This is a genomic window from Planctomicrobium stercoris (assembly GCF_051465655.1).
Classification (GTDB): domain Bacteria; phylum Planctomycetota; class Planctomycetia; order Planctomycetales; family Planctomycetaceae; genus Planctomicrobium.
On sequence record NZ_CP195791.1, the window covers coordinates 115,343 to 1,038,088 of the forward strand.

The 922,746-nt window shown below is 57.4% G+C and carries 736 protein-coding genes, 5 tRNA genes and 9 pseudogenes (2 of these 750 only partly in view); 446 read left to right on the forward strand and 304 right to left on the reverse strand.

The features are described 5' to 3' along the window. The 6 genes and pseudogenes from SH661x_RS00460 to SH661x_RS00485 all read left to right on the forward strand — a co-directional run. Positions 1–41: the end of a YciI family protein gene (locus SH661x_RS00460; RefSeq protein ID WP_437226942.1), read on the forward strand. Its footprint begins 313 nt before the window's first position; 41 of the gene's 354 nt are visible here — the last part of the coding sequence; its start codon lies beyond the left edge, outside the window; the stop codon is at positions 39–41. A 78-nt stretch (positions 42–119) separates the two neighbouring features. Next, positions 120–547: pseudogene (locus tag SH661x_RS00465) on the forward strand (YciI family protein). Positions 548–586: 39 nt separating this feature from the next. Then, a complete protein-coding gene (locus tag SH661x_RS00470) occupies positions 587–1,069 on the forward strand; it encodes a GyrI-like domain-containing protein (protein WP_437226944.1) in 483 nt (160 codons plus the stop codon). A gap of 28 nt (positions 1,070–1,097) precedes the next feature. Further along, a complete protein-coding gene (locus SH661x_RS00475) occupies positions 1,098–1,502 on the forward strand; it encodes a VOC family protein (RefSeq protein WP_437226946.1) in 405 nt (134 codons plus the stop codon). Positions 1,503–1,600: 98 nt separating this feature from the next. Next, positions 1,601–2,470, forward strand: coding sequence for a formate dehydrogenase accessory sulfurtransferase FdhD (fdhD, locus tag SH661x_RS00480; RefSeq protein ID WP_437226948.1), 870 nt, complete (start codon positions 1,601–1,603; stop codon positions 2,468–2,470). Positions 2,471–2,560: 90 nt separating this feature from the next. Continuing rightward, positions 2,561–4,960: an FdhF/YdeP family oxidoreductase gene (locus SH661x_RS00485; RefSeq protein WP_437226950.1), complete on the forward strand. Its 2,400-nt coding sequence runs from the start codon at positions 2,561–2,563 to the stop codon at positions 4,958–4,960. Positions 4,961–4,992: 32 nt separating this feature from the next. On the opposite strand, the gene hisS is transcribed toward SH661x_RS00485, so the two are convergent. Both hisS and SH661x_RS00495 read right to left on the reverse strand, forming a co-directional pair. Next, the gene (gene hisS / locus SH661x_RS00490) at positions 4,993–6,321 is read right to left on the reverse strand and encodes a histidine--tRNA ligase (RefSeq protein WP_437226952.1); all 1,329 of its coding nucleotides are present in this window, start codon (positions 6,319–6,321) and stop codon (positions 4,993–4,995) included. A 61-nt stretch (positions 6,322–6,382) separates the two neighbouring features. Further along, on the reverse strand, positions 6,383–6,832 hold the full coding sequence (locus SH661x_RS00495) for a YkgJ family cysteine cluster protein (RefSeq protein ID WP_437226954.1): 450 nt from the start codon (positions 6,830–6,832) through the stop codon (positions 6,383–6,385). 221 nt (positions 6,833–7,053) lie between these two features. Between SH661x_RS00495 and SH661x_RS00500 the strand changes: the two genes are divergently transcribed. The 4 genes from SH661x_RS00500 (at position 7,054) to SH661x_RS00515 (ending at position 9,448) form a co-directional block, all read left to right on the forward strand. Beyond that, positions 7,054–7,152, forward strand: a complete 99-nt coding sequence (locus SH661x_RS00500) for a 50S ribosomal protein bL37 (RefSeq protein ID WP_437226956.1) — start codon at positions 7,054–7,056, stop codon at positions 7,150–7,152. Between the two features lie 374 nt (positions 7,153–7,526). Next, positions 7,527–8,360, forward strand: coding sequence for a translation elongation factor Ts (gene tsf / locus SH661x_RS00505; RefSeq protein ID WP_437226958.1), 834 nt, complete (start codon positions 7,527–7,529; stop codon positions 8,358–8,360). Positions 8,361–8,456: 96 nt separating this feature from the next. Beyond that, a complete protein-coding gene (locus SH661x_RS00510; RefSeq protein ID WP_437226960.1) occupies positions 8,457–9,119 on the forward strand; it encodes a DMP19 family protein in 663 nt (220 codons plus the stop codon). Further along, entirely contained in the window at positions 9,116–9,448 is a 333-nt protein-coding gene (locus SH661x_RS00515; RefSeq protein WP_437226962.1) for a Rieske (2Fe-2S) protein, read from the forward strand. The genes SH661x_RS00510 and SH661x_RS00515 overlap by 4 nt, the downstream gene beginning before the upstream one ends. A 31-nt stretch (positions 9,449–9,479) precedes the next feature. Here SH661x_RS00515 and SH661x_RS00520 read toward each other — a convergent pair whose 3' ends face one another. From SH661x_RS00520 to SH661x_RS00530, 3 genes are all read right to left on the reverse strand, one after another. Then, the gene (locus tag SH661x_RS00520; protein WP_437226964.1) at positions 9,480–10,487 is read right to left on the reverse strand and encodes an alpha/beta hydrolase family protein; all 1,008 of its coding nucleotides are present in this window, start codon (positions 10,485–10,487) and stop codon (positions 9,480–9,482) included. 79 nt (positions 10,488–10,566) lie between these two features. Then, positions 10,567–10,938, reverse strand: coding sequence for an STAS domain-containing protein (locus SH661x_RS00525; RefSeq protein WP_437226966.1), 372 nt, complete (start codon positions 10,936–10,938; stop codon positions 10,567–10,569). A 142-nt stretch (positions 10,939–11,080) separates the two neighbouring features. Next, entirely contained in the window at positions 11,081–11,644 is a 564-nt protein-coding gene (locus tag SH661x_RS00530) for a DUF2617 family protein (protein ID WP_437226968.1), read from the reverse strand. A 632-nt stretch (positions 11,645–12,276) separates the two neighbouring features. On the opposite strand from SH661x_RS00530, the gene SH661x_RS00535 reads away from it, so the two are divergent. After that, on the forward strand, positions 12,277–13,119 hold the full coding sequence (locus SH661x_RS00535) for a hypothetical protein (RefSeq protein WP_437226970.1): 843 nt from the start codon (positions 12,277–12,279) through the stop codon (positions 13,117–13,119). A gap of 27 nt (positions 13,120–13,146) precedes the next feature. On the opposite strand, the gene SH661x_RS00540 is transcribed toward SH661x_RS00535, so the two are convergent. After that, complete coding sequence (locus tag SH661x_RS00540; protein WP_437226972.1) at positions 13,147–15,222, reverse strand: protein kinase domain-containing protein; 2,076 nt, start codon at positions 15,220–15,222, stop codon at positions 13,147–13,149. 275 nt (positions 15,223–15,497) lie between these two features. Between SH661x_RS00540 and SH661x_RS00545 the strand changes: the two genes are divergently transcribed. Continuing rightward, positions 15,498–17,543, forward strand: coding sequence for a GDSL-type esterase/lipase family protein (locus SH661x_RS00545; RefSeq protein WP_437226974.1), 2,046 nt, complete (start codon positions 15,498–15,500; stop codon positions 17,541–17,543). A 37-nt stretch (positions 17,544–17,580) separates the two neighbouring features. On the opposite strand, the gene SH661x_RS00550 is transcribed toward SH661x_RS00545, so the two are convergent. Further along, positions 17,581–18,570, reverse strand: coding sequence for a hypothetical protein (locus SH661x_RS00550; RefSeq protein ID WP_437226976.1), 990 nt, complete (start codon positions 18,568–18,570; stop codon positions 17,581–17,583). 420 nt (positions 18,571–18,990) lie between these two features. Between SH661x_RS00550 and SH661x_RS00555 the strand changes: the two genes are divergently transcribed. Both SH661x_RS00555 and SH661x_RS00560 read left to right on the forward strand, forming a co-directional pair. Next, on the forward strand, positions 18,991–19,434 hold the full coding sequence (locus SH661x_RS00555) for a response regulator (RefSeq protein ID WP_437226978.1): 444 nt from the start codon (positions 18,991–18,993) through the stop codon (positions 19,432–19,434). Between the two features lie 109 nt (positions 19,435–19,543). Continuing rightward, on the forward strand, positions 19,544–20,206 hold the full coding sequence (locus SH661x_RS00560; protein WP_437226980.1) for an FHA domain-containing protein: 663 nt from the start codon (positions 19,544–19,546) through the stop codon (positions 20,204–20,206). A gap of 100 nt (positions 20,207–20,306) precedes the next feature. On the opposite strand, the gene SH661x_RS00565 is transcribed toward SH661x_RS00560, so the two are convergent. The 6 genes from SH661x_RS00565 to SH661x_RS00590 form a co-directional block, all read right to left on the reverse strand. Continuing rightward, positions 20,307–21,275, reverse strand: coding sequence for a hypothetical protein (locus SH661x_RS00565; RefSeq protein WP_437226982.1), 969 nt, complete (start codon positions 21,273–21,275; stop codon positions 20,307–20,309). Positions 21,276–21,568: 293 nt separating this feature from the next. Beyond that, a complete protein-coding gene (locus SH661x_RS00570) occupies positions 21,569–23,413 on the reverse strand; it encodes a DUF4340 domain-containing protein (RefSeq protein WP_437226984.1) in 1,845 nt (614 codons plus the stop codon). An 89-nt stretch (positions 23,414–23,502) separates the two neighbouring features. Then, positions 23,503–26,175 (reverse strand): Gldg family protein, encoded by a 2,673-nt coding sequence (locus tag SH661x_RS00575; protein ID WP_437226986.1) that lies wholly within the window; start codon positions 26,173–26,175, stop codon positions 23,503–23,505. A gap of 87 nt (positions 26,176–26,262) precedes the next feature. Further along, positions 26,263–27,009 carry an ABC transporter ATP-binding protein gene (locus SH661x_RS00580; protein ID WP_437226988.1) on the reverse strand — a complete coding sequence of 249 codons (747 nt, stop codon included), beginning with the start codon at positions 27,007–27,009 and terminating at the stop codon, positions 26,263–26,265. A 227-nt stretch (positions 27,010–27,236) separates the two neighbouring features. Continuing rightward, positions 27,237–28,253 (reverse strand): hypothetical protein, encoded by a 1,017-nt coding sequence (locus tag SH661x_RS00585; protein WP_437226990.1) that lies wholly within the window; start codon positions 28,251–28,253, stop codon positions 27,237–27,239. 128 nt (positions 28,254–28,381) lie between these two features. Continuing rightward, entirely contained in the window at positions 28,382–28,819 is a 438-nt protein-coding gene (locus SH661x_RS00590) for a hypothetical protein (protein ID WP_437226992.1), read from the reverse strand. Positions 28,820–29,140: 321 nt separating this feature from the next. Here SH661x_RS00590 and SH661x_RS00595 point away from each other — a divergent pair, with 321 nt between their 5' ends. Next, the gene (locus tag SH661x_RS00595) at positions 29,141–29,779 is read left to right on the forward strand and encodes an OmpH family outer membrane protein (protein WP_437226994.1); all 639 of its coding nucleotides are present in this window, start codon (positions 29,141–29,143) and stop codon (positions 29,777–29,779) included. A 233-nt stretch (positions 29,780–30,012) separates the two neighbouring features. On the opposite strand, the gene SH661x_RS00600 is transcribed toward SH661x_RS00595, so the two are convergent. The 3 genes from SH661x_RS00600 to SH661x_RS00610 form a co-directional block, all read right to left on the reverse strand. Further along, positions 30,013–30,435: a hypothetical protein gene (locus tag SH661x_RS00600; RefSeq protein ID WP_437226996.1), complete on the reverse strand. Its 423-nt coding sequence runs from the start codon at positions 30,433–30,435 to the stop codon at positions 30,013–30,015. A 511-nt stretch (positions 30,436–30,946) separates the two neighbouring features. Then, entirely contained in the window at positions 30,947–33,418 is a 2,472-nt protein-coding gene (locus SH661x_RS00605; protein ID WP_437226998.1) for a heme-binding protein, read from the reverse strand. Between the two features lie 270 nt (positions 33,419–33,688). Beyond that, positions 33,689–33,979, reverse strand: coding sequence for a hypothetical protein (locus tag SH661x_RS00610; protein WP_437227000.1), 291 nt, complete (start codon positions 33,977–33,979; stop codon positions 33,689–33,691). 375 nt (positions 33,980–34,354) lie between these two features. Here SH661x_RS00610 and SH661x_RS00615 point away from each other — a divergent pair, with 375 nt between their 5' ends. Next, on the forward strand, positions 34,355–35,266 hold the full coding sequence (locus SH661x_RS00615) for a 3-keto-disaccharide hydrolase (protein ID WP_437227002.1): 912 nt from the start codon (positions 34,355–34,357) through the stop codon (positions 35,264–35,266). Between the two features lie 884 nt (positions 35,267–36,150). On the opposite strand, the gene SH661x_RS00620 is transcribed toward SH661x_RS00615, so the two are convergent. After that, entirely contained in the window at positions 36,151–36,897 is a 747-nt protein-coding gene (locus SH661x_RS00620; RefSeq protein WP_437227004.1) for an alpha/beta hydrolase-fold protein, read from the reverse strand. 268 nt (positions 36,898–37,165) lie between these two features. Between SH661x_RS00620 and bfr the strand changes: the two genes are divergently transcribed. Beyond that, positions 37,166–37,657: a bacterioferritin gene (gene bfr / locus SH661x_RS00625; protein WP_437227006.1), complete on the forward strand. Its 492-nt coding sequence runs from the start codon at positions 37,166–37,168 to the stop codon at positions 37,655–37,657. 96 nt (positions 37,658–37,753) lie between these two features. On the opposite strand, the gene SH661x_RS00630 is transcribed toward bfr, so the two are convergent. After that, entirely contained in the window at positions 37,754–37,972 is a 219-nt protein-coding gene (locus SH661x_RS00630) for a (2Fe-2S)-binding protein (RefSeq protein ID WP_437227008.1), read from the reverse strand. Positions 37,973–38,372: 400 nt separating this feature from the next. Here SH661x_RS00630 and pheA point away from each other — a divergent pair, with 400 nt between their 5' ends. After that, on the forward strand, positions 38,373–39,539 hold the full coding sequence (gene pheA / locus SH661x_RS00635; protein ID WP_437227010.1) for a prephenate dehydratase: 1,167 nt from the start codon (positions 38,373–38,375) through the stop codon (positions 39,537–39,539). Positions 39,540–39,541: 2 nt separating this feature from the next. Here the strand turns inward: pheA and SH661x_RS00640 are convergent, their stop codons facing one another. Next, positions 39,542–40,045 carry a hypothetical protein gene (locus SH661x_RS00640; protein WP_437227012.1) on the reverse strand — a complete coding sequence of 168 codons (504 nt, stop codon included), beginning with the start codon at positions 40,043–40,045 and terminating at the stop codon, positions 39,542–39,544. 457 nt (positions 40,046–40,502) lie between these two features. On the opposite strand from SH661x_RS00640, the gene SH661x_RS00645 reads away from it, so the two are divergent. Beyond that, positions 40,503–40,889: a thioredoxin family protein gene (locus SH661x_RS00645; protein ID WP_437227014.1), complete on the forward strand. Its 387-nt coding sequence runs from the start codon at positions 40,503–40,505 to the stop codon at positions 40,887–40,889. A gap of 96 nt (positions 40,890–40,985) precedes the next feature. Here the strand turns inward: SH661x_RS00645 and SH661x_RS00650 are convergent, their stop codons facing one another. Then, a complete protein-coding gene (locus SH661x_RS00650; protein WP_437227016.1) occupies positions 40,986–42,473 on the reverse strand; it encodes a leucyl aminopeptidase in 1,488 nt (495 codons plus the stop codon). Positions 42,474–42,759: 286 nt separating this feature from the next. Between SH661x_RS00650 and SH661x_RS00655 the strand changes: the two genes are divergently transcribed. The 4 genes from SH661x_RS00655 to SH661x_RS00670 all read left to right on the forward strand — a co-directional run bounded on the left by SH661x_RS00655 (position 42,760) and on the right by SH661x_RS00670 (position 50,016). Then, the gene (locus SH661x_RS00655) at positions 42,760–43,977 is read left to right on the forward strand and encodes a phosphoglycerate kinase (RefSeq protein WP_437231157.1); all 1,218 of its coding nucleotides are present in this window, start codon (positions 42,760–42,762) and stop codon (positions 43,975–43,977) included. A gap of 397 nt (positions 43,978–44,374) precedes the next feature. After that, positions 44,375–45,643: a TlpA family protein disulfide reductase gene (locus SH661x_RS00660; RefSeq protein ID WP_437227018.1), complete on the forward strand. Its 1,269-nt coding sequence runs from the start codon at positions 44,375–44,377 to the stop codon at positions 45,641–45,643. 218 nt (positions 45,644–45,861) lie between these two features. Next, positions 45,862–48,309 (forward strand): heavy metal translocating P-type ATPase, encoded by a 2,448-nt coding sequence (locus SH661x_RS00665; protein ID WP_437227020.1) that lies wholly within the window; start codon positions 45,862–45,864, stop codon positions 48,307–48,309. A 138-nt stretch (positions 48,310–48,447) separates the two neighbouring features. Further along, positions 48,448–50,016, forward strand: coding sequence for a hypothetical protein (locus tag SH661x_RS00670; protein WP_437227022.1), 1,569 nt, complete (start codon positions 48,448–48,450; stop codon positions 50,014–50,016). 57 nt (positions 50,017–50,073) lie between these two features. Here the strand turns inward: SH661x_RS00670 and SH661x_RS00675 are convergent, their stop codons facing one another. Further along, positions 50,074–50,607 (reverse strand): type 1 glutamine amidotransferase domain-containing protein, encoded by a 534-nt coding sequence (locus tag SH661x_RS00675; RefSeq protein WP_437227024.1) that lies wholly within the window; start codon positions 50,605–50,607, stop codon positions 50,074–50,076. Between the two features lie 282 nt (positions 50,608–50,889). Between SH661x_RS00675 and thiS the strand changes: the two genes are divergently transcribed. Continuing rightward, positions 50,890–51,090: a sulfur carrier protein ThiS gene (thiS, locus tag SH661x_RS00680; protein WP_437227026.1), complete on the forward strand. Its 201-nt coding sequence runs from the start codon at positions 50,890–50,892 to the stop codon at positions 51,088–51,090. 146 nt (positions 51,091–51,236) lie between these two features. Here the strand turns inward: thiS and SH661x_RS00685 are convergent, their stop codons facing one another. The 3 genes from SH661x_RS00685 to SH661x_RS00695 all read right to left on the reverse strand — a co-directional run bounded on the left by SH661x_RS00685 (position 51,237) and on the right by SH661x_RS00695 (position 53,496). Then, entirely contained in the window at positions 51,237–52,361 is a 1,125-nt protein-coding gene (locus SH661x_RS00685) for a WD40/YVTN/BNR-like repeat-containing protein (RefSeq protein ID WP_437227028.1), read from the reverse strand. A 68-nt stretch (positions 52,362–52,429) separates the two neighbouring features. Beyond that, positions 52,430–52,699, reverse strand: a complete 270-nt coding sequence (locus SH661x_RS00690; RefSeq protein ID WP_437227030.1) for a MoaD/ThiS family protein — start codon at positions 52,697–52,699, stop codon at positions 52,430–52,432. A 119-nt stretch (positions 52,700–52,818) separates the two neighbouring features. After that, positions 52,819–53,496 (reverse strand): Swt1 family HEPN domain-containing protein, encoded by a 678-nt coding sequence (locus SH661x_RS00695; protein ID WP_437227032.1) that lies wholly within the window; start codon positions 53,494–53,496, stop codon positions 52,819–52,821. Between the two features lie 437 nt (positions 53,497–53,933). On the opposite strand from SH661x_RS00695, the gene SH661x_RS00700 reads away from it, so the two are divergent. Next, the gene (locus SH661x_RS00700; RefSeq protein ID WP_437227034.1) at positions 53,934–55,247 is read left to right on the forward strand and encodes a hypothetical protein; all 1,314 of its coding nucleotides are present in this window, start codon (positions 53,934–53,936) and stop codon (positions 55,245–55,247) included. Positions 55,248–55,514: 267 nt separating this feature from the next. Then, positions 55,515–56,555, forward strand: a complete 1,041-nt coding sequence (locus SH661x_RS00705) for a LacI family DNA-binding transcriptional regulator (protein WP_437227036.1) — start codon at positions 55,515–55,517, stop codon at positions 56,553–56,555. Positions 56,556–56,573: 18 nt separating this feature from the next. On the opposite strand, the gene SH661x_RS00710 is transcribed toward SH661x_RS00705, so the two are convergent. Then, complete coding sequence (locus tag SH661x_RS00710) at positions 56,574–57,923, reverse strand: helix-turn-helix domain-containing protein (RefSeq protein ID WP_437227038.1); 1,350 nt, start codon at positions 57,921–57,923, stop codon at positions 56,574–56,576. Positions 57,924–58,170: 247 nt separating this feature from the next. Between SH661x_RS00710 and SH661x_RS00715 the strand changes: the two genes are divergently transcribed. After that, positions 58,171–58,500, forward strand: a complete 330-nt coding sequence (locus SH661x_RS00715) for a HesB/IscA family protein (RefSeq protein ID WP_437227040.1) — start codon at positions 58,171–58,173, stop codon at positions 58,498–58,500. A 226-nt stretch (positions 58,501–58,726) separates the two neighbouring features. On the opposite strand, the gene SH661x_RS00720 is transcribed toward SH661x_RS00715, so the two are convergent. After that, entirely contained in the window at positions 58,727–59,452 is a 726-nt protein-coding gene (locus SH661x_RS00720; RefSeq protein ID WP_437227042.1) for a superoxide dismutase, read from the reverse strand. A 279-nt stretch (positions 59,453–59,731) separates the two neighbouring features. Continuing rightward, entirely contained in the window at positions 59,732–61,168 is a 1,437-nt protein-coding gene (locus SH661x_RS00725) for a hypothetical protein (RefSeq protein ID WP_437227044.1), read from the reverse strand. Between the two features lie 225 nt (positions 61,169–61,393). Here SH661x_RS00725 and SH661x_RS00730 point away from each other — a divergent pair, with 225 nt between their 5' ends. Next, complete coding sequence (locus tag SH661x_RS00730; protein ID WP_437227046.1) at positions 61,394–61,855, forward strand: hypothetical protein; 462 nt, start codon at positions 61,394–61,396, stop codon at positions 61,853–61,855. Positions 61,856–61,924: 69 nt separating this feature from the next. Here SH661x_RS00730 and SH661x_RS00735 read toward each other — a convergent pair whose 3' ends face one another. Continuing rightward, positions 61,925–63,490, reverse strand: coding sequence for an Rne/Rng family ribonuclease (locus SH661x_RS00735; RefSeq protein ID WP_437227048.1), 1,566 nt, complete (start codon positions 63,488–63,490; stop codon positions 61,925–61,927). A 1,253-nt stretch (positions 63,491–64,743) separates the two neighbouring features. Here SH661x_RS00735 and SH661x_RS00740 point away from each other — a divergent pair. After that, a complete protein-coding gene (locus SH661x_RS00740; RefSeq protein WP_437227050.1) occupies positions 64,744–65,940 on the forward strand; it encodes an SDR family oxidoreductase in 1,197 nt (398 codons plus the stop codon). Between the two features lie 101 nt (positions 65,941–66,041). Here SH661x_RS00740 and SH661x_RS00745 read toward each other — a convergent pair. The 3 genes from SH661x_RS00745 to SH661x_RS00755 form a co-directional block, all read right to left on the reverse strand. Further along, positions 66,042–66,126: transfer RNA gene (locus SH661x_RS00745), tRNA-Leu, on the reverse strand. A gap of 155 nt (positions 66,127–66,281) precedes the next feature. Continuing rightward, on the reverse strand, positions 66,282–68,105 hold the full coding sequence (locus SH661x_RS00750; RefSeq protein WP_437227052.1) for a DEAD/DEAH box helicase: 1,824 nt from the start codon (positions 68,103–68,105) through the stop codon (positions 66,282–66,284). A 423-nt stretch (positions 68,106–68,528) separates the two neighbouring features. After that, positions 68,529–69,539 carry a N(4)-(beta-N-acetylglucosaminyl)-L-asparaginase gene (locus SH661x_RS00755; RefSeq protein ID WP_437227054.1) on the reverse strand — a complete coding sequence of 337 codons (1,011 nt, stop codon included), beginning with the start codon at positions 69,537–69,539 and terminating at the stop codon, positions 68,529–68,531. Positions 69,540–69,755: 216 nt separating this feature from the next. Between SH661x_RS00755 and SH661x_RS00760 the strand changes: the two genes are divergently transcribed. From SH661x_RS00760 to SH661x_RS00770, 3 genes are all read left to right on the forward strand, one after another. Beyond that, positions 69,756–70,604, forward strand: a complete 849-nt coding sequence (locus SH661x_RS00760; RefSeq protein ID WP_437227056.1) for a sugar phosphate isomerase/epimerase family protein — start codon at positions 69,756–69,758, stop codon at positions 70,602–70,604. A 42-nt stretch (positions 70,605–70,646) separates the two neighbouring features. Beyond that, positions 70,647–71,009: a hypothetical protein gene (locus SH661x_RS00765; protein WP_437227058.1), complete on the forward strand. Its 363-nt coding sequence runs from the start codon at positions 70,647–70,649 to the stop codon at positions 71,007–71,009. Positions 71,010–71,421: 412 nt separating this feature from the next. Further along, positions 71,422–72,030 (forward strand): hypothetical protein, encoded by a 609-nt coding sequence (locus tag SH661x_RS00770; RefSeq protein ID WP_437227059.1) that lies wholly within the window; start codon positions 71,422–71,424, stop codon positions 72,028–72,030. Between the two features lie 419 nt (positions 72,031–72,449). Here the strand turns inward: SH661x_RS00770 and SH661x_RS00775 are convergent, their stop codons facing one another. Next, entirely contained in the window at positions 72,450–72,893 is a 444-nt protein-coding gene (locus tag SH661x_RS00775) for an acyl-CoA thioesterase (protein WP_437227061.1), read from the reverse strand. Between the two features lie 116 nt (positions 72,894–73,009). On the opposite strand from SH661x_RS00775, the gene larB reads away from it, so the two are divergent. The 3 genes from larB to SH661x_RS00790 all read left to right on the forward strand — a co-directional run bounded on the left by larB (position 73,010) and on the right by SH661x_RS00790 (position 76,220). Next, a complete protein-coding gene (larB, locus tag SH661x_RS00780) occupies positions 73,010–73,798 on the forward strand; it encodes a nickel pincer cofactor biosynthesis protein LarB (RefSeq protein WP_437227063.1) in 789 nt (262 codons plus the stop codon). 69 nt (positions 73,799–73,867) lie between these two features. Then, positions 73,868–75,214, forward strand: coding sequence for a PQQ-binding-like beta-propeller repeat protein (locus tag SH661x_RS00785; RefSeq protein ID WP_437227065.1), 1,347 nt, complete (start codon positions 73,868–73,870; stop codon positions 75,212–75,214). 268 nt (positions 75,215–75,482) lie between these two features. After that, positions 75,483–76,220, forward strand: a complete 738-nt coding sequence (locus SH661x_RS00790; protein ID WP_437227067.1) for a class I SAM-dependent methyltransferase — start codon at positions 75,483–75,485, stop codon at positions 76,218–76,220. A gap of 125 nt (positions 76,221–76,345) precedes the next feature. On the opposite strand, the gene SH661x_RS00795 is transcribed toward SH661x_RS00790, so the two are convergent. Continuing rightward, a complete protein-coding gene (locus tag SH661x_RS00795) occupies positions 76,346–77,092 on the reverse strand; it encodes a hypothetical protein (RefSeq protein WP_437227069.1) in 747 nt (248 codons plus the stop codon). A gap of 660 nt (positions 77,093–77,752) precedes the next feature. Here SH661x_RS00795 and SH661x_RS00800 point away from each other — a divergent pair. The 3 genes from SH661x_RS00800 (at position 77,753) to argS (ending at position 83,297) form a co-directional block, all read left to right on the forward strand. After that, complete coding sequence (locus tag SH661x_RS00800; protein WP_437227071.1) at positions 77,753–80,281, forward strand: DEAD/DEAH box helicase; 2,529 nt, start codon at positions 77,753–77,755, stop codon at positions 80,279–80,281. A gap of 429 nt (positions 80,282–80,710) precedes the next feature. Beyond that, positions 80,711–81,175 (forward strand): ribosome silencing factor, encoded by a 465-nt coding sequence (gene rsfS / locus SH661x_RS00805; RefSeq protein WP_437227073.1) that lies wholly within the window; start codon positions 80,711–80,713, stop codon positions 81,173–81,175. A 145-nt stretch (positions 81,176–81,320) separates the two neighbouring features. Beyond that, on the forward strand, positions 81,321–83,297 hold the full coding sequence (argS, locus tag SH661x_RS00810) for an arginine--tRNA ligase (RefSeq protein WP_437227075.1): 1,977 nt from the start codon (positions 81,321–81,323) through the stop codon (positions 83,295–83,297). Between the two features lie 15 nt (positions 83,298–83,312). On the opposite strand, the gene SH661x_RS00815 is transcribed toward argS, so the two are convergent. After that, on the reverse strand, positions 83,313–83,522 hold the full coding sequence (locus SH661x_RS00815; RefSeq protein WP_437227077.1) for a hypothetical protein: 210 nt from the start codon (positions 83,520–83,522) through the stop codon (positions 83,313–83,315). Between the two features lie 162 nt (positions 83,523–83,684). Between SH661x_RS00815 and SH661x_RS00820 the strand changes: the two genes are divergently transcribed. The 7 genes from SH661x_RS00820 to SH661x_RS00850 all read left to right on the forward strand — a co-directional run bounded on the left by SH661x_RS00820 (position 83,685) and on the right by SH661x_RS00850 (position 94,741). Then, complete coding sequence (locus SH661x_RS00820; protein WP_437227079.1) at positions 83,685–84,176, forward strand: chemotaxis protein CheW; 492 nt, start codon at positions 83,685–83,687, stop codon at positions 84,174–84,176. A gap of 131 nt (positions 84,177–84,307) precedes the next feature. Continuing rightward, positions 84,308–85,852 (forward strand): CheR family methyltransferase, encoded by a 1,545-nt coding sequence (locus SH661x_RS00825; protein WP_437227081.1) that lies wholly within the window; start codon positions 84,308–84,310, stop codon positions 85,850–85,852. Further along, positions 85,845–86,462, forward strand: coding sequence for a chemotaxis protein CheW (locus tag SH661x_RS00830; RefSeq protein ID WP_437227083.1), 618 nt, complete (start codon positions 85,845–85,847; stop codon positions 86,460–86,462). Before SH661x_RS00825 ends, SH661x_RS00830 begins: the two co-directional genes overlap by 8 nt. 87 nt (positions 86,463–86,549) lie before the next feature. Next, positions 86,550–88,199 carry a methyl-accepting chemotaxis protein gene (locus SH661x_RS00835; RefSeq protein ID WP_437227085.1) on the forward strand — a complete coding sequence of 550 codons (1,650 nt, stop codon included), beginning with the start codon at positions 86,550–86,552 and terminating at the stop codon, positions 88,197–88,199. A gap of 88 nt (positions 88,200–88,287) precedes the next feature. Further along, on the forward strand, positions 88,288–90,378 hold the full coding sequence (locus SH661x_RS00840) for a hybrid sensor histidine kinase/response regulator (protein WP_437227087.1): 2,091 nt from the start codon (positions 88,288–88,290) through the stop codon (positions 90,376–90,378). A gap of 264 nt (positions 90,379–90,642) precedes the next feature. Next, on the forward strand, positions 90,643–91,671 hold the full coding sequence (cheB, locus tag SH661x_RS00845) for a chemotaxis-specific protein-glutamate methyltransferase CheB (RefSeq protein ID WP_437227089.1): 1,029 nt from the start codon (positions 90,643–90,645) through the stop codon (positions 91,669–91,671). Positions 91,672–91,789: 118 nt separating this feature from the next. Next, positions 91,790–94,741, forward strand: a complete 2,952-nt coding sequence (locus tag SH661x_RS00850) for a response regulator (protein ID WP_437227091.1) — start codon at positions 91,790–91,792, stop codon at positions 94,739–94,741. Between the two features lie 159 nt (positions 94,742–94,900). Here SH661x_RS00850 and SH661x_RS00855 read toward each other — a convergent pair whose 3' ends face one another. Continuing rightward, positions 94,901–95,176 (reverse strand): branched-chain amino acid aminotransferase, encoded by a 276-nt coding sequence (locus SH661x_RS00855; RefSeq protein ID WP_437227093.1) that lies wholly within the window; start codon positions 95,174–95,176, stop codon positions 94,901–94,903. A 398-nt stretch (positions 95,177–95,574) separates the two neighbouring features. On the opposite strand from SH661x_RS00855, the gene SH661x_RS00860 reads away from it, so the two are divergent. The 4 genes from SH661x_RS00860 to trpD all read left to right on the forward strand — a co-directional run bounded on the left by SH661x_RS00860 (position 95,575) and on the right by trpD (position 100,296). Further along, positions 95,575–96,975 (forward strand): POT family MFS transporter, encoded by a 1,401-nt coding sequence (locus SH661x_RS00860; protein ID WP_437227095.1) that lies wholly within the window; start codon positions 95,575–95,577, stop codon positions 96,973–96,975. A gap of 99 nt (positions 96,976–97,074) precedes the next feature. Then, entirely contained in the window at positions 97,075–97,746 is a 672-nt protein-coding gene (locus SH661x_RS00865) for an ABC transporter ATP-binding protein (RefSeq protein ID WP_437227097.1), read from the forward strand. After that, entirely contained in the window at positions 97,743–99,101 is a 1,359-nt protein-coding gene (locus SH661x_RS00870) for an ABC transporter permease (protein ID WP_437227099.1), read from the forward strand. The genes SH661x_RS00865 and SH661x_RS00870 overlap by 4 nt, the downstream gene beginning before the upstream one ends. A gap of 172 nt (positions 99,102–99,273) precedes the next feature. Beyond that, positions 99,274–100,296 (forward strand): anthranilate phosphoribosyltransferase, encoded by a 1,023-nt coding sequence (gene trpD / locus SH661x_RS00875; RefSeq protein ID WP_437227101.1) that lies wholly within the window; start codon positions 99,274–99,276, stop codon positions 100,294–100,296. Between the two features lie 75 nt (positions 100,297–100,371). Here trpD and SH661x_RS00880 read toward each other — a convergent pair whose 3' ends face one another. After that, a complete protein-coding gene (locus SH661x_RS00880; RefSeq protein WP_437227103.1) occupies positions 100,372–101,454 on the reverse strand; it encodes a formylglycine-generating enzyme family protein in 1,083 nt (360 codons plus the stop codon). A 65-nt stretch (positions 101,455–101,519) separates the two neighbouring features. Here SH661x_RS00880 and SH661x_RS00885 point away from each other — a divergent pair, with 65 nt between their 5' ends. Both SH661x_RS00885 and SH661x_RS00890 read left to right on the forward strand, forming a co-directional pair. Continuing rightward, the gene (locus tag SH661x_RS00885) at positions 101,520–102,581 is read left to right on the forward strand and encodes an FAD:protein FMN transferase (RefSeq protein ID WP_437227105.1); all 1,062 of its coding nucleotides are present in this window, start codon (positions 101,520–101,522) and stop codon (positions 102,579–102,581) included. 57 nt (positions 102,582–102,638) lie between these two features. Next, complete coding sequence (locus SH661x_RS00890) at positions 102,639–104,261, forward strand: SLC13 family permease (protein WP_437227107.1); 1,623 nt, start codon at positions 102,639–102,641, stop codon at positions 104,259–104,261. 73 nt (positions 104,262–104,334) lie between these two features. On the opposite strand, the gene ilvE is transcribed toward SH661x_RS00890, so the two are convergent. From ilvE to SH661x_RS00935, 9 genes are all read right to left on the reverse strand, one after another. Next, positions 104,335–105,192 carry a branched-chain-amino-acid transaminase gene (gene ilvE / locus SH661x_RS00895; RefSeq protein ID WP_437227109.1) on the reverse strand — a complete coding sequence of 286 codons (858 nt, stop codon included), beginning with the start codon at positions 105,190–105,192 and terminating at the stop codon, positions 104,335–104,337. Between the two features lie 127 nt (positions 105,193–105,319). Continuing rightward, positions 105,320–106,066, reverse strand: coding sequence for an ABC transporter ATP-binding protein (locus tag SH661x_RS00900; protein ID WP_437227111.1), 747 nt, complete (start codon positions 106,064–106,066; stop codon positions 105,320–105,322). Positions 106,067–106,102: 36 nt separating this feature from the next. After that, positions 106,103–107,746, reverse strand: coding sequence for an ABC transporter permease (locus SH661x_RS00905; protein ID WP_437227113.1), 1,644 nt, complete (start codon positions 107,744–107,746; stop codon positions 106,103–106,105). A 514-nt stretch (positions 107,747–108,260) separates the two neighbouring features. Next, entirely contained in the window at positions 108,261–109,604 is a 1,344-nt protein-coding gene (accC, locus tag SH661x_RS00910; protein ID WP_437227115.1) for an acetyl-CoA carboxylase biotin carboxylase subunit, read from the reverse strand. Between the two features lie 144 nt (positions 109,605–109,748). Further along, positions 109,749–110,255, reverse strand: coding sequence for an acetyl-CoA carboxylase biotin carboxyl carrier protein (gene accB / locus SH661x_RS00915; RefSeq protein ID WP_437227117.1), 507 nt, complete (start codon positions 110,253–110,255; stop codon positions 109,749–109,751). Positions 110,256–110,317: 62 nt separating this feature from the next. Beyond that, the gene (locus SH661x_RS00920; RefSeq protein WP_437227119.1) at positions 110,318–111,451 is read right to left on the reverse strand and encodes a M24 family metallopeptidase; all 1,134 of its coding nucleotides are present in this window, start codon (positions 111,449–111,451) and stop codon (positions 110,318–110,320) included. Between the two features lie 53 nt (positions 111,452–111,504). Beyond that, positions 111,505–111,578: transfer RNA gene (locus tag SH661x_RS00925), tRNA-Arg, on the reverse strand. A gap of 76 nt (positions 111,579–111,654) precedes the next feature. Next, positions 111,655–112,683, reverse strand: a complete 1,029-nt coding sequence (locus SH661x_RS00930; protein ID WP_437227121.1) for an NAD-dependent epimerase — start codon at positions 112,681–112,683, stop codon at positions 111,655–111,657. Between the two features lie 183 nt (positions 112,684–112,866). After that, positions 112,867–114,012 (reverse strand): hypothetical protein, encoded by a 1,146-nt coding sequence (locus tag SH661x_RS00935; RefSeq protein WP_437227123.1) that lies wholly within the window; start codon positions 114,010–114,012, stop codon positions 112,867–112,869. 476 nt (positions 114,013–114,488) lie between these two features. On the opposite strand from SH661x_RS00935, the gene eno reads away from it, so the two are divergent. From eno to SH661x_RS00960, 5 genes are all read left to right on the forward strand, one after another. After that, positions 114,489–115,757: a phosphopyruvate hydratase gene (gene eno, locus SH661x_RS00940; RefSeq protein WP_437227125.1), complete on the forward strand. Its 1,269-nt coding sequence runs from the start codon at positions 114,489–114,491 to the stop codon at positions 115,755–115,757. A 164-nt stretch (positions 115,758–115,921) separates the two neighbouring features. Beyond that, positions 115,922–116,626, forward strand: coding sequence for a lysophospholipid acyltransferase family protein (locus tag SH661x_RS00945; protein ID WP_437227127.1), 705 nt, complete (start codon positions 115,922–115,924; stop codon positions 116,624–116,626). A gap of 187 nt (positions 116,627–116,813) precedes the next feature. Continuing rightward, positions 116,814–117,578 (forward strand): HisA/HisF-related TIM barrel protein, encoded by a 765-nt coding sequence (locus SH661x_RS00950; protein WP_437227129.1) that lies wholly within the window; start codon positions 116,814–116,816, stop codon positions 117,576–117,578. 203 nt (positions 117,579–117,781) lie between these two features. Further along, positions 117,782–118,594, forward strand: a complete 813-nt coding sequence (gene proC / locus SH661x_RS00955) for a pyrroline-5-carboxylate reductase (protein WP_437227131.1) — start codon at positions 117,782–117,784, stop codon at positions 118,592–118,594. A gap of 207 nt (positions 118,595–118,801) precedes the next feature. Continuing rightward, the gene (locus tag SH661x_RS00960) at positions 118,802–120,436 is read left to right on the forward strand and encodes an MDR family MFS transporter (protein ID WP_437227133.1); all 1,635 of its coding nucleotides are present in this window, start codon (positions 118,802–118,804) and stop codon (positions 120,434–120,436) included. An 87-nt stretch (positions 120,437–120,523) separates the two neighbouring features. Here SH661x_RS00960 and SH661x_RS00965 read toward each other — a convergent pair whose 3' ends face one another. Further along, positions 120,524–122,131 (reverse strand): hypothetical protein, encoded by a 1,608-nt coding sequence (locus SH661x_RS00965; protein WP_437227135.1) that lies wholly within the window; start codon positions 122,129–122,131, stop codon positions 120,524–120,526. Between the two features lie 226 nt (positions 122,132–122,357). Here SH661x_RS00965 and SH661x_RS00970 point away from each other — a divergent pair, with 226 nt between their 5' ends. After that, on the forward strand, positions 122,358–123,410 hold the full coding sequence (locus SH661x_RS00970; RefSeq protein ID WP_437227137.1) for a hypothetical protein: 1,053 nt from the start codon (positions 122,358–122,360) through the stop codon (positions 123,408–123,410). 29 nt (positions 123,411–123,439) lie between these two features. Here the strand turns inward: SH661x_RS00970 and SH661x_RS00975 are convergent, their stop codons facing one another. The 4 genes from SH661x_RS00975 to SH661x_RS00990 form a co-directional block, all read right to left on the reverse strand. After that, the gene (locus tag SH661x_RS00975) at positions 123,440–123,724 is read right to left on the reverse strand and encodes a hypothetical protein (protein ID WP_437227139.1); all 285 of its coding nucleotides are present in this window, start codon (positions 123,722–123,724) and stop codon (positions 123,440–123,442) included. 114 nt (positions 123,725–123,838) lie between these two features. Beyond that, entirely contained in the window at positions 123,839–124,879 is a 1,041-nt protein-coding gene (locus SH661x_RS00980) for an NAD-dependent epimerase/dehydratase family protein (RefSeq protein ID WP_437227141.1), read from the reverse strand. A gap of 39 nt (positions 124,880–124,918) precedes the next feature. After that, complete coding sequence (locus tag SH661x_RS00985) at positions 124,919–126,079, reverse strand: DUF6268 family outer membrane beta-barrel protein (protein ID WP_437227143.1); 1,161 nt, start codon at positions 126,077–126,079, stop codon at positions 124,919–124,921. 196 nt (positions 126,080–126,275) lie between these two features. Then, positions 126,276–127,529 carry a formylmethanofuran dehydrogenase subunit B gene (locus tag SH661x_RS00990; RefSeq protein WP_437227145.1) on the reverse strand — a complete coding sequence of 418 codons (1,254 nt, stop codon included), beginning with the start codon at positions 127,527–127,529 and terminating at the stop codon, positions 126,276–126,278. Positions 127,530–127,732: 203 nt separating this feature from the next. Between SH661x_RS00990 and SH661x_RS00995 the strand changes: the two genes are divergently transcribed. Together SH661x_RS00995 and fmt are read left to right on the forward strand one after the other, a co-directional pair. Next, a complete protein-coding gene (locus SH661x_RS00995) occupies positions 127,733–128,455 on the forward strand; it encodes a metallophosphoesterase (protein ID WP_437227147.1) in 723 nt (240 codons plus the stop codon). Between the two features lie 11 nt (positions 128,456–128,466). Beyond that, positions 128,467–129,441, forward strand: a complete 975-nt coding sequence (fmt, locus tag SH661x_RS01000) for a methionyl-tRNA formyltransferase (protein WP_437227149.1) — start codon at positions 128,467–128,469, stop codon at positions 129,439–129,441. A gap of 112 nt (positions 129,442–129,553) precedes the next feature. Here the strand turns inward: fmt and SH661x_RS01005 are convergent, their stop codons facing one another. The 4 genes from SH661x_RS01005 to SH661x_RS01020 all read right to left on the reverse strand — a co-directional run bounded on the left by SH661x_RS01005 (position 129,554) and on the right by SH661x_RS01020 (position 133,706). Next, positions 129,554–130,618: a sulfate/molybdate ABC transporter ATP-binding protein gene (locus tag SH661x_RS01005; protein ID WP_437227151.1), complete on the reverse strand. Its 1,065-nt coding sequence runs from the start codon at positions 130,616–130,618 to the stop codon at positions 129,554–129,556. Beyond that, positions 130,615–131,514: a sulfate ABC transporter permease subunit CysW gene (gene cysW, locus SH661x_RS01010; protein ID WP_437227153.1), complete on the reverse strand. Its 900-nt coding sequence runs from the start codon at positions 131,512–131,514 to the stop codon at positions 130,615–130,617. The genes SH661x_RS01005 and cysW overlap by 4 nt, the downstream gene beginning before the upstream one ends. Further along, positions 131,504–132,451 carry a sulfate ABC transporter permease subunit CysT gene (gene cysT, locus SH661x_RS01015; RefSeq protein WP_437227155.1) on the reverse strand — a complete coding sequence of 316 codons (948 nt, stop codon included), beginning with the start codon at positions 132,449–132,451 and terminating at the stop codon, positions 131,504–131,506. The genes cysW and cysT overlap by 11 nt, the downstream gene beginning before the upstream one ends. Before the next feature lie 229 nt (positions 132,452–132,680). Then, on the reverse strand, positions 132,681–133,706 hold the full coding sequence (locus SH661x_RS01020; RefSeq protein ID WP_437227157.1) for a sulfate ABC transporter substrate-binding protein: 1,026 nt from the start codon (positions 133,704–133,706) through the stop codon (positions 132,681–132,683). Between the two features lie 334 nt (positions 133,707–134,040). Between SH661x_RS01020 and SH661x_RS01025 the strand changes: the two genes are divergently transcribed. Further along, positions 134,041–134,505: an RrF2 family transcriptional regulator gene (locus SH661x_RS01025; RefSeq protein ID WP_437227159.1), complete on the forward strand. Its 465-nt coding sequence runs from the start codon at positions 134,041–134,043 to the stop codon at positions 134,503–134,505. 151 nt (positions 134,506–134,656) lie between these two features. On the opposite strand, the gene SH661x_RS01030 is transcribed toward SH661x_RS01025, so the two are convergent. Together SH661x_RS01030 and SH661x_RS01035 are read right to left on the reverse strand one after the other, a co-directional pair. Continuing rightward, positions 134,657–135,136, reverse strand: coding sequence for a hypothetical protein (locus SH661x_RS01030; protein WP_437227161.1), 480 nt, complete (start codon positions 135,134–135,136; stop codon positions 134,657–134,659). After that, the gene (locus SH661x_RS01035) at positions 135,133–135,309 is read right to left on the reverse strand and encodes a hypothetical protein (protein WP_437227163.1); all 177 of its coding nucleotides are present in this window, start codon (positions 135,307–135,309) and stop codon (positions 135,133–135,135) included. Before SH661x_RS01035 ends, SH661x_RS01030 begins: the two co-directional genes overlap by 4 nt. Before the next feature lie 91 nt (positions 135,310–135,400). Between SH661x_RS01035 and SH661x_RS01040 the strand changes: the two genes are divergently transcribed. From SH661x_RS01040 to SH661x_RS01070, 7 genes are all read left to right on the forward strand, one after another. Beyond that, a complete protein-coding gene (locus SH661x_RS01040; RefSeq protein WP_437227165.1) occupies positions 135,401–136,660 on the forward strand; it encodes a class I SAM-dependent methyltransferase in 1,260 nt (419 codons plus the stop codon). A gap of 346 nt (positions 136,661–137,006) precedes the next feature. Further along, positions 137,007–137,441 carry a hypothetical protein gene (locus SH661x_RS01045; protein ID WP_437227167.1) on the forward strand — a complete coding sequence of 145 codons (435 nt, stop codon included), beginning with the start codon at positions 137,007–137,009 and terminating at the stop codon, positions 137,439–137,441. Between the two features lie 275 nt (positions 137,442–137,716). Further along, the gene (locus SH661x_RS01050; protein ID WP_437227169.1) at positions 137,717–138,370 is read left to right on the forward strand and encodes an OmpH family outer membrane protein; all 654 of its coding nucleotides are present in this window, start codon (positions 137,717–137,719) and stop codon (positions 138,368–138,370) included. Positions 138,371–138,439: 69 nt separating this feature from the next. Continuing rightward, positions 138,440–139,432, forward strand: a complete 993-nt coding sequence (gene lpxC / locus SH661x_RS01055; protein WP_437227171.1) for a UDP-3-O-acyl-N-acetylglucosamine deacetylase — start codon at positions 138,440–138,442, stop codon at positions 139,430–139,432. Positions 139,433–139,455: 23 nt separating this feature from the next. After that, positions 139,456–140,301 carry an acyl-ACP--UDP-N-acetylglucosamine O-acyltransferase gene (gene lpxA / locus SH661x_RS01060; protein ID WP_437227173.1) on the forward strand — a complete coding sequence of 282 codons (846 nt, stop codon included), beginning with the start codon at positions 139,456–139,458 and terminating at the stop codon, positions 140,299–140,301. Between the two features lie 101 nt (positions 140,302–140,402). Next, positions 140,403–141,512: a Gfo/Idh/MocA family oxidoreductase gene (locus SH661x_RS01065; protein ID WP_437227175.1), complete on the forward strand. Its 1,110-nt coding sequence runs from the start codon at positions 140,403–140,405 to the stop codon at positions 141,510–141,512. A gap of 181 nt (positions 141,513–141,693) precedes the next feature. Further along, a complete protein-coding gene (locus SH661x_RS01070) occupies positions 141,694–142,554 on the forward strand; it encodes a COG1470 family protein (RefSeq protein WP_437227177.1) in 861 nt (286 codons plus the stop codon). Between the two features lie 47 nt (positions 142,555–142,601). Here the strand turns inward: SH661x_RS01070 and SH661x_RS01075 are convergent, their stop codons facing one another. Continuing rightward, a complete protein-coding gene (locus tag SH661x_RS01075) occupies positions 142,602–142,910 on the reverse strand; it encodes a transcriptional regulator (protein ID WP_437227179.1) in 309 nt (102 codons plus the stop codon). A 199-nt stretch (positions 142,911–143,109) separates the two neighbouring features. On the opposite strand from SH661x_RS01075, the gene SH661x_RS01080 reads away from it, so the two are divergent. Continuing rightward, positions 143,110–145,971, forward strand: a complete 2,862-nt coding sequence (locus SH661x_RS01080) for a hypothetical protein (RefSeq protein WP_437227181.1) — start codon at positions 143,110–143,112, stop codon at positions 145,969–145,971. A 49-nt stretch (positions 145,972–146,020) separates the two neighbouring features. On the opposite strand, the gene SH661x_RS01085 is transcribed toward SH661x_RS01080, so the two are convergent. After that, positions 146,021–147,763: an amino acid permease gene (locus tag SH661x_RS01085; RefSeq protein ID WP_437227183.1), complete on the reverse strand. Its 1,743-nt coding sequence runs from the start codon at positions 147,761–147,763 to the stop codon at positions 146,021–146,023. Positions 147,764–147,992: 229 nt separating this feature from the next. Here SH661x_RS01085 and SH661x_RS01090 point away from each other — a divergent pair, with 229 nt between their 5' ends. Continuing rightward, positions 147,993–148,943: a sugar phosphate isomerase/epimerase family protein gene (locus SH661x_RS01090; RefSeq protein ID WP_437227185.1), complete on the forward strand. Its 951-nt coding sequence runs from the start codon at positions 147,993–147,995 to the stop codon at positions 148,941–148,943. 133 nt (positions 148,944–149,076) lie between these two features. Next, positions 149,077–149,832 (forward strand): hypothetical protein, encoded by a 756-nt coding sequence (locus tag SH661x_RS01095; protein WP_437227187.1) that lies wholly within the window; start codon positions 149,077–149,079, stop codon positions 149,830–149,832. Between the two features lie 78 nt (positions 149,833–149,910). Here the strand turns inward: SH661x_RS01095 and SH661x_RS01100 are convergent, their stop codons facing one another. After that, positions 149,911–150,270, reverse strand: coding sequence for a sirohydrochlorin chelatase (locus SH661x_RS01100; protein WP_437227189.1), 360 nt, complete (start codon positions 150,268–150,270; stop codon positions 149,911–149,913). 94 nt (positions 150,271–150,364) lie between these two features. Between SH661x_RS01100 and SH661x_RS01105 the strand changes: the two genes are divergently transcribed. The 4 genes from SH661x_RS01105 (at position 150,365) to SH661x_RS01120 (ending at position 154,020) form a co-directional block, all read left to right on the forward strand. Next, a complete protein-coding gene (locus SH661x_RS01105) occupies positions 150,365–152,089 on the forward strand; it encodes a serine/threonine-protein kinase (protein WP_437227191.1) in 1,725 nt (574 codons plus the stop codon). A gap of 9 nt (positions 152,090–152,098) precedes the next feature. Next, positions 152,099–152,623 carry an adenine phosphoribosyltransferase gene (locus tag SH661x_RS01110; RefSeq protein ID WP_437227193.1) on the forward strand — a complete coding sequence of 175 codons (525 nt, stop codon included), beginning with the start codon at positions 152,099–152,101 and terminating at the stop codon, positions 152,621–152,623. 156 nt (positions 152,624–152,779) lie between these two features. Beyond that, entirely contained in the window at positions 152,780–153,496 is a 717-nt protein-coding gene (locus SH661x_RS01115; RefSeq protein ID WP_437227195.1) for an RluA family pseudouridine synthase, read from the forward strand. Positions 153,497–153,597: 101 nt separating this feature from the next. Beyond that, complete coding sequence (locus tag SH661x_RS01120; protein WP_437227197.1) at positions 153,598–154,020, forward strand: hypothetical protein; 423 nt, start codon at positions 153,598–153,600, stop codon at positions 154,018–154,020. A gap of 30 nt (positions 154,021–154,050) precedes the next feature. On the opposite strand, the gene SH661x_RS01125 is transcribed toward SH661x_RS01120, so the two are convergent. Beyond that, positions 154,051–155,502: an MBOAT family O-acyltransferase gene (locus SH661x_RS01125; protein WP_437227198.1), complete on the reverse strand. Its 1,452-nt coding sequence runs from the start codon at positions 155,500–155,502 to the stop codon at positions 154,051–154,053. A gap of 234 nt (positions 155,503–155,736) precedes the next feature. Continuing rightward, positions 155,737–156,180, reverse strand: coding sequence for a thiol-disulfide oxidoreductase DCC family protein (locus SH661x_RS01130; RefSeq protein ID WP_437227200.1), 444 nt, complete (start codon positions 156,178–156,180; stop codon positions 155,737–155,739). Positions 156,181–156,488: 308 nt separating this feature from the next. On the opposite strand from SH661x_RS01130, the gene SH661x_RS01135 reads away from it, so the two are divergent. From SH661x_RS01135 to SH661x_RS01145, 3 genes are read left to right on the forward strand one after another with little or no spacing between them, the layout of a single operon-like run. Beyond that, positions 156,489–157,574 carry a vWA domain-containing protein gene (locus SH661x_RS01135; protein ID WP_437227202.1) on the forward strand — a complete coding sequence of 362 codons (1,086 nt, stop codon included), beginning with the start codon at positions 156,489–156,491 and terminating at the stop codon, positions 157,572–157,574. A gap of 2 nt (positions 157,575–157,576) precedes the next feature. Further along, positions 157,577–158,572, forward strand: a complete 996-nt coding sequence (locus SH661x_RS01140) for an acrylyl-CoA reductase family protein (protein WP_437227204.1) — start codon at positions 157,577–157,579, stop codon at positions 158,570–158,572. A 47-nt stretch (positions 158,573–158,619) separates the two neighbouring features. Beyond that, positions 158,620–159,228 carry a hypothetical protein gene (locus SH661x_RS01145; protein ID WP_437227206.1) on the forward strand — a complete coding sequence of 203 codons (609 nt, stop codon included), beginning with the start codon at positions 158,620–158,622 and terminating at the stop codon, positions 159,226–159,228. Between the two features lie 98 nt (positions 159,229–159,326). Here the strand turns inward: SH661x_RS01145 and xylA are convergent, their stop codons facing one another. From xylA to SH661x_RS01160, 3 genes are all read right to left on the reverse strand, one after another. Further along, entirely contained in the window at positions 159,327–160,640 is a 1,314-nt protein-coding gene (xylA, locus tag SH661x_RS01150) for a xylose isomerase (protein ID WP_437227208.1), read from the reverse strand. A 170-nt stretch (positions 160,641–160,810) separates the two neighbouring features. After that, the gene (locus SH661x_RS01155) at positions 160,811–160,975 is read right to left on the reverse strand and encodes a hypothetical protein (protein WP_437227210.1); all 165 of its coding nucleotides are present in this window, start codon (positions 160,973–160,975) and stop codon (positions 160,811–160,813) included. 463 nt (positions 160,976–161,438) lie between these two features. Further along, positions 161,439–165,212: a S8 family serine peptidase gene (locus SH661x_RS01160; protein ID WP_437227212.1), complete on the reverse strand. Its 3,774-nt coding sequence runs from the start codon at positions 165,210–165,212 to the stop codon at positions 161,439–161,441. Between the two features lie 277 nt (positions 165,213–165,489). On the opposite strand from SH661x_RS01160, the gene SH661x_RS01165 reads away from it, so the two are divergent. The 5 genes from SH661x_RS01165 to SH661x_RS01185 all read left to right on the forward strand — a co-directional run bounded on the left by SH661x_RS01165 (position 165,490) and on the right by SH661x_RS01185 (position 170,155). Continuing rightward, the gene (locus SH661x_RS01165; RefSeq protein WP_437227214.1) at positions 165,490–166,944 is read left to right on the forward strand and encodes a phospholipase D-like domain-containing protein; all 1,455 of its coding nucleotides are present in this window, start codon (positions 165,490–165,492) and stop codon (positions 166,942–166,944) included. A gap of 71 nt (positions 166,945–167,015) precedes the next feature. Continuing rightward, on the forward strand, positions 167,016–167,270 hold the full coding sequence (locus SH661x_RS01170; protein WP_437227216.1) for a hypothetical protein: 255 nt from the start codon (positions 167,016–167,018) through the stop codon (positions 167,268–167,270). Next, complete coding sequence (locus SH661x_RS01175; protein WP_437227218.1) at positions 167,270–167,830, forward strand: DUF2760 domain-containing protein; 561 nt, start codon at positions 167,270–167,272, stop codon at positions 167,828–167,830. Before SH661x_RS01170 ends, SH661x_RS01175 begins: the two co-directional genes overlap by 1 nt. Before the next feature lie 148 nt (positions 167,831–167,978). Continuing rightward, entirely contained in the window at positions 167,979–169,760 is a 1,782-nt protein-coding gene (locus tag SH661x_RS01180; RefSeq protein ID WP_437227220.1) for an Hsp70 family protein, read from the forward strand. 8 nt (positions 169,761–169,768) lie between these two features. Beyond that, a complete protein-coding gene (locus SH661x_RS01185; RefSeq protein WP_437227222.1) occupies positions 169,769–170,155 on the forward strand; it encodes a hypothetical protein in 387 nt (128 codons plus the stop codon). Here SH661x_RS01185 and SH661x_RS01190 read toward each other — a convergent pair. Continuing rightward, positions 170,145–173,246, reverse strand: a complete 3,102-nt coding sequence (locus tag SH661x_RS01190) for a BamA/OMP85 family outer membrane protein (protein ID WP_437227224.1) — start codon at positions 173,244–173,246, stop codon at positions 170,145–170,147. The two genes, SH661x_RS01185 and SH661x_RS01190, sit on opposite strands and share 11 nt — an antisense overlap. Positions 173,247–174,004: 758 nt before the next feature. Then, positions 174,005–174,865, reverse strand: coding sequence for a KPN_02809 family neutral zinc metallopeptidase (gene ypfJ, locus SH661x_RS01195; RefSeq protein WP_437231158.1), 861 nt, complete (start codon positions 174,863–174,865; stop codon positions 174,005–174,007). Positions 174,866–175,091: 226 nt separating this feature from the next. Between ypfJ and SH661x_RS01200 the strand changes: the two genes are divergently transcribed. Further along, the gene (locus SH661x_RS01200) at positions 175,092–176,144 is read left to right on the forward strand and encodes a HEAT repeat domain-containing protein (protein WP_437227226.1); all 1,053 of its coding nucleotides are present in this window, start codon (positions 175,092–175,094) and stop codon (positions 176,142–176,144) included. Positions 176,145–176,265: 121 nt separating this feature from the next. Here the strand turns inward: SH661x_RS01200 and SH661x_RS01205 are convergent, their stop codons facing one another. Continuing rightward, a complete protein-coding gene (locus SH661x_RS01205) occupies positions 176,266–176,913 on the reverse strand; it encodes a hypothetical protein (protein WP_437227228.1) in 648 nt (215 codons plus the stop codon). 283 nt (positions 176,914–177,196) lie between these two features. Between SH661x_RS01205 and SH661x_RS01210 the strand changes: the two genes are divergently transcribed. Beyond that, entirely contained in the window at positions 177,197–177,847 is a 651-nt protein-coding gene (locus SH661x_RS01210) for a DUF6580 family putative transport protein (RefSeq protein ID WP_437227230.1), read from the forward strand. A gap of 124 nt (positions 177,848–177,971) precedes the next feature. Here the strand turns inward: SH661x_RS01210 and SH661x_RS01215 are convergent, their stop codons facing one another. The 4 genes from SH661x_RS01215 to gatC all read right to left on the reverse strand — a co-directional run bounded on the left by SH661x_RS01215 (position 177,972) and on the right by gatC (position 180,793). Next, on the reverse strand, positions 177,972–178,277 hold the full coding sequence (locus SH661x_RS01215; RefSeq protein ID WP_437227232.1) for a 2TM domain-containing protein: 306 nt from the start codon (positions 178,275–178,277) through the stop codon (positions 177,972–177,974). A 138-nt stretch (positions 178,278–178,415) separates the two neighbouring features. Continuing rightward, a complete protein-coding gene (locus SH661x_RS01220; RefSeq protein WP_437227234.1) occupies positions 178,416–178,991 on the reverse strand; it encodes a hypothetical protein in 576 nt (191 codons plus the stop codon). A gap of 47 nt (positions 178,992–179,038) precedes the next feature. Continuing rightward, positions 179,039–180,496, reverse strand: coding sequence for an Asp-tRNA(Asn)/Glu-tRNA(Gln) amidotransferase subunit GatA (gene gatA / locus SH661x_RS01225; RefSeq protein ID WP_437227236.1), 1,458 nt, complete (start codon positions 180,494–180,496; stop codon positions 179,039–179,041). Between the two features lie 3 nt (positions 180,497–180,499). Further along, entirely contained in the window at positions 180,500–180,793 is a 294-nt protein-coding gene (gene gatC / locus SH661x_RS01230; RefSeq protein ID WP_437227238.1) for an Asp-tRNA(Asn)/Glu-tRNA(Gln) amidotransferase subunit GatC, read from the reverse strand. A 436-nt stretch (positions 180,794–181,229) separates the two neighbouring features. On the opposite strand from gatC, the gene SH661x_RS01235 reads away from it, so the two are divergent. Further along, the gene (locus SH661x_RS01235; protein WP_437227240.1) at positions 181,230–182,585 is read left to right on the forward strand and encodes an MFS transporter; all 1,356 of its coding nucleotides are present in this window, start codon (positions 181,230–181,232) and stop codon (positions 182,583–182,585) included. 25 nt (positions 182,586–182,610) lie between these two features. Here SH661x_RS01235 and SH661x_RS01240 read toward each other — a convergent pair whose 3' ends face one another. Then, positions 182,611–186,330 (reverse strand): glutamine synthetase adenylyltransferase, encoded by a 3,720-nt coding sequence (locus SH661x_RS01240; protein WP_437227242.1) that lies wholly within the window; start codon positions 186,328–186,330, stop codon positions 182,611–182,613. A 2-nt stretch (positions 186,331–186,332) separates the two neighbouring features. Further along, positions 186,333–187,526: an aldose 1-epimerase family protein gene (locus SH661x_RS01245; RefSeq protein ID WP_437227244.1), complete on the reverse strand. Its 1,194-nt coding sequence runs from the start codon at positions 187,524–187,526 to the stop codon at positions 186,333–186,335. Between the two features lie 307 nt (positions 187,527–187,833). On the opposite strand from SH661x_RS01245, the gene SH661x_RS01250 reads away from it, so the two are divergent. The 5 genes from SH661x_RS01250 to SH661x_RS01270 all read left to right on the forward strand — a co-directional run bounded on the left by SH661x_RS01250 (position 187,834) and on the right by SH661x_RS01270 (position 194,639). After that, entirely contained in the window at positions 187,834–188,670 is an 837-nt protein-coding gene (locus SH661x_RS01250; RefSeq protein WP_437227246.1) for a glycosyltransferase family 2 protein, read from the forward strand. A gap of 46 nt (positions 188,671–188,716) precedes the next feature. Next, complete coding sequence (gene rfbB, locus SH661x_RS01255) at positions 188,717–189,775, forward strand: dTDP-glucose 4,6-dehydratase (protein WP_437227248.1); 1,059 nt, start codon at positions 188,717–188,719, stop codon at positions 189,773–189,775. Beyond that, entirely contained in the window at positions 189,759–190,670 is a 912-nt protein-coding gene (gene rfbD, locus SH661x_RS01260; protein ID WP_437227250.1) for a dTDP-4-dehydrorhamnose reductase, read from the forward strand. Before rfbB ends, rfbD begins: the two co-directional genes overlap by 17 nt. Positions 190,671–190,876: 206 nt before the next feature. Beyond that, positions 190,877–193,297, forward strand: a complete 2,421-nt coding sequence (locus SH661x_RS01265; protein ID WP_437227252.1) for a DUF1592 domain-containing protein — start codon at positions 190,877–190,879, stop codon at positions 193,295–193,297. 25 nt (positions 193,298–193,322) lie between these two features. Then, positions 193,323–194,639, forward strand: coding sequence for a DUF1552 domain-containing protein (locus SH661x_RS01270; protein ID WP_437227254.1), 1,317 nt, complete (start codon positions 193,323–193,325; stop codon positions 194,637–194,639). A gap of 111 nt (positions 194,640–194,750) precedes the next feature. Here the strand turns inward: SH661x_RS01270 and SH661x_RS01275 are convergent, their stop codons facing one another. From SH661x_RS01275 to SH661x_RS01285, 3 genes are all read right to left on the reverse strand, one after another. Beyond that, complete coding sequence (locus tag SH661x_RS01275; RefSeq protein ID WP_437227256.1) at positions 194,751–195,632, reverse strand: NlpC/P60 family protein; 882 nt, start codon at positions 195,630–195,632, stop codon at positions 194,751–194,753. Positions 195,633–195,817: 185 nt separating this feature from the next. Next, entirely contained in the window at positions 195,818–196,378 is a 561-nt protein-coding gene (locus SH661x_RS01280) for a sugar O-acetyltransferase (protein WP_437227258.1), read from the reverse strand. A 66-nt stretch (positions 196,379–196,444) separates the two neighbouring features. Next, the gene (locus SH661x_RS01285; RefSeq protein ID WP_437227260.1) at positions 196,445–196,702 is read right to left on the reverse strand and encodes a DUF1653 domain-containing protein; all 258 of its coding nucleotides are present in this window, start codon (positions 196,700–196,702) and stop codon (positions 196,445–196,447) included. A gap of 113 nt (positions 196,703–196,815) precedes the next feature. Here SH661x_RS01285 and SH661x_RS01290 point away from each other — a divergent pair, with 113 nt between their 5' ends. From SH661x_RS01290 to SH661x_RS01300, 3 genes are all read left to right on the forward strand, one after another. Continuing rightward, positions 196,816–197,580, forward strand: coding sequence for a hypothetical protein (locus tag SH661x_RS01290; protein WP_437227262.1), 765 nt, complete (start codon positions 196,816–196,818; stop codon positions 197,578–197,580). A 183-nt stretch (positions 197,581–197,763) separates the two neighbouring features. Next, positions 197,764–197,961: a cold-shock protein gene (locus SH661x_RS01295; RefSeq protein WP_437227263.1), complete on the forward strand. Its 198-nt coding sequence runs from the start codon at positions 197,764–197,766 to the stop codon at positions 197,959–197,961. Between the two features lie 362 nt (positions 197,962–198,323). After that, positions 198,324–198,548, forward strand: coding sequence for an RNA-binding S4 domain-containing protein (locus SH661x_RS01300; RefSeq protein ID WP_437227265.1), 225 nt, complete (start codon positions 198,324–198,326; stop codon positions 198,546–198,548). A gap of 10 nt (positions 198,549–198,558) precedes the next feature. Here SH661x_RS01300 and SH661x_RS01305 read toward each other — a convergent pair whose 3' ends face one another. The 3 genes from SH661x_RS01305 to SH661x_RS01315 all read right to left on the reverse strand — a co-directional run bounded on the left by SH661x_RS01305 (position 198,559) and on the right by SH661x_RS01315 (position 200,829). Then, positions 198,559–199,377 carry a TIM barrel protein gene (locus SH661x_RS01305; RefSeq protein WP_437227267.1) on the reverse strand — a complete coding sequence of 273 codons (819 nt, stop codon included), beginning with the start codon at positions 199,375–199,377 and terminating at the stop codon, positions 198,559–198,561. Positions 199,378–199,432: 55 nt separating this feature from the next. Then, the gene (locus SH661x_RS01310; RefSeq protein ID WP_437227269.1) at positions 199,433–200,056 is read right to left on the reverse strand and encodes a carboxymuconolactone decarboxylase family protein; all 624 of its coding nucleotides are present in this window, start codon (positions 200,054–200,056) and stop codon (positions 199,433–199,435) included. Positions 200,057–200,286: 230 nt separating this feature from the next. Next, complete coding sequence (locus SH661x_RS01315; protein ID WP_437227271.1) at positions 200,287–200,829, reverse strand: peroxiredoxin; 543 nt, start codon at positions 200,827–200,829, stop codon at positions 200,287–200,289. Between the two features lie 141 nt (positions 200,830–200,970). Between SH661x_RS01315 and SH661x_RS01320 the strand changes: the two genes are divergently transcribed. Together SH661x_RS01320 and SH661x_RS01325 are read left to right on the forward strand one after the other, a co-directional pair. After that, the gene (locus SH661x_RS01320) at positions 200,971–202,074 is read left to right on the forward strand and encodes an FAD:protein FMN transferase (protein WP_437227273.1); all 1,104 of its coding nucleotides are present in this window, start codon (positions 200,971–200,973) and stop codon (positions 202,072–202,074) included. A 111-nt stretch (positions 202,075–202,185) separates the two neighbouring features. Continuing rightward, the gene (locus SH661x_RS01325) at positions 202,186–203,526 is read left to right on the forward strand and encodes a DoxX family protein (RefSeq protein WP_437227275.1); all 1,341 of its coding nucleotides are present in this window, start codon (positions 202,186–202,188) and stop codon (positions 203,524–203,526) included. A gap of 137 nt (positions 203,527–203,663) precedes the next feature. Here SH661x_RS01325 and SH661x_RS01330 read toward each other — a convergent pair whose 3' ends face one another. Further along, positions 203,664–206,114: an MMPL family transporter gene (locus SH661x_RS01330; protein ID WP_437227277.1), complete on the reverse strand. Its 2,451-nt coding sequence runs from the start codon at positions 206,112–206,114 to the stop codon at positions 203,664–203,666. Positions 206,115–206,883: 769 nt separating this feature from the next. Between SH661x_RS01330 and SH661x_RS01335 the strand changes: the two genes are divergently transcribed. Genes SH661x_RS01335 through SH661x_RS01345 form a run of 3 tightly spaced genes read left to right on the forward strand, consistent with a single transcriptional unit; the run spans position 206,884 to position 209,192 of the window. Then, on the forward strand, positions 206,884–208,122 hold the full coding sequence (locus SH661x_RS01335; protein WP_437227279.1) for an AI-2E family transporter: 1,239 nt from the start codon (positions 206,884–206,886) through the stop codon (positions 208,120–208,122). Between the two features lie 18 nt (positions 208,123–208,140). Next, positions 208,141–208,860 carry a YggS family pyridoxal phosphate-dependent enzyme gene (locus tag SH661x_RS01340; protein WP_437227281.1) on the forward strand — a complete coding sequence of 240 codons (720 nt, stop codon included), beginning with the start codon at positions 208,141–208,143 and terminating at the stop codon, positions 208,858–208,860. Then, entirely contained in the window at positions 208,857–209,192 is a 336-nt protein-coding gene (locus SH661x_RS01345) for a DUF167 domain-containing protein (RefSeq protein WP_437227283.1), read from the forward strand. Before SH661x_RS01340 ends, SH661x_RS01345 begins: the two co-directional genes overlap by 4 nt. On the opposite strand, the gene SH661x_RS01350 is transcribed toward SH661x_RS01345, so the two are convergent. Next, a complete protein-coding gene (locus SH661x_RS01350; protein WP_437227285.1) occupies positions 209,115–209,549 on the reverse strand; it encodes a DUF5658 family protein in 435 nt (144 codons plus the stop codon). The two genes, SH661x_RS01345 and SH661x_RS01350, sit on opposite strands and share 78 nt — an antisense overlap. A gap of 305 nt (positions 209,550–209,854) precedes the next feature. On the opposite strand from SH661x_RS01350, the gene SH661x_RS01355 reads away from it, so the two are divergent. Further along, positions 209,855–210,289 (forward strand): hypothetical protein, encoded by a 435-nt coding sequence (locus tag SH661x_RS01355; protein WP_437227287.1) that lies wholly within the window; start codon positions 209,855–209,857, stop codon positions 210,287–210,289. An 85-nt stretch (positions 210,290–210,374) separates the two neighbouring features. Here the strand turns inward: SH661x_RS01355 and SH661x_RS01360 are convergent, their stop codons facing one another. After that, positions 210,375–212,315, reverse strand: coding sequence for a sigma 54-interacting transcriptional regulator (locus tag SH661x_RS01360; protein ID WP_437227289.1), 1,941 nt, complete (start codon positions 212,313–212,315; stop codon positions 210,375–210,377). A gap of 149 nt (positions 212,316–212,464) precedes the next feature. Further along, positions 212,465–213,187 carry an RsmE family RNA methyltransferase gene (locus SH661x_RS01365; protein ID WP_437227291.1) on the reverse strand — a complete coding sequence of 241 codons (723 nt, stop codon included), beginning with the start codon at positions 213,185–213,187 and terminating at the stop codon, positions 212,465–212,467. 237 nt (positions 213,188–213,424) lie between these two features. Between SH661x_RS01365 and SH661x_RS01370 the strand changes: the two genes are divergently transcribed. Continuing rightward, positions 213,425–214,222 carry a phytanoyl-CoA dioxygenase family protein gene (locus SH661x_RS01370; protein WP_437227293.1) on the forward strand — a complete coding sequence of 266 codons (798 nt, stop codon included), beginning with the start codon at positions 213,425–213,427 and terminating at the stop codon, positions 214,220–214,222. A gap of 58 nt (positions 214,223–214,280) precedes the next feature. Here the strand turns inward: SH661x_RS01370 and SH661x_RS01375 are convergent, their stop codons facing one another. Next, positions 214,281–215,348, reverse strand: coding sequence for a P-loop NTPase (locus SH661x_RS01375; protein WP_437227295.1), 1,068 nt, complete (start codon positions 215,346–215,348; stop codon positions 214,281–214,283). Between the two features lie 687 nt (positions 215,349–216,035). Between SH661x_RS01375 and SH661x_RS01380 the strand changes: the two genes are divergently transcribed. From SH661x_RS01380 to hemC, 5 genes are all read left to right on the forward strand, one after another. Next, positions 216,036–219,164 carry a DUF1553 domain-containing protein gene (locus tag SH661x_RS01380; RefSeq protein WP_437227297.1) on the forward strand — a complete coding sequence of 1,043 codons (3,129 nt, stop codon included), beginning with the start codon at positions 216,036–216,038 and terminating at the stop codon, positions 219,162–219,164. 88 nt (positions 219,165–219,252) lie between these two features. Further along, positions 219,253–220,725, forward strand: a complete 1,473-nt coding sequence (locus SH661x_RS01385) for a DUF1501 domain-containing protein (protein ID WP_437227299.1) — start codon at positions 219,253–219,255, stop codon at positions 220,723–220,725. 84 nt (positions 220,726–220,809) lie between these two features. Beyond that, positions 220,810–221,784 carry a cation diffusion facilitator family transporter gene (locus tag SH661x_RS01390; protein ID WP_437227301.1) on the forward strand — a complete coding sequence of 325 codons (975 nt, stop codon included), beginning with the start codon at positions 220,810–220,812 and terminating at the stop codon, positions 221,782–221,784. Beyond that, positions 221,784–222,533 (forward strand): ComF family protein, encoded by a 750-nt coding sequence (locus tag SH661x_RS01395; RefSeq protein WP_437227303.1) that lies wholly within the window; start codon positions 221,784–221,786, stop codon positions 222,531–222,533. Before SH661x_RS01390 ends, SH661x_RS01395 begins: the two co-directional genes overlap by 1 nt. 92 nt (positions 222,534–222,625) lie before the next feature. Then, entirely contained in the window at positions 222,626–223,555 is a 930-nt protein-coding gene (gene hemC / locus SH661x_RS01400) for a hydroxymethylbilane synthase (protein WP_437227305.1), read from the forward strand. Between the two features lie 18 nt (positions 223,556–223,573). Here the strand turns inward: hemC and SH661x_RS01405 are convergent, their stop codons facing one another. The 4 genes from SH661x_RS01405 to pheT all read right to left on the reverse strand — a co-directional run bounded on the left by SH661x_RS01405 (position 223,574) and on the right by pheT (position 228,375). Next, the gene (locus SH661x_RS01405) at positions 223,574–223,951 is read right to left on the reverse strand and encodes a VanZ family protein (protein WP_437231159.1); all 378 of its coding nucleotides are present in this window, start codon (positions 223,949–223,951) and stop codon (positions 223,574–223,576) included. Positions 223,952–224,029: 78 nt separating this feature from the next. Further along, a complete protein-coding gene (locus SH661x_RS01410) occupies positions 224,030–225,349 on the reverse strand; it encodes a Gfo/Idh/MocA family oxidoreductase (RefSeq protein WP_437227307.1) in 1,320 nt (439 codons plus the stop codon). Positions 225,350–225,480: 131 nt separating this feature from the next. Further along, a complete protein-coding gene (locus tag SH661x_RS01415; protein WP_437227309.1) occupies positions 225,481–226,518 on the reverse strand; it encodes an endonuclease/exonuclease/phosphatase family protein in 1,038 nt (345 codons plus the stop codon). A gap of 54 nt (positions 226,519–226,572) precedes the next feature. After that, complete coding sequence (gene pheT, locus SH661x_RS01420; RefSeq protein ID WP_437227311.1) at positions 226,573–228,375, reverse strand: phenylalanine--tRNA ligase subunit beta; 1,803 nt, start codon at positions 228,373–228,375, stop codon at positions 226,573–226,575. A 256-nt stretch (positions 228,376–228,631) separates the two neighbouring features. On the opposite strand from pheT, the gene SH661x_RS01425 reads away from it, so the two are divergent. Next, positions 228,632–229,048 (forward strand): PGPGW domain-containing protein, encoded by a 417-nt coding sequence (locus SH661x_RS01425; protein ID WP_437227313.1) that lies wholly within the window; start codon positions 228,632–228,634, stop codon positions 229,046–229,048. A 353-nt stretch (positions 229,049–229,401) separates the two neighbouring features. After that, a complete protein-coding gene (gene cimA / locus SH661x_RS01430) occupies positions 229,402–230,982 on the forward strand; it encodes a citramalate synthase (RefSeq protein WP_437227315.1) in 1,581 nt (526 codons plus the stop codon). 243 nt (positions 230,983–231,225) lie between these two features. Here the strand turns inward: cimA and SH661x_RS01435 are convergent, their stop codons facing one another. Further along, positions 231,226–231,885: a hypothetical protein gene (locus SH661x_RS01435; RefSeq protein ID WP_437227317.1), complete on the reverse strand. Its 660-nt coding sequence runs from the start codon at positions 231,883–231,885 to the stop codon at positions 231,226–231,228. Positions 231,886–232,355: 470 nt separating this feature from the next. On the opposite strand from SH661x_RS01435, the gene lpdA reads away from it, so the two are divergent. The 5 genes from lpdA to SH661x_RS01460 all read left to right on the forward strand — a co-directional run bounded on the left by lpdA (position 232,356) and on the right by SH661x_RS01460 (position 238,491). Beyond that, a complete protein-coding gene (gene lpdA, locus SH661x_RS01440; protein ID WP_437227319.1) occupies positions 232,356–233,738 on the forward strand; it encodes a dihydrolipoyl dehydrogenase in 1,383 nt (460 codons plus the stop codon). Positions 233,739–234,082: 344 nt separating this feature from the next. Then, positions 234,083–235,561 carry a DUF1570 domain-containing protein gene (locus SH661x_RS01445; RefSeq protein WP_437227321.1) on the forward strand — a complete coding sequence of 493 codons (1,479 nt, stop codon included), beginning with the start codon at positions 234,083–234,085 and terminating at the stop codon, positions 235,559–235,561. A gap of 364 nt (positions 235,562–235,925) precedes the next feature. Continuing rightward, positions 235,926–237,083, forward strand: a complete 1,158-nt coding sequence (locus SH661x_RS01450; RefSeq protein ID WP_437227323.1) for an FHA domain-containing protein — start codon at positions 235,926–235,928, stop codon at positions 237,081–237,083. Positions 237,084–237,155: 72 nt separating this feature from the next. Then, the gene (locus tag SH661x_RS01455; protein ID WP_437227325.1) at positions 237,156–238,331 is read left to right on the forward strand and encodes a glycosyltransferase family 4 protein; all 1,176 of its coding nucleotides are present in this window, start codon (positions 237,156–237,158) and stop codon (positions 238,329–238,331) included. An 89-nt stretch (positions 238,332–238,420) separates the two neighbouring features. Beyond that, a tRNA-Gln gene (locus SH661x_RS01460) sits at positions 238,421–238,491 on the forward strand. 752 nt (positions 238,492–239,243) lie between these two features. On the opposite strand, the gene SH661x_RS01465 is transcribed toward SH661x_RS01460, so the two are convergent. The 3 genes from SH661x_RS01465 to SH661x_RS01475 form a co-directional block, all read right to left on the reverse strand. Beyond that, positions 239,244–240,683: a DUF1501 domain-containing protein gene (locus tag SH661x_RS01465; protein WP_437227327.1), complete on the reverse strand. Its 1,440-nt coding sequence runs from the start codon at positions 240,681–240,683 to the stop codon at positions 239,244–239,246. Between the two features lie 47 nt (positions 240,684–240,730). Beyond that, complete coding sequence (locus SH661x_RS01470; RefSeq protein WP_437227329.1) at positions 240,731–243,823, reverse strand: PSD1 and planctomycete cytochrome C domain-containing protein; 3,093 nt, start codon at positions 243,821–243,823, stop codon at positions 240,731–240,733. Between the two features lie 212 nt (positions 243,824–244,035). Continuing rightward, positions 244,036–244,662 (reverse strand): GntR family transcriptional regulator, encoded by a 627-nt coding sequence (locus SH661x_RS01475; protein ID WP_437227331.1) that lies wholly within the window; start codon positions 244,660–244,662, stop codon positions 244,036–244,038. A gap of 362 nt (positions 244,663–245,024) precedes the next feature. Here SH661x_RS01475 and SH661x_RS01480 point away from each other — a divergent pair, with 362 nt between their 5' ends. The 7 genes from SH661x_RS01480 (at position 245,025) to SH661x_RS01510 (ending at position 254,952) form a co-directional block, all read left to right on the forward strand. Next, positions 245,025–246,215 (forward strand): mandelate racemase/muconate lactonizing enzyme family protein, encoded by a 1,191-nt coding sequence (locus SH661x_RS01480; RefSeq protein ID WP_437227333.1) that lies wholly within the window; start codon positions 245,025–245,027, stop codon positions 246,213–246,215. 84 nt (positions 246,216–246,299) lie between these two features. Then, positions 246,300–248,066, forward strand: a complete 1,767-nt coding sequence (locus tag SH661x_RS01485; RefSeq protein ID WP_437227335.1) for a sodium:solute symporter family transporter — start codon at positions 246,300–246,302, stop codon at positions 248,064–248,066. Between the two features lie 11 nt (positions 248,067–248,077). Then, the gene (locus SH661x_RS01490; protein WP_437227337.1) at positions 248,078–251,176 is read left to right on the forward strand and encodes a PSD1 and planctomycete cytochrome C domain-containing protein; all 3,099 of its coding nucleotides are present in this window, start codon (positions 248,078–248,080) and stop codon (positions 251,174–251,176) included. A gap of 14 nt (positions 251,177–251,190) precedes the next feature. Beyond that, positions 251,191–252,603 carry a DUF1501 domain-containing protein gene (locus SH661x_RS01495; RefSeq protein ID WP_437227339.1) on the forward strand — a complete coding sequence of 471 codons (1,413 nt, stop codon included), beginning with the start codon at positions 251,191–251,193 and terminating at the stop codon, positions 252,601–252,603. Between the two features lie 201 nt (positions 252,604–252,804). Then, on the forward strand, positions 252,805–253,767 hold the full coding sequence (locus SH661x_RS01500) for a DUF1559 family PulG-like putative transporter (protein ID WP_437227341.1): 963 nt from the start codon (positions 252,805–252,807) through the stop codon (positions 253,765–253,767). Positions 253,768–254,267: 500 nt separating this feature from the next. Next, on the forward strand, positions 254,268–254,723 hold the full coding sequence (locus SH661x_RS01505; RefSeq protein WP_437227343.1) for a hypothetical protein: 456 nt from the start codon (positions 254,268–254,270) through the stop codon (positions 254,721–254,723). Positions 254,724–254,766: 43 nt separating this feature from the next. Next, positions 254,767–254,952, forward strand: coding sequence for a hypothetical protein (locus SH661x_RS01510; protein ID WP_437227345.1), 186 nt, complete (start codon positions 254,767–254,769; stop codon positions 254,950–254,952). A 241-nt stretch (positions 254,953–255,193) separates the two neighbouring features. On the opposite strand, the gene SH661x_RS01515 is transcribed toward SH661x_RS01510, so the two are convergent. After that, complete coding sequence (locus SH661x_RS01515) at positions 255,194–255,814, reverse strand: hypothetical protein (RefSeq protein ID WP_437227347.1); 621 nt, start codon at positions 255,812–255,814, stop codon at positions 255,194–255,196. Between the two features lie 135 nt (positions 255,815–255,949). On the opposite strand from SH661x_RS01515, the gene SH661x_RS01520 reads away from it, so the two are divergent. The 5 genes from SH661x_RS01520 (at position 255,950) to SH661x_RS01540 (ending at position 270,404) form a co-directional block, all read left to right on the forward strand. Continuing rightward, positions 255,950–257,425, forward strand: a complete 1,476-nt coding sequence (locus SH661x_RS01520; RefSeq protein ID WP_437227349.1) for a class I adenylate-forming enzyme family protein — start codon at positions 255,950–255,952, stop codon at positions 257,423–257,425. A gap of 481 nt (positions 257,426–257,906) precedes the next feature. Continuing rightward, the gene (gene mfd / locus SH661x_RS01525) at positions 257,907–261,161 is read left to right on the forward strand and encodes a transcription-repair coupling factor (RefSeq protein WP_437227351.1); all 3,255 of its coding nucleotides are present in this window, start codon (positions 257,907–257,909) and stop codon (positions 261,159–261,161) included. A gap of 138 nt (positions 261,162–261,299) precedes the next feature. Next, the gene (locus tag SH661x_RS01530) at positions 261,300–262,523 is read left to right on the forward strand and encodes a peptidylprolyl isomerase (protein ID WP_437227353.1); all 1,224 of its coding nucleotides are present in this window, start codon (positions 261,300–261,302) and stop codon (positions 262,521–262,523) included. A 263-nt stretch (positions 262,524–262,786) separates the two neighbouring features. Next, entirely contained in the window at positions 262,787–267,856 is a 5,070-nt protein-coding gene (locus tag SH661x_RS01535; RefSeq protein WP_437227355.1) for a hypothetical protein, read from the forward strand. Between the two features lie 265 nt (positions 267,857–268,121). Then, complete coding sequence (locus SH661x_RS01540) at positions 268,122–270,404, forward strand: hypothetical protein (RefSeq protein WP_437227357.1); 2,283 nt, start codon at positions 268,122–268,124, stop codon at positions 270,402–270,404. Positions 270,405–270,419: 15 nt separating this feature from the next. Here the strand turns inward: SH661x_RS01540 and SH661x_RS01545 are convergent, their stop codons facing one another. Both SH661x_RS01545 and SH661x_RS01550 read right to left on the reverse strand, forming a co-directional pair. Beyond that, complete coding sequence (locus SH661x_RS01545) at positions 270,420–271,904, reverse strand: ATP-binding protein (protein ID WP_437227359.1); 1,485 nt, start codon at positions 271,902–271,904, stop codon at positions 270,420–270,422. 30 nt (positions 271,905–271,934) lie between these two features. After that, positions 271,935–272,666, reverse strand: a complete 732-nt coding sequence (locus SH661x_RS01550; protein ID WP_437227361.1) for a response regulator — start codon at positions 272,664–272,666, stop codon at positions 271,935–271,937. A 413-nt stretch (positions 272,667–273,079) separates the two neighbouring features. Between SH661x_RS01550 and SH661x_RS01555 the strand changes: the two genes are divergently transcribed. Continuing rightward, a complete protein-coding gene (locus SH661x_RS01555; protein ID WP_437227363.1) occupies positions 273,080–274,981 on the forward strand; it encodes a heavy metal translocating P-type ATPase in 1,902 nt (633 codons plus the stop codon). A 56-nt stretch (positions 274,982–275,037) separates the two neighbouring features. Here the strand turns inward: SH661x_RS01555 and SH661x_RS01560 are convergent, their stop codons facing one another. From SH661x_RS01560 to SH661x_RS01570, 3 genes are all read right to left on the reverse strand, one after another. After that, a complete protein-coding gene (locus SH661x_RS01560) occupies positions 275,038–276,531 on the reverse strand; it encodes a hypothetical protein (protein ID WP_437227365.1) in 1,494 nt (497 codons plus the stop codon). A 349-nt stretch (positions 276,532–276,880) separates the two neighbouring features. Then, positions 276,881–280,117 (reverse strand): excinuclease ABC subunit UvrA, encoded by a 3,237-nt coding sequence (uvrA, locus tag SH661x_RS01565; protein ID WP_437227367.1) that lies wholly within the window; start codon positions 280,115–280,117, stop codon positions 276,881–276,883. A gap of 185 nt (positions 280,118–280,302) precedes the next feature. After that, on the reverse strand, positions 280,303–281,544 hold the full coding sequence (locus SH661x_RS01570) for a S1C family serine protease (protein WP_437227369.1): 1,242 nt from the start codon (positions 281,542–281,544) through the stop codon (positions 280,303–280,305). A 265-nt stretch (positions 281,545–281,809) separates the two neighbouring features. Between SH661x_RS01570 and SH661x_RS01575 the strand changes: the two genes are divergently transcribed. Both SH661x_RS01575 and lpxB read left to right on the forward strand, forming a co-directional pair. After that, positions 281,810–283,672: a hypothetical protein gene (locus SH661x_RS01575; RefSeq protein WP_437227371.1), complete on the forward strand. Its 1,863-nt coding sequence runs from the start codon at positions 281,810–281,812 to the stop codon at positions 283,670–283,672. 199 nt (positions 283,673–283,871) lie between these two features. Beyond that, positions 283,872–285,050: a lipid-A-disaccharide synthase gene (lpxB, locus tag SH661x_RS01580; RefSeq protein WP_437227373.1), complete on the forward strand. Its 1,179-nt coding sequence runs from the start codon at positions 283,872–283,874 to the stop codon at positions 285,048–285,050. Positions 285,051–285,357: 307 nt separating this feature from the next. Here lpxB and SH661x_RS01585 read toward each other — a convergent pair whose 3' ends face one another. Beyond that, a complete protein-coding gene (locus SH661x_RS01585; protein WP_437227375.1) occupies positions 285,358–286,641 on the reverse strand; it encodes a dihydroorotase in 1,284 nt (427 codons plus the stop codon). Further along, positions 286,641–287,609: an aspartate carbamoyltransferase catalytic subunit gene (locus SH661x_RS01590; RefSeq protein WP_437227377.1), complete on the reverse strand. Its 969-nt coding sequence runs from the start codon at positions 287,607–287,609 to the stop codon at positions 286,641–286,643. The genes SH661x_RS01585 and SH661x_RS01590 overlap by 1 nt, the downstream gene beginning before the upstream one ends. Positions 287,610–288,116: 507 nt before the next feature. On the opposite strand from SH661x_RS01590, the gene SH661x_RS01595 reads away from it, so the two are divergent. From SH661x_RS01595 to SH661x_RS01620, 6 genes are all read left to right on the forward strand, one after another. Further along, positions 288,117–288,665: a NuoI/complex I 23 kDa subunit family protein gene (locus SH661x_RS01595; RefSeq protein WP_437227379.1), complete on the forward strand. Its 549-nt coding sequence runs from the start codon at positions 288,117–288,119 to the stop codon at positions 288,663–288,665. A gap of 99 nt (positions 288,666–288,764) precedes the next feature. Next, positions 288,765–289,337, forward strand: coding sequence for an NADH-quinone oxidoreductase subunit A (locus tag SH661x_RS01600; protein ID WP_437231160.1), 573 nt, complete (start codon positions 288,765–288,767; stop codon positions 289,335–289,337). A gap of 69 nt (positions 289,338–289,406) precedes the next feature. Then, the gene (locus tag SH661x_RS01605; protein WP_437227381.1) at positions 289,407–289,940 is read left to right on the forward strand and encodes an NADH-quinone oxidoreductase subunit C; all 534 of its coding nucleotides are present in this window, start codon (positions 289,407–289,409) and stop codon (positions 289,938–289,940) included. Positions 289,941–289,970: 30 nt separating this feature from the next. After that, positions 289,971–290,258, forward strand: coding sequence for a type II toxin-antitoxin system HicB family antitoxin (locus SH661x_RS01610; RefSeq protein WP_437227383.1), 288 nt, complete (start codon positions 289,971–289,973; stop codon positions 290,256–290,258). Further along, positions 290,255–290,410 (forward strand): type II toxin-antitoxin system HicA family toxin, encoded by a 156-nt coding sequence (locus SH661x_RS01615; RefSeq protein WP_437227385.1) that lies wholly within the window; start codon positions 290,255–290,257, stop codon positions 290,408–290,410. Before SH661x_RS01610 ends, SH661x_RS01615 begins: the two co-directional genes overlap by 4 nt. Before the next feature lie 52 nt (positions 290,411–290,462). Continuing rightward, entirely contained in the window at positions 290,463–291,707 is a 1,245-nt protein-coding gene (locus SH661x_RS01620; RefSeq protein WP_437227387.1) for an NADH-quinone oxidoreductase subunit D, read from the forward strand. A 342-nt stretch (positions 291,708–292,049) separates the two neighbouring features. Here SH661x_RS01620 and SH661x_RS01625 read toward each other — a convergent pair whose 3' ends face one another. From SH661x_RS01625 to dnaN, 4 genes are all read right to left on the reverse strand, one after another. Beyond that, positions 292,050–292,211: a hypothetical protein gene (locus SH661x_RS01625; RefSeq protein ID WP_437227389.1), complete on the reverse strand. Its 162-nt coding sequence runs from the start codon at positions 292,209–292,211 to the stop codon at positions 292,050–292,052. 472 nt (positions 292,212–292,683) lie between these two features. Then, positions 292,684–295,200 (reverse strand): DNA gyrase subunit B, encoded by a 2,517-nt coding sequence (locus SH661x_RS01630; RefSeq protein ID WP_437227391.1) that lies wholly within the window; start codon positions 295,198–295,200, stop codon positions 292,684–292,686. A gap of 83 nt (positions 295,201–295,283) precedes the next feature. Beyond that, complete coding sequence (locus tag SH661x_RS01635) at positions 295,284–295,634, reverse strand: DUF721 domain-containing protein (protein WP_437227392.1); 351 nt, start codon at positions 295,632–295,634, stop codon at positions 295,284–295,286. Between the two features lie 85 nt (positions 295,635–295,719). Next, a complete protein-coding gene (gene dnaN, locus SH661x_RS01640; RefSeq protein WP_437227395.1) occupies positions 295,720–296,835 on the reverse strand; it encodes a DNA polymerase III subunit beta in 1,116 nt (371 codons plus the stop codon). A 510-nt stretch (positions 296,836–297,345) separates the two neighbouring features. On the opposite strand from dnaN, the gene gmd reads away from it, so the two are divergent. After that, positions 297,346–298,419: a GDP-mannose 4,6-dehydratase gene (gene gmd, locus SH661x_RS01645; RefSeq protein WP_437227397.1), complete on the forward strand. Its 1,074-nt coding sequence runs from the start codon at positions 297,346–297,348 to the stop codon at positions 298,417–298,419. A gap of 27 nt (positions 298,420–298,446) precedes the next feature. Here the strand turns inward: gmd and SH661x_RS01650 are convergent, their stop codons facing one another. Further along, positions 298,447–300,030: a hypothetical protein gene (locus SH661x_RS01650; protein ID WP_437227399.1), complete on the reverse strand. Its 1,584-nt coding sequence runs from the start codon at positions 300,028–300,030 to the stop codon at positions 298,447–298,449. Between the two features lie 299 nt (positions 300,031–300,329). On the opposite strand from SH661x_RS01650, the gene SH661x_RS01655 reads away from it, so the two are divergent. From SH661x_RS01655 to SH661x_RS01730, 16 genes are all read left to right on the forward strand, one after another. Next, positions 300,330–300,839, forward strand: coding sequence for an N-acetyltransferase family protein (locus tag SH661x_RS01655; RefSeq protein WP_437227401.1), 510 nt, complete (start codon positions 300,330–300,332; stop codon positions 300,837–300,839). Between the two features lie 176 nt (positions 300,840–301,015). Continuing rightward, positions 301,016–302,317, forward strand: a complete 1,302-nt coding sequence (locus tag SH661x_RS01660; protein WP_437227403.1) for an O-acetylhomoserine aminocarboxypropyltransferase/cysteine synthase family protein — start codon at positions 301,016–301,018, stop codon at positions 302,315–302,317. 190 nt (positions 302,318–302,507) lie between these two features. Further along, positions 302,508–303,485: a phosphate ABC transporter substrate-binding protein PstS family protein gene (locus SH661x_RS01665; RefSeq protein ID WP_437227405.1), complete on the forward strand. Its 978-nt coding sequence runs from the start codon at positions 302,508–302,510 to the stop codon at positions 303,483–303,485. A 47-nt stretch (positions 303,486–303,532) separates the two neighbouring features. Beyond that, positions 303,533–304,474, forward strand: coding sequence for a phosphate ABC transporter permease subunit PstC (pstC, locus tag SH661x_RS01670; RefSeq protein WP_437227407.1), 942 nt, complete (start codon positions 303,533–303,535; stop codon positions 304,472–304,474). Continuing rightward, complete coding sequence (gene pstA, locus SH661x_RS01675) at positions 304,471–305,523, forward strand: phosphate ABC transporter permease PstA (RefSeq protein ID WP_437227409.1); 1,053 nt, start codon at positions 304,471–304,473, stop codon at positions 305,521–305,523. The genes pstC and pstA overlap by 4 nt, the downstream gene beginning before the upstream one ends. A 19-nt stretch (positions 305,524–305,542) precedes the next feature. Next, complete coding sequence (gene pstB / locus SH661x_RS01680; protein ID WP_437227411.1) at positions 305,543–306,373, forward strand: phosphate ABC transporter ATP-binding protein PstB; 831 nt, start codon at positions 305,543–305,545, stop codon at positions 306,371–306,373. A gap of 97 nt (positions 306,374–306,470) precedes the next feature. Continuing rightward, on the forward strand, positions 306,471–307,154 hold the full coding sequence (gene phoU / locus SH661x_RS01685) for a phosphate signaling complex protein PhoU (protein ID WP_437227413.1): 684 nt from the start codon (positions 306,471–306,473) through the stop codon (positions 307,152–307,154). After that, positions 307,151–307,846 (forward strand): response regulator, encoded by a 696-nt coding sequence (locus tag SH661x_RS01690; RefSeq protein ID WP_437227415.1) that lies wholly within the window; start codon positions 307,151–307,153, stop codon positions 307,844–307,846. The genes phoU and SH661x_RS01690 overlap by 4 nt, the downstream gene beginning before the upstream one ends. Before the next feature lie 144 nt (positions 307,847–307,990). Beyond that, on the forward strand, positions 307,991–308,263 hold the full coding sequence (locus SH661x_RS01695; protein WP_437227417.1) for a hypothetical protein: 273 nt from the start codon (positions 307,991–307,993) through the stop codon (positions 308,261–308,263). Positions 308,264–308,487: 224 nt separating this feature from the next. After that, entirely contained in the window at positions 308,488–309,435 is a 948-nt protein-coding gene (locus SH661x_RS01700; protein WP_437227419.1) for a DNA-methyltransferase, read from the forward strand. Between the two features lie 14 nt (positions 309,436–309,449). Further along, positions 309,450–311,027 (forward strand): hypothetical protein, encoded by a 1,578-nt coding sequence (locus tag SH661x_RS01705; RefSeq protein WP_437227421.1) that lies wholly within the window; start codon positions 309,450–309,452, stop codon positions 311,025–311,027. A 218-nt stretch (positions 311,028–311,245) separates the two neighbouring features. Further along, on the forward strand, positions 311,246–311,455 hold the full coding sequence (locus SH661x_RS01710; protein ID WP_437227423.1) for a hypothetical protein: 210 nt from the start codon (positions 311,246–311,248) through the stop codon (positions 311,453–311,455). Between the two features lie 61 nt (positions 311,456–311,516). Continuing rightward, a complete protein-coding gene (locus tag SH661x_RS01715) occupies positions 311,517–312,095 on the forward strand; it encodes a hypothetical protein (RefSeq protein WP_437227425.1) in 579 nt (192 codons plus the stop codon). 348 nt (positions 312,096–312,443) lie between these two features. Continuing rightward, positions 312,444–313,094, forward strand: coding sequence for a phosphoribosylglycinamide formyltransferase (gene purN, locus SH661x_RS01720; protein ID WP_437227427.1), 651 nt, complete (start codon positions 312,444–312,446; stop codon positions 313,092–313,094). Between the two features lie 24 nt (positions 313,095–313,118). Further along, positions 313,119–313,808, forward strand: a complete 690-nt coding sequence (locus SH661x_RS01725; protein ID WP_437227429.1) for an MOSC domain-containing protein — start codon at positions 313,119–313,121, stop codon at positions 313,806–313,808. Between the two features lie 200 nt (positions 313,809–314,008). Then, entirely contained in the window at positions 314,009–315,229 is a 1,221-nt protein-coding gene (locus SH661x_RS01730) for a hypothetical protein (protein ID WP_437227431.1), read from the forward strand. A 135-nt stretch (positions 315,230–315,364) separates the two neighbouring features. On the opposite strand, the gene SH661x_RS01735 is transcribed toward SH661x_RS01730, so the two are convergent. The 9 genes from SH661x_RS01735 to SH661x_RS01775 form a co-directional block, all read right to left on the reverse strand. After that, positions 315,365–316,072: a hypothetical protein gene (locus SH661x_RS01735; protein ID WP_437227433.1), complete on the reverse strand. Its 708-nt coding sequence runs from the start codon at positions 316,070–316,072 to the stop codon at positions 315,365–315,367. Positions 316,073–316,079: 7 nt separating this feature from the next. After that, the gene (locus SH661x_RS01740) at positions 316,080–316,787 is read right to left on the reverse strand and encodes an N-formylglutamate amidohydrolase (protein ID WP_437227435.1); all 708 of its coding nucleotides are present in this window, start codon (positions 316,785–316,787) and stop codon (positions 316,080–316,082) included. Continuing rightward, a complete protein-coding gene (locus SH661x_RS01745) occupies positions 316,780–318,009 on the reverse strand; it encodes a glutamate-cysteine ligase family protein (RefSeq protein ID WP_437227437.1) in 1,230 nt (409 codons plus the stop codon). The genes SH661x_RS01740 and SH661x_RS01745 overlap by 8 nt, the downstream gene beginning before the upstream one ends. A 98-nt stretch (positions 318,010–318,107) precedes the next feature. Continuing rightward, a complete protein-coding gene (locus tag SH661x_RS01750) occupies positions 318,108–318,686 on the reverse strand; it encodes a hypothetical protein (protein WP_437227439.1) in 579 nt (192 codons plus the stop codon). Beyond that, positions 318,673–318,909 carry a hypothetical protein gene (locus SH661x_RS01755; protein WP_437227441.1) on the reverse strand — a complete coding sequence of 79 codons (237 nt, stop codon included), beginning with the start codon at positions 318,907–318,909 and terminating at the stop codon, positions 318,673–318,675. Before SH661x_RS01755 ends, SH661x_RS01750 begins: the two co-directional genes overlap by 14 nt. 66 nt (positions 318,910–318,975) lie before the next feature. Further along, complete coding sequence (locus tag SH661x_RS01760; RefSeq protein WP_437227443.1) at positions 318,976–320,439, reverse strand: RimK family protein; 1,464 nt, start codon at positions 320,437–320,439, stop codon at positions 318,976–318,978. Further along, a complete protein-coding gene (locus SH661x_RS01765; protein ID WP_437227445.1) occupies positions 320,414–321,181 on the reverse strand; it encodes a C39 family peptidase in 768 nt (255 codons plus the stop codon). Before SH661x_RS01765 ends, SH661x_RS01760 begins: the two co-directional genes overlap by 26 nt. A gap of 127 nt (positions 321,182–321,308) precedes the next feature. Beyond that, a complete protein-coding gene (locus SH661x_RS01770; RefSeq protein ID WP_437227447.1) occupies positions 321,309–321,989 on the reverse strand; it encodes an HAD-IA family hydrolase in 681 nt (226 codons plus the stop codon). 131 nt (positions 321,990–322,120) lie between these two features. Then, positions 322,121–322,330: a hypothetical protein gene (locus SH661x_RS01775; protein ID WP_437227449.1), complete on the reverse strand. Its 210-nt coding sequence runs from the start codon at positions 322,328–322,330 to the stop codon at positions 322,121–322,123. 277 nt (positions 322,331–322,607) lie between these two features. Here SH661x_RS01775 and SH661x_RS01780 point away from each other — a divergent pair, with 277 nt between their 5' ends. Next, complete coding sequence (locus SH661x_RS01780; protein WP_437227451.1) at positions 322,608–322,946, forward strand: phage holin family protein; 339 nt, start codon at positions 322,608–322,610, stop codon at positions 322,944–322,946. Between the two features lie 49 nt (positions 322,947–322,995). Here SH661x_RS01780 and ftsH read toward each other — a convergent pair whose 3' ends face one another. After that, positions 322,996–325,011 carry an ATP-dependent zinc metalloprotease FtsH gene (gene ftsH / locus SH661x_RS01785; protein ID WP_437227453.1) on the reverse strand — a complete coding sequence of 672 codons (2,016 nt, stop codon included), beginning with the start codon at positions 325,009–325,011 and terminating at the stop codon, positions 322,996–322,998. 344 nt (positions 325,012–325,355) lie between these two features. On the opposite strand from ftsH, the gene SH661x_RS01790 reads away from it, so the two are divergent. From SH661x_RS01790 to SH661x_RS01850, 13 genes are all read left to right on the forward strand, one after another. Then, positions 325,356–326,195: a hypothetical protein gene (locus tag SH661x_RS01790; protein ID WP_437227455.1), complete on the forward strand. Its 840-nt coding sequence runs from the start codon at positions 325,356–325,358 to the stop codon at positions 326,193–326,195. Between the two features lie 375 nt (positions 326,196–326,570). Beyond that, positions 326,571–327,047, forward strand: a complete 477-nt coding sequence (locus tag SH661x_RS01795; protein ID WP_437227457.1) for a hypothetical protein — start codon at positions 326,571–326,573, stop codon at positions 327,045–327,047. Between the two features lie 226 nt (positions 327,048–327,273). After that, a complete protein-coding gene (locus SH661x_RS01800) occupies positions 327,274–328,488 on the forward strand; it encodes a phage major capsid protein (protein ID WP_437227459.1) in 1,215 nt (404 codons plus the stop codon). Between the two features lie 173 nt (positions 328,489–328,661). After that, positions 328,662–329,573, forward strand: a complete 912-nt coding sequence (locus SH661x_RS01805) for a DUF58 domain-containing protein (RefSeq protein ID WP_437231161.1) — start codon at positions 328,662–328,664, stop codon at positions 329,571–329,573. Beyond that, a complete protein-coding gene (locus tag SH661x_RS01810; RefSeq protein WP_437227461.1) occupies positions 329,570–331,594 on the forward strand; it encodes a BatA domain-containing protein in 2,025 nt (674 codons plus the stop codon). The genes SH661x_RS01805 and SH661x_RS01810 overlap by 4 nt, the downstream gene beginning before the upstream one ends. After that, on the forward strand, positions 331,591–333,810 hold the full coding sequence (locus SH661x_RS01815) for a hypothetical protein (protein ID WP_437227463.1): 2,220 nt from the start codon (positions 331,591–331,593) through the stop codon (positions 333,808–333,810). The genes SH661x_RS01810 and SH661x_RS01815 overlap by 4 nt, the downstream gene beginning before the upstream one ends. 124 nt (positions 333,811–333,934) lie before the next feature. Beyond that, on the forward strand, positions 333,935–337,171 hold the full coding sequence (locus tag SH661x_RS01820; RefSeq protein ID WP_437227465.1) for a hypothetical protein: 3,237 nt from the start codon (positions 333,935–333,937) through the stop codon (positions 337,169–337,171). 80 nt (positions 337,172–337,251) lie between these two features. Then, positions 337,252–338,064 carry a hypothetical protein gene (locus SH661x_RS01825; RefSeq protein ID WP_437227467.1) on the forward strand — a complete coding sequence of 271 codons (813 nt, stop codon included), beginning with the start codon at positions 337,252–337,254 and terminating at the stop codon, positions 338,062–338,064. Beyond that, the gene (locus tag SH661x_RS01830; protein WP_437227469.1) at positions 338,061–338,900 is read left to right on the forward strand and encodes a hypothetical protein; all 840 of its coding nucleotides are present in this window, start codon (positions 338,061–338,063) and stop codon (positions 338,898–338,900) included. Before SH661x_RS01825 ends, SH661x_RS01830 begins: the two co-directional genes overlap by 4 nt. An 87-nt stretch (positions 338,901–338,987) precedes the next feature. After that, positions 338,988–340,043: a prenyltransferase/squalene oxidase repeat-containing protein gene (locus SH661x_RS01835; RefSeq protein ID WP_437227471.1), complete on the forward strand. Its 1,056-nt coding sequence runs from the start codon at positions 338,988–338,990 to the stop codon at positions 340,041–340,043. Positions 340,044–340,108: 65 nt separating this feature from the next. After that, positions 340,109–343,027 carry a redoxin domain-containing protein gene (locus SH661x_RS01840; protein WP_437227473.1) on the forward strand — a complete coding sequence of 973 codons (2,919 nt, stop codon included), beginning with the start codon at positions 340,109–340,111 and terminating at the stop codon, positions 343,025–343,027. Positions 343,028–343,126: 99 nt separating this feature from the next. Then, positions 343,127–343,969, forward strand: coding sequence for a hypothetical protein (locus SH661x_RS01845; RefSeq protein ID WP_437227475.1), 843 nt, complete (start codon positions 343,127–343,129; stop codon positions 343,967–343,969). 138 nt (positions 343,970–344,107) lie between these two features. Beyond that, positions 344,108–345,283 carry a serine/threonine-protein kinase gene (locus SH661x_RS01850; protein ID WP_437227477.1) on the forward strand — a complete coding sequence of 392 codons (1,176 nt, stop codon included), beginning with the start codon at positions 344,108–344,110 and terminating at the stop codon, positions 345,281–345,283. A gap of 741 nt (positions 345,284–346,024) precedes the next feature. Here SH661x_RS01850 and SH661x_RS01855 read toward each other — a convergent pair. The 3 genes from SH661x_RS01855 to SH661x_RS01865 form a co-directional block, all read right to left on the reverse strand. Further along, positions 346,025–347,566 carry a sigma-54-dependent transcriptional regulator gene (locus SH661x_RS01855; RefSeq protein ID WP_437227478.1) on the reverse strand — a complete coding sequence of 514 codons (1,542 nt, stop codon included), beginning with the start codon at positions 347,564–347,566 and terminating at the stop codon, positions 346,025–346,027. Between the two features lie 102 nt (positions 347,567–347,668). Then, positions 347,669–350,062 (reverse strand): ATP-binding protein, encoded by a 2,394-nt coding sequence (locus tag SH661x_RS01860; RefSeq protein ID WP_437227480.1) that lies wholly within the window; start codon positions 350,060–350,062, stop codon positions 347,669–347,671. 458 nt (positions 350,063–350,520) lie between these two features. Continuing rightward, positions 350,521–352,230, reverse strand: coding sequence for a hypothetical protein (locus SH661x_RS01865; protein WP_437227482.1), 1,710 nt, complete (start codon positions 352,228–352,230; stop codon positions 350,521–350,523). A 425-nt stretch (positions 352,231–352,655) separates the two neighbouring features. On the opposite strand from SH661x_RS01865, the gene sppA reads away from it, so the two are divergent. From sppA to corA, 4 genes are all read left to right on the forward strand, one after another. Beyond that, a complete protein-coding gene (sppA, locus tag SH661x_RS01870) occupies positions 352,656–353,678 on the forward strand; it encodes a signal peptide peptidase SppA (RefSeq protein ID WP_437227484.1) in 1,023 nt (340 codons plus the stop codon). Positions 353,679–353,795: 117 nt separating this feature from the next. Next, positions 353,796–354,722, forward strand: a complete 927-nt coding sequence (gene truB, locus SH661x_RS01875) for a tRNA pseudouridine(55) synthase TruB (protein WP_437227486.1) — start codon at positions 353,796–353,798, stop codon at positions 354,720–354,722. A gap of 92 nt (positions 354,723–354,814) precedes the next feature. Next, positions 354,815–355,963 (forward strand): DNA-processing protein DprA, encoded by a 1,149-nt coding sequence (dprA, locus tag SH661x_RS01880; RefSeq protein WP_437227488.1) that lies wholly within the window; start codon positions 354,815–354,817, stop codon positions 355,961–355,963. Positions 355,964–356,012: 49 nt separating this feature from the next. Further along, positions 356,013–357,131: a magnesium/cobalt transporter CorA gene (corA, locus tag SH661x_RS01885; protein ID WP_437227490.1), complete on the forward strand. Its 1,119-nt coding sequence runs from the start codon at positions 356,013–356,015 to the stop codon at positions 357,129–357,131. Positions 357,132–357,173: 42 nt separating this feature from the next. Here corA and SH661x_RS01890 read toward each other — a convergent pair whose 3' ends face one another. From SH661x_RS01890 to SH661x_RS01915, 6 genes are all read right to left on the reverse strand, one after another. Continuing rightward, complete coding sequence (locus SH661x_RS01890; RefSeq protein ID WP_437227492.1) at positions 357,174–358,787, reverse strand: sodium:solute symporter family transporter; 1,614 nt, start codon at positions 358,785–358,787, stop codon at positions 357,174–357,176. Between the two features lie 58 nt (positions 358,788–358,845). Next, a complete protein-coding gene (locus SH661x_RS01895) occupies positions 358,846–359,682 on the reverse strand; it encodes an HpcH/HpaI aldolase family protein (protein ID WP_437227494.1) in 837 nt (278 codons plus the stop codon). A gap of 80 nt (positions 359,683–359,762) precedes the next feature. Beyond that, positions 359,763–360,860 (reverse strand): sialidase family protein, encoded by a 1,098-nt coding sequence (locus SH661x_RS01900; RefSeq protein WP_437227496.1) that lies wholly within the window; start codon positions 360,858–360,860, stop codon positions 359,763–359,765. 59 nt (positions 360,861–360,919) lie between these two features. Further along, positions 360,920–361,312, reverse strand: coding sequence for a hypothetical protein (locus SH661x_RS01905; RefSeq protein ID WP_437227498.1), 393 nt, complete (start codon positions 361,310–361,312; stop codon positions 360,920–360,922). A gap of 79 nt (positions 361,313–361,391) precedes the next feature. Then, positions 361,392–362,393, reverse strand: a complete 1,002-nt coding sequence (locus SH661x_RS01910) for a DUF1559 family PulG-like putative transporter (RefSeq protein WP_437227500.1) — start codon at positions 362,391–362,393, stop codon at positions 361,392–361,394. 109 nt (positions 362,394–362,502) lie between these two features. Continuing rightward, complete coding sequence (locus SH661x_RS01915) at positions 362,503–363,207, reverse strand: GntR family transcriptional regulator (RefSeq protein ID WP_437227502.1); 705 nt, start codon at positions 363,205–363,207, stop codon at positions 362,503–362,505. A gap of 365 nt (positions 363,208–363,572) precedes the next feature. On the opposite strand from SH661x_RS01915, the gene SH661x_RS01920 reads away from it, so the two are divergent. From SH661x_RS01920 to SH661x_RS02010, 19 genes and pseudogenes are all read left to right on the forward strand, one after another. Further along, positions 363,573–363,645, forward strand: a tRNA-Asn gene (locus SH661x_RS01920). Between the two features lie 373 nt (positions 363,646–364,018). Further along, on the forward strand, positions 364,019–364,576 hold the full coding sequence (locus SH661x_RS01925; protein ID WP_437227504.1) for a hypothetical protein: 558 nt from the start codon (positions 364,019–364,021) through the stop codon (positions 364,574–364,576). Between the two features lie 6 nt (positions 364,577–364,582). Continuing rightward, entirely contained in the window at positions 364,583–364,855 is a 273-nt protein-coding gene (locus SH661x_RS01930) for a helix-turn-helix domain-containing protein (RefSeq protein WP_437227506.1), read from the forward strand. 116 nt (positions 364,856–364,971) lie between these two features. Continuing rightward, positions 364,972–365,454 carry a hypothetical protein gene (locus SH661x_RS01935; RefSeq protein WP_437227508.1) on the forward strand — a complete coding sequence of 161 codons (483 nt, stop codon included), beginning with the start codon at positions 364,972–364,974 and terminating at the stop codon, positions 365,452–365,454. 339 nt (positions 365,455–365,793) lie between these two features. Beyond that, positions 365,794–367,026 carry a hypothetical protein gene (locus SH661x_RS01940; RefSeq protein ID WP_437227510.1) on the forward strand — a complete coding sequence of 411 codons (1,233 nt, stop codon included), beginning with the start codon at positions 365,794–365,796 and terminating at the stop codon, positions 367,024–367,026. A 341-nt stretch (positions 367,027–367,367) separates the two neighbouring features. After that, positions 367,368–367,637 carry a hypothetical protein gene (locus SH661x_RS01945; RefSeq protein WP_437224938.1) on the forward strand — a complete coding sequence of 90 codons (270 nt, stop codon included), beginning with the start codon at positions 367,368–367,370 and terminating at the stop codon, positions 367,635–367,637. Positions 367,638–367,683: 46 nt separating this feature from the next. Beyond that, positions 367,684–368,043 carry a hypothetical protein gene (locus tag SH661x_RS01950; protein WP_437224941.1) on the forward strand — a complete coding sequence of 120 codons (360 nt, stop codon included), beginning with the start codon at positions 367,684–367,686 and terminating at the stop codon, positions 368,041–368,043. 65 nt (positions 368,044–368,108) lie between these two features. Next, on the forward strand, positions 368,109–368,879 hold the full coding sequence (locus SH661x_RS01955) for a hypothetical protein (protein ID WP_437224943.1): 771 nt from the start codon (positions 368,109–368,111) through the stop codon (positions 368,877–368,879). 158 nt (positions 368,880–369,037) lie between these two features. Further along, entirely contained in the window at positions 369,038–369,241 is a 204-nt protein-coding gene (gene csrA / locus SH661x_RS01960; RefSeq protein WP_437224945.1) for a carbon storage regulator CsrA, read from the forward strand. A gap of 1,198 nt (positions 369,242–370,439) precedes the next feature. Continuing rightward, positions 370,440–372,530: a ParB/RepB/Spo0J family partition protein gene (locus tag SH661x_RS01965; protein WP_437224948.1), complete on the forward strand. Its 2,091-nt coding sequence runs from the start codon at positions 370,440–370,442 to the stop codon at positions 372,528–372,530. A 44-nt stretch (positions 372,531–372,574) separates the two neighbouring features. After that, positions 372,575–372,826: a hypothetical protein gene (locus SH661x_RS01970; protein ID WP_437227512.1), complete on the forward strand. Its 252-nt coding sequence runs from the start codon at positions 372,575–372,577 to the stop codon at positions 372,824–372,826. A 271-nt stretch (positions 372,827–373,097) separates the two neighbouring features. After that, the gene (locus SH661x_RS01975) at positions 373,098–373,427 is read left to right on the forward strand and encodes a hypothetical protein (RefSeq protein WP_437227514.1); all 330 of its coding nucleotides are present in this window, start codon (positions 373,098–373,100) and stop codon (positions 373,425–373,427) included. Positions 373,428–373,792: 365 nt separating this feature from the next. Continuing rightward, entirely contained in the window at positions 373,793–373,999 is a 207-nt protein-coding gene (locus SH661x_RS01980; protein WP_437227516.1) for a hypothetical protein, read from the forward strand. A 730-nt stretch (positions 374,000–374,729) separates the two neighbouring features. Continuing rightward, complete coding sequence (locus SH661x_RS01985) at positions 374,730–375,017, forward strand: hypothetical protein (protein WP_437224960.1); 288 nt, start codon at positions 374,730–374,732, stop codon at positions 375,015–375,017. 187 nt (positions 375,018–375,204) lie between these two features. Continuing rightward, entirely contained in the window at positions 375,205–375,525 is a 321-nt protein-coding gene (locus SH661x_RS01990; protein ID WP_437227518.1) for a hypothetical protein, read from the forward strand. Between the two features lie 46 nt (positions 375,526–375,571). Then, positions 375,572–375,889 carry a hypothetical protein gene (locus tag SH661x_RS01995; protein WP_437227520.1) on the forward strand — a complete coding sequence of 106 codons (318 nt, stop codon included), beginning with the start codon at positions 375,572–375,574 and terminating at the stop codon, positions 375,887–375,889. A 66-nt stretch (positions 375,890–375,955) separates the two neighbouring features. Next, positions 375,956–376,549 carry a Clp protease N-terminal domain-containing protein gene (locus SH661x_RS02000; RefSeq protein WP_437231162.1) on the forward strand — a complete coding sequence of 198 codons (594 nt, stop codon included), beginning with the start codon at positions 375,956–375,958 and terminating at the stop codon, positions 376,547–376,549. Positions 376,550–376,999: 450 nt separating this feature from the next. After that, positions 377,000–377,338: pseudogene (locus SH661x_RS02005) on the forward strand (DUF4326 domain-containing protein); the annotation flags it as partial. Positions 377,339–377,652: 314 nt separating this feature from the next. Continuing rightward, the gene (locus tag SH661x_RS02010; protein ID WP_437227522.1) at positions 377,653–378,531 is read left to right on the forward strand and encodes a DUF5131 family protein; all 879 of its coding nucleotides are present in this window, start codon (positions 377,653–377,655) and stop codon (positions 378,529–378,531) included. 14 nt (positions 378,532–378,545) lie between these two features. Here the strand turns inward: SH661x_RS02010 and SH661x_RS02015 are convergent, their stop codons facing one another. Together SH661x_RS02015 and SH661x_RS02020 are read right to left on the reverse strand one after the other, a co-directional pair. Beyond that, on the reverse strand, positions 378,546–378,851 hold the full coding sequence (locus SH661x_RS02015; RefSeq protein WP_437227524.1) for a hypothetical protein: 306 nt from the start codon (positions 378,849–378,851) through the stop codon (positions 378,546–378,548). Between the two features lie 79 nt (positions 378,852–378,930). Beyond that, the gene (locus SH661x_RS02020) at positions 378,931–379,110 is read right to left on the reverse strand and encodes a hypothetical protein (protein WP_437224971.1); all 180 of its coding nucleotides are present in this window, start codon (positions 379,108–379,110) and stop codon (positions 378,931–378,933) included. A 142-nt stretch (positions 379,111–379,252) separates the two neighbouring features. Between SH661x_RS02020 and SH661x_RS02025 the strand changes: the two genes are divergently transcribed. The 33 genes from SH661x_RS02025 to SH661x_RS02185 all read left to right on the forward strand — a co-directional run bounded on the left by SH661x_RS02025 (position 379,253) and on the right by SH661x_RS02185 (position 409,635). Further along, a complete protein-coding gene (locus tag SH661x_RS02025; RefSeq protein ID WP_437224973.1) occupies positions 379,253–379,507 on the forward strand; it encodes a hypothetical protein in 255 nt (84 codons plus the stop codon). Between the two features lie 86 nt (positions 379,508–379,593). Then, on the forward strand, positions 379,594–380,142 hold the full coding sequence (locus tag SH661x_RS02030; protein WP_437224976.1) for a hypothetical protein: 549 nt from the start codon (positions 379,594–379,596) through the stop codon (positions 380,140–380,142). 57 nt (positions 380,143–380,199) lie between these two features. Next, positions 380,200–381,237 carry a hypothetical protein gene (locus SH661x_RS02035; protein ID WP_437224978.1) on the forward strand — a complete coding sequence of 346 codons (1,038 nt, stop codon included), beginning with the start codon at positions 380,200–380,202 and terminating at the stop codon, positions 381,235–381,237. 55 nt (positions 381,238–381,292) lie between these two features. Continuing rightward, positions 381,293–382,501, forward strand: coding sequence for a hypothetical protein (locus SH661x_RS02040; protein ID WP_437224980.1), 1,209 nt, complete (start codon positions 381,293–381,295; stop codon positions 382,499–382,501). A gap of 40 nt (positions 382,502–382,541) precedes the next feature. Beyond that, on the forward strand, positions 382,542–383,150 hold the full coding sequence (locus tag SH661x_RS02045; RefSeq protein WP_437224983.1) for a thioredoxin family protein: 609 nt from the start codon (positions 382,542–382,544) through the stop codon (positions 383,148–383,150). 2 nt (positions 383,151–383,152) lie between these two features. Further along, complete coding sequence (locus SH661x_RS02050; protein WP_437224986.1) at positions 383,153–383,293, forward strand: hypothetical protein; 141 nt, start codon at positions 383,153–383,155, stop codon at positions 383,291–383,293. 14 nt (positions 383,294–383,307) lie between these two features. Further along, positions 383,308–383,628, forward strand: coding sequence for a hypothetical protein (locus SH661x_RS02055; protein WP_437224989.1), 321 nt, complete (start codon positions 383,308–383,310; stop codon positions 383,626–383,628). Positions 383,629–383,920: 292 nt separating this feature from the next. Beyond that, a complete protein-coding gene (locus tag SH661x_RS02060; protein ID WP_437227526.1) occupies positions 383,921–384,268 on the forward strand; it encodes a hypothetical protein in 348 nt (115 codons plus the stop codon). A gap of 80 nt (positions 384,269–384,348) precedes the next feature. Then, the gene (locus tag SH661x_RS02065) at positions 384,349–384,948 is read left to right on the forward strand and encodes a hypothetical protein (RefSeq protein ID WP_437227528.1); all 600 of its coding nucleotides are present in this window, start codon (positions 384,349–384,351) and stop codon (positions 384,946–384,948) included. 178 nt (positions 384,949–385,126) lie between these two features. Further along, positions 385,127–385,630, forward strand: coding sequence for a hypothetical protein (locus tag SH661x_RS02070; protein ID WP_437224997.1), 504 nt, complete (start codon positions 385,127–385,129; stop codon positions 385,628–385,630). Then, on the forward strand, positions 385,627–387,594 hold the full coding sequence (locus SH661x_RS02075; protein WP_437224999.1) for a terminase gpA endonuclease subunit: 1,968 nt from the start codon (positions 385,627–385,629) through the stop codon (positions 387,592–387,594). The genes SH661x_RS02070 and SH661x_RS02075 overlap by 4 nt, the downstream gene beginning before the upstream one ends. Positions 387,595–387,889: 295 nt before the next feature. Then, positions 387,890–388,132, forward strand: coding sequence for a hypothetical protein (locus SH661x_RS02080; protein ID WP_437225001.1), 243 nt, complete (start codon positions 387,890–387,892; stop codon positions 388,130–388,132). Then, complete coding sequence (locus tag SH661x_RS02085; RefSeq protein ID WP_437225003.1) at positions 388,125–389,771, forward strand: phage portal protein; 1,647 nt, start codon at positions 388,125–388,127, stop codon at positions 389,769–389,771. Before SH661x_RS02080 ends, SH661x_RS02085 begins: the two co-directional genes overlap by 8 nt. Beyond that, positions 389,768–390,760: a hypothetical protein gene (locus tag SH661x_RS02090; RefSeq protein ID WP_437225006.1), complete on the forward strand. Its 993-nt coding sequence runs from the start codon at positions 389,768–389,770 to the stop codon at positions 390,758–390,760. The genes SH661x_RS02085 and SH661x_RS02090 overlap by 4 nt, the downstream gene beginning before the upstream one ends. 85 nt (positions 390,761–390,845) lie before the next feature. Further along, positions 390,846–391,580, forward strand: a complete 735-nt coding sequence (locus SH661x_RS02095; protein WP_437225009.1) for a hypothetical protein — start codon at positions 390,846–390,848, stop codon at positions 391,578–391,580. Between the two features lie 101 nt (positions 391,581–391,681). Beyond that, entirely contained in the window at positions 391,682–392,602 is a 921-nt protein-coding gene (locus tag SH661x_RS02100) for a Mu-like prophage major head subunit gpT family protein (RefSeq protein ID WP_437227530.1), read from the forward strand. 98 nt (positions 392,603–392,700) lie between these two features. Next, complete coding sequence (locus SH661x_RS02105) at positions 392,701–392,985, forward strand: hypothetical protein (RefSeq protein WP_437225013.1); 285 nt, start codon at positions 392,701–392,703, stop codon at positions 392,983–392,985. Next, positions 392,982–393,356: a hypothetical protein gene (locus SH661x_RS02110; RefSeq protein ID WP_437225015.1), complete on the forward strand. Its 375-nt coding sequence runs from the start codon at positions 392,982–392,984 to the stop codon at positions 393,354–393,356. The genes SH661x_RS02105 and SH661x_RS02110 overlap by 4 nt, the downstream gene beginning before the upstream one ends. Further along, entirely contained in the window at positions 393,356–393,937 is a 582-nt protein-coding gene (locus tag SH661x_RS02115; RefSeq protein WP_437227532.1) for a hypothetical protein, read from the forward strand. Before SH661x_RS02110 ends, SH661x_RS02115 begins: the two co-directional genes overlap by 1 nt. Beyond that, the gene (locus SH661x_RS02120) at positions 393,937–394,425 is read left to right on the forward strand and encodes a hypothetical protein (RefSeq protein WP_437227534.1); all 489 of its coding nucleotides are present in this window, start codon (positions 393,937–393,939) and stop codon (positions 394,423–394,425) included. The genes SH661x_RS02115 and SH661x_RS02120 overlap by 1 nt, the downstream gene beginning before the upstream one ends. A gap of 48 nt (positions 394,426–394,473) precedes the next feature. Next, positions 394,474–395,355, forward strand: coding sequence for a hypothetical protein (locus SH661x_RS02125; RefSeq protein WP_437227536.1), 882 nt, complete (start codon positions 394,474–394,476; stop codon positions 395,353–395,355). A gap of 50 nt (positions 395,356–395,405) precedes the next feature. Continuing rightward, on the forward strand, positions 395,406–397,988 hold the full coding sequence (locus tag SH661x_RS02130; protein WP_437227538.1) for a hypothetical protein: 2,583 nt from the start codon (positions 395,406–395,408) through the stop codon (positions 397,986–397,988). After that, the gene (locus tag SH661x_RS02135) at positions 397,988–398,377 is read left to right on the forward strand and encodes a hypothetical protein (RefSeq protein ID WP_437227540.1); all 390 of its coding nucleotides are present in this window, start codon (positions 397,988–397,990) and stop codon (positions 398,375–398,377) included. The genes SH661x_RS02130 and SH661x_RS02135 overlap by 1 nt, the downstream gene beginning before the upstream one ends. A 2-nt stretch (positions 398,378–398,379) precedes the next feature. After that, on the forward strand, positions 398,380–398,718 hold the full coding sequence (locus tag SH661x_RS02140; protein WP_437227542.1) for a hypothetical protein: 339 nt from the start codon (positions 398,380–398,382) through the stop codon (positions 398,716–398,718). An 8-nt stretch (positions 398,719–398,726) separates the two neighbouring features. Next, on the forward strand, positions 398,727–399,419 hold the full coding sequence (locus tag SH661x_RS02145; protein WP_437227544.1) for a hypothetical protein: 693 nt from the start codon (positions 398,727–398,729) through the stop codon (positions 399,417–399,419). 4 nt (positions 399,420–399,423) lie between these two features. Next, entirely contained in the window at positions 399,424–402,141 is a 2,718-nt protein-coding gene (locus tag SH661x_RS02150; protein ID WP_437227546.1) for a hypothetical protein, read from the forward strand. Beyond that, positions 402,138–402,950, forward strand: a complete 813-nt coding sequence (locus SH661x_RS02155; RefSeq protein ID WP_437225038.1) for a hypothetical protein — start codon at positions 402,138–402,140, stop codon at positions 402,948–402,950. Before SH661x_RS02150 ends, SH661x_RS02155 begins: the two co-directional genes overlap by 4 nt. Further along, entirely contained in the window at positions 402,947–403,672 is a 726-nt protein-coding gene (locus tag SH661x_RS02160) for a hypothetical protein (RefSeq protein ID WP_437227548.1), read from the forward strand. Before SH661x_RS02155 ends, SH661x_RS02160 begins: the two co-directional genes overlap by 4 nt. Continuing rightward, positions 403,672–405,681, forward strand: coding sequence for a hypothetical protein (locus SH661x_RS02165; RefSeq protein WP_437227550.1), 2,010 nt, complete (start codon positions 403,672–403,674; stop codon positions 405,679–405,681). The genes SH661x_RS02160 and SH661x_RS02165 overlap by 1 nt, the downstream gene beginning before the upstream one ends. Further along, positions 405,678–406,130, forward strand: coding sequence for a hypothetical protein (locus SH661x_RS02170; protein WP_437227552.1), 453 nt, complete (start codon positions 405,678–405,680; stop codon positions 406,128–406,130). The genes SH661x_RS02165 and SH661x_RS02170 overlap by 4 nt, the downstream gene beginning before the upstream one ends. Beyond that, positions 406,127–407,770 carry a hypothetical protein gene (locus SH661x_RS02175; RefSeq protein ID WP_437227554.1) on the forward strand — a complete coding sequence of 548 codons (1,644 nt, stop codon included), beginning with the start codon at positions 406,127–406,129 and terminating at the stop codon, positions 407,768–407,770. Before SH661x_RS02170 ends, SH661x_RS02175 begins: the two co-directional genes overlap by 4 nt. Then, positions 407,767–408,693 carry a tyrosine-type recombinase/integrase gene (locus SH661x_RS02180; protein WP_437227556.1) on the forward strand — a complete coding sequence of 309 codons (927 nt, stop codon included), beginning with the start codon at positions 407,767–407,769 and terminating at the stop codon, positions 408,691–408,693. Before SH661x_RS02175 ends, SH661x_RS02180 begins: the two co-directional genes overlap by 4 nt. 117 nt (positions 408,694–408,810) lie before the next feature. Beyond that, positions 408,811–409,635, forward strand: a complete 825-nt coding sequence (locus SH661x_RS02185; protein WP_437227560.1) for a DNA-methyltransferase — start codon at positions 408,811–408,813, stop codon at positions 409,633–409,635. A gap of 255 nt (positions 409,636–409,890) precedes the next feature. On the opposite strand, the gene SH661x_RS02190 is transcribed toward SH661x_RS02185, so the two are convergent. The 3 genes from SH661x_RS02190 to SH661x_RS02200 all read right to left on the reverse strand — a co-directional run bounded on the left by SH661x_RS02190 (position 409,891) and on the right by SH661x_RS02200 (position 414,239). Next, a complete protein-coding gene (locus SH661x_RS02190) occupies positions 409,891–410,424 on the reverse strand; it encodes a hypothetical protein (protein ID WP_437227562.1) in 534 nt (177 codons plus the stop codon). A gap of 203 nt (positions 410,425–410,627) precedes the next feature. Further along, positions 410,628–411,548 carry a sugar phosphate isomerase/epimerase family protein gene (locus SH661x_RS02195; RefSeq protein ID WP_437227564.1) on the reverse strand — a complete coding sequence of 307 codons (921 nt, stop codon included), beginning with the start codon at positions 411,546–411,548 and terminating at the stop codon, positions 410,628–410,630. 159 nt (positions 411,549–411,707) lie between these two features. Further along, a complete protein-coding gene (locus tag SH661x_RS02200; RefSeq protein ID WP_437227566.1) occupies positions 411,708–414,239 on the reverse strand; it encodes a hypothetical protein in 2,532 nt (843 codons plus the stop codon). A gap of 207 nt (positions 414,240–414,446) precedes the next feature. Between SH661x_RS02200 and SH661x_RS02205 the strand changes: the two genes are divergently transcribed. The 5 genes from SH661x_RS02205 (at position 414,447) to SH661x_RS02225 (ending at position 418,745) form a co-directional block, all read left to right on the forward strand. After that, positions 414,447–415,619 (forward strand): hypothetical protein, encoded by a 1,173-nt coding sequence (locus SH661x_RS02205; protein WP_437227568.1) that lies wholly within the window; start codon positions 414,447–414,449, stop codon positions 415,617–415,619. A gap of 122 nt (positions 415,620–415,741) precedes the next feature. Next, positions 415,742–416,662 carry an ATP-grasp domain-containing protein gene (locus SH661x_RS02210; protein WP_437227570.1) on the forward strand — a complete coding sequence of 307 codons (921 nt, stop codon included), beginning with the start codon at positions 415,742–415,744 and terminating at the stop codon, positions 416,660–416,662. Beyond that, positions 416,659–417,684, forward strand: coding sequence for a hydantoinase/oxoprolinase family protein (locus tag SH661x_RS02215; protein ID WP_437227572.1), 1,026 nt, complete (start codon positions 416,659–416,661; stop codon positions 417,682–417,684). Before SH661x_RS02210 ends, SH661x_RS02215 begins: the two co-directional genes overlap by 4 nt. A 94-nt stretch (positions 417,685–417,778) precedes the next feature. Further along, positions 417,779–418,102 (forward strand): hypothetical protein, encoded by a 324-nt coding sequence (locus tag SH661x_RS02220; RefSeq protein WP_437227574.1) that lies wholly within the window; start codon positions 417,779–417,781, stop codon positions 418,100–418,102. Continuing rightward, positions 418,092–418,745, forward strand: a complete 654-nt coding sequence (locus SH661x_RS02225) for a phosphoribosylanthranilate isomerase (protein ID WP_437227576.1) — start codon at positions 418,092–418,094, stop codon at positions 418,743–418,745. The genes SH661x_RS02220 and SH661x_RS02225 overlap by 11 nt, the downstream gene beginning before the upstream one ends. Positions 418,746–418,831: 86 nt before the next feature. Here SH661x_RS02225 and SH661x_RS02230 read toward each other — a convergent pair whose 3' ends face one another. Beyond that, positions 418,832–419,386 (reverse strand): flavoprotein, encoded by a 555-nt coding sequence (locus SH661x_RS02230; RefSeq protein WP_437227578.1) that lies wholly within the window; start codon positions 419,384–419,386, stop codon positions 418,832–418,834. Positions 419,387–419,634: 248 nt separating this feature from the next. On the opposite strand from SH661x_RS02230, the gene hpnH reads away from it, so the two are divergent. Beyond that, positions 419,635–420,783: an adenosyl-hopene transferase HpnH gene (gene hpnH, locus SH661x_RS02235; protein ID WP_437227580.1), complete on the forward strand. Its 1,149-nt coding sequence runs from the start codon at positions 419,635–419,637 to the stop codon at positions 420,781–420,783. Here hpnH and SH661x_RS02240 read toward each other — a convergent pair. Together SH661x_RS02240 and SH661x_RS02245 are read right to left on the reverse strand one after the other, a co-directional pair. Beyond that, a complete protein-coding gene (locus tag SH661x_RS02240) occupies positions 420,780–422,873 on the reverse strand; it encodes a BatA domain-containing protein (RefSeq protein WP_437227582.1) in 2,094 nt (697 codons plus the stop codon). The genes hpnH and SH661x_RS02240 overlap by 4 nt on opposite strands. Before the next feature lie 67 nt (positions 422,874–422,940). Then, positions 422,941–423,882, reverse strand: coding sequence for a DUF58 domain-containing protein (locus SH661x_RS02245; protein ID WP_437227584.1), 942 nt, complete (start codon positions 423,880–423,882; stop codon positions 422,941–422,943). Positions 423,883–424,069: 187 nt separating this feature from the next. Between SH661x_RS02245 and SH661x_RS02250 the strand changes: the two genes are divergently transcribed. Together SH661x_RS02250 and SH661x_RS02255 are read left to right on the forward strand one after the other, a co-directional pair. Beyond that, positions 424,070–425,518: a DUF6513 domain-containing protein gene (locus tag SH661x_RS02250; protein WP_437227585.1), complete on the forward strand. Its 1,449-nt coding sequence runs from the start codon at positions 424,070–424,072 to the stop codon at positions 425,516–425,518. Next, complete coding sequence (locus tag SH661x_RS02255) at positions 425,515–426,945, forward strand: anthranilate synthase component I family protein (RefSeq protein ID WP_437227586.1); 1,431 nt, start codon at positions 425,515–425,517, stop codon at positions 426,943–426,945. The genes SH661x_RS02250 and SH661x_RS02255 overlap by 4 nt, the downstream gene beginning before the upstream one ends. 19 nt (positions 426,946–426,964) lie before the next feature. Here the strand turns inward: SH661x_RS02255 and SH661x_RS02260 are convergent, their stop codons facing one another. From SH661x_RS02260 to hemG, 9 genes are all read right to left on the reverse strand, one after another. Then, positions 426,965–427,741, reverse strand: a complete 777-nt coding sequence (locus SH661x_RS02260) for a TatD family hydrolase (protein WP_437227588.1) — start codon at positions 427,739–427,741, stop codon at positions 426,965–426,967. Between the two features lie 93 nt (positions 427,742–427,834). Further along, positions 427,835–428,287, reverse strand: coding sequence for a hypothetical protein (locus SH661x_RS02265; RefSeq protein WP_437227590.1), 453 nt, complete (start codon positions 428,285–428,287; stop codon positions 427,835–427,837). A gap of 22 nt (positions 428,288–428,309) precedes the next feature. Then, positions 428,310–429,989, reverse strand: a complete 1,680-nt coding sequence (locus SH661x_RS02270; protein ID WP_437227592.1) for an NADH-quinone oxidoreductase subunit N — start codon at positions 429,987–429,989, stop codon at positions 428,310–428,312. A gap of 62 nt (positions 429,990–430,051) precedes the next feature. Further along, entirely contained in the window at positions 430,052–431,653 is a 1,602-nt protein-coding gene (locus SH661x_RS02275; protein ID WP_437227594.1) for a complex I subunit 4 family protein, read from the reverse strand. A 64-nt stretch (positions 431,654–431,717) separates the two neighbouring features. Continuing rightward, positions 431,718–434,171 (reverse strand): NADH-quinone oxidoreductase subunit L, encoded by a 2,454-nt coding sequence (nuoL, locus tag SH661x_RS02280; protein WP_437227596.1) that lies wholly within the window; start codon positions 434,169–434,171, stop codon positions 431,718–431,720. A 54-nt stretch (positions 434,172–434,225) separates the two neighbouring features. Continuing rightward, positions 434,226–434,540 carry an NADH-quinone oxidoreductase subunit NuoK gene (gene nuoK / locus SH661x_RS02285; protein WP_437227598.1) on the reverse strand — a complete coding sequence of 105 codons (315 nt, stop codon included), beginning with the start codon at positions 434,538–434,540 and terminating at the stop codon, positions 434,226–434,228. An 8-nt stretch (positions 434,541–434,548) separates the two neighbouring features. Beyond that, entirely contained in the window at positions 434,549–435,217 is a 669-nt protein-coding gene (locus SH661x_RS02290) for an NADH-quinone oxidoreductase subunit J family protein (RefSeq protein ID WP_437227600.1), read from the reverse strand. Then, positions 435,217–436,479 (reverse strand): NADH-quinone oxidoreductase subunit NuoH, encoded by a 1,263-nt coding sequence (gene nuoH / locus SH661x_RS02295; protein WP_437227602.1) that lies wholly within the window; start codon positions 436,477–436,479, stop codon positions 435,217–435,219. The genes SH661x_RS02290 and nuoH overlap by 1 nt, the downstream gene beginning before the upstream one ends. Before the next feature lie 301 nt (positions 436,480–436,780). Further along, complete coding sequence (gene hemG / locus SH661x_RS02300) at positions 436,781–438,268, reverse strand: protoporphyrinogen oxidase (protein WP_437227604.1); 1,488 nt, start codon at positions 438,266–438,268, stop codon at positions 436,781–436,783. 186 nt (positions 438,269–438,454) lie between these two features. Here hemG and SH661x_RS02305 point away from each other — a divergent pair, with 186 nt between their 5' ends. The 9 genes from SH661x_RS02305 (at position 438,455) to SH661x_RS02345 (ending at position 453,205) form a co-directional block, all read left to right on the forward strand. After that, on the forward strand, positions 438,455–440,890 hold the full coding sequence (locus SH661x_RS02305; protein WP_437227606.1) for a hypothetical protein: 2,436 nt from the start codon (positions 438,455–438,457) through the stop codon (positions 440,888–440,890). 131 nt (positions 440,891–441,021) lie between these two features. Further along, positions 441,022–443,421: a hypothetical protein gene (locus SH661x_RS02310; protein WP_437227608.1), complete on the forward strand. Its 2,400-nt coding sequence runs from the start codon at positions 441,022–441,024 to the stop codon at positions 443,419–443,421. Between the two features lie 167 nt (positions 443,422–443,588). After that, on the forward strand, positions 443,589–445,364 hold the full coding sequence (locus SH661x_RS02315; RefSeq protein ID WP_437227610.1) for a hypothetical protein: 1,776 nt from the start codon (positions 443,589–443,591) through the stop codon (positions 445,362–445,364). Then, positions 445,364–446,431, forward strand: coding sequence for a hypothetical protein (locus tag SH661x_RS02320; protein ID WP_437227612.1), 1,068 nt, complete (start codon positions 445,364–445,366; stop codon positions 446,429–446,431). Before SH661x_RS02315 ends, SH661x_RS02320 begins: the two co-directional genes overlap by 1 nt. Before the next feature lie 162 nt (positions 446,432–446,593). Next, the gene (locus SH661x_RS02325) at positions 446,594–447,841 is read left to right on the forward strand and encodes an NPCBM/NEW2 domain-containing protein (protein WP_437227614.1); all 1,248 of its coding nucleotides are present in this window, start codon (positions 446,594–446,596) and stop codon (positions 447,839–447,841) included. Beyond that, the gene (locus SH661x_RS02330) at positions 447,841–449,616 is read left to right on the forward strand and encodes a S1C family serine protease (protein ID WP_437227616.1); all 1,776 of its coding nucleotides are present in this window, start codon (positions 447,841–447,843) and stop codon (positions 449,614–449,616) included. Before SH661x_RS02325 ends, SH661x_RS02330 begins: the two co-directional genes overlap by 1 nt. After that, complete coding sequence (locus SH661x_RS02335; RefSeq protein WP_437227618.1) at positions 449,613–450,662, forward strand: S1C family serine protease; 1,050 nt, start codon at positions 449,613–449,615, stop codon at positions 450,660–450,662. The genes SH661x_RS02330 and SH661x_RS02335 overlap by 4 nt, the downstream gene beginning before the upstream one ends. Then, a complete protein-coding gene (locus tag SH661x_RS02340; protein WP_437227620.1) occupies positions 450,662–452,680 on the forward strand; it encodes a PDZ domain-containing protein in 2,019 nt (672 codons plus the stop codon). Before SH661x_RS02335 ends, SH661x_RS02340 begins: the two co-directional genes overlap by 1 nt. A 234-nt stretch (positions 452,681–452,914) precedes the next feature. Then, positions 452,915–453,205, forward strand: coding sequence for a (2Fe-2S)-binding protein (locus tag SH661x_RS02345; RefSeq protein WP_437227622.1), 291 nt, complete (start codon positions 452,915–452,917; stop codon positions 453,203–453,205). A 181-nt stretch (positions 453,206–453,386) separates the two neighbouring features. Here the strand turns inward: SH661x_RS02345 and SH661x_RS02350 are convergent, their stop codons facing one another. Next, positions 453,387–458,525, reverse strand: a complete 5,139-nt coding sequence (locus SH661x_RS02350; protein WP_437227624.1) for a PVC-type heme-binding CxxCH protein — start codon at positions 458,523–458,525, stop codon at positions 453,387–453,389. A 565-nt stretch (positions 458,526–459,090) separates the two neighbouring features. Between SH661x_RS02350 and SH661x_RS02355 the strand changes: the two genes are divergently transcribed. Further along, positions 459,091–459,495, forward strand: coding sequence for a DUF1398 domain-containing protein (locus SH661x_RS02355; protein WP_437227626.1), 405 nt, complete (start codon positions 459,091–459,093; stop codon positions 459,493–459,495). A 300-nt stretch (positions 459,496–459,795) separates the two neighbouring features. Here the strand turns inward: SH661x_RS02355 and SH661x_RS02360 are convergent, their stop codons facing one another. The 7 genes from SH661x_RS02360 to SH661x_RS02390 all read right to left on the reverse strand — a co-directional run bounded on the left by SH661x_RS02360 (position 459,796) and on the right by SH661x_RS02390 (position 466,240). Next, positions 459,796–460,371, reverse strand: a complete 576-nt coding sequence (locus tag SH661x_RS02360; protein ID WP_437227628.1) for a glutathione peroxidase — start codon at positions 460,369–460,371, stop codon at positions 459,796–459,798. 10 nt (positions 460,372–460,381) lie between these two features. Beyond that, a complete protein-coding gene (locus SH661x_RS02365; protein ID WP_437227630.1) occupies positions 460,382–460,834 on the reverse strand; it encodes a GNAT family N-acetyltransferase in 453 nt (150 codons plus the stop codon). A gap of 167 nt (positions 460,835–461,001) precedes the next feature. Continuing rightward, positions 461,002–461,388, reverse strand: a complete 387-nt coding sequence (locus tag SH661x_RS02370) for a co-chaperone GroES (protein WP_437227632.1) — start codon at positions 461,386–461,388, stop codon at positions 461,002–461,004. A gap of 152 nt (positions 461,389–461,540) precedes the next feature. Beyond that, positions 461,541–462,677 carry an aldose epimerase family protein gene (locus SH661x_RS02375; protein WP_437227634.1) on the reverse strand — a complete coding sequence of 379 codons (1,137 nt, stop codon included), beginning with the start codon at positions 462,675–462,677 and terminating at the stop codon, positions 461,541–461,543. A 117-nt stretch (positions 462,678–462,794) separates the two neighbouring features. Beyond that, positions 462,795–463,439 carry a hypothetical protein gene (locus SH661x_RS02380; RefSeq protein ID WP_437227636.1) on the reverse strand — a complete coding sequence of 215 codons (645 nt, stop codon included), beginning with the start codon at positions 463,437–463,439 and terminating at the stop codon, positions 462,795–462,797. 119 nt (positions 463,440–463,558) lie between these two features. After that, the gene (locus SH661x_RS02385) at positions 463,559–464,494 is read right to left on the reverse strand and encodes a hypothetical protein (RefSeq protein WP_437227638.1); all 936 of its coding nucleotides are present in this window, start codon (positions 464,492–464,494) and stop codon (positions 463,559–463,561) included. Between the two features lie 324 nt (positions 464,495–464,818). Then, positions 464,819–466,240 (reverse strand): trypsin-like peptidase domain-containing protein, encoded by a 1,422-nt coding sequence (locus tag SH661x_RS02390; RefSeq protein WP_437227639.1) that lies wholly within the window; start codon positions 466,238–466,240, stop codon positions 464,819–464,821. A gap of 433 nt (positions 466,241–466,673) precedes the next feature. Between SH661x_RS02390 and SH661x_RS02395 the strand changes: the two genes are divergently transcribed. From SH661x_RS02395 to SH661x_RS02420, 6 genes are all read left to right on the forward strand, one after another. Beyond that, positions 466,674–466,979 (forward strand): hypothetical protein, encoded by a 306-nt coding sequence (locus SH661x_RS02395; protein WP_437227641.1) that lies wholly within the window; start codon positions 466,674–466,676, stop codon positions 466,977–466,979. Between the two features lie 68 nt (positions 466,980–467,047). Beyond that, entirely contained in the window at positions 467,048–467,677 is a 630-nt protein-coding gene (locus tag SH661x_RS02400; RefSeq protein WP_437227643.1) for a hypothetical protein, read from the forward strand. 65 nt (positions 467,678–467,742) lie between these two features. Continuing rightward, positions 467,743–468,759, forward strand: a complete 1,017-nt coding sequence (locus SH661x_RS02405) for an ROK family protein (protein ID WP_437227645.1) — start codon at positions 467,743–467,745, stop codon at positions 468,757–468,759. Between the two features lie 118 nt (positions 468,760–468,877). Further along, entirely contained in the window at positions 468,878–469,648 is a 771-nt protein-coding gene (locus tag SH661x_RS02410) for an intradiol ring-cleavage dioxygenase (RefSeq protein ID WP_437227647.1), read from the forward strand. 312 nt (positions 469,649–469,960) lie between these two features. Next, positions 469,961–470,956, forward strand: a complete 996-nt coding sequence (locus SH661x_RS02415; RefSeq protein ID WP_437227649.1) for a TerC family protein — start codon at positions 469,961–469,963, stop codon at positions 470,954–470,956. 481 nt (positions 470,957–471,437) lie between these two features. Then, a complete protein-coding gene (locus SH661x_RS02420) occupies positions 471,438–471,932 on the forward strand; it encodes a hypothetical protein (protein WP_437227651.1) in 495 nt (164 codons plus the stop codon). Positions 471,933–472,052: 120 nt separating this feature from the next. Here SH661x_RS02420 and SH661x_RS02425 read toward each other — a convergent pair whose 3' ends face one another. The 8 genes and pseudogenes from SH661x_RS02425 to SH661x_RS02460 all read right to left on the reverse strand — a co-directional run bounded on the left by SH661x_RS02425 (position 472,053) and on the right by SH661x_RS02460 (position 485,928). Continuing rightward, positions 472,053–472,760, reverse strand: coding sequence for a hypothetical protein (locus SH661x_RS02425; RefSeq protein WP_437227653.1), 708 nt, complete (start codon positions 472,758–472,760; stop codon positions 472,053–472,055). A gap of 67 nt (positions 472,761–472,827) precedes the next feature. Continuing rightward, the gene (gene mgtE, locus SH661x_RS02430) at positions 472,828–474,180 is read right to left on the reverse strand and encodes a magnesium transporter (protein WP_437227655.1); all 1,353 of its coding nucleotides are present in this window, start codon (positions 474,178–474,180) and stop codon (positions 472,828–472,830) included. Between the two features lie 160 nt (positions 474,181–474,340). Next, the gene (locus SH661x_RS02435) at positions 474,341–474,580 is read right to left on the reverse strand and encodes a hypothetical protein (protein ID WP_437227657.1); all 240 of its coding nucleotides are present in this window, start codon (positions 474,578–474,580) and stop codon (positions 474,341–474,343) included. Then, positions 474,570–475,463, reverse strand: a complete 894-nt coding sequence (locus SH661x_RS02440) for a formylglycine-generating enzyme family protein (RefSeq protein ID WP_437227659.1) — start codon at positions 475,461–475,463, stop codon at positions 474,570–474,572. The genes SH661x_RS02435 and SH661x_RS02440 overlap by 11 nt, the downstream gene beginning before the upstream one ends. A 29-nt stretch (positions 475,464–475,492) precedes the next feature. Continuing rightward, positions 475,493–478,975, reverse strand: a complete 3,483-nt coding sequence (locus SH661x_RS02445; protein ID WP_437227661.1) for a mechanosensitive ion channel domain-containing protein — start codon at positions 478,973–478,975, stop codon at positions 475,493–475,495. A gap of 2,852 nt (positions 478,976–481,827) precedes the next feature. Then, positions 481,828–483,678: pseudogene (locus SH661x_RS02450) on the reverse strand (outer membrane protein assembly factor BamB family protein); the annotation flags it as partial. 29 nt (positions 483,679–483,707) lie between these two features. Then, positions 483,708–484,484, reverse strand: a complete 777-nt coding sequence (locus tag SH661x_RS02455; protein WP_437227663.1) for a DUF480 domain-containing protein — start codon at positions 484,482–484,484, stop codon at positions 483,708–483,710. Between the two features lie 106 nt (positions 484,485–484,590). Continuing rightward, a complete protein-coding gene (locus SH661x_RS02460; protein ID WP_437227665.1) occupies positions 484,591–485,928 on the reverse strand; it encodes an APC family permease in 1,338 nt (445 codons plus the stop codon). A 128-nt stretch (positions 485,929–486,056) separates the two neighbouring features. On the opposite strand from SH661x_RS02460, the gene nadC reads away from it, so the two are divergent. Continuing rightward, complete coding sequence (gene nadC / locus SH661x_RS02465) at positions 486,057–486,962, forward strand: carboxylating nicotinate-nucleotide diphosphorylase (protein ID WP_437227667.1); 906 nt, start codon at positions 486,057–486,059, stop codon at positions 486,960–486,962. A gap of 47 nt (positions 486,963–487,009) precedes the next feature. On the opposite strand, the gene tyrS is transcribed toward nadC, so the two are convergent. From tyrS to SH661x_RS02480, 3 genes are all read right to left on the reverse strand, one after another. Further along, positions 487,010–488,242 (reverse strand): tyrosine--tRNA ligase, encoded by a 1,233-nt coding sequence (gene tyrS / locus SH661x_RS02470; protein ID WP_437227669.1) that lies wholly within the window; start codon positions 488,240–488,242, stop codon positions 487,010–487,012. A gap of 247 nt (positions 488,243–488,489) precedes the next feature. Further along, complete coding sequence (locus SH661x_RS02475) at positions 488,490–489,554, reverse strand: tetratricopeptide repeat protein (RefSeq protein WP_437227671.1); 1,065 nt, start codon at positions 489,552–489,554, stop codon at positions 488,490–488,492. A 63-nt stretch (positions 489,555–489,617) separates the two neighbouring features. Continuing rightward, the gene (locus SH661x_RS02480; RefSeq protein WP_437227673.1) at positions 489,618–493,451 is read right to left on the reverse strand and encodes a hypothetical protein; all 3,834 of its coding nucleotides are present in this window, start codon (positions 493,449–493,451) and stop codon (positions 489,618–489,620) included. 276 nt (positions 493,452–493,727) lie between these two features. Here SH661x_RS02480 and SH661x_RS02485 point away from each other — a divergent pair, with 276 nt between their 5' ends. Together SH661x_RS02485 and SH661x_RS02490 are read left to right on the forward strand one after the other, a co-directional pair. Further along, positions 493,728–494,699 (forward strand): phytoene/squalene synthase family protein, encoded by a 972-nt coding sequence (locus SH661x_RS02485; RefSeq protein ID WP_437227675.1) that lies wholly within the window; start codon positions 493,728–493,730, stop codon positions 494,697–494,699. Continuing rightward, positions 494,692–495,735: a tRNA dihydrouridine synthase gene (locus tag SH661x_RS02490; protein WP_437227677.1), complete on the forward strand. Its 1,044-nt coding sequence runs from the start codon at positions 494,692–494,694 to the stop codon at positions 495,733–495,735. Before SH661x_RS02485 ends, SH661x_RS02490 begins: the two co-directional genes overlap by 8 nt. Positions 495,736–495,918: 183 nt before the next feature. On the opposite strand, the gene nadB is transcribed toward SH661x_RS02490, so the two are convergent. Further along, positions 495,919–497,544, reverse strand: coding sequence for an L-aspartate oxidase (gene nadB / locus SH661x_RS02495; RefSeq protein ID WP_437227679.1), 1,626 nt, complete (start codon positions 497,542–497,544; stop codon positions 495,919–495,921). Between the two features lie 100 nt (positions 497,545–497,644). Next, entirely contained in the window at positions 497,645–499,087 is a 1,443-nt protein-coding gene (locus SH661x_RS02500; RefSeq protein WP_437227680.1) for a metal ABC transporter permease, read from the reverse strand. Between the two features lie 152 nt (positions 499,088–499,239). Here SH661x_RS02500 and SH661x_RS02505 point away from each other — a divergent pair, with 152 nt between their 5' ends. The 3 genes from SH661x_RS02505 to SH661x_RS02515 are packed head-to-tail and all read left to right on the forward strand — an operon-like array spanning position 499,240 to position 500,901. Next, complete coding sequence (locus SH661x_RS02505) at positions 499,240–499,761, forward strand: hypothetical protein (protein WP_437227682.1); 522 nt, start codon at positions 499,240–499,242, stop codon at positions 499,759–499,761. 46 nt (positions 499,762–499,807) lie between these two features. Beyond that, positions 499,808–500,578, forward strand: coding sequence for a phytanoyl-CoA dioxygenase family protein (locus SH661x_RS02510; RefSeq protein WP_437227684.1), 771 nt, complete (start codon positions 499,808–499,810; stop codon positions 500,576–500,578). After that, the gene (locus SH661x_RS02515; protein ID WP_437227686.1) at positions 500,575–500,901 is read left to right on the forward strand and encodes a hypothetical protein; all 327 of its coding nucleotides are present in this window, start codon (positions 500,575–500,577) and stop codon (positions 500,899–500,901) included. The genes SH661x_RS02510 and SH661x_RS02515 overlap by 4 nt, the downstream gene beginning before the upstream one ends. Before the next feature lie 37 nt (positions 500,902–500,938). Here SH661x_RS02515 and SH661x_RS02520 read toward each other — a convergent pair whose 3' ends face one another. From SH661x_RS02520 to SH661x_RS02530, 3 genes are all read right to left on the reverse strand, one after another. Beyond that, the gene (locus tag SH661x_RS02520) at positions 500,939–501,352 is read right to left on the reverse strand and encodes an ester cyclase (protein ID WP_437227688.1); all 414 of its coding nucleotides are present in this window, start codon (positions 501,350–501,352) and stop codon (positions 500,939–500,941) included. Positions 501,353–501,395: 43 nt separating this feature from the next. Then, on the reverse strand, positions 501,396–502,379 hold the full coding sequence (gene hemB, locus SH661x_RS02525; RefSeq protein WP_437227690.1) for a porphobilinogen synthase: 984 nt from the start codon (positions 502,377–502,379) through the stop codon (positions 501,396–501,398). 97 nt (positions 502,380–502,476) lie between these two features. After that, on the reverse strand, positions 502,477–505,074 hold the full coding sequence (locus tag SH661x_RS02530) for a tetratricopeptide repeat protein (protein ID WP_437227692.1): 2,598 nt from the start codon (positions 505,072–505,074) through the stop codon (positions 502,477–502,479). A gap of 215 nt (positions 505,075–505,289) precedes the next feature. Between SH661x_RS02530 and SH661x_RS02535 the strand changes: the two genes are divergently transcribed. Further along, the gene (locus SH661x_RS02535; RefSeq protein WP_437227694.1) at positions 505,290–509,126 is read left to right on the forward strand and encodes a hydantoinase B/oxoprolinase family protein; all 3,837 of its coding nucleotides are present in this window, start codon (positions 505,290–505,292) and stop codon (positions 509,124–509,126) included. 27 nt (positions 509,127–509,153) lie between these two features. On the opposite strand, the gene SH661x_RS02540 is transcribed toward SH661x_RS02535, so the two are convergent. After that, the gene (locus SH661x_RS02540) at positions 509,154–509,897 is read right to left on the reverse strand and encodes an amino acid ABC transporter ATP-binding protein (protein ID WP_437227696.1); all 744 of its coding nucleotides are present in this window, start codon (positions 509,895–509,897) and stop codon (positions 509,154–509,156) included. After that, positions 509,897–511,495 carry an ABC transporter permease subunit gene (locus tag SH661x_RS02545; RefSeq protein ID WP_437227698.1) on the reverse strand — a complete coding sequence of 533 codons (1,599 nt, stop codon included), beginning with the start codon at positions 511,493–511,495 and terminating at the stop codon, positions 509,897–509,899. The genes SH661x_RS02540 and SH661x_RS02545 overlap by 1 nt, the downstream gene beginning before the upstream one ends. 298 nt (positions 511,496–511,793) lie before the next feature. On the opposite strand from SH661x_RS02545, the gene SH661x_RS02550 reads away from it, so the two are divergent. Next, positions 511,794–512,225: a c-type cytochrome gene (locus SH661x_RS02550; RefSeq protein ID WP_437227700.1), complete on the forward strand. Its 432-nt coding sequence runs from the start codon at positions 511,794–511,796 to the stop codon at positions 512,223–512,225. Positions 512,226–512,318: 93 nt separating this feature from the next. Here SH661x_RS02550 and SH661x_RS02555 read toward each other — a convergent pair whose 3' ends face one another. From SH661x_RS02555 to SH661x_RS02570, 4 genes are all read right to left on the reverse strand, one after another. Further along, a complete protein-coding gene (locus tag SH661x_RS02555) occupies positions 512,319–513,743 on the reverse strand; it encodes a cytochrome P450 (protein WP_437227702.1) in 1,425 nt (474 codons plus the stop codon). Between the two features lie 374 nt (positions 513,744–514,117). Next, entirely contained in the window at positions 514,118–515,464 is a 1,347-nt protein-coding gene (locus SH661x_RS02560) for a hypothetical protein (RefSeq protein WP_437227704.1), read from the reverse strand. 243 nt (positions 515,465–515,707) lie between these two features. Beyond that, entirely contained in the window at positions 515,708–517,144 is a 1,437-nt protein-coding gene (locus tag SH661x_RS02565; RefSeq protein ID WP_437227706.1) for a metal ABC transporter permease, read from the reverse strand. A 14-nt stretch (positions 517,145–517,158) separates the two neighbouring features. Continuing rightward, on the reverse strand, positions 517,159–517,959 hold the full coding sequence (locus tag SH661x_RS02570) for a metal ABC transporter ATP-binding protein (protein WP_437227708.1): 801 nt from the start codon (positions 517,957–517,959) through the stop codon (positions 517,159–517,161). Between the two features lie 279 nt (positions 517,960–518,238). Between SH661x_RS02570 and SH661x_RS02575 the strand changes: the two genes are divergently transcribed. After that, positions 518,239–518,943, forward strand: coding sequence for a site-2 protease family protein (locus SH661x_RS02575; RefSeq protein WP_437227710.1), 705 nt, complete (start codon positions 518,239–518,241; stop codon positions 518,941–518,943). Between the two features lie 53 nt (positions 518,944–518,996). Here the strand turns inward: SH661x_RS02575 and sufD are convergent, their stop codons facing one another. Next, positions 518,997–520,310 (reverse strand): Fe-S cluster assembly protein SufD, encoded by a 1,314-nt coding sequence (gene sufD, locus SH661x_RS02580; protein WP_437227712.1) that lies wholly within the window; start codon positions 520,308–520,310, stop codon positions 518,997–518,999. Positions 520,311–520,408: 98 nt separating this feature from the next. Further along, complete coding sequence (dapA, locus tag SH661x_RS02585; RefSeq protein WP_437227714.1) at positions 520,409–521,302, reverse strand: 4-hydroxy-tetrahydrodipicolinate synthase; 894 nt, start codon at positions 521,300–521,302, stop codon at positions 520,409–520,411. 401 nt (positions 521,303–521,703) lie between these two features. Here dapA and SH661x_RS02590 point away from each other — a divergent pair, with 401 nt between their 5' ends. From SH661x_RS02590 to SH661x_RS02615, 6 genes are all read left to right on the forward strand, one after another. Then, positions 521,704–525,015 carry an SNF2-related protein gene (locus SH661x_RS02590; protein WP_437227716.1) on the forward strand — a complete coding sequence of 1,104 codons (3,312 nt, stop codon included), beginning with the start codon at positions 521,704–521,706 and terminating at the stop codon, positions 525,013–525,015. 946 nt (positions 525,016–525,961) lie between these two features. After that, complete coding sequence (locus SH661x_RS02595; protein WP_437227718.1) at positions 525,962–526,534, forward strand: helix-turn-helix domain-containing protein; 573 nt, start codon at positions 525,962–525,964, stop codon at positions 526,532–526,534. A gap of 734 nt (positions 526,535–527,268) precedes the next feature. Further along, entirely contained in the window at positions 527,269–528,990 is a 1,722-nt protein-coding gene (locus SH661x_RS02600) for a glycosyltransferase family 39 protein (protein ID WP_437227720.1), read from the forward strand. Positions 528,991–529,124: 134 nt separating this feature from the next. Continuing rightward, positions 529,125–529,976: a motility-associated protein gene (locus SH661x_RS02605; RefSeq protein WP_437227722.1), complete on the forward strand. Its 852-nt coding sequence runs from the start codon at positions 529,125–529,127 to the stop codon at positions 529,974–529,976. 194 nt (positions 529,977–530,170) lie between these two features. Next, a complete protein-coding gene (locus SH661x_RS02610; RefSeq protein ID WP_437227724.1) occupies positions 530,171–530,761 on the forward strand; it encodes a flagellar motor protein MotB in 591 nt (196 codons plus the stop codon). Positions 530,762–530,848: 87 nt separating this feature from the next. After that, positions 530,849–531,472, forward strand: a complete 624-nt coding sequence (locus SH661x_RS02615) for a DUF2238 domain-containing protein (RefSeq protein ID WP_437227726.1) — start codon at positions 530,849–530,851, stop codon at positions 531,470–531,472. 79 nt (positions 531,473–531,551) lie between these two features. Here SH661x_RS02615 and SH661x_RS02620 read toward each other — a convergent pair whose 3' ends face one another. From SH661x_RS02620 to SH661x_RS02630, 3 genes are all read right to left on the reverse strand, one after another. Next, positions 531,552–532,988 carry a DUF1501 domain-containing protein gene (locus SH661x_RS02620; RefSeq protein WP_437227728.1) on the reverse strand — a complete coding sequence of 479 codons (1,437 nt, stop codon included), beginning with the start codon at positions 532,986–532,988 and terminating at the stop codon, positions 531,552–531,554. 13 nt (positions 532,989–533,001) lie between these two features. Further along, entirely contained in the window at positions 533,002–536,127 is a 3,126-nt protein-coding gene (locus tag SH661x_RS02625; protein WP_437227730.1) for a DUF1553 domain-containing protein, read from the reverse strand. A gap of 216 nt (positions 536,128–536,343) precedes the next feature. Beyond that, positions 536,344–538,221, reverse strand: coding sequence for a GTPase (locus tag SH661x_RS02630; RefSeq protein WP_437227732.1), 1,878 nt, complete (start codon positions 538,219–538,221; stop codon positions 536,344–536,346). An 833-nt stretch (positions 538,222–539,054) separates the two neighbouring features. On the opposite strand from SH661x_RS02630, the gene SH661x_RS02635 reads away from it, so the two are divergent. Next, positions 539,055–539,429, forward strand: a complete 375-nt coding sequence (locus SH661x_RS02635) for a hypothetical protein (RefSeq protein WP_437227734.1) — start codon at positions 539,055–539,057, stop codon at positions 539,427–539,429. A 186-nt stretch (positions 539,430–539,615) separates the two neighbouring features. On the opposite strand, the gene odhB is transcribed toward SH661x_RS02635, so the two are convergent. Next, entirely contained in the window at positions 539,616–540,824 is a 1,209-nt protein-coding gene (odhB, locus tag SH661x_RS02640) for a 2-oxoglutarate dehydrogenase complex dihydrolipoyllysine-residue succinyltransferase (protein WP_437227736.1), read from the reverse strand. Positions 540,825–541,150: 326 nt separating this feature from the next. Here odhB and SH661x_RS02645 point away from each other — a divergent pair, with 326 nt between their 5' ends. Next, positions 541,151–542,452 (forward strand): outer membrane protein assembly factor BamB family protein, encoded by a 1,302-nt coding sequence (locus tag SH661x_RS02645; protein ID WP_437227738.1) that lies wholly within the window; start codon positions 541,151–541,153, stop codon positions 542,450–542,452. 276 nt (positions 542,453–542,728) lie between these two features. Further along, positions 542,729–543,169: a large conductance mechanosensitive channel protein MscL gene (mscL, locus tag SH661x_RS02650; protein WP_437227740.1), complete on the forward strand. Its 441-nt coding sequence runs from the start codon at positions 542,729–542,731 to the stop codon at positions 543,167–543,169. A 142-nt stretch (positions 543,170–543,311) separates the two neighbouring features. On the opposite strand, the gene SH661x_RS02655 is transcribed toward mscL, so the two are convergent. Then, complete coding sequence (locus tag SH661x_RS02655; protein ID WP_437227742.1) at positions 543,312–545,096, reverse strand: hypothetical protein; 1,785 nt, start codon at positions 545,094–545,096, stop codon at positions 543,312–543,314. 388 nt (positions 545,097–545,484) lie between these two features. Between SH661x_RS02655 and SH661x_RS02660 the strand changes: the two genes are divergently transcribed. After that, positions 545,485–546,465: a methyltransferase domain-containing protein gene (locus SH661x_RS02660; RefSeq protein ID WP_437227744.1), complete on the forward strand. Its 981-nt coding sequence runs from the start codon at positions 545,485–545,487 to the stop codon at positions 546,463–546,465. A 35-nt stretch (positions 546,466–546,500) separates the two neighbouring features. Then, positions 546,501–547,715 carry a glycosyltransferase family 2 protein gene (locus SH661x_RS02665; RefSeq protein WP_437227746.1) on the forward strand — a complete coding sequence of 405 codons (1,215 nt, stop codon included), beginning with the start codon at positions 546,501–546,503 and terminating at the stop codon, positions 547,713–547,715. Between the two features lie 56 nt (positions 547,716–547,771). Here the strand turns inward: SH661x_RS02665 and SH661x_RS02670 are convergent, their stop codons facing one another. The 10 genes from SH661x_RS02670 to SH661x_RS02715 form a co-directional block, all read right to left on the reverse strand. Then, entirely contained in the window at positions 547,772–548,140 is a 369-nt protein-coding gene (locus tag SH661x_RS02670) for an HDOD domain-containing protein (protein ID WP_437227748.1), read from the reverse strand. 61 nt (positions 548,141–548,201) lie between these two features. Next, the gene (gene flgL / locus SH661x_RS02675; protein WP_437227750.1) at positions 548,202–549,638 is read right to left on the reverse strand and encodes a flagellar hook-associated protein FlgL; all 1,437 of its coding nucleotides are present in this window, start codon (positions 549,636–549,638) and stop codon (positions 548,202–548,204) included. A 156-nt stretch (positions 549,639–549,794) separates the two neighbouring features. Continuing rightward, complete coding sequence (flgK, locus tag SH661x_RS02680) at positions 549,795–551,765, reverse strand: flagellar hook-associated protein FlgK (RefSeq protein WP_437227752.1); 1,971 nt, start codon at positions 551,763–551,765, stop codon at positions 549,795–549,797. A gap of 1 nt (position 551,766) precedes the next feature. Continuing rightward, positions 551,767–552,273 (reverse strand): hypothetical protein, encoded by a 507-nt coding sequence (locus tag SH661x_RS02685; RefSeq protein WP_437227754.1) that lies wholly within the window; start codon positions 552,271–552,273, stop codon positions 551,767–551,769. 36 nt (positions 552,274–552,309) lie between these two features. Next, positions 552,310–552,654, reverse strand: a complete 345-nt coding sequence (locus SH661x_RS02690; protein ID WP_437227756.1) for a rod-binding protein — start codon at positions 552,652–552,654, stop codon at positions 552,310–552,312. 43 nt (positions 552,655–552,697) lie between these two features. Further along, positions 552,698–553,843 carry a flagellar basal body P-ring protein FlgI gene (locus SH661x_RS02695; RefSeq protein WP_437227758.1) on the reverse strand — a complete coding sequence of 382 codons (1,146 nt, stop codon included), beginning with the start codon at positions 553,841–553,843 and terminating at the stop codon, positions 552,698–552,700. 71 nt (positions 553,844–553,914) lie between these two features. Beyond that, on the reverse strand, positions 553,915–554,541 hold the full coding sequence (locus tag SH661x_RS02700; RefSeq protein WP_437227760.1) for a flagellar basal body L-ring protein FlgH: 627 nt from the start codon (positions 554,539–554,541) through the stop codon (positions 553,915–553,917). Between the two features lie 56 nt (positions 554,542–554,597). Further along, complete coding sequence (gene flgA, locus SH661x_RS02705; protein WP_437227762.1) at positions 554,598–555,635, reverse strand: flagellar basal body P-ring formation chaperone FlgA; 1,038 nt, start codon at positions 555,633–555,635, stop codon at positions 554,598–554,600. A 68-nt stretch (positions 555,636–555,703) separates the two neighbouring features. Then, positions 555,704–556,501, reverse strand: a complete 798-nt coding sequence (flgG, locus tag SH661x_RS02710; RefSeq protein ID WP_437227764.1) for a flagellar basal-body rod protein FlgG — start codon at positions 556,499–556,501, stop codon at positions 555,704–555,706. Between the two features lie 6 nt (positions 556,502–556,507). Beyond that, complete coding sequence (locus SH661x_RS02715) at positions 556,508–557,245, reverse strand: flagellar hook-basal body protein (protein WP_437227766.1); 738 nt, start codon at positions 557,243–557,245, stop codon at positions 556,508–556,510. A gap of 460 nt (positions 557,246–557,705) precedes the next feature. On the opposite strand from SH661x_RS02715, the gene SH661x_RS02720 reads away from it, so the two are divergent. From SH661x_RS02720 to SH661x_RS02770, 11 genes are all read left to right on the forward strand, one after another. After that, the gene (locus tag SH661x_RS02720) at positions 557,706–558,221 is read left to right on the forward strand and encodes a flagellar basal body-associated FliL family protein (RefSeq protein ID WP_437227768.1); all 516 of its coding nucleotides are present in this window, start codon (positions 557,706–557,708) and stop codon (positions 558,219–558,221) included. A gap of 80 nt (positions 558,222–558,301) precedes the next feature. Next, complete coding sequence (locus SH661x_RS02725) at positions 558,302–559,228, forward strand: FliM/FliN family flagellar motor switch protein (RefSeq protein WP_437227770.1); 927 nt, start codon at positions 558,302–558,304, stop codon at positions 559,226–559,228. Positions 559,229–559,397: 169 nt separating this feature from the next. Next, positions 559,398–559,760: a flagellar motor switch protein FliN gene (fliN, locus tag SH661x_RS02730; RefSeq protein WP_437227772.1), complete on the forward strand. Its 363-nt coding sequence runs from the start codon at positions 559,398–559,400 to the stop codon at positions 559,758–559,760. Then, positions 559,757–560,452 (forward strand): flagellar biosynthetic protein FliO, encoded by a 696-nt coding sequence (locus SH661x_RS02735; protein ID WP_437227774.1) that lies wholly within the window; start codon positions 559,757–559,759, stop codon positions 560,450–560,452. Before fliN ends, SH661x_RS02735 begins: the two co-directional genes overlap by 4 nt. A gap of 120 nt (positions 560,453–560,572) precedes the next feature. Beyond that, the gene (fliP, locus tag SH661x_RS02740; protein WP_437227776.1) at positions 560,573–561,196 is read left to right on the forward strand and encodes a flagellar type III secretion system pore protein FliP; all 624 of its coding nucleotides are present in this window, start codon (positions 560,573–560,575) and stop codon (positions 561,194–561,196) included. 43 nt (positions 561,197–561,239) lie between these two features. After that, complete coding sequence (locus SH661x_RS02745; protein ID WP_437227778.1) at positions 561,240–563,366, forward strand: flagellar biosynthesis protein FlhA; 2,127 nt, start codon at positions 561,240–561,242, stop codon at positions 563,364–563,366. Positions 563,367–563,422: 56 nt separating this feature from the next. Beyond that, a complete protein-coding gene (locus SH661x_RS02750; RefSeq protein WP_437227780.1) occupies positions 563,423–563,644 on the forward strand; it encodes a hypothetical protein in 222 nt (73 codons plus the stop codon). A 63-nt stretch (positions 563,645–563,707) separates the two neighbouring features. Next, on the forward strand, positions 563,708–564,418 hold the full coding sequence (locus SH661x_RS02755; protein WP_437227782.1) for a sigma-70 family RNA polymerase sigma factor: 711 nt from the start codon (positions 563,708–563,710) through the stop codon (positions 564,416–564,418). 79 nt (positions 564,419–564,497) lie between these two features. Then, a complete protein-coding gene (locus tag SH661x_RS02760; protein ID WP_437227784.1) occupies positions 564,498–564,701 on the forward strand; it encodes a hypothetical protein in 204 nt (67 codons plus the stop codon). Then, entirely contained in the window at positions 564,698–565,420 is a 723-nt protein-coding gene (locus SH661x_RS02765) for a hypothetical protein (RefSeq protein ID WP_437227785.1), read from the forward strand. The genes SH661x_RS02760 and SH661x_RS02765 overlap by 4 nt, the downstream gene beginning before the upstream one ends. Next, positions 565,417–566,109 carry a hypothetical protein gene (locus tag SH661x_RS02770; protein WP_437227787.1) on the forward strand — a complete coding sequence of 231 codons (693 nt, stop codon included), beginning with the start codon at positions 565,417–565,419 and terminating at the stop codon, positions 566,107–566,109. The genes SH661x_RS02765 and SH661x_RS02770 overlap by 4 nt, the downstream gene beginning before the upstream one ends. Positions 566,110–566,256: 147 nt before the next feature. On the opposite strand, the gene SH661x_RS02775 is transcribed toward SH661x_RS02770, so the two are convergent. The 7 genes from SH661x_RS02775 to SH661x_RS02805 all read right to left on the reverse strand — a co-directional run bounded on the left by SH661x_RS02775 (position 566,257) and on the right by SH661x_RS02805 (position 575,302). After that, positions 566,257–567,921 (reverse strand): flagellar hook protein FlgE, encoded by a 1,665-nt coding sequence (locus SH661x_RS02775; RefSeq protein ID WP_437227789.1) that lies wholly within the window; start codon positions 567,919–567,921, stop codon positions 566,257–566,259. Between the two features lie 71 nt (positions 567,922–567,992). Further along, positions 567,993–568,382 carry a flagellar hook assembly protein FlgD gene (locus tag SH661x_RS02780; RefSeq protein WP_437227790.1) on the reverse strand — a complete coding sequence of 130 codons (390 nt, stop codon included), beginning with the start codon at positions 568,380–568,382 and terminating at the stop codon, positions 567,993–567,995. 41 nt (positions 568,383–568,423) lie between these two features. Further along, the gene (locus SH661x_RS02785; protein ID WP_437227792.1) at positions 568,424–570,004 is read right to left on the reverse strand and encodes a flagellar hook-length control protein FliK; all 1,581 of its coding nucleotides are present in this window, start codon (positions 570,002–570,004) and stop codon (positions 568,424–568,426) included. 610 nt (positions 570,005–570,614) lie between these two features. After that, a complete protein-coding gene (locus SH661x_RS02790) occupies positions 570,615–571,571 on the reverse strand; it encodes a sigma-54 interaction domain-containing protein (protein ID WP_437227794.1) in 957 nt (318 codons plus the stop codon). 140 nt (positions 571,572–571,711) lie between these two features. Continuing rightward, on the reverse strand, positions 571,712–572,128 hold the full coding sequence (locus SH661x_RS02795) for a hypothetical protein (protein WP_437227796.1): 417 nt from the start codon (positions 572,126–572,128) through the stop codon (positions 571,712–571,714). Next, positions 572,082–572,912 carry a hypothetical protein gene (locus SH661x_RS02800; protein ID WP_437227798.1) on the reverse strand — a complete coding sequence of 277 codons (831 nt, stop codon included), beginning with the start codon at positions 572,910–572,912 and terminating at the stop codon, positions 572,082–572,084. Before SH661x_RS02800 ends, SH661x_RS02795 begins: the two co-directional genes overlap by 47 nt. A gap of 38 nt (positions 572,913–572,950) precedes the next feature. Beyond that, positions 572,951–575,302, reverse strand: a complete 2,352-nt coding sequence (locus SH661x_RS02805; protein ID WP_437227799.1) for a hypothetical protein — start codon at positions 575,300–575,302, stop codon at positions 572,951–572,953. Between the two features lie 162 nt (positions 575,303–575,464). Between SH661x_RS02805 and SH661x_RS02810 the strand changes: the two genes are divergently transcribed. The 4 genes from SH661x_RS02810 (at position 575,465) to SH661x_RS02825 (ending at position 579,999) form a co-directional block, all read left to right on the forward strand. Continuing rightward, entirely contained in the window at positions 575,465–575,773 is a 309-nt protein-coding gene (locus tag SH661x_RS02810; RefSeq protein WP_437227801.1) for a hypothetical protein, read from the forward strand. Positions 575,774–575,879: 106 nt separating this feature from the next. Then, on the forward strand, positions 575,880–577,289 hold the full coding sequence (locus tag SH661x_RS02815) for a flagellin (protein WP_437227803.1): 1,410 nt from the start codon (positions 575,880–575,882) through the stop codon (positions 577,287–577,289). A gap of 138 nt (positions 577,290–577,427) precedes the next feature. After that, entirely contained in the window at positions 577,428–579,431 is a 2,004-nt protein-coding gene (fliD, locus tag SH661x_RS02820; protein ID WP_437227805.1) for a flagellar filament capping protein FliD, read from the forward strand. A gap of 148 nt (positions 579,432–579,579) precedes the next feature. Continuing rightward, a complete protein-coding gene (locus SH661x_RS02825) occupies positions 579,580–579,999 on the forward strand; it encodes a hypothetical protein (protein ID WP_437227807.1) in 420 nt (139 codons plus the stop codon). Positions 580,000–580,174: 175 nt separating this feature from the next. On the opposite strand, the gene SH661x_RS02830 is transcribed toward SH661x_RS02825, so the two are convergent. Further along, the gene (locus SH661x_RS02830; protein ID WP_437227809.1) at positions 580,175–581,641 is read right to left on the reverse strand and encodes a sensor histidine kinase; all 1,467 of its coding nucleotides are present in this window, start codon (positions 581,639–581,641) and stop codon (positions 580,175–580,177) included. Between the two features lie 190 nt (positions 581,642–581,831). On the opposite strand from SH661x_RS02830, the gene SH661x_RS02835 reads away from it, so the two are divergent. From SH661x_RS02835 to scpB, 4 genes are all read left to right on the forward strand, one after another. Continuing rightward, complete coding sequence (locus SH661x_RS02835; RefSeq protein ID WP_437227811.1) at positions 581,832–583,169, forward strand: hypothetical protein; 1,338 nt, start codon at positions 581,832–581,834, stop codon at positions 583,167–583,169. 30 nt (positions 583,170–583,199) lie between these two features. Further along, positions 583,200–583,712 carry an NUDIX hydrolase gene (locus SH661x_RS02840; RefSeq protein ID WP_437227813.1) on the forward strand — a complete coding sequence of 171 codons (513 nt, stop codon included), beginning with the start codon at positions 583,200–583,202 and terminating at the stop codon, positions 583,710–583,712. A gap of 163 nt (positions 583,713–583,875) precedes the next feature. Beyond that, positions 583,876–585,075 (forward strand): hypothetical protein, encoded by a 1,200-nt coding sequence (locus SH661x_RS02845; RefSeq protein WP_437227814.1) that lies wholly within the window; start codon positions 583,876–583,878, stop codon positions 585,073–585,075. A 47-nt stretch (positions 585,076–585,122) separates the two neighbouring features. Then, positions 585,123–585,995 (forward strand): SMC-Scp complex subunit ScpB, encoded by an 873-nt coding sequence (gene scpB, locus SH661x_RS02850; protein ID WP_437227815.1) that lies wholly within the window; start codon positions 585,123–585,125, stop codon positions 585,993–585,995. 26 nt (positions 585,996–586,021) lie between these two features. Here scpB and SH661x_RS02855 read toward each other — a convergent pair whose 3' ends face one another. Continuing rightward, positions 586,022–587,329, reverse strand: coding sequence for a PDZ domain-containing protein (locus tag SH661x_RS02855; RefSeq protein ID WP_437227817.1), 1,308 nt, complete (start codon positions 587,327–587,329; stop codon positions 586,022–586,024). Between the two features lie 251 nt (positions 587,330–587,580). Between SH661x_RS02855 and SH661x_RS02860 the strand changes: the two genes are divergently transcribed. From SH661x_RS02860 to SH661x_RS02875, 4 genes are all read left to right on the forward strand, one after another. Continuing rightward, the gene (locus SH661x_RS02860) at positions 587,581–590,673 is read left to right on the forward strand and encodes a hypothetical protein (protein WP_437227819.1); all 3,093 of its coding nucleotides are present in this window, start codon (positions 587,581–587,583) and stop codon (positions 590,671–590,673) included. A 238-nt stretch (positions 590,674–590,911) separates the two neighbouring features. Further along, on the forward strand, positions 590,912–591,628 hold the full coding sequence (locus SH661x_RS02865; protein WP_437227821.1) for a response regulator transcription factor: 717 nt from the start codon (positions 590,912–590,914) through the stop codon (positions 591,626–591,628). 33 nt (positions 591,629–591,661) lie between these two features. Next, positions 591,662–592,003, forward strand: coding sequence for a hypothetical protein (locus SH661x_RS02870; protein ID WP_437227823.1), 342 nt, complete (start codon positions 591,662–591,664; stop codon positions 592,001–592,003). Positions 592,004–592,154: 151 nt separating this feature from the next. Further along, positions 592,155–592,478, forward strand: coding sequence for a hypothetical protein (locus SH661x_RS02875; protein WP_437227825.1), 324 nt, complete (start codon positions 592,155–592,157; stop codon positions 592,476–592,478). 62 nt (positions 592,479–592,540) lie between these two features. Here SH661x_RS02875 and SH661x_RS02880 read toward each other — a convergent pair whose 3' ends face one another. The 4 genes from SH661x_RS02880 to SH661x_RS02895 form a co-directional block, all read right to left on the reverse strand. Further along, complete coding sequence (locus SH661x_RS02880) at positions 592,541–592,780, reverse strand: hypothetical protein (protein WP_437227827.1); 240 nt, start codon at positions 592,778–592,780, stop codon at positions 592,541–592,543. Positions 592,781–593,046: 266 nt separating this feature from the next. Next, positions 593,047–594,078: an L-threonine 3-dehydrogenase gene (gene tdh / locus SH661x_RS02885; protein WP_437227829.1), complete on the reverse strand. Its 1,032-nt coding sequence runs from the start codon at positions 594,076–594,078 to the stop codon at positions 593,047–593,049. A 24-nt stretch (positions 594,079–594,102) separates the two neighbouring features. After that, entirely contained in the window at positions 594,103–594,999 is an 897-nt protein-coding gene (locus tag SH661x_RS02890; RefSeq protein ID WP_437227831.1) for a menaquinone biosynthesis family protein, read from the reverse strand. Between the two features lie 420 nt (positions 595,000–595,419). After that, a complete protein-coding gene (locus tag SH661x_RS02895; RefSeq protein ID WP_437227833.1) occupies positions 595,420–596,754 on the reverse strand; it encodes a thioredoxin-like domain-containing protein in 1,335 nt (444 codons plus the stop codon). A 124-nt stretch (positions 596,755–596,878) separates the two neighbouring features. On the opposite strand from SH661x_RS02895, the gene SH661x_RS02900 reads away from it, so the two are divergent. Beyond that, positions 596,879–597,145 (forward strand): biotin/lipoyl-containing protein, encoded by a 267-nt coding sequence (locus SH661x_RS02900; protein WP_437227835.1) that lies wholly within the window; start codon positions 596,879–596,881, stop codon positions 597,143–597,145. Here the strand turns inward: SH661x_RS02900 and SH661x_RS02905 are convergent, their stop codons facing one another. Continuing rightward, complete coding sequence (locus SH661x_RS02905) at positions 597,146–598,339, reverse strand: outer membrane protein assembly factor BamB family protein (protein WP_437227837.1); 1,194 nt, start codon at positions 598,337–598,339, stop codon at positions 597,146–597,148. Next, positions 598,306–599,484: an iron-containing alcohol dehydrogenase gene (locus tag SH661x_RS02910; RefSeq protein WP_437227839.1), complete on the reverse strand. Its 1,179-nt coding sequence runs from the start codon at positions 599,482–599,484 to the stop codon at positions 598,306–598,308. Before SH661x_RS02910 ends, SH661x_RS02905 begins: the two co-directional genes overlap by 34 nt. Before the next feature lie 289 nt (positions 599,485–599,773). On the opposite strand from SH661x_RS02910, the gene SH661x_RS02915 reads away from it, so the two are divergent. Then, positions 599,774–601,666, forward strand: a complete 1,893-nt coding sequence (locus SH661x_RS02915) for an Hsp70 family protein (protein ID WP_437227841.1) — start codon at positions 599,774–599,776, stop codon at positions 601,664–601,666. A 152-nt stretch (positions 601,667–601,818) separates the two neighbouring features. Next, entirely contained in the window at positions 601,819–602,448 is a 630-nt protein-coding gene (gene ruvA / locus SH661x_RS02920) for a Holliday junction branch migration protein RuvA (protein ID WP_437227843.1), read from the forward strand. A gap of 45 nt (positions 602,449–602,493) precedes the next feature. Here ruvA and SH661x_RS02925 read toward each other — a convergent pair whose 3' ends face one another. Beyond that, complete coding sequence (locus SH661x_RS02925) at positions 602,494–603,384, reverse strand: phosphatidate cytidylyltransferase (protein ID WP_437227845.1); 891 nt, start codon at positions 603,382–603,384, stop codon at positions 602,494–602,496. A gap of 200 nt (positions 603,385–603,584) precedes the next feature. On the opposite strand from SH661x_RS02925, the gene SH661x_RS02930 reads away from it, so the two are divergent. Both SH661x_RS02930 and SH661x_RS02935 read left to right on the forward strand, forming a co-directional pair. Next, positions 603,585–604,850, forward strand: a complete 1,266-nt coding sequence (locus SH661x_RS02930) for a glycosyltransferase family 4 protein (RefSeq protein WP_437227847.1) — start codon at positions 603,585–603,587, stop codon at positions 604,848–604,850. A 146-nt stretch (positions 604,851–604,996) separates the two neighbouring features. Next, positions 604,997–605,446, forward strand: a complete 450-nt coding sequence (locus tag SH661x_RS02935) for a hypothetical protein (RefSeq protein WP_437227849.1) — start codon at positions 604,997–604,999, stop codon at positions 605,444–605,446. A gap of 43 nt (positions 605,447–605,489) precedes the next feature. Here the strand turns inward: SH661x_RS02935 and SH661x_RS02940 are convergent, their stop codons facing one another. Beyond that, a complete protein-coding gene (locus tag SH661x_RS02940; RefSeq protein ID WP_437227851.1) occupies positions 605,490–606,533 on the reverse strand; it encodes a DUF1559 domain-containing protein in 1,044 nt (347 codons plus the stop codon). Positions 606,534–607,059: 526 nt separating this feature from the next. On the opposite strand from SH661x_RS02940, the gene SH661x_RS02945 reads away from it, so the two are divergent. Continuing rightward, on the forward strand, positions 607,060–609,303 hold the full coding sequence (locus SH661x_RS02945) for a HEAT repeat domain-containing protein (protein ID WP_437227853.1): 2,244 nt from the start codon (positions 607,060–607,062) through the stop codon (positions 609,301–609,303). Between the two features lie 165 nt (positions 609,304–609,468). Here SH661x_RS02945 and SH661x_RS02950 read toward each other — a convergent pair whose 3' ends face one another. Then, positions 609,469–610,374 (reverse strand): LpxI family protein, encoded by a 906-nt coding sequence (locus SH661x_RS02950; RefSeq protein ID WP_437227855.1) that lies wholly within the window; start codon positions 610,372–610,374, stop codon positions 609,469–609,471. Positions 610,375–610,464: 90 nt separating this feature from the next. Next, a complete protein-coding gene (lpxD, locus tag SH661x_RS02955; RefSeq protein ID WP_437227857.1) occupies positions 610,465–611,544 on the reverse strand; it encodes a UDP-3-O-(3-hydroxymyristoyl)glucosamine N-acyltransferase in 1,080 nt (359 codons plus the stop codon). A 289-nt stretch (positions 611,545–611,833) separates the two neighbouring features. On the opposite strand from lpxD, the gene SH661x_RS02960 reads away from it, so the two are divergent. The 5 genes from SH661x_RS02960 to SH661x_RS02980 all read left to right on the forward strand — a co-directional run bounded on the left by SH661x_RS02960 (position 611,834) and on the right by SH661x_RS02980 (position 618,633). Continuing rightward, positions 611,834–613,066, forward strand: a complete 1,233-nt coding sequence (locus tag SH661x_RS02960) for a GNAT family N-acetyltransferase (protein WP_437227859.1) — start codon at positions 611,834–611,836, stop codon at positions 613,064–613,066. Positions 613,067–613,070: 4 nt separating this feature from the next. Further along, positions 613,071–614,306 carry an acyltransferase family protein gene (locus SH661x_RS02965; protein WP_437227861.1) on the forward strand — a complete coding sequence of 412 codons (1,236 nt, stop codon included), beginning with the start codon at positions 613,071–613,073 and terminating at the stop codon, positions 614,304–614,306. A 390-nt stretch (positions 614,307–614,696) separates the two neighbouring features. After that, positions 614,697–616,064 (forward strand): sigma-54-dependent transcriptional regulator, encoded by a 1,368-nt coding sequence (locus tag SH661x_RS02970; protein ID WP_437227863.1) that lies wholly within the window; start codon positions 614,697–614,699, stop codon positions 616,062–616,064. Positions 616,065–616,287: 223 nt separating this feature from the next. Further along, positions 616,288–617,169: an Fpg/Nei family DNA glycosylase gene (locus tag SH661x_RS02975; protein WP_437227865.1), complete on the forward strand. Its 882-nt coding sequence runs from the start codon at positions 616,288–616,290 to the stop codon at positions 617,167–617,169. 156 nt (positions 617,170–617,325) lie between these two features. Then, positions 617,326–618,633, forward strand: a complete 1,308-nt coding sequence (locus SH661x_RS02980) for a Gfo/Idh/MocA family protein (RefSeq protein ID WP_437227867.1) — start codon at positions 617,326–617,328, stop codon at positions 618,631–618,633. Positions 618,634–618,724: 91 nt separating this feature from the next. Here SH661x_RS02980 and solA read toward each other — a convergent pair whose 3' ends face one another. Next, a complete protein-coding gene (gene solA, locus SH661x_RS02985; RefSeq protein WP_437227869.1) occupies positions 618,725–619,855 on the reverse strand; it encodes an N-methyl-L-tryptophan oxidase in 1,131 nt (376 codons plus the stop codon). A 246-nt stretch (positions 619,856–620,101) separates the two neighbouring features. On the opposite strand from solA, the gene SH661x_RS02990 reads away from it, so the two are divergent. The 3 genes from SH661x_RS02990 (at position 620,102) to SH661x_RS03000 (ending at position 624,869) form a co-directional block, all read left to right on the forward strand. Further along, positions 620,102–621,076 (forward strand): SgcJ/EcaC family oxidoreductase, encoded by a 975-nt coding sequence (locus SH661x_RS02990; RefSeq protein ID WP_437227871.1) that lies wholly within the window; start codon positions 620,102–620,104, stop codon positions 621,074–621,076. Between the two features lie 155 nt (positions 621,077–621,231). After that, positions 621,232–623,595: a tetratricopeptide repeat protein gene (locus tag SH661x_RS02995; RefSeq protein ID WP_437227873.1), complete on the forward strand. Its 2,364-nt coding sequence runs from the start codon at positions 621,232–621,234 to the stop codon at positions 623,593–623,595. A gap of 344 nt (positions 623,596–623,939) precedes the next feature. After that, positions 623,940–624,869, forward strand: a complete 930-nt coding sequence (locus tag SH661x_RS03000; protein WP_437227875.1) for a DUF1559 family PulG-like putative transporter — start codon at positions 623,940–623,942, stop codon at positions 624,867–624,869. A 159-nt stretch (positions 624,870–625,028) separates the two neighbouring features. Here the strand turns inward: SH661x_RS03000 and SH661x_RS03005 are convergent, their stop codons facing one another. From SH661x_RS03005 to SH661x_RS03020, 4 genes are all read right to left on the reverse strand, one after another. Then, positions 625,029–625,448 (reverse strand): secondary thiamine-phosphate synthase enzyme YjbQ, encoded by a 420-nt coding sequence (locus tag SH661x_RS03005; RefSeq protein ID WP_437227877.1) that lies wholly within the window; start codon positions 625,446–625,448, stop codon positions 625,029–625,031. A 435-nt stretch (positions 625,449–625,883) separates the two neighbouring features. Continuing rightward, complete coding sequence (locus SH661x_RS03010; RefSeq protein WP_437227879.1) at positions 625,884–626,618, reverse strand: response regulator transcription factor; 735 nt, start codon at positions 626,616–626,618, stop codon at positions 625,884–625,886. A 296-nt stretch (positions 626,619–626,914) separates the two neighbouring features. Continuing rightward, positions 626,915–627,907 carry a C-terminal binding protein gene (locus SH661x_RS03015; protein ID WP_437227881.1) on the reverse strand — a complete coding sequence of 331 codons (993 nt, stop codon included), beginning with the start codon at positions 627,905–627,907 and terminating at the stop codon, positions 626,915–626,917. Positions 627,908–628,043: 136 nt separating this feature from the next. Further along, entirely contained in the window at positions 628,044–628,820 is a 777-nt protein-coding gene (locus SH661x_RS03020; RefSeq protein ID WP_437227883.1) for an SDR family NAD(P)-dependent oxidoreductase, read from the reverse strand. A gap of 330 nt (positions 628,821–629,150) precedes the next feature. Here SH661x_RS03020 and purD point away from each other — a divergent pair, with 330 nt between their 5' ends. Continuing rightward, a complete protein-coding gene (gene purD, locus SH661x_RS03025; protein ID WP_437227885.1) occupies positions 629,151–630,431 on the forward strand; it encodes a phosphoribosylamine--glycine ligase in 1,281 nt (426 codons plus the stop codon). A gap of 126 nt (positions 630,432–630,557) precedes the next feature. Here the strand turns inward: purD and SH661x_RS03030 are convergent, their stop codons facing one another. Continuing rightward, the gene (locus SH661x_RS03030; RefSeq protein WP_437227887.1) at positions 630,558–631,880 is read right to left on the reverse strand and encodes a dihydroorotase; all 1,323 of its coding nucleotides are present in this window, start codon (positions 631,878–631,880) and stop codon (positions 630,558–630,560) included. An 88-nt stretch (positions 631,881–631,968) separates the two neighbouring features. On the opposite strand from SH661x_RS03030, the gene SH661x_RS03035 reads away from it, so the two are divergent. Both SH661x_RS03035 and SH661x_RS03040 read left to right on the forward strand, forming a co-directional pair. Further along, positions 631,969–632,190 (forward strand): hypothetical protein, encoded by a 222-nt coding sequence (locus SH661x_RS03035; protein ID WP_437227889.1) that lies wholly within the window; start codon positions 631,969–631,971, stop codon positions 632,188–632,190. Positions 632,191–632,309: 119 nt separating this feature from the next. After that, complete coding sequence (locus tag SH661x_RS03040) at positions 632,310–633,419, forward strand: HD domain-containing protein (RefSeq protein ID WP_437227891.1); 1,110 nt, start codon at positions 632,310–632,312, stop codon at positions 633,417–633,419. Positions 633,420–633,765: 346 nt separating this feature from the next. Here the strand turns inward: SH661x_RS03040 and SH661x_RS03045 are convergent, their stop codons facing one another. Beyond that, positions 633,766–633,927, reverse strand: coding sequence for a hypothetical protein (locus SH661x_RS03045; protein WP_437227893.1), 162 nt, complete (start codon positions 633,925–633,927; stop codon positions 633,766–633,768). Between SH661x_RS03045 and SH661x_RS03050 the strand changes: the two genes are divergently transcribed. After that, positions 633,920–634,672 (forward strand): ATP-binding protein, encoded by a 753-nt coding sequence (locus tag SH661x_RS03050; protein WP_437227895.1) that lies wholly within the window; start codon positions 633,920–633,922, stop codon positions 634,670–634,672. The two genes, SH661x_RS03045 and SH661x_RS03050, sit on opposite strands and share 8 nt — an antisense overlap. Positions 634,673–634,753: 81 nt before the next feature. On the opposite strand, the gene SH661x_RS03055 is transcribed toward SH661x_RS03050, so the two are convergent. Beyond that, positions 634,754–635,311, reverse strand: coding sequence for a hypothetical protein (locus SH661x_RS03055; protein ID WP_437227897.1), 558 nt, complete (start codon positions 635,309–635,311; stop codon positions 634,754–634,756). 323 nt (positions 635,312–635,634) lie between these two features. On the opposite strand from SH661x_RS03055, the gene fbaA reads away from it, so the two are divergent. From fbaA to SH661x_RS03075, 4 genes are all read left to right on the forward strand, one after another. Then, positions 635,635–636,675 carry a class II fructose-bisphosphate aldolase gene (gene fbaA / locus SH661x_RS03060; protein WP_437227899.1) on the forward strand — a complete coding sequence of 347 codons (1,041 nt, stop codon included), beginning with the start codon at positions 635,635–635,637 and terminating at the stop codon, positions 636,673–636,675. 355 nt (positions 636,676–637,030) lie between these two features. Next, positions 637,031–640,501: an ABC transporter permease gene (locus tag SH661x_RS03065; protein ID WP_437227901.1), complete on the forward strand. Its 3,471-nt coding sequence runs from the start codon at positions 637,031–637,033 to the stop codon at positions 640,499–640,501. Between the two features lie 96 nt (positions 640,502–640,597). Next, positions 640,598–641,788 carry a substrate-binding domain-containing protein gene (locus SH661x_RS03070; RefSeq protein WP_437227903.1) on the forward strand — a complete coding sequence of 397 codons (1,191 nt, stop codon included), beginning with the start codon at positions 640,598–640,600 and terminating at the stop codon, positions 641,786–641,788. A gap of 158 nt (positions 641,789–641,946) precedes the next feature. Continuing rightward, complete coding sequence (locus SH661x_RS03075; protein WP_437227905.1) at positions 641,947–643,245, forward strand: amidohydrolase; 1,299 nt, start codon at positions 641,947–641,949, stop codon at positions 643,243–643,245. Positions 643,246–643,263: 18 nt separating this feature from the next. Here the strand turns inward: SH661x_RS03075 and rclC are convergent, their stop codons facing one another. Both rclC and SH661x_RS03085 read right to left on the reverse strand, forming a co-directional pair. After that, positions 643,264–643,860 (reverse strand): reactive chlorine resistance membrane protein RclC, encoded by a 597-nt coding sequence (gene rclC, locus SH661x_RS03080; protein ID WP_437227907.1) that lies wholly within the window; start codon positions 643,858–643,860, stop codon positions 643,264–643,266. 78 nt (positions 643,861–643,938) lie between these two features. After that, on the reverse strand, positions 643,939–644,865 hold the full coding sequence (locus SH661x_RS03085; RefSeq protein WP_437227909.1) for a helix-turn-helix domain-containing protein: 927 nt from the start codon (positions 644,863–644,865) through the stop codon (positions 643,939–643,941). Positions 644,866–645,193: 328 nt separating this feature from the next. On the opposite strand from SH661x_RS03085, the gene SH661x_RS03090 reads away from it, so the two are divergent. The 7 genes from SH661x_RS03090 to mreC all read left to right on the forward strand — a co-directional run bounded on the left by SH661x_RS03090 (position 645,194) and on the right by mreC (position 655,559). Continuing rightward, positions 645,194–648,304, forward strand: coding sequence for a DUF2309 domain-containing protein (locus SH661x_RS03090; RefSeq protein ID WP_437227911.1), 3,111 nt, complete (start codon positions 645,194–645,196; stop codon positions 648,302–648,304). Beyond that, a complete protein-coding gene (locus tag SH661x_RS03095; protein WP_437227913.1) occupies positions 648,301–649,692 on the forward strand; it encodes a proton-conducting transporter transmembrane domain-containing protein in 1,392 nt (463 codons plus the stop codon). The genes SH661x_RS03090 and SH661x_RS03095 overlap by 4 nt, the downstream gene beginning before the upstream one ends. Then, positions 649,692–651,110 (forward strand): proton-conducting transporter transmembrane domain-containing protein, encoded by a 1,419-nt coding sequence (locus SH661x_RS03100; RefSeq protein ID WP_437227915.1) that lies wholly within the window; start codon positions 649,692–649,694, stop codon positions 651,108–651,110. Before SH661x_RS03095 ends, SH661x_RS03100 begins: the two co-directional genes overlap by 1 nt. Positions 651,111–651,161: 51 nt before the next feature. Next, on the forward strand, positions 651,162–652,052 hold the full coding sequence (locus SH661x_RS03105; protein ID WP_437227917.1) for a carbonic anhydrase: 891 nt from the start codon (positions 651,162–651,164) through the stop codon (positions 652,050–652,052). A 154-nt stretch (positions 652,053–652,206) separates the two neighbouring features. Then, complete coding sequence (locus SH661x_RS03110) at positions 652,207–653,073, forward strand: TIGR03067 domain-containing protein (protein WP_437227919.1); 867 nt, start codon at positions 652,207–652,209, stop codon at positions 653,071–653,073. Positions 653,074–653,360: 287 nt separating this feature from the next. Further along, positions 653,361–654,410: a rod shape-determining protein gene (locus SH661x_RS03115; RefSeq protein WP_437227921.1), complete on the forward strand. Its 1,050-nt coding sequence runs from the start codon at positions 653,361–653,363 to the stop codon at positions 654,408–654,410. Positions 654,411–654,620: 210 nt separating this feature from the next. After that, positions 654,621–655,559 (forward strand): rod shape-determining protein MreC, encoded by a 939-nt coding sequence (gene mreC / locus SH661x_RS03120; RefSeq protein ID WP_437227923.1) that lies wholly within the window; start codon positions 654,621–654,623, stop codon positions 655,557–655,559. Between the two features lie 12 nt (positions 655,560–655,571). On the opposite strand, the gene SH661x_RS03125 is transcribed toward mreC, so the two are convergent. Beyond that, complete coding sequence (locus tag SH661x_RS03125) at positions 655,572–656,276, reverse strand: GntR family transcriptional regulator (RefSeq protein WP_437227925.1); 705 nt, start codon at positions 656,274–656,276, stop codon at positions 655,572–655,574. A 501-nt stretch (positions 656,277–656,777) separates the two neighbouring features. On the opposite strand from SH661x_RS03125, the gene msrB reads away from it, so the two are divergent. Beyond that, positions 656,778–657,404 carry a peptide-methionine (R)-S-oxide reductase MsrB gene (msrB, locus tag SH661x_RS03130; protein ID WP_437227927.1) on the forward strand — a complete coding sequence of 209 codons (627 nt, stop codon included), beginning with the start codon at positions 656,778–656,780 and terminating at the stop codon, positions 657,402–657,404. 71 nt (positions 657,405–657,475) lie between these two features. On the opposite strand, the gene SH661x_RS03135 is transcribed toward msrB, so the two are convergent. Beyond that, entirely contained in the window at positions 657,476–657,673 is a 198-nt protein-coding gene (locus SH661x_RS03135) for a hypothetical protein (protein WP_437227929.1), read from the reverse strand. A gap of 440 nt (positions 657,674–658,113) precedes the next feature. Here SH661x_RS03135 and gltX point away from each other — a divergent pair, with 440 nt between their 5' ends. Next, entirely contained in the window at positions 658,114–659,682 is a 1,569-nt protein-coding gene (gene gltX / locus SH661x_RS03140; RefSeq protein WP_437227931.1) for a glutamate--tRNA ligase, read from the forward strand. Between the two features lie 29 nt (positions 659,683–659,711). On the opposite strand, the gene SH661x_RS03145 is transcribed toward gltX, so the two are convergent. Then, on the reverse strand, positions 659,712–660,770 hold the full coding sequence (locus SH661x_RS03145) for a lysylphosphatidylglycerol synthase transmembrane domain-containing protein (protein ID WP_437227933.1): 1,059 nt from the start codon (positions 660,768–660,770) through the stop codon (positions 659,712–659,714). Between the two features lie 307 nt (positions 660,771–661,077). Here SH661x_RS03145 and SH661x_RS03150 point away from each other — a divergent pair, with 307 nt between their 5' ends. The 5 genes from SH661x_RS03150 to dps all read left to right on the forward strand — a co-directional run bounded on the left by SH661x_RS03150 (position 661,078) and on the right by dps (position 663,746). Beyond that, entirely contained in the window at positions 661,078–661,554 is a 477-nt protein-coding gene (locus SH661x_RS03150; RefSeq protein ID WP_437227935.1) for a MarR family winged helix-turn-helix transcriptional regulator, read from the forward strand. Between the two features lie 64 nt (positions 661,555–661,618). Continuing rightward, entirely contained in the window at positions 661,619–662,317 is a 699-nt protein-coding gene (locus tag SH661x_RS03155; protein ID WP_437227937.1) for a pirin family protein, read from the forward strand. Between the two features lie 91 nt (positions 662,318–662,408). Beyond that, positions 662,409–662,855, forward strand: a complete 447-nt coding sequence (locus SH661x_RS03160; RefSeq protein ID WP_437227939.1) for a DoxX family protein — start codon at positions 662,409–662,411, stop codon at positions 662,853–662,855. Between the two features lie 44 nt (positions 662,856–662,899). After that, positions 662,900–663,253 carry a luciferase domain-containing protein gene (locus SH661x_RS03165; protein WP_437227941.1) on the forward strand — a complete coding sequence of 118 codons (354 nt, stop codon included), beginning with the start codon at positions 662,900–662,902 and terminating at the stop codon, positions 663,251–663,253. Between the two features lie 13 nt (positions 663,254–663,266). Beyond that, positions 663,267–663,746, forward strand: coding sequence for a DNA starvation/stationary phase protection protein Dps (gene dps / locus SH661x_RS03170; RefSeq protein ID WP_437227943.1), 480 nt, complete (start codon positions 663,267–663,269; stop codon positions 663,744–663,746). 96 nt (positions 663,747–663,842) lie between these two features. Here the strand turns inward: dps and cutA are convergent, their stop codons facing one another. Then, positions 663,843–664,181, reverse strand: coding sequence for a divalent-cation tolerance protein CutA (gene cutA, locus SH661x_RS03175; RefSeq protein WP_437227945.1), 339 nt, complete (start codon positions 664,179–664,181; stop codon positions 663,843–663,845). A gap of 156 nt (positions 664,182–664,337) precedes the next feature. On the opposite strand from cutA, the gene SH661x_RS03180 reads away from it, so the two are divergent. The 7 genes from SH661x_RS03180 to murJ all read left to right on the forward strand — a co-directional run bounded on the left by SH661x_RS03180 (position 664,338) and on the right by murJ (position 670,491). Continuing rightward, positions 664,338–664,982 (forward strand): 50S ribosomal protein L25, encoded by a 645-nt coding sequence (locus tag SH661x_RS03180; RefSeq protein ID WP_437227947.1) that lies wholly within the window; start codon positions 664,338–664,340, stop codon positions 664,980–664,982. 59 nt (positions 664,983–665,041) lie between these two features. Continuing rightward, positions 665,042–665,620 carry an aminoacyl-tRNA hydrolase gene (pth, locus tag SH661x_RS03185; RefSeq protein WP_437227949.1) on the forward strand — a complete coding sequence of 193 codons (579 nt, stop codon included), beginning with the start codon at positions 665,042–665,044 and terminating at the stop codon, positions 665,618–665,620. Positions 665,621–665,706: 86 nt separating this feature from the next. Further along, the gene (gene rpsF, locus SH661x_RS03190) at positions 665,707–666,117 is read left to right on the forward strand and encodes a 30S ribosomal protein S6 (RefSeq protein ID WP_437227951.1); all 411 of its coding nucleotides are present in this window, start codon (positions 665,707–665,709) and stop codon (positions 666,115–666,117) included. 89 nt (positions 666,118–666,206) lie between these two features. Beyond that, a complete protein-coding gene (gene ssb, locus SH661x_RS03195) occupies positions 666,207–666,707 on the forward strand; it encodes a single-stranded DNA-binding protein (RefSeq protein WP_437227953.1) in 501 nt (166 codons plus the stop codon). Positions 666,708–666,794: 87 nt separating this feature from the next. Continuing rightward, complete coding sequence (rplI, locus tag SH661x_RS03200; protein ID WP_437227955.1) at positions 666,795–667,307, forward strand: 50S ribosomal protein L9; 513 nt, start codon at positions 666,795–666,797, stop codon at positions 667,305–667,307. Between the two features lie 159 nt (positions 667,308–667,466). Further along, positions 667,467–668,819, forward strand: a complete 1,353-nt coding sequence (dnaB, locus tag SH661x_RS03205) for a replicative DNA helicase (protein ID WP_437227957.1) — start codon at positions 667,467–667,469, stop codon at positions 668,817–668,819. Positions 668,820–668,853: 34 nt separating this feature from the next. Continuing rightward, on the forward strand, positions 668,854–670,491 hold the full coding sequence (murJ, locus tag SH661x_RS03210) for a murein biosynthesis integral membrane protein MurJ (protein WP_437227958.1): 1,638 nt from the start codon (positions 668,854–668,856) through the stop codon (positions 670,489–670,491). A gap of 7 nt (positions 670,492–670,498) precedes the next feature. Here the strand turns inward: murJ and SH661x_RS03215 are convergent, their stop codons facing one another. Next, positions 670,499–672,583, reverse strand: coding sequence for a serine/threonine protein kinase (locus tag SH661x_RS03215; RefSeq protein WP_437227960.1), 2,085 nt, complete (start codon positions 672,581–672,583; stop codon positions 670,499–670,501). 170 nt (positions 672,584–672,753) lie between these two features. Next, the gene (locus SH661x_RS03220; protein ID WP_437227962.1) at positions 672,754–674,175 is read right to left on the reverse strand and encodes a DUF1501 domain-containing protein; all 1,422 of its coding nucleotides are present in this window, start codon (positions 674,173–674,175) and stop codon (positions 672,754–672,756) included. Between the two features lie 442 nt (positions 674,176–674,617). Between SH661x_RS03220 and SH661x_RS03225 the strand changes: the two genes are divergently transcribed. The 4 genes from SH661x_RS03225 to SH661x_RS03240 all read left to right on the forward strand — a co-directional run bounded on the left by SH661x_RS03225 (position 674,618) and on the right by SH661x_RS03240 (position 684,487). Next, positions 674,618–677,140, forward strand: a complete 2,523-nt coding sequence (locus SH661x_RS03225) for a DUF1549 and DUF1553 domain-containing protein (protein ID WP_437227964.1) — start codon at positions 674,618–674,620, stop codon at positions 677,138–677,140. 29 nt (positions 677,141–677,169) lie between these two features. Beyond that, positions 677,170–679,731, forward strand: a complete 2,562-nt coding sequence (locus tag SH661x_RS03230) for a hypothetical protein (protein ID WP_437227966.1) — start codon at positions 677,170–677,172, stop codon at positions 679,729–679,731. Positions 679,732–679,835: 104 nt separating this feature from the next. Further along, positions 679,836–683,453: a c-type cytochrome domain-containing protein gene (locus SH661x_RS03235; RefSeq protein ID WP_437227968.1), complete on the forward strand. Its 3,618-nt coding sequence runs from the start codon at positions 679,836–679,838 to the stop codon at positions 683,451–683,453. Between the two features lie 68 nt (positions 683,454–683,521). Continuing rightward, on the forward strand, positions 683,522–684,487 hold the full coding sequence (locus tag SH661x_RS03240) for a bile acid:sodium symporter family protein (RefSeq protein WP_437227970.1): 966 nt from the start codon (positions 683,522–683,524) through the stop codon (positions 684,485–684,487). Positions 684,488–684,518: 31 nt separating this feature from the next. Here the strand turns inward: SH661x_RS03240 and SH661x_RS03245 are convergent, their stop codons facing one another. Continuing rightward, complete coding sequence (locus SH661x_RS03245) at positions 684,519–685,769, reverse strand: dicarboxylate/amino acid:cation symporter (protein WP_437227971.1); 1,251 nt, start codon at positions 685,767–685,769, stop codon at positions 684,519–684,521. Positions 685,770–686,041: 272 nt separating this feature from the next. On the opposite strand from SH661x_RS03245, the gene SH661x_RS03250 reads away from it, so the two are divergent. Then, positions 686,042–689,284, forward strand: a complete 3,243-nt coding sequence (locus SH661x_RS03250; protein ID WP_437227973.1) for a hypothetical protein — start codon at positions 686,042–686,044, stop codon at positions 689,282–689,284. Positions 689,285–689,346: 62 nt separating this feature from the next. Continuing rightward, positions 689,347–691,950 (forward strand): DNA internalization-related competence protein ComEC/Rec2, encoded by a 2,604-nt coding sequence (locus SH661x_RS03255; protein ID WP_437227975.1) that lies wholly within the window; start codon positions 689,347–689,349, stop codon positions 691,948–691,950. 316 nt (positions 691,951–692,266) lie between these two features. On the opposite strand, the gene SH661x_RS03260 is transcribed toward SH661x_RS03255, so the two are convergent. The 3 genes from SH661x_RS03260 to SH661x_RS03270 all read right to left on the reverse strand — a co-directional run bounded on the left by SH661x_RS03260 (position 692,267) and on the right by SH661x_RS03270 (position 696,740). Then, positions 692,267–694,564 (reverse strand): alpha/beta hydrolase-fold protein, encoded by a 2,298-nt coding sequence (locus SH661x_RS03260; protein ID WP_437227977.1) that lies wholly within the window; start codon positions 694,562–694,564, stop codon positions 692,267–692,269. 428 nt (positions 694,565–694,992) lie between these two features. Next, positions 694,993–695,451, reverse strand: coding sequence for a hypothetical protein (locus tag SH661x_RS03265; protein WP_437227979.1), 459 nt, complete (start codon positions 695,449–695,451; stop codon positions 694,993–694,995). A 113-nt stretch (positions 695,452–695,564) separates the two neighbouring features. Then, positions 695,565–696,740, reverse strand: coding sequence for a hypothetical protein (locus SH661x_RS03270; RefSeq protein ID WP_437227981.1), 1,176 nt, complete (start codon positions 696,738–696,740; stop codon positions 695,565–695,567). A gap of 159 nt (positions 696,741–696,899) precedes the next feature. Between SH661x_RS03270 and SH661x_RS03275 the strand changes: the two genes are divergently transcribed. From SH661x_RS03275 to SH661x_RS03285, 3 genes are all read left to right on the forward strand, one after another. Then, entirely contained in the window at positions 696,900–697,307 is a 408-nt protein-coding gene (locus SH661x_RS03275; RefSeq protein WP_437227983.1) for a hypothetical protein, read from the forward strand. 276 nt (positions 697,308–697,583) lie between these two features. Then, positions 697,584–699,512, forward strand: a complete 1,929-nt coding sequence (locus SH661x_RS03280) for an ABC transporter ATP-binding protein (RefSeq protein ID WP_437227985.1) — start codon at positions 697,584–697,586, stop codon at positions 699,510–699,512. Further along, positions 699,512–701,317 carry an ABC transporter ATP-binding protein gene (locus SH661x_RS03285; protein ID WP_437227987.1) on the forward strand — a complete coding sequence of 602 codons (1,806 nt, stop codon included), beginning with the start codon at positions 699,512–699,514 and terminating at the stop codon, positions 701,315–701,317. The genes SH661x_RS03280 and SH661x_RS03285 overlap by 1 nt, the downstream gene beginning before the upstream one ends. A gap of 64 nt (positions 701,318–701,381) precedes the next feature. Here the strand turns inward: SH661x_RS03285 and SH661x_RS03290 are convergent, their stop codons facing one another. Together SH661x_RS03290 and SH661x_RS03295 are read right to left on the reverse strand one after the other, a co-directional pair. After that, the gene (locus SH661x_RS03290; RefSeq protein WP_437227989.1) at positions 701,382–701,945 is read right to left on the reverse strand and encodes a hypothetical protein; all 564 of its coding nucleotides are present in this window, start codon (positions 701,943–701,945) and stop codon (positions 701,382–701,384) included. A 64-nt stretch (positions 701,946–702,009) separates the two neighbouring features. Continuing rightward, complete coding sequence (locus tag SH661x_RS03295; protein ID WP_437227991.1) at positions 702,010–702,168, reverse strand: hypothetical protein; 159 nt, start codon at positions 702,166–702,168, stop codon at positions 702,010–702,012. 1,115 nt (positions 702,169–703,283) lie between these two features. On the opposite strand from SH661x_RS03295, the gene SH661x_RS03300 reads away from it, so the two are divergent. From SH661x_RS03300 to SH661x_RS03310, 3 genes are all read left to right on the forward strand, one after another. Continuing rightward, positions 703,284–703,442 (forward strand): hypothetical protein, encoded by a 159-nt coding sequence (locus tag SH661x_RS03300; RefSeq protein ID WP_437227993.1) that lies wholly within the window; start codon positions 703,284–703,286, stop codon positions 703,440–703,442. A 4-nt stretch (positions 703,443–703,446) separates the two neighbouring features. Next, the gene (locus SH661x_RS03305) at positions 703,447–703,704 is read left to right on the forward strand and encodes a hypothetical protein (RefSeq protein ID WP_437227995.1); all 258 of its coding nucleotides are present in this window, start codon (positions 703,447–703,449) and stop codon (positions 703,702–703,704) included. Positions 703,705–703,774: 70 nt separating this feature from the next. Next, positions 703,775–704,122, forward strand: coding sequence for a hypothetical protein (locus SH661x_RS03310; protein ID WP_437227997.1), 348 nt, complete (start codon positions 703,775–703,777; stop codon positions 704,120–704,122). 113 nt (positions 704,123–704,235) lie between these two features. Here SH661x_RS03310 and SH661x_RS03315 read toward each other — a convergent pair whose 3' ends face one another. Next, the gene (locus SH661x_RS03315; protein ID WP_437224651.1) at positions 704,236–705,672 is read right to left on the reverse strand and encodes a transposase; all 1,437 of its coding nucleotides are present in this window, start codon (positions 705,670–705,672) and stop codon (positions 704,236–704,238) included. 161 nt (positions 705,673–705,833) lie between these two features. On the opposite strand from SH661x_RS03315, the gene SH661x_RS03320 reads away from it, so the two are divergent. From SH661x_RS03320 to SH661x_RS03360, 9 genes are all read left to right on the forward strand, one after another. Beyond that, positions 705,834–706,049, forward strand: coding sequence for a helix-turn-helix domain-containing protein (locus SH661x_RS03320; protein ID WP_437227999.1), 216 nt, complete (start codon positions 705,834–705,836; stop codon positions 706,047–706,049). A gap of 203 nt (positions 706,050–706,252) precedes the next feature. Beyond that, on the forward strand, positions 706,253–708,322 hold the full coding sequence (locus tag SH661x_RS03325) for a DUF3987 domain-containing protein (RefSeq protein WP_437228001.1): 2,070 nt from the start codon (positions 706,253–706,255) through the stop codon (positions 708,320–708,322). Then, positions 708,319–708,696, forward strand: coding sequence for a hypothetical protein (locus SH661x_RS03330; protein ID WP_437228003.1), 378 nt, complete (start codon positions 708,319–708,321; stop codon positions 708,694–708,696). Before SH661x_RS03325 ends, SH661x_RS03330 begins: the two co-directional genes overlap by 4 nt. Before the next feature lie 60 nt (positions 708,697–708,756). After that, positions 708,757–709,005: a type II toxin-antitoxin system prevent-host-death family antitoxin gene (locus tag SH661x_RS03335; protein WP_437228005.1), complete on the forward strand. Its 249-nt coding sequence runs from the start codon at positions 708,757–708,759 to the stop codon at positions 709,003–709,005. A 3-nt stretch (positions 709,006–709,008) separates the two neighbouring features. Then, on the forward strand, positions 709,009–709,278 hold the full coding sequence (locus SH661x_RS03340; RefSeq protein ID WP_437228007.1) for a type II toxin-antitoxin system RelE family toxin: 270 nt from the start codon (positions 709,009–709,011) through the stop codon (positions 709,276–709,278). After that, complete coding sequence (locus tag SH661x_RS03345; RefSeq protein ID WP_437228009.1) at positions 709,278–709,427, forward strand: hypothetical protein; 150 nt, start codon at positions 709,278–709,280, stop codon at positions 709,425–709,427. Before SH661x_RS03340 ends, SH661x_RS03345 begins: the two co-directional genes overlap by 1 nt. Before the next feature lie 75 nt (positions 709,428–709,502). Then, on the forward strand, positions 709,503–710,414 hold the full coding sequence (locus tag SH661x_RS03350; RefSeq protein ID WP_437228011.1) for a hypothetical protein: 912 nt from the start codon (positions 709,503–709,505) through the stop codon (positions 710,412–710,414). Between the two features lie 20 nt (positions 710,415–710,434). Further along, positions 710,435–710,995: a hypothetical protein gene (locus tag SH661x_RS03355; protein WP_437228012.1), complete on the forward strand. Its 561-nt coding sequence runs from the start codon at positions 710,435–710,437 to the stop codon at positions 710,993–710,995. A gap of 131 nt (positions 710,996–711,126) precedes the next feature. Continuing rightward, the gene (locus SH661x_RS03360) at positions 711,127–712,338 is read left to right on the forward strand and encodes a tyrosine-type recombinase/integrase (protein WP_437231163.1); all 1,212 of its coding nucleotides are present in this window, start codon (positions 711,127–711,129) and stop codon (positions 712,336–712,338) included. On the opposite strand, the gene SH661x_RS03365 is transcribed toward SH661x_RS03360, so the two are convergent. Together SH661x_RS03365 and SH661x_RS03370 are read right to left on the reverse strand one after the other, a co-directional pair. After that, positions 712,298–712,371, reverse strand: a tRNA-Val gene (locus SH661x_RS03365). The genes SH661x_RS03360 and SH661x_RS03365 overlap by 41 nt on opposite strands. A gap of 179 nt (positions 712,372–712,550) precedes the next feature. Continuing rightward, positions 712,551–713,402, reverse strand: a complete 852-nt coding sequence (locus tag SH661x_RS03370; RefSeq protein WP_437228014.1) for a fumarylacetoacetate hydrolase family protein — start codon at positions 713,400–713,402, stop codon at positions 712,551–712,553. Positions 713,403–713,733: 331 nt separating this feature from the next. Here SH661x_RS03370 and SH661x_RS03375 point away from each other — a divergent pair, with 331 nt between their 5' ends. Continuing rightward, complete coding sequence (locus SH661x_RS03375) at positions 713,734–716,802, forward strand: c-type cytochrome (protein ID WP_437228016.1); 3,069 nt, start codon at positions 713,734–713,736, stop codon at positions 716,800–716,802. Between the two features lie 198 nt (positions 716,803–717,000). On the opposite strand, the gene SH661x_RS03380 is transcribed toward SH661x_RS03375, so the two are convergent. Next, positions 717,001–721,233, reverse strand: coding sequence for a hypothetical protein (locus SH661x_RS03380; protein WP_437228018.1), 4,233 nt, complete (start codon positions 721,231–721,233; stop codon positions 717,001–717,003). Positions 721,234–721,619: 386 nt separating this feature from the next. Continuing rightward, positions 721,620–722,492, reverse strand: coding sequence for a homocysteine S-methyltransferase family protein (locus tag SH661x_RS03385; RefSeq protein WP_437228020.1), 873 nt, complete (start codon positions 722,490–722,492; stop codon positions 721,620–721,622). Between the two features lie 345 nt (positions 722,493–722,837). Here SH661x_RS03385 and SH661x_RS03390 point away from each other — a divergent pair, with 345 nt between their 5' ends. Further along, positions 722,838–723,116 carry a branched-chain amino acid aminotransferase gene (locus tag SH661x_RS03390; protein ID WP_437228022.1) on the forward strand — a complete coding sequence of 93 codons (279 nt, stop codon included), beginning with the start codon at positions 722,838–722,840 and terminating at the stop codon, positions 723,114–723,116. A 122-nt stretch (positions 723,117–723,238) separates the two neighbouring features. Beyond that, positions 723,239–723,517, forward strand: a complete 279-nt coding sequence (locus tag SH661x_RS03395; protein WP_437228022.1) for a branched-chain amino acid aminotransferase — start codon at positions 723,239–723,241, stop codon at positions 723,515–723,517. A 137-nt stretch (positions 723,518–723,654) separates the two neighbouring features. Here the strand turns inward: SH661x_RS03395 and SH661x_RS03400 are convergent, their stop codons facing one another. After that, positions 723,655–724,920, reverse strand: coding sequence for a hypothetical protein (locus tag SH661x_RS03400; RefSeq protein ID WP_437228024.1), 1,266 nt, complete (start codon positions 724,918–724,920; stop codon positions 723,655–723,657). A 401-nt stretch (positions 724,921–725,321) separates the two neighbouring features. Between SH661x_RS03400 and SH661x_RS03405 the strand changes: the two genes are divergently transcribed. The 7 genes from SH661x_RS03405 to SH661x_RS03435 all read left to right on the forward strand — a co-directional run bounded on the left by SH661x_RS03405 (position 725,322) and on the right by SH661x_RS03435 (position 736,599). Beyond that, the gene (locus tag SH661x_RS03405) at positions 725,322–726,806 is read left to right on the forward strand and encodes a circularly permuted type 2 ATP-grasp protein (protein WP_437228026.1); all 1,485 of its coding nucleotides are present in this window, start codon (positions 725,322–725,324) and stop codon (positions 726,804–726,806) included. Positions 726,807–727,055: 249 nt separating this feature from the next. After that, on the forward strand, positions 727,056–728,045 hold the full coding sequence (locus SH661x_RS03410; RefSeq protein WP_437228028.1) for an alpha-E domain-containing protein: 990 nt from the start codon (positions 727,056–727,058) through the stop codon (positions 728,043–728,045). A gap of 255 nt (positions 728,046–728,300) precedes the next feature. Continuing rightward, complete coding sequence (locus tag SH661x_RS03415; RefSeq protein WP_437228030.1) at positions 728,301–731,654, forward strand: DUF2126 domain-containing protein; 3,354 nt, start codon at positions 728,301–728,303, stop codon at positions 731,652–731,654. Next, on the forward strand, positions 731,651–734,191 hold the full coding sequence (locus tag SH661x_RS03420; RefSeq protein WP_437228032.1) for a circularly permuted type 2 ATP-grasp protein: 2,541 nt from the start codon (positions 731,651–731,653) through the stop codon (positions 734,189–734,191). Before SH661x_RS03415 ends, SH661x_RS03420 begins: the two co-directional genes overlap by 4 nt. A gap of 67 nt (positions 734,192–734,258) precedes the next feature. Beyond that, on the forward strand, positions 734,259–735,155 hold the full coding sequence (locus tag SH661x_RS03425; RefSeq protein WP_437231164.1) for a transglutaminase family protein: 897 nt from the start codon (positions 734,259–734,261) through the stop codon (positions 735,153–735,155). Positions 735,156–735,383: 228 nt separating this feature from the next. Continuing rightward, a complete protein-coding gene (locus SH661x_RS03430; RefSeq protein ID WP_437228034.1) occupies positions 735,384–735,581 on the forward strand; it encodes a CsbD family protein in 198 nt (65 codons plus the stop codon). 199 nt (positions 735,582–735,780) lie between these two features. Beyond that, positions 735,781–736,599, forward strand: coding sequence for a DUF1338 domain-containing protein (locus SH661x_RS03435; RefSeq protein ID WP_437228036.1), 819 nt, complete (start codon positions 735,781–735,783; stop codon positions 736,597–736,599). A 15-nt stretch (positions 736,600–736,614) separates the two neighbouring features. On the opposite strand, the gene SH661x_RS03440 is transcribed toward SH661x_RS03435, so the two are convergent. Continuing rightward, complete coding sequence (locus SH661x_RS03440) at positions 736,615–737,772, reverse strand: hypothetical protein (protein WP_437228038.1); 1,158 nt, start codon at positions 737,770–737,772, stop codon at positions 736,615–736,617. Positions 737,773–738,032: 260 nt separating this feature from the next. Between SH661x_RS03440 and SH661x_RS03445 the strand changes: the two genes are divergently transcribed. Both SH661x_RS03445 and SH661x_RS03450 read left to right on the forward strand, forming a co-directional pair. After that, on the forward strand, positions 738,033–739,829 hold the full coding sequence (locus tag SH661x_RS03445; RefSeq protein WP_437228040.1) for an RDD family protein: 1,797 nt from the start codon (positions 738,033–738,035) through the stop codon (positions 739,827–739,829). A 578-nt stretch (positions 739,830–740,407) separates the two neighbouring features. Beyond that, positions 740,408–741,349, forward strand: coding sequence for an AAA family ATPase (locus tag SH661x_RS03450; protein WP_437228042.1), 942 nt, complete (start codon positions 740,408–740,410; stop codon positions 741,347–741,349). Positions 741,350–741,618: 269 nt separating this feature from the next. Here the strand turns inward: SH661x_RS03450 and SH661x_RS03455 are convergent, their stop codons facing one another. Together SH661x_RS03455 and SH661x_RS03460 are read right to left on the reverse strand one after the other, a co-directional pair. Beyond that, positions 741,619–743,571: a solute symporter family protein gene (locus SH661x_RS03455; protein ID WP_437228044.1), complete on the reverse strand. Its 1,953-nt coding sequence runs from the start codon at positions 743,569–743,571 to the stop codon at positions 741,619–741,621. Next, positions 743,568–743,801, reverse strand: a complete 234-nt coding sequence (locus SH661x_RS03460) for a DUF485 domain-containing protein (RefSeq protein ID WP_437228046.1) — start codon at positions 743,799–743,801, stop codon at positions 743,568–743,570. The genes SH661x_RS03455 and SH661x_RS03460 overlap by 4 nt, the downstream gene beginning before the upstream one ends. Before the next feature lie 493 nt (positions 743,802–744,294). Between SH661x_RS03460 and SH661x_RS03465 the strand changes: the two genes are divergently transcribed. Together SH661x_RS03465 and SH661x_RS03470 are read left to right on the forward strand one after the other, a co-directional pair. Further along, a complete protein-coding gene (locus SH661x_RS03465) occupies positions 744,295–745,362 on the forward strand; it encodes an AAA family ATPase (RefSeq protein ID WP_437228048.1) in 1,068 nt (355 codons plus the stop codon). Between the two features lie 27 nt (positions 745,363–745,389). Next, the gene (locus SH661x_RS03470; protein WP_437228050.1) at positions 745,390–746,298 is read left to right on the forward strand and encodes a DUF58 domain-containing protein; all 909 of its coding nucleotides are present in this window, start codon (positions 745,390–745,392) and stop codon (positions 746,296–746,298) included. Between the two features lie 16 nt (positions 746,299–746,314). On the opposite strand, the gene SH661x_RS03475 is transcribed toward SH661x_RS03470, so the two are convergent. Both SH661x_RS03475 and SH661x_RS03480 read right to left on the reverse strand, forming a co-directional pair. Further along, positions 746,315–747,787, reverse strand: a complete 1,473-nt coding sequence (locus SH661x_RS03475; RefSeq protein ID WP_437228052.1) for a deoxyribodipyrimidine photolyase — start codon at positions 747,785–747,787, stop codon at positions 746,315–746,317. Next, positions 747,784–748,368, reverse strand: coding sequence for an SRPBCC family protein (locus SH661x_RS03480; protein WP_437228054.1), 585 nt, complete (start codon positions 748,366–748,368; stop codon positions 747,784–747,786). Before SH661x_RS03480 ends, SH661x_RS03475 begins: the two co-directional genes overlap by 4 nt. Positions 748,369–748,610: 242 nt before the next feature. Here SH661x_RS03480 and SH661x_RS03485 point away from each other — a divergent pair, with 242 nt between their 5' ends. Continuing rightward, the gene (locus tag SH661x_RS03485; RefSeq protein ID WP_437228056.1) at positions 748,611–749,111 is read left to right on the forward strand and encodes a MarR family winged helix-turn-helix transcriptional regulator; all 501 of its coding nucleotides are present in this window, start codon (positions 748,611–748,613) and stop codon (positions 749,109–749,111) included. A 250-nt stretch (positions 749,112–749,361) separates the two neighbouring features. Continuing rightward, positions 749,362–749,889, forward strand: coding sequence for a DMP19 family protein (locus SH661x_RS03490; protein ID WP_437228058.1), 528 nt, complete (start codon positions 749,362–749,364; stop codon positions 749,887–749,889). 78 nt (positions 749,890–749,967) lie between these two features. Here SH661x_RS03490 and SH661x_RS03495 read toward each other — a convergent pair whose 3' ends face one another. The 3 genes from SH661x_RS03495 to SH661x_RS03505 form a co-directional block, all read right to left on the reverse strand. Continuing rightward, positions 749,968–751,518 (reverse strand): hypothetical protein, encoded by a 1,551-nt coding sequence (locus tag SH661x_RS03495; RefSeq protein WP_437228060.1) that lies wholly within the window; start codon positions 751,516–751,518, stop codon positions 749,968–749,970. 37 nt (positions 751,519–751,555) lie between these two features. Beyond that, the gene (locus SH661x_RS03500) at positions 751,556–752,233 is read right to left on the reverse strand and encodes a hypothetical protein (protein ID WP_437228062.1); all 678 of its coding nucleotides are present in this window, start codon (positions 752,231–752,233) and stop codon (positions 751,556–751,558) included. A 110-nt stretch (positions 752,234–752,343) separates the two neighbouring features. After that, positions 752,344–753,609, reverse strand: a complete 1,266-nt coding sequence (locus SH661x_RS03505) for a hypothetical protein (protein WP_437228064.1) — start codon at positions 753,607–753,609, stop codon at positions 752,344–752,346. Between the two features lie 381 nt (positions 753,610–753,990). Between SH661x_RS03505 and SH661x_RS03510 the strand changes: the two genes are divergently transcribed. Next, on the forward strand, positions 753,991–754,971 hold the full coding sequence (locus tag SH661x_RS03510) for a hypothetical protein (protein ID WP_437228066.1): 981 nt from the start codon (positions 753,991–753,993) through the stop codon (positions 754,969–754,971). A gap of 71 nt (positions 754,972–755,042) precedes the next feature. On the opposite strand, the gene SH661x_RS03515 is transcribed toward SH661x_RS03510, so the two are convergent. After that, positions 755,043–757,106 (reverse strand): TolC family protein, encoded by a 2,064-nt coding sequence (locus SH661x_RS03515; protein ID WP_437228068.1) that lies wholly within the window; start codon positions 757,104–757,106, stop codon positions 755,043–755,045. 56 nt (positions 757,107–757,162) lie between these two features. After that, a complete protein-coding gene (locus SH661x_RS03520; protein ID WP_437228070.1) occupies positions 757,163–757,453 on the reverse strand; it encodes an Mpo1-like protein in 291 nt (96 codons plus the stop codon). Positions 757,454–757,637: 184 nt separating this feature from the next. Here SH661x_RS03520 and SH661x_RS03525 point away from each other — a divergent pair, with 184 nt between their 5' ends. Then, entirely contained in the window at positions 757,638–758,933 is a 1,296-nt protein-coding gene (locus SH661x_RS03525) for an NAD(P)/FAD-dependent oxidoreductase (protein ID WP_437228072.1), read from the forward strand. A 72-nt stretch (positions 758,934–759,005) separates the two neighbouring features. Here the strand turns inward: SH661x_RS03525 and rpoD are convergent, their stop codons facing one another. Then, positions 759,006–760,685: an RNA polymerase sigma factor RpoD gene (rpoD, locus tag SH661x_RS03530; protein ID WP_437226195.1), complete on the reverse strand. Its 1,680-nt coding sequence runs from the start codon at positions 760,683–760,685 to the stop codon at positions 759,006–759,008. A 40-nt stretch (positions 760,686–760,725) separates the two neighbouring features. Then, complete coding sequence (dnaG, locus tag SH661x_RS03535) at positions 760,726–762,612, reverse strand: DNA primase (RefSeq protein WP_437228074.1); 1,887 nt, start codon at positions 762,610–762,612, stop codon at positions 760,726–760,728. Positions 762,613–763,205: 593 nt separating this feature from the next. Between dnaG and SH661x_RS03540 the strand changes: the two genes are divergently transcribed. Both SH661x_RS03540 and rpsB read left to right on the forward strand, forming a co-directional pair. Further along, complete coding sequence (locus tag SH661x_RS03540) at positions 763,206–764,186, forward strand: type I phosphomannose isomerase catalytic subunit (protein WP_437228076.1); 981 nt, start codon at positions 763,206–763,208, stop codon at positions 764,184–764,186. Between the two features lie 300 nt (positions 764,187–764,486). Next, complete coding sequence (gene rpsB, locus SH661x_RS03545) at positions 764,487–765,230, forward strand: 30S ribosomal protein S2 (protein WP_437228078.1); 744 nt, start codon at positions 764,487–764,489, stop codon at positions 765,228–765,230. A 188-nt stretch (positions 765,231–765,418) separates the two neighbouring features. Here the strand turns inward: rpsB and SH661x_RS03550 are convergent, their stop codons facing one another. The 5 genes from SH661x_RS03550 to SH661x_RS03570 form a co-directional block, all read right to left on the reverse strand. Continuing rightward, a complete protein-coding gene (locus SH661x_RS03550) occupies positions 765,419–765,817 on the reverse strand; it encodes a hypothetical protein (protein WP_437228080.1) in 399 nt (132 codons plus the stop codon). Continuing rightward, positions 765,814–767,091: a DUF3592 domain-containing protein gene (locus tag SH661x_RS03555; RefSeq protein ID WP_437228082.1), complete on the reverse strand. Its 1,278-nt coding sequence runs from the start codon at positions 767,089–767,091 to the stop codon at positions 765,814–765,816. Before SH661x_RS03555 ends, SH661x_RS03550 begins: the two co-directional genes overlap by 4 nt. Positions 767,092–767,258: 167 nt before the next feature. Then, complete coding sequence (locus SH661x_RS03560) at positions 767,259–767,810, reverse strand: hypothetical protein (RefSeq protein ID WP_437228084.1); 552 nt, start codon at positions 767,808–767,810, stop codon at positions 767,259–767,261. 97 nt (positions 767,811–767,907) lie between these two features. Next, on the reverse strand, positions 767,908–768,681 hold the full coding sequence (locus SH661x_RS03565) for an MBL fold metallo-hydrolase (RefSeq protein ID WP_437228085.1): 774 nt from the start codon (positions 768,679–768,681) through the stop codon (positions 767,908–767,910). 204 nt (positions 768,682–768,885) lie between these two features. Further along, on the reverse strand, positions 768,886–769,653 hold the full coding sequence (locus tag SH661x_RS03570; protein WP_437228087.1) for an SDR family NAD(P)-dependent oxidoreductase: 768 nt from the start codon (positions 769,651–769,653) through the stop codon (positions 768,886–768,888). Positions 769,654–769,907: 254 nt separating this feature from the next. On the opposite strand from SH661x_RS03570, the gene SH661x_RS03575 reads away from it, so the two are divergent. Next, complete coding sequence (locus SH661x_RS03575; RefSeq protein ID WP_437228089.1) at positions 769,908–771,377, forward strand: AAA family ATPase; 1,470 nt, start codon at positions 769,908–769,910, stop codon at positions 771,375–771,377. A gap of 78 nt (positions 771,378–771,455) precedes the next feature. Here the strand turns inward: SH661x_RS03575 and SH661x_RS03580 are convergent, their stop codons facing one another. Continuing rightward, entirely contained in the window at positions 771,456–772,406 is a 951-nt protein-coding gene (locus tag SH661x_RS03580) for an HDOD domain-containing protein (protein WP_437228091.1), read from the reverse strand. A gap of 359 nt (positions 772,407–772,765) precedes the next feature. Here SH661x_RS03580 and SH661x_RS03585 point away from each other — a divergent pair, with 359 nt between their 5' ends. Then, positions 772,766–774,007: a DUF4339 domain-containing protein gene (locus SH661x_RS03585; RefSeq protein WP_437228093.1), complete on the forward strand. Its 1,242-nt coding sequence runs from the start codon at positions 772,766–772,768 to the stop codon at positions 774,005–774,007. On the opposite strand, the gene SH661x_RS03590 is transcribed toward SH661x_RS03585, so the two are convergent. From SH661x_RS03590 to SH661x_RS03605, 4 genes are all read right to left on the reverse strand, one after another. Continuing rightward, positions 773,988–775,568 (reverse strand): hypothetical protein, encoded by a 1,581-nt coding sequence (locus SH661x_RS03590; RefSeq protein ID WP_437228095.1) that lies wholly within the window; start codon positions 775,566–775,568, stop codon positions 773,988–773,990. The genes SH661x_RS03585 and SH661x_RS03590 overlap by 20 nt on opposite strands. 136 nt (positions 775,569–775,704) lie before the next feature. Further along, complete coding sequence (gene fusA, locus SH661x_RS03595; RefSeq protein ID WP_437231165.1) at positions 775,705–777,837, reverse strand: elongation factor G; 2,133 nt, start codon at positions 777,835–777,837, stop codon at positions 775,705–775,707. Between the two features lie 592 nt (positions 777,838–778,429). Next, complete coding sequence (locus SH661x_RS03600) at positions 778,430–778,660, reverse strand: hypothetical protein (RefSeq protein WP_437228097.1); 231 nt, start codon at positions 778,658–778,660, stop codon at positions 778,430–778,432. Then, entirely contained in the window at positions 778,657–778,851 is a 195-nt protein-coding gene (locus tag SH661x_RS03605) for a type II toxin-antitoxin system HicA family toxin (protein ID WP_437228099.1), read from the reverse strand. Before SH661x_RS03605 ends, SH661x_RS03600 begins: the two co-directional genes overlap by 4 nt. 185 nt (positions 778,852–779,036) lie before the next feature. Between SH661x_RS03605 and SH661x_RS03610 the strand changes: the two genes are divergently transcribed. The 4 genes from SH661x_RS03610 (at position 779,037) to SH661x_RS03625 (ending at position 783,018) form a co-directional block, all read left to right on the forward strand. After that, a complete protein-coding gene (locus SH661x_RS03610; protein WP_437228101.1) occupies positions 779,037–779,948 on the forward strand; it encodes a glycerophosphodiester phosphodiesterase in 912 nt (303 codons plus the stop codon). A 303-nt stretch (positions 779,949–780,251) separates the two neighbouring features. Further along, positions 780,252–781,562 (forward strand): homoserine dehydrogenase, encoded by a 1,311-nt coding sequence (locus SH661x_RS03615; RefSeq protein WP_437228103.1) that lies wholly within the window; start codon positions 780,252–780,254, stop codon positions 781,560–781,562. Positions 781,563–781,679: 117 nt separating this feature from the next. Then, the gene (locus tag SH661x_RS03620; RefSeq protein WP_437228105.1) at positions 781,680–782,204 is read left to right on the forward strand and encodes an RNA polymerase sigma factor; all 525 of its coding nucleotides are present in this window, start codon (positions 781,680–781,682) and stop codon (positions 782,202–782,204) included. 28 nt (positions 782,205–782,232) lie between these two features. After that, positions 782,233–783,018, forward strand: coding sequence for an anti-sigma factor family protein (locus tag SH661x_RS03625; protein ID WP_437228107.1), 786 nt, complete (start codon positions 782,233–782,235; stop codon positions 783,016–783,018). Here SH661x_RS03625 and SH661x_RS03630 read toward each other — a convergent pair. From SH661x_RS03630 to SH661x_RS03650, 5 genes are all read right to left on the reverse strand, one after another. Beyond that, on the reverse strand, positions 783,011–784,207 hold the full coding sequence (locus tag SH661x_RS03630) for an amidohydrolase family protein (RefSeq protein WP_437228109.1): 1,197 nt from the start codon (positions 784,205–784,207) through the stop codon (positions 783,011–783,013). The two genes, SH661x_RS03625 and SH661x_RS03630, sit on opposite strands and share 8 nt — an antisense overlap. Then, the gene (locus SH661x_RS03635; RefSeq protein ID WP_437228111.1) at positions 784,204–788,847 is read right to left on the reverse strand and encodes an outer membrane protein assembly factor BamB family protein; all 4,644 of its coding nucleotides are present in this window, start codon (positions 788,845–788,847) and stop codon (positions 784,204–784,206) included. The genes SH661x_RS03630 and SH661x_RS03635 overlap by 4 nt, the downstream gene beginning before the upstream one ends. Before the next feature lie 217 nt (positions 788,848–789,064). Continuing rightward, complete coding sequence (locus SH661x_RS03640) at positions 789,065–789,613, reverse strand: hypothetical protein (RefSeq protein ID WP_437228113.1); 549 nt, start codon at positions 789,611–789,613, stop codon at positions 789,065–789,067. A 70-nt stretch (positions 789,614–789,683) separates the two neighbouring features. Continuing rightward, complete coding sequence (locus SH661x_RS03645) at positions 789,684–789,866, reverse strand: CPXCG motif-containing cysteine-rich protein (protein WP_437228115.1); 183 nt, start codon at positions 789,864–789,866, stop codon at positions 789,684–789,686. Positions 789,867–789,955: 89 nt separating this feature from the next. After that, positions 789,956–790,447, reverse strand: a complete 492-nt coding sequence (locus SH661x_RS03650; protein WP_437228117.1) for an EVE domain-containing protein — start codon at positions 790,445–790,447, stop codon at positions 789,956–789,958. 371 nt (positions 790,448–790,818) lie between these two features. Here SH661x_RS03650 and SH661x_RS03655 point away from each other — a divergent pair, with 371 nt between their 5' ends. Beyond that, positions 790,819–792,654, forward strand: coding sequence for a hypothetical protein (locus tag SH661x_RS03655; RefSeq protein WP_437228119.1), 1,836 nt, complete (start codon positions 790,819–790,821; stop codon positions 792,652–792,654). A 192-nt stretch (positions 792,655–792,846) separates the two neighbouring features. Here the strand turns inward: SH661x_RS03655 and SH661x_RS03660 are convergent, their stop codons facing one another. Together SH661x_RS03660 and SH661x_RS03665 are read right to left on the reverse strand one after the other, a co-directional pair. Then, a complete protein-coding gene (locus SH661x_RS03660; RefSeq protein WP_437228121.1) occupies positions 792,847–794,772 on the reverse strand; it encodes a DNA gyrase/topoisomerase IV subunit B in 1,926 nt (641 codons plus the stop codon). 72 nt (positions 794,773–794,844) lie between these two features. Next, positions 794,845–795,516 carry an SOS response-associated peptidase gene (locus SH661x_RS03665; protein WP_437228123.1) on the reverse strand — a complete coding sequence of 224 codons (672 nt, stop codon included), beginning with the start codon at positions 795,514–795,516 and terminating at the stop codon, positions 794,845–794,847. Between the two features lie 188 nt (positions 795,517–795,704). Between SH661x_RS03665 and SH661x_RS03670 the strand changes: the two genes are divergently transcribed. From SH661x_RS03670 to SH661x_RS03690, 5 genes are all read left to right on the forward strand, one after another. Continuing rightward, on the forward strand, positions 795,705–795,923 hold the full coding sequence (locus SH661x_RS03670; RefSeq protein ID WP_437228125.1) for a hypothetical protein: 219 nt from the start codon (positions 795,705–795,707) through the stop codon (positions 795,921–795,923). A 358-nt stretch (positions 795,924–796,281) separates the two neighbouring features. Then, on the forward strand, positions 796,282–796,743 hold the full coding sequence (locus SH661x_RS03675; RefSeq protein ID WP_437228127.1) for a RidA family protein: 462 nt from the start codon (positions 796,282–796,284) through the stop codon (positions 796,741–796,743). A gap of 514 nt (positions 796,744–797,257) precedes the next feature. Further along, the gene (gene sucD, locus SH661x_RS03680) at positions 797,258–798,160 is read left to right on the forward strand and encodes a succinate--CoA ligase subunit alpha (protein ID WP_437228129.1); all 903 of its coding nucleotides are present in this window, start codon (positions 797,258–797,260) and stop codon (positions 798,158–798,160) included. An 18-nt stretch (positions 798,161–798,178) separates the two neighbouring features. Next, complete coding sequence (locus SH661x_RS03685) at positions 798,179–798,928, forward strand: hypothetical protein (protein WP_437228131.1); 750 nt, start codon at positions 798,179–798,181, stop codon at positions 798,926–798,928. Between the two features lie 311 nt (positions 798,929–799,239). Further along, positions 799,240–802,470 carry a leucine--tRNA ligase gene (locus tag SH661x_RS03690; protein ID WP_437228133.1) on the forward strand — a complete coding sequence of 1,077 codons (3,231 nt, stop codon included), beginning with the start codon at positions 799,240–799,242 and terminating at the stop codon, positions 802,468–802,470. Between the two features lie 276 nt (positions 802,471–802,746). Here the strand turns inward: SH661x_RS03690 and SH661x_RS03695 are convergent, their stop codons facing one another. The 5 genes from SH661x_RS03695 to SH661x_RS03715 form a co-directional block, all read right to left on the reverse strand. Beyond that, complete coding sequence (locus tag SH661x_RS03695) at positions 802,747–804,336, reverse strand: rhomboid family intramembrane serine protease (protein WP_437228135.1); 1,590 nt, start codon at positions 804,334–804,336, stop codon at positions 802,747–802,749. 106 nt (positions 804,337–804,442) lie between these two features. Beyond that, positions 804,443–805,372 (reverse strand): malate dehydrogenase, encoded by a 930-nt coding sequence (locus tag SH661x_RS03700; RefSeq protein ID WP_437228137.1) that lies wholly within the window; start codon positions 805,370–805,372, stop codon positions 804,443–804,445. Between the two features lie 388 nt (positions 805,373–805,760). Continuing rightward, a complete protein-coding gene (locus SH661x_RS03705) occupies positions 805,761–806,321 on the reverse strand; it encodes a hypothetical protein (RefSeq protein ID WP_437228139.1) in 561 nt (186 codons plus the stop codon). 6 nt (positions 806,322–806,327) lie between these two features. Beyond that, entirely contained in the window at positions 806,328–807,569 is a 1,242-nt protein-coding gene (locus SH661x_RS03710) for an NAD(P)/FAD-dependent oxidoreductase (protein WP_437228140.1), read from the reverse strand. Between the two features lie 34 nt (positions 807,570–807,603). Then, positions 807,604–808,089, reverse strand: coding sequence for a MarR family winged helix-turn-helix transcriptional regulator (locus SH661x_RS03715; RefSeq protein WP_437228142.1), 486 nt, complete (start codon positions 808,087–808,089; stop codon positions 807,604–807,606). 419 nt (positions 808,090–808,508) lie between these two features. Here SH661x_RS03715 and SH661x_RS03720 point away from each other — a divergent pair, with 419 nt between their 5' ends. The 4 genes from SH661x_RS03720 to SH661x_RS03735 all read left to right on the forward strand — a co-directional run bounded on the left by SH661x_RS03720 (position 808,509) and on the right by SH661x_RS03735 (position 813,855). Then, positions 808,509–810,806 carry a DNA translocase FtsK gene (locus tag SH661x_RS03720; RefSeq protein WP_437228144.1) on the forward strand — a complete coding sequence of 766 codons (2,298 nt, stop codon included), beginning with the start codon at positions 808,509–808,511 and terminating at the stop codon, positions 810,804–810,806. 129 nt (positions 810,807–810,935) lie between these two features. After that, entirely contained in the window at positions 810,936–812,060 is a 1,125-nt protein-coding gene (locus SH661x_RS03725) for an SGNH/GDSL hydrolase family protein (RefSeq protein ID WP_437228146.1), read from the forward strand. 294 nt (positions 812,061–812,354) lie between these two features. After that, complete coding sequence (locus tag SH661x_RS03730) at positions 812,355–812,711, forward strand: methyltransferase domain-containing protein (protein WP_437228148.1); 357 nt, start codon at positions 812,355–812,357, stop codon at positions 812,709–812,711. 106 nt (positions 812,712–812,817) lie between these two features. Beyond that, positions 812,818–813,855 carry an IS630 family transposase gene (locus SH661x_RS03735; protein ID WP_437221960.1) on the forward strand — a complete coding sequence of 346 codons (1,038 nt, stop codon included), beginning with the start codon at positions 812,818–812,820 and terminating at the stop codon, positions 813,853–813,855. 958 nt (positions 813,856–814,813) lie between these two features. On the opposite strand, the gene SH661x_RS03740 is transcribed toward SH661x_RS03735, so the two are convergent. The 3 genes from SH661x_RS03740 to SH661x_RS03750 all read right to left on the reverse strand — a co-directional run bounded on the left by SH661x_RS03740 (position 814,814) and on the right by SH661x_RS03750 (position 819,196). Then, positions 814,814–815,695, reverse strand: coding sequence for a formyltetrahydrofolate deformylase (locus SH661x_RS03740; RefSeq protein WP_437228150.1), 882 nt, complete (start codon positions 815,693–815,695; stop codon positions 814,814–814,816). Positions 815,696–815,913: 218 nt separating this feature from the next. Then, the gene (locus tag SH661x_RS03745) at positions 815,914–817,215 is read right to left on the reverse strand and encodes a DUF1501 domain-containing protein (RefSeq protein ID WP_437228152.1); all 1,302 of its coding nucleotides are present in this window, start codon (positions 817,213–817,215) and stop codon (positions 815,914–815,916) included. A gap of 382 nt (positions 817,216–817,597) precedes the next feature. After that, complete coding sequence (locus SH661x_RS03750; protein WP_437228154.1) at positions 817,598–819,196, reverse strand: GTPase family protein; 1,599 nt, start codon at positions 819,194–819,196, stop codon at positions 817,598–817,600. A 476-nt stretch (positions 819,197–819,672) separates the two neighbouring features. On the opposite strand from SH661x_RS03750, the gene SH661x_RS03755 reads away from it, so the two are divergent. Both SH661x_RS03755 and SH661x_RS03760 read left to right on the forward strand, forming a co-directional pair. Further along, a complete protein-coding gene (locus SH661x_RS03755; RefSeq protein ID WP_437228156.1) occupies positions 819,673–819,849 on the forward strand; it encodes a hypothetical protein in 177 nt (58 codons plus the stop codon). Positions 819,850–819,900: 51 nt separating this feature from the next. Then, positions 819,901–820,677 carry a gamma-glutamyl-gamma-aminobutyrate hydrolase family protein gene (locus SH661x_RS03760; protein WP_437228158.1) on the forward strand — a complete coding sequence of 259 codons (777 nt, stop codon included), beginning with the start codon at positions 819,901–819,903 and terminating at the stop codon, positions 820,675–820,677. Positions 820,678–821,018: 341 nt separating this feature from the next. Here the strand turns inward: SH661x_RS03760 and SH661x_RS03765 are convergent, their stop codons facing one another. Beyond that, the gene (locus SH661x_RS03765) at positions 821,019–821,945 is read right to left on the reverse strand and encodes a dihydroorotate dehydrogenase (protein ID WP_437228160.1); all 927 of its coding nucleotides are present in this window, start codon (positions 821,943–821,945) and stop codon (positions 821,019–821,021) included. 81 nt (positions 821,946–822,026) lie between these two features. Next, entirely contained in the window at positions 822,027–822,680 is a 654-nt protein-coding gene (locus SH661x_RS03770; protein WP_437228162.1) for a LuxR C-terminal-related transcriptional regulator, read from the reverse strand. 486 nt (positions 822,681–823,166) lie between these two features. Between SH661x_RS03770 and SH661x_RS03775 the strand changes: the two genes are divergently transcribed. The 5 genes from SH661x_RS03775 to tsaD all read left to right on the forward strand — a co-directional run bounded on the left by SH661x_RS03775 (position 823,167) and on the right by tsaD (position 827,914). After that, the gene (locus tag SH661x_RS03775) at positions 823,167–824,006 is read left to right on the forward strand and encodes a DUF6677 family protein (protein WP_437228164.1); all 840 of its coding nucleotides are present in this window, start codon (positions 823,167–823,169) and stop codon (positions 824,004–824,006) included. 93 nt (positions 824,007–824,099) lie between these two features. Continuing rightward, complete coding sequence (locus SH661x_RS03780) at positions 824,100–824,276, forward strand: hypothetical protein (protein ID WP_437228166.1); 177 nt, start codon at positions 824,100–824,102, stop codon at positions 824,274–824,276. Positions 824,277–824,323: 47 nt separating this feature from the next. Then, a complete protein-coding gene (locus SH661x_RS03785) occupies positions 824,324–824,944 on the forward strand; it encodes a Uma2 family endonuclease (protein WP_437228168.1) in 621 nt (206 codons plus the stop codon). A gap of 270 nt (positions 824,945–825,214) precedes the next feature. Continuing rightward, positions 825,215–826,735, forward strand: a complete 1,521-nt coding sequence (locus SH661x_RS03790) for a S41 family peptidase (RefSeq protein WP_437228170.1) — start codon at positions 825,215–825,217, stop codon at positions 826,733–826,735. A gap of 120 nt (positions 826,736–826,855) precedes the next feature. Continuing rightward, on the forward strand, positions 826,856–827,914 hold the full coding sequence (gene tsaD / locus SH661x_RS03795) for a tRNA (adenosine(37)-N6)-threonylcarbamoyltransferase complex transferase subunit TsaD (RefSeq protein WP_437228172.1): 1,059 nt from the start codon (positions 826,856–826,858) through the stop codon (positions 827,912–827,914). 46 nt (positions 827,915–827,960) lie between these two features. On the opposite strand, the gene SH661x_RS03800 is transcribed toward tsaD, so the two are convergent. The 9 genes and pseudogenes from SH661x_RS03800 to purL all read right to left on the reverse strand — a co-directional run bounded on the left by SH661x_RS03800 (position 827,961) and on the right by purL (position 836,410). After that, the gene (locus SH661x_RS03800; RefSeq protein WP_437228174.1) at positions 827,961–828,887 is read right to left on the reverse strand and encodes an inositol monophosphatase family protein; all 927 of its coding nucleotides are present in this window, start codon (positions 828,885–828,887) and stop codon (positions 827,961–827,963) included. Then, on the reverse strand, positions 828,884–829,849 hold the full coding sequence (locus SH661x_RS03805) for an ATP-grasp domain-containing protein (protein ID WP_437228176.1): 966 nt from the start codon (positions 829,847–829,849) through the stop codon (positions 828,884–828,886). Before SH661x_RS03805 ends, SH661x_RS03800 begins: the two co-directional genes overlap by 4 nt. Then, a complete protein-coding gene (locus SH661x_RS03810) occupies positions 829,818–830,789 on the reverse strand; it encodes an aldo/keto reductase (RefSeq protein ID WP_437228178.1) in 972 nt (323 codons plus the stop codon). Before SH661x_RS03810 ends, SH661x_RS03805 begins: the two co-directional genes overlap by 32 nt. 119 nt (positions 830,790–830,908) lie before the next feature. After that, the gene (locus SH661x_RS03815) at positions 830,909–831,781 is read right to left on the reverse strand and encodes a prephenate dehydrogenase (RefSeq protein WP_437228180.1); all 873 of its coding nucleotides are present in this window, start codon (positions 831,779–831,781) and stop codon (positions 830,909–830,911) included. A 112-nt stretch (positions 831,782–831,893) separates the two neighbouring features. Then, positions 831,894–832,058 (reverse strand): annotated as a pseudogene (locus SH661x_RS03820) (hypothetical protein); the annotation flags it as partial. Beyond that, positions 831,980–832,201 (reverse strand): annotated as a pseudogene (locus tag SH661x_RS03825) (hypothetical protein); the annotation flags it as partial. The pseudogenes SH661x_RS03825 and SH661x_RS03820, both read right to left, overlap by 79 nt. Then, positions 832,135–832,305: pseudogene (locus SH661x_RS03830) on the reverse strand (hypothetical protein); the annotation flags it as partial. The pseudogenes SH661x_RS03825 and SH661x_RS03830, both read right to left, overlap by 67 nt. Further along, positions 832,263–832,883: a helix-turn-helix transcriptional regulator gene (locus SH661x_RS03835; protein ID WP_437228182.1), complete on the reverse strand. Its 621-nt coding sequence runs from the start codon at positions 832,881–832,883 to the stop codon at positions 832,263–832,265. The gene SH661x_RS03835 and the pseudogene SH661x_RS03830, both read right to left, overlap by 43 nt. Positions 832,884–833,494: 611 nt before the next feature. Beyond that, positions 833,495–836,410: a phosphoribosylformylglycinamidine synthase subunit PurL gene (gene purL / locus SH661x_RS03840; RefSeq protein ID WP_437228184.1), complete on the reverse strand. Its 2,916-nt coding sequence runs from the start codon at positions 836,408–836,410 to the stop codon at positions 833,495–833,497. A gap of 233 nt (positions 836,411–836,643) precedes the next feature. Here purL and SH661x_RS03845 point away from each other — a divergent pair, with 233 nt between their 5' ends. The 5 genes from SH661x_RS03845 to dxs all read left to right on the forward strand — a co-directional run bounded on the left by SH661x_RS03845 (position 836,644) and on the right by dxs (position 842,965). Further along, a complete protein-coding gene (locus SH661x_RS03845) occupies positions 836,644–837,345 on the forward strand; it encodes a polysaccharide deacetylase family protein (protein WP_437228186.1) in 702 nt (233 codons plus the stop codon). A 321-nt stretch (positions 837,346–837,666) separates the two neighbouring features. Further along, positions 837,667–838,773 carry a DUF1559 family PulG-like putative transporter gene (locus SH661x_RS03850; protein WP_437228188.1) on the forward strand — a complete coding sequence of 369 codons (1,107 nt, stop codon included), beginning with the start codon at positions 837,667–837,669 and terminating at the stop codon, positions 838,771–838,773. Between the two features lie 72 nt (positions 838,774–838,845). After that, on the forward strand, positions 838,846–839,865 hold the full coding sequence (locus SH661x_RS03855) for a hypothetical protein (RefSeq protein ID WP_437228190.1): 1,020 nt from the start codon (positions 838,846–838,848) through the stop codon (positions 839,863–839,865). 120 nt (positions 839,866–839,985) lie between these two features. Continuing rightward, entirely contained in the window at positions 839,986–840,888 is a 903-nt protein-coding gene (locus SH661x_RS03860) for a polyprenyl synthetase family protein (protein ID WP_437228192.1), read from the forward strand. Between the two features lie 172 nt (positions 840,889–841,060). Continuing rightward, positions 841,061–842,965, forward strand: coding sequence for a 1-deoxy-D-xylulose-5-phosphate synthase (gene dxs / locus SH661x_RS03865; RefSeq protein WP_437228194.1), 1,905 nt, complete (start codon positions 841,061–841,063; stop codon positions 842,963–842,965). 47 nt (positions 842,966–843,012) lie between these two features. On the opposite strand, the gene SH661x_RS03870 is transcribed toward dxs, so the two are convergent. Beyond that, positions 843,013–843,360: a gamma-glutamylcyclotransferase family protein gene (locus tag SH661x_RS03870; protein ID WP_437228196.1), complete on the reverse strand. Its 348-nt coding sequence runs from the start codon at positions 843,358–843,360 to the stop codon at positions 843,013–843,015. A 91-nt stretch (positions 843,361–843,451) separates the two neighbouring features. On the opposite strand from SH661x_RS03870, the gene SH661x_RS03875 reads away from it, so the two are divergent. From SH661x_RS03875 to SH661x_RS03895, 5 genes are all read left to right on the forward strand, one after another. Further along, on the forward strand, positions 843,452–843,850 hold the full coding sequence (locus SH661x_RS03875) for a hypothetical protein (protein WP_437228198.1): 399 nt from the start codon (positions 843,452–843,454) through the stop codon (positions 843,848–843,850). Between the two features lie 110 nt (positions 843,851–843,960). Further along, complete coding sequence (locus tag SH661x_RS03880; protein ID WP_437228200.1) at positions 843,961–844,482, forward strand: hypothetical protein; 522 nt, start codon at positions 843,961–843,963, stop codon at positions 844,480–844,482. A gap of 367 nt (positions 844,483–844,849) precedes the next feature. Then, on the forward strand, positions 844,850–846,385 hold the full coding sequence (gene xylB / locus SH661x_RS03885; RefSeq protein WP_437228202.1) for a xylulokinase: 1,536 nt from the start codon (positions 844,850–844,852) through the stop codon (positions 846,383–846,385). Positions 846,386–846,700: 315 nt separating this feature from the next. Next, on the forward strand, positions 846,701–847,198 hold the full coding sequence (locus SH661x_RS03890) for an HYExAFE family protein (protein ID WP_437228204.1): 498 nt from the start codon (positions 846,701–846,703) through the stop codon (positions 847,196–847,198). A 333-nt stretch (positions 847,199–847,531) separates the two neighbouring features. Continuing rightward, positions 847,532–850,702 (forward strand): hypothetical protein, encoded by a 3,171-nt coding sequence (locus tag SH661x_RS03895; protein WP_437228206.1) that lies wholly within the window; start codon positions 847,532–847,534, stop codon positions 850,700–850,702. A 235-nt stretch (positions 850,703–850,937) separates the two neighbouring features. Here the strand turns inward: SH661x_RS03895 and queA are convergent, their stop codons facing one another. Beyond that, the gene (gene queA, locus SH661x_RS03900) at positions 850,938–852,014 is read right to left on the reverse strand and encodes a tRNA preQ1(34) S-adenosylmethionine ribosyltransferase-isomerase QueA (protein ID WP_437228208.1); all 1,077 of its coding nucleotides are present in this window, start codon (positions 852,012–852,014) and stop codon (positions 850,938–850,940) included. Positions 852,015–852,104: 90 nt separating this feature from the next. Here queA and SH661x_RS03905 point away from each other — a divergent pair, with 90 nt between their 5' ends. After that, complete coding sequence (locus tag SH661x_RS03905) at positions 852,105–853,217, forward strand: DUF1207 domain-containing protein (protein ID WP_437228210.1); 1,113 nt, start codon at positions 852,105–852,107, stop codon at positions 853,215–853,217. Between the two features lie 9 nt (positions 853,218–853,226). Here SH661x_RS03905 and SH661x_RS03910 read toward each other — a convergent pair whose 3' ends face one another. Together SH661x_RS03910 and prfB are read right to left on the reverse strand one after the other, a co-directional pair. Further along, positions 853,227–853,805, reverse strand: a complete 579-nt coding sequence (locus SH661x_RS03910) for a DUF447 domain-containing protein (protein WP_437228212.1) — start codon at positions 853,803–853,805, stop codon at positions 853,227–853,229. A 17-nt stretch (positions 853,806–853,822) separates the two neighbouring features. Further along, a protein-coding gene (gene prfB / locus SH661x_RS03915) for a peptide chain release factor 2 (protein WP_437228214.1) occupies positions 853,823–854,936 on the reverse strand; the annotation gives its coding sequence in 2 pieces (ribosomal slippage) (positions 853,823–854,866 and positions 854,868–854,936; 1,113 coding nt in all). 390 nt (positions 854,937–855,326) lie between these two features. Here prfB and SH661x_RS03920 point away from each other — a divergent pair. The 5 genes from SH661x_RS03920 to SH661x_RS03940 all read left to right on the forward strand — a co-directional run bounded on the left by SH661x_RS03920 (position 855,327) and on the right by SH661x_RS03940 (position 860,364). After that, complete coding sequence (locus SH661x_RS03920) at positions 855,327–855,764, forward strand: SufE family protein (protein ID WP_437228216.1); 438 nt, start codon at positions 855,327–855,329, stop codon at positions 855,762–855,764. A 137-nt stretch (positions 855,765–855,901) separates the two neighbouring features. After that, on the forward strand, positions 855,902–857,137 hold the full coding sequence (locus SH661x_RS03925) for an aminotransferase class V-fold PLP-dependent enzyme (RefSeq protein WP_437228218.1): 1,236 nt from the start codon (positions 855,902–855,904) through the stop codon (positions 857,135–857,137). Positions 857,138–857,320: 183 nt separating this feature from the next. Beyond that, positions 857,321–858,541, forward strand: a complete 1,221-nt coding sequence (gene metX, locus SH661x_RS03930; RefSeq protein WP_437228220.1) for a homoserine O-acetyltransferase MetX — start codon at positions 857,321–857,323, stop codon at positions 858,539–858,541. Between the two features lie 75 nt (positions 858,542–858,616). Beyond that, positions 858,617–859,282: a methionine biosynthesis protein MetW gene (gene metW / locus SH661x_RS03935; RefSeq protein WP_437228222.1), complete on the forward strand. Its 666-nt coding sequence runs from the start codon at positions 858,617–858,619 to the stop codon at positions 859,280–859,282. A gap of 56 nt (positions 859,283–859,338) precedes the next feature. Further along, positions 859,339–860,364: a methyltransferase gene (locus SH661x_RS03940; RefSeq protein WP_437228224.1), complete on the forward strand. Its 1,026-nt coding sequence runs from the start codon at positions 859,339–859,341 to the stop codon at positions 860,362–860,364. 28 nt (positions 860,365–860,392) lie between these two features. Here SH661x_RS03940 and SH661x_RS03945 read toward each other — a convergent pair whose 3' ends face one another. The 3 genes from SH661x_RS03945 to SH661x_RS03955 form a co-directional block, all read right to left on the reverse strand. Continuing rightward, positions 860,393–860,830, reverse strand: coding sequence for a hypothetical protein (locus tag SH661x_RS03945; RefSeq protein ID WP_437228226.1), 438 nt, complete (start codon positions 860,828–860,830; stop codon positions 860,393–860,395). 100 nt (positions 860,831–860,930) lie between these two features. Beyond that, positions 860,931–862,541, reverse strand: a complete 1,611-nt coding sequence (locus SH661x_RS03950) for a hypothetical protein (protein WP_437228228.1) — start codon at positions 862,539–862,541, stop codon at positions 860,931–860,933. A gap of 142 nt (positions 862,542–862,683) precedes the next feature. Beyond that, entirely contained in the window at positions 862,684–863,367 is a 684-nt protein-coding gene (locus SH661x_RS03955; RefSeq protein WP_437228230.1) for a DUF2293 domain-containing protein, read from the reverse strand. A 221-nt stretch (positions 863,368–863,588) separates the two neighbouring features. Here SH661x_RS03955 and SH661x_RS03960 point away from each other — a divergent pair, with 221 nt between their 5' ends. The 3 genes from SH661x_RS03960 to astB all read left to right on the forward strand — a co-directional run bounded on the left by SH661x_RS03960 (position 863,589) and on the right by astB (position 866,863). Then, entirely contained in the window at positions 863,589–864,032 is a 444-nt protein-coding gene (locus tag SH661x_RS03960) for a VOC family protein (protein ID WP_437228232.1), read from the forward strand. Positions 864,033–864,095: 63 nt separating this feature from the next. Continuing rightward, positions 864,096–865,550: a succinylglutamate-semialdehyde dehydrogenase gene (gene astD, locus SH661x_RS03965; protein ID WP_437228234.1), complete on the forward strand. Its 1,455-nt coding sequence runs from the start codon at positions 864,096–864,098 to the stop codon at positions 865,548–865,550. After that, positions 865,547–866,863: an N-succinylarginine dihydrolase gene (astB, locus tag SH661x_RS03970; protein ID WP_437228236.1), complete on the forward strand. Its 1,317-nt coding sequence runs from the start codon at positions 865,547–865,549 to the stop codon at positions 866,861–866,863. Before astD ends, astB begins: the two co-directional genes overlap by 4 nt. 61 nt (positions 866,864–866,924) lie before the next feature. On the opposite strand, the gene infC is transcribed toward astB, so the two are convergent. The 3 genes from infC to SH661x_RS03985 all read right to left on the reverse strand — a co-directional run bounded on the left by infC (position 866,925) and on the right by SH661x_RS03985 (position 868,610). Then, positions 866,925–867,485: a translation initiation factor IF-3 gene (gene infC, locus SH661x_RS03975; protein ID WP_437231166.1), complete on the reverse strand. Its 561-nt coding sequence runs from the start codon at positions 867,483–867,485 to the stop codon at positions 866,925–866,927. An 87-nt stretch (positions 867,486–867,572) separates the two neighbouring features. Further along, on the reverse strand, positions 867,573–867,770 hold the full coding sequence (locus SH661x_RS03980; protein ID WP_437228238.1) for a cold-shock protein: 198 nt from the start codon (positions 867,768–867,770) through the stop codon (positions 867,573–867,575). Positions 867,771–868,304: 534 nt separating this feature from the next. Next, on the reverse strand, positions 868,305–868,610 hold the full coding sequence (locus tag SH661x_RS03985) for an RNA recognition motif domain-containing protein (RefSeq protein WP_437228240.1): 306 nt from the start codon (positions 868,608–868,610) through the stop codon (positions 868,305–868,307). Positions 868,611–869,451: 841 nt separating this feature from the next. Here SH661x_RS03985 and SH661x_RS03990 point away from each other — a divergent pair. From SH661x_RS03990 to SH661x_RS04010, 5 genes are all read left to right on the forward strand, one after another. Further along, entirely contained in the window at positions 869,452–873,216 is a 3,765-nt protein-coding gene (locus SH661x_RS03990; RefSeq protein ID WP_437228242.1) for a secretin N-terminal domain-containing protein, read from the forward strand. 38 nt (positions 873,217–873,254) lie between these two features. Beyond that, positions 873,255–874,187: a hypothetical protein gene (locus SH661x_RS03995; protein ID WP_437228244.1), complete on the forward strand. Its 933-nt coding sequence runs from the start codon at positions 873,255–873,257 to the stop codon at positions 874,185–874,187. 114 nt (positions 874,188–874,301) lie between these two features. Continuing rightward, positions 874,302–875,072 carry a BON domain-containing protein gene (locus SH661x_RS04000; RefSeq protein ID WP_437228246.1) on the forward strand — a complete coding sequence of 257 codons (771 nt, stop codon included), beginning with the start codon at positions 874,302–874,304 and terminating at the stop codon, positions 875,070–875,072. A gap of 57 nt (positions 875,073–875,129) precedes the next feature. Continuing rightward, positions 875,130–875,837 carry a hypothetical protein gene (locus SH661x_RS04005; protein ID WP_437228248.1) on the forward strand — a complete coding sequence of 236 codons (708 nt, stop codon included), beginning with the start codon at positions 875,130–875,132 and terminating at the stop codon, positions 875,835–875,837. Positions 875,838–876,011: 174 nt separating this feature from the next. After that, positions 876,012–876,764 (forward strand): carboxypeptidase regulatory-like domain-containing protein, encoded by a 753-nt coding sequence (locus SH661x_RS04010; protein ID WP_437228250.1) that lies wholly within the window; start codon positions 876,012–876,014, stop codon positions 876,762–876,764. 141 nt (positions 876,765–876,905) lie between these two features. On the opposite strand, the gene SH661x_RS04015 is transcribed toward SH661x_RS04010, so the two are convergent. The 3 genes from SH661x_RS04015 to purE form a co-directional block, all read right to left on the reverse strand. After that, on the reverse strand, positions 876,906–878,210 hold the full coding sequence (locus SH661x_RS04015) for a hypothetical protein (RefSeq protein ID WP_437228252.1): 1,305 nt from the start codon (positions 878,208–878,210) through the stop codon (positions 876,906–876,908). Between the two features lie 153 nt (positions 878,211–878,363). Further along, entirely contained in the window at positions 878,364–879,503 is a 1,140-nt protein-coding gene (locus SH661x_RS04020; RefSeq protein ID WP_437228254.1) for a 5-(carboxyamino)imidazole ribonucleotide synthase, read from the reverse strand. Between the two features lie 181 nt (positions 879,504–879,684). Further along, entirely contained in the window at positions 879,685–880,182 is a 498-nt protein-coding gene (gene purE / locus SH661x_RS04025) for a 5-(carboxyamino)imidazole ribonucleotide mutase (RefSeq protein ID WP_437228256.1), read from the reverse strand. A gap of 405 nt (positions 880,183–880,587) precedes the next feature. Here purE and SH661x_RS04030 point away from each other — a divergent pair, with 405 nt between their 5' ends. From SH661x_RS04030 to SH661x_RS04045, 4 genes are all read left to right on the forward strand, one after another. Beyond that, a complete protein-coding gene (locus SH661x_RS04030) occupies positions 880,588–881,895 on the forward strand; it encodes a metallophosphoesterase family protein (RefSeq protein ID WP_437228258.1) in 1,308 nt (435 codons plus the stop codon). A gap of 98 nt (positions 881,896–881,993) precedes the next feature. Next, positions 881,994–885,158 (forward strand): AAA family ATPase, encoded by a 3,165-nt coding sequence (locus SH661x_RS04035; protein WP_437228260.1) that lies wholly within the window; start codon positions 881,994–881,996, stop codon positions 885,156–885,158. Between the two features lie 7 nt (positions 885,159–885,165). Then, positions 885,166–886,065: a hypothetical protein gene (locus SH661x_RS04040; protein ID WP_437228262.1), complete on the forward strand. Its 900-nt coding sequence runs from the start codon at positions 885,166–885,168 to the stop codon at positions 886,063–886,065. 226 nt (positions 886,066–886,291) lie between these two features. After that, positions 886,292–887,473, forward strand: a complete 1,182-nt coding sequence (locus SH661x_RS04045; protein WP_437228264.1) for an alpha/beta hydrolase — start codon at positions 886,292–886,294, stop codon at positions 887,471–887,473. 121 nt (positions 887,474–887,594) lie between these two features. Here the strand turns inward: SH661x_RS04045 and SH661x_RS04050 are convergent, their stop codons facing one another. After that, positions 887,595–888,254 (reverse strand): hypothetical protein, encoded by a 660-nt coding sequence (locus SH661x_RS04050; RefSeq protein WP_437228266.1) that lies wholly within the window; start codon positions 888,252–888,254, stop codon positions 887,595–887,597. Positions 888,255–888,747: 493 nt separating this feature from the next. Between SH661x_RS04050 and SH661x_RS04055 the strand changes: the two genes are divergently transcribed. The 3 genes from SH661x_RS04055 to SH661x_RS04065 all read left to right on the forward strand — a co-directional run bounded on the left by SH661x_RS04055 (position 888,748) and on the right by SH661x_RS04065 (position 890,758). After that, entirely contained in the window at positions 888,748–888,972 is a 225-nt protein-coding gene (locus SH661x_RS04055) for a hypothetical protein (RefSeq protein ID WP_437228268.1), read from the forward strand. A 142-nt stretch (positions 888,973–889,114) separates the two neighbouring features. Further along, on the forward strand, positions 889,115–890,221 hold the full coding sequence (locus SH661x_RS04060; protein ID WP_437228270.1) for a glycosyltransferase: 1,107 nt from the start codon (positions 889,115–889,117) through the stop codon (positions 890,219–890,221). Positions 890,222–890,251: 30 nt separating this feature from the next. After that, positions 890,252–890,758, forward strand: a complete 507-nt coding sequence (locus SH661x_RS04065; protein ID WP_437228272.1) for a hypothetical protein — start codon at positions 890,252–890,254, stop codon at positions 890,756–890,758. 94 nt (positions 890,759–890,852) lie between these two features. Here the strand turns inward: SH661x_RS04065 and SH661x_RS04070 are convergent, their stop codons facing one another. Together SH661x_RS04070 and panC are read right to left on the reverse strand one after the other, a co-directional pair. Continuing rightward, entirely contained in the window at positions 890,853–891,947 is a 1,095-nt protein-coding gene (locus SH661x_RS04070; protein ID WP_437228274.1) for a prolipoprotein diacylglyceryl transferase, read from the reverse strand. Between the two features lie 116 nt (positions 891,948–892,063). Then, entirely contained in the window at positions 892,064–892,909 is an 846-nt protein-coding gene (gene panC / locus SH661x_RS04075; RefSeq protein WP_437228276.1) for a pantoate--beta-alanine ligase, read from the reverse strand. Between the two features lie 336 nt (positions 892,910–893,245). Between panC and SH661x_RS04080 the strand changes: the two genes are divergently transcribed. Continuing rightward, positions 893,246–894,040, forward strand: a complete 795-nt coding sequence (locus tag SH661x_RS04080; RefSeq protein WP_437228278.1) for a hypothetical protein — start codon at positions 893,246–893,248, stop codon at positions 894,038–894,040. 191 nt (positions 894,041–894,231) lie between these two features. Further along, entirely contained in the window at positions 894,232–895,188 is a 957-nt protein-coding gene (locus SH661x_RS04085; protein WP_437228280.1) for a M28 family peptidase, read from the forward strand. Positions 895,189–895,494: 306 nt separating this feature from the next. On the opposite strand, the gene SH661x_RS04090 is transcribed toward SH661x_RS04085, so the two are convergent. Then, positions 895,495–895,752: a hypothetical protein gene (locus SH661x_RS04090; protein WP_437228282.1), complete on the reverse strand. Its 258-nt coding sequence runs from the start codon at positions 895,750–895,752 to the stop codon at positions 895,495–895,497. 380 nt (positions 895,753–896,132) lie between these two features. Here SH661x_RS04090 and SH661x_RS04095 point away from each other — a divergent pair, with 380 nt between their 5' ends. The 5 genes from SH661x_RS04095 to SH661x_RS04115 all read left to right on the forward strand — a co-directional run bounded on the left by SH661x_RS04095 (position 896,133) and on the right by SH661x_RS04115 (position 900,997). Then, on the forward strand, positions 896,133–896,675 hold the full coding sequence (locus tag SH661x_RS04095) for a sigma-70 family RNA polymerase sigma factor (protein WP_437228284.1): 543 nt from the start codon (positions 896,133–896,135) through the stop codon (positions 896,673–896,675). Further along, positions 896,672–898,063, forward strand: coding sequence for a FecR domain-containing protein (locus SH661x_RS04100; protein WP_437228286.1), 1,392 nt, complete (start codon positions 896,672–896,674; stop codon positions 898,061–898,063). Before SH661x_RS04095 ends, SH661x_RS04100 begins: the two co-directional genes overlap by 4 nt. A gap of 34 nt (positions 898,064–898,097) precedes the next feature. Continuing rightward, positions 898,098–899,162: a DUF1559 family PulG-like putative transporter gene (locus tag SH661x_RS04105; protein WP_437228288.1), complete on the forward strand. Its 1,065-nt coding sequence runs from the start codon at positions 898,098–898,100 to the stop codon at positions 899,160–899,162. A gap of 48 nt (positions 899,163–899,210) precedes the next feature. Then, positions 899,211–899,639, forward strand: a complete 429-nt coding sequence (locus SH661x_RS04110) for a hypothetical protein (RefSeq protein ID WP_437228290.1) — start codon at positions 899,211–899,213, stop codon at positions 899,637–899,639. A 200-nt stretch (positions 899,640–899,839) separates the two neighbouring features. Then, positions 899,840–900,997, forward strand: coding sequence for a CapA family protein (locus SH661x_RS04115; protein WP_437228292.1), 1,158 nt, complete (start codon positions 899,840–899,842; stop codon positions 900,995–900,997). Positions 900,998–901,181: 184 nt separating this feature from the next. On the opposite strand, the gene SH661x_RS04120 is transcribed toward SH661x_RS04115, so the two are convergent. The 3 genes from SH661x_RS04120 to SH661x_RS04130 all read right to left on the reverse strand — a co-directional run bounded on the left by SH661x_RS04120 (position 901,182) and on the right by SH661x_RS04130 (position 904,351). Further along, positions 901,182–901,574: a hypothetical protein gene (locus tag SH661x_RS04120; protein WP_437228293.1), complete on the reverse strand. Its 393-nt coding sequence runs from the start codon at positions 901,572–901,574 to the stop codon at positions 901,182–901,184. Between the two features lie 17 nt (positions 901,575–901,591). Then, entirely contained in the window at positions 901,592–903,028 is a 1,437-nt protein-coding gene (locus SH661x_RS04125; RefSeq protein ID WP_437222305.1) for a transposase, read from the reverse strand. Between the two features lie 285 nt (positions 903,029–903,313). Beyond that, on the reverse strand, positions 903,314–904,351 hold the full coding sequence (locus SH661x_RS04130) for an IS630 family transposase (protein WP_437221960.1): 1,038 nt from the start codon (positions 904,349–904,351) through the stop codon (positions 903,314–903,316). A 751-nt stretch (positions 904,352–905,102) separates the two neighbouring features. Between SH661x_RS04130 and SH661x_RS04135 the strand changes: the two genes are divergently transcribed. The 6 genes and pseudogenes from SH661x_RS04135 to SH661x_RS04160 all read left to right on the forward strand — a co-directional run. Further along, entirely contained in the window at positions 905,103–906,020 is a 918-nt protein-coding gene (locus SH661x_RS04135) for a hypothetical protein (RefSeq protein WP_437228295.1), read from the forward strand. An 85-nt stretch (positions 906,021–906,105) separates the two neighbouring features. Then, a pseudogene (locus SH661x_RS04140) lies at positions 906,106–906,963 on the forward strand (SOS response-associated peptidase). Between the two features lie 66 nt (positions 906,964–907,029). Further along, positions 907,030–908,067 carry an IS630 family transposase gene (locus SH661x_RS04145; protein ID WP_437228297.1) on the forward strand — a complete coding sequence of 346 codons (1,038 nt, stop codon included), beginning with the start codon at positions 907,030–907,032 and terminating at the stop codon, positions 908,065–908,067. Positions 908,068–908,131: 64 nt separating this feature from the next. Next, positions 908,132–908,560, forward strand: a pseudogene (locus SH661x_RS04150) (hypothetical protein); the annotation flags it as partial. 229 nt (positions 908,561–908,789) lie between these two features. Further along, positions 908,790–909,589, forward strand: a protein-coding gene (locus tag SH661x_RS04155; protein ID WP_437221910.1) for an IS5 family transposase whose coding sequence is annotated in 2 segments (ribosomal slippage) — positions 908,790–909,129 and positions 909,129–909,589 — 801 coding nt in all. Because the reading frame shifts where the segments join, the coding sequence is not laid out codon by codon here. A gap of 22 nt (positions 909,590–909,611) precedes the next feature. Then, positions 909,612–910,163, forward strand: a pseudogene (locus SH661x_RS04160) (hypothetical protein); the annotation flags it as partial. A gap of 176 nt (positions 910,164–910,339) precedes the next feature. Here the strand turns inward: SH661x_RS04160 and SH661x_RS04165 are convergent. Then, positions 910,340–910,954, reverse strand: a complete 615-nt coding sequence (locus tag SH661x_RS04165) for a recombinase family protein (protein WP_437228299.1) — start codon at positions 910,952–910,954, stop codon at positions 910,340–910,342. A gap of 433 nt (positions 910,955–911,387) precedes the next feature. On the opposite strand from SH661x_RS04165, the gene SH661x_RS04170 reads away from it, so the two are divergent. From SH661x_RS04170 to SH661x_RS04205, 8 genes are all read left to right on the forward strand, one after another. Then, the gene (locus SH661x_RS04170; protein WP_437228301.1) at positions 911,388–912,824 is read left to right on the forward strand and encodes a transposase; all 1,437 of its coding nucleotides are present in this window, start codon (positions 911,388–911,390) and stop codon (positions 912,822–912,824) included. 205 nt (positions 912,825–913,029) lie between these two features. Continuing rightward, positions 913,030–913,893, forward strand: coding sequence for a deoxyribonuclease IV (locus SH661x_RS04175; protein WP_437231167.1), 864 nt, complete (start codon positions 913,030–913,032; stop codon positions 913,891–913,893). Positions 913,894–914,082: 189 nt separating this feature from the next. Further along, entirely contained in the window at positions 914,083–915,075 is a 993-nt protein-coding gene (locus tag SH661x_RS04180) for a DUF368 domain-containing protein (RefSeq protein ID WP_437228303.1), read from the forward strand. Between the two features lie 338 nt (positions 915,076–915,413). Beyond that, positions 915,414–915,710, forward strand: coding sequence for a 50S ribosomal protein L28 (locus SH661x_RS04185; RefSeq protein ID WP_437228305.1), 297 nt, complete (start codon positions 915,414–915,416; stop codon positions 915,708–915,710). A gap of 239 nt (positions 915,711–915,949) precedes the next feature. Next, positions 915,950–918,673, forward strand: coding sequence for a pyruvate, phosphate dikinase (gene ppdK, locus SH661x_RS04190; RefSeq protein ID WP_437228307.1), 2,724 nt, complete (start codon positions 915,950–915,952; stop codon positions 918,671–918,673). 165 nt (positions 918,674–918,838) lie between these two features. Continuing rightward, a complete protein-coding gene (locus tag SH661x_RS04195) occupies positions 918,839–920,047 on the forward strand; it encodes a Fic family protein (RefSeq protein WP_437228309.1) in 1,209 nt (402 codons plus the stop codon). 248 nt (positions 920,048–920,295) lie between these two features. After that, positions 920,296–921,657, forward strand: a complete 1,362-nt coding sequence (gene hisD, locus SH661x_RS04200) for a histidinol dehydrogenase (RefSeq protein ID WP_437228311.1) — start codon at positions 920,296–920,298, stop codon at positions 921,655–921,657. 70 nt (positions 921,658–921,727) lie between these two features. Further along, positions 921,728–922,746: the 5' portion of a glycosyltransferase family 4 protein gene (locus SH661x_RS04205; protein WP_437228313.1), read on the forward strand. It continues 16 nt past the right edge of the window; the window shows 1,019 of its 1,035 coding nt (coding positions 1–1,019); its start codon is at positions 921,728–921,730; the stop codon falls past the right edge of the window.

The following is a 922,746-nucleotide window of genomic DNA, read 5'->3' on the forward strand; positions in this document are numbered from 1 at the left end:
AAATCCGTCCGGTACTGGAGCTGAGCGGACTTCCCACGTGAAGATCCTGTCACGCTTCCCGCTGCTCTTCGATCGTTCCTTTTCAATTTATTGTTATTGCACCACTTCAGGAGTGAAACATGAGAGTCATGGTCCTCGTCAAAGCGAGTCCGGAATCGGAAGCGGGCAAGATGCCGAGTGAAGAGCTGATGACCGCGATGGGAAACTTCAATGAAGAACTCGTGAACGCCGGCATCATGCTCGCGGGCGAGGGCTTCACCCCAGTTCCAAAGGAGCTCGCGTGCTCTTCTCAGGCAAGAACCGAACGGTGACGGATGGCCCGTTCACCGAGACCAAAGAACTGGTCGCTGGCTTCTGGATCTGGAAAGTGAAATCGCTGGAAGAGGCGATCGAGTGGGTGAAACGCTGTCCCAATCCCATGGAGAGTGATTCCGAAATCGAAATCCGGCCCATCTACGAGATGGAGGATTTCGGCGAAGCCTTCACGCCGGAGTTGCGTGAACAGGAAGAACGACTGATTGAAGCCACCAAAAAGCTCCAACACTGATTCCCCTGTCCCCTGTCCCCTGACCCCTGCTTCCTGTCCATGAACTCACCAAGCATCGCCCTGGCTGCCCCCCGTTTCGAAGACGGAAATCACATGCTCCTGGCTGGCCTTAACGGTCGGTTCAATGAGCAGACGCGTCATGAGATCGGCAGCCTGTGGTGGAAATTCGCGCCATACATTGGCAAGGTTCCCAACCAGACGGGGGGCTCCGCTTACGGTGTCTGCTGGAGAACTCATCCGGACTGCAGCTTCGACTACCTGTGCGGCGTCGAGATTACGACAGACGAAGGCCTCCCGGCAGACTTCATCACGGTGGACCTGAAGCCTCAGCGGTATGCGGTCTTCACTCACTCCGAACACGCCCAGCGGCTTCCGGAAACATTTGAAGCAATTTATCAGCGATGGCTCCCTCAATCCGGTTTTCAGCCCGCAGCTGCCCCCGTCTTTGAGCGCTATACGGAAGAATACAACCCCGAAACCGGCATGGGCGGCACCGAAGTCTGGTTGCCGCTCCAAGCCTGACCGTGTCCCCTGACCCCTGGCGCCAACCATGCCCACTCAAATTTTCGTCAACCTCCCGGTCAAAGATCTGAATCGATCCGTGAAGTTCTTCACGCAGCTGGGTTATACGTTCAATCCGCAATTCACGGACGAAACGGCAACCTGTATGATCATTGGCGAGAACATCTACGCCATGCTGCTCACGGAAGAGAGATTCAAGCAGTTCACTCCCAAACCGGTGAGCGACGCCCGGAAGTCGACCGAAGTTCTGGTGGCGGTTTCCTGCGAAAGCCGTGAGCACGTCAAGGAACTGATGGAGAAGGCCATGGCTGCGGGCGCAGGGCACGTCGCCGATCCACAGGATTATGGATTCATGTATCAGCACAGCTACGAAGACCTCGATGGCCACATCTGGGAACTGTTCCACATGGACATGAACGCAATCCCATCCTGAAGGGGGCTGCCCCTCGACAGTGTTGGCCCCGCCGGGCAATCTGGTATCCTGAGAATCCGGTCGATCGCTCCTGTTCGACCAGAATCCGGGATGACAGCATGAGTTCCCCTGCCGATCTTCCATCTCCCGTCGACCAGCCATTCCGTGCGAAAGAGGTGGAACGAGTCGTCGGAGACAGCTGCATTCCGGCGATGGATCTGCTGGCGGTCGAAGAACCGCTCGAGATCCGCATCACCTATGTCCTGCGCGGCCGCCGCCGACAGCGATCCATCTCCGTGACGATGCGGACTCCGGGAAACGATCGGGAACTGGCAGCGGGGTTTCTCTTCACCGAAGGGATCGTCACTTCGCGTCGGGATATTCTGGCGATCATGCCGTGCCGAAACGGAAACCGGATCCGGGTGCATCTCCGCGACAATGTCGATATCGACCCACGAAAACTGAAACGCAACTTCTACACGACCTCCAGCTGTGGGGTCTGCGGCCAGAGTTCGATCGATGCCATTCGCGTCTGCATGACGCACACTCCGGAGAAGTTTTTCCCGACAGTTCCTGCTTCCGTTATCCCCCAACTTCCAGTGAAGCTGCGTGAAGCTCAGGCGGTCTTCGAGCAGACTGGGGGGCTGCATGCGTGCGCCCTGTTCGACTCCACTGGGAATCTGCTGAGCATCCGGGAAGATGTCGGACGGCATAATGCACTGGACAAGCTCATTGGACATCACCTGCTGGCCAACCGCGTTCCGATTCAGGGTTCGATCCTGCTGGTCAGCAGCCGGGCGAGTTTCGAACTGGTGCAGAAAGCAGCTGTGGCGGGAATTCCGATACTGGCTGCTGTCGGGGCCCCCTCGAGCCTGGCGGTGGAACTGGCACAGGAACAAGGGATGACCTTGCTGGGATTCGTACGTCAAAATCGATTTAATATCTACTGTGGGCGGGAGAGAGTCAGCGGACTGACAGGCAACACCTGACCTGCAATGATCCGACGTTCACATCTGCGAAGCGTTTGAGATTTCTTTCAACTCAGATTCGACTTCAACTTGCCGACAGGAAAGCGGAACATGTCGACACATAACAATTATCGCGCCGAGCCTCAGCCGGACCCGGACGTTCCTGCAGCTCCGCCGGAAGATCATCTGATCCTGACCTCGCATGGAACCATTCATCTCGAAGTTCCGACGCACCCCATTCCACTCAGACAGCACGCACCGGAAAAGAAAGCGACCGGACTGCCGGCTGTCCTGCACAGCTTTCAATTCGCATGGAGCGAAGCAGGACTGGTGCGAGGTACGCTTCCGCTGCTGCAGCTCAATCAGAAAGATGGCTTCGATTGCGCCGGCTGCGCCTGGCCGGATCCGGATGGACATCGTTCTGCATTCGACTTCTGCGAGAACGGCGCGAAGGCCACTGCTCATGAATCGGACCAGCGGCGCATCACCGCGGAGTTCTTCGCACAGCACTCGGTGGAAGAGCTCTCGCGAGAATCCGATTACTGGCTCGAACAGCAAGGTCGCCTGACCCAGCCTGTGCTGCTCCGGGAAGGAGCGACTCACTACGAACCGGTCACATGGGAGGAAGCGTATTCGCTTATCGGGGAAAAGCTCCGCAGCCTGAACAGTCCGCATGAAGCGGTCTTCTACACATCCGGCAAGGCAACGAATGAAGCGGCCTTTGCCTATCAACTCTTCGTCCGTCAGCTCGGGACCAACAACCTGCCCGACTGCTCCAACATGTGCCACGAGTCCAGCGGGGCCGCACTAACCAAGACCTTCGGATTCGGCAAAGGGACCGTCAAACTCGACGACTTCCCCAAGGCCCAGCTGGTCTTGGTGGTCGGCCAGAATCCCGGGACCAATCATCCGCGACAGCTCTCCGCGTTGCAGGCTGCCAAACGAGCTGGGGCGAAGATTATCTCCATCAATCCGCTGCCCGAAGCGGGACTGCTTTCGTTCATGAATCCACAGGAACCCCTTGGTCTTCTGGGAGTCGGCACGAAGCTGACGGACCTGTTCCTGCAGGTCCGCATCAATGGCGACATCCCCCTCTTCAAGGGCTTCCTCAAATACCTCGTCGAAGCTGACGACCGCGAACGTGGGTCGGCGATCAACTGGGACTACATCAATCAGCATACGACCGGCGTGGAGGAACTGCTCGCAGACGTTCGGGCAGCGAACTGGGATGATCTGGTACAAGGCTCCGGCATTCCGCGTGAGCAGATCGAAACCGCTGCCGAGTGGATTCGCACGAACGATCGGATCATCCTCTGCTGGTGTCTGGGAGTCACCCAGCACAACAACGGCACCCAGACGGTTCAGGAGATGATGAACCTGCTGATGCTGCGAGGGGCGATCGCGAAGCCGGGAGCGGGCCCCTGCTGTGTGCGAGGTCATTCCAACGTGCAGGGCGACCGGACCATGGGGGTTTGGGAACGTCCGACTCCGGCGTTCCTGGATCGAATGAAAGACGCCTTCAACTTCGAACCGCCACGCGAGCCCGGCTACGACGCTCAGGAAGCGGTGATGGCGATGCACGAAAACAAGGTTCGGGTTTTCGTTTCGCTCGGCGGAAACTTTCTGATGGCACTCTCGGACACACGCTTCACAGCCCGCGCGTTGCGTAATGTGGATCTCATGGTCCGCATCGGAACCAAGTTGAACCGGGCTGATCTGGTGGTGGGTGGTCAGTCGCTGATCCTCCCCTGCCTGGGTCGAACCGAGGTGGATGTCCGCCCGGCCGTCAATGGTCAGCCAGCGCGTGAGCAGTTCACCAGCACGGAAAACTCCATGGGTGTGGTGCAATGGTCGCGCGGGCGATTCGCTCCCGCTTCAGACGAACTGCGGGGCGAGGTGGAAATCATCTGCCGGATGGCACACGCCACGCTGCGGGATCGCACGACGGTCGACTGGCTGGCCTGGGCCAACGACTACGATCTTGTTCGCGACGGAGTCTCGAAAGCGATCCCCGGTTTTGAAAACTACAACCACGACGTCCGTCAGCCGGGGGGCTTTTATCTCCCCAATCCTCCCCGCGAAAACGTTTATCCGACTCCCACAGGCAAAGCGACGTTCACCGTCAATCCGCTCCCGCAACTGGAGCTGGAAGCGGATCAGCTGGCGATGACCACCATCCGCAGCCACGACCAGTTCAACACCACGATTTACGGCCTGCATGATCGATATCGCGGTCTGCACTACGAACGCCGGGTCGTCATGATGAACATCGAAGACATCCGGCGAAGAGGACTCAAACCGAAGCAGAAAGTGGACGTCACCAGCCACTACGCGGGTCAGGAGCGGACGGTGAAAAGCTTCGTTGTCGTCGAGTATCCGATTCCTGTCGGAAACGCAGCGATGTACTACCCGGAAGCAAATGTGCTGGTGCCGATCGCGAGTACCGATTCCGTCAGCAACTGCCCGTCGTTCAAGAGCACGCCCATTACCGTGAAGCCCGCGGCTGAATAAGTCCGCGGGTCTTCTGTCGTGACCTGACTGGTTTATTGAGACAGGACCCGGTGCAGGTGTGCGGGCAGTTCTGCGTCCGTCACTTCCGACTGTGTCCCGGTCTCAAGGTCTTTGACCGTCCAGACTCCCCGTTCGAACTCCTGCGAACCCGCAATGACAGCGGCGCGGAAGTGTTTGCGGTTCGCGTACTGCAACTGCTTCTGCAGCTTGCGGGCCATCGGGTAAATCTCGGTCGAAATGCCTGATCTTCGCAGCGTCCGGCCCAGGCGCATGTAATCGCCCAGCCGGGTTTCATCGAACATCGTAATGAGGACCTGACCAGTCTGGGTGACCGACTGAATCAGCCCCAGTTCTTCCATTGCTGCCAGCAGGCGATCCAGTCCCAGACTTGCTCCGACCCCGGGGAGTTTCTCTTTGGTGAAGAGCCCCGCCAGATTGTCGTAGCGTCCCCCTGAACAGACGCTGCCGATTCCCGGCAGGTCGGTCAGGAACGTTTCGTAGATCATGCCGGTGTAGTAATCGAGGCCACGGGCGATGGAGACGTCCAGTGCCACCCGATCTTCATTGATCCCTGCAGTCCGGCAGACGGCAAACAGCTCCCGCAACTTGGCGACGCCGTCCATGCCCCGTTCGTTGCCGTCGAGGATGGCTTCGACCTGCGTCAGGATTTCATCCGGTGTTCCGGACAGCGCAGCGAAATCCAGAACCTGAGCAGCGACCGCTACATCGATTCCGACTGTCTGCGTCATCTCTTCAATGACTTTCTCGCGGCCGATCTTGGGGAGTTTGTCGAGCGCTCGAAGGACCCGTGCAGACTGTTCGAGGAGACCGAACTTCTCCAGCACGCCGTTGAGCAGCTGTCGATGATTGACCCGGATGGTGAACCCGGCAAAGCCCAGGGCTTCCATCAGGTCGTGAATGACCAAAAGTGTCTCGATGTCCGACGCGTTCGCTTCCGTCCCGATCGTATCGAAATCGCACTGCATGAACTCGCGGTAACGGCCTTTTTGCGGCTTCTCCGCGCGCCAGACCGTTCCGATGTGATACCGCTTGAAAGGAGTCCCCAGTACGCCGATGTTCTGGGCTGCGAATCGGGCAAACGGCACCGTCAGATCGAATCGCATGGCGACATCACGGTCTCCCTGATCGATGAAGCGGAACAGCTGCTTGTCGGATTCATCTCCCCCCTTGCCCAACAGGATCTCAGCGTATTCCAGAGCTGGGGTATCAATTGGCATGAAGCCGTAGCTGCGATAAACGCGACGGGCAATCTCCATCAGGTGTTCGCGGGCGAGCATCGCCTCCGGCAGGAAGTCGCGAAAGCCTTTGAGAGTCTGTGCTTTGATGAGTTCGTTGGACACGGGTGCAGTTGAGTTATCAGAAGTCAAAAGCCCGACGATTGCATCGTCGGGAGAAATTTCATTACGCGATCACCGGCAGCGAAACGGTACTCGCAGCAACCGGCCGGGTCGAGAAACGGTGGGGCTTCTCCGGCGGCATCACAGCCAGGGCAAATTCCCACAGCTGCTCGGGAGTTTCGAAGTACTTTTCGTAGACCGCATCATCATCATACTCGCAGTTGTCCGTGGAGTAGGAGCGGCAGATGTCAGGACGGTCTTCGTAAATTCCGCACAGGTTATCCGGCCGGAGGTGCTTGCAGTCGGCGAACACCATCAGATACCAGACGGAATCTTCGACAAACACCCCGACCCTGCCATGCAGCATGAACCATCGCAGATAGCTGAAGTCTTCCCGCTTTTTCGGGGTATCGATCGGGAACGCGAAGTAACGGCAGCACTTGGCTGAGCAGTAGGAACAGAGGACTTCCCCGGCGGGAAGGTCTTCCTTGCGCATTTTCACCGTCGCGGTCATACATCCTCCAGAGGGGTCATTTCTGGACGGAAGTGTATCGCCCCGTGCTCCTTCCGTCGAGGAAACGCCCGCAAACTCCGAACTGCCAGAGACTTGAAAAAGGCCGGGGAACACGCTTTTCAATTCGAAAAAATGTCGATACACTCTTTCGTTTCCCCAAAATGACAATTTCCCGGCCGCCAGTCAGGTACCGGGGTTCAATAAAAAAAGAAGAGGCAGCCATGGCCAAGACACAGCGGAAGTTGAAGAAAGCAAATCACGGTGCACGTCCGGCCAGCTCCAAGGCTCGCCGTCTCAAGCGCGCTGGAATCAAGACATAATCGACGGCAATTCACTTTGCCTGACAGTCGAAAACATCAAAGGACGCTCCAAATGGCGTCCTTTTTTGCTGCGCCCGCTGTTCAACTCGCCAGCGCAGGGAGAAGGCGAAACAGCGAGTCTCGCCGGGCGTTGTGGACTGAGTCCTCCGGAATCACAACCTGACGCGTTTGTTTTTTCCTGTGTTTTGAAGCGATTCGCGACTCTCCATTGTCGGGATCGCTGGATTTCGCAAAAATATCAGTCAGGCGTGTTACCGCAACGGCTCGTGTTGCGTCCGCACTGAAATACATCCGTCGTCATCAGGGCTGCGCGGTCCTGTTGCGGTCGGCGGACGATGTTGGAATCAACGGAATCAGATGAGGGAGAATCGGCGATGGCCGAAGTGACAGCTGCAGCCGTCAAGGCGCTGCGAGAAAAAACCGACCTGCCCATGATGGACTGCAAAAAAGCACTCGTGGAGGCCGGCGGCGACGAAGACAAGGCGATCCAGATTCTGTCCGAACAGGCTGGCAAGACCATCGCCAAGCGGGCTGCCAACAGCACCAACGAAGGCCGGATCTTCACTGCTCTGGCTGACGACGGCAGCGAAGCAGTCGCTGTGGAGGTCCTGTGCGAATCCAATCCCGTGGCCGGCAGCGAAGGGCTGGCTGCTCTCGGAAACGCTCTGCTTCAGCAGCTGCTCAAGGGACCAGGCGCCCAGACTGGCGAAGAACTGCTCACGCAGGCCAATCCCAGCGGCGGCACGCTCAAGGAACTGTTCGAAGCGACCGTGAACAAGATTCGCGAGAAGATCGTGGTCGGACGGGTCGTGAAGGTCAAAGGTCCGGTCGGCGTTTACGTCCATCACGACGGCAAGACCGCTGTGCTGTTCGAAGCGGAAGGGACTGCCAAGGACACTTCCATTCTGCGTGACGTGGCAATGCACATTGCTGCCATGAAGCCGACCGTTGCCACCGTGGAAGGTGTCGATCCGGCCGCTGTGAAGGCAGAACGGGATCGCCTGAGTGCTGAAGCCCGCGCGACCGGCAAACCGGAAGCGATCATCGAGAAGATGGTCGACGGCCGGATGGGCGTGTTCTATCGTGACGTCGCCGGCGTGCTGACGGAACAGCCGTTCGCCAAGGACGACACCAAGACCGTCCGCCAGGTGCTGGCTGAGAATGGCCTGAAGGCGAAGAACTTCACCCTGATCGTCCTGGGTACATAATTGCCGATGAGCAACCTGAGATAGATTGCGAGCCGGAACGTTCTTGACGAATGTTCCGGCTCGAATTTTATGCGATCTCGAAACTCGGAGTCTGCAATGATTCGATGCCCGGAATGTTGCGGTGAAATCCTAGGCCCAGAATATGTGTGCCGCATTTGCGGCCCTCGCATCTCAGAACGCTCGCTGCCGTTTCTTCAGTTTTCCACCAGTGGGGAGGATCGCTTTAACCTTCTGAACTTCTACCACTTCTATTGCCATGATTTTTTGACTCGGCAAGGAGGTTACAAGTCAGACAGTCCGCCCGAACATGTACTCTTTTCATCCCTTCCATGGGCCGTGACCGCTGGATATCGGCTTGTTGCATTGGACAGCGAAGTTCGCAATGGGGGTTTCTATCAATGGCTCACCAATTCAAGCGGACAATACAGCCATGAGACTTTAGAAATCCTTTCTGTGATCAACGCTCACTCACACGTGCAGTTAGTGCAGCAAGTTCTGGATGTGAATTCGAGAATCGAAGAAAAATATCCCTCATATCGCGATCGCTGGGACCGTGCTGCATCGTGCCAACAGAGGGAAAGTGATACTGCATTCTGGGAGGATATCGAAGCCAACTTCTTGCCGCAGTTTGATGAACTGTCGAACGAATTTTATTCCCTTGAAGAACGCGACACTTATTCAAATTACTTCTACAGCTACGTGAATGACAACCCGCATCTTTGCTGCACATTCGGTGACAAGAGCCAAGGACCGGCATGATGGCTAATTTCATTCCCATCGCCAAAGTGGGCGACATTCCTTCTGGCGAAGGCCGGACGTATCCGGTTCACAGCAAGATGATTGCCGTGTTCTTCGCGGACGGTGAATACTTTGCGATCGACGATGCCTGCCCTCACATGGGAGCGTCGCTGGGAGCAGGCTGGGTCGAGAACGGGGCGGTCATGTGCCCGTGGCACGCATGGCGATTCTGCATCCGCGACGGATCCTGGCTCGACAATCCGAAATCGCCCCTCAGAGCAGGCTCTTATCCCGTGGAGATTCGAGGGGATGACATCTGCGTGGCCGTTCTACAGGAAAATCCCGGCTGACGACCAGCGAAAACGAACGAGTCCTCTGCTATCACTCAGAGATCTTTCGCGACTGCTTTTCGAGCCAGGCGCAGGCGGCAGCAGGCAGACCTTCATGTCCGCCATCAAAAAGCGAGACTCGGGCAGCACCTGCTCGCCGGCGAAGCACGATCTCTTTCTGATAGGCAGGGTCGAAGGATGTGTCATCCGGCTGTGGATGAGACAACTTCCGATTCGCCCCCAGCTCTTCGATTTCCTGATCACTGATCTGTGGTGACTGATGAGCAGCCGCCACCACGTTAAACGCCCTGAGCGAGTGGGCCACCGGAACTGAACCAGTATGACCGTCATGAATCCCAGCATTGATGTCCAGCGGCAGGTCACCCACATTGCTCAGCCAGGTCAGCGGCGAACGGTCACGATACTGCCGTTCGACCTCAACTGACGCTCCGGGAACTCCTCCACACATCTGAACGATGTTCGTGGCGTAGTTGTCCGGTTGTCCGTCCGGGCTGTGAAAGCGATACCATTCCACCAGATCGCTGATCGGAACCCACGCTGACGCTGCGGAGAATCTGTCGGGATGACGACCTGCCATCAGCAAGGTCATGTGTCCGCCTCCGCTCGTCCCTGCGAGGTAAATGCGATTCGGATCAACCTTGTATTTCTGCTTCAACCACTGCACGGCATCGAGGATGTCCTGCTGGGCCAGATCAGACCCGCCGGCCGCTGCATTGAAATTGGGACCGCGAAAATCCGGATGCAGATACAGCCAGTCGCGTTTGACCGCTTCCAGCTGCCACGCGGAGTTGTCCTGCTTGAAGTCCGAAGACCAGGAATGCAGGAAGACCAGGAGTGGACGCGGCTCGGTCAAGGCGGATTCCGGAGCCCAGATCAATGAGTGCTGCGGGGTTTGATCGAGCGTGCTGATCACCTCAACCTCGACAAGCGGGGGAAGCGTGACCTGCCCGGAAGCAGACTTGGGAACTTCTTCGCTGCAGTCTCCGAATGCGGCAGCCAACATCAGGCAACTGATCGTGACACAAATCCCTCGAACCATTGAGCCCGCCTTCCAGAAAGATCAAGTGATGATTCAGGCAACGAAGACAGAGAGTGTGCGTCAGGCCGACGCAAACACCTTAGGATCGTTTTTCTGTTCGTAGATCCATCACCCCGGCATCCCGGCTGGGATAGATCTTCCAGACCTGTGTGAGATTCGTAATCTCGAGAACGTCGCGGCAGTAAGGATGAACATTGCACAGCCCGAATCGGCCGCCGGGCTGTTCTTTCACGCAGTTCCAGCAGCGAACCAGCAACTCAATGAAGGACGAGTTGAAGAACTCCACCCCCTGCAGATCAATCAGCAGATGAAGAGAAGGTTCCGCAGCAGCCAGCAGCGCCGGCGTCATGTCGTCCGGGAGAGACCCCTGAATGGATGCAGCTGAAGGACCGAAGGAAACCACGGTGACGTCGTCTTGGCGATCGGTCTTCACCAGATTCTCAGTGGCCATGGACTGCCCCGCACCTTGCCTTGTTTCCCACAACGACTACCGTGGGTCTCATCCTACCTGTGTGGCAGTGATTGTCAATTCGCACCGAGGCCCCTGCACAGCCAACCCGACATTGTTGCATTCCCGCAACATCGATGACCGGTCACTTCTGATCTTTGCCAGCACCGAATTCAATCAGGGACTGGGTCCTTAAGACAGCCAGATCTTCCGGAAATGTATGGAAGGTGTGGACCGTGAGCATGTGTTCGTTCCCCTCGACCTGAATCAGACTCAAGGGACCCGGCAGGAGACGATTGTGGGCGGGGAACTGATACGACAGAAATGCCCGGGAGGCCGCAATCTCCAGTTCGAGCTGGACGCGAGTGAAGATGGCGAAGTCGACAGCATCGACCTGACCCGCGAAGTGGTACTCCATGGGCTGAGTCGTCTCAACCACCAGCTCTTCGTCATCGCTGAAGAAGTATGTCTGCTGCATCCCGTAGGTGGAAAGCACCTGCTGATCGGGCGCGGTGACTTCAACGATCGTCTTCCCGTTTGAAGAGACCTGAATGAAGTGGCCTCCCTGACAGATTCCGATACTGGCATCGTACCGTGAAGTGCGGATTCTTCCGGAGGCAGCGGGGCTGAACAATTCCGGATGCAGCGGCCGATCGAAGAATCGATAGGACGTTTCAGAGATACTCGGGCGAATGCTTTCGGTGGGCATGGGAGGAGGAGCTTTCACGTTGAGGTGAACATCCTGAAATGGTGAATTCCCGGCTGCCTGTCATCCCAAGTATAGGACTCGTCCTGACAAGAGCGAAGCACCTGTTTCGCGTCTTTTCAAAACTCCGAAATCCTCTGAATTTTGGCAAACAGAGAGTTGCGAAACGTCATTCGCGAGTGTACCTCGCTGGCGGGAGAGCAGTGAGTGGTGGCATCTGATTCGACGAGAATCCCGGATTTTTTTCACCACGGAAAGCACGGAACTCACGGAAGAAGAGGAGAGGAACCGCGAATTAGGCGAATGCAGCGAATAGGTCTTTACTGATTCGCCCCATTCGCGCGATTCGCGGTTGAATCTCATGCATTTTCTTTGCGAACTCTGCGATCTCTGCGTTTCAAAATTGCTGAAGACCGCAGCATCTTCCTGCAAACCCTCTTTCTAATTTTTCCGTGTCATTCCGTGCCTTCCGCGGTTCCTCCTTGAACCCCATATCGCACACGTTCGGCAGGGCCTGCCGGTTCTCTGGATCTGAGTGGGCGGAATCCCGATGCGAATTGACCTGTTTCAATTGAAGGCATACTGTCGCGACGGAAACTGCCCTTCGGCATCAGCAGTGGTTGTCAGCGACATTCATGGAACCGGACAAAAAGCTTGTGACAGGCCTGATCTGGCTGGCGGGAGTCATCTCCCTGCTGAGCCTGAACAGCTGCGCGCTGCTGATCCCCGGTGCCGAACAGCTGACTGTTCATAAAAACCCGCTGCCGCCAATTGTGGAATCGCGGGACACGATCGACCTGGAAGTCTATTTCATCGATCGCCGTATCGGTGACCCTCTGATCGGTGACAGCCTGTGGTCATCACTATCGAGTGTTTCTGCCGTTGCTCCGGAGAATCGGGCGCATCTGGCAGAGGATGGATTCCGCTTCGCCATGGCTTCATCGCGTCCGCCGCGGACATTGCAGTCGCTGCTGCAGCTTTCGGATGAACAGGACCCGGCACGCCGAGTCGTCCCCCACCGCTACACACTTCCTTCAGGACAGGAGACCTTGTTGATGGTCTCCACTGTTCCCGATGGAACTCCGCTCGTCCGCAAGGTTCAGGATACTGTCAAAACCACGGAACTCAATCAGGCACAATGCCTGTTGCGAGTGAGCGCACAACGTGTTGAGGACGGGTGGTCGAAGCTGACCATCACTCCGGAAATTCGGCACGGAGCGTCCACCCTCAGGCCGATTGCGACAGACCAGAGCTGGCAGTATCACGAAGGCCAGCAGGTCCTCCCCTTCTATCAGCATCGGCTCTCAGCGGAGTTGAACACCGGGGAAGTGGTTGTCCTCGGTCTCGATCCCTCCCGCCCGGAAGGCCTGGGATCGTGCTTCTTCCGCAGCGACGTCTCCTCAGGGATCGAACGCCTGATTCTGATTCGCGTCGGAGAGATGCGAAGAGTGAATCCCGTGCGGGCCGAGAACCAGTAACACGTTCTTCATGATCGAAGGCTCGACCTACGGGAGCTTCGGGGTTTCCACGAACGGATAGTCCGGAGTGCTCAGACCTTCTTTCATGAAGGTGACCAGATCGCGTTTCTCCTGCTCGGTCAGATTGAGCGGGAAGATCTCTTCATCCTGCTGCTCGTTGCCGTCGCCCCCCTTGTTGTAGTGCTCGACCACCTCTTCCAGCGTTGCCAGTTCGCCGGAATGCATGTATGGAGCAGTGCGGGCGATTTCCCGAAGCGTCGGAGTCTTGAAGGACCCTCGGTCTCCCAGCAGATTCGTTTCTTTTTCGCGTCCGACATCACGCGGAACTTTTCCGGTCCCGATCCCGATATTATGAAAACCGTGATCGGTCAGCAGTTCACCAGCGTGGCAGGCACTGCAGTGCCCCGTGTTGAAGAAGATCTCCATTCCCCGCTGAGCCGCTTCAGAGAGTGCTGTTTTGTCTCCCGCCTGAAAGCGGTCGAACGGTGTATTTCCCGCGAGGATGGTCCGCTCGAACGCTGCCAGTGCCCGGGAAATGTTCAGCGCGGTGACACCGTCATCGAAGATCTTGTTGAACTGCTCTTTGTAACCTGGAATGGCAGCGATCTTCTTGGTCACGAACTCGGGCGAAGGCATCCCCATCTCGATGGGATTCATCATCGGCCCCAGAGCCTGTTCTTCAAAATTCTCCGCACGACCGTCCCAGAAGAAGAACTTCGAATAGGCAGCGTTCACGATCGACGGTGAGTTGCGTCCCCCCACCTGCTTGCCGATCCCTTCGGAGCTTGCTTTCGCATCACTCCATCCTAGTGCGGGATTGTGACAATCGGCACAGGAGACGCTGCTATCCAGCGACAGACGACGATCAAAGAACAGTTGTTTGCCGAGTTCCACCTTGCTTTGCGTCAGTGGATTGTCGCTGGGAATGGAAATGGCCTTCAGTCCCAGCGGAGGAGTCAGCGCCAAGGCGCGTTCGGCTCTCAACTCCGACTCCGTGGTACGTGCACTCTGCGCGGAAGCGAGGGCCAGCTGTTCCTTTTCACGAGCACTCCGCTGCAGGGTGATGACAGCCACAGCTGCGGCAAATCCTGTCAGGCAGAGCAGAAGTCCAAGAGCCGTCACAACAGGGGCACGCTTGATCCGGCGAACCATCCGCTCCGTCATGCTCAGTGGTCGTGCGACCACGGGCTCACCATCCCGGAACCGACGCAGGTCTTCAGCGAGCGCGAGAGCAGATGAGTATCGATGCTCCGGCTCTTTCCGGAGACACTTCATGCAGATCGTTTCCAGATCCGGATGAATTTTCGGATTCTTGATCCGGACTGAAGCAGGGTCCCGCATCCGGACATCGTAGAGCGTTTCCAGAATGGTCTCGCCTGCAAAAGGACGTTCTCCGGTGAGGAGTTCATAGAGAATGACCCCCAGCGAAAAGACGTCCGTCGCTGGTCCAATGTTCGTAACCTTGCCGGAGGCTTGTTCCGGAGACATGTAGTGCGGAGTGCCGACGATATCTCCAGCTCGGGTCTCACTGGAATCGCTGTCGATCCGCTTGGCGAGGCCGAAGTCGGAAATCTTCAGCTGACCATCCTCACTGATCAGAACATTGGCCGGCTTCAGGTCGCGGTGAATGATCCCCTGGGAATGAGCCACGTGAATTGCTCGGGCCAGCGTCTCCACCCACTCCACAACCGTCTTCGGCACAGGGCGTTCACGCGCAATGACCGATTCCAGAGATCCTCCGGAGACGAGTTCCAGCGAGAAATAGGGGCGGCCGTCGGCGACGCCATAATCATACAGTTGAACAATATTGGGATGCTGCAGATGCGCGACAGCTTCAGCTTCGATCTTGAAGCGATCCCGGTTCTTGGCGTCAGAGGCCATCGACATCGTCTTCAGGGCGACACGACGCCCGACGCTGAGCTGAATCGCCTCAAAAACGATTCCCATGGCCCCGCGGCCGATCTCCCGTTCGATCTGATAACCGTCGACCGACAGCCACTCCTGAGAAAAGCGGACGGTCTCGCCTGCCGACGACGATGCGGTCCCGTGCCCGGGGCTCACGTGCGGAGTCGTGTTCGACTTGCCTGCTTGAGAATCTGCCATCGATTGCCTGCCAGCCACCAAAGACTGATGGAGAAATGCATCCGCATCACGCCCGAGAATCTTACCACAACGCCCGGTGGGGAGAACTGCTCAACGCCACACCGGCAGGAATTTCTAACGGAAAGTCGAGCCGGCATGACCGTCAAACGTGAGACATCACAATTTCCTGACAGTTCACTCCAAGTGAATTCACGTCACTCGAAAACTCCGTTAGTCTCGTCATATCAGATCAATTTTACCTGATTACTGTTGTCGAATTTCAACGGAGTTACAGAATGCGTCGATTCTTAACGCTCAGTTTCAGCTTGCTCTGGCTGCATGCCCTGCCGCTCTGGGCCGCCGAACCTGAACCATTTCCCGGCACTCCGTCCGACTGGAACGGTTTCCAGAAGTTTGAATTCAAAGTTGCGGGCCAACTGGTGACGGTCGTCTGCCCGAAGACTCCGGCCCCCGGACGCCCCTGGGTCTGGCACGGCGAGTTCTTTGGACACAAACCGGCTCCGGATATTGCTCTGCTGGAAAAGGGATTTCATGTGGCGTACATGCTGGTGCCCGACAAGCTTGGAAGTCCCGGTGCGGTGAACTACTGGAATCAGTGTTACGCGGAACTGACCGGGAAGTACGGGCTTGCTGCGAAACCAGCTCTGGTCGGTCTGAGCCGTGGAGGGCTGTACTGCTACAACTGGGCCGCTGCCAATCCTGACAAGGTCGCCTGTATTTATGCCGATGCTCCTGTCTGCGATTTCAAGAGCTGGCCGGGGGGCAAAGGGACCGGCCCTGGAGATGCACGTAACTGGCAACTGGTTCTCGAGAACTACGGCTTCAAGGACGAAGCGGAAGCGATGGCCTACAAACTCAATCCCGTGGACAATCTGGCTCCACTGGCAGCAGCAAAAGTTCCACTTCTTCATGTCTATGGCGACGCCGATGAGATTGTGCCCTGGGAAGAGAACACGGGACTCGTTGCTGAGCGTTATCGGGCCCTGGGAGGGGACATCACGCTGATCGTCAAGCCGGGTGTCAAACATCATCCTCACGGACTGGAAGATTCCACTCCGATTGTTGAATTCATTGAGAAGCACGCATCGGTCGCACCCGCTCCTCCCAAGTTCGCTCCCGTGAAGGCCGAGCTGATTCGTCCTCGACAGGGGTTGGGAAACTTCTTCACCAAGTTGCTGAAGGGAGGACCGATCAAGATCGCTTATCTCGGTGGTTCGATCACAGCAGCGGACGGCTGGCGGGTGAAGACACGGAATCGACTGGAAAGCGACTTCACCAATGCCCGCGTGAGTGAAATTCATGCTGCCATTGGCGGAACCGGCAGCGATCTGGGAGTGTTCCGTGTCGAGCATGATGTGCTGCGGTTCAAGCCAGACCTGTTGTTCATTGAATTCGCTGTCAATGACGCAGGAGCCCCGCCCGAGCAGATCTGGAGATGCATGGAAGGGATTGTCCGGCAGACCTGGACCAGCAATCCCACCTGCGACATCTGCTTTGTTTACACGTTCCGGACTGGATTCGAAAACGATCTCCTTCAGGGAAACTGCCCGCCATCAGCGTCGGCCATGGAAATGCTGGCCGACCACTACGGCATCCCTTCCATCAATTTCGCGAAAGAGATTGTGGAACTTCAACAGGCCGGCAAGCTGGTTTACGAATCCGCGGAGGCAACTCCCGAGGGAGTGATCAGGTTCTCGACCGATGGCGTGCATCCTCTCGACGCGGGACATCAGATCTATGCAGACATCGTTCTGAAAGCGTTTCAACAGATGGAATCCAAGGATCCCCCCGTGGATCACAGCGTGCTCCTGAAGACTCCGTTCGTTCAGGATCATCTGCAGGCGGCAAAAATGGCTCCGATCGATCCCGCGATGCTCTCTGAAGAATGGTATGAACTCGCTCCGGATTCCTCGCTGTCGAAGAGCTTTTCAAATCGTCTGGGAACGATCTGGGAAGCTGCTCAGCCAGGCAGCAGCCTCTCATTCCGCTTTCGTGGTTCGGAAGCAAAGCTCTACGACATTCTCGCTCCGGACGGGGGTCAGGTGACCATCACCGTCGACGGGAAAACGCAGGACAAACCGATCCCCCGCTTCGACTCGTACTGCACCTACCCGCGCATCGCCACGTTGACCGTTGCTCAGGATCTGAACCCCGATGAAACACATACTGTGACCGTCACGGTTCACCCCGAGCAACCGGATCGATCCAGCGTCGCCTTCCGCCTGAAGGATCCCGAAAAGGAACTCAAAGAACCCAAGTATCAGGGGACCAACGTTCGAGTCGGGAAGATTCTCGTCGTCGGTGAAGTACTGCCTAATTGAAGATCCACAGGGGGATCTTTCGAGGGGGCAATCAACTTCAATGTCCGACCGAGTGCGGGGTGGAAGTGACTGACGGAGTGGGAGATGTGGCCACCGCCTCATCCGCCAGTTCGTCCGCAAGGTAGCGACTGTAAAGCACGCTGGCATCGCTCGTCATGTGCACACCATCCGGGAACATACTCGAGGTGATTCCCGGGATATGTCGGCAATCGATGAGTCGGATGTTTTCGCTCTTCAGGAGATCCAGCAGCGCCGGATCCAGCTCATATTCCGCAGCCACAGGCATGGCCGCCAGTACGACCGTGACATTCTGCTCGCGGGTCATCTTCAGAAATTCCTTCAGTCGATCGTACGTGGGAGCGGGCATCTTGCGCTCCGCCAGCTGCGATTGCCGCGTGTTCAGTTCCTGACTGCCATCCCGATAGCCGGGAATGACCATGTCGAGGATGCGGCGCTGAAGGCGGTCTCGATTGCCGCACATCGCGGAAACCGTGCAGAGCAGATAGGCCGCACGATCTTCGAACGTCTTGAGGTCATAGCGACATAGCTCCGGCCAGTCCCCGAGGTCGCAGTAGTATTGAGCCAGGCGACCGGGATGAGTCGTCGGCTTGTCTCTCAGGTGTCCTCCTTCGAACCCCAGGACCAGCACATCGGGAGCATGCTGCGCTTCGAAAAAGTAGTTCCGGTACGCGTAGAACCAGTCCGCCAGAGCGGTGTTGTCCGGATTGATCTTCAAGGTGGCTGGGTGGCGACCGGTCCTGGCTGTGAACTCGCGATCAAACTCCTCCGGAGAAACTCCGTACCGCGTCATGGAGTTTCCCAGAAAGAGGATGTGCGGATGCAGGGGGGCTTCCGTCAATTCGTTCGCCCGGGTCCCGAACGACCGCAAGTGCCCCACGTCGACTGACAGCTTGTCCTGAATGCATCGCATTCCGATCTCACCCGAGACCAGACCAGCCAGGACGAACATCAGCACCTTCCACTCCCCGCCGATGATCGTGCGCATCGCATGAAAGGCCTGGAACATCTTTGGAAGCAATTCTGTCTTAAGAAGAGTTCCCCCAGCAGCCCCCGACACCACTGATGCCGAAAGTCCACAAAGCCCGCCCGGGGATGGTCGAATTTTCCAATTCCTACCTCACAGGCGAGGAAGAGCGAGAAGGATAACACCATTCGTAATCTTCAATGTCCCTTCGTCAACGTTCGGATGAACTGTGTGGGCGCGCTGCCAAAACGCAACATCGCTTCCGACGATCCACGCTGCCGACATCAGCAAAGATCCGACGGCGGAAACGATGTTTTTCCTACAGACAGCTGCTGTCCATCGCGACATGTCGAAGCTGAGAATCCACGTATTCGTAGCCTGCGACAGAATTTCTGGCTGACAGGAGGTTTTGGCATGTTCTTCGCGGGGGCAAACATCCTAGAATTTCCCGGATGTCGAAACTTGCTCTTTCCTTTCGAGCAGGACGATGTGCAGGACGCGAAGCAGACGATTGGAACCGGGAGCAGAATTGTGGTCACCAGACGAGCTGATGCACGGCTCTTGATCGCCGATGATGATGTCAAATTTCGACAGACAGTTGTCGAAATTCTCTCTCCGTACTTCGATGTCATTGAAGTCCCCTCGGGAGAACAGGCCATCCATGTCGTCGAAACCACGATGGTGGACCTGGCCCTGTTCGACATGAATATGGATCTGCTCACCGGACTGGATGCCATCCGCTGGGTGCGTGAACATCAGCTGGAGATTCCGTGCATCCTGATGAGTTCGGACATCACGCTCGAAATTGAAACCGAAGCACGGGAGCTCGACGCCTTCTCGGTCATTCGCAAACCGCCTCGCAGATCTCAGCTGCTGGATACCATCCATTGCGCACTGGAGATATAGTGGATGCTCGCACAGCACCGCGGCTGGAGGCCGGGAGCTGAGACCGATTGAATGACCGCAGGCCGATGACTCGGGAGCGGGCTCCCGAATTCCTGTTCAAGACACTGCCATGCCAGATCTCACGTTTCAAGTCGTCGAAGGTCTCGAGGCAGGCAGGATCTTCCGCAATCTGACACCCCCGCTCACCATCGGACGTGAAGAAGACAACGACGTCCAGCTCAATGATGAGCGAATCAGCCGCTTCCATGCCAAAGTGCAGGAGGACTCCGGCCGGCTCATCCTGACAGACCTGGAGAGCACCAACGGCACTCGTGTGAATGGACATCCCGTCCGGTTGCGGGTCTTACGCAACGGCGACCTGATTATGGTGGGTCGGTGTGTTCTTCTCATGGGCGGTCCGGAAGAACTCAAAAAGCTGAAGAGCCGTCTGCGGCAATTTCCCCGCACCGACGACTCCTCCTTCGAATCGGCAACCGATTCCTCCGGACCGATCCTCGAAGCCAGCGAACTGAATCTCGCCTTTCCGGACGGTCCCCCTCCCGTCCCATCCCAGCTCAGCCCGCTGCAGACCGCGGAACTGGCAGACCTGCTCGAATATCTGCGAACGGAACTGGTCAACCTGATTTCGATGCCGGTTGAAGAGCTGCGAACCAGCGAAGGGGACTTCATCCGCGTTCAGCGAGATGTGTGGCAGGGACTCGAATCACTGGCCCCCGAACTCGCCCGCATGCTCAACAAGCTGACGAACGTCGACGACGTTCATCACGAATGAAGCCTGGAGAGCGGGGGACGTCAGTCCCCTGTTTCTGGTAGAATCCGGAGGTTGACACCTCCGGCTCGCCACAGAACACAGAGCAATTGTGAGAGCATCGCTAATTGTTCCGGTCCTGGAACTGGAGCTCGATCTGCTGTTCTTCCTCGGTCAGTCGGGAAGCAACGGTGATCTGATCCCGCACCTCAGCCTGAGCGCCCGGGACCCGGATGAGCAGCTCAGCTGTGCCGTCGATCACAGGAATCGATCGCCCGGTCCGTGCCCGGACCAGATCCCCCCCGGCATTGAAATACCAGGCGTCCAACGGGATCTTCTGCACGTAGCCGTCTGTCCCCTTGACCTGCCCGCTGAAGTCTGCCAGCCGGACACTCTTTCGTCCCTCGGGGACCTTCAGACGAATGACGATATGGTAGGGTTGCAAGCTGGCCGGCGCACTTCCTGGAGGTCCATGGACCACGCGCCCCTCGTTGCCAACTCCTTTGATAATCGGCCAGGCCCAGACACTGAAGTTGCCGGCACGGACTGCGTTGGGTGGCTCCATGATCCGGATCCCCCCTTCGCCGCCGATGCCGTCACCGATCCCTGTACCGCCTCCCTTTCCGCGGCCCCCTTTTCCTCCTCCGGGAACGCCGGGAATGGAAGGAAGGTCGCTGGGATTGACGTTTGGCAACAGCGTGGGAGCAAGGCTGGTGGAGTCGATGAGCAGGTTCTGAAAGGTGTTCCCGCTCGAGGGTTCAATGCGGGCGAGCGCCAGTTCCATGCCCCCCGGATCCCCGATCGCCAGCTGAGACTGATCTCCGTTCTGGATCACGCTGGTGATCGTTTCCTCACGTTCCAGCTGCTGCATGACGGGAATGGCCAGTGCCCCCAGCACGACCAGATGCAGCAGAAACGAAATCAGAAAACTCGCTCCTCCTTCGCCGTTCGCATATTCCCAAGCCCGCACCCAGGGAGTGCGTTCCAGCGTCACAACGCCATTTTCCGCGGAAGCTGCAGGCTGCACCGGGACTCTCTCCGTTTCGACACGAGGTCGACGTCCACGCACAGGGACTGGCGGAGGATTGGTCATGAAGAGCAAACGGCTGCAAGGTGCAGGACAAGCTGGAGTACTTCAGCGGGTATTATCCCACCTTTAAACTCGCACGGCAATCGGGATTTCAGAGACGACAGCTGTGGAAACGGCCCCGCGTGGACCTGTTCAACGCTTTCACACGTGAAAAACAGGGACGGGACCACATTTCATCGAGCTCCGCCCCGAAGCGACTTCAGAAAATCCATTGCGAGGCGGGACAGACGGCCCCGCGGCCACGACATGCCGACCCACAAAAAAAGCGGAAGGCGTGCCCCTTCCGCTCGTTGTGATCAGTTTGCCTCAGCCTCTGCCGGCGGCGATTCCGGCTCAGGACTGGTTTCCGTCTCTGGAGCGGGTTCCCCTTCAGGCTTCGTCTCCGGCTCGGAAGCAGGTTCTTTGGGCTCTTCAGTCTCAGCGGGAGATTCCGGGGTCGCGGGCTCCCCTTCGGGCTTCTCTTCCGGTTTGCCCGCTGCCGGGTCCTTGGTCTTGGATTCCGGAACCACTGCGACCGGTTCAATCAGTTCTTCACGCTTCAGCTTGAGCTTGTCGAAGACTTCTTCGGAGATCACGTAGTACCAGTCGGCGAATCGGGCATTGAGATCCGCCACTCGTTTTTCGCCCGCCTTCACGCGTTCGTTATAGGCCTTCTTCTGGATGTCATAAGCTTCTTTCTGAAGCTTGTATTCTTCCATCGCTGCTTCGTAGGCCTTCTGCGGATCGGGTTTCGCTTCTTCCGGCTTCTTCTCCGGAGCAGCTTCCGCTGCGGGAGCGTCTGCCTCAGCGGCCGGGTCCTTCGCCTCTTCTGCAACCTCTTTTGCTTCTTCTGCTTTTTCGGCTTCCGGAGCGGCAGCTGGTTCCTTCTCAGCTTCGGGCTTTGGCTTTTCCGGTTGAACAGGGGGAGTCGGTGCGGGGCCGAGCAGCGACTTGTCGAAATACGCTGTGACGAACAGATAACGGCTCTTCGTCAGGCCAGGTTTTGCAGGGTCTTCTTCGCCTTCTTTCTTCTCTTCAGCGTCAGCAGCATCCGAAGTTTCTCCTTCGGCCTGCTTGGCGAATTCTTCCGCTTCAGCAGCAGGCGACTTCTCCCCGCCCACTTCGATATCCACATCCGTTCCGGAGAACTCTTCACCGAAACCGAGTTCGTACAGCACGCCGTCCTGTGTGCCGACGTTGACCTTTCCTTCGTTGTAGACGAATTCGCCACTGCGGGTGATGAAGACCCCTTTCTGAAGCAGGTCCGCCTGAATAAACCGGTCGATCGAAATGGCGCCGTCCTTCGACTTCAACCCGGCGCTCAGAGCTTCCGGCTTGCGTCGCACTCCGACAATCTTGAGATCGGTCAGCGATCGCAGTACGGTTCCGATTTCGGCGGTCTTCAGTTTTTCAGCATCCGGTTTGAGATCCTTCATCGTCCAGTCCGCAGCGCCGGATTCACGGCTGATCTCAATCACCCCCTCCTGGACGACTTTTTCCTGAGTTTCATCCACGGAGTAACGGCTGATGATCAACTCGCGGACATCGTCCTGCTGAAGCTCAAGAATATCTTTGGAGATCCAGTCGGCGAACTTGGTCGAGACCTGAAAGTTGCCGAGATCTGCGGTGTAAATCCGATCCTCATCCGCACGGCGGACGTAGTACAGGTCGACGGAGTTCTCCGGCTTCTTGCCGACGATGAAATCGACCAGCACCTCATCCCCTTTGTACAGGGTGATCCTGTCTCCGCGACCTTCCGTTCCCGACAGCTCGGTATCGAGTGGATCGAGGACGTCGTATCGCTTCTGTGCGGACTTGGTTCGTTCGACGAGTGCTTCGCGCACGACGCCGATCATGGACGCTGCCGTCTTCGCCAGACTTTCTTTCCCATCGGCCGGATAATTGTGGTGGGAAGGAATCCGCCACAGTCCGTCTTTATTCTCCACTTTGAAGATTTCCGTCTTGCCGGTCGCTTCGTTGTAAGCAGCCACGCGCAGGGCGGTCGCGATACTGGGGTCGTTGAAGCCGGGATAGAACTCATCGCCGACGTCGGAAAAGTCTGCGATGTCTGCGGGCTTATTCGAATAGTAGGTGCTGGCCGCGACTGCCACGGAGGCTGCCGCGACTGCCACAAAGATCAATGTTTTGACTGTCTGAGTCATGTCACTCGTCCCACTGAAGGCATCTCACGAGGAGCTGCGCTAAAACATCGAACTGTTCCAAGGAGCAAATCGCTTTCGACCCGTCTGGTCTAATCTCTTCTGCGATCTGCGGAGATTCCCTTCCGCTCATCCACGAGTCTCGCCACCAACACGGCGATTCCCAGAATGATCGCGGGAAGCGGCGGAATGAACACCGCCCAGCGCCAGATCCCCCGCTCGACCTTGCGGATATCCTGCTGCGTTTCGTTCCGGACCAGCCGAACGGTTTCGTTCTTCTCCCGTTCGATTTCTTTTTCACGCTGCGTCAGTTTGCGGTCTTCCGCCTGCGTCGCATTCTGCAGTCGAATCTGCAGCGTCTGGGCATCCACATTTCCCTTCTCGAGATCTGCGCGAAGATCATCAAGCACCTTCTGCAGACGTTCTTTGGCATCGGCCAGTTCCTTCGCGGCAGCCTCGTCAGCTTTGGCGATTTCCTGGCTGCGGATCACTTCAAACTTCTTCTTGCGTTTCTCCAGCTCCACCAGCGTGCGATGCTGTGCACGGCGTTTCCGAAGATCGATAAAGCGATCATCCCCGGCCAGCGTGTCGACACAGTTCAGCACGAACAGCACGTTGTCGATTTTGAAATCGAGCATCTGCTGCTGCCAGACCTGAAACATGATGTCATGCACGAGGTCAACGTCCGCGACGAAGATGGCGTTCACTTTCCTGGAGCCGGTTCCCTTGACGTGGGCGGCCGTCACGTAGGTCTGATCCTGCGGTTTGTGGATGACGTTGAATTCATAGTTTCTGCCACCCATGAAGCCGGGCCGGGTAATCTGGTTCCAGTCGTTGGTGCCGGTGCTTCCCTTGCGGGTCTTCAACAGCCAGGTGACTTCCACATCCGAGTCACGTTCAGCAACAAATCCCGGTGCGAATGTGATGAGTTCCTGAAGCCCGGATGTGATGGGATTCTCGTCATTCATGCACTCCTTGCCGTCCAGGAAGATCAGTTCCGGAGGATAGGTGTTCGCGAACTTGGGGTGGGGATTGAAGGTATCGAAGACGCTCTTGCGAACATCCCACTTGATCCCCAGTGCCTTCAAGAGCGACGTCGCTTCACCACCGTCAGCCTTGGGTTCACCCCGATTCTGACCACCCAGCATCCCCATCATTCCGCCCCCCTGCGGGTTGGGCTTGGGTTCGAGCGGAGCCCAGATAATTCCCGAAGAGAAGTTGTTCGGTCCCCAGACAGGTGCCGGGTCGTCGAAGATCAGGACAGGCTTGCCGGCCTCGACGTAATGAACAAGGTTTTGCATCTGCGGCTCGGTCAACGAAGAGGGGAGAATCGCCACCAGCACATCCATCTCTGCTGTGATGGGGGAATTGGGGTCGATCTCTTTGACTTCGTACTGCTTCTTCAGCTCTTCAGCGATCTGCCATTGTGGAAGCTGTCGGAACGACTGCATGTCGATTCCGCCGGTGACCTTTGCATCGGTGGTCAGAATGCCGACGACGCTGCGTTTCTCATTTGCGACAGTCCCCACCGAGCGGGTGAGTTCGTATTCGATCGGCGTTCCGCGGTCAAAGAAGGGAATCAGAACGGAATCAAATCCGCTCGTCATCACGACTCCCAGATAAACGTCGTTCTGGGAGTAGCGTCCTCCTTCTTCGCTTTGAATCGGACGCGGCTGAATTCCCAGTGCCTCCGCCTGCTCAGCAGCGTGGCTGAAGGGCTCGACATCGACGATGCGGACCTGCACGTTCTTCCCGCCCCGGTTGTCGTACTCTTTCAGCTTGTTGATCAGGTCTTTCCGGATCGGCACATAATCCTGCGGAACGTCGGTCGAAATGAAGGCCTGAATCGTGACAGGCTTATCGTTCGGCACATTCTTCAGGATCTCAATCGTGGTCGGCGAAAGGGTGTGCAGGTTCTCCGACGTGGAATCGATACTTCCCCCGGCAATCGCCAGCGAGTAGGTCAGGCACAGTAGCGCCACCGCGAGACAGGCGACCCGCGCGAGGTATTGACCACTCATGCTGCCGGCGTTTTTCCCCCCGGCCCAGTGGCGACGGGCGATCATCACAGCGTTCAGGTACAGGAAGAACGCAGAGAGACCGACGAAGTAAAAGATGCCACTATAGCTCACCTTGCCTGAGGTGAATCCCTGGAGATGACCTGCGACTCCCAGCGGGTCGTTGATCCCCATGCGATCTTTCAGATAGGACTGAATCCCGGGGATCTGGTCGATGAATACCGGAATCGCGCAGATGACCGCTCCCAGCACGAAGGCGACCGTGGCACTGCTGGTGAGAACGGATGCGAACATCCCTGCCGACAGGAGTGCTGCCCCTGCCAGCCAGTAGCCCAGATACGTGGTGCCGATGAGACCCCAGTCCGGGTTCCCCAGCCATGCCAGCACCAGTGCATGCGTGAGCGAGAAGAGCAATGCAACCGTGTAGACCGCCAGCACCGCCAGATACTTCCCCAGCAGAATTTCGAAATCGCTCGCAGGAAGCGTGAACAGCAATTCGTCTGTTCCGAGTTTCCGCTCATCCGCCCAGGCGGTCATCGTGATCGCGGGAACGATGAACAGCAGCAGCAATGGGAACCGGGAGTTCAACTGATCCAGGTTTGCCAGATTGTTGGCAAAGAACTGATCGTTGAAGGCCAGAAATGCCCCGGCAACCACAAACACGACGATAAACAGGTATCCCAGCATGCCGGAGAAATAGCTCGCGACATTTCGCTTGAAGACAGCCAGCACAACGTGACTTCGCATTGTGAGATCTTTTAAATTCTGTCGATATTCGGGAGGGAGAAGCTGTCACAGCGGACAGCACCAATAGCAGCGGACGCCTGACTCGGATCAGCTGTGAGTCGGTCCGCCGGTCAGTTGTCGGAAGCGGGCATCCAGGTCGACGCCGGTCCCTTTCATCTCGGAGACCGGACCGTCCAGCACGACACGTCCCCGGTTGATCAGGATGACGCGACTGCAGACGGCATCGACTTCAGAGAGGATATGCGTCGACAGGAGTATCGTTTTCGTCTTGCCCAGTTCACGAATCAACTCACGCACCTGGAACGTCTGATTGGGATCCAGTCCGCTGGTCGGTTCGTCCAGAATGAGCACCTGCGGGTCATGCAGCAGGGCGTGGGCCATTCCCACCCGCTGGCGGTATCCGCGCGAGAGCTTGCCGATCTGCTTGCCCCAGACATCTTCCAGGGAACACTTCCCAGCGACGTAATCGAGCCGGTTTCTCAACTGCCCTGAACTCATTCCGCGGGCCTGTCCGAGATACTTCAGCAGGCTTTGCGGAGACATCTCGTTATAGAGAGGACCGTTTTCCGGGAGGTATCCGATCAGCCGGCTCGCCTCGATGCGGTCGTTCGACATGTCATACCCGCCGATGCGGGCGACCCCTTCGCTAGGGGAGAGGAAGCCGGTCAGCAGCTTCATCGTCGTCGATTTACCTGCTCCGTTGGGGCCCAAAAACGCGGCCACCTGCTGAGCGGGAACAGAGAACGTGACATCCTTTGTGGCAATGAACGGGCCATAGAACTTGCTGAGCCCCTGAGCCTCGATCATGGCAGCCGGCGGCGAACGTTCAATCATGAGCACTCCTCTTGCGAACTGGCAGCAAGCCCCGGGCCTGCAGCTTGAATGAGCTGCTCAGGTTATCCAAGGGGCTGCGGTCTGAATACTGTACCGTGGAAAAAGCAGGCTCTTTCCGCCGGGTTGGGAAACAGATTCAATCGTCAGAGCACTATTGAAAAAGACCGGAATCGATGCGTCAAGTCACGCGGAATTCGATTCGTACGCGAGCGGAACGGGCGGACGCACTACCGTCTGGCCCACTCCGGCACATCCGTTTCAGAAGCCATCGCAGGAGCCGAAGCTGGTGCAGCGACAACCGGATTCTGCGATGAAGATGAGGAACTTCCCAGACGAACCTTGGCTCGAATCGGATCCAGCGGGATTTCCTGTTTGACGGGGATGACGGTTGTCGGCTCGCGGCGGGCTCGAGCGATTGCCCCCATGTCGACCACTTTTCCGTGAGTCGGCATCTGCCACAACGCGACATTTCCGGTCGAACTCAGGCAGTTGATTTCCGGATTTCGAATATCCATCACCATCTGCATCCGGGCATCGGGCCATTCGAGAGTGACCATCAACGGCATCTCCGGACCATCGGCAATCCGGCTGTATTTATCCAGCCGTGCCCGCGCGAGGACTTTCCCTCCGGGGAGCCGGAGCAGATGCTCGCTCACACGCCCTTTGCAGACATTGACCCGAATCACCCGCTCGACATCTTCACCCAGCGGAGACTGACGCGAAGCAACCAGCTCGACATGACCGTTTTCGACATTGGGCCGTCGCAGCTCGAACTCTTCCGGATTCAATTCGACGACACCAAATACTTCCATGAGCCAGTCGGGATGAATATGGACCGGCATTTCCAGTTCCTGGATCGCCATCCCCACGTCTTCATGACTGGCAGTGAGCACCTGCGGAGACTCCTTCGACCAGATCCAGAACCGTTCCTGGTTCGAGCCGATATCTGCCTCCTGCCCTCCGGAGAGCGGGTTCGACACCAGCAGGCGGAAGTTTCGGGGTGCCTGAACTGCAATCGATGCGGGTAACCCCATCGGAATGCCGTCCACGTGCAGCCGGACCGAACCGGAACGCCAGGAGTTCAACCCGGCATGCTCCTCTGAACCGCGAACGTTCTGGTTCAAGTGAGCAACGATTTCTTCTTTGGAAGCCGACAGTTCCAGTGCACATTCAGCCTGATGCCGCCAGCGGGGGAGACTGCATCCAGTGGTGAGCAGCAGGACGAGTCCACACAGGATCGCCATTCGACGAAGCGATGCAGTCGAGAGTCGAGAGCCGAGAGTCGAGAGCCAAAGAGTAGATTTGCTGTTATTCGGCTTTCCGAAAATAGCCAATGACAATTGACCAATGACAAATGACAAATCCCACCCCATCATGCGGCTTCTCCTCCAGCAGTGAGCTGCTGATCGAGTGCCAGCCGCAGTTGAGTCATTTCGGCTTCGCTGAGCTGCTGGTCACGCACCTCAAACGGCCCTTCGCCTCGTGAACCGGACAGCTCCAGGAACTCAACGCCATCCCGTTCGTGGGAGCCATCCAGCCTCAGACGTCTTCGCTGAAGCAGGTAGAGCGCCAGCACGAAGCACATCTTTTCCTGCTGGGGATTGGAGGCTTCCACCAGTTGTTCGAAGTATTTCAGAAGAGTTTCCGCGTCGGTTGTGGCAACCTGACGGGCAGCGGGGATGGGAACGTGGCATTTCCAGAATCCGACCGCGTCCTCCGGCAGACCGGTCCATCCCTCGGCGCTGTAGTCCAGACGTTCCTGCTGGCCATGTCGTTCGACGAGGACCGAATAGCACAGCGCGCCCGGCACCAGGGGCTTTCCAGTCCCTGCGCAGGTTTTGCTGATCGGTCTGAAACGATAATCCATCATCGTCGTGGCATCGGGCCTGCCCCATGGAAGGGGCGGAAAGGGCGAAACAAAGGCTGAAGCGGCAGAATCCTACGCTCGAATCCGTTTTTGCCTCAAGGTGAAAACTCGATCTTTACGATCTCGAGAGAAATGATTTAAAACCTGTCCTACTGGGCCATTCTCACCCTGGAACCGGTCATTTCAGCCAGGCATGAGGTCGCCCGCAGGCACCCCATCCCCGTTCGCGTTCGCGAACTTCGATTCTCACCTCAGGAGATTTTTGTGGCTCGAAATTCACTCACCATCCTCGCCGCAGTCATCACATCTTGTTGTGCCTGCCTGGCCATCACCTGGGCTTTACAGCCACGAACCGGCGTTGCGGTCGTTGACCTGGACGAGGTCTCCCGACAGCTCGGCCGAAATCAGGAAATGCAGCAGAGCATCAAGCAGAAAACAGAAGCTGCACAGCAGCGGCTGGAATTCCTGGAAAAGGATGCGGTCGCTCAGCTGGAAGAAGCCCGACGTGCCATCGGAGCCACCCCGAGCCAGGAAGATTCGCAGAAGTTCCAGCAGATGCGACAGTCCGCCACAGTTCAGCTGAACCAGCTCAAGCAGAGAGCTGAACAGGAAGTCAGCGGCCATCGCCAGCAACTCGTCACCCAGTTCCGCGATCAGGCTCGCCCCGTCGTTGCCCAGGTTGCCAAGAAGCATGGCTTCGGGACTGTGATCACCCGCAACGATGCGTTCCTCTTTTCCTTCGAAAAGACCGTGGACATCACGGACGAAGTCGCACAGCTGATGGCTTCCTCTGCGCCGGCAACTGCTGCTGCTCCGCAGCCAAAAGCCGCACCGGCTCCTGAGAAAGCTGCTGCCCCTGCAGAGAAGTCGGCTGTCGAGCAGGTCAAACACGAAACCCGATAATTCAACGGACCTGAGTCACAACAGTCTCCGTTCAAATCGAGCGCGCTGGTCACGAATTCCCCGGGGGAGAACCCTGGGGGTTTGCGACTTCCGCGCTCGAATGCGTTTCGGCCCCAGTTTCAGACAGCGGGGCCAGAGCGGCTCTCACGAAAGTGTGGGGTTCCGGCGGCGATCAACACAGCTTTCGATCGATCAACACTCCCGAATCGCCACCACACTCCCCTGAGACAGGGTTAATCGTGCCAGGTGTCGAGGAATCGCTGTTCGAACACGTTCAGATAGCGGCCGGGAGCATACTGGCCCGGAGTCTCCGCGAGGACGCGAAGCCAGATGCGGTGGCCGGCATAAATCCCTTCAACCGCAACATGGTTTCCAATTTCGTCGCTTTCATCCTGCGGATGAGGCTGCCAGCCTGCCGACTCCACGACGTCAAACAGCTGCAGCAAATCGATCAGTTCGACCACAAAGGTACAGGGAAGACGTTGTCCATCATGCTGGCCGCCGACAATCTCAGTCGGGGAGACGAAGACAGAGATTTCCCAGGTATCCTCTTCGTAAGCGGTATGGCATCCGATTGGTGGCATGTCCTCAATCGGGCACAGACATGTGCACACCTGATCGACGAACTCTTTTAACCATTCCGGCTCAGCTGCCATGACGAGGACCATTTCCGCAGGACTGAAATCCGATTCAGACTGGATAGCGGGTTGTTCATTGACGGATTGAAATATGATCGCTGGCGACTGACGGGACGTCTTCGCGCAGTTCGACCTTCGCAAAACATGACGATATGCATACGGAATGCCATCGGTCACATGAAGCATTCGGCCCACCCCCAGAGGCGGCACAAGCGCCCGCGATTTGCCGAAAGAATATCGCAGAAATTTTCTTGCCGAATGTGACGGCATGTCGCCATTCGACACCATTTCTGTATCGATCCCTGAACAGTCGGCAACAGAACGTGTCTTGAATTCTTGACACTGCAGATCGAGGGGCGGATCACTGATCGGCGAATGACTGCCGAGGGAGATCACGCAGCACTGCTGTTTTTCTGCCGTTTTGATGGAATGCGGCCGCGGAAATATCAAAACCCATGCCGAAAAGTGGCAGTCCGGCCGGGAAACTTCGTCCATACTCCGCCCGTCGTTGACACTTTGACGTCCGCATTCACTCCAAGGTCTTCCCACCGGTCCGGAGATACGCAATCAGATCCAGAATCTCGTCCCGAGTCAGAGTGTTGAGCAGCCCCTGCGGCATTGGAGAGATGCTGGAGCTTTTTGAATCCACGATCTGGTCCCGGGGAATATTGACGGACTTCCCGGTTAACGGATCGATCTCAACTCCGATCATTTCCTTGCTCACGAGTGTCGTCCTGCCGGAAATGACCCTGCCATCTTCAAGCTGATAGATGGAGTTGTGGTATTTAGGGTCGATCTCTTTTGAGGGATCCAGGATGGATTCAAGAAGTGTCCGGCCATCAAATCGTTTGCCTACACTGGTCAGGTCCGGCCCCACCTGGCCTCCCCGGTCTCCCAACTTGTGGCATCGAAGACAGATCGCTGCTCCCAGAGCAGCCCGTCCCGCTTCCACAGAACGGTCCTGCGGCCGCAGCATCGCGACGTCCCCTTCCAGATCCTCCATCGTCCAGGCCCGGACGAGCGGCCGGTCAGGCAGATGAGTCTCTTGATCTTCAGCGACAGGTTCGGAAATTTTCACCAGCAGCGGAGCGAATTGCTCCCGTTCACTCGAAGAGAGATTCGCTTCAATCTGCTCGCGGTAGGCCTGCAGTGCCGTTTTGACGAGTTTCCCTCCGGGAAGCTGACGATGATTCACCAACCAGTTCAGCAGCTGTTCCCGCTGGGGAGGTGTCCATCCCTGTTCGATCTGAGTTAACGTCTTCACAAACTGGATCTGTTCTTCCTGCGTCCCCGCTTCTTCCATGAGAGTGAGAGTTCGTTCGATCGCTTCCGGGGACTTCAGTGCGACCAGGATCTCACTGAGCAGCCAGTTGACTGCAAAGCTCTCCTGCCTGGGAAGCTGATGAAGCTTTCGAAGCAGACCCGGCTTGACTGCGTCATCCACCGGTCCCTGACGAATGAGCGACAGTTGGACCGTCCGCAGTCCGCAAATCAACTCTTCGGGAGTCGCCTTGGTCCAGTCCCATTCTTTCAGACCCTTGAGGACGATCTTCTGATCAGCGGCTTCTCCCAGACGAGCCAGTGCCATCAGGGCAGTGTGACGCTCCGGGGAGTCCGCAGCGGTGGCGACCCGTTTTCGCCAACTGTCGACAGGTTGATTCTCCAGGGCGACTCTCGCTGCGAAACGTAACCAGACGTCCTCGCTTCCCAGCTGTGACCAGATGAATTCGAGTTGCGAGAAATCCTCCGCCACATGCAGGGCCTCCAACTGCCGTCTCGTCTGTCGAGCAGCTGCAGACTCTTCATACGTCACGTTTGATTCAGTCGTTCCCAGGTTGAGGGGAGCAACCTTGTCAGGTTCCGGGCACGTAATTCGATATAGTCCGGATTGCGAGCCGCGCCCCCCGGTAATGAAGTAGAGTGCGCCGTCGGGTCCGAATGCCATGTCGCACACATTGAGAGGACTTCCCTCGACGAACACGGTCGACTCTCCCGTGTAAGACGCCCCCTGAGGGTTGAGCTGAATCAGCAGAATCCGGCCGTTCTGCCAGTCGGCAGCGTACAGGGCTTCTCGATACTGCTGCGGCCAGTTGCTGGTCGTTCCGAAAGTTAATCCGGTCGGGGAGCCCAGTCCGGTGTCGAGATTCGAGGGGAGGCTGTCGGGATACCATGCAGGCCACTTGCCGGTTCCCCATCGCCAGCCATATTCACCTCCAGAGACAACATGATTGATCCGCGTGGGGCGGTACCACGGGAGTCCAACGTCCCATTCCATATCTGCATCCCAGGTGAACATCTCACCGTCCGGATGAAACGCCACATCCACCTGGTTTCGCAATCCCCCTGCGAGGATCGTCCGGGATCCCCCATCGGGATCCATGCGGAGGATGTACCCGACCCGGTCATCCTGCCCCTGATCTTTCGGACTTGGAAGCAGCCAATCATTCTGCAGACCGCGATAGGGTGACTTCGGATCGGACTCGGCGGGAAATGCGACGTCGTTTCCGATCACGGCATAGATCATGCCGTCCGGTCCGAGAGTGAGTTGATTGGCCCCGTGTCCGTAGCGGCTGTTGTACACGAGGGGCACGATGAGTTCGGGTTCGTCGTACACACCATCGGCGTTGGTGTCGCGCAGCCGGTAAACTCCTTCACCGTCCGTGGCGACTGCGTAAATGGAGTCGAACGCATACAGGACGCCACGGCAGTGCTTCAATGTTTCCGTCCCTGGCAGCTTCTCGAACGTCGACTCTTCGGGAGACGAACCCAGCGTGATTCGCGCCAACCCCGCAACATCTTCACCGACGATGATCCGTCCCTGATCATCAAAGGTCATGCTGATCCAGGAACCTTCCTCAGGTTGAGCGGACCGCAGCAACTCAATGCGAAACCCTGCAGGGACTCGAATCGATGACGGTGAAGTCGCACTCCGTTCGGCACTCTGTGACTGGTCTGCAAGAAGAATGAAGAGGAACAGCCAGCCTGCGATGAAATTTCGCATTCATGTTTCCTTCGGCAAGTGCAGGTCCAGGACGGACCTGCTGTCGGCGAGATCATTTCACATCCAGTGTGGCATTCTGTCTCACAGAAGCACAGCATCCGAACGCAAGATCCCGTTCGGATGCCCCCACACTCCAGAGGCAGGGACCATGATGGAGGAAACAACCGACAATAGAAAAGGGAAGCGGGACGAGAATGTCACCGCTTCCCTGTTTTGATCTCTTCTTCGGCTCCCGAGCGATCGAGTCTCTCGGTCAACAACACCCGTCCATTACTCCATGGGGAACAGCGTGGGCGGAGCTGGAGTCGGCAGCGGCTCCTGGAATGAGGGAGCGGGGGGATAGGTCTCGATCCGGGGGAGCGGTTGAGGCGCCTGCACGTACGCCGGGTTACTGGTCTCCTGCATTCCATCGGCATACGAATAGTTCAACTCTTCGCTGGTGGCCTGGGCGGCTGCTGCAGTGTTCGGTCGCCAGTAAGTCCAGGGGGCATATTTCGAACTGGATTTGCAACCGGTGAACGTGGTCAGAACGATGAGTGCGAGTAGAGAAAAACGAATCACGAAACAGCTCCTGCTGCTCTCGGCGAAATGAATGAGAATCCGGAACCGGTCACCGGACGTGATGATGTTGTCCGGGTTGCCGATCCAGTGGAATTGCCAATGTGAATCGGCAGGTTTCGCTTTTCGTTTTTGAAAAATCCCCCAGTTCGGCGATTTTTGCCCGACCTCTTCTCCAATCTGCAGCCTGGACGTGATTGTGCAGGCTGCAACGAGTCACCGCAGGACTCAACATCACTTCGCAGGCAAGGTGAGATGAATGGCCAGATGACCTGCCGGAAAAACGGGTGCGGCAAGATGTGCAGCCTGTACGGAACGCATTAAGATGCCGACATGGGTTTGATTCACGTTGGAATGCAGTAAGAAGGGGATAGACAGATGGTTCGTCGATTCATGTTGACGTGGCTTCCATGCCTGATGCTGGGAACTTGTGCTTGCGCTGCCGATGCCAACAATCCCGCGTACTCAACAGTAGAAGAGGCCAAGGTTGATCCTGATTTTGAACTGCAGGGAGAATACGCAGGGGATCACTCCGGAGTGCAGGTGATTGCACTCGGGGGACACAAATTCCAGGTGGTCAAATTCCAAGGCGGACTCCCCGGGGCCGGCTGGGATGGCTCAGACAAAGTGACTGCCGAAGGAACGTGGGATGAAGTGAAAGGTCATCTTGAAGGGCTCAAGAAAGTTGATCGCAAGAGTCCCACGCTGGGCCTGAAAGCTCCGGAAGGTGCCGTTGTCCTTTTCGATGGAACACCGGAGAGTTTGAAGAAGCATTGGAAAGAAGGAGCGAAGATCACCGAAGATGGTCTGCTCCAGCAGGGTGTCACGAGTAACGACGAGTTCGGCGACTTCACAGCGCATGTTGAGTTCCTTCTTCCGTACATGCCCAAGGCGCGCGGACAGGGACGAGGCAACAGCGGACTGTATCTGCAAGGTCGTTACGAAGTGCAGATGCTCGACTCATTCGGACTCAAAGGAGAGGACAATGAGTGCGGTGGGATCTACAAGGCAGCAGCTCCGAGCATCAACATGTGCTTCCCTCCGTTGGCCTGGCAAACCTACGATATCGACTTCACAGCGGCAAAATTTGACGATCAGGGCAAAAAAATTTCCAACGCTCGAACGACGGTGAAACACAACGGCGTGACCATCCATGACGATCTGGAACTTCCAGAAGGAACACCCGGCGGTCCGGTTCATACAGAAGGCCCGAAGCCGGGTCCGTTGTTCCTGCAGGACCATTCCAATCCGGTCCGCTATCGCAACATCTGGGTCCTGCCCAAGTCCTGAGAATGAGTGAACCGCATCGCTGAATGCGACATCTGCTTCAGTGAACGTGACGTGTCCATCAACGAAGGGTCGAGACAAACAGAAGCCGTTTGGCTGCGGAAATTCCGCGGTCAAACGGCTTCTTCCGTTTTAGAACGACTCGTTGAGATGACTTGAATTCAAGGAACTGTCAAGTCTGGAGCACAGGCATCCTCAGCAACTGTCAGCGACTGGGAGTCATCGAACTGACCCGCTGGGAGATGCTCCAATTCGTACCACGTTGAAGTCGCTTTGAAGCTTCAAAGAACGTTGCGTGAGAGGCGTTGTTGTGCGCGCGTGCATCGCTGAGGGAGTCGTTGAGAGAATCAATCTGTCACGGCTGACTGTCTCGCAATTGATAAAAAAAATCGGGCATGTCGTCGTTTCGATGGAAATTTGGGTTGCATCTACCGACCGTTTTCGTACTATTTGCCGCAAGTCATTGCTGGAGCAACAACTCAACGGATCGAATCAAATTGAATCGCGATTCGATGAGACAAGTGAGACCAGCAACGATTCACCATGGTTGGTGAATTGGAATGGAATCGAAGTGTGGAAGTCTCTGACCCTTTTGCCCGGTAGCATCGGACAGAACTCCACGAACAAGTGACTCTTGGTAAGGAGGAGTTTCCAGTGGCTAAGAAAAAAGCAGCTAAGAAGGCAGTGAAGAAGGCAGCACCGAAGAAGGCAGCACCAAAGAAGAAGGCTGCTCCGAAGAAGAAGGCAACCAAGAAGAAGGCGTAATGCCTCTCTCGTGTTGCAATGCATTCTGCGGGCAAGCTGGTCCCTTTCCAGCTTGCCCGTTTTTCTTTGAAGAGGGGTCAGCTTTCAGCGATCAGCTTTCAGAAAGAAAGATGACTCGCGTCTCAGCGGTTTGCTCGAGACTCTTCACTTTGATCTCTGGACGACTGCAATGCGTCCGCCAGGAACGAGACCGCCCGCTCCGCCATCGTGTTGAAGTACGGCCAGCCATGACCTCCAAGTGAGGTCTTCAGGTCGCTTGTGAACGGCACTCCCGATGACATCAGCTTGCTCGCCAGTCGTTCGCTCCCAGCGTGCCACGTGTGATCCTGAGGGTCGCTGCAGAAGAACTGATGCTTCGGCCAGTTGAGCGGATGCAGGTGTAACACCGCCGTCTCCTGCCGGGCCGCTTCCGCATCCGGAAAGATCTCTTCGACGCCGAATCCCTTCCCGTGAATGCGATCGAAATCAATCGCCGGGGAGAGAGCAGCCACCACCGGAAACTGCCTCGCATGCCGATAGGCGAGATTCAGGACCCCCTGCCCCCCCATGCTGACTCCCAGCAAGCCGATCTGAGGCACAGCGACCTTCCACGCCTCCTCGATCCATCGGGTGACGTCTTCAAGGATGTAGTTCAGCGGGGTCTGCTTGGAATCGAATTGCGGACACACCGTGTCGAGCCACCAGCATCGCCCCCCCTGAGGGCAGACAACGGGCAACCGATGCTCCTTGAAGAGACGAGTAAAGATCTCGTTCTCGCGCAGCGACTCGCCGCTGTACCCGTGCAGGTAGATCAGTGCGCCGGCAAACGGCTCCGCGCCCGGGACGAACACGTCCGCCTGCCTTCCGGAAATCTCGACCTGTTTCCACATACCACACTCTCTCGGAAGAAGTCAGCTGTCAGCATATCGGAAATGGATCCACAATCGGTTCTGATCGCTGAAAGCTTTGAGCTGATTGCTGGCCATGACATCGAGTTTCAATCGCGTCGTTTCTGGTCTCTCTGGCGAGAAGCTGCGGGACGGTGTGTCAATTCCTCGCAATTGCTGCGAATGGCTCGTTCGCCAGTAGAAGTGAATTCCCCTTCTGTCCTAGAATCGGCGCTTTCTGGAATCGCAGTTTACCGTGGAGAAGAGGATCATGAAGGGTAGCCAGCGCGTCATTGATGCATTGAATGCCGGTCTGACAATCGAATTGACCGCCATCAACCAGTATTTCGTTCAGGCCAAGATGTGCCAGAACTGGGGCCTGATGCGGCTGGGGAAGCATCACTACGCTGAGTCGATCGATGAAATGAAGCACGCAGAAATGCTCATCGACCGGATCATCTTCCTGGACGGGGTTCCGGAAATCGCCCGATACGACGTGATCCGGGTCGGCGAAACCGTCAAGGAGCAGCTGGAAAATGCACTCGCTCTGGAAACGAACGCCAGCCGCACCTACAACGCCGGCGCAGAGATCTGCCGCGACGAGAAGGATGCTGCCAGCCGGGAAATCATGGAGCAGATCATTCGCGAATCTGAAGAGAGCATCGACTGGCTGGAAGCCCAGCTGGACCTGATCTCGAAGATCGGAATTGAGAATTACATGCTCTCGCAGATCGGCACCGACGCAGACGGCGGCGGTCACTGATGCGACAAGGGAGGCACGTGCTTTCGTGCCATTGGTTCGAGGTTGAAGGTTTCAAGTCGGAAGCGACTGAAGCCTTCAACCGATCCCCCTGAAACCCTATTCCTGGGTCATGCACTGCTGCGACTGTCGCTTCGCGTCGATGAAGCACTGAATCCGGCGGCGGCAGCCCATGCAGCCTCCTCCGGCTCCGCACGCTTCCCGAACGTCCCGGACGTTCGTCGCACCATGCATGACGATGCAGTTTTCCACTGTCGAAGCCGAAACGCGGAAGCAGTGGCAGAGAACCTGATCAGCTTGAAGGATCGGTGGGGCCATTTGCGGGGGCGGGTCGTGAAGTAGGACGAAGAGGCGGGTTAATGCTCCTGAGACTCAATCTCACTTGCAGAAGTCTATTCGACCGCAACTACGATCGTCAATCAGGAAATCCGTCGGAATTCGGACTCCCCCTCAACTCTTGTCCTGATTTCGGGCTTTTATCGCATCAGCCGTTTTTAATTTATATCCAGCAGGGGAAGGTGCCCACCCGCCCGCTCCTTGACAAATGGACACGCCACGGCTAAAAAGCCATTCCAAAGCATTGTGGGGACACGATTTAACGAAAGACATGCCCCCAATTTTCCAGACCGGATCCCTCGGGCCCACGGCGGGGGTTCACGGTTTATCTCACGGCAACGACTTCTCCGAGGACTGCTCTTTTCGCGAAAGACATCGAGTCATGGCCAAGAAGAAGCCTACCCGCGCCGTTCGTACCAGTGCTCGTGCTGAGCGAAAAGCCAAGCCGGTGGCTGCACCGAAAGCCGTGGCCCGCAAAAAGCCGAGCGTCCAGTCCCCCAATCGTATCAAATCCATCGACAAACAGCTGATTCAGTTGTTGAATCAGCGGATCAAATTAACCGTCGAACAGCTGCAATCGACAGTGGATCGCCAGGATGTCTGGTTTGATCCCAAGATCGAACAGGAGCTGTGGGAAGAGCTGGACCAGTCCAATCAAGGACCTCTTTCCCGCGAAATTCTTCGCAGCATCTTCCGCGAGATGCTCTGTGCAGCTCGCATTCAGGTGAAGACCGTCCGGGTCGCCTACCTCGGCCCTCCGTTCAGCTTTACGCATCTGGCAGCACTGGAGCAGTTTGGAAAGACCGCCGATCTGGTCCCTGTCAGTTCCATCGCCGCTGTCTTTGAAGAAGTGAATAAAGGCCATGCGGAATTCGGGATTGTTCCGATCGAGAACAGCACCGATGGCCGCATCGTCGACACGCTCGACATGTTCACCCGGCTGCCGCTCCGCATCTGCGGTGAAGTGCAGATGTCGATTCATCACAACCTGCTCTCCCGGTCGCCGCGCAGCGAAATTACCGAGATTTACAGCAAGCCCCAAGCGCTCTCGCAGTGCCGCGACTGGCTGACGCGGAACATGCCGCAGGCCAAGATTTACGACGTCACCAGCACATCCACGGCAGCCAAGCTGGCGGAGACCAAGCCCGGTGTCGGAGCCATTGCCAGCCGCGAGGCCGCGGTGCAGTATGGCCTGAACATTGTTGCTGAGAACATCGAAGACAACGCTCACAACGTCACACGATTTGCCATCATCGGCGATCATGACACGCAGCAGACCGGCAGCGACCGCACCGCGCTGCTCCTGCAGATCCCGCACACTCCCGGGTCCCTGTCCGAAGCGCTCACCGCCTTCAAGAACAACAAGATCAATCTGACCTGGATTGAATCGTTCCCGCTGCGAGGCCCGGAAACCGGCTATCTGTTCTTCCTGGATTTCGAAGGGCATCTGAAAGAGCCCCGCATCAAGAAGGCGCTGCAAATTCTTGAGAAGAAGGCGGTCCGAATGGAGGTCCTGGGATCGTATCCCCGCAGCGAGCCGATGGCCTGAGGTCAGGGGTTGAAGGTTGATGGTTGAGGCGTTGAGGGTTGTTCTTCAGCCTTCTCGCTGAGTCGCTTCATCCATTCCTTGACTGAATGCGACACCGACGAGTGCCGTTGCGGTTGCTCCGGGAGGCGCTGTACGAGGTGGATCTCCAGCACTTCATAGTTTGCCAGGGGAACATGCTGTTCCGCGAGTCGGGCAAGTTCAAGTGCGCGTTGTTCGGCTTTGGCCTTGTCGGCCTCGGGGTTGAAGTCCTCATCAGGCATCTGCAGAACAATCCGCAGGACGTGAGGATTCCCTTCCTGGTGGCTTTTATGCCTGCCGCCAATGACGCTGGGCCGCGAGCCTGGATACGCTGCCGCGATGGCATTCTGCAGCGGGCGAAACGGACGGGTGTAGAGCTCCCAGTACAGCCAGAGTGCTCCGACCATCAGCAGGCCGAAACAGAACATCCCCAGGACCGTTCTGCGGCCGGAGCTCGACTCACCTGCGGATTCACCTTGATCTGACACGTTGTCTCCCGCCGTTCTCGATTCCCAACGTCCGGTTCACTCTCGTTGATTCCGGTTGTCTCTTCAAGCAGAGCAGCCGTCGCCCCCATCCTGGAAGCCCTTCAATTTCGTATCGACCGATCCTGAATTTCCGAGCAAATGGAAGTCGCCACGGAGTCACCGAGACACGGAGAATTTCGAAAAGCTTTCAATGAATGAATCGAGATGATCAATCGACAATTCGCCAGCGATCCCACTGCGCACAATTCACAGGTCGACTCGAATTGATCCTGTCTTTCAAATTCTCTCGGTGTCTCCGTGCCTGCGTGGTGACTTGCCCGGACCTTTTTGACGGTCACACACGAACTGTATGTGCTACATCCGACAGCTTCGTCACAACCAGATCATGCAGTTGCAGCTGATGGCGGGCAATCGTTCTGCCAGCGTGATTCACGACCTACATTTGCGAGGAGGAATCATGAAATATCTCAACGCACTCGGAGCCCTGTTACTGGCGATGGTCCTGCCTTTCGCACTGCAGGACAGGACCGCCCCTCCGGACGATCCGTGGTTTCAATCCTCAGTCGCGCGTCATCCGCGGCCTGTGCTCGTCAAGTTCGGCGCGGACTGGTGCCCGCCCTGCCGTCACATGGAAGGAGTGCTCGACCGTGCGGAGGGACGTCTGGCGGGGAAAGTGAAAATTGTCCGCATCGATGTGGATGAGAAACCGGAGATTGCTCAGCACTACGGCGTCAGCGGGATCCCGCGAGTCATGCTGTTTCAGGATGGAAAGGTTGTCGCTTCACACGGCGGGTTCGGCGACGTCGATCAGCTCCAGGAGTGGGTGAATCGTTACACGCGATAACCGGCGAGCGAGAGACGTCAGTCTTCCGATAGTACGTCGAACGATGATCATCGAATCGGGAGACTGACGTCTCCCGCTCGCCGAAATCGGATGTGTCTACTTTGAAAACTCTTCGGCGACCGCCACGAGAGTTCGCAGCGAGGACCCGGTGGCTCCTGCATCGCGATACGGTTTGGCAGCGTCGGCGAAGCTCGGCCCGGCGATGTCCAGATGAACCCAGGGGATGTCATCCACGAATCGCTCCAGGAACTTCGCAGCTGTGATCGCTCCGCCCCACTTCGTGCCGACATTCTTGATATCCGCGAAGTCGCACTTGAGCTGTTCTGCGAAACTCTCATGCATCGGCAGCTGCCAGACATGTTCGCCCGCGTTGCGTGCGGCCTTCAGCACCTCATCACACCAACCCTGATCGTTGGTGAACGCACCGGCAATGTCGGTTCCCAGTGCGACGACGCACGAGCCGGTTAAGGTCGCCAGGTCGATCATTCGGGCCGGCTTCTGCTCAGCGGCGTAGGAGAGGACGTCCGCGAGGACGAGCCGACCTTCCGCATCGGTATTGTGCACTTCGATGGTGACCCCGTTTCGCGCTGTGAGAATTTCTCCCAGCTTGTAGGAGTGTGGCCCGACCATGTTTTCCACCAGACCCATGAGTCCGATGACGTTGACAGGAATCTTCAGTTTCGCGATGGCGACCATGGCCCCCAGCACGGTCGCGGCTCCAGCCATATCGGCTTTCATGGCGATCATGCTGTCGCTGGGCTTCAGGGACAGTCCGCCGCTGTCGTAGGTAACTCCCTTTCCGCACAGGGCGAGCGTGGGGGCTCCGGCTCCGCCCCCTTCGTACTTCAAAATCACGACGCGAGGCTCATGAACGCTTCCGCGAGCAACCGCCAGCAGCGACCCCATGCGTTCCTGTTCCAGTCGCTTCTGGTCGAAGATTTCGCACTTGAGTCCGACAGTCTTTGCTTCCGCTTCTGCCCGGGTGGCGAAGGTGGCTGGGACGATCTCTTCGGGATGACGGTTCACCAGTTCACGGGTCAGGTTGATGGCCTCTCCGAGAATGCGTCCCCGCGCAAGTGCGTCCTCCCCCTTCTCCTTTGTCACGACAGCGATCTGCTTGAAGGGAAACCGTTCCGGAGTCGCTTTGTAGATCCCCTGACCGGAAGAGCCGACGACCGCAGCGCAGACGGCTGTGGAAATCGTCTTGTCAGCGGGCGAGAGGTTGGCAATCTCGGCGGGAATTGCGATGGCGATGGAGCCATTGGGAGAACCGGCAGCTTTGCGAACCGCTGCCAGCAGAGAGTTCTCCCAGTTCTGGAATCCCTGTTTCGCGGGGTCACCCAGGCCGAGAATGAGAACCCGTTCTGCCTGAATCCCGGGGGCGACAGGCAGGAAGGTGACCTCGCCGGGCTTGGCTTTGATGTCCCCACGCTGTCGCAACTGTGCAATCACACCTCCCAGCGACTTGTCGAGAGCCTGAACTTCGCTGGACAGATCAGCACATTCGCTGACTCCGACGACCAGCCAGTCGGTTTTGACCTCGGACAGGGGGGCATTGACGATCAGCAGTTCAGGAACATCCATGATGACACTTCAGGCTTGAATGGGCGGGCGGGTTTTCTCTCCGGACGGTGTTAATCAATAACTCAGCGGGCTCGCTCCTGACAACCCACCCGAAAACACTGCGGATCCTTGGCAGCCTGAGGATGGTTCCATAGGATCAGCGGGAGAAAATCGAAAGAAACCTGCCGGTCAGATGGAAGAAGTCTGCGGCTGGATCGCACGCACTCGCGCGATTGCCGTTCCCGAATGGTACGAAACGGCTTCTGAATCGAATCGGAACTTTACAGACGTTGAAGGAAGTGTGGAAATGGCGAAGAAATCCATTGCGGATGTGGATGTCAAAGGAAAAAAAGTCCTGATGCGGGTGGACTTCAACGTTCCGCTGGATGATCAGCAGCAGATCACCGATGACCGACGGATCGAGATGGCGCTGCCGTCCATCGAATCTGTCTTGAAGCGCGGCGGCAGCGTGATTCTCATGAGTCACCTCGGCCGACCCGACGGAAAAGCGGTCCCCACCATGAGCCTGAAGCCGGCTGCCGAGAGACTCGCGAAACTCCTGAATCAGCCTGTGGCCTTCGCAACGGACACTGTCGGTCCGGACGCGGAAGCCAAGGTCCAGGCTCTTCAGCCCGGCGGGGTGGTTGTGCTGGAGAATGTCCGTTTTCATCCTGAAGAAGAACTCAAGGATGAGAAGGCGACTCCGGAGCAGCTCGCTGCCAAGAAGGAATTCGCAGCAAAACTGGCGGCTTTCGGCGATATCTACTGCAATGACGCCTTCGGCACCTGCCATCGTCCGCACGTGAGCATGTATTCCGTGCCGCAGAACATGGGGGACAAGCCGAAGGTCTGCGGGTTCCTCGTCGAACGGGAAATCCAGTACCTCAGCGACACCATTGCAGCTCCGCAGCGTCCGTTCGTGGCGATCCTTGGCGGGGCGAAAGTCTCGGACAAGATCAAGGTCATCAAGAACCTGCTGACCGTCTGCGACAAGGTGCTGATCGGCGGAGCGATGGCCTACACGTTCTCTCTCGCTCAAGGTGGAAAAGTGGGAGACAGTCTGGTCGAGCGCGATAAGGTCGATCTGGCAAAGGAACTCATCACCAGCGGCGGAGAGAAACTGGTTCTGCCCGTCGACACTCATTGCGGCGACGCCTTTAAAGGGGACTGCAACAAGAAGGTGGTTTCCGCTGGAGAGATTCCAGACGGGTTTGAAGGCCTGGACATCGGTCCCAAGACCGCCGAGAACTATGCCCGGATCGTCTCAACCGCCGGCACCGTGATCTGGAACGGTCCAATGGGGGTCTTTGAAATGCCGCCGTTTGACGCGGGAACCAAAGCGGTAGCGCAGGCCATCGCTGATTCGGAAGCGGTCAGCATTATTGGCGGTGGAGACAGTGCAGCCGCGATTCAGCAGCTCGGATTCGCAGATCAGGTCACGCACGTCAGCACTGGAGGCGGAGCAAGTCTGGAAATGCTGGAAGGGAAGAAATTCGCCCCTGTCGAAATTCTCGATAACGCCTGATTCTTCAACGGCTTATGCCAGCTTTCACTGTTGAAAGCTGGCATTGCCGGAAGTTCGATGCGTTCGGTTCAGGCGATGAGGGCCTGCCTTCGGGTCTTGAATTCGCTGTCGAAGATCTAAAGAAGACCTGTTTTTCGAAAAGTTGAGAACCTATCATTCCTGTGGGCTGCGGAGTCACAGATTCCGCTGAGAGTAAGAATTGAAGGACAAAGCCGCGTAATCACGCTCGAAAATCGAGCTTCAATCGAGTTTTGTTCCCCCGGCTCCAAAAGTTGTTGAAAGATTGACTCACCGCGTTTCGACATCACGGATGCGCGATTCGCGGTGTTTTCGTTCTCTCCCCCCGTACGCGATCCCGCCAGCACCTGACCTGCTCGATCCTCATTAGGAAAGCCCCATGCTTCGCCGTTTTTCTTACACTGCATTTATCTGCTGTCTGGTCGGCATGACAGCGTATCTCATGAACCGCAGCAATCACGCGGCCGACCCTGTGCCTGCTCCAAAGCAGAATGCTCCCCAGACACCGCCGGAACCGGCAGGCGCCACGGCCGAGGTTGATCCCTTTGCCGTCCCCGAAGGAACCGACGACAAAGCTCTGATGATGTTCCTGCAGCGGATCGTGAAGCTGCCCCCCGAAGAGACCACTCCCGATGCGATCGTCAAGCACCTGAACAAGGTGGATGGAGCTGTCGGCGAGATCCTCGGTCGCGAAGTGTCCGACGATGTTTACCATTCTGTGTCCGACCTGAGACTGCAACTCTACGCAGCCTTGCTGGAGCTGGGAGATAAGTCTGTCGAAGCCCGCAAAACGGCATTCCTGAAAGAGCTCGGTGAAAGTCCGCGAGCATCGATCAAGGGGCTGCTCCGCCAGGTCAGCTATGAAGACCGCCTTATGAAGTTCCCGACCCAGGATGCTGCAGCCCAGACCGCATTTGTCGATGAGGTGGCTGCAATGGTTCAGGCTGCTCCCGCCGATTCCGAAGAAGAGATTCAGTTCTCCGTGCAACTGGCCATGGTGACCGCTCAGGTCCTTGAGGACATGAAATCCCCGTTGACCAACGCTTCGTACCAGAAACTGATCAAGGCTATTGAAGCCAGAAAAGACCCGCGTCTGGATGATATTGTCGAGAACCTGCAGGGGACTCTGCGACGACTGGAACTCCCTGGACATCCGATTGAAATCTCGGGAACGACCATCGACGGCAAGGAATTTGATATCCGGGAGTACAAAGGAAAGGTCGTTCTGGTGGATTACTGGGCCACGTGGTGCGCTCCGTGTGTCGCAGAAATCCCCTTCATGAAGCAAGTCTACGCGGCCTACCATGACAAAGGGTTTGAGATTGTCGGCGTCAGCCTGGATGAAGACCCGGAACAGCTGTCGAAGTTTGTGGCCAGTCGCGGCATCAACTGGGTGACGCTTGTCGGCGACGACAAAGACGGTCTGGGATGGAAGAACAAGAATGCAGCCCGCTACGCGATCACGATGCTTCCTCACATGATTCTTGTGAATCAGGAAGGGAACGTCGTCGCTGTTCATGCAGGGGGATTGCGGTTTGGCAAAGATGGTGCCTCCCTGCAGACCGAACTCGAAAAGCTGCTCGGCCCTCTTCCGAAGGCTGCCGACGCCCCCAATGCTGACCAGATTCTGAAGCCTGTTCTGAAGTAATCATCGCGATCAGGCTTTCGAACGATTCCATGCCGGGTGCAGAAATGCTCCCGGCATTTTTTTGAGAGCAGTCTGCAGGCGATTCAGGCGTGTTGACGCAGGAAAGTCCATCTTATCGCCCGCGGAATACTGGACACCAATTCGAAAAATGCCCTCATGCCGCCATGGATCGTCTATGATTTTCAGAAAGACGATCCCTCCTGCAGCGAGTGTGTCCCGTGGCGATTGATCCCATCTGCGGTATGACCGTTGATCCCGCGAAGGCCCTTTCCGCTGAGAAAGATGGCCAGACCTACTATTTCTGCTGTGATGGGTGCCGACAGAAATTCCTCGCTCCGGCTGGCGTTGGGGAGTCGCTCGTGCAGCTGGGGGGAATGCCCGTTCACGGTTGCTGTCACGGCAGTCCCTCTGAGACCCCGACTCATCAGTCCACGTCGAAGGCAGCCTATCTCTGCCCGATGTGTCCCGGCGTCGAAAGCGATCAGCCGGGAGACTGTCCCGTCTGCGGAATGGCACTGGAACGTAATCTCGCTGTGAAAGTCGCTTCGCGGAAGACGATTTACACATGCCCGATGCATCCTGAAGTCGAACAGGATCATCCCGGAGACTGCCCGAAGTGCGGCATGGCGCTGGAGCCGAAACAGGTCTCCATTGAAGACGAAGACGATCCGGAACTGGTTTCGATGTCGCGTCGATTCTGGGGATCCCTGGCCCTTTCCACGCCGCTTCTGTTGATATCGATGTTGCCGATGATCGGCGTCCCGGTGGATCACTGGCTGGGAGTCCGGATTTCGCAGTGGCTGCAATTTGCACTCGCCAGTCCGGTGGTGCTCTGGGGGGGCTGGCCGTTCTTTGTTCGAGGGGTACGGTCACTTCGCACAGGTCACCTCAACATGTTTACGCTGATCGGACTGGGAACGTCGGCAGCTTACCTGTTCAGTCTTGTTTCGCTCTTCTTCCCCCACTGGATCCCCGCCACGTTCCATGAACATGGTGCTCCTCCTCTCTATTTTGAAGCCGCTGCAACGATCATCACTCTGGTCCTGCTGGGGCAGATGCTCGAGCTGAAGGCGAGACATCAGACCGGAGGAGCGATCCGCGAACTCTATTCGCTCGCCCCCGAGACAGCACGACGTCTCGAACATGGTGAAGTGCACGAAGTCCCGCTCGAAGAGATTCGAACGGGAGACCGGCTGCGCGTGGTTCCCGGTGATCGGGTTCCGGTGGACGGCACCGTACTGTCGGGCAGCAGTCGCGTCGATGAATCGATGCTGACCGGGGAGCCGGTCCCGGTCGAGAAGCGACAGGGCGATACCGTGATTGGCGGTACGGTGAATCAGGGGGGCTCATTTGAAATGAGGGCCGATCGGGTCGGCCAAGAGACCATGCTGGCGCGGATTGTCGACCTCGTTGCTGCCGCCCAGCGAAGTCGCGCCCCGATTCAACGACTGGCCGATTCCGTATCAGGAATTTTCGTTCCGGCAGTGATTGCGGTCTCTGTACTGACATTCATGGCCTGGTCGATCTGGGGCCCGGAAGGCTCGAAGCTGGCCTACGCCTTTGTGAACTCCGTGGCTGTGTTGATTGTCGCCTGCCCCTGTGCCCTCGGTCTGGCGACTCCGATGTCGATCATGGTCGGTGTCGGGCGCGGGGCAAAGGAAGGGGTGCTGATCAGGGATGCGGCCGCTCTGGAACAACTCGCCTCCGTGGATTCACTCGTCGTCGACAAGACCGGGACATTGACGGTCGGGCGTCCCACGGTCACGTCAATTCTTCCCGAGAACAATTGGAGCGAAGATGAATTGCTCCGGATTGCCGCAGCAGTGGAAGTTCACAGCGAGCATCCTCTAGCTCACGCGATTGTCGAAGCGGCCCGCCAAAGGAGTCTCGAGATCCCTGCTTGTTCAGACTTCGATTCCACCACCGGCAGCGGAGTCTCCGGGGTCGTCAACGGCCGGACGATCCTGATTGGAACCGGGGAGTTCCTGCAGCAGCATCAGGTTCACGGACTGGGACAACTCCTGTCTCGCGCAGAAGAACTGCGACGTCAGGGGATGACCGTGTTTCAGGTCGCTGTTGACGGACAATTGGCAGGGCTGCTGGCGGTCAGCGATCCGCTCAAAGAGACCACTCCGGAAGCAATCCGCAGCTTGCATCAGCTGGGGCTGAAGATCTCGATGCTGACCGGCGATCATCTGCTCACCGCGAAGTCTGTCGGCGAGCAGCTGAAGATTGACGAGGTCCGCGCGGGCGTTTCCCCTCAGCAGAAGCAGGAGTTCATCTCCCGGCAGCGGCAATCCGGCAGGCGGGTCGCGATGGCCGGGGACGGCATTAACGACGCTCCAGCACTCGCCCTTGCGGATGTTGGAATTGCAATGGGGACCGGCACCGATATCGCCATGGAAAGTGCCGGGATCACGCTGGTGCGGGGAGATCTGAGGGGGGTGGAGCGTGCCATTCGCCTGAGCCGTGCGACGCTCCGCAACATTCGCCAGAATCTGTTTTTCGCTTTCGCTTATAACCTGCTGGGAGTGCCGATCGCAGCGGGAATCCTCTATCCGTTCTTTGGACTTCTACTCAGTCCCATGCTGGCCGCCGCAGCCATGAGCCTGAGTTCGGTTTCGGTCATCGCCAATTCTCTGCGACTGCGATCCACAAAACTCTGACTGCCGTCAAAACCGGCATGACGACCGCACTCCGAGGGCTGTTGCGGCCCCGGAGCCGTGACGGAATTCCTCGCTCTGACTATGATCAGCTTTCGTTCATTCGACGAATTCTTGTCCCTCGGCGCTGATCAAAGGGTCATGATGCTGCATCCGCGATCGTTACAGCTCTCTTCTGTCACCCGTGTTTCAAGTGCCTTCGCGGGAATGTTGCTCCTGATCCTCAGCTCGGCAGCGCACGCTGAGGATGCAGCTGAACTCACGAAATACCTTCCTGGCGAGATCAATGCGGTCGCGGTCGTTCAGGTTCAGCAGATCCTGCAGACCCCTCGAGCCCAGCGTGAAGAATGGGCGAAAGAAGCCGATGAAAGGTTCCTCAGCGGTGCCGGCGGGATCCCTTCGTGGGTCAACACGCTGGTGGTCGGGTCTCTGGTCCGTCCCGCTGTGCCTGAGGAAATCTGGGCTGCGGGCGTTGCACGTGTGCCGGCGGCCGTCACCATTGAAGACATCTCCCAGCATGATCAGGTCCCCGTCGAAAACCTCCACGGGATTTCTGTCGTCCAGGGACGAAACGATTCCTACCTGCTGGGAGTCGGCTCCGGATTGCTGGGGATCTGGCAACCCGGAATTAGACAGGAGGCCGCACGATGGGCTCGATCTTTGAAAGCAAAAGTGACCGGCCCTGAATCGGACTATCTTGTCAAAGCTGCTGCCACGCCCGGCCATATTGTGATGGCGATCGATCTGGAACATGCTCTGGATCCCGAGAACACTCAGGCTCATCTGGAGATGATGCAGACGAAGGAAGTTCGGACCGGCGATCGTGCTGCCATGCAGGCATTGCTGATGTCCCTGCAGGGAGCGATCCTGAGTGTCTCAATCGATGAGAAGACGACAGCCACGCTGCGGATCGATTTTCAGCAACCGGTCGGATCACTGGGAAGTCAGCTCAAACCGTTCTTTCTCAACGCCTTGAACGAACTGGGAGCAATGATCGATGACTTTGAACACGGCGAGTTCCACACAGACGGGAATGCACTCGTACTCACCACCGACCTGAGCGATGAAAGTCTGCGTCGGCTGGTTTCGCTGATCACGTCTGCCCCCAGCTCGCATTCCGCAAGTTCACCGCTGGCCAGGTCTCCCGCTCCGATGCCCCCTTCCGATCCGAACGCCGTGACTGCGGAAGCGTCGAGTCGCTACTTCCGTCAGGTCGATCAGTTTGTGAATGATCTCTCCCGCGCCAGCCGTCGGTCGAATGATTATTCCCGGACCGCCATGTGGCACGAGAAGTTCGCTTCGAGGATCGATGAGCTGCCAATTCAGGGTGTCGATCCTGCTCTGGTCGATTATGCCGGCGACGTCGCTTCGCGCTTGCGGGCTCTGGGACGGTCACTGCGAGGTCAGCAACTGGACGTCAACTTGCAGCAGAAGACGTTGACCTACGACGTCGACTACAACCCGGGCTGGGCCTCGGTGAATGTCTGGGGCGGGGTCGGGTTCGGAAACCCCAGTGTCAACGTCAACAGCAATCTGCAGCAGGTCCGTGAACGACAGGCGGCCGCCATCTCTGCTGGGGCCAGACAGCGGGAAGAAGTGTGGAGCATGATTACGGAAGATCGCGCCCGGGTCTTGCGACAGATGCAGCAGACCTTTGGTCCCGACTTCGGCAGGACCGGAGGCCGTGGACAGGGAACTTCGAGCAGGTGAGGTGCCCCATGCGGACAGAAAGTGGACAGTCCAGCGTGCAGCCAGCAACTGACAGTCCTACATCTCCATCAGAAAATGAATCATCGCCCGGCAGAACTGCGGGAGATCATCCGGTTTGCGGCTGCTGATGAAGTTCCGGTCGACAACCACTGGAGCATCCTCAAAGAACGCACCGGCGTTTTCCAGGTCGTCTTTGATTCCCGGTGAGCCTGTCACCCTGACTCCGCCATAGACCTTGGCGGAGATCGGAATCCAGCCACCGTGACAGATGGCAGCGACAAGTTTCCCCTGTTCGCTGAACTGACTGACGAGTTGGAGAACGTGGGGATCTCGCCGGAGTTTATCCGGCATGAAGCCGCCCGGGCAGATGACGCCATGAAAGTCATCCACTTCCATATCGCGAATCGCCGCATCGGAGGGACACGGATAGCCATGCTTGCCGTGATACAGTGCTCCTTCTTCCGGCCCTGCGATGGTCACATGAGCCCCCGCTTCTTCCAGTCGCAGCTTCGGGTACCACAACTCCAGGTCTTCGTAGATGTCTCCGACGAAGCACAGAATCCGTTTTCCATCCAGAGGAAGTCTGCTCACGTCTGATCCCCTTAAGTTTGCGTCGGTCGAATTTGTAGAAGAAAGCAGGAAATCCAGCGAACATCTTCGATGAAGTCGCGATGTCGGGTGTGAACCGGCCGGCGGCAAAGTATTATTGAAGATAAATCAGAATGGCAGGCAAGCAAGCGGGAATTCGTGAATTGCCTCCGCAGTGCTGAAGAGTCCAGTCCGACAATTCGGTCAACTTCCGAACACGAGCCTTCACACGGCGTGGCGCGGACGTGGCCAGTTGAACTCAAGTCTATTTACAGGAGGAAAATCGTGCAGATCACAGTGAACGGCGAATCACGTAAAGTCGCCAGCGGAACAACGGTTGCCGAGTTGCTGCGAGTCCTGGACCTGGACTCCCGGTTTCTGGCTGTGGAACGCAACCGGATGCTCGTTCCCCGCGGACAGCACGCACAGTGCGAACTCGAAGACGGGGATGAGATTGAAATCGTCACCCTGGTCGGGGGTGGCTGAGGTCACCGTGTTGGGGATCAGATTGTGACAGCCTTGTTCAGAACGACGTGAGAGGCGAACGCAGGCGCGCCGGAATATTCACCGGCGGGATTCACACATTCAGCAGAACGCGTTTCCCTTTTTGCAGGACCGCCCCTGATGAACAGCTACGAACGTTCCCAGCGAACGCAGTAGATCTGCGGAAGAGTTGTGGAGACGCATTCCCAGCTGTCTCCCCCGTCGGATGAAACCCACAGGCCTCCGGTCGACGATCCCATGGCGAGATGCTCTCCAGTGGCGTTCACGTCAAGGCCATGTCGAAAGACGATGTCGTAGCAATGTTCCTGCGGAAGACCGTTCCGCAAGACTTCGAATGTGTCCCCGCCGTCCCGCGTTCGGCTGCACACAAGTTTCGCATCGACAGGAACCCGGCACGCGTCCTTCACTCCGGGAACAACCCAGGCGGTCTTGCCGTCCTGCGGATGGACCGCGACAGCAAACCCGAAGACCGCGGGGGGAACGTCAGGCAGCTCTTCCCAGGTCTTGGCCCCATCGGTCGACCTGAAGACTCCGTTGTGGTGCTGAATCCACATCCGGTCGGGGTCCGCTGCGCACTGCACCATCCGATGCGGGTCCTGCTGATTGGGTCGATACGCCAGCTCCGGAGGAAGGAAGTCCGCCCGCAGCCCGGTGCCGGGCATCGTCCAGCTTTCTCCTCCATCGCGGGTTTCCCAGACTCCGCCGCAGGAGATCGCCAGCGTGACATGCCGGCTGTCCCGGGGATCGACGCAGACGGAATGGATGCCGGGGTGATCCTTCCCTCCGCCGAACCATTCCAGACGTTCCGGAACATTCCACAACGGCTGGTTCAGCTCCCAGGTCATCCCATGATCTGTGGATTTGAAAAGACCTCCGGGAATCGTCCCCGCCCACAGGGCTCCAGGCTGATCGTGACCGGCTTCTTCCAGAGACCAGATTTCAGCCAGACTCGCGGGGACCTGTTTCGGCGTTTCTTCCGGGTTGTCCGGTCGGGCGCTCACCGTGGCTCCGGCCGGGTAGACCGGCACGCCGCACTCTTCCCAGGTACTTCCCAGGTCCCGCGAGCGGTGCAGCTTGACGCCGAAATGCCCCAGAGTCAGTGATGCATACAACGTGTTGTCACGGGCATCATGCAGGCACATGGTCACCGGCTCGCCCAGAAAATCGACTCGAGTAATCTCCCAGCGACCGGCCTGTTTATCGACGGTGAACAGACCTTTGCGGGTCCCCACGAAGAATCGAAGACTTTTCATCGAGATCAGCTCTTTCATCAAGTTGAGAAATGCGACTTCTTTCGATGGCGCGGATTTGAAAACCCGGGCTATCCCCCGGAGAGTGCCTGCATGACGTAGACTTCGCTTTCTGCATGGATCGGGTCGCTCAGTGATTTTCGATCTCGCACCATTGCCTGATCGACGAAAATCATCACGTGCTTTCGCAGACTTCCCTGATCATCCAGAAGGTAGCTTCGCAGTCGCGGGTTCTCCTGAAACACTGCTTCGAGTGCGGCCTTCAACGTGGGCGCGTCCACCTGTTGCGGCGGGCAATCCAGGTGCTTCTGCAGATTCGAAGTGAAATGAATGCGAGGCAAGCGAACGTGTTCCCCGAATGAAGTTCAGCAGGAAGGTTCTTCGGTCACTTCTACACGCAGAACGTGTTTGCCACAAGAGGCAAACGGATTCGTGAAATCAGAATCGCTCGCAGGTACTCTCAGCTGTTGCCGGGTTCACAGTACGGGCAGACTTTGCGGTAGATGATGCGATGACAACGGTGGCATTCACGCGGACCAAACAGCAACGGAGCTTCGAGCTTGAACTGCTGGTAGATGAGATAGAGAAAAACCAGCAGCACCACGGAGATCAGGGCCATGTTGCCGCTGCCCCCAGCCATCCAGGCATGCGTGACAATCAAACCGCAGCACAGAGTGTAGATGGCAATCACCCACGATTTGTTGCGGCGAAACGCGGTTCGCTGAACCTGGGTGTTGACCGCATCCGCGACATGAGATTCGAGCAGATCCGACTTTTCCCGCTTCACCACGCTGACGTTCGCAGCCTGCACAGCGGTCAGCAGCCGATCCACACTGTCCAGAACGCGGAAGGCGTCGTCGAATTCGAAGTTCTGCTGATGAGCCCAGCGGTTGCGGACTTCCCGCAGCTCACTGACGAGACTGCGTTCGAAGTGACCGAGTTCATTGCGAAAGATCTGATTCCACTGGTCCCACATGACCGTCAGCAGGGCCTGGGCGTCCCAGTCGACCGATTCCGGAGTGATGCGACCACGATCCTCGCGAAAGCTGCCCGCCACAGCACGCGTCCAGTTTTTCGGATAGGCTGCGCACAGTCTGGCCTCGACGTAAGGTGTCAGTCCTTCCGTCAGAAGATCCATCGCTCTTGTGACTCGTTCTCGATATCCAGCCAATGCGAAGCTCTTTAGATTTCCGCCCACAGCGCAGCAGCCTGACTGACATCATCAGCCAGCCTCAAATCGTAGGCTCAAAGTGAAAAAGATTCTTTCATCCGCGTCATGTTCCCGGAAATCAACATGGAAATTTCGCGGAGGATGCCGGAAATGACGACCACCACCAGCGCGACAGAATCGCTACAATACTCACATCTAATTCCCCTGTACTCCTCACAATGTGACGAGGATGCCTCTCGGCAGTCCGGCCATGCGCTCGAACGGTGATCGCGGTTGGATCGATGACCGGCGTCAGCACCTGAGCCATGCATGAATTCTTTTGTCCGCACTGTTCAATTCCCCTTCGCGTGCGAGACGACTCGTTTCGCAACCGGATAATTGAATGCCCCGAGTGCCGACAACCGGTGCTGATTCAGGAATCGGACCGGGGTCTGATCGGCACCGTTCCTCACCGGCCCGAAGCGCTCTCCACTGCACGACCGCGAAGCGTCATCTCACCCCGTCTCGTCCGAGTGGGCGCTGCGATTCTGGGTGTCGTGATCGCAGGGGCAGTCTTCTTCCTGAGTGACCAACCCGAGCCCAAAGTCCCACTGGCTGTGGATCCGGTCGGCGAACCTGATTCAGAACCGGTGGGTTCGCCGGTTCATCCCACTGAAGAGCCCGTTCACATTCCGCCGTTGCCCGTGGATCCCGTGGAGCAGAAGTTACTGGGGATCGGAACAATGGTCGGCGACTTCGTGACCCGCCAGGAAGCTTATCCATCTGGAACGCCGTCAGGGGATACTGCCCGGAGCTGGATTGCACAACTTGCTGAGACTCATTTGCCGGGTCCGCGTCCACACTGGGAGAAAGGCTGGGACGCCCCCATCAACGATGAGTTCGTCCGTCGTCGATTTCCAGCGATGGAGAATCCTGAAGTCGCTCAGAAATCCGGTGAAGACAACTATCCTGCCACGCACTTTGTCGGCGTCTCCGGCGTCGGTGTCGATGCGGCTGATCTGCCTCGCAACCATCCCCGCGCGGGGATCTTTACCAACGGGCAGGGGACCAGACCCGAGGATGTGCGGGACGGGCTTTCGAACACCATTCTGGTCGCAGGGGTCGAATCCCGGCTCGGATCCTGGGCACGCCCGGGAGATGCAACCGTTCGTTCCTTCACGCGAGAACCGTACCTGCACGGGCCGGACGGATTCGGGACAGGCCAGGCTGACAGCATGCAGGTCTTGATGGCGGACGGGAGTGTGAAAACCCTCAACTCCAAGGCAGATCCTGTTGTGGTCCGGCGACTGGCTGCCATGGCGGATGGAATGTCGCTCGATCCGCAGGTCGCTGGAGATCCACTGACGTCGATGCCGACCGCTCCAAAAGGCCCTGGCGAACAGACGCCCCTCGCCCAGTCTGACCCACCAATCGAAGTGGAACTGACCCCGGAACTTCCCGTCATCGACCTGAAGCCGAGGCTCGCCCAGAAAATTGCGTCGTTTGAGCAGATCCGTCCGGTCCCGCTGGAACAGGTTCTCCGGGACTTGCAGGAACTCCTTGGAACTCCGCTGGACATCTCCGATTTCCCCGAGGAAACGCGGCTGCGGCCGGTCTCCCTGAAACTTCAGAATGCCACGGTCGGGGAAATTCTGGAACAGGTCTGTGAAGCGGGAGGGGTGAGGGTTGCTGTGAAAGAGGGCGAAATTTCAATCTTTCCCCCTGCGAAAATGGACTGAATTCATGGAGAATCCCCGATTCCAGAGTGTGACAGACGAATCTGGCACGCTAGGCTAAGTGTGTCAGCGCCTGGGGCGGAGTTTCTTCTACTCCCGCTGGCAATTCTCCGTGCACTTCAGAACCCGTATCTTTTCAATGTGAAGAGTTTACGCTGAAAAACCTGTTGCAGCCGATCCACTCCATTTGCGACACCCCATTCAGGAGCGGATTGCACTGGAATGCCCTCGCCCGTGGACGAGTTTCATTAAGAGACAAACGAAGTCAACATGATGGCCATTGAAAGTCAAAAAGTTCGATTGGTGGATATCGCCCGTAAAGCGGGAGTCTCGCGGGCAGCCGTCGGTCACGTACTCAATCACTCCGGGATCAACAACGTGCGAGTTTCCCCGGAAACCCGCGAACGGGTCCTGAAGATCGCTCAGGAAATGAACTACCGGCCGAATCGGGCCGCACAACAGCTGCGAGGAAAGCCGACCCACATGCTGGGGGTCATCCTGAACACGGTGAACACCGCTGTGTTCTCAGCTCGACTCTCAGCGATCGAGATTGAAGCTCAGCGCCGCGGGTACCGCATGGTCATCGGGCAGGTGCACGGCGATCCGGGAGAAATCCAGGGGTACCTGGACGACTTCGCTGACCGGGGCATCGATGGCGTACTCTGCCTGTTCGACGTCATGCAGGACACCCGCACCGCCCTGCAGCCCGTCTTCAAAGGCCGGCCCGGGATGGTGCTGCATGCTGCTCCGATTTTGAAATCGCAGGCGTTTGTGAGGGTGGATACCGCGTCGGCCATCCGTCAGCTGGTCGACCATCTGGTCTCACGGGGGCGGCAGAGAATCGGTCTGGAACTGTGTAATCAGACCGACCAGCTCATGACCGTGCGACATGAAGCCTGGAAGGCAGCTCTTCAGGCGCACAAGCTGCCCGCCAGCCCCAAAATGATGTGGATGAGTCCCGAGAACACCCAGCAGCCGACCCGTGAAACCGTGGATGAATGCGTCCAGTATCTGGTCTTCGATCAGAAGGTGGATGCCATCATCGCTTCAAATGACCAATGGGCCGCCCGCATCATCCAGGGGCTGCGACGACGGAATCTGAAAGTTCCGCAGGATGTCGCCATCACCGGCTACGACAATCTGGAACTCGGGGAAATTATCGAACCGACACTGACGACCATCGACCAGTCCCATACAGCCTACGCTGTGGCAGCTCTGGACCTGATGGAAGAATCGCTCAAGAATCGCCGGGCGACAACAGGCGAGCAGCGGGTCGTTGAACCGCGTTTGATCATTCGGGAATCCACCTGAACCGTCTCGCCCCGGCGTTCACCCTTCCTGCTCGGTGCTCTCGTCCAGACTGTCCTCTTCAAGCCCCAGCTGTTCCATCCTGCGATACAACTTCGCCCGCGGAATTCCCAGCTTTTCCGCAGCGAGTGTCTTATTGCCCCGAGACTCCTTCATCGCTGCCATGATCCGGGTCCGCTCGAACTGAGCGACCTGTTCATCCAGAGACACGGCATGCGGCAATGGTCGAATCGATCGAGACTGCAGGCCGGCGGTGAATTCCACCGGCAGGTCGGACACCTCAATGACGGCTGTCTGACTCCGCTCGCACGCTTTCTGCACGACCTGTGAGAGCTCATCGACATTGCCCGGCCAGGTGTGTTGCAGTAACAGCCGCAGAGCTGCTGGTGAAAACCCCGTGTGCTGCAGCGGGCTTCCCGAGTTGCATTCCTCGAGAATCTGCTGGGCGAGCAGAGGGAGGTCTTCCAGTCGTGCGCGGAGCGGCGGAACCGTAATGGTGAATGCCGTCAGCTTCGAAAGCAATCCGGGATGAAACGCTTCCTCCGCGATCCCTTCAAGTCCCAGGGCAGACGAAGAAACCCAGCGGCGATGGGGAATGTGCAATTGCTCAAGAACCAGTGGCTGCAGATCTCCAGGAAGCGATGTGACATCATCCAGATAAACAGTCCCGACAAAATCGTTGGAACCGGGTTCGCCCAGCCGCTGCAAGGTCCGAAAAAGTTCGAAGTGAGAGGCTGTCGCACAGCGCAGCGGAACAAATCGCGTCTGCCGCTGATCGCCCGAGTAATGGATGAGTCGGGCCACATGTTCGCGACCGCTCCCCCGTTCCCCGCGAAGATGCACAGACGCGAGTCGGCACCGGGCGAGTTCGATCTGAGCCGCCACCCGCTCCATCGCTGGAGAACGCGCCACCAGCCGATCCACTCCGTACTTCACATATAATTCTGCGGTATGCCGACTAATTTCCAGATGAGGCGAATCGGTCTGAGCCGGTGATTCGACAGGATCGGTAATGATTCCCAGTACGTGGTACGTTGTTGGGGCTTCACTCGAAGGGAGGGGGAAAAAGTGAATGTCCCGCTCAACAACCGTTCCGTCTTTGCGATGAAAGAGACTGCGTTTTCTCGTGAATTGTCCCGGCCCCAGATCAGGAGGAGGGCAGATTGCTCCGGTCAGGCTGCCGATGCGTTGAGGGTCAGCCTCTGTTTCAAACGTGCAGATTTTCCCGATCACTTCACCCGCTGACCACTGGGAAAACTCTTCACAGCCGCGGTTGAAGACGAGCACCATTCGCCGTTCGTCCAGGACGAACAAGGGAGTTTGCGTGGATGTCAGCCACGTCGCCAGACCTCGTCGAGTTTTCTGGGGCACGGGAAGCTTCGGGCGAAAAGAGTGGACCGGGCGATTTCGCGGCTGAAGTCTCAAAACGTCAAAGAACTTCCGCCGATAAAAAGTCTATTGTCCCAGCTTCCGCACCGCTATAAACTTAGGGAAAGACCGATTCCTCGAGTGCACAACCACCGGATTTCTGCCGGTGATTCCGGTGAGAGCCACGACTCTCCTTCAACAAGTCAAGTTGCCGTAAGATTCGTCCCAGCAAGACGATGGAGAAAAGAAGATGATTCAGCTTACAGAACGGGCAGCCGCCGAAATCAAGCGCGTGATGAACGAGCAGAACTTCCCCGAAGAGACGTTTGTGCGAGTCGGCGTCGCTGGGGGCGGATGCAGCGGTTTCCAGTACAGCTTCGCTTTTGACGACAAATCCGATCCGGAGAAGGACCACATTTCCAGCCAGCACGGCGTGAAAGTGGCTGTTCAGAAGAACCACGACCTGCACCTGGACGGCACTGTTGTCGACTTCTACGAAGACCTGCAGCGTCGAGGCTTCAAGTTCGACAACCCGAACGTCAGCCGCTCCTGCGGATGCGGCAGCAGCTTCTCGGTGTAGACCAGTTTGGTCTATCATGTGCAGGCGATTCAGGGTTCTTACCGCATGAAAGTCCATATTATCGCCTGCGGAACGCAATAGTTTATTGGCAAAACCGCTCTAGTCACCGGATCTGCTACATTGAAATGCGAAGAACGCCGGTCAATCAACCGGCGTTCTTTTTTTGTGCATTCGAGGTGGAGTGTGGCCCGGACATTTCTGTCCGGGCGTTTCTCTACAGACAGTCCTACGCCTTCGCAGCGTCGGCTCGCAGCTCGGCCACCTTCGGCCAGTTGATCACTGAAAAGAATGCAGTGATGTATTCCGGGCGGCGGTTCTGATACTTCAGATAGTACGCGTGCTCCCAGACATCCAGCCCCAGCAGCGGGGTGCCGCCAGTCATCAGCGGGCTATCCTGATTCGCTGTGCTGCCGATCTCCAGTTCTCCGTCCTTATTCAGGAACAGCCAGGCCCAGCCGCTGCCGAAACGGGTTGTGGCAGCAGCTGCGAATTCCGTTTTGAACTTGTCGTAGCTGCCCCACTTGGCGTCGATCTCAGACTTCAATGCTCCGCTGGGCTCACCGCCATCTTTCTTCAGCAGCTGCCAGAAGAGTGAATGATTGGCATGGCCCCCACCGTTGTTCCGGACGGCTGTGCGGATCTTTTCGGGAACCGCATCCAGGTTCGAGATCAGCTTCTCGACCGACTGGTCTCCCAGGTCTGTTCCAGCGATCGCCTTGTTGAGATTCGTGACGTAGGCCTGATGGTGTTTGTCGTGATGAATCTCCATCGTGCGGGCGTCGATGTACGGTTCAAGAGCATCGAAGGCATAGCCCAGCGGCGGCAGCGTATACTCTTTCGACTCAGCAGCGAAGAGTGACTTTGTTGCCAGCGGGGAGAAGGTGGCTGACGCTGCCGTCAACACTCCGCAGGCAGCTGCCTGAAGAAATCCTCTTCGGTCTGTCGAAGTCATTCCGAAGCGAGACTCTGTGGAAGAGTGAGAGAGTGGGAGGGACATTGCTGACTCCTTGATCGAGGTCGGTTTCGTCGAGAGTACGTGAACAGGCCGGACGAGTCCGTGGTTGAAGCTCGCCTGCTGTTCAGGGGGACTCTATTAGAGCAACTTCGAGTCGCTTATTCAGCGTACCGCAGGCGATTGCACGGACTCTCAACAAGTGAAAATCCTGAATGACCTGCTGGCCGAAGAAACTACCAGCAGGTCATTAAGCGTCGAATCCGGTTTGACGGCACTTCAGCCGCTGGCTGAGATTCCTTTGAGGTCCGCCCGAATTTCTTCGTACGTGGTCGCAAAGCCCATCGCATCCGGATCGGGGGTGACTCCCCAGCGTTCACACGCCTGCTGATACAGTTCCGGCCACCAGTTGTGGTGATCCGTCCGCCCCTGTTCCAGGTCCTCGCGCCAGTGGCTGAGGACCTTACTCCAGCAGGCATCTCCGTACCCGAGCGCCTCCTGCAGGGAAGCGAAACGCGGCACATACCAGCGTCGTCCGATCTGCGAATGCAGCACTTCATCCGCCCAGTCGAAATCCTGCACCAGTGCGGAAAACGGATCGTGGCTGGCCTGACCGACTTCCCATTCAAACCGCTTCCCGGTCTTGGGCATCAATCCCTGTTCGATATAGAAGAGGACACCGTGCCGCTCCCGGGCGGTCAGCTGAGTGTTGAGATTGCGGGACCATGTGTAGTTGATGGGAATCTGCCGCCAGTCCAGTCCCAGTCGTGCGAAGCCGACCTCTCCCATCATCGCGTGCCGGGCTTCATCCCAGAGCTGTCGGCTCATCTCTTCATGGAAGCCCCACGGCTCATCGTGCAGTTCATGCAGGATGCTGGCCATCATCTCGGGAACATCCAGCTCGCGGATCCGCTTGTAGTACATCGCCAGCGTTTTATCGCGAGCCTGAAAACGTTCGTCGTACAGGAACGCTTCCGCATTGAATCCGGCGTTGAATGAATCGACGAACCGGTCATCCCGCTTCGGCACCGGATCGTATTGATACGGGACAGATGAGAAATGTGGGGCAGGAACTTCTCCAACGTCAGGCTCCGTTCCTTCCGCAGTCCCGGCCGCTGTCAGACACTGATCCAGCAGACGTTTCCAGGGCTGGAACTTTTCAACGTCACTTTGACTCAGCAGGCTGGCGAGTGTCTGCTGGCCGAAATCCTGAAGATCCTGCAACTCGACCAGGGCGAAACGTGCCACCCGGCGAGTCGGAGCATCGGCGAGCGGATGGGCATCGCGGTAAATCGCTTCCGCACAGGCAATCGCAGCGGGGACAGCATGGGCATACAGCCCGAAGACAAGTTCTTCGGTATGAGGTGCTGCCTGAATCTCTTCGAAGTATCGCTGCAGACCTTCGTGGGGAATGCGGTCGAGTCCCAGCGGCGGCTCTCGCATTTCACCCACACGCTTTCGAATGGCCGAAACGTGTTCCGCGCAGAGATACGCGTGGTGGCTGAAACCGGTCTTTAATTCGTAAATCGGCTCAGCGGTAATGCGAGAGGTAAAGATCTGGTGAAGCCTGAGCAGCATGTAGTGCAGACGTTTAAGACGTCGCACGCTCTCGTCCAGGCTCCAGTCACTTTGCTGGGCCTCTTCCATCGAACAGAGCCCGGCGAGAACCGGGAGCCCGCGATAGGATTGATACGCTTCCGAAAACGACTCAGACATGTCAGACCCCGACTTGCAATGAAGGACGTTCAGGTCTTAAGACTCTAATACAAGAAGTGCTAGAATTCGAGTGGAACCTCTTCAGGACTTGTGCGGGAAAGGAGTGAATGCAATTGCATTGGATTCGCGGGCTCTGCGAGAATGGATCAATGAGGACCATTTCCCGAGATACTCGCTGAAAATGGGAACCGATTGATGCAGCTGCCGTCCTTAAGATTTACGAAGATGTCGCGGCGACTCATCATCGCCGGCGCTGCAGTGTTCTCGCTCTTGATTGCAGCATGCCTCTTTTTTCGTATCTATGGACCACAAGACCTCAGGACATATGTCGCGATGGCGAGCGAAGGCCATCCGGTGTGGCGAGAACTTGCACTTCGCCGCATCCGGGCAGGGCATCCAGTCGACGATCTGCTGAAGCGATACCCACCCAGTTCGCGTTCTGAATTCGGCCCCTATGGCGTCTACGACTATTATCAGGATTCCGAACCGGGACTCTATTTTACGGGCGTGACAGTGGTGGCTCGAGATGGCAAGTTGATTCAAGCAACCGCCTGGAGTTGCACTTGGAACTCAGTCTTCTTTGATGTGCCGGATCCGTCGCTGGAATCGCAGTACCACGAATACATTGAAGAGCGCTACCGAAAGCTGGAGCATACCGGCGAGAGATTGCCCGAAGAGGCAAACTAACAAGCCGCATCCGTCAAGCACGTTGGCTTCATGGATGCGGCTTGCGAAATTTCTGGATGTCACCTGGCCTTACGCCGGGTAATCAACCCCCTTCAGCGGGGCCCCCAAGTTGTTAAAGCATTTAATGGACAAGTGCGAGGGGCTGACGTTCATTCCCGTCTGAACCCGCACAAGCACTTCGTACTTCTCTTCCAGATTGGTCAGTTCGCGACGTTTCTTGTTGATCATGTAATCGGCGACACGCTGGTGAACTTCCAGCCGCACTTCGGCAACGTCCGGCAATGAAGCTGCCAGCATCAGCGCCCGCATGACTTCAATCGCCATGCTCTCGGCGGTTTTCACCTGAGCCATTCCGTTGCAGCAAGGACAGTCTTCATACGTACTGCGACGCAGCGAGGGGCGAATCCGCTGACGGGTCATTTCGATCAGACCGAACGGACTGATACGCAGCACCTTGGTCCGGGCACGGTCTCTCTCAACGCACGCTCGCAGCTTGCGCTCCACGCCCCGGCGATGCTTCTCATCGCGCATGTCGATGAAGTCATTGACGATCACCCCACCCAAGTCACGCAGACGGATCTGGCGGGCGATCTCTTCGGCAGCTTCGAGATTCACATGGTAAGCCGAGCGTTCAGCGTCATCGGTCGAGCGGGAACTGCCGCTGTTGACGTCGATGGCAACGAGAGCTTCCGTCTGATCGATGACCAGCGAACCGCCCGACTTCAGCGGGACGCGCCGGCTCTGAATGCGGTCGATCTCATCTTCAATGTTGTATTTGTTGAAGATCGGCTCTTTGCCGTCATAGAACTGCACGCGGTCGACGTGCTTGGGAAGCACGACTTTCATGAACTCGCGAGCCTTCTCGAAGGCAGTCGGTTCGTCGATATAGATCGCTTCGATATCGGTGTGGTAGATGTCCCGGATGGTCCGGGTAATCATGTCGCTCTCTTCGTAGATGTCGATCGGCGAAGGGAGCTTTTCCAGACGGTGAACGATCGTTTTCCAGAGTCGCAGCAGGTAGTTCATGTCCCGCTGCAGATCCTTTTCTGAACGGTCGACACCCGCGGTGCGAATAATGAAGCCCAGGCCGGCGGGAGGATCCAGAGCCTTCAGGATCTTCCGCAGGTTGCGGCGAACTTCTTCATCTTCGATTTTGCGGCTGACTCCCAGTCGGTTCAGTCCCGGCATCAGCACGAGGTAGCGTCCGGGAATGCTGATGTAAGTGGACAGAGTCGGCCCTTTGTTGCCGATCCCTTCCTTGATGACCTGAATGAGGACTTCGCTCCCCCGCTGGAAGATGTCCTGAATGGGGGGCTTGTTGCGTGAGCTGCGTTCGTTGAGTTTGGAGTTGCGTCCCTTTTCAACTTCGGCGCGTTCACGTTCGCTGAGCAGGTGTTTGTAGTACTGATACTCGACGTCGCTGACGTGGAGGAAGCCGTTGCGACCGACTCCGAAGTCGACGAAGACCGCCTGGATGCTGGGTTCGATATTAACGACCCGCCCTTTATAGACGTTCCCGACGTACGCTTCTGCACTGGTTCGTTCTACGTAGAGTTCTTCGAGAACTCCGTCCTCAACAATCGCGATGCGACTTTCTTCCGGTTGGAGGACGTTGATCAGCATTTCTTTTTTCATGGATTCCTCTTCGTCGATCGGGACGAACAGGGTGCATCACGCAATTGGCAGCGTACTCCATGGAAGCGCGTGTCTCGGGATACGATCGATGATCGCTGCGGATCAAGCCTGCTCCGGATGGTTGCGCTGACCGGAACAAAGAGTGACTGTGTGCAGGGGACCGCTGATCCGGCATAGTGGAGAATCGGACGCCAGTTGCGAGTCCGGATTCCACAGCGACGAACAGCGAAGAGACGATGTGCGGTTCCAGGGGAGTGTCGGTCCGGCAGGGGCATGAAGACTCTTTGCAGTCTTCAATTGCTTCTCCGTTGGAGAAGGCAATCACTGTATCCTGCTGGATCAGATGGGGGCCCTGGTCCCGGGAGTCGGCACGTTCCGCGAGGTTGCGCGGGGAGCAGTCCGAGGTCAGGAGGGCACCGTGATACACTCTGGTCAAACCCTAGAGATGTGATTGTTTCAGGGGCGATAGCACTCGGCGTGATTCACGAGTCGTTCTGCCGTGGTAATTCAGCTGACGGCAAAATGTCCACTGTCACTTCAAGCGATACCAACAAGTTGATTCGGTTCTGCCGCGAATGCTGAATGAGGATCAACAGTCCGGCGGGGAATTGACATAACGTAATGCAATTACGCATCGTACGCCAGTTCTCCGAAAGCCGGATTCGGACGAAATGGGGTGACTTTGGCCCGCACCCCCGTGCGGTCGACACAATCCGCAGCTGATCGGCACCGCGTGGCGAGCACCCCCAAACTGCACATTTTTCAGTCGCTGCCGTGGGAAATTTTTGAATTTGACTCGCACGGAATGTATATTTGTAAGTTGTGTCATATCAGTATGGTACGCGTTTCTGAAGTCTATTTTTTACCGGCCTTGAAGTTGTTGCGGCCACACTTTCCCGAGCAATACCTACCGGCGGTCTAAAGCTTGCGGAAGGCGTTTCCCCGGGCAGGCTGCAGGGGATTCACTCCTGAAGGCCAATTCCGCACTTGACCGCCGCAAAAGCAGGCCCGATGATCGTTGTCTCGTAATGTTCAGCAGACTGGCATTGCGAACAACATCCGGTCAATCCCGGATGTCTTCAGAGTTCATCGTTGGTTCCGGCAGACAGATTCAGACCCGCCAGACCCGCGATCCTCTCCGGTGGCCGAACGAAAGTTGGTGGCCGAAATTCCCCCGCGATCAGCTGCGGGAGAATTTCCAGGTTCGGTCGCAGTCGGCATATTGAACATTCACGAACAAAAAGCGGGCAGTCATGCGGTCACCCCGACCGCTGTATCACAAAGGGATCGAATTGATGGGACGCTTGCTTCTGACTGGTGCGACCGGGCTACTCGGCCGTTACCTTATGAAAGACCTGCTTTCAAAAGGAGTTGAACTTGCAGTCCTGGTTCGCCCCAGCCGCAGAAGCGATGCACATCAGCGCATCGAAGCCGCCATGCGGGTCTGGGAGAAAGAACTCGAGCGGGAAATGCCTCGCCCCACAGTGCTCTGCGGAGATATCGTCAGCCCGGACCTGGGACTCAGCGGTCCGGAGATTCGCTGGGCGGCCGAAAATTGCGATGGCATGATCCACAACGCAGCCAGCCTCTCCTTTGTCAGCACAGGCCGTGACAGCGAACCGTGGCGTTCGAACGTCGGCGGCGTGCAAAACGTGCTGGAATTCTGCGAACAGGCCGGAATCGAACAGTTCCATCACGTCTCGACAGCCTACGTCGCCGGCAAACGGCAGGGGCTGGTATACGAAGACGAACTCAATGTCGGACAGGAATTCGCCAACCCCTACGAAGAGAGCAAGGTCGAGGCTGAAGAACTGGTACGCAATGCACAGTTCCTGAAGTCACTGACCGTCTTCCGCCCGGCAATCATCGTCGGAGACAGTCGCACGGGAATGACGTTCACCTACCACAATTTCTACGCCATGCTGCAGCTGGGCCTGACCCTGGCTCAGAGCATGGGAAATCAGGATTTCACCGGAAAGATCGTCTCCAACACGTTCAAAATCAACGTGGACGGACATGAGCGAAAGAATCTTGTGCCGGTCGACTGGGTCTCCGAAGCGATGTCGACAATCATCGCCGATTCTTCGCTGCACGGCAAAACCTACCACCTCTCGCCGCGTGTTCCGATTACCGTCCGACTCATTCGTGACGTGATGGAAGAAGTGGTTGGCCTGTACGGACTCTCGTTCTCCGGAGCTTCCGGGACGATGGGAAGCGACGAAATCCAGCAGCTCTTCCTGAAGCATATGGAAGTTTACCATTCCTACTGGAAAGACGACCCAGAGTTCGACGCCAGCAATACCATCGCAGCGTTGCCGCACCTTCCGTGTCCGCTGGTCGACCGCGACATGCTGGTACGACTCTCGAAGGCCGCCATTGAACGAGGTTTCAACTGGCGCGATCCCAAAGTGGAAAGCACCGCTCCCCGGCCGGTCCTGGCTGCCAGCTGATCGATCCAGGATCGACCCAGAAAATCAAAAAGGCCTCCGAAATGTTTTTCGGAGGCCTTTTTTTGGTAACTGCCTGGCTGGAGCAAAGTTCCAGCCAGAAGTGCGGTCGAGAGGAGTCGAACCTCCACGTCCTTATCGGACACAAGAACCTGAATCTTGCGCGTCTGCCAATTTCGCCACGACCGCAGCGAGGTGAGAGTGTATCCAATCGCTTCTTCCGGTCAACCGTGTTGCTGATTCGAAAGGAATTGGGGGTCAGGAACGTCAAACATCAGCCATATCACGGGAAACCTCCGCCCTCACCAATTCGGCTCGGGCGGAGAATTCCAAAAATTGACCGCTCAGGACTTCGAAGCGAAGCGCTTCGGCTTGGACCGGTCTTTGAACTTCCGGGGACCGGAGCGTTCCTGGGGAACCGAATTGCGGTCCATGCGGGAGATGTTCAGCTGCTGCCCAGCGACCCAGACTTTCTTCAGTGCGAAGAAAATGTCGTCTGGCATGCCGGCAGCCAGGTCAACGGTGCTGAAGTCATCGTAAATCTGGATGCGGCCGATGTAAGTGGTGTCGATTCCGGTTTCGTTCGCGATCGCGCCGACGATGTTGCCCGGCTTGACTTGATGGGCGTGTCCCACTTCGATCCGGAATGTTTCCATGTCGGTGTCCGCCCGGCCAGCACCGGAGGGACGTTCCGAACGTTCGGGCCGTTCTGAACGTTCCGGTCGACGGCTTCGCTCCGGGCGGAAATCGCCGTCGAACGACCGTTCCCGACGCGGAGGTCCATCCCGGCGACTGTCACGACGATCAGAAAAACTGGCCGACTTGAGATCTTCCGTCAGGAACAGCGGAGTGTCCCCGGTCGACATCAGTGCGAGGGCAGCTGCAATCTGCTCGATCGGAGCCTCTGGATTCTGTGCCTGATATTGCTCGATCAGATTCGTAAAGGTCGACAGTTCCGGATGCCCCAGCGCGGCGGTGATCTTCTCGTGGAACTGCGCAGAACGGCGGCGATTGATGTCCCGTTTCGAAGGGATCTGCATCGGCTGAATGCGCTGCCGGGTCTGCTGTTCGATTCTTCGCAGCTTGAACTGCTCGCGAGACTGAATCAGCAGGATGGCGTTCCCGGTCCGTCCGGCACGACCGGTCCGTCCGATGCGGTGCACATAGCTTTCCGAGTCAAACGGCAGGTCATAGTTGATCACGTGGCTGATTCGCTGCACGTCCAGTCCGCGAGCTGCCACGTCCGTTGCAATGATGATGTCGATCTTGCCGGACTTCATGTTGTCGATGATCCGTTCCCGCTGTTTTTGCGGGACATCGCCACTCAGGGCCGCCGTCCGATGCCCTTGCTGGGCGAGGAACTCAGCCAGCGGTTCGGTGGTACTCTTCATTTTAACGAAGATGAGGACGCCGTCGGTCGGCTCTGCCTCGAGGACGCGTGCAATGACGTCTTCTTTCGAGTGCGGCGTGACGATGACGAATCGCTGTTCGATCGTGTCGGCGGTGGCTGTCTTCTGCTGAATCGTGATCTCAGCGGGATTTTTCAGATGCTGCTGAGCGATGCGACGAATGGCCTCCGGCATGGTTGCGGAGAACAGGGCGATCTGTCGCTCTTCGGGAGCCTGAGTCAGAATCCAGTCCACATCTTCCGCGAACCCCATCTTCAACATTTCATCGGCTTCATCCAGCACGAGCCCTTTCAGGCCGTCCAGACTCAGCGAACCGCGGCGCATGTGATCCATGACTCGACCGGGAGTCCCGACAACCACGTGGATCCCCCGCTTGAGCTGACGCAGCTGGACGGAATAATCCTGTCCCCCGTAAATCGCTGTGACGCGGAGACCGGGAGTGGCTGACGCGTAGCTTTCGAACGCCTCTGCGACCTGAATCGCGAGTTCGCGTGTGGGGGCCAGTACCAGCAGCTGGGGCTGTTTGAGCGACAGGTCGATCCGCTCCAGCAAGGGAATGGCGAAGGCTCCGGTTTTTCCGGTTCCGGTCTGGGCCTGGCCCAGAACATCACGCCCTTCCAGCAGCAGGGGGATGGCCCGTGCCTGAATGGGAGTGGCAATGCTGTAGCCAATCTTTTCCAGAGCCTGGAGCATGGTGTCGCTCAGACCCAGGGCCTGGAATGGAGTGTCTGTGGTCGAATTCGTTGTGGACTCGGACATGGGGCGAAAACTGTTTCTATCAGCAAGAACTACGGACGAATGGCCGTGCTGCCGGTGATGCAAATCACCGGAGTGAGGAGCTGGCAGCGAAAACAACGCAGCCGGGACAAACGCCGATCAGGGCGTCTGACGCAAATACGGGCTCATGCACGGGTTGATCGAACGCATCGGTTCTGTTCAGAACCCGGTTTTGGCGGTTGCGAGCACACATCGCGTGCGCAGAATCCGCATTTCAAAAACCGGCGAGGAATCAACCACGAGCCCGAAAACGGGACAATCTGAAACTCGTCCGAAAGCAATTCATCAATCAAGCACTCAAAACTAACGAGATTTCCCTGCAGTTCAAGAGGGAAATCAAGAGAAACCCGCAGGTTTTCCGCATTCCTCACGGGAATTCAGGTGATACCGGCAGCAGCCTGTGGTTCAAGGCTTCTCGAAGAGGTAATGACAAGGCTCCAGCCGGGTTCCAGCGTCGTCGGTGACGGCGAACTGCGTCGGCCCCCACAACGAAACTCCTGCGTATTCCCCCGATTTCTTCAAAACGTACAGCTTCAACCCGAAGTTGGGCAGACCATCTTTACCCTTCAGCCACGGTTCACGGGCATTCGCAACGACACGTTCAAGAACCTGCCGGCCTGCTTCCGCGGGCGAGAGTCCTTGTCGCATCAGCTCCACAGCAGCATGAGAGGAGCAATTCCTCAGATTTTCTTCGCCCCGCCCCGTGCTTCCACACGATCCGACTTCGTTGTCGACATACAGACCCGCCCCGGGAATCGGGGTGTCCCCCACGCGGCCGGGCAGCTTGAACGCCAGCCCGCTGGTGGTGGTGACACAGGAGATGTCCCGGGCGGCGTTGATCCCCGAACAATGAATGGTTCCGGTGGGACGTTCGAACGTTTCGCTGCGGCGATAGCCCGCCGTGGCGGAGGCCCCTTCCTTGTCAAAAAGGCGGAAAAACTCAATCACCGCCGGGTCCAGCGACTCCACTGGCGGAGGAACCCAGTCCTGCCGGGGAGAGTTCGTCTGCTTCCAGTACAGCCAGATCTTTCTCGCCTGATCGGTCAGCAAGTCTTCTTCCGGAAACCCCTGAGCTTTGGCGAAATCATTCGCTCCCTGGCCGACCAGCAGCACGTGTTTCGTCTGTTCGAGAACCAGTCGGGCGAGGCGGGCAGCGTGACGGACGTTCCGCAGACCGGCGACTGCTCCGGCGCGGTGACTGGGACCGTGCATCGCTGCTGCGTCCAGTTCAACGATCCCGTCTTCATTAGGGAGTCCGCCGTAGCCAACAGTCATGTCCCGGGGATCATCCTCGACGAGCGTGACCCCTTCCACGACAGCGTGAAGCGGATCATGGCCACTCTGGATCAGTTGATAGGCCAGTCGCGTCGCTTCCAGTCCATTAGCCGATGCGATGACCCGGGCGGATTTCTTCATTGGTTTGCTCCCATTTTCACTGCATTTCCATCGACGATAAACGCATTTCGTCAGCTTGTCGAATCGCGGGCGGGACCCCCTGTAATCGTGGAGCAAGGTAGCGGACGCTGCTATGATCCTTTTTCTGGACTGTCCGACGCAGCCTTCATGCCATCAAGAGGGCAGTTCGAGACGTCGCTTTGAAAATTCTGAAGTTCAATGACAGGAGTTGACCGCATGAGCAGCTGGCCGATTGGCGTATTTACCTCGGTGGATGCCGGGCTCGGGGTGCACCTTGAAGTTGTGCAGGAGCTGCAGGTTCCCACCGTGCAGATTCATGCACCCCACGTCGAAACACGGACACCGGAAGCAGCTTCGGCATTCCTGTCCCGGTGCAAAGCTGCAGGAATTACCGTGACCGCGGTCTTCGGCGGCTTTGAAGGGGAAAGCTACGCCAGTATCGCCGAGACGGCACGCACCGTCGGCCTGGTCCCGCAGTCGACTCGCGCTGCCCGCGTACAGGAAATGAAAGAGATTTCCGATTTCGCAAAGCTTCTCGGCTGTCCGGTTGTCGCACTGCACATCGGATTCGTTCCACACGACCGTTCGAGCGCCGACTATCAAAGTCTCGTCACGGTCACCCGGGAACTGCTCGACCACATCGCCAGCAACGGCCAGAATCTGCATCTGGAAACCGGACAGGAAACCGCTGAACATCTCCTCGAATTCATTCAGGATGTTGACCGGAAGAATCTGTTCATCAATTTCGATCCGGCGAACATGATTCTCTACGGCACGGGAGATCCGATCGACGCACTCAAGAAAGTCGGTCACCTCGTTCGCAGCGTGCACTGCAAAGACGGCACCTGGGCTCCTGAAGCTGAGCGTGGAACAGGCTGGGGCTGCGAAGTTGCCCTGGGAACCGGTGACGTCGGGATCGAGACTTATCTGCGGACTCTGAAGGAAATCGGCTACAAGGGTCCGCTGACCATCGAGCGGGAAATTCCTCAGGACCGCGAACGCCAGAAGGCCGATGTCGGATCCGCTGTCCGCCTGCTGGAGGAACTTCGAGCCAAGGTGCTCTAGAGCGGTTTTGCAAATAATCTATTACGTTCCGCAGGCGATAATATGGACTTTCATGCGGTGAAAATCCTGAATCGCCTGCACATGATAGACCAAACTGGTCTAGCAGGGCAGTGCGAGATTTTCGTCGTCTTGGATGAAAATACACTCGCTCACGCTTCGTACTCTGAATGGCAAAATCCAGGAGCTGCGCACGGTTTTGTGCGCAGCTCTCTTCATTTCTGCTTTTTGAAATCGAAGACCCCCGCACCGCTCACTCGACGTGCGAAGACTCTGCCGGAGAATCCGCCTGTTCCGGCCAGCCAAGAGCTGACGCTTGCGAAAAGGCTGGCGCGCGGCATTCAAAAGAATGCGAGATTCTTTTCTGGAAGCAGCTCCAATTTCCGCACGAGCAGCAGCAGGTGGTAAGTTTCAGTGGGTCTACCTCAGATGAAGCCGCAACACCACGGCGGCGACATTCCGGTCGACGATCTCCTGTCCCGGTCCCACCTGGCCGCTTCAGGAACGTGTTCCACGGTCTTCTGCTGATCACGAAACTCCGATTCATATCGAATCTGTTGGGGAACAGTTTCGATTCTTCTGAATGAGGAGTTCGGGAATCAGAAGAGCCCGGGGGACGGACCACCTGCCAAAGTTCCGGTTGATCAGGAATCTGACCTGTTCTGGTGTTTCCGTTTGACTGAATCTTTGGTGAAAGATTGTTTCAGACAATTTGCTCTCACGCTGCTGCATTGATGAACAGACTGAATCTTCCGAACTGCACCCCGCAGACCCGGACATTCGGTCTCCGACTTGCAAGTTCTCAAACAGGCTGGAAGTCATGAAATTCGACCACCGCACATTTGCGTCTGTCTGGGCAGCCATGCTGACGGGCACCCTTGGGTTGTCGAACGTTCATGCAGGTTGCCCCTGCAATCAGGGTGGGGGAGCGATCTCGGGCGGAGCCTCCGCGCCGATTCCGATGTCCCCTTACATCAACGCTCCAGTCCCCACGGGAATGCCCGCTGCAGTGCCTCCTGCAGGAGAGTTTGGCAATGTCGGTCCAACGGGCGTCGGGCCTGGTTATTCCGCAGCCACCGCGACTTCGTGGCAGCCTCCTCCGGGGACCATCGGACAGACTTACCAAATGAAGTCACGTCCGGTGCCGGTGAAGATGCATCCGCGGGCCGCGATTGTGGATGTTCGAATTCCCGACGCGAAGAATGTGCGGGTCCACGATATGAACGTGTACCGCACTCAGGATTTTCTTGAGGGGTTCCAGGATGATCAGGATCCTTCGGTGTGGCATTTCACATCCGAGCCCCTGATTCCCGGCATTCCTCACATCTATCGGATCGAAGCCCGCGTTGAAGGTCCGGACGGTGAAGAGAAGATGGAAGAACGATGGGTCCGACTCATCATGGGCCGGGTCATCGAAGTTTCGTTCTGATTGAGTCCGATTCTGCAAGAACCTGTTTTTGAAATCTCGCGAAGAGATGCGGGAACGTTGAGGAGTCCGAAGTCTCCCAGCTTCTCACTCGGCGGCACCGCGTCTCTGCGCGAAACATTTGACCGTGACAATTCGAGAGTCGTCCAACAGCCCGGGAGCAACCCCCGGGCTGTTTTCTTTGATGCGATGCAGTCAAAACAGGGGGGCTGAAGAGGAACCACGGAATACACGGAAATCACGGAAATTAGATCTGTCGTGAGGATGCCTCTTGGCTGCAGAAATTGGGTCAGACGGGCTGGAGACGTGTCAGTCTGATTGTCTTTCGTCTTCAAGAGGCCTTCGACAGCCATCAATCAAGGGCGTTGACAGCATTGGAATCCTTCCGTGAATTCCGTGTTTTCCGTGGTTCAACCCCCCTGCTACGGGACGCCCGGTGCCATGGTCTTTTCGAGCTTCGAGACGTAGTTCTCGGGAATCAGGATTGATGTCAGCGTGCCGTCGGGTCGGCAGATGCAGCAGGCCGATTTCATTCTTCCCCAGGCGACCCGGGTTTCATCTCGCCAGAACTCGATGTAGAACGTCAGCGACTTCGCTCCGATCCGCTCCACCTTCAGACGTCCTTCGATGATTTCGTCATAGTGAACCGGCGCCTGGTAGTGGCAATTGGCATTCACGCGCGGCCATCCGATGTACGTGCCGTCCGCCTGTCGCTCCATGATGCTGAGTCCCAGCGACCGGAAAAAATCGTGTTCCGTCTCTTCCATCCATTTGTAGTAGTTGGAAAAGTGCACAATCCCTGCCATGTCTGTCTGGGAAAACTCAATGCGGCGGCGGGAAATGAATGGAAGAGATTCTTCAGTCACAGTCGGTCATCCTGCTTTAAAATTGCGGTTCTCCCGGTGAGATGGGAAACCTTGTTCCCTTCAACTTACAATCGCAATGAAATTCTGTCGCCCCTTTGGACCTGTTTCAGGAAATCATGTCTCGTTCCATCGAAGATTCCCATCTGCGATCTCTCCTGCAGCTCCTGGCAGATGGAACTCATTCCGTCGAACACGTGCACCAGCAACTGGCTTCTCACGTTCAAGTCCCCCCGATCTCATCGCCCACGGAAGTGCGGATCGATCTGCAGCGAGAGCAACGCTGCGGGTATCCCGAAGTGATCTACGCCCCCGGGAAATCGGTTGAGGCACTCAAGACCGCATTTCACGCATTGCTGCAGCGAGGTCAAAGCGCGCTGGCCACGCGATGTGATCCAGCACAGGCTGCAGAGCTTTGCGAGGCATTTCCACAAGCCCGGCACCACGCACTGGCACGGACCGTCTGCGTGAATCTGCATCCTGAAAAACAGGGGCGTGTTGTCGTGGTCACCGCAGGGACTTCGGATCGACCTGTCGCTGAAGAGGCAATGGAAACGCTCAGCTGGATGGGAATTCACGCAGAGCTGCTGATGGATGTGGGCGTGGCCGGTCCACAGCGGTTTCTGCAGGAGAAGCATCGGCTGGAGAAAGCGCAGGCAATTATCGTTGTCGCCGGGATGGAAGGGGCGCTGCCATCTGTGGTGGCTGGCTGGGTCGCGTGTCCCGTGATCGCAGTGCCGACCAGTGTGGGTTACGGAACGGCTTTCGGCGGGATGACCGCACTGCTGGGGATGCTGAACAGCTGCGCCGCCAACGTTGCAGTCGTGAACATCGATGCCGGTTTCAAGGGGGCCTATCTGGCGGGGATGATCGCCAGACAGTCGCTTCACCCGCATGCAGCTGGATGATGATGCCCGGTCGACAAGACCCCAACGGATTGAAGTTCATAATCTCAGACAGCAAGGGAATGACGTTTCATGTGCAATAACAGAAATTTTATCGGGCTTCTCGTGTTCGTCTGTTCGGCAGCCTGTTCCTGCGTGATTTCAGCGGCGGATCCAGAAGCTGGTCCTGCGAACAACTGGCCGCAGTGGAGAGGCCCCCATGCGGACGGAACGGTTCCCGCGGGAAATCCGCCCATCGAGTGGAGTGAAACGAAAAACATCAAATGGAAGATTGAGGTTCCCGGGAGAGGGAGTTCCACTCCGGTGGTCTGGGGAGACAAAATGTTCGTCCTCACTGCAATCCTGACCGACAAACCGATCCCGGCCGGGGCAGCTTCACCGAAGCCCGCCCTGCTGACGAGCGGGACGATCGAATCCCCCTCACAGGTCTACGATTTCTGTGTGCTCTGTTACGACCGCGAGACCGGCCGTGAACTCTGGCGACAGGTTGCCACCTCGGACGTTCCGCATGAAGGGGGACACCCGACGAACTCTCTGGCCTCGGGCTCTCCCATAACGAACGGCAAACATCTCTACGCATCCTTCGGCTCGTATGGAATCTTCTGCTATGACCTCGACGGGAATCTGATCTGGAAACAAGACCTGGGAGACATGGAGACCCGTCGCGGATTCGGCGAAGGGGGATCGCCGGCGCTGCATGGTGATCATCTCATTGTCCCCTGGGATCACGAAAAACAGTCGAAGCTGTTCGCCCTGAATGCGTTGACCGGAGAGATTCGCTGGGAGAAGGAACGGGATGAACCGACAACGTGGGTCACTCCGCTGATCGTGGAGCATGCTGGTCGGCATCAGGTGATCACCAATGGCACCAATCGCGCCCGCAGCTACGACCTCGAAACCGGCGAGCTGATCTGGGAATGTGGCGGCCAGTTCACCAATCCGATTGCTTCACCGGTCGCACTGAACGACATTGTGTACTGCATGACCGGCTACAACGGCTTCGCGGTCTATGCAATTCCCCTGTCGTCTCAGGGGGACATCACCGACAGCGACAAGATCGCGTGGCGGCGGAACGATGCCGGACCGTATATCTCGTCCCCCGTGATCTCCAGCAACACGCTGTATTTCACAAAATCACGGGACGCCATTCTCTATGCGGTCGACCCGCTCACGGGGAAAAACCGAGCTGGGGAGAAGCGACTGCCCCGCATGGGAACCTTGTACGCATCACCGATTGCTGTCGATGGACGGCTCTACTACTGTGATCGATCCGGCACGACGACCGTCCTCAAGGACTCTCCGGAAATGGAAGTGCTTGCAACCAACCTTCTCGAAGACGTGTTGGACGCTTCGCCTGTCGTGATCGGGAAACAACTGTTTCTGCGAGGCGAGAAGTCGCTGTACTGTATTGAGGAATGAGGTAGTGCGGGTTGCTGAGAAGAAGAGATTTTGAAACGCAGAGAGCGCTGAGATCGCAGAGAAGAAATCAGGGAGAAGATTTCTCTCTTTTCGAAATTGCCTTGTTTCGGACTCATTCTTCAATTCATTTGAAATGAGCTTCTCTCCGAATTTCTCAGCGTACTCCGCGCTCTCTGCGTTTCAAATCTCCCCCCGCTGAAAGATAGAATCCGCTTTCATCCCGAATCTTGACCCATCTCCGGTGTCCCCCCTGCTGAAAAGTTCACTTATGACCACTGACTACGATCCGATCGCCGAGCAATACAAACGATCCAAACAGCAACCGTGGCGGACCTATATCGAAGCGTACAGCCTGCTGAATCTGATCGGCGATCCGACCGGCAAGTCCGTACTGGACATCGCCTGTGGAGAAGGGTTTTACACACGGCTGCTGCGTCAGAAAGGGGCGTCATCCATCACAGGAGTCGATCTCTCCGAAGGGATGATTGAACTGGCCCGGAAGCAGGAGTCCGCCCAGAAGCTGGGGGTCACCTATGTGGTCGGCGATGCTCGCGAACTTCCGACGGACCGAACCTACGATCTGGCGATCGCAGCCTACCTGCTGAACTACGCGCGCGATGCAGACGAACTGCAGTCGATGTGCGACGGAATCGCCCGATCTCTGAAACCGGGTGGACGTTTTATCACCGTCAACAGCAGTCCGTTACTTCACTTTCCGAGTGCACCGTCGTATCGCAAGTACGAATTCGAGACGAGTGCAACGGGGGAATGGACAGCCGGCACGCCCATCAAGTGGATGTTTCATCTCAGCGACGGCACATTCGAGATCGAGAATTACTTTCTGGATCAGGCCATTCACGAAGCCGCGTTCCGAAAGGCAGGATTCCGGGAGATCAAATGGCACGCCCCCCAGTTGTCGCCTGATGGAATCACTTCCCACGGTGAGGAGTTCTGGACCACGTTCCTGGACAGCTCGCCAATCACGTTGATTGAGTGCGTGAAATGAAGCACTGAATCCTTGTTCAGAACATCACGTTGACACTGATCTCAGAGCACGCTGCGTGAGCAAGTGCATTCCGTCAATTTTCGTGAAGAATGCACCCGCCGACGCTTCGTGCTCTGACAGGCGTTTTAATGGACCGCGGTGGAGATTCCGCCCATGATCCAGTGATTGATCGCGTTCGCAGGAGCCATTCCCGAGTCGGACAGCAGCGTGACGGCAATTCCTGATTCACTCAGGCCGTCAATGGCTGCAGGAGCCTCGCCATCTTCATCATCCAGCATCGGATCCATCAGCAGGATCCTTCCGGAAGCGAAGTCGGCAATCGGAGGAAGTGCACGGGCCCACCATGCGGGCAGGTCCCGACAGATCACACCGGCAAAGCGGATTTCTTCTTCTGTTTCGCGATGCAGCTGAGCCAGCATGAACTGCTGCAATGCCGCCACCGCTCCATTTCCTTCACCGAACAGATAAATCCGGTCAGGATGGACATTCCAGCCGCGCAGCACGAGTTCAATGGATTCCTGGATGACAGCAGCTGTTGCGCCCGGGCGTTGGCCTCGCCATCGGAATTGACCGGGCATCGCTGTCTGTGACGGGAACGGAGCGCGGGCTCCGACCGCTAGATAGTTCTGATCGCTGATCGCAGGGAACCACTTCCACAAATCCTGCTCCGAACGGTTGTCGTCATGCAGGTAGCAGATCAGCGGGTAGTCGTAAGTGGCCGCCCAGTTGTCCGGAGAGAAGAATGGAACTCCCGCCAGCCAGGGATGCTGTGGCGATTGCGCAAAGTCATGGCCGTCCAGGGCTCCGCAACCGTCGCCGTTGACAACGCTCTGCCAGAGCTGCGGTTCAGATTCAAATGAGCGTTGCCACATGATCGAGATCCTCCATGAGACCGGCCACTGACGAGAAGCCGATTGATTCGGTCGCTGAACCTTGTGCAGCGGGCAGTGCCCGCATGGAAGCGACCGGACATTCCATTCACCAGCAGCTGCTCCAGAGGAGTACTGCTTTCTCTCTCAGTGCGAGTCCACGCACCATGAGCAGAATGGTTGTACGAGGATCGGCGGAAAAGTGTCAACGGGATTCCGCTCAGAAGACCATTCCGCTCATCCCACCGGCAGGCTCTGCGACTGCAGATCCTCGACACGACATTTTCAGCAGTTTCCTCAGCTTCAACGGAAAGAAAAACACTCCTCGATGATGCAAAAACAGGACAGAAAAGGTCTCAACAGAGAGACACGGATTTCTTGAACCGCGAATCAAGCGAATCCGGCGAATGAATTCTGGACGCCTCGTTTCTTCCTGGTTCTTCCTGCGAGCCAGACCTGAAGTTCGCCGAAACATCATTCGCTCAATTCGTTTGATTCGCGGCTTCTCTACATCCTGCGTGTCTCTGCATCTCTGTCGTGAAACTTCAACCATCTTTTCACGTGTGAAATTCGCATCGGCTGAACATTCCCGGTAGACTTCCCGTTCAACATCACACTCGATTTGGAGCAACAGTGTCGGACAAGAACCCTGCGGAACCTTCTGTGCCCAGTCGTGATGAACTCGCTGCGCTGTATCTCGATCAGCTGCTCTATGAACCGTATCGGGTTCAGGAAGATGCACTGCTCTCGTGGTTCGACGACAACGAGGGGATTCTGGTCTGTGCTCCGACGGGAACAGGAAAGACGCTGATCGCGGAAGCAGCCATGTTCGAGGCGCTGCACACCCGCAAGACCGCTTATTACACCACACCGCTCATCGCGTTGTCAGAACAGAAGTTTCAGGAACTGCAGGAGGCGGCCGTCCGCTGGGGATTCAGCGCGGACGACGTCGGTCTTGTCACCGGAAACCGCAAGGTGAACACCCAGGCGCCGGTGCTGGTGGTCGTCGCGGAGATTCTCCTGAATCGACTGCTCCACCCGGAGGGGTTCGACTTTGAAAACGTCTCCGCGGTCGTGATGGATGAGTTCCACAACTTCAACGACCCGGAACGCGGTGTTGTCTGGGAACTCTCACTGGCACTGCTGCCGAAGCATGTCCGGATCATGCTGCTGTCCGCCACCGTGGGAAACGCTGTCGACTTCCTGCTCTGGCTGCGGAAAGAACATGGCCGCAAGGTTCAACTCATTCAGGGAACCGAGCGAAAGGTTCCGCTGGAGTTTCAATGGGTCGGCGAAGAACTGCTGGCCGACTTCCTCGAACAGATGCAGGACGGAACCGAAGAAACCCGCCGTACCCCCGCACTGGTCTTCTGCTTCAATCGTGAAGAATGCTGGAGTGTCGCAGAACAACTCAAAGGCCGAAATCTGTTGCGTGACGGGCAGCAGAAGCAGCTGGCTGCCAAACTCGACGAATGGGACTGGAAGCAGGGAGCAGGCCCAAAACTCAAACAACTGCTGATGCGAGGCGTGGGAGTGCATCATGCTGGGCTCTTGCCGAAGTACCGTCGACGGGTCGAAAAGCTGTTTCAGGAGAAATTGCTCTCCGTCTGTATCTGCACGGAGACACTGGCAGCCGGGATCAATCTACCTGCCCGGTCGGTCGTGCTCACCACGCTGGTGAAGGGGCCTCCCGGAAAGAAATCGATGATCGACCCCAGCACCGCCCACCAGATCTTTGGACGTGCAGGGCGACCGCAGTTCGACACCAGTGGCTTCGTCTTTGCCATGGCTCACGAAGATGATGTCAAACTCGCCCGCTGGAAGGCGCAGTACGATCAGATTCCCGAAGACACCAAAGACCCCAACCTTCTCGCTGCCAAGAAGCGACTGAAGAAGAAAATGCCCAAGCGGCGGGAGAACGAAACCTACTGGACCGATCAGCAGTTTCAGAAGCTCGTGACTGCCCCGCCCGGACACCTTGGCAGCAAGGGACAACTCCCCTGGCGGCTGCTTGCGTATCTGATTCAACTTTCCCCCGATGTGACACGGCTGGTCAACTTCGTCAGAAAGCGATTGCTTCCCATCAAGCAGCTGGAGTCGGCCGATGAGCGTCTGGCCCGCATGCTGCTGACGCTCTGTTCTGGCGATTACGTGGAACTCGACCCGCCCCCGCCAGAACCGGTCGTCAAAGTGACGAGGGACTGGCCAATGCCAGAAGTGACCGACCTGGCTGCCTCCCCCCTCCTGATGCCTGCTCCCGAAGAAGACACCTTCGGCGGAGACTTGCTGGACAACCCCACCCCCGATGTTGCCGACGAATCTCCTTCCGCAACTGCGGAAGAAGAAGCGGAATCCGCCACGCCGTCAATCGGATCGTTCGGAGCGCTGTTGCAGGCGGCGATTCGCAAGCCGGAAGCGGGAACGCCTGTCACGGTCGCTGGGGGAAAGACGTCAGGTGGAAGTTCTGAAGCACCGGAACGCGAGATCTACATCCCCCGTTTCGCCCGGCCGACTCCCCGGCTCGGCGAATTGATGCTCTTTCGCAGCTGCCATCCTCTCTACGGAATGTTCCTGCTGGATCATCTCGGACTGGCGGATCGAGCTGAGAGAATTCAACTCCTGGAAAGCGTGCTGGAGGTACCCGGGTCGATTCTTCCGTTGGTGCGTGTCCCCTGGCCGTCGGAACTTCCTCCCGGACCGCTTGCCCGATACCGCGTCGACCCCGAGCTGATGCGACGCGGTCTCGTCACCCAGCGTGAGCTGGACCCCAGTTCGGTGGAACCCGAGCTGGACAGCTTCGGCAAGCCGATTCGAGTCTTTCCGGTTCCGCTGGGAGACCGCATGCGGCGGCTCTTCGATTCCGAGTACCCGGGAGTTTCAGATGTGCGAACCCGGTCGGTCTGGATCGTGGGGGATCTGATTTCCGCCGGCGGGACGTTTCACAACTACGTCTCGACCCGCGATCTGACCAAGCAGGAGGGAGTGATCTTCCGCCACTGCCTGCGGATGATTCTGCTCTGCGAAGAGTTCTCCCAGTTCTGCCCGGTGGGTCTCACCCCGGACGAGTGGCAAAGCGAAATGAGCTGGATTTCCGAAATCCTGATCAACAGCTGCCGGGAAGTCGATCCGGAAAGCACCGACACGACCCTGGAAAGCATGGCCGCAGCAGCCGATGTGGCGGTCGAGGCATGAGGGATCAGGAGGAAACGGGGGATTCACCACGGAGGCACGGTGACACGGAGGTTTTTTAACCGCGAATCAGGCGAATAGAGCGAATTCTGGCGCGATCTTCCCAGCATGATCCTGCTGTTCTAAATTTTCAGACCACGCTGCGTCAGCAAGTGCATTTAATCAATTCTTTCTCCGTGCCTCGGTGTCTCCGTGGTGAACCGCGACTTTCAACTCAGCCATTCCGGGTCACTTTGATCTCACCCGAGGCCGATTTTCGTTTTAAAATTGCCTCATCTGGCTGGGATGGTGGGTATTGCCTTTCCAATCCGTGTCGTACAATGTGAAAACCCTCGCAGCCTGTTCTTTTGAAAATCCAGACGAAAAAGAGCCTTGGTGCGGGCGGGACCTGGTCCCAAAACGAGTCGAAGTGCGGTTTTATCGAAAAGAGGAATGAAGTTGATCGAAATTCAAGGAACTCGGGTCACACGCGTCCGTGGAGAAATGGCTGCCATTCGCAATGAAGCCGCCCTGCAGCACAGCCTGGAGAACGCCTGTCTGATCGCCAAAGTCTGCGAAGATTTTCGCGGGCAGGATGTCTGCGTGCTGGATGTGACCAATGTCACTTCGCTCTTCGACTTCTTCGTCATTGCGACGGGAAGCAACCGTCGGCAGCTGCGCGCCATGGTCGATTCCTCGGACGATGCCATGGACGTCCGCAAGTCGACACGCCTGGGGGTTGAAGGATCGGATGTTCCGTGGATCTGCCACGACTACGGCGACGTCGTGCTGCACGTGTTCACTCCCGATGCTCGTGCACTGTACGACCTCGAAAACCTGTGGGGCGATGCTGTGCGAGTGGACTGGAAGTCGCTGCTTCCCGCTGCTCCTCCATCGCAGCCCGAACAAGTTGGATAAAGCTGCACAAAGTCCTTGTCAGAGCCCGAAGTGTGAGCGAGTCCGAGTTTTCGCTTGCGACGTGTGTCTGCACTGACTGACCTGGCGTGCTCTGAAAACAGTCGAACTCTCCCGAGTCCCTGGCCCCTAGTCCCCCATCACCACAATGAACATTCTGCGCCTGCTCAAGATCCGTTTTTCCGAAGTCCTCGGGGATTTCACCGAAGAGCCGGCAGTTTACCTGGAGATGGTCCGTCCCGCTCAGGATACGCGGTTTGGAGACTATCAGGCGAATTTCGCCATGCCGCTGGCCAAGCGAAATGGAACGAATCCGCGCGAAGTGGCGCTGCGGATCATCGACAAGCTGGATGTGACCGACGTCTGTTCGACTCCGGAAGTCGCCGGCCCCGGATTCATCAATCTGACGCTGCTCGACAGCTGGCTGGAACAACAGGTCAATGCTGCTGCCGATGATGATCGGCTCGGCGTGGCAACGGTGCAGAATCCCAAAACCGTGGTGGTGGATTTCTCCTCTCCCAATGTTGCCAAACCGATGCACGTGGGACATCTCCGGAGCACGGTGATCGGCGATGCCCTCGTCCGCATCCTGAGGTTTCTGGGGCACAATGTCATCGCGGACAATCATATCGGCGACTGGGGAACCCAGTTCGGAATGATCATCTACGGCTTCAAGCATCTGGTCGATCCAAAGGGATACCAGACGGATGCTGTGGGAGAACTCGCCCGGCTGTATCGGCTCGTCAATCAGCTGTGCGACTATCACGACGCTCTGGGAGAACTTCCGACTGCGGAAGCCAAGATTCTTCTTCTCGAAAGCGATCTGCAGCAGGCGGAATCGGCCGCAGACCCCAAAGATGCCAAAGCCCAGAAAGAGTTGAAGAAGCAAAGGGCCGAACTCGCTGCAGCTCGTGACGCTGTGACCTCGCTGAAAAAGAAAATTGCCGCTGTCGATGGCGATGCGAGTTTGAAATCCGCGGCCGAGAAGCATCCTCAGATCAGCCGACTGGCTCGAGAAGAGACTGCCAAACTGCATGCAGGCGATCTCAACAACCTGCGACTCTGGGAAGAGTTTCTGCCACAGTGTCTGCAGGCATTGCAGCGAGTCTACGACCGGCTGGAGATCAACTTCGATCTCGCCCTGGGGGAGAGCTACTACAATCCCATGCTGGCTGACGTTGTCACCCAGCTGGAACAGAAGCAACTGGCTTGTGAGAGTGATGGGGCCACCTGCGTCTTCGTCGAGGGGCACGCTGCTCCCTTCATCGTCCGCAAAGGGGATGGGGCGTACACATATGCCACGACGGATCTCGCGACGATCCGCTACCGGGTCGAAACGTTGAAGGCAGACACGATCCTGTATGTCGTCGACGCCCGGCAGGGAGAGCATTTCAAGCTGCTGTTTGCGACCGCACGCAAGTGGGGTTACGACTCGATCGGCCTGCAGCATGTCAGCTTCGGCACCGTCATGGGTCAGGATGGACGGCCCTATAAGACACGGTCTGGCGATACCGTCGGTCTGGAAAGCCTGCTCGATGAAGCTGTCGCCAAGGCACTGGAGATCGTTGTTTCGAATGACGAGTCGCGTACGAACCCGGAAGGGGAACCGGCTCCGGAGTTGTCCGAGGAGCTGCGAAAGGAAATCGCGGAGATGGTCGGGATCGGGGGGATCAAGTACGCCGACCTGATGCACAACCGGGAAAGCGATTACACCTTCGATTCAGACAAGATGCTCGCGATGACCGGCAATACTGCGACCTATCTGCAGTACGCGCATGCCCGCGTTCAGGGGATCTTCCGTAAGGGAGGAGTCTCTGTCGAACAGCTGCGACAGAGCGGCGCCTGCATCCAGATCAAAGAACCGGCGGAGCGGGCACTCGCCTTGAAACTCTGTCGATATGCAGAGACGCTCGATGGGGTGGTGGGTGACTGCCGCCCGAACCTGCTCACGCAGTATCTGTTCGAACTCGCAGGCGACCTGACGTCGTTTTACGATCAGTGTCCGGTTCTGCGGGCTCCTGACGAATCGACTCGCTCCAGCCGCCTGCGGCTGTGCGATCTGGCGGGTCGCATTCTCGCACACGGATTGAGTCTGCTGGGGATTGCAGCTCCGCAGAAGATGTAATCGACTCAACCCGCCTCAGGCGACGCGACGTCCAGGTGAGTCTGCCGGGATGTTCTGGTCGGATTCAGATTGCATGTGGACGATCGGCGCGTCTTCAGCTTCGGTCAACATGGCCTCGGGCAACAGATCCGCAAATTCTCGCTGGATGTAGGCGTTCATCTTTTCGCGGAAGGGGACGCCGTCCTGGGCGAAGAAAGGATCGAACTCCGGGGTCGGAATGATCATGGGAGTCCTTGCGGGGTGAACGTCAGGGAGGGTACGATGGCCGATGCGGCGCTCCCTGCCACGCTGATGCGGTGATGGCGGACCGGTTCACGCCCTGATGCGAGAACAGCCGCTGACACAAGACTCCTGGAATTGTTCTGTCGGATGAAAGAGAAGGGTTTGATGACTCAAACCACGCCAGAACTCGCTCGCGCAGCTGCTGTTTATCTGTCTGTCCGCATCGGTGGCATCCTGCACGCCATTCCCATCGAATCAATTGAAGAGGTTCTGCCGGCCCTGCCGATCGAGCCGATCTCCCAGCTGCCCTCGTTCGTCATCGGCGTGGTGTTTGTCCGAGGCCATCTGATCCCGGTGTTGAGTGGTGTCGAACGCCTGGGGCTGGGAACTCGGAATGCTGCCATTGAACCTCAATTGGTCTGCCTGCGTCTGCGGGACCGACTGTTTGGACTGGAAGTCGACGAAGCGATTGATCTCATCGAACTCCCTTTCCAGAACCGGCTTTCTGCTTCAGAACTTGGAGCGAGCCAGCGGTTCCTGTCATCGATCGTCGATCACGCGGGGCAAGTCTTCAGGATTCTTGATCCAACTCAGCTGCTTCAACCCAATGAATTCCATCTGGTCGCCTCAGAAGCACCTGAGAATACGTTTCGTTGACGCAATGTTCGAGGCTGTTTCACTTCAACTGCAATTTCATCCATCCAAGTCCGCATTTCGCGATCCTGAGTCGAATTCCCTGATCCAATTCTATTCTTTGCCCGACGGACCGGCTTTCGAAATCCAGTTCTATGGCTTCGCCGTTTGATCCTTCCGACATGCTGCAGGGGACCGCAAGTCATCAACGACTTGTGCAGCTTTTTCCTTCCCATGTCACGGACTTCCAGGCGATTCCGCAGGAATGGTGGGTGGAACTGCAACGGGTCCTGGAGTTCGAAACAGGCATGGACCTGGCAGGGTCGCGCGGCAGCCGGCTGCGGGACGCGGTGGCCAGTGTGGTCCGCCGCAGCGACAAGGCATTCGCGTCCATCTTTTCCGACAACGACCTGAACGCCCGGTTTGTCGAGTCGGTCGCTGCCGAGCTGACGATCGGCGAATCGTTCTTCCTTCGAAACGAAAATCATATGCAGGCGCTGCGGAAGATCGTCCTGCCAAAGATCCTGGAGGAGAACGCCACTCGCAGGACGGTTCGCTGCTGGAGTGCCGGATGTGCAGGGGGAGAAGAACCGTACTCTCTTGCGATCCTGCTGGACGAGCTGGTTGACAAGGCAACCCCGTGGCAGATTTCCATTCTGGCCACCGACCTGAACCCTGCTTTTCTGGATCGAGGCCGGGAAGCACTCTACCGTCCCTGGTCGTTTCGGCAGACGAACGTCTTCAGCGACCAACGATTCTTTGTGCCGGAAGGGAACGCGTATCGGGTCCGGGAACACCTTCGCAGACAGGTGCGATTCAGCTACCTGAACCTGGTGAAGGATGTTTACCCCAGTGCGTTGAACGGCATTCTGGGGCTGGACCTGATTCTCTTCCGGAACGTCGCGATCTATCTGAAGCAGGATGTCACGCTCGCCATTCTGCAGCGGCTTTACCGAGCGCTGCGACCGGGAGGCTGGCTGCTGCTGGGGGAAACAGAAGTCACGCTGGCCCCCGACGTCGGCTTCGAAGTCCATCGCCATGCTCACGTGACTCTGCACCGGAAGCCGATGAGCTCGGAACCGGATCTGGGTACATTTGTTCCCGTTCGAAGTGAGCATTCCCCGGTTCTCCCCCGGGTGGATGTGAAAGTCCCTGTCCTTCCGGAATGGGTCCCCCTTCCGAAGAAGCAGGAAGAGGTGCAAGGGGACCACCGGCAAACGTCCGCGCCGAAAAACTCCGAGGCAGCCGGTCATATCGACTGGCAGCAGCGGATTGACCGAATCACAGACCGACGCGAACGTGGCGAGCAACGTCTCGTGTATGTCAAAACACTTCTGCAGCTGGCGCAGCTGCTGGAAGCACGTTCCGAACTGGACCTTTGCCTGCGTGACCATCCACTCAGTGTGGAAGCCCACCTGCTGCAGGCGGGTCTGCTGGAGGAGGCAGGGAATCTCGTCGAGGCCGAGAAGGCATATCGACGGGCTCTGTATCTCGATCGCAACTCCGCCATCACTCATTTCCACCTGGGACTTGTCCAGGCCCAGCGGGGAGATCTCCCCGGCAGTCGCAGGAGTTTGAAGACCGCTGATGGACTGGCAGAGAAGGCCGATCCTCGCGAGTTGGTCGAACATGGAGACGGAGTCTGCTACGGTCGGTTGCGGGAGATGATTCAACTGATGACGGGAGAACGGAATGAGTGACCTACCGGCAACGTCGGCGAGCGTCTGGGAACGAATCCGTTTTCAGCTGGCCTCGCTGCAGTCGCAATCGGACACCCGGCAGGCGAACTCCGCGGCTGTCGCTGAAAAACTGGCCCGCCGGGCTCAGGTCTTTCGGGAACGGGTCCATAACCCCCAGTCGGCTGGGCCGGTGCTACCGACTCTTTTCTTTTCCGCAAACCGCAGCCGTTACGGTCTTCCGCTGAATTCCGTGATCGAGATCCTGTCCCTGGACTCGTTCAGTTCGGTCCCGGGGGCGCCTGACTATATTCATGGCGTGGTCCACTTTCGCGGGGCGATTCTGTCACTGATCAACCTAGGCCGGCTGTTTGGAGCCCCTGAATCCGGCATCACAGATATCCATTTTTATATCGTCGCTCAGGGAGGCGGCCAGAAGGTCGCCATCGCAGCAGGGGATGTGGAGGATCTTCTGGATGTTCCGGGCAATCAGATTCGACCGGCGCCCGAGTGGAGCGGCCGGACCCCGCGTCACTGGGTGAAAGGGGTCTTCCAGCAGGATCGTCTGCTTCTTCAGCTCGACGAAATTTTACAGGAAGACGCGATCGTCAACTGGAGAACCCGTGGATCGTGACCCCCACGCCGGACTGACGGCCGTGATTATTCGCCTTTGACGAGACAGCCCCTTCCCTTTTGAAATTCATCGATCAATATCAATACCATGCGACTGACGATTGGACAAAAACTCGGACTTGGCTTCGGCATCGTGCTGCTGCTGATGGTCATCTGCAGCCTGGTGGTCTATCAGGCACTGGAGAGGATTAATGCCAGCTCGACCGTGATGACACAATCAGCGACTCCGGGACTGCGCGCCTGTGACGATTTGCTGATCTCCATCAACCGCGCCACAGCGGTCACGCGTGGCATGCTGCTGCTCAGTCCGGATTCCAAACAGGGAGCCGATTTCCGCAAGGAAATGGATACGTCTCTCGACGACGTTCAGGCTGCCCTGACTCGACTCAAAGCGGTTTACAGCGATCCGGGTGACATCACCAGCCTGGATGCGTACAACAAAATTCTGCAGAGTTCCGACGTCTACCTGACCACCCAGCAGGCAGTCCGCAACGCAGCTCTGGAAGCGGAAAAGACTCCAGAACGGGACCTTCAGGCTGCTATTACACTGCTCGAAACCGGATCTGTTCCTGCCTCCCGGGAAATTCGACTGGCCGCCGAACAGTTGAAAGATTCGGCTGTCCGCCAGATGGATCAAGTCGAAAAGTCGTTGAAGGAAAATCAGATTTCTGCAAAGTCAACGTTGCTCATCACCACCGTCCTCGCGTTGCTCCTGGGTCTGGGACTCTCCATCGCTCTGACGCGGAGTCTGGTGACGTCCATCCGATCCTTACTGGATGGAGTGCGGATGGTGGCCGAAGGGAATCTCACTCAGGCGGAAATGCGCGTCAGTTCCTCGGATGAAATCGGTGAGTTGATGCAGGGATTCAATCAGATGGTTGTTTCCTTGCGGACCATTCTCTCCGAGACGACCACAGCCACCACGGACGTTGCCACAGCCAGCGGACAGATTGCAACCGGCGCCCAGCAGCAACTGGCCAGTCTCAATCAGACCGCCACTTCGCTCAACGAAATCACGACGACCGCGGAAGAATTCAAAGCGACCATGCAGGAGTTCGCGGATCGTGCCAAAGCGGTCCACGAGGCTGCTGACGAGACGGCCCGGCGTGCCACAGAAGGCTATTCACTGAGCAAAGACTCTGCGATTCAGATCGAGAAGGTGCGGGAAAATTCCCTGTCCGCAGGCGAAAGTGTCCTGCATCTGGCCGAACAGATGCAGCGGATCGGAGAGATTACCGCTTCCGTTAACGAGATCGCCGAGCAGACGAAACTCCTCGCGCTGAATGCATCCATCGAAGCGGCGCGAGCGGGAGAAGAGGGGCGTGGTTTTGCCGTGGTCGCCATGCAGGTCCGTGAACTGGCAAACCAGTCGAAGGAGGCTGCGGGGCGTATCGAAGGATTGATCACGCAGACGCAGAAGTCCATGCAAAGCGTGGTCGGCAAGATCGAGGATGGCGGTCGGCTTTCCGAAGATTCGACCAGCAAAGTCCGTAACGTGACTGTCGCGTTCGATGAAATCGCCAAAGCAATCGACCAGACTCGACAGGCGATGGCGCAGATCAACACCGGAGCGCGACAGCAGGAACTGGGGATTACCGAGCTCGTCAGCAGTATCGTCGAAATCGACTCGGCTTCGAAAGAGGCGGTCGCTGCCGCTGAGCAGACGCAGCAATCCATCCTCTCAATTGACCGTCGACTCAGGACATTGAACGGCTTGATCGGCCGGTTCAAGACATGAGCCCCGAACGGCCCGCCGGCTCCTCGTGTCATCAGTCCATCGGAGCAACTCGCAATTCACCCCTTTCTGAAACACGCATTGCACTCCGATGCACGATCCCATCTTCGACATCTTCCGTGACGAAGCCCGCGAGCACTTGCGGTTACTCGAAGAAGGACTCCTCGATCTGGATGCGACGTCGGATCCCGCTGCGCGGACGCAACTGGTCAACTCACTCTTCCGCCACGCACACAACATCAAAGGAGATGCACGGGCCCTGGACCTGAACGACCTGCAGGAGGCGGCCGGTGTTCTGGAAGAACTGCTGGAACATTTTCGCGAAGACCCTGCAGCGGTGAATGCGAACCTCGTCGAAAAAGGACTGCAGGAACTCGACGTCCTGAAAAAGGCGTATGAACAGTGGCATCGAGTCTTTATCGCTGCGGAATCGAACGACACTTTCACTCCCTCGACTTCATCCGTGACACCGGCGATCCCGGCTGCCAGTGAATCTTCGGCCGATGCGTCTCCGCTGTGGATGGAACATTTTCTCACCGTGCGAGTGGGATCCGATCGACTGGACCAGATGCTCAACCTCGTGGGGGAAGTCCGCGTTCTGCAGCGTTCCGATGGCGAGATGCAGCGCCAGCTGAGTGCACTCAGAGGACGCCTGAGCGAATTGACCCAGCAGGTCCGGGGGGAGCTCCGTCCAGCACTGGAGTCTGCGTTCGACCATGCACGCCGAATCGAACTGAGTCTGCATCAGCAACAGACTCGCGAGCAGGTGTTGATGCAGTCGCTGGAAGAAAACATCAGTGCAGCCCGACTGCTGCCGGTGTCGATGCTCGCCGATTCACTGCGACGTCCGGTGCGTGACCTGGCCCGCAGCCTGGGCAAGGAAGTTCGCTACCAAGCCGATGTCGGTGACGTTCTGCTGGACAAAGCGGTTCTGGAATCTCTACGAGGCCCTTTGCTGCATCTGGTCCGGAATGCGGTCGATCATGGAATCGAAACTCCACAGGTCCGCCGATCGCGGGGAAAGAACGCGCAGGGGACCATTCATCTTCAGGCGGGACGACGCGGAGAGAAAGTCTACATCCAGATTTCGGACGACGGTGCTGGAGCGGATTTCGATCGCATTCGAAAACGGATACTGGATCATGATCTGCTGAGTCAGCAGGAGGTGGATGAACTCTCACCCGAGCAGCTGTCGCAATGGCTGTTTCAACCCGGCTTCAGCACGGCGGATGTGGGTGAGATCTCCGGGCGGGGGGTGGGGCTGGATGTCGTGCGGGACGCCTTACAGCGCATTCAGGGGAGAATCGAGTTGTCCACGGAAAGCGGGAAGGGGACAACCTTCTCACTGTTCCTTCCCGTCACGTTATCAACGATCCGCATCCTGACTGTCTGGTGCGGCGGACAGTGTTTCGGAATCCCCAGCAACAGCATCCTGCGGACAGGACGGGTGCAAACTTCGGAGCTGCGCCGGATTAAAGAGACCCCTGTCATTCTGATCGAGAATGAACCGGTCCGCTGGATTCCCATGGCGGAGTTTTTACAGGTCGATCCCACTCGCGGGGGAATGCAGAACCAGGTTCAATCGTATGTCGTGATTCAGCAGGAGGGTCGAAAGATCGCCCTGCAGGTGGATGACCTTGATGATGAACGCGAAGTCCTGCTCAAGCCGTTAGGGTTCCCGCTTTCAGGCACGCCCGGCATTCTCGGGGGAACGATCCGCCCGGACGGCTCGGTCCAGCTTGTCCTCGATCTGAACTTCGATCAGTCTCATCGGGAAACAAGAAGGTGGCAGCCGCAGGGGCACGAAGGGCGATCTCACCCTGAGTTCCGCGTACTGGTCGTGGACGATTCACCCACGACACGTGCCTTGCTGCGGAACATTTTCACCGGTGCGGGATACGAGGTACAGACGGCGGTCGATGGAATCGATGCGCTGGAGAAGCTGCGGATCGCCCGTCCCGATCTGGTGGTCTGTGATTTCGAGATGCCGCGGCTCAACGGCGTGGACCTGACCCGTCAGATCAAATCGAACTGGAACCTGCCGGTGATCCTCGTGACGGGCCGCGAGCAGGAACATCATCGGCGTGAAGGATTGGAAGCGGGCGCGGATGCGTATGTCGTCAAATCGACATTCCGAGGCGAAAGCCTGCTCGATCTCGTGAAGCAGTTCCTGGCTGATTAAGGCCAACAATCTGCACGCACCTCGGGCCTGACGCAGAGCTGCGTTTCGAATTCAACCCAGTCGGAACGTGACAACCACACCAGGCTTCCGCCTGTATCGCAGATGCTTGCCGTTCTGCAAGGAAAACTTTTTGCATTGTGCCGTGGTTGGGAATAAATCGAATTCGCACCTTGTCGATCTTCCCAAAGCGTGCGACGATACGGCATTCGAGCGGCCCCTATGTCAGCGACTGACTCGAATGTTCTTACTGAAGTTTCCGCACCCATGATTCGTCTGCTTCTGGTGGAGGACTCCGTTACCCAGCGTGAGATCCTTCGAAAACTGATCGATGCCAGCGGGAAGCTGGTCGTGGTTGCTGAAGCTCGAAACGGGCGTGAGGCGGTCGCCGCCGTCGCCAGATATCGGCCCGACGTCGTCCTCATGGACATCCATATGCCGGATATGGATGGGGTGGCAGCCACTCGGGAAATCATGAAGCTCACACCAGTTCCGATCGTCGTCACCAGCGCTGCACTTCGGCAGCAGGAAGTCGACCTGGGCCTGGAAGCGCTCAAGGCGGGAGCCGTCTCTGTGGTCGAGAAGCCGCAGGGTGCCGTTTTGTTGCATCTGAAGAAGATCGCACCACTTCTGTGCGACGAACTCGTGGGAGCTTCGAAGGCGAAGGTGGTTTCCATGATCGCCCTGTCCCGGAGACTCGACCGGAAGAAGTCCTGGAACGGTTCGCCCGGGCAGATTGAAGTGATCGGCATGTGCGCTTCGACCGGGGGACCACCCGTCCTCCTCCGAATCCTCTCCCAGTTGCCAAAATCGTTTCCCATTCCAATCCTGCTGGTGCAGCACATCGCAGCGGGCTTCGTCCCTGGATTTGTCAGATGGCTGGGGGATCTCTCCGGCCAACAGGTGAGAGAGGCCCTGCCATATCAGGAACTCACTCCAGGTATCTGGATCTCACCGGGAGGAAAGCATCTGGGTGTCAATCAGCGTGGACGCATCGAACTGACTCCGCCACAATCGGGAGAGATCCATTGCCCTTCCGGTGACGCCCTGTTTCACTCACTGGCCCAACACTACGGTCCCACTGCCATGGGAATTCTATTGACGGGAATGGGAAGCGACGGAGCGGAAGGGTTGCGGGAACTTCGGGATGCAGGAGGACGCACCGTGGCCCAGGATGAAGAGACCAGCCTGATCTTTGGAATGCCGAAAGCTGCCATCGATCGCGGAGCCGCTGACTATCAGCTTCCACCCGCAGCCATCGCCGACTTGATGATTGCCACCGCCCAGACTCCATAGTGCCCTGGTTGTTAACACGTCCCGATGAATCACTGTAACACAAAGCCTGACCTGCGACGCCCGAAAGGGGGCCGGCCCTCCCGGCAGATGAAAAGCCCTGCTGACACCACCCGATCCCATGAGTGAGATCCTGCTCATCGAAGACAGCCCCATCCAGGCGCTGGCGTATCGTCGGCTGCTTGAGCAGGCAGGCTATCGGGTTCGGCATGCGGAATCCGCGGAACAGGCTTATCAGGAGTGCCGTGCTTCCTATCCCGACCTCGTCGTCCTCGACCAGTATCTGGGAGACAAGTCCGGCCTCGATGTCTGCCGTCGACTGAAAAGTGACCCGTCACTGCAGATCATTCCGATGCTGGTTCTCACCGGCAGCCACCGTGAACAGGATCATGTCGCAGCCTTGGAAGCGGGTGCCGACCGCTTTCTCTCCAAGGACAACCCCAGGGAAAACCTGCTGGCGACGATTGAGAGCCTGCTGAAATCGACTGTCCGGGTCGAAACCGCGAACACCGATGAAGAGACCCGCACGAACCTGTTACAGGAATCGCGGGTGCTGATCATTCGGGAGAAGCCGCTCGCCGAATCCATGCCGCTGGACTCCCTGCTGCGAGACAACGGGTTTCATATCGTCGCCACCTCGTCCAGAGAAGAGGCGATGCGGCTGCTCGACAAAGAATCGTTCCATGTTGCTCTCGTCGACACGATCAGCCTGGGAGGACAAGGGTTCGAGACCTGTCAGCTCATCCGCAGCTGGGCCGAGCAGAATCAACGACAGCTCGGCCTTCTGGCGGTGTCTTCACAGGACAACAGGCAGAACCTGATCCTCGCTCTGGAATCGGGAGCCGACGATTTCGTCAGCCGTCAGCAAGAGCCGGAAGTTCTCATCGCGCATGTGGAATCGCTGGTCCGGCGAGTCCGGGTGATGCGAAACGCACAGTCCATCAATCAGAAGCTGCACCTGCAGGAACTGGCGCTCCGCGATGCCGAATGGCAGCGGCAGCAGGCGGAAGAACGCGCTCAGCATGCCGAAGCACGTGCAGCCCTGTATGAAGAGCTGGAAAAAGTCGCTGCCGAGCTGAGCAAATCAAAAGGGGAACTTGAAGCCGCGAAAGAGGCTGCAGAAGCCGCCAGCAATACCAAAAGCGAATTCCTGGCGAACATGAGCCACGAAATCCGTACTCCCATGAACGGCATCCTGGGAATGCTGGAAGTTCTGAACGGGACCAACCTGTCCCCCCGGCAGACAGACTACCTGGACGTCGCCCGACAATCGGCCGAGGCGCTGCTGCGGCTGCTGGACGACATCCTCGATTTCTCCAAGATCGAAGCGGGCAAGCTCGATCTGGAACGGGTGGAGTTCGATCTGCAGGAGTGTCTTGGAAAGGCACTTCGCATGATGGCGATTCGCGCCCACGAAAAAGGACTGGAGATCGCCTGCCGGATTTCGCCCCGGTTGCCGGAACGGTTGCTGGGCGACCCCGGACGCCTCCGACAGGTGCTGGTGAATCTGGTCAGCAATGCCATCAAATTCACTGAGAATGGTGAAATTCTCGTTGATGTCGAAATGGAATCCGAGACCGCGGAGGAAATCCAGCTGCACATCGCAGTGCGAGACACGGGAATCGGGATTCCGAAAGATCAGCAGGAGCGGGTCTTCAGTGCATTCGCGCAAGGGGACACGTCAACCACGCGCCGCTACGGCGGAACCGGACTTGGGCTGGCCATCTCGTCGCGGCTGGTTTCCATGATGAGCGGCCGTCTGTGGATGGAAAGCCATCCCGGCACTGGAACGGTCTTTCATTTCACAGTTCAGGCAGGACGACATCCAGCCACGCCGGTTCACAGTCCGGCCGAACAACTCTTGCGAGGCCTGCGAACCCTGATCATTGGGAACCATCAGACACAGCTCTCCATTCTCTCTGAACTCCTGCATCACTGGCAGGCCCGTACGGAATCGATTGCCATCGATGATTCTGCTCAGCAGGTTATGCAGGCTGCGATCGACAATGCCGACCCTTTCGGACTGGTGCTGGTCGATCTGCGGCATGACGAGCTGCCCCATGAGAACCTGCAACTCAAGTTGACAGCCCTGCATCAGGAAATTCCGGTTCCCATGCTGGTGCTCTCCTCCAATCCCCTTGAAATGCAACTCGACACGCTGTCGCCCAAAGGGCAGATGCGTTTTCTTTTCAAGCCGGCGATGGCGAAAGAACTGCTTGACGCGATTCATCGCTCGCTCAGGAATGAACATGACTCCGGTCAACACGAACCGGGACAGGACCACGCACAGACAATCCCGTTGAAGATCCTGCTGGCGGAAGACAGCCCGATCAATCAACGAGTGGTCCTGGAGTTCCTGCATCGCTGGGGGCATCAGGTGACCGTGGTCAACAACGGGATCGACGCCATTCAGGAGGCCACCCGAGACCGTTTTGATCTCGTGCTGATGGATTTGCAGATGCCTCACATGGGGGGAATCGAAGCTACTGCAGAAATTCGGAAGCTGGAGACTTCAGGGGACCGGCGCCTGCCAATCGTCGCGATGACGGCAGAAGCCATGAAAGGGGACCGGCAACGATGCCTGGACGCCGGAATGGATGACTACATTTCCAAGCCGATCCTCTCCAGCGAGCTGTTCGAGATCATTACTCGCTGGATCCCGAAAGAAACGCCTTCCAAAGCCGATCCGTTGTCACCCTCAGACACATCCGTCAGTCACTCCGAGGAAGAGACGGCCGACCGCATGGTGGACTGGAATCTGGCAAACCAGTTGCTGGGGAACGATCCCGACCTGCTGGCCAATCTGGTTTCGATGGTTCAGGAGCAGAGTCCGGAACTTCTCGCGGAAATCCGGACCGCTGTCGAAACCCAGAACTCGGAACAGCTTCATCGGAGTGCTCACGCGCTCAAGGGTTCAATCAGCTATTTTGGAGTCCGGCCGATCGTCGAACTGGCCCAGCAACTCGAGGTGCTCGGTTTGCAGCAGAAGGTCCACGAAGCTCCGCCGCTGTTCCACCGGCTGCATAAGCTGATGGACCGGATGTATCGCATTCTCGACCAGCCCGCCGTCTGATGGCCTCCTGCTGATCTGCAGCTTCTTGCTTCAAGCAATCAACCTTTCGGGAGAACGCGTTTTACAAATGCAGGACAGCGGCTTCCAATGGAAGCCGCTGTCGAGTGAGAGCAGATTGTGAGAGCAATCCGAGAGAGATTCGAGAGCTGTGCTTTTTGATTACCGCACGTCGAACTGACCTTCGCAGTATTCAGCCTGGTCCCAGAAGCTGCTGCCGAACATCTGACCGCCGTGGCTGCTGGTGCAGTTCAGTTTGTAGCTCTGGCGGACGCTGGCGAAGGCGGAACCGACATCTTCCAGTTCGTTGTTCACATTCAGGGCCACTTCGCTCAGGCCGACCAGCATTCCCAGCACAGCGATGGTCGAGATCAGCACCAGTTCAGCAGAGACAATAAAACCAGCTTCGTCGTTGAGCAGATTGGCGAACGTTGACATTTGTGTTTCCTTGGTTGGGGGTGACTTTGATGAGATCTGTTAAAGCACCCGCAGTGCCAAGATTCATTGGCAGCCGTCAAGAACCTTGAACACTCTCCCCGCCATGTCGCCACAAACATCACAGACTAAATGACTTAAAAATTTCAAAATTCTGTCAATCCCCTTGAACACACCTCTTGGCTCTGAAGAAGCCCGTGTTGTCGGTTGGCAACAGGCCCCAGCGAACTCTCAGGCAATTTCGTCTCAAGTCTGTATGAATTGAGCACTTCCCGGGATGATGCCGGAATGCAACGCGTGGAGCGCCGGCAACAGAATCCACATCGGCATGACGGGACGAATCCGCTACGATCTGAGCACAAGTTCGTTCGGTCCGCGCCCCTTCGGAAACGCCCGCTGTCATGGCTCAACACGCATATCTGACTGCCCCTCGCGAACAAAAGACGATGCCTGCCGGGATTCCGTATATCGTCGGCAACGAAGCTGCCGAACGGTTCAGCTACTACGGCATGAAGGCCATTCTGATGGACTTCATGATGCTCTCGCTTTTGAACGCTGCGGGACAACCCGACGTCATGAGTGAAGATCAGGCGACCCGCTGGATCGCCAACTTCAATTCGGCCGTGTACCTCTTTCCGATCCTGGGAGCGATCCTGGCGGACTGGATTTTCGGCAAATACCGGATGATCCTGTGCGTCTCGCTGCTGTACTGCCTGGGACATGGCGTCCTCGCCCTGATGGACTTCCACACAGGAATCGATCAGCGGACACTGCTGTGGTGGGGACTGGCCTTTATCGCCATCGGGGCTGGGGGAATCAAACCATGTGTCTCGGCACACGTGGGGGACCAGTTTGGAAGAGCGAATGCCTTTCTGCTTCCAGTGGCCTTCGGCTGGTTCTACTTCGCGATCAACTTCGGTTCGACCTTTTCCACTGTCCTGACACCATGGTTACATGAAGACAAACGTTTCGGTCCGTCATGGGCGTTTGGAGTCCCGGGAGTTTTGATGGGAGCGGCCACGCTGGTGTTCTGGCTGGGTCGCAACAAGTACGTGCACGTTCCTCCGTCGGGAAGGCGTTTTTTCCGGGAAACCTTCAGCAAGTCCGGTCTGCTCGCCATCGCCAATCTGATCCCGGTCTACATCCTGATCGCCCCGTTCTGGTCACTCTTTGATCAGACCGGGTCACGCTGGGTGGCCCAGGCGCGGGACATGGACCGCCACATCTTTGGCTGGGAGCCAAGCCCCGCCCAGTTTCAGGTCGTCAATCCGATCTGTGTGATGTTGTTTATTCCGCTGTTCTCCTACGTGATCTATCCGGCTCTCGGAAAGTTCATCAAGGTGACGCCTCTGCGAAAAATCGGAATGGGCCTGTTCCTGACAGTTCCAGCATTCCTGATCCCCACGTGGATCGAAACTCGAATCGAAGCAGGGGAGACCCCGCATATCGGCTGGCAGATCGCAGCTTATGCACTGCTGACGGCAGCGGAAGTGATGGTCTCAATCACCTCTTTGGAGTTCTCCTACACGCAGGCCCCCAATGAAATCAAATCGTTTGTGATGGGGGTGTATATGCTTTCAATCTCTCTGGGGAATCAGTTCACAGCTCTCGTCAACGGAGTCATTGAGCAATCCCAGGCTTCGGGAAAGCCGATTCTGCAAGGGGCGAGTTACTATTGGTTTTTCACGATCAGCATGGCGGTTTCCGCTGTCATATTTGTGATCTGGTCCCCGTTCTATCGGGGGAAGACGCACATCCAGTCGGACGAGGCTGCCGCGCCGGAAAAGGTCTCCGACGAATGACTGCAGCCAAAAAGGGATTGAAATGACGCAGCTGAACGGCCCGGCTGCATTTCTCATAAACTTGCATTCGCATACGTTATGCAATAATCTGGCGAGACTATGTCACTCGAATTAAAAAAGATCCGCAAGAGTTACCGGGAGCCGGGCGGCGGCACGCTCCCGGTTCTGGACATCCCTCACTTCTCCATTTCCCAGGGAGAGCAGGCCGTTCTGCTGGGACAAAGCGGAGGTGGCAAGACAACGCTGCTCAACATCATCTCCGGCATCACTTCGCCAGATGAAGGACAGGTGATCGTCGACGGCGTGGACCTTGCCCGGTTGATCGAGCCCGCCCGCGACCGCTTCCGCGCGGAACGGATCGGCATCGTCTTCCAGACGTTTCATCTTCTCCCCGCCTTCACAGCTCTGGAAAACGTCCTGCTGGGAATGTCCTTTGCCGGTCGAGCCGATCGCACCTACGCCAAGCAACTGCTGGAACGAGTGGGCCTGGGCAAGCGTTTACAGCATCGCCCGAGTCAACTCTCCGTGGGCGAACAACAGCGGGTCTCCGTGGCACGGGCTCTGGCCAACCGTCCGCGACTCATGCTGGCCGATGAACCGACCGCCAGTGTCGACCTTGCCAACCAGACAACCATTCTGAATCTGCTGCGGGAAACGTGCCGGGAGCACAATGTTTCGCTGCTGCTGGTGACTCATTCGCCTGAAGTCTCCGCACAGTTTGACCGGGTCGACAATCTCAATGAATTCAACAAAGTGGGGGCGAACCGATGAACCTGATCACCATCGCCTTCAAAAGCATTCGTCAGCGATGGCTGGCGTCGTTCCTCACCAGCCTGAGCGTCGCGCTGGGAATCTCTCTCATGGTGGCAGTGATGATTCTCAACGGAGTCGTCACCAACATCTTCAAGCAGTCCGGCAGCGGATACGACCTTGTCGTGGGAGCCAAAGGGAGCGACCTGCAGCTGGTACTCAGCACGATTTACCACATCGATAACCCGATCGAAAACCTCCCCTGGCGGTTTTACAAAGAACTCAGCGAGCTGCCGTATGTGGAACGGGCGATCCCCGTCAATATCGGCGACACCACCGAAGTGGGGAACTTTCCAATCGTTGGAACCACTCCGCAGTATTTCCTTGTGGACTATGTGCCGGATCAGAAATTCCGCATCAAAGGAGACGGCCTGCGAGGGACCTGGGATGCTGTGATCGGGTCACAGGTGGCTCGCAAGAACGGCTGGGACATCGGTTCGCAGTTCAAGATGGTTCACGCCGGCCAGGACGATCACGTCCACGATGAACTCTTCACAGTGAAGGGAGTGCTGGCGCCGACGGGAACTCCCAACGACCGCACCGTCTTCGTGCACATCGACGGGTTCTTTGCCCTCGCTGGGCATGACAAGCCCGTGGACGAAGCACTGCAGCGGGAAGCCAAGTTTTACGGTCAGTCAGAAGAAGAACTTCGCGAGTTCTACAAAAAGGACCTCGCCGAGATTGCTGCTCATCAACATGAAGAATCAGGAGACCACGCCGGCCATCATCATTCCCACGGCCCCCTTTCTGACTTACAGAAAGAAGTGACGAGCGTCCTGATCGTCATGAAAGGGGAAGGGTATCAGGCGGCGAACGCGACGAACCTGCTGCAGAACAAGCTGAAAGACGGCTTCCAGGCACAGGGGGCCAACACCGTGCAGGTGATGACACGGCTGCTGACGAATCTCGTCGGCAACGTCCGGTACGCCTTCCTGTACCTGACTGGATTGATCATTGCGGTTTCCGGAATCGGGATCTTTGTCAGCATCTACAACTCCATGTCCGACCGCAAAAAGGAAATCGCGGTGATGCGTGCCCTGGGAGCACGTCGGCAGACCGTCCTCTCGATTATCATGCTGGAGTCGATGCTGCTGTGCGTCCTGGGCGGCCTGGGAGGAATCATCCTCGGGCACGGACTGGTTTACATCGCCTCTCCGATCATCGAAGCCCGCAGCGGTCTCTTGATTGACCCCACCGGCTTCGACCCGCTGGAGCTGGCTGTGATCCCCGGGCTGATCGTCATGGCAATGCTCATCGGGCTGATTCCCGGACTGACCGCCTACCGCACGGATGTCGCAGAAGCCTTGCAGGGGTGAGAATTCGAATCTCGAAGTTCGAAACCGATTCGAAATTCCCATAAGATTGAAACGCAGAGATCACGGAGTTCGCTGAGGAAATACTGGGAACATTCTCTTCCCTTTCTCTGCGTACTCGGCGCTCTCTGCGTTTCAAAGATTTCTTTCAAACCCCTGAAAGCCCCGCTCATCAATGCAGTCTGAAATCCGTCATGCCCTGAACCGCCTGCTCGCGGGTGAATCGCTCACTGCCGAGGCCATGCAGGAGGCGATCGGCGCGGTCATGGATGGACGATGCAGCGAAGTCGAAATCTCTGCGTTTCTCGTCGCGATTGCGATGAAGGGAGAAACGGAAGAGGAACTGGCCGGAGGGGCAATCGCCATGCGGAAGCGGGCCGCCCACATTCAGTCGACCCGTTCGGGACTGATCGATACCTGCGGGACAGGCGGAGACCAGCTGCATACGTTCAACATCAGCACCGCCACAGCGTTCGTGATTGCAGCTGCGGGTGTGCCGGTGGCCAAGCATGGAAACAGGAGCGTCTCCAGCTCCAGCGGGTCGGCCGATGTCCTGGAGGCACTGGGTGTGAATATCGAACTCACTCCGGAACAGGCCGGGAAGTGCCTGGACGACGTGGGGCTTTGCTTCTGTTATGCCCGCAACTGTCACAGTGCGATGAAACATGTCGCTCCCGTTCGTCAACAACTCGGGATCCGCACGGTGTTCAATCTGCTGGGGCCACTGACGAATCCTGCCCGGGCGGAGTACCAGCTTCTCGGAGCTTCAAAGAACTCAAACGCCGCCCGAATTGCAGGGGCTGTCAGTCGATTGAACCTCAAACGGGCCTGCATCGTCTGCGGAAACGATCAGCTGGATGAAGTCTCGCTGTGGGGAACCACACAGGTCTGGGAAGTTTCCGGAACAGAACAGAAGCGATGGTCCTGCACCGCCGAGGACTTTGGACTGAATCCCTGCCAGCCGGACGAACTGCGTGTCAGCTCCCCGCAGGAGAGTGCCGCTGTCATTTGCGGAATTCTCGAAGGAGAACGCGGACCCGCGCGTGAGATCGTGCTGGCAAACGCTGCCATGGCCCTGTATTGCCGCGAAGAGACGGACAATCTCCAGACGGCGGTGAAACGAGTCGCTGCTGCGATCGATGATGGGTCCGCATCCAGAATCCTGAATCAGCTTCGAGAGTGGACAACGCGAATCTGATCGCGTTTGAAAATGAAACGGCCCCGGATTCGAATTCGATTCCGGGGCCGTTTGCTTGTTACTGACAGCTGTCAGTTATTTTCTCAGGTTCTCGGGAATGTCCGGATAGAGGACCAGGTCTTTGATCTCTTCTTTCGTCGGCGGGACGAGAGGACGAACGACCCGGAACCCGACGAAGTGAGCATCGGTCAGATACCAGATACTCTGGGGCAGCTGCGGATCCTGAATCTTCCAGTCCGGGGTGGATGCGGTCCGGGCAGCACTTCGCAGCTCCTCAGGATCGTCATTCCAGGATCCCCCGCGAACGATGCGTGGATACTCTTCCCCATTCGGAACGCAGTAGGGAGCGACAGCAGCCGCATCTTTGGGAGCCTGCTGATAGAACGTCGGGTCATAGCGATCGAGCACCCACTCAGCGACGTTGCCATGCATGTCGTACAGTCCCCAGGGATTGGGCTTCTTCAGTCCGACTTTGTGATAGGTTTCGTCCGAGTTGTCATAGGACCAGGCGTATTCATCCAGCTGAGAAGCATCATCGCCGAAGGAGTAGGCAGTCGTGGTTCCCGCGCGGCAGGCGTATTCCCATTCAGCTTCCGTCGGAAGCCGGTAGTAATGGCCGGTCTTGGCGGTCAGCCACTCGCAGTACATCTTCGCTGCGACCTGGGTCATGGAGATCGCGGGGAATCCGTCATGCCCCATGCCGAAGGTCATGTCGGTATATTCTTTGGTAGCGCGGGTCACAGCATCGGCGGCCTTATCGACATCGTCATTCTGCCGACCGATCAGCTTACGGCGCTGAACATCAAGACTCAGACGCCAGGTGTCATATTCATCCCAGGTGACTTCGCACTTCCCCATCCAGAAGGGAGCCACTTTCACGAGGTGCTGAGGACCTTCGTCCTCTTTGCGACCTTCTTCGTCTTCCGGGCTTCCCATCAGAAATTCACCGCCGTGAATGGGGATCATTTCAAATTTGACGTCCGTATCGCGGATCTGCTGAACGTACGGTTTCATCTCCTCTTCGGCCTTCGCCTCGCTGTCGGGATTGCGGAGGTAAGGACTCTTTGCGTCCGGTTCGGCCGCCAGGAGCGTCAGGCAGCAGATCGCGGAAAGCAGACCGGCGCAGCACCAGCCGGCTTGCCAGGACGAGTTCATCATGCGTACTTTCATAGGGACGGCACTTTCAACAGAACCAACGACGATTTTCGGATGGGACCAGATCCATGGGCAAAGCACGATGGAAATGGATTCAGGCAGGACTCACCCTGGCGGCGCTTCTTTTTGGCCCGGGCCCGCAGGCAACCCACGTGCAGGGAGCCGACAAACTTGAACGCTTCGAGTTTGTGCAGATCCGCATGGGAATTCCCGTACGAATTCTAGTGTATGCCCCAAATTCCACATCCGCAATTCAGGCCAGCGATGCTGCTTATGAGCGAATTCGTCAGATCGATCGTGCCTTGAGCGATTACGATCCAGAGAGCGAGATTGTCAGATTATCTCGAGACAATCCGCCGGGAACACCCGTCGTCGTGAGTGACGATATCTGGAAGGTTTTGACGGCTTCTAAAGAGTTATCACAACGCAGCCACGGCGTTTTCGACGTCACTGTCGGACCAGTCATTAAACTCTGGCGAATCGCCCGACGGAAGCGAGCGCTGCCGGACGAAGCAGCCCTCCAAGCGGCTCTGGCTCAGGTCGGAGACGAGTTTGTGGAACTCGATTCCCACCGTCAGTCCGTCACCCTCAAACGGCCGGGAATGCAACTTGATTTCGGGGGAATCGCTAAAGGGTACGCTGCGGACGAAGCTTATGAGGTCCTCAAAAAGCATGGACTGCCCATCTCGCTGGTAGCGTGTGCGGGTGATATCCGCGTCGGTGATCCTCCCCCGGGGGAATCCGGATGGCGGGTCGAAGTGGAAGATAAAACACTCCCATCCTTGCCCGATCATCCGCCGTTGATTCTGAAACTCGCGAATGCTGGGATCTCGACCTCGGGGGATACGTATCAATATCTCGAAGTGGACGGAATTCGCTATTCCCACATCGTCGACCCCAATACAGGGCTCGGGACGACTGTTCCCGGAAGCGCGACGGTGATTGCCCGCAACGCCATGGAAGCGGACGGACTGGCTTCGGTCATGGTTCTGCTCGGGCCCGAAGAGGGACTTGAACTGATCAGTAAAACCCCTCAGACTGACACCCTGATTGTTCGTCTGGAAGAAAACGGACAGCGAAGTGTGAACAGCTCGCCCGGTTGGAATCAGGCTCTCATTCAAGCGAAATGAGCCATCAGCTCCCGGCCGCGCACGCGATGGGTTGGATTCGCAACTTGAACGGGCACCATGACCACCTCGACCAAAGAGACTCCAGACGAAACCGCGCAGAAGTATTGGCTCTGGGCCGGCCTCGCAGCGGGTATCTGTTCCTTTCTCGGAATCCTGCTGGCACCCACACCCGCCGGTCTGACCATTGAAGGGCAGCGTCTGGCCGCTGTCACCGTGATGATGGCGATCTTCTGGGTGATGCAGCCCATTCCGATTCCCGCCACCAGTCTGATCCCTCTGGCACTCTATCCGCTGCTCGGGATTCTCTCTGCCAAGGACGTGAGTAAAGTCTACGCGGACCCGAACGTCTTCCTCTTCCTCGGTGGATTTCTCATTGCCATCGCGATCGAGCGATGGAACCTGCACAAACGCATTTCGCTGCACATCATCAGCCGGGTGGGGAGCAGCCCGCGCATGATCGTGTTCGGATTCATGCTGACGACCGCGGTTCTGTCCATGTGGATCAGCAATACAGCAGCTGCCCTGTTGATGATGCCGATCGGCCTGGCGTTGATCTCCACTTTGAAAGAGACATTAACCAACGTCACTCCGGATGAAGCCGAGCGACTCACTTCCAAACTGACTATCCCCTTGCTTCTCGGGATCGCATACGCAGCCAGTTGCGGTGGCTTCGCGACTCTGGTTGGGACTCCGACCAACGTCAGCATGCGAGGTTTCTGGGAACGGCAGTTCGTGACACAGGGTTACCCGTCCCTGTCGTTCGCGGAATGGATGATTGTCTTCGTGCCGGTCATGCTGCTGATGCTCCTGTCATCGGTCGTCGTGATGTGCTGGCATGTCCGCCCGTTTCCGCACTCCGATCAGCTGACGCGTGGTTTCTTCCGGGACCGACTGCAGCAACTCGGCAAGGCCACCCCCGCGGAGTGGCGTGTCGGAATTCTGTTCTTTGTGACAGCGATCCTGTGGATTTTTCGTGAGCCGCTCGTCATCGGCAATCGCCCGATCCTTCCCAGCTGGCCGGGGATGATCGTCACAGCTCTCTCCTGGATTGGCATCAATGCAGAATTCCTTCGCAAGCTGCCGGACGATTCCACCGTGGCCATCAGCATGGGACTGCTATTGTTCCTGCTTCCTGGTGATCGTCTCCCCAGTGGAGAACGGCCACGCCTTTTGACCTGGGCCGATGCCGAACGAAACATCCCCTGGGGAATGCTGCTGCTGTTCGGTGGAGGCTTCGCGATGGCAGACGCGTTCTCGACCACCAGACTTTCAGAGTGGATCGGACAAGGGTTCGCGGGGCTGTTGCAGGACCAACCGGTCCTCGTTCTCGTACTCGCCACCTGCAGCCTGCTGACGTTCCTGACAGAGTTCACCAGCAATACAGCGACGATCAATACGCTGCTGCCGATTCTGGCGGCCATTTCCGTTCAGCTGCAGATCGACCCTCGCTGGCTGATGCTGCCAGCAACCATCTCCGCCAGCTGCGGATTCATGATGCCGGTGGGAACCCCGCCGAATGCACTGGTTTTCAGCACGGGTAAAGTGCCGATGACCACCATGATGCGCTACGGACTGATTCTGAACATCCTCAGCGTGATCTTCATCACACTGGCGATGTGGTTCATCGCTCCGGGAGTCATGCACATCCCGTTTCCGGAAGCGGCACCGCCAGCGCCGTAGAGCAGTTGGTCGGTTGCGGGCAATCCGTTCGACAAAGCAAATCTGCGGACGGTCCGCACAGCGGACCCTACGGTTACTGGCGGACGTATTCCTGGAACCGGGCTCGCAGCTTGCGGGTGATCGGTCCGGGAACCCCTTCTCCGATCGGCCGCCCGTCCAGCTTCGTCACGGGGATCACTTCCGCCGCTGTGCCCGTCAGGAAGCATTCATCGGCCACGTAAACGTCATGGCGAATCAGCGACATCTCTTTGACTTCGATCCCCGATTCCACAGCGAGTTCCATCACCACATTCCGGGTGACCCCTTCGAGAATTCCGGCATCGGTTGGAGGTGTCTTCAACACGCCGTTCTTCACGATGAAGATGTTATCGCCGGTACATTCCGCAACCTGCCCCATGTGATTGAGCATCAGGGCTTCCGCACAACCGGCGTCGGTCCCTTCAATCTTGGCCAGAATGTTGTTCAAGTAGTTCAGCGACTTGATCCGCGGGCTGAGTGCTCCGGGATGATTCCGGATCGTGCTGGCAGTGATAATCTCCATCCCCTTTTCATACAGCTCTTCTGGATAGAGCGAGATGGTATCGGCGATGATGATCACCATGGGATGGCTGGTGCGGCGGATGTCCAGGCCCAGAGAGCCTGCTCCGCGCGTCACCACCAGGCGGACATAGCCGTCGGTGATGCTGTTGGCTGCCACGGTTTCTTCAACCGCTTTGAGCATTTCTTCCGGACTGATCGGAATGATCAGGCGAATGGCCCGGGCACTCTCGTACAGGCGGTCAATGTGGTCCTGATGACGGAAAACCCGCTTGGAGTAGACCCGGATTCCCTCGAAGACGCCGTCCCCGTACAGGAGACCGTGGTCGTACACGCTGATGAGCGCGTGTTCTTTGTCCACGAGTTTGCCGTCGAGATAAATCTTTTGTGACATTGAAGGAAAATCCACAGCTACTATCGAGGCTTTGCCTCAGAACGTTGAAGGTTGATGGTTTAAGGTTGAAAGAGTCAGGGCATCCAATTCTCAACCCTGAACCTTCAACCATCAACCATTCGGAGGCCTATGCCGCCATTTCTTCCAGCGATTGAATGCGGCCTTCGCTGAGGCGGACGATCCGCTCCGCCTGACCAGCAATGACGTCATCGTGGGTCACCATGATGATAGTCAGCGAATCCACCTCGTTCAACTTGTGCAGGACGGTCATGATTTCGTTCCCAGTCCGCGAATCCAGGTTCCCCGTTGGTTCATCCGCCAGCAACACGGAAGGCCGTCCCGCCAGTGCCCGGGCAATGGCAGCCCGCTGCATTTCTCCCCCGGAAAGCTCCGAGGGACGATGACGAATCCGGTGTGAGAGCCCGACTTTTTCGATGATCTCCATCCCCTGCTCGCGCAGTTCCCGCTTCTTTCTCCAGTACTCCAGCATCGAGTAACGGATCATCAGTGGAGAAAGGACATTCTCCAGCAGATTGAGTTCGGGGAGAAGATGATAAAACTGGAAGACGAAGCCGAAAACGTTGTTCCGCAGCTCATCGCGGGTCGCCACCGGCAACTGGTCGATGCGGTTTCCGTCCAGCCAGACTTCCCCCTGATCCGGTTCGTCCAGCAGTCCGAGCAGGTGCATCAGCGTGCTCTTGCCGGATCCGGACTGACCGACGATCGACAGGAATTCGCCGCGACCCACGGAGATATCCACCCCCCGCAGCACGGGAACCTTGTGTTCCCCCTTGCGGTAGGCTTTATCGACAGCCTTCGCCCACAGGTGAGGCTTCCGGGGAGTCAAGGCAGCAGTCCGGGTGGGATGTAACATGGAAGACTCAGTGTTCGGGATCATGAGGGGACGACATCATTCGTATCGGAGAGCACGCACCGGATGGAGCGCCGCAGCCCGGCGGGCCGGCAGAACGCTCGCCAGAACGGCAATCACCATGGCTCCCAGCGCGACCCAGAAGACCATCATCGGGTGGACTGCGGTCGGAATGTCATGGAAGTAGTAGATCGACTCATCGAAGACCTTATGCCCGGTGATCATCGAGAGCAGATTTTCGATCTCGTTGATGTAGTGCACGAACAGCAGCCCCAAAGCCACTCCGGCTCCACTCCCCACCACTCCCAACGAGAGGCCATAGGAAAGGAAGATCATCATGACGCCCCGGGAACTGGCTCCCAGTGCTTTGAGAATTCCGATGTCCCGCGTCTTCTCCACGACAATCATGTAGAAGATCGCCAGAATGCCGAAACCCGCCACGGTGATGATCAGGAACAGCAGCACGTTCAGAATTGCGGACTCCACAGCGACCGCTTCCAGCAGCGGCCCCTGCTTCTGCTCCCAGGTTCGGACCTGGAACTCATATCGCAATCCCTGGCTCAAGCGGCGGACCACTTCCGGAGCGTCCGCGTAATTCTTGAGTTTGATCTGCAGCGTGGTGATCGCGCCATCTTTCCAGTTCAGGTTTTTATGCGGCTGAGTGGCATCCGGTCCGGAAAGCATTCCGCGAACGTACTGCAGTTCTTCGAGATTGCAGAACACGAGGTTGGAATCGTACTCGCTCATTCCACTCTTGAAGACGTCCACGATGGTGGCACGGAATGTTGCCGGCTGCGGCTGCCCCGCTTTGATCGTCGTCAGGACGACATCCTGGCCGGGACTGGCCATGTACATGGTCCGGGTCTTGGAGCTGTCGCGATCTTTATAGGGAAAGCTGACAAGACTTGAGCCGACATAGATCTTCGCAGGCTGCGGATCTTCCGGATTGACCGGCTCAACGGGAATCGCAGACGTCGAGCCGAAAGGATCGGCGAACTCATCGTGCCCTTCGCCGGCCGGGGGAGTGCTCCCCACCGTCAGCTGAACGCCGTTGTTGTTGAGAGAATGAGCAACATTCGGCTGAAGCCCCTCTGCATTGGTCACTTCGCCGGGAGCCTGAGCGAACTCTGCGGACCGGTACTTGTTTTCAAAATCTTCCAGCTGCTGAGTTTTGATCCAGTCCGCGCGGTTCTTTCGTCCTTCCTGAGTCATGCTCCAGTCCAGTGGAGAATTGACGTCTCTCAGCGGAGGGCGGACGACGACATCGTCTTCCTTGATCTCCTGTCGCGACATCAGGTATTGCGCCAGCGGACTGACTTCGTTTTTCGAATCAGGAACAATTCCCACGAGGGTGACGAGTCGATAGATATCCTGCCCCATCCAGCGAAAGCTCATCATCCCATAGATTTCGACCGTGGGGGTGACCGCCTCGATGTAGGGGCCAGCCAGCTTCTCGACTTTCTCGAGGAGTTCTCTGGGATCCGTCGTGCCGTCCATGCTGGTGGATTCCACCATCACATCGCCCAGCGTAGCGTGGATTCGTTCCCGCATCTGGCTGCTGAAGCCGGACATGACGCTGTTGACGACAATCATTGTCGCCACACCGAGGGTCACGCTGATGACGCTGGCCAGCGCAATAAAGCGTGTTCGCAGATAGCGATTGGCGAGAAGAAACTTGTACATGCGCACTCCTTTGCGATTGGCGTCCTTGCCAACGGTCGCGGAGTTTAGGGCGCTGACGAAAATGCGTCGAGGCGAATTCCGCCGGTTCGCAAAGTTTGACGAAAATCGGGGTTGACGCGTGAAAGCGGCGGTCCGGGTGGCTCAGACATTGTCTGAGTGGCGCAGCCACAAGAGGCAGCCCAAACAGCGTCCCTCAGATCGAAAACGCCGACTCCAATTGACCCCCGAAGCGATGGGTCCCGTGAGCTTGCGGCCTTTTCGACAGACCTGTTGCTCCTGCGGAACCCAGACCTTGTCCGGGGCACCCAGACGCATCAGAAGAGAAAGACATTGAAACGCAGAGATCGCGGAGGACGGAGAGAAAATATGGGAGAGACCGCTATGCGCTCGGTGCACCATTTTACCGGGTGACCCAGGCCTCTTGTTGCAAGAACTGCCAAGTAATTCAACAGCAGTTCTCTCATTTCTTCTCTGCGATCTCGGCGGACTCTGCGTTTCAAAAAACCGATTCGTCCTACCAGGTCCGTTCGACGAACTTGGTATCACCATCCGCGTTGATGAACGTCGTGTGGTCGAGGATCTTGCGGATCAGCGGAACTGTGGTTTTGATCCCCGGACCTTCGACGACAAGTTCGTCCAGAGCACGCTTCAGGCAAGCAATCGCTTCTTCACGCGTCGGCTTATGGACAATCAGCTTCCCGACCATCGAGTCATAGTACGGGCTGATCTTATAGCCTTCGTAAATGTGCGAGTCGAACCGAACTCCGTATCCGCCTGGGATGCGCAGCTTGGTAATCGTTCCCGGGCAGCCACGGAACCCCTGATCAGGGTCTTCCGCGTTAATGCGAACCTCAATCGAACACCCGTTGCAGGGGATGTTCCGCTGTTTCGTCTCCAGCACTTCACCGGCAGCGATCCGGATCTGCGACTTGATCAGGTCGATCCCCGTGACCTGTTCGGTCACAGGATGTTCCACCTGAATACGGGCGTTCACTTCGATGAAGTAGAACTGATGGTTCTTGTCGACGAGGAACTCGCAAGTCCCCGCGTTGTAGTAACCAGCGCTCTTCACAAGCCGAACGGCAGCCTTGCAGATGTCTTCCCGGACCGCTTGTGGAAGATTCGGTGCCGGACTCTCTTCGATCAGCTTCTGATGCTTCCGCTGCATTGTGCAGTCCCGTTCCCACAGATGGAGCACGTTACCATGCTGATCTGCGAGCACCTGAACTTCCACATGCCGGGGCTTCTCGATGAACTTCTCGATGTAGACGCCGGCGTTCTTGAACGCCTTTTCTGCTTCAGCGGCTGCCGCTTTCAGTTCGGTGCGCAGGGTGATCTCGTTGAAGGCGGGACGGATCCCCTTGCCTCCCCCTCCGGCGGTCGCTTTGATGAGCACGGGGTAGCCGATCTCATTGGCCACGCGAACTGCTTCATCCTCGTTTTCGACCAACCCTTCGCTGCCGGGGACGACCGGGACCTTGGCTTCGATCGCCATGCGTCGGGCAGCGACCTTGTCCCCCAGCTTCTGCATCGCTTCGTGCGGGGGACCAATGAACTCGATCTTGGAATCCCGGCACTGCTCCGCGAAATCCGCGTTCTCCGCGAGAAATCCGTACCCGGGGTGAATGGCCTGCACATTCCCCAGCTCGGCGGCAGCGATGATGTGCTCAGTCTTCAGGTAGCTGTCCGTCCCGGCTGCGGGACCGATGCAATACGCTTCGTTGGCGAGACTGAGATAGTGAGCTCCACGATCCGCTTCGCTGTAAACGGCGACCGTTTCGATCCCCATTTCCTTGCAGGCGCGAATCACCCGCAAGGCGATTTCTCCGCGATTGGCGATCAGAATCCGATGAAACATGGCGTGGTTTGTGCCTTCTCTGATTTTACTGCAGTCTCACACGAAGTCCCCTCGCAGGTCCCGCGGGCGAAAGGAATGTGATTCCCTGGCAAATGGACTGGCGTTCCCAGTCGTTCAGGATCCGGAATTCAAGCTGCCGGGAAATCAGCTGGGCTTCACCAGAAACATGGGTTGTCCATATTCCACCGGGTCGCCGTCGGCGATCAGCACTTTGACGATCGTTCCGGAAACCTTGGCAGGAATGCGGTTGAACAGCTTCATCGCCTCAACAATGCAGACGATCGATTCTGAAGTGACGGTGTCTCCGACTTTGACAAATGGGGGCTCACCGGGAGACTGTGCGAGGTAGAAGGTTCCGACCGTCGGGCTCTTGATCGGAATCAGCCCTTCGTCCGCCGCGGCTGCGGCCGGAGCTGCGGGTGCAGGTCCGCTCGCGGGAGCTGCGACTGGAGCGGGAGCAGCAGCGACAGGTGCCGGTGCATAGCTGATGGGAGCCGCGGACACGACTTCGTGCGGGCCCCGACGCAGCACATACCGGGTCTCCCCGACCTGCTGCTTGAATTCCCGAACGTCATACTTCTCCAGCAGCTCAAGGAGCTGCCGCAGTCCGTCGACGTCGAATTGCTTACCGCCCTTGCTCTCCCCAGCCATGCCTGATCCTTAACCTGTTCGCCACTTCGGGTGTATGAATGTGTGTGCTGCAGTTTGTCTGCTCAGAGAGAAACTGTCACGTGATCCCAATCCTTGGGGAGCGATGAGAGGACCTCGCGGCCCTGCTTCGTCACCAGAATGTCGTCTTCAATCCGAACTCCGCCCCACCCGGGAAGATAGATCCCCGGCTCCACCGTGACAACCATCCCGGGCTGCAGGACGGTTTCCACCTTCCTCGACAGCCGCGGAGCTTCATGAACATCCAGCCCGATTCCGTGTCCTAATCCGTGGTCAAAATACTTGCCGAATCCCGCCGCCTGAATAATGTCCCGGGCAACGGCATCCACTTCTCCGCATGTGACTCCCGGTGCAATCCGGTCGATGGCCGCCACCTGCGCTTCCAGAACGGTCTTGTAGACCTTTTCGAACTTTCGGTCCGGTTTTCCGGTCAACATCGTACGCGTCAGATCTGAGCAATACCCGTCCTGCGTCACCGCCCCCCAGTCCAGAAGGAGAATCGGCGACTCACTCAACCTGCGGTTTCCGGCCCGGTAATGCGGCAAGGCAGACCGATCCCCCACCGCCACAATCGCAGGAAAACTCAGGCCGCGCGCCCCGAATCGTCGCAATGCATGTTCCAGCTCCGCAGCCAGTTGCCGTTCGGTGCTGTCCGGCGTCAGAATCGACTGAAAACACTGAAATCCACGCTCAGCGAGCCTGACCGCTTCCTTGATCTCGGCAATTTCCTCCCGATCCTTCACCACCCGCAGGGCTTCAACTTCCCAGGCGAACGACTCCAGTCCGATCCCGGGCAACGCTCCCCGCAGACTTTCGACCAGCTCGAACGTCGCCACTTGCCCTTCAAATCCGAGCCGCTCAATTTTCTGCTGCCCAACGAGATCGGCAACCGCAGCGGACAACTTGACGCTGGAAGGTCGAATCAGGGCGGAGACCCCCGGACATTCTTCTTCCAGCTGGGTGACGAATCGAAAATCGCTGATCAGAGTCTGGGAATCCTGAGTCAGCAGCAACCAGGTGCTGTCCCCACTGAAACCGGTCAACCACGCGACATTCTTCTCCGACTGAATGAGAGCCGCGTCAAAATGTCGAACCCGCAAGCTCTTTCGAAGAAGATTGCGACGCCGCTGAAACATCTCCGGAACGCGATTCATAAGCGAATGTGACCGACCGGACATGATGTGAATATTTCCGAGCAGACGGGCGAAGTCCGTTCTCCCCGTGTATCAAATGCGCCCGAGTGGATTCGAACCACTGACCGACGGATTAGAAATCCGTTGCTCTATCCTACTGAGCTACGGGCGCAAGTGGACGTATGATAGAGCGTTGCAGCGGGTGTGCAAAGACTCTCCAGGCGAAATCTGTGGACTCCGCCGATCTGTCATCGATCCGCTGACGGAAGGGGGAGACCGCGATATTCGCAATACCATTCCACGAACCGCCGGACACCGAGTTCGATGGGTGTGTCGGGTTGAAAACCGACGTCCCGTCGAAGGTCCTCAACGTCGGCGAACGTCGCTGGGACGTCTCCCGGCTGCATCTCCAGGAATCGCTTCTGGGCCGTTTTCCCCAGGCACGCTTCGACGGTCTCAATCAACTTCAAAAGGGGAACCGGCTGATGGTTACCAATGTTGTAGAGCCGGAATGGGGCAGAAGATGTGCCGGGATCGGGATGCTCTCCAGACCAGTTGGGGTTCGGCTCAGGGATCCGGTCGCTGGTCAGGACAACACCTCGGACGATGTCGTCAATGTAGGTCATGTCCCGCTGCATCTGCCCCTGATTGAAAACATCAATCGATTTACCTTCGAGAATGGCTTTCGTGAACAGGAAGACCGCCATATCAGGCCGCCCCCAAGGTCCATAGACGGTAAAAAATCGCAGGCCGGTGGTGGGGATTCGGAACAGATGGCTGTAAGTATGAGCCATCAGTTCATTGGCCTTCTTCGTGGCGGCGTACAGACTGAGAGGATGGTCCACATTCTGATGAACCGAGTATGGCAAACTCCTGCTGGCTCCGTACACCGAGCTGCTGGAAGCATATACCAGATGGGGAACCGCGTTATGCCTGCAGGCTTCCAGGACATTCGAGAAAGCCACAAGATTGCTGTCGATGTAGGCTTTGGGGTTAACGAGTGAGTAGCGCACTCCTGCCTGTGCCGCAAGGTGAATCACACGGTCGAAAGGGCCCTGTGAAAAGAGTTCAGTGACGGTCGACGGATGGGACAGGTCTCCTTCAATGATCTTGAAACGTTCCTGTCTCTCAATCAGTGCAATGCGGTCTCGTTTCAACTGAACGTCATAGTAGTCATTGAAGTTGTCGATTCCGACTACCTGATCACCCCGCTCGAGCAGGGAACGACAGACGTGAAATCCAATAAAGCCGGCAGCCCCGGTGACGAGAATTTTCACGGATTTGAATTCTGTCTTGTGAAGTCAGGAGGGGAGCGTTCCCAGCTCGAGTGCGATCTTGTCCGCGAGCGAGGGAAAAACAAACTCCACTATCCAGATGGCCAGTGGAGATTGTCAAGTGGACTCTGAACCTGTGTCCCCCTCCCCTGTGACTGTGAGGAGAATCGAACCCACCAATCAAACCTACCAGTAGATCCGCAGTCCGATCGTTCCGCCATTGGCAATCAGCGAACCATCATGCTGAACGTGGTACACAGCAGCCCCGGCGGCATTCGAACTGATCCCCCCAGCCTGATCCGGTCCCAGACCAACCCCCGCCAGGAAGAGGACTTCATAGCCAATGACGAAGTCAATGTAATCGGTGATTCCAACCACCGCCTTCAAACCCAGGTTTCCAGCGAATGCAGCCCCGGAGTCCTGTCCGGTCATTGTCCGCTGATAAACAGAATCATTGAAGCCGGATGCCGTTGCGGTTTCCTGAACGCGACCGGAAACGATATTCCGGTAAATTCCCGCTTTACTGGTCCCTTCGAGAGTCAACCAGGGGCCGTCATAGAAACGGTATCCGAAGACGAGCTGGGCACCGTTCATATCGTTCTGCGACTGCCCGTGCACCTGATAGTTCAGATAGGTCGGTGGGACCGTCTGCATGAACCCACTCCCGGCCCCGGAAATGGAGCTCGCTCCAGCGTCAATCAAGGCAGCATCGGAGATGCCTGTCGCATCGGTTCCGAAAATGCCGTTCATGCTCATGACGTTCTTTTCATCGAGCTGCACGTTGCGATATCCCACCGCCAATCGCCAGGGTCGCTTATACTGGCTGCTGCCAATATTGACTTCGATATCGCGATAGTTGGACGTTGTCGACGTCGAATACGAAGGGGCATCCCCCGGCACGACCGAGCCGATCAGAAATCCACTTTCTGTCGTCCCTCCCAGCGTGCTTTGAGCCGCCTGACTCAGAAACCCCTGATACTGCAGCGTATGATCCGCCGGACCGATGGCCGGGTCGTTCGGATTCATGTACAGGTTGCCACTCAGGATGCCGCTGGACTCTGCAGTCCAGGGAGTGATCTGAGTGAACGTGGTGTCGACCTGAAGGTTCTCGCCGGACCAACCGAAACCCAGGCGGTAACCGGGTTCGATATCGTAGCTCCCTTTACTGGAAGACACCGAGGTCGGCCCCCCAAGGAACGGTGTCCCGCCAGTATTGTTTCGGGTATAGAAGACGGCGTCGCCTTCAAAAAAGAACTGAGCCTGCGCGGGAGAGCTGACGTAACTTGCAGCCACAAAAAGAATTGCTCTGACCAGAGTCGTCCGGCGAAACATACTCTCCCCCTACCGCGAATTCGCAATCAGCCTTGTTTTCGGAGGGGACTTGCAGACTTCCCCCCTGCGTGCAGACCTTGGGACATCATCCGCCTGATCTGCTTCCGTAGAATCGACAAAGCAATCCAAAGAAAACGAACTTTTGGCTTACACGGCATCCGCCAGTCGTAGGAATTCTTCTCAAAGTAAGCATCAGGAAGAATGGGAAATCTAGGAAAGGCCTCTCGCGAACATTTCCCCACACATGAAGAATCACAGATGGATCCGTCGCATCATGGTTGTTTCCAGCTGCGTTTGATAAAAAGCGGGCACAACATCTTCCCCGACGCCAGAAGCACGCTGCGCGAACTGCCGGCCAGGCGAGAAGAGTGATCAATGCCTCCATGCAGTGTAGAGACGTCCCCCGATTTCGGCGGTGTGACGGGTCTCTTTCTAAAAGCGGGAGGCGACCTCAGTCATTGTGAAGGATGGAAAAAATGAGCGAAGCAATTCTGGCAGTCCATGGCCGACAGATTCTGGACAGCCGCGGTAACCCCACTGTGGAAGTGGATGTGGAACTCGAAAGTGGTGCAGTCGGTCGTGCAGCTGTCCCCAGCGGTGCCAGCACCGGCGCACACGAAGCCTGCGAACTTCGCGATGGCGATAAGGCAAACTACCTCGGCAAGAGCGTTCTGAAAGCTGTCGCCAACGTCAATGATGAACTCGATGCACTGCTCTGCGGGATGGATGCCTTTGATCAGGCAGCTGTCGACCTGGCCATGCTCGATGCAGACGGAACACCGAACAAATCCCGCCTGGGTGCGAACGCCATCCTCGCCTGTTCCATGGCTGTGGCTCGCGCTGCGGCCGCTTCCTGCGGACTCCCGCTGTTCCGCTACCTGGGTGGCGTCGGCGCCAGCCGTCTCCCCGCTCCGATGATGAACATCATCAACGGCGGTGCTCACGCGAATAACGGCATCGACCTGCAGGAATTCATGGTCATGCCCCTGGGCTTCGACAAGTTTTCCGACGCTCTCCGCTGCGGAGCAGAGATTTTCCATAGCCTGAAAAAAGTGCTCCACGACAAAGGGATGAGCACTGCCGTGGGCGATGAAGGGGGATTCGCCCCGGACCTGAAGAACAGCGAAGAAGCCATTCAGGTCATCCTCCAGGCCATTGAAAAAGCCGGGTACACTCCGGGTGATCAGGTCAAGATCGCCCTGGACTGCGCCGCAACCGAACTCTACGACTCGAAGACCAAGATCTACACCGTTGAAGGCAAGACCTTTGACGCTTCGGGCATGGTCGATCTGCTGGCCGGCTGGGTCGAAAAGTATCCGATCTGCTCCATCGAAGACGGATTCTCCGAAGACGACTGGGACGGCTGGAAACTGTTCACCGACCGTGTCGGCAGCGAAATCCAGATCGTGGGAGACGACCTCTTCGTGACCAACAGCGAGCGACTCGCTGAAGGGATCGAACGGGGCGTTGCCAACAGTATCCTGGTGAAAGTGAACCAGATCGGTTCGCTGACAGAAACCATCCAGGCTGTCGATCTCGCCTACAAGAACGGCTACACAGCTGTGATGAGCCATCGTTCCGGTGAAACGGAAGATACCACCATCGCAGACCTCGCAGTGGCGCTGGGAACCGGCCAGATCAAAACCGGATCCGCCAGCCGCACCGATCGTATCTGCAAGTACAATCAGCTCTTGCGTATCGAAGAACTGCTCGGACCGGCTGCCGTTTACGGCGGAACGATCTAATTCGTCCGACCGTTTTTTGAAAAGTTCAGCCGTTTAGCCCCACACTTGAAGTGTGGGGCTAAACTTTTTGTATCGCGAGAGAATTTGTCTTGTCCCGATTTCCCGGGTCGAGATATCCTCCCGCCACAAGTTTGTCCCGAAACCGCGTCAATGGAATGGATTCCGTGAGACTTCGAAACCGTCGCGTCATTCGCTTTGTTGCCCGAGTGCTGGCGTTCCTGTTCCGCTGCCTGTATGCCACCTGTCGCATTCGCGTGATCGAGGGAGCCCCCCTGACGTCTCCCTATGCACCGTCAGGTTCCCACAGATACGTCTACTGCACATGGCATGATGGAATTCTGAATTCCCTGTTCTGCGGGCCCGTGCATCACTGTGCAGCTCTGACCAGTCGACACACGGACGGCGAATACGTGGCTCAAGTCATGGAAGTGATTGGGATTCAGCCGATCCGCGGATCAAACGGACGCGGAGGAGCCACCGCTGCCAAACAATTGCTGACCGCAGCCGAAAACCACCATATCGTCGTCACCACCGATGGTCCTCAGGGGCCTCGACGAACCATCAAGCCGGGAATCATCTTTCTCGCTTCGCAGACCGGAAGGCCGATCGTTCCGGTTGCCTGCTCTGCGCGTCGCGCCTGGCGGCCGAAGGGTCACTGGACCGATCTGCTCATCCCGCTTCCGTTCACGGACGTCTTCGTGCTGGGCGGCGAATTGATGTTCATTCCGCCCGACGTGCGACGCGACCAGCTCAATGGTTTCTGCAAAGATCTGCAGCAGCGGATGGACGCCCTTCAGACTCGCGCCGACGAAATCGCTGCCGGACGCGAGCAGATCCCTGTTCAGACGACTCACGCCAAAGCAGCCTGAACCAATCCCTTTTCTTGTCGCCATCGACGCATCCTGCATCCCGGGGAAGGAACGCGCACTTCCGAAAAATTCTGCCTGTGCCACGGAACTTTTCCCCCATTTCGGCGGGAAATCCGTAGAATCAAGGTGGAACGTTCTCTTTGAGCGCTGGCTGTCTGGCCATGAGCTTAGAAACCCGGGAGGCAACATGGACCTCATTCCCGTCATTGACCTGATGCAAGGACATGTGATTCGCGGACAGGCGGGTCAGCGCGAAAGTTATCAACCGAACACTAGCAAGCTGCTGGCTTCGATCGATCCCCGATCGACCTGCCAATCCCTGATCCGCCATTACCGCCCGCGTTGCATCTATGTCGCCGATATCGACGGCATTCAGGATGGCCAGCCTCAGTACTCCATTCTCGAGTCTCTGGTCGCCTGTGGAACCGATCTGGTGGTTGACGCCGGGACAGATTCCCTTGCTCAGGCGCAGCGAGTCCTCGAGTTGGGGGTGACCAAAGTCATCATCGGACTGGAGACGCTCCCTTCGCTGGACTTGATGAAAGAGCTCATCAGCGAACTGGGCGCAGATCGCGTGATTTTCAGCCTGGATCTGTTCAACGGCATCCCGCTCGGCCCCGACGCCGCCGGAAAGACTCCCTTGGAAATCGTGGCAACCGCTATGGAATGTGGGGTCCGCCAGATGATCGTTCTTGATCTTTCACACGTCGGGATGAACCGGGGAGTCCCCACCGGAGCCTTGTGCCATACGATCAAGAACCGCTGGCCGGATCTCGTTGTGTGGACGGGCGGAGGGGTTCGCTCACTCGCGGATCTGCATAAGCTTTCCCTGCTGCGGGTGGATGGAGCGATGGTTGCATCCGCATTACACGATGGACACATCACTCCAGCGGACTGGAAGAGTTTCGAAACGCTGTCCAACGACCGCACGCAGATGGCCATGGACGCGTGACGACTCCGGGTTCTCTCAACAGGTCAGCAACCAGTTTCGCTCCAGGTGCAGACAGCATTCTGTCTGAGTGAAGCAGTTCGCTACAATCGCTTTGGCCTTTTCCCGGATTTGCCAGGGTCAAGGTTGAAACCTTGCTCTTCAACCTGACACCTGAAACCCTTCAACCTCCACAACCTCACGCTTCTCAATCTGGACCAACTTTCATGAGTGAACTTCGCGTCGGCTTTCTCGGAGCAGGCAAAATGGCGACTGCTCTGGCCAAAGGGCTGATTCAATCCGGTTTCACAGCGGCCGATCGAGTCCTTGCCAGCGATGTCGTTCCCGCTGCACTCCAGAGCTTCGAAAAGGAAACTGGTGCCGCTGTCACAAGCAGCAATCAGGATGTGCTCGCGAATTCGCAAGTGATCTTTCTGGCGGTCAAACCGCAGACGATTCCGGCTCTCCTCAAAGAGATTCAGGAGCATGTTCAGCCTCAGCATCTGCTCGTCTCGATTGCTGCGGGAGTCAAGCTGCACCAGATGGAAGCGGTCCTGGGGAACCGGCGTCTGATCCGCGTGATGCCGAACACTCCTTGTCTGGTGGGGGCAGGAGCTTCGGGCTATTCGCTGGGAACACATGCCAAGTCGGAAGACGGCGAGCTCGTGGCGAAGATGCTGAAGACAGTGGGAATCGCCCTGCAGGTGCCGGAATCGTCCCTGGATGCTGTGACGGGTCTGTCGGGAAGCGGACCAGCGTACGTCTTTGAAATGATCGAAGCCCTTAGCGATGGCGGAGTGCTGGTCGGCCTGCCGCGAGCCGCAGCCACTCAGCTGGCCGCTCAGACGCTGCTGGGCGCTGCCCGGATGGTTCTGGAAACCGGTGAACATCCCGGACAGCTCAAAGACGCGGTCACCAGCCCGGGGGGAACGACCATCGCCGGACTGCACGCGCTGGAGCAGGGGGGAATGCGAGCCGCTCTGATGAATGCTGTTCAGGCTGCGACGGAACGATCCCGGCAACTCGCCAGAGGGGAATAAGTTCCCTCCCGACGTGCCTTCAGCACCAGCCCCGAAGCTGACGGCTATCTAACAACATCAACTTGAATCTGTTTCCATCGCGACGATTTCCAGTGATTCCACCACTGCAGGCTCGACGCACGGGAATCGTTCGCCACAATCACGGTACCGACCTCCTCCAGGAGGCTGGCTGTCTTCGTGCTGTGACTTTTTCAGATTGACGTTGATATGGATGCTGGTGGTACCGATGCAAAGCTGACGGCAGAAGGTCCCGCCCCCGCCCCCGTCTCACATCGTCAGGTGATGATGGTCTTCATGGGGCTGATGCTGGCATTGATGCTGGCAGCCCTCGACTCCACCATTGTCTCCACAGCTCTCCCCACCATCGTGGGTGAACTCGGCGGACTCGCCCATCTCTCCTGGGTCGTGACAGCCTACCTGCTGGCACAGACGATCGTGACACCGGTCTACGGCAAGCTGGGCGACCTGTATGGCCGAAAAATCGTGCTCCAGGTTGCGATCGTGATTTTTCTGCTCGGCTCAGTCCTGTGCGGGATCAGTCAGACGATGACGCACCTCATCCTGTTTCGCTTTCTGCAGGGACTGGGGGGCGGAGGATTGATGGTCACCACGCAGGCGACTGTCGGCGATATCGTCGCCCCGCGCGATCGTGGCAAGTATCAGGGAATCTTCGGAGCAGTCTTCGGGGTGGCCAGCGTCGTCGGTCCTCTTGTCGGAGGATACCTGACCCGTCACTGGAGCTGGCGCTGGATCTTCTACATCAATCTTCCGATCGGGGCCTTCGCGATGATTGTCCTCGCCACAGCCCTTCCGTCCCGCTGCATGAAAGTGCGTCATGCCATCGACTATGCAGGGAGTGCGCTGTTCGCCACGTTCCTGTGCTGCCTGATCCTCATCACCGATCTGGGAGGAACCGAGTATTCCTGGGATTCTCCGCTGGTGCTGGGACTGGCAGCCACTGTGGTTGTATCGTTCATCCTCTTTCTGATTGTGGAACGAACCGCTGTTGAACCGGTGTTGCCGTTGCGGCTCTTTCGAAACCGTTCCTTCTGGATCTGCTCCACCCTGGGGATGGTGGTCGGATTTTCGCTCTGGGGGTCCGTCACCTACCTGCCGGTCTATCTGCAGGTGGTGAAAGGAGCCAGTCCGATTACCTCCGGTCTACAGCTGCTCCCGCTCATGGGGGGAGTCCTGACCATGTCGATCATATCGGGACAGATCATCAGCCGGACCGGGCGGTACAAGTTCTTTCCGATTCTCGGCATGCTGGTGATGGGAACCGGCATCGCCGTCATTTCGCAGATGTCCCCGGACGTCAGCCTTCCGGTGGCATCGCTGTATTTTCTCTGGGTCGGACTCGGGCTGGGGATGGTGATGCAGGTGCTGGTGATTGCCATTCAGAATGCCGTGGACTACCGGGACCTCGGGGTCGCCACCTCTGGAGCGATCCTGTTCCGTCTGATGGGTGGCTCGATCGGAACCGCCATTCTCGGAACCATCTTCACAGCTCAGCTGCATCACCATCTCGAACATCTTCTGCCCGCGGGCATGGCGGCTTCCCAACAGCTCTCTTCGATCAGTCCGCAATCGATCCAGGAACTTCCGGAAGCGACCCGACAGATTTATGCGCAGGCCTTTGCAGCATCGTTCAGCACCGTCTTCCTCGTTGCATCCGGGGTGGCGGCAGCTGGTTTTGTCCTCGCTTTGTTTCTCCCCGAACGTCCATTGCGTCAGAGTGTGGCTGCTGCAGCCCGGACGCATGTTGGCGAAGAAGCGGGAGAGGCGTTCGATATGCCGTTCGTCCCTGAAACGGCTTCTCAGAAGCCCACTTCATCATCTTGAAGTGACTCAACAAAAAGAAGCTGTCCAGAAATTCTGCACAGCTTCAATTGAGAGAGGGATTGAGAGAGACTTCCTGAAATTCTGGGGCTATTCAGCCGGCTCCGGATGCAGTTCCGGAATGGGTCCTTCCGGTCCATCGGCAGCGTTTGAGTAGGCCAGCTGGACTGGCACTGTGCCGCTGCCGTCAGCGAGCGGGACTTCCTGAATCACTTTGCGGATCGACACGTTGTCGTGCAGCGGCAGATCGCCAATCTCTTCACCGCCATCTGATGTCCATCCGAGTTTGCTGGCGATGTCCGGGTCGTGAGGATTCCGGATCACGTCTTCGACATCCGGGTTGGTGCGAACTTCCAGCAGCTGGTGATAGATCATTGCCACGGTGTTCTTCCAGCCCTCGGGAAAGGCGGCAATCCCGTTCTTGAATCCGTCCTGCCGGCTTTCTGAATAGACGACAGCCGAGTAGTACACTGTTTCATCACCGATATGAACCGAACCGTGATAGCCAGCCAGTCCGTTGATGGAATCGACAGCGACTTCCGGGTCATCGCTTTCCGCCACAGCAGCATCCCCCGGAGTATTCTCGTCCTGAGTGGCAGGAATGGTCTGGGTTGCCTCCGCAGACGCCGTCTCTGAAGGGACATCATCGTCCGTGAGGATCGTGCCCGGAGGACACACGAAATTGAACACAGTGCTCTTCAGATCGTACTTCGAAAGGTAACCCTGTCCGTGAAGGTATTGGATGAAGCGATGCACGTCGCCGCGCGAGACTTCTTTGGGGATATATCCAATGAGCGGATGGGATGGGTGAGCTGTGGTGCCGATCTTCTGATTGTCGAAGTATTGGCGAATCACATTATTGAGGTGCTCATCTGTCATGGCTGCGAGCACTGCGTTGTCGATGTTCTTCACATCGCTCGTGCTCCAACCCTGATCGCCGCTGATGTAAAGGTTGACGTAGCCCAGTTCCCGCAGCGTTTTCCCCCCACGGTAACGCAGGTCCCGGGACACGGAGGCTCTGGCGTCATCCGGGAACAGGTCCGCTTCACCTGCAGAGGGAATCGGTTCCTTCTCAGCGGACGCAGCGGCACTGGTGAGTTCTGCTTCCTCACGTGTCAGCCGTTCCGCGTTTGAACCCGGTCGGGTGGCGACGCTCAGATGCCGGTGCCGTCCACGCGCCTGCTTGCGAGTGGTGTGAACCAGCGCGTTCCCGTTCGCCGCCGGGGCAGCATTGCCCAGGGCACTGCGGGGAGGCAGGGGCCAGGGAGTCCACTGCACGGTGACATCCGGCGGACTCGCAGGTGTCGCCGCTTTGACGGGACTTGAGCTTGAAGGGTTGGGATTGGACGCGGAGACCGGAAAGGCCTGCGGGGTGGACGGCGGCGATGAGGCAGCGGGGGAAGCGGTCGATGCGGTGGTGACCGGAACGGGGGCGGGGGAGGCAGCGATCGAGGAGAATCCCGAGTTGCCCGTCAGCGGAGCAGCGGCGGGGGACGTGTGGAAGGAAGTGAGGGAGGCGGTCTGTGCAGCAGGAGGAAACGATCCCAGCGATGTGCCGGGGGCCGCTGCATATGTGGGACCGGTTGTCGGCATGCCGGAGTAGCCGGTCTGGTAGTAGGCGGGATGGCAGCCGGCTGCCAGGCATCCGAACATGGTTACGAACCAGATCGATGGGGATGCGAACGAGGAAGGGAACATACCGGCACTCCGTGTTTGCCCGGACGGGATTCGATGGTCGTGGATTGACCACTGGGCGAGAATGGCGAACATGTACGAGATCTGAACCGGCAGGAACAGCCGATTCTCCACAAAATGAACCGGCAGATTCTGCAGATTGCAAGATTTGCAAAGAAGTCCGCGATCGAAGCTCCTGAGGAAAGCGTGGTGGCCGTTGTTCAGAATCGTGTGCTGGATGGCTTGTTCGTTGTCGTGGGGCATACTGAGCGCGAACGCTGCCGAAGTCGCCACGGTGCTCGGGACGGGAACCCGGGGAAACAGCACGGATGGCACAGTTGCGGACGCAGCCCTCATCGGCGAGCCGTTCGGACTGGTCATCGGACCCGATGGAGCTTTGTACGTGTGCGAGGTCGGCAATCACCTTGTTCGACGTGTCGACCTTAAGTCCGGAGAGACGAAGGTGGTCGCAGGGAGTGGGGAAAAGGGTTACTCCGGCGATCGCGGACCGGCGACCGCTGCCCGGATGAACGAGCCCTATGAAGTTCGTTTCGACTCACGCGGCAACATGCTCGTCGTGGAGATGCAGAACGCTGTCGTGCGCAGGATCGATGCGAAGACGCAGGAGATTTCCACGATCGCGGGAGACGGTCGACCGGGCTTTGCAGGGGACGGCGGTCCCGCCAATCGCGCTCAGCTTGACCAGCCCCATGCGATTACCCTGGATCGGGACGGTCACATTTACATTTGCGACATCAGGAATGGTCGTGTCCGGAAGGTCGACGCTGAGAACGGGACGATCAGTACATTCCTCGGTGGGGGAAAGCAGCCGTTAAGCCCCGAGAACACGGGGTTTGACGATTTGAAACTGCAGGGTCCCCGGGCTCTGGATGTCGCTGGCGCGGATGCCTTTGTCCTCGCTCTGCGAGAAGGAAACTCCATCTACCGAATCGATGTGAAGAATCGCACGCTTCAACATCTCGCGGGGACCGGCAAGAGTGGTTACTCCCGCAAAAGCGTTCCCGGTCCAGACGCTGTACTCGCCGGGCCGAAGGGGATTGTGGTTGCCCCCAGCGGGGACATCTACTTTGCCGACACGGAAAGTCACACCGTCCGGGTGATTCGAGCTGCGACGGGCCATGTCGAGACCGCGGTCGGCGACGGTCAGCGAGGTGACGGGCCGGATGGCGACCCGCTCCAGTGCCGACTCGCACGTCCTCATGGAGTCTGCGTCGACGCTCACGGGAACGTGTATATCGGAGACAGTGAAAACCACCGCGTCCGGGTCTTCAGGCCGGAGTGATCACGGGATGAAGTCTCGTCCTCACGACCTCAGACCCAGAATGAGACGTACCAGTTCAGGCACTTCCCGAACAGGGGATAAGCCTCTCCAAGCATCCGCAGCGGCTCATAGAACGCAGCCAGGATCTTTGGACCGTGTGCGAATTTCGCATCGACCCAGGACCAGTACATTGGACCGATCGACAGCGTGTAGACGCAGAACATGATGAACATCCGCTCGATGAACCCTTCCAGCCACAGACCCCACCTCCACAACAACGGTGTCGGAGGGGGAGACGTTTGAGCAGAAGGGAGGGGAGCAGCGTCCATCGACATGCAGTGTATCACTCTTTCAAAATCTTCGGACGGTTCGTTGGTTCAGAACCGCCCGAACCGTTTTCTCAACTGACTTACTCTCATCGAAATCGCGTCGTTTCGGTCTTTCCCGAATCACGTCGACTTCAGCAGTCCCGCCTGTCGGGCCCAGTCGATGGTCCGCTTCATCCCTTCCGTGAACGTCACGCGGGATTCGTAGTTGAGTTCTCTCCGGGCGCGGTCGATGCTGTAATCGAGGTTCAGTCCCAGGAATTTGATGCGGGCCTGGGATAGCAATGGAGCATTCTTCCTTCCCAACGTTCTGTACGTCCCCTCCATCAGAGCTGCCAGTGCCCGCGCGACCGGCAATGGGACCTTTTTCTTTGGAGCCGGAAGACCGGCGTTCTGGCAGATTGTTTCCATGAATTCGATTCTGGAAACGAGATGACCGTCCGTCAGGTTATAGACCCGACCAATCAGATCCGTCCGCGGCAACGCCTGAAAGACCGCATCGACCAGATTGCCGACATAGACCTGATTGAGCAACTGCTTTCCGGACCCCAGATACACGACCTTCTGTTTCTTCAGATTCTCCAGCAGCTTCGGGAGGACGGTCCGGTCGCGAGGCCCATAGATCCACCCCGGACGCAGGACGATCCCCGGGAGGTTCCGTTCTCGCACATACTGCAGGAACAACTTTTCAGATTCTACTTTGGAGAGTGTGTATCCGTCGATCCCCTCGCTGTTGACCGGGGCCGACTCATCAGTGCCGTAATGGTCGGTGGCGGGGTAGACCCCCAGTGAACTGATGTGGATAAACAGCTGCAGCGTCCCGGACTTCAACGAAGCGTCTAATAATGCCCGTAATCCTTCGACGTTCGTCTGGAGGTATTCCGTCACCGGCCCCCAGTCTCCCACCTTGGCAGCACAATTGACGATATGCGTCACTCCCTGAACAGCTCGATTCAAGGAAGAAGGATCTGTCAGACTCCCTTCGAAAAGTTCCACGGGAAGCGTGCGGAGAAACTCGACGTCACTCCCGGGGCGGACCAGGGCGCGGACCCGGCAACCGAGTTCGACAGCCCGTTCGATCACATGACTGCCGACCAGACCAGTCCCCCCCGTCACCAGCATGAGAGAATCGGGACCGGGGAACGTCGCATCTTGAACAGACATGCACTGATCTTTCGGGTGTGAGCTCTCAGCTCGTCAACATCAGAACGCCACTCCTCCTCGCAGCATGCCGGTGGGGGATTGTGTGGAATCACCGACACCTGAAGTGTATTCAATCTTCCGGCCAAACACGAAACCAGCTTCCACCAACCAGCGAAATTCTTCCCCGTGCACATGTTCGAACCCGGCAATCAGCCGGTAATCGCGTAGCGAAACGACATCATCCCGGCCGCCGGCCTGCTGCACCGCCCAGGAACCGCCACCGAATTCCCCCGCCAGATAGCACCAGCTCTCACTCTCGCCGTCGAACATCACCCGGTACCCGACTTTCGGACGGGGAAAGAACAGTTCGATTTTGACGTCGTCGCTCGGCTTGCAGAAGATTCCCCCTGCAGGCATCGCTTTGATATCGGCCCGACCCAGATAGAGAAATCCGGCAGAGAGCTTTGTCGCCGGCGACCATTGATAGAAGGCCAGCGCCCGCCCGGTCATCCGAAACGCCTCCGAGGTGGTATTCTGCCCGTCCGTGAAAATGCTCGGACCAGCCATCCCAAGGAACGACCATTTCGCTGTCAGAGGAAGAAACAGCGATGTATCCAGTCCAGTATCGTAGAGCTGAGAAGGGAGACCCGCTGGGGCTCCATCCGAGATGACATGCCAGCCGAACCGGGGAGCGAACTGCAGCACCGGAAGCTGCCCGAAGTACATGATCGAACGGATATCGAGGGTGTTCATCCCGTAGTCGTCACTGACTTGCGGAAGCACCGTATCCGTGACGGCGGTCTCCCTGACCTTCAGTCCCTTCTGGTCTTTCGGCAACGCTGCCAGTTGTTCCGTCAGGAAGGGAAATGGATTCCAGCGGGGCTCGGAGTAATGTCCCGCCGGATCTTCGTCGCGGGCAGCGGAGTCGATAGTCGGATATTGAATCAACTGCAGCCCGGGATCGTCCTCAAGCCCCTCCACGATCTCGTTCTGCAGAGGCTGACTCTGAAATGCCTCCGACGGCAGAAACGCTGGCTCCGCGTTCTCGTCGAACGCTTCAGACGGATCCGGAATCGTGAACAAAGACGGGTGAGCAGTGATGTAAAGCGATTGCGGGTACTGCCGCGGCGCCGGCACGTGTTCCGGCTCATCCGCGCACACCGGGAGCGCGCCCGGCACAGCCAGAAGGAAGACACACAGGCAGACTGTGCCTCGCTGCATACTGGAGGTGCCAGAAATCTGCGAGAGGGGACAGGGTTGGAAATTGCGACAGGAGTCGATGCGAGCACACAGCTCAGGTCGCCTCCTATCCCGTGCGACGCCCTTCCGTCAAGATCGTCTGAGTTTGTCAGCGGCAATCAGGGGACGCCTGGCGGAAACTGCCGATCCTCGAGGACCATTTCGATCACCGGGCAAGCTACAGCCGTTGCAGGATCTGCTGGAGAACCTCTTGTGTGGTCGGGTATCGGCTTTGATAGAGCTTCCGCAGCGGGAGGGCGACATCATCCATCCGATACGCCGTTCCCTCCGTCTGAATCCCCGGTAGAGCGGTCAGCAGTCGAACGGTGGCAGTGAACGACGCGGGAACCTGTGGAGGATCGATCACCACCGTCGGGAGCGTCTGCAGGTGCTCGAGGGCACGGGGGGAAAGCTGAGCCAGTGATTCACTTCCGATCACCAGACAGCAGTCGACTTCGCCTCGCTCCAGGAGTTCGCCTGCGGAAAATTCTCCAGGCTGGTAACGCGGATAATGCTGCTGAAAATCGACAGCCAAAGGAAAACCGGTCTGCCAGGCCAAGACGTTCTCAGCCCCGGGGTTACCGAGGGCACGAACGGTGAACCGCGTCGAGGCATTCAACTCCGAGACCAGTTTGAAGAGTGTTTCGACCGTCAGATGCGGGCTGCTTCCCGACGTTAGATCGGCACCATAGAAGATGGTTCCGTAGCGGCAGGACTTCATCTTGCCTGCCAGCTGTCGCAGGGAATCGAGCGGCAAGTCCAGTTCCTCGGCCGGTTGCCAGTTTTCATTTCGAATCAGTTGTCGAAGGACAGCAATGATGTCCGCATCGCGACCGGGTGGAACTCTCAACACCCAGTCGACATCTTTGTCTGTCAGTGTCTCTTTGGAATTGACGCTCACGAGCGTTCGATCCGCTCGGCCGCGAGGGAGGAATTCACTCGCTGGTGCCGCGGCATGTCGTTCCAGAAGACGGGGATGTGTCCGGTTCGGATCCGCTCCCCAGAAGATCACCAGATCGGACCGCTGTTTGATTTCTCCCAGCGTGCAGGTCGAAAATCCAACCTGTTGCATTGCCAGGATCGTGGCTCGGGAGAGCAGCTCTCCTCCAGTGTCGATGACCGCGCCGAGATGTTCTGCCAGCTGGATGGCCGCCCGCTGACCTTCTGTTCCCCCATGCTTCAGCCCGAAAATCAACGGCGCCCTACTGTTTCGAAGCAGATCCGCAGCTGCATCCAGAGCCGCTTCAAAGAAAGTAGACTGACCACGACACGTGCAGGGATCGGGACGCTGGGAATTGAGCTTCTGGAACACCGAGACCGCCACAGGACAGGCGTGTTCCGCCCGAACGATCTGATCTCCCTGTACTTCCAGCACAAGGTCGTCGCAAAGACATCCGCATAACGAGCAGGCAACATCAGTATGCAGCGACATCGGCAGAAGTTCTTTGCTCAACGTAGGAAAAGGGAAGTGACACTTTAACGACTGATCACCTTCTGCTGCCAATCCACCGTGGCCTCGGCAGCTGCATCCTGAAATTCCAGAACCGCCGATGGCGAAGTCCCGGACGCGGAGTAGAATGGAAAAGACCTTCGAATCTCACAGCCTGCACTGCAGGTCCAGGAGTGACGTTCCGCATGCCGACATTTTCGTTCGTCTCCGATTTGCACCTGTTTGCCAGCCGATCGTCTGCCTATTCCCACTTCGACGCTTTGATTCACGCTTCACGACAATCGGATCGCTGCATTCTCGGCGGGGACATCTTCGACTTCCGCTGGTCCCGATATCCCACTCCGGAAGAGACCGCGGATGCAGCCATCGACTGGCTGCGCGAGTTTCTGGAAAGCACGGGAAACTGTGGAGTCCATTTTCTTCTGGGGAATCACGACGACCATCCGCTGCTGCATGAACGCCTCCCCCGACTGGTCGATGAATTTCCCCGTTTCGAATGGAGCCGGTTTTATTACCGACTCGGCGACACCCTGTTTCTTCATGGGGATGTCGCGGACCGAAACATGACCGCAGCCTGTCTGGAACAGCAGCGGAACAAGTTTCACCACGGAACCCGTTCGCCGTTTCAGCACAAACTCTATGACATGGCGGTTAAAGCGCATCTGCATCTGCTCCCGCCGACCGCTGCGTATCCCAAACGAAAAGTCGCACGTCGCATTCTCTCTTACATGCAGCATATCGGGCAGGGGCCGGGAACAGGTGTCAGGCACGTCTGTTTCGGCCACACGCATCGCCCTGTCGACAACTATCATCTGGGAAATATCACGTTTCACAATTGCGGCGCGCCGATCGGTGCCGGTAAGTTCCGGATCGTCCGCCGTGATGTGCAACTGACGGACACTGTCTGATTTCCAGGGGGATGGCTGTGGCTTTGCGAGTGGTGATGATGGGAACGGGAGCTTTCGCACTCCCGACCTTCCGTGCTTTGATTCAATCCGAACATGACGTTGCGGGGCTGGTGACGCAGCCGGATCGAGTCGGTCAGGGACACCATCAGCATGTCAATCCGCTGAAAGAACTCGCCCAGCAGCACAACATCCCGGTGCTCCAGCCGGTGAAGGCCAATTCTCCCGAAAGCCTGCAGGCGTTACGCGATCTTCAGGCTGATCTCTTTGTCGTCGCCGCATATGGTCAGCTTCTCTCGGCCGAACTTCTTTCCATTCCGCGGCTGGGGGCCATCAACCTGCATGGTTCGCTGCTGCCGAAGTATCGCGGCGCGGCCCCCATTCAATATTCAATCTGGAAGGGGGAATCCGAAGCGGGCATCACCATCTTTCAGATTGAACCCAGGCTGGATGCCGGCCCGATGCTGGGAGTGCTGCGAACTCCTATCGGACCCAAAGAGACCAGCGGCCAGCTGCACGACCGTCTGGCGGAACTCGCCCCCCCACTGACGCTGCAGGTGCTGCAGGATCTGGAAGCGGGGACCGCACAGCAACTATTTCAGAATGCCGAACAGGTGACCCGCGCCCCCCGCATCAAAAAAGAAGAGGGACTGATCAACTGGCATCAGACTTCGCAGGAACTCGGCTGGCATATCCGGGCGATGCAGCCCTGGCCGATGCCCTATTCCTTCCTGCACCTTGCGGGTCGCAAACCGCAGCGGATGCTCATTCTCGATATCGATCCTGTTGATGCCTCCGGGTTCACAAACGCTGCTCCGGGAAGCGCGATCACCCATAATGGCGAGCTGCTGGTCCGGACGGGGGATGCGGCTGTGCGGATCAATCAGCTGCAACCCGCCGGGAAACGCGCGATGTCCGCGACCGACTTCCTGCGCGGAACGCCGGTTTCCTCAGGCACATTCGGCCCGGATTGTCTCGAGCAGAAATAATGCTCAAAACGCAGGACCTGATGAGGCGAGCCGGAGGTGTAAGCCTCCGGATTTTTGACGAAACAGGGGACTCACGTCCCCCGCTCGCCAACAGACATATGACCAAACTGATCTAAATTGCATAGTCCGCTGCGGGCATGAAGACCCGGGCGGAACTGGGGCGGACGAAAACCGTCTCCTGCAGCTGCAGCCGCAGGTTTTTGGCTCGCTCCCGCACCACATCGACCGTAACTTCCGCGCCTGACTCTTCCAGATAAACACGAACCTTAATGACCGCTCCGTGCGGATTGACCTGCACAATGCGACCGGACAATGAGCTCGAAGAAGTCGGCTGCTGCTCGAGTTCGAGTTCATGCGGCCGGACGTAAGCCGTCGCATTTCGCGGCTCATCGTGCTGATAGTCTTCATACTCGATGTTGAACGGTCCCACGTGGGCGCGACCGGACTGAACTCGCCCGTGAAAGACGTTCACGTTTCCGAGGAAGTCCATGACGAACGGCGTTGCAGGATGATCGAACACCTCCTGCGGGGTTCCGACCTGTTCGATATTTCCCTGTCGCATCACCACGACCCGGTCTGCGACTTCGAACGCTTCTTCCTGGTCGTGCGTCACGAACACCGTGGTCACGTGCATCTCTTCATGCAGGCGCCGCAGCCAGTTGCGGAGTTCCTGACGAACCTTCGCGTCCAAAGCACCGAATGGTTCATCCAGCAGCAGCATGCGAGGCCGCACAGCCAGTGCCCGTGCGAGTGCCACGCGCTGACGCTGACCTCCGGAGAGCTCTGAGGGGTATCGATAACCCAGCCCCTCGAGTCGGACGAGCGAAAGGAGTTCGTGGACCCGGTCAGAGACTTCGTCATTGGGCAGGGAGCGAACCCGCATTCCGAACGCGACGTTTTCAAACACCGTCATGTGACGGAACAGCGCGTAGTGCTGAAAGACAAAGCCGACTCCGCGATCGCGGGCCGCCTGTTTGGTGACATCTTCATCCTGAAACAGAATCGAACCACGGTCCGCATGTTCCAGCCCGGAGATGATCCGGAGCAGACTCGTCTTCCCCGATCCGGAGGGCCCCAGCAGCGCCAGCAGGCAGCCCGAAGGGACTTCCAGATTGATGTCGTTGAGCGCGGTGAAGTTGCCGAACTTCTTCGTGACATGACGGATAGTGATGCTCATGGAGTGGTCTCCAGCGACTGGGCTTCCGCGACGCGAGAATTCATCTGGGCAGCCAGGTAATGTTCGAGAATCAGCTTGCCGACTAGCGTGGCCAGGGCAATGAGAGTCAACAGGGAGGCGACCGCAAAAGAGGCCGGGTTATTGTATTCCTGAAACAGCTTTTCCACCCGCAGCGGCATCGTGTCTGTCTCTCCGGCAATATGCCCCGAGACGACGTAAACAGCTCCGAATTCTCCAATTGCCCGCGCGTGGCACTGGATGATTCCAAAGAGCAGCCCCCATTTGATATTGGGCAGCGTGACCCGCCAGAACAGCTGCCAGGGATTGGCTCCGAGGCTGACAGCTGCCAGTTCTTCATCACTGCCGAGCATCTGCATCAGGGGAATCAGCTCGCGGGCAATGAAGGGCATCGTGACGAACGTGGTCGCCAGCACGAGCCCCGGCCATGCGAAGATGACACGGATGCCCCACTCCCGCAGTGCCGGCCCGAAGTACCCCTGCATGCCGAAGAGCAGCACGAACATCAATCCCGCGACAACAGGCGAAATGGCAAACGGAACATCCAGCAGCGACATCACAATCGCCCGTCCAGGAAACCGGAACTTGGTGATCGTCCAGGCTGCGGCGACTCCGAAGATCGTATTCAGGATCACCGCCAGCGGGGCCACCAGAATCGTCAGCCAGATCGCGTGCCGGGTATCGCGGTCGCCAAACAGATTCTGAAAGAACGTCCAGAGGCCCGGGCTGAGGGCCTGATAAAACACATAGATAAGCGGGACCAGAATCAGTCCGCCCACGACGATGAAACTGGCGATGATCAACAGGCAGCGGACCCAGAACGGTTCGCTGGCGTTGAGTGCTGCCGCTCCGGTGGTGTGCCGTCGACTAGTTTGCATATCTCTGACTCCTCCGCTCGAGCCAGTTGATGGCTGCCAGAGACAACAGTGATCCCGCGACCAGCACCAAAGCAATGGCAGTCGCTTCAGCATATGCGAACTGCTCGAGCCGCGCGACGATCAGCACGGGAGCGATTTCCGTCTTGAACGGCATGTTCCCGGAGACAAACACCACCGCGCCGTATTCGCCCAGACCACGGGCAAACGAAAGTGCGAATCCCGTCAGAATCGCTGGCCACAGCGACGGAAAGAGCACCATCCGGAACGTCTGCCACCGGGAGGCTCCCAGCGATGCCGAGGCCTCTTCAATATCTTTGTCCAGACTTTCGAGCACCGGTTGAATCGTTCGCACCACGAACGGAAGTCCGACGAACACAATCACCATGATGATTCCCAGTCGCGTGTAGGCGACCTTGACTCCCAGAGGAACCAGGAACTGCCCGTACCAGCCCTGTTCGACATACAGCGCTGAAAACACCAGTCCTGCCACAGCTGTGGGAAGCGCGAAGGGGAGATCGATCAGGGCATCCATGAGCCGCCGACCAGGAAACTGGTACCGGACCAGCACCCATGCGAGCAGCAGCCCCGCAGCGACGTTCAGCAGAGCTGCGATCACAGATGTTTCAAAGGTGACCCAATAGGCTGCCCGGGCGCGAGCGGACCAGACAGCCGCAATGAATTCGGAGACGGTCAGCGAACTGACCTTCACCGCGCAGGCGGCAAGTGGCAGAAGCAGAAGTACCGTCAGATAACTGACGGTGACACTCAGCCCCGGGACAAAGCCGGGGAGAGGACTGCGACGAAACCGTGACCCTTTCGCAATGGGCTGCTCAGGCTGCACCTCGAGATGTTCTGCGAGCAGTGCAGGATCGTGGACCACGCGGGATGCATGGCTGATCGGGGGAGGGTCAATCGCCCCCTGTTCTGAGGGAATCATTGGCATTTGCACAAAACTGGGAAACGAAATTTACGGAGGGAGAAAGGGAAGATTAACCATGTGCGGAGAGTTCTTGAAGACGACTTAGACATTCGAACAGCGCACACCGCATCTCCCATTCAATTTCCGCACCCGCTCCCACGCCCCGACCGCCTGCACTTCTGTGGGATTTTCAACGGAAAACCCCTGTTCCCATGGAGACAGCCGGCCGGACAGGACTCCCGCCATGCTACTTCGACGGCTGGTAGATCTTATCGAATTCAGCACCATCGTTGAAAAACCGGACCTGAGCGTCGTTGAGGTCCTTGGCGACGGCTGAAACCGGAAAAAGTTTGATTTCCGGGAATTGTCCACGATGTGCCTCCAGGACAGCCGGGTCGATGGGGCGATAGAAGTGCTTCGCAATGATTTCCTGAGCTTCTGGTGTGTAGAGAAACTTCAGGTATTCTTCGGCAATCGCCCGGGTTCCACGCTGATCAACCACCTTGTCGACGACAGCGACATACGGCTCAGCCAGAATGCTGGTGGGTGGGAAAACGATTTCCAGAGCCCCCTTCGATTCATCCACTTCCAGATGAGCTTCGCTCTCCCAGGTCAGATGGACGTTGCCCAGTCCCCGCTGTGCGAAGGAAGTTGTGGCCCCGCGGGCTCCCGTGTCGAGCACAGGAGCATTGCGGTAAATCGTCGTGACGAACTCGCGTGCCTGCTCTTCGGTCCCTCCGTTGAGAATCACGCTTCCCCAGGCAGCCAGAAACGCCAGCTTGCCGTTCCCGGACGTCTTCGGACTCGGGACGATGACCTCCACGCCCGGCTTCACCAGGTCTGGCCAGTCTTTGATCCCCTGCGGATTTCCTTTCCGGACCACGAACACCAGAGTAGACGTGTAGGCCACGCTGTGGTTGGGGAGACGTTCTTCCCAGCCGTCCGCAATCAGGCCTTTCTGGTGAATTGCATCTGTGTCCGACCACAGTGCGAGCGTCACCACGTCCGCCTCCAGCCCATCGATCACCGCCCGCGCCTGGGGCCCGGAACCAGCATGAGACTGCTTCACCGTGAGCGGTTTCTTGTGTTCAGCCTTGTACTTCGGCTCATAGGCAGCATTCAGCGCCTTCCACAATTCACGGGTGGGGTCGTAGGACACATTCAGGATCTGATCGCCACCGCCGCTCGAGCCGGCTCCCTTTTCGCAGCCAGAGAAGAATCCGGCCACAGCAATTGCGACGAGGGGAAAAGCGAACAACGGAAACCGTCTCATCGAAGGCATACTCATACAGAAGGTGATCCAGATTCAAAGGGGAGCCGGAGCCAAAGCACTACTAATTCAATCGTGTATAATTCCTTGCACCTGCAGTGTCAACGTCGTCAAAGACGAAAAATCTTGGAGAAATCGCTAAAATCGATACGAACTCGAGAAGGTCCTCTCGACAAAATGGCGGCTTTCCGCTTGTATCCCTAAAGCTTCTCGAAGATTGAGTCTTCGTGCGGTGACAATTAGCACGGATGTACAGATCGTGCTTGATCTGAAACGGGATGTGTGTCAGCATGGAGAGTGAATATTCACGATCCAAATGTGTTTATTTGGACTTGCTATGAAACTCTCGCGAAAATCAGACTACGCACTGCGAGCCCTCTTCGAGCTCGTTGCCCAGGACGGTCGAGGTCCAATTTCCATTCGCGAAATCGCCGAACGGAATTTCATTCCCCGACGGTTTCTCGAACAGATCATGATCGACCTGCGCCTCAAGGGATGGGTGAAGAGCATCGCCGGCCGGGACGGCGGCTTCGTCCTCGCCCGCAGGCCCGGTGAGATCACCATGGGAGAAGTGGTCAGGCACTTCGACGGGATTCTCTCCCCGATCGCCTGTGTTTCCACCACTCACTACGAGCCCTGCCAGCTGGAACCCGTCTGTCGATTCCGCCGGGTTCTTCTGGAGATCCGGAACCACGTCGTCAGTAAAATGGACCATGCCACGCTGGAATACGTCTTCGCCGGCAGTGCTGTCCGCATGGAAGAAGTCTTCAGCACGACGTTTGTCGGCGGCGACGGAATCTGAGCGTGACCGCCGTCGTTCAGGAGTCGAGCAACCCACTCCTAGTGGTTCAGCCCGAGCGAATCTCACGAAAGTGTGGCGATCCGGCGGCGATCAACGCAGCTTTCGAGCTACGAATCACCCAGAATCGCCGCCACACTCCCCTGAGACAGGGCTAAACCTGACGAGACAACAAGTGGGCGTTCTTCTCCAGGAACTGATCCCGCCAGAGGTAATGATCCAGCAGACCGGTCGTCGGCTGGTTCATCTGCGTCAGGGCGGCAAACAGGGCTTCTATGGTCGCCAGTCCCGCAGCCGGGTCTTCAAAGAGTTTTGAAGTGCGGGGATAAGCGGTTTTCCAGTCCCACAGACTGCGGACGGGCACATCCGGATATTGCTGTTCCATCTTTTCTGCCAGTCGCCACGTTCCATCGAGCAGCAGCAATCGCGAATGTCGATCCTCATGCGAGAGCGGCGGTCCGTTCAATCCGAGTCGCACGGTGTTCTCGACTGCGAATTCCCCTCGATGCGGGAAGGTCCAGAACACGAAATCGTCCCGGCCACGCAGCGGCTCCACGGAGCATTTGCTCCGCTTCTCTTTGGGGTGAACGACGATGATCGTCGGAAGAACAGGAACGGGACTCTCGGAATTCATTCGCTCTGAAGGTCTTTGATCTGCTTTTGAAGCTGTGCGATTTCTTTTTCCAGACGGGGAACTTCAGCTGGATCATCCGGCTGTTTCTTCGCCCCCGAGAGCTGTTGCTGGAGATTCGTGATTTTCTTCTTCAGCGAATCGATCTGCTTCTTGTCTTTTTTATTCAGCGACATCAGCCAAGGCTCGGCAAGGGGTTGGAATGAACTATATTGCCCGCAGACGGGTCGACCTTCCTGTCAGAAATTGACGGCACGATTATAAGCGATGCGCGTATCGCGGGCGAGCAACGCATTCGAGGCCACGACCGAAACGCCAACTCCCACCCCAGCGGATTCGATGCAGGATTCGAGAACCGATTTCATTGACGCCACTCAGGAGGCAATGGCTTCCCAGTCCTTCATTTCCCTCGTCCTGTCCAGTCCTGTTCAGAAAGGGAATGCCCAGCCTCGAAAGCAGTCTGTCCGCCCCGTCGTGATCCGGGGACTGCCGATGTTTCAATGGGAACTTCAGTTCGAGAAGCAGCAGACGCACCTGAATCTGGATGCAACCAAATCTATCGAACGCCTGCACACGCTCTTTGTCACGGAATACCGGGACGCCAGTCTCTTCACCAGCACGGCGGATCTCATTGCCCGGTCGAACTCTCAGGGAGTCCGCCTCCGACGCCAGCCTGCCAGCCGGCTCCAGCAGACCCCCTCAACGGCCCACAATCAGCAGAAAGACTATCTCATCCCCGAAGGCGTCCCCTGTCCGTTTCTGATCGAACTGGACGTCATGACGAAGACCGGGCAGGTCAAACAGGCGAGACAGAAGAAGTTCCGGCAGCTGAATCGGTATCTGGAACTGGTCAATGACGTCTACTCCCACTTGCCGGATACAGGTCCCCTGAAGGTGGTCGATTTTGGCTGTGGACTGAGCTATCTCACGTTTGCACTGTATCATTTGCTGACCGTCGTTCATCGACGCGAAGTGAAGATGGTCGGTATCGACCAGAACGAACATGTGATTCAACGCTGCCGGGAGATCGCTTCCCGCCTCGGTTTGCAGGGAATTGAATTCAGCTCCAGCAGGATTGAATCGACGGGTGCTGCAGCTGAGCTCGATCTGGCGGTCTCGCTGCATGCGTGCGACACAGCAACCGACCACGCCCTGAGCTATGCCGTGACAGCCCGGACAAAGGTGATTCTGGCGGCCCCCTGCTGCCAGCACGAACTTTACACCAGAATTGATTCCCCAGCGATCACCGGCATTCTGCAGCATGGAATCCTGAAGGAACGGCTCTCGGCGCTGGCGACCGATGCGTTGCGGGGCTGTGCCCTGGAAGCGGTCGGATACCGGACCCAGATCCTCGAGTTCATCGACCTGGAACACACACCCAAGAACCTGCTTCTCCGCGCGGTTCGGAAACCGTCACCCGACGAATTTTCACAACGTAAAACTCAAGAGTACCAAGAGTTGAAGCGATTCCTTGGGGTGAATTCGTTAGCGACGGACGCAATCCTCGAGGCTGCGCGCGGTGAATGATTGGCGGTGCCGTGACGGAGAATCGGGTCGACCGAAAAAGCGTCAAAGATGGCCCAAGCGGGAGGGAAGGGGGTCCAGAAGTCTCCGATCACAGCTCCACATCGCTGAAAATCTCTCCAAATCCTTAACAATGCGGACTTTTGGGGATCTCCGAAATCTGGGTTTCTTTTAACGTTTGGTTTGACTTTCCGACCTGCCTAAAGTACCTAAAACGTTGTAGCGTGATCTGCTTGGGCACTTTCACTACGGCCACAGGCCCGATCACCCGGCTATCAAGACGTTCGGGAGATCTGGTCCGACGCCGAAGAGATCAATGTTTGTCAGGAAAAACTAAGGAGTTTCAACGATGACGAAGCGAGTTTTGAGTCTCGTCGCTGTGGCGACAATTGTGGCAATCTTCACCGCTGACAGTGCCGATGCTGGATTTCTGCGACATCGTCGCCACCGCAACAACTGCCAGACCACCTGCGCAGCTCCATGTGCTCCCGCCTGCGGTGCTCCGGCTTGTTCCGCTCCGTGCGCTCCTGCCTGCTCCGCTCCAGCTGCGAACAGCTGCACCTCCGGCTGCACCGTTTCCCAGCCTGCAGTGAAGACCGAAACCCCAGCGACCTCTGCCCCTGCTGACGCTCCGGCTCCTCCGGCAGAAACCGCTCCGGAAGCTGCTGCTCCCGCTGCGGATGCACCGGCTCCGGCCGCTGCTGCTCCAGCTGCTGAAGCACCAGCCCCAGAAGCTCCCGCTCCGGCTGCTGAAGCTCCGGCTGCAGAAGCACCAGCAAACTAATTTGGAACTACGACGAAGTTCGTAATTCAGCGCCTCCTTCCAGACGGCTGTCGGGAAGGAGGCTTTTTTCATGATGGACGACGATTTCCGAGTGAAATTTTTAGGATTCTCGAGCGTTTGGAGTACAAAAGCCCGGTCGATTCATCTTGACCCATTGTGCATCTTGTGCAGAATACGCCCCGGTCTCCGGATTTGAGACCGAGTCAGCAGGAAGTCTGACTCTTGGTGAGACAAGGTCAAGCAGCCTCGCCACCTTGCAACGGAGTGCAACTCTCGTGAATACGGCATTGAAATTCCTCGCGTGTGCAGCGGTCCTTCTCCCGGCCTCGCTGTTTGCTCAAGCGCCCGCGCAGTCGCCGGCCCCGCCTGCTCATCAGGTTGGCCTGATCGACATGGCCTACGTTTTCAAGAACTCACACCATTTCCTCGTTCTGACTGAAGGTCTTCAGGCGGACATCGAGAAGACGGACGGCGAAGCCAAAGTCATGGTCGAAAAGATTCGCCAGTTGCAGGGACAGTTAACAAGCGGAGCCCTGCAGAACGGCAGCCCTGACTACATCAAAGTCGAGGAACAGATCGTCCATGCCAAGGCCGAGCTGGAAACGTTCAAACGCGTGTCACAGCAGTCGTTCATGCGAAAAGAAGCAGACATCTACAAGACCATCTATCTTGAAGTCGAAGGGGCCGTCAAGCGGTACGCCGAGTACTACAAGTACACGCTGGTCCTGCGATTCGACCGGAATGAGATCGATGCTGACGACAATCCTCGCGATGTCATGAACGGGATGAACCGGCAGATCGTGCACCATCGCACTCGAGACGACATGACCGAACCGGTCCTCAAGTTTCTGAATAACGAGTGGAAGAAATCCGGAGGAGCCATGCCCACCGGAACCATGAGCACGCCTGGAGCCAGTTCCGGCAACTAAGCAGACGCCCCCTGGGTCTCGATGCGGCATCGTCCATTTCGAATTCACGGCAAGAGCCAAGGAACCACCATGTCATTGACTTCCCATCGAATGCAGCAGACCTTGGCGCGGCCCGCCCGCGTTTCGGGGTTCGGGCTGTTTCAGGGTTGCGATGTGACCGTGGAATTCTGTCCGGCTCCCTGTGACCACGGAATTGTTTTTGAGCGGATCGATCTGGCGACGCCGGTTCGCATCCCCGCACTCATCGAATACGTGGTCCCGCAGAATCGTTGTACGGTCATCTCCTGCCAGGGAGCCAGTGTCTCTGTCATTGAACACGTGATGGCAGCACTCGCCGGCATGCGGGTTGATAACTGTCTGGTGCGGATCAACGCGCCGGAACCCCCGGGTTGCGATGGCTCTTCGGCAGCTTTTGTCGATGCCCTTCTGCAGGCGGGAATCGTCACGCAGGATCAGCCTCGCCTGTGTGTGGAAGTCGATCAACAGTTCACTCATCTGGAATCACCACGAGTCGGAATTGCCGTCCAGCCGTCGACCAAACAGGACTACCAGATCGGCTTCCTGCTGGACTATGGGCCCGGCCCGATTCCGTTTCAGGCACTGAGTGTCGCGATTACTCCGACCACCTTTCTGGAACAGCTCTCTCACTGTAGGACCTTTGTTCTTCAGGCAGAAGTCGAACAGCTGCGAGCCGCTGGAATGGGGCTTCGCGCGACTCCGGAGAACGTTCTGGTCTTCACCGAAAACGGAGTTCTGGAAAACGCACTGCGCTGGCCGGATGAATGCGTCCGCCACAAGATCCTGGACTGCGTCGGTGATTTTGCCCTGCTCGGCTATGACCTGATTGGCCGCTTCACCGCCAGCCGGTCTGGGCACCGTTTGAATCATGAAATCATCCGCCTGATCCGTCAGGCAAGTTTCCCTGAAGCTGCACTCTCAACAGCGACAACCAGTTCCCCGACACCGGCTTCTCACTCCGGCGTCACACACAAGATCCAGTCTCCTCACTTCGACTCACCGCGACTCCCTGACACCCCTTCCTTCTCAGACGTTCAGGGATAGCCTCTCACTCGCCCGATCCTCCTATGCCCACCTTCATCTCACCACTGGCACAAGTCGAACCTGGCGCTCAGCTGGGCAACGACGTTTACATTGGTCCTTTCTGCCTGGTCGGCGGATCCGTTCGACTTGGGGACGGCTGTCGGCTCGACAGTCATGTCGTCATTGTCGGCAATACGACGATCGGGGACCGGAACCGGTTTTGGCCGAATGCTGTGATTGGGGCCGATCCCCAGGACTACAGCTATCGCGACGGCGCTCCGACCAGTGTGGTGATCGGAGATGAAAATCAGTTCCGCGAAGGAGTCACCGTCAATCGAGGAGCGGAGAAAGAAGACGGCTGCACTCGAATTGGAAACCGCAATCTACTGATGGCGAATTCCCACGTCGCCCACAACTGCCGGCTGTACGATAACACCATGCTGGTGAACGGCGTACTGCTGGGAGGTCATGTGCATGTTCATGACCGCGCCATTATCTCCGGAAATTCCGTGGTCCATCACTTCGCCACCATCGGCAAGCTGGCGTTTGTCAGTGGCGGATGCCGTGTGCCGACAGACATTCCTCCGTTCATGATTGCTGCCGGCAGCGACAATCCCGAAGTGAAAACGGTGAATCTCGTCGGCTTGCGTCGGGCGGGCATCAGCGAAGAGACCATCAACATCATCCGCCATGCACACCGGATGCTGTACCGCGATCATCAGCCCCTGGATACCGTCCAGGCCCACTTCGAAGCGGAACTCAACGGAGCACTTCCGATTGAACTGTTGACGCTGATCTCCGCAATGGAAGCACAGAGAAACGGCAAGATGGGACGAGCCCGCGAAGCATTCCGGGACGCCCCACCACAAGGCCAGAAGAAGACAGCCTAGTTCGGCTCGGCGAATCGACGATCACGTACCGCAGGCGAACCGCCTATATGCGATCGACCACGCCGGCCCAGACATCACGTTTTGGAAAAGAGTTGAATACCATGCAGAATCGCTCGGAAACACTCAAACTGGCAGTGGTGGGCGTCGGAGCACTCGGTCGGCATCACGCCCGAATCCTTTCCCAGCTCCCAGGTGTTCAACTCGTCGCCGTGTCGGATGCAAATCAGACGCAGGGAGAATCCGTGGCCGCCAGCTGCGGTTGCCGATGGAATCCCGATTACCGCACCTTGATGAACGAAGTCGATGCGGTTTCGATCGTCGTTCCCACGAGTCTGCATCGGCCCATCGCGGAAGATTTCCTGTGTCGCAGCATTCCCGTGCTGGTGGAGAAGCCGCTGACTGCGAACGTCGACGACGGCAGCGTGCTTGTCCGCCTCGCCCGCGAACACGGTGTCCCGCTGCAGGTCGGACACATCGAGCGATTCAATCCCGCTTTCGAATCACTGGCCCAGCAGGTGGGAAGCCCGAAATACATCCGCGGCGAGCGCATCAGCCCGTACGCGTTCCGGTCCATGGACATTGGTGCCGTCCTCGATCTGATGATCCACGACATTGAACTGACGCTGGCACTGGTCGGTGAAATTCCTGTGCGGGTCGAGGCCTTCGGGTCGTCTCTGGTCGGCGGCAATGAAGATTGCGTTCAGGCTCGCCTGACATTTCCGGGCGGCTGCATTGCAGACCTGACCGCGAATCGAGTCGCTCCTCATTTCTCCCGGACGATGCAGTGCTGGTCTGACCGGGGCTGTTTCACAGCCGACTTCACCGCGAGAACAGTTTCCGCTCTCACACCGACGACAGCCATGCAGAATGGCGAACTCCCGTTCGATCTCGTCCAGTCCGGGACCTGCACCGCAGCCGAACTGAAGCCGGAGATTTTCACCCGATTCATCCAGCAGACCCAGACGACCGGCTCCGATGTCGACGCCCTGACGGCCGAACTGGCCTCTTTCGTCAGCTGCGTGCGGACCGGGCAGACACCTCTGGTCAGCGGTGTTCAGGGACTGGCAGCGTTGCGAGTTGCGGAGCAGATCCTGCAGTCTGTCGCTCAGCACCAGTGGGACGGCACCCCTGTCGGCCGCTGCGGCCCGAATGCATTGCTGCAGCATTACCGTCCGGAAGCTCAATTCAATCCGATCCACAAAGCGGCATAAGGGACCGGCGATCCGCGGCCAAGGTGGCACGCGGGACTGGACACCTCCGCTCAGGAATTCGCGTCAGATCGGAGATCGCAGCAGGAGCATCTCCTGGAATTTCAAAGCTGTCTTGCGACGGAACTTCGATTTGCCGTAAAAAGCCTTGCTGCACAGACGATCTCAGCGGGTGGGCAAGTTCATGGATGAACATCGACGGACAAAATGGGGACACCTCAGACAGGCGTCCCTGATCTGTATTCCTCTCCTGCCGGCGATTCTCGCCTGCCTGGGGACTGCGTGGATTCCGCAAGGACGCGCGATCAGCGGAAGCAAGGTTCTTCCTCCGCTGGCCTTTCGCCAATATGCCGTCAACCTGCACGAAGTGGCTCCAACCGCCCGACTGACTGCACCTTTTGCTTTCTGGAATCGCAGTCAGAAGAACATCGAGATCACGAAGCTGGAGCCCAGCTGTGGATGCCTGGCCCCCCGTCTGCTGGGGGATCGCAAACAGTACGGACCGGGAACTCAGGGACTCTTCGAAGTTCAGGTTGAGACAGCCCGCGAGACCCCAGGCCCGCATACGTATTCGATTCGTGTTCACTACAAGGTTGATGAACAGGTCCATCAGGAACTGGTGACGTTCCGCTGCGAGATTCCGGAACGGAACGTGACGGTCACGCCGCCGGAGTTGTACTTTTACCAGCTGTCCGGACAGCCGATTCACGATCAGATCCGCGTGGAAGATCATCGCGGCAAGAACCTGACTGTGGTGGAGGCAATCTCCCGCAGCCCGCACGTCAAACTGAGCGTGGGTGAAAAGGAGACGCTGGCCGAAGGGCGATCGATCACACCGGTGCAGATTACCGTGGATGCAAATCTCCCGCCGGGTTCACATCACAACTTCATCGTGCTGAAGACGGATGATCCCGACTTCCCGGTGATCCGGGTTCCCGTTTTCCTGCAGGGCAAACCGACTCCGTCAGTCCAGCTGACGAATGGAATTCGGGAAGAACGACCCGCGACGGTACAAAAACCGGCTATTCAAGGAGCTGCTCAATGAGTCAGCTCCCGAGTCATGCCTGCCACCAGCAGAAAGCGAACCTGCAATTACCAGGTCGAACCGGTGTCGTCCGGTTCCGTTTCATCCAGCTGGGCGCGAAGTCCGTCCCGTTCTTCACGGGTCACTTCCAGATCGAACATCAGGTATTTGACATCCAGGCGCAGCTGAGAAAGGGCTTCCTGAACCAGATTCAGAATGCGACGACGTCGACGAACGCAATCCACCACCTGTGCGTACGGCTGCTCCAGGGCACGGTAATGCTGCTCGGGAAGAGCGGCAATCCGTTTACCCAGCTCCAGCAGTTCACGTGGAAGCTCGTCTGACGAGGTATCCGGAAATCGAAGGGCATTCTGCATGGCGATCACCTCGTCCTCTAACCTCGCAAAATATTGCGGGAAAACCGGCCTGACTGGGGACCCGGATTCTGAGTCGCGAACCGTCCGTGGTCCGTTGAAAAAAAGCAACACCGTCCAACGTTTCTCATGTTGCCAAATCGCCACAACCGCTCGCAAGAGTCTTCAGCCAAACTTCTCAAAACAGTTCACGACGCGCCAAGTGGGGTCCACTTGTAACGCATCGGCAGATTGCAAGGCTTTTGCAGGCAGCCCAACCCGCCTAATCCGGGCAATTCGTGTCGGTTATACCGCTTTTGCCTGCCTGTTGCTGTTCTGCAACGTTTCACCGGGACAGCAGACGGAAACCCAGGTTCTACGGTTCGGATTCGAAGACGACACCCCTATTGGCCAGCCGTACACCAAAAACATGCTGGCAGCCATGACCCAGCATGTGATCACTCGGGAAGATGCACATTCCGGGTCATCCTGCGAACGCTTCTTCTTCCAATCGGCCCAGCCGCAGGTCGACGAAAGCCGAATCGCCATCACGCTTCCTCAGGCTCGGGTCTTCAACGAACTGACCGCCCGGCTCTGGGTCCGATCGAATTGCCAGCAGGTCCGGCTGGGAATGCGGATCCGGTTCCCTCATCACAAAGACCCGCGGACGAACGAGCCGCTGGAGGTCGAGCTGTTCGGGGCACCGTACTCCGATTTCAAAAACTGGCAGGAACTGGTCTGTGAAACCAGCGACGAAACGATGCGCAGCCGGCTGATTCGCGTGCGGCAGCAGATTTCGGACAGCCTCAATCCTGTCCGGCTGGATGAACGAGAAGCCTACGTCGACCAGTTGATCGTCCAGTTTCAGATTCCTGCGGGGCAGTCAGCGTTACAGCTCGATGACCTGGAGTTCGGACCGGTCGTTCGACCGACGACGCTGGTGCCGGAGTCGAATGCGAAGCTCAACGCCGGGTCGGTACTCACGATGGAGAACGATCGCATCCGCAAGAATGGCGAACCCTTCTTTCCGCTGATCACGCTGTATCACGCGGAAGCGCTGGATCTGATCGCACGCACCGGTGTGAACATGATCTGGATTCGAAACTACGACGACCGTCCTTTACTGACCGCTCTGCAAGGCATGGACATCGGAGCGATCGCTTATCCTCCACAGCCTGCGCCGTCTGAGGCGATTCTGAATCGATCAGCACTTCCCACCATGCCGGAGTGGACCTCCCCCATCTGGGCGTGGATCATGGGAATCAATCTCCCTGCCAGCGACCGTCAATTCGTCACCGCGTGGACGGGACAGGTCCGTGACGCTGACAGGGCGATTCATCGCCCCATTATCGCCGACGTGGCTGCGGACGAACGGGAGTATCACCGCCCGATCGATCTGATTTCGATTACGCGATGTCAGCTGCATACATCGCATTCCAGCCTCGATCATTTTGAAGATCTGCGCGGGCGCCGGTCGCATACGCTGCCCGGCAAGCCTCCCATGACGTTCGTCCAGACGGAAGCTTCGGGAGCGCTGCTGGACTACTTTGGTGACCGCACCAATATTCCCATTGTGGAACCGGAGCAGATCCTTCATCAGGGATTCGAAGCGATCGCAGCGGGTTTCAAGGGAATTGGATTCTGGAAGCAGATTCCGTTCGACACGGATGTCCCCGGTTTGAAAGAACGGCTGGATGCCATCCGGATCTTTTCAATTCATGCCCGGCTGCTGGAACCGTTCATCGCGACGGGCCGAATCGTCGAAGATGCAAACGAAGTCCAGGTGCAGGTCGACCCGCTGCGAGGGCGTGCCCCCAAGGCTTCATCCTCGCCGCTGGCAAACCGCTGGGATCGGCCGGTGAACCCACAGGGGAAGGCCGGCCCCGCAGCGACGGAATCGCCGGATATTCGGGCGACGGTTTTTCATACCGACCACGGGCTGCTCATTCTTCTGGTCTGGCATGAGCCCGGCGCCCAGTGCGTTCCCGGCCCACAGACCGCTACCAATGTCCGCGTTCTCATTGGCGGGATCGGTGACGTCGCTACCGCCTGCGAAGTCACCCCCACCAGCGTCGGACAGTCGAATCTCGCGATGGAGCGAATTGCCGGGGGCACCGAATTGACGCTCAAGGAGTTCGACCAGTACGCAGCCATCATCGTCACGGGAACTGCGGAAGAAGCCAAGTCGATCGAGAAGCTGGCCTGGAAGACCCGCCAGGCCGCGGCGGAGTCGTTTGTCAGTCTGGCTGAGTCGAAACTGGCCCGCGTCCGGGAGATTCAGGATCAACTGGCAGCCGTCGGATCACCGCCGGTTCTCAATGCCGAATTCACCTTCTCCCAGGCAGAGAAGTATCTCGATCAGGCGCGGCACGAACTCTCGACTGGTCGTGCGAACGATGCACGTATCGCCAGTCAGAAAGCAATGCAGTCACTCCGCTCGCTGCAGCGGAGCCACTGGGAACTGGCAACAGCTTCCATGACCGCTCCCACTTCGACCATGGAGGCCACCAGCTTCCAGACGTTGCCCGACCACTGGAAGTTGATTACCCAGCTCGGAAAATCGAGCGGCTTCGGCGAAAACCGTCTTCCCTCGGGAAACTTTGAAAACGAATCCGCGCTGGCTCAGCCCAATGATGCACAGGGAGAGGTGAGCTGGACCTCCGGCACTCAGGAAAGCCGGTTCACTTCGCTGCGACTGATACGCGAGAGCGTCAGCGGGAACTCGCACCTGTCGATGATCGTCAAACCGGAAGCCCCCGCATCGCAGAAGGCGGTGCTGGTCAGCCCGCCGGTCGAAGTGGCGGCGGGAGATCTGATTGTCATGAGCGGTCAGGTTCGCATTCCACATCCGCTGAACGGCCCGGACCATCGCTTCGAGATTTTCGACACGCTGGCTGGCCGCGAAGGTGCCATTTCGTTGAAAGCGAAAGCGACGGACTGGACCCCGTTCCGGATTGTCCGGTACGCCAACGAAGCAGCGAGCTGTCGGCTCCGCTTCGAACTGCTCGGACCGGGAATTGCCGAAGTCGACAACGTGCAGGTCCACGTTCTGCAGGCCCCCACGATCCAGCGCGCCAGCAACTGATCGATCTGAGAATTCAGCGAACCCTCAGGCTGATGTCGTGTCCTGATCGCTATGTGGCATCGCCTGATGTCACTTTCCGCAGGACGCTGTTTCGCAGGCCGTAGGAAAAGTAAATCGCCATCCCCATTCCCAGCCAGATCACCAGTCGCAGCCAGGTATCCAAGGGGAGAAACAGCATCAGCGCCAGGTTCACAAAGATTCCCAGTGGAGCGACGATGAACAGCAGCGGGCAGCGGAACGGTCTCTCAATCTGAGGAGAACGGATTCTCAGGATGAGCACTGAGCCGCACACCAGGACAAAGGCCATCAACGTCCCGATGCTGACCATTTCCTCCAGCATTCGAATCGGGAAGAAGCCAGCGACCACCGCAATCAGAACCCCCGTCAAAATCGTGGATCGGTGGGGGGTCCGGTACTTTTCATGAACCACTCCGAACAAGCCGGTCGGCAGAAGGCCGTCGCGGGCCATCGCCAGAAAAATGCGCGACTGACTCAGGAAGTTCACTAGAATCACGCTTGTCAGTCCGGCCACCGCTCCCACGGCGATCAGTGCTGCGCTCGCATCCAGCAGCGGGTTCTTCTCCATCTGGGCTCGTTTGCGAAACGCCGACGCGAGGGCAGCATTCGCATCGATCTGCCAATACGGTTCCATCCCGGTAATCACCCCGGAGACAAGCATGTAAAGGACCGTACAGAGCACCAGCGATGCCAGAATCGCCAACGGCACGTCTCTCTGCGGGCGGACCGATTCTTCCGCATGAGTTGAGATCGAATCGAAGCCGATGTAGGCGAAGAACACCAGGGCCGCTCCGATCATCAATCCCGAAATCCCGTACGGCATGAACGGGCTGCGGGAGGCATTATCAATCGGATCGAGCCAGTGCTTGACCCCCAGCACGGAAAGCAGTCCCCACTTCTTGGCTTCATTCGGCAGCTGCTCGACGATGATTCTCTCGTTTGCAGGCAACGACGCTGCAAGCTCCGGATGGGCGCTGAGAAACGCTGCTCCAGTCGTGAAGCTGGTGACCGCCCCTTCCGGAACCTGGGCAGCCAGCTCCGGATGCCGCGAAATGTAATCGGGCAGATTCGTTTCGCGACGGTTCTCAATCGGAATCCCCGTCCAGTTCGAAGGGGTCACGTAGTTCAGCCCCAGACCAATGACGATCAGGACCACAGCCAGTTTGATCACCACGAACAAGGTATTCATCGCTGCACTTTCGCGAATCCCGATAACAAGGACGTAGGTGATCGCGAGGATGATCAGAATGGCCGGGAGGTTGCAGATGGGCTGAACCATCGCGCCGTCGACTTGAATCTTTGTAAACGGGTCCGACATCAAGATGGCTGGAATAAACGACGATTGCGTTCGAAAGATGGCACGCAAGGCCTCATCCAGATAGTGCGTCCAGTGCGCCGCCACCACGCTGCAACTCATCGCATATTCGAGAATGAGATCCCAGCCGATGATCCAGGCCCAGACTTCTCCCAGCGTGGCATAGGTATACGTATATGCGCTGCCGGCAACAGGAGCCAGTGCGGCAAATTCCGCATAGCACATCGCGGCGAACAGGCAGGCAACCCCCGCAATGGCGAAGGAGAGAATGACAGCAGGGCCTGCATCTTCCGCAGCCACACGACCGGTCATGGCGAAAATCCCCGCGCCGATGATTGCTCCCACGCCCAGCGACGTCAGTGCCACCGGACCCAGGACTCGATGCAGACGTTTTTCATCCTGCAGCTCTGCCTGCAGCATACTCAACGTCTTACGCTCGAACATCCGCTTCCACGACATGATTCAATTCCTGCTATCGATTTCGCGAGCAATTCGTGAGTTAGAAGACCAAGATTTTCGACCGTCTGCAATGCTGTCAGGGGGACCAATTCTCAAACTCGCTCGATCCTGCCACGAATTCTGAGGAGGTCCCCCGCCAAGGAGTGCAGTGGCAATGCGTGATTCCCGGCGATAACCTCTGGTCTGCAGGGATATGGATCGATTTCTTTCAAGTCAGGTGAGTCTCTCCATGCTGCGCCGTGATTGGGTTGATTCCAGGTTCTCTCGACGCGAGCTGCTGCGATGCATGACAGCAGGCTCTCTGGCATTGTCCGCGAATCCACTCCTGCGTGCCGCAGAACCCATCCAACGCAGCGGAGAACCGTTCTTCAAACTTTCTCTGGCGGCTTATTCATTCCGGCAGCGACTGACGCGAGGATGGCCGACTCCCACCGGAAAATCCGGGACAATGTCGCTGTATCAGTTCCTCGACTTCTGTGCGAATCAGAATCTCGATGGGGCTGAACTGACGAGTTATTACTTTCCCAACCCGCTCGCAACTCCGGAGCTGTTGAAGATCAAGGAGTACGCTTTCCGTCTGGGATTGAGTCTTTCCGGCACCGCCATCGGGAACGATTTCTGTCTTCCGGATGGCCCCGCCCGGGAGGACGAGTTGTCATTGTGTCGGCAGTGGATCGACTATGCAGCGAGCATGGGGGCCCCAGTGATCCGCATCTTCGCGGGGAAAGTTCCACTCGGCAGCACAGAAGAACAAGCAGTGGCTCAGTGTGTCAAAGGGATCGAGGAATCATTGAAGTATGCCAGCGAGAAGGGAGTGGTGCTCGCGCTGGAGAATCATGGCGGGATTACCTCCACCGCTGACGGACTGCTCCGGATCGTGAAGCAGGTTTCGCCTTCGCCCTGGTTCGGAGTCAACTTCGATTCAGGAAACTTCCACACTGCAGATCCTTATGAAGACCTTGAAAAGATTGCCCCGTATGCGGTGAACGCTCAGATCAAGGTGACGATGTCTGCGAAAGGGCAAGATGCAAAGCGGTCCGACTACAAACGAATCATCAGCATCCTGAAGCAGGCGGGATATCGTGGTTATCTGGTGCTGGAATATGAGGAAAGCGCGGATCCCTATCAGACGATCCCGGGTGAACTTCGTCAGTTGCGAGACCTGATCGCGATGACCTGACTGACTTGCTGAGATTGTTCGAAATGACGTCCCGTGATCCGCAGGCGGTCACTTGAACTTGATTCGATGAAGATCCTGAATCGCCTGCACATGATCCCCCGGACTGGCCAGTAGAAACGAGGAGTGTTGACAGATGGTAAGAGCAGCGATTCTGTGCCTCGCACTCTGTGTCGGTCTGGTGCGGAACGTCGCTTATGCACAGCCGGAAGACTTTCAGGGGGTGGTCGCCGGTCCGAAGTGGACCACGCTGTTCCAACCGGTCCGCGCTGTTCCGCCGGTGGCTCCTCTGCCCAAGAAATCAAAACTGGTTCCGCTGGACGATCTCGAACTGACCGGGCCCAAACCCTCACATCCTTTTGTTCTGGGAAACTTCTCCACAAACGGACATTGGGGACTGTTGAATGGGACCGTGGGAGTCACCGACGGTAATGACGCTGCGTTGCAGCTGGCGTGGGCGGATGAGTTCGAGCTGGAAGGAGTCATCGAACAATCTGGCCTGGGCGGATGCTTCTGGCTCGTCGGGTGGGATGAAGGGCGAGGGTACGGGATTCATAATGTCGTCATGAAGGACAGTGGAAGCCCCTGGTTCATCTCTGAGTTTATTCGGAACAAAGCAGTTGAAGACGGCACCACGGAACTCGAAAAGTTTGACTGGAAGGGGGAACAGTCCTTTCGAATGACCGTCGAAAAGAAAACGTTCTCACTCGATATCGGGCGATTCCACGTCTTCAAGGAACTCGAGATGGAGAACTACCAGCCGGGTCGAGTCATCCTCGGGGTCTACGACACCCGATACGGCCCGAAACCGATCCGAATCAAATCGCTGAAAATCCGTGCCTTGGGCGTCGATCAGGACGGATCCGTCACGGACAAAAAGAAGAAGGATTAATTCCCCCGCCTGCTCCCGAATCCGCACTCGCCCGGGCAGCGGCCAGTCAGCCGACCCCTGTTGTCGGATCCGCCAGGCTCACTGCTTCAGTCGGTCCAGCAGAACCTCGACAATCAGTGGATGCAGTCCCAGTGGGGGGCAGATCCGGCAATGAATCCCGGGATTGGCTGCGATGAAGTCAGCACGAAATTCTTTCAGGTCGTCCGTGACATGGGCCCCGGCAGAGAGAAAATACGGGAGCATCCGGATTGATGTGGCGCCCCGGTTCACACATGTCCGCAGCCCTTCCGGAATCGTGGGCTCAGCCAGTTCCAGGTAAGCGATCTCGACGATCTGGTCAGAAACCCGTGGTCCCAGCAGTTCCGCCAGCTGAACGAGATCCGCGTTCGCTTCCGCCCGGCGACTACCATGAGCGATCAGGAGAATTGCTGCCGACATGAATGCTTCTTAGTATGAAGGAAGCAAGTATCACTTCCCGAATTGCCGTCTCGTAACATCCTCTTCGAACCGGCACTGTAACGGCCATTCTATCGTGACGGAACCTTCCAGCGACACCACATCCGGGACTGCGCATCCGACCAGCGTGGGACCGTACACGATTCTAAAGGAACTCGGGTCCGGAGGGATGGGGACGGTCTATCTCGCGGAGCACAAGGACTCAGGCCGGAAAGTGGCCATCAAAATCCTGCCGGCGTCGCTCTCCCGCGAGCCGGGATTCGTCGCCCGCTTCGGTCGCGAAATCGCCGCAATGCAGCAGCTGCACAGCGGGAACATTGTCGAACTCTTCGAAAGCGGAGAAGACAACGGGATCTACTACTATGCCATGGAATACGTGGAAGGGGAGACGCTCACCGCCCGACTGAAGCGTGAGAAAAAACTCCCCTGGCGTGAAGCGATCGACATTGCAGTCCAGGTCTGCAAGGCGTTGAAGTCGGCCCACAACAGCGGAATCGTGCATCGGGATCTCAAGCCGTCGAACTTGCTGATTGATGATACCGACCACGTGAAGCTGACCGATTTCGGGATCGCCCAGGTCTTTGCCACCTCCAAGTTGACGGTCACCGGCGGGATTCTGGGGACGGCGGAATACATGTCTCCCGAGCAGGCCCAGGGGAGCCGCGCGACCCGTCAGAGCGATATCTACTCACTCGGGGCGGTCCTGTATGTCATGCTGACAGGCCGTCCCCCCTTCACCGGCAAGACAACACTCGAGATTATCCAGAAGCATCGCTTCGCCCAGTTCGACAGCCCGAAGAGAATTGTCCCGGAAATTCCGTTCTGGCTCGATGAGATCGTCTGCAAATGCCTGTCCAAGAAGCCGGAAGATCGATACCCGGACGCCTATGTCCTGATGTTGCGGCTGCAGGAAGTTCCCAAGAAGGTCGACCTGAAAGAGTCTCAGGAAAGCGATCGTCTTTCCGCGGACCACGACCATGAGACCATCGCCGAAACCCGTTCACAGGATCAACACGTCGGAGGGACGCTGGTCCGTGACCTCTTCCGGGCACAGATGGATTCGCAGGCGGAGTCGACCATGCTCGGTCGACTCTTCGATAACGTCTGGGTGCTGGCAGCACTGCTGATTCTGCTGGTGGTCGGAGGATTTCTGCTGAGCCGCTGGAACAGCGTCACCCCCGAAGAGATGTTCGCACGGGGTGAGAAACTGATGCAGGAACCGGAAGGGGCCTCCTGGGAAATTGCCCGCGTCCAGTACTTCGATCCGCTTCTTGAAAAGGATGAGGCCACCTGGCGACCGAAAATTGAACCCTACTTGCCGGCACTTCAGCTCTATGACCTGAAGAAGCAGTTCCTCAGCCGATTCCGCAAGAAAGAGCCCCCGCCGCAATCGGAGCCGGAAGCAATTCTGCGTCAGGCGATCGAGTTACGAAAAGAAGGTCGGGTCGGCGAGGCTCGTGCAAAGCTCCTCGCCCTGGAAAACCTGACCACGGGGAACGACGAATTGCAGTCGATCAGAGAAATCGCAGCACAACTTCGCGAAGATCTCGCCCAGTATACTCCCACCACCCGGCTGAAATTTGTGCGGGAAGCGATGAGCCGTGCGGACCGACTTCAGGCGCAAGGTCAAATCGGAGGGGCTCTGGCAGTTTGGCGCAGCGTCGTGGAACTGTATGATGCCGATCCCGATGCCGACGTCTTGGTCGCACAGGCCCGCCAACGTATCGCAGAGGCATTACAGCCTGCTTCGGAAACGTCCTCGACACAGGAGGGCGAATCAGCAACTTCACCACTTCCTTGAAGAGATCACATGGACCTGCGTCAGCACATCCGTAACGTTCCGAATTTTCCCAAGCCGGGCATCATGTTCCGGGACATCACTCCGCTGCTGTCCCACCCGGAAGCGTTCTCAGCTTCGATCCGGCAACTGGCCGACCACTACCGGGGCAAGAAGATCAAGACCGTTGCTGCCGCTGAGGCCCGGGGATTCATCTTCGCAGCTCCGCTCGCACTGGAGTTGAACGCCGGGTTTGTTCCCGTTCGTAAACCAGGGAAGCTTCCCTTCGAGAAACGAGCCTTCCAGTACGACCTGGAATACGGCACCGACACGCTGGAAATTCACACCGACGCATTTTCTCCGGGTGATACCGTCCTGCTGGTGGACGACCTGCTGGCAACGGGCGGCACGATGAATGCCTGTGCGAAGCTGGTGGAAGAGTGCGGGGCGGAAGTGGTCGGCTGCGCGTTCGCCATCGAACTTTCATTCCTCAACGGACGGGAGAAGCTGGCTCCGCACGAAGTCTTCAGCCTCCTCTCTTATGCAGGCGAAGACTAAGCGAAAGCTCGCACAGAACTTAAAACGCAGAGATCACCGAGGGGGCAGAGACAAGATGATGTCTCCTGTCTTTCTCTGCGGACTCCGCGAACTCTGCGTTTCAATTTTTTTTGAATTTCATCACTGTGATCATTTACTGTTAGAAGCTCCTTTGGCGTGTCTGAACTCCCGAACCTGGATGTGATCTGCGAAGACGGCCCATTGATTGCCGTCAACAAGGCGAGCGGAGTCATCACGCAGGGGGCTCCGCATGGGGTCGTCAGTCTCGTCGAGCTCGTCAAGCAGTATCTCAAGGTCAAGTACGACAAGCCCGGCAGCGTCTACCTGGGTGTGCCGCATCGCCTGGACCGGCCGGTTTCGGGAGTCGTGGTCTTTTCGAGAAATTCGAAGTGTGCAGCCAGACTCTCCGAGCAGTTCGCCCAGCGACAGGTCAAGAAGACCTATCTGGCCATTCTCGAACGTCCGCCCGAACAGCGGGAAGGAACGCTCGAAGACTGGATTTACCGCATCCCCGATCAGGCGAGAGTGGAGATCTCCAGCGCATCCAATCCCGCTGCCAAGCAGGCCCGGCTCAGCTACAGGACGTTAGCGTTACACAAAGGCAAGGCACTGGTCGAAATCGATCTCGGGACCGGCCGCATGCATCAGATCCGGATCCAGTTCGCCAGTCGTGGCTGTCCGGTGCTGGGTGATGAGCAGTATGGAAGCCGCCAGAGTTTTACCGGCAGCACGAGTGGCGATCGTGACTCAGCTGCCATCGCGCTGCATGCTCGCAAGCTCACTCTGCTGCATCCCATCCGTTACGATGAAATGATCATCAAAGCCGATTTACCCCGCCCGTGGCACAAGCTGGGATTTGAAGTGAGTGAATAGGCGATCGGGATGTGTCAGTATTCCGATCAAGATTCTCTTTCGTCAGTCAAACATTCCATCGGAAGACCGACTTCTCACGCTTGGTGAAAGAAACAACTTCGATGTCCACTCCGCATCGTATTCGCCTGCAAGGCCCCTGGCAGGTCGTTCCCCCAGAAGCAAATCCTGCTGACGAACCGCTGGATGTTCGTATCCCTGCGACATGGCGGGAACTGTTCGGAGAGGTCGCTGGGACGGCTTCGTTTCAACGGACCTTCAACACGCCGACGAACCTTTCCGAAAGCGATCGCATTCTGATTCGGATCCCCGCTGGTGCTGGCGAGGTCCAATGCTGTTCATTGAACAGCGTGGCTCTCACATCTGTCGATGCATCACCGGACGTGTTTGACGTCACAGAGCATCTGAGCGACTTCAATCTGCTGGAAATCCGGATTCAGTTTGATCCGGGAACATCCGACGCAGACGCCGGCGGACTCCATCAACCGGTGGTTCTGGAGATTCACTCTGCAGACGAGTCTCAGTGACGGTTTAGCCACACGCTTCAAGTGTGTGACTCAGAACTGAAAGTAGATGAACTCGCTCGGAACCGGCGGCGGGAAGAACATGATCATGTAGACGATGTAAAGATAGACGAGTCCCCGGACGGCCCAGTGCACGTTGAGCAATCCCAGCAGGTCTTTCTTCCACTCCAGCCAGGCCTCGAACAGCATCAGCGGCGTGACATAGAAGACCAGCAGTCCGAAGATCATCGTTGCAAACGGGGTCACGGTGAAATCGGTGCACATTCTCGAGGTCATGGCCCAGACCTGAGTCATGGAATCTGCCCGGAACAACAGCCAGCTGAAGCAGATCAGATTGAAGAAGAAGGCAATGCGAATCAGATTGCCGACGCTGAGTGTTGAACGAGCAGGTTTTGAATTCTCTTCTCCGGCTCTGGCCTCTGGAGTCGAAACTCTCAGCCCGCTGAAGAATCGCCAGATGCAGAGCAGCATCCCATGGAACGCTCCCCACGCCAGGAACGTCCAGTTGGCTCCATGCCACAGACCACCGAGCAACATCGTCGCAAGCAGATTACGATAGGTCAGGAGATTTCCTCCTCGATTTCCTCCCAGCGGGATGTAGAGATAATCCCGCAGCCAGCGTGACAGGCTGATGTGCCACCGCTGCCAGAAATCGCTGGGGGACGAGGCCAGATACGGCATGCGGAAGTTCAACGACAGATCAAAGCCCAGCCAGTTGGCGATTCCCCTTGCGATATCGGAATAGCCGCTGAAGTCCCCGTAGATCTGAAATGCGAATGCGTAAAGCCCCAGCAGGATCTCCGCCCCCGTCAACTCACTGACCGGGGTAGAGAACACAGCATCCGCAATCGGAGCCATGTTGTCAGCAACGACAATCTTCCGGAACATCCCGCTGGCGACCAGATACAGACCCTGCTTGAACATGTCCGGTGTCACGACGCGCGGAGACATGAACTGCGGCAGAAATGCGGAAGCCCGTTGAATGGGACCCGCGACCAGTTGCGGGAAGAACGACACGAAGGCTGCAAAATCGAGGATGCTGCGGCAGGGTTTCAGATCGCCGCGATACACATCGATCGTGTAGCTCATCGACTGGAACGTGTAGAAAGAAATTCCCACCGGCAGAATGAAGGACCAGGTCGGCACCATGCCCGGCATGCCGACGCTCGTGAGCATCCGCTCCAGCTCAGCAGAAAAGAACCCGAAGTATTTGAAGAATCCGAGAAAGCACAGATTCCCGATGATCGACAGCGTGACCAGCCGCTTCTTGTTCAGCGGAGTTTTCGCAGCGTCAATCGCCAGTCCGAGACTGAAGTCGATGAGTGTCGAGAGTGCGATCAGCCCGAGGAACCGCCAGTCCCAGCATCCATAAAAGTAGTAGCTGGCGACCAGCAGGAGCAGGTTCTGGTTGCGGCGGCCCAGACGAAAGTACAACACGAAAACCGTGGCGTAAAAAAGCCAGAACGTGAAGCTGTTGAACAACATTGAATTGGTCGCTGCTGAACGGAATAGGGGTTCTGTGCAGGCAACCAAAGTTTCCGGGGAGAGTTCGTCCACTCGGCAATCAATGGCATCGTCCCGGATTTTCGGAACGTTCCTGCTCCGTAAAGCTAGCTCTGAACATCCGGTGCTGTCGCCGTTTTTCAGGCGAGCTCGCACTGGAATCTGCGGAATATGTCGGCCATTCTGACCGGGACGGGGTCCAGCCGGTCCAGACGCTTACGACAGAAACCGGTCCCTTTCTTCCGGCGTCGGCAGTCGGCAGCTTTCGTGCTTGCCAAACAGACGATAACGAAACTTCGCCACAATTCCGTAACCTAAATCCCGGAGCGGTTTGGGAATGAGCCACAGCATCCATCCCAGCAGCCAGCAGAATCCTCCAAGCTGCCAGAGGATCCGCACGACAGCAGCCGATCGACGGTAGGTCCGATCGCCGATCGTGACCACCAGCGTATTGAGATTGTTGATATCCGCCGATTCCAGGCGGTGGCGGGCAGTCTCTCCCTGCAACGGAGCATAAACGAGTTTTCCTCGCGGATCATGCTTCATCAAAAAATTGACAACGCCGTTGCAGAACCCGCAAACTCCATCGAAATAAACAATCACGCGATCTGCATCATGACCAACTGGCGTGGTTTCCGGCAGGGTGAAGTTCGTGGGCATGACATGCTCGCTGGGGGTGAATCCGCCTGAACATTTCCTCAGGCATTGTTGATCTTCCGCGACGAAAACCGTTTCCGACAAGGGAATTTAACAATCAGAAACCGGCTTGCCGGACTGAATTCCCTTTGCATCGGTCTTTTCGCAGGGCTACTGTATTTGTTGGCGAGTGCCGGGCCGGGTCTTGCCGATCTAATTCTCGAATATGAATTTGCTTGCAGCGGAATTTGCCCTGTGACAGGCCCTTGTCCGCTCTCATTCCGAGGGCGTCACGGCCTGAACTCCCCGATCGGTTCCGAAAACCGTCTCCCATGTCGAATTCACCAGATACGTCCGAACAGGCGATGTCGATCGCACCGACGACCTGGATGATTTCGTTTTCGCTGGGAGGGTCGCTGATCCTCCACCTGTCCGCCCTGGGACTTCTCGCTGCCCTGATTCTTCCAGCGGGTACTCCCGCAGAAACCTTCGGGGTTCGCGGCGAGTTCATCGACACTGTTGTCAATGGCGAGGCGTTTGCAGGATCGGATACGAGTCTGTTTTACGACCTTGAAGACCCGGCACCAGCGGGTGACAGTCCCGACCTGCAGCTGACCGAAATGGCGGACAGTTCCGCAGACCAGTCATCTGCGGTGCAGCTTGCGGACCTGGGCTCCTCCTTCCTGATCAGCGATACCGGAATCGGATCACATTCGATGTCCGAGAAAGTCGGCGGCGGGAAGTCCGGGAAGGTCTCCGGAAAAGGAATTGGAAAGGGGAGCGGCTCTGGTAACGGCGACGGACATGGGACTGGCGGGAACGGAACCGGCCGAGGCAAGGGGGGCTTTTTCGGTCTGAAGGTGAAAGGGAAAAGCACCGTCTTTGTGGTCGATGCCTCCCGCAGCATGAACATGCCTCACCCCGGCCCCATGAAGACACGCTTTAACCGGGTGAAGCTGGAACTGGTCCGTACGATCAGCGGCATGACCGAGAACGAAAAGTTCTTCATCATCTTTTTCAGCGACGGCGCCTTCCCCATGCCTGCCAATCGCATGATGGAAGGTGAACCGGCGGTTCGAAAACGGTATCTCTCCTGGATGTCGACGTTCGTGGCGTCTGGTCAGACGATGCCGGAGCAGGCGTTGCTACTCGCGTTGCAGCTGGAGCCGGATCAGATCTACTTCCTGACCGATGGGGAATTCGATTTCTCTGTCGTCCCGGGAGTGACGAAAGCCAACTACACCGGCGTTCCCATTCACACCATCGGCTTCAGCGACAACCGGGGCGAAAACCTGTTGCTGGAAATCGCCAAACGAAACAGCGGCACGTACACCTACATTCCGCCGGATGATCCCGACGAAGTCTCGGACGACCCGGGAGAGACCGCAGCTTCGATCATCTCTGGACTCGGCAAGTAACCATGTCAGACCGCTTTCGCTGCTTCATGGTCCGTAAAGAGGCGAATGGGGACGTCGCCACCGGGATTGAAGAGCACCATCGAAGCGAACTCCCCAGCGGGGACGTTCTCCTGAAGGTCCGCTACTCATCCTTGAACTACAAGGATGCCATGGCAGCCACCGCCAATCCTGCCATCGCCAAGACTCTTCCGCATGTCCCGGGGATTGATGCTGTCGGCACGGTTCTGGAAAGCAGCGATGCGAGATTTCAGCCCGGTGATGAAGTGATCGCCACAGGGCATGAGTTTGGAGTCGAACGCTGGGGGGGCTGGGGGGAACTGCTCAGCGCTCCGGGCGACTGGCTGGTCCCACTTCCTTCAGGACTCACGGCTCTTGAGGCGATGACCCTTGGAACCGCCGGCTTCACAGCTGCTCAGTGTGTTCAGGCTTTGCTGCATCAAGGTCTCACTCCTGAGAAGGGAGAGATTGTGGTGACCGGGGCCACCGGCGGGGTGGGAAGTCTGGCGATCATGATCCTCAGCCAGCTCGGATTTCGCACAGTCGCAGTTTCAGGGAAGGCGGAACAGCATGACTGGCTGAAGTCGATCGGTGCCAGCGAAGTGGCCGGGCGTGATCTGCTGACGGAAGCCAAGCCCCGCCCGCTACTGAACGGTCGGTTCGCAGGTGGAGTCGATTCGGTCGGAGGTGCCACTTTGGCGACGCTTTGTAAAATGATCGCCCATCGCGGCTGCGTTGCCTGCTGTGGAATGGCGGGTGGAAACGAACTGCAGCTGACGGTCTTTCCGTTCATTCTGCGGGGTCTCACGCTGGCGGGAATCGATTCCGCCTGGTGCCCGGATGACCTCCGCGCCCCTCTCTGGCAAAAGCTGGCACAGGACTGGAAGCTTCAAAATCTGGACCGAATCAGAACGCTCGCCACGCTGGAAGAACTCCCCGGGTTTGTGAAGAGGATTCTGCAGGGAGAGAACGTCGGCCGGGTGGTTGTGGCACTTACATAATCTGAAACAGATCACGGTCTCTGCGGCACAACTCCGGGCTCCTTCTCATGGACACGACATCAGAAAGAAGTCAGCCTGTCATCCTGACCCCCCACGGCGAAAATGAGTACGTCGACGAGTACTATCAATGCGTACTCGATCTGTACGTCGAAGTGAGCAATGACAAGCTGCCATCGGAAGCACGAGTTGAATCATTAAGACAGTTGCTGGATCGGTGGCGGATATTCCTTGTCACAAAAACTGAAGACATTGAGTATTCACATCTCGTGTTCACAGAATTCGCGGAACTGTTTGCTGCAATCTCATCCACTCCCAATCTAACAACGATGGCGACTGCACACGCCATGTGCGAAATAATGTGCGAGTGGATTGAAACTACTTCTCCAGTTCTATCTCCCCTGCAACGGAGTTACCTCGCAGTCGCATTTCTGGAACCATGGGGCGAGGAGCCACGAGATCGCCTCGCGGAAAGGTGGTTTGGACGCTGGCTGGTCAATCCTCAACATAGCTGGATGGCGTTCATGGCATTCGATAATCACGAACGATTCCCCGAAATCCTGCACGAGCTGTATCGCAGGGTCTTCTCCGTGCAAATCGAAGTCGGAACATCGATCGCATTTCCAGAAGAGGCTCTGTACGCTTACATGGCAGAATGAACCCTATTTCATCTCTGTGTTTACAACTTATCCGACTTCAAAAAAGGCAGCCCGGTCTCAGGCTGCCTTGTGCATTCTCGATCGATGAGGCTGTGAACTCAGATGAATTCGTTGATCAGGTTTTCCAGCCATTCCTGGCGGCCGCTGGCGTTGGGGGCTGCTTCGCCCTTCTCCAGGATGTACTTCTCCAGCTCCGCGAACGAGGTTTTCCCGGTGTCGATCTTCTGCCCGATTCCTGAGTCGAAGCTGCTGTAACGTTCCTTCACAAAGCTGCTCAGCCGGCCATCCTTGCGGATAGCTGCAGCGATCTTGGCACCGCGGGCGAACGCGTCCATGCCGCCGATATGGGCGTGGAACAGATCGACCGGATCGAAACTCTCACGGCGGACTTTGGCGTCGAAGTTCGTTCCGCCTGGCTTCAATCCCCCCTGTTCCAGCAGCACCAGCATGATCTGTGTGGTCAGGTAGATGTCGGTCGGGAACTGGTCAGTGTCCCAGCCCAGAAGCAGATCGCCGGTGTTGGCGTCGATCGAACCGAGTGCATTGTGGATGCGGGCATATTCCATTTCATGCATCATGGAGTGACCCGCCAGCGTGGCGTGGTTGGTCTCCAGATTCAACTTGATGATTCCATCCAGACCGTTGCGTCCGATGAAGTTCAGACAGGCAGCTGCATCGAAATCGTATTGATGCTTCGTGGGTTCTTTGGGCTTGGGTTCAAACAGGAACTGGCCAGTGAAACCGATCGATTTCGCATGATCGTGGGCCATGTGCATGAAGCTGGCGAGGTGAGCCAGTTCCCGCTGCATGTTGGTGTTCTGGAGATGCGCGTAACCTTCCCGTCCGCCCCAGAACACATAGTTCTCGCCCCCCAGTTCATGGGTGACTTCAATCGCCTTCTTCACCTGAGCAGCTGCGTAGGCGAACACGTCGGCGTTGCAGGTGGTGGCCGCGCCGTGCATGTAGCGGGGATGGCTGAACAGGTTCGCGGTTCCCCACAGCAGTTTGATTCCTGTCTCACCCTGCTTCTCTTTGAGTTTGGCTGCCACCTTGTCCAGATTGGCGTTCGACTCCTTCAGCGACGCCCCTTCCGGCGAGATATCCCGATCGTGAAAGCAGTAGAAGTCCGCTCCCAGTTTCGTCATGAATTCAAATGCGACATCGACCCGCTTGATCGCGTTTTCCACCGAGTTCGAACCATCATCCCAGGGACGGCTCAAGGTCCCGGCCCCGAATGGATCGCTGCCGGTCCCGCGGAAGGTATGCCAATAGGCGACGCTGAAGCGGAAGAGATCCCGCATCGACTGCCCTTCGATAACCTCCTCAGGGTTGTAATGTTTGAACGACAGAGCGTTCTTGCTTTTCGGCCCCTCGTACTGAATCTTGGAGACATTCGGGAAGTATTCGGCCATGGCAGGTGAGACTTTCCACTTCGCCTTCAGACTGGCTACGGAGCCGACAGTTGCTCCGGGCAGGTCGCAGCGGGCGTGACAGGGGGTAGAAAACGACTGATTCGATATTTCCGCGAGATTCTATCGATTCGCCGAAAAACAAAAAAGCATCCCCCGATGCGTCCGCAGGCTTACTTGGTCTCTTGAAGATGAACGGGGACAGCGTCGGTCCACACCGGTGCATCCTGGCTGAATTCCAGCTTCACCGTGTCCCCTCCACTCCGACAGCTGCTGATGCAGAGAAGGCAGCCGAGCATGAAGCACAGGCAGGACAGGTTCAGACGTTCTCGGGACATCAGATTGTTTCTGAGTGCTGATGGAGCGATCAAAGCACACCGACCCGGAAATGTCTCCGGTGCCTTCTCCTGCACAATCGACCAGAACGAGCTTCAGATTCAGAGGAAACACAACAGTCAGCACAACCCTCACAACCGGGCGAATGTAGCGGATGGCCCGGGTGAAGAAGTGGTCCGGAGGGTTTTAACCACGGAAGGCACGGAATTCACGGAAAGATGGAAATGAGTGTAAACCGCGAATCTCGCGAATTTGGCGAATGACTTCACTGGGACTCCGACCTGCGACAAGGACGCCCCACGAAAATATCTGAGAGGGATCCAGTTGTGATCGACTGATCTATTTCTTCAGTATCAGCCAGCCGTGACAATCAATTCGCTCTATTCGCTTGATTCGCGGTTGCCCCAAGTCCCCTGATTTCTTCCGTGAGTTCCGTGCTTTCCGTGGTTCCTCTTCGATCCCAATTCAGAACGGGACTTCCATCTTTGGAAACTTTCTCCAGATCCACGCCTGCTGATTCTGCTCCCAGGCCTTCCAGCCGAGCTGTCCGTACAGGATCCGTCGTTTCTCCAGATACAGTTCCTTTTCCGGCAAGGTCTTGGTTGTCCAATTGAGCAGCTCCAGGGCCTGACCAAAATTCTGATGCCGCCGTTCCCGCCGGATCTTCAGGAGAAAGTAATCCGGACCATTCATGTCCACCCAGCTGGCCAGATCCTTGTATGTCGCTTCGAAGAGTTTCTCCTGCTCTCCCTTTTCCAGAACCGGATACTTCCCGACGACCTCCGGGAGTTCCATGTAGCCGACCGCCCGCCCCTTCCGATACAGGGCGTCCAGCAGATCCTTCTTTTGCGATTCCTGATCCTTCAAAGTTTTTTTCTGCTCTTCATTCAGGTTCTCGCGTCGCCGTGCGAAGTACCGTCGCAGCTTCCTCTGATCAATCAGTTTCAAAACATCGTCCGCAGCTGCCACGATCTCGGGCAACCGCTGTTCACGCTCATTGTTGTCGAGCAGATGCAGACGGATGACTCTCGCCTCACGGTTCTCCGGGTCCTCTTCGATTACACGCTGAAAGAGTTCATCGATCGCCGCCTGATCCTGCGGCCAGCTCAACGACTTCATGCTGGTCAACCAGAATTGCAATTGCGCCGTTTTGAGATCGAACGTCTCAGCCTTCGCTGCTGACTTTTCTTCAGAGGCAGACTCTTCCTTCTCCGGAGCGGACTCCTTGTATTCGTAGAGCAACGGGATGCTGGTGATCTGTGAACCCGCCAGTTTCAACTCCCCGGTCAGACGGTCTCCTGTTTCCATCGATTCGGGAAGCTCGGCGTCCGAGGGGAGATGCAGGAAGAGAGTGGTCCCGGTTCCCACAGCCAGAGTCTGTTCGCCGAATTCATTGAGATCCAGCAGATTCTTTGTGCGGTTGTCATCAATCGAAACTGTGACCGGCGACGCCAGAGACTGACCGGCGACGAGCACCAGAGACTCAAACTTCTCGAGATGCTCGCGATCCAGATCCCGCAATTCGACCTTGATCGTGTACTTTCCCTTCTTCAATGAAAACGCTTCTGCCTGCGTGTCGTCGCTGTGGATCAACTGCTGATGTTCATCAAAGACCAGCATCCTGAAAGAGTCGATTGGCAGCTCGTACAAAAGTCCTTTCAGCTCCGGGCATTCAATCGTGACTTGAGCGTCGGCCGGCAGATTCAGTTCATAAGTCAGCACCAGTTGGGACATGCGTCGGCCGTCCCACAGGCCATCCCGTTCGGGCGTGAGCAGAGAGTCCGTTGCTGATGTCGCTGCAAGCAGCCGCTCCCAGCGGGTCAATGACGCTGAAGGGGAACATTTCTCGACACGCAGGTTCGAGGTCACCGCGACGGGAATTGAAGCTGCGTCGCCGGGAAGGACGACTCGAGATTGATCCGAAGTGAGTCCATGAAACGTTGCCTCGAGCTGCAGTTCAGAATTTCCGGGATTGCTCCAGTACTGGGCAATGCAGAGTTCCAGGGTCCGTCCCCCCAGCACGGGGATCGATCGTTCGAAATTCGCTTGATCCAGCAAACCAATGGGGAATTTCGTGTCATGCTGTTCAAAGGACTCGCCGGGGGACAGCTGCAGTGCATGCACGACGAAGATTCCGAAGGCGTCGCCGCCGATGCGTTTGAAGCGAAGCGTGGCCGACGTGGCCCCGGCCGGGACGCTGAGAAAATGACGCGCAATACGTCCACGATCGGATTCGAAGTTCGCTTCCCACTGACTTTCTTCCACGGGTTCCGGCTTGGTGATCACCACGGATGTCCGGAACAGCGGTCCCCGTTCTGGCTGGCTGGCGTCGAATCCAAGGATCTCCGCCACATGCAGACCCGGCTCGAGCTGAGTGGGGTCAACTCGGACCGGAATCCGGTCTTCCCCGCTCGCCAGCAGCAAGTGTTCTCCGAGATGAATCCAGTCGGCAGTCGCGACCAGTTTCAACGGAATCTCATATTCCAGTTTCCGGAGAGGATCGGCATCCACTGAGAAATACGGTTCAATCCGCAACTCTCCGTCGTAGACATGGTCCGTCTCGAATTGCTCACGCAGATAAATTCCCCGTGCGTTCCGGCGGTTGGGGATCGTCACTTCCAGCTCCACATGTTGACCGGGAGCAGAGTTCCACTGTGTGTGATGTTCGAACGCGCGATCGACCTGCAGAAGTCCCGGCCCCTGAGCGAGACTGTCGATGTCGGGAAGCTGCTCAGCAGTGGCCTGCAGGCTTCGGAGAACCGAAATGGGTGTGTATGTCTGATTGAGATTTTTGAAACCGGACAGCATCAGGGCGATGTTTCCGCAGGCATTCGGTGATGCCATGGATGTCCCGTTCATCTGCCGTCCCGGCTGGAGTGCGTAGGCCGGAATCGGCGCGATGGCTCCTCCGGGTGCGAAGATGTCGACCCCCGCAGCCCCGTCCATCGTCGGCCCGCGAGAACTCCAGGTGTAGGCCTGTCCGGGTCCGGGATCACGCAGCGAATATTCAACCTCCATCATCTCGGGGGAAACGTACGCTCCCACGCCGATCAGCGCCGATGTCGTTCCTCCGGGAGCGCCGACGGTGGAAATCCCCGGACCGTCGTTCCCCGCTGACGCCACGAAGATCACCCCTTTCTCCCGGACGATTTCATTGAACGCGTCAATCAGCGCTCCCTGATTGGGAGCGCTGGTCGGCTCGCCATAGCTCATGTTGATCAGATCGCAGCGATGTTCCACTGTCGCCTGCAGCGCCCGCATGAGGGCAGTTCCGGTTTCCATGCTGTCCATGCGGGTGTCGCCAATCTTGATCGACACCAGCTGCGCTCCCGGGGCCAGGCCGTTTCGCTCCGGATGGGCAGAGTCGTGTGCGGCCACGATTCCCGCCACATGCGTTCCGTGCTCTCCGGATGTCGTGACGATCGAAAGCAGTTCGCCTTCTTCATAGATGTTCACGGAGAAGTTCAGACGAGAGGCGTCGCTGAAGGATGCGAACTCCCGTTCGACGGCATAATTCGTCAGGGCCTTTTCGTCGGACAGATCGCCGTCTTCATCTGTGTCGATCACAGCCCGCCAGTGCTCGCCGTCGTGAAACACGACGCAGTCATACACCGGACCGGGATCCTGATAGTCCTTCCACGCCTGCGTCAACTCCTTAAGACGCGCTTCGCACTCGACCTTTGAGAGACTTTTGTCGTCCCCTTGTTTGATCCGCTCCAGCTGGTCGCGCAGCTCCGCTTCCAGGGCACGTTGCTGCAGTTCGAACTTCCGCTTTCGCTCTTTCGTGAGCCGCTCCACCAACTCGGGCGGGAAGATGTCGTAACCTGGCTTGACCCCCAGATGAAACTGCCCGCTGGGGTTCTTCCAGTCCAGGTTCACCTTGAGTGGGCGATCGGTGAGACTGGTGAGAACACCCTCCTTCGCCTCATGGTTCTTCGAGAGAGGAACGTCGCCGCTGCCGGTGGCGTCAATCAGATCCACAATTTTCGGCTTACCGTCCGTGGTGACAGACAGGCCGGGAGCGCCGGGATCAACGCCTGTATCGAAAATAGCGACAAGAACGCCACGGCCGTCGTACTCCGGATGCTGCTGCAGGAACCGCAGCGCCCCTGTCTCTTTCTTCGGCAGAATTCCATCGATCGGAAAGCCCTGCCCGGAAGCGGGGATCGCGTCCCAGCCGAAACTGACCGGGATGCTGAGAAGAAACAGGCCGATCAAAACAATCGCTTTTTGAATCATCAGACGTCTCGCAGAAAACTCACGGCCGTTGAAATTTGCGGTCAGCAGACCAAAATCCGATTGAAGAAACGGATTCTTCGCGCCAACGACGGACCGAGTGATTACAGTTTGCTGGATGAACTTTAGATCCGGAAACACCTGCCGGTCAGGGCCAGCTGAAAAAAGAGTCTCCCGCCGGACTTCGATCGCAGCTGATGACGCAGCGTCTGCGCGTGCAGGGCGTCAGGATCGACACAACCGGCCCTTCTGATAATTGTACTGAACTCGACGAGCACACATGCACCTGACAGAAGGCTCATTGCCCTACTGGCTGCTGGTAATACTGGCCATCGCGGAACGATCCGTGGCCATTCTGACCTCCATGCACGCGATCCTGAAGAAGCGCGAGACGCAAAGCGTGATCGGCTGGGTCGGTCTGATCTGGCTTTCTCCATTTGTCGGATCGGCTCTGTATTTCTGTTTTGGAATCAATCGAATTCAGCGAAAAGGGGAACGGATCCAGAAGCGGATGGACCACCGGTTCCGCGAAGCTCTGAGGAAAGGTCGCTTCCTCGATAACGAGATCTCCCGTCAGCAACTCCCATTTTCCGGCAGGCTGGACGCAGTGGTGACTCATGTCACCGGCAAACCACTGCTCGGTGGAAACGCGGTCAAGGTCCTCGTCGGAGGGGAACAGGCCTACCCGGAAATGCTCAGCGCAATTGATCAGGCACAAAAGTCCGTCAGCCTCGGCTCATACATCTTTGATAACGATCGCGCGGGGCAGGAGTTTGTCGCTGCCTTTGCTCGGGCCCGCGAGCGGGGTGTCGAAGTCCGGGTCCTGGTCGATGCTGTGGGTGCCCGCTACTCCAAACCGTCCATCCTGCATCCGCTGGAAGCAGCTGGCATTCCGGCAGCGACATTTCTTCCGACGATCGGCCCCCGACTGCCGACTTACGCCAACCTGAGAAATCACCGCAAGCTGATGGTCGTCGACGGCGCTATCGGTTTCACGGGGGGAATGAATATCCGCGCGAGTTGCCGGGGGGACTGGCCCTGCGATCACCATACGCACGACATTCACTTCCGCTTCGACGGCCCGGTCGTCAGCCATCTCCAGGAAGCCTTCGTCACCGACTGGGCTTTCACGACGGACGAAAAACTGTTCAACGAAACCTGGTTTGCTCCGCCCAAACGCTGTGGCAACGTCCGTGCCCGCGGAATTCCCGATGGGCCCGACAGCAACTTCGACGCGATTCGACTTTCCATTCTGGGAGCCATCACAGCTGCGGAGAAGCGGGTCGATGTCATGACCCCTTACTTCCTTCCGGACGATTCGATCATCAATGCCCTGAACGTGGCGTCCATGCGCGGGGTGCGGGTCCGAATTCTGCTTCCCGCCGAAAACAACATCGGGCCGGTGCAATGGGCTTCGTCCGATCCTCTCTCGCATGTGCTCGCCCGAGGCTGCGAGGTCTATCAGACCGGGCCCCCGTTTGATCACTCCAAGCTCATGCTCGTGGATGATGACTGGTGTCTGGTCGGCTCCAGCAACTGGGACCCGCGCAGCCTGCGGCTGAATTTCGAATTCAATGTCGAGTGCTATGACGCCGATTTGAATTTCCAGCTTTCAGAGTTCGTCGAAAAGAACTGCGAGAATGCCCGCCGGATGACTCTGGCGGATCTGGCGGCCCGCTCCTTCCCGATCCGGTTGCGGGATGGGCTGGCGAGACTGGCAATCCCGTATCTGTAGCCGTCGGTCGTTGCTGACGGTTCAAAAGGCTTGAACCACGGAAGGCCCGGAATTCACGGAAAAGAAGAGGGGTGCTGAACCGCGAATCAGGCGAATTCGGCGAATTTCAAATTCGATCTTGTGATTCCGTCACTGATGGACCACCAAACACGGAAGTCCATCTCAGAATCAACGATTCGCAAGATTCGCCTGATTCGCGGTTCCATTTCCCAGGTTTCATGATTCATCTTTCATCGGTGCAAGCGGTGAAAAGCCGTGCTGCATCGGATAAGATAGCGGGGTTCGGCAAACTCAATTTTGAAATCGTTGCAGGAAAGTGGTTGTGATGGGGCGCGTGTGGCTGGCATTCAAGGTTTTTTTCGATGTGCTCTTCAGCGCCGCCCGGGCCGAGCAGATTCGCGCCATCGAAGCTTCTCCACCGAGCGCTCCACAGCCGGACGCTCCCGCAACTCCGACTCAGTCCGCACCGCCAGCTCCTCCTGCCCCCAAACCGAGCGGCCGCAGCGACGCCCTGACACTTCTGGAAACGCTTCAGCGTGAAGCCCGACTGATCGACTTCCTTCAGGAAGACATCGAATCCTATTCGGATCAGCAGGTCGGCAGTGCTGTCCGGGAAGTCCATCGTGGATGTCGCAGCGTCCTTCAGCGCATCTTCTCCATCACCACCGTCGTCGAGGGGACCGAAGGAAATTCCTTCACCGTTCAGGGGAATGAAGGGGAATCCCGCATCCATCTGATCGGGAACGTCGTCGAGAAACGTCCGGTCACCGGAACGCTGGTGCATGCCGGATGGCGTGCTGAACAGTGCGAGCTGCCGAAGTGGACCGGTTCGCCTGAGTCCCGTCTCATCCTGGCCCCGGCGGAAGTTGAATTGTCCGGGAAATAATTCCGTTTTAGAGCGGTTTTGCAAATAATCTATTACGTTCCGCAGGCGATAATATGGACTTTCACGCGGTGAAAATCCTGAATCGCCTGCACATGATAGACCAAACTGGTCTAATTTTGATCACTGATCTCTGAAAACTCTTTCGTCCATGTCTGCTCAATACGTCATTGGAATCGACCTGGGAACGACCAACAGCGTGCTGGCGTATGCTGCCGCAGATGCTGAGTTCCCTGAAATTTCAATCCTCCCGATTCCGCAACTTGTCTCCGCAGGCACTGTCGAAACACGGGACAATCTGCCGTCGTTTCTGTATCTGGCAAGCAGCACCGATCCCGGTTTCGATCTACCGTGGGCAAAGAAGCGGGACTATGTGGTCGGCGAATGGGCGAGGCGACAGTCGGCCGAGAATCCGGACCGCACGGTGAGCGGTGCCAAGTCCTGGCTGGCCCACAGCCGGGTCGATCGTCATCAGCCGATCCTTCCCTGGAACGCTCCAGCGGAAGTCCCCAAGGTCTCTCCCGTCACTGCTTCGCAACGGTATCTCGAGCATCTTGCAGCCGCCTGGAAACAGCAGTTCCCCAAGGCTCCTCTCTCCGGTCAACGAGTGGTGCTGACCGTCCCTGCGTCATTCGATGCCAGCGCCAGAGAGCTGACACGCGAAGCTGCAATCGCTGCTGGGCTCCCTGAAGATTTCCTGTTGCTGGAAGAACCTCAGGCAGCAGTCTATGCCTGGCTGGCGCAGGTGGGGGACCGCTGGCGAAAGCTGGTGAAAGTCGGAGAGACCCTGCTGGTGGTTGACGTCGGGGGCGGAACCACCGACCTGACGCTGGTGACCGTGGCACAGGAAGGGGGCGAGCTGGAACTCCGCCGTGTTGCGGTCGGAAACCATCTCCTCGTGGGAGGGGACAACATGGACCTCGCACTCGCCCACACCGCAGCAAGCCAGTTCGCGGAGAAAGGGACTCAGCTGGACCCGTGGCAATCGGTTTCGCTCTGGCATGCCTGTCGTGCTGCCAAAGAAGCGTTGCTCAGCGAAGGGGGAGCCGAGAAACATCCCGTCGCGGTCCTGGGAAGAGGCCGCAAGCTGGTCGGCGGAACGGTCAGCATCGACCTCGATCGAAAATCGACACAGGAATTTCTGCTCAATGGATTTCTCCCCTTCTGTGAACTTGGAGCGGTCGCGAAGAAACAGCGAGCCTCCGGGTTTCAGCAGATCGGCCTCCCCTTCGAAGTGGAAACGGGAATCACCCGTCACGTGGCCGAGTTTCTTCGTCAACAGTCACTGAACGGCACTCCCGTCGTTCCGACAGATGTTCTGCTGAACGGTGGAGTGTTCAAAGCCCCGGCGATTGCGGAACGGCTGCTGGAAGTCCTGCAGAGCTGGTTTCCGGACGCCCCTCCCAAGGCACTCGCGGGAGAACGGGATCTGGATCACGCGGTCGCGCGTGGAGCGGCGTACTATGCCTGGTCGAAAGATCATGGCGGCGTCCGCATCCGGGGGGGAACCGCCCGTTCCTACTACGTTGGCATCGAGACCTCGGGGCTGGCGATTCCAGGTGTCCCGCGGCCCCTCAACGCCCTGTGCGTCGTCCCTCGCGGCATGGAAGAAGGAACAGCAGTCGATGTGGACTCCGCCGAGTTCGGCCTGATCGTCGGCGAACCTGCCCACTTCCGCTTCTTCAGTTCCGCAGTCCGCAAGGACGATCAACCGGGAGAGCTGCTGCGAAGCTGGAGCGCCGACGAGCTGATGGAGACCGACTCCATGGAAGCGACCCTGACCGCGGAAGGAGCCGATGCCGGCACCTCGGTGCCCGTTCACTTCCGGTCGGTCATCACCGAACTGGGGATGTTTGAACTGTGGTGCGTGAGCGCGAATTCCCCCCAGCGGTGGAAACTGGAATTCAGCGTTCGCGATCCCGAGGATGAGTAGAGGAAGCGATGACGTTCGCGCGGCGCATCTTTCGTTTCGCGGGAATCTACGGGCTGATCGTCCTGACCCCGCAGTATTTCGGCGAGTCCGTGATCGTCCGGCAGATGCCCCCCGCGATCACCCATCCGGAATTCTTCTACGGATTTCTGGGAGTGGCGATTGCCTGGCAGCTGATGTTTCTGATCATCGCGGCCGATCCGCTGCGATATCGTCCCGCCATGCTGCCGGCGATTGTCGAGAAGTTCTCCTTCGGCATTGCCACCGTCGTTCTGTTTTTGCAGCAAAGGCTGTCAGGACAGATGCTGGCCGGGGGAGTTGTGGACCTTCTCCTGGGAGTGCTGTTCGTCGTGGCTTATGCGAAGACGAAACCGACTGCACCGGGCATCAGCGATTGAAGCCGACGTAGAAGCTGAAGACTCGCAGACGGTCGGTTTCCTGTTTCAGGATCGGCCATGCGAAGTCGAAGGCCAGCGGGGCAGGGCCCATGGCGGGAATCGTCAGACGGAAACCAAAACCGGCACTGACGCGGAAGTCGTCGAGGCTGACGTCCGGCTCGACGGTACCGAAGTCGGTGAAGACCACGGTGCGGATGTTGTCGCTGGCGGTCAGCGGAATCATGTATTCAGCGGATCCCAGTGCCAGGAAGTTACCCCCGATTTTCACTCCGTTCACTTCAGGTGAAACACCCCGGAAGTAGAAACCGCGGAACGAGGAGTAACCCCCTGCGAAGAAGTTCTCGAAGACCGGAGTGTTATCGCCGGTGTAACCGACCTGTCCGGTGAGCGAGAGAACCTGCTTGCCGAATCCGTCCGGACGTTCGTAGGTCGTGAAGAACTTTCCTCCGGAGATATCGAATCGAGGATAGGCGAAATCGCCGAATCCCTGCTCATAGTTGAAATTGGCGTAGTGTCCGCTCGTCGGGAAGAACGAATTGTCGCGAGCGTCATACTGCAGCGCGGCTCCGGCGGTGGACAGGAAGTTGTCCCCTTTGACGGCTACCAGCTGCGGTGGTGGATTGACAGCGGGAATGTTGCTGATGTTCACATCTTCCAGCCGGACGAACGTACTCGCCGACCAGTACTTGCTGAGCACGTAGCCCAGACTGATACGACCCCCGAGGCGTTCTTCGGTCCAGTTCTCATAGTACCGGTTGTAGTAGAACCCGGAGACACCCAGGCTGAAGTCGCTGCGGAGGAAGTAAGGATCACTCCAGGTCGCCATGTACCTGCTGACTTCCGTTCCCGGGACCGCTTCGAGCCGGAGACTCTGACCGGCACCGCGCCATGCCTGGCCGTTCAGAATGTCCGCGAAGCTCGTGGGCGGACGCATGATATCGAAGTTGTCTTCCTGCAGAACCAACGAACCGACGAGACCGGCGTCGCTGTTCACCCCGACCCCGAACATCAGTCGGCCGGTGCGGCCTTCCGTCACGTCGATGTTGACGTCCACGAAACCGGGAGGAGTCGTGTAAGCATCACCGAACGGATCACCCTGCGGGGAGACCCCTTCCATGTAGTTCTGCGGAATCGGTTGTCCGTAAGCATCCAGACTCTGCGGGCGGACCTGGAATTCCTCAGGAGACTGGCCCCGGAAGACCATCTCCGGATCGATGATGTAGTTGTGAGCAGGTTCAGAGTCCGCAACGGTGACTGGCAAAGAAACCGGGAGACTCGCTGCGGGTGCAGGAGCGGGAGCCGCCTGTGCGACCGTCCGGCGATTGATCCCCTGCATGGCCGGGATCGCTCGTGTTCCGTTGCCTGCAGGAGCAAGCTGCGCCTGAGGACGATCGGGGATCTGCAGTTCGATTTTCGGCTGGGGTGCAACCGGTCGTTCATCGAAGTTGAAATCGAAATCGAATTCGCCCGGAGCAGCGGTCTGACCGAAGATCTCTTCGACGCTCTGCGGATTCTTCTGCGCGGAGACTTCGACAGCTTCAATCTTGACCGTACTTTCCCGACCAGCGTCCTGACCCCGAACTTCGGGCCTGATCCAGTAATCGACGCCGGAGTTGGGAACGATATCGAAGACGGGAGGAGTTTCTTTCGCCCAGAATCCGCTTCCATTCACGCGGGCCTGCGCCATGCGGAGGTCGGAACTGCGTGCGAGCTGTCCGGGCCGCAACCAGCGGTTGACCTGCTGCCGCACGAGTTCTTCTTTCGAATGGGGATAGTCGCCAGCGATATGAACGTTGATGGCGCCGATGTAACGCGGCACATCCTCATCAATCTGGTAGACGAGATCGACCAGGGCTTCCTCCCCTTCACGGAATCGAGGGGTCGGAACAACTTTGGCGAACAAACGTCCCTGATCGTCGTACAGGTCCGTCATCTTCTGGACGTCCTGCTTCAGGAATCGTTCGTTGAAATAGTCTCCGGAGGAGAGCTTGAGATCCTTCAGCAGCAGATCCCCGCCGATCACCTCATTTCCGATGACGTCAATTCCGTCGACCTTGTAGCGGCGACCTTCATTGATAGTGAACTGCACGTTCACCTTCGCACGGTCTTCCGACAGAATCTCTTCTGCCTGCACGTCGACGTCGAAGAAGCCCAGGCTCATGTAATACTGCTTGAGAGCGAGCACGTCGTTACGGATCACTTCGGGATCGTACTCACCCTGAATGAACCAGAGCTTCAACGTCTTGGAACTGATCTTCGTCTTCAGAATGGAATCGGAAGCGAACTGATTCCCGGTGAAGCCGATTTCTCGAATCTTCGACTTGGGTCCTTCCACGATGTTGAAGACCACGTCCCGCTCGTCCGGAAGCCCTCCTTTTTCGAGAGTCACTTCCGCGAACAGATAGCCTTTTTCCTTGTACAGCTGCCGGATCCGATAGACCGACTCGCGATTCGCTGCGACATCGTATGAACTGTTGGGCCGCAACCCGGTTTGAGCCTGCAGCTCACCAGTTTTGATCTTCTTGTTTCCGTTGAAGGTCACGCTGCGCAGAATCGGACGTTCGACCACCTGAAAGACCAGGATGGGCCCGTCTTCGGAATCGCGGAAGCTGGGACGGACGGAATAGAACCAGCGGGTGTTCATCAGCTGGGAGATGTCCCGCTGAATCGCCACTTCCGTCGCCATGCGACCGGGGCGGCATTCCACCTTCTGCAGAATGGCGTCGGTCAGAATGGTGTCGTTGCCTTCCACGATCACATCGGACAGCGGCTTCTGAAGAACGTTTTCCAGCGAGAACGCTGCAGCGGGCTGAACTCTGCTGCTGGGATCGATGGCGTTGAGCGAACGATCTTCCTGGACGGGTCGCCGAGGTCGTTCGATTGTCGGAACCGTGGGTTGAACCGGGACTTCGCGGGCGGGTGTCGCCTCTGCGGAAGCGGGAACAGAACCGGGGAACGGACGGGCGGTTTCCGCCTGAGAGATCGAAGCGCACCAGAATGCCGACAGGCCCAGCACGAAGCGAACGAGGTCGCTGTGCCTGCTGATCCGTGGCTGTCTGGATCGACGCGTGTCATCAATGACACAATTCATCGAATCTGCCTTCGAGTCATTGTTCGATACGCCCAGCGATCTCTTCCTGAAGGGAAGGGGTCACTGCACGATCGCGTCCTTGCGAATTCGAAATCTACGATGGGTGGCTGAGGTGAGACCGTCAGGAGCTGCCGAACGGCAGCCTGTGGATCAAGCGCTGAACGCGGTCTCCTGCCCGCGAATGGCACATCTGCTGGGGGGTGGGTCTTGAAAGGAAAGTGAACAATCGGCAGCGAAGGGCAGCGGAAACTGCACTCCGGCACTCGGTTTTTCAATAGGAAGCGGAGGAATACCGCAACTTGCGGAATGGGACAAGATGAATCGTGACGCACGATTTAATCCGGAACTTCTCCGGTAAGATCATTGCACATAATTAGTTGCGACTTTCGAGAAGGCGTCCCCCACGCCTGCTGGACACGGGAAATTCCGGAAATGTCCGGGGCGGTCGGCAGAAAGAGTCGGCGAAGTTTCAGGCGAAGCATTGCTTCACTTGAACGCGAGTTTCAGCAGGCTACCCCTCTTGCCCAGTTGTCAGGGCCACAGCCTTGTGAGCGAAGCGCGTCACAAAAGTGGCCGCACTCAAAGAGTGCGGCCTACGTAACTCAAACTCTCCAGAAGTAGGGTCCGCTGTGCTCCGAGATGTAGGGTCCGCTGTGCGGACCACACCAGACCACACCAGACCACGCGGCGGTCCGCACAGCGGACCCTACGAGGACTCCGGGGGTGAGAAGTGGAGCGCGATCCGGAACCGGATCACGTTACAGTTCGCGTTCGCTGATACTGAAGGTGTCCCCCTGGTTGATGTCCCCAGTTTCGAACCCCTTCTTGAACCAGCGGGCCCGCTGGGCGGAGGTGCCGTGCGTGAAGGAGTCGGGGACAACATAACCCTGCGCCTTCTTCTGCAGTGCATCATCTCCAATGGCGGCAGCTGCCCGGAGACCTTCATCGATATCCCCCGGCTCGAGAATCTGGCGGTCGATCTGAGCGTGATGAGCCCAGACCCCCGCCAGGAAGTCCGCCTGAAGCTCGAGTCGAACGGAAAACTCGTTCTCATTCATCCGGCCCCGCAACGATTCCCGTTTCTTCATGGTTCCAAGAACGTTCTGCACATGATGACCCACTTCATGGGCAATCACGTACGCCCGGGCAAAGTCTCCCGGAGCCCCGAATCGCCGGTCCAGTTCTTCATAGAAGGACAGGTCCAGATACACTTTCTGGTCAGCTGGACAATAGAAAGGGCCGGCAGCGGAGGACGCTGTCCCGCAGCCTGACTGGACCCGGCCCCGGTAGAGGACCATGGGTGTCGGGGGATATCTCCCGCCCGCCTGAGCAAAAATTTTGGTCCAGACATCTTCGGTGTCACCCAGAATGACCTTGGCAAACTCCGCCATTTCCTCTTCTTCAGGATCCGGTGGGCGATTGGCTCCCGGCTGTTGCTGGACAGCCTGACCCTGATTCGCCAGGAAGAACTGCAGCACCTGACCGAGATCTCCTCCGGAGAGGAAATAGATGAGGATCATCATGATGACGGTCCCCATTCCCCCCATCGCGACCCCCCGAGGCGACATCGCCCGGCGATCTTCAACGTTGCCGCTGCGACGCCCTGATTCCCATCGCACCATGGTTTGTCCCTCGAAAGTGATCCCCGGAACTGCCTGCCCCTGCCTCCGTTTTAATCCAACGCTGAACATTGTCCAGTAGCGAGTGTCTTGAATCGCTCTGTCGGCCCCCCCTAAACTCAGGTCTGGACCAGCGCACAACGGATTCGCGCGGCCATCCATCGGCTCATCGACTCCTTGAAAACCGCATTCCGACGCTTCGTGCTCTGAATAAGTGAACTGTGCCATGTCCGAGAAGCATCCGCCCGCAGATGACCAATTTCTCAACGACACTGGCGATGCGCCCCGAAACCTGTCTCTCCCGGATGACCTGCCCCCTGTCGAACCTCCCTCCGCGGGAATGATCATCCAGCTGTTCCTCGTCCCAGCTGTGATTGTGGCGGTGATTGTCGGCGTTTACGCCCTGTTCGGCCGAGTCGCTTCACAGGAACTCGACTGGCGACAATTGACCACGGACGTTCGCAGCGAAAACCCTCACGTCCGCTGGCGGGGTGCACTGGGTCTGGCACAAATGCTGGACGCGGATGCCCAGCGGGGAGACAAGAGCCAGCATCTGGCTGCCCGTCCGGAAATCGCATCCGCACTCGCGGACCTCTATCAAGAGTTGATCACTCGCAATTCCCTGAATGAAGAGGAACTCAAGCAGATCGAATTTCTTTCCAAGGCACTGGGACGAATGGAAGTTCCGGAGACGATTGTGCCGGTGCTTCGCGCAGGCATTCAGACGGATCGCAATCACGATGTCCGCAAGCATTCGCTCATCGGACTGGCGATGCTGGCCGGGACGATGAAAGACAACCCCAGCCTGAGAGACAATGCAAAACTGGTCACGCAGATGATCGACATCTCAAAAGAAAGCGATCCGCTGTTTCGGCATCAGGCAGCCTTCGATCTGGGGCTGCTTGCCTCGCCTGCGGCACTCGAGCGTTTGGAAGTGCTGCTCGAGGATCCCGATGAGATGGTGCGAGTCAACGCTGCAATCGGTCTGGCGCGGAACGGCAAGCTGAACGGTCTTCCCGTCTTCCACGAACTTCTGCGGGAAGCGGCGGAATGGAAGCTCGATCCCTCACAGGTGAAAAGCCCGGAACAGGAGTCGACCTACTTCGAACGGATGCTGATGGTGCTCAACACCATCAAAGCGGTGACCCAGCTTCTCCCCCAGCTCAGTCCGGAGGAGAAGGCAACGTTCACGAAGGAATTGAAAGCCATCTCGGAGTCAACTCGCGATGCAGTCCTGCGAACCGATTCACTGACGCTCCAGCATCAGCTCGCGAAGTGATTCAGAGCACGCTGCGTGAGCAAGTGCACTTCGTCTTTTCGCGAAAAGATGCACTCGCTCACGCTTCGTGCTCTGAAAGGCGAGACGTCTCTCCTAACTCCTGATTCCTATCCCCTAACTCCTATCCAGCCGCCACCGCTGGGCTGCTCAACCGACTCATGACTGCCGTTCTTGCCAGTCGGTGCCACTCCAGTCGGGAAACCGCATTCCGGTCGATCTGGAAGTCGATCACCGTCACTGGTTCCGTGCGATCGAACAGGAAGCTCAACGTCAGAATCGACATCCAGCTAGCGGTCAGCAGCCGGGATCTGAACGTGCCGGGAAAGACCGACAGCTGACTCTTCCAGCGTTGAAGTTCCGCTTCCACCTCCTGGGGATTCCTGCTCGCGATCGGGATCAGGAGATGTCCTTTGGCTTTCAGGGAGGATCCCAGGTTCGCCAGACCGATCATCAGTTCCGGACTGAATTCGGCAGCCTGGAAGATGGAGGTTCCCCGAAACAGGATCACATCCTGAGTATGCGACTCCCACGGGACGGCAGCTGAAGGGGAGCCGAGGACGAACGCTTCGCCCGGCTCGGCGGTCGTCGCCCCTTTTTCTTCCATTCCCTGCAGGCTGGCACCGCGGGCTCGCAACTTCGAAACGAAATCCCCGTTCCCGCACCCGACGTCAATCAACGTTTTTCCCGAGAACGCACCGAATTTGCGTGCAATCAGATTGAGTTGACCGGCTGTCAGTGCACTACGAGATGCGGGGGCAACTTCCACCATCGCAACCCTCCCTGGTTGTCATTGTGGGCTTTTCAAAGAAATCACTCTCAGATTTCGAGCAATTGACGCGCAGGATTGACCGTTTCCGGCGCAAATTCCGGTTTCCTGACGAAGAGAGGGAGAAGGAAACCAAGGGGCAACCCTGAGAACCCTGCAAAAGATTGCCGGTCAGGAAAACTGCACGATTAGTCTCGGAAGATCTGGCAATCACTGGACCCGCATTCTGGATTCTGTTACCAAAGGTTGCTTCCGGCAAACCCTGTTCAAGCTGAATTCAAGTCCTATGTACAAGCCCAACAAGACTTTTCTGGTCTGTTTGTTCGTTTACTGCGTTCTGGTGAAGGTTCTTCCGTTCGCCCTGCTGCACTTTGGCATGGATATCCGCGTCGAAAGCATTTACCCGTGGAGCTTCACGCCGATTTTTGCGTTCGGCATTTTCGGCGTGGCGATGTTCCAGAATTCTCGTGTCGCCTTTGGTCTGCCGCTGCTGGCCATGCTGATCGGCGATGTGCTGATCGGTGTGATCACCGGATTGAAACTCGGTTATACAGAAGGGGCTGCATACGGCCTTTATCCCGGACAGGCCTTTCAGTACCTCGGCCTGCTGACCTGCAGTGCGTGCGGACTTCTGATCCGCTATTCACGTCAGTGGCCGACGATCTTGACCGCAGTCCTGGCCGGACCGACGCTGTTCTTCCTCATCAGCAACTTTGGAGCGTGGGCCTTCGATCTGGGAATCGGCTATGCACGCAACCTTCCCGGTCTGATGCAAGCGTATGTCGCTGGGATTCCGTTCTATAAAAATCAGCTGATCAGCACTGTCTGCTTCTCACTCATCCTGTTCAGCCCGGTGGGAATCAGGACGTTGCTCTCTCAGTCACCGGTCCGAGCAGTGAAACCCGCCCGGGCGTCAGAATCCGCTTCGATTCAGTAACGAATATTCTGCAGCTGCGAAAAACCCGCAGGACCACACAGTCCAGCGAACCCGGTGAGGACATCTGTCCGACGGGTTCCGGGACCGGGTGGTCCTGAAGCTTTTCCGGGGGTCTGTGCGCAGGTTACTGACGGGCTTCCCGTCGGGCTTCGCGGCGATGCTGGCGTTCTTCCCGGTGGGCCACGCGTTCCAGCACGCGGTCAGTCGCCTTGTGCGTCACGAACACGGCAATTGCATGGGCAGCCAGACCGATTCCCCAGCCTGCCAGGGGCCAGAAGAACCAGAGCCGATCCGGATTGGTCGTCAGATCGATATAGGCCAGCATGGCGTTGACGGCGACGTAGACGCCGGCATGCACGTAGAAAATCTGATGGGCGCGTTGTTCCGCTTCTTCGCGAGTCATAGTTGTCGTTGGCATTGGCATTGGCATTGGAATGTCTCCCTGATTCGTATCCGTTTTTCGAACTTGTCTCCGTACTTCCTCAGCTATTCCGCAGCAGGCGAGCGTTCAGTAGGACAATCAGCAAGTAATTATCCCAAACCGCCTGCCATCGATGAGTTCTTTTGTCTAGAAGATGTTTAGCACATTGTGTGCCGTTGCAACGCTCATCGCGAGGGCCGCCAGAGCGTACATGAGCGCTCGCCACTGCGGCCAAAGTCTCCCAGCAATGTAGATGCCAGAAAGCTGAAGTCCCTTTGCCAGAACCGGCCCAGCGGTTCTTCCAAATGCGTATGCAAACAGGCGAATCCCCGGATGCACCTCCAGTTCGATGCTGCTGCGGTGCAGAAACCAGAGCGTGCTGACCAAATCCGCGATGGCTGAAACGATCAGCAAGACGTTCCACAAGAACAGGTTTCGTTCAGGACGCGCGCCGGTCCACCTTGGCTGAAGCGCGATGGCCAGGCCCCCCAGCACGAGGATGGCCCCCAGTGCTGGCCACCGCCAGATGTTCACGGAATGGATCGCATCCATCTGCTCTGAAGTGGACGCCCATCGATCAAATGGGAGGGCGAACAGGAAGAACTGACCGCTTCGAACCCGCAGGAGCAACCAGTTTGCAACCAGCAGCGAGAGCAATGTCACCACGACCACCGTCGCCGGATAAAGAAATTTCACTCCGGCGGGCGGCGGCTTAGGAAACATGACAGAGACTGTGGTTGGAAGCCCGCACTCGGAGAGTGCGGGATACATTAGGGGGCGCGGCGGTGATGCCAGTCTGTGGCTTGTTCATACATTCGGGCTGCCCGCAGGAGTCGACCTTCTTCAAAGGCGGGTGCCAGAAGCTGCATTCCGATCGGCAATCCGCTTTGGCTGAAACCGCAGGGGAGGGAGATCCCCGGAATCCCTGCGAGGTTTGCGGGGACGGTGTAAATGTCGTCCAGATACATCTTCAGTGGATCGGACGACTTTTCGCCCAGCGGGTATGCCGGCGTGGGGCATGTCGGAGTCAGGATGACATCCACTTGCGAAAACGCCTGCTGGAAGTCATTGGAGATCAACCTGCGGACCTTCATCGCTTTCAGGTAATACGCGTCGTAATACCCGGATGAGAGCGCATAGGTCCCGATCATGATCCGGCGTTTCACTTCGTCGCCAAAGCCTTCCGCACGGCTGGTCTCGTACATGTCGACCATGTTCGAAAACTCTTTCGCACGATGCCCGTAATGCACGCCATCATACCGGGCCAGATTGCTCGACGCTTCCGACGGAGCAATGATGTAGTACGCCGCGACCCCGTAACGGGTGTGAGGAAGTTCCACTTCGCTGACAGTCGCCCCGAGACTCCGATAGAGGTCGATCGCCGTCGTCACCGCCTGAGCGACATCTGCATCGACGCCCGCTCCCAGATGCTCCGGCACCACTCCGATCCGCAAACCTTGCAGCGGGGTTTCCAAATCCTCCAGCCAGTCCGTCACCGGGGCATTCACAGACGTCGAATCACGTTCATCATGTCCGGCGAGAACATTCAACAGAAGTGCAGCGTCCTGGACAGAACGGGCGAACGGACCGATCTGATCGAGCGAACTGGCGAATGCGATCAGGCCATATCGGGAAATGCGGCCGTACGTCGGTTTCATGCCGACAATCCCGCAGAACGATGCAGGCTGGCGGATCGATCCCCCTGTATCAGAACCGAGCGACAACGGGACCAGCCCGGCAGCGACAGATGCGGCCGATCCTCCACTCGATCCGCCCGGAGTGCGTGAGAGCTCCCAGGGGTTGTGGGTCTTTTGAAATGCAGAGTTTTCACACGAGGAGCCCATGGCGAACTCATCGAGGTTCGTCCGCCCGACCAGCACGGCATCTTCCGCCCGCAGACGTGAAATGACATGGGCATCGTAGGGAGGTGAAAAGTTCTCCAGCATGCGGCTGGCGCACGTCGTCTTCCATCCCCGCACGCACATGTTGTCTTTGATCGCCACTGGCAGTCCGGCCAGGCGGCCCAGTGGTTCTCCGGCAGCCCGCTTCCGGTCCACCTCGGCTGCCGCCTTCAGGGCTCCCGCGTGGTCCACTTCCAGAAACGACTTCACCCGGCTGTCGACGTCGTCAATGCGATTGAGCGACTGCTGCACCAGTTCGGTTGCACTCAGGTTTCCCTGCTGGAGTTCCTGCAGCAACTGCGTGGCTGATTTTTCCAGAATCGACATCACTCAGTTCCCTTCCAGAATCTGGGGAACCAGGAAGTACTTCCCATCCGATTTGGGGGCGTTGGAAAGGGCCTCTTTCCGGTCCAGCGACGGCACCGGCACATCTTCCCGGAAGACATTGAGAAGATCGCCAGCGTGGGCCATCGGTTCAATCTGGGCGGTGTCGATCTCGTCGAGTTGATGCACGTATTCCAGAATTTTTCCCAACTGTCCAGCGAACCGGGTCTGCTCCTCGGATGTCAGTTTCAATCGGGAAAGCCGGGCGACTTTCAGCACGTCATCAGGTGAAAGAGTCATGGAAACAGGATCTGGGTTAAAAGAGTCAGAGTGAAGCTGAAAGGCGATGATGGCAACTCGCCCAAAGCGGGACAAGCGTCATGGAGAAGTGGGGCAAGGCATCGCGCACGCCAGATGCGGATCTCGTTCGCCAAAGCTCAGGAATTGCGGGTTCCTGCATCTTCCGGGTCGAAATCGGAGACTTCTGCCGGAATCCGCCACAAACACTTATGAATTCTGATTGATCCCAAAATGGCGGCCCAAGTTTTAAAAATGTCGTAACTAATGTCCGAAGATCGTCTTAAGCATGAATGAACGCTCGCTGCCCCCACAGTATCAATGATTGGAATTGTGGAAGCGATCTTCTCCTTGCCGATTGATGTGCTACGATTCCCGCACGGATTTCACAGTATTTCCCTCCATTTATGAGGAGCTTCGGTCATCGCCGAAGTTCACCATGTCCCACCACCCTGCCCGCGACGACTCGTCGGGCGAGATTTATAATCGTGACTTCTGGCTGGTTTTCGTAGCCAACCTGTTCCTGTGCACGGCCAACACTCTCACCTTCCGCTTCGCTGAATTCGTCAAGCATCTTGGCGGAACCGAAGAGCTGACAGGCAGCATCGTGGCTGCGGGACTGGTCGCCTCATTCTTTTGGCGAGCGTTTCTGGGACAGGCCATCGACCGATTCGGCGTCCGCAACGTCTGGTTGTTCAGTACGCTGTTCTATCTCGCTGGAGCCTGGCTGCTGCTGACCTCCGACAAGATCGGCTGGCAGATTTACGTTGCCCGCGCGTCCTTCGTGATTGGCATGGCCAGCATGTTCGCTGCCGCCCTGTCGTTCGTCCAGGGGCTGGCTCCTCCTCACCGCCGGACCGAAATCATCGGGACCTACGGGGCGAGCGGATTTCTGGGAATGATCGCAGGGGCACAGCTGGGAGACCTGCTGTTCAAGCTCTACCCCGACAGCACGACCCTGTTTCCGGTCCTGTTCGGCCTGACCATGTTCATGGGAGCCGTCCACGGATTTCTGGCGATCTTCATGACCGGCGGCGAAGTGCATGTGCGCCCGCAGGTGACCCCGGCGGCGCATCAGCTCTTTCTGCGTTACTGGCCCCCCATGGTGTTGATTGTGACAGCCATGATGGGAGTGGTCTTCGCCATCACGACAGTCTTCCTCACTCGATATGCCACGCAGCAGGGGATCAGCGGGATCCGCACTTTCTTCTCGGTTTACGCGATCACTGCATTCCTGATGCGGGTGGTTGCCCGTAACTGGAGCCAGATGGCGGGACGTCACCGTTTGATTGTGTACGGACTGCTGGCACATGCAATCGCCCTGCTGGCGTTATTGCCGGTGTCGAAGGACTGGCATTTCATCCCGGCAGCGATCTGCTTCGGGTTCGGGCACGCATTGCTCTTCCCCTGCGTGGTTTCACTGGCTGCCGGGGCTTTCCCGGAACAGTATCGCGGAACCGGGACGACCATCACACTGACAGCCATCGATCTGGGCACGATCATCAGCGCTCCGGTGCTGGGATGGATGATCGACAACCTCGGTTTTCGCCCGATGTTTCTGGGGACCAGCCTGCTGCTGGTCATCTCCGGAGGGATTTACGGGCTTGTCAGCTGGCAGGTTTCTGATTCCGATCTGTTGCCGGAAGCCGCCCGGAAACGGCTGAAGAGGGCTCCCGCCAGAGAGGTCTCATTCCCCCTCTCTGCGGAATCCGCAGCCATCCAGCCTTTTCCAGTTGTCCCTTCGACACTGAAGGAGACTGTGAAAAGCGGAGCGACTGTCGTGCGGGCAGGCTGAACTTCCCGGGCGGGAGGAGCGAGCCTTACCGCCTCGGTGGGTGCCGGGGTGTCGGTTCCCGCTGCATCAGGGAGGTGAGCGTCGACGTGATTTCGACAACGTGCCGCGTGTGACGTTCCAGGTCGTGCCGCAACCGTGCTGCGTTGGAACGGGATCCCAGACGGCGGGCGAGAAATTCAAACTCCTCGCTTTCCCACGGCGGGACCGTGAGGTCGCTGGCATCACCCCGAACAACTCGTAGCGCATCAATCACCCGTCGCCAGAATCGGTACGCGTCCCGCAGCTGGACCCGGATGTCGCCGGTGAGAATGCCGTAGGCCTCCAGAGCCTTCATCGCTTCCCGAGTGTTCGGTTCCCTCAACGCGGGGTCCAGATGACCGAAGGTGATCTGCAGACCCTGCACCAGATATTCGCAGTCCACAAGCCCTCCGGGACTGAGTTTCGCGTTGAACGAGCCGGCGTGAACAAGCTGACGGATCTGCTTTTCCCGCATCGCCCGCATCGCTCCAGCGTCAAACGGTTCGCCCCGGTAAATCAGCTCGTCGCGGATGGTGATGATCTGCCGACCGAGTCGTGCGTTTCCTGCAATCGGACGCATCTTCACCAGTGCCTGCCGTTCATACGGCCAGGCGGCACCCTGCGGGCCAAAGTACTTCTCGAACGACTCCAGTGAGACCGCCAGACTCCCTGCTTTTCCATACGGACGCAGACGCAGATCGATCTCGAAGATCCCTTTGCGCTTGGACTGGATCGCCTGTCGAAACTGCTGGACGAGCCTTTGAAAATAGTCCGCGTTGGAAATCGACTCCGGGCCGGCTGTTTCCCCGTCGCTGTCGTACAGGAACATCAGTTCGATGTCCGAAGCGTATCCCAGTTCGCGCCCCCCGCACTTCCCCAACGCACAAACCGTATAGCGAGCCGCTTTGCCGTCGGGTCTCAACGGCTGACCGTGAACCGCGTTCAGTTCATCCTCACACAGCCTGCAGGCTGCCGCGACCACGGCCTCGACGACGTCGGTCAGTTCCCGTCCGAACATGCCGAACTTGTCCTGAAGTCCCAGAATGTGGCGCATGTCGGCCCGCATCATCTCGCGGTCTTTGAACGCATTCAGGGCCGTGAGACGACCGGGCAGGTCCACTTCCGCCGCCAGAAGTTCCTTGAGCTCAGACTTCAGCCTGTTCCGGTCCTTCGACTGCTGCAGGCCTTCCACATTCGTGACAACAGGAAACAGATTCTCATGCTGCAACCGGAGAAAGTCGTCCCAGAGAAAGTCACTGATCCCCAGCAAGGTGGCGAGAGCTTCCAGCACCTTGGAGTCCTGGAGCGGGCTGAGTTGCTCCAGCCAGTTCGGCTGCTTGAACAGGTTTTCGACGAACTCCTGAAAGTGCAGCAGAGCCGATTCCGGATTGGGTGAATGCGGAAGCAGATGCGTGAAATGCTTGATCAGAACGATCGCCGCCCGCAGCTCATTCAATCGATCGCCGCTCTCCAGCCGACGATGTCGCTCATCGACCACGTGCAGGGTGTCGATCACCTGGCTCCCGACGGTTTCAATTGTCATCCGTTGAATGGAGAGTCCGCTGACGGCGATCGCGTTTGTCAGTTCATAAAGGAATCCGGGAACGTCGTCGCTGCGGATGTGCAGCACGGTGGCGTCGGCATCTGTCGCTTCACCCACTTCGATCTCGACCGGCAATAGCGTTGCCTTGGCGAGTCGTGTCCCTTCCAGCGCGGAAGCGACTCGGCGGGCGAGACGTCCTTGCGTCGCCCGCACCCCCTTCTTTTCCGCTGCTTGCAGCAGTTCATTGAGTTCTTCTTCGAATCGATCCCAGATCCCTGCGCTGTCCGTCGAGTTCAGAAGCGGTCCGGTCTTCCGCACACGAAACTCGTTGACGAACTTCCGACGGCGTTTCTTTTCACCGGCAGCTGTCGTCACACGATCGGCTGTCAGTTCCCCCGGGCTGGAGACGGCCACATCCGCTCCCGTGAAGACGTTGCCGGAAACAATGTCGAAGCCGTACGCAAACATGAGCCCGCAGATCGCAGAGAGTTCACCGATCCGGTCGACGCCGACAATGGTGACCCGCTGCTGGTCCTCTTCCGCCGGTTCGACCAGTACCCGCACGATCTGCTGCGAATCGATCTGATTGAGAAGTCCGAGATGTTGCTGGGCCGCTTCGGGCGAAAAGAATTCGCGATAGCTTTTCGCAGCCAGTCCGAAATGTTCATCAACGGGACTGGAGACCGCGCCAGACTGATGCAGCGGATGAGTCTCGTTGTGCAAATAACGTTCGAAGATCTCCCGGACCGAACGCGTGTGCAGTTCATATTGCTTCACAAACGATTCGGGGTCGGGAAAGTCGAGTCGTCCTGCGAGATAGGCCTGTCCCCGCCGGGCTGTCGGCAACTGATGTTCCTGCTGGTTGTTCATCAACTGCAACGCGTGCTCGACCGTGCGGAGGAACAGGTATCCTCCTGTCAGTCGTCGATATTCTTCGGGGAAAATGAGCCGGTTGTCCGAAAGATGAATCAGTCCATCCAGCGTGTTGATGCTGCGAACGTTCGGATTCGTTCCCCCGTGGATCAACTGCAGAAACTGGGTGATGAACTCGATGTCGCGGATTCCGCCTGGACCGGACTTCACTTCCCCCCACTTGCGGCCGCGGCGTTCCAGCTGCGCTTCGATCTTCCTTTTCATCTCGCGGACATTCTTCCGGGCTTCTTCAGCACGAACCTCGAAAATGAACGGCTTCAGTCGCGACAGGACCCGTTCGCCCGCTTCCAGATTTCCTGCGATCGGCCGGGCCTTCAGCAAGGCCTGTTTTTCCCAGAGCTGACCATGTTTCTGAATGTAGTCGACATAGGCATCTGCGGTGGTCACCAGGGCTCCCGCGTTTCCCCACGGCCGCAGACGCATGTCGACCCGGTACAGAAAGCCCAGACCAGTTGCTTCGCTGAGCGTGCGAATCAGCTTCTGCCCCAGACTCCAGTAACGTTCGGCCTCGGCCTCACAGACGAAGACCAGGTCGATGTCCGAGCTGTAATTGAGTTCTTCACCTCCCAGCTTTCCGAACGCGAGGACGGTGAAATCGTCTAGTGAAATCTCTTCCAGCTTCGCGACATGTTCCAGCGACAGCTGCACCAGCCCGTCGGCCAGCAGGGCCAGTTGCAGCGTGACTGTCTTCAGGTCCATCAACCCGAAAGTGTCACAGGCAGCCAGCCGCAGAAGTTCCCACTGCTGAAAGCGTCGCAGCTGATCCATGACTTCGACGAGCGATGCCTGTGGAGAGATTTCTCTCCGTCCCTGCTCGATGAAATCGATCTTGCTCTTGAACTCGGCCAGTCGCTTGTGCTCGGTCAACTGGTCCAGGTAATGCGGATTGCGAAGCAGAATCTCCGTGAGAAACTGACTCCCCACGAACAGCTTCACGAGAATTTCCACAGCGCGTGGCTGCTGTGACAGCATCGCGAACAGCTGATTCTTGTCCGGAACACATTGCACGAACCGTTGAAAGTTCAGCAACGATCCGTCTGGCGTGGCAGCGTCGCTCAGCGCATGCAGCAACGCAGGCAGGAACCGCGAGCACAGCTTCCGTTGCTCATCCGTATCGCAGAGCGTCTGAAATCGCTTCAGAGCGGCCGGGAGATCCTCGAAGCACACTTCCACCAGCGCTTCAGTGGCGACCGTCGCCAGCGGATGGTTCGGCACAAGCAACGAAAGTTCGGCAAGAGGATCGGAAAACATGCTCAATCAATAGGGCAGAACGGGGCGACGGGCTGGCTGTCGATGCGGGGGGTCACCGTTCCCTGGAGTTGTCGAATCCGCTGGGACATGGAGGCCACCGCTTCAGCGTCCTCATGAATATTGAACTGCAGGTGCGTGGAGTACGTTGCTCCCGCAGCGATCTCGACGACCCGTCCGTGATGCCGTTCAAATGTTTTGAAGTTGGGGAAGTTCGTGGCCGGTTCCAGCCCCGCAACGTACCCGGCACGTTCATCCTGAGTGCATTTCCAGAATGCAAAACAGGGGAGTTCCCGGGCATTGAATTCGAGGCTCACCCCACGGTCGCCCGCCTGGTTCTTCAGCAGCACGGCAGTCTGCTCTTGTGCATCGGAAAGCAGGCTGTAGTAGAACACCTGCTCCGCGAAGCCCGGGGTTGGCCCCAGACACTGCGAGTGGGTTCGCACACCCACAGCTGCGTTACCGTCACGGGGGACGACACGGGCGGCCGGGCACTCCAGCGTCGACCCCGCTTCCAGAAACGGCCTGCCGACGTTGGTGTGATAAAGCAGTTGAAACTCTGTCGTCTCCGGCCCGAAGTTGGTCACTTCATCCACGACGGTGAACGAACTGCTGCCGATTTTGGAGCTGATCGTGCTCTTCATTCGCAGTTGTGGACCGAACAGGGTGCACTCTTCCACGATGCCGGAGACACCGATCGTCTGTTCTTCTTCGTCGATAAACAACTCGATCTGACTGGCCGGCAGATTGGCGATGCGCCCGTGCAGGGTGATATCCGATTCGAGAGGGCTGCGGGCCCCGTCATCGTGTCCCGGAGGACCGTTAAAGGCGAGCCCACAACGGCAGATCAGTTCGTTAAAACCTTCCAGCCAGCCCAGACCGTTGCGATTCTGCAGATTCACGAACTTGGGGTGCACCGGCTGACTGATTGGAGAGTTCCAGCCGATCGTCAACCCGTTCAGTCGAGCCTGCCAGACCCCCATCCCTCGGGTCGGGAGGACCAGAATGGAGAGTGGTCCGTTGCAGATGTCGATGACTTCCACATCGGACGACAACCCGCTCCAGAACCGCCCCATCCGGGCAGACCAGTCATCCCGTCCAGCGATCTTTTTCTGCTTGCGACCGTCCAGCAGCGTCTCCATTTCCGGCAGACGATCGTCATTAAGTGCAGCATCGAGTTGAATTCTGGTGGTCGGCATCGTTTTCATATCCGGAGAAGCTCGGCGTCCTGGAAGGCCTTAGTCTACTGCGTCATCCCGGTTGACGTCCACAAGCCGCTTGTCCTTCCCGTGATCCGACTCCGCATGATGACGCCGCTTCAGGTCTCCCTCCCGAACAAGCCCCAGGGCGTTGTTGTCGGCTCAATCGGAGTGACCGGCAGTTCTCAACACTTCGAAGACGTTTCAAGGGGATCCGGCCGATATTGCACGGACTGTCGTAGTTTCTCAAGATTCAATAATCAAAAGCGATTTGTTCACATCCGTCTTTCCCTTCACGACGAATCTTATGGAACAGCAATCCCCCTCCGCTGTGAATCCTCCCATGTATTCACAGGCCTGGTACGAATCGATGCGGACGCTCCTGGGTGAAGGAGCGTGTCGGCAGCTGGGTATTTATGCTCTCCCGGAGGGGTTTACCCTTTCTGTCGTGATTCCGGTTTACAACGAACGTAACACCCTGCCTGTTTTGCTCGAACGGGTCCGCGCTGTCCCGATTCCGAAGGAGATCGTCCTGATCGACGATTGCAGCAAGGACGGAACTCGCGAGATGCTCAAGGAGTATGCGGAACGGGACTGGAACGATCCGATGAACCGGATTGCCGTCACGTTTCATGAGAAGAATCAGGGAAAAGGGGCAGCGGTCAAAACCGGAATGGGGAAAGCCACCGGTGACGTCGTGATCATTCAGGACGCTGACCTTGAATACGACCCCTCGGAAATCCCACGCCTGCTGCAACCGATTGTCGAAGATCGCGCGGATGTTGTGTTCGGGAGCCGGTTCCTGGGAGATCAGCCGCACCGGATTCTGTACTTCTGGCACTACTGCGGCAACAAGTTTCTCACCACGCTTTCAAACTGCTTCACCAATCTGAACCTGACCGACATGGAGACCTGCTACAAGCTCTTCAAACGGGAGGTGATCCACAAGATTCAACCTAAACTGCAACAGAGCCGATTCGGAATCGAACCGGAAATCACCGCCCGAGTCGCCCGGGCCCGCTGCCGGATCTTCGAGATGTCCATCAGCTACAATGGGCGGACCTATGCTGAAGGGAAAAAGATCGGTGTGAAGGACGGCTTCAAGGCGCTCTGGTGCATTGTGCGATACGGGCTCTTTGAATAGCGGTCGCAGGCGGTCAGCGACAGGAGATTCGCCGTTGAAATCGTCCATGAAAATTCTGGTCACAGGTGGTGCCGGCTTCATCGGATCAGCGGTCATTCGCTATCTGATTCAGAACACGGATCACGAAGTCATCAATCTCGACAAGCTGACGTACGCAGCCAATCTCGAGAATCTGAAGTCCGTCGATCAGTCAGCCAGATATCAGTTCATTCAGGCGGACATCTGCGACGAATTTCTGATGAAGGACCTGTTCGCTGATCAGCAGCCGGACGCTGTCATGCATCTGGCTGCTGAAAGCCATGTCGACCGCTCGATCGACGGGCCTCGTACCTTCCTCGAAACGAATATCCTGGGGACATATTCCTTACTGCAGGCTGCGAGACTTCTATGGAAGACCTGGCCGACGGAGAAACAGCAGACGTTTCGCTTTCTGCATGTCTCCACGGATGAAGTTTATGGATCACTGGGAGCAGAGGGATATTTCACCGAACAGACCGCTTACGCTCCCAACTCACCTTATTCCGCGAGCAAGGCGTCGTCGGACATGCTGGTGCGGGCCTGGTATCACACGTTCGGTCTGCCAACGGTGATCAGCAACTGCTCGAACAATTATGGACCGTGTCAGTTTCCCGAGAAGCTGATCCCCGTGATCATCTTGAATGCATTGAAAGGTCAGCCCCTGCCGGTCTACGGGACTGGACAGAATGTTCGCGACTGGTTGTACGTCGAGGACCATGCTGTCGCACTCTACCGGATCCTGTGTGATGGGACCGTGGGCGAGACATACAACATCGGAGGTCACAATGAGAAGAAGAATCTCGACCTGGTTCAGGACATCTGTGCGATTCTCGATCGGCTCCTTCCCGATGCCCCTTCTGTCCCGCACGCCAACCTGATTACGTTCGTCACGGATCGTCCCGGACATGACCAGCGCTACGCCATCGACGCGTCCAAGATCGAACAGGAACTCGGTTGGAAACCCTCTTTAACGATCGAAGAAGGACTGGAGAAGACGGTTCGGTGGTACCTGGAAAACCGGGACTGGTGGCAAGGGGTGCTTGATCGGGGATTCAATCACGGGCAGCGTCTTGGAACAGCAGGCTGAACAGATGCTGATCCTCTTTGGCAAACATGGTCAGGTGGCCACAGAGCTGATCAAAGCAGCTGACATCGCCCGCATTCCTCTTCATGCGTACTCCAGCGCTGAAGTTGATTTCCGGAATCCGACTTCCATTCAGGACATCCTGAATACGGCTCCCGCCGGAAGCGTGGTGATCAATGCTGCTGCCTACACTCAGGTCGATCTTGCCGAATCCAATCCGGATGAAGCGCTGCAGATCAATGGGACCACACCCGTCCTCATCGCCCGGACGTGCCATCAGCGAGGCTTCAAATTCATTCACATCTCGACGGACTATGTCTTCTCCGGCGAAAAGAATGGTGCGTACTCCGAGGACGATCCCCCCTCGCCGCTGGGAGTCTACGGCAGTACCAAACTTGCTGGCGAGACCGGCATCCTGCAGGAGTGTCCTGAGTCTGTGATCCTCCGCACCTCGTGGGTCTTCAGCGCACATGGCAAGAACTTCGTGAAGACAATGCTCAGGCTTGGCAAGGAACGCAGTGAGCTTTCGGTCGTCGCGGATCAACAGGGAGGACCGACTTCGGCAGCCTCCATCGCGCGGGCCTGTCTGGAGATTGCCAGCCAGATCAAAGACAGTCCCACCGCGTCATCGAAATGGGGGATTTACCACTATAGCGGTGCGCCCGCGACAACATGGCACGGGTTTGCGTCTGAGATCTTTCGTCAATCCGGGCTCGACGTGAAAGTGAATCCGATCACGACCGCTGACTATCCCACTCCTGCTCGACGACCCGCCAATTCCGTCCTCAACTGCGAGAAGATCCAGGCGAACTTCGGGATCTCGCAGCCAGACTGGAAACAGGACTTGGCAGCAGTCCTGCATCAGATAGACGCTTCTCCCTTTGTATCGAACCAATAAGGATTTCAGGTTTTCCCCAAGCTCACGGAAATCGGTTTCGAGTCCCCCTCCGTCAGCAATAAAATTGACCGGCAACCTTCTTTCCCGGTAAGATGGAGAGTCCGAACGGCCTGGTCCAGCCCGCCCGATCAACACCCCGCCACAGGTTTTCACTGCTGAAATCCCCAGATCAGCTTCGTGAAGACCACTCGAATCGGTGAACAGCAATGTCCCGTGAACAGTCCACCCTGGTGTTTGAATTCCGCCTCGCGCGGATTCTCCGCTGTTTGACCATGACGGCTGTTGTCGGGATCCCACTTCTCTCATCCGATTCTGGCCTCTCTCTGGCGGACGACGCACCGGCTGCTCCGCATGACACCCTGGCCAAAGGGGCCGAGATCTATGCCAACCTGTGTGCGAAATGCCATGGTCCCGCCGGCGAAGGGACATCGGACTACCCGACTGGGCTGACCGGAGACAAGTCGATCCCGGAACTCGCCCGGCTGATTGATGAAACCATGCCGGAAGGGGAGCCGGAACTCTGTTCAGCGGAAGAAGCCAAGGCTGTCGCGGAGTACATCCACGAGACGTTTTATTCTCCGCTGGCCCAGGAACGAAATCGGCCGGCGACCGTCGAATTCTCCCGTCTGACGGTGCGGCAATTCGAAAACTCTGTCACCGATCTGTACGCCAGTTTCCGCGGAGGTCCGAATCAATCAAAGGAGCAGGGACTGAAGTCCAGCTACTACAACCTGCGCTGGTTCGACAAAAGCAAACTGGTCTTCGAGCGCGTGGAACCGACTGTCAACTTCGACTTCGGGTCGAAGAAGCCTGAAGGTTTCCCGGAAGAGCCGGACAAAGAGAAACGGGCGTCTGACGACATCCACGATGATCAGGAGTTCTCAATTGCCTGGAGTGGCAGTCTGCTTGCTCCGGAGACCGGCGACTACGACCTGATCGTGGAATCCGAGAACGGAGTTCGACTCTACCTGAACGATCATCACACTCCGCTGTGTGATGCCTGGGTCAGTTCCGGGACCGAGAAGATCCATAGCAACACGATTCATCTTCTCGGTGGCCGACGCTATCCGCTGCGATTGGAATTCTTCCGCTACAAGCAGCCGACAGCGTCAATCCGGTTGAAATGGAAACGGCCCGGCCGACCGGAAGAAGTGATCCCCGCGCGATTCCTGTTCGCAGAAATGACACCCCCCCTGTTTGTCTTCACGACCGCGTTCCCTCCTGATGATCGCAGCGTCGGTTACGAACGCGGAAACTCGGTTTCCAAGGGTTGGCAGGATGCTGTCGTGCAGGCGAGCCTCGAAACGGCAGATGATATTGCCAGTCGTCTGAATTCACTCGCTGGAATCGGCGAAAACGACACTGAAGCAGGCGCAAAGGTCAAAGCGTTCTGTCAGAAGTTCGTCGAACGAGCCTTCCGCCGACCGCTCACCCCGGAAGACGTCGCAAAGTATATCGACACTCCGCTTGCGAATGTGCCATCCGATATCGGCGTCAAGCGGGTCGTGCTGCTCACGCTGATGTCGCCGAAATTCCTCTATCGCGAGCACGGACTTCATCAGTTCGACAGCTACGCGATGGCCTCGTGGCTGTCGTACACCTTGTGGGACTCGATCCCCGATCAGCCGCTGCTGGAGGCTGCTGCAAGAAATGAACTGCAGACCCGCGAGCAGGTGTCCGCTCAGGTCGACAGAATGCTGGATGACCCCCGCAGCCTGTTCAAGCTGTCCCAGTTCTTCCGGCAATGGCTCCGGCTGGATCACATGCCGGAGATCGTCAAGAACCAGGATGCTTACGCGGGTTTTGACGCTGCTTTGGTCGCTGATCTGCGAAGCTCCCTCGAATTGTTTCTGGATGAGTTGCTGCGAAGCCCCGAAGCAGATTTCCGCCAGCTGTTTCTGGAAGATTCGATGTACATGAATGGAAGCCTGGCCCGCTTCTACGGTGCCGAACTGCCGGCCGAGACCGATTTTCAGAAGGTGACATTCCAGCCCGACCTGCGAGCCGGTGTTCTCACTCACCCGCTGCTGCTCTCCGGATTCGCCTATGATCAAGAAAGCTCTCCGATTCACCGTGGCGTGTTCATTGCCCGCAGCCTTCTCGGCCGCCGCCTGAAACCACCCCCGGAAGCGGTCGCCCCTCTGGCTCCGGATCTGCACGCTGGATTAACGACCCGCGCGCGGGTGTTGTTGCAGACCAGCCCGAACTCCTGCCAGACATGTCATTCGATGATCAATGATCTGGGATTTTCGCTGGAACACTTTGACGCTGCCGGTCGATACCGACTCAATGACAAAGACCAACCTGTTGACGCTCAGGGAGGATATCTGAACAAGGACGGGACCGAAGTTTCGTTTGTCGGCTCGCGGGAGCTGTCGGAATTTCTGGTCGCTTCGCCCGAGGTCCATGAAGCATTCACCGAACAGTTGTTCCAGTACACGATCCGCCAGCCGATCCGAGCTTTTGGCGAAGACGAACTTCCTCGACTCACAGCCCATTTTGCCCAAGAGAACTTCAATATTCGTCGCCTGCTCAAAGAGATTGCCATCGACTCTGCGATGAAGATGCGGGAGATCGAAGAGCGTGCACCTTCCACGGCAGCCGCCCCAGCAGGCCCATCCAACTGAACACCGCATTCTGGAGATCAATTCCATGACTCACACAACCTCTCGTCGAGAGTTCCTGCGAAACCTCGGCATGAGCGCTGCGGCGTTCCCGTTTATCTGCAATCTTCCCAGCCTCGGCTTCGAAAATTCGCAGACCCGCAAGCAGCGGCTGATCATCATGTTCAGCCCCAATGGAGTGGTGCGGAAAAACTTCTGGCCTGACGACGCTGGCGAACTTGCAGACTTCAAAGAAATTCTGGCTCCGCTGGCCCCGTTCCGCGACCGCACACTCGTGCTCAACGGTGTCTGTGACAAGATCCGTGGGGACGGCGATAATCATATGCGCGGGATGGGCTGCCTGCTCACTGGCATTGAACTGTTCCCGGGCAATATCCAGGGTGGTTCAGACACTCCCGCTGGATGGGCGAGCGGAATTTCCATCGATCAGGAGATCAAGAACTACCTGCAGTCCAGACCGGAGACTCAGACCCGGTTCGGCTCGCTGGAATTTGGAGTCGTGGTCCCCGAGCGTGCGGACACCTGGAGCCGCATGGTCTATGCAGGTCCGAATCGACCCGTCGCACCGATCGACAATCCCTATCAGATGTTCAAGAAGCTGTATGGGGGCATGAAAGATCAGGAAAGTCTCAAGAGCGTCCTGGATCTCGTCTCGGCCGACCTGAAGAAAGTGGAATCGGTCGTGAGTGCAGCTGACCAGAAGCTGCTTCAGGAACATGCCAGCTTCGTGCGGCAGATCGAAGAAGAAATTGCAGCCTCGCAGAAGAATCCCCTCACGCACGAAATTCCCCAGCTTGACCCGGGCGTTGTGGTCGCGAACGACAATCTGCCACAGCTCGCACGCATGCAGATCGATCTGATGGTCAACAGTCTGGCAGCAGATTTCACCCGGGTGGCGACTCTGCAGTTTACGCAGTCGGTGGGACAGGCACGCATGAAGTGGCTGGACATCGATGAGACCCATCACACGCTGTCACACGAACCCAACAGCAACGAAGACGCGCAGGAGAAGCTGACCAAGATCAATCGCTGGTACTGCGAGCAGCTGGTTTATCTGGTCCAGAAACTGGCTGACACACCGGAGCCGGGCGGCGAAGGGACACTGCTCGACAATACGACCGTCGTCTGGACGAACGAGCTCGGTGAAGGAAACTCCCACACGCTCAACAACATTCCGTTCGTGCTGGTGGGGAACGGTCTGAACTTCAAAATGGGTCAGTCCCTGAAGTTCAACTCGGTCCCGCACAATCGACTGCTGATGTCGCTGGCCCACGGCATGGGACACCATCTCACGCAGTTCGGCAATGCAGAGTTCTGCAAAGAGGGACCGTTGAGTCTGAGTTGATCGCTTCTGAAATGACCATCAGAGCACGAAGCGTCAGCGAGTACATTTTCACGCGTCAATGCGGAATGCACTTGCTCACGCAGCGTGCTCTGAGTATCTCAATGCGGAACACTACTCGTCGACAAAAACGCGAAGTGCGTGGCTCGCACTGTGGCTGTACCAGGAGCCTTCGCGGAACGGGCGAAGATGAATCCCGCAGGGAATTTTGTTCCCTTCACTGTCTTTGACTTCGCCCCCGTGGCTGTCGATGATCAACGGAGTCTCGTCCGTCGACCGACCGATCGACCCGACCCAGAGCACCACGTGGCTGATGTTGCCGACGTCGCTGCGAATGAACAGCAGGTCCCCCGTCCGGAGTGTCTGCACACGTTCCTGATAGGATTCGGGGAGTTCAATTCTCTGCAGCGGCGTGACCCGTTCCCGACCCGGCCCCTCGACCGACTGCTGCTCTGACTGATGCTTCACTTCGGTGTTGAATCTCAAGCCGAATCCCTGATTGAAGACGAAACCGGTGAAGTTGCTGCAGTCGACTCCGCGGCCGTTGTGCCCGACGCACGATTCCTTCCAGGGCCATTCGCGAGGGGGATCCCAGTCGGGGATATGGTGATGCTGATAACCGTATCCGAGAAACCGCATGGCGACCGCGATCACCCGTTCCCGTTTGGCCTCTGTGCTCCACTGTTCGATCCCCGGAACGGGGGGATAGTGCCGCGCCACCGGACCCCAGGAGCCCCAGCGTTCTCGCACCCGGCGCGAGTACCACTCCTCGTGCGGAACCTCCGCTTCAAAGCGAAAGTTTCCCCGTTCCGACTCTTTCAGATCCGCGATCAGCTCTTCGCGCGGCGTTGTGAACTCGACCCGGTACGGGGTGCGGTATTCGCTTCGCTCACCCTGTTCGATCTCTTGAGCATTCGCAGCAGAGATGGCGGTGAAGGTACCGCCCAGGACGATCAGGATTGTTGCCCACTTCTTCAGCAGATGACATCGCAGCATGCGGGACCTCTTGTTGTCCGACGAGTTCTTGGAGGCAGCTTCGGTTCAGCAGTTTTTCAGAATCACTCAGCGCGCAGTTTGATCGCAGCGAGAACAAAGATATGTCACGAATCCCGGAGCCGGAGGACAAAAATCTGTCGAAGTGAGACTTTCGAGCGTCGCACGCCGTTTTTGTCCTTTGACTCTCAATCTTCCACGATTTCCCGCAGGACCCGGCAGGGGTTCCCGGCTGCGACCACACCTTCCGGGATGTCCCTGGTCACAACACTTCCCGCCCCAATGACGGAACGGGAACCGATGGTGACCCCCGGACAGAGAATCGCTCCGCCCCCCACCCACACGTCCGACCCGACGGTGATGGGCCCACCGAATTCCTGTTTCCGTCTCAACTCGGCCGACAGCGGATGTGTGGCGGTGTAGATCTGAACGGCGGGACCAAACAGCGTGTGATCCCCGATGGTGACGGGACAGACATCCAGAATCACACAGTTGAAATTGAAAAAGACTTTCTTGCCGAGGAGGATGTGAGCACCGTAATCACAGTAAAACGGAGGCTGCATCCAGACGGTGTCCCCTCCGCTGGCAAAGAGTTCGACCAGCAACTCCCGACGGCGATCCACCTCGTCTTCACCGGTCTGGTTGATCTCCCGGCACAGCTGTCTCGCCCGATTCCGCATTTCGACCAGCTGGGGATCCATCGGGTCGTAGAGCTCGCCCGCGAGCATTCGGTCACGTTCCCCTGACATGGTGATTCTCCGGCGTTTCTCAATGAGGCGAGTCTGACTCGAACCGATCTGCCGCTGCCGACCCTGCTATGCAGGCCCCAGATATTCAAAGCGGGCCACGTTCTTGCCGTCGACTTCCACCTGTTCCACGAACATCACCAGGGGACGCACCCACAGGCCCCGCTCACCGTACTCCGGACGATAGACCACCAGCTCCTCCAGGGTCTCGCTATGGCGGGCCACATCAACCACCAGATATTCGTTCCCCTTGTAGTGACGGTAACGTCCCCGCTTCAGATCAATACTCAGTTGCGAAGGGGTAAGTTCGGTTTTTTTCTTCAGCATCTCTTTTCCGGATCTTTCTGGGGTCTCGCGGCCGGGCGGCTTCCTCTTTGCCTGTTCCGGATCATCGCTTAAGATTGTCGTCTTGACCACCACGATGGATCTTGGCGGATCGCATGAACGTCTCTCCCCTGTTGCAGCACCTCGAACAGACCCGCATCACTCGCGGGCAGATCCGTGAATGGCAGCGCGAAATTCAGCGCACGCTCCTGACCGAGTCCCGTGTGATCGACGCTGCCAACTTCACGCAATTTCATCCCGCGGACCTGCAGCGTCTTTTCGACCTGTATGACAGTTACTTTTTCGCGGGCAATTGTCGTCAGCAGCTGGGAAAGACCCCGCTGAAGTTCCGCATCTCCAGCCGGATGACCTCCGCGGGAGGAAAGACGACCCGTTTTTCCCGTCGTTCTATGCCGAACGAGCGTTCTTACGAAATTACCATCTCATCGACGCTGCTGTTCCAGACATTTCGTGATGTGAAGCGAACGGTCCGTGTCACCGGGCTGGAGTGCCGCAGCCGGATTGAAGCACTCCAGCGGATCTTCGAACACGAACTGATCCATCTGATCGAGATGCTGGTGTGGGAGGATTCGAACTGCTCCGCCCAACGGTTCCAGTCGATCGCAGCCGAGAGATTCGGTCACACAGAACACCGGCACGCTCTGGTGACACCGCGGGAACGGGCCTCGACGCAGTTCGGCCTGAAGCCGGGGACCCGAGTGGCATTTCGAATGGACGGAACCGAGTACGTGGGGATCGTCAATCGCATCACCAAGCGGGCAACCGTACTGGTGGAGGATCCGCGTGGCCAGCCGTATTCCAACGGCCGTCGCTACTCGAAATTCTATGTGCCGTTCGAGTTGCTCCGTCGCGTGTCCTGAAGGAAATCCGATTTCGCCGGGGGTTTTCAGACTCTCCAGGAGCATCTGGAAAACGTCAATTCTCGCTGTTGCGTTGACCAACCATTGCGATCAGGTCAATATCACGCAGTCCGGTGATCGCACCTCAAAATCGTTTTGTTGGGCAACATCGCACCCAGACGTTCAGCAGGAAGAAGATTGAAGATGGCCGAAGGCACAATCAAGAAAATGACAGACAAGGGTTTTGGGTTCATCGACACCGGGAAGGGGAGCGACCTGTTCTTCCATTCTTCCAACCTGGACGGCGTTCGTTTCGAACAGCTCCATGAAGGACAGCGGGTCTCTTTCACAGAAGGCCGCGGCCCCAAGGGGCCACGTGCTGAAAACGTGAAGCCTGTTTAGTGCAGTGCGCTGAATCAGCATCAACAGCCGGCGAGAGCGCCGGCTGTTTTTATTCAGAGTCAAAGGACAAAAGCGGTGTGCGACGCTGGTATGCTGCACATCAAGAAGGTTTTGTCCCCCGGCTCTAGAGCGGTTTTGCAAAAGATCTATCGCGTTCCGCAGGCGATAATTTGGACTTTCATGCGATGAGAATACTGAATCGCCTGCACATGATAGACCAAACTGGTCTAAAGCGAATCTCACGAAGGTGTGGCGTTCCGGCGGCGATAAACACAGATTTCGAGCACTGAATTCCCCAGAATCGCCGCCACACTCCCCTGAGACAGGGGCTCTGAATCTCGTCCGTCCAGGAGACTGCATCCGTGTCCGGTGATTTCCCTTCCCCCGAGCCCCTTCGGCTGGATCAGTTTCTAAAGCTCACCGGCCTGACCGGCACAGGAGGCCAGGCGAAGATTCTGATTCAGGCGGGCGAGGTCAAAGTGAACGGCGAGATCGAACTGCGACGCCGACGCAAATTGAAAACGGGCGACGTCGTGGAACTCGACGGTGAGAGCTTCACTGTCGAGGATGCCTCTTCGCCGGATTAACATCTCTGTTTCATCGGCCAAAGACGTGCCGGAAGGTCTGCATCGTCTGAGCGGCTGCCTGCTCCGAATCCGGCCACGGAAAAGCTTCTGCGGAAACGTATCCCTGATAATCGATCTCGTGCAGCGCAGAAACCACGGGGCTGAAGTCGAGATGTCCGCATCCCGCTGGTCGACGGTTCGAATCGACGAAGTGCACGTGCCCGATGTACTTCCCCCCTGCTCGAAGACCGTCCGCGATCGATGTCTCTTCGATATTCATGTGAAACAGGTCTGCCAGCAGCAGGACATTTTCGATTCCTCGCTGCTGCAGGAAATCGACCCCTTCTTGCTGGGTGTTGCAGAGGTTGGTTTCATATCGATTCAGCGGTTCGTAGATCAGTGGTACGCCGTACTCGCTCGCAACCTGCCCCAGGATCTGCAGCGAGTCTGCCAGAAGATTCAGTGTGTTCACTTTGCCGATTTCCGGCTTCCAGCGTCCCTGCATCGATCCAATGATCGCCGGTGCACGGAATTCGCCGCCAAATCGAATCATCTTTTTGACGAACTCGATCGCTGCGGATCTCCGACCTTCATCCGGATCGCTCAGGCTCAGCTGATGAACCACCATTCCGGCTCCGGTCCCGACAGCTGCAACACCTTGTCCGGAAGACTTCAGCAGAGCGTGCAGTTCGGGGACAGGGACGGCATCGGGGCCAGGCAGAAAGAGCTCGACAGCGTCGAAGCCGAGTGCCTGTGACCGTTCGATCGCAGCAGGGAGATCATCCCAGTAAACGAACGGACCGCCTCGCGCTTCCTGAACCAGACTGACCGTCACTGCCGATTTGATCATGAACGGGCCCTGCATGTCTGTGTCGTTACGTGAGATGAAATCGTGTCAACAGTGTTCAAGACGCAGCGTTTAAGAACTGAATCCCCGCGTACATTGTGGCTGCACATTGAATGGCTTCGAGCATCTGCTCATTGCTGAGCCCGAGGTCTTTTCCTTTGGTGACGTGCCCGGAAGTACAGGGCTTGCAGGCATTGATATCGCTGATGACGATGTTAATCAGCTCGACCGTCTTATGGTCGAGGGACGTATTTGTGAACATATGCGCCCGCAGTCCGACTCCCATGCCGTCGAACAACGTCGAACCGCTCAGATCACGGAACTTAAAGAACGTGTTGTACATATAATTCGTCGCTGTGACAGCGAGAATCTCAGCCACCTGCTCAGCCGTCCATCCCAGGGACTGGCAGCGGGCGAAGAAGAAGTCGAGCCATGGCCCGCTCTTGCCGTGCGATGCGACTGCCAGTCCGATCGCTGCCTTCGACTTCGCATCCAAAGCTCCATCGGTATACACGAACTTCTTGAAGTTCATGTAGAAGTCCCGAAGGAATGGCTCCACATTGCCATAAATCAGGAAGGGGGCAGGAATCTCTTCACTGCCGAACATCTCCTGAACACGCGCGTACTGCTGGGCCACCTTCTCGGAAGCCTGAGCAACGGGAATTGGGAGCAATCGAGACAAGGGATTCTCCGATGTTCTGAAACACGGAAGTGCGCTTCAGATTTGCATGACTGACTGAACAGCAGTGTTCAGAAAACATCTTCACCACGGAGTCACTGAGAGACGGAGAGACTGAAACGACTTTCGTAAAGCCTTAGTCAGCTCCGTGCCTCTGTGTCTCCGTGGGAAATCAGCTGAGTGCGAGACTGCCGAGAGCGGCCTCGCAAACATCGACATTAGACCAAACCGGTTTAGTTCAGCGTCTTTTCGCCGGACTTCCAGTTGCATGGGCAGAGCTTGTCGGTCTGCAGCGCGTCCAGGACGCGGAGGACTTCATCCACATTGCGACCGACGCTCAGGTCGTGCACTGCCGACCAGCGGACGGTGCCGTTGGGATCGATCAGGAAAATACCTCGATAGGCGATCCCGGCATCTTCTTTCAGCACGCCGAAATCACGAGCGAGCTTGTGAGTCGTGTCGGCGAGCATGGGGTACTTGAGTTTCGCCAGATCCGCGTGGGAATCACACCACCCCTTGTGGGAGAAAACGCTGTCCGTGCTGGCGGTCAGAACAGCACAATCACGGTCTTCGAATTCACCCAGCTTGTCGTTGAAGGCAACGAGTTCCGTCGGGCAGACGAACGTGAAGTCGAGCGGGTAGAAGAACAGGCAGATCCACTTCCCTTTGTAGTCTTCCAGGCTCAGGTGCTTGAACTGGTCGTCTGTACCGTCTTTGGTGCGATCGTACGCCTGAAGGGAAAAATTGGGAGAGGGCTGGCCAACTTGTGCGCTCATGAGGCTGCTTTCTGGTATTTTGACTGGTTACGCGTGCGCGGAAATTTTCGCCGCCCCGAAGTATAGACGGCAGGATCGGTTGTTCAAGGAGTGGCCGGAACAGCCCTCTTCACGACCTCCCACATTTCCATCCGAGCCCCGATGAGCGAATCGGCAGACTCCAATCGACGTGAATTTCTCACCGGCAGAGCCGCCCAGCGGGCGCTGCGACATCGGGCGGATGAGATCACCGACGCCATTCTCGATGGGGAAGAGGCCAGAGTCCCTCCCAAGGGATCAGACACCGTTCGACTGGAGACGCGGGCCATGGCCTGTCAGTGGGCTGTGGTGATGAACCCCGGACTTCCCCGTCAGGTGATGGTCGCTTCAGACGCGTTGGACTTCGTCCACGATGTTGAAGATCAGCTCACCGTTTACAGAGACAACAGTGAAATCGCCCGCATCAACCGGCTGGCGGCCACCGCTCCGCAAGTCGTTGCTCCCGACCTGCTTGAGTTTCTGCTCCGCTGCCGGCAACTCTGGGAAGAGACCGACCAGGCCTTCGACCCAGCCATGGGAGCTTTGATCCGCATCTGGCGCGAGGCCCGCCAGAATTCCAGCGTCCCAGAGCAGGAGACGATCGATCAGGCACTCCGATGTACCGGGATGCAGCACGTCCATCTCGACTCCATCAACAGCTCGATTTCGTACGATGTGGCAGGGTTGAGCCTCGACTTCGGAGCGATCGGAAAGGGATACGCGGTCGATCGTGCGGCTCGACACCTGCAGTTTGAAGAGGTCGAGGATTTCATCGTGCATGGCGGGCACAGCAGCATGTACGGGCAGGGGAATCATGGAGGCCACATCGGATGGCCGGTCGGGATCAAGAACCCCCTGTTCACCGAGAAGCGATACGCGACAATCCTGCTGCGCAATCAGGGGATGGCGACCAGCGGGTCGAATGTCCAGTTTTTCAGGCACGGCGGGAAGCGATACGGACATATCGTCGATCCACGCAATGGATGGCCTGCACAGGGGTTACTGTCAGTCACCGTGCTTGCAGCTGACGCGGCGACCGCGGACGCACTGTCGACCGCATTCTACGTGATGGGACTCGACAAGGCCCGGCGGTATTGCGATGATCATCCGGACGTAGGGGCGATCCTGATCCCCCTGCCAGAGTATGGTCGAGAGCTCACGCCCATCGTCTGTAATCTGCCCGCGGAACAATTCTTCTTCGAGAAAGAAGAGTCCGTGGAGTCCTGAACGTGGACCCCCGTCTGTCGGCATTCCCCCATTGAGGCCGGTTCAGACGCTGGAACCCTCCCCGGATCCCGCCCCAGGCGACGACATTATAGAGTGCATTGAGGATATATCGTGAAAGACCTGCGCCGAGTCTCGGGAGTGGCCATTCTGTTGATCGTCCTGCTGCGAATGTCGATCGGATGGCAGTTTCTGTACGAAGGTCTGTGGAAACGGGCCACTCTCTCGACCCCGAATCCCTGGACGTCGGAAGGGTATCTGAAAAACGCTCAGGGACCGCTGCGGAACTACTTCCGAGACATGACCGGCGACCCGGATGACCTGAAGTGGCTCGACTATTCCGAAATGAGTCGCCGCTGGTACGCCTGGCGGGACCGCTTCGCAAAGCACTACAAGCTCGATGAAAAGCAGCTGCAGGAACTGAACCGGAAGCTGGATGGATCCGAGGAAGAAGACACTGCCCCGGATGCCCTCCCTCCCACACGCAAGCTCAGCCAGAAACTGGCCGAACTCCCGCAATCGGTCACTGACCCGAAAAAGCTGGAGCCAGCATTCAAGTACGACGGGGAGGCAAAAGTCCTGACCGCTGTTCTTCCTGTTCTTCCAAGCGAAGAGGCTGCCGCACTTTCCCTGGTGGACGTCGAACGCAAACCAGATGGGACGTTTGTCAAGAAATCCGATCCCGAGCAGAAAGCGGATCAGACTGAGGCGAACTTCTACGCGGCTGTCGTGAAACTGGCTTCGGATTCGCGACAACTCTCTTTCCGACACCAGCTCGCTGGAGCGCTACGAGGGAACCCTGAGAATGCCGGGGTTTCCGGAGCAACCAATGACAAAGGCTCCATCGACATCGTCATGGGAACAACTCTTCCTGAGGATGCTGGCGAGAAGAAGCACGTTGTCCGGTACGGTAAGATTCAGGAATACAAGGATCTGGTCGAAGACTACAACAGAGCGATCGACAAAGCCGCGATGGACTACCAGTACGATCACGCTGCCATGCTGGGCAAAAAACTGGCGATCATGCGCAGCGAACTCGTCGGCCCGATCAAATCCCTGGAAAATTCCCTGAAGGACGCTGCAATCAAGCTGCTCACGCCCGAACAGCTGAAGTCCGGAGCAGCCCCGGCTGAAGAAACGCCGCTTGCCAAGTCCGACCGGCAGGTGATGTGGGGACTGATCATTCTCGGATCACTGTTGATCATCGGATTCTTCACGCGACTGGCCGCTCTCGGCGGCGCGGTCCTCCTGATGATGTTCTATCTCGTGATGCCCCCCTGGCCGGGCGTCCCCCCGGTCCCCGGCCCGGAACACAGCTTCATCGTCAACAAGAATCTGATCGAATGCATCGCGCTGCTGGCGATTGCAGCTCTTCCCACCGGCACATGGTTCGGACTCGATGCCCTCTTCTACACCCTGTTTCGTAGAAGCAAAAAGCACCCGGCAAAGGCTTGATCACGCAGAACTGAATTGCGATCGCCACGCACAGTCAGTCTGTGGCGAAGCGACTGCAGTTCAAAGATTTCACGCCCCCCCATAAGCCCGGCGAAAGCATTCGCCGGGACCCCGTCATAGTGACTTTCGACAGACGGTTAAGGACGATGATCCCCAGCGGGGTCGGAGGCTTCCTTCCGCCGCGCCCGCCATGCCAGGTAGGCTGGAACGAGAATTGGGCGGACGATCATGGTGTCGAGCAGCACGCCGAACGCCAGCGAAAATCCCAGCTGATTCATGCGTGCCAGTTCACCTCCCACCACCAGCGAGCAGAACGTTCCGGCCATGATCAGTCCGCAGCTGGTGATGATCGACGCCGTCTGCACGATGGCGTGTTTGACGCTGCCGACCGGTCCATGATTCTCGCGCTCTTCGTGGACACGCGTGACAAGGAAGATGTTGTAATCCTGCCCGACCGCCACGAGGATCGTGAACAGGAACGTCGGCACGGTCCAGTCGAGTCCACCGAAATCATCCGGGTCCAGCGCCAGGAACACCAGGTACGCCACTCCCAGAGTGCAGAGGAAGCTGAAAATCACAGTTGCCATCAGGTAGACGCTGTCCGCCGGGCTGCGAATGAGAATCAGCAGCACGACAAACACTGCCAGAGTCACCAGCACGATGATGCGGACGCGGTCCGAACCGGCGATCACCTGCAGGTCGCGGATGCTGGCAGTCGATCCGATCAGATAGAATTTGCCCTGCTTGAGTTGCTCGGGCATGTTGGCCTCCAGATAGGACTGAAGGGACCTGATCTTGTCGATGCTGTGCCGGGAAAACGGATCCCCATCCAGCACCAGATCGACTCGCGTGACATGGCTGCCGGTCTCGGTCTTGCCGCCGAGATAGTATTCCGCTGCTCCGGTTCGCTGAGCATTTCTGCGAACGATCCGCCCCAGCACGCCGCTGGCCTGGGGAGCCTGAGCGAACTCATGATGCTCACCCAGCGGACGGACGACGCTGCGAATGTCATCGATATGCAGTTCCCGTTGATTCTTGCGAAGGTCGTCCGTTAGTTCACGAATCAGCGACTGTCCCGCGCTGCTGCCGAAATCAATGTCAGGTTGCTCGATCACCAGCGTGGTCGGTCCGGTGAGTCCTTTGGAAAAGTAATGTGAAACCAGCTCGGTTCCGACGACGCTGGGAACGTTGTTTCGCAATTCGCCAATCAACCCGTAGCTGACGTGGTCATAACACCACCATCCGACAATGGAGAACGGGAGCATGCACAGCACTGTCCCGACCCAGGCACGGACAGGATACCGCGTGATTCGATCCGCCAGCGTTTCCCAGAATTTGTGTGATTCAGAATGGAACGTGATTCGACGGATGAACTGGCTGAACGGTCCCACCTTCTGCGTGCGGAACTCGACCCCGTGCTGCGGCATCTCGGGCCAGAACGTGTATCGCCCCATGACGCGAAGAATGGCTGGGGTGAAGGTCATTGCAGCGCACCAGATCACGAACAGGCTGAACGCGATGCTGATCCCCGCCTGATGAAACTTGCCGAACGTCGCAAAGATCATCATTCCAATTCCGAAGATGACCGTTCCGGCCGCGGCCGTCACAGCGGGCCCGACCCCTTCCATCGTGCGTGTGACCGCTTCTTCCACAGTTCCGCGTCTCTGGATTTCCTCATGGAATCTGGAAGTCAGAAACATGGAGAAGTCGACCCCGGCTCCGTAGGCCACCACCACCGTGTAAACCTGAATCCCCTCGAACATCCCGATCCACTTCGCCTGAGCCGCCGCAGCCAGCAGGCTCATGGAAACCTCCAGCGCCACCGTCAACGTCGCCAACGGGACGAGCACCGGAAGTGGAGCCCGGTAAACCATGAACAGCAGGACCACAATCAGGATCAGCGTCCAGTTCTTCACAGCATCGGCACTGCGTTCCTGTGCCTCGCCCATGTCCCGACCGACCAGAGCACTTCCGCTGTAGGCGTATTTCAGGTCTTTGGGGAACAGTCCTTCCTTCTCCAGGGACTTCATCACCTCTTCGACAGCAGCCACCGGTCGGCGGATCTCCTGCCCCATGAAGTCCATATTCAGATCGACGATCACCAGGGCTGCCTGATCGTCCCGACTGATCAACAGCTTACCGATCTCCCGGCTGCCGGGGGTGCGAACACTTGTGATCTCCGGATAGGTGACCGCCTGCTTTTGATCCGCCTCAGCTTTCTCCGCAGCCTGTTCGGGAGTGTTCTCGCTTAATTCGCGGTCTTCCGCAGTCGGCGGCATCAAGCTCTGCAGACGCGGTTTCAGAACGTCTTCAATGAACGTGAAATCTTCGGTAGTCATCTTCTGGTCATTGTTGCTCGCCAGCACAATGACAATGCTGCTCCCCAGGAGGTCTTTCGGGAACGCCTGCTGAAAGAGCTTTTCTCCCAGGCGCGTGGGCGCGGAGTCGGGCAGGAAGTTGAATTCGCCCGGCTCAGTCACCGACTTGACCGGGGGCGTCGTGTTTCGCAGCACAACCACCGCAGCCACCCAGAAAAGCAGAACCCACAGCCAGTTTCGCGAAACGAAATGCCCCAGTCGCCCATACATCTGAATCAATTCTCGCTGAAGTGGTCGAACAAGATTGGTGTGAACGGACCGGCGCAGCCCCGCGACGATCAATGCTGCCCGTGAAGCCAGCTTTCAAATTCCCGTTAGTGTGACAACTTTTTGCAGGATGCCAATGGGGAGAGTGCGTGCAAGTCGTTTGAGCGTCAAGAAAACCGGCAATGATCTGGCTGGCTTGCGACCATTTCGGCACGTCGCGGGACTGCGCCGGAAGCTGGGGAATCTGGGGAACCCGAAACTCGTCCGCATCAAACACGAGAAGCCGAGTGATCTCTCAGGTCACCCGGCTTCTCTATGTGATTCACGATGTGAAAATCGACAGGAGGTGCCCTTTCTCAAGGGGCGGTGGACTCCTCAATTCGACCTGCGACTTTCGTCGGCAGGCTCTCAATCACCGGAAAACCCTTTATGCAGTCCCCGTGCCGAGGCACCCTGAGACGGAGACAGTTGTCGCTCGTAAGATCCGTCCTAGAAATATTTTGAGAGAATTTTCAAGAAAGTTGATCCACCTCAGGGCCCTCGTCGTTGCTGTAAAAAATGCAAAGCAAACCAGCACCCGTTTGAAAGATCTACCAAGAAACGAGCCTCGTGCGCGACAACCTCGGACCGGGCAGGAGGGGAAGAAAAACGATTCTCGCCTTCGCTTCCGTTCCCTGGAGATGGACGAAATACTTCCTGAGTCGCTGGTGTCTCCGGAATTGAATGTCAGCACGAGATCGAAACCGCACCTCCCTCAAGATTGGGTCAGTTCATGCGCAATATGCCTCGTCTGGTTTCAATGGCGGTGCTGCTCCTGTTCATCGTGATTCTGGGGATGACCTTTTTCCGGGTCGTGGCTCCCTTCGCCCTCCCCCTCTTCCTGGCGGCCATGACCGCCATCGTCTGCCAGCCGGTTTACCGGTACTTCCTCCGTCGCACGAAAAACAACGTTCCACTGGCAGCGGGACTGACAACTCTGGGGGTTCTTGCAACCGGATTGGTGCCGCTGCTCCTCGGGGTGCTGATCTCTTCGCTGCAGCTCTACACCTTCGCCTCGCAGCTGGATCAGGAATCTGTCAAACCAGTGGTCAATAACGTCGTCCATTGGACTGTCGACCATGCCAACCGCTACCTGCCTGAAGAGAATCAATTGAAGGTGGCAGAGGTCGCCCAGAACTTTTCCGCCTGGCTGCGCACGTCGCTGACGGAAATTGGCGACAAGTCACTGGGGAATGCAGCGGGGACGACCATCGGGATGCTGAAGGGGGCTGCCGGTTTCGTCGTCAAACTGGCGATCGGCCTGATCATGTTCTCGATCGCTCTGTATTACTTCTTCGCGGATGGAACCAAGCTGATCGCCGCAGGAGAATCACTCGTCCCGGTCAATATCGATTATCAGCGGGAGATGCTCGATGAGTTCAGCAAGGTGGTGCGATCGGTCGTGATCGCGACATTCCTCGCTGCCCTGTCGCAAGGACTGGCCACCACCCTGGCCATCGGAGTGCTGGGGTTTCACCATCTCGTGGCATTATTCGCGCTGGCAACCTTCGGAGCCCTGATCCCGCTGATGGGGACCTGGCTCGTCTGGATGCCGTGTGCGATCTGGCTGTACTCACATGGCAGCCCCGTTCAAGCGACAATCCTTGTTCTTTACTGCATCATCTTTGTCGGCCTCATCGACAACCTGATTCGCACCTATGTTCTGAATTCCAACACCAAGCTGCATCCGCTGCTTGCCTTCATCAGCGTGCTGGGGGGAATTGAAGCGATGGGGCTGTGGGGAGTTTTCATCGGCCCGATTGTCGCCTGCTGCCTGCACGCACTCGTAAAAATCTTTAATGTCGAACTCCGTCAGCTCTCGCGCGATCGCTTTCAGTTGGATTCGACACCGGTCCCCGCGCTGGCAGGTGTCGACACCCCCATTGCTTCAATTTCCGAAGATCCTTCAGGGGGAGTGCCGAAGACTCCCGCTGCCGTTTCAGCAATCAGCGGTGATTCCCCCAGCGAGTGACAGGCCCGTTTCAGCACGATGAACAAGCCCGACGAAATCAAGTCGCGATTACAGGTGAATCTGGCGCAGCTGCACAGCCGGATCGCGGCAGCCTGTGCCATGGCGGGGCGAGACGCCACGTCCGTGCAGCTGGTCGCTGTCACCAAAACGGCCACGGTCCCTATCATCGAGTCACTCATTCAGTGTGGTGAAAAGCATCTGGGAGAGAATCGACCGCAACAACTCATCGAACGTGCCCGGAGTCTCGTCACCTCCTCCGATCTGCAGTGGCATCTGATCGGTCAGTTGCAAGCCAACAAAATCCGCAGCGTCCTGCCCCACGTCACACTGATTCATTCCGTCGACTCCCTGAAACTGCTGCAGCGAATCGGGAGAATCGCTTCAGAGCTGCAACTCTTCCCGAGGGTCCTGTTACAGGTCAACATCTCCGGGGAAGAATCCAAGAGCGGCTTCAGTGCGGATCAGTTGAGAACTCAGTGGGAAGAACTATGCGAAGTCGAATCGGTCCAGCTTGCGGGACTGATGACCATGGCTCCCCTGACGGAAGAGACTGACGTCATCCGTCAAACTTTTCGAGGGCTCCGGGAGTTGCGGGACGAACTTCAAGCGAACGGTTCAAACGTCGAACTTCGAGAACTTTCCATGGGGATGAGTCACGATTTTGAGATCGCGATTGAAGAAGGGGCAACCCTGATTCGCGTGGGGAGTCTGATCTTTGAAGGGTGCCTCCCCTCATGATTCCCGTGGACCTGAAGTCGACTCCTCAGGGGATTCTCCTGCCGGTACACGTGCACGCCGGAGCCAGGCGGAACCAGATTCACGGTGTGCATGACGGGCGGCTGAAAATCTCTGTCACACAGGTGGCAGAGCAGGGCAAAGCAAACCTGGAGATTCAGCGATTGCTGGCGGAATCTTTAGGGATCGCCAAAGCTCAGGTGGAACTGCAATCCGGGAAGACATCATCCCGAAAGGTCTTTCGCCTGACAGGCATTTCACTCCCCCAGCTCGAGCAATGCATCGTGAAAGTGATCGACGGGGGGAAGTCCTCCATGGACCACCATCAGCCGTAGGCTGTAGAAGACGACGATCGCGATGACAACGGTGCTGCCATTCAAAAGCCAGCGCGCGGTGCGGGGCTTTTCGAGGACGACAATCTGGGCGATCCCGCAGACCAGAGTGACCAGTGCCAGCTTGTAGAAGAGAAGTCCCCGGACGGGCCCCCACCCTTCCAGGAACCAGTTGGCAATCGGATTGTGCTCCTTAGCAATGTGCAGATAGAGCAAATAGTACGTCGCGAAGTAGTCGAGCACATTCATCAGGATGAAAGCACTCGTCTCGGTCTCCAGCGGAAGCTGATTCCGAAACAATCTGTAGAGCAGCGATTTCCGAGACGTATCGGTTTTGGGCTCGCTGGGACTCGAAACCATGGGATCGCTCACGACAGATTGGTCCGGGTAATGAAGGAATTCTGACTGAATTTTAGGGGACGTCCGCCTGAAATGGGGAGGCCTGAGTGAGCGGGATCCCCAGACTGACGAAAAAGGCGATGAAATTTGCGTGGAACCCTGAAGTCGACAGGCTCTCAGCGTCCCGCCAGACATGAATCTTTACGCATTTGACACAACGCAGGAGACTTGCGACACTGTTCTGTTCGCCGCATGGCGAAGCTGCGCTCAGTGGAGGGCGGCATTTTCACGGTTTGACGGCATTTTTGATTGTTTAAGGAACCGGAATGGCTTCCAAGCGTCTTCTGGACAAGCGGCGGGAACACGAGGCAGCCGAGAAACAGGGCAAGGTCAAGGCGACCAAGAAAACCACTGCGAAGAAGGGGTCGAAGTCGACTACCGTTCGCAAGCGCAAAGTCAAGGCACCAGAGAGGAAGCGACTGCTCTGGGGTGTCTTCAGCGGCACCCTGAAAGAAGAAGGCCGGTTCCCCTGGAACGAGCGAGAGAAGGCCGAAGAAAAGCTCGCGCTCCTCCGCTCCAAGAGCAAGAAACTCTATTTCATTCAGCCGATCAAAGAATCGATCTCCGATTCCGTCCGATCACCGGAAGATGTCGCCGCACCGGTGGACGATGAAGAACTTCTCGACGATGAAGTCGCCCTCGACGATGACAATGAGGACGACATCGATGACGTGGAAGACGACGACAGCGAAGAAGAATAGTCGCTGCCCACAAGCGTCAACCTGCGAATGACATTGCCCCGCTCTCACGCGGGGCAATTTTTTGATCTGCCACTCCGCAATTGCCTTAGAGCTTGACGTCGTCCACTTCCATGCCGAGTTGACGCATCTTCCGGTAGAGATTCGAGCGATGCAGCCCAAGGAATTCGGCAGCGTCACTCATGTTCCCCTGCATCCGCTTCACAGCACGCTTGATGTATTCAATCTGAAAACTGGCGGTGGCTTCACCGAGCCCAACTCCGTCAGCCAGGTCTTCAAATGCGTTCCGCTTTGGACTGAGAATGAACGCGAGGTCGTCCATCTCAACGCGATCGCCGGATGCGAGGAACGCCACACGTTCCATCAGGTTTCGCAGCTCGCGAACATTCCCGGGCCAGTTGTGCATCTGCAGCCGCTTCTCTGCGTCTTGCGAAATCGACAGCGGTTTCCGTTTCGCGTCTCTGCAAAACTTCTCCAGAAAGAAACGGGCCAGAGGCAGGATGTCTTCCGGGCGGTCTCGCAGTGGTGGAATTTCCAGTGTGACGACACTCAGTCGGTAATAGAGATCCTGCCGGAACTTCTTGTCCCGGACCAGATCGACGAGATTGGCGTTTGTAGCCGCCAGCACCCGGACGTTCACGGGAATCGTCTGGGTTCCGCCCACCCGCGTAATCACCTTCTGTTCCAGAACGCGCAACAGCTTCGCCTGTCCTCCCAGGCTCATGTCCCCCACTTCATCCAGAAACAGCGTCCCTCCTTCAGCGAGCTCGAACTTACCGACATGCATGGCATGGGCGTCGGTGAAGGCCCCTTTCTCGTGTCCGAACAGTTCGCTTTCCAGCAACGTCTCGGTCAGGGCCGCGCAGTTGACGGCAATGAAGGGACGTGCCGCCCGTGGTCCCTGGCGATGCAGCGAAGTCGCAGCGACTTCTTTCCCGGTCCCGCTTTCACCAAGAATCAGGACAGGAAGGTCAGTGGCAGCCAGCCGGTCGATGGTGCCACGCAGCCCCGTCATGGCGGGGCTGTCTCCCACAATGCGGATTCGGTCTGAGACCTGTTCCGACAGCTGGCGGTTACTGCGATCCAGAAATTCGAGTTCACGCGTGTTGGTGATCGCTGTCGATGCCTGAATGCCGAAGTCTTCCAGCGCTGTCTGATCCTCTGCGGTGAAATCTCCGCCGATCTTATTGATCAATTCGAAGGCGCCGATGCAGTTCCGGTCGGCATCAAACAGGGGCACGCACAGCAGGTTTCGTGTTTTATACCCAGACTTTTTATCGACACTCTGATCGAACCTCGCATCGCTGTAGGCATCATCGACAATCAGTGCTTTGCGTCCGTGCAGGACGTCTCCGACGATCCCTTTGTTGTCCGGAAGGTACAGCCGCCCCCCTTCAACCCCCAGTGCTGGACAGGCGATGAGCTGATGTTGCTCACGATCCCAGATGAAAATACTGGCCCGATCCGAGGAAAGAAGGCGGCTCGCTTCCTCTGCGATGCGTTCCAGCAACCGTTGCGTTTCTTTCTCACCAGCGAACGACCGTGCCAGTTCGAGGGTCGCGCGCAGTCGATCGACATGTCGCTGTGTCGACTTCACCTGGAGGAGCTGGTCGACACGTCTTCCGACGACCCGCCCGACGGCCAGTGCTTCATCCAACTGGTCGGATGAAAGGCGTGGTCCGGCCAGCATCAGAACGTGTTGTTCGCGAGACGGGACGGGCACGAGCAGCACCGGACCGTGTGTGCGATCATTGATGAACACAGCTGCATCTCGGTCGATCACGTTTCCCAGCAACACTTTCGGAAGAGCGCCCTCCCATTCACCACGGGCAGCGACGACCTTCCATTCGTTCGTTCGGGCGACGAGGAGGCAATTCGGAACGCCAAACTCCGCAGCCACGTCGGTCAGGATCGAGGAGATCTCCTGAGTACTGAGAATTCGATCGCAAAGTCGGATCAGCGACGCTGCTGGAGAGGTCCGTTGCAGCCAAGGAAGTTCGCTCCAGGTCATCCAGCGAGGTTCTTCCATACCTGGCTCCTTCATCACGATGGCGTCACTCAAAAGCAACCAGAACCATTTTTGATGGCGCTGGTTTGTGAGGGCTGATTGTTTTCGATCAGGTTTTTGACGTCAAGCGGACGACAGCCGTCAAACAAAAAGATTCGAAAATCGATCGTTCAACCCTTCATCCGGGAGGCGACCATCCAGGTGGCGAAGGCAGCGGCAGCCGTTTCCACCCGCAACACAAAGGGTGACAAGGAGATCGAACGGCTGTTCCAAGTTTGCAACAATTCCATTTCCTCTGCTGTCAGCCCTCCTTCCGGGCCAATCACCGCCACCCATTGCTTCCGGGAGCAATCCTCGTTCGGCGAATGAGTTGCGATTGCCGGGGCTCCGGGCGAGCCGACCCACACGGCTGCGTTCGACACCTCCACCCGCCGATCGAGTTGGGTGAGCGGACATAACTCTTCGATGATCAGGAGGCGGTTCCGACCAGACTGTTTACACGCAGCGATGACCGTCTGCTCCCCCTTGTGCAACTTCTGATCACTCGGTTTGACGACGCTGCGAGTGGTCGTGATCGGAATCAACCGGTCCACCCCAAGTTCCGTCACCTTTTCGATCATCCACGCCAGACGATCCCCCTTCGGAGCAGCGACAGCCAGAACGATCTCACAAGCAGGCAGCGGCGTGTTTGTTCGCGCTGAATCGACCTTCAGCGTGACAGTTCGTTTGCCGACAGCTTCGACGATGGCAGTTGCTGATGTTCCGCGACCGTCAAAGATTTCAATCTGGTCCCCCGGCGAGGCTCGCAGGACCCGCCCCAGATGGTGAGCTTCCGGTCCATCGAGTTTGAGTCGGTCCGACCAGACTTCGGGAACATAGAAACGATCGGGCATGGGAATGCATTACCTGACGGGAATGAATCGGGAGGATTGACGGGGCGACTGGACATGCACATTCTAAAGGAGTGAGTGACACCGAATGCAGGCGACTCGCAAGTTTTTTCCCGTGGGAACCCAGATTGATCTTCGCCTGCACGTTTCGGGAACCCCAGTCGAAAGAGATTCACGGATGATCCTCTCCAGTGAGAGGGCGAGTTCATCGCGGGCAGTTGGTTAGTTGAAGGATCAGGGATGCAGTCGGCGGATCAGTCTGGAATCGCTTTGCCATCATTGGCGTTTTCGCAAGGTGAGATCCTGCGATTTCATGAACTGGGATATGCGATTCTGCGGAACGTCTGCGAGCCGCATCTGGTCGAGCGGATGATCGAGGTCACCCGGTTCGGGCTCGAGAATCTCGTTGAACCCATCGAGTTTGAAGCGGACCTGAAATACCCCGGCGCTCCTGATTCCACTGCTGCAGCGGGGGGAAAAACAGTCCGGAGACTCAAACAGGCGCTCAGCCGGGATTATGTCTTCACCGAATGGGTTCAGCACCCGGCCATTGTTCTCCGGCTGCGGCAATTGCTGGGCTCGCAGATTGTCTGCCCGCTCGCCCATCACAACTGCATCATGACGAAGGAACCCCGCTTCAGCAGCGATACGGGGTGGCATCAGGATTTGCGTTACTGGTCGTTTGCACGGCCCGATCTCATCAGCGTCTGGCTGGCCCTGGGACCAGAGCGCAAGGAAAACGGCTGCCTGCAGCTGATTCCCGGCTCCCATCGGCAGACCTATCCTGCCAGTTCGTTCGACAAGGAGCTGTTCTTTCGAAGCGATCTGCCGGAAAATGAAGAAGTCCTGCAAAACCGGGTGCTGGCGGAGCTGAACCCCGGTGATGTGCTGTTCTTCCACGCCAAGACGCTGCACGCAGCGACGCGAAACTACAGTTCTCTGACCAAGTACTCGGTCGTTTTCACGTTCCGCGCGATCGACAATCCGCCCACACCGGGGAGCCGTTCAGAGGCATCCCCGGAGATGCTGCTGCATTGAAAATCTGCGATCGACATTCAGCAGAGTGCGAAAATTTTTAAGAAGTCGAACTGTCGTCTTAGAGAAGTTCCAGCGTCGGCAGGCTGGGGTTCTCCAAAATCTCGCGAGCAATCTGCATGGCAACGTTGCTCGCGATTTCCATGAGAGGTTCGCGCACAGGACTGTCTGCAGCGAACAGCGCTGAGATTTTTCCTTCATCCCCTTTGATCCGGATGATGGAGTTCGAAGGGAGCTCTCCCAGGAACGCAACTCCCATCGCTTCCGCTTTTTCCTTTGCTCCACCACGACCGAAGACTTCTCCGGTCATGTTTTCCACCATGCCGAGAATTGGAATCTTGACGGTGTTGAACATGGTGATCGCCTTGCCGGCATCCAGCAGAGCAACTTTCTGCGGGGTGCAGACAACGACCGATCCTGCGAGGGAAACCATCTGGGAAAGGGTCAAGGCGACATCTCCCGTTCCGGGGGGCATGTCGATCACCAGATAGTCGAGTTCACCCCAGTCGGTCTGCTGGAGGAACTGGCTGAGGGCTTTGTGCAGCATCGGCCCGCGCCAGATGACGGCCTGATCGGGCTCGACCATGAATCCCATCGAAATCAGCTTGATGCCGTCGACTTCAATCGGCTCGATGCGCTCGAACTGCCGACCATCCGCCGTCTGATACTGTTTGATGGCCGGTTGCCCGGTGACCCCGACCAGATGCGGGATGCTGGGACCGTAGACATCAGCGTCCATCAGGCCGACTGTGGCCCCCCATTCTTTGAGGCCGTAGGCCAGACTCGCAGCGACAGTGGACTTTCCGACCCCCCCCTTGCCGCTTCCCACAGCGATGATGTTTTTAACCTTCAGCCCGATGTTTCCTCCGGACTGCTTCCCTTTGACGATCGACTTGAATTGGACGTCGGTCGTCTTCATCCCGGTGATCATGGTTTTGACTGCGGTCTGGATCAGCAGCGTCAACATGTCCCGGGAGGGATACGCGGGTGTTGGCAGCTCCACAACGACAGTGGCAGCATCCCCCGAAACGGAAACTGACGAGATCATCTTGAGTTTTGACAGCGGAAGCTGCAGGACTGGCTCGACAATCGACCCTAAAACGTCACGAATTTCCGTTTCAACGGACATGGGAATCCTCATTCACTGCAAAAGCGTACAGATTCAGTTGAGCGGCCCGTTCGACAGTCGGCAGGGAGCCGAAGCAATACGGGGCTGGAGCGTTCCGGCATTGGCTGCCCAACGTCAGATCCGACTCTATTTCAGCTGCCAGTGAAACGCCAGCCAGCTGATGGACTTCCGTTTCCAATCTTTCCGATTCCGTGGGAACTCGCAGGGCATGAAATATTGGAGAAACTTGTGTGGACACCGCAGGATTTCAAGCATAAAATTGTTCACGTATGTTTCTGCAACCAACACATTCACTGCAGAGGCATCGAAAAGTTCGTGCCGCACTGTGCCCTCCCGATTTGAGCTGAGCGATGAGCACTGAGTCCTCAGCCTCCCGTCACCAGGCTTCTCGCCGCGGTGGTGCCTTTGGGTTGTTTTGCCTGATCACTCGCCGTCGTCGTTGAGTTGATGCATTCTTCAAGATTCGCGCGGGATCACGATTCCAGCGTCGAATTTCCTGGCCGGAAAACGCGGTAAGAGATTCGAAGGTCTTTCCTCAGTCCATATGTCTCCCCTTCAACGGATCGGACGACATCGGTGTGAGTTGAAATCCAGGCAATCATCAGGAACGCGAATTACATGTTTCTTCATTGTGCCGTCTCGCAGTTTCAAATTCGATTAAATCATTTCGGGGGGCTCGTCGCCTTCATGTTTTTTTCCTCAGCCGGGCTGGTTCTTCCAGCACACGGGGACGAAAAGAAACTGGAGTACAATCGGGACATTCGCCCCATCCTGTCCGATGCCTGTTTTGCCTGCCATGGCCCCGACAGTGCCTCGCGGAAGGGGGGATTGCGGCTCGACCAGCGGGACGCAGCCATCGAAATGTCTGCAATTGATCCCGGGCATCCGGAACTCAGTGAGTTGATCACCCGGATCCTCTCGAGCGATCCCGAGCAGGTCATGCCTCCTCCGGAAACGAAGAAGACGCTGACGGCCGAGCAGAAGGACATTCTCAGTCGCTGGGTGAAGGAAGGGGCTGAATACCAGTTGCACTGGTCATTCATTCCCCCGACAAAACCTGTGCCGCCGACGGTGAAACACACCGAACAGGTCCGGAACCCGATTGATCAGTTTGTTCTGGCCCGCCTGGAAGAGGCGAACCTGACAATGGAACCGGAGGCGGATCGGCGGACACTCGCAAGACGGGTCAGCCTCGATCTAACAGGCTTGCCGCCCACCCCCGAAGTAGTCGAGGCGTTCGTACAGGATCAGTCTCCCAATGCTTACGAACTGCTCGTTGACAAGTTACTCGAGTCGGCAGCGTGGGGCGAACACCGTGGTCGTTACTGGCTGGATTATGCCCGTTACGCGGACACCCACGGGATCCACTTCGACAACTATCGTGAGATGTGGTCTTACCGGGACTGGGTGATCGACGCCTTTAATCAGAATATGCCGTTCAGTCAGTTCACGATTGAAAATCTGGCTGGGGACCTGCTGCCCGATGCCACGCTGGATCAGAAGATCGCCTCGGGCTTCAATCGCTGCAACATGACAACGAATGAAGGGGGTTTGATCGACGAAGAATATCTGGTGCTGTATACGCGCGATCGGACTGACACGACCGCACAGGTCTGGCTGGGACTGACGGCGGGGTGCGCCGTCTGTCACTCGCACAAGTTCGATCCGCTCAGCCAGAAAGAGTTCTATGAACTCGCTGCCTTCTTCAATAACACGACGCAGTCGGCTCGCGACGGCAATATTAAGGACACCCCACCGGTCATGGTGGTACCGCGGGATGAAGAGCGGGATCGCTGGGTCACGGCGAATGCCGAAGTTGTCGTGGCTAGGGCCGATGTCGAGAAACGCCGCGCGGAAGCACGAGCTGAATTCGATGTCTGGGTCGCCGGCGCGTCTCCGGAGTACTTCGAAAAAGAGATCCCCGTCCTCGATCTGGTGTTTCAGGCTGCTCTGAATCAACAGGGGTCATTCACGAATGTTTCGGTGAATGATGAGTTGCGCGAAGTTGCCGTCTCGCCAGACACGCAATGGGTAGACGGGAAACTTGGGTCTCAGGCCCCCCAGGTTTCCAAGGTTGGCATCACGACATTGCCGGATGTGGGTGATTTTCAGGCTGACCAGCCATTTACCTGTTCGGCCTGGATCAAGGCTCCGGCAGTGGACATCTCGGGAGCGATCGTTGCCCGTATGGATCCCGTTAACGGCCATCGGGGTTGGGACCTGTGGATTGAAAACCGCCGCGTCGGCACACACCTGATCGACCGCTGGAGCGACAACGCTCTGAAGGTCGTGAGCACTGAACAGATTCCTGCGGACACATGGGTTCATGTTGCCTTTACCTACCAGGGAAATCGGTCCGCTGACGGAGTTGAGATCTATATCAACGGGCAACTGCAGAAGAAGAATCCTGCTAATAATAATCTAAAAGGGGATATCCGGACCGATGTCCCGTTCTACGTCGGCCAGCGGCACAATGCTTCCGCCCCGTCCGGTGTGGCAATCAATGATGTGCGGATTTATAACCGGGCTCTCAATGCCCGTGAGGCCCTCGCGCTGGCCAAATTTGTCGTCCTTGCTTCGACGTTGAGAAAACCCGTTGACCAGCGGACTCCGGACGAACTGAACGATCTGTTTAACTGGTGGCTGACCACGGAAGACAAACAATTTCAGAACGCCACCGCACGGGTGACCGAACTCGAAAAGGAGGTCACAGCGATCAAGTCCCGGGGAACCATCGCCCATGTGATGCAGGAAAAGTCGGAAGAGGCGGTCGCTTACATCCTGAATCGGGGTGAGTATGACCAGCGTCTCGATCAGGTGAAACCAGCCACTCCGGAAGTTCTCCCTCCGTTTCCGGATCATCTGCCCCGTAACCGCCTGGGTTTCGCACAGTGGCTGATCCTTCCCGAACAGCCGCTCACATCCCGGGTCACCGTGAATCGGTTCTGGCAGGAGGTGTTTGGAGTCGGTCTGGTCAAGACGTCAGGCGACTTTGGTGTGATGGGTGAGATCCCGGAGAACCAGGAGCTTCTCGACTGGCTGGCGGTCGACTTCGTGGAATCCGGATGGGACGTGAAGCGTCTTTTCAAACTGATCGTGATGTCCGGAGCGTACCGGCAGTCGGCAGTGATCACCGCTCAAAAGCGAGAGATCGACCCGGACAATCGGATGATCTCGCGAGGGCCCCGCTTCCGGATGGATGCAGAAATGGTCCGCGATTACGCTCTGGCAGCCAGCGGTGAACTGACTCAGATGATTGGCGGTCCCAGCCTCAAACCTTACCAGCCGGGCGGGATCTGGGATGTGGTCGGAATGCCTGGAAGCACTACACGCGATTACGTCCGGGACAAAGGCCCGGATCTGTATCGACGCAGTCTGTACACCTTCGTCAAACGGATGGCCCCGCCGGTCTCGCTGGAGATCTTTAACGCCCCCAATCGCGAATTCTGTGTGGTCCGCCGAGAACGGACAAACACTCCTCTTCAGGCCCTGGTCACTCTGAATGATGAGCAATTCGTCGAGGCGGCGCGGACCATGGCGCAGCGGGCGATCTTGCGTCACAAAGAGCCTGCAGCCCGCCTGTCCGACATCAGCAATCATCTTCTCTGCCGGGAGTTTCAGCCGAAAGAATCTGAAGTCGTACTCGCGTCGCTGGAAGGCCTGAAGACCTACTACGACGCCCATCCAGAGGACGCAAAACTGGTGATTCAGGTCGGCGAGTCCAAACCGGACGAGTCCATTCCTCCACAGGAACTGGCAGCCTGGACGATGCTCTGTAACGAGCTGATGAACCTGGATGAAGTGCTGAACAAGTAACAAATTGAACTTCTGATCTGACTGCGTCGCATTCACGCGAATCGACATCATCGATAACTGCATCCCACAGATGCTGAGAGACGATCACATGAATCCTTTCGATCAGTTCAAACTCAACATGACGCGTCGGCACTTCTTTGGGCAGGGGACCAACCTGCTCGGAGGTGCTGCGCTGGCCACACTGGCGGCTCGGAACGGTCTGGGGAACACAGCGAACACGACGGCGCCTCAGCCGGGAACGAACGGGCACGTGCTTCCGCACTTCACTCCCAGGGTCAAGAACATCATCTATCTGCACATGGTCGGGGGACCACCGCAGATGGACCTGTACGACTACAAACCGGTGATGAAGGAATGGTATGACAAGGACCTTCCGGAGTCGGTACGCAATGGTCAGCGATTGACCACGATGACCAGTGGACAGGCCCGGTTTCCCATCGCCCCCTCGATCTACAATTTCGAGCAGTGTGGTGAAAACGGGATGTGGGTGTCCGAACTCCTCCCGTACATGAAAAAGATGACGGACGATGTCGTCTTCATGCGGGGGATGAATACGGAAGCGATCAATCACGAACCCGCCATCTGCCTGATGCAGACTGGGAATCAGGTGAGCGGTCGTCCCTGCATTGGAGCCTGGGCCAGCTATGGCCTGGGAAGCCTCAACGACAACCTCCCGACGTTCGTGGTGATGGTGGCCAGACCAACAAACACGGAACAGGTCCAGGCCATCTCCGGACGTCTGTGGTCCTCCGGCTATCTGCCCGGGGAACATGCAGCGACCTCATTCCGCACCAGCGGCGATCCGATTCTCTTCATCAACAATCCGCCTGGGGTTTCAAGTGAAGTGCGGCGGGAAACGCTCAACGGGCTGAAATCCCTGAATGAGATGACCTACGAATGGATCGGCGATGCGGAGACACGGACCCGCATTGAGCAGTACGAGCTGGCATATCGCATGCAGTCGAGCGTCCCCGAACTGACCGATCTGGCGCAGGAGTCTCAAGCGACGTACGAGCTGTATGGGGATGAAGCCAAAAAGCCCGGAACATTTGCCAACACCGCCCTGCTGGCGCGCCGCATGGTGGAACGTGGCGTGCGCTTCGTCCAGATTTATCACAACAACTGGGATACGCACGGAAACGTCGCGGGGCGGCTTCCCTCTCAATGCAAGGATGTCGATCAGCCCTGTTACGCTCTCATTCAGGACCTCAAACAGCGAGGCCTCTTCGATGAAACCCTGATCATCTGGGGGGGCGAGTTCGGTCGAACCATCTATTCCCAAGGGGGATTGTCGATGAAGAACTACGGCCGCGACCATCATCCGCGCTGCTTCACGATGTGGATGGCGGGCGGAGGGACGAACGCCGGCAAGATCTACGGCGAGACCGACGACTTCTCCTACAACATTGTGAAAGAACCCGTCAATGTCCGTGACTTCCATGCCACCATCCTGCACCTGATGGGCTATGACCACGAGCGCTTCACCTACAAGTACCAGGGTCTGGATCAGCGTCTGACCGGCGTTCTGCCTGCCCGGGTCATTCCCGACCTGATCGCGTGACCGTGGGTTCGGTGCAGGTCCGAATTTCAGCAAGCGAGACAGACGCAACTTGCCAGACGGCAGAAGTCCGGCGATAGTCTCTGAATGTCATCGCCCACTGATAAGCCAGCGCCATCCGCCGATTCCTTTCCGGCACCCGTCAAGCCGGAATTGAGCGTGGTCACAGCCCGTATCCGGCGTCTGTCGGACCTGACCCGGATTACCGTGATCGGCATTGTGATCCGCCTGCTGATCATCGCTGCCGAGCTGGCAGGGGTCTGGTTCAGCCGTTCCGCAGCATTATTCGTAGATGCCGTCGCCAGCCTGTTCGATGTCCTTTCCAGCTTGGTGCTGCTGGCTGCCATTCGATTCGCAGCCCGTCCTCCAGATGAGGATCATCCCTTTGGGCACGGTCGTGCCGAACCGTTGGCCGGATTCCAGTTGGGACTGGTTCTGTGCGGGACAGGGATCTGGATGGCGGTGAATAATCTGTTCGCACTTTCCCGCCCAGCTCCGCATCCGGGGCTGGGATACTGGGTCTGTCTGATTCCGGCGGGGGCGACCGCGCTCCTGGCGATCGTCACCTACTGGGTGCATGTGGCTGGGAAGGAATCCCGCAGCACGGCATTGCGGGCCGAAGCGGTTCACTATCAGATCGATACGCTCACCAGTCTGATCACCACATTCACGTTGCTGCTGGCTGCCTGGTGGCAAAGTCAGGCGGGACTCTTCGACCATCTGGGCGCGACACTGCTTTCGGTTTTGATGGTGATTCTCGGAATCCAGGCTGCCTGGGAAAATCTGGACCAGCTGCTGGACCGCGTGCCGCACGATGATGATTTCGCGAGAGTGAAGGCATCCGCGTTGCAGGTGGAAGGGGTGATCGACGTTGAGAAGATGCGCATCCAGCATGCTGGCCCCGATGCCCATGTGAACATCGACATTGAAGTGCTGCCGGAGATTTCTGTCGCAGATTCACATGTCATCGCCCAGCAGGTCCGGGCACAGATTCAGACCGACTGGCCATTTGTCCGCGACGTCGTGGTCCACGTCGAACCTTTCTACGCGGGGGACCATTGATGCGGTTGATTCAACTGGTCCGGGAGGTGGCGCAATCCGGGATGGAATTCGTCTATCCCCGCAGCTGCCACTGGTGCTCGGAGCTGCTGCCTCGCGATCCCGGAGAATCGCTTCGCTTCTGTACGCGGTGCCTGAAAGAACTCGCTCCTGTCATCCCGGACCGCTGCCAGATCTGCTCTGCTCCCGTCGGGCCCAACCTGAACACAGAGCAAGGGTGCATTCATTGCAAGCGTGAACGGATGAAGTACCACAGCGTCATCAGTCTGGGACCCTATCAAGGGGACCTGCGGGTGGCGTGCCTGAAATGCAAACAGCCCGGCACTTCTTCGCTGACCTCTGCGTTGACTGAACTGACATTCGAGAGGAATCTGGAATCGCTGCGGAATCTGAAGGCGGAGATCGTCATACCGGTACCGCATTTCTGGCTGCAGCGGTTGTCATCCGACCATCCTGCCATGTCGATGGCGGAATGCCTGGGGAGGAAGTTGAAGATCCCGGTCGATCGGCTCACGCTGCGCAAAGTCCGTTCGACAGACAAGCAGCAGACACTATCGGCCAGTGCCCGCAAAGGAAATTTGAACAGGGCGTTCCGTGTCTCGGGAAAATCCCGCATTCAGGGACGAAGAGTCCTGCTGGTGGATGATATTCTGACAACCGGAATCACAGCTGACCGGTGTACCCGCGAACTTCTCGGCAGCGGAGCCTCGCAGGTGGATGTCGTTGTGCTGGCCCGCAGCCTGGGAGGATGACTGGCGAACCCCGAGCGATTCCTCCGCTTGCTTGCGTCTGGAAGCAGGACCCATCAGCATCCGTGGAGACGATCCGCCTGGATGGAATTTGAATGATGAATCAAACTGGAAGTCGTTGCCTGAAAATCGCCACGCGAGAGAGTCAGCTCGCGCTCTGGCAGGCGAATTACGTGGCGAATGAACTCCGCCGGGTTGCTCCGGAATGGACCGTGGAACTGGCTCCGATGTCGACCATCGGGGACCGGAACCGGGTCGACGCCCTCAAGTCGATGGGGGGGCAGGGGGTCTTCACACGGGAAGTGCAGCGGGCGGTGCTCGATCGGCATGCTGATCTGGCGGTCCATTCGCTGAAGGACCTGCCGACTGTTCCGACGGCAGGACTGACGCTGGCAGGCATTCCTCCCCGGGCTCCCCGGTTTGACGCATTGCTGCTTCCACACGGAAAAGAGGGGGATTTCGACAGCCTGCCGCAGGGGGCGAAGATCGGGACCGGCAGCCCTCGTCGGCAGTCACAACTACTGCGTCTGCGTCCGGATCTGCAGCTGCTGGAGATTCGCGGCAATGTGGAAACGCGGATCGCCAAGCTTGATGCGGGTCAGTACGACGCCATTATCCTGGCGGAGGCGGGATTACGCCGTCTGGATCTTCACGCGAGGATCTCTCAGATTCTGGCTCCGCCCATTCTTTATCCCGCTGTCGGGCAGGCAGCCCTGGGGATTGAATGTCGTGACGATGACCTGGATCTGCAGGAAGTTCTGAGTCGCCTCACGGATCCCCTGACGAGCGCGGAAGTCCGGGCTGAGAGAGCGTGCCTATTCACGCTGCAGGCGGGATGTCACGCCCCGGTCGGACTGGTTTCGACGATCAACGGAGAGAAGCTGACGCTCGAGGTTCTGGTGCTCAGTCCGGATGGAAAGCAATGCTTCCGGGTGATTGAAGAAGGGGTGGTGCAGTCGCCGGAAGAACTTGGTCAGCAGGCAGCGAAGAATTTGATTGAGCAGGGAGCTGCTGCGGTCCTGTGACGTTGTTCCGACTCGAAGTCAGACTTCTTCTTGGACTCTGAGAGTGCCGTTTCTCCACATGAGAAGCCGCATCAGAATGAAGGCGGCTACGATTCCAGCCGCATCACTGAACCAGTCGACCAGATCCGGTGTGCGATTGACAAACCTTTGAAGAAATTCATCGAGGGCCGCGTACATCAGCAGCCCGCAGAGCAGCCAGACTGATGGTCGGCGGGCGGGCAACGACAGAATTGTCAGCACTGCCAGAACAAAGAAAGCACTGGCATGAATGATCTTGTCGAAGGTGGAGACCACCTCTTCGAGCTCCCTGGGAACCGGTACATGAGTCGCTGCGAAGAGGATCAGCGAGTACAGAACCCAGGCAATGCGAATCAGAAATACGTTCGACTTCGAAATAGAAAAGTTCCTGCCAAAGAAACATCACCGCACGATTGCAGCGTGCGGTGATGGTCAGTTTCACATCCTTCGGTTCGATTATTCGAACTTGGTCGTTCCCGGCAGCGCGATCGGCGGAGGGGTGAACTTCACGTCCCAGTTCGGAGTTTCCGGAACGAGAACTTCTTTCGAGTTCAATGCCATTTCGTAGGTGATTTCCTTGCCGGTGTAAGCGGCCATGCGTCCCATGATCCCCAGCAGAGTGCTGTTCACCATGCGATCCCCATCGTTGATGGGCTTGCCTTCAGCAATCGACTTGAACAGCTCATCGTGTTCGACCTGGTACATGTTGGGGGTGGGGCCATCGTACTTCCATTCGGTGGCGCCGGTGATTCTCACGCCGCGTCGACCGATTTCGGCCTTCCCTTTGGAACCAAGAATGTAACAGCTGTTGTCGTTGTCACAGCCGTTAATCTGCCGCTGGGCGATGAAGGAACGGGTATCGTCCGGCCAGAGGTAATTCACTTCGATATGGTCGAAGATGTTTCCTCCCAGAGCGGGAATCTGCCGTCCACCCACTGCTGTGCAGCTGACCGGCTCGATGTCTCCTTTGGCCCAGCCGAGCCAGTCGACGGCGTGCACAGCCTGCTCCACCAGACCGTCGCCGGACAGCCAGGTGAAGTTGTACCAGTTGCGGACCATCCACTCGAGATCGGTCATCCCTGCAGGACGGGTATCGGCAGCCGGCATCGGCTTGACGGTCCCGGTCAGGTAGGTGGCATAGGTGCAGAGAACGTCGCCGATTTCACCGCCGAGAACGCGTTCGAAGAGAGCACGACGGGCATAGTCATACCGCCAGCAGAATCCGGCGACCACCGAGAGATTCTTCTCTTTCGCCTTCTTCACGGATTCGATCACGGATCGAACCCCGGGACCGTCGGTGGCCATCGGCTTTTCGGTGAAGATGTGCTTTCCTTTTTCGACGGCGTAAGCGAGATGCTCAGGACGGAATCCCGGAGGGGATGCGAGCAGCACGACATCGCTGGCGTCGATCACATGCCGGAACGATTCCAGACCGGCGAACTTGTGATCATCGTCGACAACAACCTGGCTGGCGATGTTCTTCTGAGCCCGCAGGGACTTCAGGCTGGGTTCAATCTGCTCGGCGAATGCGTCACCGACCGCCACGAGACGGGTTTTGGGATCTGCCTGCAGTGCCTGATTTGCTGCTCCGGTGCCACGTCCGCCGCAACCGATCAGGCCGACGCGGATGATTTCCTCACCGGCAGCATAAACCTGCGGTGCGGCTGCAAATGTTCCGAGCAACGTTCCGGCGACTCCGGCGACTGTTCCCGCTTTCAGAAAGTCGCGTCTGGAGGCATCGTGCTGGGATTCAGGCTGAGGGGCGATTGATGACATCGAGAGTTCTCCTCAATTCGAAAGACTGGGCAGGAAGTACGCTGGATACGGACTCGCTTTGGGCAGGGAATGGCAGGTTCCGGCCGCCATCGATTCCATCAGAACATGACGATCGCTGGACCGCAATCAACTCAGGCTGATGTTTCCGGCAATCGATCGATCTGTGCGGGTTCACGGACAGGATAAATTATCGCCTCGACCGGCTGGTGATCAGAGTCCCAGGTCCACAAATGACGACAATTTCCCGAAATTGCGCGTTCATTCGTCCAAATTTGATCCAACTGCATCAATGGAAGCGGAATTGGCCAGGTCGCCGCGTAGCCACAACCAGACACTTCAAACGCCAGGGAATGCTGTTTTCGAAGTGCACCGAAGTGCACGGAATCGGGAGGAGTATTGAAATCTCCCAGCACCACCAGCGGCTCCGGGTTCAGGGAATCCGCGATTTGAGCCAGTCGTCCGAGAGCCAGTTCACGGGACTGGAGTGGATCGGCGTGAATGTCGACGAGCAGAATTTCGATTTCGACATCCCGGACATGAACTCTCAACTGACGAGCTTGCGAACCCCCGCCCAGCGAGTGGGGAGTTGTTTTCCCGCTGGTCCCTTTGGCCAGCAGATACATATTGCCTCCCAGCACAGAAACATCGTACTCGGGCAGTTGCTCTTTCCAGAAAGCCTTCCATGCCCGGGCATCGCCTTCCACTTCCACGAGCCCCACAACATCGGGGTTGCGATCGCGGATGAACTGAGCTGCCGAGAGGAGGTCCTGCTTCCGGGCAACATTCCAGAACAGAACTGAAATTCCCTGTGTGGACACCCCATCCGGGCGAACAGGCTCTCCAGCAAATCTCCAGTCCCGGATCCACCACCAGGCTGTGACCGTCACGAAGATCAGCAGCCAGATCCGGGTGGACCATTTCCGCCTTCTCAGCCAGGACGCCAGCAGACTGACAGTCGAACCGACAACCAGAAGTGGAAGCGGAGTGGCGTAAAACAGAATCGCTGAACCCAGAAATCGATCTTTCACGGTCATTCGAACGAGAAGCCCGATCACCGTGAGGATGGACCCCAGCAGCACGATGCGGCTCAGCCAGCGCTCTGTCGCGCTGGACTTTCGGGACATCTCCGAGTCGGCAACCGCCAGACTCTGCTCATCCTGGGAATTCATACAAACGACTGACCACTTCAAAGTTCGAATCTGCAGCACGCTGAAGAGAGCGTGTCACTTCACTTTCATGATTCTGAAATCCGCAATCGCGATCGGGTGATCGAGGCCGAAGTTCAGGATCGCTTCCGGATGCAGTTCGCCGAGAATTCCCCCGACTTCTCCAGACGTCGCCACTTCTGCGCCTCGTCCCGGAATGAATGCAGGATGTGATGAAACGCTGAACGTCCCGCTGCTTCCGAGTTCGAACAGCAGTGCATCGATCACGGAACGAATCGATGCATAGCTGGCTTCGCGACCCATCTCAACGAGTGCCAGATGACGCTCTTCACGAGCCCCTGTCTCCGCTTCCGGATCCAGGACCGTGACGTTATCGAGTTCGAAGAATCGCAGCGGCAGCGGAGCACGTTTATTTTCGCGAAGATGCTCCATCAGCCCAGTCATCAGATGCGATCGAACAACCGTCATCGCCTTGAGCTTCGGATTCCCGATTCTCGCATAATGTTCCGGGACCGGCAGGCGGAACTTAGTGAAGTGCAGATCCTCCGTCGTCATCGGGAGGCTCATGATTTCGGTGTATCCGAGCCCCAGCAAGACGCTGCGGACCAGATCACTGACATCATCCTCGGGGCGCGACTGACCGGTGGTGAACTGGCTTGCGAAACTCGGGACGATGTTCTTGTACCCGTAGCCGATGGCGAGGTCTTCGAAGACATCGACCATGTGTTTGAAGTCGGTCCGCAGCGCGGGGAAGCGGACACGGAAGCGGGACGGAGCGTCTTTGACCGGTTCGGCATCGAGCCTCATGCGTCGCAGCGAAGCGACCAGACTGTTCTCATCAAGAGGGAGTCCGAGCCAGCGTTTGGCTGCTTCGAGTTCAATTTCCATTTCACGCGGAGACAGATCGGGAGAAACGATTTCACGGCCGTCCGGGAAATGGATTCGCACGGAATATGCCTGTCCTCCCAGTTCCACCAGTGAGGAAACGAACGTGTCCAGCGACTTGACCACCGCCGATTCGCTGATGCCGGTGACGTCGACAAACAGTCGACGTGACTTCAGGGTGACCTTGGTCGGCTCGCTGTTGATGATCGGCGGCATGGAAAGCACAACACCCGCTGCATCCTTCAGCACCGGAAAACGCTGATGGTCTGCCAGCAGTCGCGCGTATCCGATCCCTTTGGGGTGCTTCTCGAGAACCTCTCTCCCGGACATTGCTTCGCCGGCACGTCCGAGGGGTTCGAACTGGTCATTGTCGGGATCGATTGTCGTGTAGCTGATGGGGGATTGAATGGTGTCGAGATCATAAACTCCGATCGACGCCAGCTTCCGATCCCGTCCCACTCCCCAGTGCAGCGTCTCCTGCAGCTTCATCAACGAAACGAGTGTCGTGTCGTTGAGCTCCGGCATTTCGACAACCGCGCAGCGGATGTACGGGCGTGTGCAGCTCTCCCCATCCGTTGAGGGATCGACATTGACGACAATGTCGGAGGCTTTTACATGGTACTCAGGAAGCCCCCCGGTCTGGCCGAGGTACCCTTTGAGGGCTCTGGCGATTCCCCCGGCATCGAACAGGTCGGGCCGGGCCGCGAGCAGGTCCAGACGAATGACGGTACTGCGGCCGATTTTCTGGAAACTTTGCTCCTGTTCAAACTCGCACCATGTGCAATGATTGGTGACTTCCGCCCCCAGGGAGCCTTCCACAATCTGGCCGCATTTGGGACACCGGAAGCGCTCGACCTCGAGAACGTCGTCGACGTCGCAACCGATCTGCTCCAGGGCGTCGGCCAGTTCTTCGACAGCATAGGTCCGGCCCAGCAACTGATTCAGCCAGTCCCCTTCAACATTAATCACAGGCACGACAACAACTCCGTGGAATCTCTCTGAACAATCAGGCGCGGTCTTCCAGCCAAATCCGCAAAGTGGACAAGAACGGTGACACTGAAATCTACAATAACGGGCTCTCCTTCATCAGGGCAGCCCGGACAGTTTGCCCGTCGGCAGGAGATTCAGGCGTTCTGACTGGAGAGGCCATGTTATCGTCTTCCGGACCCTGAACACCATTTCAAACATTCCCTGGAATCGCTCCAGGTGAGAAAAAGGAATCCGATTCAAGATGCAGGAGGCGCTTCAAGGCTCGGCCGGAATGATCATCGTCTTTTCCTTCCTGTTCACGCTGGTGGGTGCGGGATTGTCGACACTGATGATTATCCGCATGCCGGAAGACCAGTTCGTCAGCACCGAGAACGGCAAGTCCCGGCGGCATCCAGTCCTTCACATGATCTGGATTGCGGTCAAAAACCTGCTGGGAGTGGCCCTTGTGGCGGCCGGAGTCGTCATGATCGTCTTACCGGGGCCCGGCCTTCTGGTGATCCTGCTGGGCCTTTCCATCATCGACGCCCCGGGAAAACAATGGTTGATGCGAAGGGGGCTGCAGTACCGTTCCGTTCGCAGAACTTTGAACTGGATCCGCCGGAAGGGGGGAAGTCCCCCTTTGAAATTCCCCAGAAAACCGGGGGAAGATCCGAACTGAACTCGCTTTCGAGTGTCAGCCACTCCGGGTTTTGCGGATTTTCGGCTTGTTTCCGCCGGTTCGGAATTGTTGTCCGACGGCGACAACGGGATTGTTCAAAAAACCCCGGCCAGGATTGACGCCCCCCGACGAGGTGTCATACTCTTGACAAAGACGCCCACCAAGGATTTTTCATTAACACTTTCCTCCGCACCATCGACGCCCGAATTTCGCTGATTAGCGAGATTATTATCGGTGCGCCCGGCGCGATCTGAGGAAGACTGGTTTCGACCCTTCACCCTCTCAGATCCGCTGTGATCTGAGGGGGTTTTTTCGTTTCTACTCCCACCACAAAGATATGAAAGAGACCCACAATGTACGTCCAGCTGTATGACACAACTCTCCGTGACGGCAGTCAGGGAGAAGGAGTGAACTTCTCGCTGCAGGACAAGCTGCTGATTACGAAGAAGCTGGATGAACTCGGTTTTGACTTCATCGAAGGGGGCTATCCACTCTCGAATGAAAAGGATGCGGAATACTTTGAGCGGGTTCGCGACCTGGACCTCAAGCACGCCAAAGTGTGTGCGTTCGGGATGACCCGCCGGCGCGGAATCGCTGCCGAGCAGGACCCCAGCATGGTCGCGCTCGTCAAATCCGGAGCCCCTGTCTGCACAATCGTGGGCAAGACGTCCGATCTGCACGTCACGGAAGTGCTCCGCGTGGAACTTGCCGAGAACCTGGCAATGATCCGGGACTCGATCGAATACCTGCGGTCTGAGGGTCGGCGGGTCTTCTACGATGCAGAACACTTCTTCGACGGCTATCTGGCGAATCCGGACTACGCGCTGCAGACCCTGCGCACTGCACAGGACGCGGGTGCGGAAGTGATCGTTGCCTGCGACACCAACGGCGGAAGCCTGCCGGAGCGCATTCAGGAAATCCTCTCAGCAGTGAAGAAAGAAATTCACACGCCGATGGGGATTCACTGTCATAACGACTGCGATTTAGCCGTCGCGAATTCGCTCAAGGCGGTCGACATCGGCATCGTCCAGGTGCAGGGGACAATCAACGGAATCGGAGAACGTTGTGGAAACGTTGACCTGTTGAGCGTTGCTGCGAATCTCGCTCTGAAGAAGCAGGGATTCGAAGTCCTCACCCATGGCTGCGGACTCAAGCACCTGACGGAGATTTCGCGATACGTCTATGAACTCGCGAACATGAACTTCCGTTCGAATCAGGCATTCGTCGGACGGAGTGCGTTTGCCCACAAGGGGGGCATGCACGTTCATGCCGTCAACAGAATTGCCCACAGCTACGAACACATCGACCCGGAAGTGGTGGGGAATGAACGGCGGATCCTCGTCAGCGAACTCTCGGGACGTTCGAACATCGTCGCGAAAACGACGAAGCTGAAACTCGATCAGGATCCGCAGCTGATGGCTGCCATCCTCGCAAAGGTGCAGGAGCTGGAAAACGTCGGTTATCAGTTTGAAGCTGCAGAAGCGTCGTTCGACCTGCTGGTCAAGAAGGTCGCGAAACAATACGAGCCGAAGTTTCAGCGGCTGCATTACCGCGTCAACGTCGAAACCGCCGGACAGGAAAATCCGCTGACGGAAGCAACGGTTAAAGTTCGCATCGATGGCGAAGGACCGGTCAAACATGAAGTCGCTGAAGGGGACGGCCCTGTGAACGCCCTCGATCAGGCGTTGCGAAAAGCATTGATCAGCTTCTTTCCTCGTCTGGCCGAGATGCACCTGGTGGACTACAAGGTTCGCGTGATCAACTCCAAGGGAGGGACCGCTGCCAGCGTGCGGGTCGTGATCGAAAGTGCAGACGACAAGGATGTCTGGAGCACGATCGGAGTGAGCGAAAACATCATCGAAGCCAGCTGGCTGGCGCTGGTCGATGCTGTCGAGTACAAGCTCTTCAAGGACGACGGCGTACTCGGAACGTAGCTGTCTTGTTCATTCAGTACCTCCAAGTTCTCCGAGCAATCATCGTGAGAGGTCAGAGGTCGGGGAACAGAGGGCAGAAAATTGCTTGTTTTCCAGTGATTGTCCTGCCCCCCAACCTCTGTCTCCTGACCTCTTGTTTCGATCCGATCAGACTTGGAACTACTGTCATCCATCAACAGCAAAAAAATCGCCGCACATGTTGAGTGTGCGGCGATTCGTTGATTTGATCGGGTCAACGTCCGGTTATTTTTTCACGTCCAGCTTCACCTTCAGATTGCCGACCGGCTGCTTGAGCGTGTTCCAGGTTCCCGGGTATTTCGGCAGCAGGACCGGGCCAGAAGGAACCTGAGGCTGCGGATAAGGGAGCGCCTGGACCGGAGGCAACTGAGGACCGGCTTTGCTCGTCAGGACGACAGAAAGCTCGTGGTGTAGTTCGTTCAGCTTGCGGTCGATTCCCGCCAGCATCTGAATGGCGTGATCCACGTGAACCCGTCCGCCGTGTCGGGTTTCCGGAGCGAAGCTGTAGCCGTTTGCGTTCCCCTGGAACTGGGCAGGCTTCTGCAGGGCGAAGTCGCATCCGAGCAGATGTTCCTTCAGGTTCGCCAGTTCTTCCATTGCGGAATCGAGATCCCGGTCCAGCACGCGCGGCGAACGTCCCTGGTAGATCGATCGTTGCAGGTTGTGCAGGTCGCTGATCAGGTTTTGCACATCATCCAGGAGATGGTCACGGTCTCGGGAAGCGGCGAAATCGTTGTAGATCTCCCAGCGGAGAGCCCGGGCGTCCGCGCTGGCAGAGAATGCCAGATCATCGAAATGCTGCAGCGAGTAATGTTGAGCCCGAGCGGTGGATCCCATGCTGGTGAATGCGACCGTCAGGAGAAGGGCGGGAATGAACGCTTTCATAATGCACCTGTGGGTCTGATGTTGAGTGTTGTGCGATTTCGATAACACCAGCACAGGCGTATGCCATGCCCATTTTCGGTCCGACAGCGACGATTGTCTGCAAGCCTTTACAAATTCAAGACATGTATCAAAACGAAACTGCGATTTTCGACTTTGGAAGTGACATCAATCTGATTCATCGACATCAGAATGATCAAACTTGAATGCCCGTCTGCAGCAGACCGCACCAGGACTTCACAGCACATGCAGTCCTGAATTCACACCGGACATGCTTGACGCGGCTGATAAGAATTGAGACAGACCGGAAGACATTTCTCCGAATCGCAAGAATCTCGATGCAGGATTCTGGCAGTCGAACCGCAAACACCTTATGAACCATCGTCATGCATCTGGATGAACTTCCCGAGCGTCCCAAGCGGTCGCAGATTCCCGTTCATCAACAACAAATTGACTCTCAGAAGTGATCTGAAATGGCAGACTTTGACCTCGTAGTGATTGGTGGGGGCCCCGGAGGATATATCGCAGCGATTCGAGCTGCTCAGCTGGGCAAAACCGTGGCAATCGTCGAACAGGAAAAGCAGCTTGGCGGGACATGCCTGCGGGTCGGCTGCATTCCCAGCAAGGCGTTGCTGGAGAGCAGCTTCCTGTACGAACAGGCTTCGCACGGCCACAAAGATCGCGGAATCACCATCGGCAATGTCGAACTCGATATCCCGGCGATGATGGCCCACAAGTCCAAGGTCGTCGACACCCTGGCGGGGGGAGTCGATGGACTCATGAAGAAGAATAAAATCAAACGGTTCCTGGGGCACGCCCGCATTGAAGGCCCCGGAAAAGTGGTGGTGGAAGGGGACGCAGCCGCGACGATCTCCGCACAGTCAATCATCCTCGCCACCGGCAGCCAGCCCGCTTCACTCCCCGGAATTGAACTGGACGGCAATCTCGTCGGCAGCAGCACTGAAGCCATCAAGTTCGACGCTGTCCCCGGGCACCTCGTCGTCATCGGAGCAGGGTACATCGGCCTGGAAATGGGAACCGTCTGGCGGCGGCTCGGGGCCAAAGTCACCGTCCTGGAATATCTCGATCGCATCCTTCCGGGAATGGATTCAGAAATCGCTGCTGAGGCTCTGAAGATCTTCAAGAAACAGGGACTGGAGTTCCGGCTGGGCACGAAAGTCACCGGGGTCAAGACCGGGAAGAACGGCTGTGAAGTCCAGATTGAAGGGGCCGATCCCGTTGCTTGCGACAGGGTGCTGATGGCAGTGGGCCGCAAGCCAAACACGGCCAGCCTTGGACTGGAAACAGCTGGGGTGGAGCTCGACAAGCGCGGCTTCATCAAGGTGGACGGCCATTACCAGACCTCCGTGAAGGGGATCTTCGCCATCGGAGACGTCATCGGCGGGGCGATGCTGGCTCACAAGGCAGAAGAGGAAGGAGTCGCCTGCGTCGAACAGCTTTACACCGGCTACGGTCACGTCAACTACGACGCCATTCCCGGGGTGGTCTACACCGAACCTGAAATCGGAACGGTCGGCAAGACTGAAGATCAGCTGAAGGAAGCGGGAATTCCTTATCGCAAGGGGCTGTTCCCGTTTGCTGCCAACGCACGTGCACGGGCCGGCGGACACACAGACGGCAAGGTCAAGATTCTGGCACACAAGGAGACTGATCGTGTCCTGGGTGTCCACATCATCGGCGCGCATGCCGGCGAGCTGATTGCCGAAGCGGTCGCAGCGATCGAATTCGGTGCGACCAGCGAAGACATCGCTCGCTGCTGCCACGCTCACCCGACGCTGGCCGAGACGGTCAAGGAAGCCGCCCTGGCAGTCGATGGCCGCACGTTGAACATGTGATCTCGTGATCATCCAGCGGCACACTTCGATGTGCCGCTGGATGATTCTATTCGCTGCCAGTGGGAGCGAACTTGTCGCGGAGGATTTTTTGAACCGCGAATTCAGCGAATCCGGCGAATTAGATCCGCACTTTCTTTGTCAAAATCAAGCTGCAAATTGAACCTCGATTGACATCAATCATGCGGCGATGAACTCTGGTTGATTCGCATCATTCGCCTGATTCGCGGTTCCGTTCCCTGCTTCAAACGGGCGCGACGCGTGATTGACAGCATTGTTTCGGATACACTTTTGAGACCGCAATTTGCCTTATCGGTCACGAATCTCCTCGTCGAAGTGTTCCGATCATGTTTCAGCGATTCCCCTGGCTCTGTCTGCTCCTGTGTTTCGCATTGCCGGGCAGACTGCCGGCGGATGAATTCACTTACGTCAACGAACAGGGCAACGAGATCACGCTGCAGGCCCGGCTGATCGGCTCCGGTCAGGGGTTTCAGGCGCTCGAGCGGACCGACGGCCAGATTCGCATTGTCCCGACCGCAGCGATTCAGAACCGCGAAAACACGGGAGACCCGGCCCCTGTCGACTGTGATGAGATGGCTACCCGCCTGCGGGAGATCTTCACTCCCGAGCTGACTCGCATTGAAATTCAAAAGCCGGTCGTGGTCGCCATGGTTCTGGCTGCTCCGCTCGACAAGTCGGCGGAAGGGCACGCTGCAACGTTTATTAAAAAAGCGGCCCGCTTCATGAACAATGTAGACGGCGTGTTCAACAAGTACGCCTCCTTCATGCATTTCCCGGTACGTGAACTTCGATTCCCGCTCGTGCTTGTCATCTTCGAATCCGATGCCGACTTCGAAAAGTACGCGAATGAAGCCACGGGAGGACGATCGTTGTCCGCCAGTTCGATCACCGGGTTCTACTCCGGACTGACGAACTGGCTGGCGGTACGGATGAGCGCGTGCGATTCCTTCGAGGTTCCGCTGCACGAAGCGATTCATCAGCAGATGTACAATCGCGTGCTGCAGCGACTGGCTCCCATTCCAAAGTGGTTTGATGAAGGCATTGCCACCGGGTTTGAAGGGAATGGAGAGCGGATTGATTCCAATCCCGCCAAGGTCAACTCCCGTTACGCCCGCCTGGCGATGCGGCTTCCCCCGGGGACACAGTGGTCGGCACTGATTGGCAACGATGCCTCTTTTTCCGCGGACGTTCTGGCTGGCGATGCTTATACGCTGGCATGGTGTCTGCACTGGATGCTGGCGACTCAGCATCGGGAGAACTATCAGAAGTTCGTCACACACCTGAGCGAACGAGCCCCACTCTCTGAGAAAAACCCGGACGATGAACTCAATCGCTTTGCCGAGATCTTTGGGGCTGACATGAATCAGCTCCAGTCGCAGTTCCCCCAGGCGTTACAGCTGGCAACCAAACGCCAGAAAGTGAATCTCGCCGATCCCCCACCGGGCAATGCCAGTTCCCAACAGGCATTGGGCCAGTACAGCATCGATGCCATCAGCGTGGCGAACCTGGGGGGCCAGCTGCAGGTGGGAGGATTTCTGCGGAACATCTCGCCACTCCGCGCGATGACTTTTTATGTCACTGTCGAAACGGAAGGGGGAATGTATGCCGATTGGCTGGTGCCCGACCTGAAGCCGACCCAGAAGCAGGTCCTCCCCAAACAGGTCGTGACGAAAATGGTCTCCCGCAAAGAGGTCGGTTCGTCGCGACAGTACCGGGTATTTATTCGTTCGGTCCCGGCAGCCAGCCAGGAAGCAGCCGCCTGGAAAAGCGGAAAGCTGCCGCCCCCGGTGACCTCGGACGAGTAGGCAGAACCTGATCGATTTTGCACCACTCTCAGTTCCCTGTCAGAACGTCAGATGATGGACGGGCCGAAGAGGCGAGCAATCCTGTTAAACAGGTCGGTATTTTCAGGCAAAGCGTGTAGATTTCCCGACCGCTTCGCGTTTGAACGATGTCGAAATTGACCTGATCCACATCGTCCAGCATAATTCACAACTAAAGTCTGCGGTGAAAATTGCGCTCAACATGGTCTATGATGGCGTTTCGGGCAGGATTGACTGATCTTTCACAGCCGATGAACCGTTGCTGACAGAGGCGCGTACTGTGGTGCTCTTTTGAGTGACTCGCCTGGCGTGAACGACCCGGTGACGTCCCGGAAGCACGTCACGTGTGCAGCTCCTGATCCTGTTTGAGATGTTGATGGACGACCCCGTGAAAGCAATGCTGGGCTATGCAGCAGCGGTCCCCGGACCGCTTCGTCTGCGTGTGCGCACTGCTGAGGGCGCCGTCGAAGAGCAGGAGATCAACTCTCCGTTTGCAATCATCGGTCGCGGGCCCGGGAACGATATCCGCCTCCCGGAACCGACCGTCTCGTTCCGCCACCTCTACCTGCAGGCCATCGGTTCCCGAGTCGCCTGTATCGACCTGCTGAGCGTGGGAGGTGTTCGGCAGAACGGTGCCCCCTTCCGAGGCTGGCTCACGTCGCAGCACGTCTTGCAGATCGGTTCCAGCGAGCTGCAGCTCCTTGGACAAAAGTGGGTCGATGACGACGCCACCTTGAAGCCCCCCCTGGAATTCCGCCCCCGTGACGAACAACGACCGGAATATGGCCCCCTGCCGACGGTCGAACTGGAACTGCTCAACACGCAGCATCAGGGGATGAAGTGGCCAATCAACCGGGTGATAACACTCGTCGGACGGGACGACCGTTGTCGCATCACCGTCGCTGACGAGAGACTTTCCCGAGTTCAATGCGCGTTGTTACTCCTCCCTTCGGGACTCTGGGTGATCGACCTGCTGGGCAAAGGGGGGATCCTGCTCAACGGCGAACCATGTCCGTGCGGACTCCTCTCCGCCGGGGCGGAACTGACCATCGGGCCGTATAAACTGACTGGTCACTACCCCGACATTGCTGCTCAGCTGATGACCGCTTCCACCTACGCTCAAGCCAATGGCGGAGAGTTCCTGACGCGGCCAAATCGGATCTACCAGACCGAATTCTATCACGACACACTGATCGTCGTCCCGCAGGGAGATTCGCAGGCATTCTTCTATCAGGACATCCACGTTGAAGCCAATCGCGTGGTCGATCTGATCACCCAGCGAGGCTTCAACCATCTGGTCATCGACTTCAGTCGCGTCGATCAGATCGGACATCTGGCTGTTGAAGGCCTGCTCAACATCTGCCGCTCCGCCCCCGGTCGCATCACCTTGTGCTGCGCCAATTCCCACACGTACGAGCATCTGCAGACCAGCCCGATCTCCCGGTTGTATCACCACTACAACAGCCGCCAGGACGCTCTACAGGCGATTTACTCACAAGTCTGATATTCTGAATTCCTGCCCCGAAGGTTCCTCCGGAACTGTACGCTCGAATTCCGCTGCTTCAGAGACCGACCGTTGAACATCGTCCATATCATCACGCGGCTGATCATTGGCGGAGCGCAGGAAAACACCCTTCAAACGGTCGAGAATCAGCACTCCCTCGACGGCGACCAGGTCACGCTGATCACCGGCCCCTCCACCGGTCCGGAAGGAAGCCTGATGGAGCGAGCCTCCCGGGGAGGTTTCCGCCTTGAAGTGGTCCCCAGCCTCATCCGCAGCATCCACCCCTATCACGACTGGGTCGCCTACCGCAGCCTCATCAGGCTGCTCCGCGAAATTCAACCCGAGATCGTACACACCCACAGCTCAAAAGCTGGCATTCTCGGTCGAATGGTCGCTGCCAGACTGAAAATCCCGGTCGTCCACACGATCCACGGCGCCTCGTTCCATTACGGGCAATCCCCGTTCACATACCGCAGCTATATCGCCATGGAAAAGATGGCGGCCCGCTGGACTGATCACTTCATCAGCGTTGCCGACGACATGTCCAGCGAGTACGTCAACGCGAAGATCGCCCCCGCTGATCACTTCACGACCGTCTACAGCGGATTCGATGTCGAACCGTTCCTCAATCCCCCTCGTGACCCGCAGCTGGTTCGAAAAGAACTCGGCTTCGAGCAGGATGACATTGTTGTCGGAAAAGTCGGCCGCCTGTTTCACCTCAAGGGACACGAGTTTATCCTCAGCGCAGCACCGGACGTTGTCGCAGCCAATCCGCACGTGAAATTTCTGTTCGTCGGAGATGGGCTGCTGCGTGAGCAATTCGAAAGACAGATTGCCGAAAGCGGACTCTCACGTCATTTCGTCTTCACCGGTCTGGTCCCCCCGACACGCATTCCGGAACTGATGTCCGCCATGGATCTGGTCGCCCATACCAGCCAATGGGAAGGGCTGGCCCGCGTTCTCCCGCAGGGACTTCTGGCTGGACGACCCGTCATCTCCTACGACGTGGGAGGGGCCCGAGAAGTGGTCCTGCCAGGCGAAACCGGCTTCCTGCTCCCTCGAGACGACGTTGCCTCCCTGACGAAGGCGATCATCCAGCTGTCTGAAGACCGGCTGCTGCGTGACCGAATGGGAGAAAACGGCCGAAAACTGTGCGAATCCCGCTTCCGCCACCAGACAATGACAGCGGAGATCCGGAAAGTTTACGAAAAAGTGCTGAACCCGCGTCCCCCTCAGAATATCATTTGAGTTCCCGGAAGTTCTGCGGGCAGCACCACTTACCGAGCCGCCGGTTGATCTTGCATTTTTGAACCAAACAACTAATGTGCCCACACGAGTACCCGATAGTGTAACGGTAGCACAACAGATTTTGATTCTGTTCGTCCAGGTTCGAATCCCGGTCGGGTAACTTCTGATTCAGTAATCGCTTACGAAAACGTTGGTAGCCAATCGCGGTGGGTTTGACCCAAATTTGACCCAAATTCATGGGTCACGTCTCCTGATTCGGCTGCGATATGGCGTCTTCACCCCTCAAACTTCGATGGCACAGACCATCTAATCGTGCCTATGTCTGGCTGGAGGGTAAAAGGACCTACCTGCTGATGCCCGATGGGCTCGCCACTTCCGAGGTGGTTTAGAGCTATCGACCCCCGCAACATAAGAACTCATGGCGTGAGAAGGATCGAATCATTCTGTTCGGGCCGAAGGCACAGCACATTCTAAAGCTATTTCTTATTCAGGGCCGTGGAGACATCAGTGCAAAAACGCAGCGCCTGTCGGTGAGGGGATTTTCAACGCTCAAATAGCCCCTGTCTCAGGGGAGTGTGGCGGCGATTCGGGAGAATTGATCGATCGAAAGCTGTGTTGATCGCCGCCGGAACGCCACACGTTCGTGAGAACCGCTCTAGCTGCTGAGAAGTGCCAGCGCCGCAACGTGGAATCCCTGTGGCAGACCTGCAGCTACCGGCTCGACAGGTCCTCCCCATTCGAATGCGCCAACGACTTCAGATACTGTGGATACGACATTCCTGACTTCTTTACACAAGCTTTCCACTTGAGGGCGGTATGTCAGTCAGGGAAACGTCCGATCGCACTTCCTGCAGAACGAAGCTCGGTCGAGAGTCGCATGGAGGGGGTGAAGCGGTCTGCACTGCTTCTGACCTATCCTTCGACGAGTTCGAGTCTCGGTTGCACGCCGGTGATGTCGGTATCGGTCAAGCTCTCATCCCGTCCCTGGTGACGATACGTCAACTTCGCGTGGTCCAGGCCAAATTGCCGCAGCAGTGTCGCGTGCAGTTCCCCCACAGCGAGCGGGTTTTTGGTGATCTTGTATCCGAAATCATCGGTCGCTCCGTAAGTCATTCCCCGACGAAACCCACCACCCGCGACAAGAGCCGTAAAGGCGTGGCGGTTGTGATCTCGTCCATCCTTCCCCTGAGTGACGGGAAGTCGCCCGAACTCTCCGATCCACATGACGACCGTATCCTCCAGCAGGCCGCGCTGTTTCAAATCTTGGATGAGTGCGGCACATGGTTGATCGACGTTTCGGGAGATCTTTCGGATTCTCGCATTGTGTTCGCTATGAGTATCCCAGGGGTCGCCCATGATGGCGTCGTTGAAGACCGCCACGAAGCGGACGCCCCGTTCCAGGAGTCGCCGGGCCATCAGGCAGCGGCGGCTGTAGGTTCCGGTGTCCTGATCGTTCATCCCGTAAGCCTGATGTGTCTGCGCAGTCTCCTGTGAGAGGTCCATCGCCGAACGGATCTCCTCACCAATCTGCCCTGCCAGGGCATTGTTGGCGATCCGTGCATCCAGGTCCCCCAGATGCTTGAACTGCTTTTGGTGCTCGCGATTCAGCAGTTCGAGCAGGGCCAGATTGTCCTGCTGCATCTGTGGAATAATTCCGTCAGGCAGTTCGAGGTCGAACAATGCTTCACCATCGCAGCGGAGCGGGGTCCCCTGGCAGAGCGGGGGAAGAAACCCCGAGGTCCAGTTACGATTGCCATCCACCTGATCGTGATTGGGGTCTGACAGCACGACGTACGGCGGCAACTTTCGATTCTGCGTTCCCAAGGCGTAGGTCAGCCACGCTCCGATCGAGGGACGGCCGGCACGTGGCTTGCCGGTCTGAAAATGTCGCAGTGCTCCTTCATGATCATTCACGAGCGTGTGCATCGAACGGATCATCAACAGGTCATCGGCACAATGACTCAGGTGAGGGAGCAGTTCGCTGAAGTGCATCCCGCATTCGCCGTGCTGCCGGAATTGAAACGGACTGGGTGAACACAGACTGCTGTCCTGTTGATCAAAGAAGGCTTCCACGCCTCCGGGCATGGGCTTGCCGACATACTTCAGCAGCTCTGGCTTTGGATCGAACAGATCGATCTGGCTGGGGCCGCCATGCTGAAACAGGAGAATTATCCGCTTCGCACGGGCGGGGAAGTGAGCGATTCCAGCTGCGGTGTCAGTGCTCCCCGAAGAAGATGCAAAAGACGATGAAGCGTCGAGCAAACCGGCCAGTGACAGCCAGCCTGCTCCCTGGGCGATCTGCCGTAACAACGTTCGGCGTGAGAGCAGCAGCGACGGCAGAGAACGATTCATGGTGTCTCGCAATATTCGTGAGTACGTTGATGCAGACTGGATAGTCTCTACTGCAGTTGCAGAAATTCGTTGCTGGCCATCAGAACTTTGCAGAGTTCCGCCAGGGCCATTCTTGCGGGAGGGGATTCTTTCGACTCAGCAAAGCGGTGTCGTTGAGATACCAGAAACTGCAGACCGGCTTCCGTCTCTTTTTCCGTGGGAGTACGACAGTACGCCAGAACAAAAGCGTGCGTGATCTGCTTCTTCGAGTCTTCTCCTGCTTCCCGTTCCACTCGAACGGCGAATTGCCTGGAGGCTCGAACAGCCGCGAGGCTGTTCAACATCGTCAACGACTGACCGACGACGGTGGAACTGGAACGGGCAATGCAATTTGGATCAGGGGCCGCTTCGTCGAAGACCTGCAGAAACGTGAGAGGCTGGCTGCGGCGATAGCGAATGTAGACGCTGCGACGATCGCTCGGATGAGGACCTTCATCGATTTTCACAGGAAGAACAATCTGACGATTTCCCTGGTCAACGAAATCAACCGGCTCGCCACCCCCTTGCAGATTGATCAGTCCCGCGACAGTCAATGTGGCGTCACGAATCTGCTCAGCGTCCAGTCGATGTGCAGGAAAACGGCTGTAGAGGATGTTCACGGAATCGACTTCAACGGCATGATCGCTGGCCACGCTGCTCTGGCGGTATGTTCGAGACAGGACAATTTGCCGATGCAGTTCCTTCTGACTCCACCCATTTCTCACAAAGTCCGCTGCCAGAAACTCGAGCAGTTCGGGAAACTCTGGAGGAATCCCGCTGGCACCGAAATTCTCGGGAGTCGGAACAAGTCCGGTCCCAAAGTGCCCTCGCCAAATGCGATCAACATGGACTCGCGCCATCAAGGCTGCTGCACGAGACTCTGGCCGGGTCGCCCATTGCGCAAACGCCAGCCGGGCTCCGGTTGTTCGTTGACCTTCCCGTGGTGAAGCAATGGTGTATTCATTTCCGGGCTCTTCCAGAATTGACAACACACCGGGCTCAACGTGCTCACCGGGATTGAAGTAGTCCCCTCGTTTCAACACAGGCACATCCGGTATCTGGGGCGACAGGTCGCTGGTCCAGGCGATTTTCGCAGGCTCAGGAAGCATCTGCGACTTGGCTGCTGCAATTTCCTGCTCCAGCTGATTCTGGCGGTCTTTGACTCGTTGCTCATAGTCTGGAGCCACGGCAGAGCGCGCAACGACCACGTTATCCACTGCGAAACTTCGGCTGCAGCAGAGCTCAAAGCCCAGTCCTCCATCCGGCAGATCTTCAACCTGGCAAGTCAGCGGCTCGCCATCAGGAATTCCATTCACAAGATGCTGCAACAGAAGTTGTTTTTCGGAACTGCGAGTGATGCGTATCCCGTAGTTCCTTCCAGCCACGTAACCGACATGGCCAAGTGCTCCGAGATCCTTGGCGTCCTGACCGGGATAATCGAGCAGAACCCGGGATCCTCCCTCGGGATTCCCGTCGACCAGGAGATTCCCCCCCGCGATCTTGCTGCTGTCATCATGGTCATGCAGCGAGATGTAATACCCGATCCTCTCAGCGGGCCTGTCGTCCAGGCTGCGATCCCGCACGAGATCGAAGGTGAATTGCACAAATTGTCCGATGCTGTCTGGCGACCAGTCGAACTTGCGTTGCGTCACCAGCCAGTTGCTGCTTCCCGAAGCGGCGGGAAACAGAATGAGCCCACCTTCATCAACCGACGCGGCCGGTTCCTGCGATCCATCGAGCTGCAAAGGAGGATGCCCGGCCGGATGGTCGTCTCCGGGTGCAGTGTGACTCCAGTTTGCCTGCAGCGTGGACCCGGAGAAATCGTCGCTCCATTCCGGAATCGACGGGGATGGATTGTCCACCAGCCAGCGGTCGAAATGACTTCGCAGTTCCGCAATCTGCTGTTCACCGGCTGCAACACTGGCACGCCACGCTTGAATCTCGTCTTCACCCGCAGCATGAATCCAGCGATGCATCGGCTGCGTCCAGTTCTTCACATTGAACGCCGGATAGAAGACCGCCTGCAATGCGTAATAGTCGCGGTGCGGAATGGGGTCGAACTTGTGTGAATGACAGCGGGCACAATCGATGGTCATTCCAAACATGGCCGACATCGTGATCTGCAGCTGTGCTTCCAGCACTGCGTACCGCTCCATGACCCGGGTGATCTCATTCCCTTCCGTGTTGTCTGTGCCGTCGGGCGCGTTGCGAAGGAAGTGCGTCGCCGTCAGTGTCCGCAGTTCGTCCGGAGAAAGATGAGGACGTGGATACTCGACGAGTTCATCACCCGCCAGCTGTTCTCTCCAGAACTGATCGTAGGGAACATCGCGATTGAGGCTGTCGATAACGTAGTCCCGATATCGCCACGCCAGCGGGCGGGGAGAATCGTGACGGATATACCCGTTGCTGTCCGCATAGCCGACGACGTCCAGCCATTGTCGTCCCCAGCGTTCTCCATGATGCGGCGAAGAGAGCAACTGCTCGACCAGGTTGGAGTATGCCTGCGGAGACTCATCCTGCAGGAATGCATTGAGTTGCTCAGGAGAGGGAGGGAGTCCGATCAGATCCAGGTAGATGCGGCGGCAGAGCGTCCTGCGGTCCGCTTCGTCCGCGAAGTTCAGCCCATGCTCTTTGAGGCGAGTTTCGATCAGGTGATCGATGGATCCGCGGCTTTCGCTGGCTGGGCCCGTTCCCTTTGAGAGAGGTCGGAAGGCCCAGAAGTTTCGTTCTTCGGGTGTAAACTCGTCCCGCTGGGGCTGGGGATCTCGAAATTTGGCTCCGCCCGCAATCCACGTGCGGATCGCATCCCGCTCCTCGTCGGTTAATGCAGGAGAGTTCGCTGGGGGCATCTCCCCGGCTTCGATCATCTGCCAGAGAAGGCTTTCGTCGGGCTTGCCATTTTCGATGACGGCTCCGGATGCAGCTCCCTTCAAAATGGTGGACGCAGAAGAAAGGTCCAATTCCGCTTTGCGACGGGACCGGTCGTTGCCATGACAGCTCCCGCACTTCGCCAGCAGGATGGTCTGAACGCCCTCCTCGAATGCCGGTGGTTCCGCAGCTTGTCCGCGAACCGCGGTCAGCAGGAAGAGTGATGAGCAGGCCAAGTAAGAGAAACGTCGCATTCGGCAGACATCCTCGCTGGGACCCCTAAATGACGTGGACGGGCGCGACACCTGTCGACGACACGGACTCGTTACGGAATCGGACTCTGGTCAATGCACAAACCTGGACTGCAGAATGCAGCGGCCCCCGCTCGATGGGTGATCGATCGGGGAAGTCGCAATCCGTCCGGCAATTCGTCTCTTGATCGGGGCGGATCCGGATTCAGGCCGGATCAGGCAATGTTCTTTTCCAGTGCGCGCACGGCATCTTCGAGTTTTCCGCGTCGAAACACTTCAATGATGTCGGCGTGTTCTTCGTAGATTTTCACCGGGTCGGCGTAGTCCCGCTGATGTGTTTCAGAAAAGTGGTGTCTGACCCGCGACACCAGCGTGTTCCAGATCGCTTCCACGTCACTCAATCCAGCTCGACGGATGAGCAGCCGATGGAAAGCGATGTCCTGTTCGCCAATCGATGGATAGTCGCGATCGATGCACGCCTGCCGCATCTTGTCCAGGACATTCTCCCATTGCCGGAAATCGGCTTCCGTCAGGGAATCGAATACGGATCGCAGAGCGAAAGTTTCGACGCTGCGGCGAATCGGGACCACGAACTCCCTGATGGAATCGGGCGGCATGGAAGCGACGGTCACACCAGCATTGTGGCGGCCATCGAGAAGACCTTCGTAAGTCAATTGCTGCAGGGCTTCGCGAATCGGAGTGCGACTGACACCAAACTGCTTGGCGAGATCGGCTTCGTTGAGTCGGTCTCCGACGGAAAGACGTCCACACAGGACGTCGTTCCTTAACTGTTCGACGATCTGTTCTCGCAAGCTGAGCTTTAAAACAGGAACGGGCATCATGTTCTTCCGAGCGGGCCCTACCCGCAGCCTGACCAAATCCGGTGCGTCCGAAGAGACCTGATATTTTCAAAGAGACGGCCTCTGCCGCCAGCCTCTGGAGATCTGCTGCGCCTCGAATTCACAGGAAAGAGCAAAATTCTATCAAAATGGGTTGACGTGTCGATTCATTTGAATATTGTATTTGGTATGCAATCACGGTCAAGCCCGTTTTTTCTCAGCTGAATTTTCTCCTCCCAGCATTCTACGACCTGCATCAGATCTCGCGGCTTCAGACAGTCAATCACCGCAACTCACCGTTCCTTATTGGGTTGTGGCAATAACGCGGCACGGGTGATCCGTTCATCCACAGTGGGGCTTTCTCTATGGTCATCACCGAAATCATCTGTCAGGTCCTGCGGGTGCCGGTTATTCAACGAAAAACCGCCAGCAGCCAGGATGCGGTTCTGGTCCGCATCCGGACAGATCATGGACTGGAAGGAATTGGCGAGGCGGACTCGCAGCCTGAGGTTGTCAAAGCCATTATCGATGCCGGTTACAGCCACAACATCGCCTGCGGGCTGCGCGAGCTGCTGCTGGGGGAAGATCCTCTGGACCATGTTCGCCTCTGGCAGAAGATGCTGCGGGGAACCATGTATTTCGGACGGGCCAGTGTGACGATCACCGCCATGGCCGCCATCGACATGGCGCTGTGGGATCTCAAAGGGAAGCACGTCGGAGTCCCCATTCACCAATTGCTGGGGGGCAAGCAGCATCATCGCATTCAGGCTTACGCCTCATGTCTGTTTGGCAACGACGGGCACCAGACTCGCGACATCGCTGCCCGCTGGCGAGACGCCGGTTACTCGGCTGTGAAGTTCGGCTGGGAACCGATGGGACCCGATTTGAAAGTCGACCTGGACCTGGTGCGTGGAGCCCGGCAGGGAATTGGAGACGGGACTCTGCTGATTGATGCTGGCTGTGTCTGGGACGCTCGAACCGCATTGAAGCGGACACGCGCGTTTGAAGAGTACGAACTGACCTGGCTCGAGGAGCCGCTGCGCTCGGATGATGTGGAAGGATACCGCTGGCTGCGGGATCGCTCTTCGATTCCCATCGCTGGGGGAGAACAGGAATGCGGCCGGGAATCCTGGAAGCCTCTGATCGATCGTCGGGCTCTCGATGTCTATCAGGTCGACCTCGCACGCAACGGCTTCACAGAAGCGGACTATATCAAGCATCGAGTTCAGGAAATCGGGGCCCGGCTCTGCAATCACTGCTACACAAGCCCTCTCACTGTGGCTGCGAGTCTGCACTGGCTGTTCACCTGCCGGGATGCATTTCTCTTTGAAGATTGTGTGGACGATTCTCCTTTACGGCACCATCTGACGTGCGAACGGGTTCAGGCGGACGATGGCTGGGTGACGGTCCCCGAGGGGCCGGGACTGGGAGTGACGTTGGATGAGGAGTTCGTGCAGCGGTACCTCGTCGATGAATCGGGCCGCAATCAGATCTTCGGAGAGAAGAATGGGCACTCCCATGAGGGGGTCGCCATTCCGGTGGTCGCTGGGACTTAGTCCCTCGTTGCTGAAGACAGGAATGATCAAGACGTCACGAAAATTGTTTTGAGATCGCCCTTCCTTTGAGTGAAACTGGATCGCATGACTTCGCTCGACTGGACTCTTGTCTTGCTTCTGAATGGATGCATCGTCCTGTATGCCATTCTGGGATCGCGACGCACCGAGTCCAGCGAGGAGTGGTTTCTGGGTGGACGAAGCGTGCCGTGGTGGATCGTCGGAATCTCGGCATTCGCCACAGCCGTCGACAGCAGTGATCTGGTGGCGGATTCCGGCGGAGTCTATTCCCTCGGCATCAGCTACTTCGTCACGAACTGGATCGGAACCGTCTCCGGATGGTTGCTGCTTGCGCACTTTGTGGCGCTCCCCATGTATCGCAGCGGGATGTACACGAACTCAGAGTATCTCGAGAAACGGTTCGGAGTGACGGCCCGGGTCTGCAGCAGTCTGGTGCAGGTTCAGTATCGAACGATGGTGATGGCCAATATCTCGACGACACTCTACCTCGTTTTCACGGTGGTGGGGGGACTCGGGGTCGAAGCGTGGGCGGGCGTGGTCGCTGTCGTACTGCTCTCCTTGAGCTATACGATTCTCGGCGGATCACGCAGCGTGGCGATCGCTGATTCCGTGCAATCGATCGTCATGATCTCTGCCAGTCTGGTCCTGTTCGCTTTCGTCTGGAATGCCGTGGGTGGATGGAGCGGTTTGAATACGCGGCTGGCCAGTGCCGATGAACGGCTCCCGGCCCAGATGCTTCGAATCGGGACCGATCTGGAAGAGACAGTTTCGCTGAAGGATGCTCCCGAGCAGCAGATTCAGCGACAAATGTTGCTTGGAGGCACGTTTGATTCCCAGAGTCAGACCTGGATTCGACGCACCCCTGCCTGGCTCATCTGTCTGAGTTTCGTTCTCGTGGGGATGGCCTATTCCATCGTCAATCATGAACAGTCCATGCGACTGTTTGCTGCACGCAGCATCTGGGACATGAAGATGTCAGTTGTTGTGGCCAGTCTGCTGCTGATCATCCTGACCTTCTTCAACCTGATGATGGGGGTGATGGGGCGAGCCCTCTTTCCGACGCACGCGGACATGCCGGTCACGGAAAGTCTGCAAGGGACCGCTGATGCCATTTATCCTGTTCTCGTCCGTGATTTCACTGTTTCCGGGTTACGGGGAGTGGTCGTGGCGGGAGTCCTGGCTGCAGCGATTTCAACCTACTCCGGAATCGGGGCAGCGATGTCCGCTCTGCTGACGCGCGACGTGTATTCACGACTGCTCGTGAAAGAGGCCAGCGACCATCATTACGTCGTCGCGGGGCGATGGCTCACCGTGGCAATCGTGTTCGGGTCATTCTGCTATGTCCCGTTTCTTTTGGCACGAGGCATGATGATGTTCTATCTCGACCTCGTCGGGGCGTTCGTGATGCCGTTGCTGACGATCTACCTGATGGGGATCTTCACCGGAGTTCATCGTGCCAGCGGAACGATCGGACTGCTGACGGGAGTTGCTTACGGAGTCTGCCGGCTCGTCTGCACGAAACTGGCGTCGGATTACGGAATCGCGACGCTGCCCCCAGTTTTTCTGGACAGTTTTGTTTCCTACCCCGTCAGCGTGCTGTTGACCGCGTCGACCATGATTCTGGTGTCAATTGTGCTGGGATGGGGGACACAAACCGAGGACTCTTCACCCGTCGCTGCTGAATCGGAAGCAGCTCCAGAGTTGCCCTTGGGGCACGGCATGGAGCAGCCGCGGGAGACAGTCGTTGAAGAAGGAAGTCCATGGCTTCCTCAGATTCTGGGAGTGGCCGTATTGGGGCTCGGCATCGTGCTGAGTTTCGTTGTTTTCTGGTAAGAGCATTCGCAATGACGTTCAGACAATTGACAACTTGCGTCTTCCAGACGGTTCGACTCACAGCGGTTGCTTTGCTCTGCATGGTGACGAATACGGCGTCGGCTGCGGAGACGAAAAGTCCAGAGCTGGTCCATGATGTCCTGCCGCTGTTGAAAGTCCATTGCGTCCGGTGCCACGGACCGGCTGTTCAGGAAGGCAAGCTCAACCTGGCCCTGCCCCCAGGAATCAAACGTGGTGGCGAAAGCGGTGCAGTGGTCGTGGCGGGCTCGCCGGAAAAGAGCCTGCTCTGGGAGCTTGTCGAGTCCGACAAAATGCCGGCTGATGAACCGATGAGTGCGGAAGACAAGCTGGTCCTGAAAAAATGGATCGAGGCGGGAGCTCCCGGTCTGCCGGAATCGGTGACTTCCGAACCCAACGGCGACGAACACTGGGCGTTCCAGCGATTGGCATCAGTCGCCATTCCCACAGTCACGAACTCGAGCCGGGTCCGCACCCCCGTTGACTACTTCATTGAACAGCAGCTCGAACGCCTCGGGCTCACACTCGGTCCCGAAGCCTCACGGGAAACACTGATTCGGCGGGTCAGCTTTGATCTGACGGGTCTCCCTCCGACACTCGAAGAGATTGATCGATTCGTCAACGACTCCGCTACCGATGCCTACGAGCAGATGGTGGATCGGTATCTGAACTCACAGCATTACGGAGAACGCTGGGGCAAGTATTGGCTCGACACCGCCGGATACGCGGACAGCAACGGGTATTTCGGACGCGATTCCGATCGCCCTTTGGCTTACCGCTACCGGGATTATGTGATTCGCTCGATCAACGCCGATAAGCCTTGGAATCAGTTTCTCCGCGAACAGCTGGCCGGCGACGAAATTGTTCAATACACAGCGGGCGGAGATGTGCAACCGGAGATGGTCGAGCTTCTGGAAGCAGTCCATTTTCTGCGGAACAGCCCGGACGGGACCGATGCCAGCGACGGCAACCCTGATGAAGTGCGGGCCGACAAATATGCCGTGCTCGAAGGGACGGCTCAAATTCTCGGCTCGGCCCTGCTGGGAGTGACGGTGCAGTGTGCTCGCTGCCACGATCATAAGTTCGAACCGTTCACTCAGAAGGACTACTACCAGCTGCAGGCAATTCTTTACCCTGCATTCAACCTCGAACAATGGATCACGCCGGAAAAGCGAGTCATCTCGACAGCGACTCGCGCCGAGCAGGACGCATGGAAAGAAGTCCACCGCCAACTGGATGAACGGATTGCAGCCGTACAACAGGAATTTCTCACATGGTCACGTGAGCATCGGATTCTGGGCACCGTTGTCTTTGCCGACACGTTCGACTCCCCCACGCAGAAGCTCAGTGAAACATGGACCGGCATCAATTCCAAAGTCGCTGGCTCATCAGGTTTACCGCCGGTCAACATCGATTCCCCGCAGGCCCCCGGATTGCAGATCGCCAATGGCCAGCTGAACATCATTGAAGGCAACCATGGGGGAAGCATCGGCGTCTCCACCCAGACTCACTTCGACTGGACCCCGAATGATGAGAAGGGATGGATCCAGGTCACTTTCGACCTCGTCTCCGGCGGCGCGACCGCCCCCTACGTCGGCTACTACATCGCGCTGAAAGCCCCCGGCGCTGAAGCTGAAAACGTCAACGGAAACATCCTGATCGATGGCGCTGCCGCGGGACAGGCGACCATTCACGCCAACTATCCCGGCGACAGTGTCGAAATGCGGGGAAAAATCGGCAAGAGTGGATACAACCCTGGGCACAACTTCGGCGTTCGTATCACGAACGTCGGAGGCGGAAAATACGAAGTCGCCCAGGTGGTCGACGGTCTTCTGGAAGAGAACCGTGTCACCCTCCAGGAAGCGGATCTCCCGGATGGCGGGTTCGGGTTTGAATTCTGTTGCGGTCGCAGCTTCGTTGTCGACAACCTTCTGGTTGAGTCCAGCAATTCTTCCGCCGAAGCAACCGCACAGGAGCAGGAGCTGGCCAAAGAACGCGAAGAACGGCAAGCGAAAACCGAAGCTGCAGTCAAAGCCCTGGAAGCAGAGCGCCCCAAACCCCTTCAGCAACTCGCCGTCGTCAATAATGTTGTTCCACAGCCGCCCGAAGTTCATCTACTGGTCCGAGGCAGCTATCAATCGCCCGGCGAAGTGGTTGCTCCAGCCGCTCCATCGGTCCTGAGAGAATCCAGTGAATCGACTGCATCCAGTTTTCCCGCGGGGTCAACCCGTACAGGGCTGGCCGAATGGCTGGTGACCCCGGATTCACGTGCTTCCGCGCTTCTCGCGCGGGTGACGGTGAACCGCTGGTGGCATCATCACTTCGGGACAGGTCTGGTCGCGACGCCCGATAACCTCGGCTATTCCGGAGCCCCGCCGTCTCACCCCGAGTTGATTGAATACCTGGCAGGGCAATTGATCGCAGAGAACTGGAGTGCCAAAGCGATTCATCGACTCATCCTGCGTTCCAGCGTCTATCGGCAGTCCAGCATCGAATCAGAGCAGGCGCGTCTGGCGGATCCTCAGAATCGCTGGCTCTCCCGTTATCCGATGCGAAGACTCGATGCCGAATCTCTTCGTGATGCCTTGCTGGCGGTTCCCGGAGAACTCGATCCCCAGATGTACGGTCCTTATGTCGCCACGAAACGTGCCGATGACGGTGACGTGATCGTCCCGGAAGAGAACTCCCACGGGCGGCGCCGCAGCGTTTATCTGCAGCAGCGAAGAACCCAGGTGGTGGGAATGCTCGAAGCTTTCGATGCTCCTTCGATCGTCTTCAACTGCACTGCCCGCAGCAGCACGACCGTTCCCCTGCAGTCGTTGAAGCTGCTGAATTCAGAATTCATGCGGCGACGAGCCGAAGGACTGTCAAAGAGAGTCCGCTCGATGGTGGACAGCGACGACGCTGCGATCGATCTGGCATTTCGACTGGCCTTCGCACGGCATCCCAGTCGCGAAGAACTCGCCGCCTGCAAATCGTTTCTGCAAGGTCAGGCTGCGGAGTATCCCCAGGCAGAAAATGCCCAGGACTTGGCCTGGATCGATTTCAGCCAGATGCTGCTGGCCAGCAATTCCTTTCTTTACATCGAGTGAACGCGGAGGTCATCATGCAATTCGATTTCCATTTTGCACAGAACCGTCGCGCGTTCCTGAATTGGTCCGCGGGCAGTCTGGGAGCGTTGGCACTCACCGATCTCTGGAAATCGGAACAGGACAGAACTGCTCTCGCGGGTGCAACGCGAACTCCTCATCTACCCCCGAGCGCCGATGCGGTCATCTGCCTGTTCCAGCATGGCGGCCCCAGCCAGATGGATCTGTTCGATCCCAAGCCCGAGCTCACCAGGCGTCACGGGCAGGAGTATGAAGGGCATCTCGAAGTTCATTTCGCCGGACAAAAAGGAAAGATTCTCGGATCCCCATTTCAGTTTGCTCCTCGCGGGGAGTCGGGCATCGAGTTGAGTGAGCTGCTCCCGCACACCTCACGGATCGTGGACGACATCACGCTGGTGCGAAGTGTGACCACGGAGTCTGTCGATCATGAATCGGCCCTGCGGCTCATTCACAGCGGGAAGTTTCAGGCCGGTTATCCGACATGGGGATCCTGGGTCAGCTATGGCCTGGGAACCGCCAATCAGAACCTGCCGGCGTATGTCGTCCTCACCGATCCGGGCGGAATGCCAGTTGATAACGTCCGCAACTGGACCTCGGGCTGGCTGCCCGCGGAATATCAGGGGACCGCGTTCCGGCCCGGAGCCGCCCCCGTCCCGAATCTGAACACCCCTGCAGGAATGACACCCTCCGCACGGGAGCGGCAGCTTCATTTGCTCGAGGCCCTGAATCGGAATCATCTCGCGAACTACCCCGGGAACTCGGAACTGCTGGCCCGCCTGCAGGACTTCGAAATCGCAGCCCGCATGCAGACCTCCGTTCCCGAGCTGCTGGACATCTCCGCAGAATCGGCGGAAACGAAGGAGATGTATGGACTCAATCACCCGGCCACCGCGGAATACGGGACTCGATGTCTGACGGCCCGTCGGCTGGTGGAACGGGGCGTCCGCTTCGTTCAGGTGTTTCTGGCCGGTCAGCCTTGGGACACGCACAGCAAGAATGCAGAGTCCCTGAAGACAAACTGTGCCAGGATTGACCAGCCGAGCGCTGCACTGGTTCAGGATCTGAAGCAGCGGGGACTGCTCGATCGGACTATTGTCATGTGGGCCGGAGAATTCGGCCGTCTTCCAGTCTCGCAGGGAACGGACGGGCGTGACCACAACCGGCATGCGAATTCACTGTGGCTGGCAGGAGGGGGCTTCAAGCAGGGATATGTGCACGGAGCAACGGATGATTTCGGCTACGCCGCCGTCCATGATGTCGTCACCGTGCACGACTTGCACGCCACGCTGCTGCACGCCCTGGGACTGGACCATCAGCGCTTAACATATCCGCAGGATGGACGCCCCGGCAGCCTGACGGATGTTGCGATTACGAAAGCGAAAGTTGTTCCGGAATTGCTCGCAAATTGATAAGTTATTCCTGTTGTGTTCTATGGCGTTTTGGTAAATTTAATTCGCACAGCCAATTAAGGACATCGGAAAGGAAACTGTTTCGTTCCATTCGTGCAGCCTTTGCTCTAAAGGCAGCCCCTCAAGTATGGGTTCTCACACCTCTCTTTGTTGTCTAAATGCAATTCTTCTTTCAAATGGGATGTCATTATGAAGACGTCAATGTTTCGCCGTGGCTTTACACTGATCGAACTGCTTGTTGTGATCGCAATTATCGCTGTGCTGATCGCACTACTTCTGCCTGCCGTTCAACAGGCGCGTGAAGCGGCGCGAAGGTCGCAGTGCAAGAACAATCTCAAGCAACTTGGGCTGGCATTGCACAACTATCACGACAATCACAATGTTTTCCCCTACGGTTCAAGCCCTGGGTACCCATCAGGCATGTCTGCCCAGCAGATCCTTGATGCCGGTGGAACACCAAAGATGGGATATAACTGGCGAGTCTTCATTCTCCCTTACATGGATCAGGCGCCATTATATAGCGTCCTCGCGGCCGTTAACAATTCCAACTATGTCGCCGTCGAGACTTTAGCTGAACAACGCACTGTGATCGCCACGCTGATTTGCCCCAGCGAACCTGCCCCAAGCGTTGCAAGTAACTTCAGCGGGGATGGCGATCTCGTTTCGTCAACGACGGCAGCCTTGGCCAGTTATCGAGGAAGTGCTGGCCCTGCATCAACCCATGCAATAGATGCATACGGATGCGGTTACTGCGTTGACAACACCACCTGTCTTTGCACGAACAGAGGCGAGAATCATGTCGCCCCCACTGGCAATGGTCCAGGAATGTTCCATCATCGGGCAGACAAAATCGGCATGAGACATGTTACCGACGGGACTTCCAACACCCTGATGCTGGGAGAAGGAACGTTCCTCGGCCCCAATGGAGGGACGAATTTTGCACAATGGATGGGAACCTGGGCACTGGCTTCCACAGTGAACGGCATTAATATGCCTAACGCATCTGCTTACTATAACGGCAGTGGCTTTCGCAGCTATCACACCGGGGGAGCCCAATTCGCGATGGTGGACGGATCCGTCAGATTCATCAATAACAACGTCAACCTGATGACCTTATCCAGTCTCGGAACGAAAGCCGGAGGAGAAGTTTTGAGTGAATTCTAATGGGCTCTGCAGTAATCCGCGACGGTCTCGTAACATGAGTTGCCGGACGGGCTCAGGTCACATTCCAGCAATAGACGAGAGACTATAATCGTGAATTACACCGGTGCATGCTGTCCGAATGGAATTAGCAAAAGGCGCAGTCTCCATCCGGTGCGGTCAGCTGTTCGTGTGGGATCACGTTAAAATCCGAATCTCATACTTACAATGACTTACCGGCCGGAGAAGCACCGGAGGCGTTAAGTGGCTATGACCGGTCAAAGTCTTTTGATTCTTGCGAATCGCAATTGATGGCGCTGCGCCACCTGCGATGACATCGAGTCAATGCGATCCTAAGACCCGCTGCAGCGGATCTCCATCACTCAAAGCGTCACCACGCACAGTAAAGCTGACGATTCCAGTTGATGCATCTTCTTTAGTAACGCATGAGGACAGACAACTCCAATTGTGATCGTTCATCGTGCGACCAGTTAGTAGAACTCTTAAGCCGAGGTGCCAATATCATGGGAACCAGGGTTTACGGCAGCAAGTCGTCCTTACTTTTGTCTCTGGCAATGATGACCTCGCTGCTTTCTGGTTGCCGTGGGTCCTCAGGGCAACCCGTTGTCAAAGTAAGTGGAATCGTGAAGTTCCAGGGATCTCCGCTCACTCACGGGGAAGTCATCCTCAATCCGGACCTCGCGGAACACGGTCGTCCTGGTCGTGGATCGATTGACAACCAAGGGGAGTTTGTGATCTCGACGTTTCTTCCTGGAGACGGGGTCCTGCCTGGGGACTACACGGTCGTCGTGCATTCGACAATCCCGGGAACCGAACCACTGCCAAGAGACAAAGGAACTGGAATCGGCGGCAAGTCGGCAATCCCTGCCAAGTACAACCAGATTAAGTCATCTCCACTCAAGGTTTCTGTTTCAAAAACGGATTCTGGTAAACACTTGACCCTGGACTTGGTGGAATAGGTCAACCGCCCCTCATTGATTTTCGCTACCGAAGCGACGCCCAGTGTCGGCTACATCCGCCAAAGATCCGAAGGAGGTTGTAATTCAGCTCGGGCAAACCACCGCGAAGTCGTGCGTGGTCCGTATTGGAGTGGGCGAGATTTTCGTGGTCGCAGGTCAGTCGAATACCGCCAACTGGGGAGAGAAACGTCTGGCTCCCCAGCTGGATCGAGTGTTCAACTGGGTGTGAAATCCAGAAAGCCTTTGCACTTCTCCCGGATATGTGAAGGGCACACTTTCTCTGGTGAAATGAGCCTGTGTGCCCAGTTGCGGCATTTTTCAGCTCTCTCGACTGGAACTCGTCGAAGCTTCATGACCCGTTTGCTGGGTCAGGACCGGGCTGAACTCTCTGGGTGCCTCGTGTTCAATTTGCCAAAATTTTGATGGCATCATGTCATCGAACCGGGGCGGTGGGCGGGGCGCGGCAGCTATCACTCAGCGGGTTGCCTTTCGAACACGTTCCCATTGGAAACGTCCTCGATCCCTTTGGGCGTCAGGTATAGCCTGCTGGTAATTCCAGCATTTGCCAGATCGAGCCGCGGGCAATCGTGACGGAACCAGATCACCAGCTTCCTGTCCGTTCCCGGGATCTCGGATTCGTCGAGAAAGAAGGCATCAACGCGATCTCCTCGAGCTGCCCCGATGTGAATCAGCTTGAGCGGATCAGTGCTGCCGAATATCTGCCCCTTGGCGAGCAACCAGAAGCCGGCGTTTTCCAACTCTGTTTGATCCGACATGATGTGCTGGTCGCGGACCAACATCGTCATCCAATTGTACGAACGGGTTGCCGGGAAGTCCTCCACTCCGACAACAAGAAAGAGACCGTCCCCGATCCAGCGGGTCGCGTACAGATCGGTGACATCAGGAAGTTCTGGCAGAAATGGGATGCCCTCCCTCGAATCCACAGACAGTGACAGGTCCTTCTGGTGATCAACCTTCACCGTCACCGAGTGCTCGGGAAGTTTTACGGTGATTGGTTCGCTCGCCTGTGCCTTCGACACGGAATCGAAGTTCATGAAAAGCAGCAACAACGCGATGAGGAACCTCGACATGTCCGCCCCCTGGTCGTTGAAGAACACGAGCCCCAGTCAACTGACGACTTTGCATTTTATGCAGCAATCGTTCAATCTGCGATGTGCTCAGGGGCTGGGTCTGTTCGATCTGGTTCGATTCAAGTGGAGTCATTGATGAACATCGGCGATTTATTGCGGGATTCGGCAGCGGAAAATCCGGACCGTACCGCAATGATCTTTAACGAACAAGCGGTCACATACCGCGAACTGGATCGTCTGACCGATCGATTTGCTGGAGCGCTGCAGAACGCCGGAATCCAGTGTGGCCAGGTTCTCGCAGTGCTGCTGGAAAGCGGTCCTGAACTGCTGATCTCGGTTCTCGGAGCCTTCAAAGCTGGGGTGATTCCCAATGTGGTGAATGCCATGTTGCGGCCCGAGGAAGTTCGTGTGATTGTCGCCGACTCCGAGGCGGTCTGGCTGCTGACAGATTCTGAACGGGCCAGTGTACTGCGTTCGATGGGCGAAGGTCTGGGGGTGCAGAGGATTCTGGACGTCGAGACGGAGTGGGAAGAGCTGCTGGCTACGGGGACAGATTCGTTCCCGGTCCTCGATTTCGCTCCGGATACGGTCGCGTGCTTGCTCTACACATCGGGGACAACGGGTCAGCCAAAAGGGGTGATGCTGACTCATCTGAACGTCATTGATAATGCGGTGCAGTTCGCTCGACTCCACTTCGATTCAGACGATCGACTTCTGGTCGCTGCTCCGCTCTTTCACTGCTGGGGATTGATTAACGGTGTGCTGGGGATCTTCGCAGCGGGCGGCAGTGCGATTGTGATCAGACGGTTCAAAGCCGATCCGGTTCTCGAACTGATCGAGCGACTGCAGCCGACGCAGTTTCTCGGTGTGCCAGCGATGGACAATCACATGACACGTTCCCCCTCGCGAGCCGAGCGGGACTTGCGAAGTTTACGCGTCGTTCATTCCGCTGCGGCTCCGATGCCTGCTGAGCTGATTAGTTCGCTTCGGGATGATTGGAAAGTCGGGTATGCGGAATCGTACGGGCTGACGGAAGTGAGCCCTGTAATCACGACGACGACACATGAAGAGATGCGGGTCGGTTCATGCGGGAAGGCGATGGGAGACACAGAGCTGAAAGTGGTCGACCCCGAAGGAAAGACCCTGGGAGTGAATGAAGTTGGTGAGCTCTGGGCACGCGGGACTGCGGTCAGTGCTGGTTACTTCAAGCGACCGGAGGCGACCGCCGAGGTTTTCGTTGACGGGGGGTGGTTCCGCACGGGCGACATCGTGCGGATGGATGCGGACGGCTATGTCTTCATCGTGGATCGGGCGAAGGACATGATCAATGTCGGGGGCGAAAAGGTTTATCCGCGCGATGTCGAAGAGGTGATTTTCCGCCATCCTGCCGTCGCTGATGCAGTTGTCGTCGCAGCTCCAGATCCTGTTATGGGGGAGGTCCCCAGAGCTGTGATCGCCCTCAAGCCGAATGCGGAACTTTCCCCGGAAGAGCTGCTGACGTTTCTGCGTCCGAAGCTGGCAACATTCAAACTTCCCAGGACGATCGAGTTCGTTGATGCTGTCCCCCGCAGTGCATCTGGAAAAGCGCTGCGCAGGCTGTTGAGAACTTAGCCCCTGTCTCAGGGGAGTGTGGCGGCGATTCTGGGTGATTGATTGCTCGAAAGCTGTGTTTATCGCCGCCGGAACGCCACTCTTTCGTGAGATTCGCTCTTGAGTGTTTCACGGTCCGAAGGTGACCCATTCAAAGAAAGGAAATTTACCACGGAGTCACGGTGACACGGAGAATCTTTAAAACGGCCCAGCATGTGAATCTGGCGATTTTCGGGTTTCCTTTTCGCGTTTTTCACAGCAATTTGGAACATCGGAATGGCAAAACAATCGGGGCTGGATGGGACGTTGATGGCTGCTTTCTGATTCGTACCATTCGCCTGATTCGCGGTTCTTTTCTTCTCCGTGCCTCAGTGACTCCGTGGTGAATTGCAAGTTGAATCGACAGCAGGGCTGGAAAGCTCCGAGCCGGAGAATGCTCGCTGTGCTGATCCGATTCTGTTTGATAGACCGGGCGAGTTCGACCTGATAACTTTCAGGTTCAATGGCAAGATCGCCCGTGGTGATCAGTTCGTTGCCGGACCTGATCGGCTCGACCCGTGGCGTTCAATCGTACCAAAAGGTGATGGCATCGCTTCGGCGCGGCGCCAGCGGGACGATTGACGGTGCGTGGGGATCGTCGTGCGCGCTGGTTGCAGCTGCTGTGGCGGAAGACGCTCCCGGGCCACTGCTGGTAGTTCTTCCGCGGATCAGTGACGTCGAAGATTTCTCTGCCGATTTAGCATCGTTATTAAAAGAACCCCCGGTCGTGTTTCCTGCCTGGGAGACGCTGCCAAAGGAACGATCGGTCAAAGACGCCATCTTCGGAGCCCGGTTGCGGGCGCTCGACCTGATCGAATCAAAGACTCCCCCCAAGGTTATTGTCACCCCGTTCCCGGCATTGCTCCAACCGGTTCCCGCCCGCGCCGATCGTCAGGCGGGGAAGCGGACTCTGCGTGTGGGAGAGGTGATCGACTCGGATGAGCTGCTCCGTTGGCTTGTGCAACGCGGATTCGAACGCGTTCCGACCATCGAACGGCCCGGGGAATTCTGCGTGCATGGCGGGATCGTGGATATCTTCCCGCCAGCCGCCATCGACCCCATCCGAATGGAATTGTTCGGTGATGAAGTTGATTCGCTCCGGTATTTCAACGTTGAGTCTCAACGCAAGGTGGAAGACTTGCGGGACGTCGAGCTGACCGCCATTGCTCCGACTGAAGGGGCCGATTCCTCCAGCTGGGGAGAAGCGAATCTCCTCGACTCGCTGCCTGCCGACAGCTGGATTGCTCTTTCGGAGCTCACCGATGTCATCGAAGAGGGGAAGCGGTTCCTTCAGCGACTCGAAAATCCGCGAGGGCTGTTCGGCGTCGATGCGACGATGGCCCGCTGCACGCAACTTCCGACCGTCAGCATCTCCGCACTGAGCTCTGGGAGCTTCGAGACAACCGCACATCTTCAGATCGAATCGATCGAGCGGTTCACCGGCCCCAAGACCGAAGTGATTCTCGAACTGGCGGGAGTCCTTTCGAAAGATGAACAGGTCATCATTGCCTGTCACAACGAAGGGGAACGCGAGCGGCTGAAAGAAATGATTCAGGAGGCTGATCCCACCCTGAATGAACGGATGCAGCTTTGCCTGGGGACGGTGACTCAGGGATACCGTCTGGGTTTCGCCCGCAAAGTGGTGATCAGCGATAACGAACTGTTCAACCGGGTGCATGTCCGGCACACCACGCGGAAGGCGTCCAGCCGCATCGCCAGCCGGGCCATTGACAGCTTTCTCGACCTGAATGAAGGGGATCTGGTTGTCCATCTCTCTCATGGCATCGGCCGCTTCCTCGGGATGCAGCTGGTGAACCGGGAAGGGAACCAGGAAGAGCACCTGATCATCGAGTTCCGGGAAGGGGTGCGGATCTATGTTCCGGTCACGTTGATTCACCTTGTTCAGAAATACGTGGGTGCCGCACAGACGTCCCCCAAGCTGGCCAAGGTGGGGGGGACCAGCTGGCAGAAGAACAAGAAGAAGGTGTCTGAAGCTGTCTCGGACATGGCAGCGGACATGCTGAAGCTTCAGGCGAAACGAGCGACGCAGGTGGGACTTGCCTGTCCTCCTGACAGCAAGTGGCAGAAGGAGTTCGATTCTTCGTTCCCTTTTGTGGAAACTCCTGATCAGCTGCGTGCGATTGAAGAGTCCCGCATCGATCTGATGCAGGAGAAACCGATGGACCGCCTGATCTGCGGTGACGTCGGTTTCGGAAAAACCGAAGTCGCAATGCGGGCGGCATTCAAGGTTGTGGATGCGGGACGGCAGGTGGCGGTCCTGGTTCCAACGACCGTTCTGGCAGAACAGCACTTCCGATCGTTCTCTCAACGGATGGCGGAGTTTCCCGTTCAGATTGCCTCTCTGTCCCGTTTCAGGTCGAAAGCTGAACAGCGGGCCATTCTGGAGAAGCTATCAATCGGTGGAATCGACATCTGTATCGGCACCCATCGTCTCGTGTCACAGGATGTCCATTTCCGGAATCTCGGACTGTTGATCGTGGACGAAGAACAACGTTTCGGCGTGTCCACCAAGGAAATGTTGAAGCACCTGCGAGTGAACGTGGATGTGCTGACGTTGAGTGCAACACCGATTCCTCGCACGCTGCATATGTCACTGCTGGGGATTCGAGACATCTCGAACCTCACCACACCTCCTCAGGATCGATTGCCGATCGAGACGCGTATTGGTCGCTGGGACGGGGACCTGATCCGTTCAGCGATCATGCGGGAGTTCAATCGCGGCGGTCAGGTCTACTTTGTTCATAACCGCGTGTATGACATTCATCAGATTGCGGATCGCCTTCAACAGATTGTTCCGGAAGCGAGGATCGTTGTCGGCCACGGACAGATGACTCCCGAAGAGCTCGAGGCGAGCATGGTCAAGTTCGTGAACGGCCAGGCAGATATTCTGGTCGCGACCACCATTATCGAAAGCGGTCTCGACATCCCAACCGCGAATACGATGTTCATCAATCAGGCTGAGATGTACGGACTGGCGGAACTGCATCAGCTGCGAGGCCGGGTCGGTCGCGATAAACATCGCGCCTATTGCTATCTGCTGGTGAGTGAGCACAAAGCATTGACCGGGACAGCAGCCCGTCGACTCAAGGCGATTGAAGAGTTCAGCGAGCTGGGAGCGGGTTTCAAGATCTCCATGCGCGACCTGGAGATCCGGGGGGCCGGAAACATCCTCGGAACCGAGCAAAGCGGACACATTTCGGTTGTGGGATACGAGCTGTACTGCCAGCTTCTGGAAAATGCCGTCAGGCATCTCAAAGCGCTCCCACCTCGGGAGAGTCCGCATGTGAATCTGGATTTGCCGGTCACCGCGTACTTGCCTGGTTCCTATATTCCCCCCGGTCGCCACAAAGTTGACGTCTACCGCAAGCTCTCCTCCGTCAGCACTCACGGGGAACTCAAGGAGGTCGCGGACGAAATCCGGGATCGTTTTGGACCGCTTCCTGAAGAGGCCATTCAGCTTATCTCCTTGAAGGAACTGGAGTTAATGGCCTATGCCTGGGGGATCGACAACATCCGGCTGGAAGAGGACCGGTTCGCGGTCCTGAGCTATCAGGACACCCAGCGGATTCACGACCTCGCAGGGCGGTACGGACGGGACCTGCGGATCGTCGACCGGCGGAATGCATACGTTCTTCTGCCGGAAAAGGGGATGAAAGGGCCTTTGCTCGTTGACTTTCTGAAATCCGTGTTGCGTTAAAACGCCGCAGCCGGTAATAAGCCGACGCCTCTCCCCACAATTCGATCGACAAACCGACGAGCGGGAGGACATTCCGTCCCGATTTCCGAGTCCGGAGTCCGTCGTCCCTCCTGTTCCGTCCGTGTTGAAGTTACCCCCATGTCACGCAAATCAATCTATCTGGCGATCTTGCTGGCAGTGGGCTGTGGCACGAAAAATTATAACGTTGCCAATCCGGTGGTTGGCCCGGCTCCCCCCCGGATCAAAGATGCCCTGGCGCGGCAGGACCAGAAGGACGGCGCTGACGCCGTGGCTGAGAGCGGTCTGAAATCTGTCTCTGCCGAGGGAGTCAAGACGGTCAACTACGAATCGGAAACTCCGCTGGCGATGACTGATGTCGTGGCCAAGGTGAACGGCCGACCGGTCCTCGCGGGGGAAATTCTTGAGCAATACAACTCCAAGCTCAAAGAGTACCAGGCGCAGCTGGCTCTGGGGGTCTCCAAAGGAGCCCTGGACGAAGCGACTCGACAGAGAAAGATCCGCGAAACGCAGGAGATGCTCATCAAGCGGGACATGGACCGCTTCGTCGAACAGATCCTGATGGCGGATGCAGTCCGTTCCAAACTGAAGAAAGAACAGCTGGACAGCATCAACGAGCAGCTGGCAGGCTATTTCGAAAAGGACGTCGTCGCCAACCTGAAGCAGAAATTCGAAGTGGAAACGACGCTCGAACTCGAAGGGGTTCTGCAGGCTCAAGGGATGTCCCTGGAGACGATGCGACGGATGTTTACCGATCAGCAGCTGGCCTCGCAATACATTCGCACCAAGATGGGCGAAGACCCCAAGCCGAGCCGGGCGGAACTTCTCGCGGTGTACAACGCTCAAATCGAAAAATACAGCCGTCCCATGCAGGTGAAATGGCAGCAGCTGCAGGTGAACACCGGTGGTCCGCAGAATCAGTCCAAGGCGAGAGCCCGCATCGAAGAAGCACAGGCGGCGCTGAAGGACGGAATGTCCTTTGATGACGTTGTGAAGAAATATTCCGACGGCCCGCTGAAGGACAATGGGGGGCACTGGGACTGGACGCAGCCCGAGAGCGTCGCGAACCCTGAAATTCGTAAAGTCCTGCAGAAAATGAAAACGGGCGAGATCAGTCCGGTGCTGGTGACCAATGCTTCGCTGCAGATCATCAAAGTGACGGGTCGCCGTGAAGCAGGCAATCAGCCCTTGGAAGAGGTCCAGGAAGATCTTCGCCAGCAGATTATCAGTGAATTCCGCGAGAAACGCGCGTCCGAAGTCGTTGCCGAAATCCGAGCGAAAGCAGTTGTCGAAACGATGTTCGATGACGAAGTCGAATCCCCGGAAAAGACTCAACTCCGATAGTTTTCCCCCTTGCTCCGGCAACACTCGCCGGACTTGATTGAAAAAACAGAGGTCCGACAGAAATCCTCACGACCCATCTTGACCCTGTCTGACTGACTGCAGTATTCAGCGACCTTGAAGCACCTTTCCCCAGTCAAATCCCACTTCCCATCCCGTTCCGCCAATCTCCGAGAGACTTCAACGATCCCATTCGCGGATGCATGAAGTCCGACGCTGCGGCGACCTTTCCCCACCCTTTCATCCCATCAGCGGCAAACCAAGTCATGGCGAGAAATCGAACAAGCCTGGATCAGCCTGGTCATACCCCCACGGAGGGACCGACTTTGTTGCGAACATTCGGAAAGATGATGTGCGGAGGTCTGTTGACCACAAGCCTGTGGCTTGGGTCTCAGGTCACTGCCCAAGACGCTCCTAAAAACGGAGCAGATCCGTTCGACGCACTGAGTCGCTCGTCGGCCTCGCCGCAGACGACTTCCAGCCACGTCGTGCCTGGCAGCCCTGAAGACGTGCAACACCGCCGCATTCAGGATCAGATGCGACAAGCTCGCCTGAAAATGCAGCTGGGCGAATACCAGGAAGCTTACCGGCTGGCTCAAAGTGCCAACGGGATGGCTCAGAAGTGGAAAATCACGTTCGCCCCGAACGAAGTCTCTCCACAGCGGCTCATGACTGAGATCCGGGCCAAGGTGCCTGCGGGCTCGGAAGTGCAGTTCGCTCAGACGGCTCTCGCACAGTCCGCAGCCGCGGAAGCGATGCCGGTCATCACTTCGACCCAGGCCTTCGGCGAGACGATGACACCGCCAGCGGGGACTCCCGTGGCCGTCGCCCCTTCCGGAGCACAGGCTCAGAAGGAATACGTGCAGAAGCTGCTCGCTCAGGCGCAGTCCGACCTGAACGCCGGCAACTTTGATTCAGCACGCACGCTGATTGAAGAAGCCCGCGGCATCGACGTCACCTATGACGTCTTTGAAGTTCGCCCCGAGCATCTGCTGGTCGAACTCGCACGCCGTCAGCCGGCCCGTCCGGAAGGTCCATCGGAATCGCTGGCACAGATGGCTCAGCTGAGCAATCAGCCGATCGTTCCTGCGAAAGCCGTTCAGTCTGAACCTGTCCCGGCCGCCACGCCGACTCAGGCCACGCTGAAGGCACAGGCTGTCCAGATGCTTGCCGACGCCAAGTCGGCCATGGCTGCTGGACGGATGAACGAAGCCCGTCAGATGGCATTGCAGGCACAGCAGATGGATGTGACCTGGGGCCTGCTCGAAGAGCACCCGGAACACCTGCTCGCCGATCTGGAACGTCAGACCAATATGCAGGTCATTGCTGCGGCACCTCCCTCGCGGAATGCCGTGCAGGATGCCCAGCAGACTCGGACCGCAGCCCTGGAGCTGCTGAAGTCCGCACGGGAAAACATTGCAGCCGGCAAACTCGAACTGGCTCAGCAGCAGGCCACTCAGGCTCAGTCGCTGGAAGCCTCGTACGGGATCTTCGACGATCGTCCGGATCTGGTCCTGCAGGAAGTTCGTGTTCTGGCTTCGCGAAACATGATGGAGCCGGGACGTCCTGCTCCGGGAACCGCGCCTGCAGCAGCACCAACAGCCGCACCAGCAGGTCTTGCTGCACAGACGCAGAAGAAAGAGCAGGCACTTGCACTGCTGCACTCTGCACGTGAGGCGATGCGAAGCGGTGATCTGAAGACCGCTGAAGCCCGCGTTCAGGACGCCGCTTCGCTGGATGTTGCCTTCGGCCTGTTCGAAGATAATCCGGAAACCGTGCGTGAAGACCTGAACAGGCTGATTGCCGCTCAGCAGACTCGCGGTGGAAATCCTGTCGCTGCTGCTCCGACTGCTCCTGCCGCCCCAAGTGGCATGTCTCGCGAAGCATTGAAGCAGCAGGCAATCGGATTGCTGGCCTCTGCCCGGGCTGATCTGGCCGCTGGTCGGATCGATATGGCTCAGGCCAAAGCAAGCCAGGCGGCCACCATTGATGTGACCTACGATCTGTTTGAAGACAGCCCCGAGCGGCTGATGAACGATCTTGAAATCGCCGCGAAGCAGGGTCCTGCCAAATCCTTGGCAGCCATGCCCGCAGCAGCCCCTCAGGGCGAAGTCGGCCTGAAAGAGCAGGCTCTCCAGCTGCTGCAGTCGGCCCGTGCTGACATGCAGGCAGGTCGCTTGAACGAAGCCCAGGCCAAGGTGTCTCAGGCGTCGACGTTTGACGTGACCTACGACCTGTTCGAAGACAGCCCTGAGCGGCTGATGGCTGAAGTGGAACTCGCCATGAAGCGAGGAGCCCCCGTGGCCATGGCTGAGAACCCGATGGCTCAGCCCGCCTCGAACTCCGCACTCGACCTCACCTCACCTGCACAGGCCGCTCCGCAGATCGCCAACCGCGACCGGATGATTGTGAACTCGGCCGGCCTGTCGGCTCAGGAACTGTACGAGCAGGGTGTGAATCACCTGCGTGAAGGAAACCGGGCAGGGGCCTATGAGTCCTTCCTGCAGGCCTACCACTCCGGTGAGAAGCTGGACAATTATCGCCAGCAGCAGCTGCAGGACAAACTGCGTGAACTGGCTCCTCGCAAGTCTCGCGTCCAGCAGGTCAGCAATGAAGTTGTGGATAACGGCAGCGACCTGACTCTGCCGGGAGATGCTTCGCGAATTGACGCTGTGGCTCAGTCCCAGGCTGCCAAGTTCGACCGTCTCCGCACAGAATGTCTGAATGCGATCTTCCGTGCTGAAAAGATGCGGGAGAAACAGCCGGAACAGGCTCAGGCTCTGTTGAATCAGACGCTCGAAAACGTCCAGCAGGCCGACCTGAGCGATGAGCAGAAAGCCTCCCTGTCGGCATGGGTCAAGAGCTCACGCAGCTCGATCGACTCCTACATCGCCCAGCAGCGCCCGGTGCTCGAACTCGAGCGAAAGAACGCCGAGACCAAAGACCTGATCGAGCGGGAAATCCAGACTCGTGTCCGGGTGGAACAGGAACTCGCCACGCTGGTGGAGAAGTTCAACACCCTGATGGATCAGCGACGGTATGGTGAGGCCAACAGCCTCGCCAAGCAGGCCAAGGAACTGGCTCCGGAAAATCCGGTGACCGTCAACATGACGATCAAGTCCCAGCTGGCCATGCAGGTCGCCTTCAATGAAGACGTCAAGGAACGCAAAGCCAACGGATTCCTGAGCGCCCTGAACGATGTGGACAGCTCCAACGTCATTGAAGTCAGCGACGCCCATCCATTGGTCTACGCCAAGGACTGGAAAGAACTGAAAGAAAAACGTGGAGAACGACCGGCAGATGCTGGCCGTCACACGGAAGCTGAAATGCGGGTTCGCAAGAGCCTGGGGAATCCGGTCTCGCTGCACTTCAACAATGCACCTCTGACAGAGGTTCTGAAGTTCATCGCGGATACTCAGGGCATCAACGTGATGGTCGATGAAACCGGCCTCACGGAAGAAGGAGTGACAGCCAGCACCCCGATCAGCATCGCTGTCGATGCCATCCGGCTGGACAGTGCCCTGAACCTGATGCTGAATCAGCTGAACCTGGGTTACACCATTGAGAACGAAGTGTTGAATATCACCAGCCGGATGCGAAAGCATGGCGAGCTGACGACCAAGGTCTATCAGGTCGCCGACCTGGTGGTGCCGGTCGGAATCTCGTCCCCGTTCGCTCAGGCAGTCCCGGGAACAGGGTTCGAAAATCACAACAATTCCATGCAGAGCACCCCGGCAACTCCGGGCGGTCCAGGCTTCGCACAGGTCGGTGCCAATCCACTGGGCGGATTGAATCAGGCCCTGGGTGGAGTGACGACCGATGGCTCCCGACCGCTGAGCGGTCCTGGCCAGACGAACCATGGATTCGAAGCTCTGACCAGTCTGATCACCACCACCGTTTCTCCGGATTCGTGGCAGGAAATCAGCGGTGCAGGCTCCATCAACCAGCATGAAAGCACATTGAGCCTGGTCATTCGCCAGACCCAGCGTGTCCATCAGGAAATTGCAGACCTGCTCGAGCAGCTGCGACGCCTGCAGGACCTGCAGGTGACGATTGAAGTCCGCTTCATCACCGTCAGCGATCAGTTCTTCGAGCAGATCGGAATCGACTTCGACTTCAACATCAACGACACCGTTGGTGGACCTTATGTCGAAAACAACTTCTCCCCCATCCGTCCGTTCGGAAGCACCGATCCAATCTTCGGTGGAACAGGCGGCTCGAGCGGAGGGTCAGGCGGCACCGGAAACACAGGTGGAACCGGCGGAACAGGTGGAACCGGTGGGACGGGAGGAACTGGAGGTAACAACTCCGGCGGCTCAACACGTCTGGCACCGTTCGGACAGGGCCCAACCCTGAACATGCAGGATCGTGACAACTGGCCATCCAGAACCGTCGTGGGACTGCTCAACGGGACAGACACCTTCTCTCCGACGCTGGATGTTCCGTTCCGACAGGGTTCGTTCGATCTGGCTGCACCGACCTTCGGTGGATTCGATCCGAACGCAGGGATCTCCTTCGGGATGGCGATTCTGAGCGACATTGAAGCCTTCATGTTCGTGCGGGCCGCTCAGGGAGACCGACGATCCAACGTGATGAATGCTCCGAAGATCACCCTCTTCAACGGGCAGATCGGAACTGTGATCAGTGCAACCCAGCGACCGTTCGTGACCTCGCTGACTCCGGTGGCCAGTGCCTTCAACATCGGCTATCAGCCCCAGATCTCGGTGATCCCTGATGGAACATCTCTGACCGTGCAGGCTGTGGTTTCTGCAGACCGACGTTATGTCCGGCTCAGCGTGCTCCCGAACTTCACCAACATCACAGACGTCTTCACCTTCTCCTACATCTCTGGTGGAGCAGGTGGAACAGGCGGCATCGGTGGAGGTGGAATCGGCGGCGGCGGCCTGGGCGGCGGCGGTGGATTCGGTGGAGGTGGAGGCGGATTCGGCGGCGGAGGCGGTGGCTTCGGCGGCAACACCGGCGGCGGTGGAATCGGAGGTAACAACGGTGGGAACAACAACGGTGGGAACAACAATGGCGGAAACAACAACTCCGCCGGCGGCTCCGTGACTGTTCAGCAGCCTGTGGTTGCCCAGGTCTCTGTGATCACCGTGGTGAGCGTGCCTGACGGCGGAACGGTCCTGCTGGGTGGAGTGAAGTCCCTCCGCGAAGGTCGTAACATGGCTGGCGTGCCCATCCTGAACAAACTTCCTTACATCAGCCGACTCTTCAAGAATACGGGTGTGGGTCGCGAAACCAGCAGCCTGATGCTGATGGTGACACCGCGAATCATCATCCAGGAAGAAGAAGAGGAAATGCTGGGGATCCCCAACTAATCCGTGATAAGTGTGCGTGCTGTCCTGTCTGGGAGCATCACGTATCAAGTTGAAGGCCGCCATGCAGGTCCAGCATGGCGGCCTTTTTTTATTCCGGAAGTAGCCAGCGGAGAGTCCAGAGCCAGAAAATCTGCGGGGGCCAGGGTGTCAGAATTTGCTCAGGACTCTCGTCTCTCTGCTCTGGACTGCCCCCTCTCCCCTTTTCCCTTTCCGACCCACGCGGATACCATCAAGCGACAGAATCCTCCCCCTTGACCGCATCCCTATGCATCTGAATTTCGAACCCGTCTGGAACTGGCTCTGGATCACGCTGGCCGCCGGCTGCATGGTGGTCATTGTGCTGTGGTCCTACCCAGCCCGGGTGAAGAGCCTGTCGCAAGGATGGAGATGGACGCTGATCGGGTTACGGCTGCTGGCAGCTCTGATCCTGATCTTCACAATGTTCCGCCCTTCCTTGCAGATTTCCGAAGTCGACAAACGGAAAACCGAAATCGTCGTTCTGATGGACGGAAGCCGGAGCATGTCGACGCGGGATGCGCCGGGTGGACTGACTCGTCGACAGGCCCTGTTGAAGATGCTGCAGGACAACCGCGAGCAATGGGACAAACTCGCCAAAGAAATCGATCTGAAGCTCTACGACTTTGCCGGGGACCTGGCCCCGGTCGAATCGGCAGACGAAAACACCAACGGCGAACTGACAGCGATCGGCAAGGTTCTCGACGAACTGCGGGAAAACGCCCGTGGAGATCGCCTGGCCAGCCTGCTCCTGCTCAGTGACGGGGCGCAGCGGGCCGGAGGCGACGACGACGTCGATCCGCTTCTGGCTGCCCGTCGACTGGCTGAGGAGAATGGAGTCCCGATCCACCCGGTGGTCTTCGGGACATCGGAACTCTCCGCCAGCGGTCTGGATCTGGCGATTGAAGAAATGGTCCTCGACCAGCCGGTCACATTCGAACGTAAGCTCGTTCCTGTTCGCCTGCTGGTCCGGCTGCAAGGAGCCGCAGGCCGAAACGTGAAGGTCCGTCTGCTCATGGAAGACCGGACCGGGAAGGCCAATGGAGAATCGGGTCCGCTTCAGCCGATCCTGCTTTCCGCAGACTCCAAACCGTTTACGGAAATTCGTGTCAAAGAGAATTCCGTGACAATGAACGTCGACCTGTCTTTCGTCGCGGAGATGGCAGGGGAATACAAGATCGCCGGTGAGGTCGTCCCTGAAGAAGGCGAAATCAAACTCAATAACAACCTGCTGGAAACGTTGATCACCGTTCGTAAAGGGGGCCTGCGGGTCGCTTATCTTGACTCCATCCGTCTTGAACAGAAGTTTCTGCGGCAGCTCAACGACACTGCCAAAATTCAGCTCGACATGCAGTTTGTCCTGAACGCTGCCGGCGGTCAGCGGACGCTCCTGGATCGGAAGATGTTTGATCCGGGTGCCTACGACGTCTATCTGATTGGAGATCTCCCTGCAGAAGTCTTCCAGCTTCCCGATCGGAATCTTCTGAACGACCTGGCGCTGCGGGTTCGGGAAGGGGCCGGGCTGGGAATGCTGGGCGGGGTCCGCAACTTCGGCTCGGGAGGCTACGCGGGAACTCCCCTGGCTGAGTTGCTGCCTGTCCGGATGACCCCCGGTGAGAAACTCGGACCGACGGAGAACCCGTCTCGCAATCAGATTACTCATCCCGTGAAGATGCTTCCGACCCGCGATGGGGAACGCCGGTACCTGATGCAGCTCTCCACTCCCGAAAATGATCGGGCCTGGCGACAGCTGCCTGTGATGTCCGGGGCCACAAGGCTGACTCCAAAGTCCGGGGCTGTTGAGATCCTTGCGGAATCTGAAGAACTCGAACCGCTCCTGATCGCTGCGGACACCGGCCGGGGTCGTGTGCTGGCGTTGGGAGTGGATGAGACCTGGCGCTGGCATCTGAAGGGGTATCGCGCCGAACATCAACGGTTCTGGCAACAGGTAGTGCTCTGGCTGGCACGAAAGGAATTTGATTCCGACCAGCCGATCTGGGCGCGCGTCGAACCGAGAAACTTTGCCCCTTATTCCCGCGTTCCGATCGAGTTCGGAGCCCAGGACAGCCAGGGACAGCCGATTCCAGATGCACAATACACGGTTGAAGTCATGCAGCCTGACGGCAAGACCGTTGCCCTTCCATCGCAGCGACTCACCACTGGCGGGCTGGCGGAATTCTCTCAATCCGCAACTCCCGGTGACTACTGGGTCCGGGTTTCCGCGACCAAGGATGGACAATCTCTGGGCCTGTCTGCTCAGACCCGATTCGTGGTGGATGCCCGTGATCTGGAGATGGACAATCCCGCTGCCGACCATGAACTCATGAATGAACTGGCCGCGCTGACCGGGGGAGCTGTGGTCGCACCGGAGAACTTCGGCAAGTTTCTGACGACACTTCTGGAAGAAGGAATTCCCGCCGACCTGAAACGCTATCGGCGGATCAATCTCTGGGATGGTTACCCCCTCCTGCTCCTCTTCACAGCGGTCATGACGCTGGAGTGGTCGCTGCGGAAGTGGAAGGGACTTGTGTAAACCGAGGGTCAACGGTCAGACGGGAAACTGAATGACAATTTCGGTTCCCGGACCGGTCCCGATGAAGATCCGACCGCCATGCGCTTCGATAATGCGCTTGCTCAACGTCATCCCCAGTCCGGTGCCGCGTGTTTTTGTCGTGTAGAACGGATCGAAGATTCTTTCACGCTGAACAGGGCTCAATCCCGGACCGTTGTCCCGGATGGAGAGGTGCACAACATTGCGACCGGATTCCTGCGTGATCGCCGCCTTGAACTGAATTAACACGGGATCAGAGCAGGCTGCCAGCGAGTTCTCCAGAATGTTTCGAAAGACCTGCTGAATCATGAAGCGGTCCACATGCACCATCACCGTGCTGGCTGATTCGTCGATTTTCAACTCCGCCACGCGTCCTGCACGAGCCTGGTCCAGATAGTCCCATGTCTCCTCCATCAACTCCCTGAGGAGATAATGCTGGCGTTCGAGTCGAACGGGGGCTGCATAAAGTCGCACTTCCTCATACAGCTGGTGCAGATGGTTCTGAGCTTCCTGAATGCAGTCGACCAGACGCAACGCTTCATCCTGTCCGGCCACTTCAATGGAGAGCAGTTCGAGGAAGGCCTGACTCCGCTGAAGAGCATTTCGGCTTTCATGCGCGAGTCCGGTCATCGCTTCGCCGATGGCGGAAAGCCGTTCGGACTGAACGAGCTGCTCAGTGGCATGTCGAAAGTCCGTGACATCCTGTCCGACAGCAAGAATTCCCGAAGCACCGTCGACATCATCAATCGTCTGTGTATTCCAGACAATCCATCGCTGCGAGCCGTCCGCACATTGAATCGGTCGCTGTTGACCCTCGGCCGGCTGGTGTTCAAACAGGTTCTCAAGCTCGGGAGCATCACCGGATTCCGACAGGCCGGGAAAGAAGAGTTCCACCACATTTCGATTCAGAACGTGCTCCAGGCGATAACCTGTCAGCTGTTCTGCAAACGGGCTGAAGTAAGTGATGGTCAGGTCCGCTCGCAGAATGATGATCAGGCAGGGAGCCGCCTGAACCAGATTGCGGAACATGGCATCGGATCGGGCTTTCTCCTGCGCGAGCCAGCGACGCTGCGCCAGTCTCTGCAGACTCCCTCGCAGCGCCTGCGCATTAATCGGTTTGAGCAGATAGTCGACAGCCCCTTCCCGCAGAGCAGTCACAGCCTGATCAAAGTCTCCGTGCCCGGTGATGATCACGACGTCGGCGTCCGGGGCGATTGCCCCGATCCGCGGGAGCAGTTCCAGGGCCGTTGTTTCCAGCAGCCTCCAGTCGAGAAGAATCACCGATGCTGCCGTCAGGTCCGGATCAGCCAGAGCCTGCTGAGCGGTATGAGCGAAGGAAACAGTATGTGCATCCAGCTCCAGGATATCCCGCAGGTTGTGACAGCTATCGAGATCATCCTCGATGATAAAAATTCGAAGTGGCGGAGGAGTCTCCATGGGATCGGTCGAAGATGGCGGCAGGGGGCGAGTCTGAGAAGTCAATGGAGTTTTCAAAGTCAAGACATTCACAAACTACAGAGACTGTTCGTCGAGCAGACGTTGAATCGTTTCGAGCAACTGGTCCAGGTCGTATGGCTTCTGACAAACGGCATCAGCGGCTGTTGAAAGTTCGGCCGGTGCTTCGCCCCCGGTTGAAAGTTCAGTTGCGATGATCGCCTTCGTCTGCGGATTTTCACGACGAATGATCTCCAGAACTGGATGGTTGTCGCTGGAACAGCGGCTGAGTCCTACGAGAATGATTCGGAATTCACTTTCCTCCAGACGTCGGATTGCTTCCTCATCAGAGAAGGCTGTGCAGACGCGATACCCCTGAGCCCGCAGCAGACTCCACAGACTTTCGCAGAGTTCCACATCGTCATCCACGACCATCAGCACCGGCTGCCGGACAGCATCGTTGACCAATGAGAGCAATCGGGACAAGTCGACCGGCTTGGACATGACCTGCCAGACTCCGGAATGAAGTGCTTCGTCCCCCGTCTCTGAATTGGAATAGGCCGTGACGATCAGCAGGACAGTGCTCGGGTGTGCCTGACGAATCGCCCGGGACAGTGCAAGACCGTCCATGCCAGGCATCTTCAGATCCACCAGAGCGACGTCGTAACATCGACGGTGGATCATCTCCATCGCCGATTCACCACAGAGTGCGGTTTCGACATCGAAGCCGAGGTCTTCAAAGATATCTGCGAGGTTCTGGCAGATATCGCTCTCGTCATCCACAAGAAGAATGGAAGGGGAAGAAGCCATGACACCCCTCAGTAGCTCTATTCCTGAAGCAATGCTTGAGCCAGTGACTGAAGACGACTCGAATCGACGTGCGAATTATAACACCCCCCTGTTTCACTCGTCGACTCACTGAAATTCCCGTTCTGATCAAGTGTTCTTCTGCGTCGCTTCCAAGAAACCGACAGTCGTCTCTGTTACGCTTAAATGAAGAATCGTTTGGTCGAAACATTGAATTCATGAGCAAGGAACGACTGCTGCCGGGCAATCGACGGCTCGCCAAGACGGACGTTCTCTTCCTTTCGGCGCATTGAATCGCACACGGGCTGAACGCTGCGATGGACGGACGAGAACCTGGGCGTCTGTTACTTTAAGAATGCTAAAAGCAAATCTTCTCAACGAAACAACCAACGTTGGAATTCGGAGTCATCGCAGCGATGAACCAAAAGAACGACGTAACGCGGGTGATTGAAGTGCTCAAGACACGGTCCGAAGCAATCATTGCGGGACTGGCCGTGGTGGGAATCGCCGTTCATCTGGTCACGAAATTTGCCGCCGGATTCTCCGACTCGATCACAGTCATTCCTCTGGGAATCGTTCTGGTTCTGGGGGGTGTTCCTCTGGTGATTGGACTTCTGCAGAAGGTCCTGAAAGGTGAGTTTGGTTCCGACCTCCTTGCGGGGATCTCCATCGTGACGTCCGTCCTGCTGGGAGAATATCTGGCAGGGAGCATTGTGGTCCTGATGCTCTCCGGCGGTGAGACTCTGGAGCGATTTGCTGCCGTCCGGGCTTCTTCTGCGCTGCAGGCACTCGCGCGTCGCATGCCCTCGGTCGCTCATCAAGTTTCAGATGGGAAGATCACCGACGTCAGTCTTTCGACCATCCAGATCGGCGATAAGCTGATGGTGTTCCCGCACGAAACCTGTCCCGTGGACGGCACTGTCGAAGAGGGACGGGGCTCCATGGATGAATCCTACCTGACCGGAGAGCCGTTTCTGATCTCCAAGGTCCCTGGATCAGCAGTCCTTTCCGGCGCCATCAACAGAGAGCAGGCCCTGACGATCCGCGCGGACAAGCTTCCGGTCGATTCGCGATACGCCAAGATCATGGAGGTGATGAAGTCGTCACAACAGCAGCGTTCGAAGATGCGACGTCTGGGTGACTGGCTGGGGAGCATCTATACCCCCGTGGCGCTGGCTGTGGCGATCGCAGCCTGGGTGGCGAGTGGCGACCCATTGCGGTTTCTGACGGTGCTGGTGGTGGCCACTCCGTGCCCGCTGCTGATTGCCATTCCCGTTGCGATCGTCGGAACAATCTCGCAAGCGGCCAGTCGCGGTATCGTGGTGAAAGATCCGGCGGCTCTGGAGCTCATCGACACCTGCAGCGTCGCCCTCTTCGACAAGACCGGAACCCTGACATACGGGCGACCCAAGCTCGTATTCCAGTGGTCCAGTGAAGAAATGGACCCCGATCAAGCCCTTCAGTTGGCCGCGAGTCTCGAACGGTATTCGAAGCATCCGCTGTCGTCCGCGCTCCTTTCCGCTGCAGAGGAGCGGAACATTGAACTCATGGAAGCGGACCATGTCAGCGAAAAGCCCGGGACCGGACTGAGTGGTGAAGTCGCTGGTCATCAACTCTGGATCACCAGCCGAAAAAAACTGGCGCTGCGATATCCGGAACTTCAGACCGAACTCCCTCCACAAGCAGCCGGGCTGGAATGCCTGATGCTGGTTGACACCCGAAACCTGGTCCTCTTTCAGTTTCGGGATGAACCGCGAGCCGAAGGGGCTCAGTTCGTTCGACATCTGCCGCAGAAGCACGGATTTCGCCGGATCCTGCTGGTCTCGGGAGACCGTGAGGCGGAAGTCCGCTTCTTTGCCGAGCAGGTGGGAATCAATGAAGTCTACGCGGGTCAGAGTCCGGAAGAAAAGCTCCGCATCGTTCAGGAAGAAACCCGCAAGGCCAAGACCATCTATCTGGGAGATGGGATCAATGATGCACCCGCAATGACCGCAGCGACGATCGGCATTGCGTTTGGGCATAGCACCGAAGTTGCCAGTGAAGCGGCCCGTGTCGTGATCATGGACAGCAGCCTTGAGCGGCTGGATGAGTTCCTGCACCTGGGACGTCGCATGCGGAAGATTGCTCTGCAAAGCGCCGTCGGCGGAATGGTGTTGAGTCTGGCAGGGATGGGGATCGCTACGGTCGGACTGCTGCCGCCGGTTGCTGGTGCGATCTTTCAGGAGGTCATTGACGTCGCTGCTGTCTTGAACGCGTTGCGAGCTGCGTTTCCCCAGCGTGAGCGTTCAGACATGGGGACAGCGCCACCCCGGGAGTGAATTGAACAGCAGCCCACACATCAGCGGAACGTCTCACCGGCAAAACGATCACGGCGTCACTGAGCAGAACTGTTCAGGGATGAGACTTCCGTAATCCGGGCTCGAGGTTGTGCGCGGTCGACCAGGAACGGTTTCTCTGCATACACCCGGGTCACGTTGCCTGAATTATCCTTCACGTCCAGCCGGACATAAAACGGCTGTTCAAGCGTTGGAGGAACGGTCCAGCTGAAGCGGCCGTTGTTCGGTTGCTGCCCCTGAATCACTTCCCAGGGTCCAGTCGCCGCGACGGAGTAGAACAGTGCCACCGGTTCGTCCGCGAGATCCTGATCGTGAGCCGTCCAACTGATAATGACTTTGTTGGAATCCAGTTCCTGACCATGTTCCAGCGGCATCAGCTTGACGACTGGAGGAGTGCGGTCGACAGCCACGCGGACTTCCGGTGGGTCGTTCGGCTGCGGAGGAATCTCCACGCGGCCGAGTCCGTTGGTCACTCGAAATGCCAGACCGTACTCGCCGTCTGCGGGGACAGTCACTTCCATCGGTGAGGTGCGATCGGGGTCTTCGCCATAGTGAAACCACTTCTTGCCGTTGTCCTCGGTGATGTACAGATTCACCTGCTTGACCCCGGAAGGTCCGATCCCATCCAGGCTGTAGCCAATCCGGAATGTGGTCGAATTCACTTTGTGGATCGGTTCTTTGCTGCTCTTCGACACGTCGACAGCGACCGGCGAGGGTCCTTCAACCGGGTTGGGCGAACTGGTTGATGCCCCTTTGACGACCAGTGATTCCCCACCGGATTGCGTTGACGTCATCCGGGGAGTCAATGAGGTTGCCTTGGGAAATTCGGTCGAGCTTACCTGCGGGATGTTCATCGATTCATTGGCGACCGGCTTCCCGTAATCGGGCTTGTCGTTTCGAGGAATGGGAGCAGCCAGCTGACATTCCGCAGACGCCTGAGTCACGTTGCCGGTCAGGTCGGCCACTTCACCTCGCACCTGAATCTGTCCTCCTGCGGTCATGGTCCAGGTGGTCTGCCCCTGGGCCTGCGTCCGCACAGCCACAACACTCCAGACGTCTGTGGAGGCCTCACGGAACTCCAGCTTCAAGCTGTTCATGTCCAGGTTTTCATCCTGCACGATCCAGCTGAGTTTCACCCGTCCCGCTTCAACCTCTTCGAGGTTCAGGTCCAGTTGAGGGGGAGTGCTGTCGACCAGCACATTCAGGCCGGCCTGATGCGGACCGGCAGGATAGATGAGTCCGCTGGCGGCGACGGTCTTCACGGAGAACCAGTAAACGCCATCTTCCGGAGCTTCGAAAGTGAACTTGCCGGTGTCGGGCGAGACCCCTTCGACCAGCTTCCAGCGGTCGCCTCCGTCGCGGGATACGAACAGTTGAACTTCCTTGGTCCCCAGCCGCTTGAGTTCCGCACTGTCGAACTGGAAGGGAATCCGGAATCGACGGGACTTGGAATAGACCGGTTCTGCATGGACCGCATCTGACAGCATGCAGACTGCCAGCAACACCAGACAGCAGCGTGCCGGCCGACTCATGAGTCGGCCCCACAACCGCGATGTTGAGTTTTTGAAATTCGAATAGTGCATGTTGCAGCCGGTCGGGATTCACACCTGCTCAAGATTGCCAGCCAGGAAGTTCATGCTGGAAATCGATGGGCAACAGGCCGTGGCTGGACCGGCAAAAGCTGCCGGAAGCGCAGCCCCGTCTGTCGGGACCTCGTCCATTCAACCTATCGACGGGGTCCATTCTGCAACTTCATCCGAATGTGCCGCCAATGCGGCTGAAGCGGAATTTCCGGGCTCTTTGAAGGTTTACGCTTGAGGCCGCGGTAAAATACGCGAAGTTTGCGGGCAGATTCTCGCAGGCAGTGAGAGCTGAGTTCGATCACGAGGAGGAAATCACCGCTGCAAATTCTTCCAGGAACGTTCGCAACTCCTTCGACTTCACGTGGGCTTCCGTGGTCAATTCGATACGAATGGCATCCTGTCCGCTGCGGTGCGGAATGATCTCCCGATTGTTTCCCAGCGTGGCGATTCGTCCCAATGCGAATTGACCGGTTTTCGTGAACAGCGACAGATAGATACCGTCGCGGCGCTTTGTCTGGAGTTCGACGACGGTCTCTTTCGAGTTCCCGGTGCGATAAGGGACAATGGTCTTGCTGGTCCAGTCCGGTTCAAGATCCTTGAAGACCTTGTCAACAACGTCGAACAGCTCTTCGAGAACTTCCGCTTTCCAGGCGACCCGCTTCGTGGAAGGGAACCCCTTCCGAGAGACGTGCCACTTCCGTCCGAGCACTTTCCACGGACTCAGGTCTTCAATCGACTGCCCGCTCTTCTCAACCTGATTCAGATAGGCGTTGGCCGCTTCGGTGATGAAGCGGCGAAACTCCGGAGTGTCGATCTCTTCTTTCCAGTGAACATCAAAGACCACTTCCTGAAATGGTCCCTTCTGCTGATTGACTCGAACCCGCTCGCTGCGGTTGTAGATCTGAAGTTCATCCAACTCGTTGACTGACTTCAGCGGAATCCGTTTCTGGAGACTGGCTTCGTCGAAGGTTCCTTTGGGAACCCGGAAATACATTCGCAACAGCCATTCATCGCCGGTCAGTGCGTGAAAGAACCAGCCGGTTCCCGCCTTCTTCTCGGCGGTCACTTCCACATGAGCCTGATCGTTCCAGTTCGCAGCCTTCAGGCCTTTCGACTTTCCGAGCAGATCGACGACATACGCCAGTGCCTCCCCTTCCCAGCGGCACGACTTCCCGTTGCGTGCGATGCGGGTTTCGGTGTGCCATTTGCGGCCATCGGTCTGCCAGGGGGGAGCGACTTCTTTGCCCACACTGGAGATGTCGACATCCCCTTTTTTCTTCCTCGCAGCATCGGCCACATCGAAGATGTCGAGCTCAGCCCGCTCTTCCGTCTCCAGCACCGGCTTGAGGAGTTCGCCGGTCCAGCTGCGAAACGGGGAGGGTGCGGCTGTCGCCGTCGCTTCCGCTTTCTTCGAACGTCCCTTCCTGGTTTTTGTCGGACTGACGCCGAGGTAACGCTGCGACTGCGCGACGACATCTTCAGGAGTCCCTGAAGCGACAATCCATCCTCCGCCAGTCCCTGCTTCCGGGCCCATGTCGATGATCCAGTCGGCCGTCTTGATGACGTCCAGATTGTGTTCAATGACGACAGCCGTGTTCCCCTGTTCGATCAGGCTGTTGAGCACCTTCAACAACTTGGCGATGTCATCGAAGTGCAGGCCGGTCGTCGGTTCATCGAGGAGATAGAGTGTTCGTCCCGCGTTCGGCTTGGCGAGTTCCGCAGCCAGCTTCACCCGCTGGGCTTCTCCACCGCTGAGTGTCGTGGCTGACTGCCCCAGCGTCAGATATTCCAGGCCGATGGCCGCCAGCGTCGCCAGCGGAGCACGGATCTTCGGGATGTTTTCAAAGACGTCCAGAGCCTGACCGATCGACAGGTTCAACAGGTCGGAGATGGAATGCCCTTTGTATTTGACCGCAAGAGTCTCCTGATTGTATCGCTGCCCGTGGCAGGTATCGCATTCGACCCAGACGTCCGGGAGAAAGTGCATTTCAATTTTCTTCTGGCCCATCCCTTCGCAGTCTTCACATCGCCCCCCCGCCCGATTGAAGCTGAATCGTCCCGGCTTGAAGCCACGGATCTTCGACTCGGGAAGCTTGCTGTAGAGTTCGCGAATCGGATCGAAAACTCCTGTATAAGTCGCGGGGTTCGAAGCGGGGGTGGCCCCCAGCGGTTGCTGATCGACAGCAATCACCCGACTGATCTGCTCGACTCCGGACATGGTGTCATAGGGACCCGGAATCTCCCCCTGTCGCTTGAGATGACGGCTGACAGCACGGGCGAGCGTCTCCTGAATGAGCGAACTTTTCCCTGAGCCGGACAGCCCGGTCACGCACGTCAGCGTCCCAAGGGGGATCTGCAGATCCACATCACGCAGGTTATTCTGACGGCATCCCGTCAACTCCAGCCACGCACCTCCGGGAGGTTCACCGTACGCGGCTCGGACCGCTTCAGGATCGTCAATGGGAGAGGATTTCGAATCGAGCTGCTGCATTCGCCTGCGAAGGGGAATGGGGATGTTCTTCTGTCCCGAGAGATACTCTCCGGTCAGAGAGCCCTTCGGGTTGCGGATGATTTCCTGAGGAGTCCCCTGAGCGGTGACGGTGCCGCCGAAACGGCCTGACCCGGGACCAAAGTCATAAAGCCTGTCGGCCGCTTCCAGCACTTCCCGGTCATGCTCCACGAGGACAACTGTATTTCCGAGATCCCGGAGTTTCTCGAGAGCATCAACCAGACGACCGTTATCACGGGGATGAAGTCCGATCGTCGGTTCATCCAGAACGTAGAGGACGCCCGTCAGCGCGCGGCCGATCTGTCCTGCGAGTCGAATCCGCTGGGACTCTCCTCCAGACAGGGTCGGCATACCGCGATTCAACGTTAAGTAATGCAGACCGACTTCAACGAGGAACGAAAGCCGATGGATTGCTTCGTTGAGCAGATCACCGGCGATGTTCTGCTGAGCCTTGTTCAGCTTTAGGCCCTTCAGGAACTCCAGCACTTCGACCAGCGGCAGACCACACAGACCCGGCAGCGTCTTGTCTTCCAGTCGAACAGCCGCAGCATCCTCGCGAATGCGTTCCCCATGACAGACCGAACAGGGACGTTCGCCCACCAGATCCTGCAGCTTCATCCGGTACGAGTAGGAAACACGGGAAGCTTCCTCGATGGCGGGATAGATCCCCTTGTACTTCATCGCAATGGGTGTTTTGAAACCCGGGAAGGTCACCTGGATTTCGCGATTCCCTGTTCCCTGCAGAACCATTCGCTGCTGCTGCGCGGACAGCTGATACCAGGGCTGATCGAGAGGAATCTTGAATTGATCCCCCATTGCTTCCACGAGGGCAGCAAAGGAGGGCGAAGCTGACGGTCGCGGCCATGCGGAGATGGCTCCCTCTCTCAGCGAGAGGTTGGGGTTGGCGACAATCGCTCCCTGATTGGTTCCGATCTCGGTCCCGAGACCTTCACAGGCGGGACACCATCCCAGCGGGCTGTTGAACGAAAAATTCTGCGGAGCAAGTTCTTCAAAACTGCGTGGCATGGAGCGAAATCAGATAGGGCGGTAGAAGGCATCTGCGAAGCGCCATGCCCCAGCACCATCACCCGTGGAACATCCGCTCGCCATCCACAAGTGTAGCAGGGTGTGAACAAACGGACAGTCGAAGGCCTTCATTCAGTCAGGAATGTTTTCCGAAGAAATGAAGGCCCGCCTGATGTCAGCAGTTTTCAAACGCCCGAATTCGAACCGTTTGCGTTGGCGACATTGGAATCGCCTCCCAGTTTGACGGTCACCTTCACCACCTGATCTTTCCGCATCACCGAGATCTCGACGACATCGCCCGGCTTCTTGCTTTCGATGTAGCCGAGGAACTCCGCTGCGGAAGCGACCGGCTGATCGTTCACAGCCACAATCACGTCAGCTGCATTCCGGTCTTCGATGACCAGCGGACCCCGGCGGGTGACCAGCGGCCCTTTGATCCCGGCGATTTCAGCCGGGCCTCCGGGAGCGAGTCGGGCGACTCGCAATCCTTTATCCGTGACAGTCACATGAGTAATCCCCACGTCTCCACGAATGACTTTTCCTTGCTGAATCAGCTCCGGGACAACGCGGCGAATGAGATTCACCGGAATGGCAAAACCGATCCCCGCACTCTGTTCGACGCGGCTGGCAATCGCGGTATTCATCCCGATCAACCGGCCATGAGTGTCGATCAACGGTCCGCCGGAATTTCCCGGGTTGATGGAGGCATCGATCTGAATGATCGACTTAATCACCCAGTTCCGCTGCACTTCCAGAGTCCGGTTCAGGCTGGAGATGATCCCCGTTCCCATAGTCCGTTCCAGTCCGAAGGGATTCCCCAGAGGAAAGACACGCATGCCGACGCGGAGATTGTCCGAGTTGCCCAGCGGGATGGGATAGAGCTGATCTTCAGGAGCATCGATCTTGATGATCGCGATGTCGTTCACGGGATCGGCCCCGACCAGTTTGGCAGGCAGCGATTCTTCATTGAACAAGGTGACATTCACCTGTCGGGCCCGTTCAATCACATGGTAGTTCGTGAGAATGTGGCCCGCCTTGTCGAGGATCGCCCCTGAGCCGCTCCCTTCTTCAGGAACCGCCATCATGAAGAAGCGGTCCGCGCGAACTCCCATGGTCGAGATGTTGACGACGCTGCGATTGCATTGCTCGTAAACAGCGACGTTCACCGCTTCATCCGGCGTCAGTCCCTCGGCATCGAACGAGGCCAGCGGAGTTCCCGGGAGAGGGGGGAGAGTCGTTTTTGGCACTGATGACGACGGTACCGGAAGACCAGGCGAGCCCCCTTCCGCAGCGGGAAACGGCGGGACAACGATCGGCTTACTCTGGGCCACAGCCTGGCCGACACGGGAAATCCGGGAGTCCATCATCCACAGAGAGAGACATCCGCCCAGCAGGGCGGCAAACAGGCAAGCTGCAAAGTGACGCACGAAAATTCCCCTTCCATCTGAGTTCGACGCGAAGCCGAAATCTGTATACTGCAATCGTCAATGGAGGACCGCTCACCCAGGAAGCAGCGCTGATTTCCGGCTGCCCGCTGCGTCAGCGTACTACGGACGAATTGGTTGTGTTCGCGTTGTAGCGAAATCCGTCATTTGGATCATCATGAATTTTCCCTGAGAATTTTCAGGGTGGATCCGGTACGGCCACCGATTCTCCGATGTTTTTGAATTTCCCTCAAGAGGCAACCTCCACATGCCCCGCACGGCTGACGATCTCAAGGCCATTCCCCACGGTACTGCTCCCGTGGAGGTTTCCGATACGGAATGGCTTTCGAATTTCGAATTTCGCCATGGAGCCCCTCGCGAACTGTCCCTGCCGGCTCGAAGGGGAGACGTGTCCGCATTCGCTGAAGCGTTGCCGGGCGTTTTCGAAGAGCAGTGTCGGATCGGCAAACGGGAACGGGTAAGGTTACTGGCATCCCTGGCGACTTTATGGAATCAGTCTGTCCACAGCGGCAATTCCCCGGTTGAACAGGGATCGCTCGCCCGTTGTCTGTTCGATACCGAGCTGACTCAGGATGAATTGTCCGGTCGCATTGAAGCGATCATGGCCAGCACCTCGGAGTCGATCCCCGATCCGCAGACGCTGGTCGCTGCTCACTGGCTGCTCCGGATGTCCGGTCGACAGCTGGAAACGCAGACGCTCTTCACGTTTTTCCGCTGGACCGTCGAAGCCAGTCAGTCCTGGCTGAAACGGACGGAACAGGAATCCCCCGCGAATTCGAATCCGGAAAGCGGATGCGACGCCTTTGATTTTCTCGAAATCGAGTTGCTCAACACGTTGATTTTCCCGGGCCTGAAAGGCTGCAAGAAACAATTGCGGCAAAGTGCGAAAGCCTGGCGAAAAGCACTCGACGCGATCACCGACACCGACGGCACTCCCCACGCCAGGTGGCTCAATGAGATCCTTCCGCGATTCTGTCAGCTTGCAGCACTGACCCTCTTTGCCGATTCCCTCAATGAGCGGTTCTGGGATCGAAAGAGCCATCGTCGACTCGAAGGCTTACTCGCCCGCACGTCGCTGCTGCTCACTCCCAGACATGTCGGGTTTTCCGAAGTCGATTCCGGGGCCGCCTGCAAGGCTCTGCTGACCGCCGCCGATGTGCTGCACCTTTCGTCCCGACCCGGCCTGCTCACGCTTCTGACCCAGTGGGAAGATGCTGCCCAGTTGAATCAAGTGACGAGCAGACGGGAGATCCGGGGCAAACTTCCGAAAACGAGTATTCAGACCGACTGGGGTGACTGGGCCTGCCTGCGTTCCGGCTGGCAAAGTCCGGTCGATGCCTGCTACGTGCGGCACGATGGCGAAACGCCGCAGCTGGAGCTGATCGCTGCCGATCTTCCACTGCTGGCGGGAGCATGGTCGCATGAACTGAAAATCAATGGCACAACCCAGAAACCGACTGGGGAATGGACCTGCTGCTGCTGGTATCTGGATCGACAGGCAGCCTTCGTCGAACTGCAGCTGGATCGCGAAAGCCCGATTCAGGTCATCCGGCAGGCCTTGTTGCTGAGAGAGGAATCGGTCCTGATGCTGGCGGATTCCATCCGCGTCCCGGAATCGAGTTCCATCGAGTTTCAGCGCAGCGTTCCACTGGCCGGCAGCTGGGGACTGGAAGAAGACGTTCTGTCCCGAGAAATCAATCTCTGCCAGGGGAACGAACGGGTTCGCGTCTTCCCTTGGTCCGGTCCTCAGATGCGACTGGACCGCAGCGATGAATCGACGTCGGTGCGTGAGAATCAGTTACAGGTTCACGCCCGCACTCAGGGCCATGGACTGTACGTCGCAACCTTGCTCGACTGGTCGGCGAAGCGACGGGAAGCCCCGATCGACTGGCAGCGTGTGACCGTCGCGGAAGATGGTCAGATCCTGGCTCCGGAGATTGCCGTCGGACATCGTTTGCGAATCGGCAAGAAGCAATGGGTTCTGTATCACAGCCATCGCAAGCCGGCGTTCCCCCGATCGGTCCTCGGGGTCCATACCCTGAGCGAAAGCGTTTTCGGCCGCCTCGACAGCGACGGGGAAGTGGAAATTCTTGTCGAAGTCGAGTTGTAAGGAACCGGAGTCGCCTCACTCGCAGAGGATCTCACTTCGTAGGGTCCGCTGTGCGGACCACTCCCAATTCCCCGACGGTCCGCACAGCGGACCCTACAGGGATGTTTCGAACAGAACCGGGATAGCTCAGGTTGTGGATTCTGCTATCATTCGCCACGCGGATTCAGGATGAATTTTTGCTTGCGAGCAGGATGCGACGATGCACATTTTCTTTTCGGCGGGCGAGCCGAGCGGTGACCAGCATGCCGCTCAGATCATGGATCAGCTGCGCCAGCGTGATCCTTCCATCCGATTTTCCGGCTTCGGTGGTCCAGCGATGTCTCAGGCGGGACAATCGGCACTCTATCCCCTCACCAATCTGGCAGTGATGGGACTCGGAGGGATTCTCCCCTTACTGGGACAGTTCTGGCGGCTGTACAAGCAGGCTGAAGCGTTCATGGCAGCAGAGCGACCTGACGCCGTCGTGCTGGTCGATTTTCCCGGATTCAACTGGTGGGTCGCACGTGCGGCCCGGAAGGCCGGCGTGCCTGTCTTCTTCTACTGTCCTCCTCAGCTGTGGGCCTGGGGCGGGTGGCGGCTGCGAAAGCTCAAACGCCTTGTCGACTGCGTTCTCTCCGTGCTGCCTTTTGAAGCCAAATGGTACCGGGATCGCGGCGTCGACGTGGAATATGTCGGCCACCCTTTCTTTGATGAAGTCGCTGCACATGAACTGCAGTCCAGGGTGATGGATCAGCTTCGGAAAGCTCCATCTCCTCGAGTGGCGATTCTTCCCGGCTCACGCAAGCAGGAAGTGAATCGCAACTTCCCGGTCATGCTCGACATCATTTCCGATCTGCATGAATCGCATCCGGAAGCCCGTTTTCAGGTCGCCTGTTATAAGCAGTGGCATTACGACCGCTGTGGGGAACTGATCCGTGAACGCGGGAAAGCACTCCCCATCGATCTGTATCTGGAGTCGACTCCCGAAGTGATCGAAGCCAGCGACTGCTGCCTGATGGTCTCCGGATCGGTCAGTCTGGAACTTCTCGCTCGCCGCAAGCCAACGGTCGTCATGTATCGCGGGAGCCCGTTGCTGTACGTCCTGGCGAAAATCCTCGTGCATTGCCCGTTCATGACTCTTCCGAACCTGATCGCGGGCAGGGCTGTCATGCCGGAATTCCCATTCTCTCGCCGCAGCGGGACAGCACCGAAGAAGATCAAAGCGATTCTCAGCGAGTGGCTTTCGAACCCCGAATCCCGGATCCGATCCCAGCAGGAAGTGGCGGCTCTGGCAGACACCATTGTCGAAGCAGGAGGAGTCCGCAACGCAGCCGAGACCCTGTTGCGGCGGTTGGGTGTCACGCAGGCGGAATCACGCCGCGTTCAAGACGCGGCGTAGGGACGTCGAGCGACTCTGAAATTCGAAGAGATTTGAAACGCAGAGATCGCAGTGGAGAACAAGAGAGTTTTACCACGGAGTCGCGGAGACACGGAGGATTTTTTAAACCGCGAATCACGCGACTCCGGCGAATTTTGGTTTTCTCATTCGCATGACCTGCGGTTCTTTTCTTCGCCGTGCCGCCGTGGTGAATTTCAAAGTTGAAGACAGGGGCGACGCAAGGCGCCGATCGGATACGGTTTTAGGAGTTGCAGAATCTCTTCTCCGGAATTCCTCAGCGTCCTCTGCGTTTCAAATCCTTTTCAACTCACCAGCTCACCGCCGAATACTTCACCTCACCAACAACGATGGTGTGTTCCACTCGTCCCTGAACCTCACGACCGTCGAATGGTGTATTGTGGCTGCGAGAGCGGAAGTTCCGGGAGTTGATCTGCCAGCGAACCTCCGGATTGATGATCACCACGTCCGCGACCGCTCCGCTACGGAGCGTGCCGGATTCGAGCGAAAGAAGTCTGGCGGGTCCGATTGTCAGTTTGGATAACAGCTGCAGCCAGCTGAGATGTCCCGGCACGATCAACGCTTCGATGCAGAGCGGAAGCAACGTCTCGAGTCCGACAATGCCGTGAGGAGCATGGTCGATTTCCAGGCTCTTCTTTTCATCCGCGTAAGGCTGATGATCGGAAGCAATCAGCCCGATGGTGTCGTCTTTCAGCCCCTCGATCAGGGCGTCACGATGATCGGCGGTTCGAACGGGAGGATCGACTTTGTAGTTGGTGTTGTAGCCCGCCAGACATTCGTCCGTCAGCAGCAGGTGATGGGGAGTCACGTCTGCCGAAACCTGCAGACCCCGACTGATTGCCTGTCGAACTTCTTCCACGCTGCGGCGGGAAGAAATGCACATCAGATGGACCTGCCCGCCAGTGGTTTCAACGAGTGCGATATCCCGTCGCACCATGATCTCTTCTGCGGCAGCCGGCATTCCTTGCAGTCCGAAGATCGTCGACTGGAACCCTTCATGCATGATCCCGCCATGCACGAGTTCCGGAACCTGAGCATGATGCAGAATCGGCTTGTTCCACATCCGCGTATATTGCAGCGCCCGCCGCATGATTTCAGCGTTGGCAATGGGTTGTTTGCCGTCGGAAAAGGCGACAGCTCCGCCGTTGATCAGCTGGCCGATCTCAGCGAGTTCTTTTCCTTCGCGACCTTTGGTCACCGCGCCGACCGGCAGGACCCGGCAGCGATTGGCCCGTTCACCCTGTCGGACAATGAACTCCGCGGATGCCCGACTGTCGACGACGGGAACGGTTTCGGGCAGGCAAGCGACAGTCGTGAATCCCCCCGCCAGAGCCGCATCCGCCCCGGACGCAATCGTCTCATCTTCGTCGAACCCAGGTTCACGAAAGGAGACGTGTGCATCAATCAACCCCGGAGCGACAATCATCCCGGTGGCATCGATCACTCGGTCCGGATTCCCGGAAGACTGTCCCGGTTCCGCGATGCGGCCATCGACAATCAGCAGGTCACCCACCCGGTCTACCTGCTGTGCCGGATCAATGATGCGGCCATTTCGAATCAGCAAGGTTCCCATCAGCGTGCCTGTTCCTGAAGTTGACGACGTGCCAGCAGATGCAGGCATGCCATACGGACGAACAAACCGTTCGTCACCTGATGGAGAATCTGGGAATGCGGCCCGTCTGCCACATCCGCGCTGATCTCCACCCCTCTGTTAATGGGCCCGGGGGCCAGGATCAACACATCCGGCTTTGCCCGTTTCAGTCTTTCCCTGTTCATTCCGAACAGATGTGCGTACTCAGCGATGGAAGGGAAAAACGTCCCGCGTTGTCTTTCGAACTGCACTCGCAGGAGATTGATCACATCTGACTCGTGGAGAACGTCGTCCACGCGATGGACGACCCGCACTCCCAGTTTTTCGATACCCGGTGGAATCAGCGTCGCTGGGCCGCAGACGATGACGTTCGCCCCCAGCTTCGTGAGCCCCCAGATGTTGGAGCGGGCCACGCGGCTGTGTTTGATATCTCCGACGAGCGTAACCGTCTTCCCTTCGAGAGACCCCAGTCGCTCCCGAGCCGTGAAGATGTCCAGCAACCCCTGCGTAGGATGCTCGTGAGTCCCATCACCTGCATTGAGGATTCCGCATTTCAGGTGCCGCGACAGCATTTCCGGAGCCCCCGGGGAACTGTGACGGATCACCACCAGATCGACCCCCATCGACTCGATGGTCAATGCGGTGTCGATGAAGGACTCCCCTTTGGAAAGGCTGCTGCCTGATGCGGTGAAGTCGACGGTGTCCGCACTCAGCCGCTTCGCAGCGAGGCTGAAGCTGGTACGTGTCCGGGTGCTGGCCTCGAAAAACAGGTTCGCGACCACCAGTCCTTGCAGGTGATTCAGCTTGTTTTTGGACTGCTGCAGACGTTTGAATTCGGCGGCATGATCGAGAATCAGCTCGATTTCGGCCCGATCGAGATGCTGCAACCCTAATATATGGCGACGCGTCCAGAGTTCGAGCGCGACTGGATCCGAGGGGTGAGCGACCATGCGAGGCAAAAGTCCAGCAATGTGGAAAGTAGAATTTGGCCTATGGTAACCCCGGCTGTGTAACCCGGCAATCAAACGCGACGATTTTAGCAGGGGGGTCGGGTTTTTGAATTTGGTGGTTGTCGAGAGCGGAGAGTCCAGAGTCGAGAGCCGGAAAGTGGTTCGAATCCGGGGCGCAATTCTCGCTGAACTCTCGACTGTTCGCATGTTAAAAGGGTGAAAGCCGTGGTCAGGAGTCGAGTGTCCATCGCTCATTGCGGGGTCGGTTTTCCGATGTATTTCCTGCTCTCGACTCTGGCCTCTCCGCTCCTGGCGTCGCTCGATCTGACTCGACGAAGGAGACTATTTCCCCCTTCCCGGGTTCGGGAAAACGACCGGGGGGTGCAGGAACGATTGCGAGTCGGTTGATGTGATCTATAATGTGGACCAGATCTGAAGTTGCGGCGTTTCGCCCCCATTCTGGTGAAATTTCAAATCCCCAGGCCCTTCACACGGTGAATGACGTCTATGCTTGGCTGGTTCCGAAATGTCTGGGTGGCGGTCAGCACAGTGCTCCACGGAATGTGGGTCACGCTGTTGACCATGGGAAAAACCTATCGCCGGAAGGCCTTCACGGAAATCTACGAGTACCCGGAGCGTCCTGTTCCGGTCAAAGCCCGTTACCGCGGCTTCCATCGCTTCGATCTCACCACCTGCATCGGCTGTGAGAAATGTGCGGTCGCCTGTCCGGTCGACTGCATCTACATCGAAAAAGAAAAGAGCCCGGTCGGGAAAGGATTCCGGATCGATGGCTTTACGATCGATTACACGAAGTGCATGTTCTGTGCACTGTGCGTGGAACCCTGTCCGGTCGACTGCATCTTCATGGGGTCCAATCACGACCTCAGCTGTTACAGCCGCGACGGGTGCGTGGTCGACTACGCCAAACTCCCTCTGCAGACCGCCTGGGGACAGTCGACTCTCAATCCAACGGCAGTCGCTGAATCGAAAGTGCTTTACGAACCGGTCTGGGTGAAGGGCGAGCCGAGCCCCTTCGAGTTTTCTGGTTCGGAATGAGTTTTCAACTGAAGTTGATTCCCGGCAATTCGATTGCCGGGCTTGCGAAATTCGCGTCATCTGCTTCCGGACACCTGTCTCTCGACCCTCGACTCCCCCATGACCGACCTGACACTCCACTTCCTGCTGTTCGTCATCGCTGGGGCAGTGCTGGTGCTGGCTCCGCTGGTCATCGGTCTGTTCGTCCGACCGAATCTGCCAACGGATGAAAAGACCGCAGTCTATGAATGTGGCGAACCGACCATCGGCTCCAGCTACATTCAGTTCGATATCCGGTTTTATGTCGTGGCCCTGCTGTTCATCATCTTCGATGTGGAAGTGGCCTTCTTCTTCCCGTGGGCGACTGTCTTCGGAGGAGCGACCCAGCTGGCGGACACTCGATTGTCCGAAACCACACGCATGCATCTGACGGACAAATTCCTCAGCCTGGAGCCGGGAACCACAACGGCCCAAACCGCGATCACCTTCGAGGAAGCACTGGGAATCGCCCAGATTGGGTTTGCGGACATTCTCGTCTTCTTCGGCGTGCTGCTCGTCGGCTTCGCGTATGTCTGGTATCGGGGCGACCTGGACTGGGTCCGTGCCATGGTCAAACGCGTGAAGACCAATCCTTCACGACATCGGTCTCCCGTTTTGGCGGAATCGCCGCCGACCCGGGAACTGGTCAGCTGAATCGATCGCAGACTGACTCACGGTTCTGCCTGACTTGAGATCCCCTATTACCGACGAGATACCAACCTCATGACGTTTCAGGAAATCCTTCAACGACTGGCAGCTGAGTTCAGCCCGGACATCATTCTGGATGCAAATGCGGAAGCCCGCGATCCCTGGGTCGAGGTTGCTCCCGCGGCCGTCGCCACAGTCGGCAGGTTTCTCAAAACCGATCCCTCGCTCCAGTTCAACTCGCTGTGTGACCTCAGCGGGGTCGACTACTTCGAACCGGACCCGAAGCTCGCGCCGAAGTTCCCCTTCGAGCCGCATGTCGAAGTGGTCTATCATCTGTTGAGCCTCAAGTTCAAACACCGCCTGACGATGAAGGTCAAACTCCCCCGGTGGAAAGACGACGTCCCCGGGCAACTTCCGGAAGTTCCCACCGTCTCGTCCGTCTGGGCGATCGCCGACTGGCATGAGCGGGAAGCCTACGATCTGGTGGGGATCCACTTTGTGGGACACCCCAATCTCGTCCGCATTCTTTGCGTGGACGACTGGGTCGGACATCCGTTAAGGAAAGACTACGAGTTTCCGCTGGAGTATCATGGCGTCCGGGGCCGGTAAGAGCGATCAGCCAAAGAACCGAGGTGATGCATGTTGACGTATCGAGCAGCTTATTACGATGCGGGTGATGGATGGATGGGCGGACAAGTCCTTGATTTCCCGGCAGCCATCAGCCAAGGAAATGGATTAGACGAAGTTCGCCGGATGCTCGCTTCTGCGCTCGTGGATGTCGCGGAATCGTACATTCTTGACGGAGACCCGTTACCAGTCCCCAATCCATCGGTAAATGATCCGGATGCGGAACTGGTCGAGCCGATTTACCTTCTGTTTAACGCATCTTCTGCAATTCGGGTCATTCCCGAACGAGTTGGAGCATGAAGCGAATTGCCTTGCTCAAGCACTTGACGCAATGCGGATGTGTCTACGAACGGGAAGGTGGAGACCATTCAATCTGGCTGAACCCGCAGTCTGGGAAGCAGTCTTCTGTGCCGAGACATCGAGAAATTAAAAAGAGGTCATTGTCAAAATGATCTGCAAGCAACTGGCAATTCCAAAACCGTAGCCACCATACCAACATTCATTATGAGCATCGCTACCCAGGATCCCCGTGTCATCGAGTTCGACGTTCGTACGGATGAGATGCTGGTCAACATGGGCCCGCAGCATCCCAGTACTCACGGCGTGCTCCGACTCCTGCTGCGCACCGATGGAGAAGTGATTCATGAAGTCACTCCGCATATCGGATACCTGCACCGCTGTGCTGAGAAGATCGGCGAGAACCTGACCGGACCGCAGTGGATCCCGTACACGGACCGGATGGACTATCTGGCCGGGATGAACATGAATCTCGGCATGGCCCTCGCCTTCGAAAAGCTGATCGGGATGGAAGTCCCCGAGAAAGCGATGACGGTCCGTCTGATCATCGCTGAACTTGGCCGAATCGCCAGCCATCTGGTCGGCATGGGAGCCTATGGACTGGACCTGGGAAGCTTCAGCCCGTTTCTGTATGCCTTCCGCGAACGCGAAATCATTCTCGACCTCTTTGAGGAAGTCTGCGGAGCACGGCTCACCTACAGCTACATCACGATCGGGGGAGCCACGCACGACCTGCCCAAGATGATCCAGATTCCAGATGGTCTGGCAGCGCTGACCGGGGTGAAGCCCGGAACCCCCATGACATGGATCGACACGGTGCTGCTGTTCCTGGAGTGGCTCGAAAAGCGGATTTCCGAGTACCACACGCTGCTGACCCGGAATTCCATTTTCATTCAGCGGACTGCCGGTCTGGGAATACTCTCAGCGGACATGGCAATCGATTACGGCTGCACGGGTCCGGTCCTGCGCGGCAGCGGAGTCGACTTCGACCTGCGACGCGATGGAGAACCGATCTATACCCGGATGTATGACGGCTACAACTTCAATGTCATCACCGCTCCATTCCCTGGACAGAAAGTTCCTCCGGAAGTGGAACTGGGAGACAACTGGTGCCGGTTCTTCGTCCGGATGCTCGAGGTTCTGGAATCGATCAGCCTGGTGCGGCAGGGACTGGCGAAGTACCCCACAGCAGCAGGTGAGCACCGCGTCCCGTTCAAGATGAACACCAAGTTGCCTGTGAATGAAGCTTATCTGGAGACAGAAGCTCCTCGCGGACAGATGGGTTTCTACATCGTCGGCGACGGTCAGGCTGAGCCGCTGCGAGCACGGGCGAAGAGTTCCTGCTTCTGCAATCTCGCAGTCACCGGCCCGCTCTGCGAAGGGGTCCTGATCGCCGACATCCCCGCCATCGTCGGCTCACTGGATATCGTGATGGGCGAAATCGACCGGTAAACGAACGCGGTTCAACGCCCGCTGAAGTGCTGTCCGAATCGATCCGTCTGCTGAAACGAACTGATGCCCGCATCTGCATCACATTGCGGGCATCCGTTCTTCATTAGTCCTGCTCGACCGGACGACTTTTCTACAGAACGCGAGCTCCAGTTGCTTCGCAAATTTCTCGTCAATGAGGAATTCAGAGTCCTGTCCTTTGGTGACAGTTAACCGCACCTGAGGTGTCAAATCAATCTGTTGGTTCATTCCTGTTCACCATCGCATACGGTCGTCGCTATGCCCCTCTGTGGAAGAAACGATCTCAGGTGTCACCGGGAAACAGCTGCAGACCCGAGTGCAAACCTACTGGGCCTCGGGGAAGATCTGCAGCAGTTCTCCCTGATCGGTCACATCGAACAGGTAACGGGGACGGATGCTGGAACCACGTGGTGTCTCCTGCGGGGAGAAGGATTCAGAATGAAGAGAACTCGCGCGGAGCCGCTGAGAAGAAAGAGGGAGGATCATTTTTGATTTCCTCTGCGCCGCTGCGTCTCTGCGCGAGATTCTTCTGGATTGCGTCCTGCGAGACAAAACTCTTTTCACTGTTCCCTTTTCCGTCTCCTCGCTGGAAGCATCGGGAGACTGATGACTTCTGCTCGCCGGGTTCCATTTCTCTGCGAACTTCTGCTGGTTCTCCCGCAGCAGTTGTCCGAAGTTGATGCCCCAGGCCCGGAACGTCACGCTGCCAGTACCTATCAGCCTTCAACCTCCGTGTTCAGTCGAGTTGGGCGAGCGTTGCTCCGGTTTGATGTTTCGCACCGCGAGAAACCGAAGTGTCCATCGTTGAAGCAGACAAGTGCTTGCCAACGAGAAACATTGCGGATATCAGAAACGTATGTGTGGCCCAAGTACGCCATCTGTGACAAACTTTGTGCCGGACGTGGCCAAGCAAATTGTCTGAAATGACAAACTTTCTGTCGGACACCAATCGTGCGATTTACACGTCCAGGTCTTTGACGTCCAGGGCGTGTTTGTCGATGAATTCGCGTCGAGGTTCGACGTGATCGCCCATCAGCACGCGGAAAATTTCTTCAGCAGCGGCAGCGTCATCCAGGGTGACCCGTTTGAGCAGTCGCGTCGAAGGTTCCATGGCTGTTTCCGCCAATTCATCGTGGTTCATTTCACCCAGACCCTTGAACCGGGTGTAGGTCAGGCTCTTGCCCCCCAGATCACGTAGTGCGGGAACCAGGTCTCGCAGGCTGACCAGTTTTCGCGGCGAATCGTGACCGACGATTTCGTACGGGAAAACCTGCTCGGCATTTTTCGGGGGAGCGGGAAGAAGATCGTTGAGCGAAAGCTGAAACTTCTCCTGCAGCGTTCGAAGCACCTGATTGATCGTCCGCATTTCGAACAGGTCCGCCTTCGTCACCGTTTCCACCTGTGGGGCATCCGGGGGAGTGGTTCCATCCGCCGGGACCGTTTCGACGACAGCAGCTTCCACGATCTCCGGAGTCTTCTGCTCAGCAAGATAGGCATCGAGCTCTTCCCGAGTGGAGAACCATTTCTCTTCGGTTCCGCGAAATGCACGGAAGCGAGGGAGCATACCATCCGAACTCGTGTGTTCGCGTGCCAGTCGAAGCAGCGAAATCCCGCGTCGTTCCAGCGCTTCCAGCGGCTCGGTCACCTGAGCGAGAGTCTCCGCCAGCTCCAGCAGCTGCGGACCGGTAATCTCACGTCGCTCGGTATTTCCTGCAGTCGCTGGACCGATCAGACTTTCGCGAGGCTGCAACACCAGGACTGCTCCGTCGAGCCCCAGACCGAGCAGTTCATTCATCATCTCCTGATGGGTCTGAACATACCGCGGTTTCTGACTTCGTTTTCCGCGTGGCATGACGCGATACAACGGAGGTTGAGCGATGTACACGCAGCCCTGCTTCAGCAATTCCCGCATGTGCCGGAATATGAACGTCAGCAGCAGTGTGCGAATGTGAGAACCGTCGACGTCGGCATCGGTCATCAGAATGATTTTGCCGTAGCGACGCTTTTGAACATCCACCTCTTCCGCCAGCGGGAGAATTCCAATCGCTTTGAAAAGTGCAGTCACTTCCGTGTTGGCCAGCACCTTCACCATCTGTGCCTTTTCGACGTTCAGAATCTTTCCTCGCAGCGGCAGCACCGCCTGCGTCGCGGAATCCCGGCCCTGGTCGGCCGATCCACCGGCCGAGTCCCCTTCCACGAGATAAAGTTCGGAAAGTTCCAGCGAGTGATTCCGGCAGTCCCGCAACTTCTCGGGGAGTCCTCCTCCGGAGACCTTGTTCTGGCTGCGGGCCATGTCGCGTGCTTTACGGGCCGCTTCACGGGCTTCTGCTGCCCGGAGTCCCTTCTGACAGATGTTCTTGGCGATCCCCGGGTTTTCTTCCAGGAACTTCGTCAGCACGTCACCGGCGACGGAGTTCACGGCCCCTTCCACTTCCGGATTGGTGAGCTTGATCTTTGTTTGGGATTCGAATTGAGGATTCGGGATGCGGACGGTCACAACGGCAGCGAGACCTTCACGGAAGTCATCCCCGCTGGGGTTCATGTCTTTGAAGAGGTTGTTCGCCTTCCCGTAGTTATTCATCGTGCGGGTGAGGGCGGTTTTGAAACCGGAGAAGTGCGTTCCGCCGTCGGAGTTGCTGATCCCGTTGGCAAAGCAGCGGACGCTTTCGGAATAGCCGTCGTTCCACTGGAGTGCGATGTCCACATCGACGGTATCCACGGTCCCGATGATGCGAATGACATCCGGGTGCAGCGGGGTTTCCGTGCGGTTGATCCACTTCACAAACTCGGCCAGACCGTCTTCGTAGAAGAACGTGTCGGACTGTCCGGTCCGTTCGTCGGTGATGTTGATCCGAATTCCGGCATTCAGAAACGCACAATCCTGCAGTCGTTTATGAATGGTGTCGTAGTTGAAAGTAGTGTTCGGGAAAATCTCCGGATCCGGTTTGAAAGTCACTTTCGTCCCGGTGAGCTCTGTCGGCATTCCTTTCGAGAGAGGAGCGTCGAGACGGCCTTTTGCGAACTCCATGTGCCAGACGTGTCCCTGCCGGCTGACGTCCACTTCAACCCATTCACTGAGTGCGTTCACCGCGGTGATTCCCACTCCGTGCAGTCCCCCGGTCCCGACCGCGTAGGCCTTCCGATCGAACTTGCCACCGGCGTGAATCTCTGTGAACACCACTTCCAAGGCGGACTTTCCCTTGTCCTTCATCGTGTCGACAGGAATTCCGCGCCCGTCATCCGAAACGGTTACCGACCCGTCGCCGTGAATCTGAACGTTCATGACGCTGGCAAACCCGTTGGCGAATTCGTCCAGCACGTTATCGGTCACTTCATAAACCAGGTGATGCAGCCCTGCCAGATCGGTCCCTCCGATGTACATGGCGGGGCGATGACGAATTCCGTCAATCCCTTCCAGATGCTGAATGGTGTCGGCACTGTAGTCTTCAGAAACAGGTTTTGGTTTGCTGCTCATCGTTTTCCAATTCGTCAACATCAGTCTTCGACGGTGCTGTGAGTCGGAAGAACTCGCCGACCCACGGACTCACTGTCGAATTTTCAACTTCCCAACAGGTCTCCACGAAGCTTGAACTTGAGATCCCGCAACTTGAGATGGGAGTGATTCGCTTGAATCCGCTCCAGCAACTCCTGTTTGCGAAAGGAAACCAGTTCATTCAACAGCGCGGAGTTGGCCACCCCGATCTGCATCACTCCATTTTTCAGATTCAGGACGCGAGTCTGACGGGCCAGGTCCTCGCCCGCCGTCTGACTCCACGCTGCATGCAGTTGCCGATCGGCCTGGACTCTTCCGAATCCCCGCGCAGCGAACAACTTCGAAATCACGGCACCCAGGGTATCCGGTTCGGAAGTATCGTAAGGCCGATTCCGTTCCTTGGGTCCATAGTCCATTGAGCGATTCCATCCTGACAGATTCATGCATTTCGCCAAAGGCCGCAGTCGCAACGCCGGTCCGTGACGTTGCGATCGAATTCACTTACCGATCATCCCGAGCCAGCGGCATGACCACGTACGTGTAGTTTTCATCCGCTTTGAAGACCGCTGCACTGTTGCCGTCCACCAGATTCAGCGAAACAGGTCCTGCCGGTTCCAGAACCCGCAGGAATTCCTGAATGAATCGCGGATCAAACGTGATGACAAAAGGAGTTCCCTCGAAGCTGACCGGCAGTTCGATGCGGGAAGAGCCGACATCCTGTCCCACGCTGGTGAGCGTGAGAGTGCCGTCACCGAAGGCAAAGTCGACTCCCCGGCTTTCTTCATTCGTCACGATCATCGCCTGACGGACAGCCGAGAGGAACGGACCGACGACAAACTCAATTTTCGTTTCGCACTGATTGGGAATCACATCCTGATAGCGGGGGAAACGACCTTCGACGAGTCGGGCGTAAATGGTCGACAAACCACTCTGGACCAGGACGTGGTGCGGGTGAATCGCCAGGTGGACTTCCTGTTCGTCATCATGAATCGAACGTTCGATCAGGGACATCGCCTTGGCTGGAATCACCGGTTGTCCCGCTTCTTCCTTGACGTTCCCGTGTGCACTGCAGGTGGTCTTCACCACAGCCAGACGACGGCTGTCTGTGGCAGCGAGCGTCAGATGTTCCGCATCGAGTTCCAGGAGCACGCCCCCCAGAGCGTACCGGGTGCTTTCGGTGTCTGTGGCAAACAGGGTTCGCTGAATTCCCTGCTTCAGAAGCTTTCCGGAGATGACGTAGTAGTTCTGGTCTTCAAACTTTGCCACGGAGGGAAACTGTGCGGGATCTTCCACGCTTAAGCGGAATTCGCTTTGGGATGTGCGGACCCAGAGGGCGTCTTCGTTCACTTCGATCTGGATGGTGTCGTCCTGCACTTCACGCAGGATGGCGGTGAACTTCTGAGTCGGCAGGAGAACCTCTCCCACGGATTCGGTGATGACTTCTGCGAGTTCATACCGGATCCCGACTTCTTCATCGGTTCCCAGCAAGGTGGCCTTCCCGTCAGCAAGCGTCAACTTGACGTTGCGAAGGATTTCCTTGGGTGAACGCTGTGGGACAACCCCGCTGACAATCCCAAAGGCAGACTGGAGTACATTGCGAGGACAACTGAGTTTCATGGATGGGTTTCATTCTTTGAACAAACGGAAAGCTGAACATCCATCCTTGGACCAAGCAGAAGAAAGAATATCAGCAGTTGTATCATAGGGTATTTGAGAACTGACGGAAACCGAGGAGAGCAGATCGTAACCGTTTTTGTGGAGGAGATTTGCGATCTTTGACGAGGTTTGGCTACGCGTCGAAATCACGTTCAGAAAATGTGGCAAGTCTGTCACTGCATTGCGGACAGCGAAGCGGTTTTCCGCAGAACGATTTCAAGAGGCGAAAAGGGGCCGAAAACGCACTCCGAAAACGCACTGATTTTGAACAGGTATTCGACGCGAGGCGGGGTCTTTTTCAAACCGATACGAATCGGCGACAACCCTCCTCGCTGGAGAGAGTCGCATTTGCTTCGATGATCTTTGTATGGTGAACGAGTGCCTGCCCCCGGACGCCTCAGTCTCCGATGTTGAATGCCGGTGGGACTCCGAGTTCGCGAACGCAATCCTCGATTCAGAACATTGATCACCATGGACACCGGAGATTCTCACGCTGCAGGACCTCGAAAAGCATTGATCACCGGGGTGACCGGTCAGGATGGTTCGTATCTCGCGGAGCTGCTGCTGGCCAAGGGATACGAAGTGTGGGGAATCGTCCGGCAATCCTCAAGTAAGAATACCAGTCGCATCGATCATTTGCTTTCCGGAGAAGGGGTAAATGGGCGAAAGTTGAAGGTTGTTTCCGGAGACCTGTGCGATACTGCGTCGCTGGTGGAGATCCTCAAAACGATCCGCCCTGACGAGCTTTATCATCTCGGTTCACAATCCCACGTACAGGTGTCATTTGAATCGCCGGAATACACCGGGGACGTCGTGGGTCTGGGGACGATCCGTCTGCTGGAAGCGATTCGCAAGCTCGACCTGCCGACCCGATTTTTCGGAGCCTGTTCGTCGGAAATCTTCGGGAAGGCTGCCGAGTCTCCTCAAACGGAACAGACCCCCTTTCATCCCCGGAATCCCTATGGCGTCGCGAAAGTTTACGCATTTCATTCCACGATCAATTACCGTGAGTCGTATGGGATGTTTGCGGTGAACGGCATTCTGTACAACCACGAGTCACCACGGCGTGGAGAATCGTTTGTGACCCGGAAGATCACACGGGCGATCGGAAAGATCCTGACCGGGGAGCAGCAGTCCGTGTTGCTGGGAAACCTCGACGTCCGACGCGATTGGGGCTTTGCCGGGGACTATGTCCGAGGAATGTGGCAGATGCTGCAGGCGGAGTCGCCGGACGACTTTATTCTGGCCACCGGTGAAACACATTCACTTCGGGAGTTTTGTGAGCTGGCGTTTCAACATGTCGGGATGCCCATCAGCTGGCGAGGAGCCGGAATTGATGAAGTGGGAGTGACGGAGGATGGCCGGTCAGTCGTTCAGATTGACCCGAATTACTTCCGACCGACAGAGGCCAATGCGGTCTGTGGTGATGCCACGAAAGCTCGACAGAAGCTACGCTGGTCTCCGGAAGTCTCCTTTGAAGGTCTGGTCCAAATGATGGTGGACCATGATGTCGCGCTGGCGCGCCACGAACTCAACCGGGCCTAAGTGGACTGCGAAATTCGTTCACGCGGCTCAGAAGTTCAGCTGGGCGAATGCTTTGAACAAGACCCCTTCACCCGTGCTGTAGCTGTCCCATTCGGTCACCCATTTTTGAATGTCGGAACCGATGACCAGTCCGCGTCCCAGCAGGAAGCGGTTCCCGATGTAAAACGAATGGTTCAATGTCCGGCCGTACTGAGGCACTGTCGAATTCTCAGGATCGTCCACAGAGTATCCAACCGAGTTCTGATACCAGGAGGTCGGCTGTGTCACCAGTTCGAACCAGCCTCCGGTGCTGACCACCGATTCTCCCGAAGTCACGTTGATCCCTTGTCCGATCCCCCCGCGCAGGTCTGCAAGGTTGGCACCGTGGAAGAACTCGCTGCGAAACGTCAGCCACTTTGTTAATGGGAGGTGCAGGTCAGTCCCGTAGCCCCAGAGATGAAAGATCGTGTTCCCTGAGGCTCCAATGGGATTTGAGGTCTGCTGGGTTGCCCACGCGCCCCAGAAGCCGCCGAGGGCTTTTTTATTGGGGACCCAGCTGGGAACCACAAAACCGACGCGTCCCTGATACCCCGGAATCCCGGAGTACTCGTTATCGCGGATTCCATCCCCATCCAGATCCGGCGAGGAACCAACGGAGTTCATGAGCGCGATGCCGTTCTGAAACTGCAGACGGTACCCCTCTCCAAAGTCGTGGTCCCAGAGAACCTTGAATTGGGGACGGCGATCACCGGGATTTCCGTTGTTCCACTGCAAGGTATTGTCGTTGATCGCAGGATACAGGGGAGACGCGATATCCCAGTCCTGCCCGGCGAGGATCGTCCAGTCGTTGTAGTGAACCTGGGCGTAGGCGAGCCGCAGCCGGATCAGCTGCCGCGACTCCGAGTTCTGTGGAATACTCGTCAGAAAGTCGATTTCGACACGGGCGTGGCCGACAGCGTCATCGAGCGACTTGATAGGAAGCCCGTAGTACTCCACCCCCAGGCGGGTCAGGCGGGGATACAGCGAGTAGTTGGTTTTGTCGGGGTTGGGCGATGTGGGGGTGGTCTTCTCTCCCGGCATCATCCATTGTGGATTCTGAATATCGTTGAACAGGTGCGAGGCGACATCCAGGTCACCGCGTGCGAATCCGTATGGCCGGAGAATCCCGCCGCCTCGCAGCCGAACGGTGATATTCTGTTCCAGAAATTGATGGAGCGAATCACTATCCTCGACAAACTTGGGGACAGGCGGAAATCCTCCCATCGTCGCTCCCGGGGGATACCATCCGAAGGGAACGGGAGGCTCGATCGGAGAGAACACCATCCCGTGTTCGTCATCCAGTGAGAGTGCGGGGGGCAGAATTCCTTCTTTGGCGATGACATCGTCGACGGGAGTCAGAGCGAACTGTGGCGAAGTCTGCGGAAGAGGCGGAACATCCAGCAAACGGCCGTTGAAACCGGGAGGAGGAGAGGAATCAGGACCGGTGAAAAATTCTTCGCCGAAGTTTCCCAGAGCCGTCTCTCGAGAAAGACTTGAGGACTGTGCAAACAGAGTCTGTCCTATCAACAGGAAGATCGCTGTTGCATAAGAGAACCAGGTGACGATGTTGCACTGCTGACACACTTCGATCACGTCATTCACCGCTTCACTGGCGTGAAGCGAAAGGTCTCATTGAAGGCTGATGGAAGATGAAAATTCGATAGAATTTGAGGAGGCGGGAACCAGTAGGAAGGGTGGGTCTCGAGGATCGGGAGAGTTGAAGTTTCTTCCGCGGAATCCCGAGTAGGGAGTTGAATGCGGATTTTACTCAGACCTCCGAACAGGGGTACCGGAAATTCCCTTCCGATGACCCATTCGTAATAAATTCCAGCCTCGGAACTTGCCGTTAAAGAGTTCAGAGTTGCGGTATTGACGCTAAAAGGCTGCGTTTCATGGACCATTTGCAGATCCGTCTGGCTGACTTCGACAATGCGGCAGATTCTGCTGGAATCGTCTCGATTGTGAACGCGTACGCCATGGAACCTCAGGGGGGAGGCAAAAGCCTGCCTGCGGAAATTCTGGAACAGATGGTCCCCGGGATGAAGAAGGTCCCGGGTGCACTGACATTCCTGGCACTTCTGAAAGGACAGCCTGTCGGAGCGGCGGTCTGCTTTCGCGGATTCTCGACATTCTCGGGCAAGCCGCTGATCAATGTCCACGACCTGTCGGTCCTCAAAGAATATCGGGGACAGGGGATCGGAACCCGGCTTCTGGCTGCGGTGGAGGCGTATGCGGCTGCGGAAGGGTGCGGGAAAGTGACGCTGGAAGTTCGCGAACTCAATCCGCTGGCAGAACGACTCTACCGCAGACTGGGTTACGGCGATCCCAGCGGCTTCGCGACCCGATTTCTGGATAAACCGCTATCCAAAGATTCCACGCTCCGAATTTCCAAGACTGTCTGAATTTAAAAGGAGGTCCGGGATCAGGCATCACCCTGCAATCGCGGGATTTCCTGACCTCGATTCCCCGACCCGCGACCTCTGACGGCGGGCAGCCTGATTTGAGATTGTGCTGCCGGAGAGTTAGCATGCCCAGCCTGGACAGGTCCCCCGGCAATTGAAGCGATAAGAGCACTACGATGAGCGAGCCATCCATGAAACGAGGAACAGTCTGTCTGCACGGCGGACAATCTCCTGACCCCGCGACCAACGCCCGCGCCGTCCCCATCTATCAGACGACTTCCTTCGTCTTCAACGATGCCGACCACGCTGCCCGTCTCTTCGGCCTGCAGGAATTCGGCAACATCTATTCCCGCATCATGAATCCCACGTGCGACGTTCTCGAAAAACGGGTCGCACAGCTTGAAGGAGGAAGCGGGGCTCTGGCTGTTGCATCAGGTCAGGCTGCCGAAACGCTGGCCATTCTGAACATCGCCAAATCGGGACAGAATATTGTCTCCGCCACAAGTCTGTATGGCGGAACCTACAACCTGTTCCAGCACACGCTTCCGAAAATGGGGATTCATTGTCGGTTCGCTGATGCGGCCCGTCCTGAATCGTTCAAGGCAGCGATCGACGACAACACTCGCTGTATTTTCATCGAGACGATCGGCAACCCCCGCTGTGATATTCCGGACTTCGAAGCGATTGCTGAGGTCGCTCACGACGCCGGCATCCCGTTGATTGTCGACAACACGCTGGCTTCCCCCTACCTGTGCCGACCATTCGAACATGGCGCGGACATCGTGATCCATTCCGCCACGAAATTCATCGGCGGACACGGGACAAGCATCGGTGGAATCATCGTTGAAAAGGGAGACTTCCCCTGGGACAACGGCAAGTTCCCGGAGCTGACAGAACCTGATCCTTCGTATCACGGGATGAAGTTCTACGAGACCTTCGGTCCAATGAATCTGGCCTACATTCTGAAGGTGCGGACCCAGCTGCTGCGGGACATCGGTCCGTCGATGAGTCCGTTCAATGCATTCCTGCTGCTGCAGGGTCTGGAAACGCTGCATCTGCGAATGCCGCGGCACTGTGAAAATGCCTTGGCAGTGGCGCAGTTCCTGGAGTCTCATCCGAAAGTCTCCTGGGTGAACTACCCTGGCCTGGAGTCGCATCCGTCGTACAAGCTGGCTCGCAAATACCTGCCGGATGGGGCTGGGGCCATTTTCGGATTCGGGATCACTGGTCAGACACCTGCCGAACAGCACGCCAACGGCATCAAGTTCCTGAACAGCGTGAAGCTCTTCTCGCATCTGGCGAATGTCGGTGACAGCAAGTCGCTGATCATTCATCCGGCGAGTACGACACATCAGCAGCTCTCGAGCGAAGAGCAGATCAGCGCTGGCGTTACCCCGGACTTCATCCGACTCTCCATCGGGACAGAAGACCAGAGCGACCTGATTGCCGATCTGAAGCAGGCACTGGACCAGATCTAGGGGCCAGCCTGCGATCTGTGAAAACTTCCTGTAGACGCAAGTTGTTTGACGGTAACAGGAAGTGGAATCTTAACAAAGTCTTAACAGGGGCGAGATTGGCATCTTAACAATTCTGGCTTAACGTGGCTGGCCGGAATCAGCACCCATGTGCTGAAGATTTGACCGAGAACGAGATGTTCAGGGATATCTAATGCGATCAAGCCTGCTGGTGTTTGGCTTGGCTCTCCTGGCGACTGCTTCCAGTTGTGGTCAGAAGGAGCCATCGAACACGATCCCCCCTGGGGGCGCAATGCTCCCAGCGGGGGCGATTCTGCCATCGGAGGCGGCCATCACGTCGGGGGAATACCGTCCCTTGGCGCGGCCGCTGTTCCTGTATGTGAACAAGGCTGCTTTGAAACGACCCGCAACGGTGGCGTTGCTTCGGTATTATCTGTCTGACGAAGGTCGTGAACTGGTCGCCGACAGCGGCTACGTCCGTCTGCCCGAAGAGGGGTATGAAGAGCAAGTCAAACTCCTCGAGGAAGCGATCAAGGAAGCAGGACCGCCAGCGGGTGAAAAACTCTCGGGACAGGTCATGATCGACGGCTCCAGTACCGTCGCGCCGATCACCACGGCTGTTGTGGAAGAGTTTTCCAGTACTCATCCAGAAGTCCGAATTCCCGTTGGAACTTCCGGGACGGGTGGGGGCTTCAAGAAATTCTCTGCGGGAGAAATCGACATCTGCGATGCCTCCCGACACATCACGCAGTCTGAGCAGGAACTTTGTCAAAAGGCACGGATCGAATATCTGCAGCTGACCATTGGAATGGATGGCCTGACAGTCGTGGTCAACCCGAAAAATGACTGGGTTGACGGTCTGACAGTGGCGGATCTGGAGAAAATCTGGAACCCTGAAAGCAAAGTGAAGAAGTGGTCGGATGTGAATCCGGAGTTCCCGAACGTGGATATCAAGCTCTTTGGACCGGATACCGATTCCGGGACGTTTGAATACTTCACCGAAGAAATCTGCCATAAGAAGGGAGCTTCCCGGAGCGATTATCAGCAGAGTGCTGATGACAATTTCCTCGTCACCGGGGTGGCCAATGACGCGCATGCTCTGGGCTATTTCGGTTACGCTTACTACGCGGAGAACAAGAGCAGGTTAAAGGCGCTGGCCATCGCGCCGTAGTCGCTCAGGGATGAGCTTCGTTATTTCCCGTTTTTCAGTGTGAATTTTTGTCGCTGCGAAAAAAATATACCGCTGCCCGCTTTCAGGAACAGGTCATCGAGAGCCTGCTGCTGATCTGTGCATTGTTGTCCATCGCCACGACCGTCGGGATCATCCTTGTTCTGCTGACGGAATCGGTCTTCTCGTTCACCGGGGAAAAGGCGTTCTTTCAGGAGGTCTCTCCGATCGATTTCTTCTTCGGGACGAAATGGTCTCCCCAGTTTTCGGAGAAGTTTTTCGGGGTGCTGCCGCTCCTGTGCGGCACAATCCTCGTGGCTGGAGTGGCGGCGATCACGGGGTTACCGGCCGGGATTCTGGCCGCGATCTATCTCAGTGAATACGCCAGTCCCAAGGTCCGCAAGATCGTCAAACCGTTCCTCGAAATTCTCGCGGGGATTCCCACGGTCGTGTACGGGTACTTCGCACTGGAGTTCATTACGCCCTATGTGCTCGTCCCGATCTTTCAGGGCCTGCTCGGTTTCGATGTCGACGGCTTCAATGCTCTGAGTGCCGGAATTGTGGTTGGAATCATGATCATCCCGATGGTCTGCTCGCTGAGCGAAGACGCCCTGCGAGCGGTCCCGCGGAGCCTGCGGGAAGCGGGTTATGCATTGGGTTCCACCAAGTACGATGTCTGCGTCAAAGTGGTGGTCCCAGCGGCCACGTCGGGAATTATCGCTTCGTTTCTCCTGGCGATTTCGCGGGCCGTGGGTGAGACCATGGCGGTGGTGATCGCGGCTGGTCAGAGTCCGGTGATTACGCTCAACCCGCTGAAAAGTATTCAGACGATGACGGCATTCATGGTCAACATCAGCCTGGGTGAGACTTCGGCCGGGTCCATCGAATACAAGAGTCTTTACGCAGTCGGACTGACGCTGTTCTGCATGACACTGGGGATGAACATTCTGTCCCAGTGGTGGATGCACCGCTTCCGTGAGGTGTACCAATGACACCTGTTGAAGTGCCTCCTCCCAGCGTTTCCCCGGAACCGAAGTCTCAACTTCGCAGCGGAAAACGGGAAAGCAGACTGTTCCAGTGGATCTGCTCATCCGTCACCTGGATGAGTGTTGTCGTCCTGCTGGTGCTTCTGGTCTCTGTGACCAAGAACGCTGTGGGTTGGCTGGACTGGCAGTTCCTGACGAGCTGGGATTCCCGGTTCCCTCAGAAGGCAGGGATCCTGTCGGGAGCTCTGGGAACGATGTGGGTGATTTCCTTCACGATCCTGATCTCCGTTCCGATTGGAGTCGGAGCGGCGGTTTATCTGGAGGAGTACGCAGGCAACGGCTGGCTGACCCAGATCATCCGGGTCAATCTTGCCAACCTGGCGGGTGTCCCCTCGATTGTGTACGGGATACTGGGGCTGACAGTCTTCGTTCGCATGTTCGGGCTCTTTGGTCCGCATGGAGTGATTCAGAAATACACCGGAGTGACGATCGACGGGCTGTTCTACTCCGAATGGCTGGATGGGTATTTGATTCCCCTGCCGTTCGGACGGGTCGTCCTTTCGGCCAGTTTGACGCTTTCGCTCTTGATTCTGCCGGTCATCATCATTGCTTCTCAGGAAGCGCTGCGGGCGATCCCAGCGTCATTGCGTCATGCTTCTCTGGCGCTAGGGGCGACACGCTGGCAGACGATTCGACATCAGGTCCTGCCGGCGGCGACTCCGGGAATCATGACCGGTGTCATTCTCGCGATCTCCCGGGCGATTGGGGAAACCGCTCCGCTGGTCATGCTGGGAGCGATGACATTTGTCAATTTTGGACCGGGAAATCTGGACAGCCTGTCGGATCTGCGCGATCATCCACAAGGGCTCCTGAAAGCCCCGTTCGACACGTTCACAGTGATTCCGATCGAGATTTTCTTCTGGGTTCAGAAATTCAAACCGGAATTCAAATCGGTGGCAGCTGCGGGAATCGTGGTGTTGCTGGTCATTCTGTTGTTGTTGAACGGACTCGCCATCCTTATTCGCAATCGATACAGCAAGCATCTGCGCTGGTAGCCTCGGAATTCTGTTGACCATGGCCAACACGGCATCCTCATTTTCCAGCCTCGTGAAGCGACCCGCCAGCAGCGAAGGTCCCGCCAGCGAGCCTCGCAAACCGAAGATCGAATCACGCGATCTGTGCTTTTACTACGGTGACAGTCAGGCCCTGTACAACATTTCGATGACTATTCCGGAACGGTCCGTGACCGCCCTGATCGGTCCCTCGGGATGCGGCAAGAGTACGTTCCTGCGCACTCTCAACCGGATGAACGACATTGTCGAGGGGACCCGGCACGTTGGTGAGGTCCTGCTGGAAGGGCAGGACATCTACGCCAGTGACGTGGATGTCGTCGCCCTGCGCAAGCGGGTCGGGATGGTGTTTCAGAAGTCGACGCCGTTCCCCAAATCGATCTTCGAAAACGTGGCGTACGGACCGCGAGTGGGCGGCATCCGCGACAAGGAAAAGATTGCACACATCGTCGAATCCTCGCTGCAGCGGGCGGCACTCTGGAAAGAAGTTCAGAACCGGCTGCAGGACTCGGCCATGGCACTCTCCGGAGGTCAGCAGCAGCGACTGTGTATCGCCCGGGCGCTGGCGACAGATCCCGAAGTGCTGTTGATGGACGAACCGGCATCGGCCCTCGATCCCGCGAGTACGACCCGCATCGAAGACCTGATTTTCGAACTCAAAGAGAACTACACCATCGTCATTGTGACGCACAATATGCAGCAGGCAGCTCGGGTCAGCGACTCGACAGCATTCTTCCTGAAAGGTTCATTGATCGAAATCGGAGATACCGAGCAGATCTTTACCAATCCCAGAGAGAAGCAGACCCAGGATTACATTACCGGTCGTTTCGGCTGAGAGGCAGTGAAAAAAGAGAAGGGGACAGCGGGCAGAAAAGACGTCTGCCGACTCTTCCCCTTTTCCCGATTCCCTCTCCCCTTGTTGAGGAATACACGTGTCCGTTCATATGCAACTTGACCTGTCGGAACTGCATCGGGACCTGCTTTCCATGTGCGCCCGCGTGGAAGACATGATTCACCGCGCGGTCGGACAGTTGTCAGCTCCGGACTACGAAGAGACCCGGCAGCTGATGAACGAAGATACCGACATCGATCGCTGGGATGTGCGGATTGAAGATGCCTGCCTGAAGATCCTGGCACTGTATCAGCCCGTGGCGATCGACCTGCGACGGATCACGACCGTGATGAAAGTGTCCGGGGAGCTGGAACGTGTCGCGGACCTGGCGGTGAACATCGCAGAGCGGGCCAGCGGTCTGCTCAATTCCCCGCAGGTGACCATTCCCGAGCAGTTGACCCAGATGGCCGAACGGGCCGTCAACATGCTGCACCGGAGCATCGACGCATATGTCGATCTGAACAGCGAACTCGCGCGTCGGGTCTGCCTGGAAGACGACCAGATCGACGAGATGAACAAAGGGCTGATTCATCAGCTGATTGAGTACATGCACCGGTCTCCGGACCAGCTGGATGCGCTGCTGCATCTGTTTTCGGCGGTTCGCCATGTGGAACGGGTGGCTGACCACGCCACCAATATTGCGGAAGATATCGTCTACCTCGTGGAAGGTCGCATCATTCGTCATGCACGGAAGCTCGAGGGAGAAAAACCAACCAGCTCATGAGTAACCCACGCATTCTGATAGTGGAAGACGAGCCGCCCATCCTCGATGCGCTGCTTTATAATTTTCAGAAAGAAAACTTCGAGGTCACCACCGCCACCAGCGGTCGGGACGCTCTTCTCAAGTGTCAGGCGCAGGTGCCTGACGTTGTGCTGCTGGATCTGATGATTCCACCTCCCGATGGACTTCAGGTCTGTCGTCAGCTTCGCAGCGACCCGCGCACCAGGAACGTGCGCATCGTCATGCTCACTGCCAAAGATGATGAAACCGATGAGATTGTCGGCTTCAATCTGGGAGCCGACGACTATGTTTCCAAGCCGTTCCGGGTCAAACCACTGATCGAACGGGTCAAAGCGCTGCTTCGCCGTCCACAGTCGGAAGAGGACGACCGGCAGACACTCAATATCGACGGGATCGATATCGATCGCACTCAACACATCGTGAAGCTGCATGGGGAAGAGCTTCCGTTGACTCCGACGGAGTTCAATCTGCTTTGGACTCTGGCCCGGCAACCAGGAAGAACATTCAGCCGGAATGAGCTGCTCGACACATGCCGCGGAGAAGATGCCAACTCCATGGAACGGACGATCGACGTTCATATCCGTGCATTGCGGAAAAAGCTCGTCGATCGTGCGGAACTGGTGGAGACCATTCGCGGAATTGGGTATCGATTCAAGCCGTCGCGCCGGGTTTGATCGTTTTCAGAGCGGTTTTGCCAATAATCTATTCCGTTCCGCAGGCGATAATATGGACTTTCATGCGGTGAAAATCCTGGATCGCCTGCACATGATAGACCAAAACTGGTCTAGACTTTCTTCGACCTTGTGTTCAGGTGGGTCATGGATATCACCTCTCCCGCTTTGTTGAAACTGAAAGCGGCACTGTTTCTGGGGGTCGCCTTGATCGCAGGAGGCTTGCTGACTCTTCAGTGCTGGGCCAGTGTTTCGTGGCAGTTCTTCGCGTTCTACCTTGTCTCGATCTGGGCATTCTGCAGGGCCTACTATTTCTGCTTCTATGTGATGCAGCACTACGCAGACCCTGGATTCCGCTACACCGGACTGCTTGATCTTTTTCTCTATCTGTCCGGGTTCAAGAAAAAGCCAAGCAATTGATGTAGGGTCCGCTGTGCGGACCATTCCCGACCAGCCTGCTCGGTTTGACGTGTGTTTGTCGAGGAATCGAGGCGAAGTTGCCGCACTCGGAGAGTGCGGCATACCTAGCGGGCGCTCTCCGGGCCGATCCTTTTGGCGGCGCCGTATTCTCTTGGGCGCTTTCGCGATCGATGTGCTGGCGCTATGATTTCAGCTGACCGTCTGACTGCATGGAGTGCCTGCCTGTGTCGCTTGCCTGGAACTCGATTTATCACATGGACTGCGTTGCGGGGATGAACTCCCTGGACGCGGAAAGTGTCGATCTCGTTTTCGCTGACCCCCCTTTCAATATCGGGTACGAGTACGACGTCTATGACGACACGAAGGAGTCCGAGCATTACCAGGAGTGGTGCGAGGAATGGATTCGCGGGGTCCACCGGGTTCTGAAACCGGATGGGACCTTCTGGCTTGCGATCGGTGATGAGTACGCAGCTGAACTCAAAGTGATGAGCCAGAAGATTGGATTCCACACGCGCAGCTGGGTGATCTGGTACTACACGTTCGGAGTGAACTGCAAGAACAAGTTCACCCGCTCGCATGCTCATCTCTTCTACTTCGTGAAAGACCAGAAGAACTTCACCTTTCGGGGAGACGCACTGGAAAACAGAATCCCCTCGGCCCGACAGCTCGTGTACAACGACAAGCGGGCGAACCCAACGGGACGGCTGCCGGATGACACCTGGATCCTCCGGCCTCAGGATATCGCCCAGAATTTCACTCCGTCCGAGGACACCTGGTACTTTCCTCGCGTCGCGGGGACGTTCAAAGAACGGGCCGGTTTTCATGGCTGCCAGATGCCCGAGCAGTTGCTTGGCCGCATCATCCGTTGCTGTTCGCACGAAGACGAAATTGTTCTCGATCCCTTTTCCGGCAGCGCGACGACGCTGGCTGTCGCCAAGAAACTCGGGCGGCAGTTCATCGGGTTCGATCTGTCCGAAGAATACATCCGGGCCGGCCAGTCCCGTCTGGATGGGATCAGTCCGGGGGATGCTCTGAACGGAGCTGCGGAACCGACCATGAGTGTCCTCAGCACGGAAGAGGCGAAACTCAGAGACCAGGGGAAAGGGACCCGGGGAAAGAAGAGGAAATCAGCAGCTGCATCGCCACCCGCTGCACTTTTCCCTGAGTCATGACGTCCAGAGTTCACATGTCGAAATCTTCCACAGCCAGGCCGTCTGTTCGCACGATTTTGCTCTGCGCGACTGTCGGTGCACTGGTGCAACTGGGACTGCTGTGGGGGACGTCATTGCCGTTGGGTGTTCCTAAGGAATGGACTTGGGCCCGGGTCGAGTTCTCGTTCGGAGACGTGTTCAATCTCTGGCCAGCTGTGGTCACCGGACTGATGCTGATCGGCTATGTCCACTGGGGATCGACGAAGATTCGAACGTCATCCAAGGCAGGCCGAGCTGCGTTTCTTTTGCTGCTCTGGGCAATGGGGCTGTTCTGGACGCTGTCTGAGGTGGCAGCTGTTCCGGGAATCGCTGGGCTGAACCGAGCTCCCTTCGTGCTGTACTACACACGCTCGTCAGGCTACTTCACGCAAGCGCGTGAGGATGCCCGGGATCTGAAGCAATTCCTCGCGACCTATCACGAGCGAATTCAGGACAGCAGTCTCGCAGAGAACTATCTGCACATGGGGACGCACCCACCCGGGTTGACGACAGCGTTTGTCGCGATCCTGAATGGCTGCGAGAAGTTTCCTGCGTTGCGTCAGGCTGTCCTGGCCACACAGCCGGGGTCGATTCGCGACAGCTTCGCGGTCATTGCTCAAAACCTGTCGCCCGAGGCTCGGACGACCTGGGAATCAGACTCGGCAGCGATCTGGCTGGCGACCCTCATTGTCATTCTGCTCGAGACAGGCACGTGCATTCCCCTGTATCTGCTGGCGCGTCGAACGGTGTCACCTGAAGGAGCATGGTGGGCAGCAGCGTTCTGGTTGCTTGTTCCGGCCGCAGCCATCTTCTTTCCGAAATCCGATGTGCTCTTTCCCTGCCTGGCGATGTGGATTCAATGGCTGTGGCTGATCGGGATTGATCGAAGGAGTGTCTGGGTCGGTGCAGCTGCAGGGGCGGCGATCTTTGTCGCTGTCTGTCTGACACTTGCCTTTGCGCCGCTGGGATTGATGCTGGTCCTGCAGGGGATTTTCGTCGTGCCTTCCAAAGATCAACGGGCGACGTCGTTGCAGTCTCAGGCCCCGAAGTTCGACCTCGGACGACTGAATGTGTATCTGGGATCGGGAGTGGTCTTTGGCCTGCTGATTCTGGCTGCACGGCTATTGGGGGGAATCAATCTGCTTCAGGTCTGGATGCAGAATCTCAGGAATCATGCGTCGTTTTATGATCATGCGACGCGGAGCTACCTCCCCTGGCTGGTGGTGAATCCCTTGGAACTCGGCATCGCACTCGGTCTGCCGCTAGCGGTGCTCAGTGGCGCGGGTATCTGGATCCTGCTGAAGCATGTGCGTCCATTGCGATGGGACGTGCTGATACCCGTTGGCGTCTGGGCGATATTGTGGCTGAGCGGGAAAAACATGGGGGAGGCCGCCCGGTTGTGGGTCTTTCTGATGCCGTATGCCGTCTGGACGGCAGCCATCTCGATTGATCGTTTTGCAGAGGAGAATCGGCAGTCGCGTCCGTTGCTGGTCCTTCTGATGGTGCAGATGGTGGTCTGCCTGGGAACGGTGATGCGGATCGACGGTTTCCACTTTGCGGAACTTCTTCCCTGATGGACCCGGACGTTCTCAAATTTCCAGATCTAGACTCCCGTCTCTCAACTCTCGACGACACCCAGTTTTGATGCACGATCACTGTGGTGGAGATGGTGTGTGGTGGATGTTCCCATTTGAAGTACCTATGCTGAAGATGTCTGGAGACCTTTCCCGTTTATGTTGTGTCGGCCCGCAGTCGCGATGCCGGCTTACCCTCCCTGGTGAGGAGCGATTTCGTGTCAGATGCCCCATCCGCAGCGAGCGATCAACAACGCCGATATCGTGAATTTATGGACCTGCTGCCACTGACGTTATCACTGGCTGGACTCCCTCCCAGCGAAGTCGGGCGGTATTTCACCGAACAGCAGATTGAGACCCGGGTCTTCGTGATTCGTCATGCCTACAAGGCGTCCCGGGCCCTGGTGAAGGAACTGGTCGTTAAGTAACGAAGTTCGTTGGACGGCAGTTGCGTCAGCGGCAACGCAGTAACCTCCATGGAGTGCTCCCATGTGGCCCAGCGAAAATCCGTGGCCGGTGATCATCGCCTGTCTAATCGTTGCCATTGCGATGCTGATCGTCTGGTCGCAGCGAAAAAGCGGTTGGTTGCTGGTGCTCGTCATTGTTCCCGTTCTGGTCGCTGCCGGGGCGTGGACTTTTGATCAGATGGTGGTCACCGAGCGGGAGAAGGTGACGGAGGATGTCCGGGGGATCGTCGCCGCGTTTCAGAGCCGGAATCTCGATCAGACTTTGTCTTACATCTCCGAATCGGCCCGCGATCTGAAGCTGCTGGCAGCTTCGGCATACAATCTGGTCAAGCTCGGCCCCGATACACGTGTCACCGATATCCAGGTGACGATGCTTCCGCGGAACGAGCGTGCGGTCACCGTCTTTCGTGTGAACTCCACAGCCCAGGCATCAGGAGGGGCCAGTCGCCTCAATACAATGTGGGAGGCCCGCTGGCAGCCTGAAAATGGCGAATGGAAGATGATCGACATCATTCCCTGCGATGCCATGACCGGGAAGCGCGAGCCGATTCCCAGCGAATGGCGCCGGGCTCTCAACGTCATGTACCCGCAATCGCCGTAGTTGCCGGTCTGTGTTGCAAGATTCACCACGGAGACACGGAGGCACGGATCCTTCTGAAACCGCGAATCACGCGAACTCGGCGAATAAGACCCCGGGGGAATCACTCGAAAATGGAATCCTCAAATGCGAGTGACAATTCGGAACTGATGATCTCGGTGTGTTATTCGCTCCATTCGCATAATTCGCGGTTTAAAATTCTCGGTGGCTCCGTGCCGCCGCGGTAAATCCGAGTTCCATCACGCTGATGGCTTCGAGGCAGGTCGGATTGGATGCGGTCTCCCCAGCCGTTAGACTGTTCTGATTGTCACCGAATCCGGGTTGCAGGTCCGAACCGTCGTAAGTTGTTGAATGTTACCCACCTCCACATATTCTCCCCGTTCCACTCCGTTGCGGCTGGGAGTTCTGATTTCTGGCGGAGGAACGACGCTGGTGAATCTGCACCGGCAGATTCAGGCCGGTGAACTGAATGCTGAAGTTCCACTGGTGGTCGCCAGCCGGGAATGTTCCGGGGTTCAGCGCTGCCGGGCACTGGGGCTGCAGGTCATCGTCCTTCCCCGCAAGCAATATCCAGACACCAGCAGCTACAGCGAAGAGCTGTTTCGCCTGTGCCGCGAACATCAGGTCGATCTGGTCGTCCTCGCTGGTTTTCTCACACGGATTTCCATCCCGGAGGACTATCAGCTGAAGGTCATGAACATTCATCCGGCACTGATTCCGGCATTCAGCGGACAGGGGATGTTCGGGCATCATGTCCACGAGGCGGTGATTGCGCGGGGGTGCAGATTCTCGGGATGTACCGTGCATTTCTGCGACAACGAATACGATCATGGACCGATCATTTCCCAGCGGGTGGTGCCGGTACTTCAAGACGACACCCCGGATGCTCTGGCCGCCCGGGTTTTTGAAGAAGAGTGCAAAGCGTATCCAGAGGCAATTTCATTGTTCGGAGCAGGGCGGCTGAAGGTGGCTGAGCGCCGCGTGTTCATTTCTGATTCCTGAGTCGAACTCATCCAGGAGGCCGAGATGGCTGCTCCTCTCCCGTCCGACGTGCTGCTGGTCTCAATTCAGGTGGGGCTGCCGCAAACGTACGGGGACGCGTCCGCGACAGATCCGCGTGAGCAGCAATGGCGGACCGGGTTCTTCAAGAAGCCAATTTCTGGACCGTGTCGTGTGACGCTGACTGGTCTGGACGGTGACGGACAGGCCGACCTGAGGGTGCATGGAGGTCCCGATAAGGCGATCCTCGCTTACTCGGCTGACCATTACCCCGCGTGGAGGAAGGCGATTGATCACCCGGACATGACCGGGGGGGCCTTCGGTGAGAATCTCACGATTTCCGGGCTCACTGAGGAAAGCGTCTGCATTGGAGACGAATGGGCGATTGGCTCGGTCAGGTTACAGGTTTCGCAGCCTCGGCAGCCGTGCTGGAAACTCGCCCGTCGCTGGGGTGTGCCGGAACTTCCCAAGCTCGTGGTTCGATCCGGCTGGAGCGGCTGGTACTTCCGGGTCCTGCAGACAGGAGAGATCGAGCCGGGCCAGAAGTGCGTCCTGGAGCATCGACCGCATGGGGAATGGTCCATCGCCCGGACGAGTCAGGCGCTCTACGACCGGAATTTCCCGCTGGCAGCGGCTGAAGAGCTGGCGCGACTCCCGGAACTTTCCGCAGCGTGGCAGGAAGACCTGCAGGGTCGACTTGGCAGCCGGATATCTTGAGTTATCACATGCCTGTGGTGATTCGTCCGGTCGGACCGTAATAGGAAGGTGACATCTTTCGCTGAAAAATCGACGTCAGAAAGCGAACGGGCCCGATTTGAAAATCTGATAGAGAACCGCCACAATTCGGGACCTGCCGGGAGGGAAGTCTCCCCGGTATTCCAGCTTTTGCAGACTGAAGTCAGTCAAAGGTTCTCTTCATGGCCAGCGCCAAATCTCTTGCCTCTGCAGCCCTCACCGCCAATGACGGTATTCTGCGTCTGACCCCGACCTGGGTGCCGCGTTCCTTCCTTCAGCCGGGACGCCGCCTGAAGCTGCATCCGGCAGATTACTACGCACTCGGGATGGACCGAGGGGGGATCGATGAACGATGGTTCGGCTCAACGACCGTCGCAGCGAATGAGAACGCCGCTCACGATGAGGGCCTGTCTTACATCATTCACAACGGTGAGAAGTGCACGCTGCGTGATGCCATTGCTGAGCTCAAAGGCGAAATCATCGGCGATGAGATGTGGAACAAGTACGAGCGCTGGCCCGTCTACTCCAAGTTCTTCGACAACATGGGTCCGATTCCTCATCACATGCACCAGAACGATGAGCAGGCTGCTCTCGTCGGACAGCAGGGCAAGCCGGAATCGTATTACTTCCCGCCCCAGCTGAACGCGATCGGGAATAACTTCCCGTACACGTTCATGGGATTTGAGCCGGGGACCACGAAAGAAGAAGTGATCGCCTGTCTGGATCGCTGGAATGAAGGGGACAACGGGATTCTGGATATCTCCAAGGCGTATCGCCTGAAGCCGGGAACGGGCTGGCTGATTCCGCCGTGCGTGCTGCACGCTCCGGGATCTCTGCTGACCTATGAACCGCAGTGGGGCAGCGACGTGTTCGGGATGTATCAGTCGCTGGTGGAAGGCCGCATGGTTCCGCGTTCGCTGCTCACCAAGGACTTCCCTGAGGAGTTCCATAATGACAACGAGTACATTGTGAACGCCCTCGACTGGGAAAAGAACGTCGACCCCAACTTCCGCGATTCCAACTACCTTGAGCCGATCGTCTCCGAGCAGGGAGCCGGCTGGGTCGACAAGTGGATTGTGTACGGCAAGGTGGACAGCAAGCAGCTCTTCACCGCGAAGGAACTGACGCTCGAACCGGGTGCGAAGTGCACCATCAAGGATCCGGGTGCCTTCAGCTGGATCACGGTTCAGGGCCGCGGCAAGATCGGGAAAGTGGACCTGCAGACGCCGGTGATGATCCGCTTCGGCGCGATCACCGAAGACGAAGTGTTCGTCACCTGCAAGAAGGCGAATGAAGGGGTCACTTACGAAAACAACGGGACCGAGCCGCTGGTCGGTCTGCGTTACTTCGGCCCGGATGCTCAGCCGAACGCTCCCAAGAACGGAGCCTGGAAGAAGAGCTGAACTTTCTGATTCAATTCAGAAAGTTGAGTCTTGAAGAAACGGAAGTCCGGTCCTGAACCAGTTCAGGGCCGGACTTTTTCATGCGCTGATGAGATTGGGGATGTCTGGTCAACTCCCGGTATGAGGGCAGCATTGTTATCGGAATTCTTCCGTGGGTTTGGGTGTCACTGGGACCGCACGGATGTGCGAGAGGCGACTCATATGAAAGTTCAGCTGAATGTCCTGGTAAATAAGATCGAAGCTTCCGGCTTGCATCCAGATGTTCACTTTGAGCGGTTTGCCTTTGATTGCCTCGACCTCTCCCACCGTCATTCCATATCGCAGCTTTCCGCCTGAAAGTCGTTCAATATCCTCCGTTATCTTCTTCAATCCTTCGATCTGGCGTTCGCGTCGAAGCTGTTGATACCGTTCCTGATTCTTGAGTTCCTCCCGCAGAGCATCATCGAGGCGCAGGCGGTACTGTTCGTAGATTCCTTTGCCGGGGGAGTCTTCCCGACTCAGCGTGACGATGGCTTCACCGTCGTGCGGAATCTCGATGAGCCCTTTCGTTTCCCCAAGAAGTCCCCGATAGACTGCCAGATGATCAGCTGGGATCGGAATGATCTTGAAGGAGAGCTCTGTGACAGCAGGTGCATCGAAAGCTGTTCTCACCCTCAGAATGGCCTTTGTCTCTGGATCGCGGGTGATCACTCGATCCTGAATGTCCTGGAAGGTGCGACTGACATACGCCGGTTCTCTGCCGTTCTCTGACGATGCTGTTGCCTGAGGAGATTCCTGGGGGTCTGCGGAGTATGCAGCATGGAACGGAGACAGCAATAGGCACATCGCGACGAATCGTCTCATGATCAATTCAGTCCGAAATTAGTTCCGTCAGCGATCCAACAATCTGCCCCTGCAGATTCTCCCAGAGTGCGCCGATGGCAGCAACAAATTTCTGATTCACCTCCAGCTCGATGCCCGCATAGGTGCGGTCCGGAAATTCTTTTCGCAGAGCGGTGGTAAAGCCGTCGGAGGTGCCGCGGTACGGCAGATTGAAGTGAATTGCCTGCTGCGGAAGCAGCTGTTTAAGACGCTTTTTCCACGAAGTCGCGAGTCGTAATTCGAATTCCCGTGAGGGATCAAACAGCAGCCCGATGTCTGTGCGGCGGGTCTTTTCATTCATGACCGGTGTAAACGAATGGACCGACAGGTGCAGCGTCGGGCCCTGTTTCGTCATCTGTGTCAGTTGAGTGATCACCCGTTCGCGATACGGTCGATAGATTTCTTCGATCAGTTGCTGTTGGACGTCCGGTGTCAGCTGACGGCTGAATTCCGAGAAGATGCGAGGATGTCCGAGCGTGCGATTGAGTTCGATTAAGAGTCTCGAACGCGTTTCGTATTCAAGGGGGGCATGGAGTCTTCGGGCAATCCGCTTTGCCAGTTGAAGCGAGCCCGGGTCGTGTCCCCGATGAGAATTGAGTGCTGCCCGGGCGTCACGAAAGACAGACTTGAACTCGCGGGGAATCTGATTCCCCCCGTGTTCGCAGGTGACCAGCAACTGAGTCCGTTGGTCACGCATGAAACAGTTCGCCCTGTGCCAGGCAATCTGCAAGTCGACGATAAACACGCTGCAGCGATGTGCGATCTGTCTGTGTTGCGAGTGCGTTCAGAATTCGCTGAGCCAGGCACCCTTCGTTCAGAATCGTCTCGAGGGCAGGGCCATACTGGGGGGCGAAGCCGGCGTGCTGGGAACAGACTGTTTCGTAAAGCTTTCTCCACAGTTGATTCAGGGTGATCGAAGGGGTGTCGATTCCGAACTGGCGCAGATACAGCGGGTTTGCGATGACCCCATTCCCGGCATCGTCGATCGCCCGAATGAACGTCGGTTCGAGATCGTCGATGCTCAGCGACTGCTGTTCGGCTGAGGGGGTCCAGGTTTCCGCGATGAGAAGTTTCAGAACTTCTACGGTGAGGGCTGCAATTGCGAGATCGGCTTGCGGGCATTCCTGCAGATCGATCACACGGATTTCAATGGCTCCTCGCGAGAAGCGGGCGATCGCACCCCGGGCGTTGAGGAATTCGTCCCGCAGAACTTCGTCGGGATCATACGGAGCGATGTCCCGGAAAATCCGCTGAAAGATTTCGCGATCGTAGGTGGCCTGATCGAAGACCTGTTCGGGGATCACCCGGCCAGCGATGGAGGCGACTCCCTTGGAATTCTTTCGATAAACGTCGAGACGGGAATCGAGCTGGCCGGTCTGGAGACCGTCCTTGAAAGGGGAGCTGGCTGCCAGAGCAGGAAGCAGCGGCAGAATCAGACGAATGGCTGCGTGCAGCTTTCCAAACTCCACATCATTCGCGAACGGGAGATTGATGTGCATACTCTGCAGGTTGGCCCAGCCGTGACCTCGGCAATCGAAGATCTTGTCGAACGTCTCGTAGACGGTGTGATACTCATGCGGCCAGAGCTGCATCTCCCGCGCCGGGTCCATCCAGGGGTGCATGGCAGTGGGGAGCAGTCGGGCGTGAGCCGATACCAGCTGCCGGTTGATCTGATCGACATTCTGCTGGAACAGACCTGCGAGCGGAGCAAGCTCGCTGGCGGGTCCGTTGGTCTTCACCTCAACGACGTGATAGGTCAACTCATTCGACCAGGAGATGCCGCCGTGGTCGACGTCCGAGACGGGCTGTCCCTGCTCATCCCGCAGGACATGATCGGAGATGGGACGAACATCCAGCGACGTCGCGTCGACGATCATGTATTCAAGCTCGATGCCAAACGCTTCGAAGAGGTGGAGCATGGGGAGTTGAGGGTCGAGAGTCTAGTGTTGAGGGAATACTACCGAATGCCGTTGTTGGTCTCGTTCGAGGATTGAAGGCTAAAACATTTGTGAAGTTCTCACTGCTCACGTTCCCCAGAATCAACCCTGGATATGATCGCTTCCCAGATATCCCGCACAGAGAGCTCCTCAGCCCAGTCCGAGACCTGTTGCCGGTCAATCTGGTCCCCACTGATGTCTAACATTCCGGCAATATCCCGGAGATGTTTGTCGGAACCGCCTTCACGGTAATACAACAGTTTCCCGAGAATGATGTCTTCCGGATGTGCTGCAAAAACTGACCGAGCAGGAAGAATCGCAATCGGAAGTCTTCGACCGAGTTGTTGTTCACTCCAATCGTTGTCCCTGGGGATGATAAAGTCGATCTTGTTTCCGGTTGGCAGGTGAACGACGTTGAACCGACGGCGTTTGGTGACAGCTTCGTTTGCCGCCATCGCACTTACGTACCAGTCGGGGGGGAGGAATCGAGCACAAATGTCAGCAATCTGGTGAGTGGCGATTTCAGCGAGGATGTCGATGTCGTTTGTCATCCGGAATTCGCCGTATGCCATGCTGGCGTAGGATCCCACCAGGGCGTAGCGAATTCCAAGTTCATCCATCGCGTCAACCGCATAAGCCAGCACTTCAATTTGCTTCACCGAGCAACCTCCTGCGAACTTCGGCTGAAATTCGATCTTCATCCCAGTCAGGGTGCAGCGAGCGCAAGTGAGACACGACCATCGTCCTCGCATTTTCATGCATGTCCGAAGCTGCCTGAATTCTTTGCTGCGGAGTCATACGCCGTAAGACGTCCACAACTCTGGGATGTAAGAGTTCGACTCGAGACGGATGTAGAGTTCCGATACGTGGGGTTTGGGACATGATGAATCCGCTCGTCGGCTGTTTGATCTTTCCCAAAGCCCGTGGGCGGGGTCAAACCGTGACCGCTTATTTCCCGGCTTTCGCCTGTTCGATCCGTCTGAGGAATGACTCCATGACACGGCGGTACAGGTCGTCGCGGAGCACTTCATCCTCCACGCCGGTATCCATGTTGGGATTGTCGTTCACTTCGATGATGTAGAAGTTGCCGTCGGATTCTTTCACATCGACTCCGTACAGGCCGTCCCCGATGAGATTGGCTGCCTTGAGCGCCATCTGCACGGCTTTTCGCGGAGCCAGTTCGACAGGCAGCGTCTTGAAGTTGCCGTAGCGGTCATCCCCCTGTTTGGACCAGTGGATGATCTGCCAGTGATTGGGGGCCATGAAGTACTGACAGGCGAACAACGGCCGCTGGTCGAGGATTCCAATGCGCCAGTCGAAGGTCGTGGGCAGGAACTTCTGGGCGACGAGCATTTCGGACTGGGCGAAGAACTCCTTCAGCCGCAGCTGCAGCTCTTCTTCATTTTTGACCTTCACGACTCCCTGAGAAAAGGAGCTGTCGGGAAGTTTAATGACGCACGGGAAGCCGAGCTTCTCGGCGATTTCATGGGCGTTGTCCCGATGAACGACGAGTCCATCCGGCATCGGGATTTTATGCCGCTCCAGCAGTTCGGCGAGATAGACCTTGTTGGTGCAGCGGGCAATCGAGACGGGATCGTCGATCACGACGAGACCTTCGTTCGCGGCCCGGCGGGCGAAGCGGTACGTGTAGTGATTAATGCCCGTGGTTTGGCGGATAAAGAGAGCATCGAACTCCATCAGACGGCCGTAGTCGTCCTTGGTGATCAGTTCGCACCCCAGGCCCACCTGCTCGCCTGCTTTGATGAACTTCTTCAGCGCCCCTTCGTTGGACGGGCTGGCTTCGGTCTCCACCGGATCGTAAAGGATCGCAAGATCGAAACGCATCCGCTTGGGCTTGGGAGGAGAGCTGGTGGCCCCAGCGAAGTGCTTCTCAGCAGCGTCGATCATGAACATGCGGTGCATGTCGGGAACTTCGTTCGTTCCCAGAGCTTTGACGCTGCGGATCTGCCAGGTGCCATTGCGGACGAAACGGAACCGCAGCAGCGGAATCTGAAACATGTTGAACAGCTGCCGGCCCAGACGTTCATAGCGTTTGGCCATGTTGCGGCCGAAGTACACGCTGAGTTCAAATTCTTCGGACTGCAGCGGCTCCAGCGATTTCTGGATCAGGTCGTCGAGTTCATCACCGACGAAGCGGATCATGCTGGGGGTTTTGAGATCCTGCAGAGCAATGACGCCGGGCATGGGTTTGTGGCCGCGGGCTTCGGCGAGCAGGGAGACGTAGTAACCGGTGCTCTGGTATTTGAGAGAGCGGCACAGGTTGAAGAGTTTGACGTTTCTTCGGCTCGCGAATTCATCATCCGTCAGATACCGCCAGGCATCCACCAGTTCGACGTTCGGGATCTCCTCGGGCCAATCATTGACGTTATCGGTCACTATCAGTGCGGGCATGCCCCACAACTCCCTTTTGATTTCGAGGACGAATGATCAGCAGGTTCGCGTCATAAGTCACGATGCCGAGCATAATCGCGGAAAAGACGCGATCGATGTCCACAGCGTAGAGCCGGTCCTTGGCAAATGGATTTGCTTCCAGCGGATCGGCAATGAGCACGGTCCGCCGTTCCGGGTCGTAGCCGCACAGCACGACGAAGTGCCCTGCGGGGAACCCTCTGACATCATCCGCAATCACACTCCGACCGGGGGGTGGATTTTCGGGACAGTACTCCCGCATTTCCCCGTACAGGAATGTCGAACTGAGCCCGGTCAGGACGGGGATTCCCCGTTTGAGATAACGCCGGATCAGTTCGATCGTCAGCGTTCCCATGCGCAGCTTGCCCCCCAGTCGCAGAAACTCGATATAGGCGATGGTGGCGGTGTGCAGGCGCGGGGAAGGCTTCACTTCCATCTGGGCCTGCAGCTTCTCTTCCAGATTGACGTCCCGATCTTCACGGAACCAGGTGGGGTCGAAGACCTGCAGGTCGTAGGAATAGAGTTTCACGTCGTAGCCGTGGCGGAGTGCGTGGCACCCCAGAATCACAGCCAGCGTTCCTCCCTGTTCCAGCTGTCCCACTTCGTTCACGACGCTGTCGAGAGCGGCTTCGTCTCCATAATAACGATAGACCGCATGCAGGCAGGTCGGCCCGCAAGTGGAGTCGTTAGGTTGAGGAAGCATCTCGAGCCGAAGGCGGTTCATTCCGGTCGTCCGTGCGGAAGTCGAATCGCAGATTCTATTCCCCGCAGGGATTTCTGACAAACGCTCACACGCTGTGAATCCGCAGATTTTCTCCTACGAATTTTACAGCGGGTTTGTCAGGAAGTCGTTATCTGATTTGTGGGACGACCGAATTTCGGATACGGATCTGGATTTCACCGGCGCCCGGTTTCACCTCAATGAGGTCCAGGCAATCGACGATGACGTTCGCGTGGGTCAGCGCATCCGGCGAATTTGTTGAGGAAATGGCAACGACCTGAGCTCCGGCTGCCCGGGCGGACTGGATCCCAGCGGGCGCATCTTCGAGGACGAGGCAGCGGTCCGGGCGAAATCCCAACTGCTCAATCGCCTTGCGATAAGGTTCCGGGTCGGGCTTGCCGTTTTGAACGTCGTCCGCGGTGACGAATCGCTGGGGGATCGGCAAGAGGGTGTGATTCAGTCTGGTGGTGGCGGTGCGGCGCGTCCCGCTGGTGACAATCGCCCAGCGATCGGACGGCAAAACCGCGAGAATCCGATGGGCACCCGGAAACGCGACAAGACCCACCGTGTCGTCTGCTTCGACGCTTTCTTTCATCTCCGCTTCAGCGACAGCGTCCAGATGAGGGGCCACTTCCCGCATGGTCTGGACGGTGGGCCGGCCGTGGTGAGATCTGGCGATGAGGTCAAAACTGACTCCCCGCCGTTCGGCCCAGCGCTGCCAATGCCGCTCGGCGATCTGGTTCGAATCCACCAGGACACCATCCAGATCGAAGATCAACGCGTCGACGGAAAACAGGAGTGGAGGGCTCAAAATGGAGGGTTCCTGGGGGTGGGGAATCTTCAGTGCGGCGGGGCGGGAGGTGACAATATTCTACGATTGGTTCGTCAGGAAGATAGCGTGGAAGGCTCGAGAGCGGGCGGAGTCACCGACAGCGGTGTCGATTATTCCCGCAATCGCCACGGCACATACCAGGCAGCATCCAGTGCCGACCAGATGTGGATAATCCATCCCAGCCACAGCAGCCAGAGCAGGCCGGTGAGAACAAAGTGAATGAGTGCTGTAATAGGCCGCCCCTGGGCCAGCTGCCCCAGCCCTGGCAGAAAGAAACTGGCGATCGAGGCAATAATGTTGCCGGTCGAACCCTGTCCCATCCCGTCTTCCTTTCGCGTGCTCAAAGTTTCAGTTTGATCGCTCTGATGGCGGCGATCCTTGCTGAAATTTTCACAGCGGACAGTCAGACGTCTACTGGGAATCGCGAGGGAGCTGGGAAAACGCAGTGTTTTTTTGACACAGCAGGATTCAACCGAAGTGCTGCTGATCCGTTGAGTCAGGGCTTGAATTGCCGGCTACGCTTGATCAGGATCCGTTGAGGTGACGTCGTTCGACGAAGCCGGCCGATGAATCAGTCATCAATTCATGGAGAGACGCATGTTGGAATTTCTGGCTCACCTTGTGATCACCGCCGCCCTGCTGCTGATTGTGGCCCACTTCGTGAAGGGGGTTCAGGTCGGAGGCTGGGGGCCCGCGATCCTGGGCGCCCTGGTGCTCGGTCTGGTGAATGCGAGTGTCCGGTGGGTGTTGGTGATCCTGACGCTCCCCATCACAATCCTGACGCTGGGACTGTTCCTGCTGGTGGTGAACGCGCTGATGCTCTGGCTGGTGTCCGCGCTGGTCCCCGGCATGAAGATTCAAAAGTTCAGCGCAGCGTTCTTCGGCGCGCTTCTGCTTTCACTACTGAACCTGCTTGTCGAAATGATCATCGATTAAAAGAAGTCAGCCGCACATTTTCAGGTGCGGCTGACTTCGAGAGTGACGTTCAGTTCAAGGACGCTTTTTCGACGATCGTGTCGTCCGGGTCGACCCGTTTGGGGCCGAGCAGTTCCACGAGTTCCTCTCTGGAGACAATTTCTTTCTCGAGCAGGGCATCGGTGATTCGATCCAGCATCTCGCGGTTTTCTGCAAGGACATTGGTGGCTTGCGCCTGAGCGGCCAGCAGGATTTTCTGCATTTCTTCATCGATGATGAAGGCGGTCTGCTCGCTGTACTTGCGGGTTTCGTGCATCTCTTTTCCAAGGAACGGATGCTCTTCACCATCGCGGAAGGCGACCGGGCCGATCTTCTCGCTCATCCCCCAGGCGCTGACCATCCGGCGGGCAATCTGAGAGGCCCGTTTGAGATCGTCTTCAGCCCCAGCGGAGAACTCGTCGAAGACCAGCTTCTCAGCTGCGCGTCCCCCCAGCATCATCGCCAGCTGGGATCGCAGTCGGCTTTCTCCCATGTGGAAGCGTTCTTCTTCGGGCAGCAGCTGAGTGACACCGAGAGCACGGCCACGCGGAACGATGGTCACCTTGTGCACCGGATCCACTTCAGGCAGCAGCCAGGCCAGAAGCGCATGTCCCGCTTCGTGGTAGGCGGTCATGCGGCGTTCCTTGCGGGTCAGCACTTCTTCGCGAGGCACCCCCATCAGGATCTTGTCACGGGCTGATTCGAAGTCGGACAGGTTGACCTGATTCTTTCCTTCACGGGCCGCGGACAGGGCTGCCTCGTTGACGAGATTTTTCAGGTCTGCACCGGAGAATCCAATCGTGCTGTTGGCGATTTCTTCCAGGCGGACGTCGTCTCCCAGCGGGACCTTACGGACGTGGACCTTGAGAATTCCGAGTCGCCCGGCGCGGCTGGGCCGATCGATGGCGACATGCCGGTCAAATCGCCCGGGTCGCAGCAATGCTGGGTCGAGGACGTCCGGTCGGTTGGTGGCAGCGATGACGATGACCGCTTCGTTGGACTGGAAGCCGTCCATCTCGCTGAGGATCTGATTCAGCGTCTGCTCGCGTTCATCGTGCCCGCCGCCGACTCCCGCACCCCGGATCCGGCCGACAGCATCGATTTCGTCGATGAACAGAATGCAGGGAGAGTTCTCCTTGGCGGTACGGAACATGTCGCGCACACGGCTGGCCCCCACTCCCACAAACATCTGAATGAACTCGGACCCGTTGATCGAATAAAACGGAACCTGTGCCTCACCGGCAACGGCTCGGGAGAGAAGGGTTTTTCCTGTTCCCGGCGGTCCGGACAGCAGGACTCCCTTGGGGATCTCCGCTCCCAATCGCTGGAACTTGGCGGGCTCCTTCAGGAACTCGACCACTTCTTCGAGTTCACGCTTGGCGTTTTCCATCCCGGCCACGTCTTTGAACGTGGTGGACTGATCGCTGGGGCGGAAGCGTTTGGCCTGGCTGCGGACAAAGTTCCCGAACATTCCCGAATTCATCGGGTCAGAAGATCGCCGCATGGCGAAGAGCAGGAACAGCGTGAGCAGCACCAACGGGAGCAGGTAGATCATCGACTGCATCAACAGCATGCCGATGTCGTCATGGACCGCAGTGAATTTGACTCCGTTTTCCTGCAGGAGGCGGGTCAGATAGCCATCTTCCTGAACAGGGATTTCGGTTTCGAATTGATCGGAGAATCGGGCCGGTTTGGGTTCAGCCAGAGGTTTTGTTTCGCCGGGTTCCGGGTTCCCGGGGAGTTCGACCCGTTTTTCGTCGAGGTATTTCTGCCAGTCCTCCTGGGCACGTTTGACGTCAACCCACTTTCCGCGGATCGAAAGCGTATACAGGCTGGCGGATTTGACGTTCTTTGCCTGCACCTGCTCGAGGAAGAACGCGTAATCCACCGCTGTGCGATTGGCTGCGAAGAGCCATTGCAGAACGATGATCGCGAAGATGCCTACGAACATCAGCGTGATGAAGTAGGGGAATCCGGCCTTGGCACCGGTTTTGTCTGACCCGTCATCGTCAGACTGAGTCTTCTTTGGCTTCTGGACTTCCGCCATGCACTTGCTCGTTGAGTGTTTCAGCCGCAGTCAGGAATGAGACGTTCCCGGGCCGCGTGATTGCGATCTCCCCGGCCGTCTCAAACTGCCTCACGGAGAGTCGAATGAATACTGACTCTTTCCCTGTCAGGAAGAAGAAATCATTGAAGGAACCCTACACGACGCCATCACTTCTGGCAATTCTCCACCCGGAAAAGTTACTTCGATTCCCGGAGGCAGAAAGGGCTTGATCGGCAATTCCGGACGTGCTGCCGGAGCGGGAAACACCGTTGATTCCGGACACGATGCGCAACCGCATCCTCTTGAATTGAAACGCTTTCGTCTCACGCTCCGAGGATCAACAGATGCTGCAGCAGACGCTGAATGAACGATTCGACAACTGGAATGAGGACCTTTCGATTGATGTGGAAAATCGACTGGTCCTGAACGTCGCACTCGCTGGACAGTCCTCCCGCAACGGTTACCGGTATACCGATGAAGCCCTGCTCGCGGCGGCGGGTCTGTACGAAGGGAAACCGGTCTTTCTGGACCATGCTCCCTGTCGGCAGCGGCCGCAGGAACGGAGCACGCGTGACCTTGTCGGGTCAATCACCAACCCCCGGTTTGTCGCTGGTCGCATCCGGGGAGACATCCGGGTGCTGGAGACTGAATCGGGCCAGACATTCCTGAAGCTGGTGGAGTCGAAGACCCCCGGTGTCGGGATGTCGCACGTTGTTGTGGCGGAGCGGACACCCGATGGCAAGACCGTTCTGCGGATCGCCGAGGTGCTGTCAGTCGACGTGGTCGTGAATCCTGCGACGACCAGCACGTTCTCGGAATCGAATTCCTCCAGCTACGCACTCGACGCAGCCGAGGAGCACGAACGCCTGCGTCTGGAATATGAAAACCTGCAGGCTGAAGTCCGTCAGTTGCGTCAGCGACTTGCGGACTGGGCTGACCGGGATGCTGTCCGGCAGCTGATTGCGAGTTCCGGCCTGCCTCAGGAGGCGGTCAGCGAATGCTTTCATCGACAGCTGATGAATGCCGGCACTCCAGCTCTTCGTCAGCAGCTTCTGCAGGACCGGGCAACGTTACTCGCGGCTGGACGTCGCGACCCGCTCCGGGTGGCCAGTCAGGAACGGGCTCCAGTCTCGTCCCGCAACACCCGTGAAGATGAATTCGTCCGTGTGCTCAAGCGGCGATGAAGACGTCTCACAAACGCCCGACATCGTCCAGAGACAATTGAAATGCAATTCACCACGGAGGCACGGAGACACTGAGAAGGAAGGGAACCGCGTGTGCAGAGAATTGTGCGAATGTGTTCGCGGCCATAACCCGAGCATCCCGTCCCGACTCTTCTGCTTTTCTGTGTTCAAGATCCTGTCTGGCTTTCACGGGAGGGACACTGAAAGGAATTCGCATGATTCGCGGTTTTGAGATCCTCTGTGTCTCCGTGCCTCTCTGTGGTGAGTTTTCAAGTCGGTCCCGACCGCAAGAAGACTGTGCGGAATGAATTTGCTTTGGTCGCGTGCCAGTCCCCTGCTCTTTCTCTGTTTTCACCCCCTTTTGAAAGGTCTCTGATGAACAAACTTCGCTTCCGTTCCGGCCAGGTTCACCTCCGCAAAGTTCGTGTGGACTCGGAGACCGTCATTGAGGCGGGCGATCTCGTCTGGCTCGACACTGATGACGCCAAGCCTGCTTCCTCATTCACCTGGACCACCAATCTGGCAACCACGCAGGGCAACTTTGCAGCCAAGTTCCTGGGCGTTGCCCATCAGCCGAGCGCAGCTGGCGAGACCGCGGCGATCTCCGTCGACGTCAGTCCGGACAGCGTCTACGAGTTCGACGTTGCTTCGGCGACCTATGAACTGGGGACTCCGCTGGGGCCTGATGAGGGGAGCAGCTCGCTGCAGAACAAGCAGCTGGAAACGTGTATCGCGACGTCTGCAATCGCCCGGGCCAGCGAGTTCACGACCTCGTCCAGCAGCACGCTGCGAGTGACATTCGCATCGGCGTTTCACACCGCCAGTGCGAACGCCAACGCATCGATCGGCTAGCAGCCTGTTGAAAAAAGCACAGACAGAAATGTCTGTGCCACCAGATACTGCTGATTCATTGAGAAAAGTGGGCCAGACATTTCTGTCTGGCTGATATCGCCCATTTTTCAACAGGCTGTTAGCCACAGCGACGGCGGGTATCTCAATCCCGGCTCGGCAACTGCTGAGCCACCGACTGTGCGCAGTCCTCTTCATCTCAAACATCCCTCACATTAAGGCTTTCTCTATGCACGGAACTTCACTGAAAACGCTGATCGAATCACATGGTCCGGCCGGCTTTTATCATCAGGTCGTTGAGTTGCTCAACGAAAAGAAATTGACCCCGGATGACTTCTCGTATTATGAACTGGCGGATGCTTGTGGTGTGCTTCCCCGTCTCCGCACGCTGCAGCAGTCGTCTGTGTTCGACCGCCCGCTGAGCACACCCGATGCGATGTCTCACCTGTTGCAGGAATCGAATCCGGGGGTCGGCACTCACCTGTTTCAGGTCGTCACCGGAGAACTGATTGGCCGGAAGGTGATCGAAGGTTACGAAGACGATGCGGGTTTCATTGGTGACCGCCTGGTGACCGTGATTCCGAGCCGTTTCCGCAACACGAAGATTGCCGGCTTCCGCGCACTGGCGGGGCCGACGGAAGTTGCGGAAGGCCACTCGTACGAGGAATCGACCTTCGAGGAGAAGTTTGTCACTTCTCAGGAATCCAAACAGGGCCGAATCCTCAGCATCAACGAAGAACTGATCGCGTTCGACCAGACCGGGGAGATTCACCGTCGGGCGATGGCGCTGGGTTATTACCTGCGGCAGGAACGGGAACGCACGATTGTTCGTGCTGTGACCGACGCGGACGCCAGTAGCGGAAAGTACGTGTATCGCCCCTCCGGCACGGGCCAGGCGCTGTATGCCTCGAACGGTTCCAATCGAAACTATGTGGGAAGCGGTAACACGACGTCCACGTCGTTCAATGCCGCGATTGCACTGGTCGACTGGACGGATATCGAACAGGTCCTTCACTATCGGGCGACCGAGGTGCGGGACGACCGGATCGACGGCCAGCAGCGGCCGATTGTCGCTCCGGCCCGGCAGATTCTGGTTTCAGAAAAGCTGCGGGGAACCGCACGCAGCATCGTGCAGTCGACGGAGATTCAACTTTCCTCGGATGCCGGTGACGCACGGGTCGCCAATCCCGTTCACAATCTGCTGGAAGTCCTCAGCTCTCCCTTCATCGACGAGCAGGGGGGATCGGCAGTCACCACCTGGTATCTGGGTGACTTCCGTCGTCAGTTCCTCTGGACTGAGATCTGGCCGGTCCAGACGTTCCTGCAGCGATCGGAAGGGTCTTCGGCTTTTGATCGCGACGTGGTGCTGCGAGTGAAGGCTCGTTACTTCGGTGGGGTGAGTGCGGTGGATACGGCGTTTGTGACACGGGTTGCAGGCGCATAGTTCGGAGCCGAAGCATCCGCTTTCCGGGTTGTGAAAACCCTTCGACTTTTTTCAACAAGAGTCCCACTTTCGGGTGGGGCTCTTGTTTGTTTTTGATTTGAACTGGTAGGATGGCGTTCCTGCATTCGCAGTCAGATCTCCAGTATTGGCAACTTTGGGCCCGATTGCCGCATATGCTGACCGACGGCCGCCAGCGTTCTTTTCTTGACTCCCAGGTGCTCTCTCGCCTGGCTGCGATCCCCCTGTTTTCCAGAAGATCGATGCTGGGGAACGTCTCGGGGATTCATCAAAGCCCTCACCGTGGAGCCAGCGTCGAATTCGCAGAGTATCGCCGCTACGTCCCGGGGGACGACCTGCGCCGCCTGGACTGGCGTGCTTATGGCCGCTCCGATCGCTTTTATGTCAAAGAGTTTGAAGCCGATACCAATTTACGGTGTTGCCTCATTCTCGACACCAGCGGGTCGATGAACTTCGGCTCGACCGGAATTTCGAAGATCCAGTATGCCCAGCGTCTGGCAGGATCGCTGGCCTACCTGTGCGTGCAGCAGGGGGATGCTGTCGGACTGACGTGTGTCGCGGACAAGATCGTCAAGACAGTCCCGGCCCGCAGAACCCCTTCGCATTTGCGGGTCATGTTCGATTTGCTGGAACAGGTCCATCCGCAGGGAGATACACAGCTGGTCTCCCGCCTGCACGAGCTCGCGGAATCGATCCGACAACGAGCCCTGGTCGTGATCATCTCCGATTTCTTCGTGAACCCCGCTGAACTGCGAACCGCATTTGAACACCTGCGTTTTCGCAAGCACGACGTCGCGCTGTTCCATCTGCTCGACCCGCTGGAACTGGAGTTCCGCTTTCAACGACCGATGCGATTTCTCGATATGGAGGGGGGACCTTCCATATTCGCTGAACCGAATGAGATTTTTGATCGTTATCAATCCGCACTGGAACAGTATCTCAGTGGGATGAAGCAGGTGACATTGGAAACCGCGGTCGATTATCAACGAATCCGGCTTGATGAAGACTATGAGCAGGTGCTGGTGAAGTTTCTCGTCGCCCGGGCGAAATCGCGGGGGGGCCGATGAACTTCCTGCAGCCGTGGATGCTCTATGCCCTGCCGTTGATCGCCCTGCCGATCATCATTCACCTGATCAATCAACGGCGGTACAGGACCATTCAGTGGGCTGCGATGATGTTCCTGCTGGCAGCCAATCGCATGTCCCGCGGATACGCACGCATCCGGCAATGGCTGATTCTGGCAGCCCGCACTCTCGCGGTCGCTGGACTCATTTTTGCCGTCAGTCGGCCTCTCACGAGCGGCTGGCTCTCGCTGGCTGGCAGCGGTCGCCCCGACACCACGCTCATTCTGGTGGATCGCTCTCCCAGCATGCAGCAGCAAGGGGCAGGAGGGCGGTCCAAACTCGTTTCAGGTCTCGAGAAGCTGACGCAGTCGCTGGGGCTGATCGGGTCTCAGCGATGGGTTCTGGTCGACAGTGCGAACCCGGCACCGGTGGAATTTCTCGAACTGAAAGAACTTCCTGATCTCGTCCAGTCGGCAGGGGTCAGTTCTTCTTCTGATCTTCCGGCGATGCTGCAGGCGGCTTTGACATACCTGCAGGAGAATCGTCCCGGGCGGAGTGAAATCTGGATCTGTTCGGACGTGCGACAGAACGACTGGGATGCGGAAAGCGGACGCTGGTCCGCGCTGCGTGACGCCTTTCTGGCGATGCCACAACCTGTTCGCATCCATCTGCTTTCGTACTCGGAATCGGCTCCTCAGAACAGATCGATCCGTGTCACGGAAGTCCGTCGGCTGGAAAACACGACAGGCGCGGAACTGCTGGTCTCTCTTCAAGTCGCTCAGGATCAAGTGAGCGACGAAACCGTCACAGTCCCCGTTCAGTTCGAGATTGACGGGTCGCGCTCGGAGGTGTCGCTCGAGCTGCGGGGAAAGGAAACAGATCTCCAGAGCCATTCAATTTCCCTCAACGAAAATCAGGTGCGGGGCTGGGGACGCGTTTCGATTCCAGCGGATGTGAATCTGTCCGACAACCAGTTCTATTTTGTTTACGACCGCCCGGTGCCGCGAAAGACGATCATCGTCTGTGACGATCCTGAAGCTGCACATCCATTGCAGCTGGCAGCCGCCATCAGTCCGGAAGCGGGACTGAAGACCGAAGTCGAAACGCTGAAGCCGGAGGAACTCGCGGGGACAGAATGGGAGACCGCGTCACTGGTGCTGTGGCAGGCCGATCTTCCGGAAGGGGCAGTGGCTGAACAGCTGCAGACGTACGCCGGGCACGGAGGCCAGCTCATCTTCTTTCCGCCCGAAGACCCGTCGGAGACCGCGTTTGCCGGTGTCAGCTGGGGCGACTGGAAAGCACTGGAATCGCCGACTGCCGTGGCGACGTGGGTCGGTGATCAGGATCTCCTCGCCCGGACCAAAAGCGGAACAGCGTTGCCGGTCGGACAACTGCAGGTCAACAGGACCTGTGAGCTGATTGGAGATGTGATTCCGCTGGCTCAGCTTCAGGGCAATGAACCCCTTCTGGCCCGTGCGGTGACAACCCATCGCGGCATCTCGTTCTGCACGACCACTGCTGCTGCATCGGATTCCTCTCTCGCCCGGGATGGCGTCGTTTTCTACATCATGATTCAGCGGGCGCTGGCTGCCGGTGCGTCTTCTCAGGGATCAGCAAGACAGCTGATCGCGGGTCAGCTTTCAGGAGAGGAGACATCGGACTGGCAGCAGCTTGCCGGAAGCGAAGATGCCCTTTCCTCCACCTATGCACAGCAGGCCGGTGTGTATCAGGATGGGGACCGGCTCATGGCTGTGAATCGCAGCCAGGCGGAAGATGGATTGAAGATCGTCTCTGGCGAACAAGTTGTCGAGCTCTTCAAAGGTCTCGATTTCAACCGCATCGACGAGCAGATCGGGCGAGGAAATCCGTTGCTGGCGGAAGTCTGGCGTTTCTTCCTGATGGTGATGATGGCATCCCTGCTGCTGGAAGCGTTCCTGTGCATCCCACGGTCGGGCACAGCGACATCTGCTGCAGAATCAAAAGGGCATCGTGGATTTCCTTCGACGCAGGGAGTCCCGGCATGACCGCCAATCGCGCGCTCGTCTTCATGAGTGATCCCGTCACGTTGACGATCTCCGTGGCTGTGGTCCTTATCGCCTTGGGAGTCAGTTACTACAGCTGGCGGCGGGGCGGTTTCAATCGCAAACACGGACTGCAGGAACTGCTCCGCGTATTCATCATCGCCGCTGTGGCGGTGCTGCTGAACCAGCCTGAATGGATTGAAGAGTTTCGCCCTGAAGAGCGGCCTGTGGTCGCCATTCTCTGGGACTCGTCGACGAGCATGGAGACCCGCGACGTCGTTGAAAAGGGAGGCCCGGAATCCGCTGGAAGCGATGCCACCAAACAGGCACAGACTCGGGCGGAGTCGATCCGTGCGCTCCTCGAGCCGGATGCGTGGACGCAGCTGGCCGATCGGATGAATGTCCTGATTGAGCCGCTGCAGGCTGACGATTCGGGGACCGGGACCGATCTGTACACCCCGCTGGCGGAAGCGCCGGCAAGGCTCAAAAATCTCCTCGGGGTCGTTCTCCTTTCAGATGGAGACTGGAACGTCGGCAAGCCTCCGGCGGAGGCGGCGACGCAGCTGCGAGTGAAAGGAATTCCCGTTTTCACCGTGCCGACCGGAAGTGCGAGCCGACTTCCTGATGTCGAGCTGGTGAACGTCGATCTGCCGACGTTCGGCATCGCCGGCAAAGTGGTGCGGGTCCCATTCACCATCGAAAGTGCATTGCCCCGCGAGTACCTGACAACCGTCACCCTGAAAACCTCCGACGGCGAAACCCTGACCAAGGATGTCCGGATTGCAGCCATGGGGCGAACCAGTGATTCGATCGCCTGGAAGCCATCCGCCACCGGAGACTTCACGGTCACGATCGAAGTTCCGAAGCATGCGGATGAGTCGATCGTCGACAACAATTCGAAGACCGCGCCGATCGCAATCCGGCAGGAAAAGCTGAACGTCCTGATCGTGGAATCGGTGCCACGCTGGGAGTATCGCTATCTTCGAAACGCCTTATCCCGGGATCCGGGAGTGAACGTCTCCTGCCTGCTGTTTCATCCCGGACTGAACAAGGCAGGGGGAGGCTCGCAGGATTACATCAAAGCGTTTCCTGCCAGTATCGAAGAACTGGCGCAGTACGATGTGGTCTTTCTCGGGGATGTGGGAGTTGAGCCGGGACAGTTGACGGAAGAACAATGTCGACTGCTCAAAGGGCTGGTGGAACACCAGGCCAGCGGACTGGTGTTCATTCCCGGCCTGCAGGGAAGGCAGATGAGTCTGCTGGGAACGGAGCTGAACGATCTGTGTCCGGTGATTCTCGATGAAAGTCAGCCGGAGGGATGGGGGTCACGGGTCCCTTCGCCGTTCGAACTCACCGAGCGGGGCCGAGGGAGTCTGCTGACCAAGCTGGCGGATACTCAGGAAGAAAACATGCAGGTCTGGGAAGATCTCCCGGGATTTCAATGGCATGCTGCCGTCATTCGTGCCAAAGCAGGGAGCGAAGTTCTGGCCGTTCACCGGGATGTGGTGAATGAACATGGCCGATTGCCGCTGCTGGCCACTCGAACGTTCGGGGCGGGCAAGGTTCTCTTCATGGGGACCGATGCTGCCTGGCGATGGCGCAAGGGGGTCGAAGACAAGTACCACTACCGCTTCTGGGGGCAGGTCGTGAGGTGGATGGCGTATCAGCGGAACATGGCCAAGGGGGAAACGATGCGGCTGTTCTATACGCCGGATCAGCCTCAGATCCGTCAGACCATGGCGCTGCACGCGCACGTCATGAGTCCCGGCGGAGAACCACTGACTCAAGGAGATGTCGTGGCCCGGATTCAGGCCCCGTCCGGAAAAGTCGAGACCGTTCGCTTTCAGTCGGAAGGGGATGAATGGGGAGTTTTCCACAGCCGTTTCAGTCCACAGGAGAGCGGTCAGTATCAGTTGCAGCTCGCCTGTAAGCAGACGTCTGGAACGCTCGCGACGACGTTTTTCGTGCAGGGCGATGCTCTGGAACAGGTGGGCAAACCGGCTCGCCCCGAGGTTCTGGAAGAGATTGCACGCGTGACACAGGGGCGAACGGTTCAGGCGAGTGAACTGCCGCAACTCCTGCAGTCGCTGGCAGATCTTCCACTTCCTCCACCATCCATCCGGCGGCTGCAATTGTGGAGTCATCCGTTCTGTGCGAGTTTGTTGATTCTGTTCCTGGCGGGCTTTTGGATCTGGAGAAAGGCGACCGGGCTGATGTAAAATCCGGGCTGCTGATCGAGTTTCTTCGCATTACCACATCTGGGCCGGTTCTTCTTCTCCGTCGAACTGACCTGCTATTACGGGCCATCCATCACGTCGATCGATTCAGCTCAGAGGGGTGTCTATGCCTGCTCCTGGTTTGCTTGATATTCCGGAATCGTTACGGCGACAGCTGCTGGCATTCCGCAAACGGCTGTGGACTTTAAAGCTGACGGAAGCGATTGCGGGATCGGCAGCGATTGTCCTCGTTGCTTACCTGCTCACCTACAGCATCGATCGCTTCATCGATCCCCCGAAAGTCGTCCGGTGGCTCATCTGGGGAGTAGCGTTGATCGCACTGGCGCTCGTCCCACTTGCGTGGCATCGCTGGGTCTGGCGTCAGCGTCAACTGGAACAGCTGGCCCGCCTGCTGAGTCGAAAACATCCGAGCGTCGGTGATCAGCTGCTGGGGATTATCGAACTTTCTCACAACCCTTCTGAGCAGGCCCGTTCCCCCGCGCTGGTGCAGGCTGCCATCGAGCAGGTTTCGGAGGTCGCTGCCAAGCGGGATTTCCGCGACGCTGTTCCTCACCCGCGACATCGACAACGCCTGTGGACCGTATCGACTCTGGCAGCGATGTCTCTCCTCCTGCTGGGACTGACCACCGCAGCGGCCCAGAATGCCTGGCAGCGCTTCCTGGCTCCCTGGGGAGACACTCCGCGATACACGTTTGCCACCATCGAATCACTTCCCACGCAGATGGTTGTGGCACACGGCGAACCATTCACCGTTGAGCTCAAGTTGCGTCCTGAGGCACGCTGGAAGCCGGCTCAGGCAGAGGTGCGACTTCCCGGGCAGACAGCACTCGCATCCAGTCAGGAATCGGGGGGATATCGGTTTGAACTTCCCGGGCAGATCGCCGCTACCTCACTACATGTTCGCGTGGGTGATTTTGCTCAGGACGTGCTGATCGAGCCGAAGACTCGCCCGGAACTGGCGGGCCTGGGGGCAGACGTGCGGCTGCCCGACTATCTGGAGCGCAGCGAGCCGGTCGTCAAAGACATTCGCGGCGGTTCCCTGTCGGTCGTGAAAGGGAGTGCCGCGACTGTCACTGCGACCATCACGCGGGACATTGCTGCAGCCAGTGTGAATGATCAGGACAGAACTCCTCAAGGGGCAACGTTCTCGACAGAGCCTTTGAAAGTCGAAGAAGAGCAGGAACTGACGCTCAACTGGCGGGATGCGTTCGGTCTGTCCGCTCAACAGCCCTATCCACTCGCGATTCACGGGGTTGAGGACGAAGCCCCCAGCCTGATCTGTGAGAACCTTCCGCGGCAGCAGATCCTTCTCGATTCTGAAGTCCTGACATTTCAAATTCGGGCCCGCGATGACTTTGGAGTGAAACGGGTCGGCATGGTCTGGCAGGGGCTGGATGAGAATCTGAGAGAACCGGCGCAGGGCGAACGGATGCTCGGCGCAGGGGGAAGCGACAAGGAGCTGCTCGAGCTCAATGGAACGTTCTCTGCAAAACAGCTGGGGATCGAACCCCAGCCGATCGGAATGAGAATCTTCGTCGAAGATTATCTTCCGGGGCGGGAACGGGTTTATTCGCCGCAGTGTGTCTTTCATGTTCTGAACGCGGAACAGCACGCGATCTGGGTGACGGCTCAGCTCAGTCGCTGGCATCGCATGGCCCTTGAAGTTCGCGATCGCGAACTGCAGCTGCATGAAGTGAATCAGGAACTGCGAGCCCTTTCTCCGGAAGAGCTGGACAATCCCGCCACGCGGCAGTGGATTGAAGCCCAGGCGGCCGCCGAACGGATGAACGGGCGACGCCTGACGTCGCTCGTCTCGTCGGGTGAAGAGATTCTCAAGCAGGCCATGCGGAATCCGGAAATCGGCGTCGGTCATCTGGAGAAATGGGCCGAGATGATGCAGATCCTGAAAGACATTTCCGGCAACCGGATGCCCTCCGTGGCTGATCTGCTCAAGCAGGCTGCCACATCGCCGCAACTGGCGCAGAACAGTGCCAACCCCCGACCGACAGCGGGTGAGAACAAAGCCAATGTTGCCGGAGCGGGAGGGGCAAAGTCAGAAGCGAAGCCCGTTCCACCAGTCCCCGCTGTGACGGATGTGGAATCGACGATGAACACACCCAAACCGGATGAACCGAAGCCGCCGGGAGAGAGCAAGCCGAAGTCCCCTCGACTGACACTCCCGACCACGATGCTGGCCGGAAACGGCTCCGGAAAGAAAGATCCTCCGCCAGCGTCCAAGAGCGTGGACGAAGCAGTTCGCGAACAGAAAGACCTGCTGGCCGAGTTTGAGAAAATCGCGGATGAACTCAATACCGTGCTGGCGAATCTGGAAGGGAGCACCCTGGTCAAACGTCTGAAGGCATCCGCCCGGCGTCAACATCAGGTGGCCCAGAAGCTGGGGACGACCATCCCAGCCTCGTTCGGTGTTCCGATCAGGAAGACGGATGTTCCCGCCGCGACCTTTAAGGATCTCTCCGAAGTGGAAGCCTCGAGCAGCGCCGATGCGTCGGACATCATGGATGACATGGCTGCTTACTTCGAACGCAGTCGGTTTCAGCGATTCAAAGTGGTTCTCGACGACATGCGGAAGCAGGATGTCACAGCAGGGTTACGCAACCTCAGCGACGATCTGCGGAAAGAAAACGGGCTCTCCATCTCACAAGCGGAATTCTGGAGTGACACGTTCGACCGCTGGGCCGAAGATCTGGTGGAAGTGACCAAATGCGGGGCGTGTCCCGGTTGCAAGTCGAAAGGGAGCCTGCCCCCCTCGATCGTGCTGGAAGTGCTCCAGATTCTCGAAGGAGAGGTGAAGCTGCGGGAAGAAACCCGCGTGGCTGAGCAGGCAAAAGGGGCCACCACTCCGGCAGATCACAGCAAGGAATCAAAGCGGCTTTCGGACAGCCAGTCGGCGCTTCGGGAACGCATTGACAACGTCATGGTTCGTATCAGGGAACTGCCCGATGCGGAAAGCGATTTCGGAAAAGAACTGGCACTGCTTGTGAAAGTGTCCGAGGTGATGGTCGACGCCACCGGCATTCTCGCCCGTCCGGAAACCGGCAGTCCGGCGATTGCAGCGGAGACGGAAGCGATTGAACTGTTGCTGCAATCGAAGCGATTTAACCCCAACGGCGGAGGGGGAGGCGGGTCAACTCCCGGCGGAGGCGGTACCGGGACAACGCATGATTCCGCACTGGCCCTGGTCGGAACGGGGATCAACGAGAAGGAACGTCGGGAAGATCATGGTCCGGTGCAGGCGGTCGGCACTGCGGGTTCGACTCTTCCGGAAGAGTTCCGTGCCGGTCTGGATGAATACTTCAACCGGCTGGATCGGCGGAATCCGTGATGCAGGCTTCATCTTCATGGGGGCACGGCTTAATGGAAGATCTTCAACATCAGTTGTCGCAGCAGCCGAGGATCGTCCCGATGACATTCAGAACCCGTCTGTTCATAGGCGCTTGGCTGGTCATGTTCATCGGTGGGGCTCCCGGAACATCGCAGGCACAAACCTTTTTTGAAAATCTGGCTCGGGGTCTGGGCTTCGGCCGTCAGGCGGTCCCTGTGCCTCAAGCACTCGATCCAGAAGACCCCGACCTGGTCAACGAGTTTTCCCCCAAACTGAATCAACTTCTCAAGGCGGAGTTGTATTTCGTTCAGAAGGTCTGCCAGCCGAATGCGGAGCAGCTGACCGAGTTTCAGAAGACCGGAAAGGCAGAAATTGTTTCCATTGCGAAATTGATGGCTCAGAAACAGAACCAGCAGCACACCGAGGAGTTTCCTCAGCCTCGTAAGCTTCTCACAGCAGCTTTTGTAAAGAAGGGGACCGAGATCTTGCCCCCTGAAGCTGCAAAGCGCTATCAGGACGAAATCGAGCTTCGCGTGAAAGACCGGCAGGAGACAAACGCCTCTCTCATGGTCAGCCAGATTGACCGGGAACTGCATCTGACAGAGACACAGTTTCAAGACATCCAGGCTGCTGTTCAGAAAGACTGGCGTCCCGAATGGTCACGCAATGTAATGGTGTTCTTCTATCCGGACCACGCCCCATGGCCGGCTTTTAAGACAATCCGTCCCTACCTCGATGAGAAGCAGCAGACGCTCTCGCAGAATAATGCCAACAGAAGCACCATTTTTTTTGGGTGGGAAAGCGATCTTGGATTGGATGGATGGGTGCGTCTGCAATCGACCGCAGAATTGTTCCAATCTACGTGGAATTCGGCCATGGAGCAGAAGCCATGACGCGTTATGCAGTTCCTCGGAAATTCACACCCAGCCGCTCAAGTGTCGAGACGGATCAAGTCCGGCGTTTGAAGCTGACGACAATGGTCTGTGTCGGCATGTTCGTGCTGGGGATGGGTACGCCTGCGAAATCGCAGGGGATCATTGAGATCGTTGATAACGCTTTTGAAATGCAGCCTGGATTCGCCATCCAGCAGATCGTCAGTTCCGTCCAGAACGAAGAAGGAGCCCGCAAGAAAGCGGAAGGGTTGCTGACGCTCGAGCTGAACTCCGTCGAACAGACCTGCGGGTTGACCGAATCTCAAAAAGCCCGGCTGAATCTCGCCGGCCAGGGTGATCTGCACCGCTTCTTTAATGATGTGAAAACCGCGACAGCACCCTACGCAAACAAAACCCGCATCACGCAGCAGGAATGGCAGAAGGTCAATGATGTGACGCAACCGCTGCGGAAGCGATTCTCCAATGGATTGCACGGGCAGGGATCGCTGTTCAATAAATCTCTGGTCATGATCTTGACCCCTGAACAACTGGCGATTGTCCAGAAGGATGAGCAGGAGCGCAGCAGGAGACAGTTCCGGGCATCGATCAAAGGGACCATCCAGATGATCGATGCTCAGCTCCCACTCACGCACGAGCAACGCGGCAAGCTGGAAGAGCTCATTCTGAAGTACGGCGAAGTCCCCCGGGGAGCTTCTGAAGGCCATTTGCAGCTGTGGGCCACGCTCTATGGTCTTTCACAGGTCCCCGAAGCTGACCTCAAGGAGATTTTTTCCGCGGGCGAACTCAAGATCATTCTGCGGTTACAGCAGCAGGGGCGAGGCATGCGGCAGCAGTAAGCGGAGATGAACCTCTCCGGCAACAATGTCCTCTTCCAGTCGATTTGAGTGATGAGATTTCAACGGGCTTCCCAGATGACAAGAACAATGCAAAAAGCGGCAACGTGGATCTCCTGCTGCCTGATCATCGGAACCGGGCTGTGCGAATCTGCCGCTCATGCTCAGTCTGTTGATCTGGTCACCGGAGACGCAGTTCCGCGTGATGTTCGGGAGATGTACGAGCGCGGCCTGCAGTATCTGGTGAAAACACAGAACGAGAACGGTGGCTGGCAGGATTCGTACGGAGGTGCCGGAGGAACCGGAATGGCCATCATGTGCTTCCTGGCCTCGGGAGAAGACCCCAACTTCGGACTCTATTCCGGAAATATCCGACGGGCACTGCGGAGCATGATCTCCCAGCAGGATGCCGATACCGGATACTTTGGCGGAAGCATGTACATGCATGGCTTCGCGATGCTCAGTCTGGCGGAGTGCTACGGCGCCGTGGATGATCGCAATCTCTGGACGGGCACCGCCAAGCCGAACTCACTGTCGATCGGTCAGTCTCTGGAACTGGCGGTCCGGGCTGCAGTCACTTCTCAAAAGAAGAATTCATTGGGGGCCTGGAGATATTCCCCGGATGGGAATGATGCGGATACTTCCGCTGCGGGTGCGGTTCTGATGGGATTGCTGGCAGCTCGGAATGCAGGGATCGAGGTCCCGGATGAATCGATCGACAAGGCCATCTCCTACTACGTCAAGATGACCTCCCCCTCAGGACAGGTGGGGTACTCAGGCGGCTTCGGCGGCTTCGATGAATCTCTTGCTCGAATCTCGATCGGCACGTTGGTGTACGCGGTGGCCCGTCGAAAAGATCTGCCACAGTACCAGGCCACGCTCAAGTACCTGACAGAACGCATTGATACTGGCGGCAGCTCCGGGCACGGAGGAGTGGAATATCAGAACTACTATCAGGCGCAGGCCCTCTTTCAGGGAGACGTCGAAGCGTGGGGAAAGTGGAACAAGAATCTGGTCCGGCAGTTCAAGGTCACTCAGGGTGAAGATGGAAGCTTCCGCGGGAGCTACGGGCCGCACGTCGCGACCTCGCTCTCGCTGCTGGCCCTGGCCGTCAATTACCGCTTCCTTCCTATTTACGAACGGTGATTCCGGTGAAGCCGACGCTCCGATCGCTCGTGATCACGCTCATGGTGTTGTGTGCGCACTTCGTCATGCGCTCCACAGCTTCTGCGGACGACAGTCCCCCGACAGCCGGCCAGTTGACCCTCCGCAACGGGGGAATCATCGCTGGAGAAATCCGGGATTCTCAGGCCCCTGGAGTGGTTCGCTGGCAAGGGGAGGCTTTTACACAGCCATTTGAATTCGCTGTGAAGGACATCCTGTCCATCGACATGTCGAGTATTCCAGTCACTCTCCCGCCTCAGGACTTTTTATTCACCCTAGCAAACGGAGATCATTTCAGCGGGCAGTTGATGCGATGGGACGATCGCAATCTGCACATTTCCACCCCGGAATTCGGGAACGTGCAGCTGCACGCTGACAGCCTGCGACGCATCGACCGGATGCAGGGGAATACGAAACTGATTTATCCGTCGCTGGATCGACTGGAAGCCTGGTCCGCACGGCAATCCAACTGGGTTTTCGAGGGAGGAGATTTTCGAACCAGCGTCGATCAGGCAATGCTTTCGCGTGATCTCAAAATTCCTGAGATGGCAGTCATCGAACTCGAGCTCGCCTGGGAAGGAAAGCCGGATTTTGCACTGGCGATGGGAGTGCGGGACCCGAACAAGGAAAGTCCTGAAGATCTGGGATGGAGAATTGAATGCTGGAACGGCAGGCTCAACCTCGTCCGTGAATGTTCGAGCATCGCTGACATCACCCCGGTGGCTGGAGTCGAACCCTCGGCACAATCGGTGCGTCTCCTGGCGTACTTGAATCAGAAGGCTGGTGAGCTGAGTCTGTATCACTCCAATGGAACGCCAGCGGGACAACTTCATCTGCCTCCGGAAAAGGTCCCATCACCCAAGAAGGGTGAACTTGAACCCGGGGGCGGCTTCAGGCTGATCAACCGCCATGGAAATATCAGGCTCAGGCAGTTGAGCGTCGCAGCCTGGGATGGAATCGTTCCTCAATCGATTGGCGATGATCGTCCCAAGGTTTGTCTGTCCGACGGGACCGAGATTACCGGAACGTTGTTGCATTCCGACCCGGACAGCGCCACGGTCATCGTGAAGTCGGGTGACGGCGAGAAAATCGTCCCGTTCGAGGAGATTGTCTCTGTCCAGTTCAAACCTGCTGTCGACAAAACAGCTGGTGCCGTCGAATTACAGCTTCAAAGCGGGACTCGGGTTCACGGAGACCTGTCGGGATTGAACGCCGGAACGATTGAGATTGTCAGTCCACAATTTGAATCCCCGCTCCGACCGCAACATTCCCACGTGCGACGACTGACGGTGTTGAATACACGGAAACAGCCAACCGAGAAATCGGCCCCTCTGCTGGCAGAAATGATTCTCCCGAAAGATCCGCGAAATCGCAGTCGTTCGAAGCAGAAGAAACGAAGTGACGGGGATAAAGACTCCGTCAATGAGACTCAGCTGAAGGCGTTGAAGGCTCGGTTCACTCAACAACAGAACATGCTTGGCCCGAATCACCCTCAAGTCCAGCTGCTCAAGCAGCAGGTCGAGGCGGTAGAAAAGTTTCTGAAAGAAAACTCAAACGAGGATGAAGACGGTCTCGGACATCGAGGACGGCTGGTGAGTGGCGATGCAACTCCGGATGCGAGCTGCCTGAACTGGCAGCCGGAATTCAGCCTGACTTCCAGTCCGCTGAAGCGGAATGCCTCGGGCCGAATCGTCTACCGGGCACCTGCCGTCCCGGACATTCGCATATTCAACGAGGGAATCATCAATAATGATCAGGGACGAAACTTTGTTTCCAACTTTCTGAAGCGGACTGACGGTCCCGCCCGGCAGCCTCGAACTTCGGGCTCACAGCTATTGCATCTGCGAACCGGGGATGTGATCAACTGTCAGGTGCTTTCGGTCGACGAGGAAGGGGTTCTGATCTCCTCGCCGGTGAGCCTGGAGCAGAAGATTCTGCATGAGAAGATTAAAGCAGTCGAGCTCATCGCCGGTTCGAAGCCGGCCGACCTGCAGGCCGCCAAACGCGAACGCCTGTTGACCTTGCCGCGGAGTCAGAAGGCGTCCCCTCCGACTCATCTCTTCTGCTCGCGAAATGGAGATTTTCTCAGGTGCCGCCTGCTTGAACTCAATGAAACCGAAGCGAGAATTGAAGTTCATCTGGAAGAGATGATACTCCCCGCTGACCGGATCGCTCATCTCATCTGGCTTCATGCGGACGAAATGGAAATGCCCGAACTGCCTGAGAAGGAGAAAGGAGCGGCCGAGAAGCCGGTGCAACAGCCGGGAGATGTCGACGCCAATCTGGTGCGGGTTCTCCGGCGGGATGAGAAAAAGACAACATTCACCGCCACGAAGGTGGAAGCGGATGCGATTTCGGGAACTCACGAGATTCTGGGAGAATGTCAATTTCGATTGAGCGACATTGATCAAATCGTGTTTGGTTCGCGCGTCCGGGAACTGGGAACGACCGGCCTGTATGAGGAGTGGAAGCTGCATCCCTCGATTGAACCGCTAGTCGCGCAGGATCTGGGTGAGATCGACGGGACGAACTCTCCCTTGATCGGGAAAGCAGCACCGGAAGTGAAGCTGGGGCTGCTGGGGGGAGGTCAATTCAAACTCTCCGACCAGCGCGGAAAGGTGGTCGTTCTCGATTTCTGGGCGACATGGTGCGGACCCTGCATGCAGACCCTCCCGCTCCTGCACCCTCTGACGGAAGAGTTCCCGGCGGACCAGGTCGAATGGATCTCTATCAATCTGGAGGAACCCGCCAATCACGTGCAGTCTGTTCTCGATCGTCACAAACTCAAATTGACGGTGGCACTGGATGTGGATGGGGTGGTCGCCCATCGATATGAGGCCAGCACCATTCCGCAGCATGTCGTCATCGATCCTCAGGGGAATGTGACCCACGTCTTCATCGGCGGGGGACCCGTATTGATCGAGAAACTGCGAGAAGCGATTCCAGAGGCTCTCAGCAAAAAGTGACAGACGTCACAGCGGTTTAGAGGAAATTACGCAAATTTCCTGAATTGACACAACCCTCACAATCGATATAGTCGGAGCTGTCTCAGGTAATCTCCATTAATGACTCTCGCCGCTTTCATCCCGCTTCCGGGAGAGAAATCGATGGCGTATTCGAGTCGCGTTGAGTCATGTCTCACAGAGCAGATTCTGCTGCAAGCTCGTGATGCATTGTCAGTTGCGGATTTCGCTTTCGCGGAACAGCTGCTCGATACGCTCACTCCCTCAGAAGTTTCAACTCCTGAAGTCGACTTGCTTCGTGGACGCTGTCAGCAGTTCCAGGGAAATGTTGCTGCCGCAGTTCCGCTTTATCACCGATGCTGGGAGGCGTCTAAGCGCCTCACTGACGCGGAGTTCCGTTGGAAGGCCTGTTTCGCCCTGTCTGCAGCGCATGCCGACTTGCAAGAGTCGCTGCAAGCCAAGCAATACTTTCAGCTTGCGATGACATATGTCTTCGAGGAGCTGTCATCAGGGAGGCTGGACCATCTTCCAGGCGAAGTGATGCTCGCGAACGCTTTCAACCGACAGCTGTCCGGGCATGACGATGGAGGATGTGTCGAATTGCTCAGGCTTCGCGTCCGGACCAGCGATCCCCATCTGCTGGCGAGAATCGAGTTTTGCCTGGCGGACGCGCACCCCGGACGTTCTGGGGTAAAGTGGCTCGAAAAGAGTTGGCGAAATTTTCAGCGGTCCGGGGACCTGTTCAACGCCATGAAAACGCTGGAACGGCTTTCGGAAAGACTTCTGGCATTCAGAGCATGGGGGGAGGGAGTGAAAACGCTGCGCATTGCCCGGGATTTTGCTGAACAGCTTCAATTGCGTACAAAAGTTGCTGAGTACGCAGCTCTTCTCAGTCGGCTGGAGCGTTCGATGCGGCTGCTGGCAGGGCATTCCTCGTGGAATTGATGGAATTTCGTCAATATCTGCGTGGTTTGATGGCCGGCAAGTTTGGTTGTGGAAAGGAATCTGCTCTCCAAAAATCTGGACTGCACGACTAGAATTTCCAGACACATCTCCGGCTGCTCGCCTTCGAACGGATCCTCGATGACAATTCACAGGGACGCTGATTCTTCCATGCTGGATGCCACCCGCATGTTCGGAACTGGCAATCCACCACCTGCGCTGACGGTGCACGAAGACGCAGGCGATCTTTACGACCGATATCAGCAGATCGTCAGCAGTTCTGAAGTCACCTGGGACATGACGTACCGGCTGGTCTCACGACTGGGGGCAGGGGGTCAGGGAGTTGTGTTCCTCGCGGACCGGTCTGGCGCATTCGACGTCAATTTTCAGCTGGCCCTGAAATTCTATCGCCCGGACGGATACCCGGATGTGCAGACCTACCGCCGCGAAATGGCGCGAATGGCCAAGGTCAACATGGCCACGGCGCGGATTCAGCAGGATCATCTGGTCGACGTCTATAACGTGGTCGAATACCGCGGCATCCTCGTACTGGTGTCGGAGTGGGTGGATGGCTACGACCTGCGGCATCTCACCACGCCGAAGTTGCTCAAGCAGATCAAACGGACCGTCGACAACGATCGCTGGGCCTACATCAACGACGTGATCATCACCGATGCCGGATTCCAGTCCCGCCTGAAGCCGGGCGTGGCGATTGCCATCATCCGGGAGTGTCTGTCCGGCCTGGCGGCCCTGCATCGACAGGGAATCATCCATGCGGACTTGAAGCCGGCAAACGTGATGGTGAAGCAGACGGGAAACTGCAAGATCATCGACCTGGGTTCGGCGTTCATGGAGGACGAATATCCGCTGCGTCCGACCTGGACGCCCCGCTATGCCGCCGTCGAGGTTCTCGAGGGAGCCCGGCACACTCCACTGTCGGATCTGGCCAGCCTGGGATATGTCCTGCTCGAACTCCTTTCCGGCAAGTATCCGTTTGCGGGCGTCGCCGACGGTCAGGAGCTGATCAGCGTGAAACGGGACATCTGGAATCGCATTCCCGATCTGCTGCCCAAAGACGTGGCTCGCAACAATACGCTCGTTCAGCTGATCTCGAAAATGATCGCTCCCAACCCGGCCGATCGGTTCACGTCGCTTGAAGAGGCGGATCTCTCTCCGTACGGCGCTTCCGAGATTCAGCGGCAGCTGGTCAAAGTGAACATGACCACGGAAGTGGAGAACGAGATGCGAATCCTGATGCAGGAATTCGCTGAAGGAAGTTCCCCGGAAGCCAAATACAACCAGCTGCGCACAGGCTGATCGTCCAGTTGGTTTTGCACCAGGTTTTCCCGCTGCGGGACCTCGCGGCCGAAAACCCTTTGTAGTGTGCGGTGCTGCTCAGGTGTCTTGAGCCCGGTCCAGATTTGGCCTGATGGATCAATCTCCTTTCAAGGGGGCCGACCGGATATGGCTGGGGCAGCCAGCTGCTGCGGGAAGTTCTGACGGCCGATCGAGCGGTGTGCAAGGGAATCGACCCATTTTGAAACTCCATTCGTATCAGGAGTTGGGGAAAAACAGCGGCGTATTGCTGGTGGAAATGGCGAAACCGACCCGTTCTCGCACGTGCGGAAATCGCTTTGCTGCGAGTTTGGTACGGGACGTGCTTTGCTCTCCGGACAACACGGGATTGTTCGGCGTCAAAGAGAGTGCAGCGCGATGATCACCAAACTACGACCACAGCCATTCGACTTTCGTCAGTTGTCATCACTTTCAAAGGGGGTGGCTGCAGCTCCCGAGGTGACCGCGCGGATTCCTGATATTGTACGTCAGGAGCCAGGATCACTAGTAGTGCGGTTTGAATGTCAAAAGGTGTTGAGCGAGCGACAGTGCACTCCGCAGGAGATTGTCATCAAGGTGCTGAACCTGACAGGATGGAGGGCGACCAGTGTGATCGCCCGCCGTTTCCTGTGATCCGCCCGAGTGAGTCTAACTCACAGGTGCAACGGGAGAATTGAGTTTTTCAACTCCTGAAAACCGCAATCCTCCGACATGAATGCCGGGTCACTCTCCTTCAATTGTGACCCGTTTCCCCAGCGAGATGTTGAACGCAGCGATGCGGTCCCGCACCTTTCCTCGCGTGATCCCCAGAATCTCGGACGTCTTGGTCTGATTTCCACCAGTCGCCTGCAGGACGCGCGTGAACAGGTAACGCTCCATCACGTCGACCGCTTCGGCATAGAGATTAGTGGTCCCACTCTGTAATCGGGATTCCACGAAGTCCTGCAGTTGAATGCCAACTTGAGGTTCGAACGCTGCGCTCGGGCTTCCGGGAACATCATCACTGTTCGGTGGTGACTGCGCCGGGAGTCCGGAGTATGAATCGCCCACAAGGGGGACACCGCCCGGGGCTTCGATGAGCGGAGCCTCAAAGACCGCTTTGGGAAGGAAGTCCGGAACGATCACCGGTCCGGTGGCTTTCAGGACGCATTGACGAACCACGCTTTGCAGCTCGCGGATATTCCCGGGCCACGGGTAATTCTGAAGAATCTCAATCGCTTCGGAGGAGATTCCTTCGATCTCCGGCTTGTTCAGCTCCTTGCGGATGCGGGTCAGGAAGTACTGGAGCAGGAGTGGAATGTCCGCAGCTCTTTCCCGCAGCGGGGGAAGCGTGACGGTCACCACATTCAGGCGATAGAACAGGTCGCTGCGGAAGGTGCCTGACTCCACCATCTGTTCCAGCGGGCGATTCGTGGCAGCGATCAGACGGGCGTCTGTTTCGATCGTGTCATTTCCACCGACCCGTTCGAATCTCTGTTCCTGCAGCAGGCGAAGAACTTTTCCCTGTGTGAGCGGGGACATGTCTCCCACTTCATCGAGGAACAACGTTCCGCCGTTACATTGCTCGAACTTCCCGATTCGTCTCCGCTCGGCTCCGGTGAATGATCCCTTTTCATGACCGAAGAGTTCGGATTCCAGCAGAGTGTCCGGAAGCGCTGCGCAGTTGACTGCCATGAACGGCTTGTTTGCCCGGTCGCTGAACTGGTACAGGGCGCGGGCGACCAGTTCCTTTCCGGTCCCGCTTTCGCCACGGATGAGGATCGTGACGTTCTGTTTGGAGACCCGGCCGATCGATTTGAAAACTTCCAGCATGCCCTGGCTGCGACCGATGAAGAGATCTCCCGAGGCATTGGAAGGCTTTTCATCTTCGCGCACGGCCACCGCGACCGGCACGCTCATCAATCGGCGTGTCTCCAGTGCCTTGGCAACGAGCGTATTGAGCTTGGCGAGATCCAGCGGCTTTGCGAGATAGTCGTACGCCCCCAGCTGCATGGCTTCAATGGCGGTATCGCTTCCGGCTTCGGCGGTGATGAACAGGACGGGGAGACGTCGATCCAGTTCGTGAATTTTCTTGAAGACATCCAGCCCCGACATGCGAGGCATGAGAATATCCAGCAGCACGACGTCGGGGTGACGTTCTTCGACCAGCTTCAGTCCCTCGTCGGCGGAAGAGGCGGAAAGCACTTCGACTTCCAGCTTCTCCAGCGAACGTTGAACCATATGGAGAATGGAGCGGTCATCATCGATAATCAGGACAAGTGGCATGATGTCTTTGGCGGTTTGCGTCGTTGAATGAGTCAATCTGCTGTGAATTCACTTTGATGGGTGAATGGAGCATCTTTGGTCCATTCGAATTGCCTCTGAATATCAACCTCTTTCCAGGGGACGAGAGCAGTATGTCTGGATGGTCGTGAGGAGTTGCGAGCGGCCGACTGGCTTTGCCAGATAGTCCGTGCACCCGACCGCCAGACACCGTTCCCGGTCCCCCGCCATGGCACCTGCCGTCAATGCGATGACGGGCAGGTCGAACCCGAGCGAACGCAGGCGTTCCGTGGCATCATATCCGTTCATGATAGGCATCTGCATATCCATCAGCACAAGGCTGAAAGGCTGAGATTGCTGGGAATTGATGACCGCATCGACCGCTTCCTCCCCATTATTGACGACGACAACTTCGTCGACGACCGGGCTGAGGATTCGTTGCAGCATGTACTGGATCGCCCGGGTATCTTCCGCAATGAGAATCCGGGCTGGGATCAGGATATCCATCGATTCGTGTGATTCCTTGAGTTTTCGGCGCTGATTCAGCTCGTCATAGCTGAGCATGGCATCGGAGTCGACCGGAAGCGAGATGGAAAAGGTGCTTCCCCGGTTCACTTCGCTGACAACCGTCAGTTCTCCGTCCAGCATCTCGGCGAGCCGTTGACAGATGGTGAGTCCCAGTCCCGTCCCACCGGCCCGGCGGACAATCGAGCCATCGATCTGTGTAAAGGCTTCGAAGATCGAATCGAGGCGGTCGGGGGGAATTCCGATTCCGGTGTCTGAAACCGAAACGACGAGTTTGGGATTCCCCTCCCGGCGATCACACCGGACATGAATCCGCACCTGTCCTTTTTCCGTGAATTTGATGGCGTTGCTCGTCAGGTTCAGGAGCACCTGTCTGAATCGCAGCGGGTCGGTGGAAATCGTTTCCGGGAGCATCGATTCGAAGGTCGTAATCAGTTCCAGCCGCTTCTCCACAGCCTGCTGATCCATGAGTGAGCGGACATCCGCGACGATGGAAAGGACAGAGCAGGGCTCGCGATGAATTTCCAGTTTGCCCGCTTCGATCTTCGAAAGGTCGAGGATGTCGTTGAGAATGCCGGTCAGAAGCTGGCCTTGTGAACGGATGGTTTTGGCGGTGGCGAGCGGCTCGGCACCGTTCAGTTCCCGGCAGAGGCTGTCGGCACAGCCCAGGATGGCTGTCAGCGGGGTGCGGATCTCGTGGCTCATGTTTGCCAGAAACTCGCTCTTGGCCCGGCTGGCACTTTCGGCCGCCAGTTGCGTTTCCCGCAGTTGCCTTTCATTCTCGACACGTTCGGTGACATCGGTCTGAACCCCCACGAAGTGAATGACCGTTCCTTCATCATTTTCCACGGGGGAGATCTGGAGGTTGTTCCAGAAGGGGGTTCCGTCTTTGCGATAGTTCAGGATCGTGACGTGACACTCCTGGCGCAGACGGATGGCCTCGCGGAGCTTAAGGCGGGTCCTTTCATCGGTCCCCGGTCCCTGCAGGAAACTGCAGCTTCTTCCAAGAACTTCGTCGGCGCGATAGCCAGTCAGAATTTCAAAGGCGGGATTGGCGTAAATGATCGGCTGATCGGGAGAGCGGGCGTCGGTGATCAGAATTCCGTTCGTCGCAAATTCAATCGCGCGTGTGCGGACTCGCAGGGCCTCCTGGTCGGCCATCTGATCGGTAATGTCAAAGTTGATGCCGATCATCCGTTCCGGGATCCGCTGGGCGTTTAAAACCACGGCTCCACGTCCGTGCAGCCAGCGGTATCCCTTCTCAGGAACGTAGAGACGAAAAATGTGGTTGAACTGGACGCCCGGTTGCATCGCGGACTGGACGGCCCGGTCGAGACCTTCACGATCGTCGCGGTGAACCCGCTCGAAGAACTGCTCGGAAGAGATTTGTCCTCCCTTCAGTCCCAATCCCGTCAGCTGCATTTCCATGGAGTCGAGCCAGAGCAGATTGGTTTTGAGGTTCCAGCTCCAGGTCCCCATTCGTGACGCAAGCAGCGCGCCTCGCAGATGGCCGTCGATAAACTTCGAACGACTCTCCATCAGTCGCTTCGACTCACTTCCCCCGGAGTCGGTGGGGCTCGAGCCTTCAGCAGGAAAGCGAATGGAAAGTGCCTGGGGGATGAGGGGAAGTAACGCCAGAACTGTGGCCCAGCTGGCGATCGCCGTCAGAAACTTGATAATTCCCGACAGCCTGTAAACAGGCCACCAGAAAATGACCGCCTCCAGCAGATGGACAGTTCCGCAGGCGAAGATGAATGTTGCAAACAGCCACCACAATCGGGGAAGTGGGAGGTCGCGGCGCTTCCGCAGGAAATAGATGAAGACGATCGGAATCGCAACATAGGCAGCAAATGTTGCCAGGTCGGAAACGATGTGCAGCCAGCCCCACAACGGTTCATTCTTCCAGCCTGGACCGCAGGCCCAGCGCGGGGGGAAGTCCGCTGTTTCGAAGATGCTTGTGAGCCAGTTCCACATTCCCGCAGCCGTTCCGCACCCACCATTTGATTCACACCGCCGACGGACGACCGACAAGTGATGTTCTCAAGAACAGTCGGTTGACCCCGGACGGAAGCGCACATTCATTGGGCAGCTCCGACGAATTTGGAGTATAGGCAACGCTGGGAGGATTCGCAAAGAATAAGGGGTTTACTTCATCCTGATCATGCGTGTTTTTCCGCACTCCGCAACGAATTTTCCCCGCTGTTGATTGCGAATTCTGCGCGGCTTAGGCAGTTCTCACTCGTTCGGCTTTTGTGCGAGTGACACCCGCAGCCAGCAAGCGGTTTGAAACTCGCAATCTTGCGGTCTCTTACTGAACTTGATTTTCAGTTCATCCTTTCGATTTGCGAGGACTTCAGCATTGCTCCATGAAATAAAAAAGACCCCTGATGCAGATCAGGGGTCTTTCGTCAGTCAGATCTTTCAGAGAGAAATCAGTCGTCGGTCGCATGGCTGCTTGGAGCTGCGACGAAAGTTTCCATCGTTTCAATTCCGCTGAACAGGTACAACCGGCCTTTGTACCAGACGGCATGTTCCAGCGATCCCTCAAGTTGTTCACCTGTCAATGCGAGGTGAATCACGTCACATCCGCCGGCTGCCGGGGCGTACTTGGCCGGCTCTGCCAGGAACTTGCTGCGGGCTTCAGCGGACGAGAGTGAATATTCACGGCCGTTGTGAGACGCAATAAATTCGAAGGAGGAATCGACGAGGTTTCGTTCATCACGCAGCACCACCGGACAGAATCCTTTGAGTCCTTTCAGATCCTTGCGGGCGGCAATCTGGTCCAGCTTGGACCGCTGATCGTCCTGAGCGGGAGGAGCCACTGGCGGGGCAGCGGGAGGTGCCACCCGAGGAGCTTCTGACGAGGCCACTGGCGGAGCAGCGGGGGGATCGATTGGAAGCAGCTTCGGATTGGCCGGTTTGATCTCCATCTCCACGGGGGGAGTGTTGGTCAGCTGTGGAAGTTGATCCGGGATGGTCAGGTCCAGATTGGGAACACCCGGGGCTGGAGGAGGACCTTTGGGTTCATCTGCCTGAGCAGTCTTGATCTCCAGCGTCGGCCTGGGTTTCACGACGGGGGCATCTTCTGATTGAGCCACCTTGGCTGGCTCGATCTTTTCCTCAGCGGGAGGCGGAGGAAGGATCTCGGGAAGAGCCGGAATCTCAGGCGGAGCCTTGGCAACTTCCGTTTCCAGCGAGAGCCCGGTGTACGGTTGATTCATCCCGGCAGCACTCTTGGCGTCGGGCTGAGCCTGTGCGGTCTGAGGTTTGTCGCCGGGGAACAGGTCGGCGAATGGGTCAGATCCCTTAGGAGTCTGCTGAGCCATGACCGGCTCAGACGGTTCTCCTGGGGCAATCTGCGGACCTGCCCCGGGGAGCGGCGCGTTCAGATCGAGCTTTGGCAGATTCGCAGTCTGGACAGGCTCTGGTTGTTTCACAGCCGGAGTTTCGTCGCTCACCATCAGAGCTTTGAGTTCCGGAATGTTCTGCAACTGGACTCCGTTAGGAGCTGCGGGTGGGACGGCCGGGATCTCCGGCTGCGCGACTTGCACAGGGATGGCAGGCGGCGAAGGTGGGATTGCATTTCCCTCGATCGCATTGACGGAGTTGGCAGGCTGGAAGAGTGCCGGCTGTGGCGTCGCGGCACCGTATGTTGGCGGAATCGAAGGAATGTTCGAAGTGGAGACTCCGGGAGCCTGCGGCGGCGGAGTCGGCATGTCGGACGCTTTGGGATAAGACATGCCCGGATCAACGGGAGGTGTATTGGGAGTCTTGCGGAAGATCTTTCCGAGTCGATCCGCAAACGCCGTCTGTCGCTGTCCCCGGGAACCGTTTCCGTTGTTCCCGTTCTGATCGGCCGATTGCCCGAGCTGTTGGGCCTGACGGTAATCGTTGCTGGACAGGGATTCACCGGCGGTCAGAAAGACGGGTTGTCCGGCCTCCTGCAACGGGCGGAACTGGGCGGTATTCTGCGGCAGAAGCTTTGGCTCCGCAGAATTCGTGGCCTGCGGAGCGGCAGAAGTTGCTGCTCCGGGAGATTGCTGGGCGTTGACACAGAGGGTCATGGAACACAAGGCCGCCCCGGTCGCAGTCGCAATCAGATAAGGACGGGTGTTTTCGAAGATGTTTCGATAGAGAGTCATCTCTGATCCTACTCCCGGGATTGAACGATGAGGATGCTGGCCCACGTGTCGGGTCGAGCCCGGTCGCGGGTCGAAAATGGACGACCCGGCCGTGACAATGACTTCTCCGGAACCTGCTGGTCCCGTCGTCATCATCGCCATTCCACGAACGGACGAGGAAACTTCAGTAAATCGCGGTCCGGCCACACACCTGGAATTTCAGGGCGAATTTCCCCAAACTCCGGCTGCCAGGAGGTCCTGGCAGGGGTTGAGACTCTGGACAAGGGACTACAGCCGTTACAATTGGCTGCATTGGAAATATCGGTCTGGCCATTAAGATGCCGTGACGACGCTTACGCTGATCGCAATTGATTCGATCCGAAGATCGAGTGAATGCGGCACAGCCGAAAACATCCGAAAACTTTTGGTAAATCGCCCAGGTTCACATGAACGCCATCCCCCCCGCCGCTCCAGGGCAACCCATTTCGGTTGTGCTCGTCCAGCCAAGAAGACGCTGGCTTTTCGCTCTGGTCTTCATGCTCCTGGTCGGTTCGGTTCTCGTGAATCTGCTGTTGAGCGTTCTGTGTGCCAGCTACTTCGCAGAGATCGAGCCTCCCAACGAGAAGTTTCACTCCGGCGACAAGCTTGCCACTGCCAAGATTGCCCGTCTGGTGACGGACTTCACAATCATGCCGCCGCACACCAAACGCCTGATTGACACCATCAAGCATGTGGCGAAGCAGGATGACGTGAAAGGGGCACTGCTGATCATCGACAGCCCCGGAGGACTCGTTTCCGACAGTCACGAAATCTACCACGAGTTGATCAAGCTCTCGCAGAAGAAGCCGGTCTTCGTTTCCATGAAAGGAATCGCAGCTTCGGGAGGTTATTACATCGCGATGGGAGCTGGCCCCGGAGCCCCGGTGTATGCCGAACCGACCACCTGGACCGGCTCCATTGGCGTGATCATGCCGCGCTATGACGCCAGTGAGCTGGCCAAGAAAGTCGGCATCGCTTCGGATTCACTGGTCACCGGGCCGCTGAAAGAAACACTCAATCCTCTCAAGCCGATGACGGAAGAGGAGAAGAAGGTCTGGGATGTGATTCTCGACGACTCTTTCAAGCGGTTCCTGAAAGTGATCGATGACAGTCGCGAAAATCTCGACATGGAGCAGGTCCGAGCCCTGGCAACCGGACAGGTCTACACCGCTGATCAGGCTGTCGAGAACGGACTGGTCGACAAGATTGGCTACGAAGAAGACGTGCTCGAAGCGCTGAAGTCCAAACTCGGACTCAAAGACGTTCGGGTCGTCGACTACAGCTATCCGAAGAGTCTTTCAGAATCGTTGCTGGGTGCGTCCGCTCGGGTCTCGACTCCCGATCCGGTTTCGCGTCTGCTGGATGCAAGTGTTCCGCGGGCGATGTACTTCTTTGGATGGCCCGCCGGGATGTCGAACCGGGACTATTAAAAAAGAGGTCAGAGGTGAGGGGGCAGAGGTCAGACGACTCTCTGTGAGCTTCTGCCTCTTGCGTCATGCGACGATCTCTGCTGTCCCCCGACCTCTTTTCCCTGTCCCCTCGTTTTCATGTTTGGTTTGCTCAATCTCAATAAGCCCGCGGGGGTGACTTCGCGGGATGTGGTTTCACGGGTCGCCCGGATTGTCGGTCGAAAAGTGAAAGTCGGCCACGCAGGAACATTGGATCCTCTGGCGACTGGAGTTCTGGTCGTTTGCCTGGGACCAGCCACGCGACTGGTGTCGCTCATTCACGATCACCAGAAGAGCTACGAGGCAGAGTTCCTTTTCGGCTTTCGCAGCGAAACAGATGATGTCGACGGCACGCTCCAGCCGGTCGAGGTGCCGGCTTCGCTGACGGCGGAGACCCTGCAGGCCGCCCTTCCGACGTTCATGGGCAAGATTCAGCAGGTGCCGCCTGCCTTCTCCGCAGTGAAAATTGACGGCAAACGTGCCTACAAGGCTGCCCGTCAGGGAGAGACCTTTGAGCTCTCTGCCCGCGAAGTGCTTGTTTCGCGGCTGGAACTGAAATCGTTCGGATGGGAAAATATCGAAGTCAACGGCTGTGATGCGGCCCCCGTCCTCCGCTTCGCACTCTCCATCGACTGTGGAACCGGCACCTACATTCGCTCGATCGGTCGCGATCTCGGTCGGCTCCTGGGGACCGAAGCAGTCATGTCCCGGCTGGTGAGAACTCAGGTCGGGCCGTTCCCGGTGTCCGAGGCGATCGATCCCCGGTCGCTGGATCTGACCAGCATCAAGGAACATCTGATTTCTCCGCTGGCCATGCTGGAACATCTTCGAAGATTCTCAGTCACTCCTCAGGAGTCTCAGTTACTTGGATTCGGTCAGACACTCCCCTGGCCGGCCGGACTGGCGACCGCACAGGAGCCGGGAGAAACTTTCGCGGTGACAGATTCACAGAACCAGCTGGTGGCGATCGCCGTCGAGCGAGAAGGGCGGGTTGCTCCGCAGCTGGTCTTCCGCATGCAAGATTGAGTCCCGTTGATATACTGGCGTCTCGGGTCAGCAGTGCAGGGAAGAGTGATGTCATTCCAGCTGATCAACGGCATTGACCAACGGGCGGGCTCATGCGGGATCTTGACGGTTCGAAAACGAACGACGCGTCTATCGACCAGGAATCGCTGGCACTTCTGCAGCTGAACCTGACATCAGGGCTGGGGCCCCGACTGCAGTCGCTGTTGTTGAATCATTTCGGGGATGCACAGTCAGTCTTCGCAGCCTCCGGAACAGAGCTGCTCCGGGTCGACGGGATCGGCCCGAAGGTTTCAGCTGCGATCACAAAAGGACGCGAATTCAAAGAGGCGCAGGCGGAATGGGAACGCTGTTGTGCGACGGGGACTCAGCTGCTCTTCAGGACGTCGCCGCAGTATCCCGCTTCGCTTCGCGAGACGCACGACCCTCCTCCGGTGCTCTACATTCGTGGTGATCTGAAAGAGCAGGATCTGCTCGCAGTGGGCATCGTCGGAGCCCGGCAATGCACTCACTACGGAAGGACGCAGGCACACCGCTTCGCCAGTCAACTTGCACAGGCGGGAGTCACGGTCGTGAGCGGATTGGCGCGGGGCATCGATGCCGCTGCTCATCGAGGAGCCCTTGAAGGCCAAGGCAGAACTCTGGCGGTCTGTGCACCGGGGCTCGCGCATATCTATCCTCCCGAACACAAAGGACTGGCTGAGGAGATCACCCACAGTGGGGCACTCATGACGGAGTCCCCGTTGAACAGAACCGCTCTGCGGGGTCTCTTTCCTCAGCGGAACCGCATCATCGCGGGACTGTCTCTGGGAGTTCTGATTGTCGAGGCCACCCGCAACAGCGGAGCCCTGCACACAGCTCGCCATGCGATGGAGCAGGGGCGGGATGTGTTCGCACTGCCGGGGCGAATCGACAGTCCAGCCAGTGAAGGTTGCCATGACCTGATTCGGGATGGAGCGATGCTCGTCCGCTCCGTGGATGACTTGCTGGAAGCACTCGGGCCGAGCATTAAGCCCGTTCCTGTCAACTCACAGCAGGTGGTCGCGGTGGCGCGCGAGTTGAACCTCAATGAGCAGGAGCGGGCGGTGCTGAATCTAATCGATTTTGCTCCGACAGCGATCGACGCTGTGCTGGCCCAGGCGGGGATGGAATTTTCCCGGGCCCTGTCGACGCTGACTGTTCTGGAGATGCGTCGACTCGTTCGCAGACTGCCGGGAAGCTATGTTGAACGGGTGACGGGGTAAGGTTGAAGGTCGCTAGGGGCCTCAACTGTGATTCGGCAGGGAGCGGTTCGTGAGTCTGTCTCAGAGAGTCGGCAATGTGCAGCGGACGGTCATGAATCTGGCCCGTCGGCGGAAGTTTCATCGTCGCACGTCCCCCGGTGCTCCCCCCGGCACGCTCGTCTCCGATAAGACCAAGCAGCACACCCATTTCCGGATGATGCTCTACGGCGACGGAACTTTCGTGGAGCAGCCGCTGGATTCGGTTGCCCAGATCCCGCAGCCTGGTCCCAATCAGGTCTTGTGGCTGGACGTCGCAGGACTGGCAGATGCAGACGTGATCGAAGCGATCGGTCAGCGTTTTGGATTACATCCCCTCGCACTCGAAGACGTTCTCCACATTCATCAGCGAGCCAAGACCGAAGAGTACAACGATCATCTCTTCATTGTCGCCCGCATGCTCTACGAGAATCAGCCGCTCGAATCCGAGCAGGTCAGTCTGTTTCTGGGAAGTAACTTCGTCGTCACGTTTCAGGAAGATCCCGGAGACTGTTTCGATTCCCTGCGAGTCCGCATTCGCCAGAAGGCCCGCATTCAAAGTCGCGGAGCCGACTATCTGGCATATGGAATCCTCGACGCCATTATCGATGCCTACTTCCCGCGACTCGAAAAGATCGGGAGTCAGCTGGATGAAATCGATGAAGCCATGACGACCGATCAAGGACGGGCCTATCTCGGTCGCCTGCACGACATCCGCCGCGAACTGATTCTGCTCAAGAAGCTGCTCTGGCAACATCGCGATTCACTCAGTTCGATGCTGCGACTGGAGAACGAGCTGATCTCACCCGAAACGCACATCTACCTTCGCGACTGTCTGGATCACGTTGTCCAGCTGATGGACGTTTCCGAAACCGACCGTGAATCGTGTCTGGGGCTGCAGGAACTTTATCTGGCGGAATTGAGTCAGCGGACCAACGATATCATGCGGCTGCTCACGCTGCTGTCGACCTTCTTCATGCCGATGACCCTGATTGCCGGGATCTACGGGATGAATTTCAACCCGGAAGCCTCTCCGTGGAATATGCCGGAATTGAACTGGTACTACGGCTATCCTTTTTCCCTCGCACTGATGGCGGCGGTCGGCGGGGTGCTGATGGCCCTGTTCTGGACAAGAGGCTGGTTTCAGCGATAGGAGAATTCTGCTCGCGAGGAAATCTCAAAAACGGACTTTCATTCAGCTGGAATGCCGTGAAGGTGTCTGTCGGCCAAGCACGACTCCCCGCCATGTAAATCGCTGGCCCGGATGCGGTTTTCCGTCTTCCAGGATCAGGCTGAGAAGTGCGGCTGTCAAAATCGTCGATACACAGGGGACGGCAATCGCAAGAAGGATCGTGGGACCTGCGGAGAGTCCGAAGATCTCTTTGCCCCAACTCCAGAGAATTGCGATGCACACCCCGGCAGCGACAGCGGCCAGAACAGATCGACTCGAGCAGCGAGGGAGAAACATTCCGATCATGAACGTGGCAGCGAGCGGACCAATAAACAGGTTGAAGAATCGCGGCATCAGGTCAATGAGTGTCAGTCCACCGTGACTGGCGAGATTGGCAATCAGAATCGCATTCATAGAAACCGCGATGGCGATAATGATGCTGAGAATGCGCACAAAACGAAGAGATGTCGCACCGTTCGTTTCTGTGTTCCGCCGGGGAAGCAGGTCTGTTGTCACGACGGCGGTCACGGAGTTCACGCCCGCCTCGAGAGTCTGAATGGCATCGCAGAGAAATGCCGAAATGACCAGCCCCGCGCAGCCGGGAGGAAGCTGGCTGCTCAGAAAATGAGGAAACAGCCTGTCCGCGGAATTCGCCAACGTCCACCCCTGGGGGAGTCGTTCGGGGTGTCCGAGGTAGAAGACGAGCAGGGCGAAGCCGCAGATCGTCAGGAGTGAGACCATCAGCAGGTCGGTTCCGATACTGATCAGGTAACTCCGCTGGGCGGCCCGCAGCGTGGGGGTCGAAAAGTACCGCTGCAGGACCACCTGATCGGACCCATGCGTGCAGATATCCCAGAAGAACCGGTTGATCATCGCGGTGATGATCGTCACGCGGACGGTCAGGTCCCAGCTGAAGAGCGGTGGAGTGGTATGTGACGATTGCTCGACCGCCACGGTTCGCCACCAATGCAGCGGGCCGGTTCCTTCCGCTGTCATCACCGCCGAGATCACCATCAGCGTTCCCGCCAGGAGCAGCAGGCACTGCAGCACGTCGGTCCAGATCATCGCCTGAATTCCGCCAATCGAAGTATAAACCGCCGCGACGACCCCGACGACGAGGATCCACCAGTACAGGTCGGGGCCCGGGAGAAACGTCAGGTCAGGCCCTTTCACTCGATCCAATGCCATGGAAGCAGCGAACACAACCATGCTCATCCAGCCCAGACGCAAGAGAAGGAACAGACTGGCTCCAATGGCGCGAATGGAGTAGCTGAAGCGGAGTTCCAGATACTCATAAGCGCTGGTGAGACCCAGACGCATGTAGAAAGGGATCCAGAGTCTGGTGATCACCAGAGCAGACAAGGGAATGGCGAGGTATCCGGAGAAGAGCCCGATGCCGTGCTTGATGACTTCACCGGGAGTTCCAAGATAGGTGAGTGTCGAGAACAGCGTGGCCAGGATACTCAGACCGACCGCGAACCAGGGAACGTTTCGGCCGCCGACAAAAAAGTCGTCGGTGGAATGCTGCTTCCTGCCAAACCATAACGCGATGCCGAATGTCACCAGCAGGTACGCGGCGATCGCAATGAAATCGAATCCCTTCAGCCCTGATTCGACCGGCAGTCCGGTATCCGGCATTGTCTTCAAAACCTTTCGTTCGGAATCTCAGGCAGCTTCCAGTCGTCGCGCGGGGAGTTCAGTTCCTCACGCCGGAAGCGTAACCGTTCTGGTCCGCTGAACCGGAGATCATCGGACCGAATGTGAAGCCCAGCTGGCTGTAGTCCCGCTGCATCCGTTCCAGACCTTGCTTCAAAAGAATGAGATCGGAAGTGTGAGAAAGGAATGTTGCTCCCATCGACATCAGCCGTTCAGCGTGAGCCGGATTGAAACTGGGAGTTCCCCATGCTTTTCCATGACGTCGGGCTGCTGCAGCGACCGCTTCAATCGCTTCCCAGATGCTGGGGTGATTGAACTGACCGGGAATGCCGTTGAGGACGGAAAAATCTCCGACACCGAAGAACAGAACGTCAATCCCGTTGACCGCTGCGATCGCGTCTGCGTTGCGAACCGCCTGGTTATCTTCGAGCTGCGCGATCAGAAAGGTTTCCTTGTTCGCCTGTTCGACATAGGCAGCCATGTCTTCCATGCAGTAAGGCATATCGCCGTTGCCGCCATCGAAACCCCGTGTTCCCATCGGAGCAAATTTGCCCCAGCGGACCAGCTCTCGGGCTTCATCGGCACTTTCACAACGGGGGTACATGATGCCGTGTGCCCCCGCTTCCAGCAGGCGGGCCATTCGCATGAATTCCCCCTTGGCAGGCCGGGCGACAACATCGGACTGCCCAACGCGCGCTGCCCGGATCAACTGTGAAGCGGTCTCAACGGAAGTTGCATGATGTTCCAGATCGAGCCAGAGTCCATCGAACCCCAGCAGGCTGGCCAGCTCATAAACAGAGGGGTCGTAGAAATGGAGAGCAGTAATCAGCACCGGCTCCTGATGAGCCAGTTTGGCTTTAATTCGGCTGGGACGCATGAATCCGTTTCGTGTGAGATCGTTGAACAGAAGGGGGACGTTTGCGAAAAGTTTCACATCACGTCCCGCAGGAGAGAGAGCTACCAGTCTTCGGGGAAATCGACAAAGTATCCGGTGATCCGCTTGGATTCCGGGCGGATTTCATAATCGACGATGAGACGCTGATGGGGACCCGTGGGAGCAGAAACAGCGTAGCTGCCGTCGGGAATCTGTGACTCGTCTGCGTTGTAGCGATAGCAGGCCAGTTGATGCTCCACATCCCAGTTCAGAAGTGCGGGGTCGCTGGACTTCGCGGCCGAAACGGAAATTCTCCGGCGGTCCGGATAGATCACAGTCGGTTTGTCATTCTGCAGGAAGATGTTTGCGGGAGCGTGAGCCACTTTCACATGCAGGTTCGTCTGTTCCGGCACTTCCCACGTTCGCCCGCCGTCCCGACTTTCGGTTTTGAACTGATACGTATTGAAAGGCTTGCGGTGTGCGTTTCGCATGATGCCGACGAGACGCCCAGGTTCAACTTCCTGCACATCCCATTCGTCACCTGTGAAGACGGGGGAGTCAGGAACGCGAACCGCTTCCCAGGTCTGGCCATCATCTTTGGAAATGCCAGCAACGGCCCCCAGATTCGGAGCGATGTACATGGGCCAGATCAATGTCCCGTCAGCCATGACGTGCACGGCGGAACGTGTTTGAGTGTTGGGAAGCGGTCCTGATTGTGGTTCACTCCACGACTTCCCGCCATCCGAAGAACGGACAAATTTGGCCTGAGAGACCGTCTTCCAAGGATCGACCGAGACCTGCAGATACGTGTTGTAGGTCACCAGCAGATCGTGATTGGGAAGCTCCGTGATGGCCACGTTCCGGTCGTCGACGCCCGGATCATCCACAACCACGGCAGCCTCACTCCAGGTTTTTCCATGGTCTGTACTCTTCACCATCATCGCTTTGCCGGATGCGGAGAATCCATGCTCGGTTCCTTCTCGGAAGACACAATACAGCGTTCCATCCGCTGCAGCGGTGATCCAAGGCCAGCCGGGATACGTTCCTTCGTAAAGAACAACGTCTGGTTCTGATTTCGACCCCAGCTTGGCAGAGGGGGCCTCACCAAAGACGCTGGATCCGAGAAACAATACGGCTGCGCAGCCAAGTATCAGGGAGGTGGGTTCGCGAGTGTGTTTCATGGGGGGAGTCGGTGTTCGAAAAGAATGGATCTGATGAGTCGATGGTGACCGTTTCTTTATCATTCCAGCGTGAATTGGAAGTCATTGACGCCAGATTGGACCTTGGCGGACAGGCCGCTGCTGGAACCATTTCTGTATTTCTCGGGGATCTTGACTGAGGGGGACGCTGTCTCTGATGACATCTCGTGTGGCGCGGGAGCGGGTGGAGGAGTCACGACGACTTGGAATTCGCCGGGATCAAATGGTTGATCGAAGTGAAATCGTCCTTCGGTGACCAACGCCGACGCAGAGACCCCTTTTGAGGGATTCTCGAAAATCACGACCCCCCGGCTGAGAGGGGAGCCCTTCAGCTGCACCGTCCCTTCCACTCGACCGGCGGTCTGGCCTCCCCCTTTTCCACAGGCTGCAAGCAGCAGGCAGAGCAGGCCCGCTACGAACGGCTGAGATCGCATTCTGAAAGGCTCTTTCATAAGAAATCCGCAAAGAACGATCGAATCTTGCCAGGGGTGACGTTGTATTGATCCCGACGAGTCAGTACTCACCGACGACCTGCCCATCATCCATTGAAGCGAGTCGACGGAGGGTCTCCATGTCGATGTTCTCGGAAATGAAGTGGACGCTGCCGTCTCCGAAGAGGGACTGGATCCCTCCGACGTGATGAGAATTCAGGATCGTATTTGTCTCATAGGACTGGGAGCTGAACCCCACAGTGGGCGAGTTCGAATTCGGGCGATAACGGACGACTGTCAGCCCGTTGTGATAGAAGTTCGGCGACCCGGTTGTGGGCAACGTGGCGACTGTTGATCCTGCCCCCGTCGGGTATTCTCCACCGCCCGCCCATCCTCCGAAGTAATTGGACGAGATGACTTCGGTACCAACCCTTCCGGACTGCTCTGCTACGACCATCACATTCGAGGTTCCGTCCGTGAGGTCTCTGAGTTTGGTCACCTGATTCGGACGAAGCGGTCCGTTGTCACAGACCGTACCTCGCAATGAGGATTTGCATGTTCCGGGACGGCCTGCCGGGTCCGCATCCGCACCGGAAATTCCGACGTACTGAATGATCATCACTTTATTCGAAGTGTTGGTCGGAGTCCCGGACCCTGTCGGGGCGACGAAGGGACCCACCGTGCTCGAGGGACATAGGTAAACGGGTAACGAGAGACTCCCCAAAGCGGTGTTGAATCCCGGGCAGGTCGGGAAAAACGTGTTCTGAAAGCTGATCGAATTCGTCAGATTTCCCTGATCCAGCTGCGGCAGAATGGCAGCTCGCCAGTTGATCCCTTGAGCACTGGCGTTGCAGCCGGTACGTGCCGTGCCGACTCTCGCTCCGATCGGAAGTGTGCTGTAAACATCCAGATAATTGTGAATTGCCAGGCCGATCTGTTTCAGGTTGTTTTTGCATTGAGTACGGCGGGCGGCTTCCCGGGCTTGCTGGACGGCCGGCAGCAGGAGGGCGATGAGGACCGCGATAATCGCGATCACAACCAAGAGTTCAATGAGCGTAAAGCCCATTCTTTTCACACGTTTCATGAGAGCTCCTGACACCTCAATAAGTAATGATGGACATGAAGCAGTCTGTTCCCGAACGGGAATCGATGGATTCAACCGGCGGGTCGCGCCGGAATAGTGCATGGGGCCCCTAAAGACTCTCTGTGGCTGAATCGGAGAATGTGCTGCGAATCAGAATGCGGGCACCTCGGATGTGATTCAGCATCCGTTCGCGGGCTAATTCAGGGTCACGGGCCTCGAGGGCTTCGACAATTCCTTCGTGTTCGCAGGCGATCACCAGCGGACTGTTTTCGTGGTCTTCTCCGTTCTCATAGACCAACCCGGGGCTGACCTGTCCGATCAGTCGAAGCGTGGATACGAGGTTGGTCAGGATTTCATTCCCCGAAGCTCGCAGGATTGTTCCATGGAACACCAGCTCTTCGCGGATCGTCTGGCAGCGATGCAGCCACGCTGTCGCCGGGTTCCCGTCCCAGCGCTGTTCACTTTTCAGGGCTTGGTAGCGGCTGCAGGACTCGCGAAGAATCTGCAGGTCATCCGCGGTGATTCGCTCGGCGGCACAGGCAGCAGCGTGTGGTTCCAGGAGCTCGCGGATGTCACACAAGTCTGAAAACTCTTTTTCCGAGAGCTCTCGAACATAGGTCCCGCTGCGGGGACGACTCTCGGTGATGCGTTCGCGATCAAGCTGTGCGAGGGCCTGCTGAACCAAAGCGGAACTGACTCCGATTTCCTCTGCCAGCTTGCGACGGGACAACGACTGTCCCGGGCGAATCATGCCCATTTCGATCTGCTGTCGAATGTACAGGTACGCTTTGTCGAGTTGCGATGCGGAGGACATGCGGGGGCAATTCAATCTCGAGCGGCGGTGGGTCACGACTTTCCACTGTGGATATCCAGATTGGATGACATCAATATATTCTTAACCATCGTTCGTTGCAAGAACATTTCTCGAAGAATTCCAGCAGCGCCTGGAAGTTTTCCGCAACGGCCCGGGCGCCCGTCCATAAAATGCGATTTGGTCGAGAGTTGCAGAAGGTAAATGGAAGGCGGACGAGAATCTGTCGCTGCAGAGCTGGTTCTCAGGAGAACCTTCAAGTTCCGGGGAACATCTTCCGATTCAAATTGGCCGGAGCATCAGACTCGTGGGAAAATCTGGGTTGATCTTCCACGAAAATTGAAATACTTTACGTAGCCCAACACGATTCCTCGATAGCTCAGTCGGTAGAGCGTCGGACTGTTAATCCGCAGGTCCCAGGTTCGAGCCCTGGTCGAGGAGCTTCCTTTCTTCCCGCCGCATAAATCATGCGGCGGGAAGAGTTCTTCTGACCGGTGAGTGTCGGATTATGCACAGGGGCTGCAATAGCGACTTGGATCGCTTTTCGCCTGCCACCTCGATTCATTTGTTCGAGGCCGCGCTCCCTCTGTTACTGCTGATCTGCAGCTGCTCCGCTGAAAATCCTGCTACCGCTCCTCTCGCTGACGAGTCTCTGAAGCAACCCGCAGTTTCCCTGGAGTCGCAGCTCCAGGATGAGGCGTCCAGTTCTGGGTGGGTCTTATACGAGATTGATGGTCGCGACGGCGACTGGCAGCACAGATACGTCAGGATCATTCTGCCTGACCCATCCAACAAGGATCAGGTCGTCAGGGTGATGTCTAAGATTTTCGAGCTCACCTCGGCTGAGATGCGTCAAACGGAGCCCGATGCTGGCTTCAGACGAGTTGGCATTCAGGTCTTCGATTCGAAAGAGACTGCCCTCCCGTTCGGAGGCACTTACCTCGCACATCTTTTAGTGGGCCCGAATGACGAAGCCACGGAGTTCGATCCATCAAAAATCGAATGGAATTGGAGAGATCCAGCAACTCGCCCTTCTGAATCCGAGCGGCAGTTGATGCATGAGTACAGAATGAGCGTGAGGGCTGCTGCCGTCGAAGCGGATCGTCCATTTGTCAATGACGCTGGAGTGCCGGTCATTCCAAGGTCCGAGTGGACCACTGTTGAACGCCGCCAGAAAGAGCTTAAGCAGCAGTTCCTTGTCTCGCTTGCAAGGTCTCATCAGATCCCGCTCGAAGGCCTTTGCTCACGGCTGGCTCGCGTAGCCCTCTGGGAAGAGGGGCGGAATTCTTCTGACCCCGCCCTGCTCGCGACTTATGCAGCAACTTTTTTGCCTGAATCTGATGACGGCAGCGAAACCAGTGCGATACAATAGGAGACCATGGAAGTGATACTACATAAAAACTTCAAGACCAATGTTCGTCTCGCTATTGACTGGCTCGAGATAAATCAGAGCGAGCTCGCGAGGCGTCTGAACGTTAGCGCTCAGCTTGTCTCTGAGTACCTTCGCACAAACAAATGTCCGAGTCTGGACATGGTCGAACGGTTCGCGACGGCGCTGCATGTCACTGATCCCTGGGATCTGTTGTCTCCCTCGTTCTCGATCGTCTGTCTCAATCTCGCGGAGATGGAACACGTCGAAAGTGGAATTTAAAGCTATCGCTTGACAATCAAGCGATAGCTTGTAAACTCGCCGACGTTCAGCAATGAACGGCCGGCGCTTTCTTTTTCGTGACTCACACGCCGGCCTCCTTTCTCAGGAGGTCCACGATGCGAAGATTGGTCATCCCCCTGGCGGCGGCGACATTGTTCGCCAGCCCCCTCAAAGCTGAAGACGTCATCGATCTGCGTCCGACCGCAGCTCACCGTGAACAGCGACTACTGCTCTCCGCAGTTGCTCCAGTGCGGATCCTCTCGACATCAAAGCTGTTGGCAGATGGTCGCGATCTGTACGAGCTGAGGTTCCCGTCCAGTGCCGCTCAGTCTGCTTTTGTGGATGGCTGGTGCGGGATGTTTGAGCCTGCCGATCGCGAGATCGCACAGCGAAATCTCGCCCCGGCGCGTGAATGGCAGGAAGGTCGTCTGCTCGTTGACGGCCGGGCCTTCCGGCAAATCGGACCGCACCTGATCGTGAGCCTCCTGGCTCAGGGTTTCTCAGTCGAGGTTGATGCCACAGTGCTGCGGTCACTGGATCGCAAATCCTCCCATCAGGGAGCACTCCTGCAAACGTCGCAACAGGCAGAATCAATCTGACCCCTTGAACTCATAGGTGTTTCCCCGGCGAGTGAATCCGGAGAAAAAACACTCATTCACAAATTGACACAAGTGCGGGAGTGGCGGGCATGATGTTGCGAAAAAGACAGGTGTCTGAAATCAGCCGCGGGACGGCTGATCCGGGACGCGGCACGGGGCCGCAAATGATGACATCAGTACTGCGAGTGCGGAGGACGTCGAAGGATCGCCGCGCTGTGCAGTTTGTCCGATCAGTATTGCCGTTCCATGTCTGCCATCTCTCTCGATTGCAAACTTGTTCTCGACTCTTCGCAGCTCTCTGCTATTCAATCACCGCTCTTGCGATTGGGGGCAGTGCCAATGCCTCAGCTCCCACTTACGTTTCCGTGCGATCGTTCGGCTATCCGGATTTGGGAACCGATCGATGTTGTCGAGGAGATTCCGGAGGCAACGCCAGCCGCTTCTCCACCACGGGCTGCCGTTGCACATACGATCGAGTCAGTCTGGCGAGGGTTTCGGCTGCCGGAAATGCAGCGAAATTCGCCATCGACGCTCTCGGAATATCAAACACACATCAACCGCTGGCACGAATTCTGGGACACCAGGAGTGGGGCTGTGCGAGTGGCGGACGCTGGGGTGGAGTGTCGGATTGCTTATCCGACACTCACTCAAATCACGCGTTCTGCGCTGTTGGAGTGGCGGACCTGGCTCTCGGAGACACTCACTCCGATTACAAATCGCACGCTGAACAAGCACGTTGGATCGATCCAGGCGATCGGCGAAACCGCCGTCAAGCACGAGTTGATCGGGGCCTTCCCGAAGCTGGATCCGCTCCCCATCACAAAGGCAGCCCGGAAACTCCACCTGTCCCACAAGGAGGCGGTGGAGCTGAAGAAGGCCTGTCGGGTCGCAACGTGGCCGAACAAGATGCCGTTCCCAGCTCCTCTGTATTGGGAAGCATTACTCGTCGGGTTTTGTTGTTACGGGTTTCGAACTCAGGAGCAGGTCCGGAATCTGAAGCGAATGGAAACGCTCGAGTGGGAAGGGATCCGGGACGACGTGGAGACACCGCATCCGGACGGCAAGGCCGTGAACGACCTGGGCTGGATCATCTATGTGCCGCAGAAGCAGAAGAACAAGAAACCGGAACCGCTGGTACTCCCGATGATCTCCGCTTACCGGAAGCATCTCGATGCGATTCGCCCGCCAGACGCCAAGGGGCCAGTCTTTCCGTTTCCTCTTTGCAATCGATCGTTCTACAAGCAGTGGAAGGAGATTCTCGAAGCTGCTGGGGTGAAGCCGAAACCGGGACTCGATGGCGATCGACCAGAGTACGAGATCAAGCACATGAGGAAGACCGCGACGAAGTGGATCAACGATCACGGCTCCTCGCTGGGAATGCCTGGCATCGGAGACTCGATCACAGGACATGCGGACGATCGGTCGCCGGATCGGGAAGTGCAGAGCAGGGTCACGCAACAGCATTACGATTTCAACGAGGACCGAGTTCTAAAAGTGCTTTCGTCGTTGCCGCTCCCTCCGGAGTTTCAGGCTCCGCTCTTCGATGCTCCCCGTCAGAAGATGCTGTTCTAAGCTTTCCTGTCAGTTCTCCACTGAGCCGGCCCGCAGGTGCGGGAACTGACAGTTCTTTGTCCCCCCTGGGGAGGGAAGGCCCCAGGGGGTTTCTCACACCGAGTGCAACGCGCGGGGTCTGGCCCGTCTCTGCGCGTGCAACTGAGGGCGCGGCTGCTGTCATCGGCCCGCACGTGCAGCCGCGCCCCTCATCTTATTTTCGTGTGCGTTCCCCCTGTGGGGCGGGGAAGTGTTGACCGGCTGCCGTTCCGCTGAGTGAGGGTGTTCCTCGCTCTGACTTTCAGGGGGGTGTCGGCGAATGCGAACGGCAGCCGGTTTGTTTTCTGAGGGGTAAAGGCATCATGACTCAGGCAACCAAGATTATGGCAAACCAGATGCTCTCTGATGCCGTCGCCTGGGCGAATGATCCGGACCAGAAGCCTTGCACGATCGCTTTCACGCGTCCGCAGCTGTTTGCGCTGCTGACAGCCCTGCATGTCTCCGGTGTTTCGGAGCGACTGCCCACGCAATTCAAGGTGACGCTGCAATCCGTTCAGAAATCACTTCAGACGTTTGTCCCCGAGGACGTCGCCCTGGTAGCAGCGGCCTCCGCTGTTGGTGATGCGTTGTAGTTCGTGCAATTCGGTTTTGAATCAGGATCAACAAAGGAGGTGTGATGTGTCGAAGGACTTGAAACTGGCCAATCTGGCTGACTACGACGGCGGATCTGTTCAGGTGATGTTTGATCAGGCACTTCGCCGAATCCTGAACGATCTGGACGATCGGCCCGCGCTGAAAAAGGCTCGCAAACTCACGCTCGAAATGACGTTCGAGCCACGTTGCAGTGACCGCGACCTGGACACGATCGTCGCCAAAGTTCGGATCAAAGACAACATTCCGAACAAAGAGGCTCGGGAGTGTGTGCTGGTCCCGGCAATGCAACGCGGGTTCATCCAGTTCGATCCCAGCTCTGCGATCACCCGCACTGCTCCAGGGCAAAACGAGTTTGATTTCGCTGGGGAGGAAGAGGCGGAGTAATTCCCGCAGTCGGATTCGGTTTTGTTGGTCTCCACTTTCAAAGTTTGTTTTAAATGGAGTTACTCATGATTTCAGATGCTATCGACAAGCTGGCGATGCTGACTCGCAATGCGGATCACCCAAAGGTGATTCCGGAGCTGAGCGACAATGATCGTGTCGCCCTCTACGTTCCAGGAAAAAAGGACATCGATTTTCAAACCAAATCACCGACACCGCGATTGCATCAGGTTGGAACCTTGTCCAGCCTGGTGGAAGCGGCCAAGTTGTTCGGAGTGACTGAACGATATTCAATCTGGGTTTCCATGTCGCAGATCGTCGTGGTGCTCGATCACGACAATGCAAGCCGACGTGATTCCCGGGTCACGATGAAGCTGGAACCTCATGTCGCGTTCTCGAAGCTCGAGAAATCCGGATGGAAGTGTCAGCAGGAGATTGTGGACTTTCTTCGTCACGATCTCTGTGATTGCACAATCGATCCCCCGCAAACGCTGGATGCGCTGAAGAGTTTGAAGTTTGCTTCCCAGGCGGAAACAACGGGAAAGATCTCCGCAACGACGGCTGGCATGGGAAAAAGCGTTGCCGCTCAAGTGACCGGAGAGACAGCGTTACCAGAAACTGTCTCGTTTGAATTTCATCCTTTCCCCGCATTCAGTGAGGAAGTGGATGTCAACGTCATCGTGATGTGTACGCTCTTTTCGAATCCGATGGAGGAAGTTCTCAAGATCGAGCCGCATCCGGGACAACTCGATGAAGCGAAGCAAATGGCACAACTCGCAATCGTCGCAACCCTGAAGCAGAGCTTCGAAGAAACACCGATCTTTGTCGGCGTCCCTTAACGCTGACTTGGCTGCCTTCTCGCAGTGGGCGGGGCCAGCGTCCTACCGAGGACTCTGGAGAGCGGGTTCGAATCCCGTGGTGGCCATTGTTTCCGATATGGATCGGAAACCTATCAATTCTTCCGGCATGCTGTCGGCCAGGAGCAGGAGTACACGGAATGTTAACGCTATCACGCAAGCGGGGTGAGCGCATCATGATCGGGGATTCGATCGTGATCCGAATCCAGGAGGTTCGTGGAGATAAGGTGCGAATCGGCATTGAAGCTCCAAAGAACATCGCAATTTATCGCGAGGAGATTTACTCCGCGCTGAAGGATTTACAAAGCAAGGAAGACGCCGAGGCGACATCCTCAGCAGCATAACTTCGTCAGGGATGATGAATGCGATCTGCACGACGCACACGCAGAAAGCGGGAATCGCTTCCCGGCCAAACGCCTATTGATTGGGATCGCGGTGCACAACTGCGAGCCCTCAACAGTTACCCATTGCCCAACCGTCTGGTGGGATTGGGGCAGCCCGTCGCGAGACGAACTTTGATGTCCATACTTCGAGTCATTGACGATCATCAGCGAGAGCAGGAGACCGCCTGGCCCTCTCTCGACACGATTGCGGATTGCGCACGCGTCTGCGTGAAAACTGTCCGCCGTGCGATCGACTGCCTCGAGAACCAGCTTCGGATCATTACCGTCTGGAATGACACCGATGGAAAAGGACATCCCAGGCTGCAGCTGTCGATCAACTGGCAGGTGATCTTCGGTGACCGCCCGGCACCAGATCAGCAACGCCGGAAACGACGCGGAGGAGGCAGACGCACAATCCCAGTGGACAGTGGGTCCATCCCAGTGGACAGTGGGTCCATCCCAGTGGACAGTGGGTCCATCCCACTATATATGAAACGCCCATTGAATCGCACAGAGGAACCGCTCCCCCTACATCCCCCAAATTGGAGTGAGGTGGAGGAGGAGCTTGTGAAGCTGGGAGTTGATCGTTTTGACCTTGCGGTGGACGTCGCTCGAAAGCATGTAACTCCCGACCATGCGATGCGAATTTGCCGGTTTTTTAGCGAACATTCTGCGGCACAGAATTGGACTCCCTTTCAGCTCTACAAGCGATTGCGAAAGGCGCGTAGCAGCTTCGCTCCAGAGGAATGTTGGCCTCTTGTCGCACCTTCCGCGGATGATGGCGAGTCCCCAACAGACTTCGAAACTCAGGTTGGCGATACGCTGAATCGGATGACCCCAGGTGATCTGCAGCGGATGGCGAAGAGAGCTGGAAACGTCACTTTGTTCAATCAGATTCGCCACGCTGGCGAGCGTCCACAGGCAACCTCTTTGCGCCGAAACTTCTGAAGCTGGTGGCAGATGAAACAGGTGGATTTTGAGAACGCTGATCGTTGTTCAGTGACACGGAAACTCAAGCTCTCGCGCCGCCAAGCGAGAGCGATGGTCAGAAGGCACCTGAATGCCGGAGACCCAGGATTGTCGGTGTATCGATGCCGAGTGTGCAATTGTTGCCACATAGGTCGCAAGTCACCCATTCAATTGAAGAAGGATCGTCAGCATGTCCGTCTCGACAAAGACTCGTAAGGCCCGTTCCGCTGAGGCAGCAACAGCAATCCCCAACAGTACTCAGCTGCGGATTGAATCCCGCCTGAAAGTTTCTGGCAAACTGGATTCCGTTCAGTTCGCCCCCGATCGATGGGGATTCGGAGTGGTGCTTTACGATGCGAAATTGTCCAGGAGCCTGGATGTCGAGTGCGACCCGCAGGAGGTCCGCCCCACCGAGACGGAAGCGATCAAAGCAGCCGGACAACAGGTCTCGCGTTGGCTTGAGAAACTCGCAGAAGGATCCCCGGCTGATGAAAAACGTCTCGCGGAAGTTGCCGGTCAAATCGCCGATCAGTTCGAATCGTTCGTTGGAAAGGTCCCCGAGACTCAGGAGGAGGCCGCGTCCAAAGAAGCAACAGTCAATGCGCTTTCTCCGCACAGGATCTTCCCGCTCGTCAACGGCAAACTCGCATGGTGCTGCGCCGGCTGCGGTGAAACCAATGGGATCGCCCGGACCGACTGCGGCAAATGCAGCACACCTGTTCTGCTGCCAGATCCGTTGCCAGAGGCTCCCGCGAAAAAGAGCAAAGGGAAATCAAGGCCGGCAGCCGCAGAGAGCACTCAGGCTCGACACGTCGAAACTCGCGATGTGCCGCTGTCGAAGCTGCTCCCGCATCCACTCAACCCTCGCAGTGGAGAGGTCGACATTGCCGACCTGGTGCAGTCGCTCAAGAGTCAGGGGCAGCTGGTCGAGGCCATCGGCCGCGAGCATCCGACGCAGCCTGGCAGGATCGAATTGCTCGCGGGCCATCGTCGCCGGGCGGCTGCGGAACAAGCCGGATGGGAGTCGCTCCGGGTCCGGATCATCGAAGCCACGGAGCAGCAGGCGATCGAGATCCTCGGCCGCGATAACGAGGACCGGAAGAACTTCACGGCACTGGAGCGGGCACGATGGTATCAGTCCATGCTCGACACGCTCGGATGCTCACAGCGGGACCTGGCAAAGCGACTGGGGGAGGGGCACAGCCAGGGAAGCATCGCGAATCATCTCGTGCTGATCAAGCTGCCGGACGAGCTGCAGGAGCTCGTGACCACGCACGTGATCAGTGCGACGCATGCCCGCTGTCTGGCGACGTGGCTCGACCGGCCTGCTGTCATCGCTCAAGTTCAGAAGGACCTGCAGGCGGATGTGAAGAACCGAGAAGGGAATGGATGGGAACCGATCAGTGTTCCGAAGTTCGAAGCCCTGGTCAACGAGTCCGTGAGACGGGTCAGTCGGCCAACGGCACAGGGGCAGTATCATGACAATTGCCCGTTTCGGGTGACTGATAAAAACCGGGACGCTCTGGACATTCTGGAAGTTCCCCGCAGCTGGGGCGGGACCGAGAAACGAGCCTTTAATCTGACGCTCTACAGTCAGCTCTCGAAAGAGGCGAAAGCCAAAGCGAAGCAGAAACAGAAAGCGGCCTCTCCATCCGCTCCAGCGGAGAACGAGAAGCCGGCAGCCGCGACGTACGATGAACATGCGGTTGCTCAGGCGAAAGAAAAATGGCTTTGCCTGCAGTTGGCTGAGGCCGTCGCGAAGCTGCCGAAGAAAGACCGGCTCACGCCGCTGAAGCTGTTTGTTACCCTGAGCGGCACAGAGGCGATGTACGACGTCATCAGCAATCGAACGCTGATGTCAACGGTCCTCGGCATCGAGCTGGAGGAGAGCCCCAACCGCTTTTTGAAGACGGATCAGCTCTGGCAGTACCTCGAGAAACATGAAGCTGCTGATCTGGATCGGGTGATCCGTAACATCCTGACGCAGCTCTTCGGAAAACATCCGGATTCGGGCTGCACGGATCTCTTTGACGATGTCTCCACACTGCTCCAGCTCTGCTCGATGTTGGGGATCGATTACGCCACCGACTGGCGACCTGATGCGGAGGTGCTGGAGATCTACCCGCTCTCACTCCTCAAGGATCTGCCGGCGTCTAAGCGGATCGAGTGCGACGATATCGCGAACTTCAAAGAGCTGTCAGCGAGCAAGGAGATGTTGATTCCCGCGCTGCTCGCAGAGTGGATGCCTGGGGAGTTCCCGCCGGGACTCGAACCAGTTTAGTTAAGAGTGAACTGAAACACCGGATTATCGCGCTGGGAGTGAACATGATGGAAACGCAACTTCAGAATCCTGAAGTGGATTCTCTGCTGGCTCAGGCGGTGAATGATCGCCTGGCAGAGTTGAGAATGGATCTGGCGAACAAGCGATATTGGATCCGCAATGATCATGGTCGTCTGTGCTGGAATTTCTTTCGCGGAGGACTCCCGATCGGGCGTCATTTCTGTCAACTGGAGGAAGGCCACGAAGGCCATCACTGTGATGAAGAAGGTGGATGGATCGAAGGAAGTCGGTTCTAAAACAAAGCGTTAACGCGCTGGGGGAGAACCAAACGTGACAGCATTCGGATGTTTGAACAATACGATTCGTTGTTTTGCGGGAGGATATTTTGACCTCGCATCTCCAAGTTCTGACAAAGTGGACATCTTTGACATTGCGAAAGGGCTGTCCAATACATGTCGTTTTGGCGGGCAAATCAGCAGCTTCTACTCGGTTGCAGAGCATTCGGTGAATTGCGCGGAAGTCGCTATTGAAGATCGTCGCTCAACGGAGGCCGTCCTCGCAGTCCTGATGCACGATGCAACGGAAGCTTACATCGGAGATGTGGTAAAGCCGCTGAAGATCATGCTGCCAGAATATTCCGTGATCGAGAGGAGAATTGAGAAGGCAATCGGGGAAGCGTTCGGAATCGACTTCGACGCTCATCAGGACGTCATAAAAGAGATTGACCAGGCAGTTCTAATAGCAGAGCGACGACGCCTGTTCTCGCCTGACAAAGAAACGTGGACCGGGGAAAACGACGTACGGGCTATCGATATCACTTGTCGATGCTTGAGGCCCGGTTCCGCCTACGCTGAGTTTATCGACCTGTTTCGACGAATTGAACGGACGAGGAAGTGAACCGAGAACCCAAGGATTACCGCGCTACCATGTTCAATCGACGCTCTTTCTTGTGCTGGTGGTTGGGATGCGACCCTTTTCACGGACCTTTCTGTGAGCGGTGCGGGCTTCACGTTTACGACTTCCCCCCTGAAGAGCATGGAGCGTGGAACACAGTGAAGTACCAATTCCGCCGACCTTTCAAATGGGCAGCGAAGATCATACTCGGAAAGAAGTGCGACCAATGCGGAAAGAGGTTTCGCGGTAAGGGTTGGGCCGACGACTTCTGCCGGAAAGAGTGTCAAGACGAGTGGATTCCGTTTTAACCGAGAACCCAAAGTTCCCGCGCTGTGCGGGATTTAACCTCAAGAGTGAAGGAGTTCGAAATGGCAGTGAGAGCGAAATTTAAAGTGATCAGCCGAGACGGGGGAAACATCCGCCTGAATCCGGTTATCAACGGAAGTGCGGAGAATGAGCAGTTCTTCCGGTACACACCAGGCGGAAGCATCGACATCCAAACGCTGCATGATGCAGCCGCAGAGCAGTTCGTTGAGGGCAAGGAGTACTACGTCGACTTCACCCCGGCGGAATGAAATACCTTGAAAGGGGTCTTAACCGCGGTGCAAACGCGGGAGGGAGGTTTGCTGAGCCGTAGACCATGGGGAGTCGGCCGGAAAAGCATAAGCCCATGGACCTCAGACCCCGCCACGCGAGGGGCGAACGCCGGCCTGCGGCGATCTGCAATGGGCAGATCATCAACCAGGCGTGACAGACCGGAGAGACGGTCACTTTTGAGACCGAGAAACCAAACTTATCGAGCCAGGGAGAATTCAGTGAACACAACAGAGATGGTAGAGCGGTTTCAATGCCCTGGCTGCGTCTGCGGAATCGATCGTAACTGTGGGCGATTCAATTATTCGGAAGAGGAACAGCGATGCACGGGGCATGTGCTGGGAACTATGGTCGGTCTCGGCAATACGATTGCCCTAGGGCTTCCGAGAGGCTTCTGCAAACCGGGTGCAGACTTCTCTGTGACACCAGCGCGAGCTCGTAACACAATCGATGTTCGACTTTGGTTAAGCGGGAAACGGCCCGACTGGAACCGTTTGAATATTCCAGTCTGGGCAATGGAGAAGGACGGTTTTCTTTTCGTCAGGACTTTCGCTCCCCGCGTGAATCTATCGTGGGTCGACGTCATCGAAGGGGGCAGCTTGGAGCTGGTTCCCGGGGCGACCAATGTCTCAGAATTTATTGATCAGATCGACTGAACCGATAACCAAAGATTCTCGCGCTGAGGAGATGATTTTGAACACGAACGCTGTGATGTTTCCGAGGGTTTTCAATCTTAATTCAGAGTCGGCAGTTTGGGTTGCGGCAAACTCCCTGGAGCAAGCAATCCTGTGCTATCTGGGGCATATTGGATACTCCCGCGAGGAGGCGATTGCGGAGGAACTGATCGCCGAACCGGAAGAGGTCCCTTTCGAGAAGTGGAAAGATTTCACCTATTTCAAGGACGACGGAACTACGCACTCTTTCGAGAACCAGATGTGGGACCTGTTGATGATTGAGGAACTGGAAGTCCCCTTCATTCTCGCCTGTGAAGATTTCTGAATCGAGAAACCCTGATTTTCGCACAGGTGGGTGCCAGCGTTGGAGCTGGGGGATCGCTGCAAGTCGGACGCGATACTGCAACGGCGGAAAATGTCGGACCGACGTACTCGGAATGGCAAGGAGGTTCGAACCCTCCCGCTCACGTTTTTTTTGACCGAGAACCCTGATTTCACAGAGAGGACGAAAGATGATTTCGCAAAAGACAGCTGAAGAGATTTGGCACTGCTACCGGGAAATTGGTGCTGGTGAGAAGCTGCTCGAAGATTTGGATCAGCAGAAGAAGGATCATCCCGATGATCGCCACGCACAGAATCTGAAGGATGCGTTTGGACGTCGCAGGCAGCTCCAACTCGGCATTCCGAGCGGTAGCAATAGCCACAGCCTGTATGACGTTTCCCAGACTCTTGCGGAATCGATCATTCGGGCTCATATCGCAAACAAGAAAGCGGAACTGGCTCAATATTCGGAGAAGGCCAGGATCGAGCTGTCGGACCTTCCGGACAAATAACCAAAGTTGAATCAAATATTTTATGCGCAGCAGGAGCATTGATGTTATGGAATCCGACCGGAAGACCTATCGCCGATCGTACAACTTGGATGCCGCTCGTAAAAAGATTGAGCGTCTGAAAAGTGACAGCGGAATCTGCTGGCTGATGGTCTGGTTCCGTATTCCTGGCCCGAAATACGATCGGATTCGCCTCGGGTGTTCGCGATGCATTACGCCAAGCGATGTTCAGTTCGAAGTTTATCAGAATCGTGCCTGGGCAACACAACTACAGGCAGCTTCATATCGTGGCGAAAATCGCGTTTTCATACGCGAAGTTTTTGATTTTGAAACCGGCATTTCAGACGGAAGCCGCCAAAATCCCTGATTTTTAGTTGAAGGAGCTGACGTGAAAATTCAATACGAGCGGTTTACCGACCGAGCAAACAAGGTGATGCAGCTCTCCAACGCTGAAGCCCAGAGGCTGCATCATGAGTACGTCGGGACGGAGCACGTGCTGCTCGGCCTGCTGGCGGAGGGGGTCGGCGTTGCCGCCAACGTCCTGAAAAGCCTCGGAGCGGATCTGCAAAAGCTCCGCGAGACTGTGGAAAACGTTGCTCTACCCGGCCCGGACATGATCACCATGGGCCGCTTGCCTCTAACCCCCCGAGCCAAGTTGGCGATTGAATACTCATATGAGGAGGCCAAGGAGTTTGGGCACGAATTTGTAGGGACTGAGTCGCTTTTGCTGGGGTTGATTCGGGAAAACAGCGGGGTCGCTTTCGAGATCTTGAAGCAATCGGGAATCGAATTGCAGGCCGTCCGAGACGCGGTTCAGAAGGTGCTTCCGAAAGGGACCCTGCGTCCCAAGAGCGAAGGCCCACACATTCTGAATATTCAGATTCCGTGCGAGAATTCAGCCGTAGCAAATGATGTTGTTCGCCTGGTGCAACGAATGTACGCATCGAAAGATCGCGACGAATTCGAAGGGCTGTTGCCACTGCTTGGCAAAGTGGTCTTCAAGAATTACGCGGAAATGATGTCGTAGCGCGATAACAGTGACTTTTAGGACGGATCCGCCAGTGGCCACGGATGGCCTTTTTTTGGATCCTTAACCGAACAGGTGAAACGATGAAGGTCTGGGAACTAATTGCAAAACTGAGCGAGCTGCCAGCAGGGGCAGATATTCGCGTCGGGACGAGGTACACGGTGCCGATACTCGCGGATTCCACGGAGTGGGATAAAGAGGTTGGGCTCACAATTTGTTGCGGTGACCCGACGTACATTGATACTGACGGCGAACCTCAAGGTCCTCTATCGAAGATTTTCGACGAAGAGTGAGCGCGAGAACCGGGAATTACCGAGCGATGGTAGGAAATGGACCTCCGATTTATCCCCGATGCCCGTTTTGCAAAAGAGAAATGCGGGGGTCGATTTGCAGACCTTGCGGCTACGAGAAACCTTTGAGTCCTCCGCCTCCCCCAAAGAAGCGATGATCATGCCTGAACGTATTCAGCTCTCTCGAAAGGCAGGATTCCGGCTGCCGGAAAACACCGTTGTAGTATCGCGGCCGTCGAAGTGGGGGAACCCGTTTCGGATCGGGATCCACGGGGACCGCGGCGAGTGCGTGGAGCTTTATGAGCGTTGTGTTTCGGAGTTTCCCCTGCCGGCGGCCAGGATGGCGGAATGGAGATTCGCCGGCGGGGATTGCACATTGCTGGTCGCGATCGCGGCCCGCTGTCCTCGCGAGCTGCAGGAGCTGCGAGGGAAGAATCTGGCGTGCTGGTGTAAACCCGGTTCGCCTTGTCATGCAGATGTTTTGTTGAGGATCGCTAACCGTGCTTTCAGAGGAGGAAACATGCACCCATCCGTCGAAAAGATTTTGAAGCACTTCGAGTTCAAGCACCTTCCGGAAAGTTTGCAGAACATTTCCCGCCCGTTCGGTGAACTCGCCCAGGAGGTTGCGTCCCGGGCTCCCGACAATCCGGAGACGAATGAAGCTCTGCGGAAGCTGCTCGAAGCGAAAGATTGTGCAGTGAGAGCAGCACTGTGATCTAACCCGTGCCATCCGGTTACAGGCGCCGGTCCCAGCGGCGGGGGAGTTCCGCCGCACTTTGATTGATAAAGGCCAGTACTCGATCAGGTGACACGATGGCTGAACATAGCAAGATCGAATGGACGGATGCGACTTGGAATCCTTGGCAGGGGTGCACCAAGGTCAGTCCCGCCTGTCAGAACTGCTACATGTTTCGGGACATGAAGCGTTACGGGAAAGACGGCTCCATTGTTCACCGCTCTTCCGATCAGACGTTTGACCTGCCCCTGAAGATGTCACGCGAGGGCGGATACAAGATCCCAGCAGGATCGAAGGTCTTCACCTGCAGCTGGTCTGACTGGTTTCACGAACAGTCCGATGCGTGGCGCCCGGAGGCCTGGGAGATCATTCGCCAGCGGCCTGATCTGACCTTTCAGATCGTGACAAAACGCACGGAGCGGATTGCCGATTGTCTGCCTCCAGGCTGGGGCAATGGTTGGCCCAATGTCTGGCTGATTGCCACCGTCGAGAATCAGCTCTGGGCGGAGATCCGCATCCCGCAGCTGATTGAGATCCCCGCATCTGTGCGAGGCTTGAGCATTGAGCCGATGCTGGGATCCATCAACCTGCAACCATGGCTGTCCAAAATTCATTGGGTGATCACCGGTGGAGAAACCGGACCGGGTTCCCGTCCGTGGCATGAGGACTGGAGACTGCAAATCCACGAACAATGTCAAGCGGCGGGCGTGGCCTACTTTCACAAACAGCATGGTGAATGGGTGCCAATGAATCACTACAGCCCATTCGTCCACGGCAAGAACATCGATCGATTTGAGCATCGATTTCTGTATCCGAATGGATCTTCGGACACCAAGGATCGGAATAATCGATTGATGCTTCCGACCAGTTGCATTCGTGTCGGTCAGAAATCAGGGCGCGAAATCGATGGGCGCGAATGGTCGGACTTCCCCGAAGTTCAACCAACGTCACTATAAACCGGAGTTGCTTCTCAGGCCTCCATTGCGACCTTGAGAGCTTCTCGCAACGCGCTCTCCGGACAGCCCCACCCCTGGTTCGATGAGAGCAATCTCCGCTCGCCTCCCTCGGATCGCCAAACCCATTCATAGGATCCATTTTCGGGGTTTCCGATCACTGCTACCCATCCCCCGAAACCAACATGCAATGCATGGATAACTTCGGCTGCTTCAAAGTCGATGTAATCAAACAGCGACGATTTCAGATGCGTCTCGACATCAGCTTTGACGAGGCCATGAACTTCAGCGATAAATTCAAATCGACCAGAAGTTGCGATCATGACAAAACCCTCAAAGGAACAGGACTGTTAGTCCGGGAACTTGGATTTATCGGTCCAAAGAAGTTGATCACGCGCGTGATCAGGAGGCAGGGCGGAGGCTGGCGTAGCTCGGCTCTTTACCTTCGCGGATGCGGGCCAGGTCGGCGGTGGCCAGGTGTTCGAAAACCTGCTGCTGGGTCAGCCCACGGCGTTCAATGTCGCGCACCAGATCGCGTTTGTCGGTGGCCGGCATCGTAAATTGCAAAGGTCGTTTAATCATTTCATGCCATCCCTGAAAGGTCTTGACATTCGCGCCATCATGAGCGCGTCATGCTCGCAGGTTCAGCCGCGAAAGTTTCTGCCAGGGAAGGTAAGGAGCTTTTGAGAGTACGGTTTCGAACTCACCCATGCAGGAAGCGTAAGTGAGTTCTTCAATCAAAATTTATGATCCGGATTCTACCCCGGACCCCCAGCCGCCTGTCCAGCCAGCTTTGCCTGTCGCGGGAAGTTATCGCGCTCGATTCGATCGCTGGATTTTGAGGATCACGCACCGGATCTGGTGGCCGCAGATCAGACGGGTGATTGAGGCAGCGTATATCTCCGGTCTGATCAGCGTGAGTCAGGCCCAGCAGCTTGCGGATCGCTTCGATCCCTCCCTCAATCATCAGCTGTATTGATCCTCTCGCCGGCGGTCTCCGGTCCCTTCCTGGGGACGTCACCAACCGCCGGGGGCCGCCGGCAGACAATCATCGCGAGTCCAACCATGCCGACGAACTTTACCGACATCATCAATCACGCCGTGTTGATCACAACCCCCTTCGAGTCTCTGCTCAAGGAGGACGTCGCCGTGCCCGAGAAATTTAACCTCGTGCGTGGGCAGCTCGAACGGCGACGCAGGGCCGGCGAAGTGATCGACTATCAGGAGCCCGCGCCCCTGCCGACAGTGCGGGCGATCGTATTCCTGGATCACTGCCAGCCCCGGCAGCTGCAGCTGGCGATCGTGCTGGAGCTGGGAGTTCTCGCGCGTCTGCGGATCTCGAGAGAGCAGATGGCGGACATGCACGAGGGAGCCCCCTGGACGGCGGCGAAAGGTCCTGCACCCAAAGACTCGATTTTGCTGGATGCCTGGGTGTTTGGGTACGATTCTGCGGGGGCAATTGCCTGGATTGATGGGCACCGTCAGAAAATGTCTTGGGGATTTATCGCGCGGTGCGCCGATACGGCTTATGCACCCATCCCCGAGTTTGAGTCGGAAAAGATGCGTCGTACATTCGATTGCGACCATTTAGCGGCCTCCCTGGCCGCGCGATAACTCCGCTCAAAGCTCTCCGACAATCCCTTCTCACCTTCCCGCCGGAGTCTCCCTCACATGGACGAAGCGCCTGCTCCCGTCGCGCCAGCCAAGTCGTGGCTGCAATCCAAAACCGTCTGGTTCAACTTTATCGCGGGCCTGGTTGTGCTGGTGCTGGCACAGGTGACCAAGGATGCGGAGTCCGGCAATCTGCCGGATGAACTCGCTCCTTATGCGGTGATCATCGTCACGATCGGAAATCTCATTCTGCGAGGCATGAGCGGGCAACCGCTCGACTTTTCGACCTTCGCCGGCTCGGGCAAAGCAACAGCTCTTCTCCTCGCGTGTTGTTCGCTGATCTCCACCCCCCTCTTTGCGGCTGGACCTGTCGCAAAAATCAGCGGCCCGAGCACGGCGATTTATGGGGATCGGGTCCTGCTCGATGCGTATCAGTCCGAAGGGGATCAATACCGATGGGAGATCACGCGGCGCGATACGCTGCCCCCGCTGTTTACGATCTCGACCGACAATCGTCAGGTCGAGATTCATTTTGTTCCCGGGGTCTATGATGCTCAGCTGATTGTCGCGTCGAAGGACGGGATCGATGTCGATCATTACACCGTCAGCGTGAGTGCGGTCTATCCGCCGGGCCCGGCGCCTTATCCCCCCGGTCCCGGGCCGAGTCCCACCCCAACGCCTCCTGGTCCTCAACCGCTCCCAGGACCGCAACCAACGCCGGAACCGCAGCCCCAGCCGACTCCCGAACCGGTCATTCCGGATGGGAAATATGGACTCGCCAAAGACGTCTTCGAGCGGGCGAAGCTCGTGAAGTGTGATCAGCTCAGCAGCGATTGCAGCAAACTTGTCGCGGCTCTCGAGACTACGGCGGCGCAGATCAATGCCGGCACGCTCAAGGGGACCGTGACAATCCTCAATGCCTATGGCAAAGCCAACGGGGCGGCGATCGCGGGCCATGAGGCCGAGTGGTCGGACTTCGGCAAGTGGCTGCAGGGCAAGCTCAGCTCGATGTACATGGCAGGCAAGTTCAAGAGCGATGCGGATTACGCCGTTCTGATGCTCGAAATTGCCAGCGGCCTGAAGCCCCTGGCGAAGTAGTTCTCGCGCTGCTCGATCCTTCCGCTCTGCTCACCTCCAACGCTGATCACCCGCCATGTTTCCAGCACTTCTCCGCAAGTTTCTGCTCCCTCTCATCCTCTCGCTGCTGAGTGGCGGGTTCTTCCTCGGCAGCTCGATTGAAGTCCCCGATCCGGATGCCGTGACGCCGGTTGAAGACCGGTTCGGATGGTGTCCTCCAAGCCTCGCTGATCAGGAGATGATCAGCAACTCGGTCCCACCGTTTGCGATTCAGGATGCGCCCAGCTGGGGGAGCGCTGAAGGGGCCGTGGTCCATCTCTGGGACTATGCCAGAGCGATCAACGGCGGAAAGCATCTGCCAACCTACTATCAGGAGACAGGCGACTGCGTCTCCATGGGGTACAGCAACGCCGTCAACTATCTGCAGGCGGTCCAGATCGCCGTGCATGGTGCCTCTCATCAATTCCGCTCGGTGTTTCAGCCTTACAACTATGGAGTCTCGCGCACCGCAAAAGAGTGCGGAGCGGGGAAGCTCGGTCGGTCGGCCGGCAGCAACGGGAGCTGGGCCGTGCGAGCCGGTCAGCTCTATGGCAATCTTCCCGCGGATCTCGAGGGAGTCCCGAAGTACTCCGGCAGTCTCGCGGACAGTTGGGGATACAAGGGACCGCCCGAAGAGTTCTTCGCAAAAGCCGAGGCATTCAAGCTCACGAGCTTTGCCAAAGTGACGACGTATGAGCAGGTGCGGGATGCGATCGCCAACGGATATCCCGTCACAGTGGCGAGCAACCAGGGTTTCGCCATGAAGCAGAAGCTCATCGATGGCAAGATGGTCGCCACTCCTTCAGGCAGCTGGGCTCATCAGATGTGTTTCATCGGCGTGGATGATGTCTCCGGACACGTCTACTGCCTTAACAGCTGGGGCGAGAACGCTCACAGCAAGCCCGCCGGCGATGAACCGCCGGGAGGGTTCTGGGTCGACAAACGGACCGTCAACAGGATGGTGGGACAGGGGGACAGCTTTGCTTTGTCGATGTTCGACGGCTTTCCGTATCGCCCGCTCAACTTCGATACGTTTCTGGCGTTGCCACCGGGGCAGGCCGATGTGATCGATCTGCCCGAGATCGTGCCTCAGGTTCCGGCCTGCCGGAAGTATCTGCACATGCGGCGGGGCGATTGCCAGTGTGCCGGCCAGATCTCCGGATTTCTCTCGCTCTTCAGCGGCACGATTGCCGCATTTTCACACTCGCGATCCCGGCGCCGTAGTTCCCGCGACATCGTCGCCTGAGACCGTGCGCAGGGATCCCCACCCTCACCCAGGAGTTAACATGACTACTGCACGAAAGAGCCGCCAGGAACTGTTGATCGATCTGTGCTGGATGGCGATGCTCTCGCTGGTCCTGCTCTTGTTTATCAGCACCGTTCAGGCTCAGGAGCCGACATTTGAAACGTTCGCTCCTGCCGTCTCTCCGAAGATGCAGATCCTCCTGACGGCGGCTGCGACTCCGGAAATCGTTGCCGAGGATCAGCCGACGTTTCAAACGTTCCTGCCGGCAGAGGTCGACCAAGTTTCGTTTCAGACCTTCGCTCCTCCCGGGCCGGCCTCGAAAGCGGAATACCTGGCTGGCGGCAAAGCCTCGCGAGTCCTGCTCTTTACTGGAGCAGGCTCTCCGGATTGTGAGTCTGCAAAGCTGTCCGCGGTCCCCTGGCTCAACAAAAGCCAGTGGCAGGTGGATGTGATCGACATCGAGGCTCAGAAAGAGATCGCGGAGCATTTCGCCATCAAGAGCGTACCGACGTTTGTCGTTGTCCTGGGACACGAGGAGCGGAGCCGAACAACCGGTTTCGAGACAGCCCGTGAAGCCCAGGCGAAGCATCGATTGAGCGAAGCGATTCGGGCCGCCCAGCGTAGCACCAGCACCGCAGCACTGCGGTGACAATGATCCTGCTCATCGTGATCAGTCTGGTCTGGTGGATGATGATCCGCGGAAACAGCACTGTGACCGATGGGCTCGCCGTGTCGCTGCTGGCGGTGATCTGTTCACTCCTCATCGCCGGCAGCGACCAGCGCGAGAACTAGACCAAGGTCCACTCATGTTTCGCAAAGCCCTCCTCTCACTCCTCACTGTCCTGGCCCTCCTCGGAGGCCTCGGGACATTTCAGCTCTCAGTGGATCTGCACCGCATTCATCGCGGCCCTGTCTCCACGTTGACCCAGTCGCCTGAACAGGACCGTCAGGCGCAGGTGGATCAGTTCGTGCGGGACTACGTCGCCAAAGCCAACGCCGCGCAGGGACCAGCCCGCGAACGGATGCGAAACCGGGCAGAGATCCGCCGGGCAGTGAGAGCGGAATTCCCATGGATGTGGCTGTGGCAGGTCCTCCGAGTTGTTCTGTTGATCCTCATGATGCTTTAGACAGGGACGAATAATGAGAACGCTGATCAAACAGCTCAGTCCGACTGTAGGTGCAGTTCGGGTACGAAGCGGGTTTTTGTTATTCCCGAAAACGATCAATAACGAACGGCGATGGCTGGAGTTCACTTCCTGGGAAGAGGAGTTCACCGGCAGCATGCTGTTCCGGGACGACTATTGGCGTGCGAAACGTTGGTGCGACGAGAGCGTTGAACAATAGACAGCACCCGTGCAATACATCGCCCCAGCGCGAGAACACGGACTTATAGATCTTCGAAAACGGAAAGCTTTTGGCATGCCCATCGAATACAGCACCGACGACGGAGTCACTTGGTCGAGCGTCAAACCTGTTGACGCGATTGGCTACCATGAGCGAATTATCTTCAGCGTCGCCGAGAATCGGTCTTCACCAACATTGAAGCTGCACAGTGCTTGGACGCCGTGCCTCGAAGAGAGCTGTGACAACGGAAGAACCTGGCATGCTGGCGAGATCGACAGTGAGCTGCAAGCGGGAGAGCTGAAAGCGATGTCGCGGTGGCCAGACTACTTTGCCACGATGATCGCTGGCATCGTCGCCGGCGTTTGTGCAGCTGCGACGTTCTTCGCCCTGCTCTGTTACCACAACCCGTTCAAGCTGTTTTGATGCTTGATCCTCTTGCCGATATCGAACCTCTCACCCTCGATCAGATCTGCCCATCGTCTGTCAGTCGAAAGCCTTTGATCATGTCAGCTCCCGAAGCTCCTGAAGTGTTTGGCCTCGAACCAGTCGTCGAGTCGATCGAGCATCTCCCCATCTATATGCGGGCCATTACCAAGATCCGGGCCGCGGCTCAGGCCCTCATCGCCAAGCGTGATAAGGACGTCCTGAAACTCGATGAGAGTTTGGCCGAGAAGCAGCTCATCGATGTGGACGGGGAGACGATCTCGCGTGTGGAGTACGCCAACCGACTGGAGAAAGCGGTCTGTGATTTCGCACGTGATCACAAAGATGAGATGTTCGCTCCGAAGCGGGGAACATGGAAGTGTGAGGCTGGGTCTATCACCACGAAGACGCAGCCTGAGAAGGTGTCGTTCGTGGACCCAAACACGACTGACGACGAGATCATCGATCGCATCATTAAGGCGTCCGATCTGCTCCCTGAGTTCGATCGCATCCGTGCTGAGTTCGCAGAGGCATTCCCCTATCTCCGTATCAGCCTGGAGCTCGACAAAGCGGGCATCCTCAAGGCCTTCCAGGCGAAGCAACTCGAGGGCGAGGACCTTGAGAAAAACGGTCTGAAGATCGGCAGGAACCCAGATAAATACACTCTGAAGTTGGGTTAGGAGGGCAGCCCGAAGTTCGACGAAACCCGCCGAACTTCGACGGACTTCGAGGGGGGAGGCCCCCCCTCACGGGTCCTCCCGAGGCCCGGGCGGGGCGCGCGGTCTATTCATCGCGGAATTTTTTGTCGATAAGCAAAATTGAAATCATTTCCTTCCTTCCGTTTACGCGGTTTTTTGCATGATCGCGAGCCGCAAAGACGCCGCCAAACTTTTGGGGATCACGGATCGCCAGCTGGGCAACTGGGTCCACGAGGAATGGTTTCCGCCCAACGGGAAAACCAAAGCGGGCTGGGACATCGAGCTGATCCGGCAGTGCCAGGAAGCGGCCGGCAAAAAGGGATCGGAACTCTCTGACGAGGCGAAGCGAATTTCCCTTGAAGAGAAGAAGGAGAAGCTCGGACGGATCAAGATTCAGCGAGCTCGCGAACAGCTCCGACTGGATCGCGAACGTGGCAAAGTCATCCCCCGCCCAGGTGTCGAACTCTTCGCTTCGACGATCTTGACCGAGCTGGCGGACTGGTGCGATCAGCTGCCGGACCTGATCGCGAACACGGTCCCCGCCAAACTCCGAAAGCAGCTGAAGAACCGCATCCGGGATGAACTCGACAAAAGACGCACCAACATGCGCGAGCAGCTCGAGCGGGAAGCGAAGCATCTCGATGAACAGCAGGAGGAAGCATGATCTCCTGTCTGTTTTCTTCGAAGGTCTATGACTGCGTTCTGCCCCGTCCGCAGATCGCCACGAAAGACTGGGTCTGTCAGTGGCTCAAGATGCCCTCCGATTCCAAAATGAAAGGCTCTTATCGCCTTGATCTCTTTCCGCATTTCATTGAACCCTTCGACGCGTTCGATGATCCGGAAATCGATCGCATCACGATCCAGACTGCGGCACAGATCGGAAAGACCGCTTTCAGCCAGGCAGCCCTTGCGAAAACCGCTGCCTGCAATCCTCATCCGATGGCGTTTGCGGATGCCAACGAACGATCGACGAAACGGGTCATCCGTCGAACATGGCGATTGTTCGAGCGGTGCGAAACTCTCGCTCCCATCTGCCCCCCGCCGCGGATGCGATCTCAAGATCATATGAATCTGACGACGTGCGAGATTCACGGAGCCTGGGCGGGATCTCCCAGTTCAGCAGCGGACTACGGAGCTTTCATAGTCGTGCTGAACGAATGCGACAAGATGAAACAGAAGTCCACGGATTCGGAAGCGGATTTTCGTTGGCTGATGGGTGAACGCACCAAGGGATATGTGGGGGCGAAGGTCCTGATCATCTCCACGCCGGCACTGAAAGGGACCAGCTACGTCGAACAGCAGCGACTCGCCGGAGACAACCGCCGCCGGATGGTTCCGTGTCCGTTCTGCAATCACTTCCAGGAACTGTTCATGGGAGACGGCAAGAAACCCGGGGGCGTCCGATTTCAAAAGCTGAATGGCAAACTCGATCCCGACAAAGCCCGGGAAACCGCATACATCCAGTGCGAAAAGTGTGAAAAGAAGATCGAGGAGCAGCATCGATACCAGATGCTCAACGCCGGGAAATGGGTGAAGGAAGGGCAGGAGATCGACAGCAAAGGTCGCATCACCGGCGCTCCGACGCGGGCCGGTCGGCATGCTTCGTTTGGTCCATTGTCTACCCTGCATTCCCTGTTGCCGGGCGTGACGATCGGCGTTTATGCGGAAGAGTTCGTGAAGGCGATTACCGCTGCAGAAGGCAAGAAAGAGGCGATCCGGAACTTTATCAACAGCTGGGAAGGGAAAACCTTTGATCCCCGGCCTGTGACCGTGCAGCCCAGTGATATCGCTCTGCGGATGGGAGTCGATGAACCGCTGCGAGTCTGTCCTGCCTGGTCGCGGTTCCTCACGTTCGGGAGTGACGTCGGTCGGGTGGGTGATGAACTGATTTTCTACTGGTGGGTGTCCGCCTGGGGAAACGGTGGACGCGGCCAGTTGGTGGATCTCGGATTTGCTCTCAGCAAGACGCAGTTGCTCGAAGTTCGCCGAAGTGCGGCGTACCCACACGCCGACAACGGCCCCCCGCTGCAGCTGTCGGCAACCGGAATCGATTCCGGATCGTACACCAACGAAGTCTATGAACTGACGGCCCAACTGCCGGGCTGCTGGCCGATCAAAGGATCTTCGAAGGATGCTGATCGGCCGTTCGTCGACGTCGATTTTCCGGAAATGTATCGGGCCGGTTTTCAGCGGTCCGGATTGACTGCCCTGGAAGTGAAAGCGAAACAGCGGGCTGCTCAGTATGACCTGCTCATTGCGAACACTCAGCGGAGCCAGGAATGGGTGGAAGAACGTCTGACAGGACTGGTCAAACGGGAAGATCCGAACTGGTACTCCATTCCCCGGGAAGCGATTGAGGGACAGGTCATTCCCGGCGTGGACCTTGCCCGGCATTTGCTGGGAGATGTCCAGGATGAACACGGCCGCTGGAAAAAACGTTACGAGGGGCAGGATCTCCGCGATGCGTTTCGATACTCGATGATCATGGCCTGGTTTCACACGGCCAACGGGACCAACTGGAATCGACTCGCTCCCCGAGCTCACACGATCGTGAAGCCGGTCGTGTCACGCGATGAGCCCAAAGGGTTCATTCGCAAAATGTCCGGCAGCCGGCTGGGGGGGCGGTGATGGAGCAGCGTTTTTCGCCTGGGGATGACTGCCCTGACTGCGGAGGATTAATCGGCGTCCTGAACACGCGGATTGAGGGCGCGACTCGCGTCCGCTGGATTGGCTGCCACGATTGCGGGTTTCGTCCCGATCGAAACCGCATCGAAATTCCGCTCAGTCATTCGCCGCCGCAGCGTGCTCGCATGACCCGTCTCAATCTGCCGCGCGATAACTCCCCAAAACTTTTTTGAAACTGAGTGCTATCAATAGCACTGACTTTTGCAGATAGCGGGGTCCGGGAACCGATGCCCCTCACATGCCCAAGCAATCGGCCAGTTTTGAATACACCGACAGCGAACTTCTCGCCATCTTGAGGGAAGCTTATGTAGCCGTTCTCACCAAGGGTCAGACCTATTCATTTCAATCCGGTGGAGCGACACAGTCGTATACCCGCGCGGATGCTGACACGCTCCTGAAGCACATCAACACTCTGGAACAGCGGATCTCCGCAGCCAGTTCCGGATTTCACTCTCTTCCCGTCAGGCTTGGCCGTGCGTGATCGCACCACACTTCTGAGACGAGCATTCCACGGCATCGCCGATGCCTGGGAAGCGGTCTCGCCACGCTACGCCAAACAACGCCAGGAGGCCCGGCATCAGCTCATTATGCAGGAGCGGGCTCAGCGGATGGTCGAAAGTTATTTCGACGGTGCTGATGTCGCCAGCCGGTTGCGAGCGGATCGCTGGCTCTCATCCCGGCTCTCGCCGGATTCCGCTCTGGAGTCCGACCTCGAGGAGCTGCGTGAGCGGTCGAACCAGCTGTATCGTGACTTCGGATTTATTACCGGGGCCGTGGAACATCGCGTGGACAACGTTGTCGGGACGGGGCTGAACCCGAAAGCGTGGCTCAAGTCGCGAGAGGGGGTGATCACAGAGGATCAAGCCAACCGATGGAGTGAGGAACTCGACGACGTTTACGAGCGTTGGGCCCCGAATGCCGGCGGAACCCGCGTGAGCTTTGGTTCATTGCAGCGTCTCGCTCTGCGAACGTGGCGGCTCTCCGGGGACGGGTTCCCCGCGATCTCCGACATGGGCCGAGCGGATTCGCCCATTCCGCTGCAGATTGACATCGTCGCTCCGCACCGGATCGAAACTCCTCCGCATAAGCTCGGCGACAAGAAATGTCGGCTCGGAATCCAGCGGGATGCGCAGGACCAGATTGTCGGGTACTGGGTTCGGGAAACCCATCCCCATGACACCATCGACAATTCCGATACGCATCGGTTTTACCCGCTCGATCGGATGACGCATCTCTTCGAGCAACTGTTCCCGCATCAGTCTCGGGGATTGCCCTGGTGTTTCTCGATCATGAGCGACTGCCGGGATTTCGCTGATTACAAGGAAGCGGTGATCATCGCCGCTCAGGTCGCCGCCTGCCAGACGATGAACATCCACACGAACAATCCCGATCTGCTCGCCCGAGCGATGGCGGATGGTTTCGGCCTGACACCGGGACGAGTGAACGTCGTCGGACTGCAGGAACAGATCACGGCGTTCAATCCGACCCAACCGCAGACCACTTACGACATGTTCACGCAGAGCAATCTGCTGGGCATGGCGGCCGGTTTGAATTATCCCTCGAGCTGGCTGATGCGTGATCGTCGCCGAGCCACGTATTCCGCTGGAAAACTCGATGAAATCGACGGAGCAATTCCGCTGCGGTCTGACTTCGAGATCGTCAAAAACAACATGATTCGACCGATCTGGTCGCGGCTCGTTCTCGAGTCGATCATCGTCGGCGAGAGCTCGATTCCGATCGATCTCTATCTGCGGGTTCCGCATCTGTTCAATCGCTTCAAACTGGTAGCGACGGGCCGACAGTGGAGCGATCCGCTCAAGGAAGTGACTGCGGCCATCCTTGCGAAAGAACACAACATTGGCAGCCTGACGGCGATCCTGCAGCGTCTCGGTCTCGACGTCGACGATGTCTTTGAAACCCGCCACTACGAGAAGCAGCGGGAAGAGGAACTCGAAATCGTGCCGCCGATCTACGCCGGCAACCTTCCACCTGACAATTCCGATGAGACGGAAGATCCAGAGGATCCCGCAGCTGATGACAAACAGGATGCGGAAATGCTGGCGGAATTCGTACGTCTGCTGAAGAGTCGCAAGCACAAACGAAAGGCCGTGGCAGCATGAAGCTGGATTTTGAATACACCCTGAATTCCCTGTCCGAATCTCTGATCGGTGAAGGGGATCCCCGACTGGTGAAAAATGTCGTTCTTCTCGGCGCGGAGTCATCGAACGGCTACCGCTTCGCCGAAGAAGCGATGCAGGCAGCGATTCCGCTGTATCAAAAAAAGCCGGTGTTCCTGAGCCATGATCTGGAAGCTCCCCACCATCGCAGTCCCCGGGATCTCGCTGGGTATGTCGAGAACCCCCGTTATGAAGCCGGAAAGATTCGCGGCGATATCCGCACGCTCGATTCAGAGGCCGGCAGAACATTTCTGGAAACCGCCCGCTCCGGAGTGAGTGGATTTGGAATGTCGCACGTTGCGGCGAACCGCCGATCGAAAGACGGCAAAACGATCGAAGCAATCAATCGCGTGGTGAGTGTGGATCTCGTGATGAGTCCCGCCACGACGAAATCTTTCTTTGAACAGGCGGGAGACCCGCCCGAACCGAAAGACCCTCCCGCCATGAATCTCGACGAACTCAAGACGAAACATCCGGACCTGGTCAAAGCGATTGCCCAGGAAGCGGCCACTCGGGTGCGATCCGAGCTGAACTCGGAAGCTGCCAAGGTCGCCCAGGAAGCTGCGCAGAAAAAGGCCGTCGATGAGGCGGTCATGGTCGAGCGCAATCGCCAGACCGAGATCCGCAAACTCTGCGCCGCTGCCGGCTGTGCCGAGAAGGCAGACACGCTCTGTGCTGAATCCAAGAGCGTCCTGGAAGTGAAGGACTTCCTCTTCCAGGAGATGTGCAAAAAGAACCCGGCCCCGTCCGCCGATCCCGCCGGTGATCAGCACGGCGAGGGGACCGATCCCGACAAGCGGTTCAAAAAGGAGTACGCCGAATCCCGCGCGGTGTACATCAACAGCGGGATCACCGAAGCGGAATACATCCGCACCCGCCGACTGGATGAAGGGCTCGACATCCTGAAGCCGGAACAGAAGAAGGCCGACTGAGCCGCCTGAACACGCGCGTGTTCAACTCCCAGCATTTTCGTCATTCGACATCCGCCCGTTCGGGCATTTCACACAGGAGACTCCCATGGCGGCAACCGCCAATGCGACGATCAAGTCTCGTGCCGCGGAGCGGGCTGATTACCCGATCGCCGCCACGACTCACATTTACCAGTCCCAGCTGACGTTCCTCGACAGCTCCGGCAACCTCTCTGGTTCGGTCAACTCCGGACTCAACCAGTTTGCCGGCGTCGCTGTCGAAGAGGTCGATAACTCCGGAGGCCAGGCCGGTGACGAGCGGGCCGCGGTGTACCAGTCCGGAGCGTTTCTGCTGACCGGTTCCGGCTTTGCCGCTGGGGACGTCGGCAAGAGCGTGTTTGCCACGGATTCGAACACGATCAGTCTGGCAGCTGCCGGACGCCCCCGCGTCGGGACGATCGTGGAATACGTGTCCGCCACGCTGGTCTGGGTCAAGCTCGAAGTTCATCAGGGCAAGCTGGTCCCCTGGTATCCGACAGCGGCCGCTGAAGCCAAAAGCGGGGCGGGTGCCATCAATGTCACCAGCTATTACACCGCTCTGACGAGCACTGGAGCCCAGGCCACCACGCTGGCAAACGGAACCCGCGCCGGACAGATGAAGCGGATCCAGATGGTCGTCGATGCCGGTGATTCCACCCTGACTCCGGTCAGTCTCTCTGGGGCGACCACGATCGTTTTTGCTGACGTCGGCGACTTCGTCGAGCTGATGTGGGATGGAGCTGCCTGGCTCATCCTGCAGGCCGGAAATGATGCTGATGGTGCGACCGCTCCGGTCGCAGCCTGATCCCTCCTGATTGATCGACTCCGCTCCTCGCCAGGGGAGCGGAGGTTTCTCCTCTCAAACCTCCCTTCCGAATCACACCTCTCCTGACAAAGGGTTTCCCCATGTCTCTCGACACCGCCAGTAAAGTCGCGCGGCTGCGAGGCCTGACCGCCAAGTTCGATACTTCGGTCCAGACCGCCACTCCGCTCTATCCCCGGATGTGCAACGTCATCAAGTCCTCGGGTTCCGACGAACAGTACGGAATGCTCGGCTCTCTCCCTGGAATGCAGGAGTGGCTCAGCGAACGACAGTTTGCACAGGTCAAAGCAGCCGAGTTCACGATCAAGAACAAAGAATGGGAAAACTCGATTCGCATCGAGAAGAACCACATCGATGATGATCGGATTGGTCTCTATGACCCCGTGTTCGAGCAGCTGGCTGCCGAGGCCGCCTATCATGCGGATGAATTGACGGTGCAACTCATCGAAAATGGGACCGACAAGGAATGTTTCGATGGTCAGTACTTCTTCGACACCGATCACGTCTGGGGTGATTCAGGATCGAACAACAACGATCTGACTTCCGACATCACGACGGTTGCTTCGCCGACAGAAGATGAATTCCGCTCTGCCTACCACAAGATGCGGGCCGCGATGCTCGGTTTCAAGCGGGACAACGGCAAGCCCTATCATCGACCGACTGTCGGAGCGATGACCGATCTGGAGCTGTACGTTCCGCCCGGCTATGAAGAGATTGCCGTCAAGGCTCTCCAGAAAACCCTCGTCAACCAAGGCGAAACCAACATTGTGCTGGATCGCCCCCGGATCGTTACCTGCACGTACTTCACGAAGACCGACCGGATCTATCTGTTCCGAACCGGGCAACCCCTGAAGCCGTTCGTGTTCCAGGCTCGCCGCCCTCTGCAACGGCAGATGAAGGGGATGGACGATCGCGAATTCAAGGATGTGAAGTTCATGTGCGATGCCCGCTACAACGTTGGCTATCTCGCATGGTGGAACGCCGTCACGCTGCAGTTCACCTAAATCTGAGCTGCTGATGGAAGTGGATCCCAGCGGCCCTCTGTGAGGGGGCCGCTGTTTTCTGAAACGTCTCTCCTCTCTCCCGTCTGCGGGTTTCAAACATGTACATCATCAAAGTCAAAGGAAACTGGCAGAGCCCTGTTTTCCGCCGGACCGTGCAGACTCCGGACGGACCGAAGCTCTGTGAGTTCACGAAGGATGAACCGCTCGAAGTGAGTGAGGACATCTTCCAGCAGCTCCAGACGGACATCGGCCGGGCTCTGGTGCTGGTGCGGGCCGATCACGGAGGGGCCCTTCGCGAGGTGCGTGAAGATGCGCCTTCCGAAACTCCTTCCATCGAGCCAAAGGCTCCAAAGAAGCCAAAGGCTCCGAAAGCCAAAGAGTGAGCGTCCCGGTCTTCGCCGCTGAAGACTTCCCGACGATGCTCGAGACTTTCGGCGAGTCCATCACGCATCGACCGCGGGCCAACGCCGCACAGGATGCCGAGCTGCAGGCCATCGTCATCCTGCGCGGCCCGCAGGTTGCAAACGGGCTGCGAGGTCCCCAGGAGGCGTACGGCAACGGACGCACGACAAGTCATCTCGGCGAGATCTACATCGAGCCGGGACCATCGCTCCACGAATCCGATCTGTGGATTTATGGCGGCGATGTCTATGCCGTCGATTCGATTGGTAAGAACGTCGGCGGCCGGATTGTGATCACGCTCAAACAGTCCAGCATCCAAACCCGCAAGAACGGATACGGAGCAGTGATGTAATGGCGGAACCACTGGTCACCGAAGGTGAACTCTCGATCTGTCCTGAATACGGACTCTCGAAGGTGATCGCTTACCTCCAAGAGACGATCGCCGATTGTCTCACGTGGCAGGGACTCGTGACGTCCGGCGAACTCGCCTGGGCCGAGCTGCTCGAGCTGATCGGTGGCGAGAATCCCGAGCTCGATCGGGCGGAGGCGGTCGATGCCATTCGCATCTATTGCGAGCGGGATGAAGGGGCTGAACTCCAGCTCCCCAGTTGCATCATCTCGCACGATCCCCGCTGGCTCGATGATCATCTGGGGACAGCCACGTTCGTGGCCCAGGGGAGCCTTTCGGTTTCGTTCGCATTCCCGATTCCGGAGCTGTACCTCGAGACCAACAAACTCTGGTACATCGACGGCTGCAACAAGTTCGGTCGGATCATCAAAGAGATCAAGGATCAGGAGTACAAGCCGAACCGGATCAGCCCGAATCAGGTGAATATCGGCCGCATCGGTCGCCTGGACCCTCAGGAAATGAGCGGGCAACACGCATTCCTCGGCGAACTGGTCATCGCAGTTTATGGAGAGATGAATGTGTGATGCTGGACATCTCGATCACCATCGAACGTGCCGAAGTGGGAGCCCGCTCCCATGCGACCGCCATGCGCGCGGCACTGCTGGCGATCGCTGTACGGCATATGCAGGTGACGATCGGGAAGCACTTCAAAAAGGAAGCTCCCGAAACCGCTCCAGGAGGAGCGTACAAGTTTCAGGCCCGCAATCAGCACTACCTCAAACGCAAAGAGACCGCCCGTCACAAACACGCCTGGGCCTCCGAGGCCGACAATCCTCTGGTGTTCACCGGAGCCCTGAAACAGTTCGTGAAAAACAACGCCGAAATCACCGCCACGCAGTATCAGTCCCGCATCCGCCTGCACGCTCCGCACGTCCTCAAGCCTCAGCAATGGAAAGAACTCTCCTCGGTTTCTGATAAGGAAATCGAGGAGTACACCGTCCTCGGCCTCGAGGTCTATCAGAAAACTCTGAAAGAACTCGGCGCCCGCAAGTCACGCCGCAAAGTCTCCTGACTCCCTTCCCACTTCCCTTCCCAAACTCCATTCCCTCCGGAGTCTCCCATGTCAGTCACACTCTTCGACAGCGCCTTTGGTGCTGCTGCGATCGTTCAGTGCCAGTCCGCCGAATTCTCTTCGAACAATCAGATCGAAACGTTGCGTGCTTCCGCCGCCGTGCTCCCGTCCGAGTTCGTCTTGATGGGTGCGGAGCCTCGGTTCCGGTACACCTCCTACGATCTCGCCACGGCACTCACGGCGCTGGATGAGGCTGGCGGTCTCTATGTGAGCAACGGGACGATTTCGCTGCCCTGGCGGGTCCGTTCCCCGGGATCCGCGTTTGTCTCCGGCGCAAACAACATCAAGCTGACGGCAACCAAGGGGCTGCTGGTCCCGGTCTCAATCACCGCTCAGCAGGGTCAGGTCGCCTCGATCGATCTGGAAGCGGCTCTCCTGTCTGACGGGTTCACGAATCCAGTCGGTCACTCGGCGTCACTGAGTCTGAGTGCTCCGGGATACTCCGGCACGTTCCGTCTGGGCCCCACCTCCCTGGGCGGTTCGGATGTCACCGGGATCGTCGGGATCCAGGTCGGCTTTGGGATCAACATGGCGCTGGAGTACTTCGACGGCGGGACCTTCCCGACGAACGTCTACGTCGAGACTGTCAATCCGTTCGTGGATGTGACGTTCCGTGGTCACGGGTTTCTCGCGGCCTATGGTCCGATGTTCTCGTCTCTGGCGGGAGCGGTCTTCTCCTTGGTCGCCAATGCAGACGGCGGCACGATCCAGGCGTTGACCGACAGCGAACACATCACGCTGACGCTCGATAGCCCGATGGTCGACATGCAGGGGATCTCCGGACAGGGCACCAGCATTGCCGAACCCCGCATGCGCCTGATCGGGAAGAGTCTGACCGCTGCCACCGGAGTGGCACTCGTTACGACTTAATTCCAGCGATCTGACCCCTCCTCTCTGTTCCCTCATCCAGTCGCGACGCCATGGCAGACGACAACGTCATCATCTACAAGGCGGAAAATTCTCAGCTCTTGCAGAAGAGCAAAGAGAACGTCGCTGCCATGCAGTCGCTGGATGAGCAGCTCAGGGAAGGGCTGAAGACCGCGAAGGAAGTCGCCAAGGAGAAGAAGGCGATCATCGCGGAGGAAACAAAGATCCAGAAGGAGCTGGATCGTCGGGAGAAGGAAGCCCGGAAGCAGCGGGAGCGTGAAGCCAAGGAGGCACTCGCGGCGGAAAAGCAGCGCCAGAAGGAACTCAGCGAAACACGCAAAGCGGCCAACGCCGAAGAAGTCGCCCTCGGGAAGAAGGCCCAGGCCGAGTTTGCCCGTGTCGCTGCGGCACAGGAAAAGCTGATTCCTCCCGCTCAGGCGTATCTGGCGAAGCTGAAGGAATGGAAAGCGGCCCTCGAGGCGAACAAGCTGACGCAGCAGCAGTTCGACCAGCTGCGGGATTCCGAGCTGCAGAAGGTCAACGCCCTCGCCCAGGCCGAGAAGAAAGCGTCCGCGGAACTCACGGCTGCGGAGGCCCAGAAAAAGAAGGTCATTCAGGAGCGGCTGAAGTTCGAACAGCACGCCGCTGCCGAGCGGGCTGCGATCGCGAAGCGTGACAAGGAAGCGGCTGACGCGCAGAAACAGAAGAACATCGACTCCCTCAAGGTCATCCACAAAATCCGTGAGATGGATACCGCTGCAGCGGAGGCACGCAAGAAAGCAGCGAAAGAATCGGAAGCGGCAAAAATCCGCGAGAACAAACTGAAGCAGGATGCAATTCGTCTTTCTCGAGATTTGGAATCCGCGGAAGAGAAAAGGGACCGTCAGCTCCAGAGGGCGAAGAACCACTTAGATTCCAATCGCATCGGTGCTGAAAAGTATGCCGCTGCTGTCAAGAAGATCAACCACGAGTACGAAGCGGCCCAGCAAGAGGTGTCCGGCTTCGCTCAGTCAGCAGCTTCCGCGATGATGGGAGTTGCCCAGGGCGCAGTCGGAGCGATTGCCGGCACAGTGAGCTTGACGGCAGCTGTGGCCGCACTCCGGGCCGAATACGAGAAAGTCATTGAGGCGCAGGAGAAGGTCCGCCAGACCGCTGTCGGGTTCCAGAACTCGATGGAATCTCTGCGAATGAACTTCGAACCGGATGAGACTGTCGGATGGCAAAACCTTGATGAGGAGGTGTTGAAACTCGCGAAGTCGCAGAATGTCTCCGTCAACACAGCGGCTCAGGTGCTTGGTTCTGCGTTCTCTGCGAAAGGCAACCGGACAAATTCTTGGGCGTTTCAAGCGGCCGGTGACTCTCTGTCAATCGTGAAAAATCCCACAGCAGCGGCTGCACTTGCTTCAGCATCTGGTGACATCGCGAAGTTCGGAGAGAGCCAGGATCCACAGGCCATTCAGGGGTTCGTGAAGCAGGCCCAGCTCGCGTCCCGAATCGAAACCGTGGAAGGGATGGGTAACGCCATTCCCGCCATTTCCGCTGGCAAAGAGTTGGGGATGACGGCCGAGAGGTCGTCTGAACTTTGGATTGCCCTCGGGAATTTGATGAACGACCAAGAAGGCCGCATCAGTTCGTCCGCGTTTGTAAATCTCAGTGCGAACCTCGGTGACAAGTTCAAGCTGACGAGTGATCAGGAAAAGGACAAAGATCTCGCAAATCAGTTCAAAGCGTTCCATGCTCTTCCGATGGATGAGAGTCGCATCGAATTTCTCCGCGGCAATGCAAAGCTGAGAGAAGCCTGGATTTTGAACAACCCCGGCGAAGCCAAGGCCGGCCCTGCCATTAGATCGATGCTGAACAACGATCGGAAATGGCAGGAAGAAATCCAGAAGGTGGAATCTGTCGTTCCGTCACTGGCTGCGGAAAACGACCCAGCAAATCGAAAGTTCTTTCAGGAAAGCGCCCGGCAAGTTCAGGCGGTACATACGCCAGCAGGCGCTATTGCTCAGGCAGAACGTCAGTCCGACACAAATGTTGAGCAGCACAAATTGCGGTCTACAGACATCGAAGGTCGTTTGGCGGCGATGCGGAAAATCACTGCTGACACTTTGAGTGAAATGGACTTGAAAGGTCCTGATGCTTTGTGGCAAACGCTTGAGAAAACAAGTCGAGGCCTGGGTGAGATGTTCGGGAAAGACAATCCCGAAGATGTCATCTTCCAGGCGTTCAACAATCTCGATGGACTGATTCAGGACAAAGATCTCCCGCTGTTCAATCAACAGAAAGAACTGATGAAAGCCGAGCGGGATGCCATCGCTCAGGCTCGCCGGGAAAATCAGAATCGCGTCGCTCCCGTCACGGTTGACCCGCTCGACACCCGCAGTCGATTTGGAAAGCCACTGACTGAATTGAATGAACGAGGCGCGTATCAAGGAACTGTTACCGAAGTCGGGGCAGCTGTGAACACCCTGGCGACCGAGGTGAAGGGGCTGCGAGCTGACCTGAAGCAGCAGAACGAAAAATCGATCCAAAACAATCAGCGGAATACTGACCGTCTGATTGATACGACCCGACAAAACAAACCTCCTGTACCCGCCAAACCTTCGCCGATGGAGAAATGGAACAGGAGCGACTGATGTCCATTTTCCACGACGGATATACGTTCGCCGGCCGATCCGGAGCCTTTGAAGAAGGGCCGGCCGAAATGCCGATGCAGCGCATGACGGCCCCCGGTGCCTACGGTGCCTCACTCCTGATCGGGCCGATTCAGGATCGGCCCCTTCGCGTGAAGTACTGGATCGACGGCATGCCGTCCGCTGCCTCAGTGTATGCGTTGACTCGCACCTATGAGCGTCTGAAGGGACGGCTCAACGGAACGGTCACGAAAGACGGTCCGGCGGCAGTGCAGTACGACAATTGTACATTCCTCGGCTTCGTCGCCGAGGGACCTCCCTTTTATTCCGCCGGCGGGACTCAAGGCTGGGTCCAGCGGGGATACCTCCACTGGCAACAACGACAGGTATGATCATGACGAACCCCACTCCCACTAAATTCCCCGGTCTGACTCCGGCAAGAAAACCCCAGCTGAATGAGCAGCAGCTTGATCAGCTGCGATCGCAGATCCAGAGCAGCCATGCCTCCTCGCATGCCGAGGCTTACAAGGAGCTGGGTGAATCCCCCTGGGTCGATCGCCAGACCTTCGCCCGCGCGTGGTACGCGATCAAGAGTCACGAGATGCCGGCTCCTGCTCCCGTCGCTCCCACACCCGCAGCCGAGCTCGAAGTGGACCAGCCGGCCCATCCACAGGTTCCGTCCGAAGTCCCCTCTCCGGGAAAGAAAGACAAACCCGCGAAGAAGCCCGCCTGATCACGCACGTGATCACGGCTCTTCCGTCCCTGGCTCCTCCCCCCCCTCATCCCTCCTCCCCACTCATGATCTATCTCGGAAACATCACGATCACCTCCCTCGCCTGGTCAGAGTCCGGCGGGTTCGTGGTGCGTTTCGAGAGTGATCATGGGCGGCTGCATCAGCTCTATATCGGACGGCGGTTGTACGGCGAGACTCGCGGAACGGAAGCCCGGGAGATCGTGGCACAGTATGACACCGGAGGCAGTCAGTACCCGGAGCATGTCTGCGTCGTTGCTGTCGATGATGCCGATGTGGGGCTGGAGCACGGAAGCAAACTTCCCCCCCGTCCGTACAACCGGGTCCGCGTCCGCTTCCCGGCTCAGGTCCCGACCGGCGATGCGATCATCGACGACGTCCGCACCTGGGAACTGTTCACGGGTCAAGCACCGGAAGGGGCTGTCAATTACGACACCGCTCGAGATGTCGCTGTCGTCGATGGTCTGCATCCGTACGAACTCGAGTCACAGCCCCTCGGACCCAGCGGGGAGTGGAACGTCGGTGTTCTCGGACGTGACACGACGGAGCTCGACGGGAACGTCGGCACACCTGTTGAGCAGTCGGCACACCTGTTGAGTTATCCCCCCGATTTTGATGATGACTTTTCCGTCGCTGTCTCCGCTGGAATCGCGACGATCAACTGCATGATCCCACAGGATTAACACGATGGCGAAGAAAACGACCTACCTTGTCGGCACAAAAACCGCCCTGCTCGGCAGCGAGCTGGACTCGCTGGCGGACGGAGCCTCTGTGACGAGTGGAGCCTACAGCAACTCAGCGGGGAACGTCGGCTGTCACGTCGAGATCCTCGCAGCGTTTGGGATCGCCGGGGTGAATCAGCAGCAGTCGATGTACACCAACGGGACCGGTGGAGAGATCCACGTGGAGATCGAAGGGTACGAAGGCACGGTGACGTGGGCCTACAACGCCAACGCTGAGACGGTACAAACCCAACTCGAAACGCTGGTCGGTGCGGGCAACGTGACTGTCACCGGAGCCGGAACATTTGCCTCGCCGTGGATCATCACGTTCCAGGGATCGCTCGCCTTTCAGGAAGTGCCGCTGATCCAAGTCGAGACTGAAGATCTCACCGCTCCGGATGAATCGGACATCACGATCGACACGATCACTGATGGCGTTCCGGAGGTGACACAGTTTTATGATGTCGGAATCGGGTCCGGCGAAAATCTCAGCAGTCACGAAACCGACAGCGGGGATACCTGGACTGTTGTTTCGGGGTCGCCTGTTGTCGGAGGGACCGGCATCACGGCAAGCGGCTCTGATCTGTTCGTCGCGACGGTCGCTCGAACTTACGAGTCCCATCCGGTCCACGGGGCGATGGAATACAGTTTCAAGTCGGGTAGCAGCCTCGATGATTATGTGGAGTTCCGTCTGAGGTATCAGGATGCGAATAACTACATCTTCTGCCGGCTCGCTCCCGGGGGCAACGCCACTCAGGGAACGCTGAAGATCTTCAAACGGATTTCCGGCACAACGACAGAGCTGGCGACTCTGAATATCGGGACGATTGCGGATGATCTCGACCTGACTGACAGACTGCTCTTCGAGCTCGTCGGAAACGATCTGACGTTCGTCGTGAACACCACGACTCGAGGCTGTCATTCGATCGCGGCGACGGTGACTGAACTCTCTTCGATCAAGACCGTCGGGGTCGCCATGAATGTCCCGGAGAACAAGACGCTCCATGGGCTCACGCGCATCTCGTTCGGACAGCTGGAGCATCAGCGAGTCGTCACGACGGCCGCCGCTGGAGATTTCACGCTGACGTATCCGGATCTGGGAGAGACGGCGGCGATCGCCTTCGATGCGACCGCAGACACCTTCCGCTCACGTCTGGAGACCGTCACGTATGACGGCGGTGAAGGACCGGGCATCGGCCTGATCGTCGCCAAGGCCGTCGATGGAGACGAAACAACCTGGGACTACTGGTTCACTGGTGACCTGGCGAGCATCGCTCATCCGCAGCTCACGATTGATGACAGCGGTCTCCTGCTGGCAGTAGCGGGGGCCGGATCGGCAACTGTTGGCATCGTGTCTGGCGGAGGCGAGGACTACAGCACGTGGATGGAGCTTTCCGCTTATCGATCAACGCGAGGGGACTATCTGGCGGGAAAATCAGGCAAGTTCCCAACGACAGGATCGATGACGATCAGCGGGAGCAGTTCGCATGATGGCAGTCATGTAATGATCATGCATGAGAGCAACTCGAACGCGAACGGCGTGTTTTTTTACAACACGACAATCGGCACGGGCATGAGCTTCTATTTTTACGACGATTCCGGTTTTGCGTCGTACCAGATCTTGTTTGGTGAGCCTGGTCAGGACAACTGCGTGTCGACAACGCTCGGCAGTGAATCTGCAATGTGGGACTTCCTGCGGTACGGGGGCGTGCTCAGTCTGACGAACGGTCGGACGATCTCATGGTCACCTCACGGCGGTAATATGCTTGCCGTGCAGACTTTGAACATCGATGAAGATGTCGACGGGGGAACTTACACACTCGGGAATCCGGAGGGAGGAACGAGCGATCCGATCGCGTGGAACGCAAATTCGGACGCTCTCGAGGCCGCGTTAAATGCGGCAGGCGTCTTCGGTGAAGACGCGGTCACGGTCTCCGGTGCATGGCCTTCGTTTGTGATCAACTTTACTGGAGAAGAGTACTCGGGACTCACCATTGAAGACATCATCGTCGATGACAGCGGGCTGACGATCGGGGAAGACGTCCCCGGTGAAGGTGACGTCTCGACGGTGCTGAACGCCGACTCGGGAACACCCGCAATCAGCGAAGTGCAGCAGGTCTCACACACCGGATCCGGCGGCAGTCTCACCTTGACGCTTCCAGGCTACGGCACGACTGCCAGCATCGACTGGGACGCGAATGCTGCAGCGGCGCAGTCGGCGATGGAAGCTGTCGTCGGAGCTGGCAACGTCGTCTGCACTGGCAACTGGAGCGTCGAAACTCCGATGGAGTTCACATTCCAGGGCGACCTCGACGGCATCAATCTCCCGGAGATGACCTACACATCGTCATTGTCAGGATCGACAGAGGGGTCTGCCTCGATTGTCATCTCCCGTGAACCGGTCAATCCGACTGGCGTCCCGGCCTCGGATGCAACGGTGGATGGATGGTTCCTGAAGACAGTGGATGGGACCAACTTCGAAACGTCTCCCCCCGAGCGTGAGCCGGATTTCGTGTTCGACGTCGCGGCAACAAATGACGAACAGCGGATTGTCCGGACCGTGCGACTCCCGCCCGGGCCGGTGAAGCTGTACGTGAAAAACAACACTGGCGAAGCCGCACGCAGCTCCGGCAATGAACTCAACCTCCAGCCTTACACGTATCAAACCATTACGGTGTCATGAGCGACTGTTTCGAAGATCTGATCGATACCGATGAAGGTCTGTACTTCCATCTCCTCATGATGGCGGACGACCCCGGCATCGTCGCCACAATCTCACGCATCCTGCAGGAATCCTCCATGTCGACCTTGTTCAAAAATGTTGCCTCCCAGAAGTGGAGAGTCTTTGCGATCAACACGGAGACTGGAACTCCAGTGACGGGTGATGCTGCGAACATCTCAGCGACGATCCGCAAGGGGAACGGGTCGCCCGTCGCTACCAACGACGTACATCCCAACGAACTGGCGGCAGGATACTACGATTTCGATCTGACCCAGGCGGAGACAAACGCCAATCGCCTCGACCTGATCCCCGTCTCGTCGACGCCGAACGTGTTCGTCATACCGCTGCCGGCATCGCAGCTGACGACCCCGGCGGGCCTGCCTGATCTGGAGATCAACGATGGCGCAGTCGCCGCGGCGATCGCTGAGGCAACCCAGCTCGTTCCCTGGTGTACCTGCAAGCTCTCCAGCACTCTGGGAGAGTCGGTCTTCCTCGATGTCTGGGCCCACAACGGACGCTTCGGCTGGATCGACATTTCGGATCTCGATGAGGAAGCCACAGCATTCATCACGATCCGTGAGAATGGTTCCGGAGAGGATGTTGTTTTGCTCACGCGGAACTTCACAGCCGAGGAGCTTGTGTCTGGCAAGTTCAAAGCGACGATCGACGATCCGGGCTTCGAAGCGAACAAGCTCTACGAAGTCCTGATCACAATCACTGCTGACGGCGTGACGTATTCGAATCAGATTCCTCTCGATGTTGGTCCGTGATGCACCTTCGCAACTTCTGTTTCCCTGCACTGAATCCCGCTCGTCCGTTCGCCGAACAGGGTGTCAGTGTCTATGTCGGCTCTTCGCTGCCGTTGCAGTATCGCAACAGGTACTGCAACGCTGATCGGTTCTTCCCCTTCGTTCGGCCCCGGAACATCAGCGTCACAACCCGCGTTGACTCCGCTGCTGGCATTGCCGGGGAGACTCCGGAGCTCTCCGTGGATCTCTCAGCCTTCGCACCGGGAACGGTCTATGTCGATGTGCGACACTATCGAGACGGCATCGAAAACGAAGCGACCCATCCTCAGCGGGTGGATCTCGCCGAAGATGGGAGCGTGATCCATGCGATCCTCGGTCTGGCACAGCTGGCCAGCGTCGAACGTCGGTCCGGAGGCGTGCTCCGGATCACCATCTTCTGGCTCGCTGCCGAAGAAGGTCTGCATCCGGAGCAGTTCGAATTGATCCGTACCGCCGGGCCCAGCTCGCCGGAGACAGTCACCCGCCTGGCGACGGCCACCGGTCCGATCGTGTTTGATACTCCGGCACTGCTGGACTCAGACACGTATGACTTCCAGGTGGATGCGGTGATTCCGGCAGTTCTGAACGATGACGATGAAGTGATCGTCGCTGAAGTTCGCCGAACGGTGCTGAACCTCTCAGACCTGCAGGCCGATGCGAGTGGTCCCGCAGCGATCTTCGGCTTGACTCTCGAGGTAGTGTGATGGCAACAGCGCCGAAGAAAAAGAATCGATACGCCGACACAGTCCGCCAGCAACAGCAGCTGCTTGTCTACATCGCTCCGGGTTACGGAGAAAAGCCGACCGAGGCGGACCTGCAACCGCATATTCACTGCCGGGAAATCTTCACCGGAGTCGGCAGCCGGTTGCCGTATGCGATTCTGGAAGTGGATCAGGACGCTCTCGGAATTCGGATCCAGAACGAATTCGTCAGTCGGCGTTCGAACCGGCAGGTCGAGGTCTGGACACGAAAGCTGAAAGTCGATGAGGAAGAGCCGGAAAGCATCCGAGACCGGCCGCTGTTCTGGGGAGAGATCACGACTTCGGAGTTCGTGCTGGGAGAGGGCGAGAGCCGGATCCTGCGAGCGACCATCGAGCCGTACCACTTTGGCAAGATTGCGGAGGGACAACGGTGCTGGCATTACAGGGCGTTGTCTCCGCTTGGCAAGGTGCTCACCGTCCCGATGGACCTGGAGTTCAATCCGCTCATCGACAAAAAAATCTGCCCCAATCGCATTCCGCCGGATGATCAGAGCAAGCAGATCGAGGATCCGGACGAACTGCAGGATCTGAGGAATCCCGAAACGTATTCGATCTGGGTCGATCCCGAATCGGTGCGGGCCGAAAAGTGCAAGGAGGAATATTTCGGGGAGCCTCAGAGCTGGGAACTCCATCACATCATCGACACACTCAGCAAATGGCTGAACGACAAAGAAGAACCAGAGATTGCGAACCCCGACGCTCTTGAAGTGCTGCCGAGAGATGAAGAAGTGCCGCCCGTCAAGAACCTGACCTTGCGACTGGGAGGCCGACTCTCCGATTACCTCACCGAGATCCTGCCACAGTTCGGATACAACTGGTACGTCCGATTCGATCGCAAGGTGACTGATGGCGTCCCGTCATGTGTCCCGAAGATCGCGATTTATCAGCGAGGCAAGGGCGCCAAGAAGAAGCTCAGGATTCCCGCCTGGGGAGAGGACTTGACGTTCGAGACTGCCGACACGGAGCAGCTCTCGTTCAGCTTTGGCATCGCCGACATTACCAATCGAATCGTCGCCCTCGGTGGCTGGCTCGAACACGAGGTCGCAATCGAACTGCATCGGGCCTGGACTGTGGAAGAAGACTCGCAGCTCGACACGTCCACACCGGATAGTCACATCGGGAGAAAATGGATTGCCAGTGAGTCCGGGGAGCTGAAGGGCCTGCGTCCAGAGAGTCCGGAATACCCCGTCTTCACGTTTAGTGAATACGAATCATACAATTACAACATTCCGAAACGCCGTGAAATTCACGACTGCCTGACTCTCCTGACTGACGACAGAAGCGAAGGACATCGCAGGCCTCCTGTGCTGCAGGTCTCCACAGACGACGGCAGAAACTGGAGAGACATCAAGAATCTGGACGATGATCCGGACAGCACCTCGGAATTCGGCGGATGGACCGTGATTCCGGATCAGATCGGCATCTGGATCAGATCGAAACAAATCCCGGATGAGCTCAAGGAGATCGATCCAAAAAAGCTGAGGTTGCGGATCGTCGGAACCGTGAGGAGCGATAATCGTCTGAAGTATGAAGCGACCGCTGAAAACTCCCCGAACTTTCGGGATTGCGTTCGTCTGATCGATTTCAGCAACAAATACTTGTTTCGTCAACGTGGGCGCAATTTTTCAACCATCAACAGCCCCCTCACAGGTCCTGCCGATGAAGTCAACGATTTTAATCTGATGAACGAGGCCGTGGACCGCATCATCAAGCAGGATCGCGGGGCACAGGTCACCGCCCAGGCCAGCTGTCCGCAGCTGCTCGACACCTATCAGATCACGGACCTGCTGACCGGCGTGAAGGGCCGCGAAATCTCCTTCAATCGCCTCCGGCAGATCGACGACGAACCCCAGCTCGCGGAAGACACCCTCTATCTGCAGATCGTCGGAATCCAGTACAGCAACGCCGGCGAGCAACGCACCATCCTGCATGTCGAAAGGTACGACTCGTGAGCTGGAGCACCGACAATCCCCGCGGCGACCGCAACGCACGCAGGATCACTCAGCCTGATCCAGGCGGAAGCGGTGGCGATCTGCCCGCATTCATCGTGCTGCAGTTCAACCCCTGGGGGTTCCCGACTGATGGCACCGTCGACATGACCTTCACGATTCCGGATCTCGATGATGAAGAGGATCCGGGAGTCGAGAAAGAGGGCACGATCACGCTCCCCTGGGACTGCACGAAAGAACAATTCAAAGAGCAGTTCCTCACACATCCTTCGATTCATGATGACAAAGATTTCCTCGTGCTCGACGGCGCCTGGCCAAAGAATGGGATCTGGCTCCAGTTCCGGAAACGTCTGAAAAACAAGTCGATTGCACCGCCGGAAATCAACACGGATCTGTTGACTGGTGGCATTTTCCCCGTGGTCACGACGACACGTTTCTGGGTCTCATCATGAAGCAGTTCCGGACATCACAGCAGACGAACTATCGCTGGTGGAACTGGAAGGCGTACACCGTTGATCCGGAAACGAAGCTGCTCACTCCGAAGCTGATCCGTCACTCTACAATCGATTCGAGCGAACTACTGTTCGGTGAGCGTTCGGAGCTGCTGCATAACGAATCCTGTGGATGGTCGGCAGCGACCCGCGGTGAAGGTCGGATCTACGTCTCCAACGTGATTGACATCTCCGACGCCGGAACCGGACCGACGGTCCCGTTTGCGACAGCGTACGACGAAACCACGGGGCTCGTGATCTGGGCAACGAGCCTGCAGGAGCAGTTCAGTAAAGTGCTGAAGATGTGGTGTCGCTCCGGGGTACTCGTCATTCAAGGGCTGAGAGCCGAGGCATCTCCATTCGAAGATTTTCAGGGGGCGATCGCCGGACTGGATGCAGAGACCGGCGAACTGCTCTGGTCTCATGGCTCTGTGCCAGACCCCGAAACGTACACCGTCTCCGGTCTGCCGTCAGAAGCAGAGTCAGATTTCCGTGAGCAGGTGGATGTCATCGCGTCAGCCGGCACCACGCACAACTATGCTCAGGAACTGACCGCTCAAACCGCAGCTTATCAGTGCCTCGGTGATACGCTCTACATGATCTATCCGCTTGTCGGTGGATTCGGAGACGAAGTTGGGGTTGTCTTTTTCGTCGCGGGCGGAACTGCACTAGCGTTCCGGGTTCTCGCGGTTGGGATCGATGGATCGATCATCAAGAATCACTACGCCGTGTATTTCCATGGCTCCACCATCGAGCACGGCGAACTGCCCGCAGAGAGTGATACCGAGGAACAGACTCTGGCAAAGCTGCTCCTGGTCGGGGAGATGGATTTTGGCTATTTCTTCCACAACGACTCGCTGTGTGTGCCAGCAGGCTTTTTTTACACGAGGAGTGATACAGGCTTCGGACACGGCGAGGCTCTGCTGAAATTCGACTCGACAGATTTTTCGAGCACCGGAGTCGTGTACTTCGAAGCTCCTGACTGGACCGGATCAGTCAGCACTTGGGCTGGCCCCAGTGGCGTCGGCGTCGGCAGATATTTTCGCCCCAATCTCTTCAGCTATCCACTCGTCAACGTTCATGTCACGACAAACGAACTGCAGGTGATCGGCGACAGTCTCTTCGTGCCTCATTACTACTCTCAAGCGTTGGCCGCCCAGATGCCTGAGGGGACCCCCTCAAATATTCAGGTGTGTGCCAGGCTCGAAGCGGAGACCCTCGAGCTGCTCGACTGGTGGGACGTTCTCAAGTTCAGCGAGACACTCGGAGTGCCTCGAAACTTCGATCCCGTCTCGTTCGCAGCGGTGGATGAGGAAACGGCAGTGGTCTCCGCGACGAACCTGCAGTTCAATACTGTCGCCGGAATGCTGATGTGCCTGCTCCCCGACCACAAACGAAGCGCGGCCGGGTCGATTGATTATGGCGACGACATTTCGACGACATCTCTGGAGAGAGTGATCTACGCGGATTCGGAATTCGTGATCACGTCAATGCGGGGCACGACATCCGCTTACGGATCGCAGGCCCAGCTGGCAAACAAGGTTCGCCATTACCACGTCACGGAAGAGAAGATCGCGGAGATTTTCGGAGAAACACCATGACTGTTTCAGATCTCATTGAAAAGTTCTGCCGGCACTGTGAACGCAGAGGGTGCAAGCCCGCCACGCTGCGTCAGTACCGCTCGCGGTTCCGGCCCATGATCGCGGCTCTGGGATCCAGCATCTGGGCTGAACTCTCCCGCGAGGACCTGCTCGACTGGATCCACGCAAACACACATTGGCCCGATGGTCGTGAAAAAGCAAAAGCAACGATCCGGAGCTATCTGATCTGCGTCCAGCTGCTCCAGAATTATGGCAGAGAGTTTCATGAGGGACCGGAGATCCTGAAGCCCAGGGATCTCGAGAAGCCGACCGGAGCCAGGCGGGAACGCATCCCCACTGCCGGCGATGTTCGTCGCATCCTGATGGAGGCGGATCCCGCGTGGTCCATCATCTATCGCGCGTTGAGACTGACCGGAGCCCGCCCCAGCGAACTCACCGGAGCAACGATCGAACAGATCGAATTTCCTTCCGGCTCGACACTGCTCGAATCCCTCACCTCAGGGAAATGCACGCTGGTCCTTGAGCAACACAAGACCTCCCGGAAGACCGGGAAGCCCCGAAGGATCCCGCTCGGGAAACAGGTGGCCCCGCTGTTCCTCGAATCCATCGGCACCCGCGACAGCGGACAGATCTTTCACGATGCGACAGGCAGGCCCTGGTCTGTCCCACGCATCTCCAAAAAATTCCGCCAGCTTCGCGACAAGCTCGGTCTGCCGGCGGATCTGGTGCTGTACTCCACCCGCCACGAATTCGGCTCCGCCGTCACGAAGAAGTTCGGAATCTTCCAGGCGAAAGAGCTGCTCGGACATTCGGACATCGCCACAACTCAGCGTTACTCCCATCTCTCCGAAGATGAGCTGCGCGGGTACCAGGAGGGGGCGATGGACGACGTCGAGCCTTCATCTGGTGACGCCGCGGCCTGATATAAATGAAGCGGGGCTCCCGAGTCGCTCGAACGATTCGGAAGCCCCTAACACAAACGTCAAGACCTGGTTGAGAGGTCCCAAACGTCGCGCTCAAACGTGACCTGGGAGCATTGAATGCCACCCGTACAGAAAGATGCGTCCTCCTCCGCCAACGTGTTGAGTTTCGAGGGAAAGAAATTCGAACAGGGAGCCCTCACCCTGCTGCAGGGAGACGTTCTGCAGCTTCTGCCCGATCTGCCGGCGGGATCCATCGATGCCGTGATTACGGATCCTCCCTATTGCAGCGGCGGTACAACCGCGACGGCCCGCAAAGGTGATCCCGGAGAGAAGTACTGCCAGGGGGGGAACACGCTCGGGCGACCGAGTTTTGTCGGCGACACTCGCGATCAACGATCGTTCGCCTACTGGTGCACGATGTGGCTGACGCTCGCCCGACAGGTCAGCAAGCCCGAGGCTTACTGCCTCGTGTTTATTGACTGGCGTCAGCTCCCGGCGATGACCGACGCCTTGCAGGCTGCCGGATGGACCTGGCGGGGCATCGCAGCATGGAACAAAGGTCGAGGGGCTCGCGCGCCGCACAAAGGCTATTTGCGACACCAGTGCGAGTACATCGTTTGGGGAACCAATGGAGCAATCCCCATGTTGCAGGACCGAGGTCCGTTTGATGGCTGCTTTGATGTGTCCGTGAAGCAAAGCGACAAATTTCACATGACCGGAAAACCGACGCAGCTGATGCGCGAACTCGTGAAGGTTGCTCCGGCTGGCGGGACCGTTCTCGACCCCTTTTCGGGCAGTGCCACAACCGGCGTCGCAGCCGCTCTCGAGGGCCGCCGGTTCATCGGATTTGAGGCCACGGAGGAGTACTTCGAGATCGCACGGGAACGTTTAAACTCAGCTTCCCGTGGTGTGCAGATCTCCAAAATGAAACCCTGTCGCTAAGCTGATCACGTGCGTGATCAACTCCAGCGGAAGGCCGGCAAGATCGCTGCGATCGCCACAACTGCACCGGTTTCGCATCGTCCCACTCACGAATGAGTTTCGGACTGTTAATCCGCAGGTCCCAGGTTCGAGCCCTGGTCGAGGAGCTTTGGTTTCTGGTGCAACTTCGCATCAGCAAAAGATTTACGGGATCGTCGCCAGCTTTGGCTACGATCCCGTTTTTGTTTTCTGAGTTGCGGACTGGTGACTCTCGAATCAGCCGTCGCAGTTTCCGCGATGTGCGGGAAGTCTCTCCCACTCGGCCCGGACTTTTCTCAGGCCTTCAGAGCAGAGTTCGAATTCATGGCTGAGCCTTCGTAACACCGCAGCCTGATCGGGCTGAGGGAGCGTTTCTGAGAGTTTGCTGGCGATGTAGTAAGAGCGTTTCCCCTGTTCCTGGTAATCGATCATCGCATCCTTGCGGTCGAAGCCCTTCAGGCGTTTGAGGGCTTCCGGGTAGACGCCGGTCCAGAAGAGTGTGAAGTCGCCAATGTGCCGGTGGAACTCGCTGCGGGGGCGGACGTCACACTGTTCAGCTTCCATCAGCATGTCCGCGACTTCATCCAGTCGGCGTCCAACGATGTCTCGCAGCCGAAAGATGGAATCGATGCGGACGAACCGGGTCAGCAGGGTGGAGAGGTAGTCGATGAGGGGCGGGTCGGCGACTCCCAGCTCGACCTGAAACGTCTGTTCGGTGAGGGCGGAGAAGAGGTTCTTCAACTGTTCCGGCCCGGCAATTACCCGAGTCATGCGCCATCTCCCTGGAGTTGATTGAGTCTCCTGACAACAGGTTTTCGAACCAAGCGCCGTCTCGAAAACGTGAGACGGTTATCAAATTGTTCGAAATGTGGCTATCCCAGAAAAGGGGGAATTTTGGTGGTTGCCCGTTGGGCGACACCAGGAGAAGGCCACAATGAGTGCCACGGCGGGATTCTCGCGGGACCTGCATTTAGTCAAACTGCCGGGACATATTTGCGAAGGAAATCGCAGCTTTCCCGAAGAGCCTGTTGCCGTCCCTGCAGGGAGTGTTCGTACTCGCGGTCTTCGACTTCGACGCACACCGGCCCAGCGTAGTTGATGTCACGCAACGCCTTGAAGAATTCGGGCCAGTTCACCTGTCCACGGCCCGGCAACCGTCCGTCGGAATAAAGCGAGGGGAGTGCGAACGTACCGACGTCGTTGAGCGCTTCACGATTGATCAGCATGTCTTTGGCGTGGACGTGGAAGATACGATCTGCGAATTCCGTGATCGGCCGCACTTCATCCATCTGCTGCAGGACCATATGACTGGGATCGTAGTTCAGTCCGAAGTGGGGGCTGGGGATTTCTTTGAACATGCGTCGCCAGATCGCCGGGCTGGCAGCCAGATTCTTGCCCCCTGGCCATTCATCGTTCGTAAACAGCATCGGACAGTTTTCAATTCCAACGCGGACGTCTTGTTCTTCGGCGAAGCGGATGAGCGGACTCCAGACTTCGCTGAACCGTTCGAAATTCTGATCGACGTTGGCTGTCCAGTCGCGTCCGATGAAGGTGTTCATCCGGGGGATATGGAGTTTTGCACACGCTGCGATGACCTGCCGGACATGTGCAGCCGCAGTTTCGGCCTCCTGTCGATCTGCGGACAGTGGATTGCCGTAGTAACCCAGTCCGCTGATCGTGATTCCGTACCTCCAGGAGAGATTGTGAATCGCATCGACAGCAGCCTCATCGAGCGAGGTAACGTCGATGTGGGTGACGCCGGCATAGCGGCGGTTGGCTTTGCCCGGCGGCCAGCACATCAATTCGACACAATCGAACTTCAGGTCGGCAGCATTTTTGAAAACGTCTTCCAGATTGAGCTCTGGAAGAATGGCGCTGACGAAACCCAGTTGCATGTCGGCCTCTCGGCTGGAACATCAAAGTCAATCAGAATCGGCGCGGTGACACGCACCATACACTCTCGGTCTCGCCGGACCAAGCACGCTGTGGACTTTCCTGACAGACCACGCCGGACATTTGCCACATGTTTTGACAAGATATCATCGATCGAGCAGCTACTGCTTGTCTTTCACCGGGGCGAGAGTTGCCTGCTGGCCTGAGGGCTTCTGCATCGGGGCACCCGCGATGAAACCGCGATAAACCGCAACAAAGTCCAGCGCATCCAACTCTCTGGAGCCGACGGTGACTTTCCACAGCTGAGCAGCGGTGTCGGATTTCACTGAATACCCGGCCAGCTGCAGGAAGGCTTCTTCCTGAATCACGACATCGTACAGGTTCTTGATGAAGGGGATCATTGCGTCGGGGGTCGCCGCTGCCTGAGCTCGAGCACAGTCCCGCAAGGCGATCTGGTCGATCCGGTCCGGCTGCTTTTTGCCGAGTTGATCCCGGTATGCCCGCTCAATGATGTCGCTGGCTTCGGACAGTTTGCCTTGTGTCAAAGCAGTGGCGGACTGGGCGGCAATCTGATCGAGGGGATCGATTGTAATCTGCTTGTTCGTATAAGCCGCTTCGATGCTGCTCACAAGTTCTGCGTTCCCCTGCGCCTGGGCGAAGCTGTAAATGAGTCCGGGCAAGGATGTTTCCAGGAAGGGGTCGCGTGCCTGCGGTTCCGCAGCCTGACTCTGGTCCCGAATGTAGGTCCAGGCTTCATTGAGTAGTCCCTGTTCGGCTGCGAATCGCAGAATCGCAACCTGCACGGCCAGTCGCTGCTGAGCCTCAGCATGCAGCTTCCCGCATTGACGACGATAACGACCAAACTCGGTTCGCAGATTCTGCTCGTTGTTTCCCAGGTTCAATGCCTGGCTGAGCTGCGCCCGGACGGAGGCTTCCTGCTTTTCACAGTCGTCGAGCAACTGCTGCGTGAGGATGGCGCTGGGAGCCATCGCACGGACATGTTCCAGGGACTGCTGGAAGGACTTCCAGGCGTCTGCTTTCTGGTCCAGCTGCAGCTGAAGAATGGCCAGACTGGAAAGTGCGAGTGCACTGGCCTGCTCGGGAGCGGGATTGGGGAGACCGGCAAACGCTTTCCCTTCGCTCTCCTTGATCTGACGCATCCCCGGCACAGCCACGGGGACCGCAGGTTTGAATTTGGCAGCTGCAGCTAACGCGTTGTCCAGTGCCGTCTTGGCCAAAGCCGGATCCTGAGTTCCCGCCATCGAAGCGACAGCGACCCAGGCCTGGCATTGTCCCGCATTCGGAACTTTCGCATTCTGAATCGCAGTTGTCACACGTTCCAGGGCGTTCGCGCGATCGAACTGGGTGATGCGACCGGCCCACGCAGCCCGGCAGACCGCCTGCGAGGCGACGTTCTCTGCAGACGCTGCAAAGGCCAGGGCGGCGTCACTTTGACCGTGGGCAACCAGTGTTTCCACCACCGCTACCCGCATTGGTTCAGGCATAGCGACATGCCAGGGACGGAGGAGTTCGACGTCGACCTGAAACGTGCGGCAGTCCACTGCGGCGCGCCAGATCGCGGAGAATTCGCCACGAATTCCCTTGTCTTGGTCTCGTTGGATCAACTCCTGAGCTGCATCCGGTGTTCCGGTAGCGATGCAGAGTGCGGCCAGGGAGGTTGCTGCATCCAGGGTTTTTCGGATCGATCGAGGGGCGTTCTTCGCTTTCACCAAAGCTGAAGCTGCGGTCTGCTGTGCTTCTTTGGTCTTTCCGGCGGACAGCTGATACCAGCCGATCTCGACGAGCGGTTGAACCTGCAGATACGGAGCCTGGCTTGCTGTCGACTGCAATCGTCGAACCTGCTCCTGAGCTTTGGTCAGGTCGCCCGCTTCGGCAAAGGCTTCGGCGGCTAGCTGAGTTCCATATTCGATACTGCGATTCTTTTCCCGCTGCCGGACTTTATCGAGAATGGTTGCCAGCGATTTCGTGCGGATTTCAGCGAGTGTGGCCGGCGGGGCGTCGGTTGCCTTGACGATCACGTTCTGCGGGACCAGGTTCCCGCTGTCGATGGGGGTGCTTGCCGGGCCGGAATCGTCAACCACCAGTTCCTGCGGCTTGGGGGCCAGCACGAGAAACCAGACTGCTGCAGCCACAATCAGAAGGGCAGCCCCGCCCCCTCCCCAGATCAGCAGGCGATTGTCGCGAGGAGCTTCAACGGGAGCTTCCGCCACCTTGGGCCGCTGAGTCTTGAAGACCGGAACCATGCACTCCGGGTTACAGCAATGCACATCTTTCCCCGCATCCGCAGGGAGCATGAACCCGGAGGTCTCGCACATCGGGCAGGTGACTTCGTGCGTCCGCGTTTTCGTCGGACGTGGAGCAAGTTTGATGGCTCGACGCAGTGCTGAGGTGTCGACTTCGAAAGGATCTTCGGAGTCCTCGCCCCCTGGCTTTGATGCGGGTGCGGGAGACTTGGCAGCGGGTTTCGCTGGAGATTTGGCAGCGTCTCCCGCCACGGGTGTCGAAGGAGTGGACTTCGCCCCCGGACGGGCCGCCGTCGGTTTTACGGGGGCCGGCTTCTTCGGGGGTGTTGCCTGTGGCTTCGCCGACATCGACGTCCCGCAGAACGGGCAGTCGTCTACATCATCTTCCAGGACGGAAGCCTTGCAGGCCGGGCAGCTGCGAAATTCCATGTTCTCGGTTCACATTCTTGAAGGACAGGACACCAAACTGGCGAGACAGGGTTGCTGGGCGGTGGAATCGAGCCCGGGAGATCGACTGAGTCCCGTGATGATTTTCTGGCTCGCGCCCTTCTATCATATGCAAATCGAGAGTCGACCGTCACGACTTCCCGTGGTACGATCCGGGAAATTGAAAATTGCGGTTCCGGGATACAAAAGATGAGAGATCGGCTGAATCTGTCCACTTCCAGACGGGCTCAGGGGACTTGCCGCGGCGCGGTCCAGACGGCGACCCAGGTCTCACTGGGAACAGCTCTGGTTTTTGCGAGCACTCTGTTGATCGGTTGCGGTCAGAAATCTGCTTCCCCGACCCCGGCACAGACACCCGCTGCGTCACCAACGACCCAGAATGCCGCACCAGCGAATCCAGCTGCGGTCGCTGTGAACACTCCCGCAGCAACAGTCGATCCCAAACATAAAGAGACCAAATGGATCGGCACCATCCCTTATGACGTGTTCTACGATCAGCCATTGGAAATCGCCACGGATACCACGGTCATTGGCGGAGCGGCTCCGACAGCAATTGCTTCGACCACAACTTCTCCCCCTGTCATGACTCCGGCAGCTGCTTCGGAAACACCGATGGCATCGTCTCCCGCAGTGTCTCCCTCGACAGGCGGAAGCGGTGTGAACTGGGGAGAAGTCATTCCCATGCCGCTGCTTGTTGAAGAGGTGAAGCAGTTGCGGACCAGTCTGACTGGCAATCTGCAGACGGTGGCGACGTTCAATAAATCCCAGAAAGCGATCGCCCTGGATGGAGCGATGCTGACAGCAATGGCCGCGGTCGCTGCTGCACATCCGGAAAATGTTTCCTGGAAACCGAACGCTCATTTCGTCCGGGATCTGGCATTTCAGATCAATGCGAACTCCGCCGGGTCCGGTCGCGAACCTTATGGCAAAACGAAGGAACCGTTCGACAAGATTCTGGTCGTTCTCGATGGTGGCAAGCCGCCGGAGATGGAATCGCCGGATGTGGTTCCGTTCGCAGAGTCGGTTTATGTCGCCGACATGATGAAACGGATTGAAGCCTCATTCAATAAATTGAAGGCCAACATCAATACAGACGCTCGATTGAAGGAAGACCCAGCGGGGACGGAGCGCGAGATGCGGGTCCTGCTGCTGCTGGCGACGATGATGGAAGATGCCAGCTACGATTCCGCGGACCAGCAGGCCTATCAGGACTTTCTGAAGCGATTCACCGATGGCGCCCGGGCGGGAATTGTGTCGATTCAGACCGGGAGTCTGGACGGATTTCAGGCTGCCTTGAATCAGATCCAGACCACCTGTGCTGAGTGTCATCAGCAGTATCGCGGCAGCGAAGCCGGATTCTGATCGTGTCTGCATTGAAGGCGTTTTAGTACTTTCCAATGCGGATACTCGTCTGTGAATTTCTGTGCGGAGGGGCTTGGCCGGAATCTGAACTCCCGTGCTCGCTGGCGAGGGAAGGGCGGGCGATGCTGGAAGCGGTCGTGCATGATCTGTCACAGCTGACACAGAATTCAGTTGCGACCACCTGGGATCATCGACTCGGCCCCCATCCTTTCGTCGGCTGTTCCGGTGTCGAGGTCGTGACGGTTCATTCTCCAGAAGAAGAACGGGCAGTTTTGTTGTCGCTGGCACGAGATGCTGACGCTGCACTGGTCATTGCTCCCGAGATGGACGGCCTGCTGGAACAGCGATGCCGCCTGCTGGTTGATCAGGGGCTTCCGCTGTTGAATTGCTCGGTCGAGGCGATTCAACTTTGCGCGAATAAACTTGCGGTCTATGAACTCTGTCGCTATGCCGGCATCAGGACGATTGAAACCCGGGTTCCTGATTCGAATCCACCGGTACTCCCATGTGTGGTCAAGCTTCGCGACGGAGCGGGATCGTTTCAGACCAGACTTGTCTCCCAGCCATCCGAGTGGTTGGCGTGGCGCGAGCGTCATGACCTCAGCCGCTTTGTCGTTCAACCGTATGTGGAAGGAGATTCATATTCGGTCGGGGCGTTCTTTGATCATGGCAGACTTGGTTGTCTCCTTCCTCCCGCCGAGCAATCGATCTCGACAGACGGCACCTTCCAATACCTCGGAGGAAAAATCCCTGCGGTGGGGGTCGATCATTCCTCGCTAAGAAAGATGGTCGAAAAGTTTCTCTCGCACGTCCCCGGATTGAACGGCTATGTGGGATTCGACTTTCTCAAATGTCATCGGACACATGAACTGTACTTGGTCGAAGTGAATCCCCGTCTGTGCACGAGCTATGTCGGCTATCGAGCACTGTGTCTGGATGATCTGGGGGAGTGGCTGCTGGAGCCGGGCCGAACTGCTGGTCCCCGGTTTGAAAATCAAATCCGATTCCGCTCGGACGGATCGGTGGTTGAAGGAACGTTATGAACGCAATCGGTCTGGATATCGGCGGTGCGAACCTGAAGGGGTCCGACGGATTGAAACGGACGCTGTCGGTCCCGTTTCCGCTTTGGCAGAAGCCGGACGAACTCAGCACCGCCATCGGGAACCTTCTTGATTCGTTCGACGAAAACGCTCCCGTCGCGGTCACGATGACAGGAGAACTCGCAGACTGCTTCCGCACGCGAGAGGAAGGAGTGCGCCAGATCCTCAGCGCTGTGCAGCAAGTCACCGCAGGCCGCACCGTGCTGGTCTGGCAGACTACGGGAGAATTCGTTTCCATTCCCGAAGCACAGGAATTTCCGGTTCTCGCTGCGGCAGCCAACTGGCATGCACTGGCGACCTGGGCGGGCAGAATGGCTCCGGTCGGGTCGTCGCTGTTGATCGACATCGGCTCGACGACAACCGATTTCATCCCGATCGAAGATGGTGTTCCTCTTCCGGAAGGTCGAACCGATCTGGAGCGACTGGAATCGGGCGAGCTCCAGTATCTCGGGGTCAGACGCACACCGGTCTGCAGCCTTTTGCAGGAACTTCCTGTGCGAGGTCAAAGGGTCAGCATTGCGAGAGAACTGTTCGCAACGACGCTGGATGTGCATCTCTGGCTGGGGCAGATCGCCGAATCGCCGGAGGATCTGAAGACAGCCAACGGGAAGCCGGCCACGAAGGTGGAAGCAGCCGATCGTCTGGCCCGCATGGTCTGCTCTGATATGAACGATCTTGGCAGTGATGAGATCAATGAGATCGCGGAAAGCGTCTTCCGGCGGCAGCTGGAAATTCTTCACGAGGGCTTGCAGAAAGTTATCGCAAGAATTTCTCCTCCGACCAGCATCCTGTTGACGGGCGAAGGGACATTTCTGGCAAGGCAGCTGCTGGAGTCGCTGGGCTTCTCGCCGCCAGGTGTCGAGTTGATTGTGCTGGAGGAAGCGCTGGGGGAATCGCATTCGCAGGGAGCGTGTGCTTTCGCGATTGCGCGGCTGGCCAGCGAACACCTTCACGAGGGAAGTTGATCTGGTTCCAGCGAACTGCCGGGCCAACTGTGTGTCCGGGAACGACGTGCTATGATATCTGTGTCATCAACAGCCGTGCTGACTTTCTTGACTCATGAACATTCCGCTGACTCCCGATGAGCGTCGCGACCGACTGGTCTTTTATCCGGTCGCTGTCGCGGGGGGAATTTTCTGCATCACGGTGCTGATGACGATCGCAGCTGCGTTCGGCGATTCACAGGCCCCCGTGACCCGTTGGTTGAATCGAAATGCGACCGGGCTTCTCCTCTGGGAGACCGCTGCTCTCGTCCTGACTGCGGTACTCGCCATGGGAATCGACCGGGTTCGGACTCTGAGACGGCTTCGAAAGGAACAGGGGGCGATGTTATCGGCACCTGCAGATTCGTCGCCTTCGCCGGGAGACGAACATGTGGGTTAAGATCTGCGGTATTTCACAGCCTGCCGTCGCGGCAGAAATCGCAGCGTTCTCTCCCGATGCGATCGGACTGAACTTCTACGCGAAGTCTCCGCGTTGTGTTGGAGTCGACGCGGCTCGGAAAATCGTTTCACTGTTACCGCAGTCAATCACGCCGATCGGATTATTTGTAAACCACGCAGAAGACGAGATTCGCGCAATCTGCGAAAGCTGCGGCATTCGGGTGATTCAACTTCATGGGGATGAGACGCCGGAGTTTGTGCGTCGGCTCAGCGACTTCGAAATCATCCGGGCGTTTCGTGTCGGAGATGACGGTCTCGATGACCTTTCCCGGCAACTCGATCAATACAGAGAGCTGGGGGTGAAGCTGAAGGGCTGCCTGATCGACGCGAAAGTTCAGGGGGCTTACGGGGGAACGGGGCATCGGGCGCCCTGGGAGTTGCTGGCAAGTGGGTGGAGGTCGGAATGGCCTCCGCTGATTCTCGCAGGTGGGCTGAACCCCGATGTCGTGGCTGACGCTATTGCAGCGGTGGCCCCGTGGGGAGTGGACGTCGCCAGCGGAGTGGAATCATCGCCGGGCCGGCAGAATGTGGCTGCGGTTGAGAAGTTTATTCGCGCCGCACGCGGGACACCGTCGGATGGGTAGCAGCCCGTGGAATCGTTCGAGTCACGTTGAGCTGCACACTTGAAGTGTGCAGCTCAACTTCCGATGGCGTGCTCTTTTCCCGACAGTTATGCGAGCGTCAGTGCGCGTTCAATCGCAGCGAGAATATCCGCTGGTTCCGCCATCCGCCCGGGACCGGTGACACCGCAGCTCAGCCAGCCTTCCCCGGGGCCGACGATGAGCAAGCCATCATCCTTCAACTGTTGCAAATTCCGCTGTACGGGGGGCTTGGACCACATTTCGTTGTTCATCGCTGGGGCGAGAAGAACAGGGCAGGTGACCGCCAGTGCCAGGGTGGTCAGGAGATCATCAGCGATTCCGTGAGCGATGCAGCCCATGATATTCGCGGTGGCTGGAGCGATGACCAGCAGGTCGGCGCGACGGGCCAGGCCGATATGTTCGCCCAGATGGTGCTCCTGCGGGACGAACATCTGGGTGTAGACCGGACGATTCGTCAGGGCGTGGAACGTCGTCTCGCCGATGAACTGGTGGGCCGATTGGGTCATGACCACCGTGACGTTGGCTCCCAGCTGAACGAGTTTGCTCGTCAGGTCAGCTGCCTTGTAAGCGGCGACGCCTCCGCTGACGCCCAGAAGAATTTCGCGATCGGTGACGGCGGACATGCAATGCTCCAGTGGTGTTGACTTCACACTCAGTGTCGGGAGTCTGGGACTCGGAGTCCAGAGTACACCCGTGGGGGAGCGGGATTTGTTTCTTCCGATAGGCAAATCCCCGGAAATGCAGCCAGACCCCTGCTGACACGTTTGGACAAACCTGCTAGAAATGCACTTGAAATCCTTGGGTTTCGCACCAGTGCCGACCGGAGCGTCGGCTTGAGCCAACAACTTGAACGAGATGGAGCGACTGACAAATGGGTGTTCCCATTTCTCAAATGTGGAGTGTGGCTTCTTATGTGATCCGCCAGAAATTGAGCGGACGCAAACGTTATCCGCTGGTGTTGATGCTGGAACCGCTCTTCCGGTGCAATCTGGCCTGTGCCGGTTGCGGCAAGATCCAATATCCAGCGAACGTGCTGAAGCAGAATCTCTCTGTCGCGGAATGTCTGAACGCCGTGGATGAGTGCGGAGCCCCGATCGTCTCCATCCCCGGGGGAGAGCCGTTGCTGCACCCGGAGATCGACCAGATCGTCGAAGGGATTGTCTCGCGAGGCAAGTACGTCTATCTGTGTACCAACGCCATCCTGCTGGAAAAGCACCTGCACCGCTTCAAGCCTTCGAAATTCCTTTCATTCTCGGTTCATCTGGACGGACCGCAGGAGGATCATGATGCGGCTGTCTGTCGGGATGGCGTCTACGAGGTTGCTGTGAAGGCGATCCGGACAGCCATTGCCAAAGGCTTTCGCGTCACGACGAACACGACCGTCTTCAACAACAGTTCGCCCGAACGACTGCAGTCGATGTTTGATACCCTGATGCAGATGGGCGTGGAAGGAATGATGATCTCCCCGGGCTATCAATACGAGAAAGCTCCGGATCAGGAACATTTTCTTAGCCGCCAGCAGTCGGTGCAGTTGTTCCGAAAGGTCCTGCACAAGCAGAAGCGATCCTGGGTCTTCAATCAGTCTCCGCTGTTTCTGGAGTTCCTCAAAGGGAACTGGAAACTCGAATGCACCCCGTGGGGAAATCCGACATTCAATCTCTTCGGATGGCAGAAGCCCTGTTATCTGCTGCAGGAAGGTTATGTCGACAGCTTTCAAGAACTGATGGCGACAACGGACTGGGATGCGTACGGTCGCGCCAGTGGAAATCCGAAATGCCAGGACTGCATGGTCCATTGCGGCTATGAGCCCTCGGCAGTGGACGCCACCTTCGGCAGCTTTTCCGGACTGGTCGAATCGGCAATGCGAACGTTGTTCGGACCGGGAAAAGACAAGCCGCAGCCTGTTGCTCCTGTGAAGCCAATAGCCTCACCGGTTCCTTCCCAGCTGGTCTCGCTGCAGCTTCCCCAGAGGACATTGCCGGTCCTGGAAGAATCTGTGGAAGCAGCGGAGCACTGTTAAGCAGTCGCTGTCTGTCGACGGCCTTTCCATGTCGAGAGTGCAGTTTCAGCCAGCAGCACGAAGACGCCGGCAGTGACGAGCCATCGCCACCACTGCTGTCGCGATTCCAGTTCCTGGTTCAGAAGCAGACGTTCCTGTCGTTGTTTCCTTTCGTCGCGGGCCAGTGCGGACTCGGGGTCGTCGAGCGGAACTCCTGCTGCTTCGAGTTGGTCGAGGCTGTAGGGCTCGGTTCGAGATTCTTCCGCAGGCAGATTCACCGCCAACGTGACGGCATCCGCGGATGAGTCATCGTCTGGTCCGGCTGCGAATCGATAAAGGCCCGGGCGATCGAATTGAAGGGATTCACTTCGAGGAAACTGCCGCTGCTGGGAGTGATGACCAACCGTGATTGTCTCGCCGTCGAGCCCCAGTCGGGAGAGCGGAATCGAGTCTCCCACGGTGAGCTGTGGATAGGAAATTTCTTCGCGGGAAACGTAATCCAGCAGCCCGTTCATCAGCGGAACAAACTTGCTCCAGACCGTCAGGTCACTGTCGTCGCGGCTCCAGCTGGAGGTGAGCAGGATGATCCGACCCTTGCCCGTCGGAATCTCGGTGAGTGCGGGGTCGCCGTTCTCCATGGCAGCCAGAATCCGCATCCCGGGAATGGAGGCTGATTCGAAACGCCGGTATTTCCAGAATCGCAGTTTTGTGAAATCCGAAAAGCGGGGGTCGTCGAATTGCTTTAGGGCGGGATGGCTGAGATCCACCTGTCCCAGCATCGCGTAGTTGGTGACTTGTGCTTCTTCAACGGTCGCTGGTGTCGTTGAAAGCAGTTCATAGAGTGACTGCGACTGACTGGCATCACGTGCTACGAACAGAACCTCTCCTCCTCTCTCGATCCAGGATTTCAGCCAGCGCATCTGCTCCGGGTCGGGAGCAGTCGTCACAATCACCCAGCCCAGTTCTTTCTCGATCAGGCTGGCTGGCAGGTCCGGCCGATCCCAGTCCAAAATGGTGACGTCACGAGTGGGATCATCGGGGAACAGCGGATTCAAGAACATCCGCAGCTCATCCCCGCTGCCTCTTCCCAATGAGAGGATCTGGATCGATTGAGTCAGGGGAGGCGAGACATAGAACGTGTTGTCGAACTCAACGTCATCACCGGAAAGAATCAGTGCGTGTGCCGAGGCCTCAGCGGGTCGAGGAGGTAGGGGGACAACCCTGCTTCGTCCCGGGGGCACCGTCAACCTTTCACTCGAGGCGTTCGTGCTGGATGTCGGTGAAAATTCATCTGCCCAGGTAAGCTGAAAAGTGTCTTTGGAGGAATTGGAAGCACTTGAAATTCGTGCTCTTAAGCTGTCGCGATGGAGGGGGTTCTGAGTGACCTGAACGGCAGCGTTCGATTCCCCCGGCTCAGCGATATTCACGACACGCACCTTCACTCCTGCTGGCCAGTTCACACCCTGAACAGCATTCCAGCCGGCGCCGAGCTGCATGTCGGAGATCAGCACGACGAGCAATTCTTTTGATGGATCTTCCTGGTCCACGACAATCTGTTCAGCTGCCTGACGGAGAACCTCCCCGGCGGTGGTCCCGTTCCAGCCCGGCTGTTCCTGGCTGACGATCGTCATCGCATTTTTCACGCGGATGGTGGGGGCCCAGCGACTCCACTCGGCGAAGCGAACACGCGGAAAACTTTTCGTATCGAAGGTCTGAATCTCCACCGCGTCGCCCGGTCTCGCGGTCTGCAGGAGTTCGTCAAGTCGAGCCAGTGCCCGTTCCCAGTACCCGTCCCGCTGCATACTGGCAGATCGGTCCAGCAGGACAAGCAGACGCTGGGAACTCTTTTCCGTTGCGGCTCCCATTGTCTTCGACGTCAGGAACGGTCGAGCGAATGCCAGTGCCAGCAGACAGATGGCCAGACCCCTCAGGCACAGCAGTACCCAGTCTTCAATCCTGCTGCGGCGGGTCATCCGGGGAGGAGAGGGAGTCAGAAACATGGTGCTGCCAAAGACCTGCTTCCCTTGAGGTGTTCGGCGAATCATGTGAAACGCGATCGGCAGCGCGATCGCGAGTCCAGCGACAAGGTAGAAAGGAGCGAGAAAACTCATAGAAGAACCGGTCAATCGAGAACGCGTGAGGTCTCGCACTCGGAGAGTGTGAGGTACATAAGTCCGTTCATGAGCGTCTCCGGGTCTGCGAAACTCTCATGCGCGTTTTCAGAAAATCGAACAGGACCTGCTCCAGGGGCGTCTCTGTCGAAACGCGATGCAGCGAAATTCCCGATTCCTCACAGCAGCGCGCTACCGCGTCCAGATGCGATTGCAGTTTCTGCTGATAACTCTGTCTTGCCAGTTTCGGATCGACATACACTTCGCGGCCCGTTTCGGAGTCGACGAACGTGGCTGCATCTTCGAACGGAAAAGTGAGTTCTGCCGGATCAAGAATCTGAAAGATCGCCACTTCACTTCCAGCCGCCCGGAGATACCGAAGACGGGACTCCAGTGCATCAAGCGGAGTCAGGATATCACTGATGAGCACAAACAGGCTGCGACGCCGGACCCGCTCGGCGACCTGTTCCAGTGCCTGAACCAACCCTGTCGAGGTTCCTGCAGGTTGCTCTTCCAGACTCGCCAGAATGCGTCGCAGATGGCCACTCCGGTATCTGGGCGGGATGTACTCATCGAGTGTGGAAGAGAAGCGAAACAGTCCGACTGCATCACGTTGTTGCGTCAGAAAATAGGCAATCGTGCCGGCCAGAGTTTTTCCGTATTCCGCCTTGCTGTAGGAGATCGATCCGTAGGACATCGACATGCTGTTGTCGAGCAGCAGGTGACATTTCAGGTTCGTCTCATCTTCGAATCGCTTGATGTAGAAGCGGTCGCTGCGGGCGTACAACCTCCAGTCGAGGTAGCGGAGATCGTCTCCCGAGACGTACTCACGATACTCTGTGAATTCCACGGAGAACCCGTGATAAGGGCTGCGATGCAACCCGGAAATCATCCCTTCCATGACCGCCTTGGCCCGCAGGTCCAGCGACTGGATCTGCATCAGCGATGCCGGGTCGATGAATGAAATGGCGGAATCTGTCCCCGCTGCGGAGAAATTCAAAGCGGCCAAATTGCCTCCTGCAAGGTCACGAGGAAAAGATTCCTGGAACATGGACGGCACTTCGCATCATATCTTCCGTCCGGGGAGGATGCGAACCGCGAAACTTTCCATGGGCTTGCGACTTCACCCGTTCTTTTCACCAGACTTGCAGTGCAGCCCAAAACTCGTTCTGTTGGACTCTCTTCACGAAATCGAGTTGAAAGAAATTGCAGCGTTGAGCGGTCCTGAGAGTTCCAATGACATTCCTCGCGAGCGGTGGCTGTTTGTCACCGGTCGGCTCGCTGAAGGTGTGGTTCGACAGGTCGTGTCAGATCTTTCCGCAAAGGCGGGGATCACCGCCGATGTCCATGTCGTCGGGATTTCAGTCGCTGCGCTGATGCACGTGGAGTGGCTGAAACGCAAGCTCGCGGTTGATCAGCATTATGACCGGGTGATCATTCCGGGATGGTGCCAGGGAGATCTTCAGGCACTGAACGAACACTTTGGGTTGCCGTTTGTTCGCGGTCCGAAAGACATTCTTGACCTTGCGAATTTTCTGGGAGCGGAGCAGCGTCCTCCGATCGATCTGACCCCCTTCGACATTCAGATCATCGCGGAGATCAATCACGCTCCGCAATTTGATGTTCGTGAGATCCTGCGGCAGGCCCTGGAGTACCGGGCAGCGGGTGCTGACTGGATCGACATCGGCTGTATTCCCGGGACCACATGGAAAGACGTGGGGAATGTAGTTCGTGAACTGACGGCAGCGGGGCTGCGGGTTTCCATCGACAGCTTTGACAGAGAAGAAGTCGAAGCCGCCGTCGCAGCGGGGGCGGAATTGGTGCTCAGCTGCAATCAATCGAATGTTGCCTGGGCCTCGCAACTGGGGGCGGAACTGGTCGTGATTCCGGATGATCCGCACCGCCTGGAGACGATGTGGGAGACTGCTCGCAGACTGGATGACGCGGGGACGCCGTATCGTCTGGATCCAATTCTCGAACCGATCGGATTCGGCTTCGCTGCATCGTTAGCCCGGTATTACGAGACCCGACGCATTGCTCCCGACACCGCGATCATGATGGGGATCGGCAATGTGACGGAACTGAGTGAAGTGGACAGTGCGGGGGTGAATTTCCTGCTGGCAGCACTCTGTCAGGAATTGAAGATTCACAGCGTCCTGACGACACAGGTCATCAACTGGTGCCGGACCGCCGTTGCGGAATTTGATCAGGCACGCAGGCTGGTCAAGTACGCAATCGATCATCAGACTCCCCCCAAGCGACTGAGTCATGAACTTGTCGTCTTGAGAGACCCCCGTTTACAGGAACTTGGCGACGAGACCCTGACTCAACTCGCGGGCCAGCTGAAAGACCCGAACTTCCGGATCTTTGTTGAACGAGGCGAGATTCATGTCATGAACCGCGACGGTTACTGGCAGGGACGGGACCCGTATGAACTCTTCGACAACTTTCACACCACCGGTGCGGATCTCGATGCTCCCCACGCGTTTTATCTGGGTTATGAGCTTTCCAAAGCAGTCACTGCTCTCACGCTCGGGAAACAGTATCAGCAGGATCAGGCACTTCGCTGGGGGTTTCTGACCATTCCAGAAGTGAGTGCTCACGAACGCCGCAAGGCTGGCGAGCAGAGGAAAGACGTCCAGTGAACGAAGTCCCCCTGGTTCGCGAGCTGTTGCCTGCTCCGAGTGTCGAAGTGGCGTTGCGGAAGCTTCGCCATCTGAACGGTCTGGTCCTGTTCGACAGTTCCCTGCAGCGGATGCCGCTGGGCCGATATTCATTCCTGGCAGCAGAGCCGTTTGAAGTCTCTGTCACTCAAACAGCCGTCTTCGGCGAGAACCCATTTGCACGCATCGCCCCGGTGCTGTCCCGGTTTTCAGCGAGTCCCATCCCGGGCCTCCCCCCGTTTCAGGGTGGGGCCGCCGGTCTGCTCTCTTATGAACTTGGACAGTGTTTCGAACGGCTTCCGGTCGCTGCGACGGATGAATTTCAGATTCCGGCTGCAGTGATTGGAATCTACAGCTGGGTGCTCGCGTGGGATCACCTGCAAGGTCGCTGCTGGTTCATCGGACACGGTTACCCCGAACAGAACGCAGAGGCGCGGGCGGTTCTGGCTCGACAGCACTTCGAAATGGTTCAGGGAGCGCTGAATGGACAATCTGAAAATGATCCGCATTCGCCATCTGGTTCGAGCGCAGAACAAGTTTGCGAAGAACGTTTGCATTTCGATGCAGACCGAACTTTCAGCCTGCCGTACATCCCCGGTCTCTTGAGCAATTTCCCGGAGCCCGCGTATCTGGCTGCAGTCGAGCGCGTCATCGATTACATCTTCAGCGGTGATATCTTTCAGGCCAATCTTTCGCAGCGGCTACTGATCCCGGCAGTACGTCCCGCACTGGAACAGTACCTGCTTTTGCGGAAGCAGAACCCTGCTCCGTTTGCTGGCTTTTTCTCACATGAGGACTGGACCGTCATGTCCTCCTCCCCGGAACGATTCCTTCAGCTGAGCGGGCGTGAAGTTTCCACCCGTCCGATCAAAGGGACCCGTCGACGTTTTTCCATTCCGGAAGCGGATCTGTACACGCGCGATGAGTTGCGGGAGAGTGAAAAAGATCGTGCTGAGAATGTCATGATCGTCGATCTGCTTCGGAACGATCTCTCACGTGTCTGTGAACCGGGCTCGATCCGTGTTCCCGAGTTGTGCGTGGTCGAGGCATATGAAACGGTCTCCCATCTCGTTTCAGAAGTGCGGGGACAGCTTCGGACGGATGTCGACTTCTGGGACCTGCTGCGGGCGACGTTTCCGGGCGGATCGATCACCGGTGCGCCGAAGATCCGCGCGATGCAGATTATTACCGAGCTGGAGCAGGTGGCCCGGGGGCCTTACTGCGGCAGCCTGTTCTACTGCGGTTTCGACGGCACTGCCGACAGCAACATTCTGATCCGGACCATGACGCAGCGTCACGGCTGGCTCACCTTTGCAGCCGGAGGAGGAGTCGTCTCGCAGTCGGATCCGTTGGGGGAATACGAAGAGACGCTGCACAAAGCCCGTGGACTGCTGAACTCGTTACGCTGACTTTGGTCCGAAGTGAGTCTCAGCTGTTCGATAATTGGAAAAGACGCTTCGCATTCTCCGTCGTCACGTTCGCAATTTCTTCCAGAGTGATCCCGTAGACGTCTGCCAGGCACCGGGCGGTATGCACAACCATCGCGGGCTCGTTTCGCTTTCCACGCATGGGAACCGGAGCCAGATAAGGGGAATCGGTCTCCACCAGCACTCGATCCAGCGGAATCAGTCTGGCGGTGTCGCGGAGCTGCTGATTGCTCTTGAAGGTCAGCATCCCTGCAAACGAGATGTACAGGCCGAGTTCCAGGCATGCTGCCGCGGTCTGAGCATTTCCACAGAATGAATGCATGACTCCGCTGAGCGGTCCATTCGCAGCCTCTTCCTGAAGCAGTGCGACGACATCCGCGTCCGCATCACGGCAGTGGACAATGAACGGTTTCTCCACCCGGCGCGAAAGCTCGATGTGTCGATGAAAGTAGTCCTGCTGCAACTCGATCGGCGAAGAATCCCAGTAACGGTCCAGCCCTGTCTCTCCGACCGCGACCACGTGAGGATCACTCGCCAGTCCGCAAATCAGATCGAAATCGTCAGGGCCCGCTTCAGCAACATAGTTGGGCTGAATTCCGACGACCGCTCGCAATTGCGGATGGGTTTTCGCCAATTGCAGTGCAGCGACGCTCGAGGAGGCCGTCACGCCGATCGTGAAGATCGTTTCCAGACCTTGCTCCCGGGCCCGCTGCAGCACGTCGGCCAGGTCGGTTTCAAAAGACTGTTCATCCAGGTGGGCATGTGTATCGATCAGCATGCCGGGATTGTAGCGACTCCGGCCGTTTGCTCTACCACACAGGCGGGATTCGGGCGATCAACGCCCCGCAGGCCGGGACTTGCAGCTGCGGAATCACTTCATCCAGACGATACTCTGGGGGCCCCCGGGGAGTGTGACCGCGTTGAGTTTCTGCAGGGCTTCGCGTTCCGAGACAACGATCTGTCGAACAAGAGTTTCTGCTTCGCTGTCCCCCTGCAAAGCGGGGAGCGTTTCTTCAATCCAGCGGACGAGATCCTGCTGATTGGCCTTCAGGTGAGAGAACAGGAACTCCAGCGCCACATAGTGCAGGCTGGTGTATTCGTGCGGATAGACCCCGAAGTCGATGTAGTGCCCTCGAGACTTGAGGAGATGCGCGAGCCGGCCAGCGTCTTCGCGCTGATGCTCAGCCACACTCAGCACCGCTCCCTGCAGTTCTTCACTTCGATCGGTGGTCCATGGCCACGCCTCGGAGGCGTACTGCGCGAGGCTGCGATGCAGTTCGATCAGAAGATCGTTGAGAAGCGAATTGATGTTGGAGTCAGCCATGAATCAGAGTGTTTCAATGTTCTCAATGCAAAATCGACGTGGCGACGTATTGGGCCGTTGAACTCAGATACGCCATCAACGGGGATGCTCCCAGCAGAATGACAGGCAGTGTGATCAGCGCGATGTACGCCCCCACGACCCCGGGCAGTTGAAGTTTGCGGCGTTCCGCAGCGGGTTCTGCCAGGAACATCGCCTTGAGTACCCGCATGTAATAGAACAGGCTGATCACGGTATTCAACGCTCCAAAGGCGAGCACGACCCATAGGAACCAGTGGACGTTTCCTGCGCTGTAAACCGAGCGGAAGATCGCCAGCTTGCCGAAGAATCCTCCCATCGGCGGAATGCCGATTAGGCTGAAGAAGCAGCAGGCCAGACAGATACACAGGAACTGGGTGATTCCGTTGCCATGGAACAGGCCGCGGTAGGCATCGATCTCTTCGCTGAAGGTTTCGTTCCGGATCATCGCCACGCAGGCGAATGCTCCGAGATTCATGAACAGGTAGACCGCCAGATAGTACATCAGGCCTTCGAGACATCCCGAAGCATCCAGCTCGGACTGTGCTGTCGGACCGCCGGGGGCGTTCAGCAGGATCAACATGGCTGAGACCGCCATGACCATGTAACCCGCATGGGCGATGGTCGAGTAGGCCAGCATGCGTTTCAGATTGTTTTGGACATACGCAGCGAGATTTCCGTAGGTGCACGTGATGATCGAAATGAAGCCCAGGGCAATCCCCAAAGTCACGCCGATCTGATGCAGCAGTTCACCCGATCCCTGGAACGCCAGAACGAATCGGACCAGCAGTGCGAAGGCGGCTGCTTTCGACGCAACAGAGAGGAACCCGCACACTTCCGCAGAGGCTCCTTCGAACGCATCCGGACACCAGAAATGGAACGGTACCAGAGAGAGTTTGAACGCGAGCCCCGCCAGAACCATCAGAATGGCCAGGACCAGCGTGACCGTTGTGGCGTTGGTCTGCACCAGAGCCCCGTCTCCAACCACCGTGGAAATGCGACCGGCCAGTTCCGGCATGGAAGCGGTCCCGGCCAGACCCGCCAGCAGACTGATTCCATACAGCATCACACCGGCAGCACCTGCTCCGTACACCACGTACTTGAGGGCTGCCTCGCTCGCTTTTTTGCGTCCCTTCTGAAACGCCACCATCGCGTAGCTGGGAACGCTCATCATCTCAACCGACAGGAACAGCATCAGCAGGTGATTGCTGCCTGCTGCGAGCATCATTCCCAGCGTCGCCCCCAGCAGCAGCGTATAGAAGTCCTGACCATCATCCTGATCGGGAATCCCGCTGAGAATGGTGAGTGCCACGACGAAGACGAGAAACAGGCTCAACCCCAGGCGGAAGAAGACGGCGAAGACATCGTGTACCAGCAGCCCGGTGAAGTACGGGCCGACAGTTCCGACGTTCTGGGCCGTTGTCCCCCACACGTCGTAGAGTGCTTTCAGAACGGAGTTCTCCGCCCCGACCCGCAGAAACATGAACTGGGTAAAGACGCCGATAAACACCACGAGTGTCCCCAGCAGGGCGACGAGATGGACCGGCAGTTTGCGGCTCAGTCCCGTCATCCGGAACAAGAGCAGCAGAACGATGGTGAAGCAGAGCAGCATTTCAGGAGCGAAAATCTCGAGTGAACGAGGAATTTCGTGTTCCCGAAATTGTGTCAGAATCTGAGGTACGGACATCGCACGATTTCAGTCAGGAAAAACGGGCAGGGATGCCGAACTGGCGATCCCGGCACGAGGGCCTATTGATTCACACTCGACACAGCTGCCGGAGTTTCATGCAACGCGGAATATCCCTGGGCGAGATCCTGCGTCAGGTGGTCCACAGCCGGTTCCATCAGGCCGAGCATGGTATACGGGAAAATTCCCAGGACGACGGCGAACAGACAGACAATCGTCCCGATCGTCTTTTCGCGTCCATTCATGTCGGTCAGATCTTCCGGGTGCGGACCTTTGTATTCCGGTCCCAGGTAGACCCGCTGAATCGTCCAGAGAATGTAGCCTGCTGTCAGAATCACCCCCGAAGCAGCGATGATCGCCAGCAGCGGGCTGTAGTTCCACATGCTGAGCACGACAAAAGCTTCACCGATAAATCCGCACAGGCCCGGCAGTCCCAGACCGGCAAAGAAGATGACGAACGCCATGGCGCTGTAAAGCGGCATCTTCTGCATCAGTCCTCCGAACTTGTTCAGGTCGCGGTGATGAACGCGGTCGTAAACAACGCCGACCATAAAGAACATGCCCGCTGAGGAAACCCCGTGGGCCAGCATCTGGAACATGGCGCCGGAGATTCCCATCTGCCAGAAGTGAGCCCCTTCGGTCGCGCCGGTGGCTTCGTTGATCTTCCAGACAGCCAGTCCCACCAGAACGTATCCCATGTGGCTGACCGAGCTGTAAGCGACCAGACGTTTGAAGTCGGTCTGTGCCATCGCAGCGAATGCACCGTAGATGATGCTGAAGGTCCCGATCGCCACCAGGGCATACGCGGCATACTGGGTTCCGTACGGACACAGCGGCATGGCAATCCGGATGATTCCATAGCCTCCCAGCTTCAGCAGGATTCCCGCCAGGATCATCGAGATGGGTGTCGGAGCTTCCACGTGGGCATCCGGCAACCAGGTGTGCACCGGGAAGGAGGGAAGTTTGATCGCGAAACCGATCACCAGCAGCCAGAACGCGACAATCTGCATTTCACGTGTGAACTGCCCCGCTTCAGCGACTTTTGCGAGTGTCAGAAGATCGAAGATGCTTTGATGCCCGGTGATCTCCGATTGAGCACTGTTGAAGTAGAACATCAGCATGGCGATGAGCATCAGCACGCCCCCAAAGAGGGTGTACAGAAAGAACTTGATGGCAGCATATTCTTTGCGAGGCCCGCCCCAGATGCCGATCAGGAAGTACATCGGCAGGAGCATCACTTCCCAGAAGACATAGAACAGGAAGAAGTCGAGAGCCATGAAGACTCCCAGCACCCCGGTTTCCAGGATGAGGAACAGAATCAGGTAACCTTTCACCTTCTGTGTGATGCTCCAGGAGGCCAGAGCAGCAATCACGAAGACAAAGGCGGTCAGCAGGACAAGGGTGAGAGAAATGCCGTCGAGCCCGAGCTGGTAATTGATGTTCCAGGTCGGCACCCAGGGGATCGAGACCAGCATCTGCATTTCGCCGACGGAGCGGTCGAACTGCTGCAGAATTGCCAGCGTGAGCCCGAAGGTGGCGACGGTGATGAAGAACGTGAAGTTCCGCATCGCCTCCACCGCCTTCTTGTCGAAGGCCATGAGCAACAGCGCTCCAATCGCCGGCAGGAAGATTGTCAGACTGAGCAGGGCAGCGGGATTGAGCATGGCTGAGTATTGCTAAACCAAAGGAGGTTGATTTCTATGGGAAACAGGCCGACTCGAAAAACGTTTACCTTCCCGGAAGGAAGACAAACAGCAGGATGAACAATGAGACGACGCTGACCGCGATAAACATGACGTACTGCCTGAGTTTTCCCGTCTGCAGATAACGCAGAGAATTCCCCAGCGAATACGTCGAATCTCCCAGAACATTCACCGCACGATCGATGACTGCTTCATCAAACATCCGGTCCCATTTCGAGATGGCCAGTGTCAGCGAAGCAAGTTTTGCCACGAGGGCGTCCAGCACGTACTTGTCAAAGGCGGTGCACCATTTCGAAATGACATGCACCGGACGGACCCACATCCACTCGTAAAGAGTGTCGAAACGCCACTTGTCGACCAGAAATTCGTACACGCCGGAGAACTGCCGTTGAATACTCCGGACATCAACCCAGCCGACGCAGTAGAAGAGATACGCAAGAATCGTCCCGCCGAAGGCCACTGCCAATGCTGCCGCGCCCGCCTGAGCATGATGCGCATGGATATCGTGGCGGCTGGGAAAAGCGACCGGTCCAAGTTCAGCTGTCATTCCCGGAGCGACATGCGCCGGTTCCGCCGAGTGCAGAAGATGGACCAGCGGACCGTCTTCGCCGCCGATTCCGACGGTGATGGCAAAGAACGCCAGCACGAAGAGCGGAGCGGTCATCACGCGCGGCGATTCATGGGCATGGTCGTAGACGTGATCATCTTTCGGGTCTCCGAAGAATGTCATGAACCACATTCGGAACATGTAAAACGCAGTGATCCCCGCAGTGATCAGGGGAATCAGAAAGAGAAGCGAGTGAACGGGATTCAATGCAGTGAATGACAACGCAGTCGCAATGATCGAGTCTTTGGAGTGATACCCGGAGAAGGCGATCGGACCGACGAACGGCAATGCAGGAAAGAACGGAACTGCGAGACCGCAGATCGCCACGACCCCGACGAACATCGTCCAGCAGGTGATCGGCATCTTCTTGTGCAAGCCCCCCATGCGGGTCATGTCCTGCTCGTGATGACAGCCGTGAATCACGCTTCCGGAACACAGGAACATCAGTGACTTGAAGAAGGCATGGGTGATCAGGTGGAACAGGCCAGCCATCCATCCGCCGACCCCCATGGCCAGCATCATGTACCCCAGCTGGCTGATCGTCGAATATGCCAGCACTCGTTTGATGTCGGTCACGACGACGGCAATGGTCGCCCCTATGAACAGGGTGATGCAACCGATGTAAGCGATGACCAGCAGCACTTCCGGAGTGAACATCGGATAGAACCGTCCGGCCAGATAGACCCCCGCTGCCACCATCGTCGCGGAATGCACAAGTGCGGAAACCGGTGTCGGTCCTTCCATCGCATCCGGTAACCAGGTCTGAAGCGGGAACTGGGCACTCTTGCCGATGCAGCCTGCGAAGATTCCCAGCCCGGCAGCAGTCAGCAGCCAGTAAGGCATGGACGATTTGGGGAAGTTGCCATGAGCACTGAGTTCGACAACTTTTTCCGATCCCTCGCCTGCGGTGTGCATGACACCGTCCACTGAGCGGACGATCTGGAACAGTCCAGGAGCACGTGTCGCCTGCGGATTGGTTTCGGCGAAGTGGAAGACGCCAAACCAGGTCCAGATGATCATCAGTCCGATGAGGAAACCGAAGTCTCCCACGCGGTTCATGATGAAGGCTTTATTGGCTGCATTGCTGGCCGTTTTGCGTTCGACATAGAAACCGATGAGGAAGTAGCTGCAGACCCCCACCAGTTCCCAGAAAATGAAGACCTGGAAGATGTTTCCTGCCAGCACCAGTCCGAGCATGGCGAAGCAGAACAGCGAGAGAAACGCGAAGAAACGGTAGTATCTTCCGGGGCGATGGAAATGCCGTCCTCCGGAGAGGTGGACCTGATGATCTTCATAATGACTCGTCAGTTCATCGCTCATGTACCCCAGGGCGAAGATGTGGATGCAGGAGGCGATGAGCGTGACCATAGCGAACATCGTCACCGTCAGGCCGTCGATGTAATAGTCGAGCGAGACATCGAGGTTGCCGAATTTCCCGAGTCGATAAAACGTGCCGGAGAAAGCTGCCTTGAACGGATTGTTCAGTTCGGTGTGATGATCCCCGGTGTGTGCATGCGATTCTTCGCCATGCGCGGCATCGTGATGTGCTGCATCTTCGTGTGCATGCACTTTCGTGACAGGTGCATCTGGAATTTCTTCATCAAGGTGAGAATCCGCGGCATGATGGTCTTCAGCGGGCCTCATGGACCACAGGTTCGCATCCGCCACATCGACCCATGTGCACAGGGCAATCAGACTGAAAACGAAGCCGGTGACGATGCATCCAACCGCCAGGTAGGCTGGGGTTTTGCTCGTCCTGCTGCTCCAGTAGGCGCCGAAAATTTCGACGCAGAAGCCGAGAAGTGGCAACAGCCAGGCAGCTGTCAGCAGCCACTGGAGCGTAGTCCCAACTTGATATAACTCGGGAGACATCGTTTCTCGCCGCAAATTTGACTGACTGACTTCAGGACTGGCTGGAATTGAAGATCAGTTCTTCAGTTCGTTGGCCTGATCCACATCGATCGTCAGGTGGTTGTTGTAAAAATTCAGAGCAATCGCCAGGGCCACAGCAGCTTCGGCAGCTGCCAGGACGATGACGAAAAGTGCCATGATCTGACCGTCCAGTCCCAGCACTCCATACTTGGAGAACGCGACCAGATTGATGTTCGCTCCGTTCAGAACCAGCTCCACTCCCATCAGCACCCCAATGCCGTTTCGCTTGGTGGCCATGCAGACCACGCCACAGACGAACAGCACCGCTGCGACTGCCAGATAAGCGTTGAGGCTGACGTGTTCTTCCACGATGACTCCTAGGCCGCGGTGGCGGGATGAGGCCGTTTCGACCGGGCCAGATAGCTTGCACCGACAAGCACCACCAACAGGTGCACGGACACAATTTCAAAAGGAAGCAGATAGCCCGTGCTGAATCTCTGCGGCTCAGCATGCTCATGGGCATGTTCTCCGTCCACATGAGAAGTTTCGGCAGCGTGCTCACCCGTTTGCAGATCGCGATCGAATCGCATTCCCAGCAGGGCGATTCCGATTCGACGTGACGAATTCCCTTCCTGGGCAGGGTTGAAGCCGGATGTTTCCGAGATCGCATGCGAATCCGCGTGAGCCAGTGTCTCCTGCGTTTTGGCCCAGTCCACCGACAGCACCGTGGAAATGACGACCATCAGAAACGCGAGACCGACAACACCCCCTTGCAGGATCTCCGCAGGAGTGTTCTTGATTGAACTGAACGGGGCACTCGCTGTCAGCATCACACCGAAGATCAGCAGTACCACGGTCCCGCCGACATAGATCAACAGCTGCGTTGCCCCGATGAAGTCGGCACCGAGCAGAAAGAACAGTGCTGCCGTCGAGCCGAGTGAAACGACCAGATAAAACGCCATCCGCACGACGTTCTGGCTCAGCACAACTGCCACTGCGCCGCCACAGGCGAAAAGGGCATACAGGATGAAGAGAAACTGTTCCATTAGCGCTCTCCTCCCGCGGGCATCTTCAAAGACAGCGATTCGAGTTGATGTTGTGGAAGGGCAGCTGCGGGGCGGGACGGTTCTTCAACAGACCGAGTCGACGCAGGAACCCGATTCCCGATTGGAGACCAGATTGACGATCGTTGAATCGTCGACGCCAGAATCAATGGCCAAGTGACCACACCGAGGAACAGGAAACAGCTGATCGGCACCAGATACTTCAAACAGGTCGTCATCACCTGGTCGATTCTCAATCGCGGCAGCGTCCAGCGAATCCAGATCTGCACAAAGACCAGCAGCCCTGCCTTTGTCATCAGGACGACCATGCCCAGCACCCGGGTCAGGTAGCCGTACGCTGTGGTGCCGTCACCAACGGAGATCAATGCGTGATCGATGAACGGGATTCCGGTCCACCAGCCCCCCATGAACAGCAGAATGCCCAGCATGCTGACGAAGAACATGGCGGCGTATTCAGCCAGAAAGAAGAAGGACCAGCGCATTCCGGAGTACTCCGTGTGGAATCCTCCGACGAGTTCGCTTTCGGCTTCCGCGAGGTCGAACGGTGCCCGCTTGTTGCTGGCCAGGGTTACCGTGAAGAAGACGAAGAACGCGAAGAAGGAAAATGGGTCATGGAAGATGAACCAGTGCCAGATCCCGCCCCCCTGCATCGCGACAATTTCATTCAGATTCATTGACCCGGCAATCACCACGGGAATGACAGCGGTGATTCCCAGCGGGACTTCGTAGCTCACCATCTGGGCGGCTTCACGCATCCCCCCGAACAGCGACCACTTGGAGGCACTGGAATACCCCGCCAGCACAATCCCCAGCACTTCCAGCGAGAGAACCGCCAGCGCGATGAACAAGCCGCTGTCCATGGAGACTGAGGTCCAGCCGTCGCTGAACGGAATGAAAATGAACGCTGCAAACGCGGCCACCACCACAATGTACGGAGAGATTCGAAACAGCATGTGATCCGCAGCCAGCGGCGCGAGATCTTCTTTCTGGATGAGCTTGATGCCGTCCGCCAGCGACTGCAGCCAGCCGAAGCGGCCTCCCACCCGGGTGGGGCCCAGACGGTCCTGAATGCGGCCTGCCACTTTTCTCTCAGCCCAGATAAAAGCAAAGGCCGGCAATCCGAAAAAGAGACCGACCAGAGCTGTGTGGATCAGGGCCGCCACAAACATGGCTCCGGATTCGCTCAGATGAGCGAACTCAACCAAACCGTCGGAAAGAGTCTTGGCCAGGATCGGCGAAATCATTCGCGACGCCTATTTCTGTATCCGCAACGGGCTTTGTCTTCGCAGGAACGCGAAACGAATTGTGTACGCAGCTTGAATTCGAGCCTTCGGAATCGTCAGCGCAAAACCTGTCCGCGCAAAGGCCCGCCTCATTTAAGTAAAGTGTTATGACAAATGCTTATGGGTGTTTCAAGCGACACGAAAGCGGTTTCCGATGCTGAGAATCGAATTTCAAGGATCGCCCTAAGATGTGATTGGTTCACGAATAACCAGCGGTCGCTCACGTTGAAAAATCCCGGGCAAGGGCATTGTTTCGGAAATTTCACCCTGAGCTGCGCGGAGCTTGAAGTGTCTTGAAGAGCGACTCCGCAGCCTGTTCACCGCTCTGAATACAGTCGGGAACGCCAACGCCGCTGCGATAATTGCCGGCCAGCTGAAGCGTCGGGAATGCCTGTTCGCAGCATTGCAGCTCCGCGATCCGTTCCAGATGTCCGACAGTATATTGAGGCATCCCCTCCGGATATCTCGCCACGACAGCGAAGTCGGGAGTCTTGCGCACACCGAGAATCGACCGTAGTTCCTGCAGAACGGTCTCGATCAGCGAGTCATCCGACTGATCTAAAACCTCGGGTTGCATTGCGCCGCCGACGAACGTTCGCAGCACCACCTTCCCTTCCGGTGCTCTCCCGTCAAACTTCCGGCTCAGGAAGGAAGTGGCCAGGATCCGGCGTTTCTCCGTGTGGGGAATGACGAGTCCGAATGCGTCCAGCGGATGCTGCACATCCGAAAGCGAATGTCCGGTGACGACAATGGCACTGGATGCGGATTCAATCTTCCCCAGCACCGCCGCTGCTTCGGGATTCACGTTCCCCAGCAGATCGGCAGCTTTGCGGGGCGGAACGGTGAGAATGATTCCGTCAAATTCCTCTGTGCGTCCGTCTACTGTTTCAATTCGCCATCCCGTCATTTGCTCCAGCTGCTGAATTCTGGTCACTTGAGGGCCGGAACGACGCTGAGTCTGGGCGACGATCCGTTGTTCGAGCGTGTCCAGCAGTTGCTGCATGCCGTTGCGGAAAGAAACAAAGAGTCCGTAACGCGCGCCACTCGCGGATTGGGACTCGCTTCGTCCGGCGGAACCCTCGAGCTGTTTCTGCTTTTTCATCCCCCGGAGCAGGCTGCCGTACTTTCGCTCCATTTCGATGAAGCGTGGAAGTGTCGCCTGCAGGCTGAGGTGTTCCGGGTCGGAGGTATAGATTCCCCCGACCATCGGTTGCACGATCCGATCGAGCATCTCGGGGCCGAGACGTCGGCGGACGAAGGCGGCCAGACTTTCATCGGTCTTTTCCCGGCGTCTGGCGATGAAGGGTTCTGCTGCCAGTCGAAGTTTTCCACTCCAGCTGAGAAGCGGCGTGGTCATCATCGGCCAGAGTTTTGCCGGTGCGAGTAGATTGAAACCCTCGGGCGTGGCGACGGGACGTCCGCGTGAGAGGATCAAAGAGCGGCGAAAGCGGGGATTTGTGGAGATCAGCTGGTCTTCAAGTCCCAGTCTTCGGCACAGATCGATTCCCCAGGGCTTGTTCGTGATGAAGGAATCGGCACCCCGCTCGATCAGATAGTCTCCAATCTGCTCCGATCCGAAGACCCCTCCCATGCGGGAACTGCTTTCGAAGATCCGCAAATCGAGGGGGAAGCTCGTGTCCGCCGCAAGTTCGATCAGCCGATGGGCTGCCGCCATTCCGGTAATTCCTCCTCCGATCACGGCAATTCGCAGCCGGGGCGGAGAAGCAGGAGTGACGGGGGAGGTGGACAACAAGTTGCTCGGTGCAGGTGGAAATCCGGAGGTTGAGTGATTGATCTTGCTGGTTTGGCGGCACACTTCAAGCCTGCGGGTCAACATTTTGCTCCCGACGAAATTTCTGCTTCGAAGTGACATGGCCTTGCCTGCCGCTGAGGAACACTCGACAATCAATGCACCTCGGAATGACAAGGATCGAGATTGGCCGGCAGCGAGTTCCCCAACACGTTCTTCTCCTCGCGCCTGCTGGCTCAGTCGGGCAGTGAGCTGACGAGTTCCACGCTGGAATGGGATCTCCCCTACGTCTGGCAGGACTGGATTCCGATTGTGCTGCTGCTGGCAGCCATGGGAACTACCGTCTGGTTCGCCTTGCGGGATAAACGCATTGTCGGGCGAAACTGGGTGCTGTTTCTGGCGAGCCTGCGAGTCCTTTTCCTGGCCATTGCGATTGTCGTCGCTCTCAATCCCCATGAGCGGACCCAGACTGATGCCTATCGGGATTCCCGGGTGATTGTGCTGGTTGATACTTCGCAATCGATGCAGCAACCCGAAACAGACCCTCGCAACACCGGCGTTCCGCAGCGGACACGCGCGGCCGCAGTGAACGATCTGCTGGAGAAGAGCCCGCTGGTGGATGAACTCCGCTCGCAGCACTCTGTCGATGTGTATTCCTTCGATTCTGATCTGAGTGAACTTCTGGTTCGCTTGCCCAGCCGCTTCAACGCCACGACCGGAGCGACACAGACTTCTATCGATCCGACGCAGGAACCGAGCGTGGATTGGGGGAAGATTCTGGAAGCGTCCGGTCTGACCACGAGGTTAGGTGACTCGCTGGATACGCTTCTGGTGGAAGGGAAGTCTCCCACCCTTTCGGGAGTGCTGGTGCTTTCCGACGGTGCATCGAATGCGGGACGCGATGTGCAGGTGCCTCGCGATCGGGCGCGTGAACAGGGAACCCGACTCGTGGCTGTCGGGGTGGGAAGTACCGAACCGCCAGTAAATCTGGAAGTCACCCGCATCGTCGCCCCCACCGACGTCCAGAAGGGGGACGCCTTTGAACTGACGGCCATGCTGCGCGGCACCGGTCTCTCCGGGCGCAACATCAACGTCGAACTTCTTCAGCAAGGCCCCGATGATTCTGAACCGACTGTGGTCTACACGCAGGAACAGACTCTCGCTGATGATGGTGCTCCCCGCGAAGTCCTCTTCGAATTGAAGCCGCCCGGTGCCGGTAACTTCGAATACACCGTCCGGGCTCGCGTGGATGGGGGACTGGAGACGCGCGAGGATGACAATCAACTCACCCGCAGCGTCAGTATCTTCGACCGACCGATGCGAGTGCTGATCATTGCTGGGGGACCTTCTCGCGATTACCGCTACGCCCGGACGATTCTCTATCGTCACCCTTCCATGGAAACGGATGTCTGGTTGCAGTCGGCTTCACCCGGAATCAGTCAGGAAGCTGACAAGCTTCTGTATCGGTTCCCCGAAACTGTTGAGGCGCTCTACGAATATGACGTCATTCTCGCGTTCGATCCGGATTGGTCCCAGTTCACTCCGGAACAGCGACAACTGCTGGCTGACTGGATCTCCAACGAAGGGGGAGGAATGGTCGCGGTTGCTGGGGATGTTTATACCCCGGTTCTGGCGGCCGAAACCGACCTGGAGCTGATTCGCAAGCTCTATCCCGTCCTGCTGGAAGAAGTGAGCCTGCGACTCTCGAACCGCGAAGCTGCGAAGTCTGTGTTTCCATTGGCCTTCACCCAGGAAGGTCAGACTGCGGAATTCCTGAAGCTGTCCGAAACCGGAAACGAAGACATCTGGAGTCAGTTTCCGGGTGTCTGTCTCGCCTACCCCACTCGAGGCGCCAAAGCAGGCACAACGGTCTATGCCGAGTTCTCCGATCCTCTCTCCCGGGGAGCTGGTGGTCAGCCTGTGGTGTTCGCTGGTCAGCGTTATGGACAGGGACAGGTGCTCTATCTGGGAAGTCCGGAGATGTGGCGGCTGCGGGCGGTTGACCCAGCCTACCTGGACCGGCTCTGGATCAAACTGGTCCGCAAAGCTGCGGAAGGGCGATCGAAACGTGGACTGCAGAGAGGGATGTTCATCCTTGATGGCCGCGAGTTTACACTGGGACAGACCATTCCCCTCCGCTTGCGAGCTCTGAATCCACAATTCCAGCCGCTGGCCAATGATATCGTCACGATCGATGCGTTCCGGTCTGGCGGGATTCCCGTAGTCCCCAGTCCTCAACTGCGTCGCGATCCGCTCAGACCGTCTGAATTCACGGGAGATTTCCGTCCGCTGATGCCCGGACGTTACCGCCTGGAATTCGCCTTGCCGGACTCTCCCGAGAAGGTGGTTGCCGAAGTCGACGTTCAGCTTCCGCGTCAGGAAGCCTCGTCGCTGGTGCAGGATGCAGGACTGTTGAAGCGGCTGGTCGAAGGGACCGCCGGTGAGTATCTCCAGCTGGATCAGGCTGCAGCAGCGATTCCTGCTCTGTTTCCGAACAAGGGGGAACGGGTCATTATCGATCAGCGGATCCGGGAGCTCTGGGACCGAAACTGGGTGATGATTCTGCTGGCCATGCTGCTGTCTGCGGAATGGCTGGCGAGGAAACTCCTGAAGCTGGCGTAGGAAATAGGAGTTAGGAGTTAGGAGTTAGGAAAACTGTCGTCTTTTCGAGTGTTATCAACCATCAACCATCAACCATCAACCATCAACCTTAAACCTTAAACCTTAAACCTTAAACCACTTTCCCCCCTCCCGTGAACCAGACTCGACCCGAAATACAGAACATCCTCAGCCGTTTGCGGCGGTGGATCCGGCGCTATGTCCTGATTCAGGGACTGGCTGGGACGGTTGTCCTGGCTTGCCTGCTGTTCTGGCTCACCTTCGGAATCGATCTTGCCTATTTTCGCCTGAGCAACCTCGAGTTGCCGGGATGGTTTCGCATCGCCTGCACAATTGCCATGGCAGCAGCACTGGTGGGAATGGTCTCCACCTGGGTCGGTTCGAAGCTCTTTCGCAGACTCAAGCCTGCCGATCTGGCACTGGCTCTTGAACGGAAATTTCCGGAGCTGAATGACCGACTGATCACCGCTGTTGAACTGGCGGACCGATCTCCCGATGGTCCCCATTCGCGGATGCTCGACAAGACCATCGATGAAGCCGTCTCCCGGCTCTCTTCGATTCGTCTTCAGGAAACGACGAATCCCGTTCCACTTCGCCGGATGCTGGTGGCAGCTGGAGTTCTGGCCACGTCCGTGCTGGTTCTGGGAATCGCCAACGCGCAGGGTATGGAACGCTGGTACAACGCCTACATCCTCGGACGGAACGATTACTGGGAACCGTTTCGCCGAAATGAACTCAAAGTGCATGTCGTCGCTCAGCCCGGCGACCGCATCCGGAATTTTGACGAAAACGGAATCTACAAACATCCTCGCGGGGCAGATCTTCAGCTGGTCGCGACCGTTCCCAGCGAAGCGACTCCGCCTCAGCGGGTGACGCTACAGTTTATGAGCTATGGAGGGTCGGGTCAGCAACGTGGGCAGGTCACCATGTCGCGGCTGGGGGAAGATGAATTCCGCCATCCGTTCATCCGGGTGGTGAACGATCACGAGTTGTGGTTCCGCGGCGGAGACTACGTGAACCGACGCCCTTTCCGCGTGCAGGTTGTCGATCCCCCTCGCGTCGATGCTCTGGAACTGAAGTGCGATTACCCCAGCTACACCGGACTCGACAGCCTGGAAGACCAGCTTGTTCGCGTGGTCGGGACACAGGTTTCGCTTCCCATGGAGACATCCTTCGAATTGAAGGCGGCAGTGAATAAACCCCTTCGTCAAGTGATTCTCCGGTCCAGCGATTATGAACTCTCGTTTGGGTTCGATCCCAGCAGCCAGGGTAAAACTCCCAGTCCTACCCGCCTGACCATCACCGACAACGACACCGGTGCGGTTCGCTCGCTGGTGTTGCAGGAGTCGGTCGAAACCTTTCTCGACCAGTCTAAAAAGCGATTCCAGATTCCGTTGAAAGTGACGTCCCGGGCAAAGGACGAGATTGCGAAGTTCACCGAGACAGCTCCGTTCCCTCTTCCTGTCACGCCTGATGACACGCTGCAGATCACGCTCGAAGATGAAGATGAGATCTACAGCCCGGAACCGGCGATGCTGACGGTGAATGGAATCGTCGATCAATCCCCGGTGGTGGAAACCCGTCGGACCGGGATCGGAACCGCCGTGACGCGAATGGCGACCATTCCCATTGAAGGGGTGCTGCTGGATGATTACGGAGTCGAATCAGCCTGGTTCACCTACCGCACGGATAAAGCAGAAAAAGACGAGAGGCAGGACCTGGCGCGGGCTCCTTCGGGTCAGAAAGAATTTCGCCTGCAGCAGACCTCTGACCGAAACGTGGAATATTTCAACCTGATTCCACTGCAACTTGATGAAGGTCAGAAACTGACGCTGTCGGTATCAGCGCGTGATGGAGATACTCTGAATGGTCCACACGAATCTCATGGGGAGCTGTTCACATTTCAGATTGTCTCGACAGATGAACTGCTGGCCAAACTCGCCGATCGGGAAATGACGCTGCGGGCTCGATTTGAACAGATCCGAACCGAAGTGAACGATCTGCGGTCTTCACTGGAGAAAATGCAGACGCAGATCTCGGAACTGGAAACCTCGGGGCAGAAAAACGACCAGTCCGCAGGGGTTGTCGCGGGGTACGTTGATCGTGGTCTGCACCAGATTCGGAAGAATCACACTGAATCCCGCTCCATCGAGTTTTCATTTCGAGACTTGCGGGAAGAAATGGTGAATAATCGTGTCGGAACGACGGAACTTCTCGAACGGATTGAGCGTCGAGTCATTGAGCCGCTGTCGCTGGTGAATCAAAATGATTTTCTGGCAGTGGACCGTCTGCTCGGAACGTTGAAGCTTGCGGTGGAACGGCAGCAGGGAATGCAGGCTGCTGCTGGCGAAATCCTTCCGGCGGTCGATCGACTGCTGGCTCAGATGGACGCCATCCTCGCGGAAATGAAAGATCGCGGCACGCTCAACGACGTGATTCAGAATCTGCAGAAAATGATCGAACTTCAGGAACAGCTGCTGGAAGAGACGGAAAACAAGCGGATTGAAGAGAGTTTCTTCACCCCGCTGAACTGATTCTTCAGGTTCGACGGAAAAATGTCAGCGAGGCGGCCGGTAAGGACTCGTTTTCCAGATTCCGATTGTGTCTTGAAGTGGATTCGTGTTGAATAATTGTGGGACTTCCGCGGCGTCACTTCCCGGCTGTGGACCATTTACGACGGATTTGAGCGGGGGCACCCAGCATGTCGATCTTCTTTCAATATCAGCGACTGCTCTGCCTTAGCGTCCTCCTGCTTTCAGTCGGCGGATTCGTGTTTGCTCAGGATTCGGAAGCACCCGCTGCGAAGCCTGCAGCTCCAGCCCGTGATCTTTCAGCGACCGAACTTCAGCTGCTGCGGGATTACGAGCGATTTGAGAAATCGTTGTTCGACGTCGGTGAACAGCTCCGTCGCAAGGACCCGGAACGAGCTGAATTGCTCTATCGTGCCCGGACGCAGAGTCAGGAGCAGAATATCCTCGCGGAAATGCAGACGATCGCCGAACTGCTCCGTTCGAAATCTCCGACCGGCGCCCCCGTCGATCCCCAGTTCGGGCCCGCTGCCGACCGGGAAAAAGAAGTGCTCGCCCGGATGAAAAGCGTGTTGCGACTCCTCCAAAGTCAGGATGAGCGTGAGCGTGTCGCTGCGGAGATCGCCCGGATTCAGGAGCTGCTGAAAGACACCAACCGCATCATCGCCCGTCAAAAAGACGTCCGGGCCGACACCCAGAGAAGCAAAGACACGGGGAAAAATCAGGAAGCCCAGGAACGGGTTGCGGACGAAGCCAGGAAGCTGAGCGAAAAAATCGACAAGCAGGATGCGGAACGGCAGGCGAAGGACGCGAGCCAGAAGCCGACCGATGGCAAGCAGGCCCCGACTGATCAAAAGCCTGAACAGGGACAGGACTCCAAGGAAGGGGATGACTCGAAAGAAGGAAAGTCACCTTCCGAAAAGCCGTCGTCCGGAGACTCAAAACCGTCAGAGAAGCCCGGAGAAAATCAGCCGAAAGATCAGAAAGATTCAGGAGATCCGTCAGAAGGCGAGTCCCAGGGGGAGCCCCAGTCCGGGAAGCCGGAGCAGGGGGAGAAGTCACCCGGAAACCCGTCTCCCCAGCAGCCCTCCGAAGATTCTGAATCAAAACAGGCATCTCCCGATTCCCAAAAGACTCCGGGACGCGAACAATTGGAGCAAGCTCGCCGGGAAATGCAGCAGGCGATCGAAAAACTTCAGCAGAAGCAGAAAGAAAAAGCGGTCGAAGACCAGGATGAAGCCGTCAATCGACTGGAAGAACTCAAAGCACAGCTGGAAGAGATTTTACGTCAATTGCGGGAGGACGAGCGGGAATCTTACCTGACAATGCTGGAAGCCCGTTTTCAAAACATGTTGAGACGGCAGCAGCATGTGAATTCCGAAACGATTCGCCTGGATCGCATCGAAGTTGCTGATCGAGGTCAACAAAACTATGCCTCGCAGTCCGATAACATCCGTAAAGAGCAGGAAGATAATGCCTTAGAGGCAGAAAAGTCCTTGCATCTTTTGAAAGAGGAAGGATCCTCGGTTGCATTTCCGGAAGCGGTGCAGCAAATGCACCAGAATATGTTGCTGGTCGCTGCCCGTTTAAGTCGGCAGGAGACCGGTCAGACCACGCAGGTGGTGGAAAAGATGATTGTCGATACGCTGGAGGAAATGATCGCAGCCCTGCGACAGGAACTCCAGAAGAAGCAGGAAGAACAACAGCAGGGGCCACAGGGGGGTCAGGGCCAGCCCCAGGAACCGGGATTGATCAATCAACTGGCAGAGTTGAAACTGATTCGATCCCTCCAGAATCAAATTAATGTTCTGACCCGGCAGATTGGCACGGAAGTTGTAAATGGCGCACAGAGCACTCCCGATCAGTTGCAACTGATTCAGGATTTGAAAGTGCGTCAAGAACGGATTCAGGAAGCGACCTACGACCTTTCCGTCGGCAGGAACCAGTGATGCGAAAATCCCGAGTTTCCACTGGAATCTATTTTCTCTCAGCGGCACTGTGCTGTGCGACGGCTCAGGTTGCTGAAGCAGCGAGCCCCCCGGCCATCTCGCCGACAGACGTCTACGCACCCCCTTCAGCCACCGACTTGAAGGGGGAAGTGCTGGCGTGGGTACATCAGAAGAATCTGCTCGAAACACCGGTCATGGACGCCATCGCTCCCAGCTGGGAGTTCGAAGGGAAGCCGAGTCCGGAAGTTCTTTTCGACGCGCTCATGAGAACGTTCTACCTGGCCGATGATGAGACTCGTAATCTGGTCGACAGCTGCCGGAACTGGACGTACTCGCCGTCGCTGCTGCAGGTGCAGTTACCCGCGACGACACGTGATCATGACGAACCGTTATTGACGCACAACGTCCGCTATTTCCTCGCCCGGCATCTGACGCTGCTCACCGCCTATAACGACGCGATGGACATCTTCAACCTGATCGATCCGAAATTTGTGGTCGATCCGGCAGGCTGCCTGTTTCATCGTGCTGTCTGTGAACATCACCTGCTGATGAAAGAGCAGGGGTTGAAGACGCTGCAGGTCTTGCAGAATCAGACTCAGGATGTCCCGGCCCGCTATCGTAAGCTCGCGGAACTGATGGAGACAGATCTCGAGGGGGTTCAGGAGAAGACCCTGGGAGAAGTCGCCCGTCAGATGAAAGATGTCCAGCGCAGGCTTTCTCTGCAGCAGACGGATGAAGGGGTGCAGGAGGTCGAAGAGAAGATCATTGCGACCCTCGATGAGCTGATCAAGAAAATGGAAGACCAGCAGAAGCAAAGCTCGTCATCCGCGGGCGGGTCGAGTTCCGGACAACCGCCGACGAATCCGGCCAACGACTCGTACCTGGGCGGGGTGAAAGGGCCCGGCGAAACGGACAAACGTGACATCGGCCACAAGGATCACTGGGGAGATCTTCCCCCCAAGGCACGTGAAGCAGCCAAGAACATGCTGGATCAGCAGTTCCCTGCCCACTATCGACAGGCTGTCGAAGAATACCTGAAAAAGCTGGCGGAACGACCTGCCCCGTAACACCCGGCGGCCAACCGGTGTCTCCCACGAAAGCCTGCAATACAGGCTGATTCACGATTTCAGCCAGTGCATTTCCGTGCCGTGACGCTACGATAATGGAGATGCACAGGCCCGCGCCTGATGCTTCGGAAGGGATGTTCTCCGGCGCTCGAGATCGAGGAGATGATGTTGAAGGTTGCCTGTCCGTCTGTGATGCGGCCACTCGTGTTCGCATTGGCCTGCCTGGTCGCTGGCACTTCATCTCTCGTTGCGGGGCCTCAGGTCAGTCTCACACTGCTGGACGGGACCACTCGCAAAGGGGAATTGCTTTCTCTTGCCCCGGACCGGATTCAGCTCACCAGCGACGCCGGTGTTCAGGAGATCCCCGTCGACTCGGTCATGCAGATGGATTTCATCGGGGAAGCAGCCGCTGCCGGGGAGAAGCCGGCAGTTGGAGTGACACTTGCGGACCGCTCCAGTCTGATGCTTGCGAACGTGGAATCGGATGGCACGAACGTCACGCTTTCCATTCCCGGCCAGGATCCGGTTGCGATCCCGACACGGCAGGTGAGCGATATCCGTTTTGCGCCCATCGACGAGAAAATCGCAAGTCGCTGGGAAGACCTGCGAAGCCGGAACGCACGCGATGACCTGCTGGTGATCCGCAAAGGAGACGTGCTCGACTATGTCGCCGGGTCGATCAGCAAAATCACGCCGACTGCTGTGACAATGCTGGTCCGGGAGAAAGAACTCTCCGCGCCGCGAGAAAAAGTTTTCGGACTGGTCTTCGCTTCCCGCGCCGCGCCGACACAGGCGCGCCGTGTTGCGGTACACAGAGACTCCGGGGATCTGCTGCAGGCAGAAACCCTGACACTGGAGAACGATCAACTCAAGATCACGTCGGCATCGCTGGGGCAGATCTCCGTTCCCACGTCCAGTCTCCAATCACTGGACTTCGGTGGAGGACGCATCCGCTTCCTGGCTGATCTCCCTTTTGATCAGACCGCGTCCAAACCGCCACATGCAGAGAGCTCCGTCGTGTGGTTCGTCTCTCGCAACGCTCCGTCCGGAAGCGGCGGCAAAGCACCGCTGACAATCGGCACAAAAGAATTTCGAAAAGGACTGTGGTTGCATTCGGGAGCTGTCGTGCGGTTCCGGTTGAACCGTGAATATACTCAGTTGCGTGCGACCGCCGGTTTCGATCTGACGCACGTCACACGCATGCCCCGATTCGATCCGAGTGTCCGGCTCGTGGTTCTCGGCGATGGTCAGGAACTCTACTCCAAACAGTTTCGCTGGAACGATCCGCCAGAGCAGCTGGACCTGAAGCTGACGGACGTTCGCGAACTGACGATCCGCATCGACTCCGCCGGCTCGGCTCAGGGGATACTCGAACATTTCGCACTTGGCGACGCTCAGGTGATTCAGTGATGTCTATCAGGTACATGCGTGCGTCGCTTCTGGCGACCATCTTGTTTTCACCGTGCTGGGAAAGTTTGGCCCAGGCTGCTCCCGTCGAGGTTCCGCAAGCCGTCCGCGACGCGGAGGAGAAGCGGATCGAGGTGATGAAGGAAGTGGCCCCCAGCGTAGTGGCCATCTTCTCCGTGGGAGGAGGCGGAGGCGGGTCCGGCGTGCTGATCGACGCGGACGGCTTTGCTGTGACGAACTTCCACGTCGTTCAAGGGCAGGGAGGCTTCCTGAAATGTGGCCTCAACGACGGCAAGATCTACGACGCTGTGCTGGTTGGAATTGATCCGACCGGGGATGTGGCTGTCATTCAGCTGCTGGGACGAAAGGACTTCCCGCACGCCCGCATCGGAGACAGTGACGAAGTCCGTATGGGGGACACGACGTTCGCGATGGGAAATCCGTTTCTGCTCGCCACCGACTTCCAGCCGACGGTGACGTACGGCATGGTCAGTGGAGTGCACCGGTACCAATATCCAGCCGGCACCTTCCTGGAATACACCGACTGCCTGCAGGTTGACGCCTCCATCAATCCCGGAAATTCGGGAGGCCCGCTCTTCAACATGCAGGGGGAACTGATCGGAATTAACGGGCGAATTTCTGTGGAGAAGCGGGGGCGCGTGAATGTCGGCGCGGGATACGCCATTTCCATCAATCAGGTGATGCACTTTCTGGATCATCTGAAAAGCGGACGCGTGGTTGATCATGCCACGCTCGGAGCGACCGTCTCCGGCACAGCGGACGGGACTGTTGTGATCGACCGCATTCTCGAGAGTTCCGAGGCCTACCGTCGCGGGCTGAGACGTGATGACGAAATCATCACCTTCGCCGGTCGGCCCATTCGCAGCGTCAACCAGTTTAAAAATATTCTGGGGATCTATCCCAAAGGCTGGGTCGTCCCGATTTCGTTTCGCAGGGACGGACAACGACATGACATTCAGGTTCGTCTGATGGGCTTGCACCGCCGTGCTGAGCTCGCAGGCGGAAGCGAAGAAGGTGGTGATCCGGAAGGACCTCCCGAAAAGAAACCGGGGGATGATCCTCAGGATCCTGAATCTCCCGGACCCCACAAGCAGGCTGCCAAACCGGAGATTCCCGAGCAGTACGCGGAGATGTATGAAGATCGCCCGGAGTTCGCCAACTACTACTTCAACGCTCAGGCGCAGGCGCGATTGTTCAAAGGGATTGCTGCCTGGGGGAACTTTGCGGAACAGCCGGTTGGCTGGTCGATCACCGGCAAGTTGAATGAAACGACTCCGGTCCAGATTCGTATGCTGCCGGAAGCACTCGCGGGTCGATTCGGAGAGCAGTTCGCTGTTCAGGAACTCAAGAACGACTTTGCCGATCTCCCTGCTGGCTCAGGCGGGTTTTTGGCTGCGCTGGAACAGCTCAAGCATCTGCTTGCGGATCCGAAAGATTACTTCACCGAGTGCTACTATCTGGGAAGTGAGCCGTCACTCGAAACCGGAGATCGGGTGGATGTCCTGATCACCACGCGCAGCCTGGTGACTTCCCGCTGGTATTTCAAACGGGACAGCGGCGAACTGCTGGGATTCGATACCTCTCTGGCCGAAGATGTGGATCCCTGTGAAATCCGATTTGGAGAACTGGTCTCGCTGGGGCCTGTTCGATTCCCTCAAACCATGACGATTCGATACGGAGACAAGCCGTTCGGTGTCCTGTCGATCGAATCGTTACAGTTCTTCGCAGCTCCCGCTCCGGGAGGGAAGAATCCATGAACAGATTCAACTTGAGTCTCGTCCCGCGCGGTCTCTGTGCCCGGATGATTGCTGTCTGCCTGATCTGGCTGGCAGCGTCGCAATCCGTGCGTGCGGATGAACTGCATGACGCCATCAATCAGGTTCAGTCCCGGATGGTGAAGCTGTACGGGGCCGGCGGTCTGAAGAATCTGGCCAGTTACGGAACCGGCTTTGTCGTTTCCCCGGACGGTCATATTGTAACGGTCTGGAGTCATCTGCTGGACGCCGATACGGTGGCTGTGGTGCTGCACGATGGACGTCGATTTTTTGGAAAGGTGATCGGGACGGATTCGAAAAAAGATCTCGCTGTGCTGAAGATCGACGCGACGAACCTGAACTATTTCGATCTCAATCAGTCCGCTTCAACGGGTCCGGGATCGCTGGTACTCGCCTTCAGCAACATGTTCAAAGTGGCTGTGGGAGATGAACCGGTTACGGTGACTCACGGGATCGTCTCCGCGAAGACCAACCTTTCGGCGCGTCGTGGTCGATATCAGGCCCCTTACTCCGGCCCGGTGTACATTCTGGATGCGGTGACCAACAACCCCGGAGCCGAAGGTGGGGTCTTGACGACCTATGACGGAAAGCTGCTGGCGATGCTGGGTCGGCAGGTTCGAAGTGATGAGAACAATGTCTGGTTGAACTACGCGATGCCGATCAGTGAACTTCGCTCGAGCATCGATGACATCATTTCGGGACGTCTGCATCGAACCGATCCGTTGCTCGCGGAGACGAAATCGACCAGTGCTGGTTTCAAAGGACTCGATTTCGGGCTGGTGCTGGTTCCGGATGTCGTCTTCCGCACCCCGGCCTATGTGGAGACGGTAGTGGAAGGCTCTCAGGCCGCTCAACTGGGACTGAAGCCGGATGATCTTGTCGTCTTCGCCAACGGAGAGCTGGTTCCCTCGATTCGCCACTTCGAAGGAGTGCTGCGAAATCTGAGCCCGGGGGATGATCTTGAACTGGTAGTACGGCGGGAATCGGAGCTGATCTCTGTCACCTTTCGCGTGCCACGGCAGAAGTGATGCAGAATCTTCACACACAGAAAAAGGGATCGCGGTACGTGTTCCTGAAATTGAATTCGATGCGGCTGAGTCTGTTCCTGAGCAGCTGCACTGTGGTGACGCTCGTCACGGGAGCAGCTTCGTGCTTTGCAGCCGATCTGTTGCTGCAGGAACAGCAGGCAATTCAGAAAGCAGTCGCAGCAGCTGAGCCTTCCATTGTCCGGATTGAAACGGTTGGCGGCGTGGATCTCGTCGGGGACCTGCTGACCGGGACCGGTCCGACGACAGGGGTCGTGGTGCGATCTGATGGATATATCATTACCAGCCGTTTCAACTTCCTGTCGAAACCAGCCTCGGTGGTGGTGACGCTGCCCGATGAACGGCAATTTGCAGCGGAGATTGTCTCCAGCGACATGTCCCGCATGCTGACATTGCTGAAGATCAAAGCAGACGATCTGATTCCGGCAGTGGCCGTCCCGAAGAATGAGTTTCAGGTCGGGCAATGGGCACTGGCACTGGGACGAACGTTCGATCCGAAGTTTCCCAACGCCAGTGTGGGGATTGTCAGCGCGATCGATCGAGTCTGGGGACGAGCGATTCAGACAGATGCCAAGACGTCTCCGGTCAACTACGGCGGTCCGTTGATCGATCTGACCGGGCGCTGCCTGGGGATCATTGTTCCATTATCTCCCGATAAACAGGAGGAGACCGCCGGGGTGGAGTGGTACGACAGCGGAATCGGGTTTGCCGTTCCTCTGGCGGACGTTGAAGCGGTGCTCCCCCGGCTGATTGAGAAGGAAACTCTGAAGCCCGGACTGATGGGAATTGGCTTTGAAGATCAGGGACCAGTCAGCGGATCCGCGAAGGTGATCCGGGTTCGTCCCGAATCCCCTGCTGATCAGGCGGGCATTCTGCAGGATGACGTGATTGTCAGCGTGAACGGAAAACCGGTCGAAAAGCTCAACGACCTGAAGCATATCGTCGGCTCGATGTATGCCAAAGATGTCGCCCATCTGAGCATTCGCCGCGGTGAAGAAACTCTTCAGAAAGAGATCACCCTGACCGACGAACTGGTCGCCTATCAGTTTCCTGATCTGGGGATTTTGCCAAGCCGCAGCTCAGAAGAAGCGGGGGTCGCCGGTGTTCGGATTCGCACGGTCGTTCCGGGTTCGCCCGCCGACTCCGCAGGGCTCAAAGCGGGTGATCTGATTGAGAAAATCAACGATGACGCTGTTGCTTCGATTGCAGAACTGACCCGGGAAGTGCGCAGAAATGAACCGGGGAAAGAGATCACCGTCCTTGTGCGTCGTGGCGAGCAGCAACTCCCGGTGAAAGCAAAACTCGTCCCGTTTCCTGATGAGCCCCCGAAATCTCTGGAGCGGATTGTGATCCCGTCTCCGGAGACTCCGCCTGGTGTGGAAACCGGTCGGTTCAATCACCGTCTTCCGCAGGAGGGACTCGCCTTCTGGGCTTACGTTCCGGAAAACTATCGAGCCGATACCGCGTGGGGCCTGCTGGTCTGGCTGCATCCTCCTGGCGATTCCCAGGAGGCAGAGACGCTGCAGGCGTGGTCGGCGGTCTGCCGGGAACGGGGAATCATTCTTGCCGGGCCCCGGGCGGGCGATGTCAGCGGGTGGTCCGCCGATCAGGAAGCTCAAGTCAAAGACATGATCGAATGGATCCGTGAGAAATACCGCATCGATCCCGCGCGGATCGTCGCGATGGGACAGGAAAACTCTGGTCCTTTCGCCAGCCGTCTGGCGTTCAAATACCGTGATCTCTTTCGCGGGCTGATTCTGCTTTCCGCTCCGCTGCGGAGTCCGCCCCCCGACAGCGATCCCGATTATCCTTTCCAGCTGGTCTGTGTGTGTGCTGCCAGCAATCCGACCTTTAAGATGGTCAAGGCGACCGTGGAAGCAATGCGGAAACGAAACTTCCCGAGCTGGTTGATCGAACGCAGCAAGGGGGACGAAGGAACGTTTCCTGCAGAAGTGGTGTCACAGCTGGCGATCTGGCTGGATTCGCTGGATCGTATCTAGAGCGGTTTTGCAAAAGATCTATCACGTTCCGCAGGCGATAATATGGGCTTTCATGCGGTGAAAATCCTGAATCGCCTGCACATGATAGACCAAACTGGTCTAACCCCTGCGTCAGGGGCTTGTGGCGGCGATTGGAGAGACGCTCGAAAGCTGTGTTGATCGCCATCGGAATGCTGCACGTTTCCAAACAGATTCCATTCGTCCGCTGGCTGTCAATCAGATGTCGATCCCATTATGAAGCTCGATGATCAAGTGTGTTACTGCTTTCATGTGAGCAAGCGGAAGATCATGAACTTCCTCCGCGTGCACCAGCCGCGGCGCGCCAGTCAGCTGAGCGAATGCGGCGGAGCTGGAACAGGGTGCGGATGGTGCGTGCGTTACCTGCAGAAATGCTTTCAGGATCACGCGCAGGGGAGCCTCGTCGAAGATGATCTTCAGACTCCCCAGGAATACGAAGCGGCCCGGGCAGAGTACATCCGCGCCGGAAAAGGAGTTCCCCGTCCGGGAACAGAACCCAAATCGTGATCGCTGCGATGTTGGCGTTGATCGATTCGAGATGAAGAAATCAAAGAGGGGTTCTTCGGGGGCACGAACTTCGGCTGAGCGGTATTGCAGATGAGTAGCAGCGTACTGACAGTGCCGCAGCAGAGATCAGAAAAAGAGAGTGCCGCGTTTCTGTTTACGCGGCACTCTCATCGGAATGTCGTTACAGCTTGCGTTCCCGCAGCGTGGTCAGATATTCCACCACGTCCACGAGCTCTTCTGCTGTGAGCAGCCTCTGCAGATCGGCAGGCATCAGGGAGACATCCTGCTTCTTGCGCTCCTCCACGCGTGAGAGTGGGACAGTGCGGATGATCCCTTTATCATCCTTCACTTTCACTTCCTGATCCGTTTCGCTGACCAGCAGTCCGGTGTAGATCTGTCCGTCATCCGTCAGAAACAGCCAGTTCTCATAGCCGTGGCTGATCGCTGCCGATGGGAACAGAATCGACTCAAAGAACGCTGGCTTCGCGAGCTTCTTTCCGATCTCCGACAGGTTTGGACCCACGTCCTGACCAATGCCATTGACCTGATGGCACTTGTTACACGTTCCGGTGGTGTTGAAGATCACTTTGCCGTGCTCAGCGTTGCCGGAAAGCTTCACCAATTCGGGAATCGATGGCAGCGGCGCCGCGTCTTTGCCCGGAGGAGGCGGGAAAATCGTTAACGCTTCGCCGCGAATCTGAGGGACCGACGACGTTGTGAGAGCCGCAGCGAAGGCCTGCTGCAGCTGCTGCGGATATTCCTTTTTCCGGGCCATTCCCAGAAGAAGCTGCGCTCCGGGTGCAGATCCAGCCAATGCTTTGACAGCCCCCTGTCTGATCCACAGCGGCTGCTGGTCATCTTTCAAAAGCTGAACCAGAGCATCGAAGCTGCGTTGGTCGCCTGCGGTTGCCAGCGCAGCGAAGGTTTTCCCTGCCTGTTCCCGGTCTCCGCTGGTCAGAGAGGTCAGCACCAGCGACTGTTCGCCCTTGTCGAACAGCGAACGGATGGCATCGACTGCCAGCTGGGAATGGGGGTCCGTCTGAGCCAGTGTCAGCAGGTCTTTGAAGTGGTCTTTCAGGTTGAACCGGGTCACCAGCGAAATGTAAGTCGCGGTTCCGGGGTTGGAAGCGAGCAGTTGCTCGACAACGGCACGTCGGGCGGGGTTGGTGGAAAGATCCTGACTGTTGAGCCGGGACAAGGCTTCCGTGCGGATGAAGGCGAGTCGGGCGGGATCGAGCTTCGAGTCGGAGAATGCGAGTTCGATCACGACGTTTTGTTTGTGGGTCTCCAGCTGGAAATCCAGGGCGCGCAGGTCGCGAGGCAGTTCCTCAGCGGGGGTTGCAGGATTCAGAATGATCTGTGCCAGCAGACTGGCGGTCTGAGAGGCTCTGGATCGCCAGACGATGTCTCGACCTGCTGGGGTGGTGAGCCACTGATTTCCGGTCTGCGAGATCCATGTGGCCAGACATTCATCCCAGTGACCATGGGCACCGATTCCCAAAGCCTCGAGATACCAGCGGTCTTTTCCATCATACTGCTGGGCCAGTTGGCTCCAGGCTTTTCCGACAAAATCGTTCCGCATGCCGGCAGGAATCCATTCGGGTTTCACTTCCCGCAGCGCAATGAGCATTTCCCGCCTGACGGCCGGGGAACTGTCTTCGATGTTAATGGAGTCATGAATGTCGTCGAAGGAGACTTCGTTCATGAGCTGCCGTAGCAGGCGGATCGACGTGACTCGCAGTTCAGGATTGGCATCCGTCAGTCCTGACTTCAGATGGGCGAGCTTTCGCGCGGGATCGAGTTTCAGCTTTCCCAGCAGCCAGATCGCCCGGGCCTGCATGATCGGATCGGAAGATTTGCGAAGCTTCACCAGTTCTTCGTCGGCTGCCGGTCCCATGGCCATCAGTGCGTTCCATGCCAGGTAGCGGGCCGACATGTTCGGGGACTGCAGGGTTTCGACAGCTTTGGCAGCGGTGGAGACATCCACGCCAGGGGCCACATACTTCGCAGCCGATTTCGGCGCGACGCGGAAGATGCGACCGTGAGCTGCATCCATCATGCGATGTCCGCCGACTCCCGGATCGTACCAGTCTGCCACCAGCAGACTTCCATCCGGAGCGACACAGACATCGCTGGGACGGAACCATTTATTGTGAACCCCATTCAGCAGATCGACTGTCTTGCCGGTGTAGCCTGCACCGTCCACGGTCGGGACGTATGCCCGGCAGATGTTGGGGCCGGCATCACAGTGAATGGGAGCGCCTCGCAGCTCTGCTGGCAGCAGGCTCCCTTCATACAGGCAGATTCCCGTTGGGGCGCCGGCTCCTGTCTGCACAAAATTCGGGATCACCCCCGGGTCGTTCAGATGCCAGTGGCGGTGGGGGATTTCAGCTTCAAGATTGGTTCTGGGAGTTTGCCAGCCCGCGCCCGTCAGTTCGTCCTTATAGCCGTAGTTCCCATACTCCATCACGTAGTTGATGCGGACGCCGCGGTTGCCGTCGTCATCATTGTCGGACTGCCAGATCGTCCCGTATGAGCTGACGCAGGCTTCCCAGTTATTTCGAAAGTTCCATGCAAGCGTTTCGAAGTCGCTGCCGTCGAGATTACAGCGGAAGACCATCCCTTCCTGATAGGGTTTTCGGGTCGAATCGACCACATTTCCGGCCTTGTCCGTGATCGGCTGGCCGTTCTTGTCTTTGATCGTTCCCCCGGCATTTCCGAAGTTGAAATACAACTTTCCATCCGGACCGAAATGGACCGCATGAACGCCGTGGTCATGCTGCTTGCCATCGATCCCGGTAAACAGGAGTTCCTGACGATCGGCTTTGAGGTCACCGTCATCATCAATCAGGAAAAAGATCTTGTCCCCTGCGGAGATCAGGGCGCGGGTCCCTTTGCCGTCCGCTGTCGGAAGGACCAGAATGCCCTGAGCAGCGTCGACGTCTGCCCCTTCATAGAAGACGGTCGACTTGTCCGCAGCGGCATCACCGTCGGTATCTTCAAGGATTAGGATGCGATCGGCCGCATGTTCCCCGATGACGTCCTTGTTGGCAAAGGGGCGGTAGTTGATCGCCTCACAGACCCAGACCCGTCCGAGGTGATCGATGTCGATCGAAGCTGGATTTGTCATCATCGGCTCTGAAGCGAACAGAGTCGCATTCAGGTCGGGGTGAACTTCCAACTGCTCGACTGCATCGGCGGACTCATGACTTCCCACTCCGGAACCCAGTGCCTGCGCGCTCGGACGTTCGGTGTAGACACGAAACTGAATCGACGATCCCCCTTGCCGCGATCCCCCTTCATCGATGGCGGCAGTCGCGAGAAATCTGGTGAACTTGTGGCCTTCGGGAAGCTCGTACTCGATGAGGGAATTCGCATGAGTTCCGATTCCGTTGGGAACCGGACGTCCATGGACCACCAGCGATTCCCCGTTTGCGTTTTTGTTGACATGGACACCCCCCCACGCTGCGGACGCCGCTTTCCAGCGAAGATCCGTCAGGAGAAGTTCCCCTTTCGATGGGTCAGCAGGGTCGACAACCAGGCGAGGAGAGACCCAGTCCGCCCAGTCACAGGCGTACCCGTCTCCCCCGTCATTCACAAACAGAAACAGCGATTGAGCTCCGGTGATGTCCGCACTCACTTCCACGGCATGGCCGGGGGTGGATGTCGAAATCACCGGTGAGGAAAAAAGAGGCTTGGGTCCTCCAGACTTGGCGAGGGCCTGATCCTTAGCCCCCGCAGCAGCTGCTGCCTTGCGGGGCCGCGGCTGGAACTTGAAGCCTTCCGGAGCTGGTTCATCCATGTTCTTGAGCATTTCGTCCTGCGACGGAGTCGGGCTGACGACTCCGTCCTTGGGGACTTCGCCGTGAGCGGTCCAGACAATCGCGTTCAGGACGAGCTTGCGGAAATCGTCATGCTGCCAGTTCACATGATCGTGACCTCCGGTGAAGCCAAACCCCCGCCCTTTTTTGTCGGTGCGGTCGTAAGCCCAGGCCATGTGCTGCGGCTCCTGACGCTCGAGCACAGCGGCCCGCACTGCCGGATTCCCGGAATGCGGTCCGTCCGGACGGCTGAGAGTTTCACGCGGCGGCAATGCGGTCAGGATCGGAGTGACGCCGATCATGTCCGGGACAAAACGCATGTGATAGTACCATTCATCCTGAATCTCGAACGGCTGCACGCCGCGCGAGATAGGATGGTCCGGAAACTTGTCGAACTTCGCGACCCAGTGCGGATTAACAGACCAGTGTGGTTCGAAGAAACCGCCGATCCATTTGAGAAAGTGGTCGCCGGGCGCTCCGGGCACGGTTTCCACCCCGTAATGCAGACAGACCAGTCCGACGCCGCGCGGCATGATGTCATGGTCGAAATCTTCCAGGTGGTCGTTCAGAAAATGACCGGCCCCGCCGTCACAGTAAGCGACGACAGTATCCGCATTATCGAACGCGGTGACGTCCTTCGGCCAGCCGTTGAGATAGACGGTGGAGAGGACAGGTAACCCGTGTTCCTGCTGGGTGCTGTTCAAGGCTTTTGCGAGCAGCAGACAGCCAGCGTTGTGTTCATGAGCGAAATACGCGTGGCTGGGACGTCCTGCGACAAACACCACTTTTTTCCAGCCATCGGCCAGCGGCAGTCGCTTGAGTCGGATGTCCTTGAATTCAATTTTCATCGGCGGGCCGGAATGAACCTGAAGCGCAAGCTTGCCGATCCGGTCCAGTCCTTTGGGGTCATTGTCGATGACTTCCGCGGTGACATGACCGTTGATCTTCAGGATGATGTGATTCCCCTGAGCGGTGATGGAATAGTCGTTCCAGTCGTCCAGATTCACTTTCTTCAGCAGCTCTTCCGCGTCTGCGACCTGCTCTCGCTTCATCTCGCCCGACTCGGAGATGATCGTCTTCTGGCCTCGCAGTGCGAGTCCACCGCGAGCTGCTTCATCATGCAGCGTGCCGACATAACCGCCTGCCCGGTCCATGTCCGCCTGATAGCCGATCACATGGCCATCATCCGCCTGAGAACCCCGGAACTGGATGCCGCTGTTGGCGCTGGGAGTTCCAGAGAGTCGAAACTTCAGGCGAAGTTCGAAGTCGTCCACGTCACCCCGATCCCAGACGAGGAAGGTGTTGTGGTCGAGGGGATTCTCGGCGGTCGATTCTCCGATGATCGCACCATCGGCGACCCGCCAGTACTTCTCATCCCCCTTCCAGCCATCAAGTGACGTCCCGTTGAAGATCGGTTTGAAACCTGCTTCCGGTTCATCCGCCCTGAGGACAGAAACAGTCAGCGCGCAGGTGAGGCAGGCAAAGGTCAAAAGTCTCATGCAAAATCCCCAAATAGGATCACTTGGAAAGTGTCTTGTGGAATGTTCTGTGGTGGCGAGGCAGGTCAGCGGATAGCAGCTACGATAGATCGACATCATATCAATATCGTCGCATCCGTGGAACGTAACGAACCGAGGGGTCGGCGTCATCCCAGCCACCGAAAATGCCTCGATCACGATTCTTTGGAAAGGCTGGCAAGTCGACTAGAATCTCCAGCCATACTTCAGATTCCGAGTCGTTTGTCAAAGTTGAAAGCTGGGGTTTGGGTGCCACTGCTCTGTGAGCAGTGACGAAAGTTGAAACGGCGTTCACCTTGGACTGGATGCGGCGAAAAACTCACACGTTCACTCGCATTCGCACGGCTCGCAGAGCCGTGGCACCCCCAATTTTAGTCCTGACAAAGCACTCGGGGGCATGAAGTATGGAGCAAGCCGGCGAGCCGGTGCATTTCGCAACTCCCTGCCAAAAGCAGCGAGCCTTTTGCATCTCAGTGAGATGGTCGTGCGTACTGCACCTTCACTTCAGGAGTTGCTGCATGCACCCTACTTTGAATGACGGGAAATCATGATGAACGCGGACAAGCAGCAGGTTCTGGAGAAATGTGCAGCAGGAGCGCTAAAGGGGGAGCTGACCTTCCCGGAGATCATTGGGCTGCTCGCTGAGATCGGAGTCGAGCGCTACCACGCCGACTACACCCGACAGGAGATCACCTACTATCTGACGGACGGTGACTCGCTGGTGGTTGCTTCACCCCATCCGGACTATGAGACAGCGGAAGAGTTCTCCGCAGCTGCCGTGGAGGCTGCAGTTCGTCAGAGTCAGCGAAACGAACATACGTATCTCGACTTCATCCAGAAGACGATGTCCGCCGGCTGCGTTGGCTACTTCGTGCAGATCACCGGCCGCCGCGTCATCTACTTCGGCCGCACCGGCGACTGCCACGTAGAGCACTTCCCGACTACGCCTTAATACTGCAGTCTGCTTTTCTTAGAGCACGCCGCGTGAGCAAGCGGATTGAGTCGCATCATGTCAATAATGCACTCGCTCACGCTTCGTGCTCTGACGGATCATTAGTCGAGCTTTTCAGGAAGTCGAACTGTCGTCGTCAAGCTTGAGTGTGGCGAGTGAGCCTGGTCAACAACCGAGGCGAGTCTCTCGGACTCACCTGTTAATTTTGGAGGGAGGCTGTCCTCGGTATCGTCATCAAAGCAAAAACGCCTCGGGGAGCTTTGCTGCTTCCCGGGGCGTTTGGTTGAAGCCTGATCGGTTTTACTTCGCCAGTTCTGCTTCGATGGCTTGCACCACTTCTGCGTTGTTGGGGACGATCGGGGTGCCGAAGCGGCCGACGATTTCACCATCGCGGCTGATCAGGAATTTTTCGAAGTTCCATTTGATCTTGCCGGCGAACTTGGGGTCGGTCTCTTTCGAAGTCAGGTACTGGTACAGCGGGGCGGCATCAGGACCGTTGACGTCGATCTTTGCGAACATCGGGAATGTGACCCCGTAGTTCGCTGTGCAGAATTCCTGAATCTCTTTGGCAGAGCCGGGCTCCTGTGCCCCGAACTGGTTGCAGGGGAAGCCGAGCACAACCAGTCCTTTGTCCTTGTATTTCGTGTACAGCTCCTGCAGCGGAGCGTACTGGGGAGTGGCACCGCACTCGCTGGCGGTGTTCACAATCAGGATGACCTTGCCCTGATATTCCTTCAGCGCGACCGGCTTGCCGCCGAGCGATTGCATTTCGAAGTCGAGCACGGGGGGAACGTCCTTTCCGGCAGCGTTCGCGAGGAGAGGCAACAGCAGGGCCAGGCAGCAGGCCACCAGCGGGCGGGGGCGATTCAGTTTCATGCTTGTTCCTTCAGGGTGTTTCCCGGGTCTGTAAAAACAACGCCTTCTTTTCTCCCGGGAGTGTAAAGTCGAAGCCGCAGCTGCGGAAGAAATCATCCGAAGAGGTGATGACCATCACTTCGAAAATGTTTCTCTGCCGGGCGAGTTCGACGCAGGCGCGTGTCAGTTGCTTTCCGATGCCGCGTCCCTGCAGTTCAGGCTTCACGCACAGCGAGCGGACTTCCGCCAGTTTCTTCGAATAGATTTCCAGGGCTGCGAATCCGACAAGTTCATCATCGACGAACGCGACATAGGCGGTCGGCATGAGCAGCGTCATTTCATCCAGCGTACGGGGGAGGACCCGCTTCGCTTCGACGAAGACCTCGATGAATTCCAGCACGTCGTCGGCATCCTCCGAGTCAGCCGGACGGACGACAAGATTGGCAATCGCGGAGGCGGTGGCTGAGGAGTTGGAATGCGTCAACTTCGGATTCGCTTTGCTTCAGAATTTTCAAAGGAAACAGTGAACAGGGCAGAGCAGGGGGTTCGGGCACTCAAAGCATTTAGCCGCACACCCGGAGTGTGCGGCTAAAAGAAACATCTGAATTCACGGAAGACGACAGAGTTCAAAGGGGGACCTGCCCCCCGGCTCTACGCTTCTTCGGTATCATCATACTCGGAAAGTCCGCCGATGTCGTCTTCCAGATCCTCGGAATCGTCCCCATCGTCCAGTTCGTCGGAGGGGCGGGGGGCACGCCGGAAGACCGCCACAACGTCGTCAACAGGCACCACGAACAGCACGTTGTTGGGCTCCAGATCGACGGGGATGGCGTTCTTCGGGTGGAACAAAACCTTGTCGTACTTGGCGACGGGAAACTCGTCGTCGTTTTCAACTTCGACGCTCACCTCGACGACGCGTCCGGTGATGGTCGGAATTTCTGCCTGATCGGGAAGGAGGATTCCTCCCTTGGTCTGCTGCCGGCTCTGATCTTTGCGGATCAGGATGCGCGGTCCGAGTGGTTCAACAAATTCATCCATGGCTAATCCCCCTCTTGGTTGAAGGGCGAATCGGTAACTGTGGGGAACAGGATATTATAGGCAGAGGATCGGCTGCGGACGAGGAGAATGTGAATGAGTCGATTCTCCTCGGCAATCCGCTGCTCGACAACGTTTCACCTGGCAAAATCGAATTATTCGGCCGTGAAAAGATAGGTGCAGGTCTGTCGATACGTTTTCCCTGGCTGCAGAATGATGGAGGGAAAACTGGCCTGGTTCACAGAGTCGGGGTTGTGCTGGGTTTCGAGACAGCAGGCGCTGCGATGTGCGTATGGCTTGCCCCCTTTTCCGGCCTGTCCCTTCAGAAAGTTGCCGGTGTAGAGCTGGACAGATGGTTGGCTCGAGCGGATCTCCAGCGTGCGGCCGCTTTTGGGATCCTTCAACTTCGCGACCGCACGGACCAGCCCGGGTTCCCCGTTGACGACGAAGTTGTGGTCGTAGCCCATTGCCGGGGTCTTCTCAAGCTGACCGATCCGTTCACCCAGAACGTGTGGAGACCGGAAGTCGAGAGGGGTGTCCGCCACGGAGGCGATTTCGCCTGTGGGGATCAGGTTGTCGTTCGCGGGTGTGTACCTGTCCGCGAAAATCTGCAGCTCATGATCGAGCACCGTCGGTGAGCCTTCCCCAGCGAGGTTGAAGTACGAGTGGTTGGTCAGGTTGACGGGGGTCGGGGCATCGGTGGTGGCAGCGTATTCAATATCGAGTTCGTTGCGGTCCGAAGTCAGGGTGTAGGTGACTGTGCAGGTGAGCTTCCCGGGATAACCTTCTTCCCCGTCCGGGCTGGTGTAGCTGAAGACGACCCCTTGTGCTCCCGGCTTCTCGAAGCCGGTTCCCTGCCAGATGACCTTGTCGAGGCTGCGTTCGTTTCCGCCGTGCAGGTGGTTCTCGCCGTTGTTGACAGCCAGGGTGTATTCCTTGCCGTCCAGGGTGAATTTCCCTTTGGCGATGCGGTTGCACACCCGTCCGGTGGTGCAGCCGAAGTATTGATTGCCCTCTGATTCGTAACCAGCAACGTCATCGAACCCCAGGACGACATCGGCAACCTGTCCGCTCTTGTCGGGGACCCACAGGTTCACAATGGTTGCCCCCCGGGACATCAGCGTGACCTTCATGCCGGTCGAGTTGCTCAAGGTGAACAGCTCGACCGCTTCTCCGTTGGCTGTTTTGCCGAACGGGGTTCCGACGGGAACCTCACCGCGGCAGGCTGGTCCCAGTGCACTACAGAACAGGAACGCAAACAGCGTGGGGATGTGCCCAGGAAAAGAACGCATGAGAACCTCTGAACTGAAGGCGGACGCATCGAGACCGATTCCAGGATTATCCGCAGGTTTCTCCGGACTCACAAGTCTGTGGGAGCTGTCGGCGGGCAGAGATCGGCCAGATCCTGTTCACGAGCCCTTGAGCGGCCTCGTCGAGCCGGCAACCGCACCGGTTGAAGAGGCAGGGGGCGAATTGGGGTTGGTGATCGAGCCGGGAGTCGTGTAACGAACGCCTGCACAACGCGATATGAATCGGACAAGGTTCTGGCGACCGTCAGTCAGAAACCGGTCGTTCATGCAGGCGAAGGACAGAAATACGAGGACCAGTGCCAGCAGCCCGAGGCGGATTCGAACGTTCGATGAAGTCGCTGTCACTTCCAGAAAGGGAAGGTACCAGCTCGCTTGCTGGGAAGCGGCTGCCGTGGGCGGAGAACCGGCGAGCACGCGTGGGTCGTAGGCGAGAGAGGTGTCTAAGGGGATGCGGGTCTCTCCCGGGGTGACCGTCCCGAGTTCTGAAGAAGCGACCCGATTCCGGTAGTCCGGATCGTTTTCCAGGGCCTGAGCGACTCGCATCAGGTGTTGATTTCCCTGTTCGAGATCCCGGATCACGAGGGCGTTTTTCGTGAAACGTGCATGCAGTCGTTCAGCTTCCCACCAGCGGGGGGCAAGTACGAGCGCCGTGAAGATCAGGGTACACAGGCCCAGGCAGACCCAGAAGAGGATCGAAAAGAACCACGACGAAAGGGAGGAGGGCGCCGGGGGAGTCGTTGTCATGACACAAGGTCCGGAGCACAGGGTGTCACTGAGGAGGGGGACGTTCCGGAGAAGTGCGCTTCACCCCGCTACATGCGGACTCTCAGGCAATGAGGGACCGGATCGTGAGTCACGCCGCTTTACTTGCGGAGGTTGCCCTGGATCTCGGAGGCAGCGGTTTCGCTTTGCGTCGTCTCTACGGGAGCAGGCTGCGTTCCGTACTTCTGATTCAGAATTTGTGCCTTCTCGACGCATCGCTGCAGGGTCCGTCGAAGTTCCGAATAGTCGTCGATCATTTTTCGACGCAGGCGGTCGACTTCAGCCAGTTGGTCATTCCGGGCCGTCTCGTACTTGCGGAGCGATTCCACCAGTCCATCCCGGACTTCATCGCCGGCGTCGGGCGCGGCCTGTGGGTTTCCGTTCAGTTCCGCCATTCGCTGAGCGAGAGTGGCCTGCGACGACTTGATGAGTTCTTTTCGAGTCGCCAGTTCCAGTTCATGATCGATCAGGGCGGAATCCGCAATGACCTGTTGATGCTGCAGGCTGGCAATGGTCGCCAGCCAGTTGGCGGGCAATGTTCCACGAATGTGGTAGGTGCCGCGCGGCCACAGATCCGTTTCCTGGGGATAGGGGGGGCGGGTCAGACGGGCGATGGCCTGGCTCGGGCGGATATCGGTGATCGAGAATTCACCCAGGTAGAGCGAGCTTCCCGGAGCATCGGCAAAGACGAAGACGGACGGATCGATTTTGCCGTCGGTTCCCCGTTGAGGAAGGCCTGAGCTCGATCCGACTCCCAGTTCAATGGCGCCCGGAGTTCCCGGCTGAACCTGCGAGTTGGGGGAGTTCCAGACATCACCCCAGCCGTGCACCAGTGCCTGACGCTGTTCTTCCAGAGCCCGCACACGCCGCTCGGCATCGGCAATCTGCTGGATCCCCTTTTCGATCCGCTCCTGGCGTTCGGTCACCTGTTTCAACATGCGGTGTCGCACGTCGAGGACCATGGTCGAAAGCACCAGCGAAGCCGGAATCAGAAGGACTACGCACAGCCAGAGGAGCACCTTCCCCAGGATATGCATAATCGTGTTCCCTTTAGAGCTGGATGACCAGAAACAGACGACAACTCAGGTAAGATCGTCTTTACGGAGTCGTTCAATTCAAATCGACAGCCACTGACGATCGGCCGCACACTCTTCGAAAATCACCGGTTTTAACGGTTTGATGAAACGCAATGTCTGGCTGAACAGGCTCAACGGTCGAACGGTTGAGTCAATTTTCCATCCTAAACCCGCAGCGTGGCGCTGGTCAAGAACCGGATCGGGAAAACCGGGCAGGCTGGGGGCTGCGTGTCGACGGGTTCGGTCGTAGCGAATGTGCGTCGGTCAGGTCCAGCCGTGGGGATGTTACCGCTGGGCCACTGCTGACAACCGGAAGTGTCCGAAGAGCGTTTCGCCTTCTCGCACAATGTAGAACTTCAGGGGGCCCATGGTCTGCAGTTGCGGGTGGGCGAGGACGTAGTCGATGTTCTCGTTGCTGACCGTTTCCCAGATGTGGAGTCCGACCAGCACGTCTCCCTCGCGGATCCCGTTGACTTCAGCTGGTCCGCCGGATCGGACTCCTGTCACCCGCATGCCGCCGCGATAAGGCTGGTTCGGGACGGGGAAGCCCCCTTCGACTTTCTCGAGCTTCATTCCGAGCACATCCCAGCACTTGTCTGCTGTGGAGGGAGTGCTGGTTGTCATGGAGACTTTTTTGGCTTCGACAGTTCCGCTGTTGCTGACCACCTGCTGTCCCGCCTGTCGACGGTTGCTGGAGAGTTCTGCAATTCTCAACCGAACTTCCTGAGACTCTCCGTCCCGCAGGAGCTTGATGGGGACTTCGGTTCCAGCTGGTCGGCCGAACAGGGAGCGTTCGAAATCGGCACCATCGACGACCCGGACGTCGCCAGCCTGCACGATCACGTCCCCGACTTTCAGAGAACCGTTTGCTGGGGAATCGGCGCGGATGCTTTCCACCACCAGTTTCCGCTCGAGGCCGTGTTTGACATCGGTCGTCGAAACACCGTGGTAGGTGAGGTTATGCCGCTCGACATTCATCAGGCGGGCGATGACTTTACGGGCGGAGTCGATGGGGATTGCGAATCCGATCCGCTGAGCCCCGGCCCGGATGGCGACGTTGATTCCGATCACTTCACCGTCCGCATTCAACAGCGGTCCACCACTGTTGCCGGGATTGATGGCGGCGTCGATCTGGATCAGGTTGGTGTAAGACTGCTCTTCGTTGACTTCCACATCGCGGGAGCGGTGGCTGATGATTCCGCGAGTGACGGAAGATTCGTATCCGTAGGCATTGCCGATGGCGATCACGTCCTCGCCGAGCATCAGGTCAGAAGACGTTCCGAAGTTGGCGACTTCGAGCTTTTCGCGAGGATCGATCTTGATGATCGCGAGATCTTCGCGGGAGTCGTAGGCCAGAACGCGGCTTTCATATTCGCCGCCGTTGTAGGTGGTCACGCGAAGGCGTTCCACATCCTGCACCACGTGGAAATTCGTGACGATGTATCCCCGTTCATCGAGGATAATGCCGGTTCCCATCCCGTTGATCTTCGTCGCCTTGCCGGCTGAGAAGACGACGTCCATGGACTTCTGACGCTTTTCCGTATGGATATTGACGGAAGAACGTTCGGCTCGTTCGACAATCCGCGTGCGGTCGGTGTTCCGCTGGGAGTTGGGTGCGAGCGTGGGCTGATCCGCCAAGATCAGGCGGGGAGCGAACACAAGCAGCATGGCCAGGCACATTCCGGCATGGCAGCATTGCTTCGTCATCTTCAGGCCTGTTCCTGTTGTGAACCGAGGCAATTACGGCGAATTCCATTCGCCAAACGAACGGGAGTGCAGTCCATGATGCTCCACGCCCCCAACATCGGACCCCCAGCGAGCACCGCTTGAAAGCGCATGAACCCCTGTGCAAACCTTGCCTATTTGACAAATGTGGAAGTGGGTAATTTGGTTGCAGATTCGGAGTGGGGAATCGGAAATCGGCTCTGGAACCTGAAAATTGGTTCAAGATGCATTTGTGATCCCGTTTCGAATTCGAGGCCCCGAGCCGGATTGTTCGTGAAAGAGCAACGAGTTGGGAGAAACCTGAAGTTTGACTATTTCGACTTCAGCAATTCCCGGGCGTCTTCTTTAGAATTTGAACTTCGGTAAAATCTGCAAACTGAAACGCCTCCCTGGTTCAAATCCGGAATTCAATCACATGACGAGACGGGAAAAGATCGAAGAACGCCTGCGGGCCGATCCGGACGATGTCTTCCTCAATTACTCCTACGCCATGGAGCTCTCCAAGTCTCCGGAGTTGGAAGAGGCGCGAAGAGCGTTTCAGAAAGTGCGGTCTCTCGACCCCAATTACGTCTCCGCCTACTTTCAGGAAGGGCAGATGCTCTCGAATCACGGGGAGGTCGAAGCTGCAAAAGAAGTTCTCCGGAGCGGGATCGAGGTTGCCCGTCGGATCGGGGACTCCCATGCCCTGGGGGAAATGTCGGAGTTTCTCGAACAGCTGTAGTTGGATTCCCGCTGGACTTGTTGGAATTGAACCAGCGTCCCGTTTCCCTTCTTCTGCGGATCGTGAAGATGTCCACTCGACTCCTTGTGACCGGATTCCCCTCGTTTTACGGCTGTCCGGAAAATCCTTCGCAACTGCTGGTTGAATGGATTCGCACTCACGCGGTGAAGCTCCCGGGGGTGGAATTGCTGACGGAAATACTGCCGGTGGAATATGCCGGTGTGGAACGGGAGTTCCTGCGATGTCTGAAGGAGTATCAGCCGGATGTGTGGCTTGCCTTTGGAGCCAGTCGGCGGACCATCCCGCTGCATCTGGAATGTCTGGCGAGAAATCTGGATCAGTGCGAACGACCTGATAACACAGGAGAAGTCCGAAGCGGGACGGTGATTGTTCCTGATGGTCCTGCGGAGCTGATCTCTCCGTATGCGCTGGATCACCTGGAGGAGCTGCTGAACGGTGCGGGAATCGAAACAACACTGAGCGAAAATGCGGGGTCGTATATCTGTAATCACCTGCAGTACTTTGCTCATTGGCACCTGCAGCAGTCCAGAGAAAATTGCCAGTTTCTGTTTACGCATCTGGCGAGTGCGGAAACCGGATTCACTGCGGAAAAGTTGTGGCCGGCGCTTCAAATCATGGCGATGTGGTTTCAGAATGAACGCAGCAAAATGGCGCGGAGTGGTTCGGTCAGAATCTGATCCTCGCCCCAGATCGTCTTTCCGCCCGACCCCCACCGAATTCGGGATCAACAGGAGTCCGATGCATGCCCGCAGCAGATACTGCCCGTCACTGGTTGGGGTTTGATCTGGGAGGCACCAAGATGCTGGCCCAGGTCTACGACGAGAAATGGAATGTCATCGCCAAGGAGCGGAAGCGAATCCACCCAGGCACGGGAGCCAAGGGGGGAATCGAACGGATCATTGAAACGATTCATGAAGCGCTCAAGAAAGCGAGTCTGACACCCGCGGATCTGCTGGGGATCGGCATTGGTTGCCCGGGGCCGATTGAAATGGACAAAGGTCTGCTCCTCGACCTTCCCAACCTGGGCTGGCAGGCAGTGCCGCTCAAAGAACGGCTTGAATCGGCGCTGGGTTGCCCGGTCGCTGTTCTGAACGACGTGGATGCGGGCGTGTACTCGGAATACCGGGCCGGGGCGGGGCAGGGAGCCCGGTGCGTGATCGGCGTTTTTGCCGGAACGGGAATCGGCGGCGGCTGCGTCTATCGCGGAGAAATTCTGCGGGGAACAACCTCGTCCTGCTTCGAAATTGGACACGTTCAGGTCATGTCGAACGGCCCCAGGTGCGGTTGTGGACAACGGGGATGCCTGGAATCGGTCTCCAGCCGACTGGCCATTGCTGCGCAGTGTGCCCGGGCAGCCTACCGGGGTGATGCGCCTCATCTGCTGGAAGCTGCCGGGACAGACATTGCCGAAATCCGCAGCGGAGCCTTGAAGAGTTCTATCGAGGCTGGTGATCAGGTGGTCGACATGATCATCAAGGAGGCAGCGAGATATATCGGAATTGCCGTCGGCAGCGTCGTGAACCTGATCGCTCCGGAAGTGGTGATCCTGGGAGGCGGGCTGGTGGAAGCCATGCCTGATCTGTTCGTTCCGCAGGTGGCGAAGGCAGCCAATAAGCGGGTCATGCCGGCCTATCGCGATACATTTAAAGTGGTGCCTGCGACATTGAAAGATGACGCGGGCGTGCTGGGCGCGGCGCTCTGGGCGGAATACACATTGGGCCCTGCTTCACGCGGGAAAAAATCGGGTAAGGATTCCTGAATCGGACTTCAGTTTTCGGAAAAATGTGCCCCTGAGTCCGATTTTTGAAGACTCGGCCGTTGCAGGCAGGTTTAATCAGATGCGGGCCTCTTGTTGAGCCCATTCTGAGAGGCAGACCATGCAGCGTAGACATTTTCTTCAGGCGACGGCGTTTGGAAGCTCCCTGTGGTTCACCCCCGGATTGTTCGCGGAGCTGACGCAGACGCCGCGAATGACAGAAGGGCCATTTTATCCCGACAATCTGCCTCTGGATAAAGATAATGACCTGGTGATTGTCGATGATTCGCTCACTCCGGCGGTGGGGCAAATCACCCATTTGACCGGGCGGGTGCTCACTCCTTCGGGTCAGCCTGTTCGAAATGCGGTCATTGAAATCTGGCAGTGCGACAATAACGGGGCCTACCTGCACACCGGGACCAATAACAACGAAGGTCGGGACAAGAACTTTCAGGGCTATGGGCAATTTGTGACCGACAGTGCAGGGGCCTATCGTTTTCGAACGATTAAACCAGTCCCCTATCCTGGGAGAACGCCACATATTCATGTGGCGGTCAGTCGACACGGAGAGCGGGTGCTGACGACGCAGCTGTTCGTCAAAGGGGCACCGGAAAATGAACAGGACGGAATTCTGAAGTCCATTCAAAATCCGAAGGCCTTGGCGAACGTTATCCGGGAGTTCAAACCCGTCCCCAACACGAATCTGGGGGAACTGGCCGTTCATTTTGATGTGATTCTCGGTCTGACTCCCCATGACCCCAACGATGAGGAGGTCAGTCACGGAATCGGGAAATCAGATCGTGCTTCGGGTCGTGGCATGGGGCCTGGCGGTCCCCGTGGGCCGGGACGTGGTCGACCGGATGGACCTCCCCCTCCTCCTCCGCGACCCTGATTTTCAGAATCGGATTTCTATTTTCCGGAATCGGAACCCGCGTTCTCCTCGGAATTCGGCCGCGATTTTCACCGACTCGGCTGGGGTCGCTGTGAAATCGCGTCGAATTACCGGCGTTTCTGGCTGCGGATTCGCCGGAATTTCCAGCGGATGAACGGGAACCGCATTTCCCGCACCACTTTGCCGGGAATGCGGGCATCTTGCATTCTCGATGTTTCGACTCGATACTGCTTTCACGTCACGGCTTCGTGTTGATCAGATCTGCAGCATGAAGAATGAACGACGTTCCCGAACTTCGAGAGACTGCAATCGATGCCTTGGTTCATTTACGCCAGTTTTGTGCTGGTCATTGCATTTCTGATTTACTTCGACCTGAGCGTGCTGCATCGGAAGGCGAAGGCGGTCTCGGTTCGTTCCGCTCTGTTCTGGACGGGGGTCTGGGTCTGCCTGTCCCTGCTGTTCAACGTTGTGATCTATGTGCTGTATCAGGGAAATTTTGTCGCCGAATCCGGGGAAGCGCTCAAGCTGACGGGGAAAGATGCGGCCCTGCAGTATTTCACAGGCTACCTGATCGAGTATTCACTCTCGCTCGATAATATTTTCGTGATCGCGATGATCATTTCATCGTTCCGGGTTCCTGAGCAATACCAGCATCGGTTGTTGTTCTGGGGGATTCTCGGTGCTGCACTGCTGCGGGGACTGATGATCTGGATCGGGGCGGAAATGATGCACCGCTTCGACTGGACGATCTACCTGTTCGGGGCTCTGCTGATCTTCTCTGCTGCGAAAATGCTGATGAGCGGAGACGAAGAAATTGATCCCGACCGCAATATCCTGGTGAGAATCGTGCGGCGATTCTACCCGGTGTCGCACGAGTTTCATGGCAAGAATTTCTTTGCAAACATCAATGGCAAGGTCCACGCGACCCCCATGCTGCTGGCGTTGATTCTCATCGAAGGGTGTGACGTTGTGTTCGCGGTGGATTCCATCCCGGCGGTGTTCGGGGTGACGAAAGATCCGTTTCTGGTCTTCACCTCGAACATCTTCGCGATTCTCGGGTTGCGGTCGCTGTACTTTGCACTCGCGGGGATGATGGGGCAGTTCGAGTACCTGAAGTATTCTCTGATCGTGCTGCTGTTCTTTGTCGGCATCAAGATGCTGCTCTCGGACGTGTTCCACATTTCCAATCTGGCCTCCCTGGCGATCATCGGAACGATTCTGGCGATTGGGGTGGTGACTTCGCTGATGTTCGGGAAGAAGCATGAAGAACATGCCGAACCCGGGTCGGACGATGTGCCTCCTGCATAAAGACTGACAGAGTCTGCACTGTATGACGTCCTGCAACGCGTAGAATTGTTACGGCCGTTCTACTCGCACCTGAGAAGGTTCCGCAGAAGTTGCGGGCCTTCCAGGCTTGCGTCGCTGCTGGCAGGTTCTACACTGAAATCCGGTGGTTGACTCCGGGATTTGGCGAGTTGGGTGTCACAACCGGCGGGAGTGATTACGACCCGCGCGAGCCGAAGAGCCGAAACAATCAGCAGTTGCAGACCGCCCCTTCACGGTACGTCCGGTATGTTCCGCGCACTGCGCCCCGCGCGGCAGCTTCGTGTCCCAACGATCGGAATTGGCTAGAAGTCGGGTCGATAACTCCCCGATATGTCCTGTGCGGAGGAATCGCAGCCAGGACATTCCACCACACTCAACAGAAGGAGATGTGGACGATGCGCAGGGGCGCGCGGCCAAGCAGAGCCGAGGATCGAAAGATCCGTTTGATCAAGGGGAGAAGCAGTTGAGTCATTCTCATCTGGCAATTCGACATCTGGTACGAAAACTGGAAATGCAGGAAGGGCGACGTTCATCCAAGCCGCAGCTGCCGGCCTGGATGACGCAGTTCGTCGATCGTTTGTCCGATCGATTTGAACCGTTCAGCGGAGTGGCGCGGGTCGGATACGAATGCAGCCAGTCCGAAGGGGTCTGGAACCTGGCGGTCTTTCTCGGTGAACTCGAGATTGTCGGAGGAGCAGAAGACGGCGAATTGCGGCCCGTGAATTTCCGCTTCGACCTGAATGAGATTTCCCGCGACTTCGAAACGGTCGAGGGGGTGTACTGGAATGCCTTTCCGAACAGCCACGTCTGCTTCGAATCGATGGCTGATCTCTCATTCCTGTCGATTGAGGGAATGGTGCAGGGGCAGCCGGTCCGCGTTCATCTTCATGCCGGTCCGCCCGACAGTGTCGGCCCGGGTCTGCGGGAACATCCCGATGGCCGCCTTGAACTGGTCTGAGACGTTCGAATTGCGAATAAGAAATTAACAGGCGTTGGTCTTTTGCGGGACCACTCCGGTCAGTCAGGGCACTCGGGCTTGCAACTCCCGGGTGCCCTGACTCATTGATCCCCACAGCTGTTACCGACCCGTCACAGCAATGTTCCCGGTGATTTTGACTTTGATCTTCCCTGTGCACTTGGCCCCTTCCGGAACATTGATCCGGAACAGCAGCGGCCCGCTTTCTTTGGGGACGATTTCCTTCTGCTTTCCGATGAACATGGGACGGGGAAGGTCCTTCGGGTCCCGCTTTCCGCCATCGCCCGACTTGCCGATGGCAGCCATCAGGCTTCCACACGGAATCCCGTCCACCATGCCGTTGATCAGATTGTCGCTGGGGTATCCGGCCGGTCCGAGAACATCGTTCACAGAGAGTTTGTAGGTCCCGTCTGCTTCGATTCGAATGGGACGATCCTTGCTGACGACCACTCCGGTCGAAATCCAGCCCCCACCCGCGTCGACGTCCACGGTGTGGACATTGTCCTTGAACACCATCTCTTCGAACTGTTTGAGCTTGTTCTTGACCACTTCCGCTTCGGGCTTGATCCGCAGAATTCCCTTGAGCATTTCGCTCGCCTTCTGCACGTCGCCAGCTTCTTCATACTTGGTCGCGAGGTCAGCGAGGTTCGAAAGATAGTCTGACTCTGCCTTCTCGGCGGCCAGATCCAGAGACTTCGTCGTCGGGGCCGCATTCCGTCGCCCCCCCTGGGCGAACGCTCCCTGAAAGAGCACTCCACACAGCCAAACGGCCAGTCCGGCACGCAGCAGAAATCGGAAGCGAGTATTCATTCCAGGCAACTCCGAAACAAAGATTTTCTGTTCTCAGTTCAACACACCATCTCTTGCAGAATCTGTCTTAAAGCAAGCCGACCAGTCCCCGGGCAGCATTGTAATAGATCACCACGCCCAGCATGTCGCTGAGGGCGGCGATCAGTGGATTGGACATGAATGCCGGGTCCAGTCCGAGTCTCTTCAGGCTCAGCGGCAGCATGGCTCCGAAAAACGTGCCCGCTGCCACCACCAGAAAAACGGTCAATCCCACGACATACGAGGCCTCTCCACCAACCATCAAACGGGCCACGATCGAAGAAACAACAGCTAAAACCAGTCCGAGCAGGGCTCCAATCCGAATTTCCCGCCAGGCGATCCATTTCACCCGGCCCTCGGTTTCATCCATGGCCAGGGCGCGGATCATCAAAGTGGCAGACTGGGAGCCGGCATTTCCTCCGCTGGCCAGCACCATCGGCAGGAACAGCACCATCCAGTTCATGGCGTCCTGATGCTCGAAGTGGTTGAGTACCTGAGCGGTGAGTGAAGCGGCTCCCAGCAGAATGACGAGCCACATTCCCCGTTTCCAGGCGAGTTCGAAGAACGGAGTTTCGACGTAGCTGTCTTCCAGCGGCGTCATCCCCCCCGCGAGATATGCGTCCTCAGCCGCTTCTTCCTGAATGACTTCCGCAGCGTCGTCGTGCGTGATAATTCCGACCAGACGATGCTGGTTGTCGACCACGGGAATGGCGATGAAACCGTATTTGAGCGTTTCCTGAGCTGCAAATTCCTGATCATCGTCGACGCGGACGGAAATGACGTCCCGTTGCATCAGGTCGGAAATCTTCGCAGTGAGTCTGGCTTGAATCAGTTTGCCCAGGGAGACGAATCCGATCAGATGCCGGGATTCATCGGTGACGTAGATGTAGTAAATGGTTTCGCGGGTCGGGGCCTGCAGGCGGAGCCGTTCCAGGGCTTCCTGAACATTGATGTCCGAAGGGAGCCACGTGTACTCCGTGGTCATGATGGAGCCCGCACTCCCCTCGGGATAGGAGAGGAGCTTACGGATATCGGCCCGTTCCGCCTGAGCGACGAATCGCAGCAGCCGTTCCACATGGTCGGGGTCCATCCGTTCCAGCAGGTCGACACGGTCGTCCGCGGACATCTCTTCGATGATCCGGGAAAGGGGTTCTTCCCCGATGGAATCGACCATCGCCACCTGAGCTGGAAGCGAGAAGTAGGCGAAGATCTCCGCCTGTTTCAACGCGGTGCAGTGGGAGAGAACTTCCCAGGCCTGATTGGGTTCAAGGCCTTCGAGAACTTCTGCTGCCACCCCGGGATGCAGTGCATCGCAGAATTCCCGCATGGCAGCGTGATCCTGCTCGATCAGCATGAGTTGCAGGTCGGGCAGAAGCAGCGAGTGGTAAATCGAGGGAGCCATCGAGAACGGTCATTTTTCTGGCGGAAGCGTTTCTCCGCAGCATAGCAGAGGCGAAAGAAGGGGTGAAAGGTCCCGGCAAGTCGATCGCAGTTCACCTTCATCGAACTCAGGCAATTTCAATGCTTCAACTTCAGACAGCCCCTGCCTGTGGGCAGCATTTTCACATCCTGAGCATCGCCAGAACGACGGCAACAATCCCCAGCAGGGCCAGGGCAATGTACCAGTTCGGCTTGCCCTCCCAGACTCGTCCCGATGAGCTCGTGATGTACTCGCCGCAGATCGGACAGCGAGGCGTGTCTTCGTGAATCTCTGCTCCACAGCTGGGGCAGGGGACGGTGCCATAGTCATCGCTGTCGTCCGGGAAGTCATCATCCCAGTCGTCGTCATCATCATTCTGCATGGGGATCTTCCGAACTGATAACACAACGAAAACCGACAGCGTCGCTTCGATTGGATTTCTCCCACGCCAATCGGAACGTGGACGTCAGTCGCGGGTAGGGATCCTTCCAGGAGCCACCGCGGATCACGCACTGATTCGTGTCGTCCCTGGCAGCGAGATGACCATCCGGCGAGCTGGAGCTGTAGTTGGGAGTCCAGCTGTCCTCGCAGTACTCCCAGAGATACCCGTGCAGATCGTAAAGACCCCAGGGATTCGGCTGGAGGACACCAACAGCTGGATCATTCCCAGCGGCGTTTCCGGTGTGCCATGCATATTTGTTGAGCGTGGATGCAGTCGGAAACGGATCGCTGGGAAGCTGGGCCTCATTTCCAAAGCTGTAGCGGGTCTGGGTTCCGGCGCGACAACAGTATTCCCATTCCGCTTCTGTCTGAAGTCGGACCCGTTCCTGAGGCGCGATCAGCTTGAGCTCTCGCATCTGTGTAGTAGCGCTGCGACAGAACTGCTGAGCCTCCAGCCATGTCATTCGCTCGGCGGAGTTTCGAGGTCCCGGCCAGCGGCTGGGATTGTTTCCCATCACTTCCTGATAGAGCTGTTGCCAGACTTCGTATCTGGAGATCCGGAAGGGCTTCTTGAGGATCACCTCGTGGGCAGGCTGTTCCGCGGCTCGCCCGTCGCTGGACCCCATTTGAAACTTCTCGGGGAAGGGGGCGGTTCCCGGCGTGATCGTGACAAATTCCTGCGCAAAGGTTTCCAGAACCTTCGCTGGTCCTGCCGGAATCTCATCGGCACGCAGGGTCTGAAGTCCGCACGCAACGGCAGCTAGAAAGAGAATGGCAATGCATCTCGTCCACGGAAGGTGTCGGTAAAGATCAGGGGACAGCAAGGCAGTTTCCGGTTTCGGGAAGTCGACGGTTATTTGTAGGTGTCTTCGAATTCGGATTCCTCATTGTCTGGTTTGGGCGGGGGATTCTTGCCGGGTTGCCCGTTCAGTTCCTGCACCGGAATGGGGACAGTCGTTCGAATGTGCAGATCCTGTTGCGGCAGGGCAATCTCAATTCCGTTCGCCTTGAACTCCTGCACGATGCGGACGTGCAATTGGTGCATCGTTTCCCCCCGGGATTCCAGTGAAGGGAGGAAGGCGTTGATCACGAAGTTCAGCGAGCTTGTTCCGAAGCCTTCAAAGGAGATTGACGGACCGGGTTCCGTCATGATCTGAGGCTGAGTCCGGGCGATCTTCTGCAACAGTTCACGGACTTTGACGGGGTCGGCATTGTAAGAGACTCCGACCCGCACGCTGATCCGGTTGGTCGTGTCTGTCAGCGTCCAGTTCAGCAGTCGACCTGTGATGAATCCTTTGTTCGGGACGATGTACTCCTTGCGATCCCAGTCCACAATCGTCGTGGAACGAATACGAATCCTGCTGACGGTTCCGGTCACAGAATCGATCGTCACGACGTCACCCACACGGACCGGCTGCTCGAACAGAATGATCAGACCGGAAACAAAGTTGGCGAAGATTTCCTGCAGCCCGAAACCGAGTCCGAACGTCAGTGCCGCCACAAGCCACTGAATGTTGGTCCAGTCGATCCCCACGCTGTTGCAGAAGAACATGATTCCCATCACCACGATGACATATCGGGTCAAGGCTCCAATGGCGTATCGCACGGATCGGTCCAGCGGAAGCCGGTCCAGCAGCAGCATCTCAATCAACCCCGGGATATTCCGGGCGGCAGTTGTGAAAATGATTCCAATCAACCCCGCCGAGAGGACATTGGCCAGTGTCAGCTTGGTGGTGAACGGGACGGGATAATGGTTGAGTCGCTGCAGGGCGGGGAGCACGTCGATCCAGATGTACCAGATGCAGGCGAGCGAAATGACGATGACCGTCGTGTTGAGCAGTCGCTTGGACTGCATGCTCACTTCGACCAGATTCGTGCGAGCCTCCTGGGCTTCGAGCTTCACGGCCGACGATCCGTCCTCGTTCCCTTTGGATTCTGCCAGGGCGGCCCGTACTTCCCGGGCGTGGTCAATCGCCATGCGACGCTGTCTCAAGGTGAGCCAGCGGACGAACGTTGCCTGCGCGAACAGGCCTCCAAAGACGACCATCAGCGTGCGGGCGAGCCGCACTGCCAGCTTGCCGGAAGCGTACGTGTAACCCGCGATTGTCAGTCCCGCGAGAAACAGCGGAAGTAACACCGCCAGCAGATCCCAGAGACCAGCGAGGCGATCCAGCCAGCCCCCGGGATGCAGTTCGATCCACTCTCTGAGGATCCCCGTTTTGCGGGAGGTGAGTCGATGCAGGCTGTACGCCAGCAACAGAAAGTAGGCGACGCTGCACAGACGCTCGACCGGCAGGGCATCCTGATCGACGGTGCGGGACTGCATGATCGCCACGATGAAGATGACAGGGGTTGCCATCACGATGAACGAGGAGAGTTGCACGAGAACGATGCGGTTGACCCGTTCCGGCCATTGAAAATGGGCGACCCCCAGCCCCCGGTCGCGACAGGTGTTGCGGACCAGTTCCAGCCAGAGCAGCCAGATGGACAGGACATAAACATAGTGCGAGAGCACCTTGATCGTCCCCTCGAAGTGCATTCCTCTCCACCCCAGCAGTAACAGCGGGAAGGGGACAACGAAGGATTTGACCACTGTCCAGAAGATGGCGAGCCAGGTCGGCTGCATCGTGGTGTTCAGCCGGCTGCTGGCCTTCTGACCCAGAGCGCGAATCATGTCTCGCTGTTTTCGCTGAGTGAACAACAGCACCATCCAGGCCAGCGTGCCGGCGAGGTACGCTGCCGGATACTGTGCCGCGTCCTGCAGGAAGCGTTTGACCAGATCCTTCCATGCGTTCATTCCGAAGAGCTGTGTCAGGCTTTGCGAATCTCGAATGATGTCGTTGAACGTCAGGACGTTGCTGGTCGGAATCCAGAGTACGTTTTCGTTGATGAACTTCTGGAACGATTCGGTCGCTGCCACCAGCGTGGCCTGCTGCGCATCCAGTGCGTCGAGTGCTGAGACATAGGCCTCGTTGGCGCTTTGCAGCTCGGTCAGATATTTCTGCTGCTGTTCATAAGCGCGGCGAATATCGAAGTTCAGTTGTGAGAGTTCATTGTGTTCGGCGTCGGAGAGTTCGCTGTTGGCACCTTTAGGGAAGATTGTCCGCGAGAGCTGGTTGACTTTATTCTCCAGCAGACCGAGGTCCGAAACCTGAGAGGAAACTTCGATGAGATTGAGTTGAGCTTCCTGGCTGGTCTGAATGCGGCTGGCGATTTCGTCGCGGTATTTCCGAGGATCGGGCAGCAGCTTCCCCTCGTTCTGCAGACGAATTCCGAACGACTTACTCGTCCCGATCTTCCCCTTTCGGGTCTCAAGGTCTTTCCGTCTCTCCGTCAGACGTTTGATGATCGCTTCGGTGTCTTCAATCTGGTCCTTGAGCCGTTTCTCCTTCTCGCGGAACTCAATTTCCTGTTCGACGATCCCGACGTTGGCTTCATAAATGGTTTTGATTTCCGGATGAGGAGCGGACTCGGCATCGCCGCTGGCGACATCAGCACGATCTTTGGCGTCCTTACTTTTCTGTCGTAAGACTTCCAGTTGAAGCAGACGTACTTCTTCCTTGAGTCGTGCGGATTTGGCAATCCACTCCTGGCGGGCGAGCTGCAGCAGGTTGGCTGCTTCCTGTGCCGAAAGGAATGCCGATTCCGCCTGCAGTGCAGTCGGCTCGTTTTCAAGCTTCATCCGGTTGGCCAGCAGCTGCAGACGTTTGGCCTCTCCCGCGAGCGACATATCTGTGCTGGCCGGGAGTTTGCTGAGTTCGGTGGCATTCGCATCGAGTTCTGCGGGGAGGGCCGCCAGACGGTCCTTGATCGCCTTTTGCCGCGCGCTTCGGTCGACAATACGTTTCTCGGTCTGGGCCTGTTCGTTTTGAGCGTTGACGAGATCCTGCTGCTTGGTGGCGAGGAGTTGTTCCAGCTCCGCCACGGAATTCACTGTCTGGATCGGCTGCGGTTTTTCCCGCAGGGCTGCTTCGTGATTGGCCAGAGCTTTGAGCCGGGCAGCGGCAATCTCTTCTGTCCGTTGTTGCCAGGTCTTGAAGCTGGCGGCGAACTCGGCCGACTGGATCAGTTCAGTTCGAGCCAGTTCAATGGTGTCGAGAATTGATTTCTTCTGCTCGTCGCTCAATTCCGTCGCGGCGTCGACCCGCTTCTTCAGTTCATCGAGCAATGCCGGGGTGACTTGCACGGTGACCTGGGCTGCTGCCGGGTCCGCGGTCGGGGCAGAAGGAGCAGGAGTTTCCAGAGTCTCCTGAGCAGACAGAAGGCTGCTCAGCATGACCGCCAGCATGAACGGAATCATGCTGGCACAGACGTTTCTGATCATCTCCTGAAACATAACACTCAGTTTCCATCAGACTGTTCGGGAAGCTGACGCTTCCAGAATCGGGCGATCCATCATTCTTCGGGGGGCTGCGGCGCGGATTCTTTTCCGGTCGGAGATTCTGCAGGTTCCTTCACTCCCCGTGAAAAGTCAATTTCCAATCGGGTTTTGACAGTCTGCAGCAAGACCAGCGATTTCGCTCGATCTCCGGTTACCGAGTATTGAACCTTTTCTCCGGTCAGTTCCCGCAAAAGCTTTCCGGTTCTCCGATCGTAACACCTGAGGATCGCTCCGGGAGGAGTGAAATACGCGGTTTCCTCCTCGATCGCGTCTTCAGTCTCTGCTCCCTCTTCCTCTTCCTGAGCCTCGTTCAGGTTCTCTTCCTCCGGGGCTTCCTGCGGAGGCTCTGGTGTTTCCTCTTCGGATTCTTCATCAGGCTCTTCTTCATCAGGTTCGATCTGTACTGGAGGCGGAGAAGCGAACGTGACGAAAATCGGGATGTCCACCGGCTGATCCATCCGGAGCATGCATTCGGGCAGCTCGGACTTCCAAAGCAATTCACCGGTGCCGCGCCTCAGACAACAGGCGACACCATTAACGATGGGATGGCGATACCCGCCCTGGACCCGCAGCGAATCGTTGAATTCGGATGTCGTCCGCGGTGATGAAAAGATCAGCAGGAAATCGTTCTGGGACACGCTGCAGACGATGCGATTGACATCTTTCGGAAGTTCCAGCTGAAACTCTTTCCAGGTCTGGCCGGTTGAAGTGGATAGCAGCTCAATGCGCCCTTCAGCCCGGAGCATTCCCAGGAAGTCCTGATCCACTTGAAAGGGGATCGTGCCTGCAGGCCATTCGCGTTTCCAGTTCGTGTTCCCGGTGACGGCATCCAGCTGTTCCAGAACGACAGGGGCCGTGGATGGTGCCTCAACCTCGGGTTTTTCTTTGGGTTCTTCGCCTTCTGATTCTTCCTGAGAGCCGGACAGGATCTGCTGAGGATCACCGCGAAGCAGCAGCAACTTCAAGCCGGAATGCTGAATGATTTCTTCAATCGGATGAGACCAGCGGTACTGGCCCAGCTGCGTTCCATCCAGGCTGCTGTAACGGACAGCCTGCCTGGACAGCGGCGAGAACACCACAACCTGCTCGTTGTCTCCGCACACGTACGCCTGTTTGGGGAGATCGTACCGTCTCCAGAGTTCCTTTCCCGTGGACGTCGAGAGCGCTGCCAGCATCCCCATCTGTTGAATGCAGAGATATCCGGGTGTGACTGGCCCGACTGAAGCGACAAAGTGTCCGAATTCATCCAGTCGCCGTCCGGGAAGACTTTCAAATCCGGGACGTTGAGGCACGGGGAGCCATCCGAAGTTGAGCATCAGATTGTCACGGCTACCCAGGGTGTCGATGGTTTCTTTCTTGGGAGGCCAGATCTGTTTGCTGCTGCGGGAAGATTTCTGGTTGAACGGAGCAATTCCGAAAACTTCGCTGCCTGTCTGCAAGACGCAGAAGTGTTCCAGTCCCCAGATCTGGTCCAGTCCCACGTCGTGACGCAGGTTGCGAACCGTCGGTGGGAGTTTCTGGTACCACGTGCGTGGCCAGGGGGATCCGTTGAAACGAATCGCCTGATGCGCCGGGAAATCCATTTCCACATTCATTCGTGAAAAGAGACTCCCTGCAGCAGCCTGTACGGGAACCGGAAGCAGGTAGACCTCGCGCGTGTTGCTGGTCTTTGTCAGCAGCTCGGGGACCACATCCGGCCAGCTTCGAAGTGACGGATCATTTTGAATGGACTGTTGCAGCGCCTCACGGTTCGCCTGCAGGAACTCGCCGACCGACTGTCCCGGAAGCAGCTGGGTGTCCGCCGGGAATTTTTCCAGCTCCTTCAGCCAGCGTTCCGCATCCAGCCATTGCGATCTCGCCTGATAGGCGCGGATCAGTCGCTCCATGGCGCGGCAGGCGATCCCTGCATCGGTGTGTGCCGTCAACTTCAGCCATCCAAGCTGACGATCGATCCAATCCTGCTGGACAGAGATCTCGTCGGGCAACGCCAGCAGCCACTCCGTTCCCCAGGAGGTTTCTCCCAGGCACATCTGGATCCGGTTTTGCTCCGCCGGTTCGAGAGAATTCATGTGCGGGATCTGCTGGGAAATGTGCCGTCGCAACTCTTCCGCTTCGGTGGCTGGGAGGTTGGCGAGGGCACGTTCGGCTGTCGCCTGGAACCATCGGTCGAGTCGGCCTCGCAGGTCTTCACGGGGATCCGGAAGCAGGGCTTCCAGTTCGTCTGTCGGAGCTTCCAGCCAGAGTGACACGAATGCAGGCCAGTCTTTTCTCTGCAGCTGATCTTCCGCCTGGAGTCTTCTCCATGCGGCCCGTTCTGTGGAAGTGGAGAAGAGTCCAGCGATCTCTGTTTTCAGATTGTGCTGTTCGACGGCAGATTGTTCCTTGCGGGAGGCCTCTGTGAGGAGGCATCGGAGAGTCTCCCTGATCACCGTCACGTTTTCACGATCGGGTGATTTCAGAAGGGCTCTCAATTCCGGCAGAGCTGCTGTCCAGTTTCCCTGCTCGATGCTGTTCTGCAGAGCGTCCGTCCGCGAATGGGATTGTGTGAGCTTCAATGCCTGCCGGGGAGATTGAAGTTTGCGGACACCATCGAAGGAAAGTTCGAACAGAGCCCCCTCCTGTGCGATCAGATGACGAGGTCGAATCTTTCGGGAGAGCAATCCCTGAGCATCCGGCATCCGGATTTCGGAATACAGCGAGTACGTTGTGTGTCCGGTTTTCAGATTCAGTCGAACGACATCCCGTTCGTGGATGGGATAAAGATAATCGTTGCCCACCCGCACTCCCCGGCCCGCCGGCTGTGGAATCGGGGCCGTCCAGCGGGTCTGTCCCGATTGAAGATCGACACCTCGCGCGGAGGTTTTCCCGAGAAGGACGACCAGCTCTCCCTTCTCGGCACTGGCGATGTACAGGGCACCGTCGCGGGGAATTCGCGATGTGATCTGACCGTTATTTCGATTGAGGACATACAGGGTGTCGGATTCCGGACTGACGAAAATCAGATTCTCGCCAGCGCTCAAGAGTTGGATCTCCTGCCAGCTGTCCCAGGCTTCGAACCCGGTACTCTTGATCTGAAGTTCAAACTGTTCGATCCGGGGAGAGGCGATTTCGGCCCGTGGAAGCCGGACCGCCCATGAAAGTTCTCCCAGCAAGGGATCAATGGAAATGAGTGCTCCCGAGGCTGTCGCGCAGATCAGATGACCGCCATCGATTTCAATGCGCGCCGCCTGACCCTCCGATCGCAGATGTTCCGAACGAGAGACCAAAGGGGCAGCCAGTTCCAATCGCTGGATCGCTTCACCTGTGGAAGCTTCCAGCGTGAAGAGAATGAGCGTGCCTGATCCTTCGGATTCTCCCAGGACATACAGGCGATCTCCGAAGACCGCAGGTGGACCGGCAAAGAATATTTCGCCGACCGGATCGCCGTTGAAGACCCACAGGGTCTCTCCGGTAGCCGCTTCTGCACTGACGACGCGATTGGCGGGAAAAATGTTTTCTGCATCTTCCGAAACCTTCGCGACTGGATCTTCCATCGAAATGGGCTCGATGAAATACAGGCGCTTGCCGTCTCCTTTGGTCAGTGTGGTGACCGATTCATCGAACACACGACGGGCCACGGAGATCGCGAACATCCGGCGACGATTCGCATCGCTGAGATCCCCGGGGTTCCGCATCCATCTGGCGGTGTAACCGGGAATGTCCCGTTGCCAGATCTGTTTGCCCGACTGGAGATCGAGACCGGTCCGGCCCGTGGCACCGCACATCACCACCAGCCCGGGCGCCTGAGTTAACGACAATGACGGGTATGGTCCCAGACCGCTCAGTCTCAGTTCCTGAAAGGTGGTGTTCAGCGAGTCTTCCACTTTGTCCGGAAAATCAACTCGATGCTCCCAGCCTGCGATCTGGGAAGGAAAGTCCTGACTGAGGAACTCGGGAGCTTGCAGAAGTGCCTGCTGCTGTTGATGGACCTTCTGCTGATCCGCCAGAAACCGGGAGAGTGTTTTTGAGGAAGATGAGTCGGCATATCGCTGAGCGACCAGCGCCGCTTCTTCCCATTCTCCCAGATCAAGCAGCCATTGAACGATCAGCTGCGATGCCTGAGTGGCAGCGGGGGTATGACGGTAACATCGCGTCACCTGCAGAATCGATTCGAAATCGTTGTCCTGAATCGCTGCCTGAAGCTTCTCACGGGCGACGTCATTCGCAAGCCGACGGTAAACCGCCAGTCCCTCGGGAGGGAGCGCATCGAGCATGTGGGCAGCTGCGATCGAGACGCTGGAGACCACCCCCTGCACGTTGACCAGAGATTCCGCCTCTTCTGACTGGAGCTGCAGGAGCCGGTCGCAGACAACCGGCCATTCCTGTCGCTGAATCGCTCGCTGCAGTGCAGTGAAGACCCGGTCGTATTCCCTGTCACTGGAAAATGCCTGCACAGCGGACACAGCAGGATCGGCGGAGTCTTCAGCGGCGACCTCATCCTGTGCCGTGGATGGAAGTGTCAGAACAAGACTGAAGACGATCCCGACTGCGAGCTGGAAACAGTTTCGCAGCTTGACCCGGATCGACAAGGGGCTCTCTGGTTCAGGGATCATTGCCATTCCCAATCGGTCCGGACGTCGCGAAATCCCGTCATGCTGACTCCTGAACTCGCGACGCATCGTTCACATCGATCCCTGAGGCCCGGAAGTCAGGCCCCCAGACTCTGTCGCAGGTTGGCCAGGTTGTCTTTCAAATCTTCGAGCTGCGCCTTCAATTCCTGCAGTTCTGATTTCAGTTCGAGATTGTCGTTTCGCAACGACTCGAGCTCTCCTTTCCATTCGTCAGAAACGGCAACCTGCTGTGAAGGTGCCCGGGATGGAGGGGCCGTTGCTGTCAGCGATGCGTCGGAAGAGGAATCCGATGCTGGCATCGAAGACATGCGGACGTTTTCCCCGGGCAGGTAGAAGCAGTGATCGACTTCGACCCCGCGACGGTCCAGCGATCCGTTGGCCTGCACATAGTTCTGGGAAATCAGTCCTTCGATTTCCTTTCGCAGGTCATCCAGACTTTCGATCGGAACCATGCGACTGGCTCGTGCCCTCAGTTCTCCCATCTGCTGACGGCCTCGCAGGAGCAATTCTGTCATGATCGCCAGCTGAGGCTCGGTGAAAGGAAACCGCTTGCGGGTGTAGTGGCGGTAGCGTTCCGTTCGGCCGGACTCGGTGTGGACGACCGCCACCAGTCCGAGCTTTCTCAACTCATCCAGTGCATCCAGAGCCGCGTCTTCCGTGTAATTGGTCATCGGGTCGCGATTGCTCTTCTGATTGCAACCGGTCGTGAGCCCTTTCAACGTCATCGGATAGCTTTCCGGAACGGTGAACGCCTTTTCAACGAGTGTTCCCAGAACGCGTCGCTGGGGTTTGGAGAGATGTCGAACGGGGGGCAGATCAGCGGCGGAGTCGTGATCTGTATCAAAATCGCTCATGCGGTCAAATCCTGTTGTTCCTGACAAAGAAAGGTCTCCTGAGAGTATCATTTCAGGAGAAATGGGTCAAAAAGAGATTCGAACCCGACTGAACCTGAAACTGGTTTCAGGTGTTCCAACCAGTCTGCCTGCGAGCAATTCTGTGGCAGACAGCCCCGATAGCAATGACCCCCAGCCCTGATCCCCAGACCCGGGGGTCGACACAGAACGCAAGAATGAGACAGGCCGACAGGCCAATGCAGGGGATCAGCACCGGGTAGCGCCGATCTTCCGAAGAGACTCGCAGTGCCGCCAGATTGGTGATCGCGTAATAAACCAGAACCGTGAACGCGCTGAATGACCACGTCAACCGGGTGTCACCACTGAGCACGAGCGCCAGCGTGACCACTCCAACGGTCAGGATCGCTCTGGCTGGGCTCGATGTTCTCTCATGAACGCTTGCCAATGCCCGGGGAAGATCGCCTCGACGGGCCATGGCCAGCACGACCCGCGAGAGTCCTAACAACAAGTTCAACAGGACTCCCAGCATTGCCGTCATCGCTCCCGCACTCACGATTCCTGCAACGCTCGTCGTGTTGAAGTTTTTTGCAATCAGGACCAGCGGAGCCGATTGACCTGCGACGGAAGAGGCCATGATATCGGCCCCCACCGCAGCCACTCCCACTGTTCCCACAGCGACATAGAGAATCATGGAAATCAAGAGTGTCACCATGATCGCTGTCGGGATGGTTCGACGAGGACTGGAAACTTCTTCAGCCATCGTGGCGATTCGCCCATAGCCGGTGTAAGCAACAAACATCAGGGCGCATCCTCGCAGGAAGCCGGCACCGGGGAGCGTGTCGGGGGAAACCGGGGCGAAGAAAGGTTTCAGGTGGCTTGTTCCTCTCGAGATTGCAGCCGGAAAACCAGCGACGATAAAGACAGCGAGTGTGAAGATGGTGACGCAGACAATCACGGTGTTTGTTCGACTGGACCTGCGGATTCCGCTCATGACGAGCAGAGTCATCACGATGACTGTTGCTGCTGCTAACGGAACTCGCCAGCTCTGAAAATCAGGGTTGATCCAATTGAGAAGATATCCGGAGAAGCCGAGGGCCGCCGTCGCTGCGGATGCGGACTTCGCACACAGAAACATCCAACCTGCGAGGAACCCCATGCTGGGAGTGAGCCAGCGGTAACCGTACTCATACGTCCCTCCGCTGACAGGGTGGGCCGCGGCCAGCTGGGCACTGCTCAGTCCGTTGCAGGCTGCGACAAGGGCCGCCACTCCGATGGCAAGAATGACAGAAGGTCCTGCCGCCTCAGTCGCGACGGCGATACTCACAAACACCCCCGTCCCGACGATGGAACCCAGCCCCATCATCACCGCACCCAGCAGCCCGACTTCCCGTCGAAGTGGAGCTGTGCTGTTTGTTGAGGAATTCAACGTTGGGACGGCGGACAAGAACAACTCCAGATGACGGGGGCGATTTCTAAGCGGACAGAGTTGCCGGCTTCCTCTCTTTTTCCACATTGACGACATGTCGTCCGGAATGCCGTTGATTAGAATCAGACGGTGATTCCAGCTCTCCCATGTTAATCATTTTCGGTAAGAATTCCGTGCTCACCCCTGACGAAGAACAGACAGCCCTGAATCTCGTGCGGACCGCGCTGGCGGAAGATCTGGCCGGACAGTCCGACGTGACGACAACCGTATTCATTCCCGCTGATGCACATGGAATTATCCGCATCGTCTCCCGGCAGGCCGGAGTGCTTTGCGGGGGAGTCTGCCTGCCGCTCGTGCTGCAGCAGTTCCCGCAACACGTGACCTGCAGCGATCTGCTTCCGGATGGAAGCCGGTTGTCCCCCGGAACCGTGATCGCCGAATTGCAGGGGTCGATGCGGACACTCCTGACAGCGGAACGGACGATCCTGAATTTTCTGACCCTGCTGAGCGGCACCTCTTCGTTGACGCATCAATACGTTGAAGCCGTTGCAGGGACGGGAGCGTCGATTCTCGATACCCGCAAGACTCTGCCGGGACTTCGGGCGCTCCAGAAATACGCCGTCCGCTGCGGGGGCGGGGTGAATCACCGAATCGGGCTGTATGACGCCGTTCTCGTCAAAGACAATCATCTTGCGTGGTACCGGGATCAGCAGCAGGGTTCACTGGCAGAAGCGGTTCAGCATGTCCGGGAGTCTGCTCCCTCGAAGATGGTGATCGAGTTTGAAGTCGATTCACTGGACCAGCTGCGGGCTCTCCTTCCGGGGAACCCCGACATTGTCCTGCTCGACAACATGTCGAACGCAGATTTGAAGGAGGCGGTCCAGCTTCGCAACAATCAGTATCCGGGCGTTCTGCTCGAGGCTTCCGGGGGCGTGAATTTACAGACGGTGCGCGGGATCGCTGAAACCGGTGTCGACCGGATCAGCGTGGGAGCACTGACACATTCCGCGCCTGCACTCGACATCGGCTTCGACTGGGGAGAGACGGCTTAACCGCACGCGATATGAAGGTGGCGAAACACCGACTTCTTGATTGGCGTTCAGTCAGCCAGGACGACTTTTCGCCAGTCTTTCTTCCCGGCCCGGACGATCATGCCATCCTGAACGGGAACCCATTCAGCCCGGTCCTGCAGCGTCTTTTTCTCGTCCCCGACCAGGACGTAAACCGCTCCCCCTTTGATCCGCTGCATGGCGACGCTTGTCGACGGAACGAGCCCCAGCTCTTTGAGAAGCTGGGCCGCCTGCAGGCAGCCTTCCGGGTTGAGCAGCTGACGGGAGAGCGACGCTTCGGGAATCTCGCCGGGGAGGCTTCCTTCGCCAATTTCCTTCTGCCAGCGAGCAGCAGCTTCATCTCCGGCCTGTGCAGAGTGATATTCCTCAATGATGATTTTCGCGAGACGGACTTTGGCCTCCTTGGGGTGGCCGGCCAGAAGGGTGTCGACCTCTGACATCGGCAGGTCGGTCAGCAGTTCGAAGTAGGACCGCATGACAGCATCGGGAAGCTGCATGAACTTCTTCATCATCTCGTACGGTTCTTCCGAGATGCCGATATAGTTCCCCAGACTCTTTCCCATACGGCGGGTGCCGTCTGTCCCGACGAGGATCGGCGACATGAGGCCGATCTGCTGGTTGAGACCTTGTGGCTTCTGCAGATCGCGGGCGAGCATGAAGCTGTAGAGCTGTTCGGTTCCCCCCAGCTCGATGTCGGACTTGATCACGACAGAATCCCAGGCCTGCATGACCGGATAGAGACATTCATGCAGAAAGATGGGGGACTCGGCAGCCATGCGCTTGGCGAAGTCGTCTCGGGTGAGAAGCTGGGCGATGGTCACCTTGCCGCAGAGCTGCAGGACATCGACAAGTCCCATCTTGCCGAACCAGTCGCCGTTGCGATGCACTTCGGCTTTGGACAGATCGATGACTTTTCCGACCTGCTGCAGATAGTACCGGGCGTTGGCTTCGACCTCATCTGCGGTCAGTTGTTTCTTGCGGGCCTCGTCGCGGCCGCTGGGATCTCCGACCATCGCGGTCGCATTCCCGATGATGATGACAGCCTGATGGCCCAATTCCTGAAACTGCCGCATCTTTCGCAGCGGAACCGTGTGGCCCAGATGCACATCGGCAGCGGTCGGATCAATTCCGTATTTGACCCGCAGCGGAATGCCGGTCTGCCGACTCTTCTCCAGTTTTTCGGCCAGCTCGGCTTCAGGAACGATCTTCTCGACTCCCCGGCGGAGAATTTCAAGCTGGGAAGCGACGGATGGAAAGGACATGGTGGCAGACAGGGATGGAGTATCAATGCTGGTGTGAAAACGGTCACACGAGAGCATTTTTTGAAATGACGTTCGGTGATCAACAGGCGATCACATGGATTTTCACGCGAAATAACACCTGGATCGCCTGCACACGGTAGAGCAAACTGCTCCCCGCATTCAACCCACGACCCGACACTCCAGCGGGAAGATCTGGTCGCGTTTCTTCCCCCCCCGTGTTCGCCTGGTTCACCGGGGCTCGGGAGTTTTACTGTCCATCCGCGAGCTTCTTGGTCCAGTCGCTTTCAGGGTATTCTTCCTGGAGCTTCGTGCTGGCCTCCGCTCCGCGTGTCGGCTGTCCGATCGCGGGCCACAGCTTGGAAAGATTGTAAAGTGCTTCCGCGTGAAGGTCGGGCTGGGCTGCGAGCGAAGGAATCACGTCCACATGCAGATACGCCAGGACCGCTTCTTTCAGGTGCCGCCCGTCGGCCGAGTACGTGTTTCCCAGTTGCAGGTAGGTTTGAGAGAGGAGGCGATTATCGTCCGGGCCAGCGGCGTCGATGATCTTTCTGAGGACCTCCGCCGAGGGTTCAAGTTGATCCATCTCTTCCAGGCATTTGGCCTGTCCCAGCATGGCTTCCATCTGGCAGGCTTTTTCGACAGGAGTTGCAGCGGGGCCAGAGGCCACTTCATCGAAGATCGCTTTGGCTTCTGCAACCTTGTCCTGCGCCAGAAGCGTTCTGCCCATTCCGGTCTTTCCGATCATCTGGTATTCAGGCCAGGGGGTTTCCTGCAATCGACTGAAGGCGGAGTCTGCCGTCACCACGTCTTTGGCAAGCAACGCAGTTTCCGCCAGCAACTGCTGAACGGGATAAAACCGGTAGTGATCGCGGTAGGCGTTGGCGAAGCCATTCATCTTCTCGACGGCGGTTGAGACTTTGGTGGAATCGGCCTGTGCGATCTTTGCCAGAGTCCGGATGATCTGGTACTCGATCTCTCCCTTCAGGTTCTGGTTACTCCCGACCGATCCGAGAATTTCCTGAAACGCCGCCAGTGCCTCGGTGAGTTGTCCGCTGGCCAGATTGCTGCGGGCCAGCGCCAGTGATGCCGGCTCTCCCTGAAATTCGACGCGGGCAATTTCGTTGGCGGGGAAGTGCTCTTCCTTGTTGCCCACCTTCTGGGTGACCACGACCTCCATCTTATTGGCCGTCGTGATCTGACCCCCGAAGCCTTTGGAATCGTTGCGTTTGTAAACCGTGTCGATTTCCGCTCCGAAGGTGAGAGTGGAGACCAGCGAGAGAGTCACGACGGAGAGTGTGGTGGTGATTTTCATAGGAGTGCAGAGCTGGTTGCGGACTGAAAAATGAACGGCGGACGAATCGACTTCATTCAGACGTCAGGTGGCTTCCGGTGGCTTGGGGCCGGGAGGTCGCGGGACAGCCGGTTTTCTTTCCTCCCCGGGGCGGGGAGCTGTCTTGTTCGGAGCAGTGGCCCCGGGCGGAGCTGGCGTCGCAGGCCGAGGTTTGGCCGTTGGCACGGAGCCGGGCGGTTTCGGTCCCGCTGCGGGACGAGTAGCAGCAGCCGGGTTGCCGGGTGCCGGGCTGGCGGTTGCGGGACGTGCAGCCGCGGGAGTGCCCGCCGGTTTCGTTGTTCCCGCAGGTCGGGGAGCAGCAGCCGGTTTGGCGACCGGAGGCTTGGCAGCTGCCGGGCGGGCTGTCACAGGTTTTGTCGTCGCAGTTCCGGCGGGCGGAGCGGAAAAGTCGCCGAAGGACGGAAAGGCCTGAGCTGCGGGGGCTGCCTTCGTCTTCTTCACTGCAACCGGCTTGGGAGGGATGAAGTCTGCCGGAGCGTCGAAGGATGGAATGGGTCCCGTGGACGCTGGGAATGCTGCCGCATCGTCGGCGTCTGATTTTGGCTTTGGCGTTTTCTTCTTCTTGCCCTGATTGACGGTCATGAAGTAAATCCCTGCGACCGCCCCGGCGGTCAGGGCCAGCATCACCACGATCAAAAGCGTATTGTTCCGGGGAGGCGGGGGAGCAGCCGCTGCCGGTTTTGCCGGAGTTGCGTTCGTCGTCTGATTGACGCTTGGAGTCGGATTGGGGGTGTTGTTGTCGGCAACTTCTTCGTGCTTCTCCGTATCGCTGAGTTGACGTGGGAGATCGACAACCGGTTCTCCCAGGTCGGCCAGAGCCAGTTTGTAGAGCGAGTTGAAACGCTGATATTCTTCATCGGTCCAGCGTTTGGAGACTCGCTGGAAGCCTGTGATGCTGGCGCGGGCACGGACCAGATGCTCTTTCGATTCTTTAGGATCGGTCAGTGATAAACCGAATTTGCGTTCGGCTTCCGCCAGTCGATAACGGGCATCGAACAGCAACTGGTCAAGCCGTCCTCCCGGATCGCTGTACACTGCCTGCTGTAGGGATTGAGCGGCATAAGTCCAGCCCCAGACATGGACCGGATCCTTCTTTCCGTACAGGGCAATCTTGAATTTGTCACGGTCATTCTCGCCCCCGCTGGCGCCCCAGTCTTCGTACAGCTCGGCAGCCTGAAACTGCGCGTCGGGAGCGTTGGGTGTCGCCCGCAGAACTTCAACAAGCACTGTCTCCGCTTCACCATACTGCTTCTGCTCCCGGAGGCAGTTCGCCAGACGCAGCTTGCAGGCGAGCAGCTGCTGCGGATTGGCGAATTTTGGATCCGAAGCAGCCATGGTGATGATGGTGCGATAGGCCGTCGCTGCCCGGTTATAGAACTCGACAGCCTTGGCGGGGTTATCTTCTGAAGCATCCGCGAGGCTGCTGTAGGTCTCTGCAATCCAGAGGAGCGAGTAGAAACTCTGGCCATCTTTCCGCTGGAACAAGTCATTCAGAAACGATTCGAATCCAGCCCGGACGTCTTCCAGCCGGCGGGTGTCGCCGGACGCTTTTAACCGGCTCAGCTCCTGCTCCAGCTCGCGTCCGAAGTCGACGAACACCTGAGTCAGTGCTGCTTCATCACCCCCGCCTGCAACCTGTTCAAGAGCAAGACGGGCTTTGCGGGCTTCATCCAGATTCTTCAGCCCGACCCACGACCGCAGCAGTTGCTGATAGGCGAAGCTCGCCATCTGACGGCTCTTTGCCTTGCCGGGGTCTTTGGGACGCGTTTCGTTTTCTGCGACGTCGACTGCCTTCAGAACGGGATGAGGATCTTTCAACAGCAGGTCCAGCGCGCCGCGCGGACCATTTCCATCAGACTGGTAAAGACCGTCCAGGTTGCGAATACTGACCAGTGTGAGCTTCGCCCCGACCAGATCGTCGGACAGGGAGCGATCGGCCGGGGTGTTCTTCTCAGCATCTTCGAGCCCGATGGTGAGGTGCTCGATGGCTTCCTGCTTCCACTTGTTGAGATCTTCCGGGTTGGCAGGCTCATCCCCCTTGTTGTTGGCGGTGGCCAAAACATATTGTCGCCAGTATGCCTTCCCCGCACGGACCTGTGCGTCACCATATTGCTTTGTTCCGGGGGGAATCTTCTCCCACCACTCAGCGGCGGTCAGCAGGTCACCGTCGTTCCAGTAAATCTTGGCGACCGTGTTGCGGGCGTCGTTGGCACGGTCGCTGTCGGGCCAGCGTTCGCAGATTTTATTGGCCGCCTGAATCACCTGTTCGGTTTCGAATTTGCGGTCCCCTTCAGGTGCTGTGGCATAGGCGTTGTCGAACGCCGTCATGGCGAGGAAGCCAGCTTCCTTGGCCACTTCCGGAAACTTGTCCGCAAAACGGGTCATCTGATCGTCGGCCACGACAGCCGCATCGAAATACCTCTGCTGCAGCAGGTACCCGTATGAAAGCCGGAGCCGGGCAACGTTCACCAGAATGGGGTCGTGGGCGGGGGTCGCAAGACGCAATGCAAGATCGTACATGCGGGCCATCTCAGCAGCTGTCGCCATCAGCGACTGATGTTGTTCCAGAGCTTCCTTCTGCTTCCCTTCATCCTGAAGCTTGCGGATGTTGGCATTTGTCGCGGTCACCTGATCATACAGCGTGTTGCCGTTTCCATAGGCGGCGTCGAAATCCTTGGGATCGGAAGGGTCGCGGTTCATGGCGACCATCAGCCGCTGAATCATCGCGGAAGAGGGATTTTTCAATTCCCCGGGAAAGCGATTGATCGCACGGGCGCGGTTCAGGGCCTGCGTCTGCAGCCCTCTCCGGACCGTGTCCGTCGTGTTGCGATCCATTCCCAGGGCTTCCTGAGCCCGGCAGAGTTCCCATTGAATTCCCATGCCGACATCGGTTCGGGCGCGGTCCCGGGCTTCTTTGAGCCAGTTTTCCGCTTCCTGAATCACAAGCTGATAGTCGTGGCGCTCGGGATAGTTCAGGCAGATCAGACGGAAGCGAAGGGCGCGGTCTTTCAGATTCCGCATGGTGCCGGTGGTACCATCGTGCTCGAGAATTTCTCCGTAGATTCCCAGCGCGATGCGAATCCCTTCTGTGTCCCCTTGCTCTTCAAAACACTTCCCTTGCCAGATGCGGGCGAAGAGGCCACCCAGCTGGCTGCGATACTGCTGATGAATCGCTTCGAATTCGCCGGCAGCCTTCCGGAGAGTGTCGATCCGCTGTTTGGATCCTTTGTCGTAAGTCTGCGCTTCCCAGTAAGTGCATTGCGCCAGATCCAGCTGAGCCCGGATGAAGAGCTCTTCTGCTTCGTTCCGTTCCGCTCGTTCCCGAGTCTGATCTTCCGGGATGAAGGCGGGAAACTTCTTCCAGTTGGCTTCGTGCTGTTTGCGGGCTTCTTCGAAAATCTCGCGGGCAGCTGCGATTTTCTTGCGGGCGCTCTCACGGAAGTTCTCGCGATTTCCTTCATTGGAAGGTTTGTCACCGTCCCAGATGTCGACTCTCGCCCGCTCCAGAAGAATCTGCCCGCGAGCAGTATTCGCTCGCCCGGTGAGTTGGTGATTCGGTTCCGCCTTCACGAACGCTTCAAAGGCGGCCTGAGCCATGTCCAGCTGCTGTCGCTGGGCTTCCAGATTGGTCAGGACCTTTGCACTTTGAAGCAACGTCTGGCCCCGCTCGTACGGCAGAATCGCCTTGACCTCGGCGGCGATGTCGGGATCAGCCTCCATCTGTTCCAGATAGTAGGTCGCGATGTCGTAGTAGCCTCTCCCGCGCAGTCCTTCGAGAAACTGCAGGACTGGCTCCGTCGCCATGGCCGGAACGCTGTATCCGATGAGCAACGCTGACAGGAAAAGAATTCGTCGCATGAACAGATAGTCCGTTCGTTTACGGAGGGGGATCTGCATGGGTCAGGTCTCGGCAATCGACACAGAATGGTCGTCGTGAATTCGAATTGTTTGATCGTTCACTGTACAATCCCGGCAACGGGAAATTCAAACCACGCTGGTGAAATGACTTTCGCTTTCAACAGGCGGACATTCTCTGCGATCTCAGAGTTCCCCGGATTTCAACAGGTTCATCCTCCAATCTTTGCTGGCCAGTGATCTCCGACAACTGACTTCTTCTTCAGAAAGCACCGGGTTGTGAGTTCCAGCCACGAAAATTCCTACCGATTCTGTGAACAGCTCGCGCGGCGCAGCGGCAGCAACTTCTTTGTTGCGTTCCGCACCCTGCCGCGGGAGATGTTTCGGCAGATGTGCGTGCTCTACGCCTTTATGCGCTGCACGGATGATCTGGGGGACCGCACCGACATCCCGCTCGAAGAACGACAACAACTGCTGAATACCTGGAAAGGTGAGCTGCGCTCAGCGCTGGCGGGGCAGGCGACTTCGAATCCGGTCCTGGCTGCCCTCGTTCATGTCTCCCAGGTTCGGCAGATTCCCGAACAGTATCTTGCGGAAGTCATCGACGGAGTGTCGGGGGATCTGACTCCCCGAGCTTTTGAGCACTTTCATGAGCTGGAGCACTACTGTTATCAGGTGGCTGGGGTGGTCGGCCTGTGCTGTGTGCAGATCTGGGGTTATCCCGGTGATCCGCCGACAGCCTCTTCCATCGCGTGCGGAACAGCGTTTCAGCTGACCAACATCCTGCGGGATCTGAAGGAAGACTCGCTGCAGGGGCGCGTTTATCTCCCGCAGTCGGAGTTGAGAAATGCCGGCCTGACGGTTGAAGACCTCCAGCTAGGCCGCATCTGCCCGGCGTTTCGCGACCTGATGCAATTTCAGGTCGAACGTGCCTGGTCGTTTTACCGCGAAGCTGCTCCTCTGGAATCTCAACTCTCAGCACCGGGTCGTCGGATTTTCCTGGCGTTCTTCGACATTTACAGTTCGCTGCTCAAGGAGATCGAACGGGCGAAATTCGATGTCTTTTCCGAACGGATTCATCTCAGTCGCTTTAAGAAGGGCTGTGTCGCGCTCAGGTGTCTGCTGCGGATGAACTGTCCGAGCCCGCTGGAGATGTTGAAGTCGCGTGCTCCAGCCCGGCACGAACGTCTGCACGGACAAACGGTGCTGGCGGGGGATGAGAACAGTCAGAGACTCCTTCGAGATGGATGAATCATCGATCCGCATCGGCAGCCGAATCCTGCCGAGCCGTTATTTTCTGGCACCGCTTGCAGGTTACACGCATCTGGCGTTTCGACGGGTCGTGCGCAGTCTCGGCGGTCTGGGGCTGGCGACCACGGATCTGGTGCAGGCCACGCTGCTCACTTCCGGTCACCCCAAGTCGAGGGAACTGGTCGAGACAAGCCCGGATGATCAACCGCTTTCAGTACAGATTTTTTCGGGGATTCAACGCGATCTGATCGCTGCCGCGCGCTGGCTGGAAGACCACGGATATGGCGGAGTCGACATCAACATGGGCTGCCCGATGGCTAAAGTGAACGGGCAAGGGGGCGGAGCCCGGCTGATGTGCGATACCACCGGAGCCTGTGGACTGGTGGCCTCGGTCGTGCAGGCGGTGAAGATTCCCGTAACAGTCAAAATGCGGCTGGGCTGGGATCGGGAACAGATCACTGCACCGGCACTGGCACGTGAGTTCGAACAGCTGGGGGTGGCTGCCATCACCATTCACGGACGAACACGTCAACAGGGGTTCAACGGGCAGGTCGATCTCAATGGAATCCGTGATGTTGTTGAAGCAGTGCAGGCCATTCCCGTGATCGGCAACGGAGACCTGCGGACACCCGAGGCTGCTTTGCAGATGCGCAAATTGACGGGATGCCCGGCGGTGGCGATCGGACGGGGAGCACTGCTCGACCCGTGGATCTTCGCAAAGATCAAAGACCTGACAGAGAATCGCAGCCCGCAAAGTCCCGATGCGGACGCTCAGGTCCAGTTCCTCAAGGACCATTTTCAGTTCATGCTGCAACAGCATGGAGATTTCAGTTGCCGGCTGTTTCGAAAATTCGCAGCCTGGTACGGACAACAGCTCGGCATCCCGGATGACCTCGAAGATCGGCTGCGGCGCTTCGAATCGGAAGAAGAGTTTCTGGAGATTGTCCAACAGATTCGGGAACGCCACGGAGAACGGATCGCGACGGTCCCGACAGCACTGATCAAAGTCCCCAACGGACCGGTGGAGAAGTGGTGAAGAGATTTTTTACCACGGAAGGCACGGAAGACACGGAAACAACTGGCGAGCTTCCGTCTGTGACGTGGTCCGAAGTGAAATGGAAATTCCACTCACTTCAGGATGACTGAGATCATCTTCTGTTTTCCGTGAATTCCGTGCCTTCCGTGGTTCCTCTTCAGCTCCCGGAAACGATCGTCGCTCCTAAGTTTCCGTTCTCTGAATCGTGACATGCGACGCCATCGCGGGATCGGTATCGGGGTAGTCGCTGCGGAAATGGACGCCGCGGCTTTCCCGCCGGGCCAGTGCTGATTCGATCATCAGTCGAGCGACCAGCAGCATGTTCTGCAGCTCCCATCCCGGGACAGAATTGAACTCCCGCAGCGAGACGTAGCGATCCCAGAAGTCGACCTGAGCAGCTGCGGCGCTGAGACCCGCTTCATCTCGACGGATCCCCACATTTCGCCACATGATCGCACTGAGCGAGTTCTGCAGGTCGGTCAGGTTCAGGTCATCGTGTTCCATCACATCCTGCGGCCACTCCGACTGCAAAGGAGGAACCACAAAGTTGTCAGGAATCTGCAGGGCCGCATCCGAAGCTCCCCGGCCTGCCTGAACACCGTAATACAGACCCTCGAGCAGGCTGTTACTCGCGAGCCGGTTGGCTCCGTGCAGTCCGGTGGACGTCACTTCCCCCGCAGCCCAGAGCCCGGGCAGAGTCGTCCGGGCCTGATCGTCGACCGTCAGTCCGCCAATCATGTAGTGTGCTCCGGGACGAACCGGAATGCGGTCGCGTGTCAGGTCGAGACCAAACTCGCGGCACATCTGGCTGATGTGAGGAAACCGCTCGCGCACATGTGCGGGGTCGACATGGGTGAGGTCCAGATAGACGCACGAATGCCGGGTCTTTTCCATCTGATCGGTGATTGCGCGGCTCACGATGTCTCGCGGTGCGAGTGCTCCGCGTGGATCATAATCCTGCATGAAGGCATACCCGGTTACATCGACCAGCTGTCCCCCTTCACCTCGAACTGCTTCGGAGATGAGATGTCGGCTGCTGCCGGCGATGTAGAGAACTGTCGGGTGAAACTGCATCATCTCCATATCGCGAAGTTCCGCTCCGGCGCGGAACGCGATGGCGTGGCCATCGGCAGTCGCAATATCCGGGTTGGTTGTTTCGCGATACATCCGCCCGGCCCCTCCCGTGGCCAGGATGGTCTGTTTCGCCCAGACGAACGTCCTGCCGTGATGAGCGTTCCAGACGAGGGCACCTCTGCATTGGCCAGCGTGAGTGAGCAGGTCGATCGTAAAAGTCTTTTCCCAGATCTCCGTCCAGTCCGCTCCGCGCACGGTGTCGATCAACGCCCGCATAATCTCCTTCCCCGTGGCATCGCCCAGTGCATGGGCGACCCGCGGGTGGCTGTGCCCCCCTTCGGTGGTCAGCGCGATGTTTCCGTCCTTCTGATCGAAGCGGGCTCCCAGGGCTGCCAGCTCACGAATCAGTCGGGGTGCTGCCTCGACCACTTTTCGAACCACTTCCGGTTCGCACAGACCGGCACCGGCGGTCATCGTGTCGTCAGCGTGGTCCTGAATGTTGTCTGCAGGATCCAGGGCCCCCGCGATTCCCCCTTGAGCCCACGCACTGTTCGAGAGATTGATGGCATCCTTGGTGACGATCACGACCCGGAGTCGGGGATCGATTTCGAGGGCAGCGCGGATGCCGGCTATTCCCGCTCCGATCACCAGCACGTCAGTGAACACGTGCGGGATCCGCTTGGGATTGAAGCGGGCCAGATACCGCCGTCGCGGTTGATATTCAATGGCGTGCATGGAGGGGAGGGACTAGGAGTTAGGAGTTAGGAGTTAGGAGTTAGGGGTGCATCTGTATTCAACCTTAAACCATCAACCTTCAACCATTCGAACCGTTCTCTCAATTCTCTTTCGCGGGTTCGATCGAATCCGCTGCGGGGATCGATTTTCCCTGTGGATCGACTTCCGGGGACTCCAGCTCGGCATCCAGCTGTGACTGCAGTTCCCGGTCCAGGAAGTGTTCCACGCGATGGGCCGATTCGTGAAGTGATTGATCTTCAAGTTGAAAATGTTTGTGCAGATAAGATTCCCACAGCCGATGAGACCGGACGAGCAACGCTGCCTGTTCCATTCCCGTCGATGTGAGATGCAACGTCTCGGCGCCGCTCACCAGCCCGCGAGACTTCAGCCGCCACAGCACCAGTTTCCAGGTGGTGGGCTTGATCCAGTTGGTCTGACGATGAACCTCCGCCGGGGAGGCCCCCCGATGGTCCGAACTCTCTTCATATCGATACAGCGTTGCCAGAACGTCGTCGGTCGCCATTTTGAAAATCAATGAGACTCGCGACAGCCAGCGCCCGAGAACACCGCTTTGCGGAGAAAAGATCAACAGCAGAACGAAAAACATTCCACAGGCGACCGCCATCATTCCCGGCGTTCCAGCATCCTGCACATCCGGAAATCCCAGTCGAGCGAAGATCATGGCCGGGACCGTCTTCGCCATAAGGTGTCCCAGAGCAGCGCTCGCAGCGGCGATCGAACAGCTGAGAAGAATCATCGTTGATAAACGGTGACAGACCAGCTGGGCACACGCTGCCGGGACAATCAGAATCGCCACGACCAGAATACTCCCCACGGACGTAAAGGCAGTGACCACGGTCGCAGCGGTAAAACCCATGAGCAGGTAATGCAGCCACCCAGCATGAATTCCTAGAGACGTCGCCATTTCCGGATCGAAGGCAGCGACCCGCAATTCCTTGAAGAACAGAACGAGCAGCACCGCGTTCAGCAGAAGCAGACCCCCGTTCGTCAGGGCAGCCACAGGAACCTGCGTGCCGAAGACCGGGACAGTCTCCCAGACAGCCAGTTCCAGCTGGCCAAACAGCACACAGTCTGGATCGAGATGAATATCATCCGCCGTCAGTCGGATCAGCAGGAGTCCGAGCGCGAACAGCGATGTGAACACGACTCCCAGAGCTGCGTTGCTTTCTACCCGTCCGAGCTTCTGGACAGCTTCTGTCATCATCGCGGTCAGGACGCCGATCAGGATTGCCCCGCCGATCAACAGAACCGGCTGGAGTCCCGCCAGTCCGTCCGCAGAGACCCATCCGGAGGTGTGCAGCCACTGACCGAAGAGAAACGCGAGCACCACTCCGGGCAATGCGGTATGGCTCAGTGCATCTCCCATCATGCTCTGCTGCCGCAGCACCAGCCAGACTCCGGGGAGAGTGCAGGACATCGCTGCCAGAGCTGCCGTGATCACGATCCACGTATCCCAGGTGTGCCACTCGACAGCAGCGAGCGGAGCAGTGAGGACCAGTGATGGCAGTGGACACGAAATCATTCCGGGATAATAGCAGAACCGCAGCTGACAAAAGGCGTCAGTGTCGAGGAAATGTTCCCTGCACTTTCCCGAAAGTTCTCCGGCATCTAGCATGCACCGATTGCGGGATTGCGGTTGTTTACCCTCCAGAGTTGCTGGATTTGAGGAAGAAGATGTCTAACGAAAAACTGCTGGGACTCCTGTTCGCCATCTGCACAGCCATTTTCTGGGGGCTCTACGGTCCTGCACTGGGAAAGGCTCGCACCCTGGGCGAATCCCCTTTCAAGCCGTACATCTTTATCGGGCTGGCCTACCTGATCTGGGGGATGATCGGCGGAATCGTGGCGGTGAAGGCCTCCGGGGGGAACTTCAATTTCAAACCCGAATCGATCAAATGGGGATTCATCGCGGGAACCCTGGGAGCCTTCGGTGCTCTCACCCTGACTTACGCCATGTTCTCCGCGAAAGATGCCCGGCTGGTGATGCCCGTTGTCTTCGGGGGAGCGACAGCGGTCTCCGCGATTGTCGGGACAATTCTCTCCCGTTCCCATCACGTTCCCCCCGCTCAGATTGCCGGGTTCCTGCTGGTGATTGTCGGCGTGGTGCTGATCCAGATGAACGCTTCACACGGACCAGCCCCCGCCAAGCCGACATCTGACACACCCGCTGCCAGCGAGACTGCTGCGAAGCATTGATTGCATGGGGAGCAGATTCTCGCAGTCGTCTGGGGTGAGACAATTCATGCTGACCGAATCCCGTGGCCAATCACCTGTCTCGGAGCTCACGGACTTTTATCGGGCGAACGGGTACTTCATCCGTGAGCGGGTCTTCACTCCGGATGAAGTTCATCAGCTTTGCCTGGCCATGGAATCACTTCCGGAAGGGGAAGAAGTTCGCCGAAAGCGGAACGTCTACGGAGTCCGGAATCTGCTTGAAATCTGTCCGCAGGTGCGGGCGATCGCGAGTGAAGATCGACTTCTGAGTCTCGCAACTTCTGTCCTTGGTGCTCAGGCATTTGCTGTCCGGGCGATCTTCTTCGACAAAGTTCCGGGTGCGAACTGGTCGTTGTTCTGGCATCAGGACAGCGTGATCTCGGTGAAGGAACGTGTCGAGGTTCCGGGGTTTTCAAGCTGGTCGCAGAAAGTCGGTGTCTGGCAGGTACAACCGCCGTCGGAAGTGCTTGCACAGATGGTGGCGCTTCGCGTGCATCTGGATGATTGCGGGGCTGACAACGGCCCCTTACGGGTTCTTCCCGGTTCGCATCTGTATGGATGGCTGGATGAAAAGCTGGACGAGTGGAAGGCCAGGGTTCCGGAAGTGACGTGCACGGTCGGGAGCGGAGGAATTGTTGGGATGTGTCCGATGACGCTGCACGCCTCGGCAGCGTCCCAGAAGGTCGGCAACCGCCGGGTCATTCATATCGAATATGCTGCGGCAGATCTCCCGGGCGGCTTACAATGGAACAATTCCGTCGGCCGTCACTCTTCAACAACCGCTGAATCACGCACATGATCTGGCTCGAACCCTGGTGGTCCACGGAAGACCAGAGCGCGGCGTTTCATGAAACCTTCCTGCGACAGCTCAAGCTGGAGGTTCCGCCCGGTCATCCACTTTTTGGAGCACCAGTCCGTCTCATCGCCCGCGGGAACGGAGATGACGCCCTGTTTGAATTCCTGGACGGGTCGGGGCGCGTCGCGATCGTGCATCTGACCTGGGCGACTCGTCAGGAGCGACTGCCGTGGCCGGTTACGACGGTCTATCCCCATCTTCAGACGTGGGGCGAGGAAGTCATGATTCCCCAGCATAGAGAGTGGACTGGAAACGCGGGGACCTGAACGCAGTGCGATTGAGTTTCGAAGATCGGAGCCGGAGTTACTCAGTCGGCGGGGTCTGCAGCGACTGCATTGCCAGCTGGATTCCGGACTGCTGCCAGCCTTCCATCAACTTGCCGTTGCTGACCCGTATCCAGGTGATGCCCGTTACGTCCACCTGGCTTCCGCTTCCGGGCAGGTCTGAACTGCCGGTGTAAGTCCCGGTCGCGTGCCAGCGGACAACCACTTGTTCCCCTTCGACGAGCGTGTCTTCGACGCGAATCCACAAATCGGGAAACGCTGCCACAAATGGCTCGTACTGTCTGCGTCGAAATTCTTCCGGACCGCGGACCGGACCGTCGTCGCCGTAACAGACGCTTTCGGCTACCAGCAGTTCGTCGATGGTTTCGACTCGCCGCTGGTTCCAGACTTCTTCGAACCAGCGTTGTACCACGAGGAGAGGGTCTTGGTTCATCCGGAAGGTCATCCGAAAAGTGTGGGAGCGTCGAATCAGTACTTCAATCAAGCCACCGGGCGACATCCTTGGCGTGATAAGTGAGAATCATATCGGCTCCGGCCCGGCGGATACTGGTGAGAATTTCCAAAGCCACTCGCTGTTCATCGATCCAGCCGTTCTTGGCAGCCGCCTTCACCATCGCGTATTCCCCGCTGACGTTATACGCAGCCAGCGGGATTTCGGGATAAGCCTCTTTAACCCGGCGAATGATATCCAGGTAGCTGAGGGCTGGTTTCACCATCAGGATGTCGGCCCCTTCGCCAACATCCAGTTCCACTTCCCGCATCGCTTCATTGCCGTTCGCGGGATCCATCTGGTACGTCGCGCGATCGCCAAACTTCGGAGCACTTTCCGCAGCGTCCCGGAACGGACCATAGAATCCGGAACAGTATTTCGCGGCGTAGCTCATGATCGGAAGGTGTTCGAAGCCGACCGCGTCCAGACCTTCGCGGATCGCTTCGATCATGCCGTCCATCATCCCGCTGGGGGCGACCATATCCGCTCCCGCCTTGGCATGGCTGATCGCCTGTTCCTGCAGCAGTTCGAGTGTGGCGTCGTTAGCGACATCAGTCCGGCCGGTGGAGTCGTTGACCACTCCACAGTGGCCATGATCGGTGAATTCGCAGAAGCAGACATCTGTGATCACGAGCAGTGAGGAATTCACTTCTTTGATCGTTTGAATCGCCTGCTGGACGATTCCTCCGTCCGAGCAGGCGTCCGAGCCTTCCGGATCTTTGCTCTCGGGGATTCCGAAGAGAATGACCCCGGGAATGCCCAGTTGGTCGATCTCCTTGATCTCTTTGGCGAGGAGATCAATGGAGAGCTGGCTGTGCCCGGGCATCGACGTAATAGGAATGTTCTGATTCCGACCGTGCCGGACGAACAGCGGCAGGATCAGGTCGCGCGGGGAGAGTGTCGTCTCGCGGATGAGTTCCCGCAGCTGGGGATGGCGTCGGAGTCGGCGAAGTCGCGTGGAAGGAAACATGAGTAGTCCAGAGTAAAGCGTCGAGTTGCCGGAATGGGTCTTTGAATTGTGAACGTTGAGCGACACACTTCAAGCGTGCTGCTCAACCCGTCTGATTTTACGCTTCTCCGCCGTGAACCTCTTCCTGCCGGTCCGCTTCGTTGCGGCGATACCCCTGCCAGACGACCCCCGGCCGTTCGCGAAATGTCTCTTCCCCGCCATCTGCGTGGACGACCGTTGCCTCGACATTTTCACAGACGTTCTGAAGTTCCAGAACCCGGTCGATTGCCTCGGATTCCGTCTCCGCCAGCACGCCCCAGTCGATGAGGTAGTCGTTCCAGCCCTGCTGACCGGCGAGGCATCCTTCCGAGTCCGGCCATGTGGAATCCAGCGGCTGCCGGACCTGCACCCGGAAAAACCGGATGTGGGCGGATTCTTCATTCTCCTGCCGCAAGTCATTCAGGAAGTCGTCCGAGAGGAGACCAGCCCGCAGGAGTCGACGGGCCACGCGTCTCCGCAAGGGATCGTTCTGAGGCCAGTCCTGAATGGCATCGCAGAGTGCTTCTGACAGCCGCACCAGTCCATGCAGCGACAGATAGTCGACATCCACAAACCGCAGCTTCAAAAACTCTTCGAGCTCCGCGCGTGCTCCGTTGGTGTCACCGAGTCGATCCAGCGCACACAGTCGGATGACATGCAGATGCAGTCGTCCGGGCGGATCGAACCGGAGTTCCTCATCGAGTTCCAAAAGGCATTCTTCGAATCGTCCCAGTCGGAACAGTGCCAGTCCCCGGTAGTAATGCAGCCATGTTCGCTCCTGCTTCGCGAGCACTTCGTAGCGGTCGAGATACGTCAGCAGCATGTCGTATTGGTTGAGCTGCAGGGCGGTCATGGCTGCTTCCCAGGCCACATTCGCATCGGTGGTCCCTTTGCGCAGGCAGATGTCGAGGACAGCCAGCGCATCACGGGGACGTTCGGTTTCCCGGTAGATGTCCGCGAGTTGATGAGCGACAGCCCCTTCCGTGCGGTCCAGTCGAAACGCCCGGGCGAAGCATTGCTCGGCATCCCCGGAGAAACCTTCGTCCAGGAAAAATGACCCGGCCCGGGCATAATTTCGAGGATGATTCGGATTCAGCGACAACGACAGGCGGAACCATTGTTCGAGGTCGGAGTTGGAAATGAGCTCATGGAACGTGTCAGCGTCCGCTGTGCGGAAATAATGTCCGAGCGATGCCACGACGTTGAGCATCACCGCATCTTCGGCAAACTTCCGACGCATCCGGTCCGCCCATTTCCAGATCCGGAGGGCGTCATCTGTTCCGTCCGCGACGTACCGGGAAAGGTGGACGAGATACGCAGCATCACCCGCCTCTTCCACGCTGGCGGGTTCGTGTGAAAGGATCGAATTTAAAATCTTCCGGCGGGCCTGTTCATCCTCCTGAGCTGCCAGAATCTGCTGCATGTAGTCGGCAAGAACGCCGGACAGAGGGGAACCGGAGTCGACGATGTCCGCGTCTCCTTTAACTGATTCAGCTTCCGCGTCGTCCATTGCGTCGGAGTCGATCACGCCTGCGTCAGGTCCGGGATCCAGTTTCGCCAGTAGGGGAATCGGGCAGACTTCATTATTGGGGTCCATCAACCGCTGCCAGCGACGAAGCGTGAAATGATCCTGAGCTTCCTGTGCTTTGGCTTCCAGACCTTTTGCCAGCGCCTCGGCCCGACGGCGGTTTCCAGCGAGCAGATAAGCAGCCACCAGCCGCAAGCGAATTTCGAACCAGTCCTTCAGACAGCGCAGCTCGGTGAGGCGGCGGTCCCATTCCGTCAGAATTTCCGTGGCTTCTTCGAAGTTTCCAGCCAGCACTGCCTGCAGGGCGTCCACCTTGGCCCGCTCCAGCTCCATGCGGGGCCATTCACTGACATCAAAATCGGCCGGAAGCGTCGGTGCCGTCAGCTGATCTTTTTTTTCCAGCAGCAATCGAACTTCATCCAGAGCGGCGCTGACCAAGGTGCTCGATCGCAGCTTGAGATAGACCTTCTCGGAAGAGCAGAGTGCCAGCGCTTTCTCGAGGTCGGCTTCCGCTTTCAGTAATCGCCCTTCCTGAAGATTGATCCAGCCGAGCTTCTGATGTGCAGCCCAGCGGCGGTCTCGCTGTTCATCGTCATCCCGATGATCGAGCAGCATCTGGCACTGGTGACGCACCATGGCGGTGTCGTCCCCCGCGAGGTACACATCGGCAGCGTACTCACGAAAGCACTTGATGCATTCCGTCTTCCCGGTCTGTCGGCAGACCTGAATCCCTTCATTGATGCATTCATGCATTCCCGGCGAGTTGTACCCCGCCATCAGTCCCGTGGCCTCCGCGAGGTTGTCATAGGCACAGCTCGACATCCAGGCGCAGATCCAGTTGTACTGAGGCTCGTCCAGGTCAGGCTGAATCCGGCGGGCCTGCTCTTCATCCTGCAGGAGGACGACCAGTTCGACAGCGGCTTCACGCGTCATCTGCGGATCGAGCAGTCCATGCCCGAATCTCATCATGTCGAACAGACCGTGCATGTAATTGATGACACGGCCTTCCGTCCGAGCCAGCCGTGCCGACTCTTTGGAGACTCGAAGTGCCGAACGAAGTTTGCAGTCGAGATAGAGCTGTTCCGACCGCTCAGCCAGCTGCGCCAGCTGTTGATCGACACTGTCACGATGATCCTGAGGTTCGTCCACAAATACCTTTCCGGGGTTGAACTGTTGCTTACATCGTCCTGAAAAGACCGGTTCGACGCAAGAAAGCCACGCGAGTGTGAATTCCCGCACCCGGAGAATGCGAGCGATGTAGGCTGCACTCTCCGAGTGCAGCAGACCTGCGTGGCTTCAACTTTGTCGCAGCTGGGGGCAATCTGTTAAAAATGGACTCGCGCCGGGAAGAGCCAACAGTGCACATGAGCGTAGATGAAATCGAAAGAAGACGTATTGTGAAACGCTGGCAGTTCTGGATTGATGTGGGGGGGACGTTCACGGATTGTGTGGCGGAAACCCCGCAGGGAGAGCTGATCACCTGGAAGACGCTCAGCTCCGGCGCCGTCCACGGAGTCATCGAGAGTTCGTCCGGGATGACGATTCTCGACCGCCAGCGAGCGGAGGTTCCGCCCGATTTCTGGAAAGGCTGGCGGATCCAATCAGGACATTCTATCGATTCTCCAGCATGGCAGGCGGACGTCGTTGCATCGTCCCCGGACGGACAACTGACGCTCAGTTCGCCATTTCCCGGCTCCGGATCGGGCGAGAAGTATCAGCTGCAGTCTGAGGAATCCGCTCCGCTGGTCTGCGTCAGACGGCTGCTTCAATTGCGGCTCGATGAATCGATTCCGCCGATCGATCTCCGCATGGGAACAACCCGGGGAACGAACGCCCTGCTGGAGCGGAAAGGGGCGAAGACTGCCTTTCTGGTCACAAAAGGTTTTGGTGACATCCTCCTGATCGGAAATCAGGATCGCCCGGAATTGTTTGTGCTCGACATTCACAAACCCGAACCGTTGACCCGGATCGTCGTTGAAGTGGAAGAGCGACTCAATGCGAAAGGCGAAGTGCTGCGGGAGCTGGATGAAGAGAGGACTCGTCAACAGCTGGGAGCGTTGGCGGAGCAGGGAATCAACTCACTCGCAATCTGTCTGCTGCATGCGTATCGCAACCCGGTCCACGAAGTTCGTCTCGAGGAACTCGCCCGGGAAGCAGGCTTTGTCGAAATCAGCCGTTCCAGTCGAGTGGCACCGGTCATCAAGTTGGTCCCCCGGGCGGAAACTACGGTGCTGGACGCTTATCTGAATCCCGTTCTGCGGACCTACGTGCGGGACATTCAATCCCGACTGGGACCGGGCAGCACCTTCAAACTCATGGGATCGCAGGGGGGGCTCATTCACGGAAACGATTTCTCCGGACGAGACAGCATTCTCTCCGGGCCAGCAGGCGGGGTCATTGCCTTCTCCACCATTGCCCGGCAGAACGGCTTTCAGAACTCCATCGGTTTCGACATGGGAGGGACCAGCACGGACGTCTCCCGTTTTGGAGGGAAGCTGGACCTGGAATCGGAAACGGTGAAGGCAGGGATCCGCATTGCCTCTTCGGTCCTCTCCATCGAAACGGTCGCAGCGGGGGGAGGAAGTCTCTGCCAGTACGATGGCGTCCAGCTGCGCGTGGGGCCCGAGAGTGCAGGGGCCGACCCCGGACCGGCGTGTTATGGACGCGGGGGCCCGCTGACGATCACCGATATGAACGTCGCACTCGGGAGGGTTTTGCCGGATCGCTTTCCATTCCCCCTGGACCGTCCCGCCGTCGATCGACAGCTGGATGAACTTCGGGATGCCATCAACTCGTCGGGATCTCCGCGAAACTACAGCCGCGAAGAACTCGCCCAGGGATTTATCGAAATCGCCAATGAAACGATGGCGCGCGCCATCCGGCAGATCTCCATTCGCAAAGGTTATGACCCCGCTGATCATGTCCTTGTCTGTTTTGGCGGAGCTGGGGGACAGCATGCCTGCGCCCTCGCCCGCATGCTGAATATCCGAACGATTCTCCTGCATCCGTATGCGGGGATTCTCAGTGCTTACGGCATGGGGCTGGCCGATGTTCGCCGACGTGGTGAGCGATCTGTTCTGAAACCGTACTCGCCAGCTGCCGTTTCAGAACTCTCGGAAGAGTTCGAGTCACTGGAATCAGAACTGAGGGGGGAAGTTCTGAAAGAGGGGATCCCTCAGGAAAGAATTGCAGCTCCGGTACGGTCCCTGAATCTGCGATACCGCGGAGTGGAGTCCGCAATCCTCATTGAAACTCCGCAAGATGGAGACTATCAGCGGGCGTTCGAAGCTCAGCACCAGCAGCTTTACGGCTATCTGCACACGTCCCGTCCTCTTGAAATCGTGGGGCTCGCGACAGAAGTGATCGGGCGACTCGACCACGCCCAGCCACCGAGACTGAGCACGAATGTCGAATCTCCCACTGAGATCGCCACGACTCCTGCGTGGTTCGATCAGCAGTTCGTTCAGGCGAAAGTCTTTGAATCCGGACAGTTGCGAGGGGGCCAATCGATCGACGGGCCAGCGATTCTCTGTCATTCCGGTTCGACCCTGTGGATCGAGCCGGGCTTTCAGGCCACAGTGAAGGAGACCGGCGAAGTTCTCATTGCGTTGCCCGACGCACCCCAGCAACGCGGTTTCGAATCCGTCGAAGACGTCGCGGATCCAGTGCAGCTGGAGATCTTCAATAACCGCTTTGCCTCGATCGCAGAGCAGATGGGGGTGACGCTGCGAAAGACGTCCATTTCGACGAACGTCAAAGAACGACTCGATTATTCATGTGCTTTGTTTGACGCGAGCGGTGGGCTGGTCGTGAATGCCCCTCATATCCCGGTCCATCTGGGGGCGATGGGAGAAACGATTCGCTGCCTGCTGCGGGACAATCCGGTCATTCATCCCGGAGATGTTTTTCTGACGAACGATCCCTATGCCGGCGGCTCTCATCTTCCTGACCTCACCGTGGTCACGCCGGTTCATGACTCAGTAAGCGGGGAACTTCTGTTTCTGACTGCCAGCCGCGCGCATCATGCGGAAATTGGCGGGATCACCCCGGGAAGCATGCCACCCTTCTCGAGGTTACTCGGGGAAGAAGGAGTGTTGATCACCAACTTCAAACTGCTCGATCGCGGCGTCTCCCGCAGCGATGAACTTCTTCAGCGACTCACCTCGGGCTCATGGCCCAGTCGTAACCCGCAGGACAATCTCGCGGATATCTCGGCTCAGATGGCTGCCAATCAGGTCGGCGTCCGGTTGCTGGAGGAACTGGTCGAACAATGTTCCCGCGAGCGGGTTCAGCGATACATGGGGTTCATTCAGGAAGCTGCCGAATTCAAAATGCAGCGGGCTCTTTCCTCGCTCCCCGAAGGAGTCTACGAACGGACCGATCACCTGGATGACGGCTCTCCGATTGCGGTGCGGATCACAATTCGAGATGGCCGTGCAGAACTGGATTTCACCGGAACTGGTCCGGTTCTGAAGACGAACCTGAATGCGAACCGGGCGATTGTTACCGCTGCTGTGATGTATGTGTTCCGTTGCCTGATCGACGACCCGATCCCACTCAACAGCGGTGTTCTGCGTCCCATCGAGATCAAACTTCCTGAGTGTCTGCTGAATCCTCCGGTATTGGAAGATCGAAGCCAGTGTGCTGCTATGGTGGGAGGGAATGTTGAAACTTCTCAGCGGGTCGTGGACGTTCTGCTGGGGGCCCTCGGACTGGCAGCAGCGAGTCAGGGGACGATGAACAACCTGACGTTTGGTGATGCCACGTTTGGTTATTACGAGACCATCTGCGGCGGAGCGGGTGCGACGGCCGCTGCGCCCGGTGCGGATGCCGTTCACACGCACATGACGAATACGCGACTGACGGATGTGGAAGTGTTTGAAAATCGTTATCCCGCCCGCATCAACCAGTTCGCAGTTCGAGCTTCTTCTGGGGGAGCAGGCCGAAATCCGGGCGGGAACGGGATTCGACGCGAATTTGAATTCGAGCGTCCGTTGAAAGTGTCGTTGCTCACTCAGAGACGCAGGCCCTATCCCCCGTTCGGTCTGCACGGGGGGCAACCCGGCGCGTTGGGGCAGAATCTGCTGATCAAAGCGGGTGCGGAAGATGTCGAGCTGTTGCCGGGTGCTGCTCAACTGGAGGTGCAGCCGGGCGATCGTCTGATCATCGAAACCCCGGGGGGCGGCGGGTACGGTCGGTGAACCGGCGTGTGATGTGCTGAGACTGCTCTACGCCCGGCGGGCTTCGGCGAGAAACTCTTTTGTGATCTCGGTACGGGGAGCGGCGAAGATCTGTTCCGGCGGTCCGGATTCGGCAATGGTCCCTGCGTGCAGGATGTGAACCTGATTGGCAACCGTCCGGGCGAAGCCCATCGCGTGGGTGACGACGATCATTGTCTGTCCCGATTTGGCCAGGTCGGTCATGACGCTGGTCACTTCCGCGGTCATGCGAGGATCGAGTGCGCTAGTCGGTTCATCGAAGAGAATGACTTCGGGCTTCATGGCCAATGCCCGGGCGATGGCCACGCGCTGTTGCTGGCCGCCTGATAAGGAGCTGGGCCAGACATCGCATTTGTCTCCCAGTCCCACCCGTTCCAGCAGTTGTTTCGCCTGCTGTCGGGCCTCTTCTGGCTGTCGTCCCAGGACATGAACGGGAGCTTCCGTCACGTTCTGAATCACCGTCCGGTGGGGGAACAGGTTGAACTGTTGAAAGACCATCCCCACGCGTCGGCGAATGTTCACCAGTGCTGCATCGCGGGTCGGTCCGGGCGTCGGGAGCAGAGAAATCTCATCCACCCGGATCTCGCCGTCATCAAACGTTTCCAGCCCGTTGATGGTGCGGAGCAGCGTGCTCTTCCCGCCGCCGGACGGGCCCAGCAGGACGCAGACTTCTCCCTTGGTGACTGTCAGGGAGACCCCCCGCAGCACTTCGTTCTGGCCAAAACGTTTGACGATGTTGTGAAGAGAGATCATCAGCGGCGATCCGGAGAGAGTTTGCGTTCCAGTCTGGCTGCCAGCACGGACAGGGGATAACTCATGGCGAGGTACAGCAGGCCGGTCAGGATCCCCAGCTCGATGATCGCGCCGGTGCTGCGGGCCTGGATATAGTATTGCTTACTCAACTCCACGACGGTGATCACCGAACAGACCGCTGTGTCCTTGAACAGCGCGATGAAGTCGTTCGTCACGGGGGGAATCACAATGCGGGTGGCCTGTGGGATGATGATTCTTCTCAGGGCCAGCCACCGTCCGAATCCGAGGGCTTCAGCAGCTTCCATCTGCCCGCGTGGAATCGCCTGCAGACCGGCACGATAGATTTCCGCTTCGTACGCGGAGTAGTTCATCGCCAGTCCGCACACCGCGGCCCAGAACGCATTGACCGAAATGCCGATTTCCGGAAGCAGAAAGAAGATGACATAAAGCTGCAGGACCAGCGGGGTGCCACGGACCAGTTCCACGTACAGCGTGGCGGGCTTGGCGAGATACCATGGACCGTACCGACGCATCACGGCCATCAGCAGGCCGATCATGATGGCCAGCGGCATGGCGGTGACGGAAAGGAGCAGGGTCATCCCCGCGGACTGGACCAGCAACCAGCCTCGTTGCTTCACCACTTCCCAGCCACGCACAGGAATGTAAGTCTCGTCGTTTGGTCCATCGGCAGCATCGGAATTCTGGCTGGCGCTGATATCTCCGACGAACTCCCCTGCGGGGTTCAGCTCGAGGGCCCGCATCATCTGCGTTTCGTTCCAAAGTCCGTACTTCGCGAGAATCTTCCGGAGTCTTCCGTCCTGCAAAGCCTGAAACAATGCCTTGTTCACAGCGGCCAGCAACTCAGGTTCGTTCTTGCGAACCATCGAGACGTAATAACCCCGGCCGACGGGATTCCCGATCGCGGTCAAACGCGGGAATCCATCCTTGTAAAACACCCAGATGGGGAGGTCCTGCAAGTTCGCATCCACTCCGTCGGCGTTGAGCTCGACAGCCCGCATGGCGTCGGACGTTCCATCAAACCGGGCGATCTCGACTTTATCCCCAAATCGCTGCACCATGTAGTCATTGGCAGCGGACCCACCGAGGACGGAAACCCGCTTTTTCTTGCCATCCGGCGGATTGGCAAGATCGTCCCAGGAGCGGAGGGTCTGGTCGTCCTTCCGCGCCAGCAGCTGCAGTTCGTAGATGTAATAAGGGAGCGAAACCCCGTAGCGTTCGGCCCGAATGGGAGACCATTCATAGCCGTTGAGCACGATATCGATGTCACCCCGGTCGAGCAGGTCCGGCAGCTTTTCCCACTGGCCCTGTTGAAACTTCGCTTTGACCCCCAGCGACTCGGCGATCATCTCAGCGAGTTCGACTTCGAAACCTTCAAGCTTGTTGGGGTCATTGGGAGCGGGATAGACGAACGGCCCGCCCCCTTCCTGGTCGGCTCCCCAGATCAATGTTCCGCGCTGGAGAACACGCTGCAGCCCTTCACCGGCATGAGCTGAAAAGCGGGCAGGAACGAGAACGCACCAGACCAGCAGGCACAGGCGCGCGACGGGCGAATTCCAGATCAGTGAACGTCGTGACAATGCCGATCTCCCGGATTCAATGGTCGCCAGAGTATGGCAGGTGAGCGGAATTTTGTCGCGAGAAAATCGGCAGGAGTTTTTTCTGACAGGGCGAATTTTCGCACGTGCCCCACCTGAAGTCACAGCCTCGATGCGCCTCCTGGACGGGAGGTCATTGTTGAGCCTGAACTGATTGAAAGTTGCGGGTTCCGTCAGATCAGGACTGGTACCCCTGTTCGCAGTGGCGTACATTGATGTGTTCCAGTCCTCTTCCGACATCATGTCGGCTTTCAATCAGATCCCAGCGACCGGAGACTTCATGATGCTCAAGTCTTGCTTTGGTGTGTGGCTGATGATGACCGTTTGTGTTCCCGTTCTGGCAGCGGAGAAAGTGGTCGAGAAAGGGAATGAGAAAGTCAGTCGAGGGAAGTATCTGGTGCATCATGTCGCCATGTGCATCTACTGTCACACTCCCAAAGATCAGTCGGGAAATCTCGACCAGCACGAACTGCTCGCGGGAGCGACGATGCCGGTCGGGTCCCCCTATCCCAATCAGACCTGGGGATTCCGCGCTCCCAATCTGAGGTCGCTTCCCGCCCGCTGGGGCGAAGAGGAATTCGCAGAGTTTCTGCAGACCGGAAAGACTCCGAACGGGTATACACCGCGCCTGCCGATGCCGCCATTCCGGATGACTCCGGACGACGCTGCAGCTGTCGCTGCGTACCTGAACTCCCTCGAATCGGAAGAATAGCCCCTTTATCGCCGCCGGAACGCCTCACTTTCGTGAGATTCTCTCAAGTCGAACCCACGACAGGTCTGAACGGGTGTTCCTGCTTCGATTCCGTTAAGCCACGCGCTGGCGGCTGATTGAAGCGTCGGGCAGCGAGACCATGGAGTGAATCGTTCCGGTCACCGGAGATGCTGTGAATGTGCCGTCGTGCTCAGAGAGTCGGACCGGGACAGTCGATGCCGGAAAGAGCATCGTGGACATGATCCGCGAGTTGATCTCGGCATTGGGCTGAACCGTCATCTTGAACCGGTTCAGCATCATGGGGAGCGAGATTTTCAGCTGCATCATCCCCAGCGCAGCTCCCACGCACATGCGGGGACCGGCTCCGAACGGCAGGTAGGCATAAGGCGAAGGGTTGATCGTGGACCAGCGTTCCGGGATGAACTTGTCCGGCTGTGGATACAGGTCCGGCAGGTGATGCGTGATGAACTGGCTGAAGATCACCGACGCCCCGCGCTGGAGCTGGAACGGTCCGAGTTCCACCGGTTCAGCGGTCACTCGCTGGGAGTACGAACTTGCGGGCATGATCCGCATGCTCTCTTTCAGGACCTGATCCAGATAGGGAAGGCGTTCGAGATCTTCCGCTCCGGGGGGATTGCCGTCGAGAGTTTCGGTCAGTTCCCGGTGCAGCTTCTCCATAATTTCCGGATGCTGGGCGAGCAGGAAAAGTGTCCACGTCAGCGTGTGTGCGGATGTCAGGTGGGCCGCGCCGAAGAGCAGCACGATGTGGCCGATCAGCTCTTCGTCGGTCACCCCTTCTCCCTGTTCGTGAGCACGCATCAACAGAGAGAGAACATCGAACCCCAGCTTGCCGCTGCGGCGAATCTGAATCATCTCTTTGACCGACTCTTCCAGTTCTTCAGCGGCGGTCAGCAGTTCCTGATAAAGCTCCGAGGTGTTTTCATCCGAGGAAAATGCGGAAGGCCCCACCAGATGGTTCAGGGCGACCCAGCGTTCGGTCTGTTCACCAACGCGATAGGCCAGTTCAGGGATATCAATCCCGAATAGAATGCTGCTGGTCAGCTGCAGCATGTAGTGAGTCATGTCGCTGGCGAGATCGCGAACCTGTCCCGCCTTCCAGTCGAGAGTGGCGTTGCGGGCCAGACCGACGACCGTGTCGTGGTAGGCGGAGATGGCCCGTTTCTGAAACGGACCCATCACAATCCGGCGGTGCTGTTTGTGGGTCTCGCCGTTCATGGTCAGCAGGCCGCTGGTCACGCGACGATGTGCCGACTTGCGAGGTCCACGGATGGCGAAGAATTGGGAATGAAAGCGGTTCGAATCCGAAAGGACCTGCTTGGTGTAATGCGGTCCGAAGACAAAGTGAACCCGCTGGTTGCCTTCCTGAAGTGCCGAGACTTCCCCGTGGGTTTCCCAAAGCCGACGCATACAGACTGCAGGATCATCTGCGAAGTCGGCGATGCGTCCGTGGGTAATGGGCAGGGAATCTTCCATCGTGGAAATGGATAAATTAGTCATCGCAAGGCATCCGTGCCCCTTAGGATGTCTGGGCAATATGCGACTCGGTGGATTGTCGCACTCGCAAAGACACGCGCCAAGGGCTCCTGTTCCCGTGGGTCACATTTCAGCACTGGAAAAATCCCAGTCCGAAAATCTGTCAAGACGTTGGAAGAATAGAGTTTTCAACCAAACGTAAAAAGAGAAGTTTCCGAAATCGCCCCTGATTTCCCCAGCAGACGGGCTTTCCCGGAATTCGTCGGCGGTCCAGAAAATGGATCAGCGTGAGTCCATCGCGATTCGAATTTCGCGGAACACGACGTTCCCGCGCACATGGATCGCAGCCAGGTGCACGAGCGCCTGATGTGCGATCTCGTGCAGGTGCAAAAGCCAAATCAATTGGACTCAAGAGCGGTCAGCTGAGTGCTGTGATCGGTTACCGGCCGATTCACGACCGGTTGCAAACGCCCCGGAACGACTGGTCCCCCGTGGATCGGAATTTTCAATTCCCGAGCCTCTTTCTCAGCTCCCTGCATCGTCAGTGATGCGTCCAGATGAGCTTCGCCGGGATCCCGAGCGGTCGCCTGCAGCAAGGCCCGTCGACTCTGTCCGGGCTGCAGCGCTCCGACCTGATGTTTGACGAATTCTCCGTACCGATGTTCGAACTGGCCGGAAAGTCGAACGAACAGCTGGACGTCTTCAGCGACTGCGGTTCCGACGTTTTTCACCTCGAAGATCATCGAGAGGATCTCCCCCTGCTTGAGCGGTTTGACTTCGGTATAGGTCAATTTCAACTCAGGCGCACCGGGAGCGGCCGGCTTGGGCTGCTCTTTGGGGGGCAGCTGCTCGACTCGCGGATGGACATCCACAACCGCGCTGACGCGAGAGGTGGGAACGACGCTCGTCGTGGTTGCAATCTCTCCTTCAGACTCAGGTGTGACTGTGATCAGGAACGTGCGGCTGCCGTCCGGAGGCAGAAGATCGACGTTCCAGACCAGCTCGTCACCAGCGATTCCTGCTTCCGGGACCACATCGGTGACTCGCACCAGCGAAGAGATCTTCTCGCGGATCGACAGGTTTTCAATCGCACTTCCAGAACGGTTGCGAACAACAATTTCGTAGGTCACAGGTTCATGAGCAGAACCGTGCAGATCGGTTGTTTTCAGAACCTGGATTCCCAGCCCGCGAGCTCCCGGATACGAACGCGTATCCGGAAATTCCGAAGCCAGCAGCCGGGGCCAGGTGGATGGATTTCCCGCAGCCCGGATCAGGTAAGATGCGAATGCGGGCAAAACACCATCGCGACTCTGAGCCCGTCGCCACAGGTCGTTGATCTGAGAGAGAGAGCCCAGACCCGGTTTTGGAGCTGTCGAACTCGTCACGCTGATCAGATTCTCATCGAAGACAAACGGAAAATCTGTCAGCTGGAGCCGGGCCATCAGGTCTGGACGCCCCTGGACCTGCGGAACGGCGATTGTCGGGACAGGCTCGATCCGCGGTTGCGGGATCTCGACGGGAGTGGCAGCCGCGTGTAACTCGGGTTCATGCACAAAGAACAGGGAAATGGCCAGCATCACTCCCAGAAGACCAGCGACAGAACCCGTCACCCAGATCGGAACATGCCCGATCGCGCGGCGAAAATTCCTTGCCGCTCGCAGGTTGGTTCGTTTCCATTCGATGAGAAAGGCTGCCAGTTCCGGAAACAGATGTCGCGGACGTGGGATTCGTGGAGGCTTGGACACGATACTTTCACACCTTGGCAATAACGGCTGAATGGCTGCAGGAGTTCCTGATCCACGGTGCTTGATTCATGGATCCTAAACGGAAATTTCCGGAAGTGTGCGATCAAGTAGCAAAATCTGCCGATTTCGAAAAGATCGATTTGGAGCCGGAGGAGGTGTGGATGATTTGGCAAGAATGGCGAAAAGAGGAGTTTCGGGGTCTGATTCGGCCTCCGAATGCTCCTCGAGCGGAGAGAAATCCCACTACAACGAGTGGGGGCTCGCCGGGAGCGACAGATCATCCCGTTTCGCCAGTCGTTCTTCGAGTTCCCGGATCAGCTGCGGACCGAGGACATGTTCAATGCGGTCTGCATCGTAGTCGGCGTGGCTGGGGGCGATGTCCGCGTAGGTGATCAGATAAATTTCCCACAGTCGGTGATTGCGGACAGCTCGACGGGCGAGAGCGGCTCCGTTGGGGGTCAGGCTGAGTGTGCGATCGGTATTGATCTCGATGTTTTCGTCCACGATCGCCTGACGGATGAGCTGCGAGAGTCTTCGGGGACTCCAGGATCGCATCTCCTGAAGTTGGGCCCGGGTGAGACGAGCCTTCAGCAATCGCTGTTCGGAAATATCGTCGTCCGGCTCCAGGGATTCGATTTTCTCGTAAGCAGCTCGCAGCAGGTCATGGCTTCCGATCCGCTTTTGAAGACGCTGCTGTTCCAGCCAGCGCCAGAAGAGTCCGCGTTTGGTTCCCATCAGCAGGCTGAAGAGAAACAGACAGCTACCGCTGAGAACGATCACCGCTCCCGCTGCCAGCCGCGGAGCCATGGCGCTCACGAGTGTTCCCATCGCAGCGGAGATCCCCCCGAGCGCCGCAGCGATCCATGTCAGACGGTGTACTTCATTCGTCCAGAACCGTGCTGAGGCTGCCGGAATGATGAGGATCGCGACTACCAGAATCAGCCCCACGGTCTGCATGCCGACAATCGTCACCCCAGCCACCAGTCCCACCAGAAGGGCGTCCAGCCACATGACCGGCCATCCGCTGGCGCTGGCGTAACCGTCGTCGAAGCAGAGCAGCGTCAGTTCCTTGAAAAGAGCCAGTGTCAGAGCGGTGATGGCCAGTGAAGACAGTGCGAAGACCCAGACGTCGGATGCCAGCAGGGAGGCGGTCTTGCCGTTCAGATAGAACTGCAGTCCAGCGGCGCTGGAGGTGGGCATACGCTGAATGACGGTGAGAAGGGCAGTCCCCAGTCCGTAAAAGAGGCTGAGCACAATCGCCAGTGCAGCGTCGGCCCGAATGGGGGAATTCCGTTCGATCAGCATGACGCACAGCGCGCCGCACAGTCCCGCCAGAAAAGCGCCGGACATCAGCAGCGGAAGATTCTTGCCAGACCCGGGCGCCATCACCTGCGAGACGATAAATGCGATCGCGATTCCCGGGAGCGCGGAATGCCCGATCACATCTCCAATGAGCGACCGTTTCCGCAGGAGCATGAACACCCCCACGATTCCTCCGCTCATGCCCAGAAAGGTCGTCCCCAGTAGAACGACTCGCGTGTTGTAGTCCTGAAGCAGAAACACCCGATAAGAAGAAGATGGACCCGCCGCTCTTTCCGCAGCGTCGACTGCCGTCGCTCCGCAGATTACCAGTGCACAGGCCAGACAAAGTTGCCGGAGGTGACGTAACGAGCGGTTCATGGAGTGCACGGTCCTCAGCTCCCTGCGATCCGTGCACCGACCTGATCCAGCAGCGACAGCTTCCCGCCGTAGGTGCGTTTCAGGTTCTCTGCGGTGAAGACGGTGTCGGTCGGGCCCGCTGCCACCATGCGCATGTTCAGCATCAGCACTTCATCAAAATATTCCGTCACCGTCTGCAGGTCATGGTGCACGACCAGAGCCGTCTTGCCTTGAGAACGCAGATCCCGCAGCAAGGAGACGATCGTTCTTTCGGTTGTTGCATCGACCCCGGCAAACGGTTCATCCATCAGGTACAGGTCGGCGTTCTGAGCCAGGGCACGGGCCAGAAAGACCCGCTGCTGTTGACCGCCGGAGAGCTGGCGGATCTGTCGATGGGCGTAGTCCGCCATGCCGACTCGCTCTAACGCATGCAGGGCCTGCTCACGATACTTGCGAGTCACCCAGCGACACCACCCGATCTGCCGGTACAGTCCCATGGCAGCGACATCCAGAGCGTTGACAGGAAAATCCCAGTCGACGCTGGTTCGCTGAGGAACGTAGGCGACCTTGTCCCGCATCTTTCGATAGGGGCGTCCAAAGAACCTGGCGGTGCCGGAGACTTTGGGGACCAGATCGAGCGAAGCTTTGATTAATGTGCTTTTGCCGGCCCCGTTGGGCCCGATGATCGCCACCAGTTTTCCGGCGGGAGCGGTATAATCGATGTCCCAGACGACGGGACGCCGCTGGTAGGCCACCGTCATGTCTTTGATGGACAGCGGGGATTGGAGACTGCGGTCGGACGATTCAGGCTTTCCAGCCGGCACGGATGTCGACATAGCGTCTCGATCGTATTCTCTCCCGCGGGAAGAATGTAGCCTGTGCTCCACTTTCGCACAGAGAATTCAGCAACTCACGTGAGCGAGGGAAAAACGCGGAGTAAACTGGCGAAATCCCCGACGAATCAAAAAAGAGATGAAAACGCGGAAATCGCCGAGGACGCAGAGAAGACAGGAGATTTCTCTTGAATTTCTCAGCGAACTCCGCGAACTCTGCGTTTCAAATCTTTAAACTCTCAGGGATTGCCTGAGTCCACACTTTCCAGCGGCAGTGATTTTATGTTTGGGACCGTGAATGAAACTCCGTATGACCTGCAGTTTCAGCTGGGAGGGATTCCGGTCCGGATCTCCGTCTGGTTCTGGGTGATGGGATCCATTCTGGGGTACAGTGCCCTTCGAGCGGGGGTCCCGTATCTGCTGGCATGGCTGCTGGTGCTGCTGGTCTCAATTCTGGTGCATGAAATGGGGCATGCATTGACGGCCCGCTGGTTCGGGCATCAACCGAGCATTCTGCTGTACCAGTTTGGCGGCCTGGCGTTCTACCACCCGTTTCGAAACCACACGCGGGGCAAGTCGATCCTGATCTCGCTCGCAGGACCGGGGGCAGGATTCGTGCTTTGGGGACTGGTGCTGCTGTTTGTCAGATTTGTGCTACCCCACATTTACCACCACATTCCTGAGAACTTTCAGAGTCTGCTGGGTTTTGTCTTGATGCAGCTGCTGTACATCAATCTCTACTGGGGGTTGGTCAACCTGCTCCCCGTGCTTCCATTGGATGGGGGGAGAGTCTGCCAGGAGATCTGCACAGCGATCTCACCCTTCAAAGGGTATCTGTACGCAGCGTGGGTCGGTCTGATCGTCGGAGGACTGGCCGCTCTCTGGTTCTTTTCCCGGGACGAAACCTACCCGGGGTTTCTCTTTGCGATGCTGGCGGCGAGCAATTACTCGATGATCCAGCAGTTGAATTCGCAGTACCGGGGATAGACTCCGTTTAGCCCCACACTTCAAGTGTGGGGCTAAACACTGTTTTAACTCAATCACCCGATGCCGAGCTTGCGTTCCACGGCCTGACTGAGAGTTTCCCGGACCAGTTCAACGGGAATCCGGTCGTAAACGCCGGCGAAGAAGCCTTCGACAATCATGTGCATTGCTTCATAGCGCGAGATCCCTCGGCACATGGCGTAGAAGATCTGCTCATCATCGACACGGCCGGCAGTCGCCCCGTGCGTGCAGCGAACGTCGTCCGCTTCAATCTCAAGGCCCGGGATGGCGTCTGCGCGTGCATCAGCGCTGAGCATCAGGGCGTCGTTCCGCTGGTAGCCGTCGGTCTTCTGGGCTTCCGGATCAACTTTGATCATCCCGCGCCACACAACGCGTGACTTGTCGCGGCACACTTCCTTGTAAAGCAGATCGGATTTCGTGTCCGGCTGGTGGTGTGTCTGCTGGGTGTAGTAGGACAGCTGCTGCTTCTCGGTTGCGAACGTCACACCGTTCACCTGTGCAGAGGCTCCGCGTCCATCGAGATGCACATCCTGATGAATATGCGCCAACCGGCTTCCAAGTGCTCCGACTGTCCATTGGAGCATGCCATCACGGGCGACCCGTCCGGACTGATGGGCAAAATGACGGACTTTCAGGTTCCAGTTCTGCAGCTGAACATAAGCCAGCCGGGCTCCTGCTCCGACGATCAACTCGACCGCTCCCACATGCAGACCATCGGTGTCTGGCGAAGCAGAGGCGGTTTCTTCCAGGAGCGTGGCCGAAGCACCTTCTTCCAGAATCACCAGCGTATGGCTGAAGTCGGCTGCGCCGTCCTGCTGCAGGCTGATGAGGCTGTACAGCGGGACCTTGATCTCCACGTTGCGGGGGACAAACAGCAATGTTCCACCGGTCCAGAACGCTGCGTGCCATGCGGAGAACCGGTCGGTTTCCGGAGAGACGGCCCGGGTCAGGAAGTACGGCTCGATCTGCTCGCGATGTTTGACCAGCAGTTCCTGCAGACTGCCGAAAAGGACACCTTTCGCCTTCAGATCCTCGTCGAGAGTGGAAGTGAGGCACTGCCCGTCGACATGTGTGACCGCACCCGCGAACTCCGCCCGGTTCTGCATCAGCGTGGAAAGTTCACTGGTGGCATGAGACTTCTCCGCCAGATGAAACTTCTCGGGTCGAAAGGTCCGCAGCTCCAGCCGCTTGTATTCTTCCGGATCGAGTTCGACCTGCAGAAGTTCCTGATAGTGCGAGAACGCTTCGCTGCGCTGTTGCTTCAGCCAGTCGGGTTCGGACCGATGGGCGAGAAAGCGGTCGAATGCTGACTGGTCGAACCCGGCAGCAAGGAGTGTGGAGTCTGTCATTTGTCTTCGGCCATTTTTTAATGCGAGCGGGAGACCTAAGTCTCCCGATATCTCAGAATCGGGATGTCATCGGGAGACTTACATCTCCCGCTCGCCGGCTATGCACCGAGTAATCCGTAGGTCTTCAATGTCTTCTCGAGCTTGCTGACGTCACTCTGTGAGAGTGGTGTCAGCGGCAGGCGGACTTCACCCGTGTCCCGCTTGAGCAGCTGCATGGCTGCCTTCACCGGGATGGGGTTGGTGGCCAGTCCCAGCATGTCGCGGCACAGCGGGAACAGCTTGTGATGCACCTGCTGTGCTTTGGCAATGTTGCCGGCCTTCCAGGCGCTGATCAGTTCCAGAACGTCCTTGGGAACAATGTTTCCAACCACGGAGACAACTCCGCTCCCGCCCACGGACATCAGGGGCAGGGTGAGACTGTCGTCTCCAGAGAGCAGCGTCAGGTCGCTGCCGTTGAGGATCTGCGATGCCTGGTCGAGGGATCCGGTCGCCTCTTTGATGGCAACGATCGTCGGCAGTTCGGCCAGCTTGCAGATGGTGTCTGCTTCAATGTTTTTTGCAGTTCGCCCTGGGATGTTGTAGAGTACGATCGGCAGGTCGACCGATTCAGCAACGGCCTTGAAGTGCTCGTAGAAGCCATCCTGCATTGGCTTGTTGTAGTACGGCCCGACCATCAACGCGCCATCGGCTCCGGCCTCTTTGGCACGCTGCGTCAGACGCACCGCTTCGCGGGTCGAGTTCGACCCCGTTCCAGCCATGACCTTGATGCGGCCAGCTGCCTGCTCGCATACCAGGGAGATGACACGTTCGTGTTCATCATGGCTGAGCGTGGGGCTTTCTCCGGTCGTGCCGCAGGGGCAGACGCAGTTGGTTCCCGACTCGACATGCCAGTCCACCAGTTTCCGCAGCGCCGCTTCGTCGACATCCCCGTTTCGAAACGGTGTCACCATTGCCACGGTCAGTCCGGCGAACTGTTCTCCCTTACGGGCCATCTTGAACTCCATTGCCGCAGCGCGCGGCCATCGCTCTTGTCGGGGGTGTGTGTTTTGCGAGAAAGACTCGTATTTTAGACACAACGGGGTTCAATCGAAAGAGTGTGGCGTCGGAATCGCCCTCGCCCCGCAGTAGAATCAGAAATCCTGATGCGAGTTCCCAACTCCGTAAGATTTCGCCTGAACCAGTCTGGAAAATCGACTGTGAATTGCTGTAGGCTGGATCGCTGCGCCCGGTTTACGGGCGGAACCGTTGAATTGTTCTCCGGGAATTGCATTATCGAGTTTCCGGAATGTCCGTTTTCTCCGAGTCGAACTGAGTCAATGACCGTGGCACTGGCAATGGTGAAGCGAATCAGTCGTGTGGAGCTGTCAGAAATCAATGCGCAGGGAGGCCAGGGGTGTCTCTGACACAACTGCTTGAGAGTAAATTTCGCGGTGATATCCGATTTCGCGGTCAGGCCTACATGCAGGCCGACCGTGTTTCCATTGCTCGCGTCACCGCCGATGATCTGCACGCCGTCGTGCGGGACGGCACCGAATACCAGACGCATCTGAGCCGTCTGGAAGGTGAGCTTCGCATGTTCTGCTCGTGCGTCGGCGAGGGTCAGTCGCGCGATCCCGCGTGCAAGCACCTGTGGGCCACGTTGCTGGCAGTGGACGCGGGTTCCTACCTCACGGGAGCCGCCAAACCCGGCCAGGTCCCTCCGTTCGTCTCCGAAAGCCGGTACGAACCGATGGATTTCAGTTCCTGGGACGAAGACGATTTTGAAGGGGGCGACGTCTTTCAGCCGCCCGCAAAATCCCGCGAAGCCGCTCCCCGGACGCCCAAAGCCCAGCCCCGCGAATGGGAAGTGAAGCTGCAGGACCTGAGAAATCAGATGCCGGCGGCGAGTCGACCGGGAGCGTCCGCAGAGTCCCGTGAACGCGAAATTTTCTACGAAGTCGACGTTGCCGAAAGCCGGAAATCGCAACAACTTGTCATTCAAACCTCCCAGCGGCAGCGCCGCAGCAACGGACAATGGGGCAAATTGAAGCCTCTGAAGATCCGTCCCGGCCGCCTGGAAGAAATTGAACACGCTGACGACCGCCGCATTCTCGCGTTTCTCGGGGGCGGAACTCCCGAGAGAACAGGCTGGATGGCGCAACAGGCGGAATTCCAGACGTCCGTCTCGCGATATCGCCTTCCGTTCGAACTTTGCCTGCTCATCCTGCCGCTCATGGCAGGTTCCAAACGACTGCGATTCCTCGACGAATCCGAAAAAGACACGGATGAACTCACCTGGGATGAGTCAGAACCGTGGAAACTCTGTCTGTGCCTTGACCAGCAGGAAGACGAGAGCTGGATTCTGCAGGGGCAAGTGCGTCGCGGCGAGGAAAAGCTGCCGCTGGAGAAATGCGATCTGATCCTCCCCGGGGGGCTCGTCGTCGCCAAGCATCAGATCTCCCGTCTCGAAGACTTCAACGCCTTCGACTGGGTGCCGATGATGCTCGGCGAACAGAAGCTCACCGCCAAACCCAACGAAGAACGTGACCTCGTCGACTGGCTGCTGGATATGCCCAGTCTGCCGCAGCTCGATTTGCCGAAATCCCTGCAGCTGGAAGAGGTTCGGCCGGTCCCTGTGGCTCGGCTCATCTTCCGCTCCCCGTCCAAGCGGGGCTGGAAACACGAACGCATTCACGCCAATGTCGAGTTCGATTACGAAGGGACGCTCGTCCGCGGATCGAATGTGCAGTGGGCAGTTGTTCAGAGAGATTTGAACCGCTGTCTGCTTCGAGATCAGCAGAAGGAAGGGGCGTTCTGGGGGCGTTTGGACGACCTGGGATTCCGTCGGCTTGTCGATCACCGACAGTCGGCCCATGACGTCGATATCGCTGCCAGCGAACTGGGTCGGGCTGTGCGCGGCCTGATCGCCGACGGCTGGCAGGTGCACGCGGACGGGAAAGAAGTCCGCCAGGCTGCAGCGGTCAAATTCAACGTTCGGTCGGGAATTGACTGGTTCGAACTGACCGCCGACGTGGATTTCAACGGGAAAAAGGCCAGCTTCCCCGAGTTGCTCGCGGCGCTCACCCGTGGCGATCAGACGATCCGCCTCGACGATGGCTCGCTGGGAATTCTGCCGGAGGAATGGCTGCAGCAATACGGAATTCTCGCCGGTCTGGGAACGACCGACGAAGAAGGCCTGCGCTTCTCCACCGCCCAGTTGGGACTGGTCGACGCGCTGCTTTCTGCTCAGGAATTCGTCGACTTCGACGACCGTTACCTGGAACTGCGTGGCAAACTGGCCTCGTTCGAAGGGGTCGAACCCCGTGCGGAGCCCAGAAATTTCCACGGGGAACTGCGTCCCTATCAGCGTGAAGGTCTGGGCTGGTTGCACTTCCTTCAGGACTACGGGTTCGGCGGATGTCTCGCGGACGACATGGGTCTCGGTAAGACGGTGCAGATGCTGGCACTGTTCCAGGAGCGTCGTCAGTCGCGACAGCGTCAGCTTCCGTCGCTGGTCATTGTGCCGAAGTCGCTGATGTTCAACTGGGTTCAGGAAATCCAGAAGTTCGCTCCAGAACTCTCGCACATGGAATATACCGGGCCGGACCGCGCGGTTCTCGCTCCGCAGATCCCCACGACCGACCTGATTCTGACCACGTACGGAACACTGCGCAGGGACATTCTGGCCCTGAAAGATCAGGAATTTGACTACGTCGTGCTGGACGAAGCTCAGACGATCAAGAACGCCTCTTCCCAGGCGGCCAAGGCGTCGCGGCTGCTCAAAGCCAGTCATCGCGTGGCCCTGTCCGGTACGCCGATCGAGAATCATCTGGGCGACCTGTGGTCGATCTTCGAATTCCTGAACCCCGGCATGCTGGGGCGCAGCTCGATCTTCAAGACGTTCGCCACGGAAGTGACCAACGAAAGTGCCCGCCGCACAATCGCGTCGGGAGTTCGTCCGTTTGTCCTGCGACGTACCAAAGGGCAGGTCGCCAAGGAACTTCCGGACAAGTTCGAAGAAACCATCTACTGCCAGATGGGAGAACGGCAGCGGGCTCTGTACTCGGAAATGCGGGAATTTTACAGGGATTCGCTGCTGGGAATGGTCAAGAAGCAGGGGATGGGCAAGAGCCGGATGCACGTGCTCGAAGCTCTCCTGCGACTGCGGCAGGCTGCGTGCCACCCCGCGTTACTCGACAAGGGGAACGAGGAGGACGCATTCGCCAAGCTGGATGTGCTCGTCCCGCAGCTGGACGAGTTGATCCAGGAAGGGCATAAGTCGCTTGTCTTCTCGCAGTTCACCAGCATGCTCTCGATCGTCAAGAAGCATCTGGATAAACGGGGAATTCAGTACGCGTACCTCGACGGTCAGACCCGGAAGCGAAAGCAGGTGGTGGATCAGTTCCAGAACGATCCGGACACGTCCGTCTTCCTGATCTCTCTGAAAGCAGGGGGTTTAGGTCTGAACCTGACTGAAGCGGAATATGTCTTTCTGCTGGACCCGTGGTGGAATCCCGCTGTGGAAGCCCAGGCGATCGACCGGGCTCACCGCGTGGGCCAGACCAAGCAGGTCTTCGCGTATCGGCTCATCTGCCGCGACACGGTGGAAGAGAAGATTCTCGAACTGCAGAAGCAGAAGCGGGAACTGGCGGATGCGATTCTGGAGTCGGAAGGGACGCCTCTGGGCGATCTGACGACCGACGACCTCGAACTTCTGCTGTCGTGAGAAGAGAGGGCAGGGGTCAGGGGCCAGAGGTCAGGGTAGTGAAGTCGGCAGTCGGCTCTGGGAGGCTGCTGACGCGTTTGGGGCATGCCTATGCTGAAACAGGGCATGCCTGCTGCACAGGCGTCTCAGGACCCGGGCAGATCCGCTTTGATCTGCACTTCCACTGCTGGATTGCCTGAAAGAACGCATCAACGTCCCTGACGGCAAAATGAATTCTCTCCCAGTGCGACCCACGGTGCGTGGTTTTGCTGAATTGTCGCATTGTATCGATTGCAGCGGATTTAAAGATTGGATGAATCTTGAAGGCGCCAATTGCACGGATGATTCCGAAAAAATTGTCGGAAAACGGAAATTGTGGTTCAGACTTAGGACAGCCGGAGTATTCGTTGCAAGCGATTATGCCGATTGTGGCAAATCCTGTTGATTCCTCGGTCAGTCTCAATAGACGGACTTAAGTTGATGCCCGGTCCACGCCGAAATTGTAGGTCGGGTGAATTCATCCGAACGAATCGGGAGCACAAGTCCCGCTGGCTGCATGATGCGTGTCAGTCGTTTGGTTGGATTCACGGGGGGATCATGCTTGGAACAACGACTACGCGGGAGCGACAAGACGTCGCAATCGCGGTGGGCGGTTGTTCCGACGTGACTCGGGGCGGAATTCTGCTGAAGAGTCTCGCGTTCAAATTTGTTGAACAGGCGGACTCCCCTCAACGACGGCAAGGACTCAGGACACGACGGGGAAGTGGTCCGTACAGTACGGATTCACGCTGGCGCGGTTTTGAGAACGTGTTGTCCCCGTTTAGTTGAGATGAAAGACCCCGAAGCCGACGCTGGTTTTTGCCATGGACCCACGGGCTAGGAGAGCCGGCCATGTTGTCGAACTAGGGGTGAAGATCTGGAGCTACGATAGCTCCGACCCAGACAGATTGTGATTGGAGAGCCCGCAATGAGGACGATCTTCACTACTGGTCAAGTTGCAAAGATTTGCAAGGTCGCACCACGCACCGTCAGTAAGTGGTTCGATTCTGGCCGACTCCGCGGATACCGGATTCCCGGTTCCCAGGACCGCCGAATTCCCCGTGAGCATCTCATCCGTTTCCTCAAGGAACACGGGATGCCCCTGGGGGAATTGGAAGATGAAGCGATGGGCAAACTGCTGCTCGTCGGCGTGGACGGTGCCGTCCGGACAGGTTTGGAAGGCGTTTTGCCGATTGAAGATTTCAAGATCGAAATTGCGGCCAGTGGTTTCGAAGCTGGAATCCAGGCAGAATCCCTCCATCCGGATTGTGTAGTCATTGATTTTTCAATGGGACGCAATGAAAGCCTGATGATCGCGCAGAATTTGCGTCGAAACGGCGATTATGCTGACACGGTCCTGATCGCTCTGTTGAGCGATGATGACACGGCCAGCGGTTTCGATCGCACGATTTTCAACGAAACGTTCCGCAAGCCTTTTGATGCTGCCCTGCTTGCAGAACGAATTCGGACGCTTGTCAGCCGTCGCAAGACGTTGGTTTAGTGGTGCTTCGAGGATGAACTGAATGTGTTCTTCCGTCCGCTTCTGCCCGGGCAATGGCCCGCGCGGAACGTGCGGAAAACACAGACAGTACAAAGTCGTCGCAGCACTAGTCCCGTCGAGAGGCGGGCAGGTCACGGCCGGTGGGGCGATACCGGACTGGGGCTCCCGGTTACTGCCGCGAACATCACTGTTCAGGCGTGACTGAAAAGGAAAACTTCGCGATTCGCGATGACTGAGATGAACTGAAGATTTTGTTCAAAGACGATTGCAAGCGGATGTCCACCTTCTGTGCGAGTCGTTGGGGAACGCTCGTGCGACTGCAATCAATCGTTCGAAAAATGAAATCGGCAGGACATGTTCGGTCAAAGTGACCCGCAGAGGATTCCGGATCAGGCATTCCACGGCAGGGAAGCAACAGCCATGGTTACCAGACTGCAACCGCCAACCATCCGTTCGTCTGATGTCCCGGTCACAAGCCGGAATGCAGAACGATCAGGTTGACCGGATGCGGTGAATACCGGATTCGCTGATAAGCGGCTCGACCACATTTCACAAAGCGGCCCCTTCAAAAAGGGCCGCTTTGTGTGTTTCTACAGGCCCGTCTTTCAACGTGGGCCCCCCTCGAGCCTTCCCGACGAATGCTCGCAGACCTTATCTCCGGAAACTCGCGAGAGGTCCCTGCGGATCGTTACAATCGGTGCGTTCTCTTTCCCGGGCTGCCGGATGATTTGTGAATGCTCGCTCGCTGCCGTCCATTTCTGGTTGCCTCTTTTCCAGTCTGGCTGGGACTGCTGGCCTGTCTGTCCGTTGCCTGGCAACTGGACCTCGCAGATGAATGCGCCTGGACCACAGCCGGTCCCGGCCTGACATTCGACGAGAACCTGAATACCGGCAGCGCTGTCTACGTGGTCGAGTCAATCCTGCAATCAGGACTCGCTGCACTGGATCCGCGAACGCTGCAGGAGATCTTCAACGCCCCCGGTTATCATCCTGATTACCCTCCCTTGGGACGCATGCCGCTGGGAGTGAGCAATGCTCTGTTATCGCGCCTCCTCGGGCTCGGCTCGCACCCGTTTTACATGATTACCTATGCCCGGGTCGGCTCCGCGATCTGCTTCGGGTGTCTGATCTGGCTGATCACAGCCTGGACCCGCAAGCGTCTTGGCTGGCTGGCAGCACTGGGTGCCGGGCTCACTCTCTGGGCAACCCCGCGTGTGTTCGGCCATGCCCACCTGGCATCGGTCGAAACGGCGATGAACCTGGCCTATGTCGGCTGCATCCTCGCCTGCTTGAAGTGGATTGGGGATCGAAAGCAGCTCACCTGGCGGGATGGTCTGCTTCCCGGCCTGTTTCTGGGCCTGGCCCTTCTGACGAAGATTCAGGCGATCTTTCTTCCTCCAGTCATCTCCGTCTGGATCCTGTGGAACTGGAAACGTCAGGGCATCCTGCCGCTGGCTGTGATTGCACTGGTCTCAGCAGCGGTCTTCTTTGTCGGCTGGCCGTGGCTGTGGAGCGATCCACTCTCCCGGTTTGTCGCCTACTTCGCACAAACAACCGACCGTTCGACGCTGTACTGTGAATACCTGGGGGTTCGATACGCCGACCGCAATGTCCCGTTTCATTATCCCTTTGTCATGTTTCTGATCACGACCCCGCTGTCCTGGCTGGTGCTCGGAATGTGGGGAATGTGGTTCAGCTCGCAAAAGGGGATCGCTTCGAGCGCCGTTGATTCTCAGCCTTCGAATTCAGGACAAGGGCTCAGCCCGCAGCAGAATCAACTCTTGCTCGGGGCGTTCTGGCTTCCCCTGTTCGTTTTTGCGATTCCCGGGGTCCCGGTGTACGACGGCGAACGCCTGTTCCTGATGATCTGGCCGATCTTCTCGATCTGGGTCGGGGTCGCTGTTCAGCGGGCCTGCGAATTTCTGAAGAGCAGGGGACTGACTTCCTCACGCTGGCGACTGGCACTCATTCTGATGCTGATTCCCCTCGTCAATATCCGGACATCGTTTCCAGCGCTGCTATCCTCCTACAGCGTGATCGTGGGCGGGCTCCGAGGGGCCGCTGCTTTAGGAATGGAGCGAAACTACTGGGGGGACGCAGTCTCCTCCGAGTTTTTGCGTGAGGCGAGTCACTTTCTGACCGAAGGGGAGACACTGGCGATTGCTCCAGTGCTGCATCCGCTGTTTCCACAGTTGGTGGCGAATGACTCGTGGCTGCTGCATCGGCCTGATTTGAACATCATCCCTTACGACGACAAACAGTCGGAAAAACCCCGGTTTGTGCTGCACGTCCGCCGGGACGCTGATCCGTGGAAGTCGCTGACCGATTTGCCGCCGGGAGCACGCGTCCTGCAGCAGATGACCCGGCAGGGGGTCGTTCTTGCGGAATTGATCGAGTTTCCGAAACACGTTCCAGAGTCGAAGGATGAGAGTCTAGAGCCGAGAAAAGCGGACTAAGTCTGTTTTCCGCTCTGGACCTCGGACTCTTCCAAACGGGTCTTGTGTCAAAATGGGGTTTTCGCAAGAATTCCGCCCCGCGGATGGAGACGGATCTCCGTGCGCCGCCTCAATGGCAGTCAGAGTGCGGATACATGGTCAGCATTATTGGAATCATTGTCGTTCTCGGGGCAGTGCTCCTGGGCTTCAATATGGCCGGCGGTCATATCCATGCATTGATCCATCCTTCGGAAATCATCACGATCGGCGGGGCTGCCCTGGGAGCCATGATCGCCGGTTCTCCCAAACAGGTGCTTGTCGATCTCGTCAAAGGACTGATCGGAGTCGTCAAAGGGGGGAACTGCAGCAAGAAGACTTATCGAGAGGTCTTTCAGGTCCTCTACTACTTCTTCTGCGTGGCGCGACGCGACGGACTTCTGGCACTCGAATCGATTCTTTCTGAAGAGGGCAGCGGCTCTCCATTTCACAAGTACCCTTCGGTCGCCAAAGATCATCACCTGAAAGATTTTATCTCGGACGCACTGGTCGCTGCTTCGGAAGGTGCCGACGGTCCGCAGCTGCAGGCCTTGCTCGAAACAGACATTCGTGTGGTGGATGAACAGCATCATGCGGCTGTGGGGGCACTGACCCGAACTGCCGACGCATTGCCCGGATTCGGAATCGTTGCGGCGGTGCTGGGGATTGTGATCACGATGGGCGCGATTGACGGGCCGGTGGAAGAGATCGGCCATAAGGTCGGTGCTGCTCTGGTCGGAACGTTTCTGGGGATTCTGATGTCCTACGGGATCATTGGCCCGCTGGCTGCGGCCATGGAGTCGATGGGACACGCAGAGACCGCATTGCGTAAAACCGTGGCATCAGCTGTCGTCGACTTTGTCGAAGGTGGAACTCCCAAGGCAGCCTTGGAGAAAGCCCGGCGGGGCGTGACTACCGACTGCCGCCCATCGATGAAAGACATGGAAGAGATCTTCAAGGCAGCTGCGTAGGTTCCGTAAATTCGAAGCACGAAATCCGAAATCAGAATCAAATTCAAAGAACAAAAGATTTGAAACGCAGAGATCGCCGAGACCGCTGAGAAAAGCAGAGAGTCTCTTTTCTTACTCTGCGATCTCTGCGTTTCTATCTCTTCTTTTGAATTTCTGTTCTTCAGGGCCCCGCAATTCATTGAAAGGCAAACGTCATGGCAGGCAAAGGAGGAGGCGCGTGGAAAGTCGCATATGCCGACTTCGTCACCGCCATGATGGCGTTCTTTCTGGTGATGTGGCTGGTCTCGCAGGATCAGAAGGTCAAAGAGTCCATCGCCCACTATTTTCAAGGTCCCATCGGCGTGAACGTGCTGGGCGATTCCTCTCGTCATAAGCAGTCGGGCGGATTGTTCTATTCCGAAATCAATGGGTCGGTGCCGAATCAAAATCATCGCACCGCCGGTCGCAGCATCGGTCTGCTCAAGCAGCACCACGATGATGAAGATCCGACGATGGTGGTCGCCGAGTGGATACTGGAAGAACCCCGACGCTATGAAAAGTGGTATGAGACCGCAAAGCAGGAGCTGAAAGCAGCCCGGCAGCTTCCCAGCGTGCAGGATGGTTCGACTCAGCCGGAAGATGCCGCCCGGCGAATGCTCGCTCACAAGATGAAAAAGGAAATGCTGGTCGTCGCGAAGAAATCGGTGAACGACCCGCTGGTGCTGGACCTGGTCGAAACGACGATGTCCCAGATCGACTGGGAAGGGATCGCGGATGAGTGCATCGAGCGGACCCAGGGGCGGTAGGGAGAAGATTCACCACGGAGACGGGGAGGCACGGAGAAAAAAGAAGTTTCTCGCTGACCCTCAACAGTTTGTAGATCGGATTCTCACATGAATCTGAGGCTCTCACGTCAGGAATGGCCCGTGTTGCTGGCTGCCAGCCTGTATGTGCTTCCGGCCCTGTATTTCTCCTGGGACAACGGCAACAGCGAATTCATCATGTATGCTGCCGTGCTGGTGGTGCTGGGCATCTTTGTGCTCGTTCTGCACCGCCACGTTCAGCTTCGCACAGCTGCCCTGTGGGGCTTGTGGGCCTGGGGACTGGCGCACATGGCTGGTGGACTTGTCCCGATCCCAGCGAGCTGGCCGGTGAATGAGGGAGAGCCGCATGTGCTTTACAACTGGTGGATCTTCCGACCCTATCTCAAGTACGACCAGCTCGTACACGCTTGCGGGTTCGGACTGACGACCTGGATCTGCTGGCAGTCACTCAGTCGCGCCTTCATCAATCGCGGGCTGAAAGCCTCGCCCACATTCGGGCTGATGGTCTTGTGCGCCGCTGCAGGGATGGGCTTCGGGGCACTCAATGAAGTGATCGAGTTTCTGGCGACGCGACTGATGCCGGAGACCAACGTGGGGGGCTACGAGAACACCGGCTGGGATCTGGTGTTCAATCTGATTGGAAGCGTGATTGCAGTGATGCTTATCAGAATGCTCTCATCCCGCCGCGAATGACACTTCGGCGAGCAGGAGCCGTGAGTCTCCCAATAAAACACAGAATCAGGAGACTGACGTCTCCCGCTCGCCGCATACATTACGCGAGAATGTCTTTGACGACATGTCCATGCACGTCCGTTAAACGGAATCTGCGGCCCTGGAACTTGTAGGTCAGGCGTTCGTGGTCCATTCCCATGAGGGCGAGAATCGTTGCCTGCAGGTCGTGGACATGCACCGGGTTCTCGTGGACGTTGTAACCGAAGTCGTCCGTCTGCCCGTAGGTCATGCCCCCTTTGATTCCTCCGCCAGCCATCCAGACCGTGAAGCAGCGGGGATGATGGTCCCGGCCGAAATTGCTTTCGAGCTTCCCCTGGCAATAGTTGGTGCGGCCGAATTCGCCGCCCCAGATCACCAGCGTGTCTTCAAGCATTCCTCGCTGTTTCAGGTCGGTAATCAGAGCTGCAGCCCCCTGATCCGTCTGCTGCGCTTCCGATTTGACTCCGGATGGAATTCCACCGTGATGGTCCCAGTCCTGATGATACAGCTGGATGAAGCGAACTCCCCGTTCCGCAAGTCGTCGGGCCAGCAGGCAGTTGGCTGCGAAGGTCCCCGGGGTGCGGGCCTCTTCTCCGTACAGCTTGAAGGTTTCTTCCGTTTCCTGCGAAAGATCGGTGGCTTCAGGGATCGATCCCTGCATGCGGAAGGCGAGTTCGTATTGTGCGATGCTGTTCTCGATCAACGGATCAGCATTGGTCTGACTGGAAATCTGTTCAAGTCGAGCCATTGCATCGAGCATGTGTCGACGGTGCGTCGCGGGGAGGTCGCCCGGGTTCCCCAGGTACAGCACAGGGTCCTTACCCGGTCGAAACTGGACTCCCTGATAGCGCGATGGCAGAAAACCGTTGCCCCACAATCGCGAGGCGAGCGGTTGTCCTTCTTTGTCTTTGGTCAGCATCACCACGAAAGCGGGGAGGTCGGCGTTTTCTGTTCCCAGGCCATAGCTGAGCCACGCCCCCATGCTGGGGCGGCCGGGAAACTGCGACCCCGTCTGCAGAAAGGTGACAGCGGGCCCGTGGTTGATCGCATCGGTATGCACGCTCTTGATGAAGCAGATGTCGTCGACCACTTTGGCGGTATGCGGAAGGACTTCGCTCAGCCAGGCGCCGGAATCACCATGCTGTTGAAATTTGAAGGGGGAACCGACCAGTGCCAGTCTTGATTGGTTCGCGCTCATGCCGGTCAGGCGCTGGCTGCCGCGGATCTCATCGGGAAGGTCCATCCCCTGCTTCTCGGTGAGAAGCGGTTTATAGTCGAACAGATCGATCTGAGACGGTCCGCCCGACTGAAACAGATAGATGACCCGTTTCGCTTTGGCGGGGAAGTGCGTTTCTCCCAGACCGGATTCATTCTCCTGGGCAGAGACGGCTCCGCCGGTCAAACTGCTCAGTGCGAATGACCCCAGTCCCAGGCCGAACTGTTCGAGGAAGTTTCGCCGCGAGTGCGTGTCAATGCTGCCGGTACAGAGTCTCGACATTTCACGGTTCCCTTCAGCGTCGGAAGACGCAGTCATCAAAGTTCAACAGAAGATTGGCGACTCCGGCCATGGCTGCCAGCTGGGCTGGATCCAGAGTTTCATTACGAGGTGCATCCCCGACGGCCAGGAATGCGACGGCCTGTTCAGGATGTGCAGAGAAGTCGCTCAGGTGTTGCTCGTAAAGAGTGTTGATCACATCCAGTTCTTCAGCGGAGGGACGACGACTCGTGGTCCAGCGGAACATGTCGACCAGCACGGCCTTCTGATCTCCGGGGTGATCGAGCATGACGCGTTGAGCCAGCATGCGGGCTGCTTCAACGAATTGAGGTCCGTTCAACAGCACCAGCGGCTGCAGAGGAGAGAGCGTCCGTTCCCGTCGAACCTGGCAGACGTCCCGTTTCGCCGCGTCCAGTGCCATCATCACAGGGGCTGGCCCGGTCCGGTTCCAGTACGTGTACAGGCTGCGACGATAGAGACCTTCACCGGTGTCGCGGGGTAACGGCTTGAACGCCACTTCCACTTCGTACGGCTTGACCGGGGGGCCGCCAATCTTGTCGACCAGCAGTCCGCTGACAGCGAGTGCATTGTCTCTGAGCATCTCAGCGGTGAAGCGTTCGCTCATCGCGCGGGATAACCACTTGTTTGCTGGGTCGATTGCTTCTTTCTCGTCGGTGACAGTCGCAGACTGCTGATAAGTTGAGGTCATCACCATCTGCTTGAGCAGTTTTTTCACGCTCCATCCCTGTTCCATGAAATCCCGTGACAACCAGTCGAACAGCTCGGGATGAGAGGGCCATTCTCCCTGATTTCCCAGGTCTTCCGTTGTTCGGACCAGTCCGGTTCCGAACAGCAACTGCCAGTAGCGGTTGACGGTGACGCGGGAGGTCAGCGGATGTTCCGGGCTTGCCATCCAGCGGGCCAGTCCTAAACGGTTACGAGGCAATTCTTCCGAGAACTCAGGAAAGATGGCGGGGGTGTCGCTGGAGACGGGCTCGGCCCGCAGCGCGTATTCCCCGCGAGTGAGGATGTAGGTCTGCCGGGCTTCCGACGTTTCCCGCATCGCCATGATTTCAGGAATGGTCTCGATATAGTCGGCGGACGCTTGTCTCGCCTGCTGCAATGCAGCGAGAGCAGCCTGATATTCGGGATCGACGTTCTCCAGGTAATACTTCCAGAGTGAATCCTGTTCGGGAGAGGCGCTGGCATCCGAGGCAAAGGCATCTTTGAGGGAATGGAAATCATGAAGTTCAGCGACTTCGACCGGCAGAAGTTTGCGATTGAAGACCCGGAATTCGTCCACTTGCCCCTGTTTGAATCCGTGATCCCGGAATCGTTCGCCGATGGTAATATTGTCTCCGCCGCCCCCGGTGATCTCTTTGGTGAGTTGATCCCGGACGATCTCCACCGGGATCGGTTTCCCGTCAATATAGATCGACACACCCGGGGCCTGACTCGATCCGTCATAGGTCACAGCGACATGATGCCAGGCGTCCACCGGGAACGGATCCGGACTCTTCACGCGAATCGAATTGCCCGGATCGAAATGGACGAGGGCGAAGGAGAGATGCCCGTCGAGGATCATCAGTTCGTAGCCGCGGCTCCCTGCGTCCATCCATCCGCGCGAACGATGAAAGACGACCGACCGTTCTTTGACGTCGGGTGTCTTCATCCACAAAGTGACTGAGAAAGGTTGTGAGCGTGTGAAGTTACCGACGTCGAGCGGAACGGCATCGTCGCCGGTCAGCTGGATCGCCTGACCGACCGGTCCGGGCACCGGCTGATTTGGAGCGTGTACGGTGTCGAAATTCAGATGAGCGAGTTCCCCGTTTACCTTTTCTGGAGCAGCCGGCTTCGAAGCTCTCCACGATCGGAAAGCTTCCACTCGGCTTGAGGGGAGCTCAACGAGTGCCTGTTCGAGTTGCCGACATTTTTCCTTGTGCTCGGCAAGAGTCTTTTCGGAGTTCTCATCAGTCAGCAGCAGCGTGGGAGTGGGGATGCTGCGGGTAAAGAAGGAGTAAAGGCCCGATTCATCGATGTTGTCGAAGAAGGAGGCCATCTCGAAGTATTCGCGCTGAGAAATGGGATCGTACTTATGATCGTGACACTTGCAGCACTCGACCGTTAAACCCAGAAACGCTGTCGAGAATGTCTGTAGACGATCGGAGACATAACCGGTGCGATACTCTTCCGGAATGCTTCCCCCTTCGGCTTCCTGGGGATGAAGTCGGCAGAACGTGGTGGCGAGAATCTGCTCCTGCGTGGCATCAGGCAGGAGATCCCCTGCCAGTTGCTGAGTCATGAATTCGTCAAAAGGGAGATCCCGGTTGAATGCCCGGATGACCCAGTCACGCCAGGGCCAGACGAATCGTTCATGATCGACCTGGAACCCGTAGGTGTCGCTGTAGCGGGCCACGTCCAGCCACTCCGAGGCCATCCGTTCCCCGAATCGCTCCGAGGAGAGCAGCCGGTCTACCACACGTTCAAAGGCATCCGGTGACTGATCCTCGACGAACGCGTCGATTTCCTGCAGCGTGGGGGGAAGGCCGGTCAGGTCGAACGTGACCCGTCGGATCAGTTGCTCGCGAGTGGCTGGTGGGTTTGGTTTGAGCCCTTGTTCCAGCATCTTCTGCAGAACGAATGCATCAATCTCGTTCTGCACCCAGCGATCATTGGGGACTTCCGGGACTTGAGACTTTTGAGGAGCGAGAAAAGCCCAGTGCGGTTGATAAACAGCACCTTGTTCAATCCACTTCCGGATCGTTGCGATCTGCTCGGCGGATAAAGAGAGATTGGAACTGGCGGGAGGCATCTTCTGGTCGGGATCATCCGTGGTCAGCCGTTTGTAGACCTCGCTATGAGACGGGTCACCCGGCCGGATCGCGACCAGAGCCGCATCGGATGACAATGCGGCATAGGCTCCTTCTGCAGTATCAAGTCGTAATTCGGCCTGCCGGTTTCCGTGGTCAGGGCCATGACAGATGAAGCACTTATCGGCCAGAATGGGCCGGACGTCCCGGTTGTAATCCAGGTCTTTGGCATAGAGCGGGGGAGCGAGTACGAATGCCAGCGTCGCCATCAGGATGTGAAGACGACCTTGCTTCGGGAGGGAGGATTCCAACAAGAGACACTGGCGGGCCATGAAAACGTGGTCCTTGCGGCAATTGGAAACTTGCTCGACGAGCCTCAATCCGGGAACGCTTCCGAAACTGTTTGAAAGTCAGCGGCAGGTGTGACTGAGGCGATGAATCTCTTCAGGCGGGAGCTTCGCTGCGAAAGAACACATTTCACATCGAAGCATTTCGATGATAATGATCGCTGCGAGAGAAGTCTACGATTTCGCCGGGAAAGATGAGGATCAGACGATCCCACGTGATAACAGCATTTGCTTCAGCTCGTCGACCAGACGTGACACATTCTTGAAGTCTTCCGACAGCGGAAGTTGAGACGCCTCATTTAACTCCTGCGATAAACTTCCTAAGAGGTGTTCATGAAACTGATTGATCAGCCACTCTGCCCGTTGCTTTACAAAGCCGGTGTGCAACTGGCGGAACTTTGCCTCCAGATAACCCGCTCCTCCTGAAGCTGCGTCGGTGATTACTTTGTCCCCGACGGCAGTCACCACCGTGCCCCCGACCGTCTCTCCCGCAAGGTGCAGCACACTCTGGAATGCTGTCTCCGCCACCAGCGGAGCAATGGCATCTCCGAGCGGACCGGCACCGGTGATGAATAACGCCACGCTCACCGCCGGACGAGCGGCAGCGGCCATTGAGTCGACGCGCCGGAACAGCTTGTAGGAGTCCGGACGTTCCTCGCGAAATGTTTTCAGCTGCCGATCGACCAGCCCCCGGATCTCAGCTTCGAAATCGACCGCATCATGTGCTGTGCGTAATTGAGAGATCAGACGCCCCCGGGCACCGCCATCCAGGAGAGATTCCAATCGCGACGCCAGAATCGGGTTGCCGAGGTCCCGCGCCCACTCCAGTCTCTGCAGACAGCGCTCGACAACGTCCAGAATCGCATCCCATTCCTGTTGGCGATAACGTTCCAGCGGGGTTTCTGTCGGGGACGCCGATCGATTCATCACCGCACGAACAGGGATCGAAATCACTTCTCCCAGCCGCTGATAAAAGCCGTGGACTCCGGCTGTCCATCCTTCACGTTGATCACGCCACCATCCGCGAACCTGTTCGATCAGGACAGAATTCGGCAACATCGGCCAGCGGGCCACTTCGACCAGTTGATCGCCCGATAACAGGTGAAACGCGTCCGCGAAGGCTCGCGATCGCTCCTGGATTTCATTCAGCCAGGAGGGAATCCCGAAGGAAGGATCGACCAGGTGTTTCAATGCTCCGGAGAGTGCCTGAGTTTTAATTTCGTCGAACTTCAGCTGTGAGAGTTCCTGAAGCAACTGACGTGGGCGAGTCAGTTCGTCCGAAGCCGTATTCTCTGCCGGCCAGCTCCGTTCATAAAACGGAAGCTGAAGAGATTCCGCCGCGCGCCGATCATAAGGGGCGAGATAAATCAAATGCGGGTGAGTGCCGGTCTCGTTACAGAAGGTTCTGATCCAGAGCGGCCAATAGGCTTCATCATCCGGAAGCAGGCACTGGTTGAAGACAATGATGACCAGCTTGCCTTCCTGAGTCGCTTTGCGAAAAAACTCCTTGACGGCGGCATCGTTATATTTCTGCTGTGTCAGCACTGCGATCAGCACATCAGCGCTTTGACGGAGATAATCTGCCCGTTCCCAGTTGACCTCTTCCACGCTGTCGATGTCCGGGGTATCGAGGATGATCAGGTTCTCGGGGGTTCGCGGACTGACTCGATAAAACAGCTGATGTTCCGGGTTGGCCTGCAGCGGTTGCGTGGCGTCCGTCGCGCGGACGACCTGGAAGCCGGCGAAGATCTGTTCGAGATCAGCGTGCTCGTGCAGTGTCTCCGAAAGCAGTGCGGTGGGATGCTTGGTTCCGGAGGCCAGCGGGGTCATCGAACTGACATGTTCCCCCGCAAGATGGTTAAAGACCACGCTCTTTCCGATGTTCGTCCCCCCGACGACTGCAACAATCAGGTAAGGATGCGATCCCAGCTGGGGTTGAAGTTTTCTGCAGAGCAGTTCGAACCATTCACGTTTGCGTAATGGAGTCAGCTGCAGGGAAGCGGCAGCCACTTCCAGGCGAACCAGATCCTGGGAAAGCCTGGAGATCAAGGGTGCCCAAAGATCGACGGAGACCTGCATACGATTCAGTCCAAATTGCTGTCTGCCCGCGTCGAGCTTCTCTCGGGGGCGAATTTCCAACCGGTTGCTACTTTTCAGATAGTGTAGCGTGGATTCAGCTGCGGGGGCACAACCGGAATCGAGGCGAACTGAATGAGGGTCAGGGTTTTTCAGGGTTCGCCCATTGCGAACGGACTAAATGATTTGGGGTGCTTCGTTAGTTTTCGAAGTGTACCGCATCACGATGCAGCCTCTGTTTTCCTGAACGACCGATCAGCATCGATGGACTGAATGAGACGCACATCAGGCCAGGTATCCTTTAGCGTCCGGGGCTCATGGAGTTCTCGGCAGCGACTGATTGCGATGAAGTTACGATCCGCTCATCAGGTAATCTGGGTGCTACTTATCGATTCCTGATACAGTGGATTTGATACAAAGTTTCCACAGATAAAGCTGTGCAATATCTCCCATTATTAGAAATCTGCATGCTATTCGGGCAATTAACACTTGCAGTAGCGAAAAATGTCCGTAACTTTCATCGTCTGTGAACAATCTTTTGACAGGGTCATCAGAAGATCGCGTCTTGTCAATCAGGGTTCCTCTGTCGAACATTGGCACCAGCGGTCAGGAAAAGTGACCACTGAGGTGCCAAGTGCGCATTTCTGCGTTCCTGAGAAGTGGGTTTTTCCCGAGGAATCGGCGAGATGTCGTCTCGAGACGCAAAGGTTTTACGCGGGCTTCTTCCAGCTGTCGCGTTGTCGAAATGGCTGATGAAACAAAAGACTTCATCAGTCCCACGAGTTGCCTGCATTCGATTCGAATGAGGCGTGTCAAAATCAAGGAAATGAAGAATCATGGCAAAAAAGAAGTCGGCCCGGGGTGAATTTAACATGTCCCAGGAAATCCGTGCGCTGCTGCAGGAGAATCCTGGTCTCTCGAGTCGCGAAGTTTTCGAGCAACTCCAGGCTCGTTTTCCCGAGCAGACAGTGAACAGAAATTCCTGCAACGTTGCCTTCTCTCACGCGCGTCGTCGTCTGGGAATTGGCGGACGAAGCAAGAAGGCCGTTAAGATCCGTCGGCCGAGCGCACGCGCTGCTGCTCCAGCAGCGAGCGGTGACTCCGTCAACATCGGTCTGCTGAAGGCAGCTCGCAAGTTTCTGTCGGAAGCCGGCAGCAGCGCTGCTGCAATCAGTGCCATTCAGCAGGTCGAAGCTCTGCAGTTGAGCTAAGCCCCTGTCAGGCTGAGCTGCGGTGGCGAAGGCCTTGGTCTGATTTCAACAGAGGACGCATTTCAGTCAGGCCCGCCTCAGCACCATGACATATGGTCTGACGGTTCTGAGGCCAGCCGAGCGTTGTCAATAAAAACAGGCCGGACGATCGAATCGTCCGGCCTGTTTTCTTTTTGAAAATGTCGATCAGACTTCGAGGATCAGTCGGACCGGAGTTTCAATGGTTTCCTTGATGCGACGAAGGAAGGAGACTGCTTCCCGTCCATCAATGACCCGGTGATCGTAGGTCAGCGCGAGGTACATCATCGGGCGGATCACGACTTCACCATTGACAGCAACCGGGCGATCGAAAATTCCGTGCATTCCCAGCACGCCGCTCTGCGGAGGATTCACAATGGGGGTCGAGAGCAGTGATCCATAGACCCCGCCGTTGGTGATCGTGAAGGTTCCCCCTTCCAGATCCTCCAGGCCGAGTTTGTTCTCTTTGGCTCGCTGAGCGAACTCGGCAATTGCCAGTTCGACTTCGGCAAAGCTCATGCGTTCCGCGTTTCGCAGAACCGGCACGACCAGTCCTTTTCCTCCGCCAATCGCGACGCCGATATCGTAATAGTTACGGAACACCAGATCGGTCCCGTCGATCTGAGCTCCCACCTGGGGATACTGGTTTAGAGCTTCGATCACAGCCTTCACGAAGAATGACATGAAACCCAGCTTGATGCCGTACTTCTTCTGGAAGGATTCCTGGTGCGACTCCCGAAGTGCCTTCACCCCGGACATGTCGACTTCATTGAACGTCGTGAGCAGGGCCGCATTCTGCTGGGCTTCGACCAGTCGACGGGCGATTGTCTGCCGGATGGGGGACATCGGGACCCGTTTTTCCTGCCGTCCGCCGCTCAGCTGTTGCGGAGCTTTATTCCCGGCAGCGGGGACCGTTTTCACTTCCTTGACGTCTTCTTTGAGAATCCGTCCGCCGGGACCGCTTCCCTTGAGTGTCGCAGGGACAATCTGATTCTGGGCAGCGACCCGGGCTGCTGCAGGCATCACATGACCGGAGGCATCTGAAGAGGAGTTCTCTTCCTTCTTGCCAGAAGCCGGAGCTTCCGACTTCGCGGAGGCCGGAGCGTCGCTGGACGAGTCGCCTTTGGCGCCGGGCTTGGGACCGGGTTCGAATTTCGCGAGAATGTCACCGATCGCGGCGGTCTGGCCAGCCTGCTTGGCGACGGAGGTCAGCACACCGGCTGCCGGGGCAGGCACGTCGAATGTGGCCTTGTCTGTTTCCAGTCCGACCAGGTTCGTGTCGGCTTCGACCCAGGTCCCTTCCTTGACGTACCACTCACCGACAAAAACTTCGCTGATCGACTCACCGACGGATGGAACTGTGATATCCAATGGCATCTCTGCTGACCTTCAGACTTTGACTTTTGACCGATGCAATCCCTGGGAAGTTTCGTGCCGGGGGGGCAAGACTCCGCTGAAGTGCGAAGTCGAGCATCACAGCCCGGTTGGCTCCTTGGCTTTGAATGACGACTCAGGGTCTCAGAATTCTGTTTCGACTGCAATTGTCATCATAGTTTGCCTGATCCGATTTCGTCATTTGCATCCTCGGAGAATTCCCATTTCCCGCAGTTGACGATGACCGGACAGACCATCTGGAGCTTCCGCTGCGACCGATTTCCGGTCATAATTCCGGATGATCCTTCTCACCTGCCAGGAAATACCAAATGTTGAATCGACGCTTTGCCTGGGGAATTGGAATCTGTTTGACCACAATTCTGGGGGTATCCACATTCGTGAATGCTCAGGAATGGTCGAATTGGCGGGGTCCGCACTTGAACGGAACCGCGAACCCAGGCTCCTATCCGCTGGAGTGGGGGCTCGAGAAAAACCTCCGTTGGCAGGCAGATCTCCCGGGAAAATCAGGCTCGTCGCCGATTGTATGGAATGACAAGCTGCTGGTCACACTCCCCATTGACGACATGAACGGCGTGATCTGCCTGAATCAGGCCGGGGACGAGCTCTGGAGAAAAGCGCTGGGATCAGCCAGCCCCGCAAAACATAAAAAAGGAAGCGGTGCCAATCCTTCTCCTGTTACAGACGGTAAAACCATTATCGTCTACTACAAGAGCGGCGATTTCGCGGGACTGGACTGGGACGGCAAAATTCTCTGGCATGAGAACCTGCAGACGAATTACGGGGAAGACACCCTGTGGTGGGACCTGGGGACATCGCCGGTGCTCACTTCCAAATATGTCGTTGTTGCCTGCATGCAGACCGGTCCCAGCTATCTGGCTGCCTTCGATAAACTGACCGGCAAAGAAGTCTGGAAGGTCGATCGCAATCTCGACGCCCCGGAGGAAGCTGCACAAAGCTATTCGACCCCCGTCGTCACGACATTTGCCGGTCAGGAGCAAATCGTCGTGGTCGGTGCCGACCATGTCACCTGTCACGATGCGGAGACCGGTACGGAGCTGTGGCGGGTAGGGGGATTGAATCCGGATGGTGATAAATACTTCCGCTCGATCGCCTCTCCGGTCATTGAAGAGGATATCGTGATTGCTCCCTATGCCCGTGGAAAGAGCCTGACTGCGATCAAGCTCGGCGGTAGCGGGGATGTTGCCGGGTCGCATGTGTTGTGGACCAAAGAACTCGGCGCGGACGTCCCCACTCCTGCGGCCCGAGACGGCAAGGTGTATGTCTGCGGTGACAAGGGAAGCGTCGCCTGCCTGGATGTGAAGACCGGTGACGAAATCTGGTCCCGGCAGCTGGACAAGAATCGCAACGCCTACAGCTCTTCACCCATCCTGGCTGGCGATCTGCTCTACCTCGTCCGGGAGGATGCGACGACATTCGTTGTCGACAGCCAGACAGGCGATGTGAAAGCTGAGAATGCACTCGGAGATGATGAGTTCTGCATTTCGACGCCGGTGCTCATCAATAACGAGATCTTCCTGCGGACCTTCGACAGGCTCTTCTGTATCGAATCCGCGAAGCAGGCCGTTTCTACCACGTCGGTCAATCAATAGTCGTTGCGATCTGAGATGATTCTTCCCAGCGACTCAGACTCCATTTTCTGTCAGTCGCCAGTGGGATGTTCACATGCAGCGTCGACTGCAGTGTGAATACTTGGAGACGGGTGTCGAAATCCCTTCAAAGTGCGGCATTCACACGCTGCCTGCCGGTTTTGTGCATGGACTTTCCGGAGAAAGATAGGCGCGCTGGAACGACGGGATATACTGCGCAAACACACGCGACATGCCGCTCCGGCGGTCGATCTTAACTATTCATCTCTGGAACACATCATGGCTGAGTTACCGAAATACACGCAGATCAATCCGGCAAAAATGGGATTGTCGCTTCTGGATGAATTCAAGGCGTTCGCGTTCAAAGGGAACGTCGTCGATCTGGCAGTCGGTGTGATCATTGGTGCTGCCTTCGGGAAAATCGTCACTTCGCTGGTGACCCACATCATCATGCCGCTGATCAGCGTGATGACGCCCGGCGATCAGAGTTATACGACCTGGCATTGGACGCTGAATGGAAAAGAAATCCCTTACGGTCTGTTCCTGGGGGAGATTGTCAACTTCCTGATCGTCGCCTTTGCCCTGTTTATCTTCATCGTCAAGTTTCTAGGCTGGCTGATGAAGTCGAGGAAGAAAGAGGAAGTCGTGAAGCCGTTAACGACCGATCAGGTCCTGCTGACGGAGATTCGAGACCTGCTCGCGAGTCGAACCGATCGATAGAGTTCTGGCAGTATCTGAATTCCGCGTGCCACGGCTCTGTGAGCCGTGTGGATATGTCGAGAACGCCTGAGTCTTTTGAAGATCGCCGTATCACGTTCGGAACTGCTCGCAGAGCAGTGGCACGAACGTAGAATCGCTGTTTTTACGGCGTTTCGTATGGCAGCATTTTCAGGAACTCGACCAGGTCATTGATCTGGTCTGCGTTCAATTGGCTAGTGCTTCCATGCTGGTCGCGGGGATTGAACTTCGTCAACAGTTCCACCAGCGTTTCCGCCTTGCCATGATGAAGGTAAGGAGCCGAACGATAAATCCCCAGCAGAGTCGGAGTGTCGAACGAGGGCCCGATCTTTTCCGTCAGGTCATCGTTTCCAGTACCGACATCATGCAGCTGGCGGTCGGTGTAATAAGCGCCGGAGTGGCATTTCGCACACCCCACTTCGTTAGAGAAAAAGAGCTCCTTGCCACGTCGGGCGGATTCCGTCAGGCCCTTTTTGGCGTGGGGGCTCAAGCTGAATCGATGTGAGTTCGTATACGCAGCCAGCGCGTCCAGTTCTTTCGATCGGCCAGCGTTCGGCTCGCCTAATGAATCATGAACTTCCCCTCGAATCAGCCCCCGTCCCTGCATCAGAGGAGACCGGATGGTATGTTCGAAGTCCTGGACTTCATCCCGGTCGGCGGACCAGTGAATCGGATGCGTCTCCCGCAGTCCGAAGAGCGGTTGTGTACTTCGCAATCCCTCGGGCTGCTGCCAGGTTCTTCCGTCCGCATCTCCGTCCGGATGACAGCTTGAGCAGGAAATCCATCGCTGTGATGTCATTGGAGGGTGGGCTGTGTAGAACAGCTTCTTCCCGAGAAGTTCCTCCTCCGTTCCCGGCCAGCTCGTCACTTCGACCTGTCCAACCGGTTTCCGGAATTGTGTCGAAAAGGCATCAATGGTGAAATCGAGTGCGTTGTAGACATAAAACGTTTTTCCATCCGGCGAGACTTTGATGGCTCTCGGATTCCATCCCGTTCGCAGCAGGCCGGAGTATTCAACTTCAACATAGTCGTCATCGATCACGCTGCAGATGAACAGATCGTTCGTCCCGCTGAAGATGATGAAGAGTTCTTTTCCATCGGGAGAGACAGCGACCTCCCAGGGGTTGGCGACTACATACGTCCCGCGGAATGAATCCATCTGAACTCGCTTGCGGCGTTTCTCTCCGCTCGACTGGGTGTCGACAATTCCCAGATAAGGAAAGATCGACCCGGCTCCGTGAGCAACGTTGGTCAACGACCGCTGCATCGGGAGATAGGCTTTGTCGCGACGAGGATGGACTGTGATCTGCCGTGCCAGATTGTCCTGCGCTGACCCCACCCATTCCTCGGTGACTCCCAGTGACTCTGCGTCCAGCTTCTTGACGACCCCCGTCAGATATTCAGTGATCAGTAACGAACCTGAGGGGAGAAGAGCGATGCCCCGTGGAAACTTGCCCACGATCGCCGACGCCTGAACTTTCCGCTCGGCTGTGTCGATCCGAATCACCTCTCCGGGATACTCCAGCGTGACCCAGATTTTCGATCCATCCGCACTGGAGACCACCCCATACGGCTCGTCCGCAACATCGACGTTCCCCAGCACCTCACCTCGGTCTCCGTCGATGAAACAGACGCGGTCCTCACCGTAGACCGCCACAGCCAGCTGATGGGAATCGCCGAGAAACGAGACCCCTTCCGGGTGGCTTCCGACGGCGATCTCCGATTTCTTCCTGAGAGAAGGGAGTTCGACGAGCGTCACTGTTCCGCTGTCGCGATTGGAGCAGGCGAGCAGTGTTCCATCGCTCGACAGGTCCATCAGGCTGTTGGATGTTCCCGCCTGAAGTGTCGAAACCCCGGAGAGAGCCATGCAGAAGAGCCACAGACCTGTTCCGTACCGCAGATTCATCATTCCGTTCCTTGAAAAGAAGAAACCAGCTTAACAGGTGGAGCGGTTGTAGCGTCAATGCCGGCGGATTGCGTTGAGAGCTGAGAGCTGTCTTCCGGGGAGAATCTCGGGGGGGGCGGGTGGGCACGCCCTGGGGATCGGCGGTGAAGTGGTGTTGTTTTTTTGCAACGTTTCGTTGTGACCGCTGCTGTTTCGTAGCTCTTTGACGCAAATCTTTCGACCCGGGGGATGCGGATCGACCTCTCACTCAGCTGCAGCGTAGAGTCTGCTCAGACGCACGAAAATATCCTGAGACAACCGTCATTCCGTCCATCCGTCGGGACTTACGCTGGGTGGAAAGACGTATCAGTCTTCAGAGGGCTCCACACTCCCCCAAGTCACGGGCTTTTCTATGTCCTGGAAACTGAAAGCACATACGCTCGGCATTCTCAGCCGGATGCCAGCGGGACGTTCGCTGTATCACTTTCTGCAGAAATGTGCCGGCACAAATCGGCTGAACGTTCGCCGGGATCTGAACCGCGCCTTTGAATTGGTCGATCTGGTCCATCAGGCCGGGGATACGATCGAGGGAGCGACCTGTCTGGAAGTGGGAACCGGCTGGCGTCCGTTTGTTCCCTTTGTCCTGGCACTGGGGGGAGCGAAGCGGGTGATCACGGTCGACGTCAATCCGTGGCTGACCCCCGCCTACGCGAGTGAAACATGGAAGTCGCTGGAGCTGTTTCTTCCGGAAATTGCTGCCAACTGCCGGTTGCCCGAACATGAAGTCTGGGACCGCTTCCGCAAAGTCCCCCGTAACGCAAAAACGCTCAAAGCGATCTTCGATCCGCTGAACATTGAATACATCTATCCCGGCGACGCCCGTGCGACCGGCTTGCCGGACAACAGCGTCGACATCGTCCTCAGCTCCAACGTTCTGGAACACATTCCCAGAGACATTCAGCTGGACATTCACCGTGAATCACTCCGCATCCTGCGAGCAGGGGGACTGACGGTGCATCGGTTCAATCCACAGGATCATTACGCCACGGTCGATTCACAGATCACCCATGCCAACTTCCTGCAGTTTTCATCGGAGGAATGGCATTGGCTGGGGGGAAGCGGCCTCGCCTATCACAATCGGCTCCGCTCCCGCGATTATCGCGAACTGTTTGACGAGGCCGGTTTGAACATTGAAATCTGTCGCGAACGGGTCGACCCACGTTCGCTGGAAGCGATTCAGAAGGGAACGCTGGCTGTTCATCCGGAGTTTCAGCGATATACCGCCGAAGAACTTGCTGCCGACTACATGTGGACGGTCTGTCGCAAGCCGGTGCAGGTTTCTGTCGAGCGTCAGTCACCCAGCGCTGCGAAACTCGTTTCCGAAACCGTTTGAATCACACATCAGGCCGAATTCCGCAGAGCATCTAAATGACAGGACTTGAGCTGACATTCTGGGGATCGCTCGCGCTGATCGCGTATGCCTACCTTGGCTATCCTCTTCTGCTCGGGATTCTGGCGAGGCTGCAGCCGCGCTCGGTGTCGAAGCTCACTCGCCCGGGTTCCTCAACGGGCGACCTTCCTTTCGTCTCGTTGATCATCGCAGCCTACAAAGAAGAGAGCATTATCCTCGATCGCATTAACAACGCGCTGCTGATGGATTATCCCGCAGACCGTTTCGAGGTGCTGATCGGTTGCGACGGCAACGAAGACAATACGGGTGAACTCGTCTGGTCGGTTCAGGATTCGCGAATCAAACTGATGCAGTTTGAGAAGCGACGCGGCAAGCCCAGCGTGCTCAATGATTGTGTTCAGGCTGCTCGTGGAGAACTGATTGCGTTCTCTGATGCCAATACGTTCTGGAACCGCGATGCGCTCCGGAAGATGGTGCAGCATTTTACTGACCCGCACGTTGGCGGCGTCTGCGGACAACTCCTGCTGGTCGACCCGTCCACCGGTGGAAACGTCGACGGCCTCTACTGGAAGTACGAGAACTTTCTGAAGCGCTGCGAAGGCAAGCTTGGAGCGTTACTCGGATTCAATGGTGCGATCTACGCGATTCGTAAGTGCTTGTGGACTCCCATCCCAGCGAACACGATCGTGGATGATTTTGTGATCGGGATGCGGATCCATCTGCAGCGGCAGAAAGTGAAGTTCGAAGAGACGGCGATCGCCCACGAGGAAAGTGCCCCGTCCATTTCAGCAGAGTTTCACCGAAGAGCCCGCATTGGCGCGGGGGGCTTTCAAAGTCTCTGCTGGCTGGCTCCGCTGCTGAATCCGCTCTATGGCAGCGTCGCATTCGCGTTCTGGTCACACAAAGTGATCCGCTGGGTCTGCCCATTGCTGATGGCGATCGCGTTGGCGACCAACCTGGCCCTCATTCAGAAACCCCTGTACGCCGGGCTGTTCGTAGCACAAGTCCTTTTCTACGGACTGGCTTATGCAGGAAGGTTCCTTCCCAACCGGGGGGCTGCAGGAAAGGTCGTCAAGCTGACATCCATGTTTGTCGGGATGAATGCTGCCTTGGCGGTCGGATTCTATCGCTGGGCAGCCAAGAGCCAGTCTGGTGCGTGGAAACGGACTGCTCGCACGCAGGAGTTGAAGCAATCACCCGTGGCCGTCTCGGCGAGCAATAAACACGGATAAGAGCGACTCGGCGGCACGGTCATCATGCTGAACGCCCCACTTTCGTGAGATTCGCTCTATGGCGATCTGGATTCCGGACGCGTGAGAATCGTCGGTCCGAATGCAGGAATATGGGCACGGCTGCGTTCGGACTGGGCTTCCATTTTCATTTCGGCCAGCAGATTCCGGATGCGATGCAGTCCCATCAGGGCCAATGCGTGGCGCAGCGATCGAATCTGACGGGGGGCACCGAAGCTCGCGGAATTTGCCGTCTTGATCATCGCCATCGCGATCGCCGGGCGTGACTGCATCACCGTGGCGATCAGTTCAAAACTGACGTCATCATCGCTGGCGATGTCGATCACGATATTCACGTCTTCCAGAGACGGCTGAAAAGGGAAGTGCGGCGCTGAAAGGTCATGCGACACATCTTTACGGATTTCCATCTCCTCAACTCCTCGATTCCATTCGGCTGGGCAGCTTCATCACCCATCACGCCATGTTCGGTTACAGGAAGTCCAGAATCGAAATCCGGTTCATGACAGTCAGCGTCTGGAGCGTGAATTGCAACAGGTTCTGCTGCTCCTGCAGCTGGGTGATGGCTGTGGCATAATCGGTCGCCTGCGTGTCCGTCAGCAGCGTCTCGGCATTCAACTTGAGCGTGTCGATCCTGCTTTCGAGCGTCTCCAGATGCTCAAGGTCGACCGACTGGTCACCGATCACGCTGAGCAAATGATCCCCGGCAGCATCAAGATTCTGCAGGCTCCGGTTGAAAGCAGCATCCAGGTCATCGTTCGAAAGGCCCTGAACATTCTGAATGGTCTCTTTGAGGTGACGAACCGCCTGAAAGACATCTGCTGTCACCGCGGGTGAGACGTTCACTGTCCCCGTCGATCGCAGGTTCACCGTGTTGAAATACTGCACCACAGACTGATTCGGATCCGTGAGCACCTGACTGGACGAGAAGTCGACGGGGACCTCTGTCGTACCGCCGTCGATGGAAAGTGTGCCGGTTGCGGTCAGATCAACGGTTCCCTGAAACCCGGCTGAGATGGACCGCGTATCCAGATAAACCTTTTCTCCCTGCGGCCCCGTCACCAGCAGGTCCGTATCCGAAATTGTGAAACTGATTTCTGGTCCGCCGTTCAGCGAAATCGTCCCGGCAGTCCCGTTGCCAGACGTATCTTTGATCGTCAGCCTGTGCGTTCCCGCAGGTCCCAGGATGGTGTCCCCCGAGACCGAACTTGTCCCGGCTTGAACCCCGGACGTCCCGCTGTAAGTTGTGAGGGTGTGACGAATCGACAACGTGGTGGAACTCGCCCCGCTCGATGTTCCACTGCCGGAGGCAATTCCGGTCGTTCCGGAGATCACCAGCGTGCCCCCGGTGGCTGGCTGAAAAACTTCGCTGCCGGTGTAGTAAGTCTTGATGTCGGAGTGACCCGGCAGCGAAATGCTGGCAGCGGCGCTGCTCCCTTCGTAGGCCGGGATCCCATCAACAATTCCCGTGAAAGGTTGTCCGCCGTTCTGGGTTCCGCCGAAGAGGTATTTCCCTCCCGACTGGGAATTCGCAATGTCGTCCAGTTGCTCAAGGATCGAGTCCAGCTGCCTGACGAAGACGTCCCGTTCACTGGGTTCTGTCGATTGCCGTGCCTGCAGGGCAATGTCCTTCGCCTTGACGATCAACTGGTGAGCGTCCTTCACCTGAGTCTGCGAGTCCGACAGGACACTGCGTGCGGTATTGACTGACCCCAGCTGAGTTGCAAACTGTCGCAACAAGGCAGCCTGATTGAGCACAACCTTCTGGCCGGAAGGATCGTCCGACGGTTTATTGATTCGAAGTCCGGAGGAAATCTGCTCCTGCAGCCGTGCTCCGCGCGCGTAGTGAGTCTGCGACCGGCTCTGGCCGAGTTCGTACTGTCGGTGTGGAGTAACGCGAAATGACATAGCTGAAACTTCGAATGAAACTGCCATCAGGCAGCAACGGTTCTCATCGGATGACTCGCCGGCCCCTTCTGACCGGGAGTTCACGAATTGAACCGCTCCGGCAAAAGCTGCCTGTCCCGGACGTCAATAAATGATTCAACCCCTTCAGCTTCTCCCTCACTTGAGGATCCCCAGCAGTTCATCCAGTGCATCGTTGATCGTGGAAATGAACCGGGCGTTTGCCTGGAATGCTCTTTGAAACTGCAACATCGCCAGCAGTTCTTCATTCGGATCGACCCCCGAGACGGAATCCTGCTGATTGCGAATCTGGTCGTACTGCGACTGCAGCTGACTCAGCCGGGACTCAAAGGAATTCACCGCGAGTCCGGAATTGCTGGTGATACTCGCCAGCCGTTGTTCGATTGTTTCGCTGCCTGCGGAGAGAATTGCGGCCTCTCTCAACTTCGTGATCCGCTGCAGCTGCGTGGCGTCGGCAGAATTGCCGGATCGACTGGCTGCGAGCAGACCGGGGTTTCGGGCAATGCTGTCGTTGACGGTGATGGTCTGGAGATTGTCTGTCTGAAACAGACCCCCCACTCCCATGGCAGTGAGAAACCCGGCCGAATCTGAATCTGCGATTGCCTGCAATTGAAAGTGGTCACCCGCATTCAACGTCCCGGCATTCAGACGAATGGACACCCCACCCGCCACCGGAATCGGCTGATTGGCGACATACCCGCTTCCGACATCCAGAACCGCAACCAGGCTTCCCGTGGTCGCATCGGTGACCCGCAGCTTGAGGGCGCTGGTGGAACCAATCTGCCCCGTCGACTCCGCAGTCACCGTCCAGTTGGCGTTGGTGGTTCCCTCGTAGAGACCGGATACCACAGGGACGGCCGATCCAGTGATCGAAGACGTATCAATCGAGGTGTCGGGGCGACCAGCGAAGTCGATGGCATAACCGGTGGCTGCATTGATTCTCAGTTGTCCGGTCGCCGAAAGACTGGAGTTCACATTCGGCAGGCCATTGATTCTGTCCACGACATCCTGCAGGCTGTCCCGCACGGGATCGATCGTGATCTCGTGAGTCCTGCGTTCCCCGGTGGCGGAGTTTGTCACCGAGACAAAGAGACTCCCTGCACTGACCGGAAACAGCGTCTTCGCATTCGCCAGCGGAACCGTCGACTGCAAGACGGAAGCCGTCCCGTTGACGAACGTCGCAGGTCCGCTCAGCCCCAGCCCGGTCGCCTGCGCGGAGTTGATCCCGCTGACGAGCGCACTCGTCCATTCACGAATCGAGTCCCGCACCTCGGGAATGATTTCATCATGGGCAGCGAGTTGCCCGGCGAGTTTCCCCGCGACAGGCTTTACCGGACCGCGATCTCCCGCTTGAATCTGCAGCGTCCCGTCACTCGAGCGAACGACGGAGAGTTGCTGCGGCACGTCACCGACCACCAGCCATCCGCCAGCAGCGATCAGAACATGGTCGGGACTGGCCAGACTTCCGGGAGTGATGTCCACGAGCTGACCGAGCTGCTGAACCAGCAGGTCACGCTGATCCAATATGGTATTGGGCTGCGTCCCTCGGGCCTGTGCGAGCTTGATCTGCTGGTTGAGCGAAGCAATCTGGGACGTGATCGAGTTGATCTGGCCAACCGTCTCTTCAATCCCCCGGATGCTTTGTTGCTGCACGTAGTCCAGGCCGGTGTGCAACGAGGTCACTTGCTGTGAAACGCTCTGCGCCGCGGCGATCACCTGCTGTCTGAGCGTGCCGTCGGCAGGATTGGTGGCCAGCTGTTCAATGCTGTCGAAGAATCGCGAGACCGAATCGGTTAACGAGCCCTCATTGGGAGTGAGCAGGGCTTCAACGGATCGCAAAGCTTCCAGCCGAGCCTGAGCATCGGAGCTTTGTGAGAGATTGAGTGTAAGAGCGTTGTCCGCAGCTGAGTTGATGAGTCGCTGAATGCTGGCAACGGTGACCCCCGTCCCGAACTGCATGTTGTTCTGAACGATCGGATTGGCCTGTGCCAGATTGACCTGCTGCCGGTGATAACCTTCGGTGTTCGCATTCGCGATATTGTTGGAGATCGTCTGCAGCGCCGCCTGATTGGCCCGTACCGCCGAGTTTCCGATGTTATAAACGAGCATGTCAGGACCTCATATCGATACTGCAGATTCGAGTCACTGCCACGCGTTGTCCATTCGCTCCATAACGATCGGACGTGTTCGAAGAGTCCAGCAGCTCTCCCAGTACAAAGCCGACGATTCCCGACCACCCTCGAAAGGATTCCTCAATCGTCTTCCATGTTGCCTGCGATTCGATCGCCAGCTGCGAAAGGTGTTCGCGCCGCTGCTTCAGTTCCGCTTCGGCAGCTGGACTGTTCAACGTCAGACGGGAGAGCCGGACGGATCCGGGCTCGCATTGCATCCACTGCGAAATCGCCTGACGAATCCCCTGTCGATTCTGGTGCAACTGCAGGCTGTCCTGCAGCAGACCGGAGAGTTCTGCCTGATTCTCAACGCGGCTCAACGACTGATAACCGCCGTCGTTGAAGTTCCGGGCGAGCCCCTGCAATCGGTGCAACACACCTTCTTCATCTTGAAGATGCTTCAGAAGAATTTCGTACAGACGTGGAGGAAGTGCGTTCGCGGACATGGCGATCTGCTGGCTTAAGGAGGAACCCTTGTCGACTCAGATTCCGTGTGAACCGGACTGCTTCTGAATGGCAGCTGCGATCTGTGCGGACATTCCCAGTCCACCCTGCTCGGCAATGTGCTGCCCCATGTACATGTCGAAAATCCCCCCGTAGGTATCCGACCCATCGCCTGGGAACATCCCTTCTTCGCCGGCAGCCGACTGCCGCATTTCCTTCACCAGCATCGAAATAAAAATCCCTTCAAACTGCTGGGCAAGGTCTTCCGGCTTTCGGCCATGCAGGTCCGACAGATGGTCCGTATTCAAAGACGGATTGATGTGGGCTGTCGGGAGTGTGGCAGGTCCGATGGCGTTCATGACTGTTCGACTTTCGAGATGCATTCAAACTTCAGAATTGAACTACCGACCACTGCTAACTGAATCATTACTTGAATTCGAGGTCCGCATGCAGGGCTCCGGATTCCTTGAGCTGCTGCAGAATCGAACTGAGATCGCGAGGTGAGACCCCCAGGGCATTGAGCGCCTGAGCCAACTCACCCACGGTCGTATTGCTGTCCACTTCGGTGAGCCGTTTGTCACCTTCTTCGTTCACGCTCACATTGGTCCTCGGGACGACGACGGTTTCGCCGTCGCTGAAGGCATTCGGCTGCGAAACCTGCGGAGCCTCTGTCGTGGTGACCGCCAGATTCGCATGAGTGATGAGCACCTTGGAAACGCGGACATTCTCTCCGATGATGATCGTGCCGGTCCGTTCGTTGATCACCACTCGCGCAATGTTGTCCGGGACGACATGCAGGTTTCCGATGAGTCCTGCAAACTCCGCCGGATTCGCCCGATATTGCGGGGGCACCATAATGTTCACAGCGGCAGCGTCCAGACAGGTTGCCATGCCCGGCTCTTCCGCGTTGATCGCGTTGGCGATGCGGCGGGCGGTCTCAAAGTCCTGTGATTTCAGCAGCAGACGGAACGTGCCGTCCACTCCCAGCGGAGTACAGGTTTCCTCTTCCACAGTCGCTCCCTCAGGGATGCGTCCGGTAGTCGGGAAGTTCTTCTGCACTGTCGCGGCTTCGCCACCAAAGCTGAAACCTCCAGTCGACACCGGCCCGGAAGCGACCGCATAAACCTGTCCGTCCGCACCGAAGAGCGGAGTCATGATCAGCTGGCCCCCTTCAAGACTCGTGGCATCATCGAAGGTCGACACCATCACGTCGAGCCGCGATCCACGTCGGGCGAACGCCGGCAGGTTCGCAGTGACCGTCACCACGGAGAGGTTATTGGTCTTCTGAGTCGTATCTGTCTGCAGCTGCATACGGATGGTCGGTTCCACGCGCATCCCGAACCGCTGCATGAAATTGATGGCGTACTGTCGCGTGACAGGACTCTTGCTGCCGGTCCCGCTGAGTCCCGTGACGAGCCCCATCCCGACGATCTGGTTGATGCGGACCCCTTCCACATCGGTGATGTCCTTGATCCGCACTTCCGCGGAAATGCAGCGCTGATCCAGGATCAGACAGGCCACCAACACCAGGCAGGTGTTTCGCAGAACGGATTGCCAGAGAGTGTTGTTCACGGCACACATGAATCGTTAAAAGGAGTATTCAGTCTCGAATGCTGGATGATCAGAGCTGTAGGCATCCTGTTTCAGTAGGGCCAGACGACGTTGACAGCCCGACCGAGCCACCCCTGTCTGGTGAATTTCTGTGACGTTCCGCCCCCTTGATAGGTCCACTGGGCCTGGGCGATGTACTGGGAGTTGATCGTGTTGTCGGCGTTGATGTCGAGCCCGCGAATCACCCCGGTCAAAGCCAGGACTTTCTCTTCCCCCGCCACTCGGATCCGACGTTCACCCGAGATCACCATGTTGCCGTTGGGAAGAACATCCATCACGGTGGCGGTGAGCCGGTCGGTGAACGCCTGATTGGCGCTGTAAGCTGCTTCTCCATCAAACTTGCGTGCGGATGTGCTGTTCAATGACATTGACGCTTCAGCCCCCTGCGTGCCGAATCCGCCATCACTGGCCCCTTTGAGATCGAATGTCCCTGCAGCGGACGTCGACTTGCTCATGGAGCGGTCTTCCTTGTTGTCGACGCTGGTTGACTGGGTGATGATGACCGTGACGTTGTCGCCGATGTTCCGCGCCTTTGAGTCATAGAAGAGGAAGCCTCGCTCGGGCGTGCGGCGCTGCCAGATGTTCTCTCCGAACGTAACGGACTGCGATCCGAGCAAGACCGCCAGGCAACTGCAGGCAATTTTGTTTGTGGTCTTCATACGGGGCTCGCGGAAATGACAGCATGAACAGGAACTGGGAACTCAAACAATTCGAATCACGGAAGGATCACGTGGACTTCCCCGCGTGCGACAACGACTCCAGTCACCACCTGATTCGACTGTACGTTGCGAACGCGGATCAACTGGCCTTTGCGACCCGCCTGCAACGCTTCCGCCACGGGGATCGTCACGAGCAGGTTTTTCTTCTTCGCAATCAACCGGACCGCGTCGCGAGGCTGAACCAGTACAGGCGATTCTTCTTCGGCCGGCTGTCCCAGATGACGGAGCGTGATCACTTCTTCCGGGCGAAACGGCATGATCACTTTTCGCCCGATCACCTGACTGGCTGTCAGGCGATCGATCGGACCATCGACGAAGCGGGACTCTTCACGAATATGATCCGCCGTGACGATATTGGCTCGATCCAGCGACGAGGTCGCAACGACCACCTGCTGTCGCCGGGAAACTTCAAAGGCGACGGGACGGGCCACGACCACCCGGCTCTGATCCAGGACACGCACGGTCAATTGAACTCGGCCCAGCGGAAGCTGCGGAGTCGGCATCAATTCCAGTCGCGGATGCTTCAACGACTCCAGCCCGGGGATTCCCGAGGAAATGAACGGAGAGACCAGCTTGACCCGCAGGTCCTCTGGCGGAATGGAAAACTGTCGCGTCAGGGCCTCGAAGACAGCCTGCTCGACCCCCAGATCATTCAAGGCAAACTCGGGCGGTGCGAGAATGGTGATCTTTTCTGGTCCTTTCACCAGCACCCGCCCAGCATCGTGACCCGCGAGAAGAATCCGGATCTCCACGAATGAGCGATCAATGGTGAGATCCCGATCCGCCTGAAACGTTGCGAGATCCAGCTCGGCCAGCGCCTTGCGTCGGACTGGATCCTGATCGGTGATCGTGGCGACATCACCGAGTTTGACCTGCGAGTCGGTGAACGTCACCACCTCTTTCAACTGCACCGTGGCGACCGTCGGTAGCGACTCCTGGGCCACGACCGAAAGGCCGAAACCGGCTGCGATGAAGCAGATGGCGGCGAGTCCGGAAATTCGCTGGCTGGGTTTCACGAGTCGTCCTGATCTCATGGGAAATTGAATGTCGTTTCTTCCCCGTTGAGATGCCGCTGGCGTTGCTCAACGAGGCCCGGAATTCACTAACGCACGATGTCTGCAGAGGTGGAGAGCATTTCGTCTCCCGCACGGATGGCGCGAGAGTTGATCTCGTAGGCCCGCTGGGCGGCAATGAGCGAAATCAGTTCCGTGACCACTTCAACGTTTGAGCCTTCCAGGGCTCCCTGTCGAATTGACCCGACTCCATTGACTCCCGGATTCGAAAGTGTCGCGGTCCCTGAAGCAGGAGTTGCCGCATACAGGTTTCCTCCTTCGCTGGAGAGGCCTGCAGGGTTGGAAAAACGGGCGAGCTGCAGTTGTCCGAGATTCACAATGGAATCGGGGGATCCCGAAAGTGACCCCGAGATGGTCCCGTCGGTCCCGATCGTGAGGCTCGACAGGTCGACCCCATTCTGGATCGTGATCGGGGGATTGAGCAGATAGCCGTCGGTGTTGACGAGCTGTCCGTTGGAGTCCATGCGGAACGCCCCGTTCCGGGTGTAACGTGTCTGCTGGTTCGGTAGCAGCACGGAAAAGAATCCATCCCCTTCGACAGAGATATCGAGCGGATTGTTGGTCTGCTCGACGGTCCCGGGTGTGAATACTTTGGTTGTCCCGACCGGACGAACTCCGCTTCCGACCTGCAGCCCGACCGGAACCTGCTGGGAAGCAGAGACGTTTGCTCCCGGTTGTTTGAGAGTGGAGTACAGCAGGTCAGCGAAATCGACATGGCTGCGTTTGAAGCCGGAGGTATTCACGTTGGCCAGGTTGTTGGCCGTGTTGTCGATCAGCAGTTCCTGCGCTTTCATCCCGGTCGCGCTGGTGTAAAGGGCTCTCAACATGGCAAGTTACCTTCCTTGAAGATTGATGTATTTGCCAACCGACTCGCTGAGGGTGGACATGGACCGCTGAGCCGCCTCATGCTGACGCTGGGCTGCAATCAGATCGACGAGTTCCTGAATCGGCGAGACGTTGGAACGCTCCCGCACATTCTGCACGATCATCGGATTGACCTCTTCCGGAGACAGCTCCTGAGGTGCCGAGAACAGGGTGGCTCCCGCCGACTGCAACTTCTGTGGATCACTGAAATTGACAATCTCCAGCTTGCCGATTTCCACCTGTCGGGCGAAGATCGTTCCATCGATCCCGACCCGGATGTCAGACAGGGGTGTATTGGGAGGGACGGTGATGTCTCCCCCTGAACTTCGGACCGGAAGCATGTCCGCTGTCACCAGCCTGTTCTCTTGATCCAGCTGAAAGGTGCCGTTGCGGGTGTAAAGAGGTCCTTTCGGCCCCTCCACGACAAAGAAGCCCGCTCCCTGAATCGCCATGTCCAGCGGGTGATTCGTTCGTTCCATCGCCCCCTGGCTGAAGTCCGTCCGTATCTTGTCGGAATTGACACCGTGCGATTCGAATTGAACTGCGTTCCGCAGCTCTTCGTCGAACTGGGTTTCCTTGGATGACTGCATGACCGACTGCCGGCGGTATCCGGGCATCTGTGCATGCGCCAGGTTCTGAGCGATCACCTCGTGACGCTTTGCGGCTGCATCCATCGCCGAACTGGCGCTGTACAAACCATTGAGCATCGATCGGCTTCCCTTCCTCTGATGCGGTGAAAACTCGCTGAACTTGAGTCGAATTCGCAACCGCAACTGACAGCGGAGACTCCACAGGCACGCGTAGCGATTCTCCTGAAGAAAACGGTCCCGCAAAGATTGGTCGTCATCCGGTTTCTGCCGGGTGCAGGAAGAATTTGCCGGTCAATCCGAAAGAACCGTTAAGACCCGTCGACAACAACTTATTTTGCCCAGCTTAAGGCGCGTCCTTCGTAAGTGCAGTTGTTCCACGCACATTGACGACCGGGCTTGAGCGATTTTCCGCCTGAAACGACCGATTTCTACAAAAAGCCAGACAAACGCTGCATATCCCTCAAAGTTTACCACGGCCAATGTCGAATCTATGAGGTAGCGAAACCTCGGACAGCTTTTGTCGCTCCACGGACAACTTCCAAGGCAGTGGAACTCACCAAGCGGTCAGGTCATTGAAATGGCAGAAAAAGACAAACCAGAAGAGGGAGCTGCTCCGGCAGCGAAATCAGGAGGAGTCCTCCCCTGGGTGATCGTCGGTACCGTGGCAGCGGGCATCGGAGCTGTCGTTCCTTTCGGCATGTCCATGATGGCCGGACATCCGGAAGAGAAGCCCAAGACTGCACAGCCTTACGAGACCACTCCCCGCAGCAGTGCCATGAAATTCCTCCCGTACCGGGAAGTGACGGTCAACCTGGACGAAGCCCGCATGAACCGCTACCTGCGGCTCAAGATCGTGCTGCACATCCGGGAGTCCGACGAACATGCGGTCTCCTCGGCCATCGCGAAGAAAGACCTGATTCTCAGAAACTGGATGGTCAGCCATCTCTCCGACAAAGAGCTGGATGACATTCGCGGCAAGGCTGGCCAGAACATGCTTCGCCGGGAAATCCGGGATTACTTCAATGCCACCCTGTTCGACGACAACTACGACCGCATCTACGACGTGCTCTTCGATGAGTTCAATGTTCAGTGAGGATTCGAGGACAGAGGAAATCTGCTCAGAAACGACTTGTTCCCTCTCCTCTGTCGACTTCTCCCTCCACGACAGCTGCCATGACCGACCCCTCCCCTCACAGCATCCTCGACTTCAAGAGCCCTCGACGGCCCACAATGGAAGCATTGCGGCAGCTGTCGACGTGGCAATCAAACATCTGCTCGCACACCCAGGACAGCTGGTCGGGTTTACTGGCTCACAAGGTTTCGATTCAGGCAGGCAAAATTGAGTCGATGCAATACCAGACCGCTCTGCATCGCCTTCCGGAAGATGGTCTGGGGGTCTATTTCTCCTTCGGCGAAGCTCTCCTGCCGTCGATGCTGGTCTTGTCCGGACGACAGGTCATGGGCCTGATTGCGGATCTGCTTGATCTGCCGGCGGACCAGTTGCCCGTTGCAGCCTCCCTGAGCGCCGCGGAAGAATCGATGCTGGAGCTGCTCTTCTCCAAGCTGGCGGACGCTGTCGGGGAAGCCTGGCCGCAGTCGAAACCCCTGCAATGTCAGTTCCTGGAAACGACCTCGCGACCTCAGCGAACGCGGCTCTTCCCGATTGGAGCTCCGCTGTTCTCCATGCGTCTTAAAATGGTCTCCCGCTTCGGAGAAGAAGCCTGTACCTGGCTGATGCTGAAGGAAGAGACCGAGCGTCTGATCCTGGAAAACTTCGTCGAACCCGAACCGGAAGAACGGGGAATCAATCCCAACCTGCTGGAGCTGACGGAAAAAGTTCCGATGGAAATCACCGTTGAGCTGGGGAAAGTGGAACTGCGCATGTCTCAGGCCTCTTCCCTGGCAGTCGGAGATGTTCTGATTCTGGACCAGTATGTCAGCCGTCCACTGATTGCAACGCTGGACGGGCAACCGAAATGGGCCGGAACTCCCAAACGGATCGGTTCCCGGCAGGCGTTTGAAGTGACCCATACGATCGATGGTGATTCCTTTTCATCATTGCCGAAGTTCACCAATGAAGACGAAGAAAACGCTGCTTAGAGCGGTTTTGCCAATAATCTATAACGTTCCGCAGGCGATAATATGGACTTTCATGCGGCGAAAATCCTGAATCGCCTGCACATGATAGACCAAACTGGTCTAGAGCAGTTTGAATTTGCAGCCGGGACGTGCGGAGCCCCTGGCATCAGATCGAAAGAGGAGTCCGGTTATGTCCGTGGGACAAGAAGAACAGCAGACGACCAACGTTTATCCTGTGGAGTTTCCAGCAGCGGGTGGGCCACAGCTCGCCGGGGCCCGTGTGCCGCTGAACAGGTTCTACGACGTCAATATGACGGTGTCGGTCGAACTGGGGCGGGTCACCATGCCGATCGGCGATCTGCTTCATCTCTCCGAAGGGGCGGTGATTCAACTCGACCGTCTCGTCAGCCAGCCCGTGGACATCATTGCTCAGGGAGTCCGGTTGGCACGGGGTGAAGTCGTTGTCGTCGAAGAACGGTACGCGGTCCGCATCACCGAAATCGAAGCAGCGGACTCGCCTGCAGACCTCAATCAGAAGGCAGGACGCAAGTGAAATTCAGTCGGGCTTCTCTCTGTTCTCTGATCGCCGCATTGACACTCCTGGCCGGAGTGTCGACAGCGGGCGAAGCAGAAGAAGCTGCGCCGCTCTGGGACGGCATCCAGCGTCTGAATATCAATCTCGCTGCTCAAGAGACACCGCCATTCCTGCAGCTCGAAAAGGATCCTGCTGAAGGCAAACGGCAACGACCCGCACGCGCGAAATCGGGGGCCGAAACGGTCTCCGGGATGGCGATGCGATCGAACCCGGCTGAGGCGGTCGACCATAAGAATCAGCTGCGACAGTCCCTCGTGCGGGACGGGCAAAGTTCGCTGGAGAGTCGCGACAGCCTGACCAGCGAAGTTGTGAGCGTCACCAAGTGGACGATCGTGATGCTCATTGTCGGCGGAGTCACGATTGTCGGTCTGAAGAAGTTCCAGCTGAAGTCTTCGGCAGAAGGAAACACGGGCAATCGAATTCGAATTCTGGAAACGTTGAATCTCGGTCGCAATCAGGGTTTGAAACTGGTGGAGGTGGGTGGCGAGCGGTTTCTGGTGGCAAGCGATCAGGCAGGGATCAAAGCGGTCACCATGCTCCCCAGCTGGCCCGCGATGGATCAGGAAGAATCGGCCGAACAAAGACTGCAACTGTTCTCAGGCGAACCCGGAATATTTTCAGCGAGTCAATCGGAGCTGGCTGCCGGATAGCAGCCTGAAGAGAAGTCACTTCGGTCCGCTGGGCGGACCTTACATTTTTCAAATGTCACGGATGACATGGTAGACCCCACCACAGTCAGCAGGATGCTGGAAACGGAATCGTTCCAGAACTTGTCGCCTCAGTTGAAGGTGGCATTGTTCCTGGGAATGATGGCGTTTCTGTCGTCGGCTTTGGTCACCATGACCGCGTTCACGCGCATCGTAATCGTGCTTTCATTCATCCGACGTGCTCTCTCCACGCAGGAAATTCCGCCCACACAGGTGATCCTCGGGCTGTCGCTGTTTCTGACCATGTATGTCATGGCTCCCACGTTTCACGAGATTGAATCCAAGGCGGTGGTCCCGTATCTGGATGGGACGATCAACGGGGCACAGGCGTGGATGAACGGAGCGGATGCACTCAAAACATTCATGCTCAAGCAGACCCGCAAGGATGATCTGGCGTTGTTCGTCGAACTCTCCGGGCACGGATCCATCGACACTCCCGCGTCAACGCCCCTGACCACGCTGATTCCCGCCTTTGTGATCAGCGAGCTAAAAACCTCGTTCATCATGGGCTTCTGTCTGTATCTCCCGTTCGTCCTGATCGACCTGGTGATGTCCATCATCCTGATGGCGTTGGGAATGATGATGATGCCGCCGGTGGTGATTTCCACTCCCTGCAAAATTCTGTTGTTCGTCCTGGTCGATGGCTGGCAACTGATCGCCCGGGCCCTGAGTTTAAGTTTCGCGTGAAGCGGGAAGTGTTCAGGCACTTCCATTCAACATTGATTCGCACATGAAATCCGATCTTCCAGTCCGTTCCAACTGGCTCTGTCAGAGCGAAACGCTCTTGTCGATGGGGCTCTTGGGCGTACTCGTGATCATGTTGATCCCGCTGCCGCCCGTGCTGCTCGACCTGCTGCTGGCGGTCAATCTGAGCATCTCCATCCTGCTGATGCTGATCACGTTGAACACGCGGAAGGCTTTGGAGTTTGCCGTCTTTCCGTCGCTGTTGCTGCTGCTGACGCTCTTTCGACTGTCACTCAACGTCGCCACGACACGACTGATCCTGCTGTCCGGCAACGCGGGGTCCATCGTGGAAGCGTTCGGGAACTTTGTCGTCGGGGGAAACCTCGTCGTCGGGATGGTGATCTTCCTCATCCTGATTGTCATTCAGTTCGTGGTGATCACCAAAGGTTCCGGGCGTATTTCGGAAGTCGCAGCGAGATTCACATTAGATGCGTTGCCCGGCAAACAGATGGCCATCGACGCCGAGCTCAACGCTGGTGCGATTGATGAAACGATTGCCCGCAAGCGCCGCACGGAACTGGCACAGGAAACCGAGTTCTATGGGGCCATGGACGGTGCCAGCAAGTTCGTCCGCGGGGACGCCATTGCGGGCCTGCTCATCACCGCCATTAATCTGGTTGGAGGAGTGATCCTTGGAGTTTCGCGAGGAATGACCCTGATGGGGTCAGTCACCACGTATTCCATTCTGACCGTGGGGGACGGCCTGATCTCGCAGGTTCCCGCACTGATCATCGCCACCAGCGCCGGTATTCTGGTCACGAAGACCACCTCCGAGTCCAGTCTTGGACAAGAAATCGAAACTCAGTTCCTCAAGCAGGAACGGCCCCTCTGGTTCGGCAGCTGCATTCTCGCCCTCATGGCATTTGTCCCCGGGATGCCTTCGATTCCGTTCCTGGGGATCGCCGGTGGACTGGCTGTCTACCTGATCACCCGCAAGAAGCAGGCGGATCGAAAAGCGGCTGCTATCAACGATCCTGCATTGACCCCGCAACCACAGCTGGTTGAGAGCAATCCGGAAGATGAAATGCGGGAGTTCCTGGCGACCGACCGGGCGACCATCGAAGTTGGACCACGGCTGGTGACGCTGATCAATCCCAAATCGTCCAAAGGTCTGGCGGAGCGGATTCGCAATCTGCGTATCGATTTCTCCCGCGAGAAGGGGCTGTGGATTCCCCCGATTCGGGTTCGCAGCAGTCTGCAGCTCGACCCCGATCAGTATCGAATCATGATTGCCGGGCGCCAGGTCGGAGGGGGCATCCTGCGCACGGAACGTCAGCTGGCAATCGCTCCAGAGAATGTCCGGGTCGATATCCCGGGTGAAGCGACCCGGGAACCTGCCTTCGACCTGGCTGCCAAGTGGATTGACAGTTCACTCGTCAAGCAGGCTGAATCGCATGGCTATACCGTCGTCGATTCCACGAGTGTGTTGATCACACATCTCGGTGAGATTCTCAAGCGGCATGCCCATGAATTGATCACCCGCGAAACGCTCAAGCAGATGCTGGAACGTGTGCGGGAATTCGCTCCCACGATCGTTGATGAACTGAAAGGGGAGTCGGTCCGGATGTCGGTTCTGCATCAGGTCATTCAACAGCTGGCTGAAGAAGGGGTCCCGCTTTCCGACTTGGCACTGATCCTGGAAGCGGCTGCCAACCATGGCCCGCAGTCCAAAACGGCAGACGAACTGACAGACAAAGTTCGCGAAGATCTAGGTCGACTCATCTGCGAGCGATTCAAGTCCAACGAAGGACATCTCCGGATTCTGGCCTTGGAACCCAAGCTCGAAACGAAAATGCGGGAGTCGCTGCGAAACGGTCAACTCGCGCTGGGCCCCGGACCACTCGACGCCCTGATTCGAATTGTCGGAGAACACTGGCAGACTAGCGTTCGACTGGAAAAACCATTGGCCCTGATGACGGACAGGGCGTTGCGTCGACCTCTGCGACACCTTTTGATGCGAACGGCACCCGGCATGGGGTTGATCGCCTATCAGGAAGTGCCCGGAGAAATTTCACTCGACCCGGTGGCCATCCTGTCTTACCCGGAACTCTTTGGAGCGGAGGAGAGTCGTACTGCCGGAGCGGCCAACTCCCCTGCTTTAGCAGCAGCATAATTCATCACAAAGTCACGACAGCCTGTTGACGTTTTCGATTTTTAGAGAAGCAGAACATGGTTCAGAATTCGACATCCCGAAATCCACGCGAAGCCTCCTGGGGGGCCGCTGCGGGACTGTTGACCGCCTGTGGCGTCACTTTGACCGGAGTGTTTCTCGACCTGCAGCAAATGACCATCATCACGCGCGCTCTCATCAGCGGATGTGCGGCAGCGTGCATCGCCACCCTCTTCGCCTGGGGCTGGCAACTCGTCACCCCGCAACAGGAAGAAGACTGAAACACTCCATTGATCTGACATCCTTCCCATAAACAGCCCCAACCTCCTGAGACAACGAATCGCATGGAAGCGGCAGTCCGGGCTTATCAGAACGTGACGCAGAAAGAGTTTCGCGACCAGTTGGTCGTCGAACATCTGGACAGCGTGCGCCATGTGCTCGGACGAGTTGTCGGCGGGTTGCCCGGTTTCGTCGATGTGGAGAATCTCGAATCGGCCGGGATCCTTGGACTCGTCGAAGCGGCTGCCCAGTTCGATCCTTCTCGCGGAGTCGAATTCATCACGTTCGCCTACCACCGCATCCGGGGCGCGATGCTGGACGAGCTGCGTCGAAACTGTCCGCTCCCACAATCCATTCTGCAGCAGTGGAGTCTGATCCGCTCAGCGTGGAACAGTCTTGGAGAACATGCTCCCGTCGCCACGGTGGCGGAGCTGACAGGTTTAACCGAAGAAGAAGTCGAAAGCTGCATCACCGCTGTCCGTGTCGCTCAGCCCGAATCCTGGCATGAGGAAATGGCGGACTGGAAGAGCTCCAGAAGCAGACAACTTGACCCCACCCAGTCACTGGACGCGGAAGATGAACAGCGATTGCTGGCCAACGCGATCGAACAACTTCCCGAGCGACTGCGAGTGGTGTTGTCTCTTTATTACACAGAAGAACTGCGGCTGGCCGAAATTGGAGAAGTGCTGTCGCTGTCGGAGTCGCGGGTTTCCCGCCTGCTGACCAAAGCACAACTTCAGCTGAAATCGATCCTCGAACGGACAGCTGCGAAATAGAAATTCCACCGGCTGGCCGAACCGGTCACCGGAAATCAACCAGACATCGAAATCACAATCACATCGAGAAGGCAATGTCATGTCGCGTACCGCGGAGATGAGTCCGATCCTGTCGAGCAACCATGTCCGGCTGGCGACGCATCCGATCTTTGTCGCGGAGAAGCATGCCGACGGAACGCCGATCGTCACATTGCGTCGCGAGGGAAACACGATTCGCGAAATCCAGATTCGCTGCCCGTGCGGAGAGCTGATTGTGCTGGACTGTCAGTACGAAGCCGCATGAAAAGCACCGAGGCCTGTCCGGAATCACTTGAGGAAACCATGCACCATTCACATCGTCACCTTCGATGGGCGTTGAGCGTCATGCTCTGCAGCTCCGCGCTGGCGGCAGGGTGTCAGAGCGTGCGCGGAGTGACTCAACAACCGCCCCCCACGGTGGCTCCTCCATTATCAACCCCACCCAGTGACGTAGTTCACGCCGGCGGAGTTCCTGCCGTCGCCGCGCCGCCGCAGCTGGCCGATCTGCAGGCTCCCGCTCCCAGAACGGCGATCATCCCGCCGGATCCGCATCAGTGGACACCGACCACCACTCACGCTGAAAAGCCCGTACAAACCGCTGCTGCCACGTCCGCCAATCCCGTTTCCGTTGCTTCGCGCCCGGCTGCTGACGATTGTCTTCCTTCGGAGCCGGAATGGCGTCGCCAGATGGAGGAACAGACGACCGAACTGCAGAAGCGATTCACCCAGGTTGAAGGCGACCTCGCCACGACCCGGGAGAAACTGCAGAACGTGACCCAGTCGCTGCAGGCGTCCCAGCTGAAGATCGAGCGACTCAATCAGGAGGTCGTCCATTGGAAGGGGGAGGTCAAGCGGCTCGAAGAGGACATGAAGGCACAACAGCTCGCCGACTTGAAGTCACTGGACGAGCTCACGGAATCGATGCATCAGGTCCTGCTGCGACAACAAGCCCAGGCTGCTCCCAGGCAAGCGGGGAAAAAATGAGCACCGATCAGCCGATTCAATTCGACCGCAGAAGGTGGCTGTCCACAGTCATGACAGCGGCATCGATGGCATTGATCCCGACGGGATGTGCCCAGCTTCACCGCCGGAAGAATCGTGAAGCGAAGCAGGAGGACAGTGAAGCCGCCTGCACCAACGCCGCCCTGCGAATTCAGCGACGATTCTTCGTCTCGTCACAGGGACCGCTGGGGGTGAATGGCGAAGCAGGAGGGTTCGCCCGGGAAATCGTTGCAGCGATGAACACGATCCCCGGATGCTCTGCCATCCTGCTCCCCTTGAACTTTCCGATCGACCCGCCCCCGGGGATGCCGCCAGGGCCATCACCCCAACTGCTCAGGTATATCGAAGCAGCTGGCCCGAGCCCGGCTGTCGACGAACTGCTGGTGGTCCACGTCACCGACGTGGCTCCGTTCCGACCGATGCGCATCAGCGCGGTGCTGGAACGAAGATCAATCGGCGACGGGACGACCCTTTCCCGCGACCACAAAACCTGGAACGCTCCGCTCGACATGGATCCGCTGTCGCCGAATGGATTCAATCGTTTCCTCCTCAACCATCCCCCGCCGATGGGAGTTGTGGAAAACCACGAACTGAATCGCCTCAGCCCGCAGACATTCCAACGGGGCGTTGCCGAACAGGTGGCGACAGAAATCGCCCGCAGTCCTTTGTGACCGTCACGGCTTGTCACAGCAGACCGGCCATCAGAACTCAAGAATCCCCCTTCGCTGCCCCCTGACCTCTGCCCCCTCTTCCCGTCCCAACACAAAGAGCCGCACAACGGGTTGTGCGGCTCTCCGCTTTACAATGATCTCGCGGCGTTACCGGATCAGGTTGTTCAGTTCCTGCAGGATGTCGTTCGTCACGGTGATCGTCCGTGAGTTGGCGGAGAATCCCCGCTGGGCGATGATCAACCGGGTGAACTCCACTGCGATATCCACGTTCGATTGCTCCAGCTGACCGGATCGCACCAGTCCCGTTCCGTTCGAACCGGCGCGACTGATCTGAACATCGCCGCTGCTCAGACTTGCCGAGAAGAAGTTTCCGCCGACCGCATTCAGGCCTTGCGGATTCCGGAATGTTCCGATGGCGATCTGCGCGATCGGGAACTGAATTCCGTTGCTCGCAATTCCCTGCACGGTTCCCGAGCTGTCGACCTGAACCGAGGTAAGCACGCCGTTGCCATAGCCGTCAGTGGATGAAGTCACCGAGCCATCCCCTGAGTAGGAACTCAGGGCACTTCCCGCAGCGGAGCCTCCGTCGAGTACCAGCGTGAACGTCAGTGGTGTCGTCTGTCCCGCAAACTGCGCGACCAGCTTTCCGTCACCTGTTCCTGAACCTGTAATTCCGCTGAACGTGCCGTCGGAATTGAATGTGATTCCGGAGACCTGATTGTCAATCAGCGTTCCTTCCGAAGCATCCATGGATGCGGTCATGGTCCAGGTTCCATCCAGTTGCTTCACAAACTGATAATTGATCGTGTGCACGCCGCCGGCAGAATCGTAGACCTGAGCCCCTCCTTGAATCGTGGCCCCATTGGATCCAGACTGACTGACCACCATGGGCGAAGCGGCAAAGTGGGTTTCTCCGGCGTTCCCGGCACCATCAGCCAGAGTCAGGCTGAGGAACGATGGACCGGGCACGTCCGATTCCATTCGAAGTGCCCCCGTTGCCTCGATGGTCGCAGTTGCCCCGGGGAACGCTCCGTTCAGGGCTGTCAGCAGGTCACCCACGGTCGTCGTGTTACTGACCGGGAGTGAAACGGACACCGCTCCCCCGTTCACATCGGTTCCGGAAATCGTGATCGAATCGCCGGCTGCATAGGGGGTTGTCGTGGAGTCCAGACTATTGAGCAGCGTGCTTGCTGTCGCTGCAACTCCTCCGGCCAGCCACGGAGCCGAAGTCAGAATCTGAGACTTCGGCAACGCACCGCTGGCCGGCAGGTTCCCGCTGACGGTGATATTCTCGGTGGCTTTCCCAGGAACGCTTGCCCCCAGCGGAATGTTAATGTTGGATTTGCCCACCGTCTGAAACGATGGGTAATCGTCACTCGATTCCCCGATGGTTCCGAAACGCTGAATGGGATATCCCGTCCCTGAGTCGACCAGCAGGCCGTTCTTATCGATCTGAAACGTACCAGCTCGCGTATACAGGTTGCTCGTCCCGTTGTTCGCGACGAAGTAGCCGTCACCATCGAGTGCCAGGTCCAGGTCACCCCCGGTTGATTCCAGACTTCCGGCCTTCAGCTTGGTGCGTGTCGAAGAGAGGACGCTCCCGGTTCCGATCTGAATCGGGTTGGTTCCCCCCGAAACACCCTGTGTTCCCCCCGAGCCTCCCCGCAGCGTTTCATACAGAACGTCGGAGAAGACCGCGGATCGTTCCTTGTAACCCACCGTGTTCAGGTTGGCGAGATTGTTTCCCACAATCTCGATCATGGCCTGGTGGGATTGCAGACCGGAGACACCTGTGATGAGTGAGTTCGCCATGAGAATATGTCCTTATCAGTGAATTTCAAGAATGGTTCGGAATGATTTCAGTGAATCAAAAGAGCGGGCGTTTACGCTTCGGGCATGGAAGACATCACGCTGGAGATATCCCCCAGCGGAACCTGTTCGCCGTTGATTGTCAGGACGAGGCTTCCTTGGACGACGCTGGCAGCCTGCACGACCCCCATCTCGTCCGCCTTCGAGACATTCGAAAAGTACTTGACGTTTTTGCCGACGAGACTGGCCCCTTCCGTGAGCGACTGCAGCTTCACGAGATCCGCGAAGTTGGAGTTCAACTGCTCAATTCCACTGAGTGTCGAGAACTGTGCCAGCTGTCCCAGAAAGTCTTCCTGAGAGGTCGGTTCCAATGGGTTCTGATGAGCCAGCTGCGCAGCCAGCAGTTTCAAAAACTGCTCCTGCCCGATCTGTGAGTTGAATCCAGAGGGAATTGCGACTGCCATGATTTCTCCTCGACGACTGGTTGTGTGCGATGAATTCCGGTCTATGCCCGGAAACTGAACGGATGAGAGGCCGACGCCGCGAAATGCGATTCACTTTGGGAAAAGGCGTCCCGGGCCTCTCTGGCCAACTGTGAGTTTTCAAAGTTTTCGCGGAACTGCAGCATCTCTTCAGGCGATGTCCCCCTGTGATGCTGTGAAAGATCGAAATGGGACAACGCCAGCCCCTGATCGTTCAAAGCCTGAGTCAGCTCCGAAGCATGTTGATCGAGCAATGCATGTGTTTCCCCGGACGCTGCCGAGATGTGCATCGCCAACTCTCCGGATGCCGAGCGATGAATTTCGATTGTGATCCCGCCGAGTTCAGGCGGGTCGAGCCGGATCTGAAATCGCTGGCTTCCGCCCTCTTCGACCAGTCGCGATTCCACGACAGCTGAAGAAACAATCTGCTCAATCGTTCGCGGTTCAAGCCGTGCGGAGGATTCCGATCGAACGTCGACAGCAGGTGGCAGCGACTCCAGAACTGAACCGAATTGAGTTGCCGATGGGACCTCCCTGGTCAGGTGACGCGGTGCTGGCTGAACCGATCTGATCCCTTCGGAATCGTCGATCGAGACTTCCATTGGAAGGTGGTTCACAGTGTTCCAGAGAAAGTCATTCTGCTCGCCCGGCACGGTTGCCGATGCAGGAATCGCCTGTTCGCCAGAGACGTTCAAGGGACGTGAGCTGCGAGGTCCACTCGGCAGTGATTTCAACTCCGCAACTTCAACACGGCTGTTGACAGTGCGAACCTGCGTTGGAGCCAACTGAATTCGCTGTGACGCTTCCTGCACTGCGGCGGTGACTGGCATAGAACCTTGCGTCGCAACTGCGATCACTGGGGGAACGTCTGGAACACTGTCCGTTTTTGAAGCTTCAACCGCTGCGAAAACCGAATCTCCTTTGGAGTCGGTCGAGATGTCAGCAGGAACTGCGGAAGGTGTTGGCTTCGAAGTGATTTCTTGAGAATCGCCAGCGGCGACCGCCCCTGGATTCGGGTTTTCTGTTTCAGTTCGGCCAACCGAAGTCCTCTCTGTCGCAAGGAGATTCCCTGCAATCGGAGCGAGTGGCGATGCAGCACCGAGTTCACCGGTGAACTGCTTTAACTGCGTAACAAGTGTCCTGATCGGTTGAGTTGTCCACATCCCCTGGACCGAAGCGAATCTCAATTCCGGACGAATCGCGAGCGGTTGACGAGGAGCGGAATTCTCTAACGACGGGAAGGAATCTACGGTCGAAACCAGCGGCGTCTGAACTTCCGTATTGAGAGTCAACGTAAGTGGTACACCCGCAGCCAGTCTCCAGTCGGTGTCATCAGAAGCCGTCTTGCGCACGCGTTCATCAGCAGGAACTTCCGGGCTGTTGTCTGGAATCAACGAAACCGGGGCCCGCAACGTTTGATCGTTCTCCAAACGTTCCAGGATGTTGATCGAAAGACTCGAGCCTTCATTCGACGTGAGATGCACAGTTTTGATCTGGCGATGAGAGTCACCGCGGACACTCTCCTGCAGCTGCACCGGGGCGTTCACAAGCAGAGATTCCGCCTGCGCATCCACGTCGGATGTTTCCTGCAGCGTTTCGATCAACGACGGACCCCTGGCGCCGGATGTCACTGACGAGCGAAACGGAAAATCGCTGATGATCGCCTCGCGGAGATCTCGCTGTGGAATTCCACCGTCTTCTACAGAGTGCACCGGGGAAGGGGCCAGGCTCGCGGGTTCCCGACGAAGCGGTGCACTGACCTGCCGCATCAAACTCAGAAAGTCAGGCGGCGCAGCCTCTGTCCCAACAGAGAGTTCACTGCCGGGGAAAGCCTCCTCAAAGGGCAGGCCAGGACGTGGAGCGATCGACGTCACGTTGAAGAGACCTGCGAGGTTTGAGGGGCCCAAAGACTGCACGCGACATTGCTCCTGAGGCGGTGATGTTTCAATTTGAAAGGGGAAGTCTCTGGCCCGGATGTTTCCGGCGATGAATCATGTTCAACTCGTGTTCATGCGAGAGACTTCCACGCTGCATTTCTCCTGAGCAGCGTTCGTGCCATCGCGTTGTCTATTGTCCCGGATGTCGACTTGGCACGCCCCAAGGTGAACAGTTATCGGTGGTTGCAATCCCGGTACTGCGGCCACTTCCGAAGCGGCTGTTTCTGCCGGAGGAAAGAAATACCCAGCGAGAGGAAAGTCTTTCCTGTACTTCACTTCAACTGACATAACCCAGCTTGCGATAGTGCGACACCTTGTTGCGAAGTGTGCGCGGCGTCACCCCCAGAGCAGCAGCAGTCTCTGTTTTATTTCCCCGGTAACAGCGGAGCCGATGCAGGATGACCCGGCGTTCAATCTCCTCCAGCGACAGATTGTCAAAGGAGAGTTCCGGGTCCGCCGTCTCGGGACCGGCCTGGAAGCAGACAATCCGCGGCGGAGTCGGCAGCTCGACGTGGTCGATCGTCTCCGAAGCGGAAAGGATGCAGCTTCTCAGGATGACGTTCTTCAGTTCGCGAACATTGCCCGGCCAGTCGTAATCGCACAGCTTCTGCATCACAGGCCGCGTGACCCCCTTAACCGTGTGATCGAGTTCCGGCTGCGCCAGGCGGATAAAGTGCTGAACCAAAGGGGGAATGTCTTCTTTGCGATCGCGGAGTGGAGGGAGGTTCAAGGCGAGAACATTTAGTCTGTGAAACAGGTCTTCGCGAAACTCGTGGTCCTGCATCGCCTGTTCGAGATCACGATTGGTCGCTGAGACGAACCTCCCTTCGAACTTCTGGATTTCGTTTCCGCCAACCCGATGAAACTCCCGCTCCTCCAGAACTCGCAGGAGTTTCGCCTGCAGCGGCCCGGGCAACTCACCGATTTCATCCAGAAAGAGGGTTCCGCTGCGCGTGGATTCGCAATATCCGATTCGACGTGCTCCCGCGCCGGTGAAGGCTCCTGCCTCGTGACCAAAGAGTTCACTTTCGATCAAGGTTTCCGACAGCGCAGCACAGTTGAGGCGAAGGTAGGGTTGCGACTGGCGAGGACTTTGATCGTGGATGAGCCGGGCGACCAGTTCTTTCCCTGTCCCGCTTTCTCCGTGGAGAAAGACGGCAACAGAACTGCGTGCATAACGCTTTGCCTGCTCTAACACCTGCAGCATCGATCTGGACTGAAAGACGATCGGCATGACCGTGGCTTCTCCCTTCCACGTGATTCGAAAAGCATTTGCCTGCGTGGGCCGGAAGATCTCGTTCCAGCCAATCACCGCCCCCCGGCGGCTTCCCTGCATGCGATCTGACCCAGCTCAAAGGCCGGATCTCCTGGTCGTCATCTTGCGAGCTGCTGATAGGCCCGCTGCATCTGGTGATGTCGCACCACCCGGTCCATTCCCGGAATGGCTTGTGCCCGATACCGTTCCAGACATTGTTCCAGATGATTGATCTTCCCGATCAATGTCTTCAGAACTTCTTCATGCTGCTTCAGGATCTGCCTCAATTCCGCACCGGGCCGCGTCCTGGAATCGATCCATTCCTGTCGCAGCGGCGCCAGTCCCAGTTCAATCTCCTGAGCTTGTTGCATTAACGGCTGCAGCCTGCCCAGGCAGTCCGTAATTTCATCCGCGGAGCGGGGCTCTTCCGGCAGGCTGGAGTGAAGACTCGCCAAGGCCCGTCGATAAAGGGCGTCCGCACGACGCAGTTCATTGATCAGCTGCTGTTCGAGTGGATTTTCGTGAAAGGTTTTCAATCTCGGTCTCCCAGGCTGCCAGCGTCTGCGAAAGTCGCTGCACGTCTGACTGCAATTGTGCTTTGGAATCCAGTTCGTTGAGCCACCAGCTGGCGAGCTTGCCAATCCAGTCGGCATCCTTTTCCGCGAGAATCCGCCGATAGATCTGTCGAGCCTGATCGAGGTTGCCCAGTTTTCGATGACAGCAGGCCTGCATGTAGTCGGCCCAGATCTGATCTTCTCGCGACAGCTTGGTCAGGTCCGTATGTCTGAGAACATCCAGACACGTCTCCGACTGACCTGTCCCGAACAGACTCGTTGCCAGAGCGAACCGATCGATCGTCCCTTCAACAATGACTGCCTGTGGCGGCGCCGGTGTGGCGGCCACCTCCTGCGAGGGAAGGAGACGCGGAGACTCCGAATTGACCGGCTTTTGTTCAGAAGGTTTCGAAGATTCCTCTTCATTACGGCTGTCTACGAAGACCGGTTCAATCGGTCGATCCTGTTCCGGAACAGGCTTATCTGAAGCAGGCTTTTCCGGAACAGACGTTTCCGGAGCAGGTTGTCCGCTCACCGGAACGGGCAACTGGCTGAGGATCTCCATTTGGCGTTTGAGTTCGCGAAACCGCTGTTCCTTCTGACTTTTCAAGTCAAGCGGAACACCCGTGGCAGCAGGCGATGTGGACGGTGTGCCTGAGGCCGTTGCTGTTGCCGTGCTGAACAGAGGCATCGGTTCCTCCGCCCACACAACAGCACTCCCCAGCAGGCACCAGGCCAGGAACGTTCCCCACGGGGACGCAGCCATCCCATGTCTTCCGGAAATCGTGCGAGATTCTTGAGGAGTCATTGAACCCCCTGACTTGGAAAGGGGAGGGCGGCAGTCGGCGGAATTTCTTTGGTGTTCACATCCGGGACCATCCCGCTGAAACATCGCACTGCGAATTCGTGCTCTCCACGGGACTGATAAATCTGCCCCATCAGTCGGAGCGCAGCACGACGCTCTTCCTCGGAAATGTGCGGATGAGAGGAAAGTTCCAGACTCATCTTCAGGGCGCGTTCCAGATCTCCGCTGCGGAAGACCGTGGTGGCTTCTTTCAGGCGGGTCTGGAAGTACACCGCTGGAGGCCGGACATACGACGGCGACGAATTGACCTGCGGCCGCAGGTCGGTCAATTGTTCAGGAGCGTCCTCAAGCAGCATCAATCGGGCATGATTCTGAAGGGGATATGCGTACGAGCCATTGAGAGTCAGCTTCAGGACAGCAATCTCCTGCTCGAGCATTCCGAAGTCACGAAACGCCTGTCCTGCCAGCCACGGCCAATGACCGCCGAAACACCTGCCGGGATCGAGGTTCGTCAGGCATCCCAGCAGCGCGGTTCCAGCCCGGAACTTTTCGTGCTGATCTTTCCCCGCACGATATCGAATGAGATTGGACAGGAACGCAGCCTGATCCTGTTCCGGGGTGTCGACGAGGCAACTGCGATGTTCCATCAGAATTTCGTTGGCACGCTGATAATGTTCCAGCAGCATGTAAGCGGATGCCAGTTGCAGCGCAGCCATCGGTTCGAACTGTGTTCCCTCCGCCAGCACCAGCGCACGTGTCAGCGGAGAAATCGCGTCACGGGCACGCTCATTTTCAATCTGTATTCGACCGGCGTACAGATAACTCAACGATTCCAGAGGATGTCCCGAGAGCAGGTCCGCAGCACGGTAGAAGGCATTCAGCGCGACATCGAGCTTCCCCAGCTGCAACTCGATCTTGGCCAGATTGAAGTAGCCGACCGCCTGAAACTCAGAGCGGGGATACTGCAGCAGCATCGTCGAGAGATGACGGGCCGCGACGTCGAGATTTCCGGATTGAGCCGACAGTCTGGCAAGTTCCAGTGAAGATGCAGCAGCCCACGGATGCTCCGGCGCATAAGTGCAGGCAAAACGGAGCGAACGCAGGGCCGCCTGCGTTCGATAAGTCCTGACTTCTTCCGGCTTGGCATGCCGGGTCATGAAGATCAGCAGGGCGTCCTGATCCGTCTTCCAGATCGTTTCAAAAGGATCCAGTATCGAATCCAGAACCAAGGATAACGGAAGATTCTTCAGATCAGGCTGAACAGTGAACTCCTGCAGCCTGAGCCGGGCTTCCTCTGTAATCCGTACTGTCAGTCCGGTGCGGTTGGCCACTCGCCTGACCAGCTCGAGCACTGTCATGCGCTCGCAGCGGACGTTCACGAACGTCTCTTCGGGAGCTGCGCTGAATCGCTCCACTACGAAAATCTCGTTGGCACTTTCAGCCGGATCCTTCGGCGGGCTGACGAGCGGTCCGGACAGGTTGCTGATGACCTGATAAGGATCCACTTTCATTGTCGGTGTCAGCAGAGACTCGTCGGCGTAATGGTTCCCGGTGTTACTTCGGATCAATCCCAGAGAGGGGACTCGCTGCGATACCAGAAGAGCCAGTTCGTGAGGGATCTGGGAATGCGTTGACCCGCGAGGCTGACTTGTCCCTGTGAGAATCGCGCGGAACAGCGTGGCGGCCGCAAGTTCATTTCTGCCAGTAGCGCACCACAGGCGGGCCTGGCCGAGAATCGCTGCCTCCAGGTAGTCCGGCCCGGGTCGCAGTTCAACAACTCTCCGATAGCTGGCCTGCGACTGCTGCAACTCCCCCAGCAACTCCTCACACAAGGCGATCCGCAATCGCACGGCCGCTTCCTGAAAATGGGGGGCCTGGTTCAACAACGCGGAATACGCTTCATATGCATTCCGGTAGTTCCCCACCATCAGAAGCTTATCTGCGTTCGCCAGTTGTTCTGCCGGCAGTTCGGCAGAATGCCCCGCAGCAGGACGTGCCCCCTGGCCGGCAGGAGCCTGCGTCTGAACGAGAGGTTCGTCGGCAGGGTGGGCCGTGGTTGCAGGTGTCGTCGCGACAACTCGCTCCGCTGATCCGTCAGCAGCTTCCTGATCGTCGACCGGGGGAAGCTCTTCAGCGGATGCCGAATGGGCCTCGTGGCCTCCGTCTTCACCATGAGAGGATGCTTCGGCATGAGTTGCCGACTTGTTCTGAAGGTTCTGCAGAAAGAACCCCAGTCCGGTCCCCACGACGAGGAACGCCACTCCCGTCAGCGCAAGAAGGAGCGTCCGCAAGGAACCGGCAAGACCTGCCGCCCTGGGAGTTTGCTCCGGACTCGACTCGGGTGATTTCATTGAAGGTGCGTCTGGGGCGGAAAAGTCGGCACGACCACTACCATCAGCGCGACATGGAAGTGAGATCGACTTTGAATCGAAAAAGAATTTAGGAAAAAGGGAGCAAGTCGACGGGAAAGCCTTCGATAACTCTGATGTCCCGAGTTTGAAGAGAATGGGTTCATGCAGATCCGCCGATACGACACCGAAAGCCACGGTTATGCCCAGCCGAAATCCGCACTGCGGGTTTCGGGTGAGCAGAGCGGGAAGTCGCAGGCGACTTCCGGGGTGTCGCGGGCGGATCTGGTTCCCAACACTGCAGGGACATCCGATTCACGGCTGGCGGGATTGACGGCACGGCTCAAAAACCTGCCGCAGATTCGCACCTCCGCAGTCGAAGCAGCCAGGGAGAAACTGGCGAGAGGCGAATTCACAACTCGGCAGGCTGCCCAGCAGCTGGCTGCCACAGACTTGCGTAACGAATTTTTTTAACCGTCCGTCACCCCCAAGAGATGAATTGATCAGGGACTGAATTGAACGCCGCAGGGACGTGGCAACATCAACACCAAGCGGACTCATCCACGAAAAGGTTTGATTCATGGCCCTGACAATTGCCAACAATATTTCGTCCCTCAATGCCCAGAATAACCTGAACCGTTCTTCGAACGCTCTGTCCACATCCGTGGAACGGCTCTCTTCCGGACTGAAGGTCAACAAAGGTGCTGACGGTCCCGCTGCACTCGTGATTTCCGAGAAACAGCGTGCCCAGATCGCCGGACTGCAGCAGGCCATCGAGAACTCCAACAAAGCAGTCTCGCTCGTGCAGACCGCTGAAGGGGCTCTGGGAGAAATCAACGACCTGCTGGTCAAGGTCCGCAGCCTTGCGCTGGACTCTGCCAACGCCGGTGTGAACGATGCAGACGCCTTGGCCGCCAATCAGGCTGAAATCAGCAACGCTCTGGACACCATCGACCGTATTGCCAGCAACACGCAGTTCGGTACCAAGAAGCTGCTGGATGGTTCCGCCGGAATCTCCGGAAGCACGAACGATGCCGACGTGACATTCCTGAAGGGAACTTCAGACACCACCGCAGGTGTCTACGCTGTTGCTGTCACGACGAAAGCAGAACGCGCCACGACAACCGCAACCGCTCAGACTGCAGCTCTCGCTGCCGACGAAACACTGACCATCAACGGCGTGTCGATCGATCTGGCGAGCGGACTGACCCAGAACCAGGTCGTTTCCAAGATCAATGAATATTCTTCTCAGACTGGCGTGACTGCTGAAGTCAGCGGTGGTGCCACCCGTCTGTACACGACAGCATTCGGATCATCCGCCACATTGACCGTCGTTTCGGACGTCACTGGCTCCGCCACCAGCAGTGGATTCGGAACCACAATCCGAAACGATTCCGGAGTCGACATTGCCGGCACCATCGGCGGCCAGACTTACACCGGAACCGGAAATATCCTGAAGGCCACCAACGGTGTCGCCAAAGGACTGACATTGCAGTTCGGAACAGACGGTACAGATGCCACGTCGACTGTGACTGGTGCCCAGGGGAACGTCACCGTCGTCAACAACTCGCTGGTCTTCCAGATCGGACCGAACCAGAATCAGACCGCCCGCGTGACGATCGACAAAGTCGACGCCAGTGCACTGGGAATTGGCGTTGCCGGAAACCAGTTCGCGAACCTCGCCTCGATCGACGTCTCGTCCGCGACGAAGGCTCAGGATGCCATCGGCATCATCGACAAGGCCATCAATGACGTCACCAACCTGCGTGGTGATCTGGGGGCCTTCCAGCAGAACACCCTGACTTCAACTTCCAACAACCTGCGGACGACTCTGGAAAACACCACCAACGCCGAATCCGTGATCCGCGACACCGATTTCGCTTCCGAAATCGCCAACTTCACAAAGAACCAGGTGCTCGTTCAGGCAGGAGTTTCCATCCTCCAGAACGCCAATCAGGCACCGCAGCTCGTCCTGTCTCTGCTCCGGTAATCCCGGCGGAAACTGACGTGAGTTTTGCCACCCGCTGAGGATTTTCCATGGAAATCTTCAGCGGGTTTTCTCATTCAGACGATCTTGATGAAGGCAACCTGAGCAAATCCTTTTCGTCATCGTGACCGAAAGTGCGTCATGGCAAGCGTCAATGTCGGTGGACTGATCTCCGGGATCGACACCGATAACATCATCGCCGGACTGTTGAACATCCAGCAGAAACAGCTGGATCAGTTCAACGTCAAAAGAACCGACGTCCAGACCCGGCAGACTGCCTACCAGTCTCTGCAGACGCAACTGGTTTCGTTTCGTACTACTGCTCTCTCCCTGGCCAGTTCGGTCAGCAATCCTTTCGATTCCCGTCTGGTCACTGTTTCCAAGCCCGAGGCACTGGTCGCAACCGCATCCGCCAAGGCGACCTCGGGAACTTATCAGCTCAAAATCAATTCACTCGCCAGTGCCCATCAGGTCGCTTCGCAGGAATTTGCCGATGCCGATTCGGCCATCACTCAGGGAACGTTCAGTCTCCGGGTCGGGAGTCAGACACAGGCCGACATCACCATCGACTCGACCAACAACACCCTGTCCGGTCTCGCCGACGCCATCAACTTTTCCAATGTCGGAATCACCGCCAGTGTCGTTCAGGACGCCAACTCGTCGTTCCGGCTTCTGCTCACGTCTTCCAAAACCGGAACATCGAACGAAATCTCCGTCGTCAATCAGCTGGCAGATTCTGCGGACGGGGCTGTGAAACCTGTCATTGATTTTGACAACCCGGTTCAGGCCACCAGCGACGCCTCTGTCACTTTGGGAAGCGGTCCCGGCGCCCTGACTGTCACCAGCGAATCCAACAGCGTGTCGACTCTGATTTCCGGAGTGACGCTCAACCTGCTCGATGCTGATCCTGTGAAAACAGTGAACGTCACCATCTCCGCAGACACCGAGAAAGCGACGAAGGCCGTCAAGGAATTTGTCAGCGGCTACAACAGCATCCTCGACTTTATCGACAGCCAAACCAAATACGATTCGGAGAAAGACGCCGCTGCGATTCTGCAGGGGGATTACTCCGCCATCAACATCCGGAACCAGCTGCAGAATGTGCTTCAAAGTGTGATTCCGGGAAGTTCCACGAAGGCGAATCGTCTCAGCTCGCTGGGGATCATCACATCAGACACCGGTCGACTCACCGTCAACGAGACCCAGCTGCAGAATGTGGTCAGCGGCAGCGTCAGTGGAGTCACGAACTCGGATCTGCGGCACCTGTTTGCCATCGACGGCAAAGGGACCAACGGCAACGTCAGCTTTCTGTTTGCCAGTGCCAAGACCCGCGAATCGGCTACCCCCTATCAGGTCAAAGTCACGACTGCTGCGGAGCGGGCGACCATCACCGGCGGAACTGCGCTGGCTGCATCGACCGTCATCGACAACTCGAACAACACCTTGCTGCTGAACCTGGATGGAGTGGAAACAAGCGTCACGCTGGCCCACGGGACTTATACACGGGATGAGCTCGCAGATCATGTGGAAGCAGTCATCAATGGAAATTCGGCGTTTGTCGGACGCACGGTTTCCGTCGGAGTGACTGGTTCCAATCAGCTGAACATCACCTCCGACAGCTACGGAACCTCGTCCCGCATCACGGTCTTTGCCAGTTCCGCCACCTCCGCGCTGGGGTACAACGGGGGGGAAAGTGACATCGGCGTGAACGTCGCTGGGCATTTCATCGTGAATGGAAAAGTCGAAGCGGCGAACGGGACCGGTCGCACTCTCACGGGAGCAGAAGGGAACGCCAACACCGACGGACTGCAAGTGCGGGTGACCCTTTCCCCCGGACAGATCATGACAGAACCGGAAGGCTCAATCACGGTCACCCGCGGGGTCGCCTCGCGACTGAATGCACTGATTGACGGTCTGATCGATTCGAAGAATGGCATGTTGACGTCACTGAATAACACCTATTCGGACCAGCTCGCCAGCATTCAGAAATCGATTGACAATCAGCAGAAAATTTTCGACAAGCAGAAGGATCAGCTGACCTCCCGTTTCGCTGCCATGGAGCGTGCGCTGCAGCAGCTCAAGACAACCAGCAGCCTGCTGGGGAGCCAGTTGGCAAGTATCAGCGGAATGGCTTCCTCATCCTGATCGGAACGGCCGTCCCAATCGCTTCGCGGTCTGTTGATTTACGCTCCCAAACGCCTGAACCCGCGAGATCGAAACAGGATCGGGACGATAACAGACGCGTGCGAATCGTGTGCTGATTCGGAATGACGTCGACAGAAGAAGAATTCAGATGACGCCCCAACAAGCCTACCGCCGCAATGCCCAGTCCGGATGGACCCGCATTGAAATGTTGCTGGCGATTTATGACGCCACCATTGCAGCGCTGGATGCCGGGATTGATGTGCTGAATCAGAACAGGCACGACGCCTATCCCGCCATTCGTCTCCGCGCCACGCAACTCTTCATCCTCCTGATTTCAGGAGTGGATCCAGAAGTTTCCGAAGTGGGGGTCAACATCCGCTCGCTTTGCATCTTCTGCCTGGATCAGATCGAAACCCGTGATCCAGCTGCGTGGTCGGACGCACGGAATATCCTGGCGACCGTCCGCGAGGGATTTCAGAGAATCCGCGAAGAAGGAATCCAGCTGGAAGCTCAAGGAGCCATTCCTCAGCTTCCGCAGGCCTCCACTCAAACGTTGCTGCACGTGTAGTACTACGGGTGTGATTTTTCAGAGCACGCTGCGTGAGCAAGTGCATTGAGTCGCATTATGTCACGAATGCACTCGCTCATCATTTATGGAGCTTTTCAAGAAGTCGAACTGCCGTACTGCAGAAGTCGGAAGTCTGCGAACGAAAACGAAATCGTCCTCGTTTCCCGGCGCACCTTCAATGCGAATCCGCAACCGTGGATGGACGATCGGTCTTAAAGCGAATCACCGGGAGGATCACCTCCATGGTCGTTCCCTGCTGAAGTGCGCTCTGGCAGGTGATGGTCCCGCCATGAGCTTGAACCACTGCCTGGCAGATGCTGAGTCCCAGCCCGGTTCCATGAATCGCGAGTGAACGATTCCGTGATCGGTCTGCCCGGAAGAACCGTTCAAAGACCCGGGGAAGATCCTCGGGGGAGATGCCGATTCCATTGTCGCGGATCGTCAACCGGACCGCGTCCTCGGAATCGACCAGGTCGAGATGAATCTCAATCCGGCCTCGTTGCGGTGTGTATTTGATGGCGTTGTCGATCAGGTTGTTGACCACTTGCCTCAAATGCTGGCGATTGCCTGCCACCAGCGGTCGACAGGTCGACTCGAACTGCAGTTCAATATCCTTACTCTCCGCCACACCACGAAACATGTCGGTCGCGCGTGTCACCACCTCCAGCAGCGGGACATCCTCCTGCTGATGCGAAGATCGGCCAGGATCCGTCTCGGTTTCCGAAAGCAGAAGTAGCTGATTGACGAGTGTCTCCAGTGCTGTGGACTGGTCAATCAGGTCCTCCAGCACGAGTGTGTATTCTCCACTCGTCGGATTCCCGTTCAGCGCCACTTCGATCGAGCTGCGAATCGCCGCCAGCGGAGTTCGAAGTTCATGTGCAGCGTTTGCGAGAAAATCCCGTTTGAGCTGCAGGTAGACGGCAATCCGGTCCAGCAGTCCGTTAATGGTCTGTGCAAGTTGATCGAGTTCATCTCCGGTTCCCTGCACCTTGAGACGTTCTTCAAGATGGTTGGGCCGCAAACGCGATGCTGTCTGAATGATGTCTCCGACGGTCCGGGCCGCCCTCCCCGCCAGCCAGTATCCACACAGCGGAGCAATCAGAACCAGTGTCCCCGCAGCGATGAACATGAGCCGGTCGATCAGGGCAATATCCCGATTCACAAAGTCCAGTCGGGCTCCGATTCGAATTTCACGAATCCCCAATTGCCCCGGTTGAATCCGCATTTCGAGAATGCGCAAACGATTGAGTGTGTAAGGAAGCAGGTTCCGGGCAGCTTCCACCGGCTGCAGATCCGCCGGAACATCTTCGCTGGCCCAGAGGAGTTTGTCATGGGCATCGAACAGCTCGGCAAACCATCCGTGCTGCTGGTGCCCGACTGATTTTCGAGCGAGGTCTTCGATGATCTGCGGGAATCCGTCCGCATCCGCATCCTGAATTGCTAAAGAGATTTCGCGAATCTCTTCCAGGAGAATCTGATCCAGTTCGTGAAACAGCGCCCACCGCACCCCTTGTCGCACCCCCAGCAGGAGCACCAGAACGATGATCGCCACGACCAGGGCGTTCCATGCTGCCAGACGGAATCGCAACGTGCGCCAGAGGCGACGAAAGCGAATGGGAAAATCGAGAACGGTACAGATCACGCGAGTCTTATCCTGAAGGAGATTACGCCTGCGATTGTGCGCGATGCACAACCGTCCCCGCAACGGGGAGACATCACCCGCTCGTGGGGGCTTCCCGGGAGAAAAGCTCGGATGGGCAGATAAACCGGAGGAATTCCAATATCATTCCGGGCGCTGACGATCAGCTGAATTTGAAGAAGAGAGAGCAGGCATGTCGAAACCGACGGAACAGATCGACCTGGAAGAACAGTTTTTTCCGACCCCCGAAGCGCTGGCCCAGCGATGGCTGCCGTGGCTGAGACTTCTGCGCGGCTTCCGCATGGCGATTGATGTCCGGCGGATGCTGATCGCGCTGGTCGCAGTCTTTCTCTGGTCAGCCGGTGAATCTTTGATCCCGGCGAGCTCGCAGAACGTCTCTGAGGGTCCCCGCACCGTCTGGCCCTGGGAAGAATCTTCGACAGCCCTGGGATGGGGAACCCTGGATACGCACGTAGCGGATTTCATCTTTTCTCGACCACCGGAATGGATTTCGATCCACCCGTGGATCGCGCCGGTCCAACGCTTCTTTCACCCGATGATTCGCGCTGTTCAGCCCGGATGGGAGATTCTATTTACACGACCAGCCACCACGAAGATGTTGTCGCTGTTGTTGCTTCTGTTCCTGGGGATTTCAATCAGCGCCATCTTCGGCGGAGCGATCTCGCGGATGGCTGCGGTCGATTTCGCCCGGAATGAAGAAATTTCGATCCGTCGAAGTCTGCGGTTTTCTTTCGGCAAATATTTATCCTATCTGGGGGCACCGCTCATTGCCTGTGCGGGGCTTGCTGCTAGCTGGCTGTTCAACTTCTTAGCGGGGTTAGTCGCAAGTGTTCCGGTTGTGGGCGAACCGCTCGTAGCTTTCTTCTGGTGCTTTCCGCTCCTGGCGGGATTCATCATGGCGATGATCCTGCTGGGCATCGGACTCGGCTGGCCGTTGATGATCGCTGCCATCAGCACCGAGGCAAGCGACGCCTTTGATGGACTCAGCCGGGCCTACAGCTACCTTTTGAACCGTCCCTGGTATGCCTTGTTCCTGGCGTTCTGCATGCTCGTCTATGGGACAATCCTGCTGATGTTCGTCCAGGGTATGATCCAACTGACGTTTCAGCTCACCACCGCGTCATTTGAATCGGGATTTTACGGGAATCACGATGCAACACACCGCCAGCTTCCTTCCCAGATTCACGGGCCCCTCGAAAAGCTGACTGATGGCATTTCAAAAAATGCGGAGATGCCCGAAGTGTTCTCCACCCTTCGCACGTTCTGGACGCGCGTCGTGATGTCCATTCCGGCAGCCTTCATCTTCAGCTACTTCTGGACAATGGTGACAATCATTTACTTCCTGCTCCGGAAGCGCGAGGATGCCACGCCGCTCAATGAAGTCTGGATGCCGGAGAGTTCAGGAGGATCAAAGATGCCACTGGTCGGTATCCCCGCAGCGGAGTTGCGAGAGAAAAAAGCAGGCGGCACCGCTTCTCCTCCCGATGAACAATCCACCCCGGAAGCTTAAGACTCTCAAGTGAAGTTCGAGGAACATGCAATGGCCGAAGAGATTTTCGATGTCTGTGACGAACAGGACAACGTCATCGGTCAATCACCCCGTTCAGAAGTCCATGCGAAAAACCTGCTGCATCGCGCGGTTCATCTCTGGATCTGGAATTCCAGCGGGGAACTCCTCCTGCAACTCCGCTCCGAGACAAAAGATCAGTATCCAGGCTGTTATACATCCTCTGCCTCCGGTCATGTTGATGTCGGGGAAGACTACGAAACTGCGGCGGTCCGGGAGCTCTGGGAAGAATTGCAGCTGCGCGGTGATTTGACTCAGGGGACGAAGCTTCCTGCATCAGCTGACACTGCTTTCGAGCACACGATGCTCTACCACCTGCAGACGGATGCTTCCCCGGTTCCCGATCCCTCCGAGATTGCCGAGTTGCACTATTTCTCCACCGCTGCCATCTCGGAAATGCTCGATCGGGACCCCGAGCGATTCACCCCGCCGTTTCGAGTCCTTTTCGCGGACTGGCTGGCACGCTCTGCCGAAATCTGCCGCTGAGAACAACAGGTTAGTGAACACATCTTGTCCTGCTCGCGTGACTTACAGTAACATCTGCCCCCCTGAGGGCCTCGCGACGTGGTCATGGTTCCTGACCGGGGTCTCCTGTTTTGTGCCGGGGTGGTCACGCACCCGATTCATGGAAGAAGAACGGCACCGTGGCATGATCCGCAATTTGACGCGGAATCTGATCTGCTTTTCTGCAGCTGTCGTGCTGCTGTCGCTGATGGTCTGCGCCGGGGAAATTTTTCTGCGAGTCTGGCGACTGCGCTCGCAACTTCAATCCGGTCAAAGCATCACTCAGGTTGAAGAGATTGTCGCCCCCAGCAGCACATCCTGGATTGACGTGAAACCGTTGCTGGACCTGCAGCGGGAGAACGGAACATCCAGCGTCATTCGCATTCAGACCAATGAACATGGTCTGCGCGGCCCCTCTGTCATTGTTCCCAAACCGCGAGGAACTTATCGCGTCCTCTGCATGGGGGGAGACAACGTTTTCGGCTCCGAGATCCCGGAAAAAGAGACTCTTCCCGGGCGCCTGCAGCGGGCTTTGAACATGCAGGCCGGGATGCCGGTGGAAGTCATCAATGCCGGCTGTCCCAATGCTGGACCGTTGATCAATCTCCTGCGATACCGGACACACCTCGCTGCCCTTCAGCCGGATCTGGTCATTCTCTGTCTGAGTGAAGAAGACCTGGGGTTCGACCGCGACGTTCGGGGCGGGCTGCATCTGGATGCCTCAAGAAACCCGGCATATGCCTCTCATCCCGCACTGCGGGGACAAGGGTCCGCGGTGCTGGATGGATTGTGCAACGAGTTTCTGACCATCAACTGGCTCCTCTCATGGGCGGGAGACATGACGGGGATGCAGTCCGGAAACTCGAGGAGAAATACGGTTCCGAGCCGCGAAAACCTGCAACGGGATCTGGCTGCCATTGTTCCGCTTGCAGGACAGATTCACGGCAACTTCGGTCAATTGATGATCTCCATTTCCCCCAGTGCATGGAGTGTGGATCGGGCGAGAAACCTGCCGGACAATACGCAGGCATCGTTTGCGGATGACGTCCGGAAGTTCCTGAGTGAAGTTCATCTCGCGGAACGTGTGGAAGTGCAGGATGGACTGACCGTCTTCTGCCGGGCCCCCGATGCCCGCAAATACTTCTCTCCGGAAACGGGAGGCCTTTCGATTGTCGGGAACGATGTTTATGCACAGCAGATTTCTGCGTTCGTGTTTCGCGCGATCCCCGGACTGGGAGGGACGTCAACCGCATCGCCCGGACAGTCGCCCAACTCGTCGATTGATCCGATCCCGTTCTCAACAGATCAAACGCAACGGCAGCCTGTCCGGACAATCGTCCGCTGAACTGAAACTGGTCACATCCAGATCGCACGTGATTGGGAGTCGATAGCTTGTCTGTCCCGGATGACAGGAACCTGGAATTCGAAGGGGATGAAAGCCCGTTCAAGGTCGTTGTGAGACAACAGAGCTTGTCTCCAGCTGACAGCCAGCCCGTCGACGACGCCGAGCAGGAACTCTCGCTGGACGACATTGAAGCTGCGTACATGCGAGCTCTGGAGACCGCTGAACAGGCCGAATCCTTCGCGTTTTCCGGTCTCGAGTCTGTTGAAACCTCGAGTGAAGAGGACGACCAACTCCCATTCGGGGATGAGCAATCTTCCGAGCAACTCCCTTACGTCGCCCCTGCTCCGGCTCCACCTCAGGATCTGTCTCAGGAAACGTGGACGACCGCTGCCGATGAACCGGTCGTCAGTCCGGAGCAGGTCGTCGAAGCGCTCCTCTTCGTTGGCGGTGCTCCTCTCCCCGTCAAAAAATTTCTGGACATCCTCGGAGGGACACACACGCCCGAGCAGGTGGCGGCAATGCTGGATTCAATCAACCAGAAATATCTGGCTCAGCGGCGCCCCTACGAGGTCCAGATGGTGGAAGGGGGCTATCGGCTGCAATTAAACGCCGAATACGAAGCTGTCCGCAGCCGGGCATATGGTCATGGACCCAAAGAGGTCAAACTCGCTCAGGACGCTTTAGAAGTACTGGCGTTCGTCGCCTACCAGCAGCCCGTCCATCGCGAAAGCCTTGAGGAGACCGGCAAACCGAACGTTGCCGGTCTGATTCGACAGCTCCTGCGGCGCGAGCTGATCTGCGTCGACCGCTCGGACGCCGAGGCTGGTGAACAGTACCGGACAACCGGTCGGTTCCTTGAACTGTTCGGACTCTCTTCCCTGGAAGATCTCCCCCAGGCGGGAACCTTCAATTTCAGATGATCGAGTCGCGTAACCCGGCTCGTCCGTCATTGCGGGATGGCAGGAGGAATGACTGGCACGGGCGGAACGGGTGGAATCGTAGGAGCCCCGGGCGTCACCTCCACATCTTTGCGCGGGGTGACTGCGGGTTGAACTGCCGGAACTCTGAGTGCTGCAAAGTTCGCTTCCAGCGTGCTCAACCGGTTCTGCAGGTCCTCAATCATCCGACCCTGTTCGACCAGACGTTGTCGAATCTCAAGATCACTTCCCAGCAAAACGTCATCTCTGGTGACGGTGTCTGCCGGTAGAACCACTGTGCGGTGCAGCGATTCGTTTCCTCGCCGCACCGTTAAATCAACCTGGGGAATTCCAGATTGACTTTCGATGCCGTTCATTAGATCCGCTGCGGAGGCGACGCGCCGTCCGTTCAGATCGATAATCTCATCTCCGACATGCAGTCCAGCCACGAACGCTGGGCTCTCAGGGAGGATCGCCACGATTTTCGGGACACTTCCGCTCATGCCCAGTTCCCAGCCGATCTGACGGGCAGCCCATCCGGCCCGGTCAATCTTTCGGACCGAGACCGTTGAGGGATTCGAATTGAGCAGTGCCGGGGAAAACGTATTTGGAAGCAGCACTGCTGCTGTCTGATCTTCACCGGCTCGAACAAAGCTGATGACAAACTCTGTTCCAGCTGGAGACTGATGAAATGCCCGAGCGACTCCATCCGCCGTGACCACGTTTTTATCCCCCACCCGTTTCAGGTAATCACCGACACGGATTCCGCTTCGTGAAAAGACGCCTTCCGGATCGACCGAAACAACCTGAACCCCCTGCGGAGTCGTCTCCAGGACAGCGCCGATCGGGACAGGCGGGACAGCATCTTTCACGATGGGAGTCAGTCCCGACTGCTGGTCATTCGTCGCTCTCTCTTCCAGGGTTTCAACCGCATTGGGAAGCGGCGGTGTGGTCGTTTCTCGAGGCATGAGTCTGGGAGGGACAGCGGCCTCGGATGGCTCGCCGGGAACGACGATGATTCTTGTGACGGTGTCCGGTCGATTGGCATCGGTCAGCCAGCGAATTCGCGCCTGAGGAGGCAGATCCTCCAGCGTGGCAGCCTTCCCATCGATCTCGACGATCGTTTCCGGAGCGAGGATCAGCGAGCGGGATGCTTTCCCGTCAGTCACGTCGAGTCGATGCCCGTCCACCCGCACGATTCGTCCGAACACGACGTTCGCCTCAGCCGAGCGGGATTTCAGAATCTCCTCTGGCTGCGCATGGACTCTCGAAGCGGGAACCACACTCAGTAAAGCACTTACGGAAATTGCACTCAGTACGCGTATGAGACGTTTCATTTCGAATCCCCTTCCAGACACCCGCCAGATGTACGGATATTCCTGTCCCGCGTCTGAAAGATCGAAGTTCAGCAAATCAGGTGCCCGACCCCAATTTGGAGCTGTCCACAGCCGTTCGGCAGTTTGTGCCGGATCGATCTTGTCCTATTCTCCAAAATTGACGTAAAGTCCCGCCACGGTGGATTCTGCCCCAGCCTGGATGGCTGAAGAATTCACCATTTCTCCATGTCGACGATTCGATGAGGGCACGGATGCCAATGCAACATTCACAGACTTTGTTCCAGCGACTTCAGACTCGCCGAAAAGCTCTCACACTTTCCTCGGGAATGCTGTCCGGAGTCATCCTGATCTGTGCAATGACACCTGTGAGGCTCATGCTGGGGACGAATCAGGAGGTCGATGCTGCGATGATCCTGACCGCAGCGATCAGCTGCTGGTTGTCGCGCAACTGGTCTCCCGAAACCGAAGATCGGGGACGGTGGTATTGCGGGGCTCTGCCCGCCGCCGCCGCATGGTCGTTGATTCTCCCGAGCCTGCTGGTCCTCTTGCTGAAGTGGACCAGCTACGTCCCTTTGGACACGCTTCAATGGTCACTGGTGGCGTTCGCAACCACCCTGGGGATGACCATGGCCTGCCTGTCTCCAGTCTTCTATGCGGTCAGTATCGCACAATTGACGGCAGGGAGCAGAACTCATTCGACGACCGGCCAATGGCTCGTCGGACTGGGAATTTCGTGCCTGGTGATTCCGACTCTGGTACTTCCATATGCCGGAACCACGATTCTGGGCTGGATCGCGCTCGTGATCAGTGCCATCTGGGTGGCGCTTCGCATCTCTCTCCCGACAGAGGCTACTTCTGACGAGACACCGCTGGCTGCGACTGCCGAACCGGTCGGATGGCTGACGACCCCCGCTGCACTCGCCACGGGCGCTGCACTGGCATTGACGGCCTACATCGCAGGCCAGTTGATTCCCCGAAACCTGATGGCGGATATGGCTCTGCTGGCCGGTCTCGTCGCTGGAATGGGAATCGCCCTCGCACGTCGAGCCTGGCGCCCGACCGCCCGCTTCCGGTTTTCTCCCAGCATCGTTCTTCTGGCTCTGGCTGCCTGGACCGGCCTGATGACAGCGGGTTATCCACTCTGGACGCAGTTCTGCCTGAGAATCAATGCCTGGGTCGATCATGTGGGAATCCTGTTCGCATTGAGAATCGGCTTTCTCATGTTCCTGGCGCTCCCCGCAGGTTTCCTGGTCCGCCGACTCGCGGGCGCTACGGGATCATCAAGTTCCTCTCCTGCGGTTCTGCTGCTGATTGCCATTGGATTTATCACGGCTCGGGCGATCCCCTGTTCCCCCCAGACCATTGCTGCCGGACTGGTGAGCATCGCCATGTGCCTGACCTTTCTGGCCTGGGCGGGAGAACAGTTCCGACTCCCCTCGAAAGCGTGGCAGAAGCTGGGAACAGTGGCTTTGGTTGGCATCGCAGTCACGGGACTGCTCTTCTCCAGGAATCTGGATCCTCGTCAATCGGAGCGTCTGCTCTATTCCGGGTTTGCGCTGGACTCATATCGTCAGGGACTCTCCGCCTCGCAGCTGAACTGGCTGGATGACTCCCGACCCCTGGCCGAATTTGCTTCGCTGACCGATCGGTTCAGTCTGTGGAAGCAGCGCGGGTCGCAGGTCGTGCTGCGTCATAACGGGATGGTCATGGGGCTTCACTCCAGCCGACCGGACATCTGTCCTCATCAGGCAGGAGACCTGCTGCCGGTGCTCCTGCCGCTGACTCTCCATCCCCACCCGGAAAACGTGCTTGTGATGGGAATTCACCCCCCGTCTCTCCTGACGTGCCAGACCTGGCCGCTGCGAAGCGTGCAGAGTGTGGATGGATCCGGAGAAGCTCATCGCATGCTGCAGTGGATGAGAACTCAACCGACACAACTGCTGAACCTGGAACAAGGCCCCGACTTTCGGTTCACACAGGTTGATCCTGTCCGGTCGGTCTACAGCAGTCATCCCACTCGATACGACCTGATTGCCTGTCCAATTACACATCCTTCTGCCACAGGTGCAGCCAGCCAGTTGACGCGGGAGTTCTACACCGGCATTCGCTCACACCTCAGCGAAGACGGCATCTTCTCACAGCGACTTCCCTACTACGACCTCGGGCCGACCGTCATCTGCGAGGTGACTTCCACGCTTCAGCAAGTCTTCGGGGACGTTCGTGTCGTCGAATCCATCCCCGGAGAACTGATCTTTCTGTGCAGCCCACGCAGCCTTCCGAGCATCGACGACTCCTTCGCAGAGCGTTTGAAACTCCCCCAAGTCAGAACGCTTCTGGGGCAGGCCGGCTGGGACTGGTCTCTGATCCTCGGACGAGGAGCCATCGATCACGCCGGACTGAAGGAGATGGTCGCAAAGCACCATCACGTCAATGGGGCGGCTCATAGCTGGCTCACCTACCGACTTCCGATTGAAATCAGCCGATGGGGACGCAAAGCGGATCAGACTCGCGAAATCCTGGCGAAGCACGGCGACGCTCTGCGGGCCTCGCTGGGCGAATCCGCCTGCGGCAAAGAAGTGACCGAACGCCTGGAGGACCTGAATCTCGCCCATCAGATTCAGCGGGACCATCCAAACGATCCCTGGGCTTATCGCGCTGCCCTGAAATCACGGCTGCAGGATCGTCCTCGTGCCACCATTATGCCGGTCAATCATGAACTCAAGCGAGTCATGGATCCGGAAGATCAGCGCCGTAAGGACTATCTCCTTGCGTTAGGCCCCGCTGCAAAAAATCCGCGACCTTCTCCGGAAGCCGTCGCACAGCTCGCTGAATTCGAAGCTCCTTTCGACCCGCTGGTCAGCCTGTTTGTCTACTCTGAAACCGCCCACCTGCTCGGACGTTGCGAACCAGCACAGCCTGCACTCCACCTGCACCATCTGCTCCATACCGTTTACTTTTCGTCCGGATACGATCAGTCGGTCCGAAATGTTTCTGAAGCCCTGCTGCAGCTGTGCAGAAATCCTGAACTCGCCAGCAGTGAACAGGCTCGCTGGGACGAGATGAACAGCCTGATGCAGACACTGGCTCAGCGGTGGCAGCTGCGGATCGGGAGCGGCAAGATCTCGAAATACGAAGTCGTCGATACTGAAGAGAGCCTGCGGGCGGTCGAATCTGCTTTGAAAGAGCTCGAGCGGCACCATCGATCCGCCGGCCTCTCCGACGCCCAGTGGTCGATGCGGAAACAGACCCTCGAACAGGCACTCGTTCGTCCGCTGCAGCAACATCGCAGCCTCCGCGCCCGTGACATTCCACTGGCTCCGGTCGTCCCCAGCGGTGAAACATAAACGGCAGATCCTGAAGGACAGATCGTCGATTCCGCGGAACAGGACGTCAATTTTACGGTTGCCAGTTGAAGCTCGACGCGAGACCGGAAACAATGGGATCTGGTTCCAGGCCTTCCGTCGTCCTAGACCAGTTTGGTCTATCATGTGCAGGCGATTCAGGGTTTTCACCTCGTGAAAGTCCATATTATCGCCTGCGGAACGTAATAGATTATTGGCAAAACCGCTCTAGTGCTCCGCGATGAACACCCGTCCGCGTATTCTGATTATCGAAGACGAAGAGGCGATCGCCAACGGCATTCGCTTCAACTTCGAAGCCGAAGGCTACCAGCCGATCGTGCTGGGAGATGGTCCTTCATCGCTGGCCTATCTCGATGAGCATCCACAGGGGATCGACCTGATTGTGCTCGATCTGATGTTGCCCGGAATGAGCGGATACGAGATCTGCCGGGCCATTCGGGACCGTGACGTGAAGGTTCCCATTCTGGTCCTCAGTGCCCGCACGCTCAGCGAAGACAAGTCGCACGCGTTCGACTGCGGCACCGATCAGTACATGACCAAACCGTTCGCCCTGCCGGAACTCCTCAGCCGGGTCCGGAATCTGCTGCGGCGAAACCATCAGCTAGAGCAGGTCTACGAATCGAGTCAGCGCGATGACTACAAGTTCGACGACGTTCATGTCAATTTCCGGACGTTTGAAGTGACGCGAGGAACCGAACGTAACTCGCTCACCACGATGGAACTGCAGCTGCTGCGATACTTCGTTGAGCACGAAGGGGCCGTTCTCTCGAGAAGCAAGATCCTCAGCGATGTCTGGGATCAGGGAGCCGAAGTGACCTCCCGCACCATCGACAATTTCGTGATGCGACTGCGGAAGTATATCGAGATCGATCCCGGTAACCCCCGACACCTGCTTTCCGTCCGGGGGACAGGCTATCGTTTCGTCGCGGAACCGTAACGTTGCCCGTTTGACGTCAGTACGGAGTCGAAGATGCCCCCCGTCCGCTACCTCGTCGCGATCGTTCTGGCTGCCCTGATTGTGGCAGGTGGCTTCTTCTACGTGGCCTGGGTGCGTCAGAGTTTTCTGGAGTCTGTTCGAGCAGAACTGCGAGCACAGAAGGCGGCCAACAGTCTGCCGCCAGAACTGCAAGACGTCGACATTGAAACGTTCGTTCCCAACAACATGGGGTTTGAAGTTTCGAGCAGCGTGGCAAGGGCGATCATTTTTGCGGATTTCCTCAGCGCCTGCTGGGCCATCTGGGTTCCCTTGGTCTTCACGGTCTGCCTTGGGGGTGTCGCGGTGTTCCACTGGCTGAAGCGAACCCGTTCCTGAATCGCAGTCTTCACGTCATTCAGCGTGTTTCTTCCGCATCTCATCACGCCCTGAAGTCGTCTCGATATCTGGTCGATGACAACTGGTGCTGAACTCCAGTCAGCACCCAGCGAACAGTTCTGTGATAACAGCAACGACATAAGGGAGCGATATGCAATTTCAGGTCTCACCGTTCGTCCTTCCCGGAAAAGTGGCCTTGTTCTGCCCCCGCTTTGATGATGTCTGGCGGAAGCAGGCCGTTCGTTGTGAAGAGGAGGCATTCCTGCAGCGGGAAGTGGCCTCTGTCATGAGCACGGACAGCGGCCACTTTCTGCTTGTTCTGCAGGGGGACGAACTGGCGACAATCCGTGATGTCTGCCGGATTGAGAACTGCGAATTCGTGGGCGTGTTTGACCGCAGCGATATCTCATCAGCGATCACAGAAAGACTCTCACACACCCAGCTTCCTGCAAATCGAAAATCCCTGTTCTGCTAGGATTCCAGTTTGATTTCTTCAGAGCACGCCGCGTGAGCAAGTGCATTGAGTCGCGTCGATTCTCACGACAGTGCGGAGTCGGACGAACGTGCTGGTTGAGTCGGCTGGCCGCTGCGCCGTTCTTCGAAATCCTCGAGCACCATCCCGTCACGGGAACGGATTCGGACGCGGACTCCCATCACCTCACGGGCTTCACGGGCCCGCTCTTTCGCCGGTGCCAGACGCCAGTGCTCGCTCACCTGCCGCCATTCATTCTGGTCCAGCATGTAGACGCCATAAAGAGGAGTGAACTGTTCCGGCATCGTCGGGATCCTCGAGTCAACGAAATGAAAGAGTCTTCCAAGGATGCCCAAACTTAGATTTTCTCCCCTTGACGAAAGAGACTTTCTGCCCGGGAGAGCCAGGATTGCTTGTTTTGGTGATAGGGAAGATTCCCTGCAAGAGATCCACTCGCTCACACGGAAAATGTTTCCGCAATTGCGAAGGTTTTAACTTCACGCCGAATCCCGTTCGCGGGAAACCTGGCGTTCCGGAGACTTTTCACTTCGGAAGACGAAAGAAAGCTCGCCTACAGCGAGGTCCAGTCCAGAATCACCTTCCCGGACTGGCCGGAGTTCATCACCTGGAATCCCTGCTCAAAATCCATCGCCGAATAGCGATGGGTGATGACATTGCGGATGTCGAGGCCTCCCTGGAGCATCACTGTCATCTTGTACCAGGTCTCATACATCTCCCGGCCGTAGATCCCTTTGATCGTCAGCATGTTGAAGATGACAGTATTCCAGTCGATGGCGATCGGCTGTGACGGGATTCCGAGCATGGCGATTTTGCCGCCGTGGCACATGTTCGCCAGCATGTCCTGAAAGGCGGTCGCATTTCCGGACATCTCCAGTCCGACATCGAACCCTTCTTTCATTCCCAGTTCACGCTGCACGTCCGCCACAGATTCCGTCCGGACGTCGACGACACGGGTGGCTCCCATCGATTTCGCCAGATCAAGCCGCCACGGATTCACATCGGTGACGACGACATAGCGTGCGCCCGCATACTGGGCGACAGCGGCCGCCATGCAGCCGATCGGACCCGCGCCGGTAATCAGAACATCTTCCCCCAGCAGGTCGAACGAGAGTGCAGTATGCACTGCATTTCCAAACGGATCGAAAATGGAAGCCACTTCCCGATCGATGTCCGGGGCGTGATGCCAGACATTCGTCTGCGGAATCGAGATCAATTCCGCAAACGCGCCCGGGCGGTTGACTCCAATTCCCATTGTGGCTGCGCACAGATGCCGTCGGCCCGCCAGGCAGTTTCGACAATGCCCACAGACGACATGTCCTTCCCCGCTGACGATCTCGCCCGGGTAGAAGTCATGCACATTCGAGCCGACAGCGACGATTTCCCCGACGAACTCGTGCCCAACGACCATCGGGACGGGAATCGTCTTCTGTGCCCAGGCATCCCAGTTGTAGATGTGCAGGTCCGTTCCGCAGATTCCGGTTTTCTCGACCCGGATCAGGACATCATTGATGCCCACATCCGGTTCGGGAACGTCCTCCATCCATAAGCCGACTTCCGAATGACGCTTGACGAGTGCCTTCATGGACCGGCCTTCCTTGCTTCAGGCTCATCCGGAAATGAACTCAAGTTTGACCGGCTCCGGAATGATGCCGGCCTGATAAGCTTCATTCAACAGACGGGCAACGGCTTCACGGCCACGTTCGCCGAAGTCGATTGTCCAGTCGTTGACGTACATTCCCACGAATTCATCGGCCATGGTGTTGTTCAGGTCACGGCCATACTTGGCAGCGTGCTTCAATGCCTCGTGGCGATGCTCCAGACCGTACTGGATACTTTCCTTCAGAAGCCGGGTGACCTCCCGCATCCCCTCGGGGCCGAGATCTTTGCGGATGGCATTGCCTCCCAGCGGCAACGGCAGTCCGGTCTGTTCCATCCACCATTTTCCGAGATCGACCACCAGGTGCAGACCCTGTGTCATGTAGGTCAGCTGACCTTCGTGAATGATCAGACCGGCATCCGCTTCCCCTCGTTCGACGACGTTCAGAATTTCGTCAAACGGATGGACTACGTAGCGGAATGTTCCGGCATCGCCAGACTGATGCGGTTCGCGCGGGGAGGTCTGCGGCTTCCCTTTCAGACACAGATTCAACGCAAGGAAGGCAGTTGTGAGCGTCCCCGGAACGGCGATCGTTTTGCCTTTAAGATCTTCGATGCTCATCGGCTCACGGGTGACAACCATCGGGCCGTAGTTGTCCCCCATGCTGGCGCCGCAGGCACACAGGGCATAAGACTCCGTCAGGTAGGCATACCCATGCAGGCTGACCGCAGTGAGTTCCAGTTCGGCAGCGAACGCTCGGCGATTCAGCGTTTCGATGTCCTGCAGCTCATGGTGAAACTGATATTCACCGGTGTCGATCTTGTCGTTCGCCAGAGCGTGGAACATGAACGCATCGTCCGGATCGGGACTGTGGCCAACGTAAATCTGCTTCAATTGTTTGCTCATGAAAATCTGATTCTGTCCGACATGCGTATCCCGGACACCTCACGTAAAAGGAAATGTGCAGAACAGATCATCGTGTCTGTTCCGACCACCCGCGAGACATCGCCGGGAAACCGGCCATCAAACGCCCTCATCGGATGCTGCCTTGAAAGGCCACGTTAGTCGTTGGCTCCGTTCCGTTTCAAGCGATCACGCTGATCCGGGCCGTGGAACCTGAAAAAGCAGCCATCCGCCGGACATCCACCGCAGTGGATCGATGGAGTTCACCGCGAAAAGAACGGAAATGAAGCATTTCCTGAATGAATTTCCACCGCGAAGGCGCAAAGGTCGCGGTGGATTGAAATTTCTCAAATTTCTCAGCGCCCTTGGCGCCTTCGCGGCAATAAACCTGCGTGGCCCCCGGAGCTGCAGCAACTGATCCGGTCAGCGAGACAACGCTTCAGTCACTTCCTGTTCCAGATGGGAGCCGTTCAGATGGATGCTTCGGACGGTTCCCTGAGCATCGACAAGCCAGTATTCCGGCACGTTCGTGATCCCGTAATGACGGGCAATCACGTTTCGCGAACCCCGTTTTTCCGGGTCCGAGTAGAACACACTCGTCCAGTTCATTCCGGTCTCCTTCATGAACTGCTCGACAGCGTATTCATCCTTGTCGAGGTTCACACCCACGACTTTCAGTCCTCCCTGTGATCTGGAGACAAGTGACTGAAGTGCTGGAAGATCTTTCCGGAATTCCGCAGAATTCGACGCCCAGAACGCGATGATCAGATTTGTCCCGCGATAGCGGTCGATCGAGGTGAATCCGCCGTCAAAGGTCGATCCGCCGAAGTCCGTCAACGGCTGTCCAGGCAGACGGAGGCGACGAAGCGAACCGGCGACCTGTTCAGAGTAGGGTGAATTCGGCGCAATCTGCTCGATGACAGTCAGGCAGCCTTCAGCATCCTGATCCAGCCCCAGGCGTTCGCACAGTCGGCCGGCGGCAATCAGATTGACCGCTGCCCGGCTGGTTTCCTGCGGGAATCGTTCTGCGAAGAGACGAGCCTGACGGGCGTATGCTTTGGCCCATTCGGGATCGGATTCTGCATGGCGGTCCGCCATGGCATGGGTCAGTTCCACGACGTGTGAGGCTGCGTCAATTGCAGCAAAGGAGGTCGGGTCCCGGGTGAACAGAGCTTCCGCATTTTCGTCCAGCAGATGTCCCTGTTCTTCGTTCCCCGCCAGCGCCAGTTGCAGGCGAGCGTCCGAGAGGTAATGAACAGCACTGTTAAATTGCTGGTTGGCTGCAGCATCCTGATGAGTCTTGCTGATCATCTGCATGGCCAGTTCCACCGTTTTTTCATGACGACGGATCTGTTCCGCAGCGGCCTGCTCCGGGGAGAGTCGAACCTGCTGGAACTGACCGGGCTTGCCCGGGATCGGCTGTCGGACGAGATCGACCGGAGCATTCCGCAGGTGCGCAATCTCCATCAACAACCATTCCGCGGAACCTTTCGGGGGACCAGCGTCCACGGAACTTTGCGAAGAGACGAGTTCGATCTCCGAATCATTCCGCAGGGAACTGCGTCGGGGGCGAGCAGGAAGTTGACTGGGGTCAGTCGGGGTCGGTGTCCATTCCTGCTCCGCCGTTTCGACGGGGGCAGACGTTTCACCGCAGCCGGTCAGGCTGGAGCAGACGCAGGCAATGATGGCTGCGCGGTAAATCGATCGGGAATTCAGGGCAGGGAGGCGCGAGAAAAGAAATTGACGAGTTCCACGCATGACGACGCATTCCTTGCAAAGCCCGGGAGCCGGCTCGCATACCAATGATGCAAAGGTCAGCTACAATCACGTTTCACGACATCCGTATCGCTGACGCAGCGGGGTTTTACGCAATTTCTACAAAATGAAGCAAGATGCGTTCTCTCAAAGCCAGTTTGATGTTGTCTGTCCCGACCCTGGAACCGGCTGCGATCCAATTCTCCTGATCAACTGGCTGGTCCCCGTCGCGTCGAATGTTATTCCGGGAGAACGACTTGCGGAATTACTGACAGGTGGAGTCCTGCTGCACCTCGAGGCGTTGTACGAAGGAGTGCTCGTCGAGCAGTCGATCCCCCCCGGGACGCAGGTGCATCCGGGGGACGTTCTGGGACGCATTCGAAGCCCGGGATGATCACATTCCGCCGAAGCACAGAATCTGCCCGTTGACGGAGTCGGTTCCGATCACCAGGCAGCCTTCAGCCACCGCCGCAGACCCGGTGATCGATTGTTTGGTCGGATGCTTCCAGACCTGCTTGCCGTCCGCGACCTGCAGCCCATAAATGTTTCGGTCTGCCGATCCGAAGTAGACCCGGTCGCCGACGATTACGGGCGAGGAGTCGACCTTGCTCCGGGTCGTAAACTCCCAGCGGAGTTTTCCTGTCTTGCGATCGAGGCAGTAAACACGTTTGTCCCGGCTCCCCAGGATCACCACTTCTTCGGTCACTGCGGGCGAGGACTGCATCTGCTGTTCACGTTCAGGGACGGAGAACTCCCAGAGGATCTTCTTGTTCTTCCAGTCCATGGCATAGACGATTCCATCACCCGTCCCGAAGTACAGGATGTCATCCCGCATCGCGGGAGATGCAATCAGCAGCGAGTTGAGCGGAACTTCCGCAGCCTGCTCCCCTTTCTCAATATCAACGATTCGAAGAATCGGCTGATCGCAACCGGTGGTAAACGTGTACTTCCCAGCCAGACAGGGAGTGGCGTTGACCGGCCCGCGTGTCTCGACTTTCCAGACCGGTTTCCCTGTCTTTGCTTCGAGCGAATACAGGTGGCCATCGTGCGACCCGAAGATCACCCGGTCCTCAACCACCTGCGCACCGCCAACGATCTCCGCCCCCGTTTCAAACGTCCAGGCGCGCTTCCCGGTGATTCGATCAATCGCATGAAACATCCCCTGATCATCACCGATGTAAACATGCTCGGTGTCGATGGCAGCCGGGGCATTGAAGCCGGGAGCAAAGCTGTTGGGTTCGACCATCTCAACGGACTTGTAGGTCCACTTGATCTCTCCGGTCTTCAGTCCGATGCAATGGACATCGCCACTGAGAGTCCCGATAAAGACCTGCCCGGAAGAGATGACCGCTGTCGAGGCTGTCCCGTCGGACGTTTCGAGAGCCCACAGCAGTTTCAGTTCCTCTGGCAACGACGTCTTCGCGATCCCGAGATTGTCCGGGCTGTTGCGAAACGAGGTCCAGCTGTCCGTTTCAGCAGAAGGTTCCGCAGCGAACATCCGCTGTGAAAATTCGTGGCCCGCAATTCCGTTCGAAACGGCAGCGGCCGAGACCTTCAGGAAGTCACGACGGTTCCATGATAAGCGCACTGGTAAATCTCCAGTAAATCATTTTCGTTGACAGGTCGCGGATTGAACTGGGCGGTCCACTGAGCCGCTGCTTCGCTGGCCAGCAGAGGCAACCGGGCTTCATCGACATCGCAGTCTTTGAGAGTCGTCGGCTGGCCACAACGGTCGACCAGACTGATCAGTTTCTCGACGAGTCGCTCAATCGCCTGATCATCATCCGCATCGCAGATTCCCGCAAGTTGAGCGAGCCAGCGATAGTGTCCGTTGCTGCGAGCATCGAGCGAATTGAAGGCAACCACATACGGCAGCAGCGCCCCAATGGCGATGCCATGTACGAGATCGAAATGGGCGGAGAGAGGGTTCGCCAGGGCGTGCGTTGCACCGAGCATGGAGTTCTCGATCGCTGCGCCCGCGAAGTGCGCTCCCTGCTGCATGGCCGCCCGGGCTGGAACGTTTTCCGGCTGCGTCAGTACCTGCGGCAGGGCGGCCGTCAGCAACAGCCACGCCTGCTGGCTGAACATGTGAGATACCGCATTCCCTTTGAGCGTAACAAACGTTTCGAGGGCATGGCTGATGGCATCAATCCCCGTTGCAGCGGTGACATGTCGCGGCATCGTCACCGTCAGGTCCGGGTCGAGAATTGCAATCCGGGCCAGTGCCTTTTTGTCGCCGCACGCCATTTTCATATGTGTCTTCTCATCAGAGATGACTGCATACGACTGGGCTTCGCTGCCGGTTCCAGCCGTGGTCGGAACGGCAATGAACGGGAGCATCGGTCGAGTCGCTTTGCCGGTCCCCTTGTAGTCGATCATCGCCCCTCCGTTGGTCAGGAGGAAGTTGATCCCCTTGGCGCAGTCCATGCTGCTCCCCCCTCCCAGCCCAATGATCAGATCGACCCCCAGGGAGCGGGCGAAGTCGGTGCCGCGATCGATATCGAGCGTTGTGGGATTGGGACGAACTTCATCGAACAGGGAGGTGCGGATCCCGGCTTGCTCCAGCTGATTGAGCGCGGTCTGTTCATGCCCGGCCGATTTGAGCCCCTGGTCCGTCACCAGCAGGGCATGTGTCGCGTGACACGACTGAGCCATTTCCCCCAGGCGGAGCAAAGTTCCCGGGCCGGAGAGGACGCGTGTGCGGGGATCAAAGTCGAAGGTGGGATTCAACATGAGCAATCTGGAGGTCGAGACCAGGTCGGGCGGGAATCTGGAGGATTTCTCAAGTGGAGAAACTCAATCGGTCTGCGTTTCTATGGTATCGGCGAAGTAGGAAGGTCGGATAGAGGACCATGGCAGAAAGTTTGAACCCAGCCAAGCCCCAAAACAACCTTCATCCGTATTTCCCATCGACTCCAGAATTACGACGTTGATCCGCCAGTGTCGCCCCTGGCCGGCATCTGCGCCTATGATTCATCAATAGAACCATCTCCTTTTCGAGTTTTCGCATCGAGACCACTCCATGTCCATCCAAGCTGAGAGAACAGGGACCTTTCCGGTCGGGATTGATCTGGGGACAACCTACTCTTCCCTGGCCTACCTGACGCCTCAGGGACAACCGGTCACGATGCCCAATGCCGAAGGAGAGCTGTCCACTCCGTCAGTCGTCCTCTTTGAAGGAGACGACGTCATTGTCGGGACGGAAGCACTTCGACATTCCGTCGCTTCACCCGAACGTGTCGTGCAGTACGCCAAACGGCATATGGGGGATCCGCACAAATGCTGGGTCATCGACGGCAAGGTTTACCGACCTCGCGACATCTCCTCGCTGATCCTGAAAAAGCTGCTCAAAGATGCCCGCGAACAGCTCGGGACAATCCGGCATGCGGTCATCACCGTCCCCGCGCAGTTCAGCGAACTGCAACGCCGGGATACAGTCGAAGCGGGACTGGCTGCCGGACTGGAACGAGTCGACATCATCCATGAACCGGTGGCTGCAGCTCTGTGTTATGTGCTGGGGGAAGGGATGTGGTTTGCCGAACTGGCGAACGAACAAACAGTTCTTGTTTTCGATCTCGGGGGCGGGACCTTTGATCTCTCACTGGTGAAATACAACAAGAAGGAAGTCCGGGTCCTGGCATCCGGTGGAGACCTGCTGCTGGGGGGACTCGACTGGAATCATGCCCTTGAGACTTACGCCTGCGACGAATTCATCAAGTCATCCATCAGCGATCCCCGTCTGGATCGCGAAAGCATGCAGGCTCTGGCGATTGAAGTCGAACAAACAAAACGCAGCCTGAGCGTCCGCCCCAAGTCTTCGCTACTGGTCCAGCATGATGGTCGTCGAAAGTCCTACAGCATCGATCGGGATCTGTTCGAAGATCTGACCGCTCCCTTGCTGCAGCGGACAGAACAGATCATGCGTGACCTGCTGAAGTCCAACAAACTCGGCTGGGCGAATATCGACGCCATTCTGGCAACCGGCGGTTCTTCCCGCATGCCGATGATTCGCAACATGCTTCAGCGTGTCGGCGGAACCACCCTCAACCAGACGTTGTCACCGGATCAGTCGATCTGTCACGGAGCTGCCTACTACGCAGGGATGCTTCACAGCGGTCAGCGTCTGGAAAAGACGGTTCTCGATCGCCATGCAGTCGGCCGACTCGCCAACTTTAAACAGCAGAGCGTGAGCGGTCGTTCGCTTGGCATTCTCGTCCGGGATATGAAGACCAATGTCCGGCGAGCTCATTATCTTCTTCCAGCCAACACCCCTCTCCCATGTGCATACCGGCAGCGATTCGGCACTGTGATCCCGAATCAGAAGAAGGTGCACCTGCATATCGTGGAAAGCGGAACGTCCCCCGCTGACCCCTGGGTGGAACTCGGTGAATGCATCATCGAAGGACTGCCCGACAAGCTGCCGGTGACATCACCCATCGAAGTGACCATCCGCTACGATGAGCAGGCCCGCGTGCATGTCGAAGCGATCGCAGTCAGCAGCGGCCTGAGTGCCCAGACAACTCTGGTTCGCCCCACACAGACATTATCTGCAGTTGCCCCAGCAGTTCCGCAGCCCATTGCGAATCCATCCGTTCGCAAGACCGCCACTCCAGTTTCACCCCCAAGCGGAAAGGCGGGCGCAGCTGCCCCCCGACTCGCGGCAGCATCTTCGCTGGACGATTCCGAACAGCCGATCCCGCTCTGCAACAACTGTGGGGAAGCACTGAATGTGAAGGGCCAATGCCCTGCCTGCAGCGTTCGACAGCACCGTCCGGGTGCCGCTCCCAGAAAACGGCTCGCCGACCCTCGTCAACGTCCCGTCAAAGCAGGGGAAGATGCTCAGCCCACCGAACGACTGGAAGCTCAACTTCCTCCTCCGCCCAAACCGGCTGCAAAGGCTCGAAAAAAGCCGTAAGGATCTTTCAGCGGTGAGACGAAGTTCGCGTCAACCGAAGTCTCCGAGGATCCAATCAAAACAGGCCATCCTGCGACTGACTGGGTGAGAATCCGCTTGATCTGCTATTCTCCGGCGATGTTCAAGTCAGGATTCAACAGAGGTCAGGGAAGATGATCAGTAAAATTACGGGAACGCTCAGTGCGCTGGATCTGCAGGAAGCCTCCATTGAAGCGGGCCCCTTCGAATATGAGGTCCTCGTTCCCGAATTTGTCCGTCGCCAGCTGCAGCCGAAGATCGGCCAGCAGGTCTCGCTAGTGACGATTCAATACATTGATGGGAATCCTCAAAAGGGTCGACTCACTCCCCGTCTGGTCGGATTCCTGCACCCAGTCGAGCGGGCATTCTTTGAAATGATCTGCCAGGTGGACGGCGTCGGCATCAAGAAGGCCCTGCAGGCGATGGTGAAGCCGGTGCAGGACATCGCGACCGCCATTGAAGAACAGGATGTGCGGACGCTGGCGACCCTTCCGGGAGTCGGTCCTGCTGTGGCGGAACGGATTGTCGCCAAGCTGCGGCGCAAGATGGCCCGTTTCGCGCTGCTCGTCAGAGACAACCTCCCGACAGGCGACAGCTCTTCTCACAGCATTGCCAATGAAGGCTACGAAGCCCTCGTGGCCCTGGGCCACTCCACTGCTGAAGCCCGTCAGAAGATCGAACAGGCTCTGGAATCAAAAACGAAGTTCAAGAGCGTGGAAGAACTGCTTCAACAGATTTATATGCAGCAACGCCCGGGCGGCTGAGAATCGCTGGAGCTTTCGAAATCCGAAAATCGAAGCGTGCACCGCTCAGGGCATCCACGTTGCCAGCGGCAGCACTTTCCAGAGCAAGAGTGCCACCGGGCCGGCGTAGAGGACGCTGTCGAGCATGTCGAGCAGTCCCCCAAAGCCCGGAAACAGGGCTGCCGAGTCCTTGCGTCCCACATCGCGCTTCAGCAGCGATTCACAGACATCACCCACCATCCCGGCAATCCCGATCAGGCAGCCGTAGAGCAGCGAATAGTACCAGACAGGGGCCTGGGATCCCGGCATGAGTACGGGAGTTGCGAACGTCAGCCAGACCCAGCCGGCAAAGGCAGCTCCGAGCATCGCCCCGACTGCTCCTTCCCAGGTCTTCTTCGGACTTAAAATCGGGGCCATCTTGTGACGCCCGAACCGCTTCCCTGCAAAGTACGCCCCGATGTCACCCCCCTTGGCACACATCAACAGCGATCCGATCGCCAGATACCCCGCATCGGCGCCGGCCACCCAGCGCAGCTGGGCAATCATCGCCAGTAACAGGCCGATGTAGCTGACAATCAAGGTTTCAACCGCCAGCGTCTCCGTGCTGGAGCCCGGGGTCCGGAAACGGTACGACTCCACAGCGAACAGCAGCATCATCGCAAAGCAGTACGCCAGTGCCAGCGGTGTCAGATCAAGGTGGCTGGGATATGGCGGCCGCAGATGGGGAAACCAGCTCCCCAGCAAGACCATCGATACGCACAGCGACAGGACCGGAAACTGAATGCGGGGAAAACGCTCCCGCAGAAGTTCGGTCAGTTCCCAGACGCTGCGAACGGCTAGAACGAGCATGAGTCCCAGCAGCCACCACGCAGCTTCCCCCGTATGCGCATCGAAGTAGAAGACGGCAATCAGCAGCGGAATCAGAATTGCGGAGATCGTGACTCGCCAGGCGAGCATGCGGGAAGCTCAATCAGAAACAGAGGAAATCATTCAGGAACACATCAAGATTCACTCTGATGGATCGGACAAAATGACGGAACAGCTGAGACGACGTTCAGGACTGGCCTCGCGCCCTGGTCCGCAGTATGCTGAGTTTTGCGGTCCACTTGAAGCGACCCGGGAAAGTTTCAGGCGTCAGTTCCGATAAAGCCGTCGATATGCCGCTTCGAGTTTGTGTTGTCGCACTGAATGCGTACCCCGTGATCGACCCCCGGATTCCCGGCCCGATCGGGGGAATCGAAACCCGCTCGTGGATGCTCGCACAGGGACTGGCGAACGTCCCGGGAATTGAAGTTTCCTTCGTCGTCCGGCATGCGCAGCCACTTCTGCAGCCTGTTTACCAGGGAATCCCGATCCATCTGCTCCGCGACAGACTCTATGCGAAGCGGGAGTCACTCGCACTGCGACTGCAACGTCGGGCCGGTTTCCCGTGGATCTCGTTGCGGGCTCCGCGGTGGAGCGACGCCACTGATCTGCCGATCATCGCACTGGAGCGAATCTGCAAAGGCCGCCGCAATCCTCTGGCACCGTCCCGATTTTTTGAACAACTCCCTGCCGACATTTTTCTCACTTTCGGCGTACAGGGAAATTCAGCCGCGGTGATTGCCTCCGCACACTCCACAGGCCGCAAGGCTGTCCTTTCGCTCGCGTCCGATGGCGACCTTGATCCACGACTCCTCAGCCAGGATGACTTCGTCGGCGCTTCGGGGGATCCCGCTGCGATTTGCCGATGGATCATCACCCATTCCGACGAAATCCTTTGCCAGACTCCGCGGCAGGTGGAAATTCTGAAATCCTTTCAGCGCGCTGGAGGTCTCCTTCTCAACCCTTTCGATGTCAGTCGCTGGGATGCCGATGCGCTTCAATTGATATCAGAGAAGTACACGGGAGGCCTCAAGCGATATGTCCTCTGGATCGGGCGGGCCGACCCGGTCTACAAGCAGCCGCTCAAGTTCGTTGAACTGGCGCAGGCCTGTCCTGAAGTCGACTTCCTGATGATCTTGAATCCCCGGGATGATGAGGTCGAACGGGAAGTCCGCTCAACGGCTCCTTCGAATGTCCGCGTTGTTGAACGGGTTCCCTATGGAGATATGGCGGGCGTCCTGCAGCGGGCTGCCGTGCTGGTCAACACCTCATCGCAGGAAGGGTTCCCGAACACGTTTCTTCAGGCTGCTGCAAGTGGGGTTCCGATTGCATCCTTGAATGTCGAGCCCGATTTTCTGAACACTGCCAGAGCGGGCTTCTGCGCCGAAGGCGATCTGTCTGCATTAGCTGAGTATGTGCAAGAGTGCTGGACCGGAAATCCGGGTTCGTTTGATGCAAACTCTGCCCGGGATTTCGTGGTCACCCAGCACTCTCTTGAGCACGTTTCGCACAGGCTGGCGGAAGTTCTTCAGACGGTCGCGGAGAAGCCTGCAACGTGAAGTTTGTTTTGTGCCGAATCTTCGGAAGAATTTCTCTTGATCAGGCTCAGAAGCGGAATTTCTGCGTGCGGGTCGAAATTCCTGTTGCAAACTAGAGGATCAGAAGTTGAGTCCTGCGTGAGTCAAGTATCGTCAGGGGAATGATTGTGCGCCAGTTCTGGATTGCCCTGTTTTTGGTTGGTCTCACTGCCAGCAACACCGCCCACGCACAGGAAGCACTCCCCAGGAGTACGCTCCCCCTTTCGAAAATTCTGCACTCGCTTGAGCAGCGAAAAATCCACCTCATCAAGGCGACCAGAGATAACCAGCAATGGGTCGTCGATGGAATCGCTGAGAAGGAAAGCCTCCGGTTTCATTTGAATGTGACTTCCGGGGGCATCATGAAGAAGGAATCCATCCCGGATCTCGAACCGGTGGAATCGAAACTGCCCATGTCCAAGATTGTGCAACGAATGGAACAGGCCAGTCCCCGGGCCATTCACAGCGTCCATTTTTCCGGGGAGAACTGGGTCATCTCCATGAAGCGGGGAGATGTTATCACCGAAGTCTTTCTGGACCCCAGTAACGGTCACCTCGTTGTACCTGAAAAGAAGTGACCCGGATGCCGTTTGTGGTTCATCTTTGATTTAAAACCAACGTCTAAAACTCTCTGACCACTTCACCGTCCGCGATAGCCCCCAGCCTTTGCCATGTCAGGAGATGGACGTGATCGCCGATGACGCGACACGATCCATCGGCGAATAAGACATTCACTCCGCCGGTATGACGACTGCGGGCGGTCCAGACCCCGCGGGCGTCGCTCCCCTGACAGGTCGCGCATTCATAGCAGTCCGGATTCTTTGAGTTCGGTGGATTCAGCGTGTTAAACGCCGTCTGCCCGGGCATGCCGTTGATCCAGTAGTGATACGCGTGCCCGTAGTGGTTCGCGCTGTTCGCACTGCATGTGGAGCCGTAACTGTTGAGGTTCTCTGCAGAGGCAAACGTGTTGGGAAATCCGGACGGTATCGATACACCCCGAACCAGTTCTCCCAGCCGGTACGTCGTTGTGTCTCCATCTCCCATCAGTGTTTCGGAAGCTGCGACGATATTGGACAGACCGTCGCTCAGATCGCGGAACGAGTTCGTCCGACGCATATTGAACATCCCGATCTGGTCCTGAACGTCAATCGGACTCCCCGCCGGATCCCCCCCGACCTTCGCCTGGGTCGGATCCGGCGCGATCACCATCAGCGAGGGTCCGCCACTGACAGCGTAATTATTGATCGATCCGTTTCGCTTTTTCCCCGTGTCCGAAGGGCAGATGAACGTGGGGACCAGCGTCTTCCGGGCAGACTCATTCGAAAGGTTAGTGTAGATCGTATCGAAATCGATACTTCGGAAGAGTGGTCCCTGATCCAGATACGGCAGCAACATGCTATGGGCGCTGAAACCCTGCCATCCTGTCTTATAACGTGACGAAGTCCCTCGTCCCTCGTAGCTGATCCTGGGGAAGACGCGGTGGGCTTCCGCATATTGATGCAGCGCCAACCCCAAGTGTTTGAGGTTGTTGCGACATTGCATCCGCCGGGCGGACTCGCGAGCCATTTGAACCGCCGGCAGGAGCAACGCAACCAGGAGTGCGATGATCGCAATGACCACCAGCAATTCGATCAGCGTGAATCCGTGCCGCTGGGCCCGCGACATGATCGGCTCCTGGCCGGATGAGGGGAATTTTTCCGTTTGTAGCAAGAGACGGCAGCGAATGCGGTGAAATTACTCACCATGCGCGACTTTCACTTTATAACATCGTCAAAATCCCGGAAACAAGCCCAGGATTCCATTGGCCCATCCGGAAGTCGTTACAAAGCCTGAAGTAACGAAACCCATCCCCCAGCTCAACGTCCAATTCGACAGCTGTTCTCACCCCGCAAGGCACCCCGCGTTTACCGCCAAATTCATGCTGCGATTATGACAGGTGAATCAATTCTGCTGGATGCGCGTAGAGTTCTGGATAGATCGGTCCGGGACCGGGGGCCGGGGTTCAAGGAAGTCTCCTTTTCAATTCGATACTTCCGTCACGTCGGAGTGTTCCGACCGAATCGGGATGACAGCCGGGTGGTGTCGGCGGGCAGAATCTGCTCCGCAGTCCGTCTGTCGGACGGGCGAGCAGGAAGAGGTTCGCCTTTCCATCCCGCAGTCATGGTTGGGAATTTGCAGCGGAGAGCCGGAAATGCGATCGAGTATCGCCAAGCCCATTCAGGCTTTGAGTTACGCCCTTCTCCTGTCCTGGACAACACTGGCGTGCGCTCAGGATGAAATCCCCGCTGCTCCTCCCAAAGACGATCCGCTCGTCGTGAAGCCGACGACCATCGAGGGGAAATTCGCTGCGGCGCTGTTCATGCTGAAAATTGCCCGCCCCGATCTGGCCCGGTATTACCTCGAGCAGACCCTCGCGGACAATCCGACCGATGCGGACATGCTGGAGCTTCGAAAAATCCACGGCACCGGTGTCTTTCTCCAACTGACAGCCAAGGACGAACTCAATCCGCCAGCGACGGAACTTCTGAACCGGATGAACCTGGCCATCCAGGCCGCTGTCGCGGAACCCGGATATGCAGACGCTCTGCTGGACAAGCTGAGTGGCAGCCCCCGCGATCGTGTTGAAGCACTCGCGGAGCTGCGACATCTGGGGCCGTACGCGGTCCCCCCGATTATCAAGCGACTGGCTGGAAACGCGCATGACGACAGCGAAATTCTTGCTGTCACACTGGCTCGACTCGGGGCGAACGCAGCGGCTCCTCTCATCGGTGCACTGACATCTCCCGACCCGGAAGTGCGCGCGATCGCAGCCCGCGTCCTGGGCCAGGTTGGTGCCACACAGGATGCCATCTGGTTATGGGGACCGGCTTTCATCCCCGATGAGCCCGCAGGTTCGCAACTCGCAGCCCGCGAAGCACTGGCCCGCTTGAAATACGGCGACGAGAAGGCCGTCGGAAAGATCACAGGAGAAGGAGCGGCCCGCAACCTGCTGACTGTCGCAACGCAGCATCTTAACGGCACGTACAAATGGCCTGAGCGCTATGACGATGTCGAACAGATCCCCGTCTGGACCTGGGACGAAACGGAGCAGACGGTCGTTGAACATGTCGTCTCGCGGACACAGGCCTCCATCTTTGATGCCGAGCGACTGGCCCGGGAAGCCACCCAGCTCTCGCCGGAACTTCAACAGGGCCCCGTCGTCTTGCTGGCCAGTCTGCTCTGCCGGGCTGTCGAACAGAACGAGTGGGAGACCCCTCTCCCCAACACCAGCGGTGGGCCAATCGACCTCGCGATTGCCTGCGGACCAGATCTCTGCGAGCAGGTCCTGCGATTCTCGCTTGATCAGAAAGTCCCCGCTGCTGCTCTGGGAAGTCTGCAGGCACTGGCGTCCAACGGGTCCGTGGATTACCTCTCCACAGCCTCCCCGCACGGAGCAGTCATCGCAGCTCTGGATGCTCCGGAGTCACGGGTGCAGTTCGCAGCTGCGGTGACCATTCTTCACTGGGAACCGACGGTCAGTTTTCGCGGGTCACGGCGGGTCGTCGAGATTCTCGCCCGGGCACTGAATTCGGATCAGGCCGCGGCCAGTGTTGTCATGGACCCGAATGAAGTCCGTGCCAACGAGACCGCGAGCCTCTTCACGGAACTCGGTTTCACCGCCACTCCGACTTCGTCCGGAAAGGCGGGGTTCCAGATCGCTTCCAATCAGGGAAACATCGAACTGGCTGTCGTGCACCCGAACGTGCTGCACTGGGAACTCTCGGAGACACTTGCCAACCTGAGAGCCGATTCAAGGACCGCTTCCATTCCTGTGATCATCTATGGTCCCGCTTCGCTTCACGGCAAGTATGAAACCGTTTCACACGAGTACCGCAATGTTGCGTACCTGGATGAAGGAAATGTGCCGGTCGACATCAGCAAGAATCTGCGACCGCTGCTGGCACAACTCTCGCCGCCGCTGATGTCTTCTGAACAGCGGGGACGCCAGATGGCCGAAGCTTCGTTCTGGCTCCGGCGGATTGCCATTCGCAACGTCTCGAAGGTCTTCGATCTGACGCCCGCTCAGGAAGCACTCGCGAAAGCCATCACCAAGCCGGAACTCGCTGAAGATGCCCTTGTCAGCCTGGGGGCCATCGGAACGTCGCTGTCCCAGAAGACACTCTTCATGACAGCGACAGCCCCGGCACTGCCGCTGGAAGTTCGGACCCTGGCCGCATCTCAACTGGCATTCCATATCCAGCACTTTGGCGCACTGCTGACTCCCGATGAATCGGGGACCCTGAAGTCGGCCTACGAAAATGAAACCGATGCGAACCTGAGAACAGCGTTCGCCAGCGTGATTGGATCATTGAAGCCCGCTGCGCCTGCGGTTCGACTGGAGCTTCTTCGATATCCAGCGTCACCAGCTCCGGTGGGCAGTTCTGCGCAGCAGTAAGAGAGATGAAACGCAGAGAGCGCGGAGAACGCAGAGAAATTTACAAGGGAATCGGCGCTACCAACCTTCGCGAGAAACGAATAGAGAGGGTGATCATCAAATCTCCCTCTCCGAATCTTCTCCGCGAACTCTGCGCTCTCTGCGTTTCAAAATCGTTTCATTGAGCTACGCGGCAGATCGCAGCTGCAGTTCTTCCGCTTTGACGGAAACGATGGCAATGCCCAGCTTGTCTGCGAGTCGGACGACTTCCTCTTCATCCAGAAGAATGGTCATCCCGGTTTCAATCGCCAGTACGCGGGCACCGGCTTCCCGCATGGTCTGAATCGTCTGGACGCCCACGGTCGGCACGTCGAAACGCATATCCTGCAGCGGCTTGGCGACCTTCACAACGGTCATCCCGCCGCGACGGCAGAGTGTCCCCGCGCGGCGAATGCATTCGTCGGTCCCTTCGATCGCTTCCACAGCGATGACCGCTGTATCATTCACCACAATCGTTTGACCGATATCCAGGCGGCCCATTTCCTTGGCCATCTCCCAGCCGAAACGAATATCTTTCCATTGCGAGGGGGTGGGATGACGTCGAGTCAGGAATCCGTGTTTCACGAGAATCTCCGGGCAAAAATCCAACGCGGAACGAAAGTGCACTCCGTCCCGTTCGAATTCGCGAATCACCGCGAGCAACAAGGTGTCGTCTTTTTTGTTTTCGGTGCAGTACCGAAACCACATATGCAGAGTTCTGAAGTCAGGCAGCATCTTCCAGAACAGGAAGGGATCGAAAAGGACCTTCTTCTCGATCTTTCCCGCCATGACAGCGTTGAGGACATCCCGACGTTTGAAATAGCGGATCGCCTTTCCGATCCGTCCCAGCGGGACCGATCGATAGTGATCGCAGATGTCGATCAGCTCGGGGGAGGCCATCCCGTCAATCCCCTGGCACTGCACGGAGAAACCCATGCGCTGTGCTGCCTGGGCAAAGACAACGGGAAATCGTCCCCAGCCTGCCAGCAGACCGACACGGTCACCGGGGCGCGGCTGAATCGGGAGTAGGCGTTCTCGATAGGAATCCGACATGATGAGTTTTCAGGGCCGTACACCAAGGCTGACTGTGGCAGGAAATTTCGTCTGTTCGCGAGCGGAACGGGGTTTTGAATCAAACCAGCTTCAGGCGGCGGAACGCCCCCGGACTGGTTCGGTGAGAGCTGCGAGTTGTGACTGAAGCTCAGCGATTTGAGCGGTCAGTTGCTGAACCTGCTTGCGCAGTTCGGGAATCTTGCGAATGTTGAGATGGTTCTTCAACGCGTCTTTCTCTGGGATGGCGGGGATATCGTGATAGGTGCCGGCGTCGGGAATATCTCCCATCACGCCAGCTTTCCCCCCTAGCTTGACCTGCGTACCGATGTAGCAGTGGTCGGCGATCCCCACCTGTCCGCCCATCTGGACGTAGTCGCCGGTAATCACGGAGCCGGCCAGACCGACCTGTGAAGCAAAGACATTGTGTTTTCCGACCCGGCAGTTGTGGGCAATCATGACCTGGTTATCGATCTTGGTCCCTTGCCCGACGATGGTGGCTTCAATCATGCCGCGATCGATCGTGGCGCAGGCGCCCACCTCGACGTCATCCTCCAGGATGACCGTGCCGGTATGTGGAATCTTGTCGAAGGCCCCTTTGACGAATCGATATCCGAATCCGTCGGCACCAATGACCGAGTTCGCCTGAATGATGACTCTGTTTTTCAGAATGATGTCCGGGTAGAGAACCGTATGGGCATCGATGACGCAGTCGTCTCCGATCCGGCATCCTTCTCCGATTATCGCTCCGGGGCCGATCTGGCAGCGGTCTCCCATGACCACTCCCGCACCGATGATCGCGCCGGGAAACACGTTGCAATCTGTGCCGAATTTCGCGCTGGGATGAACGAGGGCCTGATTGGAAATTCCGATGTTCGACCGGGATCGCTGCGGGCGGAACAGGAGCATGGCTGCGATGAATGCCCATTGTGGATCTCGAACCACAATTAATGGAGTCGGGCAGTCACTCAGGGCGGATGCGAGGTCGGAATTGACGAGGATCGCACCCGCTTCGCTGCGCTGAACCTGCGCGAGCTGTTTACGGGATTCCGCATAGGTCAGATGTTCCCGGCCGGCCGACGGCAGGGGAGCGACATCTGAAAGCCGAACGTCGCGGGGTCCTTGGACAATACCGTCGACGCAAGCTGCTAAGTCCTGAACTGAAAAGGACATCCACCACATCCTTGTGTGTAAGAATTCCATCATGGAACACTGTCATTCTGCCTTCTACTGAAAACCGTCCGGTTCCGCAACATCTTTTCGGCCGGCCGGGGGCGCAGGTCGGGGTGAATAGGCAGAAATTGCAGGTCGGAACTTCCCGGTTTCATCCCGAAAATCACGCTCAGGCGGACTTTCTGACGTAGGTTTCTCCGACCCGGCCCCTGGTCCAAGCGACCGGCCGGTCTCCGCATTCACGGTCCTGGGCCCACTGACCTCCGGCATTCCTTCGTCGATTGCTCGCATGTTCGAACACCTGGCTATTCCTGCGCGTCCGCCCGTTTCCGGTTCCCGCCGTCTCGTTCTTCCCAACGGACTGCGGGTGAACCTGAGAACGCTGGCCGATGTCGATGAGCGTTTCCGAAGGGCCTGGCGGGAGCTCGAGGCCGATTCCAGTACCCAGAACCCTTTCTCTTCTGCAGACTATGTCATGGCCGCTGCCCGGTATCTCCCGGAAGTGGCTCCCCTTCTGATTCTGACGGTGGAAGAGCGAGGGGAACTGCTCGGGCTCGGCATTTTTGAAAACAGCAATGGCGATCGTCGACTGCCGGTCAAGCACCTGAGAGCCTGGCAGACCCCGCATACCTATTTTGATGTCCCCTTACTCCGCTCCGGCAGAGAAGTTCGCACCATGGAACGGATCTGGAGCTACTTCCTTCACAGCCGACATGACTGGCACGGAGTCGAATTCCCCCGTTTCCCGAATCAGATTCCCCTCACCCGGGTCTTTACTGAAACGTCCGAGGCAGCCGGGATCGTCTGTCACAAAGGGACATGCTGGGAACGGGCATCTCTTCTTACAAACGACTGCGATTCCGGCAGCATTCTGCAGCATCTCTCCGTCAAACGCTCCAAAAGTCTCCGGCGCGGCTGGCGGGAGCTCGAGAAAGCCGGGACAGTCGAATTCGAAATCCAGCAGGACCCCGATCTCATTCCCCAGTGCGCTGAAGAATTGATGAAGCTGGAAAGTCTCGGCTGGAAGTCCGATGTGGGGACCGCACTGGCCTCGCACGCTGCCCATCAACGGTTCTTCCGTGAGATGGTGGGAAATCTCAATGAACAGAATCGCATCTTCGTCAGCCGACTGCTTGTGAATCGTGAAGCGGTCGCGAGCGTCGTCCATCTGCAGGCTGGCGACGTTGCTTATGCCTTCAAGCTGGGGTGGAATCCAGCCGCGGAACGGGGCTGCCCAGGGTTTCAGTTGAAGCTTCAAACCGCTCTGCTGGCTCAGGAAAAACTTCCCGGCATTCGTATGATCGACAGCTGTTCGAGCCCGGGATCCTTCATCGAGCACATCTGGCCTCATCGCAGATCCTTCTGCAATCGACTCTATCTCACCAGTCCTGTCGGGAATCTGGCAGCCACGATGGTGAATGGACTCCGCTGGGTCCGGAACAATGCCTGTGCTGTGACTCGGCATTTCACCAAGGGACCGGATCAGGAGGAGTGCGGGCGGGAATCCGGAGAGAGGGTCTGAAGCGTTGAAGAGTTCAGCTCCGTCCATCGAACTGCGCCTCGACCGCCACTGTCTGCCACTGGATGGTGTTCGGGGAATCGCTGTCCTGCTGGTCCTCTGCTATGACTGCCTGAAGCTGGCACCGTCCGCAGATGGATTGACGTTTGCGGCCCGGCGGCTGGCAGCGTCCGGCTGGGTGGGTGTCGATCTCTTTTTTGTCCTGTCCGGATTTCTGATTACCGGCGTGCTGCTGGAGACACGCGGACTACCAGGCTACTGGAAGAGCTTCTTCCTGCGCCGATCCGTCCGTATCTTTCCTCTATACTATGCCACGTTATTTACGGTCTTCTGTCTGGTTCCCCTGGGACTCTGGCTCGAGCGGGCTCCGGAATCGGTCATCGCTCCGTTTGATGCTGTCCGCAAAGATCAACTCTGGTACTGGCTGTACGCGCAGAACTGGCTATTCGCCTGGCGACAGGCCTGGCCGGACGGGGTGCCGATCAAGCATTTCTGGTCCCTGGCGATCGAAGAACAGTTCTATCTCGTCTGGCCGCTCGTGGTGGCCTGGACCACGCGAAGACAGCTGGCATGGGTCTGCGTCTCGCTGAGCGTACTGGCCCTGTCGACCCGGGTCTGTCTGCTGACGCATGGAACGCCCCCCATGGTGGTGTTCGTCATGACGATTACTCGACTGGACGGCCTGTGCATGGGAGCCCTGCTGGCGATCGCACTGCGGAATGTCCGCCTGCAGCCGCTCGCAATCCGCTGGCTGCCGGGCCTGGCGGTCGGTGCAATGGCCGGACTTGCCTGCCTGGACCTCGTCTGGCCTGTCCTCCGGAGCGAAAGCTTTGCCGCTTATTCTTTCGGACATCTGTTCACCGCCATGGCGTTTGCCGCGTTGGTGGGAGGAGCCCAATGTGCCCCCCAGCAGCATGTGCTGGCACGCGTGCTCTCGTGGAGTTTTCTGGGGATGCTCGGAAAGTACAGCTACGCCATTTATGTCTTTCACAAATTCGTTTATCTGGGAGTGATGCAGTTCGACTGGTCTGCAATCCCGGAGTCGATGCGCGGCTGGGGGATCTTCGGGTGCACACTCGCACTTTCGTTATTGGCAGCTCAGATCAGCTGGGTCCTGCTGGAACGTCCCTGCCTGTCACTGAAGAAATATTTCCCTCGACCGGATGCTCCGGAACCGGACGCACAGACGTCGAACAGGGGCAATCAAACTGAAGTGACGGAGCGCTCGCGAGTCCTGATTTGACGCTCTGTATGACCGGGAGACGGACGTCTCACGCTTGCCGGGTGAATCACCTGCTTCTCCAATTCTTGAATCTTTTACCAAACCGGTTCCAAGATTTTCAAAAATAGATTGAAGCCGCATTGACACTTCGCGGCCACTGGCGATATCAAACCGCCTCCTCTCTCAAACCCTTCCAAAACTCAATCCTGACCAGCCAGTCCTCACTTCCACGCAGACACGGCCTCACCGTGTTTCGCATCCGGATCGCTGTCTGTTCAGGGGCGAACCACACAACTTTTCTTCTCACTTCCAAGTCTCAATCACCCCGCTGAACACGCCGTTTTCCGTGAATGATCTTCTCAAATCATTCGCGAAGCGGAGATCGGTGCGTTCAGCCCCGGCAGGAATCCCATGTCCTCTACATCCCCCGCAACGATCCGTCCTCACGGAAAGGTTGTCGCCTGTGCCAAAAGCGAGGCGTCGAGACAACATCTGGAATTGGCGATTCGCCGCGCCGGTTACGATTGCGTTTCCGTCGCGTCGCTCACCGAAGCACGCGTGCTGGTGATGAACGATCTCATCGCCGCAGCGGTGATCGACGAGCCTGAGTCGGTCACGGATGTGGAAGCCCTCGACGCCGAAGCACGACGGGGCGAACGACCGACACAGTTCATCCTGCTCCCTTCCATCGGGCAGCGACTCACCGCTCCCCGCAGTGCTTCCTGTGAAGTGCTCGATCCACCGCTGACTCCGGAACGGATCGGACGGGCTCTCTTCTCCGCCGTCGCCCGCGCCCAGCTCATCACCGAAAACATTCAGCTTCGACAGAAGCTCGAAGGCCGTATGTTCGACGGACTCGTCGGCGTCAGCGAAGCGACTCGCGAACTCCGCTCCGCAATTCACGCTGCTGCCGAACATGACCTTCCGGTGCTCGTCTCCGGCGAATCCGGCTGCGGCAAGAGCGAAGTCGCCCGTGCCATCCACCTGACCCGATCAGGTCCGGGGCAACCACTGCTGACCGTTCGCTGCAGCCTGCTGACTTCCTCGGTTGTCGAGCGGGAGCTCTTCGGTGATGAGAACGCTGAAGGTCGCTTCGCAGCTGCAGCCACGGGAACGCTGGTCTTCGAAGAAATCGAAGCACTCACCATCGCACAGCAGCATCAGCTGGCCGAAATCATCCTCAACAGTGCTTTCCCGCACGCTGGCAACTATGTCCCGCTGCGAGCCCGCATCATCGCGACCACTTCCGCGAATCTGCGTGAACTCTGCCAGCAGGAAAAGTTCTCTCCTCAGCTGCTGCGAATTCTCGATCGCAACACCGTCGTCGTCAAAGCCCTGCGACATCGCATGGAAGACCTGCCGGTGCTGGCCGAACACTTCCTCCAGCAGTGCTCTGTCAAAGAAGGTCAGTCGATCCGCCGACTCTCCGAAGCAGCCTTGCAGAGACTGCTCAGCTACAGCTGGCCCGGCAATGCCCGTGAACTGGAAAACGTGATCGCCCGCTGCTGCTCGCTGAACACGACTCCGGAACTGACAGCAGAAGAAATTGAACCCTGGCTCGAGCAGAACAATGAATCGACCGAGCTGCCCGGCCTGACGCTGCGTGAAATGGAACGCAAGCTGATCGAAGCCACCTTCACTCGCTTCGGCGGGAACCGTGAACTGACCGCCAAGGCCCTGCAGATCGGAATTCGAACCCTGTCCGGCAAGCTCCGCGAATACGGCTACCCACCACGTGGGGGCCCGGGTTCCAACCGCGTTCAGGAGCGCGCAGCCTGATCGGCTCCGCGCCTGACAACCTGTGATCGCTCACGAAGCCGCTCCCACCCGGAGCGGCTTCTTTCATTTCCCCGGCAAGCAGCGGTAGACTGAATCTTCCCAGCGTGCTGCGGAGCGAGAGTCACTCTCACCAAAGAGCGGCGTTCCAGCAGCGATCAACACAGCTTTCGAACGACAACGATTCCTGAATCGCCGCCACACTCCCCTGAGACAGGGTCGAACTGTGCCCGAACTCCCGGACATCACGATCTATCTCGAAGCGCTGGAAGAGCGGCTGCAGGGACAGGTGTTGAACAGAGTCACGATCAGCAGCCCGTTCCTGCTGCGGACGTTCGATCCTCCGCTGGAAGAGACTTTTCAACATCGCGTCATCGAGTTACGGAGACTGGGCAAACGAATTGCCATCGGTTTGGAGAACGACCTGTGGCTGGTCCTGCATCTCATGATCGCAGGCAGACTGCAGTGGAAAGAACTTGGCGGCAAGCCCGGCGGCAGGAACAGTCTGGCGACATTCGACTTCACTAGCGGAACGCTCCTTCTGACGGAGGCGGGTTCAAAGAAACGGGCCTCGCTGCACGTCGTCAAATCGGATGATCTCCTGCAGCATGATCCCGGCGGGATCGACATCATGACCGCCTCGCTGGAGGAATTCACACAGTCATTGACGTTGACTAACCGGACGCTGAAACGGCAGTTGACCAATCCGATGCTGTTCAGTGGAATCGGAAATGCTTACTCCGATGAGATCCTTCATCGGGCGGGACTCTCTCCCATTCAGCAGACACAAAAGCTCAGCCAGCCGCAGGTCATCCGCCTGTGGGAATCAACCAGAGCCGTCATGGAAGAATGGATCGAGCGTCTTCGTCGAGCCCGCAAAGGAAAGTTCCCGACGAAGGTGACTGCCTTTCATCCTGAGATGGCGGTGCATGGCAAGTATGGGCAGCCGTGCCCGGTCTGCGGTTCCCCGGTGCAGCGCATTGTCTATGCAGAAAACGAAACCAACTACTGCGCGACGTGCCAGACCGGGGGAAACGTTCTCGCGGATCGGTCGCTGTCCCGGTTGCTGAAAGACGACTGGCCCCGCCGAATTGAAGACTGGGAGTGATGACAGTCAAGAGTCTCGAGACGAGGGTCCAGAGCATCACGTACCGGACGCTCACTTTGACCTTGCACGTCCTCGACTTTGTTGTGCCCGCGGAGTAGCATCACATACGCCGCAGCTGATATGTCCCGCCTGACTTCCACTCCTGGAGACCGCTTCATGTCCGCACCGCTGAACCCGTCGCGTCGCGATTTCCTGACCACCGCTGCTGTCTCCACGGTCGCTGCCTGGGGAGCATCCATCATTCCTGCTCGCGCCCTCGGACGGGAAGGGACGACAGCTCCCAGCGAAAAAATCACACTGGGAATCATCGGCATCGGACCTCGCTGTAAGTACGACCTCACGTCGATCCTTCCTTTCGAAGATGTGCAGTGCGTCGCCATCGCCGATGTGCAGGCCAGCCGCCGTGATGCCGGCAAGGCGATGGTAGATGGCCATTACAAGAACAGCGACTGCGTTCTGTACCGGGACTTCCGCGAACTGCTGGACCGGAAGGATATTGATGCTGTGCTCGTGGCGACCGGCGATCGCTGGCACGCAGCCGCTTCCATTCTTGCAGCTGAAGCCGGAAAGGATGTCTACAGCGAAAAGCCTTGCGGCATCACCATCGATGCCTGCCAACAGCTGGCCGATACGATGCATCGCGAGAAGCGAGTCTTCCAGGCGGGAACACAACGCCGGAGCGTGGCCAACTATCAGAAGGTCGTGGAACTCGCACAGACCGGGAAGCTCGGAAAGCTCAAGACGTTGCATGCTTCGGTCTACATCCCGACCCTCGACAACTCCTGGCTCCCCGCGGAGCCGACACCAGCGATTGAAACAGTGGACTGGAATCTCTGGCTCGGCCCCGCAGCCTGGCGTCCCTTCAATCAGAAGTACGTCGACGGCGGTTGGCGAGGGCAATGGGACTTCGACTCCGGTGCTCGACTGCTCGACTGGGGGGCTCATACCGTCGACCTGTGCCAGTGGGCCAACCAGGCGGATGAGACGATGCCGCTGGAATACGAACCCACAGAGAAGAACATCGTCTGTACGTATGCCAACGGTGTGAAGTTGATCATTGACTTCCTGCCGAAACCGTTCGAGGATCGGGCTCCGGAATACATCACCCGCCTGGGGACGTGCCCCGTGCGATTCGAAGGAGAAGAAGGAACGGTCGAAACGGGTGATGAAGGAGAAATTGTCGCCAGTTCCGAATCGCTGCAGAAGGAGCTGGAATCGACCAAGCGCGTCCGCGGGCTGGATGTCGGGACTCATGCCAGAAACTTCTTCGACTGCATGCGGACCCGCGAGAAGACCGCAGCGAATCCCGATGTCATGCGGAATTCGCACATCGCCTGCCACGCTGCTGCCATCGCCTGGATTCTTCAGCGGAAGCTGACGATCGATCCTGTGAAGGTCGAGTTCGTGAACGACGATGAAGCGAATCGCCTGCGGTCACGCGAATTCCGCAAGTGGAATGCGTAAATCACTCGGCGAGCGGGGGACGTCAGTCCCCCGATATTCATTCGACACCGCATTCATCGGGAGACTCACGTCTCCCGCTCGCCCGTGATCGTCAGTTGAATCGGCTGAGACTCAGAAACTCCATCGGCAACACCGGCGGGCGGTCCATCGCCAGATCAGCCAGTGCTTCACCGATCACGCTGGTGAACTTGAAGCCATGGCCGGAGAAGCCTGCCGCCAGGATCACGTTCGCATGATCAGGATGATGATCGATGATGAAGTGTCCATCCGGTGACATCGTATACATGCAGGCAGCGTGATCGACAATGCGTGGCTGCACCCCTCGCAGATGGGATTTCACAAACTCTTCAATCGGCGTTCGGTCCGACTGTCGGCAGGTGAGGTCAATCTGAAGAGGATCGGTGATCTGCTCTCCTCCGGTATGTTCCGCCAGCTTCAATGTTCTGCCATCCTGTGACGGGAAGCCATAGAAGGCCCCTTCCGGAAGTTCGAAATAGAAAGCCGGATTCTGACTGAGCCTGTCGCTCCACTCTGGATCGACGCTGCACCAGAGTTGAACCTTTCTCAGCACCCGCAACGGCGGGAGAACCTCAGCGAGCATGCCACCCGCCCAGGCTCCGGCGGTGACAATCAGCTTCCCAGCTTCAATGACGTCGTCACCCACAGTCAGCTGTACGCTGTCATTCTTCACGGACCACGAACGGATTGTTTCACCAAACAGGGTTCCTGCTCCGTGACGCGCCGCCTGATCCAGATGGGCGAGAACACAGTCTTCCACCCGCAGATAGCCGGCCTGCGGTTCGAATGCCACGTCGTGATCTTCGGGGAAGCGAAAGGCAGGGAACCGATCAGCAGCTTTGCTCCGAGTCAGTGAGTCCAGTTGCAGTCCATGCAGTTGTGCCGCGTGCCGGGCACCGACAATCGTTTCTCCATCCGGAGGCCCCGAGAGGATCAGCCCGCATTCTGAATACAGCGGTTGCCCGCAGTCCTCTTCCAGTTCCCTCCAGAGCTCATACGCCCGCTGGAGTAACGGAACGTAATCGGGATGCTCGAAGTACGCCTTGCGGATGATCCGGGTCCGGCCGTGTGAACTTCCGAATCGATGTGCCGGAGGAAAGCGATCGATCCCAAGCACCCGGACTCCGCGGGTCGCCAGATGCGCCAGGGCACTGCTGCCGAATCCTCCCAGGCCGACGACAATGCAGTCAAAAGAGATGGGCATGGAACAGAGCTCTCTGGATGTCGTGAGTCAGCGGCTGCGCGGACATTTGATCAAATTGCATCTTGTCGACTCTCCTCGATCGTGGATAGTGAGCGTAGCGGAGTTGGAGGCTTAGTCACTTCATTCCCATTCTGTCTGGAAACGACGCCACGCTCGCGACAAGACGACGAGTTCCTCGTAAACTGGTGGTGATTGCCCTGAGAATTTCCCCGGGAGTTCTCTTACTTGATGCAGGAGTGAGATTCCATGAGATGGTTACCTCTTTCAGCGGCCTTTGGACTGGCTGTCATCGTTTCGACGTCGCAGTGTCTCGCTCAGGCGACAGAAAAGACTGTCGCCGTGGTGAAGGAGGCTGACAAAGCTCCTGATGTGCTCTCCGAAATTCATGCCACGGACGAAAAGATCGTGACTGCCTTCAATGCCGGAAAGGCCGCCGATGTGGCAGCCTGTTTCCTGCCTGAGGGAGAGTGGATTGATGAGCACGGCAACGTCTATCAGGGACGTAAGAATATCGAAGAGGTCCTGACCAAATATTTCGAAAAGTATCCGGGTGCAGAGATCTCTCTCGAGATTGAAACCGACCGGATTATCGGGCCGCTGGCGATTGAAGAAGGGGTGCGGACCATGACTGCGGGTGAAGATGCCCGTGCCGTCATCCAGTATGTCGCCGTTCTCACGAAGACGGAATCGGGCTGGCAGCTGGCCTCCGTGAAGGATACCAGCCGGGAACTGGTTCCCACCGCCCACGCTGCTTTGCAGTCGCTGGAATGGCTGGTGGGAGAATGGGTTAACGAGGGCTCTGATGCCACGGTCCACATCACCTACAAGTGGTCTGACGACCGCAATTACATCCTGGCCGACTACCTCGTCCAGGCGGATGGCGAAACCGTGATGAAGAGCAACAGCCGGATCGGCTGGGACCCGCTGCACGGCCGCATCCGCTCCTGGCTGTTCGATTCGGATGGGGGATTTGGTGAAGGGGTCTGGACCGAGCTGCAGGACTCCTGGCACATTCAATCCTCCGCCATTCTTCCCGATGGTCAGACTGGTTCAGCGAGCATCACTCTGATTCCACAGGATGACAGCCGGTTCACCATGAAAGGGACCAACCGCATCATCGGAGGAATCCAGGACGACGACTTTGAGCTGCGCGTCGTCCGTAAAGTGAGTCCGGCCAATGACCAGAAACCCAAAGAGGACGCTGCATCGCCGGCGAAATGAGAAGATTTTTTCAGATTTTCTGATCACGGGAATCGGCTTTGCTGAACACCGTTCTGACGAGCAATCCCGAGATGACGTTGTGCACATTCCCGCAGTGATGGCGGAACCGCATGGGAAATGTGTCCAGCATTGAACTCACAGCAAGAGGTCATGAGATGCGCTTACAAAATCACTTTCTTCGTGGCGGATGGGCGCTGGCGGTCCTCGCAGCTTTGATGATGCCACTTCCAGAAGCCTTCGCAGATAGACCCTCCATGGGACGGGTGGGAAGCGGAGGGGCTCGCCCCAGCGGGGGCGGCGGTGGAGGGCGAGGTCCGTCCATGGGAGGCGGGCGTCCGAGTGGCGGCCCATCCGTGGGAGGTGGCCGACCCAGCGGAGGTGGACGACCGAGCGGCGGTCCCGCGATGGGTGGAGGTCGTCCCAGCGGCGGTGGTCCATCCATGGGGGGAGGCCGACCAAGTGGAGGTAACTCCCGTCCATCCATCGGCAATGTGGGTGGCGGCAATAGCGGAGGGGGACGCCCCAACATCAATCCAGCGAACATGGGGGGTGGACGCCCCTCACTGGGTGGAACCCCAACCCGTCCGCAGGGAGGTCCTTCTGGAGGACGTCCCAATGTGAATATCGGCAGCGGAGGTCGACCCGGGAACACTGCTGGTCTTCCGACAGGGAACACTCGCCCCACGACCCGGCCCGGCAATACGGGTGGGACTCCTCCGAATCTCGGTGGAAACCGACCTGGGTCCGGCAGCATCGGGGGTAACCGACCGACGCCCGGACAGGGTGGACGACCGAGCCTGGGCGACGTCAATCGACCGAACATCCCGGGAGGGGACGGCAATCGACCCGGCTCTGGCGTCACTCGCCCAGGGGACGGAAACCGACCTGATCTCGGAGCCAATCGTCCGGGAACGGGGAACCGACCCGGGGATGGAAATCGTCCCGGCATCGGAGGAAACCGTCCTGGAGACGGCAATCCCGGCGCCGGAAACAACCGTCCGGGAGATGGACGTCCCGGAGTTGGACGACCAGGTGACGGTCGCCCCGGAGACGGGCGCCCCGGCGATGGACGCCCGGGCGGAAATCGCCCGAATCCCGGAGACATTGGTGGGAATCGTCCCGGAGGCAACCGCCCCGGCGATAACGACAATCGACCCGGACGCCCGGGGGATGGTCGTCCCGGAAACTGGGATCGGCCCGGAAATGGTCGCCCCGTCATCGGCGGACATCGTCCCGGCTCCGGAAACGTTGTCATCGGTGGTCGACATCCTGATCGCAACACCAACATCAATATCGGGAACAACAACCGGTACTACTCTGGTTATCGCGGCGGTTGGAATAACAACAACTGGAACCGCGCCGGCTGGGGCTGGAATGGGGGAGGATACCATAACCACTACTGGAGAGGTCGATACGTCAATCCTCATTACGGCTGGTATAACGGAAGCTGGGGCGGATACGGCCGCAACAACTGGTATCGTCCCTTCTTCTGGGGAACGCTCACCGGCTGGGGCCTGAATTCGTTCGCCACGGGATGGGGTTACGGCTATGGCGGTTACGGTGCCTACTACAATCCGTATTACGTCGGTCTGGCTGTCCCGTATGCAACGACCTACAACTACTCACAGCCGGTCGTGGTCTACAACTACGTCACTCCGGAAGATGTGGATTACACCTACATCGACTCCACGACACCACCCCCAGCGACGGATCCGGGGATTCAGGCGTTCGATGAAGGACTGGCTGCCTTCAAGGCAGGTCAGTACGAACAGTCGATTGCGTTGTTCGACAACGCTTTGAAGCTCCAACCGAAAGATCCGGTCATCCACGAGGTGCGTGCGCTGGCGCTGTTTGCCATCGGCGCGTATCAGCCTGCAGCTGCTGCCCTGAACTCGCTCCTGTCCTCCTCACCGGGAATGGACTGGACGACCGTCAGCAGCCTGTACGGCAACGTGAATGATTACACCACGCAGCTTCGGAACCTCGAAGCATACTGCACGGCCAATCCGAAAGATGCAGCTGCTTACTTTGTGCTCGCCTACCAGTATCTGGTGACCGGCGCGAAGAAGGAAGCTGCAGGGGCACTCCGGGTGGTGATTCAGAACGAACCGAAAGATGTGGTCGCCAAGCAACTGCTCGATTCACTCGAACCGCCTGAACCACCAGCCTCCGCTGTCACGTCTCCCGAACCGACACCCACCCCGTTGCCGGCGCCGGCGGGTGATGCTCCGGAGACGGATCTGGTCGGAACGTGGCGGGCCAAGGCAGGGGACGCGACGATCGAGCTGTCGATCACTGAAGATTCGACATTCACCTGGAAAGCCACACAACCCGGGCAGCCCGAGGTCACGGTGACTGGGCAGGTGAGTGCAGATGCCGACCAGATTTCGATGTCGAGCAAGTCTCAGGGTGAAATGGATGGGAGCGTCACCTCGCTGGGTCCGGATGCCTGGAACTTCCAGCTCAATGGAGCACCTCCAAGTGATCCGGGCTTGAAGTTCGAGCGTGTGGCGCAGTAATCGATTCGACGGAGTGAACGAAGGGGTCCGAGCGCATGACCTGTGCTCGGACCCTCTGTTTTTGCAGCCTCTCAAAGAAGAGTAACAACAGTCCTGTCGACGAAGTTTGTTCAGGAAGGTGCTTTGCGAAACCTGCAGATTCTTGCGATGCCATGTGGATTCTGGTAGCGTTTAGCCGTTTCAACGACTATTGCCGTTGCGGAATCCGGCCTGGAGTAGCCGGTCAGAATCCCACCGAAGTCCGGTCCAATGTACCGGCGACGAGTGTTCCAGCGTCACTCCCGACTTCCCCGACGCCAGACACAGCACTCGCTGATGTGCCTCTCAACTTACTGGAGCAATTGATGTCCCAAGTCCGACGCCGAGGATTTACGCTGATTGAACTGCTGGTGGTGATTGCGATCATCGCTGTGCTGATCGCCCTGCTGCTCCCGGCAGTCCAGCAGGCCCGCGAAGCTGCCCGCCGTTCCCAGTGCAAGAACAACCTCAAGCAGATGGGCCTGGCATTGCACAACTACGAGGGAACGCACACCGTATTTCCTCCCTCTGCGACAACAGCGGTGAGTGCCGCCGCTGGCGTATGGGCATATTCCGCCGATTCGACATCATCCAGCCTGCATCTTCACAGCTTTGCGAGTTTGATTCTTCCTTATCTCGATCAAACCGCGATCTCCAACAACATCAATTACAACATGCCCTCTCTGCACTCCAGCAATTACGAGATGGCGTCAAAAATCATCCCGACTTATCTGTGCCCTAGTTTTTCGGGCAGTAGCCATGCGTCTACCGATCCGAATGCAGGAGGTAAGTACCCAGCTGGCCAGCGATGGGCGATCCGGAACTACGCTGCCATGGGATCCACAGACGTCACAACGATGAGCACTGCCCCGAATGGAGTCATCTATCCGGGAAAGAGCACCAAGATCCGAGATGTGACAGACGGTACATCAAACACAATCATGATTGTTGAGACCAGAGATCAGGACGCCGCTGTCTGGATCGACGGTTCAGCTGCCAGCCTTGTGGCGACCACATTAGTCGATCCTCCCTCCGTCTGCTCAATCAACAAGACCCCCTATCAGCCCTACAGCTCGGTCACACCGTACGGCAGCGTTACAATCGACGCGTTGTACGGCCCCTCCAGCCAGCACACCGGAGGAGCCCACCACCTTCTGTGCGATGGATCCGTTCGATTTATCAGCCAGAACGTATCCGGCGAGCTCTACCAGGCAATTACTACTCGCGCTGGAAATGAAGTTGTTGGTGAATACTAATTGCTGAGAAAGCCAGGCATCTGTAACGTTGCCCTCTTCTGCAGGAGGATGAACAGTTTGCAGATCGGGCTTTTTTAGAACACGACCGCATCACTCTCAAACGGAGTGACGCGGTCTTTTTTTGGCCTCGGCGGAAACGTCTCCAATCTCCACAAGTCATCACTCCCCGTGCAGCGTCAGCACCAGCCGGCGGTTTCCTCCGTGGTTACGGTGTTCGCACAGGTAGATTCCCTGCCACGTCCCGAGCACAAGCCGTCCGTTCGACACGGGAACGCTGACTGAACTCCCGAGCATCGACGCCTTCACGTGCGCCGGCATGTCGTCAGGTCCTTCGCACGTATGGATGTACGGAAAATCTTCCGGAGCGATGGCATTGAACGAGGATTCCAGATCGCGCGGCACATCCGGATCGGCATTCTCATTGATCGTCAGCGAGGCCGAAGTGTGCATGATGAAGACATGCAGCAACCCCGTCTTGATCCCAGCCAGCTCCGGAAGCTCCTGCAGCACATTCCGGGTGATCAAATGAAAACCGCGTCGCTGCGCGGGGAGTGAAATCTGCTTCTGAATCCAAGGCATCTCTGGTTCCCGGGCCACTCGATTCGGACGGTGTGAAAAGTTGGAGACTCTCCACTGTATCGTCCGTAAGGCGGAGGTGAACCCCTCGCTGCCGGATTCAACTGGAATGTTCCTCAACGTGATGTGGACGAAGTCAGAGTCGAGGGTCTGGTGAAAGGGACCGCTTTCGGTGACTTGTGACGTTGCGGAATCTCGAAAAGGGAGACTCGCGCAGAGGCGCAGTGACGCGGAGAATAAGGAGACTGCTGAGGGATCTCTCGACTCTTCTCTTCCTCTGCGGCTCAGCGTCTCTGCGCGAGTCTCTTAAACCCAATCCCAGAGGCGACTTCATTGAACTTTCGTGGCCGTCCGCGGAGGGGGGTGAACCTTTTCTCGACTTTGGACTCCCTGCTCTCGGCTTGAGTGCCAGCACAGCAGGCGAACAATGAAATCAGCTCACCCGACCCGCAGCACGTATCCACGGCCTCGGACTGTTTGAATCAGGTGCTTTTCGAAGTCGCGATCGATCTTCCCGCGCAGGCGGTTGATGTGCACTTCAATCACATTTGTGACCCCTTCCCAGTCCGATTCCCAGAGATGCTCGCAAAGCATCTTCCGGGTCACGACCTGATCGGCATTCCGCATCAGGAATTCGAGCAGGCTGGATTCGGTGGGAGTCAGATCGACTTCCCGTCCTTCGCGAGAGAAGCGACGGGTCGACAGGTCCAGCGAGATGGAACCGACCCGCAGATGCTGCGAAGCGGGTTTCTGAGATCGCCGCGTAATCGCCTTGAGGCGGGCCAGCAGCTCCGGCAGAGCGAATGGCTTGAGCAGGTAATCATCAGCTCCGGCTTCCAGACCGGCGACTCGTTCCTGCACAGATCCCAGGGCAGTGAGAATCAGAACGGGAACCTGCACCCCTTGTCGACGCAGGTTCTGCAAAACTTCGATCCCGGAAAGGTCCGGCAACATGAGATCGAGAATGATGGCGTGAAACTTCTGGGTGGAAGCCAGTTCCAGCCCACGCATCCCGTTGCGGACCCATGTACAGGCACATCCGGCATCTTCCAGGCCTCGGGCGACAGCCTTCCCCAGAATCCCGTCGTCCTCGACCATCAACAGTTCCAGAACAGCGGGCTCGCTGGGGACATATGATTCCACGTCAGGGAGCACGGCAGCGAAGTCTTTCATTCGATCCTCTCAACTGAATTCCTCGCAGCACGGCGTCCTGATCGGCACGGTCATCCTGATACGAAGGAACCTTACCGAATTGTAACAGGGGACCCCTCCGATTTCAGAGGAATCCGCTGCCGGAAGTGTCATTTTGTGGCCATCTAGTCAGCTACAACTTAGACACTTCGCTGAGAACGCATGCATTGAATATGGACTGAATCCTGCAAAACATCAGCCCGAAAAGGGCAACTCCAGCCGGGTTCGCGCAAACCCGGCTGGAGTCTGAATATTCGATGCAGAATTCGTGCCACACGTCAGTTGATGACGTTCCGGGCAGCCTGTCCGAGAAGAACCCGTTTGCAGTTCTTTGATCCTTTGACCCGCATGTCGTTCAGGCCTTCCTCGGAGTAAAACGCCGAATGAGGGTTGATGATGATGCGATCAAAGGCCGGGTGATCCGGATTTCTCCACGCGGAAATCAACGGGTCATCCGCAGCGGGAGGTTCGGTCTCCAGCACGTCGAGCCCCGCTCCCCGCAGATGATTCCCTTCAATCGCCCGCAGCACAGCATGTGCGTCGACGACCCCGCCCCGCGCCGTGTTCACGACATAGGAACCGGGACGCATTTTGGCGATCGCCTCGTCGCTGATGATGTGCTGCGTTTCCGGAGTTCGCGGGCAATGGGCGCTCAGAACGTGTGACTGCTTGAGCAAATCGTCCAGAGATTCGACCTGTTCAATTCCGATCGCCTTGTCGCGACCATCGGGAACATAGGGATCGAAGAAAATGACCCGCATTCCCAGAGCTTTGGCACGTAATGCCGCTGCTGTCCCAATTCGCCCCAGCCCCAGAACTCCAAAGGTGAGCCCCCGCAGGCGATGAATCGGGACAACCTGCTCGTAACTCCAGGCTCCCGCGCCCCGCTGAAGCCGGCTGTTCGTGTAATGAATCCCTCTCATCAGGGTGAGCATCATGCCGATCGCGGAATCTGCGACCTCTTCCGCTCCGTAGTCGGGAACGTTGGCCACAGGAATTCCGAGTTCCCGGGCCAATCGGTGGTCGACGTTGTCGTAACCGACCCCGCAGCGGACGATCAGTTTGCACTTCTTCAAATTGCGGATCGTCTGAGCGGAAAGCGAGATGAAGTGATACAGCATGATCGCATCTGCATCTTCGACCTTTCCCTGCACATCGGCCTCACCGTAGGCATCCAGTGCGATCACGCTGGCGAGATCCCCAAGGATCTCCTGCTCAACATTCATGGGTGGCTTGATGAAATCCGTGACGACGACTTTGAAGTCTGGCATTTCGAGGCTCTGCGGTTCGGGGAGATGGACGAAACGACGATAGTACACTTATCTGACAATTACAAACAGCTGCTGCCGGAGTGCCTGAAACGTTCCGATCCAGCCTGCGGGAGTCAAGCAGTGCAAAACCCTTCCGCTACCTGACCGCACCCCCATTTGCATTGATGACCTGACCGGTGATGTACGCAGCCTCGTCGCTGACCAGGAATCTCGCGAGGTTGGCGATATCCTCGGGTCGCCCCCAGCGCTGCAGCGGCGTTTCTCGCATCACCCGGCTCTGCCATGCATCGCTGGCCTGTTCACCCCAGGCGGTGAGGATCCATCCGGGAGCAATGCAGTTGACCCGGACCTCTGGAGCCGCTGTCAGGGCCAGCGAGCGCGTGAACCCCATAATCGCGTTCTTGGAGGTCGAGAACAGTTCAGCGCTGTCCCCTTCCATCCCTCGATCCGCCTGATCCCAACCGATATTCAGCACGACGCCGCGACCTGCCTGCTTCATCTTCCGGACAGCCGCCCGCCCCAGTTCGATCGTCCCCTGCACATCGACCTTCCACAGGCGATTCAGCTTTTCCGTGAAAGAAAGCTGCGCATCCGAACCCGTCAAAAGATCCGCTCCAGCGTTGTTGACCCAGAAATCGATTCCGCCCCAGATTTCCCAGGCAGAGTCCACAAACTGATCAAAGTTCCCCGAGAGGAAATCGTGCCGGCAGCTTTTCGCCTGGCCGCCCAGCTCCCGAATCTGCTGCACAACCGCTTCAGCTTCGGCTTCCGAGCGTCCGTAATGTACGAGGACATCACAGCCCGCGCGAGCCAGTTCCAGTGCAATGGCCCTGCCGATTCCGCTGCTGGCTCCGGTAACAAGTGCTTTCCGGCTGGTGAGTTGGGCGAATGGACTTGGGACAGAACCAGTCAACGGTGCTCCTTAGGGGCGGAGTGGAACGAGAGCAGTGAACAGATTTTTCGCTTGATTTGATTTCGAGAAATTTCAGCGTTTGAACAGTCCAGATTCCGGAAGTCGCTGAATTTCCTGCTCTGGACTCTCGTCTCGAGACTCTCGACTTCCCCGATTTCGAATCGGCAAAAGCCCAGCAGCCCCAGAGGCGTCACCTCGCGAGTTGCGTTTGCTCGCACTATACTGGAGAACTTCAAATTGCGGAATTGTGAGCCTCGCCAAGGGCTCCTCCCGGATTCAGAAATTTGCCGACCTGCTGCGGCTGATCATTGAGAGATGGATGGAAGTACGATGAAAGTGCTGGTTGTCGGAGCCGGTGGACGTGAACACGTTCTGGCCTGGAAATTGAAGCAGTCCCCGAAGGTGACCCACGTCTATTGCGCCCCGGGGAATGCCGGGACTGCAAAAGATGTCATCAACGTCGACATCAGTGCTGAGGATGGAGCCCGGCTGGCCGAGTTCGCCAAGAAGGAACAGATCGACCTGACTGTAATCGGTCCGGAAGTGCCGCTGGTGGCCGGTGTGGTCGATATCTTCAAGAAGAACAAGCTGCGGGTCTTCGGTCCGACCAAAGCGGCAGCAGCTCTCGAAGGAAGCAAAGCCTTTTGCAAAGACATTATGCGGCAGGCAAACATTGCCACAGCGGACTACCGGGTCTTCAAGCATGCCGAGGCAGCGGAGCATTTCATTCAGGAGCGTGAAGAAACTCCGCTGGTGGTGAAGGCGGACGGCCTGGCTGCCGGCAAGGGAGTGGTCGTCTGTGCCAACAAGGCAGAGGCAATCGCTGCTGTCGGTTCGATCATGAAGCAGCATGAATTTGGCGAGGCGGGCAATACCGTCGTCATTGAAGAGAAGCTGGTCGGGCAGGAAGTGAGCATTCTGGCCCTGGTCGACGGTCGAACGATCATCACGCTGGAAGCAGCGCAAGATCACAAGGCAGCCTACGACGGTGACGAGGGGCCGAATACCGGGGGCATGGGGGCTTACAGTCCTGCACCGTTCGCGACTCCCGAGCTGATGGACACCGTCATTGAGAAGATCCTCATTCCGACCGTGCACACCATGCGGAAAAATGGTACGGAGTTTCGGGGTGTCCTGTATGCGGGACTGATGCTCACCGCACAGGGTCCCAAGGTTCTGGAATTCAACGTTCGTCTGGGAGATCCTGAAGCCCAGGCGATCCTGATGCGGCTCAAGACCGATCTGTTTGACGTGCTGGTCGCTGCTGCTGACGGCAAACTCAAAGATCTTCCCGAACTGGAATGGGATGAACGGACTGCCGTCTGCGTGGTGATGGCCTCGGAAGGTTATCCCGGAGCACTCTCCACGGGGCATCCGATCCGTGGACTGGACGATGCGGACGCACTCCCCGACACGAAAGTGTTCCACGCAGGAACTGCGGTTCAAAAGGGAGAAGTCGTGAATACCGGAGGACGCGTACTGGGCGTGACAGCTCTGGGCAAAGATGCGTCCGAAGCCAAACGCAAAGCGTATGAAGCGGTTCGCTGTATTCGTTGGCAGGGGGCGTGGTGTCGTAAAGACATTTCCGACAAGGCCCGTTCTGCAAACTAACAAGTGCTTCTCAGGAACGTGTGGCGTTCCGGTGGCGACGATCACAGCTGTCGAGTGAGAAATCCCTCCGAAACGCCGCCACACTTATCGCCTGCGGAACGTAATAGATTATTGGCAAAACCGCTGCTAGGCGTATTCCGAATTTCGCTCGTATTCCGCTTCGAGCCCGCGAACGGACGCATCGACTTTCCCTTGATGAAACGCCGTTCGTCCCATGACCCAGGTCCGGACCGGCCATCCGGTGAGGGTCACGCCGTCCCACGGACTCCAGCGGGATTTGGTCAGCTGGTCTGCATCACGGATCGTCTCTGATTTCTTCAGGTCAACAAGGACCAGGTCGGCGTCGAAGCCTTCCCTCAACGCTCCTTTGCCCTTCAGGTTCCAGACCCGGGCAGGGGCTTCGCACATCCAGGAGACCACCTGCTCCAGCGTGCACAGGCCCTGATTCGCAGCATCCAGCATGAGTGCCAACGAGTTCTCAACCGCGGGCAACCCCGAGGGTGACTTCGGATAGGCCTGCTTTTTCTCGTCAAGCGTATGTGGAGCGTGATCCGTGGCAATGACTTCAATGATCCCTTGACGCAGCCCTTCCCAGATGGCGTCATTGTCCGCCCTGGTCTTGATCGAAGGGTTCATCTGGATCCGTGACCCAAGCTGTTCATAGTCATCGACATTAAAGAACAGGTGATGCGGACAGGCTTCAGCGGTCACCCACGAGGGGCGCTGCCTGAGAAAGTCCACTTCTTCGGCAGTCGACACGTGCAGCACATGAAAGCGATGCTTGTAGCGGGTTGCCAGATCCACAGCCCGCTGGGTGGCGATCAGCGCGGCAGCGTGGTCTCGAATGCGAGAGTGGTCTGCCAGCTGGACGTTTTCGCCCAGCCGATCCCGGTTCGCCCGCACCGTCGTTTCATCCTCACAGTGAGCACAGATTGGCAGCGTCGTTTCCGCGAAGATGCGTTCCAGGGCAGCCTGTTCATCAACCAGCAGGTTTCCTGTACTCGACCCGATGAAGATCTTGATTCCCGGAGTCCGCGTCGCCTGCTGCAGCACGTCGAGATTGTCAACTGTCGCCCCGATGTAGAATCCGAAGTTGACGACGCTGCGGGCGGCGGCCCTGTTCAGTTTGTCTTCGAGTGCCTCGAGTGTGATGGTCGCTGGATTGGTATTGGGCATTTCCAGAAACGTCGTCACTCCTCCCTTTGCACAGGCAAGGCTCCCGGTGTGGAGGTCCTCTTTGTGTTCCAGTCCCGGCTCGCGGAAGTGGACCTGATCATCGATCACCCCGGGGAGCAGGTGCAGGCCGGTGGCATCGACGACTTCATCGGCGTGCGCGGTCCGGGGAGGATCGACAGCCAGGATCCGCGTCCCTTCGATCAGCAGATTCGCCTTGCGGATCCCTTCTGGAAAGACACATTCGGCACCGGTAATCAACGTACGTTCGGACATGGGATCGCTCTGGTTTGGTGAAGGACAGCCCACAGGGTATCATGAACCGGCATTGAACTGCAGCTTACGAATACCTTGGCAGGTGGGAATGTCCGCTCAATACGAAACCGATTTCCGCATGGAGATTGTCGACCGTGAGATGGCGGCAGTTCTGGCTGCAAAAACGCCACGTGAGCGGTTGGAAATTGGCTGGGGAATGTGGCGTTCTGCCAGGAGAATGCTGATGAATCTGATCCGGGCAGAACATCCAGACTGGACCAGCGAGCAAGTGAACGCGGAAGTCGCACGGAGGCTCGCCAGTGGAGGTTGATGATCAGGGAAGGCTCTGTCAGAAGATTGAAATCATCTTGATGTCCTTGGCATCGACGCATATATTCATGTCAGCCCGGCGTCGCTTTGATGGGCGAAAAATATCGACGCACTCTTTTCATGTCGACAAATAAAACGCGAAGGCAGATTACCTTCGAAGCGGCCCGCCTGATGTACTCGCGTCAGGAATCGGAGTATTACCGAGCCAAAATGCGGGCGGCCCGGGCCATCTGTCGCGGCTGGGTGAAGCCCTCACTGCTTCCCACCAACGCGGAGATCCGTGATGAGATCCAGCGGTTCGCCTGGATGTATGAAGGGGAGGATCGGTTCAACAGACTGCGCGAGATGCGGCTGACAGCACTCGCAGCCATGCAGTTACTGAAGGAGTTCCGTCCAAAGCTGATCGGCAGCACACTGACCGGTCATATCCGTTCTGGAAGTGACATCGATCTGCATCTGTTTTCAAGCAGTCTCGAGGCGATTGTGACCACGCTGGATCAAGCGGGCTACCTCTTCGATGTCGAACACAAGCAGGTTCGAAAGCATGGTGAGCAGCGGACGTTTACCCACATTCATATTCAGGATCGATTTCCCATTGAATTGACGGTGTATGCTGCCGATCAGGCGCATTACGTCTTTCGCAGTTCCATCACTGGAAAGCCGATCGAACGGGCCTCGCTCGCCGAGCTGGAAGCGTTGTTACGGGAAGAAACTCCGGACGCAGATCTGCAGGCCGAGGTCGAGGGAACTGCGGCCCGGATCGATCGTTTTCAGATCTACCGAATGCTCCTGATTCCTCTGGCACAGGTCCAGCAGGGGAAGAAGCATCATCCGGAAGGGGATGCTCTGTATCACAGCTTACAGGTCTTCGAACTGGCTTTGGACGAACTTCCGTACGATGAGGAGTTCCTGCTGGCGGCGCTGCTGCACGATGTGGGAAAGGGGATTGACCGGGACAATCATGTCGCTGCTGCTCTTGAGGCACTGGACGGGTTCATCAGTGAACGGACCGCATGGCTGATCGAGCATCATATGGAGGCTCACCGGATTCAGGACGGGACCATCGGAGCCCGGGCGCGTCGACGACTGGAATTGCACCCTGACTTCGAAACCCTGCAGCTGCTGGGGGAATGCGATCGCGGAGGCCGCGTCCGAGGGGCTGCAGTCGGGGATGTGGACGACGCTCTGGATCAGATCCGCGAAATCTCGCGCATGTGCGGTTCGGAATAGGCTGATGGAATGGATGCCAGTACTTCAGTGCGGACTCTAATCCGTTCGGTCAGTGGGGGGGGAACCACGGAAAGCACGGAAAATTTTCAATGCAGTCCATGGCCCCACGCTGATCGCGTCTCGAAAAATGAGGAGAAAGGTCTGGAGCCTGTTTGTCGATTCACGTCAGTTCATATGGTGAGGTGAGCTTTTCCCATCGGATCCATTTCCGTGAATTCCGTGCCTTCCGTGGTTAAAAATTTTTTGACGACCGAACTCAGATATCGATAAGTTTGCTGTTCACGGAATCCTTCTGTGGTGCTGCTCGCAAACTTGAGAGAAAATCGCATTTCAGCCTCATTTTTTCTCACATGAACAACAGCTGACAGGTTGCAGCGGAAAACAGGTTCATGACGGGTTTGGAATCGGGTCGATACTTCTGTTGACGCGCTGAGAGTCCGGATTGATGGGCCGCTCCATGACCGGAAGGATGCACAATCTCCACAGAGAGATGTTCGACGATGGACACACTCGGAACGATTACTCCCCAGGTCGCCCGCCCCACGGAATCGGAGCACCGCACCGAAGCCCTGGAGCGGCTGCGCTATCTGGCTCACACCGGTGCCAGCGGACTCGTCTCCGGAGCGTCCGGCACAGGCAAAAGCTGGTGCCTCTCGGAACTGGCCGGGCAGCTGCGACGTGAGGGGATTTCCGTTGCACAGGTGAATCTGGCTGGCGTTTCCTCCACCGAATTTCCGTGGTTGATCAGCTCACGGCTCGGTTCCGGTCTGTCGTCCTGTACGGACTCTGTTGATTGCTGGCTGTGGCTGCGCGAATACGCGGAGTCGAGTCGCAGCTCCCATCGCAAGCTGGCATTCCTGATCGATCACGTCGAACGTTCTGAAGACGCTGTGATCGCACCACTCAGCCGCCTTCTGGATTCTTTCGGCAACAGCTGCTCCTGGATCTTCGCTGCCGGGCGACCTCTCACCGACGCGTGGCAGACATTCTTTCATGAGCAGATCTGGCTGCGAGTGGAGCTGCAGGACCTCGCCCAACGGGAGTCGATGCAGCTGCTGTCTCGCGAATTGCGAGAGCGCGGAAGCCATGCCCGCTTCACTCCCGAGGGAATTCAGGCTGCCCAGGAGGTTGCTCACGGACGAATTCGACGACTGCGACAGCTGGCGGAACTGGCGTCGCTGGCCAGTGAAGCCGAAGGAGTCGTTCAGATCGATGCAGACATGGTTCACGCGCTGGCTGCCGAGCTGGTCTGAACCTGACTTGATGGCGTGGATCGAGACCGCTGAGATTCTTTCTCCGCCGGCAGCTTCGCCTGAGTGAAGTCCTGGCGTGATTCACCCGGCGACGTTTCTGCTGACACGGTCATGCAGCGCCCACCAGGCGTGGGCGGGGCAGAAGAAGATCCCCAGGACGCTCGCGAACGTCGCTTTGAACAGAAGAAAATTCCAAAACGGCAGGTTTTCTAAACCGGATGCGGAGATGAGCCAGACCGCCAGCGGGGCGACGAGGACGCGGCCGGCGACTCCCCATGCAGTCGCCCTCGCGACGAGGCTGTTGAACAGAACATCGGCCCAGGCAGATTTCGCATGCTGTGCTTGCCATCCGGGAACACGGCCGCGGCGGAGTTCCAGTCGAGTGAGCCCCGTCACGATCAGGCACGAGATGAGCGGAAGCATCCAGCACGTCGCAATTGTATCGGATTCGAGACTGAGTTCGCCCCGGAGAGGAACGACGGGCATCCTGCGGAAGACGGACCAGGCAATTCCCCAGTTGATCCCGAAGTTCACCGGAATCGCGATTAACCCCTGATCGATCAGAATGTACCGCCAGTTTGCTGCTTCACCGGCGCGGGAAGGCTCGGACTCAGCGGGCGTGAAGGGGGAAGCTGTCATGTTTGCAGTCGACCTGCGATGAACATTCGTTCGCTGCCTGAAGGGACTGATCACCGAGAATTGATGGCTCGCGAGCCGGTGGATTGAAAATGTCCGAAGTATCATATTCCTCGCGGAAGAAACGTGATACGCTGCCTCCTCGGAAAAAGCGTGACGGGTGCCGACGCTCAACGGCGAGACCCGTGAAAATTCTGGAATTCGCTGTTCTCCGGTCATCCCGGGTCGTGACGTTCGACGATCGGGAGCCGATGAGATAAAACTCCGAGTTCTGCATCAATCGAAGAGCAAGTTACAACCCCATTTTAGTCCTGGAGTCTGAATCGATGCCTATCGCAACCCCCGCCCAATATGCCGCAATGCTGGACGCTGCCCAGAAGGGGGATTATGCATATCCCGCCATTAACGTCACTTCCATTGTGACGATCAACGGCGCGCTGAAAGCATTCTCGGATATGAAGTCCGACGGAATTATCCAGATCTCGACCGGCGGTGGAAAATTCGCGGCCGGCTTGAACGTCGGCGATTCTGTTCTGGGAACGATCGTGCTGGCTGAGGCTGCTCACCGGCTGGCAGAGAAGCACAACGTGCTCATCGGTCTGCACACTGACCACTGCCCGCCGAAGGAAGTAGAAACCTTCCTCAAGCCGCTGATCAAGGCCACTGCTGAACGCCGGGCTGCCGGCAAGGGAAATCTGTTCCAGTCGCACATGCTGGACGCTTCGAATCTTCCCCTCGAAGAGAACATGAAGCTCTCCAAGGAACTGCTGAAGCTGTGCGCCGAGCATGAGATCATTCTCGAAATCGAAGCAGGTGTGGTCGGCGGTGAAGAAGATGGTGCTGCCGGGGCCGAAATGGAACACGTTCCGGATTCCAAGCTGTACACCACTCCGGAAGACATGCTCGCCGTTTACGAAGCACTGAACGGCCTGGGGCGATACATGTTCGCAGCGACGTTCGGCAACGTGCATGGTCACTACAAGCCGGGTGCTGTGAAGCTCCGTCCGGACATCCTCAAGCAGGGGCAGGATGCGGTCATCAAGAAGTTCGGCAAAGACGCCGAGTTCGATCTCGTCTTCCACGGTGGATCGGGCACTCCTCGCCATGAGCTGGAAGAGACTCTGGCCTACGGGGTGGTGAAGATGAACATCGACACCGATACCCAGTACGCCTTCACCCGTCCGATCGCCGAACACATGTTCAAGAACTACGACGGCGTCCTGAAGGTCGACGGCGAAGTTGGGAACAAGAAGGCCTACGACCCACGGGCTTATCTGAAGCTGGGCGAAGCTGGTGTGGCCAAGCGCATGAGCGAAGCGTGTGAAGACCTGCACTCTGCCGGCAAGACGATCTTCGGCAAAGTCTGAGAATGCGAGTAAAGCCCGTCGATGGCATCGACGGCAAGTTTCAAATGGAAAGACCGCCGGGTTCGCTCGGCGGTCTTTTTTTATCGGGGGCTTGGAGAGAGAAGAGTTTTGAAACGCAGAGAGCGCCGAGTTCGCTGAGGAAGACAGGGGAGTGAAATGGAACCGCTCTGGCAGGGATCAGCTTTTTGCAAATTGGAATTGTCGAAATCTTCAAGCTCTTCTCTTCTTTCCTTTCTCCGCGTCCTCTGCGAACTCTGCGTTTCAAATCCTATCCTGAATGAAGTCAGTGTCCCCAATGTCCTTCGCATCTCCCTCGTTGCTCCTCTGTTCGCATCAATTTCACTAACATTTCCGTATGACATACCGACAACTGCTCATCCGGAATCTGGTTTTCTACTGGCGTACGAACCTCGCAGTCATCCTCGGGGTGGTCGCAGCCACAGCGGTGATCGCCGGCGCGTTGATCGTCGGTGATTCTGTCCGGGACAGTCTCGTTCAGATGTCGAACGTTCGACTTGGAAAAATCGACGATGCTGTCCTGGGGGGCAGGTTCTTCCGTGAGGTGCTGGCGGGTGACCTGCAGCAGTCAGCTGAATCTGAAAGCGATTCGGCCGGTCGATCTTCTCTGGTGGTCGCTCCCAGCTTGATCCTTCCCGGGACCGTGGAATTTGCGAAGTCGAAAGATTCCGTCACGAGAGCGAGCCAGATCAACGTTTACGGAGCGGATCAACGCCTTTGGGAACTTCTCGACCATGGCGAGATAGCAGTCCCCGCCGCTGGTGAAGTTGTCGTGAATCAGCGTGTCGCCGAGCAACTCCAGATTGAAGTCGGTGATCCTCTCTCGCTGGTGATTGAAATCCCTTCCGCTGTGCCGCGTGATGCACTTCTGGGGGAGCGGAATCAGACGGTCACCGAACTCGCATTGAAAGTTTCCGGCATCGCTCCTGACAGCCTCGGTCTGGCACGTCTGGGCATGAATCCGACACAGCAACTTCCGGCAAACGTCTACGTCTTTCTGCCGGATCTACAGGAGGCAATCGGGCTGGGGGCAGTCGAACGGTCGCGTCGCAATCCAGTCCCCAAGCCGGCCCGGGTCAATACGTTACTCATTTCTTCCGGGATTTCTGTCGAACAACTGACAACAGACCTGCAACTTCAAATGACGCTCGCGGATCTGGGACTGAAGCTGGTCGAAAACACCGAGCACGGGTATCTCTCGCTGGAGAGTGAGCAGATGTATCTGGAGCCGACTCTCTCCAGCCTGGCCTTGAGGACGGCGTCCGAAGTCGGTGCTTCGACGTCCCCGGTTCTGGTCTATCTCGCCAATGAGATCTGGAATCCCAGCAGCCCGGATCGCTACTCGATGTACTCCGTTATCGCAGGAGTTGATCCCGTAGAGGACTCTCCGTTTGGACCGTTCAAATTTGTCGGCGAGCACCAGCCGTTGACTGACAACGCAGTCTATCTGAACGACTGGATCGCTGAAGATCTGGGAGTCAAAGTTGGCGATATGGTTCAGGTGAAGTATCACGTCGTGGGGGATCGCGGAGAACTGCCCGAATCGGAACAGACTTTCACTGTGGCAGGAATCGTCGCTCTGAAAGGGGCTGCCGACGATCAAGGTTATACGCCCGATGTTCCCGGCGTGACGGATGCAGAGTCTTACGCGGATTGGCGTGAACCGTTTCCGCTCAAACGCGAGCGAATCACAGATCGCGACGACGATTACTGGTCAAAGTACCGGACCACTCCCAAGCTCTATCTGTGCCTGAAAAAAGCACAGGAACTCTGGCAGAGTCGTTACGGAACACTGACGACCGTCCGGATGGCTCCGCGTGCCGGGCAGACTTTGTCACAGCTGCAGCAGGAATTCGAAAAGGAGTTTCTCTCCCGACTCGATCTGCGGAAGCTTGGGATGAATGTGCAACCCGTGCGGGAAATCGGTCTGAAGGCGGCTCAGGGGACGACCGACTTCACCGGCCTGTTCATCGGCTTCAGCTTCTTTCTGATTCTCTCGGCAGCCATGCTTGTGGGTCTGCTGTTTCGACTTGGAGTCGAACAACGGTTGCGAGAGATGGGACTGCTTTCCGCAATCGGATTGACTCCGTTGAGGATCGGCCGTCTACTGTTCATGGAAGGGGGATGGCTTGTTGTCATCGGCGGGTTGATCGGGCTGGCAGCAGCAGTTGGCTATGCGGCGCTGATGATTCACGGATTGAAAACGTGGTGGTACGGGGCGGTCGGGACGAAGTTTTTATACCTCTCGATTCACCCCGGCAGCTTGTTGCTCGGGCTCCTGATCTCGGTGATTGTGGCGACGATCGCCATCTGGTGGGGACAACGTCAGGCACTCAAGCGTTCGCCGCGCCAACTGCTCAGCGGAGCCATCGATGACGGCATCGGCCCCACGGCTTCCTGGTTGGCTCGATGGCTCGCCTTGCTAGGGCTCGGGGGATCCGGTCTTCTGCTTGTGCTGACACTTGCCGGCGTGATTCCTGATGTCGAAGCGTTTGGCGGCTTCTCCTGGCGCGTCGTGATGTTCTTTCTCATCGGCATCGGACTTCTGACAGGGTGTCTGGCTGCCTTTGCGCTCACGCTCAGTTCCCGTCGAATTCTGCCCATTGTTGGTACGGGCAGCACCGCTCGACTGGGGTTCAAGAATGCAGCCCGCAACCGCAGTCGCAGCGTCTTGACTGCCAGTCTACTGGCCTGTGCAACGTTTGTGATTGTGGCGGTCGCTGCCGGGCAGATGAATCCGATTGGGGATGAGCCACGTGTCCTTTCAGGGAACGGCGGCTTTACGCTGGTGGCGCAGTCGAGCGTTCCGATCCTCGATGACTTGAATACAGGCAAAGGACGCGCGCGGCTGACACCGATACAGAACGAAATCCTGCCATCGCCCCTCGACGACGCCCGAGTCTTTCCTTTTCGGATGAAACCGGGTGAAAATGCCAGCTGCCTGAATCTCTACCAGACTCAGCTACCCACCATCCTCGGCGTTCCGGACGACGTGCTTCAGGAGTTCGTCTCCAAAGATCGGTTCCTGTTCGCGGACACCCGTGTCGCACATCCCTGGGAACTGCTCAAGCAGACTCTTCCGGATGGCCGCATTCCGGTGCTGGGTGACATGAACACCCTGATGTACAGCCTGCACAAGGGAATCGGTGCGACGATTTCTGTTCCCGATGATTCCAACCCGCAGGACACGCTGCAGGTGGTGGGGATGTTTGCCAACAGCGTCTTTCAGGGGGTGCTGGTCATGTCCGAAGAGAACTTTCTCAAGCTGTTTCCCGAACAGGCGGGGTTCCGCTATTTCCTGATCGAGACACCCTTGTCGAACGCGGATGAACTCTCAAGTCTGCTCGAATCGAAGCTGAGCGATGAAGGGTTTGATGTCGAACGGGTCTCGCAGCGTCTAGCCAACTTTCTAGCTGTTCAGAACACATACCTTTCCACGTTTCAGACGCTCGGAGGGCTGGGCCTGCTGCTGGGGACGATCGGGCTGGCGACGGTGATGCTCCGCAACGTTCTGGAACGTGCCGGTGAATTTGCCCTGCTGCGGGCGATCGGATTTCAGGCTCGACAGATGGCGGGAATGGTCGTGTGGGAGAACGCGTTCCTGCTCGGGGCCGGTCTCATCTGCGGGACTGTCTCCGCCTTGCTGGCGATGTCGCCACACCTGTCGACAACCGTCTCCAAGACACCCTGGGGGAGCCTGCTGGGTCTGATTCTGGGGGTCTTTTTGCTGGGAATGCTTGCATCGATTGCCGCAGTGCGTGCCATCATTGGACTTCCGATTCTGTCCACACTGCGCAGGGAATCGTAACTCCGGGAGGGTGAGGCGGAGCTCGAAGCTGCGGAAGTCGGCTGGTCAAAATCGCTACAGCGATGTAGAATCCAGCGACACCCCGGAGAGCAGGTCGTGAACGCCGAGAAGCACGTCGGACTCGTCATCGTTCAGAATTTCGCGTACTACCGGCACGCGCTGCGAGGGATTCGACGCTACATCGAAGCCTGCCCCGAATGGCAGGTCACCTCGCTGACTCCCGCAGTCGAAACGCTGCAGATGCGCAGCCGTTTCCGACCGGCAGGGATCATTGCCTCCGTCACTTCGCGGCAGATGGAACAGGAGCTGGCCAAATGGCGCCGGCCCGTCGTCAATATCTCCGCAGCACTGCCGCAGCATCGCTTTGCGTGGGTGAATATCGACAACAGCAAGGTTGGCGAACTGGCTGCTCGGCACTTCCTGGAACTGGGGCTTCGACAATTCGCCTACATCGGCTCTCCCGATCATCTCTTCTCCACGGAACGTCAGACCGCGTTTGAGCAGGCGGTCCGGACGGCGGGCTTTCACGTCGAGAACTATCGGGCGAAACGGACTGCACGGCCCAGGGGCAGCAATCGTGATGCGGTGCCGGATCCGGCGTTCGGACAGCAATGGGAACTGGATCCTCTGCTGGGACGCTGGCTGAAAAACCTCCCGAAGCCGGTGGGGGTGTTTGTCCCTCTCGATTCATGGGGAGTACAGGTGGCAGAAGCCTGCCGACGTGCTGATATTGAGATTCCGGAAGAGGTCGCGCTGCTGGGAGTGGGGGATGATGACCTGTACTGTGAACTGACCCGTCCTGCACTCTCGAGCATCATTCTGCCGGCGGAGCAGGTGGGGTATGAAGCAGCCAGACTCCTCGATCGAATGCTCGGGGGAGAACCGGTTCCACGCGAGCCGATTCGACTTCCTCCCATCGGCATCACCACCCGTGCTTCTTCAGAAGTGGTCGCGGTGGCGGATCAAAGTGTCGTCGATGCCGTCAGCTACATTCGGGACAACGCACACCTGCCCATCACCATCATGGACGTGCTGCGGCATGTTCCCGTCGGAAGAAGAACGCTGGAGCGTCGTTGTCGAGCTGCCCTGGGCTGGGGGCTGGGTGAAGAGATTCGCCGGGCGCGGATGCAGCGCATCTGCCGGTTGCTGGCGGGAACCGATCTCCCGATGCAGGCTGTCGCAGCTCAATCGGGACTTTCCGACTTCCGGTATCTGGCCATGATCTGCCGTAAACATCTGGGGATGTCACCGACAGCGTATCGTCGAAAAATGCGCCAGCCCAGTTAGACTGTGTTCCTTTCAGGTCTGCTTTGCTCGTCACAGGGCGATGGTCTGAATGTCGACCCTCGCAGGAGAGAGAGTAAATGATGCGGGATACTTCTGGTCGTTTCTTTCGAAATCACGACTCGCTGCCAGCATCGAATCATCTCGCTGCTGGACAATCCGTGTTCGCCACTCTGATCATCATTCTCATCTGCGTCTCGCACGCTCTGGTTGCAGACGATTCACCCAAAAAAATCGAGCAATGGATTGAAGGAGAACTTCCCTCGATCGCGAAGCTGTATGTCGATCTGCATCGCCACCCGGAACTTTCGCTGCAGGAGAAGGAGACGTCGGAGAAGCTGGCAGCGGAATTTCGAGCTGCCGGTTTTGAGGTGACGACTGGCGTCGGCGGTTACGGTGTCGTCGGGCTGCTGAAGAATGGAGAAGGGCCGTGCGTGATGCTCCGCTGCGACATGGATGCTTTGCCAGTCAAAGAGGAGACCGGACTGGAATATGCCTCACAGGTTCAGGTGCCGACAGCGGACGGTTCCACAACCGGGGTCATGCACGCCTGCGGGCACGACCTTCACATGGCTATGCTTGTGGGGGCAGCCCGCTATCTGGCGTCCCATCGAGACCAGTGGCACGGAACACTGCTCCTGATCGGACAGCCGGCCGAAGAAAAAGGACTGGGTGCCAAGGCGATGCTTGCAGACGGCCTGTTCACTCGATTCCCGAAACCGGACGTCGGCCTGGCGATTCATGTGGCCTCGGAGCTTGCGACAGGAACCGTCGGATACTGTCCGGGCCCCGCGATGGCCAATTCCGACAGCATCGACATCACCATGCACGGTCGAGGGGGGCACGGCTCGACTCCGGAATTGACGATCGATCCCATCGTCCAGGCTGCGGAGCTTGTTTTGGCCCTGCAGACGATTATCAGCCGTGAGATCGCTCCACAGTCACCGGCAGTCATCACGGTCGGGGCGATCCACGGAGGCACCAAACACAACATCATTGGAAACGAGTGCCAGTTGCAGCTGACAGTCCGGAGCTACTCCGACGAAGTCCGGGAGCAGTTGCTGGAGGCGATTCGACGGAAAGCAGATGCCGTCGCGGCAGGAGCCCGTGCGCCGGCACCGACGATCACGATCATCAATTCAACACCGTTTCTCCGCAACGACGAGAAATTGACGGCACGCATCGCTGACCTGTTCCGCAACTCCATCGGTCCAGGGAACGTGATCGAAATTCCCCCGCGACTGGGGGCGGAGGATTTCGGACGATATGGTCGCGAAGGAGTCCCGATTCTCATGTATCGAGTCGGCACGACTAGCCGGCGGCGACTGGACCAGTTCACCGCTGCGGGGCAGTCGCCTCCTTCGCTGCACTCTTCGAAATACTATCCCGATTTTGAAGAATCCCTGCAGACCGGGATCTTCACGCTGACGACAGCGGTGCTCGATCTCATGAAACCCTGAGACAGATTGTCAGGACGTTCATGCCGGGGCCGTCGACGTCGCGGGATGGCGTGCGAATCTCCTCAGAGTCGATTTCGCGGAGTCCGCCATGGTGACCAGAGCTGCTCCCATCATGATCGCGTCTTTGATGACGAGTCGTCCTGCCCCGCTGAGATAAGGGAATCCGTGTTGAGCATCCCCCAGTGCGGGGACCCAGCATTCCGGCGTGGTGATCAGGAACGAGAGCGTGACGAACGACATGATGAAGACCAGAAAACTTCCGAGTGTCGCGATCTGCGGAAACCACGGATTCAAACTGATCATCACTCCGTACAGCACGATCACCGTTCCCAGTCCGTATGCGAATTCATAGGTGCCGTTGGCTTCGTGCCATGCACGATTCTCCGGAACCAGCTTCCCTTCCGGATTCTTGTGAGCTTTGTATTCCTCTGGATGCGCGTAGAAAAAACTCATGAACGGACTGTTGGCCACGAACGGCACGATTCCGTCGGCCTCATAACGAAACGCCTTCAGACCGCCGATCCACAGCAGCACGATCATGAGCCCTGCGCGTGTCACAGTCACGCCGATTCTGTCCATCCGGGACGCCCATTCAAAGAGTTTCTGGCCGAACATGATTGCCTCCGCTTGAAACCGGTTTCCATCGTCCCGAAGTCTCTGGGGCGATGATTGCTGGTTTTCAGTATGGGCATCTCAGGCTGGAGTCTGAATGGACTCTGTGGACGAAAGCATGGACAGATTGCTCCCGCCACGGATTTCTGTTTCGAACTCCCGAAAGAACGTCGGAGAATATCCGGTTCCCTTTTTGAACAGGCGGCTGAAGTAGAGCTCGTCCGAAAAGCCCAGCTCGCGCGCCACCTCCTTGACCGGTTTCAGCGTGTGCAGCAGTTGCCATTTCGCGTGAGTCAGAATGCGGTTGCGGATCAGGTTCGTGGGTGTGGTTCCCAGAGACTCACGCACGACTCTCCCCAGCGTCTTCGCGCTGACATGCAACCGTTCTGCATATTCCGCCGGCGTATGAAGGGAGCGATAGTGCTGCTCAATCATCTCGCGGAATTCTGTGAGGAGTGGATGCCGGGCATCCCGGATTTTCGTGGAATTCCAATTGCTTCCAGACGTTTTCAACCGGGTGGCGAGAATCAACAGGATCTTCAGCTGTGCGAGCATCATCTCCTCAGACGCCAGTTCGTCGTTCGCCTGCTCTTTCTGAAGTTGTCGGATCAAACGCGTCACGTCCGCATAAGTTGCACGGTTCAATTCGACCAGCGGCGAACCGTGTGGATCATTGAACAGAATCCCGCTGCAGCCGACCTCCGCGTGAAAGGTTTCGACACACAGAAAATTGGCGTGGAACTGGATGAGCTCTGCCCGCACCGGCGTGGCGGGACTGAATCGAATGTGCTGATACGGGACGAAAAACAGCATAGTCCGGGCTCCAAACTGAAACTGGCAGGTGTCTGCCCAGCAGTTCCCCGACCCGGATTCAATCAGGTAGATGTTGAAGTAGTTTGTCCGGACCGGTTCCGCAGGGGCATCGCTGAACTCCAGGCCTCTGGTGCGAATCGGGACATCACCGCGGCGCGGATCGTAAAGTCCTCCAGAAGAGTGACGCTGTTGCATGAGCTGCGTTCCAGGGAATGCGGACAAAACCGGTCAACATGACAGGGCATCAACTCCCTTTGTGGAGTGTACATGACCTGGAAGCAACAGGAACCGACTCTGGCTTCTGATGTCTCCCCGGAAGGCCCCCTTTCTTCTCCGGTTTCTTCTGCAACAACCCCATCCGTTCATCCGCACCGGAATCTATTCAGACATTCCGCGAATACGGATTACAATTCTTTAATCTCCAGGCTCATTTCTCGACAAATGCAAGTTGCTGCCGAAGAATGTCGCACTTGCACCCGGAATTCGAACGAGACATCAGATTCAGCAGGCATCGAGCGATCCCATGCATTCCATAGCCGACATCGGCTCCGCAGCGTCTGCGCGGTACGCTCAACTGGCAAAGACAATTGGAGAGGCCGCTCACCTGCTTCCGTCGCAGGGGCCGATTCAAATTTTCGTTCACCGTAACACGCTGCAGGCTTTCGAAGCAGAGCCCTTCGAGGGGGCAGCCGCTCGTGCCAGGGACATTTATGGGAGTGAGCCGTATCTCCAGGAAGCGGAGTTCCGGCAGAAGCTGGCCAGCGGACGAATCCTTCTGCGGGACATTAAGGCGGTTCTGAAGGAAGACCTGGGAGACACTGCCACCGTCCAGATCGGGACAATCTGCACCCGGATGCAGCTGCGTCAGGCGATGCTGCAGTACTCTCTTCGCACAGGGACGGATGCGGAACTTCGCTGGTTGATCGCCGAGGCTGATGCGCTCAATCATTTCTCCTCCGAGGTCCCTGCACATGTGAAAACCCAGATGATCGAAGAGACTCGTCGCTGGGTGATGCGGGATCTGAGAAACGGCTCTTCAACCCCGGTGCAGGGAATTCACGCTGCAGCCGCAGCGTTGATGGAACGCTTTGGAAGTTCCGACATTGAACGATGGGGGGACCGCCGCTGGGAAGCGATGACCCTGCATCTGCTCTGGCATCTCTGTCACGTTGGTGTGCATGGAATTCCCGAGTTGCATCAACAGTCCCGTCCCTCGCTGCGATGTCGTGAGCTGCTTGTGCAGATTTCCGGAGTGGACGTGGACCGGATGATCAATGCCGTGCTGATTCCATTTTGCGCAGCGTACCTGGATCAAGGAATCTCTCACTGGACTCTTCCCGGCCGTGAACAAGGATTTCTGCACTCCTTCACGGAACTCTATGGAGAGAGTCGTCCGGTGGAATCCTGGATGTCCGAGTTACCGCGTCTGTTGCAGCGGATTCGGGACTCGCAGACCGACCCTCTTGACCTCATCGATCAGTCGTTGCACGAACTGGGAGTGCAGGAAGGGGATCGGGAAGAATACCTGCGGGAGACGATGTTATCGCTGCGAGGCTGGGCAGGGATGCTGCATCAGATGGAGACCAATGCGGAATGGGCCGTTCATCCGGCGCCTGCCGGATCGTTGATGGAATACATGGCGGTCCGTCTTTTGCTGGAACGACTCGCATTGCGGTCAACTCTGAGTGAAGTGCTCGGCGATCATGAAGAACTGCGAACTGCTCATGCACGTTTGCGCCGCCGGGTCGCTCGCACACCGAGAGTCAGTGTGGACCAACGAGCATTTCTTGTCTTTCAACTGGCGCAGGTCTGTGGGTGGAAGCCTGAAGAACTGCATCACCAGAGCAGAGAGGACTGGCAGCGGCTGGTCGAGGAGATTGAATTGTTCTCCGATCTGTCGCGACGAAGTCTCTATCAGCAGGCATTTGAGCGTCGGTATCGGAACCAGACTCTGGACGCAGTGCTGACACACGGGCGGCTTTCGACTCCCCGAAGTGGAATTCCCAGGCTGCAGGTCGTCTGCTGCCTCGATGCCCGGGAGGGGTCGTACCGTCGTCATCTCGAAGAGGTCGCGCCCGACTGCGAGACGTTCGGCATGGCCGGATTTTATGGCGTGGCGATGTATTACCGGGGTGTGGCTGATGCTCACTTCGTTCCCCTGTGTCCGGTGATGGTGAAACCCCAGCATTATGTGACCGAAGATGTGGCCCCGGCGATGCAGACATCGGGACGACGTCGACAGGAAACCCGGCGGGCGATTGGAAAGACCCGGCATTTGCTGCACACCGGAAGCCGGTCGATCCTGGGCGGAGCCATGACGGCATGGCTGGGAACCCTGGCCTCTTTTCCGCTAGTGATGCGAGTCCTTTTCCCGCGACTCACGTCTCGCACTCAGCGTCTGTTCGGGAGTTTGATCAGGCCTCCAGCGTTGACCCGGCTGGAGATGGAACGAACCGAACCCAAGCCAGGTCCCGACGATGGACACCGAGGGTTTACGGTCGATGAAATGGTCTTGATTGGCCATCGAGTCCTTTCGGACATGGGATTGACTCGAAACTTCTCCCGGCTGGTGATCCTGACCGGACACGGCTCCTCCTGTCTGAACAATCCTCATGAGTCTGCGTACGATTGCGGCGCCTGCGGAGGAGGCCGCGGCGGTCCCAACGCCCGGGTCCTGGCGGCGATCCTGAACGACTCCCGGGTCCGCGAACGATTAGAAACACTGGGGCTGCAAATTCCTGCGGAGACGGTGTTTCTGGGGTCGTATCACAATACGTGTGATGACTCAGTCACGTTCTTTGACCTCGATCGCGTACCCCCGAGTCGGCGTGAAGATGTCGAATACGCCAGGAGCGTCATCGAGGAAGCCCGGCGACGAAACGCCCATGAACGCTGCCGTCGGTTCATCTCCGCCGAATTGTCCATGTCAGAGGAGGCAGCCCTCAGGCATGTGGAAGCCCGGTCCGAAGATCTTTCTCAGGTTCGGGCCGAATGTGGAAATGCCACGAATGCCGTTGGGTTCATTGGCCGTCGTGCCCGAACGACCGGGCTCTTCATGGATCGTCGGGCACTTCTGACTTCATATGATCCGACGGCCGACAATGAAGACGCACAGATTCTTGAACGGATCCTGCAGGCGGTCATTCCAGTCTGTACCGGAATCAATCTCCAATATTACTTCAGCCACGTCGATCCCGCTGGATACGGGTGTGGCTCGAAGCTTCCTCATAACATTACCGCACTGCTGGGAGTGATGGACGGAGCAGCCAGCGACCTTCGTCCGGGGCTTCCCTGGCAGATGGTCGAGATTCACGAACCGCTCAGAATCCTGTACATCATCGAAACGACTCCCGTGATCATGCAGAGGATTCTGGATCGCAATCCGCAACTGAAAGTCCTCTTCGACAATGCCTGGGTCCAACTCGCCGTGTTGAATCCGGAGTCCCCGGAAGCACACGTGTATCGGCATGGTCAGTTCGATAAATATCAACCCGAGTCCACCGATCTTCCCGTCGTGAAGCAGTCACGCGACTGGTATCGCGGCTGGCGGGATCATCTGGGATATGCCCGCATTGTCCCGGATCAATCGAAGCCGATCACGCCCTGCCCGCAGACAGAAACGGCGGGTGTGTGATGGATGTCGACCAGCTGTTCTGGATTCTGGGGACCATTGTCGTTGTCGCGCCGAGTCTGCTGCTGGCAGCGATCGGGATTCCCATGGTCCTCGGAGTGTCCGTTCAGGAAGGGACGACAGCCCGCTTCACGCAGACCGTGGTGCTGGCAGGGCTGGTCTGTTCGCTGACGATTCTCGTGCTGATGCTGACTCACGGAATTCATCACGTTCCTGTGGAGTTCGGTAACTGGTTCGCACTTCCGGAAGAACATTCCCATTTCCACCTGAGTTTCATCTTTGACCGTCTCTCCGTTCCGTTCGTCATTCTGACGTTTGTGCTGGTGGGGACAATCAGTGCTTTCGCCAGTCGATACCTGCATCGGGAGAGCGGATATCACCGCTTCTTCTTGCTGAACGCGATGTTCCTGATGGGAATGGTTCTCGCCATCGTGGCCGGGACGATTGAAACATTATTCGTTGGGTGGGAGCTGGTGGGACTCTCGTCGGCATTGCTGATTGCGTATTTTCACGAGCGTCCTTCCCCGGTCCGCAACGGGCAATGGGTCTGGTCGGTCTATCGAATCGCGGATGCCGCGTTCCTGCTGGCGGCACTTCTGCTGCACCATCTCAACGGAGAAGGGGACTTCGAAGTGCTGATGGGGCAGGGGGACTGGCCGGTCGGTCATGCGATCCTGTCTTCCAGGCAGGCTCTGGTTGTCGGACTGCTGTTCCTCGTGGCCGCTGCGGGGAAATCGGCACTGATTCCATTTTCGGGCTGGCTCCCCCGGGCGATGGAAGGGCCCACCCCCTCCAGCGCCATTTTCTATGGGGCACTTTCCGTTCATCTGGGGACTTATCTCCTGTTACGCGTCAGCCCCATTCTGGAACTGTCTGGACTGCTCTGTGCCTGTGTGATCGGACTGGGGCTGAGTACCGCACTGCTGGCAGCGATGACTGCCCGGGTTCAGACCGATGTGAAAAGTGCTCTGGCCTACGCGTCCCTCACGCAGGTGGGAATCATCACTGCTGAAATCGGAATGGGGTTCCGGTACCTGGCCTTGATTCACATCATCGGACACGCCTGTCTGCGAACGCTCCAGCTCTTGCGCGCTCCGAACCTGCTGCGTGATTATCACGGACTGGAGAATGCCATCGGGGCGCGTCTTCCTCGACGGCCGGGGCTGCCCGCCCGCCTGCTTTCAGACCGCGCGCGTCGGAGTCTCTATCGTCTGGCACTCGAGCGAGGGAACCTGGACGCCCTGATTCGTGTCTATGTCGTCCGGCCGTTTCTCGCCGTCTTTTCCTGGTGCAACGCCATGGAAATGAGATGGACGAACCTGCTGGCAGGAAAACGCTCGAGCAAAACGGATCAGCAGGCAGCAGGCACGAGTGGGGAGGGTGGACGCTGATGACCTTTGAACTTCCCTGGATTTTGCTGATGGTGTTGTGCCCCGCACTGGGGGCGGTCTGGGTTCATCGTTGTTCCCCTCCGGAGCGGGCCCGTCGCAGGACGTTGATCTGCTGTGGGCTGACGTTGCTCATCAGTCTGGGAGCAGGAGCTCGAGCGAGCCTTCCTGGACCTTCTGCAGATCACATTCGCGAAACATTTTCAACTGTGGACAGCGGTCGGATCTTCGCAGTCGATGCTGTGAATGCACCGCTGCTTCCACTGGTGTCCCTCGCGTTCTTCCTCACCGCGCTCACGACACTGCGGACGAAGTTCCGTCAGTTTTCATTTACCCGCATGCTGATTTCTCAGGCCCTGTTGATGGCGACCTTGAGTTCACAGCACCGCTGGGCGGTGGTGACGCTGCTGGCAGCAGGGACGATTCCCCCCTGGCTCGAGTTGCGAGCCTTGAAGAAGCCAACCCGTGTTTATTTGGTGCACATGTTGCTGTTTGTCGTGCTGTTGATCAGCGGACAGTCGCTCGTGGATGCGGGGGGCGAGGCGAATTCCCTCTCCCTTCTCGGAATCGCGTTGCTGATCGGAGCCGTCCTGCTGCGGAGCGGATGTGTTCCAATGCACTGCTGGATTACCGATCTGTTTGAGCACGCGACGTTCGGGACGGCACTGCTGACGGTGACTCCGATGGTGGGGGCCTATGCCGCCATGCGGCTCGTCCTGCCCATTGCCCCGGACGGAGCCCTGCATGCCATCGCCGTCCTTTCATTGATCACCGCGGTTTATTCAGCGGGAATGGCACTTGTCCAATCGGAGGCCCGCCGGTTCTTCTGCTATGTCTTCCTGAGTCATTCATCGCTGGTTCTCGTGGGTCTGGAAACAGTCACAGCTTTGGGGCTGACCGGCGGCCTGTGCGTCTGGCTGTCGGTGGGCTTGTCTTTAACCGGATTTGGCCTCGTGCTGCGAAGCGTGGAAGCACGGACCGGCCGTCTGTCTCTGGCCACCTATCACGGTCTGCTGACGCATACTCCCCGGCTGGCTGCCCTGTTTTTACTGACGGGTCTGGCGAGTATCGGCTTCCCGGGGACGCTGGGATTTGTGGGTTCGGAACTGTTGATCGACGCTGCGTTGCGATTTCACCCGGCCGTTGTGGTGGCTGTCGTGGCGGGGTCGGCATTGAACGGTCTGGCGGTCGTCAAAGCGTATTTTCACATTTTCACAGGGACTCGGCACGCTGCGACCATCGATTTGCGGAGCCGACCTTCAGAAAGGATTGCCGTCTTGATTCTCGCTGCTTTAATCATTGGAGGGGGACTTTATCCGCAGCCGGGGGTGACATCCCGGTATGCCGCCGCCCGGCAACTGATGCAGCAGCGCGGAGCGCGGTTTGGACAACCCTCGACAGAGACGGAACACATCCCCTGACACCCGGTCCGGAACAGAATGCTCCGGTCGATTCCTGAACAGGTTTCCGCCATGAAAACCATCGATTACATCTATCGCTTCGATCCGGGGAACCCCTCGGCCAAGCCTCTTCCGGAAGACGCTGATGCCGCCCGAAAGGTTTTGGAAGACGGCAACCGGATGTTCTCTGCCTGGATGGAAAGTTGCCGGACGGGATGTGTCAGTGCCGGCGATCCTCAGTACATCGTTCCGTGCAACGGACTGGAAGTGGGGATGCCCCGGACTCATGGAGAGATGCCGCGTCAGCGTCCTTTTGCCGTCGTTGTCGGCTGTTCCGATGCCCGGGTCCCGACTGAAATGCTGTTCGGGCAAGGCTTCAACGATCTGTTCGTAATCCGCGTGGCGGGTAACGTGCTCGGGGACGTCTGCATGGGAAGCGTCGACTTCGCTCTGGAAGCTCTGAGCGAGAGCGTGCGGGTGGTCGTCATGCTGGGGCATAGCGGCTGCGGGGCTGTGGGAGGGGCGGTCGATGCGTACCTGCGCCCGCAGAAATACTGGTCACGTTCACTCTCGCCGATGCTGCGGACCGTCCTGCAGCGGATCTTTGTCGCGGTGCGGGAAGCTGCCAATGGTCTCAAGGAAGTCTGGGGACCGGATGCCCGTCAGATGCCAGGGTATCGGGAAGCTTTGATTGAATCTGCCGTCTGCATGAACGCTGCGCATAATGCGTTCGCTCTCAAGCAGGAAGTCGAGCGGAATGCGAAGTGGGAAATTCAGGTGCTGTATGGAGTTCACAACATTCGCAACCATCAGGTCTGCATGCCGGTCAATCCACAGGCTGTTCGCAGCAACGACAATGTCCGGCTCGCTCAGGCTCCCAGCCACCCGGGGGAATTCCAGGCCCTGGCGGTTCAGATGGCAGAACTCCTCAAGGATGTTCCGATGGGGAAGGAGAGTCATTGAGTGACTGAAAAAGGCGGCCGTCCCGCTGCCGGAACGCCGGATTGATCCTCCTGAAACTGCTCACGGTGGACTCGGACATCTGCCGGAATCTATATTCCCGGCAGCCCTCGCATGGCGATGGTCATGGTCCAAACATTTCAAGGAGGAAATTTTCATGGGCAGGTTTTTGAGGTTTTCGCTCAGCTTTCTGTATCTCTTTTCAGTCGGAACACAGGTCTGGGCACAGGTGAACCCCCAGTCACTCGTCGGGTATTGGGTTGTCACCGACCTGGTGGAAGACGGCAAAGTCATTCCCAAGCTCGCCATTCCGGAGTGGCTTCCCTCGAGCGGAAAGATGGAAATCGGCGAAGGGGCGATCCTCTTCAAATCTCATATCGACGGACAGGTTCACGCCCGGCTCTTCTCTGTGGACGGCACCCGCATCCCCAACGTGATCAAGTTGACCAACTCCGACCAGACGCAGACCGTCGGAATTATCAAGATGGACGGTTCCAATCTGGTCGTCTGTCTTTCAGGGCCGGGAGATACGGTTGCTCCGACCGACTTCTCCGCCGAAGCCGGCAGCAAGCGCATGCTGATGGTTCTGCAGCGAGATGCCGCCGCACCCCCCGCCAAACCGGCACCAGCGGTGACAGCAGAAGCTCCGCCGGCTCCTCCTTCCCCTCCGGCAGCCACCGTCGTCACCGACGCGGACATCGCCAAGCTGTTGGTCGGAGTCTGGAAATTCGACGATCATTTTGGATCGATCATCGTGAAGTACAACGCGGACGGTACCTATACCACCACCCGCTCCGTGGAAGAGATGCGACTATTCAAGCTGGTCTTCATTGAAACACCCCTTTCCGCCGGGACGTGGAAAGTTGTTAACAGCCAGCTCCTCTGCACGGTCACTTCGTCCATCACCCCGGATCGGCTGGGGCATACCTTCCCGTTCACGGTCCGGTCGATCTCTCCGACCGACTTCATTTTTGTCGACTACTTCGGGCGAGTCGGACAGGCCAAACGGGTCGTCCTCGACTGAGGAAAACCTGCAATTCAGCTGACGGGGGACATCAGTCCCCCGTTTTTGTTTCAGGGCCTCCTCTTGTCCCGACTGCCCGAATCGCAGCCTTTTTTGCAGTCGGAAATCATCTTGCCCGAATTTCGCAAGTCCTGATACAGTCTGTCTCTAACGCGACTATCGAAGGTGAATCGCACAAACGTGCGGCGTTCCGGCGGCGAACTCACAGCTTCCGAACGGAAAATGAATCCTGATCGCCGCCACATACCCCTGAGACAGGGGCTAAGACGGGACTGACTGGCAAGGGAATGCTGAATCGGTTGCGAGACTGGCTTTGCCCGGATCTGGGCATCGACCTGGGAACTGCGAATACACTCATCGCGGTCCGCGGGATGGGTGTCGTTCTGGATGAACCGACCGTCCTCGCTCTCGAAAAGAAAACACGCAAAGTCCTCGGCCGCGGAGCAGCCATCGGCAAGCTCGCCCGCCAGATGGTCGGCCGCACTCCGGAAAGTATTGTTTCGATTTACCCCGTCCGGCACGGGGTCATCACCGATTTTGAACTGTGCGAAACCCTGCTGCGGTACTTCATTCAAAAGGCCGCAAAGCAAAGTGGCGGCTTTCGGCCCCGCTGTATCGTGTCCGTTCCCTCGGAAATTTCCTCGGTCGAAAAGCGGGCCGTCTACAACAGCATCGAACGGGCGGGGGCCGGTCGCATTTATCTCATCGAAAAAGCCAAAGCTGCCAGTATTGGAGCAGGCCTTCCCATCAGTGAACCGCTCGCCAGCATGATCTGCGACATCGGCGGCGGAACCACCGAGTGCGCGATCCTCAGCCTCGGGGAAGTCATCGCCAGCAAGTCGATCCGCATCGCTGGGAACGACATGGACGAAGCGATCATCGATTACCTGCGACAGCACTATTCGCTGCGCATCGGCAGACCGACGGCAGAACAGCTGAAGATCGAAATCGGCAGTGCTGCTCCCCTGGATAATGAACTTTCCACAGAAGTTCGCGGACTCGACAGCATGAGCGGCATTCCCCGCAAAGCGGTCATCACAAGTGAAGAGATTCGCGAAGCACTGGGTGAATGCCTGTGGAAAGTGGTGAACTGCATCAAGGCCAGTATCGAACAATGTGATCCGGAGTTGATCGGAGACCTCGCCGATACCGGTCTGGTACTCGCTGGCGGGGGAGCACTCCTTCGAAACATCGACCTGTATCTCCGGGAGCACCTGGGAATCCCGGTTCGAATCGATCCCGAACCACTCACGACCGTGGCCCGGGGAACAGCCATCTGCCTAGAGCATCTTCATCACTGGAAGAAACGCTTCCAGACGGAAGGAGCCGGTTTCTAGAGCGGTTTTGTTAAAAATCTATTACGTTCCGCAGGCGATCATATGGACTTTCATGCGGTGAAAATCCTGAATCGCCTGCACATGATCGACCAAACCGGTCTGGATGAGATATTGGTCAATGGTCATTTCTCAATTGTCATTTGTCATTGATTTTCGCTTCGTCGGAGCGATGCCACGGAGCGGGTTATCGCAGGAGTTTCTTCGGCGGTGATGGAAACTTCGATCCGAATTCCGATCCTTGTGTGGACTGGCTGGCTGCTGGTCACGCTGTTTCTGCAGGCAGGGCCGGAGAAGGTTCAGATGCAGATCCAGTCGGGACTGCAGGCGCTCGCTGCCCTGGGACTGGAATCGGTCCACGTGGTGATGAAGCTGGGGGGCACTCCGGATTCCCGGGAAACCAGAACGGGTGACGCGTCCGCAGACAGGGAGACACTCGCGGCACAAAACCGGATGCTCGCGAAGCTGGTCGCAGACCTTCAGTCCGAGAATGACCAGCTTCGACAGGCCGCCCCTCTCACGAAAACCGAGGATGCCGTTCCCCTTGTCGATTTTCATGCCATCCCCACGCGAATTCTCGGCCAGCGCGGGGATCAGTTCAGCGACAGTCTCCAGCTTCTGATCTCTCTGGGGAGTGCTCAGGGGATCCACTCGGGAGAGCTGGTCCTCTCTGGAAAAGGTCTGGTCATCGACCAGGGAAAGAAACAGGGAATCACTCCTGATCAGCTGGTCACAGCGGGGCGTGGACTATTTGGACGCACGGTGCGGGTCGGAAAAGAGACCTCGCTCGTGCAGCCGGTGACAGATCCCGCTTTCCGGATGGGGGTGCGAATTGTCCGGCGCTCCGCCTTCGGTGCGGTTCAGGGGCCGCAGGGAATCCTCGTCGGAACAGGGACCGGGTGTCGGCTGACTGAAGTGACCGCCACGGAAGCGGTCGCGGTCGGTGACGAAGTCTACACAGATCGGCTGGTCTCACCGGGATCCGAACCGGTCTATTGCGGGCGGATCACACGGGCAGAGGTCCAGTCCGGTGAAAACCACTGGAGCCTGGAAGTCGCCCCCCTGCAAGCTCCCGGGAATTTCCCCCGAGAGCTTTTCATCCTGCGGGCGGAACTCAATCCAGACCGGATTGGCCAGATCCCGGCCGAGTAACACATCTCAAACTCAGGCTTCCGTGGGACCGAACAGATCTTTGATCAGGACTGGAGCGGTTTGATTGATGTGGTAGGCCATCGCTGACACGGCAGCTTGCGGGTCGTGAGCGGCCATGGCTCTGACGATCTCCAGATGCTCCGCGTTTTCATCGAGATGTAAATAGTTGGCCTGGGCCTGACAGCGGGCATGCCGCGCATCTCGAAGCACGCTGAAGAGTGTGGAATAACGGCGAATCTCATGGGCGAGACGTTCGCTTCCGCACCGCTCAGCAATCATGTTATGCAACCGGAGATCGAACTCTCGGGTTTTCATCGACCAGGCCTCGTCGCGGGTGGCATTCTCCAGAGCGACGAGTTCCTGCTCCAGTTGATTCAGTTCATAAGGGGCAAAACGGTCACAGGCGTGCAGGACCGCCTCGCACTCCAGGATTCGTCGGACCTGAACCAGTTCGTGAACTTCGACAGGACCGAATCGACGCAGAACCGCGCCTCGGTTCGGCTGCAGATCGAGAATCCCGATCCCGGCCAGTTCGACCAGTGCTTCCCGGACAGGAGTGGCACTGACTTCAAACTGTTCTGCAAGTGTTTCGACCCGCATCCGCTGGCCGACGGCAAATTTTCCAGTGAAGATTCCGCAGAGGATCTCGCGGACGATTCTTTCACGTCGGAGTCCGTGATCGAAAGTGGAAGCAGCTGGCGTTAACGTTCCGGACATGTCTACTACTTTCTTGTTTGTGCCTCATTCCGCCCAGCGGCAGTCGACATTTCAGGGGATGAAATTGGGCCGGGGCGGACGGGGTAGAGCGTAGTGCTCCAAGCCTCTGGATCCTGGATAGTGAATGATGACAAATTATTAAGGTCGCACACGAAGTATCGTTTCGACAAGGTAGATTATAAAACTCCAAGGCCGCCGGACAGAGGAAATCTTGAAGATTTTATATTGTGTGTAACATTTTTCGAATTATGATGTTACGTGCAATTGGTTCGCTTGCGAATGGGTTGTGGGGGACTTAAGGCTCTTCGAGATGGGATCTTACGTGACGCGTTAGATCGGCTACGACTCACTCGTTTGTTGCTGAAATTGACGCCGATCCTCCTACAATTTTCTATGCCTTCCGGAATACCGTGCGGACAGCTTACAGGACTAAAATCTGTTTCCTGAGATTGAGGATTGCATCAGGACATCCCGAATTTTTCATGGATCGGAAGCCACTCAATGCCCACCTTCTTCGAGGTCAGCCGGGTCTCGTCCAACTGTTTGGGACGATCACTGATGGTTCCACTCGCAGTCTGTCTGTGTCTGTCAGCCTGTTCGCAGCCGTCCCCTTCCCAAAGTGATCCTGCCGTCGAGAATCAGGAATCTCAGCCCGTTTCAACTACAGAGGAGATTGTCATGGAGTCTGGTTCCACGCCGCCCGCTGCCGGCAAACTGCAACTCTCCGAGAATGAATGGAAACTGCGACTCACCCCGGAGCAGTACTGGGTGCTGCGAGAGAAGGGGACGGAACGACCGTGGATCAACGAGTTCGATGAACATTTCGAGCCGGGAACCTATTCTTGTGCAGCCTGCGGGACGGAGCTCTTCGATGCTGAGACTAAATTCAATTCCGGCTGCGGCTGGCCTGCGTTTTACGCTGCCAAAGCGGGTGACAAAGTGACACTCGTCTCCGACCGCAGTCACGGAATGGTGCGCACAGAAGTGCTCTGCTCCCACTGTGACTCTCATTTGGGGCACATCTTTGATGACGCTCCGCAAACCCCGACCGGACAGCGGTTCTGCATTAACTCGGTTTCGCTGAAGTTCACTCCCGCTCCGGCGGCTCCTGCCTCTCCGCCGGAATAGCCCCGGCCTCAGACTGTTGCTCAGGAAGAAGTGATCGAACGCGAGAACCGAAATGGTCCCGGGACTGTCGTTCAGAAGAAGACCGCGGTCAGGTATGTTCCGCTGAGAATTGCGAGCACTCGGGCGATGGTCTTTCCCCGCAGGCAGGCCTCGTTCAAGCGTTCCAGGAACCGGGGTGGAGTGACGATTTGAGGTTCCAGCCGGGACCGCAGCTCCGCACACAGCCCTTCCAGAAGACAGAGGCTGACAGCGTTGTCGGCAATAGTCATAAAGTTTCTCGGCCCTTGTCGCAGGGCGTTGTCGCGAAAATGCAGGGTGAAAATTCGTTCCAAACCGTGTGATTCGCTCCCGCATCGTCGCGTTTTGATGGACGACGTCCGATTCCCGCTTCAATGTTCCGAGCCTCGGCCAGCGAGAATCACATTTCGGCAAGCAAATCACAGCAAAACAGTCTTATCGTCCAGTCGCAGGAGACAACTTGACTCTTCTGGCTGGGAAGCGTTGGGGTTTTGCGGCAGCCGGACTGAGTGAAGTGGTTGTGTCGGCTTTTTTGAATGTTGCGGCGAATTCGTCCTCGAGAGTTTCAGCCTTGGCTCGGCCCGGGAATTGACGCAGTTGGAGCGTGCTGCGTACTTTACCTGTTTCCTCGTGTGAAACGTCGTGACGTCGAGCACGCCTCCGACTCTTCCTGTTTCCTGACCCGCTGATCATGACCGTCCGTACCCGGTTTGCTCCTTCCCCCACTGGCTACATGCACATCGGCGGCATGCGGACTGCCCTGTTCAACTGGCTGTGGGCTCGGCATCATGGCGGGCAGTTCATTCTCCGGATCGATGACACCGATCAGGAGCGGAACATCGAAGAGGCCCTGTCGCCGATTCTGGAAGCGTTTCGATGGCTGGGACTCAACTGGGATGAAGGCCCTGAAGTCGGTGGACCGCATGGCCCATATTTCCAGTCGCAGCGAAGAGAGCTCTATCAGAAGGCGTGCGATCAACTTCTCGATGCCGGTCTGGCCTACCGCGACTTTGATACCCCTGCCACCATTCAAGCTGACCGGGAAGCGGCAGAACGGGAGAAACGTCCCTTCCTGAATATCCGTCGGTCCCTGGAGCTCACTCCGGACGAGGTCTCCGAGCGGGTCGCGCGAGGCGAACCGTATGTGATCCGTTTTCTGGTCGACCGGTCCCGCAAGATCGCCATTGATGATCAGGTGAGAGGCCATGTCGAATGGGATTGTGGCCTCATTGCCGACCCCGTGATCATGCGGGGGAACGGGATGCCGCTGTACAACTTCGCCACCGTTGTCGATGACATTGACCTGAAGATCACGCACGTGATCCGCGCGGAAGAGCATCTCACGAACACCTCCGTGCAGGCGCTCATGTTCGAAGCGCTGGGAGCGGAGATGCCGATCTTCGCCCACATTCCGTTCGTGGCTGCCCCGGGCACCAAGGAGAAGCTGAGCAAACGCGAGAAGCAGCTGGAGAAGTACCGCAAGAGTCCGCAGTTCAAAAAGCTCTTTGAGATCGCGGACACGGTCCTGCCCCAGCTGGGACTGGGAAATTCCACGTCGCTCAATCCGGTGATGGTCGCGTATTACGAGGCTGTCGGATTCCTCCCGGAAGCGATTCTGAATGGACTGGCGCGTCTGGGGTGGTCGCTCGACGACAAGACGGAAACCATGTCTCCGCAGTTCATCGTCGAGAACTTCACGCTGGATCGGGTCGTCAAAGCGCCCGCTGGTCTCGACCCCGACAAGCTTCTCTCCTACCAGGAATACTGGATGGGGCAGAAGACGACCCAGGAGAAAGTGGCTGGATGCCTGCCGTATCTGCTTAAAGCTGGCATCATCAACTCTGGCGATGAACATCTGGAGATGCTCCATCGACTGGTCGGCAGCCTGGGAGATCGAATCAAGCTCTTCAGCGACATCCTTGCTTACGAGGAATACTTCGTCGCAGATGAGAATCTGCAGTACGACGAAAAAGCCTTTGCGAAGCGGATTCAGCAACCGGAACGAGCCCGTGAACTTCTCGCCAGTTATCGACAGGTGCTCGCCGATTCGCAGACGTTCGAGGCGGGTCCGCTCGAAGAAGCGTTCAAGCAGTGGATGGAACAGCAGGGAATCTCGTACGGGGACATCGTCCATGCACTCCGCATTGCGGTGACTGGCAAAACGACCGGCCCCGGAATGTTTGAATGCCTCGAACTGCTCGGGAAAGATCGCTGTCTGCAGCGGATCGACCGGGCACTGCAATGGACTCCCTCATCGTAAGGGACTGCCGGTGGGGTCCGACAGCGGAATCACTCGACCGGCGACCCCTGCTCAGCGACGTCCTTTTTCAGGTCATCCAGGCCCAGGAACAGCGTTCCGTAGATCACGCCAGCGGTTGTGACCGGGATCCATTGGGTGAACTGATAATAGATGGACGCGGCGAAGACTGCCTCCTGGTCCGTCGTGAAGAACTTCATCACGCTGATGAAGATGAACTGCATCACGCCGATGAAGCCGGGGGAACTCGGAATGGCGACCCCAAACGCAATCGCCCCCAGCAGCACCATGGCGATCGGAATCGTGTGCGGCAGGCCGAAACTCCATAACGAGATCATGACCAGGAAGCCGTTCAATCCCCACTTCACCAGCGAGATGACGAGCATGGCGAAGACGAGTCGAATGTCTTTCAGCGATGCCAACCCCTGGGCACCCGTCTCCAGCACGCGACAGATTTTGTCAGTGAAGGAGTGCGGCAGCAGCGGAAGTCGTTTGAGAATCCGCTCGACAAAGTTGACGAACGTTTTGGTCCAGATCACGTAACAGAGTGAAGCAGCGACGACGCATGCAGCGGCTGCTGAGAAAATCATCGCCCCTTGCTGCACCCGGGGGTCGAGTCCCTGCACGAAGAGGAGTCCGATCGAGAGGTAGAACACGACGGCCATCCCGTCCAGCACGCGCTCGAGGACTACGCTGGAGAGGGCGACAGTCAGGGGGAGTCGCTGTTGCTTTGCCAGCGCATGGCAGCGAAGAAACTCGCCGATCCGCAAGGGGAGCAAATTGTTGAATCCAAAACCGATCATGATCGGCCCGAGAAGATCCCGCAGCGGACGATACGAACCGACCGGGGAGAGGAGTAACCGCCAGCGCCACGCTTTGAGCCAGTAGAAGATAAGCAGCGTCAGCAGAATAGCCGGGATCGAAGCGTAGTTGGCCCGCTGAAATGCGGAGACCAGTTTCTGCCACGCGTCGGGATCTTTGAGCATGTCCCGGACAGCGAGCCAGAGACACAGGGCGGAGACTGCCAGCCCGAGTCCGACTTTCAGCCATTTGCCGGATGAGGAGCGTCGAGGTGTGGTCGCGGTGGTCATGAATCTGCTGGGCAGTGGCTGAGTGGCACCCGGGACTGAGCGATCTGTTTCGAGAGTGGGTCTGGTCCGGGCTGGGGACGCGGTGATTCTCTCCGCTGTGAACCGGATCAACAAGCGACTTCAAAATTCCAGGCGTTCGGCAGACTTTGGTTGGGAAGATGTTCGAGGCTGTCCGGGCTGCGGAGGAGAAAACGGACTGAAGAAGAACCACTTGACATGCCGATAGTTTACATGTAAACTAATTCCAGTGACGACATCAACCGGCCGGGGCAACCCTCAACCCTCAACCCTCAACCCTCAACCCTCCATGAGTCAGCTTCAGAAAGAACTCAAAAAAAAGAAGCCGTTCGACCAGCCGGAACAGGAAGCAATCCTGAACCTGCTGCGGACCAGCGACCTCTTTCAGAATCGGTTCGGCAGGCTGTTGCGGACTTACGAGATCACGGAGTCGCAGTACAACGTTCTGCGGATTCTGCGAGGCGAGGGGAAACCGCTCCCGTGTCTGGAAGTTGCCAGTAGAATGATACAGGTGGTTCCAGCGATCACAGGACTGGTCGATCGATTGGAGAAGCAGGGGTTGGTTTCACGGCACCGTTGTGAAGAGGATCGGCGGGTGATTTTTGTGGATCTGACTCCTCGGGCAAAAACGCTGCTGGCGGAGCTGGATCAGCCGGTGCGTGACCTGCATGAACAACTGATTGGGCATTTGACGAAGTCCGAACTTGCCGAGCTGAGTCGACTGCTGGAGAAAGCCAGGGAGAGTGTGACGATGAACGAATCCTAAAAAATTTCAACAAATACTTTACATGTAAACCATTTTGCGTCTGCTTCACACAAGGACAAAGATCATGATCCGCATTCGACCTGCCAGCGAGCGAGGACACGCCAATCACGGATGGCTCAACGCTGCTCATACCTTCTCCTTCAGTTCCTATTACGACCCTCAGCATATGGGGTTCCGCAGTCTTCGGGTGATGAACGAGGACCGGGTTGCCCCCGGACAAGGATTCGGGACGCACCCGCACCGCGACATGGAAATTGTGACCTATGTGCTCGAAGGGGCACTGGAGCACAAGGATTCCATGGGAAACGGGGAGGTTCTCCGGCCTGGAGAATTTCAGCGCATGTCCGCCGGCACTGGCATTACTCACAGCGAGTTCAATCCCTCTGCCACGGAGCCGGTGCATCTGTATCAGATCTGGCTCCTTCCCGAACGAAAGGGGATCGAACCCAGCTATGAACAGAAGCAGTTTCCGGACACCACGCTGCGGAACCAGTTGCGGGTTGTCGCCTCCCGGGACGCACGGGAAGGGGCACTCCAGATTCACCAGGACGCGAGCATATATCTGTCTCGGCTGGATTCGGGAGCGAGCGTTTCGCACACATTGCCACCGGGACGACACGCCTGGCTGCAGGTGCTGCGCGGGAGCGTCACGCTCAACGGTCAGTTGCTGCAGACGAGCGACGGTGCCGCTGTCAGTGACGAATCCCGGCTGGAGATTGTGGCGGATGATGCCGCCGAAATCATGCTGTTTGACCTGAACTGAACGTGCAGGGGGCAGAGGTCGGCACTTTTTTAAGCTGACCCCTGACCCCTGACCCCTGACCTCTTCTCCCTCACTTCCAAGGAACTTTCTCATGCAGACTCTTCAAGGTGCAACGTCCGTCCTGGCCCGTGTCATGCTGGCCACCATCTTCTTTCTGAGTGCCGTGGGCAACAAGATTCCAAACTTCAAGAACATCGCAGCCTATATGACCTCCGAGGGGGTCCCCGCTGCTCAGGTCATGCTGGCAGGAGCGATCGTCTTTCTGCTCGTGGGGAGTCTTTCGCTGGTGTTTGGATTCCGGGCTCGGATCGGCGCTTCGCTGCTGCTGATTTTTCTGGTGCTGGCGACGTACTACTTCCATGACTTCTGGACAATGACCGGGCAGGCGCGTGAGGAGCAAATGATTCAGTTCATGAAAAACCTGTCGATGATGGGGGGGATGCTTTTCGTCATTGCGAACGGTTCCGGGAAATGGAGTCTGGACTCTGTCACGCCGCGTTCGAAGAATTCCACGGGGACCGGCGTACAGCCTGGTTAATGGTCCACTGAATCAATCGCGGTCAGCGGCGGGGGAGGCAGGAAATGGAACTCTTCGGAGCACGTGATCGGATCATCACAGAGGCTTTGGGCTGGGATGGGGTATCGATCGGCAGGGATCGCTCTGAATGGACAGAGTTGCAGCTGGGGCGACGCGTTTTCGCGCAGCTGCACCGGAATGCCGCGATCGACGTTCTTCTCCCAAAGGGGGTGCGGGTCGAACTGGTGATGGCCGGAGAGGCTGAGCCTCATCCAGTTCTGCCTGCCAGCGGATGGGTCACAATTTACTTGCATCAACCCTCTGATGAAGAACGTGCTTTAAAAGTTGTCAAAAGGGCCTACGATGTGATGAGAGAGCAGAGTCCAGGCGCACTGCGACGCTTTCGTTTCCAAATCTAACTACGAGGCCGCCATGAATCCGACCAAGATCGATCTGACTCCCGACCACCGTGCTGCTGTGTGCAGCCTTCTGAATGATCGTCTCGCTGACATCATCGATATGACTCTGCAGGCTAAGCAGGCGCACTGGAATGTGAAGGGGCCGAACTTCATCGCGTTGCACAAGCTGTTTGATGAAGTCTATGAGACTCTGGCCGAGCAGACCGATGAGATTGCCGAACGCATTGTGGCGCTGGGGGGAAATGCGGAAGGTCGTTTGCGTTCCGTCGCCAAGGCCAGCAGCCTGCCGGTTTACCCGGACGGAATCCATGGGGGGCGGGCTCACGTCGACGCCCTTTCGTCGGCCCTGGCGATCTTTGGCAAAGGGGTTCGGGAGGGGATCGACAAGGCCGCTGCACTGGGTGATGCGGACAGTGCTGATCTGCTGACCGGCATTTCGCGCGAGACAGATAAATATCTGTGGTTCGTCGAAGCCCATCTGCAGGATCACTGAGGAAGCCGTTGGCCTCTCGGTGGTGATACGCCCGATTTGCCCCAGACGTCTTGAGCGTGTGGGGCAAAGCTGTTTCGGGGGTGAGGTCAGCGGGGCTCAGCTTGTCTGGCGGGAGTCGGTCCCGGCCGCCTGCGCGTGAACCCACTGAAAAAACTCCTCATTTCCGCCAATCGAGTTCCACGCCACGACGCAGGGGCATTGATAAGGGTGGAGTGATCGGATCCGCTCGGTGACCGCCTCAATTTGGCCCTCGGGGGTCTTCAAAAGCATGGCCACTTCGGTCGAATGCTCCAGCTTCTCCTCCCATTCGTAGATGGAAGTCATTCCTGGGATGATGTTTGCGCAGGCGATCAGCTTCTCTGTGACAAGGGTCTGGGCCATCTGGACGGCGGATTCGTGGCTGGGGAGGGTGAGGTAAATGGTGGCGATGGGCATGGTTTTTCCCGTTCCAAAAAACAGCCGGCCGGAAGTCTTGAAAACAGAAAGCTGAACAGCTAACCTTCGGGACTTTCCGCATTTCGGCCGGAGAGACTCCGCCCCGATCTTGCCTCGCGGGAAGTTGTTGTCAAGAGAAAAAGAGCTGCTGATTCCATGTCGCAAATCGTCAAACTTTCGGCCAAATCACGAGATACACTCGGAACATCATCGGCTCGCCGTCTCCGGCTGCAGGGTCTGGTTCCCTGCAACGTTTACGGTCACAAGCAGGACCCGCGCTCGATCGCTGTCGAGAATGAGTCGCTGACGGGAATTATCCGCAGCGGTGCCCGCGTGGTCGATCTCGATGTTGACGGCAAGTCGGAAAAGGCTCTGCTGAAAGACGTTCAGTGGGACACATTCAGTGTCGACGTCGTGCATGTGGACTTCCTCCGCGTGGATATGGACGAACGCGTCAAGCTGGAAGTTCCTCTGCAGCTGAAGGGAACGGCTCCTGGCGTGATTGCCGGGGGATTGATGGAAATTCATCATCACGTTGTTCAGATTGAATGCCTGGCATTTCAGGTTCCCGAATTTATTCAGGTGAAAGTGGGTTCACTGAATATCGGTGATTCAGTGCATGTGCGTGATCTACAGGAACTCCCCGAGGGTGTGCAGATTCTGGCACCTGCGGACGTGGTTCTGGTTCAAGTGGTGCAGCCGAAAGCCTCGCCGGATCCACTGGTTCCAGCAGGTGGCGAAGGGGCAGAGCCTGCCCTGGTCAATCCACCGAAAGACAAAGATGGGGCGGCCAAGAGCTAAGGGGAATTTCCCCTGTCCGCTGCCCCGGTGGCGGATTGGTTCTCGCTGGAGCGTGAACTGTGAAGATTGTTGTCGGCCTGGGAAATCCGGGACGCAAATACGTTGGAACTCGGCATAATATCGGGTTCGAAGTATTGAAAGTGTTGGCGGAACGGAACGCAGCAGAACGCTGGCGAAGCCGTTTCGAAGCAGAGACTACCGAGATTCAGCTGGGAGGTGAGCGACTGTTGCTGGTCGCCCCCCAGACCTTCATGAATCTCAGTGGCAGGAGTGTGCGGAGCGTCGTCGAGTTTCACAAGACGCCACTCACCGACCTGCTGGTCATCTGTGACGATTTGAATTTGAGTTGTGGTCGACTGCGAATTCGGACATCGGGTTCGGCGGGAGGCCAAAAAGGGATTCAGAATATTATCGATCAACTCGGGACCCCCGAGTTTCCACGATTGCGAATTGGAATTGGCCGCCCCAGCGAAGGGGTTGAAACGGTCAACTACGTTCTGCAGACGTTTGCCAAGTCGGAGCGGCCGATTGTTGAACAGGCTGTTGACCGGGCTGAGGCGGCAGTGGAAAAATGGGCCAACGAGGGAATAGTCGTGGCAATGACACTGTTCAATCGCAGTGAAGAAGCTGCGGACTGAAGAGAGTCAGGAGGTCCGAGTGTTCTGCAAAGAACCGGACTCCATCAGAACAAAAATGAAGAACTTGGTTTGTAAGGGGATGAAAATTGGCTCTGCGACTGTATGAGTGCATGTTCCTGCTGGATAGCGGTCGCTATGCCCAGGATCCAAGCGGAACGGAAGCCACGGTTCAGGAGTACCTGGAGCGTTGTAATGCAGAAATCGTAGCAAAGGCTCCCTGGCAGGAAGGGAAGCTGGCTTACGAGATTGGCGGTCACCGCAAAGGTCTGCATTACCTCGTCTACTTCAAGATGGACGGCTCCCAGGTTGAGCAGCTGAACCGGATCTGCAAGCTGAGTGATCTGGTGATCCGGAATATGGTCATCGAACACGAAGAGAAGCTGTTTGATCTGATGATTCAGCAGCTGACAGTGGGTGGTGCTCACGGCGAAGAAGAGCCGTTGCCGATCGGTGCCCCCAATCCTGTCGGCCGCGATCGTGATCGGGATCTGGAATAGTGTTGTTCCGTCTTCCTGAGAAGACGGACCCATGAAGCCAGACTCAATCCGCTTCGGAATGAATTCGGCCTTCTACCACAGGTGCAGCCATGGCAAGTTTCAACAAAGTCATTCTGGTGGGAAATCTCACCCGGGACCCGGAAGTGAAATACACGACCGGCGGCACTGCCGTTGCGGAAATCGGCCTGGCGGTCAATCGCACCTGGTTTGATCAGAAGTCCAACGAACGAAAAGAAGAAACGACCTTCGTCGACATCACGTTGTGGGGACGTCAGGCGGAAGTCGCTGGGGAATATCTGGCAAAAGGCCGTTCGGTACTGATCGAAGGCCGGTTGCAGCTCGATTCCTGGAACGATAAAGACACCGGCGCAAAGCGATCGAAGCTGCGAGTCGTCGGTGAGCAGATGCAGATGCTGGGCGGACGCGGAGACGGCGGTGAAGGGGGAGGCGGCGGTGGCCAGCGTGGCGCCGGTCGTTCCTCGGGAAGCCGCGGCGGGAATTCTCCATCGCAAGGATCTGCTGATTCCTATTATGATTCCCCCCCCTCCGGAGGCGGCAGCAGCTTCTCCGATGAAGATGTCCCGTTTTAACGAATTTGAAGTTTCCAACTGATTCCAACCAGCTCGTGCGGAGCTGAAAGATTTGATCCGAGTCAGCTTCGGGTCCTGGAGAGAAAAATGGTCGTACAGCGTAAACACGGGCAGCGAATTCGTTCCAAGGATCGCAAGGGGGGCATCGAGCTGCTTCTGGCTGAGAATGTCGAAACTCTCGGCAAGCAGGGCGAGATCGTCCGCGTCAAACCGGGATATGCCCGGAACTTCCTGGTTCCCCAGGGCCTGGCCACCATCGCCACCGAAGCGAACAAGCAGATGGTCCTGCGGCATCGCAAGCGTCAGGAAGAACTCCTGATCGCCCGTCGCAAAGAGCTTCAGCAGCTGGCCGACAAGATCAAATCCTACAGCGTCACGCTGGAAGCCAATGCAACTGACGACGGCCACCTGTACGGCTCAATCAGCCCGGCCGATATCAGCAAGGCGCTGAAGAAAGCCAACTACCCGGTCGAACCGAATCACATCAAGACCGAAGGTCTGATCAAGAGCCTGGGGATGTACACCGTCGTGGTGGAACTCGCTCCGGAAGTGGTCACGGAAGTCAAAGTCTGGGTCGTGCCGATGGCTTCGATCAAGTAGGTTTCCTCATCGTTCGCCAATACGGTGAATGGATGACGCTCATCGAAATTTCGCATCCCGCTGGACATTCCAGCGGGATGCGTGCATGTTGAGGGAGCGCAGCCCGCATGTTTCAACGAACATGCATGCGGGAGTGTACGCGCCGCAACGGAGTCCCTTATGGCAAATCAGTCGTCCGCCGAGTTTCTGGGAAAGGTTCCTCCTCAGGATCTGGAAGCTGAGAAAAGTGTTCTGGGAAGTATCCTCTTCTCCAGCGAAGCGTTTGATGAAGCGATTCGACATCTGCAGGCGCAGTGCTTCTATGGCGATGCTCACCGCCGAATCTTCAAATGCATTCACAGCATGTACGAGCGGGGCGTTCGTGCGATCGACGTGGTGACGCTCGCGCACGAACTCAAGAAGCAGGGAGACCTGGATGAGATCGGCGGGGCTGCGTACCTCAACGAGATCATGGGGACCGTCCCGCACGCCGCTCATGCGGAATACTATGCTCGCATCGTCCGCGACAAATGGATGCAGCGGAGTCTGATCGAAGCCTGTACGGAATCGCTGAAAGAAGCCTATCACGGCAGCGAAGACGTCGCGGACATCCTCGCCAAGTCCGAGCGACGAATCTTCAGTATCGTCGAACAGCAGGAGAACTTCTCCAGCATCGCCATTGATGACATTCTGGACGTGACGTTTCAGCGCATCTTCGAGCGAATGGACAAAGGGGATTCCGTCAGCGGACTCCACACCGGTTTCATCGGACTGGATGAGTACACTTCCGGATTTCAGCCGACAGAACTCATCGTGCTCGCGGCCCGTCCGAGTATGGGAAAGACCGCGCTGGTCTGTAACTTCACTCTCGCGGTCGGCAAAGCAGGCAAAGGGGCGTTGCTCTTCAGTCTGGAACAGTCCAAGGTGGAGCTCGCTGAGCGTCTGCTGTGTATTCATGCCAAGATCGGCGGACACAAGCTGCGAAAGGGTGAGCTGGACGAGTTCGACCAGAACACACTCATGGAAGCCGCGAATGAGATGCGGACGTTCCCCATCTTTATTGACGACGTTGCCGGGCGAACGATGTCGCAGATCGCCGCGATCGCACGCCGTCTGAAACGCCGGGCCCAGCTCGACATCGTCATCATCGACTACCTGCAGCTGATCGAGTCTGAAGATCGTAACCTGCCGCGCGAGCAGCAGATCTCCTCCATCACCCGCCGACTCAAGTTCCTGGCGAAAGACCTGAGCATCCCGGTGATCGCTCTGGCACAGCTCAACCGAGGTGTGGAACAGCGTGAAGACAAACGTCCTCGCCTGTCGGACCTGCGTGAGAGTGGTGCAATCGAACAGGATGCGGACATCGTCATGTTCCTCCACCGTCCCGAGGCTTATGATCCCGAAGACCGCCCGGGAGAAGCAGACCTGATCGTCGCGAAGAACCGTCAAGGTCCCATTGGAACCGTGGAACTGGTCTGGCTCCGTGATATGCTCCGGTTCGGCGACAAGAGCCCGATCAGCATCGACGTTTAACGATGAAAGACGGGTCGTCCGGAACTGGGTCAAGATGACGGAATCCATCAAGCAGGATGATCAGCAGCATACGCATGCTTCCGCGTCGAGCGGCTTTCTTTCGAACCTGCGGCTGGTGAGCCTGGGAACGGTCGTTTCGCGGGTTTTTGGTCTGCTCCGCGATATGGGAATGACATCGGTCTTCGGAGCGGGGACCGTGCTGGATGCGTTCATTGTCGCGTTTCGAATTCCCAATCTGGCCCGTCAACTGCTGGGCGAAGGGGCTCTGAGCACAGCGTTCCTTCCGGTCTTTGTGAAGTGCCGGGCGGAACGCGGTGATCAATCGGCAAGAGAAATGATGACCGCCGTCGCACTGGCTGTCGCGATACTTCTCACCGGTCTGATCTCTGTCGGCGAGCTGGGATTACTCGCTGCCTGGTGGTGGGGTGATCTGTCGGCGGCGACCGGGATGCTGGTCTTGCTATTGGCAATCATGCTTCCCTACAGCCTGCTGATCTGTCTCTCCGCGTTGTTCTGCGCGGCTCTCCATGCTCAGCGGCAGTTTCTCTGGCCGGTTCTGGTCCCGATCACGCTGAACCTGATCTGGCTTGGTGCATTGGGAATTGCAGCGAGCATCTGGAAGCTGCCGGTTCCTCAGGCGATGTTCTCCGCTGCGGCAGTGACGTTCGCGGGGTGTGTGCAGCTGCTCATTCCGCTCTTTGCCCTCCGCCGACAGGGGATGGGTTTGATTCGAAGCTGGCGGGCGGGGTGGCCGTTTGTCGGGGACGTATTTCGCGCGATGCTGCCCGTTGTTGTCGGGATGTCCATCCTGCAGATGAGTGCGATTCTGGACAGTGTCCTGGCGTGGGGACTCTCCCGGCCCGATGACGGCAGTGCCGCGTGGTGCCAGATGCTGGGGATTGCTCCGGTGATGGAATCAGGGACCGCTTCCGCCCTCTACATCGGTCAGAGGATGTATCAGTTTCCTCTCGGGGTCTTTGGCGTTGCCTTGGGAACGGTTCTCTATCCCTTGTTGACGCAACATGCGCAGCGGGGCGAATACGAACTGCTGCGAAGCGATCTTTCGCGAGGGCTGCGGATTATGCTGGCAGTGGCGATTCCCGCCAGTGCTGGACTCAGTCTATTGGCATGGCCATTGACGCTGGCGTTGTTTCAGCATGGGGAATTCAACAGGGACGATGCACTTCTGACTTCCAGGATGATTGCGATCTATGGAGCAGGGGTCTGGTGCTACATCGGAATTGCGATACTCAATCGGGCGTTCTACGCGACGGGAGATCGCGTCACCCCGATGCGGTTTGGTTTCCTTGCTCTGGTGCTGAACCTGATCTGCAATCTGATTCTGATCTTCCAGGTCGGTGGAATCGGGATTGCACTGGGAAGCGTTTTCGCCAGCACGGTTCAGGTCTTGCTGACTCTTCGAAAGCTGAACCGTCAGGTCGGTCCACTTCACTGGCCCGAGATCCTGTCGACGCTCTGGAAAGGGATCCTTGCCACAGTGCTGATGTCGGCCGCTTGCATGATCGCACTGCAGATGCTGCCCGCCCCGGAAACGCTCCTGGACCGATTATTGTCGCTCGGAGTTCCGTGTCTCGTCGGAGCAGGGACCTATTTTGCAGTCGCTCGTCTGACGGGAATGAAGGAGCTGGATGAACTGCTGCGACGCTCGTGAAGGACCGCTATAGGGCTGTCACGGCACGCTGCATCAGCCACCACAGCAATCCCAACATGCAGGCGAAGATGAGCAGCAGGAGCAGAGCGTAGCGCAGGAAGATCCAGTTCAGGTCCTTCATCGGCTGAATGGCATCTGCTTTGCGTTCCTGCACGATCGCAATCCAGTCGATGCCGGGAGTCTTTGCGACAGAGGCGAGCCATTCACCATCGTAAGTGGGATCCATTTCCACGAAGGGATCTCGATAATCCGGGATTCCTTCTCCGGTCCGCACAGCCCGCCGCAGGTTGAATTCCTCATCCGGGGTGAGCCGCAGTGCTTCTTTTGCGACGGTCGAATCACCGGCCTTTCCAAGCGTGTTCGCCTTCAGCCAGGGGTGGTCGAGGATGAGCGGCGGATCTTCCCGCATGTCCACCAGCGAGAGGAGACGGTCTTTCGAATAGGGAGTCGTCCCGGGACGGCTCGGGCCGTCGATGCGCTGTTCCCATTGCTTCAATAAGTCTGAAATGTGAATGGTTCGACCCAGAACGCCGATCACTTTCGTGTTGTCGAAGTTCCAGACAGGAGCCGCGACAGCCACCATGTACTTGCCGGTGTTCGAACTTCGAAATGCGACGGTGACGCCCGATTTCTTACGAGGTTCCACACGGCCAGCGTCTTCATTGGCACTCAGTTCGCGTCCCAGGCCGTGGAAGTAGTCACGGTAGGAAAAGGCCTGTCCGATACTTTCTTTCCAGGGAGAACGATAGATCTGGATCCCGTCACGATCGGTCAGGAAGAAGCTTTCGTCCAGGGTCCGTTGCTGATCGGTCAATCGACGGTCCGTTTCAATGCGCCATCGATCCAGGATCTGGACATAATCGCTGCGAAGTCCGTAATGGCCCGGATCGTAGCCGGTCTCCTTCTCGTTGGCAGGAAGTCTGCGAGCCAGACGTTCGAGTTCTGATTGCCGATCGGCGAGTTCCTGTTGCAGGCTGGCTGCCAGGAGTCGGGCTGTGGCCATGTCTCCGGAGAGAGCCCGCTGGGAGAGATGTTGTTCGGCCTGTCCGACAGCCTCGCGGATGACTCTGTTTCCCAGCCAGAAGAGCATGACGAGGAAAAGAACCGGGCCCAGGATTCCCAGCCAGACGAGCGGACGTTTGGCGCGATTGATCTCGCGACGTTCGAGCAGATCGAGGACAGCCTGAGGACTGGCGAGTCGACGGCTCGGATCCCGCTGCAGGCATCGGTCGATGATCTCTGCAAGTGGAGCGTCGACTGCAGAATTGTCGCGGTGCAATGACGGCGGAGGCGATTCCGCGATAATCTGCTGATAGATCTTCAAACGCTCATCAAGTGAACCTGCGATGTTCAGCCGTGCTTCGGTCTCATCGGTCCGGTACGGGGGAACTCCGCTCAGCATGTGGTAGAGCAACGCTCCGAGTGCATAGACATCCCAGCGGACATCCGGGACCGCGTTACGGGCCGCCTGTTCCGGAGCCATGTAATAGAATGTGCCGTACGCTCCTCCCTGATCGGTTGCCAGTCGCGACTGTCCGAAATCCCCCAGCCGGGCTTCATCTCCGCGGTCGAGCAGCACATTCCCCGGTTTGATATCGCAATGCAGAATGCCGGCGCTGTGAGCGTGAACCAAAGCCCGCGCGACGGCAGCCGTGATCGTCAGTGCCTGCGGAACGGAAACCGTTCCGGACTCGATGAGATTGGCGACCGATCGATGAGGCAGATACTCCATCACGAAGTACGGAGGATCATGGTCGACACCAACATCCAGAAGTCGGACCACATCGCGTGACGCATCCAGCACCGCGAGCTTTTCGACTTCACGCGTCAGCAGCGACCAGTCGAGACCGCGCCGGTTGGTAAAAAACTTGATGGCGACCTGTTTGCCGGTCTTTCGTTCGCGTGCCAGCCAGACCGTTCCGTAAGACCCTTCGCCAATGTTTTTAAGGATCTCGTATCCCCCCACCGTGGTGGGGATGGCGGATTGCCGCAGACTCTGGCGGCGCGAAATGTCCAGGTCCTGCGTCGCCTGGATCGGAGTGTTTTCGGTGGAAGACTTGTTAGTGGCGGGCGGCTGAGTGGGGTCCATCATGGTTTTCCGTTCAACTGCATCCGTGGTTCAGGGGCCCGGTCGTCTCGATGGAAGCACAGTCAATCGAGTGCTTCGGTTTCCGCCGACATTGCCGGGAGCGCAGGCATCCAGCTTGCCGGCCTCCGCGATCGGTCGATTCTGTCAGAATTTGGGACTTCACTCCAGAGACGTTACGCAAGCAGGTCGTTCACCGGAGAGCCGTGTACGTCTGTCAGACGGAAGTCGCGGCCAGCGTAGCGGTAGGTCAACCGTTCATGGTCGAAGCCCAGCAGTTTCAGAATGGTAGCCTGCAGGTCATGCACATGAACTTTATTCTCGACTGCCTGGAAACCAAACTCGTCCGTCGCGCCGTGAACATGCCCTCCCTTGACGCCCCCGCCCGCCATCCACATGGTGAATCCCCAGTGGTTGTGGTCGCGTCCATTGATCTTTCCGGCGTTGGAACCGGGGGTCGGCAATTCTACGGTCGGGGTCCGACCGAACTCTCCTCCCCAGATCACGAGGGTATCTTCGAGCATGCCTCGCTGCTTGAGGTCTTTCAGGAGTGCTCCCAGCGGCTGGTCCAGCTGTTTGGCCAGTTTGCGATGATTGACTTCGATGTCGTCATGATTGTCCCAGGGCTGTCCGGCCCCATGCCAGAGTTGGACGAAACGCACGCCCCGTTCGACAAGCCTGCGGGCGATCAGCAGCTGCCGGGCATGAACCCCTTCCCCGTACATCTCGCGAATGTGTTTTGGCTCATGTTTGATGTCGAATGCATCTGTCGCGTCGGTCTGCATCCGGTAGGCGAGCTCCAGCGACTGGATGCGTGCCTCCAGTGCGGAATCGACCCCGCGATTGGCCAGATGCTGACGATTGAGCATCTGCACCAGATCGAGCTGGGCCCGCTGCTGAGGCGGTGTCAACTTGTGATTGCGAATGTTTTCAATCAGTTTGTCAATCTGCGTGTGCTGGGAATCGATGTAGGTTCCCTGATAGACCCCGGGCAGGAACGCGGAACGCCAGTTCGCACTCTCCGTGATGGGGTAACCCCCTGGGCACATCGCGATGAACCCGGGAAGATTCTGGTTTTCGGTCCCCAGTCCGTAGGTCACCCAGCTTCCAAGGCTCGGGCGAGGGAGGCGGGCATCGCCACAGTTCATCAACAGCAGTGACGGCTCATGATTGGGGACGTCGGCATGCATGGAACGAATGACGCAGATGTCATCGATCGATTCCGCGGTCTTCTCAAAGAGCTCGCTGACCTCGATACCGCTCTCGCCGTACTTCTGAAACTTGAAGGGTGATGGGAAAGCAGCTCCCGTCTTTCGTTCCGTTTTCAGGTTCTTCGGGAGTTCCTTGCCCGCATACTCCGCCAGCAGCGGCTTGGGGTCGAACGTGTCGACGTGAGAAGGGCCCCCATTGCAGAAGATGTGAATCACATGCTTCGCCTTCGCGGGGAAATGCGGACGCTTCGGCTCCATCGGAGATTCGGCCGCCTGAACACGTGAGCTGAGGCTCTCTTCGCCCAGCATGGCAGCCAGGCCGAGGAGTCCCAGACCCTGGCCTGTTCGCTGAAGGAGATCCCGTCGGTTCAGGTGTGAATTCAGCATTTTCAATTTGACCTTGTCCAAGTCCAGACTGGCCCCATTTTTTGAATTTTCCGGGGCTGGCGGGTTGGCGTAAAGGGTCGGAAGCGGGTTTTGAATGAAATCGCCCGAATTGCCGCTGTGAATTCAGAGTTTGGGGCGAATTTCGTCTCCTGCGTTCCTCTGCTGCCGATACGTCACCCCTTTATTGTGTTGATCGGAATTCGTCCCGGAGAAGATCAATTCACGTTGGCGAATGCGTTGCAACCTGAAATAATTCGTTGTTCGGAATTTTGCCCGCCACGGAGGGGAAGCACGGCCAGGCTCCTTTCCCCAAACGCGAACGGTCATCGGGTGTTACGGATTCAGCGAAAACCCCTGATTCCTCAGAAACGGACATGCCGGCGACCCGTACAATGGCATTTGAGAGTGACTTTGAACTGCAACTCCCCTGGGTGAAGACCCGATGAACTGGAAGCTTTCAATTTCTGGATTCGCATTCCTCTGGCTGTGGGCTGGGGGGAGTGCCTCCCTCATCGCCATCGCGGAGGAGAATGACGATCTCAAAGCAAAAGAGACCGCTCAGGTCGAATCGCTGATCATTGAGGCGGGGGACGGTCCGCAGCAGGGCTTCCTCATGCAGGGGAATGAGTCGCTCCGTCAGCTGCTCGTGACGGGACGATTGGCTAGCGGACGTGATGTCGATCTGACCCGTGAAGTGGCCTATGTGATCGAACCGGCAGGGGTGGCGCATGTCGATGCCCACGGCCTCGTCACGCCCCGCGGAAATGGCACTGGGGTGATCACAGCCCGTCTTGCGAACGGCCTTTCAGCATCGCTCCCGTTGACCGTGCAGAGCTATGAATCGAATCCGCCAGTCAATTTTCCCAATCAGGTCGTCCCCATCCTGACCAAGTACGGATGCAACGGTGGGGGATGCCATGGGGCTGCCCGGGGACAGAACGGCTTCATGCTCTCGCTTCTGGGTTTTGAACCCTCTGAGGACCTCGAGTATCTGGTGAAGTCCTCTCGCGGAAGAAGGCTCTCGCTGACAGCGCCGGACCAGAGCCTGCTACTCAAGAAGGCAACCGGACAGACTCCACACGGGGGAGGTGCCCGCATGGAGCAGGATTCCCCCGAGTACCGGCTGCTGCGACGCTGGATCGCAGAAGGAGCGCGAGCGGGGAATGCGGATGCCGGACATCTGACGGGAATTGAAGTCTTTCCCAGTGATCGCGTCATGAGCCCGCGATCCGAACAGCAGCTTCTCGTGATCGCGACCTATAGCGACGGAACAAAGGAAGACGTCACAGCGACTGCCGTCTACGAAGCGAATGTCCCCGAGATGGCCACGGTTTCCACGCGAGGTCTGGTGACGACCACGGACGAACCCGGGGACGTGGGAATCATGGTCCGCTATCAGTCGAATGTCGCGGTTTTTCGAGCCACGATCCCGCTGGGCAAGCCGGTCGACACTCTTCCTCCGACACGCAACTTCATCGATGAGGTGGTCTTTCGCAAACTCAAGTTGCTGGGGCTTCCGCCATCGGCCGTTTGTGACGACTCCACGTTCCTGCGACGCGTGACACTGGATCTCGCTGGGCGGCTGCCCACGGAAAACGAAGCAGCCGCATTTCTGGCCAATCAGGATCCCGGAAAGCGGGACCAGCTGATCGACAAACTGCTGGACTCCACCGACTACGCGAACTACTTCACGAACAAGTGGTCGACGTTGCTTCGCAATCAGCGTGAAGTGAGTCGTCCGGATGAGTCGAAGCGCGGGACCTATCTGTTTCACAACTGGATCCGGCAGACGCTGCTGGAGAATCGGCCGTACGATCAGTTCGTCCGGGAAATCCTGACTGCTTCCGGGGAGGCGTCCGAGAATCCGCCTGTGCTGTGGTATCGCGCGGAGAAGGACGTCCATTCACAGGTCGAAGACGTCACGCAGCTCTTCCTGGGACAGCGTCTGCAGTGTGCGCGTTGCCATCATCATCCCTTCGAGCGATGGAGCCAGGCGGACTACTACAAGTTGACCGCCTTCTTTTCACGGGTCGGGAGGAAGCCCGGTTCCGCTCCGACGGACGACCGCATCTTTCATCGGTCAGGAGCGGCGGTGGCTGCGCATCCCCGGACGGGTGAGACGCTCGTTCCTGCCGGCCTGGGAGCTGCCCCGATTTCAATCACTCCGGAGATGGATCCGCGTGTCTCTCTCGTGGACTGGATGACCGCCCCTGAGAACCCGTTCTTTGCGAAGTCGCTGGTGAACCGCTACTGGAAGCACTTCTTCGGACGTGGGCTGGTCGATCCCGAAGATGACATGCGGGCGACAAACCCTGCGGTCAATCCGGAACTGCTGGCAGCGCTGGAGCAGCACTTTGTCGACAGCAAATACGATCTGAAGGGGTTGATCCGGACGATCTGTCAGTCATCGACCTATCAGCTCAGTTCCGAACCGAATGCCTACAACGAAGATGATCGACAGAACTTTTCCCGGTTCTATCCGCGCCGCCTGAACGCCGAGGTTCTGCTCGATGCGGTTGATCGGTTAACGGGATCGACAACCCGGTTTACCGGCATGCCGGTGGACGCCCGCGCGGTCGACCTCCCCGATTCGAAGTTTCCCTCGTACTTCCTGACTGTCTTCGGCAGGCCGCAGGGAGAAAGTGTCTGCGAGTGCGAACGGGTGGTCGATTCCAATCTGGCTCAGAGCCTGCACCTCATCAACTCTCCGGAACTGACTGGCAAGATCACGGATGGAGCCGGCAATGCATTGCGTCTGGCGAACGCCCGGGAAACTCCGTTGCCCGAAAAGATCCGTGAGCTGTACCTCATCGCGTACAGCCGGGAACCCCAGGCGGACGAAATTGCCGCGATCACTGAATACCTGAAGCAGAAATCGCTGCCGGATGGTTCGGAAAATAAGCAGGCCTATGAAGATCTGGTCTGGAGCCTGATGAACACCAAAGAGTTTCTGTTCAATCACTGAAAAATCACGGCTCCAAGGATGAATCTGTCATGACCCGGAATCTCCTGCATTCGACCGCACTCGGAATGCAGACCTTTCCTGCAGGAAGCTCCCTCCTGAGGGGACTCATCTGCTGCCTGCTGCTCAGCTCCATGGCAACGGCAGCGGGGCTCCCCAATCCTCGCCTGAATTTCATCTTTCCCGCCGGGGCTCGCCAGGGGACAACGGTGACAGCCACCGTTCATGGTGTCGATCTGGATGAAAGTACAGGCCTGATCTTTTCTCAGCCGGGCATCACAGCTCGGCCGCGCATGGCACCTCCTCGGCAGTTCGAAACCGAGCCGCAGCCGATCCCGGGTCAGTTTGACATTACGGTCAATCCAGACGTCCCCCCGGGGAGCTATGAAGTGCGGGTTGCCGGGAAGTATGGAGTGTCGACGCCTCGCATTTTCAAAGTCAGCGATCTGTCTGAGGCGAAGTGCGACGCACGCAATACGTCACCCGCGACTGCGATGAAAGTCGACCTGAATTCCATCGTGAACTGTCGGGAGACCAGCAGCGACGCCCCTCACTATTACGAGTTTCCGGGAACCGCGGGGCAGACGGTCTCCATTCGCTGTGAGACATTGAGCATCGATTCCCGCATGTTCCCGATTCTGGAGATTTTGAGCCCGACAGGACGCCCGGTCGCCTTCGCGCGGGGAACCTCGACTCAGGAAGCGGTACTGACCTACACCCCGACTGTCGACGGTCCCTGTCTGCTGAAAGTTTACGATGCCACCTACCGCTCCGGAGTCACCTGTCATTACCGGCTCGAGATCAGCAATCGTCCCCAGATCGAATTCATCTGGCCTCCCGCTGGGGTTGCTGGAACGACATCCACGTTCACGTTGTACGGACACAATCTGCCCGGCGGCGTTCCCGCGAAGGAGTTTGATCCCCGGGTTCAGCTGCAGGAACTGAACGTCTCAATCACTCTGCCGCAGACGGCTCAGGCGTTCTGTCTCACCGGGGCCAGCCCCAACCGTTCACTCAATCAGGTTCTGACGAAGGGGTTCGAATACCGGCTTCCGGGGGCAGAGCGTCCATCCCATCCGGTCTTCATCGCTGCTGCGGATGCGAGTCTGGTTTTGGCGGAGCCTGCGGGTCAGACTCGTGAGCACGCGCAGAAGTTGACGCCTCCCTGTGTTGTCGCGGGGCGCTGTACACCCCAGCCGAACTGGTTCACCTTTCACGGGGTGAAGGGTGAAACATACTCGATCGACATCGTTTCAGAACGATTGAACCTCCCCACCGACCTGTCGATCGTCATCAGCCAGATGACCGTCGATGGGGCTGGCGGGCCGGCCGACAACGTTGTCTCGCAGGAAGACGATTCCGGAAATCTCTTCAAGAACCCTCCGTTTACAGCCCCGGCGCATGATCCGTCGGTTCTGTTCACTCCCCCTGCGGACGGGGAATATCTGATTCAGGTCCGCGACCTGTATGGAAGCTCCACCGTCCATCCCCGCAATGCTTATCTGATGACCTTGCAAAAGGCGGTTGGAGACTTTCATCTGCTCGTCACGTCTCAAGAACTGCTGGAAGCTGATTCGAATGCAGAAGCTCAGCGGGGGCTCTCTCCGACTCTCCGCTGGGGGGGATGTCAGCTGCTTCATGTGCAGGCTTTTCGGGAAGGGGGCTTCACGGGTCCAATCACACTGACGGCGATCGGCCTTCCTCCCGGAGTCAGCTGTCCCCCGGTCGTGATTGAATCTGGCCAGACGCAGGCGACGCTCGTTCTCTGTGCAGCTTCAGATGCTCCAGCGTGGCAGGGGACCATTCAGGTTCAGGGGACGGCCCAGATTGATGGGAAAGAAATTCAACGTCAGGCCGCGCCTGCCAGTCTCCTCTGGAACAAGAATTCGACCGATCAGTTGCCGGTTGCCCGGGTCACTTCGGATCTCATGCTGGCAGTGATCCCCGAGGTCTCTCCAGTCAGCATCAGCGTTCAGGGAGAACCAGTCCGGGAGGTTCGCAAAGGTGACAAGATCTCTGTGACGGCCAGCTTCACGAAGAACCTGGAGACGTCCGGAAAGGGGAAGCTCGAACTGCGTGGCCTTCCCGCTTCGCAGTATCCCACCCAGAAAATTCCCGCTCGAGATCTGGACCCCGAGGCTCAGGAGGGAGTGATTGAAGTTTCGATCGACCCGCAGCTGCCCGCGGGGGATTACTCCTGTTACTTCGTTCTGCAGACACACGCCATGTATGCCCGCAATCCCGAAGCTGCTGCGAACGCACAGAAGAAGGCAGCCGATTTCGAAGGTCTCATCGAGCGGCTCACGATGGAGTCGGCCCGCGCGGAAGCGGAAAAGGTGGAAGCGGAGAAGCAACGCGCCGAACTCGTTCCCATTGAAAACGATCCCGATCAGGAAAGTGCGACCGCAGCGGCAGACCTGCGTGTCAAAGAGGCTGCGGACGTTGCTCAGAAGCTCAAATCGCAGCTGGCTGCTGCTCAGGAAGAACTCGCGGTCATCAAAAAGCGTGCAGCGGACCTCGCCAAGGCTGCCGAGCCGAAGGATGTGAACTTCATTCTGGCCGGTCCTCCGCTGACGATCCGGGTGCTCGAATGACGAGGAAGTATCGCTTGTCGAAAGTCTCAACGATGGATGGTTGCAGTGCATCGATGTGGAGTCCCCGTCAGGCAACGTCGGTCTTGCACAGAGCTCTCGCAGGAATGATCGCAGTTGCCTGCACATCATCCGTCGTTCGGGCGGAACCGATTCAGATTGCAGAGATCCCGCAACCGCATCAGGTGAGTTTCGAAAAGGAAATTCGCCCGATCCTTGTGCGGAATTGCCTTGCCTGTCACAGCGCCTCTAAACCGGAGAGTGAACTGGTCCTGGAGACCCCTGCATCGATCCTCGAAGGGGGATCTCTGGGGGCCGCGGTCGTTCCGGGGAAGCCGGATGAAAGCCTTTTGCTGTCGGTGGCGGCTCATCGCGGAGAGCCGATCATGCCACCGCCGGGAAATACAGCCAACGCGAAGAACCTCACTCCCCAGGAACTGGGTCTCCTCCAGCTGTGGATCGAGCAGGGGGCACAGGGATCCATGTCCGGGGCAGGGAACACCGTAGAGTGGCAACCGCTCGCGGAAGGGGTTCATCCCATTTATGCCGTCGCTATGACTGCGGACGGAAGGACAGCTGCGTCTGGCCGGGCCAATCAGATTGCCCTGTACAACATCCCCGCTCGCGATCTGGAGACAGAACTGATTGATCCCGCCCTGCCGGGGCCCCCTGAATATTCCGGCCGCCGGGCTCATGCAGATATGGTGGTGTCCCTGGCCTTTCGCCCGGATGGTCTTCAGCTGGCCTCCGGGGGATTTCAGGAAGTGAAACTCTGGCAGCGGCCGGATCAGCTTCCTCAACGGACATTGGCAGAAGCGAATCCGGACGCTGAGTTGCTCGTGATTTCTCCGCTTCGCAGTCAAGCGGCCCTGGCTGGTCCATCCGGCAAGATCGCCTTGATCGATCTGAAGACCGGAGCGATCAAGCGTGAATGGACAGCCCAGCAGGGGCGAGTGACCGGGCTGGTCTATTTCCTCGACGGGAAGCAGTTGATGACTGGTGGTGACGACCACACGGTTCGGCTCTGGGAGATCGAGTCTGGCCGGGGCACTGGGGGATTCACGACAACAGCCCCGGTCACTGCCATCGCTCATTTCCCGCAACTGAATCAGGTTCTGGTCGGCGAAGCGGACGGATCGTTGGTGAGTTACGAGATTCCATCCCCGCTTGATTCGTTGCCCCAGCCGCTTCCTCCCGGCAAAAAGGTTCGTGAGTTTCCCCGCAGCGTCGATGCGATCACTGTCGTTCGCTCAGTCGGTGCACAGGGATCGAAAGCGGTGGCAGCTTCCCGGGACGGGATTGCCCGGCTCTGGAATGTTGCAGACGGGACACAGCTGCAAAGCTTTCAGCACGACGCACCCATCGTTTCGATGAGCGTCAGTCCTGACGGAACTCGCCTCTCCACCGGATCGAACAACGGGTCCGTGAAGCTTTGGGATCTGGAGTCCGGTGGACTGATCGCGGATCTGCACGAGCAGCTTCCCACGATCCTTCCGCAGGAAAACCTCAGGCGGAATCTCGCATTGACTCAGCGACTGGCCACCGCCGCCGGAGAAGATCTTCTGGCTGCCGAGAAGCAGTTGAATGAACATCTGGATTTATTGGACCTGGCTGCCGTCGAGCTTTCCCGGGCAGAAGTGAATTCCAGGAAGAAGACGGAAGCAGTTGTTCAACCGATGGCTGAAGAAGCAGCCGCCCAAAAAGAATTCACCGAACGAAAGCAGGAGTACGAGACTGCTGAAGCCCGTGTGAAGGAGCTGGAAGCGGCTCCTCTTCCGGAGGAGGAGTCTGCTCGAGCCGCTGTTGAGGAAACGCTGAAGCAGGCCCAGGCGGCGGCACTCGAACTCAAAAACAAGCTGGACGCCGCCAATGCGGAGTACACGAAGAAGAACGCTGCGTTGCGTTCTGCACAGGATGAACAGACGAGTGCTGCATTGGCTCTGGATGCTGCGAAACGAAATCGGCAGGTGGCGGAATCCAATCTGAAAAACTCGACAGCTGCAATGCAGGTTGCCATGAAAACTCAGACGGAGCGCGAGCACGATGTGATCAGCGCTCAACTGGCCCTGTCCGAGTTGGAAAGCAAGGTTCGGCTGGAAGCACGAGAGGTTCAGGACCTGCGAGCAGATCTGGCTGCGTTCGATACAGAAATCCGGCAGGTGACCCCCCGCCTGAAATCGACTCCTCCTTCGGAAGAACAGACCGTCGCAGCGTCCGGAACTCCGACGGCGGAGCAACTCGCCGCCAGACGGGCGGAAGCCGATGCGGAGGCCGCCTGGAAGCAGGCTCGACGGGAAGGCTTTCAGGCTGAGGAGCAGGGACGGGCTGTCGTTGCTTCACTGGAACTGCGACGCGATGCCGCTGAGAAGTCCTTTCAGGCTACACTGGCCCGTCAAAAAGCAGCACAAGCCGCCCGCGATTCTGTAATCAAGCAACAGGATGCACTTGAGGCGAAGCTCAAGACTGCAACGAATGATGCTGACAGAATGATGATTTCTGTCGAAGTGCAGAACGCTTCCGCGCGTCGCACGAATCTCGATGAAACCCTGCTCGAACTCGAAAAGAGACTGACCTCGGACAGGTCGACGAAAGAGGAAATCGAACAACGTCTGAGCGCAGCTGGCATGGAACTGCAGAACGTACAGAAGATCAAGCAGGACCGACTTGAGCAACTTCGGGAATCGCTGGAACAGGCCGGACAGAAGCGGCGGGAGATCGATCACGCCGTCGGGGGAGATCTTTCGACACTCGCTTCGTTGCGAGAGCGACAGGCTTCAGCACAGCAGGCACTCGCAGAGAGAAGACGTCCGGTCGCGACGCTTGTTTTCAGCCCGGACGGCCATCGCCTGATCGTCGCAGATTCGAACGAGATGCGGGTGTATAGCGCCATCACCGGAGAGCCGGTTGACCTTCGACCGGTGCGATCGACCGGCAGCATCACCGGATGTTTCATCGATGGCGAGTCCCTGCTGACTCTGGGGCAGGATCATTCATTGAATGTGGTTAATACTCGTCCTGCCTGGGAGGTCAAACGTCGCATTGGTGACGGTTCCTCTTCCGGGCCGCTGACCGGTCAGATCACCGCACTGGACTTCAGTCCTGACGGGAACCTGCTGGCGTCCGGAAGCGGTGAGGCGTCGCGCTTCGGCGAGTTGAAGATCTGGGATGCTGACAGCGGAAATCTGGTGCGGGACATTCCCGACCCTCACTCGGACACGGTGCTCGGTTTGAAGTTCTCGCCGGACGGAAAGCTGCTGGCCAGCTGCGGAGCCGATCGGCTGATGAAGGTTTTCAATGTCGCCACCGGCGAATTGGTGAAGACGTTCGAAGGGCACACGAACCATGTTCTGGGGGTCAGCTGGAGTGCGGATGGCCGTTGGCTGGCGACCGCGAGTGCCGATCAGACCTGTAAGATCTGGGACGTTCGCAGTGGAGAGACCTTGCGGACGCTGACGGGCTTCAACAAGGATGTCACCGCTCTGGAATACCTGGGGGCGAGCGATACATTCATTACGTCCTCGGGGACGTCACCACAGGTCATCATTCGTTCGAGCGACGGAGGGAGCGGAACCGTGTTTTCCGGGACGACCGATTTCATTTACTCGGTCCGCGCGAATCGCGAAGGAAGTGTGATTGTTGCTGGCGGTCAGGATGGCGTGTTGCACGTGTGGAACGGAAAGGGTGAGCCGATCATCAATTTTCCTCCTGTAACCGGAAATCGGTGATCCCGGATGCCTCAATCGAAATTGCACAGACTCATCTGCGTCTGTCCCAACCGCCCTCGGAAGTGAACATGCGGCGAAAATTTGACTGGTTTCTTCCCGGGATGCTGGTGGCTGTGCTTCTGGCCTGGATGTTCCCCACCCCGGGAGCTCGAGGAGGTTGGCTGCATCCGGAACTGCTGACCAAAGCGGGCGTCGCGCTCATTTTCTTCCTGCACGGTGTGGCGTTGTCATTCGCAGCCCTGCGTTCCGGGATGCTGCAGTGGCGATTGCATCTGGTCGTGCAGACCTGCTGTTTTCTCCTCTTTCCTCTCATCGGGATCGGCATTTCCGCAGCGACGCAGGGTTGGTTGCCGGAGGATCTGCGAAAAGGATTTCTGTATCTGTGTGCCCTGCCATCGACGGTCTCTTCATCAGTGGCCCTGACGGCAGCCGCACATGGCAACGTTCCCGCAGCTGTCTTCAATGCGACATTATCCAGCCTGCTGGGAGTGGTGATCACTCCGCTGTGGATGTCGATGGCTGCCGGGGCGAGTGGATCGACCGGGCCCGTCGGTCAGGTGATCCTTGATCTGGTGGTCTGGCTGGTTTTGCCTTTGGTCGTCGGTCAGCTTTTACGACCCTGGCTGGCGGGCTGGGCGGCCCGCAATAAACCGAGAATCAATACCGTGGACCGGATGACGATTCTGCTTCTGGTCTATACCTCTTTCTGCGACTCCATGGTGCTAGGGGTCTGGACGAAGCACGGCATGACAGCGATTGCCTCAACACTGGTGCTCACCACGCTGCTGTTTTACGCCGTCTTCTTCATTGTCGGGAAGATCTGCGATCTGCTGCGATTTTCCTGGGAGGATCGGATTGCGACGATCTTCTGTGGATCGAAGAAGTCACTCGCCACGGGGGTTCCCATGGCCCAGCTCATGTTCGGAGCCGATCCGGCACTCGGCCTGATCCTGCTTCCGATCATGGTCTACCATCCCCTGCAGCTGGTGATCTGCGGAGTACTGGCCAGCCGCTGGGCGAATCGAACGAAATAAGGCAGCGACCAGTGTCAATGCACCCGGCGTGTCAGGTTAAAATTTCTGCCGGCGGGGGAGCTTCCATTCTCGTTCTGCCATCCAGCAGGCAGCTGACGTTCACATCGCCCATCAGATTGATCATCGTCCGGCAGCGGTCGAGGAACCAGTCGACCGTCAGCAGCAGTCCGATGTATTCCGTCGGCAGTCCCACTGCGGTAAAGACGAGAGTCATGGTCACCAGTCCCGCTTCCGGAATTCCGGCTGCACCGACGGAAGCAATGATGGAAGTGAAGACAACGATCAGCTGCTGGGTAAGCGTCAGATGTTGCCCGATCAGCTGAGAGACGAACAGTGCGGACATCGCTTCGTAGAGCGCGGTTCCGTCGTTATTGAAGTTCGCTCCGACGAGTGCCCCCATGCTGGCCGACTTTTCACGAACGCCGACTTTCTCTGTCAGGCAGGCATAGGTGACCGGCATTGTGGCGGTCGAACTGGCAGTGGAAAACGCCATCACCAGGGCATCCCGCATCCCTTTGAGAACGTCGAAAGGACGAGGCCAGGAAAAGAATTTGATGCGAAGCAGATACCAGCAGGCCTGCAGGGCCAGCCCCAACAGAACAGCAAAGATAAATCCCCCCATCGCTTTGAGCGGCCCGAAACCTTCGGTGCCGATCAACTTCGCTACGATGGCGAATACCCCGATGGGGACCAGCTGAATAATCCAGTGCAACATCGTGAGCAGAACCTCGTACGCAATCTCCACCAGATCCTGCACATTGGTGACTCCTTTCTGTCGCACGCTTCGCAGGGAGATTCCCACCGCGATCGCGATGATGATCACCCCGATGATGTTCTGTTTGTCGCCCAAAGGTCCCAGAAGACTGCGGGGGATGTTGTCAATCAGGAGTTCCAGTGGAGACTTGTGTGCGGTGGCTTCAACCTTCTCGGGGATATCGAGGGGATACCACGTTCCCGGCTTGAGGGTGTTCGCGACGGCCAGTCCGATCAAGATCGCTACAGTGGTGTTCAGGATCAGGAGAAACGCCAGTCGCAGTGCTGTCTTGCCCGCGATCTCCGTCGTCATGAGCACATGCACAACCGCAATCAGGATCAGCGGGGGAGCCAGGGCTCCCAGAAGCTGAAGAATCACCCGGGCTGGGATTTCCAGCACAGCGGCCCGTTCCCCAATGATCAGTCCCGTGAACACCCCCAGGAACATCGCGATGACGATCCGAAGATAAAGCGGCAGCGAGTTCCAGCGTCCCAGAAGTCCTGTTGCTTTGGGGGCGTCGGTGGTCATATCGGAGTTCTCCTCGGAACTTGTTTGATTGCAGCGGCGATTCGAGCACTTCCGGATGACTCGCGGCTGATGCACACTTTGTAGAATTGCCCGCCATTCGTCCAGCTTCAGTTCGGCAATGAACGAAGAATCCTTTTGATTGGCAATGGTTTCCGGCACTTTTCCCGGGAGTTGAGCATCACCATTGACTAATGATCACCGACCTATGACAAATATTTGATCAACACATCTGAATCGGCATTGCCCGTAAACCGCCAACGAAGGTTCGACCCTTGGCTGCTGAACACCCCTCTGATTCCATTCCCGACAGCCACCCCTCCCCCGGGGACGTCCCTGTTGAATCAGATGCCGGCGAAGAGATGCCGGAGTTCGAGGAATTGACTCCGGAGTTGATGGAGGATGAATGTCTGCGCGGAGACGTCATGCTCCGGGGAGCGATCATCCTGCTGGCACTGCTTCTCGGCTGGACCAGACTGACCGAATCCTCTCTCTTTGTGCAGATCCGCAGCGGGGAATACATGCTCTCGCATGGAATCCTCCCACCGCGGACGGACGTCTTCTCAGCGACCGCTGCCGGGCGGCCCTGGTACAATCCCGCATGGCTCTCGGACATTCTGCTGGGGGGACTTCATCAGGTGCTGGGAATGTCAGCACTGACGGTTGTCTGCGCTGTCACCGTCGCGGCTGCATTCATCTGTCTGGGACGGGTTCGCGTGCCGGGAGTTTCGACCTGGTGGGCGTCCTGCTGTGGCTTCCTGGCACTGATTGCGATGTTCCCGCTGTATCAGCCGGGAAGTTCGACATGGAACATTCTGGGGCTGGCGGTCCTGATGATGTGTCTGGCTCGGGAGAGCCTGCTCCCTGCCGATGCCGAAAATCTGGGGCGGGTGCATCGCTTCCCATGGTCGCTGCCTTACCTGCCGGTGCTGTTTCTGCTGTGGATCAATATGAGTTCCCGGGCGTGGATCGGACTGCTGTTGTTGCTGCTCTTCATGATTGGGGATTCAATCTCCCGCAGAATTCATAAGAAATCTCAAAGCCACCGAGACTGGGGCGTGGTGCTGGTGACCTTCATGGTCGCAATGCTGTTCACCCCCTGGCCGTTTCAGCCGATCCTGGGTTTTCTCACCTTCGCCCGTGATGCACAGGCGATGCAGACGTACTCCATGGCCAGCGAGTTCTTTCCTCGACTGGTGTACGGCTTGAGAGATCCCGCGTTCTGGAGAGTGCTGGACCTGTATCCGATCGCAGCCTTGTTGCTGGTCATTGCTTCGCTGCTGACTCTGCTTTTGAATTCCCGCCGGGTGAATCTGGGGTGGTGGGGTGTCTGGCTGGGAATGAACCTGCTGTCGCTGGTGGACGGCGAATGCGTCTGTTATGCCGCGATGGTGAATGCCGCGATTGCGACGTTCAATGGTCAGGAGTGGTATCGCAGCCGGTTCTCCATGGCGTATTCCATCAGCACTCCCAGCGTCCTTTGGGCGCGAGGGGGCAGGGCCGTCATGGTCCTGACATTTTTCCTGGTTGCCTATCTCGCCATGAACGGAGCGTTCATGGGCGCTCAGGGGCGAAGACTGGGATTGGGACTGGACCCTCGCTGGGCTGCTCGGATTGAAAGTCTCGGGAAGGATGTTGTCACGCACAGCTATTCCAGTCACATCTTCCCCACGCTGCCTTCGCAAGGGGACGTTTTGATCTGGCTGGGGAAAGAGCCGTTCGTCGACAGCCGCATCTCGCTGTATCTCTCCGGGAAGGAGAACCTGCTGGCACTTCATCAGAAGGTCCGCGCAGCCCTCTTCGCGGCACCCAGTCCAGATAAGCCGGTCGACGCCGAGATCTGGAAGAAACCGCTGCTGGACTTCCAGACGTACGATGTTCTGGTTCGTCTCTGGGGACCCGTACCAGCCTACGATCCGTTCCTGCGACTTCTAACAACACCCGACTGGGCATTGACCGGTCTGGGAGCGGCCGGGGCGAACTTCACCCGCATCGACCTGCCTGATGAAGAGCTTCGCAAACATGTTGAAGAGTTTGCCGCCACACGCTTCGCCCAGCAGGCGTTCCGACCTGCAGTCAAGCCGGTCAGTGTCGACCTGCAGGCTGTCTGGCCGTTACCGGTGTCCCGCTACGACAGTTGGTTGATTCAGAAAATTCAGGTTCCGCCGAACTCGGCCGAACTCGCTTCGCATTATGATCAGCTCCTCAACGTCCTCGACCAGAGTATGCCTCTGGATCAAGTCTGCGGTCTCGCATTTCTGGCGATTCGGGATTGCCGTCAGGCACTGGCACAGAATCCGAATGACGCACTGACTTACCGCGTTCTGGCCCGTGCTTATCGAGTTCTGCAACAGGTTGAACAACAGGTGTCGATGGCGACCCGCAGTCCGCTCCTGGGAGGAGCCTACGAGTCGCAGATTCTGGCAGCGGCTCAGGCAGCGGTCGTTGCTGGGGGGGACAATCCGCTCGATCTGCAGCTTCTTCTGGATACGTTTCTCCGACAGCAGCAGGCCGATACTTCGCTCGATGCTCTGATTCGACTCGAACAGGCATTGAAGAAAGTTCCCAGCGGAATGATCTCCGCCGATCGTCTCACCGAACTGATGAAACTGAAGGAGGACCTGCAGAAAAACGTCGACAGCGTGAAGGCTCAGATCGCCGACGCTCGTTCGAATGGAGCAGATCGCTCGAGGCTGGTTGCTTTCGCCCTGCAGGGACGTTGTCCAGCACTGGCCTTGTCTCTTCTGGAAGAAGATCTGACAGAGCTGGAACGCTCGCCGGAGATGAAGTTGCTCTACGGTTCTCTGCTGATGCAGAACGGGAACTTTGCCGACGCTTTGCAGACGCTCGAAGGAATGGAATCGATGATGACCGGTTCCAGTCTGCCTCCCCAGATGCAGCCGATTGCATCCCAATGGCGCGGGCTGACTGCCACTGCGAATCTCGCCACACATAATCTGGGCCGGGCCGAAGAACTCTGGGCCGGCGAAGACAAGTCGTACGTGAAGTCTGCAATTCAGTCGTTGTTGCAGATGCCGTTCGCCGCCATGGGCATTCCGATTCAATACGAAATCTGGCCCGCGTACTACGCACGGATGGCAGCCACTGCCGCGATTGAGATTCCGGACCGGCTGGCGCAGCTGAAATTGCAGTCGGCTCGGGCTGAGCTGGAAGGGGGACGGCTTGGAAAGGCGACCGAACAGCTGCAGCAACTGCTCAAAGAGTATCCCAAGTGTTCACAGCGATTCCTGGCAGCCTTCTACCTTGGTCTCTTGACGAACAAGCCGGTTCAGGTGGAACCGATGCCCGTGGAAGAGCAGGCAGATTCCCCGGAACAGGCCAAACCCGAAACGACTCCAGACACACAGGAGAAGCCCGCTGCAGATTCTCCCGAGAAGACAGAGTCTAGTCCCGCCCCGGAAGAACCAGCTGCTCCCTCTTCCCCTGAGAGCAGCGAAGCGAAGTCCGAGTCGCCGCCGGAAACGGAAACTCCCGCACCAGAATCGGCACAGGAATGAAATTCATTTTGTATTGACTTGCTGCTCAGTCTGATTGGAGCACGATTCATCTGGGCCAGAGTATGAACGAAATCCGTGGGCCGGGTTCGACTTCACAGCAGGGACTCCCCCGTCCCTGGCACCGCCCTGCCGTGGCAGCTGTGGTTGCCTTTGGGGTCGGGATCTGTCTCGACCGCCTGTTTCCTCTGTCACTCTGGATCTGGATCAGCCTGACGTTATTGTCGCTGCTGATTGCGATCCGGGCCTGCCGCCGCGCGACGAAAGATCGTCCAGAGTCTTCAGCGCGAGGACGGCTTGCCTCGTGCTGCGTGCTTTTGCTGTTCATCTTCACGGGAGCGACACGACAGCATCTCGCGTGGAACATGCGGTCTGCGGACGATATTTCCACGTGGTGCTCGTCCGTTCCGGAAGCCGCGCGAGTTCGCGGGATCATTTCCATTCCCATTGAAATGACGGAGTCGAAGTTCGGCCCGAGGATCCCTTCCTGGATGGAGGTCGATCGTTCCACCACTCTGCTGACCTGCGAAGCGATCGAGGATGGTGAGAAGTGGGTTCCCGTCTCCGGCCTCACCCGGATGACGGTTTCAGGACATCTCGTGCACGTTCGTGTCGGTGATCGCGTTGAAGTGCTCGGACAGCTTTCGCAGCCTCGTCCCCCCAGTCATCCGGGGGGATTCGATTTCCCCGATTTCTTGCGTCGTCAGGGGATCGGAAGCACATTGCGTGTCGAACATCCCGTTGCGGTCCGCAAGCTGGGAGCAGCTGCAGGACCGGGTTGGACGCTGGCCCGGTGGCGGGAATCGATCCGCAACCAGTGCAACCAGATCTTCTTTTCCCAGCTGGATCCTGAACAGTTCGGCCTGGCTTCCTCGCTTCTGATCGGCGACAGGACCATGCTCACGGATGAGCTGCAGGATCAGTTTGCCCAGACAGGGACGATGCATCTGCTCGCCATCTCCGGGCTGCACGTCGGGATTCTGATCGGATTGATCCTGTCGTTGTGCCGATTCGCGAACCTGAGTTCACGGGAATCGGCTGCGACTCTCATGGTGATGATTCTGCTCTATGTTTTCATCACGGACCTGCGGCCTCCGGTGCTGCGGGCAGGTCTGCTGGCGCTGATCGCTGTGGTCGGGACGCTGCGAGGCGATCGGATCGACCGGATGAATGCACTGGCAGCGAGCGCGCTTGTGCTGCTGCTCTGGAATCCCGCGGACCTCTTCGATATCGGGGCACAGCTTTCTTTTCTCGCTGTCGGGGCGATCCTGTGGTCGCTGGGCTGGATGAAGCAGCCGGAACCTCGTGAAGTCAAACTCTCGGATCTGCTGAATGAACAGTCCCGCTTGCAGCAATGGATCCGGCGAATCCGGAAGTATGTTCTTGAGACATACAAGATGACTGCTGCTGTCACTCTCGCCACGCTTCCCATCACCATGGCGACCTTCCATCTGGTGGCTCCGGTTGGAATTCTCCTGAACATTCTTTTGATACCCTATATCGCTGTGGTCCTCGCACTCGGTTATCTGCTGATGTTCGGAGGATTGATCCTACCTGTGTCGGCCCCGTGGCTGGCGATTCCCTTCAGCTGGAGTTTGTCCCTGTTGCAATGGTCCGTGGAATGGGGACAGAAAGTTCCCTGGGGACACCATTACATTCCGGCTCTGCCCGCGTGGTGGTTGATCCCGTTCTATATTCTTCTGGGGCTGGCCTGGCCACTGTTGGGAACCGATCGAACGGCACGCTGGGGATTCAAGGCGGTCTTGTGCTGGTGCGTACTGGGGCTGCTGGTTCCGTTTGTCCCTCGGCAGCGAGACTCTTTGCGATGCACGTTCCTGTCTGTGGGGCACGGACTGGCGAGTCTGATCGAGTTTCCGGGAGGCGAAACCATTCTTTATGACGCCGGGACGATCGGCGATGGAGAACGCGCGACGCGGGCGGTGACGGAGACTCTTTGGTCACGCGGAATTCATCATGTCGATGCCGTCGTTGTCTCACACGCTGATCATGACCACTTCAGCGGCCTGTTCGGACTGCTGGAGCGTGTGCCGGTTAGGACACTTTTCATCAGTCGGCAGTTTCTCGACTTTCAACAGCAGGGAGTTCGCGACCTGTGTGAATTGGCTTTTCGAAAAGGGATCAAGATTCAGCTGTTGCAGGCGGAAGATCGGCTGAAACTGGGAAAAAGTGATCCTTCCAATACCCGCGTGGAGGTGCTTTATCCCCCGCAGGAAACAGGCTCCCGCAGTGACAACGCGAACAGCATTGTGGTCGCCATGGAATTCGCTGGTCGCAGCATTCTTCTCACGGGCGATCTCGAGAAAGAAGGGCTTGCCGATCTGTTGAAGATGGATCCCCGCAAGACAGATGTCCTGCTCTCGCCTCATCACGGGGGGAAGGTGGCTAATGTTCTGAAACTCTACGAGTGGGCAGAGCCGACATATGCGGTTGTCAGTAGCGGAGACCAGCTGCTTCCGTCACTCCAGAACATTCCTCAGACTTGCACGCTTCTCAATACGGCCGCGTGTGGAACGGTGACGTTCGAAATCAAACCGAATGGAGAGATGGATGTCAGCGCCTTTTCGGCCAGCGGGAACTGTTCGAGTAGTTGCCCGCTTTGCGACGCTGCGCCAGTTCCCACTGCACGGCAGCATAGTTCTGGCCGCTGATACTGAAACTGCGATATGGATTGTTCCGGCTGATCTGGACAGCGTTCGCATCCTCTGGCAGACAGATGATCACGATTCCTGTCACCAGCAACGAGTAGACCAGTCTGCGAGTCGTCTTCATAGCTTCTGTCGATCATGTGGGGACCACTGCGGGGTGATCTTCAGCGAAGCACGCTGGCCCGGAGGATCACGCCATTCAATTCTACCTCACACAATGCAGTGAAGCTCGAATTTCTTCCGGGGAAGCAGCCGGAAACAGAAAGAGACGGAAAGTCGCTTTGGACGCGCGGGATCCCCGGTCTTTTGCCCCGGGGCATCAAAAATCCAGACGGGCCCAGTACAGCCGCTCGCGGTCGCCCCGGCTGCGAAGATCAGAAAGCATCGCTTCGAGTGTGGGTTTGATGTACTCGCGGGAGATCTGTTTGTGATTGATGTGAACTTCACAGCGATTGTTAAAGTCGAAAAGCTCAGGTGAGAGCCAGATCGACGTCCCTTTTCCGGGATGACAGACATAGATCTTGCCGGTCACTTTGATGGCCCCTTCATACTTTGGGGGGCGCGAAGTCGCAGGGCGGTCCGGAACCATCTTCGCCTGAATCCAGTGGAATCGACCATCTGAATTCCTGGGTGTCGAAATGGACCAGTCAGTCAGATCTTTGAGTGGCGTTCGCCGCAGAGACTGCATCCACGTGAAGAGCCGCTCCTGCTCTTCATGATAGGTCTCATATCCCCGTTCCTTGTATTCGCAATACAGAACATCCTGCCCATTCTTCATCATGTCATTCAGGATGTCGGCATTCTTTTCGAGCGTGTTCCGGTCACGTTCCCCTCCGACGACATACCAGGAAAGGCGGGGGGCATTGTCCCAGCAGGGGCGGCATTCCCGCGGGGAAATTCCACCAATCGGAATGACCGCTGCGAAGAGTCCCGGGTGCGAGAGACCGATGTCGAAACAGGCGTTCCCTCCCATGCCGTGGCCAGCAAGAAAAATGCGGTCCGAATCGACTCGAAAACGCTTCCGCACGTCGTCGATCGATTTCAAAACCACGTCGTGTGCCTGGTTGCCGGGATCGTAACTGCTCGCATCGTCGGCGCAGTAATGCGGTGCAACGATAATGTACCCGCGCCGCTGAGCCCAGCCTGGACGCTCTGCATCACCGGCCCACCAGCGGATTTCATTTTCAATTGTCGATCTTTCACCCCGGAGAACGACCAGCATCGGGTAGCGGTGTGCTGGGCTGTATTCGGGCGGAAGAGTGACGGAATACTGGACCGGGGGAGACTGAGAGTCGGTAGTGACTTCGAATTCCTGAATGGTTCCGGTCGCTTCTGCAGCACTCTGAAACGGAAGCGGAAGATGCTCCAGCAGAATGGCCATCCGGGCAGGACTGATCCCTTCAATGGCGTCGAGACTCTCCAGGATTTCCTGCTCCCGCAGCGAATCATCTTTCAGGCGCAGATACTCCAGAGTGAGGAATCGAGCATCCCAAAGTCGGATCGCTTCATTCAGATCGAGAATGGCTCCTGAATCTCCAAGCACCCACCCGGAGTAGGCAAGTGCCAGTTTTTCTGAAGGCTGCAGCGTGTCGTCGGCTTCCGCCCGCAGAAAGGGTTCCAGTCGAGGCATCAACTCGTAATGCAACTCGTCCTGCAACGACGCCCGCAATGACCTGACTCGCATGAACTGCTCTTCAGGGAGCTCCGCCTGAAGGATGTCGAGCCTGAGCAGAACCCGGTCCCGGTTGATGAGTGCCTGATCGTATTGCTCGACAACTTCCTGAGCCTTCTGGCGTATCTCCGCGCTGACGTGACCGACTGGAAACTGACGTGCGATCTGGTTGGCGAGAAGATGCTGTCCCGACTCCTGTCGGCGTTCGATCTCGTTGATCGCTTTTCGGGCGATGTATTCACCCACCAGTCGCTGATATTCCTCGCACCAGCTGGCCATGTCCGGGAAGCGTTCCGAAAGTTGCCGGACTTCCTCCTGTGCCTCGTTGAACATCTGGGCCTGTACATAGAACAGGACCGCGGCCTTACGTTCAGCAGGATCGTTCCGGTTGGAAGACTTCTGGATGATCGACTGAACGACTTCCGAGGGGAGAGTTTTTGTGTCCACGCAGTAGTCCCAGGCATGTGTCAGGCTCTCCACCTGAGTGAAGTCCGGACGCATGACGCGAATCCCCTGAATGATCGGGACCATTCCCTTTTGCGTCGCGAGGGTGACAGTACGACGGCCGAATTCATCGAACGGCTGGACTGCTCCGAACGTGCCCACGGTTGTGAAACCGGCAGTGCGGGACTGCTTTTCGTGTTTGAGTTGAAAGGAAACGTTCGCTCCGAGAGGACCTGCCTCGGTGTGCTTGGCCACGTTTCTGCGGTGAACGAAAAATCGACGAACACCGTCGTCGATGACCCAGTAAGAAAAGTTCGGCACAGGGCCCCAGTTGTTCGCCCGGGCTCCTGCTGGGTTGAGTCCCGCGACCTGCACCGTTGTCCCGTTGAGAATGGTGCCGTTCTTCAGAGTGACTTCATCAGCGTTCGCTGAACCTCCCGGGAAGAAGATCGATCCCCACAGAACAGCCAGAATCAACCGCCGAGGAACGGATGACCGCAAGGAGAACCCTCTCCGTTCGAGCCTTCCGGGAAAACGGTTCCCCGGTTCTCGTTGCAGCTGGTCATCCTGAAGCGAAACTGGAATCACTGAACCTGAATTCCTGCCGTTCGATGACGGAACAGACGCCCCCGGCGCTTGCAAACGGGTCGATTTCAGCGGGGTGACGACGACGGATTAAACATTCCGACCGGACCACTATCGGTTCCATCATTCGTCGAATCTGCGGGAATTTCCAGTTCAATTGTCCCAAAAAGGATTCGAATCCGTTTTGGGAGAAGAGTTTGGATTAGGTTGACTTTGCGGTTTGTAGGGCGGGGTTGATTCAGGGGGGAATGCGCAAGACAGGCGGGGCAGTCCGGTTGTGACCGACTTGCGGCTATGGCCCCCCGTTGATTTCGGAGAACGGCCAACCGGGGAAGAGTGGTCGCTCAGAGTACGTCGACGCAGTTGCAGACCGTCTCTTGGATCGGGGCGTACTCACCGATGATCCAGATGCATTCGCAATTCGCTTCGTAGAATTCGCACTCGCTTCGGTGATATTGCAGAACGACCGGGTCCTGCCGGTAGTTTTCATAGCAGCGGTGAGTTGCGGGGTCGCCCAGGGAGTGTTCACATTCGCCCGGTGCAGCGGTGCCGTACCCTTCAGTCCAGCAGCCAATTTCTGGATCAGGCCAGCACCAGATGTAGTAGTAGTTCACGCATCCGAGTGACGGATCGTCCTCAAAGGGGGCTCCGACCGGGGGGACCTGATGAGCGGGGATGCATTGAGCTGGAGTGATTTCTTCGCTCACCTCGCAGGACGCTCTGACTCCCGAGTCCATGCCGACGACAGTTAAAACGGATCCGGCCAGAATCAGCAGACAGCTTCCCAGGCGCATCAGCGACATGTCGATCATCCAAGTAAAAAGGTTGTCAGTGTTCATGCGCTGGCAGACACCCCGGCTACTGCGGATGACAGCAGGGCTGCGAGCAGCATTCTCAAAATGTCAGGGGGCCGCCCTCACCCGGAGCGTCGCCACAGCGTGACACCGACCACAATCAGGATCACTCCATTGAGCATCATCAACGGAGATCGCCAGAGCTCACTGGAAGTGACTTCGCGACGCTGGGGAACCGGATTGGCGGAGCGGCTTTTGAAGAAATCAGCGACGTCGTCCGTCGGTTCTGTCCAATGTCCCCCTGTCGCGGGGTCAGTTCGCAGATCAAACCATGACCACTTTGCTGGAGTCGACAGGACAAAGTCGTTCGGTTCGAAGGGCATGTTGAATCGGGCCTGCTCTATCACCGTCATGCGGACATTAGTCACCAGATTCTGGTCGGCATTCAATTTGATGTGGACCGCTGGGCAAAGCACATCTCCGGGGTACATGGTGAAGTCCTGATAGACTTCCGCCCGCAGCAGTTCCCCGGTCTCAGGGGAGTGCATTCTCCATTCACGGGGGAGCCCGTCGTTTGGATCCAGTGTCATCCAGCTTTCATGTCGGTCCGGGTTGTCGGTGGAGGAAGGTCCGAAATACGCAAGACGATAGAGATCCCGATTCTCCTTGCGGATCGTGGCGTCGCTGAGCAGAGCTGCGGGGGGAATCGTTCGAAACCATCCCAGGGTCTCCGACCAGTAACGGCAACTTCCGCGTCGATGAGCAGTGACGTTCCGGTTGGGATGATCGACGAGCAGATGCAGATCGTCTTTCACCACATGCTCGAACACCTGGCTCAGGCAGCGCCGATCCTCCCCCTGGATCCGCAATGTCCGCCAGTCGCCGACGGCATCCAGCGTCGCTGTCTGTTGTTCGACCGTCCCTGTCAGCTTCTCCGGACAGAATTTCTCGACGAGTGTTCGGGTCAGTGTCGCATCGGCCGTCAGTGCAGTCTGCTGGAGTTCTGCGAGGAATTGATCGCAGGTCAGCTGTCGGTCTTTCAGCGTGAAGTTCAGCGTGAGATACCGGATCTCGCCTGTCGCCACTTCCGATTCCAGGCCAGCCCAGACCGCTTTGAGATCTTCAATTGCCTGGATCGCCTCTGCAGAGTCGAGTTCCTGGAATCCGCCCGGCGTCTCAGCAGCATCGGCCGACAGTGTGAGGACAGAGAGGGAGTCCGCTGCATCAGTCGGGATCGGAATGGTCAGAAAGAGTGCAATCAGAACTGCGGGAATGATCGTCGAAGATGCACGATTCATAATGCACTGTCGAGAATGAAGATTCGGGGAGAGTCATTTCGAAATCTGAGCGCGGGTAGGGTATACTCAGGGAAATGTGGCCGCCGCAATTCGATTCACTCTGGAAACCGGATAGATTGCGGACGTGCGGTATTAACACTCACGAACGAGGAGGATGTCATGCGGTGGCGGGTCTCTCTGATCGCAAGTCTTCTGTTTGTCTCCTGTGCAGCTTCGGCACTCTGGCAGCGAGTCCATGCCGATTCCACGCCGACTGCCCCGAAGGCTGATGCGGAAGAGACCGCGAGCCTGGAAGGCGATGACGATCGTCGCAAACCGCTTCCCACGTACTACGGAATGCTGGGCATCAGCGATGAACAGCGTGCTGAACTTCAGGTCATTCAGGAGTCATATGAAGAGCGGCTGCAGAAGCTGCGCGAGGAACTCAAGCTGCTCATCAACGAACGCGATCAGAAGATGGAAGTTCTTCTGACGGCCGGCCAGAAACTCCGGCTGGAAGAACTGCGGGCTGCCGCCAAAGCAAAGGCGCAGCAAAAGCCCGTTGAACCGAAAGTTGAAAAGAAGTAGTCGAGTCTCCTGACGGGGCTCTCCCGCAAGCCTTCGATCGCATGCAGCCTCCCGCAGGTTGAATGCGATCGAAGCTGCTTCGAGTCTGGTGTCATTCGGCCCGTTGGCCGTCCACGCTGTCATTCCGCTTTGGAGAAAGATAACGGGTTTATGACGGTTCGGTTGAGTTCGATTTTGGTCAAATTCTAAAGATCGACTCTCGCACCTCGCAGCTCGGAGTCTATGATTCCTGCTGAGTTCCCGTGTCCCGGAGGGCGCGGGTGGTTTGAAGCGAAAATGTCCCGGACCACGCAGGCAACGTCGATCGAAGTTCTTCAGGATTCTTCCAAGTCTACGAAGCCGTCGAACTGGCGGCTGCTGCAGCGACTGATCGGGCTGGGCCTGGAGTATCGAGGCGCGTGCGCCGCCATGCTCCTGTTTGACATCGCTCTCGTCACGCTGGCGATGGGCAGCCTGGGACTGACAGGTCTGGGGATCGATTACATCCGTCATCAGGTCGATCCGACCAGTCCCGCCCCCGAGTTTCCACTTGGAATCCTGCCCCCTGCTACAGCCAGTCCCTTCGCGGTCGTCTGCATGATCGCCGGACTGGTCCTGCTGTTTGCTCTGGTGGGAGCTGCCTTGCGATACGCAGCTGCGATCGCGGCTGCAGCCCTGTCGCAACAGGTGCTCATCCGGGTGCGGACCGATGTTTATTCGAAGCTGCAGGTCTTGAGCTTTCAGTTCTACGATGCCGGGGAGAGCAGTTCGATCATCAATCGGGCTGCCGGTGACGCAAACGCTGTCCGGAACTTCGTGGACGGGGTGATGATCAAGGTCCTCACCGTTGGACTGACGTTGACGGTGTATCTCGTCTACATGCTGCGCATGAACGTCGGATTGACGCTGGCCTGTCTGGCGACCACACCTCTGTTGTGGGTGGGGGCGGTGCTGTTTTCGAAGTTCGTCCAGCCGGCTTATCGCAAGGCGGGTGAGCTGGGTGATCAGCTGATCCGCGTCCTTGTCGAGAATGTTCAGGGGGCTCATGTCGTCAAGGGATTCGCACGCGAGCCCGAAGAGATTGCCCGGTTCAAGCAGACAACAGAGAGAATTCGAAAGCAGAAGGATTCCATCTTTTTTCGCGTCAGCGTGTTTCAGCCCATCATGGGATTTCTCACGCAGATCAATATGCTGGTTCTCATCGGCTATGGCGGCGTCCTCGTGATCCGCGGGGAGCTGTCGCTCGGGACCGGTCTGTTCGTCTTTGCGAATCTTCTGCAGGAATTCGCAGCTCAGATCAGCCAGATCGTGAACATCGCAAACACGATTCAGGCAAGTCTCGTCAGTGCCGAGCGGGTGTTCGAAGTGATCGATACTCCAATCTCGATCACCAGTCCTGTCAATCCAGTCCGCCTGCCACATGCTGAGGGGAGAATCGCGTTTCACGATGTCACCTTCGGGTACAACCCGAAACAGCCGGTCCTGGAAGGGGTCACGTTTGACGTCGCTCCGGGAGAGCGAGTCGGAATCACCGGCGAGACGGGTGCGGGCAAGACGACGCTTCTGAATCTGGTCATGAGGTTCTATGACGTTCAGTCCGGCCGGATCACTGTCGATGGACACGACCTGCGTTCGATTCATCTGGATGATCTTCGCAAAAACATGGGGCTGGTTTTTCAGGAAAGTTTTCTCTTCAGCCACTCCGTCGCTGCGAATATTGCTTTTGGTCGGCCGACAGCGACTCCTGAAGAGGTCGAGCGGGCAGCGGAACTCGCCTCAGCGGATGAATTCATCGGTCAGCTGTCGGAGCGGTATGACACTGTCATCGGCGAGCATGGGGCGAACCTTTCCGGAGGACAGCGGCAGCGTCTGGCACTCGCCCGGGCGCTCGTGCTCGATCCCCCCATCCTTCTTCTGGACGATGCGACAGCGTCCGTCGACCCGGAAACAGAGCACGAAATTGAACGCGCTGTTCAGTCCGCGATGAAGAACCGCACGACGCTGGTGGTCTCGAATCGTATTGCGACATTACGTCGCACGAATCGGATTGTCGTTTTGGAACAGGGACGTGTGACCGCCATCGGAACTCACGAGGAGCTGCTGCAGTCTTCGGAGTACTACCGTTTTCTGGCAGAACTCCAGTTCGCAGAGCTGATGACCAACCCGAAGGGGAAGCCGGTTCCGTTCATCACCGAGCCGACGCAGCCGGCAGGGGGAGGGAACTGATGGCGAAAGTCAAAGCCCTCGATCGTTCGCTGACCCGGCATATCGAACGCCAGGAAGAGCGGCAGCGTCCGCTCGATTTCCGTCTCATCAGCCGATTGATGAGCTACACCCGTCCATACCGAGGATTGCGAAACTGGCTGCTGGTCAGTGTCGTCCTTCGCTCTTTTCAACTTCCGGCGCTCACATGGATGGTGGCAGCGGTCATCAACGGTCCGATCGCCCGCAACGACATCCAGGGAGTCATCTGGGGTGCTGTGATCTTTGCACTGCTGGCTTTGTCCACACAGTTTGTGATGCACTTCCGGCAGAAGCTCGCTCTCGATCTGGGGGAAGCGGTCGTCTGTGATTTGCGAAACGCTCTGTTCACCCACATTCAATCGATGCGGATGCGCTGGTTCCATGAGACCCGTGTCGGACGGGTGATCAGCCGCATGACATCCGATATTGAAGATGTGCGCATCGGCGTGCAGGAAGTGCTATTCGTTACACTCGTTCAACTGGGGCAGATGATCGTCGCCGCCGCAGCCATGCTCTGGTATGACTGGAGCCTGTTTCTGATCGTGCTGGGACTCGCACCGTCACTCTGGTTCATCAACCATCACTTTCATCGTCGCCTCAGCAAGAACCTGCGAAATCTTCGGGAGTCCTTCAGCCGCGTGACAGCGACACTTGCGGAATCCGTCGTGGGGATTCGCGTGACTCAGGCGTTCGTCCGGCAGGAAGAAAACTCGCGGATTTTCGAAGACCTGGCGGAAGATCACTCGTACTACAATTCCGCTGTCCTCAAGACGCAGGGATTGTTTCTGCCGCTGCTCGACCTGAACAGTCAGATCTTTATCGTGGTGCTGCTCATCGTGGGGGGCTACCGGGTACTGCAACCGGATTCACCCATGGAGATCGGGAATCTCGTTGGCTTCTTCTTCATGGCCAATCTCTTCTTCGCACCGATTCTGGTGATCGGCAACCAGTTCAATCAGGCGATGACCGCCATGGCCGGTGCGGAACGCCTGTTCGGTCTCCTGGACACTCCCCCGGAATGGTCCGACCCCTCGGATGCCATTGAGTTGAAGAAGGTGGACGGGGCTGTCGAGTTTCGTAATGTCACGTTCGGCTACAATCCCAGCCGGCCCGTGCTGCACGATGTGAGCTTCAAGGCGGAACCGGGGCAGGTGATTGCCCTCGTTGGGGCGACAGGCAGCGGCAAGTCGAGCATCATTAATCTGATCGCCAAGTTCTACCTCCCGCAACAGGGGGAGATTCTTATCGACGGTCTTCCGCTGCGGAACATTCAAAGCGACTCCCTGCATCATCACATGGGCTTCGTCCTTCAGCAGAACTTCCTGTTCTTTGGAACCGTCGGTGACAACATCCGATTCGGAAAGCCGAGAGCAACCGATCAGGAAATCCGCGATGTTCTGGATCGACTGGGGTGTGACGACCTGCTCGATTCGCTGACCGACGGGCTGAACACACAAGTGGGCGAACGGGGAGCGATTCTCTCCTCTGGGCAGCGGCAGCTGGTCTGCTTCGCGCGCGCACTGATCGCTGACCCGAGCATCCTCATCCTCGATGAAGCAACCAGCAGCATCGACAGCGCGACCGAGGCTCGACTGCAGAATGCGTTGAACATTCTTGTTGCAGGTCGAACGAGCTTTGTCGTCGCCCACCGCCTGAGCACGATCCGACACGCCGATCAGGTCCTGGTGCTGGACCACGGCCACGTGGTCGAACGCGGCCGACACCAGGAGCTCCTCGACCGCGGTGGAATCTACGCCGGCCTGCACAAGCGATTCGTGCAGGAGTGATGCCCACGCGTTTGGAACGATCGCTGATCTCCGTCGAACAGTCGGTGACAGGTGGAATGAGAACTCACCAATAGGCTGTGTTCACAAATGCACGTTGCGTCGAAGGGGAATACCAGAGATTTGTCCCCGCGCCATCGTCTGCTCGATCCCCCAGATATTCGATTGCATCATCAGGCAGTGGCCAGCCGAAATGGTCGAATCTCCACCGAAGTTGCCGAGACTCTAGAAGGATTTCACCGATGGCATGCTCGTCCTTTCGGGATTCCCAGTCCACCTGCACTTCACTTTTGTGAAAGCGCTTTCCCATCCAGATTCTCAAATCCGGCTCGGAAATCTCGAAGCTTGCTGCATGTCCCGTTGGATAGAAATGGACTTGAATCGAAGTTGCAGATTTGGGCAGATCAACCCGGGAACCTTCGAGCCCCGATGCGTCTGCATATTGAAATACCCCGTATCGAAAATGATCGCAAATCGTCATGAGTCCCAGAAAGGCGGGAGTGACGCAGATGGCTGCAATGACAATTCCAATACCCACCCAATGAATACCGCCATAGCGATAGACGAGAGCAAGAAAGGCCGCCGACAAGACTGCAGTCAGGAGCAGCGGCAGTGTCAGTGACTCGAACATGTCTGAGAACTTTACTTGCGCGCTGACGTCATTGGAGGATTGCATTTACTTCAGGGAAAACTCTTCAGTCGAAAATGATCGCGAAGATCAAAAGGACGATCCCGATCCCCCACGCCCATGGCCAGAAGTAGCCGTAGAAGTGAACGCCAGCGGCGACTGCCAGGAAAGCGACAGCGACACCAAATTTGAAAATCTTCGGAAGTTCGCTGAACCACTCAAACATTTTGGCCTCTTCATTCTGCTTTTGGGCCAGTTGCGTCCTGATGGATTCGGTGAGTCAGTCGATCAGCAGGGGGCCGGAATCTGGTCGCCCCGTTTCAGCGAGATCCTGGGAGGTCCGCTTCAAGCTCTGGATCTCGTGATTCATCTGCATCAGGAGCTCTGATGTTCTTCTGGAATCACTCTCGATCCGACTGATGTCCGACCGAATCCTCCCGACGCACCGAAGCGATCTGCATCGAAAAACACGCGATCAATGTCAGGAGAATCACCACAAAGATCGACGGAAACCGCTTCAGCTTCTCCAGCTGCTGAAGTCTAGTTTCAATGTCTTGCGACTCATCCTTTGCGTGAGACATTTTGTGGCCCTCTGGTTCCCAAGTTTTCCTTGCCCTGAACGTACGGTGCTCCAGCTGAAGTCAGTTCTCCCGATGCCCCAGTGTGCCGTCTTCAGACCCTGGTAAGGACAACCGCCCACCCGACGTTCGATCATCAGTGCCGCCGAACGACCCGTCATAAAAAATTTGAAGCAACACCGACCTGACGAGTATCTTCGCGGATCCATTCATGCAACAGTCAGTTCCGATGTCAGGCTCCGCGGGTCAATTCGGGAAGCCATAACCCGCAGCCACAATTCCACCGAACCGGGCAAAATGGAGGTGAACTCAGGCGAAGTGCCCAAGAAGAAATCCCGCAGAAAACGCGGGGAAAGCAGTCTTTCCCGAAGAAAAGAGGGAAAAGAGAGTGGACGTTACAGGACTCGAACAGCCAGCGCCAAACACTGAGAAAACTGCGTTTTCTGAATCAGGCGGCGCAGAATCCGGCGAACTATCTGACGATTCCGCCAAGCTGGCAGATGCCTTGAAGCTACTGGCGTCACTTTCCCAAGGTGAATGGCAAGCCCTGCGGACGTTGCTTGACAGGTGAGTCACTGACGCGGGAGCCGAAGTAGTACCGGCGGGAACGTGCTCCCGATATTCCCGAAATAAGAAAGGCGAACACACTATGAGGACAACATTGCCCGTGAAATGCGTGGACAGTCATTTGGGGTGGGTGGAAGTGGAGCCGGAGAGAGTTTTCCAGAGGTCTGGAGTCGGTGGGACGGAATTACTGTACGGCGTGGGAAGTCGATGGTTTGCAGAAGCGGAACAGTTCCCGGGAATTCCGGTCGATGCTCAAGAATTGACGCCGGATGAGGCTCTGCGGTGGATTCTGGAAGCTGGCCAGCCGATCCCCGATGGACTGAAAGAACTGGCGGAACAAACCCGAGTCCGGTGATATAATGCGAGCCAATTCATTTTCTGATCCTCAACCCGCTGGGGGCTGGGGGAAAGGTGCCGTTGTCACCCGGTCTGATTTGCAGTTGCTCAAACGGGCGCTCCGGCAAGGATGGGAGATTCCCGAAGCGAACCGGAAACGGATTATTGAATCGCTGATGGAAGCAATGGACAGCGACCAGCACAATGGTCGGTTGGCGCTCCGGGCTGCGGAAGTGGTGATCGAACTGGATCGGCTGGGGCTGATTAACGACGACGATTGACAGTTGAAAAACTACGTGAATTACCCGAGGGGGTGATGTTCAGCCAAACCGGCAGGGGAAAGGCTTTGGAGTGAGACGATCTAAGCTTGAGGGTGCGCTGCGCGGACTGAATGAACAGATTAGGCAACTGGATAAGAATGATGAAATTGACTCAACCGATCTTTTGGAGGCGATCAGTGAAATATGCCGCGTTCTTGAGATGACTGTTAATGCGATTCCTCAAAAGCGTCCCCGTCGTGACAGGGGGGATGCATATCGTGACAAGGCTGTTGAAGAATCATTTATTGCTGGGCTGTGGGAGGGGGCACGAAAGGGAGGCGGTTCAAAAAAGGAATTTGCGCGTGACCGAGAGATGAGCTTGAAAGACCTTCAAAAATTGCTCAACAGAGTCAGGGCAAGGAGGCTGCGCGCACGTTAGTGGGAGTGCGCTACTTTTCCGAAAAAAAGTTTCTGACAAGATAGAGAATGCGTCCTTATCTTCCGATTGCTGCAGTAACGCGCACGATAAATAGCCATATTGCAGCCCCGTGCTTAGCAGCCCGTTGAAGTTGGCATGATTTGGAGTTTCCGGGGTGTACGTGGTCGCTGTGGGGTCAATTGCCAGTTGATGTCTCGGAACGCCATCGGATGAGCTGTCCTTGCCTGGAGCGATCGCAGGCAGCTTCTCAGGGCGGCCCAGAGAAGCGTGCAGGTTCCCCAGAGTGCCAGAATGGCCCGGATTCCGCCTTGCAGACCTCTGGGTTTGCCGATGCCGAACGCCTTGAGCATCAGCAAACCCAGGTTCCTGGCTGCAGCCACGATCAGGTAACGCTTGTTGATCTTCTCAATTCCTCGCAGCCACGTTCGTCTCGCTCCGCCGGTTTCGCACACATGGGCGAAGCTGCGTTCGACCTTCTCGCTGCGTTGACGCTGCAGGTCCTTTCCCTTGGCTCGACTCATGCGCTGGCGGTTGTTGAGCACTGCCTGCTGCACTTCCTCCGGCTTGTCCGTCCACGTGCGATTGTGTTGTGAATTGGGCTCGGGAATGTACGTTCTGAGTCCCAGCTGCGTGGCCTGCGTGATCGTCTCGTTCTTGTGATACCCCTTGTCGGCAGCAACCTCTTCAATCTCTTCCGGACTGCCAGCGAGAATCACGTTCTGCTGGGCATTCACCACGCTTTCGATGAGCGTGCCGGCATCACTGTTCGTCCCATGACACACCGTGGCGGAGAGGATGAACTCATTCTCCAGGTCGATCACATGCTCAGCCTTATAGCCCAGATGAGTGCGGCCATCTTTCATCTTCACGATGCGGGAATCGGGGTCTGACGACGATTCCCAGTCGGCATTGGAGACCTTCTTCTTCCCCTGCTGATGACGGGTTTTATCGAACTTCCGCAGGTCATCGTCGCTGGGGGTCTCTCCCTCTTCGATCAGCCCTTCCTCCTGCATCAGGCGTTTGAGGAACTCCTTCCAGTCTTCTCCCGAGTCCTTTCTCACGATTGTTTTCATGGCGGCGTTGGCCTCCAGCAACGTGGAGTCGACACCGGTTGATTTCAGCTTGAGAAGTCCATGCTCATCGATGATGCTGAGCACCTGCTGGAACACCTGCTGGTGAATCTCCAGCGGGAGTCGATCACGAATGCGTGTCAGGCTGCTGTGGTCCGGGGTCTCTTTCCCCATCGGAATGCCCAGGAACCTTCGCAGCGAGAGAGAATCTTCGCAGCGCCAGGCGATGCCACGCTGGGAGTCGATCCCTTCAAAGTACCCGACCAGCAGCATGCGGAAATAGACGCCCGGAGGGATCGACATGCGACCTGTGCTGGCATAATACGGGGAGCAGAGGTCCTCGAGAACCTTGTCGAATCCCGCCTTGGCCAGCACCTGATTGAGCTTGTCATAAAAGACATGCCCCGGTCCTCTGGAGAGATTCGCTGTCGGAGTCCAGAACTCCTGCTGCTGCGACTGCTCCCGCTTCCCCAACGCCATGGACCACCCTCCCTGAATGCCTGAAAACTCAACCACCGGCAATCTACCAGACCTGTCAAGCGAAGGGACGATTTTCAACGGGCTGTTAGGCGGCGCGCCGACACAGGTTTGATGGTCCGGGAAATGATCCACGGACAAAGCAAACCTGATAAAGGCGTAAAATGAGAGAATCCCCATCCCCCCTGGCCTTGCGGCCCCGTGAGGCGGCCCGGATGCTCAGCATCTCTGAACGAACCCTATGGAGCTTGACGGCCCCGCGTGGTCCGATCCCCTGTGCCCGTCTGAATCGTGGCGTCCTGTACAGCGTAGATGATCTGCGTCAATGGCTGCGTGAGCAATCTTCCGTCACCGTTCAGAAAGGGGGTGACGCCCAATGATTGCGCACTCCCACATTGAAGACGTCCTGTCCCATCTGGAGGGAGTTCGTCAGTATGGCAAAGGCTGGCGAGCCTTGTGCCCGGCTCACGGTGATCGGAATCCGAGTCTCGATATCGATGTCGCCGAAGATGGACGGGTGTTGTTCTACTGCAGGTCTCACAAATGCAAAACCGAAGACATATGCCGTACTGCCGGAATTTCAATGTCTGGACTGTTCCCAGACTGCGACGGCCGCGGCGGAGTTCGGCCAACCGGCCCGAAGACGAAGAAGCCGTCCAAGACGTTCAAGACTGGCATGGCGGCAATCGCTGAGCTGGAGCGACGCAACGGCAAGCCGTCCAAGGTCTGGAGGTATTACAACACATTTGGCGATGTTGTCGGCGCGGTCGTGCGATGGAATCAGCCTGACGGAACAAAGGAGATCCGGCCCATTGCCAAGCGTCCTGACGGCGAATGGGTGATTGGAGCGATGGAATCCCCCCGTCCGCTGTATGAATTGCCGACGCTGTTTGACGCCAATCAGGTTTTCCTTTGCGAAGGTGAAAAAGCGGCAGACGCTGCTCGGTCACTGGGACTGATTGCGACCTGTTCAGCCGGTGGCTGCGGTGCTGCCATCAAAACCGACTGGTGTCCCCTGGCTGGGAAAGACGTTGTGATTCTCCCCGATAACGACGAGGCGGGAGAGCAGTACGCGGCTGACGTGGTGCGGCTGCTGTCGAGTCTGACCCCGGCCCCGACGGTCAAAGTAGTAAGACTCCCCAACCTGCCCCGGAAAGGCGACATGTATGATTGGGTAGCAGCTAGAGGAACCCGAGAGGAATTGGTTCGGCTAGTTAATGCTGCCGAACCGATCAAGCGGGAGCCGGCGGAAAAGGAAGGCCCGGACCCTTGGCCATTGTGGGAACCGTTTCCGACCGACTGCCTGCCGGAGCCAGTGTGTTCATTGGTGGTGGCCGGTGCCAATGCGATCGGCTGCGATGAGACCTACATCGCGCTGCCTGCCCTGGCAGTATGCGCGGCTGCGATCGGATCGACGCGACGGCTGAAGCTGCGGAAATCATGGCGAGCGCCATCAACCCTCTGGATGGCGGTGGTGGCGGATTCCGGATCGGGGAAAAGTCCGGCGTTCAAGCTGGCCACAAGCCCCGTCCGCGAGCGGCAACAGCGTCTGATTGATGATTCTGCTGGTAACAAACCCGAACGGATCATGACGAGCAACGTGACTGTTGAGGCCCTGTCTGTTCTTCTGAGAGACAATCCGCGTGGACTGTTGATGGCGGTTGACGAACTGGCCGGGTGGTTTTCCTCGTTCGGCCAGTACAACGGCAGGAGTATAGGCGACGTTGCGGCATGGCTGAGTTTGTTCGACGGAGACCCGTTTCTGGTCGATCGAAAGACCGGTGACGATAAGACGATAGCGGTCCCACGATCTGCGGTTTCCGTCTGCGGAACGATCCAGCCGGCAACACTGCGGAAGGCGCTGTCTGCTGATCATCGCGAAAGCGGTCTGGCGGCCCGATTGCTAATGGCCTGTCCGCCAAAGAAACAGAAACGCTGGAGAGAAGCAGACATCGATGAGGATCTGGAAGACCGTTATGCAAACATCATCGAGAGACTCTATGATTTGCAACCATTCATTCATCCAGAGACTAGCCGGCTACTGCCCGTCGATATCGAATTGAGCCAAGACGCCAAAGCGAGGTTCGTGGAGTTTTATAACTCCCACAACTTGGAGCAACTGGAACTGTCCGGGGATCTGGCGGCATCATGGAGCAAGCTGGAACAGATACCATTGCGGTTGGCGCTGGCCCTTCACTGCATCCGACAAGCGTCCGGCGAATCGGTCAACACACATCTGGTCGATGCAGAGACGATGCAGAATGCCATCAGGTTGACAAGTTGGTTCAAGAGTGAGGCCAAGCGAGTCTATGCGATGCTGAGCGAGACCGACGCGGAGCGGGACGAGCGGAAGTTGCTGGAGTGGATCGAACGCAAAGGAGGACGTGTGACGGCTCGGGAAGTTCAGCAAGGTTGCCGCTGGCTGCGGGAGAAAGGAGTCGCGGAATCCGCACTGGAAAAGCTGGTGAAATCCGGCCGAGGAAGGTGGAAAGACTCCCCAATGGATCAACGGGGGAAGCCGACTCGCTATTTCATTCTGTCAACGTGTCTACTGTCTACGATAATCGATAAATCCAACGTGTCAGCGAATATCGTAGACGTAGACAACGTAGACGCTGTAGACGATCCCGCATTTGAGGAGTTCGCATTATGACTCTGTCGATGTTGTTCGAGGCCTGTGGGCGGAGCGGAATCGAGTTGCGGCCCGATGGCGTCGGCGTCCGGGTGAAAGCCCCACAAGGGATTGTCACTCCCGACCTGCGGGAAGAACTCATTCGCCACAAGCCGACCATTTTGGCCCTGATCCCACCGGGGTGGCCGGTCGATGTTCCCCTGCCGTCATGGTGGGCGGAACTGGTGGAGGTGTTTCCCCCGGGATTCCTCAAGCAAGCGAAACGCCTGGAGTGTATTGATTCCTCCTGCCGGTTCCCCGTGGCGGTGGAGTGGTTCGACAGATGGGATCGGCGTTTTGTCTGGTCCTGCCCGGCCTGCGGTCTGGAAGCGGGCTGCCGGCCTGTTTCCCATTGAGAACGTTATTCCCTTGATGTACAATTAGCCGATATTGTCAACAAAAGAAAGGAACACATCATGCAACTTGGAATCGCCGAAATACGCAATAACATGGCTGATGCTCTGAACAGGGTGTTGTATCAGGGGGAGCGAATCATTCTGGAACGCCGGGGGAAAGGGGTGGCAGCGATTGTCTCCATCGAAGACCTGGAATTACTGGAGCAACTGGAAGACGAAATCGACCTGAAAGCGGTTCGTAAGGCCCGCAAGGAAAAGGGAAAGACGGTCTCGCTGGAATCAGTCAAAACGCGGTTGGGGATGAAGTAACGCATGGGGCGATACAGCATCGAATTGACCGCATCGGCAGACAAAGCCTTGCAGGCATTGCCGGTCACGATTCAGAAACGCATCGTTCGGGCAATCGAGCCTTTGTCAGATGATCCCCGTCCCCCCGGAGTCGTGAAGATTGCCGGCGATGACAATGCATGGCGGATTCGGGTTGGGGATTACCGCATCGTCTATGAGATTCACAATAGCCGACTCCTGGTGTTGGTGATCCGCATCGGACACCGGAGAGACATTTACCGAAAAGGGAAGTGATGGCTGGTCGAATCTATCAGATCGGTGAAGACTCCCAGTTCATTGCCTTGGAAGAATCTCCATATGACTCCGAGTTGTTCCTTCAGGCGTTGCTTGCAAAACACTGTGATCTTCTGGCCGGTGATCAGATCAACAATACACATCCCTGACGCTGGCTCTTGATTGCCCGGGAAGTCTCGATTAAGGGAGAGTTCATTGATTCCCCTAGATGGTCTCTGGATCACTTGTTCCTCGATCAGGACGCAATTCCGACATTAGTCGAAGTCAAGAAGGGAGCCAATACCGATATACGGCGCAAGGTTGTAGGCCAAATGCTTGACTATGCCGCCAATGCGATCACCTATTGGCAAGAAGACCAATTGCAAGCCCCATTTTTGACTCGGTGTGAGAGAGAGGGAATCAAGCCGTCTGACTTTCTGGACGATTTTCTGAATGAAGAGATGACTTCTGAGGAGTTCTGGCATCAGGCAAAAATCAATCTGCGTTCAGGACGAATTCGATTGATATTTATTTCAGATGTCATTCCGGCTGAATTGCGACGCATTGTTGAATTTCTCAATGCTCAGATGGACCCTGCGGAAGTGTTTGCCATTGAGGTTAAACAATTCGTGGGAGAAGGAACCCGAACCCTTGTCCCACAACTGATTGGCCAGACTGAGATTTTGAGAAGAGAAAAGTCCCTGCGGGGGGATTCTGTGAAGCAATGGGACGAGACCGGATTTCTTTCCGCCTTGGAATTCACTGCTGGCACAAAGGTTCGGGATTTTGCTGAACAATTCCTTCGGTGGATTGCACCACAAGTCACCTTGATCTGGTGGGGAACAGGCTCAAAAGAAGGGGGAGCGGTGCCAACCGTTCTGAAAGACGGAACGAAATATCATCTTTGCCGGCTATCGACACGAGGTTGGTTTGTCTTTCGATTCGACTGGCTATGTGGGAAACCCCCATTTGACAGCGACTCGGTTAGAAAACATCTCCTGCACCGCATCAATGCGATTCCGGGCGTGAATTTCAGTGACGAAATCATGACCAAGCATGCACGAATCCGAATTGATCAACTAACAGATGCTGAAGCATCGGAAAGGCTTCGAGCTGTCATTCTCGACTTGCTCACCCTCATTGAATCCGTTTCCTGACGCCAACTAAAGGGCCAAACATGCGACATTTCATTGCATATCACAACGTTGAAAAAATGGGGCGAACTTTGCTGGAGGGGCAACCACTTCAAATTCTTACGAATAAATCTGTCAATCATCTTCTGAACAATGTCATCTGGATCATTGTCGGAGAAGGGAGAGAGTCCAGAACGTATTCGCTGGGAAGCGTCTTCATTGTGACTGAGACCGGAAACGCCGATGACTCTGGATTCAAATATAGGGCAAGTGGCTCAGGATATGCTTTCGATCCGCCTGTCCCCATCGCAGATACAGACTGGTTCACTGACCTGTTCAATGCGACGGGACATTTTGGCTTGGGTGTCACTCCGATCAAGAACGCAGTGGTCATCCAAGGATTGATGCGCACTGCTTCATCGCATGGTTTTCAGGTGCCAATTCGGGAATACCCGGAGCCTAAGACTGTTGAGCTGGCTGACGACGTCAAGGAAAAGATTCGAGAACAGATCAAGCAAGGTCAGTGCAATATTTATCTCCTGGCGGAGCAATACGGATGTTCATCATCCCAGATTGCTGGAATCAAAGCGGCAATGAATCGGTAGCTTAAACTTCATAGAAACGCCTGATACCGGAAAGGGAAGTGATGGCATCGATTGCAAAAGAACCTAATGGCCATCGTCGAATTCTGTTTGTCGATGCTGACGGATCGAGGAAAACTATCCGTCTGGGGAAGATGTCCGAACGAAATGCGTTGGCGATCAAGTACCGTGTAGAAACGCTGTTGGCGTCCAACCTGTCTGGAACAGCGTTGGAGGCTGACACGGCAAAATGGACACGCGAGATTGATGACAGTCTGGCGGATAAGCTGGCCCGCGTGGGGCTGATCCCGAAACGGACATCATCAGGAACAATCACAACTGGCGACCTGACGAAACGGTTCATTGCCAGTAATGCCAGTACAAAGGAATCCACGAAAATCGTCTGGAGACGTTGCCAGCGTCTGCTGGTGGCCTACTTTGGTGAGGAACGATCCATCGACTCTATCACGGTCGGGGATGCCAGAGACTTCCGTGAGTGGATGCTGCGGGAAGGAAATCAGAAGCAACCTGGAACCGGACTGGAAGAGAACACCGTCCGGAAGATGTGTAGCGTGGCTGCCCAATTCTTCGGGAATGCGATCGACCGGGAATGGCTTCTCAAGAATCCATTTGCAGTGAAGGGAATTCCCCGAACCGTCCGTGAGAACCGAAGCCGGGAATTCATCGTCACTCCTGAAATGGCGGAAAAGGTGTTAGCAGCCTGTCCAGATGCGGAATGGCGTCTCATCTTCGCATTGAGCCGGTATGGTGGCCTGCGGTGCCCGTCCGAGCATATGGCGTTACGTTGGTCTGACGTGTTGTGGGACCGAGACCGAATCATCGTGACGGCCCCGAAAACAGAGCATCACGAAGGGAAGGGGACCCGCGTAATTCCCATTTTCCCCGAATTGCGGCCCCATCTGGAACAGGCGTTTGATGAAGCGGAACCGGGAACCGAATTCCTCATCAACCGCTACCGTTCATCTGAGTCAAACCTGCGGACTCAACTGAATCGGATTATCCGGCGTGCCGGTCTGACCCCGTGGGCAAAGCCTTTCCATACGCTGAGGGCAACCCGCGAAACAGAACTGGCCCATGAGCATCCGATTCATGTGGTCTGCGAGTGGATCGGGAACAGCATGACCGTGGCTGCCCGGCACTACCTTTCCGTGACCGAAACCGACTTCCGAAAAGCGGCGCAGAATCCGGCGCAGTACACTGCCGTGTACAGTAGTAAAGACTCGCAATTGTCGAAACCGGGAAATGAAGAAACCCCGGTTTTTCCGGGGTTTGCGACTCGCTGCAAGTTGTTGCCCCGTAAGGGGATGGACGTTACAGGACTCGAACCTGTGACCTCTTCCGTGTGAAGGAAGCGCGCTAGCCGGCTGCGCCAAACGTCCGGGATTTGCTTCGGTCCGCCTGCTGTTCCAGTGGACCAGCGGGTGGATTGGACAGACTACCGGGTCGATTTGGAATCGTCAACCGGCTGGCCATGAATGGCTGTCTCGCAGAGGGCAGCCATTCATGGCAGATTCGCGGAGCCTCCCCCGCTCAGGATGGGGGGTGGGGCAGTGTCGGGTCAGGCATTTCGGCAGGTTTGCTGTTGTTCTCCCAGCCCCTGGATGCCCAGTGCGACGACGTCGCCGGCTTTGAGGAATTGAGGCGGCTTCATGCCGAGTCCGACTCCCGGCGGGGTTCCTGTGGAAATGACGTCCCCGGCTTCCAGCGTCATGAACTGGGTCAGGTAGTGTACGACGAAGTAAGGGTCGAAGATCATGGTGCGGGTGTTGCCTGTCTGTCGGCGTTCACCGTTGACCGTCAGCCACATGTCGAGCGCGTTCACGTCAGCAACTTCATCAGCTGTCACGAGCGTCGGACCCAGCGGGTTAAACGTGTCGCAGCTTTTCCCTTTGGTCCACTGACCGCCTCGCTCGGTCTGGAAGTGTCGCTCGGACACATCGTGCGAAATGCAATATCCAGCGATGTAGTTCTTTGCGTCTTCGGGAGAGTCCAGGTAGCGGGCGTCTTTTCCGATGATGATGCCGAGTTCGACTTCCCAGTCAGTCTTTTCGCTTTTGCGGGGGATCAGAATGTCGTCATAGGGGCCGACAACGGTGTTTGCTGCCTTCATGAAAATGACAGGCTCTTTCGGAGGCTCCAGCCCCGATTCGCGGGCATGGTCTGCGTAGTTCAGGCCGATGCAGATCACTTTCCCGGGACGTGCGACAGGTGCACCCCAACGGGCATCTGCTGGAACGTCAGGAAGCTTTTCGACATCTTTGAGCAGCTCTGCCAGCTTCTGCAGTCCGTTCTGGTTGAAGAAGTCGCGGTCATAGGCAGGGATTGAGGCGCTGACATCTTTCCTGCGACCATCTTTCAGTAAGACTCCCGTCTGCTCGCGGCCGAAAGATCCGAAACGAATGAGCTGCATGTCTGCGTTTCCTGTCGTGAGTCTGAAACTGTTTGAGATGTGGTTGCTGAACTCTCTGATCCAGAATGTAAACTTCTGCTGAACACGATACCACTCTTGTCAGACAAATTCTAAGAATCGCTCTTTGCTGTGTTTGCAAGCGAGACAGAGAGTGCCGGGACTGCCAGCAGTGTGAGGTTGGTTGGAAGTGGCCCGTCGTATTCCGTATAGTTTTTTGTGGGTCGATCACTCGTTTCCTTCCACGATTTCCGCTCAAGCAAAAATCCTCTTTTGCAGAATCACTCCGCTGATGAAATCGTCCAGCCTCTGTTCCTTCGAGAAAGCTCACCGTATGACAGGTCTGAGTATCACGCACCGCTCCCACTGGTTTCTTGTCACAGTATTCCTGCTGTTCACGGGTGCTGTCCGTGCAGATGATCTTCCCAAGTGGGTCTGGGTGGGGCCTCAGGAGCAGGCGTCGACAATTCATGTTCGAAAATCGTTTTCTATTGAAGGGGAGATCAAGTCGGCCTATCTGGCTGGCACAGCCGACAACGAAATCACGATCTGGTTGAATGGCGAGCAGGTCTTGAAGGGGGATGACTGGGGGACTCTCCCAGCGGTTGATGTGACGAAGAACATCAAGTCCGGGCAGAACATGCTTGCGATTCAGGCTGTCAACGGTGGTGGTCCCGGAGGCTTTCTCGCTGGGCTGCGAATTCTCCGTACGGATGGTTCAGTCGTGACCGTGCTGACGGACGAGACCTGGAAGGGGTCGACCGAAGCAACAGAGAATTGGAAGAATGCGGACTTCGATGACTCAGGCTGGGGTGCCGTGGAGGTTCTGGGGGGCGTTGGAGATTCGAAACTCGCCTGGACCGTGATTACGAAAGAAATCGTTGAAACCGGTTTGAGAGGGAACCGGGAGGTCTTTTTTCTTCCTGTTGTTGCAGAGAACGTGACGCCGCGTGAAGGGTGGCTGGTCGAGAACGTCTTCAAAGTCCCGAAGGCTCTGGGGTCCTGGGTCTCTTTGGCCAAGGATGATCGAGGTCGGCTGATTGCATCAGCTCAAGAGAAGGAAGGGCTCTATCTGATCGAACCGGGCATTGACGGACAGCCGACCAAAGTTCAGAAGCTTCCCGTGGACCTGTCGGGGGCTCAAGGGCTCTGCTGGGCGTTCGATGCTCTGTATGCCGTGGTCGGTGGGGGGAAAGATCTGGGGCTCCATCGCCTGAAAGACACCGACGGCGATGGTTTGATTGATTCCGATGAATATCTGATGCCACTTCCCGGTGGCGGCGAGCACGGTCCGCATGCAGTGATTCTGTCTCCGGACAAGAAGTCGCTGTATGTCATCGCCGGGAACCATACCAAACTGCCCGAGGGCATTACCGGCAGTGCCATTCCGCAGAACTGGGGAGAGGACCTGCTGCTGCCGCGTCGCTGGGACGCCAATGGCCATGCCGCCGGCATTCTGGCTCCTGGTGGATGGATCCTCAAAATTGATCCCGAAGCAAAAGAGCGGGAGATTGTCAGCATCGGGTATCGCAATCAGTATGACATTGCATTCAATGCTGACGGCGAGTTGTTCACTTACGATGCGGACATGGAATGGGATTTCGGATCTCCCTGGTACCGCCCGACTCGCGTTTGTCACGCAACCAGTGGAAGCGAATTCGGCTGGCGCAGCGGGACCGGAAAATGGCCTGCGTATTACGAAGATTCATTGCCGGCTGTGGTCGACATCGGTCCCGGGTCGCCCGTGGGGATTCTGTTTGGTGAAGGGGCGAAGTTCCCGGAGAAGTATCAGCGGGCGCTCTTCCTGCTCGACTGGACTTACAGCACGATCTACGCCGTTCATCTCAATCCAGATGGCTCCAGCTACACTGGAGTGAAGGAAGAGTTTTTGAATGGCCAGCCCATGCAGGTGACCGATGGCGTTATCGGGGATGACGGAGCGCTGTATTTCACTGCCGGTGGGCGCGGGACAGCGTCCACGATGTACCGCGTTCGTTACATCGGGAATGAGTCGACTGCTCCTGTCGATCTGAAAAATCCGTTGAACGCGGACAAGCGGGAGCTGCGGCATCGTCTGGAAGCTTTTCATGGTAAGCCCGGCGGCGACCTGGATTTGATTTTCGCGCATCTGGGGGATGAAGATCGGTTCATTCGCTATGCAGCCCGAATCGCTCTGGAATCTCAACCTGTCGAGAGTTGGCGCGAGCGTGTCGTGAAACGTGAAAAGTTGAATGACCTCGCTGCGATCCTCGGCGTCATTGCACTGGCGAGACAGGGCAAACCGGAAGATCTACCTGCGATCCTCGAGGTTCTGACGGGAATCGATTATTCGAAGTTGGATGAACAGGCTCAGCTTGCCTATCTGCGGGCATACGAGCTGGCCTTTACCCGACTGGGAGCACCTGATGAAGCGGGGCGGCAGAAAGCAATTTCAAAACTGGACCCGCTCTATCCAGCCAAAGACTATCCGCAGAATGCCGAACTGGTCCAGCTGCTGGTGTTCCTGAATGCTCCTCACGTCGTCTCAAAAACGCTGGCGCTGATGGACAACCTGGGGCCGGAACCGGTTCCCGACTGGGGATATCTGACTCAGCGGGGTGGCGGATATGGCGGGACCGTCGGGAAGATGCTGGCGAACATGCCCCCCAGCCGAGCCATTCATTTTGCGTTCGTCCTGAGAAATCAGAAAGAAGGCTGGACGATCCCGGAACGGCAGAAGTATTTCCAGTTCCTCGTCGACGCGTCGAAGTTTCCCGGCGGCAACAGCTTTACCAAGTTTATTTCCCAGTTCCGTGAAGACGCTCTGGCAAATTGTTCCCCCAGCGAAAAGGTCGCTGTTGGACCGATCGCCAGCCAGTCGCTGGTGGCTGAGCCTCCCAAAGTCGATCCCCCTGTCGGGCCCGGAAGAAAATGGACCCATGATGAAGCATTGGCGAATCTCGAAGGCGAACTTCACGGAAGAAATTTCGAGAAGGGACGAAGCCTGTTCTTCGCGACAGCCTGTGGGAAATGCCATCGTCTGAACGGCGAAGGAGGAGCGGTCGGGCCGGATCTTTCAACCGCCGGGAAGAAATTCCCGCTGGGCGATTTGATTGATACGATTCTGGAACCGAGTAAAGTGATCTCGGATCAGTATGCTTCGCATCAGGTGGCCACGGTCGAGGGAGAAACGCTCCTGGGACGGGCCGTGGAGGTGGGTGATGAACTGTACATCTTCACTCCGGATGCGGACGCTCCGCCCCGGATTCTGAAAAAGACCGATGTGGAGGAAATTCGGCCTTCTCCGATCTCGCAGATGCCGGTCGGTCTGGTCGACACTCTGAATCCGGAAGAACTCAAAGACCTGATCGCATATCTCGTTTCGGGGGCTGATCCGAAATCGGCGGTGTATCAGAAGAAGTAAACGTCAGGGATGATCGTTGTCGTCGGGGGCCGCTGCCGGAGCAGTTTGCCCCGACGACTCTTTTTTAATGATCGGTCACACCGACCGTTCACATTCGCAGCCTGCGGGGGACTCATTCTGGGCTCCGCGAGTCACGTTATTCGCAATCCCCGCAGTGCCAGTTGCTTCAGGGACGTCGGTCAGACGTCCATCAGACGATTATGGCCAGAAGTTGCCGTTGATCTGGATCTGGGTTCCGGCAGAGGCTCCCGCGGGCATCTGGAAGTCGTACCAGAACGGTTCAAACGGTGCCACGATCTGGTTGTTGCTGAAAATGGTGTTGCTGCCGGCCGCTCCGTTGAGCAGGACCGTCCCCTGGACCACCTGGAACCAGACACCATGTTCGGTGAACGCATCGTTGAAGTTGACGACACGGGAAATCGTGTTTCCGCCGATCCCGACTCGGGTGTTGCCGCCCGCTCCGACAATTCGCGGGAAGACAATGGCCCGGCTTCCGAAGTCGGTGAATTCCATCGAGTTGTTGTTGATGTTGACGATATTCCCCGAAGCGAGGAATGTCAGGTCCAGGCCGGTTGAGTTCAGACCGCTGAAGATGAATCCGCCGCCGGAGATCGGGAAATTATTGTTATTGAGGACCTGATTCCCGCTGATAGTCAGAGTTGCAGCCTGCGAGAAGTTGGTCCGAATTCCGGTGGCTCCCGCTCCGATGGCCTGGAGTCCATTGTTGACGTAGTTGATGTTCGCCGGACCGTTGATGGTGAAGTCCAGCCCGATCGCGTTGGCGCCGTTGCCGGTGGCAAACTGATTGTTCACGATGTTGACGTCGGTGGCTCCCACCCAGTTCACATCGACAGCAGCGCTCCCCCCGTTCCGGTTTGCGGAGATCGAGTTGGTATTCGTCGTCGACAGCGGGGAGCCGTTGTTGGTGAAGCTGAGTGTCAGCGGGACGGCATTCGAAATGGCCGGAGCGGTATGAATGTAGATCATATCCGTGCCGCTGATCAGCGTTGCACCGTCTGCGATATTGTTGTTGTCAAACGCAAAGTTGTAGGAAACAACTTCCGTCACGCCGTCGTTGTTGGAGTCGAACGCACCGACGGTCGCGAGCAGCTCGATCTGCTCCTGGGAGTTGGTGATTCCGTTGCCGGAGACATCCGAGTTGGACAGCGAGAAGTTCGAAACGTCCTGGGCATAGATTCCCTCCGAGGCGGAGGCTGTGATGCTCATCTGGTTGAGGAACAGTCCATTCTGCACGCCGACACGCGGAAGCAGACGGATTGCTTCCACCCCGATTTCGTTCCCGTTCAGGTTCATGGAGCTCAGGCTGGCCAGCTGCGTGTTCTGGAAGAACGCACCCGCCGAAGTCATGCCGGTGATCGTTCCACCACTTCCCGCGTTGACGAGGTCACCGGTGACGATGAAGGTTCCTCGGCTGTTGTTCACGAAGATACCGTAGTCGGATCCGCTGGCTGAGACTGAGGTCAGCTGAATGGCATGCTGTTGAACCGGTGTGACCCCACCATTGGTGAAGACTTCAATCGCCCTGGCTCCCGTGCTGCTGAGAGTTCCCGAGCCGATCGTGACCAGCCCGTTGTCCTCGAAGGAGACTCCGGTTGCGTCGGTGGTCGTGACGTTCAGCTGTCCGAAGCTGACACCCGCGACGGTATTGAGATTGTTCACCACACGTACACCGTAGGAGCCGGCACCCAGCTGGTTGTTCACATTCAAAGTTGTGAATCCGATGGAAGAGGTCGCTGCATTATCCAGGATTTCAACCGCGTTCGCGAACGTGCCGAGCTGGTTGTTGACTGTCGTGGTTCCGCCAAAAGCTGCGGTCCCAGCGTAATTGACGACCCGGACCCCGGCTCCGATCAGACCTGTACTGGCTGCATCACCCCGGTTGTTGATGTTCAACCCTCCGGTGACGACACCAAAGTTGGCCTTGGTGATGTCATGGACATGGAAGGAGACTCCAGTGGCTCCGCCGGCGCCGCTGACGCCGGTGATGTTTCCACCGATGACCTGGACCAGCCCACGGTCGGTTCCGACGGGGGCGGCAATTCCTGAGGTCACTTCCACGCCGTCTCCCAGGCTGTCGGTGATGTTCAGGCCGTTGCCGAAGATCAGGCTGCCGGAGTTCGACTGATAGAGAACTGCAGAGTCGTCGTCGACAAAACCGGCTCCCAGACCATTGATGGTGACCTGCTGACTGAAGTTGATGGATGCCGGATTGAGCGCGCCTCCGCCCGAGTCCCCGCTGTCGACCACATAGATACCGTGGCCACGACGACCAGTGATGTTCACAGCGGCGTTTGCGAAGACGGAGCCGCCCGCCTGCAGGCCTTCAATGGCGATCGAATCGCCACCAAGAATGGCATCAATTCCATTGATGGTCAGCACGTCGTTGAAGGTGACGGCACTGGCGTGATTCTTGATATAGACCGCGGCGTTGGCGACGTCTCCAGGCAACGGGGCGTCCACCACCGTATTCGTTAATGTCGTGGTTCCAAAAGCGACAGCCGCATTGGACGAACCCGGGGCGGTTCCGTAGACCCGAATCCCTTTTCCACCGGTGTCATTGATGACCAGGCTCCGCATGTCGACGGACGAACCGGGCGAGGTGTCCTGAATGTTCACAGCAAAGCCGTGGCTGGGATGCGAGTTGGCCGTGTTGTCGATTTCAGAAATCCCGGCGAACTGGACACGGGGATTCCCGCCCAGAACCTGGAATGCGGTCTCTTCAATATCTTCGATGACAACGTTATTGAAGGTGAAGTTTCCGGTCGTTCCGACCAGATTGATCCCGTTACCGCCGTTGACGGTGGTGATATTCACGTTCTGAATACTCGCGCCATTCACACCGGCACCCGCGAAAATTGCATCGCCACCGGTGACGTTCGCAATGTTGATCGCTGCAAACGTGGTATTGTTCGAACTGATCGTCACTGCATTGGTGCCGACGACGTTCTGAATGATCGGTGCATTGAACGGAATGGGGGTGACGGTCGGCAGGAAGATATTCGAGTTCAGGCCGGCCACGGGAATTCCGATGCTCGGGTTATCCTGTTCTCCGATGACCCGCACGCCATCCAGCCCCGGGCCGATGTTGATCCCGGATTCAATGATGCTGTTGCCCTGCACAAAGTGAATGAAGTCAGACGGGCGACCCGGCAGACTGGTTCCGGTCGCGTCAATCGCGTCCTGCAGGTTCTGGAAGGGGTTGCCGATCGTTCCATTACCACCGTGGCTGATTTCATCCGTCTGCAGAACCTGATAGACCACATAGGCCCGACCGGTATTCGGATTGATCGCGATTTCCGGGGCGTTCAGCACGCTGCTTTCCAGCGCGACCACGGTTCTGTTTCGTCGAACCCAGTCCGCCAGCCGGTTGTACTGGCTGTGTCCCAGGCGAGGGCGATGTTCCAGCTTGCCCCAGTAATTGATATCCGCCATGAAGGCGACGTTCGTCTTGAATGTCTTGTCGTTATTGATTTCGAGGAACATGTGCGAGAGACGTTCGAACAGATCAACGTCGAATCGCAATCTCCATCCGTAGGTCTGATCGACACTGCCGTCGTTGGCTTCGTAACCGTAGAAACCGGCCGACGTTTCCAGATTGATCGAGCGTGCGAACTGGCCCGGCATCGGGATACTGAACAGAGTGTCGAATCCCTGCAGAGCGGTGGCCGAGAAGATACGTCGCTGGAATGAGAGATAGGTTCCTTGAGCCTCACCGGGCAGGACATCTGCGGGGGGGCGGTCAATGAACGCCTGTGAGCCCGGTTCGAACCGCTGGCTCGTGACCTTCGTGATCTCGCCGTACGGAGCGTAGATGTTTCCGCGGACATCCAGGAACTCGCTCAGGAGTTCCATGTTCACGCCCCACTGGCGGAAGGTCGGTCCGCGAGTGGCGTCGATATCCCACCAGCCGCTGGCACCGAGAATGGAGTTCGTCTGGGGGAAGAAGTAACGACCCCCAGCACCGAGGGACCCACCTGTCTTGCCGTCGTTGCCGAGTGCGATCCGGCCTTCGCCGAACAGGTACAGATTCCCTTCGAACAGGTATGGAGAGATGTCGAAGGCGTTGATCGGCTGGCTTTGTCCCACCGTCGTTCCGGCAGCGACCGCAGCGCGCCCTTTCACCCCGTAACCGCCAACAACTGGCGGTTCATCCGGGTAAGTCGGATAATTGAAGCTTGGGAACGAGATGCCCGGATAGGCTGCCGACCCGGAGAGATCTTGCGAGGGGAGTGTGTACGCCTCGTTGGCAGCGACCGGAGCCGGAGGAGGTTCCTGAGCCAGCAGCGATTGCGGACCCTGCCAGAGATTGGCAGCAGCCAGCAGGCCAGCAAGGCTCCAGCCCCAGCGTCGTTTGCGGAAGGCAACAGGGGTATCGCGGTGTGAAAACACGGGCGATCGTCGGACTGACATTGGCAGACCCCATGGGTGATTTGCAGCAGGCGCGTCGACCGGATCACGCTCCGCTGAGAACGAATGTTCCGTGGTGTGGGCAATCGTGGGCCGCTGCTGCTCCTCGCTGAAAGAGGACGCGTCGGAAGCATGCGATTTCGAGAAAGGGAATTTCATGTTCGAAACTGCGAAGGCAGGACCGGCAGGCGGCGGATATGGGACATCCTGAGACAGACCGGGAACCGGCCTGCCATGGACAGGAAGGGGAAAGGCATCAATAGGAAGGGAGGATCGTCGGAACCTAATTCAAGCGCACTGACGCGGGAAGAGCGAGTCTTGCAAGAAAGTGAGAAGAACCCCCACGGAAACGAACGAAATGACGTCAGGAGAGAACTGTGTTTGTTGTTCTAAATGCAGTTGCGGATAGAGGATATGTGTTCGGGTGTAGTCCCGCAGCACCCCCCGATCAGGCTCAAACCTGCATTGATCCAAGACTCCGCATATCCGGCGTAAACTGCCGGTAATTTGCCCTCTGTCGATTCCCAACTGCCGTTCGGCAATAGTCTTCCGGTGTTTGCGTAGGCCCCCACACGAAATCGTCCCGGCTGAGCCAGAATTGGTGTCAGGTCGGGCAGGACTTCTTCAACGGGGATGCAGTTGATGAGGAACGCTGCCGGCTCGAATGGACGAACTGCCAGATACGCTTCCAACAGGGACTCGCCCGACAGCAGGTGTCCCGCCGGCCCGCAGACAAAGCTGATGCAGAATGGTAGCCCCGTCGATGCGGCAGCTTCCGCAGCGATGCGTCCTTCCCGAATGGTGAGTTGTGTTTCCACGAGAATGATGTCCACCCCCGCAGTCGCCAGGGAATTGGCCATGGCCGCGTGTTCCGCTCGCAGGGCGTGGTCGTGAGGGGTCAGTTGGGGGGAATAGCAGTCTTCCAGCGGGGCGATCGACCCGGCCACGTACACCTCTTCGCCCACCGCGTCCCGGGCAATCTCGACAGCCCGGCGTGTCAGGTCGTTTGCGGAACTGGATTGTCCAATCGATTCCAAGCTGCGGGCATGAGTGCGAAACGTATTCGCAGTGACGAGTTCTGAACCGGCTTCCGCGTAGTCGCGGTGGATCTGCCAGAGCACTTCCGGGTTGTCGAGAATCACCCCGGCGGTCCAGGAGGGGGTGTTCAGATCGATTCCGCGACGGGACAACTCTGTCCCCGTTGCCCCATCCATCAGGAGGGGAGATGAGCTTTCCAGTCTCTTCAGAATCGGCGACCGCATCAGGACCTCCGTTGTTTCTCGCCGGCATCACTGTTGTTTTCCCGCAACAGGATTCCGAGGTCCGCATCCGCTATCAAGTTACATCGCCTGATTCCTCGGAGGAACGAAGAAACCCCGGTTTCACTGTGGCGAACAGGCAACATGTCCAAGTCCAGTTCGTCAAGGGGGCTGACCCGCGTTTACGTTTCTTGGCACAATTTTTAAGTGCTTTCTGGAATTGGGTTTATAAGGCTTTTTTTCGTGCGTTTTGGCGGGCTTGTCGCCGAAGTGTTCAGACTTCTGGCACACCCCATGCTTTAGGTTTCATCATCTGAAACAGTCACCCCCAAATGAAAGAAACACAACATGAACACCTGCCTGACGAACCTGATCAATGACGAAGCTGGTTTTATTGTCTCCGCTGAACTGGTGCTGATCTCGACCATCGCTGTGCTGGGCATGCTGGTCGGTCTGAGCGAAGTGGCCCTGAACGTGAACAACGAACTCGAAGATGTCGGCTCCGCGTTTGCCAGCGTCCGCCAGAGCTACAAGCTGAACTGCACCAGCAGCCACGGCGGTCAGATGTTCGGTAGCAGCTTCTGGGATCAGTCTGAATACTGCGAAGGCCAGTTCGACGTTCGGTAATGCGTACCGGTTGAAGGTTGATGATTGAGAGGGAATTTTCTTGGCCATCGACCTCCTGTAGAGCTCCTGACAATTTTCATCTTTCATACAAATTCAAAAACGATCAACGCAAAAAGACTGCCATGAACACCTGCCTGACGAACCTGATCAACGACGAAGCTGGTTTTATTGTCTCTGCTGAACTGGTGCTGATCTCGACCATCGCTGTGCTGGGAATGCTGGTCGGTCTGAGCGAAGTGGCCCTGAACGTGAACAACGAACTGGAAGATGTCGGCTCTGCGTTTGCCAGTGTCCGCCAGAGTTACAAGCTGAACTGCACGAGCAGCCACGGCGGTCAGATGTTCGGCAGCAGCTTCTGGGATCAGTCTGAATACTGCGAAGGTCAGTTCGACGTGCGATAAATCGAGTTTCCCCCGTGGCACATGAGCAACAATCGGCAGGCGACACCGGGGGGTGACGGCCTGACGAGAAAAGGGTTCTGATCTCCCAAGATCAGAACCCTTTTTGCATTTCGACAACGCTGATGTTCGCCGTTTTGTCAGGGGAGAGGCGGAAGAATCGGGCCGCCCAGGTCATCCTGCTTCGTCGGAGGAGGCAGCGGATCATTTGATGGTGGATTGCTCGCAGGCAGTTCGTCCGGGAGCGGGGGAATTGCGGGGATCGGCTTGGTCGGAAGCGGCTGACCGGACTGTGGAGGGGGCAGCTGCGGGGCAGGGGAGGGGGCAGGAGCCGCCGGCAACGGCAGATTCGGTTGTGGCGGATTCGGAACCGGATTTCCGTTGGCCTGTGGGGCAACGGTTGTCGTCGCTGGGGCTGCCTGTTGACTTCGCGGAGCACTGAACGCCAGCAGGTAGTCCTGCTTGCCTGCCACCAGAATCGCTGTGTCGATCATGGTTTTGGCGTTTGGATCTCCATCCATGTACAGCATCGCTCCCAAGAGGAAGAGACGGTTCGGATCCCGGGCATCCTGCAGCGTCCACTCCGCGACACGCTGTTTCACCCGTGTTTTCTCGAAGTTGTTCTGTTCGCCGAACAACTGTCCCAGGCTGGTGGCATGCTGAGGCCAGGTCGGATCGAGTTGAACCGCCAGTTTGAGTTGATCGACCGCTTCGAGGAATCGGCTGCGGGCAGCCAGACTGACGGCCATGCGATACCGAGGGTCGGCTCGATCCCGGGCCGCCTCGATCGATTTCCGGTAGCGTTCTGATGCGACGAGATAATTCAGTTGTTGGAGCTGAATATCCCCTTCAGTCTGATACTCGAAGCTGTTTTCCTGAGCTTTGGGAGTCGACTGAGGAACGATCGGGCCGGGGTTGTTCAGGGCTGGGAAATGTGTAAACGTTGCAGAGCCGTTGCTGAAAACCGCTCCCCCCTGATTGGGATCGAGCGGCTGCATGATCTGGGGAGATGGCGTTCCCAGAAACGGCTGCGGCTGGGGGAATCCGTAATTCGTGTTACCGAACGTGCCGTAGTAGGCTGTGGACGGGTAATAGACGTATCCGCTCGAAGGAGGGGCGATGTACTGGCTGACATCCATATAAAGGAATGGATACGCTCCGCCGTAACCTCCGTGGCCCCCTCCGCCACCCGCTCCCGGGTATCCGTTCACAAACTGCAGACCACCCCCCTGGCTTCCCGGGGAAGGCTGTCCGTATCGGGACTGATACTGATATTCCGCCTGAGTTGGCCCGTACGGCTGACCGGAGGCACCGATGACCGTGGGGTAGCCTCGTCCCCCTTGAGCCATCGCGACTGTGGACCCGCAAGCCAGAATCAGGAACGCCGCAGCTTCGCGACATTGCATTTGACTTCTCCAAGTTCCGCCCGTGCAGCCATGATTATACAGCGAAATCCGGGAAGTCGAAAGAAGTTCCGGAATTTCCGAGCTGGTGGAAGCTGAAAATTCCCTCTGGACAGGAGCGGTAATCTGTGAGGAGAATCAGCGCGCGGTCCCGCGTGGAAAATTCTCTGCGATTTTCTTCAGAACTTCTGAAGCGAACAGGTGCTGGGATGCCGAAATTCCTCAAGCGGATTCCGGCTGGTTCCATTTGCAGGATCGTTTACACTGAGGCCGCGCTCGCGACCCCCTCCTTTGCCGGACTTTGAGAGACGTCCCCGCTATCAACACTGTGACAGCCCGCTTCACGTGTCCCGGACACGAGGCCGTGTCGCATTGGTCGTGGCGGGCATTGAGAAATTCTCCTTATGGCTGCTGCTTCGCACAATTTTGAGTCCTATCAGACCGAGGGTTTTTTCGACGAACTGTTTGACGCCAAGGGGGTTCCCAGATCCGGCGGCCGTCTCCTGGTCGAGAAGATCAATTCACTCCCCCCCGGCGAGCTGAAACATCGGCAGGAAGCGATCGAACGGGCCCTGCTGCGAATGGGAATCACATTCGCGGTGTATGGTGATCAGGCGGGGACGGAGAAGATCTTTCCCTTTGATATCGTTCCCCGCATTATCGAACCGTATGAGTGGAGTCATATCGAAGCGGGACTTAAGCAGCGCATCATGGCGCTGAATCTGTTCATCAACGATATCTACCACGACCAGGAAATCGTCAAGGAAGAGATTCTACCGCGGCCGCTGCTGGAAAAGGCCGCTTCCTATCGGGCCGTCTGTCAGGGTTTGAATCCTCCCCGGGGGATCTGGTGCCACATCACCGGCACCGACTTGATCCGTCACAACGACGGGGCAATCTATGTTCTGGAAGACAATCTGCGTTGTCCCAGCGGCGTCTCCTACGTGCTCCAGAACCGACTGGTCATGAAGCGAAGCTTCCCGCATGTCTTCGCCCAGTCTCAGATCCGCCCGGTGATCGATTATCCGAGTCGGCTGTACGACACGCTGGCCCATCTGGCCCCTGAACATGTCAGCGATCCGACCATCGTGGTGATGACTCCCGGCATCTATAACTCGGCGTACTACGAACACTCCTTCCTCGCGCAGCAGATGGGGGTCGAGCTGGTTGAAGGGCGCGACTTGGCCGTAAAGGACGGGTTTGTTTTCATGCGAACCACCGACGGCTTCCAGCGGGTGGATGTCATCTATCGCCGGATTGATGACGATTTCCTGGACCCGCAGGCGTTCCGCAAAGATTCCATGCTGGGAGTTCCCGGCCTGATGGATGTCTATCGCAAGGGGCGAGTGGCATTGGCGAACGCCCCCGGCACCGGAGTGGCGGACGATAAGGTGATCTATTCCTTCGTACCGGACATGATCCGGTTTTATCTGCACGAAGAGCCGATTCTGCCGAACGTGCCGACCTATGTCTGCGATCGGGAAGAAGACCGGAAGTATGTGCTGGATCACCTGGATGAACTGGTGGTGAAAGCAGCCAACGAAGCCGGCGGGTACGGCATGCTCATCGGTCCGCATTCAACGAAAGAACAACAGCGGGAGTTCGCCCACAAGATTCAGGAAAATCCCCGCAACTACATCGCGCAGCCGACGCTCTCCCTCTCACGCGTGCCGACCATGGTGGACGATCATTTCGAGGGCCGTCACGTCGACCTGCGTCCTTACATCCTGTATGGCAAAAACGTCTGGGTGCTGCCGGGGGGCCTGACCCGCGTGGCACTGCGAAAAGGGTCGCTGGTGGTCAACTCCTCACAGGGGGGCGGCAGCAAGGACACCTGGGTGGTCGCCCGTTCCGCCAGCGAACTGAACGATCTCGAGAAAGAAATCTAGTTGCATTCACAGAGTTTGTCATTCACCACGGAGACACGGAGTCACGGAGAAAGTCTTGGTGGACATGATCATGACTGTGTCAGCAGAATCGGGTGTCCGGATACCGTTCAATTGCTCCGTGCCTCCGTGTCTCCGTGGTAAAGCACCTTCATTTGTTCAGAACTCAAGGCTCGCGCTCAACCTTGAATTCTCTTTGTGATCTCTGATCCCGTTGGGCGCCTCATGATTCAATCGGAACACCGTTTTTCCATGCTCAGCCGTGTTGCAGAAACTATTTACTGGATGGGACGCTATGTGGAGCGGGCCGAAAATCTGGCACGCTTCATCGAGGTCTCGCTGAATCTGATTCTCGATCAGCCCGACGCGGCGGATCGGCAATGGGAGCCGCTGGTGTTCGCCACCGGGGACCATGCGATCTTCAAAGAGAAGTATGGCCAGCCGACCGCGGAAAACGTGGTTCACTTCCTGGTGTTTGACCGGGAATACCAGAGCTCTGTCATCTCCTCTCTGGTCATGGCCCGTGAGAACGCGCGGACCGTGCGGGAAGCAATCTCCTCGGAAGCCTGGGAACAGCTGAACGCATTCTATCATTATGTGCGTGATGCGGCGAAAACCCCTTCCGATCAGCTGGAGCTGGGCGATTTCTTTATTGAACTCAAACAACACAGCCATCTGTTCAACGGGACGCTGGATTCCACCATGTCCCACAACAAGGGCTGGCACTTCGCCAACCTGGGACGCTTGCTGGAGCGGGCGGACAAAACCAGCCGCATCCTTGATGTGAAGTATTTCACCCTGCTTCCCACGGTGCAGGATGTCGGCACGACGATTGACGACCTGCAGTGGTCGGCGGTGCTCCGGTCTGTCAGCGCCTTCGAGATGTACCGCAAGCGGTATCACGGCATTACGGTTCACCGGGTCGTTGAGTTCCTGACGCTGGATGATTCGTTCCCGCGAGCCATTCGCTTCTGCATTGATCGTGCGGACGACTCTCTACACCAGATCATCGGTTCGCCCTCGGGGTCTTATCGAAATATCGCCGAACAGCGACTCGGCCGGCTCAAGGCGGAACTGGCCTACACCGATGTCGACACCATCATCAATCAGGGGATGCATGAGTTCATCGACAGCCTGCAGACCAAGCTGAACCAGATCGGCGACGCCATCTACGAAACATTCTTTGCGATGCGTCCGCTGGATGGTGCGCAGCGGCAGTCTCAAAGCCAGTCCTCGTTTTGAGAGTCGCATGTGTCCTGTTTACGGCGGATCTGTGGTGAATTCTCATTCAGTAGTTCCAAGTCTGATCGAATAGAAACAAGAGGTCAGGGGACAGAGGTCGGAGGTCAGAAAAAACACTGGAAAACAAGCGATTTTCTGACCCCTGTTCCCCGACCTCTGACCTCTGGCGATGATTGCTCGGAGAACTTGCAAGTACTGTCATTCCAGATTCGCGCCTGCACCTCATCAGCCAGCAATTGATTCAGAAAGCTTCACATGCCGATTCGCGTCGCTCTTCACCATAAGACGACCTACCGCTACGACAAGTTGATCTCCGTCGGGCCGCAGATTGTCCGACTGCGGCCAGCACCACATTGTCGCACCCCGGTGCAAAGCTATTCGCTCAAAGTGCAGCCGGAAAAGCATTTCATCAACTGGCAGCAGGATCCGTTCGGGAACTTCCTGGCCCGTTTCGTCTTTCCGGAGAAGACTCGCGAACTGTCGATTGAAGTTGACCTCATCGCCGAGATGACGGTCATCAATCCGTTTGACTTCTTCGTCGAAGACTCGGCGGAAAAGTTTCCGTTCCAATACGAGGAATGGCTGACGCGGGAACTGCGTCCGTTCTTGGAGAAGTCAAAAGCAGGACCGAAGTTTCAGGAGTGGGTCGCCAGCCTGGACGTCACTCCCCGGAAAACAACCGACTTCCTCGTCGAGCTGAACCAGCTTCTCTCCCAAAAGATCAAGTATCTGATCCGTATGGAACCGGGGGTACAGACACCGGAAGAAACGTTGACTCTGGGATCGGGCTCCTGCCGGGACACCGCCTGGCTGCTGGTGCAGACCCTGCGGCATCTGGGGCTGGCAGCCAGATTCGTTTCTGGATACCTGATTCAGCTGGCTCCGGATGTGAAGTCTCTGGATGGCCCTTCCGGCACAGAGATCGACTTCACTGACCTGCATGCCTGGACCGAAGTCTATATTCCCGGTGCCGGCTGGGTCGGACTCGATGCCACGTCAGGATTGATGGCTGGGGAAGGGCATCTGCCGCTGGCCTGCACTCCCGACCCGCAGTCGGCCGCTCCGATCTCCGGAGCGATCGATGAATGTGAAGTCGAGTTCGATTTTGAAATGAGCGTGACCCGGGTCCATGAAGATCCTCGCGTCACCAAGCCATATACCCCGGAGCAGTGGGAGAAGATTGAAGCCCTGGGGCATGAAGTCGACCGGAGACTCAAGGAGGGGGATGTCCGCCTGACCATGGGGGGAGAGCCGACCTTCGTTTCCATCGACGACATGGAAGGGGCGGAATGGAATTCCGCTGCGGTCGGGCCACATAAGCGACGACTTTCCGAGATCCTCATCAAACGGCTGCGGGAACGGTTCGCTCCCGGTGGCCTGCTGCATTACGGACAGGGAAAGTGGTACCCGGGGGAGTCGCTTCCCCGGTGGTCGCTCGCCTGCTTCTGGCGGAAAGACGGCATTCCGATCTGGGAAAATCCGGACCTGATCGCAGATATTCATCGTCCTTCCCACTACCGCCCGGACGATGCCAAGCGATTCATTCATCACCTCGCCCGCACCATCGGAGTGAGCCGGAAGTTCATCAATCCAGCTTACGAGGACGTCGCTTACTATCTGGTGAAGGAACAGCGACTCCCCGTCAACGTGGACCCCACCGACCCCAAGTTGAAGAACGCTGAGGAACGGGCCCGCCTCACGCGATTGTTCGAGCGGGGTTTGAACGAACCGACCGGTTATGTTCTCCCCTTGAAACGGCAATGGTGGCAGGCCAAGGCACGCTGGGTGAGCGGACCCTGGCCAGTGAAGTCGAGCAAGCTGTTTCTGCTGCCGGGCGATTCCCCCATCGGACTGCGACTCCCGCTGGACTCACTCCCCTGGCTTCCTGAAGACCAGATGCCGCAGCTGTACCCGCGGGATCCGCTGGCTCCGACCGATCCGCTCCCGCAGCCGAAATATCGTCGACAGGATGTGGTGAAAGGGAATGCCGGTCAGACTGGCCGACCGGGGATTTCTGAACAGCATTTCGATCCGTGGGAAGAGACGGAGTTCGATGACAGCGAGGACGCTGAAGACGCACTCGCTCCCGGAATGGTCCGGACAGCTCTCTGCGTGGAGGCCCGGGATGGACGAATCCATCTTTTCATGCCCCCGGTCGAGTTTCTCGAAGACTACCTGGATCTGATCGCCGCGATAGAACGCACCTGCGACGACCTGCAGATGGCGATTGTCGTTGAAGGGTATTCCCCTCCGCACGATTCCCGCATTGATAACATCAAGGTCACCCCGGACCCCGGTGTGATTGAAGTCAACGTTCAGCCTGCCACTTCGTGGGATGAACTCGTCAATAACACAACGGTCCTCTACGAAGAAGCCCGTGCAACCCGCCTGGGGACCGAAAAGTTTGACGTCGACGGGAAACATACTGGCACCGGCGGCGGGAACCATGTTGTCATCGGAGGGCAGACCCCTGCGGACAGCCCATTCCTGCGTCGGCCCGACCTGCTCAAGAGCCTGATCGGCTTCTGGTTGAATCATCCTTCGTTGTCCTATCTGTTCAGCGGACGATTCATCGGACCGACGAGTCAGGCTCCGCGTGTCGATGAAGGCCGGCGGGACGCCCTGTATGAATTGAAGCTGGCGTTCTCGCTCGTTCCGCCGCGAGGGGAAGACTGTCCTCCCTGGCTCGTCGACCGCATTTTCCGCAACCTGTTGATCGACCTCACGGGGAACACGCACCGCGCCGAGTTCTGCATCGACAAGCTGTATTCACCCGACAGCAGTACCGGGCGACTCGGCCTGCTCGAGTTCCGCGGCTTTGAAATGCCTCCTCATCATCAGATGAGCCTCACCCAGCAACTGCTGGTGCGGGCCTGCGTCGCGGCATTCTGGGAACGGCCTTACGATCATCCGCTGGTCGACTGGGGAACGTCGCTTCATGACCGGTTTATGCTTCCTCACTTCGTCTGGGAAGATTTTGGCGAAGTCCTCGACGAACTGGCGCGACGCGGAATTCCGTTCGACCGGAGCTGGTTTGCTTCTCACTTCGAATTCCGGTTTCCGGTCATCGGACAAACGTTGCAGCAGGGAGTTCAGATTGAACTTCGGTCCGCCATCGAACCCTGGTATGTGCTGGGTGAAGAACCGGCCGGAGGGGGAACAGTCCGCTTCGTTGATTCTTCGGTCGAGCGAATGCAGGTGAAAGTGAGCGGGATGACCGCCGGTCGGTATGTGATGACGGCCAACGGACGACGGCTGCCGCTGACTCCCACCGGCATTCCGGGAGAATTCGTGGCAGGACTGCGGTACCGTGCGTGGTGGCCTCCCAGCTGTCTGCACCCTACTATTCCGCTGCATACCCCCTTGACCTTCGACCTGCTTGATACCTGGTCCAACCGGTCGTTGGGGGGATGCATGTACCACGTGTCCCATCCCGGTGGGATCAACTACGCCACATTCCCCATCAACGGCTATGAAGCGGAGGCCCGACGGGTCAACCGATTTGTCGAGATGGGACATACCCCCGGAAACATTTCGATCCCGTCTCAGGAACTCAATCCGAACTTCCCTTTGACTCTCGATCTGCGACGTCCTGTTAGCGCCACATGAATTCGCCCGCCGCCAGTTTGAACTCTTCCTCCTCCGTGATGGGGAAGTATACCTCTTTGCCTGGCGTCTATGACGAAGTTGTCGATGCCCAGGGCCGAATCCGGCCCAACTGGGGCCCGTTCATTCAGGGACTGGAAGAAATGGGGGCGGCTGACCTCCAGCGGCGTCTTGATCAGGCCCAGCGGCAGATCACGCGAGACGGCTTTACTTTCAACCCGTACGAATCGGACGCGGCAGGGTCGCGCCCGTGGGTGCTGGATGCCATCCCCCTGTTGATGCAGGAACAGGAATGGCAGGAGATTGAAGCCGGTCTCGCCCAGCGGGCCCAGCTGTTCGATCTGATTCTCAAAGACCTGTTTGGTCCCCGGCAGATGCTGAAGGACAAACATCTGCCCCCCGGCACCCTGTTCGGTCATCCCGCCTACTACCCTGCCTATAACGGTCTGCATCAGGGAGAGCATGGATTCCTCCATCTCTATGCGGCCGATCTGGCAAGATCCCCTGAAGGGCAATGGTGGGTGATCGCCGATCGCACCCGGGCGCCGTTTGGCCTGGGGTACGTGCTCGAGAATCGCATTGTCACTTCGCGAATGTTGCCCGCCCAGTTCCGGCAATGCAATGTTCAGCGACTGGCCTCCTTTTTTATCGCCCTGAAAGAATCCCTGAGAGAGCGAGCTGTCCGGTTCAAGGACAATCCTCGCGTGGTCATCTGGACGCAGGGACCGCAGAGCAAAGCCTATTTCGAAGACGCCTATCTGGCCCGTTATCTGGGGTATCAGCTGGTCGAAGGGGGCGATCTTGCTGTTCGTGAAAACCGGGTGATGCTGAAAACTCTCGGGGGACTGCTTCCGGTGGAAGTGATCTTCCGTCGCCTCGAGGACGATGACTGCGATCCAGTCGAGCTGCGGAATGACTCCGTCGAAGGAGTTGCAGGGCTGCTGGAAGTGCTGCGTTCCGGAAATCTGGCAATGGCCAATCCCCTCGGAAGCCGCCTGGTGGAGTCGCCGTTGTTCATGGCCTTTCTTCCCAGCCTGTGCGAGGAACTGCTGGGTGAAGAATTGAAAATGCCTTCGGTCGCCACCTGGTGGTGTGGCGAGAAGAAGGAATGCGATTATGTGATTGAGCACATCGATCAGCTGATCATTCGCAAAGCCTACCGCGTTGTCGATGAACCTCCGCTTCGACCGGAGACCATGTCGAAAGCAGAGAAGCAGCGACTGATCGAAATGATCAAGGCTGCTCCGTGCGACTACGTCGGTCAGGAAACGGTCGTCCGTTCCACCACTCCCGTCTGGTCGCAGCAAGGGGCCGTCCCCTGGTCACTCGCCCTGCGCAGCTTCCTCGTTCGCAAAGGCAACGATTACATCGCCCTGCCGGGGGGACTGGCCCGCGTCGCCAGTGAGCCGACGTTGCTCGAGCAGACAATGACCACCGGCGAACGGAGTCAGGACGTCTGGATTCTCGCTAACAAACCGATTGAAGAAGTCACACTTCTGAGTCCGCCGGGCCAGATGGTCAAACTCCGTCGCAGCGGGGCCGAACTTCCCAGTCGCGTGGCAGACAACCTGTTCTGGCTCGGTCGCAACGTCGAGCGGGCGGAAGGTTCCGCACGCCTCCTCAGAACGGTGCTGGTTTCGATCACCGGAGAAAATGAATACGGTCCCGAGCTGCGGGCGTTGCTGCGGGCTTTGGCGGAGCAGGGTCAGATCGATCCCGATTACGCGATTCCCGGACTGGATGAATCACTCCCCTCGATCGAGGAAATGCTGCCACGGGCGATCAACGACACGCTGCAGTCGAAGAGTTTGCGGTCGACCATCAAGGAAGCGTTCCGATTGATCTCGATTGTCCGTGACCGCATGTCGCTGGATGCGTGGCGGATCATTCATCGAATCGAGGAGGCGAGCGGGCGGGGCCTGACCGACATCACGGATGTCCTCGAGTTTCTGGACCGGCTGGTTCTCGATTTGGTGGCGTTCTCGGGACTGGCAGCGGAAAGCATGACCCGCACCCAGGGCTGGCGGTTCCTCGATCTGGGACGAAGAGTTGAACGTGCCTGGCAGAGCAGCATGTTGCTTCGGTCCACTCTCACCAGCGTCAGTGAAGAGGAACAGCCGATACTGGAAGCGGTCCTGCAGACGGCCGACAGCATTATGACCTACCGATCCCGATATCTGGCGAACGTCCAGATCGGTCCCGTTCTGGACCTGCTGCTGACGGATGAAACGAATCCCCGGTCCGTTGCGTATCAGCTGGTGGCGATCGTCAATCAGGTGAATGAACTGCCTCGCGACGAACAACAGGCGTTGCTCAATCCCGAACAGAAACTTTCACTGGCCCTGTTGAATGTGGTGCGGCTGGCGGATATTTACGAGCTGACACAGGCTTCCGTCCATCAGGAGCGGGAGTCGCTGGACCGACTGCTCAAACGCCTGTGCGACCAGCTTCCACGTCTGTCGGATGCGATGTCGAGTCGGTTCCTGATCCACGCAGGACTTTCCCGACATTTCGCGGGAGCGGTCGACCGGACACAATGACCCGCGAATCATTGATTCGGAAAGAAATAGATCAGGGATTCGAAGAGAAGGTCAGCAGTTCGCCGTGATGAATTACAAGATCACCCACACAACGTCCTACCAGTACTCCTCGCCGGTGCGAGTCTGTCACAACTATGTGATGCTCACTCCGCGGGAAGAGTTTCCGGTCGACGTGCAGACTTACCGGCTGGTGATTCGTCCGACGCCTCATGTGGCTGCCCGAAGAAAAGATTCGTTTGGCAACATCGTTCACAGCTTTTCGATTGAAGAGAATCATCGACAGCTCAGCGTGACCGCCACGAGTCGAGTGTCGGTTTCCGCCCGGACGGTCCCGGACCTGGCTGACACTCCCCCCTGGGAAGAAGTCGTGGCAGGGATCGCGGAGCAGACCGATCCTCAGTGGCTGGAAGGCTGCCAGTTTGTTTACGACTCTCCCCGGATTCGTCGCAACACCGAGTTTGCTGCCTTCGCAGCTCAGTCCTTCGAGCCGGGGCGTCCGATTCTCGAAGCGGGCCTGGATCTGACCACCCGGATCCACAAGCACTTCAAGTACGATCCGAAGTCAACGACCGTCAACACCACTCCGGAAGCCTCCTTCAAACTGGGGCTGGGAGTCTGTCAGGACTTTGCACAGGTTCAGGTGGCCTGTCTGCGTTCGCTGGGTCTGCCGGCCCGATATGTCAGCGGGTACTTGCGGACAATCCCTCCGCCGGGGAAGGCCAGATTGATCGGGGCAGATCAGTCGCACGCCTGGCTCTCTTTATATTGTGGACCGGAACTGGGCTGGGTGGACCTCGATCCCACGAACAGCTGCATTGTCAAAGATGACCATATCCCCATCGCCTGGGGCCGGGATTACTCCGACGTCACACCGATTAAAGGGGTCTTCCTGGGAGGCGGGGAGCATGTCCTCAGTGTCTCCGTCGACGTATGTCCTCTGGACGAAACTCCAGCCCGCTCCTGAACTATCGCTGCAGTGGTCTCGGCTCTGAACGTTCTGGCCGCTCGTCGATCAATTGCTCAAGCGGACAACTTTGACGGCGTTTGATTCAAGTTTCGATGTCGACGGGGTTTGTGATTTCGCGACGCCATTGCGTTTTGTTGCTGGCACGCCGGTTGCCAAATCCATCTCTGTGAGTGCGGGACGATGAAGCTTCGTAATGGCTTCTGTCTTGATGCGAAGGAGAGAGTCATGAACTGGGATCAGGTCGAAGGAAACTGGGAACAATTCAAAGGGAAGGTTCGACAGCAGTGGGGCAAGCTGACCGATAACGACCTTGAACAAATCAAAGGCAAGCGGACCGAACTGGCAGGCCGGATTCAAGCCCGCTACGGCGCGGAAAAAGAAAAGGTCGAGCAGGAAATCGACGAATTCTGCAACCGTTGCTGACCAACGATGCAAGTTCAGGACTGGGTATTTCCAGGCAGGTCAACATCATCAACATGTGGCCTGTCTGGGGATACCCATTTCTTGTGCGCGAGGGAAAAGGCCGAATGGAATCGGTCACAGCCGGATCTGGTCGGCTGCAATTCCTCGAATACAATGACAGTAGAACGACTAGAATTCACTGAATGGACGGGGAAGAGTGATGGCGACCAGCGAACTGAACAACCTGCTTGAGAAGTTGTGGACTGACTTTACCGCGATCAATCCCCAGGCAGAGGCAATTCACCGTCTGCTGGAAGAGCGTGGTGAGACGGTGGTGAACGACCACATTGCCTTTCGCACGTTTGCCGACCCTCGCGTCGGCGTGGAGATCATCGAACGGCCGTTCGTGGCAGGCGGGTATGAGAAGAAAGAGGAATACCGTTTCGAACAGAAGAAACTCGTCGCCCGACATTACGAGCACGCTGATCCAGCTCTCCCGAAAATTTTCATCAGCGAGTTACGCGTCTGTGACTTCAGTTGCGATATGCAGCGTGTGGTGAAAGAACTGCTGGATGAGATTCCCGCACAACTGCTCGATGACCCTTGGCTATGCGCTTCGGGCCGCCCCTGGAATCTGCCGATCAAGACTTACGAAGCCCTGGCAGCCGAGAGTGAATATGCCGGGTGGCTGGCCGCGTTTGGTTTCCGGGCCAATCATTTCACGGTCCTCGTCAATTCACTCAAAACGGTTCAGAGTCTTGCTGAGCTGAATGACATCATCCGCCAGGCGGGATTTCCGCTGAACGAAGAAGGGGGAGAGATTAAAGGATCCCCTGAAGATCGACTGGAACAATCCTCGACGCTCGCTTCGCAGGTGGAAGCGACATTCGCCGACGGCACGCTGGTGATTCCGGGATGCTATTACGAATTCGCGCGGCGTTACGAGATGCCCGATGGCAACCTCTTTGGCGGGTTTGTCCCAAAGAGCGCGGACAAGATTTTTCACAGCACCGACCGACGTACTGTCGACATGAAGTGACGCTGTTGGCGAACTTTATTTTCCGGGATGCATCAGGCGGTTGAATTCGCCGGGATCAAACTGGTCGGGACGCTGTGCCTGCCGGATCTGATTCAGGAATTCTGGATCCGTGGCGGGAGCGGCTCCCGGATTCGTAGAGGAGTTCAACGGCTTCCCCTGACCAATCGCAGGAAACTGGGCTGGGGTTTTCTCAGGGACGATCTGAAAGGCAGCCGCCTGCTGAATCGGTGGATGTTGGGCGAGTCCTGTCTCCGGCGGCGTGACTTTCGACTTTGTTCCAGCAACCGGTGCGGACTGTGACCTCTCACTCGCGACCTGTTTCACCCAGCGGTCGAGAATCTCAAACTGAGCTTCCTGCCGTGCCCCGAAAAACAGATTCTTGTGGTGATCGGAACTCCGCAGCGGCTCGAGCAACAGCGGACTGCGTTCGGGGTGCTCGGTGTCAATCAGTGACATCAGCATCGCCAGGTTTTTCTCCGAGGCAGCACGCAGCCCCGGTGAATCGTGACGGGCATTCTTCAGTCTCAGCTGATTCTCAACGTTCTGGCCATGGCACCCTGCATTTCCGCATTTGTTGATCAGCAGCGGCTGGACCTTTCTCATGAACTCGAGTTGAGTGTCACGGGAGAGGCCAACAGCGGTCCGTTCGGCTGGAGAGGTAAATGCTGCCACGGAAATGGCTGCTCGGGAAGCTGGAGCGGCAGGGGCCGTGGGTTTGGCTGCAACCGCCTCTGGTCGAAGAATGAGATCGACCTGTCTGAGAAGCACTTTGGCGTCCGTTCGCAGCGGTTCCAGCTTCAACGCAGACTGAATTTCCATATCGGCCTGGGCATAGAGTCCATTTGCCAGACACCATTCGGCAAGTCGCAAATGTGCATCGGCGGACGGAGTCTTGATGTTTTCGCGAAACGCCTCGTAGGCTCCCACGAGGTTCACGGAGGTGACGCTGATCTGATCGAAGGGAAGGATTGAAGAGCCTCCCGGGTACTGGATGCGGTATCCGCCGGGAACTTCCTGAACGGTCCCCTGAAACACCCGGCCGTCGTTGAGGACCGCGACCCCGGTTGAACCCGGCCCCTGCGCAGCGGCATTGCCGCACAGCCATCCCAGCAGGGTATGGGCGCAAACAAAACTGCATGTCATCAGAAAATGGAGATTCTCTTGGCGGGACATCTGCCGCTCCTCGAACCGGACTGGCGATGGGGGGCCGCAGTCTCAGCCAGTCCGCCTGCAGGGTCAAGAGGAGAATCGTGCGTTGGGGGTCGAGTGGTGAAAACTGACTCGAAGTTGCTAAATTGAAGTGCTGGGACCGGCGAAATCCGCAAGTTCAAGTCTCAAAATCTCCGTGAATCCGGACCGGTTCCGGCTTCACATCCATCCGCATTTTCAACAGACCAGGCCGTCAGACCTGTCATGACGGTCGGAGCAAGTGCATGCCGAAGATCCGTTGCAGTGGCTGCGAGACCGTTCTCAACGCTCCCGACAAGGCTCGAGGAAAGGTCATTGCCTGTCCGAAATGCAGCACAAAAATCAAAGTTCCTGCCGGGGATGATGTCCCTGCAGCCCCCAAAGCCAAAGCAGCTGCCCGCCCCGCCCCGAAAGACAGTGAAGTCGATTTCGGAAGTCTTGATCTCGGCAGTCTGCAGCAGGCCGCCGAAGAAGGGGGGGTCTGTCCATTCTGTGCCGCGGAGCTCGATCCGGAAGATCCGGTCTGCCGCAGCTGCGGAATGAACGTCCAGAAGGGGCAGATGGATGCGAAGGAACAGCGTCGTCGCAGCCTCAAGGGGGCCGACCCTAACCTTTACTACACGAAGGCTGCCAAGGAGTCCTGGGAGTTTCTGAAGGAAAACCTTTCGCTGGCCATGCGGACCGGGTGGATCTGGGCCTTCTTCGCGACGATCAACGCGACCTGCACCTATATGTCGCTGGTGTACTGTAAAAACTGGCCGACCAAAACATTCTGGGGAGGGCTCGCGCTGATCTCTGCCCTGGGGATCGCCGGATGGTTTATCTCTCTGGTGATGGGGATCATCACCGTCAGCCTGGTGAAGGAGAAGTTCCGGGCTGACCGGTTCTACTTTGACTTCTTCAAATCCGCAGCCGCCGGGGGCCGGGTGATCTTCTGGCCGATGGTGGTGATCGGGCCTCTGTTGCCGATTGTGCTCATCTTCTATCTGTGGATGCTGACGACGAATCCGACCCTCGCGACGAATCCCAAATTCGTGATCGGGCTGATCGGCGCGGTCCTGGCACTTCCCGTGCTGGTCCTGCCGATCGCACTGGTGCACATGACCACCAAGCATCCCTACAAAGCCTGGATCATGTGGGAGTTGTTGAAGCTCTTCGCAAAGAATGCAGGAGCAACGATCTATTTTCTGGTGGTGGCGTTCGTCGCTTTCATTCCCGCCATGCTGATGGCTGCACTGATGGTGTACCTGATCGGGGCAGGCAATCCGTTTGTCAGTGAAGTGATTGTCGGAGCGCCTCTCTCGGATGCTGCTCCGCCTCCGGGGTCTGCCGAGGGAACGGAAGTGTGGTCCCCCGGACTCACAGGAAACATTGCACTGTGGATCATGGGAATCGCTGACCTGGGGCGCGAACAGACCTCCGTGACCTACATTCTCATCAAAGGGATGTTGAATATCATCGCAGCCTGTATTGTGGTGATGCCGATTGCCTATGTGGCTGCCTTCCCCGCGATCTTCGTGATGCGGATGGCGGGTCTCTTCGGATACTACCGCACGCACACCATGGATCTGGTGCAGCGAATCATGCCCGGAACCCCCGCCACGTTCTGGATTCGTTATCTGGCCCATACCGTCGATCTGGCGTTCATCCCACTGTCGGGATTTCTCGTCACCGCGAATCCCAAAACCCTGATGATTCAATGGGTGGTGACAGGTTTTGCGTTCCTGACTTTCTTCACACTGCCGGCCATGTTCCCAGTGGGCTTAGCGATTCTCGCGATCTATACCAACTGGAATTACTGGGCCGTGCAGGAAGCTTCGCAGCTGAAGTCGACGTTAGGCAAAGACACATTCGGCCTGATGGTCGTCACGCAGGATGACAAGGTCATTTCCTTGAAGGCCGCCACGCTGAAGTGGTTCCTGCGAAACCTGTGGTACTTCTCCGGCGGCATCCCCTTCATGATGCTCGCGTTCAACTCCGAGAAGCTCGCACTGCACGATCAGGTGACGCGGACGAAGGTTGTGTTCAAGGGGGATAAGTAGAGGGGGCAGGGGGCAGGGAAGAGGGGACAGGGGACAGGGAAGAGGGTTTGGTTGCTCGGTGCAGGAGGTGCCAGGCATCGACTATGCGCGTCAGGTATCGTCTTCAGTCCGCCAGTGCAGTGTGTTCTTTCATTCCAGCGGTTGATCTGCCGAGTCCTGCTTTCCCAGCATGGAGTCTATCAGCTGGGCCGTTCCGTCTTCCTCAGGAATTCAGGCTCGCAGTTCTGAATTTCGAAGTCCATTCGTTTCTCGAGCGGCGCGAGTGCTTTTTCGCCTGCGCAAACGGACAGATCGCGAGGATGCTTATAACCAGCAAAGAAGTCATTGTCTTTGCGTTGAATTCGGAACGGGCAGAGCCGATCCAGCTTCTCAGCGAGTCATAATCGAACGCAGTGGAACGAACTTCGACATGAAAATTCTCTGTTCTGATTGGATGTTTATCAAACGGACTCCGAGTTTCGTATGATGGGAAGCCGTCGCTCACTTGCATGTGGCTGAGGTGGCCCGTTAAATCAAGAGAAGCTGCGAAAAGACGTTTTGAGTCGATCGGTATCGCGGCACAACCAGTGGAGAAATCTGTGAGCTCGGGTCCCAATCTGGCAATTCAACGGTTGGAAGAGAATATTGCTCAGGTCCTCCTCGGGAAACCCGAAGTCATTCGACTCTCAGTCGTGACGCTCCTTGCGGAAGGGCATCTGCTGATCGAAGATGCCCCCGGACTGGGCAAAACATCTCTGGCCAAGGCGATCGCACATAGCCTCAACTGTCAGTTCACCCGCCTGCAGTGCACCCCGGACCTGCTCCCCAGCGATATCCTCGGGTCGAGTATCTTCTACCCGAACCGGGGCGAATTCGAGTTCCGCAAAGGTCCGCTGTTCACCAACGTCTTCCTCGCGGACGAAATCAATCGGACTACTCCCCGGACGCAAAGCGCCCTGCTCGAAGCGATGATGGAACATCAGGTCTCGGCAGACGGCCAGACCTATCCGCTGGAGCGTCCCTTTCTGGTCCTTGCCACGCAGAACCCCTTTGAGTTCGAAGGGACGTATCCCCTGCCGGAAAACCAGATGGACCGCTTCATGATCTGCACAGCTGTAGGATATCCCAGCCGTGCAGCTGAGAAGCAGGTCTTCGACAGCCATCGACAGGGCGAACCTGTCAACACCCTCTCCCCGGTCCTTTCATCCACCGAGTTGATCCTCCTGCAGCAGCAGGTCCGCTCCGTGACTGTCGATGATTCGATTTCGAACTACATGCTTGATCTGGTGAGCGAGACTCGGACTCACAAAGAACTGTCACTGGGCGTCAGTACCCGCGGGGCGCTGGCGTTTTACCGGGCTGTCCAGAGTCTGGCACTGGTTGAAGGCCGGACCTACGCGATTCCCGATGATGTGAAGCGACTGGCGAGCCCGGTCCTGGCTCATCGCGTGGTCTGCGGCGGCATCATCCGCGAGTCCCAGCGTCAGCGTGCCCGGCAGATCATCCACCAGATTCTCGAAACCGTTCCCGTGCCGAATTAAGAGCAGTTCAAGCCCGGTTCGAAGACAGTCTGGGGGGAACCGCGAATCTCGCCAATCAGGCGAATTTTCATTGCGGCAATCCCGGACTTCGCATACACGTGCATCGGAGAAGACCCACGAGAAACTCCGAACCATTCGCATGATTCGGACAATTCGCGGTTCCTCTTCCCCTCTCTGTTTCCGTGACTTCCGTGACTTCCGTGGTTCCTCTCAGATCCTGTAATTGATCGAAGCTCACACGAAATTGATGCGTCCGCTACGAAGCAGCATCACTCTTCGACGGGCTGACGGGGGGTCAGCAGGGAGACGACGATCAATGTCAGGAAGCCCAGTGGAATCGTCAGGATTCCCGGCTGGCTGAACGGGACCAGAAAGGGAGCATCGGCAGGGTTCAGGCCGTAGACGCTCTTGTAGGTGTCCGCGCTCAGCAGAATCCACGCCAGCGATGTGGTCATTCCCACGACGACAGCAGCGATAATCCCTTCTTTGGTGGTTCGCTTCCAGAACAGCAGCATCACCAGCGATGGGAGATTCGCTGAGGCCGCGACGCTGAATGCCCAGCCGACCAGGTACGCCACATTCAGCTTTTCAAAGACGATTCCCAGTACGATCGCGATGGCACCAATGATGACAGATGCAAATTTCGCGATGCGGACCTGCTCGGAATCGTTCAGCTTCAGCCCGCAGACTGCGTTGAGCAGGTCATGCGTCACCGCTCCGCTGGAAGCGAGAATCAAACCGCTCACTGTTCCCAGCACGGTGGTGAAGGCGATCGCAGAAATGATGGCAAACAGCCACTCGTTCATGCTTTTTGCAAGCAGCGGGGCAGCCATGTTGGAGTCGGTCACGTCCAAAGCTCCGCTGACCATGGCACCCAGACCCATGTACAGCGTCAGCACGTAAAAGAAGCCAATGGCCCCGATCCCTACGATCGTACTCTTCCTCGCACTGACTTCGTCCTTCACCGTGTAATACCGGATCAGAATGTGCGGCAGTGAAGCTGTTCCACAGAAGAGCGCGAGCATCAAAGAGATGAAGTTGATCTTGTCGGCGACCTTGTCGCTGCGAATCCCTTTGAAGGTCGGGCTGTTCCCCGGGAGGAGGATATCCGCTCCAGAGGTGGTCTTCTGATAGTAGACCGTGGTCTTGCTGCCGTCGCTTTCCTGAACGGTTTCGTTCGGCCACTGGACCACTTCGCTTCCATGCAGCTTCTGAAAGAAGTTGAGCGGTCCCAGCGGTCCGGTTTTTGTCTCCCCATCGGCCAGAGAACTGAGGAATCCGACCGGATGCAGTTCCGGTTCCCCTTTCTTCGTTCCCTTGGGAAGGCCGTTGACCAGGATCTTGTCTTCAGCGGTTTTGGTGAGCGTCTGGGCTTCCTTCAGCAGGACGTTTCCATCCGCCAGCTCCTCGACTCTCCAGGTGAGAATCTCCCGAGTCTCCGGGTTTTCGATGCGGATGTACGGAAGATCCATCCAGGCGGAGTCGGATGGGAGCAGCTCCTGTCCGGGCAGATTCTGAGCCAGCCAGGTGGCGTCGGTCAGATCTGATTCCGTGGCAGGTCCCAGCGTGCGGAACTGATGACCGTCGATCCCGCCATCCTTCACCGTGAGCCCCTGTTTCAGAATCATCAGGGTCAGGACGAAGCTGAAGACGACCAGAAGGGCTCCTTTGAGGAACTGCACGTAGGTCGTCGAGACCATCCCGGCGGAAACCACGATGATAATGACCGTCGCTCCGACGAGCGTGACTCCTTGCCAGTGAGAAAGTCCCAGCAGCGGCTGCACCAGGACACCTGCTCCGACCATTTGCGGAATCAGGTAGAACAGGCTGACGACAAGCGTACTGATGCCGACAGCGAGTTTGATTCCACGTGATTGAAATCGTGCATCCAGTGCATCGGCAAAGGTGAATTTCCCCAGCCGTTTGAGAGGTTCGGCCACCACAAACAGGGCGACGATCCAGCCGGCCAGATACCCGATCGAGTACAGGAAACCGTCATAGCCGTAGAATGCGATCATCCCGCAGATGCCGAGGAACGACGCTGCCGAAAGGTAATCGCCGGCGAAAGCGATGCCGTTGATGAACCAGGGGATCTGCCCGTGAGCAGTGAAGTAGCCTTTGGACGATTTGGCCCGGCTTCCCAGAAAGAAGCTCAGACCCATGGTCAGGCCGACAAACGCCATAAAGATGATGACGGCTGTCCAGTTTCGTTCGTAGATCATTTCTGCTCCTCCCGGCGATCTCCCTCAGGATGGCAGAAAAGCCCGTACAGCAACGACAGCAGCAAAGCGACAATAATCAGGGCGAAGCCGTAGAGGATCGCCAGATTCAGCCCGGCAACGGGAGTGATCTTCATCGTGTTGGGAGAAAAGGCGTTCAGCCCCACGAACCCCGCGTAGAACGCGAGATAGACTCCGAACAGCCACAGACCGACGCGCGCATTTCTTGACATCGTCCCCCACCCTCGCAGACCGATGAACCTCGCGATGAATGTAGTGGGCCGAACCCAAAGGGGAAAGGGGACGCTGATGGGTTGCTGCGTGAGGGGGATGAGATTCACCACGGAGGGACGGAGGCACGGAGAGGAAAAGGAACCGCGAATGGGGCGAATTGAACGAATGGCAGAGCGCGAGTTCTTGAAGTATCGGTCCTCATTTTCGGGGCGTTCACCCCCCAGACACAGATTCCTGTGTCTTAGAAGATTCCAGGAAGAACTCGGATACCCGAAAGGAAATTCGCCTGATTCGTTTGATTCGCGGTTTAAAATCCTCCGTGTCTCCGTGCCTCCGTGGTGAACTTTCAAATCGGTATGGACCGCCAGCGGACGAATGCGGTTCAAACTGCGACTGTTTGCCCTTTTCCCCGGATTCTCACCCCCTTACCATGGATTGGCGAGACCAGCGAGATTTTGACTATCCACAAGCATCGGGCCACAAGGATCAGGCATGGCGGAACTGAAGAGTCCGGGTACCGGAGAAGCGATCGACAAGCTCGGACGTGCCTACGAAGAGATTCGCTCGCAAATGTCAAAGACGGTCGTCGGTCAGACCGAAGTCATCGACCAGCTCCTGATCGCGTTATTCAGCCGCGGACACTGCCTGCTGGAAGGGGTCCCGGGTCTCGCCAAAACGCTGATGATCAACTCGCTGGCAAAGTGCCTGTCGATGACCTTCAGCCGCATTCAGTTCACTCCCGATCTGATGCCGGCGGACATCACCGGGACCGACGTGCTCGCCACCAACAAGGAAACGGGCGAACGGGAATTCAAATTCATCAACGGCCCCCTCTTTCACAACGTGGTGCTGGCAGATGAAATCAACCGGACTCCACCCAAGACGCAGTCCGCACTTCTGGAGGCGATGCAGGAGCGGCAGGTGACCGTCGGGATGAACCGGCATGTGCTCCCGCATCCGTTCTTCGTGCTGGCGACTCAAAACCCCATCGAGCAGGAAGGGACCTACCGACTTCCCGAAGCCCAGCAGGACCGCTTCATGTTCAAGGTCTTCGTCGATTATCCGTCGTACGAAGAAGAAAAGCTGATTGCGATGCAGACGACCGGGAACCGCTCAGCGGAGATCAAACCGGTGCTCAACGGTGAAGAAATCCTCGTGCTACAGGATCTCGTCCGGGAAGTTCCGATCACCGACCATCTGGTCGACTATGCTTTGGCACTTGTCCGTCAGACCCGCATTGGACAGGCGGGCGTGCCGAGCTTTGTCACCGAATGGCTCAGCTGGGGTGCCGGTCCGCGTGCGGTCCAGTATCTGATTCTCGGGGCGAAGGCTCGTGCGTTGCTGAAAGGCCGGACGTACGTGTCGACAGAGGATCTGCAGGCGGTGGCAGCTCCCGTGCTGCGACATCGCATCGTCACGAACTTCTCGGCGGAGAGTGAAGGAATCACCACCGACACCGTGATCAACAAGCTGATCGAGTCGACTCCTTCCAAGGAAGGGGAACTGACAACCGATCCCCGTATGAAAGCAATTTTCTCCGCTCCCAAAGCGAACTCGTAACCCGCTCTCATCAGATCGAATCGATAGATGTCCCAGCCTGAGATCGAACGCCGTCTGACTCCGGAAGCCCTCGCCCGGATTGCGCGGCTGGAGGTTCAGGCGCGGCACGTCGTCGAAGGGTTCATCTCCGGACAGCACCGCAGCCCCTTCTTTGGTCAATCCATTGAGTTCGTCCAGCACCGTGAATACGTCCCCGGCGATGACATTCGCCGCATCGACTGGAAAGTCTGGTCGAAGACGGACAAGTATTATCTGAAGCTGTACGAAGAAGAGACGAACCTGCGCACCACGATTCTCGTGGACGGCAGTGAGTCGATGCAGTTCGGATCGGGCAAATCGACCAAATACGATTACGCCTCGTCGGTCGCTGCAGCGCTGACCTATCTGCTGCTGCGGCAGCAGGACGCAGTCAGTCTTGCGGTTTTCGATGAAGAGCTTCGGTCCCGCGCCCCGTCTCGCAGCAGCCAGAATCATCTGGGCACCATCCTGTCCGTGCTGGCGATCGACACCCCGCGACGCAAAACGGACATGCTGGGGATCCTCAAACGCGTGGCGGATGAGAAGTCCCAGAAAGGGATGGTCGTTCTCATCTCCGACTTCTTCACCGACCGGGAAGAATTGTTCAAAGGTCTCAAGCTGTTGCGACAGCGGGGGCATGACGTCCTGTTGTTCCATGTGCTGGACGATGAAGAAATGGACTTCACGTTCGCCGGGACGACGAAATTCGAGGGGATGGAAGGGGCAGGGGACGTCACCTGCGATCCGAAGTCGCTTCGCGATGGTTATCTGGCGGCACTGCAGACCTTTCTGGAAGAACTGCGCCGCCGCTGTGCTCATAACGTGATCGACTATCAAACCATCCGCACGAGCACACCACTGGATGCAGCACTGCGGCATTACATGAATCATCGCATCGGCATGGGCGCGAAGCGGTGAGCGCCACCAAGACGGCTCACTCTGCATAAGTCCGCAGATACTGAGTCAGCTTCAGCTTTCTGCGTGTACTGTCGCTGGTCATGTAGCGGATCTTGCCAAAGATCGGACGTTCCGGACCCCAGGCCCGGTCGTAGCGTCCCAGCACCCAGAAGATTCCCGAATACGAATTCGGATTACGGCCGTCGACTGCGTATTTGTTGTTGAGCTCAATCATGAACTTCAACGCCTGCCGGGGTGATTCGGTCCATTCGAGGATCTTCTTTCCCCACAGCATTCTCAGGTAATTGTGCATGCGGCCTTCCCGCACCAGTTGACGCTGGGCCGCATTCCAGAGTTCGTCATCAGTCCGGGACTCTTCGAATTCCTCCAGCGTATACGTGACCTCACGCGGATCGTCGGCGTGTTCTTCCAGCGTCTTCCTGGCCCAGTCCGGAAGTGATTCGTAGCGATCGTAGTCATTCCGGAGTGAGCACATGTTGTAGCCCAGCTCCCGCCAGGTAATGAGCTCATCCAGAAAGCTTTCACTGGCAGGGCTCATGCCCCACCAGCCTTCGCGCGAACCGCTGGCTTTGCTGCTGACCTCCGCCGGGGTCCATTCTTCTCTGCGGGCGATCTTCGCAAAGATCTCGTGCGTCGAGATGTGGCCGAAATGGAGATAGGGAGACAGTCCGCTGGCAGCCGAATCATCAGGACTGTTCCGCTCTTCCGCGTACCGATCGAGATTGCGATTCAGAAACCGTGTGAGGGTTTTTCCGGCAGCTGTGGTCCCCCCATCGAATGCTGCCGGACCGACTCCGTGATCAATCTTCATTCCGGCCAATTCAGCGGGACCAGCCTTCAGAAGTTCATCGCTCGCCATCGGCCAGCGGGCGAGAATCTCTTCCGGCAGACTCGGCAGTCGTGGGAGATCCACATTGGCAAACGGATTCTTGACCGGCATCTGTTCAAAGTGTTTCGGCAGCTCTTTCTGCAGGAACCGTCGAAAGGCATACGCGGTCGGAAACAGATGATCCGTGGCCCGCAGCGGAAGCAGGCCGTTGGAGTCGATTCCCTCCATCAGTACGGGTGACATCCGTGACACAATCCGCAGCATCGCCGGCACGAAGAAGCAGGGAAAATCATCCGTGACAACCACGCACGATTTCTCAGCGAGCTTTTCCAGCAACCCGCTTCCATGCTGATGTTCGGGTTCCACATAGCAGTAATAGGTCGCGGGAAGTTCGCTGCAGGCGCGATGATTGTCCGCCATTCCCTGCATGACGAAACGATGAAGTCGATCGCTGGCCCAGCGGTAATTGATCCGCAACGCTTCCAGAATCACCAGGGGCTTGTTGAGTCGGACCGCCCACTCCACCGCCCGTTGGAGCGAAAAATTCCAGCGGACCCGTCGATTGGCGATCATCCAGTACAGCACGTAATCGCCCGACTCATTCAGGGAAGCTTGATTCAGCTCGCGAATTCGAAGAGGAGGGACAGCAGGGTCGCTCACGGGGTCTCTCCAGCAGGGTCGTTCTTCATCCCGGAAAAGTGAGCCCGAAGTTGTTGTTCACGAAATTCGAAGATCTTCCGGAGATCCCGCTGCACCACGAGAAAGTTGACGGCACGTCCGCCCCAGACATCGTAGACAACGTGATCCCGCGCGAGGACGCCGTCCGGATGAGGGTCAAACGTGTGGGTATGAATCCATTTGCGATACGGACCTGACAGCTGCGTGTCGACGAATGAATACGGAGGGTTCCAGGAGGTGATTTCCGTTCGCCAGTGGATCGGAATTCCGTGCAGACGAATCCGGTACTCGATGAGGGTCCCCTGCCGCATGTGAATCGGTTCAGGAGTGAGGATACGAAAGTTCAACCACGCAGGAGTAATCGCTTCCAGATTGCCGGCATGTGAAAAGAAGTCGAAGGCAGCTGGCAACGACGTCGGGAGGATCTGCTCAGTGGTCAGGATCCACTCGTGTTGGTGTCGGCGGATCTCAATCATCGTGCATGCAGCCGAAATTGTCGGGAGAAGTTGACGCTGCCGGGCAGTGTAGATGGCTTCCGTCATGCGATCATGGGGTGTCGCCAAGAATTTGTGAAAAGCTTCGTGCGCCCAGAAGGAGATTTCTCCGGCAGAGCGATCAGGAATGGCGAGGGAGAGGTGAGAGGGTGGTGCCTTCGCGAAGGGGTCGATTTGGCACGCGATGCAAGTTCTCTGCTGAAAACGGGTTGCAGAAATGTGTTATTTTACTCTGGTCGACTCACAAAGCAATCGTTAGTGTGCTAACTATTCGAGTGCGAAGTGTTTCGTTCCCGTGACAGATCCAGCACGTGACCATTCAATACGACTTCAACGCCAGCGTCGGCTACTGGGCGACCATCGTGAGCATCGCGTTCCGCCGTGCTCTCAACGATGAACTTGCGCCGCTGGGGATCACCCACCGGCAGGCTCAGGTCCTGGCGTGGCTGGTTCACGAAGGGAACCTGTCCCAGTGCGAGCTCGCCAGTCGGATGGATATCGAGGCCAGCACGTTGACCGGAATTCTGGACCGCATGGAGCATGCAGGCTGGCTGGAACGCATCGCCTGCGTGGAAGATCGACGTAGGAAGATCATCCAGATGGCGCCGGAGGCTGCACCGGTCTGGGAAAAAATTGCGGAGTGTGCCATCAGAGTCCGGACCCGGGCCACAGCCGGTCTCGATGAGGCCCAGGCCGATCAGCTGCGTTCGATGCTGGAGATCGTCCATCAGAATCTGATTCAGCAGGGGGCACAGGCTCCCGCAGCGGATGCGAACTGCCAATCACACACTCAAGGGGTGTGGGTGCAATGAATCGCCGGTCAGAGAATTGATCCAGTGAAGTCAGCCGGGACGGGTCGGTGAGTTTGCCGACGCTTGCGGGAAGCACGTCCGCAAACCGTCCCGGCATTTTTTATTTCACGTTCTGTCGTAGAAACGTGTCCGCTGGTAAGGCTTTAGGTGGGGTGTGAGCGGGCGGAAATGTCTCTCTGTGCAATTTCCGTGGAGTCACTAAGATGCGCACACTCACACCGTTCGAATTCGTTCGCAGGCAATTCACTTCATGATCCCCCGAGCAATCACTCCGGACCTGCTGCAGAACAGCCCCAGGGTCTTTCAGGATCTGTGCCTGTATGTGAATGAAACCCGGAATCGGCTGGATCGCTCTGCGCTCGCGGACTACCCCAGTGGGCTGAGGCACCTGCTGCTGGTGGTCGACATGGATGATGCTGTCCACGCTGGGGGCCTGTGGGGATATCTGGGGGACATCACCAACGACGACGGTACAATTACCGAAATCGACGAGGTGATTCGCATCCTGAAATATGTCGGCGCGAACCGGATCGCAGCCATTCTGGAAGAGGCACTGGAAGTCTGGAAAGAGTTCCTGGCTTCTTACCTGCCTGCCCGCTGTCGGGTGAACAAGAAAAGCTTTGACGAGTTTCAGCTCTCACGTGTCACTCGAGACAGTATGGAACGCCAGCTCGATCCCCTCGACGATGAGTTCTACGAGTCCCACTTTGAGCTCGCCGAAACGATCGGAGCCTACGCCCGGGCACACGCGAACGAGTTCATCCACCCTGCGGTCTGACTTGGATGGCGCTATGCCAATAAAAAACGGCGAGTATCGCACTCGCCGTTCGGGCCCTTGTTCAGATGATGAATCCGCTTACCGCACGCGGCACTGGAAGGAGACGAATCCGCCCGTCTTGCCCTTGAGCGGTTCATCGAATTCGAAGGTCAGCAGCTTGCCTCCCAGCCCATTGTCATCGACATCCACTTTGCCGTTGAGATTCGAACTGATGGAGTCTTCGACATAGGCCAGTCGCGGTGACAGGTTGTCGACGATCCGGACGCTGGTGAGGTCCCGTTCGCCGACGTTATCGAACCGGATGGTGAACGTGACGATGTCGCCGGGATGAGCGGAGCCGCGATCAGCGACTTTCACGAGCTTCAGGTCGCCGGGAGTCCGCTTGTCTTCCACGCCGGTGTAGTCCTGCGCGGTGAAGCGACCTTGAACCAGCTGTCCACCTTCATCCTTCGCGACGATGATCGGTCGACGGCCATCCGCCCATTCCTGGGCAGCGGTTACCCCCTGCGCGATGACAGCGTGATTCGCCAGTTCGAACTGACCTTCCCGCAGGAAGCGGAAGTCCTCATAGGCGTTCAGCAGCTTGACGTGATTTTCCGCTGCCTGTGTCTGATGGATCTGGCCTTCGATTTTATTGTCGTTGATGCCGCTGGCACGAGCCCGCATCGCAACACCCAGTGCTTCATCCGTCTGGGTCTTTTCATCCACCACCATCTTGGTTTCAAGCCCCCCTGCGGAAGCCTGATCCTGATGGCCCGCCGCCTTGGCGACCTGACGGCCGGTTTCAGGAAGCGTCGCTGAGCTGACAGAACCGAACCGGGGAGCGTACACACAGGCCTGCGTACTGGGTTTCATGTGAAAGGCGCCGGTGTCGTCCTTGTATTCCGCGATGGTGTCTTCGACGTCCAGCCCCGCGCGATCCCGTCCTTCGTAATGAACGGGAGTTCCTTTGTCTCCGCCGTCACAGACAAACTCGTCTTTCGAAGGCTCGGAACCCGGAAACGGCCGGGCGGCACACGGGGCAGTGGGAGGACAGTTCCCCCCGGGAGGACTGAGGTTGACCGGAATGGGAGGGCAGGCATTTGAAGCACTGGCCACCTGTGGGTTCAGCGGAGCTCGAGGCTCATCCGGAAACTGAAAGGGTTCTGTCGACTTCGGCGCCGATTTCGCAAACGGGTCAACTTCTTCGTTGGATGCCTGCTGAATCGTTGACTTGGCGAACGGATCATCCCCTTTGGCGATCAGGCCCAGCACCTCTTCCGAAGAGGTTTCTGGTTTTGCATCGGTCTCTGGTTTCTCCCCCTTCTTCTCGGCATGTGCCAGGGGTTCGACTTTCTTCTGATCCTTCTTGGCAGCAGCGTACGCGTGCTTGACCTCAGGGGCCTCTTCCGTCTTTTCTTCGGTGGAAGCGACGGGAGGCTGGTCCCCTTTGCGGAAGGTGTCCTGGACGTACTTGCTGGCGGAGCTGCAGGAAGAGGTGCAGATCACCAGACCCAGAGCAGCCATGCGCGGCCAGCGTGCGTTCCAGAGAATCCGATTCATCATGCTGGGCGTCCGGTCACAGCTCTGGTCCATGCCAGCGGTCTGCGGTCGGTGGGCGTTTTTGAGAATTCGTTCGTAGAAAGACATAATTGGCGATCCGTCTCTTGGAGGTCCGTTCCTGAAGTCACGGTGTCGTCAGCATCAATGGCGACTGGCTGAAAAACTCATCGGTGGGTGATCGTGGGTCGGGAATGCGTCCGCCGATTCGCACGATCGCAAGCGGGCGGCCCCGTTGATCCGCAGCCTGCAGCAGGTTTTCATTGGGCTTGAGTGTCTCGGCCCGGATCGTGGTTTCCTGTTCGACCGGGAATGCGAGGTCCGGCTCTTCCAGATAAATCACTTTCGTCACCATCCGGTCCTGCAGCACGATTTCAATTTCGTCTTCGCTGAGCTCCACCGGGATGGGAAACTCCTGGGCCAGGTTGGCCGGAGCATGCAGACGATCGATCAGTTCGACCGTCGGGTACAGTTCCACTCCCGGGTATTCGGGGAGATCGCTGATGCGAAAGCGATAGACGTAACCGACTCCCATTCCGACTTGTGCGGGGGCTGCCATGTGGATGGGATTGTTTGGTGAACCCGAATAGAACGTCACGGTTCCGCTGCTGGGGAGACGCACCTGCACCGGTTGTGGGATCCCCGCTGTTCCCGGCCTGATGATGGCACTCCAGCGTCCCGCCATCCCCGTGGGGGCACGATGATCGAGCGGCTGATGACGCTCTTGAGCCTGACCGGTCGTTGCCGAGAGACCGGCACAGATGCTTAAGATCAGGATCAGGGGTGTTGTGTTGAATCGGCACATGAGACGATTGATAACATTGACCAAGGCGTATCTGACGGTGAGCGGGAGATGTCAATCTCCCGATGAATGCGAAAATCGGGGGACTGACGTCCCCCGCTCGCTGCTGATACTTACTGCTGAGGTGCTGCCCAGGCAGGCATGGACAATTCCCCCTGCTGATACTCCGGGTGCTTCTCGGTGTACTGGATGTACCGAACCGGTTCCGGCAGGCTCAGGCCAGGTTCATGTCGCACATCGATGAGCATGTGGTCCACCGGTCGCGGGATGTCGTAATCCGTGGTGTTACGAACAGTGTGAGACTTCAGGCCAGCGGGGCGTCCGTAAGGAATGTGCGGAGGGCCCGGAAGACCGATCGGGGTCCCCGTGATCGGGTAGCCGTACATTGGAACGCCATTCACTCCAGCGATGGGATCGTAAGGAGGCTGGCCGGGACCTGCAGGACCACCCACCATCAGATCTCCAGGAACTCCCGGAACTCCGCCTGGCTGGCCGATTCCCTGATACCCGCCGACGGGGACCGGAGCGATGAACTGACCGGTTTCTCCGCTCACCTGAGCGATGTTGCTCCCTTCCTGACCATTCTGGCCGACCTGCAGACCCTGGGCACCGGGCATTTCCAGGTCCATGTTCCCCATGCGGATGACGGCCATGATGGTTCCGCGACGATCTGCTTCCGCGACCGGATCAAGCCCTGGTCCCAGGCGAGTCGAAACCAGTTCTTCCACTCCGGCAATCGCCAGTTCCTGGAAGCGTGCATCCGGCAGATAGATCACCTTGGTCACGAAGTTGTTGGTTTCCACCTGATCCAGATCTTCATCCGTGATTCGCAGCGGCAGAGCATTGTGCTCGAGATAAGCAGCGGTCTGCGGCATGGTCGGATAGATATGCAGAGAAGGATAAAGGACGAGACCTTCGCGGCCGGGAATGTTCGAGAACTTCAAGCGATAGGTGGCACCCTGGATGAAGTTGTAACGGTCCGGAGCCATCAGCTGGGCTTCGGCGAAGGTGGGGCCGATCTGCCAGCCAATGCTCATCCCCTCGGGCCCGAGGAAACGAACCTGTGATGTCCGCGGAGGAGTCGCAGGCACCATGGCCATGCCTCCGCCGGGGTATCCACCCATCCCTGGAGGCGGGCAGCCTGGGCCCATCATTCCCGGGGGAGGATACGAAGCTCCTGTCACACCGCCAGGTCCAGCTGCCTGTCCGGCTGTCAGCATCACGCCCGGACCGGGACCACCGACCATTGGGCCAGGTGCGGCCAGCATCGCTGCCGGAGGTGCATGATATTCGTTTTTGTGGAGCGCCTGCTGTCCGTCGACGGCGCAACCCACACAGACGATGAGCAAAGTGCCCAATGCCAGAAAATAAAGTCTCATCGCGAATCCTCTTCTGAGTGCAGCGTCAAACGCAAATTTTGGGGTGAATCTCATCGGAAACACTGCAATAACAGAGCGCTCTGGAAGCCATTTCACCGGGCGAGCAGGAGACGTCAGCCTCCCGATTCAAAATTCCACCGGGAGATTCACACCTCCCGCTCGCCGGATGGAATCTGCTTTGGCAGGTTCACTCCGGATTGCCGTCGACCAACCTTCCCGAAACTGGCTAAAATCGCCGCAGCCGCGAACCTGAAGGCTCGCGACATTTCGGAAATTCGTCCGGGACGTCGATCGATGAAGCCCGGACAACCCTTTTGTCCTCTTCTGTTTTCGGATCAGTACCGCTGCAATCTTTGGAAAATCCGTCATTTTCAGGACAACATGAAAAACTTACCCACATTGACAATCGCTCTTTTCCTCCTCGGGCTCGGCGGATTCCAGGTCGCATCCGCATGGCAGGCCAAACCGGAACAGGCGGAATCCGAGGCTGATGACAGCACTGAAAGTGTGAATGTCGAATCACTTACGAAAAACGATCCAGAGGCGGTCGCGCTCGTTCAGCAGGCCCGCAACAAGCTGTTTGAACGGCAATCCGTGCAGGCCGAAATGGCTGAGATCGTCACGTTAGGAACCGACACCTTCCGCTCGACCGGTTCCTATGCCTCTGCGACCGGCTTCCGATATCGACTCGAATATCAGGTCGAACTCGCGGACCTGCAGGGGAATTTCCTCGAAGTCTGTGACGGTCAGGTTCTGCACACCCGGCGTCAGATCAGCGAAGTCAAACCCGCCCTCACTTCGACTGTCGCTCCTCAAGTCGAATTGAGCCGTCGCGACATTCAAAAGATCCGCCGCGAAGCCATGGTGATCAAGGACTCGACTCAGGGAGAGGCACTGGCAGACGCATTGCGTGCTGCCGAGGTCGGAATCGGTGGGTTGCCTGCGGTACTGGCCTCGCTGGAGCGGAGCATGATTTTCGCGGCCGTTCGCCCAGAAACTGTGGAAGGACGCGAATTTCTGGTTGTTCAGGGGCACTGGAAAGCGGATCGACGCGAGCGTCTGTTTGCGGGATTGGGAGCTGCCGGCGGTCAAATGGCAGGATTCATGCCCGATCTCGTCCGCATTTACATTGCTCGTGACACACTCTTCCCGGAAAAGTTTCTGTACCTGAAGAAGGCATCCAAGGACTCCAAGACGTATCGACCACTGGTTGCTGTCGAGTTCCGAAACGTAGTTTTGGATCAGCCGATTCCCGAACGGATGTTTGTTTACGTCGCCCCTCCGGGAGTCGAGGAAAAGGACGACACGGCCGCGTTTCTTGAAGGGATGCGACAGACTGTCGAGCCTTCAGCTGCAAAATGAGGCCTCCAGAATGCGTTTAGCCACGCACCTGGAATGCGTGGCTAAACAAAGTGGCAGGTCACATTTTCAGATCACGGCGTATCGACCGGTTCTGTCAGTGCGGGAAGCGGTTCTTCCAGTTTCGGGATCGGACTGGACTGAGTCGAATTCGAGGACTCAGCGGGCGTCGGAACTGCCCCCGGCATTGCCTGTGGTGCGGTGTAGTACACTCCTCCCACCGGCGAGGGAGATGCGAACGGTTCAGGGACCGATTCCAGCACACCGGAGCCGTCGATCGCGTGATTACGGGCATCCGCGTTGTGCTTCGCGTCACGATACGCTTCCGGATTCCACGGACCTTCCGACATGTAAATCGAGTTGTGCGTGAGGATCGTTCCTTTGCGGTACTCCATGTCGTTCAACGCCTGGTTGTACTGCACAAGGCTTTGGTAGTAGGCAACTTCCGCCTCAGCCTGTCGTAGCTGTGCACGCAGCAGTTCGTCCAGAAGGATGGTTCCTTCACGGATGTTGGGTTCCAGGTATTTCACGTTTTCCCGGGCTGCGATCATACGATTCATGTTCGTTTCGGCAGCGGCGTATGCGCGGGACACTTCCTGGAACGAAACCGCCAGTTCGTGCGTGATTTCCTTTTCCTGCTCGGCGAGAACTCGCTGCGCTTTGGCGACGCGGAGTTCATAGTTTCTCACCTGCGACATGGCAGCACGGAAACCTATGGCCCAGTTGAAGTTGAATCCCAGATTCCAGCCAGTCTGGTTCCCGGCGGTCATGTTCTCATAGAAGTTCCCGGTCGGGACGGTCTGGTTGTATCCGATCAGGTCGTTGCCGAAGCCGTTCACCTGATAACCGCTCACGAAGTTCAACTGGGGTTTCACCAGGCTTTTCGCAGCTTCCAGCTGCAGTTCCATACTCTTCAGATTCCATTTCTGAGTACGGAGCTCGACGCGGCGCGTGAGGGAATCCGTCAGGCAGGTGTACCAATCCGGAATGAGCTGGGCTGTGACCGGTTCATCCAGCGGACGAAGCGTGGTGCCGTCGTTCGCGGGGAGTCCGATCAGTCGCCGCAGTCGAATTTCGGTGGTGAAAATGTTGGAACGGGCATTGATGGAGGCAGCGTCCGTCGCAAAATACTGGTCACGGGCCTGAGCCACTTCCGCACGGGTTCGCACCCCTCCCTGCAATTGCAGGTCAGCGATGCGCCAGGTCAGCAGGGACGATTCCTTGGCGGTGACAGCCGTGTGATAAGCCCGGTACGCCTGATAAAGGTTCCAGTAGGAGTCTTCAATATCCCGTACGAGGATCTGCAGGTTCGTCTCGAACTCTGAGATCGTGATGTCTTCGTTGATTCTGGAGATCAAAACCCCTTGGGAAACACCGGTTAATCCCCCGAATTGCTGTCCGATCGGACCCGCGATTCGTGTGAATTCCGTTCCGGCACCCGCCAATAACGGCAGGGTGTAGTTGATGCCGGTCGCCCCCGCATAGGACGAGGGGTAGTTCACGATGGGAGAGCTGGTTCCCAGGTAATTCACGTTTTCGTAAACGCTGATCTGTCCCCCGTTCGCCATCGTTTTCGAGAGCGTGGCATTAAATGCCCCCGTCTCATTATTAATGACAGTGAAGGGGTTCAGGCCGATGGTGCTGTTCTGCGTCGTGCTGTTCCGGCCCCAGACCATGCTGGACGCCAGCTGTGCGTCAAACGCAGAAAGTGCCGCTTCCACACCACGGCTTCCGAAGAGCACTCCGGAGGCCTGAATTGCCGGGTCGTACACAGACGGTACAAACTGCGGCGACGCCAGTAACGGGTTCCCGTTGGTCAGGAACGCACCGGCAGTCCGTATGACCTGGCTGTTCTGAAGCCCCACCTGAATGGTCTCGGCCAGACTGATTTCCCGAATCGGAATTTCATCCGTTTCGAGAATCGTATGGGGAGGCTCAGTCCCGGTGACTTCACTGGGAAGCGGCTCATCGACGTTAGGAAACGCAACGTCCATCGCATGGCTGCGATAGAGCTCGCGTTTTTCCTTACCGAGGTAAGTCACGTCACTCCGATCACGGACGCAACCAGAGACCAGCGTTCCCGCCAGAGCTGTGATTGCCGTGAATTTTCTGAATCGTTCTCGATTGCCCCTGCGCATTGAATATCGCTCCTGGCGGCAAAATCCCTTCTGCACGTACAGGAACTATCGTCCGCTCAGGCGTCAGGCGATGATTGATTCCTTCGTTCGACAATGTCGATATAGGGCATTCCCAGTGCTTTCTTTACCAGAATTGCCTCGCCTGCGTCGTTTCCCTCGACTGCGTGACCGGCAAACTGAAGTGCGTAACCGAGGAGAAAAGAGCCCAGTGCCCACCACCACGGTCGCTCCTGCACCAGAAAAATGATGGGTAAAATGAATGTGACGGGTAATCCGATCACATGCAGCAGCTGGTTGACCGGATGTCTATGCCGGTCGATATAGTTCAACAGGAAACGACGAATCACCGGACACCTGAAAGTTCGTGAATGGACTCGTAGACCGCGCGGGGCAGATTCGCTCCCTTCCGAGTATGATCTTCGAATTCGTCGGCATCAATCACGAATATTGCCTAAACTTCCAGTGCTGCCAACTTCGCCGCGGAAGATATCGGTTGCACATGCCTGACCCCAGAGAACGTAGAGTCCTCCTTTGATCGAACCTGTTCAGCCCCCTCCGCTTCCTGTCCCCATCGATCACTCCCGCCGTCCGATCGTCGTGGTTGGAGGTGGTGTGATCGGCGCATCCTGTGCGCATTCGCTGGCCGAGGCGGGTGCCCCCGTGCTTCTCCTGGACAAGGGGGAATTTGGTCAGGGATGCTCGCACGGAAACTGCGGATACGTTTCCCCCAGTCATATCCTCCCGCTTTGCAAACCTGGCGCGATCGGTGCGTCGCTGCGAACTCTCTTGCGGCGGAATTCGCCGTTTCAGTTGCGATTTCAGTGGAGCTGGCAATTCTGGTCATGGATGTGGCGATTCGCACGCCATTGCAACCAGATCGATATGATTCACGCGGGACATGCCCGGCACGCGCTGCTCACAGCTTCTCGCGAACTGTACAGTTCCATGATCGCTTCTGGAGTTCTCAGGGACTGTGAGTGGGAGACGAAGGGATTGCTCTTCGTGCATCAGTCTCAGGAGCACTTCGACAAGTTTGCTGACACGGATGCCCTGCTTCGCAAGGAATTCGGACTGGGGGCCAAAGCGATCGCCGAGCCCGATCTGCTCAAGCTCGAACCGACCCTGAAACCCGGAATCGCTGGTGCCTGGTTCTATGAGTGCGACGCTCACCTCCGACCTGACAAGTTGATGGACGCCTGGCAGGCCCGGCTGGTCTCGGATGGAGTCAGCCTGCGGGAACGTTGCGAACTGATTGACATTGAACAGGGAGACAGCGGAGTCTCTGCAGTCATTACCACTGCAGGACGGATCGAAGTCGATCAGGTCGTCTTCGCCACCGGGGCGTGGACACGACTCATGAAGAAGCAGTTGCGGATTCCCCTTCCGATTGAACCGGGCAAGGGATACTCGATCACGATGCGTCGCCCGAATCGATGTCCGAAGTATCCGATGATCTTTGAAGATCATCGAGTTGCCGTGACTCCGTTCGCGTCCGGGTTTCGCGTCGGCTCCACCATGGAATTTGCCGGCTTCGACCCGTCACTCAAGCCCGCACGCCTCAAGCTTCTGACAGACGCTGCTCGACGTTATCTACACGAACCGCTCACTGAACCGTTCCTCGAAAAATGGTCTGGATGGCGACCGATGAGCGCTGACGGCGTCCCGCTGATCGGACGCATTCCTCACTTGAAGAATGCCTGGATTGCCGCTGGGCACAGCATGCTGGGGGTTTCCATGGCTCCCAGTACCGGCCGCTTGATCGCCGAACTGATCACAGGCCGGCATCCGCATGTCGATCCGCATCCTTACCGGGTCGATCGATTCTGAATCAAAAAATCACGGCAGCACCTGACGTTGGTCGGATGCTGCCGTTTGAATGTTTGATGTTCGTAGCCCGGGTCAGCTGGCTTCGGTGGCGAGGGAGAGGCGTTCGAGGAACCCTTGGAGTTGTTTGGCTCTGGCGGGGTGCTGGAGTTTGCGGACCGCTTTGGCTTCGATCTGTCGCACCCGTTCCCGCGTCACTTTGAAGATTCGTCCGACTTCTTCCAGCGTATACGTGTACCCGTCCCCCAGGCCGTAGCGGAGTTTGATGATTTCCCGTTCGCGGTAAGTCAGGGTCTTGAGGACCTGATCGATCTTGTCCTTGAGCATTTCCTGGGCAGCCTGGCTGACCGGGTTGTACTCGCTGGTGTCTTCGATGAAGTCGCCGAACAGGCTGTCGTCGTTCTCACCGACCGGCTTGTCGAGGCTGACGGGGGACCGCGACATCTTCAGGACGCGGGCGGCTTCTTCGATGCTCAGATCGGAAGCGGCAGCGACCTCTTCAATGCTCGGTTCGCGTCCCAGTTCCTGCACCAGCTGTTTGCTGACACGGCGGATCCGCGACATCGTTTCGATCATATGGACGGGGATGCGGATCGTGCGGGCCTGATCCGCGATGGCTCGCGTGATCGCCTGCCGGATCCACCACGTGGCATAGGTCGAGAACTTGTACCCGCGGCGGTATTCGTACTTATCGACCGCCCGCATCAGGCCGGTGTTCCCTTCCTGAATCAGGTCGAGGAAGCTCATGCCGCGGTTGCGGTATTTCTTGGCGATCGAGACGACCAGTCGCAGGTTGCCGGCGGAGAGGTCACGCATCGCCTGATCGTAGGCGGCGTAACGCTGATGAATCTCCTCGACCCGGGCCGCCAGCGACTCCGGAGTTTCGAGGGTGAGTTTCATCAGGTCCCGCAGCTCCTGCTCATAGTTCGCACGGCGATCCTTCAGCAGTCGGTCATGTCCGAGCCGTTGGATCTCCGCCTGCAGTTCGGTCATCCGGCGGGAGATCTGTTCGAGTCGTTTGATCAGCGGCTGCAGACGGGTGGTCCGCAGGCTCATCTCTTCCAGCAGCGTGGCGACTTTGCGTCGGCGCTGTTCGAGCTGATTGAACTTCTCTTCCCGGACCAGCTTCTCAGCCCCTTCGGCAGTCGCTTCGCTGAAGTTGAACTGACACTGATCGAGCAGCTGACGGATGGTTTTCAGGTTCAGGGGCATGCGGCCCTGGACCTGTTCGCGTTCGGTGCATTCGGTCAGCGAGATCTTGATGGTGCGGTCGAACGGCAGTTCACCGCGATCGACTTTGACCAGTGTTTCGTAGGCGTCGTTGGAGATGTAGTGACATTCCAGCAGGGTGCGGCGGAACCGTTTGCGGGTCACTTCAATCTTCTTGGCCAGCGCGATTTCCTCAGCGCGGGTCAACAGGGGGATCTCTCCCATTTGAGACAGGTACATCCGCACGGGATCATCGATGGCCCGTCCGCCGCCGGTCTCCTCCAGCATGCCGGTGAGGTTGACGGTCTGCAGCTTTTTCGCCGGGGCTTTCTTCCCGTTGGCCTTGGCCGGCTTGGCGGGGAGGGGAGCCTTCTGTTCATCCCGGATGGAGAGGCCCAGTTCTTCCAGCGAGATGAGCAGAGCGTCGATCTTCTCGGGATTGACCGCCTCATTGGGCAGATATTCATTGACCTGGGTGAACGTCAGGTAGCCTTGCAGCTGTCCCAGTTCTGTCAGTTCCCGCAGGCTCTCGTCCAAACGATGCATTCTTGATTTCTCCCCTGGAAGCGGGCGTGTGTGTCCGGCTTCAGACGGTGGATTTCCGGGTGGCTCTTCGAAGGTGAAATTCCGCTGCCTGCCTGAGCGAAGCCTCCGTGGCTTCATCGAGCTGACCTGCTCCCTCGGGTTGCTGTGACAACTGCATCGACACCCGTTGCTGACGCTTCTCTTCCTCCCGCCATTTCAGGTTGGCTAAAGAGGTCTTCAACAGGGCGGGACAGCCGTCGTCGTCATAATCACTGTCCCGAACTTTCTCGGCGATCCCTTTCGCCATGGCCCGTTCATCAATCCAGACGATCAGGCTCTTCAACTCCGGGCTCTCCACCCGGGCGAGCAGACCCGGCAGGGTCAACTCCCCATTTTCTTCCATCTCCCACAGGCAGCATTCGAGGATCTGCCCCAGGATCGGGTTCCGCAGCGGGTTCTCGCTGACAGGACCCATCACAAATCCCATGTGCTCGGGAGCCGCCAGGATCAATTCGAGCAAGTCGTATTCCAATCGCTCATCCCGATTCATCCGCTGACCGAGAATCCGCTGCACCTCCCGTGAGGTCTCCGGCGCTTTGACGGCGTTCTGGTTCACGCGCACCGGACGCGAACCCCCTGTTCGAATCGCTTTGAGTCTTTCTCGAATCACTTCTTCGGAGAGCATGAGCCGCTGTGAAAGATTTGCAATCAGCAGCGATTCCCGCAGACTTCCTTCCAAATGAGGCACCTGTGCCAGAAGCTGCAGCATCTCTTCGAGGATGCGTTGTCGTCCATCAATGGTCTCGCCGCCATGTTCGGCCCGGGCTGCGCGGAACTGGAATTCCCAGGCCTCCGGGGCACCCTGCACCAGTTGTCGAAACTCATCTGCATTGTAGGCAGCCAGATATTCGGCCGGGTCCATTTTCTGAGGCAACGTCAGGATTCGCAGGTCGACATCCTGAGCCAGAAACCGCTCGACCGCTTTTCGGGCTGCATCCTGTCCTGCCCGGTCGCCATCGAAGACCAGCACGACATGCCGGGCAAAACGCTTCAGTGCGGTGACATGCGAGTCGGTGAGCGCCGTTCCCAGCGTGGCGACAACGTTCAACACTCCGTGCTGATGACAGGTGATGCAGTCGGTATAGCCTTCCACCACGATCGCCTGATCGGAAAGCCGAACCGCATCCCGGGCCTTGTCGATCGCATACAGCAGACGGCTCTTGTGAAAGACCGAACTCTCCGGTCCGTTCCAGTACTTCGCTTCATCTTTGCTGCCGGGCAGCACCCGACCGCCGAAGGAGACCGGCTGTCCCCGTTCGTTACAGATCGGAAACAGCACCCGATTCACAAAGTTGTCGTAATGACGACCCTCTTTGGCACCGACCAGCCGGGCTTCCAGGAGCAATTGCGGAGAATACTTGGTGCGGGACTGCTCCAGCAGCCACGTCCAGTCATTGGGATGAAACCCCAGACGATACTTCTTGATCGTCTCGGGCGTGAAATTCCGCTCAGCGAGATACCGACGGGCCGGTTCGGCCGCGGGCAGCTCCAGCAGCGCCTTGTGAAACACGTTCTCCGCCCACTGCAGCACTTCCAGCAGCTTGGCGCGACTGGCTTCTTCTCCCGAAGTTGAACGGGCTGCCTTTTGTGGGATCGGGACGTTCGCTCGGCGAGCCAGCAGCTCGAGGGCTTCAGGGAACGTGATTTTTTCCCGCTCCATCAAATAAGTGAAGCAGTCCCCTCCGGTATTACACGACCAGCAGCGAAACGTCTGTCGATCCGGATAGACGCTCAGGGAAGGGTTCTTGTCGTCGTGAAAGGGACACAGTCCGACGTACTGCCTGCCGCCATGCCGTGGCTGAAGGGAGATGCTTTCTCCAATCAGGCTGACCAGATCCGTTTGGGATCGGACGGTCTCACGGAATTCCTGGGGAGTCGAAGACGACACGAGTGTCCTGAATAGTGCTGCGAACAGAGCGACGCCGACGGCCCTACAACCGCGCCAGCCAGTCTAATTTGTTTCCGAGGCTCGTCAATTTGACAAGTGAACATCCGGATAGAGGAGGGTTCGCTGTCCGTGAAAAAGGAGCCTTTGGAGTCTACACCCTGGCAGGGCGGGGTCAAATTTCTGAGGAAGAGAAGGAGAAAGAGAAGGGCCCCGCAACCGATTGACCGGCATGAACTTGAACGAGCGCCTTTGAGGCAACGTCTCGCAAAAACCCCCGACCCCTACAACCCAAAACCCCGCCGACCCCTCACCACGACACCCATCACCCCCACCAGCCCCCACACAAACTGGACAGTTGGATTGCGAGACTTTTGGGGAAAGTGAAACAGTAAATCCGAGCAATTTCACGACGATACGGCTTTTCAGCGGGGCGTTTGTTGTGGAATGCTTAGAGGACTCAATACAACTGTTGCCCAACGACTGTCGGTATAAAATGACAAAGTCGAGATGTTGAAGACTGGCTGTTCCCAGTTCGTTTCCGCCTGCTGATCTCCTGATTTGACGAGACATTACCCGAGTTGAGGAAGGTCCCGTTGCAACGACCGCCCAATCAATGCGTCAAGCCGCTTCGGTTTTTGCCGATCGTGAAGTACGCCCTGTGGGGGGGGCGTCGGCTGGAGCTTGATTTGCTGAAGCCTGCCGGGGGACGGGCAGATGCGGCCGAGAGCTGGGAAGTCTGCGACCTGCCCGGCAATGTGAGCGTTGTTGAGTCCGGATTGCACGCAGGGAAATCGCTGCGCGAGTTGATGCAGGAATCGGCGGGGGACCTCCTGGGGCGACATCAAGGCTGTCAGCAGTTCCCTCTGCTGATCAAATTTCTGGACGCGAATCAGCAACTTTCCGTGCAGGTGCATCCGAAAGACTCCACGCGGATGCCTGACGGGACTCTTCGTCTGGGGAAGGCAGAGGCCTGGATCGTCCTGCAAGCGGATCCCGGGAACCGGGTGTATGTCGGACTGCAGCCGGGGGTGACGGAACAGCAACTTTCTGACGCCGTCAAAGCGGGTGATTTCACAGAATGCCTGCACAGCTACGAGGCCCGGCAGGGCGACTGCATTTACCTCGAATCAGGGACTGTTCACGCGCTGGGAGGCGGGTTGTTAGTCGCTGAAATTCAACAGCCGTCGGACATCGCCTATCGGTTTTACGATTGGGGGAGAGTGGATGCGGAAGGGCAGTCCCGGGAGTTGCATCCGGAGCAGGGGATGGCGGCTGTGAATTTTGAAATCGGCCCCGTGAATCCTGTTGTCCCTCGCGTCCTTCCGGGGCGAGCTAGGTCTGAGCTGCTTGTCGACTGCCCGCATTTTGTGATTCATCGGCATCGTGGGGGAGAATCGCTTGATCTCCCGGATGACAATGCCATGCACGTGTTCATGGTTCTGGACGGGCTCGTCAGGCAGGCTGGTTGCGAGCTGCGGCGAGGCGAGACTGTGGTGATCCCTGCGGCGCGGACAGCGTCGAGCTGGGAACTGAGTGACGACGCAATTCTGCTCGATACGCACCTTCCATATTGAGTGGGGCGCTCGTAATTCGCGGGATCAATGAATTCTGGACGTGGCGTTGCTGCTGCAATACGTTGATCCGGAATGGGTTATGTTCAGCGCTGTGTGGATTTGACGCCCGTTGAGCCATTCCGCTAGCATACCCGATTCCCCCGAGATCACCGACGTTCTTTGAAAGTTGGTGGCGAAATGGGAGAAACGGTCGTCGTGTGAACACGGCGTCGGCGATCTGCGGATCGCCCTTGCGAAATTTTCAAATGAATGGCCACGGGGTGATTGCCTCGGCCATGCCCAAAGTCCGGAGACGTTGAAGTGTCTGAAATTGTTGTGAAGGATATTCTCGAAGCAGGGGTTCATTTCGGTCACAAGACCAGCAAGTGGAATCCCAAAATGCGGCCGTACATTTACGGCAAGCGCAATAACATTCACATCATCGACCTGAAGGAAACTGTCCGCGGACTGGTCCGGGCTCAAAAGTACCTGCACAAGGTCGCTGCTCAGGGAAGTCTGATTCTGTTTGTTGGAACCAAGCGACAGGCCGTTGACACTGTGCGGCAGGCTGCCGAATCGTGCGGAATGCCGTACTGCACCGAGCGCTGGCTGGGTGGAATGCTCACCAACTTCCGCACCATCCGCTTCCGCCTGAAGCGACTGGAAGAACTCGAAACCCTGGAAGCCAGCGGTGAACTGGCAACCTACTCCAAGAAGCAGCAGAGCCGTCTGCGTCGCGAATTGAACAAGATTCGCCGCAACCTGGGCGGTATCCGCGAAATGAACCGCCTGCCGGAAGCGATTGTGATCGTCGACCCGAGCAAGGAACATAACTGTATTCACGAATCGAAGATCCTCGGCATCACCACCGTGGCGCTGATCGATACCGACTCGGATCCTGATACCGTCGACCTGCCGATTCCCGGTAACGACGACAGCATCCGCTCGATTCGCATTGTGCTGGGATACCTCGCCAGTGCGATTCAGCAGGGCAAAGCGACCCTGCCACAGAAGACTGAGAAGCCAGCTGACGATGAGCCAAAGGCTGTCGGCCGCATCGGCTAGACCAGTTTGGTCTATCATGTGCAGGCGATTCAGGATTTTCACCGCATGAAAGTCCATATGATCGCCTGCGGAACGCAGTAGATTATTTGCAAAACCGCGCTAATCCAGCTTGGTCGAGCAGAACAAAACGAAACGCCCCGGAAATCCGGGGCGTTTTTTTATGACACGTTGTCGAAGCTTTGTCCGCGTCAGATCACCGGATCGTTTGCGGCGTTTCTGGCTGTGCCGATCAGCACTTCTTCAGAGTTGGGCCCCATGACGATCTCTTTGCGGATCGACGTCTTGCTGGGAAAGATGATGACTTCGATGGCCCAGATCAGGGAAATCAGTTTTCCGGAGAAGGAGTATGGTCCCCAGGGGAGTTGAAGCCGGACCTGTCGCTGGCCTTGAGGAGTCTTCGGCTCCAGCCGGATATTTTTCACGACTGTCAGGTCCGAGTCTCCTTTGCCTTGAGTGTTCCAGACGAGCCGCACTTCGATGGCAGTCGGCGGAGGTTCATTCGCCCCCACATCCCAGAACACGGTGACAGCCGCGATTGTCCCGGGATAGAACGCGTCGTATTCAGTTTCAATGCGCAGGTCGTTCATTCGTGTGGGATCACCCGGATCGAGAATTCGGAACTGATATCGGGCCACATCGGGATTTCACCGAGGAATTTCAGCTGCCACTTGATCTTGTTGTTCTTGGCGGAGAAGGAATGCATTGTGTCGGTCGGAATGCGGATTTCGACCTCCCCTTGAGCGATGACCGTGGGCTCCATCGACTCAAACAGGGTCTCCTCGTAAAAGACCGCCGTATCAGTATGGGTATTGGTTCCGCGAGTGTAACGGGCCTCCTCCACCCCCTTGATTGACACCTGAACTTTACGGATGGAGTGTGCTGAACCCCGGTACTGCCAGGAAAGGACGGCGGTTCCCCCCAGCGGAATCATTCTTCGGCTCAGAGTGAGGATGGGGATCGGATTGAAGAGTCCCAGGAAGGTGTGGAAGACACCGTAGATCAGGAGCAGACCGATCCCGGCAAACGGAATGATGAAGAGTTCGGGGAGCCACTGCCATTTCCCCTGTATCCAGTCAGGGATTCGGGATGAGCAGAACCCCAGCACGACTCCGTTCCAGATCAGAGCGATCACCAGCACGACAACGAAGGAGGCCAACGGCGTTGACTCCGGCTTCAATGTGACCGGACCCGGTTCTTCGATCAGGTCTTCATCGTCGAAATCCGATTTGGAAACGGTGACAGCAACCGGGCTCGAATTTTTGAGTTCCGGGTCAATTCGCTCAAACGGAGCCATCTCATCCAGGGTTTGTTTCGGGGCAGGTTGCTTACGTCGACGCCTCCAGAACGCGTACATCCCGCCCAGTCCTACCGCAAAAAACGGGACGCCGAACAATCCCCAGAGCAGGTTCCAGTCGGCATTCCGGTTCAGCACCGAATCGGATGGATTTGCGGGGTCGACATAGCATGTGGTGTTCAGCCCCGGAGGGTACTGCTCAACCACTTTTTCCTTAGCAGCCTTGCCGCTCGTTTTCTTCGTGAAGAACGAGTAACGATTCCCGGTGAACGGCCGACCATCCACTTCGTAGTCGTAATGGATTTCGATTAAATATGTATCGTTCCCAACAACTTCGCTGGAGACGATCGTGCAGGGGACCGCTTGCCAGGACTGGGCTTCCACCATCCGGATTAAAGGCTGCAGTGTTGCGATCCAGATCAGGAACGCACCCGCCATCAGGAACAGGGAAAAGAAGACCGATCCCACCAGCGTTGCGATGCAGCCTCCGCATCCGATCGACGCAGAACTTCTTGGAAGGGAGCGTGCGGGGGGCAGGGGACTGGCCTCACCAGATTCATGTACCATGCTGCAACTCGGAGACCTCGCGGGGGATGTCAGTTCGCAGGGTTTTGGTTTTTGCGGACGTGGACTTGTCCTCTGTTGTTTCTCTGTAAGAACTTCGGCTGAGGTGCGGAGAGCTGTCGTTTGTTTGCGGCGCTGATGGCACCCGGACTGCTTGCGTGAAAGTCAGCCTATTGGATGGTGTCATCCTTTTCGACCGGGACTGCGGGGGCAGGCTTGGCGTCCTCAGGCGTTCCTGCAACCGGCTTTTCGATGATGCCCCACATGTGTCCCCCGATATTTCCGTGCTGCCAGGTTCCTGCATAGCGATTGCCGTAGAACATCACTCGAGCCGTGAAGCCATCTCCGACAAGCGGGATGGTCAGGTCTGTCAGCTGGATCATCGGAGTGTCTCCCGCCCAGAGGACATGCACGGGAACAGGAATCGGCAACTCCGCCTGTCCTACCTTCATGCGGGACTGGATGATCCACTGGTCATCTTTGACTTTGCGAACGGTATCGATCGAATACCGCTCGGAGCGTGGAACTGCGTCCGGCTGCAGGTCCATACTGAACTTTCCGACCAGTGTTGCTTCGGTCAGAAGCTTCACGAACTCCTGTTCCGCGGGCGTCAGGGGATCGACGATGGTTGCGGGCGGAAGTGGCGTGGCCGGTTTTTCTTGAGCCGAAGTGACCGCAGTCGTGAGGAGCAGGATGGAGAGGGCTGTCAGGCAGATCTTCATTTTCGAGTGCTCCTGTGTGTGGATTGCGACTGCCGTGTTAATTCTTTGAACGGTATCGGGGGACTGACGTCCCCCGCTCGCCGATTGTCGTATTCGTTCAGCTTTTCGCTAATTCCTCATCCCATTCATCCAGCAGCGGCCAATCGACGGCGCAGGTGCCGAAGTCTGCCATGTGCTGGTACTGTTCCAGACGGTCGATGGTTTTCTGCAGATGTGCGTTGTCTTTCTTGAAGGCGGGGCCATGGCTGGGGAGGAGCCATTCGACATCGCTGGCCTGAATCCGCTTGAGAGATTTCACAAACGCGGGCAGGTCCGAACCGTGATGGGCGTCGATGTTCCCGACGCAGCCGTCGCGGTAAATGTTGTCACCCGACAGCAGGAGGTTGCCCATGCGGAATGACAGCTGTGCCGGGGCATGACCGGGGGTGTGCCAGACTTCGAGGTTCAGGCTGCCGATCTGCAGCACGTCCCCTTCGTTGATGGTCTTGTCGAATTGAATCGTTGGGAGGTCGATCGAGATTCCCTGAGCGGCAATCTCGGCGTAGGTCATTATGCGTTCCCCTTCCGCCATCAGCTTGGCAGCGTGGGGGTGCCCGATAACCTGTGCCTGGGGCATCATTTCCTTGGCGCGTTTCATTCCCTGGATGTGGTCGACATCCGCGTGAGTCGCGACGAGATACTTGCACTGAGCGAGAGGAAAATCGAGCTGGCGAATGATGCCGACAATATCTTCCAGCGTGTCCGTGTAGCCGATGTCAATGAGCGCCCATTCGTCGCCATCGTACACCAGATAGACACAGCAGCCCATCTGGCGACGGGCCTGGTGGTTCATCTCAATGACGTGAGGAAAGAGTTCACGCCGTGGCTTCATCGATACATCCTTCGCAATAACTGTCTTCTGCGGGCCAGCGGGACGAACGAATGCTCATCGAGACCGACAACTCACCCCGCCTGATTTTAGAAGCTTCTCTCCCCTCCTGCCATGAGTTGAGTGAAAGATATCAGAGATCGGCTGTCAGTTTTCAGATGTGTGTCGAACCAGCAATCTGAAAACGGCCTGCTGGTCTGTGAAAACTCAGTAATCCAGACTTGCTCCGCCATCGACTTCGAGCCCTTGACCGGTGATGAAACTGGAGTCTTCTGTCGCGAGAAACAGACAAACTCTCCCGATTTCCTCAGGGGTCGCCATTCTGCCCAGCACCTGCAACTCGGACACCCGTTGAAGTGCCCCCTGGGGATCGGGGAGCGTAGCGGCCCATTCCCGCATCATCGGTGTGTCGACGTTGCTGGGAAGGACTGCATTCACCCGGATTCCCTGCGGTCCAAGCTCCAGTGCCAGTGCTTTTGTCAGGCTGAGTTGAGCCCCTTTCGTGGCGGCATAGGCTGAAGAGTCGCGCTGCCCAAGGACGGCAGTCATCGAACTCATGTTGATGATCGTTCCGCGGGTCCGGCGAAGGTGCGGAAGTGCGAACTTGATCGCAGCATACGTGCTGACAAAATTGATCCGGAACAACCGATCCAGATCGGATAACGACGTATCGTCGATCGAGGTCGCTGCAGGATGCACTCCGGCATTGTTGATGAGGCTGTCGATCTGTCCCAGCTGACGGACAGTTTCTTCGACAGCGTGCTCCAGCTGGTGGAGATCAGTGACATCGCATTCGAACGCAACGATCTTTCCCGGTCCTCGTGCGTTCAGTTCCGCAGCAAGCGTCTGGCCCTGCTGTGCATTGATGTCAAAAATGGCGACATTGGCCCCTTCTGCAGCAAAGACCTTGACGCATCCAGCGCCGATTCCCTGGCTGCCGCCAGTCACAATGACGGTGCGATTCCTGAATCGCATGGTTCGATTCTCCTGATCGTGACGAATGGAAGGCCTGTGTTGCCGGAAGGTTTCGAGGGGCGTCCGTGGTTCCACGTGTTTCGTGAGCTAGTGTTGGGAAGCAGTGAGCTTGATGCCCGTGAACAGTTGTCCGCTGTCTGTGGGAAATACTCAAGCCTGAGTCGTTCCGGCTCGTCGCGTCCGGCCGTTTCCCGTTTTTGCAGTTCAGTCTCCTTCATCAGATCTCTGAAACTGAATTCTGAATTTCATTTCCCATGTCCGACCGTTCGAAAACCCTGAATCCGGAAATCCCGCCGCTGTCTGGTTCTGATAAATCGTCAGATCTGCAGGACGTCTACGTCGAAGCGGGACGGGGCGGAGTGGTCAAAAAGCAGGTCACCCCGGAAGTCATTCGCGGCAATCAGCATCTCGAAGAGCTGTTCCGGCGAGTCAACTCGCTGCTGGGTGACCACGATGATCAGGCGGCCCCGTTTCTGCCACGTGTCCCGGACACGCTGGAGGAGATGGGATTGCGGGAAGACGATGCCCAGAAACTGGTGTTGAAGTTTCTGCTTCAGAAGGGATCCGCACTCGGACGCGAGATTAGTAATCAGGTCAAGATCCCTTTCAGCATCCTGTTTCCCATGCTGAAAGACTGGAAAAACGAACAACTGGTTTCCTATCGAGCTGCGGGCGAGATGGGGGACTATGTCTTCGCGATTGTCGAACACGGTCGCGAACGGGCCCGAAAATTCAATGAAGAATGCAGCTACTTCGGCTCAGCTCCCGTTGGACTGCCAGAGTATCTGAAGGCGATGGAGATGCAGACCATTGCCGGCAAAGAAGCGACAGAGGAAGACCTGCAGCAGGCATTTTCCGACCTGCTGATCACGGAAACCATGTTCGATCGCCTGGGGCCCGCGATCAACTCCGGTCGCGGTATGTTCCTGTTCGGCGAACCCGGTAACGGAAAAACAAGTATTGCCGAACGGATCACCCGCTGCTTCGGGGATTCGGTCTGGATTCCCCGGACGCTGGGCATCGATGGAGACATTATCCGGCTCTTCGATCCCGGAGTGCATGAAGAATTGCGGAACGAGCAGGTGGGAGGACTGTTCGATCTTTCGGGAGTGGATCCCCGCTGGGTGCGGATTCGCCGACCTACCATCGTCGCGGGGGGTGAACTCACGATGAATGAACTGGAGGTCACCCAGAACCCGGTCACCAAAATCTGTGAAGCACCGCTGCAGTTGAAGAGTAACTGTGGAACTCTGGTCATCGACGACTTCGGTCGACAGACGATGCCGGTGGACGTGCTGCTCAATCGCTGGATCGTCCCCCTGGAGAAACGGTTTGACTATCTGAACCTGCCGAGCGGAAAGAAGATTCAGGTTCCGTTCGACCAGCTGATCATCTTCTCGACCAATCTCGAGCCGAGCGACCTTGTCGACGGGGCGTTTCTGCGACGCATTCCGTACAAGATTGAAGTGCCCGATCCATCACGGGAACACTTCCGCAAGCTGTTTCAGATCATGGCCCCGAAAGTGGGGCTGCTTTATGACATCGCGGATATCGACTATCTGATCGATACCCATTACGTCGCGAAGAAACGACCATTCCGGAACTGCCAGCCGCGTGACCTGCTCCAGCAGGTTCGCAACTTCTGCATCTACAAGAAGTCACCGAAGGTGGTCACCCGTGAAGCACTCGACTTCGCTGTCGAGAACTACTTCTCGATGATGTGATGACCCGCGGATAATGATCAGGGGGCCGTTAAATTGAACGACGTAACATCCTGGACTTAGTCGGTCCCAAAGCTGCGGTCAGCTCCCGCACAGTGCCAGGGCGTCGCGGCAGGAGTTTTCCAGAATTTCGTCCGCGCGCATCTCGAACCGCAAGCGGGCACCATGGACTCCGGATGCTTCCAGACAGTCGATGGATTGGTTCGAGGTCGGTTCGTACCCGTCGGCCGACTCGTTCCGCTGGATGTAGTTCGCAATTTCATCGGCGACGGCAATCAGGCTCACGAGGCGTTGGTGCGTCGGAGCTGAAGAGGGAGAGTGGTGATAGCGGATCGCAGCGGTCAGGCAGCCCGGGAGATTGTTTCCGATGGAAAACCACGCACCGACTTCTGCATGGTTGGTCTGGAAGAAATACTGCTCGCGGATCAGCGACTGCTCATCTTCGTAGAAGTCGACCGAGTCCCCTTGCAGGAATCGATCCGGCATCGCGACTGCCAGCAGAATCCGTCCGATGTCGTGCATGAGTCCAGCGGTGAATTCTTCGCCGTGAAATCCCGTGCCGAGTCCCCGGTTCAGGTTGGCTGCGACGACAGCTGTCACCATTCCGTGCCGCCAGAGAACCTCCTGAATCCACGCCTCCTGAGTCGCGAAAGCTTCGATCAGGCTGGCGACGCTGGCGGTGAGGATGAGATTTCTGCAGTGCGTGAGCCCCAGCCGCACGGTCGCTTCTGTCAGTGTGGCGACAGGGCGATTTCCGCAATAGGCAGCGCTGTTGGCGATCCGCAGCATTTCGGCAGCCAGTTTGAGATCCTGTTCGATGATCCGGGTCAGTTCCCGGATTGTGCAATCAGGGTCTTTCATCAGCTCCATGGCCTGATGTGCGATGGCGGGGAGCATCTGCACTCTGTGGAAGCGTCCGCAGATGCGGTCCAGCAAAAGTGATGGGATCGCAATGGACTGCAATTCAAACTGTCCGGTCTGATCGCTGGCCGCCGAGCCCATGCCTGATTCCTCAATGACGGAATGCTGCATTACAGCAGATGACTTCGCCAGAACTGTATGTCCTGCCGGAAGCGGCTTGTGAATTAGTGGTCAGAAACGTTTTGCAAGCGGGTGGGGTTGTGGCGGTCGCAGCGATTAAAGGGTCGTCGTTTTTCCGCGAGCTGACAGCGTGAAGTGAGAATACTCGCCTGCAAGAGTTTCATTTTCATTCCCCGTTCCGCACGTTCCGCAGGGGGACGAGGCCAGAGGAACACCGTGGGACTCGTCGAAAAACGTTCATACAGGTTGGCACTCCTCAGGACTCTGCGAACAATGTGACGTTGCGGGCTTGAGTTGCTCTTTCCTGATTGATCGAGGGAAGGGGGGGACCGTTGCTACGGTCTGTCACCATGAGACAGCGCAAATCAGGCAGAGAGTCTGAGTGGTACGTTTTCACGGATGAAGAATCCGGTCCGCACACCTTCCAGCAATTGGCCGAACGCCTTGCACGTGGCGACCTGATGGACACCGATCTCGTCCGGCATCAGGACTTACCGGAATGGCAGCGGGTCGATCAAAGACCCGATCTGCTGCAGGCTGCAAATGTTCTTCGTCACAGGAACGAATCGTCAGGCCGCGAGTCTCTCTCAGGCCTGCCTCGTCGTTTCCTGTCGAGTCGACGAGGGTTGGCGGGACTCACTCTCCTGATGATTCTGCTGGTGATTGGCTGGTCGTGGAATCCGTTTCGTTCCCGACATGGTCCTCCGGTTCGAGGTGCAGCTGAGATCGAATGGGGAAGGAGGAGTCGACTTGAACAAAGCCCCGCGACCGCGTCAGATCCTTCAGAGTCAGTTTCTGACCAGCGTACGATTGTCCCGGGATTTGAACCGGTGAGCTGGGTGAAATCGCCCACTCTGAGTGCAGACATGCTGACGATCGTTTACGTAGCGGACGCGGGGAAAACACAGCAGGAAGACTTGTTCATTGCTGAGCGAGCGTCTGTCAGCGATCCGTTTACTCATCATCGGCCGGTGGTGCATGCCAACAGTGAACAACGAGAGGTTCAACCCACACTCTCACCTGATGGGCTTGAGCTGATTTTTGTCCGGAGAGGGAAATCATCGACTCTCTGGTACTCGCGGCGCAACAGCAGGTCGCAGATGTTTGCGAACGCCCGGCCACTTGTGCTGATGGACGATCCGGCTCCGGGTTCCCATCAGACCGCCCCGCAGTTCATTGATGACCGGACAATACAATTCACGGTTACCCAGCCCGGCAGTCGGCACCAATCACGTTGGTTTGCTTCCCGCCTCGATGCAGAACGTTTTCAGATGACGGAGCCAGTCCCGGAGACCGGATTTCGTTCTACCTTTTTTATCAACCATGATCGAACGCGAGCCTATTGTCAGACGCAGGCTGGCGTGATGGTGGAGTTCTACAACCCGACCACTCGCGTGTTTGACTCTCCAGTTACGCTGATTCCGACAGACAGGCTGACAGTCAAAGAGTCTGACGCAGACGATTCCATCTGGGTCTCTCCTGATGAAGATGTCGTCTACTTCAGTGCCCCGGAGCTGGGAGCGGATCACCAGTCGGGCAGACGGCTCTGGAAGATGCCGCTGACAATGGGCCTCAAGCATTCCATGCCATGAGTTGCCAGAGTGCGAAGAGAAATGCGGGCGCCAAAGCGAGGATCGCCCATCCCCAGACAAGAACTGTCTGCCAGCGGCTCAGATCCAGCGACACTGCTGGCGAGACGATCTCGACCCGCTCCCGCAATCCGGGAGACATCTCAGGCAACCGCAGGTTTCCCGTGCACAACTGCCGGGTGACCCGCGCGAGGCCCGCCAGGGCGAGAATATCAGCCAGCAGGTAAAGCAGTCTGGCTGTCGAGCCCCACCAGGTTTCACTCCCCTGCAGGGTGACCGTCGCCAGCCAGGCTTGCATCAACCCCAGTGCGTGCGGCGTCAGCGTCAAGGTGAGCAGGCAGGTGATCAGTGTCGGCAACAGCCAGCTTGCGCGATGGATCAGTCCCTGAAAAGAGGAGATCTCGACGCTGCGAAACCGCTCCGAGATAGTCGTCAATGCAATGGTGAACAATGTCAGAGCAGCGGTCTGGCAGATCAGCATCGGCACGAGCCATTGGTTCAGTTCTGCGGTGACGGCGAATGCGCCGATCAGCAGAATCTGCTGCGTCCAGGCGACAGCACTGCTCTGGAGTCGAGGCAGGTAGGCCTGCGAGAAGAGCAGCGACGAAACGAACAGGGCACCGGGAATGGAGATGCTCAGTCCCCACCAGGCGAAATCCCGCAGAGCACCAGCATCAATCTCGACCAGCAGTCGAAGCCCGATCAGAAAGACCGCTTTGACCCAGGTCAGCAGCCACAATCGTTCCGGCAACGAGGAAGTGGCACTCACCTCTGACATCCAGACCTGCATCGGAAACCCTGCTCCCATCACCACGATCCCTGCGAGAACCAGAAACGCCGGCAACGTGCGATATTCCCCCCAGAGCTGTTCGGCTGCAGGATGATTTTCAATTGCGGTATGAATAATTTCCGTCAGCGTGGTGAGTGTCGCACTGCTTTCTCCGGGGACCCCTTGCGGAGCAGATCGAATGGCAGCAGCAGTGGACATGAACATCGCCAATCCGGCAGCCAGCAAGATCAGTCCAAGTGTCTGTACCGAAAGGAACAGGCTTGCGGAGGCTCTCTTGTCTTCGATTCCATTTCGGGCAATCGAGAAAGCAATCAGCAGGATCGCGAAGAACGCACCACTCAGGAGTGAACCGAGGTCCCGTCCGACAATGAAAAGAGCGAGCGCCCCCGTCAGAAGCAGATAAGTGGCGATCCGAGAAGTGGTCTGCCGGGATTCAGCTGTGAACGCCTGAGCGGTCATCGCCAGCCACGGCAGAAGGGATAGGAAGACAGCGGTCACCGGAACAACTCCCCACACGACATGGTCAATGAACTGGGGGTCGTGACCCGATCCCGGCAATGCCCAGCCCACTTCCACGGTGAAACGAGGACCTGCGAATGCCACTGGCAGTAAACCCAGTGAACAGACTGCGAGCAGCAGTTGGACGATCAGGGCGATTTGCTGAGCCGTTTTGAGTGACCGCGTCATCCCGCAGGCCAGAAGCAGGCCAGCGCCGATCGGGCAGAGCACCAGCGCCTGCAACAGATACGGTGCGAGATGCTGCAGGATGTCCATGGGCGGCCACAGGGGAGATTTAATGATAGACGACCGATGGACGATACTCCGCCGCGAGCCAATAAAAAAGCCCGGGAGCGGGTCCCGGGCTTTCTTTGGCTTCAGCTTCACACTCGGAGAGTGCGGCAATCGCTGATTACTTCTTGGCCTTCTCGGCCTTTTCCTTGCGGCGACGTTCGACGACTTCTTCCTGGATGTTCTTGGGAACCTGCTTGTAGGCCCCGAACTCCATGCTGAAGCCACCTTTCCCCTGCGTCATCGAACGCAGTTCGTTGGCGTAGTCGAACATGGCTGCCAACGGGATTTCCGCGTTGATGTAGGCGGTCCCTTCACGGGTGTCGGTCTGGGTGATCAGGCCGCGCTTACTGGACAGGTGCCCGGTCACGGAACCCTGGTATTCTTCCGGGGCTTCTACTTCCAGACGCATGATCGGCTCGAGCAGAACCATTCCGGCCTTCTCGAGGGATTCACGCATACAGGCCCAGCCGCAGGTCTCGAACGCCTTTTCCGAAGAGTCGACGTCGTGGTAGCTGCCGTCCTCCAGATCCGCACCGACGCGGACCACTTCGCACTCGATCAGCGGACCCTTGGTGAGAGCCCGGATAAAGCCTTCTTCGACTGGAGGAATGAACTGTCCGGGAATGCGTCCCTGGCTGATCTTGTTGTTGAACTGGAATGTCGGTTCAGCATCTTCCGGCAACGGATAAATCTTTCCAACCACGTGAGCGTACTGACCGGAACCCCCGGTCTGCTTCTTGTGCTTGTAGTTGTACTCGACGGTCTTGGTCGGCATTTCCTTGTAGGCGACTTTCGGTTCACCCACGTTCACTTCGCATCGATACTCACGCTTGATGCGTTCGATGTAAATTTCCAGATGCAGCTGTCCCATCCCAGCGATAATGGTTTCGTTGGTTTCGGGATCGCTGCTCACGTGGAACGTGGGGTCTTCGCGGCGGAATCGCTCCAGGGCCTTGCCCAGGCGGTCGGCACCGTCCCGTTGCGCGGGCTCGATCGACAGACGAATCACAGGCTCGGGAACGAAAATGTTTTCCAGCGAGTAGTTCACACTTTCGCTGCAGAACGTATCCCCGGAAGCGCAGTCGATTCCCACGATCGCGATGATGTCGCCGGCTTCTGCCATATCGATATCTTCGCGGTCGTTGGCGTGCATGCGCACCAGACGTCCGAAGCGAACCTTCTTGCCGGTACGGGTGTTGACGTAGCTTTCGCCCTTCTTGATCGTTCCCTGATACAGACGGGTGTAGGTCAGCTGGCCGAACTGCTCCATGACGGTCTTGAATGCCATGCAGACGAGCGGATCGGAAGCGTTGTCGCTGAGGTTGACCCGCTTGACTTCATGCTCGCCGAGCTGGCCGGCCTTGCGCAGTTTTTCCGATTCATCGATATCGATGGCGGTGACCAGACGGTCGGTCGGCTTCGGCAGGTAAGAAACCACGCCGTCCAGCAGTTCCTGAACCCCCTTGTCCTTGAATGCGGAGCCGCACATCACCGGAGTGATGGACTGGGTCAGAGTTGCACCGCGGATGATCTTGCGGAGTTCATCTGCCGGGAACGGCTGTTCTTCGAGCATCGCCACCATCAGTTCATCGCTGAACATGGAGAGAGCTTCGAGCATCTCATGGCGGTGGAGTTCGGCATCTTCCCGCAGGTGTTCGGGAATGGCTTCACGACGCACAGTTTCGCCGCGATCTCCTTCGAACCAGATGGCCTGCATGTCGATGAGGTCGATCATCCCTTCGAAGTTGGCACCAGCGCCGATGGGGATCTGAATGGGAACGGGAGTCGCCCCCAGCTTCTCGCGGATCTGCCGGACCACGTTGAAGAAGTTTGCCCCGGTGCGGTCCATCTTGTTGACGAACGCAATACGGGGAACCTTGTACCGCTTCATCTGGCGGTCGACAGTCAGCGACTGGCTCTGCACGCCACCCACCGAGCACAGCACGAGAATGGCACCGTCCAGCACGCGCAAGCTGCGTTCCACTTCGACGGTGAAGTCCACGTGTCCCGGGGTGTCGATCACATTGATGATGTGGTCATCCCAGCGGACCTGCGTAGCGGCGGAGGTGATGGTGATTCCGCGTTCCTTTTCCAGGTCCATGTGGTCCATGGTCGCGCCATCGCCGTCCCCTTTGACTTCGTTGATTTTGTGAATTCGGCCCGCGTAGAACAGGATGCGTTCTGTCAGCGTGGTTTTGCCGGAGTCGATGTGGGCGGAGATCCCGATGTTACGGACTTTGTTCAGATCCATGATCACAACCAGTTTGGAAAAGTGGGTAGAGAATTTGAGCGTCAGGTGGTTTTGCGAAAAACCATCAGCCATAAAACGAATGGCACAAAGCAAATGCAGCAGCATCCCCGGCTTCACTTCGCAACTGCGAAGCGAAGGGGCTAACCCCGTACGGCTCGAATTGGGTTCTGCATGCTGCCTGTCCTGATAGAAAGCTTGCTGACGTTTCGAACCTCCCGGGCGATGCCCCCGGACCTGATTCGTTCATCAGCAGGATGTGTCGGTCTGTCGCTGACAATCCAAGCTTTGATTCGCTCAATTGACGACAGAACCCAGATGCTCAGGAGGGGAATCCCGCTCTGCGACCGCTGAAAGATCAGCCAAGGTCACTGAAATGGGAATACACCGCTCGCGCGAGCGTCCGCATTCGACAAAACGATCATAGAGATTTCGGCCAGCGGAGGAAAGATCGAATCTGCGCAAATTCTGATGTGATTCGAATGAAGAGGGCAGTTCTAGAGAGATTTGACAACGTGAGGTGTAGTAGGTGTGGTTGTAAGTTCTGTTTTAACAGAGGATTAGGTGTTTCGTCGGCGTGGGGGTGGTGTGGTCATCACGCAATTTTCTGCACAACATTCTGGCCAGCGGTGGGCGCCGGCAAGGGGCGTCCATCCTGCTTTAAGGAGTCAATCCACTCTTCGACAATCTGGCATAGTTCGGCATAGACCTGCTTTTCATCGTCGCCATGACAACAGGGACCAATGACGCCTGGGCACTGACCCACGAAGCACTGATCTTCTTCAGACCATTCAACAATTTTGATATACCGGGCACTGTCTGTCATTTTTTTGTCTCTTCAATCGCCTGCCTGACTTCTCGTTCCTGATAAGGTTTCGCGTCATCCCCCAGCGAGCCTGCAAGGGTGACTCGTCTTCCACTCGCATGCTCAAAGTTTCGGTGGCTCCCCTTCCCTCCACGGTTCACGAAATTCGCTTTCTCAAGATCTCGAATCAGCTCTCGGATTTTTCTCGGCATGGGATTGTCTGAACGCGTGCCTGGAATTCAGTTGTGGAAGCTCCGCGTGGGTTGGTTTCTCACCACGCACTATTCTATCCTCACAGTTGCTCTTTCGCGAGAGCGAACCGTGTGAAGTCCATGCACGGAAACACTTAAAGTCACTGTTGAATCGCCCGGATTCCAGACCGAACTCGAGTAGCAGAATGCATTTGACTCTCACGAATATGACAGCCGTGATGATTTCCACTCCCGTGGGGAAGCACGGTCGATCATTCTTGAAGCTGATCGTGTTGTCTCTGTCCGTCGTTCTGGTGGTGCTCACCGCACTGGCACTGCAGTCTCCCGATCTTGTTGCAGCGGAGATCATCGCTCATCGCGGAGCTTCGCACGATGCTCCGGAGAACACTCTGGCTGCTGTGAATCTCGCCTGGGAGCAGCAGGCGGACGCTGTTGAGATCGACGTCTATCTCTCCAAGGATGATGAGATTGTCGTGATGCATGACAGCACTCCCAAGCGGTACGGCGGTCCAGATCGCAAGGTCTCGGAGATGACGCTGGCCGAGGTTCAGGCACTGGATGTCGGGAAGTGGAAAGACGCGAAGTTTGCGGGAGAAAAAGTTCCGGTCTTCACGGATGTGCTGAAGTCGATTCCCGAAGGGCGCAGGCTGTTTATTGAGGTCAAGGCGGGGCCTGAGATTCTGCCGGCCCTGAAGAACGCTCTCAAGCAGGTGCAACGGCCGGCTCACGAGACGTGCATCATCTCCTTCAACTCCAAGGTGATTGAAGCAGCGGCGAAGGAGCTTCCGGATCTGCAGCGGTACTGGCTCGTTTCGATGAGCAGCAGCAAGGATCGCCAGCCGCCGTCGGTGCAGGAAATCATCGAGACTGCGAAGAAAGCGGGTGCCACAGGAGTCAATCTGGGGGGCGATACATCGGCTATCAATCAGGCGATGGTTGAGCGGCTGAGCGGCGCGAATCTCCCCTGTTATGCCTGGACGGTCAATGATCCTGAAGAGGCAATCCGTCTCGCCCAGATCGGGGTTCAGGGGATCACGACCGACCGCCCGGAGCTTCTTCGCAGCGAAGGGATCGGCGAGATTTCCCCCGAAGGCTGACGGCGGAGGCCTCGTGAAATCAGGCCGGATATTGGGAGAAACTGTTAATGGTGGCAGGATTCTGTCGCTGAAAGACTCCGCTCCCACGACGAATTCTACGGGGGCGGGCGGCCGTTATTGGCGGTCTGCATGAGCTTTGCGTTGAACCTGTGTCCCGCTGGTGCGTGAACCATTCGCAAAATTGATGGTCCCGTGACAGATGTTCTCGGGGGAGAAAGTTCATAATATTGAGGGGCGGATCTTTGGGTGATCTTTCCTTTTCAATGAACCTCTGCAGATTTCTCCAGGAGCGACAGCTCTCGCATGACCTCACCATTACGAATCGGGCTGATTGGACTGGGCACTGTCGGCAGCGGTGTCGCGAAGATTCTTGTGAATCATCCGGAACGGACCGCGAATCGAGCAACCCGGCCCATCGAAATTCGTCGCGTTGCTGTTCGCAGGCGCGACCCTGAACGGGAAGCGAGCCTGCCCGGCGTTGAGTTCACGACTGATCCGATGGCTGTCGCCCGCGCGGAAGATATTGACGTCGTAGTAGAACTGATCGGCGGATTGAACCCTGCCCGCGAGATTGTTTCCGCAGCCCTTGAGAGTGGGAAGGACATCGTTACCGCGAACAAGGCGTTGCTCTGCACCTACGGGCATGAGCTGTTCGCACAGGCACGCAAGCTGAAGCGTTCGATCTCATTTGAAGCTGCGGTCGCGGGCGGATGTCCGATCATTGCTGCCATCGGACAGGCGATGACCGGGAATCAGATCACTTCGCTGGAAGCGATCGTAAATGGCACCAGCAATTTCATTCTGACCCAGATGTTCGATGAAAATGCGTCTTATGAAGATGCGGTCGCACTGGCGCAGAAGCTGGGGTACGCCGAAGCGGATCCTTCCATGGACGTCAAAGGAACCGACGCTGCCCAGAAGCTGGGGCTGCTGGCTCAGCTGGCGTTCGGACGCCGTGTGACTCCCGATGAATTTCCGGTGCAGGGGATTGATGAACTCAGCCTGATGGACCTGAAGTTTGCGGATGAACTCGGATATGCCATCAAGCTGCTCGCGACCGCGAAACTAGTGGGCGAGTGTCTGGAGATGCATACGCAGCCGACATTGATCCGGCATGCCCGCCCGCTGGCCCAGGTCAGTGGCCCTTACAACATGATTGAACTGACCGGCGATGCGGTGGGCAAAACATGGTTCTCCGCGATGGGAGCCGGGCAGATGGCTACGGCATCGGCAGTGGTCTCGGATCTGGTGGATGTGGCTGTGGGTCGCGCCCGCATGAACTTTCAGCAGCTCAATCTCTGGAACGAGTCCGGAACGTTTCCGCTGCAGAAGGCGGAAGACATTCAGCGTCGGTACTACATGAGATTTCTGGTGCAGGACAAGCCGCGTGTGATTGCTGAGATCGCCGACGTTCTGGGACGGAACGGAATCAGTCTGGCGTCCGTGATTCAGAAAGAGGCGGACGACCCCAGCGACTCGGCGGAGTTTCCGATCGTTCCGTTGGTGTTCATGACCCATCGGACCCGGGAGGGGTCGGTTCGTGCGGCGAGGCGGGAACTGGATCAGCTGCCGTCCGTGCGTGGGCCGTGGTTGTGCCTGCCGGTCAGCGACTGAACAATCGTCAAGGTGAAAAAGCGTTGCAATTCGGGTTTGTCCGGACATTCCGTGCGTGATTTGGTTTTTGGGGAATAAATGGGTCTCCTGGCAGATCAGTCTGGTGAGAGCACGTCTATGGAACATGCAGCATGCCGGGAAATGGTTCGGCAGCTGGTACGCGACGATTATCAGATCGTGTACCGCTTTGCCTATCGGCTGTCCGGGTCGCACGCGGATGCGGAGGACCTGACGCAGCAGACGTTTCTTCAGGCATGCCGGAAACTGGATCAGCTGCGTTCTCAGGAGCGGGCACGACCGTGGCTGTTCACGATTGTGCGGAACTGTTACCTGAAATCGCGGCAGAAACAGAAACTCTGGGAGCTGCCCGGAGACGAGGCGGACTGGGTCGGCGAATCGCGTTCGGCCTGGCCGGAAGAGTTTGATGAAGAGCAGTTGCAGCTGGCATTGCGGGAGATGCCCGAGTCGTTTCGCACACCGGTTCTGCTCTATTACTTTGAAGAACTGAGTTACAAAGAAATCTCCAGCGTGCTGGAGGTTCCGATCGGGACAGTGATGAGCCGGCTGGCGCGCGGCAAGGAATTATTGAGATCCCGATTGATGGAGAAAACAGCGGCGATGGCTGCTGTCAGAGTCTCCTGAACCCGACCCCACGACTGCGATTGCAAGCATGGATTGCCGGACGGCCCGACATCTTCTGGATTGCCTGCACGACGGAGAGTCCATTCCGGTCGGGAAGACTCAAGCTGAAATCCTCCGGAACCGCGAGCTGGCGGATCATCTCGAACATTGCTGCGACTGCCAGCATGTGCTTGAGGAATGGCGACACTTCGACCGCCGCATGTATTCGATGCTGATGTCTTCACCGGTCCCTCCGGCCCTGGAGGATCGACTGCTCGCAGCTGTCGATGCACAGACTGCTCCCAGCGTGGCTCAAACCCCTGCTCGTCGCTCACGCCTGCGCGGGAATCGTCGATCGGTTTCCGCTGCCGTCATGGCGATGATGCTGCTGGCAGCCGGTGTCTGGTGGATGCGTCCGGTTCAGGAAGAAACGCTGAACTACTCCGGTGCGGGCGAACTTCTCGTCTCGCGCTTCCTCAAGTCGAACACCGACTGGAAGGATCTGGACCAGTTCGACGGTAGTTTCGACCTCGGGAATTTCCGTAGCGATCTGGAACGGTTCGACCTCTCGCCTGCTCGTGGAATTGATCTGGGGGGAGGCCGCGGGCAGGATGCTGCTGTGTTTGAATTCGGACTCAAGAGCTGGGGAGGAATTCTGACGGTTCTTCCCTCCCAGCATTTCACCGGCGTTCCTGATGCGACCAACCCCAGCGTGCAGCCAGGGCAATCCATCCTGCAATGGCGATCCTCCGACGGCAAGCTGACCTACATCTGTTTTGTCCGAAAGGGTTCCGCAGCAGCGTTAGCCCGGGAACTGTTTGGACTGTTTACGTAAGCAGTTGACCGTCGATTCGCACTTTGGTGCAGCTGCCTTCGAACAGGTGTTCTTCCGGTCGACCGATTCCATTCTTCGTCAACGGAATGATGCACAGATTGGCTTTTTGACCCGGCGTCAGCGTTCCATGTTCTCTCCAACCGAGGGCTTGGGCGGCGTTCTTCGTGGAGAGAGCGAGGATCTGCGAGGCTGGCAGGTCAGGTGCCTGAGATTGCAGCCAGCGCAGTTCTTCCCAGATGCTGAGATCGGGGTTCGAGGCCCGGCTGTCGGTTCCCAGTGTCACGTTGATCCCGCTGGCGATCATCTTTCGCCATGGATGAACTTCCGACTGCATCGCCCGGTGAGTGCGAGGGCAGTACACGACTGACATCTGGGGATGCGAAGCAATGAACGCGATCTCTTCTTCATCAAGCAGATTGCCGTGCACGACCAGTGCGCGGGGAGCGCGGGCGAGTTCCTTCAGGTAATCCAGTGGTCGCGAGCCGGGCGGAATCATTCCCGGTTGCCACAGCCCCATCTGAGTGAACAGCTCCACCAGCGGGCCAGTGCCTGACTTCAACAGCTCTATTTCCGCAGGAGATTCTGCCAGATGCATCGACAATGGAACTTTTCGGGTGGCCGCCAGCTCACATAGTCCCCGGAACAGTTGTGGATGAAGAGAGTAGGGGGCATGCGGGCTGAGTCCAACATCGTTAAAGCGGTGCTGTTCCGCTCGACGCAGAAACATCTCAGCGACTTCAAGTTGGGCGGCGACACCTTCGGGGCGAAGTCCCAGAATCTCGCGGAAGACCAGCATGCGCGGAACGACTTCTCGGTGACTCTGATCAAACAGCCAGTCTGATGTCGCTGTCTCAGCCAGTCCGGTGACACCAAGCTCGACCGATTCGCGCAGGCCTTGGTGGATCGCCAGCAGCGGATCGGCAGCCTGTCCCCGCCGGTTCGAAATCACTCCACGAATCCAGTTCGCAAAGTGATTCCGTGGCTCGATTGGCGATTGCAGGTGGCTGAACTCAAGATGCGTGTGCGCATTGATCAATCCGGGGATGATCGCCACGTCACCCAGGTCGGTCGCACTTGCAGCGGAGTTTTCTTCGACCGCAGCAATGTGTTCACCCGCTAGCGTGATAACAGCATCACGCAGCGGAGGACCATCACCGGGAAAGAGCCAGCGTGCCCGCAAACGGATCACTGAGCGGACTCCGGTTCTGCGGGTTCCGGATCGGTGTTCACCGTCTGCTGCGGTCGCAGCTGCAGCCGTTCATTGTGAGTGCGGATCTCGATCGACTGCTGTTCGGGATCGATATGCAGATAGGAAAATCCGCCCGATTCGCTCGGTCGTTCCCAGTCGATCAGCTGCTGGCCGGTCGCTTTATCGAGTCCGAGGACGCGGATCTGGTGATAATAAAACTCCGACTTGTGCTCCTGCCGGTCGCCGACGAGCAGCAGCAGCGGACTGTCCGAGAAATCCTGTACGGGAACATGCAGTGGCCAGCGGCGTTTCGTCTGCAAGGCCTGCACAATCTTCTGCTGAACGATCGGTTCTCCTTCCCCCGCGGTGGGAGTGATGTAGGGGGTGTCGTAAGTCCATAGGGTGTTCCCCTTCCGGTCGAACGTCAGGATTTTACCGGCAAAGCGAATTGCGGGAATGTTCACGTACAGTGGCTGTGAATCGCCGCTGTCGATGAAGAGATAGAATCGCTGTTCGTCCGAAATGACAGAGACGTTGAGCTGGTTCTCCTGACCGGGAGCGGGGATCTTTCCCATCTCAACTTTGGTGCCGCTGCGCAGGTCGATGTATGCCAGATTCGTCCGCGAGGAAAGAACGAGGAGGGATTGCGCGTCCGGCAGTCCCAGCAGTGAATCCTGCAGGATATCGACCGTCCAGGTGACATCTCCCGTCGGAGTGATCCTCTGAAGTTCGTAGACGGCAGTATCGCCTGACCGTTTCGCGTTGCGACTCAGGCAGATCAGATCCTGATCCAGCGTGGTGACAGTCCGCGAAACAAGATCCTGCTTCTCGCGGACTTTGCGAGGCTGTCCATTGATGACGCTGCGGATGCTCCGGCCCGAACGGGTGGACGTGATGAACCATTCCGTTCCCAGTTCCTGGGCCATGCCGCGGTCGGAGGTCGCATGCTCGCGCCACAGTTCTTCGCCGGAGAGAGGATCCAGGGCGATCCAGTCTTTGCAGTGCAGCAACAACGCGCGGGGACTGGCGGCCAGAAGATAGCCGGTCTGATTCCGGTTCGCGTGGAACTGGCGGGTGGCATTGAACTGATGGATCGGCTGCATGGTGAAATTGAGATTCGGATGGACCAGCGAGATGCGTGTCAGCGCCAGTCCGTGCAGGTCCGAATTCCAGGTCCAGAGCATCTTCTGATCTGGCCATGCGAGGGCGTGCAGCACTCCCCGGTGCATCACCAGAATCATCGAGTTCAGCAGACGGCTGCCGACGCTGGGATTGTGTTCGAGTGCGGGATCGCTGCGGAGAGGGAGTGAGGCCAGGAACGTTCCGGTCCGCCGATCTTCCACGCGAATCCGCACAGCTTCATGTTCCTGCTCCAGACGCAGCCCGGAGAGAGCTCGCATTCCCGATCCCGTCATCGGGATTGTGTTCGTGTCTCTCTCGTTGCGCGAGATTCCAATCCGTTCCAGGGTCCACGGACCTTCCCACCGGCCGGCCCCTTCCGACTGGGCAGCGAGACCTTTTCGCGAGGCCTCGATCCCCGAAGCTGCGACTTCTGCTGAGGTGGTGCCCTCCTGCAGTGGAACAGCAGGGAGCTTTTCAAGGCGCTGCCATGTTTCCAGTGCATCCTGATGCCAGCCGAGTCGATTGAGTTCATTTCCCAGCCGGACCAGGGCCTGGGGGCGCAGTGCCTGATTCTCTGCGTCCGTCACCCGAATCAGGCGGAGCATTCCCGAGGCAATTGAATCGTTTTGAAGATCGAGATCGGCCAGATCGAGTTCCAGCAAAAGCCCCGAAACATCGAACGCCAATGCTCGAGCCCAGCGGTCCTTCACAACGGGATCCGTTCCCAGCGAAGTGATCTTCAGTTGTACGAGCCGTTGAAACTCCTGCCGCTGCGCCTCGTCTGCATGGGCCTCGTAGAGTTGCTGCAGGCGGCCTCCGATCCAGCTGTCGATGCGCACCTCGCGGGTCTCGTCGATCACTCGTTCGTCAAGCGGAGACTGATCGAGAATGTCCAGATAGGCCTGAACGGCTCCTGCGAAATCCTCACTCTCCCGGAGGAAATCCGCCTCCATCCGGGCCGATTCCCGTTTCTGTTCAGGAGACTCGGCGAGTGCATTGAGTTCGGATAAGAGCTGGCGTGCGTTCGCCGGACGGGTCTTCAGTTGCTGCCTCAGAGCCTCGCGCTGAGTCTCCTTGATCTCCTTTTTGAGGTCTGGCGGGACCCCGCCTGCTGCGAGTGCTTCTCGAAGTCGAGCCTGCACCTCGTCGAACTTGGAAGAGGTCAGTAGAAACTTTGCTTCCCGGAGCTTTGTGTTCGCGAGCAGTTCCGGGTTTGCTTCCAGCTTCGGTTCCGGGTTGCTGGAGGAGAAGACCAGAGCCGAGTCGTACGAGGTGACGATCAGATGCCCTTGATGCAGGTTCAGGTTCCCCAGGTCATGCTCCACCGCGACCATGACGGTCTTCTCGACTCCCGCCGACTTCAGGTTGATTTTCAACAGCCGGCTTTTGGCAACGGGGAGCAGGAAGGAGTCGTTGACAATGATTCCGCGACCGGTCGGGCGTTGGGGCAGTGCAACCGTCCAGAGAACGTCTCCCCGGTTCTCGAGACTTCTCCCGATGACGGACGTTGTACCGACAACGATCGCCTGTCCGTTCCAGACTCCGGCCAGATACAGACCGACTCCACCTGATCGTTCTGCCTTGGTCTGCTCCCAGAGGATTTTTCCGGTCTGCAGGTCGATGCAGTACAGCATCGGCTGTGACATTCCAAATTCATCAGGAACTTCCGGCGGCGTCACCAGCACCTTGTCGCCCGCGACCAGAGTCATGACCGCCTGCCAGCGGCGGTTTAATTCCTGCAGCGGCTGCCCGGAGTATCCCCCCCGGAACTGCTGATGGTGTTCCATCCGAGGGGCGAAGCGACAGGTCCACTTGAGACGATGGGTGGCACGGTCAACTGCAATCAGCCATCCGCATGTTGTCGGGCACAGAATTGTTCCGTCCGCCAGGACCGGCTGGCAGGCGTAATGAGTGCGTACCAGATCCTCCTTGATGGGACGGCCCGGTGCAGCCAGCGGCTGACTCCAGAGTTCCTCGCCCGTGCGAGCTGAAAGACAGAACAGCGAGACTTCCCCCTGTCGCTCGCCGATGACGAAAAGTTCATTGCCGTCCGGAATCGGAGCACTGAAGAACCGGGTCCCTGCCAGAGGGCGCGAGAACTCATCTTCAATCTTGGTTCCGCCCACCTTCCATCGGATCCACCCGGTTTGAAGGTCGTATGCGGTCAGTTCATTCGTTTCCCAGGGAGCACTCCTTCCCCCTTCGTCCATCTGCATCTGCCACATATGCATCGGGGAACTCAGTGACGCTTTCCCGCTCGACTCCACAGCGTATAGCCGTCGACCGTCACTGCTCAGATTTCCATAGACCTCATCGCGATACAGCAGGCTCGTCAGTGCCTGATGTTCGACCGTGGAATCGTCGGAGTAGCGGTAGATCTCAGCTTCGTATCCGTCAGTTTCGCTGGAGAGGGTCAGCAGCTCTTCCGGACTCTGATTCATCCGGTGTTCCCAGAGGATTTCTCCGGTGGAGAGATCCCGCACCTGCAGGCTGCGTAATGTTCGCAGGGCTAGCTTTCCGTCAACCGACAGGGAGAACAGGGTTGGCAAGAGCGCTCGTCCCTGCTCCTGAAGTTCGGCTGAAAGGCGGTCGATCTGCGTGCGGACACCGTACCGTTCGATCAGGGATTCGGACCAGACGGGGAGTGGAGAAGGAGTTGGATCCTCGGGGCTGGTTTCCGCGCCCCCCAGTTGCACCATCGCCCCCGCACTCCTGCCTGTACTGGATGCCGGGATAATGATGCGGTCGAGTTCTTTCTGAATCTCCTCTGCGTTCGGAAAGGTGCTGACCAGCTCGCGGGCTTCGGTCGTTCGACCTGCCCGTGCCAGATTCCTCGCTGCTGCGAGACGCATTTCTGCTGAATCCGTTTCGCTCGCGCCTGGCAGCAGTCGCAACCAGGCTGACGCTGCCTGACCGAACTCCGCCTGATCTTCCCAGCGACGGGCCAGTAGCTGCAGGGCAGCCCGGCCGGGAGATGTATGAAAATAGTGTGTCGACACCTTCACCAGCAGCAGGTCATCCTGTTCAGCGACAGCAGCGTCGAACAGCTGTTGGGCCACTGTGGAATATCGACTCGCATAACTCCGCTGTCCTTCAGGCGGCAATCCCGCAATGAGGTCATCGACCTGAGTCTGCAGGGAGTGAAAGTCGCGGGCGTCATCAATGGAAAAGCCATCCGACGGGAGGTCGAGAAGAAACTGCAGGACTTCGACGGCGTCATGCCAGCGCTGCTTGGCGATCAGTTCATTGGCCTGTTGCAGACGGCGATTGTCTTCCGCCCGCTGGATCGGTCGAATGTCGAACTGATCCCGGGCGGTCTTCTGATTTTTCAGATCCTCGCCCCCTTCGCGAATTCCCCGGTCGAGCTGACGAAAGAGTTCGCCCAGCTGGTTCTTTCGCTTGCCTTGCTCCTGAGCGGACGCCTGCAGGCCGGAGCAGATCAAAACGGCGATGAGCGCAACTCGCAGGGCCGAAGGAAGAGTGATGACATACGACAGCCTGAATTGGTGTGACGGCATGAAATCAACTCGCTCAGAAGCCCGACTGACCCGAGGCCGTCAGCGAACAACTGACCCGGTTGTTCTGTCTCAGCCTGCGGTTGAACTCGACGCGGACGCAGAAGGACCCGCTGGCCATATTCTCGCTTGGCGGAGAGATTCCGTCAAAGTGGAGCGACAGAATCGGAAAGAAAACTTGTGAAACTTTTTCGCCCGGCAACAGCAGGAAAAGCAGCGGTCAGGCTTCGGGAGGATCCAGACCCCGTTCCCTGCGGACCGCTTTGACTTCGCGATACACCAGATCCACGACTGCCGAATTCCGGCGGATCATCTGGGATTCCAGGACGCTCACGAAGATGTTTGCCAGGATCGTGCAGATTGCCAGTCCAAAGTGAATGAGGTGAGCTGAGGGCATCTGCATGTTCGAAGCTGGATCGGAGATGGCCCCGAATGCGCCGGTGACAATCAACATCAGCATGCAGAGCACCATGCCCGGAATGACCCGGTACTTCAGGCGGATATTTTCTGTCCGGGCGGCCCCTTCGAATCGATAGGCGGCACAAGTTTCTTCAATCCAGCGACCCGTTCCCATGAAGTAGGTAAGCACGATGGCATGGACCAGCAGGGCCAGCATGACCGACCCCAGAGCGACGAGAAAGTGGCTGGAAACCTGCTGACGCGCCGCTTCCGCGAGCGAGCCGGGGTCGGAGATCCGCCATCCGAGCCAGAACGTGAGAAGCAGGCCGGCGTTACTGGCTGTGGCAAGGACGAGGAAGATCTGATTCACAGCCTGCCTTCAATTGCTGATGAAAACATCCGTTCGACTGGTCACCGGAAATTCACCGGGCTGCCCGCCATCATTCCGCAGATGCGGAACAGGAGACCCCGCCATCCGGGTCAAACTCGATTCGCAAGACCACGGGGCAACAGCAAACTGGACAGTCCTCGACATACTCCTGCTGTTCCCCCTGAGTGATATCGACCGGAATAACGATCTCTTCACCGCAGCTGGGGCAGATGTACCGGGCTTCTTCATCCATGGAAATCGCTCCAATGATTCTCGGTCATGTTAGAGATTTCCGAAGAGATCGGGAATCTCGCCGCTCTATGCAGCTGGCGCATGGCAGGCTCAAACTCCCGCGAGTTTGAGAACCGCTTTCCACTCGGCGGGGGTGACAGGCTGAATCGAAAGTCTTGAGCCTTTCTTCAGGACCATCATGTCGGCGAGCTCAGGGGTTTCCTTCAATTGATCCCGGGTGACCGGGTGGGGGAACTTTTGCAGGAGCTTCACGTCGACCATAAACCAGGTCGGCTCATCCGGGCGACTTTTCGCGTCGTAATGTTTCTCGGATTTGTCGAAGGCGGTATGGTCGGGATAACCCTTTTTGACGACTTCGCATGTCCCGGCAATGACCAGCGGATCGCAGTTGCTGTGATAGAACAACACCTGATCGCCCGGTTGGATCTCATCCCGGAGCATGTTGCGGGCCTGATAGTTTCTCACGCCGTCCCAGAATGTGGTCTGGGCTTTCTCGCGGGCGAGATGATCAATGGAATAACAGTCGGCTTCGCTTTTGAAGAGCCAGTATTTTCTCTCTGAAGAAGACTTGGACTTGGCCATAAATGAGGAGAACTCCGAACAGCAAGGTGCCGTGTCAGGAAAATGTTAGAAAAGCAGGATGATGAAGATCTCCGTCTTCAATTTCCGGGCACTGTAGCCGATGTGTGAGAGGTGCGTCGAGCGGGGTAAACTCGAACGGCAGGGACAGTTTTATGACGGCAAGATTAACGCAACACCTGTCCCGGTCTGTCTTTGACGAATTTCAGTGAGAACTGATCAGAGTTCAAGTCAGATCTTGTCCGATCGTAAAAGATCCCCTATTCTCGCTGAGAGCAGGAATTCGAAAGAATCCCTCGACCGGGCATTCCACTACACTAGTTCAATTCCGGTCCCGGCATATGACGGAAGCGGATTTTCGAAGGAGCGAAGCTGTGCCTTTTCGCAGCAAGATTTCTCGGGTCGCCTGCGCGGCCTCTGTCGTCCTCGGATTGGCCATCAGCAGCAATGGAGCCGATCCCGTCGCCGACAAGTACGAGCCGGCAGCTGCCCGTGTTGCTGTGGGAATGGGAAGCGCCCAGAACGTTCTGGATTCGCTGGAATATATGGTCGTCAAGCTGGCGAACAAGAAGAAGTCCTGGGATGACAACATCTTCCCGAACCTGGACATCTTCCTCATCGGGGTGTCGAACGAAGATCCAATCCGCTTTGATCTCGTCTTTGATCCTGTCCATGGCTACCAGACGCAAGCCATGGTTCCGACTGCCAATTTGAAGGACTTCCGCGAGAACAACCTCGATCCGATCGGGATTGTGACGACTCAGGACAAGAGCGACAAAAACTTGTACAAAGTCACGGGTGGCGTGTACGAAGGCTGGATGCGGTATCTCCCCAAGCCGGCTCCGTACTCTGTGTTCTTCGCACAGAAAGAAGGCATTCCGGCCAACATGCCTCATCCGGAATCGATTCATAAAGAATTCGCCGAACAGGGACTGCTCGGGTTCCTTTCGATGGAGAATCAGGCTGCCGGCAAGGAAAACCGCGTCGCTTCGTTCAAAGCATTTCGTGTCACCTCCGACGAGAAGTTCAAGAAGCTGAGCACCGAAACCCGTGATCAGTTCGAATTCCGCAAAGCACTGCGCGACGAAACGATGGCGATCCTCGAGCAGTGGCTCGTGGAGATCCAGAAAGTTTCCCTCACTGCCAAGGTCGATCAGGCCAAGGGGAGCTTCCCGGTCGCCCTTGATCTGGCTGCTCTACCCGACACAGCACTGACCCGCGATATCAAAACGGCCACACAGATTCCCAGCCTGTTCGCTGCGGTTGATGCCCCGAAGAACAACATTTTCACCGTCCGCGTCAACATTCCGAAAAATGCCGAACGTCTCGCGGGAATGCGCAAGGTCTATGAACTGGGCCGCCCGGTGGTGAAAGAGCGGATCGACAACAACACCAAAGCGAATGCCGGTGAAAAGGTTGCTCTGAACGAAATTGCTTCCACGCTTCTGGATGTGCTGACGGAAAACCTGGATACCCAGAAGAACGTCAACGGCATGATCGACGTCTGGCCCGCCAACGGTAAGCACACGATCCTGATGGCCGTCGCTGCCACCGGTGAAGAGAAGTTCAACGAGATGATTTCGAAGATCTCCTCTGCCCGTGAAGGGTGGACGGTGGCGATGAACGCCGACAAGGTGGGGGACACCGCTATCCACAGGGTCACCTTCGGCAAGAACCCGCCGAAGTCCTTCATCGACTTCTACGGTCCTTCCAACGAAGCGTGGCTCGGTGTGAACTCCAAGAGCGTCTGGCTCTCCGGGGGAGAAGACTCTCTGGCAGCTCTCAAGGCCGCCCTTGCGAAAGTCGATGCCGACAAGTCTCCGGCTGCGGATGGCGTGCTGGTTGTCGCGGAGATGAACGCCCGGCCGGTGATTCAGAACATTGACGCCATTCAGAACGATCCGGAACTTGAAATCCTCAAGCAGATCAATCCCCGCGGTCGCCGACAGGAACGGCTGAAGGAAGGGAAAGCCGAGGAAGAGAAGAAGGCTGATGAACAGAAGCCCGGCCAGCGAGCCGCCGGAAACCTGGCGAACTTCATCTGGATTCCATCCGCTGTCGCAGCTCTGGAAGGACAGCAGGACCGCATGGCTCTGTCGTTGAAGATTGATGACAAAGGCCATGTGGTCGGTACCAGCGACGCTCAGGTCGGGATCCTTAAAGCCCTGGGAGCGGTCATTGCCAAGTTCTCGGACGAGAACCTGAAGTAGTCCCTGCCAGAATGATGAAAATTAAAGAGCCTCCGGTGTTTGCCGGAGGCTCTTTTTGTTTGCGGGGCTGGTTGCCGCACTCGGAGAGTGCGGCGTACGTACCTCGCACTCTCCGAGTGCGAGAATCGGCGTGACTTCGGCCAAAGACCGAGAGAATCGCTGACCCCTCCGGATCACACAACGCCTGACGGATCACAAATCCAGATCGTCCACTTCCGCAGCTTCATCCATGATGATGCGGTATCGCTCGGCAGGATCCTTTCCGAGCAGCTGCGCGAACGTCGCGTCGGCATTCACAAAGCTGTCGATATCAACCCGCAGCAGCGTACGGGTCGCAGGGTCGAGCGTTGTTTCCTTCAGCTGGGACGCATTCATTTCCCCCAGACCTTTGAATCGCTGAACATCGAAGTTTCGATTGGCTGGGAGCTTCGCGAGGATCTCTTCTTTGTCAGCATCGTCACGCGCGTAATAGCGTTCCTTGCCGACTTCGATCTTGTACAGCGGTGGCTGAGCCAGATAGAGCTTTCCCGTCTGGATCAGGTCCTGCATGTGCCTGAAGAAGAATGTCAGCAGGAGTGTGCTGATGTGGTATCCATCGCTGTCGGCATCCATCAGCAGGATGATCCGGTGATACCGCAGCTTATGAGGATCGAAGTGAGCACCGATCCCCGTACCCAGCGACTCCACCAGGTCCTTGACTTCCTGATTCTGCAGGATCTTCCCGAGAGCCAGGGCTTCCGTGTTCAGGATTTTTCCTTTGAGCGGCAGCACCGCCTGCACACGTGAATCCCGGCCGCTGGCTGCGGTTCCACCGGCCGACTGACCTTCCACGATGAACAGTTCGCATTCTTCCGGATTGGTGGAGCGACAGTCGAGCAGCTTACCGGGGAGATTGCTCCTTCTGGTTCCGGCAGTCTTGCGACGCACTTCCTTGACCGCTTCGCGGCTGGCCTCCCGGGCCCGTGCAGCCAGAATGATTCGACCGATGACCGCGTCAGCCACGGTGCGATTGCTGTTGAGCCAGCTTTCGAGGGCAATGCGGGTCATGCTGTCGACCATGGCCGTCATCTCGGGATTGTTGAGACGGTCCTTGGTCTGCCCCTGAAACATGGGGTCGTTGTGGAAGACCGAAATGATTCCGACCAACCCCTCGCGGATATCGTCCGGGGTGATCGTCAGTCCTTTGGTCTTGATGTCATGGACATCCATGAAGTTCTTGACCGCTTTGGAAATGCCGGACCGGAAACCCGATTCGTGCGTTCCCCCGCCTCGTGTGCGAATGCCGTTGACGTAGCTGCGGATGTGTTCATCGGTCGATTCTGTCCAGCGGAGCACCATCTCGACGCGGATCTTTCCTTCATCCTTGTCGGTCGCGAAGGTGGACTCGTGAATCGGCTTGCGCTTGTCCTCGGCAATGATCTTTTCGAGGTATGCGGCGATTCCCTCGGGATGATGCAGCTCGAACTTTTCGTTCTTGGTCTCGTCGACGAAGGTGATTTTCAGCCCGCCGTGGACGTAAGAGATATCTTCGAGATGCTGGCGGATGGTGTCAGCGTGATACTGCACACGACGAAAGATCTCGTCGTCAGGGCGAAAGAAGATGGAAGTCCCGTGGCCGCGGAACGGACGGACCTGTTCGACCTTTGTTGTGGCGCGGCCCCGTTTGAAGCGTTGCCGCCATTCGTAACCGTCGCGGCGAACCGTGGCGATCAGCGTTTCGGAGAGAGCGTTCACTGCGGATGAACCGATCCCGTGCAGTCCCCCGCTGCGCATGTAGTTCTTTTCGGAGAACTTTCCCCCGGCGTACAGCGTGGTGAGGATCACTTCCAGCGCCGACTTCCCTGTTTTCTTGTGGATGTCGACAGGGATGCCGCGGCCGTTGTCGTCGACGGTGATCGAGCAGGCATCCTTATGGAGCGTCACTCCAATTTCGTTGGCGTGACCGGCCAGATATTCGTCCACGGAGTTGTCGACAATTTCCCAGATCAGGTGGTGCAGTCCGCGCGAGTCGACACCGCCAATGTACATGGACGGTCGTTTTCGGACATGTTCCAGCCCTTCCAGGACTTCGATGTCATCAGCGACGTAACTGGATGTGCTTTTGGCAGAGGCGGCCATGTTCTTCCCTGAAAATGGAAATTGGCGAGAGACTCTCGCTGCACTGGTTGTTCCCGGAAACGTCTCCGTGTCTCAAAACAACGTTCGCTGAGACGACGGTGGCTTCTCCGAGAGAAGTTCATCGGCGATCTCTGCGGACAACACCATCTCTTCTGAAGGGGACGGACGCAAGAGTGAGAGAAGGTGGTCGACAGGTTGATCCGGATCGAGCCATTCATGGAAAAGTTCTGATGGGAGAATGACAGGCATTCGGTCGTGGACCCCCGCCATCGCGGAATTTCCGGTCGTTGTGATGATGGTGCAGCTGCGGATCTCCTGATCTTCGGAGCCTTTCCAGCTGTCCCAGAGTCCGGCGAACGCCAGGACGGGCTGGTTTCGCACACCGATCCAGATGGGCTGCTTCTTCTTCTGTCCGGGGATCGCTTTCCATTCGAAAAATCCGCTGGCGGGGATCAGACAGCGTTTCGGTTTGAGCGGCGCCCGAAACGCCGGTTTGGTAGCGATCGTCTCACTTCGGGCGTTGATCAGCGGCGGACCGCTCCCGGGGGTTTTGGACCAGGATGGAATCAGTCCCCACCGGAATTCCTCACAGACACGAGCTTCGCTTTCCGGATCAAGGATCACTGCCGGAACAGGTTGCGTCGGATAGATGTTGGGCCGTGGAGAGACGTCCATCGAACGCAGCAGGCTGAAGACTTCCATGAGATCGTTGGTGCTGGCCTGCAGGTTGTAGCGTCCACACATCGTCGTCTCGTTTCTTGAGTGAAAGTTGAAAAGTTCCGGTGAAAACGACAATTACGATCAATCTGGCGATTTGGCTGCTTGTGCTTCAAGAGGACATGAAGTTTCTGCCGATGAAACTGTGAACGCAAGGATGCGGATTTTCAGGGCGGGTTCATCAGAATGCCTTTGAGGATCACGGAGGATTGACCATGAGACCACGATTGCGACTGTTCACAGGCAACCAGGAGGACGACCTGGCTGAAGTTCCCCAGATGACAATTTCATTTGGCGAACTCATGGGCATCCTGGATGAAGCGTCGAGAACACATCGAACCTGGCTGCGTGATTTTTCCGAAGACGGTGTGCAGGTTCCCGAAGATCTCTACGAAGTTCTGACCGAATATACACGAATTCGTCCGGGCGCCTGACTTCAGCCCGAAAACCGTTTCTTCTCTCAAAGCCGATTGAGAATCCGCCAGACAGGATTGGGGCGAGGTTCAGATCCATCAGGGAAATCCCTGCCTCAGTCCGACTGGCGAAGGACTCTCGACCTTCCGTTTTGCTCCTCTCTCGGTCGAGCAGCAGACGACTGCTCCCGGCTCTCTCGCCCTGACCGCTCTGGCAGTCACGTACCTGCTACATTCGCCCTGCGATTCATTCGATGCGTCGTGCGCAGGTTTCTTCCGCGGATTCGTGGAAGTGAACTACTGGATTCTGTCCGGCCAGACACTTAAATTGTGCAGCTGGAATCTCCACTCGCATACTGAATTGAAGGAACTGTTGATCATGGGAGCTGAAGCTCGACTCGCGGAACTGAAACTCGAACTTCCTCCCATTCCGAAGCCGGGCGGGATTTATAAGCCGGTCGTTCAGGTCGGCAGCCTGCTGTACTTCTCCGGCCACGGACCGTTGCGGACTGACAAGACGCTCATTACAGGCAAGGTCGGCCTGGATCTGACGGAAACAGAAGCCAAGGAAGCCGCACGCGTGACCGGCCTGACGATTCTGGCGACGATCCGGCAACACCTCGGCAGCCTCGACCGCGTTGTCCGGACAATCAAGCTGCTCGGGATGGTCAATGCCGTTCCGGACTTCCAGAATCATCCCGCCGTCATCAACGGCTGCAGCGAACTGTTCCGGGAACTCTGGGGCGAAGACGGTGTCGGCACCCGGAGTGCTGTCGGCCTGGGCTCACTTCCCGGGAATATCGCCATTGAAATCGAAGGAATTTTCGAGATCCGCGACTAGACCAGTTTGGTCTATCGTGTGCAGGCGATTCAGGGTTTTCACTGCATGAAAGTCCATGTTATCGCCTGCGGAGCACTGAATGTCGTGTCGAAAAATGCTTACGTGGATCTGGGATCACCACGGAGACACCGGGGCACGGAGGAAGTTGAACCGCGAATCGCGCGAATGCGGCGAATGAGGAGAAGGATCTACATCAGCACTTGATACAACTCTGAAGCACGAGAACGTCCTCGCAGAGGAAATTCGCAGTATTCGCCTGATTCGCGGTTGACTCCTCCTCCCACCTCCGTGCCTCCGCGTCTCCGTGGTGAACTGAAGCCGTTCACCTGCCGGGAAGTGGTCGAAACTGTTCTGCCCGCGTTTGTCTTGCCGGGAATGACAAATTCGCCCGGAAATCGGCCTTTCGCTTCCTTCGCGCGGAAGTCTCTTTTAAACTGGCGGACCGTGTGCCAGAATTCGTTTCGATCACCGGTCCGACGGGACCGCTTCCGCAGCTATTGACAGTCGGTCATCAATGTCCATTCTCGTAGACAAGTCGACAAAGATCATTACCCAGGGCATCACCGGAAAAGCGGGTTTGTTTCACTCGCAAAAATGCCGGGAATACGCTGCCGAGTTCCGACCGAACGAAGACGTGCTCGTCGGTGGAGTGACCCCGGGCAAGGGGGGAGAAGTCGTCGACGGCTTCCCGGTCTTCGATTCCGTCTCTGAAGCGATGGAGAAGGCTGGAGCGAACACGTCGCTGATCTTCGTGCCACCTCCGTTCTGTGCCGATGCCATTATGGAAGCGGCCGATGCGGGCATCCGCCTGATCGTCGCGATCACCGAAGGGGTTCCCGTCCTCGACATGGCCAAGGTCAAGCGGTTCCTGGAAACCCGCCCGCAGTCCCGCCTCATCGGGCCGAACTGCCCGGGGATCATCACTCCGGGGATCGCCAAGATCGGGATCATGCCCGGATACATTCACAAGCCGGGAAACGTCGGTCTGATCTCTAAGAGCGGAACGCTGACCTATGAAGCCGCCTGGCAGCTTGGAAACCAAGGGCTGGGCCAGTCGACCGCTGTCGGAATCGGCGGCGATCCGATCATCGGCACCACGTACATTGATCTGCTCGAGATGTTCGAAAAAGATCCGGGGACGGAATCGATCCTCCTGATCGGCGAGATCGGTGGAGATGCAGAAATCCGTGCTGCGGAATACATCCGCGATCATGTGACCAAGCCCGTGGCTGCCTTCATTGCCGGAGCGACAGCTCCTCCAGGCAAGCGGATGGGACATGCCGGCGCCATCATCTCCGGCGGAAGCGGCACGGCAGCAGAGAAGGTTGCAGCCCTGGAAGCAGTCGGTGTTGAAGTCGCCGAGAGCCCTGCCGATATGGGCGAAGCGGTCAAGCGAGCCATTTCGAAACGCAAGTAGTCATCCACAGGGGTTCCTATGCCGGAATACCCTTATCTCGTCAAACCACAGGAACCTGCCATCTTCGTGGAGTTGTATCTCCCGAAGAAGGCGGTGTTTCAGGGGATGCTCTACGACGCCCTGACCGCTGGATTCCGCCTGGAGAAGGTGAAGTCTCACTTCCTCGATGCGGATGAAGTGAAAAGTCGGCAGATCCGCTCGCTGCTGGGCAAAAGCTGGACAGCGATCGACTACACCTCTGCGGACATCGAGCAGTTCCGCCGGGTCTATTTCGGTTATTCACTCTACGATGTGAACGGCGTCTTTCTGAAGTCGTTGGCCCCCGACTCTCCCACCCTAGACGACTCCGATGAGTCCTATCAGGTTGCGGAGGAGACCAGTCAGGTCGTCCGCATGGTCTTCAAGTATTCCTGTGCAGAGGAGCCGACGGTCGCGATCGATTTCCTCATGCTGGCACTGCAGCGGCCACTCTCGGAGATGTCGCAGTTCGCTAATCTGCACCGTGACGAGATCGTCAAACAGGCTGGGAAACATGCCGACCGCGTGTTTGCATTGCTCGAAGACCTGGAACGCTGGCAGATGTACGTCGGACTCTTCGTGTTCGGCTTTCTGATCTACAAGATCTGCGAGGGAATTCTGAATCTGAGCAGCGATTCCAATGCTCAGATTGATCCCGCCGAACTGCTGCAGGACGAAATCTGGGTCACCTCCTCGTGGAGCATGAGCATGAACGTCGTCGACTGGGTGAGCCGCGACCGTTCGAGTTGAAGTGGGTTCGGGAGTTTGAAACGCAGAGATCGCCAAGAACGCCGAGAAAATTCTGAGAAAGCGTTTCGAGGCGTTCAGTCGTTCTTCATTCGATCATTCAAGAGTGAAGTCGATCGAAACCTTGATCGTCGACCGAACCTCCTCCCCGTTTCTCTGCGGACTCCGCGAACTCTGCGTTTCAAAATCTTTAATCCACCGCGATCTGCAGCACCTCGCGTCCATGATGGTGCGAGCGGGTCTGAGAGCATAAACTAGTTCCTTTCGCCGAATTTCCGGCTCTGGACTCTCGACCCTGGACTCTCGAACCTCCCATGCCTCGTTACGACGCCAAACGGATTGAAAAGAAGTGGCAAGACTGCTGGGAACAGCAGAATACGTTCGCCACTTCGAACACCCCTCGCTCGGACGCCACCGGGAAGCTATACGTCCTGGACATGTTCCCGTATCCGTCGGGGGCGGGTCTGCATGTCGGTCATCCCGAAGGATACACCGCCACCGACATCATCTGCCGGGCGGGGAGAATGCAGGGGAAACACGTCCTGCACCCGATGGGCTGGGACGCGTTCGGACTCCCGGCTGAACAGCACGCGATCAACACCGGGACGCACCCCCGCGTCACGACCTATGAAAACATCGACAACTTCCGCCGTCAGCTGAAGATGCTCGGGTTCAGCTACGACTGGGATCGCGAACTCTCCACCACTGATGAAGATTACTACCGCTGGACGCAGTGGATCTTCCTGCAGCTGTTCGATACGTGGTTCGATCCGGAAATGGAATGGACGGGAGCCGACGGCAAGACCCGGAAGGGAAAAGGCCGGCCGATCGCGGAGTTGCCGATTCCTCACGAAGTCGAAGTGCACGGCCCGGAAGCGATTCGTGCTTATCAGGATGAACACCGGCTGGCGTATCAGTCCGATGCTCCCGTCAACTGGTGTCCCGCACTGGGAACGGTGCTCGCCAATGAAGAAGTGACCGCCGACGGTAAGAGCGACCGCGGAAATCATCCCGTCGAACGACGCAACCTGCGGCAGTGGATGCTGCGGATCACTTCTTACGCCGAACGATTGATCTCCGAACTGGAAGAACTTGACTGGCCAGAGTCGGTCAAGATCCTGCAGCGGAACTGGATCGGCAAGAGCACCGGTGCGGAAGTGGATTTTTGGGTTGAAGGTTCAGGGTTGAAGGTTGAAGGTAAGGAAACTCCGAAATCGACTTCCTCAACCTTAAACCTTAAACCATCAACCGAGACCTTCGAACACTGGAAGCTCAAGCGTCAGGCAACCGGCTTTCCTCACCAGCCGGAAGCGAACGTGCTGCGGGTTTATACCACCCGTCCGGACACGCTGTACGGGGCGACGTACATGGTCGTCGCTCCCGAGCATCCGTTGATTGACAGCATTGTCACCGAAGAACACAAGGCGGCTGTTGAAGAATACCGACGCAAGTCGTCACTCAAGAGCGATCTGGACCGGACCGACCTGGCGAAAGAAAAAACCGGTGTTTTCACCGGGGCCTATGCCATTAATCCGGTCAACGCTGCCCGCATTCCGATCTGGATCGCGGACTACGTCCTCATCAGCTACGGCACGGGCGCGATCATGGCGGTCCCGGCACATGATGAACGGGACTGGGAATTCGCGAAGCAGTTTGATTTGCCGATTAGAAACGTAATTACAAGCCACCCATCATTGGGGGCCCCCTTTGAAGATCTGCGAAATCGGCTCCTGAACAGCAAGACGTACAGTCATGTCCTGCGAATTGCGACGCCGGAGATTAATGAAGAAGTCGCCAAGGCGCAAGAAGTATTGAAAACATTTACACATGGACACTTGGTGGAAATCTATCTGCCAGAAGCCGAAGAAGGTTGTTTTTATCTTCTGTGGCGACGAGAGGCGCCTCTCGGGCATTGGCCGTTAGCAACTATGGATTCGATTTCATTCACGGTGGATCATCCATATCTGCACATCGGTTTTGCGACAAACTCAGGTTCATATGATGGGATGGTTACGCCGGAGCTTCAGACGAAGATCACTCACGACCTGCACAAACATGGGCTCGCGAAAGAAGCGGTGAACTATCGCCTGCGGGACTGGTTGTTCTCTCGACAGCGGTACTGGGGCGAGCCGTTTCCCATCTGGCACGAGCTGGATGAGAAGGGACAGCCAACCGGCAAAGTTCGTCCGGTGGCGGTCGAAGAGCTGCCGGTCACGCTTCCGGAAATGGACGACTTCAAACCCAAGGGGACGCCGGAACCCCCATTGTCGTGGGCTCCCGAATCCTGGTTGTATAAGACCGCTGAAGATGGAGTTCGCCTGAAGCGCGAGACCAACAGCATGCCGCAATGGGCGGGAAGCTGCTGGTACTACATCCGCTTCTGCGACAACAAAAACCCGCATCAGTTCATCGATCCGGAGCTGGAGGAATACTGGCTGCCGGTGGACCTGTACATCGGCGGGGCAGAGCATGCTGTGCTGCACCTGCTCTATTCTCGGTTCTGGCACAAAGTTCTCTTCGACCGCGGACACGTCTCCGCCCCCGAACCGTTCCGGAAGCTCGTGAATCAGGGAATGATTCTGGGCGAAGCGGAGATCACCGCTTACGTGAAGAAAGAAGTCGAGAGTCCAGAGCAGAGAGTCCAGAGCGAAGAAGATACTTCAACACTCAACACTCAACACTCAACAACCTTCATTTCCGCCAAATACGTCAAAGAAGATCACGACACCCGCGACGGCTCCGAAGTCGTGGCTGTCAAACTCTCTCCTGATCAGGTCGAGAAGAAGGGGAATGAACTCGTCCTGAAGAGTGATCCGGAAATTGTCGTCGACAGCCGGGCATTCAAGATGTCCAAGTCTCGCGGAAACGTCATTAACCCGGATGATGTCGTTCAGCAGTACGGGGCGGATTCTCTCCGTCTCTATGAGATGTTCATGGGGCCGCTGGAGCAGACGAAGCCCTGGAGTATGAGCGGGGTCGAGGGGGTTTACCGGTTCCTCGGCCGTGTCTGGCGGCTCGTGGTGGACGACCAGAGTGATGACGTCCGACTCTCCCCAGCTGTGCAGGATGTTCCCCCCACAGCGGAGCAGGAACGAGTGCTGCACCGCACCATCAAAGCGGTGACGGAAGACATCGACAAACTGTCGTTCAACACAGCCATCAGCCGCATGATGGAATTCACTAATGCCTTCACCAGCGAGGAGGTTCGTCCGAAATCATCGCTCGAACAGTTCGTGCTGCTGCTGGCTCCGTTCGCTCCGCACATTGCAGAAGAACTCTGGGAAGTCCTCGGGCACAAAGAAACCCTGACGTACGCACCGTGGCCGAAGTTCGATGCCTCGAAACTTGTGGAGTCGGAGCTGGAGATCCCGGTCCAGGTGAACGGCAAGCTGCGAGGCAAGATCAGTGCCCCGGTCGATGCCGATCAGGCAACGCTGCAGAAACTGGCGGAAGCGGACCCCGTGGTCCAGAGCCAGCTGCAAGGGAAAACGGTGGTGAAGGTCGTGTGCGTCCCGAAGAAGCTGGTCAACTTTGTGGTGAAGTGAGGGGATGAGATTTCACCACGGAGTCACTGAGACACGGAGGGGAGAAGGAGTTTTAAACCGCGAATCGGGCGAATTCAGCGAATTTCTTTTGCCCTGTCATTACTGCGTTCGATGTGGTGATGGCATGCAGAGAGATGAAATCTGTTCACCATTCAAAATGGTGGTGAACTAAAGACATCATCTCTTCATTCGCCGCATTCGCGAGATTCGCGGTTCAACCATCTCCGTGCCTCTGTGTCTCCGTGGTGAACCAGCAGCTTCACCACGAGCACGACGCTAAGCGGTTCTGGTGACGCGGGATTTTGCCCACCAGGCGAGGTTCCAGACCGCGCCGCAGAGAATGCCGATCGTCATCCCGAGCAGGTGAGCTTCCGAGCTGACGTTGGGAGTGTTTGCGTCGAATGCCATCTGAATGAGGACGACGACGAGCAGTGACATGAACTCCCGGCTCCCCAGCAGGGTGCGGCCGCGAATCAAGTCGATCAGCGATTGAATGAGCAGTCCGCCCAGCAGCCCCATCACGCCCCCTGACGCTCCGACCAGAACGTTCTGCTCCAGCAGCGGCACCGGCTCTATGAAATACGGAGCCAGTCCGATCGAGCCGACAGCTGCCGTCAGGTAAGTGACGATAAGCAGTCCCGATCCCCAGGACATTTCGACCCGCCGTCCGAGCACCAGCAGGCCGAGCAGGTTCATGGTGAGGTGGATTGGACCGAAATGCAGGAAGGCAGCGGTGATCATTCTCCACCATTCGCCGCCGTCAGGGCTGGGGGGGATGAGCATCGCCCCCATGCGTTCCAGATTTTCAAAGTCTTCGCTGCCGCCGGGGATTTCCGCGACAAACACCAAAAGCAGGACCAGAGCGATACTCCAGGTCCCCCAGGACGCGCGCGACTGTCGGAAGTGCAGGCCGGTTCGCTGAATATCGACCTCGGCGGAGTGGGAGATCTGCTGCAGCTCCAGCTGCTCCCAGGTGTCAAGAGGACGTTCGAGCAGTGTTGGCAGCGGTTGCTCGAGTCGGCGCTTTGCGGAGATCGCGATGCCGGAATCGCTGTTCTGCGTCAGCCATTCAAAGTCCTTGGCTGCGAGTTGTGACTGGCCAGCCACCTGAAGAGCGGTCGCACGCCAGTAGCGTTTGAAATCCAGCGGCATCTCGCGCAGTGGACCCGTAAAGATCTGGGCGACGATGAAATCATCTCCGCTGAAAGCAGCAGCCTTCATGCGAATCAGATTGAGTGTACCAGCTGGGACGGCACGCGGGGTTGCTTCGAGTTGCTGGGTGTATCGAAGCAATTCGGAGCGTCGTCCGGTTTCACCCAGGGCCTGCAGGTAGGCGTCCAGCAGATTCGGATCCGAGCGAACGGTGTTCATGTTGCCCGGTTCGTGGGCCCAGTTCAGAAAGTCCTGCCAGCTTCCCTGTTGCCGGGTGATGAGGACCTGTGCCATCCGGCCTAGCGGGGTTTTCGACGGCACCAGTTGTTTCAGGGATTCGACTGCCCGTTCGGCTTCTCCTTTCTGGATGAGTTCCATGGCATGAATCACCCTGGGGAGCTGACGTGATTCACGATCGGGCCTGAGGAAATTCAGGACCTGTGCCAGGATTCTTGCGGTCCTGAAGTGACGCTTCAGAAGCAGGGAGTTAAGCATCGCCCCGCCCCAGGCAGGGACCAGCATCAGCAGAAAGAACAGCACGCCCGCGACGATGCCGGCGCGCTCGGGCAGGACATAAAGGCAGATTGCCAGCGTCAACAGAATCGACGCTGGCAATGGAGCGAAACGCTTCGCCTGTTTTTGTCCGATCAGCTGCAGCAATGCCAGTCCGCAAGCAGCCGCGACAGTCCAGATCAGAATGGTGTTCAGATCCATGGACCGATCAATCGTACAGGGTCGCAATCACTTTGAAGTCACGTCGAACAAGGTTGTTGAGTGTTGAGGAATTCACTCAACACTCGTCACTCAACTCTCAACGCTTCTAGCCGTGCAGAACTTTGTCGATGGTTTCCCGCAGAACCTGGCCGGAGCGCTGGAGTCCAGCGAGTTCCTTCGGCCACAGATCCACTTCGACGTGCGACATGGCTCCCTGGCGTCCGACGACTGTCGGAACGCTGATAGCGACATCAGTCAGTCCGTAAGCTCCGTTCTGAAGCGAAGAGACAGGCAGAATGCGTCGCTGGTCCAGTGCAATGGCGTGGATCACGTCAGCGATCGAAGCACCGACAGCGAAACCGGCGCCCCCTTTCTTCTTGATCACTTCTGCTCCTGAACCGCGAGTCTTCTTTTCAACTTCTGCGATGAGCTGTGGGGTGACTCCCGGATATTTTTCGAGGGGAAGGCCTGCCACCTGTGCGTTCGACCAGATGGGGACCATGCTGTCGCCATGCTCACCGAAGATGGTGACCTGCACCTGGCTGGGAGGGGCGTCGATCCGCTGGGCCAGCATGCTGCGCAGGCGGGTGGTGTCCAGCACCGTGCCCAGCCCGATGATCTGCTGTGGCGGCAATTCCAGTTCATGAACTGCCAGATAGGTCAGCACGTCCACCGGATTTGAGACGACGAAGACGATGGCGTCTTTCTTGTAGCCCACCTTTTTCAGGTCCGCGAGCAGGCTGCGGAACAGGGCGACGTTGCGGTTGATGAGGTCCAGTCGGCTTTCGTCTGGCTTCCGGCGGAGACCAGCGGTGATGCAGATCACATCTGCCCCGATGGATCCTTCGGGGCCGCCAGCGGTGATCTTCTGATCGGAGATCAACGACGCACCGTGAAGCAGGTCCAGTGCCTGTCCTTCCACGAGATCCTGATTGACGTCGACCAGGGCGATTTCGCGCACAATCCGGCCGAACTGCAGAGCAGACGCAGCACAGGAGCCCACCAATCCGCCGCCGCCAATGATCGAAACTTTCATATCGTTCGCCAGTCCTTAAGAACAATGCGTCAAAAACTCTGAAACATCAGTTATGGAATGAGCTGTTGAGCCCTTTCGGGGGACTGACAGCTGTATTACACAGTGAGGAAGGGGGCTGATCGACGTCCGCACCCCGATGGTCTCTCGGCCCCTCACCTGCCCTGAGAGACTCTATCGGTTCAAATTGCCCGGATCTCAAAGATTATGTCTGCGGGTGACAGAACGCAATCAGACGGGGCTGATATCAGGTGCCAGTGAAAAGCGTTTTTTCAGTTTTGCGGGCTTGTGATCCGGAATTTTCCGGTCACGTGTCGATTGCGTCGTTCTGGTTGACTTTGCGGTGAGCCTTCGAGGGTTGGCAGGTCAGCTTATGTCAACGGCGTGAAATTCAGGAGAGCATCATCGAGAAGGCGCACATCAGTCCCGTCCACAGGAATCCCAGAGCGTACCAGTAGAGAGCACAGATCTTGAGAAGATGGCGGACTTCTGATTTCTCAGGTTGATTGAACAGCACGGCAAAGGCCAGGCTGATGAGAATCAACAGCAGCAGGCAGCCCATCAGGTGTCCCGCCGCAAGGGTCATGGCAACTCTGAAGCTGCTGCTGGCTGCTGTGAACCGACCCGGCATCAGACACCACAGGCCGTAGCTCTGCATGGCAAGGAGCAGGGATCCGCAAGTGAGGCAGAGGGTCAGAAAGATCCGCATCCGGCGGCGACTCTTCGACAGTCTCGCGAACCCCAGAAAACCTCCCGTTGCCACCAGCAGCAGGCTGCTCAGGAAAAAAGGAGTGGGGGTGAGGGTGAAATACTTCAGCGACGGTCGCCCCAGCCAGCTTGCAGCGGCCCAGAATGTCCCCGCAGCAATGACCGCAATCAGTGTCATCGACGAGGCCAGTGACAGCGCCATGCCCGCCGGGAATCGAGAGGAGTCATCGGAGGTGGAGGGCAAGATGAATTACGCTTCCACTTGTGAATTCTCGCGATGGAATTTGTCGATCGACTTGAGCACTTCATCGCGTTCGGGCTCGAAGAGATCTCCAATCAGCAGGTCGGTGACATCTCCCTGATGGTGCGGGAACCGACGAATGAACTTACCGAAGCTCAGCCCGTCGTAGTACTCCAGAACCAGTCGTCGCATGCGGTTCATCCCTTCGATGAATCTCGGTCCCCAGTGTCCCAGCTGGGCTGCGGAGGTGTCCCCTTTTCGAAGACCATCACCGATCGCATCGGCAGCCAGCTGCCCTGATTTCAAAGCCAGCAGGACGCCTGACGAATACAACGGGTCGAGAAAACCGAAGGCATCGCCGACCAAGACCCAGCCGTCGCCAGCCAGCTGGCGGGAGCGGTACGTGTAGTCTTTGGTCGCGCGGAACCGGTCCACGACGGTCGCATTCACGAGCCGTTCCTTCAGCCCCGGGCAGCGTTCGACTTCTTCCCAGAAGATCTTTTCGTGGTCGGTTCCCCGGTTCTTGAACAGGTAATCGAAGTCCCCCACCACTCCAATGCTGGTGATGCCGTCATGCAGCGGGATGTACCAGAACCAGCCGAGTTTATCAGCCACCTGAATCACCAAGGTCGCGCCGCCGTCGCGGCCTTCAGTGCGATGGGCTCCCTTGAAGTAGGTCCAGACAGCCCCTTTGTTCAATTGCGGATCGCTGATCTTCAACTTGAACTTGTTGATGATCATGGAGCTCTGGCCGCTGGCGTCGACGACGACCTGGGCGCGGACTTCGCGCTCCTGCCCCGATTCATCCTGAACACGGACTCCGACAGCCCGGTCCCCTTCAAAAATGATGTCGAGAACGCGAACTCCTTCATGCACCTCGACTCCCTGTTCAGCCGCGTTGTCGAGCATCATCTTGTCGAACTCGCTGCGTCGGACCTGCCACGTCTGCGAGCATTCATGCGGCTTGTGCTCCCAGAAGTCAAAAGGGGCGGATGTGCGTCCGCTGGCGTTCACGAACTGGACGCTGTACTTCTCGACGAAATGACTCTTGCGGAGCTTGGGAAGCATCTTGAGTCGCTCAAGCACCCAGTACGTTTCGGGGATCAGCGACTCCCCGATATGGAAGCGGGGAAAGTGTTCGCGTTCGAAGAGGACAACCCGAAATCCCTGCTGCGCAATCAGAGTGGAGGTCGTTGCACCTGCGGGACCTCCTCCAATCACAATCACATCGGGATTCTGGTTCTGGCTCATGATCGTTCCTGTCGAAGACAGTGGTGACTGTGGGTTACTCATCGGCAATCGACAAGTTGTCGTGATTCTCGTGTGGAGCCCGCACCTTTTTGAGGAGCTGGGTCAGTGCTTCAAGCTCATGCTGCTCGAGATGTCCCAGCTGCTGAAGATGACACTCGCGAACCGGTTCATCCAGATCGCTGAGCAGGTCAAGTCCCGCCTGGGTGAGGGAAACGTCGACCACGCGGCGATTGTCTTCGCGACGGGTCCGCTGGATGAGGCCGCGTCCCTCGAGCTTGTCGAGTAGCCGGGTCATGTCCGGAGCGCGGGAAATCAATCGCGCCCCCAGGGAGAGAGTCGGCATGGGGGTGGGGTAGGCCGCCCTGAGGAGCCGGAGTGTGTTATACTGTTGGGCGGAGAGGTCGACCCGGCCGAACATCGCCTCCTCAATTTCCTTGAGCTTGTCGTAGGTTCGCCACAGGTTGAGAAACGTCTCCTGCTCGAGGGAGTCGAAGCGACGTTTTTCAGTGAGGGTTGGCATTGAGGTTCTCCGCTGACGGACCTTGAAATTAAACGTTCAAACAATAGTTGTCAACACGTTAATTGGTGATTCACGTGCTTCCCGCCCCCGGCAGGAGCCTGTTCGATGACCCGCGTTGACCCTCGCCCTCCGGCCAGTGGCACCTCAGAACCGAATTTGCCGACTTGAGTTCTTCCCGGCGCTTCGATGGGGCAGGGGCTGGAGTCTCCCGCATGATCAGCATGATCCTTTCAACCTGACTGCAACGTTTCGGAAATTGAACGCCCAATGTGGCAAAAAGTCGACACGTTGCCAAATCCAGGGGTAGGGTTGACTCGACTCCCATCCGATCGGTGGGTGTCTTGAAACTGCGTGTGGTGATGACAACGACGTTGAACCGCACACTCCCGTGTGCATTTCAACCACCCCACTGACAAGCCATGATCGATTACCAGCGCCTGAAAACTGATCTGCTGGCGCTGGGCCTGCTGGCCGTGACTTTATTCACGGGGTTGGCCCTGTTCAGCTACGACGCGTCGGATCCTCCGTCGACGCTGGTTTTTCCGCTGCGCACAGAAGTTCTCAATCTGTGTGGACCGACCGGCGCTTTGCTGGCGCATCTTCTGATCACAGCCTTTGGGCTGGGTGCGTGGTTTGTGCTGGCAAGCGTGCTGCTGATCGACCTGGGACTTTTTTCCCGCAATCCGATCCGGGACCCCGGTGTACGCGGAGTCGGTGCGACGGCGATGCTGATTGCGATTTGCCTGCTTCTGCAGATTCTAGCTCCCCGGCTTCCTTCAGCTCCTTTAATCGGGAGTGGAGGTTATGTCGGTGCGTGGGGCAGGGTGCTGCTGACGGATCATTTTTCGACGGTCGGCTCTGTCGTGATCGTCGGGACGTTTTTCGTGATCGGGCTCATGCTCGCCACCGAGACGTTCTTCTTTCGTCTCGTCTCGCGCATTCTGATGTTCCCTTTCGTCGTCCTGCTGTGGCCGTTCTATGGTCGGCGCAAGCCGGAGCTCGCCCGGGAAGACGATATCCCTGTTTCGGCTCCGGTCGCCGTTCGAAACGTGGAAGCTCCCGCCGCATCGGCAGTGAAGAAGGGAACTGCTTCGGAAGCCAAGGTCAACGCTCCGGCAGCCGGAAACTTCAAAGTCAATCCCCCTCTCGCAGGCAAGCCTGCTCCCCGGCCCGTCCTCAACTTCTTCAAGAAAGATGACGGTCCAGCACAGCCGTATGGAAGCGTTGACCTGCCCGGGATGGACATTCTGGAAGAAGCAGAAGAGTTTCCATTCGAGTTGCTGGCCAAGAAGGCCCAGGTGGCAGCGACCACTCTGGAGCGGACATTTGACGAATTCGGTCTGAACGTCAAAGTGACCGAGATCGACACTGGTCCGGTGGTCACGCAGTTCGAACTGGAGCTGGAGCCGGGATTGCGGCTCTCCAAGGTGACCAACCTGCAGGACGATCTGGCGATTGCCCTCCGTGTGCCAGCCATTCGAGTCGTGTCTCCGATCCCCGGGAAGAACACCGTCGGGGTGGAGGTTCCGAACGAGAAGCAGGTGACGGTACGTCTGAAAGAACTGATCCTCGCCTGCCGCGAACAGTCCGAGGGAATGCGCATTCCGATTTTCCTCGGGAAGGACGTCAGCGGCCGGCCACTTGTGGTCGACATGGCCAAGATGCCTCACCTGTTGATCGCCGGTCGAACGGGGACCGGAAAGAGCGTCTGCCTGAATACGTTGATTTCTTCCATCCTCATGACGCGGTCTCCGGATGACGTACGGATGCTGATGATCGACCCGAAGATGGTCGAACTCAGTCCTTACACGCGCATCCCGCACCTGATGAATCCGGTGATCACGGACATGAAGAAGGCGGAAGCGGTTCTGGCCTGGGCCGTCGACAAGATGGAAGAACGATACGACCTGCTGGCCCGTGTCGGAGTCCGGCATCTGGACAGCTACAACAAACTCGGGAAGGATGAAGTGCTCGAGCGGCTCGACATCGACCCGGACAGCGATGAAGCGGATCAGATTCCCGAACGCATGCCCTACATCGTGATCATCGCTGACGAAATGGCGGACCTGATCATGACGTCCGGAAAGGAAGTGGAATCCCATATCGTCCGTCTGGCTCAGAAGTCACGGGCTGTGGGGATTCATCTGGTCCTTGCAACTCAGAAACCGACCGTTGACGTTATCACCGGATTGATTAAATCGAACCTGCCGGCACGTATTTCCTTTCAGGTGGCCAGCCGGGTGGACAGCCGCGTCGTGCTGGACGAGATGGGTGCGGAACGATTGCTGGGGAACGGGGACATGCTGTACCTCGCCCCCGGGACCAGTGCTCTGACACGTGCTCAGGGAACGTACATCAGCGACGACGAAGTCAATGCCATCATCGACTTCTACGGCGCTTACCCCACGCAGTACTCCTCGGAGATCGAGCAGGCGACCAAGGCTGCGATGCAGGCGGGGCCTGGAGCGTCCGAAGGGCCGCGTGAACGGGACGACATGTATGACCGTGCTGTGGAAGTTGTGATTCGCGAAGGGCGTGGAAGCTGTTCGCTGCTGCAGCGGGCTTTGGGCGTGGGCTACGGTCGTGCTGCCCGCATGATCGACCACATGGCAGAAGATGGCATCGTGGGGGACTACAAGGGATCGAAGTCCCGTGAGGTGATCTGTTCCATCGAGGACTGGGAAGAGCGTCGCGAGCAGGAAATGATGCATGCGTGAAGTAGACATTGGAAGGACTGGGCAGCCATACTGCCGACTGCCTTCCAACGTCTGCTGATGTTCCCAAAGTGCTGTGCCAGTCGGGAGCGTGAGCAGGCTTCTCTCTGATGCCTCACCGAGGATTGCACGATGCTGTTGACTTCGAAGACCTGCCGTCGGACGTTTGTGTTTGTTGCTCTGCTCTTTTCGGTTTCGGAAATCGCAACATTTGCTCAGGATTCCGGGAACAATCCGGAAGTCACCTGGTATGACGTTCGAGACTGGGGAGTCGAAGGGAAAGGCTGGCAGGATACCGAGAAGTTTTTCGACCGCCTCCCTGCCCGAGCGAAAGGAGTCGTGCCGGACCCGGTGTGGAACCTGAGTAAAGATTCTGCAGGGATGCTGGTCCGTTTTCAGACGGATGCGCCGACGATCTGGACCGATCATGATGTGACCTCCGGCGATCTGGCATTCCCCAATGTGCCCGCAATCGCCAAGAGCGGTCTCGATCTCTATGCCAAGGATTCCGACGGGAACTGGAAGTGGCTCGCCATCACTCGGCCAGCGAATCAGCAGATGAAAGGCATACTGGTGGACGGAGTGTCACCCGAGACACGCGAGTATCAGCTGTATCTTCCTCTTTATAACGGAACGGAGTCGCTGAAAATCGGAGTGCCGGCCGGCAGTACGTTCACGCCGATTCCCCCCCGCACCGAAAAGCCGATTGTGTTTTACGGAACATCGATCACGCAGGGAGCCAGTGCGTCCCGTCCCGGCATGCCCCACCCCGCCATCCTGGGTCGCAGGCTGAACCGACCGGTCATCAATCTGGGTTTCTCCGGAAACGGTCGGATGGAAAAGGAAGTCGGTTCCTTTTTGATCGAGCTGGATCCCGCTGTCTACGTCATCGACTGTCTTCCGAACATGAATGGTTCTCAGGTTGCAGAACGAGCTGCCCCGTTCGTGCGTCAAATCCGCGAAGCGCATCCCGAAACGCCGATCGTGCTGGTGGAAGATCGAACCTATGCCTACGCCCCATTTTTGAAGGCAAGTCAGGAACGGCACTCCAGCAGCCGCGCCGCTTTACAGAATGCGTATGCCGATCTGCAGGCTGAAGGTGTCAAGAAGCTCTGGTACATCAAGGGAGACACGTTGCTGGGCGAAGACCGTGAGGACACGGCAGACGGTTCTCATCCCAATGACCTGGGGTTTATGCGACAGGCTGATGCTTTTGAACCGGTCCTGAAAGAAGCTCTGGCAGCTGAGCCGCAGTGAAGCTGGTTGATCAACTTTCAGTGTGATCGCCCCGGCGCTCCCGGGCCGCGGACCACGCGATGAAAGTGCAGCTCGACTTCCCGGTCAATGACACGTCGAACTCCCTCCGACAGGCAGCGGGGTTCGTTATCGGTCTCGCCGATCACCAGCACTTTTTGAAAGTCTGTCCTACGTGGCCCGTGAAGCATCCGTCTTGTAACAGAAATGTGAGAATGCTAGCTTGCTTTTCTAGACAATCTTGGTGGTGGTCGATATGTTGGGGTGCATCCTCACGTTTTTAGCGAGAGTCTTGATATGTCTGTGCGGATTCCTTACGAAAAGCAGACGCTGGACCACCCAAACCTGCTTGCCAGATTTGCGCACCGGAGCAGATTTGCTCGGTCAAAGTCAGTTGTTCTTGCTGAATTGGAAGACGGCAGCGTTCTCGCCGACTATGGATGTGGCCAGGGAAGATTTTTGAGTGAGTTAAATACTGAACTTAAATCGCAGAAGAAGTCGTGCAAACTGCTTGGTTACGATCCTTACATGTCATGTAAGTTCGACGGATATATCGTTGTGTCGGACGTCGATGAAATAGCATGCCAAAGCGCAAATGTCATTACTTGCCTCGAAACATGCGAGCATCTTGATGATGAAGAACTGGCTAAATAGCTCCACATCGTTTCCGGAGCGTCGTTTTCGATTGGTGTAGGAACAAAAACAGGCTTGGTCTACGTTGGGGAGGTGTACCACCACTTCCCTTTCGAGGAGTCAAGCCATGGATGGCAGTATCCAGCTCACAGCTCAGGAACGCAAGATGCTTTTGCAGGCCTATCGCTCTGGAGCCGATCTCTCCACTTCTCGACGGGCTCATATTGTTCTGCTCCGGGCCCAAGGCCTGACCTGGCAGCAGATCAAAACCGTGCTGTTTTGCAGCTTCGACCTGATTTCGACCACGTTGAAATTGTTCACGCAAGGGGGAGTCGCTGCTGTTCTGCAAAAACCGTCTCCGCAGCGTTCCTTTCCAGTCTGGATGACACAGGTCCTGCGGTGGGTCACTCAGTCCACTCCCCGGGATTTTGGATATTTCCGCTCCCGCTGGTCCTGTGAAACGCTCGCTCACCTGCTGGCGTTTGAAACCGGCCTGCGATTGAGCGGAGAAACGATCCGCCGGGGACTGCATCGGCTGGGCTTGGTCTGGCGTCGCCCCCGTCCAGTGGTCGGCCCGGTTGATCCCCAGCACGCTGAGAAATTTCAGGCAATCCAACATCTTCTGAAGAATCTTTCCCACAACGAAGTCGCCGTCTTTCAGGATGAAGTGGACCTGAATTTGAACCCCAAGATTGGCAGCATGTGGATGAAGAAAGGTCAGCAGGCCGAGGTGGTCACGCCGGGGAACAATCAGAAGTGCCATGTGGCAGGCTCGCTGATCTGGGGGACGGGAACACTGCTGGTGAGTCGTCCCTGCTGGCGACGAAACACGGTCCAGTTCCTGGCCCATCTGGACGACCTGCGTTTCCGACTCAGGAGCTTCCGGAAGATCCATGTCATCTGTGACAACGCCAAATTTCATGACTCGAAAGCGGTGAAAGCCTATCTGCAGAAATGGAGTCACCGGATCGAAGTCCATTTTCTTCCCAAGTATGCTCCGCAGTCGAATCCCATTGAACGAGTCTGGTGGCACCTGCACGAGACGATCACGAGAAACCACCGCTGCCAGACCTTGGAAGAACTGATTGACCAGGCGTACGAATGGTTCGAGGTGAATAATAATCACTACCTCGACATGCGACACTCCTTCGCCAAAGCCGCTTAAAACTCACTCCGAGGACGTGGAGGTCCTATTTAGATTTGTTGAATTCGTAGATGACAAGCTTACGGAAGACGGCCTGCTTCTGGTTACGGTCCCAATTGTTATTGGGCCGCCGCTTGTGGCGAAAGAACTCGTACGAATGATGCTTTATCGGAGATGGTCGGACGTCAGTATTTATGATCTGTTTATGGCGACGTTTTTCTTTAAGGCTCCGCGACGTGCCGTAAATGTCAAGGTTTCACATCGAGGCTTCGATTGGCGCAGGCTGCGCGATACTATAGCGGCTCACTTTCAGCCCGACAGTCTTGGTTTTTCGCCAGTGTCCACTTTAGGGGCATTTGCGAATAGTCAGGTAATAATGACTTTTCGGCGAAAATCTAAAGCATAATGTGTGGTGTTAGTCACCGGCTTGCATGTAAGCCAGAAACCTCTGAGATGGCAATTTGTGGCAGGAACGTAAGGGCTACGAGAGCTTGGTAGGTGGGGGCCGCCTTTTGAGTTAGATTGAAAGTTTTTTCAGATTTGCGATTATTCGCGATGCGATTCAGGTTGCTGCGGTGACTATGGAATATTTGTCGCGATCTGTGTTCCGGCGGAAGTGCGTTATGTCGATGTTCTGGCATTCTGGAATATCGAGCTTGGGTAATTGTCGCCGAGGATTAAAAACTGCGGGTGTCGCATCGCTTCGTCAGGACGTCTGAGTCCTGGCATTCCGCGAATTCGATCGCTGGAATGCAGTAAAGGGGAAGCACAGCCAGCAGGCGCTTTAATGGCCTGGTTAATAAGAATTCGTTTCGGGGAATTTGATTTCAGGCCTCGGTGGGCTGAGAAACCATCATCGATGGCCCTGTCATTCCATAGCAATGGTTTCATGAACAACGACCTATCGCTTGGCAAATCCTTGTGCAGATGACGGGAATCTCCTCGACCCTGATCGCGCTCTCCAAAAGCTTCCGCAATATCAGTGTGATCGCCCCGGCGCTCCCGGGCCGCGGACCACGCGATGAAAGTGCAGCTCCACTTCCCGGTCAATGACACGTCGAACTCCCTCCGACAGGCAGCGGGGTTCGTTATCGGTCTCGCCGATCACCAGCACTTCATCCAGTGATGTTCCCGGCGAGACTGTGAACGTGCTCTGGTGGATGATCTGATTCCCCGCATCCAGCTCCGGCACGATGAAGTGACAGGTCGCCCCGTAGGTCAGCATGCGGTGGCTGTACGCGTCGTGATACGGGCGAAACCCGGGGAATGAAGGGAGCAGCCCGTGGTGGAGATTGATGATCCGTCCGCCGGCAAATTCCCAGCAGGCTCGGGGAGGGAGGATCCGCATGTAACGGGCCAGAATCACATAGTCGAGGTCGTATTCGTCGAAGAGTTCGACCATGCGGCTGTTGTCGGGGTTTCCTCGGGCATCGCCGATGTTATGAAAGTCGACGCCGAACTGTTCGGCGACTCCCCGGCAGCTGTCCCGGTTGCCGATCATCACTGCTACTTCCGCCTTCAACCGGCCATCGCGAACGTCTCGCAGGATGGCCAGTGACGTTTCGGGACGATACGTCGTGCAGAGCCCCAAGCGCGGCAGGCGGTGCTTTTCATCGCGTGCCCACACCCGGATCGTCAGCCCTTTCTGCGTTCCGATGCTCGTCATTCGGTCCCGCAGCTCGGCCACAGGCTGCAGGTCATGAGGCCATTCCATTCGCAGGATCATCGCGAATAGTTGTTCGGTGTCCCGGTCGTACATCTGGATCTCGTGGATGTTCGCGCCGGCTTGCGTGACGTCATGAACGATCGGATCTGCCAGACCGCGATGATCCGGACCGACTGCGGTAATTGTCACCTGCATGGAAGCTCACTCTCTGGGATCTCGACGTTCAGAACGGACCGTGCCGGCCTGTTGGCATGCGGCGGTTTTACCCTGTCGCCGGGATTCTTTGAAAGCGGAATTTCCTCTGCTCGCCCCGCCTGGTCGTGGAACAGGCGTGCGGGACAATCAAGACTTTCCGGATCGAGCTTGTTGATCGCGGGAAGTCCCTCGACATGCGGAGACGCAAAAGAGATCGATTACGAGATCAGTTCCGGAATCGCCTGATACTTGTTCTGGTCGATCAGGAACTGCGGCCGCCCCTGCAGGTCGGTGAAGGTCGTGCGGGCCACATCGATCCCCAGCGTCTTGTACAGCGTGGCGAAGACTTCCTGAAAGTGGACCGGTCGTTCGGTTGGATATTCTCCCAGCCGGTTGGTGGCGCCGATGACCTGCCCATGTCGCATTCCGCCCCCTGCCAGCAGGGCGGTGGAGACCTGAGGCCAGTGATCACGACCCCCTTCCGGATTGATCTTCGGAGAACGTCCGAACTCGCCCCAGACGACGACAGAAACGTTGTCGAGCATTCCCCGCTGTTCCAGATCTTCAATCAGAGCACTGAGGGCCTGATCCAGCATCGGGAAGTCACGACGGGCCTGGCCGAAGTTGTCGTGGTGCCAGTCCCAGCGGCTGAAGGAGAGGGTCACACAACGCACACCCGCTTCGATGAGTCGACGGGCCAGCAGGAAGTTAGTGAGCAATCGCGTACTGCCGTCATCCTGCAGCTTGTTTTCCCCATATCCGTAACGATCCCGCAGCTCCTTGGGCTCACGTTCCAGATCGAGGGCTGTGGCCAGACGACTGGAGGTCAGAATTCCAAAGGCCTGTTCGTTGAATTCATCGTGTCCCCGCATGCTTCCGGAGTTGTCGTAGGAAGAGCGGAACCGGTCCAGTGCGGAGAGCATCTGTCGGCGATCCTGCAGACGGTCGAGCGTGATCCCGTTCAGAACGAGATTTTCCTTGCCATCGCCTGCGGGGGTGAACGGAGCATAACCGCGGCCGAGGAAGCCGGGTTTACCGTTATCACCCCATTCCGCATGTCCGGTCTTGGGAGAGAGGCCGACAAACGGAGGAATGGCCGGGTCGCGCGGGCCATACTGCCGGGAAATGACGCTTCCCAGCGAAGGCCATCCCCCTGCCGGCTGTTGCCTGGGGCCGTGACCGGTCAGGCACTGGAACGCATCGTGTTCGCCCGTCGCGCCGACGATGGAACGGATCACGGTGAACCGGTCAGCACACGAGGCCAGTCGAGGAAAGTGCTCGCAGATGTCCATCCCGGGAACACGGGTCTGGATGGCTGTGAACTCTCCGCGGATGTTGGACGGGGCATCGGACTTGATGTCCCACATATCCTGATGCGGAGGTCCGCCCGGCAGGAAGATCATGATGATCCCTTTGCCGTTTCCGGAGGATCCCTGCTCTTGCTGAGCCTTCAGAATCTGAGGAAGAGAAGCTCCACCGAGTGCCAGACCTCCGAGCTGGAGGAAGGCCCGGCGACTCACGGAGTCACAAAATTTCAGGGGCTGACCAAGGACGGACAACACGGCAGGCTCCTTCGCACGGGTCCATGCGGAAAGGCGGCATTGGGGAGGATTCACAACCCGTGGAACATCCTGCTCCACGTATCGACCAGTACAGAATTGTTGGATCAGGCGATACTGATGTGTTGTGGTTTTCTGTGAAAATTCGAAACTACGGGTTATGTGTTACGGGTTGCGGTGAGTCTGTTTGGGTGGGTGAGACAGATCAAAAAGGGGGTGCCGGATACAGGAATGGTAGGCATCCCGAATCGGGCGGAAAGAGGCATCTTGGGTAAATCAGAAGATCCGGTCTATAGGAATCCCCCCTAAAATGGCCCATCTTCCATAAGCCGTTTGGTATATGTTAATTGTGACGATCGTTCGCAGCCGGGGGAGTTGCCGGGGGCTGGTTTCGAGGGGGAGCGAGCAGCCGTTCTTCCACCCAGATTCGCAGTAAGTTCTTGCCACTGCTGGTGATCTGACTCATAAACCGCTGCAGACGCTCACGGTTGAGCTGGTGGTGATAGGCTCGCAGGATCGCTGCAATCTGCCCTTCATTCAAAACCTGAAGTAGCGCGGGCAGGAGTTCTTCAATGATGCTCGCCTGACGATTGCGTTCGACATCCGAGCACACGGGGACCACGCTGGTCGTGACGTCGGAGAAGAGTCCCTGCACATGCTCCACCGCAGCGTGAATGCTCTCTTCCTTGCGCGAGGTTGGGGTATGCCAGTGATAGGGGGGCTTCCACTCCATGACGGGGCTGAGCAGATCGATGTGGGTCAGGCAGATGACCACCGGGGCGGGCTTGAGTTCCGAATGGGCTGCGTACCATTCGCGGAGTTGATCCATGAGTTCCCGGTCCGCCGATCGGGCAGGAGAGTTTGCCGCCATCACGAGCAGCAAAACGTCTGCCGATCTTAAGGCCTGCTGCATTTCGGCAAGCTGCTTTTTCGTCGCTCCGGCGTCTGCATATCCGGGTGTGTCCAGCAGCGTCAGCTGGACATCGGTCTCTGGAACGGTGAACTGATAACGTTCGACCTGAGAGGTCGCGGGAAGGACATCAGACTTCGCAGCCCGGGATCCGATCAGAGCGTTCACCAGGCTCGACTTCCCGGCCTTGACCTGTCCGACAAAGGCGACCGTCAGAGATTCAGGGACGAGTTCCGCAGCCTGGGCCTGCGAAGGACCGGACGCCACCTGTTCTGGCGAACCGAACGTCTGCCGATAGCGGTCGGCTCCGCCCCGCAGCCGGCCGCTGTTCATCTCAATCAGGTAAAAGCCGAGTTGCCGCGTGAATCGCAGGTAAACAGCCGCCAGAAATTCCGTCTGCAATTCCTGAGAAATCGGGCCGACGGTGACCTCTGATGTCAGATATTTCAGGGCATTGGCCGGGTTCAAAAGGACGCCGACAGCCCAGGCGGCGTTCTGGGCCCGGCGGACCCATTTGGGGGCGTGTTGCAGCCACTGCCACTGGCGGATCGTGACGAGCTGGCTTCCCGGAACCGAGTCCAGCAGCCAGCGCTCCATGTCATCGACAGCCAGTCTCACCGCAGCCAGCACTTCGGGAATCGTGAGCGACGAGATCGGATCTTCTGCGCGGGGGTGGTAATGGACCGAAAGATCTCGGGCGAGATGCTGGGATTGTTTGAGGTAGAAGCCGGGGTCAGTGAGCTGCTCGGTCGTCAGCACATCGACTTGCTCCTGATAACGGCGGACAATGTCCATCGCCGATTCATCACGAGGCGTGAAGTGACGGGGGTGCGGCAGGTCCTCAGCGAGGAGCGGCTGTGAAGGCTTCCAGACCACAGCCACGATCCAGGTGATCAGCCAGAATGCAGGGAGAATCCAGAAGGTGTAAGCAAACCAGCCGGTCTGCCAAAGTGCGTATGCCCCCAGTCCGAGATACAGCAGGACCGGCAGTGTGATCAAGGCAGCCAGAATCAGCGAACGGCGTGAGAACATGGTCCTGATCGTAGTTGAAGCGGGATCATCCGTCAGCTTTCAGCGGGACACTCGTTGCATGCCGGGAATGAAAAGTGGAACCACGGAGGCACGGAACTCACGGAAACATTTCAACTCGGTTCAATCAACGGACATGAAGACATCCATCAGAGAGAGTCATGCTAGAGCACTTTTTCGTGAATTCCGGGCTTTCCGTGGTGAAAAAGAGGGCTGAAGATGACTTCTAAGGAGCAAGATCGCCGGACGAGGAGGCTGCGAGGCACCATATCTAGTGTGGGTTTTTGAGGGGAACATCAATTTCTCCACTAAATAAACTGAATTCTTTACAACCCCCGGACGCTGCGGTAAGTTCAGCAGATCTTGCCGAAGAGCAGCATGAACGCGATCTTTCGGCAGGAAATTGGCCGCAAATCTCTCGTCGAGATTTCGTTGGCCGGGACTGATGGAATAGTTCCGATAGCAGGGAATGGAATCCGATGCTCAAGCATCTCTTCGATGCCGGTGTGGTTCTCGCCAGACACCGCGCCTCCGATTCGCAGCACGCCGCCTCATCGCTGCCCGCCACTTCCCCGCACCACACCTTCCGCCCTGCAGCGGATGTTTCCATCGCGACCGGTTACGGGTTTCACTGTTTTGAAACGGCCAGTTGTTAGCTTGTCCGGTCGCTGAGTCGACCGCCGGAATGTTCACACAAGGATGCCAGCATGAACTCCAAGCCCATCGTCGCCATCAATTCTGATTTCCGTCCTGAAAAAGGAGACAGCTTCGCCTTCTCCTGGATTCATGCTGGGTACTACGACTCTGTCACCGCCAGCGGCGGGATCCCCGTTGTCCTCTCTCCGTTGGCTGAAGATGACGATCTGCGACGCGTTCTCGAACAGGTCGACGGCCTGGTGCTGACCGGATGCAAGCTGGATCTGGACCCGGTTCGTCTGGGCTTCGAAAAACACCCGATCACCCGCCCGATGCCTCTGCGACGCGAAGACTTCGACCGCCGCCTCGCGAAAATGGCCTTTGAAATGCGGATTCCCACTCTGGCGATCGGCGCCGGGATGCAGGAATTGAATGTGATCTGCGGCGGAACACTGTTCCAGCATGTCGCTGAAGACGTGCTGAAGTCGCTGTGTCATCGCGATCCGGTGGAAAACTGCCTGCGTCACGTGATTGAAATCGTCCCGGGAACCCGTATGGACAGCATCTACGGTCCTGGCGAAATCCGCGTGAACAGCGATCATCACATGGCCATCGATCAGCTGGCACCGGTCTTCCGCGCCAGTGCGACAGCTATGGACGGCGTGATCGAAGCCTACGAATCTGTGATTGAAAACTGGTGGTGTCTGGGAGTGCAGTTCCACCCGGAAAGCGAATCCGCTTCGGCTCTCGACATGCAGGTGTTCGAGGCCTTTATCGAAGGGGTTCGTGAATCCCAGCAGGAAGAAGCCGAGATCCTGCGATTCGAAAACCGCCGCCGCGTTGCTTAATGCCGCGAAGCAATTTTAAAAACAAAACCCCGCCGGTCATCCCGCGCGGGGTTTTGTTGTTTTATAAGATCGTGAAACGGGAGCGGGAGATCAGTGAGAGGGATTAAAAGAGAACCACGGAAGGCACGGAACTCACGGAAATTGGCGGCGAGTGGATTGCGTGTCCAGCAAGAGCGGGGAGAACGGGACCTGAGCACCACCAAGCGTGAGTGATCACCGCTCCGCTATTGTTTTTGCATCCCTGAGTGGAAATTCAACTCCGAGAGGAACGACAGCAGACTTTCAAGACGGGAAATTCCGTGAGTTCCGTGTCTTCCGTGGTTAAAAATCTTCTGATTAACTCAGCAGCTGCGAGGGGGCAGGCCATGCAGGGTTCCGATGATCTCGGTGACGGACTGGATGTTCTCGCCGGCCAGCGTCTGCTCGAGTTCCGACACCAGTCTGGCGGAGAGGCCTGGACTGAAGAAGTTGGCGGTTCCCACCTGCACTGCGGAGGCTCCCGCGACCAAGAACTCCATGACATCATCAATGTTGCTGATGCCGCCGATGCCAATGATCGGAATCTTGACCGACTTGGCCACGAGGTAGACACAGCGGAGCGCGAGCGGTTTGATGGCAGGTCCGCTTAGTCCCCCGAGGACATTTCCGAGGATGGCTTTGCGCTTTCGCCAGTTGATCGCCATCCCCTGATAGGTGTTCACCAGCGAAACGGCGTCAGCACCACCATCGGCAGCAGCCTGGGCAATGGCTGTAATGTCAGTCACGTTCGGAGTCAGTTTCGCGACGATCGGAAAGCGACAGGCACTTCGGACTGCTTCAATGACTTTTCGGGCGGACTCGGGGTTCGTCCCGAAATCGACACCTCCGCTGACGTTCGGGCAGGAGATGTTCAGCTCCAGGCCAGCCAGACCTTCAAACTCGTCAAGCCGCCGGGCCATGGTGGCGAAGTCGTCAATCGTTCGCCCAGCGATATTGGCGAAGGCGGGGGCCTCCAGACTCAAGAGATACGGAATGTGCTTGGCGATGAATGTATCGATGCCATCGTTATCGAGCCCGATCGAATTCAGCATCCCGGACGCCGTCTCTACGGTCCGCTGCGGCGGATTTCCGATTCGGGGCAGGGGAGTGATCGTCTTGGGGATGATCCCGCCGATCTTCGAAAAGTCGACGAATGGAGACATCTCCTTGGCATATCCGAACGTTCCGGACGCCACGAGGATGGGGTTGCGAAGCTGAAGCCGATTGAGCTGTACCTGAAGATTGACCATGCTTCAGAGACTAGCGGATCGGCTCGCCCGGGTGAAATGATTGACTTCGAATTCCTGAGGACCAGCGACAGGACTCCCCTTTCAGGCCGGCATGAGTCCTTCCCGAATGGCGAATCGCGTGAGGATGACGCGGTCGTGGATCCCCATTTTCTGCATGATGCGATATTTGTGGCTTTCGATGGCTCGTTCGGAAAGCATCATGACCTTCGCCACTTCCTTCACGCTTTCTCCCCGGGCCAGATGTCGCAACACCTGGATCTGTCGGAGCGTCAGTCCGGAGAAGAATGTCTGTGTTTTGACAGCGTATTGGCGTGATTCCCGGTCGAAATGCAGACGCTCCTGAATCCGCTCGGAGTAGACAGTTTCTCCCGCAGCCACCTGCTGTAATCCTTCAAGAATTTTTGCGACCGGCTCGGTCTTCAGCAGGTAGCCACCGACTCCCAGTCGGATCGCGACGTCGATGAAGATGTCGGTGTCATAGTGCGTGAAGAAGACGGTCCGGGTGGCCGGGAGTCGGGATGCAATCTGCTCGCCGATTTCGATGGCTCCGCGGCCTGGGATCTCGAGGTCCATCACCACCATGTCCGGGCGGCGATTCATGATTTCAAAAAAGGCTCGGTCCGAGTGGGTGAAGGCTGCGATCACTTCGAACTCGGGAATCTCCTGAAGCTTTGCGGTCAGTGCTTCGAGGACGAGAGGCTGTTCATCGACAAGGATGATTTTCTTCGTGTTCATCTTGGGCCCTTCTTGCGACAGCGCGTGCCAGCATGAAACAAGTGAATAGGCGTATAGGTTTAACTTCCGCAGAGAAATCATGCCAGCCCGATTCTCCGTCGAAATCGTTGTACTTCCACTTCATCGTCAAAATTGGAACGGAAGTCGAAAAGTGGAGGGAGGCAGTTTTGGCAGGTGCGTTCGAGTTGTAAGTCGTGTTGATATAGTGTGTTGTGATTTGTCTGTGGCGAGAATCGGACGCGTTGGCCGAATTTGAAACGGGGGGATTGCTGACAAGTGCGTAGTTTCACTGCATTTTTGGCGATGCAGCCTGTGCCAGGACTGACATTGAGAGTTGGCGAGGTCAATTTCCCCCTTCTTGATCAATCAACTGGCGGGTGATGCGATTGCCACTTACAATCCCCGCTGAACGCAAGTTCCAATGATGGATTGTGTTTTCGCGAAGATCTCGCCCGTCGGCAGCCGTCCGGAAATTGAACCAGAGTCATGCTCGATCCCCGAATTCACTTGAAGCAGCCCTGGCTCGCGGGAATCCTCGCGTTTCTTATGCCCGGAGCCGGACACCTGTATCAGGGACGGTATTTTAAGGCCGCGATTTACTTCTTCTGTATTATCAGCCTCTTCCTGACCGGAATGGCGATGGCGGAATGGCAAGCGGTTCAGCCGCCGCCGAAAAACGCGTTCAAGGAAGGGAAGGGAACCTCGCTGCTCAAGTACGCTGCGCAATCGGGAGTCGGTTTGCCGGTGCTGTTTGGACTGGTTCAGCGTGAGCGATTTCACGGAGCGAGCAATACTCGAGTCACCACGATCGATTCTTCCCTCACAGCTCCGTTTCAGGGGACAGCCAGTTACTTCGACGAAACGGGGAACCACACCGGTGACGTCCAGGGGACCCTGACACTCGAACCGAGCGTCGGACAGTTCGGCAAGAATGCCATGACGGGTAAGTTCACTGGCAAAATCGACGGAGAGCCCATCACATTCCAGCTCTCGGATCATGTCGAACTGGCTCCGCCGATCGATGCCCGCAAGGATCGCCCGGTTGTCGCCGGTCTGGTTCGGGTCAAGAACGGTCAGAAGGAAGAGATCGGCCATTTGAGAGGCACGATTCCGCGCGGTTTCTGGAACTGGTTTGAAGTTCCCATGGACCCGCAGGAGGAAGAAGGTCTGCATCGTCGGCTGGGCAAATATCACGAACTGGCGATGGTGTTTACCTGGGTGGCCGGTCTGTTGAATGTGTTGGCGATCTGGGACGCTGTCGAAGGCCCGGCCTATGGTTATGGGGATGAACGTGCGGGAACCGAGCCTGTTCCTCCCAGCCCTTAGAGTTGAGACTTGCAGCCGGAATGTGCGGTGCTTTCAGGATCCCAGCGTTCGATTCCGGTCCCACCAATCCAGTCTTTGAAGACATCGAATCACATGAACATCACCTGGTACTTATTTCCGCTGGCTGCCGCGATCAGCCTGGTGTGGAACGCCAGTCGATATGAATCAACTGAGTTGATCCTGAAGCGGTCCGGGAAAATGTTCCTGCAGATTCTGGTCTTCATGGCGATCATCTTGGCGGTGCTGGTGGCGTTGTCGTATAAATTGTAGACGGGTCAATTTTCAGGAATTCAGGTCGAAGAGGGGAATCTCGCCCCATGACACTTCTCACCGAGTTGCTTCCCCAGGCCTCGCTCTCGCCTCTGAGTGTTGCTCAGTACCACGCCATGATTCAGGGTGGAATTCTGCCTGAAGGCGAGCCGTTGGAGCTGATTGACGGACTGCTTATTCGAAAAGATCGCCGCGACAGCCGGGGAGACATCATGACGGTCGGGCCACGACATGCCAAAGTGACGAAACTTCTTGTCAGAATGCTGAATCGACTGCTAACTTCCGGTGAAGTATACGTTCAGTCGCAACTCCCGATCACTCTATCGGATCAGTGCGAACCTGAACCGGATGTGGCGGTGATTCTCGGAGACGAGGCAGACGAAAGTTTCGATCATCATCCGTCACCGCCCGGTGTCCTGCTGGTGATCGAAGTCTCCGACAGTTCCCTGATCTGGGACCGGACCAGCAAACTCCGGATTTACGCAGAAGCGGAAATTCCGGAATACTGGATCGTCAATCTGGCAGCTGGGGTGATCGAAGTTTACCGGAACCCCGATGTGGAGTCCCATTGCTATCGCGAGCAGATTGACGTTCTGCCTGCGGAGAGCCTGCACTTCAAAATCTGTGATCAATCGTTTTCGTTTCAGGCTGGGGAAGTGCTCGGGTAGTCCGGTTCAGGTTCCCGGGCAAACCGCTCAGAAATTTCCCGGGGCTGACGGCTCATTCACTTGGCTGCGGAACGTGATTACCCCGACGTGAAATGGGCGTGGCGGTCAGGGGCTGGATAACCCGTCTTGCTGGGGGGAGATGGCGGATCTACAATCTTTTGAGAATGCTCCCGGACAAATTGCGCGGAATTGACCACCGATGACGGTGTGTGCCGCCAGGAGTGCCGGAAAACGATCCACTCAGACTTGCCTTGGCGTAGGGACGGCCGAATGCAGATACGATTTTCTGGTGAACGCGTGTGGCTGACACGAATCGTGCTGGCAGCAGTTTTGATGGCGGGAAGTTCATTTCCACTGTCCGCTGAGGAACCTGCCGACGAAGCTGCGAAACCGGAGGCTGCTCAGTCGGAAGCTGAGAAACCTGCAGAGGCCGAGTCCAAGAATGATGAGGACTACTACGAGTTGATGCGGGTCTTCGTCGATACCTTTCAGGAGATCGATCAGAACTATGTGAAAGAGGTGGACCGTCGCAAGCTCGTCAACGCGGCAGTGAGGGGGATGCTGGCCGAGCTCGATCCGTATTCGGATTACATCGCTCCAGATGATCTTGAGCACTTCACCGAAGCGATCTCCCAGGAGTTTGGAGGAGTCGGGATTCGGGTGAACTGGGACAAGCAGGCCCAGTCGATTGAGATTCTTGCTCCGCTCCCCGGCAGTCCCGCTTACAAGGCGGGCCTGAAGACCGGAGATCGAATCGTTGAGATCAACGGCAAGCCTGTGAAAGATTTCCCCGTCGAACGTGAAATCGACACTGCTGTTGAGATGCTGCGGGGCAAGCCCGGGGAGAAAGTGGAAGTCGGTATCCTGCGACCGGACTCAAAGGATGTTGAGAAGGTTCCGTTAACCCGGGAGATGATTCAGCTCGATACCGTCATGGGAGATACCTGGGGCAAAGACGGAAAATGGAACCTGATGCTGGATGAAGGACAGAAGATTGGATATCTGCGTCTGACTCATTTCACCAGTCGCAGCGCAGCCGAAATTCGCGAAGCCCTGAAGTCACTCAAAAAACAGGGAATGAAGGGACTGATCCTCGATCTGCGATTCAATCCGGGCGGTCTTCTGGAAGCAGCTGTCGACATTGCCGATATGTTCGTCGATGAAGGGCTGATCGTCAGTACCGACGGACGCAACAGTGCCCACCGCACCTGGAGCGCGAAGAGCTTTGGAACGTTCAAAGGGTTTCCGATTGCCGTTCTGATCAATCATTACAGTGCCTCTGCCAGCGAGATTCTCAGTGCCTGCCTGCAGGACCACAAACGGGCGATCGTTATCGGCGAACGCAGTTGGGGCAAGGGAAGCGTGCAGGATGTGATCGATCTCGAAGACGGCAAGAGCGCGCTCAAGTTGACCACTGCCAGCTACCACCGTCCCAGCGGGAAGAACATTCATCGCTTCCCGAACTCGAAAGAGTCCGATGAATGGGGAGTGACGCCGGACGAGGGCTATGCCATCGAGTTCACGCTCAAGGAGCAGCAGGAGTACCAGCTGTACCGTCATGAACGGGACATGCCCGGGAACGAAGAGAAGGATGCCAAGTTCGACGACCGGCAGCTCTCTGCTGCGAAGGCTTACATCGAAGAGCAGATCAAGAAAGAAAGTGCAGCTGGCGAGACCGCACCCGAGAAGAAGGCGGAAGAGAAACCGGCGGCCAAGCCTGCTGAGAAGAAAGCTGCTGACGGCTCGAAGATCCGCCACTTCTTCGCTGTTCCTCGGACCCGGGCAGGGTGAAACTTCAGGACACCGAATGATCGGTGTCGATTGTCATTTGAGTGTCTCGTCACACCCGTGAAGTGTGTGACGAGACGTGAAATTCAAGTTTGAATTGTCTTGTTATCCAGCGGAACAACAGTGCCTGAGTCTCCCGTCGAAAGTTCTGGTCGGGAGATCCTGCTGGCGATCGAATCGTCCTGTGACGAGACGGCAGCTGCAATCGTCGATGATGGCGGGAATGTCCTCAGCAGCGTCGTTGCTTCGCAGGATGAGCTCCATCAGCGGTTCGGGGGAGTTGTTCCGGAAATTGCATCCCGGGCTCATCTCTCCCGGATTCTCCCGGTGATTGATGAATCGCTCCGCAGAGCGGGAAAGTCGCTCGACCAGCTGTCCGCGATCGCTGTGATGACCGAGCCGGGACTGGTTGGTTCGTTGCTGGTGGGAGTGACTGCAGCCAAGACACTCGCGATGGTGCTGGGTCAGCCGCTGGTGGCGGTCAACCACATTCACGCCCACCTGTACGCCTGCCGGATGATGGCGCAGCGGGACATTTTCCCCGCCATCGGACTGGTCGTCAGCGGCGGTCATACGAATCTGTACGACTGCCGCAGCGCGATCGATTACGAATTGATCGGTTCGACGATTGACGATGCAGCTGGCGAGGCCTTTGATAAGGCCGCCGCCATGCTCGGACTCCCGTACCCCGGCGGCCCCTGGATGCAGAAGGTGGCTGAGAAGGGGAACCGCAAGGCGTTTGATTTTCCTCGTTCATTCCTCAAGGACGAGCGACTGGCTTTCAGCTTCAGCGGTCTGAAGACAGCACTTCGCTACACCGCGCTGGGGCAACCGGGACTGACGGTTTCTGTCCCGGAACTGACCGAGCAGAGAATTGCTGATCTGGCTGCGAGCTTTCAAGAAGCGGTCGTGGATGTTCTGATCGGGAAATGCCGGCAGGCATTGCAGCGGTACGGACGGAAGACGCTGTGCATTGGCGGGGGAGTGGCGGCTAACGCACGTCTGCGTCAGCGACTGGAAGATCTGCAGCGGAAAAGCGGCATTGAGATTGTGATTGCACCGATGGCGTTATGCACGGACAACGCTGCGATGGGGGCCATTGCCTGGGAACTGCTGAGTGCGGGAATGACGGCAGAACTGGATGTCGACGTCACTCCCGGACTCGTTCGTCATTCACGGTAAGGCGCACAGCTGCCGTGTCTGTGCGTCTGCTCATGAATCAACCTGCTCAGTCCTGATACCGAACCTTGCTCCAGTCTTTGGCAAGTGCTGTCAGGACTTGCAGTTTTTCAGGGGAATCGGCGGTCGCGACAATCCCAGGAAGTCGGAGCATTTCGGCTCGGTCATCCATCCAGGTTTCTGAGAAGTTGACCGCTTCTCCATTGTGGACCCAGACCGAATTGCCTCCGAGCAGTCGTGCGAGCTGCTGCGAGACCGGATAGTCGTAGATATTTGGAGTGTGGATCAGCGAGCCACCGAACTCACCGGTTGCCAGAAGCGGATAGATGCTGCCCGGCATGTCATCCGGCGCGTATCCCTGCAGGCCGGCCTGAGTAATCTGGGCTGCGACAGAGGGATCATTCTTCTGAAAGCCGATCACGTAGATCTTGCTGGAATCAGGACGGTCGCTGCGTGAAATGGGAGGCAGGTTTTCGAGGCAGTCAAAGGCACTCATGGACGTGTCGTCCGGACCGCACTTCACCACGTCTCCGTATGCCTGTGTCCATGTTCCGCTGGGACCAGATTCAGGAGCGAAGACAAGAGAGTAGATGACGTCACTCTCGTTGCGAAGATGAATCATCACGGCGTAGGCGTTGCTCGTGCGTTCTTTGAAATACTTGGTGCCGTCAATAGGGTCGAGGGCAATGGCGAGTGGACTTTCACTGGCAAACGCCTGCAGGTCTCCGTTCTCTTCCTCCGCTTCGATCCGGCAGCTTCGAAGGATCGGCGCGCGATCCCGCAGCCCCGCGATTACCAGTTCCTGAACAGTGAGGTCGGCGAGCGTCAGGGCGTCAGTATTGGAATTTCCGGATGACTTCCCTTCCAGAGCGACGTTGAACGTACGCATCCGTCGGGCAATGGCGCCGGACCATCGCAAGAGATCGGGAGTCACCTGCCGCAGAGCTGCGACGACATCATCAACACAAGGGTTCATCTGCTTCGATTCTCCAGAAATTCGATTAACCTGCCGGCCACGTGAATGTGCGTCACCCGTTCAAATGCCTGCCATCCGGGGACGCCGTTGACTTCGATGACCAGACACTTGCCGGACGGATCGTACATCAGGTCGACCCCTGCAAAACAGGCATCGACCGCCTGTGCTGCGCGGACCGCGAAATTCATTTCTTCCTCGGTGGCCTGATGCAGCTCGGCGCTCCCCTGACGTGCGACGTTCGTACGGAAGTCGGCGGCGTTTTTTCGTTTGAACGCGCCGAGCACCTCTCCGTTCAAGACGAGAACGCGAATGTCGAACCCGGCATGAGCGATGAACTCCTGCAGATAGAGCACAGCTTGAGTTCTCGCCAGGGTCTGAAAGACCCGATGTGCCAGATCGGGATCACTCACTCGCAGAATTCCTCGCCCTTCCGCGCCGAAGAGCGGTTTCACAACGACATCACCACCCAGGGAGTCAAATGCCCGTTGAGCGGCATCCGGGGTTTCGCAAACTACCGTACGAGGCGTGGGCAGGCCGCATGCAGCCAGCCGGGACGTGGTGAGAAATTTATCGACAGCGGCTTCAATCGCCTTGGGAGAATTCAGAACGACCGTTCCCTGTGCTTCGAGTCGTTGCAGCACGTCCATCCGGTAAACGACCTGCTCCAGCGACCCGGGGGGCATCGTGCGGACGATCACCGCATCGAACGCATGAAGAGAACAGCCGTCGGAGTGGATGGCGGTTTGCGGTTCCCAGATCGCAGCGGAAAGGAGCCGAAAATCGACGCGCTCGCACCGGTGGCCGCGACGCTCCGCCGCTTTCTGCAGCTGCGAAACGTACCAGCTTCCGGCATTTCCCAGCACAGCGATGTTCACGTCATGGCCTTGGTTGTGAGCAGTATGTTGCGGTCGTTGGCAGCTTTCGGGAACTTCAGGTGACGGCTGGCCGGTTGTCGACTTCACCACGATCCTGGATGGCTTGATCGATTTGAGCCAGATGATCAGGCGACAGCTGGACCTGCATGGCCCTGGCTGTCTCTTCAATCTGCTCAGGTCGTTTCGCCCCACATAAGGCGGCGGTGATGCCCGGTCGCTGAATTGTCCAGGCGATGACCAGCTGTGAGACCGTTATGCCAAGATCTTCTGCAATAACTTTCAGCCGGTCGACAAAATCGTGCGTCCTGGTCCATTGTTCCCCCTGAAAAATCGGATACTTCTTCCGACCGTCCTTTGGGTCCCACACATGATCCCGCTGCAGCTTGCCTGCCAGGAACCCTTTCATCAACGGCCAGTAGACCATGGCTGAGACATTGTGATCACGGCACCACGGCAGACGATCCTTCTCGATCTCCCGCTGCAGCATGTTATAGGGGGGCTGATCTGCTGCGATCGGGCAGACGGCATGGAACGCCTCATAGTCTTCGAGGCTGGTGAAGTTGGAGACACCGACAGCCCGGATCTTCCCCTGTGCTTTCAATTCGACAAAAGCCCCCGCAGATTCCGCAACCGGGACAGCAGGGTCCGGGGCATGCAGGTAATAGAGGTCGATATGGTCAGTCGCCAGCCGCTTCAGAGATTCATCGCATTGACGAAAGATGGTCTCCGGCCGGGCATCTCGAACCTGCTTGCGATCCGGTCCCCAGTGAAGTCCGCATTTGGATGCGATCACAATGTCGTGACGTTTGCTCCCCAAGGCCCGTGCGATGAGACGCTCGCTTTCCCCGTCGTACCCGTAAACGTATGCCGTGTCGAAGAAGTTGATCCCGGCAGCAACAGCGGCCTCGAGCGTGGCGAGGCTGTCTGCTTCAGTGACATCGACACTGCTGACCCCGGCGATCGGCCAGCAGCCCATGGCGACTGGCGTGACCCGTAAATCCGAAGTTCCAACCGGACGAAGTTCCATGGAGGTGATCGATTCAGGATGTGGTGACGCGTGGGAATGGAACAGGGGAGTTCTCGCACTTTGTACGCTGCACTCTCCGGGTGCGGCATCTCACTCGACGTCGCAGCGAACCGCAACGTTCAATCGGAATTCTGTCTTCCGTCTCGGTACTGCATTCGCAGGTCCTGAGCGATCTTCAGGAACGCCTGCATCTCGGCTTCGCGCCCCAGGACGAGGCCGTTTCTGAACTGCTGCAGAACGACGATGAACTGGTCGACCGCCTTCGCCAGTTGATTGGCATTCTGTGAAAAGATGGCTGTCCACAATTCGGCATCGCCCGCTGCGACGCGAGTGGTGTCCCGATAACCACTGGCGGCGTACGGGAGCAGGTTTTGATCGACGATGGAAGCGACAGCAGCTGCTGCCAGATGTGGCAGATGGCTGGTCATGGCCAGGATGCGATCATGCTCTTCAGCGGTCATCTCGCTGGTACGCATCCCGATGGCCTGCCAGAAGTCCCGGACACGTTCCACCGCCGGGGCCGGATTGTGCGTCGCGGGGGTTAAGATACAAAGCCGGTCTTCGAAGAGCTTCGGGTCGGCATGTTCGAATCCGGTCAGGTGCGATCCCGCTAAAGGATGAGCACCAACATATCGTGATGCTGCAGCGGAGTTCGCGAGCACCTGCTGCTGTATGGTCCCCTTCACGCTGCCGGCGTCCGTGAAGAGTGTCGATTCGGATGCTGCAGCCAGCACAGTGCACACATCGTCTGCAATCTGGTTGACCGGGGTGCAGACGACGATCAGATCTGCATGAGCGATCTGATCAGGAGCAGTCGCGACGGCATCGATGATTTCTTGAGCCTGAGCGGCCTTAAGACGGTCCGCATTTCGCCCGTATCCGATTACCGTCTGTGCCACACTGCGCGCCTTGGCTGCCGCTGCGACAGAACCACCGATCATCCCTACGCCGATAATGGCGACAGTTTCAAATTGATGCTGAGGATTCGACATGCCGGCATTGTAGTGTCGCCGGGGGAAGCATGGGAATCATGGAAGAGGGAAGAGGGAAGAGGGAAGAGGGAAGAGGGAAGAGGGAAGAGGGAAGAGGGAAGAGGGAAGAGAGTCAGCAAAACGCCGTGGCGTTTTGCTGACCGCTGACCGCTGACCGCTGACCGCTGACCGCTGACCGCTGACCGCTGACCGCTGACCGCTGACCGCTGACCGCTGACCGCTGACCGCTGACCGCTGACCGCTGACCGCTGACCGCTGACCGCTGACCGCTGACCGCTGACCGCTGACCGCTGACCGCTGACCGCTGACCGCTGACCGCTGACCGCTGACCGCTGACCGCTGACCGCTGACCGCTGACCGCTGACCGCTGACCGCTGACCGCTGACCGCTGACCGCTGACCGCTGACCGCTGACCGCTGACCGCTGACCGCTGACCGCTGACCGCTGACCGCTGACCGCTGACCGCTGACCGCTGACCGCTTCAATACGGTGACTTCCGGCGGGCGCTGGGAGAATGTCCGCACCAGCGTTTGAATGCCGTGCTGAAGGCGGAGACCGACTGATAACCCGTCAACCGGGCAATCTCCTTCAGCGGGTGGCTCCGCGTCTTCAGATGCCGGTCTGCCAACTGCATGCGGATGTCGAGAAGATAGTCGCTGGGGGTTCGCCCCACCTGATCTTTAAACTTCTGTGCCAAGGTCGATCTGGAAACACCCGATGCTTCAGCCAGCTTCTCGATCGTCCAGAACTTGCCGGGTTCACGCTCCATCAAGGAGAGCGTCTGCACAATTTCCGGATCATATTTCCGGTCACGCCCTTGCTCGGCAGCGGGCAGATGGATCCCCAGAACGACTCCGACCAGCAGCTGGGCCAGAAGCCGGAGATGCTCATTGTTGGGGTCAGCGGGCAGCCCGTTCGGCCAGTCTGTGAGTGCGAGACTGTTCTGGATGTTCAGTCGCAGGGGCGCTTCCGGCTGCGGCCACTCGATGCTTGTCGGTGGTGTGAGTGTAATTCGCAGACAGGCTGCAGGAGCATTGGTTGGATCGGCCAGATGCTCGATCACCTGCAGCTTCTGGAGTTTCGAGTGAGTCGTCAGGGTCACGTCACCCGGATGCAGGCTGACGTTTTCGACATCTTCCGGGCTCGTTGCGACCGCCAGATTCCAGACGCCTGAGACGACGGCGTACAGGGCAGGGCGAGTTGTCGGCTCGGGAAGACGATTGTCTCTGGCTGGACAAAGAAAATCGATGGAGCTGATTTCAACGGAAGTCTGCGAATGAATCGTTTCGCCCCCTGCTGTTTCCCTGCGAAAGTCGTCGCCCCGGCTCGGGAAGAGTCGGGGGACATCCTGTCAAACACCGATCGTCTGTGGCGAAGAGGCTGTGCGAAACGGATGTCTCTGCCAAATGGCAGGGGAATCTGTATGTCAGTCCTCCAACATCGAAAGCGGATCAGATCGCAGTTGCAGGAACTTCGCACTGCTGCCTGATTCGCGCTCAAGATCGCTATTCAACCCCGCGAGCGCAGCGAGGTGGCGGTGAATCAAAGGAAATTTCGGAAGGAACCGGAACTCGACGCAGAGCAATCGAGCCACGCAGCGTGATCAGGGCGAAGGAGTGCTGACCGGGGAGCTGCTGCGTCTTCTTGCAAAACGAAAGTGCCCCGGAGAATCGGGTGATGACTCGATTCTCCGGGGCACAAGCAGGTGTCCAATTAGAAATCGGCGAGCGGAGCCTGCCAGACTTCCTTGAGTTTGGCCAGCGGTTCATCGATCAGAATCTCGCCATTGCGGCCGGTGATGGTCAGTCGGTCAGACTCGGTCACCTTCCCGATCTGGATCGGTTCCTGCAGTGCTCCTTGCACGAAGATCGCCTGAACGAGTGGAACATTCGTCACCGGGACTTCAATCAGGAAGCGGGTGTTGCTTTCCGAGAAGAGTGCGACCACATCGCTGAGCCGGTCGGTATGACTCAGGGCAGCCAGATCGGCGTCGACTCCGAGTCCGCCAGCGAATGCCATCTCAGCCAGCGAGACGGCGAGGCCCCCTTCGCTCAGGTCGTGACAGCTGCGGACAAGTCCCTGTTTGATCGCCTGGTGCATCGCTGCGAAGACACGAGATGCGGAGGACATGTCCACTTTCGGAATCTGTCCCGTTTTTCCGCCGGTGACGAGATTGAAATGGCTGCCTCCCATTTCCTCACGCGTTTCTCCAACGAGCAGAAGGACATGCCCCGGTTCCTTCAGGTCCATCGTGACTGACTGTTCAACATCATCCACCTGCCCCATCGCCGTGATCAGCAAGGAGGGAGGAATGGAGATGGTGACCTTCTGACCGTCCTGCTCGTAGGAGAATTCGTTGTTGAGCGAGTCCTTCCCGCTGACGAACGGTGTCCCGTAAGCGACCGCCACATCGTGGCAGCCCAGTGCGGCACGCACGAGAGAGCCGAGAGTTTCCGGACGCTCGGTGTTCCCCCAGCAGAAGTTGTCCAGGATGGCGATTCGTTCCGGGTTGGCCCCGACAGCCACGCAGTTGCGAACAGCTTCATCAATGGCAGCTGCCGCCATCCAGTACGGATCGAGATCACCCAGCAGCGGATTCATGCCGCAGGAAATCACCAGTCCGCGAGAGGTTGTCAGGTCAGGTCGAATGACCGCAGCATCCGAAGGACCATCGTTCTGAACCCCGACCAGCGGTTTGACGACGCTCCCCGCCTGAACTTCATGGTCGTACTGACGGATGATGCGTTCTTTGGAGCAGACGTTCAGCGAAGAGAGAATCTTCTTGAGGACGTCACCCAGGTGCTGGTTTGTCGACTCAAGACGGAACGGCTGCGTTTTGATCGGCTGGTAAACCGCTTCGCGGACAACGGGGGGGCGACCGTCATGCAGGAAGGACATCGCCAGATCGCCGACGAGTTCTCCGTGATACTTCAGGACGAGTCGCTGGGTATCGGTGAACTTACCGATGATGGTCGCTTCGACCCCTTCGGAGGCACACAGCGACTGGAACTCTTCCCAGTTCTCCGGCGGGACCGCCAGAACCATCCGCTCCTGAGCTTCGCTGATCCAGATTTCGGTGTAGGAGAGTCCGCTGTACTTCAGAGGAGCCTGTTCCAGCCAGACTTCCGCACCTGTCTCTTCGCCCATCTCTCCGACGGCGCTGCTGAATCCTCCTGCTCCGCAATCGGTAATGGCCCGGAACAGGCCGCGGTCGCGAGCTGCCAGCACGACGTCCATCACCATCTTCTCGGTGATGGCGTTGCCGATCTGAACCGCTCCCCCGGAGAGTTCTTCACTTTCGTGCGTCAGTTCAGCAGACGAGAAGGTTGCTCCATGAATACCGTCGCGTCCCGTTCGTCCGCCGACCGCGACAATGTAATCGCCCGAGGCGACATGCTTCTCGCTCATCCCGCGTGGCAGCATGGCGACATTGCCGCAATACACCAGCGGGTTCCCCAGATACCGATCGTCGAAGAAGACAGCTCCGTTGACGGTGGGGATCCCCATGCGGTTCCCGTAGTCCCGCACTCCGGAAACAACTCCGTTCATCACCGTGCGGGGATGCAGCAAACCTTGCGGAAGATTGTCATACGGAGTTTGCGGAGGGGCGAAGCAGAAGACGTCTGTATTGCAGACAGGCTTGGCGCCCAGTCCGGTCCCCAGCGGGTCGCGGATCACTCCTCCCAGGCCGGTGTTAGCACCGCCGTAAGGCTCGAGTGCAGATGGGTGGTTGTGAGTTTCGACTTTGATGCAGACGTCGTTCTGTTCATCGAATCGCACCACGCCGGCGTTGTCCTTGAAGACGCTGACGCACCAGTCGTTTTCACCCAGATGGAGGCGAATCCGCTGTGTTGCGGCGAAGACCGTCTCCTTGAGCATGTTGGTAAACTGACGCTCGCCGGAGTCGTCTCTGTAGGCGATGCGCCCCGCCAGAGTCTTGTGAGAGCAGTGTTCGCTCCACGTCTGGGCGACGGTCTCCAGCTCGATGTCGGTCGGGTCTCGCTGCAGGTCCTGAAAATACTGACGTATGGTCTGCATTTCGGTCAGGCTGAGATACAGCTGACCCTCTTTGCTGAGCCGACGCAGCGCCTCATCGTCCATGGAGCGAATGGGGACGTGCTGCAAGGCGAATGAAAAATCGGAACCGATGGCCAGGCTGGTCAGTGGCAGCGGTCCTTCGATTACTCGTTCCACGGAATCGTTGGAGAGGACGCGGCGGGCCAGTCGCGTCACTTCTTCGTGATCGGCATCTCCGTTGATCCAGTATTTCCTGGCGGTGGCGACGCCCGAAACATTCAGTTGCAGTTCCTGCAATGCTTTCCCGGCGGTCTGTCCGACGTTGTCGGTGACACCGGGCTTGTACAGTACATTCAACAGCCAGCCGCCGTCGGAACCGTTCTTTGCTGCGGGAAGTGGAAACACTTCAGTATTCTCGACCACAGGATCGCTGAGAAGGACAGCAGCCTGTTCGATCTGGCTGGGCTGCAGGTCCCCTTCGACCAGATAGGATCGTGCGGCTCGCACCTGCCGGATGGAGTTCAGGCCACGCGAACCGGCTTCTTTGAGAATCCGCGCCCCTTCCCGGTCCACTTCCCCCGCGACAGGCTGAATCTCGATTTCCCACAGCATTGGTGATTTCTCAACTGAAAAAAGAACAGGCAACGGCAGAGCAAAACGGCTCTCAGGGGAAATCGTATCGCATCCGGGCTGGTCCGCGAAGCGTTCGGAAGTCGGGAGTCCAGAGACGAGGGGGCAGGGCAGGAATTTTCGTTGCGAACTGTGATTCATCAAAAGTGGCTGAATCAGGTAGGATCGGTCGAATCCCGGTGTTTTTAGACAGAGAAAATTTTGAAGGACGTCGCGTGAAAGCCTCGCCCGGTTTGCCTCAGCCGCTGACATGGAAGTCGAAATTGCGTGATTGGCTGGGAACGCAGGTTCCCCGGCACGGATTCTCCCGTCTTCCACGAGTTCTCAGCCGGATCCCGCACGGACCGGGGGAACAGGTGCTTTCACTGACCTTCGACGATGGTCCGCACCCCACCGGGACGCCGGCGCTGCTGGATGTTTTGAGCGTGAATAACGTGCGGGCGACCTTCTTTCTGCTGGGAGAGAGAGCCCAGCGATATCCGGAACTGGTCCGGGAAATCCTGGCGGAAGGGCACGAAATCGGAAATCACTCGTGGTCGCATGCGGATTTCTGGAAATGCACGAAGACTCATTTGCTGGTGGAATTGTCGCGGTGTCAGCACCTGCTCTCGGAAATTGCCGCCGAGCCGGTCCATTGGATGCGACCGCCGTATGGTCACGTCTCTTACACAGCCCGGGCGTGGGCGAGGCGAAATGATTCCACGGTCGTGCTCTGGGACCTGCTGCCGCCGGACTACAACCCGGGAAGCGATGTGGCCCGGTTGAAGTCGGTCTACCAGCGATTCATCCGCCCCGGGTCAGTTGTCTGCCTGCACGACAACGACGTTTCCCAGCATGTCACCCCGCAACTTCTGCGAAGCCTGATCCCGCAGGCCCGCGAGGCCGGCTGGAGCTTCCGGGGTTTGAGTTGTCCGTAGGGTCCGCTGTGCGGACCGACACGATCAGACAGACCCGGAGTTCAGGTCCCGTCAATACTGTGGAAATTGTCGAATACTGATGAGCACTCAATAAATGGTCCGCACAGCGGACCCTACGGGAAATGAAGCAAACTTGACATGTGATGCTGAATGCGTGCAAGATGAAGGTGCAGCCGAGTGTTGCGACGATTGCTCAGGGGGCCGCGTGAGCAATCGACAACGTCGAAATTTCTTCCCGGTCTTCGGATCGGGTTGGAGATCTCCCCGGCAGGAGAGTCGTTTTTCGCGTTATCTTGTCCTACAGAGTTCGGAGAACATCTCATGCGTCGCCAACGTGCAGCGTTTACGTTGATTGAATTGCTGGTGGTGATTGCGATTATCGCCATCTTGGTGGCCTTGTTGCTGCCTGCTGTGCAGAACGCACGTGAAGCGGCGCGACGGACCCAGTGCACCAACAATCTCAAGCAGATTGGTCTGGCCCTGCACAACTACCACGACCAGCACAAGGTCTTTCCGCCGGGACAGGTCTCGAACGTTGCTTACATGCTCACCGACACCGTCGGGAATTACGTCGCACCGCTCGAAGCGAAACAGATCGGACCCAACAATACCGCAGTGCGCGCCGGGGAACACGGAACCAGCTGGATCCTGTTCATCATGCCCCAGCTGGATCAGGCTGCGACTTACAATTTCTGGAACTTCAACGCGAACGTCATTCGAAATGGATCCGATCCCCCGCTGATGATGGACAATAGCAATGTTCCCATCTATCCAGCGAAAACGCACGTGGCCGGCCTCTACTGCCCGTCCCGTCGTTCGACTATGGATCCCAAGTACACCATGACCGAGCACGTGGACACGCCACTCGGAACATTTGGGAATTCGACCTGGACCACGGGCGGAAATGACTATGCCGGTTGTGCTGGTTCCGGGATTGCTTTCAAGTCTGATGACGCCTCGGCACGCCAGACGTACTGGCTCACCCCCGCGCAGCTGTCCAACATGACGAACAATGGGGTGAACCCCTATGCACAGTATCCATTTAACGTCGGTGTGTTCGGCGTGAACAGCAGCACGAGTATCAACGGGATTTCAGACGGGACTTCGAACACGGTTCTGGTCGCAGAACGTCGTATCTTCCAGGTTCCTGCAGTCACCGTTGCCGGCACCTCCATTGTCACTCGAACCAGCAGTGACGGCTGGGCATTTGGCGGACCGGCCACGATGTTCACCACCCGGCTCGCTCCGCAGCCACCCGGACCTCAGTTCGGACTGCACTTCGACGAAGCCTCCAGCGAGCATCCTCAGGGCTTCAACGTTCTGGCTGCGGACGGCAGTGTCCACTTCGTGAGTCTGAACGTCGATCTGCGAACGTGGCAGAACCTGGGAAATATCGCCCAGGGCTCACCAGTCAATCTGTTCAAATAATCTCATCAAGCAACCGTCTGGCTGCTGAGAAACTGCGGTTCTCGTCCGTGCGGGGATGAAAGGTCTGAAGGTATGTCGATCCGCTATGAATGCACCGGATGCGGTTCGGTCCTCAAGATCAAGGAATCACTGGCAGGGACGAGTGGCAAGTGCCCGCATTGCAAGAACAAGTTCGTGGTGCCGGAGAAGGGCGCGGACTCCGGCGTCGGAATTGAAGCAGCCGAAGATTCGAAGATCCAGAAGGCTCCATCGGCTGCAGCACCCAAGCCAGCACCGGTTGTCGCTGAGAAACCCAAAGGGAACAACGGGGACGACTTCGACCTTGACGCGTTTCTGATGGATGACAGCGCGCCGGGGGCCAAGGCGAGTGCGGGTCTGAGTTCTCCCCCTGTTGCTCCCCCCGCAGCCCCTCAGCCGAAGTTCGACAAGCAGGGGCGGCGAACGTTTGCAGCTCCGCCCCCCAGTCCCGGCAGTTCGGCGGAAATGCCAACTCGGGATGCCGCGAACGCTGCGATCAATGCGTCAGCAAACGCACGGGATCTGCTGTCAAAATCCGCAGAGGAAGGGAAGGCGAAGGCGGGGAGTCTGCCGACTGGCCCTCGCAAGCCGCTGATCAACTTTGACGTCGCCGGGACGTTGAAGGAGTTCCGGCAGTATGCCCTGTACATCCTCGGCGGAATTGTGCTGGTCTTCGGCCTTTACTGGCTGTCCGATCGAATGCTCTCCAGCCGTCTGGAACTGCCGAAGCTGGCAGCGGTTTCCGGGACGGTCACGCTGGACGGGAATCCGCTTCCAAACGTGACGGTGTACCTGGCGCCGGTGAATCCTGAGGGGAAAAGTACTCGAGGAAAGCCGCTGCGATTGCGTGATGCCTCCGGAGTCACGGATGAAAACGGGTTCTACACCGTCCTGTACATGAACGGCGTCTCGGGGGCTCCGGTGGGAAAGACCCGAATCTGGCTGCAGCCTCTCAATCCGGCAGACTTCAAGAAGATCCCCGGCAAGTATCTCTCGAACGGGTCGACCGACATTCGCGAAGTGAAAGAGGTCGGAAACGAAGCCAAATTCAATCTGGATTTGAAGACGCCGTAACGGCCTATTTGCGTCCGCAATCCGGTTTTGCATCACTGCTGGCTGATCGCTGCAGTTCATTGCGGTTTCCGCTTCGATGCTGTCCAATGCGTGTTGATTTTTTGAAAACCACCACGCCCATTGAACCGCGATCCTGTCGACGTGACCCTGACGGCTTACCTCACCGAATTGCGTGCCCGCGTCGAGCAAAGACTGCTGGCCGATACTGTGTTTCCCCCGGCTTGTCCGAACCGGCTGGCGGAGTCGATTCGCTATAGCCTTCTTGCCCCGGGAAAACGAGTTCGCCCATGTCTGGTGCTGATGGCCTGTGAAGGCTGCGGAGGAGACCCGGACCAGGCACTTCCCGCTGCCAGTGCCATTGAAATGGTGCATTGTTACTCATTGATCCATGACGACCTGCCGGCGATGGACGATGATGATCTGCGGCGCGGCCGTCCGACGAATCACATTCAGTTTGATGAGTCGACCGCGATTCTCGCTGGCGACGCTTTACTGACACTGGCGTTCGAAGTGCTGGCTCGCGACCTGAAGCCCGCGGAGCTGGCGGCCGCCTGCGTTCTGGAACTGGCGACTGCAGCGGGCAGCTGCGGAATGGTGGGAGGCCAGCAGGCGGATCTGGAAGCAGAGTCGAACCCCGGGATCACCCTGGCGCAGCTGGAGGCAGTTCACCGGCGCAAAACGGGTCAGTTGCTGTGCGCGGCTCTGCGGATGGGGGGCAGAATCGGAGGAGCAGACCCTCAAACTTTGCGCAGTTTGACGATTTACGGGGAATCGGTTGGATTAGCCTTCCAAATTGCGGATGATCTCTTGGATGTCCTCGGTGAACAGGACAAAATGGGGAAAGGGGTCCGCAAGGACGCCGATTCCGGAAAACAGACCTATCCCTCGTTGCTGGGAGTCGACGAAAGCCGCCGACGCGCCAGTCAACTGGTTGAAGTCGCCTGTGACGCGGTAGCACCACTGGCTGAACGCAGTCATCACCTGACAGCATTCGCCCGTTACATCATCGAACGGGATCATTGAGCAATCGACAATTCAGTCCTTTCCCGCAGCGGTCAGGCCCGACCTGCGGGAAACCCGAATCAGATTCAGTTTAACCTTTCAAACAACTTCGGCTGGAAGCCGACGATGCGCGGATCCCGTTTCAGTCCAGTGCCCGCGAATCGACAGCAATACACTTCTGAAAGTCATCGGAATGGAATATCAGTTACTGCCGCTGATCGGTTCTCCTAAAGAACTTCGCAGCCTGACCCATGAGCAGATGGTTCAGCTGGCTGCCGAGATCAGGGAGGCACTGTGTGAAGTCGTTTCTGATCGCCCCGCCCACTTCGCCAGCAATCTGGGAGTGGTGGAACTCTGCCTGGCGCTCCATACCGTCTTCGATTTTTCCCGGGACCGCCTGATCTGGGATACCGGGCATCAGATCTATCCGCACAAGTTGATTACCGGTCGGTTCCCCGAGTTCGACACAATCCGTCGCAAGGGGGGGCTGATGGGATATCCCAACCCTCTCGAAAGCGACTACGACCTGTTCATGACCGGTCACGCGGGATCCAGCGTTTCGACTTCGCTGGGACTCAAGGCCGGGGATGACCTGTTGCGTCCCGAAGACAACCGCAAGTCTGTCGCGGTGCTGGGGGACGGGGCTCTTCCCAGCGGCGTGGTCTTCGAAGCTTTCAACAATGCCGCTGGCCTGAAGAAAGACCTGCTGGTCATTCTGAATGACAATAAGATGGGAATCTGCCCGCGCGTCGGCGGGATGGCTGCCTATCTGGACAAGGCCCGCGTGGCACCCTTCTACAACGGCCTGAAGCGGGATGTCTCCTGGCTGCTGAACAAAGTCCCGCTTGTGGGGGGCTCCGCTGCAGAGGCGATCGGCAACATCAAAGACGCCGTGAAGAACTTCATTCACGGCGGAGTGATGTTCGAAGAGATGGGCTTCCGGTATGTCGGTCCGGTCGACGGCCATGATCTGGTGTCGCTGCGACGTTCACTGGAACTCGTCAAGGAAATGCGCGGCCCGGTCCTGCTGCATGTGTTCACCGAAAAGGGACACGGCTTCGCTCCGGCACTGGAAAACCCGGTGAAGTTTCACACTCCGTCTCCGTTCTGTCGCAACAGCGAAGACGGTGAAGTGACCTTCGCCAAGAAGGGGAGTCAGCCGGCATATACCAATGTTGTCAGCGACGCGATTCACGCTGCGATGAAGCGGGATTCCCGGGTCTGCGTTTTGACGGCTGCCATGTGCGAAGGGAACAATCTCGGGCAGATACGCGATGACTTCCCGGATCGATTCTTCGATGTGGGGATCTGCGAAGCCCACGCTGTCGCCTTTGCAGCAGGGATGGCGAAGGTGGGCGCCCGGCCGATCGTCGACATCTACAGCACATTCCTGCAGCGGAGCTTCGACCACATTTTCCAGGAAGTCGCTCTTCAGAATCTGCCGGTCGTCTTCTGTCTGGATCGAGCCGGTGTGTGCGGAGCCGACGGCCCGACGCACCATGGTGCGTTCGACAACACTTACATGCGGACGTTCCCGAACATCGTGGTCATGGCTCCCGGCGACCAGCGGGACGTCGAAGCGATGCTGGAGTTCTCGTTGCAGCATGACGGTCCGACCTCCATTCGTTACCCGAAAGCCAATGCAGAACTGATCTCGCGGCCGGTCACTCCGGTGGAGCTTGGAAAATCGGAAGTCGTGCGGACTGGCGAAGACGGTACGTTCGTCGCGTTTGGGACGATGTTCTCGACCTGCCTGGCGGCCGCCGACCGGCTGGCCAAAGATGGTATCGACGTCGGTGTCATCAACGCCCGGTTCCTGCGCCCGCTGGATACGGACGTGATCTTCAAGGCGATCGAGTCCGGGTTCGTCATCACGGTGGAAGAAAGCAGTCTGAATGGAGGCTTCGGGAGCGCAGTGCTCGAGGCAGCCAACGCTGCGGGTCTCCCGACTCAGGGAATCCGCCGCCTGGGACTGCCTGATCGGTTCGTCGAACACGGTGAACGTGCCGAACTGCTCAGCGATCTGGGACTCGACGTAGCCGGACTGATGGCGGCTGCTCACCAGATGGCTGGCAAGAAAGTCTTTGTTGCGAATTAAGCAACTCTGCAGACATCAAAACCACGCACATCACGTGCGTGGTTTTTTTATAACCAGATGTCTCCGCAGTCCGGACACCCTTCGGTGGAGCGAAGGTAAAAATACGCTTCGACGGGCATCAGGTCGGTGTCGATCAGCTGGATCGGCTTGCGGATGTACAGACTTTCATCCACTCCTTCGACCTCATCCAGTCTTGCTAAGGCAATGTCGTTAACGCTCCAGACCTCCCCCTGAATCGAGATGCCTGAATCAGTCTCGATGAGTGCCGGATACGTGCCGACATTGAACATGCGGTAGCGGGGGGCGGTTCTGGCCTCCCCAAGAAACGTTTCGGACTCGATCGCGAAATGCCGGCAGAAGCCCCGTTTTAATGTGCCGTAGACGAAGATGTTCATAGGTGGAATCAATGACGGTTTCGGTACGGGCGAGCTGAAGTTTACAATAAGTGATTGTCAGCAATTCTCCAGCGAGTTCAGAAAAACCGACATGGCCAAGTGTGATCAGGGGTATCTGTGTGAAGTTTGCGGAGCGGAAGTTCCCAACATCACGCTCAGCGATCTGTACCTGCGGTACGTCATTGGTGAAGTGAACGGACGGCAGCTGCTGGCCGCTCCGGAACGACATATCCGCTGCAATCCGACACTCGCCCAGTTTATTGTCGCTGACGAGTTTCCACCGGTCGTTGTCGAGGGACCTTTCTCAAAGCAGTTTCTGGATCCGGAAGATGTCCGCCGCCGGGAAGAATTGGTGACTCAGGGCTGGAGACGGCTGCAGGAAGTCAGAAAGCTGGGGATCGCGATTCCGGAGTATCCACTGGAACAATTCCGGCGCACCAGCAGCCGGGAGTCGAGACCGGAGAACTCAGGGCAGGCCGGGGAGAGTTGATACCCAAATTTGGGGACGGACATGGGAGGCTCGACGTTGGAGTTGCGTCTTTGGTAGTTTAGTGGCGCTTCGTCGTTACCACGTCCGCTTTCTTCCAGGGTTCGACCGCTATGTCTGTTGCTATCGCTCAGCCGATTGCCGGAGTTTCCGCGAATCGCGAGACCGAGATCGAAGTGATTTATCCTTCCGTGGCAGCCGGTGTGCTCGGCCGTTTCATCGGGGGAGTGATGGGGCTCGCAGAAGCCGTTCCACTTCTGCCGCTGCGGTTGATCGCGTACATCGTTCTGGGAACGGCGATGGTTCCGTTCGCCATTCTGGCTTACGCCCTGACCAAGCTGCTGGGCAACTGCTACGTCCTGACAAACCGTTCGATCTACTCCAGGTCGATCATCGGCGGTCGCAAGGGGCGACAGGTTCCGCTGGGCGAGATAGGCGATATCGAAATCACTTCCGCAGGTGGGTATCACTTTCATCGGGTCGGTGACTTAAACCTGCAGAACTCTGCCGGGAATCTGCTGATGACCATTCCCGCGATCACTTATCCGGACCGGCTGAAGCAGATCATCCTGGATGCCCAGGCTGCCCGCATGCTCTCCGATGAATCGTTCGCGAGAATTCAATCGCGAAAGTGATTTCGTCATCGCGTGGCATGGTGATGTGCTTCTGCACCACGGAGGCACTGAGACGCAGAGAAGAAGAGGAACCGCGAATGAGGCGAATGTCGCGAATTGTTTCTGGATGATTCCGTCGGTGTCCGGGGCGGAACTTCAGTCATCGTGTTGTCAGGATCCTGGTGCTACATCAGAAAATGAGACGCAGGAGGGATTCGCCGGATTCGCACAATTCGCGGTTGAAATCCTCCGTGCCTCTGTGTCTCCGTGGTAACGATTCGTCACCATTCTCGTACCGTGCATTCGAAGATCGTGATGCGAAGTGATATTCTGCGGACACGTGGAAACGTCGTTTGCGCCTCTCCTTCCCTCTTCAACGGCCGGCATCATGAGCGTATATCTCGGGATCGACATCGGGACCAGCGGAACCAAGACTCTCGCTATTCAGGAAGATGGCCGCATCCTGGCCTCCGCCACGTTTGAATATCCGCTCTCGAGTCCCAGGCCCGGCTGGTCCGAACAGAATCCCGAAGACTGGTGGAACGCCGCTGCCGACAGCGTTCAGGCGGTACTTGCCAAAGGGAAGATCGCGCCTGCGGATGTCAAAGGGATCGGGCTTTCCGGTCAAATGCACGGCAGTGTCTTTCTCAATCGACAGCATCAGGTCATTCGTCCGGCACTTCTCTGGAACGATCAGCGGACCGCTGCTGAATGCGAAGAGATCGAACAGCGGGCCGGAGGACGAGCTGCCCTGATTGAGATGGTGGCGAACCCCGCTCTCACCGGGTTCACAGCTCCGAAGATTCTCTGGCTGCGCAATCACGAACCTCAACACTACGAACAACTGGCTCAGGTTCTCCTTCCGAAAGATTATGTTCGGTTTCGGCTCACCGGTGAGTTCGCGACGGAAGTGAGTGATGCTTCCGGCACCTTGCTGCTGGATGTCCGCAATCGGAACTGGAGCAGGCAGTTGCTGGGGAGGCTGGAGATCGACCCGGCCCTTCTGCCGAAAGTCTACGAATCGGAGGAAGTGAGCGGCAAACTGCATGCGGAGGCTGCCCGTCGACTCGGCCTGCCAGCAGGAGTTCCGGTGGTGGGAGGAGGGGGAGATCAGGCAGCGGGGGCGGTCGGGAACGGGATCGTCTCCCGGGGAGTCATCTCCGCGACCATGGGGACCAGCGGCGTCGTTTTCGCTCACAGTGACGAAGTGCAGATCGACTCGCAGGGCCGGATCCACACCTTCTGTCATGCCGTGCGGGGCAAATGGCATGTGATGGGGTGTGTCCTCTCCGCGGGGGGGAGTCTGCAGTGGTACCGCAACCAGCTGGGGCAACCGGAACAGGCGACAGCCTGTGCGATGGGAGTGGACCCGTATGTCCTTCTGACTGCGGAAGCGGGGCAGGCTCCCGCTGCTTCCGAAGGGCTCTTCTTTCTCCCCTATCTGACAGGCGAACGCTCACCGCATGCCGATCCGGATGCACGGGGTGCCTGGATCGGCTTGAGCCTGCGGCATGGTCGGCCGCATCTGGTTCGTTCTGTGATGGAAGGGGCGACCTACGCCATGCGGGACTGTCTGGAAGTCATCCGCGAGATGAATATTCCGATCGACCAGATCCGACTCTCGGGAGGGGGAGGTCGCAGCCAGTTCTGGCGTCAGTTGCAGGCAGATATCTACGGCCAGCAGGTTGTCACGATCAACGCTGAGGAAGGCCCCGCTTATGGAGTGGCGTTGCTGGCAGCTGCCGGAACGGGGGCCTACCGCGACGTCGTGGAGGCGTGTCACGCAACGATTCGCGTGGAAACCCGGACCGAGGCCGACGCTCTTCACAAGGCGAAGTACGAACAGGCCTATCCGCTCTACCAGCAACTCTACCGATCGCTGAAATCGGACTTTGCCGACATTGGACGACTGGTCCGTTCGTGAATATGGAACCACGGAAGGCACGGAAGAAGAGGTTGGACCGCGAATCGGGCGGATGGAGCGAGCGGACACGAGTTGGTTTAGGGAGACACTCAGCACTCAGCACTCAATGATTTGTCATTTGTCATTTGTCATTTGGGATTTGTCATTTGTCATTTGGGATTTGTCATTTGGGATTTGGGATTTGGGCTCACACGAACGAAAACCCTTCTTCTCATTCGCTGAATTCGCCCGATTCGCGGTTCAAACTTTTCTTCCGTGTCTTTCCGTGCTTTCCGTGGTTAAAATCTTCTGGTAAACACCTCCAGCTCACCGGTCATGGCCAAGCACTGTAACCATTACGACATGGCATTCGAGCGGCTGTTACGGCTGATCAGGCGGCCGTATGTGTCGGTGAATGAGAATCGGCGGGCGCTCTTTCAGGATTCCTCTCTGAAGTCGATGGATTTTGTTGTCTACTCCGAGCGGGCCAAGAATCTTCTGATCGATGTCAAAGGTCGCAGGTGCGTTCCCGGGAGTCGCAGCTGGGAGAGCTGGACGACCGAAGAGGATGTTTCGAGTCTCATGCAGTGGGAACAGGTTTTCGGGTCTGGTTTCAAGGGGTTGTTGGTCTTTGCCTATGAGCTGACAGAGCCCCGGGACCTGGAGCAGCATTCCCTGGTCTGGGATCTGAAAGGGCGTCGCTACGCATTTTATGGAGTGTGGGCGGATGACTACGCCCGCAGAATGCAGCCTCGCTCCCCCAGCTGGCAGACGGTTTCGTTGCGGGCCGGTGATTTTCGCGAGATCCGCCAGCCGCTCCTGGACCTGCTGTAAGGGTGTCCGGTTTTCGCTTCTGCCCGGGGACGACTCCCGATTCATGGGGCGGGTGGGCTCTTCCCGCTCGCACACGGCCGAAAGTTGCAGTAAGGTTAGATTCTGTTCAGGTGTCCGCAGGGAGCCTGCAGCGACGTCACGTGTACTCGCCGGGTGCGAGATGCGCACGTTCAGCTGTCAAATCGGAGGTGCGGAACCCGAAACCCCAAGCTGTAGAATCGCCTGGAGAAACATTCCTCGGAAACGTCGTTTGGAAACTCGCTGTCCCGACCCGGTTCCAGAAGCAGGCTGCCTGTCGCCTCGGCAGGTCGCTGGATCTGACAGCACAAAGAAATGCCCCTCGTCAAACTTCAAGCTCTCCTGCAATCTGTCGAACCCGCCGCTCACCTGGTGGAGCCGCTGGTCCTGCGCCGAGTGGTCCGGCTGGATCGACGGCTCCAGGGACTGCGGTTCGTCATCCCGCACGATTTCAGCTACACGATCGATCGCGACCGACTGCTGGCCTTCGTCGAACTCGATGAGCTGGCGATTCCTCCGGGTTCGGATCTTCCCCGACGGGTCATCTTGCTTTCGCAGCCGGACGATGATGAACTGCAAGACGAAAGCCGCTGGCCGGCGATTCAGGAGCGTTATTGCCGGTTGCTGTTTCATGCCTGTGTGCATTTGCAGCTGGACAATCATCTGGCGCGTGACCCGCTGGAAACGGAATGGGTCAATGCGAGGAAGCTGCAGATCGGCGATGTGGAATTCTCCGAGATTCACGATGTGCTGCTGAAGGAGAACCTGCTCTTTCAACCCCCGTCCGATGCAGAAACGTATATCGAGTTCGCAGCTCACTCGCTGGAACTGAAATACTTCGCACCCGCGGAACGCCCGATCTACTATCCGGGGATCCGGAACTGGAATGAGGTCGATCACCTCCTGCAGGCGGATGTCGACCATGAGCAGCTCTTTCAGCGGATTCAGCAGATTCGCGGCAGCCACCCGGGCGGCGCTTCGAATGCGGCGTTGATGCCCACGCAGACCTTGAAGATTCCCCGGCTGCTTCTGCGGCGGGATTCTCTGGCGGTATTCCGTCAGCTGATGGCGAAAGCGGCGGCAGCTGCTGAACTCGGAAATAGTGTCAAAGGGGCTTTGACGTATCTGAGGGCATCCAGACAGGCTCCCTCTGGACACGAGGCTGAAGCACAGGCGGCCGCAGATCGTGAACTCGTCACGTTCTCGCAGCGGCTGCAGCGGGTGTTTCAGCTCACCGATGACGAAGCCGAACAATGGCGGGTCGCCCTGCAGCCGTTGCTGCTTCCCGCGGTCGACGGATTCTGGTCGACGGAGGCCCGGCTGCTCTATGACCTGCAAAAAGTCTGTTCGGAGCAGGAACGAGGAGTTTACCGTGTCGACCTGATCGACTGGATTCGGACATTTGGACGACGGCCGCTGCGCCGGAGTCTTCCGTTGATGCAGGACGCACTGACCCTGCGTCACCTGCGAACCGTGCAGAGGCGCATTGCGCTCGCGCGGATCAGTCCCGGGGAACAGGCACAGCTGGCCCACCTGCTCGAAGGAGTGCTCCCCCGCATCGAGACTCGTTCCCGCGATCGTCTGCGACAGATTATCAATGATGTTTTCGACGAGGTCGGCTTCATTCCTCACAACGTGCTCGAGGTCGTCGCGCGTCGAAAGCTGGTTGAAGAACTCCTCGACCGGATCGTCGAACGGAGCTACTTCAACCTGGGTGACCTGCGGGACGCCATCTCCAAGAACGATCTGAAACTCGCCGACGTAACAACCCTGTCGGCGCTGGTCTTCGGCGATTGCGTGCTGAAGGCGGATCGCCGATTCGACACCGTTCTGGACGGCATTTATCGACGCGGAGCCATTTATCTCCGGTGGCCGCAGACGCTCAGTTCGATGGCGTTCGGGACCAACTTCGGCCGGATGCTGACCCGGCATCTCTTTATCCCTTTCGGCGGGGCCTATCTGCTGATCGAATTTCTGCACCATATGGCCCTGATGATCACCGGGGAAGATGTGCACGCCGAAGCCGCGGAGAGCGTTCCAGTCGCTGTTGAGGCTGCTCCTCAGCAACCGGACTTGCTCCTCTGGAGTGGGGTGATTCTGCTGGGGACCTGGATTTCGCTGCTGATTCAGCGTCCCGAATTCCGGGCGTGGAACGTGGCAGTTCTGACCAGTGCCTGGCGAATGATCCGGCACGTCGTGGTCGATCTCCCGTCACAGCTTGTGAATTCGGATTCCGTCCAGAAGATTCTGGCGAGCCGGACGTTTTCCGTGCTGCGGAGCTACGTGCTGGAACCGGGACTGCTGGTTTCACTGATGACTCTGTTCGCCTTGATCGCTGGACGCACCTGGGATTTCCGGACGATTCTCGATATCTATCTGGTGACAGCCCTGTTCCTGAATTCGCCTGTCGGGCGCTGGGTCTCCGAACGGACGGTCGACCTGCTCGTGCGTGCGTGGCAGGAATTCAAGATGCACATCTTTGCTGCCATGGTGCAATGGATTGTCGACGTATTCGACTGGCTGCTGGTGGCACTGGAACGTGTGGTCTATACGGTTGATGAATGGCTTCGCTTCCGCACCGGTGACGACCGCGCCATGCGGTGGGTCAAGCTGGCAGGGGGCGTCGTCTGGTTCTTCGTGTCGTACGTGGTGGTGTTCATCTTCACGCTGCTGGTGGAACCGCAGATCAATCCTCTGAAACACTTTCCCGTGGTGACGGTGTCTCACAAGCTGATTCTCCCCGCACTGCCGGAGTTTGTGCGGAAGCTCACTCCTTATCTGGGGAAGAAGTCTGCCCAGACGCTGGTCTTCACCACGATCTGGCTGATCCCCGGCGTGTTCGGATTTCTTGTCTGGGAACTGAAAGAGAACTGGCGTCTGTACGCAGCCAACCGCCCGAAGAAGATCGGAGCCGAGCCAATCGGCCATCACGGTGAGACGATGCTGCGTCTGCTGCGTCCGGGATTCCATTCGGGAACATTGCCGAAGTCGTTCGCCACACTGCGTCGATTCATGAAGAAAGGGAGTGCTGCGGAGGAGAGTCGGATCCAGCGAAAGCGCGCCGGGATTCTGCATGTCGAAGAAGCTGTGCAGCATTTCGTGGAACGGGAACTGATTGCTCTGCTGGAAGAAGTCCCGTTCCTTCCCGAAACGCAGCTGCAGGTGCGAAACGTCCATGCGGCCACCAACCGGATCGAACTGGAGCTGCTGCGGGCGGATCAACCGGAGGACCCTGCGCGACTGACCTGGGAATACAGTCACGGTCAGCTGGTCGGGAAAATCGATCCCGCCGGCTGGATCGATCAGCTGTCCGAAGAGGATTTTGAACTCCTCAAATCAGGGCTGGAGCAACTCTTCCAGCTGGCAGGCGTGCAGAATGTCGAAGGTCAGGTTCAGTTGTCTGTCGCTCCTCCGATTGTCTGGGAAGATTCCGTCACCTACTGGACCCGCGCGCGGCACAACTCACAGCAGCCCGTCACGATTTGAAGCAGAACAGGAATGCTACCTGGTCGAAGGGAGCGTCGCTTCTGTTTGCCCCCCGTCTTTCACAGGAAGATTCTGGGCGAACGAAATGTTGAAATCAGCGAGGCCCACCGCAGCGATGACCGCAGCGAAGATTGCTTTTGAAACGTTGCGCACGGGCCGTCCTCTCGATCGTTTGAAAAATGAGATCTCAACGCGTTTCGGCTCTGCAAGTTATTCTCTGGACGCCTTCAGCAGATTACAAGATCAGCATGGCGTCTCCGTAGCTGTAGAAGCGATACCGCTCCCGGATCGCTTCCTCATAGGCTCGCAACATCAGCTCGCGTCCGGCAAAAGTGCAGACCAGCACCAGCAGTGTGGACTTGGGAAGATGAAAGTTGGTGATCAGCATGTCGACGGCACGAAATTGAAACGGAGGGCGGATGAACAGATCAGTTTCCCCCTGCCACTCAGTGATGGGACCGCGAGCTGCAACGGTTTCAAGAGTTCTGACTGATGTCGTTCCGACCGCGACCAGCCGTCCCTGCTGTTCGCGCATGTGAGAGATGGCCTGAACGGTTTCAGCGGGAAGTTCGCACCATTCGTGATGCATCCGATGATCTTTCAGGTGATCGGCACTGACGGGACGAAAGGTTCCCAGTCCCACATGCAGCGTCACTTTGGCCGTCTGGATTTCTCTCTGACGGCACCGCTCGAAGATTTCCGGAGTGAAGTGCAGGCCAGCTGTCGGGGCCGCGACCGCGCCCGGCTTCTCAGCGTACGTGGTCTGATAACGTTCCCAGTCGCTGGCTGCTGCGTCGCGATGCATGTAGTGCGGAAGAGGGAGAGTTCCAAATCGTTCGAGCAGGGCAAATGTCGGTTGCTCAGAGAGGGGCCGGACAATCCATTCTCCTCCCGACTGACGCTCTTCCAGTAACAGCTCCACGGAAGCGACTGATTCGAGGGAAGCAGTTGCTGGTGCTGGACCCGGCGTTAACCGGACCTGTTCTCCGGGCTGAAGCGTACCTCGCGTCTGTCCGATGATTCGCCACCGGCCTTCGGGTTCTTCACGCAGGAACAGCCCTTCCCATTTCCCTCCTGTCGCTGAGCGGACACCAAACAGCCGGGCAGGAACGACCCGGGTATTGTTCATCACCAGCAGGTCGTGCGGGGCCAGCAGGTCGGGCAGTTCGTGAAACTGACGGTGCACAATGGACTGCGATTTCCGGTCGATCACCATCAACCGGGAAGCATCCCGCCGCTCGCTGGGCTGCTGGGCAATCAACTCCTCGGGGAGGTGATAATCGTAGTCGTGGATGGACTCGTCAGGGGGCATCGTGAAGCTTCGGGGATGGGTCTCCGGGGATGATCGTTCTGCCCCCGAAAAATGGGGAATCAGGAAATCCCCTTGCGGGAAACGGCATTTTTGCCCGAACGGTCTCTCGGAGGACGCGGCGAGCGGCAGAATCTGCGACTGAAGATAACAACCTGGGAGCGGGGGGGCAGTCCGGTCGACCAGATTTTCGGGATGGTGTACAAGCGGTCCTGCTCGTCAGCCACTGAAATTCGAACCTATCAAGCCATGCGGCTGCTCTCACTTACCCTGTGCCTGCTGGTCGTCGTTGCCGATTTCTCTGCAACGACGCCGTCGGTCTTCGCACAGGATCCCGAGAGCATCGGCGCAATCGATTTTCCCGAGGCTGTCGATTACGGCATGACCAGCACCGACTCGTACGTCCCCTCTTATCAGGTGCAGGGGCCGAGTTTTCTGGCCGGTTCCGATACCTGGACCTGGAAATTCCTTCCGGAAGGCTATCTCTACCACACTTACCTGGCCAGCGAAGCCGAACCCCGGCTGGCGGTGCAGGTGTTTTCAGAAACCCATCAGGGATCCTTCGTCGATTCCTTCATCGGCGGGCGAATCGGCTTTGTCCGGTTCGGTCGACAGGACTCTCCTGAAGGATTTCAGCTCGACCTGCTGGGAGGGGCCAATCTTCGTCAGGACCCGACTCCCGACTGGGACGTCGATTCGGTCCAGTTCCGATACGACATCCCGTTGACGTATCGAAAAGGTCCGCACGCCTGGAAGTTCGGCTTCTATCACATCAGTGCTCATCTCGGGGATGAGTTCCTGATCAAGAATCCGACTTATGACCGGCTGAACTGGCTGAGAGATTCTCTCTACCTGGGCTATTCGTATTTTCCGATTCCCGAAGTACGTCTGTACGGGGAAGTGGGCTGGGCGTTCAATTCGGATGTGTCCGAGCCCTGGGAGTTTCAGTTCGGACTGGAAATCGCGCCGGTCTATCCGACCGGGATTCATGGGGCTCCGTTCATCGCGATGAACGTGCATCTCCATCAGGAGCTCGACTACGGCGGTTCGTTCAACATTCAGGGAGGCTGGTCCTGGCGTGGAGAAGGGCTCAGCTCGGGCCTGCTGCGGACCGGTCCATATTACTTCGACGGCGGCAGCCCTCAGTTTTCCTTCTATCAAGTCCACGAACAGCAGATCGGCTGGGGTCTGTGGTACGACTTCTGAGAGCAGAGGTCAGGGGACGGGGGGCAGGGGGCTGTGGTTGTTGATCCACTGTTCCAGGAAGGCGAAGGCGGTTTGTTCCTGTTCGCCTGCTGTCTTGTCGACGATGACAGCGAACTGCTCGAGCTGTCGATTGATCTCTTCACGCGGCACCAGATGGAGTCGGGTTGCCAGAATCGCCGTTTCCAGCACTGCGTGCTTGGCACGGTTGAAGCCCCAGAACTCCCGGTTCAGGCCGACATGCACGACCCGCGTTTCTATCTCACTGCGGGGCCGCGAATCATCAATCGCAGTCACCTCAAACTCGTACCACCGGCAGGCATCCGCGATCACGCTGCCAGAAACTCGAGCGGCGGGAATGAGTGCTGGCAGGTCTGTGAGGGCACCGACCGCTGCCCGTGCGATGAGTCTGACGTCATCCACGACATGAAACACCCCGCAGCCTGTCCGTTTCAGATTCCCGAACGTCGTCGAGGTCTGAAACGGGCGGAACCGGAACGAAGTCAATTCCTCATTCACGACCGGCCCCATCGGTGCGATATTGATCGTCCCGTCGGGGTTCCGTGTCGTGCAGAGACCTTCCAGAATCATCGTTCGTTCCAGCGCTGCTACTTGGCGATACTCCACCGCAGATAGGCTTCGATGAACGGATTCAAATCACCGTCGAGCACTTCAAACGGATTGCTTTGCTTCAGTTCCGTTCGATCGTCTTTGACGAACTGCTGTGGCTGCAGAACGTAATGACGAATGGTCTGTCCGCCGAATCCGATCTTGGATTTCTCGCCGCGCCGGGCTGCGATTGCCTGCTCTTCTTTTTCCTGTTGAAGCTGATAGAGCTTGGCGACCAGCATCTTGCGGGCCAGGGCCCGGTTCTGGTGCTGGCTGCGTTCGTTCTGACACTGCACGACCACTCCCGTTGGGAAGTGGGTCAGTCGAATGGCGGAACTGGTCTTGTTGACCTTCTGGCCTCCAGCTCCCCCCGCGCGGAAGACGTCTTCGCGCACTTCCTTTCCGCTTTCCCAGTCGATGTCGATGTCCCCGGTGTCGCCCGCATCCGGTGTGACGTCGACCGCCGCAAACGCCGTATGACGGCGACCCGCTGAATCAAACGGACTGATCCGAATGAGTCGGTGGTTGCCTGTTTCTCCTTTGAGATAACCGAAGGCGTAGTCCCCCTTGATCAGCAGGGTCACATTCCGCACGCCGGCCTCTTCCCCGTCGGAACGGTCAATCTCTTCCGCTTCGAAGCCATTGCGTTCGCACCAGTGCAGGTACATCCGCATGAGCATCTCAGCGAAGTCAGCAGAGTCCGTCCCCCCTTCACCCGCCTGAATTGCCAGGTAAGCGTTCCCGGCATCTTCAGGGTTCTTCATACTGGCCTGCAGCTCGGCTGCATCCAGTTTCTTGGAGAGGGAATCGACTGTCGTACGGATCTCTTCGATCGTCGCTTCGGAGTCATCCTCTTCGGCGAACTCCACCAGCACGCCCAGGTCGTCCGAACCCTGATTCAACTCTTCCAGCGGCTTGACCACCGCCTTGAGGCGACGCATTTCCGTAATCAGTTCCTGAGCCTTCTCCTGATTGTCCCAGAAGTTTGGTGCGGACATGATCTCATCGATTTCTACGATTCGCTTCTGCTTGTCGTCGTAGTCAAAGAGAGTCCTTCAGCTGAAGGATGCGCTCAGTCAGGTTCTGAATTTGTTCGCGAAGCTCGCTGTCCATGTCGGGGACTTTCCGGGGAGTGCTATTGATGGAAACTGAAGTTTAGAAAAATTCCGGGGACGGGACCACTAAGTGTCGGAGGAGAGTCCAGAGTCCAGAGCTGACTGCTGAGAGCTGACTGCTGAGAGCTGAGAGCTGAGAGCTGAGAGCTGAGAGCTGAGAGCTGAGAGCTGAGAGCTGACTGCACATGTGTTTATGCAGGTGACGATTGAATCAGCATTCCCGATCAACATTCGCAGATTCGAGACTTCTGGGACTCGGGGCCAGTCTGCACGTTGAACCCGGGGGTTCTTTCTCCCTAAAATAGAGTTGCTTGCGGGGGTCGAGTGCGAAAATTCTCGGCCGGTTCTTAAACGATTCTGCCTCAGTGGAATTTTCGGAGGAATCTGGTTGTCTGCCACAACTTTCATGACACTCAACGAACTGTATGAAGAGTTCGAATTTCTCGCCGATTGGGAAGAACGTTGTGACTTCCTGATCGATCTTGGATTTGATCTGCCCAAGCTGCCCGCCGAAGCGAAGGTCGAAGAGAATCGGGTTCACGGTTGTCAGAGCAATGTCTGGCTGATCGCGGAGCTCAACGATATGACCTCCCCGCCGACCATCGAATTCGTGGCCAACAGCGACGCCATGATTGTCAATGGCCTGATCGCAGTTCTGATGATGATCTACAACGGCAAGACTCCGTCAGAGATTCTGAACACGGATGTTGAGAAGATCTTCCGCAAGCTGGAACTGGATCGACATCTGAGCTCCCAGCGAAGAAACGGACTCTTCGGGATGGTCACGCGGCTGCGGGAGATCGCCCGCGATGCTGAGGCCCGGTGAACCGACTGGCGTGAACGGGTGTCTTACTGAGCAGTGTTTGCCGGCATCTCGAGAGGATGTCTCTTCACAGGTTGAAAGGAGGTCGTCTCCGTTGAAGATCTCCTTCAGCGTACGACCTTCAATCGATAGCCACACCCATGTTTGATATCGCGACGGTCCGCCGTCAATTCCCCATCTTCGCTCAAACGCTTCCTAAAGGTGTCCCGGTCACCTACCTCGATACCGCCGCCTCCGCCCAGAAGCCACAGGCGGTCATCGATGCGGAAAAACGGGTCTACGAAACGCACTATGCGAACGCGTACCGCGGTGTCTATCGCTTCGGTGCGGAGATCGATGATGAGCTTGAAGCGAGTCGCGAGGCGGCTCGCTCCCTGATTCGCGCCGAGAGCACGGAAGAGATCTCCTTCACATCCGGAACGACACTCGCGCTCAACACCGTTGCCTTCGGGTGGGGTCGAAAGCATCTGCAGCCCGGCGACGAAATTGTTCTGAACCTGATGGAACACCACGCCAATTTTGTCCCCTGGCAACAGGTGGCGCAACAGACCGGGGCGGTTCTCAAATTCATTCCCCTCACCTCAGAGGGAGAACTCGACCTGAATCGACTCGACGAGTTTATCACCCCCCGCACCAAGATCCTGAGCGTCACCGGGATGTCGAACGTCCTGGGAACGATCAATCCCATCTCGCTGCTGTCCGAGAAAGTTCACGCTGTCGGCGGCGTACTGGTCGTTGACGGGGCGCAAAGCGTTCCTCATGGCGAAACCGATGTCATGCAGCAGGGGATCGATTTTCTTGCGTTTTCCGGGCACAAGCTGTACGGACCGACGGGGATTGGCGTCCTCTACGGCAAGCGGGAACTGCTGGAGCAGATGGACCCATTTGTATTCGGCGGTCATATGATCGAGCGGGTTCATCTGGAATCTTCAACATGGTCGCATCTTCCCGCGAAGTTCGAGGCTGGGACAATTCCCATCGTGCAGGCGATCGCCCTGAAAACCGCCATCGACTATGTCACAGCGGTCGGCTTCGATGCGATCCATGCACACGAACAGGAGTTGCTGGAATACGCCTGGCAACAGCTTGTGGAAGTTCCGGGGATCAGAATCTACGGGCCCCCGCCAAACCGACGAGGGGCGATCATTGCCTTCACCATGGAAGGGGGGCATCCCGAGGATGTGGCTCAGCTCTTTGACAGGAAAGGCGTGTTCGTGCGGCACGGCCACCACTGCACGATGCCCCTGCATGACTCGCTGGGAGTTTCGGCGACCATCCGGGTCAGCTTCGGCATGTACAATACCCGTGAAGATGTGGATGCTCTGATGGGAGCGTTGACCTTCGCCCGCCAGAAGTTGCGACTGGTCAAGACTTGATGAGAGTTGAGAGCTGGCGAACAGCTGAATTGCCTGCTCTGGACTCTCGTCTCGTGGCTCGCGACTTCACCTCGTTGCTTCAAGGCGAACGCCGTGGGGCAGGGTCCCTTCCCGTGAAATTGACTCTTCTGTGCTCTATAATCCTTCCCGGGCCCTTTGACACACTGCAATCGGATTTGCCGGATGGCTACTGATTTCGCAACTCAGACTTCTTCCGCACCCCGGACCCCCTCAGCCATGGAATTCGTACAGCGGCAATTCGCAACGTTGTTCGAACCCCCTGAAGCACTGGTGCTGGAAAGTGGTGCGACACTCGGGCCGATTCAGGTCGCGTATGAGACCTATGGCGAGCTCTCGCCACGCAAAGACAATGTCGTTTACATCTGCCACGCCCTCACAGGCGATGCGCATGTCGCGGGTCGGAATGCAGCGACCGATCGAAAACCGGGCTGGTGGGATGGATTTGTCGGCCCCGGCAAAGCGATTGACACCAACAAGTATTTTGTCGTCTGCTCGAATGTGCTGGGGGGATGCCAGGGGACGACTGGTCCCGCGAGCATCAATCCACAGACTGACGAACCTTACGGATCGAACTTTCCTTTCATCACCATTCGTGACATCGTGCAGGTCCATATCGGACTGCTCGACTATCTGGGAATCGAGAAGCCACTGGCTGTGGTGGGGGGAAGCCTGGGGGGAATGCAGGCCCTCGAATGGTCCGTCAGCCATCCAGACCGCCTGGGTTCGGCGATCCTGCTGGCATCCGGAGCCCGGCTCAAGGCGCAGGGGATTGCCTTTAATGCAGTCGGACGCCGAGCGATCTACGCGGATCCCCTGTTTCGCGGCGGCAATTACTACAACGAAGAAGAGAAGCCGCACTTCGGGCTGGCGCTGGCCCGCATGATCGCGCATATCACGTATCTGTCCGAACAGTCGATCGAACTGAAGTTCGGCCGCAAGCTGCAGAACGGGGATCAGTTCGGGTACGACCTCAGGGCGGAAACGGAGTTTCAGGTCGAAAGCTATCTGCATTATCAGGGGCGATCCTTCGTTGACCGCTTTGACGCCAACAGCTATCTCACCCTGACCCGGGCGATGGATTATTTCGACATGATCGAACGGCACGGTTCGCTGACGGACGCCTTTGCAAAGGCCCGCGCGAAGTTTCTGGTCGTCGCTTACACCTCGGACTGGCTCTTCCCCACGTCGCAGAGTCTGGAAATCGTGCAGTCACTGGTCGAGGCTCGCCGGCATGTCACCTTTTACGAACTGCAGAGCCCTTACGGGCATGATGCGTTTCTCGTGGATCAGGAACTCCCCAAGCTGGAACGGCTGGTCTCCCCGTTCCTGGCCCGGAACTATCAGGACCGCGTGTTCGTCGGGACATCGTCATCGAAAGGGTAATCCCCGCCATGACGACCGGCGACGAACTGACCCCGATGGTTTCAACGTTTCGAGGCTGAGGTACAGGCCCCCTTCATGTGTGCAAAAATCCGTCAGTTTCTCGATCCCCGTGTTGCGGTGACCAACGATCTGATCATTCAGCAGATCGAGCGGGGAAGCCGTGTCGTCGACCTCGGCTGCGGTGATGCGGAACTGCTGGAACGACTGCGGCTGGAACACGATTGTGACGTCCTTGGTGTCGAATTCGATGAAGCTGCTTTCGTGCAGGCGATCGAACGGGGCGTTCCCATTCTTCAGGCAGACCTGAATCAGGGGCTGCATTCTCTCCCCTCGAAATCTTTCGACTTTGCCATTCTGAGTCAGACGCTGCAGCAGATCCGCAGACCTCTTGAACTGCTGCATGACATCTTTCGCGTTGCCCATCGAGCCATCGTGGTGGTCCCCAACTACGGCTACTGGCGCGTGCGGCTGCAGGTGGGGCTGCTCGGCAGGGCTCCGGTAACGGACGATCTTCCCTATGAATGGTACGAATCTCCGAACGTGCACTTTCTCTCGATGCTGGACTTCCGGGAACTGGCCGGGCGAGGCAATTTCCGCATCGTGAAAGAGATTCCGATCATCGGGAGCCGAGCTGTCGACAAGGCCTTCTGTGCCAATCTGCGGGCCCACAGCGCCATGTACGTTGTTGAACGGGCCGAAGTCTCTCAGACCGCTCCGCCAAAACCGGTCGCGCAAACCTGACGCACCGGCCTGCAACGACGAGTCGATTTCATCTCAGCCTGTTCATGGAAGCCCCGATGTCTCTTGAAGCCTCGACTCCTGATGCTGCTCCGGTTCTGGATCTGCTGGTCGCCTTTCGCAAGTCGAAAGCAATGTTTGCCGCGGTTCAGCTCGGGCTCTTCGATGCTCTGTATAAAGGACCAAAACCCCTCGCCGAACTGAATGCCGAGTTGAAGACTCATGAGCCGTCTCTGCTTCGGCTCGTTGATGCCCTGGTCGGGATGCAGCTGCTGCAACGCGACGGAGACAAGTATGCGAATTCTCCGGCAGCAGATGCCTATCTGACGGCCGCCAGTCCCTGCCGCCTCACCGGCTACATCAACTTCTCCAGCCGGGTCGGATGGAAGTTATGGGGTCATCTGGAAGACGGCGTTCGCGAGGGGACTCATCGCTGGTCACAGACATTCGGCGATGATCAGCCGATCTTCTCTCACTTCTACCGGGATGAGAGGGATAAGCGTGAGTTCCTCATGGGGATGCACGGGTTCGGACTGATCAGCTCTCCGCATGTGGTCAAAGCGTTTGACCTGAGCCGCTTCAAACAGCTGGTCGATCTGGGAGGAGCAACGGGTCATCTCACCATGGCCGCCTGCCAGCAATATCCTCAGCTGCGAGGTTGCGTCTTCGATCTGCCTGAAGCAATCCCGCTCGCACGCGAGATCGTCGCTGCGTCTCCTGTTGCGGACCGGATTGAAGTCACCGGCGGAGACTTCTTCACGGATGCTCTTCCAGAAGCAGACCTGTATGCACTCGGACGGATCCTTCACGACTGGAGCGAAGAAAAGAGTCTCCAGCTGCTGCGGAAGATTCACGCTGCCCTGCCGACAGGCGGAGCACTGCTGGTGGCGGAGAAGCTGGTCAATCCTGATCGCACCGGGCCGGAATGGGCTCAGATGCAGGACCTGAATATGCTCGTCTGCACCGAAGGACGCGAACGGACGCTCGCGGAATATGAGCAGCTGCTGAAGTCGGCCGGGTTCAATGAAGTGAGCGGCTGCGTGACGGACTCACCCGCTGACGCGATCCTCGCTGTGAAGGCATAAGGTTCATCGATCACCGTGAACAACTTAATCAGCTTTTCGCTGCCAGCAGTCCACCCACGATGATGAAGAGAGACGCCAGGATGATGCGGGGCGGGTTGACGGTTTTCCATTCCGCCAGCAGGACCAGACCAGCGAGAACCGCGATCAAGGTATTCATGTTGTAAAGCGGGGCCAACTGGCTCATCGAGCCCCCCAGCTTTCTAAGCGAAATGGAAATCATTCCGACCGCACTCGCCCAGCTGACCCCGTAAAGGAATGCCAGCCCCGCACTCTTCAGGTCGCACGAAGCATCTTTTTCCAGAATCAAAAAGACGCTCCCGACGATGCAGGTGGTCAGACCCGTCACGATCAGAAACGGTCCCGTTCCCAGATGCGGACTGGCGAGCTTCTGGAAGATGCCGGCGAAACCCAGGACCAGGGCGGGAATCAATCCGCCGATCAGCAACGCGACATTTTTTGAAAGCATGATGGAAGCCGTTTTGGTAGTTCGCTTCACAGGCAGGAGACTCACCCGGAAGCTGAAGCCACCAATCTAGTGGAGACCGGCCCGGGAGCTCCATAGACTCTTAGTCCCGCCACCCTTCGATGGTCCACACGCTCGCGTTTTCAAATCCGCTCACCGCGCCCGTATTCGGAACTTCAGCCTGATGGAATTTACGTCCGTGCCGCTGCAGATACGCGGTCAGCTGTTCTGACCAGGCAATACGATACGCTTCATCGGACCAGCCGGTGTAGGGGGCCGGAGGGAGCGGCAGCACATGCGGTCCCTCAGCCGGAACAGGCAGGACCTCACCCACCAGCCAGACGCGATGCTGGCTCTCCAGCGCCTGCTCAACTTTCGCTTTCACGTCCTCCAGGGGATGGGGTGAGAGCATCTTTTCCTTGAAAAGATCATAGCGGTGCATGGAGAGGTCACTCAGCACCGGCACCGTGATCCAGTCCGCTGTCCCGTGATAATACCATTGAAAACTGACTCCCATGTACCACGGGGAGACGACGATCAAATCCCCGTCAACGGCATCTCCTTCCAGTTGCCGGGCAATCAGATCCACGTTCGTGTTGCGGACCTGCATCTGCTGCGTGATCGTCGTCGGCAGCCCTCGAAGAATCCCCATCACAGCCAGCAGCCTGACTGTTCGCCACCAGTTTGAATTCGAAACCTGACTCACGATCAATTCGCTGGCACATGCGAGGACTGTCATCAGCAGAAGATAGTACCAGGATTGCGTGGGATAGCTGAGGACCATCAGGAATCCCAGATAGGCTGCCGGTGCCAGAATCAGAATTCCCAGGGCGTACAGGATCAGATTGGCCGACTCTGCATTCGGAAGTGGTTTCCACGGTGCGAGACAAAGCCGCACGATGCCGGCCACCAGCGAGCCGATCACGATGCTGAACCACGCGATCGAGAGGAGTGGCACATCTCCCCCCGAAGCTGCGAACATTTTCGAGACGAGCCCGAAGAACGATACCGGGACCTTCACCAACATAGTCCAGTCCGCACTTCGATACCCGGCCCAGTAAGGAAGGATCGAAAGCCCGCACACGGCGCCGATTCCCAGAACGATCGCTGCGGAGCGGTATTCCCGACGGATGAGCGAAACAGTTGCTGCTGACAGGCAGATGGCCAGCAACAGAAAACAGTTGTGCAAAGCGAACTGAACGCTCGCGAATGAAGTCAGAAACGCTGCAACAATCCACCCTCGTTGCGGGTGTTGTCTCGCGTTGGCCATGCATCCGAACGCCAGAGCGATCATCACGCATGCGATGCCGTATCCGCGGACCGTGGTTCCCCAGATCAGGAAAGTCGGGTTCAATCCCAGCAAAGCGAGTGCGAGGAGCGGAGGGCTTCTTTGCAACCACCATGCGTTACACCACAGGGCAGCGACCAGCATCAGGCCGACAGCCAATCCATAGAACCGGAAAACGACATCGTCGGTTCCCGCCAGTGAGGTGAGAGTTCGGATCAGGGCAGGGAACAGGAGAGGAAACGCCTCGAACTGGAACTTCTGCTGAACTTCAAGCCATGTCGGAAGCTGCGCCAGCTGGACACTCGCACATTCGTCCCGCCATAAACCACCGGCGAAAAGAGTGCGGACGACGAGCAGCATCACGATACGCGCCGTCAGCAGCAGCGAGGCCATCCATTCCAGGATCGTTAACGGCGAAAGTTTCACATCAGTCCTTCACAGGGGCCCGCACTCGGTGAGTGCCAATGAATCGCTGCTCAGGGGTCAGGATCACCTAACTCCCACCATCTCTTCCCTCTTCCCTCTTCCCTCTTCCCTCTGACAAATGACAAATGACGATTTCACAAATTCAGCCGCCTCTGCTCAACGCTCGCTGCAGCGGGCAATTCTCCGCATCGATCGGCTCGCCACGTCGATACTTCTCCAACAACCGTCGGGAGTGCATCGCCAGTTCCCGTCGAATTTCGCGGCGCTTCCCCTTCACCCGGGCGATCGGCATATGATCATAACCAGTCGTCTGATGTCGCAGCCACGCGATGACTGCCGACTCAGCCCGCTGCTCGATCGGAATTCGTTCCGTTCTGGCCACGGTGCCGCTGCCGACAGGCGTAGCGAGTTCGGTCACGGCGCTGGCGAGCCTCTCTGCCAGTGCCTGATAGCTGGGAGCGAAATTGAGGAAGGTCAGCACCGCTCCCCGAAAATCTTCTACATAAAGAGTTTGTTTTTTCTCCCGGCGGACTGAATTGGCCGCCTGACGTTTGGCGTAGCTGGGAGCAGCCCGTTCTATTTCCAGGTCGGAACGGATGGATGCAATTCGATCTGCCGGAGCCCAGATTCCTAGCGAAAAGGTCTTGCGTCCTTTCTTTTTCTGCATTGCCCAGGTGGGGCCGGCCGCTTTGACGCGGCGTGTCAGAGCGGCATCTCCAGGCGGGAGGACAACCCAACCGACAGGGACAGCGAGCAATTGACCATCGGGAAGCCGGACCGAGTTTTCGTTGGGGCCGGGGGAAACAATTCGATTCTGATCAGACATCAACTTTCAAAGACCTCAGGCGTAGAATAGTGTTGGGCGGAGTATGTCGCGGAACTGGAATTTCAGCAACATTTCCTGACCCGGGACGACCGATGTCAGAGCAGCAGAGCCTCCTTTTTCACTCGTTTCAGAAAGTTTCCAACTTGCTGCGTTTCTCAATCAGGTACACTGGCTGAGATGGGCGTTGAAGCGGGCATTCGAAACCGACGAGGAACGATCTCATGTCGCACAACAGTCACATTCCGCCGGGCTTCCACACCGTCAATCCGTATCTGGTCGTCTCCGACTGTGCCAAATTGATCGACTTCCTGAAAGTCGTTTTTGACGCGGAAGAGATCATGCGAATGCCCGGTGAGAACGGCGGGGTTCGTCACGCTGAGGTTCGAATCGGCGACAGTCCGATCGAAATGGGAGACGCCAATTCACAATGGTCTGCGATGCCCGGATCGTTGCATATCTATGTCACCGATACCGACGCTGCATATGTGCGGGCTCTGGCTGCTGGTGCCGAACTGCTCGCTGAACCGCAGGATCAGTTTTATGGAGAACGCTCCGCATCGGTCCGTGACCCTGTTGGCAATGTCTGGCACATCGCCACTAAGACTGAAGATGTTTCGGAAGAAGAGATGAAACGCCGGGCGGCCGAGCTTGCTGCGAAGTCGTAACATTCGTGACTGGTTACAGCACCCCACGAATGCGATTCGCCCGTGCGAAAGTGAAAGTCAAACATGCTCCTGATCAATGGCATCTGGCGCGAAGCGACCGGTGAGGAACTCTCATCGCAGAATCCTGCTGATGGTCAGACCCTGTGGCAGGGACGCGAAGCCAGCGCCGATGACGTCGATGCCGCTGTGCACGCTGCCCGAGATGCCCTGACAGACTGGGGACGGCGCAGCCTCGACGAGCGAGCCGGTTTTCTGAATCTGTTTCGAGAGCAACTCGAGCAGGAGAAAGAGAACCTTGCCCGAATCATCAGCCAGGAGGTTGGTAAGGCCCTGTGGGATGCCGCGACGGAAGTCCAGGGGATGATCGGAAAGATCAGCACCTCGCTCAAGGCGCTCAAGGAACGACGCAGCCCGCAGGAAGTGGACGTTCCGGGAGGACGGGGCTTCACCCGCTATAAGCCGCACGGTGCTCTCGCTGTTTACGGACCGTTCAATTTCCCGGGACATATTGCCAACGGGCAGATCATTCCTGCTCTGGCTGCAGGGAACACAATTCTCTTCAAGCCGAGCGAACTGAGTCCGCGAGTCGCTGAAGAAACGGTCAAACTCTGGGAACGAGCAGGATTGCCGCCGGGCGTTCTCAATCTCGTTCAAGGGGGGCGAACAACCGGGGAAGCATTGGCCAAGCATCCGGGCGTGAACGGTGTTCTTTTCACCGGCAGCCTGCAGACGGGAATCGCTCTCCGCAAGGCGCTCGTGGAGCAACCGGAGAAAATTCTCGTCCTCGAACTGGGAGGAAACAATCCGCTGGTCGTTCATCGTGTCCGTGACGTGGATGCCGCCGTGTACTGCACGGTGCAGTCCGCGTTCATCACTGCCGGGCAACGTTGCACCTGTGCAAGAAGATTGATTGTCACCGACGGAAACGAACAGTTTCTCACCCGGTTGCAGAGTGTCATCGAAAATCTTCGGGTCGCGGAACCGGATGCAGATCCTCAGCCGTTTTTCGGTCCACTCGTTTCGCCTCAGGCTGCGGACCGTGTGATCTGGGAGCAGACGCGTCTTCTCGAATCCGGAGCGAAGGCGATCGTCGAATCGAAGCGGTTGCCGCTGGGGCATGCCTATGTTTCGCCCGGATTGATTGATGTCACCAGCTGTCAGGTGCGCAGCGACCATGAAGTCTTTGGTCCGCTTCTTCAGGTGATGCACGTGCCGGACCTCCAGGCCGCGATCGTCGAAGCCAATCGCACGCAGTTCGGACTCGTTGCAGCACTTCTGTCCGATGATCGCGAAGACTTCGAGACCTTTTACGACACCGTGCAGGCTGGGCTCATCAACTGGAACAAACCGACCACGGGAGCCAGTGCCGAATTGCCGTTCGGTGGCGTGGGGCGCAGCGGGAATCATCGTCCCGCTGGAGCTTTCGCCGTTGATTTCTGCAATGTCCCCATTGCGTCGCTGGAGAGTCCTTCACTCACAATGCCTGCGAATCTCTGTCCGGGAGTCATGATGCCGTGAACGCCTTTGAAGTGAACTTCGACGGGATCGTCGGTCCGACTCATCATTACGGAGGGCTGGCTGCCGGAAACCTCGCTTCTCAGCAGCACCAGCGAACAGTGTCCCATCCGAAGGCCGCCGCTCTGCAGGGGTTGGCGAAGATGAAGCTGCTGGCGGACCTGGGACTGAAACAGGCGGTCCTTCCTCCTCAGCCACGACCGCACTGGGGGTTTCTGGAACGCTACGGGTTCTCAGGAACCGCTGCCGAAATCATCGAACAGGTTGCCCAGCAGCGCCCGGAGCTGCTTTCCATCGCCTACAGTGCTTCGTCGATGTGGGCCGCTAATGCTGCGACGGTCTCCCCCAGCCCTGACACTGCTGACGGCCGGGTCCACTTCACGCCGGCGAATCTGATCAGCGCGCCGCATCGCATGCTGGAGAGTGAAGCGACCACTCAGCTGCTGCGGACGATCTTTCACGATCATCATCACTTTGTCGTTTATGATCCGCTGCCGCACGATGAATTGCTCGCTGATGAGGGAGCTGCCAATCACACACGGCTCTGCCGGTCTCATTCGGAACCAGGTGTTGAGCTGTTCGTGTATGGAAGGGATGCGGAGGCGGACGTTGCTCTGCATCCTGTCAAATACCCAGCCAGGCAGACCCGGCTGGCCTGCGAGCGGATTGCTGCGCTGCATCAGCTTGACCACGAACGAAGATTCTTCGCGCAGCAGACTCCCGCAGCGATCGATGCCGGTGTGTTTCACAACGATGTCATCGCAGTGGGGAATGAGAATGTGTTCCTGTGCCATGAGCAGGCATTTGTCGATCAGCCGGACGTCCTGCAGAAGCTGCGAAGCGCGCTGAAAGGGGAACTGTATCTCCTGGAGATCCCGGCGAAGGAGTTTTCGCTGGAAGAGGCTGTCAGCACTTATCTGTTCAACAGCCAGCTGGTGACTCTCCCGGGGGAACCGAAACGGATGCTGCTGCTCTGCCCAGATGAATGCGAAAATCACCTCCGCGCGCGGAAGGTTCTGGACGCGATTCTGGCGGGGAACAATCCCGTCGGAGAAGTCCGGTTCGTGAATGTGCGTCAGAGCATGCAGAACGGGGGAGGACCCGCCTGTTTACGGCTGCGTGTCCCGCTGACGGAAAGAGAACTGCAGGCGATGGGCGGGAATCTGCTGCTGACGGACACTCTGTATGACCAGCTGACAGCCTGGGTGGACGAGTATTATCGCGATGTGCTGACGCTGGACGATCTGGCAGATCCGCAGCTGGCGGAGGAAGTTGAGCAGGCGATGGACGCGGTGAGTGGAATTCTGCATCTGTGAAAACGACTCGAGCCGCACCATCGAGTGCGGCTCGAACTCAATTTCGACTCAACGCGATCCGTTATGACGGGGGCACGCCGGGCTTGGTTCCGCCAGGCATCAGCAACATGGACATGGCCCGGCCGCTTTCCATGCGGGGAGGCTGCTCGACGGTGGCGACGTCGGCGAGCATGTTGATGATTTCCTGCAGGAGATCGCGGCCGCGGTCGTGGTGGGCGTTTTCACGTCCACGGAACACGACGTTGACTTTGACTTTATCCTTGCGGGCCAGAAACTCACGAGCCTTGTCCACTTTGACCTGGATGTCATGCTGACCGGTCTTGGCGCCCAGGCGGATCTGCTTGAGCTGGCTCTTGTGCTGTTTTGGTCCGACAGATTTTCGTTGTTTCTCGTACTGGGCTTTTCCAAAGTCCATGATGCGGCAGACTGGAGGCTTGGAGTCAGGACTGACTTCGACAAGGTCCAGGCCGGCATCCATCGCCATCTGCAGGGCGACGGGTGTTTCCATTTCCCCGAGCATTTCGCCGTCGGCACTCACCACGCGGATGGGGGTAATGCGGATGCGTTCGTTCATGCGGGGCAGGTTCGACTGGGTGCGGGCAACCGGTTGCGGCCGTCTGATGTTTTTCTCCTTTTCAAAATGGTCGAGGAAGAAAGGGTTGAGCCGCCTCGAGGAATCAAGACGGCTCAACCGCATTCACGAGTTCAATTAGTTTACGACCTGGACGTCGTTTGCACAGGGGCCTTTTTTGCCCTGGCCGACGGTGTATTCCACAGTCTGGCCTTCGTACAGGTTATCGTAGCTGGTGCCCTTCACCGAGGAGTGGTGGAAGAACAGGTCGCCCCGATCGCCTTCGATGAAGCCAAAGCCCTTGTCCGTCAGTTTCTTGATCTTACCCTGTGGCATTGCTGCAATCCTAAAAAAAATTCCTCGCCTTCCATACACCCTTTCAACACAAAAGGATGCCGGGAAAGCACCTGGAGCAGTGGGCCACAGGACTGACGTGGTTTAAATCAACTCAGCGACATTGTGTGGTGTTTGAGGAGACATCATGAAACGGACCCGAAAAAGCGCGTTTCACAGTGTCGGCCTCTCTGCTCGTAACATGTCGGATTTCCTCGAGGGAATCTGACACGTCCCACAAAATCCGGCGAACGACCGGCTTTTGGTGGCTTCATCAACACGGAATCGAAAGGACTGGGGACAAGTCATTTCTGACTCGATCCCGACTTTGCGCTCTCGACTCCCTGTTCTGTTTCCTTCAATCTGCTCGGCCCCAACTCATCGGGGTTGCTTAATATAATATGGTTGGTGTGATGTACAACCACGATCTGGCTGCCGATCACCTTTTTGAGAACTTCGCTGTGAGCGAGGCCCTTCAGTTTCCGGGATCATCCCGAAGGCCCACCGTGCGGTCTCCCGGACGGATGGTTCTGTTTCTTACATCAGGTCCCAGCGGGCCCGGGCCAGTGCACTCGGTGCCGATGCGGACCTGAGTTCGCTGCGTCCTTTTGCTTCGTTGACGATTAACTTCCGGCCCTGGAGTTGAGTTCCATTCAGCCGGGTCATTGCTTCGTCTGCGTCATCCAGGCTGCCCATGCGGACAAAGGCAAACCCTTTCGAACGACCTGTCACCTGATCCATCATCATCTGTACGCCGGACACTCGTCCGAACCGTTCAAAAGCGGACCGCACATCGGCCTCCGTCGCCTTGAACGAAAGATTTCCAACATAAATACTTGTCACTCAAAAACCTTCTTCCAATGTTTTCTTTGCTTCAGGGATCGCCTCGAGACCAAACGGGGAGGCTTCTGATCCAGTTGTTGCGGCGGCCGAAAATCCCACACGGGATCGTTTGCAAATACGCCCAGCTGCAGACAGGCGGGAGTGCGGAAACGGGAATCAGGACCCATGAACTTGAGTCCGGAGTTGTCGTGTTTTCGACTGCTTTGGAAGCAGGAAACAACGATGCATAAAGCAATCTGATGATCGGCGAGAGGGGCTGATAGAGCCTCTCGAACTGGGTCCGCAAATGACTTCTTCCCAACTGTTTCTTTTGAGCTGACTTCCCCGACGCGTCATTGCGTCTCTCTGAAATCAGCCTCCCGGTCCAGGCGACGCTTGAAAAGCATTGTCACCTTGAATCATCCACTCTTCTGACCGGCAGAGCGTTGCGCCGTAACACAAGAGGAATGATGACCTTCAACGAAAATATATCGAAGCTTTCGAAGTCTGACGAGACCGATTCTCCTTTTTTTGGGAAATACGGCAAATTTCGTAGGTCATTCCCGTCTCACACTTCCTCGCTGGCGAACTGCTCCGTTCGGCAGATCTCGCCATTGAGTCGTGCGAATTCGTCCAAATCTGCAACTTCAGCCGCGAAACAGGCGAATCGTCTAGCCAAGATCCGGCGAAACCGACAAATGTACCGGCCCATTCGAATTTTGGTTCAAGTTTTCGGTGTCGACCACATCTGACCCCTGTCAGCTCTCGCGACCCCGGAGATGCGAACCTTAAACCCACATCCGGTCGGTCCAACAGAATGGACTTGCCGGTCGGTCCTTATGCAGTGAAAGTGACGGCTCCCATGACTCGCGTCCGGTGGATGAGAATCAGCCGCCTGATGGCCTTTCTGGCGATCATTCCCATGGTTCTTCCGTGTGGGACATCACTGCGTGCCGCAGACCCAGCTCGGAGTGCCTCCGGGAAAACCGGGAAAGCAGCGCCGACCACTGGCACGAAAGCCTCCCCGGAGTGCCACCTCAGTTTTCTCCGGAAGCCCTGGCCGGAAGTCCTGCAGAAAGTCGCCGACGACACTCATTCCACCTTGGTGATGCCGGTGGAACCTCCCGGAGTTTTCAGTCGAACCGATTTCGGCAAGCACAGCCGCGAAGACGCTGTCCGAATTCTCAACCGGGATCTGGAGAAAGCCGGATTTCGACTCGTCGAGAACAATGAAAAGCTGGAGGTCATTTCGATCGAACGCAAGCAGCCGGAATACGAACGTCATACCGTTCAGCCCAACCGCAAGCCTGCATCGTCGATGGAAGCTCCGGTCGAGCTCTCCTCAGACGCCAGCACGAACGCCCGGGCCATTCAACGGGTGAATCATGAAGCTGCGGAATCCCGCCCGGCCCCTGTTGTCTCTTCCAGCACGATCAAGCCGACCAGCCGCCCCGCTCTGGAGATCGCCAAGCAGATTCATCAGACCTTCAAGCAGCGATCCCGCCTGGAGAACTCCGGTCCGCACGGCCTCCCTGCATTTGTCGTCGAACACTTCAAGGAGGATGCCGTCGAGGCCAAGCTGCCCTTGTTCGTCCTGGAAATCGATACCAACAACAATGAACTGATTCTCACTGCGGAAGAACCCGTGCAGGCGGGCCTCAAACAACTGATTCAGAAAGTTGACCTGAATCCGCTGGGGAACGAAACACTTCCAAAGCTGATGGCCGGGAACGGCACGACCGCAGATACCGGACGCAAGCTCGTCCAGCCTCTCTCTCTGATCGCACAGGTCCGGGAAGAAGGCAATCCCGCTGCCAAACCGCTGCTGGAGGAGACGAACGACCTTGTCCCCAGCGACGCTGCTCCCATTGCTCCACCGGCTCCACCCGCCGGGAACGAACCTGCAGCAGGCGGCATCGCCAGCGGCGGACTTCCCGCTCTGCTAGGTAACCTCAAAGGGGATGTCGCCATTGAGTCCCTGAACGATCTCGACCTCCTGATTCTGCGAGGCAATGAAAAGGACGTCGAATCGGTCATGCAGGTGATCCGGGCTATTGAACAGATGGCCATGGGAAGTCTGCCGGAAGTTCACCTGCTGCGACTGCGCTTTGTCGATTCCCAGTCGATGGCCCAGCTGCTCAATGACGTCTACACCCGCATGACTGAACTGCGGGCGAACAACGCGCAGCAAAGTCAGGTGGCAGTGCGAGTGGTGCCTGTTGTGACTCCCAATGCGGTTCTGATTCTCGCTTCCTCCAATGCCATTGAAGCGGTTCTGCAGCTGGCGGATGAACTCGATCAGGCGATCGATCCAACTCACGAAGTTCAGATCTTTCGACTCAAGCATGCGGTCGCCAGTTCGGTGGTCGAGATGCTCACCTCGTTCTACACACAGCCGCCCGTCGGCCTGGGAACTCGTCTGAAGACGGCCGCCGACCCACGCACGAACAGCGTGGTCGTTCAGGCCAATCCGCGGGACATGTCGGAGATTGCCGAATTCATCAAGGGGCTCGACAACGAGCAGGCAGCTTCCACCAGCCGGATGCGGATTTTTCCGCTGAAGAGTGCCGGTGCGGAAGATCTCGCAGCGTTCCTCAATAACGCTCTGCAGAGTGCTCTGAATCCGCCTCGCATGATGACCTCAACGACCGGCCAGCAGCAGCAACAGCAGGTCGGCACGAACACAGCGACTCAGCAGGCACGCGCCACTGTCCTCGAGTTCCTTGCGGAAGGGGGACAGGAACTGATCCGCTCCGGCCTGCTGAATGAAATTCGATTCAATGCTGATCCTCGCACCAACAGCCTGCTGGTCACCGCTTCTGAACAAAGCATGCCGCTGGTGGAAGAACTGATCCGGATGCTCGACCGGCCCAGCAGCGCTCTGGCGGAGATTAAAGTCTTCACTCTCAAGAATGCCGACGCCGTTAATGCCGTGGCGTTGCTCGATCAGTTGTTCAACGCCTCTCAAAGCCAGAATGCGGGGCAGGGGAGCCAAGGCAATTCCTTGGGGATGGAGCTGCTGGGAACCCAGGGAAGCGGCAGCAGCCTGATTCCTCTCCGTTTCTCGACCGATGCCCGTACGAATAGTGTGGTCGCCATTGGGGGAGCAGACGCTCTGCGAATTGTGGAAGCCATTCTCTACAAGCTCGACACGAACAACGCCCGCAATCGTCAGACCACAGTGATCAAGCTTCGCAACAGCCCGGTTGCCGATGTCGCTGCTGCTATCAATGAATTCCTCGCAGCCCAGCGGGAGCTGGCGACGATCGATCCTGATCGCATCAGCACCAGCCAGCTGCTGGAACAGGAAATCATTGTCACCGCTGAACCGATCACCAACAGCCTGTTGATCAGTGCAACCCCGACCTACTTCAAACAGCTGGAAGAGATTGCCAAGCGTCTGGATGCCGAGCCGGCCCAGGTGGTGATTCAGGCGATGATGGTGGAAGTGGTGCTGGATAACGTGGATGAATTCGGGGTGGAACTCGGTTTCCAGGACCCGGTTCTCTTCGCCCGCAGCGCAATTGCAGACCTTGTGACGACCACGACCACTACCGCTGTTCCGGGGGTCGGAAACGTGCAGACCACAAACATTGTTTCGCAGTCCGCCACGCCGGGCTTCAACTTCAATAATCAGCCGCTGGGGAACAACAACAGTGCCAGCAATCCGCAGACTGTCGGTGCCCAGGGCCTGAGTAACTTTGCGATGGGACGAACGAGTAATGAACTCGGATACGGTGGCCTTGTTCTCTCGGCCAGCTCCGACGCGGTGAGCGTCCTGATTCGTGCCCTGGCGGCCCGCCGCACCCTGCGGGTTCTCAGCCGTCCTCAGGTGCTCGCTCTGGATAATCAGCAGGCTCAGATTCAGGTGGGACAGGTGGTGCCGGTTCCCGATGGAACAACTTTGAGCAGCACCGGTCTGTCTCAGGTGAACGTGCTGCGAGATCCCGCGGGGATCATTTTGACCGTCAGTCCTCGCATCAGTCCTGAAGGACAGATCGTCATGGAAGTCGCTGCTGAAAAGAGTGCCTATCCCGATCTAAACAGTGGTGTCGCCATCGCTAACGACGGGAACGGGAACATCGTCTATGCTCCCGTCAAAGACATCACGACCGCCCGTACGACTGTGAAGGTTCCGGATGGGCAGACAATCGTGGTCGGCGGGATGATCACCAAGAACGATCAGGCTGAAGAACGCAAAATTCCCTGGCTGGGAGATCTCCCCATGGTCGGGAAGCTCTTCCGCTATGACTCCTTCCAGTTCCGGCGCACCGAACTGCTGATCTTCCTGACCCCTCGCATTGTGCATGGCGATGCGGATATGGAGCAGATCAAGCAGATCGAAGCTGGTCGACTGCACTTCTTCCAGGACGACGTGGAATCGCTGCACGGACCGATCTTCGGTGTTCCGCCTGATATGACCTACCCTCTGGACAGCCTTCCTCCGGTGGATGCCACTTCGCCCTCGAGCCTTCCGGCTCCGCGGTCTGGCAATCCTCAAGGCCCCCCGCCGCTCCCTCCGGCACCGGTTCCAAATACGATCAACCCGACTTCAGGGGTCAAACCCTTGAATGTCAGTACGAAACAACCCGCTGTGACACGTCTGGGTGAGGTGACGACCCCATGATGAATATGACTCGACGACTGCGGACAGGAACCCGCACCATGGAACGCTCTCAAAAATTCTCATTCGCTCTGCTTCTGCTGCTGATGGCTTCTTCAGGCTGTCAGATGTGGCATCAGGCGAAGCTGTCGACCGCGCCGATGGCGACTGCCGAACATCCTGTCGTCGAAATCATCTGTGTCTGGCAGCCGGGGGAAGGAACAGGCATGGACGGCCTGCCGACCCGAGGATTCGCCGGGCAGATCCTGTTCTTTGCGATGGGGGAAAAAGTCCCTGTCCGTGTCGACGGAAAAGTGCGGATTTACGTCTTCGATGATCAGGGAACCGAAGAAGAGCAGCAGAAGCCGATTCATCAGTTCGACTTCGATTCCACAGCGTTCCAGAGTTTCCTGACGCAGACCAATCTGGGGACGGCCTATCAGCTGTTCATCCCCTACACCCGCAAAGGGGACATGGTGGCCAACTGCACTCTCCGCGTCCGTTACTCTCCCGATGAAGGGAGCAGCGTCTATTCCAAGATGGCGACCGTCACGCTCCCAGGAACGGTCGCTCGCAAACCGAATCAGCCGGTCCAGGATGCAGCCACCTCTGACGCGAGGATGATTTCGGACCTGTTGCTGACTGCCGGTCAGACCGTCCAGCACGAGGGCCCGGGGCAGGTCACTCTGGCAGATGCTGTGCAGGAAGTTTCCGTCCAGTCCAACAGCGAAGACAAACGTCGCCTCCGCAATACCCTGACAGAAATTGCCAAGGTGAGCCCCGCGACCGCGACTCTCCCGGATTCAGGATCTGGGGAAACTGAAGTGCAGCGATCCGCTCCGCTGAAGCTGCATCCCTTGCAGGAAGTGTCTGAACCGGCCCCGGAAAAGAAGGTTGCAGAGAAAACAGACGCGACGGAAGTTGCGGAGCCCGCAAAAGCCGCCGAGTCACCGCAACCTGCTCCCGCATCGACACATCCGCTCGCGGATGACTGATGATGAGGCGGCTGCGCGGCCGATGAGAATCTGTAAAAACAGTGAAAAAGCGACCTGATCCGGTTGCTGCGGGGTTCAATCCGTGGACAATCTTAATGTGTCGGCATGGGGCCGATGGCAGGAGAAGCTGACGTGGTGCGAATACTATTGTCACTGACTGTTGTGGCGGGTCTCTTCCAGACGTCCGTCGCCTCGGCACAGTCTCTATTCGGTTCGTCCGGTGCCCTCGCCAATACTGCTTCATCCAACGCGGGTGGCGGGAATCGCACCAGTGGCAGCGGCATGTTCGCCTCCGGCAGCGGCGGCGGTTCTTCCCTCGGTGGAGGGGGCGGGGCCTTTGGCGGTTCCGGCGGTGGAATGTCCGGGGGATCCAGCAGCGGGGGCAGCGGAATGCTCGGCGGCACGTCGACCCTGACTCAATCAAACCTCAACGCCGGTGACGGTTCACTCGGAGCGACCATCGGCACCAGCGGGTTCGTCGGGCGAGGCGATACGGCCGGTCGATTCGTCGGAAGTCAGAACGCCTCCCAGCAGAGAATCAACAGTGCCGCCCAGCAGTTCTCTCAGTTTCAGAACCGAAACAGTCAGAACGCCAATACGAATACAAACACCCCGAGAACACTCATGCGGCCGCAGGTTCAACTCGGGTTCGTGCCTCCGAGTGATCTGAACGACAATCTCGTGGCCACGCTGCAGACACGACTGGAAGGACTGCCTGCGCTGGGCTCTCGCGCGGATGGAGTCTCGATGACAGCGGACAGCAACGGGCTGGTCACTTTGACTGGCACCGTCGCGAATGAAGATGATCGCCGGATGATGGAAATTCTGACTCGCTTGGAACCGGGCGTCCGCAACGTGCAGAACGACCTGAAGGTCACTCCGTAATTCGACTCAACGAGGGCCGTCATGCGTGGAATGATCGCAGCGTCAATGCTACTTCTCATGCTGACGCCATGCGCGAACGCAGATGGCTGGGGATCTCTTCAAGGGCAGTTCGTTCTGGATGGAGACGTGCCTCAAGTCCCTCCATTGATCAAGGTGTTTGCGCCGGGTGGAGGTTGCGGCCCGGGTCCGGCTCCCGATGACAGCCTGACGTTCGATCCGGAAAACCGTGGCATCGCCAACATCTTCATCCAGCTTGTCAAAACGCCGGACGAAATTCATCCGGATCTGAAGAACAGTCAGGAAGAATCCTTGGACTTCAACCAGCAATGGTGCCGGTTTGACCCCCATTGTCTGATCGTCCGCACGGATCAGACCGTCCTCTGCAAGTCATCGGATGGGGCTGTTCACAACGTTCACACCCACCCATTCGCAAATACGCCGGTGAACTTGCTGGTACAGGTCAACGACCAGGTGGGAGTTCCTGTTCAAATGCCCATCGCAGAACGGAACCCCGTCAAAGTGCAGTGCGACATTCATCCGTGGATGAGTGCATACTGGCTGGTGGTGGATCATCCTTACGCCGCCGTCACTGACAAAACCGGGAAGTTCACAATCAAAGATCTCCCTGCAGGCGAGCACGAGTTCCGGGTCTGGCACGAGCGGGCCGGGAGCATCGACAAGAAGTGGAATGTTTCGATCAAAGCAGACGAAACCACTCAGCTGCCGCCGCGGGAAATTCCTCTGTCCAGTTTTCAGAATCCCTGAGATTGAGCAAAGCTGACGGCGGTTTCGAGAAATTCCGCCCCTGCAGTCGCCCCTGCTTGCCGGATTGCATAGGATATGGTGTGTCCCGCGCCAGCGGGTTTGCGCACCGCAACCACCTGTCGTTCCTGACAGATTGAAACTGCAACCTTGATTGTTTAGAGGAAGGGATTTTCGATGATCCGTTTTGGCTTCTCTCTCGCGATCCTGCTGGGGATCTGTTCCCCGGTTCTCGCTGATGGCTGGGGTTCTGTGGAAGGGCAGATCATCCTCGATGGGGATGTTCCGGCCCCTCAGTTTCTGGTCAAAAAAGGGGACACCACCGTCAAAGATGCAGCTGTCTGCGCCAAAGACGGAGTCCCTGATGACTCCATGGCCTTCGATCCTGAAACCAAGGGGATCGCCAACGTCTTCGTCTATCTGCCGAAGGCTCCATCGAAGATTCATCCTGATCTCAAAGCCAGCGCTGAAAAGGAAGTGGTCTTCGATCAGCTGGGCTGTAACTTCCTGCCACACTGCCTGATCGTCCGCACAGATCAGGACGTGGTCTGCAAGTCCAGCGATGCTGTCGCTCACAACCTGCACACCAACCCGTTCTCGAACACCGCCCAGAACTTCATCGTTCAGCCGAACGATCAGACCGGAACCCCGGTGAAGATGGCGATCGCAGAACGCAACCCGGTGAAAGTCCAGTGCGACATCCACCCCTGGATGGGCGCTTACTGGCTCGTTCTCGACCATCCCTACGCTGCCGTGACCGATAAGGACGGCAAGTTCAAGATCGACAACCTGCCGGAAGGAACCCACGAATTCCGCGTGTGGAACTCCAAAGCAGGCAACATCGACAAGAAACTTGTTGTGAAAGTCAAAGCGGGCGAGACGACAACCGTCCCCGTGAAGAAAGTTCCGCTGGCCAGCTTCCAGAAGTAGTGAGCGGACAGCTTTCAGCGTTCAGCAGCCAGAATCATCCGGCTGCTGATAGCTGAGTGCTGGCAGCGGTGTTCGACGAACTCGAGTCGATCTGATTTTGAGGAGGTGGAGCAGGTGGTGTCCATCGAGGTGCCGGCGTTCCTAAATATTTGGAAATCCGAAGTACTTGCGTTGCCAAAAATCTGAATTCTTGTACGGCGAATCAGCATGTGGAAGGAAGTAGCTGATGACTTTGCGAAGGGTCGCAGTGGCAATTCTTCCGGCGACCTCTAGCGGAATCGTATCGCCACCTACAGTTGTTTTGTCCTTTTCTTGATGAGCACCGTGTGCGATCGCGCTTCTCAGATTGTAAAGATCGTGCGCGACCTTGAACGCTCTTCGTCGTTCCTCAGGTTCACTGAAGAGCATCGAGTAGTTTAAGGAGAAGCGGAAACTTAGCTCCGCCTTTGATCCGACCAGTAGTAGAGACTCTAGGCCAATTACTGCGTCAATGATCTTGTCTTCGGGTTTTATTCTATTCTCAGCATCGGCAAGACGAAAACAAGCCATCCGCATTTGCTTTTCATTGTTGCCCGATATCAACCGGGCATGTGCGAGTAGAGGGTCAATCTCTGCTGAGCTGAGAGAATAGGTTCCACATGGGATGTAGACGCCTCGCCCTGCGATGCCTAAGGCAAGTGGACAGAAGCTTGTTGCGGAAAAAAATATACAGTCATAACCGACAAGACCTTCCTTAAAGGTGCGGAGGCAAAGAAGAGTGTTTTCGAGCAGTGAGCTGGCGCGTTGTAACATTGTTTCACCAGCTTCATGAGTTCCTCCGAGGATTATCTCTTCTTCCAGGTGGCCTTCCAATACGAACTCGTAGGGGCCAGCAGTTTGGGGACGGAAGAAGCCGAGCGTTTCAATTGGACCACCATGATAACGTGAGATCTCATCTTCATTTAGTCTTCGAATCCTCAGGTTCGGAGGGAACTCAATCGAATTGCACTCCATCTGGAGATTGATCAGTTGGGCATGAAACTGTACATGGACCGTCTTGTTGACGATAAAATTTGAGGCCTCTTGGACGACAGCATCTACGACGTTCTCGTCGACTTCGAAGGTACGATGTTTGTTCCATATGTGCCACAGGCAATTAACTACAAAGTCCCCGTGAGTTTTTCCCCAATTCTGACCGCTTCCCCGAAAACCAACCGAACCATTGTATTCTGGGTGGCGATGAATAAATGATTCGACAAAGCCAACTTCTGTCGCTCTGATCTGACTTTTTGTTGAACGAAATAGTTGATGTAGGTCTGTGTCTATTCTTGTTGCTGCTTCCCAGTGTCCAACTCCTTTTTTCTTCCACGATCGGTAGCGACCAGTGAAGTTGCCTAGTTGTGATTGAAGAATAGGTAGGCAATTTTGAATCGATTCTTTAAGTCGAGCCTTTGATTCTTCGTGCATTGAGTTATTCCCCTGGAGAAGTCTCACAAACAGTTCGGTGCACGAAATGATATTTCACTACCCTGCTTTGCTCATCGCAATCTCAGTCAGTTAACGCTGGTTGCTGATAGCTGAGTGCTGTGTTCTGACCGCTGGTAGCTGCCGCTGCGTCGCTTAGCGCAGCTCTTCCCGTGCCAGTCGGGCGGCGGCTTCGGCGATTTTTGAGTCTTCGGCCACACAGGTGAGGTGGCCCATCTTCCGGCCGGGGCGGGCTTCTGTCTTGCCATACAGGTGCAGCTTCACCCCCGGGCGTTTCAACGCAGCCGCCCAGTTCGGCTGGCCTTTCTCGGGCCACAGGTCCCCCAGCAGGTTGGCCATCGCAGCGGGCTGTCTCAATGCCGTTGAGCCCAGCGGGAGTCCGCAGATCGCCCGGACCTGCTGTTCGAACTGAGAGGTCGCATGGGCATCGATCGTCAGGTGGCCGGAGTTGTGCGGCCGGGGAGCGATTTCATTGATCAACAGCTTGCCGTCTCTGGTCAGGAACAACTCGACGCACAGCACTCCGATGACGTCGAGTGACTGCATTACGGTGACAGCAATCTCTTTCGCTTCCTGAGCAATGGCTTCTGAAATTTCCGGAGCAGCTGCGATCGAGACATCCAGAATGTGGTGCTGATGCCGGTTCAGGATCGGGTCGTAACAGACGATCTCCCCTGCTGGATTCCGCACCGCGATGACAGAGAGTTCAAACTCGAAGTCGACCAGACTCTCGAGGATCGCCTCGGCCCCGTCGAACTCTTCCCAGACCGATTCCAGATCCTGCGAGCCGTCCAGCAGCTGTTGGCCCTTCCCGTCGTAACCCCAACTGGCGGTCTTGAGAATCCCTTTGCCGCCTGTCTTCTTCAATGCTGCTTTTAGCTCGGAAAGTGAATTGATGGCGGTAAAGTCGGCGGTCGGAAGTCCAAAGCTGCGGAGTGCGGTCTTCTCCCGCAAACGGTTCTGGGCAGCTTCGAGCACAGCCGGCCCGGGACGAACCGGGACAAGCTGTTCGAGTGTCCGCAGAGTTTCGACGGGAACATTTTCGAACTCGAGGGTGACGACCTGGACCCGCTGGGCGAACTCCTTCAGGCGGGGGAGATCTTCCCAGCTTCCGGTCCACTCTCGGTCTGCGATCTGCCCGGCGGGGGAATAGCCGTCGGGAGAGTAGACCTGCACGCCGTAACCCAAACGGCGGGCAGCCATCGCGAACATCCGTCCCAGTTGTCCGCTTCCCAGTACTCCCAGCGTGGATCCGGGAAGAATTGCCTGCGTCATTTTCAGTTCTCAGCGATCAGCGATTAGCAGTCAGGATTGTGTCGTTGGTAACGTTGCGTGAATTCGAGTCAAAGTGGCGGAGTGGGTGATGTCGCGGATTCGGTCTGGACGTCGTGCGCCCATGGATCATTCCCGCCGTCAGCAATCTGCTGGTTGCTGAATGCTGACAGCTGAGTACTCCTCACCAGTTGCATTCAGAGTCTTCCAGCACGTCAGCGGTCTGCTTCTGATGAAACTCGTGGAGCTTTGCACGGAGTTCCGGTCGGGAATTCGCCAGAATGCGGACAGCGAGCAGACCGGCATTTTTGCTTCCCGCTGCCCCGATGGCGAGTGTGCCGACAGGAATTCCCCCGGGCATCTGCACGATGGAGAGAAGGGAATCGAGACCCTGCAGGGCCTTGCTCTGCACCGGGACTCCCAATACGGGAAGGACCGTATGGCCTGCGACCATGCCGGGGAGGTGTGCTGCCCCGCCGGCCCCGGCAATGATGACTTCCAGTCCTCGCGATTCGGCGGTCCGGGCGTATTCCGCCATCCAGTCGGGGGTGCGATGTGCCGAAACGACCCGGCATTCGTGCGGAATTCCGAACTGCGTCAGGATTTCGGCAGCAGCCTTCATGGTTTCCCAGTCGGACTTGCTCCCCATAATCACGCCAACCAGGGGCGAGCTTTGACTCATTTCGGTTCTCCATCTTCCGCACGTCGCACTTCTTTAGATACCGCCTCAGATTAGAGGAATCCGGGTGAAGATTCATCAGGAGGGGGCGGGAAGGAGTTTTTGAACCATTGTCAGAAGGGGTTAAACCGCGAATCAGGCGAATTGAGCGAATTCCAATTCATTCGCCGAATTCGCTCAATTCGCGGTTCCATTCCGTGCTTTCCGTGTCTTCCGTGGTTCCTCTCCCTCCGAACCTCGATTCTGAAATGAATTTTTGAATTCTGGGCAGGTTTTGCAGCATTTACAAAATGGTCTTTTCCCATTTTGACAGGATCGGTAGACTGCGGGGAGTCGCCGGAGCGGCTTAAGGTTGAAGATCCATCTTTGGCGATGCCAGGATGAAGATCAGGAAAGGATTCCTGCGATATGTCTCGACATGGATTTCGGTTCGTCCACGCCACGTGCTTGTGTCTGGATGAACATCTCGTTGGCATCGGTCCACTCTCTGCGGAGGACCGTGCTCTGGCCGAAGATGCGACATTTCGGGCGTGGAATGGAATCGTCGACACCTGCATCGGGGCACAGGTCGAATTCCTGCTGCTCACTGGCAACTCGTTCAATGCCAAAACCAACAGCCTCCGCGCGCGGGTGGCACTGGAAAAAGGCTTTGAAAAACTGGCGGCTCACGACATTTCGGTCTTTGTCGTCCCCGGGCCGCTCGATCCACTTTCCGCGTGGAAGCGAAGTCTGCATCTCCCGCCGAACGTGACCCTGCTCAATGATGAAGATCACGAACCGGTCGCGGTCATGAGTGATCAGAAGGTGCTGGCTTCCATTTATGTGGTGGCCACCGCCCATTCAGATGAATCGAAATGGAGTGCTGCGGGTCCGGCCGCGTTTCAACGTCATCAGACCCCGTTTCGGATTGGACTGGTCGGAACGGGCACCCCTGTTCGCTGGGAAGGGGGCGAACCGGTCGCGCTGGAACATCACGACGGCGGGACAGCGGCTGCAACACTTCTGAAAACAGCCATCGAACACAAAACGGACTACATTGCCCTGGGTGAAGGTTTTCCGCTCACGGAATACCTGAAGTCGGGGATCGCGCATGATCCCGGCTGTGCGCAATCACTGTCGAATGAGGTTTGCGGTTCACGCGGATGCAGCGTCGTCAACGTCGATTCGACTGGCGAAGTCAGCATTGATGCTGTGGCGGTCGCTCCCATTCGCTGGGAAGACATTCCTTTGCATCTGGAGTCTCACACCAATCAGCGCGATCTGGTCGAGAAGATGGCGCTGACGATGCTGGAGCAGGTGCCGGACAATGACGAGCGGCTCTGGATTGTCACGTGGCGAGTCTCCGGTGAGGGCAAGCTGCTGGACAGTCTGAGCGAGCCAGCAGCTCAGGCTGAGCTGTGGAAGCAGCTTGAAGCGGAAATGACCGGCGAGCGGGCGATTCGCCGTGTTCATCGTCTGGAACGGGGGAGTCGAAAGTCTTCCGAACCCAGACAGCAGAAGGCAGGGGCAGCTGCCGGAAGTGGACTGTTGAACGACTTCCAGATCATCTTGAATGAGGGCCCTGACGCCCTGATTGAAGAAGTTCGTCGCGAACTGCTGGAACTCGACTGGATGAAACAGAACGACGCCCGCTTCATTCGTGAAGCGGTGCAGCACCTGTCACGGAAAAGTCTGATTCGGCGGGCTCAGACGCTGGCAGGGCAATGGTTGGAATAGACGTGGTTCAAGAGGGAACAGAGGCCCGGAGGCGGAGATCAGAAACTTCCTCCCGACTGTCCTCTGACAACTGACCCCTCCTCCAAGGACGGATGCAGATGCAGCTTCGAGATCTAGAAATCGACCGCTTCGGAGTGTGGCAAGATGTCACATTTCCGTTCAATCATCGCGGCGTGACGGTGCTGTACGGCCCGAACGAAGCCGGGAAGTCGACCCTGATGCGATTCATTCGCGGGGTGCTTTACGGGTTCCTTCCGCAGGATGAACGTTCAGCCGGTCCCAACTCCGAACCCGTGGAATGCTCCGGCACGCTCCGGCTGCATCATCAGGGACAGGATTACCGTATTCGCAGAACGTCACAGCCAGGAACCCGGGGACGCCTGGAGATCAACGGACGCTTCGTCAAGGACGATGATCCGGTGCTGCGGAATATCGTCGGCAATACCCCCGAAGCGATGTTTCAGAACATCTTCGCCATCGGGCTGAATGAACTGCAGCAGCTGGCGACTCTCAACGGAGATGACGTCTCCCGGCATATCTACGGACTCTCGCTGGGGCCGGAAGGGGAACAGATCTTCCGTGCGCATGCGGGATTTGCAGAAGACGAAAACCGGATCATCGGTTCGAAGCCCCGCGAAGGGAGCTTGTTCACGCACGTGACGAAGCTCGCAGCGATCGATAAAGAACTCTCGCGTCACGGACCTGCTGCGGAGAAATATACTCGGCTGCAAGGGAACCTGCACGACCTGGAAGATGAACTGGCGTCGCACCGCGACCGGCAGTCGATGCTGCAGGATGAACTGCGCGGACGGCAGTTTCTCACCCGCATCTGGGGCCCGTGGAAGAAGGAACGGGAACTTCAGAAGCAGCTGGCTCTCTTGCCGCAGGATGATATCGATCGTGAGATTCTGAATCAGTTCGACCAGCTGGAACTGCAGCTGTCCGAGATTGATGATCGCCGTAAAACACTGATCGCTGAGGCCAAGCAGCATCAGGCGGATGCGGAAGCGATTCCCAATCGACCTGAACTTGAAGAACATGCCTGCCAGATTCAGTCGCTGTTCGAACGCTCCCGCGTGATGCAGGGACTCGATCGGAGCCTGCAGTCGTCGAGCGGGGTTGCCGATCCCCGTGACCGCGCGGTTCAGGAACTGCTGGGCAAGCTGGACGGCCGATGGGATGTACGACGTCTGGAACAGACGGAAGTGACCGGCGAAACCTGGCGCCGATTGACTCAGCAATCGAATGCCTATCGCCATTCCGTCCGCTCCCGGGCTCGTCTGCTGAAGCGCTACAAACATCTCACGGGCGTGCTGAAAAAACTGCAGGCTGAGTGGAAGAGTCATACGAAGGAACTGGGCGATCAGTCGATCGGAGAGGCTCGCAAGTCGCTGCAGCGGCGTCTGCATGAACTCGAGGAACTCCGCAGCCTGCGAACGCGTCGGGATCACTTGAAGAAGACACTCGATTTCTTCAATCGAGATCTCGGGCCGAAGATGGTCATTCGCGACCTGCCTCCGTTCTTCTGGGTGATTCTGTCCTTCTTCACGTTTGCCGGAATCGCGTTGCTGTTCTCCGGGATCTACGCTGCCATGCGTGGATACACGGGGATCGTTTCCGGCGGCAAAACCGCGTGGATCGTCGGGGGCTGTTTCACGTTCCTGGGTGTGGCAGCGATGTCCACCTTCTGGGCGATGAAGGAATACTTCGAAACGGTCGACTTCGAACCGCCTGAAAGTGGTGCGGAACGAGAAGCACTCGAACACGAACTGCATCGTGTTGAACAGGCGATTGAGCGAGTCATCCGCCGGGAACATCAGGGACCGATCGGACCTCCGGGGCATCCCGATGCCGTTGCTGCTCCCGTGTCGGAAGAAGAGCAGATCAAACAGCTGCGACAGCAGTTGGTGGAACTCGACCAGCACGAGCCGATGGGACTGAGGATCGATTCACTCCGACGCCGTCTCAGCCAGATGCGGCTCAACCTTCAGGATCGTCAACGTCAATTGGGACGGGCCCGCCGGGACTGGACGGAAGCCCTGCGGCGCGTCGGACTCACCGAGACACTCAAAGTCTCCGAGGCCTTTGAACAGTGCCAGCTCGTCGCGCAGGCGCGCGACCTGCTCCTTGCAAGGAATTCACGAAGCGAGAAAGAACTCTATCAACGTCAGGAACTCGAAGCGTACCATCATCAGATCCGCGATCTGGCCGGAAAGCTCGAAGAGCGGACGTTCAAGCTGGGGGACCTGTACGAAGCGCTCGCCAACTGGGACAGAGAATTGAAGTTGCAGGGGGAACGTCGCCGCGAACGGCTGCGCCTGAAGCAGTCGGCGAAGGAAAAACGTCATCAATCCGCTGAACTCGTCAATCAGGTCGAACGGCTTCGGCGGGATCGGACCGCTTTGCTCAAGCGGCTGGGGGTTGGCGAACGCGGGGAGATTATCGCCAAGCTCGCTGCGATTGACGAACGTAATACCGTCGAATTCCAGCTGAAGGAAGTTCGTCAGGAAATCCAGAAGCTGGTCGATGCTGATTCGGATCTGGCGATCGTCGAAGATGATCTCATTCGCTATGACGCCGATCTCAACAGCTCAGCGATCGAGAAAATCCGTCATGAACAAAAGCAGCTGGAAGGAGCGATCCAGACCACGACAGCCTCGCTCGACAACCTGCGTCGGCAGCTTCACGCCATCGAAGAAGATCGCACGCTGACCTCTCTGCGGTTCGATCGCGAGCAGATTGTACATGCCCTGCAGCAGGCGACCGAGAACTGGGCTGCCACACGTCTGGCAGACAAAGTGGTCGATCGACTGCGGCGGCGGATCGAGCAGGACCGTCAACCGCAGATGCTGCAGGCAGCCTCCTCGTATCTCAAGCAGTTCACCTGCGGGAAGTATCACCGCATCTGGACCCGGTTGGGCGAAAAGGCCCTGTTTGTCGACGACGATCAGAATCAGTCGCTGCGTGTGGAACATCTCAGCAGCGGGACCCGTGAGCAGGTCTTCCTGTCGGTCCGACTCGCCATGATTCGAGACTTTGCACGCAAGGGAATTGAACTGCCGATGGTGCTGGACGACGTCACTGTCAACTTCGATCAGACACGGACAGAAGCGGCAGCACACACGTTGATGGAAGTGGCCCAGCAGGGACAGCAGATTCTGTTACTTACCTGCCATCTGCACTTCGCACAGATCTTCCAGCAACAGGGGCACGAACCGATCTGGCTGCCGGCATTACGAGCCGAAGCACAACTCCAGCGGTAAGAATTTTTTGTCAGACCGAACGCGAAGTTCACCCCCGAAATTCTTCCGTTCCGAATGCCCAGGGCATCCGGCCCGATCCCGCTCCGTCTCGACAGTCCTGTGTCTGCTTGTCGCTGGACTGTGGGGATGTATCGCGAATCGGAATCAGCAGGCGTCCCTTCCCAGCAAATTCGAAATCGAATCGGGCGATCTCATCATTCGTTCCGACCTCAAGATTGAATCCAACAACGAACTCATCACGCAGCTGAAGTCGATTCGCGAAGACCTGACGAATTCGCTGGAACTCCCCCCGGCTCATCGCCCGGTTGTCATTCATCTGTTTGGAGACGAACAGCGGTACAGCCAGTACATGCAGGCCCGGCATCCGAACCTTCCTCCTCGTCGGGCGTTCTTTATCGGTTCGCCCACAGAACTGGGGGTCTATGCTCACTGGAGTCCGAACGTCAGCGAAGACCTGCGTCACGAATATACTCACGGCGTTCTCCACGCCTCCCTGCGAACTGTTCCGCTGTGGCTCGATGAAGGACTGGCGGAGTATTACGAAACCCAGACCGATACTCCACGTCGATTGCATCGTGAGCACACGCAGCAACTGGCCATCGCTGTGAAGAACGGGTGGCGGCCTGACCTGGCTCGTCTGGAGAAGATTGAAGAGGTCCCCAAGATGGGACTGGCGGATTACCGCGAAGCCTGGGCCTGGGTCCACTATCTCATGAACGATGCTCCCGGTGGACGCGAGTTGCTGGTGAACTACTGCCAGGCACTTCGCAAATCAGATAAGCCACCGCGATTCAGCGCGGAGGTGGCCCGGCTCTTCCCCGACGCCGATATCCGGCTGGCGTCGTACATTACGTACTCGCTGACGGACCACGGCCGCGTTGTGTGGGCGGATGAGACGGGGAAGTAGTGGGAAGAGGGGGCAGGGCGGCCGCTTGGTGGGGTGGGGGATTTGTCATTTGTCATTTGTCATTGGGGATTGGGGATTTTGTCGTGGCTCCTCTCTCCTCTCTCAACACTCGACTCTCAGCACTCAACTCATACCAACCTCGCTCGCTTGCCAGGATCGCTCCCACAAGAGATGGTGTACTGCTCAATCAGCGGGCCGTCTCATTGCTAACCTGGAGGAGTGTTCCATGATCAGAATGCTGACGTTGCTGACTCTCGTTGCCCTGATGAGCTGGGGCTCAGCCTGTGAAGCAGCCGGGCCGGATCCGATTCGCCTTTGGCCCGATGGAGCGCCGGGAGCACAGGGAGACGAACCAAAAGATGTTCCGGAAATCCGGATCTATCCCGCCCCGGAAGCCACTGCCAATGGGGCCTGCGTCGTGGTTCTCCCCGGGGGAGGCTACGGCGGGCTGGCCATGGATCATGAAGGTCATCAGATCGCAACCTGGCTCAATTCCATCGGAGTGAGTGCGGCTGTGGTCTCTTATCGACTCGGACCCAAGTATCACCACCCAGCTCCGCTGCAGGATGCCCAACGGGGGATCCGCTATGTCCGCGCTCATGCTGCTGAACTGAAGATCGATCCGCACCGGGTTGGCATCATGGGGTTCTCGGCGGGAGGGCACCTGGCGTCCACAGTCTCCACCCACTTCGACGCTGGCGACAAAGAGAGCTCCGACCCGGTGGCACAGCAGAGCAGTCGACCCGATTTCAGCATCCTGTGCTACCCGGTCATCTCGATGAAGGAAAAGTTCACCCATCAAGGGTCGAAGAACAACCTGCTGGGGAAAGATCCGGACCCTGCACTCGTAGAGAATCTTTCGAACGAAACCCAGGTGACCAAAGAAACCCCGCCGACGTTCATCTTCCAGACTGACAAGGATACCGCTGTTCCGGCTGAGAATTGCGTGGCATATTATCTCGCGCTGCGCAATCAGGGGGTCCCTGCGGAGCTTCACATCTATCAGAATGGCCCGCACGGAGTCGGACTCGCCCCGAAGGACCCTGTCCTGAACACGTGGAAAGACCGGCTGGCGGACTGGCTCAAGGTCAATGGTTTTCTCAGCAATGCAAAGCGGGCAGCAATCAGCGGCACCATCTCCGTCGCGGGAACTCCGTTACGCTGGGGCACTATTACATTTACTCCGCAGGAGAATGAGAACGCCCCGTCTGCGAGCGCCATGGTCTCTCATGGGAAGTTCTCGCTTGGCTCCGATACCGGGCCGGTGCAGGGCCCGAACGCGGTGACCATCTGCTCGCTGGGCGATGTCGTTCCCCGGCCGACGATTGAAGACGTGATTGTCTACCCCAGCGACGAGCTGGTTGTCATCCACGAGGAAGGAAACGTGCTGAACCGCGAGCTGAAGTAGAGCGGCAGTCCGATGTTGACGGTCGAAGATTTCAGAGCACGCCGCGTGAGCAGGTGCGTGACATTGTCGACGTGAGAAGATGTACTCGCTCACGCGTCGGATTCTGATGGAGAAACGCGGATCATTGCGTATTTTTCAAGCAGCGGGCAGTGTTCAGCAACGACCCCATCTGCTCGATTTCCACGCGAGTGAGCAGTCCCTGAGCACGCGTCAGCATTCTGGAAGAGACGTACCAGCGGCCCAGCACGTCGAACAGACAGTCAGTCGCGCCATCGCTGAATCCGTTCTCACGTTTCAGTGGAACGGCTTCTAACGGGGGAATGTCCTGAAACTGGCTCAGCAGCAGGAACAGACCCTCCTGGGCAAAATGGATGTGGAGTTGTTGCAGCGAGTCGGCGAGTTTGGCGTCGAGCACGTAGCTGCACTGAATCGGACCGCGATTGAGGAACCGCCGGGCGACCTCGGGCTCGCTGCGAATCAGGCGGGCTGCTGTTTCACACGCAGCGTAGACAACGCTTTCATCCAGGAGATTGGCCGGCTGGGTGATGGGAGTGATGTGCCGGGCCCAGGTTTCCATGAGCAGATCAAGCTGCACCTGTGCAGGGACGTTTTTGAGGAACGGGACCTCTGTCAGGAACCCAAAATTTCGCTCTGGACATAGGTCCAGCTGGATCGCCAGTTCCAGACGTTCGCGTGTGTCGAGGCACGCGAGCCGGAAGGCGATGTATGCAAGTTCAGTCCGTGCGAGGGAAGTTGTGGCGACTTTGAGCATATCGGCCATGCTGGCAAAGTCTGTTCCCTCTTCACAACAGTCTTTTTAGATTCCTGTTGTAATTTCCTTAACGTGTTTGAGATTTGTCTGTTACGGCGAGACTTTGCGGCAGTGTTTCGCTGTTCGTCTCTTCTTTCGTGTTGCCCGCAAACACCGTGATTCCTTCTGGCAACGCGGCTGTTTCTAAAATGCCTCAAAATGATCGGATTCCGACGACATTCTTTGAAAAGATGAGTTTGCGGAAAAACCCTCGCCACAAACTCGGCTGGGCAGAATCTGCCGATCGGGGTATAACCCCGCGAGATTTCAGGGACAGACTTGCCTTGTCGGGACCTGATTCAGTTTCAGATTCTCAAACGGATAGAACCTCCCCGGCCCAGAAGCTGTCGTGAAAAACCTGTGTGGCTTAATCCTGACGGTCGTGTGCTTGCTTGCAAGCCAGGGGTGTTTGAACCCCGCGACGACACGTCTGCCACGTCTGTTCACCGAGGAAAGTGCCGAAATGCAGCGGCGCGAGGCCCAGATTCAAGATCCCTATCCGACCACACTGGGACCGGAAACCGGTTTTCGTCCGTTGAACTATCAGGAACAGCGATCCGAGCCCCAGCAGATCAAAGATCGCTTCTACTCCGGTTACCTGCGTAACCAGTTCTCTCCCCGGCCGACGACCCAGCCGGTCGGACCGGGAGCATACGGTCCGGGTAATTATCCCGGAGCTGTCCAGTAAGATTCGAGAGTTGCCCACGCATGCCCGAGGGCACTGGTCTCGGGCCTTCAGCTTGCGGTAAGCTGGCAGTTTCAAGAAATGAAATCAGCTGCAGCAACGACGCGACTCTCCTCACTTCCGTCATTCCGGAACGGTTCAGACTGTGATCAAGGTTCTTATTGTCATTCCGACTCTCGATCAGTCCGGAGCTGAGAAGCAGTTCGGGTTGCTGGCCTGCGGTCTCCCTCCCAGCGAGTTTGATGTCCGTGTGGTCGCTCTGACCCGTGGCGGCCCTTACGAGGCTCTGCTGCGGGAACATCAGATTCCCTACACGATTCTTCACAAACGATGGCGGCTGGATCCTTCGACGATTCTGAAACTCCGGCGGGAGATTCGTGACTTCCAGCCGGATGTGCTGTTGTCCTGCCTGTTCTCTGCCAATTCCTCGACGCGGCTGGCAACACTCGGAATGGCGAAGCCGCCTGTGACGATTATCTCCGAACGGTGCGTCGACTCCTGGAAATCTCGCTGGCAACTCTGGCTGGATCAGCGACTGCAGCCACGAACCAACCGCCTCATTGCCAACTCAAAGAGCGTCGGAGAGTTTTACGAGGGCCTGGGATTCCCGCAGGATCGCATCAGCGTCATCCCGAACGGAGTGGAAACCCCGCCGTTACCCACCGTCTCACGAGAAGAATTCTGCCGACAATGGAAGCTGCCTGAAGATTCGCAGCTTATCGTGTTCGTCGGTCGACTCGCTCCCCAGAAGAGACTGAAGAGCCTGATCTGGGCGATTCAGGTTCTTCGCCAGGCGGATGACCGGGCTTACCTGTGTCTGGTTGGAGACGGGCCGCAGCGAGGAGAGCTCGAACTCTACGCCCGTGACGTCGAAGCTCTTCCGCATGTGCGCTTCCTGGGACATCGCAGCGACGCCTCGTCGCTGCTGCATCATGCGGACGTCTTCTGGCTGGGAAGCGAGTTTGAAGGGATGTCGAACAGCCTGATGGAAGCGATGGCCTGCGGGAAGCCGGTCGTCGTCAGCGATATTCCACCGAATCGCGAACTCGTTCACCATGAGCGGGAAGGGTTTGTCGTCAACCTGGGAGACAGCGCCGGTTTCTCGCAGTACACCGCACGACTCCTGCAAGACCAAGATCTCGCCACCCGCATGGGACAGGCAGGCCGCAGTCGCATGGAAACCGAATTCTCGATGGACCGCATGGTCCAGCAATACGCCGACTTGATTCGACGGGAAGCTGGAAAGCAATAAGCCCAAGCCACCACTTACGAAGGCTGGTAAATGCTTACTCAAAGATCAGAAAATGAACTCAGAACGTACATCGACTCCAAAGCATACAGAGAGATCTACGGGCTAACCTACAATTATGTTGTGGAATTTGAAAACAACAATGGAGAACAGTCTGCTGACGAGCTTCCAGTCGGTATGCAAAAGATGCGGCTCATTGTGAATCTGGATGACTGGGTCGGTAACGGTGGTCTTCAGCAATTTCTTGAACGAGAGGCTGTGAGTGAAAACAAATTTTCTGAAAGGCTGACAAAGACAATTCAGATTCTTGAAGAGATGCATATACCTGTGATGGCTAAGACCATTGAATATGCGATCGATCTCAGGCGAGAAGTGAATGCCATTGAAGGGCTGTCAGTCATCAAACGCTGGGAAAACATGTGTGCAGCAATGCGGCCTCTCAGTCGAATTTTTTCGGATTTCACGCCTGTGCTTGCAGAGTCTGTTGGTGCACATATTTGTGATAACTTAGCCCAATTTTGGGATATCGCGTTCGACTAAAAACTGTCGGCTTGAGTCAGTCAGGTGGGGTGCATGTCAATGCACCAATTCCGTTCACCGCTTTCTCTGGTGCATTTGCATGCACCCTACTGGATCACGCCACGTGTGGTTTCGGCTGCGGATTGCCCTCGACTCGAGTGGGGGTCATCGGGTTTCGGACCGGGCCTCGCAGTGGTCCGGTGAGCATCAGAACGAGTCCCAGGGTAAAGATCCCGATCGAGTAGAGCTGCGAAATCGTCAGGCCGGTTCCGAGCTGTCCCATCTCGTCCGCTCGTAGAAATTCGAACAGGAACCGCGTGACGGAATAAAGCATGCAGCCCGCTGCCAGCACGTCGCCGGGGTGTTTGCGGTACCAGTAGAAGATGCCTGTTGCCAGTGCCAGCAAAAAGCCATCGATCGAGCTGTAGATTTGCGTCGGATGCAGCGGGAACGTCGCCAGAGCATCGGGTGATACGAATCCGCGTTCCATCAGAACAGTGAACGTTGTGCTCCCTTTCGGAAAAGAAATTCCCCAGGGGAGGTCGCATCGATCTCCGAAACAGCATCCGTTCAGAAGGCAGCCGATCCGCCCGAAGCCCACACCGATGAAGACAGCGGGGATTAGAAGGTCGCAAAACTCCAGCACTCGCAAGCGTTTTGACCAGAAGTACGCTGCGGCTCCCAGTCCTCCTCCGACAAGTGCTCCGAGGAGCACGAGTCCCCCTTCAGAGAGATTCACCGCTTTGAAAAGCATTTGAGGCAGTGACATGCCGGGCCGGAAAGCTTCATGACGATATTGGATGAGATATGCCAGTCGTCCTCCCGCGACACCTGAGATCAGAATCCAGAATGCGGAATCCATAATAATGTTGGGATCGACCCCGATCGATTTCGCCCTCAGGCAGACGAACGTCAATGCCACTGTGAAGCCCAGCAGGACCATCATCCCGTAGCCGAAGATCGGGAGCGTTTCGGGAACGGGAAAGAAACTCGAAGCCAGGCTTGCCGCCAGAACCCCGATCCCCCAGCCGATCCAGGTGGTCGGATCGCGGTAGATCTCTTTGTTGCCCCGGAGAAAGTGAAAGAGCAGATATCCTGCTCCGGCGATCAACAGAACCCAGGCTGCCCCGAGGACGGGGAGCTGTTCTGCTCCGGTGTGCCACCCGGACCAGGGATGTCCCAGACTGATTTGAAACAGGATCTGCCGCATCGACTCCTCCGAACTCTGACTCCAGTTCAACTCCGATCAGAGCACGCTGCGTCAGCAAGTGCATTCTGTCATGTCGACTGCAAAACGCACGGTCTCAAGAAGTTGAACTGTTCACGCTACAGCTGAATCGTAAGGTTATCGATCAATCGTGTCTGCCCCACAAACGCTGCAATCAGGGCGACCATCTCCGGCTGGGGAGCTGCCAGCGGCTCCAGAGTGGAAGGATCGCGAATCACCGCGTACTGCGGGCGAACTTCTGGCTCTGAATGAAGTTGCGACCACATTTGTGATTCCAGGGCTTTCAAGTCCGAGGCACCCGCACGCAGACGTTTCTCAGCCATCTGCAATGTTCGAGAAATGACGAGTGCGGAAGATCGTTCCTGAGCGGACAGAAAGACGTTGCGGCTGCTCATGGCCAGTCCGTCTGGATCTCTTAGGGTAGGGCAGACCACCACATCGGTCGGGATGTTCAGATCCTGAACCATGCGGCGAATCATGGTCTGCTGCTGGTAGTCCTTCGCTCCGAAGCAGGCGATGTCGGCCTGCACGATATTGAACAGCTTGGTGACGATTGTGGTGACGCCCCGAAAATGCGTGGGGCGAAACTCCCCTTCGAGAGTTTGTGACATGTTTTCCACGGTAACCCAGGTGTCATAACCGGACGGGTAAAGCGATGACACCTCTGGCATGTAGACGCAGTCGACCCCGGCCCGGCGACAGGCTTCCAGATCGGTCTCGATGGGGCGGGGGTATTTGGTGAGATCTTCCGTTGGCGCAAACTGGGTTGGATTGACGAAAATCGTGAGGACTGTGTAGTCCACACGTTTTCGACACGCTTCAACCAGACTTAGGTGTCCCGCATGCAGCGCCCCCATGGTCGGCACGCAGCCGATTCTGCATCCCCGTCCACGCGCAGCCCCAACCAGGCTTCGGACTTCACCAATTGTTGAGACGACTTCCATAATCGGTTCCTTGACATCCAGACGCTGAGAGAATGGACTGCTGAAGCTGAGGCTTACGAATGCGGTGAAGTCATCTCCAGGGCGAATTCGGCAGTCCCTGAACAACCATTCGCGAACTTTGCATGTCAGGTCAAGTTTGCGGGGGGGACGCTGGAGGAATTTTGTCTGTGTCCCGAAATCTTCAATGAGGCCATGGAGAGTGCCGATCCACAGGGATAAGATGTTCTGTTGATACAGATGTACAGATAGCGTGACCCGCTGTCGCAAGAGTTCCCCTACCAGCGAATTGTGCTCCCTGCAGTTCACTCAATTCGCTTTTCAGATGAGAAATTTCGCATGTCCGAGATTGAGACGATCGAGTCGGAAGAACAACTGGTAGCCCGAGCACAGCGCGCGTTGAGCAGCTGTAACTGGGAAATCGGCGAATGTGCTTCGCAGTGGACCTCCCGTCACGCCAAGGGGCGGGGAGATGCGGATTTCGGCGCGTTGATCGGACTGAGCGGAGACCAGATCTTCCAGCGACGTCGCGTCTGGGAGACCTTTGCTGACGTCTACAAGAACTACCCGAACCTGAAGTGGTCGCACTTTTACGTCGTCATCAACTGGGACGATGCGGCGGAATGTCTGGCATGGGCCAACGAGATGGAAGCGACAGTCGCCGAAATGAAGGCTTGGCGGCGCGCCCAGCACGGGGACGACTTGTCGGAACCGGCTGTGGAAGAGGATGACCTGATCGCATCGCCAGAGTATCTGAGTGCCGCTGTCGGAATGGTGCAGGACCCCAGCCAGTTCGAACGGATCTCCCGCGAGAACTATGACGAAGACGCTCCGTTCGCCACAGCGAGTGAACGGGTGGAGACCGCACTCTCCGCAGCACGGGGCTCGACGAACTCCGATTACGCTCCGTTCGGGAAAGGAGCACGGGGACCAGCTCCCGGAGAAGGGAAAGCGGATCGTTCCGAACTCTCTCCTGAACAGGTCGTCAAAAAAGCCTGTTCCGTTCTGGAAAGAACTGTCGCTTCACTCACACCGGAAGTGCTGGAAGGCTTTTCCGAACTTCCGATCGTGCTGCAGCAACGCCTGCTCGATGCGGTCGAGAACCTTCAGGCCCGGACCGCAGGCTTGGCATAAGCAGATTGTTCGCGATACGCTGGCAGTCTGGTGAATCTTCAAACCGGTCACCGACAGATGGAACAGTCCTCTCAGTCTGTTCGCATCAGTGGCGGTGTGTTTTGAAACGGGACAGACACGCATGTCTGTCCCGCCGGTTCACTCAGGTTTGAAGGGTGATAGGCCAGCGTTGTTGAATGGAGTCTGCCGACATGAACAGTTGTTTCCGATTTGCGCTGGTTGGCTTTCTGACGCTGTGCGTTCTGCCGCTTGAAGTCTCCGCCCAGCAGGCCAATGACTTCGATGGTGCCCGCGCGTTCAATTACCTGCGGGAGATCTGCGCAATCGGCCCGCGGATTTCCGGAACGCCTGGGATGCAGCAGCAACAGGACCTGCTGGAGAAGCATTTCACCGATCTGGGAGGGGAAGTGCGGTATCAGGAGTTTGATGCTTCGCACCCTCGAACCGGTCAACCTGTCCGCATGCGGAACATAATCGTCCAGTGGCGTCCGCAGGCGACACGGCGAATCCTCCTGTGCTGTCACTACGACACCCGTCCGTTTCCGGATCGGGAAACTTCTCCAGCATTGCGGGAGAAGCCGTTCATCGGAGCCAACGACGGGGGAAGCGGCGTCGCGCTGCTGATGGAACTCGGGAATCACCTCGGCAAGGAGGGTGTGCTTCCCTTGAATTCCGACCTCGGTGTCGATTTCGTGATCTTCGATGGAGAAGAACTGGTCTACACTCAGGGCGATAAGTATTTTCTGGGTTCAGAGTATTTCGCGACGGAATACCGGGATCACCCCCCGCAGAATTTTCGCTATCTCAGCGGTGTGCTGCTGGACATGGTGGCAGGGACGGGCGCGACATTTTATTACGAAATCAACAGCCTGCGGTATGCGCCAGAAGTGACGCGCGATGTCTGGAAGGTCGCGGCGGATCTGGGGATTCGGGATTTCGTGGCTCGTCGGAAACATGAGGTGCTGGACGATCATCTGGCCCTCAATCAGATCGCCCGGATTCCGACCTGCGATATTATCGACTTCGACTATCCGCACTGGCACAAGCGGAATGACCTTCCGGCAGCCTGTTCGGCTCAGACGCTGGGCAAGGTGGGCCGGGTCATGATGGGCTGGATCCGGTTGAATGCAAACAGCACCGGCAAATGACCGGTGCTGTCGTGTGTTTTATTTCCGCCTGAACCTCTATCGTCTGCGTCGTTCAGAAATTGTGAGAAGTTGAGAGTCGAGGGACGAGAGTCCAGAGCCATCAAAGAAGATGTTTTCTTGCTCTCAACTCTGTTCTCGCCGTTCTGGACTTCCTCCATGCTGAATCAATGGACGTCTTTGTTCCTGTCGCATTTCGAAGTGCAACAGAGTCAGACGCAGCGCAGGCCAGATCAAATCCATGCTCCGCAGATCTCGCGATCCCGCTCGTGATCTCTGATTCATATCCCGGATTTGAATTGGCCAGAATTAATATGCTGGCAGGTAATCCAGAGATGCGGTGGTGGTGTAGGGGACGTAAGCCTGCTGTGCTCCCGGGATGACTGCGCCGCTGGGATACATCGGACCGCAGTTACCGCCCGGGCAGGTGGAGGGAGCATAGCTCGGAGCGTAAGTGGCGCCATATCCGTATCCGGAAGTGCCGCAGGGTCCGCAGGCTTTGGAACAGCAGCAACCAGCACTGGTCAGAAGCGCAGCGCACGCGAGTGAGAAGATGGTCCACTTCATGAAAACGGTCCTTAACTGGATTTCGGGAGAGCTCGGGAGGGGATCAGGAGTTCGAACGGCCGCAGGCCGATTCCATGCCATGAGCGATGGAAGGATCTGAGGAGGTGTATTGAATGGAGGATGCAGCTGTGATTGGGTGTGTCGAAGGTTTGTCTCGCTGCGAGGCGGGAAATTAGGCCGGGAGCAAAATTGCGTCAATACAAGTTTCAGGAAATTCGAACTTTGACTCAAGTTTCGATTCAGAACGGTCGGGGGGCCATCTTCTGAAGACTCGTTCGTCTTCGGAACTCAGGAACATCGCAGCTCTGACAAAGTTTTTGTCCAATTCTGGATGAATCTCAGAATACTTATAGATCCCGCGTCACCTGCGAGTGTCGTCGATGAACAGCCACGCTTCCGAAACACCTCAGAGCCTCCATCTGGAATTTGTTCAGCTTTGGACGAAGTCCGCCAGCCGTGTGCACGGCTATCTCCTCGTCATGCTGATGAGCTGGTCGGATGCGGATGAAGTTCTTCAGGAGGTCGCAGCGACAGCCTGGGAGAAGTTTCCGGAGTTTGACCGATCGAGAAATTTCCTGGCCTGGGCCAACGGTATTGCACGCAATAAAGCCCTCTCTTCGCGTCACAAGGCGACGTTCTCCCGTGAACTGACTGAAGATCTCATTGAGGCTCTTGAACAGGATATCGAAGACGAAAACGCCCAGTTGGAGGCGAAGCTTGCGGCGCTGCGATCCTGCGTTGCCCGATTGCGGGAAAAGGATCGCGAGCTTCTGGAGCTGCGGTACACCCCGGACCTCCCCATTGAAGCCGTGGCCCGGAGAACCGCACGCACCGTCGCAGCCTGCTACAAAGCGATCCAGCGTATTCACGATCAGTTGTTCGATTGCATTTCACACAAGTTGAATTTTCAGGAGCCGACGTGAACAGCTCCGACCAGGTTCGACAACTCTACAGGCTTCTCCGCTGCAGTGACGGCCAGCCGGAAGTGATGGACGCCATCTGGCGTCTGATTCGGGAGGACTCTCAAGCTCGAAGAACGTATGTCCGGCTGATGCAGATGGAATCGCATCTTCCCTGGGTGCTGGGAGCGCCGCACAATCATGCCACATCGGTCGAACAGCAGTACCTCCGACAGCGAAGATCGCTGCGCCGTCTGCAAGGCTGGGTGGCATCCACCGTGCTGATGGCGGCCATTCTGATTTACGGAGTCGCACAGCTCCACAGATCTGCAAAGCAGACCATTCCGTATGTGAATCCCACGTTTGTTGCGAGGCTGGTGATTGATGGGGAGGTCACGATCAATCACCAGCCATGTACGAAGTCCCGGATTTTCCTCAGGCAAGGAGAAAAGGTCGTTCTGCAGGCAGGGACGATCCTCCTGTATTCCGACCGAGGGTCGGTCCTTGCACTGACAGCTCCTCTCATCGCTGAGATGCCGCACTCCCGGTCACTCACTTTGCATCGTGGCGAAGTTGTCGCTGAGATCACTCCCGAAGATCGAGGCTTCGAGATCCTGACCCCCGGAGGCAGATTTGTTGATTTAGGAACCAAATTCTGCGCAGCCGTGGATGCAGACCGGCATTCCGAGCTGCATGTTCTGCAGGGGCTTGTCTCTGCCCATTCCATTGCCAGGACGTCGTCGGGCGACCCTGTGATGCTGGCAGCCGGAGAAGCGGTCGCATTGTCAGAAACAGGCCAGACGACCGCCATCGAGTTTCTGAGAGGGAACCGGTTCGCAAATGGACTGAACCGGTTTCGGGGGATTACGCAGCTGGATGGCGATCTTGTGCTTCTGTCGACTCCTCCGAACTCAGTCGAACCAGGAAAGCTGGTCAGCAAGTCACAGATTTTTGTCTTCGAAGAACAGTTGAATCTCGAACTGAAATCTCCCGTCAGCGTGGCTCCTCCAACTCCGACGATCTACACCTCACCGGGCCAGTTCACTCCCGTCGAACTGCCGGTAGGAACTCGCTGCACTTCTTATTTCCTCCATGCCGACGGGAGTCTTCGCGACGCTCCGCTCACTGGGACCATTCGATTCGACCGGCCGATCCTGGGACTGATCTTTTCCACCGGGGAGCTTCAGAAATCGGATGCTGTCCTGGCGAACTCTGGGGTCGCTTACCCTACAGACGAAGCGGTCCTGGTCCGAGGGGACAGCCGGGGAAGCATCGTTCCCTACGGTGGAAGGAAAGAGCGGTTTGATCAGATCGTTGTGCATGAAGACCGACGGGGCATCACGGTCAAACTGAATGCTCCTGAAGACAATACCGATCAGGTGAGAGTTCTTGTGTCCGCTGCGAGCCCATAATCCGTTTTATTTTCATCCTACCGGAGTCTGAAGCATGGGAAGTTCCAGGTCGACCACCAGCACGTATCGAGGTCTCTCCGCAGGATTCACGCTGATTGAACTGCTCGTGGTCATTGCGATTATTGCAGTTTTAATCTCTCTGCTGCTGCCGGCAGTGCAGCAGGCACGCGAAGCAGCACGCCGGTCGCAGTGCAGGAACAATCTCAAGCAGATTGGCCTGGCGCTTCACAACTACCACGAAGCCTGCAACCTGTTTCCTCCCGGGTTCGTTCGAGATCTCAGCGATCCCCAGTATGCCAACCTGACCAATTCGACCCCCGCAGGGCCCTACAGCACGGATTCCTCAGGTTCCAGCTACTGGGTCGAATGCTGGGGCTGGTCGGCTTTTCTGCTTCCGTATGTGGATCAGGCCCCGCTGTATCAGAAGACGATCGGCGCGGGGCGCAGGCTGCATGACGAATTGACGACCAACAACGGCGGCGAAGGAACCCGGGTTGCCCAGACGATCATTTCCTCGTTCCGCTGCCCGTCTGATACCGGACCTCGGGTGCGTGAACTGGGATCTTCAGGAGCGAATATCCAGACCGGGCGATTGACGGGTGGCATGTCGAACTACGCCGGCAACATCAGTCATCGCAGAGATAACGTCTCCAATGGAGGGGGGATTTTCGGAGGGCCGAGAACGACCGGGTTGTTCTGGCTGCACAGCAATGCTCGGTTACGGGATATCACCGATGGGGCGAGCAATACGATCGCTGTGGGAGAAGTGGCCTTTGAAATCAAAGGGTTGATCTGGGGGGCCAAAGCCTGGGCGGGATGCCGCATGGGAGGCGGCCCCTACTGCATCGATGACATCCTCGCCAGCGGCCGTGGGCCGATCAACTTTCCGGTCGACTCCGTTCCGCAACGGATGCAGAATTTCAGCAGCCTGCACGATGGAGGAGCTCACTTCCTGCTCGCGGACGGTTCCGTCCGTTTCATCAGTCAGCACATCAGCTATGTCTCCAGTACACCCGCAGGTTCCAACGACAGTGATGCGGACAGCACCTACGAATATCTGCTGAACCGAGAAGACGGGATGCCGATTGGTGCGTTCTGAGCAGGTTCGTTCACTCCAGTTCAGCTTTCTTCATGGAATGAGACCCGTATGCGTACCCTGCTTCAGCTGAGTCTCCTGGTCACAGTGGTTTTTACGGGTTGTCGGCAGAATACCGGCCCGGCGATTGGTCTGGTCAAAGGGACTGTGACCATGGACGGTCAACCTCTTTCAGGGGTGTCGATCAGCTTTCAGCCCGAATCGGGACGTCCTTCGTTTGGACAGACAGATGCGGGGGGACGGTATGATCTGAAGTACACGATTGACCAGCAGGGAGCGGTGCTTGGGCAGCACAAAGTCTCCATCGCGTATGCCGAGATCGATCCTTTCGACCCGGAATTGGACCGGCCGGCGGGCGGGGTTCCCCATTCGCCGGCGGCGCAGGTGAAGATTCCCGAAAAATACGACGCGAAAACGGAACTGACTGCGGAGGTCAGACAGGGAATGAACACAATCGACTTCCCTCTCACTTCCAGGTAACAGCCTGAGATGTTCTTCGCAGCCTGCAGAAGATTATTGCGTGGGGACTGCTCACGTTGAGTTCTGATTCATTCCCAGGACGCCTCAGTGTGCTTCTTTCATTTCAAGGCTTGCTGAGTTCGCAATTGTTCAAAAAGTGCCGGGTGATCTGCTCAAACCCGCAATCCTGAGCACCAGCCTGTCACCCGGAAGAGTCTTTCATGGTCCACAACCAAAGTCAGGTGTACTGCACTCGAAGGCGTTTTCTGGCGGGCGGAGGCGTTTTCGCGGCGGCCTGCCTCGCTCCACAATTCCTCGCGCGGAGTGACGAAGCGGCACCGGAGAGCGACGACGAACTGAAACTGTTCTTCGTGGGTCAGTCTCTGATCGAACATACCCCCTTGCTCGAACATTACGCCGGTTATCAGAGCATTTGCGAGTCCCTCCGCGATGCAGACCTGAGGTTCACCAATCTGGAGGTCTCGATTCAGACCCCTGAATCCGGTTTGCCGACGAAGGATGACATGTTCTTTCATGCTGCCCGCCCCGAAGTTCTCGAGACGTTGCAGGAATACGGCTTCGAGCTCCTCTCCCTGGCGAACAACCATGCTTTCGATCTGGGGACGAACGGAATCCTCGCGACAGCGGCGGAAGTCGGTCGCCGAGGTTTCACACACGCGGGGACCGGACGGAATCTCGCGGAAGCGACCGCCCCAGCGTTGCGAAGCACTCCGCAAGGTTCCGTTGCCCTCATCGCGATGGCGTCAAACGTCGATGCACGTTCGATTGCTGATAAAGATCAGCCCGGTCTCAACCATCTGGCTGTGAGAAACGGCAAGTTGAAGGATCAGGATGCGAAACGGAATCTGATGGCAATCGAATCAGCAGCGAAAGAGGGACATTTTGTGATCGTCTATCAGCATGACCACTATTGGGAGAAAGACAGGCAGCGGACCCCGGAGTGGAAGCGGGCCTGGGCGGCCGAGTGCATTGATGCGGGAGCAAACGTCTTTGTGAGCCATGGAATCCCAATGCTGCACGGGATGGAGATCTACAAGAAGCGACCAATCTTCTATGGGCTCGGGAATTTTATCTTTCACACACGGACTCCGCCCCAGCACTACACGCACGTGGCGTGGGAAAGTCTGATTGCTGGTTGCACGTTCCGTCACGGTAATCTGTCATCGTTGACCTTGCGGCCAATTCGTCTGACGGATGGCGTTTCGGGGGACCTGTTCCTCAGGACACGCGGATGGCCGCAACTGATTGATCAGGGCAATCCCCAGGCAGATCAAATCCTGAAACGCTTCGCGGATCTTTCCCGGCCTTTCGGAATGGTTATGCGGGTGAAAGAAGGTGAAGCGCACGTGCTTCTTTAAGGGAATTCGCTGTCAGCTTGTGGCGACTGGATACTCTGGTCACAATTCGAGCCTTTGCCTGATTCGAATTCTGTGTCCAGGAGTCTTCGCGTGCCTTTGCTCGGTTCTCATCTCTCTATCTCCGGCGGCTATCACAAAGCCGCCGAGGCCGCTGCGGCACTCCAGATGGACACGGTCCAGATCTTTACGAAGAACCTTCCAAATTGAAGTCTGCAAAAGACCATTCAATTTTGTCGTGAAGCAGCGTGAATTTGTTTCGACCGGGCCGAGTGGTTTTCCGTGGCTGGGCCGCATTCGACTTTGCAGGAACAAACTCACGATGCCAGTATAGCGTCACTTTTTTGAACGTGCGACGCATTGCTTCACCTTTTTCACGAAATTCGAGAGTCGGCCATTCGGCAATCAGCTTTCGACGCTCTCTTGCACGAACGTTGTCGGCCTCGCGAAGAACTTTGAGTCGCTTCGAAATTGGCTCTACCCGAGGCTTCCAATAAGCAATTTCTGCTTCAAGTCTATCGGTCTCCACCTTCAGCACAGACTGTTGAGATTCACTCGCTTTAGCCCAGCCAATAGTCATCTGCCTATGTTGTTCGGTTAGCAGCCCGTTGAAGTTGGCATGATTTGGAGTTTCCGGGGTGTACGTGGTCGCTGTGGGGTCAATTGCCAGTTGATGTCTCGGAACGCCATCGGATGAGCTGTCCTTGCCTGGAGCGATCGCAGGCGGTTTCTCAGGGCGGCCCAGAGCAGCGTGCAGGTTCCCCAGAGTGCCAGCAGTGCCCTCTGTCCGCTTTGCAATCCTCTGGGTTTGCCGATGCCGAATGCTTTGAGCATGAGGAGGCCCAGGTTCCTCGCTGCCGTCACGAGCAGGTAACGCTTGTTGATCTTCTCCAATCCTCGCAGCCACGTTCGCCTTGCTCCGCCGGTTTCACACACATGGGCGAAGCTGCGTTCGACCTTCTCGCTGCGTTGACGCTGCAGGTCCTTTCCCTTGGATCGACTCATCCGCTGGCGGTTGTTGAGCACTGCCTGTTGGACCTCCTCCGGCTTGTCGATCCACTTGCGATGGTGTTGTGAGTTCGGCTCCGGGATGTACGTTCGCAGTCCCAGCTGCGTGGCCTGCGTGATCGTCTCGTTCTTGTGATACCCCTTGTCGGCAGCAACCTCTTCAATCTCTTCCGGACTCCCAGCGAGAATCACGTTCTGCTGGGCATTCACCACGCTTTCGATGAGCGTGCCGGCATCACTGTTCGTCCCATGACACACCGTGGCGGAGAGGATGAACTCATTCTCCAGGTCGATCACATGTTCCGCTTTATAGCCCAGATGAGTGCGGCCATCTTTCATTTTCACGATGCGGGAATCGGGGTCTGACGGCGATTCCCAGTCGGCATTAGAGACCTTCTTCTTCCCCTGCTGATGACGGGTTTTATCGAACTTCCGCAGGTCATCGTCGCTGGGATCATCGTCTTCTTCGATCAGCCCTTCCTCCTGCATCAGGCGTTTGAGGAACTCCTTCCAGTCTTCGCCCGAGTCCTTTCTCACGATTGTTTTCATGGCGGCGTTGGCCTCCAGCAACGTGGAGTCCACACCGGTTGATTTCAGCTTCAGGAGACCGTGCTCATCGATGATGCTGAGCACCTGCTGGAACACCTGCTGGTGAATCTCCAGCGGGAGTCGATCACGAATGCGTGTCAGGCTGCTGTGGTCCGGGGTCTCTTTCCCCAGCGGAATGCCCAGGAACCTTCGCAGTGACAACGAATCTTCACATCTCCAGGCGATGCCTCTTTGGGAGTCGATCCCTTCAAAGTACCCGACCAACAGCATGCGGAAATAGACGCCCGGAGGGATCGACATGCGACCTGTGCTGGCATAATACGGGGAGCAGAGGTCCTCGAGAACCTTGTCGAATCCCGCCTTGGCCAGCACCTGATTAAGCTTGTCATAAAAGACATGCCCCGGTCCTCTGGAGAGACTCGCTGTCGGAGTCCAGAACTCCTGCTGCTGCGACTCCTCCCGCTTCCCCAACGCCATCGGTCACCCTCCCTGAATGCCTGAAATCCGAACCACCGGCAATCTACCAGACCTGTCAAGCGAAGAAAGGAAATTCAACGGGCTGCTAGTGCTGAAACCGCAATGGTGCACACATCGACTGGCTTGTCGGCCCCAACAGATTCAATCAGAGCAGCGGAATGTTTGGCGTTCACATGAACCGCATGAGGGTTGAAGTAATTGGCCGCACGTGCCTGATCGATATGCTCGGTGACTTGCACAGCACCGTCGTCTCTAAATAGGACCTCCACGTCCTCGGAGTGAGTTTTAAGCGGCTTTGGCGAAGGAGTGTCGCATGTCGAGGTAGTGATTATTATTCACCTCGAACCATTCGTACGCCTGGTCAATCAGTTCTTCCAAGGTCTGGCAGCGGTGGTTTCTCGTGATCGTCTCGTGCAGGTGCCACCAGACTCGTTCAATGGGATTCGACTGCGGAGCATACTTGGGAAGAAAATGGACTTCGATCCGGTGACTCCATTTCTGCAGATAGGCTTTCACCGCTTTCGAGTCATGAAATTTGGCGTTGTCACAGATGACATGGATCTTCCGGAAGCTCCTGAGTCGGAAACGCAGGTCGTCCAGATGGGCCAGGAACTGGACCGTGTTTCGTCGCCAGCAGGGACGACTCACCAGCAGTGTTCCCGTCCCCCAGATCAGCGAGCCTGCCACATGGCACTTCTGATTGTTCCCCGGCGTGACCACCTCGGCCTGCTGACCTTTCTTCATCCACATGCTGCCAATCTTGGGGTTCAAATTCAGGTCCACTTCATCCTGAAAGACGGCGACTTCGTTGTGGGAAAGATTCTTCAGAAGATGTTGGATTGCCTGAAATTTCTCAGCGTGCTGGGGATCAACCGGGCCGACCACTGGACGGGGGCGACGCCAGACCAAGCCCAGCCGATGCAGTCCCCGGCGGATCGTTTCTCCGCTCAATCGCAGGCCGGTTTCAAACGCCAGCAGGTGAGCGAGCGTTTCACAGGACCAGCGGGAGCGGAAATATCCAAAATCCCGGGGAGTGGACTGAGTGACCCACCGCAGGACCTGTGTCATCCAGACTGGAAAGGAACGCTGCGGAGACGGTTTTTGCAGAACAGCAGCGACTCCCCCTTGCGTGAACAATTTCAACGTGGTCGAAATCAGGTCGAAGCTGCAAAACAGCACGGTTTTGATCTGCTGCCAGGTCAGGCCTTGGGCCCGGAGCAGAACAATATGAGCCCGTCGAGAAGTGGAGAGATCGGCTCCAGAGCGATAGGCCTGCAAAAGCATCTTGCGTTCCTGAGCTGTGAGCTGGATACTGCCATCCATGGCTTGACTCCTCGAAAGGGAAGTGGTGGTACACCTCCCCAACGTAGACCAAGCCTGTTTTTGTTCCTACACCAATCGAAAACGACGCTCCGGAAACGATGTGGAGCTATTTAGCGTCATGAACGTCACCCCTTTGGCTGTTCCCGGACGTTGCCTCAATAGGACCATTCCAGGCACGTTGACACATTTTCTATCGCCTACCTCCTGAAGGGATATGGCAGTGACTGCTCCAAGAAATTCCACCTCTTTTCGCAGGAATGAAAACGGATGAGCCTTCAAAGAGAGTCCGATTGTTTGATAGTCGGCTGTCACTTCAACGTAGATCAGCCCAACTTGGTTCTCGAAGTGCTTCCTGCCCTCGCAATAAAATGCATATACAACCGCCTGCTTCTGCCGCGATTTTCAATCTCCGAAATGTAGTGGAACTCAACTTGGCAACTTGGCAGCAGACAACATCCACACCTTTGGATCGCACCCCCTGCTCTATGGCCCAGATAGCATGACCCGGATTGCCGACCCTCACGTACACAAATTGATAGAGTTTCAACCCGTGTTGTTCCAGAGACCGAGGAAAAATCTCATTTACTGAATCGATAATAAGCCACTTTTGTGAAATTAACTGTGGTCTCAGAGCCTTCAAAATCAGCTCTACCGTTCCGCAGCCTTCAGTCAATGTGATTCATTCGCTGAGATCTCCAGGCGACAAGCCTCGTTCCCAACAAATTGCATCTTGTGAAGGTACGGTTTGGAAATGATGGGTACGGACGGACCTCCGTTGTTTCCGTTTAATGAGTTGCTGCAATGCAGTGATTTGGGTTTTTGGCATGTTTCTGGCTCCTCTAGGGAATCGGAACACACGTACACTTCGCTGTCTAGTGCAGTTCTGGAAAATGAAGAAATGGTCCCTATTCCCAAAGAACTGGCGTCGATCTTTCCGGCCGATCGGGATGAACTTTTCAACTACGCTCGCTGCCATGTCGATTCGACACAGCTTCATGACATTGCCATTGCTGACTACGGATGGGGACTGAACGAAGTTCTACCCGCACTTCAGATCATTGCAGGCCGTGGGAAGTTTCCCGCAGAGATCTCATTTCAATTGCAGGAAGCGCTGCGGTTGACGGTCTATTCCGATCCAGATCGTCCTAACCCGCCGCCGTATCCGTTGGGGCCAGTCGGACGCACAGCACATCAAACGCGGTTGTTCGCCTGCACTATCCTGATGTATGCCGCGACGGACTCCGCCTTTCACTTTGAAGATGAAATCGCAGACTACACTCTGGCGAGTGGGCTGAAGAGTGCCATCGAGTTGGGGATGGACGCCATGAATGCAATGGGCAAATTTCTCACATGGCAGAGCTCCATGAGCGGTTCGCCCGAACCGGTATTCAACGCACTTGCAATTCTCATACTAGCTTTATCTCAGCCGCCAGTTGCACACAAATCATTTTTGGAGCCAATTGCCGATTGGGTTCTCGCCACTGAAGGCGAGTTTCAGAAACAAATTTGCTTGGATGGGTGGATATCAAAACGTCCTCTTCCTTTCAGCCTGCAACAAGGTGCCTGGAAGCGATTGGAAAATACTCTTCAAATTGCTTCACAAGCTGCGTATCCCGTCGCAATCAAAGAGAAATTGCGATTGTGCTCACTACTGCTGGGGGATAACTGACAAACTCACCGGCGATAGTCATCACAACGAGAGAGGGCAACCATATTTCACTCAACCAAATTTCAAAATTGGTAGGGAGATTTAAATGTGCGGACGTTACAACCTGCGAACCACGCCAGAAGAACTCAGAGAGTTTTTTCAGTTGTTTCCGGAGGACGATCTGCCAATCGCCCCTCGCTATAACATCGGTCCGACTCAGTTCAACCCCGCCTGCAGGTTGAATCCGAATGGGCATCGTGAGTTGGTCAATCTGAAATGGGGATTGATTCCCTCATGGTCGAAAGATACCAAGATTGGAGCATCGTTGGTCAATGCCCGAGCTGAGACTGTGGCCGAGAAACCGTCGTTCAGGACAGCATTCAAAAAAAGGCGTTGCCTAAATAGGTCCACAACAGAACCGGAGTGAAATTCGCATGTACACTGAACCGCCGCCAGCACGTCCTTGTGGCCTGATTTTCAGGTTCAGGCCACGAAATCGGCTGTTTTCCAGGGAATAATGGTCACTCCGGTTCTGTGGAGGTTCTATTTAGTGCCAATGAGCGGGTTTTACGAGTGGCTCAGAGAAGGCAAGAGCAAGAGACCGTTTTATTTTCACCTTCTGGATGACTCACTCTTTGCAATCGCCGGAATCTGGGAGTCGCGGGGTAAGGGAGACGCTGCAATCGAGTCATTCTCGATGCTCACCACAGAAGCGAACAGTCTCATGGCTCCGATCCATGATCGTATCCCTGTGTTGTCGGGACCGGATTATTTCGAATTATGGCTCGACCCGAAAATTGATCCCGCAGCAACTCACGCACTGATTCAGCCTAACGAGTGGAACGGATTTGAATCGTTGGAACTGTCAACTACAGTGAACAACTTGAGAAATGAGAAGCCAGAATGCCTAGCTACACTAAATAACTCCACACCTCAATCGGAGTGGAAATTCCAGTTGGTGTAGGAACAAAAACAGGCTTGGTCTACGGTTTGGGAAGTTCTCACACAACCCTTTCCGAGGAGCCAAGCCATGGATGGCAGTATCCACCTCACAGCTCAGGAACGCAAGATGCTTTTGCAGGCCTATCGCTTTGGAGTCGATGTTTCCGTCTCTCGACGAGCGCATCTTGTCCTGTTGCGAGCTGATGGCCTGACCTGGCAGCAGATCAAGACCGTGCTCTTTTGCAGCTTCGACCTGATTTCCACCACGCTGAAATTGTTCAGTCAAGGAAGAGTCGCTGCGGTTCTGGAGGTGCAGACTCCGCAGCATTTCACCCCGGCCTGGATGATGAATGTCCTGCGGTGGGTCACCCAGCACACTCCCCGGGACTTTGGATATTTTCGCTCCCGGTGGTCGTGTGAAACACTGGCCCACCTGCTGGCGTTCGAAACCGGGCAGCGTTTGAGCGGTGAAACGATCCGCCGGGGGCTGCATCGACTGGGGCTGGTCTGGCGTCGCCCTCGACCTGTCGTGGGACCAGTTGATCCCGAACACGCCGAGAAATTCCAGCGGATTCAGCAGCTTCTGGAGAACCTTTCTCCCCAGGATGTGGCTGTCTTTCAGGATGAAGTGGACCTGAATCTGAACCCCAAAATTGGCAACATGTGGATGAAAAAAGGCCAGCAGGCCGAGGTGGTCACGCCGGGGAACAATCAGAAGTGCCATGTGGCAGGCTCGCTAATCTGGAGGACAGGGACGCTGCTGGTGAGTCGTCCTCACTGGCGGCGAAACACGGTTCAGTTTCTGGCTCATCTGGACGACCTACGTTCACGGCTGCGGGGTTACCGGAAGATTCACGTCATCTGCGACAACGCCAAATTCCATGACTCACGGGCAGTGAAAGCATATCTGCAGAAATGGAACCACCGGATCGAAGTTCACTTTTTGCCCAAGTACGCCCCGCAGACGAACCCGATCGAGCGTGTCTGGTGGCACCTGCACGAGACGATCACGAGGAACCACCGCTGCCAGACTCTGGAAGAACTGATCGATCAAGCGTATGAATGGTTTGAGGTGAACAACAACCACTATCTTGACATGCGACACTCCTTCGCCAAAGCCGCTTAAACCTCACTCCGGTTCGGTGGAGGGCCTATTTAGTCCGAGCCATCACAACCGCAGAGGGCCACAAATGAAGTTCAAGAGCCGAAATCTACGCGAAATAGCCGAGATGGTGATCGGTGACGCCGAGTATTTTCAATATCGGTCCAGCAGTCACATAACGCGATTTTTTGAAGAGTGCGATTTGGAATTCGAACATGACGGGTCAACTCGGTGGAGGTGGACTTCGGAGAGGTTAGCCGAACTCTTGGATGAGGCACAGCCAGCGGCCCACAAACTTCCTGAATCATTCGTGCATGTATTACGAGTCCTTATGCTCAAAGCGGACGCGGAGAACGGCGATTCGGACAGAACACTCGCGTTGGAGGCATTAAACAAGCCGCTGGCTAGAGAAGGGTACGAAGGGTTCTACGGAGAAGACGACCTGCTCTACATTCGTCACATTGGAACAAAAATTGTTTCAAACCCCACAAATCCTCATCGTCCATTTACGCCTAAATAGGTCCACAACAGAACCGGAGTGAAATTCGCATGTACACTGAACCGCCGCCAGCACGTCCTTGTGGCCTGATTTTCAGGTTCAGGCCACGAAATCGGCTGTTTTCCAGGGAATAATGGTCACTCCGGTTCTGTGGAGGTTCTATTTAGAGGTTCCGGACAAAACTAATGTTGGCATGGTTTGAAAATTTTGGGAAGGTCTGGTTTTTCCCGTTCACGGAGGAACTGATATGGCCACCCGATTGCTGAGTGATGACTTGTGGGACGAGATCGAGCCGTTCTTTCCGACTTACGAGTTCTCTGTCAAAGGCGGCCGACCGCCAGCGGAGAACAGGACCGTCTTCACCTGCATTCTGTTCGTGCTCAAGACCGGCATCGCCTGGGAGGACCTGCCCTTGGAACTGGGGTGTTCCTACAAGACCTGCTATCGACGTCTCAAGCTGTGGATCGACCTGGGAGTCTTTCAGGACATTCATCGCCACCTCCTCACCGTGCTGAACGCAGCCGGGCGTCTGGAACTGGCGGACGTGCTCGTCGATGCCGGATTGATCAAGGCCCCGTTGGGAGGACAAAAACCGGACCGAATCCGACGGATCGTGGTCGCTGCGGCAGCAAGTCTCACCTGATGACCACTCACAATGGGATTCCGCTGGCGAACATCCTGACGGCCGCCAATGTTCATGATCTGAAACAACTTCTGCCACTGGTGTTTCTGAGGTACCCGAAGATTGGTGGCAAGCGGGGACGCCCCCTGGATTGCCCACGGAGTGTGACCGCCGACAAAGGCTACGACTGCCAGGCAACTCGGGACCTGCTGGGACTGGCTGGCATTGAGACCTTCATTCCCAAACGAGGTCAGCGGCAGGACTCGTCTCTGGGTGCGACCCGCTGGCCGATTGAACGGACCATCAGCTGGCTCAAACAATTCCGCAGGTTGCGGATTCGCTGGGACAGGCTGGAGGAAGTGCACCAAGCGTTCCATGACATCGCCAACTCGCTCATCACCTGGAGATATCTCATCGCTGAATAGGTTTTGTCCGGACGCCCTTAGTGAAGTGAAACGACGAGAGCGGCTGATTGAATACTTGGATAAATGCAGTGAGGATGAACTCATCGAAGAAGTACTCTTGCCCCTATTTCGGCAGCTCGGTTTCCATAGAATTACTGCTGCTGGCCACAAAGACAAGATCTTAGAGTATGGCAAAGACATTTGGATGAGATACCTGCTTCCGACGCAACACGTCTTATATTTCGGTATCCAAGCAAAGAAAGGAAAGTTGGATGCCTCGGGCACAACTCACGGCTCGAATGCAAATATCTCGGAAATTTACAATCAAGTATTAATGATGCTAGGGCACGAAGTTTTTGACCCGGAAACGAGCAAGAAGGTGCTCGTTGACCACGCATTCATTGTTGCTGGGGGCGAGATTACTAAACAAGCCAGAAACTGGCTTGGAGGAAAACTTGATGCGACGAAGCGAAGTCAGATCATGTTTATGGACAGAGAAGATATCTTGAATCTTTATATTGTAAGCAACATGCCGCTACCAGCCTCTGCAATCGAAATACCTCTCACTTTCGCTAGCGATGAAGTCCCATTCTAAACTAAATAGGTCCACAACAGAACCGGAGTGAAATTCGCATGTACACTGAACCGCCGCCAGCACGTCCTTGTGGCCTGATTTTCAGGTTCAGGCCACGAAATCGGCTGTTTTCCAGGGAATAATGGTCACTCCGGTTCTGTGGAGGTTCTATTTAGCAAATTTCTACATTACTGTTGTTACGCATAATTCTCACATACTGACGATTCCAGGATTGTGTAGATCGTCGGCCTGCTGAGTGCAACCGCTTTTGCAATCGCGGTGATCGATACGCCTTCCGACTTAAGCTGTTTAATCATCTTGATTTGGATATTTGTGGCCTTACATCGCTCGCCTTTGACGCTGCCGCCCCACCGTTTTCCTCTGGCTCTGGCGGCCGCCTGACCGGCAGCAACTCGCTCCCCTCTTACTTCGGTTTCATATTGGGCGACGGATGCAAGAACATTCGCCATCAATCGCCCCGCAGGGGTAGAGAGATCCAGTCCATCGCGAAGTGAGACAAGATTGACTTTGCGTTCACGCATTTCTTCGAATAGAGTTGTCAGCCCTTTTGCGGTGCGTCCAAGTCGATCGAGTCGCCACACAACAACTGCTGATATCCTTCCTGCCCGCATGGACAGTTCAAGTTTATTCCATCCAGGCCGATCCATGGTCTTTCCGGTGACTTTGTCCTGATACCACTTGACCGGCTGCTCAGGATTCGCCTCAATCCAACGCTTCAAGTCCGGTTCTTGAGATTTCGTTTCCTGTTGTCGCGAAGACACTCTGATATAGATGGCGACGTGCTTGGACATGGGGGAGCTTGCGATAGGGAGACAACTGAATGACGTGCTGCGTGGAACTGGAGATGAAAAAGCTTCGTTGTAGCTCCCTTCACGTGACGGGACGTAGCTGAGGGCTACAACGCGTACACAGCACTATTTCGGCACAGCTTTACGAGAACGTTTCGCTGGCGGGACGGAAGTTGTTTCCTCAGGTGTCAAATCGCAATTCGCTGGACGATGCCGGGAGATTTCCTTGACCTGCGATTCGTCGAGGTTCGCTGGAGTCTGATGACCGTTACGTCCTCGGGACAGTTGGGTATGAATGGTGTTAGAAGAGAGCTTGACGTCGAACTGTTCCAATGCTGATTTGGCCTCTAGCAGCCCGTTGAATTTCCTTTCTTCGCTTGACAGATCTGGTAGATTGCCGGTGGTTCGGATTTCAGGCATTCAGGGAGGGTGACCGATGGCGTTGGGGAAGCGGGAGGAGTCGCAGCAGCAGGAGTTCTGGACTCCGACAGCGAGTCTCTCCAGAGGACCGGGGCATGTCTTTTATGACAAGCTTAATCAGGTGCTGGCCAAGGCGGGATTCGACAAGGTTCTCGAGGACCTCTGCTCCCCGTATTATGCCAGCACAGGTCGCATGTCGATCCCTCCGGGCGTCTATTTCCGCATGCTGTTGGTCGGGTACTTTGAAGGGATCGACTCCCAAAGAGGCATCGCCTGGAGATGTGAAGATTCGTTGTCACTGCGAAGGTTCCTGGGCATTCCGCTGGGGAAAGAGACCCCGGACCACAGCAGCCTGACACGCATTCGTGATCGACTCCCGCTGGAGATTCACCAGCAGGTGTTCCAGCTGGTGCTCAGCATCATCGATGAGCATGGACTTCTCAAGCTGAAATCAACCGGTGTCGACTCCACGTTGCTGGAGGCCAACGCCGCCATGAAGACGATCGTCCGTAAGGACTCGGGTGAAGACTGGAAGGAGTTCCTCAAACGCCTGATGCAGGAGGAAGGGCTGATCGAAGAAGATGATGATCCCAGCGACGACGACCTGCGCAAGTTCGACAAAACCCGTCATCAGCAGGGGAAGAAGAAGGTCTCCAATGCCGACTGGGAATCGTCGTCAGACCCCGATTCCCGCATCGTGAAAATGAAAGATGGCCGCACTCATCTGGGCTATAAGGCTGAGCATGTGATCGACCTGGAGAATGAGTTCATCCTCTCCGCCACGGTGTGTCATGGGACGAACAGTGATGCCGGCACGCTCATCGAAAGCGTGGTGAATGCCCAGCAGAACGTGATTCTCGCTGGCAGTCCGGAAGAGATTGAAGAGGTTGCTGCCGACAAGGGGTATCACAAGAACGAGACGATCACGCAGGCCACGCAGCTGGGACTGCGAACGTACATTCCGGAGCCGAACTCACAACACCATCGCAAGTGGATCGACAAGCCGGAGGAGGTCCAACAGGCAGTGCTCAACAACCGCCAGCGGATGAGTCGATCCAAGGGAAAGGACCTGCAGCGTCAACGCAGCGAGAAGGTCGAACGCAGCTTCGCCCATGTGTGTGAAACCGGCGGAGCAAGGCGAACGTGGCTGCGAGGATTGGAGAAGATCAACAAGCGTTACCTGCTCGTGACGGCAGCGAGGAACCTGGGCCTCCTCATGCTCAAAGCATTCGGCATCGGCAAACCCAGAGGATTGCAAAGCGGACAGAGGGCACTGCTGGCACTCTGGGGAACCTGCACGCTGCTCTGGGCCGCCCTGAGAAACCGCCTGCGATCGCTCCAGGCAAGGACAGCTCATCCGATGGCGTTCCGAGACATCAACTGGCAATTGACCCCACAGCGACCACGTACACCCCGGAAACTCCAAATCATGCCAACTTCAACGGGCTGCTAAGGGGCCTATTCTTTTAATCGCCTGCGGCTTCTCGTAGGGAGAAAAGGCGACTTGTCGAGGATGTTGATTCAGGTCACAATTCGGGCCACTGTCCGATGTTTTTCAATTCACGGGTCGAGGAGTTGTTCGAGTGCCATTGTTCGGATCCCACCTTTCAATTGCTGGAGGTTTTCACAAAGCTGCCAAAGCCGCTGGCGAACTCGGCATGGACACTGTTCAGATTTTCACATCAAGTCCCAATCAATGGGTTGTCAGTCAACAAGCCCCAACAACGAAAACAAAAGTTCAATCTGGCGGGTTCTTGACGAAGAACAACAATCAGTGGAAAGGGAAAGCTCTCTCCGAGGAAGATGTTCGACTGTTCAAGGCTGCCGTCCGCGAACACAAGCTGAAGTCCCCCTGTTCGCATGACAGCTACCTGATCAATCTCGCCAGTCCCGATGACGAGTTGTGGAACAAGTCGCTGGAGGCGTTCGTCATTGAACTGGAACGTGCCGAGGCGCTGGGGCTGGCCGGTGTGGTGATGCATCCGGGCAGTTACGTGCAGAGCAGTGAGGAAGAAGGGCTGCTGAAGATTATTGCTGCCCTGGACGAAGTGCATCGCCGCACGGCTGGTTTTCAGGTTCAGACCTGGCTCGAAGTGACCGCTGGACAGGGAACCAACCTGGGATATCGCTTCGAACATCTTGGCAGGATCATTCGAGATTCGAAGGAGCCCGGTCGATTCGGAGTCTGTGTCGATACCTGCCACATCTTCGCTGCGGGATACGGACTGCAGACCAAAAGCGAGTACAAGGCAACGATGCAGGAACTGGATGAGCATATCGGACTGGACCGGGTCCGGGCGTTTCACCTCAACGACAGTAAGAAGGAGCGGGGAAGTCGGGTGGATCGGCACGAGCACATTGGAGAAGGGCACCTGGGGCTGGAGCCGTTTCGTTTCGTCCTGAACGATCCCCAGTTCAAATCTCTCCCGATGTATCTGGAGACCAAGAAGGAGAAACGGGACGGGGAAGAGATGGACGCGGTCAATCTGCGTGTGCTGCGGTCATTGCTGAAGAAAAGCTGAATCGACCGTTTTCTGGCTCAGGGAACGGAGTTCCGCTTCCCATGGCAGTCGGGAAAGATCTAAACTTCTCTCATTCACTCCCGCTGCAAGCCCGCCGGCATTCGGCAGGGGATGTCCCGAAGCGTGACAGTGCGTCGGTCGTGTCGTTGACGCGGTCACGTCAATGATAACTACGGACGATCGAAGCTGATGTCAGAGACTCCTGTGACAACAACGCCTGCTGAGGAACTTCCTGCTCGTCCGTTTGCCTTTTTTGGCTGCGGGGTGCTGATGGGGACCTGCAATGTCATCCCCGGGGGAGACAGCGGAACGATTGCCCTGATTATGGGCATCTATCAGCGGATCGTGACTGCGATCAGCCGGGCCGACGGCGTCTTCGCCATGCAGCTTCTCAAGGGGCAATGGAAGCAGGCGTTGAACCGTGTTGATATCTGGTTCATGTTGCCGCTGGTGGCCGGGGTTGGATTTGGCATCGCCAGTATGGGCTCGTTCATGCATTACATGCTTGAGCATCATTTTGAGATCATGATGCCGATCTTCTTCGGTCTGATCGCAGCGTCCTGCTGGCTGGTGGCCAAGTTGATTGAACGATGGGGCGTTGCTGAAATTCTCCTGCTGGTGGGAGGGACCGCACTGGCGCTGTGGATGGTCCGCCAGCCCGGCTTGGCTCATCCACCCGACCAGCTCTGGTATATTGTCCTGTGTGGATTCATTGGAATCTGTGCGTTGATTCTGCCGGGGATCAGCGGAGCTTTTCTGCTGATCATCCTGGGGAAGTACCACGACCTGACCGGCGTCATCGATCGGGCAACGAAATTCAATCTGACGGGAGACGACTTTTCAGTGCTGGTCGCCTTCGGAGTCGGTTGTGCCCTCGGACTGGTCAGTTGCAGCAAGTTTCTGAAATGGCTGCTCGAACATCACGGTTCAGCGACCATGGCTGGTCTGTGTGGTTTCAAGATCGGCTCTCTTTACAAGATCTGGCCGTTCCAGATCGACAAAACGCCGGAGATTCACGAGTTCAAGCACAAGGACTTCCAGCCGGTTTTCCGCGATATCCCGATCGACGGCCATTTCTGGATGGTAGTTTTGATCGTGGTGGGGGTAGCGGCCGCGATGCTCTGGCTGGAGCACTACGCGCTGCGGCAAGCGAAAAAAGCAGTCCACGACGATCCAGTCTGAGCGGGAGGCCGACCGATTTCTTTTTCGGTGAAAGGGATCGCTTTGAACCCGGCCTTTGGACGTCGAGGCGGAGTGACCTTTCCGAATGGCTCAGGCCATAGCTGTTAAAGGCTGTGTAAGTTGTTGTTCTGATGTTGTTTGTGGATTCTGCGGTGACGTGTTGCAGGGCAGTGAATCGGGAGCAGATGGCCTCGTCAGCGGCTGATATGCTGGCGAAAGATTGTGGATAGTTGTGCAGATTTTTCAATTTTGCTTCCCCTGTTGAACTGACTGGCCGAAGGCATTATCCTTCTCGATTCTCCCAAACCGGGTCAATTTGATCAGAGTGAGTTGTTCCCATGAGTACGTTGAAGAAGAACAAGCGCCTGAAGCTGGCGAAAAAGATCAAGCTGTATGGCGATAACAAGCCTGCCACCGGGAACAGCCTGTGCCAGCGCGGTAAGGCGAAGTACCTGGGCGGTAACGGTCGCAAGACAACCGGAATCACCCGTCGGAAATTCCGCCTGAACCTGCAGAAGATTCGCGTCCTTGAGGACGGCGAAGTGGTGCGACGGAACGTTCCGGTCAGCCTGATTCGCTCCGGCATGGTCGAACGCCCGGTCGTTCGTCAGCCGTTCACGGTTGAATCCAAGTAATTATCTGCTTCTCTGAAGTTCGAGATATTGAGCCAGCACGCAGCCACTGCGTGCTGGCCTGTTCACAGCTCCTCCTCCTGGCGTCTGAGAGACTCTGATGCTTGATGGACACAGGGGCGACTGGTAGCTTGCAGCTGTATCCTGCGATTCCTCGCAATATTTTTGCGCTCGCGGTGCAGGGTGACTTTCTGACTTTCGGTGTCCCAGACTGGGAATCCCGAGCCATAAGGAAATTGAAGATGTCGAAGTACGTGTACGGATTTGGGGCCGGCAAAGCTGATGGCGACGGCAGCATGAAACCGCTGCTGGGTGGAAAAGGGGCCAATCTGGCCGAAATGAATAAAATTGGCCTGCCCGTTCCCGCCGGTTTCACCATCACCACGGAAGTCTGCACGTACTTCTACGACCACGAACGCCAGTACCCGCCCGAACTGAAGGCGGAAGTCGCTGCTGCGATCAAGCAGGTCGAAGAGACCATGGGCGCCAAGTTCGGCGATGACAAGAACCCGCTGCTCCTCTCCTGTCGGTCCGGTTCCCGCGAATCGATGCCCGGGATGATGGACACCGTGTTGAACATCGGTCTGAACGAGACCACTGTGGCTGCCCTGATCAAGCAGTCCGGCAACGAACACTTTGCCTGGGACAGCTACCGCCGTCTGATTCAGATGTACGGTGACGTGGTTCTCGGCCTGAAGCCGGAATCCAAGAACGACCCGGACCACTTCGAAGAAATTCTCGACCACGCCCGTGAGCACGCCAAGGTCGAGCACGAAAAGGATCTGTCGGTCGATGTGCTCAAGGACATCGTCAAGCAGTTCAAGGAAGTCATCAAGAAGCACGCCAAAGTCGATTTCCCCACCGATCCGATGGAACAGCTCTGGGGCTGCATCGGCGCTGTGTTCGGCAGCTGGATGAACGACCGGGCTGTCGTGTATCGCCGCCAGTACGGCATTCCTCACAACTGGGGAACGGCTGTGAACGTGCAGGCCATGGTCTTCGGTAACCTGGGCGACGACTGTGCGACGGGTGTGGGACTGACCCGCAACTGCTCCGTCGGAACCCCCGGCTTCTGCGGCGACTACCTGATCAACGCTCAGGGTGAAGACGTCGTGGCAGGAACCCGCACTCCGCTGCGAATCGAAGAAACCCTCGGCAAGGACATGCCGGACTCCTTCGCGCAGCTGACCGAGATCGGCAATAAGCTCGAAAGCCACTTCAAAGAAGTGCAGGACATCGAGTTCACCGTCCAGAAGGGCAAAGTCTGGATGCTCCAGACACGTAACGCCAAGCGAACCGGTTTTGCAGCTGTCCGCATCGCCGTCGACCTGGTGAACGAAGGTCTGATCGACGAAAAGACCGCTCTGCAGAAGCGCCGTATTCCGGCTGACGACCTGAATCAGCTTCTCCAGCCGATCTTCGATCCGGCCGGCAAGAAGAAGGCCCAGGACGAAAACCGCGTTCTGGCCAAGGGAATCAACGCTGGTCCCGGTGCTGCCACCGGACAGGTGGTCTTCCACGCTTCCGATGCTGAAGAAGCCTGGAACAAGAACAACGACGCCCAGCTGATTCTCGTCCGTAAAGAAACCAGCCCGGAAGACCTCCGCGGGATGAAGGTTGCCAAGGGAATTCTGACGGCATTCGGAGGAGCGTCTTCGCACGCTGCTCTGGTTTCCCGCCAGATGGGCAAGACCTGCGTCTGCGGTTGTGCTGCCCTGAACATCGACTACGAAAAGGGAACGATCACCGTCGGAGACAAGGTTCTCAAAGAAGGTGACTGGATCTCCGTCGACGGTTTCACCGGGGAAGTCTTCGCCGGCAAGATCGAAACCAAGGCGTCCGAAGTGATGGACGTGCTGATGGGCAAGAAGAAGGCAGAAGACGCCGAGACCTACAGCCGCTACGCACAGCTCATGAGCTGGGCCGACAAATATCGCCGGCTGAAAGTGCGTGCAAACGCCGAAGCTGGCGATGCCGTTGCTGCCGTCGCACTGGGAGCTGAAGGGGTTGGACTGTGCCGCACCGAGCACATGTTCTTCGATCACCTCGATGAAATCCGCGAGATGATCTTCTCCACCAAGCTGGAAGACCGGCAGAAGGCCCTGGCCAAGTTGCTGCCGTTCCAGCGGGACGACTTCACTCACCTGTTCAAGACCATGGGCGACCGTCCCGTGACGATCCGCCTGCTGGATCCTCCTCTGCACGAGTTCCTCTCTGAACACCACCTGCACGATGATCCGACGCTGGTGACGAAGCTCTCGAAGACCTTCGGCGTCAGTGAAGAGCAGGTTCATCGTCGCGTGGAAGAGCTGAAGGAAACCAACCCGATGCTCGGACACCGTGGTTGCCGTCTGGGAATCGTGTATCCGGAAATCACCGCGATGCAGGCCCGGGCCATCATGGAAGCGGCTGCCAACCTGAAGAAGGAAGGGATCGACGTCAAACCGGAGATCATGGTTCCGCTGGCAGGTTACAAGACCGAGTTCGAAAACCAGGCCAAGATCATCCGCGACACAGCTGCTGCCGTGCTCAAGGAGAAGGGTGTGGACGTGTCCTACACCGTCGGAACGATGATCGAAATCCCGCGTGCAGCCATCACTGCTGATGAGATCGCTCAGAACGCCGAGTTCTTCAGCTTCGGAACGAACGACCTGACCCAGACGACTCTGGGAATCAGCCGGGACGACTACAAGAGCTTTATCGGCGACTACGTCGAGAAGGACATCATCCCGTCCGATCCGTTCCAGACCATCGACCAGCCGGGCGTCGGCAAGTTGATGAAGATCGGTGTCGAAGGGGGACGCTCCACCCGCAAGGACCTGAAGATCGGGATCTGCGGAGAACACGGGGGCGATCCGAAATCAGTCTACTTCTGCCATGAAATCGGTCTGGATTACGTGAGCTGCTCGCCACGCCGAATCCCGATCGCCCGACTGGCAGCTGCCCAGGCAGCCCTCGACAAGTAGTCGATCTGCTAAGTCCCCCGAATTGAAGAAGCCCCGAGCGAAATCTCGGGGCTTTTTTGCTGCCCTGAAACGCGGAAACCGACTTTTTGTCGACACCGATGTCTTATTCAAGGCTGAACGATATATGACTGTAGGGGCTTGATTATATTAAGGTGGCGGCTTATTATGGGGGTTCCCATCGCCGATGTGAAAGGTGGACGGTCGTTGCAAGCGCCTCTGTCACAAAATACTCAAGGGAGGTCTGGTCGATACATCCGTCAACCAAACGGATATCGTGCATTCACCCCAGCGACGCTGCCTCCCAATCCGCCCATCGAGCTTCACGAAGATCTTCTGGTGAAGCTTTCGCAGGCGGATCGGGCTCTAGGCTGCCTTGATGGTTCCATTCAAACTTTGCCGCATCCAGACCTTTTTGTCTACATGTATGTGCGGAAGGAAGCGGTGCTCTCCAGCCAGATTGAAGGAACTCAGAGTTCGCTTCAAGATGTCCTGGCAGCCGAAGCCAGCATTCTCGATCCGGAACGGCCACAAGATGTTGAAGAAGTTGTGGGATACGTCCGGGCGATGAACTACGGGCTCAATCGTCTCCGGGAACTACCGGTTTCCGTTCGTCTTATTCGCGAGATTCACGGAGAGCTGCTCAAGGGCACTGCTCGAGGTAGCCATCTGACGCCGGGTGAAATTCGGACGAGTCAAAATTGGATTGGTGCTTTCGGCTCCAATTTAGACGACGCGATCTTCGTTCCACCTCCTCCTCATGAGGTTGGCGAGCATCTTTCCAGGTTAGAGAACTTTCTACATACTGACACCCGTTTACCCCTCCTGGTCAAAATTGGACTGGCACACGCCCAGTTTGAAACAATCCACCCATTTCTCGATGGTAATGGTCGCGTGGGCAGACTACTGATCACCTTTTTGTTGTGTGAGCAAAAAGTACTGATGAAGCCAGTTCTCTATCTGTCCTATTACTTCAAAAAGCATCGACAGTCCTATTACGATCACTTGCAGGCAATCCGAGATCGAGGGGACTGGGAAAGTTGGCTCAATTTTTTTCTGCGAGGAGTGACCGAAGTCAGTCAACAAGCGACACAGACTGCCCGTCGGGTCCTCCAGATGCGAGAAAACCATCGTAATCTGATCACCAAGAACCTGGGCCGTTCCGCTGGCAATGGGCACCGAGTCCTGGAGCATTTGTATGAACATCCTTATGTGTCGGTGAATGAGATTAAGGAACTGTTGGGGATCACGTTTCCTTCTGCAAATGATCTTGTTGCCAGGCTTGAACAGGATGACATTCTTCGCGAGGCCACCGGCCAGTCACGCAATCGTCGATTCATTTATGATGCATACATCTCGTTGTTCAAAGAAGACTGAGAAGATTCGAAGCATTCAAACTCCCAAATGGAGGCCGAACGGAAGCTTCTGCCGAGGCGACGGACTTGGTGAAGACTCCTTGTTCCCGGTCAATTTCAAAAAACGGCGATTGACTGCCTGTTGATATCGAGTCGCTGATGAGATTCAGCTATTGAGTATCAGGCTGTTCTCCGATGCAGACCGATCCATCACTCGAAGTAAAGCAATCGCGTTCAGTTTCGGACGCGGCTGAAAACGGAAGACTCTGTATGTCTCTCAAGATTCGCATCATCGATTGTGCCGACGGACAGTCCCAGCAGCTGTTTGCTGAGCTGCGGGAAAAGCTCAGTCCGCGTGGCAATGTCGTTTCTCCCGCAGGGCGACAGCGGACGATCGAACTGTTCGGAGAGCCGCTCAGTCCGCAGCAGGTGGTCGAAAAGGTTTGCGATGATGTCCGCGTCCGCGGGCTGGCTGCACTTCTGGACTACACACAGAAGTTCGATCGCAAAGAGCTGACCGCTGAAACACTGCGGGTGAGTGCCGCAGAATTGAAAGCGGCCCATGCCCAGGCCGATCCCGGATTTCTCGAAACGATCAGACGCATTCGCGAGAACATTCTCGAATTTCAGCAGGCGATCCTGACTCAGGATGTGGCCATTCAACGACGTTTTGACGACGCCCGAATTGAACTGCGTCAGAGATATCTGCCGCTGAAACGCATCGGGATCTGCGTCCCAGGTGGGGCGGCAGCGTACCCGTCGACGGTCTTGATGACTGCAGTTCCCGCACAGGCGGCTGGGGTTCAGGAGATTGCCATCGTCGTTCCGCCCACGGCCTTCGGGGCCTACAACGTCGACCTGCTGGCGACGTGTCATGAACTCGGAATCGATGAAGTCTACCGTGTCGGCGGGGCTCAGGCGGTGGCAGCACTGGCCTATGGAGTTGAAGGACTTCCCCGCGTGGACAAGATCGTCGGGCCGGGAAATCTCTTTGTCGCACTGGCCAAGCGTCACGTCTTCGGTGAAGTGGACATCGACAGTATCGCCGGCCCCAGCGAAGTTGTCGTGCTCGCAGATGAGTCTGCGAACCCTGCTTATGTGGCGAGCGATCTCATCTCGCAGGCAGAGCACAGTCCCGGCTCCGCGGTCCTCATCACCTGGCATGCGCCGCTGATTCAGCAAGTTCAGGAGCAGCTCGAGCTGCAGCTCGCTCGGCTGGACCGAGGGGACCTCGCCCGTTCGAGTCTGGAAGATTATGGCGCATTGATTCTCGCTGGCGACGAATATGAAGCTGCCTCGCTGGCTGATCAGCTGGCGACGGAACATCTGCACATTTCAACCAAAGATCCGGAGTTGCTGCTGGCGAAAGTTCAAAACGCAGGGGCAATCTTCCTGGGACACGACACGCCGGTGGCGCTGGGGGACTACGTCGCTGGGCCCTCGCACGTGCTGCCAACGGGAGGAACCGCCCGGTTCGCCAACGGCCTGTGCGCGAATGATTTCCTGAAGCGATCCTCGATTATCAGTTACAACAAGGCCGCTCTGGCGTCGGATGCGGATCTGGTCCGGGCACTCGCAGACAAGGAGGGGCTGACGGCCCATCGCAACAGCGTCGACATTCGTTTGAAGTGAACAGATCTTGCAGCTTGCAGCCGGTGCGAACGTGATTCCGCTGAAATCAGGTCTTGAAGGTTGACGAGTCATGCCGGGTCCGCGAGTCCTGTTCCTGACCTCCGGCGTCAACGTCCCTTCAACCCGCTATCGCATTCTCCCCTACCTCGCGCGGCTGCAAAGGCTGGGAGTCACCTGTGATGTGGCTCACAGCTATCCGGAGAAGTACCAGAAAATTGACTGGCTGGGCTGGCGTGCGAGCCATTTGCTTCGAGGTGTCATACGCCGCGTCAATCTCTGGAAAGCTCGTCGCACGCACTACGACGTCATCGTGCTCGAACGGGAAATTTTTGATGACCCAACCTGGCATCTGGAGGCAGCGTTTCGCCGCGTGACGAATCGCTTCGTGCTGGATGTTGATGATGCCATTTTTCTGCGATACCCGGAGAAGTTCGCGAAGATTGCGGGTATGGTCGATCACATTCTGGCAGGGAACCGGCTTCTGGCAGAGGAATGCCGAAAGCACTGCGAGCACGTGACCGTCATTCCCACAGCGATTGACCTGAACGATTACATGTTCGATGCAGCGCGTGTCCCGAATCCGGTGCCGGTCGTCGGCTGGATCGGAACGCCGGCGAATCTGCCCTATCTCAAGATTGCTTTGCCGGCTCTGGAGCGACTTGCACTCGAACGTCAGTTCATTCTGCGGATCATCACCAGCGATGCGGCAGCGGTTCAGGCATTGCCGTTCCGGAATGTGCAGGTGGAGTTTCGCAAATGGTCAGCGATGACAGCAACGTCTGAAGTCCGCCACTTTGATCTGGGAATCATGCCGCTCCCGAACGAAGAGTGGGAACGCTACAAGTGCGGCTTCAAGCTCCTGCAGTACATGGCCTGCAGCCTGCCCGCCATCGCCAGCCCGGTGGGGGTGAACCGGGAAATCATCACCCACGGCGTCAACGGTCTGCTGGCGGAGAGTGAACAGGACTGGTTCGAGGCCTTGAATCGGATTCTGGATCAGCCTCAGACGGCGCAGTCGATGGGGGTTGAAGCCCGAATGCGGATTGAGCGGCACTATTCGATTGATGTTCAGTTGCCGAGATTGTACTC

Excerpts from the sequence above, each read along its gene's own strand:
- SH661x_RS00470 (WP_437226944.1), top strand. The coding sequence starts at position 587 with ATGAACTCACCAAGCATCGCCCTGGCTGCCCCCCGTTTCGAAGACGGA.
- SH661x_RS00475 (WP_437226946.1), top strand. The coding sequence starts at position 1,098 with ATGCCCACTCAAATTTTCGTCAACCTCCCGGTCAAAGATCTGAATCGA.
- fdhD (WP_437226948.1), top strand. The coding sequence starts at position 1,601 with ATGAGTTCCCCTGCCGATCTTCCATCTCCCGTCGACCAGCCATTCCGT.
- SH661x_RS00485 (WP_437226950.1), top strand. The coding sequence starts at position 2,561 with ATGTCGACACATAACAATTATCGCGCCGAGCCTCAGCCGGACCCGGAC.
- SH661x_RS00495 (WP_437226954.1), bottom strand. The coding sequence starts at position 6,832 with ATGACCGCGACGGTGAAAATGCGCAAGGAAGACCTTCCCGCCGGGGAA.
- SH661x_RS00500 (WP_437226956.1), top strand. The coding sequence starts at position 7,054 with ATGGCCAAGACACAGCGGAAGTTGAAGAAAGCAAATCACGGTGCACGT.
- tsf (WP_437226958.1), top strand. The coding sequence starts at position 7,527 with ATGGCCGAAGTGACAGCTGCAGCCGTCAAGGCGCTGCGAGAAAAAACC.
- SH661x_RS00510 (WP_437226960.1), top strand. The coding sequence starts at position 8,457 with ATGATTCGATGCCCGGAATGTTGCGGTGAAATCCTAGGCCCAGAATAT.
- SH661x_RS00515 (WP_437226962.1), top strand. The coding sequence starts at position 9,116 with ATGATGGCTAATTTCATTCCCATCGCCAAAGTGGGCGACATTCCTTCT.
- SH661x_RS00520 (WP_437226964.1), bottom strand. The coding sequence starts at position 10,487 with ATGGTTCGAGGGATTTGTGTCACGATCAGTTGCCTGATGTTGGCTGCC.
- SH661x_RS00525 (WP_437226966.1), bottom strand. The coding sequence starts at position 10,938 with ATGGCCACTGAGAATCTGGTGAAGACCGATCGCCAAGACGACGTCACC.
- SH661x_RS00530 (WP_437226968.1), bottom strand. The coding sequence starts at position 11,644 with ATGCCCACCGAAAGCATTCGCCCGAGTATCTCTGAAACGTCCTATCGA.
- SH661x_RS00535 (WP_437226970.1), top strand. The coding sequence starts at position 12,277 with ATGGAACCGGACAAAAAGCTTGTGACAGGCCTGATCTGGCTGGCGGGA.
- SH661x_RS00540 (WP_437226972.1), bottom strand. The coding sequence starts at position 15,222 with ATGGCAGATTCTCAAGCAGGCAAGTCGAACACGACTCCGCACGTGAGC.
- SH661x_RS00545 (WP_437226974.1), top strand. The coding sequence starts at position 15,498 with ATGCGTCGATTCTTAACGCTCAGTTTCAGCTTGCTCTGGCTGCATGCC.
- SH661x_RS00550 (WP_437226976.1), bottom strand. The coding sequence starts at position 18,570 with ATGTTCCAGGCCTTTCATGCGATGCGCACGATCATCGGCGGGGAGTGG.
- SH661x_RS00560 (WP_437226980.1), top strand. The coding sequence starts at position 19,544 with ATGCCAGATCTCACGTTTCAAGTCGTCGAAGGTCTCGAGGCAGGCAGG.
- SH661x_RS00565 (WP_437226982.1), bottom strand. The coding sequence starts at position 21,275 with ATGACCAATCCTCCGCCAGTCCCTGTGCGTGGACGTCGACCTCGTGTC.
- SH661x_RS00570 (WP_437226984.1), bottom strand. The coding sequence starts at position 23,413 with ATGACTCAGACAGTCAAAACATTGATCTTTGTGGCAGTCGCGGCAGCC.
- SH661x_RS00575 (WP_437226986.1), bottom strand. The coding sequence starts at position 26,175 with ATGCGAAGTCACGTTGTGCTGGCTGTCTTCAAGCGAAATGTCGCGAGC.
- SH661x_RS00580 (WP_437226988.1), bottom strand. The coding sequence starts at position 27,009 with ATGATTGAACGTTCGCCGCCGGCTGCCATGATCGAGGCTCAGGGGCTC.
- SH661x_RS00585 (WP_437226990.1), bottom strand. The coding sequence starts at position 28,253 with ATGGCGATCCTGTGTGGACTCGTCCTGCTGCTCACCACTGGATGCAGT.
- SH661x_RS00600 (WP_437226996.1), bottom strand. The coding sequence starts at position 30,435 with ATGGCAGCTGAGCCGGAATGGTTAAAAGAGTTCGTCGATCAGGTGTGC.
- SH661x_RS00605 (WP_437226998.1), bottom strand. The coding sequence starts at position 33,418 with ATGCGAAATTTCATCGCAGGCTGGCTGTTCCTCTTCATTCTTCTTGCA.
- SH661x_RS00615 (WP_437227002.1), top strand. The coding sequence starts at position 34,355 with ATGGTTCGTCGATTCATGTTGACGTGGCTTCCATGCCTGATGCTGGGA.
- SH661x_RS00620 (WP_437227004.1), bottom strand. The coding sequence starts at position 36,897 with ATGTGGAAACAGGTCGAGATTTCCGGAAGGCAGGCGGACGTGTTCGTC.
- bfr (WP_437227006.1), top strand. The coding sequence starts at position 37,166 with ATGAAGGGTAGCCAGCGCGTCATTGATGCATTGAATGCCGGTCTGACA.
- SH661x_RS00630 (WP_437227008.1), bottom strand. The coding sequence starts at position 37,972 with ATGGCCCCACCGATCCTTCAAGCTGATCAGGTTCTCTGCCACTGCTTC.
- pheA (WP_437227010.1), top strand. The coding sequence starts at position 38,373 with ATGGCCAAGAAGAAGCCTACCCGCGCCGTTCGTACCAGTGCTCGTGCT.
- SH661x_RS00645 (WP_437227014.1), top strand. The coding sequence starts at position 40,503 with ATGAAATATCTCAACGCACTCGGAGCCCTGTTACTGGCGATGGTCCTG.
- SH661x_RS00650 (WP_437227016.1), bottom strand. The coding sequence starts at position 42,473 with ATGGATGTTCCTGAACTGCTGATCGTCAATGCCCCCCTGTCCGAGGTC.
- SH661x_RS00655 (WP_437231157.1), top strand. The coding sequence starts at position 42,760 with ATGGCGAAGAAATCCATTGCGGATGTGGATGTCAAAGGAAAAAAAGTC.
- SH661x_RS00660 (WP_437227018.1), top strand. The coding sequence starts at position 44,375 with ATGCTTCGCCGTTTTTCTTACACTGCATTTATCTGCTGTCTGGTCGGC.
- SH661x_RS00670 (WP_437227022.1), top strand. The coding sequence starts at position 48,448 with ATGATGCTGCATCCGCGATCGTTACAGCTCTCTTCTGTCACCCGTGTT.
- SH661x_RS00685 (WP_437227028.1), bottom strand. The coding sequence starts at position 52,361 with ATGAAAAGTCTTCGATTCTTCGTGGGGACCCGCAAAGGTCTGTTCACC.
- SH661x_RS00695 (WP_437227032.1), bottom strand. The coding sequence starts at position 53,496 with ATGGATCTTCTGACGGAAGGACTGACACCTTACGTCGAGGCCAGACTG.
- SH661x_RS00705 (WP_437227036.1), top strand. The coding sequence starts at position 55,515 with ATGATGGCCATTGAAAGTCAAAAAGTTCGATTGGTGGATATCGCCCGT.
- SH661x_RS00715 (WP_437227040.1), top strand. The coding sequence starts at position 58,171 with ATGATTCAGCTTACAGAACGGGCAGCCGCCGAAATCAAGCGCGTGATG.
- SH661x_RS00720 (WP_437227042.1), bottom strand. The coding sequence starts at position 59,452 with ATGACTTCGACAGACCGAAGAGGATTTCTTCAGGCAGCTGCCTGCGGA.
- SH661x_RS00725 (WP_437227044.1), bottom strand. The coding sequence starts at position 61,168 with ATGTCTGAGTCGTTTTCGGAAGCGTATCAATCCTATCGCGGGCTCCCG.
- SH661x_RS00730 (WP_437227046.1), top strand. The coding sequence starts at position 61,394 with ATGTCGCGGCGACTCATCATCGCCGGCGCTGCAGTGTTCTCGCTCTTG.
- SH661x_RS00735 (WP_437227048.1), bottom strand. The coding sequence starts at position 63,490 with ATGAAAAAAGAAATGCTGATCAACGTCCTCCAACCGGAAGAAAGTCGC.
- SH661x_RS00740 (WP_437227050.1), top strand. The coding sequence starts at position 64,744 with ATGCGGTCACCCCGACCGCTGTATCACAAAGGGATCGAATTGATGGGA.
- SH661x_RS00750 (WP_437227052.1), bottom strand. The coding sequence starts at position 68,105 with ATGTCCGAGTCCACAACGAATTCGACCACAGACACTCCATTCCAGGCC.
- SH661x_RS00755 (WP_437227054.1), bottom strand. The coding sequence starts at position 69,539 with ATGAAGAAATCCGCCCGGGTCATCGCATCGGCTAATGGACTGGAAGCG.
- SH661x_RS00760 (WP_437227056.1), top strand. The coding sequence starts at position 69,756 with ATGAGCAGCTGGCCGATTGGCGTATTTACCTCGGTGGATGCCGGGCTC.
- SH661x_RS00765 (WP_437227058.1), top strand. The coding sequence starts at position 70,647 with ATGGACTTTCATGCGGTGAAAATCCTGAATCGCCTGCACATGATAGAC.
- SH661x_RS00770 (WP_437227059.1), top strand. The coding sequence starts at position 71,422 with ATGAAATTCGACCACCGCACATTTGCGTCTGTCTGGGCAGCCATGCTG.
- larB (WP_437227063.1), top strand. The coding sequence starts at position 73,010 with ATGTCTCGTTCCATCGAAGATTCCCATCTGCGATCTCTCCTGCAGCTC.
- SH661x_RS00785 (WP_437227065.1), top strand. The coding sequence starts at position 73,868 with ATGTGCAATAACAGAAATTTTATCGGGCTTCTCGTGTTCGTCTGTTCG.
- SH661x_RS00790 (WP_437227067.1), top strand. The coding sequence starts at position 75,483 with ATGACCACTGACTACGATCCGATCGCCGAGCAATACAAACGATCCAAA.
- SH661x_RS00795 (WP_437227069.1), bottom strand. The coding sequence starts at position 77,092 with ATGTGGCAACGCTCATTTGAATCTGAACCGCAGCTCTGGCAGAGCGTT.
- rsfS (WP_437227073.1), top strand. The coding sequence starts at position 80,711 with ATGAAGTTGATCGAAATTCAAGGAACTCGGGTCACACGCGTCCGTGGA.
- argS (WP_437227075.1), top strand. The coding sequence starts at position 81,321 with ATGAACATTCTGCGCCTGCTCAAGATCCGTTTTTCCGAAGTCCTCGGG.
- SH661x_RS00815 (WP_437227077.1), bottom strand. The coding sequence starts at position 83,522 with ATGATCATTCCGACCCCGGAGTTCGATCCTTTCTTCGCCCAGGACGGC.
- SH661x_RS00820 (WP_437227079.1), top strand. The coding sequence starts at position 83,685 with ATGACTCAAACCACGCCAGAACTCGCTCGCGCAGCTGCTGTTTATCTG.
- SH661x_RS00825 (WP_437227081.1), top strand. The coding sequence starts at position 84,308 with ATGGCTTCGCCGTTTGATCCTTCCGACATGCTGCAGGGGACCGCAAGT.
- SH661x_RS00830 (WP_437227083.1), top strand. The coding sequence starts at position 85,845 with ATGAGTGACCTACCGGCAACGTCGGCGAGCGTCTGGGAACGAATCCGT.
- SH661x_RS00835 (WP_437227085.1), top strand. The coding sequence starts at position 86,550 with ATGCGACTGACGATTGGACAAAAACTCGGACTTGGCTTCGGCATCGTG.
- SH661x_RS00840 (WP_437227087.1), top strand. The coding sequence starts at position 88,288 with ATGCACGATCCCATCTTCGACATCTTCCGTGACGAAGCCCGCGAGCAC.
- cheB (WP_437227089.1), top strand. The coding sequence starts at position 90,643 with ATGATTCGTCTGCTTCTGGTGGAGGACTCCGTTACCCAGCGTGAGATC.
- SH661x_RS00850 (WP_437227091.1), top strand. The coding sequence starts at position 91,790 with ATGAGTGAGATCCTGCTCATCGAAGACAGCCCCATCCAGGCGCTGGCG.
- SH661x_RS00855 (WP_437227093.1), bottom strand. The coding sequence starts at position 95,176 with ATGTCAACGTTCGCCAATCTGCTCAACGACGAAGCTGGTTTTATTGTC.
- SH661x_RS00860 (WP_437227095.1), top strand. The coding sequence starts at position 95,575 with ATGGCTCAACACGCATATCTGACTGCCCCTCGCGAACAAAAGACGATG.
- SH661x_RS00865 (WP_437227097.1), top strand. The coding sequence starts at position 97,075 with ATGTCACTCGAATTAAAAAAGATCCGCAAGAGTTACCGGGAGCCGGGC.
- SH661x_RS00870 (WP_437227099.1), top strand. The coding sequence starts at position 97,743 with ATGAACCTGATCACCATCGCCTTCAAAAGCATTCGTCAGCGATGGCTG.
- trpD (WP_437227101.1), top strand. The coding sequence starts at position 99,274 with ATGCAGTCTGAAATCCGTCATGCCCTGAACCGCCTGCTCGCGGGTGAA.
- SH661x_RS00880 (WP_437227103.1), bottom strand. The coding sequence starts at position 101,454 with ATGATGAACTCGTCCTGGCAAGCCGGCTGGTGCTGCGCCGGTCTGCTT.
- SH661x_RS00885 (WP_437227105.1), top strand. The coding sequence starts at position 101,520 with ATGGGCAAAGCACGATGGAAATGGATTCAGGCAGGACTCACCCTGGCG.
- SH661x_RS00890 (WP_437227107.1), top strand. The coding sequence starts at position 102,639 with ATGACCACCTCGACCAAAGAGACTCCAGACGAAACCGCGCAGAAGTAT.
- ilvE (WP_437227109.1), bottom strand. The coding sequence starts at position 105,192 with ATGTCACAAAAGATTTATCTCGACGGCAAACTCGTGGACAAAGAACAC.
- SH661x_RS00900 (WP_437227111.1), bottom strand. The coding sequence starts at position 106,066 with ATGTTACATCCCACCCGGACTGCTGCCTTGACTCCCCGGAAGCCTCAC.
- SH661x_RS00905 (WP_437227113.1), bottom strand. The coding sequence starts at position 107,746 with ATGTACAAGTTTCTTCTCGCCAATCGCTATCTGCGAACACGCTTTATT.
- accC (WP_437227115.1), bottom strand. The coding sequence starts at position 109,604 with ATGTTTCATCGGATTCTGATCGCCAATCGCGGAGAAATCGCCTTGCGG.
- accB (WP_437227117.1), bottom strand. The coding sequence starts at position 110,255 with ATGGCTGGGGAGAGCAAGGGCGGTAAGCAATTCGACGTCGACGGACTG.
- SH661x_RS00920 (WP_437227119.1), bottom strand. The coding sequence starts at position 111,451 with ATGTCCGGTCGGTCACATTCGCTTATGAATCGCGTTCCGGAGATGTTT.
- SH661x_RS00935 (WP_437227123.1), bottom strand. The coding sequence starts at position 114,012 with ATGTTTCGCCGGACGACTCTGGTCAGAGCAATTCTTTTTGTGGCTGCA.
- eno (WP_437227125.1), top strand. The coding sequence starts at position 114,489 with ATGAGCGAAGCAATTCTGGCAGTCCATGGCCGACAGATTCTGGACAGC.
- SH661x_RS00950 (WP_437227129.1), top strand. The coding sequence starts at position 116,814 with ATGGACCTCATTCCCGTCATTGACCTGATGCAAGGACATGTGATTCGC.
- proC (WP_437227131.1), top strand. The coding sequence starts at position 117,782 with ATGAGTGAACTTCGCGTCGGCTTTCTCGGAGCAGGCAAAATGGCGACT.
- SH661x_RS00960 (WP_437227133.1), top strand. The coding sequence starts at position 118,802 with ATGGATGCTGGTGGTACCGATGCAAAGCTGACGGCAGAAGGTCCCGCC.
- SH661x_RS00965 (WP_437227135.1), bottom strand. The coding sequence starts at position 122,131 with ATGTTCCCTTCCTCGTTCGCATCCCCATCGATCTGGTTCGTAACCATG.
- SH661x_RS00975 (WP_437227139.1), bottom strand. The coding sequence starts at position 123,724 with ATGTCGATGGACGCTGCTCCCCTCCCTTCTGCTCAAACGTCTCCCCCT.
- SH661x_RS00980 (WP_437227141.1), bottom strand. The coding sequence starts at position 124,879 with ATGTCTGTTCAAGATGCGACGTTCCCCGGTCCCGATTCTCTCATGCTG.
- SH661x_RS00985 (WP_437227143.1), bottom strand. The coding sequence starts at position 126,079 with ATGCAGCGAGGCACAGTCTGCCTGTGTGTCTTCCTTCTGGCTGTGCCG.
- SH661x_RS00990 (WP_437227145.1), bottom strand. The coding sequence starts at position 127,529 with ATGTCGCTGCATACTGATGTTGCCTGCTCGTTATGCGGATGTCTTTGC.
- SH661x_RS00995 (WP_437227147.1), top strand. The coding sequence starts at position 127,733 with ATGCCGACATTTTCGTTCGTCTCCGATTTGCACCTGTTTGCCAGCCGA.
- fmt (WP_437227149.1), top strand. The coding sequence starts at position 128,467 with ATGGCTGTGGCTTTGCGAGTGGTGATGATGGGAACGGGAGCTTTCGCA.
- SH661x_RS01005 (WP_437227151.1), bottom strand. The coding sequence starts at position 130,618 with ATGAGCATCACTATCCGTCATGTCACGAAGAAGTTCGGCAACTTCACC.
- cysW (WP_437227153.1), bottom strand. The coding sequence starts at position 131,514 with ATGCAAACTAGTCGACGGCACACCACCGGAGCGGCAGCACTCAACGCC.
- cysT (WP_437227155.1), bottom strand. The coding sequence starts at position 132,451 with ATGATTCCCTCAGAACAGGGGGCGATTGACCCTCCCCCGATCAGCCAT.
- SH661x_RS01020 (WP_437227157.1), bottom strand. The coding sequence starts at position 133,706 with ATGAGACGGTTTCCGTTGTTCGCTTTTCCCCTCGTCGCAATTGCTGTG.
- SH661x_RS01025 (WP_437227159.1), top strand. The coding sequence starts at position 134,041 with ATGAAACTCTCGCGAAAATCAGACTACGCACTGCGAGCCCTCTTCGAG.
- SH661x_RS01030 (WP_437227161.1), bottom strand. The coding sequence starts at position 135,136 with ATGAATTCCGAGAGTCCCGTTCCTGTTCTTCCGACGATCATCGTCGTT.
- SH661x_RS01035 (WP_437227163.1), bottom strand. The coding sequence starts at position 135,309 with ATGTCGCTGAATAAAAAAGACAAGAAGCAGATCGATTCGCTGAAGAAG.
- SH661x_RS01040 (WP_437227165.1), top strand. The coding sequence starts at position 135,401 with ATGCGCGTATCGCGGGCGAGCAACGCATTCGAGGCCACGACCGAAACG.
- SH661x_RS01045 (WP_437227167.1), top strand. The coding sequence starts at position 137,007 with ATGACGAAGCGAGTTTTGAGTCTCGTCGCTGTGGCGACAATTGTGGCA.
- lpxC (WP_437227171.1), top strand. The coding sequence starts at position 138,440 with ATGTCATTGACTTCCCATCGAATGCAGCAGACCTTGGCGCGGCCCGCC.
- lpxA (WP_437227173.1), top strand. The coding sequence starts at position 139,456 with ATGCCCACCTTCATCTCACCACTGGCACAAGTCGAACCTGGCGCTCAG.
- SH661x_RS01065 (WP_437227175.1), top strand. The coding sequence starts at position 140,403 with ATGCAGAATCGCTCGGAAACACTCAAACTGGCAGTGGTGGGCGTCGGA.
- SH661x_RS01070 (WP_437227177.1), top strand. The coding sequence starts at position 141,694 with ATGGATGAACATCGACGGACAAAATGGGGACACCTCAGACAGGCGTCC.
- SH661x_RS01075 (WP_437227179.1), bottom strand. The coding sequence starts at position 142,910 with ATGCAGAATGCCCTTCGATTTCCGGATACCTCGTCAGACGAGCTTCCA.
- SH661x_RS01085 (WP_437227183.1), bottom strand. The coding sequence starts at position 147,763 with ATGTCGTGGAAGCGGATGTTCGAGCGTAAGACGTTGAGTATGCTGCAG.
- SH661x_RS01090 (WP_437227185.1), top strand. The coding sequence starts at position 147,993 with ATGCTGCGCCGTGATTGGGTTGATTCCAGGTTCTCTCGACGCGAGCTG.
- SH661x_RS01095 (WP_437227187.1), top strand. The coding sequence starts at position 149,077 with ATGGTAAGAGCAGCGATTCTGTGCCTCGCACTCTGTGTCGGTCTGGTG.
- SH661x_RS01100 (WP_437227189.1), bottom strand. The coding sequence starts at position 150,270 with ATGTCGGCAGCAATTCTCCTGATCGCTCATGGTAGTCGCCGGGCGGAA.
- SH661x_RS01110 (WP_437227193.1), top strand. The coding sequence starts at position 152,099 with ATGGACCTGCGTCAGCACATCCGTAACGTTCCGAATTTTCCCAAGCCG.
- SH661x_RS01120 (WP_437227197.1), top strand. The coding sequence starts at position 153,598 with ATGTCCACTCCGCATCGTATTCGCCTGCAAGGCCCCTGGCAGGTCGTT.
- SH661x_RS01125 (WP_437227198.1), bottom strand. The coding sequence starts at position 155,502 with ATGTTGTTCAACAGCTTCACGTTCTGGCTTTTTTACGCCACGGTTTTC.
- SH661x_RS01130 (WP_437227200.1), bottom strand. The coding sequence starts at position 156,180 with ATGCCCACGAACTTCACCCTGCCGGAAACCACGCCAGTTGGTCATGAT.
- SH661x_RS01135 (WP_437227202.1), top strand. The coding sequence starts at position 156,489 with ATGTCGAATTCACCAGATACGTCCGAACAGGCGATGTCGATCGCACCG.
- SH661x_RS01140 (WP_437227204.1), top strand. The coding sequence starts at position 157,577 with ATGTCAGACCGCTTTCGCTGCTTCATGGTCCGTAAAGAGGCGAATGGG.
- SH661x_RS01145 (WP_437227206.1), top strand. The coding sequence starts at position 158,620 with ATGGACACGACATCAGAAAGAAGTCAGCCTGTCATCCTGACCCCCCAC.
- xylA (WP_437227208.1), bottom strand. The coding sequence starts at position 160,640 with ATGGCCGAATACTTCCCGAATGTCTCCAAGATTCAGTACGAGGGGCCG.
- SH661x_RS01155 (WP_437227210.1), bottom strand. The coding sequence starts at position 160,975 with ATGTCCCGAGAACGTCTGAACCTGTCCTGCCTGTGCTTCATGCTCGGC.
- SH661x_RS01160 (WP_437227212.1), bottom strand. The coding sequence starts at position 165,212 with ATGATTCAAAAAGCGATTGTTTTGATCGGCCTGTTTCTTCTCAGCATC.
- SH661x_RS01165 (WP_437227214.1), top strand. The coding sequence starts at position 165,490 with ATGCACCTGACAGAAGGCTCATTGCCCTACTGGCTGCTGGTAATACTG.
- SH661x_RS01175 (WP_437227218.1), top strand. The coding sequence starts at position 167,270 with ATGGGGCGCGTGTGGCTGGCATTCAAGGTTTTTTTCGATGTGCTCTTC.
- SH661x_RS01180 (WP_437227220.1), top strand. The coding sequence starts at position 167,979 with ATGTCTGCTCAATACGTCATTGGAATCGACCTGGGAACGACCAACAGC.
- SH661x_RS01185 (WP_437227222.1), top strand. The coding sequence starts at position 169,769 with ATGACGTTCGCGCGGCGCATCTTTCGTTTCGCGGGAATCTACGGGCTG.
- SH661x_RS01190 (WP_437227224.1), bottom strand. The coding sequence starts at position 173,246 with ATGAATTGTGTCATTGATGACACGCGTCGATCCAGACAGCCACGGATC.
- SH661x_RS01200 (WP_437227226.1), top strand. The coding sequence starts at position 175,092 with ATGTCCGAGAAGCATCCGCCCGCAGATGACCAATTTCTCAACGACACT.
- SH661x_RS01205 (WP_437227228.1), bottom strand. The coding sequence starts at position 176,913 with ATGGTGGAAGTTGCCCCCGCATCTCGTAGTGCACTGACAGCCGGTCAA.
- SH661x_RS01210 (WP_437227230.1), top strand. The coding sequence starts at position 177,197 with ATGTACAAGCCCAACAAGACTTTTCTGGTCTGTTTGTTCGTTTACTGC.
- SH661x_RS01215 (WP_437227232.1), bottom strand. The coding sequence starts at position 178,277 with ATGCCAATGCCAATGCCAACGACAACTATGACTCGCGAAGAAGCGGAA.
- SH661x_RS01220 (WP_437227234.1), bottom strand. The coding sequence starts at position 178,991 with ATGTTTCCTAAGCCGCCGCCCGCCGGAGTGAAATTTCTTTATCCGGCG.
- gatA (WP_437227236.1), bottom strand. The coding sequence starts at position 180,496 with ATGTCGATTCTGGAAAAATCAGCCACGCAGTTGCTGCAGGAACTCCAG.
- gatC (WP_437227238.1), bottom strand. The coding sequence starts at position 180,793 with ATGACTCTTTCACCTGATGACGTGCTGAAAGTCGCCCGGCTTTCCCGA.
- SH661x_RS01235 (WP_437227240.1), top strand. The coding sequence starts at position 181,230 with ATGTCCCACCACCCTGCCCGCGACGACTCGTCGGGCGAGATTTATAAT.
- SH661x_RS01240 (WP_437227242.1), bottom strand. The coding sequence starts at position 186,330 with ATGTTTTCCGATCCTCTTGCCGAACTTTCGTTGCTTGTGCCGAACCAT.
- SH661x_RS01245 (WP_437227244.1), bottom strand. The coding sequence starts at position 187,526 with ATGCCGACCACCAGAATTCAACTCGATGCTGCACTTAATGACGATCGT.
- SH661x_RS01250 (WP_437227246.1), top strand. The coding sequence starts at position 187,834 with ATGGAACAGCAATCCCCCTCCGCTGTGAATCCTCCCATGTATTCACAG.
- rfbB (WP_437227248.1), top strand. The coding sequence starts at position 188,717 with ATGAAAATTCTGGTCACAGGTGGTGCCGGCTTCATCGGATCAGCGGTC.
- SH661x_RS01265 (WP_437227252.1), top strand. The coding sequence starts at position 190,877 with ATGTCCCGTGAACAGTCCACCCTGGTGTTTGAATTCCGCCTCGCGCGG.
- SH661x_RS01270 (WP_437227254.1), top strand. The coding sequence starts at position 193,323 with ATGACTCACACAACCTCTCGTCGAGAGTTCCTGCGAAACCTCGGCATG.
- SH661x_RS01275 (WP_437227256.1), bottom strand. The coding sequence starts at position 195,632 with ATGCTGCGATGTCATCTGCTGAAGAAGTGGGCAACAATCCTGATCGTC.
- SH661x_RS01280 (WP_437227258.1), bottom strand. The coding sequence starts at position 196,378 with ATGTCAGGGGAACGTGACCGAATGCTCGCGGGCGAGCTCTACGACCCG.
- SH661x_RS01285 (WP_437227260.1), bottom strand. The coding sequence starts at position 196,702 with ATGCTGAAGAAAAAAACCGAACTTACCCCTTCGCAACTGAGTATTGAT.
- SH661x_RS01290 (WP_437227262.1), top strand. The coding sequence starts at position 196,816 with ATGAACGTCTCTCCCCTGTTGCAGCACCTCGAACAGACCCGCATCACT.
- SH661x_RS01295 (WP_437227263.1), top strand. The coding sequence starts at position 197,764 with ATGGCCGAAGGCACAATCAAGAAAATGACAGACAAGGGTTTTGGGTTC.
- SH661x_RS01305 (WP_437227267.1), bottom strand. The coding sequence starts at position 199,377 with ATGATCAAATCGGCAGTGACGGTCAGTCTGGTTCAGGAAGCGCGAGGC.
- SH661x_RS01315 (WP_437227271.1), bottom strand. The coding sequence starts at position 200,829 with ATGAGCGCACAAGTTGGCCAGCCCTCTCCCAATTTTTCCCTTCAGGCG.
- SH661x_RS01320 (WP_437227273.1), top strand. The coding sequence starts at position 200,971 with ATGAGCGAATCGGCAGACTCCAATCGACGTGAATTTCTCACCGGCAGA.
- SH661x_RS01330 (WP_437227277.1), bottom strand. The coding sequence starts at position 206,114 with ATGTATGGGCGACTGGGGCATTTCGTTTCGCGAAACTGGCTGTGGGTT.
- SH661x_RS01335 (WP_437227279.1), top strand. The coding sequence starts at position 206,884 with ATGCGCAATATGCCTCGTCTGGTTTCAATGGCGGTGCTGCTCCTGTTC.
- SH661x_RS01340 (WP_437227281.1), top strand. The coding sequence starts at position 208,141 with ATGAACAAGCCCGACGAAATCAAGTCGCGATTACAGGTGAATCTGGCG.
- SH661x_RS01345 (WP_437227283.1), top strand. The coding sequence starts at position 208,857 with ATGATTCCCGTGGACCTGAAGTCGACTCCTCAGGGGATTCTCCTGCCG.
- SH661x_RS01350 (WP_437227285.1), bottom strand. The coding sequence starts at position 209,549 with ATGGTTTCGAGTCCCAGCGAGCCCAAAACCGATACGTCTCGGAAATCG.
- SH661x_RS01355 (WP_437227287.1), top strand. The coding sequence starts at position 209,855 with ATGGCTTCCAAGCGTCTTCTGGACAAGCGGCGGGAACACGAGGCAGCC.
- SH661x_RS01360 (WP_437227289.1), bottom strand. The coding sequence starts at position 212,315 with ATGGAAGAACCTCGCTGGATGACCTGGAGCGAACTTCCTTGGCTGCAA.
- SH661x_RS01365 (WP_437227291.1), bottom strand. The coding sequence starts at position 213,187 with ATGCCCGATCGTTTCTATGTTCCCGAAGTCTGGTCGGACCGACTCAAA.
- SH661x_RS01370 (WP_437227293.1), top strand. The coding sequence starts at position 213,425 with ATGCAGTCGGCGGATCAGTCTGGAATCGCTTTGCCATCATTGGCGTTT.
- SH661x_RS01375 (WP_437227295.1), bottom strand. The coding sequence starts at position 215,348 with ATGTCCGTTGAAACGGAAATTCGTGACGTTTTAGGGTCGATTGTCGAG.
- SH661x_RS01380 (WP_437227297.1), top strand. The coding sequence starts at position 216,036 with ATGTTTTTTTCCTCAGCCGGGCTGGTTCTTCCAGCACACGGGGACGAA.
- SH661x_RS01385 (WP_437227299.1), top strand. The coding sequence starts at position 219,253 with ATGAATCCTTTCGATCAGTTCAAACTCAACATGACGCGTCGGCACTTC.
- SH661x_RS01390 (WP_437227301.1), top strand. The coding sequence starts at position 220,810 with ATGTCATCGCCCACTGATAAGCCAGCGCCATCCGCCGATTCCTTTCCG.
- SH661x_RS01395 (WP_437227303.1), top strand. The coding sequence starts at position 221,784 with ATGCGGTTGATTCAACTGGTCCGGGAGGTGGCGCAATCCGGGATGGAA.
- hemC (WP_437227305.1), top strand. The coding sequence starts at position 222,626 with ATGATGAATCAAACTGGAAGTCGTTGCCTGAAAATCGCCACGCGAGAG.
- SH661x_RS01410 (WP_437227307.1), bottom strand. The coding sequence starts at position 225,349 with ATGTCATCAATCGCCCCTCAGCCTGAATCCCAGCACGATGCCTCCAGA.
- SH661x_RS01415 (WP_437227309.1), bottom strand. The coding sequence starts at position 226,518 with ATGAATTCCCAGGATGAGCAGAGTCTGGCGGTTGCCGACTCGGAGATG.
- SH661x_RS01425 (WP_437227313.1), top strand. The coding sequence starts at position 228,632 with ATGCAGGAGGCGCTTCAAGGCTCGGCCGGAATGATCATCGTCTTTTCC.
- cimA (WP_437227315.1), top strand. The coding sequence starts at position 229,402 with ATGTACGTCCAGCTGTATGACACAACTCTCCGTGACGGCAGTCAGGGA.
- SH661x_RS01435 (WP_437227317.1), bottom strand. The coding sequence starts at position 231,885 with ATGAAAGCGTTCATTCCCGCCCTTCTCCTGACGGTCGCATTCACCAGC.
- lpdA (WP_437227319.1), top strand. The coding sequence starts at position 232,356 with ATGGCAGACTTTGACCTCGTAGTGATTGGTGGGGGCCCCGGAGGATAT.
- SH661x_RS01445 (WP_437227321.1), top strand. The coding sequence starts at position 234,083 with ATGTTTCAGCGATTCCCCTGGCTCTGTCTGCTCCTGTGTTTCGCATTG.
- SH661x_RS01465 (WP_437227327.1), bottom strand. The coding sequence starts at position 240,683 with ATGAATCGTTCTCTGCCGTCGCTGCTGCTCTCACGCCGAACGTTGTTA.
- SH661x_RS01470 (WP_437227329.1), bottom strand. The coding sequence starts at position 243,823 with ATGCGACGTTTCTCTTACTTGGCCTGCTCATCACTCTTCCTGCTGACC.
- SH661x_RS01475 (WP_437227331.1), bottom strand. The coding sequence starts at position 244,662 with ATGATGCCCGTTCCTGTTTTAAAGCTCAGCTTGCGAGAACAGATCGTC.
- SH661x_RS01480 (WP_437227333.1), top strand. The coding sequence starts at position 245,025 with ATGGTCATCACCGAAATCATCTGTCAGGTCCTGCGGGTGCCGGTTATT.
- SH661x_RS01485 (WP_437227335.1), top strand. The coding sequence starts at position 246,300 with ATGACTTCGCTCGACTGGACTCTTGTCTTGCTTCTGAATGGATGCATC.
- SH661x_RS01490 (WP_437227337.1), top strand. The coding sequence starts at position 248,078 with ATGACGTTCAGACAATTGACAACTTGCGTCTTCCAGACGGTTCGACTC.
- SH661x_RS01495 (WP_437227339.1), top strand. The coding sequence starts at position 251,191 with ATGCAATTCGATTTCCATTTTGCACAGAACCGTCGCGCGTTCCTGAAT.
- SH661x_RS01500 (WP_437227341.1), top strand. The coding sequence starts at position 252,805 with ATGTTTCGCCGTGGCTTTACACTGATCGAACTGCTTGTTGTGATCGCA.
- SH661x_RS01505 (WP_437227343.1), top strand. The coding sequence starts at position 254,268 with ATGGGAACCAGGGTTTACGGCAGCAAGTCGTCCTTACTTTTGTCTCTG.
- SH661x_RS01515 (WP_437227347.1), bottom strand. The coding sequence starts at position 255,814 with ATGTCGAGGTTCCTCATCGCGTTGTTGCTGCTTTTCATGAACTTCGAT.
- SH661x_RS01520 (WP_437227349.1), top strand. The coding sequence starts at position 255,950 with ATGAACATCGGCGATTTATTGCGGGATTCGGCAGCGGAAAATCCGGAC.
- mfd (WP_437227351.1), top strand. The coding sequence starts at position 257,907 with ATGGCAAGATCGCCCGTGGTGATCAGTTCGTTGCCGGACCTGATCGGC.
- SH661x_RS01530 (WP_437227353.1), top strand. The coding sequence starts at position 261,300 with ATGTCACGCAAATCAATCTATCTGGCGATCTTGCTGGCAGTGGGCTGT.
- SH661x_RS01535 (WP_437227355.1), top strand. The coding sequence starts at position 262,787 with ATGGCGAGAAATCGAACAAGCCTGGATCAGCCTGGTCATACCCCCACG.
- SH661x_RS01540 (WP_437227357.1), top strand. The coding sequence starts at position 268,122 with ATGCATCTGAATTTCGAACCCGTCTGGAACTGGCTCTGGATCACGCTG.
- SH661x_RS01550 (WP_437227361.1), bottom strand. The coding sequence starts at position 272,666 with ATGGCTTCTTCCCCTTCCATTCTTCTTGTGGATGACGAGAGCGATATC.
- SH661x_RS01555 (WP_437227363.1), top strand. The coding sequence starts at position 273,080 with ATGAACCAAAAGAACGACGTAACGCGGGTGATTGAAGTGCTCAAGACA.
- SH661x_RS01560 (WP_437227365.1), bottom strand. The coding sequence starts at position 276,531 with ATGAGTCGGCCGGCACGCTGCTGTCTGGTGTTGCTGGCAGTCTGCATG.
- uvrA (WP_437227367.1), bottom strand. The coding sequence starts at position 280,117 with ATGCCACGCAGTTTTGAAGAACTTGCTCCGCAGAATTTTTCGTTCAAC.
- SH661x_RS01575 (WP_437227371.1), top strand. The coding sequence starts at position 281,810 with ATGCCCCGCACGGCTGACGATCTCAAGGCCATTCCCCACGGTACTGCT.
- lpxB (WP_437227373.1), top strand. The coding sequence starts at position 283,872 with ATGCACATTTTCTTTTCGGCGGGCGAGCCGAGCGGTGACCAGCATGCC.
- SH661x_RS01585 (WP_437227375.1), bottom strand. The coding sequence starts at position 286,641 with ATGGGAACCTTGCTGATTCGAAATGGCCGCATCATTGATCCGGCACAG.
- SH661x_RS01590 (WP_437227377.1), bottom strand. The coding sequence starts at position 287,609 with ATGGTCGCTCACCCCTCGGATCCAGTCGCGCTCGAACTCTGGACGCGT.
- SH661x_RS01595 (WP_437227379.1), top strand. The coding sequence starts at position 288,117 with ATGCTTGGCTGGTTCCGAAATGTCTGGGTGGCGGTCAGCACAGTGCTC.
- SH661x_RS01600 (WP_437231160.1), top strand. The coding sequence starts at position 288,765 with ATGACCGACCTGACACTCCACTTCCTGCTGTTCGTCATCGCTGGGGCA.
- SH661x_RS01605 (WP_437227381.1), top strand. The coding sequence starts at position 289,407 with ATGACGTTTCAGGAAATCCTTCAACGACTGGCAGCTGAGTTCAGCCCG.
- SH661x_RS01610 (WP_437227383.1), top strand. The coding sequence starts at position 289,971 with ATGTTGACGTATCGAGCAGCTTATTACGATGCGGGTGATGGATGGATG.
- SH661x_RS01615 (WP_437227385.1), top strand. The coding sequence starts at position 290,255 with ATGAAGCGAATTGCCTTGCTCAAGCACTTGACGCAATGCGGATGTGTC.
- SH661x_RS01620 (WP_437227387.1), top strand. The coding sequence starts at position 290,463 with ATGAGCATCGCTACCCAGGATCCCCGTGTCATCGAGTTCGACGTTCGT.
- SH661x_RS01625 (WP_437227389.1), bottom strand. The coding sequence starts at position 292,211 with ATGATCCTCCCTCTTTCTTCTCAGCGGCTCCGCGCGAGTTCTCTTCAT.
- SH661x_RS01630 (WP_437227391.1), bottom strand. The coding sequence starts at position 295,200 with ATGAGCAGCAAACCAAAACCTGTTTCTGAAGACTACAGTGCCGACACC.
- SH661x_RS01635 (WP_437227392.1), bottom strand. The coding sequence starts at position 295,634 with ATGGACTATGGACCCAAGGAACGGAATCGGCCTTACGATACTTCCGAA.
- dnaN (WP_437227395.1), bottom strand. The coding sequence starts at position 296,835 with ATGAAACTCAGTTGTCCTCGCAATGTACTCCAGTCTGCCTTTGGGATT.
- gmd (WP_437227397.1), top strand. The coding sequence starts at position 297,346 with ATGGACACCGGAGATTCTCACGCTGCAGGACCTCGAAAAGCATTGATC.
- SH661x_RS01655 (WP_437227401.1), top strand. The coding sequence starts at position 300,330 with ATGGACCATTTGCAGATCCGTCTGGCTGACTTCGACAATGCGGCAGAT.
- SH661x_RS01660 (WP_437227403.1), top strand. The coding sequence starts at position 301,016 with ATGAGCGAGCCATCCATGAAACGAGGAACAGTCTGTCTGCACGGCGGA.
- SH661x_RS01665 (WP_437227405.1), top strand. The coding sequence starts at position 302,508 with ATGCGATCAAGCCTGCTGGTGTTTGGCTTGGCTCTCCTGGCGACTGCT.
- pstA (WP_437227409.1), top strand. The coding sequence starts at position 304,471 with ATGACACCTGTTGAAGTGCCTCCTCCCAGCGTTTCCCCGGAACCGAAG.
- pstB (WP_437227411.1), top strand. The coding sequence starts at position 305,543 with ATGGCCAACACGGCATCCTCATTTTCCAGCCTCGTGAAGCGACCCGCC.
- SH661x_RS01690 (WP_437227415.1), top strand. The coding sequence starts at position 307,151 with ATGAGTAACCCACGCATTCTGATAGTGGAAGACGAGCCGCCCATCCTC.
- SH661x_RS01695 (WP_437227417.1), top strand. The coding sequence starts at position 307,991 with ATGGATATCACCTCTCCCGCTTTGTTGAAACTGAAAGCGGCACTGTTT.
- SH661x_RS01705 (WP_437227421.1), top strand. The coding sequence starts at position 309,450 with ATGTCGAAATCTTCCACAGCCAGGCCGTCTGTTCGCACGATTTTGCTC.
- SH661x_RS01715 (WP_437227425.1), top strand. The coding sequence starts at position 311,517 with ATGTGGCCCAGCGAAAATCCGTGGCCGGTGATCATCGCCTGTCTAATC.
- purN (WP_437227427.1), top strand. The coding sequence starts at position 312,444 with ATGTTACCCACCTCCACATATTCTCCCCGTTCCACTCCGTTGCGGCTG.
- SH661x_RS01725 (WP_437227429.1), top strand. The coding sequence starts at position 313,119 with ATGGCTGCTCCTCTCCCGTCCGACGTGCTGCTGGTCTCAATTCAGGTG.
- SH661x_RS01730 (WP_437227431.1), top strand. The coding sequence starts at position 314,009 with ATGGCCAGCGCCAAATCTCTTGCCTCTGCAGCCCTCACCGCCAATGAC.
- SH661x_RS01735 (WP_437227433.1), bottom strand. The coding sequence starts at position 316,072 with ATGAGACGATTCGTCGCGATGTGCCTATTGCTGTCTCCGTTCCATGCT.
- SH661x_RS01740 (WP_437227435.1), bottom strand. The coding sequence starts at position 316,787 with ATGCGTGACCAACGGACTCAGTTGCTGGTCACCTGCGAACACGGGGGG.
- SH661x_RS01745 (WP_437227437.1), bottom strand. The coding sequence starts at position 318,009 with ATGCTCCACCTCTTCGAAGCGTTTGGCATCGAGCTTGAATACATGATC.
- SH661x_RS01755 (WP_437227441.1), bottom strand. The coding sequence starts at position 318,909 with ATGTCCCAAACCCCACGTATCGGAACTCTACATCCGTCTCGAGTCGAA.
- SH661x_RS01760 (WP_437227443.1), bottom strand. The coding sequence starts at position 320,439 with ATGCCCGCACTGATAGTGACCGATAACGTCAATGATTGGCCCGAGGAG.
- SH661x_RS01765 (WP_437227445.1), bottom strand. The coding sequence starts at position 321,181 with ATGAACCGCCTTCGGCTCGAGATGCTTCCTCAACCTAACGACTCCACT.
- SH661x_RS01775 (WP_437227449.1), bottom strand. The coding sequence starts at position 322,330 with ATGGGACAGGGTTCGACCGGCAACATTATTGCCTCGATCGCCAGTTTC.
- SH661x_RS01780 (WP_437227451.1), top strand. The coding sequence starts at position 322,608 with ATGTTGGAATTTCTGGCTCACCTTGTGATCACCGCCGCCCTGCTGCTG.
- ftsH (WP_437227453.1), bottom strand. The coding sequence starts at position 325,011 with ATGGCGGAAGTCCAGAAGCCAAAGAAGACTCAGTCTGACGATGACGGG.
- SH661x_RS01790 (WP_437227455.1), top strand. The coding sequence starts at position 325,356 with ATGCTGCAGCAGACGCTGAATGAACGATTCGACAACTGGAATGAGGAC.
- SH661x_RS01795 (WP_437227457.1), top strand. The coding sequence starts at position 326,571 with ATGAACAAACTTCGCTTCCGTTCCGGCCAGGTTCACCTCCGCAAAGTT.
- SH661x_RS01800 (WP_437227459.1), top strand. The coding sequence starts at position 327,274 with ATGCACGGAACTTCACTGAAAACGCTGATCGAATCACATGGTCCGGCC.
- SH661x_RS01805 (WP_437231161.1), top strand. The coding sequence starts at position 328,662 with ATGCTGACCGACGGCCGCCAGCGTTCTTTTCTTGACTCCCAGGTGCTC.
- SH661x_RS01810 (WP_437227461.1), top strand. The coding sequence starts at position 329,570 with ATGAACTTCCTGCAGCCGTGGATGCTCTATGCCCTGCCGTTGATCGCC.
- SH661x_RS01815 (WP_437227463.1), top strand. The coding sequence starts at position 331,591 with ATGACCGCCAATCGCGCGCTCGTCTTCATGAGTGATCCCGTCACGTTG.
- SH661x_RS01820 (WP_437227465.1), top strand. The coding sequence starts at position 333,935 with ATGCCTGCTCCTGGTTTGCTTGATATTCCGGAATCGTTACGGCGACAG.
- SH661x_RS01825 (WP_437227467.1), top strand. The coding sequence starts at position 337,252 with ATGACATTCAGAACCCGTCTGTTCATAGGCGCTTGGCTGGTCATGTTC.
- SH661x_RS01830 (WP_437227469.1), top strand. The coding sequence starts at position 338,061 with ATGACGCGTTATGCAGTTCCTCGGAAATTCACACCCAGCCGCTCAAGT.
- SH661x_RS01835 (WP_437227471.1), top strand. The coding sequence starts at position 338,988 with ATGCAAAAAGCGGCAACGTGGATCTCCTGCTGCCTGATCATCGGAACC.
- SH661x_RS01840 (WP_437227473.1), top strand. The coding sequence starts at position 340,109 with ATGCGCTCCACAGCTTCTGCGGACGACAGTCCCCCGACAGCCGGCCAG.
- SH661x_RS01845 (WP_437227475.1), top strand. The coding sequence starts at position 343,127 with ATGACTCTCGCCGCTTTCATCCCGCTTCCGGGAGAGAAATCGATGGCG.
- SH661x_RS01850 (WP_437227477.1), top strand. The coding sequence starts at position 344,108 with ATGACAATTCACAGGGACGCTGATTCTTCCATGCTGGATGCCACCCGC.
- SH661x_RS01855 (WP_437227478.1), bottom strand. The coding sequence starts at position 347,566 with ATGCCACTTGTCCTGATTATCGATGATGACCGCTCCATTCTCCATATG.
- SH661x_RS01860 (WP_437227480.1), bottom strand. The coding sequence starts at position 350,062 with ATGTGGAACTGGCTCACAAGCATCTTCGAAACAGCGGACTTCCCCCCG.
- SH661x_RS01865 (WP_437227482.1), bottom strand. The coding sequence starts at position 352,230 with ATGACTCTCTATCGAAACATCTTCGAAAACACCCGTCCTTATCTGATT.
- sppA (WP_437227484.1), top strand. The coding sequence starts at position 352,656 with ATGAACGCCATCCCCCCCGCCGCTCCAGGGCAACCCATTTCGGTTGTG.
- truB (WP_437227486.1), top strand. The coding sequence starts at position 353,796 with ATGTTTGGTTTGCTCAATCTCAATAAGCCCGCGGGGGTGACTTCGCGG.
- dprA (WP_437227488.1), top strand. The coding sequence starts at position 354,815 with ATGCGGGATCTTGACGGTTCGAAAACGAACGACGCGTCTATCGACCAG.
- SH661x_RS01890 (WP_437227492.1), bottom strand. The coding sequence starts at position 358,787 with ATGCCGGATACCGGACTGCCGGTCGAATCAGGGCTGAAGGGATTCGAT.
- SH661x_RS01895 (WP_437227494.1), bottom strand. The coding sequence starts at position 359,682 with ATGCGTCCCAGCCGAATTAAAGCCAAACTGGCTCATCAGGAGCCGGTG.
- SH661x_RS01900 (WP_437227496.1), bottom strand. The coding sequence starts at position 360,860 with ATGAAACACACTCGCGAACCCACCTCCCTGATACTTGGCTGCGCAGCC.
- SH661x_RS01905 (WP_437227498.1), bottom strand. The coding sequence starts at position 361,312 with ATGCGATCTCAGCCGTTCGTAGCGGGCCTGCTCTGCCTGCTGCTTGCA.
- SH661x_RS01910 (WP_437227500.1), bottom strand. The coding sequence starts at position 362,393 with ATGAAACGTGTGAAAAGAATGGGCTTTACGCTCATTGAACTCTTGGTT.
- SH661x_RS01915 (WP_437227502.1), bottom strand. The coding sequence starts at position 363,207 with ATGTCCTCCGCATCGCAACTCGACAAAGCGTACCTGTACATTCGACAG.
- SH661x_RS01925 (WP_437227504.1), top strand. The coding sequence starts at position 364,019 with ATGTCTAAGATTTTCGAGCTCACCTCGGCTGAGATGCGTCAAACGGAG.
- SH661x_RS01930 (WP_437227506.1), top strand. The coding sequence starts at position 364,583 with ATGGAAGTGATACTACATAAAAACTTCAAGACCAATGTTCGTCTCGCT.
- SH661x_RS01935 (WP_437227508.1), top strand. The coding sequence starts at position 364,972 with ATGCGAAGATTGGTCATCCCCCTGGCGGCGGCGACATTGTTCGCCAGC.
- SH661x_RS01940 (WP_437227510.1), top strand. The coding sequence starts at position 365,794 with ATGCCTCAGCTCCCACTTACGTTTCCGTGCGATCGTTCGGCTATCCGG.
- SH661x_RS01945 (WP_437224938.1), top strand. The coding sequence starts at position 367,368 with ATGACTCAGGCAACCAAGATTATGGCAAACCAGATGCTCTCTGATGCC.
- SH661x_RS01955 (WP_437224943.1), top strand. The coding sequence starts at position 368,109 with ATGATTTCAGATGCTATCGACAAGCTGGCGATGCTGACTCGCAATGCG.
- csrA (WP_437224945.1), top strand. The coding sequence starts at position 369,038 with ATGTTAACGCTATCACGCAAGCGGGGTGAGCGCATCATGATCGGGGAT.
- SH661x_RS01965 (WP_437224948.1), top strand. The coding sequence starts at position 370,440 with ATGTCCGTCTCGACAAAGACTCGTAAGGCCCGTTCCGCTGAGGCAGCA.
- SH661x_RS01970 (WP_437227512.1), top strand. The coding sequence starts at position 372,575 with ATGATGGAAACGCAACTTCAGAATCCTGAAGTGGATTCTCTGCTGGCT.
- SH661x_RS01975 (WP_437227514.1), top strand. The coding sequence starts at position 373,098 with ATGCACGATGCAACGGAAGCTTACATCGGAGATGTGGTAAAGCCGCTG.
- SH661x_RS01980 (WP_437227516.1), top strand. The coding sequence starts at position 373,793 with ATGGCAGTGAGAGCGAAATTTAAAGTGATCAGCCGAGACGGGGGAAAC.
- SH661x_RS01985 (WP_437224960.1), top strand. The coding sequence starts at position 374,730 with ATGTTTCCGAGGGTTTTCAATCTTAATTCAGAGTCGGCAGTTTGGGTT.
- SH661x_RS01990 (WP_437227518.1), top strand. The coding sequence starts at position 375,205 with ATGATTTCGCAAAAGACAGCTGAAGAGATTTGGCACTGCTACCGGGAA.
- SH661x_RS01995 (WP_437227520.1), top strand. The coding sequence starts at position 375,572 with ATGGAATCCGACCGGAAGACCTATCGCCGATCGTACAACTTGGATGCC.
- SH661x_RS02000 (WP_437231162.1), top strand. The coding sequence starts at position 375,956 with ATGCAGCTCTCCAACGCTGAAGCCCAGAGGCTGCATCATGAGTACGTC.
- SH661x_RS02010 (WP_437227522.1), top strand. The coding sequence starts at position 377,653 with ATGGCTGAACATAGCAAGATCGAATGGACGGATGCGACTTGGAATCCT.
- SH661x_RS02015 (WP_437227524.1), bottom strand. The coding sequence starts at position 378,851 with ATGATCGCAACTTCTGGTCGATTTGAATTTATCGCTGAAGTTCATGGC.
- SH661x_RS02020 (WP_437224971.1), bottom strand. The coding sequence starts at position 379,110 with ATGATTAAACGACCTTTGCAATTTACGATGCCGGCCACCGACAAACGC.
- SH661x_RS02030 (WP_437224976.1), top strand. The coding sequence starts at position 379,594 with ATGCCGACGAACTTTACCGACATCATCAATCACGCCGTGTTGATCACA.
- SH661x_RS02035 (WP_437224978.1), top strand. The coding sequence starts at position 380,200 with ATGGACGAAGCGCCTGCTCCCGTCGCGCCAGCCAAGTCGTGGCTGCAA.
- SH661x_RS02040 (WP_437224980.1), top strand. The coding sequence starts at position 381,293 with ATGTTTCCAGCACTTCTCCGCAAGTTTCTGCTCCCTCTCATCCTCTCG.
- SH661x_RS02045 (WP_437224983.1), top strand. The coding sequence starts at position 382,542 with ATGACTACTGCACGAAAGAGCCGCCAGGAACTGTTGATCGATCTGTGC.
- SH661x_RS02050 (WP_437224986.1), top strand. The coding sequence starts at position 383,153 with ATGATCCTGCTCATCGTGATCAGTCTGGTCTGGTGGATGATGATCCGC.
- SH661x_RS02055 (WP_437224989.1), top strand. The coding sequence starts at position 383,308 with ATGTTTCGCAAAGCCCTCCTCTCACTCCTCACTGTCCTGGCCCTCCTC.
- SH661x_RS02060 (WP_437227526.1), top strand. The coding sequence starts at position 383,921 with ATGCCCATCGAATACAGCACCGACGACGGAGTCACTTGGTCGAGCGTC.
- SH661x_RS02065 (WP_437227528.1), top strand. The coding sequence starts at position 384,349 with ATGTCAGCTCCCGAAGCTCCTGAAGTGTTTGGCCTCGAACCAGTCGTC.
- SH661x_RS02070 (WP_437224997.1), top strand. The coding sequence starts at position 385,127 with ATGATCGCGAGCCGCAAAGACGCCGCCAAACTTTTGGGGATCACGGAT.
- SH661x_RS02075 (WP_437224999.1), top strand. The coding sequence starts at position 385,627 with ATGATCTCCTGTCTGTTTTCTTCGAAGGTCTATGACTGCGTTCTGCCC.
- SH661x_RS02080 (WP_437225001.1), top strand. The coding sequence starts at position 387,890 with ATGCCCAAGCAATCGGCCAGTTTTGAATACACCGACAGCGAACTTCTC.
- SH661x_RS02090 (WP_437225006.1), top strand. The coding sequence starts at position 389,768 with ATGAAGCTGGATTTTGAATACACCCTGAATTCCCTGTCCGAATCTCTG.
- SH661x_RS02095 (WP_437225009.1), top strand. The coding sequence starts at position 390,846 with ATGGCGGCAACCGCCAATGCGACGATCAAGTCTCGTGCCGCGGAGCGG.
- SH661x_RS02100 (WP_437227530.1), top strand. The coding sequence starts at position 391,682 with ATGTCTCTCGACACCGCCAGTAAAGTCGCGCGGCTGCGAGGCCTGACC.
- SH661x_RS02105 (WP_437225013.1), top strand. The coding sequence starts at position 392,701 with ATGTACATCATCAAAGTCAAAGGAAACTGGCAGAGCCCTGTTTTCCGC.
- SH661x_RS02115 (WP_437227532.1), top strand. The coding sequence starts at position 393,356 with ATGGCGGAACCACTGGTCACCGAAGGTGAACTCTCGATCTGTCCTGAA.
- SH661x_RS02120 (WP_437227534.1), top strand. The coding sequence starts at position 393,937 with ATGCTGGACATCTCGATCACCATCGAACGTGCCGAAGTGGGAGCCCGC.
- SH661x_RS02125 (WP_437227536.1), top strand. The coding sequence starts at position 394,474 with ATGTCAGTCACACTCTTCGACAGCGCCTTTGGTGCTGCTGCGATCGTT.
- SH661x_RS02130 (WP_437227538.1), top strand. The coding sequence starts at position 395,406 with ATGGCAGACGACAACGTCATCATCTACAAGGCGGAAAATTCTCAGCTC.
- SH661x_RS02135 (WP_437227540.1), top strand. The coding sequence starts at position 397,988 with ATGTCCATTTTCCACGACGGATATACGTTCGCCGGCCGATCCGGAGCC.
- SH661x_RS02140 (WP_437227542.1), top strand. The coding sequence starts at position 398,380 with ATGACGAACCCCACTCCCACTAAATTCCCCGGTCTGACTCCGGCAAGA.
- SH661x_RS02150 (WP_437227546.1), top strand. The coding sequence starts at position 399,424 with ATGGCGAAGAAAACGACCTACCTTGTCGGCACAAAAACCGCCCTGCTC.
- SH661x_RS02155 (WP_437225038.1), top strand. The coding sequence starts at position 402,138 with ATGAGCGACTGTTTCGAAGATCTGATCGATACCGATGAAGGTCTGTAC.
- SH661x_RS02165 (WP_437227550.1), top strand. The coding sequence starts at position 403,672 with ATGGCAACAGCGCCGAAGAAAAAGAATCGATACGCCGACACAGTCCGC.
- SH661x_RS02175 (WP_437227554.1), top strand. The coding sequence starts at position 406,127 with ATGAAGCAGTTCCGGACATCACAGCAGACGAACTATCGCTGGTGGAAC.
- SH661x_RS02180 (WP_437227556.1), top strand. The coding sequence starts at position 407,767 with ATGACTGTTTCAGATCTCATTGAAAAGTTCTGCCGGCACTGTGAACGC.
- SH661x_RS02185 (WP_437227560.1), top strand. The coding sequence starts at position 408,811 with ATGCCACCCGTACAGAAAGATGCGTCCTCCTCCGCCAACGTGTTGAGT.
- SH661x_RS02190 (WP_437227562.1), bottom strand. The coding sequence starts at position 410,424 with ATGACTCGGGTAATTGCCGGGCCGGAACAGTTGAAGAACCTCTTCTCC.
- SH661x_RS02195 (WP_437227564.1), bottom strand. The coding sequence starts at position 411,548 with ATGCAACTGGGTTTCGTCAGCGCCATTCTTCCAGAGCTCAATCTGGAA.
- SH661x_RS02200 (WP_437227566.1), bottom strand. The coding sequence starts at position 414,239 with ATGGAATTTCGCAGCTGCCCGGCCTGCAAGGCTTCCGTCCTGGAAGAT.
- SH661x_RS02205 (WP_437227568.1), top strand. The coding sequence starts at position 414,447 with ATGAGAGATCGGCTGAATCTGTCCACTTCCAGACGGGCTCAGGGGACT.
- SH661x_RS02210 (WP_437227570.1), top strand. The coding sequence starts at position 415,742 with ATGCTGGAAGCGGTCGTGCATGATCTGTCACAGCTGACACAGAATTCA.
- SH661x_RS02215 (WP_437227572.1), top strand. The coding sequence starts at position 416,659 with ATGAACGCAATCGGTCTGGATATCGGCGGTGCGAACCTGAAGGGGTCC.
- SH661x_RS02220 (WP_437227574.1), top strand. The coding sequence starts at position 417,779 with ATGAACATTCCGCTGACTCCCGATGAGCGTCGCGACCGACTGGTCTTT.
- SH661x_RS02225 (WP_437227576.1), top strand. The coding sequence starts at position 418,092 with ATGTGGGTTAAGATCTGCGGTATTTCACAGCCTGCCGTCGCGGCAGAA.
- SH661x_RS02230 (WP_437227578.1), bottom strand. The coding sequence starts at position 419,386 with ATGTCCGCCGTCACCGATCGCGAAATTCTTCTGGGCGTCAGCGGAGGC.
- hpnH (WP_437227580.1), top strand. The coding sequence starts at position 419,635 with ATGGGTGTTCCCATTTCTCAAATGTGGAGTGTGGCTTCTTATGTGATC.
- SH661x_RS02240 (WP_437227582.1), bottom strand. The coding sequence starts at position 422,873 with ATGAGTTTTCTCGCTCCTTTCTACCTTGTCGCTGGACTCGCGATCGCG.
- SH661x_RS02260 (WP_437227588.1), bottom strand. The coding sequence starts at position 427,741 with ATGCTGATCGATACACATGCCCACCTGGATGAACAGTCTTTTGAAACC.
- SH661x_RS02265 (WP_437227590.1), bottom strand. The coding sequence starts at position 428,287 with ATGGCTGACTCCAACATCAATTCGCTTCTCAACGATCTTCTGATCGAA.
- SH661x_RS02270 (WP_437227592.1), bottom strand. The coding sequence starts at position 429,989 with ATGTCCGTACCTCAGATTCTGACACAATTTCGGGAACACGAAATTCCT.
- SH661x_RS02275 (WP_437227594.1), bottom strand. The coding sequence starts at position 431,653 with ATGCTCAATCCCGCTGCCCTGCTCAGTCTGACAATCTTCCTGCCGGCG.
- nuoL (WP_437227596.1), bottom strand. The coding sequence starts at position 434,171 with ATGTCTCCCGAGTTATATCAAGTTGGGACTACGCTCCAGTGGCTGCTG.
- SH661x_RS02290 (WP_437227600.1), bottom strand. The coding sequence starts at position 435,217 with ATGGAACAGTTTCTCTTCATCCTGTATGCCCTTTTCGCCTGTGGCGGC.
- nuoH (WP_437227602.1), bottom strand. The coding sequence starts at position 436,479 with ATGATTTCGCCGATCCTGGCCAAGACTCTTTCCGACGGTTTGGTTGAG.
- SH661x_RS02315 (WP_437227610.1), top strand. The coding sequence starts at position 443,589 with ATGTCGATCTTCTTTCAATATCAGCGACTGCTCTGCCTTAGCGTCCTC.
- SH661x_RS02320 (WP_437227612.1), top strand. The coding sequence starts at position 445,364 with ATGCGAAAATCCCGAGTTTCCACTGGAATCTATTTTCTCTCAGCGGCA.
- SH661x_RS02325 (WP_437227614.1), top strand. The coding sequence starts at position 446,594 with ATGATGTTGAAGGTTGCCTGTCCGTCTGTGATGCGGCCACTCGTGTTC.
- SH661x_RS02330 (WP_437227616.1), top strand. The coding sequence starts at position 447,841 with ATGTCTATCAGGTACATGCGTGCGTCGCTTCTGGCGACCATCTTGTTT.
- SH661x_RS02335 (WP_437227618.1), top strand. The coding sequence starts at position 449,613 with ATGAACAGATTCAACTTGAGTCTCGTCCCGCGCGGTCTCTGTGCCCGG.
- SH661x_RS02340 (WP_437227620.1), top strand. The coding sequence starts at position 450,662 with ATGCAGAATCTTCACACACAGAAAAAGGGATCGCGGTACGTGTTCCTG.
- SH661x_RS02345 (WP_437227622.1), top strand. The coding sequence starts at position 452,915 with ATGAAGCTCGATGATCAAGTGTGTTACTGCTTTCATGTGAGCAAGCGG.
- SH661x_RS02350 (WP_437227624.1), bottom strand. The coding sequence starts at position 458,525 with ATGAGACTTTTGACCTTTGCCTGCCTCACCTGCGCGCTGACTGTTTCT.
- SH661x_RS02355 (WP_437227626.1), top strand. The coding sequence starts at position 459,091 with ATGATGAACGCGGACAAGCAGCAGGTTCTGGAGAAATGTGCAGCAGGA.
- SH661x_RS02360 (WP_437227628.1), bottom strand. The coding sequence starts at position 460,371 with ATGAAACTGAATCGCCCCCGCCCGCTGGTGGCCTGCTGCCTGGCCCTG.
- SH661x_RS02370 (WP_437227632.1), bottom strand. The coding sequence starts at position 461,388 with ATGGATGAATTTGTTGAACCACTCGGACCGCGCATCCTGATCCGCAAA.
- SH661x_RS02375 (WP_437227634.1), bottom strand. The coding sequence starts at position 462,677 with ATGCGTTCTTTTCCTGGGCACATCCCCACGCTGTTTGCGTTCCTGTTC.
- SH661x_RS02380 (WP_437227636.1), bottom strand. The coding sequence starts at position 463,439 with ATGACAACGACTCCCCCGGCGCCCTCCTCCCTTTCGTCGTGGTTCTTT.
- SH661x_RS02385 (WP_437227638.1), bottom strand. The coding sequence starts at position 464,494 with ATGCATATCCTGGGGAAGGTGCTCCTCTGGCTGTGCGTAGTCCTTCTG.
- SH661x_RS02390 (WP_437227639.1), bottom strand. The coding sequence starts at position 466,240 with ATGACGAAGCAATGCTGCCATGCCGGAATGTGCCTGGCCATGCTGCTT.
- SH661x_RS02395 (WP_437227641.1), top strand. The coding sequence starts at position 466,674 with ATGACGAGACGGGAAAAGATCGAAGAACGCCTGCGGGCCGATCCGGAC.
- SH661x_RS02400 (WP_437227643.1), top strand. The coding sequence starts at position 467,048 with ATGTCCACTCGACTCCTTGTGACCGGATTCCCCTCGTTTTACGGCTGT.
- SH661x_RS02405 (WP_437227645.1), top strand. The coding sequence starts at position 467,743 with ATGCCCGCAGCAGATACTGCCCGTCACTGGTTGGGGTTTGATCTGGGA.
- SH661x_RS02410 (WP_437227647.1), top strand. The coding sequence starts at position 468,878 with ATGCAGCGTAGACATTTTCTTCAGGCGACGGCGTTTGGAAGCTCCCTG.
- SH661x_RS02415 (WP_437227649.1), top strand. The coding sequence starts at position 469,961 with ATGCCTTGGTTCATTTACGCCAGTTTTGTGCTGGTCATTGCATTTCTG.
- SH661x_RS02425 (WP_437227653.1), bottom strand. The coding sequence starts at position 472,760 with ATGAATACTCGCTTCCGATTTCTGCTGCGTGCCGGACTGGCCGTTTGG.
- mgtE (WP_437227655.1), bottom strand. The coding sequence starts at position 474,180 with ATGGCTCCCTCGATTTACCACTCGCTGCTTCTGCCCGACCTGCAACTC.
- SH661x_RS02435 (WP_437227657.1), bottom strand. The coding sequence starts at position 474,580 with ATGCAGAATGATGATGACGACGACTGGGATGATGACTTCCCGGACGAC.
- SH661x_RS02445 (WP_437227661.1), bottom strand. The coding sequence starts at position 478,975 with ATGTTTCAGGAGATGATCAGAAACGTCTGTGCCAGCATGATTCCGTTC.
- SH661x_RS02455 (WP_437227663.1), bottom strand. The coding sequence starts at position 484,484 with ATGAGCGATTTTGATACAGATCACGACTCCGCCGCTGATCTGCCCCCC.
- nadC (WP_437227667.1), top strand. The coding sequence starts at position 486,057 with ATGTTAATCATTTTCGGTAAGAATTCCGTGCTCACCCCTGACGAAGAA.
- tyrS (WP_437227669.1), bottom strand. The coding sequence starts at position 488,242 with ATGTCCTTTCCATCCGTCGCTTCCCAGCTTGAAATTCTCCGCCGGGGA.
- SH661x_RS02475 (WP_437227671.1), bottom strand. The coding sequence starts at position 489,554 with ATGAAAATCACCACCACACTCTCCGTCGTGACTCTCTCGCTGGTCTCC.
- SH661x_RS02480 (WP_437227673.1), bottom strand. The coding sequence starts at position 493,451 with ATGCGACGAATTCTTTTCCTGTCAGCGTTGCTCATCGGATACAGCGTT.
- SH661x_RS02490 (WP_437227677.1), top strand. The coding sequence starts at position 494,692 with ATGGATGAATCATCGATCCGCATCGGCAGCCGAATCCTGCCGAGCCGT.
- nadB (WP_437227679.1), bottom strand. The coding sequence starts at position 497,544 with ATGCACGCCATTGAATATCAACCGCGACGGCGGTATCTGGCCCGCTTC.
- SH661x_RS02500 (WP_437227680.1), bottom strand. The coding sequence starts at position 499,087 with ATGATTTCGTGTCCACTGCCATCACTGGTCCTCACTGCTCCGCTCGCT.
- SH661x_RS02505 (WP_437227682.1), top strand. The coding sequence starts at position 499,240 with ATGTCTAACGAAAAACTGCTGGGACTCCTGTTCGCCATCTGCACAGCC.
- SH661x_RS02510 (WP_437227684.1), top strand. The coding sequence starts at position 499,808 with ATGCTGACCGAATCCCGTGGCCAATCACCTGTCTCGGAGCTCACGGAC.
- SH661x_RS02515 (WP_437227686.1), top strand. The coding sequence starts at position 500,575 with ATGATCTGGCTCGAACCCTGGTGGTCCACGGAAGACCAGAGCGCGGCG.
- SH661x_RS02520 (WP_437227688.1), bottom strand. The coding sequence starts at position 501,352 with ATGAACCAAGACCCTCTCCTCGTGGTACAACGCTGGTTCGAAGAAGTC.
- hemB (WP_437227690.1), bottom strand. The coding sequence starts at position 502,379 with ATGTTTCCTTCCACGCGACTTCGCCGACTCCGACGCCATCCCCAGCTG.
- SH661x_RS02535 (WP_437227694.1), top strand. The coding sequence starts at position 505,290 with ATGAGCGTAGATGAAATCGAAAGAAGACGTATTGTGAAACGCTGGCAG.
- SH661x_RS02540 (WP_437227696.1), bottom strand. The coding sequence starts at position 509,897 with ATGATCTCTCTTCACAACATCGTCAAACGTTTTGGCCAGAACGAAGTG.
- SH661x_RS02550 (WP_437227700.1), top strand. The coding sequence starts at position 511,794 with ATGATGCTCAAGTCTTGCTTTGGTGTGTGGCTGATGATGACCGTTTGT.
- SH661x_RS02555 (WP_437227702.1), bottom strand. The coding sequence starts at position 513,743 with ATGACTAATTTATCCATTTCCACGATGGAAGATTCCCTGCCCATTACC.
- SH661x_RS02565 (WP_437227706.1), bottom strand. The coding sequence starts at position 517,144 with ATGAACCGCTCGTTACGTCACCTCCGGCAACTTTGTCTGGCCTGTGCA.
- SH661x_RS02570 (WP_437227708.1), bottom strand. The coding sequence starts at position 517,959 with ATGTCGACATCCGTGCCGGCTGGAAAGCCTGAATCGTCCGACCGCAGT.
- SH661x_RS02575 (WP_437227710.1), top strand. The coding sequence starts at position 518,239 with ATGTTTGGGACCGTGAATGAAACTCCGTATGACCTGCAGTTTCAGCTG.
- sufD (WP_437227712.1), bottom strand. The coding sequence starts at position 520,310 with ATGACAGACTCCACACTCCTTGCTGCCGGGTTCGACCAGTCAGCATTC.
- dapA (WP_437227714.1), bottom strand. The coding sequence starts at position 521,302 with ATGGCCCGTAAGGGAGAACAGTTCGCCGGACTGACCGTGGCAATGGTG.
- SH661x_RS02595 (WP_437227718.1), top strand. The coding sequence starts at position 525,962 with ATGAGGACGATCTTCACTACTGGTCAAGTTGCAAAGATTTGCAAGGTC.
- SH661x_RS02600 (WP_437227720.1), top strand. The coding sequence starts at position 527,269 with ATGCTCGCTCGCTGCCGTCCATTTCTGGTTGCCTCTTTTCCAGTCTGG.
- SH661x_RS02605 (WP_437227722.1), top strand. The coding sequence starts at position 529,125 with ATGGTCAGCATTATTGGAATCATTGTCGTTCTCGGGGCAGTGCTCCTG.
- SH661x_RS02610 (WP_437227724.1), top strand. The coding sequence starts at position 530,171 with ATGGCAGGCAAAGGAGGAGGCGCGTGGAAAGTCGCATATGCCGACTTC.
- SH661x_RS02615 (WP_437227726.1), top strand. The coding sequence starts at position 530,849 with ATGAATCTGAGGCTCTCACGTCAGGAATGGCCCGTGTTGCTGGCTGCC.
- SH661x_RS02620 (WP_437227728.1), bottom strand. The coding sequence starts at position 532,988 with ATGTCGAGACTCTGTACCGGCAGCATTGACACGCACTCGCGGCGAAAC.
- SH661x_RS02625 (WP_437227730.1), bottom strand. The coding sequence starts at position 536,127 with ATGGCCCGCCAGTGTCTCTTGTTGGAATCCTCCCTCCCGAAGCAAGGT.
- SH661x_RS02630 (WP_437227732.1), bottom strand. The coding sequence starts at position 538,221 with ATGCAGGTCTCCGTCGATCTTTGGGCACCCTTGATCTCCAGGCTTTCC.
- SH661x_RS02635 (WP_437227734.1), top strand. The coding sequence starts at position 539,055 with ATGGCAAAAAAGAAGTCGGCCCGGGGTGAATTTAACATGTCCCAGGAA.
- odhB (WP_437227736.1), bottom strand. The coding sequence starts at position 540,824 with ATGCCATTGGATATCACAGTTCCATCCGTCGGTGAGTCGATCAGCGAA.
- SH661x_RS02645 (WP_437227738.1), top strand. The coding sequence starts at position 541,151 with ATGTTGAATCGACGCTTTGCCTGGGGAATTGGAATCTGTTTGACCACA.
- mscL (WP_437227740.1), top strand. The coding sequence starts at position 542,729 with ATGGCTGAGTTACCGAAATACACGCAGATCAATCCGGCAAAAATGGGA.
- SH661x_RS02655 (WP_437227742.1), bottom strand. The coding sequence starts at position 545,096 with ATGATGAATCTGCGGTACGGAACAGGTCTGTGGCTCTTCTGCATGGCT.
- SH661x_RS02660 (WP_437227744.1), top strand. The coding sequence starts at position 545,485 with ATGTCCTGGAAACTGAAAGCACATACGCTCGGCATTCTCAGCCGGATG.
- SH661x_RS02665 (WP_437227746.1), top strand. The coding sequence starts at position 546,501 with ATGACAGGACTTGAGCTGACATTCTGGGGATCGCTCGCGCTGATCGCG.
- SH661x_RS02670 (WP_437227748.1), bottom strand. The coding sequence starts at position 548,140 with ATGGAAATCCGTAAAGATGTGTCGCATGACCTTTCAGCGCCGCACTTC.
- flgL (WP_437227750.1), bottom strand. The coding sequence starts at position 549,638 with ATGTCATTTCGCGTTACTCCACACCGACAGTACGAACTCGGCCAGAGC.
- flgK (WP_437227752.1), bottom strand. The coding sequence starts at position 551,765 with ATGCTCGTTTATAACATCGGAAACTCGGCGGTACGGGCCAATCAGGCG.
- SH661x_RS02685 (WP_437227754.1), bottom strand. The coding sequence starts at position 552,273 with ATGTCCGCGAACGCACTTCCTCCACGTCTGTACGAAATTCTTCTGAAG.
- SH661x_RS02690 (WP_437227756.1), bottom strand. The coding sequence starts at position 552,654 with ATGCATCTCGAAAGTCGAACAGTCATGAACGCCATCGGACCTGCCACA.
- SH661x_RS02700 (WP_437227760.1), bottom strand. The coding sequence starts at position 554,541 with ATGAAGACCACAAACAAAATTGCCTGCAGTTGCCTGGCGGTCTTGCTC.
- flgA (WP_437227762.1), bottom strand. The coding sequence starts at position 555,635 with ATGAGATCAGGACGACTCGTGAAACCCAGCCAGCGAATTTCCGGACTC.
- flgG (WP_437227764.1), bottom strand. The coding sequence starts at position 556,501 with ATGTTGAGAGCCCTTTACACCAGCGCGACCGGGATGAAAGCGCAGGAA.
- SH661x_RS02715 (WP_437227766.1), bottom strand. The coding sequence starts at position 557,245 with ATGCTCAATGGTTTGTACAGCGCCAGTTCGGCGATGGATGCAGCCGCA.
- SH661x_RS02720 (WP_437227768.1), top strand. The coding sequence starts at position 557,706 with ATGGCAGAAAAAGACAAACCAGAAGAGGGAGCTGCTCCGGCAGCGAAA.
- SH661x_RS02725 (WP_437227770.1), top strand. The coding sequence starts at position 558,302 with ATGACCGACCCCTCCCCTCACAGCATCCTCGACTTCAAGAGCCCTCGA.
- fliN (WP_437227772.1), top strand. The coding sequence starts at position 559,398 with ATGTCCGTGGGACAAGAAGAACAGCAGACGACCAACGTTTATCCTGTG.
- SH661x_RS02745 (WP_437227778.1), top strand. The coding sequence starts at position 561,240 with ATGAAATCCGATCTTCCAGTCCGTTCCAACTGGCTCTGTCAGAGCGAA.
- SH661x_RS02750 (WP_437227780.1), top strand. The coding sequence starts at position 563,423 with ATGGTTCAGAATTCGACATCCCGAAATCCACGCGAAGCCTCCTGGGGG.
- SH661x_RS02755 (WP_437227782.1), top strand. The coding sequence starts at position 563,708 with ATGGAAGCGGCAGTCCGGGCTTATCAGAACGTGACGCAGAAAGAGTTT.
- SH661x_RS02760 (WP_437227784.1), top strand. The coding sequence starts at position 564,498 with ATGTCGCGTACCGCGGAGATGAGTCCGATCCTGTCGAGCAACCATGTC.
- SH661x_RS02765 (WP_437227785.1), top strand. The coding sequence starts at position 564,698 with ATGAAAAGCACCGAGGCCTGTCCGGAATCACTTGAGGAAACCATGCAC.
- SH661x_RS02770 (WP_437227787.1), top strand. The coding sequence starts at position 565,417 with ATGAGCACCGATCAGCCGATTCAATTCGACCGCAGAAGGTGGCTGTCC.
- SH661x_RS02775 (WP_437227789.1), bottom strand. The coding sequence starts at position 567,921 with ATGGCGAACTCACTCATCACAGGTGTCTCCGGTCTGCAATCCCACCAG.
- SH661x_RS02780 (WP_437227790.1), bottom strand. The coding sequence starts at position 568,382 with ATGGCAGTCGCAATTCCCTCTGGATTCAACTCACAGATCGGGCAGGAG.
- SH661x_RS02790 (WP_437227794.1), bottom strand. The coding sequence starts at position 571,571 with ATGCCGATCGTCTTTCAGTCCAGATCGATGCTGCAGGTGTTAGAGCAG.
- SH661x_RS02800 (WP_437227798.1), bottom strand. The coding sequence starts at position 572,912 with ATGGCTGCGTCCCCGTGGGGAACGTTCCTGGCCTGGTGCCTGCTGGGG.
- SH661x_RS02805 (WP_437227799.1), bottom strand. The coding sequence starts at position 575,302 with ATGAAATCACCCGAGTCGAGTCCGGAGCAAACTCCCAGGGCGGCAGGT.
- SH661x_RS02810 (WP_437227801.1), top strand. The coding sequence starts at position 575,465 with ATGCAGATCCGCCGATACGACACCGAAAGCCACGGTTATGCCCAGCCG.
- SH661x_RS02815 (WP_437227803.1), top strand. The coding sequence starts at position 575,880 with ATGGCCCTGACAATTGCCAACAATATTTCGTCCCTCAATGCCCAGAAT.
- fliD (WP_437227805.1), top strand. The coding sequence starts at position 577,428 with ATGGCAAGCGTCAATGTCGGTGGACTGATCTCCGGGATCGACACCGAT.
- SH661x_RS02825 (WP_437227807.1), top strand. The coding sequence starts at position 579,580 with ATGACGCCCCAACAAGCCTACCGCCGCAATGCCCAGTCCGGATGGACC.
- SH661x_RS02835 (WP_437227811.1), top strand. The coding sequence starts at position 581,832 with ATGTCGAAACCGACGGAACAGATCGACCTGGAAGAACAGTTTTTTCCG.
- SH661x_RS02840 (WP_437227813.1), top strand. The coding sequence starts at position 583,200 with ATGGCCGAAGAGATTTTCGATGTCTGTGACGAACAGGACAACGTCATC.
- SH661x_RS02845 (WP_437227814.1), top strand. The coding sequence starts at position 583,876 with ATGATCCGCAATTTGACGCGGAATCTGATCTGCTTTTCTGCAGCTGTC.
- SH661x_RS02855 (WP_437227817.1), bottom strand. The coding sequence starts at position 587,329 with ATGAAACGTCTCATACGCGTACTGAGTGCAATTTCCGTAAGTGCTTTA.
- SH661x_RS02860 (WP_437227819.1), top strand. The coding sequence starts at position 587,581 with ATGCCAATGCAACATTCACAGACTTTGTTCCAGCGACTTCAGACTCGC.
- SH661x_RS02865 (WP_437227821.1), top strand. The coding sequence starts at position 590,912 with ATGAACACCCGTCCGCGTATTCTGATTATCGAAGACGAAGAGGCGATC.
- SH661x_RS02870 (WP_437227823.1), top strand. The coding sequence starts at position 591,662 with ATGCCCCCCGTCCGCTACCTCGTCGCGATCGTTCTGGCTGCCCTGATT.
- SH661x_RS02875 (WP_437227825.1), top strand. The coding sequence starts at position 592,155 with ATGCAATTTCAGGTCTCACCGTTCGTCCTTCCCGGAAAAGTGGCCTTG.
- SH661x_RS02880 (WP_437227827.1), bottom strand. The coding sequence starts at position 592,780 with ATGCCGGAACAGTTCACTCCTCTTTATGGCGTCTACATGCTGGACCAG.
- tdh (WP_437227829.1), bottom strand. The coding sequence starts at position 594,078 with ATGAAGGCACTCGTCAAGCGTCATTCGGAAGTCGGCTTATGGATGGAG.
- SH661x_RS02890 (WP_437227831.1), bottom strand. The coding sequence starts at position 594,999 with ATGAGCAAACAATTGAAGCAGATTTACGTTGGCCACAGTCCCGATCCG.
- SH661x_RS02895 (WP_437227833.1), bottom strand. The coding sequence starts at position 596,754 with ATGCGTGGAACTCGTCAATTTCTTTTCTCGCGCCTCCCTGCCCTGAAT.
- SH661x_RS02900 (WP_437227835.1), top strand. The coding sequence starts at position 596,879 with ATGAAGCAAGATGCGTTCTCTCAAAGCCAGTTTGATGTTGTCTGTCCC.
- SH661x_RS02910 (WP_437227839.1), bottom strand. The coding sequence starts at position 599,484 with ATGTTGAATCCCACCTTCGACTTTGATCCCCGCACACGCGTCCTCTCC.
- SH661x_RS02915 (WP_437227841.1), top strand. The coding sequence starts at position 599,774 with ATGTCCATCCAAGCTGAGAGAACAGGGACCTTTCCGGTCGGGATTGAT.
- ruvA (WP_437227843.1), top strand. The coding sequence starts at position 601,819 with ATGATCAGTAAAATTACGGGAACGCTCAGTGCGCTGGATCTGCAGGAA.
- SH661x_RS02925 (WP_437227845.1), bottom strand. The coding sequence starts at position 603,384 with ATGCTCGCCTGGCGAGTCACGATCTCCGCAATTCTGATTCCGCTGCTG.
- SH661x_RS02930 (WP_437227847.1), top strand. The coding sequence starts at position 603,585 with ATGCCGCTTCGAGTTTGTGTTGTCGCACTGAATGCGTACCCCGTGATC.
- SH661x_RS02940 (WP_437227851.1), bottom strand. The coding sequence starts at position 606,533 with ATGTCGCGGGCCCAGCGGCACGGATTCACGCTGATCGAATTGCTGGTG.
- SH661x_RS02945 (WP_437227853.1), top strand. The coding sequence starts at position 607,060 with ATGCGATCGAGTATCGCCAAGCCCATTCAGGCTTTGAGTTACGCCCTT.
- SH661x_RS02950 (WP_437227855.1), bottom strand. The coding sequence starts at position 610,374 with ATGTCGGATTCCTATCGAGAACGCCTACTCCCGATTCAGCCGCGCCCC.
- lpxD (WP_437227857.1), bottom strand. The coding sequence starts at position 611,544 with ATGTCCTTTTCAGTTCAGGACTTAGCAGCTTGCGTCGACGGTATTGTC.
- SH661x_RS02960 (WP_437227859.1), top strand. The coding sequence starts at position 611,834 with ATGTTCGAACACCTGGCTATTCCTGCGCGTCCGCCCGTTTCCGGTTCC.
- SH661x_RS02970 (WP_437227863.1), top strand. The coding sequence starts at position 614,697 with ATGTCCTCTACATCCCCCGCAACGATCCGTCCTCACGGAAAGGTTGTC.
- SH661x_RS02980 (WP_437227867.1), top strand. The coding sequence starts at position 617,326 with ATGTCCGCACCGCTGAACCCGTCGCGTCGCGATTTCCTGACCACCGCT.
- solA (WP_437227869.1), bottom strand. The coding sequence starts at position 619,855 with ATGCCCATCTCTTTTGACTGCATTGTCGTCGGCCTGGGAGGATTCGGC.
- SH661x_RS02990 (WP_437227871.1), top strand. The coding sequence starts at position 620,102 with ATGAGATGGTTACCTCTTTCAGCGGCCTTTGGACTGGCTGTCATCGTT.
- SH661x_RS02995 (WP_437227873.1), top strand. The coding sequence starts at position 621,232 with ATGCGCTTACAAAATCACTTTCTTCGTGGCGGATGGGCGCTGGCGGTC.
- SH661x_RS03000 (WP_437227875.1), top strand. The coding sequence starts at position 623,940 with ATGTCCCAAGTCCGACGCCGAGGATTTACGCTGATTGAACTGCTGGTG.
- SH661x_RS03005 (WP_437227877.1), bottom strand. The coding sequence starts at position 625,448 with ATGCCTTGGATTCAGAAGCAGATTTCACTCCCCGCGCAGCGACGCGGT.
- SH661x_RS03010 (WP_437227879.1), bottom strand. The coding sequence starts at position 626,618 with ATGAAAGACTTCGCTGCCGTGCTCCCTGACGTGGAATCATATGTCCCC.
- SH661x_RS03015 (WP_437227881.1), bottom strand. The coding sequence starts at position 627,907 with ATGCCAGACTTCAAAGTCGTCGTCACGGATTTCATCAAGCCACCCATG.
- purD (WP_437227885.1), top strand. The coding sequence starts at position 629,151 with ATGAAAGTGCTGGTTGTCGGAGCCGGTGGACGTGAACACGTTCTGGCC.
- SH661x_RS03030 (WP_437227887.1), bottom strand. The coding sequence starts at position 631,880 with ATGTCCGAACGTACGTTGATTACCGGTGCCGAATGTGTCTTTCCAGAA.
- SH661x_RS03035 (WP_437227889.1), top strand. The coding sequence starts at position 631,969 with ATGTCCGCTCAATACGAAACCGATTTCCGCATGGAGATTGTCGACCGT.
- SH661x_RS03040 (WP_437227891.1), top strand. The coding sequence starts at position 632,310 with ATGTCGACAAATAAAACGCGAAGGCAGATTACCTTCGAAGCGGCCCGC.
- SH661x_RS03050 (WP_437227895.1), top strand. The coding sequence starts at position 633,920 with ATGGACACACTCGGAACGATTACTCCCCAGGTCGCCCGCCCCACGGAA.
- SH661x_RS03055 (WP_437227897.1), bottom strand. The coding sequence starts at position 635,311 with ATGACAGCTTCCCCCTTCACGCCCGCTGAGTCCGAGCCTTCCCGCGCC.
- fbaA (WP_437227899.1), top strand. The coding sequence starts at position 635,635 with ATGCCTATCGCAACCCCCGCCCAATATGCCGCAATGCTGGACGCTGCC.
- SH661x_RS03065 (WP_437227901.1), top strand. The coding sequence starts at position 637,031 with ATGACATACCGACAACTGCTCATCCGGAATCTGGTTTTCTACTGGCGT.
- rclC (WP_437227907.1), bottom strand. The coding sequence starts at position 643,860 with ATGTTCGGCCAGAAACTCTTTGAATGGGCGTCCCGGATGGACAGAATC.
- SH661x_RS03085 (WP_437227909.1), bottom strand. The coding sequence starts at position 644,865 with ATGCAACAGCGTCACTCTTCTGGAGGACTTTACGATCCGCGCCGCGGT.
- SH661x_RS03090 (WP_437227911.1), top strand. The coding sequence starts at position 645,194 with ATGCATTCCATAGCCGACATCGGCTCCGCAGCGTCTGCGCGGTACGCT.
- SH661x_RS03100 (WP_437227915.1), top strand. The coding sequence starts at position 649,692 with ATGACCTTTGAACTTCCCTGGATTTTGCTGATGGTGTTGTGCCCCGCA.
- SH661x_RS03105 (WP_437227917.1), top strand. The coding sequence starts at position 651,162 with ATGAAAACCATCGATTACATCTATCGCTTCGATCCGGGGAACCCCTCG.
- SH661x_RS03110 (WP_437227919.1), top strand. The coding sequence starts at position 652,207 with ATGGGCAGGTTTTTGAGGTTTTCGCTCAGCTTTCTGTATCTCTTTTCA.
- SH661x_RS03115 (WP_437227921.1), top strand. The coding sequence starts at position 653,361 with ATGCTGAATCGGTTGCGAGACTGGCTTTGCCCGGATCTGGGCATCGAC.
- mreC (WP_437227923.1), top strand. The coding sequence starts at position 654,621 with ATGGAAACTTCGATCCGAATTCCGATCCTTGTGTGGACTGGCTGGCTG.
- SH661x_RS03125 (WP_437227925.1), bottom strand. The coding sequence starts at position 656,276 with ATGTCCGGAACGTTAACGCCAGCTGCTTCCACTTTCGATCACGGACTC.
- msrB (WP_437227927.1), top strand. The coding sequence starts at position 656,778 with ATGCCCACCTTCTTCGAGGTCAGCCGGGTCTCGTCCAACTGTTTGGGA.
- SH661x_RS03135 (WP_437227929.1), bottom strand. The coding sequence starts at position 657,673 with ATGACTATTGCCGACAACGCTGTCAGCCTCTGTCTTCTGGAAGGGCTG.
- gltX (WP_437227931.1), top strand. The coding sequence starts at position 658,114 with ATGACCGTCCGTACCCGGTTTGCTCCTTCCCCCACTGGCTACATGCAC.
- SH661x_RS03145 (WP_437227933.1), bottom strand. The coding sequence starts at position 660,770 with ATGACCACCGCGACCACACCTCGACGCTCCTCATCCGGCAAATGGCTG.
- SH661x_RS03150 (WP_437227935.1), top strand. The coding sequence starts at position 661,078 with ATGAGTCAGCTTCAGAAAGAACTCAAAAAAAAGAAGCCGTTCGACCAG.
- SH661x_RS03155 (WP_437227937.1), top strand. The coding sequence starts at position 661,619 with ATGATCCGCATTCGACCTGCCAGCGAGCGAGGACACGCCAATCACGGA.
- SH661x_RS03160 (WP_437227939.1), top strand. The coding sequence starts at position 662,409 with ATGCAGACTCTTCAAGGTGCAACGTCCGTCCTGGCCCGTGTCATGCTG.
- SH661x_RS03165 (WP_437227941.1), top strand. The coding sequence starts at position 662,900 with ATGGAACTCTTCGGAGCACGTGATCGGATCATCACAGAGGCTTTGGGC.
- dps (WP_437227943.1), top strand. The coding sequence starts at position 663,267 with ATGAATCCGACCAAGATCGATCTGACTCCCGACCACCGTGCTGCTGTG.
- cutA (WP_437227945.1), bottom strand. The coding sequence starts at position 664,181 with ATGCCCATCGCCACCATTTACCTCACCCTCCCCAGCCACGAATCCGCC.
- SH661x_RS03180 (WP_437227947.1), top strand. The coding sequence starts at position 664,338 with ATGTCGCAAATCGTCAAACTTTCGGCCAAATCACGAGATACACTCGGA.
- ssb (WP_437227953.1), top strand. The coding sequence starts at position 666,207 with ATGGCAAGTTTCAACAAAGTCATTCTGGTGGGAAATCTCACCCGGGAC.
- rplI (WP_437227955.1), top strand. The coding sequence starts at position 666,795 with ATGGTCGTACAGCGTAAACACGGGCAGCGAATTCGTTCCAAGGATCGC.
- dnaB (WP_437227957.1), top strand. The coding sequence starts at position 667,467 with ATGGCAAATCAGTCGTCCGCCGAGTTTCTGGGAAAGGTTCCTCCTCAG.
- murJ (WP_437227958.1), top strand. The coding sequence starts at position 668,854 with ATGACGGAATCCATCAAGCAGGATGATCAGCAGCATACGCATGCTTCC.
- SH661x_RS03215 (WP_437227960.1), bottom strand. The coding sequence starts at position 672,583 with ATGATGGACCCCACTCAGCCGCCCGCCACTAACAAGTCTTCCACCGAA.
- SH661x_RS03220 (WP_437227962.1), bottom strand. The coding sequence starts at position 674,175 with ATGCTGAATTCACACCTGAACCGACGGGATCTCCTTCAGCGAACAGGC.
- SH661x_RS03225 (WP_437227964.1), top strand. The coding sequence starts at position 674,618 with ATGAACTGGAAGCTTTCAATTTCTGGATTCGCATTCCTCTGGCTGTGG.
- SH661x_RS03230 (WP_437227966.1), top strand. The coding sequence starts at position 677,170 with ATGACCCGGAATCTCCTGCATTCGACCGCACTCGGAATGCAGACCTTT.
- SH661x_RS03235 (WP_437227968.1), top strand. The coding sequence starts at position 679,836 with ATGATCGCAGTTGCCTGCACATCATCCGTCGTTCGGGCGGAACCGATT.
- SH661x_RS03240 (WP_437227970.1), top strand. The coding sequence starts at position 683,522 with ATGCGGCGAAAATTTGACTGGTTTCTTCCCGGGATGCTGGTGGCTGTG.
- SH661x_RS03245 (WP_437227971.1), bottom strand. The coding sequence starts at position 685,769 with ATGACCACCGACGCCCCCAAAGCAACAGGACTTCTGGGACGCTGGAAC.
- SH661x_RS03255 (WP_437227975.1), top strand. The coding sequence starts at position 689,347 with ATGAACGAAATCCGTGGGCCGGGTTCGACTTCACAGCAGGGACTCCCC.
- SH661x_RS03265 (WP_437227979.1), bottom strand. The coding sequence starts at position 695,451 with ATGTCGCTGATGCGCCTGGGAAGCTGTCTGCTGATTCTGGCCGGATCC.
- SH661x_RS03270 (WP_437227981.1), bottom strand. The coding sequence starts at position 696,740 with ATGAATCGTGCATCTTCGACGATCATTCCCGCAGTTCTGATTGCACTC.
- SH661x_RS03275 (WP_437227983.1), top strand. The coding sequence starts at position 696,900 with ATGCGGTGGCGGGTCTCTCTGATCGCAAGTCTTCTGTTTGTCTCCTGT.
- SH661x_RS03280 (WP_437227985.1), top strand. The coding sequence starts at position 697,584 with ATGTCCCGGACCACGCAGGCAACGTCGATCGAAGTTCTTCAGGATTCT.
- SH661x_RS03285 (WP_437227987.1), top strand. The coding sequence starts at position 699,512 with ATGGCGAAAGTCAAAGCCCTCGATCGTTCGCTGACCCGGCATATCGAA.
- SH661x_RS03290 (WP_437227989.1), bottom strand. The coding sequence starts at position 701,945 with ATGTTCGAGTCACTGACACTGCCGCTGCTCCTGACTGCAGTCTTGTCG.
- SH661x_RS03295 (WP_437227991.1), bottom strand. The coding sequence starts at position 702,168 with ATGTTTGAGTGGTTCAGCGAACTTCCGAAGATTTTCAAATTTGGTGTC.
- SH661x_RS03305 (WP_437227995.1), top strand. The coding sequence starts at position 703,447 with ATGCGAGCCAATTCATTTTCTGATCCTCAACCCGCTGGGGGCTGGGGG.
- SH661x_RS03315 (WP_437224651.1), bottom strand. The coding sequence starts at position 705,672 with ATGGCGTTGGGGAAGCGGGAGCAGTCGCAGCAGCAGGAGTTCTGGACT.
- SH661x_RS03320 (WP_437227999.1), top strand. The coding sequence starts at position 705,834 with ATGAGAGAATCCCCATCCCCCCTGGCCTTGCGGCCCCGTGAGGCGGCC.
- SH661x_RS03325 (WP_437228001.1), top strand. The coding sequence starts at position 706,253 with ATGTCTGGACTGTTCCCAGACTGCGACGGCCGCGGCGGAGTTCGGCCA.
- SH661x_RS03330 (WP_437228003.1), top strand. The coding sequence starts at position 708,319 with ATGACTCTGTCGATGTTGTTCGAGGCCTGTGGGCGGAGCGGAATCGAG.
- SH661x_RS03335 (WP_437228005.1), top strand. The coding sequence starts at position 708,757 with ATGCAACTTGGAATCGCCGAAATACGCAATAACATGGCTGATGCTCTG.
- SH661x_RS03340 (WP_437228007.1), top strand. The coding sequence starts at position 709,009 with ATGGGGCGATACAGCATCGAATTGACCGCATCGGCAGACAAAGCCTTG.
- SH661x_RS03345 (WP_437228009.1), top strand. The coding sequence starts at position 709,278 with ATGGCTGGTCGAATCTATCAGATCGGTGAAGACTCCCAGTTCATTGCC.
- SH661x_RS03355 (WP_437228012.1), top strand. The coding sequence starts at position 710,435 with ATGCGACATTTCATTGCATATCACAACGTTGAAAAAATGGGGCGAACT.
- SH661x_RS03360 (WP_437231163.1), top strand. The coding sequence starts at position 711,127 with ATGTCCGAACGAAATGCGTTGGCGATCAAGTACCGTGTAGAAACGCTG.
- SH661x_RS03370 (WP_437228014.1), bottom strand. The coding sequence starts at position 713,402 with ATGCAGCTCATTCGTTTCGGATCTTTCGGCCGCGAGCAGACGGGAGTC.
- SH661x_RS03375 (WP_437228016.1), top strand. The coding sequence starts at position 713,734 with ATGACAGGTCTGAGTATCACGCACCGCTCCCACTGGTTTCTTGTCACA.
- SH661x_RS03380 (WP_437228018.1), bottom strand. The coding sequence starts at position 721,233 with ATGTCAGTCCGACGATCGCCCGTGTTTTCACACCGCGATACCCCTGTT.
- SH661x_RS03385 (WP_437228020.1), bottom strand. The coding sequence starts at position 722,492 with ATGCGGTCGCCGATTCTGAAGAGACTGGAAAGCTCATCTCCCCTCCTG.
- SH661x_RS03390 (WP_437228022.1), top strand. The coding sequence starts at position 722,838 with ATGAACACCTGCCTGACGAACCTGATCAATGACGAAGCTGGTTTTATT.
- SH661x_RS03395 (WP_437228022.1), top strand. The coding sequence starts at position 723,239 with ATGAACACCTGCCTGACGAACCTGATCAACGACGAAGCTGGTTTTATT.
- SH661x_RS03400 (WP_437228024.1), bottom strand. The coding sequence starts at position 724,920 with ATGCAATGTCGCGAAGCTGCGGCGTTCCTGATTCTGGCTTGCGGGTCC.
- SH661x_RS03405 (WP_437228026.1), top strand. The coding sequence starts at position 725,322 with ATGGCTGCTGCTTCGCACAATTTTGAGTCCTATCAGACCGAGGGTTTT.
- SH661x_RS03410 (WP_437228028.1), top strand. The coding sequence starts at position 727,056 with ATGCTCAGCCGTGTTGCAGAAACTATTTACTGGATGGGACGCTATGTG.
- SH661x_RS03415 (WP_437228030.1), top strand. The coding sequence starts at position 728,301 with ATGCCGATTCGCGTCGCTCTTCACCATAAGACGACCTACCGCTACGAC.
- SH661x_RS03420 (WP_437228032.1), top strand. The coding sequence starts at position 731,651 with ATGAATTCGCCCGCCGCCAGTTTGAACTCTTCCTCCTCCGTGATGGGG.
- SH661x_RS03425 (WP_437231164.1), top strand. The coding sequence starts at position 734,259 with ATGAATTACAAGATCACCCACACAACGTCCTACCAGTACTCCTCGCCG.
- SH661x_RS03430 (WP_437228034.1), top strand. The coding sequence starts at position 735,384 with ATGAACTGGGATCAGGTCGAAGGAAACTGGGAACAATTCAAAGGGAAG.
- SH661x_RS03435 (WP_437228036.1), top strand. The coding sequence starts at position 735,781 with ATGGCGACCAGCGAACTGAACAACCTGCTTGAGAAGTTGTGGACTGAC.
- SH661x_RS03440 (WP_437228038.1), bottom strand. The coding sequence starts at position 737,772 with ATGTCCCGCCAAGAGAATCTCCATTTTCTGATGACATGCAGTTTTGTT.
- SH661x_RS03445 (WP_437228040.1), top strand. The coding sequence starts at position 738,033 with ATGCCGAAGATCCGTTGCAGTGGCTGCGAGACCGTTCTCAACGCTCCC.
- SH661x_RS03455 (WP_437228044.1), bottom strand. The coding sequence starts at position 743,571 with ATGATCTACGAACGAAACTGGACAGCCGTCATCATCTTTATGGCGTTT.
- SH661x_RS03460 (WP_437228046.1), bottom strand. The coding sequence starts at position 743,801 with ATGTCAAGAAATGCGCGCGTCGGTCTGTGGCTGTTCGGAGTCTATCTC.
- SH661x_RS03465 (WP_437228048.1), top strand. The coding sequence starts at position 744,295 with ATGGCGGAACTGAAGAGTCCGGGTACCGGAGAAGCGATCGACAAGCTC.
- SH661x_RS03470 (WP_437228050.1), top strand. The coding sequence starts at position 745,390 with ATGTCCCAGCCTGAGATCGAACGCCGTCTGACTCCGGAAGCCCTCGCC.
- SH661x_RS03490 (WP_437228058.1), top strand. The coding sequence starts at position 749,362 with ATGATCCCCCGAGCAATCACTCCGGACCTGCTGCAGAACAGCCCCAGG.
- SH661x_RS03495 (WP_437228060.1), bottom strand. The coding sequence starts at position 751,518 with ATGTCTTTCTACGAACGAATTCTCAAAAACGCCCACCGACCGCAGACC.
- SH661x_RS03500 (WP_437228062.1), bottom strand. The coding sequence starts at position 752,233 with ATGTGCCGATTCAACACAACACCCCTGATCCTGATCTTAAGCATCTGT.
- SH661x_RS03505 (WP_437228064.1), bottom strand. The coding sequence starts at position 753,609 with ATGAGACTTTATTTTCTGGCATTGGGCACTTTGCTCATCGTCTGTGTG.
- SH661x_RS03510 (WP_437228066.1), top strand. The coding sequence starts at position 753,991 with ATGAAAAACTTACCCACATTGACAATCGCTCTTTTCCTCCTCGGGCTC.
- SH661x_RS03515 (WP_437228068.1), bottom strand. The coding sequence starts at position 757,106 with ATGCGCAGGGGCAATCGAGAACGATTCAGAAAATTCACGGCAATCACA.
- rpoD (WP_437226195.1), bottom strand. The coding sequence starts at position 760,685 with ATGCATCGTTTGGACGAGAGCCTGCGGGAACTGACAGAACTGGGACAG.
- SH661x_RS03550 (WP_437228080.1), bottom strand. The coding sequence starts at position 765,817 with ATGAACGACCTGCGCATTGAAACTGAATACGACGCGTTCTATCCCGGG.
- SH661x_RS03555 (WP_437228082.1), bottom strand. The coding sequence starts at position 767,091 with ATGGTACATGAATCTGGTGAGGCCAGTCCCCTGCCCCCCGCACGCTCC.
- SH661x_RS03560 (WP_437228084.1), bottom strand. The coding sequence starts at position 767,810 with ATGAAGATCTGCCTGACAGCCCTCTCCATCCTGCTCCTCACGACTGCG.
- SH661x_RS03565 (WP_437228085.1), bottom strand. The coding sequence starts at position 768,681 with ATGAAGCCACGGCGTGAACTCTTTCCTCACGTCATTGAGATGAACCAC.
- SH661x_RS03570 (WP_437228087.1), bottom strand. The coding sequence starts at position 769,653 with ATGCGATTCAGGAATCGCACCGTCATTGTGACTGGCGGCAGCCAGGGA.
- SH661x_RS03575 (WP_437228089.1), top strand. The coding sequence starts at position 769,908 with ATGTCCGACCGTTCGAAAACCCTGAATCCGGAAATCCCGCCGCTGTCT.
- SH661x_RS03580 (WP_437228091.1), bottom strand. The coding sequence starts at position 772,406 with ATGCAGCATTCCGTCATTGAGGAATCAGGCATGGGCTCGGCGGCCAGC.
- SH661x_RS03585 (WP_437228093.1), top strand. The coding sequence starts at position 772,766 with ATGAGACAGCGCAAATCAGGCAGAGAGTCTGAGTGGTACGTTTTCACG.
- SH661x_RS03590 (WP_437228095.1), bottom strand. The coding sequence starts at position 775,568 with ATGGACATCCTGCAGCATCTCGCACCGTATCTGTTGCAGGCGCTGGTG.
- fusA (WP_437231165.1), bottom strand. The coding sequence starts at position 777,837 with ATGGATCTGAACAAAGTCCGTAACATCGGGATCTCCGCCCACATCGAC.
- SH661x_RS03600 (WP_437228097.1), bottom strand. The coding sequence starts at position 778,660 with ATGACAGACAGTGCCCGGTATATCAAAATTGTTGAATGGTCTGAAGAA.
- SH661x_RS03605 (WP_437228099.1), bottom strand. The coding sequence starts at position 778,851 with ATGCCGAGAAAAATCCGAGAGCTGATTCGAGATCTTGAGAAAGCGAAT.
- SH661x_RS03610 (WP_437228101.1), top strand. The coding sequence starts at position 779,037 with ATGCATTTGACTCTCACGAATATGACAGCCGTGATGATTTCCACTCCC.
- SH661x_RS03615 (WP_437228103.1), top strand. The coding sequence starts at position 780,252 with ATGACCTCACCATTACGAATCGGGCTGATTGGACTGGGCACTGTCGGC.
- SH661x_RS03620 (WP_437228105.1), top strand. The coding sequence starts at position 781,680 with ATGGAACATGCAGCATGCCGGGAAATGGTTCGGCAGCTGGTACGCGAC.
- SH661x_RS03625 (WP_437228107.1), top strand. The coding sequence starts at position 782,233 with ATGGATTGCCGGACGGCCCGACATCTTCTGGATTGCCTGCACGACGGA.
- SH661x_RS03635 (WP_437228111.1), bottom strand. The coding sequence starts at position 788,847 with ATGCCGTCACACCAATTCAGGCTGTCGTATGTCATCACTCTTCCTTCG.
- SH661x_RS03645 (WP_437228115.1), bottom strand. The coding sequence starts at position 789,866 with ATGGATGAAGAAGCCCGGTACATCTGCCCCAGCTGCGGTGAAGAGATC.
- SH661x_RS03650 (WP_437228117.1), bottom strand. The coding sequence starts at position 790,447 with ATGGCCAAGTCCAAGTCTTCTTCAGAGAGAAAATACTGGCTCTTCAAA.
- SH661x_RS03660 (WP_437228121.1), bottom strand. The coding sequence starts at position 794,772 with ATGGCCGCCTCTGCCAAAAGCACATCCAGTTACGTCGCTGATGACATC.
- SH661x_RS03665 (WP_437228123.1), bottom strand. The coding sequence starts at position 795,516 with ATGTGTGGACGCTACAACCTGCAGGCCAGCACCAACGATCTCATGGAA.
- SH661x_RS03670 (WP_437228125.1), top strand. The coding sequence starts at position 795,705 with ATGAGACCACGATTGCGACTGTTCACAGGCAACCAGGAGGACGACCTG.
- SH661x_RS03675 (WP_437228127.1), top strand. The coding sequence starts at position 796,282 with ATGGGAGCTGAAGCTCGACTCGCGGAACTGAAACTCGAACTTCCTCCC.
- sucD (WP_437228129.1), top strand. The coding sequence starts at position 797,258 with ATGTCCATTCTCGTAGACAAGTCGACAAAGATCATTACCCAGGGCATC.
- SH661x_RS03685 (WP_437228131.1), top strand. The coding sequence starts at position 798,179 with ATGCCGGAATACCCTTATCTCGTCAAACCACAGGAACCTGCCATCTTC.
- SH661x_RS03690 (WP_437228133.1), top strand. The coding sequence starts at position 799,240 with ATGCCTCGTTACGACGCCAAACGGATTGAAAAGAAGTGGCAAGACTGC.
- SH661x_RS03695 (WP_437228135.1), bottom strand. The coding sequence starts at position 804,336 with ATGGATCTGAACACCATTCTGATCTGGACTGTCGCGGCTGCTTGCGGA.
- SH661x_RS03700 (WP_437228137.1), bottom strand. The coding sequence starts at position 805,372 with ATGAAAGTTTCGATCATTGGCGGCGGCGGATTGGTGGGCTCCTGTGCT.
- SH661x_RS03710 (WP_437228140.1), bottom strand. The coding sequence starts at position 807,569 with ATGAGCCAGAACCAGAATCCCGATGTGATTGTGATTGGAGGAGGTCCC.
- SH661x_RS03715 (WP_437228142.1), bottom strand. The coding sequence starts at position 808,089 with ATGCCAACCCTCACTGAAAAACGTCGCTTCGACTCCCTCGAGCAGGAG.
- SH661x_RS03720 (WP_437228144.1), top strand. The coding sequence starts at position 808,509 with ATGATCGATTACCAGCGCCTGAAAACTGATCTGCTGGCGCTGGGCCTG.
- SH661x_RS03725 (WP_437228146.1), top strand. The coding sequence starts at position 810,936 with ATGCTGTTGACTTCGAAGACCTGCCGTCGGACGTTTGTGTTTGTTGCT.
- SH661x_RS03730 (WP_437228148.1), top strand. The coding sequence starts at position 812,355 with ATGTCTGTGCGGATTCCTTACGAAAAGCAGACGCTGGACCACCCAAAC.
- SH661x_RS03735 (WP_437221960.1), top strand. The coding sequence starts at position 812,818 with ATGGATGGCAGTATCCAGCTCACAGCTCAGGAACGCAAGATGCTTTTG.
- SH661x_RS03740 (WP_437228150.1), bottom strand. The coding sequence starts at position 815,695 with ATGCAGGTGACAATTACCGCAGTCGGTCCGGATCATCGCGGTCTGGCA.
- SH661x_RS03750 (WP_437228154.1), bottom strand. The coding sequence starts at position 819,196 with ATGTTCTCACGCCGTTCGCTGATTCTGGCTGCCTTGATCACACTGCCG.
- SH661x_RS03755 (WP_437228156.1), top strand. The coding sequence starts at position 819,673 with ATGCTCAAGCATCTCTTCGATGCCGGTGTGGTTCTCGCCAGACACCGC.
- SH661x_RS03760 (WP_437228158.1), top strand. The coding sequence starts at position 819,901 with ATGAACTCCAAGCCCATCGTCGCCATCAATTCTGATTTCCGTCCTGAA.
- SH661x_RS03765 (WP_437228160.1), bottom strand. The coding sequence starts at position 821,945 with ATGGTCAATCTTCAGGTACAGCTCAATCGGCTTCAGCTTCGCAACCCC.
- SH661x_RS03770 (WP_437228162.1), bottom strand. The coding sequence starts at position 822,680 with ATGAACACGAAGAAAATCATCCTTGTCGATGAACAGCCTCTCGTCCTC.
- SH661x_RS03775 (WP_437228164.1), top strand. The coding sequence starts at position 823,167 with ATGCTCGATCCCCGAATTCACTTGAAGCAGCCCTGGCTCGCGGGAATC.
- SH661x_RS03780 (WP_437228166.1), top strand. The coding sequence starts at position 824,100 with ATGAACATCACCTGGTACTTATTTCCGCTGGCTGCCGCGATCAGCCTG.
- SH661x_RS03785 (WP_437228168.1), top strand. The coding sequence starts at position 824,324 with ATGACACTTCTCACCGAGTTGCTTCCCCAGGCCTCGCTCTCGCCTCTG.
- SH661x_RS03790 (WP_437228170.1), top strand. The coding sequence starts at position 825,215 with ATGCAGATACGATTTTCTGGTGAACGCGTGTGGCTGACACGAATCGTG.
- SH661x_RS03800 (WP_437228174.1), bottom strand. The coding sequence starts at position 828,887 with ATGAACCCTTGTGTTGATGATGTCGTCGCAGCTCTGCGGCAGGTGACT.
- SH661x_RS03810 (WP_437228178.1), bottom strand. The coding sequence starts at position 830,789 with ATGGAACTTCGTCCGGTTGGAACTTCGGATTTACGGGTCACGCCAGTC.
- SH661x_RS03815 (WP_437228180.1), bottom strand. The coding sequence starts at position 831,781 with ATGTCGAATCCTCAGCATCAATTTGAAACTGTCGCCATTATCGGCGTA.
- purL (WP_437228184.1), bottom strand. The coding sequence starts at position 836,410 with ATGCTGTGGGAAATCGAGATTCAGCCTGTCGCGGGGGAAGTGGACCGG.
- SH661x_RS03850 (WP_437228188.1), top strand. The coding sequence starts at position 837,667 with ATGCGTCGCCAACGTGCAGCGTTTACGTTGATTGAATTGCTGGTGGTG.
- SH661x_RS03855 (WP_437228190.1), top strand. The coding sequence starts at position 838,846 with ATGTCGATCCGCTATGAATGCACCGGATGCGGTTCGGTCCTCAAGATC.
- dxs (WP_437228194.1), top strand. The coding sequence starts at position 841,061 with ATGGAATATCAGTTACTGCCGCTGATCGGTTCTCCTAAAGAACTTCGC.
- SH661x_RS03870 (WP_437228196.1), bottom strand. The coding sequence starts at position 843,360 with ATGAACATCTTCGTCTACGGCACATTAAAACGGGGCTTCTGCCGGCAT.
- SH661x_RS03875 (WP_437228198.1), top strand. The coding sequence starts at position 843,452 with ATGGCCAAGTGTGATCAGGGGTATCTGTGTGAAGTTTGCGGAGCGGAA.
- SH661x_RS03880 (WP_437228200.1), top strand. The coding sequence starts at position 843,961 with ATGTCTGTTGCTATCGCTCAGCCGATTGCCGGAGTTTCCGCGAATCGC.
- xylB (WP_437228202.1), top strand. The coding sequence starts at position 844,850 with ATGAGCGTATATCTCGGGATCGACATCGGGACCAGCGGAACCAAGACT.
- SH661x_RS03890 (WP_437228204.1), top strand. The coding sequence starts at position 846,701 with ATGGCCAAGCACTGTAACCATTACGACATGGCATTCGAGCGGCTGTTA.
- SH661x_RS03895 (WP_437228206.1), top strand. The coding sequence starts at position 847,532 with ATGCCCCTCGTCAAACTTCAAGCTCTCCTGCAATCTGTCGAACCCGCC.
- queA (WP_437228208.1), bottom strand. The coding sequence starts at position 852,014 with ATGCCCCCTGACGAGTCCATCCACGACTACGATTATCACCTCCCCGAG.
- SH661x_RS03910 (WP_437228212.1), bottom strand. The coding sequence starts at position 853,805 with ATGATTCTGGAAGGTCTCTGCACGACACGGAACCCCGACGGGACGATC.
- SH661x_RS03925 (WP_437228218.1), top strand. The coding sequence starts at position 855,902 with ATGTTTGATATCGCGACGGTCCGCCGTCAATTCCCCATCTTCGCTCAA.
- metX (WP_437228220.1), top strand. The coding sequence starts at position 857,321 with ATGGCTACTGATTTCGCAACTCAGACTTCTTCCGCACCCCGGACCCCC.
- metW (WP_437228222.1), top strand. The coding sequence starts at position 858,617 with ATGTGTGCAAAAATCCGTCAGTTTCTCGATCCCCGTGTTGCGGTGACC.
- SH661x_RS03940 (WP_437228224.1), top strand. The coding sequence starts at position 859,339 with ATGTCTCTTGAAGCCTCGACTCCTGATGCTGCTCCGGTTCTGGATCTG.
- SH661x_RS03945 (WP_437228226.1), bottom strand. The coding sequence starts at position 860,830 with ATGCTTTCAAAAAATGTCGCGTTGCTGATCGGCGGATTGATTCCCGCC.
- SH661x_RS03955 (WP_437228230.1), bottom strand. The coding sequence starts at position 863,367 with ATGTCTGATCAGAATCGAATTGTTTCCCCCGGCCCCAACGAAAACTCG.
- SH661x_RS03960 (WP_437228232.1), top strand. The coding sequence starts at position 863,589 with ATGTCGCACAACAGTCACATTCCGCCGGGCTTCCACACCGTCAATCCG.
- astD (WP_437228234.1), top strand. The coding sequence starts at position 864,096 with ATGCTCCTGATCAATGGCATCTGGCGCGAAGCGACCGGTGAGGAACTC.
- SH661x_RS03980 (WP_437228238.1), bottom strand. The coding sequence starts at position 867,770 with ATGCCACAGGGTAAGATCAAGAAACTGACGGACAAGGGCTTTGGCTTC.
- SH661x_RS03990 (WP_437228242.1), top strand. The coding sequence starts at position 869,452 with ATGACTCGCGTCCGGTGGATGAGAATCAGCCGCCTGATGGCCTTTCTG.
- SH661x_RS03995 (WP_437228244.1), top strand. The coding sequence starts at position 873,255 with ATGGAACGCTCTCAAAAATTCTCATTCGCTCTGCTTCTGCTGCTGATG.
- SH661x_RS04000 (WP_437228246.1), top strand. The coding sequence starts at position 874,302 with ATGGCAGGAGAAGCTGACGTGGTGCGAATACTATTGTCACTGACTGTT.
- SH661x_RS04005 (WP_437228248.1), top strand. The coding sequence starts at position 875,130 with ATGCTGACGCCATGCGCGAACGCAGATGGCTGGGGATCTCTTCAAGGG.
- SH661x_RS04010 (WP_437228250.1), top strand. The coding sequence starts at position 876,012 with ATGATCCGTTTTGGCTTCTCTCTCGCGATCCTGCTGGGGATCTGTTCC.
- SH661x_RS04015 (WP_437228252.1), bottom strand. The coding sequence starts at position 878,210 with ATGCACGAAGAATCAAAGGCTCGACTTAAAGAATCGATTCAAAATTGC.
- SH661x_RS04020 (WP_437228254.1), bottom strand. The coding sequence starts at position 879,503 with ATGACGCAGGCAATTCTTCCCGGATCCACGCTGGGAGTACTGGGAAGC.
- purE (WP_437228256.1), bottom strand. The coding sequence starts at position 880,182 with ATGAGTCAAAGCTCGCCCCTGGTTGGCGTGATTATGGGGAGCAAGTCC.
- SH661x_RS04030 (WP_437228258.1), top strand. The coding sequence starts at position 880,588 with ATGTCTCGACATGGATTTCGGTTCGTCCACGCCACGTGCTTGTGTCTG.
- SH661x_RS04035 (WP_437228260.1), top strand. The coding sequence starts at position 881,994 with ATGCAGCTTCGAGATCTAGAAATCGACCGCTTCGGAGTGTGGCAAGAT.
- SH661x_RS04045 (WP_437228264.1), top strand. The coding sequence starts at position 886,292 with ATGATCAGAATGCTGACGTTGCTGACTCTCGTTGCCCTGATGAGCTGG.
- SH661x_RS04050 (WP_437228266.1), bottom strand. The coding sequence starts at position 888,254 with ATGGCCGATATGCTCAAAGTCGCCACAACTTCCCTCGCACGGACTGAA.
- SH661x_RS04055 (WP_437228268.1), top strand. The coding sequence starts at position 888,748 with ATGCAGCGGCGCGAGGCCCAGATTCAAGATCCCTATCCGACCACACTG.
- SH661x_RS04065 (WP_437228272.1), top strand. The coding sequence starts at position 890,252 with ATGCTTACTCAAAGATCAGAAAATGAACTCAGAACGTACATCGACTCC.
- SH661x_RS04070 (WP_437228274.1), bottom strand. The coding sequence starts at position 891,947 with ATGCGGCAGATCCTGTTTCAAATCAGTCTGGGACATCCCTGGTCCGGG.
- panC (WP_437228276.1), bottom strand. The coding sequence starts at position 892,909 with ATGGAAGTCGTCTCAACAATTGGTGAAGTCCGAAGCCTGGTTGGGGCT.
- SH661x_RS04080 (WP_437228278.1), top strand. The coding sequence starts at position 893,246 with ATGTCCGAGATTGAGACGATCGAGTCGGAAGAACAACTGGTAGCCCGA.
- SH661x_RS04085 (WP_437228280.1), top strand. The coding sequence starts at position 894,232 with ATGAACAGTTGTTTCCGATTTGCGCTGGTTGGCTTTCTGACGCTGTGC.
- SH661x_RS04090 (WP_437228282.1), bottom strand. The coding sequence starts at position 895,752 with ATGAAGTGGACCATCTTCTCACTCGCGTGCGCTGCGCTTCTGACCAGT.
- SH661x_RS04095 (WP_437228284.1), top strand. The coding sequence starts at position 896,133 with ATGAACAGCCACGCTTCCGAAACACCTCAGAGCCTCCATCTGGAATTT.
- SH661x_RS04105 (WP_437228288.1), top strand. The coding sequence starts at position 898,098 with ATGGGAAGTTCCAGGTCGACCACCAGCACGTATCGAGGTCTCTCCGCA.
- SH661x_RS04110 (WP_437228290.1), top strand. The coding sequence starts at position 899,211 with ATGCGTACCCTGCTTCAGCTGAGTCTCCTGGTCACAGTGGTTTTTACG.
- SH661x_RS04115 (WP_437228292.1), top strand. The coding sequence starts at position 899,840 with ATGGTCCACAACCAAAGTCAGGTGTACTGCACTCGAAGGCGTTTTCTG.
- SH661x_RS04120 (WP_437228293.1), bottom strand. The coding sequence starts at position 901,574 with ATGACTATTGGCTGGGCTAAAGCGAGTGAATCTCAACAGTCTGTGCTG.
- SH661x_RS04125 (WP_437222305.1), bottom strand. The coding sequence starts at position 903,028 with ATGGCGTTGGGGAAGCGGGAGGAGTCGCAGCAGCAGGAGTTCTGGACT.
- SH661x_RS04130 (WP_437221960.1), bottom strand. The coding sequence starts at position 904,351 with ATGGATGGCAGTATCCAGCTCACAGCTCAGGAACGCAAGATGCTTTTG.
- SH661x_RS04135 (WP_437228295.1), top strand. The coding sequence starts at position 905,103 with ATGATGGGTACGGACGGACCTCCGTTGTTTCCGTTTAATGAGTTGCTG.
- SH661x_RS04145 (WP_437228297.1), top strand. The coding sequence starts at position 907,030 with ATGGATGGCAGTATCCACCTCACAGCTCAGGAACGCAAGATGCTTTTG.
- SH661x_RS04165 (WP_437228299.1), bottom strand. The coding sequence starts at position 910,954 with ATGTCCAAGCACGTCGCCATCTATATCAGAGTGTCTTCGCGACAACAG.
- SH661x_RS04170 (WP_437228301.1), top strand. The coding sequence starts at position 911,388 with ATGGCGTTGGGGAAGCGGGAGGAGTCGCAGCAGCAGGAGTTCTGGACT.
- SH661x_RS04175 (WP_437231167.1), top strand. The coding sequence starts at position 913,030 with ATGGACACTGTTCAGATTTTCACATCAAGTCCCAATCAATGGGTTGTC.
- SH661x_RS04180 (WP_437228303.1), top strand. The coding sequence starts at position 914,083 with ATGTCAGAGACTCCTGTGACAACAACGCCTGCTGAGGAACTTCCTGCT.
- SH661x_RS04185 (WP_437228305.1), top strand. The coding sequence starts at position 915,414 with ATGAGTACGTTGAAGAAGAACAAGCGCCTGAAGCTGGCGAAAAAGATC.
- ppdK (WP_437228307.1), top strand. The coding sequence starts at position 915,950 with ATGTCGAAGTACGTGTACGGATTTGGGGCCGGCAAAGCTGATGGCGAC.
- SH661x_RS04195 (WP_437228309.1), top strand. The coding sequence starts at position 918,839 with ATGGGGGTTCCCATCGCCGATGTGAAAGGTGGACGGTCGTTGCAAGCG.
- hisD (WP_437228311.1), top strand. The coding sequence starts at position 920,296 with ATGTCTCTCAAGATTCGCATCATCGATTGTGCCGACGGACAGTCCCAG.